An 897,592-nucleotide genomic window follows, 5' to 3' on the forward strand; every position below is an offset into this window, starting at 1 on the left:
GGCACTGGGCACCTTGTTGCTGGCGGTCGTTCTGATCCTCTACTGGGCCTATGACAAGATTGTCGGCATCGACAACGTGAAGCTGGGGTAATCGACATGAGCGAGATGACACTGACACCCGCCCGCAAGATGCCCCTGAGCTTTACCCTGCCTGTTGTCGGGGCCAGTGGCGGCTTTTTCGGCCTGTTCGTCGGCACCGCCAATGGGTCCGGCCTGATGGGCGTTGTGATTGGCTTTCTTATGCTGGCGGCGATTGCCTATGTGGTCGTCAACGTGGCGGGCAAGACTAAAGAAAAACCCGCGCGTTGGGCCCTTGTGGCGCTGTTCATCGGGCTTGGCGTGCTGCTGGGCGGTGCGCCGGGCGTCGTGATGGGCCTGCTGTTCGGCTGGTTTGCAGGCTGGTTCGCCTATTTCATCGGATTCGGCCGGTATCGGCAGGATCTGGCACCTTACCTGACGTCTGGGCAGGTGTTGTGGGAGTATGCTTTCCGCATTCTGTGCGGCGCGATTTTCGTTTTCCTGATCACACCAATCATCGTGGTCATGCCGCTGTCCTTCAACGCGCAAGATTTCTTTACCTTCACCCCGGAAATGCTGCGCTTTGATCCCGAAGGCTACAGCCTGAAGCATTACCGTGATTTCCTGACCTCCAGCGAATGGCAGGGGGCGCTGCGCAACTCGCTTATGATCGCGCCCGCCGCGACGATCCTGTCGGTTGGGTTTGGCACTTTGGCCGCCATCGGCCTAAGCCAGCCGCATGTTCCGTTCCGCCGTGCGATTATGGCGATCCTGATTTCGCCGATGATCGTACCGCTGATTATCTCGGCGGCGGGGATGTACTTCTTCTATTCGCGTATTGGCTTGCAGGGCACGTATTTCGGCGTGGTTCTGGCCCATGCCGCATTGGGGATTCCGTTTGTTATCATCACGGTAACCGCAACCCTGGTTGGCTTTGACCGATCATTGGTGCGGGCTGCGGCAAACATGGGCGCGGACCCTGTCACCACCTTCTTCCGCGTGCAGATGCCGTTGATCCTGCCGGGCGTCATCTCGGGCGCTCTGTTCGCCTTTATCACCAGCTTCGACGAAGTGGTCGTTGTGCTGTTCGTCGGCTCGGCCAAACAACAGACCCTGCCGTGGCAAATGTTCACCGGTCTACGTGAACAGATCAGCCCGACCATTCTGGCCGTTGCGACGATTTTGGTTGCAGTCTCGATTGCGCTTCTCGCTACGGTTGAGATGCTTCGCCGCCGGTCCGAACGTCTGCGTGGGATGAGTCCGGGGTAATTCGGGCTCAATTCTCCCCCTAAACACAACGCAATAGCCAATGGTGTTGCTTGACTTTCACGTCAGTGACAATCATGTAAACTGGCATTCGAAAATGGGGACAGTAATGGCATCCGAAGCGAAAGCTCAAAATGGTTTTGTCGAAACTATCAAGACCATCGTTTACGCACTGCTGATCGCGGGTGTTTTCAGAACCCTGTTTTTTCAGCCTTTTTGGATTCCGTCGGGTTCCATGAAAGACACGCTCCTGATCGGAGATTTCCTTTTCGTTAATAAGATGGCTTACGGATATAGCTATTCGTCCTGCCCCTCCATTCGGGTGCCGGGAATCGAAATTGACGCAAAGGACATCTGCGGATTTCTGGACGGCGATAACAAGCGTTTCTTGGGCAGCGAACCCAAGCGCGGCGATGTGGCCGTTTTCCGTCACCCGGTGACGGGCCGAGACTTCATCAAGCGGGTGGTTGGCCTGCCGGGTGAAAAGATTCAGGTGCGCGACGGTGTGCTGTTCATCAATGGTGAACCGGTTGAGCTGAAAGACATGCCCGATTTCGTCGAAACGGCCGAAGCACAGGGCCCGCAGGGTCTGCGTCCGCGTTGTGCCAACGGTCCGGTCGGCGAAGGTGCGGATTGCATCAAGACCCGCCAAACCGAAACTCTGCCGAATGGGGTCGAACATTCGATCCTGAACATCGGCACGCAAGGGTCGGACAACACTCCGGTCTACACCGTGCCGGAAGGCCATTACTTCATGATGGGCGACAACCGCGACAACTCCTCGGATAGCCGTATCCCAAGTACCGCAGGCGGCGTTGGCTATGTGCCCTTCGAAAACCTTGTTGGGCGTGCGGATCGTATCATGTTCTCATCTGGTGGCAGTTCGATGCTGTTCTTCTGGACGTGGCGTAGCGACCGTTTCTTCAAGGGGATCCAGTGAAGCTATCGGCGGATCTGATTGAGTTTCAAACACGGCTGGGACATGCGTTTTCCCAGCCTGAACTTTTGCTGCGTGCTGTCACGCATTCGTCCATGTCCTCGCCCGTGCGCCAAGACAACCAGCGGCTGGAATTTCTGGGCGACCGGGTTCTGGGGCTGGTGATGGCGCAGGCCATTCTTGAGGCCGATGCCTCCGCCAGCGAAGGCCTGCTTGCCCCACGATTCAATGCCTTGGTCCGCAAGGAAACCTGCGCCGACGTGGCCCGCGAAATCGCCTTGGGCGACGTAATGAAGCTGGGCCGGTCCGAAATGATGTCGGGCGGTCGCCGCAAACAGGCCCTGCTGGGCGACGCGATGGAGGCGGTGATTGCCGCTGTCTATCTGGATGGTGGCTTCGAAGCCGCCCAAGCGGTGATCCTTCGCCTTTGGGGTAAGCGTATTCACACGGTTGACGCCGATGCGCGGGACGCCAAGACCGCGCTTCAGGAATGGGCGCAGGCCCGCCGGATGCCACCGCCGAAATACGTGGAACTGTCCCGCACTGGCCCGGACCACGCTCCGATCTTCACCATCGAAGCCCAGCTTCAGAGCGGTGAAAGCGCCAAGGCGACAGCCGGGTCAAAGCGGCAGGCCGAACAGGCCGCAGCCGAGGCCTTGCTGGCCAAGATGACCTGAGCGGACAAGCGCCTGTATGACGGCCAACCTGCGCGGCAGCCTGTTTATGATCCTCGCCATGGGCTTGTTCGCGGTCGAGGATATGCTGTTCAAATTCGCGACCCTGACCGCCCCTGTCGGCCCGAGTGTCATCGTCTTCGCCTTGATCGGTTTGGTCTGCTTCGGGGCAATGTGCGCCTTTCGCGGCCAAGCGATCCTCCCTGCCGCTGCATTCGACCGGACCATGCTGATCCGCACGGTCTGCGAAGTGACAGCGCGGGCGTTTTTTGCCCTGTCCTTGCTCTTGGCGCCGCTGACCACGACGACAGCCATTTTGCAGGCCACGCCGCTGGTTGTGGTTTTGGCCGCCGCTGTTCTGCTGAAAACGCCGGTCAGTCGTCGTCAGTGGGTTGGGCTCATCTTGGGATTTGGCGGGGTTCTGCTGATCCTGCGGCCCGCGCCATCGCTGTTCGACGCCACGGCCATTCTGGCCATTGTCGCCACGCTTGGCTTTGCGGGCCGGGATCTGGCAACGCGGCTAAGCTCTGCCAGCCTGTCGGGGCAGCAACTTGGTGTTCTGGGGTTCGGGGCGCTGCTGATTGGCGGCGTAATGCTGACGGCGTTGAACCCAGCCGAGGCAGCGGTGCCGCAAGGCCCGGCACTGGTCTATTTGCTGGGCACGGGCCTGTTCGGCGTCTTGGCCTATTCCAGCCTGACGATGGCCATGCGCACCGGCGACATCCCAAAGGTCACGCCTTTCCGCTATACGCGCCTGCTGTTCGCAACCGCGCTCGCCATGGCGATCTTTGGCGAACGGCCCGATCTGACCACGCTGATTGGTGGCGCGATTGTCGTTGCCAGTGGCCTTTATGCGCTGGTGCCGCCATCCCGCCGCGTGTGAGCTTTGCTTGCAGTTTCCCCCCGCATCGGGATATGGCTGCGTATCGCCCAAACCGCAGGATAGCCCCATGACCCAACGCGCCGGATTCGTCGCCCTGATCGGAGAGCCCAACGCGGGCAAATCCACCCTGACCAATGCTATGGTGGGGGCCAAAGTCTCGATCGTGACCCACAAGGTGCAAACCACCCGTGCCCGCATTCGGGGCGTCGCGCTGGAAGGGGACACACAGATCGTATTCGTCGACACGCCCGGCCTGTTCAAGCCGCGCCGCCGGCTGGATCGCGCGATGGTGGCGGCTGCTTGGGGCGGGGCGGCTGATGCGGATATCGTGGTGCTTCTGGTCGAGGCGCACCGGGGCATTACGGCAGGCGTGGATACGATCCTCGAAGGGCTGCAAGACATCGGCAAGGGCCGCAAGGTTGCGCTGGCGATCAACAAGATCGACCGGGTTGAGGCGGCATCGTTGCTAAAGCTTAGCCAGACGCTCAATGAAAAATACCCCTTTGTCCGCAGCTTCATGATCTCGGCCGAAAAGGGCCACGGCATCAAAGACCTGCGCAAATGGCTGGCGGCAGAATTGCCCGAAGGCCCGTGGCTTTACCCCGAGGACCAGATTGCCGATCTGCCCATGCGCATGATCGCGGCGGAAATGACGCGCGAAAAGCTGACACTGCGGCTGCATCAGGAACTGCCCTATCAGTTGACGGTGGAAACCGAGAACTGGGAAGAACGCGCCGATGGTAGCGCCCGGATCGATCAGGTCGTCTATGTCAGTCGCGATGGGCACAAAGGCATCTTGCTGGGCCATAAGGGCGAGACGATCAAAGCCGTGTCCAAAGCCGCGCGGGAAGAGCTGGAAGAATTCCTTGGCCGCCGCATTCACCTGTTCTTGCAGGTGAAAGTGCGCGAGCGCTGGCTGGAGGAGGCCGAGCGTTACAGCGAAATGGGCCTCAATTTCAAGGACGGCAATGCCTGAAGCCCGCCTGTCGACTGACATTTGGGTCCATGCCTATCGCCGTCGGCTTGATCTGCTGGGCATTCCGGCGATGATCGTGGCGCGTGGTGACAAGACCGCCGGGGCGGTGCTGGTCAAACTGAACACGCTGGATGGGCAGGCGCGCGCTTTCACCCGCCAGTATGACCTGATGACCGGCGCACGGCGCTGGGATGTGCTGGCCGATGGGGCCGAGGCCGATGTCGACGCCTCAATCCGCAATCAGCGCAGCTTTGACCCGGACCTGTGGGTGATTGAGGTGGAAGACCGCCTTGGCCGTCATTTGCTGGACCAAGAAGGCCTGTCCTGAACCGGCCTTTACAATCACCGGTTCCCGCCGCCACATAGGCCCATGGATTGGCGCGATACCGGCATACTTCTGAGCACCCGAAAGCATGGCGAAACCTCGGCCATCATCGAGGTGTTTACGCCCGATCACGGGCGGCACGCGGGCGTTGTGCGTGGCGGGACCAGCCGCAAACTTGCCCCCAGCCTGCAACCGGGTGCGCAACTGGATGTCAGCTGGCGCGCCCGGCTTGAGGACCACATCGGCGCGTTTACAGTCGAGCCGCAGCGCAGTCGCGCCGCCCACGCTATGGGCGACCGATTGTCACTGGCCGGGCTGAACGCGGTCGTGGGCCTGCTGGCCTTTGCCCTACCGGAACGCGAACCGCATCCTGATCTGTACACCCGGACCGAAGCCTTGCTGGATCTTTTGGGTCAGTCCGACATCTGGCCGCTGGGCTATCTACGTTGGGAACTGGCGTTGCTGGAAGACATGGGTTTTGGCCTTGATCTGAGCTGTTGCGCGGTCACCGGGGCAACCGAAGGGCTTGAATTTGTGTCACCGCGCAGTGGACGGGCGGTGTCGGCGGCGGGGGCCGGTGCATGGAAAGAACGGCTGTTGCCGCTGCCGCCCTGCATGTTGGGCCAAGGCGACGCGCCCGATAATGAGATCTTGCAGGCCCTGCGCACCACCGGGCATTTCCTGGAACACCACCTTGCCCCGCAGCTGCGCGGCAGGCCCATTCCGGCGGCACGGGGCCAGTTCCTGGATCGCTTGGCCCGCCGCGCCTAAGCGCCCCCTTTCCCCGCCTTGAAATCCCGGCTAGACCTTGGCCATGATCTGGACTGTTCCGAATATTCTGACTGTTTTGCGCCTCTTGGCCGCGCCGGGCATTGCTGCGGCGTTCTTGCTGTTGATGCGTCCCTATGCCGATTGGGTCGCGTTGATCCTGTTCCTGTTGGCATCGGTCACCGATTGGTTCGATGGCTATCTGGCCCGCGCGTGGAACCAAACCACCAAGCTGGGCACCATGCTGGACCCGATTGCCGATAAGGCGATGGTGGTCATTGCGCTGGCCGTGCTTATTGGGCTTTCGTCGCTCTCGCCTTGGCTGTTGTTTCCGGCCACGTTGATCCTGTTCCGCGAAGTCTTTGTATCTGGCTTGCGCGAATTTCTGGGCGACACGGCAGGGACGTTGAAAGTGACCAAGTTGGCCAAGTGGAAAACCACCGTGCAGATGGTGGCGATTACTGTGCTTTTGGCCCACGGGCTGGTCGAGCATTACTTTGGCATGGCGGTCTTTGGGATGGACAACGCGATGGTTGACGCCATCCTTAGCGGGGCCGAGCAGGACGAACTGGGCCTGCGGTCGCTGCGCGATGGCGTATCTTGGACGGCGCATGGCGGCGTGGCCCTGCTATGGCTGGCTGCCCTGCTGACGCTGATTACCGGGTTCGACTATTTCCGCAAGGCAATGCCGTACTTGAAAGGATGACTATGGACGTTCTGTATTTCGCATGGGTCCGGGAACGCATTGGCCTTCCCAAGGAACGGATTGAAACGACCGCGGCAACCGTGGCCGAGTTGGTGGAAGAACTGAAAGCCCGCGAAGAACGCTATGAGGCCGCCTTTGCCGATCTGTCGGCGCTGCGCGTTGCCGTGGATCAGGAGCTGACCGATTTTGACGCCCCGCTGGCGGGCGTGCGCGAAGTGGCGTTCTTTCCGCCGATGACCGGGGGCTAACCCATGCGGATCAGCATTCAGGAAGCGCCCTTCGATCTGGGGCAAGAGGCCGATCAATTCGCCGCAGGCCGTGTCGATATGGGCGCGATTGTCACCTTTACCGGCGTTGTGCGGAATTCGGCCAAGGGCGATCTTGCTGCGATGGAGATCGAGCATTACCCCGGCATGACCGAAAAGGCGATTGAGGCCATCGCGCAGCAGGCCAAGGACCGTTGGTCGCTGGGCGATGTGATGGTGATCCACCGCTATGGCCGCTTGGTGCCGGGCGACAAGATCATGATGGTTGCCACCGCGTCCCCGCACCGGGTCGATGCGTTTGAAGCGGCCGAATTCCTGATGGATTACCTGAAATCCCGCGCGCCCTTCTGGAAAAAGGAATTCGCAGCCGATGGCGCGGATTGGGTTGCGGCCAAGGACGAAGACGAAGACGCCCTGAGCCGTTGGTGATTAGGCCAGATGATCGACGATCATCAGGTGTTGGGCCTGAACGTCGATCTGGGCCATCCAGTTCTTGATCAGGCGCGGATCTGACGGCGCGGCGCTGACCCCGGGCGCAATCGCGCGGGACAGCACGGCCTCAACCGCCAGCGACACCGGCACGGACACCAGACGCGCCATGGCGCTGCCACGGGAATCGCCCCAAGCGTCCAGCACATAGGTCTGGTGCCAAACCGTCTTGCCGTCCCGCACAGCCTGCAAGGCGACGCAAAGCACCACGCGGTCGGGTTCTTCGTCGTCATAGGCATATTTCGCCCAAAGCTGTTCCGAGATGTCTTTCATCCGGGCGTCGCCCTCGGGTCCGGACAGATCCTGCACCTCGGCAAAGATATCAGACCACGCATCGGCCCAGCCGTTCAGGCGCATCGTCCCCCGCACAAAATCGCGCACTTTCCATGTCGGATCAAAGTTGTAATCCTCCATGAAGGGCAGGCTGTCGCGGTTTGGATAGACCTCAAAGGTTTCCGGCACCGGCAGGGGGGCGGCGTAGTGGGTAATCGCCTCCCACGGGCGCTGAATGGTCAGTTCGCTAAACGCACGGAAGGATTTGGACGGCGATTTTAGCGCCCGGAGCACGCCCAAGGGCGACCAGCTGAATTTGTACCGGAAGGCATTCGTGTTCTTTGGCACCCCGCCGCAATAGGACGTAAAGCTGAGGGTGTTGCCCGCGTCATAGGCATCGGACTTGCGATAGGCGGCCACAAGATGGTGCGCCATCAGGTGGTCAATGCCCGGATCAAGCCCAACCTCGTTTACAAAGCACAGCCCCTTGAGCTGTGCCTTGACGTGCAGCGATTTCATTTGCGGCGAGATATAGGAGGAGCTGACGAAATGCGCGCCTTTTGACAGGGCCAGTTCCGCCAGTTGCACATGCCAATCCACCGGCAGCATCGACACGATTACATCGCCTTCGTTCACCGCATTGGCCAAGGCTTCGGCGGTGAAGGCATGCACCTTGTTCGTGATGTCGCCAACCGCCTTTTGGGCTTTCTCAGGCGACCGGTTCCAGACCGATACGTCATAACCTTCTTGGATCAAGCGCCGCAAACCCGGCAGGGCCGACAGGCCAGTGCCGCACCAGTGAATCGTCATGAGCGCACCTTTGCGATATGAGTTTCGAAATCCGCCAGCGCGCGCGCCCAGACCCCTTGGTCCAAGTCCTGTAGCGCCAGCAAGGATGGCAGCAATTGCGCTGCGTAGTCTTCTGAGGATTCCACCGGCAGCAGCGATGGCAGGTTGTCGATGGCGGTCACATCCAGAACCGGGTCACCGTGCACGCGCAGGGCAGGGGCATCCCATTCGGTCGTGCGGTCATAGACCTTGATCGGGGAAAAATCGCTGGTCGGATCGCAGGCGATATCCCCGATCACCGACAGCGCCCGTCGGGCGGTCTTGGCTTCGGCTGGCACAAAGACGGGCGTGCCGGGGCGTGCCAGAATGCAGTTGAGGAAGATCTCATGCTCCAGGATTTGCGGGAAGGGGCCGCCGCTTGCGGTTTCGGCCATGTCCCATTTGGTCACCGGCATCCCCATGCGACCGCATAGATCCGCCGCGCCTGTGCCCACACGCCCAAGCGCCCCGATGACGATGGCGCGCGGCGCGGTGGCCCCGGTCGCGGCAAGCCGGTCTGCCAGATCGGCGGTCAGGGCATCGGCGCTGGTGTAGGTCGAAACCGGCGGGCAGATCTGGCCCGATTGCTGGGCGATCCAGCACATCAGCGATACCGCCGCCCCGGCAAACCCGGCCCAATAGCCAAAGGCCGCCACGCGCCGCCCGGTTTCATCGACCAGATACTCCAGATCGTAAAGCGTGCCGCCACCTGCCGCGAAGCGCTCAAGCAGGATCTGCCCAGCAGGTTGCCCTTTGTAGGCATGGCCAAACATGATGTGGCGATGGCGCAGCGGTGTGCCATCTTCAGGCAGTTCCTTCAGGCCAAAGATGATGGCGTCGGCAGGGGCACCGGGCCAGCTGTTCTCGGGCGCGATTTCGGCCCCGGCGTCGCGATAGCCGTCAATCGGGATGGCGCGGGGGGTGCTGTGTTCAACAGTGACGCGAACGCCTTGTGTGATTAGCGCGGCCACGCCATCCGGCGTGATGCCCACACGGTCCTCGTTGGGGCGCTGTTCGGCGCGAACCCAAAGATGTGTCATTGGTCAATTCCTTACACGGTCGCAGAACGCTAACGCAGACCGAGGAAGGCTTAAAGGTGCGTTTGCGCGAATTGCCGTTCGGTTGTTTCCAAGTGCGGGGTCGCGTTGAACTGCACCAGCGCCATGCCGGTGGGCATCGGCTGCATCCGGTGAACCGAGGTGTTCTGGATCGACAGGCAAGCGTGGCAAAAGTTCTTCAGGTCCAAGGACATGGTCACCCGAAGCGCCATGCCGATCACACCGCCCGAGGTCACGACCAAGGCACGGCCCTTGCCCGCGCCGATTTCGCGTACCACATCGTTGACCCGCTTTTCGAAATGCTGGAACGATTCCGGCACACCATCGATCGCGCCTTCCTGCCAAGCGCGGAACATCTTGGGCAGGTGCGCGGCGAATTCTTCGCGACCGTTGGGTAGGGGTTCGCCATGCTGCGCCTCAAAGAGGGTGGCCATGGTGAAATACTGAAGCTCGTTCAGGCGTTCATCCTGAATCACCGCTTCGGGGGAATTGGCGTTGATCCCTTCAGTGGTTTCCACGTGGCGGCGCAGGGTGCCGGTATAGACCCGCGCAAACACTTCGTTCATCTGGCCAAAATGTTCCCCCAGCCAACGCGATTGCTTCCAGCCAAGATCACTTAGCTTGTCATAGCCTTCTTCATCGCGGGCAGAATTGTTGGCCTGACCGTGGCGAACGAATGTAACGTGGGACATCGGGGCAGCTCCTTTGAGAGTTTGTTAGTGCTGCAAATCCGGCGGGAAAACCCTTTGCGGTACGTCACGGGACACATCGGAAAAAAGTGTTGCGAAAATGGATGATTGAATGATCCAACTCCCGGCCTGCCCCGTATTTGATGTATGAGCACCTATGCGAACGCCACTTTCAGGAAACCTGCGAAAGATCAGGTTGTCATTTTTGCCGCGCCGGGCGACGTTGAACGGCGGGGACGAAAAGGGCGTGTCGTTAATATGAGCTCAGACCAAGGTCAGACGAACTGGCCGCTACAGATGGAAAAGATCCGCGACGCTCGGGATGAGGCCGCCTTCGCGGCGGTATTCGCCCATTTCGCGCCGCGCGTGAAGGCGTTCTTGATGCGGTCTGGCACCGATGCCGCCATGGCCGAAGAATGCATGCAGGACGTGATGGCCACCGTTTGGCACAAGGCGCACCTGTTCGACCCGTCCCGCGCGACGCTGTCCACCTGGATCTTCACCATCGCCCGGAACCGCAAGACCGACATGCTCCGCCGTGATCGACGACCCGAGCCTGAGGATCTGACCTGGGGGCCAGAGGCAGAAGCGCCGCAAGAGGACGTGATCGCCCTGCAACAAGAGACAACCAAGCTGGGCCAAGCCTTGGCCATGCTTCCCGCAAAACAAAGAGACCTGATCGAAAAGGCCTATTTCGGCGATCTGTCCCACAGCGAAATTGCCGCTGAAACGGGGCTGCCGCTTGGCACGATCAAGTCACGCATCCGTATGGCGCTGGACCGCTTGCGCCATGCGATGGGGTAGACGATGACAGATATCAAGCACCACCTGACCGATAGCCTTTTGATGGCCTATTCCGCCGGAACCCTGCCCGAGGCGTTCAACCTGGCAGTCGCGGCACATGTGTCCTTATGCGCCGACTGCCGCGCGACGCTGGAAGGGTTCGACGCCGTGGGCGGTGCGCTTCTGGACGAAGCGCGGGAACCTTTGGCCGATGATAGCCTTGCCAAGACCATGGCTCTGATCGGCCAAGGAGCGCCTGCTGTACGGCAGATCCGGGTCGATCCGGTGCTGCCGGGGCCTGTGGCCGATTACGTCGGCGGCGGGATCGAAGCTGTGCGCTGGCGTCCTGCAGGGATTGGCGTGCGTCAGGCAATCCTGCCGACGTCATCATCGGCCACTGCGCGTCTTTTGCACATCAAGGCCGGTGTGGCGGTGCCCGATCATGGCCATCGCGGCACGGAATTGACCTTGGTCTTGCAAGGCGCGTTCTCGGATGAGGACGGCCATTTCAAGCGCGGCGATATCGAGGTCGCGACCGAAGCGGTCGAACACACGCCCATCGCCGACACGGGGGATGACTGCATTTGCCTTGCCGTCACGGATGCGCCGTTGCGGTTCAAAAGCCTGATACCACGTTTGGCGCAGCCGCTGTTTCGGATCTAGGTCACCGTATAGGGGGTGGCGAACCAGTGTTCCTCTAGGTTCACGCCCCCGCCGATCCGATCGACAACCACATATTGCCCGGCGGCCCCGATGGGGCACAGAACGCCGTGCCATGTGCCGCGATGCAGGTTGATCGACTGGCCCGGCTGGGTCACGAAGGCCAGCGGCGTGCCGGGCCTGCCACCCTCATCTGGGCAGACGCAGACCAGAAAGGGCACACCTGATACCGGGATAAACGCTTGTGAGCCCAGCGGGTGCCGTTCGACCATTTCCAGCAGATAGGGCAAGGCGCGGGCCTGCGCGTCAAACAGGGAAATCCCCGCGCGACCATCGGCAAAGTCCAGCTTGGCAAGGTCGGTGTGGCGGCCGCAAAGCCCTTGGTTGATCATCACCGTTGGTGGGCCGCTCACCTCGATCACATCACCGAATGGGGCAAACGCAGCAGCCGTCAGGGGCTGTGACTGGATCATGGCAGAATGTCCTTCAGGCGGAATTCGGCAATACGCTCCACCTGTTTGCAGGCCTCGTTCGCCTCGGTCTCGGTGTCATTGCCGATGCGGCGGTCAAAGGCGGCAAGGATGCTGGCCTTGGTGTGATCGCGCACGGCAATGATGAAGGGGAACCCGTGTTTGGCGGTATATTCGGCATTCAGGCGGGTGAAGCTTTCGCGTTCCTCATCCGTCAACGCATCAAGACCCGCGCTGGCCTGTTCATTTGTGCTCTCGGCGGTCAGGCGTTTGGCCTGCGCCAGCTTGCCCGCCAGATCGGGGTGCGCCCGCAACACGCCGATCCGCGCGTCATGCGAGGCGCTGCGGAACACACGGCACAGCGCGTTGTGCAGGCCCACGGCGCTGTCATGCGCTGGCCCAAGCTCTAGCCCATAGGCACCTTCCGCGATCCATGGCGAATGCTCAAAGATACCGCCGAACTTGGCAACGAACGCCTCGCGGCTCATCTGGCTGGGGCGGTCCCAGCGGGTGTGCGGATGTTCGCGCGCCCAATGCTCGGCGATATCCAAACGGCGCGGTGTCCAGACGCCGGGGAACTGCTGGATATAGTCGATAAACCGTTGCAGCCCCGCCGCCTTGCCGGGGCGGCCAATCAGGCGGCAATGCAAGCCAACGCTCATCATCTTGGGCGCGCCTGACTCGCCCTCGGCATACAGCGTGTCGAAGGCATCCTTGAGGTACTGAAAGAACTGCTCGCCCGTGATGTAGCCCGGCGCGGTGGCAAAGCGCATGTCGTTGGCATCCAGCGTGTAGGGGATGATCAGTTGATCCCGCTCGCCCACCTCCAGCCAATAGGGCAGGTCATCGTCATAGGTGTCCGACACATAGGCGAACCCGCCTTCCTCGGCCACCAGCCGCACGGTGTTTTCACTGCACCGGCCTGTGTACCAGCCCAAGGGGCGTTCGCCGACAACCTCGGTGTGCAGGCGGATCGCCTCAGCAATGGCTGCGCGTTCCTCGGTCTCGGGCATGTCTTTGTGTTCGACCCACTTTAACCCGTGGCTGGCAATCTCCCACCCGGCGGATTTCATCGCGGCCACCTGCGCGGGGCTGCGGGCAAGGGCCGCGGCGACGCCATAGATCGTGACGGGAATGCCCGCCTTGGTGAACATCGCATGCAGCCGCCAGAACCCGGCCCGAGCCCCGTATTCGTAGATCGATTCCATGTTCCAATGACGTTTGCCCGGCCATTGCGCGGCGCCCGCGATGTCAGACAAAAACGCCTCAGACGCGGCATCGCCATGCAGGATGCAGTTCTCGCCGCCCTCTTCGTAGTTCAACACGAATTGCACGGCGACTTTGGCCCCACCCGGCCACTTGGGATCGGGGGGCGTGCCTTCATAGCCGCGCATGTCTCGGGGGTAGCGTGTCATATCTGGGCGCTCCGTTCAGTCTTTGTGCCGATCAAAGCCGCTTTTGCGGCGGGGGGAAAGCGGGGAATTGACATTCGCGCCCCAACCCGCCCCAATCAGGCCAACCACGATCAATCGGAGCGCAACCATGGCCGGATACCTGACAACCCACGTTCTGGACACGGCGCGCGGCTGCCCGGCGGAAGGCATTCGCATCACGCTGTACGCCCTAGATGGCGAACGCCGCCAGATCGCCGAGACGGTGACAAATGCCGATGGCCGTACCGATGGCCCGATCTTGCCTGCGGATGTGTTTAAAACGGGCCAATATGAGCTGGTGTTCCACTGCGGCGACTATCTGCGCGCCAATGGCTTGGCCGGCGCAGACCCGCTGTTCCTTGACGAGGTGCCGATCCGTTTTGGCATGGCCGAGGATGATCATTACCACGTGCCGCTGCTGCTATCGCCCTATGGCTATTCGACCTATCGCGGCAGCTGACCTGCCCGCCAATCGGGCAGAACGCTGCGGCAGCCTTTGAATTTGGCAATCGCGGGCTTTTCGCAGCCCCGCGAACCTGCCACTGATGGAGGGAAAGAAGAAGGGATCACCCCATGCAGGACATCGCCATCATCTGGGACTGGGTCGGCTTTGCCGTCCGCTGGCTGCACGTTATTACCGCGATCGCGTGGATCGGATCGTCGTTTTACTTCATCGCGCTGGATCTGGGTCTGAACCGCACCATCCCCGGCCCCGCCGATGGCGAGGAATGGCAGGTGCATGGCGGGGGCTTTTATCACATCCAGAAATACCTTGTGGCGCCTGAGGCGATGCCTGACCACCTGACGTGGTTCAAATGGGAAAGCTATTCCACATGGCTGTCCGGCGCGGCCTTGCTGATGGTGGTCTATTGGGCGGGGGCTGAGCTTTACCTTGTCGATCCCGGTATCTCGGTCTGGCTTGGGATCGTGATCTCGGCCGCCTCGCTGACCGTGGGGTGGATCGTCTATGATTTCCTGTGCAAATCCCCGCTTGGCGAAAAGCCAACCGTTTTGATGGTGCTGCTGTTCGTGCTGCTGGTGGCCATGGCCTACGGCTATAACCAAGTGTTCACGGGCCGCGCCTCGATGCTGCATCTGGGGGCGTTCACGGCGACGATCATGTCGGCCAACGTGTTCTTTATCATCATCCCAAATCAGAAAATCGTGGTGGCCGATCTGAAGGCGGGCCGCAAACCTGATCCCAAATACGGCAAGATTGCCAAGCTCCGCTCGACCCATAACAACTACCTGACGTTGCCCGTCGTCTTTTTGATGCTGTCGAACCATTACCCGTTGGCCTTTGCCACGGAATACAATTGGCTGATTGCCGCGCTGGTGTTCCTGATGGGCGTGACGATCCGGCATTTCTTCAACACCATGCACGCCAAGAAGGGCACGCCGTGGTGGACATGGGCGGCGACTGCGATCCTGTTCATTGCGATTATGGCGCTGTCCACTGCCCCCCTGATACAAGACACCTACGAGGAAAGCGAAGCGCGCCCCCTGACGCGGGCCGAGCAGGTCTATGCCAGTGCCGACGGCTGGGAGGATGTGCAGAACATCGTCATCGGCCGCTGTTCTATGTGCCATGCCCGCGAACCTGTGTGGGACGGCATCCACCGCGCGCCCAAGGCCATCCTGCTGGAAACCCCTGCCGATATCGCCCACGCGGCGCGGTTGGTCTATGTGCAGGCGGGCGTGACCCACGCCATGCCCCCCGCCAATATCACCGAGATGGAACCGGACGAGCGCACTCAGATCATCCGCTGGTTCCGCGCCGCGCAGGGCTAGCCCCTTGGCAGCGCCGCCAATCCGCGCTTTGATACGGCAAACAGAACGGACCACCGCATGACCAAGCGCAGCTATTACGCCCCGACGGGCGGCCTTCCCCCGCAGACGCAGATCCTGACCGACCGCGCCATGTTCACCGAAGCCTATGCGGTGATCCCCAAGGGCACGTTCAGCGATATCGTCACCAGCTTTCTGCCGTTCTGGGATGACAGCCGGTTCTGGGTGATCGCGCGGCCTCTGTCGGGCTTTGCCGAGACGTTTTCGCAGTACATTGGCGAGGTGCAATCGGGCGGCGGCTCGGACAAGCCGGAAACCGATCAAGGGGTTGAGGCGGTGCTTTTCGTGGTCAGCGGCAGCCTGTCCGTGACCATCGACGGCACGACCTACAGCATGGACGAAGGCGGCTATGCCTATATCCCGCCCGATGTGCCTTGGACCCTGTGGAACGATAGCCTGGAGCCTGCGCGCTTCCACTGGATCCGCAAGGCCTATCAATTCGTCGATGGTCTGCCCGCGCCCGAAGCCTTTGTGACCAACGAAAAGCTGGTGCCGCCGACGCCGATGCCGGAAACCGACGGCAAATGGGCCACCACGCGCTTTGTCGATCTGGACGACATGCGCCACGACATGCATGTGACCATCGTCACCTTTCAGCCGGGGGCCGTGATCCCCTTTGCCGAAACCCATGTGATGGAACACGGGCTTTATTTGCTGGAAGGCAAGGCCGTTTATCGCCTTAACCAAGATTGGGTCGAGGTTGAGGCAGGCGATTTCATGTGGCTCCGCGCCTTCTGCCCGCAGGCCTGCTATGCGGGCGGGCCGGGTGAGTTCCGCTATTTGCTCTACAAAGACGTCAACCGCCACATGCCGCTGAGTTTCCTGCGATGAGCTTTGAAGGCCTTGAGGTTGGCTATGACATCCCCGCCAAGCCGGGCATGGCTGTGTCCGATATCGCAACCCCCGCGCTGGTGATCGACCTTGATGCGCTAGAGGCGAACCTGCGCAAGATGGGCGCGATGGCGGCAGGCATGGGTGTGGCCCTGCGCCCCCATGGCAAGATGCACAAATCCGCCGATGTGGCGCGGCTTCAGCACGACATCGGCGGGGCGTCTGGGATCTGCTGCCAAAAGGTGTCTGAGGCCGAAGCCTTCATCCGCGCGGGCATCACTGATGTGCTGGTCACAAACCAAGTGCGCGGCGCCAAAGTGGACCGCTTGGCACGCTTGCCGCTGCTGGGGGCCAAGGTTGGCGTTTGCGTTGATGATTTGGCCTCGGTCGCGGAACTGGCCGAAGCGGCCGCGCGCCACGGCACCGAACTGCGTGTGCTGGTCGAGATCGAATGCGGCGGCGGACGCTGCGGGGTTGTTGACCCTGCCGACGTCGTGACCATCGCCAAGGCCGTGATCGACGCGCCGGGCCTGACCTTTGACGGCATCCAAGCCTACCACGGAAGCCTGCAACATGTGCAGACCTATGCCGACCGCCTCAAAGGATTCGAGGCCCAGATTGCCACAGTGCAGGCCGCTATCAAGGCACTGACAGAGGCGGGCATCGCCTGCCCAACCGTCACAGGCGCAGGCAGCGGTAGCTTCGAATTCGAAGGCCGCTCGGGCATCTACACCGAACTACAATGCGGATCTTACGCCTTCATGGATGTCGATTATGGCCGCATCGAAGCCGAGGGCGGCGGGCGGCTGGATGGCGACTGGCGCAATGCCCTGTTCGTCGCCGCAACGATCATCAGCAAAACCCGGCCCGGACTGGCGGTTGGGGATGCCGGCCTCAAAGCCATGACGACAGAAAGTGGGCTTCCCACCGTGTTTGGCCGCAGCGATGTGCACGCCGCTGGCGTCTCGGATGAGCACAGCAATCTGAGCGACCCAACCGATAGCCTAAAGATCGGCGACCGTCTGCGCCTCATCCCCGGCCACTGCGATCCGACCTGCAACCTTCACGACTGGTACGTCGCGATCCGCGGCGACACGGTCGAAGCGCTCTGGCCCGTCACGGCGCGCGGTAAATCCTTCTGACGCATTGAGCGCCTTGCGGCGCGCAGGGTATCCTTTTCGCGGCCTCCGGCCTTGAAAAGCAGATAGGGGGCGCTGCCCCCGACAGCCAATAGGCTGTCTCCCCCGGCGGTATTTATCAAAGAGAAGAATGAAGGGCGCGGTCTCCTGCTTCTTCTCTTTGATAAATACGCCTGAGACCGGTTTGCCCCAAGTCAGGCCTGAGAAAAGGGCCCTACGTTTCCGCAGGGCCCTTTTACGGTTAATGCTTTTTCTTTTTCGGCGGCATCAAGTCGGTGATGGTGCCTTCGAACATTTCTGCCGCAAAGTTCACCGTTTCCGACAGGGTCGGGTGCGGGTGGATCGTGCGGCCGAGGTCAACCGCGTCTGCGCCCATCTCAATCGCCAAAGCGCATTCCGAGATCAGATCACCCGCGTTGGTGCCGACGATGCATGCGCCGATGATCCGGTCATCGCTGGGATCGAACAGAAGCTTGGTCATGCCTTCGCTGCGCCCGTTCGAGAGCGATTTGCCCGAAGCTGCCCATGGGAAGACGCCCTTTTCATAGGCGATGCCCTTGGCTTTGGCTTCGGTCTCGGTCAGGCCGCACCATGCCACCTCGGGGTCGGTATAGGCGACCGAGGGGATCAGCTTGGCGTCGAAGAAGCGTTTGTGACCAGCGGCGACTTCGGCGGCGACTTTGCCTTCGTGCACGGCTTTGTGCGCCAGCATCGGCTGGCCAACCACGTCGCCGATAGCGAAGATATGGGGCACGCCGGTGCGCTGCTGCTTGTCGACGGCGATGAAGCCGCGATCATCCACAGCCACGCCAGCGTTTGCCGCGTCGATCAGCTTGCCATTGGGCTTGCGGCCCACGGCAACCAGCACCTTGTCAAACGTGTCCGAGAAGCTTTCGCCCTTGTCGTCTTCGAAGGTCACCTTCAGCCCATCATCCAGCGCCTCAACAGCGGTGACTTTGGTCTTGAGGAAGATGTTTTCGTAGCGGCCTTTGATGCGGGTCATCAGCGGTTTGACGACGTCTTTGTCGGCGCCGGGGATGATCTGGTCCATCAGCTCAACCACGGTGATCTTGGAGCCGAGCGCGTCATAGACGCAGGCCATTTCCAAGCCGATGATGCCGCCGCCCAGAACCAGCATGCGGCCGGGCACGTCTTTCAGCTCCAGCGCGCCGGTCGAGTCGATCACGCGCGGGTCGTCATGCGGGATGAACGGCAGGGCCACGGGCTCAGACCCGGCGGCGATGATGCACTGGTCAAAGCTGACGGTGGTTTTGCCCTCGTCGCCGGTGACCTCGATCATGTTCGGGCCGGTGAACTTACCGAAGCCGCGCACGACCTGCACTTTGCGGCCTTTCGACAGGCCATCAAGGCCGCCGGTCAGCTGGCTGACAACGCCGTCTTTGAAGGCGCGCAACTCGTCCAGATTGATTTCGGGTTTGCCGAAGCTGATCCCGTGCGAGGCCATTTCCTCGGCTTCAGTGATAACCTTAGCCACGTGCAGCAGCGCCTTCGAGGGGATACAACCCACGTTGAGGCAGACACCGCCCAGCGTCGGGTTCTTCTCGATCAGGACAACCTTTTTGCCAAGGTCAGCGGCGCGGAAGGCCGCCGTGTAACCGCCGGGGCCAGAGCCCAGAACCACGACCTCCGCATGCACATCGCCGGGGCCGCTGGCGGTTCCGGTGGCCGCAACGGTCGCAGGTGCAGCCGAGGCTGCCTCTGCGGCGGGCTTGGCGGGTTCGATGCCCGCCGAGGCCGCGCCCTCCAGCACGACAATTGCCGTACCTTCCGAGACCTTATCGCCTTCTTTCACCAGGATTTGCGCGACCTTGCCCGCTGCGGGCGAGGGCACTTCCATCGTGGCTTTGTCGGATTCAATCTCGATCAGCGGGTCTTCGGCGGCGACCGTGTCGCCGACCGAAACCAGAACCGTCACAACCGGGACGTCGTTGAAATCGCCAATATCGGGGACTTTGATTTCCATGGTCATCGTCTCCTTACCACATCAGCTTGCGCATATCGCCCATCAGGGTCTTGAGCGTCACGCAGAAGCGTGCGGCCAAGGCTCCGTCGATGGCGCGGTGGTCATAGGACAGCGACAGCGGCTGCATCAGGCGCGGCACGAACTGTTCGCCATCCCACACCGGGGCCATCTTCGAGCGGGTGAGGCCCAGAATGGCCACCTCCGGCGCGTTGACGATCGGCGTGAACGAGGTGCCACCGATGCCGCCCAGCGACGAGATGGTGAAGGTTGCGCCCGACATGTCTGCCGATTTCAGCTCGCCCTTGCGGGCTTTGGCCGACAATTCGCCCAGTTCCTTGGAAATCTCGACCAGACCTTTGCGGTCTGCGTCTTTGATCACCGGAACCACAAGGCCGTTCGGCGTGTCAGCGGCAAAGCCGATGTTGTAGAAGGATTTCTTGATCAGCTTGTCGCCATCCGGGTGGATCGACGAGTTCACTTCCCAATGTTCCTTCAGCGCCGAGACCGAGGCTTTGATCACAAAGCTCAGGAGTGTGACGCGATAGCCGTTTTCTTTGGCCATCGTGTCCATTTCCTTGCGGTACTTGTCCAGATCCGTGATGTCGGCTTCGTCGTTGTGGGTGACGTGCGGCACGTTCAGCCACGAGCGGTGCAGAGCCGGGCCCGAGATCTTCTTGATGCGCGGCATGTCCACGTCTTCGACGGGGCCGAACTTCGAGAAATCCACGACCGGGATCGGCGGGATGCCCATACCGCCTTGAGCGGCAGCGGCAGCCACGGGGCTGGTGGTGGTTTTGAACGAAGCGGTCACGTCTTCGCGCAGGATACGGCCCTTGCGGCCCGTGCCGTTCACCTTGTTCAGGTCAACATCCAGCGAACGGGCAAAGGCCCGAACCGACGGCGAGGCGTGCACCTTCGAGAAGCCTGCATCCGTCACCGGAGCCGCGGCCGCCGGGGCTGCGGCGGGTGTGGGTGCTGCGGCAGGGGCCGGTGCGGCCGCCGGGGCCGCCTTGGGGGCCTCCGCCGCGGGTGCGCCAGCGCTTTCGACGATCAGCACAACCGAACCTTCGGAAACCTTGTCGCCTTCTTTGACAAGGATTTCCTTCACCACGCCAGCCGCCGAGGACGGCACTTCCATGGTGGCCTTGTCGGACTCCAGCTCTACGATCGGGTCTTCTACGGCAATGGTGTCACCCACGGCGACCAGAATGGTCACAACCGGCACCTCATTGAAATCGCCGATGTCGGGAACTTTCACTTCAACGGTCATTGTCTATCCTCCTAAGTCCCGGCTTACACGAGGCGCGGGTTCGGCTTGTCGCCGTCAATTTCGTACTTGGCGAGTGCGGCCTTCAGGTCTTTCTCGGACACCACGCCTTCGCGATACAGGTCCACCATGGCGGCGGCTGCGATGTGGTTTGCGTCGACTTCGAAGAAGCGGCGCAGGTTCACGCGGCTGTCCGAACGGCCAAAGCCATCGGTGCCCAGAACGGTAATGCGCTGCTTGACCGCGCCGCGCACTTGTTCGGCGTAGTTCTTCATATAGTCGGTGGCGACCACGATCGGGCCTTTCGCACCTTCGAGGCACTGGGTGATGTAAGGCACCTTCGGCTCGTCGAACGGGTTCAGGCGGTTGTGACGCTCGGCATCTTGATAGTCGCGCGCCAGCTCGTTGAACGAGGTGGCCGACCAGATGTCCGACGTGACACCGAAGTCTTCCTTCAGCATCTCGGCCGCTTTCAGCGCCTGCACCAGAATTGTGCCCGAGCCCATCAGGTTGACGTGCTTCTTCGCCGGTTTCGCCGTTTTGCGCATGCGATACAGGCCCTTGATGATGCCTTCTTCGCTGCCCATCGGCATTTCGGGGTGGCTGTAGTTTTCGTTCATCAGGGTCAGATAGAAGAACACGTCTTCCTGATCCTGATACATCCGCTTCATGCCGTGCTGTACGATCACCGCGACCTCATAGCTGAAGGTCGGATCATAGGTCACACAGTTCGGGATGGTGCCCGCGAAGATGTGGCTGTGGCCGTCTTCGTGCTGAAGGCCTTCGCCGTTCAGCGTGGTGCGCCCTGCGGTGCCGCCGAGCATAAAGCCACGGGCACGGCTGTCGCCTGCGGCCCAAGCCAAGTCGCCGATCCGCTGGAAGCCGAACATCGAGTAGTAGATGAAGAACGGGATCATCGGCTCGCCATGGGTCGAATACGACGTGGCGGCGGCGATCCAGTCGGCCATTGCGCCGGCTTCGTTGATGCCTTCCTGCAGAACCTGACCATCGACGCTCTCTTTGTAGAACATCATCTGGTCACGGTCTTCGGGGGTATAGTTCTGACCCAGCGGGTTGTAGATCCCGACGGACCGGAACAGCCCTTCCATACCGAAGGTGCGGCTTTCATCCGGGACAATCGGAACCACGCGCTTGCCGATCTGCTTGTCACGCAGCAGCGTGGTCAGGATGCGGACAAACGCCATCGTGGTCGAGATTTCGCGGTCGCCGGTGCTTTCCAGCTGGCCCTTGAACCTTTCAAGCGCGGGGATTTCCAGCGACGGTGCGCCAGTGAAACGCTGCGGGAACGATCCGCCCAGATCTTTGCGGCGGTCAGCCAGATAAGCCTTTTGCGCGTTGTTCAGCGAAACGAAGGGCAGATCCTTTTCCAGTTCCTCGTCGGTGACGGGGATCTTGAACCGGTCGCGCATCGCTTTCAGCTGGTCCAGCTGCATTTTCTTCTGCTGGTGGGTGGTGTTCTGGCCTTCGCCAGCGGTGCCCATGCCGTAGCCTTTGACGGTTTTCACCAACAGGCAGGTCGGTTGATCCTTGGCTTTGGTGGCCCGCAGGAAGGCGTTGTAGACCTTTTTCGGCTCATGGCCGCCACGGCGCAGCGCCCAGATCTGATCGTCGGTCCAGTCTTTCACCAGCTCAGCGGTTTCCGGGTATTTGCCGAAGAAATGCTTGCGGATATAAGCGCCGTCTTTCGACTTGAAGGTCTGGTAATCGCCGTCGATGGTTTCTTCCATCAGTTGGCGCAGCTTGCCGGTCGAGTCGTTTTCTAGCAGGTCATCCCAGCCTTTGCCCCAAAGCAGCTTGATCACGTCCCAGCCAGCGCCGCGGAAGTGGCCTTCGAGTTCCTGCACGATTTTCGAGTTGCCGCGCACCGGGCCGTCAAGGCGCTGCAAGTTGCAGTTCACCACGAAGATCAGGTTGTCCAGCTTTTCACGGGCGGCGAGGGCAATCGCGCCCAGCGATTCCGGCTCGTCCATTTCGCCGTCGCCAAGGAAGCACCAGACCTTGCGGTCGGCGGCATCGATCAGGCCACGGTTGTGCATGTATTTCATAAAGCGGGCTTGGTAGATCGCCATCAGCGGGCCAAGGCCCATCGAGACGGTCGGGAACTGCCAGTAATCTGGCATCAGCCACGGGTGCGGGTAGGACGACAGGCCATTGCCCGACACTTCGGACCGGAAGTTCTTCAGGTCTTCTTCGCTCAGGCGGCCTTCCATGAAGGAGCGGGCGTAGATCCCCGGGATCACGTGGCCCTGAAAGAACACCAGATCGCCGCCGTGGATCGCCGATTTCGAACGCCAGAAGTGGTTCAGACCCACATCGTACAGCGCTGCCGACGAGGCGAAAGACGCGATGTGGCCACCGTATTCCGAGGATTCTTTGTTCCGCTTCACGACGGTCGCCATGGCGTTCCAACGGTTGATGGTGCGGATGCGCCATTCCATTTCGTTGTCGCCGGGCATATCGAGTTCGTCATCGGTCGAGATGGTGTTCTGATAGGGCGTGGTCGCCGAGAACGGCAATTTCGCGCCAGCGGCACGGGCCTGTTGTACGGCTTTATCCAGCAGGAAATGCGCCCGGTCCGGGCCATCGCGCAGAATGACGTCTTCGACGGCGTCCTGCCACTCCTGCGACTCGACTGGGTCGATGTCGTGGGGAATGTTCGTCATGTGTCCTCTTCCCTTGTTTTTCCGCGACCGCTTGGCCTCGGATGTTTAGTTTAGCTTTAAACCAAGTTCGGGCTCGGTTCAAAATCAGAGTTGGTTCAGATCGGCTCGATCGTCAAAATCCAGTGACCTCCCGCAATACAACGGTGGGTAGCATGGGTGCATTTCGGTTGGCAGATGGTCGGATGCATGGCTTCCATGCGCTGACTGCATGGCAATGGTTTAATATTAAACATAGTTGCGCAAGACGGGTTTCGACGTTGCAAAAAATACCCGCGCGCGATGACCCTCCTCTCTGCTCAGGGGAATCACCTATTACGTGCCCCCTATGGTCCAAGGGTGCGCGGGAATGTGGTTACTTGGGAAGGGGTAGTTGGCCAGCGTCCTTGGCCAAGTCCTCAAAGTCGAAATTATCAAGGCGTCTGGCCCGATTTCCGGCTTTGTCGGCGCTGATCTTGATCTCGGCAATGTCTTTCGCGGCCTGCCCGAAATGCCGGTCGAGGTTCTCGACCCGCGCGCCCAAACGATCCACATCAGAATAGAGCAACGCCAGTTCCTTGCGGATGGCCCCGGCCTGTTCCCGCATCCGGGCATCTTTCAAAATGGCCCGCATGGTGTTGAGCGTCGCCATGCAGGTGGTGGGCGACACGATCCAGACCCGCGCGGCAAAGCCTTCGCGAACCACTTCGGGGAAATTGGCGTGCAACTCGGCATAGACCGCCTCGGACGGCAGGAACATCAGCGCCCCATCGGCGGTTTCGCCTTCGATGATATACTTGTCGGAAATGTCGCGGATGTGCTTGCGCAACGAAAACCGCAGTTGCTGCGCGGCGCGGGTCAGTTGTTCCTGCGTTTCGGCCCGGCGCAGCGCCTCGTAGGCCTCAAGCGGGAACTTGCTGTCGATGGCAATCGGGCCGGGGGGATTGGGCAGGTGGATCAGGCAATCGGCCCGCCGCCCGTTCGAAAGCGTCGCCTGCAAGGTGTAACTGTCAGACGGCATCGCCTTTGAGACGATGTCCCGCAGTTGGATTTCGCCAAACGCGCCGCGGGTTTGTTTGTTCGACAGGATGTCTTGCAGCGACAACACATCGCCCGACAGCTTGGTGATATTGTCCTGCGCCTTGTCAATCGCGGCCAGCCGTTGCTGCAATTCGCCCAAGGAATGCGCGGTGCGCCGCGATGTGCCATGCAGTGTTTCGTTCATATGATGCTGCACCTCGGCAAGGCGCTTTTCCATCAGTTGCAGCATGGCGGTCTGGCTGGCGGCCTGCGCTTCGCTGACGTGGTGCAGCCCGCCCGCAAGCCGTTCTTGCCCGTCCGACAGGGCCTGCACCCGCTGCGACAAGGCCCCCATATGGCGGGCCATCGGTTCGGCCATGCGGGCCGAGCGGCCAGCAGCGCGAACGGACATGATCAGCAGCAGAACGACCAGAAGCCCCAGCCCCAGACCGGCCAAAACAAGCTGAACGACAGGATCGCTCAGCGCATAGGAGTTCGGTCCGATCTGGATCATGTGCGCCCGAAAAGCCGTTCGATATCAGACAGTTTCAGCTCCACATAAGTGGGGCGGCCATGGTTGCACTGGCCCGAATGGGGGGTCGCCTCCATCTCGCGCAGCAGGGCGTTCATTTCCTCGGCGCGCATGCGGCGGCCCGACCGGATGGAGCCATGGCAGGCGACGCGACTTAGGATCGCCTCCAGCTTTTCCTGCACCAATTGGGAGGAGCCATTGTCGGCCAGCTCGTCCAAGATGTCGTGGATCATCGCCTTGGCGTTAACCTCGCCCAATAGGGCCGGGGTTTCGCGCACGGCAATGGCGCCGCCGCCGAATGGTTCAATGGTCAACCCAAGGCGCGACAGGTCATCGGCGGCTTCCAGCAGGCGGGCTTGATCGTCGGCGGACAGGTCGATGATTTCCGGGATCAACAGCGCCTGTGCGGCAACCCCGTTTTCCCCCATCTGGCGTTTCAGCTTTTCATAGACCAGACGTTCATGCGCGGCGTGTTGATCGACGATGACCATGCCGGTTTCGGTCTGGGCGATGATGTAGTTTTCATGCACCTGCCCACGTGCCGCGCCCAAGGGCAGGGCTTCGGCTTGGGGTTGCGGTTCGGGGTCTGGTTCGACAACGCGCCCGCTGTATTCGGTCGAAAACTCCGAAAATCCGGGCGCTTGGGCGCGGAAGGCTTCTTCGCGCGCGGCAGCCGAGGGGCGTTCGAACGTTGGGCGATAGGGCGCGCGGTCCATCTGGTAGCTGCGGGCCTCAGGTGCTTCGGGGCGCATGGCCCCCAGCGTTGCGCTGGCCACGGTAGTTGAGGCACGGTGCCCGGCTTCGGCCAAGGCGTGACGCAGCGCCGAGACGACCAGACCGCGCACCACGCCGCTTTCACGGAACCGGACCTCGGACTTGGCGGGGTGCACGTTCACGTCCACGCGGTGCGGGTCGCAGTCGATGAACAGGGCCACAGCGGGGTGACGATCCCGGCTTAGGAAATCGGCATAGGCCCCGCGCAATGCCCCGATCAGCAGTTTGTCGCGGACGGGGCGGCCATTCACAAAGAAATACTGCGCCACAGCAGAGCCGCGCGAATAGGTCGGCAGCGCGGCATAGCCCGTCAGGCGCACGCCTTCGCGTTCGGTGTCGATCGGCAGGGCATTGTCGGTAAACTCACGCCCCATGATCGTGGCCAGCCGTTCACGCAGGGCGTCGAACAGGTCGCCGGTTTGCGCATCGGCGCGGAAGGTCACGCGCCCTTCGCCGCCGCCCGACACATCGCGCAAGGTGAAGCCGACCGAGGGTTCCGCCATGGCCAAGCGCTTGATCACATCGCTGATGGCTTGGCTTTCGGCGCGGTCCGAACGCATGAATTTCAACCGCGCCGGGGTGGCGTAGAACAGATCGCGCAGTGTCACGATGGTGCCTTGCCCCAAGGCGCAGGGGCGGGGCGGTTTGATCTGGCCGCCATCGACCGAGATTTCGGCGGCCTCATACCCTTCGGCCCGGCTTTGGATCGTCAACCGGCCAACCGCGCCCAGCGATGGCAGCGCTTCGCCCCGGAAGCCGAAGGAATGAATGTTCAGCAGGTCGCTGCCGTCGATCTTGGACGTCGCGTGGCGGCTTAGGGCCAGCGGCAGTTCTTCGGGCGGGATGCCGCAACCATCGTCCTGCACGCGGATCAGGGTTTTGCCGCCGTCCGCAATGTCGATGGAAATGCGCCGCGCCCCGGCATCAATCGCGTTCTCCACCAGTTCTTTCACGGCGGATGAGGGCCGTTCCACCACCTCGCCAGCGGCGATTCGGTTGATGGCGGCATCATCAAGCTGTCGGATGACCGGGCGAATGTTGGGGACGTGCGAATTCATACCACAAAACCTAGCAGGCGTTGTTCGATTCTGAAACGGGCAATCACCAATGAGACAAACGTGGTAAATTCTTTGGAACGTTTTTTGCCTAAACTTGTTTGAGGTCCAGCACAGTTGGAGGACGCGCGATGATCAAAGATATGGGCAAAAGGCTGCTGCGCCGCACCAAGCCTGCGCAGGATAAACCGACACCAGACTTGACTGAGCTTTGGCCCGCAGCGGCTGAGGCCAAGCCAAACGGGCCGTTCAGCACGGCACCTGCGGGCGTTTGGGCCTGCCCCAGCGATGGGTTGGACGATCTGCGCCGCAATGGTCTGTAACGTCTTTGGGCATGAAAAAGCCCGGGCGCAGAACGCCCGGGCCAGTCGTACTCTAGGCTGATAGGAAGGAGGAGATCAGCCCTTCGAGAATTCCGGATAGGCCTCCATGCCCAGTTCCGCTTTGTCGAGGCCATTGATTTCGTCTTCTTCCGAAACCCGCAGACCCATGACCATGTTCAGGATGAACCAGACCACACCCGAGGCGACGACGGTGAAGATGCCGACCACGACGATGCCATACAGCTGGGTGCCCAGCGAAGCGTCAGAGTTGGTCAGAACAACCGCGATGGTGCCCCAGATGCCGCAGATCAGGTGAACCGGGATCGCGCCAACCACGTCGTCGATCTTCAGCTTGTCCATCATCGGGATGGCGAAGACCACGATCACGCCGCCGACCATACCGATCAGAGTTGCTGCGCCCAGGGTCGGGGTCAGCGGTTCTGCGGTGATCGATACCAGACCGGCCAGTGCGCCGTTCAGAACCATCGTCAGGTCAGGCTTTTTGTACAGCAGTTGGGTCAGGATCAGGGCTGCAATCGCGCCGCCTGCTGCCGCAGTGTTGGTGTTTGCGAAGATACGCGACACGTCTGCAACGTCACCCACAGTGCCCATGGCCAGCTGCGAGCCGCCGTTGAAGCCGAACCAACCCAGCCACAGGATGAACGTACCCAGCGTTGCGAGGGTCAGGTTCGAACCCGGCATCGGGATCACGCGGCCGTCTTTGAACTTGCCGATACGCGGGCCAAGGATCAGTGCGCCGGTCAGAGCGGCCCAGCCACCTACCGAGTGCACAACGGTCGAGCCTGCGAAATCCAGGAAGCCAGCTTCGTCCAGGAAGCCGCCGCCCCATTTCCACGACGCTTGCAGCGGGTAGATCACAGCGGTCAGAACGATGGTGAAGATCAGGAAGGGCCACAGCTTGATACGCTCGGCCAGGGTGCCCGAAACGATCGATGCGGTGGTGGCGCAGAACATCAGCTGGAAGAAGAAGTCCGAACCGGTCGAGGCATAGCCGTAATCGTCGGCCGCATCGGCGGTGACGCCAACAGCTTCCAGAACGCCGGGGCCCCAGACGCCGGACAGAACGCCGTCAACCGACCAAGTGCCCAGCGGGTACATCAGGTTGTAGCCGATCAGGTAATAGAAGATCGCAGCCAGCGAGAAGAGCGCGACGTTCTTCATCAGCTGCATGGTGACGTTTTTCGAACGGACGAGGCCTGCTTCCAGCATGGCAAAGCCAGCGGCCATCCAGAACACCAGGAAGCCGCCAACAAGGAACAGCAGCGAGTTCAGGATGAATACGGTGTCGGTCGAGGCGTTTACGCCGGCGACCGGGCCGTCTTGTGCAAGGCCCATAGTCGGCAGGGCGGCAAGCGCTGCGACCGGAGCGATGGTCTTGAGGAGTTTCATTCTTTTGTTTCCCTTGAAATCTGTCCCGCGGCTCACAGAGCGTCCGCGTTGGTTTCGCCGGTGCGCACGCGGATGGCCTGCTGCACGTCGAGAACGAAAATTTTGCCGTCGCCGATTTTGCCGGTCTGAGCGGTCTTCGTGATGGTTTCGACAACCTGATCGGCCATCGACGCGGAAACCACGATTTCCAGCTTGATCTTCGGCACGAAATTCACGGCATATTCTGCGCCGCGGTAAATTTCGGTGTGGCCGGATTGCGAGCCGAAGCCCTTGATTTCAGTCACCATCATGCCGCGAACGCCGATATCGGTCAGCGCCTCGCGGACCTCCTCGAGCTTGAACGGCTTGATCGTCGCAATGATCAGTTTCACCTTAGTCCCTTTCGCTTGTCGCAGGTAATTCCTGCACGATGCCCTTGCAGCAAAAGGCCGGTTCACCTGTTATTGGAAGGGGGTACAGTGCTTGTCGGGCAGGCATATGCTCAAAAAACGCACAAAAAATGCACAAATATCTAAAGATGATCAAAAAGTAGGCGAATTGAAAATGGCGAACCCTATCCCTTTGGTGTCAACATTGTGAAAAAATCAGGGTACATTGCGAAAAAAGAGACAGGTCCCGGGCAGGACGCATGAGTGATTCAAAAAGAGGCAAAGGCCGACTCGTGGCTGAAAAGCGCTATGGCGCGGCATCGGCCAAGAAGACGTCTGGCAGCAAACCCCGTAAATCCGGCGGGTCCGGCACACCGCGCAAACCGGCGGGGCGCAAACGTGCGCGCACCAAGTCGCGACCCAAGCGCAAGGGGTTGTTTGGTCTGATCCAAACGCTGTTGATCTGGATCTACAAACTGATCTGGCGTTTGACGGTGCGTGTGTCGATCTTGGCCGCCTTGGTTCTGGGTGCCGCTGTTCTGGTCGAATACGCCAGCCTGCCCGATTACAACCAACTGCTGGACGGGCGCGCCAAAGGTTCGGTCACGTTGCGCGACCGCAACGGAGAGATCTTTGCATGGCGCGGCGATCAATACGGTGGGGCCGTCACGGCGCAATCCGTATCACCCTATCTGAAAAACGCCGTCATCGCGACTGAGGACAAACGCTTCTATTCGCATGTCGGCGTGTCGCCGCGTGGGATTGCGTCTGCGGTGCGGATCAACCTGTCCGAAGGGCGCGGGCCGTTGTCGGGGCACGGCGGGTCTACCATCACCCAGCAGACAGCGAAATTGCTGTGCCTTGGGGTCGAATATGACGCTTCGGTCTGGAAGAACGAGGCCGAGTATGTTGCCGACTGTCGCCGGTCGTCGCTTGCCCGGAAGGCCAAAGAGGCGGTGTTCGCCTTGGCGATGGAGGTCAAGTTCACCAAGGATCAGATCCTGTCGATCTATCTGAACCGCGCCTACATGGGTGGCGGCGCTTATGGGGCCGAGGCCGCATCGCAGCGCTATTTCGCCAAACCGGCCTCTGATCTGACCGCGCCCGAGGCGGCAATTTTGGCCGGTCTTCTGACCGCGCCGTCAACGCTGGCCCCCACGGCCAATATCGAACGCAGTCAGGCCCGCGCGGCCACTGTGCTGCGTCTGATGCGCGAACAAGGTTATATCTCGGTCCAAGAAGAACGCACTGCCCAAGCCAACCCCGCCACCCTGTCGGATGTGGCCGAGGCGCGGGCCGGTGGGTATTTCGCTGATTGGGTCATGGCCAGCGGGCCAGAGTTTTTTACCAGCAAGACCACCGAAGACATTGATATCCGCACCACGCTGGATCAACGCATTCAGGCCGCCGCCGAAGGCGCGATGAAGCAGGTGTTCTCGGACAAGGTCAAGGAAGGATCCAAGGCGCAAGCCGCCATCGTCGTAATGTCGTCCGACGGCGCGGTGCGGGCCATGGTTGGCGGGCGCAAAACCAATGTGTCGGGTCTGTTCAACCGCGCAACGCAAGCCAAGCGTCAAACCGGATCGGCCTTTAAGCCCTTTGTCTACGCCACCGCGATGGAACTGGGCTATAGCCCGCTGGACACCGTGGTGGATGAGCCGCTTTGCCTGAACATTCCGGGCAGTGGCGAATGGTGCCCCAAGAACTACACCAATGAATTCTATGGCCGGGTGACCTTGGTTGATGCGCTGAAACAGTCACTGAACATCCCGGCGGTGAAAGTGTCTGAAAGCGTTGGGCGCAAGCTGGTGCAGCGGGTGGCCACCGATTTCGGCATCGACAGCGAATTGATCGACACGCCCGCACTTGCGCTGGGGGCCTCGGAATCCACGTTGCTTGAAATGACGGGCGCTTATGCGGGCATCCTGAATGGCGGGTCGTCCGTGTCGCCCTATGGTCTGGTTGAGCTGCGCCGCAAGGGCGACCCCAACCCGATGATGGAGGCGACGGGCGGTATCGGGGAACGCGTGATCCGCGAAGAGGCCGCGCATTCGCTGGTCTATATGATGGAGAAGGTGCTGACCGAAGGGTCGGGCCGCCGCGCCCAACTGCCGGATCGTCCGGCTGCGGGTAAGACCGGCACCACTCAGGCCGCGCGCGATGCGTGGTTCATCGGGTTTACCGCCGATTATGTGGCGGGCGTTTGGATGGGATATGATGACAACACGCCCTTGCGCGGTGTTACGGGCGGCGGTCTACCGGCCGAGATTTGGCGCGAAACCATGATCCGCGTTCATGAAGGTCTGCCGGTCAATCAACTGCCCAAGCTGGAACCGGTGCCGCAACGCCAACAGCAGGCCCCCGCACCAGAGCAGACCGAACCGCAGCGGCGTGAAAACGTGCTACAGCAGGTGCTGCGCGATCTTCTGGGGGGAGGGAACTAAGGCCGGTCACCCGGCCTTTTTCAGATCCTCGATCATTGCATCGATGTTGCCGCCGCGCTTGTCCAGCATGGCGCCAACCTCGGTGCGTTCGGTTAGCAGCAGGTTCACGCCTTCAATAAACATGTTGAAGAACAAATGCTTGCCGGTCCGGTCCGAGACGTGGAACGACACTTCGAACGGCTTTTCACCGCGCAGGTAGGCGGTGGTGCTGACCTCAAAGAAGTCTTTCAGCGGTCGCACCTCATTCACCTCTAGCCGTCCGCCGATGAATTCGCGAAACCGCGACCCGTATTTGCGGCCAATATAGCTGATGAAGGCGTCCGAGAAGGCGGATTTTTGCGCCGACGTCGCACGGCGGCCATCGACGCCCATCGCGTAGGCGGCGATATACGAGGTATCGGCGTATTTGCGGAAAATGGCTTCGAAATCGCGGTACATTGCGGCTTCGGATTTGCCGGATGCGATGACTTTGTTGATCGCGGCCACCAGATCGTCGATCAGCGAACGGGCCTTGTTCGGGTCAAGCGCTGCCCAGCTGGGCGCGGCGGTCACCAGAACTGCAGCGCTGGAAGTGCTGGCGGCCAGAAAATCACGGCGGGTCATGAAGGTCATGTCAAAATCCCTCGGTGTCGATATCGTCTGGTGAAATATAGGTATCCATCGCCTGATCGCCCAGTTCATAGCGACGATTTTGCAGATAGGTCATGCGCGACTGTGCGTAACTGTCGGCACTGTCATAAAGCACACCATCCACCAATTCAGCATAGCGCCCACGTTTGCCCAGTTTCGCGACCGCTTTAAGGCCGGTGCCCACGTATTTCTCCGGTGACGGCAGCACATAGCTGAGCGGGTTTGTGAACAGATCAACCACCATGCCTGTTGCGTCCCGTTCGGTAGACGGACCAAGCACGGGCAGTTCCATATACTCGCCTTCGGGGAAGCCCCAGACATAGAGCGTTTCGCCAAAGTCGCTTTCATCCTCGGTCAGGCCGATCATGGTGGCGGGGTCCGCCAGCCCGCCAAGCCCGATGGTCGTGTTGACGACAAACCGCCATGTGTTGTGCACCGCGCCTTCGAAGTCCAGTTGCAGCAACTGGTTCACGATGGTTCCGGGGGTGTCGAGGTTGCTGGCAAAATTCGAAACGACTGTCATCGCGCCGCCGCCTTCGCCGCCGCCGATGGCTGTGCCGACCGGGCGCAGAACCTTCTCATCGATGGTCTTGTTCATTTCATGGATGCGGCGGTTCGTCTGTTCTTGTGGGTCGAATATGCCATCCGGTGCCTCGCCCGGTCCGGGTGTTGAACAGGCAGCAAGGCCGATCAAGGTCATAAAAACTGGAATTGAAAAGATTCGTGACATTGTTGAAATGAACCTTGGGGTTGGCGGTAAGGGTCAGCCCTGATATGCGAAACATATCGTTTTTAGTTATTTGCTTTGATACCTCCCTAGCGGCGGAATTAAAAGCAGTCGTAGTGCTATCGGCGGGGACAGGCCGCCGCAGATGCGACTGCAAAAACATGAGGCTTAGAGAATGAGCGGATCTCAGTACGAAATTGGCCGGGCGGAGCTAAAGTCCGTTCGGCGGAACAGCAGGATGTATTTCTGGTTCGTGGGCATTTTCAGCTTCTTTGTGAACCTGCTGATGCTGACCGGACCGATTTATATGCTTCAGGTTTATGACCGCGTGCTTGGGTCGCGTTCTTACGAAACGCTGCTGGCGCTGACGGTTCTGGTTGCCTTCCTATACGGGATGATGGGTCTGCTGGACTATGTCCGGGGCCGGATCATGGGCCGTGTCGCGGCGCGGTTCCAATCGGCGCTGGATCTGAGGGTGTTCAGCGCAGTTGTGCGGCGCTCGGCGGTTAAACCGGACCAATTGGCCGCCAGTGGCTTGCGTGATCTGGAGACCGTCCAACGGCTATTGGCCTCGCCGGTTTTGACGGCGGTTTTTGACATTCCCTGGACGCCGTTCTTCTTGGTTGGGATCATGCTGTTCCACCCGTGGCTTGGCTATCTGGCCATCGGCGGCGGTGTGTTGCTGATCTTCGTGACCATTATCAACCAAGTTGTTTCACGCAATCCGACGCTGAAATCGAACCTTGCAGTGATGCAGGCCGCCAAAATCTCTGAGCAGATCCAGAACGAGGCCGAGATGGTGCAGGCCATGGGCATGCGCCGCGCGGCCTTTTCCCGCTGGCACCGCGCCCGCCGTGAATCGCTGGCCAATCAGATCAAATCCGCCGACTTGGTCGGCACCTTTTCGTCGCTGACGAAAACGCTGCGCCTGTTTTTGCAGTCCGCCATGCTGGGCCTTGGTGCCTATCTGGTGCTTCAGGGTGAACTGACGCCCGGCGCGATGATTGCCGGTTCCATCCTGATGGGCCGCGCCTTGGCGCCGATTGAAATGGCCATCGGCCAATGGCCTCTGGTGCAGGCGTCGCGCAAAAGCTGGGACAACCTATGCCAATTGCTGACCGAGATCCCGGAAGAGCAGGAAAAGACCGCGCTGCCGCGTCCCAAGGCCAACCTCGAAGTGACGCAGCTGACGGTTGTGCCGCCGGGTGAACAGCAGGCCTCGTTGCGGATTGTCAGCTTTGGGCTGGAGCCGGGACAGGCCGTGGGTGTGATCGGGCCATCGGGCGCGGGCAAATCCACGCTGGCGCGCGCCCTGACCAGCGTTTGGCGCCCCGCTGGCGGTAAAATCCGTCTGGATGGCGCTACGCTTGACCAATATCCGCCGGATGTTCTGGGCCAATACATCGGCTATCTGCCGCAGCGCGTGACGTTGTTTGACGGAACGATCGCGGAAAACATCTCTCGCCTGTCGCCCGAACCGGACGATGCCAAGATCGTCGAAGCAGCCAAGAAGGCCGCAGCGCATGACATGATCCTCAAACTGCCCAATGGCTATGATACCGTCGTTACCGCCAATGGTGGGCGTCTGTCGGGTGGTCAGATTCAGCGGATCGGCCTTGCGCGGGCGCTTTATGGTGATCCGGTGCTGTTGGTGCTGGATGAGCCGAACTCGAACCTCGACAACGAAGGCAGCCAAGCGGTGAACGAAGCGATCCGCACGCTGAAAGCCGAAGGCAAATCGGTGCTGATCATGGCGCACCGCCCTGCGGCCATTCAGGAATGCGATTTGCTGCTGATGCTGGAAAACGGCACGCGGTCGGCCTTTGGACCCAAGGATGAGGTTCTGAAATCCATGGTGGCCAATCACAAACAAATTCAACGTAACGCGACGACGGCCACGCCCGGAGGTGTGCAATGAGCGATCCGGCAAACAAGGAATTCCCGCTGCGCGGATTTATGACCCTTGGCTTGATCTGCCTTGGCATTCTGGTTGGCGGTTTCGGTTATTGGGCTGCGACGACTGAAATTTCCGGCGCAATCATCGCCCCCGGTCAGATTGAGGTCGATCAGAACCGCCAAGTGGTGCAGCATCCCGATGGTGGCGTTGTTGCCGAAATTCTGGTGGACGAAGGTGATGTGGTTGCCGAAGGCGACGCCCTGATCCGGCTTGACCCGACGCTGCTCAATTCCGATCTGAAGATTGTCGAAGGGCAATTCTTTGAACTGGCCGCCCGCCGTGCCCGTCTTTGGGCCGAACGCGATGGGCTGGATACCGTGACCTTCGACCAAGAGGTGCTGGACGCCGCCGCGAAGGACGAAGACGTTGCCGAACTGGTCGAAGGCCAGCGCAACCTGTTCAGCGCCCGCCGCGATTCCATCGCGCAAGAGGTGGATCAGCTGACCAAACGCTCGGCCCAGATCGATGATCAGGTGGACGGCATTGATGCGCAACAGGTCGCCCTGACCCGTCAGCTTGAACTGATCGAGCAAGAGCTGAAAGACCAGCAGTCGCTGTTGCAGCGTGGTTTGGCGCAGGCCAGCCGCGTACTTTCCCTACAACGCGAAGAGGCGCGTCTGGCCGGGCAAGTCGGCCAGTTGACCGCCCAAAAGGCGCAAGCGCAGGAACGGATCACCGAGATCAACATCGAGGTGATCAAGCTGGAAACCCGCCGCCGCGAAGAGGCGATCAGCACCCTGCGCGATCTTCAGACCCGCGAACGGGAACTGGCGGAACAACGCTCGGCCTTGCTGGAACGTCTGAGCCGGATGGAGATTCAGGCCCCGGTGTCGGGCGTGGTGTATGGGCTTCAGGTCTATGCCAAACGGTCGGTTATTCGCCCGGCGGAACCGGTGCTTTACCTCATCCCGCAGGATCGGCCCTTGGTCATCGCTTCGCAGGTTGAGGTGATCCACATCGACAAGCTGTTCGTCGACCAAGACGTGACCTTGCGCTTCTCGGCGTTGGATCAGCGCGAAACGCCTGAACTGTTCGGCCATGTGGTGAAAGTGTCGCCTGACGCCTTCACAGATGAGGCCACGCGCCACAGCTATTACCGGACCGAAATCGTTCTGAACGAAGGCGAGATTGACCGCCTGCCCGCAGGCACGACCCTAATCCCCGGTATGCCGGTTGAGGCATTTATCCGCACCGATGACCGGACGCCGCTGGCTTACCTGATGAAACCGTTCATGGACTATTTCACCAAAGCCTTCCGCGAAAGCTGATTTGGTGCCGCGCGGCCTTTTCAAACGTCGCGCGGCCCCCTAGCGTCGGTCTGAAAGAACAACGGAGGTTCCAATGACCAACGCAATCGAGGCCCGCCTGGCAGAACTGGGCGTCACCCTGCCGGACGCCCCTGCGCCTGCTGCCAATTACGTGCCTTTCGTCCGCACTGGAAACCAGCTGTACGTCTCGGGGCAGATCTCGTCCGGGCCGGATGGTCTGATCGTTGGCAAACTGGGTGACAGCTTGACCACCGAACAGGGCGCGGCTGCGGCCAAGACCTGTGCGCTTAGCCTTTTGGCCCAGGTTCGCGCGGCTTGCGGCGGCGATCTGACCCGCCTGAAGCGGGTGGTCAAACTGGTGGGTTTCGTGAACTCGACCGCCGACTATGTCGAACAGCCCAAAGTGGTGAACGGCGCGTCTGATTTCATGGTCGAACTGCTGGGTGATGCGGGGCGTCACGCGCGGTCTGCGGTGTCTGCGGCGTCGCTTCCTCTGGGCGTGGCCGTTGAAATCGAAGGTATTTTTGAGATCGAATGATGGATCTTCCTCAGTCATTCCTGACGCGCCCGATTGCTCATCGGGCGCTGCACAACCGCGCCGTGGGCCGCCCCGAAAATTCGCGGGCGGCGATGAAGGCGGCGGTCGATCGCGGCTACGGGATCGAAATTGACCTGCAAATGTCCTCGGACGGGCAGGCGATGGTGTTTCACGATTACGATCTCAAACGCCTGACCGGGCAAGACGGGCAGGTCTGCCAAATGACCGCCAAGGAACTGGGCGCGATCCCCCTGCTGCACGGGGATGAGGGCATTCCGACCTTGCCCGAGATCCTTGAGGTGGTGCAGGGCAAGGTGCCTTTGCTGATCGAAGTGAAGGATCTTGTTGGCGGCTTGGGCCCCAATGTTGGCACGCTTGAGGCTGCGGCGGCCAAGGCCCTGTACGGCTATCAAGGCGATGTTGCGCTGATGTCGTTTAACCCGCACAGCGTTGCCGCCTTGGCTGATTTGGCACCCCAGATCCCTAGGGGGCTTACGACAAGCGGATATTTGGCGCGTGACTGGCCGCGCGTGCACGAACCGATGCGCATCAAGCTGCGCCAGATCGGGGATTTCGACCGGGTTGGGGCCTGCTTCATTAGCCACGACGCCAATGAGTTGGACAGCCCGCGTGTGGCCGAGCTGAAAGCGCAAGGCACGCCCATTCTGTGCTGGACCATCCGGTCGGCTGAGGCCGAAGCTAAGGCGCGCCGCGTTGCCGATAACGTGACATTTGAGGGCTATCTGGCTTGATCCCATCAGCGGGCGCCCCAATTCATCTGGCAGAGGCCCCAAATGACTGAATTGCCAATCTCAATCACTGTTCACCGCACGCTGGATGCCATCGGCCAGCAGGCATGGGACAGTTGCGCCTGCCCCGAGGCGTCGGATGGTGGGCGGCCCACTGATCCGTTTACCACATATCGGTTTCTGAAGGCGCTTGAGGATAGCGGTTCGGTCGGCCGCGGGTCTGGTTGGGATCCGCTTTATCTTACGGCGGAATTGGATGGCGCGTTGATCGCCGTCGCGCCGCTCTATGCCAAGGGGCATAGCCAAGGCGAATATATCTTCGATCACAACTGGGCTCATGCCTATGAAAACGCGGGCGGCAGTTACTACCCCAAACTGCAATGTGCCGTGCCCTTCACCCCTGCAACGGGCCGCCGGTTTCTGTGCAAACCGGGGCATGAGGTGGCAGGCTTTTCAGCGCTGGTTCAGGGGGCAATCCAACTGGGTGTGGAAAATGAGCTTTCGTCCTTTCACGCGACGTTCTGCACAGAAGGCGAGGCGGTCGCGGGTGAGGCGTTGGGGCTGTTGCACCGGGTCACGCAGCAATTCCATTGGTGCAACGATGGCTATGCCGATTTCGATGGGTTTCTAGCGGCGCTCAGTTCGCGCAAGCGTAAGACCATCCGCAAGGAACGGCGCACCGCGCAAGATTTTGGCGGGCGGATTTTCACTGTCACGGGCGACCAGATCGAACCGCACCACTGGGATGCGTTCTGGCAGTTCTACCAAGACACCGGGTCGCGCAAATGGGGATCGCCCTATCTGACCCGGCAGTTTTTCGACATCGCGCAGGACGTTCTACGGGACGATATTGCGCTGGTTCTGGCCGAACGGGACGGCGTGCTGATCGCCGGGGCGCTGAACTTTATCGGTCGCGATACGCTATACGGACGATACTGGGGCTGCATCGAACATCATTCCTGCCTGCATTTCGAACTGTGCTATTATCAGGCCATCGACCTTGCCATTGAACTGCGCCTTGAGGCCGTTGAGGCCGGTGCGCAGGGCGAACATAAGCTGGCGCGCGGATATCTGCCGACCCAGACCCACAGCCTGCATTGGGTGGCCGACAAGGGGTTTGCAGATGCAATTTCGCGCTATCTGAAGGCCGAACGGGCCGCGATGGATGAAGAAATCGAAATTCTGACCGCCTATGGCCCGTTCAGAAAACTGGACCAAGAAGAACAGGACTGATGGTAGAACGCCTATCCGACACCGCCCGCGAAACCATGTTGCCCCCGTTGTTGGACAGCGGATGGGAACAGTTGGCAGACCGCGACGCCATTCGCAAAACATTTGAGTTTGAGGATTTTGTCACCGCCTTTGGCTGGATGACGCGCGCGGCACTGTTTGCCGAAAAATGGAACCACCACCCGGAATGGACCAATGTCTATAACCGGGTGACAGTGATTTTGACGACGCATGACGTCGGCGGGCTCAGCCAGCTTGACGCCAAGCTGGCCCGCAAACTGGATGCGCTTTAAAGCGCGCCAAGCAGGGTTTCCCCAGCCGAGATTTCGCAGGTGCCGGGGCTTTCTTCGATGTTCAGAATGCTGACAACACCGTCATCCACCAGCATCGCATAGCGCTTGGACCGGTCGATCAGCCCAGCAGGCGGAGCGGTGAAATCCATGCCGATGGCTTTGGTGAATTCGGCCTGCGGATCGCCTGCCATGGTCAGGCCTGCCTCGTTCGCGCCGGTGGCATCGCCCCAAGCCTTCATCACGAAGGGGTCGTTGACCGACACGCAGATCACCTCGTCCACGCCTTTGGCGTCGAACTGGGCTTTGGTGCGCACAAAGCTGGGCACATGGGCCGAGCTACAGGTCGGGGTATATGCGCCGGGTACGGCGAAAATCACCACTTTGCGGCCTGCCGTCAGGGCCGATACCGCCACTGATTCAGGCCCGTTGTCGCCCATACGAACCAAAGTTGCCTCTGGCAGGCGCTCGCCCACAGAAATTGCCATTTGTCCTGTCTCCACGAATTGCGTTTCCATATAGCCGGGATATAGGCTGCGCACGGATTTGAACAATACATGATCGGGAGGGCAACATGAGTCATGTGGTGGTAATTGGCGCAGGCCAAGCAGGGGCGTCGGTTGTGGCGCGGCTGCGCAGCAAGGGCTTCGACGGCAAGATCACAATGATCGGCGAAGAACCCGTACCGCCCTATCAACGCCCCCCACTGTCCAAGGCTTATCTGCTGGGCGATATGGGGGCCGAACGGCTCTATCTGCGGCCCGAAGCGTTTTACGCGGACAACGGCATTGACCTGCATGTCAACGAAACGGTGGTTTCGATTGATCCGGCGGGCAAGAAGGTCATCACTGGCGGTCAGACGCTCGACTATGATGAGCTGGTCCTGACCACCGGGTCCATTCCGCGCCGTCTGCCCGCCGCCATTGGCGGGGCGCTGGATGGCGTGTTCACCGTGCGCACGCTGGCGGATGTGGATGCTATGGCGCCTGCGTTCAAAGAAGGGGCAAGCGTTCTGATCGTGGGCGGTGGATACATCGGCCTTGAGGCGGCGGCTGTGGCGGCCAAGCTGGGGCTGAAAGCCACGCTGGTTGAAATGTCCGAACGTATCTTGCAACGCGTGGCATCGCCGCAAACATCTGACTATTTCCGCAAGTTGCACAGTGATCATGGCGTTGACATTCGCGAAGGCGTTGGCCTTGGCCGCCTGACCGGCGACACCCATGTCACAGCGGCAGAACTGACCGATGGCACCACATTGCCGGTGGATTTCGTCATCGTCGGTGTGGGCATCACGCCCGCCACCTCGCTGGCCGAAGGCGCGGGGCTTGAGATTGAAAACGGCATCAAGACTGACACCCATGGCCGCACCAGCGATGCGCATATCTGGGCGGCTGGCGACTGTGCCTCTTTCCCGCATGGCGGCGCGCAGATGCGTCTGGAAAGCGTCGGCAACGCCATTGATCAGGCCGAGGTTGTGGCTGACAACATCATGGGCGAGGCACGCGACTATATCGCCAAGCCGTGGTTCTGGTCGGATCAATATGACTGCAAACTGCAAATCGCCGGGTTGTCGACGGGCTATGACCACGTTGTGACCCGACAGGGCGAAGGCGATTCAGTCTCGTTCTGGTATTATCAGGGGGATCGTCTGCTGGCGCTTGATGCGATGAATGACCCGCGGTCCTATATGGTGGGCAAGCGTCTGATCGAAAGCGGAAAATCGCCGGACCCCGACGCGATTGCCGACCCGGACACCAACCTCAAAGCGCTGCTGAAAGCGTGAGGATCGTCGCGGGCCGGTTTCGCGGACGTCGCCTGGCCGCTGTGGGCAAAGGCGATGCCGGGGCGCATTTGCGCCCCACCACCGACCGTGTGCGCGAAAGCCTGTTCAGCATGCTGCAGGGCGGGCGCTTTGGCGACCCGTTCGACGGCACCCGCGTTCTGGATCTGTTTGCGGGCACCGGCGCATTGGGGCTAGAGGCGCTGAGCCGTGGGGCCGCACATGTCACCTTTGTTGATGACGGACGCAAGTCACTGACCCTGATCCGCCAGAACATCAAGGAACTGGCCATCGGGGATGAGGCCGAGGTGATCGCTCGCGACGCGCTGCGCCTGCCGCCCGCATCCGCGCCCTGCCAACTGGTGTTTCTGGACCCGCCCTACGGCAAAGCCCTTGGGGAAAAGGCCCTGCTGGCCGCCAAGGCGCAGGGCTGGATCGACCAAGGTGCTTTGATCGTATTCGAAGAAAACGCCGCCCAGCCCGCGCCCGACGGGTTCGACTTGCTGGAATGCAAACGCTATGGCGATACGCATATCACTTTTCTGGAAGCGCAATAAAAAACCCCGGCCATGACAGCCGGGGTCCGCAAAACGCGAAGTCAGGGATAATCAGTTGGTGCTGACGGTGCCGCGCGTTTCGGCAACTGCCGCCTGCGCATCCAGAACCAGTTGCGCGCCATCCAGGCCACGAGCGTTCATTTCGGCGATCCAATCCTGAACCACCTCTTCGCCCAGGGCTTTGATCTTGGCGGTTTCCTCTTCGCTGATTTCAGCGATTTCGTTGCCCGATGCCGCCATCAGCGCCTTGCCGTCTGCATCGCCCGTGTCATGCGCACGGCCCGCCCAAGCCGAGGTTTCAAACCCCGAATTGGCGTCGATGATCGCGCGCAGATCGTCCGGCAGACCTTCGTAGACCGATTTGTTCATCGCCCAGATGAAGTAGAGGTTGTAAAGAGACATATCGCCCGCAACATCCGTGTGGCTGTCGGTCAACTCGTCCAGTTTCAGCGACGGGGACATTTCCCATGTGATCACACCGCCATCGACAACGCCCTTCGACAGCGCTTCGGGGAAGGCGGGGACGGGCATGCCGACCGGGGTCGCGCCCAGCTTATCCAGCAGAAGGGTTGCCGCACGCGACGGGCCGCGCAGCTTCAGCCCGTCGAAATCTTCGACGGTTTCCACGGCGGGGCCGATTTTATGCACAAGGCCGCGCCCGTGCATATGCGCCGCGATCAGGTGCACGTCGGCAAAGTCATCCGCCAGATATTTCTGCGTAAAGACCCAAGCCGCTTTCGAGGCTTCCTCGGCCGATTTGGTCACCATGAACGGCAGTTCCAGCGCCTCGGCCTCGGCGAAACGGCCGGGCTGATAGCCGGGGATCACCCAGCCGCCGTCAATTGCGCCATCGCGGATCAGGTCGTACTGCGCCGGGGCTTTGCCGCCAAGCTGCATGAACGGATAGATTTCAATCTTGATACGGCCATTGGACTCGGCCTCAACCTTCTTGGCCCAAGGTTCGATGAAGTACTTCGGGTTCGCCGAGTTCGGCGATACGAAATGCTGAAAACGCAGTGTCACGTCCTGCGCGAAGCCAGCGGTTGCGGTCATGCCGAGAACGGCGGCGAGTGCTGCGGATTTCAGGAAAGTCATCGTCACAGCCTCCTATTGTTAGTCACACCCATGCTGCATGGCAGCGAAGCGGATTTATGCTGCCCTAGCGTCAGATGCAAACGAAATGCGCATTAAAAACGTTGAAAGCGACGTTTATGACATTGAATGCGACATAAAAATTTTCGCTTGGGGGGAATTTTTCCCGACCCGCTGCGGTTGTTTCCGTTTGGCGCTTTCCGTTTGCGCTGATATGTTGATATTCGACTGTATGAATAAGAGGGCAAGACATGCCAGCCTTACTGCCGACCCGTCGCGACCTATTGAAAATGGCAGCAGCCATGCCAGCCCTCACTCTGCCCGCCACGATGAGCCGCGCCGCACTGGGCGGACCGGCCACCAGCAACCCGGTGTTCTTCAATTTCACACTGGGACAGGCCAAGCTGACGGTGATCTCGGACGGGTTCTTCAAGGCTCCTGTGTCTGGCCTTGGGGTGAACGCCGATCCCGCAGAGGTCCAGGCCTTTCTAAAACGCCATTTCCTTCCGGCGGATGAGACCTATTCCCACACCAACCACCTCTATATCGAACTCGGCGACGCCCGGGTTCTGGTGGATATCGGCTCCGGCAACCGTTTCTTCCCAACCGCAGGCCGCTTGCTTGAGAACTTCGAGGCCGCAGGCATCGACCCCTACGCGATCACGCATGTTGTCATCACCCACGCCCATCCCGACCACGTCTGGGGCATCCGCGACGATTTCGACGAAGCGATCCTGCCCGATGCCGCCTACTTTATCGGCGGGAACGAATATGACTATTGGATGCAAGACGGATTGGCCTCAAACGTGCCCGCCGAAATGCAACAATTCGTCGTCGGCGCGCAGAATTCTTTGAATGTGGACGGCGCAGACTGGGGCTTGGTCGCGCATGAGCAAGAGATCGCGCCGGGCATCCGCGTCATCGACACGCCCGGCCATACCCCCGGCCACATGAGCATCGTTATCGAAAGCGATGGCCAACAGCTGATCGCTTTGGGCGACGCCATGAGCCACGCCTATACCAACTTCGCCAAGCCTGACTGGTACAACGGCTTTGATATGGATGGTGCGCAAACTGTCGCCACGCGCAAGCGGCTTTTGGATATGGCCGCGACAGATGGGATGGCCGTTCTGGGCTACCACTTCCCATTCCCTGGTGTCGGGCAAGTCATGCGGGATGGCGATGCCTACCGCTTTGTCCCGGCGCTGTGGGAGTTTCGATAATCCTGCCAGCGCCTGAGCCTGTGACAAAAGTCGGAGCCTCCGGCGGGGATATTTAGGGTCAGAAAATAGGCATAAGCGCAAAAACGGCCCACGCCGATTCAGGTCGTGGGCCGTATGAAATGCACTGCATTTCCTGACACGGTCATCGGCGTCCCCGCCTGTTCCGCAAAATCGATCTCACCCAGATATGGTTAAGATACTGTTATTTTCTGACCGAAAATATCCCGGGGGGTCTGGGGGGCTGGCCCCCCAGTTTGGGCTTAGCCATAGGTGGGATGGAACATCCCGCCGGGCGACAGGGTGAAAATATCGCACCCGTCTGCAGTCACGCCGATGGAATGTTCGAACTGCGCCGACAGGGATTTGTCCCGCGTCACTGCAGTCCAGTCATCCGCCAGCACTTTGGTTTCGGGGCGGCCGAGGTTGATCATCGGCTCAATGGTGAAGAACATGCCTTCTTCCAGAACCGGGCCAGAACCGGCGCGCCCGTAGTGCAGCACGTTCGGCGGCGCGTGGAACACACGGCCCAGCCCGTGGCCGCAGAAATCACGGACAACAGACATGCGATGCCCTTCGGCGAAGGTCTGGATCGCATGGCCGATGTCGCCAAAGGTGTTGCCGGGCTTGACCGCCTCAATGCCCTTCATCAGGGAATCGTGGGTCACTTGGATCAAACGCTCGGCCTTGCGGGGCAGTTTGCCCGCCACATACATCCGACTGGTATCGCCGAACCAGCCATCGACGACCACGGTGACGTCGATGTTCAGGATATCGCCGTCTTTCAGTGTTTTGGGGCCGGGGATACCATGGCAGACCACATGGTTCACGCTGATGCAGCTGGCGTGCTGATAGCCTTTGTAGCCAATAGTAGCCGAGGTCGAACCAAGTTCGGTCACGCGCCGTTCGATAAAGGCGTCAATCGCCTCGGTCGATTGGCCGACAACGACCTGCGCGGCCACATCGTCCAAAATCTGGGCGGCCACGGCACCGGCCTTGTGCATGCCGGCGAAATCAGCGTCTTCGTAAATACGGATGCCGTCGCGGTTGACGCGGCCTCGTGTCTCTTCCTTCAAGGGATCAGGCTCCATGTAAACTGACGGCTTTGTAGCGGGCTTCGGGCCGATTTGCCAGAGCGCGCCATGCCGCGCTTCGGGAACCTTATTCGACAGTGATGCGTTGATCGGTTAGCGACCGGGCATCGGTCGGATCAACGAAAAACGAGGACAGGACATGGAAACGCTCAATACCCTCATGCAAACCCCGCTGTATGACGGCAAAACGCTTGGCGACGTGATGACGTTGCAATTTCTGGCTCAGATGTTGGGCGGCGTTGTCGCGGCGATGCTGATCCTGTTGGTGGCTTTTGTCGTCTCGGGCTGGATTCGGCGGCGGATCGTGCGCGTCGGGACAAGTTCGGCGCGGCTTGACGAAACGTTGTTCCATTTCCTGGGCAATGTGGCCCGGTATATCATTCTGGGCTTTGCCCTGTTGATCGTGCTGAACACCTTTGGCGTTCAAACGACGTCGCTGATCGCTGCGATTGGTGCGGCCGGTTTGGCTATTGGTCTGGCCTTGCAGGGAACGTTGTCGAATGTCGCGGCTGGCGTGATGATCATCATCTTCCGGCCGATCAAGCTGGGCGATTTCATTGGCGTCGCTGGCGAGATGGGAACCGTCAAAGACATCACGCTGAACACCATAGAGCTGGCCAGCGTCAGCAATTCGCAGGTGATCATTCCCAATTCCGAAGTCTGGGGCAATGTGATTACCAACTATTCGGTCTATGACCGGCGTCGAGCGGAATGGACCTTTGGTGTGGGCTATGGCGCGAACCTTGCGGATGCGGAACGGATCATTCGCGATACGCTGATGGCCGACCCGCGGTCGATGGCCGACCCTGAACCCTTTGTGCAGGTGACCAACCTTAATGGCAGTTCGGTTGATTTTCTGGCCCGTGTTTGGGTCAGTTCGGGCGACTATTTCCAGTACAAGGCTGACATGACCCGCAAAGTCAAAGAGGCGCTGGATGCGGGCGGCGTGGATATCCCGTTTCCGACACGTACTGTCATCATGGAAAACGCGGCGCCTGCCACCTAAGGCGCGATAAACGGCACCGGCGCATCAAGCGTCACGCCGGTTTCAGGGTGGATGGCGCATCGTAGCGCCATTGCTTCGACCCCGGCGCGGGCGGCGTCGGTAAAGGCTGCGGCGTAGGCCCGGTCGATATCATCGGCCAGCGTGACACGTTCCGCATCCGTTCGCTGCACCAGATACAGCATGACGGCGCGATGTCCGGCGCGGGCCATCCCGGCCAGCTCGGCCAAATGTTTGGCACCGCGCGCGGTGACGCTATCGGGAAACTCGGCCTGACCCGCGCGGCGCGACAGGGTCACGGATTTGACCTCGACATAGGCGTCGGGCAGGTTTGGGCCGGTCAGCAGAAAGTCGATGCGGCTGTTTTGGCCATATTTCACCTCGGGGCGGACGGTATCATAGCCGTCAAACCCCGGCACCTGCCCGGCCTGAAACGCGGCCTTCAACATCCGGTTGGGCAGCGATGTATCGACGCCGGTGAAATGCCCGCCGTCATGTTCGACCAGACGCCAGCCGTATTTCAGCTTTTTCTTGGGGTCGTCGTTCGGTTCCAGCCAGATGCGCATGCCCGGTTCGGCCAGCCCCATCATGGATCCGGGATTGGCGCAATGGGCGGTCACCTCGGTTCCGTCGCCTAGCCGCGCATCGGCCAGAAAGCGTTTGTAGCGTCGGATCAGGGTTGCAGGCACAAGAGGGGATGGAAAGCGCATGAACAGCGGCCTATACCTTTCTGGACACGTAGATCAAGGAGGACGGTCATGGCCAATCCGACGGCTGCAATGCTGGTGATCGGGGATGAGATCCTGTCGGGCCGCACGCGCGATGCCAATATGCATCACTTGGCCGGTGAGCTGACCCAGGTTGGCATTGATCTGAAAGAGGTGCGGATCGTCAGCGACGACCGCGCGGCGATCATTGGCGCGGTCAAGGCGCTGAGCGCAGGGTATGACACGGTCATCACCTCGGGCGGGATTGGGCCGACCCATGACGATATCACCGCCGATTGCATTGCCGCCGCGTTCGATGCGCATATCGACGTGCGGGATGACGCGCGGGCCTTGCTTCAGGCGCATTATGACCGGCAAGGGGTGGAATTTAACACCGCCCGCCAGCGGATGGCGCGTATTCCCGATGGGGCCAAATTGATCGAAAACCCCGTCTCGATCGCGCCGGGGTTCACCATTGGCAATGTGCATGTGATGGCGGGCGTTCCGTCGGTGTTTCAGGCGATGGTGGCCAGTGTCCTGCCGACGCTGACAGGCGGGCAACCTCTGTTAAGCCAGACGCTGCGCATTGATCGCGGCGAGGGCGAGATCGCCGGGCCATTGTCCGAACTGGCCGCCGATTTCCCCGACCTGTCGATTGGCTCGTACCCGTTCCAGCGCAACGGATCATATGGGGCCAACATCGTCATTCGTGGGTCGGATGGCGCACGGGTTGATGCGGCTATGACCCGTCTTTCGGCGTTGTTTGCCCAATGAAGCCGGACGTTCGCAAACTCTATCAAGTGGTCGAGGCAACCTGGCCACCTGCGGAACAAGTGATTGCTGGGCCTTGGGTGCTTCGGGTCGGGGCAGGTGGCGGCAAACGGGTGTCCGCCGCCACGAAACGCGCGCGGTTCGATGCAGGGATCGACATCCCCGCCGCCGAAGAGGCAATGCGCTTCATGGGGCAGGATCCGCTGTTCATGATCCGCGACGGCGAAACGGACTTGGACGAGGCGCTAGAGGCGCGGGGCTATCGCATTATCGATCCGGTGAACCTTTATCTGTGCCCGGTGCATTCATTGACCGATAAGCTATTGCCGCGCGTGCGGGTGTTCACCATTTGGGAACCGCTGGCCTGGATGCGCGAAGCATGGGCCAAGGCTGGTATCGGGGCGGCCCGGCAAGAGGTCATGGCCCGCGTCAAAGGGCCGAAGACCGCGCTTTTGGGCCGGATCAACGACAAACCGGCCGGTGTTGGCTTCTGCGCCATCGACGATGCCCGCGATGTGGCGATGGTCCACGCGCTTGAGGTCGTTCCCAGTCAGCGCCGCCAAGGTCTGGCGGCCTGGATGATGCGCGGGGCGGCTTTCTGGGCGGCCGATTGGGGGACCGAATGGCTGGCCGTTCTATGTACCCAACAGAACGACGCGGCAAATGCGCTTTATCAGGGCTTGGGCATGGAGCTTGTCGGCCAATATCACTACCGTATCCTCGGGGATGAGGAGAGCTGATATGACCAATTCCGACAATCCGACCGCATTGAACCTGCCAGCGGTTGACCCGCTGCCCGAAGAAACGCAGCGCTATTTCGACATCTGTCAGGAAAAGCTGGGCATGGTGCCGAACGTGCTGCGGGCCTATGCGTTCGACATCGAAAAGCTGAACGTCTTCACCGCCATGTACAACGATCTGATGTTGGCCGGCAGCGGGCTGAGTAAGCTAGAGCGTGAGATGATCGCCGTGGTCGTCAGCTCGATCAACAAATGTTTTTACTGCCTGACGGCCCATGGCGCGGCGGTGCGCGAACTGTCGGGTGATCCGATCTTGGGCGAAATGCTGGTTATGAACTGGCGCGTCGCCGATCTGAACCAGCGCCAGCGCGCCATGCTGGGCTTTGCCGAAAAGATGACCAAGGCGAGCCACGAAATTCAGGAATACGACCGCGAAGCGTTGCGCGATGCCGGGTTTAGCGACCGTGACATCTGGGACATCGCCAATGTCGCTGGGTTCTTCAACATGACAAACCGCGTGGCATCGGCCACAGATATGCGCCCGAATGACGGCTATCACGCGCAAGCTCGGTAAGTCCTTCGGTTGGGTTGGGCCGTGTCTGATGGCGGGGGCGCTGAATGCGGCGCAACTGTCACTGCCGCCCTCGGCTGAATTGACCTTCGAAGACCTGACCGATTCTGACCGGTATGATTTGCCTTTGGCCCCTTGGGCAGATGGGCGGTTGCCGGTTGAGGCGCTGACCGGCCAAGTGCTGCGCCAAGCGTGGCGCGTGCCGGGCGCGGGGTTTTCGCCGTCGCAAACGGCCGCGCAGCTGATGGCGCAGCTAGAGGCGCAGGGCTATCGCATTCTGTTCGACTGTTCCGACCGGTCCTGCGGGGGCTTTGATTTTCGATTCGACACCGAGGTTCTGTCTGCCCCGGAGATGTACGTCGATCTGACGGACTTTCACTTTATCTCGGCCGCCGATGCCGACATGGAAAGCTTCCTCAGCCTGATGGTCAGCAAGGCCGCGCGGGCGGGTTATGTTCAGGTGATCGACGTCGTGATTGGGGCCTTGCCCATGGCGCAGGTCTCGCCGGAACCTCAGACCGAGTCGCTCACATCCCAGGCCGGGACGGGCGGTTTGGCGGGGGCATTGCAGCGCAACGGATCGGTTATTCTGCCGGGGCTGGCGTTTGAGGCGGGCGCTTCGGCGCTGGGCGATGGGCAAGTTCCGGCGCTGGCTGAACTGGCGGCCTTTCTGGCCGAAGACGCCACCCGCCGCGTTGTTTTGGTTGGGCACACGGATGCGGTCGGGGCGCTGGACGCAAATATCGTGTTGTCGCGCCGCCGGGCGCAATCCGTGCTGGAGCGTTTGACATCTGTCTATGGCGTGTCTGGCAGCCAGCTTTCGGCGGAGGGGGCAGGATACCTTGCGCCCATCGCGCCGAATGACACAGCCGAAGGGCAGGACCGCAACCGACGGGTCGAAGCGGTCTTGTTGCCCAGTCGATAATCAGAACTTAATGGCCAAGCCGAAGTTCAGCGCATTGGTGATAATGCGGGTTTTCATGCTGCCACCGCCGGTCAGTTCGGCTTCGTTCTGCGAAATCGAGAACTGGTATTCGCCAAACAGCGCATAGCGGTCGTTCAGATCGTATTTCGCACCGGCAATCAGTTTGGCCGCCGGGCCAGTGTATTGATAGCCCAGTGTCTTGAAGCCGGTGGTCGTGGTGACGTCCACATGCGGAACGGCAACACCAAGGCCCGCACCCACATAGGGCGTCATGGTTTTCCATTGATCGGGCCAACGGTACATCATGTTCGCGGTAAGCAGGTTGTGCCCGTCGGTGAATTCCATCCGGTTGAACCCGATGGCCGAGCGTTCAGCGGCGGGGGCATAAACCTTGGCATGGGTGAATTCGACGCCGAAACCGATCCGTTCAGTGCGCCACCATGTGCCGCGAATCCCGTAATAGGGCGGCATTTCGAACGACTTTCCCTCCCAGCCGATCAGCGCGTTATATTGCGCCCCGGTGCCGGGGTAGGTGCCCTTGACCCGCGAATGCGGCGAGGTTTGCCAGCCGGTGTAAACGCTCAGCTCCATCTCGGCCAAGGCAGGGCTTGCCGCGCCAAGGGCCAGAATCGATGCCGAAAGAATCAGGTGTTTCATTGCCGCACTCCAAAAGCCGGGACAGAATAACTTGGGCCACATAAACACTGCTGTAGCAGGTCTTCAACCGCGACACATCGGCGCTAAAGACGTTTGCTGGCTTAATGTATGCTGGACGGCTTAGTTGCGCATCGCTAATAAGCGCGTCGGAAACGCTGCGGTCTGGCCGCGGCCAAACCCGTATTGCGGCCACTCGTCGGCCTAAGGAATGGAGTTAACCTCGTGTCACACGCAGAAGATCACGGAGGCACCCGTAGGGATTTCCTCTACTACGCCACGGCCGGTGCCGGTGCGGTCACCGCTGGTGCCGCTGTATGGCCTCTTGTCAACCAGATGAACCCCTCGGCAGACGTGCGTGCGCTGGCCTCGATCCGCGTTGACGTGTCGGGTGTCGCCGAAGGCACTCAGCTGACGGTGAAATGGCTGGGTAAGCCGGTGTTCATCCGCCGCCGTACCGCCGAAGAAATCACCGAAGCCCGCGAAGTTTCGATGGCTGATCTGGTCGACGCGAACGCTCGTAACGCCAACATCGACGCCGGTGCCGACGCATCGGACGAAAACCGCGCGCTGGACGAAACCGGCGAATGGCTGGTGATGATGGGCGTGTGTACGCACCTTGGCTGCGTGCCGCTGGGCGATGGCGCAGGCGATTACCACGGTTGGTTCTGCCCCTGCCACGGGTCGCATTACGATACGTCTGGCCGCATCCGCAAAGGTCCGGCCCCCGAGAACCTGCCGGTTCCGCCGGCAGTGTTTGTCGACGAAACCACCATCCAGCTGGGATAAGGAAACGCGCTCATGTCCGGAATTCCGCACGACCATTACGAGCCGTCGACCGGCGCCGAGAAGTGGCTGCACAAGCGGCTGCCGATCGTTGGCCTGATCTACGACACAATCATGATCCCCACGCCCAAGAACCTGAACTGGATGTGGATCTGGGGCATCGTTCTTGCCTTCTGTCTTGCTTTGCAGATCGTCACCGGCATCGTTCTGGTGATGCACTACACGCCGCATGTTGATCTGGCCTTCGCGTCAGTTGAACACATCATGCGTGACGTGAACGGCGGCTTTATGCTGCGTTACCTGCACGCCAACGGCGCTTCGCTGTTCTTCATCGCGGTTTACGCGCACATCTTCCGCGGCCTGTACTACGGGTCGTACAAGGCGCCGCGCGAAATCACCTGGATTGTCGGCATGCTGATCTATCTGGCGATGATGGGCACCGCCTTCATGGGCTACGTTCTGCCCTGGGGTCAGATGTCCTTCTGGGGCGCGACCGTTATCACCGGCCTGTTTGGCGCGATCCCGCTGATTGGCGAACCGATCCAGACCTGGCTTCTGGGCGGACCGGCGGTCGACAACGCCACGCTGAACCGCTTCTTCTCGCTGCACTATCTGCTGCCCTTCGTGATCGCCGGTCTTGTGATCGTGCACATCTGGGCCTTCCACCACACCGGCAACAACAACCCGACGGGTGTTGAGGTGCGTCGTGGTTCGAAAGCAGAAGCTGAAAAAGACACGCTGCCGTTCTGGCCGTACTTCGTCATCAAGGATTTCCTGGCTCTGGCCGTGATCCTGGTTGTCTTCTTTGCCATCGTCGGCTTCATGCCGAACTACCTTGGCCACCCTGACAACTACATCGAAGCAAACCCGCTGGCGACGCCCGCACACATCGTTCCGGAATGGTACTTCCTGCCGTTCTACGCGATCCTGCGTGCCTTCACCTCGGAAGTTTGGATCGTTCAGTTCGCATCGTTTATCACCGGCGGCATCATCGATGCCAAGTTCTTCGGTGTTCTGGCCATGTTCGGCGCAATCGCTGTAATGGCTCTGGCACCGTGGCTTGATACCTCGGCTGTTCGCTCGGGCCGCTATCGTCCGGTCTTCAAGTGGTGGTTCGCGCTGCTGGTCATCGACTTCTTCGCGCTGATGTGGCTTGGTGCCATGCCCGCCGAAGAACCCTATGCCAGCTTCTCGCTGATCGCGTCGGCCTATTGGTTCGGTTACTTCCTGGTCATCCTGCCGGTTCTCGGCGTGATCGAGAAGCCGCTGCCGCAGCCTGCCACGATCGAAGAGGCCTTCAATGCGAAGGTCAAAAAACACTCCACGCCGGCCGAGTAAGAAAAGGACACGTGAACCAATGTTCAAGAAACTTGCCCTCTCGGCCGTAACGGCCCTGGCTCTCACCACCTCCGGCGCATTCGCCGCCGGCGGCGGCGAGCAGCACATCGAGGACATCCAGTTCTCATTCGAAGGCCCGTTCGGCAAATTTGACCAGAACCAGCTGCAACGCGGCCTGAAGGTCTTCACCGAGGTTTGCGCAGCCTGCCACGGTCTGAAGTTTGTCCCGTTCCGCACCCTCAGCGATGAAGGTGGTCCGGGCTTCACTGAAGATCAGGTGCGTGCCTATGCCGCCAACTTCGACGTCTATGACGCCGAACTGGAAGATACCCGCCCGGCCAAGCCGTCGGATAATTTCCCGGCCAACACCGGCGCTGGTGCACCTGACCTGTCGCTGATGGCGAAGGCGCGTGCTGGCTTCCACGGCCCCTACGGCACCGGCATCAGCCAGCTGTTCAACGGCATCGGCGGACCTGAGTACATCGCATCGCTTCTGACTGGCTACACTGGCCACGAAAAAGAAGAAGCAGGCGTGACCCTGTATGAAAACACCGCCTTCCCGGGCGGCTGGATCAGCATGGCCCCGCCGCTCTCGGGTGAAGATGTTGAGTTCGACGATGGTCACTCCAACAGCTTGCACCACGAAGCCGAAGACGTTGCTGCCTTCCTGATGTGGACGGCAGAACCCAAGATGATGGCGCGTCAGCATGCCGGTTTCGTCGGCGTTCTGTTCCTGACCATCCTGTCGGTTCTGCTCTATCTGACCAACAAGCGTATCTGGGCGCCGGTCAAGAAAAAGGCAAAAGAAGCTTAATCGCCTCTGAAATTTGAAAAAGGCCCTGCATCATGCGGGGCCTTTTTTCGTTTGGGACTTGGCCCTGCATAGCCGTCCGCTTTTGCGTATTTATGAAAGAGAAGAAGCAGGGGGACGGTCCTGTTCTTCTTCTCTTGGGCAAATACGACGGGGGAATTGGGCCGCAGGCCCAAGGGGGCAGCGCCCCAAACCCGCGGCCTTGGCCGCATGACCTGAGCGCCGCAAGGCGCGCAATTGGATCAGGGCAACAGCAGGGTTTGCAGGCTGCGGGCCATGACCTTTGCGCTATCCAGCATATCTGTCACGCCGATCCATTCGTCGGGTTTGTGCGCCAATTCCAGCACGCCCGGACCATAGGCGATACAATTCTTCAGCTTGCCGATCCGGTCGATGTGCTTTTGGTCATAGCTGCCGGGCGAGGCGATATAGCTGGGCGCGGTGCCAAGCACGTCGTGGATGGCCTGATGCACGGTTGAGACGACAGGTGCGGTCTTTTCGGTCATCGACGGGTCGATCCGGTTCAGGTCACGGATGGAATAGTCGAACCGGGGGCGCGTGGCCTTCAGGTCTTCCAGCAGGCCAATCACTTCGCCGCGCACATCGTCATAGCGTTCTTCGATCAGGAACCGGCGGTCGATAATCATCCGGCAACTGTCCGGCACGCAGGGCGCGGGCAGGCCGGTGTAGTCTGGGGTCTCGGCCTCGCCGCCGTGGATCGAATTGATGTTCAGTGTCGATTGCCGCGCTTCGGCTGGAACAACCGGCATCTCGGTCCGGCGCTCGGCCATGGCAGGGTACAGTCGGTTTTCGAAGGCATCGATCACCGCGCCCATATGGCGGATGGCGCAATCGCCCAGAAACGGCATCGAGCCATGGGCGATTTCGCCCTTGGTTTCGATCTCGGCCCACCAGCCGCCCCGGTGGCCAAGGCAGATCCGATCCTTTTGCAGTGGTTCGGGGATGATGACATGCTGAACCCGGTCCGGTGCAAACCAGCCTTCCTTGGCCAGATGTGCCACGCCGCCATAACCGCCCGATTCTTCATCTGCTGTGCCGCTGATCTCAATCGCGCCAGCGAAATCGGGGTGCAGTTCGATGAACGCCTCGGCGGCGATGATGCTGGCCGCCAGCCCGCCTTTCATATCGCAGGTGCCGCGCCCATAGATTTTATCCCCGTCCAACTCGCCGCCGAATGGGTCGCGGGTCCAGCCCTGGCCAACCTCGACCACATCGGTGTGCGAGTTGAAATGCACGCAGTCACCGGGCCGCGTCCCGTCGCGCCGGGCTACGATGTTCCAGCGCGGATACGCCTCGCTGTCACCGGGCGCGCCGACCGCACGGATCAGGGTGCAGGTAAACCCGCGCGGCTCCAGCCGGGCCTGCAGGAAGTCGCAGATCTCTCGGTAAAACTGACCCGGTGGATTGAGCGTTGGAATGCGCACCAGATCCTGCGTCAGGGCAATCAGGTCGTCGCGCTTTTCATCAATCCGGGAAAACAGTGCGTCAGTCATCGTCGGGCCTTTCATTGACCCGCCCACTGTTCTCAATTCGGTGCCGCGCTGCAAGCGGCCATTGAACGTTCAGTTGCTTGGAAGCCGGGGCAGGGCCAGTGGTGCCAGCGATCCGAGCGGAACCGGCCCAAAGAACACGTTGCCTCGATCCAACCGCAGGGTGACATCCAGCGTATCGCTGCGGCCAGACAATTGCGCGACCACTTCCAGCGCCGCTGCGATGGTTTCAAGCGCAACCTCGGGCAGCGCCTTTTGGCTGCGCATTTGATCAAGCGCCCCACGCCAGTTTTCGATCTGGGTCGAGAGCGATCCGTTTAACCGCCCCTGGGCGTCAATTGTCAGCGGGCCGGATAGCTTGAGGCTCATCGCGCCCATGTTCGCCTCAAACAGGTGCAGGTCAATAGCAATCGGAGCAGGGAGAAGCGAGGCGGGGTCTTGGCCGTTCAACGCCCGGTCCAAGTCAACCGTTGCATCAAGTTGCAGCGCGTGCAGGCTGTCCTGACCGGTGAGCGAGCCAAGGCGCAACCGGCCCGTTGCCGCCGAAGCCGCCGTCAGGGCGACGCGGTAGGACTTGCCCGCATCATCCAGCCGCTGGGTTGCGGCTTTGACCCCGGCCAAGGCAATGCTTTGCCCCTTGGACAGCACATTCAGCACTTCGGCTTCCAGATTGAGGCGGTCCACCATGCCATTCGGCTGATAGCGCATACTGGCACGCATGCTGTCGCTGCTGATCTCGGTCAGGCGGCCTGCTGCGCTGATTTGTTGGTTGGGCGGGAAGGCGACGATCACATGACCGGGCTGATAGCTGAGCTGAAAGGTCTGCAAGAACGGGGCAGTCCAACGAACAGCGCCCGCGCCCGGTTGCAGAACCAGCCCCGTCATGCGCCGGTCCAGACGGTTGGGAAAGCCTGAAACGTTCAAACTGCCGTACTCGGCGCGCCAGCCGTCGCTTTGCCGGTCGGAAAACCATGTCTCGGTGGCAGTCTCAAGGCGATTGGCTGACCAGAACCAATAGCCCGACCATGCAAAGGCGGCGGCCACAATCATAATGGCAAGGCGTTTCACGTCAGGCCCTTTCGTCTTGGGTGCGTTTGGTGTTTACCCTCGTGCGAAAAGAAGGGCCAGAGATATGAGCATGTGGGTTTTCGGATACGGGTCTTTGCTGTGGAATCCGGGGTTTGACGTGGTCGAACAGGTCGGCGCCACCTTGGGCGATTACCACCGCAGCTTTTGCATGTGGTCGATCCATCATCGCGGCACCGAAGACGAACCGGGCCTAGTGCTTGCGCTGGATGAACGGCCCGGTGCGGTCTGCACTGGCGTTGCAATGCGCGTGCGCCCCGGCACCGAAACCGAAACGCTGGCCTATCTGCGGGACCGCGAATTGGTGTCATCGGCCTATCTGGAACGTGATCTGGATGTCGCCCTGAAAGATGGCCGCACCGTTTCAGCGGTGACCTATGTGATCGACGCCGCCCACACCCAGTATTGCGGGGGCCTGCCGCTCGAAGAGCAGGCCCAAATCATCGCCCGCGCGGTCGGTGGGCGCGGCCCGAATACTGAATATCTTTTCAACACAGTCCAACACTTAAACCAATTGGGTGTTGCGGATGCAGATCTGCAATGGTTGCATGCCCGTGTGGGCGCGCTTGTTGCATAGTGCTTGGCTTGGTGTCGCGCCTTGAATACTGTTCCGGGGAAATCCGGCGCGACAAAAGACAGGAAACACCACCATGGGCCAGCCCCAACTAGAGGCCGAGCCGCATTTTTCGCAGCCAATGACATCGCAGGTTCTGCTGATGGTGCTGGTGCTGGCCTTCACATGTGTCGGCGCCGTGTTTGCCCTTCCCAGCGTTCTGCCGGTCTTTGAGTCGAACCCCTACCTGAACGGGTTCATCTTTGTCGTCTTTGTGATCGGTGTGATTTCCTGCTTTTGGCAGGTGTTCCAACTGATCAAATCCGTGTCTTGGATCAAGACCTTCGTCCATGGCACCGAGGGCGCCGTTTCAACGACGCCGCCGCAACTGCTGGCCCCCTTGGCCACCCTGCTGCGTCAGCGCGACCGCCGGATGCAGATCACCACCACCTCCACCCGGTCGATCCTTGATTCGGTGGCATCGCGGATTGATGAGGCGCGGGAAATCACCCGCTATATCGTCAATCTGCTGATCTTCCTTGGCCTTTTGGGCACGTTCTTTGGTCTGGCGACCACGGTTCCCGCGCTGGTGGACACGATCCGCGGCCTTGCGCCGCAAGACGGTGAAACCGGGGTTGAGGTGTTTGCTCGCCTGATGGACGGCCTTGAAAACCAACTGTCGGGCATGGGCGTTGCCTTTGGGTCGTCCCTGCTGGGTCTGGCCGGATCGTTGGTGGTTGGCTTGCTGGAGCTTCTGGCGGGCCACGGGCAAAACCGGTTCTACCGCGAACTCGAAGAATGGTTGTCGACCATCACCCGCGTCAGCTTTAGCGCAGGCGACGGCGAGGCTGGCCCGGAACTGGGGCTGGCGGGCTATGCGCTGGACCAGATGTCCGAACAGTTTGAATCGCTTCAGGCGATGTTTCAGCAGTCCGAACAGAGCCGCGCCGATGTCGATGGCCGCATTGGCCAATTGGCGGATTCCGTCGAACGGATGACCGAACGGCTAGAGGCAAGCGCCCCGTCCAGCTATGCGCTTGCCCGGATCGCTGAAGGACAGGAACGTTTGATCGACGTGCTGGAACGGCGCGAAACCGGCGAAGGCATCGATGCCGAAAGCCGGATGCGCCTGCGGTCGATCGACGTGCAGATGCTGCGTATCCTGGAAGAACTCTCGGCTGGTCGTCAGGAAAGCATGGCCGAGCTGCGCACCGATTTTTCGGCCCTGACCCGCGCCATTAACCAATTGTCCCATGGGCAGGGGCGCCCTGTGCGCGTTACCCCGCGCCCGGCCAACCCGACAAACGAGCGGGGGGACTAAGCCATGGCGCTGTCGCGGCGCACGGGCCAGCGGTTCCAAGGGTCAATCTGGCCGGGTTTCGTGGATGCGATGACCGGGCTTTTGCTGGTTCTGATGTTCGTCCTGACCATCTTCATGGTGGTGCAGGCCGTGCTGCGCGACACGATCACCGGCCAAGAAAACGAACTGGACGCGCTATCGCTGCGGATCGCGTCCTTGGCCGATGCCTTGGGGGTTGAACAGACCCGCAACGCCAACCTGCAAACCCGCTTGGGCGAGTTGAACGCGACGCTGGACAATTCGAACAACCTGCTGGACGAACAGCAGGCGATTATTGCTGCGCTGACCGCCACGCGGGATCGCCAAGCCGCCGATTTGCAAGCCGCGCAATCGCGGATTTCCGGGTTCGAGGCGCAGGTCGCCGCGCTTTTGGCCGATCAGGCGCAAGCCACCGAACAGATCACCGCACTGACCGCCAGCCGCGATGCGCTTGATGCCGCCCGTCAGGAATTGCTGAGCGAACGGGACGCCCTGCAACTGGCCCTTGCCAGCGCACGGACTGAGATTGACGATCAGGTCGAAGCCGCCCGTTTGGCCGCCGCCCGGCGTGAGGCGTTGGAAGCCTTGATCGAGGATCTGAAGGCGCAAAACGCCGATGCCGGAACGCTGACCGCCAGTCTGACGCAAAAGGTGGATCAGCTTGAGGCGGCCTTAAGCGAAGAAGAAATCGCGCGTCTGGCTGAGGCCGAGGCCGCCGCCGCCCTGCGCAAACGCCTTGAGGATGCCGACGCTGAATTGACGGCGATGACCATGGCGTTGGAACAGGAACGTCAGCGTGCCGAAGAAACGCTGACCTTGTTGGCTGCCGCCCGCGATGCTGAAACCGACCTGAACGCGAAACTGGCCGCCGCGCTGGTGGCAGGCGACGATGCCGCCGCCGCGCTGGCTCAGGAACGCGACACGCGCAAAGCGGTCGAAGATGCCTTGGCCAAAGCGACTGAGGCCGGAACCCGCAATGAAACCCGCCTCAGCAATCTTGAGGCGCAACTTGCCGCCGCTTTGCTAGAGGCGCAGCGGGCCGACAAGCTGTTGCTGGATCTTGAAGCTTCGCAGCAGGCAGGGCGGGAACTGGACCTGCGGGCCAAAACCGCCGAGGAACAGGTCGCCCGGCAAGACAGTGACCTAACCGAATTGCGGTCTGAATTGTCGGCGCTGCGGGCGTTGCTAGAGGATGAACGGGGCCGCGCCGCGCAGGCCGCCGATGCCGCCCAAGGTGTGCAGCAAGGGCTGGAACAGCGACTGGCCGATCTGGAAGCGGCCTTGCAGACCAGCACCCAAGGGGCCGATGATCTGAAAACCCGGCTTGCCGCGTTGGAACAGGCGCTTGCCGACCGGGCGCAGGCCGAAGCCGGGTTGCAAAACCAGATCGCCACCAAAACCACTGAGGCCGAAACACTGGCCGCGCGTCTGTCAGCGCTGGAGCAGCAATTGACCGAACGCACCCTTTCGGGCGAGGCGCTAGCGCTGGAGCTGCAAGAGGTGCGCCGTGTGTTGGAGTTGGCCCGCGCCGAAGCGTTGAAACAGGCCAGCCAAGACCAAACCTTACTAGAGGAATTGCGCGCCCAACTGGCCGCCGCCGAAGCCGCACGCCGCGCCGGGGATGACAAGGCCGGGGCCTTGGTCGCCGATCTTGAGGCCCGCGCCAAACGGATCGCCGCGCTGCAAGAGGCGTTGCAGGCGGGCGATGCGAAATCGACCGTGCTGGCCGCAGAACTTGAGGATCTGCGCCAGAAACTGGACTTGGCCCGCGCCGAAGCCGCCGCGCTGCGGGCGAAGACCGAAGGCGACACGCGTTCGCTCGAAGAACAGCTCGCCGCTGCGTTGGCCGCCCAGATGCAGGTCAATGCCACCGCCGAAGAAACGCGCGACCGTTTGACCCAAGCATTGGCCGCGAAACGCGCCGCTGAGGCCGAATTGGCCAAATCCATGACCGAGGCCGAGCAACGCGCCGCCCTTCTATCCACTGCGCAATCGCAGCTTTCCGAACAGACCCAGCGTGCCAGCCGCGCCGAAAAACAGACCGAATTGCTGAACCAGCAGGTCTCGGCGTTGCGTCGTCAATTGTCGTCCTTGCAGGCGCTCTTGGACGAGGCAACGGCCAAGGACGAAGCCGCGCAGGTGCAGTTGCAGTCCTTGGGCAGTGAGTTGAACACCGCGCTGGCCCGCGTCGCTGCCGAAGAACGCAAGCGCCGCCTGCTCGAAGAGGCCGAGCGCAAGCGGCTTGAAGCCGAGGCGCAGCGCCTGTCCGCCGAAGCCAAGGATCTGGAGAAATACCGGTCGGAATTCTTTGGCCGTCTGCGCGATTTGCTGGGCGCACAGGAAGGCGTGCGCATCGAAGGCGACCGGTTCGTGTTCTCATCCGAAGTGCTTTTCCAGCCGGGGCAGGCCGAATTGTCCCGCGCCGGTCAGCTTGAGATTGCCAAGGTCGCCCGCATCCTGCGCGGGATCGCCGCCGATATCCCGCCCGAGATTGACTGGGTGATCCGCGTGGATGGTCACACCGATGACGTGCCGCTGTCTGGCTTTGGACAGTTTGCCGATAACTGGGAACTTAGCCAAGCGCGGGCCCTGTCCGTGGTGCGCTATATGATTGATTTCCTTGGCATCCCGCCCGGACGACTGGCCGCGAACGGCTTTGGCCAGTATCAGCCGGTCAACCCGGACAACACCGCCGAGGCACGCGCGCAGAACCGCCGGATTGAACTGAAACTTACCGAAAAGTGATCATTCCACCGTCACATCCGCATGGCGCCAGCCGATCAGGCGGCCCTTGCGGGTGAGCGTTGCAATGCCGCGATAATCGCCCTTGGACCAACCAGTGTTCGGCGCACGTTTGCCCGAAGCGCGGAACATCGCACGGTGCGGATCTTTGAGCAGTTCGGAATGTTCAAACGCCTGACCGTCGGGGCCGGTCGCGGTGATCGTTAAAATGTCACCGCGCTGCGCGTCGTGGAAATAGGCGTAAAGCACCAAGGGTTGCGTGCGGGTGATCACTGCCCGGCGGGCGGCCCCGCTGCGGACGTCATCGAAACTGGGGACATTGTCGGAAAACCCGGCGGTGATGAAGCCCGTCGGCTCATACGCAATGGGGGTTTCCCACAGCTGGGGTTGATCCGTTCCGCATTGCCCCGCTTCGGGCGCGAATGGGTCGATGACCTGACCGTCTTTCAGAACGGAAATGTGGACATGGGGAATGTTGCTTTTGCCGCTCATCCCGACTTGGCCAAGCGGGGTGCCGGTGGCGACGATATCGCCCGGTTTCACTGCTACGCTGCCCTGCTTCATGTGGCAATAGAGCGTTTGCAAACCATTTTCATGCCCAATGCGCACAGCATTCCCGCATTCCTGCCCCTGCACATCCTTGGCAACCTCAGCCGAATAGGCCCGGTCTGGCACGCCGTCGCGCACGGCCTCAACCAAGCCATCGGCTGCGGCCAATACGTTGATCCCTGCCTCCATCGCCGCGTGCGAGGCAAGCACGATATCGGTGCCGCGATGGGCGTCGCGGCTTTTGATCCCGCAGGTGTAATCCTTGGTGCCGGGGCCAGGATCGGCATCGACGTAATCTTCGATGAAACAGGTTTCGCCCAGCGTGCAATCCAGCGGCAGGGCCAAAAAAGGAACCTCCGCCGCAAGGGGTGCGGCGGAGGTCATCAATACCAGTAAAGCGCGGATCATTCTGCGGTCAGCAGCGGCGGCTTTTTCGAGGACAGGCGCGGTTTGTCCGGGCCTTGCAGGTCCAGATGCAATTCGCCGTTCTTGACGCCCACGCGGACCAGCCCGCCTTTGGTCAGTTTGCCGAACAGCAGTTCCTCGGCCAGCGGCTTTTTGATGTATTCTTGGATCACACGGCCTAGCGGACGCGCGCCCATTTTCTCATCATAGCCTTTGTCACCCAGCCATTCGGCCGCAGGGCGCGTCAGTTCGATGCTGACGCCGCGGTCCATAAGCTGTGCCTCAAGCTGAAGAACGAACTTTTCGACCACTTGCAGGATGGTTTCTTTCGGCAGCGGCTGGAAGCTGATGACCGCGTCCAGACGGTTGCGGAATTCCGGCGTGAACGTGCGTTCGATCGCGGCGGTATCCTCACCCTCACGGCGGTCACGGCCAAAGCCGATGGCGGCCTTTTGCATGTCCGATGCGCCCGCGTTCGAGGTCATGATCAGGATCACATTGCGGAAATCCACCGTTCGGCCATTGTGGTCGGTCAGGGTGCCGTGGTCCATCACCTGCAGCAGAATGTTGTAGACATCCGGGTGCGCCTTTTCCATTTCGTCCAGCAGCAGCACGCAATGCGGATGCTGATCGACGCCATCGGTCAACTGGCCGCCCTGATCAAACCCGACATACCCCGGAGGCGCACCGATCAGACGGCTGACGGCGTGTTTCTCCATGTATTCGGACATATCAAAGCGCAGCAGTTCCACACCCAGCGAATCCGCAAGTTGTTTGGCCACTTCTGTTTTGCCGACGCCGGTCGGGCCTGCGAACAGGTAGTTGCCGATGGGCTTTTCCGGTTCGCGCAGGCCTGCACGGGCCAGTTTGATCGCCGAGGACAGCGCCTCAATCGCGGGATCTTGGCCGAAGACAACGCGCTTGAGCGTGGCTTCAAGATCCTTGAGCACTTCGGCATCATCCTTGCTGACGTTTTTCGGCGGGATGCGCGCGATTTTGGCAACCACGGCCTCAATCTCTTTGGCGCCGATGGTCTTACGACGCTTGGATTCGGCCACCAGATGCTGCGCCGCGCCCGCTTCGTCGATCACGTCGATGGCTTTGTCAGGCAGTTTGCGGTCATTCATGTACCGCGCCGACAGTTCAACCGCCGATTTGATCGCATCCGAGGTGTATTTGACGCTGTGATGTTCCTCAAAATAGGGTTTCAGACCCTTGAGGATTTTCACGGTGTCTTCCACCGAAGGTTCATTCACGTCGATCTTTTGGAACCGGCGGCTTAGCGCGCGATCCTTTTCAAAGTGCTGACGGAATTCTTTGTAGGTGGTCGACCCCATCGTACGCAGCTTGCCGCCCTGAAGCGCAGGCTTCAGCAGGTTGGAGGCATCCATCGCCCCGCCCGAGGTGGCACCGGCGCCAATCACCGTGTGGATTTCGTCGATGAACAGAACCGCGTCGGGGTGGTCTTCGAGTTCGGACACCACCGCCTTCAGGCGTTCTTCGAAGTCACCGCGATAGCGAGTGCCAGCCAGCAATGCGCCCATATCCAGCGAATAGATGGTGGTTTCGGACAGAACCTCGGGCGTTTCGCCCGCCACGATTTTGCGCGCCAGACCTTCGGCGATTGCGGTTTTGCCTACGCCGGGATCACCTACCAGCAGTGGGTTGTTCTTACGGCGGCGGCACAGCACCTGAATGCAACGCTCCACCTCGGACTCGCGTCCGATCAGCGGATCGATGTCGCCTTCGCGGGATTTGGAGTTCAGGTCGACGCAATATTTCGCCAGCGCCGATTCCTTTTTGTCGCTGGATTCGGTTGGGGCGGCCTGAATGCTGTCTTCTTCGGCTTCGTCCGACCCGGAGATCGGGCGGTTTTCGCCGAAAGCCGGATCTTTGGCCACACCATGGGCGATAAAGTTGACCGCGTCGTAGCGGGTCATGTCCTGTTCTTGCAGGAAGTAGGCGGCGTTGCTTTCGCGTTCGGCGAAGATGGCGACCAACACGTTGGCGCCCGTCACTTCGGTCCGGCCCGAGGACTGGACGTGAATGGCGGCGCGTTGAATCACGCGCTGGAAGGCGGCTGTTGGCACGGCTTCGCTGCCTTCAATGTCGGTGACAAGGTTGGACAGGTCATCGTCGATATATTCCACAAGCGTGGACCGCAGCTGTTCGGTTTCAACCGAACACGCCTTCAGAACGCGCGACGCGTCCGGTTCGTCGATCAGGGCCAACAGCAAATGTTCCAGGGTTGCAAATTCATGCGACCGGGAATTGGCCAATGCCAATGCCGAGTGGATTGCCTGCTCAAGAGTATTGGAGAATGACGGCACGGTGGCGATGCTCCTCTTGTTTGCTCTGGTCCGAGGGGTCGGACCAGCGTGGCCTCATACTGTTAAAGTTTGGTCGATTGTGATGAGGCTTCAAGTTATTTCTGTGTCTTTCCCGTTCACAAATCGTGCAAATCTTGTCTCGTCGGTCAGAAATTATCCTTTCGATGCCGAATTTCGGCAAAGACTGAGGCTGGGGATTGCCCGAGCATTCCCATGTGTTTCTGAACGGAAGGGTTGCCTGCGCGAAGGAAAGGATTGGTGTCCAATTCTTCAGACAGGGTTGAGGGGACGGTTGGCTGGCCCGCGGCGCGAGCCGTATCTATTGCTTCTGATCTTGAGATAAGCGCAGCATTATCCGGTTCAATGGTCAATGCAAATTTTGCGTTTGATTGCGTATATTCATGCCCCGAGCAGACAATCGTCTGCGGCGGCAGGGCGGCCAGCTTGGACAGGCTAGTCCACATTTGGTCGGGCGTGCCTTCGAACAGGCGTCCGCAGCCAAGCGCCATCAGGCTATCGGCGGTGAACAGGATGCCAGACGCAGGCGCATAAAGGGCGATATGGCCAACTGTATGCCCGGACACGTCAAAAATCTGGATCTCTTCGCCGCCAAAGTTGAACGTATCGCCGTCTGCCACGGCGCGATCCAGTTTGGGCAGGCGATGGGCATCTGCCGACGCGCCGGTGATCTTGGCGGGATGCTTGGCGATCAGATCGGGTACGCCGTCGATGTGATCCCAATGGTGATGCGTTAGCCAGATTTCGGTCAAGGTCCAGCCGCGACGGGTCAGTTCAGCATCAATCGGTCCGGCCTCTGGCACGTCGATGACGGCGGTCGCGCCTGTTTCCGCGTCATGCAGCAGATAGGTGTAGTTGTCTTTGAGGGCCGGGATCGTCACAAGTTCAAGAGCCATGGTCTTTCCGTTCGCGGTGGGTAAACTGCCCCTAGCTTGGCGGATCGGCTCGGAGGTCGCAATGCACCTGGATGTGAAGACCCTGCGCGATTTTTACTATCGCAGCGCGCTTGGCCGCGCGGCGCAGCGCGTCATTCGCAACGAAGTGCTGCAAATCTGGCCCGAAGCGCATGGGCAAACTGTGGCGGGGTTCGGCTTTGCCGTGCCGCTTTTGCGCCCCTACCTGAAAGACGCGCGGCGGGTGGTCGGCTTGATGCCCGCGCCGCAAGGGGTGATGCCTTGGCCCGCCGGAATGCCAAATGTGTCGGTCCTGACCGAGGAAACCCGCTGGCCGATTGAAACGGGCCATGTTGATAAACTGGTGTTGCTACACGGTTTGGAAACGTCGGAACGGCCCAGCCAATTGTTGGAAGAATGCTTTCGCGTGTTGGGGCCGGGTGGCAGTGCGCTGTTCATCGTGCCGAACCGGGCGGGGCTGTGGTCGCGCAGCGATGACACGCCGTTCGGCTATGGCCGCCCCTATTCACAAGGCCAGCTAGAAACACAGTTGCGGCTACATGGGTTCACACCGGGGCGGCACGGCACCGCGCTATTCCAACCGCCATCGCCGCGCCGATTCTGGATGAAGACCGGCCCGGTCTGGGAAAGGATCGGCCACCGCGCCGGGCTTGGAATTGCGGGCGGGGTTCTGTTGGTAGAGGCGACAAAACGCCAAAATGCGCCCGTTGGGCCGGGCGAACGGGTCGTGGTTCCAAGCCCGCTGGATGTGTTGGCGCCAACATCGAAAGGCAAGGCCAAGACGGCATAAGCGCCAGATTGGCGCACCCCCTTGAGTGCAATCGGGGCGAACTTTTGGGCAGATTTTTCGCGGGAATCGCGTAAGTCCCGCAAAAAACGAAGATTTTCGGTGCCTTTTTTGGGGGGCTTAAGGTCGCACTTGCAGCAAGTGTTTGAAAACAACAGTATTCGTCACTCACATTTATGCATGTAAGCATGTTGCTAGGTGGTGAAGCCTCTGGTACATCCGCGCTGATTTTAATGCCTTGTGCTTTCAAGGCTCCGCAAACGCCTCCGGGCACCAAGGCAGCTTGGTGCTAACCGGGGGCCTAATATCGGAAGGGTGGACGTGTCAGAATCAGCTTCGATTTCCTCCGGCATCGCAGGACGCTATGCCTCGGCGGTATTCGACATCGCCAAAGAGAACCAAGAGCTTTCGCAGCTCGAAGCCAACCTCGATGACCTAGCCGGTGCGCTTGAGGCCAGCGAGGACCTGCGCGCGGTCATCAACTCGCCGGTTTACAGCCGTGACGCCCAAGGCGCAGCCATTGCTGCTGTTGCCGACAAGATGGGCATGCTGCCGACCGTGAAAAATGTTCTGGCACTGATGGCGTCGAAGCGGCGCCTTTTTGTTGTGCCGCACATGATCGCCACTCTGCGCGAGAAAATCGCCGAGGAAAAAGGCGAAGTCACTGCCGATGTCATTTCGGCTGTTGCGCTGTCGGACGCGCAAAGCGCCAAACTTTCCGAGACGCTCAAGGCCAACATCGGCCGTGACGTCAAAATTAACGCATCCGTCGATGAATCTCTCATTGGCGGTCTCGTCGTAAAGGTGGGCTCGAAGATGATCGACACGTCGATCCGCTCCAAGCTCAATTCCCTCCAGAATGCAATGAAAGAGGTCGGATAAATGGGTATCCAAGCAGCAGAGATTTCTGCGATCCTAAAGGACCAGATCAAGAACTTCGGGCAAGAAGCCGAAGTTGCTGAAGTGGGCCGCGTGCTTTCCGTCGGTGACGGTATTGCGCGTGTTTACGGCCTCGACAGCATTCAGGCCGGTGAAATGGTCGAATTTCCGGGTGGCATTATGGGCATGGCCCTGAACCTGGAAACCGACAACGTCGGTGTTGTTATCTTCGGTTCGGACCGTGATATTAAAGAAGGCGACACCGTCAAGCGTACGAAGTCCATCGTGGACGTTCCCGCTGGCCCCGAACTGCTGGGCCGCGTTGTTGACGGTCTGGGCAACCCGCTTGACGGCAAGGGCCCGATCAACGCAGCCGAGCGTCGCATCGCCGACCAGAAAGCACCGGGCATCATCCCGCGTAAATCGGTTCACGAACCGATGGCAACCGGCCTGAAAGCCGTTGACGCGATGATCCCGATCGGTCGTGGCCAGCGCGAGCTGATCATTGGTGACCGTCAGACCGGTAAAACCGCCGTTGCTCTGGACGCGATCCTGAACCAGAAAGTCTACAACGACGCCGCGAAAGACGACAGCGAGAAGCTGTACTGCATCTACGTCGCCGTTGGCCAGAAGCGCTCGACCGTTGCGCAGCTGGTGAAGAAGCTGGAAGAAACCGGCGCGATTGAATACTCGATCGTTGTGGCCGCAACCGCGTCCGACCCGGCACCGCTGCAGTTCCTGGCACCCTACGCCGCGACCGCAATGGCAGAATATTTCCGCGACAATGGCAAGCACGCCCTGATCATCTACGATGACCTGTCCAAGCAGGCCGTTTCGTACCGTCAGATGTCGTTGCTGCTGCGCCGTCCGCCGGGCCGTGAAGCCTATCCGGGCGACGTTTTCTACCTCCACTCGCGTCTGCTGGAGCGTTCGGCAAAGCTGAACGAAGACCACGGCGCAGGTTCGCTGACCGCTCTGCCGATCATCGAAACCCAGGGCGGCGACGTTTCGGCGTTTATTCCGACCAACGTGATTTCGATCACCGACGGCCAGATCTTCCTGGAAACCGAACTGTTCTATCAGGGCATCCGTCCCGCTGTGAACACCGGTCTGTCGGTTTCGCGCGTGGGTTCGTCCGCTCAGACCAACGCAATGAAAACGGTTGCCGGCCCGGTTAAGCTGTCGCTGGCTCAGTACCGCGAAATGGCGGCCTTCGCCCAGTTCGGTTCGGACCTCGACGCCGCCACTCAGCAGCTGCTGAACCGTGGTGCCCGTCTGACCGAGCTGATGAAGCAGCCCCAGTACGCACCGCTGACCAACGCCGAAATCGTTGTGGTCATTTTCGCCGGTACGAACGGCTACCTTGATAAAGTTGCCCTCAACCAGGTTGGCCGCTTTGAACAAGGCCTGCTGAACCACCTGCGCACCAAGCACGCCGACGTGCTGAAGTGGCTCACCGAAGAAGATCCCAAGATCAAGGGTGAAGCTGCAGATCGTCTGAAGGCTGTTCTAGACGAATTCGCCGCAGATTTCGCATAAGGGGGAGATAAGGCAATGCCGAATCTCAAGGACCTGAAAAACCGGATCGAGTCGGTCAAATCGACCCGCAAGATCACGAAGGCCATGCAGATGGTGGCCGCCGCAAAACTGCGGCGGGCACAGGACGCTGCTGAACAGGCGCGCCCCTATGCCGAGCGTTTCAACGCCGTCATGGGTGCCCTGGCGGCATCGGTTGGCAACGGGGCCGATGGCCCCAAGCTCCTGACCGGCACCGGTTCTGACAACGTGCAGCTGCTCGTTGTCATGACCGCCGAGCGGGGGCTGTGCGGTGGCTTCAACAGCACGATCGTCAAACTGGCACGCGCCAAGGCGAACGAGCTGCTGGCAAAGGGCAAGACGGTCAAGATCCTGACCGTTGGCAAGAAGGGCCGTGAGGCTCTGAAGCGTGACCTGGGCAGCCACTTCATCGGCCATATTGATCTGAGCGATGTAAAGAAAATCGGTTACGGCAACGCGCAAGACATCGCGCGTGACATTCTGACCCGTTTCGACGCGGGTGAGTTTGACGTCGCCACGATCTTCTTCAGCCGCTTCCAGTCTGTGATCAGCCAGATCCCGACTGCGTTGCAGGTCATTCCGGCGTCGTACGAAGAAAGTGAAGCAGGCGATACCGCCTCGACACTGTACGACTACGAACCCAGCGAAGAGGCCATTCTGGCCGACCTGCTGCCGCGCGGCGTTGCCACGCAGATCTTCACGGCTCTGCTTGAAAACGGTGCATCGGAGCAAGGCGCACGCATGTCCGCCATGGACAACGCAACGCGCAACGCTGGTGACATGATCGACAAGCTCACGATCGAATACAACCGATCGCGTCAGGCCGTCATCACGAACGAACTGATCGAAATTATCTCGGGCGCTGAGGCGCTCTAAGAACCCGGAGACGAAACATGGCAAACGCAAAAGGCAAAATCACTCAGGTGATCGGCGCCGTTGTGGACGTGCAGTTCGAAGATGGCCTGCCGGCGATCCTCAACGCACTGAACACCGACAACAATGGCAAGAAACTGGTTCTGGAAGTATCCCAGCACCTGGGTGAAAACACTGTTCGCTGTATCGCAATGGACGCAACCGAAGGTCTGGTTCGTGGCTCGGCTGTCGAAGACACCGGCGCACCGATCTCGATCCCGGTTGGCAATGCCACCCTGGGCCGCATCCTGAACGTTATCGGCGAGCCGGTTGACGAAAAGGGCCCGGTCAACGCGACCGAAACCCGCGCCATCCACCAGCCCGCACCGGAATTCAGCGAACAGGCGACCGAGTCGGCGATCCTGGTGACCGGTATTAAGGTTATCGACCTGCTGGCCCCCTACTCGAAGGGTGGTAAGATTGGTCTGTTCGGCGGCGCCGGCGTGGGCAAAACCGTTCTCATCATGGAACTGATCAACAACATCGCAAAAGTGCACTCGGGTTACTCGGTGTTCGCGGGCGTTGGTGAACGGACCCGTGAAGGGAACGACCTGTACCACGAAATGATCGAATCGAACGTTATTAAGCCGGACAACCTGGAAGAATCGCAGGTTGCCCTGGTTTACGGTCAGATGAACGAACCGCCGGGAGCACGTGCACGTGTTGCTCTGACCGGTCTGACGCTGGCCGAACAGTTCCGCGATCAGTCGGGTACCGACGTTCTGTTCTTCGTGGACAACATCTTCCGCTTCACGCAGGCTGGCTCGGAAGTGTCCGCTCTGCTGGGTCGTATTCCTTCGGCTGTGGGCTATCAGCCGACGCTGGCAACCGACATGGGCGCGATGCAGGAACGCATCACCTCGACCAAGTCGGGCTCGATCACCTCGATCCAGGCCGTATACGTTCCCGCGGACGACCTTACCGACCCCGCGCCGGCAACGACCTTTGCCCACCTCGACGCAACAACCGTTCTGTCGCGCGCCATCTCGGAACTCGGCATCTACCCCGCCGTGGACCCGCTGGACTCGACCTCGCGTCTGCTTGATCCGGGTGTCATCGGTGAAGAACACTACGGCGTTGCCCGTGAAGTGCAGGGTATCCTTCAGCGCTACAAGTCGCTGCAGGACATCATTGCAATTCTCGGCATGGACGAACTGTCGGAAGAAGATAAGCTGACCGTGGCACGTGCCCGTAAGATTCAGCGCTTCCTGTCGCAGCCGTTCGACGTTGCGAAGGTCTTCACCGGCTCTGACGGTGTTCAGGTTCCGCTGGAAGACACCATCAAGTCGTTCAAGGCTGTTGTCGCCGGCGAATACGACCACCTGCCCGAAGGCGCCTTCTACATGGTTGGCGGCATCGATGAGGTGATCGCGAAAGCCGAAAAGATGGCGGCTGACGCTGCCTAATGGGACGTGCCGGGGGGCGCTTGCGCCCCTCGGATCAACAGGAGGCCCACATGGCTGAAACTATGCAATTCGATCTGGTCAGCCCCGAGCGTAACCTTATGTCCGCTCAGGTGCTTTCGGTTCAGATTCCGGGCGCAGACGGTGACATGACGGCCATGCCGAACCATTCGCCGCTGATTACGACGTTGCGTCCCGGCATTCTGTCGGTTGAAACTGAAAAAGGTGTCGAAGAATTCGTCGTCACCGGTGGTTTCGCTCAGCTTGGCGACGGCCTGACTGTCCTGGCCGAGCGTGCCCTGCCGAAGGGTGACGTCAATCAAGCGACCTACGAGGCTCTGGTTGAAGAGGCGCAGAGCGCCTACACCCAGACCAAGGAAGCCTTCAAGAACGAGCCGGGCCCCGTCGATGACGCGGCCAAGCTGCTGTCGGACATGGTTGCCATCGGCACCCACATCGGTCTGGACGCTAAGCAGCCGTCGCTCTGATTTTGATATCTTTTGACAGGAGGGGGCCGCGCTTTGCGTGGCCCCTTCTTTTTTGTACAGTGTTGTCAGGTTGGTAAAAAAAAGACGACACATGAAAGAACTTCACACCACCGTTTTGGGTCTTGAACAAGGCGATGACGAAATATTTAGCGACTTCGCCACCGGTGGAGAGATGTGGACAGGCGACGGCGACCGCGAGCGGCGCAAGCAGGTCACGTTCTCACGCCCCTTCAAAGAAGCGCCAAACGTGCATGTGTCTTTGTCGATGATCGACCTGCATTCAGGCCCGAATTTTCGTGCAGAGGTCACCGCCGAAAATATTGAGCGAGAAGGGTTCGAATTGGTGTTTCGAACCTGGATGGACACCCGCGTTGCCCGCGCCCGCCTGAACTGGCTGGCGATCGGTGGGTTGGCCGGCGAGGACGACTGGGACGTCTGACCCCGCCAGCCAGATAGCTTAAAGGATGCCTTCGTAGATCGGCGCCAGAGTGTCGGTCTCAAACAGCGACGAAACCGACGTACCGCTCCAGATGTTCAGTATCGACTGAGCGAAGATCGGCGCGGTCGGCAGAATGCGGATATTCGGCGCGGATTGGACCGCTTCGGTCGGCTGGATCGAATCGGTGATCACCAGCGACTTCATGACCGAATTTGTCACGCGGTCTACTGCAGGGCCGGACATAACGCCGTGCGTGATATAGGCGTGCACTTCGGATGCGCCATTGTCCATTAGCACTTCGGCGGCCTTACACAGCGTGCCAGCGGTGTCGCACATGTCGTCGACGATCAGACAGATCTTGTCTTTCACATCACCAATCACCGTCATTTCGGCCACTTCACCCGGCTTTTCGCGACGCTTGTCCACGATGCTCAGGGGCGCGTTGATGCGCTTGGCCAATTCGCGGGCACGGGCCACGCCGCCAACGTCGGGCGATACGACCATCACCTGATCCAAGCGGTCCTGGAACTGCGTCTTGGCGTCGATTGCGAAGATCGGCGAGGCATAGAGGTTGTCCACCGGAATGTCGAAGAAGCCTTGGATCTGCGTGGCGTGCAGGTCGAGCGTCAGGATGCGTTCGATCCCGGCTTCGACCATCATATTGGCCACCAGCTTGGCGCTGATCGGCGTCCGCGCCTTGGTGCGGCGGTCCTGACGGGCATAGCCGAAATAGGGGATCACGGCGGTGATACGTGCGGCCGAGGACCGGCGCAGCGCATCGGTGATGATCAGAAGTTCCATCAGGTTGTCGTTCGCGGGCCGCGACGTCGACTGGATGATGAACATATCTTCTCCGCGCACGTTTTCGTACACTTCAACAAAGATTTCCTGATCGTTGAAACGTTCGATCCGGGCGTCGACAAGGCCGACGTTCATCCCACGATACATGGTCATACGACGGGCAATCGCCTGCGCAAGCGGCAGGTTGGCATTGCCCGAAATCAGCTTAGGTTCAACAATGTTCGGCATGAGTGAGGAGGCTCCGATAGCGTCGTTGATGACAGATTCGTGACGTTGATCCCGCCTTAACACGCGACTAACCTGTCGCAAACCCGCCGCGTACAGGAAGAGACCAAATGGCTCAAGTCACCTACTATTTCTCACTATTGTCGCCTTATGCCTATCTTGCAGGTACCCGTTTGGAGGAGGTTGCCGATCGGCACGGGGCCTCTATCGAATACCGTCCCTATGATATCATGGCCCTGTTCGCCCGTACCGGCGGCACGCCTTTGCCCGAACGCCACCCGTCGCGCAATGAATACCGCGCACAGGATCTGACCCGTCAGACCAAACATCTGGGTCTGCCGTTCAACCTAAAGCCCGCGCATTGGCCGACGAACGCCGCGCCTGCCTCCTATGCGTTGATTGCGGCGCAAAAGGCGGGCGGGAATGTTGGCGCACTGACCCATGGCTTTCTGCGGGCGGTCTGGGCCGAACAGCGCGACATCGCGCAGTATGACGTGATCCACGAATGTCTGGCCGCCGCTGGCTTCCACACCGGCCTTGCCGACAAGGGACTGTTCACCGCCGCTGATACCTATTCTGACAATCTGGAAAAGGCGGTAAACGATGGGGTCTTTGGCTCGCCCTTCTACGTCACCGATGACGGCGCCCGGTTCTTTGGGCAGGATCGTCTGGACTATCTGGATGCCCATCTGGCCGAGGCCAGCGTATGACGGTCGAAACCCGCGCGGGCTTCCCCGTTTTTTCGCAACGCTTCGGACAGGGGGCGGAACCCGCAATGCTGCTGCATTGCGGGATGACGCATTCGGGGGTTTGGTCCCGCGTGGCCGAACCGCTGGGGGATCGCTTGACGATGACGGCGTTTGATCTGCCGGGTCATGGCCAAAGCGGCGACTGGGATCACCGAAAGCCGTTCCACGATCAAGCGACCGAGATCGCGCAGACCTTTCTGACCGACGGGATGCATCTGATTGGCCATAGCGCCGGGGCAACCATTGCCCTGCGCTTGGCCTTGGAAAATCCGGGCATGGTGCGGTCGCTGGTGCTGATTGAGCCGGTGCTATTCGCCGCCGCCCGCGCGGTGGCACCGGATGCGCTGGAAGACCACGCGCAGCACGCCGCGCCGATGGAGCAGGCGCTGACCGAAGGCCGGTACGCCGACGCCGCGCCGCTGTTTTTTGTCACATGGGGCGGCGGGGCTCAGTGGGACGACCTGCCGCCGCCGCGTCAGGCGGATTTCGTCAAGCGCGTTCCCACGGTCGTTGGCACCAAGGACCACTTCTATCACGATGTTGCAGGGCTGATGGGCGAGCGGCGGCTAGAGGCGCTGGACTGCCCGGTTCTGCTGATCCGTGGCAGCGCATCGCCCGCGATCATCGCGGCTGTGCATGACGGGCTAGAGGCGCGATTGCCAAATGCCACGCAGCAGGTGGTTGACGGGGCGCAGCATCTGTTGCCGCTGACCCATGCCAAGCTGGTCAGCGGGTTGATTTCCGATCACCTGAACGCGGTGTCACTTGCCCGCGCCGATACGGGGCTCTTTGCCTGAGAGGATGCGGCGGATATTCGCGGCGTGGCGCACAAAGACGATCAGGGTCAGCACGATCGCCAGCGCCATCGCCTGCGGATAGCCCAAGATGACCATCCAGATGGGCGAGGACAGCGCCGCCACCAGCGCCCCAACCGACGAAATGCGCGACAGATAGGCCCCGGCCAGCCAAGTGGCGCAGCAAGCGATGCCCACCGGCCAAGCCAGCGCCAGCATCAGGCCAAGGAAGGTGGCAACGCCCTTGCCGCCTTTGAACTTCAGCCAGACCGGGAAGCAATGGCCAAGGAAGGCCAGCAGCCCCGCGACCTGTGCCGCGTCTTCACCGACCATCGCGCGGGCCAGCAGAACGGCCAGCGCGCCCTTGCCACCATCCAGCAGCAGCGTCGCCGCTGCGGCGGGCTTGGACCCAGTGCGCAGCACGTTGGTCGCGCCGATATTGCCGGACCCGATGTCGCGCAGATTGCCAAGGCCCATCGCCTTGGTGATCAAAATCCCAAAGGGAACTGACCCAATCAGATAGCCAATCACGGCCCAAAGCAGCAAAACGGTTTGGCTGTGTTCGATGATCGGCATCACGCGCTCCGATACACTTCTTTGCCAGCGACATAGGTGGCCAGCACCTTACCTTGCAGGCGGGCCCCGTCAAACGGCGTGTTCTTGGATTTGGAGTTCAGCTTGAACCGGTCGATGACAACAGGTTTGTCCGGGTCGAACAGCACCAGATCGGCGGGCGCCCCCTTGGCCATGCGGCCACTGGCCAGACCCAACCGTTTCGACGGGTTCAGCGACAGCGCGCGGAACAGCGTCGGCAGGTCGATGGCATCGCCATGGTACAGCCGCAGCAGAACGGGCAGGGCTGTTTCCAGACCCACCGCGCCCGAGGCGGCCTCTTCGAACGGCAGGCGCTTGGATTCTTCGTCCTGCGGCGAATGCATTGTGCTGATGATGTCGATCAGGCCCGTGCGCACCGCTTCGATGATGGACTGACGGTCCTCTTCGGAACGCAGTGGCGGCGTGACCTTAAAGAAAGTCCGGTAATCGGCCACGTCCATTTCATTCAGCGTCAAATGGTGGATCGAGGTGCCGGCCGTGATGTTGAACCCGTTGTTCTTGGCGCGTTCAAGCGCGGGCAGGGCGCGGGATGTGGTGATCTGGTCGGCGTGATAGGCGACCCCGGTCATTTCGATCAGGGCGATATCGCGGTCCAGCCCCATCCGTTCGGCCATGGGCGATACGGACGGCAGGCCCCGCAGGCTGGCAAATTTGCCCGACGTGGCCGAGGCCCCGGCAGACAGGCCCGGATCTTGTGGATGTGCAACGATCAACGCGCCCAGCGACCGGGCATAGGTCATCGCGCGGCTAAGCACCTTGGTGTCGCGGATGACATGGTCGCAATCGGTAAAGGCGACGGCCCCGGCATCCATCAGAAAGCCAAGCTCGGTCATCTCGCGGCCTTCGCGGCCTTTGGTCAGTGCCGCCATGGGCAGAACATTGACCGGCGCGGCCTCATTCGCGCGGCGGCGGATGAATTCCAGCGCTTCAGGCGTGTCGATAGAGGGCAGCGTATCGGGACGGGTGACGATGGTCGTCACGCCCCCCGCCGCTGCGGCCAAACCGGCAGAGCCAAGGCTTTCCTTATGTCGTTCGCCCGGTTCGCCCACCTTGACGCCAATATCAACGATCCCCGGCGCAAGGCATTTGCCGCGACAGTCAACAACCTTCGCGCCTTCAGGCGTTCCGGGGGCTGAATCGCCCGCTGCAATCGCCGTGATCTGCCCGTCCTCTACCAGAACTGAGCCAAGAGAGTCGGTTCCGGCCTCTGGGTCGATCAGGCGGGCGTTCTGGAAAAGCAGCTTGCTCATGGGTCAGTCCTGTGTGTCGCGGCGCTTGGCCGCTTCGATCTGGGCGATAACGGCCTGCGGATCGGCTTGGTACTTGATAAGGTGTTTGTCGCCGCTGTGGGTGATGACCTGAACAGCGCCGGTGATGCTGCGCGTCTTGGCGATCTGGCCCAGCGGAACAGATTTGCCATAAGGGCCCTTCAGCGTGGTTTGCGTCAGGCTCCAAACCTCGGCCAAAGCCTCGCTCATCAGGAACCAGCCGCGAAAGGCGATGGCGGCAATGGCGGCAATCGGGCCAACCCATGCCTCATCCCCGCGGCCCAACAGGACCAACGCGACATAGGCGACGACCATCGCCGCCAGCGCCATAATCAGATGCGAACGGAGGTAGGTTTTGCGGTCCGGGGCAAATTGGGCCATCCCCGTTACCCTCCAAACAGTGACATGGCGAGCAGCGCGATGAACACCGCGCCGACGCCAAAGGCCAGATAGCGCAACAGGCGTGGATCAAGGCCCGCGCCTTTGCCCTTGCCGCCCGCCAAGGTGCCAACTGCAGCCTTGCTGCGCAGGGCGGCGCCTTTGGGTTTGCCCTTCACCTCTTCGAAGGTGCCAAGCCAGCGCAGCGGCGTGCGCACGGTCAGGGTTTGCGCCACGTTGCCGAAGGTCTGGCTGGGCAGGATCAGCACATGGCCACGCGCCGAATCCAAACGCGGTCCAACGCCATCAAGCTCCGACGGCTCCACGCCATAAGCGTCCTGCAAGTAGGTGGACAGGGGCATCGCGCCCAAGTCGCGCAGGTCCACGACCTCAAGAAACGCGCTGCTGATATGTTTCGCGCCCAGCCCGTATTTCAGCGGCCATTCGCCGGTGCCTGCCTGCACGGTGTAGCGTTCAATCGCTTCGGGCGGCAGGTCGATCTGAAAGACGCGGACAACGCCTGTTTCGCTTTCGCGGATGTCAAAACGGTCGGTCATGCGATCACCTCTTTCGGGCGGGCCCGCAGGTTGCGTGCCAGAAGATCCATCGCGGCCATACGCACGGCCACGCCCATCTCTACCTGCTCTTGGATGACGCTGCGGTTAATGTCGTCGGCCAGTGTTCCGTCAATTTCAACGCCGCGGTTCATCGGGCCGGGGTGCATGACGATGGCATCGGGTTTGGCGCAGTCCAGCTTGTCCTGATCCAGCCCGTAACGGTGATAGTATTCGCGTTCGGACGGGATAAAGCCGCCATCCATGCGTTCTTTCTGAAGGCGCAGCATCATGACCACATCCACGTCCTTAAGGCCCTCGCGCATGTCGTGGAACACCTCGACGCCGAAATGTTCGATCCCCGACGGCATTAGCGTCGGCGGAGCGATCAAGCGAATGCGGTTTTCCATCTTGTGCAGCAGCAGGATGTTCGACCGGGCCACGCGGCTATGGGCGATATCGCCGCAAATCGCGATGTTCAGACGGTGCAACCGGCCCTTTGATCGGCGGATCGTCAGCGCATCCAGCAGGGCCTGCGTCGGGTGTTCGTGGCGCCCGTCACCTGCGTTCAGCACCGCGCAGTTCACTTTCTGCGCCAACAGATCCACGGCGCCGGAATGCGGGTGGCGCACCACCAGCAGATCGGGGTGCATGGCGTTCAGCGTCATGGCCGTATCAATCAGGGTCTCGCCCTTTTTGATCGAGCTGGCCTGCATCGCCATGTTCATCACATCGGCCCCAAGCCGCTTGCCCGCCAGTTCAAAACTGGCCTGCGTGCGGGTCGAGTTTTCGAAGAACATGTTGATTTGCGTCAGCCCCGCCAAGACATTGGCATGCTTTTCACGCTGACGGCTCAGGGTCACGTAGCGGTCTGCCAAATCCAGCAGCGTCGTGATCTCGTCCGGGCGAAGTGGTTCAATCCCAAGTAGGTGACGATGATCGAAACGCATGGGCAGTCTCCTTGTACGCGGCTGTTTTATAGGAAGTGCCCCAACGAGGGGCAAGGGCACTAAAGCGCACGCCTTGATGCGGCGCATGTTGCGGGCTTTTGCCCGCTGCGCTGGGGGGATAGGGTGGCGGGATGGAATCAGCGCTTGATTGGCATACGGCGAAGGCTCTGCTGGAATGGCAGATCGAACTTGGTGCGACCGAGGCGATCAGTGCTGCCCCGGTCAATCGATTCGAACTCTCTGCCGCGATGGCCGAGAAAACGGCTGATCCGGCACCGGCTGCCAAGCGCCGTGCCCCAAAACCTGTGCCCGAAGCCAAGCCCGATCCGGTGGCCGAGGCGCGGGTTGCCGCCAAAGGCGCAACCAGCCTTGAGGCGCTGCGTGACGCCATGGCGGGCTATCGGCATTGCGCCTTGCAAAAGGGGGCGCGGTCATTGGTGTTTTCCGACGGTCGCCCCGAGGCCCGGCTGATGATCATCGGCGAAGCACCGGGCCGCGACGAAGACCTGCAAGGCAAACCCTTCGTGGGCCGGGCCGGGCAATTGCTTGACCGGATGCTGGCCGCCATCGGCATGGGCCGCGACCGCGCCGGGGCCGAGGCGGTCTATATCACCAACGTTCTGCCATGGCGTCCGCCGCAGAACCGCGACCCGAACGAAGACGAAATTCAGATGCTGTTGCCGTTTCTGGAACGGCATGTTGCCCTAGCCAAGCCGGATGTGATTGTCCTGATGGGCAATATCAGCTGTCAGGCCGTCTTGGGGCGCAAGGGCATCACACGTTTGCGCGGCAATTGGGCCGAAGGGTTTGGCCGTCCGGTTCTGCCCATGTTTCATCCGGCCTACCTGCTACGGACACCCGCCGCCAAGCGCGAAGCCTGGGCCGATCTGCTGGCAGTCAAGGCCCGCCTGAAGGAGGCGTAAATGCCAGGTATCGACGAAACCAAAGATTTTATCCCTGTGCGCATTGCCGTTCTGACGGTCAGTGACACGCGGTCCATGGCCGAGGACCGGTCAGGTGACACGCTGGTCGCGCGGATCGAAGGCGCGGGGCATATTCTGGCTGACCGCAAGATCATTCAGGACGAACGCGACCAGATCGCCGATCAACTGCGCGCGTGGTGCGCGGACCCAGATATTGATGTGGTCATCTCAACCGGGGGTACGGGTCTGACCGGGCGCGATGTCACGGTCGAGGCGCATCGCGATGTCTACGAAAAGGAAATCGACGCCTTCGGGACGGTCTTCACCATCGTTTCAATGCAGAAAATCGGCACCAGCGCCGTGCAAAGCCGTGCAACGGGCGGCGTGGCGCAGGGCACCTACCTGTTCGCCCTTCCCGGTAGCCCCGGCGCTTGCAAAGACGCATGGGACGAAATTTTGGCCTATCAGTTGGATTATCGGCACCGCCCTTGTAATTTTGTAGAAATTTTTCCGCGTCTGGATGAACATCAGCGACGGAAATGACGCCCCCGGCCGTATAACCTCAGCTTGGCAAGCGTTCGGTCTCCGCTACATCTGTTCTGACCGCTTGCAATTCTTCTGAGGGACTGTTCATGCGATTCCTGCGTCAAAGCCTTGTCGGGCTGTTTCTGGTTTCCCTGACATTGGGCCTTTTGGTCTATGCCGGGTCTTTGGTGAAAGGCGCGGTTGACGCGCGTCTGTCACAAGAGGCCCGCACCCCAGTGGCCCGCGAACGGGTGTTTTCGGTCAATGTGGTGCCGGTGGTTCTGGAAACCGTCGCGCCGGAGTTGACCGCCTTTGGCGAAGTCCAAAGCCGCCGGACGCTGGAATTGCGGGCGTCGACCGGTGGCACTCTGATTGATCTGGCACCCGAGTTCGTGGAAGGCGGGCATGTGACGAAAGGCCAGATGCTGGCCCGGATCGACCCGACCACCGCGCAGGCCGCACTGGCACGGGTCAACGCCGATCTGCGCGACGCTGAGGCCGAAGTCACCGAAGCCGCCCGCGCATTGGAATTGGCGCAAGACGCGCTTGAGGCCGCGCGCAATCAGGCCGATCTGCAAGAACGCGCCTATCAGCGCCTGTCCGATCTGCGCGATCGCGGTGTGGGCAGTGTGTCGGGCGTGGAATCGGCAGAACTGTCGCTTGCTTCGGCCCGACAGTCCGTGCTGTCCAGCCGCCAATCGCTGGCGCAGGCCGAGGCGCGGGTCAATCAGGCGGCCACCCAGTTGGAACGCCAGAAAATCGCCGTGGCTGAGGCCGAGCGTGACCTAGCCGATACCGAAATCCGCGCAGGCTTTTCCGGCACCCTCAGCGGGGTCAGCTTGGTCGAAGGGCGCTTGGTGTCGGCCAATGAACAGCTTGCCCAACTGATCGACGCTGACGCGCTTGAGGTGGCTTTCCGCGTCTCGACCCAGCAATACGCCCGGCTGCTGAATGATGCCGGAAACCTGCGCCAAAGCCCGGTGGCCGTATCATTGGACGTGTTCGGGACGGATCTGACGACCACCGGCATTCTGTCGCGCGATTCCGCCGCCGTGGGCGAGGGCGTGACGGGCCGTTTGGTTTTTGCCTCGCTGGATCAAGCGCGGGGCTTTAAGCCGGGCGATTTCGTCACCGTTGCCATCAAAGAACCCGAGCTGCCGCGTGTCGCCCGCTTGCCCGCCTCGGCGGTCAATGCCGCGAATGAGGTGCTGGTGATCGGCGCAGAAGACCGGCTTGAAACCGCCTCTGTGACGTTGCTGCGACGGCAGGGAGATGACGTTCTGGTCCGGGCCAACGCGCTGGATGGCCGCCAAGTGGTGGCCGAACGCTCGCCCCTGCTGGGGGCCGGGATCAAGGTTCGGGCCTTGCAGGCGGGCGTTGTGGCCGCGCCGCCCCCCGCCCCCGATCTGGTGGAGCTGACGCAGGAACGCCGTGCCAAGTTGATCGCCTTTGTCGAAGGCAACACCCGCATGCCCGCCGAAGCGAAACAGCGCATTCTGGCGCAGCTGGAACAACCCAAAGTACCTGCCGACATGGTGCAGCGCATAGAATCGCGGATGGGGGACTAATCCATGGGGCGCGGATTGGATGTTCAGGCCAAAGGCATTCTTAGCTACTTCACCCGGCACCGGACCATGGCAAACCTGCTTTTGGTGATCCTGATCGCCGCCGGTTTGATGGCCATGCCGCGCATGCGGGCGCAGTTCTTCCCCGATGTGATTTCCGACAACGTGACGGTGTCGGTGCAATGGGATGGCGCCGGTGCCGAGGATGTGGATTCGGCCATTATTCAGGTGCTTGAGCCCGTCTTGCTGGCTGTCGAAGGCGTCGAAAGCACTGAGGCCACCTCGCAAGAGGGGCGGGGTTCCATCCGGATGGAGTTTGAACCCGGCTGGGACATGAGCCGCGCAGGCGATGATGTGCAAACGGCGGTGGATTCCATCGGGTCACTGCCCGACGATGCCGAAACCCCCAGCGTGTCGCGCGGGGCATGGCGGGACCGGGTGACGGACCTTGTGGTGACGGGGCCGGTCGGGCTCGATCAATTGGCGCGCTTTGCCGATGAACTGATCGTGCGCCTGTTCTCAGAAGGGGTGACGCGCACCACAATTCGCGGCGTTGCGGCCCCCCAGACGATCATCGAGGTGCCGTCTGTCAACCTGATCGCGCATGATGTGACCATGGCCGAAATCGCCGCCGCCATCGCCGAGGAAGTCGACGCAGACCCCGCAGGCGACGTGGCGGGTTCAAGCACCCGCGTGCGCACTGGCGTCGAAAAACGCAGCGCCGATCAATTGGCCGAGGTGGTTTTGCGGTCGAACTCGGATGGGTCGAAGCTGACTGTGGGCGATGTGGCCACGGTTCGGGTCGAAGGCATTGACCGCAGCCGCAGCTACTTCGTCGGCGATCATCAGGCCGTGTCGATCCGCGTGGATCGCAGCGACCGCGGCGACGCCATCGACATTCAACGGCAGGTCGAAGAGGTCGCCGCCGAGATGGAGCTGACCCTGCCCGAAGGCGTCAGCATCGACCTGATCCGCACCCGCGCCGAGGCGATCACCGGCCGCTTGAACATTCTGCTGGAAAACGGCCTGACCGGTCTGGTGCTGGTCATGGGCCTGTTGTTTTTGTTCCTGAACGCCCGCACCGCGCTTTGGGTGGCGGCGGGCATCCCCACCTCGATGCTGGCGGCGATTGCGCTGATGTATATGGCCGGGATCACGATCAACATGATCTCGCTATTTGCGCTGATTATCACATTGGGCATCGTGGTGGATGACGCCATCGTTGTGGGCGAACACGCCGACCATCGGTTCCGCATGGGCGAGTCGCCGATCCAGGCCGCAGAAAACGCCGCCCGCCGCATGGCTTTGCCGGTGTTTTCGGCCACGCTGACCACGATTATCGCCTTCTTCGGCCTGACCGCAATCAGCGGGCGGTTTGGCGACTTGATTGCCGATATCCCCTTTACGGTGATCGTGGTTTTGATGGCCTCGCTGGTCGAATGCTTCTTGATCCTGCCCAATCACATGTCACACGCGCTGGCCAAATCCTCGAAAGAGGCGTGGTATGATTTCCCGTCGCGGCTGTTCAATCGCGGGTTTGTCTGGGTGCGCGACCGGCTGTTCCGGCCATTGATGGCTGGGGTCATCACCTTCCGGTACGCGGTTTTGGCGGGTGCTGTGGTTCTGCTGGCATCACAAGCGGCGCTGTTGATCCGGGGCGATGTGAACTGGCGGTTTTTCAACGCGCCCGAGCAAAACTCGGTCACCGGCAACTTTGCCATGGCGCCAGGGGCGACGCGGCAGGATTCGTTGACCATGGTGCGCGAATTGCAGCGGGCAACCGAAACGCTGGGCGCCGAGTACAAAGAGAAATACGGCACCAACCCGCTGGATTACGTCATCGCCGAGATTGGCGGAAACGCCGGGCGCGGGCTGGCCGGGACGGAAAACAAGGAACCCGATCAGCTTGGCGCGATCTCGATCGAACTGATCGACGCAGATCTGCGGCCCGAATACTCCAGCTTTGCCTTTGTCGCAGATCTTCAGGACCGGGTGCAGCAAATGCCGATGGTTGAAACCATCAGCTTCCGCAGTTGGCGATCTGGGCCCGGCGGCGATGCCTTGGATGTGCAGTTCTACGGGGCCACGGCGGCGACGCTCAAGTCTGCGTCCGAAGATCTGAAGGCCGCCTTGGTCCAGTTCCCTGAGGTGTCGGCGGTCGAGGACAACCTTGCCTACGACAAAGAAGAGCTGATCCTTGAACTGACGCCGCAGGGTCAGGCGCTTGGCTTTACCATCGACAGCCTTGGCCGGGTGCTGCGCAACCGCCTTGGCGGGATCGAGGCGGCCACCTATCCCGACGGGCCCCGCAGCGCGACCATCCGTGTGGAACTGCCAACCGGCGAATTGACGGCCGATTTCCTTGAGCGCACGCAGTTGCGCACGCCGGGTGGGGAATACGTGCTGCTGGCCGATATCGTCAGCGTCGAACGCCGCACCGGCTTTTCCACGGTTCGGCGCGAAAACGGCATTCGCCTGATTTCGGTGACGGGCGATATCTCTGAGGACAACGCCGACCGGGCCAATGAAATCCAACAGCTGTTGCAGGATCAGATCCTGCCGACCATCGCCAGCGAACGGCAGGTCGAATTCCGGCTGTCCGGTCTGAGCGAGCAGGAAGATGCCTTCTTGAACGACGCCCGCACCGGGCTGATCTTGGTTCTGCTGGGCATTTACCTTGTGCTGGCGTGGGTCTTTGCCAGCTGGACGCGGCCCTTAGTGGTCATGTCCGTCATCCCCTTTGGTCTGGTGGGAACGATCTATGGCCATGCGCTCTGGGGTGTCCCGATGAGCATGTTCACCGTCGTCGGACTGTTGGGTATGACGGGGATTATCATCAACGATTCCATCGTTTTGGTGACCCAGATCGACGAATACGCCGCGCAGCGCGGGCTGGTGCCGTCGATTATTGATGGCGCGGCGGACCGTCTGCGCCCGGTTATGCTGACGACGGCGACCACGGTGCTTGGCCTTGCGCCGCTGCTTTATGAAAGCTCGAACCAAGCGCAGTTCCTGAAACCAACGGTGATTACGCTGGTCTACGGTCTAGGCTTTGGCATGGTGCTGGTGCTGCTGGTCGTGCCGTCGCTGATTGCCATTCAGGCCGACATTGGCCGCCAGATCACCGCCTTCCGGCGCGGGCTAAGGTTCCGGCGGATTCGCCTGCGCGGGGTGATGAACCTTGCACTGTCGGCGATCATTGTCTGGCTGGGGGCGACGATGGGCTATGCAACGGTGAAGGGCCATTTGCTGCCCGTGCTGGCGCTGCCTGAACTGGCGTCGCTATCGCCGATGATGGCCGGGTTCGCCCTGTTCATGGGCGGGGTCGCGGCGCTGATCTTGGGGCTGTATGTCGTGATGGGGCTGGGCCAGATCATGGCCCGCCGCAAACACGGCTAAGGGCTTAGTCGCAGCCCTGAACGTCCACAGCAAAGGATTTGCCCAGCACCGTGACGCGAATGCCTGACCGATCCAGCGCGAAGGGCTTGCCATCGGCATGGGCGATCAACGCCTCGGTGAACAGGGTGCGCCCGCGCCGTTCGGTTGCGGGTTCATCCACCCAAAGCATCGGGTTTGAGGTTTCGATCACCGTTTCTTCGCGCCCGCCCGTCTTGGGCAGGTCAATGGCCACCTTGATTTGTACGCCATCGGGTGTTGGCGCGATTTGGCACTCCATGCCGCGCACGCCCGCTTCGTTGCGGGTAAACGGCACTTCGGACATGGCGGCGGCGATCACCGGATCGGGGCGGGTCACGGCGGCGGGCAAGGTCGCGGTCACGCGCGCCTCGTAGGGCATGCAGATGTCTTTGCAGATCCCCAGCAGCATCTGGCCGGACAGGGTGATATCGCCCTTGGTTTCGGCATCGATGACCAGCGGCAGCACGACCTCGTGCTTATATCCGACCGACCGCATCCCCGCCTGATAGAACACATCCGGCGTCGGCCAAACAACCATCACGTCGCCTGCATTGGCAGACCCGGACCAGTCGAACACCGGCGGAATGCCCGCATCACCCGGCGCGCGCCAATAGGTTTTCCAACCGTCGCCCAGCGTGATGTGCAACGCGGCAATATGATCGCCCGACGCGGTCCGCCATCCGGGGCGCACGGCGATTTCGGCCATCGGCATTTCTGCCGAGGCGGGCAACGGAAGGCCAAGGGCCAAAACAAGCGGGGCGAGCAATTTGCGGATCATGACCACTGAAATGGCGTTTTTCCGCCGAAATGCCAAGTCACGTTGACGATACCGGCCCGTGTTCGCTCTTTCCCCGGTGAAGGGTTGCGGCAGGGCGGGGACGGGGGCATGCTTGGCCCATAACCAGACCGAGGATTGCATGATCCCTAGCCACACCACGACCGACCTGACAGGCAAACTGCTGATCGCAATGCCGGGCATGGAAGACCCGCGTTTTGAACACACGGTGGTTTTCATGTGCGCCCATTCCGAGGAAGGCTCGATGGGGTTGATCATCAACAGGCCCACCGCAGATATCACCATGCCGATGCTGATGGATCAGTTGAACATTGTGGTCAGCACCGATCTGCGGGGCAAGCCGGTCTATTTCGGCGGTCCGGTCGAACAGGGGCGGGGGTTTGTGCTGCATTCGCCCGACTTTGAATCAGACGTCGCAACGCTGAACGTCAGCCCGGTGTTTCGGATGACAGCGACGCTGGACATCCTCGAAGAAATCGCCGCCGGTCAAGGCCCGGACAAACGGATCACCATGCTGGGCTATGCAGGCTGGGGGCCCGGCCAGCTGGAATCAGAGATCGCGCAAAATGGCTGGCTGACCTGTGACGCTTCGGTCGATCTGGTGTTCGACACGCCAAACCAAGTCAAATGGGAAACGGCGCTGGCCTCGATGGGGGTTTCGGCCGTGGCGCTATCGGCCTCAGGCGGGCACGCCTAGTCGCGCGGGGCAGCGGCCCGCGTCAGCCGGTCGTTGATCGCCACGCCTAGCCCCAGATGCGGGATGGGCGATACAGCAATCGTCGTGGCCCCGGCATCATCCAAACGGTGCAGATATTCGAACAGGTTGGCTGCGGCCTCGGTCAGGTCTTCGCTGGCCGATAGGTTGAGATCGCAGTCCACATCGCCGAAGCCAAGCCGCGCCTCGCCCAAAGCCCAGTCGACCGCGTTCAGCCGCACCCGCGCATTGGGCGCGTAATGCGATGCGGTTTGGCCGGGGGCGGAAATGGCGTCAGTGTCGTGACGTTGCGCGACCGGCAGGCCCAGCACCTGCGACAGCGCTTCGCGCGTCACATGGCCGGGGCGCAGCAGGGTCGGCACATCCGTCAGGCCAATGATCGTGGATTCCAGCCCGCTTTCGCAGGGGCCGCCATCTAGCACCGCCTCAATCCGCCCGTTCAGATCGGCCATCACATGATCGGCCCGCGTGGGGCTGATATGCCCGGACCGATTGGCCGACGGGGCCGCGACCGGCCCGCCAAATTCTGCCAGAAGCCTGCGGGCAGTGGGGTGCGCGGGCATCCGCACGGCCAAGGTGGCCATTCCCGCGGTCACCAGTTTCGACAGGCCCGCCCCGTCGCGCAGCGGCAGGACCATGGTCAAGGGGCCGGGCCAAAACGCATCGGCCACTTTCTCGGCGTGATCGTTCCAGCGCACCAATGCCTTGACCGCCTCCAGATCGGCCAAATGCACGATCAGCGGGTTAAAGCTGGGGCGGCCCTTGGCCTCATAGATCCGGGCAACAGCAATGTCGTTCGCGGCATCCGCGCCAAGCCCGTAGACGGTTTCGGTTGGCAGCGCGACCAGCCCGCCGTCGCGCCAGATTTGCGCCGCGCGGGCGTAGCCGGCGGCATTGTTCAAAAGCGTCTCGGTTTGAATGGTCTGAGGCATGGCTTTGTGACGCCGCGTTTAAGTTGATGCAGGGGAAGCAGCCGGTAAAGCTGCGGCAATGTTTCAGGGTAGTTAGCCGCCCGTTCCCAGTTTGCCAAGCCGCCGGTAGGAGACCTGCAATGCCATTTAGCGCCCCCGTTTCGGATTTCAGCTTTCTGCTAGACGAAGTTGTCGGATTTTCTGACGTCGCCGGAACCGACCGATTTGCCGAAGCCACACCCGATATGGTCACCGCGATTCTGTCTGAGGCGGGCAAGCTGTGCAACGACGTGATCGCGCCGCTGCGCCGCGATGGGGATCTGAAACCGGCGGTGCTTGAAAACGGTGTTGTGCGCACCACGCCGGGCTTTGCCGAAGGCTACAGCGCGATTGCTGAAGGCGGCTGGATTGGCATCTCGGCCCAGCCCGAGCACGGCGGCATGGGCCTGCCGCTGACCTTGGCGACTGCGGTCAACGATATGATGAGCGCGTCTTGCCTTGCGCTTCAGCTTAATCCGCTGATGTCGCAAGGACAGATTGAGGCGCTGGAGCATCACGCCTCGGACGCGTTGCAACAGCTGTACCTGCCCAAGCTGATATCCGGCGAATGGGCGGGCACGATGAACCTGACCGAACCGCAGGCCGGGTCGGACGTGGGCGCACTGCGCAGCAAGGCCGAGCCCAATGGCGACGGCACCTACGCGATTTCGGGGCAGAAGATATATATCACTTGGGGCGACAACGACTTTACCGAAAACGTCTGCCATCTGGTCTTGGCGCGTTTGCCCGATGGCGTGCCGGGCACCAAAGGCATCAGCCTGTTCCTGGTGCCCAAGTACATCCCCGACGAAAACGGCGCGCCCGGCAAGGCCAACAGCCTGCGGGTGGTCAGCCTTGAGCACAAGCTGGGCCTGCATGGCAGCCCGACCGCTGTGATGGAATATGACGGGGCCACCGGCTGGCTGGTGGGCGGTGAACATGACGGCATGAAGTGCATGTTCACCATGATGAACAACGCCCGCCTTGGCGTGGGCGTTCAGGGGATCGGCATTGCCGAAGGCGCGTATCAGCATGCCTTGGCCTATGCGCAGGACCGCAAACAGGGCCGTACCCCGGTTGGCGACGGCACCGGCACGATCATCGACCATGCCGATGTGCGCCGGATGCTGGCCACGATGAAGGCAGATACTTTCGCCGCCCGCGCGATTGCGCTGGCCAATGCGGTGGCGCTGGATATGACCAATGCCACGGGCGATGCCGGATGGGCGGCCCGCGCGGCTTTTCTGACACCGATCACCAAGGCCTTTGGCACCGATACCGGCATCAATGTTGCCGAAATGGGCGTGCAGGTGCACGGCGGTATGGGCTTTATCGAAGAAACCGGCGCGGCCCAGTTCAGCCGCGATGTACGCGTCACGGCGATCTACGAAGGGACCAACGGCATTCAGGCCATGGACCTTGTGGGCCGCAAGCTGATGGACGGGGGCGAGGCCGCCTCGGATCTGCTCGACGAAATCGAAAGCCATGCCGAACAGGCGCGCGATGTGATGCCCGAACTGGCCGAGCCGGTCTGGCAGGCATCGGAATCGCTGCGCGAGGCAACCGAATGGATGGTGGCCCAGCCGATGAACGACCGGTTCGCCGGGGCGGTGCCGTTCCTGCGGGCCTTTGCCCGTGTGCTGGGTGGGCATTTCCACCTGCGTGCGGCCATGGCCGACCGTGGCGGTGCGCGTGAACGTCTGGCGCGGTTCTACATCAAGCGGATGCTGCCGGAACACACCGGCCTTCTGGCCCATGCCCGCTGCGGTTCGAAGGATCTCTACGACCTGAGCGAAGAGGATCTGGTGGCGTGATGGACGGCGGACAGGTGGGGATCCGCTATCCTTGGGCCGAACCGCCCGCGCATGGCGAAGCGATCGAAGTGGCGGACGGCGTTCTTTGGATGCGACTGCCGCTGCCGATGAAACTAGACCACGTGAACATCTATGCGTTGGACGATGGCGATAGCTGGACCGTGATCGACAGCGGCATGCATTCGCGTAAATCCATCTCGATCTGGCAAAAGCTGATGGATGGGCCGCTGAAGGGCAAACCCATTGCCCGTGTCTTGGTCACGCATCACCACCCCGATCACATGGGCTGTGCTGGTTGGCTGCAATCGGAACACGGGGCCGAGCTGGTGACGACGCGCACCGCCTGGCTGTTTTCGCGGATGCTGCTGCTGGATGAACAGGCCCTGCCGACCGAAGAAACCCTGACCCATTGGCGGCGGGCGGGCATGCGCCCCGATCTGTTGGCACAGCGCGCGCAGGAACGCCCGTTCAACTTTGCCGATGTCGTGTACCCGATGCCGCTGGGCTTTACCCGCATTTCCCAAGGCGACTTGATTCGCATTGGTGGGCGCGATTGGGACGTTCACATCGGCAACGGCCATTCGCCCGAACATGCCACGCTCTGGTCGCGTGATGACAATCTGGTGATCGCCGGGGATCAGATCCTGCCGTCGATCAGTTCGAACATCGGGGTCTATGCCACCGAACCCATGGCTGACCCGGTCGAGGACTGGATCGAAGCCTGCGAACGTCTGGCGGCGCTGGCCCATCCCGATCATCTGGTTTTGGGGGGGCATAAGCTGCCCTTTACCGGGCTTCCGACCCGCATGCGCCAATTGATCGACAATCATCACGGCGCGCTGGACAGGCTTTTGGCATCCCTCGATACGCCCAAGGCGGCGGGCGATTGCTTTGCCCCGCTGTTCAAACGGTCGATTGGCGACGGGGAATATGGGCTGGCGCTGGTCGAAGCGATTGCACATCTGAATCATCTGTACCACGCTGGTCAGGTCATCCGCACAACGCGGGCGGATGGCGCTTGGTGTTACCAGCGAAAGGAAGATGGGTGAGCGACATTATCGACACCTCGGCGGAATATGCTGAAAACGATGCGATGCCGCGCAAGATTGACGTGCACACTGATGGCGACGTGCCAAGCGGCACCGAAGACCTGCCCGAAGCGGTCACGCGCAAACCGGTCAAGCAGAAAAGCCCGGCCGAATGGGCCTATGAACGGCTCGCGCTTTATATCCAGAACTTTGAACAACAGCTTGATTCCAACCATGAGGTGGCCATGGGCTTTGCCGGCAGCGATGCGGGCGTATTGCGGATTGAGGGGCTTGGCTTTTTCGACCCAGATATCATCACCTTTTACGGATCAGACATGGACGGGGCCAAAACGCAGCTGATTCAGCACGTTACGCAATTGTCCGTGATTTTGCGGGCGATGCCCAAGCTGCCCGATCACGAAGAACCCCGCCGGATCGGCTTTCAACTGACGACCGGCATTGATGAGGCCTGACGGCCCGCGACACACTGGCGCGCCGAAATGGATGACACGGCCTTTCAAATCGGCTAATCAACCGTCCGACTGACAACGCGAAGGACATGGAAACATGGCAGACCACAAGCACGGCGAGATGGATACATCGGTTCAAGAAGCAACCTTTGTTGGGTTCATCAAAGCATCGACCTATGTTGCAGCATTCGCAATCTGCGCTCTGCTGTTCATGGCGATCTTCAACAGCTGATTTCAGACCGCAGCGGGGGCTACGACCATGAAACGTTTTTTCGTGGCGCTCGCTGCGCTGTCTATTCTTGGGGCCTGCGGCGCGAAATCGGTCTGGGCCCCCGATGACGTGGTGGCGCGGGCCGTCTATCGTCATGATGGCCCCCCGGCGCTGACCCTGTACACCATGGTCAACAACCGGTCCGGGTCCGGTGCGCATTCCAGCCTGATGATCAACGCCTCGCAGCGCGTGGTGTTCGACCCCGCCGGCACGATCCGCGTCAATGTGATGCCGGAACGCAATGACGTTCTGTTTGGCATTACCCCGCCGGTGGCCGATTTCTACGAACGCGCCCATGCCCGCAGCACCTATCACGTGGTGATTCAGCGCATCGAAGTGCCTGCTGCCGTGGCCGAACAGGCGCTGCAACTGGCGCTGCAAAACGGGCCTGTGGCCAGTGCGCAATGCACCCTGTCCACCTCGGCCCTGTTGGCGCGTCTGCCCGGTTTCGAATCGATCAAGACCGTCTGGTTCCCCAACAAGCTAAGCGAACAGTTCGGCCAGTTGCCGGGCGTGTCGACGCGGGTTCTGCGCGAAAACGACGATGACGATAAAACCAAGGCTGTCGCGGCGTTTCAGGCGGAATTGGCGGCAAAAGTCGCCCAAGCTCAGACCCAGTAACCAACGCCCCAATACAGCGCCGCGCCCACGATCAGCGCGACCAACACGTTGCGCGTGGCCATGCCCGTTGCCAGCGCGGCCAGCGCCGCAATGATCTGAAGCGTGTCGATGCCGTCCTCATGCCCCCAAAGCACGATCGGCGCGACCATCGCAGGCAGGATCGACACAGCCGTATAGCGCAGCGGCTTTAGCAACCAGTTCGGCAAGTCGCGGTTGGCCAAAAGGCCAAGGAAGGCAAAGCGCAGGGTAAAGCTGCCGATGCCTAGGATGAAAATGACCGGCCAGATGATGTCAGGCGAAATCATGCGCGGGCCCTTTCCAGTTTGGTTTCCACCACGGCCCCGGTGATCATCCCGCCAAGCCCGGCAACCATCAGACCAAGGTTCAGCGGCAACCACGCAAACCCCAGCGCCAGAACCACCGCCACGAACGCGGCCGAGATATGCGGCAGGCTGCGCAGCAGCGGGGCGAACATCGAAATAAACGCCAGCGGCATCGCAAACCCCAGATCCAGCGACACCGGTAGCGCATCACCGATCAGCGCGCCAACCACCGTTGCCGGATACCACGGCAGGCAGACAATCGTCACACTGCCCGCATAGAAGGCCAGCTTGTTGCGCCGCGGCATATCCGGCGATTTTTCATATTCGCTATGGGCGACGGCATAGGTGGCATCGACCAGAAAATAGGCCGCAATCGCCCGTTGCCAGACATTGGTGCCCTTCAGATGCGGCGCGATGGATAGCGAATACATCGCCATCCGCAGATTGATCGCCAGCGCAGACATCACCGCGACAAAGGCGGGCGCATCGTGCATCAACAGCTGTAGCGCCGTCAGCTGCGCGGCCCCCGCAATCACCGCCGCGCTGAACCCCAAAGCCGCGCCAACGGTCAGCCCCGCCTCAGTCGCCAGAACCCCGAACAAAAGCCCGAAGGGGATGACGATCAGCGCGAAGGGCAGGCTAAGGGCGATGCCGCGCCAGTAGCTTGACATTGGGGTCATGTGTGCCATTCCTTGAGGCCCGGTTGTGTCGCAGCCGTACTGACTGTCAAAGAAAGATGCAATCGCAGTGACCTTTGGTAAGCCGGAATACATCATCGCACCGGACCCCGCCGCGACGGGGCTGACGCGGGCCGTGCGTGGCACGGACCACACCGGCGCCGAGATTGACATCGCGGTGGTCGAGGAGCGCCCGCTGACGATTTACCTAAATCGTCAAGAAATCGTTACCGCCATGACGATTGGCGATTATCCCGAATATCTGGCGCTGGGATTCCTGCGCAACCAAGGCATGTTGCGCGATGGTGACCGCGTGACAGCGGTGGATTACGACGACGAACTTGAGGTCGTCGTTGTCCGCACCGATAGCGAAACCACCTTTGAAGACAAGCTGAAGAAAAAGACCCGCACCTCGGGCTGTGCGGTTGGCACCGTGTTTGGCGACATGATGGAAGGGCTAGAAGGCAAGACCCTGCCCGCGACCGAGGTCCGCACGTCGTGGCTCTATGAGCTGGCGCGGCAGATCAACACCACCCCGTCGCTGTATCTTGAGGCGGGGGCCATCCATGGCACCGTTCTATGCCAAGGCAACCGTCCGCTGGTCTATATGGAGGACGTGGGCCGCCACAACGCCGTGGATAAGATCGCCGGCTGGATGTTCAAACATGATGTCAGTGCCGAGGATAAGATCCTCTACACGACCGGTCGTCTGACCTCGGAAATGGTGATCAAGACCGCACTGATGGGCATCCCGGTGCTGGCCTCGCGCTCGGGCTTTACCGCGTGGGGCGTTGAGATCGCCCGGCAGGTCGGGCTGACATGCATTGGCCGGATGCGGGGCAAACGGTTTGTGTGTCTGTCTGGCGAGGACCGCTTGGTGCGTGACATCGACCCGGACCAGATCCCCGATGAAGGGCGCAAATCCGGGCGCAAAGGGGCCTCGGAATGAAGCAGCCTTTGGGCGTTATTCTGGCCGGGGGGCAGGCAACCCGGATGGGCGGCGGTGACAAATGCCTGCTGCCCTTGGGCGGTCAGCCCTTGCTGGCGCATGTGGTGGATCGGCTGGCCCCGCAGGTGGGCGCCGTGGCGCTGAACGCCAATGGCGATGCCGCTCGGTTTGATGCCTTTGGCCTGCCCGTCGTTGCCGATACGATCCCCGATTTCGCCGGGCCTTTGGCCGGTGTTCTTGCCGGGCTGGACTGGGCCGCGGATCAGGGCGCGGATGCCATTGTCACCGTGGCCGCCGATACGCCGTTCTTTCCCTGTGATCTGGTGCCGCGCTTGATGCTGGCCGCCGAAGGGCAGGCGCATCCGCTGGTACTGGCCGCCACCAAGGGCGATGCCGCGACCCGCAGCAAATCGCGCAGCGGGCTGATCCGGCATCCGACCTTTGGCCTTTGGCCCGTGGCCCTGCGCGATGATCTGCGCGCGGCGTTGCAGGACGGTTTGAAAAAGGTCGTCCTTTGGACCGATCCCCACGGCGGGCGCGAGGCGCAGTTTCCATCGGATCCGATGGACCCTTTCTTTAACATCAATACGCCCGAGGATCTGGCGCAGGCGGAAGGCATGATATGAAACTTTATGGTGTCACCGGCTGGAAGAACGCGGGCAAGACCGGGCTGATGGAGCGTTTGGTGACGGAAATCACCGGGCGCGGTATTTCGGTCAGCACGGTCAAACACGCCCATCACAGCTTTGATGTGGACCATCCCGGCAAAGACAGCCATCGCCACCGGCAGGCAGGCGCGAATGAGGTGGTTCTGGCGTCGCGCAACCGCGTGGCAATCATGCAAGAACTGCGCGACGCGCCAGAACCCACGCTGGAGGATCTGCTGGCCCGGATGCGCCCGGTCGATTTGGTGCTGATCGAAGGGTATAAGCGCGACCGTCATCCCAAGGTCGAGGCGTTTCGCGCCGAAACCGGCAATGACCTGATTGCCCCCGGTGATCCGACCATCCGCGCCATTGCCAGCGATACACCGATGAGCGTTGACCGCCCGGTGTTTGACCTGAATGACACGGTCTCCATCGCTGATTTCATCCTGCGTGAGGTGGGCTTGTGAGGTTCACCCGCTTTGCCATGCTGGATTGGTCGTCGGGGAATGACACGGGCCCGACCCCGCGCAAGGATGCGATCTGGTTGGGTGAGGCTGGGCGCGAGCCGGTCTATCTGCGCAACCGTGATCTGGCCGAATTCGTGCTGGGCGCGATGTTCGGCGCAGTGGTGAACGCGGGCGACCGGTTGTTGATCGGGGTGGATGTGCCTTTTGGCTATCCAGCGGGGTTTGGCAAGGCGCTGACCGGGTCGGATGACCCTTTCGCCGTGTGGGATTGGCTAGAGGCCAACGTGACCGATACGCCCAAGGGCAACAATCGGTTTCAACTGGCCGATCAGATCAACGGCGGCTTCCCCGGCATTGGCCCCTTTTGGTTCAACGCGCTGAAAGACGATCTGCCGAATCTGCCGCGCAAAGACGTGCGGGATGGTCACGGCATGGCCGAGCGGCGCGCCTGTGATGCGGCGGTTCCCGGCACGTTTACGCTCTGGCAAATGGGCGGGGCAGGGGCCGTGGGCGGGCAGGCCTTTACCGCGCTGGCGGTGTTGAACCGGCTTCGCAAGAACTTCCCTGATCAAGTCGCCGTCTGGCCATTCCAAACGCCGGAGACGCCGATTGTTCTGGTTGAAACATGGCCGGGTTTGCTGAACGACGCGGTCAAACGGGCCGAGGCCATGGGCGAGATCCGCGACAAAGCGCAGGTCAATATCATGGCCCAGGCCATGGCCCATCTGGATGCTGCCGATCTGGATGAAATGCTGGCGGTGGACGCGACCGCCGAGGGCTGGATCTTTGGCGCGGGCCATGAGGACCGTTTGCGCAAGGCGGCAAGCCGGATCGCCCCGCCGCCGCTGCGCAACGATTGCTTTGCCCTGCCGCCGGGCGTTGATTGGACGCCGGTCGATACCGCGCTGAACATGCTGCGGGATCGTCTGCATCCCGTGACCAGCCCTGAACCCGTGTCTGTCTTTGCCGCCGCTGGCCGGGTTCTGGCCGAGGACGTGATCGCCAAGCGTAGCAACCCGCCACAGCCGAACACCGCCGTGGATGGCTATGGGTTCAAGGGCGGAGCACCCGATGACGCGCCGCGCTGGTTGCCCTTGGTGGACGGGCGTGCCGCCGCTGGTGCGCCTTATGACGGCACGGTGCCGGATGGGCATGCCGTGCGGGTGCTGACCGGGGCTGCACTGCCCGATGGTGTCGATACCGTCGTGCTAGAGGAAGACACCACAACAGACGCCGGTCAGATTGCCTTTCGCGGCCCGCTACGCCAAGGGGCGAACACGCGCAAGGCGGGCGAGGATATCGCCGCCGGGGCCGTGGCGCTGCCCAAGGGCCGCGTGCTGACGCCTGCCGATTTGGCGCTGGCCTCTGCCGTGGGACATGGCGAGCTGATGGTGCAACGCCCGCTGCGGGTCGCGGTTCTGTCGACTGGCGATGAATTGCTGGAACCCGGCGACGAGGCCGGTCCGGGCCAGATCTTTGACGCCAATCGTCCGATGCTGTTGGCCTTGGCGGCGGGCTGGGGATATGCCCCGATCGATATTGGCCGCGTGCCGGATGACCGGGACACGTTGAAGACACGGCTGGATGAGGCTGCGGAGAAGGCCGATGTGATCCTGACCTCGGGCGGGGCCTCGGCGGGGGACGAAGACCATGTGTCGGCCCTGCTGCGCGAAAGCGGCGCGATGGAGGAATGGCGGATCGCGCTGAAACCCGGCCGCCCCTTGGCCTTGGGCCTTTGGAACAACACGCCGGTGTTTGGCCTTCCGGGCAATCCGGTCGCCGCGCTGGTCTGTACGCTGGTGTTCGCCCGTCCCGCCTTCCGCCTGTTGTCGGGCGAGGCATGGCACCAGCCCAAAGGCGTGATGGTCCCCGCCGCTTTCACCAAGCGTAAGAAACCGGGCCGCCACGAATACCTGCGCGCCCGTCTGCGCGATGGCGCGGCCGAGGTGTTCAAATCTGAAGGATCGGGCCGGATCAGCGGCCTTAGCTGGGCCGAAGGGCTGGTTGAACTGGGCGACGGCGCAGCCGAGATCACCCCCGGCATGCCGGTCAAGTTTATTCCCTATTCCGCGTTCTAAAGCGCAGGCTTAGTCGAAGGTGCCAGCAACGCGCCCGATCAGCATAAAGGCGCGGGCCGTGCGGGTGTTGGCAAAGCCCGACAGATCGCTGTCAGACGCGCCCTCTTCGAAGGGCGAAAAGGTCTGATCGAACTTGCGTAGGAAATGGTGCGCCGCATCGCGGAACACCGGGTCGGTTTTCATCCGTCCAGCGGTCAGCGCCAGCGACGACCGATCACGGATACCGCCCAGCGGGGCCACGGCGCGGCCACGTTCGCCCTTGGCAAACTTGCGCCAAATCTCGGGCCGGGCCAGATCGGGGCGCAGGTCATCCATATAGATGCCTTCCTGACTAAGCAGGGTCAGGATGTCCTGGGACGCGCGGATCAACTGTTCCGACGACCGGTGCTTTAGTGCACGGCGCAGCGCCGAGAAGCCTTCTTGGTCCTCGGCGGTTTCGGGGAAGTTCAACGCGCGGATGAAGTCTTCGTTGGAAAGCGGCGGCTCCAGCGCTTCGGCAGGGGTGCCAAGCGCCAGCGTCGGCTGGGTCGTATCGACCGGGGCCTGCGCCACAGCTTTGGGCGTGGGGGCGGCGGCCTCCATCTCGGCCATGCGGATCGATCCCAGCATCGCGAGCGAGGTTTCAGCCTTGCGCTGCCCAGCAACCAGTTCGTCTAGGCGGCGGGCAATCAATTGGGCTGTGCCGGAATTGTCTTGCTGGGCCTGCGTGACATAGGCCTTGCGCAGGGCTTCGACCCCGCGGCGCAGCTCGGTTATTTCTGACCGGACCTGACGCCGCGTGCGGGCGGCAGCGGCCAAAACCCACGCCAGCCCAATCGGCACGACAATCAGCACAGCAACCGCAGCGGCCTGCGTGCGGCCAGCCACGTCAAATTCACCGCGCAGCACCAGAACGCCCGATATGGCCAGCCAAACCAATGTGGCAATGCCTGCCGCGATCTCGGCACCAATCAGACCGCCCTGCATTTGCGGGGCGGCGGAACCGATAGAACTAGGCTTTGATTCGGGCGTGTCGGCCATGGTGGTCTCAGACGTATTTGATTGTCAGAATCTCGTAGGACTTCTGGCCGCCGGGGGTGTTCACCTCGACGCTGTCCCCTTCTTCCTTGCCGATCAGGGCGCGGGCAATAGGAGATTTGATGTTCAGCAACCCTTTTTCGATGTTGGCTTCGTATTCGCCTACAATTTGCCAGGTCTTCTCGGCATCTGTGTCTTCATCGACCAATGTGACGGTCGCGCCAAACTTGACCGCACCGGACAGTTTGGACGGATCGATCACTTCGGCCAGCGACAGGATGCCTTCGAGTTCCTTGATCCGGCCTTCGATAAAGCCCTGCTTTTCCCGTGCCGAGTGATATTCGGCGTTTTCTTTCAGGTCGCCCAGTTCTCGTGCTTCGGCAATCGCTTGAATAATCGCGGGACGCTCTTCTGATTTGAGCGTTTTCAATTCGGCTTCGAGCGCGGTGCAACCCGCGCGGGTCATGGGAATCTTTTCCATTGGTCTACCTGATACTGTCCGCTCGGCCTAATGGCCGGGGCTTGTTTTTCTTATGCCCGCTATTTCACGGGTTTCGCTTGCGATCAAGATTGCCCTTTGCGGGCGTGGTTTGGCAAGCCAAACCGCCGCAGACCCTGTATATCGGCCAAAACATGTCACATCGGCCAAAACGCGTCAGTTTGATGAATGTTTATTGTGCGCGACGCCGTGTTCCAATTGACCTATGCTGCAATGCCGCGCTACTCAGTCGCGCAAGATTATTTCGCAGACCCGAGGGAGAAGCCGAGATGAGCACGATTGAACGCGAAGCGATGGAATATGATGTCGTAATCGTTGGCGCGGGCCCCGCTGGCCTGTCCGCAGCGATCCGGCTAAAGCAGCTGGATGCCGATCTGAACGTCGTCGTTCTTGAAAAGGGTTCGGAAGTTGGTGCGCACATTCTGTCGGGCGCGGTGCTGGACCCTTGCGGGCTTGACGCGCTGATCCCCGACTGGAAAGAAAAAGGCGCGCCGCTGAACACCCCGGTCACCGAGGATAAATTCTACATGCTGGGCGAAGCCGGTCAGCTTCGCATTCCCAACGCGCCCATGCCGCCGTTGATGAACAACCACGGCAACTACATCGTCTCGATGGGCAATGTCTGTCGCTGGATGGCCGAACAAGCCGAAGCCCTGGGCGTTGAGATTTTCCCCGGCATGTCCTGCTCGGAGCTGGTCTATGGCGACAATGGCGAAGTTAAAGGCGTGGTCGCCGGTGTTTTCGGGCTTGAGGCTGATGGCTCCTACGGGCCGAACACCGAACCGGGCATGGAGCTGCACGGCAAATACGTGTTCCTGTCCGAGGGCGTGCGCGGCAGCCTCGCCAAGGAAGTGATCGCCAAATACGACCTGCAAGCCGGGAAAGAGCCGCAGAAATTCGGCATCGGCATGAAGGAAATCTGGGAAATCGACCCCGCCAAGCATAAGCAAGGCTCGGTCACGCATACCATGGGCTGGCCGCTGAATTCCAACGCGGGCGGTGGGTCGTTCATCTATCACTTGGAAAACAATCAGGTCTATGTCGGCTTTGTTGTGCACCTGAACTACGCCAACCCGCATCTGTATCCCTACATGGAATTCCAGCGCTTCAAGCATCACCCGATGGTGGCCGAGCTGCTGGAGGGCGGCAAGCGCGTGGCTTACGGCGCGCGCGCGATTTCCGAAGGTGGCGAACAGTCGATGTGCAAAATGGTGGCCCCGGGTGTGGCGCTGCTGGGCTGTTCGGTCGGTATGGTCAACGTCCCGCGTATCAAGGGCAACCACAACGCGATGCTGTCGGGCAAGGCCGCCGCAGAAGCCGCGTTCGACGCCATTCAGGACGGTCGCTCGGCGGATGAGCTGACCGCCTATGAAACCGAAGTGCGCACCGGCGCGATTGGCAAAGACCTGTCCAAGGTCCGCAACGTCAAACCGATGTGGTCCAAGTGGGGCATGCTGCCAAGCCTCGCGCTTGGCGGTCTGGACATGTGGGTCGCCTCGATCTTTGGCAAGCCGCTGTTCGGGTCGATGTCGCATGGCAAGAACGACGCCGACTCGACCGGTCGCGCCAGCCTCTATCCGAAAATCGACTACCCCAAGCCCGATGGCAAACTCAGCTTTGACCGTCTGACCAACGTCAGCTTCAGCTTCACCAACCACGAAGAAAGCCAACCGGCCCACCTGAAGCTAAAAGATCCGACGATCCCCGTTGCGGTCAACCTGCGCGACTTCGACGAACCGGCCCAGCGGTATTGCCCGGCAGGTGTGTATGAGGTGGTCGAAAAGGATGGCGCCAAGCAATTCGTGGTGAACTTCCAGAACTGTGTTCACTGCAAAACCTGCGACATCAAAGACCCGTCCCAGAACATCACATGGACGGTGCCGCAAGGGGGCGATGGCCCGAACTACCCGAACATGTAATCGCGATCAGGCCGGCCTTAGCGCCGGCCTTTTTCGTACCGCCCGAATGCTGAAGCTCTGCTTCAAACGCCTTTAAGTTTTCTCGCTTGAATGCCGCGCCCGTCCCGCTAGGACTCCCTCCACGCAAACCGATGAGGGAGGCCCGCGTGACCGGCACAATGACCCAGCAACGTTCGAACGTCAGTCTGGCCCGCAGGGCCTGGGCCATCCGTCGCCACGCCCTCCGAATGGGCGAGGTGCAGGGTCAAGGCTATATCGGGCAGGCGCTCGGCGTGGCCGATGTGCTGGCAACCGCCTATTTCCACGCCATGGACTACCGCGCCAATGATCCCGAATGGGAAGGGCGCGACCGGTTCTACCTGTCCATCGGCCACTACGCGATCGCGCTTTATGCGGCGATGATCGAGGCAGGCATCCTGCCCGAGGATGAGATTGAAACCTACGGTATGGATGACAGCCGCATGCCCATGTCGGGCATGGCCGCCTACACACCGGGGATGGAGATCACCGGCGGCTCGCTTGGTCACGGGTTGGGCATCGCTGTGGGCGCAGCGCTTGGTTTAAAGCGCAAAGGCGGCGATCAGCGCGTCTACAACCTTCTGTCCGATGGGGAACTGGGCGAAGGCTCTACATGGGAGGCGGTGATGTCCGCCGTTCAGTGGAAACTCGACAACCTGATCGCCGTGGTCGATTTCAACAACCAACAGGCCGACGGCCCGACCCGCGATGCGCTGGCCCAAGGAAACGAGGCCGCCAAATGGGCCGCCTTCGGCTGGTACGCCCAAGAGGTGGACGGCAACGATCTACCCGCCGTGGTCGATGCGTTCGACAAGGCCCGCAACCACGATGGCGCTTGCCCGCGCGTGATCATCTGCAACACCAAAATGTGCAAAGGCGTACCCTTCCTCGAAACCCGCGAAATCACCCATTTCGTGCGCGTCGAACCCCAGGAATGGGCCAAGGCCATCGCTCATATTGATGCGGAGCGCCCGGAATGATCGCCCCTTGCATTTTCTGGCCCCAAATATCCCGGGGAGTCCCTGCCGCAGGCAGGGGCGGGGCAGAGCCCCATTTCACCGCCAACCCCAAAGCCGAGGTTCAAAAATGATCGAAGCCCCCGTTGGCCCCAATTCGCGCCGCAAATCGAAATATGAGGCCCGCCGCGCGCCGGACGAAAAGCTGGCCACCTCGGCGATGATTGCATCGCTGGATGCCGAAGGCCGCGAAACCGTCGCCGCGCCTTTTGGCCATGCCTTGTGTGATCTGGCCAAGGATCGTGCCGATATCGTTGGCCTTTCGGCGGATCTGTCGAAATACACCGATCTGCACGTCTTTGCGAATGCCTACCCCGACCGGTTCTACCAGATGGGTATGGCCGAACAGGTGCTGATCTCGGCTGCCGCTGGTCTGGCCCGCGAGGGGTTCACGCCCTTTGCCACCACCTACGCCGTTTTCGCCTCGCGCCGGGCCTATGACTTCATCACCATGGCCATTGCCGAGGAAAACCTGCCGGTCAAAATCGTCTGCGCGCTGCCCGGCCTGACCACGGGCTATGGCCCCAGCCACCAAGCGACCGAGGATCTGGCGATCTTCCGCGGTATGCCGAACCTGACCATCGTCGATCCTTGTGATGCCACCGACGTCGATCAGGCCACCCGCGCCATAGCCGACCACCCCGGCCCCGTCTATATGCGCCTGCTGCGCGGCAAGGTGCCGAATGTGCTGGGCGAATACGGCTATCAGTTCAAACTGGGCAAGGCGCAGCTGATCCATGACGGCAATGACGTGCTGTTCATCTCGACCGGGTTCATGACCATGCGCGCGATCGATGCGGCTAAGGCGCTGAAAAAAGACGGCATTGATTGCGCCGTGCTGCATTGTCCGACGATCAAGCCGCTTGATCTGGAAACCATCAAGGCCGAAGCCGCCCGCAAGGGCCGCCTTGTCGTGACCGCCGAAAACCACACCATCGTGGGCGGCTTGGGCGAGGCGGTGGCCGCAGGTCTGATGCGCGAAGGCGTCTTTGTGCCTTTCAAATCCATCGCGCTGCCGGACGAGTTCCTCGATGCTGGCGCGCTTCCCACCTTGCATGACCAATACGGCATTTCGGTTCCGGCCATTGCCGCAAAAATCAAATCCTGGCTCTGAGGAGAGGCTGAATATGAAACTTCTTGAAGGACAAACCGCGATCATCACTGGCGCCGCCAGCGCGCGCGGCCTTGGCAAAGCGACCGCGAAACTGTTCGCCGAACACGGCTGCCGCGTGGCGATCCTTGATCTGAACGCCGAAGCTGCCGAAGATGCCGCCGCCGACATCGGCGAAGCGCACATCGGTCTGGCCTGCGACGTGACCCGCAAGGATGACTGCGTTGCTGCCGCCGCCGCTGTGCTTGAGGCGTTTGGCCAGATCGACATCGTGGTCAACAACGCGGGCATCACCCAGCCGCTGAAGATCATGGACATCACCCATGAAAACTATGACGCCGTTCTGGATGTGAACCTGCTTGGCACGCTGAACATGAGCCAGGCCGTCATCCCCCATATGCGCGAACGCAAGACTGGTAAGCTGGTCAATATGTCGTCGGTCTCGGCGCAGCGTGGCGGCGGCATCTTTGGCGGCCCGCACTATTCGGCGGCCAAGGCCGGTGTTCTGGGCCTGACCAAGGCGATGGCCCGCGAACTGGCGCCCGATGGCATCCGTTCAAATGCGATCTGTCCGGGCTTCATCGCCACCGACATCACCGGCGGCAAGCTGACCCCCGACATGATGACCGGCATTCTGGCGGGCATCCCCATGGGCCGCGCGGGCGAGGCATCGGACGTGGCGGGCTGTGCGCTGTTCTTGGCGTCGGACCTGTCGGCCTATGTCACGGGCTCTGAAGTAGATGTGAACGGCGGCTCGCTCATTCACTGATGCGCTGATCCCCGTTTGTGACGTAAACTGCGCCCATTGCGGCGCAGTTTTTCTTTGGGGGCCAAAATGAGCGACACCTATATCGTCAAAGCCAGCGACATCGACGCGATGGATGGGCTGAACAAGACGCATTTCCTGAACGACAACGCCAAGCGCGTGAACAAATCCTTGGGCGATCTGACGGGGTTAACCGGCTTTGGCTTTCACATTGTCGAGGTCGAACCGGGCCATGTGACGACCGAGCACCACGTCCATTACCACGAAGACGAATGCGTTTACGTTCTGGCGGGCACGGGCAATGCGATCATTGGCGAAGACAGTTTTCCCATCGGCCCCGGCGATTTCATTGGATATCGCAAAGGCGGGCAGGCCCATTCGATTGAGGTGACGGGGTCCGAGACGTTCCGCGCGATTGTCGTGGGCCAGCGGCTTGAACATGACGTGGGCGATTACACCCGTCTGGGCAAGCGCATCTATCGGCAGATCGGGCTGCCGTGGAATCTGGTCGATATCGCCGACATAGATGAGCCGCAGGGCGGAAAGAAGTAACTAGCCGCGCGACCCGCCACGGATCATTTCCTGTGCGGCGTCCACGTCTTCGCAGCGCAGGCCGTGGTCTTGGATGATCGTATTGATATCCTTGCGGAACGTGTCGATTTCCGAGTCGATCCAGTTGAGGAATAGCTTCACCGTGCGCCGTGACAGGTGCCGGTGCGGACAGACCAGCCAATAGGCGGGGAAGGACAGAACCGGATAGGCGGGCAGAAATGGCACCAACCGCCCGTTCTTGATTTCCGGCGCGGCTAGCGTCAGCGATTCAAGCACCACGCCCACGCCATCGGCGGCCAGTTGCAGCGCCATCGAGGATCGGTCCATCAAGATGCCCTTGCGGTTGGATCGCGTCTCAAGCCCCGCCCGCCACAGCCAGAAATCCCATTGGCACAGCGCCCGCGCGCTGTCGATCAACCGGGCCGAGGCCAGCCGTTCGGTCGCTGTCTCAGTCGTGGGTAGCCCGGCCAGATAGTCGGGGCTGCATAGGGGAACCACATAGTCATGCAGCAGCGGGGCGCAGTGCAGACCGGCCCAGCCGCCAAACCCGTACCGCACGTCCATATCCATGATTTCGCGGTCGAAATTGGTTGGGTCGGGGGCGGCATCCACGCGCAAATCCCAATCGGGGTTCTGCGCCAGAAACCCCGACAGACGCGGCCCCAGCCAGCGCACGCCAAAGCTGGGCGACACCCGCAGGGCCAGCCGCCGCGCTTCACGTGATTTGCCAAGGTTGCGACGGGCTTCGCGCAGCAGGCGCAGGGCCGTGGCGCTGGCCTGAAACAGCTGCTCGCCCTCCATCGTCAGGGTCAGCATCCGACCTTCCCGGCGAAACAGGCGAATGCCCAATTGCTGCTCTAGCGCTTTGATCTGCTGGCTGACGGCGGATGGCGACACGCCCAATTCTTCGGCGGCAAGCGTGATCGTTCCGCGCCGCGCGACGGCTTCAAAGAATTGATATGCGTTCAGATTTGCGTCGCGGGCCATGCGCTGCCTAAGGCTGTGATTTAGCGTATGACTTTAGCGTCAATCGGTTCAAAAGCCCAACCGCGAATTGTCACAATCCGCCTGCGTTCGCGCTGTGACGATTCGATAGCGTTTCCCCCAAAGATACGCCGCCACGCGGGAATCTTCTTAAACCTCATGGCCTGTGCGCCGTTGGATGGATCGTGCCTGCCTGCATGTGATCAACTTCTTAAACGGCCATTTGGTGTATTGCCCATGACCTCTTCTGCTGCGCCCATCGAGATCGGACCCTCCGCGACGTTTGATGACCTCAAACCGTTGCGTGAACGGCTGCAAGCGGGTCAGACGGGGCCGGTGGATGTGCATGAGGATGCGCCGGAACCGGTTCGGTTTGCCATCGTCCAGATATGCCTTTCGGCAGAATGCCCGTTGCCCGGTAGTGGAGGCCTGACGGAATTGGCCGACCTCGCCGGGGTTAAGATCCCATTCTAGCACGCTTCTTGCAGAGCACGTTCAACCGCACAGATTTCCCAGCCACAAGGGGCAAAAAATGAGCAAAGACATCCTGATCGTGGACGATTCCCCGTCTGTCCGCCGTATGGTCACGATGACGCTGTCACAGGCACAGTTTGAGGTCCATGAGGCCGAAAACGGTGCCGAAGGTCTGCGCATGTCGCGCACCAAACGGTTCGACATGGTAATCACCGATCAGAACATGCCCGTCATGACGGGTCTGGAGTTTATCCGCGCCTTCCGCGGAGAACCGCAGAACCGCGGTATTCCGATTGTCTTTTTGTCCACCGAAAGCGCGATTTCCCTGAAGGAAGAAGCGCGGTCCGCCGGGGCGCTTGGCTGGATGCAAAAGCCGTTTGAACCGACCCAGCTTTTGGCCGTTGTGCGCAAGGTGCTTGGATGATCGACGCCGAAACACGCGCCATTTTTCAGCAAGAGGCCGAGGAGCTTATTGAAAGCCTTCAGGCCGGTTTGCTGAGTCTGGAACGGTCGCCCGATGATATGGCGACAGTTGGCAGCGTGTTTCGGGATCTTCATACGCTGAAAGGCACCGGGGCCATGTTCGGTTTTGACCGCATGGCCAAGTTCATCCACGATTTCGAAGCGGCGTTTGATCGCGTGCGGTCGGGTGCGGCGGTGGTCACTCCCCCGATGATCGAAGTGTCCCTGCGGGCGCATGATTTGATCGTGTCGCTATTGATCGGCGAAGACCCGGACGCGGAGCTTGACGACACGTTGCGCAAGGATCTTGCCGTCGCAACCGGCGCGTTGGATGCGCCTGCGCACGATGTCGTTGAGCCGCCTGTTGCGCCGCCTTTGGTCGAAGATCTGACAGGGCCTTGGCGGCTCAAGTTCTTTTTGCCCGAAAACTTCATGGAGATTGGCGGCAATCCCATTGGGCTGCTGACTGAATTGCGCGACATTGGCGGGCCGGACACGGTTGTTACTGCCTTGACCGACCGCGTGCCGCCGATTGCGCAGTTGGATGAGACCCAGCTTTATATCGGTTGGGAGGTGATCCTTCCGGCGGATGTGACCGAAGAAGCTATCGACGACGTGTTCTTGTTCCACCGGGACCGGATGGAATTCACCCTGACCCGCGATGCCGCAGATCCCGCGCCGCAGGAAGACGATGCGGGTGACTTGGGGACGTTCGAATTTCTTGGCTCGATGGACGACCTGATCGATGCGGGCGGCCCAGAGGCCCCGCTTGTCGCGCCTGATAGCATGGCGGGTGGCGGGTTCGAGGATGGCATTCCTCCGATGCCAGACGACGACATGGCCGATGAGGACTGCGAAGATGCGGATGACGGGTTCGAGGCCTTGCTTCAGTCCGAACCTCTGCAAGCGCCCGCCGCGCCAGTTGCCTCGGCGCGGGTGTTCGAAAGGCCCGAGCTGGATCAAGAGATCGAAATCGCACCTGTACGCGCGGCCCCTGCGGCACAGATGCGCGTGTCGGCTGAACGGCTTGACGACATCATGGACAAGGTCGGCGAACTGGTCATCGCCGAGGCGCGTTTGGCGGAAATTTCCGATGGCCTACAGGACGAAGGCCTGAAAGGCATCGTCGAGGATATTCAGCGGCTTGCCTTCGGGCTGCGCGATACGACCATGGCAATTCGCATGACGCCGCTAGGGTCGATCACCGGGCGCTTTCATCGCTTGGCCCGCGACTTGGCCGCAAAAACCGGCAAGGCCTTTGATTTCATTATCGAAGGCGAACAGACTGAACTGGACAAGACAGTCATCGAAAAGCTGTCCGACCCGCTGGTGCATTTGCTGCGCAATGCGGTGGACCACGGGCTAGAGGCCCCCAAGCTGCGCCTGTCTGAAGGCAAGCCCGAGCGTGGGTGCGTGCGTTTGTCGGCGCGGTATTCCGGCGCGGATGTGCTGATCTCGGTCTCGGACGATGGCAAGGGGCTGGACCCCGATCTGATCCGTGCACGGGCCATTCAGCGCGGGATCATCTCGGCTGACGCCAACCTGTCGCGCAGCGAAATCTACGCGCTGGTCATGGCCCCCGGCTTTTCGACGGCAAATACGGTGACCGAACTGTCGGGGCGCGGTGTGGGAACCGATGTGGTCAAGCAAACCGTTGAATCCCTGCGCGGCTCGCTTGAGATTGACAGCGTGCTTGGGCAGGGCGCGACCTTCACCCTGCGGCTGCCGCTGACCTTGGCGATTATGGAAGGGCTGTTGCTTCAGGTGGGCAAGGACCGCTACGCCGTGCCATTGGCCGCCGTTCACCAGATCCTTGAACTGCCGCCCGAACTAAAGGACTTGTCCGAACCCGTCGGCTTGACCGAGATCCGGGAAACCCTGTCGCCGGTTCTGAACCTGCGGGCGCTGTTCAATTGCTCGGGCGCGCGGGACGAGCATCCGAAAATCGTTGTGGTTCAGACCAACAAGCTGAATGTCGGGCTAGTCGTGGATCGGATCATCGGGTCGTACCAGACCGTGATCAAGCAACTGTCGCCGCTGCATTCGCATATGAAAATCTTCTCGGGGGCGACCATCCTTGGCGATGGCACGGCCGCCCTGATCATCGATGTCTCGCAGCTTGTGATGTCGCAGCGGGCGAACATGCGCCTGAAAGAGAGGGCGGCATGAAGGCGGTTCGCAAGAAGGACCTGAATGCGCGGCTCAAAAGCGTGGTGGTGTTCGAACTGGGCGGTCAGGCCATGGCCGTACCCACGGATATCCTGCGCGAGATTTTGGAGCCAACCGTGCTGACGCGCGTGCCTTGCACCGATCATTTTGCGCCCGCGCTGATGAACGTGCGGGGGGTGATTGTGCCGATCGTGGACCTGCGGCGCACCTTGGCCGTTCCAATGACGCCGCAAGATGCCGATACGCGCATTCTGGTGCTGGAAGTCCCAACCCAAGACGGGATCATGCTGGCCGGTTTGATCGTCGACAGCGTGAAAGCGGTGATCGCGGTCGATGTCTCGACCGTGCAGCCGGTGCCGGATGTTGGCCCCAAATGGCCGCCCTATGCGATGGCGGCCGTGTCGCGGTGGCGCGATGCGTTTCTTTATATTCTGGATGTTGAGGCGCTTTTGGCCGCCCGGATCGAGGCCAACCTAGAAGGCAGAACCTGTGGGGAGGCGGCGCAGAATGACGAAGACTGAAGACCTGACCTATCTGACCTTCGGATTGAACGATGACCGTTTGGCCATTCCTGTGGGCCGCGTTCGCGAAATTCTGGATGCCCGCCCGGCCAGCGCGTTGCCAAATGCGCCTGCCTATGTGCTGGGCCATATCGACCTGCGCGGCGTGCCGATCCCGATGATCGACCTGCGCCGCCTGCTGTCCATGCCAACCCGCGCCGATGATCTGGCCACGCGTTTGGTGGTGATCGAGGTGCAGCCTGCAGGCAAACCCGTGATCGTCGCGATCCGCACGGACCGCGTGCATGAGGTCGCGCGGTTTGACGATGACACGGTTAATCCGTTGGGTGTGGAAGGTTTGCTGAACTGGGACAGCCGCATTGTGCGCGGCATTGGCCATATCGGCGGCACCGCGATCACCCTTCTGGACCCTGATGTTTTGCTGAAATCTGATGTGGTGGCAGATCTGTCCTGCAATCCCGTCACACCCGACACCGAGGCCCTGCCATGACCCCGGACACTATTGTGATCGAAAATCCAAACCTTGAAAAATTTCGCGCGATGCTGGCCAAGACGACCGGCATCACGCTTCCGCAATCCAAGAACCATCTGGTTGAGGGCCGACTGCGCAAACGCGTTGCGGCGCTGAACTTGCCGGACATCACGGCCTACCTGAGCCACCTTTTTGACGAAGGCGGGCTGGATCAGGAACTGCCGGGTATTGTGGATTTGATGTCCACCAACCGGACGGAATTTTTCCGCGAGGCACCGCATTTCGAATTTCTGGCCAAGCAGGTGCTGCCGCACCACGACAAAGACCGGTTGTTCAAAATCTGGAGCGCGGCCAGTTCTTCGGGCGAAGAGGCCTATTCCATCGCGATGCTGCTGTCGGAATACAGCCGCCGGTCGCCGGGGTTCAACTTTGGCGTTTTGGGCACGGACATATCGAAAAGCATTCTAAGCAAAGCCGACGCTGGCGAGTACCAGCTTGAAGGCGTGCGGTCGGTGCCAAAGGGCTATCGCGATCGGTATTTCCAGTTGGTCAATGACACAACGATCAAGGTTAAGAACAATCTGAAATCGCGCGTGAAGTTCGGCCAGCTGAACCTGATCGAAGGCAACTTCCCGGTCGATCGGAACATTGATGCGATCTTCCTGCGCAATGTGCTGATCTATTTTGACGTGCCCACCCGCGCTTTTGTTGTTTCGGCTTTGACCGACCATCTCAGAACGGGGGGATACCTATTTGTCGGCCATTCAGAAGCGATGGCCGTTGACGACCCCCGTTTGACCGCAAGAACATCCGCAGTTTTCCAAAAGGTGAATGAAGCATGACCGCAGGCTCGCAAATCAGCGTGATGATCGTCGAAGATTCCTTGACGGCCCGCACAATGCTGAAACGTCTGGTCGAAAAAGACCCGGCGTTGCGCGTGACTGTAATGGCGCGTGACCCCTTCGACGCAGTCGAAAAAATGCGCGAAAGCCAGCCCGATGTGATGATGCTGGACATTGAGCTGCCGCGCATGGATGGGCTGACCTTCCTGCGCCGGATCATGACGCAAAGCCCGCTGCCGGTGGTGATCTGTTCGAACCACACGTCGTCGGGCTCCGAAGCAACAATGAAAGCGCTGCAAATCGGTGCGGTCGAGGTTCTGTCGAAATCAGACCTTGGCCCCGGCGGCAGTGAAGATGCGGCTATGCGTGTATCTGACGCGATCCACGCAGCGTCGCAGGCGCGGGTGCGTCGCTCCGCCCCGCCGCCACAATTAGAGCCGCGCGCCCTGACGCCCGGCAAGAAACTGACCGCTGACGCCATTATGCCATCGCGCGGGCCGAACACGCCGACCAACCCGCGCACGCCCGGCGTTGTGGGGATCGGCGCGTCAACCGGCGGAACCGAGGCGCTGGCCAAGGTGCTGGCCAAGCTGGACCCGTCTTGCCCGCCGATCGCCATCGTTCAACACATGCCCGAGAAATTCACCGCAGCCTTTGCAAAGCGTTTGGATGGGCTTTGCGCCATCGAAGTGCGCGAAGCGCAGGATGGGGATGTGATGCGTGACGGGCTGGCCCTGATTGCGCCGGGGCATGCGCATATCGCGGTGAACTATCGGCAGGGCGTTTACCGCGTGCAAGTGATCGACGGCCCGCCCGTCAGCCGTCACAAACCGTCGGTCGATGTGCTGTTCCGGTCCTTGTCGATCTCGGCGGGGGCAAATGCGCTGGGGGTGATCATGACAGGCATGGGCGACGACGGCGCAACATGCATGCTTGAGATGCGCGATGCGGGGGCAAAAACGATCGCTCAGGACGAGGCAAGCTGCGTCGTATATGGGATGCCGCGTGAAGCGGTTGAACGCGGTGCAATCGAGCGGCAGGTGCCGCTTGATCAGATCGCCGGGCAGATCATGCAATTCAAACGAAACCACAACCGCGGTGCGGCCATGAGTGGAACCTGGTAATGACTATGAAAACAGCATCAATCACCGGCCCTATGGGGCAAATCGAAACAGTGTTCACCACTGTTCTGGATGATCTTTTCTATGCGTCTCAGACAGGTCACCGCTTGCGGGGAACGATTTCCGATCTGGCCTCGGCCCTTGGGGCGGAACGTCTGGAACAGCTTGAGGACCAGCGAAACGCCTTGTCTGAGCGGGTGGATGCCATCCGCCGCGAGGTCGGGCAGGCCACAGGGTTCGTTGACGGTGTGGCCCGCAACAGTCGCCGCATGGGCCACCACTTGAAAGAGCTGAACGAGAATATTCAATCGGCCAATATCGTCGCGCTGAACGCCCGGATCATCGCGCAGGGGCATCGCCACTTGCCGCAAGGCGACCAGATGGTGCGGCTGTCTGCGGATATTTCCGAAATCACCGATGTGGCCAATCGCCAAGTCAGCGAGATGTTCGAAGTGATGGACCAGACCGAACGGGCCATCGCGGTCATTTCGGAGTCTGTGGATCATCGGTCTAATGACTTCTCGACCAACCTGCTGCCGCGCCTAGAGGAGCTTTCGACCCTTCAGGATGCGTTGTATCAGGGCATGGGCGTGTCGCGTAAATCGGCCAACTGGCTGGGCACCTACACGGATTATCTGGCCGGGGCCGTGGCCGAAATCATCGGCGCCCTGCAGGCCGGGGACCGCGCGTGCCAGCGTATGACCCATGTCATTCAGATCCGCGATGAGGCCCGCCGCTATCCGTCCAATACGCCGGAACGTCAGGCGCTTGATATGCTGTCGGGCATGCAACTGGCCCACACCACCAAGGCCGCCTATGAAGACGTGGTTCGCGCGTTGGAGCTGCTGGACAATGTGCTCAAAGGCCTGCCCGATCTGGACACCAACTGCGCTGCGGTTCTGAAGGTGTTTGACAATGGGCGCCTGCGTAGCCTGCGGTCCGAGTCCATTGAAATGAGCAACATCACTGATCAGTTGCCGCAGGAGGCACGTCAGGCCTTTGCGACACTGAAGGAATGTGACGACAATCTGCGCGAACATTCCGACAAGCTGGGCAATGCCGCGTTCCAGATGCAGCTGACCTCGATCAACACGATCATTGCTTGCGCCCGTGTGGGCGGACATGCCGCCGATATGATCGTGATCTCTCAGCAGATCAACGAGGTCATCTCGGCCGTGCCCGAGATTTTTGCCAAGTTCGCCGAAGCCTTGGACGACACCAAGGCCCATCTGGCCGGAAGCGAAATCGCCGCGCATATGCAAGAGGAAGAAGCCGCGCATCGCATTGATCTGGCGGCGCTATCGCATTCGCAAAAGGTCGTGGTCCGGTCCTTGCCGGGGCTGGGAACCGATAGCCGCACGATTATCCAGACGCTGGAAAGCGCCCGCAAAACCCTGAAGCATTACAAAGATGCGCTGGGCGAGGAATGGTCGCGGGTGCGGGGCAAAATGTCGGCCACTCTGCCCGCGGGTCTTGAGGTCAACGAAGGCTTCAAAGCTACGCTGAATAAGCTGCGCAAACAGTATTCGATGGCCGAGGAACGCGATCTGCATGATCTGGTCTTTGCCGACCTTGTGGGCGCTCCGAAACCGACCAAAGCCCCGGCGAAACCTGCGCCCGCCGAGGATGATCTTAGCGCGATCCTGTTCTGAGGGTTATCGCTGCGCGGTTTCCCAGTTCGGGTTGATCCAAGGTGCATCGTTGCGCGGTGCCAAAGGCGTCCGGCCAAGGATATGGTCTGACGCCTTTTCGCCGACCATGATCGAGGGCGCGTTGAGGTTGCCATTGGTGATGCGCGGGAAAATCGAGCTATCGGCCACGCGCAGCCCATCCACGCCAATCACCCGGCATTCCGGGTCTACCACCGCCATCGGATCATCGGCGCGCCCAAGGCGGGCGGTGCCGCAGGGGTGATAGGCGCTTTCGACGTGCTGGCGGATGAAGTCATCCAACTCATCATCCGTCTGGCAATCGGCACCGGGCTGGATTTCGTGTTTGTAGTAGGGTGCAAAGGCATCCTGCGCAAAAATTTCCCGCGTCAGGCGGATGCATTTGCGGAAATCCGACCAGTCCTTTTCGTGGCTCATGTAGTTGAAGCAAATGGCTGGGTCGTCCTTGGGATCGGCTGATCGCAGCGTCACCGCCCCACGCGACGGGCTGCGCATCGGGCCAGTATGCGCTTGGAACCCATGGCCTTCGGGCGCGGCCTGACCGTCATAGCGCACGGCAATGGGCAGGAAGTGGTACTGAATGTCGGGGTAATCAACGCCCGCGTCTGACCGGATAAACCCACAGCTTTCGAACTGGTTCGATGCGCCGGGACCGGTCTTGGTGAACAGCCAGCGTGCGCCGACATAGGCTTTGCCCAGCAGGTTCCAATACTTGAACAACGTCACCGGTTGCGAAGCGGCGGCTTGGATATAAAGCTCTAGGTGGTCTTGCAGGTTCTGGCCCACGCCCGCGCGGTCGGCAACCACGTTGATGCCATGTTCCGCCAGATGCGCCGCAGGGCCAACGCCTGACAGCATCAGGATTTTCGGCGTGTTCAGGGACGAGGCCGCAACGATCACTTCGGCTTCGGCGCGGATTACTTCGACCTTGCCGCCGCGTTCAATCTCAACACCCGTTGCGCGGCCATCTTCGATGATCACACGTCGGGCAAGGGCGCGAACCATCGTGCAGTTTTCACGCATCAGCGCCGGGCGCAGATAGGCTTTGGCGGCTGAAAACCGCTCGCCTTTCCAGACGGTCATATCGAAGGGGCCGAAGCCCTCTTGCTGATGGCCGTTGTAGTCGCCCGTCACCGGATAACCCGCCTGACGGCCAGCCTCGACAAAGGCGCGGGTCAGCGGGTTTTCGCGCTTGCCGCGTGTCACATGCAGCGGGCCATTCTTGCCGCGCCACGACGGATCGCCGCCATGACCGCCGTCGTGCCAATCCTCCTGCCGGACGAAATAGGGCAGGACATCGGCGTAAGACCAGCCATCGGCCCCCATGTCGCGCCAATGGTCAAAGTCGCGGGCATGGCCGCGCACATAGATCATCCCGTTGATCGAGGACGACCCGCCCACCACCTTGCCGCGCGGTGTCACCAAGCGGCGACCGCCAAGATGCGGCTCGGGCTCGGTTTGCAGGCCCCAATCATAGCGCTTCATGTTCATCGGATAGCTGAGTGCACCCGGCATCTGAATGAACGGCCCCGCATCGGTGCCGCCGTATTCGATGACGATCACGCGCTTTCCGGCCTCGGTCAGCCGCCATGCCATAGCGCAGCCCGCGCTACCCGCGCCGATGATGACGTATTCGGCCTGCATCAGAACGGTGCCTCGACATCGCCCATGCGGACGTAAACGGATTTCAACTGGCTGTAGTGGTTGATCGCGGTTTTCGAGTTCTCACGACCCACGCCCGACATCTTGGACCCGCCAAAAGGCGCTTCGACCGGGGCGTCGTTGTAGGAGTTGATAAAGCAGCTGCCCGCCTTGATCTGCCCGATCACCCGGTGGGCGCGGCTGATATCGCGGGTGAATACGCCTGCCGACAGACCGAATTCGGTGGCATTGGCGCGGGCAATGGCCTCGGCTTCGTCCTCGAAATCCAGAACGGCCATGACGGGGCCAAAGATTTCCTCTTTGGCGATGGTCATGTTGTCGGTCACATCGGCAAAGATCGTAGGTTCGATAAAGAACCCGTCGCCGTCGATCCGCTTGCCGCCCGCAACCAGACGCGCGCCTTCTTCGATGCCCTTGGCGATATAGCCTTCGACAATCTCGCGTTGGCGGGCGCTGACCATGGGGCCGATGATGGTGTTTGGGTCTTGCGGATCGCCAATGGTGGCGGTTTTCAGACGCTCGGCCAGACGGGCAAGGAAGGCGTCTTTGATGCCCTTTTGCACAAAGACGCGGGTGCCGTTCGAGCAGACCTGACCGGTCGAATAGAAATTCGCCAGAATGGCCCCGCCGACGGCGTTGTCCAGATCGGCGTCGTCAAAGATCACCAGCGGGGATTTCCCGCCCAGCTCCATCGTGACGTGCTTCATATTGCTTGCGGCGGCGGCATAGACCTTGCGGCCCGTGGGGACAGATCCAGTCAGAGAGACCTTGGCCACGCGCGGATCGCCGATCAACTGCGCGCCCACAGGGCCAGTGCCCTGCACGACGTTGAACACACCGGCAGGCAGGCCCGCCTCAACCAGAATCTCGGCAACCTTCAGCGCCGAAAGCGGCGTGGTTTCAGACGGTTTGAACACCATCGCATTGCCGCAGGCCAGCGCGGGCGCGGCTTTCCAGCAGGCGATCTGGGTGGGGTAGTTCCACGCGCCAATGCCAACACACACGCCCAGCGGTTCGCGGACGGTATAGACCCAATCTTCGCCCAGCTGGATGTGTTCGCCCGTCAGGCTGGCAGCCAGACCGCCGAAATATTCCAGCGCATCGGCGGCGCTGCTGGCGTCGGCGACGCTGGTTTCCTGATAGGGTTTGCCGGTGTCGTAGGTTTCCAGCACCGACAGATCGTGGTTGCGTTTGCGGATCAGGCGGGCGGCATCGGTCAGGATACGGCCCCGTTCGCGGCCCGTCATCTTGGCCCATTCTATCTGCGCCGCAGCGGCAGCGGCCAGTGCCTGATCGACAAGCGCGGGCGTCGCCTCATGCAAGGTGGCGATGACTTTGCCGGTGGCAGGGTAGATCACCGGCAACGACGTGCCAGCGATGTCATCGACATAGGTTCCGTTGATAAAGTGGCTGGCGGTGGGCTGAGTTTCGTAAGCCATTGGTCTTTCTTATTATTCACCTCGGGGGAAGCGTTGATTTTCTTCCACCACGTTCAGATCCATGTGATTGCGCATAAAGCGCTTGGAGGCCTTTTGCAGGGGCTGGTAGTCCCACGGGAAAAAGGCACCATTGCGCAGCGCCTCATAGACGACCCAGCGCTTGGCTTGGCTTTTGCGCACGTCGGCATCAAAGCGGTCCAGATCCCACAAGGCATCGGCCTTGGCGCGGAAGTCGGCCAGCGCGTCTGCATGGGCGGAGTCGTCGGCGACGTTGGTCAATTCGTGCGGGTCATTGGCCAGATCGAACAGTTGTTCTGGGTCCAGCGCGCAGCGGGTGTACTTGTACGTGCCCTCACGCAGCGCGACCAACGGCGCGTAAGAGGCTTCGGCCGCGTATTCCATGGGTACGGCGGCACGCGGGCCACCCTTGGCTACGGGCACCAGCGTTTCGCCAGCGGTCCAGGGCATGACCTCGTCCATGCTGACTCCGGCCAGATCACAAAGCGTCGGGCAGACGTCGATGTTCGAGACGGGCGTTTCGATCAAGCCCGGCGTCAGCCCCGGTGCGCAAAGCATCATCGGCACACGGGCCGAGCCTTCGAAGAAGTTCATTTTGAACCACAGGCCCCGATCGCCCAGCATATCGCCATGGTCCGACACGAACAGGATCACCGCCTCTTGGCGGGTGCGTTCCAGCACGTCCAGCAATTCGCCGATCTTGTCGTCGATATAGCTGATATTGGCGAAATAGCCTTGGCGGGCGCGGCGGATGTGGTCCTCAGTGATGTCAAAGCTGCGCCAGTCATTGGCGTCGAAGATGCGCTTTGAATGCGGGTCTTGGTCGTCATAGGGGATGGGCGCGATTTCGGGCATCAAGTGCGCGCAATCCTCATAGAGATCCCAGTATTTGCGGCGCGCAACATAGGGGTCGTGCGGGTGCGTGAAGCTGACGGTTAGGCACCACGGGCGGGCATCATGGCCGCGCGACAGATCATAGATCTTGCGGGTCGCGCAGGTGGCGACCTCGTCGTCATATTCCATCTGGTTGGTGATCTCGGCCACGCCCGCGCCGGTGACCGATCCCATGTTGTGATACCACCAATCGATGCGTTCGCCGGGCTTACGGTAATCTGGCGTCCAGCCGAAATCGGCGGGGTAGATATCAGTGGTCAGGCGCTCCTCAAACCCGTGCATCTGGTCGGGGCCAACGAAGTGCATCTTGCCCGACAGGCAGGTCTGATAGCCTGCGCGCCGCAGGTGGTGCGCATAGGTTGGCAGGTCTGATGGGAATTCGGCGGCGTTGTCGTAAACCCCTGTGACGGATGGCAATTCGCCCGACATGAAGCTGGCCCGCCCCGGAGCGCAGAGCGGCGAGGCGGTATAGCAATTGCGGAACCTGACAGACCGTTCGGCCAGCTTTTTCAGGTTCGGCGCATGAAGCCAATCCGCCGGACCATCGGGAAACAGCGTGCCGTTCAACTGGTCGACCATCAAAATCAGGATATTGGGCTGGGTCATTTTGCTCTCTGAAGCTCTAGGGCGATGGCGGCGCGAACTTGCGCGGTGGCTTGTTCCCCGGCGGTTGGGTCGGGGTTGTGGGCGTAGCGCAGGTACAGCCCGTCAATCAGCGATGCGATGCGGTCTGCCGCCTGTTCGGCATCGTCCCCGATCAGCGGGCGGAACCCGTGCAGCAGGTTGGACCGAAGCCGCGCGTGATAGATCAGCAGCAACCGCTTGGCCTGTTCTGACCGGTAGGCCATGACGTAGAAGTTCAGCCAAGTGGCTATGATGTCGGAGCGGAAGTTCTCGGGCTCGAAATTCGCGCCGACCAGCGCATCCAACCGATCGCTGGGGGTGTGGGCCGTCCGATAGGCTTTGCGCACCGCCGTGCTGTAGGTGCGCAGCACTTGGCGCATGGCCGCCAGAAACAGCGATTCTTTGTCGCCGAAATAATGGAACGCCAACGCCGATGACACGCCCGCCCGTTTCGCGATCTTGCCCACCGGCACTTCAAGAGAACCCGTTTCGCCAACAACGGCGAGGGCTGCCTCAACAAGCTGCGCTTTTCGCTTATGCTCTTGTGCCATTCCGGTCCCAATGAAAAAATACGTTGCGTATCACGAATAATCGGCCATTGTTTGACTGGTCAATCAGAAATCAACAAGACTCCTAGGGAGAGACTATGAAACTGACATTTGCTATTTCCGCAATCGCCCTGGCCGCCGCTGGCGCTGCCTATGCTGAATGCGACACCGTAAGCATGTCGGATGTGGGTTGGACCGACATCACGACCACCACCGCAACAGCCAAGCACGTGCTGGAAGGTCTGGGCTACAAAGTCGACGTTAAGGTTCTGTCCGTGCCGGTGACCTTTGCATCGCTCGAAAGCGACGACGTGGATGTGTTCCTTGGCAACTGGATGCCCGCACAGTCCGGCGCGATTAACCCCTACATCGAATCCGGCGAAATCGAAGCTGTGAACGTGAACCTGGAAGGCACCAAGTACACGCTGGCCGTGCCGACCTATACTTGGGACGCTGGCCTGCAAAGCTATGCCGACATTCACAAGTTCGAAGAAGAACTGGATGCCAAGATCTACGGCATTGAGCCGGGCAACGAAGGCAACGGCTATCTGGTCGGCTTGGCCGAAAACAACACCCACGGCCTGAAGAACTTTGAAGTTGTCGAAAGCTCGGAGCAGGGCATGCTGGCGCAGGTCGCCCGCGCCTACAAAAAGAACGAGCATGTGGTCTTCCTTGGCTGGGAACCCCACCCGATGAACGCCAACTTCTCGCTCAAGTATCTGCCGGGCGGCGAAGACTTCTTCGGCGGTGAAGGCGTGGTTCACACCGTGACCCGCAAAGGTTACTCGGAAGAATGCCCGAACGTCGGTAAGCTGCTGGCGAACATGGATTTCTCGCTTGAGATGGAAAACCAGATCATGGGCGAAATCCTGGACGAAGGCGCAGACCCGGATGAAGCGACCGAAGCATGGCTGAAGGCCAATGCCGGTGTGCTTGACACCTGGCTGGACGGCGTGACCACCAAGGACGGCGGCGATGCCGTCGCGGCGGTCAAAGCGCACCTGGGCATGTAATCCCAGATCAACCAATCGGGCCGGCGCCACCGCCGGCCCTTTTCATAACGAATGACGGCAGGCCGTCGTAAGCCCGCCGCAACCCCGGAGACCTAATCCTTGGATTGGCTGACCGAATACAAAATTCCTGTCGGAAAGGCCGCGCGAACGCTTTTCGACTTTCTGCGCGACCACGGAGAAGTGTTCCTCGAGTCCATGGCCAATGTCATGGAAACGCTGATTGATGCGCTTCTTTGGTTGATGCAGGAACCCCACCCATTTTTCGTTATCGCCGTTTTTGTCGGCATCACCTGGTTCCTTCAGAAAAGCTGGAAAGTGTGCCTGTTCGTGGTGCTGGGCTTTCTGTTCATCCTGAACCAAGGCTATTGGGAAGAAACCACCGAAAGCCTGACGCTGGTTCTGTCGTCTTGCGTGGTTTGCATGGCCATTGGCGTGCCGATCGGCATCGCGGCGGCGCACCGGCCGCGTATGTACGTCTATCTGCGCCCGATCCTTGACCTGATGCAGACCCTGCCGACCTTCGTGTACCTGATTCCGGCCATTGTGTTCTTTGGCATCGGGATGGTGCCGGGCCTGATTGCCACCGTGATCTTTGTGTTGCCCGCGCCGATCCGCCTGACCTATCTTGGCATCTCCTCGACCCCGCAGGCCCTGCTCGAAGCGGCCCGCGCCTTTGGGGCGACCTCGCGCCAGACGCTGTTCAAGGTCGAATTGCCCTATGCTTTCCCGCAGATCATGGCGGGCCTGAACCAGACGATCATGCTATCGCTGTCGATGGTCGTTGTCGCCGCGCTGGTCGGCGCCGATGGCCTTGGCGTGCCGGTTGTCCGGGCGTTGAACCAAGTGAACACCGCGCTTGGCTTTGAATCGGGGTTTGTGATCGTGGTGGTGGCCATCATGCTGGACCGTATCCTGAACGTCGGAGGCCCCAAGAAATGACCACCGCAGTCAAGATCGACAACGTTTCCATCGTCTTTGGCAAACATCCCGAAGCGGCTTTGCCTCTGATGGATGATGGCAAGGACCGCCCCGAGATCCAGGAAGCCACTCAGCAGGTTCTGGGCGTGCACAACTGTTCGCTGGACGTGCAAGAGGGCGAGATCCTCGTGCTTATGGGCCTGTCCGGGTCTGGCAAATCCACGCTGCTGCGTGCTGTGAACGGGTTGAACCCCGTGGTGCGCGGCGCGGTGCATGTGAACGACGGCGCTGGCATGGTCGATGTGACCCACGCCGATGCCGCCACGCTCCGCCGCATCCGCATGCAGCACGTTGCCATGGTGTTCCAGCAATTCGGCCTGCTGCCTTGGCGCAGCGTGCGTGAAAACGTCGGGCTGGGGTTGGAACTGGCCGGAATGCCCGCCCGCGAAATGCGTGCGCAAATCGATGAACAGCTTGACCTGGTCGGCCTGTCCGACTGGGGCGACCGCAAGGTGGGCGAGCTTTCGGGCGGGATGCAACAGCGTGTGGGTCTGGCCCGCGCCTTTGCCACCAAAGCCCCGATCCTGCTGATGGATGAGCCGTTCTCGGCGCTGGATCCGCTGATCCGCACCAAGTTGCAGGACGAACTGCTTGAGCTTCAGGCGCGTCTGAAGCGCACCATCCTGTTCGTCAGTCACGATCTGGATGAGGCGTTCAAGCTGGGCAACCGCATCGCCATCATGGAAGGCGGCCGGATCGTTCAAACTGGCACCCCGCAGGACATCTTTAACGCACCGAAGAACGACTATGTGGCCGATTTCGTGCAGCATATGAACCCGCTCGGCGTGCTACGCGTCCGCGATCTGATGGGCCCGCCCGCAGGCAGCCCGGCAATCACCGTCGATGCCAATGCACTGGTGCGCGACGCAATGAACGACCTGATCGGATCGGACGCAGGCGTCGGCGTTATCGACGCAGGCCAGATGGTCGGCAGCCTGAACAAAGACGACATCCTACGCGGCCTGAACCGCGGTTAAACCAGAAATCGGGGCCACCTGGCCCCGGTTTGCCATCAGGAATGGTGATCCCGGCAGGAGGGAAGAATCCGTGTCGGTGGTTGCTGCTAGGTATTTGTTTTTGAATGGTAAATGTGGGGCGTCGGTGGTGTCTTTGCTCAGTGGTGGCGGTTACACTACGCCGTAGACACCTTACGCCGACGCCGGGATGTGCCCAGTTTTCCGAGCATGTGGCTCGGGCAAGTCGTCGGCGTTGTGCAGCAGTTGAGTCCGGGGTTGCGCCGCTGGCGGCAGGACAAAAAACATTGGTCGACGTCCCGCCGCACATGCCAGCTGCCGCAAATCGCAGCATCTGTCATGATGGTGCCCCCCGGCAGTGTGCCCGCCGGGGGAGTGGTCGTAACGTGCTCAGAGCTTTTGCTGGGACTGTTGGGCAGCCTTTTGGGCCGCGCTGCAAGCGTCATCGCAACGCGCGATTTGGCGAGGCGAGCTGGCCTCTGCCCACGTGATGGCGAGCCCTGAGGCAGCCTTGTCAAGGCGCTGCCAGAGGTCGGGGTTTGCTATCCCTTTGCCCTTGTCCGTCTTCCAGCCGTTGGCCTTCCAGCTGGCGAGATTGGCGATAAAGTTCCCACGGACGTAGTGTGCTCGGCAGTAGACCTTGGCAGAGGCTGTCTCGCAGCCCTCCAAAGCTTGGCATAGAGCCACGAGTTCCATGCGGTTGTTCGTCGTGTCGGCCACGGAACAGCTCAGAGTGGCGGATGCCAACGTTTGCCCATTCGCTGACGTGCGGCGAATGGTGTAGGCCCAGCCGCCATGGCCGGGGTTGTTGATGCACGAAGCGGCTGTGAAAATCTCTGTGAGAGGCTCTCCAGCATTCGGGCATGCGGGGTTATAGTGGGTGGTGGACGGTTGGACTAGATCCACTGTCATGATGTTTCCTTGGGTTTAAGAGACGAAGAGCTCAGGTCCGTGCAGCTAGGGGCTGACGGCTTCTGATCTGTTCGTCTGGAAATGGGGGGAGGGGGTGCTCGGCGACTGTGATGCTGTCGCTGGGCTGTAGGGGCCGCCAAGATGGCAGCGACGAGGAACACGCAAAATGCGTGCTCCTATGGTGTTCGTGTTCTCTGCGTCAGAAATCGTAATTGTCGTCGTCTAGGTCGGGCTCGTGCAGGTCATCCATGAACGCTCCAAACTCAGGCATGTCGAACTCGTCTGGGGAGAAAAGCCATTCGACCATCGACCGAAGCTTGGAGGTGCCGAAAGCAAGCTGAAGCGCCTCCGCCGTGACCTCCTCATCCTGCCAAGGCATTTTGCCAAAGGCTTCACGAACTCTTTCGGAGTACTTCTCGATGCAGGCTTGGCGTTCGCTCTCGGACAACTCGGGGCGGGCATTCATTGCGGGCAAAACATCTTGCCGATCTCGCCACCATTCGCCGGTAGCCTCCTTTCGGTCTGCGAGCATGGTTTTCCAACGTTTGCGCATGTTGTCCACGGAGCGTGTGCCGACCCCGGTCGCTCCAGCTACGGTCTTTACCTTCAGGCGCTCGCCGGGCAGCCTGACCAGCCGCCATGCCGCATCCATCCTCTCACTTTTGGTAAGTGGTAGTCGCTCCCTTGAGTTTGCCTCAACGGCTGCCACCATGGCCGCCGCGCGGGTGCCCGTGAAGATCGTCGCAGGCACGTCCTCTCGGGGCTTGAATGTGGCGTAAGCGGCAAGACGATGATGGCCGTCAAGCAGGACAAGGCGGCCCGTGGCAAGCCCTAGAGCGTCGACCTCCCGCCAAACTAGGATTGGGTCGAGCTGTCCCGTCGCTCGGAGTGTTTGGACAAGCCCTCGCACATGGCCTTTGTCGGTGGCCGTGTGCCGGAACTGGAAGTCAGAGACGCTCGTGATGGCACGAGGGCTAAGATGTCTGCGGGAGATAAGGGGTTGGTTTTGTTCAAGCGAGGTACCTTTGGGGGTGATTGTGGTCTGCATTCGGTTTCCTTCCAAGGCAGCAAAAAGAAAAGCCCCCGCCGGAAAGGCGGAGGCTGTAGTTGGGCTCAGATTGGATTGGCTGTCGAGCTGTGAAGCTCTGGCCTCCTACTGAGAGGGGCGCTCTGCGAACGGGTCAAACGTAGAAAGTTGACCAATTCGATATTGCTAAGGTGTGGGTGAATGCTGGTGGCGGACCAGTTTGCGGTGTTCTCCCTCAGCCTCTCACAATCCCCAGCGTGCCAAGGCGGCCTCTGCTTCGACCATATTCGCACGAATGCGAAGGATGGTCTGTCGGCTCAACCCAGCCGCTCGGGAGACCTCTGTGGTGCCCGCTCCGGTATCCGTCATGTCTCGCACAAGGTTCAACTGTTCTCGGTTGTAGCTGGGTTTGCGGCCTCGATAGGCCTCGGGCCTCTCTGTTTTGGCATGCTCAATCCCGGCCCGTTGGGCCTCTTTCATCACCTCAGCCTGTGCCTGTGCGGTGGCGGCCATAAAGGCAATGAGAGCGTCCCTCACGGCCTGTTGTGTCGGGTCGGTGGTTGCTCCGTCAAAGGTCATGGAGTTGATCACCGTCTTGATGGTGACGCCCTGACGCATGAAGTGCCGGATGGTGTCCGTCACGTCCTGATAGTTCCGCCCCAGTCGATCCACCCAGCGGACAACCAAGGTGTCACCTCGACGAAGCTTGTCGAACAGACAACGGCCTTCGGGCCTCTCTGACAGGACAGTCGAAACCCCGGATTGCCCTAAGTCGGCGATGACTTCATCAATGACGAAGCCAGCCTTGCGAGCCTGAGTGACTTGATGGTCGAGCGTTTGGTCTGCAGTGGAGACGCGGGCATAGAAGACAGTCGTCATGGTCGTCCTTACGGTGTGTTCGTTTGGGTGGTGTCCGTAAGATTGGGTGTCCGAAAGCGGGTTTCAACCCCAACGGACCAACTTCTCCGCCCTATTTCCAGTGTCCGGAGAGGTATACCCTATGTTCAACATAGGTTAGTCGCCTGAGTAATAATGCCGTCACGCTTCTAGTGCTTCCTCTGGCTAGCTGAGGGGAATGCATGATCATCGTGGTGGGCTGTCGGCACCACGGTTTTGGTTGCTGCCGCTAGGATGGACGCTGAAGGGTCTCCCCACGGGGGAAGCGCGGTGCAGACTGAACTATCTCGGGGTCACAAATTTTTCTCAAAAATCTGGGCCAAGAGCGCAGGCTTGAGTCGGGGGTGAACGGTTGCTTTCGGTCCCTATCTGATGCTAGACAAGGTGCCTTGAAGCTGTAACCTCCACAAATAAACGCCGCCCAGTATAATGTCTCTGCACTCTGCTGACCTCTCGGGATATGTGACTACAACCTAGCAACCAAGCCTTCGTAATATTGGTTCCTTGGCATTCCAAGTCGTTTTAGGTCCAAGGTGTTTGTCAACAAATTCATAAACGCTTCGTACACAACCCTTCGCGAGCCGTTAATCCGTTTTGTGCGGAATACAAACCAGTGAAATACTAGTCTCGAAACTACCTTGCCAAAAAATGAGCGAACGCCGCAAAGTTTCCTGTAGGTTGCTGAAGGCATAGCGCCAGATTGATAAGAGCCAATTGCCTTAGCATTGGAGAGCAAGGCAGAAATCCGCACAGAGGGCTCGTGACTTCCCGGCGTTGCAATAATTGACATCGGCTTGAGTCTATCGAATAGCTGTGATTCATTGTCGATGTATTTGAAATCTAATGCGCAAACACGTCTAAGGTTTTGCGATAGTCGCTCACGATAAGCCTGAAATTCTGCTCTGATTGTGTTTCGCCTATTTGTTGTTGCGAACAAAGAGAGCGCCGCTGTGAACCGGAAATCTAGGATAACGTCAGATTCCCAGCTGTAGCCATAGGTGTAAAAAACTTGGGGGTGATCAATTTCAAGGCCGAGCATATCGTCATAGTCACGGTCCATCGCGACCAAGACGTGCGATATCTCTTCTTGAATAACTCTTTCAGCCATAGGCCTAACCACTGATTTGCTACCCATGCTTTTGCAGTGTACAGACAAACCGTTCTCTGTGAACACGCGCTCCCAGAAAACTTCATCCAACGATGAGCCTTCTCCGTCCACACCTTTACCTTCACAATAGACTACATAGTCCACGTCGTAAAAAAGGTGCTCATTTTCAGTGCCTTGATTGGATCTAGTGAACATCCGAAATACATTTCTCAATATGAATAACACGGTCGTGAAAAGCGCCGACGATGTCAGGCGAGTGAGTGGCCGAGATTACCTGACAGGACCCATTTAGGCTCCGTATGTTCTCAAAAAGTGAGCTTTGCCAGCTAACGTGTAGTGAAAGTTCCGGCTCATCTGAGATAAAGATGACGGGACGGTCTTCTTGAAGCAGGGCTTCTCCTAGTAGAATGAATAGTTGTTTCTCACCCGAGGAAAAAACATCGATTGCGACTTTATCTCCAGATGCTAGATGAACCTTTGGATTGTTGCGCTCATCGAAGTGGAGTTCTTTTCCAGAAAGAAGAGTGTTTATTATGCGTTCAAACTGAATTCTAGGTTCAAAAATTGCTCGGCGCTTGGATTGCAGATCTCTCCATTCGTTTATCATCTCACTCACACGGGAAGCGTCTGACAGCGTGATAGCGTCTTCGAGTGTGATACCACTGTTTTGTTCAAAACGCGTCTTTGCTTCATCGAGCCTCGAAAAATGCATATTTACGCTCTTGGTCGCCTTGGCATTACTAACTCCGAGATCTCGCAAGACGCCAACAACAGTACTCTTATCTTCAGGTTCAGCAACTACTTGACCGAGTACGTCGCCACCGCGTCGGTTCTGATCTAGAAGCGACAGGAAAACATGCTCTTGGAAATTCTTGCTTTCGGCTTCGGCTTTAGAAGTCAAAAGAGAAAAGTACTGTGAAAAAGCCAAAGAAATATCATGCATCTTTTGATCAACTGATGACTCATATTCCTCATCGCGGCGACGTGTGCGCTCTTTTCCTGAGCTGGACCGATGAATGGAGAGCCAATTAACTTCGACTAGTTCAGACAGAATGCTGCTGAGCCTTGCACCTTCTTCCATGTATCTTCGAGACCGTGTATATCGGTAGTCGCGGTATAGTCTTTCATCGTATGGGCCTTCGACGCCGTAAGTGCGGCCTTTGTCGCTCGATTTTTCTTTTACGGTGTAGCGCAGTTCAAAACTGCCCATCTTCTTATCGACAACTTTAGCCACTTCAATTATTGGCTTTCGGTTTGCACCTATGGTTTTCAGGCGGATTGAGACCTTTTCAAATTGGACGGCGTAGAGAGCTGGAATGTCAGCCCTCAGGACAGCAGAAATCAGGTTGATGATTGTCGTCTTGCCGCTGCCATTGGGGCCGATAAGGAAATTCAGATCTTCCTTGAGCTTTAAAGAAACTTTTTTGCGTCCCCAAAAACCTTCGACGTCAACACTCTCGATATAATTCAAGTAACTGCTCCAACTTCCAAAGAGCGGGTTGTGCGCTCTTACTTCTTCCAGCTTAACTCTTGGCTAAGTCGGGGAGCAACTCAAAACTATTTCATTGCAGCCGGTTGGTTGGTCAAATTTATCAAGCAAACGGCTGTTTCTGGCTGATAGCGCGGGTATCTTAAAACCTGTCGTTGGTTGAGGGGGAGGCCGAAGGTCGCTTCACTTCCTTGTGCTTGGGGAATCCCTTTGATCTTGGAGAGGGCAATTGGTGGATGAGTGTCCACTGTTGTTGTCGTGGTTTTAACACATTTAGTTGGAGCGCATGATCGCCCCGGTGGTTAGATACTTCGAAGCGCCCCAAGAACGTTTAGAACCCCCTAAGGTACGCCTCAGCAGCCAGTAGGGCGGCGACCTTCTCCTGAGCGCTCGCGAGCTCCTCGACGTTTAGCCCGTGGTCATAGGGGTCTGACGTTCTCTTGACCCCGGCCCAGCCTCCTAGATCGTGGGCATCGTCAATCGAGAGCCCAGCGCGGCGCGATAGTGTTTTCCATGTGTGGCGAAGGGAGTGGAAGGCTAGGCGCTCGTCGCTCTCTCGGCCCAGTACCTTGCGGCGCAATGTGGTGAAGGCCTTGGAGGCCGATTTGGCGGTCCCTGTGGAGGCGTTGAGGGCGAAGGCATGGAATAGCCTGTCTTGCCCTTGAGCCACTGCATCGGCCCTGAGGCGCTTGATGATGGGCTGTGCGACCTTCGGGACAGGGACCACGCGCTTGGCGTTGTCGGTCTTGCCTCCAGCGATCAGGAACAGTGAGCCGTCTTCCTTGGTTGCCTCGACCGTGACCTTGACGATCTCGGTCACTCGCGCCCCGGTAACAAGGCCGATACGAAACAGATCTCCCATACGCTCCCCCTGAGGGGCAGCCTCAAGGATAAGCTGGGTTTCCTCTGGCTTGAACGGGTCACGTTTGGGCCCGTCCGTCTTCTTGAGCCTCGGCAGGTCGTCCACGGGCGTGTTGAAGGGGTTCCCGTCCAGCTTGACCTTGTGCCGCGCCAAGGCCCAGCGCCAGAGCATGCGGAGCATCGTCATGAGCTTCTGCGCTGTGGCTGGGGTTAGGTTCCTCCCGGTCTTCTTGGAGATCTGCGAGGGCAGGTATTCATGGTGGAAGGCCGTGGCCAGCTCTGGCGTGATGTCGTCCAAGAACAGAGTGTCCGGCGTTTTGCCCATGAAGGCGCACAGGTGATTGACCGCCGTTTGCACCTCGTTCGAGGACATCTTGGTTAGCGGCTTGTTTCCGTAGGGGTTGTCTGGCGCTCTGGCCTCAAGGTACTGCGCCGTTGCCTTGGATAAGGGCAACGTCGATGCCGTGGCGATCTTGAGGAATGCACTGCGGTCTTCATCAGGCGCTCGCTCGGCTTCGTCGTAGATCAAGTCTCGTACAAGTTCCCTGTTTTCTCGCTCGTCGCGCAGGGCCTCCGCCCAAAGTTCCGCCTTCTCGGGCGTGTAGCGGTCCGCCGCACGGTATTCGATTTCCAGCTTTCGGATTTCCGCAACGAAGATGTCACGAAGCTTCTTCGCGCTGGGCAGGTGCTTTTCGCCGCCCATGGGCCGAATAATCCACGTTCCGAATGGCCGACCGTCTGTCCAAGGGTTGGCGCGTCCCATCAGGCTCTTCGGGGTCTTCATCCTGAATCTTTAGGCCGTGCCTTGCCCCTTGGGCTGTTCGATGTAGCGCAAATGCCGCCTCCGTGGTGTACCTGAGTGGTGTACTTTACACCACCATCTGGTTCCTACTTGGGCGTAAGTCACTTGTTTTTCAAGGATTTTTTGGGTGTGGTGATCCCGGCAGGATTCGAACCTGCAACCTGCCCCTTAGGAGGGGGCTGCTCTATCCAGTTGAGCCACGAGACCACAGGGCCTTCTTAGCGGCGCTTGCCGGGCGTGTCATCCTGCCGGGCAAAGAATTTTGCCATTCCCGCGCACGTTGTTCGCAGGCCCGATCCTGCACCGCAGCAACGAAAAAGCCATTGGGACTGCTGCATTGTCTTGTTTGTCATGAACTGTTCGCGATAACCTGAATTCATACAGAGTGAAGGACGATCCAATTGGCCAATGAAGACACCCGCCCGCTGACATTGCGTGACGTATCAGAAGCTTCTGGCGTATCAGAGATGACCGTCAGTCGGGTGTTGCGAAACCGGGGGGATGTCTCGGCCGCCACGCGTGAAAAGGTGCTGGAGGCGGCCAAGGCCCTTGGCTATGTGCCCAACAAGATCGCCGGTGCGCTGGCCAGCCAGCGTGTGAACCTTGTGGCGGTGATTATCCCGTCGCTGTCCAACATGGTCTTCCCTGAGGTCATGACCGGCATCAGCCGCGTGCTGGAAGACACCGAATTGCAGCCGGTCGTGGGCGTTACCGATTACCTGCCGGAAAAAGAAGAGCGCGTTCTGTATGAGATGCTGTCATGGCGTCCGTCGGGCGTCATCATCGCCGGGATCGAACATAGCGAAGCGGCCCGCGCCATGCTGAAGGCCAGCGGCATTCCGGTGGTCGAGATTATGGATGTGGACGGCACACCAGTCGATTCTATGGTCGGCATTTCGCATCGCCGTGCGGGGCGCGAAATGGGCAAGGCGATCCTGAAGGCGGGCTATAGCCGCATCGGGTTCATGGGCACCAAAATGCCGCTGGATCACCGCGCCCGGAAACGGTTCGAAGGCTTCACCGAGGCTTTGGCCAAGGGCGGGATTGAGATCGCGGATCAGGAATTCTACTCGGGCGGGTCGGCGCTTGCCAAAGGCCGTGAAATGACCGAGGCGATGCTGAAGCGCACGCCGGATCTTGATTTCCTGTATTATTCCAACGACATGATCGGTGCGGGTGGGATGCTCTACCTGATCGAACAAGGCATCGACATTCCGGGGCAGATTGGTCTGGCCGGGTTCAACGGGGTTGAGTTGTTGCAAGGTCTGCCGCGACGTCTGGCCACGATGGACGCTTGCCGCCTTGAGATCGGCACCAAGGCCGCGCAGATCATCGCGGGACTGGTCGAAGATCCCAAGTCGACTGTCGAAAAGATTGTCGAACTGACCCCGACCATCAGTTATGGCGACACGCTGAAGCGCCGCTAGGCGTCCTCGTCCCAGCTATAGGCCCAATGCACCAGCCCCTCCTGACCGGCGGGGCTGATTGCGTATTGGCCTTTGGCGACTTTGTCGAACCAGCCGTAGTGATTGGTGCGCATCAAGGTCGTCGCCTTGGAAACGCCCGTCGCCTTGGCCACATCGGCCCCTTTGCAGGCGCCATGTTCGGCCAGATGCGCGGCGCAGCGCAGGGCATCCTGGCGGTAGGCCGTGACAATGCCGTGCCGGGTCGCGCCGCCATCATTGGGATCCCCCTGAAGGCGGTCGAATTCACGCAGCAACCGATCGCGGGCCCTGGTGTTCTTGCGCGGAGCATAAGGGCCGGGATCGCAGACCACATCCACCCGTCCGTCATCGTGGACAGTCATATATCCAAGCCCCAACCGGCGGCACATGGCGGTGTTGTCGCGCAGCACCCGCCGTGCCTGCCGCCCGGTCGGGCGGGGAACGGCAATATAGACGTGATCGGTCAGCTTCTGACGCGCGATAGCTTGATGATATAGGGTGAGGGAGACTTTCAGCTTCAGTTCGACAATGAGTAAAACATCGCCGCGCCGGGCTACCAAATCGGCAGCGCCGACTTCTCCCTTTACGTCATAGCCTTGTCGGGTCAGCAAGGCCTTGACGGGGGCGTAAAGATCACTTTCTTTCTGCACGCGGCAATCATCCGGAATGTACGAGTGTTTGTCCATGAAACACCGAAGGATTTTCGGGCCTATGCAGTGTATTCTAAGAATTCTTGCTTGGACATGTATCGCGTTTTGGGGCGTTGCTTCTAGCGCGCAATCCGATTGCCACGGCGAGGATTTGCGCGCAGGCCTGTCAGACGTTGACCGCGCGGGGCTTCGCCGTCATTTGGGCGTGCAACCCTATGCGCATGGCAACCATTGGCTGGCCACGCGTGGCGATACGGCGTTGAACATCATTGGCACGCTGCATATTCGCGACTCGCGATTGCAAGCGCCGTTCGCCCGTATTGCCCCTTTGGTGGAACAGGCCGATCTGGTCTTGCTTGAAATGACGCGGCAGGAAAAGGCCGAGATGGAAATCGCCCTGTCCACCAACCCAACGCTTTTGGTGCTTGAGGGCAAGGGCTTGCCCGATCTGCTGTCAGAGGCGCAATGGGGCGTGTTGTCGGATGCCGTGGCGCAACGCGGCGTTCCGTCTTTTCTAGCGGCGCGATTTCAGCCTTGGTATCTGACCATGCTTCTATCCTTTCCGCCCTGCCTTGATATGCAGGCGGTCGAAGATGGTGGATTGGATGCGCAGATCTTGCAGCAGGCCGAAACCTCTGATGTTCCCACACTGGCGCTGGAGCCGTTCGACACTGTGTTCCGGGCGTTTGGCACCATGCCAATTGAAACACAGGTTGAATTGCTGATGGCCTCGGTCACGGATGCGCAGGACAGCGCGGATCAACTGGCCACGCTGACCGCCAGCTATTTTGATCAGGCGCATCAAGAAGGGTGGGCCGTGGCACAGCTTTTGGCGCAGCGTCAATCGACCTTGGCCCCTGCGCGTCTGGATGAGGTCTACGATCTGCTGTCAGACCTGCTGCTGACCCAGCGCAATACCGCTTGGCTGCCGCGTATTCTTGAGGCGGCCGAAGGCAAGACCGCCGTGGTAGCCGTTGGCGCAGCGCATCTGGGTGGCCGGAATGGCGTCTTGCAGTTGCTGGCGGATCAAGGGTTTACCCTGACCCGCCAGCCGTTCTGATCAGGCCGCCAGCCCGCGCCCCTTCAGCAGCGCGTCAACGCCCGGCATTCGGCCCCGGAACTGGGTGTAAAGGTCTTGTGCCTCCGCCGAACCGCCAGCCGATAGGATGTGCCTTTCCAGCTTCTTCGCCATACCTGCATCAAAGGCGCTTCCGGCCTCTTCGAAGGCGGCAAAGGCGTCGGCGTCCATGACTTCGGACCACATGTAGCTGTAGTAACCGCTGGAATAGCCGTCGCCCGCGAAGACATGCGCGAAATGCGGCGTGGCGTGGCGCATTCCAATGGCGGCGGGCATTCCCAGACCGTTCAGAACTTCGGTCTGTTTGGCCATCGGATCGGCCGGGGCTGCGCCTTCGTGGAAGGCCAGATCCACCAGCGCCGAGGCGACGTATTCCACCGTCTGGAACCCCATGTCGAAGGTCGAGGCGGCCAGTACCTTGTCCAGCATGTCCTTGGGCATCGGCTCGCCCGTGCGGGCATGCGTGGCAAAGCGTTCCAGCACTTCGGGCACTTCCAGCCAGTGTTCATAAAGCTGGCTGGGCAGTTCCACAAAGTCGCGGGCCACGGATGTCCCCGCAATCGACCCGAATTCCACATCCGACAGCATCTGGTGCAGGGCGTGGCCGAATTCATGGAACAGCGTGCGCGCGTCGTCATAGGACAGCAGCGCGGGCTGACCGGCGGGCGGTTTGGCAAAGTTGCACACGTTCACGACAATCGGAGTTTCGACCTTGGGCCGCTTGGCCTGCATTCGCATGGCCGAACACCACGCGCCCGACCGTTTCGACCCGCGGGCAAAGTAATCGCCGACAAAGACCGCCACATGCTGGCCGTTTCGCGTCACTTCCCACGCGCGGCAATCGGGGTGATACAACGGCACATCCAGCGGCGTGAACTGCAACCCGAACAGCCGCGTCGCGCAGTCAAATGATGCTTCGATCATCCGGTCCAGTTGCAGGTAGGGCTTTAGCGCGGCCTCATCCAGATCATGTTCGGCCTTGCGCCGCTTTTCCGCGTAGTAGCGCCAGTCCCAAGCCTGAAGATCGCCGTTGATCCCGTCGCTGTGCATCATGTGCTGAAGGATCTGGGCATCGGCATCGGCGCGGGCGCGGGCGGGTTCCCAGACCTGCTTCAGCAACTCGCGCACGCGGTCCGGCGTGCCGGCCATTTCCGTTTCCAGTTTGTACGAGGCGAAATCGTCATAGCCCAGCAGCTTGGCGCGTTCTTCGCGCAGTTGCAGGATTTCGGCGGCAATGGAGCGGTTGTCGTTCTTGTTGCCATTGGCCCCTCGCGCGGTCCAGGCGTTATAGGCCGCTTCGCGCAGATCGCGGCGCGGCGAGAATTGCAGGAACGGCACGATCAATGACCGGCTAAGCGTGACCACCGGCCCCGGCTGGCCCTTTTCTTCGCCAGCCGCACGGGCGGCATCGACGACGAAATCGGGCAGACCTTCCAGATCGGCCTCGGCCAAAGGCATGAACCATTCAGATTCGTCGGCCAGCAGGTTCTGCGTGAACTCTGTCCCAAGCACCGCCAGACGCGATTTCACCTCGGCCATGCGTTTGGCCCGATCGCCGGTCAGCGCGGCACCGGCGCGGACGAAATTGCGATGGGTCAACATCAAGACCCGCGCTTCTTGGTCCGAAAGCTCCAGCGTGTCGCGCCGGTCCCACAGGTCACGAATGCGGGCAAACAGCGCATGATTGGAGAAGATGGCCGAGCTATGGGCCGACAGCTTGGGCGAAAAGGCCCGCTGCAATTCCTGCCGCTTGTCATTGGAATCCGCGCCTGCCACGGCAAAGAACGCCGACAACACCTTGTCCAGCGCCTCGCCCGTGCCCTGCATCGCCTCAATCGTGTTGGCAAAGGTCGGGGCGTCGGGATTGTTGGCAATCGCGTCCACCTCGGCCAGATCTTCGGCCAGCGCGATATCCATCGCGGGGGCGTAATCGTCATCTGAAATGGCGTCGAACGGGATCATGCCAAAGGGCGTGTCCCATGTTTCAAGCAACGGGTTGGTCATTGACTGTCTCCTTTGAGACAGAGCTATGCCGCACCGCCGTCTGTCGCAAGGGCGTTGCCGCAAACCGGGCAATCGGCGCGCTTTTTCAGGGTGATCTTGCGGGTTTCGCCCCATAGCGCGTCATAGATCAGCATCTCGCCGCGCAGGGGCTGACCAGCTTGCGCAAGGATCTTCACCGCCTCAACCGCCATCATCGCACCGACCACACCGGGCAGAGGGCCAAGCACGCCCGCCTCGGCGCAGGATGGGGCCAGACCGGGGGCCGGGGCCTCGGGGAAGACGCATTGGTAGCAGGGGCCGTCCTTGGCCGGGTCGAAAACCGAAAGCTGCCCTTCCCACTGGCTAAGCGCGCCGGACACCAGCGGCTTGCCATGCCGAACCGCCGCGGCATTGGCCAAATAGCGCGTGGTGAAATTGTCGGTGCCGTCCAGGATCAGGTCATATTCGGCAAACAGGGCATCCGCGCTCTCGGCATCCAGCCGCCGCTGATAGGGGCGAACGGTCACATAGGGGTTCAGCGCCTTCATAGCGGCCTCAGCCGAAAAGACCTTTGGCTTGCCGATATCTGCGTCGCGGTGGATGACTTGGCGCTGAAGGTTGCCGGAATCCACCACATCGTCGTCAATCACACCAATGGTGCCAACGCCTGCGGCCGCCAAATATTGCAGGGCAGGTGCCCCCAGACCGCCCGCGCCGATGACCAGAACCTTGGATTTGCGCAGTCGCATCTGCCCCGGCCCGCCCAGTTCGCGCAGCACGATATGACGGGCATAACGCTCCAGTTCTTCGGTCGAGGGGCCGGATTGCGCCGGATCAGGCGCTCCGCTTGGTTTGGCGCGGGATTTCAGCCAGCCAAGCCCTTCGCGGTAGATCAGGATCAGCACCACGGCCCCGCCAACCATCAACCACGGCGCGGCACTGCCCCCGAGGCTGTCGCGCATCGCATGGCCGCGCGGCAGCACCAGTTGCAGCAGCACGACCGCACCATAAAGAACGGCGATCATGGTCAGGCGCACGCGGACGGGCGTCTTCATCACCGCGCCCAGCAGGTACAGGGCCGCGCAAAGCGCCAGAAACATCAGCATCAGTTCGTCCTTTCCTTGCGCCCGTCACGCCGCCCCGGTCGAGCCAAAGCCCCCGGACCCGCGTTTGGTGTCCGACAGTTCCTCAACCTCGACCGTCGGGAAGCGGCGCACATCGGCAATCACCGCCTGCGCGATCCGGTCGCCATGCGAAATGGCGAACGGGTCTTTGCCAAGGTAATAGAGGCCGATCTTCACCTCGCCGCGATAGTCTTCGTCGACCGTGCCGGGGCTGTTGGGAATGATGAACCCATGCTTTAGCGCCATGCCCGACCGGGGGCGGATCTGCATTTCGGTGTCTTGCGGCAGCTCAACGCAAAAGCCGGTGGGGATAATCAGTAAACTGCCATGCTCGAAGATAACCGGCCCTTCGGGCAGAAAGGCGCGCAGATCCATGCCCGCCGCGCCGGGTGTCTCATAGCAGGGCAAGGGCAGATCGTTGCCGGGCAGGCGTTTGAATTTTATGGCGGTCATGGGTCAGTCCTTTCCGGTCAAAGCATCGGCGATGCGTTCGGCCAGACGGTCGGCCACCAGATCCTTGCCCATGCGCGGCCAATCCTCGGCCCCATCGGCGGAAATCAGGGTGACGGCGTTTTCGGTGCCGCCCATGATCCCGGTGGCGGGGCTGACATCATTCGCCACGATCCAATCACAGCCCTTACGGGCGCGTTTGGCGGTGGCGTGTTCGATCACATTGTCGGTTTCAGCGGCAAAGCCCACGACCAGACCGGGCCGGCCTTCGGTCAATTGCGACACGGCGGCCAGAATGTCGGGGTTTTCGGCAAAGCTGAGCGTTGGCAGGCCTTCGCGGGTTTTCTTGATCTTCTGGGCCGACTGGCTGGCCGCGCGCCAATCGGCAACGGCGGCGGCAAAGACGGCGGCATCGGCGGGCAGGGCCTGCATCACCGCGTCATGCATCTGCTGCGCGGTTTCCACCTTGACCAAGGTCACGCCCAAGGGCGGGGGCGCACTGGCCGGGCCAGAGACGAACACAACCTCGGCCCCAAGCCGCACCAGCGCATTGGCAATCGCCGTGCCCTGCGCCCCTGAGGACCGGTTGGCGATATATCGCACCGGGTCGATGGGTTCATGTGTGGGGCCAGACGTGATGACAATCCGGCGGCCTTTCAGCGGGCCATCGGTTAGCGCGGCCTCAATCGCGGCGACAATCTCCAAGGGTTCGGCCATGCGTCCGGCGCCAAATTCACCGCAGGCCATGCCGCCCTCATTCGGGCCAACCAGAGATACACCATCGGCCCGAAGGGTTGCCAGATTGCGCTGCGTTGCGGGGTGGTCCCACATGCGCACATTCATCGCAGGCGCAATCAGCACCGGCGTATCGGTCGCCAGCAACAGGGTCGAGGCCAGATCATTGGCCAGCCCATTCGCCATTTTGGCCATCAGGTCGGCGGTTGCCGGGGCCACGACCACCAGATCGGCGCTGCGCGACAACTGGATGTGGCCCATTTCGGCCTCGGTCGTCAGGTCGAACAGATCGCGGTGCACCGCGTTTTCGGCCAGCGCGGAAATGGACAAGGGCGTGACGAATTCTTCGGCGGCTTTGGTCAGAACCGGCGTGACCAAAGCCCCGCGTTCCCGCAAGCGGCGGATCAGGTCCAGGCATTTATAGGCCGCGATCCCGCCACCAACGATTAAAAGTATACGTTTGTCTTGCAACATGGTCCGGCCTTGTTTGCGCAGTTTGTGGAAGTGTTACGCAGCGAAGGCGGAAAACTCAATTGCCCGTTCGGCTTGTAAACGCCTCACAAGGGTCTGCGGTGTCGGCATTCGGGTCTTTGGGAACCTCGATCACTTGCGAAAACGTCCCCAGCGGTGGCTGGCCCGGCTCACCCAGCCCAAGCGAATATTGCCGAACCTCTGGCGCGGCAAGTGCCAGCGCGGCGGGCGCCCCCCAATCGGTGCGGGCATGGCCGTTGCCGGTGATCACCGCCACCGGGCCGCCTGTTTCAGTCAAGGCGGTCAAGGCCACCTGCGCCAATGTGGCATCGCGCATCCGCTGCACATCCACCATCATCGGCAGCATGTCCGGCGGAAGGGCGTTGCAATGGGCGGCCAATTGCATGTCTTCCCGCGCGGACTGTTGATCGGGCGGCAAAGTCTGCGTCAGCCCGAAGGCCGCGGCATCGGCCCCAAAGGCCGTGGCCACCCCTGCCGACATCGCATCGCGGGCAGCATCACGCGGGACCGCGGCACCATAGATTGCTGCAGTCGGGGCAGCGGCGAAGATCGGGTAGTAGATCGAAAAATCCGGCCAGCCGCTGGCATTCCAGCCTAGCGCTTGTTCCAGCGCTTCGGCGTCGATGCGCAGCTCCGGCGCGGCTTGCGCGGCCTGATCGGGCGTCAGCATCTCAAACACCAAGGCCGCAGGGGCCATCGCCGTCACCCAGTCAGCCTGAACAAGGTGATGGTTTCCGTTGGTGTGAAGTTCACCCAGAAACCAAACGTCATAACTGCCCCGGTCCGGCATATCCGCCATAACCGGGCTGGCCAGAACCAAAGCTGCCAGTACCCATCGCTTCATGCGAAGAAGTCTTGCACGTCTTCTTTGCGTTGCTCCAGCGATTTGCGCATTTTCTGAAACGCCGCTGCCTCTAGCTGGCGTACGCGTTCCTTAGACAGGCCAAGTTCGGTGCCAAGGCTTTCCAGCGTGCGGGCCTTGTCGCGCAGCTTGCGTTCGCGGACGATGAACCGTTCGCGATCATTCAGCGCCGACATCGCCATGACCAGCCATTCGCGCAATTGGTCATTGTCCAGATCCTGTTCCACCAAGTCTGACCCAAGCGCACCATCATCTTCCAGAACGTCAATCCATTCGCGGCCCTCATCATCCGACGACTGCGTGGCATTCAGCGAAAAATCAGACCCCGAAAGGCGCCCGTCCATCATTTCGACGTCATGCAACGGCACGCCCAGATCGTCGGCAATCCGCTGAAGTAGCGTCGCCCGGTCAATGATGCGCCCGGCCGAGGCCTCTTCGCGTTCGATCCGCGCCTGAACCCGGCGCATGTTGAAAAACAATGATTTCTGCGATGAGGTCGACCCGGTTCGAACCATCGACCAGTTGCGCATTACGTAATCCTGAATCGATGCCTTGATCCACCAAACCGCATAGGTCGAAAACCGCACGCCGCGATCGGGGTCAAACTTTTCAGCGGCTTTCATCAGGCCAAGCCCGGCCTCTTGGATCAGATCGTTCATCGGCGCGCCATAGCGGCGGAACTTCGACGCCATCGAAATCGCCAGCCGCATATAGGCCATGATCAACCGATGAAGAGCCGCCTCGTCGCGCTGATCGCGCCACGCATATGCCAGCGCCAATTCGGTTTCGGCGTCCAGCATTTCCGCCTTCATCGCCCGGCGGGAAAGGGCTTGATCGTTTGATAGGTCCAGTGCCATTTTTGCGCTCCCTGACGCGTGTCAACGCATGCCGAAAAGGTTTGGTTCCAATGAATCATACGCAGTGGCGGATATTTGGATCACTTTGCCCGGTCACGGTGGCGTGAAGTCGGGTTAACGCGTCAGGGGCGCATTAACCCTTTGGTAACCATGGGCGTGCATTCCTGTCGTGACAGGAAGCCCCGCATGATAACATTCGCCAACACCGTTGCCTTCGAAGGCGTTGAGGCCCGACCGGTTGAGGTGCAATGCGCCCTAACGCCGGGGATGCCCGCCTTTTCTGTGGTTGGCCTGCCTGACAAAGCCGTGTCTGAGGCGCGGGATCGGGTTCGTTCGGCCCTTGGGGCGTTGTCGATCGCGCTGCCCTCCAAACGCATCACGGTCAACCTGTCGCCCGCCGATATGCCCAAGGAAGGGTCGCATTTTGATTTGCCCATCGCGCTGGCGCTATTGGCCGCGCTTGGGATTATCGGCCCCGAGGATGTCAGCCGCACCGTCGCCTTGGGGGAGCTTTCGTTGGACGGCACCTTGGTGCCGGTGATCGGGGCGCTGCCCGCCGCCATGGCCGCCGCTGAAGAAGACCGCGCCTTGCTCTGCCCCCGCGCATCTGGGGCTGAGGCGGCTTGGGTCGGCGGCTGTCAGGTGATCGGGGCGGGGTCACTTTTGGAGGTGGTTCAGCACTTCACCGGCCAATCGCCCCTCGCCCCAAGCCAGCCCGGAGAGGTCACGCAAGACGCCGGCCTGAAAGATATGCGCGACGTTCGGGGGCAGGAGCGGGCCAAACGCGCCTTGGAAATCGCCGCAGCGGGCCGCCATCACGCGCTGTTTGTCGGCACGCCGGGGGCTGGGAAATCCATGCTGGCGGCGCGCCTTCCCGGCATTTTGCCGCCGCTTTCGCCGATTGAGGCGCTTGAGACATCAATGGTGCATTCGCTGGCAGGATTGCTGAAAGAGGGCGGCATTTCGCGGGCCCGCCCCTTTCGCGAACCGCATCACACTGCGTCCATGGCCGCGATCATTGGCGGCGGGCGCGGGGCCAAACCCGGTGAGGTCAGCCTTGCCCATAATGGCGTGTTGTTCCTGGACGAACTGCCCGAGTTTCAGCGCATGGTTTTGGAAACCCTGCGCCAGCCGATCGAGACGGGCGAAGTGATGGTCGCCCGTGCCAATGCTCATGTGCGTTACCCGTGCCGGTTCATGCTGATGGCGGCGGCAAACCCTTGTAAATGCGGATATCTGTCCGATGCGTCGCGGGCTTGCGGGCGTGCGCCTGTCTGCGGGCAGGACTATCTGGGGCGCATTTCCGGGCCATTGATGGATCGGTTCGATCTACGAATTGAGGTGCCGCCTGTGTCCTTCCAGGATCTTGACTTGCCTGCCGATGGCGATAGCTCCGCTCAGATCCGGGCGCGTGTGGCCGCCGCGCGCGATGTGCAAGCGGCCCGGTTTCGCGATGTGCCCGAGATGCGCACAAATGCCGATGCCTCGGGCGCGATGCTCGAACAGATCACCGAACTGGATGCCGAAGGCCGCACGTTGCTGCACCGCGCCGCTGACCGGTTCGGCCTGTCCGCGCGCGGCTATCATCGCGTATTGCGGGTGGCGCGAACCATTGCCGATTTGGAAGGGGCGCAAAACATCAGGGCCCCGCACATCGGCGAGGCCCTGAGCTATCGTCTGATCGCAGGAGGTTAGCGTGCAGCGACGCGCGCCTCAATGGCTTCCCAGATTTTGGCGGCAACGTTGATGCCGTCAAACCGCTCCAACTCTTGGATGCCGGTGGGCGATGTGACGTTGATTTCGGTAATGTAGTCGCCGATCACGTCAATGCCGACGAAAATCAGGTCTTTTTCTTTCAACACCGGCCCCAACGCTGCGCAGATTTCCTTGTCACGCTCGGTCAGCTCGACCTTTTCCGCTCGCCCGCCGACGTGCAGGTTGGACCGGGTCTCTCCCTCTGCCGGAACGCGGTTAATCGCGCCAACAGGTTCGCCATCGACCAAGATCACCCGTTTGTCGCCCGCGCTGACGGCAGGCAGGAACTTCTGCGCGATCAGCGGCTCACGCGATGTGCCGGTGAATAGTTCATGCAAAGACGCAAGGTTGCGGTCATTGGCATCCAGACGGAACACCCCAGCGCCGCCATTCCCGTAAAGCGGCTTCAGGATGATGTCGCCATGCTTGGCCTTAAACTCGCGAATGGTGCGCAGGTCGCGGGCAATGGTGGTTGGCGGCATAAAATCAATGAAATCCAACACCATCAGCTTTTCGGGCGAATTGCGCACCCAAAACGGGTTATTCACAACAAATGTGCTGTCCGCGATCCGGTCCAGCAGATGGGTCGTGGTGATGTAATGCATGTCAAAGGGCGGATCTTGGCGCAGCCAGACGACATCCATATCGGCAAGATCAATTTTGTGCTCGGGCCCAAGCTTTGCATGATCGCCCTGAATACGCTGTACTTTCAGCGAACGAGCACGGGCTGTAATCCGGCCTTCTTCATAGGCAAGGTCATCGGGCAGGTAATAGTATATCTCGTGCCCGCGGGCCTGCGCCTCTTCTGCGATGCGAAAGGTGCTGTCGGCGTTGATGTTCACCGATTCAATCGGATCCATCTGAAAAGCAATCTTCATGGCGGTTCTCCCGTGTTGCGCAATACATGGCGCATGGAGAGGGCCTGTGCAATGGCTGGTCAGGCCGCCATGATACCATTCTCAATCACTTCAACGTTCCCATAGCCATCGACCAGGGCGACATCAAAACGAGCATCGGTCAGGGATCCGCGCGGCTGTGTGCCAAGATATTCTTCGGCGGCGCGACACAGCCGTTGCTGTTGGCGCATCGATAGCATCTGGGCGGCGCGGTCATGTGTGCGACTTTTCTTGACCTCAACAAAGACGACCGTGTCGCCATCCGCAAAGATCAGGTCGATTTCGCCGCCCTTGCCGCGCCAGCGGCGGCGGGTTTCGACAAGGCCGCGCCGGTCATACATGCGGCTGACCGTATCTTCGGCGGCAAGCCCGCTGTGATATGCCGTACGTCCCCTCGATTGCTTACACATGTCATCCCTTTCCCATTTTCATGGCCTGCTGGTAGATCGGGCGGCGTGGCAGGTTGAACATCTTTGCCACGAAATCCGCAGCATCCCGTACCGACATACTGACCAGCGCTTCCTCTAGGGCTTGGGTAACATCCGTTTCGCTAATATTTGTTGAAGATCCCCGATCAATCAGGACAACGATTTCGCCTTTGACCGTTGCATCGGCGTATTGGTCGGCCAATTCGGCCAGCGTGCCGTGCCGGACCTCTTCGAATTTCTTGGTCAATTCGCGGCAGACGGCGGCGTTTCGGTCTGGTCCGATGGATTCGGCGGCGTCGGCCAGCATGGCCGCCAGACGCTTGGGGCTTTCATAAAACACCAGTGTCGCTTTGGTTTGGCCAAGTTCGGCCAGTGCTTTGCGGCGGGCCGATTGGGTGTTGGGCAAAAAGCCTGCGAACAAAAACCGATCTGTCGGAAGCCCTGCAATAGTGAGTGCCGTGGCCACAGCAGACGGGCCGGGGGCCGATGTCACAAGGTGCCCTTCGGCGGCGGCAACGCGGCTGAGATCAAAGCCCGGATCGGCAATGAGCGGCGTTCCGGCCTCAGAGGCATAGGCCACCGATTGCCCTTCTGCCAAAGCCGCCAACAGGCGCGGGCGGGCCCGGTCGCCATTGTGGTCGTGATAGGAAATCAGTGGACGGTCCCCGAGCGGTATGCCGTGAATCTCCATCAATCGGCGCAGGCTGCGGGTGTCTTCTGCGGCCAAAACATCGGCCGAGGCCAAAATATCCAGTCCGCGCAGCGTAATATCACGCGCATTGCCGATGGGTGTTGCAACAAAATACAGCCCCGCCGGCAACTTGCGTTTGTCGTAATTCATGACTGGACCCTTATCGGAGGAAGGTTATTATCGCCCGCAGCCGTTGCCTGTTTCGCAACCAGAAACAACGAGGGAGCCTTTCCGCCCATGTTCGCCCTTTTGTCCACCGCTCGCAAGGCGGGTCAGCGATTGTTCGCAGTAGGGGCCCTTTTGGCCACCGCCGCGTGTAACACCTCTATCGGAGACATCGGGGCCAGCCAGCCCAGCATCAAGGCAGGTGCGCCGGTGCCTGTTGCGCTGTTGCTGCCCAAATCCGACCCCACGGCACAGAGCCTGCCGCGCGATCTGGAAAACGCCGCGCGTCTGGCATTGGCCGGGTTGGATGGCGTGCAGATTGACCTGCGAGTCTATGACACGGCTGGCAACCCGACTGTGGCTGCGCAAGTGGCGGGGCAGGCCGTCAATGATGGCGCCAAAATCATTCTTGGCCCGCTCTACCAAAAGAACGCCGTTGCCGTCAGTCAAGCGGTTGCCGGGCAGGGCATCAACGTTTTGTCCTTCTCAAACAACACCGACATCGCGGGCGGTAACCTGTTCTTGCTGGGCGATCTGTTCATCAATCGCGCCGACCGTCTGCTGGGCTATGCCAAGCGTCAGGGCAAATCCAGCGTTGCGGTGATCTATGAAAACAGCACCGGCGGTCAGGTTGGCGCGCGGGCGATCGGTCAGGCGGCGGTGAACAACGGTGTCGAGCTGGTTGGCACCGCGGGCTATGACCTGAATTCGCAAAGCCTGTCGGCGGCCATTGCGAAAACGCGCGGCTACGTCCAGCAAGGCGGCGCGCAATCGGTCTTTTTGACCGACAACTGGGATCAGGGCCTAAGCGTGGCGCTGCAATTGATGCCCGAACAGGGGATTGATCCGACCGTCACCAAGTACATGGGTCTGTCGCGTTGGGATTCGCGTCGTGACGGGTTCAACCTGGCTGGCATCAAGGGTGGCTGGTTCACTGTCCCCGATATGGCGACAGTGCAGCAGTTCGAAACCCGCTTCCAAGAGGCCTATGGCGCGATCCCGCATCCGCTGGCGGGGCTTGCCTTTGACGGTGTCGCCGCGATTGGTGCGCTTGTGAAACAAGGTCGCGCCGATGCGCTTTCAACGACGGCTTTGACGCAATCGGCTGGCTTCCAAGGCTCCAGCGGTGTATTCCGGTTGAAAGCTGATGGCACGAACGAACGCGGGCTTGCTGTCGCGACAATTGAGAACAATCAAATGGTGATCCTTGACCGTGCCCCAAGCAGCTTCGGCGGATTTGGCTTCTAAGACCTCCACTCAGATCGGAATGCCCGACAACCTTGTCGCGGCACCCTATGACATCTTTGACCGCGATCAGGTTCGTTCGGATCTGCTTTCGGCGTGCCAAGACCACAAGGAGGAGCGCGACCGCCGCACGGCGGTCGTTGCGATCCTGCGTGAGGCGCAGGACAATGCCCGCGATGCCATCCAAAAGGCCTTTGCCCGCGTCCCGTACCGGTCGCGTGAGGTAACGCGATCCTACACTTGGGTGATGGACTGTATCGTCACGCTGGTTTGGGAAGTATCTTCGCAAGTGTTCCACCCGCTGGCCAACCCGACCGAGGGCGAGCGCGTCGCGATTTTTGCTGTCGGCGGCTACGGGCGCGGCGAAATGGCCCCGCATTCGGACGTCGATCTGCTGTTCTTGACCCCCTATAAAATCACCCCTTGGGCCGAGAGCGTCATTGAGTCGATGCTCTATATTATGTGGGATCTGAAGTTGAAGGTTGGGCATTCGTCGCGGACCATCAAGGATTGCATCCGCCTTGGCGGAGAAGATTTCACCATCCGCACCGCGATGCTGGAACATCGTTTTCTGACCGGCCACACGCCCCTTTCGGATGAATTGGACACCCGCCTGTGGAAAGAACTGTTTCGCGGGACCGAAAAAGAGTTCGTCGCGGCCAAGCTGGAAGAACGCTCGGCCCGGCACCGCAAACAGGGCGGCCAGCGCTATATGGTCGAACCGAACGTGAAGGAAGGCAAAGGCGGTCTGCGCGATTTGCAGTCGCTGTTCTGGATCACCAAATACGTCTATCACACCGACGATACGCGCGAATTGGTGCGCAAGGGCGTGTTCCGCCCCGAAGAATATGACACCTTCGTCAAGGCCGAGGAATTCCTGTGGGCCGTGCGCTGTCATCTGCACTTGATTGCCGACCGCCCGACCGAACAATTGACCTTTGATATGCAGGTCGCCGTGGCCGAGCGTATGGGCTATGCCGATAAGGGCGGGCGCCGTGCGGTTGAATGGTTCATGCAGGCCTATTTCCGCCATGCCACCACCGTTGGCGATCTGACCCGCATTCTGCTGACCTCGCTTGAGGCGGACCACACCAAAGATGCGCCCTTGCTGGCCCGGTTCTTCAAACGTCGCCGCCCGACCAAGGCTGGCTACACCGTGGTCAACAACCGTCTGTCCATTGTGGACAAGCATGAATTTCTGGCCGACCGCATCAACATCCTGCGTCTGTTCGAAGAGGCCTTGCGCACTGGGCTGTTGATCCACCCGGATGCCATGCGTCTGGTGAAGGCCAATCTGCACCTGATCGACGACAACCTGCGCAACGATAAAGGCGCGCAAAAGCTGTTCATGGATCTGATGCTGAAACAGGGCAATCCCGAACGCGCCCTGCGCCGGATGAACGAATTGGGCGTGCTGTCGGCCTTCATCCCCGAGTTTGAACCGATCGTGGCGATGATGCAGTTCAACATGTATCACCACTACACGGTGGACGAACACACGATCCAATGCATTCGCCACCTGTCGGAGATCGAACATGGTGAGCTGATCGAAGAACTGCCCGTCGCCAGCTCGATCCTTGAAGAAGGCGTCAACCGCAAGGTGATTTACGCCGCGCTGTTGCTGCATGACATCGGCAAGGGTCGGGACGAGGACCATTCGATCTTGGGGGCCAAGATCGCCCGCAAGGTCGCGCCGCGTCTGGGGCTGAACAAGCAAGAAAGCGAAACGGTCGAATGGCTGGTGCGGCACCATCTTGTCATGTCGGACACCGCGCAAAAGCGTGACATCGCCGACCCGCGCACGGTGCGCGATTTCGCCAAGGCGGTGAAGACCCGCGAACGTCTGGATCTGCTGTGCGTTCTGACGGTTTGCGATATTCGCGGTGTGGGTCCGGGCACTTGGAACAACTGGAAAGCCGCGTTGCTGCGCGCGCTTTATCGCCAGACCCGCCGCGCCTTGGAAAACGGCATGGAGGAGCTGAACCGCGAAAATCGTGGGACAGAGGCCAAAGCCGCGCTGCGCGAAGTGCTGTCCGACTGGGATCCTAAAGACGTGCGCGCCGAAACCGCGCGGCACTACCCGCCCTATTGGCAAGGTCTGCATGTCACCGCGCATGAGGTGTTCGCACGCCTGCTGCACGATATCAAAGACAGCGAAGTCAGCATCGACATTCACCCCGACGAAGACCGGGACGCGACCCGCGCCTGCTTTGTGCTGGCCGATCACCCCGGTATCTTTTCGCGGCTGGCGGGGGCGGTGGCCCTTGTTGGGGCGAACGTGGTGGATGCCCGTACTTTCACCTCGAAAGACGGCTACGCCACGGCGGCTTTCTGGATTCAGGATGCCGACGGCCACCCCTATGAGGCCAGCCGCATCCCCCGTCTGCGCGATATGATCCGCAAGACGTTGAAAGGCGAAGTTGTTGCCCGCGACGCGATCAAAGACAAAGACAAGCTGAAAAAGCGCGAACAGGCCTTCAATGTGCCGACGACCGTGCTGTTCGACAACGATGGGTCAGACATCTACACGATTATCGAAGTGGATACGCGCGACCGTCCGGGCCTGCTCTATGATCTGACGCGGACGCTGGCCAACAACAATGTCTATATCGCCAGCGCGGTCATCGCGACCTATGGCGAACAGGTCGTCGATAGCTTCTACGTCAAGGACATGTTCGGGCTGAAGTTCTATTCGGGCAGCAAACAAAAGGCGCTTGAAAAGAAACTGCGGGACGCCATCAGCGAAGGTGCGAAACGGGCGCAATCTTGATGCAATTCGCTTTCGCGCGTGTTGGTGATCGGCTAATCCTGCCCACCGTAGTGTCTCGTAACTCTGAGGTCTTGCGCTCATGAAACCGATTCGGCTGTTTAAAGGCGTTTTGACCGTCGGGTTCTGGACCTTGATGAGCCGCGTGCTTGGCGTTGTCCGGGAAATCCTGATCCTGGCCCTTGTGGGGCCGGGGCCTATCATGGACGCCTTTGTTGCCGCGTTCCGCCTGCCCAATATGTTCCGCCGGTTCTTTGCCGAAGGTGCGTTCAACGCGGCCTTTGTGCCGATGTTTTCCAAAAAGATGGAAGGCGGCGAAGACCCGATGGGCTTTGCCCGCGATGCGATGAACGGTCTGGCGCTGGTACTGATTGTGCTCAGTGCGTTGGCGATGATCTTCATGCCCGCGATGGTCTGGGCCACGGCGGGCGGGTTTGGCGAAGACACGCGGTTCGATCTGACGGTCGGATATGGCCGGATCGTGTTTCCCTATATTTTCTTCATCTCGTTGGCGGCGCTGTTTTCCGGTGCGCTGAACGCCGTGGGCCGGTTCGCGGCTGCGGCTGCTGCGCCGGTGCTGCTTAATATCTTTGTCATCACCGCGATGCTGGTGGCCAACAAGATGGGCGAGCCGGTGATCAAGGCGCTGATCTGGGCCGTGCCGGTTTCGGGCATCGTGCAATTGGCCTTGGTCTGGGTCGCCGCGCATCGTGCAGACATCCGGCTAAAGCCGGGCCGTCCACGCTGGACGCCCGATATGCGCCGATTGGTGCGTGTCGCCATTCCGGCGGGTCTGGCGGGCGGTGTGATGCAGATCAACCTGCTGGTTGGTCAGCAGGTCGCCAGCTATTTCGACAAAGCGGTTGGTTGGCTCTATGCCGCTGACCGGCTGTATCAGCTGCCGTTGGGCGTGGTGGGCATCGCGGTGGGCATCGTTCTGCTGCCCGATCTGTCGCGCCGCCTGAAGGCCCAAGACGACGCCGGGGCCAAAGCCGCCTTTTCCCGCGCGGGTGAACTTTCCCTGGCGCTGACCGTGCCCTGCGCCGTGGCGCTGGTGGTCATTCCGGGTCCGATCGTGTCGGTGCTGTTTGAGCGCGGGCAGACTTTGGCGGCGGATACGCTGGCCATTTCGATGGCCGTAGCGATCTATGGTCTGGGGCTGCCGGCCTTTGTGCTGCAAAAGGCGCTGCAACCGTTGTTCTTTGCCCGCGAAGACACCCGCACGCCGTTCCGCTATGCGCTGGTGGCCATGGCGGTGAATGCCGCTGTAGCGATTGGATTGGCCCCGGTGGTTGGCTGGATTGCCCCGGCCATTGCCACCACTTTGGCCGGTTGGATCATGGTTGGCTTGCTAGCCATTGGCGGGCGCAAGCTGGGCGATGTCGCCCGGTTTGACACGCGATTCCGCACCCGCGTTTGGCGCGTTTGCGCGGCCTCTGGCATTATGGGCGTCGCACTTTGGGCTGTTCTATGGGCGGTGCCGCAGATCTTTGCGATACCGGGATGGCGCTATCTGGCGCTGGCCGCGCTGATCGCCTTTGGATCGGTCGTCTACGGCGTGTCCGGGCAGGCGCTTGGGGCCTTCAGCATGGCCGAGTTGCGCGGGGTCGTGCGGCGGAACCGGCGTTAATCGCGCCGGATCTTCCGCAGCAGCCCGGCCCAGCCGCCGTTGACCAGCGGCACGCTCAGCGCGAAGCCCGTCGCAAAGCCAAGGATATCGGCCAGCCAATCGTTCGCCCCGCCAAACAGCAGCCCGAACAGCAACTGAAGACCAACCAGAAACCCGATCAGCGTAAAGGCGCGGGCCTGCTGGCCACCGGTCTGTTTTAGCCGCACCCAAAGCATATAGGTGAACGTGCCAATCAACCCGTAGACCGCCGGGTAAGCCCCAATCAGCGGGGCGGGATTATCGAGGATCAGCCAATAGCCGGTCGCCCCCACAAAGGCCGAGGCGAAGTAAACGATCAGGGTCGAAACAGGCCCCATCGCCACCGAAACGAATTTTCCCATCGCCAGCAGGATGACCCCCGCGAACATCGCATGGGTGAATGACCCGTGGATAAAGGTGTAGGACACAAACCGGATCAGCTGGTCCGCCGGATAGCGATGATTTTCGACCATCCAGTCAATGACATTGGGGGCAAAGGAATAGGCCTGCACCGCCTCAAGCCGCCAGCCAACCGCAGTGGGGCCGCCAATCAGGCCGCGCGTCGCCAATCCGAATGCTGCCTCGATTCCGATCAACACAAGGAATAGGGCCACCACGACGGGTGGCATTGGCAGGATCGGGGCTTCTGTCTCTGGGCTGCTCATGTCAGGGCCTTTGCTTGACGGTCTTTCGCCCCATGGGTAAGCCACGATTACCCATAAATCCAGACGGAGACGCATTATGACTGAGGGGGTCCAAACTCCTCCCGCCGCGACTGAGTTCAAACAGCGCGTGTTCTCGGGCATTCAGCCTTCGGGCAACCTAACCCTTGGCAACTACCTTGGCGCATTGAAGCGCTTTGTGGATTGGCAGGACAACGGCATCGAGACGATCTATTGCATGGTGGACATGCACGCGATCACCGTCTGGCAAGACCCCGAAGCGCTGCGCCGCCAAACGCGCGAACTGGCCGCCGGGTTCATTGCCTCGGGTCTTGATCCGCAAAAGTCGATCTTGTTCAACCAAAGCCAGGTTTCCGGCCATGCCGAGCTTGGCTGGATCTTCAACTGTGTCGCCCGCATGGGCTGGATGCAGCGGATGACCCAGTGGAAGGACAAGGCAGGCAAGAACACGCAGAACGCCTCGCTTGGCCTGTTTGCCTATCCGGCGCTGATGGCGGCTGACATCCTTGTGTATCACGCGACCCACGTGCCCGTGGGCGAGGACCAGAAGCAGCATGTTGAGCTAACCCGCGATATCGCGATCAAGTTCAACCATGACTACAAGGTGGATTTTTTCCCGACGCCGGAACCGGTGATTGAGGGTGCGGCCACCCGCGTCATGAGCCTGCGCGACGGAACCAAGAAGATGTCCAAGTCGGACCCGTCCGATGCCAGCCGCATCAACATGACCGACGACGCCGACGCCATCGCCCAGAAGATCCGCAAGGCCAAGACAGACCCGGACGGTTTGCCGTCTGAGGCTGAAGGGCTGGAAGGCCGCCCCGAGGCGCGCAATCTGGTGAACATCTATGCCGCTTTGGCCGAAGTGTCGGTGGATGACGTGCTGCGCGATGTGGGCGGCAAGCAGTTCTCGGAGTTCAAACCGATGCTGGCCGACCTGGCAGTTGCCAAGCTGTCGCCGATCTCGACCGAGATGGCCCGCCTGATGCAGGCCCCCGAGGAGATTGACGCGATCCTTCGGAACGGTGGTGACAAGGCCCGCGCCATTGCCGAGCCGATCTTGAAAAAGACCTACGACATCGTCGGAATGGTCCGCTAACGAAAACGCCCCGGAAAGCCGGGGCGTTTTTCATTTCCGCTTGGCCGCTTTGCGTTCGCGGTGAAGGGTGTAAAGGCCCGATGCCATGATAATGCCGCACCCCAAGAACGTCCAACTATCTGGCAGGTCGCTATAGACGACAAAGCCGTAGAAGGTGGCCCACAGGATCAGCGAATAGTGCAGGGGCGCCAGAACCACCGCCTCGCCTATGTCCAACGCGCGAATAACCAGCACCTCGCCCAATCCGGCGGTTGCTGCCAAGCCAAACAGCAAGGCCACGGTCTGATAATCAGGAATTGGCACCCAGACAAAGGGCAGCGCGACGGACAGGATCGCCGTCATTGTCAGCGCGGTATAGGCAACCGTGGTGATGACCGGGTCAGCGCCGCTTAGCCAGCGCGACAGGATTTGCCGCAGCGAAAAGAACGAGGCCGCAGCGACGACCAAAAAGATCGCCGGATGGAACACCCCCGCGCCGGGGCGGATCACGATCAGCATCCCGACAAAGCCAATGGACACAGCGACCCAGCGGCGGATGCCGACCTTTTCGCGTAGCACAAGCGCGCCCAAGATTGTCACCATAAACGGGGCGATAAACGACACCGCCACCGCATCGGCCAGTGGCACGTAGGTGATTGCAATCGTAAAGCAGCAGGCCGAGGCCACCGCCGTCACGCCGCGCGAAATCTGAAGGACCGGGTTCTTGCTGCGCAGAATGTGCAGGCCTTTGACGGCAAGGATCAGCAGGATCCCCAGCACAAGACCGGATTGGCGGAACCAGACAATCTGAAACGGGTTCAGCGTTTCGGTCAGAACCTTGGACTGAATATCGCAAGCCGCAAATGAAAAGAACCCAAGGGCCATAAGGCCGATGGCACGCATATTCTGCGTCTCACGCGGGGGCGGGGCCGAATGGATCGGCGCCGTATTGGTGGGGGGCATTTGTCTAGACCGACTTGAATGAACTGGTACACCAAATCAACAATTTGAGAGCACGTCAAAGGATAAAGTCAGAGATGCTGCCCTTTTATGGCTAAGTCCGCTGCGGTGCGGCGTAAAATTATTGGTAGCGCAGTGTTGACTCGGGCTTGGGGCCTCCTTAGCTATGCGCCGTTAGCACTCAACATGGGTGAGTGCTAACGGCCCTGAAGGCGGGGCCATAAATTGGAAAACTTTGAGTAAGGAGACTCGAAGATGGCATTTAAACCGCTTCATGACCGCGTGCTGGTTCGCCGTACCGAAGGCGAAGAAAAAACTGCTGGTGGCCTGATCATCCCCGATAGCGCCAAAGAAAAGCCGGCAGAAGGCGTGGTTGTCGCGTGTGGCGAAGGCGCACGTAAGGACAGCGGCGAGCTGATCGAGATGGCCGTTAAAGAAGGCGACAACATTCTGTTCGGCAAATGGTCGGGCACGGAAGTCACCGTTAACGGCGAAGAGCTGCTGATCATGAAGGAAAGCGACATCCTCGGCATCATCGCCTGAGATCGCCCCTTCCCAGAGCAAAACATAAGTCAAAGGAGAGTCTGATATGGCTGCCAAGGACGTAAAATTTAACACTGAAGCCCGCAACAAGATGCTGAAGGGTGTTAACATCCTCGCAGATGCGGTCAAAGTGACCCTCGGCCCGAAAGGCCGCAACGTGGTGCTGGACAAGTCGTTCGGCGCACCGCGCATCACCAAAGACGGTGTATCGGTTGCCAAGGAAATCGAACTGGAAGACAAGTTCGAGAACATGGGCGCCCAGATGGTCAAAGAAGTGGCCTCGCGCACCAATGACGAAGCCGGTGACGGCACCACCACTGCGACAGTTCTGGCCCAAGCCATCGTCAAAGAAGGCATGAAGTCGGTTGCTGCTGGCATGAACCCGATGGACCTGAAGCGCGGCATCGATCTGGCAACCGCCAAAGTCGTTGAAGCGATCAAAGCAGCCGCCCGTCCGGTCACCGACTCGAACGAAGTTGCTCAGGTTGGCACCATCTCGGCCAACGGCGAAGCGGAAATCGGTCGTCAGATCGCCGACGCGATGCAGAAAGTTGGCAACGAAGGTGTGATCACCGTCGAAGAAAACAAAGGTCTGGAAACCGAGACCGATGTTGTGGAAGGCATGCAGTTCGACCGCGGCTACCTGTCGCCCTACTTCGTGACCAACCCCGACAAGATGATCGCAGACCTCGAAGACTGCATGATCCTGCTGCACGAAAAGAAACTGTCGTCGCTTCAGCCGATGGTTCCGCTGCTTGAGCAAGTGATCCAGTCGCAGAAGCCGCTGCTGATCATCGCAGAAGACGTCGAAGGCGAAGCGCTGGCAACTCTGGTTGTCAACAAGCTGCGCGGCGGTCTGAAAATCGCAGCCGTGAAGGCACCGGGCTTCGGCGATCGCCGCAAGGCCATGCTGCAGGACATCGCGATCCTGACCGGCGGTCAGGTGATCTCGGAAGATCTGGGCATGAAGCTCGAGTCCGTGACCATGGACATGCTTGGCACCGCCAAGAAAATCTCGATCACCAAAGACGCGACCACCATCGTTGATGGCGCTGGCGAAAAGGCCGAGATCGAAGCACGTGTTGGCCAGATCCGCACCCAGATCGAAGAAACCACCTCGGACTACGACCGTGAGAAGCTGCAAGAGCGCGTTGCCAAACTGGCAGGCGGTGTTGCTGTTATCCGCGTCGGCGGCATGACCGAAGTCGAAGTGAAAGAGCGTAAAGACCGTGTGGACGATGCTCTGAACGCAACCCGCGCAGCTGTGCAGGAAGGCGTGATCGTCGGCGGTGGTGTTGCTCTGGTTCAGGCTGGCAAAGCTCTGGACGGTCTGACCGGCGTAAACTCGGATCAGGACGCAGGCATCGCCATCGTTCGCCGCGCACTGGAAGCCCCGCTGCGCCAGATCGCCGAAAACGCAGGCGTTGACGGCGCGGTTGTCGCTGGCAAAGTCCGCGAGTCGACCGACCTGACCTTCGGCTTCAACGCACAGACCGAAGAATATGGCGACATGTTCTCGTTCGGTGTGATCGACCCTGCCAAAGTGACCCGTACCGCTCTGGAAGATGCGGCCTCGATCGCTGGCCTGCTGATCACCACCGAAGCCATGGTTGCAGACAAGCCGTCGAAAGACGGTGGCGCCGCAGGCATGCCCGACATGGGCGGCATGGGCGGCATGGGCGGCATGATGTAATCATCCGGCCATCGGCTGAATTTGGCGGGCGTCCCATTTGGGGCGCCCGTTTTCATTTGCGTATTTGGAAAAAGAAGACGCGCAAAGGCGGGCTGTTCCCGTGGTGCATTGCCGATCTGCACGCGGCGCATATGGCGCGGTTTTCAGCGAATAAAAATGCCTGTGCCATATTTTCAGGCCGTTCCCCACATCAGACTGAAAAGACCGGCAAAGCGGTGATATTGTTCCAAACTTGCCCCCATGATCAGGACCAACAGTCGAGGTGCCCCCCCATCACAGGGGGAATGGTGCGATGTAATGCGCCTTGACCTCGTGCGGTTGCACCTTTAGCCCGCGCCGAAGTTATTGACCGCCCAGAGCGCAGATCCAGACAAGAGAACCGGACGCGACCATGCAAAGCCTTCTAGCCCCTATCCCCGAACTTTATGTCTCCTATGACAGTGCCCAGAAACTGAAGCTGGAAGCCGCCGAGCTGGTCAGCCATGACCTATCGCCGCGCCAGATCTGCGATCTGGAGCTGCTGATGAACGGCGGGTTCAACCCGCTCAAAGGGTTTCTGACCGAAGAAGATTACAACGGCGTTGTTGAAAACATGCGCCTTGCCGATGGCACCCTGTGGCCGATGCCGATCACGCTGGACGTGACCGAGGCCTTTGCCGACGGCATCGAACTGGGCCAGGATATTGCCCTGCGCGACCAGGAAGGCGTGATCCTTGGCACAATGACCGTCACCGACAAATGGGTGCCGAACAAATCGCGCGAGGCCGAAATGGTTTTCGGCGCTGACGATTTGGCTCACCCGGCGGTGAACTACCTGCACAACACCGCAGGCGCTGTTTACCTTGGCGGTCCGGTGACCGGCATTCAGCAGCCCGTACACTATGATTTCCGCGCCCGCCGCGACACGCCCAACGAACTGCGCGCCTACTTCCGCAAACTGGGCTGGCGCAAAGTGGTTGCGTTCCAGACGCGCAACCCGCTGCACCGCGCCCACCAGGAACTGACCTTCCGCGCCGCGCGCGAAGCGGAGGCGAACCTGCTGATCCACCCTGTTGTCGGCATGACCAAGCCGGGCGACGTGGACCACTTTACCCGCGTGCGCTGCTATGAGGCGGTTCTGGACAAGTATCCGGCCTCGACCACCACGATGAGCCTGCTGCCGCTGGCAATGCGTATGGCTGGCCCGCGTGAGGCTGTGTGGCATGGTCTGATCCGTAAGAACCACGGCTGCACCCACTTCATCGTTGGTCGCGACCACGCAGGTCCGGGCAAAAACTCGGCAGGCGAAGATTTCTATGGCCCCTACGATGCGCAGGACCTGTTCCGCCAGCACGAAGAGGAAATGGGCATCAAGATGGTGGACTTCAAACACATGGTTTGGGTCCAGGAACGTGCGCAGTACGAAGCCATCGACGAGATTGAGGACAAGGACAAGATCACCATCCTCAACATCTCGGGCACGGAACTGCGCCGCCGTCTTCAGGAAGGCCTTGAGATCCCTGAGTGGTTCTCGTTCCCCGAGGTGGTTGCCGAGTTGCGCAAGACCAAGCCGCCGCGGTCCAAGCAGGGCTTTACCGTGTTCTTCACCGGCCTGTCGGGTTCGGGCAAGTCGACAATCGCCAACGCGCTTATGGTCAAGCTGATGGAGATGGGTGGCCGCCCCGTGACGCTGCTGGACGGCGACGTTGTGCGTAAGCACCTGTCGTCGGAACTGGGCTTTTCGAAGGAACACCGTGACATCAACATCAAGCGGATCGGCTATGTCGCGTCCGAGATCACCAAGAACGGTGGTATTGCGATCTGTGCGCCCATCGCGCCCTACACCGCGACCCGCCGCGCTGTGCGTGAGATGATCGAACAGTACGGCGCCTTCTGCGAAGTGCACGTCGCCACCTCGCTTGAGGAATGCGAACGCCGTGATCGTAAGGGCCTGTATAAGCTGGCCCGCGAAGGCAAGATCAAGGAATTTACCGGGATTTCGGACCCCTATGAAGTGCCCGAACGCCCCGAGCTGAGCGTTGAGACCGAGAATGTCGAGGTCGACAACTGCGCGCATCAGGTGATTCTGAAGCTGGAAAGCATGGGCCTGATCGCCGGGTAATCCCGGCCACGCCTGAAAACAAAACGGCCGGTGCAGCGATGCACCGGCCGTTCGCGTTTCGGATATGTTTGGATTTAGTGCACGGTCACCGGCGCCAGATCGTTCTGGCGGGCCAGCGCAAAGGCCAATGCGCGGTCTTTCACCAGCGCCAGCCGTTCGCCGCTTGAATTGTGCACGGCATAAAGTTCTTTCATGTCGCCAACCTGTGCCTGCACATCCTCGGGTAGGTCTGCGGTCAGAACCTGACGCACATAGACGATGCGGTCCTCGCTCAGCTCACTGAAGTCAAACTTGGTATTCATCGCTTACCCCTTTTTGATACGGATGGTCTGCACAACGGCGTCAGGCCGGGCGAATGTCAGATCAACGTGCAGCAGGCCGTTTTCGATTACGGCGTCGCCCACTTCCACACCGTCAGCCAACACAAAACTGCGTTGGAATTGCCGCGCGGCAATGCCGCGATGCAAGAAAACACGTTCCGACCCGTCGTCGGATTGGCGGCCCCGGATCACCAGCTGTCGATCTTCGACGGTGATGGCCAGATCGTCTTCGGAAAATCCGGCCACAGCCAGAGTGATACGATAGGACCGGTCAGAGGTCTGTTCGATGTTGAAGGGCGGATACCCTTCGTTTCCAGATTTCGCCGTACGTTCAAGCAAGCGTTCCAGCTGCTCAAATCCCAGCATGTGGGGGTAAGACCCCAGCGTTAGTTTCGTCATGGACACGTCCTTTGATCAAGCGACAGTCACGCGGTCCCGGTTTCGGCGACCCGTTCATAGAAATATGGGGGGCGATATCTGGCAACGCAAGGGCTTTGCGTGCCGCGCGGGATTCGCTATGACGAGAGTCTGGATTGTGCCAGGGGATGACAGACCATGAATGCGCCAACCGATGTTTCAATGAAAACCGACGATGTTTTGCGTTTTGAGCTGGAGGTTTTCAAAAGAGAGCATCGGGATCTGGACCTGGCAATTGATGCGCTGATCCAAACCGGCAGCGACCAATTGACCATTCAGCGGCTCAAGAAAAAGAAGCTGGCGCTGAAAGACAAGATCGCGATGATCGAAGACCGCCTGACCCCGGATATCATCGCCTGATTCTGGGTCGGTGCGCGCGGCTTTGATAGCAATTGCGCGCCGGGCCGGATCCGCTATAACCCATGGCTCCTGCGACCCGGATCGGAGACAGCGATGAGCGATATCAAAGTGGGCATCATCATGGGCAGCCAATCGGACTGGCCGACCATGAAAGAGGCAGCGGATGTTCTGGACGAACTTGGCGTGCCTTATGAGAAAAAGATCGTCTCGGCTCATCGCACCCCTGATCGTCTATGGGATTATGGCAAAACGGCTGTGGATCGCGGGCTTCAGGTGATTATCGCCGGGGCCGGGGGGGCGGCGCATTTGCCGGGCATGATGGCCTCAAAAACGCGCGTGCCGGTGATCGGTGTGCCGGTGCAAACACGGGCGTTGTCGGGTGTCGATAGCCTCTATTCCATCCTGCAAATGCCGCGCGGCTTTCCCGTGGCGACCATGGCCATTGGCGCGGCTGGGGCCAAGAATGGTGGTCTGATGGCCGCGGCCATTCTGGCCAACACGGATGCCGATCTGGCCGCCCGACTGGACAAGTGGCGCGCCGATCTGTCGGCCTCAATCGCTGAGGAGCCCGTCGATGAGTGAGCTTCCAGCAGGATCGGTGATTGGCATTGTTGGCGGCGGTCAGCTTGGTCGGATGCTGTCTGTCGCAGCCAGCCGTTTGGGCTTTCGCTGCCACATTTTTGAGCCGTCTGAGAACCCGCCTGCCGGGCAAGTGGCCGAATATGTGACCACGGCGGCCTATGATGACCACGACGCGCTGCGCAAATTCGCCGAGTCGGTGGACGTCATCACCTATGAGTTTGAAAACATCCCGACCGAGGCGCTGGATGTGCTGCAAGCGCTGCGCCCGATCCGTCCGGGGCGCGAGGCGCTGCGCGTCAGTCAGGACCGCCTGATCGAAAAGGGCTTCCTTCAGGATCTGGGCCTGAAAACTGCGCCTTTCGCTGACATCACCGATGCGGCCAGCCTTGAGGCCGCTTTGGCCGAAATCGGGGCGCCCGCAATCCTGAAAACCCGCCGTTTTGGCTATGACGGCAAAGGTCAGGCGCGGATCATGACGCCAGACGATGCCGCCGGGGCCTTGGCCGATATGGCGGGCGCGCCTGCCATTCTGGAGGGCTTCGTCAACTTCACCCATGAGGTTTCGGTCATCGCGGCACGCGGGCTGAACGGCGAAGTGGTGTGCTTTGATCCGGGTGAAAACGTGCACGAAGGCGGCATTCTGCGCACAACGACCGTTCCGGCCAACCTGACACCCATGCAGCGCATGGATGCGGGGCTGCTGGCGGGTAAGATCCTGAACGCGCTCGATTATGTCGGCGTGATGGGGGTTGAGCTGTTCGTAACGCCGCAGGGCCTGATTGTGAATGAGGTCGCGCCGCGCGTGCACAATTCGGGTCACTGGACGCAGAATGGCTGCACCACCGACCAGTTCGAACAGCACATCCGCGCCGTGGTGGGCTGGCCGTTGGGCGAAGGCCAGCGATATGCCGATGTGGTAATGGAAAACCTGATCGGAGACGATCTGGACAAGCTGCCGGGCTACGCCAAAGAGCCGAACACCGCGATCCACCTTTACGGCAAGGCGGACGTGAAAGCGGGCCGCAAGATGGGCCACGTGAACCGGATCGTCAAAGATTAAGCGATAAAGCGGCGGCCTGCTTCGCCTGTCAGATAGGTGATCTGGCCGCCTGCAATGGTTGCGGCAATGCGCTGATCGGGGTCTAGGACCACCAGATCGGCGCGCAGCCCATCGGCAATTTGGCCGCGATCGGTTAGCCCCAGCGCCTGCGCAGGCCCGGTAGAAATCAACCGCCACGCGGTCGCCAGATCGCAAATCCCCTCAGACACCAGCACAAGTGCCGCCTGCCGCATGGACGGGTAGTGATAGTCGGACGCCAACGCGTCGGCCAATCCTTCGGCCACCAAAGCTCGGGCGGATTCATTGCCCGCATGGCTGGCCCCGCGCACCACATTGGGCGATCCCAGAACGATAAAGTCGCCGCCGTCGCGGGCCGCGCGGGCCGCCTCAAAGGTTTCAGGGAATTCCGACAGCGTCGCGCCAAGGGTCCGCCAGCCAAGGCGGGCGTCTGCGGTGTGGTCATCGTGGCTGCCGATGCGCACGCCCGCGGCGGCCAGCGTGGCGCATAGGGCCGCAACTGCGGCGGGCACCTCGCTGCTGCGGGCGTGGAGCGATTGCATAAGGGCAAGGTGGGTCTCGGGGCTGCGCCCGGATTTCAAAGCCTGACCGGTCAGGCGGGGCGGCTTGCGCCCTTGGGCCAAACGATCATGCGGCAGGTGATCGTTGAACACCACATAGTCGATGCCAAAGGCCGCGATGGCGGCCTCAGCCCGGTCAAATTCGTCCAGCAAGTGGGTTTCCAGCCGCAACTGAATGCGCAGATCCGTGGCCACCGATGACCGGACCTCATGAATGGCGCGAAAGACGCTTTCGGCAAACTCCGGCCCGCGCATCCCGCCTTCCCAGCTAAAGAACTGCGCCATGACGCCTGTGGTGATGCCATTGGCGGCCAGTTCGGCCTCGGTGGCGAAAATGCCGTTGCGGCTGTCCAGAAGCGCGCCTCGGCGCGGGGCCATATGGCGTTCAAACCCGTCGCCGTGAATATCGACCAGGCCGGGCAAAATGGTGAAGCCCGACAAATCAATCTGGCGGCCGTCCTGTTGCCCCAGTTGCAGCTTGCCCTCGGTAATGGCCAAGGGGGTGTCCGACCAGCCATCGGCGGTCAGGGTTGTCGCGTTTGTCAGGGTTAGGGCGCGGGTCATGGCGGCGAATTGGCAGAAACCACTGGTCGAAGCAAGGCCAGCCAGCGTACCAATAGAGAAATTCAGGAGAATGACATGCGCCCGCCGCGACTGGCTGTCCGAGCCGTGCTGATACACCAAGACCGTCTGTTGCTGGTCAATGCCTATTCTGGGAACCAAAGCGATTTATGGTGTGCACCGGGCGGCGGGGTGGAGCGGGGATCGTCCTTGCCCGACAACCTGAAGCGCGAAATCTTTGAGGAAACGGGGCTGAGAATCGACGTCGGTGCGCCTTGCCTTGTGAACGAATTTCACAATCCCGACGATGGGTTCCATCAGGTTGAGGTGTTCTTTCGCTGCCAGTTGGTGTCCGGAGCTTTGAGCGACGATTGGAAAGACCCCGAGCGCGTAGTGACGGAGCGGCGTTGGTTTGCGGCGCCAGATTTGGCTGACATCCGGCTCAAGCCAGATTCCCTACCGGACATCGCCTTTAAAGGCGGGATTTACTACGATCCGTTGGAACGGATTGTGCGTTAGGCGTTTCCAGCAGGAAGGAAACGCCGATGCTGCCAAGAACGATCAGCGAGGCAATGAAGATCCGCGCCGTGACCGTTTCGCCCAGCAACAGCGCACCGCCCAAGATTGCGAAAACCGGTACAGACAGCTGCGCCAAACCGGCGCTTGTTGCGCTGAGGCGCGGCAGGATGGCATACCACAGCGAATAACCAAGGCCCGACATCACTGTGCCTGACAGCACGGCCAGCGCCACACCCGGCCAATGCGGGGTAAAATGCTGAATGCCATGCGGGAAAAACAGACCCAAAACGATACAGATCGGAACAGCCAGCATGAAATTCGCGGCGGTGTTCTGAACCGGGTTGTTGAGCCCTTGACCCGCCAGCGAATACAGGCCCCAGCCGACACCGGCCATGATCATGAAGGCAACACTGGTTGCAGAAATCGGCACATTGCCCGCTGGCCAAAGCAGCCAGACAAGCCCGCCAAAGGCCGTGGCCGAGGTAATCCAGCGGATAGCGCTTGGCCGCGCTCCGCGTTGGATTGACCCAAGGAACATCGTCAGATTGACGCAACCAAACAAGACCAAGGCACCTATGCCAGCGTCAATTCCCTGATACGCGACGGAAAACCCCAGCATATAGGTGACCAAGGCGATCACGGCCAAGGGGCGCTGCGGAACAAGCACTTTGATGCAGCCATTGCGTAGGCAAAAGACGGCAAACAAGAACAATGCCCCGGACAGCAAACGGATCGTGGCGAAATCAACCGAGTCGATATAGCCATATCCAACCGCCATCCTGTTCAGGACGGAGTTGGCGGCGAAAGCGACCATTGCCAGACATGTGAGCGCAAAAATATTCATTGCGGCGCACTATAAACGTGATCCGCGGAAAATATAAACTTGTTACAAATGTCTATGTGAAGTTTTGCGCCACGAGGTCCGTGGCGCAACACTACTTTTGGTTAGGGTGCATCTTGCTCGGCCAGCCAACGCTCAGCCTCAAGCGCCGCCATGCAGCCCATACCGGCCGATGTGATCGCCTGACGATACTTGTGATCGGTCAGGTCACCCGCCGCAAAGACGCCCGGAATCGATGTTTCGGTGCTGTCGGGTTTGGTCACCACATAGCCGCCCATGTGGGTTTCCAGTGAATCCTTGACCAATTCGTTGGCCGGGGCGTGGCCGATGGCAACAAACACGCCTTTGCACGGAATCTCAGATACTTCGCCGGTGTTGACGTTTTTCACCCGGACGCCTTCGACACCTAGGGGCGAGTCAGTCCCGAAAACTTCATCCAATTGGTGATGCCACAGGGTTTCGATCTTTGGGTTTTTGAAAAGGCGGTCCTGAAGGATCTTCTCGGAACGCAGTTCGTCCCGGCGGTGAATCAGGGTGACCTTGGAGGCAAAGTTGGTCAGGAACAGCGCCTCTTCTACGGCGGTGTTGCCGCCGCCGATCACAACGATTTCTTGCCCGCGATAGAAAAAGCCGTCGCAGGTCGCGCAGGCCGAGACGCCAAAGCCCTTGAACTTTTCTTCAGTCGGCAGGCCAAGCCATTTGGCGCGGGCACCGGTGGCCAGAATAACTGCGTCGGCTGTGTAGATCGTGCCGCTGTCACCATGGGCGGTGAAGGGGCGTTGGTTCAGGTCCAGCTTGTTGATGATGTCACCGATGATCTCGGTGCCCATGGCGCGGGCGTGGGCCTCCATGTTAACCATCAGGTCGGGGCCTTGGATTTCGGTGTGGCCGGGCCAGTTTTCAACCTCGGTTGTGGTGGTCAATTGCCCGCCCGGCTCAATGCCCTGAACCAAAATCGGTTCCAGCATGGCGCGGCTTGCATAGACCCCTGCGGTATAGCCCGCCGGGCCAGAGCCGATGATAAGAACCTTGGTGTGACGTGTTTCGGACATGCTGCGCCCCTTGGCTTGAATCGATTAATCTTGTCCTGCATATAAACAGCCTGCCCGATGGCGGAAACCCCATGGGAGTCGATCACACTTTCGGTTCAAACCTGCTATCGAAGCATTAATAATATTGCGCTTGCGTGAAACATTATTGCGCGCCATGGCCCGTGTGGTATAACAAAGTGGAAAAAGAGGAGTTTGGGAATGCCCGGCCACAGACTGGATCCGATTGATCGAAAGATCCTGTCCGAATTGCAAGCCGACGGTCGCATGACGAACGTTGAGCTGGCGAAACGTGTTGGCATTTCCGCGCCGCCCTGTCTGCGCCGTGTGCGTACTCTGGAAGAACAGGGCTTCATCAAAGGCTATCACGCTGACATCAATTCACGCGAACTGGGCTTTGAGGTGCAGGTTTTCGCGATGGTCGGTCTGCAAAGTCAGGCCGAAGCAGATCTGAGCGCGTTTGAAGACAAATGCCGGTCTTGGCCGCTGGTCCGCGAATGCCACATGCTGAACGGCGAGGTGGATTTCATCCTGAAATGCGTAGCGCCCGATCTCAGCACGTTTCAGACCTTTCTGACATCGGAACTTCTCACTGCCGAAAACGTCGGCAGCGTTAAGACATCGTTGGTCATTCGCGGCGCCAAAGATGATCCGGGCGTCCCGTTCGATGTGTTGGAAGAGCGGCTGAGCCGCTCTGCCTAAGGGTCAGATCGTCACCAAATTGTCGATCACTTCCCGCGTCGTGCGGGTGTAGGTCAATTCTCCGAAATCATCCAAGGCTTCGATGTGCGGGAACATCGACAGGAACAGGCTACGCATGTTCTGGCCCAGTTCGGTCGCGGCATTGCGGCCCGGATGATAGGATTCAAAGCCCAGACTGCCGACCATGATCAGCCCGTGACGCTTGAGCGCGATATGATACAGCTGAACTGAGCTGGGCGGCGTGACGGCAAACACTCGGTCGCCATCTTGGAAATCGATTGTTGGCACCAAAACGGACGCACGGCCAATCAGCGATTTCAACGCTTCGCGGCGCACAACCATTCGTGACGCAGGGCCAAGCAGAATGTGGCTCATGGGCTTGTTCATGCCAAAGGCTTCGCTGGTGACGCGGGTCAGGCTGGTTAGATGCGTGCTGGCACCGCCCGCGCCGGGCACAAAGACGGTGGACCCAATCCAAGCGATCGGCTCTGGCCCGCGGTCTGTTTCGACCATATCGCCGGGCAGTAGGTCTTCGACGGCAACGGGGCCGCGATCGGTGGTAATCAAAGTGCCGCGCGCAAAAGCGCCAGCCGCATCTTCGAACATTGGGACGGCAGGGGCGACAACCTGCTTTTCCAGAATGTCGCCGTTCGAACCAAGGGCCAGCACCTGATATTTGCGCATGACCATGGCCGGGCGCGCATCACGCGCATCGGGCCGCTGGTTCGGGTAGGTTGTCGGGGCCAGTCCGGCAGAAGACAGGCCACGCGTGGTAAGGCTAGACAATGTGAACACCCCTTTTACAGGCTGGTCACTACCGTGCTGGCCCCCACCAACAACAACAGAAGGACACGTTACGGTTTATCTGCATTGCCAGATTGGCCGCAATCGTGGGCTTTTGTCAAAATTGATGCCTGTTTCAGGCCAGGCGAAAGCCCAATCGACGTTTCGCCTCAGCATTGTTCGCGCCGCCGCGACGGTTTTGCCTTATTTCCGAAATTTCGGTCGAATCGCCAACATGTTGGGCGGTGCGTTTTGCGCTCCAGGGCATGGTCGGAGCGGGCTGCATGGCCGAGGCCTTGATTGCAGACTGGGTGAAGCGCGTTTTCTTGCCAAACATGTGGGTCTTCCTTGGTGCTCGTAATGGTCCGCAGTTCCTCGCTGCGTTGTAACGTTTTTGATAAATCTTTGGGGCATGTTTTAGACGCGATAGAGATAATGCGGCGTCGCGAAAGATGCTGTTTCCGTACCGCGCTCAATCTAAAGGTGTGCGCATTGGGCAAACAAAAACCCCGCTGGACAGCGGGGTTGTGTGGTTCGGAAATATGAGCCGTGGAATTCGTGCGGCTTCGGCCTGTCGCTTGGCCGGTACACTGAAGTCCGCTGGGGCGATGCCAGTCAGGCGTCACGTTTCCGTGCTGCCGGTGCTGCTGCGGCGGCGCCGTTTTTCAGGCGCTCGCAGCGTGGCATCGCATTAGGCGGATTTCAGCGTGATGGTCTTGATGTTCCGCTTTGCAACGAATGCTGCACGGCGGGCACCGCGATCCCACGGCATAGCGACTTCGGTGGTCTTCGCGGTTTTCACGATGGACTTAACGAAACGGTTACGCGCTTTCATCTCTGTGTTCCTTTGATGCGATCCCGCGTTCCTAACTGCGCGGACAGGATCAAATTCGCATTCGATTGGGGCGTGTCTTAGGCGAAGTTAGGTTAATTAAAGGAAATATCTGCCTACTTTTGGTCTTAATGGGAATTATCGTTAAGCCATTGTAGAGTAACGAAAGATACCAGATGAACGCATACGATACTTCAATATCGGACAGTTTGTTTCCGCATTGTGTGCAATAACAGGGGTTTAGGCGCGAATGACAGAGATGAGGCGGCCGTAATCTGCCTCTTTTTCGTGGCACGACCGGCGGTACGAATAGAATCTATTCGCGTCCGAATAGGTGCAGTGTCGTGTCCACTCTGCCATGATTCCGACACCGCGCAGACGGTGCAGTCCGAAGGCCGGAAGATCGAACAAGAATCGGTCCCCTTGGCCTTTGGCAAAAAAGCGGCCACTGGCATCGTCTTCGGCCATGAAGCTTTCAAAGAACTCAGGCCCGACCTCATAGGCGCGTTGGCTGATCGACGGACCGATCACGGCACGAATCTTGGCGCGGTCCGCGCCAATGGCGGTCATGGCGTCGACCGTATTTTCCAAGATCCCGCCAATCGCGCCTTTCCAGCCCGCGTGGGCGGCGCCGACAACGCCATTATCGGAATCGGCAAATAGTACGGGCTGGCAATCGGCGGTCAGAATGCCCAAGGCGATGCCCGGCACATTCGACACCATCGCATCGGCCTTGGGCGTCGGGCCTTCAAGCGGGCCATCCACGGTCACAACGTCCGCGCTATGGGTTTGGTGCACGGTCGTCAGCGACGCAACTTCCATCGCATCGGCCACGCGGGCGCGGTTGATGGCCACGACGTCGGATTGATCGGACGACCCGGACCCGCAGTTCAATCCCGCAAAAACGCCCGAGGATGCCCCGCCTTTACGCGTAAAGAACCCGTGGCGAAACGGCGACAGGGAATCGGACGTAATGATCTCGAGCGTCATGCCTCAACTCCGGGCGGAGGGGTCGCCCCCTCAGGATAGAATCCCAAAACTTTGAACAAATGTCCCATTTCTTCGGGATGGGTCAACCGGCGATGTGCGGCAATATGGGCCTCAAGCGCCGGGCCGCTCATGCGGGTGGCCAAGGCCTGCGCCCGCTGCGTGATGCCAAGGCGTTCCAGAAACACGCCTTGCGGCGTCAGGCGGCTGTGGGCGCAACGCGCGGCCTTGGCCAGCGCCTCGAAATCCACATGGGCGGTCAGGTCGGCAAGGCCGGGGTCGGCCAAGGGATCGGTCGTTTTATGCCCGCGCAGGGCTTGAAACGTATCGCCCAACGAATGCCAGTCGCCATAGTCGATGACCAAGGCCGCGCCGCCGTGGTCGGCGATTTTGGCGGTTAGTGCGTCGATGATCGCTTCCGCCGTAGCGCAGGTTTCAACGATGTCGCCGTCTTTGGTGTCAGCCATGCGGTGTTCCAGCGGGGCAAGCGGCGCATCGGCGGTCAGGCCAAGCGTCAGCGCATCGCCATCCAATCCAACCACACGTTCAGACCAGCCGTCTTGGCCACGTTGGAATTGCCGGATCGGCAGGGCGTCGAAAAATTCATTGGCCACGGCGAAGGTGGGCAGATCGGGCAGGGTTGACAGATCGTCGTGCCAAATCGGATCGGCATCCGGCAGGGCGGATTTTTGCGCCGCCCGCATTCGCGGCGAGGCCTCAACCAGATGCAGCTGCGCGGCGTCGTGAAAACCGGGAACCCGCGCGGTGGCGCGTTGAATATCCGCCATCAGTGTGCCGCGCCCTGGCCCCAGTTCAAGCAGCATGAAAGGCGACGGTGCGCCTTGGTCCAGCCACGCCTGCGCCAGCGACAGCCCGACCAATTCACCGAACATCTGGCTGATCTCGGGCGCGGTGATGAAATCGCCATCCGCGCCAAGGGCTGTCTGGGTCGTGTAATACCCGTGCTCAGGATGCAGCAGGCATACAGACATATATTCGGCCAGGGTCATTGGGCCATTGGCTTGAATGCGGTTGACGATATGGCGCTTAAGCGGTGGCATCGGCCCCTTTCCGACGTGTATATAGTATAAGGCCCAATCCAATCAGGATCATCGGCAGCGACAGGATCTGCCCCATGGTCAGCCCGTAGCCATTCAGATGCAGGGCAAGGCCAAGCGGATTGTCCAGCGTCTGGAACTGCGCGTCGGGCTGGCGGACGAACTCTACGACGAAGCGGGCAAACCCGTATCCAGCAAAGAACGTGCCAGCCAGCAGGCCCGGACGTTTCAACGCATTCCAGCGGAAGGCCATCAGGATCAGCAACCCGCCCAGAAGCACGCCTTCCATCGTTGCCTCATAGAGCTGAGACGGATGGCGTGCGCACAATTCGCCAAACGGTTGACCGCAGCTTTGTGCGAATTCACCCGGAAAGATCACGCCCCATGGCAGATCGGTCGGGCGACCCCAAAGTTCAGCATTGATGAAATTCGCAACCCGGCCCAACAGCAGCCCCGGTGGCACGCCAAGCGCCATCATATCGGCGGTCGATGCAATCGGGTGTCCGCCTTTGCGGCAGAACAGGTAGACGGCCAGAATTACGCCCAGCAATCCGCCGTGGAAGGCCATGCCGCCCTGCCAGACCATCAAGATCTCGGCCGGGTGGGTCAGGTAGTAGGCGGGCTGATATAGTAAGGTGTAGCCAAGCCGCCCGCCCGCGATGACGCCGATAATGACCCATGTCAGCAGGTCATCGACCTGTGCCGGGGTCATGGGGGCCGTGTCTTTGGCCCAAATCGTAGGGCGCCGCAGCGCCAAGACGACCAAGCGCCAGCCGATAACAATGCCGACGATATAGGCCAGCGCGTACCAGCGCAGGGCAAACTCAAAGCCGAAAAGCCCGATGCTGAAAATCTCGGGGGCGAGATTGGGGAATGGAATGCCTGTGCTCATATGCGTCTCTGTGCCTCTGGTGGATCGGGGAAGTCAACCTTGTGGATGGGGCCGCGTCGGCCCATATAGGGGCAAGACGTAACGCCGGAGAGACCAATGCAAACGCGCAACAAGGTTTTTGACGATATCTCGCAGTTGTTTACCAATGCGATGGGGGTGGCTCAGGGCGCTCGCGATGAAGCTGAGAACGCCATGAAGTCGATGATGGACCGCTGGCTGGCGGACCGTGATTTCGTGACCCGCGAAGAATTCGACGCTGTTCGCGCCATGGCCCAGAAGGCCCGCGAAGAAAACGAAGCGCTAAAAGCGCGTCTGGATGCGCTGGAGTCGGGCAAGTCCTGACAGTTTTAGACGCATTGCGCGTTTAAACCCACGTTAAGCCAAAGGATGCCACGCTGCGCCCACCTGATAGGAGGCGCCCGTGACATCCCCCCGTACCGGCCGCAAGGCCGCCCGCAAATCTGGCACTGATCCCCTGACGCAGGCGCTGCGTCGCCGCGATTCCCGCGTGATGGATATGGTGCATGCCGCCATTTCCAATGGCGATGTGATGCTGGCCTATCAGCCGGTCGTTCAATCCGCCGATTTTTCCCGCATCGCCTATTATGAAGGCTTCGTCCGGGTTCTGGATGAAACCGGCAGAATCATCCCTGCGCGGGATTTCATGCCAGTGGTCGAAGAACAGGAATCGGGCCGCATTCTTGACTGTCTGGCGCTGGAACAGGGATTGGCGGTTTTGGTCAAGTATCCCGATCTGCGCATCGCGGTGAATATGTCTGCGCGATCGGTCGGCTATCGGCCTTGGTCTGATGTGTTGGACCGGGCGCTTGCCGGTGATCCCAACTTGGGGGAACGGCTGATTCTCGAAATCACCGAAAGCTCGGCCATGGTCGTGCCGGATCTGGTGTCCGGGTTCATGACCGACCTGCGCAAAAAAGGAATCTCTTTCGCCTTGGATGACTTTGGCGCAGGCTTTACCGCGTTCCGGCATTTTCGCAGTTTTCAGTTTGATATCTTGAAAATCGACGGCCAATTCTGCCGAAATATTGGGCAAGATCCCGACAACCAAGTGATCGTCAAAGCCATGCTTTCCATGGCCCGTCAATTCGACATGTTCGTCATCGCTGAACAGGTTGAAGCCCCTGAAGATGCTGCGTATCTTGCCAGTATCGGCGTCGATTGCCTGCAGGGATACCACTTTGGCGCACCAACCGTGTCGCCCCAGTGGCCAACTGCGCAGGAGGGGCGCAGAAGGGCCTGAGACACCCTGTCCGGTTTTTCTGCGCTGCAGAATGGCATATTGACGTCGCGGAACCGGAGGGGGGCCAAGAGTTGCAAATCCGCGCGACGGCTACCTCTCGCCCGATTGGTAGAGGATATAAACCATGACCAATGTCGTTATCGCATCTGCTGCCCGTACCGCGGTTGGCAGTTTTAGTGGCTCATTTGCCAACACCCCCGCACATGATCTGGGATCGGCCGTTCTGGAGGCGCTGGTTGCGCGTGCCGGAATCGAAAAGGGCGAGGTTTCGGAAACCATCCTCGGCCAGGTTCTGACGGCAGCGCAGGGTCAGAACCCCGCACGTCAGGCCCACATCAATGCTGGTCTGCCCAAAGAAGCCTCGGCCTGGGGCATCAACCAGGTTTGCGGCTCGGGCCTGCGCACCGTGATGCTGGGCGCCCAGCACATCGCGCTTGGCGATGCCGACATCGTCTGCGCGGGCGGCCAGGAAAACATGTCGCTTAGCACCCATGCCGCGCACCTGCGCGCTGGTTACAAAATGGGCGACGTGTCCTACATCGACACCATGATCCGCGACGGTCTGTGGGATGCATTCAACGGCTATCACATGGGCCAGACCGCTGAAAACGTCGCCAACCAATGGCAGATCAGCCGCGAAGTGCAGGACGCGTTCGCCGTCGCTTCGCAGAACAAGGCCGAAGCCGCGCAAAAGGCCGGTAAGTTCGACGACGAGGTGATCGCCTTCACCATCAAGACCCGCAAGGGTGACATCGTGGTCGACAAAGACGAATATATCCGCCACGGCGCAACCATCGAAGCCATGCAGAAACTGCGCCCGGCTTTCACCAAAGACGGTTCGGTCACCGCGGCCAACGCATCGGGCATCAACGACGGCGCGGCCGGCGTTCTGCTGATGTCGGCTGACAATGCTGCCAAGCGCGGGATTGAACCGCTGGCCCGCATCGCATCCTACGCCACCGCCGGCCTTGACCCGTCGATCATGGGCGTTGGCCCGATCCACGCGTCGCGCAAAGCGCTGGAAAAGGCTGGCTGGAAAGCCGAAGATCTGGATCTGGTCGAAGCCAACGAAGCATTCGCCGCGCAGGCCTGTGCCGTGAACAAAGACATGGGTTGGGATCCGGCAATCGTTAACGTGAACGGCGGCGCAATCGCCATCGGTCACCCGATCGGCGCTTCGGGCGCACGTATCCTGAACACCCTGCTGTTCGAAATGAAGCGCCGCGATGCCAAAAAAGGCCTCGCCACGCTTTGCATCGGCGGCGGCATGGGCGTCGCGCTTTGTGTTGAGCGTGACTGACAATAGGAAGGGGCGCCGCCAAGGCGCCCTTTTTTATCGAGGGGGCCTTTCGACATGCGAAATGTCGCAGGATTGGCCGCGCAATAATATTGCGCATCATTTTTATTTTCGGTAGCAAAGTTACCGAGCCATTTGAACTGGAGGGAACCCATGGCAAGAGTAGCACTCGTCACCGGCGGCAGCCGCGGCATCGGTGAAGCGATCTCTAAGAAGCTGAAAGCAGAAGGCTACGAGGTCGCAGCCACCTACGCCGGCAATGACGAGAAGGCCGCCGCCTTCACCGAAGCCACCGGCATCAAGACCTATAAGTGGAACGTTGCCGATTATGAGGCCTCGAAGGCCGGTATCGCGCAGGTCGAAGCCGACCTTGGCCCGATCGACACGGTCGTCGCCAATGCGGGCATCACCCGCGACGCCATGTTCCACCGCATGACCCCGGAACAGTGGAATGAGGTTATCGGCACCAACCTGACCGGCGTTTTCAACACCGTGCACCCGGTATGGGCCGGCATGCGTGAGCGTCAGTTTGGCCGCGTTGTCGTGATTTCGTCGATCAACGGCCAGAAAGGTCAGGCCGGTCAGGTGAACTATGCCGCGACCAAAGCGGGCGATCTGGGCATCGTAAAGTCGCTGGCACAAGAAGGCGCACGTTTTGGCATCACCGCCAACGCCATCTGCCCCGGCTATATCGCCACCGAAATGGTTATGGCGATTGATGAATCGGTCCGCGAAAAGATCATCAAGGGCATCCCCGCTGGCCGTCTGGGCGAGCCGGAAGAGATCGCCCGCTGCGTGGCCTTCCTGGCCGCCGAAGATTCGGGCTTCATCAACGGCTCGACCATTTCGGCAAACGGTGCACAGTTCTTCGTCTAAGAAGAATTCCGCTCAAGAACAAAGGGCCGGTCCTGCGACCGGCCCTTTTTCATCCCGTAAGACCCTGTGCACCGGGTCAGCGGGAAATCTTGGACGGGAACATCCAGTTCCAAAGTCCGCGCATCGCGTCGCCGCGTGCTGCATGTGCATTCTGATTGGCGCGTCGGCTCTGTTCCGTGGTCGCAATATCAAACATCTCTGGGCTCCGTTCGGGTGAGGGGGTGATCAATTGAGTTTAATATCGTTCTTGACAGACCTCCTGACAAACGAGAGTTTTCAGGAGTTCACTTAAGCTGAGTTTAACTGATGTCTGACCGCCTGCCGCCTTTGACCGCCCTACGCGCCTTCGATGCGGCGGCGCGGCATATGTCCTTTGCCAAGGCGGCGGATGAGCTGTCAGTAACGCCCGCGGCCCTGTCCTTTCAGATCAAATCGCTGGAAACTCATCTGGGCGCCCCGGTGTTTCGCCGCCTGAACCGGGCGGTAGAATTGACGCCAGCGGGGGAAAAGCTGGCCGATGCACTGCGCGATGGGTTCGATCGGATCACGGCGGGCTGGCGGGCGGCGCTGCGGGAAACGCGGGGCAAATCGCTGACCGTGACGGCAGGCCCGGTGATTACGGCAAAATGGCTTGCCCCCCGGATCTTTGAATTTGCCCGCAACCATCCAGGGATTGAATTGCGGTTTGCTGCCTCAATCCGGCGTATGGATTTTGCCCGTGATGATGTGGATGCCGCAATCCGCTTTGGCACCGGGCCGGATGAGGGGCTATATTCGCATCCATTGCTGGCTGAATGGGTCAGCCCGGCCATGACACCCGCCTTGGCCGAGAAATACAAAACGCCCGGAAGCCTGCTGCAAGCCCCACTGATCGTGGATGAAAGTCTAGAGTTTCTTTCGCCCGTGCCAGATTGGACGGCGTGGTTCAAGGCAAATGGTATGACCGTCGCAGCCCCGTCGGGCGCACGGTTTTCGCAGGCGGATCACGCGATGGACGCGGCCTTGGCGGGAACCGGTGTTTTACTGGCGCGGCGGTCTTTGGCCGCGCATGACTTGCATTCGGGCCGCTTGGTCGCCCCGTTTGATGTGGCTGTCAGCACGAAGGGTCAGTTGCGGTTTGTTTGCCCGCAATCTGCAACAAAACGCCCCGAAGTTGAGGCATTTTTGGCATGGGTTCTAAGCGAGACTGAACTTGGTGCCTCTACTTGGACTGACAAGACTGTGGTCGCAGTCGAAGGTCTGTAAGCGGCGGAGCAGTCACACGGGTTGGGCCGTGTGACCGCGATATGTGAGGGGGGGTTATGACGACAGACGCTCGATCTCTTCCTTCAGCTTGAGCTTCTGTTTCTTCAGGTGGACCAGTTCCAGGCCGTCCGATGCGGGCGCACGCTGGGCCGTTTCCACTTGGTCAGACAGGGTTTTGTGTTTCCGCTTCAGTTCCTGCACATGCGAACTCAACGACATAGATACCTCCTTCTGAATTGTGGTTCTTTCAGTGCATCACAGAAAAACGCACCTGTCACGCCGCAGATGCGAAGGTGTCTACGCAATATTGTTACAAAAATCGGCTAAATGGCGGATTATTCGGGAAAATTGAGCGATTCTCCGTTTCGGAGCACTGCGCTGATTTTTGCCGAATAGTCCTCGCCGTCGCGTAAATGCTGTGCACCGTCATGCAGAACAAGCGGGGCGTGCAGCCGAAAGGGCGCTTTGCCCGCTTTTCGGCCCCGCACGAGGATGAGTCGTGCATCCCGCCCGACGCGCGGGATCAGCGGCCAAAGTTGCACAGACCCCAATTCAGCGGCCATCGCTGCCAAAAGGCGCGGTGCGCTTTCGGCGCGGTGAACAAACGTCGCCGTGCCAAAGGGCCTAAGACGCTTTGCGGCGATCTGCACCCAGGTTTCCAGCGGGGTATCTTCGGCAAGCCCCAGTTCCTTGCCGCCATCGGTGGCGGCGGTGCGGGCGGCGGGGTCGAAATAGGGCGGGTTGGCGATCACATGGTCGAACTGATGCTGCCGAAGGGATGCGGGCAGGGCGCTCAGGTCGGCATTGACGACCTCGGCGGCAGTTTGGTTGCGGGCGGCATTGCGTCGCGCCAGATCGGCATAGGCCGCTTGGCGTTCGACCCCGGCAATGCGCAGGCCCGGCACCCGCGCCGCAGCGCAGAGCATGGCCACACCGCCCCCGCACCCCAGATCCAGCACATGATCCCCGGCTTTCGCAGGCACGCTCGCGGCCAGCAGAACCGGGTCAATCCCGGCGCGATAACCTGTTTTGGGCTGCAATAGCTGCACCTGCCCGCCTAGGAACGCGCTATCGGTCAGCGCGTCATCGGCGAAACGGTCAGCGGTCAAGGGACACCCCGTTTTCAAACAAGACGACACGGGCGCGGTTCAGATCGCCGCTGCGCACCATCAGGCGGCGCGGCAAGATGCCGATTGACCCCTCAAGGATGCTCATGTTTACGTCCAATTCAAAGCTGTCTATACCCTCCTCCTGAAGAAGGGACCGGACCAGTGGAATCAATGTGATATCGGTGGTTCGTAGCAGCTCTTCCATACTGGGGATCTAAGGGCAGGCCCCGCCAATGTCGAGCCTGCAAACGGGAGCGCAATGAGTTTGGACAATCCTTCCGTCAAGCCGCATGACCGGTTGGCCGCGGCGCTGACCGATGACATGAACGCCGTAAATGCGTTGATCCGGGATCGGATGGCGTCGCGCCACGCGCCGCGCATTCCCGAAGTGACCGCGCATTTGGTTGAGGCGGGCGGCAAGCGTCTGCGCCCGATGCTGACTTTGGCGGCTGCCCGGATGTGCGGCTATCAGGGCGACGATCACGTCAAGCTGGCCGCAACGGTTGAGTTTATTCACACCGCGACCCTGCTGCATGACGACGTGGTAGACGAAAGCAAACAGCGGCGCGGGCGGCCTACGGCGAACCTGCTTTGGGATAACAAATCCTCGGTTCTGGTGGGCGATTACCTGTTCGCGCGGTCCTTCCAGTTGATGGTCGAAACCGAAGATTTGCGAGCGCTGAACATCCTGTCCAACGCGGCCGCGACGATTGCCGAAGGCGAAGTGCTGCAACTGTCGGCGGCGCAGGATCTGGCCACAACCGAAGACATCTATTTGCAAGTCGTGCGCGGCAAAACGGCGGCGCTGTTCTCGGCGGCGACTGAAGTGGGCGGCGTCATCAGCCGTGTGCCCGAGGCGCAGATCCAAGCGCTGTTCGATTACGGCGATGCCTTGGGGATTTCCTTCCAGATCGTTGATGACCTGCTGGACTATCAGGGCGATACCAAAGCCACTGGCAAGAACGTCGGTGACGATTTCCGCGAACGCAAGCTGACGCTGCCGGTGATTAAAGCCGTCGCCGCCGCCGATGACGACGAACGTGCCTTCTGGAAGCGCACCATCGAAAAGGGCGACCAGCAGGACGGCGATTTGGAGCACGCGATTGCCTTGCTGCACAAGCACGGCACGCTAGAGGCAACCCGTCAGGATGCGCTGGCCTGGGCCGAAAAGGCCAAGACCGCCATGGCGCATCTGCCCGAAAGCGATTTCCGCAGCATGCTAACCGATCTGGCCGATTACGTGGTCGCGCGGATCAGCTAAGGGCGGTTGCCGCAATCCACCAGTTTGGGTGCTTTTGGCCAAGGGCAGTTGCGGCGCGTGCCGCAGCTTCGTCCGATGCCATGATGGCGAAACACGTGGCGCCCGATCCTGACATGCGCGCCAAAAACGTGCCTTCGCAGGCGGAGAGCGCCTGCAGAACATCGCCGATGACCGGTTGCAGCGCCACTGCGGGCGGCTGCAAGTCGTTGCGCTGATCGCGTAGCCACGCGATGACGTCCGCCCCATCTGCGGGCAAAGGCTCTAGCGCCGGGTTCGTTTTGGACGCCAAGGCGCGGAAAACGTCTGGCGTTGATACTTCGACCCGTGGGTTGACCAAGACGGCCGGCAGACGGGGCAGAGCCAAGGGTGTCAGCACCTCGCCGATGCCTTCCATCCGGGCGGCGCGGGCCGCCATGCAAACTGGCACATCGGCCCCAAGCGTCAGCGCTTCGCCGCCAAAAGGCGTGCCGTAAAGGTCCGACATTCCGCGCAGCACCGCCGCCGCATCCGACGACCCGCCACCGATCCCGGCCGCTGCGGGCAAATGTTTGTCCAGCGTGATCGCGGCGGGCTGGCCGAAGGCCTTTGCCGCCTTCCAACACAGGTTGCGCCCATCGGTCGGCACGCCTTGCGCCATGGGGCCAGTGACCTGCAACTGCATCACCTCGGACCGTGTCAGGGTCAGATGGTCGCCCACCTCGGCAAAGGCCACCAGCGAGTCGAGCAGATGATAGCCATCGGCGCGTTGGCCGGTGACGTGTAGGCACAGGTTGATCTTGGCGGGGGCGAAAGCCTTAGTTTTGGTCATTGGCCTTCAGCGGCGGCTCATCGTCTTCGGCCAAGACCTGATCCAGCCCGACCTCTAGTTTGCGGCGGATGCGGTCGGCGTCCAATTCCTCGGCGGTGGATTCATATTCCACAAACGAGAGGGCGCGGCGCCACTGGAATTCGGCCTCTCGTGTGCGGCCAACGGCCCAATACACATCGCCCAAGTGATCGTTGACGATCGGGTCTACGGCCATCAGTTCAGCCGCGCGTTCCATATGCGGCACAGCTTCGTCATAGCGGCCAAGGCGGTAGAGAACCCAACCAAGCGAGTCGATGATGTAGCCGCTTTCCGGGCGGATCGCGACGGCCTCTTCGATCATGGCCAGCGCTTCATCAAGGTTCAGGCCGCGCTGGACCATGGAATAACCCAGATAGTTGAGCACGTTGGGCTGGCCGGGGTTCAGATCCAGCGCCATGCGGAAATCGGCCTCGGCCTCGTCCCAGCGATCCAGCTGATCCAGAACCGTGCCGCGCGCATAATACAGCGGCCAAAGCTCTGGCGCAGGTTCCTTATACAGGGCAATCGCCAGATCGTAGGATTCGGCAGCCTCGTCATAGCGTTCCATCCGGCGCATCACATCGGCAAGGCTGGAATGAACGGCGGGAATATTGCCATGCGTTGCGGATAGGCTCTCCAAAACCTCGACAGCGGCCTCCATCCGGTCAGATTCCCGCAATGCGGCGGCCCGGCCAAGTTCGGCGGCGTGAAAGGTCGGGTCAGACCGGGGGACGGTTTTGTAGGCTTCCACGGCCAATTCGTACCGCCCCAGATCTTCCAGCAGTTGCGCGGTCAACAGCACCCCATCGGCGTGGCCCGGACGAATGTGCAGCGCGACCCGCGCATACAGCAGGGTAAAGTCGTCATCCGCTTCGTTCGAAAGCGCACTGGCCAGAGTATAGAATGTCTCGGCCAGCCCTTCGCGTGCATCTGCAACAATCGACAGCGTTTGCGGCGTGCGCGATTGTAATGCGGCGCGCAATTGTTCCAGCCCCGGATCAAGCTGATCGCCGAAGGATGCATCCAGCAAGGCGATTGCATCGTCATAACGGTCAAGCTGGCTTAGGATTTCGGTCTGCGCGATGACACCGCGCCGGGTGTTTTGAAGCGGCCCAATGGTTTCGCCGGAAAACAGCGCCTCTGCCCCTTCGAAATCGCCGACCGTCGCCATGGCCAATGCCTTATGATAGGCACCGAAGCTGGCAAGCGTGGGTTCATCTTGGCCGATCTGGTCAAAGGCGGTCAGCGCCGCGCTCATGTCGCCGGTGCCCAGCAGGGCCCAAGCGCGGACAAACCCGTCTGCCAGCGGGCCAACAGCGTTATCGGTGGTCAGGCGGTCCAACAGGGCCTGATACTGTTCGGACTGGCCCAGATGCGCGGCAATCGACATTCGGGCCACGGTGCTTTGCTGCCCCAGCTCTTCCAGTCGTTCCGCCGTAATCAGGGCCTGTTCGATATCGCCAAGCGACAGATAGGCCAGCGTTGCGCGTTCCAGAAATTCGACCCGGTCCGGGTCTTGTTGAATGGCGCGGGCGAAATAATCGGCTGAGGCCGCGTAATCATGTTCGAACCCGGCTTGCCGGGCGGCCAGATAGGCACCAGACAAGGTTTGTGCCGTGGCCGCGTGGCCCAGCCCCAGAACGACAGATAGCAACAGCCCGACAGCCTTGGTGTGCACGCGCCTCTCCTTTTGATTTGTTGCGGTGAAGGTAGTGCGCGGGGCCACAAGGCGCAATGCGCGGCGGCAGGGTTTCGCCGCCTCAGATGCCCCGATGACAAGGATTTGAATCAGTCCGCCCCTTGGCAGTGGTTGACTCGGGTCCGAATCCGCATATAAGCGCGGCTTCATTGGTGTTGGTGGCCCCCGTAAGGGGATCCCTGTCATGCCGCAAGGCAAGAGGACAACGCCCTTCATAGTCGTCCATTCGGGCGTCGATCCAAAGAAGGAGATCAGCCGTGACCAAACGCACGTCTGCCAAGTACAAAATTGACCGCCGCATGGGCGAAAACATCTGGGGCCGTCCCAAGTCGCCGGTAAACCGTCGTGACTATGGTCCGGGCCAGCACGGTCAGCGCCGCAAGGGCAAAATGTCGGACTTCGGTCTTCAGCTGCGCGCCAAGCAGAAGCTGAAAGGCTACTACGGCGACATGACCGAGAAGCAGTTCAAGCGCATCTTCGCAGAAGCCGCCCGTGTAAAGGGTGACACCGGCGAAAACCTGATCGGCCTGCTGGAGCGTCGTCTGGACGCCGTCGTTTACCGCGCCAAGTTCGTTCAGACCGTGTTCGCTGCGCGTCAGTTCGTGAACCACGGCCACGTGACCGTAAACGGTCAGCGCGTGAACATTCCGTCGTACCGCGTCAAAGAAGGCGACGTGATCGAAGTTCGCGACAAGTCGAAGCAACTGGTTGTTCTGCTGGAAGCCGTTCAGTCGGCCGAGCGCGATGTTCCTGACTACATCGAAGCCGATCACAGCAAGATGACCGCAACCTTCGTTCGCACCCCGGGCCTGTCGGATGTTCCGTACCCGGTGATGATGGAACCGAACCTGGTTATCGAATACTACGCTCAGAACTAATCTGGGTCTTAGTGACAGATTGGGGGCCGTGCCGTTTGGTACGGCCCTTTTTCTATGTCCAAGCGTTGCGCGATTGCCGCGCATAGCCCTTTGTCCACCTTTCTTGGGCCATTCTTCATCTGGCGTTGGCATGGCCAGAACGCTATGAGACCCTGAACCTGAGGGACAAAAGCCATGACAGACCAGATCAAACCCCAGCCGGGGATCATGGATATTGCGCTCTATGTTGGCGGCAAAGCCAAGGTTGATGGGGTGGCCAATGTGGTCAAACTCAGCTCGAATGAGAACCCCTTTGGACCCAGCCCCGCAGCGCAAGATGCCATCAAACGTGCCGCGCACGAGGTGCACCGCTATCCCTCGACCGATCATTTGGAACTGCGCACGGCCATTGCCCAGGTCCACAATCTGGACGTCGATCGGATCATCTGCGGTGTCGGCAGCGATGAGATCATCCACTTCCTGTGTCAGGCCTATGTCGGGCAGGGCGATGAGGTCGTCTATACCGAACACGGGTTTTCTATGTACCGCATCAGCACGCTTGCGGCGGGCGGCACCCCGGTTGAGGTGCCCGAAAACCAGCGCATGACCGATGTGGATGCCATTCTGAACGGCTGCACAGACCGCACCAAGCTGGTGTTCATTGCCAACCCCAACAACCCGACCGGTACCATGATCGGTCTGGCCGAGGTGGAGCGTCTGGCAAAAGGTCTGCCCGAAGGTGCTATTCTGGTGCTGGACGGGGCCTATGCCGAATATGTCGCCGGATATGATGGCGGCGCGGGTTTGGTTGAGCGTCGGGACAACGTTGTCATGACGCGCACCTTCTCCAAGATCTACGGTCTGGGCGGAATGCGCGTAGGCTGGGGCTATGCGCCCAAGCCGATCATTGACGTGCTGAACCGCATCCGCGGCCCGTTCAACCTGTCGAACCTTGCGCTGGTCGCTGCCGAAGCCGCCGTGCGCGATCGCGATTATGTGGAACGGTCGCGTTTTGAAAACACCCGCATGCGCACTTGGCTGGCCGAAGCTCTGGCTGAACATGGCGTGCCGTCCGACACCTCGATGGGCAACTTCATCCTTGCGCGGTTCAACTCTCCGGCCGAGGCCCATGCCTGCGACGATTTCCTTCAGAAAGAAGGCCTGATCGTGCGCCGCGTGGACAGCTACAAACTGCCCAACGCGCTACGGATCACCATCGGGGATGAGGCAAGCTGCCGCCGCGCGGCCCATTGCATCGGTCAGTTCAAGGCATCGCGAAAATGACGGTCGTTTTTGAAAAGATTGCCTTTGTCGGTCTTGGCCTGATCGCCTCGTCGATGATCTGGGCGACGAAACGCGCAGGATCGGCCAACACGATCACCGGTTTCGCCCGCAGTCAGGCCACCCGTGATACAGCCCGCCGTATCGGCCTTTGCGATGTGTTCGATACGGTCGAAGAGGCCGTGAAAGACGCCGATCTTGTTGTGCTGGCCGTTCCGGTTGGCGCAATGGGCGCCGTGGCCGAACAAATCGCACCGCATCTGAAGGCTGGCGCGACCGTCACGGATGTCGGCTCGGTCAAGCGGACGGTGATTGAGGCCGTTCAGCCGCATTTGCCGGACAACGTGCATTTCATCCCGGCGCACCCGCTGGCAGGGACCGAACATTCGGGGCCGGAATCGGGCTTTGCGTCGCTGTTCGACAATCGTTGGAACCTGCTTGTTCCGGTCGAAAACACCGACCCCGACGCATTGGCCCGGATGCGGACCTATTGGGAAGGCTTGGGGGCCAACGTCGATGTGATGGAGGCCGAGCACCACGATCTGGTTCTGGCCGTTACCAGCCACACGCCGCACCTGATCGCCTATACCATGGTGGGCGTGGCGGATGATCTGCGCCGCGTGACGGACTCCGAGGTCATCAAGTATTCTGCCGCCGGTTTCCGGGATTTCACCCGGATCGCGGCATCTGACCCGACCATGTGGCGCGATGTGTTTTTGAACAACAAAGACGCCACGCTGGAAATCCTTGGCCGCTTCACCGAAGAACTGTTCGCCCTGCAACGGGCGATCCGCAAAGGTGACGGCGACCACCTACACGCGTATTTTACCCGGACACGGGCGATCCGCCGAGGTATTATCGAAGCCGGGCAGGATACGGATGCGCCGGATTTCGGGCGCTCGAAGGTGGGCAAATGAAGAAAACGATCATTGGTTTGGCCATTGCGGCATCGGTTTTGGCGGCACCTGTGGCCGCAGATGGGCCGAAAACGTCGCTTCGTCCTGTGGCGCGCGCCGCTGTGGAACTGACCGAACCGATGATCTCGACCAACTCGCCCGCGCGGTTGCGCCCGGTCTTGCGCCCGCAGGATCTGGCCCCGCTGGTTTGGTTGCGGGCGGCCCTGCCGTGGAAAGCGCCGATCACGTCGGATGATCTGGCCGCGAACACCGATGGCGTGGCGGTCTATCCCGCCTCGATGGGGCGCAGCCGGTCGCTTCGTCCGCAGATGCGCCCGGATGTCATCGTCGAAAAGGCCTTGGCGCGGCGTCGCGAATTGCGTCGCGGGATGGTCTGCGGCGATCGCGGTTTGCAAGGCGACAATGTGGGCTATGTGCCTGGGAAATTTGACGGTTGTGGCATCCGTGATGCGGTGCGTCTGCGGTCGGTCGAAGGCATCCCGCTCAGCCAAGCGGCGCTGATGGACTGTTCAACAGCGCAAGCCTTGCAAACGTGGGTGCAGCGGTCGCTGATTCCCGGCGTTGGCAATAGTGGCGGCGGTGTCAGCCAGATCCGCGTTGCCGCGCATTACGCTTGCCGGCCGCGCAACAACCAGCCCGGCGCCAAGATTTCGGAACATGGCCGTGGCCGCGCGATCGACATTTCTGGCATCCGGTTGCGCGATGGAACGACTTTGACGGTGCTGAACGATTGGGCCTCGCGCCAGTATGGCAAGTTGATGAAGCGTCTGCACAAGCAGGCCTGCGGGCCATTCGGCACTGTGCTTGGCCCGGAATCGGATCACTTTCATAAGGATCACTTCCATTTCGACACGGCGCGGTATCGCAGCGGGGCCTACTGCCGCTGATGCGTCAGGCCTTGGCGGCCCGCTGACCGGCCCAAAGCCCCGTCGCAAGGCAGGCTGTCAGCAAATATCCGCCGGTCGGCGCGTCCCAATCCAGCATCTCGCCCACGCAATAGGTGCCGGGGCGTTTTTTCAGCATCAGATCAGGCGTCAATTCGTCAAAGGGCACGCCGCCCGCGGTTGAAATCGCCTCGTCCAAGGGGCGCAATCCGTTGTGCGGAACGGTTAGGTTCTTCAGCAAATGGGCCAAAGCCGCCGGATCGTTCGGCAAGGGCCGCGCGACTTCGTTGATCAGGGCCAAGGTGGCAGGCGATAGCCGCGTGACCTTGCGCAGATGGTTCGACAGGCTTTGCTTGCCCCGCGGTTTGGCCAGTTTCGCGGTCAGCGCTTGCCCGGTTTGATCGGGCAGCAGGTCCAATTTCAGGCTGGCCCCATCACGCAACGCAGGCCCAAGCGGATAGATTCCGCCGCCCTCAAACCCTCGGGATGAGATCACCGCCTCACCGCGTGAGGTCAGATCGCCCGCTTTGAAGACTGTGTTTTTCAACGGTGCGCCGAAATGGGCGGTCATATGCTGGGACCAAGTGATCTGAAGCCCAGCATTCGACGGCGCGAACGGAACAAGGCGAATCCCTTCGCCCTCAAAATACGTGCGCCACGCCCCGTCAGAACCCAATCGCGCCCAGCTTCCGCCGCCCAAAGCCAGAATCGTGACCTTGGCATTGGCCAAATAGGGCCCATCCGGCCCGTCCAAGCAGGTCGAATCGCCGTTCCAGCCGATCCAGCGGTGCCCAACCCGCAGATCGAGCCCCTGCGCCTGAAGCTGTGCCATCCACTGCCGCAACAAAGGCGAGGCTTTCATAACAGTCGGAAAAACGCGCCCGCTGGACCCGGTGAACAGGGTTTGCCCTAGGGATTCGGCCCAGTCCTTGACCTGCTGCGGCCCAAACTGTGCGATCATCGGGCGCAGATGCGCGGCATCGCCAAGATATGCGGCCATGAAAGCCTCAAACGGTTCGTCCTTGGTCAGGTTCAGCCCGCTTTTGCCTGCCATCAGGAATTTTCGTCCAACGGTTGGCTTCGCCTCAGCCAAAACAACGGCTCGGCCCGCATCCAAAAGCGCCTGCGCGGCCATCAGCCCAGCCGGGCCGCCCCCAATCACGAAGGCATCCAAGGTTTGAACGGGCAGGGCGGTGTTTTCGGTCATGAGGTCTCTTGCCAAGTGGGGGCGACCGGCACAAGTCTTTGCGCATGAGCGACGATCCGATCTGCCCCCTTTGCGGGCGTCCCATTCCGCCAGACGCCAAGCAAAGCCTGCACCATCTGATTCCCCGATTGAAAGGGGGCAAGAACGGGCCGACCGTTCTGCTTCATCAGATTTGCCACAATGAAATTCACGCCACATTGACAGAGGCCGAGTTGGCGCGCAGCTTTAATTCGATTGCCGCATTGCAGCAGCACCCGCGACTTTCGGCCTTTGTAAAATGGGTGGCCAAGCGCCCACCGAGCTTTCATAAGCGCACAGCAGGTGGGCGGCGAAAGCGCTGAGATCCGCCAAGGCGGCAAAAGAAATTGGCCGCGCCCGCCGCGGGTGGTTATAGTATGGGGACCAATACCAAGGTGTTTTTCTAATGAAGATCTTATTGATTCATCAAAATTTTCCCGGTCAGTACAAACATTTGGCCCCGGCTTTGGTCCAGCTTGGGCATCAGGTCGTCGCGCTGACACCCAAAGTCAAAAAGCAAACCAAGTGGAATGGTGTGAATGTCTTGCCCTACGGCATCAAAGGCAGCAGCACCAAAGGCATTCATCCTTGGCTGATGGATTTCGAAACCAAACTGCTGCGCGGACATAGTTGCTATAACGCGGCGATGCACCTGAAGGAGCTGGGGTTTTCGCCCGATATTATCATGGCGCATCACGGCTGGGGCGAAAGCATGTTCTTGAAAGACGTTTGGCCAAACGCGCGGCTGGGCCTTTACTGTGAACTGTATCACCTGACGACTTACCCGTTCATCAACTTCGATCCCGAATTCCCCAGTCAATCCGAAGAGATGGACCGTTTGCGGATTCGCCTGAAGAATCTGAACAACCGTCTGCACGAAGAGGTCATGGATGCCGGAATTAGCCCTACGCGGTTCCAGGCCGATACATTCCCGGACATCTATCAGGACAGAATCACCGTCTGCCATGACGGCGTGAACACCGAAGCCGTGGTGCCGAATGCCCAGGCGGTGCTGGAACTGACGGATGGCAAGACGGTAACGCGCGATGATGAAGTGATTACCTTCATCAACCGCAACCTAGAACCCTATCGCGGCTATCACGTCTTTATGCGCGCCCTGCCGGAACTGCTGCGCCGTCGTCCAAACGCGCAGGTCGTTCTGCTTGGCGGGGATGAGGTCAGCTATGGTGCCAAAGCGCCGGACGGTAAGACGTGGAAACAGATCTTTATTGATGAGGTCCGGGACCAAATCTCGGACGAGGATTGGGCGCGGGTGCATTACCTTGGCCGCGTGCCGTACAACCGATTCCTTGCGATGATGCAGGTCAGCCGCGTGCACGTTTATCTGACCTATCCCTTCGTTTTGTCGTGGTCGCTGCTAGAGGCGATGAGCGCAGAATGTGCCATTGTCGCCAGCGGCACGGACCCTGTCAAAGAGGTCATGACCGAAGGCGAAACCGGCCGTATGGTCGATTTCTTCGACAAGGAAGCCTTGGTCGAAAAGGTCTGTGATCTGCTGGAGAACGAAGAAGAGCGTCGTCACTTGGGCAAACAGGCGCGCGAATTTGTGGTCAAAAACTATGACTTGCGGAGTGTTTGCCTGCCCAATCAGCTGGATTGGGTGACCAAGCTGGCGCAGCTTTCGCCGCGCCCGCCTTTAGACTGAAGCTTAGAAACGGCTGTCGCGGGCCCGCAACTGACGGGCGCGCGTCAGAATCGCATCTTCCAATGCGCGGGCGGTCGATGCGCTGGCCGGGCCGCTTTTGGTGGCGAGCGCCACTTTCAACGACCGCGCTTCCAATGCCGGGTCCGATACATAGATCGTCGCGCGATAGGCGCGGCCACCGCCCGGCGGGGTGCCGTAACCGGTGGTGATAACGCCGGTAAATGGGTCCACATTGGTAATCGGCAAGAAGTTCAGCACCTCAAGCGACGCATTCCAGATGTACTTGTTTACTGCGCCAAGCTGGCCAAAGTCCTTCTTGGGGGCGAACAGGTCACGCAGGCTGCTGCCCGACTCACCCTTGGCACGAGCCTCTTGCTCTAGCCGTTCTTCCTGCGAAAGGGGCGCTTGTGGCCCGCAGGATACCAAAATGGCGATCACGCCACTCATTAGTGCGATTTTCGGCAAACGCGCATATGTCATGAGCGGTCTCCTGCTTATACAGCCCTCTATCCCCTTTTGAATAACGGTCGAGAGGCACAGGAACAAGTCACAGATTTTCCCGGCCATTTCCGTGACATGGCGAAACCCTGGGCAAATCTTGTGGCAATTGCGCATCACTAATCGCCTTGTTGCCCGTCTGCCGGGACGACGACTTGCAAAGATACGCCTCGAAGGAGCATAGAACCTTCATCAAACCCGGGCTTCCGGATTGGTACGTGCCTTACGAACACATGAGGGAAACAATGAAAAAGATCATTCTTGCCACCACCGCGCTGGTTGCAACCGCTGGCTTCGCCGCCGCTGGCGACATCTCGCTGAACGCAGCTGCTAAAATCGGTGTTGATTACACCGGTAAAGTTGGCGCCGCCAAAGCAACTTCGGTTGTTATCACCGAGCTGGACTTCGGCATCAACGCATCGGGCGAGTCGGACAACGGCGTTGCATTCGGCGCTTCGCTGGACCTCGACACCACCCAGACCGACACCGCAACCACTCAGAACGTGATCGGTGATCCGGAAGCATACATCGCATTCGGCGGCCTGAAGCTGACCGTTGGTGCCGTTGACGCAGCTGACGATGGCATCCAGAACATCGCAGACGCTGGCCTGTTCGGCATCGGCGTTGACAACATCGCAGAAGCATACACCGCTGGCGGTTCGCACAACATCAACGTTTCGTACGCACTTGACTCGGTGTCGTTCGTTGTGTCGACCGGTTCGGACTCCAAAGACGCAGCAATCGCTGTTTCGGGTTCGTTCAGCGGCTTCAACGTTGCAGTTGGCTACAACACCGACAAAACCACCGGTGCTGCAACCAAGAACACCGCAACCCTGGCACTGGGCTACAAAATGGACGCGTTCTCGGTTAACGCTCTGTTCGCTCAGCAGTCGGCAACTGGTGCAAAAGACCTGAACGCAATGGGTCTGAGCGTTGGTTACTCGATGAACGCTCTGACGCTGACCGCAACCTACGCTCAGAACGACTCGGCTCACCCGACCAAAGCCGGCAAGACCCAGTCGGGCTTCGGCATCGGCGCTTCGTATGACCTCGGCGGCGGTCTGTCCGTTGCTGGTGGCTTCGGCGAAGTCAACGACGTGACCCAGGCCGACTTCGGTGTGGCAATGAAGTTCTAATCAACCCTTACGGTTGATTGAACGGGAGAGCGGGCCTTGTGCCCGCTCTCTTGCTTTTTGGGGCCTTGAAACCCGCGCCCCGTTCGGTACATCCCTGTCTCAAACCCTGAGGGAGCCGAAGATGAGCCTGAGCGATATCAAGACACGCATTGCCAAAGCCTGTGACGCCGCGGGGCGCAACGTAGACGACGTGCAGTTGCTGGCAGTGTCCAAGGTTCAGCCCCTCGATCGGGTTGAGGCCGTCTTGCAGGAAGGTCACCGCCTGTTCGGTGAAAACCGCGTGCAAGAGGCGGCGGGGAAATGGCCCGATTTCCAGAAAACCTACCCCGAAGCCAAAGTGCACCTGATCGGACCGCTGCAATCCAACAAAGCCCGCCAAGCGATGGAGCTTTTTGAGGCGATTCATTCCGTCGACCGCCCCAAGCTGGCAACGGCCTTGGCCCGTTTGGCGCAGGAACTTGGCCATTGCCCGGACCTGTTCATTCAGGTGAACACCGGGGAAGAGCCGCAAAAGGCTGGCATCCTGCCGCGAGAGGCGGATGGGTTTATCGCCGAATGCCGCGCGCTCGACCTGCCGATCAAGGGTCTGATGTGCATTCCCCCGGTTGAGGAAACCCCGTCGCTGCATTTCGCCCTGTTGGCCAAAATCGCCAAGCGCAACGATCTGGCCGGGTTATCCATGGGGATGAGCAGCGATTTCGAACAAGCGATTGCACTGGGGGCGACGCATATCCGCGTGGGGTCGGCGATTTTCGGCGACCGTGTCGCGCCAGAGGCCTAGGCTAGCGTTTCGCTGACAACCAAGCGCGTTCCGGCCTCGATCCGCGCGGCGCTCCAGTGCAGATGATCCCGTCGGAAGGCAACGCAACCTTCGGTCGGAAAGCCGGGGCGCCGCCATTGATGTACAAAGATTGCTGAACCCTTCCCGTCCTCGGCATCCGGCCAGTTCCAGTCTGTCACCAGCACCAGATCATAAAGCGGATCGGCGCGGCGCAGCGCCTCATGGCTATGCGGGTAGGGCGTGCGGACATGGGTGTTATAGTCGGGCTGGCCCGAGGCATCGGACCACAAATCGCCAGGTGTAATCGGTTCGGCCCAAGGGACCGGGCGCGCGATACGGTCCGGCCTGTAAAGCATTCCGACGATGGTCATCGCAGCAATCGGCGTGGCCCCGTCGCCTTCACGCTTATCCGCCCGAATGCCGCCGCGCCCAATAGTGCAGGGGAACCGGCGGCCCAAAAATCGGCAGCCCAAGCGGGTTAGAACCAGATCGTCGGCGCTCACAGCATGTGCCCGGACTTGGCGGCTTTGGTCGCCAGATACCGGGCATTGTGCGCGTTTAGTCCCACCTTCAGCGGTACGCGTTCGGTGACCATGATCCCGCATTTCTCCATCATGGCGATCTTGGCGGGGTTGTTGGTCAGCAAACGCACGGATGAAAAGCCCATCTTGCGCAGGATGTCAGATCCAAGGCGGAAGTCGCGTTCATCGTCCTCAAAGCCCAACCGGTGGTTCGCGTCCACAGTATCAAAGCCCTGATCCTGAAGCGAATAGGCCCGCATTTTGTTGGCGAGGCCGATGCCCCGCCCCTCTTGGTTGAGGTAGAGCAGCACGCCCGCGCCTTCTTCGCCCATCTGGGCCAGCGCGGCGTTCAACTGCGGGCCGCAATCGCATTTCAGACTGCCCATCAGATCACCGGTGAAACAGGCCGAATGCAGGCGTGCCAGCACAGGTTTGCTTCGGTCGGGTTTGCCGATCTCAATGGCATAATGTTCTTCTGCGCCGTCCTCGGGGCGGAAGATGTGCAGGCGCGTTGCTTCTGCCGCCGTGATCGGCACGCGGGCCGAGACGATTTCGGATAGGGCGGTCGGCGCCTCAATCAGCGCCTTGGCGCAGGCGGCGTCAATCTCGGTCAGGCCGGACAGGTTGAGCGGAGCCACGGGCGCGGTCAACGGCACGACCAGCGCAGCGGGCAGCAAACGCGCCTCTTTGCACAGGCGGATCGCCAGACGGTGCAGATGCGCAGGCCCTGTGCGGCGGCTTTCCAGCGGGCCTTTCATCGGGGTGCGCAGATCGTCTTCGGGATCGGCCAATGCCTGCACCCAGCGCAATCCAGACCCCGTAGGCACTGCCACGCGGGCCAGATCGCCGTCATAGGCGCGGGCCTTCAGCGTGGCTGCCCGATGGTTGGTGATTGCCAGATCCAGCGCCCCACCCATGCCCTGCAAGGCCGCCAAGCGTTGTACGTTGATCGTTTCCGCCGAGGCGGCCAGCGCGGCATCTGTTCCGTCGCGCAGAACGACCGGCAGGCCCATGCGCAGATCGGCCTTGGCGCGGTTCAGGATTTCGATTTGGGTCGGTGCGATTGTCATGTCGCCTTCTTATATCGGGGCGGGTTGAAACAAATCCAGCCAGTTTCTGTAACATTTGCGCGCCTGCTACACGTCAACGTGAAATCGTTGCAGCAAAACTTGTCGTTTCCGGCCCTTGCTTCCATCTTCCCCCCAACACAGGAGATTTCTGATGGCACAGTTGAAAAACATTCTGCTTGTTGATGACGACGAGGATCTGCGCGAAGCGCTGGCCGAGCAGTTGATTATGACCGAGGACTTTGAGGTCTTTGAGGCCGATAGCGGTGCGACCGCGATGACCCGCGCCAAGGAACAGCTATATGATCTGCTGATCCTTGATGTCGGCCTGCCAGATACCGATGGGCGCGAATTGTGCCGCCTGCTGCGCAAGCAGGGCGTCAAGGCGCCGATCATCATGCTGACGGGCCATGACAGCGATGCGGACACGATCCTTGGGCTGGATGCGGGCGCGAACGACTATGTGACCAAGCCGTTCAAGTTTCCGGTGCTGTTGGCGCGGATCCGCGCCCAACTGCGTCAGCACGAACAGTCCGAAGATGCGGTCTTTGTGCTTGGGCCCTACAGCTTTCGCCCTGCGATGAAACTGCTGGTGACCGAAGACGAACGCAAGATCCGCCTGACCGAAAAAGAGACCAATATCTTGAAGTTTCTATACCGGTCGAACGACGGTGTGGTGCCGCGCGATACCCTGTTGCACGAGGTTTGGGGGTACAATGCTGGGGTCACCACCCATACGCTGGAGACGCATATTTACCGGCTTCGGCAAAAAATTGAACCAGATCCGTCCAATGCCCGCCTTCTTGTGACCGAATCCGGCGGGTATCGTCTGATTGCGTAAAGGCTTCTTGGCGTTTGATGCAAATCAAAGTAGCATGAAAAGAACACCTTTATTCGTAAGGCATCCCGTTGCATGTGCGGGTTATCACATGCACCTCCCTGTTGGACTAGGCCCGGTGAAAATCCGGGTCTTTTTTTTATCCAACCTGTTCCAGCCATTCGGCCACTTCGGTCCTGCGGGACCGCGCCACTGGGATTTCGGTTCCGTCCCTCAGCAGCAGAACAGAATTGCCATTGCGCCGTTCGATCCGGTCGGCGGCTTTGCGGTTCACCCAAAACGACCGGTGTGTTTGCAGGCCATCGGTTTCCGGCAAAGATTCCGTCAGATCCTTGAGCGTTGCCCGCTCCATGAACGTGCCGGTGTCGGTGACAAATTCGACGTAATGTTCGACCGACTTCATATAGATGACATTGCTGGCCGGGATGGTCCGGTTCTTGAGATGCACAACCGCTGCATTCGGTGCAGCACTGGCTTGCGGCGATTGCGCTGTCGCGTCATCTGCCGGGGCTTCGGGCGCATCGGTCTTTTCCGTCGCTTGGTCCAGAAATGAAACGCCCTCAAACTGGGGCAGCATGAATGCCACTGTAAGAAATTCGCAGACTGTGGCGATCACCGCATAGCGCAGGCTTTCCAGAAAAATCGTCCAGCCCCCTGGCCATGGCAGGCCAAACCCTACTCTCGCGATAAGGTATTTCACCAAAACCGCGACAAACAGGCCCCCAAAATTAGAGACAATGTTGGGCATTGGAATATCGGTTCCAAAACGCCGGTTCGCAAAGATGATTACGCAGTACAGGGCGATCCAAAAACCGGTTGCCAGATAGCAGATGGCCAAGAAGACCAAGAAGCGCGATGGCAGGCCCAGCGGGATCGGCATCATCGGTGCATTCAGCAGCGCCACGCATAGGCTAAATAGTACCATAGAGATCGCAAAAAGGCGGGACGTAACAATGTCCCGAACCGCTTGCGACGTCACACGGAAGGCGCGACCGTTCGTGGCAAGTACGCGCAGTTCATGACAATTTTCTTTATTTTCCGCAGCTTTCATAACAATCCAAGTAATGCCGGGTAATTTAAGTACCAATCTCTTTTCTACAGTCTTCGGACCTGACCAGTTCGAGGACATACGGCGCGTCAAACCAATGTCGGACGTGCCAACCTGGCTAGACCCGTGGCTCCCCATGCCACGGGTCATCTATTTCTAGTAAAGCGGTAAACACCCGGTACAAACAGTTCGACCTTACGTTACTAAATTCTTGGTCAACGGGGTGCCTAAACCGGCGACAAGATTCAAGCGAATTCAATCAATGGGGGCGTGGACCCATCGCGCAAATCATAGCAGCCCGCAGACAATAACAATACCAATATTCAATATATCTTAAACCTGCCCTTTCGGTTAGGCGCCGGGGTGCTCATCGGTTTTTCTTGCATTCCAGCGGGCAGGCTGGCACCAGCGGGAAAACAATGCCGGAGGCTCAGATGTCGTTCACCCTTGCCACTTGGAACATCAATTCCGTCCGTCTGCGTGAAGGGCTGGTCGCCAAGTTGATGTCGGAACAGGCCCCCGATGTTCTGTGCCTGCAAGAATGCAAAAGCCCGGTCGAAAAGATCCCGCTAGAAGCGTTCCAAGCGCTTGGTTATCAGCACATCGTTGCCCGTGGTCAAAAGGGCTATAACGGTGTCGCGATCCTGTCGAAAATTCCGATGACCGATGCCGGTGACCGCGATTTTGCTTCGCTTGGTCATGCCCGCCATGTGGCGGCCAAGCTGGAGAACGGCGTGACGGTCCACAACTTTTACGTGCCTGCGGGCGGGGACAAGCCCGACCGCGAGGTGAACGAAAAGTTCGGCCAAAAGCTAGATTACCTGACCGAGATGCGCGACTGGTTCCACGCCGAGATGCCGGAAAAGGCGATCCTTGTCGGCGATCTGAACATTGCCCCGCGTGAAGATGATGTTTGGAACCACAAGCAACTGCTAAAGATCGTCAGCCATACCCCGATTGAGGTTGACCATCTGGCCCAAGTTCAGGACAGCGGCAAATGGGTCGATATCACCCGGCAGGATATTCCCGAAGGGTTGCTTTATAGCTGGTGGTCCTACCGGGCCAAGGATTGGGACGAGGCCGATAAGGGCCGCCGTCTGGATCACGTCTGGGCCACGCCGGATATTTCCTCGGCCGCGCATTCCAGCCGCATCCTGCGCGATGTGCGCGGATGGGAACAACCTTCTGACCACGCGCCGGTCTTTGCGACATTCGATCTGTGATCGGGTAGGCGGGCCTTGGCAGTCCGCCCGTGGAAGGCCATATAGGGGCAAACATATGCCGCAAGGAACATACAATGATTGAACTCGGACAAGCCGCGCCCGTCGCAGACCTGATCAAGGACGTCTCGGAAGCAGACTTCATGGCCGAGGTGGTTGAGGCCAGCAAAACCGTCCCGGTGATCGTCGATTTTTGGGCGCCGTGGTGCGGCCCCTGCAAAACGCTTGGCCCCCAGCTTGAGGCAGCGGTGACCGCCGCCAAAGGCGCGGTGCGCATGGCCAAAGTCAACGTCGATGAAAACCAGATGATCGCCGGCCAATTGCAGGTGCAATCTATCCCGACCGTCTATGCCTTCTGGCAGGGCCAGCCGATTGACGGCTTCCAAGGGGCCGTGCCGGGGTCCGAGATTAAGGCCTTTGTCGAACGTGTGATCGCGGCCTCTGGCGGCGATGCGTCGGGCGGGCTGGATGATGCCGTTGCCGCAGCGGACGAAATGCTGGAACAGGGCGCAGCGGCAGATGCGGCCGAGATTTACGCCGCCATCGTTGGCGAAGAGCCGACGCACAAAGGCGCTTATGCCGGGCTTGTCCGCGCGCAGATTGCCCTTGGCGATTTGGATCAGGCCGAAGCCATCCTGAACGGTGCCCCGGTTGAGATTTCGACCTCGGCTGAGCTTGAGGCCGCGCACGCACAGTTGGAACTGGCGCGTCAGGCTGCGGGGGCCGGACCGGTTGCCGAGTTGACGGCGCAGGTTGAGGCGGACCCGACCAACCATCAGCTGCGCTTTGATCTGGCGCAGGCGCTATTTGCCAATGGCGATGCCGAAGGCGCGGTTGCCCAGCTTCTGGATCTGTTCCGCCGGGACCGTGAATGGAATGACGGCGCGGCCAAGGCCCAGCTGTTCACCATTTTCGAAGCGCTCAAGCCGAATGATCCGGTCGTTCTGAATGGCCGCCGCAAACTCAGCTCGATGATATTTGCCTGATCGTTCCGGTGGGCTAAGTCACCCGGTATGACAAAATATCCCGACCTGCCCGAGACCATTGCCGTTTTCCCCCTTCCGGGGGCACTGCTTTTGCCTCGGGCGCGACTGCCGTTGCATATCTTCGAGCCGCGTTATCTGGCCATGCTGGATGATGCGCTGAAATCCGGCACCCGCATGATCGGCATGGTGCAGCCAACGTCTGCGCCGGATGGGTCGTCTGGCCTGTCGCGGATCGGGTGCGCGGGGCGGATCACCCAATTCTCTGAAACCGAGGATGGGCGCTATATGATCACGCTGACCGGCGTGTCACGGTTCCGCGTTCTGCGCGAAGTGGATGGGTTTACCCCCTATCGCCGCTGCGATGTCAGCTGGTCCGGGTTTGAGCGCGATCAGGGCGGGGTTGAACGGGACGAAGGTTTTGACCGGCCTGCCTTCATGGCGTTGCTGGATCGGTATTTCGATGGTCAAAATCTGGATGTGGATTGGGGTACGCTTGAGGATGCCGAGGATGAATTGCTGGTCAATTCATTGTCGATGCTGCTGGATTTCGGCCCCGAAGACAAACAGGCCCTACTGGAAGCGCCGTCGCTGACAACCCGGCGCGAAACGCTGGTGACCTTGATCGAATATGCCCTGCGGGGCGGCATTACAAAGGACTTTCTGCAATGAGCGAATATGGTTTCGACCGTCGGATGTTGGAAGCGCTGGTCTGCCCGCAGACGCAGCAGCGGCTGGAGTATGACGCGGACCGCCAAGAGCTGGTCAGCAAGGCCGCAGGCTTGGCTTTTCCGATCCGCGACGGCATTCCTGTGATGCTGATTGATGAAGCGCGCGCGCTGGAATAGCGGCGGTTTGGGGCGCTGCCCCGTCTGCGCGAGGCGCAGACTCCCCGGGATATTTTGGGTCAGAAAATACATATGAAAAGGCCCGCCGGAAGGACGGGCCTTTTGCGTTTTGGGCCTTACGATCCTGAGATCATTTCCGACTGGCGGACGATCACTTCGGCCTGTTTGATCGAAGCGATATCGACCAGACGGCCTTTGTAGACGGTTGCGCCTTCGCCATTCGCCTTGGCCTGTTCCATCGCGGCGAGGATTTCGCGCGCTTCGGCAACGGCGGCTTCGGATGGGGTGAAGACCTCATTGGCCAGCGTGATCTGCTTGGGGTGGATCGCCCATTTGCCGACCATGCCCAGCGTGGCTGAGCGCAGCGCCTGCGCGCGGAACCCTTCGTCATCCGAGAAGTCGCCGAAGGGACCATCGACCGGCAGAACGCCATGGGTGCGGCAGGCGGCGACGATGGCGGCCTGTGCCCAGTGCCACGGATCGGACCAGTGTTTCTGGCCTTCGTGTAGCATGTAGTAGTTTTCTTGCGTGCCGCCGATGCCGGTGGTGGCCATGCCCATTGATGCGGCAAAGTCGGCGGCACCAAGGCTCATTGCCTCAAGGCGGGGGGAGGCTGCGGCGATTTCTTCGACATGGGCGATGCCGGCGGCTGATTCGATGATGACTTCGAACTTGATCGGCTTGGTGCGGCCTTTTGCACGCTCAATCGCGGTGACCAGCGCGTCAACGGCATAGATGTCAGCGGCGCAGCCCACTTTGGGGATCATGATCTGGTCAAGGCGGTCGGATGCCTGTTCCAGCAGGTCAACCACATCGCGATACCAGTAGGGGGTATCGAGGCCGTTGATACGGACCGACAATGTCTTGGTGCCCCAGTCGATTTCACCAATTGCTTTGATGATATTGGCGCGGGCGCTGTCCTTATCCGACGGCGCGACCGAGTCTTCGAGGTCGAGATTGATGACATCGGCGGCGCTGGCGGCCATTTTTTCGAAGATTGCAGGGCGCGAGCCCGGTCCAAACAGCTGGCAGCGGTTGGGGCGGGCCGGGGCGGTGGGTTGGATGCGGAAGGACATCGGAGCCTCATCAGGTAATGAAATTGCGGATTTCTTGGATAATTCGGTATTAAATTACGCTGCGCTGCGCAAGTGTCTTTTGCGGGTGCAGCGAATGGTGGGTTGGGGTCTGTTCGAAGAATCTTCGAAAAAAGTACTGATTTGAGCAAAAATTTCCCACCCTATCGCGATGATTGGGAAAGATTGCAAAGAATTTCAGGGTCAGATGACGCAGACTCGGCATAAGCCTGAGTGGAGTGTTACGATGATTCAGACCCCTTATTTGCTGTTTCTGGGCGATGCGCCCGATGGACTGGCTGCCAAAGTCGCCCAAGGTATTCGCGATTGGCGGCCCGATCAGTGCGTTGGCCAGTTCCGCCTTGAAGGGTGCAAAGCCGATCTGGGCTTGCCGGATATGAGCCTGGCCGATGCCTATGCCAATGGTGCGCGGACGCTGGTGATTGGCGTGGCCAACCGTGGCGGCGTGATTTCGCAAAGCTGGCGGGCGGTGCTGCTGGAAGCGCTGGAGATCGGCTATGATCTGGCGTCGGGGCTGCACAACCTGCTGCGCAATGACAATGCGCTTGCTGCCGCCGCGCAGGTGCATGGCCGCACGCTTCATGATGTGCGTGTGCCGGGCGTGGCTTATCCGATCGCCACGGGTGAGAAACGCACGGGCAAGCGCGTGCTGGCCGTTGGCACCGATTGTTCGGTTGGCAAGATGTACACCGCGCTGGCGCTGGAACGCGACATGGTCGCCCTTGGGATGAAGGCAACCTTCCGCGCCACGGGCCAAACGGGGATCTTGATCACCGGCGCGGGCGTGCCGCTGGATGCGGTGATTGCCGATTTCATGGCTGGGTCGATTGAATATCTGACCCCGGACAACGATGCGGATCATTGGGACATTATCGAAGGGCAGGGCAGCCTGTTCCACGCGTCCTATTCCGGGGTGAGCCTTGCCTTGATCCACGGTGGCCAGCCCGATGCGCTGGTGATCTGCCATGAGCCGACCCGCACGCACATGCGCGGTCTGCCGGGCTATGCGCTGCCGTCGCTTGAGGCGGTGCGCGACACGGCCCTGACCATGGCGCATGTGGTCAATCCGAACTGCAAAGTCGTCGGGGTGTCGGTGAACACCAAGGCGATGGGCGAGGATGAAGCGCGGGCCTATCTGGCGAAGGTTGAAGCCCAGGTGGGCGTGCCTGCTGTCGATCCGTTCCGCCACGGGGCAACCCGGTTGGCAGAGGCTTTGGCCGCACTGTAAGAAACAAACGGGGCGCCTGCGGCAAGCGGTGCGCCCTTTTTGCGTATTTATCAAAGAGAAGAAGCAAGAGGACCGCCATGATCGAGGTGCTGCGCGATACGTTCAAACTGGCTGAGGTGTTTACTATCTCGCGCGGGTCGCGGACCGAGGCGCAGGTGTTGACGGTCCAGATCACGCGGGGCGGCTATGTGGGGCGCGGCGAATGCGTGCCCTATGCGCGGTACAATGAGACGCTGGACAGCGTTGCGGCTGAGATTGTGGCTTTGCCGGAAGGCATTGACCATAAGGCGGCCTTGGCCGCGCTTCCGGCGGGGGCCGCGCGCAATGCGGTGGATTGTGCCTTTTGGGACTTGGCGGCGAAACAGGCCGGGCAACGCGTTTGGGAATTGCTCGATTTGCCCGCGCCGGGGCCGATGATGACCGCCTATACCCTGTCGCTTGATACGCCTGATGCGATGGAGGCATCGGCCCGGCGTCATGCGCATCGGCCTTTGCTCAAGATCAAGCTAGGCACGCCCGATGACATGCCCCGGCTTGAGGCGGTGCGGCGCGGTGCGCCTGAAGCGCGTATCATCGTTGACGCAAATGAGGGGTGGAGCGCCGAGGTCTATTCCGAACTGGCGCCGCATCTGTTGCGTCTTGGCGTGGCCTTGGTTGAACAGCCTTTGCCGGCCGCTGAAGATGAGGCCTTGATTGGAATGGCGCGGCCTGTGCCTGTGTGCGCCGATGAAAGCTGCCATGACCGGGGCAGCCTGCCTGCGCTGAGGGGCAAGTATGATCTGGTGAACATTAAGCTGGACAAGACCGGCGGTCTGACCGAGGCGCTGGCGCTGCGGGATGCGGCGCGGGCCGAAGGCTATGGCGTGATGGTCGGCTGTATGGTCGGATCGTCCTTGGCGATGGCCCCAGCGGTGCTGGTGGCGCAGGGGGCAGAAGTGGTGGATTTGGATGGGCCTTTGCTGTTGGCCGAAGATCGTCAACCGCCACTGGACTATGACGCGGCATGTGTGCATCCGCCTGTGGCGGCGCTTTGGGGCTAAAGCCGTTCACGGTAACTTATTAGACTTTTCATTGGCTTGACTGTCTGGCCTGTCTGCATAATGGCGGGCGGGCGCGATTTTGCGCGAACGACAGGACATTGGAAAAGACCATGACATCCCAAACAATTGTGCGCCGCCTGATTTCTGCGGCTGTCGTTGCGAGTGCTTTATTTGCCCAAACCCACACGGCCACTGCCGAAGAGATGATCCAGTGGACGCCGAAACTGACCCGCGACGGGCAGAAAGGTTATGCCGCTGCGATGGAGAAGCCAAAGAACTATGCCTTTGCGCTGAACAACAAGTCGGCCTGGGGATCGGGTTGGAATTTCGACACGGCCGAAGGCGCGCGCGACCGAGCGCTGAAAGGGTGCCGGAAGTGGGTGAAACCGGGGCAGGCCGATTGCGTGGTCTATATGCTGAACGGTGAGGTCGTCGCGGGCGAACAGGTGACCACGAAGAAAATCACCAAGCGTTATAAGGCGATCAGCGGCAAGCAAGCGGCGGCATTTTTCGGCCTGCGCGATGTGAGCTTTGCCGTGAATCGCTCGGCGGCGGTTGCCGAGTATGAAAAATTTCAGGCCACGGGCAAATACCCAGCCAACGACCAAAGCCTGACGAAACTGCTGATGGGCAACAGCATCACCTCAACCGCCAATGGCGGCTATGCCATCGTGTTCGATGACAAAGGGGTGCTTTGGGCCAACAAGGCCGGGTCGAACAACATTCTGGCGGTTCAGTTCCGCCAGTGGCTGGTGACCAAGAACGGTTTGTTCTGCATGTTCGATGGGGCGTTTACCTCGACCGGGAAAAAGGTGGGTTCGCGCTGTGTGGCAATTTCCAGCATCGGGGGCGGCAAGGTGGAATGGCAGGGCCTCAGCTATGACGGCAAGCCAAAGACCAGCTTCCTTGTTGCGGGCGATGCAGCAACGACCACGGGCAAATAACGCGATGGCGTCTTGACGTCGGGGCGTTTGCCAAGAATGTAAGGCGCAGTTGAAAAGGAGAGCCTCATGCGCACCGTTTATGTAAATGGAGAATACCTGCCGGAAACCGAAGCCAAGGTTTCGATCTTCGACCGAGCGTTCTTGATGGCGGACGGCGTGTATGAGGTGACCTCGGTTCTGGATGGCAAGCTGATCGACTTCGAAGGCCACTTTGTGCGCCTTCAGCGGTCGCTGAGTGAGCTGGACATTGCTGAGCCTTGCACGCGTGACGAACTGCTAGAGATCCACCGCGAACTGGTTCGCGTGAACGAGATCCACGATGGTCTGGTGTATCTGCAAGTGACCCGCGGTTCGGACGGTGATCGGGATTTCGTGTTCCCGAACCCCGAAACCACCAAACCGACGCTGGTTCTGTTCACCCAGTCCAAGCCGGGCATCATGGATAGCGCGGCCTCGAAGAACGGGATCAAGGTCATCTCGATTGAGGATCTGCGCTGGCATCGCCGCGACATCAAGACGGTGCAGTTGCTGTACCCGTCGATGGGCAAGATGATGGCCAAGAAAGCGGGCTGCGATGATGCATGGCTGGTCGAAGATGGCTTTGTGACCGAGGGCACCTCGAACAACGCCTATATCGTCAAGGGCAACAAGATCATCACCCGCGCCCTGTCGAACGACATTCTGCATGGGATCACCCGCGCGGCAGTTCTGCGTTTCGCGCAAGAGGCGCAGATGGAAGTCGAAGAGCGCAATTTCACCATCGCTGAGGCGCAAGACGCGGATGAGGCATTTGTCACTTCGGCAACGACCTTCGTGATGCCGGTGGTTGAGATCGACGGCGCCAAGATCGGTGACGGCGTTCCGGGCGCAAAGGCCAAGCGTCTGCGCGAGATTTATCTGGAAGAAAGCATCAAAGCCGGGGTCTGATCCGGGCTTAAGGCTGAAATCGAAGCGGGCGCCCTAGGGCGCCCGTTTGCGTTACTGCTTGTCGGTGACGTTTTCTTTGAACGCCACTTCGAAGGCGGCTTGTTTGTCGGCGCTCGCCTCGGTCTGGTTTTGGTTTTTCCAGTCATCATAGGGCATGCCGTAGAAGGCTTCGCGCCCTTCGTCCTTGGTCATCGGGATGCCGCGTTCGTTCGCGGCTTCTTGATACCAGCGTGACAGGCAGTTCCGGCAGAAGCCCGCTAGGTTCATCAGGTCGATGTTCTGCACATCGGTGCGGTCTTCTTGCAGGTGCTTTTGCAGGCGGCGGAAGGCGGCGGCTTCAAGCTCGATCCGGGTTTGGTCGTCCATGGTATCCTCCTCGGTCAGTCGGCCACTTGGGCCAAAGCGTGTTCCAGCATCGGGGCAAGGCGTTCGCCCCAGGCCTTTTGATGGCGTTCATCTTCGATCAGGTCGTTGCGAAGCTCAATCAATGTGTTGTTGCGGCCATGTTTCAGCGCGTGGCGGTCAATGGCATCGCCCGGCAGATGGCCGGGGTAGGGTTCATTCCGGCCAACGACGATGTCGGGTTCTTGTTCCAGCCGCGCAATCAGCGGATCGGATAGGCGCGCGTCATAGGCGTGCAGAATTCCCACATGCCACGGGCGCGACGGCCTGCCGCGCAACTGACGGGTAAAGCTGTGGATCGCCACGATCACCGTATCGTCGCGCTGGGCGGCGATTTGCTCCAAGGCTTTGTGATAGGGGCGGTGATAGGCGTTCAGACGGCGCTCTTTTTCCGCCGCATCGGCATAGCGATTGCCGGGAATGATCGACCCATCATAAAGGCGCATCAGGATCGTCGGATCATGTTCGCCCCGGTTCGGGTCAATCACGAGGCGAGAGAAGTTCGATAGAATCGCCGGGCAGCCCAATGCCTCGGCCAAGGCAAGCGTGACGCCCGCAGCGCCCACATCATAGGCAATATGCCTGTTCATATCGTCATCGGGCAGGCCCAAGCTGCCGCCAAGGTCCGGTGGAACGGTATTTGCAGCATGATCGCAGGTGATCAGCCAGCGGCTTTTGCGCGAAGCGCCTTCGATATGGTAGGGAAAATACGTCATAGCTCTGTCATGTCTGTTGGGCATTGCATAGAGCAGTTGCGCTTCCAATGGAAATGGGCAATAAAGCATCATGCCTGTTAGCGGTAACAAGACATGGATCGCCCGGCCCTTGCCGTGCGGGAAGGGAAAACGAATGCGCCGTCTGCGAAATATCAAGATCGTGGCCACTCTGGGGCCTGCTTCGAACGACTATGAAATGATCCGTGCCCTGCACGAGGCTGGCGCTGACGTGTTCCGCCTGAACATGAGCCACGGCACACATGACGACATTCGCGCGCGTCACGCGATCATTCGTCAGGTGGAAAAAGATCTGGACACCACCATCGGTATTCTGGCCGACCTACAGGGGCCGAAGCTTCGCGTGGGCGAATTTAAAAACGGCTCGGAAGAGCTGGTAGAAGGCGCGACGTTCCATCTGGATCTGGACGACACGCCGGGTGACATCAACCGGGTGCAATTGCCCCACCCCGAGATTTTCGCCGCATTGGAAGATGGCACCACGCTGTTGGTGAATGACGGCAAGATCCGCCTGAAGGTGGAACATGCCCGCGAAACCAGCGCGGTTTGCACCGTCGTCGCGGGCGGTACGATTTCCAACCGCAAAGGCGTGAACGTGCCGGACGTGGTTTTGCCGCTTGCGGCCCTGTCCGAAAAAGATCGCGCCGATCTGGAATTTTCCGCCGCTTTGGGCGTCGATTGGATGGCGCTGAGCTTTGTGCAGCGTCCCGAAGACATCCTTGAGGCGCGGGAACTGGTCGCGGGCCGCGCGGCGGTTCTGGCCAAGATCGAAAAGCCTTCGGCTGTAAAAGCCTTCGATTCGATCCTTGCGGTCTCTGATGGCGTGATGGTCGCCCGTGGCGATCTGGGCGTTGAACTGCCGGTTCAGGCTGTCCCGCCGATCCAGAAACAACTGATCCGCAAATGCCGCGCCGCCGCCAAGCCGGTGATCGTTGCCACGCAGATGCTGGAATCGATGATTGAATCGCCGATGCCGACGCGGGCCGAAGTCTCGGACGTGGCCAATGCGATCTATGAAGGCGCCGACGCGATCATGCTGTCGGCGGAATCGGCGGCAGGCCAATTCCCGATCGAAGCCGTGACCACCATGAACAACGTGGCAGTCGAGGTGGAAGGCGATCCGACCTACCGCGAAGTGATCGAAGCCTCGCGGCAGGCAAAACGCGAAACCGTGGCCGACGGAATCGTTGCCGCCGCCCGCGAAATCGCCGAAACCACCGATGTTAAAGCCATCTGCTGTTTCACCCAGTCTGGCACGACTGCGGCGCTGGTTGCCCGTGAACGCCCGCGCGTTCCGATCATCGCAATGACCCCGCTGCGCGGAACGGCCCGCCGCCTTGCGCTGACATGGGGCACGCAATGCGTCCTGACCGGCGAATTGGAGCGATTTAAGCAGGCGGTTGTAAATTCGGCCCGTGCGGCGCGGACGCTGGGCTATGCCGGAGATTCCGACCAGATCCTTGTGACCGCAGGTGTTCCGTTCAACAAAGCAGGCACAACGAACATTCTTCGCGTGGCCCCCTGCGACGAACGTTTGATCTACAGCACCGACCCGGAGTAAGCTTTCCGCAGATGGAGGCTGCGGAATGAACTCTGATACTGCGATACTGCTGGGACTGTTCCTGTTGATCTTGGCCATTCCGGCCATCATTTCCGCTATGAGTGAGCGTCGCGCCCCTCGGGTTGCGGCGCTTGTTCTTATTGGCGGCGGCGCATTGGTCGTCTATGCCTTTCGCAGCAAAGAGGGCGGATATACCGCCGAAGAATTGCCGATGGTGCTCTATACGATGATCGGCAAGCTGATGCAGACGGCTTTCTGAGCCGTCTGGACCAAGTTACTATTGCCAATGCAAAGATCCGCACGTATATGGCGCGCTCAATCTGCGTGGCCGGCCAATGTGGCATGCCGAGTCGCGTGAACCGAAACCGTTCTTTCCAAGGAGACGGAAATGCCCAAGATGAAGACAAAGTCGAGCGCTAAAAAGCGCTTCAAAGTGACTGCAACTGGCAAGGTCAAGTGTGGCCAGGCCGGCAAGCGTCACGGGATGATCAAGCGCACCACGAAGTTCATTCGTGATGCACGTGGCACCACCACCATGAGCGCCCCCGACGCAAAGATCGTCAAGGGCTATATGCCCTACGACCGCTAAGCCAGCCTGAAGGAGAACACACATGTCCCGAGTTAAAGGCGGTACCACCACCCACGCCCGTCACAAGAAGGTCCTGAAGGCCGCCAAAGGCTACTACGGTCGCCGCAAGAGCACCTTCAAGGTCGCCCGTCAGGCCGTCGATAAGGCCAACCAGTACGCCACGCGCGACCGGAAGCAGCGTAAGCGGAATTTCCGCGCTCTGTGGATCCAGCGCATCAACGCGGCTGTCCGTTCGCACGACGAAGCGCTGACCTATTCGCGATTTATCAACGGCCTGAATCTTGCGGGCATCGAAGTTGATCGCAAGGTTCTGGCCGATCTGGCCGTTCACGAGCCCGAGGCATTTGCCGCGATCGTGGATCAGGCCAAGGCAGCCCTGCCTGCGGCTTAACCGATACGATCCACTTTTGGATTGAGCGCCGTAGGCCCCTGCCGGGTCTGCGGCGTTTTTCTTTGCCCCGGCCCCTTTTGCCAAATCGCGCGCGCCCCTGCGGGGCCCGCACAGGATAAGCCCGCCATGTGCCTTTGGCACCTAGCGGGCGGGTTGCGCCCCTTGGCCGTGGTCGGTACTGAGGCGACAAGCGAATTTCGGAGGATCAGATGGACGATCTGCGCGAGAAATACATTGCCCTGATTGCCGGGGCTGGCGACGAAGCTGCGCTGGAAGACCTGCGCGTTCAAGCCGTAGGCAAAAAGGGCGAGATCAGCCTGCAAATGCGCGAGCTGGGCAAGATGACGCCCGAAGAACGCCAAGTGGCGGGCCCCAAGTTGAACGCCCTCAAGGATGAGATCAACTCGGCCCTTGCCGCCAAGAAAGAGGCGCTGGCCGATGCCGCGCTGGATGAGCGTCTGCGGGGCGAATGGCTGGATGTGACGCTACCTGTGCGCCCGGTGCGCCAAGGCTCGATCCACCCGATCAGCCAAGTGACCGAAGAAGTGACAGCGATCTTTGCCGAGCTGGGCTTTTCGGTGGCCGAAGGCCCGCAGGTGGACAGCGACTGGTACAACTTCGATGCGCTGAACATTCCGGGCCACCACCCGGCGCGCGCCGAGATGGACACGTTCTATATGCACCGCGCGACAGGGGACAATCGCCCGCCGCATGTGCTGCGCACCCACACCTCGCCGGTGCAGATCCGCACGATGGAAAAGACCGGTGCCCCGATCCGCATTATCGCGCCGGGCCGTGTGTATCGTGCCGACTACGACCAGACCCACACGCCGATGTTCCACCAGGTCGAGGGCCTTGCCATCGACAAGGACATTTCCATGGCGAACCTGAAATGGGTGCTGGAAGAGTTCGTCAAAGCCTATTTCGAGGTGGACGAGGTCGAACTGCGCTTCCGCGCATCGCACTTCCCCTTCACTGAGCCGTCGGCAGAAGTCGATATTCGGTGTTCGTGGGAAGGGGGCCAGCTGAAGGTTGGCGAAGGCGACGATTGGCTGGAAATCCTCGGCAGCGGGATGGTGCACCCGAAGGTTCTGCAAAACGCCGGTGTTGACCCGAACGAATGGCAGGGCTTTGCCTTTGGCATGGGGATCGACCGGATCGCGATGCTGAAATACGGCATCCCCGATCTGCGCGCCTTCTTTGACAGCGACCTGCGCTGGCTGCGCCACTACGGCTTTGCCGCACTGGACACGCCCAACCTGCACGGCGGCTTGTCGCGCTAAGGGGCACCCATGCTATTCGATGCAGATCATAGCCACGACACAGAGGAACAGCGCCGGAAATACGCGGCTTACGAGATCGCCTATACGATTGTCGATTTCACCGCGGCGCTGTGCTTCATCTTCGGCTCGATCTGCTTCTTCTACGACAGCCTGTTGACACTGGGCACCACGCTTTTCCTTCTGGGGTCGCTCTGCTTTGCAGCCAAACCCACGCTCCGCCTGATCCGCGAATTCAGGCTGACCAGAATGAACAAAGCGGCCGCCCGACGGTTCAAGGAATAACGATATGAAATTCACTCTCTCCTGGCTGAAAGAGCACCTCGACACCACGGCCTCGGTTGATGAGATCAGCGACGCGCTGACCGATCTGGGGCTTGAGGTTGAAGGGATCGAAAACCCGGCGGACCGGCTGAAGGTCTTTACGCTGGCCAAGGTCAAGCACGCCGAGCAGCACCCCGACGCAGACCGTCTGCGCGTGTGTACGGTGGAAACCAACGCGGGTGAGACGCAGATCGTCTGCGGTGCACCGAATGCGCGGGCCGGGATCACGGTGGTTCTGGCCAAGCCGGGCGACTACGTCCCCGGCATCGACGTGACGCTGAGCGTGGGCAACATCCGCGGCGTGGAAAGCCACGGCATGATGTGTTCGGAGCGCGAGCTGGAGCTTTCGGACGAACATAACGGCATTATCGAACTGCCTTCGGGCGAGGTTGGTCAAAGCTTTGTTGATTGGCTGGCGGCGAATGACCCGTCCAAGGTTGATCCGGTGATCGAGATTGCGATTACACCGAACCGCCCCGATGCGCTGGGTGTGCATGGTGTGGCCCGCGATCTGGCCGCGCGCGGTTTGGGTAAGCTGAAGCCCTTGGCGCAGGAAAAGATCGACGGCACTTTCCCGTGCCCACTGGCCGTGACGATTGACGAAGACACCCGTGAAAACGGCTGCCACGTCTTCGCGGGCCGCTTGATCAAGGGTGTCAAGAACGGGCCCAGCCCGGCATGGCTGCAAGACTGGCTGAAGGCCGTGGGTCTGCGCCCGATCTCGATGTTGGTCGATGTGACGAACTTCTTCACCTATGACCGCAACCGCCCGCTGCACGTGTTCGACGCCGACAAGGTGAACGGCGCGCTGCGCATTCACCGTGCCAAAGGTGGTGAAACGATGGTTGGCCTTGATGAAAAGACCTACACCTTTGCCGAAGGCATGGTTGTCATCTCGGACGACAATGGCATCGAAAGCGTTGGCGGCATCATGGGCGGCTTGGAAACTGGCTGCACCGAAGAGACGGTGAACGTGTTCCTTGAGGCGGCGTTCTGGGACAACATCCAGATCGCGACCACGGGCCGTGGGCTGAAAATCAACTCGGACGCGCGCTATCGCAACGAACGCGGCATTGATCCGGCCTACAACATGCAGGCGCTGGACGATGCGACCAAGATGATCCTTGATCTGTGCGGTGGTGAGGCATCGGACGTGGTTGTCGCGGGCGAAGTGCCTGATGTCAGCCGCGCCTATAAACTGGACCCCAAGCGCGTGATTTCGCTGGTCGGTATGGAGATCCCCGAAAGCGTGCAGCGCCAGACGCTGACCGCGCTTGGCTTCCGTCTGGAAGGCGACATGGCGCATGTTCCGTCGTGGCGCCCGGACGTGCTGGGTGAGGCCGATTTGGTTGAGGAAGTCGCGCGTATTGCATCGTTGACCAAGTTGCAGGGCAAGCCGCTTCCGCGTCTGACGCCGGGCGTGCCCAAGGCGATCCTGTCGCCGATGCAGCGCCGTGAACAGTCGGCCCGCCGCACCACGGCGGCGCTTGGGTACAATGAATGCGTGACCTATTCCTTCATCGATCAGGCCTCGGCGGCGCTGTTCGGTGGCGGTGATGACCTGACCATGCTGGCCAACCCGATCAGCAGCGAAATGAGCCATATGCGCCCTTCGCTTCTGCCGGGTCTGCTGCAGGCGGCCGCACGCAACCAAGCACGTGGGTTCGCCGATATGGCTCTGTTCGAAGCGGGTCACGCCTTCCAAGGCGGTGAGCCGGAAGAGCAGCACATGCAGGTCGCGGGCATTCTGGTTGGTCGCACCGGCCCGAAGGACGTGCACGGGGCGTCGCGCCCGGTGGATGTGTTCGATGCCAAGGCCGATGCTGAGGCTGTGCTGGCCGCCATGGGCGCACCGGCCAAGGTTCAGATCCTTCGCGGTGCCGAAGGCTGGTGGCATCCGGGCCGTCACGGCAAAATCTGCCTTGGCCCGAAAAAGGTGCTGGGCGTCTTTGGCGAATTGCACCCCAAGGTGCTGAAGGCGATGGACGTTAAAGGCCCCGTTGTGGCCTTCACGCTTTATCCGGGGGAAATCCCGCTGCCGCGCAAATCGACCGCCACCCGCCCGGCGCTGGTGCTGAACGATCTGCAATCGGTCGAGCGTGACTTTGCCTTTGTCGTCGATAAGGACGTGAACGCCTTGGATCTGGTCAATGCCGCCGCCGGTGCGGACAAGGCGTTGATTTCCGACGTGCGCGTCTTTGATGAATTCATCGGTGGCAGCTTGGGCGAGGGCAAGAAATCGCTTGCCATTACAGTGCGCCTTCAGCCGACCGACAAAACGCTGAAGGAAAAAGACATCGAAGCGGTCGCCGCCAAGATCGTCGAAAAGGTCAGCAAGGCAACCGGCGGCACCCTTCGGGGCTAAGCCAAGCGCATTTAGAGTTCGACGGGGGCCAGTTTGGGCCCCCGTTTTGTTGGCGGGTGGCCATTTCGCGCTGCAATCGCCACTATGCGCCCAAATCAGGAGGAAACAGACCATGCTTAACGTTTACCTGTCGGGGGAAATTCATACCGATTGGCGCGAACAGATCATCGAAGGGGCGCGCGGTTTGGACATTACGTTCAGCGCTCCGGTCACCGATCACGCAGCCAGTGATGATTGCGGTGTCGAGATTCTGGGGGCCGAGCCGAACAAATACTGGCACGACCACAAGGGCGCGATGGTCAACGCGATCCGCACACGCAAGGGCATTTCGGATGCCGATGTCGTGGTGGTCCGCTTCGGCGAAAAGTACAAACAATGGAACGCCGCCTTTGATGCGGGCTACGCTGCCGCACTTGGCAAGTCTTTGATAATTCTTCAACAGCCAGATCACGATCACGCGTTGAAAGAGGTGGACGCGGCCGCATTGGCCGTGACCCGCACGCCGGGCGAAGTGGTCCGAATCCTGCGCTATGTCCTATCCGGAGCGCTTTGAAAAAAGATCCAGAGCGGTTTGAGGGGGAAGTTGACTCAATAATTAACCTTTATTCCGATCTTGGAATGCATCAGAAGGGCGCTCAGAAACAGCTTCGGTGGGGACAGACATGCTGAAGGAATTCCAAAACTTTATTGCTCGCGGCAATGTCATGGATATGGCCGTGGGTATCATCGTGGGCGCGGCCTTTACGGCCATCGTTCAGTCGCTTGTGAAGGACATGATCAACCCGATCATCGCCCTGTTCACCGGCGGCGTCGATTTCTCGGGGTGGTACTACACCCTCGACGGCAGCACGCATGCGTCGCTGGCCGCGGCACAAGAAGCCGGCGCGCCGGTTTTTGCAATCGGCAGCTTTGTCATGGCGGTTATCAACTTCCTGATCATCGCTTTCGTGGTTTTCTTGCTGGTCAAACTGGTCAACCGCCTGAAAGAAGCGGCGATTGCCAAAGAAGAAGCCGCAGTCGAAGAGGCCGCAGCACCTGCTGGACCGACCGAGGTCGATCTTCTGATGGAGATCCGCGACGCGCTTAAGAAAGGCTAAGCCTTTCTGAAAAGGTAAGTAGATAGTGAATTGTTTGCGGGGCCTGCCATTTTGGCAGGCCCTTTGCCGTTTACAAATCCAGTGGCCGGTGGCCAGATGCGCCGCATGACACAGCCCCCTGACAAACTTCCCATTTCTGCGCTGATTGCGCTTTATTTTGCGGGTCTTTGCGCGGCGACTCAGTTCGCCAAGGTCTCAGTCCCATTTGAGGCGCTGCGGGATGCCTATCCCGAGGCAGGGGCGGAGCTGGGGTTTCTGGTGTCGATCATCAGCTTTCTGGGCGTGGTTCTGGGCCTGTTCGCGGGCATCGTCGTTTCGCGGGTTGGGTTTCGGCGGCTGCTGATCGCGGCGCTGTTGTTTGGTGCGATCCTGTCCGGGGCCGAAAGCCTTCTGCCGCCGTTCCCGGTCATGCTGGCGCTGCGGCTGCTGGAGGGCGCGTCGCATTTGGTGATCGTCGTTGCCGCGCCGACACTGATGGCGGTGATTAGCCCGGCGCAGTATCGGCCCGCCGTCATGACGGTTTGGAGCACGTTTTTCGGGGCTGGGTTCTTCCTGATGGCATGGCTGGGCACGCCCTTGGTCGCCAGCCACGGATTGCCGGTATTGTTGCACCTGCATGGCTTGGCGATGATCGTTGTCGCGGGTGCGCTGTGGCATGTGTTGCCGCGTGGGGCGGTGCCGGTTTCAGACGAACGGCTTAGCCTGCGCATGGTTTTGCACCGGCACCGCGCGGCCTATCGCTCGCCCAGTGTGGCCGCGCCTGCGATGGGGTGGCTGTGCTATACGCTGACCTATGTCGCGCTGTTGACGGTGCTGCCGGGGCAGCTGAGCGAGGCTGACCGCGCATGGGCCGCGACGCTGATGCCGGTGGCGGGGATGGTTGTGTCGATGACTTTGGGCATGGTGTTATTGGTGCGTATCCGGGCGGTCAGTCTGGTGACAACGGGCTTTCTGTTGGCGGCAGGGATGACGCTGGTCCTGATGGCGCAGTCGTCGTCGGCATGGTTGGCGATTGGCCTGATGGCCATGCTTGGGCTGGTGCAAAGCAGCAGTTTCGCCGCCATTCCGCAACTGAACCCCGATCCAAATGACCAAGCGCTTGCCAATGGCGCGATGGCGCAGATGGGCAACTTGGGCAACACGCTTGGAACGCCTTTGTTGCTGGTACTGCTAGAGGTGGGCGGCGTGCCTGCGATCTATCTGGGGCTTTGCCTGTGCTATGTGCTGGGCGCGGGGTTGCACCTGGCTCAGGCCCGCCGTCGCCAAAGATTGGCCTGACGGCCCAAAGTCTGCATTGCAGCCCTGGCCGCGCTATGGCCTGATAAGCGTGCTTTACTTGGAGTGACCATGGCCCGGCCCACCGACGCAATCGACCTAGACGAAATGGACCGCAAACTGCTGCGCGTGCTTCAGCGCAAAGGGCGGATATCCAATGCCGATCTGTCGGAAGAGGTGAACCTGTCACCATCTGCCTGCCACCGCCGGGTGCAGCGGCTTGAGGCGACGGGGGTCATTCGCGACTATGTTGCGTTGGCGGATGCGCGAAAGCTGGACAAGCCGACGACGGTGTTCGTGGAAATCCGGCTGGCAGGGCAATCGGATGACGTCTTGCAGGCCTTTGAGGCGGCTGTGTCCCGTGTGCCCGATATTCTGGAATGCCACCTGATGGCCGGAACGGCGGATTATTTGCTGAAGGTCGTTGCCGCCGACACCGAAGACTTTGCCCGCATCCATCGCCAGTATTTGGCGCGCCTGCCGGGCGTTGCGCAAATGCAGTCGAGTTTTGCGCTGAAGACGGTCTTCAAGACCACGGCCCTACCGGTCTGATAACCACGACCAGACGCCCAAGGGGACTGTGGCCGTTTTGCACAACTTTTCGGGGTTCGGGCGCGGGCGTTAACATCGCGGCAAGCTCTGCCGATCATTATGTCTAGGCGCTGTTTCTAGGTATTTGAGAGTTGTCCCGTGGGTTTCGTCATCTCGGCGCAAAACAACCAGTTTTCGACCGCGACCGGTGCCAACGTGAATATTGTGCCGGGTTCGTCGCGTTTTGATGCTGCGCCCAGTACAACCTCCAACCTGACGATCACCACGAAGGATGCCGATCTAGACCCCCGGTCGTTCAACATCGGCGCGACCTACGATCTGCAATATACCAATTCGTCAGGCACTGTGATCAACGTCGTGAACGCAGGCGTCGCTCGAAGCGATGCCGTCGGCGCAGGTGGTATTGTTGTGTTTTCCGGGCAAGACCAGTTTGGCGGGACGGTGCATCTGATTTGGGCCCCCGATTTTGATTTGCAGGGCTGGTACAACACCAATTATTCAGAGGCGGCCCCGCCGCAGTTTTTCAACACCGATCAGAACGCGGCCTACACCCACACATATATCTGCTTTGCCGGAAGCACCCAGATCTGTACGCCGGACGGTTTGGTGAAGGCAGGGCAATTGCGTGTGGGCATGGAGGTCAGCACCTGGAACGGCCCGCCGCGGCCCATCAAGTGGCTGGGCCGTCGCCGTGTCTCTGCGCTTGGCCCGTCAGCCCCGGTGCATTTCGCGACCGGCAGCATTGGAAATCACGCGCCGCTGCGCCTGTCGCAACAGCACCGGGTGATGATCCGCGTGCCGCGCAATAGCTCTGACCTTGGCGTGACGGAATTGTTGGTGCCCGCCAAGGAATTGGTGAACGGCAAGTCCATCACGATCCGCAGCGGCGGTGAGATCACCTATGTGCATATCCTTTTGGACCGGCACGATTTGGTGATCGCCGAAGGCAGCCCCTGCGAAAGCTTACTTCCGGGGCCTGAAGCCAAGACGATGCTGCAAACCAGCGAAGACCGCTCCGCGTTCCATGCGGCGGTGGACAACCGGGCCTACCACCCTGTGCGCCCACTGCTATCGGGCAAGGCGGCACGGCGGGCTGGGCGGTCGCGGGTTGAGTTGCCTGAAAAACGCGGCAACCGCGCCATCTAATGCGCATTCCAACGGCGGCTGTGGGGTGATACAACACTGAAACAGCGCAAAGATTTGCCATCACAAATATTTTAAACAGTGATGTTACGACGCGAGCCTATTCCTACAGGAGACCGAGAATGCCCGACAGATCCGACGACCAGCCCCTTGATTGGCTAGAGGCGGAGTTGCAGGACTCGCTGGATGAAGATTACGAGATTGAGTTTTCTGAGCCGATGCTCAGTCAGGAAATCCGCAAGATTTACCGCGACAACCATCCCGACCTGTTGGATCGCAAGACGTATTTCCGCAACCTGCTGCGCCTACAGGCTGAACTGATCAAGCTTCAGGACTGGGTGGAACATACAGGCGCTAAGGTTCTGGTCATCATGGAAGGCCGGGATGCTGCGGGCAAAGGCGGGGTGATCAAACGCATCACACAGCGCTTGAACCCCCGTGTTGCCCGTGTGGTGGCCTTGCCCGCGCCGTCGCGCCGCGAACAAAGCCAGTGGTATTTCCAACGCTACGTGCCGCACTTGCCTGCGGGCGGTGAAATCGTTCTGTTTGACCGGTCATGGTACAACCGCGCCGGGGTTGAACGGGTGATGGGCTTTGCTTCGGCCGATCAGGTTGAACAGTTCTTTCAGGACGTTCCCGAATTTGAACGGATGCTGGTCCGGTCGGGGATTATCTTGCTGAAATACTGGTTCTCGATCACCGACGAAGAACAGCAGATGCGATTCCTGATGCGGGTGCACGACCCGATGAAACAGTGGAAGCTGTCGCCGATGGACCTGCAATCGCGGGTCCGCTGGGAACAGTACACCAAGGCCAAGGAAGACATGTTCGCCCGCACGAACATCCCCGAAGCGCCTTGGTACATTGTCGAAGGCAACGACAAGAAACGCGAACGCCTGAATTGTATCGAACATCTGTTGTCGCGGATCCCCTATACCGAGGTGCCGCATGAAAAGGTGGCGCTGCCGGATCGGGTCTATAACCCTGACTATGAACGCCGGGTTTTGCCGGATGCGCTCTACGTTCCCAAGGTGTACTGATCCGCGCACGGGGCGCTTGTGCAACAGCGCCCCGTCGTTGCCATCCCCCGATTGCGATGCTGCCTGACAGGGCGGCGCGGCGGCGCTAGGCTTGGCCCATGCCTTATTCGGATTTGCCCCCATCAGCCTTTTGGAAACTGTGCCGCGATGCCGATGATTTTCGGCTGGCAGATCTGTATCAGCCGAAATTCGCGCTGGAACCCGGAATGCGGATCGCCACGGCGGGCAGTTGCTTTGCGCAGAACATTGCGCGCTATGTGCGTGGCTCGGCCCTGTCGCTGGTGGATGTGGAGCCTGCCCCCGCCTTGATGCCCGCCGATGTGGCGCGGCGGTTTGGCTATGGCCTTTATTCGGCGCGCTACGGCAATATCTACACTACGCGGCAGCTGCGCCAATTGCTTGAGGATGCCGAGGCAGAGCAGGTGCACGGTTGCGCGATCTGGGCGCGGGTGGATCGCCTGTTCGATGCGCTGCGTCCGAATGTCGAACCAGACGGCTTTGCCAGCGAAGCGGCGCTGCGTCGCCACCGGCTGTCGCATCTGGCTTTGGTGCGCCAGATGTTTGCCGAAACGGATGTGTTTGTCTTTACCCTTGGCCTGACCGAATGCTGGGAGGATCGGGCGACGGGCCGCGTGTTCCCCACCGCACCGGGGGTGATTGCGGGACAGTTTGATGCAAACCGCCACGGGTTCTTAAACCTGACGTCATCGCAAAGCCGCGCGGATCTTGACGCGGCGATTGCGCTGATCCGGTCCATCGCGCCGCATATCCGTATCTTGCTGACCGTGTCGCCCGTGCCGCTGACGGCCACGGCGGCGGGCCAGCATGTTTTGACCGCCACGACCTATTCAAAATCGGTGCTGCGGGCTGTTGCGCAAGAGGTCGCGGATCAGGACGACCGCATCGACTATATGCCGTCCTATGAGATCATCACCGGCAGCCCGTTCGCAGCACAGTTCTACAACGACAATCTGCGGACCGTGACGCAGGCGGGGATAGATACTGTGATGTCTGTGTTCTTTGGCGCGCATCCCGGTTTGGGCGATGTGCCAGCGCCGGTCATGGCCTCGGCCCCGCGCGGGGCAGAGGGCGACGCCCCCGACGAAGCCATCTGCGAAGAGGCTCTGCTAGAGGCGTTCGCCAAGTCATGAAGCTATGCCTGATTGGAAATTCCCACGCCGGGATGCTGATTGCCGCCCATCGCAAGTTTGGCCCGGCGGGTCTGGATCTGACGGTCTTCGCCAAACCCGCGATGGAGCCTGAGGATGCCGCGTTGGACGGTACGGTTTTGACCGCCAAGACCGACGCAATGCGGGACCGGTTGGCGCAAATGGGCACGCCGGATCACGTAGATTTGGCCGAATTCGATGCCGTGGTATTTGTCGCTATGTCGATCTCGGTCTTCACTGGGCTGCGGATCGCGCAGGCGCATCACGTCGAAGGCTGGCCCGGTCGGGGGAATGCGCCCTTGGCTGAGCTGTCCAGCGCCGCCTATCGCACCAGCTTGACGGCTTTGGCCCAAGACAGCCTGCCGGGCCGAATGGCGACGGCGTTGCAGGGTCAGATCAACGCGCCAATCTTCATCGTCCCGCAGCCCTGTCCGGCTGAGGGGATCTTAACCATGCCGCGCCGCTTTCCGCTGTTCGCGCGTCTGGCGAACGACGGAAACGGCCCGGCCCTGTTGGCCGATCTTCGCGCCGGATTAGAGGCGGCGTTTGCAGGCGTGCATCTGCTGCACCAACCGGAAGACACGATTGCCCATGGGTTTCTGACCCGGCAGCGGTTTAGCCGCGGGGCCGTGCGGCTGAACGTTGATGCCAGCCTGCCGCCGGATGATTTTGTCCATGCCAACGCCGGGTACGGGCGAGTTGTTCTAGAACGGATCACGCCCCAAATTTCATGAAAATTGGGTTAAACCCTGATTTAAGTTAAGCAATTTCAAAGTGTTATTTTAACACTTCATTGACCGAGCATCCGCAAGATCACGCCTTGAGGGCATCAGATCCGGAGGTTTGGGATGGGCAGGCCGATTTTCATTTTGGCGGGGCAAAGCAACGCACAGCGCGTTGCGGGCGAAGTGCAGACGGCACTGGACAAGACCTATGGCAAAGGTGGCTATGTTCTGATCTCGGCCTATGCGCCCGGTGCGCCGCTGACCTGGCAGCGGGCGGGCCATGAGGATTGGGCGACGGCGTCTGAACTGCCGGATCTGCTCGCAGATCGCACCGTCGCGGTGCTGCGTGCCAATCCCGATGCCTATCTGGCCAATATGATCTGGCTTCAGGGTGAGGCGGATACCAAGTCTGTTGGCACCCCATCGGATTACGCCAATGACTTTCTGAAGGTGATCGATACGTTCCGCAAAGCGGTGAACGGTGCCGAAGGCGCGGGCACCACGGCGAAATTCGGGGTTACCATTGCCGGGCTGTCGGACCACGCGCCGGACGCTGGCGGGCGGGTGCATTGGCAGGCCATTCAAACGGCCTTGGAAAAGCTTGGAAGTTCCAAAGGTTGGATCAACACGGTCAATGTTGACACTTTGGCCAAGCAGAATGGGCTTAGCGGATCGGCCATTTTCTCCGATGGCCTGCATTATACCGACAGTTTTAGCCAGACGCTGGCCAATGCCTTGGTCAAAACGGCCAGTGGCACCGCGAACAAGGGCAACACGACCTATGTGATCCAAACCGGGCAAGAGGCGATTGACGAAGCGCCGGATGGCGGATGGGACAGTGTCTTTGCCTCGGTCTCGGTCGCGCTGCGCAATCATAGCCAGCATGTCGAGGCGCTGACCCTGACGGGCAAAGCCAACCTGAACGGTATTGGGAACGGCCAGAACAATGTGATCGTCGGAAATGCGGGCAACAACGTGCTGGATGGCGCATGGGGCGATGACAACCTGATCGGTGGCGCGGGCAGCGACATCTTCCGCGATGCCAGCGGGGCAGACCGAATGCTGGGCGGGCAGGGCAGCGATATTTACTACGTCGACAACGCAGGCGATTCGATCACCGAACTGCCGGGGCAGGGCTGGGACGCGGTGTTTTCCTCGGTCTCGTTCACGCTGCGGCAGTATTCCCAACATATCGAAGCGTTAACCCTGACCGGCACCAAGAACCTTAGCGCGGTCGGCAACAGTCAGCAAAACCGGATCGTCGGCAATGCGGGCAATAACGTCATTGATGGCGCGTGGGGCAATGACAAGCTGATCGGCGGGGCAGGCAATGACACCTTCCGCGATGCCCAGGGCGCGGATGAGATGATGGGCGGTCAGGGCAATGACACCTATTACGTCGACCACGCGGGCGACAAGGTGGTCGAACTGGCGGGGCAAGGATGGGATCATGTGATCGCTTCGGTGTCGTTCGAACTGCGCGACCATAGCCAACACATCGAGGCGCTGACCTTGACGGGCAAGGCCAATATCAACGGCACAGGCAACGCGCAGAACAACCGGATCGTCGGGAATGACGGGGACAACACGCTCAATGGCGCATGGGGCGATGATACGCTGATCGGCGGTGTCGGCGATGATATGCTGCTGGAATATCACGGCAAAAACGTCATGACGGGTGGCGGCGGGGCCGATACCTTCTGCTTCCGCGCTGGGGGGAGCGATACCACGATCACCGATTTTGACCTGTCAGAGCGGAACGAGCGGATTGATCTGTCGCGCCTTGGGGCGATCCAGTCGTTCAACGACTTGGTCCAGAACCATCTGGAACAAAAGGGGCAAGTCACAATCATCGATGATGGGCTTGGCACCATCATTCGGCTCGAAGGCATCCGGCAGGGCGACCTAACCGCCGAAGATTTTCTGTTCTGACCGGCCCGCCACCGCGACGCCCCAAAGAAAAACCCCCGCGCCTGAGGCTGCGGGGGTTTTCCAAATTCCGACGTTCGGATGCTTACAGCATGCCTTCGCGCTGGGCTTTCTTACGTGCCAGTTTACGGGCACGACGAATCGCTTCAGCCTTCTCGCGCGCTTTTTTCTCGGACGGCTTTTCGAAATGTTGCTTGAGCTTCATTTCACGGAAGACGCCTTCACGCTGCAGCTTTTTCTTCAGGGCACGAAGCGCCTGATCGACGTTGTTGTCGCGAACACTAACCTGCATGTGGTTTTCACCACCTTTCTAAGTTTGAGTTGCAAGGATTGCAGGAGCTGGCCGTATAGCAACTTCCCCCTATCTTGTCTAGTGTGTGCCCATAACCCGTTCGGAGGCGGTCATGACCCAGCACCAAACAGAAGACCTGACGCAATCATTGTTGGACGCGGCCTTGATGCATGTGCCGTTTGACGGTTGGTCCGATGCCACGTTTCAGGCGGCAATTGCCGATGCCGGGGTGGATCCGGTTGTTGCGCGGGCGCTGTTTCCACGCGGGGCGGTGGATCTGGCGGTGGCCTTCCACCGTCAGGGCGACGAAGCCATGATGGACCGTCTGCGCAACACCGATCTGTCTGACATGCGGTTCCGGGATCGGATCGCGGCGGCTGTGCGGTTCCGGCTTGAGGCGGCCGAGGATAAAGAGGCGGTGCGCCGTGGAATGACGCTGTTTTCGCTGCCGCAGCACGCCCCGACCGGGGCGCGGCTGGTCTGGGAAACGACCGACAAGATCTGGTCGACTTTGGGCGATTCCAGTGAGGATTATAATTGGTACTCCAAACGCGCCACGCTCAGCGGCGTTTACGGCGCGACGGTCTTGTTCTGGCTGGGCGACGATTCCCCAGACCACCACGCCACATGGGAATTCCTTGATCGCCGCATCGACAATGTGATGCAGTTCGAAAAGGTCAAAGGCCAGATGCGCAGCAACCCGCTGTCCAAGCCTTTCGTGTCCATGGCCGAACGGCTGCTGTCGCCGCTGCGCGCGCCGCAGTCAACAAATGACGTGCCGGGCCGACAACAATAGGTGGGCGCCGCCCATGGACCTTGGGCGTGAATGGGGCCACAACTGAGCAAAGTGCCAGACCCGAAAGGATGCCTCATGACCCAGACCATGCGCGTAGTTGAAATATCCCAACCCGGCGGGCCAGAGGTTTTGACCCCGGCCACCCGCGCTATTCCGACGCCGGGACCGGGGCAGATCCTGTTGAAAGTTGCCTATGCGGGCGTCAACCGCCCCGATGCGCTGCAACGGGCGGGCAACTACAATCCGCCGCCGGGGGCCAGCGATCTGCCGGGGCTGGAGGCCTCGGGCGAGGTGGTCGCCGTGGGCGAGGGCGTGTCCTATAACGTGGGTGATTTGGTTTGCGGGTTGCTGCCCGGTGGCGGCTACGCGGAATATGTGGTGACCCCTGCCGCGCATTGCCTGCCTTTGCCTGCGGGCATGGGCCTGCGCGAAGCGGCCTGCCTGCCCGAAACCTATTTCACCGTTTGGACCAATGTGTTCATGCGCGGCGGCCTTCAGGCGGGTGAGCGGTTCTTGGTGCATGGCGGATCGTCCGGCATCGGCACGACCGCCATTCAGCTGGCCCGCGAATTCGGCGCGCGCGTCTTTGTCACCGCCGGGTCGGACGACAAATGCGCCGCTTGCGTGAAGCTGGGTGCGGAGCGGGCGATCAACTACCGCGATGAGGATTTCGCCGAGGTTCTGCGCGGCGAAGGCGGTGCGAACCTGATCCTTGATATGGTCGGCGGCGATTACCTGCCGCGCAACGTCAAGGCGCTGGCCGATGATGGCCGCTTGGTGCAGATCGCGTTTTTGCAAGGCCCCAAGGTCGAGCTGAACTTTGCCCAAGTCATGACGCGCCGCCTGACGATCACGGGCAGCACCCTGCGCCCGCAAAGCGATCTGGCCAAGGCGCGGATTGCGGACCAGTTGCGCGAAAAGGTCTGGCCGCTGCTGGATGCGGGCCGGATCGCGCCGGTAATGGATTCCGAATTCCCGCTGGAGGAGGCCGCAGCCGCCCATGCCCGCATGGAAAGCTCGGGCCACATCGGAAAGATTGTTCTGAAGGTCGGCTGACCTATCTGCACGCATGCCAAGGCCCGGACGCGACAATGATCCGGGCATAAAGGGAGAGAGAAACCATGGCGAAGACTGTCATTATCGAAGAACACGGTGGTCCCGAAGTTCTGAAACTCGTCGATCTGGCGGTGGGCGACCCCGGTCCGGGCGAAATCCGCATCCGTCACAAGGCCTGCGGGCTGAACTTCATCGACACCTATCAGCGTACGGGGCTTTACCCGATGACCTTGCCGTCGCCCCTTGGGCGTGAGGCTGCGGGCATTGTTGAGGCGGTGGGCGAAGGCGTGACCCATCTGAAAGCGGGCGACCGCGCGGCCTATGCCAGCGGCACCTCGGGGGCCTATACCGAAGAACGCGTCATGCCTGCCGATACCGTGGTGCGCCTGCCGGACGAAATCTCGTTCGAGGAAGGCGCGGCGATGATGCTCAAGGGGCTGACGGTTCAGTACCTGTTCCACCGCACCACGCCGCTCAAGGCCGGTGACACCGTGCTGTTCCACGCGGCGGCGGGCGGGGTCGGGCAGATCGCCTGCCAATGGGCCAAGTCGGAAGGGATCACGCTGATCGGCACCGCAGGGTCCGATGCCAAGTGCCAGATCGCGCTGGATGCTGGTGCCGATCACTGCATCAACTATGAAACCGAGGACTTCGTCGCCCGCGTGCAGGAAATCACAAACGGCGCCGGTGTTGATGTGGTGATGGATTCGATTGGGGCCTCTACCTTTGAGAAATCCTTGTCCTGCCTGAAGCCCTTGGGCATGCTGATCTCATTCGGCAACGCCTCTGGGCCGGTGACGGGGGTCAATTTGGGCATTCTGGCGAAGGGGTCTTACAAGGTCACCCGGCCCACGCTGTTCACCCATATGGCCGACCAGGCCTCGGCCAAGGAAATGGCCGATATGCTGTTTGCCAAAGTGGTTAGCGGAGATGTGAAAATATCGATAGATCAAAGCTTTGCGCTGGAAGACGTGGCCGAGGCGCACCGCGCCCTTGAGGCACGCAAAACCACTGGCCAGACCATCCTGACGGTCTAATAACACGATGCCGGCCCCGGTCGCGGGGTCGGTAACTTTGGTTAAATTGGGCAGCAAAAGACATTTCGAGGTCTCAATCGCGCCCCAATTCAATCTTAGCGATATCTCCTAGCTGCCGCCGACAATCCTCATTTTACCCGCTTTGACAGGCAGGGCGTATTTTCACTTGGGGGGGGAAGTCGGTCTGTTCAGATTGTTAGGAGAGACCAATAGATGACTGGCTATTTAGATGTTCGGGCCTTGGGTGTGTCTGCCAGCACAGACCGAGGAAATGCGCTGCTGGAGAATGGCGAGCTAACGATCAGGGGCGCAACCGCTGTTGTTGGCGCGACCGCCGACGCGACCGAATTCAATTATAAAATTTTGCTCGTGAACCAATCTCAGATGAACGGGATGGGGCCAAACTACGAGGGCGTGCGGCAATTGATTGCCCGTGCAAACACAGACGCGCTTTACGACCGTCTGGAAGGTTTGGGTACAGTTGCCGAATATCAAACCTCGATGCTGGCCAACCGGAATATCCCGTTTGAAATCAAGCTGACCTACGATCAGGTGATCGCAGCCTACATGGAAAATGCGAAATCGACGTATTTCAAATTTCTCGATGGCCTGTACGAAGGCCAAGCCAATGGCTTCGATGCAGTGACCGGACCGCAGCACCAGAAAGACGCTGCAGCGTGGCAGGCGTATAGGAGTGGCAGCAGTGCATTCCAAGTTGTCCTAGTGGTTGACACAAATGACGATGTTGCCGAAGGCAACGGTGCTTGGGGCGAAGAATTCTACAACTACTATCTTGGCAATACGATCGCAATTCCGCCTATGACCTTTGAGCTTATGCGTAAGGTTAGCCAGTGGGATGCTGAATTTCAGCAGCTAAAGGCCGAAGAGGCGCGTGCAGAAGCCGAAGCGCAAGCCGCCGCCGAGGCCGAAGCGAAAGCCAAAGCAGAGGCCGAAGCCCAAGCCGCAGCCGAAGCCAAAGCCAAGGCTGAAGCAGAAGCGCAAGCCGCCGCAGAGGCGGAAGCCAAAGCAAAAGCCGAAGCCGAGGCAAAGGCTGCTGCTGAAGCTCAGGCCAAAGCGGAAGCCGAGGCAAAGGCAGCAGCAGAAGCGCAAGCCAAAGCCGAGGCCGAAGCGAAAGCCGCCGCAGAGGCCGAGGCCAAAGCCAAGGCAGAAGCCGAAGCCGCCGCAGCTGAGGACGATGACGCATCGGACGTTTTGACCATGGTTGGTAGCAATGCCAGCTATGACCCCGAAACCGGCGAATACATTCTGACCCCTGATGAATATTCTCAGTGGGGCCGTGTTCAGGATTCGAACCCCTACGCCTTGGCCGCCGACTTCACCTATGAATTCGAAGCCTATTTCGGCGATGACAACAACGGTGCCGACGGGATCGTCTGGTTCATGCATGGCGATCGCACTGCCGCGCTGGATCTGGCCGGATCTGCCGGAGGGACCATTGGTATGGCCGGAATGTCGGGTGCGTTCATCCTTGAGATGGACACCTGGTACAACGGCGCCGATTACGAACTTGGTGCGCCGAACTACGAAGACGGCGGCGACCATGTGATGCTGCGTGCGCAGATGGAAACGGATGGCGGTGTTGACCGAGGCTTCCGCAAATCCGAAGCTGCGACGCCCGGCGATCTGGAGGATGGTGCCTATCACGCGGTCAAAATCACCTGGACCGCTGCAACCGGCACCCTGACCTGGAGCATCGACGGCGAAGTGCTGGGCACCGCGACCTTCGATGAGGCTGACGCAGACGGCGACGGGTTCGGCTATTCGGATCTGGCCGAGGTGCTGGGCAGCACCGATGAAGTTTACTTTGGCATCAGCGCCGCCACCGGTGGGGCGCGGAACCTGCAAAAGATCCGCAACATCGAATGGGATGCGGCCGAAGGCGAAATCATCGAGGACGAGCCGGAAACCGAAGAACCGGGCGACGCGCTTGGCGGCCTTGATGATGCGACCGACGGTGATGGCAGCGATGACACCAACACCGAAGAACAGCAGGACACCCGTGCGGACCTGACGATTGCCGATATTTCCTTCGTGGACGGCAAGTCGAACGACTATTTCGTGTCGGTCGATGTGTCGAACATTGGCGGTGATCGCGCCCGTAAGGCGACCACCACCCTGTTCTGGAGCGAAACCGACACCTTCGACGCGGAAACCGCGGTTGAACTGGTGTCCGAACATCACGGCACCATCGACGGCGGCGCGACCGATACCGACGAAGTGGCGCGTGTCCGTTCGGAAGTGCTGGAAGAGCTTGGTTCGGGCTTCATCTTTGCGGTGGCCGACAACAAGGGCTTTGTCGACGAAGCCGATGAGACGAACAACATCTCGGAAGCCTTGGCCGTGACCATCGAAACCCCGGCAGAGCCGGAAGAGGAAGAGGTCGTTGAGGAAGTCGTCGAAGAAGAGGTGACCCCCGGAACGCTTGATATCGTGATGGAATCGCTCAAGCTGAACCGCACCACGGTCAGCCCGACGAAAGACATCAAAGTCACCGTTAGCCTTGGCAACGAAGGCACTGCCGACGCGCAGTCCGTCGAAACCAAGATCTACTGGAGCGCGACCGACACCTTCGACGCCAGCACCGCAGTGGCTATTGAAACCGACAACCACGGCATGTTGCGCGGCGAAAGCTCAGACGATGTGGAATCGCTGGTTCTGCGCTATCGTGACGTGGCCGATCTGGGCGATGGCTATATCTTTGCGGTCGCTGATGCCGACGACAAGCTGGCTGAGATTGACGAGACCAACAACATCAGCACAGGCGTTGCCATCACCGTGGACAACGGCGCGGGTGCGGGTGAAGTCGATCTGGCCATCAAGTCGATGAAGATCAAAGACACCGAGCTGGACGAAGGCGAAGATCTGCGGATCGTTCTGGATGTGGCCAACGAAGGCAATGCCAAGGCACGTGCCACGGCGACCACCTTCTACTGGAGCGAAACCGACACCTTCGACTTTGCCACAGCAACTGAGATCGGCCGTGACACCCACCAGACGCTGGATGGCGGCGAGGTGGATCGCGGTGAAAAGCAGCGCGTCGACTACGACAAGATCGCAGATCTGGGCGACGGCTATATCTTCGGCTACATCTCGACACCGGGCGCGATCGACATCGATCTGACCGACAACCTTGGCGGCGGTATCTGGGTCGACGTGCTGTAACGCCGACCCCAAGACATCATGGCGTTGACCCGGAAACGGGTCAGCGCACCGGATCCAGCAGCGCGTCTTTCATCCGGCAATCGCGCACCACGTCCTGACCGCAGGGCACAGGATCAAGCGACTTGGACAGGCACACCCGAACTTCCTGAATGCGGGAGGATTTGCAGGTGACCGTGACCATGTCCTTTTCAAATCCGGGATTTGCCTTCAAAAACGCCTCTTCCACGACTTGGGCCGGGACTTTGACGGGTTTCGTCAGCTTGCGGAACACCTCGGGCCGGGTGACCTTGCCATAGGCGTCGCGCGATAAGGCGTAATAGGCGGGGGCGGACAGGCCCGTGCAGACGCCGTGCTTGTTCCATTGATGCCACGCAAGGCCGGAGGTGCCCATGATATCGGCCATCTCTTGGGTCATCAGGCGCGACGGTGGGCGTTCGGCGGTGCGGCAGTAGGACGGGTATCCACGGTGAAACTGCGGCCAAAGCCCGTGCAGAACCCAACCGAAATCTTCAGACGGGTCGCATTGTGGCGATTGGCGGGCGTCGCCTTCCAGTGCGCACCACGTGGGCGACCAGCTTAGCGACATAACGTAATAATCGAAATCCCCTGCTGTCTCTCCCTCGGCATGGGCCAAGGTTGCCGACAAGAGCAGGGCAAGCATCCAACGCATTTTCTCTTTCCTCTTTGACTGATCGCGACTATATAGGCCCGAAGTTCCCCCACAACGGAAACCTGTTCCGGCCTTTCCCCGGAACCGCCCTCGCCGGGCGACGGGGAAGATTTGCGTAAGGAGATGCGAAATGATGGGCAAACCGATCATGGCTAGGGCGACTGCCGTCTGGCTTGTGGACAACACGACCCTGAGCTTCAAGCAGATCGCTGATTTTGTTGGTATGCACGAGCTTGAGATCCAAGGCATCGCCGATGGCGATGTGGCCGTCGGCGTCAAAGGGTTCGACCCGGTTGCCAACAACCAGTTGACCCAAGAAGAGGTCGACAAAGCCGAGAAAGACCCGCTTCACAAACTGAAGCTGAAGTTCAACCCGGCAGCTGTTGGCGAAGAAAAACGCCGTGGCCCGCGCTACACCCCGCTGTCCAAGCGTCAGGACCGCCCGGCGTCGATCTTCTGGCTGGTCAAGTTCCACCCCGAACTGTCCGATGGTCAGATCTCGAAGCTGGTTGGCACCACCAAACCGACCATTCAGGCGATCCGCGAACGGACTCACTGGAATATCCAGAACATTCAACCGATTGACCCGGTTGCCTTGGGTCTGTGTAAGCAGTCTGAACTGGACCAAGCCGTGCAGAAAGCCGCTGAAAAGCGGGCAGCCGAAGGCGTGGTTATGAGCGACGATGAGCGTCGTAAACTGGTCTCGACCGAACAGAGCCTGGAGATGGACGCAGAACCGCGCATTCCGACTGCGATTGAAGGGCTTGAGACCTTCTCGCTGTCTGATCCACGCGGCGATGACGACGAGGATGAAAAAGACAACAGCAACTATCTGGATGCGGATAGCTTCTTCAACCTGCCGGGCGGTAAGGATGATGACGAAGACGACCGCGACTAATTCTCGCCGGATCTGAATGACAAAGGCCGCTGCGGATCATCGCAGCGGCCTTTTGTTTTGATCGGGTGTCAGACGGGCCGACGGGCGTTTAGTGCGGCGGTGATGGTGCCGTCATCGAGGTAATCAAGCTCGCCGCCGATTGGCACGCCCTGCGCCAGACTGGTGACAGACACCTGCCCCTCAAGCTGGTCGGCGATGTAATGCGCGGTGGTTTGCCCGTCGATGGTGGCATTCAGCGCAAGGATCACCTCTTGCACGGCCTCTGGGCCAATCCGGGACATGAGGCGCGGAATCCGCAGCTCATCCGGGCCGATGGAATCCAGCGCACTCAGCGTGCCACCAAGGACGTGATACCGCCCTTTGAACACGCCCGACCGTTCCATCGCCCAAAGGTCGGCCACATCCTCGACGATGCACATCTGCCCGTTTTCCCGCTTGGGATCGTTGCAGATGTCGCAAATATCGGCGGTGCCGACATTGCCGCAGTTCAGGCATTCGCGAGCCGTGGCGGCGACGGTGGCCATGACCTCTGACAGAGGGGTCAAAACCAGCGCCCGCTTGCGGATCATGTGCAGAACCGCGCGACGCGCCGAGCGGGGGCCAAGCCCCGGCAGCTTGGCCATCATGTCGATCAACGCATCAATATCGCGGTTTGAACTCACCAGTCGCCCCGTAGGATCAGAACGGCAGTTTCATGTCCGCCGGAAGCCCAAGGCTTTCCGTCAGGCGCGACATTTCCTGCTGGCTGCGTTCTGCCGCCTTTTGCTGGGCGTCTTTGATCGCGGCAAGGATCAGGTCTTCGACCACTTCCTTTTCGTTCGGATCAAAGATCGACGGATCAATCTCAAGGCCCTTCAGCTCGCCCTTGGCGGTGGCGGTAGCGCGGACCAAACCTGCGCCGGACTCGCCGACAACGGTCATCGTCTCAAGGTCGTTTTGCAGGTCGGCCATCTTGGTCTGCATGTCCTTGGCGGCCTTCATCATCTTGGCCATATCGCCCATTTGGCCCAGTCCTTTGAACATCTCAGCTCTCCAACTCTTGGTTCGTCGCCCGGAACCGGGCGGTGTACAGAATGATCCCTGCACATATCGCAATTACGCCCGCGATGAACAAGGCCGGGTTGCCCATGCAGCCTTCGATCCGGGCTTGATGGGTGACGCCGCCTTGATCGGCCATGCTCAGCAGCATCAGATAGGCGGCCCAGAACAGCACCACGATCATGCCGCCGCGCGAACTGCGACGCAGCACCGCCAAGGCCGAGGCCGCCAGCAGGATCAAAGGCGCCGGAGACATGGCCAATTGCAGCGCTTCGGACAAGCCAGAGGTGGGACCGGCGGCAGCATCCCAGCCGGGGCGAAGTTTTTCGCAGACCTCGGCCATGGCGCTGCCCGGCACGAGGGACAGGATCAATCCTCTTCGAACGGGTCCCATTCGTCTTCAACCTCTGGCAAGGCTTCCGCCTGAACCGATGCGGCGATGTCCTGCGGCGTGGTCACCGACAGGATGCAAGCGCCCGGAAAGGCGGCAAGGGTGGCTTGTACCAACGGATGTTTGGCGGCTTCGGCTTTGACGGCTTCTTTCGCGGCGTCGCGCTTTTCGGCGATGGTTTCGGTGGTGCAATCATTGACGATCGTCACGGCCCAGCGGTTGCCGGTCCAGCGTTGCAGGGCCGCACCCATCCGCGCCGCCAGATCGGCGGGGGCAGTGTTATGCGGCGTGAATTCGATCCGGCCCGGTTGATAGGCGGACAGGCGCACGCCGGTTTCCACCTCAACCAGCAGTTTGACATCGCGGTTGCTGCGGATCAGTTCGACCACATGGTCAAACGTCGGATAATGGGCCAGCGCCTGTTCGGTGTTCTGGGCCAAGGCCACAGCCCCGTGTGCGCCATGCGCCGACGGGCCGGTCGGGCCGCGATGGGTGGGCGCGACGGCACTGCCGCGCGCATCGGTGGCCATGCCGCCCGCCGGTGCGCTGCTATAACCGCCCGAACCGCCGGGCCCCGGTGACGGCGGCACAGGCATTTCGTTCAACTGTTTGATCAGGTCTTCGGGCGACGGCAGATCCGAGACATGGGTCAGACGGATCACCGACATTTCTGCCGCCATCATCGCATTCGGCGCGCCCGCGACTTCTTCCAGCGCTTTCAGCAGCATCTGCCACATGCGCCCCAAGATGCGAATGTGAAGCGTTTTGGCCAATTCGCGGCCACGCGCCTGTTCATCTGGCGCAATGGTCGGATCATCGGCGGTGTCTTTGCTGACATTCAGGACGGTGATCCAATGGGTGATCTCGGCCAGATCGCGCATCACGGCCATCGGATCGGCACCTTCGGCATATTGTGCGCCCAGTTCGGCCAAGGCGGCAACAGCATCGCCGCGCATGATCATCTCAAACAGGTCAAGCACGCGCCCGCGGTCGGCAAGGCCCAGCATTGCGCGGACCTGTTCGGCGGTGGTTTCGCCCGCACCATGGCTGATGGCCTGATCCAGAAGCGAGGTCGCATCACGGGCCGACCCTTCGGCCGCGCGGGTGATCAGCGCAAGCGCATCATCGGCAATCTGCGCGCCTTCAGAGGTGGCGATCCGGCGCAGCAAGGCGACCATGTCCTCAGGCTCAATCCGGCGCAGGTCAAATCGCTGACAGCGCGACAGAACCGTGACCGGCACTTTGCGGATTTCGGTGGTGGCAAAGATGAACTTCACATGTGCAGGCGGTTCTTCCAGCGTTTTCAGCAGCGCGTTGAAGGCGCTGGTCGACAGCATGTGAACTTCGTCGATGATGTAGATCTTATAGCGGGCCGAGGCCGCGCGATAATGCACGCTATCGATGATTTCGCGGATGTCATTGACCGAGGTATTGGATGCCGCGTCCATCTCGATCACATCGACATGGCGGCCTTCCATAATAGCGGTGCAATGTTCGCATTTCCCGCAAGGATCGGTCGTGGGGCCGCCGTTGCCATCCGGGCCGATGCAGTTGATGCCCTTGGCGATGATCCGTGCGGTGGTGGTTTTGCCGGTCCCACGAATCCCGGTCATAATGAACGCCTGCGCAATGCGGTCGGCCGCGAACGCGTTTTTCAGCGTGCGCACCATGGCGTCTTGCCCCACGAGATCAACAAAGGTCTCGGGGCGGTATTTGCGGGCCAGTACCTGGTATTTGGGCTGCTCAGTCATGCGGTCTTCTTGCTGGGTTCGGCCAAAGGTAAGCCTTGGCAGCGATAACGTCCACCGCTTTGCACCGAAGATCGACGCGCTGTGCAGAATAACAAGACCCGGTCCGAGGGACGGCGGACCGGGTCTGTCGAGCCTCAGCCTTTGCGGCCAAAGTCCATTGTTGTGATGACGCCGTCGCCGGACCGGTCCATTTGTGCGAACCATGCAGGCACGCGTGACAGGAACTCTTCGCGTGACACCTGGCCGTCGCCATCGAGGTCATTGAATGCAAGTGCCATGCCGCCATCGGCGCGTTTCATGTTGCCATTGCCGTGGCCCTGCTGGCCTTCCATGTCAGCGGCGCGGGCCGCGTCGAAATCGGCATATTCTACCGCCGATAGCACGCCGTTTTCGTCGGCGTCGAAGGTGGTAAAGATATCGCCCCGGCGTTCGGTCGCTTCGGCCAATGTGACCTGACCGTCGCTGTCCAGATCCCAGTTCTCAACAAAGTGCAGACCCGGTTGGCCAGCGGCCTGAGCAAGCCCGGCGGTCAGTACGAAGGCGGTGGCAAGTGCAAAGCGTTTCATCGGTGATAACCCCATGTATTCTGTTTTTGATATTTGTAATACGGGGGGCGTTGGAAGTTTGGTCGCAGATGAATGCGCTTTTTTGAATTTATTTTGGACGTCAGGTGGTCGCCCATAAAATCAAGCACTTGCGCTAAGTTCGTCAAAGGCCTCAAGCGCCGAGCCGGCGTACATCAGGCCCGGGCCGCCTGCCATTTGAATGGCGGTGCCCAGCACTTCGGCCACTTCTTCACGTGTGGCACCCAGCTTTACCAGCGCGTTCACATGGCTGTTGATGCAGGCCTCGCAGCGGGTGGCGACGGCGATGCCCAAAGCCACGAATTCCTTTTGCTTTTTGGAGAGCGCGCCATCGGTAGACGCGGCCTGTTCCATCGCGATAAAGCCGCCGAACGTGTCGGGGATCGCTTTGCGCAGGTTGCGCAATTGGTTGCGTTTCTGGGTCAGTTTCTCGGGTGCGGACATATTAGGCTCCTGATATATGTTTTGTCCCTCCAGACCATGGACGGGGCCGGGGCACTTTGATCAGGATCAGATGACGCAAGGTCGCGGGGCAAAAGAAAACCCCCGGCGCGGGACCGGGGGCTGTCTGTTCTGTATATTGAGCGGGGGTTAGCCCAGCAGGCGGCGGGCGATCACCTGTGCCTGAATTTCGGCGGCCCCTTCAAAGATGTTCAGGATCCGCGCATCGCACAGCAGGCGGCTGATGCGATATTCCAGTGCAAAGCCGTTGCCGCCGTGGATCTGCAAACCGTTGTCCGCCGCAGCCCACGCCACACGCGCGCCCAGCAGTTTGGCCATACCGGCCTCAAGGTCGCAGCGCTTGTCGTGGTCTTTCTGCCAAGCCGAGAAATAGGTCAGCTGACGGGCGATCATGATCTCAACGGCCATCATCGCCAGCTTGCCCGACACGCGCGGGAAATCGATCAGCGACTTGCCGAACTGCTTGCGGTCCTGCGCATATTGCATCGCGGCGTCCAGCGAAGCCTGCGCCACGCCAATGGCGCGGGCAGCGGTCTGAATACGTGCCGATTCAAAGGTCTGCATCAGCTGTTTAAAGCCGTTGCCCTCTTCCCCGCCTAGCAGGTTTTCGCCCTTCACATGGAAGTTGTCGAAGCCTAGCTCGTACTCCTTCATGCCGCGATAGCCCAGAACCTCGATTTCGCCGCCTGTCATGCCTTCGGTCGGGAAAGGGGCTTCATCCGTGCCGGGGATCTTTTCGGCCAGGAACATCGACAGGCCTTTGTAATCCGTGGTCGACGGATCGGTGCGGGCCAGCAGGGTCATCACATGGGTCCGCGCGGCGTGGGTGATCCAGGTCTTGTTACCGGTCACTTTATAGTCGCCGTTTTCGTCCTTGACGGCGCGGGTGCGCAGACTGCCAAGGTCCGACCCGGTGTTCGGTTCGGTGAAGACAGCGGTGGGAAGGATTTCGCCGCTGGCAATCTTCGGCAGCCACTGCGATTTCTGCTCGTCGGTGCCGCCAGCCAAGATCAGCTCAGCCGCGATTTCCGAACGGGTGCCAAGCGAGCCGACGCCGATATAACCGCGCGACAGTTCTTCGGACACAACCACCATCGAGGCCTTCGACATGCCGAAGCCGCCGAGGTTTTCGGGGATCGTCAGACCGAACACGCCCATTTCGGCCAATTCGTCGATGATCTCCATCGGGATCAATTCGTCCTTGAGGTGCCATTCATGCGCGTGCGGTTCGACCCGGTCGACGGCGTAACGGCGGAACTGTTCGCGGATCATCTCAAGCTCTTCATCAAGCCCGGACGCGCCAACAGTGATTTCCGCCGAACGTTCCTGCATCAGTTCAACCAAGCGGGTGCGCGCGGCCTGCGTATTGCCTTTGGCGACCAGAATTTCGATCTCATCAATGGCGAGGCAGGCCAGATCAGCCGGTGTCAGGCCCATATCGTGCGGACGCAGTATTTCACCCTGGCTCATCGGGATGCCGCCACGGATCTGGGCAAGGTATTCGCCAAAAGCGATCTGGTGGAGCAACTGTTCGACCTCGGACAGGCGGCTGTCGCTCTCAAGGCGCTCGGCCCAAGCCTGCATCTGGCGCAGTGCTTCGACATAGGTCGCCAGCCACGCCAGCCCGTGGGCGGCGGCTTGGTTCGCCTCGATCAATGCGCCCGAGACGCGGCCATCCGCTACGACTGCGTCGCGAACGGTGGATTTTGCCGTTTCGAAGACCTGTTCGATCGGTCCGAGTGTGGCCTTTGTCAGCGACAGAAGATCCGGCAGCACGATAGCCGCATCAAGCGAAAGGTCTTGTCCGTCATGAGCCATGATTCACATCCTATTTTATGCTGCACCACGACATAAACCTTTTGCAGTTGCAGCGCAACAAAAATACCCAAAGGCTTGGCCCAAGGTTCTAAAGTTGCGTGAATGAATTTCGGTTTGCCGGGCGTGACTGAGTGGTAATTAGGCCCAATGAGCATCTTTTCCACAATCGATTCGACGGTCCTGATCGTCGCAGCCGTGTTGATCGGCCTTGCGGGCGGGTTCGTGAAGGGTGCGGTAGGCTTTGCGCTGCCGATGATCCTGATTTCCGGCCTCAGCACCTTTTTGCCGCCCGAGGTGGCGCTGGCCGGTTTGATCTTGCCAACGGTTGTGACCAATGGCGTGCAGGCCCTGCGGCATGGGCTGGCAGAGGCGCTGGCTTCGGTCAAACGGTTCAAGGTGTTTCTGGCCGTGGGGGCGGTAATGCTGTTGGCCTCATCGCAACTGGTGACCATCCTGCCTGGGCGGTGGATCTTGCTGGCGATCGGCGTGCCGGTGACCGGGTTTGCGGTGCTGCAATTGACCGGATGGCAGGCCAAGCGGCAGGAAAACCCGTCGCGAGTGCTTGAGGTGGGCATTGCCGCCTTCGCCGGATTCGTTGGCGGGATCTCGGGCGTGTGGGGGCCGCCGACGGTGGCCTATCTGACGATTCTAGGCACCGAGAAGAAAGAGCATATGCGCGTGCAAGGCGTGATCTATGGGCTTGGCGCGGTTCTTCTGGTGTTCGCACATTTGAAATCAGGTGTGCTGAATGCGCAGACGGTGCCGTTTTCGGTGGCCATGCTGGTGCCGGTGCTGGCGGGGATGTGGATTGGCATGCGGTTCCATGACCGGCTGGACGCGGTCAAGTTCAAGCGCATGACCTTGGCGATTTTGCTGATCGCGGGGCTGAACCTGATCCGCAAGGGGCTGATGGGGTAGTCCTGCGGTGGGTTGGAAACCCACCCTACGGCGTTTCGCGTGAAATTTCCGACAAAAGAAAAGGGCCAGCGCGGCGGCTGGCCCTTCTTTATTCTATAGTGCGTGCGGCTCAGCCGATGGCTGCGGCCTTCACGTCTTCGTCGATGTAGGGCTGATACTGTTCGAAGTTGTCAGCGAACATCGAAACCAGCTTGGCCGCCTGCGCGTCATAGGCACCCTTGTCTTCCCAGGTGCGGCGCGGATCGAGCAGAACTTCTGCAACGCCCGGAACCGAAACCGGCACTTCGAAGCCGAAGTTCGGATCCTTGCGGAACTCGGCCTCAGCCAGCGAGCCGTTCAGCGCTGCGGTCAGCAGGGCACGGGTTGCTTTGATCGGCATACGCGAGCCGGTGCCATAGGCGCCGCCGGTCCAGCCGGTGTTCACCAGCCAGCAGGTTGCGCCGTGCTTGGCGATCTTTTCGCGCAGCAGGTTGCCGTACTCTTCCGGGCGACGGGGCATGAACGGTGCGCCGAAGCAGGTCGAGAACGTGGGCTCGGGCTCGGTCACGCCGCGCTCGGTGCCAGCGACCTTCGATGTGAAGCCCGACAGGAAGTGGTACATGGCTTGCGCCGGGGTCAGACGCGCGATCGGAGGCAGAACGCCAAAGGCATCGCAGGTCAGCATGATGATGTTCTTCGGGTGGCCACCCAGCGCGGTCGACGACGCGTTCGAGATATACTCGAGCGGGTAGGCGCAGCGCATGTTTGCGGTCAGCGAGTCATCGTCAAAGTCCAGCTCACGCGTGTCTTGATCGTAGACCATGTTCTCGATCACAGTCGCGAACTTCTTGGTCGTGGCGTAGATTTCCGGCTCGGCTTCGGCGTCCAGACCGATGGTCTTGGCATAGCAACCGCCTTCGAAGTTGAAGGTGCCACGATCCGACCAGCCGTGTTCATCGTCACCGATCAGCACGCGGCCCGGATCAGCCGACAGGGTGGTTTTGCCGGTGCCCGACAGGCCAAAGAAGATGGCGGTGTCGACCGGGTTGCCAACGGCATGGTTGGCCGAGCAGTGCATCGGCATGATGCCTTTTTCGGGCAGCAGGTAGTTCAGAAGCGTGAAGATCGACTTCTTGTTCTCGCCTGCGTATTCGGTGCCGCCGATCAGGATAAGCTTGCGATCGAAGTTCATCGCGATGACCGTTTCGGTGCGGCAGTTGTGACGCTCCGGGTTGGCTTGGAAGGTCGGGCAGTTGATGACGGTCCAATCTGCGGTGAACCCGTCCAGATCTTCGCGATCGGGGCGGCGCATCATGTGGCGGATGAACAGGCCGTGCCATGCCAGTTCCGTCACGAAACGCACATCAACCGAATGGGCCGGGTCTGCGCCGCCGACCAGATCTTGCACGAAGTAGTCTTTGCCCTTCATGTGCTCGACCATATCGTCATAGAGGGCGTCGAAGCCTTCGGGCGACATCGCGGCGTTGTTTTCCCACCAGATCTTGTCAGCGACCGAGGCGGTTTTCACAACATGCTTGTCCTTGGGCGACCGGCCGGTGAATTTGCCGGTCGAGACCAGGAAGGTGCCGCCGTTGCCGATCTGACCTTCGTCTCGTTTCAGAGCAGCCTCAATGAGGGCGGGCTCCATAAGGTTGTAATAGACATTGCCCAGCCCATCGATCCCTTGATCTTCCAGGCGGAATTGCGGGTTTACCCGTCCAAATGTCATCTTGCCAAGCTCCTGTAGCCGCGCCTCTGGCGGCGATGTGTTATCAGCAAACGCATATGCGTCGCCCTGACCGCAAAGCGTGGTCAGTGACGAAGGCTTTTATCACGTCGCATTATGGCGTGAACAGGACGCAATCGCACAGTTAGCGCAACCAATTTTGGTTTAGCGCAATCAAGGTTTTCGGTTTAGCGCCACCAAGTCGGGAAGGTGGCACAACCGGTACGCGTGCACGGCAAGGATGTGCGGCAATTTAGCCATTCCTAACGAAATTCTGACTTTCTTAGGGCGATGGTATGCCGGTGATTCGTACTTTGGCATTGTTGTAAAGGGAGAAACCACGCATAATGTGCAAAAAATACAGGTAGCAAGAGCAGTATAGGGAAACAATAACATGTCCAAAATCGCCCTTGTGGACGACGACAGAAACATTCTGACATCCGTCTCTATGACACTCGAAGCAGAGGGCTTTGAGGTCGAAACATATAATGACGGTCAGGCAGCGCTGGATGCGTTCAGCAAAAAGATGCCCGACATGGCCGTTTTTGATATCAAGATGCCCCGTATGGACGGCATGGATTTGCTTCAGCGCGTGCGCCAGAAATCGGCGATGCCGGTGATCTTCCTCACGTCCAAAGACGATGAGATCGACGAAGTTCTGGGCCTGCGCATGGGCGCGGACGATTACGTGAAAAAGCCGTTCTCGCAGCGTTTGCTGGTCGAACGCATCCGCGCGTTGCTGCGCCGCCAAGAAGCGGTCGCCGGTGATGTGGTCGGCGATACAGAAGAAACCAAGATCATGGTTCGCGGCCATCTGTCGATGGATCCGCTGCGTCACGCAGTGACTTGGAAGGGCCTCGAAGTGTCGCTGACCGTCACTGAATTCCTGCTGTTGCAGGCGCTGGCACAGCGTCCGGGCTTCGTGAAGTCGCGCGACCAGCTGATGGACGTGGCCTATGACGATCAGGTCTATGTCGACGACCGCACCATCGACAGCCATATCAAGCGTCTGCGCAAGAAAATGCGTTCGGTTGACACCGATTTCTCGGCTATCGAAACGTTGTACGGTATCGGTTACCGTTACAACGAAGAATAAGCCATGGCCTTGGCCGAAAGGATCAGCATGCGCCGGGGCGAAGACACGCACCAAGATGCGGATGTTGTTCTGGGCGATGATTGGGTGGCTCCGGACAGCACCGTTGAGAAGGAAATGCAGGCCAGCCGCGCGCGGCGGGGTCTGTTCTCGCTCAATCGTTCGCCTTTGACGCGCAAAATCATCACGTTCAACCTGATTGCGTTGAACGTTTTGGTTGCTGGTATCCTGTATCTGAATTCATCGCGTGATAGCTTGGCCGTTCAGCGGGCCGAAAGCATGCGCATGCAGGTCGAACTGATCGCCGATGTGTTTGAGGCGCAGTTGCCAGAAGATCCGGGCTTTGCGCTTGGCACTGATCCTAGGGTCGATGTGGCCGCAACGCTGAATGGGCTGGATCTGCCTTCTGCCGTGAATGTTCTGCTGTTTGACGCAGATTCATTCCTTGTGGGTGAGGCCACGGGCCAGCAAGCCAGTTCTTTCCCTGCGGCGGGCGAAGAAGATCCAACCATCATCACCGATTTCCTGACCGGTCTGTGGAATGTGCTGTCTGGCTTTGTCGGGCTGTTCTCGGGTGATCAGGACCTGACGCAGGAAGAACGACTGCGCCTTTTGATCGAAGAGGGCGATCCGGCAGCGACGCGCGTGGCATCCGGCCCCGGTGATGCAGGTGAAACCATGTTCACCGCGCTTAGCCCGATCATGCAGAACGGTGCGATCATGGGCACCGTCGGTCTTGTCAGCGGCGCGCCCGAAATCGACGCCGCCGTCCGGGCCGAGCGTGAGCGCGTGCTTCAGATGTTTGTCATCGCAACGTTGGTGTCGATTGGCCTTAGCCTTGTGCTGGCCTCGACGATTGCCAACCCGATCTCGGATCTGGCCGATGCGGCCGAAATTGGCCGCGACCGCAACCGCAGCAACGTGGCCAAGGGTCGTATCCGTATCCCTGACCTGACAGCGCGGCCCGATGAAATTGGCCGTCTGTCCGGGGCGCTGCGTGGCATGGTCGCGGCGCTTTATGACCGGATCGACAGCAACGAACAGTTTGCTGCCGATGTGGCGCATGAAATCAAGAACCCGCTGGCGTCGATGCGGTCCGCCGTTGGCACGATGCGGGTGGCCACCAAGCCCGAGCAGCAGGAAAAGCTGTTGCAGGTTCTGGAACATGACGTGCGCCGACTGGATCGCCTGGTCAGCGACATCTCCAACGCGTCGCGTCTGGACAGCGAGTTGGTGAAGGAAGAGGAGGTTGAATTCAACCTGCTCAAGATGATTGAAAACCTGTCTGAGTTTCTGGGCGAAGATGCCCGCAGCAAGGGTATCGAATTCATCAGCGACCTGCCGGATCGTCCGATCACCATCCACGGGCTGGAGCCACGGCTTGCGCAGGTCTTTGTCAACCTGATCACCAACGCGATCAGTTTCTGCGAAGATGGCGATGCAATCCGTGTCTGGGTGCGCCGCCGTGACAACCGTGTGTTGGTTGTGGTCGAAGACACCGGCCCCGGCATTCCAGAAGAGGCGCTGACCAAGATCTTCAAGCGTTTCTACACCAACCGTCCGACCAGCGATTTCGGCAACAACTCGGGCCTTGGGCTGGCGATCTCAAAGCAGATTGTTGAGGCGCATGGCGGTGTGATCTGGGCCGAAAATATTCGCCCGACCGAAGCCGACGCGGGATCAGAGCCTTTGGGCGCGCGTTTCGTGGTGGGTCTGCCGGTATAATCTATGGATCAGGCCAGCGCCCCCGATACACAGCGGCTGCACGCAAGTGCAGTTGCCATAGGGGGGCGGGCGCTGGTCATCACCGGGGCATCGGGCAGCGGGAAATCCTCGCTCGCGCTGGATTTGATGTCGCGCGGCGCGGTGCTGGTGGGCGACGATCAGGTCATCTTGGAACGGGTCGATCAGCAGATCTTTGTGCGCGGTGAACCCCGGCTTGCCGGTCTGATCGAGGCGCGGGGGATTGGCCTGTTGCGTGCCGATTGCGTGCCGCGAGCGCAGGTCATTGCCGTTGTGTCTTTGGATAAAACTGAGACCGAGCGGTTGCCCGAACGGCACACCACAATGTTACTGGGCGAACCGATACCGCTGCTATTTAAAGTTCAGTCGCCCCTGTTTTCGGCTGGATTGCGACAATACATGATAGCCGGACGTGGAGAGCCTGAATGACCGCCCCGCAGACCCAGCGCGTAATTCTTGTCACCGGCCCATCCGGGGCTGGCCGGTCATCTGCTATCAACGTGCTTGAGGATCTGGGCTTCGAAGCGATCGACAATATCCCATTGCGATTGGTGCCGCGGCTGTTGGATGGCACGCCAAGTGGCGCGCCGCTGGCCTTGGGCATCGATGCGCGCAACCGTGATTTCACGCCGCAAGGGTTCCTTGATCTGCATAAGGATCTGGCCGATGCGCCGGGGATCACGCCTGAGGTTCTGTACCTCGATTGTCGGCAGGATGTCTTGCTGCGGCGGTTTTCTGAAACGCGGCGTCGTCATCCCTTGGCACCGATGAAATCGCCTTCCGATGGCGTCGCGCTTGAGGCAACTTTGCTGTCAGGTGTGCGCACCATCGCCGATTACTACGTCGATACCTCAGACCTGACGCCGCATGATCTGCGCGACCGCATGCGCGATTGGTTTGTGGCGGATGAGGCGCAGACCCTGTCGGTGGCGGTGCGGTCCTTTTCCTACAAGCAGGGCCTGCCGCAAGGGGTGGACATGGTTTTGGACTGCCGATTCCTAAACAATCCACATTGGCAAGAGGAACTGCGCAAGAAAACTGGACAAGATCCGGCTGTGGCCGCCTATGTGCAGGCTGACACAAAGTACGATGGGTTTCTGTCCCGCAGCATGGATTTGATCACCACATTGCTTCCAGCCTACCAAAACGAAGGGAAATCCCACTTTTCCATCGGATTTGGGTGTACCGGAGGGCAACACAGGTCGGTTGCAGTTGCAGAAACCGTCGCTCTTGGACTTGCACAACTTGGCTGGCGGGTGTCAATTAGGCATCTAGAGATGGAGCGGCGCGGCTTGATCGCGCCATCCGGTGGGGTGGATTTGACTTCTGGAGTGCGGCCGACGTGATCGGTATCGTCATTGTGGCCCATGGTGGCCTAGCCAAAGAATACATGTCGGCAATGGAACACGTTGTTGGCCAGCAACCGGGTGTCGCTGCGATTTCGATCGAGAGCGGGCATGACCGGTTGATCAAGCAGAAAGAGATCTGCGTTGCAGCGGATTCGGTTGATACCGGCGATGGTGTCGTGATCGTGACCGACATGTTCGGCGCGTCGCCCTCGAATCTTAGCTTGATGGCCTGCCAGCCCGAAAACCGGCGCATCCTTTACGGGATGAACCTTCCAATGCTGGTCAAGCTGGCGAAATGCCGTCAGAAATCAGTCCCCGACGCCGTGCGCACCGCGATGGAAGCGGGCCGCAAGTACATCGACAGCCGCAACGTTTCAACAGACTGATCTTTATGACCGATAATACCCAACGCACTTTGAGAATCGTCAATGAAAAGGGCCTTCATGCCCGCGCTTCGGCCAAGTTTGTTGAAGTGGTAGAAAGCTTTGACGCTTCGGCTGACGTTACGAAAGACGGGATGAACGCCTGTGGTGACAGCATCATGGGGCTTTTGATGTTGGCAGCTTCAAAGGGAACCTCTATTGAGGTCTCCACATCCGGGCCGGACGCTGAGGCCTTGGCTGATGCGATCGAGGCTTTGGTCGCAAATCGTTTCGGGGAAGAGTGCTAGCCGGTTTGAACCGGTCGACAAGGAATAAACCGCACCATGGTGGACAGTGCCAATTCCGCTTCTAGCGCGCGTGTCGCGCCGTCGAATCCCGCCCCATATGACAAACGTAAGCTGAGTTACGCAAACACCTTTACCAATCCGTTCAAGGCAAACACCATCCGCGCGATGGAATGGGCCACCGGCAAATTGCCGTTGCTGCGCCTTGTGCGCCGGTTTGAACGGCAGGGCGTGGCCGAAGGGCAGGCGTTCTGGTCGCAGGCCCTTCGCCTGATGAACATCGACTTGCAGACCCCCGCAGATCAGATCGCAAATATCCCCAAGGATGGGCCAGTGATCGTCGTGGCGAACCACCCGCATGGGTTGGTGGACGGGATGATCTTGGCCGAACTGATTGGCCGCGTTCGACAGGATTATAAGATCCTGACACGGTCTCTTTTGACCGGTGTGAAAGAAATTGAACAATTCATGATCCCGGTCCCGTTCCCGCATGAGGAATCGGCCCGTGAACAAAGCCTTGAGATGCGCCAGCGCGCGATGGACCATCTAAAGCGGGGCGGGGTGATTGCGCTGTTCCCATCCGGTGTGGTTGCTGCGTCGGAAACCTTTTTCGGCCAAGCGATTGAGGCCGTCTGGAACCCGTTCACCGCGAAGATGATCCAGCGGTCCGGCGCGACTGTGGTGCCAATCCACTTCCCCGGCCAAAACTCACGCGCCTATCAGATCGCGAACAAGGTCTCGCCGACCATTCGGCAGGGGCTGCTGATCCACGAAGTCATGCACGCCTGCAACCGCCCGCAAAAGCCGGTCGTCGGCGCACCCATCCTGCCCGAGGAAATCAGCGCCTGGTCAGGAAAACAGCGCGAATTGGTGGCGTGGCTGCGCGACCGCACCTTGGCCTTGGGGCAGGGTTAGACCGCGCTTTCCGCCTTGATGTGAGCCGCTGCGCCGCAATGCTTGCAATGCGGCGTCGGTGTCACTGTTCCTATTGGGTTGGCGTGCCTTAACGTGTCGGCACAGGCACATCACCGCGATAGTCATAGAACCCACGCTGCGATTTGCGGCCCAGCCAGCCTGCCTCAACATATTTGGTCAACAGCGGGCAAGGGCGATATTTCGTGTCGGCCAGGCCATCATGCAGCACGTTCATGATCGCAAGGCAGGTGTCCAATCCGATGAAATCCGCCAGCTCCAGCGGTCCCATCGGGTGGTTTGCACCCAGCTTCATCGACTCGTCGATGGACTTCACGTTGCCCACGCCTTCGTAGAGCGTATAGACCGCCTCATTGATCATCGGCATCAGGATGCGGTTGACGATAAATGCGGGGAAATCTTCGGCGCTAGCGGCGGTTTTGCCCAGCTTTTCGACGACGGCCAGACAGGATTGATAGGTTTCCTGATCGGTGGCAATCCCGCGGATCAGTTCGACCAGTTGCATCACCGGCACCGGGTTCATGAAGTGGAACCCCATAAACCGTTCCGGTCGGTCCGTGCGGCTGGCAAGGCGGGTGATGGAAATGGACGAAGTGTTCGACGTCAAGATCGTGTGCGGCTGAAGATGCGGCAGCAGCTTTTCAAAGATCTGATGCTTGACGTCTTCGCGTTCGGTCGCGGCTTCGACCACCAGGTCGGTCTTGCCAAGATCGGCCAGGCTCAGCGTGGTTGCGATGCGGGCCATCGCCGCGTCTTTGTCCGCCTGTTCGACCTTGCCCCGGCTGACCTGACGGGTCAGGTTTTTGTCGATCAGCGCAACGGCGTTGTCCAGCGCGTCCTGGCTGATGTCATTCAAAAGCACATCATATCCCGCCAGCGCCATGACATGGGCAATCCCGTTGCCCATTTGGCCTGCGCCCACAACGCCGATTTTCTGGATGTCCATCACTGCCGATCCCTTGTTTGACTGGGCCAACAATAGGCCCCGCGCCTAAGGCACCGCAAGGGCCAGTGCTTAAAGTTTATGGGGCATTTTCACCTTAGCGGATTGGCAAGAATTGGCCGCGACACTCGTCCTTGGGTGAAAAAGGAGTGGTGGCATGACAATCGTCGGCCAGCCCCGTGAGGGGCTTGAATACTATCCGTGCCGGTATGGCCGGTCTCGGGTGTCGTTCCGGGGACCAAGGAAAGATCCAACCGGCGACTATGTGGCGTTTTTGGGCGGGACTGAAACCTTTGGCCGGTTCATTCCCAAGCCGTTTCCGGCGTTGATAGAACGTCGCATTAGCGTTCCGTGCCTCAATCTTGGCTGCGTTCAGGCCGGGCTTGATGTTTATTTAAACGATCCCGAAGTGATGCTGCGGCTAGATGGGGCGCGGGTGGTGGTGATTCAGGCCATGGCGGCGCAGAACATGTCGAATCGCTTCTATTCTGTGCATCCTCGGCGCAATGATCGGTTCGTGCGGGCGTCGCCGACCTTGATGAACTTGTTCCCTGAGTTGGATTTTACGGAATTTCATTTCACGCGGCACTTGCTGGGCCGGCTAGAAAAAACCTGCCCAGACCGGTTCATAACGGTGGTCGAAGAATTGCAGCAGGCTTGGGTGGCGCGGATGAAATCGCTCTGCACGACGCTGCGCGGGCGGGTGGTGCTGCTTTGGTTCGCAAGTGCGCCGCCGCCGGACGGGGTGGTCCCTGCCGCGGCTGCCGTTCCGCCGTATGTGACGCATGCCATGCTCGATCAGGTGGCCCCGCTGTGCCGGGATGAGCTGCGCCTGACACCAAGCCAGACGGCCCGTGCGCAGGGGACGCGGGGGATGGTATTTTCACTGGTTGAACAAAGCGCCGTCGATCAGACCCTCAATCCTGCCGCGCATGAGGAGCTGAGCGATCTTTTGGCCCCGATGCTGCGCGGTCTTTTGGGCCGGTCCGCCAAATGAAAAGGCCCGCCGTTTCGGGCGGGCCTTTGGGTCGTTCACCGAAGGGTGGGTTTTGTAACCCACCGCCTGCGGTCACACCTTCCCGGTCAGTTCGGGGACGGCGTCGAAGAGGTCCGCGACGAGGCCGAAGTCGGCGACTTGGAAGATCGGGGCTTCTTCGTCTTTGTTGATCGCGACGATGACCTTTGAGTCCTTCATGCCTGCGAGGTGCTGGATCGCCCCCGAGATACCGCATGCGATGTACAGTTCCGGCGCGACGACCTTGCCGGTCTGGCCGACTTGCCAATCGTTCGGGGCGAACCCTGAATCCACCGCTGCGCGTGATGCGCCGACGGCAGCACCCAGCTTATCGGCCAGCGCTTCGATGATGGCAAAGCTTTCCTCGGAGCCGACGCCGCGGCCGCCCGAGACCACGATCTTGGCCGAGGTCAGCTCGGGCCGATCGCTGGCGGCAACCTTGTCTTCGACATGGCTCGACAGGCCGGTGCTGGCTGCGGTGCCAAGCGCCTCGACCGGGGCGGCGTTGCCGCCTGCGGCTGCGTCGAAGGCGGTGGTGCGCAGGGTCAGAACCTTGACGCTATCGGCCGATTTCACGGTCTGGATCGCGTTGCCCGCATAGATCGGGCGCTCGAACGTGTCGGCGTCAACCACAGCGGTCACGTCCGAGATGATCATCACGTCCAGCAGCGCAGCAACGCGCGGCAGGATGTTTTTCGCGTCCGAGGTCGCGGCAGCGGCGATATGCGAATAATCGCCCGCAAGCGACACGATCAGATCGGCAACCGGCTCGGCCAGCATGTGACAAAAGCCGTGATCGCCCGCAAAGATGACCTTGGCCACGCCTGCGATGGTCGCAGCTTCCGCCGCAGCGGCATCGCCACCTTGACCGGCAACCAGAACATGCACATCGCCCAGACCAACAACGGCCGAAACGGCTTTGGAGACTGCGTCAGCGGCCAGTTGGCCGTTCGACACGTCAGCAAGAAGAAGTACAGCCATCAGAGCGCCCCCGCTTCCTTGAGTTTCGCGACCAGCTCGTCAACCGAGCCCACCTTGATGCCAGCCTGACGCACAGGCGGCTCTGAGGTTTTGACAACCGTCAGGCGCGGGGTGACATCGACGCCGTAATCGGCGGCGGTTTTCTCATCCAGCGGCTTTTTCTTGGCCTTCATGATGTTCGGCAGCGAGGCATAGCGCGGCTCGTTCAGGCGCAAATCGGCGGTGATGATCGCCGGCAGCTTAACCTTGATGGTCTGCAAACCGCCGTCCACTTCGCGGGTGACCACGGCGTGATCGCCGTCGATGCCCACTTCGGAGGCAAAGGTCGCCTGCGACCAGCCGGTCAGCGCGGCCAGCATCTGGCCGGTGGCGTTCATGTCATTGTCGATGGCCTGCTTGCCCGCGATCACAAGGCCCGGGGCCTCGGCATCGATCACGGCCTTGAGGATCTTGGCGACGGCCAGCGGTTCGATATCGGTGTGCACGTCATCGGCGGCCACCACGAGGATCGCACGATCCGCCCCCATCGCCAGCGCCGTGCGCAGCGTTTCCTGCGCCTGCTTCACGCCGATCGAGACCACGACGATCTCATCCGCCTTGCCAGCTTCCTTCAGACGGATCGCCTCTTCGACGGCAATCTCATCGAACGGGTTCATCGACATCTTTACATTGGCGAGATCGACACCGCTTCCGTCCGCTTTCACGCGAACCTTAACGTTATAGTCAATCACGCGCTTGACAGGTACGAGGACCTTCATTTGCGTTTTCTCCTCTTGGGGGTGACGGATTGGGGGCCACCGAAATTTCCTATGACGTGATAGCCGTAGATTTCAGGGGGCAACAGGTCAAAATCGTCGCGTTAGCGCCAACCTACGCCGCGTTCCAATAGGGCTTTGGTGCAATCGCAGCATTTTAGTTATATTTTTAGCGGCAGATTGACCGGATATCGCTCCAAACCTTTGGGCTGACCAGCGGTGCAGAGGCGATTCCCGAGAACTCGGAATTCCGCGCGGTTTCGATCCGGTCGCCCAGTGACGGGTGCGACAGGAAGTGCGCGATCAGCCCCTCGGCGTCGCCATAGCGTTTTCGGATGATGTCGAACATATCGGCCAACGCCGATGGTGGAACGTCAAGTTTCACCAGCAGATCATGGGCAAAGGTGTCGGCGTCTGCCTCGGCGGTTTGGGAATATTGCGCGTTGATCAATTGGTTGGCCAAAAACAACACAACGGTGCCGCCAGCGAAATCGCCAAAGACCAACCCCAGAACGCCGATTGATCCGGCAGAGCGTAGCGCATGCCGGGTCGGGTCGCGGCTGACCACATGTCCGATTTCATGACCAATGACCGAGGCCAGTTGTTCGGGCGTTTCAGCGGCTCGGATGAGACCACTGGACAGAATGATAAATCCGCCGGGCAGGGCGAAGGCATTGATCATCGGGTGGTCCAGCACAGTTAGGCTGATCTCGACCGGGGTATCGGTGGCATCGGTCAGCCGGGTGGCCAACTGGTCCAAACCGGCGCGGCCCGCAGGCCGGTTACAGATTGGCACGGGTTGAACACCGGTTTCGTCCAGCGCGTGGCGGATTTGATCAAGGGTCACTTCGCCCAAGGCGCGTTCGCCTTCGGGCGGGATGAAAACGGCCAGTTGATCGGCCATGCGCGGGACCAGAACAAAAATGATCAGCGCGACTGACGCGATTGCCGCGACGGCCCAAAGCGCCAGCCGACCACGCCGCGCGACCGGGGCGCGTTTGGTGCGGTTCGGCAAACGTGGGACCAAGCCCCGATCCGGCAGATGCAGCCGCACAAGCGCATCATCACGGTGGCGCAGAACAAGGCCGGACCGGTCGGCCTGATCGGGCAGTTCGCGGATGTCCCCCAGCGGCCATCGGAACGTGGTGTCGTCATGCGACCAGACCAACGCGCCGCCGTCTTCGTCGATCGTCAGATCGACAGGAACGGGCCGGGCGCGGTGGCCATCCAGAAAGAGCGCGGAACTGTTAAAGGGTTCGGGCGCGGCCCCGACGTGGATCACGGTCATAGCGAGGCTCCTACATCCAGCGCCTCGGCAAAGCCTTCGGCTTGGGTGGTTTCGTCCCGTGGGCGTTGACTGATCTGCGCGATTTCGCCGGGGTCTTGAATGCTGAGGCGCTGCGCATAGTGGCGTAGCAAGGGCAGGGTAACAAAGGCGTGGCTGAGCGAGGTCCAGAGCAGGAAGGCCCCGAAATAGAGCCCGGTGCCAAGAACGACCAGCATCCAGTGTTGCACGTCACCAATCATAGACAGATCAAGGCCCGCTATCGTCCCTATGTCGGATGTGCTTTGAACCAGCAGGACGACCACAACGGCAATTCCGCCAGCCAGCGGCAACATGCAGATGGCCACCAGCAGATAGCCGATGAACAAGATCCAAGCGACACGGGGCGTGCTGGGCGCGATGAAGAGCCGGACGCCGCCAATGGATTTGGTGTTGGTCAGGTAGGTCAGGCTGCGCAGGCGCAGATGGACCAGCCCGTAGAGGGCGATCAGCACGGCGATTGTGCCAAGTGTCGCTGAACCGGTAAGATGACCATTGATCTCGGCACCTAAGGCCCCGGCGGCAATGAAGGCGGCGATAAACAGCGGCACCATGCTGCGATACAGGCCGGTCCATCGGCCCCCTTGCTGCATGCGGGAGTCACCATAGAACGTGCGGTTGGTGCGGTATTGTTCCAGCCGGAAAGCCATCAGCGGCCAGAGCAGGCCAGCCGTGCCAATGGTCAGCGCCCAATACATCAAGGCGCGAAAGGCATAGCCCCATGCGCCCGGTTCCAGCCCAAAGCGCAACCCGCGCCAGCGTGTGCGCGCCAGAATATACCGCCGCGCCCGATACTTGGCGTAGAACCAAAGGGGGATGACGCCGACCACACTCACGGCGTAGGCGGAACTGTTGCCGTTGAACAGCGAAAAGCTGAGGAACATCAGCAGCAGGTTCACGATGCCGATGTAAAAGGCCAGGATCACAACGGCGATCAGGAACCCCAGCAGCTTTTCGAACGGGTCGCCCACATATTCCAGTGGCAGACCGCCGGGGCGGATGGCCGACCAATACCAGCGGCGCAGACGGGTTTTCATCCAGAACCGGTAGACGCCCAGCGTCAGAAGGGTCAGCATCCCGGCCCGAAGTGCCAGCCAGAAGACGGTGCGCCGACGGCCGATGAATTCGGTCGTCAGCGCGTCTGTCTCAGGTGAAGGTGTTGTCGCGGGGGAAGCCACGCGGGGCCATGCGCCCGGTTCCGGCCCGCTTGCCGGTCCATTCGGCAAGGTCGGATTCGGTTCGGGTGCGCCCGGCTGGATCGTGCCACGAGAGGCCGTCTGCCAGGGTGAAGGTGGTTGCATCCGAAAGGCCCCCGTCTTTGTACTTTTGCAAGCGGACGCCTTTACCTCGGTTCATTTCGGGCAGTTCGTCAATTGCAAAGACAAGAACCTTGCGGTTTTCACCGACCACGGCGACCGCATCGCCGTTGACCGGCTTACAGACCTTGGCGCGCACATCGCTGCGCACGTTCAGCACCTGTTTGCCCGCTTTGGTCTGGGCCAGGACCTCGGATTCGGGCACGATAAACCCATCCCCCGCCGAGGACGCCAGCAACAGCTTGCCATCGGGGCGGTGGATGAACAGATCGACGATATCGGCCTCGTTCGGCAGGTCGACCATGATCCGAACGGGTTCGCCCATGCCGCGCCCACCGGGCAGGTTGGCCGCCGAGATGGTAAAGAAGCGCCCGTTCGACCCAAGCAACAACAGACGGTCCGTCGTTTCGGCGTGGAAGATGAAACGCGGCCCGTCGCCGTCTTTGAACTTTAGTTCGCGGGTCAGGTCGATATGACCGGTCATCGCGCGGATCCAGCCCATCTGGCTGCACACCACGGTGATCGGTTCACGTTCGATCATCGCCTCAAGCGGGACTTCTTCGATCTGGCCAGCCTCGGCAAAGGCAGTGCGGCGGGCGCCGCCTTCGTAGTCTTTGCCAAAGGCTTTCTTGACGTCGCGCAGCTGGTCCGAGATCGCCTTCCATTGCAGGTCTTCGCTTGTCAGCAAATCCTGAAGCCCGGCGCGTTCTTCCATCAGCTTGTCACGCTCGGCGACCAGCTCCATTTCTTCGAGGCGGCGCAGACTGCGCAGACGCATGTTCAGGATCGCTTCGGCCTGCACTTCGCTCAGGCCGTGATCGTCGGACGAGGCAACAGCCACGGGCGAGATATAATCCGCCTCAGAGGTGGCGCGAACGTGGTCTTTGCCCCAATCTTCGCGCATCAAGGCCGGTTTGGGGTCCTCGTCATAGCGGATGATGTCGATCACCCGATCAAGGTTCAGGAAGGCAATGATCAGGCCTTCCAAGACCTCAAGCCGGTGGTCGATCTTTTCGACCCGGTGTTCAGACCGGCGGACCAGAACATCACGGCGGAAATCAAGGAAGGCCCGCAGCACTTCCTTCATCGAGCAGACCTTGGGCGTCACGCCGTCGATCAGCACGTTCATGTTCAGCGAGAACCGGATTTCCAGATCCGAGTTGCGGAACAGCATGCCCATCAGCACATCGGGATCGACGTTCTTGGACTTCGGCTCCAAAACCATGCGGACGTCATCGGCGGATTCGTCGCGAATATCCGCCAGAATCGGCACCTTTTTGGTCTGGATCAGTTCGGCGATCCGTTCGACCAGTTTGGACTTTTGCACCTGATACGGGATCTCGGTGACGACGATCTGCCATTGGCCGCGGCCCAGATCCTCTTTTTCCCACTTACAGCGCAGGCGGAACGATCCGCGCCCGGTGCGATAGGCTTCGGCGATGCTTTCCTTGGGCTCAACAATGATGCCGCCGGTCGGAAAATCCGGGCCGGGCACATAATTCAGCAGGGTTTCATCCTGGGCGTTGGGCGTTTTGATCAGATGCTGGCAAGCGTCGATCAGTTCGCTGATGTTGTGCGGCGGGATGTTCGTCGCCATGCCGACCGCAATCCCCGAGGAACCGTTGGCCAGCAGGTTGGGGAATTGCGCGGGCAGAACCACAGGCTCGCTCAGCGTGCCGTCATAGTTTTCCCGGAAATCGACCGCGTCTTCGTTCAGCCCCTCGAGCAGCGCTTCGGCGACAATGGTCAGTCGGGCCTCAGTGTATCGGCTGGCAGCAGGGTTGTCGCCGTCGATATTGCCAAAGTTGCCCTGACCATCCACCAGCGGATAGCGCACGTTGAAGTCCTGCGCGAGGCGGGCCATGGCGTCATAGATCGCGGCATCCCCATGCGGGTGATAGTTGCCCATCACATCGCCGGAAATTTTAGCCGACTTTCTGAAGCCGCCACCGGAACCAAGCCGGAGTTCGCGCATTGCATATAGGATACGCCGGTGCACCGGCTTTAGCCCGTCCCGGGCATCGGGCAAGGCACGATGCATAATCGTGCTAAGCGCGTAGGTCAGATATCGCTCTCCGATCGCACGGCGGAGCGGTTCTGTCACGTTGCGGGACGGCTGTTCTGGATCATCGACGAGGTCGTTCATAATGAAATCTGATACTGCCCGATTGAGTCACCGTAAAGCGATACCGGGAAAAATTCTCAGAGGTTCACCTTGGGGGCGGGTGAGCGAATCGTTTAGTGACTGTATAGCTAAGGATATTGGAAGAGAAATTTCGTTTATTTTGGCTGCCACCAAACGTAAATTTGTGCCGGGGGGCGCGATATGACCAAATATATAGCGCTGACATTCCTGTTTATGGGCTGGGCTTGGTACGAACTCAGCGGCGGCGAAGATTTTGAGCCGCGTGTCCCTGTTGCCGCAGTTGAGGCGGATGCGCCGGCACCCGAAGTGACACGCGCCGACACCGGCGCGGCCAATTTGCTAGCCGTCAAAGCCAAGGCGACACCGGCAGTGATTCCCGTCGTCGCCGACGCCGAAAAGATCCGCGCGGTCACCCAGCCTAATCCGAATGCCGCGACTGTTCTTGCCGCGATTGATCGTTCGGAACTGGAAAATGCGACCGGCCAGCGGGTTCTGACGGATGCGGTCGATCCGACGACGCAAACCATTGCCGACACCGTGTTCGAGGAACCGAAACCCGACATCCGCTATGTCACCGGCAACCGCGTGAACATGCGGACCGGACCGGGCACCAACTATTCTGTCATCGCCCGCCTTGGCGAAGGCGAAGAGGTTTTGGTTCTGCAAGAGCCGGGCAATGGCTGGCTGAAGCTGCGCACGGTTGAAACAAACCGGATCGGTTGGATGGCGGATTTTCTGGTTCAAGCCGCAAACTGATCCGCACAGCCTGACACATGTCTTAAACACCGGCCTTGGCGCCGGTGTTTTTGCTTGTGGAACCGGCGCGCCTTTGCCATCGGTGGCGCATGACACAGACACGCAGCATTTTGGTTACAGGGTCGTCCTCGGGCATTGGCTATGCGGTTGCGCATGGTCTGAAGGCGCGGGGGTGGCGGGTCTTTGCTTCTTGCCGGCAGGCGGCCGATTGCGACCGGTTGCGGGCCGAAGGCTTCGAAAGTCCGCAGTTGGATTTGTCTGACGCCGCCAGCATTGATGCCGCGCTGGCCGAGGTCTTGGCCGCAACCGGCGGCACGCTTGATGCGCTTTACAACAACGGGGCCATCGCCATTCCCGGCGCGGTGGAGGATCTGCCGACCGATGGGCTTCGGGCTGCGTTTGAAACCAACCTGTTCGGCTGGCACCACCTGACCCGCGCTGTGATCCCGGTGATGCGGGCGCAGGGGCATGGTCGGATTGTCAATTGCAGCTCGGTTCTTGGCATCGTCCCGCAACGATGGCGTGGGGCCTATGTGGCCAGCAAATTCGCGCTCGAAGGGCTGACGGATGTGCTGCGCCTTGAGATGCGCGACACGCCGATCCATGTGGTGTTGCTGGAGCCGGGGCCGATCACGTCAAAGATTCGGGTCAATGCCATTCCGCATTTCGAACGCTGGATCGATTGGAAATCTTCGGTCCGCGCCGACCAATACCGCGACACACTGATGCGCCGTCTGTATGAGGATCGCGGCACCGATCTGTTCGAACTGCCCCCCGAGGCTGTTTTGTCCAAGTTGCTGAAAGCGCTGGAACATCCCCGACCCAAAGGGCGCTACTATGTCACCACGGCGACCTATCTGATGGGCATCGCGCGGCGCATCCTGCCAACTTCGGCCCTTGATTGGCTGATCGCAAAGGGGTGACAGTGGGTTCGCTTTTTCCGCGTGACCCACTACATGTGCTGCAAACGCTTACCTGAGGAGCCAGACATGGCCAATGATCCCCTGTTCTTCATCGTTGCTGCGGCGATGCTGTTTGTTGTCGCCATTCTGATCTTTGGCGTCGGCAGCTTTGCCAAGGGTGGCGAGTTCAACAAAAAATACGCCAACAAGGCCATGCGCTGGCGGATCGGGGCGCAGTTTATCGCCATCGTTCTGATCCTTGGGTTCATGTGGATTCGCAGCAAGGGCTAACCGATGGTCGTTCTGAACAAGATTTATACCCGCACTGGCGACAAGGGTGAAACCGCGCTTGGCAATGGCGATCGCGTAGCCAAATACGCCGTCCGGGTTGAGGCTTATGGCACCTCGGATGAGCTGAATTCTGTTGTGGGTCTGGCGCGTCTATATGCCGAAGGCGTGATGGACGATCAACTGGCCGCCATCCAGAATGACCTGTTCGATCTGGGCGCAGATCTATGCCGCCCCGATCCGCAGAACGACGGTGACGCGCCCTATCCGGTGCTGCGCATGGTTGAATCGCAGGTGGATCGGCTGGAGCGGGAAATCGACGCGATGAACGCCCGGCTGGAACCGCTGCGCAGCTTCATCCTGCCGGGGGGCAGCGCGCTTGCGGCGCATCTGCACCAGTGTCGCACCGTGGCCCGCCGCGCCGAACGTCTGTCGGTCGAACTGGCGACGATGGAAACGATCAATGAGGCTGCGGTCAAATACCTCAACCGCCTGAGCGACTGGTTCTTTGTGGCCGCGCGGATCGCCAATGACGACGGCAAGGCCGATGTGCTTTGGGTGCCGGGGGCAAACCGGTAAGCTAGACCGGTTCCGCCGTTAGCCAAACGCCGCCTTCGGGGCGCAGCGTCAGGATCATCACAGGGTTCGGGGACCGGCCTGCCACGGGCCGGAACCGGAAGCGCGATATTAGCGTGGCCAGAATGATCACCGCCTCTTGCAGGGCAAAGCTGGCGCCGATGCAAATGCGCGGCCCGTCACCAAACGGCAGATAGCTGTAGCGGTCCGGCTTTTCGCCCTCCCAACGTTCAGGTCGGAAGGCATCAGGGTCATCCCACAGCAATTTATGCCGATGTAGCGCATAGATCGGCAGCATCACTGTGTCGCCCGGTTTGATCTGGCGGTCGCAAAGCTGATCCTCGGCAAGCGCCGTGCGCGACACCAGCGCGGCAGGCGGGTACAGGCGCAGCGCTTCGTCGATCACATGGCGGATATAGGGCAGGCTTTCGACATCCTGCGCCGTTGTCGCCGCTCCGCGCAGAACGGCCTGCGCCTCGTCTCGGGCCTTGTCTTGGGAGTCTTGGTCATAGGCCATCAGATAGAGCGACCACGCCAGCGTCAGCGCGGTGGTTTCATGCCCGGCGACGATGAAGGTCAGCAGATTGTCCCGCAGCTCGGACGTGGTCATCTTGCGCCCGGTTTCCTTGTCTTCACCCGCCAGCAACAGATCCAGCAGATCGGGCGGCGTGCTTGGCCCCCGCGCGGCGCGGTCATCGACGGCCTTGTCGGCCACCCGCTTCATCGCCTTCACCGCCCCGCCAGACATCACCCGACCGGGGCGCGGCACCCAATCGGGAAAGCCCAGCATGTCAAACAGCGAAACTTTCGCCGCCTCTGAGATATAGGCGTCAATCGCCTTGTGCACCCCGTCGCGATCAAAGGCGGAATCCCCTGAAAAGGTCACGTCCGAGATCACATCGAAGGTGGTGGTGACCATTTCCTCAAGAAAGTCAAAGGCCCGGCCCGGTTGCCCCGCGATCCGATCACAGGCGCGCTCGGCGGCGGATGTCATCACCGGGGCCAGGTTCATCATATTGCGATGGGTGAACACAGGGGCGGCGGCGCGGCGCTGCCAACGCCAATGCGCCCCTTCTGCCACAAACAGGGAATCGCCTATCGCCGGGCGCAACAGGTTCTTGGTCACGTCCGATTTGGGGTAATCGTCCAACCGCTCCAGCAAGATCCGCCGCAACGCGCCGGGGTCCATCACCATATGCCAGCGAATGCCGGTCTTGCCGGACACCATCGGCTGACGCGTTGCCAGTTCGGGGATGATGGCCAAAACGTTGCTGCGGGCGGCCTTCAGGCTTTTGAGCACGCCAAGCGGCTTGGTGCCAAGAGGCACGCGGACGGGCAGGTCAGGACGGTCAGACATGGGCGCTCCGGCACTGGTTTGACCAGATATAGGGGCAGGGGCCTGCCATGACCAGCTTGCCAGCGTTGCGAAACCGCGGGGGCTGCGGTATGGCGGACGGACTTACTTGGGGGATTTGCCATGCGTCGCGTTATTGTCCTGTTGGCCATTTTGTTCGGCCTATCAGCCTGTTCGTCCGATGGGGCCAAGCAATTGCAGGCGCCGGTTGAACCGTTGGGCAATTTTCGGCTTGGATTTGCCGAAGTGGTTGCGCCGAATCTGGTCAAGGGCCCGGCATCGCGCGATGCCACCAAGGAAGAGTGGATTGCCGCGATGGATGAGGCGCTGGAAACCCGGTTCAAGCGCTACGAGGGCGATCATTTTTACCACATCGGCGCCAGCGTCGAAGGGTTCGTTCTGGCCCAGCCGGGCATCCCGCTGGTGCTGTCGCCCAAGTCTGCGCTGATCCTGCGGGTCACCATTTGGGACGACGCCACGCAGACCAAGCTGAACGAAGAAACCGAATTGATTACGGCGCTTGAGCAGCTGTCGGGCGAAACACTGGTGGGGTCGGGCCTGACCCAATCCAAGAAGCAGCAGATGGACAATCTGACGGCCAATGCCGCGCTTTTGGTGGAACGCTGGATGCGTTCGAAACAAAAGTCAGACGGCTGGTTTGGTGGTCTGGCGGCGAATCAAAAAGCCGTTGACGCGGCGGTGGCTTCTGAGGCGATTACCGCCCAATAACCCTATGTTCCGATGCGTCAGCCTGCCTTGGCTGACGCGGGAATGTAACAAGGCGTTGACAATAGCAAAACGAATGCGCCGCATTTGTTTCTGACGCTTGATTTTCCCTCTCCAAATCAATAAACGGCCCGCGATGTGAACCGGGCCGGGATGTGGCCCCCTAACCACGAGGCGCCTAGGAATGGGTAAGGAAAAGTTTGAGCGCGGTAAACCGCACTGCAACATCGGCACGATCGGCCACGTTGACCACGGCAAGACGACGCTGACGGCTGCGATCACCAAGTACTTTGGTGACTTCAAAGCGTACGATCAGATCGACGGCGCCCCGGAAGAGAAAGCACGCGGGATCACGATCTCGACGGCGCACGTTGAGTATGAAACCGAAGCACGTCACTACGCGCACGTCGACTGCCCCGGCCACGCTGACTATGTTAAGAACATGATCACCGGTGCTGCGCAGATGGACGGCGCGATCCTGGTTGTGAACGCAGCTGACGGCCCGATGCCGCAGACCCGCGAGCACATCCTGCTGGGCCGTCAGGTTGGCATCCCGGCGATGGTTGTCTTCATGAACAAAGTCGACCAGGTTGACGACGAAGAGCTTCTGGAGCTCGTCGAGATGGAAATCCGTGAGCTTCTGAGCGAATACGATTTCCCGGGCGACGACATTCCCGTGATCGCGGGTTCGGCTCTGCACGCCATGAACGGCACCGAGCCGCAGATCGGCGAAGAGAAGATCAAAGAACTGATGGCCGCTGTTGATGAGTACATCCCGCAGCCGGCACGTGCGATCGACCAGCCGTTCCTGATGCCGATCGAAGACGTGTTCTCGATCTCGGGCCGTGGTACGGTTGTGACCGGCCGTGTTGAGCGCGGTGTGATCAACGTTGGCGACACCATCGAAATCGTTGGTATCAAAGACACGCAGACCACCACCTGTACCGGTGTTGAAATGTTCCGCAAGCTGCTGGATCGCGGTGAAGCCGGCGACAACATCGGCGCCCTGCTGCGCGGCATCGACCGTGAGAAGGTTGAGCGCGGCCAGGTTCTGTGTAAGCCGGGTTCGGTGAACCCGCACACCAAGTTCGAAGCCGAAGCCTACATCCTGACCAAGGAAGAGGGTGGCCGTCACACGCCGTTCTTCGCGAACTACCGTCCGCAGTTCTACTTCCGGACCACCGACGTGACCGGCACGGTTATCCTGCCCGAAGGCACCGAGATGGTAATGCCGGGCGACAACCTGAAGTTCACCGTTGAGCTGATCGCCCCGATCGCGATGGAAGAACAGCTGCGCTTCGCTATCCGCGAAGGCGGCCGCACCGTTGGTTCGGGCGTCGTCTCCAAAGTCCTCGCTTAATTTCGATGGTTGATGCGCCTCGGCGCTTCTGAAAAATTGAAAGGGTGCGCCATTCGCGCGCCCTTTTTCTTTGCGGCCGCTGGCCACGCCAAAATCCGAGGCCAAAATGTCCGATAGTCCTATCGTTTATGCTCATGTCCTGAACGGGCCAAATCCCGGCCCCTGCGATGAGCAGACGCTGATCAAAACGCTGCGCGATGAAACGCTGGGCTGGGTGCATCTGGACGGCACGCATCCCAAGGCGTCTGAGTGGATTTCGAAGCATTTGGATTACCTCGACCCGCAAGCGATTGAGGCGCTGCTGGACGTGGACACGCGCCCGCGCATGATGCCCATGGGGGTTGGCATGATCGCGATTCTGCGCGGCATCAACTTCAACGAAGGCGAAAGCCCCGAGGACATGGTCTCGGTGCGGATGTATATCGACGCCTATCGCATCGTGACCATCAGCCGCCGCCGCGTGCGCGCGATTGAGCGGATGGACACCGCCGAACGGCGCGGTTCGGCCCCGACCGAGGCAGGGATGTTTCTGGTGCGTCTGGTTGAAGATCTGGTCGGCAAGATCGGCAATTTCGCCAAGGATCTGGACCTGCGCGCCGATGAGTTGGAAGACGGTGTTTATGCTCATGGCGACGAACGGATGCGCCGTGCCGTGCTGGATCTGCGGCTGCAAGTGGTTGCGATGCTGCGCTTTTTGATCCCCCAGCGCGAAGTTTTGATGGAGCTGGCCCATGATGACGCGCCCTTCATTGACGATATCGTCCGGCGTGAGTTGGAAGAAGAGGTCATGAAGATGATCCGTATCGTCGAAGACATGACCGAGGTGCGCGACCAGATGATGATTCTGCGCGAAGAACTGTCGGGCCAATTGTCGGACCGGCTGAACAAAAACATGTTCATCATGTCCATCGCTTCGGTGATCTTTCTGCCCCTGGGCTTTCTGACCGGTCTGTTTGGCGTCAACGTCGCGGGCATGCCGGGGGTCGATGATGGTCGCGCGTTTTATATTCTAAGCGCGGTTTGCGCCGGAATCGTCGTGCTTCTGTTGCTGGTGATCTGGCAGGTCGGCTGGATCGGCCGTCGCCGCCGCTAAGGCGCGGGCATTTCGCGCAGAAAGGTGCAGAAAGCCTCTTGATCTTGGGGGCGGGCTGCCATATCCAACGGCTCGGCCTTAGGGGTATAGCTCAGCTGGTAGAGCGACGGTCTCCAAAACCGTAGGTCGCGGGTTCGAACCCTGCTGCCCCTGCCATTTTTATCCGCAAAAATCCGTACCGATGAACCGACTTGGGTCGCCAAGTAGAGTTTTCCGGCTTTGTGTCGTTCCGCATGTAAACGCCGGGTCTACCAGCGTCTTTATCGCCGGCTGGAGCGCTGTTTGCCGGCCCTGCAATGCCAAGGATATCCCAACCGGAGGCGTCGCTGTTGATGCCTTGAGCGGAGCCGCAGGCGATGACGTCTGGCACAGCGGCTGATGTTTTAACATCCTCGAAGACGGGGCGGCGCAGGACAGCCTTATGATCCAAGGCGGCGGCACCACCTTCGATCTGCTGGCCTAAGGCGGGCCCAGCCACGCCATTAACGCGCAAAATACGGCACCGGCCCTTGCAACAGGGGCGGGTGCCAAGTATATCGCCCGCTGTCGCGAGAAGTGAGAAAGCATCAGGCATGGCCAAGACCAATCCCGTTCAGTTCGTCCAGCAGGTACGCGCCGAAGTCTCGAAGATTAGCTGGCCGACCCGCCGCGAAGTGCTTTTGACCACTGTGATGGTGTTCATCATGGCCGCGATTACAGCGCTGTTCTTCGCGCTGGTCGATATTCTGATCCGCACCGGGTTGCAGGGTCTGTTGGGGATGTTCGGCTAAGTCCGGGCTACCCTCTTGAATTTATGTCTTGTGCCTAGTAGGTCACACGACACTTCCGGCAAAGGCGTGCGCTGATTCGAGTCGCACGCCGATTTTTATTGTCGGAGCCGGGTTCGCCCGGTGAACAGGATGACGCGGCCCCAGCGCCGCATTGGCACAAGGGTTGTGAGTCAGATGGCGAAACGGTGGTACTCGGTCAGCGTCCTCTCGAACTTCGAGAAGAAGATTGCCGAACAAATCCGGCAGTCTGTCGAAGAACAGGGGCTTCAGGACGATATCGTCGAAGTTTTGGTTCCGACCGAGGAAGTGATCGAAGTGCGCCGCGGCAAGAAGGTTTCGACCGAACGCCGCTTTATGCCCGGTTACGTTCTTGTCCGTATGGAAATGTCCGATCAGGGCTATCACCTGATCAATTCGATCAACCGCGTCACCGGCTTTCTGGGCCCGCAAGGCCGCCCGATGCCGATGCGCGATGCCGAAGTGAACCAGATCCTGAACCGCGTTCAGGAAGGCGAAGAACAGCCGCGCACCCTGATCCACTTTGAGATCGGCGAACGCGTCAAGGTCAACGACGGCCCGTTCGAAGGCTTCGACGGCATGATCGAAGAGGTCGACGACGACAACCAGCGCCTGAAGGTGTCGGTGTCGATCTTTGGCCGCGAAACGCCGGTTGAACTGGAATTCACGCAAGTCACCAAGCAGGGCGCATAAGCCGCCTCAATTTGGATATGGAAAACCCCGGAGCATTCCGGGTTTTTTTGTTTTTGGGGGTCAACGCTTGACCAGGGGGCCGATTACCTCAATCCGGTTGGTCCAGATGTAGCCGTCAAATCCGGCGGGCACCTGAGCAAGGGCCTTGGCGCTGTCGATCCCTGATGAAAAGCCAGATCCGTCATAGGGGCCGAGCAGGATGACATCCGTGCCATGGGCCTTGAGGCGTTTGGTCAGGCGATGCGGCCAGCCCCATAGGAACGGCGCATAGTCCTGCGGGATCGCGATCAGCGTGTTGCGGCAGGCGGTCGGCACATGCCCGCTCCAACCCCAAAGGGCATAGCGTTTCAGGCAATCCATCAAGCTGGATTTGTCATAGCCGCGCATGTCGGGCAGGGCACTTAGGGCGGCGCGGGTTGGCGGTGCACCGCCATAAACGGCCCAGACCTGATCTGTCTGCCCCCATTCGATAAGGCGCTCAGCCAAGACCTCGCCTTCGTCTGTCCGGCGGCTTTTGAAGTTGACCAGCAGCGGGCCGGGCTGGGCGCCCAGCACCTCTTTTAGACTGGGCATAAGGCCAACGCCTTGGCCGCGCAGGGGATGGGTCGCGCCGCCGTCATCGGTGATGCCATAGCCCAAGTCCAACGTTTTCAGCGTCTCAAACGGGGTGTCTTCGGTCACGCCGGTCCCATCCGTCTGGCAGTCTAGCGTCCAGTCGTGGAAGACGGCGAAGGTGCCGTCGGGCGTCAGGTGCACGTCCAGCTCCACGACATCCGCGCCAAGGGCGAAGGCCTGCGTGATCGAGGGCAGGGTGTTCTCGATATAGCGATGCGTGATCGGTGCGCTTTTCGCGGCGCGGCAGGTGTCATTGTCGCGCGCGTCCCCGGCATAGGTTTGATGAACCCCGCGATGGGCCAAAAGGCGGATCTGGGCCTCCTTGGGCGCTTTGACCAGGAGGGCGCTATTGTTGGCCCAGAGCGCCGTCGCCACTATGCCGCCCCCAATTGCGATACGCTTCCAAATGCCCACGGGCACCGCTCCAAATGACTGTCTAAAATCGCGGCCAGTCTACGTCGCCTCCGCTTTGTGGCGCAACATGCTGGGGGGATTGGGGTGAGGGATAAATCCGGCCAAAAGGGGTTTGCCAAAAAGAAGGCATCGGTGTAAGAGCCGGGCTTCGGCGGCGCATTTGCGTGCGTAGCTGATTCATCGTGGGAGGTGCGCCCAACGCGTTGGGCAAACCAGACCACGTCAACCTCAGCCGGAGGGGCGCGCCCCGAAGGTGTTGAAAAGGAGAAGGCCAATGGCCAAGAAACTCGTCGGCAGCATGAAGCTGCAGGTGCCCGCCGGTAAGGCAAACCCGTCCCCGCCCGTAGGCCCGGCACTGGGTCAGCGCGGCATCAACATCATGGAATTCTGCAAGGCGTTCAACGCCAAGACGCAGGACATGGAGCCCGGTGCACCGTGCCCGACCGTGATCACCTACTATCAGGACAAGTCCTTCACCATGGAAATCAAGACGCCGCCCGCGTCTTATTACCTGAAGAAGGCTGCCAAGCTGAAGTCGGGCGCCAACAACCCCGGTCGTGAGACCGTTGGTACGGTGACTGTGGCTCAGGTGAAAGAAATCGCCGAAGCCAAGATGAAAGATCTGAACGCGAACGACATCGAAGCCGCGATGCAGATCATCCTGGGCTCTGCCCGCTCCATGGGCATTGAGGTGAAGTAAGATGGCTAAAGTCGGAAAACGCACCGCTGCTGCACGTGAAGCCTTTGCTGGCAAAGAAGATATCGCTCTGGCCGAAGCCGTTGCACTGGTGAAAGCCAACGCAACCGCCAAGTTCGACGAAACCGTCGAAATCGCCATGGTTCTGGGTGTTGACCCGCGTCACGCTGACCAGATGGTCCGCGGCGTTGTCGGCCTGCCGAACGGCACCGGCAAAACCGTTCGCGTTGCTGTGTTCGCACGTGGCCCCAAGGCCGAAGAAGCGCAAGCCGCTGGTGCAGATATCGTTGGCGCAGAAGACCTGATGGAATCCATTCAGGGCGGCACCATTGATTTCGATCGCTGCATTGCGACCCCGGACATGATGCCGATCGTTGGCCGTCTGGGTAAAATCCTTGGCCCGCGCAACCTGATGCCGAACCCGAAGGTTGGCACCGTGACCATGGACGTCAAGCAGGCTGTCGAAGACGCCAAGGGCGGCCAGGTACAGTTCAAGGTCGAAAAGGCCGGTGTTGTACACGCAGGCGTTGGCAAGGCATCGTTCGACGAAGCCAAGCTGCTTGAGAACGTTCGCGCGTTCATCGACGCCGTGGCCAAGGCCAAGCCGGCTGGCGCCAAAGGCACCTACATGAAGAAAATCTCGCTCAGCTCGACGATGGGCCCGGGCGTTTCGGTTGACGTGGCTTCCGCCGGTTCCAACTAAGGTTTTCAAGGGCGCCTCTCGGGGCGCCCTTATTCGTTTTGAATGGGCGTTTGCATGCTGACGGTTGCCGCCATTCTAAAAGAGGACATCGCCACAACGCTTCGATTTGCGGCGTGGTATCTGGAACAGGGTGCGGACCGCATTCAGCTGTTCCTGGATGATCCCGAAGATCCGTCGATCCCTATTCTTCAATCCCATCCAAAGATCGACATCGTGCCTTGCACCGATGCGTTTTGGGCCTCGCTTCGTTTGACGCGCGATGTGCGATTTACCAAGCGCCAGAACACGGCCCTGACTTGGGCCTACCGGCGGGCCGCGCCAGGTGGGTGGCTGTTCAATGTCGATGCCGATGAGTTGGTGTATTTTGAGCGTGGAACGCTGGCCGATCTGGCCGCGCAAGCCGGGCCGGATGTACCGTCCGTGCGTATTCTTCCGGCCGAGGTCGTGCAGGCCCCCGGTGACGCGCTGCATTTCCGCCTGCCGATGAAACGCTGGCAGCGGCTCAAGGTCTACGGCGAAGGTGGCAACGTCTTGGTGCGCCGCAGCGGCTTGGTCGGGCACAACGTCGGCAAATCGCTGATCCGCACGGGCCTTGGCCCGCTGACCCTGCGCCAGCATTGGGCGCAGACCGATGATGGCCAGCAGATCGACGCGCAGGAACTGGGCCCGCGCGATGGGGCCTACCTGTTGCATATGTACGACCGGGGCTATGCGTCATGGCGGGCCAAGCTGGATTGGCGTCTGGCCTCAAGCGGGTTCCGCCCGCCGGTGGTGGACAAGATTGCCGCGCTGCGTGCGGGACCAGACCCCGAGGCGGGCATTCGCGCGCTATACGAGTCCGCCCATGTGTTCGGGCCGGACCGGCTGGAGCAATTGGCGCAGGCGCGGGCGCATTATTCCGTGGCGTTGGACCTCGACGCCCCAATCGCGCGGCATTTCCCGAGCGCCTGACCATCATATTGCCCCGCTTGCGCCGCCAGTTTCGCCGAAATTCTGCCGCAAGCCCGTGCGATATCATGGTTAATGAGCACACTCGTAAACCCATACTCTGACCTGTTGGACGCCCGGCCCGTGCCAGGTGTTGCGCGTGTGCGTGACGCGCTGATCCTGACAGGACGGGGCGTGTCGGTGCCTTGTGTGCGTGAACCTTCGGGCGCGCCGGTGATCGAAGGGTTGCTGCATCGCCGCGGCGCATTTCTTGAGCCGGGGCCAGAGCCGGAACGGCCACGCGGCAAGGTCGAACGCCTGCAAGGGCGCTGGTTGTTCGGTGGCGACTATTGGAGCCATTTTGGTCATTTCCTGTTCGAAAGCCTTGCGCGGCTTTGGGCGCTGGAATTCCTGAATGAACCGCTGGATGGGATCGTCTTTGTTCAGCCCACTGGGCGAAAGGTGCGCGAAGGCGTGACGGACCGCTTTGACGAAATGCTGCTAAAGCGCATGGGGATTGATTTGCCCATTCGCGTGGTCGAGGCCAGCACCGAGGTCGAAGAGCTGCTGATCCCGCAACAGGGCTGCGGCATGGGGGTTTTGGCATCGGGCACACCGGTGTTTCGCGATTTCATCCGTCGCCGGTTGACGCAGGGCCTCGCGCCTGGTCCGCACAAAAAGCTGTATCTGTCGCGTGCGGCTTATGGGCTGCGGCGGGGCGGGGTGTTCGCTGAATTCTATATCGAACGGTTGCTGAAGGCCGAAGGCTATCACATCTACTGCCCGGAACAGGACACAATCGAACAGCAGATCGCGGCCTATATGGGGGCAAGCCATGTCATCGGCCCCGATGGCAGCGCCCTGCATATGGTCGGCTTTGTCGGTCAGCCCGATCAGGATGTGGCCATTTTGCTGCGCCGCAAAGCCGGACATATCAACATCTTCCCGCAATTGGCCGGTTTCATGGGGCGCCCGCCCTTGGTGGTGAACCGCATGAATGGCTATCTGATGCATGAAGGGCGCAAGAACCTGATCTGGTCGAGCTTTGCCGATCTGGATTTCCCCGCCGTGGGTCAGGATCTGGCGGACAATGGGTTCATCGAAAATCCCGATGCTTGGCGGCCCATGTCCGACAATCGCCGCGGCAAGGTGATTGGCCGCTATGAGGCGCGGGTCAAAGCGCCCCTGAACTTCGTTCCCATCGAGGAAAGCGCCTTCTAACCGGCGATGCGCCGAAAAAGGGTTGGAACTTTCTGACAAAACCAGTAATGCACCCCTCGTGGGGCAGATCACGATTCGTGTTTGGCCCCCGTTTCGTCCGAGACGGTGGGTTGGCTTCGGCTGTTAAATCCTGCCCGAGACGGGAAATGACAAAGTTTCTTCGGAATGCCGCCTCGGCTTCCCTAGGGCGATTTTGCGCAGGACCCGTAAGGACCCGTTGTCGGGGTTCTACCCCGGCAGAACTGAGCCGGAGGGTCATCCCTCCAATAATTGGAGTGAAACTGTGGATAGAGCCCAGAAAGAAAAAGTGGTCGAGGAACTCGGCCAAATCTTCGAAAGCTCTGGCGTCGTTGTGGTTGCCCACTACGAAGGCCTCACGGTTGCCGAGATGCAGAACCTGCGCGCCAAAGCCCGTGAGGCCGGTGGTAGCGTTCGTGTCGCCAAGAACAGGCTCGCCAAAATCGCTCTGGAAGGCAAGCCCTGCGCAAGCATCGCTGACTACCTTTCGGGCATGACCGTGATCACCTACTCCGAAGACCCCGTGGCAGCTGCCAAGGTGGTTGAGGACTTCGCCAAAGAGAACAAAAAGTTCGAAATCCTTGGCGGTGCAATGGGTGACCAGGCCCTTGACCGGGCTGGTGTTGAAGCTGTGTCGAAGATGCCGTCGCGCGAGGAGCTTATTGCTTCGATCGTGGGCTGCATTGGCGCACCTGCTGCAAACATCGCCGGCGCGATTGGCGCACCTGCTTCGAATATCGCAAGCATTCTTTCGACGATCGAAGAGAAAGCTGCGTAAGGCAACTTATGAGATCTGCGTAGGGATTTACCCCCTGACGTTGGAACACATCAAAATACGGAAAGAGTCAAAAAATGGCTGATCTGAAGAAACTCGCAGAAGAAATCGTTGGTCTGACCCTGCTCGAAGCACAAGAGCTGAAGACCATCCTGAAAGACGAATACGGCATCGAGCCCGCAGCTGGCGGCGCCGTCATGATGGCTGGCCCGGCAGGCGACGCCGGTGGCGCAGCTGAGGAAGAAAAGACGGAATTCGACGTCATCCTCAAGTCGGCAGGCGACAAGAAGATCAACGTGATCAAAGAAGTTCGCGGCATCACCGGTCTGGGCCTGAAAGAAGCCAAAGATCTGGTCGAAGCTGGCGGCAAAGCTGTCAAAGAAGGCGTCTCGAAAGAGGAAGCCGAGGACATCAAAGCGAAGCTGGAAGCAGCTGGCGCCGAGATCGAACTCAAGTAATCATCCTGTGCCGCGCATCTGCGCAGCACATCGGATTACAGTGGCAAGCGCTCCGTTCCGGGGCGCTTGTTGCGTTTAGGGGTTCCGCTCATGGCATGGCAGCTTGACCTTTTCACGGTTTTTTGACATTCTGGCCGCCTGAGAAAATCATCGCAAAGCCCGATTTGGGTCTTGCGCTCGTGACGTTCACCGAATATTCGGAAATCTCCTGCGGGTTCGACCGATTCGAACCCGTTCTGGTGTTTTGAATGGCAGGGGGTCGCACACTTTAGCATCTGATACATCCCGTTTTACTGCCAAACATCGGAATATCCCCGACAATTTGGTCAGTGCCCCCGGCTTGGCAAGCTCCTTCGCGGAGGAGCTTTCCAAGGCAGGGATTTCCGGATCGAGTGGTGTGCGGTGGGACGCGCGCCGAGAATGGAGCCGGATCCAATTGCCGTCACTGAAGAGGCGCGCCGTGGCCCGACGGCGCGTGTCTCGACGAGATATCGAAAGGTGACATCTGTCATGGCGCAAAGCTTCCTCGGACAAAAACGACTTCGCCGTTATTACGGTAAAATTCGCGAAGTGCTCGAGATGCCGAACCTCATTGAGGTTCAGAAATCTTCCTATGAACTGTTCCTGAAGTCGGGCGATCAGCCGCAGCCGACCGCTGGCGAAGGGATCATGGGCGTCTTCCAGTCCGTTTTCCCGATCAAAGACTTCAACGAAACCAGCATTCTGGAATTCGTCAACTACGAGCTGGAAAAGCCGAAATACGACGTCGAAGAATGTATGCAGCGCGACATGACCTACAGCGCGCCGTTGAAGGTGACGCTGCGCTTGATCGTGTTTGATATCGACGAAGACACTGGCGCGAAGTCGGTTAAGGATATCAAGGAACAAGACGTGTTCATGGGCGATATGCCCCTGATGACGCCGAACGGCACGTTCATCGTGAACGGCACCGAGCGTGTGATCGTTTCCCAGATGCACCGTTCGCCGGGCGTGTTCTTTGACCACGACAAAGGCAAGACGCACAGCTCGGGCAAGCTGCTGTTTGCCTGCCGTATCATTCCGTACCGTGGCTCGTGGCTGGACTTCGAATTTGACGCCAAGGACATCGTCTTTGCGCGTATCGACCGTCGCCGCAAGCTGCCGGTCACCACGCTGCTTTATGCGCTGGGTCTGGATCAGGAAAGCATCATGGATGCTTACTATGATACCGTCACCTACACGCTGGATCGCAACCGCGGCTGGCGCACCAAGTTCTTCCCGGAACGCGTGCGCGGCACCCGTCCGACCTTTGATCTGGTTGATGCCGACAGCGGTGAAATCGTTGCCGAAGCTGGCAAGAAGGTTACGCCCCGCGCGGTCAAGAAGATCATCGACGAAGGTGCGATCACCCACCTGCTGGTTCCGTTCAGCAATATCGTTGGCAAATTCGTCGCCAAGGACATCATCAACGAAGACACCGGCGCGATCTATGTCGAAGCTGGTGATGAGCTGACTTGGGTTGTCGATAAAGACGGCGAAGTGACCGGTGGGTCGCTGAAAGAGCTGGTAGACGCCGGCATCACCGAAATCCCGGTTCTGGACATCGACAACATCAACGTGGGCGCCTACATGCGCAACACGATGGCGACCGATAAGAACATGAACCGCGACACCGCGCTCATGGACATCTACCGCGTCATGCGTCCGGGTGAGCCGCCGACCGTTGAGGCCGCATCGGCCCTGTTCGACACGCTGTTCTTCGATTCCGAACGTTATGATCTGTCGGCTGTTGGCCGCGTGAAAATGAACATGCGTCTGGATCTGGGCAAGCCCGACACCCAGCGCACGCTGGACCGCGAAGACATCGTTGCCTGCATCAAGGCGCTGGTGGAACTGCGTGACGGTAAGGGCGACATCGACGACATCGACCACCTCGGCAACCGCCGTGTGCGCTCGGTTGGCGAACTGATGGAAAACCAGTACCGCGTTGGCCTGCTGCGTATGGAACGCGCGATCAAGGAACGTATGTCCTCGGTCGAGATCGACACGGTTATGCCGCAGGATCTGATCAACGCGAAACCGGCGGCTGCGGCTGTCCGTGAATTCTTTGGCTCGTCGCAGCTGTCGCAGTTCATGGACCAAACCAACCCGTTGTCGGAAGTCACGCACAAGCGCCGTCTGTCGGCCCTTGGACCGGGCGGTCTGACCCGCGAACGCGCAGGCTTCGAAGTCCGCGACGTTCACCCGACCCACTATGGCCGGATGTGCCCGATTGAAACGCCGGAAGGTCCGAACATTGGTCTGATCAACTCGCTGGCGACCTTTGCCCGCGTGAACAAGTATGGCTTCATCGAAACCCCGTACCGTGTCGTTAAGGACGGTCAGGTCACCGACGAAGTGCACTACATGTCCGCGACCGAGGAAATGCGCCACACCGTTGCGCAGGCGAACGCCAACCTCGACGAAAATGGCCGTTTCATCAACGATCTGGTTTCGACCCGTCAGTCGGGCGACTACACCCTTGCGCCGAACGAAAGCGTTGATCTGATCGACGTTTCGCCCAAGCAGCTGGTGTCGGTTGCGGCCTCGCTGATCCCGTTCCTTGAAAACGACGACGCCAACCGCGCTCTGATGGGCTCGAACATGCAACGTCAGGCCGTTCCGACCCTGCGCTCTGAAGCGCCGCTGGTTGGCACCGGCATCGAGGAAATCGTCGCACGCGACTCCGGCGCGGCCATCATGGCGCACCGTGGCGGCGTGATCGACCAGGTGGACGCGATGCGTATCGTGGTCCGCGTGACCGATCCGCTTGAACCGGGTGATCCGGGCGTTGACATCTACCGGATGCGCAAGTTCCAGCGTTCGAACCAGAACACCTGTATCAACCAGCGTCCGCTGGTGAAGGTGGGCGACATCGTGGGCAAAGGCGAAGTGATCGCCGACGGCCCGTCGACCGACATGGGTGAACTGGCGCTTGGTAAAAACGTGATCGTCGCGTTTATGCCCTGGAACGGCTACAACTACGAAGACTCGATCCTGATTTCGGAACGTATCGCCAAGGATGACGTGTTCACCTCGGTCCACATCGAAGAATTCGAAGTGGCCGCACGTGACACCAAACTTGGGCCGGAAGAAATCACCCGCGATATCCCGAACGTCGGCGAAGAAGCGCTTCGCAACCTCGACGAAGCGGGCATCGTCTACATCGGTGCCGACGTAGAGCCGGGCGACATTCTGGTTGGTAAGATCACTCCGAAGGGCGAAAGCCCGATGACGCCGGAAGAAAAGCTTCTGCGCGCCATCTTCGGTGAAAAGGCATCGGACGTGCGCGACACCTCGCTGCGTGTGAAGCCGGGTGATTACGGTACTGTCGTTGAGGTCCGCGTCTTCAACCGCCACGGTGTGGAAAAAGACGAACGTGCCCTGCAGATCGAACGCGAAGAGGTCGAAAGCCTTGCGCGTGACCGTGACGACGAATTGGCGATCCTTGACCGGAACATCTATGCGCGTCTGCGTACGATGATCGAAGGCAAGGTGGCGGTGAAAGGCCCCAAAGGCGTTCGCTCCAACTCGGAAATCACCGACGAACTGCTCGGTAGCCTGAGCCGTGGCCAGTGGTGGCAGCTTGCCCTTGAGGGCGAAGAAGACGCCAAGCACGTCGAAGCGCTGCACGAACAGTACGAAGCGCAGAAGCGTGCCCTGGATGCCCGCTTTGAGGACAAGGTCGAAAAAGTCCGTCGCGGCGACGATCTGCCGCCGGGTGTGATGAAGATGGTTAAGGTCTTCATCGCCGTGAAGCGTAAGCTTCAGCCGGGCGATAAGATGGCCGGTCGTCACGGGAACAAGGGTGTTATCTCACGCGTTGTTCCTGCCGAAGACATGCCGTTCCTCGAAGATGGTACGCCGGTTGACTTCTGTCTGAACCCGCTAGGTGTTCCGTCGCGTATGAACGTCGGTCAGATCCTTGAAACCCACATGGGCTGGGCCGCACGCGGTCTGGGCATCAAAGTGGACGAAGCGTTGCAGGACTATCGCCGCACTGGCGACCTGACCCCGGTTCGTGACGCGATGAAGCTGGCCTATGGTGACGACGTCTATGACGAAGGTCTTGCCGGTATGGACGAAGGTCAGCTGGTCGAAGCCGCTGGCAACGTCACGCGCGGTGTTCCGATCGCAACGCCGGTCTTCGACGGTGCCAAGGAACTGGATGTCAACGATGCGCTGAAGCGCGCTGGCTTCAACGAGTCCGGTCAGTCGATCCTGTTCGACGGCCGCACCGGTGAACAGTTCGCGCGTAAGGTCACCGTGGGCGTCAAGTACCTGCTGAAGCTGCACCACCTTGTGGACGACAAGATTCACGCCCGTTCGACTGGCCCGTACTCGCTTGTTACTCAGCAGCCGCTGGGTGGTAAGGCACAGTTCGGTGGTCAGCGCTTCGGGGAAATGGAAGTTTGGGCCTTGGAAGCTTACGGCGCCGCTTACACCTTGCAGGAAATGCTGACGGTGAAGTCGGACGACGTGGCAGGCCGGACCAAGGTCTATGAATCCATCGTCAAAGGCGAAGACAACTTCGAGGCTGGCGTCCCGGAATCCTTCAACGTTCTCGTGAAGGAAGTCCGCGGCCTTGGCCTGAACATGGAACTGCTGGATGCGGAGGAAGACGAGTAATCGTCTTTCATCGGGGGCGGGCAGCGCTTGCCCCCGGCCACGCCAACTCGGAAGGTTTGATGACCAATAGCCCGAACATTGCCTTGCTGACGGCCACTGTGACGCCGCCTGCCTGGGTTCCGAAGCTGATGCGTTCGGATCCGGCAGTGCGTCTTGGTGACTATTTGCAGGCGTTTCCGGTCTATCTGGATCATCTGGCCAATGGCACGTTTGATGCGCTGGTTCTGGTTGAAAACAGCGGCCACGATCTGAGCCAATTCGCCACTATGGCGAAGGACGCCGGATTGCAGGACCATGTCGACCTGATCAGCTATGACGGCATGTCCACCGCGCCGAAGTCTGACCGGTTCTATGCTGAATGCAGCTTGCTGAAAGAGGCTCTGGTCCGGGCATCCCGTTTGACGGAAACGCCCGACGCCACCATCTGGAAGCTGACCGGGCGCTATGTCTTCGACAACCTGACCGAGGTGTTGCACGCGTTGCCCAAGGGCTATGACCTGTATCTGCATGATATGCGGCCGGGTCAGATTTCGGTGGTCTTCGGACTGGCCGGATTCCGTGCAGGCATCATGGCCGACGTTCTGGACCGGTTCCAGGCGCCCGCCTATGCCCGTGACTGCAACGAAAGCTATGTTCTGGCCCTGCTGGACCGTGGTGTGATGAACGATCTGCGCGTGGTGACCCGGTTTCCGGTCTCGCCCAAGACCCGGTCGATCGCCGCGATCAGCAATCAGCCTTATGGCGAGGCTAAAGCCCGTATCAAGGACCAGTTGCGCGTGCTGAAGCGCAATCTGAACCCGTTCTACGATTCACATGATCTGGTCTACGTGCCAGATATCGGCCGCATGATGCGGCGCAAGCTGGCAAAGGCGAAACGCTTTGAATTTGTCGAACCCTGACAATCTGACCCCAGCCCCGATCACCCAATTTCCCGCCCCCGCCCGCAAGAGGGACCCAAGATGAACCAGGAACTGACCAACAACCCGTTCAACCCGCTGACCCCGCCGAAGGCGTTCGACGAGATCAAGGTCTCGCTGGCCTCGCCCGAGCGGATCCTGTCGTGGTCCTTCGGTGAGATCAAAAAGCCGGAAACCATCAACTACCGGACGTTCAAGCCGGAACGCGATGGCCTTTTCTGTGCCCGTATCTTTGGCCCGATCAAAGATTACGAATGCCTCTGCGGCAAATACAAGCGCATGAAGTATCGCGGCGTTGTCTGCGAAAAATGCGGTGTCGAAGTCACGCTGCAAAAAGTGCGCCGCGAACGCATGGGCCACATCGAACTGGCCGCGCCCTGCGCCCATATCTGGTTCCTCAAGTCGCTGCCGTCGCGCATCGGCCTGATGCTGGACATGACGCTGCGCGATCTGGAGCGTGTGCTGTACTTTGAAAACTACGTTGTGATCGAGCCGGGTCTGACGGACCTGCAATACGGCCAGATGCTCAACGAAGAAGAGTTCATGGACGCCCAGGACCAGTACGGCATGGACGCCTTCACCGCCAATATCGGCGCTGAAGCGATCCGTGAAATGCTGGCCAACATCGATCTGGAAGCCGAAGCCGACCGCCTGCGCGAAGAGCTGAAGGAAGCCACGGGCGAATTGAAGCCCAAGAAGATCATCAAGCGCCTGAAGGTCGTTGAATCCTTCCTGGAATCGGGCAACCGCCCCGAGTGGATGGTTCTGACCGTGATCCCCGTGATCCCGCCAGAACTGCGCCCGCTGGTTCCGCTGGATGGTGGCCGCTTTGCGACCTCTGACCTGAACGACCTGTACCGCCGCGTCATCAACCGGAACAACCGTCTGAAGCGCCTGATTGAACTGCGCGCGCCTGACATCATCGTCCGTAACGAAAAGCGGATGCTGCAGGAATCGGTTGACGCATTGTTCGACAACGGCCGCCGTGGCCGCGTCATCACTGGCGCCAACAAGCGCCCGCTGAAGTCGCTGTCGGACATGCTGAAAGGTAAGCAGGGCCGTTTCCGTCAGAACCTTTTGGGCAAGCGCGTCGACTTCTCGGGTCGTTCGGTCATTGTGACCGGCCCCGAACTGAAGCTGCACCAGTGCGGTCTGCCGAAGAAGATGGCGCTCGAATTGTTCAAGCCGTTCATCTATTCGCGCCTTGAAGCCAAAGGTCTGTCTTCGACCGTGAAGCAGGCCAAGAAGCTGGTCGAAAAAGAACGTCCCGAAGTGTGGGATATCCTCGATGAGGTGATCCGCGAACACCCCGTCATGCTGAACCGTGCGCCGACGCTGCACCGTCTTGGCATTCAGGCGTTCGAACCCAAGCTGATCGAAGGCAAAGCCATCCAGCTGCACCCGCTGGTCTGTTCGGCGTTCAACGCTGACTTCGATGGCGACCAGATGGCCGTTCACGTTCCGTTGTCGCTGGAAGCGCAGTTGGAAGCCCGTGTTCTGATGATGTCGACGAACAACGTTCTGTCGCCCGCAAACGGCGCACCGATCATCGTTCCGTCGCAGGATATGATTCTGGGTCTCTACTACGTGACCATCATGCGCGAAGGCATGAAGGGCGAAGGCATGGTCTTCTCGTCGATCGAGGAAGTCGAGCACGCCCTGAACGCTGGCGAAGTGCACTTGCATACCAAGATCACGGCCCGCGTGCCGCAGATCGACGAAGACGGCATGGAAGTCATCAAGCGCTATGAAACCACGCCTGGCCGCGTGCGTCTGGGCGCGTTGCTGCCGCAGAACGCCAAGGCTCCGTTTGACCTGGTCAACACGCTGCTGCGTAAGAAAGACGTGCAGCGCGTCATCGACACCGTCTACCGTTACTGCGGTCAGAAAGAGTCGGTCATCTTCTGTGACCAGATCATGTCGATGGGCTTCAAAGAAGCGTTCAAGGCGGGCATTTCGTTCGGTAAGGACGACATGGTTGTGCCCGACAACAAGTGGACCATCGTCGATGACACCCGCGAGCAGGTGAAAGACTTTGAACAGCAGTACATGGACGGCCTGATCACTCAGGGCGAAAAGTACAACAAAGTTGTCGACGCCTGGTCGAAGTGTAACGACAAAGTCACCGAAGCCATGATGAGCACGATCTCGGCTGCCAAGCATGACGAAGCGGGCGCGGAAATGGAACCGAACTCGGTTTACATGATGGCCCACTCCGGTGCGCGTGGCTCGGTTACGCAGATGAAGCAGCTGGGCGGGATGCGCGGCCTGATGGCAAAGCCGAACGGCGACATCATCGAAACGCCGATCATCTCGAACTTTAAAGAAGGCCTGACGGTTCTTGAGTACTTCAACTCGACCCACGGCGCACGTAAGGGTCTGTCGGATACGGCACTTAAGACGGCGAACTCGGGTTACCTGACCCGTCGTCTGGTGGACGTGGCGCAGGACTGCATCGTTCGTCTGAAGGATTGCGGCACCGACAATGCGATCACCGCCGAAGCGGCTGTGAACGACGGTGAAGTCGTTGCATCGCTGGGCGAACGCATTCTGGGCCGTGTTGCTGCCGAAGACATCAAGCGTCCGGGCACTGATGAGATCATCATCAAGCTGGACACGCTGATCGACGAACGTATGGCCGACGCGGTCGAAGAAGCCGGTGTTGCCACCGCGCGTATTCGCTCGCCGCTGACCTGTGAGGCCGAAGAGGGCGTCTGCGCCATGTGCTATGGTCGTGACCTTGCACGCGGTACGATGGTCAACACTGGCGAAGCTGTCGGCATCATCGCCGCGCAGTCGATTGGTGAACCGGGCACGCAGCTGACGATGCGGACGTTCCACATCGGCGGCGTTGCACAGGGTGGCCAGCAGTCGTTCCAAGAAGCCAACCAGGAAGGCATCATTTCGTTCGAAGGTGAAAACACCATCGAGAACGTCAACGGTGAAACACTGGTTCTGGGCCGGAACATGAAGCTGCTGATCCAGGATGAGCAGGGCGAAGAACGTGCCAGCTTCAAGCTGGGCTACGGCTCCAAGCTGTTCGTCAAGGCCGGTGACAAGATCGAGCGCGGCGGCAAACTGTTCGAATGGGATCCCTATACCCTGCCGATCATCGCCGAAAAGGACGGTGTGGTGAAACACGTCGACCTGGTGAACGGTGTTGCCGTGCGCGAAGTGACCGACGATGCGACGGGCATGACCCAGAAGATCGTGACCGACTGGCGTGCTGCGCCCAAAGGCAACGAGCTGAAGCCGGAAATCATTCTGGTCGATGGCAATGGTGAACCGGTCCGCAACGCGGCTGGCAACCCTGTCACCTACCCGATGTCGGTAGATGCAATTCTGTCGTGCGAAGATGGTCAGGACATCAAGGCCGGTGACGTTGTCGCTCGTATCCCGCGCGAAGGCGCGAAGACGAAAGACATTACCGGTGGTCTGCCGCGTGTGGCCGAACTGTTCGAAGCACGTCGTCCGAAAGACCACGCAATCATCGCGGAAATCGATGGTTACGTGCGCTTTGGTCGCGACTACAAGAACAAGCGCCGCATCACGATCGAGCCGTCGGACGAAACGATGGAGCCCGTGGAATACATGGTGCCCAAGGGCAAGCACATCCCGGTGGTCGAAGGCGACTATGTCCAGAAGGGCGATTACATCATGGACGGCAACCCTGCGCCGCATGACATCCTCGCCATCATGGGCATCGAAGCGCTGGCAAACTACATGATCGACGAAGTGCAGGACGTGTACCGACTGCAAGGCGTGAAGATCAACGACAAGCACGTCGAAGTGATCGTGCGCCAGATGCTGCAAAAGTGGGAAATCCTTGATAGCGGCGACACCACGCTGCTGAAGGGTGAACATGTCGACAAGGCCGAATTCGACGCCGCCAACGAAAAGGCGATTTCGAAGAATGGCCGTCCGGCACAGGGCCAGCCGATCCTTCTGGGGATCACCAAAGCCTCGCTCCAGACGCGTTCGTTCATCTCGGCGGCATCGTTCCAGGAAACCACCCGCGTTCTGACCGAAGCATCGGTTCAGGGCAAAAGGGACAAGCTGGTTGGCCTGAAAGAGAACGTCATCGTGGGCCGTCTGATCCCTGCCGGGACCGGTGGTGCAACCCAGCGCGTTCGCCGCATCGCCGCAGATCGCGACAATATCGTGATCGAGGCACGCCGCGACGAAGCCCAGGCCGCTGTTGCCTTGGCGGCGCCAGAAATGTCGGACGACGTGATCGGTGGCGATGAATTCGACACGCTGATCGTGGATACGCCCGAAAGCCGCGATTGATCGCAGCTGAGTGATTGAACAGGCCCCGGTGCAGCGATGCGCCGGGGCCTTTCGCTTGGGGCAGGGGGCGTCTCAGCGGCCCCTGTGGCGGCGCTCGGGCGGTTTTGCAGATGGTCTAGGCTACGGCTGAATCGCCCCTCAGCGTGCCGCGCAGTGGCGTTCGTGCGCGCCCGGAAATTTCGGCGAAAAAAGTGGCATCTGCCTGTCGCATTTGCCATTGCAACTCGCTGAAATTTGGTCTGAAAGGCGGCACCGGAGATGAGATCCGCCTGTCTGGCCAGCAACGGACAGGAACAGTTGACAAGCCCTCCGACTCCCCCTATACGCCCGCTATCTCGGCGAGCGGGGGGAAACCCCTTAGCCTGACACCAGTTCTGAAGCGGTCACGATCCGGGCCTAGCCCCGATCCTCTGGACACCCACCGCGTCGCTCCGGAAAGAGGGGCGAATGCGGTTTTTTGCGTCGTTTAATCGCGGCGGCTTTGACTGGACCAGAGGGCGTCTCGTGGACGCACGGGCGCCGAAAATTTTAACCGCATGGAGACCGTGCACCACAGATGTGAGCTTACACGGGGATTAAACCGGAATGCCAACGATCCAACAGCTGATCCGCAAGCCGCGGCAGCCCAAAGTCAAGCGCTCGAAGTCGATGCACCTCGAGCAGTGCCCCCAGAAGCGTGGCGTATGTACACGCGTCTACACCACGACCCCGAAGAAGCCGAACTCGGCTATGCGGAAAGTCGCCAAGGTGCGTCTGACCAACGGCTTCGAGGTTATCAGCTATATTCCGGGCGAGAGCCACAACCTCCAGGAGCACTCGGTTGTGCTTATCCGTGGCGGTCGTGTAAAAGACCTTCCCGGCGTTCGTTACCACATCCTGCGCGGTGTTCTTGACACCCAGGGCGTTAAAGACCGTAAGCAACGTCGCTCGAAGTACGGCGCGAAGCGTCCGAAGTAAGAGGATCTATAAATGTCTCGTCGTCACGCCGCTGAAAAACGCGAAGTCCTGCCCGACGCCAAGTATGGCGATCGCGTCCTGACCAAATTCATGAACAACCTGATGATCGACGGTAAGAAGTCGGTCGCAGAGCGTATCGTGTACAATGCGCTTGAGCGCATCGAAACCAAAATCAAGCGCGCCCCCGTGGAAGTGTTCCACGAAGCGCTGGATAACATCAAACCGTCGGTCGAAGTTCGTTCGCGCCGCGTTGGTGGTGCAACCTACCAGGTTCCCGTCGAAGTGCGCCCGGAACGTCGTGAGGCACTGGCCATTCGTTGGCTGATCACCGCATCGCGCGGCCGCAACGAAAACACCATGGAAGAGCGCCTGGCAGGTGAACTGCTGGATGCTGTGAACTCGCGCGGCACTGCCGTGAAAAAGCGCGAAGACACCCACAAGATGGCCGACGCCAACAAAGCGTTCAGCCACTACCGCTGGTAACTCCACTCCTCCACCCAAGGGCTGCACATTATGGCACGCGAATATCCTCTCAACCGGTACCGCAACTTCGGTATCATGGCACACATCGACGCAGGGAAAACCACCTGCTCGGAGCGTATCCTGTATTACACCGGCAAGTCGCACAACATCGGTGAGGTGCACGATGGTGCAGCCACCATGGACTGGATGGAGCAGGAGCAGGAACGCGGGATCACCATCACCTCGGCGGCAACGACCACTTTCTGGCAGCGCCAGGAAGAGCCGACCGCAGATGGTACTTCCGACACCAAATACCGCATGAACATCATCGACACCCCCGGCCACGTGGACTTCACGATTGAAGTCGAACGTTCCCTGGCGGTTCTCGATGGTGCCGTTTGCGTTCTGGACGCAAACGCAGGTGTTGAACCCCAGACCGAAACCGTGTGGCGTCAGGCTGACCGCTACAAGGTTCCGCGGATCGTGTTCGTTAACAAAATGGACAAGATCGGCGCTGACTTCTTCAACTGCGTTCGCATGATCGAAGACCGCACCGGCGCACGCGCTGTTCCGGTTGCGCTGCCGATCGGTGCCGAGTCGGAGCTGGAAGGTCAGGTTGACCTGATCACCATGGAAGAGTGGGTCTGGAAAGGCGAAGATCTGGGCGCGTCCTGGGTCAAGCAGCCGATCCGTGACGAGCTGAAAGACGTCGCCGACGAATGGCGCGCCAAGATGGTTGAAGCCGCTGTCGAAGAAGACGACGACGCGATGGAAGCCTATCTGGAAGGCGAAGAGCCCGATGTTGACACCCTGCGCAAACTGCTGCGCAAGGGCACCCTGGCGCTGCACTTCGTGCCGGTTCTCGGCGGTTCGGCGTTCAAGAACAAAGGCGTTCAGCCGCTGCTCAACGCTGTGATCGACTTCCTGCCCAGCCCGCTGGACGTTGTTGATTACATGGGCTTTAAGCCGGGCGACGAAGAAGAAACCCGTGACATCGCGCGTCGCGCAGACGACAACATGGCCTTTGCTGGCCTGGCGTTCAAAATCATGAACGACCCGTTTGTTGGCTCGCTGACCTTCACCCGCATCTATTCGGGCGTGATGAAGAAGGGCGACCAGCTTCTGAACTCGACCAAAGGCAAGCGTGAACGCGTTGGCCGTATGATGATGATGCACTCGAACAACCGCGAGGAAATCGAGGAAGCATTCGCAGGCGACATCATCGCGCTGGCGGGTCTGAAAGACACCACCACCGGTGACACGCTGTGCGATCCGAAAGATCCGGTCGTTCTGGAAACCATGACCTTCCCCGAGCCGGTGATCGAAATCGCCGTCGAGCCGAAGACAAAAGGCGACCAGGAAAAGATGTCGGCTGGCCTTGCCCGTCTGGCAGCAGAAGACCCGTCCTTCCGCGTCGAAACCGATCTGGAATCGGGTCAGACCATCATGAAGGGCATGGGCGAACTTCACCTGGACATCCTGGTGGACCGTCTGCGCCGCGAATTCAAAGTGGAAGCCAACATCGGTGCACCGCAGGTGGCTTACCGCGAAACCATTTCGCACGAGGTCGAGCACACCTACACCCACAAGAAACAGTCGGGTGGTTCGGGTCAGTTCGCGGAAGTCAAGATCATCATCACCCCGACCGAAGCCGGCGAAGGCTATTCGTTCGAAAGCCGCATCGTTGGTGGTGCCGTTCCGAAAGAATACATCCCGGGCGTCGAAAAGGGTATCAAGTCGGTCATGGACTCCGGTCCGCTGGCGGGCTTCCCGGTTATCGACTTCAAGGTTGCTCTGATCGACGGTAAGTTCCACGACGTTGACTCCAGCGTTCTGGCGTTCGAAATCGCTGCACGTATGGCGATGCGCGAAGGCATGAAGAAAGCTGGCGCGAAGTTGCTGGAACCGATCATGAAGGTCGAAGTGATCACGCCGGAAGACTACACCGGTTCGATCATCGGCGATCTGACCTCGCGTCGTGGCCAGGTGTCCGGTCAGGATCAGCGCGGCAACGCGATTGCCATCGCGGCCTTCGTTCCGCTGGCAAACATGTTCGGCTACATCAACAACCTGCGTTCGATGTCCTCGGGCCGCGCCCAGTTCTCGATGCAGTTTGACCACTACGATCCGGTTCCGCAGAACATCTCGGACGAGATCCAGGCAAAATACGCATAACCCGGGTGGCGGGGTGAACCCCGCCCTACCCACCACCGTAGGGTGGGGCGCAGCCCCACCATCCGCATACGAAAAAGGAGCCTACCTATGGGTAAGGAAAAGTTTGAGCGCGGTAAACCGCACTGCAACATCGGCACGATCGGCCACGTTGACCACGGCAAGACGACGCTGACGGCTGCGATCACCAAGTACTTTGGTGACTTCAAAGCGTACGATCAGATCGACGGCGCCCCGGAAGAGAAAGCACGCGGGATCACGATCTCGACGGCGCACGTTGAGTATGAAACCGAAGCACGTCACTACGCGCACGTCGACTGCCCCGGCCACGCTGACTATGTTAAGAACATGATCACCGGTGCTGCGCAGATGGACGGCGCGATCCTGGTTGTGAACGCAGCTGACGGCCCGATGCCGCAGACCCGCGAGCACATCCTGCTGGGCCGTCAGGTTGGCATCCCGGCGATGGTTGTCTTCATGAACAAAGTCGACCAGGTTGACGACGAAGAGCTTCTGGAGCTCGTCGAGATGGAAATCCGTGAGCTTCTGAGCGAATACGATTTCCCGGGCGACGACATTCCCGTGATCGCGGGTTCGGCTCTGCACGCCATGAACGGCACCGAGCCGCAGATCGGCGAAGAGAAGATCAAAGAACTGATGGCCGCTGTTGATGAGTACATCCCGCAGCCGGCACGTGCGATCGACCAGCCGTTCCTGATGCCGATCGAAGACGTGTTCTCGATCTCGGGCCGTGGTACGGTTGTGACCGGCCGTGTTGAGCGCGGTGTGATCAACGTTGGCGACACCATCGAAATCGTTGGTATCAAAGACACGCAGACCACCACCTGTACCGGTGTTGAAATGTTCCGCAAGCTGCTGGATCGCGGTGAAGCCGGCGACAACATCGGCGCCCTGCTGCGCGGCATCGACCGTGAGAAGGTTGAGCGCGGCCAGGTTCTGTGTAAGCCGGGTTCGGTGAACCCGCACACCAAGTTCGAAGCCGAAGCCTACATCCTGACCAAGGAAGAGGGTGGCCGTCACACGCCGTTCTTCGCGAACTACCGTCCGCAGTTCTACTTCCGGACCACCGACGTGACCGGCACGGTTATCCTGCCCGAAGGCACCGAGATGGTAATGCCGGGCGACAACCTGAAGTTCACCGTTGAGCTGATCGCCCCGATCGCGATGGAAGAACAGCTGCGCTTCGCTATCCGCGAAGGCGGCCGCACCGTTGGTTCGGGCGTCGTCTCCAAAGTCCTCGCTTAATTTCGATGGCTGTAGGGTGGGTTTTCAACCCACCTCGCGACAAGATCAGAAGGCCGCTCCGATTGGGGCGGCCTTTTTCGATCTTGCGGGGCGCTGTTCATCGGATTCCCCTCCGCTACATCGCATCGCCGTTGAGGCCCCAAGCTGTTGATTCTGCAGGGCCTTCCGGCGCAAATTGCCTACTGCGACCGGCATTGAATGACGGACGGACAGCCGCCAGATCTGCGCGACATATGGGATTGGGAGGTGATGGGGACTTAACCCTTGCCACACCCCCCAGCAGCCTGTATAGCCCCCGAGTTCCCATAAGGAACATAAGGGCGGGGTGATTCCCGCCCTTAAGGTTCGAAGAGGGTCGTCGATGAGCGAAGATCCTCCTCTCAACCTCAACGCCAATAATAGGCTGTTCAATGAACCAGAACATCCGTATCCGGCTCAAGGCGTTTGATTACCGCGTGCTGGACGCCAGCACTCAGGAAATCGTCAACACCGCAAAGCGTACCGGCGCCCAAGTTCGTGGCCCGATCCCGCTGCCGAACAAGATCGAAAAATTCACTGTTCTGCGTGGTCCCCACGTGAACAAGAAATCGCGCGATCAGTTTGAAATCCGGACGCACAAGCGTCTTCTCGATATCGTCGATCCGACCCCCCAGACCGTGGACGCGCTGATGAAGCTCGACCTGGCTGCCGGCGTCGACGTCGAGATCAAGGTTTAAGGAGGGCACCGCAAGATGCGCTCTGGAATCATCGCAAAGAAAGTCGGCATGACCCGGCTTTTCATGGAAGACGGAAAGCAGATTCCTGTGACCGTTCTCCAACTCGAAAACCTTCAGGTGGTCGCTCAGCGCACCCCCGAGAAGGACGGTTACACCGCTGTTCAGCTGGGCACCGGTTCGATCAAGACGAAGCGCGTGACGAAGGCCCTGCGTGGTCACTTCGCCGTCGCTCAGGTCGAGCCCAAGCGCAAGCTGGCTGAATTCCGTGTTGCCCCTGAAAACATGATCAACGTTGGTGAGGAAATCACCGCGAACCATTACTCTGATGGTCAGTTCGTTGACGTGTCGGGCACCTCGATTGGTAAAGGCTTTGCCGGTGCCATGAAGCGCCACAACTTTGGTGGTCTTCGTGCATCGCACGGTGTGTCGATTTCGCACCGTTCGCACGGCTCGACCGGTCAGTGTCAGGATCCGGGCAAGGTTTTCAAAGGCAAGAAAATGGCCGGCCATATGGGCGCTGCCAAAGTCACCACGCAGAACCTGCAAGTGGTGAAGACCGATGCCGACCGTGGCATCATCTTCATCAAAGGCGCCGTTCCGGGTGCCAAGGGTGGCTGGGTGACCGTTAAGGACGCCGTCAAAAAGCCGACCCCGGACAACCTGGTTCTGCCCGCAGCCCTGCGCTCGGCACAGGCTCCGGCCGCCGAAGCTGCCCCCGCTGAAGAAGGAGGCGAGGCATGAAACTTGACGTGATCAATCTGGACGGCACTGCCGCCGGTGAAGTCGAGCTGTCGGCAGAGATCTTTGATCTTGAGCCGCGCGCAGACATCCTGCACCGCGTTGTCCGCTGGCAGCGCAACAAGGCGCAGGCTGGCACGCACAAGGTCAAGACCCGCTCGGAAGTGAGCTACTCGACCAAGAAGATCTATCGCCAAAAGGGCACCGGTGGCGCACGTCACGGCTCCCGCAAGGCGCCGATCTTCCGCAAGGGTGGCATCTACAAGGGTCCGACCCCGCGTTCGCACGCACACGACCTGCCGAAAAAGGTTCGCGTCCTTGGTCTGAAGCTGGCTCTGTCGGCAAAAGCCAAGACCGGGAACCTGGTGATCATCGACACCGCAGCAACCGACGGCAAAACGTCGGCTCTGGCCAAGCAGGTTAAGAACCTGGGTTGGAAGCGCGCGCTGGTGATCGACGGTGCGGCCGTGAACGAAGGCTTCCTGAAAGCGGCTTCGAACATCGAGGGTCTCGATATTCTGCCGTCGATGGGCGCAAACGTTTATGACATCCTGAAGCGTGACACCCTGGTGCTCACCAAAGCAGGTGTCGAAGCACTGGAGGCTCGCCTGAAATGACCGCCAAAGCAGAAATGTACGACGTGATCCGCAAGCCGATCATCACCGAGAAAACCACCCTTGCATCGGAAAACGGTGCGGTTGTTTTCGAAGTGGCGATTGACGCGGCCAAGCCGCAGATCAAGGAAGCTGTTGAATCGCTGTTCAACGTCAAGGTGAAGGCCGTGAACACGACCATCACCAAAGGCAAGGTAAAGCGTTTCCGCGGCCAACTGGGCAAGCGCAAAGACGTCAAGAAAGCCTATGTGACCCTCGAAGAGGGCAACACGATCGACGTGACCACCGGTCTGTGATCGTGCGTGGTGGGTTGCAAACCCACCCTACGGCAAAGAAAGAACCCCTCGCCGAAAGGCGGGGGGTTTTTTTGTTTTTAAGATCCGCTGTCTGAGGGGTATGGTTTCGAAGTTGATCGCCGAAAAGGAGAGTCTCTGCATGGGAAATTTTATAAAATCGGTCTTGATGGTATTGGTTCTTACGTCGATTTTCTCAGGGAGAGTTTCTGCGGATGGAGCGTTCGGCTTCGAATTTGGCGATGAACTTCCGTTCAACGCGGAGCGAATGACCAACATTCATGGCGGCTATCAGGTATACGCGATAAATCCATATTTTGAATTTAAAGGTTACGCCGTTCGCTCTTCAAAGTTGACCGGCATCTGTCAAATATTCGGTTTTGGGCGAACTTACGAAAATGACGAATGGGGAATCCGTGTTAGGGAGGCCTACGAAGATTTGATCGTTGCCATGATTCCAAAGTACGGGATTCCTCAAAGGGATGAGTTTTTGCGTTCTGGCGCACTTTATGATGATCCTGAGGATTTTTCGCGTGCGATTGCCAAGAATCAAAGAGCACATCAGGCGAGTTGGACTTTCTCAAAGGCGGGCCCAGATGAGTTAGGGGAGATACTTGTTACTGTTCGTGCTGGCTGGGAAGACACAAGTCTTTACATTCATTATCGATCCGGCAATTTTGATGAGTGTATGAGATCATTGCGCGATGAGGCCAAAAGCGCATTATAGAATGCAACAATCCAGTCGATGACACGTTGTCGTCCACAACCATCTCTACACTTGACCGCCACCCCCATACACCCTAAGAGACCCCATCCGCCAAGGCCCCGGATTCGTCCGGGGCTTGTCTATTGTGCGGATTGCGAACTCTGGGACCTTCGGGGCCCTTTACCTACGGCCACCTTCGGGGGGCTAAACATATAGGGTCGGCAACGGCCCGCAAGCAAACGGAAGACAGAAAGCATGGCACTCAAGTCGTATAAGCCGACGACGCCGGGCCAGCGTGGGCTGGTGCTGATCGACCGTTCGGAGCTGTACAAAGGACGTCCCGTCAAAGCCCTCACCGAGGGTCTGACGAAGTCGGGCGGCCGTAACAACACCGGACGGATTACCTCTCGCCGCCGTGGTGGTGGCGCGAAGCGTCTCTACCGGATCGTCGATTTCAAGCGCGCCAAATTCGACGTGGCCGCAACCGTCGAGCGGATCGAATATGACCCGAACCGGACGGCCTTTATCGCGCTGATCAAGTACGAAGATGGCGAACAAGCATACATTCTGGCACCGCAGCGCCTTGGCGTTGGCGACCAGGTGATCGCATCGGCCAAGGCCGACGTGAAGCCGGGCAACGCAATGCCGTTCTCGGGCCTGCCGATCGGTACGATCGTGCACAACATCGAACTGAAGCCGGGCAAGGGCGGTCAGATCGCACGTGCCGCAGGCACCTACGCTCAGTTCGTTGGCCGTGACGGTGGCTACGCTCAGATCCGCCTGTCCTCGGGCGAACTGCGCATGGTGCGTCAGGAATGCATGTGCACCGTCGGTGCCGTGTCGAACCCCGACAACAGCAACCAGAACTTCGGTAAAGCCGGTCGTATGCGCCACAAGGGCATCCGTCCGAGCGTCCGTGGTGTGGTTATGAACCCGATCGACCACCCCCATGGTGGTGGTGAAGGCCGGACCTCGGGTGGTCGTCACCCGGTGACCCCATGGGGTAAGCCGACCAAGGGTAAGCGCACCCGCAACACCAACAAGGCGTCGCAGAAGCTGATCATCCGCTCGCGTCACGCCAAGAAGAAGGGTCGCTAATACATGTCGCGCTCTGTTTGGAAAGGCCCGTTCGTTGATGCCTACGTCCTGAAAAAGGCGGAAAAGGTACGCGACTCGGGTAAGAACGAAGTCATCAAAATCTGGTCGCGCCGCTCGACGATCCTGCCCCAGTTCGTGGGTCTGACGTTTGGCGTCTACAACGGCCAGAAGCACGTTCCCGTGCTGGTTACCGAAGACATGATCGGCCAGAAGTTCGGTGAATATTCGCCGACCCGGACCTATTACGGTCACGCGGCTGACAAAAAAGCGAAGCGGAAGTAAGTCATGGGCAAGGAAAAGAACCCCCGCCGCGTGGCAGACAACGAAGCAATGGCAAAACTGCGCATGCTCCGTACCTCCCCGCAGAAGCTGAATCTGGTTGCAGCGATGATCCGCGGCAAGAAGGTTGAAAAGGCCCTGACGGACCTGACCTTCTCGAAGAAGCGTATCGCAGTTGACGTGAAGAAATGTCTTCAGTCGGCCATCGCAAACGCCGAAAACAACCACAACCTGGACGTCGATGAACTGATCGTCGCCGAGGCCTATGTGGGCAAAAACCTGATCATGAAGCGCGGTCGTCCCCGTGCACGTGGTCGTTTCGGCAAGATTCACAAGCCGTTCTCGGAACTCACCATCAAGGTGCGTCAGATCGAGGAGCAAGCCTAATGGGTAATAAAACCAATCCGATCGGCATGCGTCTGCAGGTCAACCGCACCTGGGACAGCCGCTGGTACGCCGACACCAAAGACTACGGTGATCTTCTGCTGGAAGACCTCGCGATCCGCGATTTCATCCACGAAGAATGCAAGCAGGCCGGTATTGCCCGCGTGATCATCGAACGCCCCCACAAGAAGTGCCGTGTGACCATTCACACCGCGCGTCCGGGCGTGATCATCGGCAAGAAAGGCGCTGACATCGAAGTTCTTCGCAAGAAACTGTCGAACATGACCGACAGCGAACTGCACCTGAACATCGTTGAAGTGCGCAAGCCGGAACTCGACGCTCAGCTGGTTGGCGAGTCGATCGCTCAGCAGCTGGAACGCCGTGTATCGTTCCGCCGCGCCATGAAGCGTGCCGTGCAGAACGCCATGCGCATGGGCGCTCAGGGCATCCGTGTGAACGTTGCTGGCCGTCTGGGCGGTGCAGAAATCGCGCGTACCGAATGGTACCGTGAAGGCCGCGTGCCCCTGCACACCCTGCGTGCCGACATCGATTATGCCAACGTAGAGGCCACCACGCCCTACGGCATCATCGGGATCAAGGTCTGGATCTTCAAAGGCGAGATCATGGAGCACGATCCTCAAGCGCGTGACCGCAAGGCACAGGAACTCCAGGATGGTCCGGCCCCGCGTGGCGCCGGCGGCCGTCGCTAAGAGGGGTATGAGAAATGCTTCAACCTAAGCGCACAAAATTCCGCAAAATGCAAAAAGGCCGGATTCACGGCGAAGCAAAAGGCGGTAGCGACCTGAACTTTGGCACCTATGGCCTGAAAGCTCTTCAGCCTGAGCGCGTTACCGCGCGTCAGATCGAAGCCGCTCGTCGTGCCATGACCCGCCACATGAAGCGTCAGGGTCGTGTTTGGATCCGTATCTTCCCGGACACCCCGGTCACTGCCAAGCCCATCGAAGTTCGTATGGGTAAAGGTAAGGGCTCGGTCGACCGCTGGACCTGCAAGGTCAAGCCCGGCCGCGTGATGTTCGAGATCGACGGCGTTGGCGAAGACATCGCGCGTGAAGCGCTGCGTCTGGCTGCCATGAAGCTGCCGATCAAGACCCGCGTTGTGGTCCGCGAAGACTGGTAATCCGGTCTGTGGGCATCTGCCCGCACGGTACGAAAAAGGCCCCCGGCGTTCCGCGCCGGGGGTTTTCTTTTGTCGAGGTCTATTCAGTACAAGTAGAGGAAAGTCATTCAATATAGTCTCCATTTTGTTCGGCCCTTTGTGGTGCCAAATATGGGTCATCAACTCAAACCGGAGACGAAAACAATGACCCGCATTCTTCTGACCACCGCCGCAATCGCTATCAGCGCAAGCAGCGCCTATGCCCAGCAGACCGACGTGACCGCCGCCGCCTTGGCGGAGTTGGCGCAATATCAAGCCGCCGAAGCCGCAGTCGCGCAGCGCCTTGAGACCTTTGACACGCTCGATTTCGAAGTGTTCTCGGGGCGGCAGTGGGACCGCCTGCACGAAAGCCATGCCGAGGACATCAAGGTGCACTGGCCCGATGGCCGCATCACCGAGGGGCTGGATGTGCATATCGCTGATCTTGAGGCTTTCTTTGTCTATGCGCCCGACACCCGCATCGAAACGCATCCGATCCGCATTGGGCAGGGGGAATGGACTGGCGTGGTTGGTGTGATCGAGGGCACCTTTTCCGCGCCGATGCCGATTGGTGACGGTCAGTTCATTGAACCCACTGGCAAACCCTACAAGCTGACGATGGCCACCATTGGCCATTGGAACGACGAAGGCGTCATGGATGAAGAGTTCCTGTTCTGGGACAACCTGACCTTCATGCGCCAAATCGGCCTGGCCCAATAATCACGGCCTTAGGCAGGCCCCCTGTCCTCTTGGCGCGGGGGTTTCTTTGCGTGTAAGGAGGCACTGCGCGACATACCCTTAGACCGGAGGCATCCCATGCCGGAAATCTCATCTCTGTTTGTGACCCGCTTCTATCGCGCCCGCCTGTCAGAATTTGGCCCGGCCATTGACGCCGATGAATTTGAGTCGTCCTGCTATTCCATCGCAGAAGATGACGAAGCGGGGCAGGAATGGTGCGAAACCGAAGGCTATCCCGGTTATACGTCCTATGCATCGCTGACCGATCTGCCGTGGCGGTTCCCGATCTTTGCCGATCTGGTGAAATCGCTGGATCTGCACGTGGCCGAATTCGCCAAGGATTTGGAGTTTGATCTGGGCGGCAAGCAATTGGTGCTTGAGGATCTGTGGATCAACATTCTGCCTCCGGGCGGCACCCACAGCTCGCACCTGCATCCGCATTCGGTCATTTCTGGCACGACCTATGTCGCCATGCCGGAAGGGGCCTCAGCGCTGAAGCTGGAAGACCCTCGGTCCGCACGGATGATGGCAGCACCACCGCGAATTAAAGGCTGCCGGGAGGAGCTGAAAACCTTCGTTTATCAGCGCCCGCAAGTCGGGGATGTGCTGCTATGGGAAAGCTGGTTGCGCCATGAGGTGCCGCTGAACATGGCCGATGAGGACGAACGCATCTCGGTCAGCTTCAACTACAAGTGGGAGTAGGGGGCGGCCCAATCGACGTTGGTTGGACCCGCATCCCAATTGCCCATCAGTTAGGGGGAAACGGCGGTACAATCCGGTTCAAAGTCCCGAGTCGGAGGTCGAGCGCAGCGCCGGATTTCTTTCCGGGCGCGCCTATGCCCAAAGGCCCTTGCCACATTGGGATAACAGGCGTATAGACCGCGCTCATGCACGAAGAAACGGAATCGGTGCGCCTTGGCGCATAGGTTTCGCTTTTTGTCTTATAACCCACCAGGTGCACAGGTGACCCGGAAAAATATGTCCGGAGCTTGCTGGTGTTAGAAAGGAAAAGGCGATGAACGCCAACGAACTGCGTGACAAGACGCCGGACGAGCTCCGCGACGAACTTGTTAATCTCAAGAAAGAAGCATTCAATCTGCGCTTTCAGCAGGCCACCGGCCAGCTGGAGAACACTGCCCGCATCAAAGTTGTGCGCCGCAATGTTGCCCGCGTGCAGACCGTGCTGAATCAAAAAGCTGCGGCCGCAGCTGGCAACGAATAAGGAGCCTGAAAGATGCCCAAACGTATCCTGCAAGGCACCGTCACCAGCACGGCCAACACTCAGACCGTTACGGTTTCGGTTGAGCGTCGCTTTAAGCACCCGGTTCTTCAGAAGACCATTCGTAAGTCCAAGAAGTACCGTGCTCATGATGAGAATGAGAAATTCAACGTCGGCGATTCCGTACGCATCATCGAATGCGCGCCGAAGTCGAAAACAAAACGCTGGGAAGTGATCGCCGAGTAATCGGTACCACCTAACAGTTATTCGAAACCCTGGGGGACAAAACAGACCAGCCCCCACAGGTCGGGAGAAACCACATGATCCAGATGCAGACCAATCTGGATGTCGCTGACAACTCCGGCGCACGCCGAGTTCAGTGCATCAAGGTCCTGGGTGGTTCCAAGCGGAAATACGCGTCGGTGGGTGACATCATCGTCGTATCCGTGAAAGAAGCCATCCCGCGCGGTCGCGTTAAGAAAGGTGATGTCCGTAAGGCCGTCGTCGTTCGCACCGCCAAGGAAGTTCGTCGCGAAGATGGCACCGCCATCCGCTTTGACCGCAACGCAGCCGTTATCCTGAACAACTCGGGTGAGCCGGTTGGCACCCGTATCTTCGGGCCGGTCGTGCGTGAACTGCGCGCCAAGAACTTCATGAAGATCATCTCGCTTGCTCCGGAGGTGCTGTAATGGCTGCTAAACTCCGTAAAGGTGACAAGGTCATCGTTCTTGCTGGCAAGGACAAAGGCAAAACCGGTGAAATTACGTCGGTTGACCCCAAAGCCGGCAAAGCTGTTGTTGACGGTGTGAATGTCGCCATCCGCCACCAGCGTCAGACCCAGTCCGAACAGGGCGGCCGCCTGCCGAAGGCACTGCCGATTGACCTGTCGAACCTGGCCATCGTTGATGCGAACGGCAAAGCAACCCGCGTTGGCTTCCGTGAGGAAGACGGCAAGAAGGTCCGCTTTGCCAAGACCACTGGGGACGTGATCTGATGCTGGACACCGCAAACTACACCCCGCGTCTGAAGGAACTGTATGCTTCGACCGTTCGTGCCGCTCTGAAAGAAGAGTTTGGCTATAAGAACGACATGCAGATCCCCAAGCTGGAAAAGATCGTTCTGAACATTGGTTGTGGCTCTGAAGCTGTCAAAGACAGCAAGAAAGCCAAATCCGCTCAGGAAGATCTGTCGACCATCGCAGGTCAGAAGGCACTGACCACGAAAGCCAAGAAGTCCATCGCTGGCTTCCGCGTTCGTGAAGATATGCCGCTTGGTGCAAAGGTAACCCTTCGCGGTGACCGTATGTACGAATTCCTGGATCGTCTGATCACCATCGCAATGCCCCGTATCCGCGACTTCCGCGGCGTATCGGGCAAGTCGTTTGACGGCCGTGGCAACTACGCCACCGGTCTGAAGGAACACATCGTGTTCCCGGAAATCGACTTCGACAAGGTGGACGAAACCTGGGGCATGGACATTGTCATCTGCACCACCGCCAAGACTGACGCAGAAGCCAAAGCGCTGTTGAAGCAATTCAACATGCCGTTCAACAGCTGAGGGATCGGGATCAATGGCTAAAAAAGCAATGATCGAGCGCGAAAAGAAGCGTCAGCGTCTGGTAGCGAAATTCGCCGCCAAGCGTGCCGCTCTGAAAGAAATCGCGAATGACGAATCGAAGCCGATGGAAGAACGCTTCAAGGCTCGCCTGAAGCTGGCAAAACTGCCGCGCAACAGCGCTGCTAACCGTCTGCACAACCGCTGCCAACTCACTGGCCGTCCGCATGCCTACTACCGCAAACTCCGCATCAGCCGTATCATGCTGCGCGAGCTTGGGTCGAACGGCAAGCTGCCCGGCGTTGTGAAGTCGAGCTGGTAAGGAGATCACGATATGAACGATCCTATCGGCGATATGCTCACCCGTATCCGCAACGCACAGCTGCGTGGCAAGTCGACGACGTCGACCCCCGCTTCGAAGCTGCGTGGTTGGGTTCTGGATGTTTTGGCTGACGAAGGCTACATCCGCGGCTACGAAAAAGGCACTGATACCGCAGGTCACCCGACCTTTGAAATCGGCCTGAAGTACTATGATGGCGCTCCGGTTATCCGTGAGCTTAAGCGGGTTTCGAAGCCCGGCCGTCGCGTGTACCTCAGCGTCAAGGAAATCCCGCAGGTTCGTCAGGGCCTGGGTGTTTCGATTGTCAGCACGCCCAAAGGCGTGATGTCGGACGCAAGCGCGCGCAGCCAGAATGTTGGCGGCGAAGTGCTCTGCACGGTCTTCTAAGGAGTAGGCAATGTCTCGTATTGGCAAAAAACCGGTCGAGCTGCCCTCGGGTGTTTCGGCAACCGTGTCCGGCCAGACCGTAGAAGTGAAAGGCCCGAAAGGCGCCCAGACCTTCACCGCGACTGATGATGTGACCATCACCGTCGAAGATAACATCGTATCCGTTGCGCCGCGTGGCAAGTCCAAGCGCGCTCGCCAGCAGTGGGGCATGAGCCGCACGATGGTGGCCAACCTGGTGCACGGCGTAACCAACACCTTCAAGAAAGAACTTGAAATCCAGGGTGTGGGTTATCGTGCCGCGGTTCAGGGCAACGTGCTGAAGCTGAACCTCGGCTACAGCCACGATGTGAATTTTGACATTCCGGCAGGTGTAACGGTAACCACCCCCAAGCCGACTGAGATCGTGATCGAAGGTCACGACGCTCAGGAAGTTGGCCAGGTGGCTGCTAACATTCGCGACTGGCGTCGTCCTGAGCCCTATAAGGGCAAGGGCATTCGCTACAAGGGCGAATACATCTTCCAGAAGGAAGGCAAGAAGAAGTAAAGGTGTCGCAACATGGCTAACAGCAAACGTGTCCTGTTCCAAAAGCGCCGCCTGCGCGTTCGGAACAAACTCCGCAAGGTCAACGCTGGTCGCGTTCGTCTTTCGGTTCACCGTTCGAACAAGAACATTTCGGTTCAGCTGATCGACGACGTTCAGGGCAAAACCCTGGCGGCGGCCTCGACCCTCGAAAAGGATCTGGGCTACGTCGGTAAGAACAACGTAGAAGCCGCCACGAAAGTGGGTCAGGTGATCGCAGAGCGTGCCCTGGCCGCTGGCGTGACCGAAGCCTACTTCGACCGCGGTGGTTTCATCTTCCACGGTAAAGTGAAGGCTCTGGCCGACGCAGCCCGTGAAGCTGGTCTGAAGATCTAAGGGACGGGCGGGCCTTGGCTCGCCCCCCAAAGTTCGGGGCTTCGGCCCCAGTAAGGTGGGTGAAAGCCCACCTTACATTTTGCAGGCGGAAACGCCTCGATGATCCGGGAAACGTCGATTTCACCTGGATTGGAAAAACCGGTGCTCTTGGGCACCAGATTTAAAGGAAAGCCAAATGGCAGAACGTGATAACCGCCGTGAAGGTGGCCGCGGTCGCCGCGACCGTGAGGAAGCAGCACCCGAATTCGCAGATCGTCTTGTCGCGATCAACCGTGTGTCCAAGACCGTAAAAGGTGGTAAGCGCTTTGGCTTCGCCGCACTTGTGGTTGTTGGCGACCAGAAAGGCCGCGTCGGCTTTGGTAAGGGTAAGGCGAAAGAAGTGCCCGAAGCCATCCGTAAGGCGACCGAGCAGGCGAAGCGCAAAATGATGCGCGTGCCGCTGAAAGAAGGCCGCACGCTGCACCACGACATCGAAGGTCGTCATGGCGCAGGCCGCGTCGTAATGCGCACTGCACCGACCGGTACTGGTATCATCGCCGGTGGTCCGATGCGTGCCGTGTTCGAAATGCTTGGTGTTCAGGACGTGGTCGCAAAGTCGATCGGTTCGCAGAACCCCTACAACATGATCCGCGCAACTCTCGACGGTCTTGGCAAAGAAGCCAGCCCCCGTTCGGTGGCTCAGCGTCGCGGTAAGAAAGTGGCCGACATCCTGCCCAAGCGCGATGACGCCCCGGTTTCTGAGGAGGCATAAGAGCAATGGCTAAGACAATTGTTGTTAAGCAGATTGGTTCGCCGATCCGCCGCCCCGATGTCCAGCGTCGCACGCTGATCGGTCTGGGTCTGAACAAGATGCACAAGACCCGTGAGCTGGAAGATACACCTTCGGTTCGCGGCATGGTCAACTCGATCCCGCACCTGGTGGAGATCATTGAAGAGCGCGGTTAATCGCCTTTTCTGACCTAGACTTAAGCGCCCCTCGGTTCCGCCGGGGGGCGTTTTCTTTTGGGTAACGGGCGCAGTCGGGCGTCCCACCCGCGCCGCCCGAGCCCTCCTGCGCCCATGCGCTGCGCGCGACCTGTTGATGCCCCTTGTGCTTTATTCGCCGACCGATCAGTCTGCTTATTGGGAGGAGACTCAGATGGCATTGGATATCGCGCAGTTTGATCTGAACGGGATTGGGGCAGAGTTCATTGAAAACCCGCACCCGACCTTGCACGCGCTTCGAGCGCAAAGCCCGGTGCATCGGAACCCGGACGGATCGGTGTATCTGACGCGCTATGACGACTGTGTGAAAGTCTACCAAAGCCGCGATATGCTGTCGGACAAGACCGAGGAATTTGGCCGCAAGTTCGGGCAGTGCCCGCTGCAGCGCCACCATGTCACCAGCCTTGTGTTCAACGACCCGCCGTATCACACTGCGGTGCGCAAACTGCTGGCCTCGGCCTTTACGCCGCGCAAGCTGGCGGAATTTGATCCGTTGATCGAAGGGATCGTTTCGCGGCGTTTGGACCGCGTCGCGGAGATGGGCGAGTTCGATATGATCGACGATTTCGCCAAGGTCCTGCCGACCGAGATTATTTCCTTTATGTTGGGCATTCCCGAAGACTACCGCGCCCGTCTGCGCGGCTATTCACTGGCCATTCTGGGTGCGCTAGACCCAGTTGTTTCGCCAGAGCGGATTGAGGCGGGCAACGCCGCAGTGACCGAGTTTTCAGAGCTTCTGGACGATCTGATCAATCACCGCCGCAACAACCCCGAAGGCGCAAAGCAGGGCGAGGTGCTTGAGGCGCTGATCTTTGGTGAACATGATGGGCGGCGCCTGACGCAGGAGGAATTGATCCAGAATTGTATCTTTCTGCTGAACGCAGGCCATGAAACGACAACGAGCCTTGTTGGCAATTCCGTGGGCGTGTTGCTGGACAATCCCGACCAGCATCGCCTGTTGCTGGACCAGCCGGATCTGATCGGTTCAGCGATTGAGGAATTCCTACGGGTGGAAAGCCCGCTTCAGATCGGCAACCGGCTGGCAGGTGCGGATATCGAACTGTCAGACTGCGTCTTGCCGAAGGGCACGTATATTCACACCTCCATCGCGGCGGCGAACCGGGATCCGGCGATGTTTCCCGATCCAGACCGGGTGGACATCACCCGCAAACCCAACCGCCAGATTGCCTTTATCACGGGCATTCATGTGTGCCTTGGCGCGACGCTGGCGCGGATTGAGGGCAAGATCGCCATAGGCCAGTTGGTCTCGCGTTTCCCGCATCTTCGTGAAAACGGCCCGCGCCAAAGGATGCCCTTGGCGCGGTTCCGTGGTTTCACGTCTTTGCCGGTCCGGGTTTAAGCCGTGGCCGCAATGTAGATCAGGTAGAGGCTGGACAGCGTGCCCATGACAAAAGCAGGCACGCGGACAAAGCTGATGCCTGACCAATAGAGCGGGACATAAAGCGCCCGTCCCAATACCAGTACTGTCAGGGCTATTGCGACGCCGGGATGCTCGGGGGCGGCCAAATAGGCGGCGAGCATGGCGGGAACCGCATAGGCGGCTGATTCCGTTTGGTTCTGCAAACTGCGGGTGATCCGCAGGCCGAAGGCGGTTTCTGGGCGCGCATCTCGATTGGCGGAAAAGCCGAAAGCGAATCCTTGGGTCGCGTAGGTGTGCATGATGGACATGCCGACAATGACAAGGGCAATCAGCCCATAAAGGGATAGGGCAATCGGGAAAGTCATGACGTCTCCTATTGGTTTGGAGTGGTGGTAAAATTGGTTAAATCGGGTTATTTCTACCCGAGTGACTAGAAATAACAATCCAAGTGGTTAGAAATAATGGGGCGCTCAAGAAAACGTGATCCGGGCGATGCTCTGACGGCGGCGATGCAGCTGTTCTGGCGGCATGGCTACGAAAGTGTCGGAACCCGCCAGATAGAAGACGAGGCCGGGATCACACGATTTTCCTTGCAGACGGTCTATGGCGGTAAGATGGGCTTGTTCCTTGCCGCTCTGGACCACTATCTGACGCTGTTTGAGGCGGGGGCAGCGCCGCGATGCGCGCCTGATGCGATCGGCGAAATCGCGGACTGGTTTTTGCGCCGCACCGCGCCTGAGGTCATGTCCGAGGACATGCGCAACGGATGCCTCGCGCTTAATAGCTTGATCGAATTTGGCGCGGGTCACCCCGAGATTGAACAACGGGCCGCACGATATTTTGCCTTGCTGCGCGGGCGTTTTTCCGAGGCGCTGACAAGATTGCGTGACACGGGCCAATTGGACGGCGCGATTGACCCGCAACAGGGGGCAGAGCTTTTGCATGCTTCGGCATTGGCAATGGCGATGCAGATCCGGGCGGCTGGTGACAACGGGGCCGCAGCGCCGCTGGCGCAGGCGACGGCGACGATGGTCCGGGGATGGGCGAAACAGGCTTGATCCGGGGGAAGGGGGCGTTTATATGCGCCCGGTGCCCCTTTGGGCGCAGAATCAACAATCAAGAAAAGCCGTGGTTGGCCCGATCGCTTCGTGGGTCACATCCGGCAATGGAGAAGCGATATGAAACTGCATGAACTTCGCGATAACGAAGGCGCAACCCAGCGTAAAAAGCGCGTCGCGCGCGGCCCGGGTTCGGGCAAAGGTAAGACCGCTGGCCGTGGTATCAAAGGTCAGAAGTCGCGTTCGGGTGTGGCCATCAATGGCTACGAAGGCGGCCAGATGCCGCTGTACCAGCGTCTGCCCAAGCGTGGCTTCAACAAGCCGAACCGCAAGGCCTACGCCGCCGTCAACCTGGGTCTGATCCAGAAGTTTGTCGAAGCTGGCAAGCTGGACGCAACGGCCGCCATCACCGAAGACGCGATGGTTGCATCGGGTCTGGTACGCCGCAAGCTGGACGGCATCCGCGTTCTGGCCAAGGGTGAAATCACCACGGCTGTGAACCTGGAAGTGACCGGCGCGTCGAAATCGGCAGTCGAAGCCGTCGAAAAAGCCGGTGGCTCGCTCAAGACCGCGGCAGCTGCGGCTGAATAACGGGTTGTGAGCGGCGACGCCGCCGCTTACATAGTCCCCAGAGTTTTCCCGAACGCCGCCAGAGCTGGAAACTGCTCTTGGCGGCGTTTGTCCGACAAGAGAGACCCGCATGGTATCTGCAGCAGAACAAATGGCCGCCAACACAAGCTGGGCGGCTCTGGGCAAGGCGAAGGACCTGCGCAGCCGGATTTTCTTCACGGTTGGCCTTCTGATCGTCTATCGCCTAGGCACGTTTATCCCGGTTCCGGGCATCGACGGTGTCGCGCTTCGCGAATTTATGGAACAGGCCCAGACCGGCATCGGCGGCATCCTGACCATGTTCACCGGGGGCGCTTTGGGGCGTATGGGCATCTTCGCCCTTGGGATCATGCCATACATCACGGCGTCGATTCTGATTCAGCTGCTGTCCTCGATGGTTCCCGCGCTTGAGCAACTCAAGAAAGAGGGTGAAATCGGTCGCAAGAAGATCAACCAGTACACGCGCTATGGCACGGTCATTCTGGCCACGTTCCAAGCCTACGGTCTGGCGGTCAGTCTTGAAACCGGCGATCTGGTGACCGATCCGGGTTGGTATTTCCGCGCGGCCTGTCTGATTACACTGGTCGGCGGCACAATGTTCCTGATGTGGCTGGGTGAACAGATCACCGCGCGCGGCATCGGTAACGGTATTTCGTTGATTATCTTTGTTGGTGTGATTGCCGAAGTTCCCGCCGCTCTGGCCCAGTTTTTTGCCTCGGGCCGTTCGGGCGCAATCAGCCCGGTTGTCATCATCGGTGTGATCTTGATGGTCGTCGCGACGATCACCTTTGTGGTGTTCCTTGAGCGTGCGCTGCGCAAGATTGCCATCCAATACCCGCGCCGTCAGGTCGGTATGAAGATGACCGAAGCGCAGACGTCGCACCTGCCGGTCAAAGTGAACCCTGCAGGCGTTATCCCGGCGATCTTTGCAAGCTCGCTGCTGCTGCTGCCGGTCACGATCAGCACCTTCTCGGGCACAAGCACCGGCCCGATCATGTCGACCATTCTGGCCTATTTCGGCCCCGGTCAGCCACTGTACCTGCTGTTCTTCGCGGGCATGATCGTGTTCTTCGCTTATTTCTATACGTTCAACGTGTCGTTTAAGCCGGACGAAGTTGCCGAAAACCTGAAAAATCAGGGCGGCTTCATCCCGGGCATCCGCCCCGGCAAGAAAACAGCCGAGCATCTGGAATACGTGGTCAACCGCGTTCTGGTTCTGGGCTCGGCGTATCTGGCTGCTGTCTGTCTGCTGCCGGAAATCCTGCGTGGCCAGTTCGCCATTCCGTTCTACTTCGGCGGCACCTCGGTGTTGATCGTGGTCAGCGTGGCGATGGATACCATTCAACAGGTGCAAAGCCATCTTCTGGCGCATCAGTACGAAGGTCTAATCCAGAAATCGCAGCTGCGTGGTAAAGGTAAAGGCCGCAAGAAACGTGGAGGACCAGCGCGCCGATGAACATCATTCTTCTTGGACCGCCGGGGGCCGGTAAAGGCACTCAAGCCCGCATGCTCGTGGATGAGCGTAACATGATCCAGCTTTCGACCGGCGACATGCTGCGCGAAGCCAAGGACAGCGGCACCGAAATGGGTAAGATCGTTGCGGGCGTCATGGCGCGCGGCGAGCTGGTCACCGACGAGATCGTGATTGGCCTGATCCGCGAAAAGCTGGCGGGCGACAAAGCTGGTGGTTTCATCTTCGATGGCTTCCCCCGCACGCTGGCTCAGGCCGACGCGCTGGCGGATCTGCTGGCCGAAACCGGTGAGACGCTGGATGCCGTGGTTGAAATGCAGGTGGACGATGACGCGCTTGTCGCCCGTATCACGGCGCGTTCGACTTGTGGCGGCTGCGGCGAAGTCTACAACGATCAGACCAAGCCTTGGCCTGCCGATGGCAAGTGCGGCAACTGTGGCAGCGACGACGTCAAGCGCCGCGCTGACGACAACGAAGACAGCCTGCGCACACGTCTGATGGAATATTACAAAAAGACCTCGCCGCTGATTGGCTACTACTATGCCAAAGGCGCGCTGAGCTCGGTCAATGGTCTGGGCGAAATCGGCGATGTGAAGGCCGCAATCGCCAGCGTTCTGGACAAGTAACGCGACCATACGAAGACAGGTGACGGGCGGGGGACATCCCCGCCTTTGCCATTTCAGGAAAGAGGGTTGACCCCCAAGTCAATCTCACCTACCTACGCGCATCTCTGTATGAGAATCATTTTGCTGGCCGGGTCGCACCCGGAGGCAGACCACCTGATCAGCTAGGGCCCGTCGGCGCAAAACGCCTCGGGCCTCATGTTGTGAAAAAAGGTTCTGGAGCTACGGAACCGCAACGAAAAGGAAAGTGACACGTGGCACGTATCGCCGGCGTTAACATCCCGACCCACAAACGGGTCCCGATCGCCCTGACTTACATCACCGGAATTGGTCCGGCATCCGCCAAAGCCATCTGCGAAGCAGTGAACATCGAGGCGACTCGTCGTGTGAACGAACTGTCCGACGCAGAAGTGCTGGCAATCCGCGAACACATCGACGCCAACTACACCGTAGAAGGTGACCTGCGCCGCGAAGTGCAGATGAACATCAAGCGTCTGATGGACCTTGGCAGCTACCGTGGCCTGCGTCACCGTCGCAACCTCCCCGTACGCGGTCAGCGTACCCACACCAACGCTCGTACCCGCAAAGGCCCCGCAAAGGCCATCGCAGGCAAGAAGAAGTAAGGGAGGTCCACCGATATGGCACGTGATACCCGCCGTGGGGGCAAGAAAAAGGTCTCCAAGAACATCGCTACCGGTGTTGCACACGTTAACTCGTCGTTCAACAACACCAAGATCCTGATCTCTGACGTGCAGGGCAATGCTATTGCCTGGTCGTCGGCTGGCACGATGGGCTTCAAAGGCTCGCGTAAGTCGACTCCGTATGCCGCTCAGATGGCTGCAGAAGATGCAGGCAAAAAAGCTCAGGAACACGGCATGAAGTCGCTGGAAGTCGAAGTACAGGGCCCCGGTTCGGGCCGTGAATCGGCTCTGCGCGCGCTGGCCGCTGTCGGTTTCAACATCACCTCGATCCGTGATGTGACCCCGATCGCACACAATGGCTGCCGCCCGCCGAAGCGCCGCCGCGTCTGATTTCTCAGATATCTGAGTGGGGCCTTGCCATTGCGCAGGGCCCCATTCCGTCATTTCAACCTCGGGCGTCCTTGACCTTTGGACATGGGGACAAGGACAGGAATGGAGGGACGCATGATCCATAAGAACTGGGCAGAACTGATCAAGCCGGCACAGCTTGACGTAAAACCGGGCAGCGATCCGTCGCGCGTGGCAACTGTGGTTGCCGAACCGCTGGAGCGTGGCTTTGGTCTGACTTTGGGCAACGCCCTGCGCCGTGTGCTGCTGTCGTCGCTGCAAGGCGCGGCCATCACCAGCGTTCAGATTGACAACGTTCTGCACGAATTTTCGAGCGTGGCCGGTGTGCGTGAAGACGTCACCGACATCGTTCTGAACCTCAAGGGCGTCAGCCTGCGCATGGAAGTCGAAGGCCCCAAGCGCCTTTCGATCAATGCAAAGGGTCCGGGTGTTGTCACCGCTGGTGACATTTCGGACAGCGCCGGCATCGAAGTTCTGAACAAAGAACACGTGATTTGTCACCTGGATGATGGTGCCGATCTCTACATGGAACTGACGGTTAACACCGGTAAGGGCTATGTGTCGGCAGACAAGAACAAGCCGGAAGATGCGCCCATCGGTCTGATCCCGATCGACGCGATCTATTCGCCGGTGAAAAAGGTGGCTTACGACGTTCAGCCGACCCGTGAAGGTCAGGTGCTGGACTATGACAAGCTGACCATGAAAGTGGAAACCGATGGTTCGGTCACCCCCGAAGATGCAATCGCTTATGCGGCTCGCATTCTTCAGGACCAGCTGTCGATCTTCGTCAACTTCGAAGAGCCCGAGTCGGCTGGCCGTCAGGACGAAGACGATGGTCTGGAGTTCAACCCGCTTCTGCTGAAGAAAGTGGACGAGCTGGAACTGTCTGTCCGTTCGGCAAACTGCCTGAAGAACGACAACATCGTTTACATCGGCGACCTGATTCAGAAAACCGAAGCCGAGATGCTCCGCACCCCGAACTTCGGCCGCAAGTCGCTGAACGAGATCAAAGAAGTGCTGTCGGGCATGGGTCTGCACCTTGGCATGGACGTCGAGGATTGGCCGCCGGACAACATCGAAGATCTGGCCAAGAAGCTGGAAGACAACTTCTAAGGTTCGGTGGGTTATAAACCCACCCTACGGCGAGGCGCTTTAGCCTCGCCTACCACACTGGGCAGTCCGCCCCAAGGAGAGCGGCTCGCACGCATGGGCCGCCAGACAAAGCAAAACGCCCGTAGAGGGCACATAGGAGAATGACAATGCGTCACGCACGTGGTTACCGCCGCCTGAACCGTACTCATGAGCACCGTAAAGCCCTGTGGGCGAACATGGCGGGCTCGCTCATTGAGCACGAGCAAATCAAAACCACCCTGCCGAAGGCAAAAGAACTGCGCCCGATCGTTGAAAAACTGATCACGCTGGGCAAGCGCGGTGATCTGCACGCCCGTCGTCAGGCCGCATCGCAGCTGAAGCAGGACGCTCTGGTTGCCAAGCTGTTCGAAGTGCTTGGCCCGCGTTATGCCGAACGTCAGGGCGGCTATGTCCGTATCCTGAAAGCTGGCTTCCGCTATGGCGACATGGCACCGATGGCGATCATCGAATTCGTTGATCGTGACGTCGATGCCAAAGGCGCCGCCGACAAGGCCCGTCTGGAAGAAGCAGAAGCTGCTGAAGAATAAGTCGTTCCGGTCACCCGGATCAGGAAGGCCCTGCCATTTGGCGGGGCCTTTTCTTTTGCGCCTATTGCGCAGGGCGGCGGCTGGGTCGCAGGCGTCCGGCGGATTTGCGGCGCATGTGCCGATGGTAAATGTAGCGCGCCACGATATTGGCATAGCCCCAGTTCAGAACGGTATACAGGCCGGGCGTTCGACACAGCCGGGCCAAGAACCGGAAACGAGGCATTTGGTCCCAAAGCACCAGCATCGCATCAAAACCAACATAAAGAGTGCCGTCGTGTACCACATGCAACAGCCGGGTGGCCTGATCTTCGGTCACGCCCCAAAGCGTCAGATCAATCTGGTTTAGGTCATCAAAGGCAATCGGCAGTCCACGCGCTTCGGAATAGTCGGCATAGCTGCACATTTCGCCGTCACAGAAAGGGCAGTCGCCATTGTACAAGGCGCGGGTTCTGGGTGTGGTGTCGGATGTCATGAATGCGTCCTCCAATATCCACATCTCAGGTTAGACTTTGAGGGCCGGGTTGCCAGAGGCGGGTTGTCGCAGCGGTGGGTTGCAATGGGCCCAAGGCTCGCACATATCTGGGCCGAAGAACGGAGGACGACATGCTGCGGATCATCACCCTCTTGGCGCTAATAGCGACACCCGTCTGGGCGGAAACGCGTATCCCGACCAGTCAAGCCGAAATCTCGATGGGCTTTGCGCCGTTGGTCAAACAAGCGGCCCCGGCAGTGGTCAACATTTATGCCCGCCGGATCGTCCAGCAGCAACAAAGCCCCTTCGGCAATGATCCGATCTTTGGTCAGATGTTCCGCGATTTCGGTGAAACCCGGACACGGGTGCAAAACTCGCTCGGGTCGGGCGTGATTCTGAGCGCCGACGGCATTGTCGTGTCGAACTACCACGTCGTCGGGCAGGCCAGTGAAATCCGCGTGGTGCTGAACAACCGCCAAGAATATGAGGCCAGCGTTCTGCTGGGGGATGAGGAAAGCGATCTGGCGATCCTCAAGCTGCATGATGCCGCTGACATGCCGTATCTGAACCTTCGGCCATCGGACACGGTGGAGGTGGGCGAATTGGTGCTGGCCATCGGCAACCCCTTCGGCGTGGGGCAGACGGTTTCGTCGGGCATCGTTTCGGGGCTTGCACGGTCTGGCACGGCGACGGGCAATGCGCGGGGCTATTTCCTGCAAACCGATGCGCCGATCAACCCCGGCAATTCGGGCGGGGCGCTGATTGATATCAATGGGCAGCTGATCGGTGTGAACACTTCGATCCTGACGCGGTCGGGCGGGTCCAACGGCATTGGCTTTGCCATACCGGCCGATCTGGTCGCGCAGTTCATGGCGCAGGCCCAATCGGGCGAGGCGCGGTTCCAGCGCCCTTGGGCTGGTGTGTCGGGGCAGTCGGTGGATGGTGATCTGTCTGAAACGTTGGGGCTGACCGCGCCGGGCGGCGTTGTCTTGACCGAATTGCACAGTGAAAGCCCGTTCCGCAGCGCGGGTATGTTGCCGGGCGATGCGATCCTTGAGGTGGACGGGCTGGCGGTGAACACCCCGCCCGAAGTGCTCTATCGGATGAGTGTGCGCGGCATCGGCAAGGCGGCGGATATCGCCTTTGCACGTGGCGGCGAAGGGCGGAATGCCAAGGTGCAGATGATTGCGCCGCCGGACCGGCCCGCGCGGCAGGCAGTGACGCTTGATGATCGGTTGCCGTTGCAGGGGCTGTCGGTGGCACGGGCCAACCCGGCGGTGATCGCCGAATATGATTTGGCCATCGGCATCGAAGGCATCGTCATCACCGACCCCGGCCCAAATGGTGCCCGCATTGGCCTGCAAGTCGGCGATGTGCTGGTCGCTGTGAATGGCCGCGCGGTTGAAAAGACCAGCGATGTTCCGGCCTTGCTGGGGCGCTCTGGCACCACTTCCATCGAGGCGCTGCGCGGCGGCCGCCGGGTTTTGTTCCGGTTCCGAGGGTAAGGCATGGCGGATCTGTTCGGCGCACCTGAAACCGCGATGGTTGGGGCCACTGGCCCGCGGCCCTTGGCTGACCGGCTGCGCCCCAAGACCCTGGCAGAGGTGATCGGCCAACAGCATGTTCTTGGCCCAGATGCGCCGCTTGGCACGATGCTGGCCAATAACGCGCTGTCCTCGCTGATTTTCTGGGGGCCGCCCGGTGTGGGTAAGACCACAATCGCGCGGCTTCTGGCACATGAAACCGACCTGCATTTCGTGCAGATCAGCGCGATTTTCACCGGCGTTCCTGACTTGCGCAAAGTGTTTGAGGCGGCCAAGCATCGCCGGGCGAACGGGCAGGGGACGTTGCTGTTCGTGGACGAAATCCACCGTTTCAACAAAGCGCAACAAGACGGGTTCCTGCCGCATATGGAGGACGGGACCATCCTTCTGGTCGGGGCGACCACGGAAAACCCGTCGTTTGAGCTGAACGCCGCTGTGCTCAGCCGGGCGCAGGTTTTGGTGTTGGAACGTCTGTCGAAGGATGATCTCGGCCAGTTGGTCGCGCGGGCTGAGGCCGAACTTGGCCGAACCTTGCCGCTGACCGATGCCGCGCGTGCGGCCTTGCTGGAAATGGCCGATGGCGATGGCCGGGCCTTGCTGAACCTTGTGGAACAGGTTGGCAGTTGGCGGGTTGAAGCGCCGCTGGACACGGACGCGCTGACCAAACGGCTGATGCGCCGGGCCGCGCAATACGACAAATCCGGCGACGGGCATTACAACCTGATATCGGCCCTGCATAAATCGGTGCGCGGGTCTGACCCGGACGCGGCGCTGTATTGGTTCGCCCGTATGATAGAGGCTGGCGAAGACCCGCGTTTTCTGGGCCGTCGCCTGACACGCATGGCGGTCGAAGACATCGGCCTTGCCGATCCGCAGGCGCAATCGGTCTGCCTTCAGGGTTGGGAAACCTACGAACGGCTGGGATCGCCCGAGGGCGAATTGGCCTTGGCCCAAGCGGTGGTTTATCTGGCGCTGGCCCCGAAGTCGAACGCGGTTTACGTGGCCTACAAGGCCGCCCGAAACGCGGCCCGCAAAACCGGGTCAACGCCGCCGCCCAAGCACATCCTGAACGCGCCGACATCGTTGATGGAGGATCAGGGCTATGGCGCGGGCTATGCCTATGACCATGACGCCGAGGACGGGTTTTCTGGACAGAACTATTTCCCCGACGGGATGGACCGGACACGGTTCTATGATCCGGTTGAGCGGGGCTTTGAACGGGATCTGGCCAAGCGCGTGGCCTATTTCGACAAGCTGCGCACCAAACGCGGTGGTTAGGCCAACCGGCCCGTTCCTTGACAAATCCGCGCTGTGGCCACACAGAACGCCTATGATGACACCACTTCTACAGGTCGCCTTGGGCGGCGCAATCGGCGCGTCGGGCCGGTATTTGACGGGGCTTTGGGCTGGCCGCACGCTGGGCCATGGCTTTCCTTGGGGGACGCTGACGGTGAATATCGTCGGCTCTTTCGTGATGGGCGTTGTGGTTGTGGTGCTGGCGCATCTCTCGGGGAACCGATATGCGCCGTTGTTGATGACGGGGATCCTTGGCGGGTTCACCACCTTCTCGGCGTTTTCGCTGGATGCCGTCACATTATATGAGCGGGGCCAGACGGGCCTTGCAGCCAGCTATGTTGGCGCATCTGTCGTATTTTCCTTGGCCGCGCTGTTTGCGGGGCTTCTTCTAGCCCGGAGTTTCACCCAATGAGCGGCGTTCAACAGGTCACGGTCGGCCCCGGTGATGGCGATCAGCGTTTGGACCGTTGGTTCAAGCGTCATTTCCCGCATGTGGCGCAGGGGCGCATCGAAAAGATGTGCCGTAAAGGCGAAATCCGCATCGACGGCGCACGGGCTAAGGCCTCGACCCGGATCGAGGTGGGCCAGACCATCCGCATTCCCCCCTTGCCTGAAGCAAGCGAGGTTCAGGCGAGCCAGCCCGCGCCCAAGCCGCGTGTGTCGGATGCCGATGCCAAACTGATCCAGTCCTGCGTGATCTACCGCGACGATCATATCATCGCGCTGAATAAGCCGCCGGGGCTGCCGACGCAGGGCGGCTCCAAGCAGTTGCGCCATGTCGATGGTTTGGCCGAAGCGCTGAAATTCGGGTTGGATGAGAAGCCGCGCCTTGTGCACCGGCTGGATAAGGACACATCGGGCGTTCTGTTGCTGGCGCGGTCGCGCGAAATCGCCAAGGCCCTGACCGAAGCGATCCGCCACCGCAACACGCGCAAAATTTACTGGTCGCTGGTCGCCGGTGTGCCGACGCCATACCTTGGCGAAATCCGCTATGGTCTGGTCAAGGCGCCGGGGCATGGCCGTCAGGGCGAGGGCGAGAAAATGATCTGCGTCCACCCCCGCGAAATGGACCGGACACCGGGCGCGAAACGGGCACATACACTGTATGCTACACTGTATCGGGTGGCTGGACGGGCCGCTTGGGTCGCGATGGAGCCGCTGACGGGCCGCACGCACCAGCTGCGGGCTCATATGGCCGAAATTGGCCATCCGATCATTGGCGATGGCAAATACGGCGGGTCCAGTCAGGAAAACATGGGCGACGGATGGGGCGCACAACTGGGCGGCATCATCTCGAAAAAGCTGCACCTGCACGCCCGCTCCATGAGCTTTGAGCACCCGGTGACCCATAAAACTGTGACTGTCCGCGCGCCGCTGCCCGAACACATGGCGCATAGCTGGGACACCTTCGGCTGGTCCGAAGATCTGGCCGCAGAAGATCCGTTCGAGTCGCTTTGATGGTGCTGCGGTTGGTGATGTTCGATGTCGACGGAACCTTGGTCGACAGCCAAAACGACATCGTGGATTCGATGACCGAAGCCTTTCAGGGGCTGGGGCTAAAGGCCCCCAAGCGCGAGGCGATCCTTGGCATCGTTGGTCTGTCGCTGGACCGCGCCATTGCGCAGCTTGCACCCAACGCCCGCCCCGGCCAACCCGAGGCTTTGGTTGAAGGCTACAAGGCCGCCTATATGCGCAACCGGTCCGAAAAAGGCACCGAGGCGTCATCGCCGCTCTATCCGCATGTGCGATCGGTTTTGCAGGCGCTGCACGCACAGGACAACGTTTTGATGGGTGTGGCCACGGGCAAATCCCGGCGCGGCTTGGATAAATTGCTGGACGGGCATGACCTGCGCCAATTCTTCATCACGCAGCAGGTGGCCGATGATCACCCGTCCAAACCGCATCCGTCGATGTTGATGGCTGCGGCATCGGAAACCGGGGTTGAGGCGCATCAGGCCGTGATGATCGGCGACACAAGCTACGACATGGAAATGGCACGGGCTGCCGGGATGCTGGCCATTGGCGTCAGCTGGGGCTATCACAGCCGCGAAAAATTGACCGAAGCCCATATTGTGCTGGATGATATCCGGCTGCTGCCGGGGCTTCTTGATCAGATCTGGGGACAAATGGCATGAGCGAATGGGCACTCAAACGGTTTTGGAAAACCGTCGTAGTGGAAGAGGCCGATGGCGGGTATGCTGTCAAACTGGATGGGCGCGGCATCAAGACCCCGGCCAAAGCGCCGCTGTCCGTGCCGACCCGTGCGCTTGCCGAATCCATCGCCGCCGAATGGGACGCGCAGGCCGAACATATCGATCCCAACACCATGCCTTGCACCCGGTCGGCCAACGCCGCGATTGACAAGGTGCGCCACCAACATGCCGAAGTCGCCGATATGCTGGCCGATTATGGCGACAGCGATCTGCTGTGCTACCGCGCCGAGACGCCGCAGTCTTTGGTGGACCGCCAGAACGACACATGGAACCCGCTGATCGACTGGGCCGAGTCGCGGTACGGCGTGCGGTTGTTGCCTCGGGCAGGGGTCATGCACGCTCCGCAAACGCCTGAAACTTTGGCAACTCTGCGTGCTGAAGTGCATCAACTTGATCCTTTTGCCATGGCCGCATTCCACGATTTGGTCTCGATGAGCGGATCTTTGGTGCTTGGATTGGCCGCCCTTCACGACGATCACGCCGCCGAAGATATCTGGAATTGGTCCCGTTTGGACGAGATTTTCCAAGAAGAACAATGGGGTGAAGACGAAGAGGCCACCGAAGTCGCCACTCGCAAGAAATCTGAGTTTCTGCACGCGCACCGGTTTTATCGTCTGAGCAGGCCTGTAGCCTGACGCATCGTCAACTAGGTCCGATCCGATCATTTTATAAGCGGTTTGGGTTGACCTTTTTGGCGAAATCCACACAAACTTGTTTTACCCGTCAGTCAAAAACTGTCGGACTTCATCCCTTACCCCAAGGGTAAGGTCAAAAGCACCCGCATGAATCGGGTGACAAAAACAGGAAGAGGTAAAAATGAAGAAAACCGTAATTCTTGGCGCGCTCACAGTTGCTGGCTTGGCTGCTGGTGCTGCTTCGGCTGCCACGGTTGACGATGTCAAAGCACGTGGCAAGCTGAACTGTGGTGTGACCACGGGTCTGGTCGGTTTTGCTGCTCCGAACGCAAATGGCGAATGGGAAGGCTTTGACGTAGGCGTCTGCCGTGCCGTTGCTGCTGCTGTTCTGGGTGATCCGACCGCGGTGGAATTCGTTCCGACCACCGGTAAAACCCGCTTCACTGCACTTGCTTCGGGTGAAATCGACCTGCTGGCACGTAACACCACCTGGACCTTCTCGCGCGATGTCGACCTGAAGTTCGAATTCGTCGGCGTGAACTACTACGACGGTCAGGGCTTCATGGTTCCGAAGGAACTGGGTGTTTCGTCGGCCAAAGAACTGGACGGCGCCACCGTTTGTATCCAAACCGGCACCACGACCGAGCTGAACCTGGCCGATTTCTTCCGCGCCAACAACATCAGCTATGAGCCGGTTCCGATCGAAACCAACGCCGAAGCGCAGCAGCAGTACCTGGCAGGTGCTTGCGACGTGTACACCACGGACGCATCGGGCCTGGCCGCGACCCGCGCCTCGTTCGAAGATCCGACCGCGCACGTCGTTCTGCCGGAAATCATCTCCAAAGAGCCGCTGGGCCCGCTTGTTCGCCACGGCGACAACGACTGGGGTGATATCGCTCGCTGGACGCTGAACGCGCTGATCGCAGCAGAAGAATACGGCATCACCTCGGCAAACATCGCCGAGCTGTCGGCTGCTCCGACCAACAACCCGGAAATCAACCGTATCCTCGGCACCGAAGGCAACCTGGGCGAAATGCTCGGCCTGGACGCTGAGTGGGCCAAGCGCGCCATCATGGCGGGCGGCAACTACGGTGAACTGTTCGAAAAGAACATTGGTGAAAACACCCCGATCGGTCTGGCCCGTGGCCTGAACGCTCAGTGGACGGATGGTGGCCTGCTGTACACGCCGCCGTTCCGCTAATCGCCTAAGAAAGGGCGCGGCATGACCGCGCCCTTTTTCCTGCGTGGGGCAGGACAACAACCGCATTCGGACCAACAGGAGCAGGGCACACCCTGCCAATGCAAGCGGTCCGAAATTCAGGGATACCAAAATGTCTAGTCAAAGCGATCCGCTGCCGGACTCGTTCCGGCTTTCAATGCTGATTTACGACACCCGCTATCGGTCGATGACGATCCAAATCGTTGCGCTGATCGGGGCTTTGCTGGGTGCCCTGTTCTTGATCGACAACACGATCTCGAACCTCAACGCACTCGGCAAAGAAATTGATTTCGGTTTTCTGTCAGAGCCTGCCGGTTATGACATCAACCAGCGTCTCGTGGATTATATGAGCCGCGACACGCATTTACGTGCTTCTTTCATCGGACTTCTGAACACGCTGCTGATCGCGGTTCTGGGATGCGCCATGGCAACCGTCCTTGGCGTCGTCATCGGTGTTCTTCGGCTTAGCTCCAACTGGCTGGTGGCCCGCATCATGACGGTTTACGTCGAGATGTTCCGCAACGTGCCGGTTCTGCTTTGGATCGTGTTGGCCATGGCGGTCTTGATCGAATCGCTGCCAAGCCCGCGCGACTTCCGCGGTGAAAACCCTGAGGCCAGCATGATGCTGTTTGACAGCGTCGCGATCACCAACCGGGGCTTCTACATCCCCGAGGCACTGTTTTCGCGCAGCTTTGGAAACATCCATTTCTTCGGGGATTCAAGCCTGCGCTTTGATCTGTCGCTGGATCTGTTGGCCCTTCTGGCCGTTCTGTTCGGCTCAATCTATGCTGTGCGCCGCTTGGGCAAATGGGCCCACGCCAAGCAAGAGGCAACCGGCCTGCGCCCGACCACTTGGCACTACACCTTGGCCATTCTGGTCGTGCCCATGCTGATCCTGCTGACCGTGCTGGGCTTCCACCTTGGTTACCCGGAACTGAAGGGCTTCAACTTCAGCGGTGGCACCTATATGCGCAACTCGTTGATTGCGCTGTGGCTGGCCCTGTCGATGTACACCGCCGCCTTTATCGCTGAAATCGTGCGCGGCGGCATTCTGGCCATCTCGAAAGGCCAGACCGAGGCCGCATCGGCCCTTGGCCTTCGTCCCAGCCGGACCATGCGCCTTGTGATCCTGCCGCAGGCGATGCGGGTCATCATCCCGCCGCTGATTTCGCAATATCTGAACCTTACCAAGAACTCGTCGCTGGCGATTGCCGTGGGCTACATGGACATCACCGGCACCCTTGGCGGCATCACGATGAACCAGACCGGCCGCGAGCTGGAATCGGTTCTGATGTTGATGCTGGTTTACCTTGTTATCAGCCTGAGCATCTCGCTCGTGATGAACTGGTACAACGAACGCGTGAAACTGGTGGAGCGGTGATATGAGCGACACAAATGCACAATCTGTCCGCTACGTGCGTGACACTATACTGCCCCAACAGCCGCCGCCTGCCTCTGCGGTTGGGTTTATCGGCTGGGCGCGGGCCAACCTGTTCTCCAGCTGGTTCAACTCGGTCCTGACCGTTATCTCGCTGGCCTTTATCTTTTATGTTCTGTCCGGTGTGATCCCTTGGGTCTTTCAATCAGTCTGGAACGCCAATTCGCTCAGCGAATGCCGTGAAGTGATGGTGGCCACTTGGGGCGATACCCATGGCCATGCTTGCTGGGGCGTTATCAAGGAACGCTGGTTGCAGCTGCTGTTCGGCTTCTACCCGCCCGAGCTGTACTGGCGCCCGATTGTGGCACTGGGCCTGCTGTTGGTGGCTTTGGCACCTGTCCTTTATGCGGAAAAAGTGCCTAGCAAGCTGCTGATCGTGACGGCGCTCTATCCCTTCGTGATGCCGTGGCTTCTGTGGGGCGGAACCATCTGGGCACCGCTGATGGTTATGGCGGGCTTCGGCCTTGGCTATATGGCCTACACGATCCTGAGCACGAAAATCGGCTCGCTTGGCGCGATCATCGCCGGTGTTCTGGTGCCAATCGTGTGGTGGCTGTTCCTGTCCGGTGCCGTGGCCAGCGCGCTTGCCTCGGTCCTGCCGCTGGCATTGCAATCGGTTGAAAGCCGTCAGTTCGGGGGCTTCATGCTGTCGACGCTGATCGGTGTTGTGGCCATTGGCTGTTCGCTTCCCATCGGCATCTTCTTGGCCCTTGGCCGCCGGTCTGACCTGTTGATCCTGCGCGCCCTTTGCGTTGGCTTCATCGAGTTTATCCGGGGCGTTCCGCTGATCACGCTGCTGTTCGTGGCCTCGACCCTGCTGAACATCTTCATGCCGCCGGGGACCAACTTCGACATCATCTTGCGGGTTATCATCATGGTGACGCTGTTCGCTGCGGCCTATATGGCCGAAGTGATCCGCGGCGGCTTGGCCGCTCTGCCGAAAGGCCAGTACGAAGGCGCAGATTCGCTTGGCCTGAACTACTGGCAGTCGCAGCGCCTGATCATCATGCCGCAGGCCCTCAAGATCTCGATCCCGGGTATCGTGTCGACCTTCATCGGCGTGTTCAAAGACACGACGCTGGTGTCGATCATCGGCCTGCTTGATCCGCTGGGTCTCAGCAACGCAATCCGCGCGGACGCCGCTTGGAACGGCATCTATTGGGAACTGTTCGCCTATATCGCGGTGCTGTTCTTCATCGTCTGCTTCGGCATGTCCCGCTACTCAATGTCCCTGGAGAAACGTCTCCGGACTGACCATCGCTAAGGAGGTCACTCAAATGTCAGAACTATCCATTGACCGCGAAGTTGACCGCAGCCAAATGCAGGTCAGCAATGAGATCGCCATTACCATCGATAAGATGAACAAATGGTACGGCACCTTCCATGTGCTGCGCGATATCGACCTGACCGTTTACCGTGGTGAACGTATCGTTATCGCGGGTCCGTCGGGTTCGGGCAAATCGACCCTGATCCGCCGCATCAACGCGCTGGAAGAACACCAGAAGGGCAAGATCACCGTGGATGGCACCGTGCTGTCGTCGGATCTGAAGAACATCGACAAGATCCGGTCCGAAGTTGGCATGTGCTTCCAGCACTTCAACCTGTTCCCGCACCTGACCATTCTGGAAAACTGCACGCTGGCCCCGATCTGGGTTCGCAAGATCCCCAAGAAAGAGGCCGTGGAAACGGCGATGCACTTCCTTGAAAAGGTGAAGATCCCCGATCAGGCCAACAAATACCCCGGCCAGCTTTCAGGTGGTCAGCAGCAGCGTGTGGCGATTGCCCGTTCGCTCTGCATGCGTCCGCGCATCATGCTGTTCGATGAACCGACTTCGGCGCTTGACCCTGAGATGATCAAAGAGGTTCTGGATACCATGGTGGAACTGGCCGAAGAGGGCATGACCATGCTGTGCGTCACGCACGAAATGGGCTTTGCCCGTCAGGTGGCGAACCGCGTGATCTTTATGGATCAGGGCCAGATCGTGGAACAGAACGAACCCGAAGAGTTCTTCAATAACCCTCAGAACGAACGGACAAAACTGTTCCTCAGTCAGATTTTGGGGCACTGATCCCAGGCGATAAGATTGAAAGGCGGGGTGTTTACCCCGCCTTTTCTGTTTGGGCGATCACTTCGCGGGGAATGGCAAAATCCAGCACCTCGCCCATCCCGAAATCGACGCTGGCCCAATCGGGCGCGGTGATCTCCATCACAAGCGTTGCGCAGGTGGGGTAATCATGAAAGCGAGGATGCGCCGGGGGCGTGCGCACCATCTTGCGGGCAAACTCGGCCATGCCGGGATTGTGGCCAATGAGCAGAACCGTGTCGCCGGTCGCCCCCTCAACGCTATCCAGCATGGTGCAGGCGCTGGCATGGTAAAGACTGTCTTCAAACTGGACCGGCGCCTCTAGCGCCAGAAAATCAAGCGTCTGGCGGGTTCGGGTCGCGGTCGAACACAGCACCAGATCCGGCAGATAGCCATGCGCCCGCAGCCAGTCGCCCATGGCCTTCGCGCTTTTGACACCGCGGTCATTCAAGGGCCGCGCGTGGTCAGAGCCGGTTTCCGCAGACCAGTCAGATTTGGCATGGCGCATCGCAATAAGCCGCATGGGTTACTCCGTCAAAAATGCACGCAGATGAAATGCCGATTGCTCGGGCAGACGCGGAAAGCGGGCCGACACGGGGCAGGCGCGTCGAACGACGCAGCCGCGCATACAGTCCGCCCCCGCGGCGCTGCGCAGATGCTCTTTGCAGCGAGGCACGTCATAGCCCGAAGGGGTCAGCGCGCCAACCGGGCAGGCCGATTTGCAGGGCTGGCGGGCGCATGTGACGCATGGGAAAGCGGCCTGCAATGCCGGGATGGCCAAACCCGGAACGATGACCACACCGCGATAACTGATCCAAAGCCCGGCAGTGTCATGCACCAACAGATTGACCGGAGATGGCCATGCACGCCCTGAATCCAGCGCCCATTGATAAAATGGCGCGAAAGGCGGCCCATCTGAAGGGAAGAAGGCTTGGCCTTGCCATCCTTGCGCCAAGGCCCCGATCACCCGTTTCGACCAACGGTCCAGCGGGTCAGGGGCACCGTCATCATACTCCGGCGCGGCGGTAAACTGGGGCCAAAAGCCCGGCTCATCCGGCCCCAAAAGCAAAAGCGCCCCGTCCGCATGGGGCAGGGCGCCTTGAATGGTCAGGCCGCTTTCGCGGGCCTCGGCCTCATACCGGGCCAAGGGCATCTTAGCGGCGGACGTTCTTGGCCAGCGGCGCAAGATCGGCGTCGCGGATCAGCGACCCGGCACCGTGTTCGGTGAACAGCTCCAGCAGAACCGCGTTGCTGACGCGGCCATCCAGAATGACCACAGCCCGCACGCCCTCTTCGATGGCCTTCAGCGCAGTTTCCGTTTTCGGGATCATGCCGCCCGCAATGGTGCCGTCTTCGATGAAGGCGCGCACTTCGTCGGCGGTGATCTGGGTCATCACGTCGCCGTCTTTGTTTTTGACGCCCGACACGTCGGTCAGCAGCAACAACCGGTCGGCCTTCAACGCGCCAGCAATCGCACCGGCGGCGGTGTCACCATTGACGTTGAAGGTTTCCAGCGGGTCCATGCCAGTCGCCACCGGGGCCACGACGGGAATGATGCCAGCGGTGAACAGATCGCGCAGCACCTGCACGTTCATTTCGATCGGGCGGCCAACAAAGCCCAGTTCCGGGTCGTCCGCCTCACACACCATCAGGTCGTCATCTTTGCCGGACAGGCCAACCGCGCGGCCACCTTCATCCATGATGGCCTGAACGATGCGCTTGTTCACAAGGCCGGTCAGAACCATTTCGACCACTTCGACGGTGGCTTTGTCGGTCACGCGCTTGCCGCGCACGAACTTCGATTCGATTCCTAGCCGCCCCAGCAGATCGTTGATCATCGGGCCGCCGCCGTGAACCACAACGGGGTTGATGCCCACTTGGCGCATCAGAACGATGTCGCGGGCAAACTCGGCCATGGCCTCATCATCGCCCATCGCGTTGCCGCCAAACTTCACCACGACCACCGCGCCAGAGTACCGCTGCATATAGGGCAGGGCTTCCGACAAGGTGCGGGCTGTGGCGATCCAATCCTGGTTCATGCGCTTTTTCATCCTGAGGTTCCGGCGTTGTGTGTCTTTAGCGTTATCCGAAACTCAGCCGCGACTCGCAAGAGCGCTATTCGAGGTTGGCGATGATCGACCGAAGCGTCGGGATGCCGTCGCCCTTTTCGGAACTGGTGATAATCAGCTCAGGATAGGCGGCGGGATGCTTGGACAGGGCTTTGCGCACCTGTTCCAGAATCACCGGGCGATCCTTGGCTTTGACCTTGTCTTCCTTGGTCAGCACCACCTGAAACGTCACCGCGCTTTTATCCAGCACGGTCATGATCTCATCATCGACGGCCTTGATGCCGTGGCGGTGGTCGATCAGAACAAAGGCACGGCGCAATGTGGCGCGGCCCGACAGGTACTGTTTCAGCAGGCGCTGCCATTTTTCGACCACCGGAACCGGCGCATTGGCAAAGCCATAGCCGGGCAGGTCGACCAGATAATGGCTGTCCGAGACGGTGAAATAGTTGATTTCCTGCGTCCGCCCCGGCGTATTCGACGCGCGCGCCAGCGCTTTGCGCCCGGTCAGAGCGTTGATCAGGCTGGACTTGCCCACGTTCGATCGACCGGCAAAGCAAACCTCCATCCGGTCGTCGGGGGGCAGGCCGTCCATCGCGACGACGCCTTTCAAGAATTCGACTTGGCCGGTCAGCAGAATGCGACCGGTCTCACGCGATTGATCATCAGGCTCTTCGGCCAAGGGAAAAGACAGTTCCATGTCACACTCTTTGCACGGTGTCGCCCTTGGCAACAACCCCTGCCGTCACGACCTGCGCGCGAACAGTGAAATCTCGGTGGTTCCAGTGGTCCAAAAGGGCCAGCGTATCCACATCGCGGCGTCCCGTTTCGGGGTTCGCGGCGGTGTGCAGGCATCGATCGGTTCGTTCCACCACGCGCAGGACGGCGCTGCCGATCTGAATATCACGGTCCATCCAGTCGAATTCTTCCCATGGGGCCAGACCATCGACCCAGATATTGCAGCGCCAGCGATGGATCGACAGCGGCCGTCCGAACCATTGTTCAACCGCGCGATGCGAAGACATATTGCCGATGGTGATCGTGCTTTCGGTATCGGGAAATCCGGTGGTCTGGCCCCGAACGATTCGGGCCGATTGCGCGCGACCTTCGGGAATGAACCCTCGGGTCCAGTCGATCAGCTTGTCGCTTTCGGTGTCGGGGTGGAATGTCAGCGGGGAGCGTTTGGGGTGGGTCAGGGTGATCCGTTCGCTGGCCTCATCAAGGCTGGCCCAGATCGCCGCCAATTCCGGGGCTTGAGATCCACGGGAAAACCCGTGGCACGTGGCCCATTTGGTGCCGTCCGCGTCGCTGGCTTCATGCGCGACCGCCCATAGGCGGTCATAGGGAAGCGTTTGTCCTTCGCTTAGCGCCACCCGATCTATGGCCTCTCGGCCATGGCTTTTGATCGGGTGGCGCCAAATTTCAGTGACCTGCGCGGTCATTTCTTGGCGGCAGCCTTGTCTTTCTTACCGCCAAAGATGTTGCCTAGTACGTCGGGTTTGTACCCTTGGCTGCGCATGATCAGGTATTGCTGGGTGAACGTGATCGTGTTGTTCGCGATCCAGTATAGAACCAGACCCGATGCGAAGCTGCCCAGCATGAACATGAAGATCCAAGGCATCCACGCAAAGATCATCTTCTGCGTCGGATCGGCGGGTGCCGGGTTCAGTTTCTGCTGAAGGTACATCGAAATACCCAGCAGGATCGGCATGATACCCAACGATAGCAATTGCAGCGGACCAAGGTCAGGCACGGCATAGGGCAGCAGGCCGAACAGGTTCAGGATCGAGGTCGGATCGGGTGCCGACAGGTCATGGATCCAGCCAATCCACGGTGCGTGGCGCAGTTCCATCGTGACGAAGATCACTTTGTAGAGCGAGAAGAAGATCGGGATCTGCAAGATGATCGGCAAACAGCCAGAGGCCGGGTTTACCTTTTCCTTCTTATAGAGCGCCATCATTTCTTGCTGCAGCTTGGCGCGGTCGTCGCCTGTGCGTTCCTTGATCTTTTCCATCTGCGGCTGAAGTTCTTTCATCTTCGCCATCGAGACGTAGGATTTATACGCCAGCGGGAACAGAAGCGCCTTGATCAGCAGGGTCAGGCCGATGATCGACCAGCCCATGGAGCCGGGAACACCCAGACCAATCAGGGCTTTGTTCAGCCAGTGCAGAACCGCAAAGATCGGTTTGGTCAGGAAGAAGAACCAGCCCCAGTCGATGCTATCGATAAACCGGTCCACGCCGCCTTCGTTCTGGTATTCGCGGATGGTTTCCCATTCCTTCGCACCGGCAAACAGGCGGGTTGTGCTGCTGGCGGTTTGACCCGCTGCCAGCGTTTGCGTCGGCAGAACGGTTTCGGCCTGATAGATGTCGCGGGTTTCGTCGTATTTGGCGACCGATTTAAACGCCTCACCCGTGTTCGGGATCAGGGTCGACATCCAGTAGTGGTCGGTGAAACCAATCCAGCCAGCCTCATTGACTTGCTTGACCTCAGCATGTGCGCCTTCCGATGCGATGATCGAATAGTCGGCCATATTGCCATAGTCGTCTTCGGTCAGCTGGCCATCGGCCATGCCAACAAGACCCTCGTGCAGAACGAAGAATTTCTTGCCGTCTTTGGGTTCGCCGTGACGGGCGATGACACCATAGGGGGCCAGTGCGATGGTCGATCCGCTGGTGTTTTCGACCGTCTGCGTGACGCTGAACATGAAGTCTTCGTCAACCGACATGGTCCGGCGGAAAATCATACCCGCGGGGCTATCCCAACGCAGGGTGACCGGTGCCATTTCTGTTAGCGTGGCATTGCCTTCAACTTGCCAAGCGGTGTTGGGGCCTGGAACATCGTCAATTCCAAGCCCAGCACCCGGAGCCCAGCCGTAGAAGGCGTAGTAGGGGCTTTCGCTGCCAACTGGGAACAAGATCTGCACAATGTCAGACCCTTCATCCAGAGTGGCGCGGAAGTCCTTAAGGAACAGTTCATCGACGCGGCCGCCGGTGAGCGAGATCGACCCAGCCAGACGCTGTGTGTCAATCGACACGCGCGGTGCTTCGATGGTGGTCTGTACATCGCTGGCGGTATTGGCCAGATCGGCATTGGTTGTCGCCGGGCCACCGGCAACACCGGCCTGCGGGGCGGGTGCCAGTTCGACCGCTTCGGCGCCCGGCGCCGGTGCTGTTTGTTCTGGTGGTGGGAACAATAGGAACCAGACCAGAATGACAACAAAGCTTAGCACCGTTGCCAGGATGAGATTCTTGTTCTGATCGCCCATGAGGACCCCGCCGCGTTTCCAACAGTTAGATGTGGCAGGGTTCAACAGAGACCAGCCGGAAAGGTCAAGCAGAAACCACCTATTGCGACACTGGCTGGCGGATTCCACGCGATTATCCGACGTTTCGGCGCGGCCAGACGGGCCTGTCGATCTTTTGTTGGTGGTGACGAATCCAGTCGGGGATCTGATCGGGCGGCATCGGGCGGGCAATCCCGAAGCCTTGAACGTGGTGGCAGCCAAGCTGGGCCAGCAGGGTGTGTTCCCCAGCGCTTTCAACCCCTTCGGCCACGGTTTCCAGCCCCAGCCGTTCGGCCATGCTCAGGATCGCGGCAACCAGACGGCGTTGATTTTCATCACGATCAAGATGGCAGACAAAGCTGCGGTCGATTTTCAAACAGGATATGTTCAAACGTTGCAGCGCTGCGATAGAGGCGCTGCCGGTGCCGAAATCGTCGAGGTCGATTCGACAACCCGCGTCGGACAGGGTGTTGATATTGCGGGCGCAGGCCGGGTTGGACCCGTCCGAAACCACGGTTTCCAGAACTTCGATGCGCAATCGGTTGGCCGAAATATTTTGGCGGTCCAATTCCCACAAGATGCGGCTGGCCAGTTTTGGGTTGCGCAATTCCGCGTCTGACATGTTCACCGACAGGCCAGGAATCAGCAGGCCCTGTTCAGACCATTGGTTCATCGCGGCAAGGCTGTGCGACAGGATCACTTCGCCCAATCGTTCGGTCGCGCCGCCCATGTCAAGCAATGGCAGGAATTGCGACGGGGCGATTAGGCCGCGTTTGGGGTGGACCCAGCGGGCCAATGCCTCAGCCCCGCTGACATCGCCGGTTTCAGTGCTGAGTTGAGGCTGAAACCACGGCACGATTTGCCCGTTTTCCAAGGCATCGGACGCTTCGGTGATGGAAATTTCTGTCGTTTCCGTGATTTGTACCGGGTGCGACGCAATGCCGATCCGAACCGAGGACCGGCCATTCCGACTCGCCTCTTTCTGGTTTCTAGTGGCCTGATGAAGCAGATCCACGCCCCCAGCGGTCAACGGCAATTCGGTGCTGAGCGCGATCCCGATGGCCCCGGAAAATGACCGGCTGAATTCATCCAGCAGCACCGGTTCTTCAATCGCGGCTTGAACCCGTCGTGACAGCGATAGTGCGGCGTCCGATGTCAACCGGGCCTGCGGGGATAGCAGAACGGTCAAGACATCCTGTCCCATCCAGAACACCATATCCGACTGGCGCACCACGGACCGAACGCGCAGGGCCAATCGTTCGCGCAGGTCGCGTTGCCGGGCCCGCAAATCTGCACCATCCATACCGGTGATGTGGATCATCAGGCAGCCATTTATCAGGCCATCATCGCGGGCGCGCGACAGCAATCGCCCGGCCAATTCGTTGGCCTGAACCGGCGCGACAGGCAGATCCGCGGGCAAATTGGCAAGCCTGTTGCCGCGCGGAGCGTGGCCGTTCAGCGCAACAATCAAGGGCAGGCACAGGGCGGTTGCGATCAACCACCCTTCACCGCCAAGCCAATATGCTCCGAGCGATAAAGCGGGCAAAAATGCCAGTTTTTGCGGGCCGCTTATCGCCACACGTGCCCAAGCCTTTGGGCGCGAAAATAGTCTGGCCGGTGCCAAGTGCATGGTGCCATTGTCCAATTCGCAAGATCAACTTGCGGCAAGGTGCACCCATGCAAGTGCAGATGCGGTTAACGCAGCTTTGGAATTTCGCTCAAATTGTCTTCAGCCGGAGTCGCGCGGGTCAGGCCCTGGAAGTCGAACAATCCGGTGTCCAGCAAATGACTGGGTCGCGTGTTCATCAGCGACCGGAACATCACGTTGCGGCGTCCGGGCGTATTGCGTTCCCACTGATCGAGGATCTGCTTGACCTGCTGGCGCTGCAATCCGTCTTGAGATCCGCAAAGGTCACAAGGGATGATCGGGTAATTCATTGATTTGGCGAACTTTTCGCAATCCACTTCGGCCACGAAAGCCAAGGGGCGATAGACGAACAAATCGCCCTCTTCATTCACCAGTTTCGGTGGCATGGTCGCAAGGCGTCCGCCGTGGAACAGGTTCATAAAGAAGGTTTCCAAGATGTCATCGCGGTGATGGCCCAGCACCACGGCCGAGCATCCCTCTTCGCGGGCGATGCGATACAGATTGCCGCGGCGCAGGCGCGAACACAGCGCGCAATAGGTCCGGCCAGCGGGCACTTTTTCCTTAACGATGGAATAGGTGTCTTCGTATTCGACACGGTGCGGCACCTGCATCCGCTCCAGAAACTCGGGCAGAACGGTCGCCGGAAACCCCGGCTGGCCTTGATCGAGGTTACACGCCAGCAACTCAACCGGCAGCAGGCCGCGCCATTTCAGCTCATGCAGGATGGCCAGCATCGTGTAGCTGTCCTTGCCGCCCGACAGGCAGACAAGCCATTTCGCGCCGCGTTCAATCATGCCGTACTGCTCAATCGCATCGCGCACATTGGCCACGATCCGCTTGCGCAGTTTCTTGAACTCGGTCGTTTTGGGGGCGCCGTAAAACAGCGGGTGAATGTCGTCCTGGTCGTCAAGCATGAGCGTCCGCCTTGTTTGAGCCTGCGGGTGATAGCGCAGGACCACGGCGAAATCCAGAGCCGCAGACGCTTTGCGCGCGGGTGGTTCTGTGGCACGGTTCACCCATTGTTAATGGGCGGGGGCGCCATGTTGGAAGACAGCGATTTGCCAGAAGGGCCGGGGCCTGCGCAGCGCATGCCCTTGTTCATGGGTCTGATTGTTTTTGGCTTTGGCACCGCCGCCGGGTTTCTGCTGGCCTTTTCGGGCTACGGCCTAGAGGAAAGCGCAGGCCTGATCATCGCTGTGTTTTTGGTGCTGATCTTCTGTGTTCTGGTGCTGGGCCTGATCTTGATCGCCTTCCGTAAACCACTGATGACCCGCGCCTTTGGCGTTGCTGGTGCCCGGCTTGAGGAACTGTCTGGCCCACTGGCCGATGTCGCGCGAAGTGCCGCCGAACGGGATGCGTTGGGGGCGACGGATGCCGCGCGGATGTTGCTGCGGATGTCAATGGCGCGATACGCTTGGATGTCCACGCGCCGATGGCTGATCGCCTCGCTGACAGGGCTGATTGCGGCGATGGCGGCCTTGACGGGCACGGCGCTGCTGTTCCGGCAAAACCAGTTGATTGAGGCCGAATACACCCTGCTGACCGAACAAACCGGCCTGCTGCGCGAACAGAACGCGCGGGTGAGCGAACAGACGGATCTGCTGCGCCAACAGGTCGAACTGGCCGAGGCCGCGCGGAACGCTGAATTGGCGGTTGAGATCACCAACATCGCCGCACTGCTGGGCGAGGCGCTTGAGGCGACAGGGGATACTGGCCTGATCCCGGTGCTGGATGCCCAGACCGATATCGGCCATGCCCTGCGGCTGCGGATCATCGCCGCATCGCGCGGGGCCAAGCCCTATCGCTATCTGGCCCAGACCCTGTTTTCTGAAGACAACACTGGCAAATTGCGCGAAGCCGCCGCGCGTCGCCGTGCCGATCTGCCCGGTTTTTATGACGGGGCGCAGGCCGCATTCCGTTGGGTAGAACCCTCTGGCCTGCCGGACCTGATCGACCGGCCCGCCAGCCCGGAGCGCGGACAATTGCTTGAGGTCATGATCCAATCTGGGCTGCGCGAATTGGAAAGCCTGACGTACTACGGGCTGGATCTGTCCTTTGCGGTACTGCCCGATGCGCGCCTGTTTGCCATGTCGCTGCAAGGCGGGCGGCTGGCCTATTCGGTCATGCCGCGCGCGCAGGTGATAGAGACGGATTTTCGCGGCGCAGCCATGGAAAACAGCGACTTTTCCGCCAGTTACATTCGGGGCGCAGATTTCGGGCCTTTGACGCCCGAGGTGGGCAAAGGCCCCTATGCGCAGATTGGACTGACCGCAGCCACTCAGATCGCAGGGGCGTCGTTTGCCGATGGTTTCTTGCAGGACGTGCGATTTGCACAGGTGCAGGCGCTGGCGGCGAATTTCGACCGCGCGACCTTGCAGGGCGTATCATTCGCCGGGGCGATTCTGGGCGGGGCGACCTTCCGCGATGCGGTGCTGATGAATGTCGATTTCAACGATGCCGCCGTGCATTCCGTGGATTTTGACGGAGCGTTCGTTTTCGCTGCGGATACGCTTGCACAATGGTCAGATGTCACGGCCAAGGGCAGTTTTCGCGCCGACCGCTACGTGTTGGAGCCGGCAACGGCACAAGACGTGATGCAGATCGATTCGGCGTACCAGCAAATTGCGCCCGAAGATTTGGGGCCGGTCTGGCGCATTCGCCGAGTGAAACCCTTTGAGGATCAGGCCGAATAGCGCCTACTTCGGCGGCACATTGTCCACGCCCGACCCGCCCCAAGGATGGCAGCGCAGAATGCGCCGGGCGGCCAGATATCCGCCCTTGATCGCGCCGTGTTTCTCCAATGCTTCCATGGCGTAGGCCGAACAGGTGGGATGAAACCGGCAGCCATTGCCGACCCATGGCGACAAAAGCAGCCGATAGGCGCGCACCGGCAAAGACAGGATATAGGCGGCGGGGGTCATGCCGGGCTGTGCAGTTTTCGCAGGGCGTAGCGCAGATCGCCTTGCAGATCGAGGAAGGGCCGCGCGGAGGTTTCCTCGGCCCGGCCAATCAGCACGTAGTCATACCCCGGCTTGCCAAGCGATGGCAGAACCAAACGCGCCGTTTCGCGCAACCGGCGCTTGGCGCGATTGCGGGCGACGGCATTGCCGACTTTCTTGGAACAGGTGAACCCGACGCGAATCGCCTCATCGCCATCATCGCGGAACCGGGCCTGCACCATCATGCTTTTGGTGCCTTGCCGACGCGCCCGCGCAGCGGCCAGAAAATCCGACCGATTGCGCAAAATGGCCAGCCCACCGGACGGCGAACATGAAGAAACCGCCGGGGGCGCGTTCCCCGATTGCGGTACGGGGGCCTCCGGCGGTGTCATCTTGATGCGAACCTAAGGCTAAGGCTTACGCGCTCAGCGACTTGCGGCCACGGGCGCGGCGCGCGTTCAGGATCTTGCGGCCAGCTTTGGTTGCCATACGCGCACGGAAGCCGTGGCGGCGCTTGCGAACCAGGTTCGAAGGTTGGTACGTGCGTTTCATCGCGTATTCTCCGTCAGTCGGGCCCGACGACGCGGATTCGCGAGGTCGGATGCGTTCGAAGCCCGTGCTATAGGAGCGTTTGCCAAATAAGTCAAACGCTGGGGGGCATAGAATGCAACATTTCCTTGGCTTCACCGTAGTAAGACCGGTTTTCTTGACACAAACGCCGTAAAATCATGGGTTTGCTGTCACCAAAAATCACTGCCGCGTGAGCCTGGGATGTCCAATCTGGTCCCTGCGCCCAAGTATGGTAGCAAGTCTTTGATGCCTGACGAAAGGAAATTGCGCATGTCCGTACCCCAGCCGCGCCGCATTCTGCGCCTGCTGCCCATGTTCGCCATTGGCGCCGCGGCGGTCCTTGGCGGTGTTCTGTTGCGCGATCAGTTGGGCTTTGAGGCGCTGCGCCAACACCGCGAGGTGCTGCTGGCCTTTCGCGATGCCCATTATTGGCCGTCGGTTGGCCTGTTCATGCTGGCCTATATCGCAATCGTGGCGTTTTCCTTGCCCGGCGCAACCGTAGCCACCCTAACAGGCGGGTTTCTTTTTGCGACCTTTCCGGGCGCGCTGTTCAATGTGGTGGCCGCCACGATTGGCGCGACGGGGATCTTTATGGCCGCCAAATGGGGCCTTGGTCAGCGGTTGGCCGCGCGGATGGAGGCTTCGGACGGGGCCATTCACCGGATCAAGCAGGGGATCGACGCGAATCAGTGGTCGATGCTTTTTCTGATACGTTTGATGCCAGCGGTGCCGTTTTTCGTGGCAAATATTGTTCCGGCCCTGGTTGGGGTGCCGCTTTATCGGTTTGTGGTCACAACCTTCCTTGGAATTATCCCCGGCGGTATCATCTATACCTCAGTCGGCGCGGGGTTGGGTCAGGTGTTTGAACAGGGTGGAACCCCTGATCTTGGACTGATTTTCGAGCCGCAGATTTTTTGGCCATTGCTTGGGCTGTGCGCATTTGCGGCGCTGCCTATGGTGCTTAAGGCCATCCGAGGAGGCAAAGGGGAATGAGCATGGAGAGGCTCAAGACCGATCTGTTGGTGATTGGTGCCGGGTCGGGCGGTCTGTCTGTTGCCGCCGGAGCGGTGCAGATGGGGGCCAAGGTCATTCTGCTGGAAGGCGGGAAGATGGGCGGCGATTGCCTGAACTATGGCTGCGTTCCGTCAAAGGCGCTTCTGGCAAGCGGCAAGATTGCCCATACCGCAACTGTCGGAGACAAATTCGGAATTCAGTGCGACCGGCCCGAGATCGACTATGGCGCGGCTATGGATCACGTTGCCGATGTCATTGCGCAGATTGCGCCGGTCGATAGCCAGGACCGGTTTGAAGGGCTTGGCGTGCGGGTCATCCGTGAATATGGCCGGTTCGTTGGCCCGCGCGACGTGGTGGCCGGTCGGTATCGTATCCGGGCGCGGCGCATCGTGATCGCCACCGGGTCATCGCCGGTTGTTCCGCCCATTCCGGGGCTGGAGACAGTGCCCTATGTGACCAATGAGACGGTTTGGGCTCAGCGGACACCGCCGCGGCATCTGTTGATTGTCGGAGGCGGGCCGATCGGTCTGGAAATGGCGCAGGCGCACCGGCGGCTTGGCTCTGCCGTCACGGTGATTGAGGCGGGCCGCGCCTTGCCTCAGGATGACCCCGATCTGACTCGTGTGGTGGTCGACGCGCTGCGCAACGAAGGGATCACCATCGCCGAAGGCGCGACGGCCGAAGAGGTGCGCAAAGATGGCGACCTGATTGAGGTGCGCGCCAAGGATGGCCGTTTGTTCCGGGGCAGTCATCTGATGCTGGCGGTCGGGCGCAAGGCCAATCTGGCCCGGCTTGATCTGGATAAGGCCGGGATCAAGGCCAGCGCGACAAATATCAAAGTGGATGCCGCGCTCAAGACCTCCAACCGCAGGGTCTATGCCATCGGTGATGTGACCGGCGGTATGCAGTTTACCCATGTGGCCGGGTATCAGGCAGGGGTGGTTGTGCGCTCGGCTTTGTTTGGGCTGCCAGCCAAGGCCAAGACGGACCACATCCCCTATTGTACCTACACCGAACCCGAATTGGCGCAGGTCGGCCTGACCGAAGCGCAGGCGAAGGAAAAATACGAGACCGTCGAAGTCATCAAATCGGCCCTATTGCACAATGATCGGGCGATAACCGAACGCCGCACCGACGGGTTTATCAAGCTGATGGTGGTTAAGGGGCGGCCCGTGGGCGTATCCATCGTCGGCCATCAGGCGGGCGAGCTGATCGCGCTATGGTCGATGGTCATCGCCAACAACATGAAACTGTCGCAAGTGGCCAGCATGGTCGCGCCGTACCCCACCATAGCCGAGCTGAACAAACGCGCGGCGGGCACTTATTTTTCACCGCGACTGTTTGAGTCTGACCTCGTCAAGGCTATCGTGCGATTCGTGCAGCGCTGGCTGCCGTAAGGACTGTACGACTGCTTATGTTGACCTCGCTCTCTGGCCGATTTCTGATCCTCACGACGGTGTTCGTGATGCTGGCCGAGGTGTTGATCTTTGTCCCGTCGGTCGCGCGGTTCCGCGAGGATTACCTGCTCGCCCGTCTGGAACGGGCGCAGATTGCATCGCTGGCCTTGCTGGCCGATGACATGATCAGCCCCGACCTTGAGGAAGAGCTGCTGCAAAACGCGGGCGTGTTTAACGTGGTGCTGCGCCGGGACGAGGCCCGGCAACTGGTGCTATCGGCCCCGATGCCAACGCCGGTCTATACGTCCTTCGATCTGCGTGACGCGACCGCGATTGGCCTGATGCGCGATGCCTTGGCCTGCTTGGTCGACCCGACGCCGCGGGTGATCCGGGTGATCGGCTATCCTTTCCGGCAGGCCGGGTCGCTGATCGAAGTCACCATGGAAACCGAACCGCTGCGCATGGCGATGATCGACTACGGCGTGCGGATTTTGCTGTTGTCGGCGGTGATCTCGATCATCACGGCGGGGCTGCTGTTCTTTGCGGTGCAGCGGTTGCTGGTCAAACCGATCAAGGGCGTTGTCGCGCATATGCAGAACTATGCCGCCGCCCCGGAAGATGCCCGCCGGATCATCACCCCGCAGGCCAGCATTTCCGAACTGCGAGAGGCCGAGGACGCGCTGCAATCCATGCAGACCCAGCTGACGCAGGCACTCAAGCAAAAGGAACGGCTGGCCCAGCTTGGCGGGGCGGTGGCCAAGGTCAGCCATGATTTGCGGAACATCCTGACCAGTGCGCAACTGTTCACCGACCGGATCGAAATGTCCGAAGACCCTGCCGTCCGTCGGCTTGCGCCAAAACTGGTGAACTCGATCTCTCGGGCGGTGTCGCTTTGTGAAAACACGCTGGCTTTTGGCCGGGCCGAAGAACCCGCGCCGAAACTGACCTTGTTCAATCTGGCGGGGTTGGTGTCAGACGTGCTTGACGGCGAGCGGTTGGCCGTTGGTGACGATGACATCAGCCTGTCCGAAGATATCCCCGCGACAATGATGATCCGGGGCGATCCTGAGCAGCTATACCGCGCGGTCAGCAATCTGGTGCGGAATGCGCGGCAGGCCATCGCGGGCACCGGCCAACCCGGTGAGATCAGCGTTCAGGGCGTAACAACCGATGATGCTTGGGTGATCCGAGTGCACGATACAGGGCCGGGCCTGCCCGCCAAAGCACGCGAACATCTGTTCCAAGCCTTCCAAGGCGGGGTGCGCAAAGGCGGCACGGGGCTTGGTCTGGCCATCGTTGCCGAACTGGTGCGCGGCCATGGTGGTACGCTTAAGCTGATCCGATCGGACGAGGGCGGAACCGAGTTTGAAATGCGCCTGCCCATGAGTGCGCTACGCTAGCTTCCGCTGCTTTCCGAACTCATGCCGTCAAGCGCGCCCAAGGCCCCTTGAAACTGGGTCTCTAGCCAGATCCGGGCCCCATCGATCGCACTGGTGTATGAGGTTAGGAAGGGTTCCGCCTGTGGCACCGCATCGACGATATGCGGGGCAAACACATAGACGGCAAAGCCGATCAGGAACAACAAGACCGCCGCGCGAAGCCCTTTGCCAAACCCGCTTTGGGGTTCGGCCAATTCGGCCTGCGCCTCTTGGTCGCGTTCGATTTCGCGCTGTTCGGTCGCCGTGCGCAGGGTCGAGTTAATCTCCTCGATATCGGGCAGCAGATCCCGCCGAGACGCGCCTTTGGGCGGCTCAGGCACGGCAGGTGGATCCAGATCTTCGGGCTCATCCTCAACGGGCGGGGGCGGAGCAGGGCGGCGCGGTTTCGACTTCGGCTCATCAAGGCCAAGGTCGGGTTGGCTTTCCAGACGGTCCCGTTCTGCGGCGCGAACACGGGCTTCACGCTCGGCCTCTTCGCGCAACACATCGGCCACTTCGGGATCAAGCGCGCGCCGGGCCGGGGCGACCGGCGGGGCGGGCACAGGTTTGCGCGGCTGAGGCGCGGGGGGCGGCGTGGGTGCAACCGGCTCTGGCTCAGGCTCTGTTACAGGGGCAGGGTCTGGCGCGACCTCACTCGCCTCAAGCTCAAGATCCGCTGGGATTGCTTCGGGCATGTGGTCGGGGTGGTACTGATACCATGTGTGACCGCAGTTCGAGCATTGCACGTCCCGCCCTGCCGTTGGAATCACATCCAAAGGCACTTCGTATTGTGCGTCGCAATTGGGGCAAATCAGCCGCATGCTCGTCCTCGTTCTAGGTCAGGCCGCCTGTGAGCCTGTGGTTTACCATAAGGATATGACCCAGTGCGGAAAAGTCCAATGTATCAAAGGGTGACGCATTGAAACCTTGACGATGCTCAGGCACAACAAAGGCGCCTTTAATTTGCCGGATGGACGTACCAGTGATCGAGCTTGAAAATGTGGCCTATAGTTATGGCGGCGGCGAATTGCTGTCCGACATATCGCTAAAACTGGCCCCCGGATCGTTCCACTTCCTGACCGGCCCATCCGGCGCGGGCAAAACGACCTTTCTAAAACTGTGCTACGGTGCCTTGGTGCCGACCTCGGGCTATGCCCGCCTGTTTAACCGCGATGTGCGCGATCTGGATCGCGACGCCATTGCCTTGGTGCGCCGCCGTGTGGGGGTTGTGCACCAAGATTGCCAGTTTCTGGACCATCTGCCCGTGGCTGAAAACATTGCCCTGCCGCTTACGGTATCGGGCCAGGACAGCATTGCCCAGCAATCCAACCTCAAGGAATTGATGGCTTGGGTTGGCCTGAACAACCGCGCCAACGCCCTTCCGCCGGAACTCTCGGGCGGGGAGCGTCAGCGGGCTGCCTTGGCGCGCGCGCTGATTATGTCGCCCGATGTGATCTTGGCGGATGAACCGACAGGCAACGTCGATTGGGAAATGTCGCAACGCCTGCTGCGCCTGTTGGTCGAGCTGAACAAGATGGGCAAGACGGTGATGATTGCCACCCACGATCTGGCCTTGATCCGCGCCGCCAAAAGCCAGGTGCAGGCGCGGGTGCTGCGCATTTCGAACCGCCGGTTGCAATTGGCGGGGGCGGATCTGTGAAAAACGTGATCAGCAATGTCCTAGCCGTTTTCACCGCCCATGGGTCGTCTGACCGGGTGGTGCCGCCGACCGGGTTCACTGCGCGTCTGACTGTGTTCACAGCCGCGGCAATGGCGCTTCTGGCGGTGTTCGCGCTGGCCTTGGCGCTGGCGTCTGGGCGTCTGGCGCGTCAATGGGGCAATGAATTGGCCCGCACCTCCACCGTGCGCATATCCGCCCCTGCCGAACAGATGGCCGAACAGACGGCAATCGCGCTGCGCGTTCTGCAAACCACGCCCGGCGTGGCTGAAGCCCGCGCCCTGAGCGCTGAGGAACAACAGGCCCTGCTGGAACCATGGTTTGGTCCTGATCTGCCGGTGGCGAACCTGCCGATCCCGCAACTGATTGATATCGTTGAAACCGGTGATGGCTATGACAGCGCGGGCCTGCGCCTGCGCCTCAGTGCCGAGGTGCCGGGCGCGGTTCTGGATGACCACACCCGCTGGCGCAAACCGCTGGTGTCCGCTGCGGCCCGGCTGCGGCTTTTGGGCTGGATGTCGATCCTGCTGATTGGCGGGACCATGGCCGCCATGGTGACACTTGCTGCCAATGCGGCGCTGGCAGCCAATGCGCAGGTGATCGCCGTGCTGCGGTTGGTCGGCGCCAAGGATGACTATATCGCGGCGGCCTTTGTGCGCCGCTTCACCCTGCGGGCCTTGGCTGGGGCGGGCATCGGTACGGTTGTCGGGATGCTGGCCATCCTGATCCTGCCCAGCACTGGCGAGACCGAAGGCTTTCTTACTGGCATTGGCTTCCGCGGATCGCACTGGATCTGGCCGATGCTGATCCCGCCATTGACCGGAGCCGTGGCCTTTGCCGCAACACAGATGGCTGCAAAACGCGTTCTGGGGGCGCTGCGCTAATGAGATATGCAATTCAGTGGCTGCGGTCGGTGGTCTTCATTGTCCAGATGTATGTGATGATGCTGTTGATGGGGATTGCATTTCTGCCGTGGGCCTTGCTTTCGCGCAATGGCGCAGTGCAGGCGGGGCGGACCTATTGCAAATACGTCTGCTGGTCCGCCGGATGGATGGTTGGCCTGAAAACCGAAGTGCGCGGCACGCCCCCCAGGGATGAGGTCATGGTCGCCTCCAAGCACCAGTCCTTTCTCGATATCATCATGATTTTCGGCGCGGTTCCGTCCGGCAAGTTCATCATGAAAAAGGAACTGCTTTGGGCGCCGGTTCTTGGCCAATACGCGATCAAGATGGGCTGTGTTGCTGTCGACCGCGGCAAGCGCGGCGCAGCCATTCAAAAAATGCTGGCAGATGTCAAAGCAGGCGCGGCCCAGCCCGGCCAGCTGATCATCTACCCGCAAGGCACCCGCGTCCTGCCCGGCGTAAAGAAACCCTATAAAGTGGGCGCCGCCGCGCTCTATTCGCAGCTTGGACAAGACTGCGTGCCTGTGGCCACCAATGTTGGCCTGTTCTGGCCGCGCAAAGGGATCTACCGAAAGCCCGGTCTTGCGGTTGTGGAATTCCTGCCGCGCATCCCAGCGGGCCTATCCCACGAAGACTTCCTGGCCAAATTGGAAGACGAGGTCGAAACTGCCTCTGAGGCGCTTCTGCATGAGGGTGGATTTTATGACAAAGATTCAAACACTTGAGGCGCTGACCGCCCTTTATTCGGACCCGGTCCCGGCCTCGATCAGCAAGGTCGCCCATCACATCACACCGATGTATGGCAAATGGATCGAAGGCGCGCGGTTCTGCATCCTCAGCACGGTCGGACCGAACGGCGTCCACGGCACGCCGCGCGGCGATGACGGCCCGGTGGTGCGCATTCAGGACAGCCGCACGCTGCTGATGCCCGACTGGAAGGGTAACAATCGCCTTGATGCGCTGCGCGATATCGTGGCCGATCCCCGTATCGCCCTGTTGTTTATGGTGCCGGGCAGCAAAACCACGGTTCGCGTCAACGGCACGGCCTATCTGACCACCGACGAAGACTTGCGCCGCAGCTTCGAACACAAGGGCCAATTGCCAACGCTTGTCTTGGTGGTCGAGGTGTCCGAGGTCTATTCCCAATGCGCCAAAGCGGTCATGCGCTCGGGCCTCTGGATTCGCGATGACGCGGCCACCGTCCCAACCATGGGCGATATCCTGGCCGAGATGACCAAGGGCGACATGGGCGGCCCAGAGTATGACGCCACCTATGAAGAAAAGGCGATCCCGCGCCTTTGGTGAGCGCACATCGCTTGTGCAACGATGCACCGACCATGCGGGCGTGGCGCTGCGTTCTATCCTGTGAACCGCAGCAAAACAGGACATCTCCTCATGATCCGCTCCGCAAACTTGAACCGCCGCAGCCTTCTGGCCGGCTTTGCCGCCTCGCCCGTGGTGGCCGCAGGCATCGGCGCATTTCCCAGCGCCGCCCGCTCTGAGGCCGCAACCGCTGGCCTGATAAGCCCCAACGTCTGCATGGTCCTGCCCGAAGTGACCGAAGGCCCCTATTACTTTGACCCCGAACTGGTCCGCGCCGATATCACCGAAGGCAAACCCGGCATCCCGCTAAAAATGCAGCTTCAGGTCGTCAGTGCCGATTGCACGCCGATCCCCGGCGCACGCGTCGATATCTGGCACTGCGATGCGCTGGGCAATTATTCGGGCTACAAAAGCCAAGGCAGCGACGGCACCAATGACACCAGCGGCGAAACCTTCCTGCGCGGCACGCTGATGACAGACGACAGCGGCATTGCCGCATTCACCACGATCTACCCCGGCTGGTATCGCGGCCGCACCACGCATATCCACTACAAGGTCTTTCTGGATGAGCGCACGGTGCTGACCAGCCAGATCTTCTTCCCCGATGCGCTAAGCGAATACCTGTTCCAGAACACCGCCCCCTATAACGAACGCACCGCCAATCGCGACACGACCAACGCCAATGACGGCATTGCCAAACAAGTGGGCGAGGGTGGCTATGCGGCGATCCGCGAACAATATGGCTATTACGATGCGGCATTGGTGGTCGGCGTGGATGACACCGCCACGTCAACCCAGTCCATGATGCCGCCGATGGGCGACCGACCCGCTGGCCCGCCCCCAAGCGGCGCAAGCGGTGCGACCTCTGGCCAAGCAGCGGTCTATATCCCCGGCAAAGACGCCTGACCAACAACGCCCAAGCCAGCAAAAAGGGCGCAGCCTGCGCCGCGCCCTTTCATCTTTCTCATAAATACTCAAAACCAGCGCCGCCGTTGCGGCAGCGCCGAAGCTCACATGTGAATCGCGCCGTCGCCGCAGGCCAGCGCCGCTTCGCGCACAGCTTCCGAGAAGGTCGGGTGCGCGTGGCAGGTCAGCGCCACGTCTTCCGCAGATGCACCGAATTCCATCGCAACGCAGATCTCGTGGATCAGATCGCCAGCGCCCGGCCCGATGATGTGGCAACCCAGCACGCGGTCGGTTTCCTTGTCGGCCAGCAGTTTGACGAAACCATCGCCCTGAAACACGGCCTTGGCGCGGGCGTTGCCCATAAAGCTGAACTTGCCGACTTTGTAGGCGCGGCCTTCGGCTTTTAGCTGGTCTTCGGTGGCTCCGACCGAGGCAACCTCGGGCGCGGTGTAGATCACGCCGGGGATCACGTCATAGTTCACGTGGCCATGCTTGCCAGCGATCACTTCGGCGGCGGCCATGCCTTCGTCTTCGGCTTTGTGGGCCAGCATCGGGCCTTCGATCGCGTCGCCAATGGCATAGATGCCCGGCACGTTGGTGCGCCAGTGGCCATCGGTCTTGATCTGGCCGCGCGGGGTCATTTCGACGCCAAGCGCCTCAAGGCCCAGACCGTCAGTATAGGGCTTGCGGCCTGTGGCGACCAGCACGACATCGGCTTCCACAGTGGCTTCGCTGTTGTCTTTGCGGTTGGTGTAGGTGACTTTGGCCTTGGTCTTGGAGGCTTCGACCTTCGACACGGCCGCGCCCAGAACGAATTCCAAGCCCTGCTTTTTCAGCAGCTTCAGGAATTGCTTCTGAACTTCGCCATCCATGCCCGGCGTGATGAAATCGAGATATTCGATCACCGTCACATCCACGCCCAGACGTTTATAGACCGAACCCATTTCCAGACCGATCACGCCTGCGCCGATGACAACCATCTTCTTTGGGATCTTCGGCAGGCTCAGTGCGCCGGTCGAGGTCACGACGACTTTTTCGTCGATGGTCACATCGGCACCCGGCACCGACGACGGCTCAGACCCCGATGCGATGATGATGTTCTTGGCTTCGTGCACTTCGTCGCCAACCTTGACCTTACCGGCCTCAGGGATCGAGCCCCAGCCTTTCAGCCAGTCGATCTTGTTCTTTTTGAACAGGAATTCGATGCCCTTGGTGTTGCCGTCGATGACGTCCTGTTTGTAGGTCTGCATCTGCGTCCAATCGACGGTCGGTGCTTTGACCTTCAGGCCCATGGTGCCAAAGTTATGCTCGGCCTCGTGCAGGCTGTGGGTTGCGTGCAGCAGCGCCTTGGACGGGATACAGCCGACGTTCAGGCAGGTGCCGCCAAGGGTTTCACGCCCTTCAACGCAGGCCGTTTTCAGGCCCAGCTGGGCGCAGCGGATGGCTGCCACATAGCCGCCGGGGCCTGCCCCGATCACGATGACGTCATATTGTGCCATTTGATTGGTCCTTTTGTTGTTGCAGGGACTGGGGCTTTGCCCCGCATGGCCAACGGCCAAAGTGCCCTGACAGGGTATCATTAGATTGGAATGCGAAACAGGGACGCGCGGTCATATCAAAGCGGCCCCCAACATGATGACCGTGGCCAACAGACCGACGATCCAGATGTAACTGCGCCACGGCGACCAGCCAAAGACATAGGCCGGAACATAAAGCACCCGCGCCACCAGATAGAGCGCCGAGCAAAGCGCCGTCAGCCCGTTGCCCTGATCGGAATAGGTGATGACCATGACGGCAATGCCGAACAGGATCAGCCCTTCGAAATGGTTGTTCATCGCGCGTTGCAACCGGCCTGCGGTGCCCGTCAACTCGCGCGGTTCATCCCGAGGAGACAGGGCATAGCGCGTGCCGACCTGTCGCCGGGCGGTGATCGAATAGGCGATGAATTGCAGAACTTGCAGCAAGGCGGCCAAGGTCAGGGCGGTCAGTTCAGGTGTCATCTGGCGCCTCCTGCGACGGTCCATGCCTCAATCCGCTCGGGCGTCAGCAGCGCCGCGCGCCGGGCTGTGAACCAATCGTGGCAAGTGGCCTCGGCCTTGGCAATCGCGGGGATCATCCGCCAATCGGTCATCCGGCGCAGCACGGCACCGGCCTGACTGGACAGGCGCGTGACCGTCACGTCATTGCGGTTTGCCGCGCGATACCAATGGCTGCCCAGATGGTATTTGCTGTCCGATTTGCCCTGCCCATCGCCCCGGTCGTTCTTCATCAAGAAGCAATCGGCCGACCGAACGGCATAGTGATAGATCTGCGCCGATTTGGCCCGTGCCGCCGGGTGATGCGGACGAAACCGTGCCGATTTCGGATGATAAAGCGTGTGGTTATAAAGCTCGGCCCCATCCGGCGACATCACGCGCGGTGCGTCAACCAGCGGTTCCAGCGGGTTGTGATCCGTGGCACGGGCAAAGCTGGCCGCTTTGAACAGGCATTTGAACTTGGTTTCGCCGGGGACAGGGGCGCGTTCGGCGCGGGTGTTGCGTTCGATCACCATGTCACCGGGGGACCAATGGGCCACGCCGCTGTCGCCAAAGGCCCGCCACGGGATTGGCACGCAATCGGCATCGCGGGTGCGCGCAAGCAAGTCGTTCAAGCTGTCGTTCAGGTACAGAAATTCATCGCTGTCGATGTGCAACACGTGGCCAATGCCGTCGTCGCGGCACAGGCGCAGCACATGATCCATGCCAGCATCCTGCGCGGGCGTTCCTGCCGGTACGGTCTGGCGGATATGGGTGATCAGACCCTCGGCCTGAAGCGCATCCAGCAGATCGTCCGACCCGTCGGTGCAATCATTGGTCACCACGATGACGCGGTCAAAGCCTAGCCCCAGATGATAGGCCAGCCACTCCAACACGAAGATCCCTTCGTTGCGCATACATGAGGCGAGGGCGATGGTCATAGGAGGCCTCTGGCGACACGCGCGCGGGATATGCGGGAAATCATCGTCATGTCCGGTGGCGTTCGTTCGCGACGTCCTGTTTGGTGCTGGCCCCAGACAGGGGCACGTTGCGGTATTCAAATGTGGGCGCACATGGGGCGTAGCCTTTGGAAAAGGCGGGGCCGAAGCCCCGCCTGAACCGATTACAGATCCATCAGCAGGCGGCGCGGATCTTCCAGCGCTTCCTTGACGCGGACCAGGAAGGTCACGGCGCCTTTGCCGTCGACGATGCGGTGATCGTAGGACAGGGCAAGGTACATCATCGGGCGGATCTTGATTTCGCCATTGATGACCATCGGGCGGTCCTGGATCTTGTGCATGCCGAGGATACCCGACTGCGGGGGGTTCAGGATCGGCGAGGACATCAGCGAGCCATACACACCACCGTTGGAAATGGTGAATGTGCCGCCCTGCATTTCGGCCATCGACAGCTTGCCGTCACGGGCGCGGCGGCCTTTTTCCGAAATGGCTTTCTCGATCTCGGCGAAGGACATCTGATCCGTATCACGGATGACCGGAACCACCAGACCCTGCGGGGTGCCAGCGGCCACGCCCATGTGGACGAAGTTCTTGTAGACGATGTCGGTGCCGTCGATTTCGGCGTTCACTTCCGGCACTTCTTTCAGCGCGTGGCAGCAGGCCTTGGTGAAGAACGACATAAAGCCCAGACGCACGCCGTGCTTCTTTTCGAACTGGTCTTTGTACTGGTTGCGCAGGGCCATCACCTCGGTCATGTCCACCTCGTTGTAGGTGGTCAGGATCGCGGCGGTGTTCTGGGCATCCTTCAGACGCTTGGCGATGGTCTGGCGCAGACGGGTCATCTTCACGCGTTCTTCGCGGGCGGCGTCATCGGCGGCCACAGGGGCGCGCGGCGCTGCGGCAACGGGCGCAGGGGCGGCCTTGGCAGCAGCGACAGCGGCAGCAACGTCGGTCTTGGTGGCGCGGCCATCGCGGCCCGTACCGGTCACGGCGTCGCGGCTAAGGCCGGCTTCTGCCATGGCTTTTTCAGCGGCGGGGCCGTCCTTGATGTCTTTGCCAGCGGCAGGTGCAGCAGCGGCAGCAGGGGCCGGGGCAGCCGCCGGAGCGGCAGCAACAGCACCTTCGCCAGCGCTGAGGATCGCCAGCTTGGCGGTCGCATCAACGGTATCGCCTTCCTTGGCGATGATCTCGGTCAGGATGCCAGCGGCGGGCGCGGGCACTTCGACCGATACCTTGTCGGTTTCCAGCTCGCACAGCATTTCGTCCTGCGCGACGGCATCGCCAACCTTTTTGAACCAGGTCGAAACGGTGGCTTCAGTCACCGATTCACCCAAGGTCGGAACCATCACGTCAACCGATTTGGCAGCGGCAGCCGGGGCAGCAGCGGGCGCTGCGGCAGGGGCGGCGGCAGGGGCAGGCGCGGCTGCGCTTGCGCCTTCGGCGATGGTGGCCAGCAGGGCATCGACGCCAACGGTGTCACCTTCGGCGGCGATGATGTCGGCCAGCGTACCAGCGGCGGGCGACGGCACTTCGACGGTCACTTTGTCGGTTTCCAGCTCACACAGCATTTCGTCAACCGCGACGGCATCGCCGGGCTTTTTGAACCATGTTGCGACGGTGGCTTCGGTGACGGATTCGCCAAGGGTGGGGACGCGTACTTCGGTCGTCATTGGTCTCAGTTCCCTTCGATTGTCAGCGCTTCGTTCACGAGCGCCTCTTGCTGTGCTTTGTGTTGGCTGGCCAGACCCGTCGCGGGCGAGGCCGAGGTCGCCCGGCCCACATAGACCGGACGGGTGTGTTTCGCTTTGATGCGGCCCAGAACCCATTCGATGTTGGGTTCGATGAAGGTCCAGGCACCTTGGTTCTTCGGCTCTTCCTGACACCAGACCATTTCGGCCTGACTAAAGCGCTCCAGTTCCTTCACGACCGACAGGGCCGGGAACGGGTAGAACTGTTCGACGCGCAGCAGGTAAATGTCGTCGATACCGCGTGCGTCACGTTCTTCCAGCAGGTCATAGTAAACCTTGCCCGAGCACATCACGACGCGCTTGATCTCTGCATCGGGCTTCAGCTTGGTGTCCGAATGGCCCTTTTCGGCATCGTCCCACAACACGCGGTGGAAGGACGACCCAGCGGTGAAATCTTCAACATCCGAGATACACAGCTTGTGACGCAGCAGCGATTTCGGCGTCATCAGAACAAGCGGCTTGCGGAAGCTGCGGTGCAGCTGACGGCGCAGGATGTGGAAATAGTTCGCCGGGGTCGAGCAGTTGGCCACGATCCAGTTGTCCTGACCGCACATCTGCAAGAACCGCTCAAGACGCGCCGAGGAGTGTTCCGGGCCCTGACCTTCAAAGCCGTGCGGCAGAAGGCAGACAAGGCCGGACATCCGCAGCCACTTGCTTTCGCCCGAGCTGATGAACTGGTCGAACATGATTTGCGCGCCGTTGGCGAAGTCGCCGAACTGGGCTTCCCATAGGGTCAGCGCGTTCGGTTCCGCCAGCGAGTAGCCATATTCGAAGCCCAGCACCGCGTATTCCGACAGCGCCGAGTCGATGACTTCATAACGTGCCTGACCCTCGCGGATGTTGTTCAGCGGATAGTAACGCTCTTCCGTATTTTGATCGATCAGGCCCGAGTGACGCTGCGAGAAGGTGCCGCGTGTTGAATCCTGACCTGCCAGACGAACCGGATAGCCTTCGGTCAGCAGCGAGCCGAACGCCATGGCTTCGGCGGTCGCCCAATCGAAACCTTGACCGGTTTCAAACATCTGCTTGCGGTTATCCAGAAGGCGGCCAACCGTCTTGTGGATCGGGAAACCATCCGGCGCGGTTGCCAGAGCCGAGCCGATTTCCGTCAGCGTCTTGTCGCTGATCGAGGTTTTGCCGCGCTGGTACTTGCCCTGCTTCTGGCGGTCCAGATGGCTCCAACGGCCATCCAGCCAGTCGGCTTTGTTCGGTTTATAGGCTTTGCCGGATTCGAATTCTTCGTTCAGGTGCGCCTGGAAGGCGGCCTTCATGTCTTCGATTTCGCCTTCCGGGATCAGGCCATCTTGCACCAGACGTTCTGTGTACAGCGACAGGGTCGTTTTGTGGCCCTTGATCTGGTTGTACATGATCGGGTTGGTGAACATGGGCTCGTCGCCTTCGTTGTGACCGAAGCGGCGATAGCAGAAGATGTCGATGACCGCGTCCTTGCCGAACTTCTGGCGGAACTCGGTCGCGACTTTTGCGGCGTGAACCACGGCCTCGGGGTCATCCCCGTTGACGTGGAAAATCGGCGCTTCCACCACAAGGGCGTTGTCGGTCGGGTAGGGCGACGACCGCGAGAAGTGCGGTGCCGTGGTGAACCCGATCTGGTTGTTCACAACGATGTGGATGGTGCCGCCGGTGCGGTGCCCGCGCAGGCCCGACAGCGCAAAACATTCGGCCACGATGCCCTGACCGGCGAATGCCGCGTCACCGTGCAGCAGGATCGGCAGTACGGCGCGGCGTTCTGCGTCGTTCATCTGGTCCTGCTTGGCGCGGACCTTGCCCAGAACAACCGGGTTTACCGCTTCTAGGTGCGACGGGTTGGCCGTCAGCGACAGGTGAACCTTGTTGCCGTCAAATTCGCGGTCCGACGATGCACCAAGGTGGTACTTCACGTCGCCCGATCCATCGACATCCTCGGGCTTAAAGCTGCCGCCCTGGAATTCGTTGAAGATGGCGCGATAGGGCTTGCCCATCACGTTGGCCAGAACGTTCAGGCGGCCACGGTGCGGCATGCCAACGGCGATTTCCTTCACACCCAGCGCCCCGCCGCGCTTGATGATCTGTTCCATCGCCGGGATCAGGCTTTCGCCGCCGTCCAGACCAAAACGCTTGGTGCCCATGTACTTGACGTGCAAGAATTTTTCGAAGCCCTCGGCCTCAACCATCTTGTTCAGGATGGCGCGGCGACCCTCACGGGTGAAGCTGATTTCCTTGCCGTAGCCTTCGATCCGCTCTTTCAGCCATGCCGCTTGCTCGGGGTCCGAGATGTGCATGTACTGAAGCGCGAAGGTGCCGCAATAGGTGCGCTTTACGATGTCGATGATCTGGCGCAGCGTGGCGATCTGAAGGCCCAGAACGTTGTCGATAAAGATCGGACGATCCATATCGGCCTCGGTAAAGCCATAGGCTTTGGGGTCCAGTTCGGGGTGCGGTTCGCGGCCATGCAGACCCAGCGGGTCCAGATCGGCGGCCAGGTGGCCACGGATGCGGTAAGCGCGAATGATCATCAGCGCCCGGATCGAATCCAGAACAGCGCGTTGGATCACCTCATCGGAAACGGTCACGCCTTTTTCGGCGGCCTTTTCCTTGATCTTCTGACCGGCAGCTTTGGTTTCCTTGACCGGCTCTGCCCATTCCCCCGTCAGGGCCGAGGTCAGCTCATCGCTCGGAACCGGCGGCCAGTCACGGCGCAGCCACGACGGGCCCTCTGCCTCTTGTTTGACGCTGACTTCGTCGTCACCCAGCTGGCGGAAGAATTCCTGCCATGCTGCATCAACCGCGTTCGGGTCCGATGCATAGCGGGCATACATCTGTTCGAGATATTCCGCGTTGTGCCCCTGCATAAAGCTGGAAGCATGGAAGAGGTCGTTTGGGCTTTGGTCGTTCATTATAGCACCTCGGGTTTGCGGGGGGAGGCTTAGAAAGTGCAGGGCATCGCAGCGGGATGCTGCGGGCCTGCGGGCTGGGTGCATCGGGACTGCGATGCAAGATCGTCAGCCGTCGGTGCGGTCGTAAGATTGGTGGTGGCGCGGCTGACACCATAGGCATAGGCGGGCGCGATTTGCGCGCCGTTCTGCACACGTTGGTCAAATTCAGACTTGGTGATTTCGGACCATTGATTGCCGGATTGGGCAAAATAGACCTTCTGCGTTCCGCCACAAGCGGTCAGCAGGGATAGCCCGGCAATGACGGTGATCTTGGCCGACCACGTAAACATCAACTTGTCCTTTTCACCATTTGGCGTCGAAGCGTCAGGAGAGAGACCCAGACAGGGTGCCTATCGCGAGGCTTCTGGTGCGGCTAGGGCCGGGCTTTCGCCCGGCCATCGCCATGTCTTGCCTTGCGGGGCCTTGCGGCCAGCCCGTATTAGCCCAGTTCGATTGCCTTCAGAACGGCCTCGCCCAGTGTGGCGGGGCTGTCTGCAACAACGATGCCAGCCGACTTCATGGCTTCAATCTTGTCCTCGGCGCCGCCTTTGCCGCCAGCAACGATCGCGCCAGCGTGGCCCATGCGACGTCCCGGAGGGGCGGTGCGGCCAGCGATGAAACCTGCGGTCGGCTTCCAGCGGCCTTTCTTCTTCTGTTCTTTCAGGAACTCGGCGGCTTCTTCTTCTGCCGAACCACCGATTTCACCGATCATGATGATCGACTGAGTTTCATCATCGTCAAGGAACATGTCCAAAACGTCGATGTGTTCGGTGCCTTTGATCGGGTCACCGCCAATACCGACAGCAGTCGACTGGCCCAGACCGATGTCCGAGGTCTGCTTGACCGCCTCATAGGTCAGGGTGCCCGAACGCGACACAACGCCAACCGACCCACGCTTGTGGATGTGGCCCGGCATAATGCCGATCTTGCACGCATCAGGGGTGATCACGCCGGGGCAGTTCGGGCCGATCAGACGGCTGGTCGAACCTTCGAGGGCGCGCTTGACCTTCATCATGTCCAGCACCGGGATGCCTTCGGTGATGCAAACGATCAGTTCCATTTCCGCGTCGATCGCTTCGAGGATCGAGTCAGCCGCGAAGGGCGGCGGAACATAGATCACCGAGGCGTTGGCTTCGGTCACGGCCTTGGCTTCGTGAACCGAGTTGAACACGGGCAGGCTCAGGTGCGTCTGACCGCCCTTGCCGGGGGTCACACCGCCAACCATTTTGGTGCCGTATGCGATTGCCTGTTCCGAGTGGAAGGTACCCTGCGAGCCGGTGAAGCCCTGACAGATGACTTTGGTGTTTTCGTCGATAAGAACTGCCATTGTCTTAGCCCTTCACAGCTTTCACGATTTTCTCGGCGCCGTCGCTGAGGTTGTCAGCGGCGATGACGTTCAGGCCAGAGGTGTTGATGATCTCTTTGCCTTTTTCCACGTTGGTGCCTTCAAGGCGCACAACCAGCGGAACCTGCAAGCCGACTTCTTTGACAGCCGAAACCACGCCCTCTGCGATCACGTCGCAGCGCATGATGCCGCCGAAGATGTTCACCAGGATGCCTTTGACGTTCGGGTCCGAGGTGATGATCTTGAAGGCTTCAGTCACTTTCTCTTTGGTGGCGCCGCCACCAACATCGAGGAAGTTTGCCGGCTCAGCGCCGTACAGCTTGATGATGTCCATGGTGGCCATCGCCAGACCTGCGCCGTTCACCATACAACCGATTTCACCGTCCAGAGCGATGTAGTTCAGGTCATACTTCGATGCGGCCAGTTCCTTGGGGTCTTCCTCGGTCTCGTCGCGCAGTTCGGCGACGTCTGCCTGACGATACATGGCGTTGCCATCAAAGCCCAGCTTGGCGTCCAGAACCTTCAGCTCGTTGCCGGGCATGACGATCAGCGGGTTGATTTCCAGCATCTCCATGTCCTTCTCGGTGAAGGCTTTGTAGAGGATGCCCATCAGCTTGACGCACTGCTTGACGGCTGCGCCTTCCAGACCCAGCGCAAATGCGATGCGGCGGCCATGGTAGGCCTGGTAACCCGTTGCCGGATCAACCGAGAACGACAGGATCTTTTCCGGGGTCGAAGCGGCGACTTCTTCGATGTCCATGCCGCCTTCGGTCGAACAAACGAACGAAATGCGCGACGACTGACGATCGACCAGAAGGGCCAGATACAGTTCGCGTTCAATGTCCGAACCGTCTTCGATGTAGATGCGGTTGACCTGCTTGCCTGCCGGACCGGTCTGATGCGTGACCAGCGTGCGGCCCAGCATCTTCTTGGCTTCTGCGGCGGCTTCTTCAACCGACTTGGCAAGACGGACACCGCCTTTTTCACCGGCGTCGGCTTCCTTGAACGTGCCCTTGCCGCGACCACCTGCGTGGATCTGGGCCTTGACCACCCAAAGCGGGCCGTCCAGTTCCCCTGCGGCGGACTTGGCATCTTCTGCCTTGAGGACCACGCGGCCATCGGACACCGGAGCGCCGTAGCTGCGCAGCAGGGCTTTCGCCTGATATTCGTGGATGTTCATTGGATAAACCGTCCCGTTTTGCTGCGATTGCGTTGGGTATGACAGGCATACTAATCACTGTTAAACGAATTTTTGACTGACGGTCTTAATTTTACGGGTATTTCGTCATTTGTGATCACAGAATTTTTTGGTGTGATCACAAGCGCCTTTCGCTTTGGCATCCGTTTGCGATAACCGATTCGTTTCGCGTCAAGCCTATGGCAGCCATTGGATTCCGATTTTGGCTGCCGGACCACAGCTTGGAGTTTCCACAGGCAAACATGCCTTTCAGAGTAGCAATTTCGGCCAATCTGACCTGCGGTCGCAAAACGCTGCGGGGATAAGCCCATCCCCGCCGGGGCGCTAAAATGAAAAGGGCCCGGAGATCCGAGCCCTTTCCGAAACCTGGTGCCGTGGCTTATGCCAGCGAGCCGTCGATGGCTTTGCACGCCTCGACCAGACCCTTCACAGCGTCGACCGACTTGTCGAACATTTCCTGCTCTTCTTTGTTGAGCTTGATGTTCACAACCTTTTCGACACCGCCAGCGCCGATCACGGTCGGAACGCCAACATACATGTCGTTCACGCCGATTTCGCCGTCGCAATACGCTGCGCAGGGCAGAACGCGCTTTTGGTCTTTCAGATAGGCTTCGGCCATTTCGATCGCCGAGGTCGCCGGAGCGTAATAGGCCGAACCGGTCTTCAGCAGGCCAACGATTTCTGCGCCACCGTCACGGGTGCGCTGAACCATTGCGTCCAGTTTCTCTTGCGTGGTCCAACCCATTTCGATCAGGTCGGGCAGCGGGATACCGGCAACGGTCGAGTAACGAACCGACGGCACCATGGTGTCGCCGTGGCCGCCCAGAACGAAGGCGGTGACGTCACGCATCGATACGTTGAATTCTTCGGCCAGGAAGTGACGGAAGCGCGCCGAGTCCAGAACGCCAGCCATGCCGCAGACCTTGTTGGTCGGCAGGCCCGAGAACTTTTGCAGCGCCCAAACCATCGCGTCCAGCGGGTTGGTGATGCAGATCACGAATGCGTCGGGTGCGTGTGCTGCGATGCCTTCGCCAACCGACTTCATAACCTTCAGGTTGATGCCCAGAAGGTCGTCGCGGCTCATGCCCGGCTTACGGGCAACACCGGCGGTGACGATGCAGACGTCGGCGCCCGCGATGTCCTCATAGGACTGGGTGCCCTTCATCTTCGCATCAAAGCCTTCAGACGGGCCGGATTCTGCGATGTCGAGGGCTTTGCCTTCAGGCAGGCCTTCTGCGATGTCGAACAGAACAACGTCGCCGAGTTCTTTGATGGCGGCTAGGTGGGCAAGGGTGCCACCGATGTTTCCCGCGCCGATCAGGGCAATCTTGGGTCTGGCCATGGAATTTCTCTCCGGTCCGTGATGAAACTGGCGCATGGGGTAAGCCTTTGAAGCGATTGGCGCAAGAGTGCCGCACTGCGGCAGAACGCGGAATTTTTGTGCAGTCCGGCGCTAACGGTTAGAAAAATGCAACAATCCCAGTGTTTTGCGGAAGGCGGACGCGGTGCTTGATAACGTCACTTTCTTATTGGCGGCCGTTCCAGCGGTGCTGATTGCGGGGATTTCGAAGGGTGGCTTCGGGTCTGGCGCATCATTCGTGTCGGTGACGATTCTGGCTTTGGTGCTTCCGCCCGCCGCAGCATTGGGTCTGATGTTGCCGCTTTTGATCGTGATGGATCTGACCAGCCTGCGACCCTATTGGAAGCGTTGGAGCAATCGCGATGCGGTCATTTTGATCTTGGCGTCGGTGCCGGGAATTGTGATCGGCGCGGCGCTGCTTAGCCGGGCTTCGCCGGATGTGGTGCGGCTGCTGATCGGCGGGATCAGCATTGCCTTCGTCGCCTACCAACTTTGGCCGCGCCGGGCGCAACGGGAGGACAAGCCCTGGCCTGTTTGGGTTGGTGTTCTGGCGGGCGCTGTGGCGGGGTTTACCAGTTTCATCAGTCATGCAGGCGGGCCGGTGACAGCGGTGTATCTGTTACGTCAAAAGCTGGATAAGACCACCTATCAGGCGACGACGGTGATCGTGTTCTTCGCAATCAACCTGTTGAAATTGGGCTTTTACGCGGGCTTGGGCCTATTTTCCCTAAGCGCGGTTGCAGACATTGCCCTGCTGGCGCCTGTGGCCATTGCTGGCACTTGGATCGGCGTTAGGGCGCATTTTCTGATGCCCGAACGGTGGTTCTTTGTGCTGACCTATGTGTTGCTGTTGGCGACAGGGGCCAAACTGATGTTCGATGGGCTGACCTAGGCGTCCATGTCCATGGTTGCGGCGGTTTTGGCCATCGCCTCATACGATTGTCCGCTGGCCACAAGACAGGTCATTCCATCGGGCTGCGTGACGGTGATCGTCCAACTGCCGGTGATGTCAGAGGCGAACACCTCCATCATCGAATTGTCATGGCCAAGCCCAATCGAACGCCGCGTTTCCCCGTAGGTTTGGGCCAATCGTTCCACAACCTGCGCCCGGTCGGCGCAATTGGTGGTATCGGCGGTGGCCTCCACTGGCGTGCCGACAAGGGCGCAGGTGGCGATGATCGCGCCGGGTTTCGCAAATGTCATGTCTTCACCCTTCACTGGTGGCGCCCATGGGCGCGGATGGTGGCTGCGGCGCTAAAGTTGCCGCAGCGTCATACCCGCCTGAGGTGCAAGAAGGATGCCGGATCAAATGCTGAAAAATGGTTAACGCGGCATTTACCGTAATGCCCCATAGGTTTTTTCTGCGTTGCGGCAAATTTGGGCTTGAAGTTTTCGGGCAAAAATGCCCCTCTCTGCGCAACATTATTACTCGGAGAGACTCACATGGACATGCGCGCGCGCCCCTATCGCTCGGTTCTCTATATCCCCGGTTCGAAAGAGCGGGCCTTGGAAAAGGCCAAGACGCTGGCCGTGGATGCGATCATCTTTGACCTTGAAGATGCGGTTGCCGTCGATGAAAAGCCCGCCGCGCGTGAAACCTTGAAGGCGGCGCTGGCCGCTGGCGGCTATGGCAACCGTGTGCGCTTGGTGCGCATCAACGGTCTTGATACCGAATGGGGCGAGGCCGACGCCAAAGCCGCCGCCGAGATGGATTGCGACGCCGTTCTGCTGCCCAAGGTCGAAAGCACCGCGCAGCTTGATGCGCTGGCCGCGTTGATTGGCGACAAACCGATCTGGGCGATGATGGAGACCCCGCGCGGCATCATGAATGCCGCCGCCATCGCCGCGCATCCGCGCATGGCGGGCTTTGTGATGGGCACCAACGATCTGGCCAAAGAACTGCAATGCCGCTTCCGCGCGGACCGTCTGCCGATGATGACCTCGCTTCAGTTGTGCCTGCTGGCCGCCAAGGCCGAGGGTATCGTTATCGTCGATGGCGTCTATAACGCATTTAAGGATGACGAGGGCCTGAAAGCCGAATGCGATCAGGGTCGTGATCTGGGCATGGACGGTAAAACGCTGATCCATCCGGCGCAGGTTGATGTGGCGAACGCCGCCTATGCCCCGACCGATGCCGAAGTTGACCTGGCCCGCCGCCAGATCGCCGCGTTCGAGGCCGCCGAGGCCGAAGGGCAGGGCGTGGCCGTTGTCGATGGGAAAATCGTCGAAAACCTACACGTTGTCACCGCACGAGAGATTCTGGCAAAGTCGGAGGCAATCCAGTCCCTCTCAGCGGAGTAAGTTCCCATGATTCTTCTTGTCCTTGGCGTGGCCCTGTGGGCCGCAGCACATCTTTGCAAACGCTTGATGCCCGAACGCCGCGCGGCGATGGGTGACAAGGGCAAGGGAATCGTCGCGCTTGCGCTGGCGGTGTCCATCCTGCTGATGATCTTCGGCTATCGCTCTGTCGGAGAGATCTTTGTTTGGTCGCCGCCTTCTTTCATGGTCCACATCAACAACACGTTGATGGTGATCGCGCTCTACCTGACCAGCCCCGGGCCCAAGAAGGGCGCTTTGTTTTACAAAATGCGCCACCCGATGCTTGCCGGCTTCGGCCTGTGGTGTCTGGCGCACCTGTTGGTGAATGGCGATCTGGCCTCGATCATCCTGTGGGGCGGTCTGTGGGCTTGGGCGATTGCCTCGGTCAAGATCATCAACGCAGCCGAGCCGAACTGGACACCCGGCCCGAAAGGCTCGATTTCTAAGGACGCGATGTTCTTTGTCGCCTCGATCGTCCTGTTGGGTGTGATCGGGTTCATCCACGGCCTGATCGGGCCGTCGCCATTTCCGGGGTAAGCCATGAAAGCCTATCGTTTTCTCACCGCCGACGACACGTCGGCCTTCTGTCACAAGGTCACCGAAGCCCTGAACAAAGGCTGGGAACTGCATGGCAGCCCGTCCTATGCGTTTGACGCCGCCAATGGTGTGATGCGCTGCGGTCAGGCCGTCGTGAAAGACGCCGAGGGCGAATATACGCCGGAGACCAAACTAGGAGTACTCTAACCATGGCCAAGACCAATCCGGGCCGGTTCTTTGAAGATTACACCGTCGGTCAAGTGATCGACCATGCCGTGCCTAGAACGGTCTCGGGCGGAGAGCGGGCGCTGTATCATGCGCTCTATCCCGCCCGCCATGCGCTCTATTCCTCTGACGAGTTTGCGCGGGCCTCGGGCCTGCCGGCCTCGCCCATCGACGATCTGGCCGCCTTCCACGTGGTGTTCGGCAAGACCGTGCCGGATGTGTCGCTGAACGCCGTCGCCAACCTTGGCTATGCCGAGGGGCGTTGGCTGAAGCCGGTCTATGCGGGCGATACGCTGCGCTCGACGTCCGAAGTGATCGGTCTCAAGCAGAACTCCAACGGCAAAACCGGCGTTGTTTATGTGCGCATCAAGGGCATCAATCAGAACGACGAAGTCGTGATGGAATATGTGCGCTGGGTGATGGTGCGGAAGAACAATATCGACGCCCCCGCGCCTGAGGCGGTGGTACCTGATCTGAAACAGGTTCTGTCGGTCGAAGATCTGGTGATCCCCGAAGGGCTGGATTTCAGCAACTACGATTTCACCCTCGCGGGTGAGCCGCACCGCTGGGGAGATTATGAGGTGGGCGAGACCATCGACCATGTGGACGGTGTGACCATCGAAGAAGCGGAACACATGATCGCGACGCGCCTGTGGCAGAACACCGCCAAGGTGCATTTCGACCTGACCTTCCGCCCCGATGGCCGCCTGATCTATGGCGGGCATGTCATCTCGATGGCGCGCGCGCTCAGCTTTAACGGCCTCGCCAATGCGCAGATGATCGTGGGCCTGAACGGCGGTGCCCATGCCAACCCGTGCTTTGCGGGCGATACGGTGAAATGCTGGACCGAGGTTCTGGACAAAGCCGAAACCGGCGCGCCGGGCGTGGGGGCGATCCGCCTGCGTCTGGTGGCCACCAAGGGCGGCGAGCCGTTTGTCCTGAAGGGCGAGAACGGCAAATACGACCCCAACGTTCTGCTGGACCTCGACTACTGGGCCTTGATGCCAATGTGATCCAATTGAGTGCGGGGCAGCGGCCCCGCACGCTTGATACCTCGTGCCCCGCTGATGCGGGGCGCTCGGGCCGTGAAATTCAAAACGCTTGCGAAATGGTCCGATCTTGCCGCAAATGGGCCTATGAAACATTGGCTGATCTTAGCGGCAATGCTGGCGGCGCCCGTCCATGCGGATGAGGCAGAAGACGCCTTTGTTGACGCAAACCTTCTGAGCATCTTCTATCATGAATTGGGCCACGCGATGATCGACGTGCTGGCCCTGCCGGTGTTCGGGCAGGAAGAAGATGCGGCAGACGTGGCCTCTATTCTGTTGATCGATGTGCTTTGGGATGCCGAAAGCGCGCTGGATCTGGCCTATGATGCCTCATTCGGATTTGCCGCCGAAGCGATGGAGCAGAGTGAAGCCGAGGATGTGGCCTTTTGGGATGTGCACGGGCCAGACCAGCAGCGGTTCTTCAACACCGTCTGCCTGTTCTATGGCGCGGACCCCGAAGGCCGGGCCGATTTCGCCGAGGACATGGATCTGCCCGAGGAGCGGGCAGAGACCTGCGAAGAAGAATTCGATCTGGCCAATGAAAGCTGGGGGCCGATCTGGGATGAGTTGGCCACTGAAAACGGCAGCCTTCTGGGATTTGAGGCCGCAGCGGGGGCGACCTATAGCGCGGGGGTCATCGGGGCCGAGGTTGAGGCGCTGAACGCGCAATTCCACTGGCCGCAGGCCCTGCTGGTTGAGACGGATACCTGTGATGAGCCGAACGCCTTCTACGATCCGAGCCGCCTTGCGATCACAATTTGCGAGGAGTTTGAGCCGTACTTGCGGCAGCTGTATCGTGATTGGGCCGATTAACCCACGCGCGAGTCGCTGAATCGGGGCATAAACGCTGTTAGCGCAATTTTTGTGATCACTGAAAATGCTACTGTGATCACAAGTTTCAGAAAATCGCAAAATTGCGCCAAAAAACCACAGATCAGTGTCGTTAGCACAGGTGACAGACCGAAAAAATTCACTATTACGGACTTAAGGGAACCGAAAGGACAGACAAATGGCCGACGTGAACCGGGGCAACCGCCCGCTCTCGCCCTTCATGCTGGGCAAGTATTACAGGTTTCAGCTTAACTCCGTGACTTCGATCCTCACGCGGATTACCGGCAATGCGATGCTGGTGGCGGCGCTGATGATCGTCTGGTGGCTGCTGGCCGCCGCAACCTCGGCTGAGTATTTCGCGCTCGCCGATTATGTGCTGACCAGCTACCTTGGCGATCTGGTGCTGTTTCTGTCGCTTTGGGGCATGTGGTATCACCTGCTGGCTGGCGTGCGTCACCTGATCTGGGACGCGGCCATTGGCCTTGACGTTCCGACCGCGACCAAGCTGGGCTATGCCGTCGTTGGCGGATCGCTCTTCTTCACCCTGTTCACCGTGGCAATCATCTAAGGAGCGCGCATCATGGCATTTCTGACTGACCGCAAACGCGCAACGGGCTGGGGCAGCGCCAAGAAAGGCACTGAGCATTTCTGGTCTATGAAGGTGACCTCGGTTGCCCTGCTGGTTCTGATCCCGCTGTTCATGTTCAACTTCGGTTCGATCCTTGGCGCGGACTATGACACCGTTCTGGCCCACTACAGCCGTCCGTACCCTGCCATTCTGGCAGCGCTGACGCTGATCGTTGGGTTCAAGCATTTCAACTTGGGCTTTCAAGTCCTGATCGAGGATTACGTGCATGGCGCGTGGGAAAAGATCCTGATCATCGGCATGACATGCCTTAGCTATGGCGCCGCGGCCGTGGGTGTGTTCGCCCTGGCCAAGCTGGCCCTTTAAGACCTGGAGACACGACAAATGGCTGCATACGAATACGAGACGCATGAATATGACGTCGTGGTCGTCGGTGCCGGTGGCGCCGGTCTGCGCGCAACGCTGGGCATGGCCGAACAGGGCCTGCGAACGGCTTGTGTGACCAAGGTGTTCCCGACCCGCTCGCACACGGTTGCGGCGCAGGGCGGTATCGCCGCATCGCTGGGCAATATGGGCCCGGACAGCTGGCAGTGGCACATGTACGACACCGTCAAGGGGTCGGACTGGCTGGGTGACACCGACGCGATGGAATATCTGGCGCGCGAAGCCCCCAAAGCCGTGTACGAGCTGGAGCACTACGGCGTTCCGTTCAGCCGGACTGAAGAAGGCAAGATCTACCAGCGCCCGTTCGGTGGCCACACCACCGAATTCGGTGAAGGTCCGCCCGTGCAGCGCACCTGCGCCGCGGCTGACCGTACCGGCCACGCCATTCTGCACACGCTTTATGGCCAGTCGCTGAAGAACAACGCCGAATTCTACATCGAATATTTCGCGATTGACCTGATCATGAGCGAAGACGGCCAGTGCCAAGGTGTAGTCTGCTGGAAGCTGGACGACGGCACCATGCACGTCTTCAACGCCAAGATGGTCGTTTTGGCCACCGGCGGCTATGGCCGCGCCTATTTCAGCGCGACCTCGGCCCACACCTGCACCGGCGACGGTGGCGGCATGGTGGCCCGTGCGGGTCTGGCGCTTCAGGATATGGAATTCGTTCAGTTTCACCCGACCGGCATCTATGGCTCGGGCTGTCTGATCACCGAAGGCGCACGCGGGGAAGGCGGTTATCTGACCAACTCCGAAGGTGAACGTTTCATGGAACGTTACGCGCCGAACTACAAAGACCTCGCGCCGCGTGACTATGTTTCGCGCTCCATGACCATGGAGATCCGCGAAGGTCGCGGTGTGGGTGAACATGGCGATCACATCCACCTGAACCTGTCGCACCTTCCTGCCGCTGCACTGGCCGAACGCCTGCCGGGCATTTCGGAATCGGCGAAGATCTTTGCCGGTGTTGACGTGACCAAGGAACCGATCCCGGTTCTGCCGACGGTTCACTACAACATGGGCGGCATTCCGACCAACTACTGGGGCGAAGTGCTGAACCCGACCGCCGACAATCCGACCGCCGTTGTGCCGGGCCTGATGGCTGCGGGCGAAGCGGGCTGTGCCTCGGTGCACGGTGCCAACCGTCTGGGCTCGAACTCGCTGATCGACCTCGTGGTCTTTGGCCGCGCCGCCTCGATCCGCGCAGGTCAGGTCGTCGACAAAGACGCGCCGAACCCGACGCTGAACCAAGCCTCCATCGACAAGGCGTTCGACCGCTTTGACGCGGCCCGCAACGCCAAGGGCGGTATCCCGACGGCGGATCTGCGCCTTGAGATGCAGCGCACCATGCAGTCTGACGCTGCCGTGTTCCGCACCTCCAAGACGCTGGCCGAAGGCGTTGAGAAGATGACCGCGATCGCCGCCAAAATGGACGATCTGAAAGTCACCGACCGCAGCCTCGTCTGGAACAGCGACCTGATGGAAACGCTGGAACTGACGAACCTGATGCCGAACGCACTGGCGACCATCGTTGGCGCCGAAGCGCGTAAGGAATCCCGTGGTGCACATGCCCACGAAGATTTCACCGCGCGTGACGACGACAAATGGCGCGTTCACACCATCAGCCGCGTCGAAGGCAACAAGGTGGATCTGACCTATCGTCCGGTCATCCTTGATCCGCTGACGACCGAGGCCGAAGGCGGCATCAGCCTGAAGACTATCGCGCCCAAAGCGCGGACGTTCTGATATTGCGAGGGGCGGGACGACCGCCCCTTTAGCTTACCTTGCGGGACCGGGCCTTGCGCCATTTCCGTTTCAGGTAAGTCAGCGAAAACAAGCTGCTGATTGGGCGGCGGGCGGCCTTGCCACGGGTCGCTTCCAACGATGAAGGTGTAACAGCGTGAGGCGGATGGCCCACAACTTCGGGAACAATGGCGAAAGCCCCATGATCGGACAGATCAAGGGGCCAATCGGCTTTGTGTCGAACCGGGGTTTGGGATGCGATCAGCGCCTTGGCAAAACCGCGCCCCATCGTGTAGCCCACCGTCATGAAGGCCGACATGGCCAGCCGGTAGGCCGCGCCATCCGCACCCGGAACGGCAATGCCGTTGCCCATCACGCGGGCATTCAGGTGGTGCAGCATCAGCATCGGCGCGGCTTTGTAGCCCTGCGCGGCAATGAAGCGGTGCAAACGGTCGTCAATGATCGCGTCGTCTTCCAGAATGATCGCCCAGTCGCTGCCCGAGGCCAGAAAGTCTTCGGCCATCAGGCGATGCCCCAAGGCGCAGGCAAATTCGCCGTTGCTCAGGGCGCGGCGCTCGATCTGCGCGGCGCCATCGCGGTCAAGCATGGCCTCAAACCGCTTGGGAAATCCGTCGCGGCCATCGACAGCATCGAACAAGATCACGGTCACGCCCAAAGCCTCAAGGTTCAGGGCGGCCAGATCAGCGGCAATGCTGGCGCGGCGCGGGTTTCTGTCTTTCAGGCTGAGAACATAAAGGCGCACATCGTCTGGCATTCGTCAGCCCTTTCCACAATTCACACTTCCGCTAGCATAGTTCCGACTCTCGGAAAAGCGGCCTATCGCCCAGGAAGCACTTACCCCAGAGGAGAACGACATGGTTCAGTTCACGCTCCCTAAGAACTCACGGATCCGCACGGGCAAGACCTGGCCCAAGCCGGAAGGCGCGACCAACGTCCGCAAGTTCAAGATCTATCGCTGGAACCCCGATGACGGTGAAAACCCGCGGGTGGATACGTATTTCCTGGATATGGACAAGTGCGGCCCGATGATCCTGGACGCGCTGATCAAGATCAAGAATGAGATCGATCCGACGCTGACCTTCCGCCGGTCCTGCCGCGAAGGGATCTGCGGATCTTGTGCGATGAACATCGACGGCCGCAACACGCTGGCCTGTATCTTTGGTCTGGATGAGGTCAAAGGCGATGTCACCATCTACCCGCTGCCGCACATGCCGGTCATCAAAGACCTGATCCCCGATCTGACGCATTTCTATGCGCAGCACGCTTCGATTATGCCGTGGCTGGAAACCAAAACCAACCGCCCCGCGAAAGAGTGGAAGCAGTCGATCGAAGACCGCAAGAAACTCGACGGTCTGTATGAATGCGTGATGTGCGCCTCGTGCTCGACCTCGTGCCCCAGCTACTGGTGGAACGGCGATCGGTATCTTGGACCGGCCGCGCTGTTGCATGCCTATCGCTGGATCATCGACAGCCGCGATGAAGCCACGGGCGAGCGTTTGGATGAATTGGAAGATCCGTTCAAACTGTATCGCTGCCACACCATCATGAACTGCGCGCAGACCTGCCCGAAGGGTCTGAACCCGGCGCTGGCGATTGCCGAAATCAAGAAGATGATGGTGGACCGCGCCTACTAAGGCATGCCCCATACCCATGCGAAAGCCCGGCCATTGTGCCGGGCTTTTTGTTGACCAAAGGTAAACTCGCCTGAAAACAGTAGGTTATGCGTATAGGGCAAAGCGCCTCTGCCCATTTGGCGGATTACATCGGCGCGAAAAGGGCGCACATATCCCGCCGAGGGAGGAACCACTGTCAATCTAGGATCCGACCCATGGACCATTCCGACAATCGTTCCGCTATTTCCGCGCAAGACGCGCTGGATATTCTAGAAGCGGCCTTCGCCTATTATTCGCCCGAACCTCAGCCGGTTCATCAGGACGATACAAACGACACCGTCCAGCCCTACGTGGAATATTACCAGGCGGCGTAATCCGCGTTTCAGCGTCCCGTTTCGGGGTCGGTGTTCGAAACGGCGCTGATCTGTTTGCGGTGGGGAGGGGCTTCTTTCCCCGCCTTTTTCATGTTTGGGTGCGGGGGCAATATAAGGACATTGGTCATGAGCCTGCCCCCAGAAGATGCCGAAGCCCGCCGCGCGGTTGCACCTGTGATCTGCTATCCGACCGAAACCCTGCCGCAGCCTGATATGGCGCTTTATGCCGCCGCGCTGGCGGGGGCAGAAGAAGTGGACAAGATCCGGGCCGCCCCGCGAGATGCCGCTTGTTTTGAGGTTCCTGCTGGCCATTTCTTTCGCATCGACAGTGTTGAAGGCCCGCAAGTGGGGGATTTGAACCTGTGGAACGCCCGTGACCTGTCTGAACGGTTCTATTCCGGCAAGACCCGCGCCTTGCACGGAACGCATGTCACGACGGGTGACCGGCTATGGTCGTCCTTTCCGAACTTGCGGCCCATGGCGACCATCGTCGCAGATACGCTGGACTGGTATGGGATCGATGCCTTTGGTGGGTCCGTGCATGACGTGATTGGCACGCGCTGCGATCCCTACACCGGGGCGCTGTTGTCGGGGCAGGCGTACCATCATTGCTGCCATTCCAACCTGACACGCGCTTTGGCGACGTGGCTGGATTGCCCGGTGCATGAGGCCGAACCGCATATCCATGATGTGCTGAACGTGTTCATGTGCACCGGCTTTACCCGCGACACCGGCCAGTATTTCATGAAGGCCAGCCCGGTGCGGCCCGGCGATCATCTGACCTTTCTGGCCGAGATCGATTTGCTAGGCGCCCTCAGTGCCTGTCCGGGTGGGGATTGCAGCGCCGAGCATTCGTCCGACACCGCGCAATGCCACCCGCTAGAGGTGACCATTCTGCGGCCCAAAGCAGGGGCGTTGGACCGGTGGGTGCGGCCCAAGCCCAATGCCTATGACCGCAGCCATGGGGTCTAGCCCTTAGCTGTGGATGAAATGCACCCGGTCAAAGCTGCGCCGCCAGTTGGCCACTTCGGCGGCAATCGAGCTGGCGTCGTTGCCGCGCAGCCCGCGCGCGATTAGGCCAGCCAAGCGCGGCATGTCATCCGCCGTCATGCCCCAGCGGACCAATTCCGGCGTGCCAATCCGCAGCCCGTTCATGTCGCCCGCGACGGGGGGGAGGGGCAGGCCGATGCCGCAGGCCAGGAAACCGGAATTGGCCAGCGTTTTCGATGCGGCCTGACCGCCACCATAGCCTTCGGCCACAACGGCGAATTGGTGCGATTTGGTAAAGCCGCGCCCGGCCGCGAATACCGGAACACCGTGATCCGACAGCGCCACGGCCAAGGCCTGCGCGGTTTCGATCATCGCAGTTGAATAGGCCGCGCCGTAGTCGCGCCAGTCCAGCATGGTCATGGCCAGCGCCGCGCTTTTGGCCACGTCGAAATTGGCTGTCATGCCGGGAAAAGCGATGTGGTCCAGTCGCTCTGCGATCTCCGCATTATTCGTGACGATCAAGCCTGAGGGCGGGCCGCCAAGGCTTTTGTAGGTGCTCATCGTCATCAGATGTGCGCCTTCGGCCAATGGGTTGGGCCAGGCGCCGCCTGCGATCACCCCGCATTGATGGGCCGCGTCAAACAGCAGCTTTGCGCCCACCTCGTCGGCAATGGCGCGCAGTTCCGCCACCGGATGGGGGAATAGGTTCAGCGATCCGCCAATGGTGATCAGCTTGGGGCGCACCCGCTGGGCCAAGCTGCGAAGTGCGTCCAGATCGACGGTATAGCCGTCTTCATTCACCGGGGCGTCATGCGTGATCAGCCCATAAAGCCCCGCGCATCCATCCGAGTGATGGGTCACATGGCCGCCAATGCTGCCGGGTGGGGCGATGATGGCGTCGCCGGGGCGGGTCAGCGCCATGAAGGCATATAGATTGGCCAAAGCGCCCGACGGCACCCGAATTTCGGCATAGTCAGCCTTGAACACCTCGGCGCAGAGTTCGGCGCAAATCACCTCGATGTCCTGAATGGCATTCAGCCCGGTTTCGTATTTGTCGCCCGGATAGCCCAGCGATGGCCGCGTTCCCAGACCGCTGGCCAATAGTGCCTCGGCCCGTGGGTTCATCACATTGGTCGCGGGATTGAGGTTAAAGAAATCGCGTTCGTGGATCTGGCGGTTTGTCTGCGCCAATGCCTCAAGCCGCTGCGCGATGTCGGTAGATGTGGCCTTTGCCGTTTGATCGGCGACGGATTGGACAAGTGTTTCGCTGGGTTCGGGAACCCAAGAACGGGGCGTCAGGCGCGGCATGGCGATCTCCTGTGATGGTCAGGATAAGTTTGCGCTGCCGATGTCCAAGTGCAAGACCTATGACAGCAAAACGGCCCCCGAAGGGGCCGCCGCTGTTTACTTGGCTGAATTTGGAAAAGCTGCCCTAAGGGCAATTTCCACCATATCGCCGAAACTTTTTTCGCGTTGGTCTGACGGCAGGGCCTCATGCGTTTGCAAATGGTCCGATACCGTCAGAATTGCCAGCGCACGCACGCTATAACGGGCCGCAAGGTTATAAAGCTCAGCCGCTTCCATCTCGACGCCCAAGACGCCATGGCGCGTTAGTTGTTCATTCAAGTCGGGGCGCTCATCATAAAAAACGTCCGATGAATAAATACCGCCAACATGCACACCGACCTTTGTATCGGCGGTTGCATCATATGCAGCTTTTAGAAGGGACCAATCTGCGCAGGGCGCAAAATTCATCTCTTTGAAAATGCCGCTGCTGGGCGTGGATAGCGATGTTGCGGTCATCGCCAGAATAACGTCGCGAATTTTGACCTGCGGCTGCATTCCGCCGCAAGACCCAATGCGGATCAGAGTTTTTGCCCCATAATCGCGGATCAGTTCATTCGCGTAGATGGATAGGGACGGCATACCCATGCCCGATCCATGGATCGTGACCCGGTTGCCGTTCCAAAACCCGGTGTACCCCAGCATCCCCCTGACTTCATTGACCAGTTTGGCATCAGTCAGAAAGGTTTCTGCGGCCCACCGGGCCCGGTATGGATCGCCCGGCATCAGCACCGTTTCGGCAATATCTCCGGGCGCGGCACCAATGTGGACTGTCATATCAGATTTCCATTTCGTCCATGGATTTGCCGGCGGCCAACGCCTCAATCACCCAGCCGGGTTTACGACCACGGCCCGTCCAGGTTTGTTCGAGGTTGGCAGGGTTGCGGTATTTGGGGGCGCCTTTGCTGCCACCTTTACCTTCTTCCAAAAGATCACCCAGTGTGTAGCCGAATTCTTTCGCAATGCTTTCCGCCGCTTTCTTGGCTTCAGCTTTGCGGCGCACGTCGATGGTTTTGAGTGCTTTATCGACGTCCGCTTTCAGTTTTTCGAGTTCTTCTTTCGAGAGAGATTCAAGATCAATATTCATAGATGTCTCCTTCATGCCTTGATGTTTGGCAAAAAGGAAAAAGTTTCAAGGGGTCTTTTGTGACAGGTTACGCAAATATGACAACGCGCCCCGAATAAAGATATCCGGGGTGACGCTAATTAGGATGAAATCCGCTTATTCGGCTGCGACGGCCTTAGGATCTACCAATTCGATGATGTCGCGCATGATGGTGTTCAACTCAAAGTCTTTGGGCGTATAAACACGCGCCACGCCCATTCCCAAAAGTCGCTGTGCATCTTCGTCGGGGATAATGCCGCCGACGATCACGGGAACGCTGCCAAGGCCGGCATCGCGCATCCGCTGCATCAATTCTTCGACCAGCGGCACGTGACTGCCCGACAGGATCGACACGCCAACCACATGCGCCTCGTTATCAATTGCCGAGGTGACGATTTGTTCGGGCGTCAGGCGGATGCCGTCATATTCAATGTCCATGCCGCAATCGCGGGCGCGGAAGGCGATTTGTTCAGCACCGTTCGAGTGGCCATCAAGGCCGGGCTTGCCCACAAGGAACTTCAGGCGGCGGCCCAGCTTGTCGCTGACCGCATCCACAGCATCGCGCAGATCGTCCAAGCCTTCGGTCTTGTTCGACACGGATTTCGAAACGCCGGTCGGGCCGCGATATTCGCCATGGATCACACGCATTTGCGCGGCCCATTCGCCCGTCGTCACGCCTGCCTTGGCGCAAGCGATCGAGGCGGGCATAACGTTTTCACCTTTGTTCGCCGCTTCGCGCAGGGCGGCAAGGGCGGCCTTTACGGCGGCGGCGTCGCGCTCGCTGCGCCATTCATTCAGCCGGGTGATTTGCTCCTGCTCAACGGCCGGATCAACAACCATGATGCCGCCATCTGCAGTTTGCAGCGGGCTCGGCTCGCCCTCGGTCCATTTGTTCACGCCCACAACGATGGTGTCATTGCGTTCGATCTTGTTCAGACGTTCGGCGTTGCTGTCGACCAGACGGCCCTTCATGTACTCAATCGAGCCAATCGCGCCGCCCATGGCGTCAAGGTTCGCCAGTTCGGCCCGTGCACCTTCTTTCAGCGCCTCGACCTTGCGATCAACCGCCGGGTTGCCGTCGAACAGGTCGTCGTATTCCAGAAGGTCGGTTTCATAGGCCAGGATCTGCTGCATCCGCATCGACCACTGCTGATCCCACGGGCGGGGCAGGCCAAGTGCTTCGTTCCATGCGGGCAATTGCACGGCGCGGGCGCGGGCCTTTTTCGACAGGGTGACGGCCAGCATCTCAATCAGGATGCGGTAGACGTTGTTTTCGGGCTGCTGTTCGGTCAGGCCAAGGCTGTTGACCTGCACGCCATAGCGGAAGCGGCGGGCCTTGGCGTCGGTCACGCCGTAGCGGTCTTGCAGGATTTCGTCCCACAGATCGACGAAGGCGCGCATTTTGCACATCTCGGTCACGAACCGGATGCCCGCGTTCACAAAGAACGAAATCCGGCCACACAGCGCCGGGAAGTCCGCCGGATCAACGCGCGGCTTCAGCTCGTCCAGAACGGCAATCGCGGTGGCCAGGGCAAAGGACAGTTCCTGTTCAGGCGTGGCGCCGGCCTCTTGCAGGTGGTAGGAACACACGTTCATCGGGTTCCATTTCGGCACATTGGTATAGCAATATTCAGCCACGTCCCCGATCATCTTCAGCGACGGTTTCGGCGGGCAGATATAGGTGCCACGCGACAGGTATTCCTTGATCAGATCGTTCTGCACCGTGCCTTGCAGCTTGGTGACGTCGGCGCCTTGTTCCTCGGCCACGGCGATATACAGCGACAGCAACCAAGGCGCGGTGGCGTTGATCGTCATCGAGGTGTTCATCTGTTCCAGCGGGATCTGGTCGAACAGAGTGCGCATATCGCCAAGGTGACACACCGGAACGCCCACCTTGCCCACTTCGCCGCGCGCCAGAACGTGGTCGCTGTCGTATCCGGTCTGGGTTGGCAGATCGAAGGCCACGGATAGCCCGGTCTGCCCCTTGGACAGGTTGTTGCGATACAGCGCGTTTGAGGCCTTGGCGGTCGAGTGACCGGCATAGGTGCGGATCAGCCAGGGGCGGTCACGGGTCACGGTGGTCTCGGTCATTTGGCCCTCTTGAATCGGTTAGGCAATTTTATTGCGTAATGACGTGGATAGGCGAAAGATTATACCGTTGTCAATTCGCTGCATTGCGGCAAGGTCTGGTTCCGGTCATTTTGCGCCGCAACGCGGCATCCCCGCAACGAATTCCTGCATCTAAGGACAATCTATCGCGGCAAGCGTTGGGCTTGCCGGGGGGCGTGTTCCCTGCCAACGTCGCCCCATGACTCAGACCGTGACTTTGCCTGTATGGTTGTTTGTGTTGATGGTGCTGTTCGCGGCCGTCACTTTCGCATCGCATTTCCTGTTCCCATCGGTACGCTGGTTCTTCCGCCGCCGGATGGAACGCGCCGTCGCCCGGCTGAACACCCGGCTTGAACGCCCGATCCAGCCGTTCAAGCTTTTGCGGCGGCACGACATGATCCAGCGGCTGGTCTATGATCCGACCGTCACGGCGGCCATTGTGGCCCATGCCAAGGAGCAGGGCGTGCCCGAGGATGTGGCTTTCCAACACGCCAAGGCCTATGCGCGGGAAATCGTGCCCGCCTTTTCGGCCTTTGCCTATTTCGGCTTCGCCATTCGCGCCGCCCGCTGGCTGGGGCAATCGCTCTATCGTGTGCGCATCGGCCATTTCGATGAACCTGCGCTGCGGGCGGTCGAACGGGATGCGACGGTTGTCTTTGTAATGAACCACCGGTCCAACATGGATTACGTTCTGGTCACCTTTCTGGCGGCGGAACGGTCGGCGCTGTCTTACGCAGTGGGTGAATGGGCGCAGGTTTGGCCTTTATCGCGGCTGATTAAGGCCATGGGGGCTTATTTCATTCGCCGCAAATCGCGCAACGCGCTCTATCGTGCGGTCTTGGCGCGGTATGTCCAAATGGCGACCGCTGGCGGCGTGGCGCAAGCGATCTTCCCCGAAGGGGGGCTTTCGCTGACGGGCGCACCGGCGCAGCCCAAGCTGGGATTGCTGAAATACATCACCGACGGCGCGGACCTGAGCCAGCGCGACGTGGTGTTTGTGCCGGTGGCGCTGAACTATGACCGGGTGCTGGAAGATGGCATTCTGGTCAAGGCGGACCTGTCGGGCGAGCGGCGGTTTGAGGCGCGGATCAGCCGGGTGGCACGGGCCACGCTGCGCCAGATGTGGCTGCGCATCACCGGGCGGTTTCATCGGTTTGGCTATGCGGCGGTCAGCTTTGGCGCGCCGCTGTCCTTGCGGTCTCGCCCCGATCTGGCGGCCGAGCCTGAGACGTTGGCATTGGATCTGATGGGCCGCATTTCGCGGATTGTCCCGGTCTTGCCGGTGCCGCTGGTGTCTTATGTCCTTCTGCAACGCGGTACCACCAAGACCGACGAATTGGAGGCCCTGGTCGCCGCAGCGCTGGAACAACTTGAAGACGCGCATGTGCATATGCCCCGCTCGGACGTGGCCTATGCCGCCAAAGTGGGTTTGCGTGCCCTTACGGAACGCGGAATGGTCACCGAAGAGGAAGAATTCTTGCGCGTTTCGCCGCAAGCGCGTGATCTCGTTCAGTTTTATGCCCGGTCCATCGCTCATTTGTTCTGATTTTCTGCGGATGCATTGGGATTTTCTGCATCTGCTGGGTTATAAAATTACAAAAATGCGGCAAATGTTGTTGCAAAATTTCACGGCCAGTTTTATTTCCTAATCAAACGCCGCGATTCTGCATTGCGGCACAGATTGAAAAAACAGGAGGCCCCCATGGCACTGGACACGCAAACCGGGATCGCTGACTACGAGGCACCGGAAAAGGATCTCTACGAGGTTGGTGAAATGCCGCCCCTCGGCTATGTTCCGAAGAAGATGTACGCTTGGGCCATCCGGCGTGACCGCCATGGCGAGCCGGAACAGTCCTTCAAGAAAGAAGTCGTGGACACCTGGGAAATCGACAGCCACGAAGTGCTGGTTCTGGTGATGGCCGCAGGCGTGAACTACAACGGCGTTTGGGCCGGTCTGGGCAAGCCGATTTCGCCGTTCGACGTGCATGGCCAAGACTACCATATCGCCGGTTCCGACGCGTCGGGCATCGTTTGGCAGGTCGGCTCGGCTGTGAAAAACTGGAAAGTGGGCGACGAGGTTGTCATTCACTGTAACCAGGACGACGGCGACGACGAAGAATGCAACGGCGGCGATCCGATGTTCTCGCCGACGCAGCGGATCTGGGGTTATGAAACCGGCGACGGCTCGTTCGCTCAGTTCACCAAGGTGCAGGCCCAGCAGCTGATGCCGCGCCCCAAGCACCTGACTTGGGAAGAGTCGGCTTGCTACACGCTGACGCTGGCCACCGCTTACCGTATGCTGTTTGGTCACCATCCGCATGAACTGCGTCCGGGCCAGAACGTTCTGGTTTGGGGCGCGTCGGGCGGTCTGGGATCTTATGCGATCCAGCTGGCCAACACCGCCGGGGCCAACGCGATTGGCGTGATCTCGGATGAATCCAAGCGTGATTTCGTGATGGCGCAGGGTGCCAAAGGCGTGATCAACCGCAAGGACTTTGATTGCTGGGGTCAACTGCCGACCGTGAACTCGCCCGAATATAACGCGTGGCTGAAAGAAGCGCGCAAGTTCGGCAAGGCGATCTGGGACATCACCGGCAAAGGTGTGAACGTTGACATGGTCTTCGAACACCCCGGCGAGGCGACGTTCCCGGTGTCGACCCTGATCGTGAAAAAGGGCGGGATCGTCGTGATCTGCGCGGGCACCTCGGGTTTCAACTGTACCTTTGACGTGCGCTACATGTGGATGCACCAGAAGCGCCTTCAGGGCTCGCACTTTGCGAACCTCAAGCAGGCCGCGTCGGCCAACCGCCTGATGATTGAGCGCCGCCTTGATCCGTGCATGTCCGAAGTTTTCCCGTGGGAAGAAATCCCGCAGGCGCACACGATGATGCTGCGCAACCAGCACAAGCCGGGCAACATGGCGGTTCTGGTTCAGGCCCCGAAAACCGGCCTGCGCACCTTCGAAGACGCGCTGGCCGCTGGCCCGAAGTAAACATAAGGATCGACAGATCCTAACAAAGTTTGAATGCCCGCATCCTCGGATCGCGGGCATTTTATTTATATTGCTTTGGGATTTTTCTCGCTATTTGGCCGCGCGGCGATATGGTGGGTATGCCTTTGCTTGAATGCATCTTATGGTTGTGTTTGAATTGGCTTGCCCGGTTAGAAGGATTTCATAATGAGGCATGACTGGATTCTGGATGTGCTAACGGATCTCAGAACGTTTGCTGGGGCAAACGGCCTGCCGGATCTTGCACAGCAGCTGGATCTGGCAAGGACCGTCGCCGCGCGTGAGGCGGCGGTGCAGGGACAGGTAAGCGCAATATCGCCGCCATCTTCACAAGGCGGACCCATGTGAATTTCATTCAGGCTGAACTGCCCGTACCGGCGTTCTGAGGGCTGGCGCCCGTTCCGGTGCGGCTGTACTGTCCGCGCATGACGGCAGTTACATTTTCCGACGATCAGGCTCAGGCCTACGACAGTGTCAGCGAAATGCTGGAACGCGCAGGCATTCAGCTTGGCGATGGGCTGTTGATGCCGCCGCGCGGCACCACGTCTGAGGTCATGGCCGTGATCGGTAAGGCGGGATCGGGCAAAACCCTGCTTCTGGCCGAACTCTACAAAGCGTTGGCCGCCGCCGGGGTTGAGTTGGTGTCGGGCGATTACGAAAGCAAACGCGCCAAGGAACGCCGTTCGCTGGCCATTCTGGCCCCCACGAACAAGGCCGCAAGCGTGTTGCGCAATCGCGGGGTTCCGGCCACGACCATCCACCGCATTCTATACACGCCGGTCTATGACCCGATGTATGAAAGCATCGCGGAATGGCTGCTTGGCAACGAAGACCGCCCCGAAATCGAAGGTCTGGCCGATGAGGCGCTGGACCGCGCCGAGGCATCGTTCCAACTGCATAAATCCATGCCCGCGGCCCTAGCGGCGGCGGGGCTGCGCGGGTCTGACTTTATCACCGGCTGGAAACGGCGCGAAGATCCGCTTGATATCGGCTTTGTCGACGAAGCCTCGATGCTGGACAAACGTCAGTTCGAAGACCTGCAAGAGATTTTCCCGAACCTTTTGCTGTTTGGCGATCCGGCGCAGTTGGCCCCGGTCAACCAGTCCGGGGAAATGATGTTTGAATCGCTGCAAGAGTCGCAAAAATTGCATCTTGAGCGGATTCACCGGCAGGACGCGGACAACCCAATTCTGGATCTGGCCCACGCGCTGGCCGACCCGATGGTGGATTTCTACCGCTTCGAAAAGATGGTCCAAGAGGCTGCGGCGAAGGATGATCGCGTGGTCTGGGGCCAGCGGGTAGAGGTGGATCTGATGTCCCGTTCGCCTGTGCTGGTCTGGCGCAATGCCACGCGCATTCGGCTGATCAATGCCTTCCGCCATGTCTATGACGCGCCCGAGGATGAGCTGTTGGAAGGCGAGCCGCTGATCTGCGACGGGATCGAATTGCCGCTAAAGCACCGCAAGAAACGCCAAGACCTTGAGGCGCGTGGCCTGATCAAGGGCGCGCAGGTGGTCTATCTGGGGCCGGGCCGCAAACCGGGCTTTTCCCGCCTGCACGTCTTTGGCGCACAAGAGCCGCAGGTCTCGGCCGCGTCGATCGTCAAAATCGAAAAGCCGGATGAGGAAGAACCCTTTATCCCATTTGCAGCGCGGATGGGCGCGACCTTTCTGCATGGCGCGGCCTGCACCATCCATAAAGCGCAAGGCAGCCAGTGGGATACGGTTCAGGTCTTCGCCCCCGATCTGGAAATTGCCGCCCGCATGGGCCGGGTTGAGGCGGGCCAGCCCCTGTGGAAGCGGCTGGCCTATGTCGCCATCACCCGTGCGCAGGAACGGCTGATCTGGGTTGTGCGGTCGCGCCTTGCCAAACCGACCGGACCGCTGCGGGTGGATGACCTGCGCGCGCAGCCGGCCGCCGCCCTGACGCTGAATGCCTCAGAGTTGGACGTGTAACGCAACGTTTCCAAAAAAGATTTCTGTTGCACCTCGCCCCGCATCTCCGCAGTCTTGCCAGACCACGTGCTGATGGTTTGGGAGGGCCGGATGCAAGCGATGATGATGAACCAACCGCTGTCGATCATTGAAATCCTGCGGTATGCCGCCGGGGGCCATCCCGGAGCCGGGATCGTTTCGGTGCGCACCGAAGGCGATATTCACCGGCAAACCTATGCGCAGACCTATAAGCGCGTCGCGCAATTGTCCCATGCTTTGGGCAAACTTGGCGTGCAGGAAGGCGACCGCGTCGCGACGCTGGCTTGGAACGGATATCGGCATTTCGAACTCTACTATGCCACGGCCGGGATCGGGGCAGTGTGCCACACGATCAACCCGCGCCTGTCCGCTGAACAGATGCTCTATATTATCAAGCACGCGGACGACCATGTTCTGTGCCTTGATGTCACCTTTGTCCCGCTGATTGAGGCTTTGGCCGAACATCTGCCGTCGGATTTGGTGTTCGTGCTGATGACCGACCGGGCGCATATGCCCGAAAGCCAGATCGACTTCCTGTGCTATGAAGATCTGATCGCGGATCAACCCGATATTTATGACTGGCCGAACCTGCCGGAAAACGCCGCCGCCGGTTTGTGCTATACCTCGGGCACGACGGGCCACCCCAAGGGCGCGCTTTATTCGCACCGCTCGACCGTGTTGCATGCGTTTTCGGTGGCTGTCGCCCTGTCCAAAAGCCTGACCGAAGGCGGGCGTATTCTACCGGTGGTTCCGCTATTCCACGTCAACGCTTGGGGGCTGCCCTATGCTGCGCCGTTGACGGGCGCGTCGTTGATCATGCCGGGGCCGAAACTGGATGGGCCGTCGCTGTTTTCCTTGATGGATAGCGAAAGCGTCACCTCTGCTTGGGGCGTGCCAACCGTTTGGCAAGGCCTGCGGGCCGAGATCGTGAGCCAAGGGCGCAATCCCAATGGCTTGTCTCAGGTCGTGATCGGCGGATCCGCCGCGCCGCGGTCGATGATCGAAGGGTTTGAAAAATCGGGGGTCGAGGTTTGCCACGCATGGGGCATGACCGAAATGTCGCCCGTTGGCACCCATGGCCTGCTGTCTGAGCCGCAGCGCAAACTGCCCTACGAAGAGCAGATGCGCCTGAAGTCGAAACAGGGCCGCCGCCTGTTCGGGGTTGAATTGAAGATCGTCGATGACCACGGTAATCCGCTGCCCCATGATGGCAAAGCCAGTGGCGAGCTTTTCGTGCGGGGCAACACGGTGATCGCCGGGTATTTCCACAACTCTGATGCCACCGCCGATGCCTTTGACCATGATGGCTGGTTCGGCACGGGCGATATCGCAAGCATTGATGACATGGGCTTTCTGACCATTCAGGACCGGTCCAAGGATCTGATTAAATCGGGCGGTGAATGGATCAGCTCGATTGATCTTGAAAACATCGTGATGGCCCATCCCAAGGTGGCCAGCTGCGCGGTGATTGCCGTTGCCCATCCCAAATGGGACGAACGCCCGCTGTTGGTTGTGGTCCCGGCTGGTGATGACCGGCCCACGCTGGACGAGTTGCACGAAGCGCTTCTAGAGCATGTCGCCAAGTGGCAATTGCCCGATGACATGGTGTTTGTCGAAAGCCTTCCACTGACCGCGACTGGCAAAGTGTCAAAGCTGACCCTGCGCCAGAAATTCGGAGATCATAAGCTTCCCGATGTCGATTGAGATCTTCCAAAACTTCGCGCCTGCAACTTCGAACTGGCACATGATCGATCAGGCGCGGATTGATGCCTTTGCCGATGTTACGAACGACCATCAGTTCATTCACGTCGACCCGGTTAAAGCGGCGGAAACCCCCTTGGGCGGGACCATCGCCCACGGCTATCTGACGCTGTCGATGTTGGCCACGATGGCCTATGACATCATGCCGGATTTGCCCGACTCCTCGATGGGGCTGAATTATGGGCTGAACAAGGTGCGCTTTCTGTCGCCGGTCCGGTCCGGCAAGCGCATCCGAGGCCGCTATGAGGTGGCCCGCTGTGATCAGAAAGATGGCCGCTTAACCATCGAATGGCTGGTGACGGTCGAGATTGAGGGCGAGGAGCGCCCTGCGCTGGTCGCCGAATGGATTAACCTTTTTATCTTGGAGGCCTGAGTATGGATCTTGGGATAACCGACCGCGTTCGCCCGCTTATCGATCAAGTGCGCGCTATGGTCGAAAATGAAATCGCGCCCTTGGATGCGGAATTTCACGCCGAAGTGGGCAAGCACCCCTCGGGCGACCGGTTCCAACACACCGCCCGGCAGTTGGAAATTCTGGACGGGCTGAAGGCCAAGGCTAAAGAACGCGGGCTGTGGAACTTCTGGCTGACCGATAGTGATCGCGGCTTTGGCCTGACCACGGTGGAATATGCCTATCTGGCCGAGGAAATGGGCAAGGTCCATATCGCCGCCGAGGTGTTCAACTGCAACGCGCCCGACACTGGCAACATGGAAGTGCTAGAGCGCTACGGCGAGCAATGGATGAAGGACAAGTGGCTGAAGCCCTTGCTGAATGGCGATATCCGGTCCTCCTATGTGATGACCGAACCGAACCTTGCCTCTTCTGACGCGGCGCAATTGGCGTTCGAGGCCAAGCGCGATGGGGATGATTTCATCCTGAACGGCGAAAAATGGTGGATCAGCGGGGCAGGGGATCCGCGCTGCGGGCTGTACATCCTGATGGCCTGCACCGACCCGGACGCCGCCAAGCACAGCCGCCATACGATGTTCGTGCTCGACCCCGACGCGCCGGGGATCGAGGTGCTGCGCCCGATGACGGTGTTCGGCGCCGATGACGCGCCGCATGGTCATATGCACATCCGGTTCACAGACGTCCGCGTGCCTGCCAAGAACATCGTTTCGGGCGAAGGGCGCGGGTTTGAAGTGGCGCAAGGCCGTCTTGGGCCGGGCCGTATTCACCACTGTATGCGCGCCATCGGTCAGGCCGAAAAAGCGCTGGAAATGATGTGCCGCCGCGGGCTGGACCGTGAAGCCTTTGGCAAGCAGATTGCCCATCTTGGCGCGAACTATGACATCATCGCCAATGCCCGAATGGAGATCGAAATGGCCCGTCTTCTGTGCCTGAAAGCGGCATGGATGATGGACACCGCAGGCGTGCGGGCCGCGCAGCCGTGGATTTCCAAAATCAAGGTCGTCGCCCCCCTGATGGCGGGCAAGGTCATTGACGAGGCGATGCAATTGCATGGCGCCGCCGGGATCAGTCAGGATTTCAATTTGGCCAATATGTGGACCCACGTCCGCACCCTACGCTTTGCCGATGGCCCCGATGCGGTGCATCGCCGTCAGGTCGCGCGGGCCGAGCTGCGCAAGCACACCAACGAAAAGGTCTAAGGCATGGACGGGCTGCTTGATCTGGCGCGGCTAGAGCCATGGATGGCGGCGCATGTGCCGGGCTATGCTGGCCCGATCACCCATGTGCACAAGTTTGATGTCGGGCAGTCCAACCCAACCTTTCGCCTTGATACGCATGGCAAACGCTATGTCCTGCGGCGCAAGCCGCCGGGCGTCTTGCTGAAATCGGCCCATGCGGTGGATCGCGAATTCCGCGTTCAAAGCGCACTGGCCGGGCGGGTCGATTTCGTCACGCCCATGCACGCGCTGTGCATGGACGATGATGTGATTGGCTCGGCCTTTTACGTGATGGATTTCGTTGAGGGCCGCAGCTTTGTGGACCCGACCATGCCGGGGCTGACGCCTGACCAACGCGGGGCGATCCTGTCGGAGATGGCGCGGGTTCTGGCGGCGATCCATGACGTGGACTTGGATGCCAGTGGCCTTGACGATTTCGGCCCGCCGGGGAATTATTACGAACGGCAACTGGCCCGTTGGGTCAAGCAATACCGTGCCACCGAAACCGGAACGATTGCCGATATGGACCGGCTGATTGACTGGCTTTCCGCCAATATGCCCGGTGATGACGGGCAGCGCACTTTGGTCCATGGCGACTACCGTATCGACAATATGCTGTTCGCCCCCGATGGCCCGCAAAGCCGCGCCGTTCTGGATTGGGAGCTGAGCACCATCGGCCACCCCTATGCCGATCTTGCAGCCGTTATCATGCAATGGCAATTGCCACCGGGCACAGAAGGGCGCGGGCTGGCGGGGGTGGATCGCGCGGCGCTGGGCTTGCCATCCGACGCGGAATTCGTGGCCGACTACTGCCAGCGGCGCGGGATCAACGGGATCGAGAATTTCGGGTTCTACGTCGCCTTTGCCTTCTTCCGCATGGCCGCCATCCTGCAAGGCGTGAAAAAGCGGGCGCTTGACGGCAATGCCTCCAATCCAGAAAAGGGCCTCAAACTTGGGGAGTTCGTTCCCCGATTTGCGGAACTTGGGTTAGAGGCAGGCCAAGCGTGACAGATCTAGACCCGGCGTTGAAAGAAACGCCGTACCCCTATCAAAGCCATCTGGGCATGGAAATGACCGGCTGGAAACAGGATTGGTCGCGGTTCGAAACGCCCGTGGCCGAACATTTGCTGAACCGGCATGCCAACGTGCATGGCGGGGCCTATGCCTCGATCCTTGATACAGTGATGGGCTATGCGGGCTGTTGGACGGGCGATCCTGATCAGCGCCAATTGTGCCTGACACTTTCGCTGACGGTTCAATTTATCTCGCGGCCCAAAGGGGAGGTTTTGATCGGCGAGGGCCTTCGCACAGGCGGTGGGCGCGGCACCTTCTTTGCCGAGGGGCAGATCACCGATGAAACCGGCGAACTGGTGGCCAAGGGCACGGGCGTGTTCAAGTATCGCAGCCAGAAATAACAAAGGCCGGGGAAACCCCCGGCCTTTCGCTTATTTGATGCTGTCGCGGATCGCTTGGATATTCGCGCCGTAGACGTCGGGCGTGTTGACCGTACCGCCTTTGAACACGGCCGAGCCTGCCACCAGCACATCGGCCCCAGCCGCGGCCACCAGCGGCGCGGTGGTCGGGTCAACACCGCCGTCGATTTCGATATGGATCGGGCGGTCGCCGATCTTGTTGCGGATGTCGGCCACCTTTTCCACGCAGGAATGGATGAACTTCTGACCGCCGAAACCGGGGTTCACTGTCATGACGCAGACCATGTCGATCAGATCCATCAGCGGATAGATCGCCTCGGCGGGGGTGCCGGGGTTCAGCGCCACACCGGCCTTGCAGCCTGCGCCGCGAATGGCTTGCAGCGTGCGGTGGATATGCGGGCCAGCCTCAACATGGGCGGTGATGATATCGGCCCCGGCCTTGGCGAAGGCGTCGATATAGGGATCAACCGGTGCGATCATCAGGTGCACGTCCATGACGGTTTTCACGTGCTTGCGGAAGGCGGCCACGGCGGGCGGACCAAAGGTCAGGTTCGGCACGAAATGGCCGTCCATCACGTCGATATGGACCCAATCGGCGCCCTGCGCCTCAATGGCTTCGATTTCAGCGCCGAAATTGGCAAAGTCGGCGGACAGGATTGAGGGGGCGATCTTGATCGAACGATCGAATGTCATGGCTGCGCTCCTTTGGCTTGGCTGGCCCTGTATCAGTAACCGGCGGCGCGGTCTACCAGATGCACGAAAGGCTCATTCGCCTCGCCCCTTCGGATATTTTCGGCCACCACGCGCGATGCGCTGTCGGGCCGGGTTTCCGATGCAATATGCGGCGTGACGGTCACATTGGGGTGCGCCCAGAAGGGGTGATCTTGGGGCAAAGGTTCAACGCGAAACACATCCAGCGTGGCATGGCCGATCTGGCCACTGTCCAGCGCGGCCAGCAGCGCATCGTCGTCAATCAGCGGCCCGCGTCCGGGGTTGATGATCGCCGCGCCTGGGGCCAGCAGGGCCAAACGGTCGGCATTCACCACGCTTTCGGTGGCGGGCGTGTTGGGCAGCAGCAGAACAAGGATCTGCGCCCCGGTCAGCGCCTCGGCCAGACCGTCATCCCCGTGGAGGCAACGGATGCCGTCGATCCGTTTTTCCGACCGGCTCCAACCCGTGACGGGAAAGCCAAGGCGCGCCAGCATCTGGCCGCAGGCCGCGCCCAAGACGCCTAGGCCAAGGATGGTGACAGGCCGGTCAAAGGCCAATGGCGCGGCTTTGGGCACCCAGTCATGATCGGGGTTCACGATATGCGCGTCCATCCCCAGATGGTGGCGCAGCACATGGCCCGTCACCCATTCGACCATGCCTTGGGTCAGCCCCTCTTCGTCGACCATCCGCGCCAATGGCACGGTCAGCGTGTCATTCTTAACCACGTTTTCCACCCCGGCCCATAGGTTCAGCACCGCCTTGGCCTTCGTGTAGGGGCGGAAATCCTGCACCTTCGAATTGGGCGCATAGACGATGTAATCCACCGTCTCGGGCGCGGCCTCGGTAACAAGATCATAGGCCAGCCCGGTGTCATCTAGTGCACGGCGCAGGGGCTCTTCATACTCGGCCCAGCGGTCGGGCAGGGCGGCGAATAGAACGGTGATCATGTCTTACCTCGGGCGGTGGATATGGGCGCTTTGGATCAGGCCAAAGGCAATCAGCAGCACCAACATCGCCGATCCGCCATAGCTGACCAACGGCAAAGGCACGCCGACAACCGGGGCCAGCCCCATGACCATCGACATGTTCACCGCAAAGAACAAGAAGAAGGTCAGCGCAAGGCCAAGGGTCAAGAGCGACGAAAAGCGGTCGCGGTTTTGCAGGGCCGACGCAATGCAGAACACCACGATCAGCACATACAGCGCCAAGAGAGAGAACGCGCCGATAAACCCGAACTCTTCGGCCAAGGTGTTGAAGATAAAGTCCGTGTGCTTTTCGGGCAGGAAGTTCAGCCGCGACTGCGTGCCTTGCATAAAGCCGCGCCCTGTCCAGCCGCCCGATCCCATGGCGATCTTGGCTTGGGTGATGTGATAGCCCGCGCCCAGCGGGTCTGATGACGGGTCCAGAAAGGTGTCGATCCGGCGGAACTGATAGTCTTTCAGCAATTGCCAATCGGTGCCCCGGCTTTCGAAAACGGCGGCGATCCCTCCAATTCCGGCGGCGATGACCGCGCCGAAATAGGCCCAGTGCACACCGGCCAGAAACATCGTCAGCCCGCCCGCGATCATCAACAACAGGGCGGTGCCAAGGTCGGGCTGTTTCAGCACCAGAAAGGTCGGCATCAGGATAAACACCACAGGCACCAGCACCCACAAAGGCCGCGAGGTTTTGTTGACCGGAAGCCAATCGTAATAGGCCGCCAGCAGCATGACCAAGGTGATCTTCATCAACTCGGAGGGTTGCAGGCGCATAAAGCCCAAATCAATCCAGCGCTGCGCCCCCATCCCGACAGCGCCGAAAAACTCCACGAAAATCAGCAGCAAAACCGAAATGCTATAGGCCACGACGGACATGTTCCGCCAAAACCAGATCGGGGTCAGGGCAACGATGAACATCGCCGTCATGCCAAGGGCAAACCGTTTCATCTGCGGTTCGGCCCATGGTGACAGCGACCCGCCCGCCACCGAATACAGCATCAAGAACCCGATGCAGGCCACGGCGGTCAGCAGCACGACAATCGGCCAGTTCAGATACAGGATCTTGCGCAGCCCGGACGGGACGGATTTGACGGTATACTCAAGATAACTCATGCGCGGGACGATCCGTCTGCGGCATAGTCTTCGCGTTCACGGGCCAGACGGTCCTGTTGCGCCTTGATGCGGCTGCGGTCCTTTTCAGGATAGGCTTCAAGCGGTGGGTCTTCGCCATAAAGCGCCTGAAGCGTCACATCCCGCGCGATGGGCGCCGCTGCTGTCGACCCGCCCCCGCCATGTTCGACCACGACCGCCACGGCGATCTTGGGGTCATCATAGGGGGCAAAGTTGACGAATAGCGCGTGGTCCCGTTCTTCCCACGGCACATCTTGGTTGCGCACAACCCGGTTCAGCACCTGACTGGTGCCGGTTTTGCCCGCCATGCGGAAGGCGTCCTCGATGATGCGCGAAGCATAGGCCGTGCCGCGCCGGTTGTTGCAAACCGAATGCATGCCGCGCCGCACCTGCCGCAGGTGATTTTCGTTCAGGCCCAAAGGTTCGCCCAGACCTGAGGGCGTTTCGACCCCGTCAATCGATCGGATCAGGCGCGGTTTGATATCGCGGCCCGTCGCAATGCGCGCGACCATCACCGCCAATTGCAGCGGCGATGTCAGCACGTCGCCCTGACCGATGGAGGCGTTCACGGTATCGCCGATCACCCATTCGGCACCCCGTTCGCGCAGCTTCCAATCCTTGTCGGGCGCGATGCCTGATGAAATGGCCGACATGGGAATGTCATGCGCTTCGCCAATCCCCATACGCCGCGCCATTTCCGAGATTTTCTCGATCCCGACGCGCAGCGCCAGATCGTAATAATAGACGTCGCAGCTTTCGCGCAGGGACTGATCTAGGTTCACATTGCCGTGGCCCGCGCGTTTCCAGCAATGGAAACGGCGGTCGCTCACTTCGATATGGCCGGGACAATAGACTGTGTCTTCGGGCGTGATCACCCCGGCTTCAAGCGCGGCCAGCGCGGTGATCATCTTGAAGGTTGATCCCGGCGGATAGGCGTCTTGCACGGTTTTCGATGCCAGCGGGCGGTGATTGTTGTCCCGCAACTCGGCATAATCGGCAACTGAAATTCCGCGCACGAATTTGTTGGGGTCATAGGTGGGGGCCGATACGATGGCACGCAGATCGCCGTTTTCCAGATCAATCACCACGACTGACGCGCTTTCTTCGCCCAAGCGGTGGCGAATGTAATTCTGCAATTCAGAATCGACGGTCAGTTGCAGATCCGCCCCCGGCACGCCTTCGCGGCGGCTGAGTTCGCGCATCACCCTGCCCACGGCGTTCACCTCAACGCGTTTGGCACCGGCCTTGCCGCGCAGCGTGTCTTCCAGCTTGGATTCAACGCCGACCTTGCCGATCTGGAACCGCGGAATGCGCAGTAGCGGATCAGGGTCTTCACGGCGGGCAAGATCGCGTTCACTGACCGGCCCGACATAGCCTGCCACATGGGCATAATCAGATTTCAGCGGGTAAACGCGCGACAGGCCGACCTCGGGTGTGACGCCGGGCAGGGCGGGGGCGTTGACCGCAACGCGGCTGAGTTCTTCCCAAGTGACGCGATCAGCGACGGTGACGGGTAGAAACGGCGCGCTTCGTTTCATTTCGGCCAAGGCGCGGTTCAGCGCGTCTTCGTCCAGTTCAACCAACGACGACAGGCGGGCAATCACCGCGTCCACATCGCCTGCGTCTTCGCGGACCATGGTGATACGATAGGCCGGTTCATTCGCGGCGATCACTTTGCCGTTGCGGTCAAAAATCTGGCCACGCGCGGGCGGGATCAGGCGGATGTTGATCCGGTTTTCTTCGGCCAACAGACGGAATTCATCGGCTTGTTCGACCTGCACATAGCGCATGCGCAGCCCAAGCGCCCCGGCAAAGCCCAATTGCAAGGCCCCGAGCATCAGCCCCCTGCGCGACACTTTCGCATAGCTGAGGGCGGTGTCTTTTGGCGAACGTCTCAATGCATTTGTCCTGTCGAGTCCATCTCCCCGAGGGTTGGGCGTCGGACGCCAAAGACAAAGCGCGACACCAGAACCACCAAAGGATAAAGAACGATGGTCATAATCGCCTGCATGGCAGCCAAAAACAATGGTCCCGGCTCGGCGATGACCAGCAGCATAAGCAAGCGATTGCCGATGGCCACGGCCAAGATCAGCAAGGTGACGCTGGTCCATTCGATCACAAAGGTCAGGCTACGGTGCCGACGTTCGCGCGACTTGAGCCATTCGGTCGCCACCAGCGCCAGCGCCGCCCAAAGCCCCGGCGGGCGCTGGAACATCAGATCTGCCAACAGGAACATCGCCGCAATTGACAGGGCCGGCACATAGTCAGGCCGGCGCAGCGCCCATGCAAAGGTCATCGCCAAGAGCAGATCCGGCCCAGCCCAGCGGGTTGGCATCAGGTCCAAGGGCAAAAGATTGCAGAAAATCAGGACGCAAGACAGCAGCAGATAGCCCAGACGCATAGACCATAGCCGTGCGGGGCGTGCCTCAGCCATCGTTTTGGGTCTCGGGGTTGGGATCGGGCAGATCGGTCTGGCCCACAGGGGCCAACGGCAGGATCACTTCGCTCGGCGCCGAGATTTGGCGGCGCCCGTGGTCGCGCAGAACCCGCAGGAATTCCAGCCGTTCATAATCGGCGGCAAGCCGGGTCCGCAGGCGGCCACCAGGGTCTTTGGCCACATGACCAATCAGCAATCCGGGCGGAAAGACGTCGCCATCGCCAGAGGTCACAATCCGGTCGCCGGGGCGCACCAGATCGGAGTTTTCAAGAAAATCAATCGGTGGCGCGGCAGTATTGTCGCCGACGATCAGGGCGCGCTGGCTGGACGGCTGAATCATCGCGGGAATGCGGCTGGTCGAGTCGGTCAGCAGAATGACCCGGCTGGTATTGGCGCCAACGCCGGAAATCCGGCCTACAAGGCCGATACCGTCCATCGTCGCCCAGCCATCCACGATCCCGTCGCGCGATCCAACGTTGATCAGAACCGATTGCCGGAAAGGCGAGCCGGAATCGGCCAGCACAACGCCGGTGATCGAGGTCAGGCGCGGATCAAGTTGGACGTTGTTCAGATCGCGCAAGCGGGCGTTCTCCTGCTCAAGTTGCAGGGCGGCCTCTTTCCAGCGGGTCATTTCCCGCAGGTCGCGGCGCAGTTCTTGGTTTTGGTCGTAAATCGCCTGATAGGCTTGGAAATCGCGGGCCAGTTTGACGCTGGCCGTTACAGGGGCCAGCGCCCAGTCAAAGCCGGGCATCACCGCATCTACCACGCGTGCACGAAACCCTTCGACGCGGGGGCTGTCGATGCGCCAAACCAGAAAGATCGCAATCAGCATCAGCGCAAGAACAGCCACCAGAAGTCGCCGAAGCGGAGCGCTGTAATCTTGTTGATTGCGGTTGTTGCTGGCCAAAACGCGCCCCCTTTACGAAAAGGTGGTCGGATCAGCTGTCGTAGTCAATTGCGTGACGCAACTGCTTTTCGTATTCCAGCGCCTTGCCGGTGCCCAAGGCCACGCAGTTCAGGCTTTCATCGGCAATCGACACAGCCAGCCCGGTCTGTTCGCGCAGCGCCAGATCCAGATCGCCCAGCAACGCGCCGCCGCCTGTCAGCATAACGCCGCGGTCGACGATATCGGCGGCCAGATCCGGCGGGGTGGTTTCCAGCGCGGTCATCACAGCTTCGCAGATCGCCTGCACCGGTTCTGCCAGCGCTTCGGCCACCTGGGCCTGACTGATTTCGGTTTCCTTGGGGACACCATTCAGCAGGTCGCGGCCTCGGATCAGCATGGAACTGCCGCGCCCGTCGTCGGGCATACGGGCGGTGCCGATACTGGTCTTGATGCGTTCGGCGGTCGATTCGCCCACCAGCAGGTTCTGCTGGCGGCGCAGGTAGTTGATGATCGCCTCATCCATGCGGTCACCGCCGACGCGGACAGACCGTGCGTAAACGATATCGCCCAGCGACAGAACGGCCACCTCGGTGGTGCCGCCGCCGATGTCGACAACCATGTTGCCGGTCGGATCGGTGATGGGCATGCCCGCGCCAATGGCTGCGGCAATCGGTTCGGCAATCAGGCCAGCGCGGCGGGCCCCCGCCGATAGAACCGACTGACGGATCGCGCGTTTTTCCACCGGGGTCGCGCCATGCGGCACGCATACGATGATCTTGGGCTTTGAGAAGGTCGAACGCTTATGCACTTTGCGGATAAAGTGCTTGATCATTTCTTCGGCGACGTCGAAGTCGGCAATCACCCCATCGCGCATGGGGCGAATGGCTTCGATGCTGCCGGGGGTGCGGCCAAGCATCAGCTTGGCATCCTCGCCGACGGCCAGCACTTTTTTCACGCCGTCTTTGACATGGTACGCCACCACAGACGGTTCGGACAGGATGACCCCGCGGCCTTTGACATAGACCAGCGTGTTGGCGGTGCCGAGGTCAATGGCCATGTCCGATGAGAACATGCCCAAGAGTTTATCCAATCCAAACATGCGCGCGAGCCTTCAAAACATGAATTTGCAGTCCGCGACTCTTTCGAGCCCAGACCGCGCTCTTATAGGCCCGCTTGGCCGGGGGTAAAAGGGCCTGAGTCGCCGCACTCAGCATGAATTCGCCCAAATCGGGTGCAGTCAAGTTAGCGCTGCCTTTCCCATCGGAATTGGCCTTGTCTGGGCGCGCTGGCGCGTATTCTTGCGCGTTGGTCGTTTTTTGGCGATGGCAGGTCGGGCTGGGTCTGCGGGGGGCTTGGGGCTAGGGTAATGAGAAAAGCAAATCGCTTTCGGAGACCTGCCCAATGAAAACCCAAGTCAAAGCTCTGGTCGTCGGCGGTGGTGCCGTCGGCACCTCGATTGCCTATCATCTGGCCCGCGCGGGATGGTCCGATGTGATGCTGTTGGAACGGGATGAGCTGACCTCGGGCAGCACGTGGCACGCGGCTGGTCTGCTGCCGCTGTTCAACATGAGCTATGCCACCACGCACATCCACAAATATTCGGTCGATTTTTATAAAACGCTTGAGGACGAAACCGGCCTGAACGCGGGCTTTTCGATTTGCGGCAACCTGCGGATGGCCCAGACAGACGACCGGATGGATGAATACCGGCTGTATTCGTCGGTGGCTGAAACGGCGGGGGTTTATCACGAATTCCTGACGCCGTCGGAAATCAAGGACCGTTGGCCGCTGCTGCGTACCGAAGATCTGAAAGGCGCGCTGTTCCATCCGCAAGACGGCTATATCAACCCTGCCGATGTAACCATGGCCATGGCCAAAGGTGCCCGTCAGCGCGGCGTGATCATCGAACGCAAGTGGCAGGTCGATGGCTATGAGTGGAAGGGCGACCACTGGGATGTGACCGTCACCAAGATGGGCGAAAAGGGCGGCAACCTTGTGCCGACCGATGAAACCACCGTCATTTCCGCCGAACATGTGGTCACCGCCACCGGCAACCATTCGCAGCGCACCGCCAAGCTGCTGGGCATCAAGATCCCCGCGATCCCGGTTGAGCATCAGTTCATCGTGACCGAGCCCGACCCGGCGCTGGTCGAATACCGCAAGAACGGCGGGGCCGAGCATCCGGTTCTGCGCGATGCCGACGCCAAATGGTATGTCCGCGAAGAACGTGGCGGTTGGATCCTTGGCCCGTATGAGCGCAATGCGCCCGCGCGGTTTGCCTATGGTGTGCCCGACAGCTTCCGCGCGGATCTGTTTCCGCTGGATCTGGAGCGAATCGAAGAAGAATACATGTCGATGATCCACCGCATCCCGTCGTCGGAAACGGTTGGCCTGAAAGACGATTTCAACGGCCCGATCTGCTATACCCCCGACGGCAACCCGCTGGTCGGCCCCGCGCCGGGCCTGCGCAATATGTGGCTGGCCGAAGGCTTTAGCTTTGGCATCACCGCCGCTGGTGGCACTGGCTATTATCTGGCCCAGTTGATGACGCAGGGCGAGGCCGAGATTGACATGGCCAGCCTTGACCCCAAGCGCTACGGGCCGTGGATGACCACCGAATATGGCGTGAAGAAGAACGAAGAATGCTACGAACACGTCTATATTCTTCACCACCCCGATGAAGAACGCGAAGCCTGCCGCCCGCTGCGCACCGCTCCGGCCTATGACATGCAAAAGGCGCTTGGTGCACAGTTCGGCCAAGTGAACGGCTGGGAACGCCCCAACTACTATGGCCCTAAGGATGCGCCCGACAGCTTTGACCACGACAGCCGCAGCTTCCGCCGTGGCGCATGGTGGCAATATGCAGAGGCCGAATCCAAGGCGATCCGCGACGGCGCGGGCCTGATCGACGCCACCGCCTTTGCCAAGCACCGTATCTCTGGCCCCGGCGCGACGGCGTTTCTGGATTGGTTCACCTGCAACAAGCTGCCGAAGGTTGGGCGCATCAACCTGACCTATGCGCTGACCGATGCTGGCACCACGCGTACCGAATACACCATCGTCCGCGAGGCCGAGGACGACTATTACCTCGTTTCAGCCGGTGCATGGCATGCCTACGATCAGGATTACCTGTTCAAGGCCGTGGCCGACAAAGAGGCCGAGTTTGGCCGCATCAACGCCGAAGATGTCACCACGCAATGGGGCGTCTTCGCCATCGCAGGCCCGAAATCGCGCGACGTTCTGGCCGAACTGATCCGCGATGCCGACCCAGAGACCGCGCTGTCGAACAAACGCTTCCCGTGGCTGACCATGCGCAACATTGAACTGGGCATGTGCCCGGTCAAGGCGATCCGCGTGGCCTACACCGGCGAGCTGGGCTGGGAACTGCATCACCCGATCGAAATGGGCCGCTACCTGTGGACGCAATTGATGGCCGCGGGCGAAAAACACGGGCTGACCCCGGTCGGGGCGCGGGCGCAGAACTGGCTGCGTCAGGAAAAATCCTACCGCGCCTTCGGCACCGAACTGGGCCGCGACGCGACCCCCGCCGAGGCTGGGCTTGATCGGTTCATCGACCTGTCCAAGGACTTCCACGGCAAACAGGCGATGCTGGACACCGGCATTCGGTCCAAATGCGTCACGCTGCTGATCGATGGGCCTGCCGATGCCGACCCATGGGGCAAAGAAGCACTGCGCGATATGGAGGGCAACTATGTGGGCCGTCTGACCTCGGGCGGTTGGTCGGTGCATTTCGGCAAGCAGATCGGCATGGGTTATGTCAAACCCGCGATTGCCGAGGTCGGCACCAAGTTGCAGGTCAAGATCATGGGCCAGATGTGGCCCTGCGAAGTGGTCGAGGACAGCCCCTATGATCCTGCCAACAAAACCATCCGTGTCGATGGCTAATTGAAATTCCCCCCGCGCAATCGCCACCTCGGCCTTGCGCGGGGCTGGCGAATATCAGACGACAGACTACGTGCCATAGTGGTATCGGGTGGGAGTCGTCATGCGTCTAAGAAACGTCAAACGCAGCAGCAATATCGAAGATCGTCGGCGCAGCGGTGGCGGCGGCAAGGCCGGGATCGGCGGTGTTGGTCTGTTGATCGTGCTGGCCATCGGCTATTTTGCCGGTGTCGATGTCACGCCATTCCTTGAGGGCGTGCAGACCCAGCAATCCGCCCCGCGTGAGCTAAGCGCCGAAGAACAAAAGGCAGCCGATTTCTCGGCGGCGGTGCTTGGCACGACCGAGGTGGTTTGGTCCCAGATCTTTGACGAACAATTGGGCCGCACCTACACCGCGCCGACGCTGGTTCTGTTCAGTCAGGTGACCCAGTCGCCCTGCGGCGGGGCTTCGGGGGCGACCGGGCCGTTCTACTGCCCGGCGGATGAAAAGGCCTATCTTGACACCGATTTCTTTGCCACCATGGCCCGCCAGCTTGGCGCGGGCGGGGATTTCGCGGCGGCCTATGTGATCGCGCATGAGGTTGCGCATCATGTGCAGAACGAATTGGGCATTTTGGGTCAAGTCAACCAGTACCGCCAAACCGCCAGCCAGACCGAAGCCAACGCCATCACCGTGCGGCTAGAACTTCAGGCCGATTGCCTCAGCGGTGTCTGGGCGCGGTCGGTGGACGGCCTGCTGGAACCGGGCGATGTGGACGAGGCGATCAATGCCGCCCGCCAGATTGGCGACGATACGCTGCAAAAACGGGCGGGCCGCGTCCCTCAGCCGCATACGTTTACTCACGGAACAAGCGAACAGCGGTCGCGGTGGTTTGCAACGGGGTATAAAACCGGTCTTGTGTCGGAATGTGATACGTTCAACGCCCGGAGGCTGTGACATGGACTTGGTTGAACTGCCGGTTGGCACGGGACTGTTGGGGCTAATGCCCATTCCCGGCCGCGACGGAGAGCTGGCCGACGATCTGGTGCAATTGGCCGAATGGGCGCCGCGATTTGTGGTCAGCTTGACCGGGCAGGCCGAACTGGCGGCGGCGGGTCTGTCGCATTTTGGCGAGTTGGTTGAAGAACATGGCGCAAGCTGGCTGCATATGCCGATCACCGACATGGGCGTGCCGGATACCGGATTTGACGCCGACTGGCCTGCCAATGCACAGCGTTTGCGCAATGCTTTGGACATGGGCCAGCGGGTCGCGATTCACTGCCATGGCGGATGCGGACGGACCGGCATGATTGCCCTGCGCCTGATGGTAGAAGAGGGCGAAGACCCGCAAGACGCACTAACCCGCCTGCGCGATGCGCGGCCCTGCGCGGTCGAAACCGAAGGCCAGCTGGGCTGGGCGCTACAGGCGACGGCCTAATCGACTTTTGGGGGAATAGGGTGAGAGGCTGGACAACGACCCAAGCGGGGCTCGTTACGGCTGCTTCCTTCCGGACCTGACCGGGTTGGCGAGGCGCTCGCCCGCGCCAACCTCTCAAGGCGTTACATAGGCGTTGCGTTTCGGATTCGCAACCCTGCTCAGATCAAGCCAGCAGCGCGGGCCCCGGCCATAAGATCTGCCGCGATGTGATGCGCATACCGGCCATCTGGTGGCAGAATGTCGGGGATCTGCACAACGGTCATGCCTGCGGCATGGGCGGATTGCGCCCCGGTGTCGCTATCTTCAAAGGCAAGGCACGCCTCGGGCGCGACGCCCAGACGTTCAGCGGCAAGCAGGTAAGGATCTGGCGCGGGTTTGCGGCGGGCCACGCAATCGGCGGCCACCAGCGTTTCAATCCGTCCCTCCAGCCCGGCATGGCGCAGCTTATGCAACGCCCCGTCGCGATAACTGGATGTGGCAATCGCCCGTGGCAGGGCGCGGGCCTCAACCTCGGTCAGCAGGTCGAGAGTGCCGGGGCGCAGGGCGACGCCGCCAGCATGCATTTGCCGCGATGCCCGGACCCAAGCACTGCTCAACGCGTCGAAATCCAGCGGGCCGAGGGCATCGCGCAAGATCGCCTCACCCGCGGTTTGATCGACGCCGATCAGGCGGTGCAGAAAGACCTCATCAACGGTGTGACCCTGTTCCGCCAAGGCCAAAACGCCCGCGCGAATGGCGGTGCGCTCGGTATCCAGAAGCGTTCCATCCAGATCAAAGATGACGGCGGCATACTGCATCGTGTCGGGCCTCACGTGGCTTTTCCGACTGTTAGCGCAGGGCCGCCGCAAAAGCCACTAGCCAGCGGGTCGTTCGGCCCATCCGGCAAAAATCTTCTCAAGCGCGACGACGACGTAATAGAGAACGATGCCAAGGAAGGCCAAAGCGATCAGCACCGCGAACATCAGCGGGTAGTCCGAATTGGTTTTGCCGCTGTCAAAGAGCGCCCCAAGCCCGCGCCCATGCGGGCTGACGATTTCCATCAGGTTGGTGCCGATGAAGGCGAGGGTTACGGCCACTTTCAGTGCACCGAAGAATTCAGGCAGGGTTTTGGGCAGGGCGATTTTCCAGAAGATCGTGGTTTGACTGGCCCCAAGGCTGCGCAGGATATCGCGGTATTCTGGTTCCAGCGTGCTGAGCCCGATTGAGACGGACACGGCAATCGGGAAGAAGCTGATCATGAAGGCAATCAGCACCGTGTTGAAATCATGTGCGCCTACGAACATCAGCGCCACGATGGGCACCACGGTGGCCTTAGGCACCGCGTTAAAGCCGACCAGAAGCGGATAAAGCGCATCGCGCATGGTGCGCGAAAAGCCCATGATCATGCCCACCATCGTGCCGAACACGATGGCGATCAGCAGCCCCACCACCGTCCGCCACAGCGTTTGCCAACCCATGATCAGGAATAATTCCCAATAGCGAGTAAACGCAGGCACCAGATCCGAGGGCGAGGCCATTTTGTAATTCGGCCAGCCGTTGATCCAGACCAGCGCTTCCCAGAGGGCTAGGAAAGTGATCATGGCGATGGTCGGAACGGCGATTTGGCGAAGTTTGATCATGTCACGCGCCTCGCAGGTTGGCGGCGCAGCCAGTGGCGGGCCGGGTTGGTTTGAGTATTTGGAGAAAGATGAAAGGCAGTGTCACGCGGCTGTGTCCTCGGCCGGGGCGCGGCCTTGCGCGATTTCAATCTGGTGGCGCAGGGTGTGCAGCATATCGGCGGCTTCGGGGGTGTAGAGCATGTCGATGTCACGCGGGCCGGTTTCGGGGATGTCCAGCGTGAATTGCGTGCGGGCCGGTCGGCCCGACAGAACCACCACCTGATCGGCCAGATAGATGGATTCGCGCAGGTCGTGCGTGATCAGAACGCCCGTAAAGGGTTCCTTGGCTTTGACCTGATGCATGATCTGCCACAGGTCTTCGCGGGTGAAGGCATCCAGCGCGCCGAAGGGTTCATCTAGGATCAGCACATCGGGTTGGTGCACCAATGCGCGGCAGAGCGAGGCGCGTTGGCGCATCCCGCCGGAGAGTTCAGACGGGCGTTTGTCTTCAAAGCCTTTCAGGCCCACAAGGTCGAGCAGGTAGCGGGCGCGGTCTTCCTGCTGGGATTTCGTCAGCTTGGTGGGCACGATTTCCAGCGGCAGCATGACGTTCTTCAGAATGCTGCGCCATTCCAGCATGACCGGGTTCTGGAAGGCCATGCCCACGGTCGAACGGGGCGATTTCACTCGCTCGCCATGCAGCCACACCTCGCCCTCGTCGGGCTTCATCAGGCCTGCGACCAGTTTGGTCAGCGTGGACTTGCCGCAGCCAGAGGGGCCGACCACCGCCACGAACCCGCCTTCGGGCACCGAAAGCGTTAGCCCGTCCAGAACGGGCAGGGGGCCGGATGCCGTTTTATAGGCGTGGCGGACATTCTTGATGTCGATGAGGTTGGTCATGCACGCACCTTTGCAATTGGCAGGGCGTTTTCGCGCCCCGCCGTAGGGTGGGTTTTCAACCCACCGCTTGGGTCGATTACTTCAGGGCAAAGCCGCCTGCAGGCAGGTAGGCATCGGTGAAGTAGGTGGCCGGATCGGTCGGGTTCTGGAACTCGTAGGTGAGTTTCATCTGCTCGATCGAGCTGGCGAAACGCGCATCGTCAATGTCGCCAAAGCCGTTGGCCGTGGTGTAATCGGTCACCACGTTGGCATCGATGGCCAGTTGCAGGCGGCGCTGTTCCAGCGCGGCATCGGCGGCGGGGTTGCGTTCGATCAGGCTGGCGGTGGCCTTTGCCGGATCGGCGATGGCGTCTTTCCAACCGGCGGCCACAGCAGCAAGAAAACTCTTGATCGTGTCGGGGTTCGCGGCGGCGTATTCGGTGTTGATGATGACCGCGTTGCCGTACAGGTCCACGCCATAGTCGGCCATCAGGATGGTCGAGATATCATCCTCGGGCACGCCAAGGCGCACAAGGTTCAGGTAGGACGAGAATGAGAAACCCGTCACCGAGGCGACTTTGCCTTCGGCCAGCATCGGTTCACGCGTGGGGAAGCCGACGGGTTCGACCGTGATCTTGGCCATGTCGAGGCCGTTTTCGGCCGCGAAAATCGGGAACTGCGCCCATGCGCCATCGGGCGGCGGAGCGCCCAGCACTTTGCCTTCCAGATCTTTCGGGGCCTCAACGCCCAGGGATTTGCGGCCCACGATGGCGAAGGGCGGTTTGTCATAGACCATCATCGCCGCGATGACGGGCGCGCCGGGGTTCTGGTCAAGGAACTTGATCAGGCTGTTGATATCGGCAAAGCCCACGGGAAAGGCGCCAGTGGCCACTTTGGGGATCGCATCAAGCGAGCCCGATCCGGGCGAGATTTCGACCGCAAGGTCAGCGGCGGCGAAATGGCCATTGTCGATGGCCGAGAAATAGGGCGCGGCAGGCCCTTCGAATTTCCAGTCAAGGGCGAAGGGTACGGCGGTTTCGGCAAAGGCTGTGCCGGCCAGAAGTACCGCAAATCCGGTGGTAACGGCGCGTTGGAACATTGAATACCTCCTGTTCCTTATAGGTCTGTTGGTCCCTGCGCGATCTTTGGCGTCGCGTTCGAGCAAAACCAGCCTAGCGGCGTTTATTGACCAAGCAATAAAATTATTGCTTGGGATTTGGGCGATCCGAGGCGGGAAAGAGAGTTTATTAGGCGCATGCCCGTTCAATGGGCGTCGAATCGAACGTTGCGCCTATCGGTCGTGCATCCCTTTGCCTTCGAGAATGCGGCTATGCCATTTGGCAATCCGGCCCGTTCGAGTGGACGATTGCTTGGGTTGCGTGATGTTCAGCACATACCCGCGCCTCCGCCCCGGTGTCAGGGCATCCCATGCCTCTTGCAACTCGGAATCGTTTTCCAAGGCTTCGGTCAGTTCATCTGGATAGGCCAGATCGTCCTTTTCAAAGACCACCGTTTTGCCGGCCTTTTCATTCTCAATCGCCGCATGGATGCAGGCGATCAGCGCATCGCGGCTGGCCTCGACCTGCGCCACAGAGGTGAACTTGGCAAACCGCGCCGAGCGGGAGTTTTCGCCCGGTGCGGTCAAAAGCCCGGTCGGATCGGGGATCAGCACGCCCTTCAGGAAACTGACCACCGCCGCCTCTTTGAGCGGGGCGATCAGCATCACATTCGCGCCGCCAAAGGTGTAACAGGGCTTGTGCCATTTGAAATCTTCAACCAAGGGCGAGGCCATAGCGATGGCGCGCAGGGCCTTCAACTCATCTGGCCACAGGGTTTCCTTTGCGAAATAGGCATCGACTTTCGGGTGCGGTGTCATGCGCTGCTCCAACGGTTTTGCGCAGCTTATCACGCGGTTGTGCGGTGCGGCTATCCATGTTGGGCAAGCGCAGGCATGGTTGACGTTGCCCTTTGAGGGGCGACGTGTCATGCCTTGGCCCGCAAAATCACGTTTCGCCGGAGGAACCATGCGCCACGCAGAACAGGTCACATTCGGAGGCTCTGCCCTTGACCGCGCGGCAGACCTGCGCGGCGACATTCCCGCGCTGGCCGCTGCGATGCAGTCCGACGCCACACGGGCGATAGTGATGTGGCGGGGCAAGCCGCTGATCGAAGGCGCGGAAGACAGTTGTGCTTTGGCGCGGCTGCCGCTGACGCATCCGGTTCTGGCCGAGTCCCGCGCAGACCCCATCTTGCTTGGCCGCGAAGCGGGCGCGGCGGTGTTCGCCTATGACATTTCCGCGTGGCAACCGGCCGATTTGGACGCCGATGCGATGGGCAGTTTTCTGGACCAGTCCGAACAGGTGCACCCGTCATTTGACGGCACGTTGCGCTTTGCCGAATTGCGCCGGATCATGACCCGGCTGACCCCGCGCGACGCCGAATTGGCGGCGACGGCGAAAGGCATCCAAAGCTGGCACGCGACCCACGGGTTCTGCGCCAAATGCGGCCAGCCGTCGGAAACCGTTCAAGCCGGATGGCAGCGGACCTGCCCGGCTTGCGGCGCCCAGCATTTCCCGCGCACCGATCCGGTGGTCATCATGCTGGTCACCCATGGCAACAAAGTGCTGCTGGGCCGGTCGGATGGTTGGCCCGACGGGATGTATTCCTGCCTTGCCGGGTTTGTGGAACCGGGCGAGACAATCGAAGCCGCCGTCCGCCGCGAGGTCTGGGAAGAGGCGGGCATTAAGATAGGTGAGGTGCGCTATCTGGCCAGCCAGCCTTGGCCCTTCCCAGCGTCTTTGATGTTCGGATGCCATGGTATCGCCACCAGCGAAGACATTACGGTTGATCCCAATGAGCTTGAACACGCCATGTGGGTCAGCCGCGAAGACGTTATGGATGCGTTTGCGGGCAACAGTGGCAACCTACTTCCGGCGCGAAAGGGCGCGATTGCGCATTTCTTGTTGCGCAATTGGCTGGCAGACAGGCTATCTTAACCATAACCGCCCATAGCAAGGGCAGAGCAGACATATTTATCAGGACGACTAAATGCGCTTTTCCTCCAAAGAAGATCTCGACGCACCGATTGACGCGGTATTCAAGGTTTTGACCGATTTCGAAACGATTGAACGCGCGGCCATTCGCCGTGGCCTGGATGTGCGCAGAACCGCCGGAGGGGGCGAACCGGGGGCAGGCACGACCTGGAAGATCGGCTATGAATGGCGCGGCAAAAAGCGCGAAGGTACCTTGGTCCTTAGCGCCTATGAAGCGCCGATTTCCATGCGTTTCGATGCCGATTCCGATGGGCTGGAAGTTGTGGCAAATGTCGAACTGGTGTCGCTGTCGCAGGCACACACCCGCATGATGTTCGACGCCACGTTGAAACCCACCAATTTGCCCGCGCGCCTTTTGCTGCAATCGCTGAAGCTGGCCAAAGGCACGCTGGACCGCCGGTTCGCCAAGCGCTTCGCGGGCTTTGCATCACGGGCCGAAGAAAGCGCGCAGGATCTGGCCTAGTCGCCGCCTGCGTCTGAACTAAGTAGGTGTCAGCGCCGCTCATGCTGGGCGGCACTTGGGGCAAAGGACGACGCAGATGGGGCTAAAGGCGCTGATCGCCGGGCTGGTAGTAACGGTGGGGTTTGGCGGCATCGCCACTGCCCATGAATTCTGGATTGACCCGCATGGCTATCAGGTGGCTGAAGGCGACCCGATTGTTGCCGACCTGCGGGTCGGTCAGGATTTCCAAGGCTCGGTCTATGCCTATATCCCGGCCAATTTCACCCGGTTCGAACTGGTGCAGGGCGATGCGGTTGCCCCCGTAGAAGGCCGCGCCGGGGATCGTCCCGCGCTGAATATGGCGGCACCGGGCGACGGGTTGGCCGTGGTCGTGCATGTGACCAAGGACTATCTGCTGACCTATTCTGAGCGTGAGAAATTCGTTAATTTCGTCACCCACAAAGATTTCGCCTGGGCCTTGGATCAACACGCCGCGCGCGGCTTGCCTGAGGTCGGGTTCCGCGAACGTTACAGCCGCCACGCCAAAGCCCTGATCGACGTCGGCACCGGCGCGGGGCAGGATCGCGTTGTCGGGTTGGAAACCGAAATTCTGGCACTGGCCAATCCCTATACCGACGACCTAAGCGCGGGCTTCCCGGTTCAGGTGTTCTATCAAGGGCAGGTCCGGGCGGACGTTCAGGTCGAGGTGTTCGACAAAGCCCCGAATGGCGACGTGACCATTTCGCAATACCGCACCGATGCAGATGGTAAAGCGCTGGTGCCGGTCATGGCGGGGCATAGCTATCTGGTCGATTCGGTGGTGATGCGCCCGGTGGATCCCATGGGCGATGATCTGGCGGTGTGGGAATCGCTTTGGGCGTCAGTGACCTTTGCGGTGCCTCAGTAGGCAAAAGGGGCCGTGTGGCCCCTTCGCTTTAGTGCTTGAAGAAATCCGGGCCAGCCTTGGCCAACAGCTCCTCGGCCAAGGCCTTGCCGATCTTCGGGCCATCGCCCACGGGGCCTGACCGTGTTCCGGTGAAGGTCTCGCTGCCATCTGGGCGCAGGATTTCGCCCTGAAGGGTCAGCGTGTCACCGTCCAGCGTGGCCAGTCCGGCAATCGGCGTTTCGCACGACCCGTCCAACGCCAGCAGGAAGGCCCGTTCTGCCGCCAAACGCAGGCCGGTGTCGCGGTCATGGATCGCGTCCAGCATCGCCTTGGTGCGGGGATCATCCATGCGCCGTTCAATGCCAATCGCGCCTTGCGCAATGGCGGGCAGCATATCGTCTACGTCAATCGCATGGGCGGGCACATCGTCCATGTTCAAACGGTTGAGGCCCGCTTTGGCCAAGAACGTGCATGCGGCCACGCCCTCATCCAGTTTTTTCAGGCGGGTTTGCAGGTTGCCGCGAAATTCGACCACAGTCAGATCGGGGCGGCGGGCCAGCAACTGCGCGCGGCGGCGCAGAGACGAGGTGCCAACCACCGTGCCAGCGGGCAGGGCGGCCAACCCGTCATAGGCCGGAGAGATGAACGCATCACGCACATCTTCGCGCGGCAGGTAACAGTCGAGGATCAGGCCATCGGGCTGCACTGTCGGCATGTCTTTCATCGAATGCACGGCGATGTCGATGCTGCCATCGAGCAGTTGTTCTTCGATTTCCTTGGTGAATAGGCCTTTGTTGCCGATCTCTTTCAGCGGAATATCCGCAGCGATCAGGGCGCGGTTGTCGCCGGTCGTCTTGATGACGACGATCTCAAACGCCTCTTCGGGCAGGTCAAAGGCCGCGCCAAGGCGGCGGCGGGTTTCATATGCCTGCGCCAGGGCCAGCGGCGAGCCGCGCGTGCCGATGCGCAAAGGGTTGGTCGGGGTGGGCAGATCGCGTGTCATACCGAATGCTTAGTCGCGTCGCTTTGTCGTGGCAACGGGGGTTGCGCTTGACATGATGCCGCTGACAGCGGACGAGAGGGGCAAAGCACAAGGAGCAAGACATGGCCCCGACGAAAACGATCCTTCGCGCCCTTGCGGGTGAAACCCTGCCGACCCCGCCGATCTGGATGATGCGGCAAGCAGGCCGTTACCTGCCCGAGTACCGCGCCACCCGTGCGCAGGCCGGGGATTTCCTGTCGCTGTGCTACAACTCGGAACTGGCCGCCGAGGTGACCTTGCAGCCGATCCGCCGCTATGGCTTTGATGCGGCGATCCTGTTTGCCGATATTCTGCTTTTGCCGCAGGCACTTGGCGCTGATCTGTGGTTTGTCACCGGTGAAGGCCCGCGCCTGTCGACCATTCAGTCGGACGCCGATTTCGACAAGCTGGGCGGCGGCGAGATGATCCACGACACGCTGAACCCGATCTATGAAACCGTCCGCATTCTGCGCCGCGAACTGCCCGAGGAAACCACGCTGATCGGCTTTGCCGGTGCGCCGTGGACCGTGGCGACCTATATGATCGCTGGTCGCGGCACCCCGGACCAAGGCCCCGCTCATGCGCTGAAGGCCGAAAACCGCGCGCTGTTCGAAAAAATTATTGAGCGCCTGACTGAATCCACCATCGACTATCTGTCGGCCCAGATCGAAGCGGGTGCCGAGGTGGTGAAGCTCTTTGATAGTTGGGCAGGATCGCTGAAGGGCGATGATTTCGCCAAGTACGCGCTGGAACCGGCCCGCATCATCACCCAAGAGCTGAAATCCCGCCACCCCGACATTCCCGTCATCGCCTTCCCGCGTGAGGCGGGCGAGGGCTATATCGGCTTTGCCAAGGCAACCGGGGCCGACTGTGTGGCCATCGACAATTCGGTCAGCGCTGAATGGGCGGCCAAGAATGTACAGGTCGACGGCTGCGTTCAGGGCAATCTGGCGTCGCGCCATATGGTGACGGGCGGCGATGATCTGGTCGAGGAAACCCGCGCCATCGTCAAAGCCTTCTCAAAAGGGCCGCATATCTTCAACCTTGGCCACGGGATCACGCCGGACGCGGACCCCGAGAACGTCAAGCTGATGATCGATACCGTCAGATCGGGGCTTTGATCGGTTTGGGTTTGCGGCGTTCACGCATGAACACCACAAGCCCGGCCCCGACGATCAGCACGCAACCGGCCCAGACCGCAAGGCTGGGCCGTTCACCAAAGATGACCCATCCCCAGAAGAACGCCGCCGGTAGCCCGATATATTCGAAGGGTGCCACAGTGGCGGCATCGGCCAGCCGGTAGGCCGCCGTTAGCAAATACCCCGCCAGCGCGTAAACGGTGCCAGAGGCCAGAAAGACCAGCAGGTCATGGTTGCTTGGCCAGATCCACGCCCGCAGGATGAATTGCAGGCTTTCGTTGGTGACCCCTTCGGCATAGCGCCCGTCACCGGCCACGGCAAAGACGCCAATCGACACGACCATAAAGACGATCTGGTTATAAAATGACATCGCCCCCGCGGATGAGGCGACCCCAAGTTTGCGCGTCATGACCTGCAAGAAGGCGTAGAACAGCGCCGACAGGATCGGCAGGGCCAGAACGATGCTTTGCCCGCCGGACACCTTCCAAGGCTGGTACACAATGGCCACGCCTACGAACCCGACCAGAACCGCGCCAAGCCGATAGGGGCCAACCTTTTCGCCCAGCAGCGGGATCGACAGCAGGGTGATGAACAGGGGCGCGACAAAGAACATCGCGGTCGCTTGGCCCAGCGGCATGACCGCCAGCGCGGAAAAGAACAACAGGCTGGAAATCACCACGGTCAGCCCGCGCAGGGCGTGCATGACCGGGCGGCGGGTGCGCAGTTGCGACAGGCCCCCTTCGCTTAGGACGATGCCCAAAGTGATGACCATGGCAACGGCGGTTCGTAGCAAAACGATCTCGTGCAGCGGATACCCGCCCGAGAGGCTTTTGACGATCATGTCATTGACAGTAATGAAGAATACGCCAACGCAAATAAGCGCGATGGCCCGGCCCGGCCGGTCGATGTGGCTGCTGTTCATGTGTCAATGGCTAACGGGCGCACAGGCACTGCGCCATCCCATTTGCGACCATTTTGAAAAATTTCACAAAATCCCGATTGCGATCTGAACCATTCGGTTTAATTTTGAACGACTCGACGAAGCCGGAGGGGCTGACATGACCGATATGGTCGAAATACAGAATCTCGCAAAGCGGTATGAGAGTGGGTTCGAGGCGCTGAAAGGCGTGTCGCTCAACATCCGCGAAGGCGAAATCCTTGCACTGCTGGGGCCAAATGGCGCTGGAAAAACGACGCTGATCTCAACCGTGTGCGGGATCACCTTGCCAACAGATGGCACGATCAAAGTGGGCGGGTTTGACACCATCACGCAGTACCGGCAGGCCCGGTCGTTGATTGGGCTGGTGCCGCAGGAAATCCATCTTGAACCGTTTGAGACCGTCTGGAACGCCGTGAACTATTCGCGCGGGCTGTTTGGCAAAAAGCGCAACACCAAACTGGTGGAAGACATCCTGCGCAAGCTGAGCCTGTGGGACAAGAAAGACAGCCGGTCGATGGAACTGTCGGGCGGGATGAAGCGCCGCGTGTTGATCGCCAAGGCGCTGGCGCATGAGCCGCGTGTGCTGTTTCTGGATGAACCGACGGCGGGGGTGGATGTGGAACTGCGCCGCGATATGTGGAAGGTTGTCGAAGATCTGCGCGCCCAAGGCGTGACGATCATTCTGACCACCCATTACATCGAAGAGGCCGAGGCCATCGCCGACCGCATCGGCGTGATCAACAAAGGTCAGATCCTGCTGGTCGAAGAAACCGGCGCGCTGATGAAACGTTTGGGCAAAAAGACCCTGCGGATCGAATTGCACGATGCAGTGGCCGCCATTCCTGAAGCGCTGGCAAGCTATGGTCTGACGCTGGAGGATGCCGGGCAGACCATCGTTTACGACTACGACACCAACGCCGAACGCACGGGTATTGTGCGCCTGATGGCCGATCTGGCCGAGGCCGGTTTGGTGCTGCGCGACATCCAGACCAAGCAGAATTCGCTGGAAGATATCTTTGTGGACCTTGTTCACAAACAACAGGAGGGCGCGGCATGAACCTGACCGCGATTTGGTCCATCTACCGGTTTGAGATGGCGCGGTTTTTCCGCACGCTGACCCAAAGCTTCGTCTCGCCGGTGATCTCGACCTCGCTTTATTTTGTCGTCTTCGGCTCGGCGATCGGATCGCGCATCGATCAGGTGGACGGGGTCAGCTATGGCGCGTTCATCGTGCCGGGGCTGGTGATGCTGAGCGTGATGATGCAGGGCATTTCGAACGCGTCCTTCGGCATTTACTTCCCCAAGTTCATCGGCACAATCTATGAGCTGTTGTCCGCGCCGATCAACTTTATCGAGATCGTGATTGGCTTTGTCGGGGCGGCGGCGACCAAGGCTTTGTTCATCGGGGTGGTGATTCTGATCACCTCGGCCTTGTTCGTAGATCTGACCATTGCACACCCCTTGGCTATGGTGGCCTTCTTGGTGCTGACCTGTGTCAGTTTCGCGCTGCTGGGGTTCATCCTAGGCATCTGGGCGCGGAACTTTGAACAGCTGCAATTGGTGCCATTGCTGGTGGTGACGCCCTTGGTGTTCCTTGGCGGGTCGTTCTATTCGATCTCGATGCTGCCGCCGTTCTGGCAGACGGTGACGCTGTTTAATCCGGTGGTTTACCTGATCTCGGGGTTCCGTTGGTCGTTCTATGGGCTGGCCGATGTGCCGATCGGTCTGAGCCTTCTGGCCATTGCTGGCTTCACCGCGCTGTGCCTTGGGGTGATCTGGTGGATCTTCAAAACCGGCTGGCGCATCCGCTCGTGATGGATGTTGCAGAACGGCGCCTTCGGGCGCCGTTTTTTGCGTATTTGGAAAGAGAAGAAGCAGGGGGACGGCGCGGACGTGTTTGCGCCTGTCCCGGTTTAAACGTGGGCGGGCTGGCCGCGCCCACCAAGGATCATGTCCATGCTCATGCCGCCGATCCACATGCAGAACAGCGCCAGCCACGCGGTGCCAGCAAAGATCGACCCGCCGGTGACGCCCGCGCCGATGGCGCAGCCGCCCGCCAGCATGCCGCCAAAGCCCATCAGCGCCGCGCCGATCATCGCATTGCGCATGGGGGTGGGGCCTTCGAAGCCCTGGAACTTCAGTTCCTTGGCAAAGGCGGCGGCAAGGAATGATCCCAGCACGACGCCGGGCACAAGGCCGATGTCGAATTCCAGAACAGAGCTGCGATCAAGAAAGAACATCAGCGTATTGGCCGACGGGCCGGTGAAGGTGGCGCTTTCGATCTGCATCGGTTCGAACGACACCTGCGCGAGCGTGTAGGTCAGCACCCAGCCCAAGGCCACGGCAAATCCAACGCCCGAGGCGAAGATCAGGCGCGACAGGCCGATCTTGTGACGGCGGGCCAGTTCCCACGCCACGGCGGCGATCATCAGCCCGACCAGCAGGCCGGTGGTGTCGGGCAGGTGCATCGCGGTGACCAGATCGACATTGCGTCCGCCCGAGGTGATCCAGGCGGCGGCGATACGGTCGCGGACCGGGGCAAGCCAGCCGGTCAACGTCATTTGCGCGACCACGGCGAAGATCAGGCCGGATACGACCGACCGCAGGTTTCCGGTTGCCGCCAGCACCAGCAATCGGCCCGAGCAGCCGCGCGCCAGAACCATGCCAGCGCCGAACATCAGCCCGCCGACGATGGCGCCTGACCAGCTTCCGGGGACGGCCATCATCCGCGATTCGGCCGGATCAAACAGGCCCGTCATCCGCGCCATCTGCACCCAGACCACGGCGGTTGAGAAGGTCAGCAGCCAAACCGCCACCTTGTCGCCCATGATCCCGCGCGCAAATTCGACTGTGGCGGCCCGCAGGCAGAACCGCGACCGCTGGGCCGCGACGCCGAACACCACGCCGGTGATCAGCCCGAACAGCGCGGCGGTCGGACCTTCGCCTATGGCTTCGACAACTGGGATGATGTCCATTTGGCCTCTCCTTGGTTTTGCGACAAATGCCAGAACGTGAATGCGACGTCATTGATTCAGATCAGGTGATCTGAATGCGACGTCGGCGTCGGAATTGGGCGCTTCGGCGGCGACATGAGTGGTCGGAAATGGCGCAGACCCCCGCGCCGCTCCGTGGGAGTGTGAGCGCTATCCAGAGTGTTGAGGAGGATGCCATGGATCTAAGGCTGGTCGGGAATCTGGCGCAGGTTTTGGCGCAAATGCCGGTGATGGCCCGTGCGGACATGGTGCCATTGGAAGGCGGCAGTGATCCGGCCTTTGGCAGTGTCAAATGGCGCACCCTGTTCAGCGCAGACCGAACCCCGACCGAAGGCATGGTCATGGGCGTGGCCGAATTTGGCCCGCATGGCACGCTGAATGCCCATCGTCATGGCCCGGCCGAGATTTACTATGGTCTGGAAGGCACTGGCATGGTCACCATCGACGGCGTGGACCACATGATCGCGCCGGGTGTGGCGCTGTTCATCCCGTCCGAGGCCGAACATCGCACCATCGCCGGGCCGGATGGGCTTCGGTTCCTTTATGTCTTTGCGCGCGATTGCTTTGAGGATGTGGACTATCGGTTCAGCGCGGCCTGACCGCGATTTCGGGCTGACGCGCTTTCCTCTCGCAAAGGGCAGGCAAAGGGCGTAAAGCCGAAATATGACGCGCATCGTACCCCTTGCTGAGGCGCGGCACCTGCCTGTCTGGCGCCGCCCCATGACCCTTTTGTTCCTGATGGCCTTGGCCATGCCCTTGTCCTTCGCGACATGGTCGGCCTTGCTCAATAACTTCGTCATCGACGTGGCGCAGTTTCAGGGCGATGACATTGGGCTGTTGCACACGGTGCGCGAAATTCCCGGATTTCTGGCTATCGGTGTGATCCTTGTGATCCGCCTGATGCGCGAACAGACGCTTGCCATGGTGTCGCTGGTGCTGCTGGCTCTGGCGACGATGGTCACGGCGAAATTCCCCCAGTTGGGTGGCATTCTGACCATCACAATGCTCAGTTCCATCGGGTTTCACTATTACGAGACGGTGAACCAGTCGCTGCAATTGCAGTGGCTGCCCAAAGACCGTGCGCCCAAGGTTCTGGGTCTGCTGATGGCGGCAGGGTCGGCGGCGACGCTGGTGGCCTATGTGCTGATCGTGCTGACATGGGACCGGCTGGGCCTGTCCTATGACACGGTTTACATGGTGTCGGGCGCGGCGACTTTGGTGATTGTGGCCTATTGCGTGTTCATGATCCCGCAGTTTGAAGCCCCAAATCCGCAGGTCAAAAAGTTCATCCTGCGCAAACGCTATTGGCTCTATTACGCGATGCAGTTCATGTCGGGCGCGCGCCGTCAGATCTTTGTCGTTTTCGCGGGCTTTATGATGGTCGAACGGTTTGGCTTTGACGTGCATGAAGTCACGGGGCTGTACCTGATCAATCTGGTGGCCAATATGGCGCTGGCCCCGCTGCTGGGGCGGGCGGTGCATCGGTTTGGCGAACGCCGGGCGCTGGTGTTCGAATACGCGGGGCTGGTGATTGTGTTCCTGGCCTATGGCGGGATCTACTATTTCGGCTGGGGCGTTCTGTTGGCGTCGATACTTTACGTGATTGACCATATCTTCTTTGCGCTGGCCCTTGCGCTGAAGACCTATTTCCAAAAGATCGCGGACCCCGGCGATATCGCCCCAACGGCGGCTGTGGCCTTTACCATCAACCATATCGCGGCGGTGTTCCTGCCGGTGCTGCTGGGGCTTTTGTGGCTGGCCTCGCCGGGGGCGGTGTTCGTTCTGGCGGCGGGTATGGCGGCGACCTCGCTGGCGCTGGCGTTGATGATCCCGCGCCATCCCGAACCGGGGTATGAGACGATCTTTGCCCGTCCCACGCCCGCTGCGGCCGAATAACGGCAAGGTCTGGTGCTGGTACATCGGATCGGATAGCAAGGCCGCGCATTCCCGCCCTCAGGAGACCGACAATGCCCACATGGACCGCCTATACCAAGCTGACCGAAAAAGCGCCCTCCGAGGCGTTGGGCCTTGCGCTTGAGGGGATGGAGCCTGAGCCTTACGGCGTTGGCGTCTTTGAGATGGAAGACGGCTCGGGCCTGTGGGAGGTTGGCGCCTATTTCATGGACAAGCCAGACGATGTGGTTTTGGCACTGTTGCAGGCCGCCCATGGGGCGCAGCCGTTCATCATTTCCGAAGTGCCGGATGTGGATTGGGTCGCCAAAGTGCGCCGCGATCTTAGCCCGGTTGTCGCGGGCCGCTTTTTTGTCCATGGCAGCCACGATGCCGACAAGGTGCCCGCCGATAGCGAACCGCTGCTGATTGAGGCGGCGATGGCCTTTGGCACCGGCCACCACGGTACAACGCTGGGCTGTCTGAAGGCGCTGGACCGGTTGGATAACGAAGGCTTTGTTGGTCAGTCGGTGGCCGATATCGGCTGTGGCACCGCCGTTCTGGCAATGGCTGCCGCGCGGATCTGGCCGAACCCGGCACTGGCCAGCGATATTGACCCCGTCGCCGTCGAAGTGGCCGAGGCGAACGTCGCCGCGAACAATATGACGGGCCGGGTGATCTGCCTTGAGGCCACGGGGTTTGACCATCCGCAACTGTCCGAGGCCGCGCCGTTTGACCTGATCTTCGCCAATATCCTCAAGGGGCCGCTGGTGGACATGTCGGGCGATCTGACCGGCGCGCTGCGGTCGGGCGGTTACGCGATTCTGTCGGGCATTCTGAACGATCAGGCCGACGAAGTGGTCGCCGCCTATGCCGAACATGGCGCGGGCGTGCACTACCGCGAAGAAAACGGCGAATGGACGACGCTGACGCTGAAAAAGGCTTGATTTCCCGATAGCGATGCAAAAGCGGTCAATCGCCTAAGATTTGCCGCATTACTTTGGCAGAAGTGACGCAATCGCTATCGAAAGGATCTGAGGAGGCCTTCATGTCAGAAGCTATGCGCAGCTTTGATCGCCGTGCCAAAAACGTGCAATCGACGCATCGTAAACTGGCCGGGGGCTATACCGAAAAGATCAACAAGAACGGTATCGTCGAACTCAAACCCCGCAAGACGATCAGCCTTGGACCGCTACGCTATATCGTGCTGTTTGCGCTGGCCTTTATCGGGCTGAAGGGCCTGATCCTTAGCCAGATCGGGTTTGAGGCCTATGACGGGCATCTGGCGTTCTTCGAACTGGGATCAACCGGGGAACGGATGGGCGCTTGGCTGATGCAGATCGATCCGGCCACGGCATGGATCGCCAATCTGCTCCAATCCCTGCCGATCTAAGCCCCGATCCGCCAAAGAAAAAAGCCCCGCCAATCACTGGCGGGGCTTTTTCGTTCAGCGACCGATAAACCGAATATCGTAGCGCGTCAGGCCAATGTCGGCCAATTCGTCATCCGTCAGCATGTTCAATTCGCGACGGGTATTCTGGGCCTCACGCCAAACCGCATATGCAGCATGGGCTTCGGTAATTGCACGCATGATCCGCGCGATCAGGCCGCGATGGGCCAGTGCAGTGCTGGAGGTCTCGATTGCAGCCATTTGCCTGTTCCTTCTTCGCAGGGTGCATCATTTTCGAGCGGCAGATACGCCCTGTTCACGGCCCGGACAACTGGCGCGAGACGCATGGTCGTCATGCAATTTATGCATGACCAGATGGCGCGTAAGGCGTTGAAATAAAGTAAGCTTTGGTGCGGCTTTCGGGTATTTTTACTGCCCTTCCAAGGGGCGCGTTCTTGCCCGGTGTCGCCTTCGGCGCAAAGGGTGTCGAAAACGGCTTTCGCGCATTTGGCTTGGCCTATGTTCGCGTTTCGTGCTACTGGGATGAAAAAGCAACAAGGGCAGGTCAGCATGCGCGTTCTGGGCATTGACCCCGGTCTTCGGAACATGGGGTGGGGCGTGATTGACGCCGAAGGTAGTCGTCTGCGGCATGTCGCCAATGGAATCGTTCACTCTGAAGGGACAGATCTGTCGATGCGGTTGCTGTCGCTTCACACGCAGCTGACGGCGGTTCTGCGCGAATACGCGCCCGACACGGCAGCGGTGGAACAGACCTTCGTCAACAAGGACGCCGTGGCCACGCTGAAACTGGGGCAGGCGCGGGGGATCGCCCTGTTGGTGCCTGCGCAGTTTGGGCTGGACGTCGGTGAATACGCCCCCAACGCGGTGAAAAAGACAGTGGTTGGTGTGGGTCATGCCGATAAAGGCCAGATTGCCCATATGGTGAAAATGCAAATGCCCGGCGTGAAACTGGCAGGCCCCGACGCAGCCGATGCGCTGGCGGTGGCGATGTGTCATGCGTTCTACGTGCGGGCCCCCGGAATGAAGGTGCGGGCATGATTGGCAAACTCTCGGGCCGGATTGATTATAAGGCCACCGATCACGTGCTGATCGACGTGCGCGGCGTGGGCTACATCGTTTATTGCAGCGATCGCACGCTGGCCGGTCTGCCCGGCGTGGGCGAGGCAGTGGCGCTTTATACCGATATGCTGGTGCGCGAAGACCTGATGCAGCTGTTCGGCTTTCCGACGCTGGTCGAAAAGGAATGGCACCGCCTGTTGATGAGCGTTCAGGGCGTCGGGGCCAAGGCGTCGCTTGCCATCCTTGGGACACTGGGGCCGGACGGGGTCAGCCGGGCCATCGCCTTGGGGGACTGGAACGCGGTCAAGGCCGCCAAGGGCATCGGCCCCAAGACGGCGCAGCGCGTGGTGAATGAGCTAAAGGACAAAGCGCCCACGGTCATGGCCATGGGCGCAACGGGTGTGGCCGAACCGGGCGACGACGTGATCGAACCCGTGGCCGACGCGCCCAAGCCAAGCCGCGCCAAGCCCAAGCCGCAGCCCAAGCCGAACCAATCGGCGCAGGCCGAAGCGCTATCTGCCCTTGGCAACCTTGGCTACGGCCCCGGAGAGGCCGCCAGCGCCATCGCCCAAGCCGCAGGCGAACAGCCAGAGGCCGATACCTCGACGCTGATCCGCGCGGCCTTGCGCCTGCTGGCCCCCAAGGACTAAGCCATGGCCAACGCATTTCTTGAAAGGCCCGCATAATGGAGAGCGATCCAACCCTGCGCCCGGAACGGCTTCCTGAGGATCAGGACCGCGCCCTGCGCCCGCAATCGCTTGATGAATTCGTGGGGCAGGCCGACGCGCGCGCAAACCTGCGCGTGTTCATCCAATCGGCCAAAATGCGCGGCGAGGCGATGGACCACACGCTGTTCCACGGCCCGCCGGGTCTAGGTAAAACCACGCTGGCGCAGATCATGGCGCGCGAATTGGGCGTGAACTTTCGCATGACCTCGGGCCCGGTTCTGGCCAAGGCAGGCGATTTGGCGGCGATCCTGACCAACCTTGAGGCGCGGGACGTTCTGTTCATCGACGAAATTCACCGCCTGAACCCGGCTATCGAAGAAGTCCTGTATCCCGCGATGGAGGATTATGAGCTGGATCTGGTGATCGGCGAAGGCCCTGCTGCGCGAACGGTGCGGATCGAACTTCAGCCCTTTACGCTGGTCGGGGCGACCACGCGGCTTGGTCTGCTGACAACGCCGCTGCGCGACCGTTTCGGCATTCCGACGCGGCTGCAATTCTACACGGTCGAAGAACTGAACCACATCGTCACCCGCAACGCGATGAAGCTGGGCGCCCGCGCCGATGAGGCCGGGGCCCGCGAAATCGCCCGCCGCGCCCGCGGAACGCCGCGTATCGCAGGCCGCCTGCTGCGCCGGGTTGTGGATTTCGCCTTGGTCGAAGGCGACGGCGTTGTCACCCGCGAACTGGCCGATCACGCGCTGAACCGCCTTGGCGTCGATGACATCGGTCTGGATAGTGCTGACCGGCGCTATATGACTTTAATTGCTGAGAATTATGGCGGCGGCCCGGTGGGTATTGAAACGATATCCGCCGCACTTTCCGAAAGCCGCGATGCCTTGGAAGAAGTCATTGAGCCATTTCTTTTGCAACAAGGTTTAATTCAAAGAACGCCGCGTGGGCGAATGCTTGGTCATAAAGGTTGGGCGCATTTGGGTCTATCCGCACCAAAAATAGCCGAACAGGCAGAGTTGTTCTCGAAAGATAGTTCATAATAATGTATTAGCGCAGGGGCGGCTTGCCTTTTAGGGGTGGAAGGCAATTGAAACAGTCGCTTGAGGTGTGTGTAAGCGCAAACGGTAATGCGACATTGTTCGTCGCTTTTTGTGATTGGGGAGGTGGTCATGCTGATGAAAGGTGTGACCCTACGTGGGTTAGAGGTTTTTGAAGCGCTGGCAGCAACTGGGTCGGTTGCGCAGACGGCAGAATTGACCGGGCTTAGTCAGCCCGCTGTCAGCCAGCAAATTCGAAACTTGGAAACGGCATTGGGCGTCGATCTGGTCGATCACGGGCGCCGCCCCATGACAATGACCTCAGCCGGGCGCGGATTTCTGTCGCGCACGCAGACGGTTCTGTCGCAATTGCGGATCGCGCAGAACGAATTGACGGTCATGGATCTAAGCCATCTGAACAAGCTCAACCTTGGTATGATCGACGATTTCGACAATGATCTGACGCCGCAACTGGTGACGATCTTGGCCGAAAACATGGCCCATTGCCAATTCAAGCTGGTCACGGCGCCAAGCCTCGACATTCTGGACGGGATGCAATCGGGCCAGTTGCATCTGGCCGTGGCCGCCAGCCCCGATCAATTGCCCGACGGGGTGGCGCAATATCCGCTGGCGCAAGACCCGTTCATGATCGTGGCTCCGCGCGGAGCGCTGTCGCAGCACGGCTCGGTCGAGGCGATCATGCAGGCCATGCCCTTGCTGCGTTATGACAGTGAACAGCTGATCGGCCAGAAGATTGAGGCGCATCTGGCCCGCCTAGGCCAAAACTTCCCGGAACGGTTTGAAATCGGCTCGCATCAATCGCTGATGACGCTGGTGTCACGCAATGTCGGCTGGACAATCACAACACCGCTGGGCTTCATGCGGGCCGAACGGTTCCACCCCGAGATTGAGGCGCTACCCCTGCCGTTTGAGCCGTTTTCGCGCGATATTGTCTTGTTGGCCAGCGACGACTGGACAGACCGCGTGCCACGCGACGTGGCCCGTACCGTCAGCGGGTTGATGCAGGATCTGGTGATCACCCCGGCCAAGCGGCTGTTGCCGTGGCTGGAAGGCAGCCTGCGTCTGCTGGGCGACTAGGCTTTTTCAACCGCGTTCAGAAACGCCCGGACCGAAGCCTCAAATTCACGCGGTTTTTCCGCGTGAAGCCAATGGCCCGCGCCCGGCAATTTCGCAAACCGCGCCTTGGGGAACAAGTCGCGGATGCGCGGGCGATGCTCTGGCAGCACGTAATTGCTTTCGGCACCGGTCAAAAACAGCGTCGGCCCGCCGAATTGCCCGCTCACTTCAGGAAAGCTCAGGATCTGCTCCATATTGGCTGCCAGACTGTCCAAGTTCAGCTTCCAAGTCTTATTGGCCACGTCCAAAGACTGGGTGAAAAAGCTTTGCAGCGTTTTTTCCGGCACCAGTTTGGCCAATTGCTCTACCGCGTCCGACCGGCGCTCGACACGGTCCAGATCCACAGCGCGCATCGCCTCAATGTATTGCATCTGCGAATGGCCATAGGTCACAGGCGCGATATCGGCGGCGATCAGGCTGCGCACCAAGTCAGGGCGCGATAGGGCCAACACCATCGACGCCTTGCCGCCCATGGAATGGCCCAGCACATCCGCACGGCCCCCCAGCGCCTCGATCACCTCGGCCAGATCGCTGGCCATCGCCGCATAGCTGTGAACGTCGCTGCGCGGGCTGTCGCCGTGATTGCGCTGATCGACGGCCACCACCAACCGCTCATCCGACAGACGCTTGGCGATAACGCCCCAGTTCCGGGCCGATCCATATAGCCCATGCACAATCACCAAAGGCGGCTGCGATGTCGCGGTTCCGTGGGAAATTGTGTTCAGCATGCGCGTTCCGTGAATAATATAGCGTCCAACCCGCCAAGGGTTGAGCCGCCTATAGCACAGCAGTAATCATAGCACATGGTTGAATCGCCCGACGCCGGCCGCATGGTCGCCAAATTGAACACGCTTCTGGAAAAGAAGTTCGGTGCGCGGCGCGGCACGCTGGAACGGCGTGTGCGCAAGGCGGGCCGCCGGCTTCCGGCCTCGGTGCGCCGCGATCTGGCTGAGGTGGCCAAAACCGCGAAACTGGCGGAAAATCCCAAATTGGCGCGCCAGATTGACCCGGCCAAAATGACCGCTGCCTATGACCGCGCGCTCAAGCACCTAAACGCCATCGACGTCGCCGACCGCCGCAAAGGCGCGATCCTTGGCGCTTTGGGCGTGACCTCATTCAACCTGATCGTGGTCTTTGCCGTGCTGATCGTCCTGCTGATCTGGCGCGGCTTTCTGTGATCCTCACAGCGCGCTAAGCGGCGCCTGAACGATCTTCCCGGCAGATTGAAAGGCGACCGGTGCATCCGCAGACTGGCCGCAATCCGACGCCTGAACGACCAGCCCCAGCGCCACAACGGCCGCAGTCAAAGGCAAAGAAAACTGTGTTGGAATGCGCATCTATCTGTCCCCGTTGCAAAACCTTTGGAACTGATACGCAGGAAGTCAGAAAATCCGTCGCCGCAGGGCGCGCTATTGCTATTTTCTGACCAAAAATATTCCTCGGGGGAGTGTGAGGGGGCAGACAGCCCCCTCACTGCAAGATCAACAAGCGATCAAAGCTCAGGATAGAGCGGGAACTGCTTGCACAGCGCCTCGACCTCGGCTTTCACCTTGGCTTCAACCTCGCCATTGCCCTCTTCACCGTTCGCAGCCAGACCATCGACCACTTCGACGATCCAATCGGCGATCTGGCGGAACTCGGCTTCACCGAAACCGCGGGTGGTGCCCGCCGGGGTGCCAAGACGCACGCCCGAGGTGACCATTGGCTTTTCTGGATCGAACGGAATGCCGTTCTTGTTGCAGGTGATGTGCGCGCGGCCAAGGGCTTTCTCGGTCGCGTTGCCCTTCACGCCTTTGGGGCGCAGGTCAACCAGCATCACGTGGGTGTCGGTACCGCCGGTCACAATGTCCAGACCGCCCTTCATCAGCTGATCGGCCAGCGCAACGGCGTTGGCACGAACCTGCTTTTGATAGGCTTTGAACTCGGGGCGCAGCGCCTCACCGAAGGCCACAGCCTTGGCGGCGATCACGTGCATAAGGGGGCCGCCCTGAATGCCCGGGAAAATGGCCGAGTTCACCTTCTTGGCGATCTCTTCGTTGTTGGTCAAGATCATGCCGCCACGCGGACCGCGCAGGGTCTTGTGGGTGGTGGTGGTGGCCACGTCGGCATAGGGGAAGGGCGAGGGGTGCTCGCCCGCGGCCACGAGGCCGGCAAAGTGTGCCATATCGACCATCAGCAATGCGCCAACGCTGTCGGCAATCTCGCGCATCTTGGCGAAATCCACCTGACGCGGAATGGCCGAACCGCCCGCGATGATCAGCTTGGGTTTATGTTCGTTCGCCAGTTCCTGCACCTGATCGTAATCGATGCGGCTGTCTTGCTGGCGCACGCCGTACTGGATGGCGTTGAACCACTTGCCCGACTGGTTCGGCTTTGCGCCGTGGGTCAGGTGGCCGCCTGCGTCCAGCGACATGCCAAGAATGGTGTCGCCGGGCGTCAGAAGCGCTTGGTACACGCCTTGGTTCGCTTGGCTGCCCGAGTTGGGCTGAACGTTGGCGAATTCACAGCCAAACAGTTCCTTGGCGCGTGCAATGGCCAGGTTTTCAGCCACGTCTACCCAATCGCAGCCGCCATAGTAGCGGCGGCCCGGATAACCTTCGGCGTATTTGTTCGTCATCACCGAACCTTGGGCTTCCATCACAGCGCGGCTGACGATGTTTTCCGAGGCGATCAGTTCGATCTCATGGCGCTGACGACCAAGTTCGCCGGTGATCGAGGCAAACAGTTCAGGGTCGCGGCTGGATAGGCTTTCAGTGAAAAAGCCGGTGTCACGGTGAGGGGCAGTCATCGGCGCGTCTCCGTTGGGTCAGATTCTGGATGGCGGCTTCCTAATGCAGAAGAGCGGCCCCGCAAAGGCCCCAAAGCGACATATGACCCAAATGCCGCGCCAACTCTGGTGTCTGGAGGGAACTTATGATTGTTTTGGAACGAAGATACCGCCGGAAGGAAACAATTGATGTCGTTACGCATCGCCTTTGCCGCGAGCAATGCGCCGATTGCACAAGCTGCGAAGGCATCGCTGACGCGGCGCTATGGGGATCATGCCGAACAGGGGGCGGATGTGATCGTCGCGCTTGGCGGGGATGGGTTCATGCTGGCCACGCTGCACCGGACGCAGAACCTTGATGTGCCGGTCTATGGGATGAACCGGGGCACCGTGGGTTTCCTGATGAACGAATATTCCGAGCACCTGTTGGAAGAACGTCTGGAGGCGGCCGAAGAAGAGCAGATCAACCCGCTGTCGATGAAAGCCACCTGCACCGACGGTATGGTGCATGAGGCGCTGGCAATCAACGAGGTGTCCATGCTGCGGGCTGGCCCGCAGGCCGCGCGGCTGCGGATTTCTGTGGATGACAAGCTGCGCATGTCCGAGCTGGTCTGCGACGGGGCGCTGGTGTCGACCCCTGCGGGGTCTACGGCCTATAACTATTCGGCGCATGGTCCGATCCTGCCCATCGGGTCGGATGTTCTGGCCCTGACGGCGGTGGCCGCGTTCCGTCCGCGCCGCTGGCGCGGGGCGCTGTTGCCGAAAACGGCGCTGGTGACCTTCGAAGTGCTGGAACACGAAAAGCGCCCGGTGATGGCCGAGGCAGACAGCCGGTCGGTGCCGAATGTCCTGCGGGTCGATATCCAGTCGGAGCCGTCGATCATTCACCGCGTCCTGTTTGATCCGGGCCACGGGTTGGAAGAACGCCTGATCCGAGAGCAATTCGTTTAAGCGTTGAAGCGATTCAGATTGTAAGGTCCGTTTTGGGAACGGATCTGCGATCCGTGCGAGGGGCGCTGCCCCTCGTGCTCCCCGGAGGATTTATAGAAAGATGAAGGGGGGCGGGAACGTTTCCCCCAGTCCTGCGTTGTTTGTTCAAGAGGCCGATCTGGCCGCAATGAACAGGAGACCGATATGGACTGGAATGTTGTTGAAGGTAAGTGGAAGCAACTGAAAGGCGAGGCGCAGGCCCGCTGGGGGAAGCTGGCGGATGATGATTTGGATGTCATCGAAGGCAATCGCGAAAAGCTGGTTGGCAAGCTTCAGGAAAAATACGGCTATGCCAAAGAAGAAGCTGAGCGCGAGGTCGATGATTTCAAGACGCGCACGGCGGCCTGATTGGCATCCCTGCTGTAGAATTTGGCACGTTTAATGAGTATACCCCGGCGCCCCCGCCGGGGTTTTTCGCATAGAAAAAGGGCCGCGTTCTCGCGGCCCCGGCACTGGTTACAAACCTCAGGCTGTTGCGTAGCCGATGGTTTGAAGTGCCTCGCGGATTTCATCGAGGATCGCCGGATCGTCGATGGTTGCGGGCATTTTGAACTCTTCATTGTCGGCGATCTTCACCATGGTCGCGCGCAGGATCTTGCCCGAGCGGGTTTTTGGCAAACGGTCGACCACAACGGCCAGTTTGAAGGCGGCCACCGGGCCGATCTTGTCGCGGACCAGCTTGACCACTTCTTTGACGATCTCGGCATGTTCGCGGTTGGTGCCTGCGTTCAGGCACAGGAAGCCAACGGGCAATTGGCCCTTAAGCTGATCCGTCACGCCAATCACCGCGCATTCGGCCACGTCGGGGTGGCTGGCCAGCACTTCTTCCATGCCGCCGGTCGACAGGCGGTGGCCCGCGACGTTGATCACGTCATCGGTGCGCGCCATGATGTATAGGTAGCCGTCTTCGTCCATCATGCCTGCATCGCCGGTTTCGTAGTAGCCGGGGAAGGTGTTCAGGTAGGATTTGCGGAACCGGTCTTCGGCGTTCCACAGGGTCGGCAGGGTGCCCGGAGGCAGCGGCAGTTTGATCGCGATTGCGCCAAGGGTGCCAGCGGGAACCGGGTGGCCCGCATCGTCGAGGATCTGCACGTCATAGCCCGGCATCGGAACCGAAGGCGAGCCGATCTTGACCGGCAGCTCTTCGATGCCGAGCGGGTTGGCGGCGATGCCCCAGCCGGTTTCGGTTTGCCACCAATGGTCGATGACCGGAACCTTTAGCTGGTCCTGCGCCCAGACAATGGTGTCGGGGTCGGCGCGTTCGCCTGCCAGATACACGGCCTTCAGGCCGGACAGGTCGTATTTCTTGACGAACTCGCCCTTTGGGTCTTCGCGCTTCACCGCGCGGAAGGCGGTGGGGGCGGTGAAGAAGGACTTGACCTTATGTTCCTGGATGACGCGCCAGAAGGTGCCTGCATCGGGGGTGCCAACCGGTTTGCCCTCAAACACAATAGTCGTGTTGCCGTTGATCAGCGGGGCGTAGCAGATATAGCTGTGGCCCACGACCCAGCCCACGTCCGACGCGGCCCAGAACACATCGCCGGGATCGACGTTGTAGATGTTCTTCATCGTCCAGTTCAGCGCCACCAGATGGCCGCCGGTGTGGCGAACGACGCCCTTGGGCGCGCCCGTGGTCCCCGAGGTATAAAGGATATAGGCCGGGTGGTTGCCTTCGACCGGGACGCATTCCGCAGGCTCAACGCCATATTGGAAGCCGTGCCAGTTATAGTCGCGGCCTTCGATCAGCTTGGCCACTTCCTGTTCGCGCTGGAAGACCACGGTGAAGTCGGGCTTGTGTTTGGCCAGATCAATCGCGCCGTCCAGCAGCGGTTTGTAATGCACCACGCGGTTCGGCTCTAGCCCGCAGGAGGCGGCGATGATCGCCTTGGGCTTGGCGTCGTCGATCCGCACGGCCAATTCGTTGGCGGCAAACCCGCCGAACACCACCGAGTGGACCGCACCAAGGCGGGCGCAGGCCAGCATGGCCTCAAGCGCTTCGGGGATCATCGGCATGTAGATGATAACGCGGTCGCCCTTTTCGATCCCTTTGGCACGCAGCGCACCGGCAAGGTTGGCCACGCGGTTGCGCAGTTCAACATAGCTGATTTCGCGCTTGGTGTGGGTGATCGGGCTGTCATAGATAATGGCGGTTTGTTCGCCGCGGCCCGCTTCGACATGGCGATCCACGGCGTTCCAGCACGTGTTCACCTTGGCATCGGCGAACCATTCGTACAGGCCATTGCCTTTGTCAAAAAGCGCTTGCTTCGGAGCCTCGTCCCAGTCGATGGCCTGAGCGGCCTCCATCCAGAAGGCTTCGGGGTCGGACTTCCAGCTGCTGTAAACATCTTTGTAGGACATTGGTACTCCTCCTCAACAGATAGGAATGTGTTAAGGATCGCGCCCGGTTTGACGCAAGTCTGTTACCGACAGACAGGACAGAATACCGCAGAGAATTTGCAGAAACTGCGGCGAAAGGTCTGCAAATTTTTGCAAAGCCAAAATCTTGCGCGATGTTCTTGGGAAATTTCGGTGGAATTGCAAATTAGCAAACTGGACCTTAGCAAAGTCCCGAGAATCGCGCTTACCATGCAAATCCGGGCTGTTTGACAAAATCGGCATAACCAAAGCCCCAATGCCAGCGGCATTGGGGCTTTGATTGGTCGGAGCCTAAGCCAAACTTAACCGTAGGCTTGAACCGGTGTGCCTGCGATGGCCGCCATGTTCAGCAAACCGCGCGGCGTGATCGATGGGGTGACGATGTGCGCGCGGTTGCCCATGCCCATCAGGATCGGCCCCACTTCAAGTCCGCCGGCTTTCATCTTTAGCATGTTTCGCGCGGCCGAGGCGGCATCGGCATGACCAAAGATCAGCACGTTGGCCGCGCCTTCCATCCGGTTGCCCGGCAGCAGGCGTTCGCGCAATTCGCCGTCCAAGGCCACATCTACCGGCATTTCGCCTTCGTAGATAAAGTTGTGCGACCCGGTGTTCAGGATCTCCATCGCGTCGCGCAGGCGCTTGCCCGATCCTTCGGTCTGGTTGCCGAACTGCGATTGCGAACAGAAGGCGATCTTGGGGGTCAGGCCAAAACGGCGCACGTGGCGGGCGGCACCGATTGCGACCTGGGCCAATTGTTCCGGCGTGGGCAGTTGCCAGACGTGCGTGTCGGCGATGAACAGCGGCCCATCCTCAAGGATCATCAGCGACAGCGCGCCGTTCGGGTGCAGTTCCTTGGTTTCCAGCAATTGGCTGACATAGTTCAAATGCCAACGATATTCGCCGAAGGTGCCGCAGATCAGGCTGTCTGCTTCACCGCGATGCACCATGACGGCGCCAATCGCGGTAGTGTTGGTGCGGATGATGGTCCGCGCCAGATCTGGCGTTACGCCGCGACGGGCCATCACACTGTGATAGGTTTCCCAATAGTCGCGGTAGCGCGGATCGTTTTCCGGGTTCACGATCTGGAAATCGCGATCGGGGCGCACGGTCAGGCCATAGCGTTCACAGCGGGCCTCGATCACCTCGGGGCGGCCAATCAGGATCGGCGTTTCGGTGGTTTCTTCCAAAATGGCCTGCGCGGTGCGCAGCACGCGCTCGTCTTCGCCCTCGGCAAAGACAATTCGGCGCGAGGCGGTGCGCGCGGCCTCAAACACCGGGCGCATCAGCATGGCCGACTTATAGACCGACTGATCCAGCTTTTGCTTATAGGCGGCCAGATCAGTCAGAGGCCGCGTCGCCACACCGCTTTCCATCGCGGCCTTGGCCACGGCGGTGGACACAACGCCCGACAGGCGCGGGTCAAACGGTTTGGGGATCAGGTAATCGGCCCCGAATGTCAGTTGTTCGCCCTTATAGGCGGCGGCGGCCTCGGCGCTGGTGGTGCGGCGGGCCATGGCGGCGATGCCTTCGACACAAGCGATTTGCATCTCGTCGTTGATCTCAGTCGCGCCCACGTCCAGCGCCCCACGGAAGATGAACGGGAAACACAGAACGTTGTTCACCTGATTGGGGAAGTCGCTGCGGCCCGTGGCGATGATCGCATCGGGGGCCACTTCGCGGGCCTCATCGGGCATGATTTCCGGCGTCGGGTTGGCCAGCGCGAAAATGATCGGGCGCTTGGACATCTTGGCGACCATTTCGGGCTTCAATACGCGCGGACCGGACAGGCCAAGGAACAGGTCAGCCCCGTCAACCACATCGTCCAGCGTTCGCAGGTCGGATTTTTGGGCAAAGGCGGCCTTCTGCGGGTTCATATCCTCGGCGCGGCCTTCGTAAACCAGCCCGTGAATGTCACAGAGCCAGATGTTTTCGCGCTTCACGCCCAGTTTTACCAGCATGTTGAGGCAGGCAATCCCCGCCGCGCCGCCGCCGGTCGACACGATCTTGATATCTTCAAACGACTTGCCCGCCACATGCAGCGCATTGGTTGCAGCCGCGCCCACAACAATGGCTGTGCCGTGCTGGTCATCGTGGAAAACGGGGATGTTCATCCGTTCACGGCAAATTCGTTCAACGATAAAGCAATCTGGCGCTTTGATGTCTTCAAGGTTGATCGCGCCGAAGGTCGGCTCAAGCGCGCAGACGATATTGGCCAGCTTTTCAGGGTCCGGTTCGTTCACTTCGATGTCAAAGCAATCGATGTTTGCGAACTTCTTGAACAGGACGGCTTTGCCCTCCATCACCGGCTTTGAGGCTAGCGCGCCGATGTTGCCAAGGCCCAGAACAGCGGTGCCGTTCGAGACCACGGCAACCAAGTTTCCGCGTGATGTGTACCGCGCCGCATTGGCCGGATCGTCCTTAATTTCAAGGCATGCCTCGGCCACGCCCGGCGAATAGGCGCGGGATAGATCGCGGCCATTGGCAAGCGGCTTGGTCGCCCGGATCTCAAGTTTACCGGGCTTCGGGTTCTCGTGATAAAATAGCGCGGCCTGACGCAGCGACTCTTTGTTGGAATCGGACATTTTTCCCCTCCGGAAAATTTGGTTTAGCCTTAAACCTTTTCTGGATTGAGCGAAACAGGGTTTCGCTGCGGTATATTTTCGCGGCTGTGTTTCACCGATACGCGGAGGGGCGGGCGGGGCAAAACGCGCTTTGTTGGGTCTATCAAGCCCGCTCTGCCGCGGCCTCGCAAGCAAAACCTGCCGATGGCGATGTTTCGCGCATTTCGCCCCAAGACCGAGGTTCCGTCGCGGACTTGCTAGCCTGCTCTTGCATTCGCCGCGCGGCCTGCGCACGATAGTTTGACCAACCGATCAAAGAGGTCGCCATGTCGTTGAAAGACGCCGCCCGCGCCGTGCGCGAAAATGCCTACGCCCCGTATTCGAATTTCAAGGTCGGCGCAGCCCTGCGCACCGTTTCTGGCACTGTGTTTTCCGGCTGTAATGTCGAAAACGTCGCCTACCCCGAAGGCACCTGCGCCGAGGCTGGCGCAATTGCCGCCATGGCGGCGGCGGGCGAACGGCAGATCACCGAAGTGTACGTGGTGGCCGACAGCCCCAATCCGGTGCCGCCCTGTGGTGGGTGCCGTCAGAAACTGGCGGAATTTGCAGCAGGCGATGTGCCTGTGACCTTGGCGACGATGGCGGGCGACGAATTCCACACCACGGTCGCGCAATTGCTGCCTGGTGCCTTTGATGCCGGTCACATGGAGAATACCTGACCCATGGACGCCCGTGCGATTATCGCCACCGTGCGCAATGGCCAGACCCCCAGCCGGGATGAATTGCGCTGGTTTGCCCAAGGTTTGGCCGATCAATCTGTGTCTGACGCGCAGGCGGCGGCCTTTGCCATGGCGGTTCTGCTCAATGGTCTGAGCGAGGAGGGCCGCGTCGCGTTGACGCTTGGGATGCGCGATAGCGGCGATGTGCTGGCCTGGGATTTGGACGCGCCGGTGATCGACAAGCATTCCACCGGCGGCGTTGGCGATTGCGTGTCTTTGGTGCTGGCCCCGGCCTTGGCGGCCTGCGGGGCCTATGTGCCGATGATCTCGGGGCGGGGATTAGGCCATACCGGCGGCACGCTGGATAAGCTTGAGGCGATACCGGGCTATACAACACAGGTCGATGAGGACCGTTTGCATGACATTCTGGCCAAGGCGGGCTGTGCCATTGTTGGGGCATCGGCCAAGATCGCGCCTGCGGACAAACGCCTTTACGCGATCCGCGATGTCACGGCGACGGTCGAAAGCCTTGATCTGATCACCGCGTCGATCCTGTCGAAAAAACTGGCGGCAGGGCTTCAGGCGCTGGTGCTGGATGTCAAGGTCGGCACCGGCGCGTTTATGAAAACGCCCGATGAGGCGCGGGCCTTGGCGCAGGCGTTGGTCAGCACAGCCAATGCCGCTGGATGCCCGACGCGGGCGTTGATTACGGATATGAACACGCCCGTGGCCAATGCGCTTGGCAATGCGCTTGAGGTCGATAGCACGGTGCGCGTGTTGCGCGGCGATGAGGGCGGGCGCTTGCTTGATCTGTCGGCGGCCTTGGGCGGCGAAGTTCTGCACACTGCCGGTCTGGCCGATAGCGCCGAGGCGGGGGATGCCGCGATCCGGGCGTGCATCGCCAGTGGCGAGGCGGCAGACCGGTTCTCGCGCATGGTCTTTGCTCAAGGCGGCCCGCATGGGTTTCTGGAAACCGCCACGCGGTTCTTGCCCGAGGCCCCGGTGATCCGCGAAATCCCCGCGCCTGAGGGGGGGCATATATCCGCCATAAACGGTGAGGCGTTGGGGCTGGCGGTCGTGGCGCTTGGCGGCGGGCGTCAGGTCGAAAGCGATATCGTTGATCCGGCGGTCGGCCTGTCGGATGTTCTGGCGCTAGGGGCCAAGGTTGATAAGGGTCAGCCCTTGGCGCGGGTCCATGCCGCGCGGGTCGAACAGGCGGATGCCGCCGTTCGGGCGGTTCAGGCCGCAATGCGCATCGGCGCGGCCCCAGTTGCTGCGCCATTGGTTTACGAAAGGATCACCGAATGAGGGCCTTTCTGGTGGTGATCGACTCGGTCGGGATCGGCGGTGCGCCGGACGCGGGCCAGTTCTTCAATGGCAATCTGCCCGACACGGGCGCCAATACGGTTGCCCATATCGCGCAGGCCTGTGCCGAAGGCCGCGCCGATGATGGCCGGTCCGGCCCGCTGCACCTGCCGGTGATGGATGGGTTGGGCCTTGGCGCGGCGGTGCGTTTGGCCTCGGGCGATGATGCGCCGGGGCTGGGGGGCGAACCTGCCGGGCGCTGGGGCGCGGCGACCGAAACCTCGCCGGGCAAAGACACGCCCTCGGGTCATTGGGAAATCGCGGGCCTGCCCGTGCCGTGGGATTGGCATTACTTCCCCGACGCGCAGCCCGCCTTCCCCGAGGAGGTCACGCGCCGTGTGTGCGAACTGGCCGGAACCGATGGGATCTTGGGCAATTGCCACGGGTCGGGCACCGTGATGATCGACCAGTTCGGGGCCCAACATCTGCGGTCCGGCTGGCCGATTTGCTATACCTCGGCCGATAGCGTGTTCCAGATCGCCGCCCATGAAGAGGCGTTTGGCCTCGACCGTCTGCAACAGCTTTGTGCCGATCTGGCCCCGATGCTGCATGACATGCGTGTGGGCCGGGTGATCGCGCGGCCCTTCATTGGCGAAGTGGGATCGTTTGAGCGTACTGCGAACCGCCATGACTATGCCATCACGCCGCCCGCGCCGGTGCTGACCAATTGGGTGCAGGATGCGGGCCGCCGCGTTTATGCGATTGGCAAGATTGGCGATATCTTCACTATGCAAGGCATTGATGACGTGCGCAAAGGCAAAGACGGCGCATTGATGCAGCACCTCAATGATCTGGTGCATGAGGCCGAGGACGGAAGCTTGACCTTCGCCAATTTCGTCGAGTTCGACAGCCTTTGGGGCCATCGCCGCAACATCGCAGGCTATGCCCGCGCGCTGGAATGGTTCGACGCCGAAATCGGCAAGGTCATCGCCAAACTGCGTGACGGCGATCTGCTGATCATCACCGCCGATCACGGCAATGACCCCAGTTGGCCCGGCACCGACCACACCCGCGAACGCGTGCCGGTGCTGATCCATGGGGCCGGGCAGGGTAGCATCGGACAGGTTGCCTTTGCCGATATCGCGGCCTCGGTCGCCAAGCATCTGGGCGTGCCATCGCAAGGCCCCGGAAGGAGTTTTCTATGAGCCTCAAGGCCCTGCCAAAGGTTGAATTGCACCTTCATTTCGAAGGCGCTGCGCCGCCGTCGTTCATTCGCGGTTTGGCGCAGGAAAAATCAGTGAACCTGACGGGTGTGTTCAATGAGGATGGCAGCTATGCCTTCCGCGATTTCGTTCATTTCCTCAGCGTCTATGAGGCTGCGACCGAGGTTCTGAAAACCCCGCAGGATTTCGCCCGCCTGACCCGCGCCGTGCTGGAAGAAAGCGCCAACCATGGCGTCGTTTATACCGAAACCTTTCTGTCGCCCGATTTCTGCGGTGGGCGTGATCTGGGCGCATGGCGCGAATATCTACACGCCATTCAGGAAGAGGCCGCGGCGTGCGAACGTGACATGGGCATCACCCTGCGCGGCATCGTCACGCCGATCCGCCATTTCGGCCCCGAGAAGGCCAAAGAAACCGCGTTGTGTGCCGCTGAAACCGTCGGCGATTTCCTGACGGGCTTCGGCCTTGCGGGCGATGAGGCCAAGGGCAAGCCCAAGGATTTCGACTATAGTTTCGACATGGCGCGCGAGGCTGGTTTGCGGTTGACATGTCACGCGGGCGAATGGGGCGGGCCGCAATCGGTGCGCGATGCGGTGCGCGATCTGCGGGTCGAACGGATCGGCCATGGCGTGCGCGCGATTGAAGATCTGGCGCTGGTCGATGAGCTGGCTGAGAAGGGCATCGTGCTTGAGGTGTGCCCCGGATCGAACGTGGCCTTGGGACTGTACCGCAGTTTCCGCCATCACCCGATTGAAGAGTTGCGCAAACGTGAGGTCAAAGTCACCGTTTCCACCGATGACCCGCCGTTCTTCCACACCACGATGACGCGCGAATATGAGATGTTGAACGCGGCCTTCGAATGGAATGAGGACGATTTCAAAACCCTGAACCTTGCGGCGATTGATGCCGCATTTTGTGATGACGCGACCCGCGACCGGGTCCGCAAGCTGCTGGAGGCCGCATGAGCCACGATTTCCCCAACCTGACCGTCGTCAATCACCCGCTGGTGCAGCACAAGCTGAGCCTGATGCGGGAAAAGGACACCTCGACCAAGTCCTTCCGCCAATTGCTGCATGAAATCAGCCAATTGCTGGCCTATGAGGTCACCCGCAATTTGGAGCTGACGACCACCAAGATCGAAACCCCGATCTGCGAGATGGACGCCCCAACCATTGCGGGCAAGAAACTGGCGCTGATCTCGATCCTGCGGGCGGGGAACGGGTTGCTGGACGGCGTATTGGAGCTGATCCCCTCGGCCCGCGTGGGGTTTGTTGGCCTTTACCGCGATGAAGAAACGCTTCAGCCGGTCAAATACTACTACAAGGTGCCGGACTCGCTCGAAGATCGGTTGGTGATCGCGGTTGATCCGATGCTGGCGACGGGCAATTCTTCGGCGGCGGCGATTGACATGCTCAAGGAAAGCGGCGCGACGAATATCCGCTTTTTGTGCCTGCTGGCCGCGCCCGAAGGTGTCAAACGGATGCAAGAGGCACATCCGGATGTTCAAATTGTCACCGCAGCGCTGGATTCGCATCTGAACGAACTGGGATATATCGTTCCGGGACTAGGTGATGCGGGCGATCGCATGTTTGGGACTAAATAGGCGATACGCTTGCTTTACATGGTTGCCCAAACAAGGCACATTGATGGGGCATCTGTGGGGACAGCTATGACACGAAATCGCTTTGCCGCCTTGGCAATCTTTGCGGTGATGGCGGGGACTTCCGCCGCACCCGTCTTTGCGCAATCCGGCTCGGATTTGCCGGCCGAATTTCCGCCTGCCAGCTTCACCGGCAAGCAATACGTGGACAGCAAAGGCTGTGTCTTTGTTCGCGCCGGGATTGATGGCAGCACCACATGGGTGCCGCGCGTAACCCGCAGCCGCGAGGCGTTCTGCGGGGCGCAGCCGACTTTTGCCTCGGCTCCGGACACGACTGCGCCTGCTGCCAAACCCGCGCAAACCGCGCAGGCCGCGCCGGAAATCCTGGTGCCGCGTGCTGCGCCTAAGCCGGTCGCGGCTGATCCGGCCCCTGTGCCGGTTGCCGTTCGCCGCCCGGCCCCCGCGCCGCGCGTCTATGCCCCAGCGCCTGCACCCGTTCAGATCGCAGCGCCAACCGTGCGCACCATTCCTGCGCCGGTCGCCGTGGCCCCCCGCACTGTGATCGCATCCGCGCCGCAATTGCCGACCGCCAGCGCCCCCAAGATCCTGATCGCCGGGGCCTGCGGCAGCGCGAATGCCGCCCTGAACAAGTATCACGCCGGGAATGGCAGCGCTGGCCGTTGCGGCCCGCAGACGACTCCGCATGTGACCGTGGTCAGCGACAGCCGTCAGCGCGTTGTGACCACCACCGGAACCAACAAGGTCAAAACCGTCAGCACCCGTCAGGGCGAGGTGTATGGCCGCTACATCGCGACCGATTCAGTGCCCGGAACCACCCGCGTTCTGCCGCGTCACGTCTATGAAACGCGCGACAACACCTATGTGACCCCGCCCGCGGGCTACCGTCAGGTTTGGGAAGATGATCGCCTGAACCCACACCGCGCCAACATGAGCCTGAACGGCATTGCCCAGACGCAATTGGTCTGGACCAACACCGTGCCGCGCCGTTTGGTGAACAAACAGACGGGCAAGGATGTCTCGCATCTCTATCCCAAGTTGATCTACCCCTACACCGACTTGCAGACGCAGACCTATGCGCTGTCGACCAAGGGCAGTACCGTCACCAAGGTGGAACCGCGCATTTCCAGCCGGTCCGCCCCTGTGTCGCAAGCGATCAAACCCAGCTATGTGCAGATTGGCGCCTTCGCCGATCCGGCCCAAGCAAGCCGCGCCGTCGCGCAGCTTCGGGGGGCTGGCCTGCCGGTGAAATACGGGTTGTTCAAGAAAAACGGCCAGCCGATGAAGGCCGTTCTGGCCGGGCCGTACACCGACAAAACCGCGCTTCAGCGGGCCTTGGCCCACGCACGCGGCATCGGCTATTCGGCGGCGTTCATTCGTTGATCTGATGCGGGGCTTAGGCCCCGCAGATACCCTGCAGGCGCACCCAGTCCCCATCGCTAAGAACCGGCCCGCTGTCAGAAGATGCCAGCGGGTCTGCTTCGATCAAGCCCAGGGTCTGTTCGCCGGTCACATCCACCGCATAGGCATAGGGCCGGCTGCGCACGCCTGCTTTTTGGAAGGCGTCGATCAGCGCGGTCTCATCCACGGGAATGGGGGGCTGTGTCAGCATCCATTCGGCAAAGCTCTGCAAGCTTTTTTCCGGCATGGACCCAGAGGTCAGCAAGCGCAGGCTGGCCACCAGACCGGAATGTTGCAGCAGGTCGTCCAAGGGATCGCTGCGCTTTTGCCGGACGGTTTCAGCCAGAATATACCCGGCGGTGACATCAGGATCTTCGGGGTCTTCCACCAAGGCCCGGTTCAGCAGGATTTTCCCGCCGGGCAGGTGCGCGGTGTCCACCACGCCGCCGGGCAACACGACCAATAGATTGGCATCGCCCAACAGGCGTTCCGACAGATGTTGCAGGCCCACCCGCGCGGCGCTGTCGTTGCAGGGCTGGCCCGAAACGCGGATGATCCGGCCCAGCAGGGCATCGCCAATTTCGGCGCGTTTCGCAGGCGGCACCACCTTGACCGTGTGGCGCATGAGCGCCCCCGGAAGCCAGAACACCCCAAGGCTCAGCAGCACCGAGGACACGCCGCCAAACACATAAAGACGCAGCCGACCGGGTTTGGGCCTGCGCGATTCAACGACCCGGCGCACCTTGTCGATGGCCGCGATCATCTCCAGCTCATCCTCGCCCAGCTCCAGCGTTTCGCCGGGGCTGCCGTCGGGGTAGTAAATGGCCGGGGAATTGCCTTTGTTCGCCCGCGCGATCGCCGCCAAGGACCAATGGGCCAAGGCTTGGTCGCGGGTGTCGCTGATGGTCAGGCTGGCATCGCCAATCGACACGATCACATCGCGGCGTTGATCCTCGGGCGAGGCGCGCCACAGGCCCGCAGCCTCAAGTCGGATGTATTCCTGCAATGCTGTCATGATGGACTGCTCATTTTTTTAGCGATCCTAACATGACAGACGGGCGCGGGGCAATCTGCCAAGGGTTTAAAGCGTCTTGGCAATCTTGCGCAGTTCGAACTTCTGGATTTTCCCGGTCGAGGTTTTCGGAAGCTCTTGGAATACCACCTTTTTCGGTGTCTTGAACCCGGCCAGTTTGCTGCGGGCAAAGTCGATCATCTCTTCTTCGGTGGTTTGGGCATCGGGTTTCAATTCGACAAAAGCGCAAGGCACCTCGCCCCATTTGTCATCCGGCTTGGCGACCACCGCACAAAGGTTCACCGCCTCATGCCCCATCAGCGTGTTTTCCACCTCAACCGAGCTGATGTTTTCCCCGCCCGAGATGATGATATCCTTGGCCCGATCCGCGATTTGCAGGTGGCTGTCATCATGTACCACAGCGATGTCGCCAGTGTGGAAATAGCCGCCCTTGAACGCCTCGGCCGAGGCTTCGGGGTTCTTGAAATAGCCCTTCATCACGCCATTGCCGCGGAACATAATCTCGCCTTGGGATTTGGCGTCCCATGGGACTTCGGCCATTTCGGCATCCATCACGGTGACATGCTCGTAGATCGGCATGGCCACGCCCTGACGTGCCTTGACCGATGCACGATCATCGCCCTGAAGGTGGTCATTGGCCGGATCCCACAGCGCCTCAGTTCCGGGGCCATATGTTTCGGTCAGCCCGTACACTTGCGTGATGTGAAACCCCATCGGTTCGATCCGCGCCAAGGTGGCCGGGGCGGGCGGCGCACCGGCGGTGAACACTTCGACCGTGTGGTTGAACTCGCGGCGGTCCTCGGGCTTGGCGTTGACCAGCATGTTCAGCACGATCGGCGCGCCGCCCCAATGGGTCACGCCCTCATCCGCGACGGCGTCAAAGATCGCCTTGGCGGTGATATCGCGACAACAGACAATGGTTCCGCCCACGGCGGGCATCATCCACGTGTGGCACCAGCCGTTGCAGTGGAACAGCGGGACAATGGTAAGGTACACCGGGCGCAGCACCATGCGCCAGCTGATGATCTGGCCCATCGCATTCAGATAGGCCCCCCGGTGGTGATAGACCACGCCCTTGGGCTTGCCCGTGGTGCCCGAGGTGTAGTTCAGCGCAAGGCTTTCCCATTCGTCCTCGGGCATGATCCATTTAAAGCTGGCATTGCCCTCATCCAGCAGCGCCTCATAGGTCTGGTGCCGCCCCGAGGCGGAGAACCCAGCGTGCAGGTCCGGGCATTCGATGATCTCAGGCCCGTCGCCCTCCATCTGTTCCTTCGCGGCTTCGGCCACGGGCAGAAACTGCGTGTCGACAAGAACAATCTTGGCGCCGCCGTGACCGAAGATATAGGCGACCGTGTCCACATCCAATCGTGTGTTGATCGCATTCAGGATCGCCCCGCTGGCAGGCACGCCGAAATGCGCCTCGCAGTGCCAAGGCAGGTTGGGCAGCAGGGTCGCCACCACGTCGCCCGGCGCAATCCCGCGCTTTGCCAGCGCCGAGGCCAGCCGCGTGCAGCGGTCATAGTATTCGGCATAGGTCTTGCGGTGGGCGCCATAGACGACGGCTTCACGATCGGGAAAGACCTGTGCGGCGCGGCGCAACTTGGACAGCGGCGTCAGCGGTGTGTAATTCGCGCGGTTCTTTTCCAATCCGGTTTCGTCTGCTAGCCAGCCCATCGGGTCCTCCCTGGTCATTTCAGCGGATAATGCCGCGACTGGGCCAAGTGGAAAAGCCTGTAATGCTACATATCGCCCTGAACAGGGCATTCCCGGCCATGGCGAAGCATTGTAGAGTGATCGCATGATCATCTCGCCCGGCCGCCGCTTTCTATTCGTCCATATCCCCAAGACCGGCGGCACCTCGATGGCGGTGGCGCTTGAGGCGCGCGCGCATAAGGACGACATTCTGATCGGCGATACCCCCAAGGCGCAAAAGCGCAAAGCGCGGCTGAAGCATCTGGCGCCCAAGGGTCGGCTTTGGAAGCACAGCACCCTGGCCGATATCGACGGTATCCTGACCTCCGATCAGATTGCCGAGATGTTCAACGTCACGATTGTCCGCAACCCGTGGGACCGGGCCGTCAGCTATTACCATTGGCTGCAAGATCAAAGCTTTGACCATCCCGCCGTGGGCTTGGCGCAGAGGCTGGATTTCGCAGATTTCCTGCGCCACTCGCACACCTGCGCATCGCTGTCTGGCTGGCCCGCCGCCCGCTATATGACCGATGCCACGGGGGTGGAGCGGTGCAGCCACTATATCCGGCTAGAGCATCTGGCCGAAGATATCGCCCCGTTTGAAGCCCATCTTGGCTTCGGGTTGGACCTGGGGCAAGAGAACCGGTCGCAACGCGCGCGGGATTATCGCGGGTACTATGACGCGGCTTTGGCGGATCATCTGGGTACGCTTTGCGCCGAGGATATCGCGCGGTTTGGCTATCGCTTTGAGGGGTAACGCTGCTTAAAATCTGGGCGATCCCGCCGGGCAAATCACCCAATTTGAAGGGCTGCGGTCAAATCCCTTGGAGGCGGCGCATCCGCGCGGCATCATCGCCCTATCCGCTGTGGCGGAGGAGGACACAGCCATCCTGACCAAAGGACGGACCTATGTGTATCTCGACCGAAGCGTTGGCGCTGTTTCTGAACATGATCCTGCACACCCCCATGACGTCTGAGCCAGGGCGCATCACTATCCATGCCGAGGCGCGAAATGCCTATTGGGTCGCCGTAGGGGATCGTTGGTGCACCATGGCCCCACAGATTGATCGCATGGCCCGCCTTGAAGAGGTGGCGCAATAACTCTCGACGTGGTGCCTGTGGCAGGCCGGGGCCTTCGGCGAGAGGTATTTATGAGAAAGATGAAGGGATAGGCCCCCATTTCATCTTTCCGGCAAATACTCCCGCCGGAGGCGTCGAGGCCCCGGAATGGGGCCTCGATTGGGTTCAGGCGGCGTTGGCCTTTGCGCCGAAGCGTCCGTAGAAGCTCTGGCTTTTGTTGCTCATATCGCGCAGCAGGGGCGGGCAGGCAAAGCGGGCCCCGTGCTTTTCGGCCAGCGCGTCACAGCGTTCGGCGGCATAGGGCGAGCCGATGATGTCCAACCACGAGAACGGGCCGCCGGACCACGGTGCAAAGCCCCAGCCAAGGATCGCGCCCACGTCGCCTTCGCGGATGTCTTCCAGCACGCCTTCTTCCAGCGCACGGACGGCCTCAAGCGATTGCACGAACAGCAGGCGGTGCTGAACCTCGATCAGGTCGGGCTGAACTTCGGCTTGCGGGTATTGCGCGGCAACGGCAGCAGACAGGCCGGTGCGTTTGCCCTTGTCGTCATAGTCATAGAAACCCGCATTGGATTTGCGGCCCAGTCGGCCTTGGCCTTCCATCCAGAAGATCACCTCGTCCACCGCGCCGTCGGGATAGGCGTCGCCCATTCCCGCCTTGGTGGCGCGGGCGATCTTGGCGCCCAGATCAATCGAGGTTTCATCTACCAGCTGTAGCGGGCCCAGCGGCATTCCGACCATCTTGGCGGCATTCTCGATCAGTGCTGGGGCGATGCCCTCGGCGACCATGCGGATGCCTTCGTTGATGTAGGGAATGATGCAGCGGTTGGCGTAGAAGAACCGCGCGTCATTGACCACGATCGGCGTTTTGCGGATCTGGCGCACATAATCGAGCGCTTTGGCCACCGCGCGGTCACCCGTCTGCTTGCCCTTGATGATCTCAACCAGAGCCATCCGTTCCACCGGCGAGAAGAAGTGGATGCCGATGAACTGCTCGGGCCGTTTGCTGGCCTTGGCGAGCATCGAGATCGGCAGGGTCGAGGTGTTCGAGGCAAAGATGCAATCCTCGGGGATCACCGCCTCAACCGCTGCTGTCACCTCGGCTTTGACCTTTGGATCTTCGAACACCGCTTCGATGATCAGATCGGCATCGGCCAAAGCTGCGTAATCGGTGGTGGCCGTGATCAGGCTGAGGATTTGCTCTTTCTTTTCAGGCGTGGCTTTCTTGCGGGCAATGCCCTTGTCCATGTAGGCCTCAGCGTAGGCTTTGCCGCGATCTGCCGCTTCCTGTTTTTGGTCGATCAGCACAACCTGCATGCCTGCCTGCGCCGAGACCAGCGCAATGCCTGCGCCCATCATGCCTGCGCCCAGGACACCAACCTTTTTGACGCGCTGATCGGGCACGTCGGGGCGGTTTGCGCCTTTCTCCAGCGCCTCTTTGTTGATGAAGAGCGAACGGATCATCGCGCCCGAGGACGGGTTCATCAGAACATTGGTAAACCAGCGCGCTTCGATCTTGAGCGCGGTGTCGAAATCGACCATCGCGCCTTCGTAGACCGCCGACAGCATCGCCTTGGCCGCCGGATACACGCCCTTGGTCTTGCCGTTGACCATGGCCGAGGCGCCGACAAAGGTCATGAACCCCGCCGGGTGATAGGGCGCGCCGCCGGGCATCTTATAGCCCTTGGCATCCCACGGTTTCACCAGATCGGCGTCTTTGGCGTTCAGCACCCAATCCTTGGCGGCGGTCAGCGGATCTTCGACAACTTCGTCGATGATGCCCGCCATCTTGGCCTTCTTAGGCTCGCTCATCTTGCCTTCCAGCAGGAAGGGCGATGCGGTCATCGCGCCCAGCTTGCGCGTCAGCCGGGTGGTGCCGCCTGCGCCGGGGAAGATACCGACCATGATTTCCGGCAGGCCGATCTTGGCCTTGGGATTGTCGGCCGCGAAAATGCGATGGGTCGACAGTGGAAGTTCCAGCCCGATGCCAAGCGCGGTGCCGGGCAGGGCGGCGGCAATCGGCTTGCCGCCTTTCTTGGTCTTGGGGTCCATGCCCGCCAGTTCGATTTTGCGCAGCACGCCATGCATCCGCATGATGCCATCGAACAGCCCTTGGGCCGGGTTGTCGCCCGCCATGTCCTTCATCTTGGCGATGACGTTCAGGTCCATCCCGCCGGCAAAGCTGTCTTTTCCGCTGGTGATGACAATGCCCTTCACGGCCTCATCGGCCAGCGCATCGTCAATCAGCGCGTCAATCTCGGCCAGGCCTTCAAGGCTCAGCACGTTCATCGACTTGCCAGCAATATCCCAAGTGATAACGGCAACGCCGTCGTCGCCTTTGATCATGGTGAAATCGGTCATTGGTTCAATCTCCGCTCAGGATCAGATGCGTTCGATGATGGTGGCCGCGCCCATGCCGGACGCAATGCACAGCGTGGCAAGGCCAGTGCCTTTGCCGCTGCGCTCCAGCTCGTCCAGCAGGGTGCCGATGATGATCGCGCCGGTCGCGCCCAGCGGGTGGCCCATCGCGATGGAACCGCCGTTGACGTTGACCTTGCTGGCATCCACATCGAAGGCCTGCATGAAACGCAGCACGACCGAGGCGAAGGCTTCGTTCACTTCGAACAGGTCGATGTCGCTGATCGACATGCCGCTGTCCTTCAGGATCTTTTCGGTGACGGGCACAGGGCCGGTCAGCATGATCGTCGGATCGGTGCCGATCTTGGCGGTCGCGCGAATGCGGGCGCGGGGCTTGAGGCCGTATTGTTCGCCAAATTCCTTGTTGCCGATCAAAACGCCCGCGGCGCCATCCACGATACCCGAGCTGTTGCCCGCGTGGTGGATGTGGTTGATCCGCTCAAGATGGGGGTATTTCATCAAGGCGACGGCATCGAAACCGGGCATCACTTCGCCCATGTCCTTGAAGCTGGCCTTGAGGCTACCAAGCGCCTGCATATCGGTGCCGGGGCGCATGTATTCGTCGTGGTCAAGGATCAGCAGTCCGTTCTGATCCGTCACAGGCACAATCGACTTGGCAAAGCGCTTGTCGGCCCAGGCCTCAGCCGCGCGGCGCTGCGATTCAACGGCCAGCGCGTCGGCGTCATCGCGGGTGAAGCCGTATTCGGTGGCAATCAGGTCCGCCGAAATACCCTGCGGGACGAAATAGGTCTCCATCGCAACGCTGGGGTCCACGGCGATTGCCGCACCATCGCTGCCCATGGCCACGCGGCCCATCATCTCAACCCCGCCGGCGATATAGGCCATGCCCGCGCCGCCCTTCACTTGGTTGGCGGCAAGGTTCACCGCCTCCATGCCGGATGCGCAGAACCGGTTGATCGCCAGACCGGGGATCGACTGATCCAGATCCGAGGCCAGAACCGCAGTGCGCGCAAGGCAACCACCCTGTTCCATGACCTGCGTGACATTGCCCCAGATCACGTCTTCCACGGCGTGGCCGGTCAGATCGTTGCGCGATTTCAAGGCGTTCAGGATCTGCGAAGACAGGCGCACACTGGTCACTTCGTGCAGCGCGCCGTCCTTGCGCCCCTTGCCGCGCGGCGTGCGCACGGCGTCATAGATAAAGGCTTCGGTCATGGTATGTCCTTCGTCGGATCGAATGGGTTGCCCTACAGGTGGGGCATCATCGCTGAGTCACGCAAGGGTGACGTGGCGGCGTTTTACGTAAACTCCGTAGCGTCACGAAACGCCGCCTGCCTGCTTAGGCCCGATCCGACGGATTGCCCGGCATCAGGTCATACGGGGCCTTCCAGCCGGGCAGGGCGCTGACATTGCCAAGCCAGCGGTCGATGTTCGGCCAATCGGCGCGGTCAAAACCAAAGGGCTCGGGGTGATAGAGGTATCCGCAGCAGGTCATGTCGGCATTGGTCAGCCCGTCGCCCACGATCCAGTCTCGGCCCTTCAAGTGATTGTCGAGCACCTGATACGCCGATTTGAGCCGCCCTTGGTTAAAGGCAATCACTTCTTGCGGGCGCTTATCCTCGGGGATGAAGTTCATCAGGAAACGGGTCATCCCTGCCATTGACGACAGCTTGTGATTGTCCCACAGAACCCAGCGCAAAACCTCTAGCTTTTCCTCGGGGCTCGTGCCGCCGTGCTTGCCGGTCTTGTCGCTGATATATTGCTGGATCACGCCGGACTGCGAAAGCTTCACATCGCCGTCGATCATCACAGGCGCTTCGCCCATTTCGTTCACCTCGGCGCGGTATTCCGGCGAGCGGGTCTGGCCGTTGAAGAAGTCGACAAACACCGGCTCCCACTCAAGGCCAGAGAATTGCAGCGCCAGCGCCGCCTTGTAGCTGTGTCCGCTTTCGCCAAAGCAATGCAGTTTGATGGTCATGAGCCGTCTCCCGAAAGGCTGATTGTTTAGGGGGTAGAGTGCGTATTTTTGAAGAGAAGAAGCAAGGGACGCGCTTCTCGATTCACCTGACATTAACTTTAGCGGTCCAGTTTTGAACTGCGGTACAGGCGGGCGCGCCGATGGCCGTAAGAGGAGAAGCCTCGCCGTCCCGCCTCGATGGGTCAACTCAGGTCGGGCCGGATGGCGGGGCGGACCGTCCCCTGCTTCTTCTCTTTCTCAAATACGCAAAAACAACGGCGCCGCCGGGGGCGCCGTTTGCAGATTAAAGATTGCGGGCGATCAGTTCCTTCATGATCTCGTTCGTGCCGCCGTAGATCCGCTGCACGCGGGCGTCGGTCCACATTTCGGCCACCGCGTATTCCTGCATGAACCCATAGCCGCCGTGCAGTTGCAGGCACTCGTCCAGCACTTCGCCTTGGGTGTCCGACAGCCAGTATTTGCACATCGCCGCCTTTTCGACCGTCAGTTCACCGCGCAGATGTTCGGTAATGCATTCGTCAAGGAAGGCACGGGCGATGGTCAGCTTGGTTTTGCACTCGGCCAGTTTGAAGCGCGTGTTCTGGAACTGGGTCAGCGGACCGCCAAAGGCTTGGCGTTCCTTGCAATAGGCGATGGTGCGTTCCACCGCCCCTTGCATCGCGCCGACCGCGCCGCAGCCGATGATCAGGCGCTCTTGCGGCAATTGCTTCATCATCTGATAGAAGCCTTGACCCTCTTCGCCGCCCAGCAGGTTTTCCGGCGGGATCTCGACATTGTCGAAGAACAGCTCGGACGTATCCGCCGCGTGCATGCCGATTTTGTCCAGGTTGCGGCCGCGCTGGAAACCCTCGGCCTCGTCGGTTTCCACCACGATCAGCGAAGTGCCTTTGGAGCCGAGCGACGGGTCGGTCTTGGCGGCCACGATGATCAGGTTGGCGTGCTGGCCGTTGGTGATAAAGGTCTTTTGGCCAGTCAGGCGATAGGCGTTGCCGTCCTTGATCGCGCGGGTCTTGATCGCCTGCACGTCCGATCCGCCCGAAGGTTCGGTCATCGCCAATGCGCCAACCAACTCGCCCGAGATCATCTTGGGCAGCCAGCGCTGTTTTTGTTCTTCGGTGCCATAGGCCAGCACGTAGTGGGATACGATGCCGGAATGAATGCCTTGGCCCCAACTGGCCAGATTGGCGCGGCTGGCCTCCATCAAGATCACGGCTTCGTGGCCGAAATCGCCGCCCACACCGCCGTATTCCTCGGGGATAGACGGACACAGCAGGCCAAGCGCGCCGGACTCTTGCCATGTCTCGCGGTCCATCTGGCCTTGGCTGCGCCATTTGTCGAATTTCGGTGCCCATTCATCGTTGATGAATTTGGCGGTCATCTCGGCGAGCATCTGATGCTCGTCGGTCATCCATGTGGATCGCATAGGGCCTCCCGTCCCGTTGCGCCGTCAGCGTTTGCGCGCCTCAAGCTCAGCGTTGAAAAGCCTCAGCCGGTGGCTCAGGCTGTCCTCATTGGTCACACTGGACCAGTTCTCAAAGAGAAAGCTCAGGGCCTCGCCTTCATCCAGCCCGGCCTCCTGCGCGAAGCTGCGCAGGCGGCGATAGGCTTCCTCGGTCATGCCGAGATTGACGCGCCGGGTCAGGCGAAAGCGTTTGGGCACGGGGCTCCTCCGATCAGATCAGGTTGGGTGGGCATGTGCCCACCGTCCCCTTAAAACTGGTCGGCGTCCAGCGACATCACCGGATCGGCTCCGCTTTCGATGCGGGCCAGATGCGTTTTTGTGGCCGGAAGCTGACGTGCCATATAGTAAGCGCCGGTTTTCAGCTTGGTCTCATAGAACGCTGCGTCAGAGGCGCCGTTTTTCAGCGCGTCTTCGGCAGCGACGGCCATCTTGGCCCACATCAGGCCAAGGCAGACATGGCCAAACATGTGCATGAAATCATAGCTGCCCGACAGCGCGGCATTGGGGTTCTTCATACCGTTCTGCATAAAGAACATGCCCGCGGCTTGCAGATCCTTGGAGGCCGCTTTCAGCGGTTCGCGGAACTGCGCGTCGAACGTCTCAGACCGGCCTTTGGTTTCCTTGATGAAGTCCGTCACCAGCGAGAAGAAGGCCATGACGTGCTTACCGCCGTCCTGGGCCAGCTTGCGGCCCACCAGATCCAGCGCCTGAACGCCGTTGGCGCCTTCATAGATCATGGTGATCCGGGCATCGCGGGCATATTGCGACATGCCCCATTCTTCGATGTAGCCGTGGCCACCATAGATCTGCTGGGCCTGAATGGCCATTTCAAAGCCCTTGTCGGTCAGGAAGCCTTTGATAACCGGGGTCAGCAGCGACACCAGACCGTCGGCGGCTTTGTCATCGTTCAGATGCGCTTGGTCGATCAGATGCGCGCCCCATAGGGTGAAGGCCCGCGCCCCTTCGACAAAGCTTTTCTGGTCCATCAGGTTGCGGCGAATGTCGGGGTGCACGATCAGGGGATCGGCCGGGCCTTCGGGGTTTTTGACGCCGGTGACATCGCGGCCCTGAAGGCGGTCTTTGGCATAGGCCAAGGCGTTCTGATAGGCCAGTTCGGCCTGCGAATAGCCCTGAAGACCAACGCCCAGACGCGCTTCGTTCATCATGGTGAACATGGCGCGCATGCCTTTGTGGGCCTCGCCCAGCAGATATCCGGTCGCCTCGTCATAGTTCATGACGCAGGTGGCATTGCCGTGAATGCCCATTTTCTCTTCGATCTTGCCGACGGACACACCGTTGCGGTCGCCAAGGCTGCCGTCTTCATTCACCATGAACTTGGGCACGATGAACAGCGACACGCCCTTGATGCCATCGGGGCCACCGGGGATTTTGGCCAGCACCAGATGGATCACGTTTTCCGACAGGTCATGATCGCCCGCCGAGATGAAAATCTTCTGCCCGGTGATCTTGTACGACCCGTCCGCCTGCGGGACGGCCTTGGTGCGCATCAAGCCCAGATCGGTGCCACAATGCGGTTCAGTCAGGTTCATGGTGCCGGTCCACTGGCACGACACCATATTGGGCAGGTATTTGGCCTTCTGTTCATCCGAGCCATGCGCATGGATCGCCGAATAGGCACCATGGGTCAGGCCCTGATACATGTTGAAGGCCATATTGGAGGAGGCCAGAATTTCGCTGATGGCAATCGCCATCAAGTACGGCAGGCCCTGGCCACCGTATTCGGGATCACAGTCCAGCGCGGTCCAGCCGCCTTCCTTGACCAGTTCAAAGGCTTCCTTGAAGCCCTTGGGGGTGCGGACCACGCCGTTTTCAAAGTGACACCCTTCGGTGTCACCCACCGCGTTGAGGGGGAAAAGTACATCTGAGGCCAGCTTGCCCGCTTCTTCCAGAACGGCGGCGGTAAAGCTTTCGTCCAGTTCATCATAGCCCGGCACTTGCGCCTGGCTGGCTTTGAGAACGTCATGAAGAACGAATTGCATGTCCTTCGTGGGGGCGGTGTAGCTGGGCATATGCTGTGCTCCTCTGTGCGAGGCCGCGACTTACTCTGCGGCCCGCTGTGGTTGCGTCAATGAGGTGATCATCTTTTCACCCCACTTCATCTGTTCTTTCAGCTCGTCGATGGCTGCGTTCAGCTCATCGCGTTGCTTTTCCATATCTGACAGACGGTCCTGCGCGATTTCATAGGTGCGGCGCAGCTGGGTCTGCTGTTGGTCGCCCATATGATAGAGGTCCAGAAGCTGACGAATTTCTTCCAGGCTAAAGCCGAACCGCTTACCCCGCAGGATCAGCTTCAAACGGGCCCGGTCCCGTTTCGTGAACAGCCGCTTTTGGCCTTCGCGAATGGGGAACAGCAGCTCTTTGCTCTCGTAAAAGCGCAATGTACGGGGTGTCACATCGAACACATCGCACATCTCGCGAATTGTCATTAATCTGTCTTCCGTCATGGCATGTAGCCCCTTGTCCTATGAAGAATGTGGGGCAGAACTGTCGATCTGGCCTCATCCTTACAATGGGAATTTACGTTTACGTAACTTAGACGCTGCGTCACATTCAGATTGACGTAAGATCAAGCAACGTAAAGCCGCATCCCTCGCAATTTTCTTTCTAAGCGCTTTGGAAGCGTGATTGGACCAGAGTACGGTATACCTTACCTAGGGTTGAGCCCTTACTTGGATGCGAGGGAATCAGCCGTATCGTCGCGCAATGTCTGAAGCTCAGCCATGGCCTCGTCGATCTGACGACGCTGGTCGGCCAGCTCGGCCAATTGGCGATCTGCCATTTTGACCCATGCCTTCATCTGAGCTTCGGTGCCTTCGTTCTCATAGATCAAAAGCCATTGCCGAATTTCTTCGAGTTGGAAGCCGAACTTACGCCCCCGCAGGATCAGCGTCATGCGGGCACATTCGCGCGGGCCGTAAAACCGTGCGCGGCCATCCCGTTCGGGCTGAAGCAACTCGATATACTCGTAATACCGAAGAGTCCGAGGCGTCACGTCGAACTTGGCGCACATTTCCTTGAAGGTCAGTTTTTGGCCGGTGTCCGTCATGTGTCTCATTCTCCTTGTCCGAGAACCTAAAACCAAGTTGACGGGTGGGCAACAGGGCGGTTGCGGTTCTGAGGCGAACCAGCGCATAAATATCTCAAGATATGAGGTTCCCATGACCGCAGACAAAGCGCGCATCGCCCGCCAGTTCATCGAATTGATCCCGCATGCCAAGGCGCTGGGCATGTCCATCACCGAAATCGGCGATGGCATCGCGGAAATCACCATGCCCTATGACCCGCGTCTTGTGGGCGATCCAAAATCCGGCGTGATTCACGGCGGCGCGGTGTCGACCCTGATGGACACAACCAGCGGCGCATCGGTCATGAGCCATCCTGCCTCGCCCGCAGGGACCGCGACGATTGACCTGCGCATCGATTATATGCGCGCCGCCACCCCCGGTCAGGCCATCACGGCCCGCGCAACCTGCCATCACGTGACGCGCTCGGTCGCCTTCGTGCACGCGGTTGCCTTTGACGATGATCGCGAAAACCCCGTGGCCACCGGCACCGGCACCTTCACGGTTGAGGGATAAGACATGGCAAGACCAGCCCCCGAACCCGTCCAGGTCGTCAAACAGCGCCGCGATGCAGCCCTGCGCGCCTTGGTCGATGGCGTCCCCTACATCCAGTTCCTTGGCATCACCTTCGAACGCCGCGGCGATGAGCTAACGGCGATTCTGGGGTTTGACGAAAAGCTGATCGGCAACCCGTTCCTGCCTGCCATTCATGGTGGCGTGACTGCGGCTTTTCTTGAGGTCACGGGCATCATCTGCCTCAGCTGGTCGCTGATCTGGGAAGAGGTCGAATCCGGCGCCCTCAACCTTGAGGCGCTGGAGGCCGGCGATCTGCCGCGCCTGCCCAAGACGATCAATTTCACCGTGGATTACCTACGCTCGGGACTGCCGCGCGATGCCTATGCCCGCGCTCGCATCACCCGTTCTGGCCGCCGCTATGCCAGCGTTCAGGTCGAGGCATGGCAAGACAACCGCGACCGCCCCATCGCCCAAGCCCAAGCGCATTTCCTTATGCCCAGGCGCGATGACTAAGGCGATCACGCATCGCCGGGTGCTGACCATCGCAGCGCCAATCGTCCTGTCGAATGCCACTGTCCCGATCCTCGGCGCGGTCGACACCGGGGTTGTCGGCCAATTGGGCGAGGCAGCGCCAATCGGTGCCGTCGGCATCGGCGCGATAATCCTGACCTCGATCTACTGGATCTACGGCTTTCTGCGTATGGGCACCGCCGGTCTGACGGCGCAGGCCGCAGGGCGCGGCGATGATCCTGAGGTCGTCGCTATCCTGACCCGGGTGCTGCTGATCGGCGGCATCGGCGGGCTGATCTACATCCTGCTGCAAGTGCCGATTTTTGCCGGGGCCTTTCTGATCTCGCCCGCCACGCCCGAGGTCGAAGCGCTGGCGCGCGATTACATGAGCATCCGCATCTGGACCGCCCCCGCCGCGATTGCGCTCTATGGTATCACCGGCTGGCTGATCGCCTTGGAACGCACCCGCGCGGTGCTGGCAATTCAGATCACGATGAACCTGCTGAACATCGGCCTGGACCTGCTTTTCGTGCTGGGGCTGGGTTGGGGTGTCGAGGGCGTCGCAATCGCCACGGCCATTGCCGAACTGACGGGTCTGGCCATGGGCCTTTACCTCTGCCGAGAGGCCTTCAGCGTACCGGACTGGCGCAACTGGGCACGGGTGCTGGACCGTGCGCGCCTGATCACCATGGCGCGGGTCAACACCGACATCCTGATCCGCTCGCTTCTGCTTCAGGCGATGTTCGTCTCATTCCTGTTTCTGGCGGCGGATTTTGGCGATGTCACGCTGGCGTCCAATCAGGTGCTGATGCAATTCCTTAGCATCACCGCTTACGCGATGGACGGTTTTGCCTTCGCCGCCGAAGCGCTGGTGGGCCGCAGCTTTGGCGCAGGCGCGGTGCCTGCGCTGCGCCGCACGGTCAAACTCACAGGTATCTGGAGCCTGACCACAGGCGCCCTCATGGCCATCACCTTTGCCCTGATCGGGCCCGCGTTGATCGACATCATGGCCGATGTCCCCGAAGTGCAGGCCGAAGCCCGTCACTACCTGCCGTATATGATCGCAGCGCCCATTATCGGCGCGGCCCCATGGATGCTGGACGGGATCTTTATCGGCGCGACCCGCAGTGCCGATATGCGCAATATGATGGCCATCAGCACGGTCATCTACGTCATCGCCCTGCTGATCCTGCTGCCAGCATTCGGCAATCACGGCCTCTGGGCCGCCTTGCTCATCAGCTTCGCAGTGCGCGGCGTCACGCTTGGCCTGCGCTATCCCGCATTGGAACGGGCGGCGGCCAAAAACGCCCCTGCCTTTTCTGACTAAAAATATCCCGGGGAGGCTGCGCAGCAGCCGGGGCAGAGCCCCACACCGCTTGCGCCCCTGCGGCGCAAGCTTCCAATGGGCGTGGCAGCGCCGCGCGCCGCTGGATCAGGTGGTCAAAGAATATCGCGCACGCGCTCGGGCGGGCGGCCAATCACCGCGCCTTCGGCGGTAAAGACCACAGGCCGTTCAATCAGCTTCGGGTTCGCCGCCAATGCCTTCAGCAGCGCGTCATCGCCCATGTCCCGGCTCAGGCCCAGTACCTTGAACAACGCCTCTTTCACGCGGACCATCTCGATCACAGGGATGCCCAAGGCCTCCCGCGCGGCCTTCAACTCTTCCAAGGACGGCGCATCCTCTAGATAGCGCCGCTCGGTGATATCCACGCCCGCGTCCTGCAAAATCGCCAAGGCTTCGCGCGATTTCGAACAGCGCGGGTTGTGCCAGATCGTGATCATGCCCATGCCTCGCGTTTGCTGCCAACCGCTTCGGCGACATTGGCAAACCCGTCCCGCGCCAGCAGCGCGTCCAGCCCTTCAACGATCTCTTGCACGAGGCTCAGCCCGCCATAAACCAGCGCCGTATACAGCTGCACAGCCGAGGCTCCGGCAAGGATCTTGGCATAGGCTTGCTCGGCCGAGCCAACGCCGCCCACGCCGATCAAAGGCAGCTTGCCCTCGGTCAGCACCGACAGCCGCGCCAGAACGCGGGTCGATTTTTCGAACAATGGCTGTCCCGAAAGGCCGCCGCCTTGCGATTTGTGATGCGATATCAGCCCGTCGCGGCCCAGCGTCGTGTTGGTGGCAATCACACCGGCCACGCCCGACGCCATGGCCACTTCGGCAATATCCTTCAGCCCGGCTTCGTCCAGATCTGGCGCGATTTTCAGGAACACGGGCAGGGGGCGGCCCAGACCGTCCCGCGCCTCGATCACCCCGGCCAGCAGCGACGCCAGCGCATCCTTGCCCTGCAAATCGCGCAGCTTTTCGGTGTTGGGCGAGCTGACGTTGACCGTCGCGAAATCCAAGTGCTTGCCGCAATGGGTCAGCACGGTTGCGAAATCGGCGGCGCGGTCTTCGCTGTCTTTGTTGGCCCCAAGGTTCAGGCCAATCACCGCATCACGCGGGCGGTCTGCCAGACGGGCGGCAATCGCCTCCATCCCTTGGTTGTTAAAGCCAAAGCGGTTGATCGCAGCCTTGTCTTCAGTCAGCCGGTACAGTCGCGGACGCGGGTTGCCTTGCTGCGGGCGGGGCGTTGCGGCGCCGACCTCAAAGAAGCCAAACCCAGCCCGCGACAGGCCCGACAGCGCCTGCGCGTTCTTATCAAACCCGGCGGCAAGACCCACGGGGTTCGCCATGCGCAGCCCCGCAACCTCAGTGCGCAACCGGTCCGAGGTCAGCAGACCGGGGGCAGGGGCGGCACCTGCCCGCAGCGCCAGTAGGGCCAAGCCATGGGCTGTTTCCGGGTCGATCTGGCGCAGGGCCGTCAGGCCAATCTGTTCAACGATCTTCATCATACGGTTTCCAATCGGATCAGAGGTCATCGGGGAACTCATGCGCGCCGTTTTCGAACGGCAACACCTTGTGCCAGAGCACATCGGCCAGCCGCAGCGGCGCGTACAAATGCGGGAACAAGGCCCCGCCGCGCGACACCTCCCATTTCAGCGCCTCGCCCAAGGCATTGGCGTCGAACGCCAGCAGCAAAAGCCCATCGGCCCCGGCAAAATGCTTGGCCGCGGTTTCGCGCACCTGTTCGGCGGTGGAGAAATGCACGAACCCGTCCGACACATCGATCGGGGCACCGGCGGTTTCGCCAGACGATTGCAGCGCCGCCCATTCGTCGGCGCGAAGGATCTTGTAAATCAGCATAGCCGCTTGTTGCCCCGCGTTGGCACGCGGGTCAAGTATCGCCGCGCAACCGGGCCAATTCCGCGTCAAATGCCGCACCCGATGCCACGGCATCAACCAATGCCAGCAGGCCATCCCGTCCGATGTCCTCCGCGATCGCCTCGACCATTCGGCCAGCCGCGCCGTACAGGGCGGCAAAGCTGTCAGGCCCGGCCATGGCTTTCCAATCCTTTGGGGTCTGGGCGGCAGTGACCCACAGTGCCTGGGGTTCGGATGCTGGCCGAATATAGCGCGGATCGGGCGACACCCAGACCGCCAGCCCCTCATTAAACCAAGCGGGAATGCGCCCGCTGCGGATGGGGGCGGGGCCGATCCGGCGCTGTAGCCCCACATGCACAAATTCATGTGTGATAACCGGCAGCGTCACACCATCGGGCGCAAAGGCGATCAGCCGATCTTCGAAGGCCAAGCCCGGCACATACAGGTTGAATTGCTTGGCGCAGGGGCTTTGCGTGCACAGCACAATACTGCCCGGCACCACGTCGTCGAACAGGGTTTCCGCCAAGGCCTGCCCTTGGGCCAGCAGTGCCAACTGCGCCTCGGCAGTTTGGGGATCGTCCGTCCAGACATTCGGCGCAATTTCGCCGAGGCCGGACAGCCCCGGCGCGATCAAATGGTGATGTCCGGGAACGGCGCAGGCCGTGATGGCGAAAAGCCCCGCGATTCCTAACGAAATTGCCGTGATGCGACGCCTCATGATGCCTCCTGCTTCAGCCACTTATTCATGCGGCCCTGTCATGGCACTGTCACCTGACGCTGCGATATCGCGCAACAGGCTTTGACTCGGTTCACGGCAAAGTGCAGCATCACTATTTATAACAACACGACAGAGAGGACTTATTCATGTCTGTTCGCCTTCTTGCCAGCGCAGCAGCTCTTGCGCTTTCGGCAGGGGTTGCCAGCGCCGATTATTCGCTGACCATCCTGCACACCAATGACTTCCACGCCCGGTTTGAGCCGATCTCGAAATACGACTCGGGCTGCTCGGCCGAAGACAACACCGAAGGCAAATGCTTTGGTGGCTCGGCCCGTCTTGTGACGGCGGTTGAAGCGGCGCGCGCGCGGTCGAACAACTCGATCCTCGTGGATGGCGGTGACCAGTTCCAAGGCACGCTGTTCTACACCTACTACAAGGGCAAGCTTGCCGCCGAGATGATGAACAAGCTTGGCTATGACGGCATGACCGTTGGCAACCACGAATTCGACGACGGCCCCGAGGTGCTTCGCGGCTTTATGGATGCGGTCAGCTTCCCGGTTCTGATGTCGAACGCCGATGTCTCGGGCGAGGACCTGCTGGCGGGCAAGCTGCAGAAATCGACCATCATTGAACGTGGCGGCGAAAAGCTGGGCCTGATCGGCCTGACCCCGCAAGACACCGATGAACTGGCCAGCCCCGGCCCGAATGTCATCTTCACCGATCCGGTTCAGGCCGTTCAGGGCGAAGTGGACAAGTTGACCGCCGAAGGCGTGAACAAGATCATCGTTCTGTCGCACTCGGGCTACAAGGTTGACCAGCGCGTTGCCGCTGAAACCACTGGCGTTGACGTGATCGTGGGCGGTCACTCGAACACCTATCTGTCGAACTCGGCTGAAAACGCCGAAGGCCCGTACCCGACGATGGTCGGCTCGACCGCGATCGTATCGGCCTATGCCTATGGCAAATTCCTGGGCGAGCTGAACGTGACCTTCGACGACGAAGGCAACATCACCGAAGCCGTGGGTGAGCCGCTGATCATGGATGGCGGCGTGGCCGAAGATGAAGGCACCAAAGCCCGCATCGCCGAAGCTGCCGCCCCGCTGGAAGAAATCCGCAACCGCGTTGTGGCCGAAACCGCATCGGAAATCGTTGGCGTTCGTGAAGAGTGCCGCGCCGTTGAATGCGCCATGGGCAACCTGATTGCCGACGCCATGCTGGACCGTGTTAAGGATCAGGGCATCGAGATCGCCATCCAGAACGGCGGCGGTATCCGTGCCTCGATCGACGCAGGCCCCGTGACCATGGGCGAAGTGCTGACCGTGCTGCCGTTCCAGAACACCCTGTCGACCTTCCAGGTCTCGGGCGCTGTTGTGGTTGAAGCGCTTGAAAACGGTGTCAGCCAGATGGAAGAGGGCGCAGGCCGCTTCCCGCAGGTGGCCGGCATGACCTTCACCGTTGATCCGTCGCAGCCTGCTGGCTCGCGTATCTCGGACGTGATGGTTGGCGGTGCGCCGATTGATCTGGCCAAGACCTACGGCGTTGTGTCCAACAACTACGTGCGCAATGGTGGCGACGGCTTCAAGATGTTCGTCAACGCCGAAAATGCCTATGACTTTGGCCCGGATCTGGCCGACGTGACCGCCGAGTTTATCGCCGCGAACGCGCCTTACACCCCGTACAAAGATGGCCGTATCACCGTGAAGTGATCTTCACCGGTTGACACGCGTAGGGCCGCCCCAAGGGGCGGCCCTTTTCGTTGCCGTGAGTGAGGGGGGTTAGTTCAGGGCAATGCCCAGGACTGCCATGATCTGGCCCCGGTCGCCTTGGGTCAGATCGGCCACCGTTGTTTCGGTGGTGGCATTGGCAAAACCTGCCGCTTGCAGGTCAGTGACGATGGTGTCGGCGGTTTTGTCGGTCATCGTGGCCAGCGCGGTGATCGGAGCTTTTTGCAGTGCGCCGATCAGCCGACCGGGGTTCATCCCGCCGCCCGATTGCGCTTGATCCAACGGCACAAAGGTGGCCGCTGTCAGCACGACGCCAAGCACCATGATCGTCGCGCCGACGGGCTTTTTGAAATAGGCCAGAAACGGGCGCCAGTTGATTGCGATGTGGAACAGAAAGACCACCATGATTGCCATGCCGATCCATTCATGCGCAACGCGCGATAGAATGCCGCCCGAATGAAAGAACAGAACGATTCCGGTGACGCCGGTGATGATGAAAGTGGCCGCGGTCAGCGGCGTTGCCCATTTGCGCATGGCAAGTGTCATGAATTTGGTCCCTGTACGTCTTCCGCAAAATTTGCGGCGTGATCGTAATACGCAGCAGCCTGAACTTTCCGTCGCGCCCAGCCTAATTTTTTCGTGAAACAAAGCGCCCCGCGCGATAGGGTCAGCAAGAACGCATTTCAGCAGTGCAAGGCTTTCATGGATCATCCCCTTATCGACCTGATCAACGCGCGGATCAAAGCCGCCGAGGCCGATGGCGCGTTCGAAAACCTGCCCGGCGCGGGTAGGCCCTTGCCCGAATGCGATGATCCCGAAAATGCCGTTCTGAACCGGATCTTAAAGGACAATGGCGCGGTGCCGGAATTTGTCTCGCTCTCGCGCGAGTTGGAAAAACTGCGCATCGAATTGCGCGACACGGGCGATCGAACCCGGCGGGCGGCGCTGCTGAAAGACATGTCCATGCTGGAGGCCAAGATTGAAATCGCTCGCAAAAGCCATCTTCGTTAGCGCGATGATTTTCTCAGCCCCCGCCAAGGCCATGACCCCCGAGGACCGCTTGGCCGGGTTGATGAATGGTCCAGACAAATCATGGTTCGCGGCGTCCTTCTTGGCGGCGGTGCCGTATGGCCAAGTGCGCAGCCTGATGCGGGATCTGTCCAAGGTGATGGGCCCAGTGACCGATGTGACGCCATCGGGCGAAGGCTATGTCATTCGCAGCGCCACGCATTCGGTCAAGGCGCAGATCGCGCTGGATGGAGCGGGGCAAATCATCGGGCTGTATTTCGACCCGCCGCAGGCGCTTTTGGTGACGCTGGAACAGGCGCGGGATGGGCTGTTGGCGCTGAAGGGCGAAGTGGCCTTTATGGTGATGCGCGGCGGTGATGTGATCTTGGAACAAGGTTCAGATAGGTCGCTGGCCGTTGGCTCGGCCTTCAAGATCGCGATTTTGGCCGAACTGGCGGCGCAGGTGCAGGCGGGCGGGCGCGATTGGGCGGATGTCGTCACGCTGCGGGACCGGCATAAATCACTGCCATCGGGTGATATGCGCGACTTGCCGGATGGCACGCCCGTCACGCTGGCCCATGCGGCGGCCTTGATGATTTCGCAAAGCGACAACACTGCGACCGACCTGCTGATGGATGTGGTGGGGGCCGATGCGGTTGCCCGGCGTCTTGGGGTGGCCCATGCGTTGACAACGCGGCAGTTCTTCGCGCTGAAGGCCGATACCGAACTGGCCGCGGGTTATGTGGCGGGCGATGCCGCCACCCGGCGCACCTTGGCCGATCAAGCCGCCGCGCGTCCCTTGCCGCATGTTTCGTCCATCGGCCCGTTTGTTCCGGGGCTAGAGTGGCAGGTGCCCGCAACCCGCCTGTGCCAGATCATGGCCGAGGTTCAGGGCCTGCCCGCGATGCAGATCAATCCCGGCGTGATCGATGCGCAAGACTGGGCATCGGTCGCGTTCAAGGGCGGAAGTGAGGTCGGTGTGCTGAACCTGACCACTTGGGCGCGGCCGGAAAATGGCCCGCCAATCTGCGCCGTGCTGACGGTGAACCATGACCAAGCGCTAGAGGAGGCCGAGATCGCGCAGGCCTATTCGGCGCTGTTCACAGCCTTGCGGGAGTGATCGAATGTGTGGTCGCTTCGCCGTCACACTGCCGACCGACGCCATGGCCCGCCTGTTTGAGGCGACACCGGCCAATGACTTGCCGGTCGTGCCCAATTACAACGTCTGCCCAACAACCCAGATCCACACGATCCAAAGCCGCGACGGCCAGCGCCATCTGGCGCCGATGCGCTGGGGGTTCATCCCGCATTGGTACAAGGCACCGAATGACGGCCCTTTGCTGATCAACGCGCGGGCCGAAACCATCGCGACGAAGCCAGCGTTTCGCGCGGCCTGCCGCGAACGGCGCTGCCTGATCCCGGTCAGCGGGTTTTATGAATGGACCAAGGATGAAAACGGCAATCGCCTGCCATGGTACATCCAGCCTGCGCAGGGCGAGGTGTTGACCTTCGCGGGCGTTTGGCAGGACTGGGGGGAGGATGCAATGCGCACCTGCGCCGTGGTTACCACCGGCGCGAATGAGGCAATGTCGACCATTCACCACCGGATGCCGGTTATTCTGCGCCCCGAGGATTGGCCGCTCTGGCTGGGTGAGGCAGGGCATGGCGCGGCAAAGCTAATGACAGCGGCACCAGAAGATGCGCTGCGGTTTCATCGCGTCAGCCGTAACGTGAATTCCAACCGGGCAACCGGGCCGGAGTTGATAGAGGTGTTGGAAGAGGTCGAGGAGTAAAGCGCTTAGTTGCTTTTCTTCTTCGCCCAGATCGGTGCGCCAACATCGACCTGTACGATTGTGTCCACCGAGGACCAGTTCACATTGCCGCCGTTGATGATGCCGCCTTTCAAGGTCAGCGAATTGCCCGAAGACGGTTTCCACTGGCCGTAGTTGAAAGTGCGTTCTTCGCCTGCATCCAGATCAAACACCACACCGCCCATATTGATGCGCGCCTTAGAGGTGTAATTGTTCCGGAAATGCAGCTGTGTACCGTTGTGCACATAAATTTGTTGGGGGAAAAAGCCGTTGCCGACAAAGCGAACAGCTTGTTCGGCCGCGCTGGCACCAAAGGCCGAGGCGGTCAGTAGAAAGACACTCATGAAAACGAAGCGCAACATTGCGAGCTCCAAATGTACCGCTGGCCCCCACCGAACGATTGGAACATTATCTAAAGATCGATTGCGGCAAAAATGCGGCCTTGACTGCCAAAATGCGGCAAAGGTGTGGCATAACGCATGAATTTTAGCGGATTTTAGGCGAAAATGTCGTGCTGCAATGCAGAAATCCGCCCTAATCTGCCAAGAATCGCTCGCAAAGGTGACCTTGGAACGAATCTACGTAACCTGCGTGTGACACTTGCTGCATTGCGGCCAAACTTTCGCGTATTGTCTGGCGATTTGTCCTTCGGCCTGTGCCAGAACGGTCTTGACGCTGATTTGGCTTTGACTTACCCAATGCACCACTGCGCGGGCGTTGTGTAGTGGTAAGACCTTAGCCTTCCAAGCTAATGACGCGGGTTCGATTCCCGCCGCCCGCTCCAATCCCTCAATCGTTGATCCCTTGGCGCGGCAATGCATCGCTTGACGCCCTGTCTGAGCATGTCAAAAGGGCAAGACTTGCGAACAGGAGTGGCCATGGCCCGCGGAACCACGTCGACGCCAGAAATGGCTGACCGGGAAAAATCGAAACGCATTGGCGTTCTGGCCCAGCTTTGGCCGTTCATGCGCCCGTATAAGGCGATGATGGGCCTTGCGCTGGTGGCGCTGGTCCTGACGGCCTGCGTGTCGCTGATCATGCCGATTGCCGTGCGCCGGGTGGTGGACAACTTCAATGCCGAAGACGGGCTGTTGTTGGACAAATACTTTGTCGCGGCTTTGGCGATCACCGCGCTCTTGGCAGTGGGGACGGCGCTGCGCTACGCGCTTGTGACCCGTCTGGGCGAGCGTGTTGTCGCCGACATCCGAAAGGCCGTTTTTGGCCGCGTCATCGGGATGAGCCCCAGCTTTTTCGACAATGTCATGACGGGCGAAGTCATCAGCCGTATCACCACCGATACAACGCTGATCCTGTCGGTGATCGGGTCGTCCGTGTCGATCGCCCTGCGCAATGCGCTGATCTTCCTTGGTGGTCTGGTGCTGATGATGCTGACCTCGGCCAAGCTGACGGGTCTGGTTCTGTTGCTTGTGCCTGTGGTCATTGTGCCGATTTTCGTCATGGGTCGCCGGTTGCGCGGCCTCAGCCGTGAAAACCAAGACTGGATTGCCGAATCCTCGGGAAATGCCTCTGAGGCGCTGCTGTCCGTGCAGACGGTTCAGGCCTTCACCCACGAAGACATCTCGCGCGCCGACTTCGCCGCGGTGACGGAAAAAAGCTATGACAGCGCCCGCAAGCGCATCCGCACCCGCGCGATGATGACGGCGATTGTCATTTTCCTAGTGTTCAGCGGCGTGGTTGGCGTGCTTTGGGTTGGCGCATCGGATGTGCGCGAAGGCATCATGAGCGCGGGCGTTCTGGTTCAGTTCGTGATTTATTCGGTCATGGTGGCCGGTGCCGTTGGCGCGCTGTCCGAAATTTTCGGCGAATTGCAACGCGCCGCAGGGGCCACCGAACGTCTGGTCGAATTGCTTGGCGCGCAAGACAGCGTGCGTGACCCCGATAGCCCCTTGCCCGTGCCGCAGCCGGTGCGCGGTGAAATCACCTTTGACAAGGTGGATTTCAGCTATCCCGCCCGCCCCAATATCCCGGCGCTGTCGGGCATCGACCTGACGATCCAGCCGGGCGAAACCATCGCCTTGGTCGGCCCGTCCGGCGCGGGCAAGACAACTATCGTTCAGCTGATCCAGCGGTTCTATGATCCCAATTCGGGCCAAGTGCGTTTGGACGGGATGCCGCTTGCGGCGATGACCCGCGATCAGTTCCGCCGCGAAATCGCGCTGGTGCCGCAAGATCCGGTGATCTTTGCCGCTAGCGCCCGCGAGAACATCCGCTTTGGCCGACCTGAGGCCACAGATGCCGAGGTAGAGGCCGCCGCCCAAGCCGCCGCCGCGCATGAGTTCATCACCAAGCTGCCCGAAGGCTATGACACCTATGTCGGCGAACGGGGCGTGATGCTGTCGGGCGGTCAGAAACAGCGCATCGCCATTGCGCGGGCGATCCTGCGTGATGCGCCTGTGCTGTTGCTGGATGAGGCCACATCCGCCCTTGATGCCGAAAGCGAACGCTTGGTGCAGCAGGCGGTGGAAACCGTTGCCAAGGGCCGCACCACCATCATCGTGGCGCACCGTCTGGCCACGGTCAAAAAGGCCGACCGGATCATCGTCATGGAAAACGGTGAAATCGTCGCCCAAGGCACGCATGATGCGCTGGTCGCGGAAGGTGGTCTTTATGCGCGTTTGGCCAAATTGCAGTTCACCGAAGGGCTTGCCGCAGAGTAACCTACGGAAACGCTGCGTCAAAATCTGTCTTCCCTAACGTTCTGCCGGTTTGACTGCGACCTTCGTCTCAATCATGCTGGCGCAAAGAATGCCCGCAACAAGGGCGCAAGGGAGGGAAACGCATGAGCTTTGCAAGCAAGGCAGACCGCGACGCGATTGAACAGGAAATGTCGTGGGAGGCCCGCGACGTTCCAGCAACCATTTATGGCCAGTTGTCCAAGACAGCCGCCGCGTTCCCGGAACGCCCGGCGGTCAGCTATCAATTGCTGTCGGACCCCGGCGCCAAGGCGGAAACCGTGTCTTGGTCCCAGCTGAAGGACAAGGTCACGCAAGCGGCGAACCTGTTTCGCGGACTGGGGATCGGTGAAAACGATGTTGTGGCCTATGTTCTGCCCAACTGTAACGAAACGATCTATACGCTTCTGGGTGGGATGGTCGCGGGCATCGCCAACCCGATCAACCCGCTGCTGGAGCCGGAACAGATCGGCGCGATCCTGCGCGAAACCAACGCCAAAGTCGTTGTGACGCTGAAATCCTTCCCCAAGACCGACATCGCGCAAAAGGTGGCAGAGGCCTGCCGCCACGCGCCGCATGTGACGACGGTTTTGGAAATTGACCTGAACCGCTATCTGACGCCGCCCAAGTCGTGGCTGGTGCCGCTGCTCCGCCCCAAGACCGAAGGCAAGGTTCACGTCGATATCCTGAACTTCAACCGCGAACTGGCCAAGCAGAACAAGACGCTGGATTTCGCCGATAGCGCGGGCGACCGGGTCGCGGCCTATTTCCACACTGGCGGCACCACGGGCATGCCCAAGGTGGCGCAGCACCTTTATTCCGGCATGATCTACAACGGCTGGCTGGGCTCGCGGCTGCTGTTTGATGAAAAAGACAACATCATGTGCCCGCTGCCTCTGTTCCATGTGTTTGCCTGCCACGTGATCCTTATGGCATCGCTGTGTTCGGGGGCGCATGTGGTTTTCCCGACCCCGGCGGGTTATCGCGGCGAAGGCGTGTTCGACAACTTCTGGAAGCTGATCGAGCGTTGGAAAATCAGCTTTATCATCACCGTTCCCACCGCCATTTCGGCGCTGATGCAGCGCCCGGTGGATGCGGATGTCTCGACCGTGAAAACCTCGTTCTCGGGCTCGGCGCCGCTGCCGCTGGAACTGTTCCGCCGGTTTGAGGAAGCCACGGGCGTGACCATCGTCGAAGGCTACGGCCTGACCGAGGCAACCTGCCTTGTGTCCTGCAACCCTCCGAGCGGTCAGAAGAAGGTCGGCTCCATCGGCGTGCCCTTCCCACATACGGATGTGCGGATCATCAAGAATGGCGCGGAATGCGCGGTTGATGAAATCGGTGAAATCTGCGTTGCCAACCCCGGTGTCTACGCGGGCAAGACCTATACCGAGGCCGACAAGAACGTCGATCTGTTCCACCAAGGCACGCATCTGCGCACCGGCGATCTGGGCCGGATGGATGCCGATGGGTATTTGTGGATCACAGGCCGCGCCAAGGATCTGATCATTCGCGGGGGTCACAACATCGACCCGGCAGAGATCGAAGAGGCGCTGCTGGGCCATCAGGATGTGGCCTTTGCCGGGGCCATCGGCCAGCCCGACGCCCATTCCGGCGAGGTGCCCTGCGCCTATGTGGAGCTGGTCAAAGGGGCCACTGTCACGGCGGAAGAACTGGTTGCCTATTGCAAGGTCCATGTGCACGAACGCGCGGCCCAGCCAAAGCATGTGGACATTCTGGACGAGCTGCCGAAAACCGCTGTGGGCAAGGTGTTCAAACCTGCGCTGCGCAAATCGGCCATCACCCGGATCTACAACCAAGCGCTTGAGGCGGCGGATGTGCCAGCCCGTGTGGTCGATGTGGTTGAGGACAAAAAGCGCGGTCTGGTGGCGCAAGTCGCGGCAAATGGCGCGGATGCAGATCAGATCACGGCTGTTCTGGGGGCTTTCACCCGCCCGTGGGACGTGACAGGCGCATAAAGGGAACGGGCGCCTTCGGGCGTCCCACCCGATGCCCGCCCAAGCCCTCAGTCGCCCGTGCGCGTTGCGCGGGCGCGAGGGGCAGGCAGCGGTACAGGTTTACACCTTGCAGAGTGGTTTTTCGGCGCAGAAAATTTCGTACAGCAGGCCGATCACGCGGCTGGTGTCTTCGTTGGCCAGCGAATAGAAAATCGTCTTACCGTCGCGGCGCGTTTCGACCAGATTTTCTTCGCGCAGTCGGGCCAGCATTTGGCTAACCGCAGCCTGACGCATGCCCAGCAGTTCTTCCAATTCACCCACTGACTTTTCGCCCGAGCCAAGATGGCACAGGATCATAAGCCGGCCTTCGTGGGCCAGTGTCTTTAGGTAAGCCGCCGCGTTGCGCGCGTTGCTTGCCATTTCATCCGGCGGTGCCGGTGCGTGGAGATCTGCGGTCTGGTTCATAATCCGCACTATATGTGCCGGAATGACGCATATTACAAGACAGACCACACGGCAGCCTGCCTTTGCTGTGGCCGACTTGCATCTTCTGCGAAATGGTCGCCGCGCCGCGATAAACTCAGAACATGATGACGTTGCGTTTGGCCCCGCCTGCGCGGGTGTCCGCAATGGCGTCGTTGATCTGGTCAAGCGACCACCTGCCGGAAATCAACTCATCCAGCTTCAACCGTCCTTGGGTATAAAGGTCCGCCATCCAAGGGATGTCGCGACGGATCACGGCATCGCCCATCTTTGACCCCTGCATCCCTTGGCCGGTGAAGGCCATCACGACCGGTTCATACTGCGCGGTTTGCCCGGAATGGGGCATGCCGACCATGATGACCTTGCCGCCCCAACCCATATAGCGCGGCGCGTCGTTGTAGGCCGGAATCGCGCCGACGGTGACGATGACCAGATCGGCCCCGCGCCCCAGAAGCTTCATCGCCTGGCGATAAGGGGCCTTGCCGGTGGCCAGAACACCATCGGTCGCGCCAAAGCTGCGGGCGACCTCTAGCTTGTCCTCAGTCATATCAACGGCGACGATGCGGCGAGCCCCGGCGATACGCGCGCCCTGAATGGCGTTCAGACCGACGCCGCCCGCGCCGATCACCACCACGTCCTGACCGGGGCGTAGATTGCCCGCATTGACAACCGCACCGACACCGGTGATGACGCCGCAAGCCAGAAGGCACACCGCTTCGGGGGGCATGGTGTCGGGCAGGGCGACGACCTGGCTTTGATCGACCACGACCTTTTCGGCAAACGCGCCGGTGTACATGGATTGGTGAACCACGGTGCCATCCTCGCGGCGCAGGGGCGAGGCATGGGGCGAGGCGGTTTGGCAGATGGTTGGATGCCCGGTGGCGCAAGGCACGCAAGACCCGCAGGACCGGATCAGCGTCACAACCACCCTGTCGCCCATCTTCAGCCCGGTCACGCCGGGACCAATGGCGGTGACCCGGCCCGCCGCCTCATGCCCGAAGACCGCAGGCAGGTCGCCGCCCCACGCGCCATCGGCATAGCTGATGTCGGAATGGCAGATCGCCACCGCCTCAAGCGAGACTTCGACCTCACCGGACAGCGGCGCGCGCAGGTGCAGCGTTTCGATCTGAAGCGGCTGACCATAGTCGGTGCAGACGGCGGCCTTGATGGTGGTCATTCGGTGTCTCCCTGCTTTGGGGCTAGGGTGCTTGGCGCGGGCAGGGGGGGCAAGCCCCGCCCGGTGATGTTACGCAACGGAACGGCGGCCAAATGACAGGTAGAGGCCCAGTGCCACGGCCATCAACCCCATCGCCAGAACGAAGGGCGCGCCGGGGAAGAACACCGCCGCATCGGGCGCGGTGAAGACGGCAAAGACCGAGGTCATAACCAAGGGCGCGATGATCGTCGCCACCGCCCGGAGCGAGGTCAGACCGCCCTGCAATTCGCCCTGCTGGTTGTCAGGGGCATTTCGGCTGAGCAAGCCTTGCAGCGTCGGCGGAGCCACATCGCCCAAGGCGGTCAGCGGCGTCAGGATCAAGATCCAGAAGCCTGAGGTCACAACGCTGATGGCGGCAAAGGCGGCAATGCTGAAGGTCAGGCCAAAGATCATCGTGCCGCGTTCGCCCAGCAATCGGTGCATCGGCGCGACCAGTCCGCCCTGCACCGCGGCCATTGCCACCCCGTAAAGGCCAAGTGACAGGCCAATCATGCCCGCATCCCAGCCAAACCGGGCATGGCCGAAATAGGCCCAGACGGCGGGATACACGAAAAACGACAGCTCCATCAGGAAAAAGATCGCCATGCCGCGCCCAACGCCCGGCAATTTGTTCAGCGCCAGCAACGCGCCCAGCGGGTTGGCGCGCTTCCATTCAAAGGACCGGCGGATTTTGTCGGTGACGGTTTCGCGCAGAACAAAGGTGCCAAGACCAAGGTTCAGCAGCGCCAGCGCCATCGCGGCATAGAAGGGCGCGCGGGTGCCGAATTGCCCGATCAGCCCGCCGATGATCGGCCCAAGCACAAAGCCTAAGCCAAAGGCCGCGCCCAGATAGCCAAAGTTGCGGCCCTTTTGTTTGGCGTCCGAAATGTCGGCCATATAGGCAAAGGCGGTGGAATGGGTGGCGGCGGTGATCCCAGCCACGATCCGCCCTAAGATCAGCAGCGTCATCGTATGGGCCACCGCCATCACCAGATAATCGGCGGCCATCACCGCCAAAGCCACCAACAGCACGGGCCGCCGCCCATACCGGTCCGACAACGCCCCCAGAAACGGGCCGAACAGGAACTGCATCACCGCAAAGGCCGTGGTCAGAATACCGCCCCAGACCGCTGCATTGCCAATGGTGTCGCCCGTCACCTCTTGGATCAGGTCAGGCATGACCGGGAAGATCAGCCCGATGCCCATGGCGTCAATCGCCACGGTGGCAATGATGAAAAGGAACGGTAAATTCATGGGTTAGCCAATAATACGGGTCACCAAAGCAGCCAGCCCATCCGGGTCCGAAAAGAACGGCGAATGCGATGTCGGCATTTCATACACGTCTTCGGGCTCAAAATCGGCGGCCATGGTGTCTTGGAATTCGGGCGGGATCGCGCTGTCGTAGCGACAGACGATATAGCTGCGCGGGACGGTTTTGTATTTCGCGCCCAAGGTCACCTTGGTGGCCTGAGGCAGGATCGCCTGCGGCGTCACATGGGCCAGCGCATAGGCCACCTGTTCATCGCTGCAATCGTGGTAAAACACCTCTTTGGCGTGTTCCGGCTTGATTGAGAATGTCACGCGGTCTTCGGATTTCTGGATGGCCTTCATGATCGGCTGGCGCGGGGCGCGCAGGCGCATTTCCACCAGCGAATGATCATCCCAAGGCACATAGGCGCATAGGTAAATCAGCCGCTGGAAATGGGTCGGGTCCAGATCGGCGGCGCGGCTGATCGGATAGCCGCCCATGGAATGGCCCATCACAATGGTCGGCCCGTTCAGAGCGTCCAGAATGGTCTGGGCGTATAGGTCCAGCGTCACATCTTCGGGCGGGGTGGTGTCTTGGCCGTGTGAAGGCAGGTCGATGGCCCGTACTGTATGGCCCAAGGCCTCAAGCGCCGGGATCGTATCGCGCCAGCACCAGGCGCCGTGGCCCGAGCCGTGAACCAAAAGGATATCAGCCATTTGCATGCCCCACGCGCGCTAGAAAGTCCGACAGGATGCGGGCGTATTCCTCGGGCTGTTCGACGCAAGGCAGATGGCCCGCCTTGCGGATCAGCGCAAAATCCGACCCCGGCACCAGATCCACCGTTTCGCGCACCAGATCGGGCGGGGTGGATCCATCATCGCTCCCCGCAATTCCCAACGTTGGCAGGCGCAGGCCGGAGGTGGGGGTGATAAAATCCGTGCCGGAAATCGCGGCGGAACAGCCGATGAACCCCTCAAGCGGTTGGCGCACATACATATTGCGCCACAGGGCCAATTCATCACTGTCGCGGAAGGCGGCGGTGAACCACCGCTCCATCGTGGCATCGGCCAGCGCCTCAACCCCGCCTTGCCGCGCGGCGGCGATGCGGTCGTTCCAGATCTCGCGCGTGCCGATCTTGGCGCCTGTGTTCGACAGAACGATTGCCCGCACCAGATCCAGCCGCTTGGCCGCCAGCCCCTGCGCGATCATCCCGCCGATCGACAGGCCAACGAACACCGCGTCTTTTAGGCCCAGATGATCCATCAGCGCCTCAGCGTCGCTGACCAAAGTGCCCATCGAATAGGGTTCGGCCGTGACGCCCGACAAGCCATGCCCGCGTTTGTCATAGCGGACCAGCTTTAGCCCGGCGGGCAGCATGGGTACGATCTTGTCCCAAAGCCGCAGATCGGTACCAAGCGAATTGGCAAACACCACCGGTGCGCCGTCTTCGGCGCCATCGACCCGGTAATGCACCAGATTTCCATTCAAACGCGCGATCTGCATGGTCTCTCTCCCGTTGCGGCCTTAGTCGTTCAGGCGCAGATGCGCCATGATCTGCCCATGATCCGAGGCCAGTTTGTTATAGGGCGCTTCGGCGTGGCTGCCATCGGTCAGATGGTCGTTCAACACGCTGAAATAGGTCATCTCGCCGATGCGTTTGCCATAGTCCGGGTGGAAGTGGCGGCTGAGATAAATCTGATCGATGCTTTCATAGACGCCGCCAAAGGCCGTGGTGAACACCATGTCGCGCAGGCTTTTGCGTACGAACAGCTTTTCCGCCGAATGCAGGCGCACCCGTTCGACGTTTTCGGTGATCTGCTTGGCCTCTTCCTTGGAATAACGGTCGTCGCGGTGTTGGGCATCATGGCGCAGCATCCACGCGTAGTTGCGGAACGGCACTTCGCCCGCGATGATTTCCGAACTGACGGCATGTTCGCCGTCGTTGAAATCACCCATGGCCATCACCGGGCGGCCCTTGGCCAATTCGTCCAGAATGGCGCGGCGCAGCACCCATGCCTCAGCCGTGCGGCGCATGGCGGCGCGCAGGCTGCCCATGGCGCGGCCTGCGGGATCGTAGCGCGTCAGGTCTTCTTCGGGGGCGAACGCGGCGCTGCCGGGGCGATGGAATTCGCCCAGTTTGGATTTCAGATGGCAGTTGAACACCGTGACGATGTGGCTGCCCATGCGAATGCGCACTTTCAGGATGGGGCGGGACAGGCGGCGCAGCCGGAAATAGCCCGCGTCATCGTCAGGCAGGCCGCGCAGGGGCTGAAACGGAATGTCCAGCGGTTCGGCCAGATCTTGGATGACCTCGGGCGCGTCCTCGAACGGCAGGCGCGACAGGATCGCCACGCCGGGGCGGCGCTTGCCCGGCTGGCCCGTGTCGGCGGCATTTGGCGCAAAGGCCAGATTGGCCGCGCCGTAGGGGGTATAGGCCAAATGCCGAAAGATCGCCTTCTTGCGGTAGGGCTTATCCCGGCCCGGCAAGGACACATCATTGAGCGCGGCCCCGCGCGCATCTGCCTCGGCGATCACATCGCGCAAGGCGGCTTCGTCAAAGATTTCCTGAAAGCCGATGATATCGGCATCCAGCGACAGCACCTGATCGGCCAGCCAGCTTTGTTTCCATGCGTATTCTTCGGGGGAATAGGTCTGAAATTCGTAATACTCCTGATCGGGGCCGATCAGGTTCTTGGTGTTGAAGCTGGCGATGGTGACGTCGGTCATGGCCTATCCTGCGTGGGTTGTCAGAACCTCGGCAAACAGTGCCGGATCGACATTGCCGCCTGAAATGGTCACGATCACGGTATCAGTGTCGATCTGATCGCCCAAGAACAGCGCCGCCGCCAAGGCCGCCGCGCCGCCGGGTTCGGCCACCAGTTTCAAGCGTAGGAACGCCTGCACCATCGCGCGCTTGACTTGGTCGTCTCTGACCACCAGCCCCGGCCCGCACAGCCGTTGCATGATGGGAAAAGTGATCTGGCCGGGGTGCGGCGTGATGATCGCATCGCACAGCCCGCCCGAGGTCACAGCGTTCCGCTCAATCCGGCCCGAGGCCAGCGACCGCGCCACATCATCAAAGCCCTCAGGCTCTGCTGGCCGCACGCGCAGGCCGGGGGCCTTGGCCTCCAGCGCCAGTGCGATACCGGATGTCAGCCCGCCGCCGCCGCAGCAGACAATCACATCGGCCTTGTCCACACCGATTTCGGCGGCTTGTTCGACGATCTCAAGCCCGCAGGTCGCTTGCCCGGCGATGACTTGCGGTTCATCAAAGGGTTTGATCAGCGTCAGCCCGCGTTCCGATGCCAGACGCGCGCCGATCTCGTCGCGGTCCTCATTGGCGCGGTCGTATAGCACGACCTCGGCCCCCAGATCGCGGGTGTTGTTGATCTTTAGCGCGGGCGCGTCGGCGGGCATGATGATCACCGCGGATGTCCCATGTTGACGCGCGGCATAGGCCACGCCTTGGGCATGGTTGCCGCTGGAAAAGGCGATGACGCCGCGCTTGCGGGTCGCCTCATCCAAGGCCGACACCGCCGACCACCCGCCCCGCGCCTTGAAGCTGCCTGTGTGTTGCAAGCATTCGGCTTTGACCAGAACGCGCCGCCCGGCCAGATCATCCAGAAACGGTGACGACAGCAAGGGCGTGCGGCGGATATGGCCAGACAGCCGCGCGGCGGCGGCTTCGATCATGTCGATGTTCATGCCGGGACTTTCAGCATTTTGAGCCAGCGTTGCAACGCGTCCAGCGCCTCAGGCTCATCCAGAAACGGGATATGACCACGGTCAGGCACTTCGGCGGCAATCATATCGGGGCGGCGTCGCTTCATCTCGGCGAAAGTGCCGGGCGACAGAAGGTCCGAATTTGCCCCGCGAATGGTGCACAGCGGCAGACCCTTGAACGCATCGAACAGCGGCCAAAGATCGGGGATCGGCTGGGCGCCGGCCTCTAGCACCGCCTCGCGCAGCTTGGGATCATAGGGTATTTTGAGCCCATCGTCGGTGACAACGTAAAGGTGATCGACCTCTTCGCGCCAGCGGCTTTCGGGGACATTGGCAAAGCCCGCCATCACGCCCGCGCGTTTGGCAATCGCCTCATCCACGGTTTTCCACTTGGGGTTCCGGCCCAGATAGCCTTCGATCACCTTCAGGCCATCGGCGGCAATCTCGGGTCCGATGTCATTTAGTGCCGCGCCCAGCAGGCGGTCTTTGACCGTTGCCGCCAACGCCATGGCAATCAGCCCCCCGCGCGAGGTGCCAAGGATCGCGGCCTTGGCAATGCCAAGGTGATCCAGCAGGGCCAGCGCATCCTGCCCTTCAGTCGGGATGGTGTAGGTGTGATAATCGGCCCAATCAGATTGCCCGCGCCCGCGATAATCCAACCGGATCAGGCGCACGCCAGTCAGATGCGGGGCGACATAGTCAAAGTCCCGGTGGTCGCGGGTCAGGCCAGACAGGCACAGCAGCGGCAGGCCCTCGCCTTCGTCGGTGTAATGCAGGGAAATGCCGTCATGGGTGGTAAACTTGGGCATCAGGCGACAAGCTCCGGGATGGTGGTCAGATCAGACAGAACATGGGCGGGTCTGTGCGCCAGCCGGTCCATCGGCAGGCCCGCGCGGTTCACCCATGCGGTGGTGAACCCATAGCCCGTGGCGGCGGCAGCGTCCCAGCCGTTGGAGGACACGAACAAAACTTCAGACGGCGCACAGCCAAACCGGTGGCCCACAAGGTCATAGACCTGAGGCGCGGGTTTGAAGATGCCGACGCTTTCGACTGACAGCACCGCATCCAGATATTCGCCGATGCAGGCATGATCGACCGCACCTGCCAGCATATCCGGGCTGCCGTTCGACAAGATCGCGCAGTTCATGCCCTTGGCCTTTAGGGTGGCCAGCATCTTGGGAACCTCGCGGTAGGCGGCCAGTTCCCAGTAAAGCGCCAGCAGCGTTTCGCGCAATTCGGGATCATCCCCCATGCCCTGACGTTCCAGCGCCCAGTCCAGCCCGTCTTGGGTCACCTGCCAGAACGGCACGTGTTCGCCGGTGACTGCCCGAAGCCACGAATATTGCAGCTGTTTCTGGCGCCAATCCTCGGCCAGAACCGGCCAGACTTCGGCCAGTTTCGCATAGCCGGGACGGTCTGCCAAAAGCCGGGCGGCAGCGGCCACATCGAACAGGGTGCCATAGGCATCGAAAACACAGGTGGTAATGGGCATGGGGCTCCTCCTTCGGGGCAGACTGACACGGCTTTTGCGCCTGCGAAAGAGGGAAAGCCGCCAGTGGTTTGCAAACTGACGCGCGTCGGGTTACCTTCCCCGCCATCGTTTGAGCACCCGCGCGCGGCGCGGCCTCGTAAATCAATTCTCCGACAGTTAGGACAGCTAATGACGCAAGCCAAAGCGGGCGATACCGTAAAGATCCACTACACCGGCACTCTGGCTGATGGCTCCACCTTCGACAGCAGCGAAGGCCGCGATCCGCTTCAGTTTCAGGTTGGTTCGGGCCAGATCATTCCCGGCCTCGATCAAGCGATCCCCGGCATGGCCGTTGGCGACAAGAAAGTCGTCGAAGTCCCCTGCGGCGAGGCTTATGGCGACGTGAACCCGCAGGCCCGTCAGGCCATCCCGCGCGAACAGGTTCCGGCGGACATCCCGCTTGAGGTTGGCACCACGCTGCAAATGCAAGCCCCGAGCGGTCAGGTGATCCCGGTGGTCGTGGCCGAAGTGAGCGAGGCCGAAGTGACGCTGGACGCCAACCACCCGCTGGCCGGTAAAGACCTGACCTTCGCCATCGAGATGGTCGAAATCGCGTGATCCAGCGGTGTGGCCTTCGGCCACGCAGGTTTGATCGAAAGCGGCCCCATTCGGGGCCGCTTTTGCGTTTGTCGGGCGGCGTGCGTTCGACGGATGTCTGGCGGCTTGGGGGCGTTGCGTGGGCGTATTTACCAAAGAGAAGAAGCAGGGGGACGGTGCCTCTTGCTGTGCGGGTTGCCTAGATGGGGCAACGCCGTAGGGTGGGTTTTCAACCCACCGCGTCGCGCCCCAGAAGCCCCGTGATCGCTTTGATCGCCGTGCGGATGGCCGGGTCATGGCGGGCGTCATTATGGGTGACAAGCCATTCGTCATGGCTCAGGGCCTCAATGGGGGCGGTCAGGCGGGTCAGTCCCGGTTCGGCATCGCCTGCGAAACAGGGCAGGATGATGCGCCCGAAGCCCGACAGAGCAAGATCAAGGCACAGCCGCGTGTCGCTGGCGGTTGTGGTGATTTGGCCGCCGTGCGTGTCGTGCAGCCAGCGCTGTGATTTTGGCAGTGGGCCGGTTGCGGGGAGCGAGACATAGCCCGTGACGGCCTCGGACAGGCCGTAGATCGCATATGTCACTTGCCGCAGCTTTTGACGGGCCAGCCATGGGTGATCCGGGGCGGCGTTTCGGATGCCGATGTCCGCTTCACGCCGGGCCAGATCCAGCTTGGCATTGGAGGGGATGAAGCAGGGCAGCCAATTGCCCGACTGGCAGAGTGCCGGGCTGAGGGTGCGGGCCAGATGGCGCGAGGTCAGAAAACCCGCCGTAATACGCACCTGAGCCGGTCCGTGATCGCGGGCAAGCCATTGATTGCTGCGTTGCCTGAGCGCGGGCAGATCACCAAGTTCGGCCACAAAGGCACGGCCTTGGGCCGTTAGCGCGTAGCCCGCTTTGCCGCGCAGAAACAGAGGGCGGCCGATTTGCTGTTCCAGCTTGGCCATTCTGCGCGACGCTGTGGGCAGGGGAATGTTCAGGCGGCGGGCCGCTTCGGCCAGCCCGCCCGCTTCGGCGATGGCGGCCAGCAGTTCCAGATCATCAAGAGAGGGCGCACTTCCATTCATGGAAGTCATGTTGCTGGGATCGCGGCTGTTTGCAAAGGAAATTCACGCGCATCTTGCTTGGACGGTTGTTCCACATTGCGAGAATGAAAGATGATGCCGATTTTGCACCCCTTGCCGCCGGTCGATCAAAGGTCGACAGAAACGGCTCGCCTTGAAAGCCTGATGCGGACCTATGGCAAACAAAAAGCCCGCAGGCGCTGGTTGCGGCTGCGGGCTTGGATGTTCGGGCGGCGCAAGTTTAGGTGCGCACGCCAGCAAAGCGTTCTTGCCAGTCGGCGCGTTCATCATCCGTGATCTTGCGGAAAGTCACCTCTGGCACGGTGAAGGCGTGGCCTGCGGGCAGGGCCTCTAGCGCGGCGGCGACATCTTCGGGCCAATCGGCAGTGTCTGAGTGCATCGCGGTCAGCAGTTGTGCCGAAGCATCGGGGATGAACGGGGCCGACAGAATCGCATAAAGACGGATCAGGTTCAGGCCCAGGCGGATCTGCATGGCGGCCATTTCGGGATCTTCCTTGATGGTCGACCACGGGGCCACTTCTTGCAGGTATTCATTGCCCAGAACCCAGATCGCGCGCAGCGTGGCGGCGGATTTGCGGACCTCGATCGCCTCCATCTGCGCTTCATAGTCGCGAACCTTGGCGGTCAGCTCTTCGATCAGACGGGTTTCGCGTTCGGTATAGGCGCCGCCCTCGGGCACGGCCTCGGTGAACTTGGAGCGGCAGAACTTGGTCACGCGGCTGGCGAAGTTGCCCAGCACGTCGGCCAGATCCTTGTTCACGCTGGTCTGGAAATTATCCCATGTGAATTCGGAGTCCGACGATTCCGGGGCGTGGCTCAGCAGCCACCAGCGCCAATAGTCGGCGGGCAGGATTTCCAGCGCTTGGTCCATGAACACGCCGCGCCCGCGCGAGGTGCTGAACTGGCCGCCGTCATAGTTCAGGTAGTTGAACGACTTGATGTAATCGACCAGCTTCCACGGCTCGGCCGAGCCGAGGATGGTCGAGGGGAAGCTGAGGGTGTGGAACGGCACGTTATCCTTGCCCATGAATTGGGTGTAGGTCACATCGTCTGCGCCTTTGTCGGTGCGCCACCAGCGTTCCCAATCGGTGCCTTTGCCCGCATCGACCCATTCTTGGCCGCAGGCGATGTATTCGATCGGCGCGTCGAACCAGACGTAGAAGACCTTGCCTTCCATGCCCGGCCACGGCTCATCGCCTTTCTGGACCGGCACACCCCAGTCAAGATCGCGTGTGATGCCGCGGTCTTGCAGCCCGTCACCATCGTTCAGCCACTTCTTGGCGATCGAGGTGGTCAGAACCGGCCAACCCTCGCGGGTGTCGATCCATTCTTCAAGCTGGTCCTTCATCTGGCTCTGGCACAGATAAAGGTGCTTGGTTTCGCGCATTTCCAGTTCGGTGCTGCCCGAAATGGTCGAATGCGGGTTGATCAGGTCAACCGGGTCCAGCTGCTTGGTACAGTTGTCGCACTGGTCGCCGCGCGCGCTATCGAACCCGCAGTTGGGGCAGGTGCCTTCGATATAGCGGTCGGGCAGGAAGCGGCCATCGGCATGGGAATACATCTGCGTCTCGGACACTTCGCGGATCAGGCCCTGATCGGCCAGACGGCCAGCGAAGTGCTGGGTCAGCTTGTGGTTCGCCTCAGAGGACGAGCGGCCAAAATGGTCGAAGGACAGGCGAAATCCCTTGGCGATCTCAGACTGAACCTCGTGCATTTCGGCGCAGTATTCGGCCACCGGCTTGCCGGCCTTGGCGGCGGCCAGTTCGGCAGGAGTGCCGTGTTCATCGGTCGCGCAAAGGAACAGAACCTCGCGGCCACGGGCGCGCTGATACCGGGCGAACAGATCCGCCGGTAGCTGGCTTCCGACCAGATTGCCCAAATGCTTGATGCCATTGATGTACGGGATGGCAGAGGTGATGAGATGGCGCTGCATGACGAACCCTGTTCCTGTTTGGGCTTTCTCTAAGCCCAAAGCGCCCAAAGAGCCAGAGGCCGATTGCGCATGGTCGCCGCGAATTCACGTTGCGTCACTCGCCATTTGAGGGAGTTTCGTGGCGGCTTGGCAACTGTTTGCGGGCCTTGGCCCGGAACTTACATGCACAACGGGTGATATGCCTTTGAAAAAACGTCCTTCCTGCGTTATCGTTAGCAAAATAACAAAAAGAGCAGGCAAATTGGGGAAATGACGTCGCGCTGTAAAGGCACGCATGTTTTCTCATGGTCGCAAACGGAAATCGATGGATTGGAAGCTGCGCCGATTGACGCCCTGAGCGTTGGCGCGGTTTGGTCATGGTTCGGGTCAACCACGCGTGTGGATGGGCCGAATGGGCCGCTGATCTTGGAAAATGCGATCGGAGAGGACGAATGGCGCAGTCGGGCCGCGAAAGCGGTCCGTAAGCTGATGCGCACCGCGAAGCCAGCGGACGTGGAAGCTGTGCCAATTGCCGAAGACCTGACCGACGCAGGGTTTGCCGTCACCAACGGTGCCCGGACCTATACCATCACCATTATCGACATTGGCCTGGGCCGTGCGCCGCTATTGATGTGCCTTGGCGAATTGCCGCCGCGCGGCCAAGAGCTTTGGGTGGTGGATACCATCGCCCCGGCCCGCCGCCCTGTGCATGCGCCGCAAGGGGTGATCTGTTTTGCCCCCGGTACGCGGATGTTGACCCCGACGGGGATCAAACTGGTCGAGGATTTGCGCGAAGGCGATTGGCTTCAGACCAAGGACAATGGGGCGCAGCCGGTGCAATGGGTCGGGTCCGAAACCTATAGCGGTGCACATCTGTTTGCCCAACCAGCGCTGCGGCCGATCCGGTTGCGGGCCAATACGCTGGGCATTGGCCGCCCGGATCATGATCTTGTCATCTCGCCGGAACATCGCCTGTTGGTGCAGGGCCGCGCGGCGCAGCGGCTGTTCAACACCGACGAAATTCTGGTCATGGCCAAGGATCTGGTTGATGGGCGCGGGGTGTCGCGCGATCTGACGGCGCAATCGGTGACCTATATTCATGTGTTGATGCCGCGCCATGAGGTGCTGTTTGCCAATGGCATCGAAACCGAAAGCTTCCACCCTGCCGATGCATCCTTCGCCGGGATGAGCCGGGGCAACCGCCACGCGCTATGCGATCTGTTCCCCGGAGTTGTCGAAGACCCGTATCTTTACGGCGGGCACGCGCGGCGGGTGCTGTCGCGGCCCGAAGCCGCGATCCTGATGCACGCGGCCTAGGGTTATTCGCGGATCTCGTCGGGGGTCACGCCCCAAACCGCCGACTTGCGCGCCCAGCCTTTGAAGCCTTGGGCCTCCATCTGGCACCAGTCGATTTCGCAGGTTCCCAGATAGGCCACCACGCCGGTTTCAAGCTGTGCGCGGATCGGGGCCTTGTCATCGGGACGGGTGCGGAGGCCAAGCATATCTTCTTCGATCAAAACGGTGCGCTGACCAGACAAAAGCGAATAATGCACCCATCCGCCCGCGCCATCGCGGTCATGCACGCGGCGCCAATGTTCATATTCGGCGGTGATCATCAGCGGCATGTCACGGTGCTTGAACACCCAGTCAATCCGGTGCGTCAGGGACGGGCCGCGCCGCACGTTCGCCTCGGCCGCTTTGAGCGAGACAAACCGCGGCAAAGGCAAGTTCGTAACCGGCCCTTTTTCAACCGCAAGCGCCGGAGTCGCCAGCACCATAGCCAGCAAGAAAAGCCCAGTTTTCCTGAGTGAATAGCGTTTCATTTGTATCCTGCCCGAGTTTTTCCAGCGGGGTTCTTGTGCCCCGTGCTGACTTGGGACAGTGTGGCAGAGAAGCGCGTCAGTGCAAAGTATAGGAGACCGGGACATGCCATCAAAACGCCTGAGTGTTGTTGTGACGCGACGCTTGCCAGAGGTGGTTGAGACACGGCTGTCGGAACTGTTCAACGCCAAGCTGCGCGACAGTGATGAACCGATGTCGCGCGAAGATCTTGTCGCGGCGATGCAGTCCGCCGACGTGCTGGTTCCGACCCTGACGGATCGAATCGATGCCGGGATGATCGGGCAGGCTGGCCCCGATCTAAAGCTGATCGCCAACTACGGCGCAGGCGTCGACCACATCGACGTTGATACCGCCCGCACCAACGGGATCATGGTGTCCAACACCCCCGGCGTGGTGACCGAAGACACCGCCGATATGGTCTTGGCGCTGATGCTGGGCGTGACCCGCCGCATTCCTGAAGGGCTGGCGGCCATGCAATCGGGCGAATGGCAGGGATGGTCCCCGACGGGGTTCCTTGGCGGGCGTCTGGGCGGGCGGCGTCTGGGCATTCTGGGCATGGGCCGGATCGGCCAAGCCGTGGCGCGTCGCGCCCGTGCCTTTGGCATGCAGGTGCATTACCACAATCGCCGTCGTCTGCGCCCCGAGGCCGAAGACGCGCTGGATGCGACCTATTGGGAAAGCCTTGATCAGATGGTGGCGCGGATGGACGTGCTGTCGGTCAACTGCCCGCACACGCCTTCGACCTTCCACCTGCTGAACGCGCGGCGGCTGAAACTGATGAAGCCCTCGGCGGTGATCATCAACACCTCGCGTGGTGAGGTGATCGACGAAAACGCCATGGTGCGGATGTTGAAAGCGGGCGAATTGGCCGGTGCGGGGCTTGATGTGTATGAACACGGGCTGCGCGGAAACCCTGAGCTGTGCAATATGCCCAATGTGGTGATGCTGCCGCATATGGGGTCGGCCACACAAGAAGGCCGGGTCGAGATGGGTGAGAAAGTCATCATCAATATCAAGACCTTCGACGATGGCCACCGCCCGCCGGATATGGTGGTTCCGGCCATGCTGTAAGCACGTTCAAAGTGCTGCGATGGATAGGCGTGGGGGTTCCCGCGCCTTTTCTTTTGGCCGGTCGCATGGGGCTGGCGCTGTGTTGCGTATTTAAGAAAGAGAAGAAGCAGGGGGCGGGGCGCCCAGTCCTTTAGTGTGGGTTTCTGCCGGATTGGGCGCGGCCCAGATGCGTCTTGAGTTCGCGTATAAACAGCCCCGTGACCTGACGGGCGTCATCGCTGCGGGTCAAAAGGCCCAAGGGGGGCAGAGGCGTGGTCGCCATGCAGTCCAGCTCCACCACGCGGCCGTCGCGCAGCCAAGGTGCGGCGACGCCGCGCGGGATAAGCGTTAAGACGTCGCTGGTGGTCAGGAAGTTCAGGGTCAGGATCGACACATGGGTGACCACGCTAAAACGATTCTCGGGGGGCAGGTCGATCTCTTCCGCCAGTTCTTCTAGCCGCTGCCGGGCGATTGATCCGCGCCGCGACACCAGCCAATTCGCGCGGGCCAGTTCCTCGGGCGAAATATGCCCTTTTCTGGCCAGCGCGTTTTGCGCACCGCAGACCACGACCAGCGGATCCTCGATGCATTCGACAAATTCCCAACCTTCGGGAATGATCGACGCGCGGCGCATGAACAGGATATCGCATATTCCGTCCGAAATCGCGTGCAACGGATTGGAGGCCGAGGTTTCGGTAATCTCGACATGCACTTTGGGGTGGCGGCGGCCAAAATCGGCGATCATCGGCAAAAGCAGGCTGCTGATGGCGCCGGGGGGCGAGGAGATCCGCAAGAAACCGGCGTTTTCATTGACAACATTGGCCACCACTTCGGACCCGTCACCGATGGCCGCGATGATGCGCCGGGCCACGGGGATCAGTTCGGTAGTGACCGCGGTGGGATCGACACCGCGGGCGTGACGCTGAAACAGGTCTACCCCCAGCAGCTTTTCCAATTCCGAGATGGTCAGCGATACCGCAGGCTGTGACATGCCCATCGCCTCGGCCGCGCGTTTCATGTTTCGCAGCTCAAACAGATGGATGAGCAGCAGCATGTGCCGGAACTTTGCCTTGGCAATGAAACGGCGAAAAATGGCTTCGGACTCGGGGTGCATGGTATTGGGAAACTTAATCAAGGTCGCCCATAAATTATTAGTGCCTAATGACTCGGCTGTCTACATTTGCCAAGGAATGAGGGAGGACATCTATGTCTTTTGAGCAATTGGAGCTGTCGTCTGTGGCGCTGCCCGATGGGGCTGTGATCACCTATGTGCGTGAAGGCGCGGGCGTGCCGTTGATTATGATCCATGGCGTTTTGGGCGACTATCGGTCTTGGGCCCCGCAGTGGGAGGCCTTTACCAAGCACTACGATTGTTTGTCGATCAGTTGCCGGTTCAGCTATCCCAATGGCAACACGATGGAGGCCCCGGACCACAGCGCCGAGGCCGATGGCCATGACATAGCCGCCTTCATGGACGCGCTGGGGATCGACAAGGCCATTCTGGTCGCCAGCTCCTACGGAGCCTTTGCCGCGATGACAATGCTGGGCAATCATCCGGGCCGGGTTCTGGCCGTCGCAGCGGTGGAGCCGCCGATGATGAAATACGCCGAGATGTTTGAGGATACGGGCGCGGTGGCCGCTGCCTTCCGCGAAGCGACAGTGGTGCCGTCCCGCGCCGCGTTTGAACGGGGCGAGGATGATCTGGGCGCGGTTCTTCTGACGGGCGGCATTCGCAATATCGCCCCCGGTGACATTCCTGAGCCAATGATGGAGCGTCGCCGTCAGAACATCATGGCCGGTCGCCGCGTGGCGCTGTCGTCAGATGAATTCCCGCTGGTCGATCCGCAGGCGCTGGCGGCGTGTAAGACGCCGGTTTTGTTGATGACGGGGGCGAAAACTGCACCGATCTTTACGGCGATCATCACAGGGATTGAACGCGTGATGCCGCAGGCCCGGTTCGAAGTCATCGACGGTGTGGGCCATAGCGTGGCGCAAGAAAAAGCCGAGGTGTTCAACCCGATGGTTCTGGAGTTCCTGCAAGCCGCGATCTGAGGCGCAATGCCAGATAGAAAAAGGCCCGATCCCTTCTTTGGGGTCGGGCCTTTTCTTTCGCTTTTACTAAGTGTTAGCTTTTGCCAAAGACCATGTTCGGCAGCCATGTGGTGATTGCGGGCACATAGGTGACCAGGATCAGCAGGCACAGCATGATCAGGAAGAACGGCACCGTGCCCTTGATCACTTCGGCCACAGGGCGGCGGGTCACATTGGCCATGATGAACAGGTTCAGGCCAATCGGCGGCGACAGCAGCGCCAGTTCGATGTTGATGATCATCACCACCGCGAAATGCGTCATGTCGATGCCCAGCGTGCGCACGATGGGGGCCACGATCGGCAGCACCACAAGGATGATAACCGCGCCTTCCAGAAACATCCCCATCAGGATCAGGAAGATGTTCATCGCCGTCAGGAACTGCCAAGGCTCCAGGCCCATTTCCGACACGGTTCGCGCAAGGTTCTGCGGCAGGCCCGATTTGATCACCCAAGCTGACAGCAGCAGCGCGCCGATGACTTTGACGATCACAACGCCGGTGCGGTCGATGGCCTCGGTAAACAGGCTAAACACATCGCGCAGCCGCCCTGTCCGATAGATCAGCAGCACCGCAACGATGGCCACGGTCGCGCCCAGAACGGCGGCCTCGGTCAGGGTGACGAACCCGCCATAGATCCCGCCAAGCACCACCACCGGAATGGCATAGGCGGCCAAGGCATAGGTGTTCTTGCCAATGAATTCTTGCCGGGTGGCCATGGGCATTGGGTTGCCGCCCACCTTTTCGGCGACGATGAAGATGTAGATCCCGAACAGCGTGGCCTGCAACAGCCCCGGCATCACACCGCCAAGGAACAGGCGCGGCACAGATTCTTCGCCAATGATCCCGATCAGCAGCATCGGCAGCGACGGCGGAATCAGAATGCCCAGTGTGGCAGACGCCGCCGTCAGACCCATCGCAAAGGACGGACGATAGCCGTTTTCGATCATCAGCGGCACCAGAAGCGTGCCCATTGCCAGCGCCGTCGCCATGGACGACCCGTTGATCGCCGCAAAGACCGCCGTGGCCGCGACGCCAGCAATCGCCAGACCGCCGCGCATCCAGCCCAGCCAGGTCAATGCCGCGTCAAACAGCACCCGCGCCACGCCGCCGCCGCGCATGGTGACCGCCGCCAGCAGGAAGAACGGCACCGCAATCAGAACCGGCGAATTGAGGTGATCCAGCGCGTGTTGGCCCAGACCGGCCATCGACACGCCCTCATGCAGCAGCAGCACGACGGCAACCGTGCCCAAGACAAGATAGATCGGGGCGCCAATGATCAGCAGGATACACACACCGATCAGGCCCAGAATAAGCAGTAGAAGCGTCAATCCGAATAGTCCCCGTTGTGTGCGATTTCGGCGGAAAGGTCTCCGTGATCGAATTCGACAGCATTGCGGGCAAGCAGCGTCAGGCGGTGCAGCACGAACAGGATGTGCACGCTAAAGGCGCTGGCAAGCGAGAGGTAATAGATCCAGTATGGCAAGCGAAGCGAGCTGTCGGTGCGTTCGTCCCACATTATCGCGTCTTGCACCACCAGCCATCCCGAATAGACGAGGATGACACTGAACATCAGCCCAAGCAGCAAAACCGCATATTCCGAGTAGGTCTTGCCCTTGTCGCCAAAGGTGCGCCAGACGATGTCCATGCGGATATGGGCGCGGCGGTGTTCGATGCGGGCCACGGACAGCAAGACGGCCCAGATGATCGAGAACACGACCACCTCCATCAGCCAATCGGTGCCGGATCCGGGGATGAGATAGCGTTCGACGACGCCAAACACCGATAGGGCATAGGCCACGGCAAGAAGTGTTGCCGTGACCCAGCCAATCAATGTGTCCAGACCGTCGAAAAAACGATCCAGCGCGGTCACTTTGCTGCGTCCGCCGCCAGTTGGACGATCTCAGCCGAGATTTCGAGCTTTTCGATCATCGCGTCTTGGATCGCCAGCATGGCCTCATTCGCTTGGGCGATGTCTTCGGCGGTGGCGTTTTCGGTGACGATGCCATGCTCTGCCAGTTTGGCGATGTTTGAGGCTTCTTCCTCAAGCACCTTCTGGCGCTGTTCCATGGTGATTTCGTCCCACGTGGACCGGAACAGGGCTTGTTCGTCTTCGGTCAGGCTGTCCCAATAGCCTTTGTTCACCATCGGCGTCAGGAAGCCGATAATGCCGCCGTCCCAGAACCCGTGCTGAACGCCCGCGTCCCACATTTTGTTGCCATAGATGTAGTCGGGCCCGCCCATGGTCGCGTCCACCACGCCTTGTTGCAGGGCCAGCGGCACATCGCTGCCCGGCATCGACACAGCCGAGGCGCCAATTGCGTCCAAACGCATGACCAGCGCCGCGCCGCCCGGAATGCGGATCTGCATGTTCTTCAGATCGGCGAAGGATTTCATCGGTTTTTCGGTCGAAAACAGGAACACTTTGCCCATCGACCAGTACTTTCCGGGGACTACGACGCCCATCTTGTTTTCAAACTGCGTCGACAGCGCATCGCCAAGACCGTTGTCCAGCATCGCGGCGCGGGCCTCATCGCTCATGCCATTCAGCATCGGCAGATCAAACACGTTGTAATCGGCCACAACGCGCGACAGGTAGGGCGTTACCAGAATGGCCATGCCTGCATCCCCGCGGGCCACGGCCTTCATGGCATCGCGGCTGCTGAACAATTGGTTGCTGTCAAAGATCTGAAACGTCAGCGATCCGTTGCTCCGCTCGCCCAGTCGGTTCGCGAATTCATTGATCATCCGGGTGCGCAGGTGCGACGGCGGCGTGTCCATCGTGATCACCAGTTTGTCGGCGGCGAATGCGGGCGCTGCGGCTAGAAGCGAACCGACCACGGCCCCGATGGCCGCCGCGCGGGTAAATAGTTTCATGGTTTCCTCCCTATGAAACATGGTTGGGTCATGCCTCAGGGGAAAGCGTAGCGACAACGGATATAAAGGAGTAATAAAAAACACTGGGCATCAATAAGGGATGCAAAAGGCTCTTTTGTCATATGTGTCGTCGATTTCGTGGGGCATGGGCGCAACGCCGTAGGGTGGGTTTTCAACCCGCCGCGCATAAGCAAAACGCCCGGCGCTGGGCCGGGCGTTTCAGGATCAGGCGTCCTTGTAGCTGATTTCCTTGGCATCCGCGCCGGGGCCAGCCTTTTCGCGGCGCACCAGCAGACGGTTGAGCGCGTTCACATAGGCGCGGGCCGAGGCGACAACCGTGTCAGTGTCTGCCGACTGGCCGGTGGCGATCAGGCCGTCTTCCTCAAGGCGCACCGAAACGGTGGCTTGGGCGTCGGTGCCTTCGGTGACTGCCGCCACTTGGTACAGCTGAAGCCGCGCCTTGTTCGGGTGCAATTCGCGCACGGCCTTGAAGGTGGCATCCACGGGGCCGTCGCCCTGACAGGTGGCGGTGGCCTCTTTGCCGTCGATCTCCATCTCAAGCGTGGCTTCGGCGGGGCCGCCGGTGCCGCAGACAACCTTGAGCGACAGAACCTGAAGGCGGTCATAGTCGCCCTCGGCCGAGGCGGTGATCAGCGCGACGATGTCGTCGTCATAAACCTCTTTCTTGCGGTCGGCCAAAGCCTTGAAGCGCACGAACACGTCTTTGAGCTGGTTGTCACCGACATCATAGCCCAGATCGCGCAGCTTGGCGCGAAGCGCGGCGCGGCCCGAATGTTTGCCAAGCGGCAGCGAGGTGCCGGCAAGGCCCACGTCCTCGGGGCGCATGATCTCGAAGGTTTCCTTGTTCTTCAGCATGCCGTCTTGGTGAATACCGGATTCATGCGCGAAGGCGTTCTTGCCGACGATGGCCTTGTTGAACTGCACGTTGAACCCCGAGGCCGTGGCAACCCGGCGCGAGATGTGCATCAGTTTTTTCGATTCAACGCCGGTGTAGAACGGCATGATATCGCCGCGCACTTTCAGGGCCATAACGACCTCTTCCAACGCGGTGTTGCCTGCGCGTTCGCCAAGGCCATTGATCGTGCATTCGATCTGGCGTGCGCCGCCCTCAACAGCGGCCAGCGCGTTCGCCGTCGCCATGCCAAGGTCGTTGTGGCAGTGGGTGGCAAAGATCACCTCATCCGCGCCGGGCACGGTGGCGATCAGGCGTTTGATCAGGTCAGCCGACTCACGCGGGGCGGTATAGCCAACGGTGTCGGGGATGTTGATCGTGGTGGCGCCAGCCTTGATCGCAATCTCGATCACACGGCAGAGGTAATCCCACTCGGTGCGCGTTGCATCCATCGGCGACCACTGCACATCAGGGCAGAGGTTGCGGGCATGGGTCACCGTTTCGTGGATGCGGTCGGCCATCTGATCCATCGTCAGGTTCGGAATGGCGCGGTGCAGCGGCGAGGTGCCGATAAACGTGTGAATGCGCGGCTTTTCGCAGTTCTTCACCGCGTCCCAGCAGCGTTCGATGTCAGGGAATTGCGCGCGGGCCAGCCCACAGATCGACGCGTTCTTGGCGCGTTTGGCGATTTCCGACACAGCGGCAAAATCGCCTTCCGAGGCGATCGGGAACCCGGCCTCGATGATGTCGACGCCCATATCGTCCAGCAGCTCGGCAATCTCGAGCTTTTCGTCATGGGTCATGGTCGCGCCGGGGGACTGTTCGCCGTCACGGAGGGTCGTGTCAAAAATGAGCACGCGGTCTTTATCGTTGGTCATGTCTGAAGTCTCTGTTTTGTCTTTATCCAGTGTCACGTCGGCGCGATGCAGGCCTCCTCTGAGCGGACGCGCCGTGACGGCACGCTCAGAGGCGTGTTAGGATTAGACGTAGGGCCAGCGCAAGCGCGGAACGCTGCGGTGCATCAGGTGCGATATGGCCATTCATCATCATGCCGCGGACTATGCCGCGCGGGTTTCAGAATGAAAAGCCCTTTTTCGCGGGAATTTCAGACCAGCCCCAATTCGGCATCGCTGGCGATCCGGTCATATTTGTCACGCGGCGGCATGGGACGGGTGCGCCAATCGGGATCGAAGGTGAAACTTGATTTGCTTCGCCCCTCGGGCAGTGCGCCGTTCCCGCAGCCGATGGCGTAGTCGTAATACAGTTTCACGATCTCGTCATGGCTGACCTGCTGCGCGGCGGGATGGGCCATGCAGGCGCTGCGCCATGCGGCGACGCGGGCATAGTCCGGCGTATCGGGCAGGGTGAAACCCTCGTAATACTCAAGAAACCAGAAGCGCATGAACATCGAGGTATAGACGCATTCGACCAGCCCGAAGTCATCAAACACGAATGGACCATCGGGGGCAAAATGCTGCAATTCGTTGTTCAGCCAGCGGTATTCGGCCAGATGCGCCTCGCGCAGTTCATCGGTTTTGCTGCGGTCGCGGTTCATCACGAACTTATAGCCCGTCATGGCAAACTCGCCCTGACGGGTGATCAAGAACCGTTCAACGCTGCGTTTGTACGCATCGGTCTGGGCGACGGGGCGGTCGGCAAAGCGTTCCTCGACATAGCGTAGGATCACGAGGCTTTCCTTGATCACCTCGCCGGTCTCCAGCTCCATGATCGGCAGGGCGGTGGTGCCGCGCGATTTCTTCAGCAGCTCTGGATCGCGCGGTTTGGAGATGTCGACCGTGACGAAATTGATCTGATCCCGCAGGCCCTTAAGTTCGAGCAGGATCTCAACGCGCTGCGAGAAGGGGCAAACGGGGATGTGGTAAATAGTGGGTTTGGTCATCGGGAAATCCTCTTTGGGCCAAAGTTAGCTCAAGCAGAGTGACTTGGCCATTCACACCATTGCGCGCAGGGCCTCTTTTAGCCGGGCTATTCCACCGGGCTGCCAGCCAAGGGCGCGCAGGCGGGATGTGTCCATCACGTAATAATCTTTTGAGCGGGCGCGGGCGGGGATCGGGCCTTTGCGGTGGCTCGCCTCCAGATACATCGCCAACAGGTCTGAGCGATCAAGTAGCAGGTCCGACACGTTGAGGATCGGCGGCGTGTCTTGGGTCAGGGCGACGCGGCCAGCGGCGGCAAGGTCCGCGCCATGAACCTCGGTGCCCACACGGGGGGCGATACGGCGGCCCGCGGCGAAATCGTCAAACAGCCCTTGCCATTTATGCGCAGGGCCGGGGCCGTAAACACCCGTTGCGCGCAGGCTGGTGGATTTGAGGCGGGAGGTGGCGAGCGCCTGTTCGACCTGCAATTTGACCTGCCCATACAGCGTTTCGGGGGTGCAATGCATGTCTTCGGTCAACACGGCACCGGGCGCTTGCTGGCCATAGACGGCGCGGGACGACAGGAAGATAAACCGCCTTACGCCCGCCGCCTCGGCCGCGCGGATCAGTGCGAGCGAGCCATCCAAATTGGCGCGGCGAAACCCGTCTGGGTCATTGCCTTCGCCGCCGCGATATTTGCCCGGCTCGTGCAAATAGGCGCAGTGGATCACCGCATCAAACCCGGCCAGATCGGGGGCAGGGCCGTTCAGATCATAGGGCAGGTGCGGCACCTCAGGGGATGGTGTGCGCGATAGGCAAACCACCTGATCGCCCGCAGCCAAAGCCTCGGCCACGAAGAAGCGCCCGACCAGCCCGTTGCCGCCCGTGACTGCGATTTTCATGCGCGCGGCCCCGGAAGGCTGGCGATGTCGGGGATTGCGTCGCCATTGGCGAACCGCTGCCATAGCTCTATCAATGGCAGGAGTTGGGCGCGCTTGGGGTGGTCGGTCTGCCACGGCTTTTCGTACTGGTAATGCAACACATGGATGGCCTTCCAATCCCAAAGCGCGGGCATGTTGAACCAGACGTATTGCAGCATGTTGTAGAACACTGGAAGGCCGTGCCAGTCGGGGAAGTAGCTTTCCAAGAACGTCTGATCGGTGCGCCGCCAAAAGGCCCCGGGCACGTCCAGCTTGGCCAGCATATCGTCAAACGTCGCCTGCGCGGGGCGGGCGGTGAACACGCCCGAGTTCAGGCGATGAAAGTCAGCCATGGTTTCATACACGTTTGGGGCGGCGGAAAAGTCAGGGTAGGCAAACAGCCGATCACAGTATTTCAGCATGATCGCATCGGCGTCGATAAATACCACGCTGTCATAATCGAGCTGCCACAGGCGCAGTTTGCTGAAATTGTCCAAAGGCGTGTGAAACACAGGCTTACCGCCCTTGGTGAAGGGGGCCAGCGTGTGGATCTTGTCGCGGGCGTGGGCCTCGGCGAAGGCCGGGCTGACGGGCATAAACTCGGCCAGAACCAACCGCGCGCCCAGCGACTCCAAGGGGGCCAAACGTGCCTCATCCACGCCGCCAGTGTACAGCACCACGCAATCCGCCTGGGTTCCCGTGTGGCGGATCGACCGGATCAGGGCCGTGGCCCCAAGCACATAGTCTGCATTCGTGACCAGCGTAACATAGGCGTGCCGGCCCTGCGCGGGCCGGCTGGCAGTCAGTGCAGCCATTTACGAAACGGCCTTGAGGCGCTTGCCTTCCGGGTCACGCTCTACCCGCTCGCCCAATTCCTTGGTCCAGGCGGATACGGCGGGCACTCGTTTGCGATCAATGCGGTGGGCGTATTTCTTCGCCACATCAACCACTTCGCTCATCAGCCCTTCGGCCAGCGTGATTGGGTTCAGGCCAAGGCTCAGGAACTGGTCGTTCTTGACGATCAGATCGTTCTCGGCGGCCTCTTTGCGCGGGTTCGGCAGGTAGGCCACTTTGGCCCCGGTCAAGCCTGCGATCATCTCGGCCAGATCGCGCACGCGGTGGGTTTCGGTCATCTGGTTGAAGATCTTCACACGCTCGCCAGCTTTCGGTGCGTCGTTCAGGGCCAGTTCGATGCAGCGCACGCAGTCTTGAAGATGGATAAACGCGCGGGTCTGGCCGCCGGTGCCATGTACGGTCAGCGGATAGTCAATCGCGGCTTGGATCAGGAAACGGTTCAACACCGTGCCATAGTCCCCGTCATAGTCGAAGCGGTTGATCAACTGCTCATGGCGGCGGGTCTGCTCGGTGTGCGTGCCCCAAACGATGCCCTGATGCAGATCGGTGATCCGCAGGTTGTCGTTTTGGGCGTAGAACTGGAACAGGATCTGATCGAGCGATTTGGTCATGTGATAGACCGAGCCGGGGCGCGTGGGATAGAGGATCTCAAGTCCCTTCTTTTCGCCTTCAAGGTTCTCAATCTCAACATCCAAGTAGCCTTCGGGGATGGCCGCGCCGACGCTGGAATAGCCGTAAACGCCCATTGTTCCGAGGTGGACCAGATGCGCGTCGATGCCGGTTTCGGCCATCGCCGCCAAAACGTTATGCGTGGCACTGACGTTGTTGTTGACGGTGTAGGTTTTGTGGCGGTCCGTCTTCATTGAATAGGGCGCGGCCCGCTGTTCGGCAAAATGGATCAGCGCGTCAGGACGGTATTCCAGCAGCCACGCCTTGAAGCGTTCATAATCCTTGGCCAGATCCAGCAGATGAAACTGAAGCGCGCGGCCAGTGACGTCTTTCCAGATCCGGCACCGTTCCTGAATCGAATCCATTGGCGTCAGCGATTGAACCCCCAACTCGGTGTCGATCCAACGCCGCGATAGGTTGTCGATGATGTGAACCTCGTGTCCCAAATCAGACAGGTGAAGCACGGTCGGCCAGCCAACAAATCCGTCGCCGCCAAGAACTGCAATGCGCATAAGTGGTCCTTTCTTCGCATGGCGTTTATTCGCTTTTGACGATGATTTTGACGTCGCGCAAGGTTCATAAAATCGTTACATATCAATATGATAGGTGTCAAATTTTTGTTACATTACCCCCTCGTCTTGACCTCTTGCCGCGCCCGGCTATCTGGCGTGTCAGGGGTGAAAAGGGACGTAAATGCGGGCACTTGTTATCGGTAGCACAGGCGGGATCGGGGCGGCGTTGGTCACCGCTTTGACGTCGCGCGGGGCCGAGGTCACAGGCCTGTCGCGGCGTGGCGACGGTTTGGACATCACGGATGCGTCGGCAATTTCGCGCCGGTTTGCCGCACTCTCGCCGGGGTATGACCTGATTTTCACCGCCACAGGCGCCCTAGAGGTTAACGGCGCGGCGCCGGAAAAGGCCCTGTCTGCCCTGACGCCCAAGGCCATGGCGGATCAGTTCGCGGTCAATGCGATTGGGCCGATGATGGTTCTGCAACAGGCGCAGCCGCTGCTGGCGCGGGATCGGCGGGCGGTGATTGCCACGCTGTCGGCGCGGGTTGGGTCCATCGGTGACAACCGGCTTGGTGGCTGGCACAGCTATCGCATGGCCAAGGCCGCGCTGAACCAAGGCATTCGCGGGGCCGCGATTGAACTGGCGCGGACCCACAAACAGGCGATCTGCGTAGCGCTGCATCCCGGCACCGTCGAGACCGAATTCACGCGCAAATATCTGGGCCGTCATCCTGCCGTCCCACCGGCCGAGGCTGCGGAAAACCTGCTGCGGGTGATTGCCGGGCTAACCCCCGGCGATACCGGTCAGTTCTATGATTGGGCGGGCAAGCGCGTCCCATGGTAAGGCTGGTTTTGGTACTGGGGGACCAACTGTCGCCCGATCTGTCCGCCTTGGCGCAGGCGGATAAGGCGCGCGATGTGGTCGTGATGGCCGAAGTGCGGGACGAGGCGACCTATGTCCGCCACCACCCCAAGAAAATCGCCTTTTGCTTTGCCGCCATGCGCAAATTCGCCGCCCGTCTGCGGGATAACGGCTGGGATGTGCGCTATTCTGAATATGACGACACGCATAACGCGGGCTCGATCGTCGGAGAACTGCTGCGCCGCGCGGATGAGATCGGCGCAGCCGAGGTGCTGGCAACGGAACCCGGCGAATGGCGTTTGATTGAGGCGTTGAATGCTGCGCCCGTTCCCGTGACAATCCTGCCGGACGACCGATTTATTGCGTCACATCAAGAGTTTGAGTCTTGGGCCAAAGGGCGAAAGACCCTGCGAATGGAGTATTTCTATCGCGATATGCGGCGCAAGACGGGTTTGCTCATGGACGGGGACAAGCCCGAGGGCGGGCAGTGGAATTATGACCACGACAATCGCAAACCCGCGCCGGATCAGGTTGACTATAGCGGCCCGATGCAATTCACACCTGACGCCACAGTCGAGGCGGCGCTCGATCTGGTTGAGGCCGAATTTGGCGACCATTTCGGGCACGCGCGGCCCTTTTGGTTTGCAACTGACCAAGAACAGGCGCGGCGTGCCTTGACGCATTTCATCAAACACGCCCTGCCGAAATTCGGCGACTACCAAGACGCGATGCTTGACGGGAACCGGTTCCTTTATCACGCGGTAATCTCGGTCTACCTCAATGCGGGCCTACTGAGCCCGCTTGAGGTCTGCCGCGTCGCCGAAGACGCCTACCGGGCAGGGGATGCGCCGTTGAATGCGGTGGAAGGGTTCATCCGCCAGATCATCGGCTGGCGCGAATATGTGCGCGGGATCTATTTCCTTGAGGGGCCGGACTATCCGCGCCGCAACGCGCTGAGCCACCAACGCCCCTTGCCTGCGCTGTATTGGGGCGGTCCGACGAAAATGCGCTGTCTGTCCAAAGCGGTCGAACAAACTCGGGATGAGGCCTATGCCCACCACATCCAACGCCTTATGATCACGGGAAATTTCGGGCTTCTGGCCGGGATCAACCCAACCGCGCTACATGAATGGTATCTTGAGGTCTATGCCGACGCCTATGAATGGGTCGAAGCACCGAACACCGTCGGAATGAGCCAGTTTGCTGACGGCGGGATCATCGCCTCCAAGCCCTATGTGTCCAGCGGGGCCTATATTGACCGGATGTCAGACCATTGCCGGGCCTGCCATTACGACGTCAAAACCAAGACAGGGCAGGGGGCCTGTCCGTTCAACCTGATGTACTGGGCCTTTCTGGACCGTCACCGCGACAGATTTTCCGGCAATCCGCGCATGGGCAATATGTACCGTACTTGGGATCGAATGGACGCAGGCAAACGCCGTGTCATTCTGGACGAGGCCGAAGCCTTTCTGACCGCGCTGTCAAATGGCGATCCTGTCTGACTTTTCCTTTCAGCGCGGGCGCGATACACCGTGCACATGCGCATTTTGGAAAACATCATCACGGACCGGGGGTCTAAATACGCCGTGTCGGGCGGGCCCTGCACCTCAGAAGAGGAGGCGAAGGCGCTGGTTAAAGAACTGACGCGCAAGAAGAAATTCGCCAAAGCTACCCATCATAGCTGGGGTGTGATCACAAATGGCACCCAAATCAAGAATGATGACGGCGAAAGCGGCGCAGGCATGGTTATTCTGCGTATGTTGGAACGTGAAGGCCTGCAAGATCACGCCGTAATCGTCACGCGCTGGTACGGCGGCAAGCATCTGGGCGGCGACCGGTTCCGCCATGTTCAGGACGCCGTGCGCATTTATCTGGACTATCTGACCGCAAAATAGGCGGCCCGAATGGTGTCGGGCCGCTCGAAACAATGCCTTAGGCGCATCACGCCATGGCCGCTTGCCCCTGATGGGCCAGTACCGATTCCGATTTGCAGCCGACAATCGCCGGGGCCTGTTGCGACAGTTCGGGCCGGTCGATGGCATCGACCATGAACAACGCGAAATCCGTTCGGCGCACCAGATTGCTGGCCAAGATCGGATCGCCCACATGTTCGGACCAAACAGGCAAACCTTCGCTTTCGCCTTCTTCAAGGTTGCAGCCGCGCACAACCGTCCAATCGCGGCCAGAGTTAAAGATCATATCGCAGGCACGGTACTGGTCGTTGATATCGACCAGACGGAAGAACTTTACGATGGGCATCAGGATCGCCAGGATCGCCCGCAGTTTCCACGAATAGACGTCTTGGCCATCGCGAGTGATGTGCCAGCCGCAGGAAAAGACCAGACGGGCATCGGGTTTGGCGTATTTCATCACCGCGCTGGCGGTGTTGGTCGAATATCCCTTGACACCCCAAGGGGCCAAAACCGTCAGAACCGCGTCCGCGCCCTCAACGGCCTTGGACACAGCGGCGTGATCGTCGGTTCGGCCGGGATAGACGGTGATCTTGTCCTTCCATTCGTCCAGTTTGTGCACGCTTTCAGGCCGACATACGCCAGATACAGTGTACCCGCGCGCCAGCGCGTGCTGAAGCATGTAGCGGCCAAGTTTTCCGGAGATACCGATGATGCAGATATGTTTCATTTTTCTAAATTCCTGATTCTATTTTGCTTTTACGCTGTAAGTTGGCGGTGTCTTATGAAAACTTACACTGTAATTGTTCAGGCAGTTTTGGCGCTTACACTGTAAGTTATTGCTTGACCTTTTACGCTTACGCTGTAAGTTTGGCAAGGAATTTCTGAGGAAACGGCATGTAATGGAAAATACCCAAGAAAAACAAAAGCTCAGCCGCGAAGCCATTCTGGAGGCTGCGTTGGAACTGGCGGATGAAGGCGGTTTGCAGGCTGTCTCGATGCGCAAGGTCGCAGCCCGAGTCGGGGCTGAGGCGATGTCGCTCTATAATCACATCAAAAACAAAGAAGACCTGATTGACGGGATCGTGGACCGTGTGGCGGCGCGGTTTGTCGTGCCGGATGTGAATGGCGATTGGCAGGAAGAGATGCGCAAACGCGCGGTGTCGATGCATCAGGTGATGATGCGCCACCGTTGGTCGCCCATTCCGTTTGTGTCGCGCATCAACACCGGCCCCGCACAGCTGCGCCATGTCGATGCAACGATCGGCTGTCTGGTGACGGCTGGATTTACCTATGAGATGGCCGATTACGCGTGGAATACGCTGGATAGCCACATCTTTGGCTTCACCCTGAAGGAAATCAGCTTTCCGTTTGAACCCGAAGAGTTCGCAGAGGTCGCGCAGCGCTATCAAACCCTTATCACAGAAGACAAATACCCCTATCTGGCGGGCATGTCTCAGGCCGTGATGAGCGGGGCGCATAATGGCGTTCAAAGCGTCGAATTCGGCCTGAACATCATTCTGGAAGGGCTAGAGGCAAAACGGGCGGCGCATTGGGGGCACCGCCTGTCTACGCTCAGGACATGAGCTTTTTGGTGATTGTGACCAGCCGTTCGGTTTGATGTTTGACGGCGGCTTTGCCTGCGTCGTCGTATTCACCTGCTTTGGCCGAATAGCCGTAGGGGTTGCCGCCCGAATTCGAGACGGCCTCAGATGTGTAGCCCGGCGGCACCAGAACCGCGCCCCAGTGCATGAAACTGGTATAGAGCGAAATCAGCGTGGTTTCCTGCCCACCATGGGCGTTCCCGGCGCTTGTGGTGGCTGTCACGGCCTTGTTGGCAAGGCTGCCCTGGCTCCAGACGGGGCCAAGCGTGTCGATGAAGGCGCGCATCTGGCTGGCGACCACGCCATAGCGCGTCGGAGCCGAGAAGAAGTACCCATCCGCCCAGACCAGATCTTCTGGCGTGGCTTCGGGGATGTCGGCCATCTTGTCTTGTTGCGCTTTCCACGGCTCTTGCCCGTCGATCACCGCTTGCGGTGCGGTTTCACGCACTTTGCGCAGGCGAACCTCGGCGCCTGCGGCCTCGGCGGCCTCGGCTGCGGTCTTGGCGATTTCGTAATTCGTGCCATAAGTGGAATAATATAACACTGCGATTTTCGGTTTGGTCATCGGACCCTCCTGATGCGTTGTCGCGTCTTGAGGAGGAATGTAGGCTTTTTGCAAAAATGCGCTATTCTGAAAATTTTGATCTGTAATGTGCAAAATTGCACGGAACTTCCCGCGTTTTGGCGCGTTTTGACCGAATTGTCACGTAATGTTATATCATTACGTGCGGTGCGCTGTGAATTGGCCGCATGGCCAATCCGTCAGGTTTTCGCAGGGATTTACCCGTTGTCGCGCCAGCGGTTGGCAATCGGATAGCGGCGATCCAGCCAAAACGCCTTTTTCGACAGCCGGGTTCCGGGCGCCGATTGGAAGCGTTTGTATTCGCTGATGTAGAGCAGGTGTTGAACACGTTTCGCGTCGGCCTCGGGGAAGCCAGCGGCGACGCAATCCGCGATCGAGCCGTCCAGATCCACAAGGATTTCCAGAATGCCGTCCAGCACGGGGTAGTCGGGCAGGCTATCGCTGTCCTTCTGGTCCTCGCGCAGTTCCGCCGACGGGGGTTTGTCGATCACCGAGACCGGGATCACCTCGCCTTTGGGGCCAAGCATCCAATCACGGTGAGTGTTATTGCGCCAACGACAGCAATCAAACACGCGGGTCTTGTACATGTCCTTGATCGGATTGTACCCGCCGTTCATATCGCCATAGATCGTGGCATAGCCCACCGCGACTTCGGACTTGTTGCCCGTGGTCAGCAGCATTTCGCCAAACTTGTTGGACAGTGCCATCAGAAGCAGCCCGCGCAAACGGCTTTGGATGTTTTCTTCGGTCAGATCGGGCGAAGTGCCTTCGAACAGCGGGGCCAGCGTATTGGTGATTGCGCCGCGACCTTCGGCAATCGGCACGAAATCATAGCGGCAGCCCAGATTTTCGGCGACGGCTTTGGCGTCATCCAGCGACCCTTGGCTGGTGTATTCGGAGGGCAGCATCACACAGCGCACATTGTCCGCGCCGATGGCGTCGGTTGCAATGGTGGCGACGATAGCGGAATCAATCCCGCCGGATAGGCCCAGCAGCACTTTCTTGAACCCGGTTTTGCGCAGGTAGTCGCGCAACGACAGGACCATCGCGTGATAATCCTGCTCCATGCTGGTGGGGTGCTGGGTGAATGCGCCGTCCTGTGCGCGCCAGCCGTCATCGGTGCGCAGCATGTCGATGGTCGAGATCACCTCCTCGAACACCGGCAATTGCACCGCGGGCGCGCCATGGGGGTTGAGCACGAAAGACCCGCCGTCAAAGACCTGATCGTCCTGTCCGCCAACCATGTTCAGGTAAATCAGCGGCAGGCCGCTTTCGACCACGCGGGCGACCATCTTGTTCAGGCGGGTTTCGAACTTGTCGCGGTAATAGGGCGATCCGTTCGGAACAAGGAAAAACTCGGCCCCCGATTCCTCCATCGCCTCAACCACGTCCGGATACCATGCGTCTTCGCAGATCGGCATGCCGATGCGCACGCCATTGACCGACACCGGCCCCTGAAGTGCATCGCGGGAAAACACGCGCACTTCGTCGAACACATTATAGTTGGGCAGATAGTATTTATGCGTTACGGCGCTGATCTTGCCGCCCTGCAACACATAATAGCTGTTGTGCAGCTTGGTGCCTTCGGGGCAGGGGCCACCGATTGCCAAGGCCGGACCATCGGCGCAGCGCGTGGCCAAATCGTTGATCGCCTCAACGGCGGCGGCCACGAAAGCCGGTTTTACGATCAGATCCTGACATTGATAGCCAGTGATGAACATCTCGGGCAGGGCGACCAGATCTGCACCCGCCTCTTTGCCCTCCAGCCACGCCTGATGGGCGCGATCGGCGTTTCCGGCCAGATCTCCGACGGTTGGGTTCAACTGAGCAAGTGTCAGGCGAAAGCGATCGCTCATGTGTCGGCCTTTCTTTTGGACTTACGCCCCATGTATCAGATCACAGCGCGAGGAAAAGATGACTTGGGCAAAAGTGATTGCCCCGTCGCAGGTTCACCATTAGTTTTTGCGGTAACAGGGAACACCGTGACCACGGATAACAAGCGGGGCTTGGCACATGACTGGGAGGTTCACTTCGGCGCTGACGATGGGGGCGCTGATTGCGATGACAGCCGCGCCCGGCTGGGCTCAGAGCAACGAAGTTATCACAAAACAATATGATGACGGCGGCGTGTACGAAGGCACATTCCAAGATGGGCTTCAGCACGGCAACGGCACCTATATGTTGCCCAACGGCTATGAATATAGCGGTGAATGGGTCGATGGCGAAATCAAGGGCAAGGGCGTTGCCAAATTCCCCAACGGGTCGGTCTATGACGGCACCTTTGCCAAGGGCAAACCCGATGGCGTGGGCAAGATCATCTTTGCCGATGGCAGTTTCTACGAAGGCACGTGGCTGGATGGCAAGATCACCGGTCAAGGCGTGATGGTCTACGGCAATGGCGTCCGGTATGAAGGCAGCTTCCGCAATGCGCTGCATCACGGGCGCGGCACGATGACCAGCCCCGGCGGTTACGTCTACGAAGGCGACTGGGTCAACGGCGTCAAGGAAGGCAACGGCAAGATCACCTATCCCGATGGGTCGATCTATGAGGGCCGCATCGCCGAGGGTGAACGCGATGGTCAGGGCAAGCTGACCATGGCGGACGGTCTTGTCTACGAAGGCATGTGGCGCGCGGGCCAGATCGAGGGCGCAGGCACGCTGTCGCAAACCAATGGCGATGTCTATGATGGTGATCTGGTGGCAGGCCGCCGCCAAGGTCAGGGCAAGGTCACCTATGCCAATGGCGACACCTATGAAGGAGCCTTTGCCGATGACAAGCGTCACGGGCAGGGCACATTTGTGGGCTCGGACGGGTATCGCTACACCGGCAATTGGGTTGAAGGCCAGATCGAAGGTCAGGGCGAAGTGCATTACCCCGATGGGTCGGTATACACCGGCATGTTCTCGGGCGACTTGGCCAACGGTAAGGGCAAGATCGTCTATGCCGACGGGTCGACCTATGATGGTGACTGGGTGGATGGTGTGATCGAAGGCGAAGGCACGGCCACCTATCCGAACGGTGTGACGTATAAAGGCGGGTTCAAGAATGCCCGCAACCATGGCTTTGGCGTGATGTCCTATGCCGATGGCTACACCTACGAAGGCAACTGGGACAACGGTCAGCGCCACGGCGACGGCAAGGCGACCTTCGCGGATGGGACCGTTTACACCGGCCAATTCGAAAAGGGTCAGCGCCACGGCAAGGGCGATATCACCATGCCCAACGGCTTTACCTATTCCGGCGACTGGGTGAACGGCGCCATCGAAGGCCAAGGCCGCGCGGTCTATTCCAACGGTGATACCTATGAGGGCGGTTTTGTGAACGGCAAGCGCCAAGGGCAGGGGACCATGCGCTATGCATCGGGTCAGGAAGCCTCGGGCGAGTGGGTGAACGGTGCGCTTGATGCGATTGAGGCACCGGAACCAGCTGCGGATGCCATCCCGACCGCGGATCCGGCCCCGACAACCGAACCGGCCCAAGATGTCGTCCCAGCCGAGGAAGCCCCGGCCGAAACCGGCAATTAACGCAAACTGTAATCCGCAAGGGGGGTATAGCGCGCCCCTTGCGGTGTTAGCTCTGACTCATAAAGCGCAAAGCTGTCGGTCCTTTCGGGCGCGATGGGCTGCGGGGGTGTCCCGGCCAACAATGTCTGCGCCGCCGAACTGGCCATCTGCGATGACGCCATTCGCGCAATCGTCACATGCGGGCGGAACTTGCGCCGCTCGAGCCTGATTCCGGAATGGCGCACCGCGCGGGCCACGGCTTTGTGCAGGGCCGAAAGTTCGGGGGTGTCCTTGATGGTCAGGGCGATTGCCGTTTGATGCTTGGCCGAAAACGGCACCACCCCCGCCGATTGAAGCGGGACCGGCGGCAGGCTGATCGCGTCTAGCCCCGGATGCAGATCTTCAAGCGCGGTTTGCGGCTGATCGCCAAGGAAGGCCAAAGTCAGGTGCAGATTTTCCGGCGGAACGCAGCGGATGCCCAAACCGGCTGCTTTGGTTTGTAGGGCTTTCGCCTGTTCGCGAATGGGGGTAGGCAGGGCAAGGGCGATGAAGCTGCGGATCATGTTGCCCCCTCAAGCTGTGTCAGATGACAAAGCGGGCGCAAACGCTCGGCGTCCTCGCGGCGGCAGAGTTCGGTTCCGGGGGTCATGACCGCCGAACTGGCGGCGGCAGCGCCGAATTGCAGGGCATCGGGCAAGGTATCGCCGCGGGCCAAGGCCAGCGACATGCCGCCCACGAAACTGTCGCCCGCGCCGACCTTGCTGACAACGGGAACATCGGCGGCCATGGTGTGCCAACGCCCATCCGCGCAGGCCATCACCGACCCGTCTGCGCCGCGTGCGATCACAACCGCCTCGGCCGCGCCACTGGTCACCAAATCCCGCGCCAAGCCTGCGCTATCCAAACGGTCCGGCAGGGGACGGCCTGCCAGCTCTTCCGCCTCGCCGCTATCCATGCGCAGAATAAAGGCCGCGCGGTCTGTCTGCGTCGCGGCCATGCGCAGCGCCTCGCCCGAGGTATCAAGGATCGCCCGCCCGCCTGCGTCACGGGTCTTGCGGGACAGGTCAGCGATTAGACCCGCTGGGCATCCGGGGGGCATGCTGCCGCTGATGACAACCAAACCGCCGGGCCGGGTTTGTGCCGCGACTGCGTTGATCAGCCGGTCGATGTCGGATTGCGCCCAAACCGGCCCCGGCATCACGAACCGGTACTGCCCGCCCGTGGATTGATCCGTCACCGCAAGGCTTTGACGTGTGTCGCCGGGCGCGTTGAAAGCAACGGTTTCGATCCCGCCTGCGTTCAGCAAATCGCCAAGCTGCGCACCGGTCGCGCCGCCCAAGGCCACCAATGCCCGCGCCTTGCCGTCCAAATGTGACACCGCACGCGCCACATTGATCCCGCCGCCGCCGGGTTCGGCCACTGGCGCGGTGCAGCGCAGCTTGGGGCCGGGGCTGATGGATGGGGCAGCGCAGGACAGATCCAGCGCAGGGTTCAATGTAATCGTCAGTATGTCAGTCATGGGCCGTCCTTGTGGTGGGCAAGGGTGCCTTAATCTGACCAGCAGACCAAGCCCTCATCGGCCTTGCAACTGGACAAATCGCGCCTTCTGTGAAATGTCGCGCCCAACAGGAGACTCCGATGACCGTTACCCGTTTCGCGCCGTCGCCGACCGGCTATATCCACGTTGGCAACCTGCGCACCGCGCTATTCAACTATCTGATCGCCCGCAAAGCTGGCGGCACATTCATTCTGCGTATCGACGATACCGACCCGGAGCGGTCGAAAGAAGAATATGTCGATGCCATCAAGCAAGATCTGGAATGGCTGGGCCTGACCTGGGACCGTGTTGAGCGTCAGTCCGAGCGCCTTGAGCGCTACGAAGATGCCGCGCAATCGCTGCGTGACATGGGCCGGTTCTATGAAGCGTTCGAGACGCCGACCGAATTGGACCTGAAGCGCAAAAAACAGCTGAACATGGGCAAACCGCCGGTCTATGACCGCGCGGCATTGGCCCTGTCCGACGACGAAAAGACCAAACTGCGCACTGAACGTGGCGATGGCGTTTGGCGGTTCAAGCTGGATCAACAGCGGATTGACTGGACCGACGGCATTCTGGGCGACATCTCGATCGATGCGGCCTCGGTTTCAGACCCGGTTCTGATCCGTGCAGATGGCCAGTTCCTCTATACGCTTGCGTCTGTCTGCGATGACGTCGATTTCGGCATCACCCATGTTGTGCGCGGCTCGGACCACGTCACCAACACGGCGACACAGATTCAGATCATCCAAGCGCTGGGTGGCACTGTGCCTGCCTTCGCGCACCATTCGCTGCTGACCGGCCCGCAGGGTGAGGCGCTGTCGAAACGTCTTGGCACTTTGGCCCTGCGCGATCTGCGTGAAAACGGGATCGAGCCTGAGGCGCTTCTTAGCCTGATGGCGCGTCTGGGATCGTCCCAACCGGTTGAGCTGCGACTGACACTGGACGAAATCGCCGATGGGTTCGACCTGTCGCAGTTCGGGTCGGCCCCGACCAAGTTCGACGTCCAAGATCTTTATCCGCTGACGGCCAAGAAACTGCATGACCTGCCGCTTGAGGCCGTTGCAGACCAAATCGCTGAAATCGGCGTGCCTTCCGACAAGGCCGAATTGTTCTGGACCGTCACGCGCGAAAACATCACCACCCGCAAGGATCTGGCCCCGTGGTGGGCGCTGTTCCGCGATGGGGCAGAGCCGGTGATCGAAGATGAAGACCGCGATTTCATCGCGCAGGCCATGACCATGTTGCCCGACGGCCCCTATACGCCGGACACCTGGAAAGACTGGACCACTGCGGTGAAGGATGCGACGGGCCGCAAGGGCAAAGGTCTGTTCATGCCGCTGCGCAAGGCCGTGACCGGCCAGCAAAGCGGGCCGGATATGTCCAATGTCATGCAGCTGATGCAGGTGATCCGCGCCAAGGGCTAAGGCCCTATAGCGCGGGCATGTCTGCCATCACGGTACATCCCAATTTGCGCAGGGCGTCATCCACGACGCCCTGTTCGCTTTCATGCAGGCGCTGCGCACGGGGATAGCGCGGATTGGCGCGGTCATTGAGGATAGGCGCTTCCCAGCCGGTGGTGGTGGCAAAAAATGCCTCGGCCCCGGATGCGCCAAACTCGGCCAGATAGCCCTGCACCACTACGTCAATATAACTGAGCAGCACCGGGTGCTGCCCATCGGGCAGGCGCATTCGATCCGGATGAATGGCATAGATCGCGATGTCGTCAACGCCGTCCGCCCCGTGATCTACTACATGTGTTGCGGGCACGCGGTCATAGGCGGCCTCGCGCACATCCAGCGCGGCCCAGTCATTGTGCGGCACATGGGCAATCAGGCCCGAAATCGTGCAATCTGCGTCGGGAATCGCCGTCAGAAAAGCCACTTGCCGATCCGGCGTATACCGCCACGCCCGCCGCCATCCCTTGGCCGTGGCCACCGCGCTGCGGGTGAAATCATGGGTGCGGCGGTTCACCAAAGACCCATATCCAAAGAAATAATGTTCCGGCATCACGCGGTGTCCTGACTTTTGACCTATGTCAAACACATCTTTTCGGTTTGGTGCAACTGTACCCGCATAATGAACTGGCCCCCAGAATGGAGCGTGACCTGTGCGAGTTACCAAACGAACCAATATTGCGATGCGAGTGCTGATGTTTTGTGCTGCCAACACTGGTCGCCTAGTCACCAAGCATGAGATCGCGAAAAAGTGCAACGCTTCGGAAAACCATCTGGCGCAGGTCATCAACCAATTGGCTCAGCTGGGCTTTTTGCACACGCAGCGGGGCCGCAATGGCGGGCTGGAACTTGGCCGCCCGGCAGATCAAATTGTCATCGGAGAGATTTTCCGCGCGCTTGAAGCCCCTGTGCCGCTGGCGGAATGTTTTGCCGATGTGGACAACACCTGCCCGTTGACCAATTCCTGCCGCTTGCGCACCGCGCTGACCGATGCGGCCAACGCCTTTTATGCCACCCTTGATCCGATCACGCTTGATGCGCTGATTTGCGACAATGTCGGACTGTTGAACTTGCTTGGGCCGGATGGATCTTGTGGGCGCGATACCTCCAAACCAGAGCTTGTCACAGGCTAAATGGTCCGCTAGAGGTTCCCCATCTTGATGGGAGAACCGGGCAAACCCGGTGCCGAAGGAGCAACCGCCCCGGAAACTCTCAGGCCCAAGGACCGTCAGGATACGAAACTCTGGAGAGAGGCCCGTTCATCGGGTCCGCCGAAGGGATAACGATCTCAGGCGACAAGGACAGAGGGGGCATTCAAGGTGCGGATGGCGCGCCACGAATGCCGAAGACATGCCTATGGCTTCGGACAGCTATGACCGGAGGCCGCATGTCGGACGATTTGAAACATACACCGCTGTTTGATCTTCATGCCGAATTGGGTGCCAAAATGGTGCCCTTTGCGGGCTATGCCATGCCGGTGCAATACCCGCTTGGCGTTATGAAAGAACATCTGCACACCCGCGCCCGCGCGGGTCTGTTCGATGTCAGCCACATGGGCCAAGTGATTCTGCGCGGGGCCGATGTTGCGGCTGCGTTTGAAACCATGGTGCCGGTCGATGTGGCCGGTCTGGCCGAAGGGCGTCAGCGCTATGGTTTTTTCACCAATGACAAAGGCGGGATCGAAGACGATCTGATGTTCGCCAATCGCGGCGATCATCTGTTCGTCGTGGTCAACGCCGCCTGCAAAGAGGCCGATGTCGCACTGATGCGTGCCGCGTTGGAACCGGGTGTCACGGTCGAGGTGATCGAAGACCGCGCGCTTTTGGCGCTGCAAGGCCCCGAAGCCGAGGACGTGCTGGCCGGCCTGAACCCCGCCGCCCGCGAAATGCGTTTTATGGATGTGGCCACGCTTGAATTGGTGGGGGCCGATTGCTGGGTGTCGCGGTCGGGCTATACCGGCGAAGACGGGTATGAGATTTCGGTGCCAACGGACGCGGTCGAGGCACTGGCCCGCGCCCTTCTGGCCCATGAGGCGGTCGAGCCCATCGGCCTTGGCGCGCGGGATTCGTTGCGGCTTGAGGCGGGGCTTTGCCTGTACGGTCATGACCTGACGCCCGACGTCACGCCCGTGGCCGGTGCCTTGACCTGGGCGATCCAGAAAATCCGCCGCGCAGGTGGCGACCGCGCGGGCGGTTTCCCCGGTGCAGATGTGATTCTGGCGCAGTTGTCGGGCGGGGCGGCGATGCGCCGCGTGAACCTGCGACCCGAAGGCCGCGCCCCGATGCGCGAAGGTGTGCAGATATTTGCGGATGAAACATCAGACACGCCGATTGGATACGTGACATCGGGTGCATTTGGACCGACCGTCGAAGGGCCAATTGCCATGGGCTATGTGTCTTGGGACTTGGCCGAACCAGATCAGAGGCTTTACGGTGAAGTGCGCGGCAAACGCCTGCCAGTCACCGTCTTGGCCGCCCCCGCCTTCAAATCCCGCTACAAGAAATAATCCTTCAGGAGAGACGAGAATGAAATACACCGAAGAACATGAATGGCTGCGCGTCGAGGATGATGTGGTTGTCGTTGGCATCACTGCACATGCTGCCGAACAACTGGGCGATGTGGTTTTCGTGGAGCTTCCCGACGAAGGCACGACCGTGAGCAAAGACGATGAGGTCGTGGTGATCGAAAGCGTCAAGGCCGCATCCGATATTCTGGCCCCGCTGGACGGCGAGATTGTCGAAGTGAACGGCGCAATCGTCGATGAGCCTGGCAAGGTCAACGACGACCCGGAAGGCGAGGCTTGGTTCTTCAAGATGAAGATCGAAGACCTGTCCGAGCTGGACGACTATATGGACGAAGCGGCCTATCGCAAGTTCATCGGGTAAGGCGCAATTGGCGGCGGGTGGCCCGGTGGCCGCTGTCGCATTTGCGTATTTAAGAAAGAGAAGAAGCAGGGGACGCGCGCGTTTCCTGCTGGCGTTGGGCTTTTCCTGAGGGGATGAAACATGGTGTTCGAACCGACCAACTACCTGCCGTATGATTTTGCCAACCGTCGCCATATTGGCCCGTCGCCTGCCGAGATGGCCGATATGTTTGCGGTTCTGGGCGTGGCCGATCTGGACCAGCTGATTGCGCAGACCGTGCCCGAGAGCATCCGTCAGGCCGAGCCGCTGGAATGGGGCAAGGCGCTTTCGGAACGCGAATTGACGCGGCGCATGCGCGAGGTGTCTTCGAAGAACCAGGTTCTGACCTCGCTGATCGGGATGGGCTATCACGGCACGGTGACGCCGCCCGCGATCCAGCGGAATATCTTTGAAAACCCGGCGTGGTACACGGCCTATACGCCCTACCAGCCCGAGATTTCGCAGGGCCGTCTTGAGGCGCTGCTGAACTACCAGACGATGATCTGCGATCTGACGGGGCTTGAGGTGGCGAACGCCTCGCTTCTGGATGAAGCAACGGCCTGCGCCGAGGCGATGACCATGGCGCAACGCGTGGCCAAGTCGAAAGCGGGCGCGTTTTTTGTCGATGAAAACTGCCACCCGCAGAACATCTCCGTGGTCAAAACCCGCGCCGAGCCGCTGGGGATTGAGGTGATTGTAGGCGCGCCCGATGACCTGGACCCAAGCGCCGTTTTCGGGGCGCTGTTTCAGTATCCGGGCACCTACGGGCATGTGCGCGATTTCACCGATCTGATCGCCGCGCTGCATGAGGCCAAGGCCGTGGCCGTGGTGAGTGCCGATCCGATGGCGCTGTGCCTGTTGAAAGAGCCGGGCGCGATGGGGGCCGATATTGCCGTCGGCAGCACCCAGCGCTTTGGCGTGCCGGTTGGCTATGGTGGCCCGCACGCCGCCTATATGGCTTGCCGCGAGGATTATAAGCGCTCGATGCCGGGGCGGATCGTCGGCATCTCGATCGACAGCCATGGCAACCGGGCCTATCGCCTTGCCCTGCAAACCCGCGAACAGCACATCCGCCGCGAAAAAGCGACGTCGAACGTGTGTACGGCGCAGGCACTTTTGGCCGTGATGGCGGGGTTCTATGCCGTGTTCCACGGGCCGGACGGGCTGAAGGCCATCGCGCAGCGCATTCACCGCAAGACCGTTCGTTTGGCCAAAGGGCTGGAGGCTGCGGGCTTCAAGGTCGAGCCGAAAGCGTTCTTTGATACGATCACCGTGGATGTGGGCCTGCTGCAACGCGGCGTTCTGCAAGCGGCTGTCCGTGAGGGGATCAACCTGCGCAAGGTCGGCAAGACCAAGGTGGGCATCACGCTGGACGAACGCACCCGCCCGGCTACGATTGAAGCGGTGTGGAAGGCCTTTGGCTTGCTGCGCAGCGATGATGATTTCACGCCGGAATACCGTTTGCCCGATGCGCTGGTGCGTCAGACGTCTTACCTGCAACATGACGTGTTCCACATGAACCGCGCCGAGACCGAGATGATGCGCTATATGCGCCGCTTGGCCGACCGCGATCTGGCCTTGGACCGGGCGATGATCCCGCTGGGGTCGTGCACGATGAAGCTGAACTCAGCCGCTGAAATGATGCCGGTCAGCTGGGGAGAGTTTTCGCTCATCCACCCCTATGTGCCGAAGGATCAGGCGCAGGGCTATTCCGAGTTGATCAAGGATCTGTCCGATAAGCTGTGTCAGATCACGGGCTATGATGCGTTTTCGATGCAACCCAATTCGGGCGCTCAGGGCGAATATGCGGGGCTTTCGACGATTGCCGCCTATCACAAGGCCAGCGGGCAGGGGCACCGCAATGTATGTCTGATCCCGGTGAACGCGCATGGCACCAACCCGGCCACCGCCAGCATGGTGGGCTGGAAAGTGGTGCCGGTAAAGTGCAACGCGCGCGGCGATATTGACCTCGATGATTTCCGCGAGAAGGCCGAGAAGCACTCGGACGCATTGGCCGCCTGCATGATCACCTATCCCTCGACCCACGGTGTGTTTGAAGCTGCCGTGAAAGAGGTCTGCGCGATTGTGCATGAGCATGGCGGGCAGGTGTATATCGACGGCGCGAACATGAACGCCATGGTGGGCCTGTCGCGCCCCGGCGATCTGGGCGGCGATGTCAGCCACCTGAACCTGCACAAGACCTTCTGCATTCCCCATGGCGGGGGCGGCCCCGGCATGGGCCCGATTGGTGTGAAGGCGCATCTGATCCCGCATCTGCCGCAGCATCCGCTGGGCGGCAAGGGCTCGGGTGCAGTCAGCGCGGCGCCGTTTGGTTCACCCTCGTTGTTGCCGATTTCGTGGGCCTACTGCCTGATGATGGGCGGCGCGGGCCTGACGCAGGCTACGCGCGTGGCGATCCTGAACGCCAACTACATCGCGACGCGGCTCGAAGGCGCGTTTGAGGTGCTCTATCGCGGCGAAGAGGGCCGTGTGGCGCATGAGTGCATCATCGACACGCGCCCCTTTGCCGACAGCGCAGGTGTGACGGTTGAGGATATTGCCAAGCGTCTGATCGACTGCGGCTTCCACGCCCCCACCATGAGCTGGCCGGTGGGAGGGACGCTGATGATTGAGCCGACCGAAAGCGAGACCAAGGCCGAGCTGGACCGCTTCTGTGATGCGATGCTGGCGATCCGCGACGAGATCCGCGCGATCGAGGAAGGCAAGATCGACGCGGACAACAACCCGCTGAAGAACGCGCCGCACACGATGGAAGACTTGGTGCGTGATTGGGATCGCCCCTATTCGCGTGAACAGGGCTGTTTCCCGCCGGGCGCGTTCCGGGTCGATAAATATTGGCCGCCGGTCAACCGCGTGGACAACGTCTATGGGGATCGACATCTGGTCTGCGTCTGCCCACCGATGAGCGATTACGCCGACGCGGCAGAGTAAGGGGGAGGGGCTTTGCCCCTCTTGGCCTGCGGCCAATTCACCCCGCGTACTTAGAAAAGAGAAGAAGAGAGGGGCCTTGGCGGGCCCCTTTTCGTTATTTCAGCGTATCGGTAAGGTGGTCGCGGATGCGGCCCCATGTGGCGGCGTCGGGGGCCATCAGCAGGATATCTGTGCGCGGGGCGGCGGCGGTATAGTCGCTACCATCCAGCAGGGCGACATGAGCGCCGGCGCGTTGCGCGATCAGAACGCCCGCGGCGTGATCCCATGGGGTCAGCTTGGTGGCCAGTAGGAAATCGACATTGCCTTGGGCGAAGGTGCGGGCCTCATGGCAGGCGCAGCGGAGCGACATGGCGCGGGCAAAGTCGGGCAGCAGCGCGGCCAAGGGCTTGCGCTTGTCTTCGGGGAAAAGATCTACCGTGATATAGCCGCCGAGATCGCCAATCGGGCCGCCCTTGGCGACGGTCAGTTTGCGCGGCGGTTTGCCGGGGCGGACCAGTTCGGCATCGCTGGTTTCATCGGCGATGATGTAGTCATCATTGACCGGATCATAGAGCAGACCAAACACTGGGCGGCCAAAACGCAGCATTGAGATGATGACGCCAAAGGTGCTCAGGCCGTTGGCAAAGTTCCATGTGCCGTCCACCGGATCAATGGTGAAGGCCAGTTCTGCCTCGGGGATTTTATCGAGCGTGCCCGGGTTTTCCGAGATGTCCTCTTCGCCGATGATCAACGCGTTGGGGAACATGCGCAGCAAACCGCGCGCGATCATTTTCTCGGACTCGCGGTCGGCATCCGTGACCAGATCCTGCGCACTGGTCTTGGTGTCGATCTGCGACGGCGAAAGTGCGCGGAAACGCGGCAGAATTTCGGTTTTGGCGGCGCGGCGAACCAGATTGACCAGACTTGCGCGTTGCGATGCGGTCAGCGGGGCGGTGATCGGGATAGGCAATTGGTCAGTCAATGAAACAGCTCCGGTGGAATCGGCGGTCGGGTTTGGGATGCCAGCCCCCGACGCCAAGTGCAAGGTGACGAATTGTTCGCAGCAGCCCTAGTCGCGGTTGCGCAAGATGCTGGCAGGGCGTGCCGCCAGCGGACGCCAAGCGAAGGCCAGACCGGCCAAAAGGCTTGCCAGAATTCCGCCCGCAACCACCCCAATGGCCGAGGCCCAGATCACGATGAAATCGGCCTCCATCACGTAGTGGGTCACGGCCCAGCCGCCCAAAACACCTGCGGCCAGCGCCACCAGCCCCGCCGCCGCGCCAAGGATGGCCGAGCGGAGCGCGAAGCTGAACAGGATGCGGCGGCGCGTGGCGCCAAGGGTTTTCAGCACGGCCGCCTCAAACGTCCGGTTGCGCTCGCCCGCGGCGGCGGTCCCGATCAGCACCAGAAAGCCGGTGATCAAAGTGGCGGCGGCCCCCCAGCGGGTGGCATCGGCAATGCCGGACAGCAGCAGGCTGACCTGATCGATGGCGTCGCGCACGCTGATGGCGGTGATATTGGGATAGGCGTTGGACAGATCGCGCAGGATCGTCGCCTCGGCGCTGCGGTCAGCATAGACGGTTGAGATAAAGCTATGCGGCGCACCCGACAGGGCGGCGGGGTTCATCGACATGACAAAGCCGATCCCGGCGGTGGAAAAATCCACCTCGCGGAAAGAGGTGATGGTCGCGGTGATGTCGCGGCCCAGAATGTTGACGGTTAGTTCATCCCCCAGTTTCAGGCCCATTTCCGTGCCTTCTTCGGCAGCGAAGGACACTTGCGGCGCTCCGGTGTAATCTTCGGGCCACCAAGTGCCTCGGGTGATCGTCGTCCGTTCGGTCGGGGTGGCGGAATAGGTCACGCCGCGATCGCCGCGCAGAACCCAGTGTTCGCCCACGGCCTCGGTCGCTGGAATGCCGTTGATGCGGGTGATGATGCCGCGCAGCATCGGGGCGCTTTCGACGCGGGATACGGCCGGATCGCTGTTCAGGCGGTCCATGAAGCCGGGCATCTGGTCTTTTTGGATATCGACAAAGAAGTAAGAGGGCGCAACCTCGGGCAGGTCGCCCGCGATGGCGTTGCGCAGATTGCCGTCGATCTGGCCAATCGCGGCCAGAACGGCCAGTCCCAGACCCAGCGACAACACCACAGACATCGCCGCATCGCGCGGGCCGGATATCGCGCCAAGCGCCCAACGCAGGGCGGGGCGGCCTTTGGTCAGGCGCATGCCCTTGCCCGCCAGCCAATGCACCGCCAGCGCGGCAAGGGACAGAAGGACAAGCGATCCAAGCATGCCGCCCGCCGTCCAAAGTGTCAGGCGCGGGTTGCCGGAAAATACCGTGGCGACGGCCAGCAGCAGGGCCAGCAAACCAAGCGTCCAAAGCAGATATCCCCGTGCGGGCAGGGCCTTGGCCCCATCCAGCGCATCGCGGAACAGGGTGGCGGCCCGGACCTCTTCGGCGCGGGCCAGCGGCCAGAGGGTGAACAAAAGCGCGGTCAGGATGCCGTAGAGCGCAGCCTCGGCCAGTGCGCCGGGGTGCAGGGCGATGATGGTCGGAACGGGCAGGGCCTGAATGATCAGCGGCGCAAACAGGATCGGCACCAAAGCCCCAAGGATCAGCCCGATGCCAATGCCAAGCAGGCTGAGGGCGCCGATCTGAAGGAAATAGGTTTGAAAGATCGTCGCCCGCGTTGCCCCAAGCGTGCGCAGCGTGGCGATGACATGGGTCTTGCGGGCCAGATAGGCGCGAACGGCGGAGGACACACCAATGCCGCCAACGGCCAGACCGGACAGACCAACCAACACTAGAAATGCGCCCAAACGGTCGACAAACCGGGCAATGCCGGGGGCGCCGTTGCGGGCGTCGCGCCAGCGCATGCCGGTATCGCGGAACCGGGTCTCGGCCTCGGCGTCCAGGGCATCAAGATCGCTGCCGCTGGGCAAAAGCAGGCGGTAATTCGTCTCAAAAAGGGTGCCGGGTTGCAGCAGGCCGGATGCGGCCAGCGCATCTGTCCGCACAATGGTGCGCGGGCCAAGGCCAAAGCCCCCCGTGGCGCTGTCGGGTTCGGTCACAAGGCGGGCGGTCAGGGTAAAGACCTGATCCCCAAGCTTAAATTCATCGCCGACGGTAAGGCCCAGACGGTCGGCCAGTACGGGGGCCATAACCGCGCCTTGGCCCGCCAACGCGGCCTTGATCGACATCGCGGGGTCAAGCGTGACCTGACCAAGCAAAGGATAGGCATCATCGACGGATTTCACCTGCGTCAGCGCGCGTTCGGTTTGATCGCCGCGCGTGACAACCGCCATGGACCGGAAATCGGTCACTTCGGACAGGGCGGTGCCGGTGTCCGTTAACCATGCCCGCTCATCGGCATTGGCAAAGCGATAGGTGAACCGCGCCTCGGCATCGCCGCCAAGCAGCACAGCGCCCTGATCGGTCAGCCCGGCCTCAATCGACGATCGCACCGATCCGACCCCGGCAATCGCGGCCACTCCAAGGGCAAGGCAGGCAACCAGAATGCGAAACCCGGCCAGCCCCCCGCGCAATTCGCGGTGGGCAAAGCGTGCGGCGGTCCGCAGGCTCATTCCGCGGCCTCGGCGGTTTGGGCGATCCGGCCATCGTGCAGGCGGATCGTGCGGTCGCATCGCGCGGCAAGATCGGGTGCGTGGGTCACAAGGATCAAGGTCGCGCCGTGCCGGTCGCGCAATCCGAACAACAAGTCGATGATCGCCGCGCCATTTGCGCCATCAAGGTTGCCCGTAGGTTCATCCGCCAAAAGGATCTTGGGGCGGGTTACGGCGGCGCGGGCCAGGGCGACGCGCTGTTGTTCGCCCCCCGACATCTGCGCCGGGTAATGGCCGGCGCGGTGGCCCAGTCCCACGGCCTCAAGCTCGGCCTCGGCGCGGTCAAAGGCGTCTTTTACCCCGGCAAGTTCCAACGGCGTGGCGACGTTCTCCAAGGCGGTCATCGTGGGGATCAGGTGGAAGGATTGAAACACAACGCCCATATGGTCGCGGCGAAACAGGGCAAGCTGGTCTTCGTTCATATGGGTCAGATCCTGCCCCAAGGCCAAAACCTTGCCCGAGGTTGCCCGCTCTAGCCCGCCCATGACCATCAGAAGCGATGATTTGCCCGACCCGGACGGGCCAACCAGCCCCAGCGTTTCCCCTGCGGTGACGTTTAACGAAATTCCGTGCAGGATTTCGACCATTCCGGCATTGCCTCTCAGGCGTAAAGTCACATCTTCTAGGGCAAGCAATGGGGCAGGCATCAAAGGACTTCCAATTATGTTTCGCTGTTTCACATATGGGGCGCGTGCCCTGACGAACAACCTTGCGGCGCTGATGATTTTGGCGGCCCCGGCTGTGGCGGACGAACGGGTGGATATTCTGGCCTTCGGGGACAGTCTGACACAAGGTTACGGCTTGATCGAACAAGAAGGGTTCGTGCCGCAATTGCGCGGCTGGCTGGCAGGGCGCGGCCATGACGTGCGGGTCGTCAATGGCGGCGTTTCAGGCGATACCACGGCGGGCGGGTTTGCCCGGATTGCCTGGTCGCTGAGCGATGACATTGATGCGATTATCGTCGCGCTTGGCGGCAATGACGTGCTGCGCGGCATCGCGCCTGAGGTGGCGCGGGCCAATCTGGATGGCATTATGACCGAGGCGCAGACGCGCGGGGTTGAGGTTCTGCTGGTCGGGATCGACGTGCCGGGGAACTATGGGGCCGAATATAAATCGACCTTTGAGGCGATCTATCCAGACTTGGCAGCCACCTATGACGCCTTGCTATTCGAGAGCTTCTTAGACGGGTTGGCGCCGGAAGGCGGCGATTTGGCGGATCTTGGGGCCTATTTGCAGGCCGACGGTATCCATCCCAATGGCGCGGGCGTCACGCGCATCGTTGAGGCCATTGGCCCATCAGTCGAAGCTTTGATTGAGAAAGCCGGGCAGTAGCGCCGGATTTAGGCCGCGCGAGTGAAGGCCGGGGCGGGCGCGCGCATGGTTGCGGATGCGGCAGCGGGGCCATGCGGGCCGGATGCGCGTTTGGCGATCATCATCATGGCCAACAGAACGCTAAGCCCCATGTAGATGCCGAAGGCGGACAGAGTGGAATAGTCCAGCGCGAATTTGCTGACGATAGCGGCGATAAATCCGATGATGCTGCTGAAGATAAAAGCCATTGCCGCCATAATCCGTTCCTTCCCTTACGAATACTACCGTAGGTTTAATGAAATATAAACGGGAGAATTGGGCGCGAATGTGGCTCAGAGGTGTCAGGAGGCTGCCTTTTGGCGCGATCTTGGCAGAAAATAGCTTGGCAGACGTCCCAGAAGGGCCAGCGTGATCTCTCCGTACTCGCGCTCACCGGCCAAAAGATACAGGTATTCGCGGCGCAACGTGCGGGATGCGCGGAACCTGTTGATGAACGTCGCTTGAAACTGCGGCAGGAACAGAATCGGCCGGATCATGCGCGCCTGCCGGATGGCCCGGTGAATGGGGCGTAACGCATGCTTATAGAGGCGCAAGGCGCGGTCGGGTTCATGCGCGGCCTCAATCACGGCATTTGCCGCCATATGCCCGCTGCGAATGGCAAAAGCGATGCCTTCGCCGGTGATCGGATCGACAAGCCCAGCCGCATCCCCGGCCAGCAGAACGCGCCCCTTGCCCGGCATGGCGCGGAAGCCGCCGAACGGTAGGAATTGCCCTTTGACCTTTGCCCCTGTTTTCAGGCCAAGATCGTCCATATAACGGGCCATATGCGCCTTCATGTCGGGGTTCCGGCGCATCACGCCGCCCACGCCCACGGTGATCGAGCCTTGTTTGGGGAAGTGCCAGCCATAGCCCCAATCCGCCGCGCCAAAGTCAATCCGCAGTTCGGCGTCGGGGTGGTTGCCGGGATATTCCAATTCCAGCGCGAAACCGATCTGATCGCGGTCAAACGCATCGCCAAACAGGGCCTTCGCGGTCTGGCTATTGGCCCCATCAGCGGCAATCAGGATGGGCGCGGTCAGGGTTTGGGCGCCCACGCGCACGCAGGGCGCATCCAGCGATTGCACCTGCGGCGCGGTGCCCAGATAGCACGCGGCCCCGGCGTCCTTGGCCAATTGCACCAAGGCGGCATCCAGATCCGTTCGCATCAGAAGATCCAGCGGCGGGATATCGTCATAGGTGCCAAGTTTCTGCCCGAAGGCGTGGAAGGACACGCGATGAAACCGGCGCATTGGCACATCTGGTGCGTCTTGCCCAAAGGCGTCACGGAAGTATTTTGTCGAACGGCCCGTGAACCCGCCACCGCATAATTTATCGCGCGGAAACTTGGCCTTATCGACCAAAGCCACCGACAGACCCTTTGACGCCGCAACAAAAGCTGCGGTGCTACCAGCCGGGCCAGCCCCCAGAACGATCAGATCAAAGGCGGGCACGGGTCTTACAGAACCGTAACCTTGGTGCCGACAGGAACGCGCGGATAAAGGTCTATCACATGGTCATTGATCATGCGCACGCACCCGTTCGAAACCGAATGGCCGATCGACTGCGGCGAGGTCGTGCCGTGGATCGCGTTATAGGTGTAGCGCCCATCGCGGAACAGATAGAGCGCACGCGCCCCAAGCGGGTTGTCCGGGCCGCCGGGCTGAACGTAATCGTTGTCGATGAACTTACCATATGCACCCGGGTCCCGCTCAATCATCGCGTCGGTCGGGCGCCAGGTCGGCCATTCGCGTTTGCCGCCAACATAGAATTCACCGCTAATGGCTTGCCCCGCTTTGCCAAAGCCAACGCCATAGCGCATAGCCTCGCCGGGGCCGGTGACCCAGTATAGGAAATGCGCGCGCGGCAGAACCAAGATCTGTCCCGGCGCGACATCGGCTTTCATCCGCACTTTCTGCGGGCGAAACATCGGATCGACCTCAAAAGCATGCGACAGGGTGGGGAAGGCGGTCGCGGCCAGCGAAGTGGCCAGCAAATTGCGTCGGGTAATCATCGAATCCTCGGTCAGTAAACAGCGTGCAGCATCGTTACTTTGCGTGGAATACCACAAAATTCAATCCGCTGGGCGGAATACCGCGCAGGGATGACGCGGATGTGACCCAGAGCCATCAGCCCAAGGCGAAATTGACCGCCCACATTGGGGCGGCCAGACAGGGTACAATTGGCTTGGGTTAAACCGTCCGCGCCGCGCCGCGCGGGCCGAAAATCAGCCATGCGATCAGGCCGACGACCGGCAACAACAGAATGGCCAGTGTCCAGACGATCTTGGCCGCCGTCGAGGCAGGCGAGGTGAGCGTTTGGTAAATTGCGTATAAATCCAAGGCCAGAATAAGCAGGCCGAAAAGACCGTATTCCATGGGAAACTCTCCGATTTGGGTGCGTCGTGATGCTTGCAAGTCCAACGCCTTTGTCGCGAAATGGTTCCCTTCGGCGAAAAAATGCCCCCGCCGAAGCGGGGGCAATCCGGCCCTAAGGGTCCGGTACGGGGAGATTGGTCCGGGGGATGGTCGGACCAAAAGGCGGAGGGGTAAACCCGACAGGGCGCCGCCTTATGTGTCTGGTTTAATGCTGAAAACGACGTTGGGTCAGTCAGGAATACCGGACGTTGCGTCAGCTTTTTCGCTCAGGCCGGGCCATTTGCCCCGCATGAACGAGGTGATCATGACTTTTTCCCACCCCGGTTTCATTTCGGAATAGCATGTACCGCCCAAATAAAAGTCATTCATTCCGTCGACCCCGCTTAGATCCTCGGGCGAGATCTCGGCGAAACCCATGCTCCAATCCGTAAAGGCGCGTCGGGCAATGATGCCTTCGCGCAGAACGGTGATGCAGCTGTGACGTTCGTCCAGCTCAATCGCGGCAAAGACGGCCTTCACTGCGTTTCTTGGCCCTTCCAGCACTTGGAAAAATTCACCATCCGCGAACAGAAGCATGCCCGACAGGTCATGCTTGAGGTTATTGGAGCGGATATGAGGCAGCATCGCACGCATCTGACGGGTGCCAAAGCCATGTACCGCAAGGCTTGTGTACATAAGCTGATACAGCGGCTGAAATCCGGTCTGAGACATGCGCTTCTCCGTTGCCAATCTCTTGGCAAAACGGCTTACGTAAGGAAAGTTTTAGATGGCTTATAGCCACAAGGCGGTCTCTTCGACCTCGCGGCGGGTCAGAATGCGGGCGGCGGGGCGCATTCCGTGTAGCGGGAAATGGGGAACGCGGCCTTGTAAACGGTCAAGGCGCGTCAGCAAACCCGGCGGCAGCTTGGCCAGTGTTTGGTCGTTGATCAGCAGGCTTTCGGCAGGCAGGCCATTGGCCACCAGCACCGCATGGACCGGCAGCACAAGGTGGTAATAATCGATGGGGGCCGTCAAATCGGGCGATTTCACCTTTTCACCATCGATCAAAGATTTGATCGGCACCAACCGGCCCGGCATCGGGTTGGTCAAAAAGATGTTGTGGTTCGGCGATAACATAACCGACCGATATGGAACCCCCGGCGCGATTGCATCGCGGACGACTTTGACAGGGGCTTGCCCGGTGGCCTTGGCGCGATCCGCCGACAGGGTGCAGTGGCAGAGGTTCAACACCGGGTGCGCCTCGCCGAACCAATCGATGACGGTGTCCCATGGCGCAAGGGTTTGAACCGGGCGCGGGCCTTCGGATGTCAGGATATGTGTGCCTTTGGCAAAGCACAGCGGTGCCAAAGTCCCGACATTATAGCCGACCGGATCCAAGTTCACGACCAGGGCGATCATCCCTGTCGCGCTTGGCGCGCCGTCTGGATAGACGAAGACCAGATCGCCGGTTGTGTCATTTTCAAGCAAGACCAGATCGCGCGCGAACCCTGTTGGAACCGTCAGACCCAGCACGTTGATCCCCGGCTGTGCCGTGCCTGACCCAACCATCGTATAGCTTTGCCCGGCCAGCGTGACGGTTTCGCCCACGTACATCATTCCGCTGGCATCGCTGAGCGTGCTTGTCACCTTCGAAGAGAACTGGCCCAGGAAAATAGTGGTCGCGCTGCTGAACAGGTTCACTGCCAGCAGGGCGCCATTGTAGGTCTGGTATGTTGCCGTGATGTCCATAGAAGGCGGAGAAGGACTCTTTTATTTTGATAATTGGAAGGTGGAGTTTGGGTTGGTTTCGTCGGGATATTGCCGATTTCATGACTTGACGCTTCTTTCCGTTCAAAAGGTGTCATTTTAAAGGGGTTTTGTGGGGCGACTTTGAGTGCACTACTTTAGTGCAAAAAATTAATATTTGGAAAATCTTAAATATACCTTTGGGGGTCACGTAAATCTAAAGTGTCGAAATGCAAAAGCCGCCCGGTTGGGCGGCCTTCCAATTTGGTCAATGTGTTTGATTTGCGCCTAGCGCCCTCGGCGTTTCACATTCCCGCCGCGCTGGCCGGGGCGGCCCGCAGTGGACCGGCCTCGCGATTTGACCGCAGCCTCAGACGCGGCCTCAACTGCGGATTGGCGGGCCAATGGGTCGTCTGACACTGCCAGATCGACCGCCTCCAGTCGCTTGACCTCATCCCGCAGGCGGGCGGCCTCTTCGAACTCAAGGTTCTCGGCGGCTTTGCGCATGTCATTGCGCAGCCCTTCCAACACCGCCTTAAGGTTGGACCCTTGCGCCTTGGGATCAATCGTGGCGGTGACGCGGTTCATATCCACATCGCCCTTGTACAGACCGGCCAGAATGTCATCGACGTTCTTCTTGACCGTCGCCGGGGTGATCCCGTGTTCAAGGTTATAGGCCATTTGCTTTTCGCGGCGGCGGTTGGTTTCGCCAATCGCGCGCTCCATGCTGCCGGTGACGCGGTCGGCATACATGATGACGCGGCCTTCGGCGTTCCGTGCCGCGCGGCCAATCGTCTGGACGAGCGATGTTTCGGAGCGCAAGAAGCCTTCCTTATCCGCGTCCAGAATGGCCACAAGCCCGCATTCAGGAATATCCAGACCTTCGCGCAACAGGTTGATCCCGATCAGCACATCAAAGGCCCCAAGCCGCAGATCGCGCAGGATTTCGATCCGTTCAATCGTGTCGATGTCCGAATGCATGTACCGGACCTTGATGCCCTGTTCATGCAGGTATTCGGTCAGATCCTCGGCCATGCGCTTGGTCAGCGTCGTGCACAGCACGCGGTAACCATCGGCGGTGACTTTGCGAATTTCGTCCAGCAGGTCATCGACCTGCGTGTCCACCGGACGGATTTCAATCACAGGGTCCAGAAGGCCAGTGGGGCGAATGACCTGTTCTGCAAAGACGCCGCCGGATTGTTCCAGCTCCCACGCGGCGGGGGTGGCCGACACAAAGACCGATTGCGGGCGCATGGCGTCCCATTCCTCGAACTTCAGCGGGCGGTTGTCCATACAGGACGGCAGGCGGAACCCGTGCTCGGCCAGCGTCATCTTGCGCCGGAAGTCGCCTTTGTACATCGCGCCGATCTGCGGCACGGACACATGGCTTTCATCGGCAAAGACAATCGCGTTGTCGGGAATGAATTCGAACAGGGTGGGGGGTGGTTCACCCGGAGCGCGGCCCGTCAAATAGCGCGAATAGTTCTCAATCCCGTTGCAAACGCCCGTCGCCTCAAGCATTTCAAGGTCGAAGTTTGTGCGCTGCTCCAGCCGCTGCGCTTCAAGAAGTTTGCTTTCGCCAACCAATTGATCCAAGCGCTGGCGCAGTTCCTTTTTGATCCCGATCACGGCCTGCTGCATGGTCGGCTTGGGCGTCACATAGTGGCTGTTGGCGTAGATGCGGATGCGTTCAAACGAGTCGGTCTTTTGCCCGGTCAGTGGGTCAAATTCGGTGATCGCCTCCAATTCCTCGCCAAAGAAGGACAGCTTCCAGGCCCGGTCTTCTAGGTGGGCGGGCCAAATCTCCAGACTGTCACCGCGCACGCGGAAAGCGCCGCGCTGAAAGCCCTGATCGTTGCGGCGGTATTGCTGGGCCACCAGATCGGCGATGACTTTGCGTTGGTCGTAGTCTTTGCCCACATGCAAATCCTGCGTCATCGCGCCGTAGGTTTCGACCGACCCGATACCGTAGATGCACGACACCGAGGCGACGATAATCACATCGTCCCGTTCGAGCAGGGCCCGCGTGGCCGAGTGGCGCATGCGGTCGATCTGTTCGTTGATCTGGCTTTCTTTCTCAATGTAGGTGTCGCTGCGCGGCACATAGGCTTCGGGTTGGTAATAGTCGTAATAGGATACGAAGTATTCTACCGCGTTGTCGGGGAAGAAGCCTTTGAATTCGCCGTACAATTGCGCGGCCAAGGTCTTGTTGGGCGCAAGGATGATCGCCGGGCGCTGCGTTTCCTCGATGATCTTGGCCATGGTGAAGGTCTTGCCCGTGCCCGTCGCACCCAGCAGCACCTGATCGTGCTCACCCTCCAGCACGCCGGACGACAATTCCGCAATCGCCGTCGGCTGATCGCCTGCCGGTTCAAATTCGGTCTGCATACGGAACCGAATCCCGCCTTCCAGCTTTTCGCGGGTCTTCACGTCCGGGGCTGGGGCGTGCAGGATGACGTCTGATTTGTCGGAATGGGTGTAGGGCATTCGGGCCTCCGGGACTTGTGCGTTACATTTGTTCCTATTTTGGTCCGATGCAACCCCGTCCCCTGCCAGGTTTTGTCAGCAAAAGCGCGGTGGGATGTGACAAATCACGCCGACTGGCGTCTTGCCTGCGCCGCGCAAATGGTCGATAACCCGCTCAAGCCAAGGAGTTTCAGCCATGCGTGCACGGATTTATCAGCCTGCGAAAACCGCCATGTCCTCGGGGACGGCAAAAACCAAGCATTGGGTTCTGGAATACGCGCAAGCCGACGCGCGCAGCATCGACCCGCTGATGGGCTGGACCTCAAGCGCAGACACCCAAAGCCAGGTGCGCATGCGTTTCGACAGCAAAGAGGCCGCACAGGACTACGCCAAGGCACACGGCATTGACGCCGTCGTGACCGAGCCGAACAAGCGCAAGCCGAACATCCGCCAGCGCGGCTATGCCGAAAACTTTGCCAACGACCGCCGCAGCCCTTGGACGCACTAAGCGGCACGCGCATCACAATCTGACGGTTTGGGCGGCCTTGGGTCGCCCTTCTTCTTTCCAGCGGCCCGGAGCCTTCGATGACCATCACCCATCTTGTCACCCATTCCGGCGGATTTCATGCCGATGAACTTCTGTCCTCGGTCATCCTGACGCGCTTGTTTCCGGGGGCCGAATTGCTCCGCACGCGCGATGCGGGCTGGACGACGCCGGGCGCGGGCAAGATCATCTACGACGTGGGCCGTAGCTATGACGCTGAGGCGGGGATCTTTGACCATCATCAACGGCCAAACCCGCTCCGCGAGGATGGCCAGCCCTACAGTTCCTTCGGGCTGATCTGGCGTCACTTTGGCCGCGATTATCTGCGGGCCATGGATGTGCCGGATGCAGATATCGAAAGCATTCACAGCAATTTCGATCAGGGCTTTGTTCTGCCGATTGACCTGATGGACAATGGCGCACTTGCCCCGGCTGAGGCGGGCGCTTTGGCTGGGATGACCCTGCCGGTGCTGCTTGAAACGCTGAAGCCGGTGTTTGATGAACGCGCGCCCGATGCCGATGATCGCGCCTTCAGGGATGCGCTGACCGTCGCCCGCGCCTTTGTTGAGGCGTCGGTGAAGGTGAAGGCCGCCAAGCGCCGGGCCGATGCCCTAGTGACCGAAGCCATTGCCGCCGCCGGCGCGTCGCCCGTGTTGGAGCTGCCGCAGGGCATGCCCTTTCGCGCGGCGATTGAGAAGGCGGGGGCCGATCACATGCTGTTCGTCGTCCATCCCCGCGATGGGGATTGGGCGCTGACCACGATCCGCAAAAGCGGCGATACCTTCGAAAGCCGCGCCGATCTGCCCGAGGCTTGGGCCGGTTTGACCGACGCCGATCTTGAAGCGGCGAGCGGCGTTGCGGGCGCAAAGTTCTGCCACAACGCCCGGTTCATCGCGGTCGCCCAGACCCGCGAGGCGATCTTGGCGATGGCCGAAAAAGCCGTGGCCGCGGTTCAGGCCTGATCTATCGGCGCGGCCTGTAACTCAGCGACAATCGCGTCGTCGATCGGCACGTCATAGGTTTTCAGGATCGTGCCCAGAACGCTGTAAAACCCAACCGTTGCAATCAGGTCGAAGACGCCGTGGGTGCCAATGGCGTCCCGCAACTCGGCCTCAAGCGCGAGGGGCATTTGGTGCTGGTCGAACATGGCATCCACGCCCCGCACCAATAGCCCGTCTTCGCCCTCGGGCGTGCCGCGAATGGCACGGATGCGCGCGTCGGAAAAGCCCAAAGCGCGGGCACGACTGACGTGATGCGCCCATTCATAGTCTGACTCAAGCCGCACGCCGGTTCGCAAGATCACCACCTCGGACCGTTCCAGCCCAAGCGAGGTGTCCTTGACCACATGCTGGCGCAAATTGGCCCAAGCGCGGGTCAGCGCTGGGTGGTTTGCCATTGTGCGATAGACATTCAGCGCACCGGCATAACCGTCGCGCAGATCATCGATTTCGGCGGGCCACAGCGCATCTGGCAGTGGTCCGATGGGGCGGGCGCCAGTTGTCATGCGGTCCTCCGATCAAGGGCCACAATTCCCGCCCGCGCGGCAATGCGCAAGCTTGTTCCGCCTTGTCTTTTGACAGCCCTTACGCCGTCAGTGCATCGCGGTGGCGACCAGAAGGCTGGCAACGCCGGTTACGGCCAGCCCGGCAAGCGCCGCACGCCAGCCCCGCACGCCATAGCGCTGCGGTTCGGGGGTGGGGACAATCGTCGAAATGGCCGAGGCCTTGATCCAGTCGGGCGTGCCGAGATCTGCCAGACCTTCGCCCATTTGCGTAAAGCGGGCGTGCCATCGGAACACACGGGTCCGAAATTCAGCGTCTGAGATCATGCGGCCGTCAACATCACGGCGTTTGTCGTTGGGTAGAAGACCAAGCGCGTAGTCGGCAGCCAGCGCATCGTCCTCTGGGAGGTGGGCGATATGTGCCATTTGTTATTCTTCTTTTCATCAATTGCAGCATCCGAGCAGCCGGATACCTGACCAGTCTTACGAAATATTTTCAGCCACATGGCTGACCATGAAGTCGCGAAGCACACGCCGAGAAATGGGGCGAGGGGCCGGGAATAATTGGCCCCTTAGGCCAGCTTGGACAGCGTGTTGCGTCCGTGGACGGATAAAATACCGTCTGTACTGAGCAGCTTAGCCCAAATCGACAGATTCGGCACCAATCATTTCGTTAAGATTCGAGGGGGAAATCTATGCGATTAGCTGCAAATTTCGGCGTCGCGAATGTCTTGCGCTGCAAAGTCAATCAGCGCCCGAACCTTGCGCGGCAGGACGCGGCCTTCCAGGTAAACCGCCGTCACGGGGCTTTGTGCTGTGGCAAAATCGGGCAGAACAGGCGTCAGGCGACCGGCTTCCAGTTCAGGGGCGATTGCAAAGCTAGGGGCATAGATGATGCCGTGTCCCGCGACGGCCAAAGCGCTGGCCGCGCGGGCCGAATTCACCTGATGCTGCCCGGTGACCAGCGCGACATGGTCGGCGCCGTCCTTTTGCAGCACCCAGCGTTTTGGGTTCTTGCGGTTGGTGTCTACGATGCACGCATGGCGTTGCAGATCTTCGGGGGTTTGCGGCGTGCCAGCGCGGGCCAGATAGTCGGGGCTGGCGGCCAGGATCGCGCGAAATGTGCCTAATTTTCGGGACTTAATCGATAGTGTGTCGGTTGTGCCAAGGCGAAAAGCCACGTCGATGCCTTCGGCGGCTAGATCGCTGAATTGATCGTTCAGGCGCAGATCCAGCGACAGATTTGGGTGCTTATCTGCAAACCGGCCCAGCATTCCGGCCACATAGATTTCGCCGAAGGTCACCGGGGCGGCAATGCGGATCACGCCGCTAAAGCCGCTGACGCCATCCGACACCTCGGACAGCACATCGTCAAGATCGTCCAGCAGGGCAGGGGCGCGGGCCAGCAGATCTTGGCCCGAGGGCGTCAGGCCAACCTTTCGCGTGGTGCGTTGCAACAGGCGCGTGCCAAGGCGCGTTTCCAGCTCGGCCACGTATTTTGAGGTCAGCCGGTTGGAGATGCCCATTTGTTCGGCCGCTGCGGTGAATGATCCGGTCTGGGCGGTGGCAACGAAGGCACGCAGTTGGTCAATCAGGTCCATGTCAGGGATTTGCGAACAAAATGAGGATAGTCATTCAACAAAGTCGCCATTTTGTTGAATGGGGTCAAGGCCTAAGTTGGGTTCAGACATCAACGCCGACACATCGATCGGCCCCGAAAGGACCATAGACATGAGCAACCCAACTTCGAACGACTACGCCGCCTTCGCCCTTCGCGTCACCTCTGGCGCGCTTTTCATCGCCCACGGCTGGATGAAGGTCAGCGTCTTCACCATCCCCGGAACCGTCGGCTATTTCGAAAGCCTCGGACTGCCGGGCGTTCTGGCCTATCTGACCATCTTCGCCGAATTGGCGGGCGGTCTGGCGCTGATCCTTGGCGTGGCGACCCGCCTTGTTAGCCTTGGCCTTGTGCCGATCCTGCTGGGCGCGGCTTGGGCGCATTGGGCAAATGGCTGGAGCTTTTCGGCCCAAGGTGGCGGCTGGGAATTCCCGGTGTTCTGGGCGGTGGTGCAAACCAGCCTGATCGCGCTTGGCGCTGGTGCCTTTGCGCTGCGCCTGCCAGTGTTGGACACACGGCTTGGCAAACTGGCCTGATCCATAAGGGGTCGCCCGCGTGGCGGCCCCGTTTCATCGGAGGATGACATGACCACGACACGCACGCTTCAATCCATCAAAGACCAGTTCGCCCCGTCGGATCGTATGCCGGTGGTGTTTTTGGGCCATGGCAGCCCGATGAACGCCATCGAGGACACGCCCTTCAGCCGGGCTTGGACGACGCTGGGCCAATCCCTGCCACAGCCCAAGGCCATTCTGGTGGTGTCTGCGCATTGGATGACCAATGGCACCACCCTTGTGGATGTTTCGAAAATGCCGCGTACAATCCATGACTTCTATGGCTTTCCTGACGCGCTTTACCAAGAACGCTATCCGGCCAAAGGCGCGCCCGATCTGGCCCGCGATGTGGCGACCCTGCTAGCCAGTCACAAAAGCGGTGTGGATGACACTTGGGGGCTGGACCACGGGGCCTGGACCATTCTGAAGTTCCTTTATCCCAACGCTGATGTGCCGGTGTTCCAAGTCTCCATCGACATGAGCCGGGGTCTGGAATGGCAGTTGGAGATTGGCCAATTGCTATCGGATCTGCGAGATCGCGGCGTTCTGATCCTTGGGTCGGGCAACGTGGTGCACAACCTTCGGGCGCTTCGGTTTGGTGGTAAGCCGCAGGATTTCGCCATCGAGTTCGACACACTATTCGCCGACAAACTGGCCGAGCGGGACTTCGACACGCTGTCCAATCCGCTGGAGCTGGGCAACCTGCTGTACCAAGCGCACCCGAGCGTTGACCACTACTTGCCTGCGCTGACCATCGCTGGGGCATCGGACAAACGCGATGATCTGACCTTTATGACTGACTCCATCGACCTTGGGTCGGTCTCGATGCGGTCGTTCATCTTCCACCCGTCGTAAGGAGCGCGAAATGTTGGTTAATGGAAAGTGGGCGGCGGACTGGCAACCAGTTCAGAAAGCCGATGTGCAGGGGCGCTTCGTCCGGCAAATGTCCGAATTTCGCAATTGGATCACGCCGGATGGTCGGCCCGGCCCGACCGGGCAAGAGGGCTTTGAGGCCGAGGCGGGGCGCTACCGGCTTTATGTGGCGCTGATTTGCCCTTGGGCGTCGCGCACTTTGATTGCCCGCAAACTGAAAGGGCTAGAGGATCTGATCCCGGTCACCGTGGTCAATCCGACGCTGGGCGATCAGGGCTGGGAATTTGGCGGGGCCGAGGGTGCGGATGAAGATCCGCTGTTCGGCGCGACCCATCTGCACCAGATCTACACCCGCGCCGATGCGGCCTATACCGGGCGGGCGACGGTGCCGGTGCTGTGGGACATGAAGCGCAATGTCATGGTGAACAATGAAAGCGCCGATATCCTGCGCATGTTTGACACGGCCTTCGCGGGTCTCGCGCCGTCGGACCATGTTCTGTACCCCGCCGATTTGGCCGATCAGATCGATGCATTGTCGCCCCGGCTTTATGAAAAGCTGAACAACGGGGTGTATCGGGCCGGGTTTGCCTCATCCCAAGGGGCCTATGATGAGGCGGTCGAAGACGTTTTCGCCATGCTGGATGAGCTGGAAGCCGGAATGAAGGGCGATTTCCTACTGGGTAATAAGGTGACCGAGGCCGACATTCGCGCCTTCGTGACCCTGATCCGGTTCGATGCGGCCTATCATGGGCTGTTCAAGACCAACCGCCGTCAGATCAAGGACTACCCGCGTCTGACAGGGTTGCTGCGCCGGATGCTGGCCCTGCCGGGTGTGGCCGAGACGGTGAATATGGATCACATCCTGCGCGGCTATTATTCGATCAAGGCGCTAAACCCCGAGGGCATCCGCCCCGCCGCGCCAGATCATGTGGTGGCGCTTCTGAAGGGCGAATGACTTAGCCGCCGGTCAATCGACCGGCGGTTTGTTCGCCGCGATGCGCAGGCGGGTGTCCACGTCTTCGCGTTTGGTGCCTGACAGGTATTCATCATAATAGGCCACCATGGTCGGACGCGGCGCGCCTTTGCGGGCGGTGTCCCAGCGGGTTGTATAGCTGACATAGATGCCGCGACGGTGGTTCGGATCGGCGCTGCGGGTCTTGGGCTGTGTCGGGGCGACGGCGCCTTGGTAGTTGCAGACCAGATCACCATTGACCCAAGCGCGCACAAATCCAGTGTGATCCGGCGCGAAATTGCTGTTGATCACCAGATCGACCCAAGTGCCGCGGCTGGCCTCCATGCTGAACAGCTTACAGATATAGCCGTCGTTCTGCGCCTCGCCCCAGTTGTTGGCTTGGCGCATGTCATCCAGTTGCAACACCACGTCGCGCCCGGCGTCCTGGGTACGCTGACAGACCGCGGGATCGCAGGTTGTCCAATTGCCTTCGCCCTGACCAATCTGAATGACGCGGATCGCGGCGGGGATCGATCCATCCAACTTCCACTGACCATAGACCGTTTTCAACGCGTCGCGGCGGCTGAACGAGGGGATGTTGGCGTTATAAAAGCTCCACCCGAACCAAGTGTCATCGCGCAGGAAGGTCCGGGCATCGCCGGTGCTGCGAATTTCAGACCGATAGCGGGGGTTGCCGCAGTCCGTTCCCGCGCAATCCGCGCTGCGCACTTCGTACCGTTCGCTACGCTGCCCGCGTCGGACGGGTTCCCCCGGAACCGAGAAGCGGAACCCATAGGGGCGGTCGTTCAGAAGGCGCGCATACCCGGCAGGCGCGAAGGTCGCCATTTCCTCTAGCGTGGTTGGTGTGGCCTTTTCGGCCGGTTTGGGCTGAAGTCTCGAAAGTTGGTCGGACACTTTCGACACCGGAACGCAGGCGGCAATCAGCAAAATTGGAAGAATTTTAAGAGTCGCATGCATCGGGCATATACCTTGTACCGGGTGTGGCATGGCGATACCGACGCCGAAATGGCCACAAATTGCCATAAAGTCTTAGATTGTTTCGATTTGAAACTCGATTCCACTGACCTCTGATGGAGTGGTTTCGCAATAATCAACCATATCTTTCCTGTTTTAAGGGGGTGCGATACCATAATTGGTGTTTTGATGCACAAATGACACGTTTGACCTTCGGGCCGGACACTAAGATTGTTTCTTCTTTGTTCAGAACCGTTTCCAACGTATTTTAGCCATAAAAACTAAAGATAAAGACTTCACCTTTTGTGAAGCTTGAGAGGCAGAGAAATGGCAAAGATCAGTGTCTTCGGCATTGGCTATGTTGGCGTAGTAGCAGCAGCATGCCTAGCCCGTGATGGTCACAGTGTGATCGCAGTAGACGTAGACCCCGGCAAGATCAAATCGATCAATGCGGGTCTGTCCCCGATCGTGGAAAACGGTCTGGATGAACTTATCGCAGACGCAGTTAAGCAAGGCCGCCTTGAAGCGACCAGCGACGTACAATACGCAGTGGATAACACCGACGCATCGTTCGTCGCTGTTGGCACCCCGTCGGCCCCCGATGGTTCGGTCGGCCTGGTCTATGTGACCGACGTTTGCAAAAACATCGGCAAGGCCTTGAAAAACAAAGATACTTGGCACTCGGTTGTCATTCGTTCGACCATCGTTCCGGGGTCGTGCGAAACCGCGTGTATCCCCACGCTGGAAGAAGAGTCGGGCAAAAAAGCCGGCGTTGACTTCGGCATGGGCTATTACCCTGAATTCCTGCGTGAATCGACCGCGATCGAAGATTACTACGATCCGGGTCTGATCGTGTTCGGCGCCATGGACAAGCCGACCGCAGATATCCTGACCGAGCTGAACAAAGACCTGCCGTGCGATATCAACGTTGTTGATCTGCGCACCGCCGAAATGGTCAAGTACTGCTCGAATACCTGGCGCGCCGTAAAGGTGACCTACGCCAACGAAATCGGCAACATCGCCAAGGCCTGCGGCCTGGACGGTCAGAAGGTCATGGAAATCCTGACTTCGGACAACAAGGCGATCGTTTCGAAATACTTCATGCGTCCGGGCTTTGCATTCGGTGGTTCCTGCCTGCCGAAAGACGTCCGTGCGCTGCGCCACCTGGCCCGTGAAAAGGGCATCAAGGCGCATCTGCTTGAAGCCACGCTTGAGGCCAATGAGGCCCAGATTCAGCGTGCAGAAGACATGGTGACCAAGTCTGGTGCCAAGAAAGTGGGCTTTGTGGGTGTGGCGTTCAAGCCGGGCACCGACGATCTGCGCGAAAGCCCGCTGGCAACCTTGGCTGGCCGCCTGATTGAGAAGGGCATCGAGGTGTCGATCTACGACCCCTACGTTGCCGAAGCATACGCAACCGAAACACCGGGTGCGGGCCGCGGCAATGACGTGATCCCGAACCTGCCAGAGCGTATCACCACCGATCTGAATGCAATGCTGAACGACACTGGGGCTGTGGTCGTTGGCAACCTGTATTCCGAAACAGTGGAAGCACTGACCAAGTCTGCCAAGTCGCGCCCGATTGTCGACCTGACCCGCTTGAACAAAGAGCTGGTTTCGGACGGCACCTACGAGGGCATTTGCTGGTAATCTTGTATCCCGAGGGGCGCTCATGCTGCTTCTGACACACATGGCCTATTTCGCGGTCATCATCCTACTAGCCACCTCAGTGCCTCAAGGGGCACTGGGATCGCTGGAGGCCGCGAAAAACTCGATCTTCATCCTTGGGTTCCTAGGAGCCTGGAGATATTCGTGGGCTGCATTGAACTTTACCCGTGCAATCATCTTCCGCCGGATCGTGTATCCGGTGCGCAAGGCACGGGTGTTCAAGCGGTTCCGTGACGACAAGATCGTGTCGCACTGCTTCTTCATGGTGACCACCTACGGCATGGAAGTGCCGGTCACCATGCAGGTCTATCGCAAGCTGTTCCACGCCGCAGCCAATGCGAAAGACGGCTCGACAATCGTGGCCTCGGTTGTGGATGGATCGGATGAGCGTCTCATTCGCAAGATTTTCGAGACCATGCCGCGGGATATGTCATCCGTGCGGCTGGTCATCGACCGGATCAAATCCAAGGGCAAACGCGACGCGATTGCGCAAGCCCTTGATATTTTAAGAAGCTTCAGCCCGACTCATCGGGATATTTGCGTTTTTCTGGACGGCGACACGGTCCCCCCGGAAGACATTCACGCAAAATCCGCCCCGTGGTTTACCAACCCCAAAATCGGGGCTTTGACCACGGATGAGGGCGCGCTGATCGAACGCAAGAACCTGTATCGTGACTGGTTCATTTTGCGTTTTAACCAGCGGCAAGTGATGATGAGCTCGATGGGGCTCTCGAACCACGTTCTGACGCTGACCGGCCGCATGTCGGTCTTCCGCGCGGATCTGGCGACCAACCCTGAATTCATCGAAGGCGTCGATCACGACTTCATCGACCATTGGCGCCTTGGCCGTGTGACCTTCCTGACGGGCGATGACAAATCGACCTGGTACTGGCTTCTGCGCCATGGCTACGAAATGGCCTATCTGCCCGACGTCCGGTCCTGGTCGTTCGAGGCGCAGCCGCGCGACACCTTCTTCGATAGCGCGAAGACGCTTATGGTGCGCTGGTTCGGCAACATGATGCGCACGAATGGCCGTGCCCTGCGTCTGAGCCCGCGCAAAATTGGTTTTTTCACGTGGTGGTCGATCCTCGACCAGCGTGTGTCGGCTTGGACCACCTTGGTTGGTCCGCTATCCGTGGCCATCGCGGCCACTTTCCACACGCTTACGGTTATCCCTCTGTACATCGCATGGGTCATGGCGACCCGTTACATCTTCTGTGTGATCATCGCCTTGAACCGTGGAACATGGTTCCCGATCACACACCCGCCGATCCTGTATTTCGGTCAGGTTGTCGGCGCATCGATCAAAACCTTCGTGATGTTCAGACTTAACAAGCAAAAATGGACCCGGCAGACGGCCACAGAAGCCGCGGCAGTTCCGAAGTCCGACAAGCAGAAGGCCCAAGAATCCTTCATCCACCACGTACTAGCCATCATCTGGCTGACCATTGGCGTCCTGTTCCTGGCCAACATTTAAGTTGGCCGGTTTTTCAGGTTTTACAGGCAAAAAGAGACGAGTGATTGACAATGACCGAGCAAAGCAACATCGCAGCAGAAGCCCACACCTCCATCCCGGTAGACTTCGTATACGACACTGAGCACCCGGTACTGCCGATTCCCTTTACTGTGCATATTGGCGACCAGAAGTTCGAAGGCGCGGGTCTTTCGATCACGGCGGCTTTCATCAAAGCGCCCGGCCCGTTCGATCCCGGCTTGGTTGGCACCAAATTCATCACCCGTCTTCAGTTCGATTTCGAAGGCTTCACGGTGGCCCTGTTCCCCGAAGCCATGGTTGCCGGAACGCGCAACGACGGTGAAATCGCGTTGCAGTTCATGGACCCGACCGGGCCGCACTTGCCGCAATTGCGATACATTCTGAACAGTTTTATTGCCGGTGACTTCGTGCAGCTTGGCTCGATGCTCAGCTACACCGGTCCGGTGAAGCCGAAGAAGGCCAAAGAGGCCGCATCAGAGGATCCGCGCCGTCGTTTGCGCAGCCTTGGCGCGGCGGTTTTGTCCGGTGTCTTGATCCTGACTGCGGCCAACGTGATTCTGACCCGCTACACCCAAAGTTTCGAGGCGCGCCCGGTATTTATCGAACGCGCGGGCACCGAAATGCGGGCCACGGCTGCGGGCCAGCTGACCTATCTGAACCCCACCGCGCGTGAAGGCGACGTGGTGTTCTCCATCAATTCCAACAGCGGGGATGTCCTCAACTTCCAGCTGCCATGTGACTGTGAAGTCACACTTTCTGAGGGTGCCGTCGAGGGCGCAACTGTCCTTCCTATCGACCCAATTCTGACGTTTTTCGACTCTAGCATGGGACTCAGAGTGAGAACTCAAATGAGTGTTGAAGGACTGGCTAAGGCGATGGACGGCGAACGCGTATATCTCGATATGGCAGATGGCCGCTCGATCCCGGTAAAAGTTGTCGTGAACTCGGCAACCAATGCGTCAGCACTTCGTGGCGAATTGTACGTACCAGTGGACCTAGTGGCTGAAGAGGGCAGCTTGGGTGAAGGGGATATTGGCCAATCGGCGCGCGTGCGTCTGGCGAAACCCATTTTAGGTGGTGCACTCCTCGATCTGAAGGAAATGCTATGACCAAGATCTACCCGCTGATTATTTGCGGCGGCAACGGCACCCGGCTCTGGCCAATTTCGCGGACCCAGAGCCCCAAACAATTCCAGAAAGTCGGCGACGCCGACAGTCTGACGTTCTTCCAAAGCACGGTTGAGCGCCATCGCGGCGAAGACTTCGCCGACCCGATCGTTGTGACCTCGGTACGCCACCGCAAAGTGGTGCATGAGCAGCTGGATGAAATCGGCGTGCAGGCCGAAGTTATCCTTGAACCCATGGGCCGCAATACCGGTCCGGCCGTTCTTGCCGCTGCTTTGACCAAGATCGCAGATGATCCCGATGCGCTTCTACTGGTGCTTCCGGCGGACCACGTGATCCGCGGCGATCTGAACACGACCATCACCGCGATGCGCGGTGCGGCCCTGGACGGTTATATCATCACCTTCGGCATCAAGCCGCGTTTTGCTGAAACCGGCTTTGGCTATATCGTCGATGACGGACCGATCGTTGGCCACAACGGCCTGCGCATGGTGGAACGCTTTGTCGAAAAGCCCCCGGCACGCAAAGCGCGCCAGTTGGTTGAAAGCGATATCGCCTATTGGGCGTCGGGCATTTCGATGTTCTCGGCCAAGACGATCATCGAAGAATACACCCAGTTTGACCCGGCAACGGTCGAAGCTGTGCGCAAATCGGTCGAACTGGCCGATGAACGCGAAGACGGGCTGATGCTGAACGCCATCCGCTTTAGCGAGGCCGGCAACCTGCCGACCGAACAGGCCGTGTTCGAAAAGACTAGCCGCATTTCGCTGGCACCGCTGGACATCGACTGGTCCGACGTGGGCAGCTGGTCGGCCATGTACGGCATCTCGGACACCGACCACCTTGGCAACGTCCTTCAGGGCGACGCGATTGCGGTCGAAACGCAAAACTCGATGGTGCGCTCGGATGGCCGCCGTCTGGTGACGTTGGTCGGGATGAAAGACACCATCGTGATCGACACGCCTGACGCGCTGCTGGTGACCCAAGTGGGCCATTGCCAAAGCGTCAAGAAGGTTGCCGAGTTCCTCAAAGAGGAAAAGCGTCTCGAAGCAGAGCGCCACGTCGGCAAAGAACACGAAGACGGTCTGACCCGCCTGATCGCCAGCGATCATGTGAACGTGGCCGAAGCCAAGATTCAGCCCGGCAAGTCGCTGGAGATTGCCAAAGGCAACGGACGTGAAGTGATCGTTGTACGTGGTCAGGTGATCTTTGGAAGTGACGACGCCGCCCAAACCTATCAGGAAGGGCAGCGCTTTGCTCTGAGTGAAACCGAAGCAAGCACGCTTCGGAACAAGACCGGCAAAACGGCCGAGCTTTTGTTCCTGAACGTGCAAGCGCCGGTCGAACACGACGCGAGCAAGGTTCTGTCACTAAAGAATTATGCATGACAGATTGAAGCATATCGCGAAACAGGCCCTTGGGGCCTGTTTCAGCATGGTTTTCTGCGCAATCCCGGCGATGTCCGGGGCGGCCACGATCCAAGAAGTTGAAGATCTGCGCAGTGCGCTGCGGGGCTTTGCCGCTACGGTTGGCGATACCCAAGACACCCGCGTGCAGGCCGATGCGCTGATCGGGGCCTCTGGCCTGACCGGCATCGTCGATCTTCAGACAATCGCCCGCCCGACCGGGCAAATCGCCGCCGCTGCTCCGCAGCGTGGCGGTATGGTTGACGCGCGTCCGATGGACGTGCGTTTTGCGCTTGGTCTGATCGCTCAGATCTATGGCGCTAAGGACAACCTCGACATCATCGAAGCGCAGGCCAACCCTTCGGGTGAGGCGCTGGTCATCAATCGCGGCACGGTCACATTGGCCGAAATTTTCCGTCAGCTTGACCGCACGGGCCTGCAAAGTGCCGCCGATAGCGCGGATGGCGTGCTTCGCGTGCCGGTCATCATCTGGGCCGAGGGCGCGATTGAACTGGGCCCGCAAGACCGCGTGATCATGAGCCGCGAACATGGGGCGTTTCTGGCCAACTTTGGCCGGATGACGGCCAATGGCACAGAATTCACCACAGTCGGGGGGATGAACCCTAAGAACACGGACTTTATTCCCTTCGTCGTGAACGCCGGCGGCGCCTCGGTTGAACTGCGCAATTCGGTTGTGGACGGTCTGGGCTTTGGGTCCGAAGGCAAGTTCGGCGGGTTTTCCCTTGTTCGGAACCCGCTGATGGTGAAACGCGACCGTAACGTGTTGGAAAACAACACATTCCGCAATCTGGTCAGCGTGACAACCTCGATGGCCGACGGTGTTGTGATCCGCAACAACCGTATATCGGATTCGCGCGGTCCGTCGCTTGTGGTGACGCACTCGATTGAGACGCGGCTTCTGGGCAACCTCATTTCTGGCAACGCGCCGACCAACGGGATTCGACTGCTGCAAGGCTCGGCCCGTGGGATCATTGCGGGGAACATCATTCTTGAAGGTGACCGCGCCGGGATCGTTGTTCAGAACGACAGCAACAACGTGATCATTCGCAACAACATCGTCTGGGCGCGGGGCGGGGGTGGCATCACCATTTCCAAATCGCGCTGCGGCTTGGTTGAGGCCAACCTCGTGATGGACAACCGCCAAAAGGGGATCGAGGTGCGCTCAACCCCCGGCGTGACGGTGCGCAGCAACCGCATTTACGGCAACCGCTCTGCGGCGCTGTGGGTGTCTGATCAGGAAAAAGAAGTCATCACCCATATCGAAGGCAATGACGTCAACGCCAACGGGTCGGGCATTGCCACGGCGCAGGGCGAAGTTCTGGCTTTGATGGGCAATGATTTTACCAAGCAATTCCCGCGCTTTGTCGATGGGGATATTTCACCGCAAGGCCGCCTGATCGCGTCCAATCTGGATGGGTCGGTTCCGGTCGTTCTGACGGCGGGCGGCGTCTATACGGGCGCGGCGCAAACAGCGGGATGTGAGTACTGATATGGCTTGGGGGCAAGTTAAAACCGTTTCAGTCGCAATTCTGGCCCTTGGGCTAGGGGCACAAGTCTGGGCGCAAGAGGCATCCTTGCCACTGCCCATTCCCTATGATCGGGACACTCGCGAAATCAGCGTGGTCACCGACGAGGGGCTGAAATCCATGGCGCGTCTGCCGCAAAACCTGAAGGATGCGCGGCAAGCCATGTTCAACGACCAGATCGTCGATGCAGACGATTTGAAAGCGCTGGCCGACCGGGGCGATACCCTGGCCGCGCTGCATTTTGTCGATGTGCTGAAGGCACGCGGCATCGAAAACAACCCGTCGGATACGGCCTATTACGCGGCAATCGCCGTGGGTGGTGGCCGGGTTTGGGCCTTGCCGGAAATGGTGCAAGCCATGCACATGTTGGACCCCAAGACCGAACCCAAAGCGCGGGTGAACAAGTATATCTCGGTTTTGTACCCGCATGCTTGGGCCGGAAATACGCTGGCGCTAGAGGCGGTTATGTCCTTTAACGGGGAAGGCCGCCTGTTTGGGCCTTTGTCCTCGGCGACCAAAGCCAAGATTGACGAACAATTGGAAACTCAGACAGCGGGCCGCTTTGACTTGCAGCGCGCCGTCGACATTCTCCGAAAGCCGACATTGACCGAGGCAGAACTCGGCACGGCACGCACCCTGCTGGAGCGGGCGCAAAATTCGGACCACCTAGCGGTTGCAACGACAGCCGCGAACCTACTGGAGCAGTTGGCCGCAAATCATTACGGAAATGCGGCCCAAAACAATTAAGGATACGGGCTAAGATGAAGCGACTGGCCAAAGGACTAGCGGCGGCAGCCGTGGCGTTTGCCATGGCTCAGACTGCCAGCGCACAATCGACATACGGATGCACCGACCTGGATGGGTTTCACAAACTGCCAAGCGTTGAGGGCACCGAAGGATTTTTCTTCCGGGTCGAACCGGAACTCTATAACCACCACCCTTTCTCTGACGAAACGGTCGAAGATCTGGCCCGTGTCGCGCAGTCGCTTGCGCAAAGCGGCACGACCCTGATCTACGCGCCGATCCCGCCAAAAAGCATGGTGATGACCAAAAACCTGCCGCAGCGGGCCTTTGACTATGGGTTTGACCCCGACATCGCCTCGACGCTGTATGACGACATGATCGAGCGGCTTCAGGCCGTTGGCGTGCGTGCGGTCAACCTGCGCCGGGCGCTTGTTGTGGGGGCGGCCCAATACGGCGCGCCCTATTTCAAGGCCGATTTCCGACTGAACACGCTTGGCGCCCGGATCGTGGCGCAGGCCGTCGCGCAGGAAATGCAGCAGACCGGCGGCGGTTTTGGTGCGCCGCGGGCGGCGTTCAACTCGGTCGCGCAAGGCAAGATCGAGATCGACAGCGACATGCGCCGGATCCTGCAGCGTCACTGCCTGATCGAACTGCCCAGAACCGAAGTGGATGCCTTTGCCACGGCTCGCGCGGGCGGTGGCAACGGCAATTTTGGCACCACAAGCGGGTTTAGCGGCGGGGTGAACACCGGCAACGGCGGCACCGCCAATACCGGGTTCAACAACGGCGGCTTTAATCAGGGGAACCAAGGCTTTAACCAAGGCAATGGCGGTTTTAACCAAGGGAACCCAGGCGGGTTCACCCAAGCTGGCAACGCGAACCAAGGTGGCAACTTCAACACCGGCGTCTTCAACAACGCTCCGGCCCAGACCGGCGGCGGCTTTGGCCAGTTCGCCCAAGTCGCTTTGGTCGGCACCGAATACACCGCCGATCCCAAGCTGAATTTCGCTGGCTTCCTGTCAGAATCCACTGGCTTTGCGGTCAACAACCTTTCGATCCCCGGCGGCGGTGCCTTTGGTGCAATGTCGGCGTTTTTGACCTCGGACAGCTATCAGCAGGCGCGCCCCGGTTTTCTGGTCTGGGAAAACCCGGTCTATTACAATCTGGCCAAATACGGCGATCAGCCGATGCGCGAGTTGATGGCCGCAGGCGGGGCAGGGTGCCGTTTGCCGGTGCCTGTCATGGGGTCGATGGATGCCAATTCGATCCGCGCCGATCTAAGCGGGCTTGACCCGATGCAGGACTATACGCTGATGCTGGACACAGGCGGGTCGAACGCGTCGCTGGCGCAATTCGTCTTTACCTCCAGCACCGGGGCCACCCGCACCAAATCCGTTAGCCGCCGCACCGAACAGGAAAAAACCGGGCGGTTCTATGTTCCCATTTCCGGCCTGTGGAGTGATGGCGTCCGGTCGCTTGAGGTACGCCTCAATGCGCCGATGAACGGCACGCCCCGCATCACGGCATGTTTCTACTAAGGAGTTGGCACAATGAAGAGACCGGTACTTTCCCTGATCGCTTCGGCCTTGCTTGCCAGCCTTCCGCAGGCAGGAACGGCCCGAACCGTGGATTTGGCATTCATGCCGCCCAAGATCGAACTGCGCAACATCTGCTCGCCCGAGCGTGAAGCAAAAGAGGACGATCTGACCATTGGCGAAGAAGACGGCAACCTGACCGATTTTCTGCGCATCCGCTATCTGACGCGCGACATTCGCCGCCTTCAGACTTATGACCCGGACAAGTGGTTTGATTTCATCAACCAGCTGATCACGCGCCGCGCCGAGGTCGATGCCGAATTCGCTGGGATTGACGAACTGATCGCGCGGGTTGAGCTGTACATCGACGCCGGCCGCAATCAGCAACTTATGGATGACGGGTTGGTAAACCGTCTGCGTCAGCGCGAAATCGAAATGTCGTCGAACCAGCGTCTGGTTATGGCGCAGTATTTCCTGAACGGCATCGGCGTCGAAAAGGACGAAGACTACGCCCGCAAGCTGATCGTGGATGCGGCCTACGGCGGCAACCCCAATGCGCTGCTGTCGATTGCCCGTTTCGATCTGGAAGGCCGCCCCGTCACTGGCTGGGATGCACCGCTGGATCTGACGGTGACCATGGCCTTTGGCGGCCTGCTGGGCCGGATGAACGAAAACGTCTGTTCGCGTGCCGAACGCATCGCCCGCGAATATATCAACGGCGATGTGGTGTCGCGCAATTTTGACGTGGCCTACGCGTGGTACAAGTTCTCGGCCGATCTGGGCGGGGCCATTGGCGCATGGCGCGTGGTCGAACTGCACCTGAACGCCGATGCCAACCGCAAAGACAACAAGGAAATGCTCCGCTATCTGGAAATGGCGGTTCAGCGCGGGATCACCGTGGACGATGCCCAGCTTGCGCAGATCAAAAGCGCCGGCAATGTCGACGAGGAAGAACTGCAACGCATCCTTGGCTACAACTATTCCGAGGACGATGGCCGCACCCGTGGGTCGCTGTCGAAGTTCTTCGAACTGGCGGTGAACATCGACGGTGAACGCACCGACGAAGAAAGCACCTATATCGAATACCTGCGCGAGATTTCGCAACTGCCTGCGGCGCCGGGCTGGATTTTCACCGAACTGGCCAACCAAGTGTTGATCCGGAAGGGCCGTTGGGCCGGTGAAAGCGAGGCGATTGCCCTGCTGGAAGAGGCCGCCGCGCGCCAAGATCCCGAAGGCATGCAAATGCTGGCAGCAAAGCTGATGCGCTATCGCGATGATCCGGCGATTGTGGACCGTGTGGTTGACCTGCTGACGGAAACGGTGGAACGCCACGGGCTGGAAACCTCGATGGAGAAGCTCGACTCGCTTTACCGCTGTCAGGTGAATCAGGCGCCGATGCTGCAACAGGCCGAACGCTGGGCCCGTGCCTATCGCGCGTCGATGTATGAAACCTATCCCATCAGCGCGACCGACCTTCTGGTTCTGGACCCGTTCAAAGAGCCTGAGCCGCTGGCGATCATCCAGTCGCAGGCCGTGTCTGGCCGCGTGCAATCGACGGCCAACTATGCCGAACGTCTGCAAGTGGACCCGACCGCCCCCGATAGCGCGCTGCGTCTTTGGGCCGAAAAGGTCGACCGGTCTGACCAAACGCTTGAGGTGTTCGCCGAGCTTGATTTCGAACTGGCCACCAACCCGGCCGAGCGCCGTTTGGCCATCGAACTGTTCCGCCGTGTTTATCTGAACAACGGTGTGACCTCGGCGCTGGATCTGGCGATTGCCTTGGTCGAACACGACGCCCGCAATCCCGAAATCGCGGATGAAATCATCGAGTTGCTGACCAAATCCGCGAACCGCGGGGAAGGGGCTTCGATCCGGTTGCTGTCGCGTCTTCAGTCAAATGAAATTCCGGCTATCAAGGTGTTTCAGGAGTTTGAAGAGGTGATCGAAGAACGCGGCGACTTCTTGGCGCTGATGTTCGCGTTGCCCTTTGTGGCGGATTCAAAGATCGACGATTACGTGGACCGGGCCGTATCGCTGATGGTGTGCGGCACCAAGGATGCGGATGAAATCGGCGACGTCTACGCCATTCGCAGCATCCCCGAAGGGTCGTTCCATTGGCGCAATATCGGTCTGTTCTTTGATGGCGGGCACACCCTGTCGAAACTGCGCCTGTCGAACGAACAGATGAAGATGTACCGCATCGGTGCCGCCCCGACCGAGGTTGAGGTGCTGCAACGTCTGCTGGACGAAGGCGATCAGACCGCCTACCGCCGTCTCTACCTGCTGACCGCCAACCCGGATCTGGAAACCTATGATCCGCAGGCCGCCGCCGGGTACATGATGTCGCTGGTCAACAGTCGCAACGCGGCCGATGTGAACTGGGTTCTGTCCAGCTATCGCACCGCAGACGAAGACCTGAAGGCCGCGATCCAAGGCCGGTTCGACATTGGCGGGCTTTACGTCAATGCGATCGACGAAGGCAGCATCGAGGCCAAGTATGAATACGGCATGGTCCTGCGTGAAAACGCACGCTCGCCCGGCGATCTGGCCAATTCGGCCCGTTGGCTGCGCGAAGCTGCTGAAAACGGCCATGTCGCTGCGATGACCGAGGTGGGCTATGCGCTGGCCTATGGCATCGGCGTTCCACGTGATCCGCAAGCCGCCGCGCAATGGCTCGAAATGGCCTCGTCGGCTGGCAATGACCGGGCATCGGCGCTTCTTAGCCTTGTCCAATTTGGGGTTGGTCAATGACAACACGAAATTTGGTGCGGTGTCTGGCATGGGTGCTGGGCACCGCGCCGCTGCTGCTGAGTACCACTGCCATGGCTCAGGATTGCCCGGCGACGCCGGACCCTGTTTTCACGCTGGATTACGGTAGCCGCTATGCCGATGACAGCGTCAATCGTTCCGACCTCGACGCCGCCAAAAGCGCCGAAGTCGACGAGGCGCTTGGCCCTGTGGACGATTTTCTGCGCGATCTGACCAATATCGCAAACGGTGTCTATCTGCCCGACGCAGATCAAGGTGCCGTGGCCGATTGCGTGTTGGGGCAGGTGGCTGACTGGGCGACTGTTGGCGCATTGGCCCATCTGCAATCGGGCAATGCCAAGATGACCATCGGGTCACGATTGGCGAGCCTTGGCTTGATCGTGCTGCAAGCCGCGCCGTTCCGCACAACCGACCGCGATCTGGACGCAATCCGCCCTTGGCTGGCCGATCTGATGCAACGCCAGATGATGTACTGGGAGGCCGACGCCCCCGATGGGGCCAAACGCGGCAACCTGCGGGCTTGGGCCGCTTTGGGCGGGGCCGCCGCCGCCGCCATCTTGGAAGATCCGGTCGTGCGCGGCTGGTCGGCTTGGTCGGCGACCTATGTGCTGTGTACAGCCGAGGAGGACGGTAGTCTGCCGCAGGAAATGTCGCGCGGGAGATATGCGCTGCACTACCAAATGCACGCCGCCGCGCCATTGTCAGTGGCCGCAGCGCTGCTGTATCGTCAGGGCGTGGACATCCGCGACCGCTGCGATGATGCGCTTGGCCGGGTGGTGGGCTTTATCAAATCCGACATCTATGACGGCAAAATCACCGAAGCCAAGGTCGGCGAGCCGCAGTCTTATTTCGACGGGACCGACACGTTGGAAGGGTTCCACCTTGCCTGGATCGAGGCCTACCTGACCATCGCAAATGACCCGAATCTGGATACGCTGGCCGAACCATACCGGCCAATGTCCTATTCCAAATTGGGCGGCAATCAGACCCTGATGTGGGCCAAGCAATAACCACAAAAGCAAAAGGCGCACCGCAAGGCGCGCCTTTTTTGTTTGGGTTCGCTACGGGTTAGCCCGCGATATAGGCGGTCAGGGTCGCCTTCACACCCTTGTTCCACAGGTCCGACAGATGGCGCGCAAACGCCGCGCTATAGTCGGCGTTCTGGCCAAGCGTGCCGAACACGGTGGTGTTCTCCAGGAAGGCCTGCGGGCGGTCCTTGGCCTCCAGCGCGCGCTGCTTCAACTCGGCGTGGTTGTCATCGTTCGGCGCAATCGCGTTGCCAGTCTCATCGACCCCGGCGCAATAGCGGCACCACAGCGCGGTTTCCAGCGCCAAACCGTCATAGGCCTTGCCCGAGGCCAAGGCATCCGACAGCGTCGGCAGGATGAACTTGGGCTGGCGGTTCGACCCGTCCAGACACAGGCGCGGGATCGTGTCGCCCACTTCGGGGTTCGAAAAACGGTCCACGATCAAGGCCTGATAATCGGCATAGCTGACACCATCAATCGGCGACAGGGTCGGCACGATTTCGCGTTCTTCCAGCGCGATCAGCCAGTCGCGGATCAGCGGATCGGCCATGGCGTCATGCACAAAGTGATGCCCGATCAGCGCGGAAGGGTAGGCAATCGCCGCGTGCCCGCCGTTCAGAATGCGCAGCTTCATCAGCTCGTATTCGGCGACATTGGCCACGAATTCCGCGCCGACCTTTTCAAGGGCAGGGCGGCCTTGCGGGAACTTGTCCTCTAGCACCCACTGGCGGAAGGGTTCGCACACCACCGGCGCGGCATCGGTGATGCCGAACTTTTCGGCCACCAGATTGCGTTCGCGGTCCGATGTGGCGGGGGTGATGCAATCGACCATCGAACTGGGGAAGGCCACATTGGCGGCGACCCAGTCTGCCTCGGCCGGATCAATCAGCGCGGCCAGCCCGCAAACCGTGCGTTTGGCCACATGGCCATTTTCCGGCAGGTTGTCGCACGACATCACGGTGAACGGATCTAGCCCCGCTGCGCGGCGCTGGCGCAGGGCGGCAAGGATCATCCCAAACACAGTGCGCGGCGCGTCCGGCGTTGCGGCATCGCCTGCGATCTCGGGGTGGGCGGCATCAAAGCCGTCGGTCTTGGCATCGACGAAATAACCGCCTTCGGTGATCGTCAGCGATACGATCTTCACCTCGGGATTGGCCATGGCGGCGATTGTCTTGGCTGGATCGACCTCGGTAAAATCAATCATCGACCCGATGACACGGGCGCTTAGCCCATTTGGGTCAAGCTCGACCACCGTGGTCAGCCAATCTTGCCCGGCCAGCGCATCGCGCATCCGCGCGTCGCCTGCGCGAACACCGGCGCCGCGAATGGCCCAGTCATGGCTTTCGCCCATGGCAAACAGTCGATCCAGATAATGAGCCATGTGGGCACGGTGAAAGTTCCCGACGCCAACATGCACAATTCCAGCCTTCAGGGCACCGCGATCATAGCTGGGGTGCGCAACCGTCTGGGGCAACTGGGCCAGACTTTGGGTATTCAGGGCAATCGTCATCAGCTCATCCACTGGCCGCCATCTACGTTATAAGTCTGCGCAACGATGTATTCGGCCTCATCCGAGGCCAGAAACACCGCCATGCCAGTCAGGTCTTCGGCGCGACCCATGCGGCCATAGGGAACGCTTGCACCGACTTCTTTTTTCTTTTGGCCGGGCGCTTTGTTTTCGTACTTGGCAAAGAAGGCGTCGACGCCGTCCCAATGCTCGCCATCTACCACGCCCGGAGCGATGGCGTTCACATTGATGCCATGTTGAATAAGGTTCAGACCTGCCGATTGCGTCAGCGAAATGACGGCGGCCTTGGTGGCGCAATAGACCGCGACAAGGGATTCCCCCCGGCGGCCCGCTTGGCTGGCCATGTTGATGATGCGGCCTTTGATGCCGCGTTCGATCATGTGCTTGGCCACGGCCTGCATGGTGAACAGGGTGCCGCCCACATTGATGTCAAAGACGCGATTGTAATCGTCGCGCGTGATCTCAACGATGGGGGAGGCTGTGAACAGAGCGGCATTGTTGATCAGAATGTCGATCTGGCCCAGTTTGTCCGCCGTTTCCGCAACGGCGGCGTCGATGCTGGTTTGATCGGTCACGTTCATTTCAACCGCAATCGCCGCATCGCCCAGTTCTGCGGCGGCTTCGCGCGCGCGGGCGATGTTGATATCGGCAATGGCAACGCGTGCCCCTTCACGCACATAGGCATGCGCGAAAGCCAGTCCGATGCCGCGCGCCGATCCGGTGATCAGCGCGGTTTTTCCCTCAAGTCGTTTCATTCGATACGAAGTCCTTGTGCGTCGAACTTGTGGATCTTGTCGGCTTCGGGCGTCAGATAGACCGTATCGCCATGGTGCAGAGCAAATTCGCCGCCTACACGCACTGTCATGGTCTCGGCCAATCCGGTGTCATGCACATGCAGGAAGGTGTCAGATCCAAGATGTTCGGACACGCCAACCACGCCTTTCCACTGGCCATCGCTGGCCGATGCGGTCAGATGTTCGGGCCGGATGCCGATGCACTGTGCGTCGTGTTTGGCCGCTTCGGCCCCTTCGATAAAGTTCATCTTGGGCGAACCGATGAAGCCTGCGACAAAGCGGTTGCGCGGCGCGCGGTATAGGTCCAGCGGGCTTCCGACCTGTTCGATCACACCAGCCTGAAGCACGACGATCTTGTCGGCCATGGTCATGGCTTCGACCTGATCGTGGGTCACATAAACCATCGTCGTGGCGAGTTTCTTGTGAAGCTCAGAGATTTCCATCCGCATGCCCACACGCAGCGCGGCATCAAGGTTCGACAGCGGTTCGTCAAACAAGAAGGCCGATGGTTCGCGCACAATGGCACGGCCAATCGCCACGCGCTGACGCTGACCACCAGACAGCTGGCCGGGGCGACGCTCAAGGTAGTCCGTCAAGTTCAGCGCCTTGGCGGCGGCTTCGATCCGGCGGTCCTGTTCGGCTTGGTCGATGCCAGCCATTTTCATCGGGAAGGCGATATTTTTGCGAACGGTCATATGCGGGTAAAGCGCGTAGGACTGGAACACCATGGCCAGCTTGCGCTTGGCCGGGGCCAGATTGGTTGCGTCTTCGCCGTCGATGCGAATCTGGCCACCGCTGACATCTTCCAGACCGGCAATCAGGCGCAGTAGGGTGGATTTACCGCAGCCCGAGGGGCCGACGAATACCACAAACTCTCCGTCCTCGATGGTCAGGTTCAGCGGCGGGATGACCGTCACATCGCCAAAGGTTTTCGTGACGTTTTCAAGTGTAATGCGTCCCATAGGTCGAAATCCTTATTTCACTGCGCCAAAGGTCAGGCCACGCACCAGTTGTTTCTGGCTGAACCACCCCATGATCAGGATCGGGGCAATGGCCATGGTCGAGGCGGCAGAGAGCTTGGCATAGAACAGGCCTTCAGGGCTGGAATAGCTGGCAATGAAGGCGGTCAGCGGGGCGGCTTTGGCCGCGGTCAGGTTGAGGGTCCAGAACGCTTCGTTCCAGGCCAGGATGATATTGAGCAAGATGGTCGATGCGATGCCCGGCACAGCCATCGGCGTCAGAACATAGATGATCTCGTTCTTCAGGCTGGCCCCATCCATCCGCGCCGCTTCCAGAATTTCGCCCGGAATTTCGCGGAAATAGGTGTACAGCATCCAGACGATGATCGGCAGGTTGATCAGCATCAGTACGATCACCAGACCGGCGCGGCTGTCCAGAAGGCCCAGTTTGATGAACAGCAGGTAGATCGGGTAAAGCACCCCAACCGCCGGCAGCATCTTGGTGGACAGCATCCACATCAGGATGTCCTTGGTGCGCCGTCCGGGGACAAAGGCCATCGACCAAGCCGCCGGAATGGCCACGATGATACCCAGTACGGTGGACCCACATGCAATGATGATCGAGTTGGTCAGATACCGCAGATAGTCCGAGCGTTCCTGAACGATCGCGTAGTTTTCCAGCGTCCAGTCAAAGAACAGGAACACCGGCGGGGCTGCGATCGCCTGACCTTCGGTCTTGAAGCTGGTCAGGATGGTCCAAAGGATCGGAAAGAAGATCAGCAGACCAACTGCCCAAGCGATGGCGGTATTGATGGCCTTGCCGCGGGTCGTAACACTACGTGCCATGGATCGTCCCCCTATTAATCCAGGTTCTTGCCGACGATGCGCATGAGGAACATGGCAACGATATTGGCAAGGATGATTGCGTAGACACCACCGGCCGAGCCAAGGCCAACGTTCTGGCTTTCCAACACGCGCTGGAAGATCAGGTAGCTCAGGGTCTTGGTGCCGAATGCACCGCCCGTGGTGACGAAGATTTCTGCGAAAACGGCCAGCAGGAAGATGGTCTGGATCAGAACCACAACAGTGATGGCGCGGCTGAGGTGCGGCAGGATGATGTACCAGAACCGTTTTACCGGCGGTGCCCCATCCATTTCCGAGGCTTCAAGCTGTTCGCCGTCCAGCGATTGAATGGCGGTCAGCAGGATCAGCGTGGCAAAGGGCAGCCACTGCCAGCTGACGATAATAATGATCGACGGCATTGACGCTTGCGACATCCACTGGATCGGCTCGGCCCCGAAGGCGCGCCACAGGTGGGCCAGCAGGCCGTTGATCGGGTCCATGAACATGTTCTTCCAGATCAGCGCCGAAACGGTCGGCATGACGAAGAACGGCGCGATAACCAGAATGCGGACAATGCCTTGGCCCCACATCGGGCGGTCCAGAAGCAGCGCCAGCAGCACGCCAAGAACCACCGTGATGACCAGAACGCTGACCACCAGGGTCAGGGTCGTTGCAATGCTGGGCCAGAAGGAACTGGAGGTGACAAAGCGCGAATAGTTTTCAAAACCGACCCATCCCAGATCACCGCCACGCAGGGGCAGGTATTTCTTGAATGAGAAATAAAGCGTCATCACCAGCGGAACGAGCATCCATCCCAGAAGCAAGATAACCGCCGGTGCGATCATGATGCGGGCCGCTGAACGAGAGTGTTGGGTTGCCATAAATACACGTCCTCTGTTGGCAGCGGTGACACCACCTTACGTCGTAATGCGAGTTGTGCTGGAAAGTTGTCGGAAACGGGGGGCAGCGCGATGGCTACCCCCCGTACCGGAGGAAGGCTTAGCGGTAGCCAGCTGCTTCCATTGCGTCGTTGGTCAGGGCTTGTGCCTTGGCCAGCGCTTCTTCGATGGTCTGTTGACCTGCATATGCCGCCGAGAACTCCTGGCTGACATCGGTTGCGATGCCCGCGAATTCCGGGATGGCCGCGAACTGAACACCCACATAGGGGGCTTCGTTCACGGTGGCGTTCAGCGGATCAGCCGACAGGATCGAGTCCAGCGTTTTCTGAGCGAACGGAACTTCCATGTAGTTCGGGTTTTCGTACAGCGAGGTACGTGCACCCGGAGGAACGTTTGCCCAGCCTTCGTTGGCCGCAACGGTTTCAATGTACGACTTCGAGGTTGCCCATTCGATGAACTGCTTTGCAGCCGCTTCTTTCTGGGTGCCTGCCGGGATGGCCAGAGCCCATGCCCACAGCCAGTTCGAACGCTTGCCCAGACCATTGTCAGGTGCCAGAGCGAAGCCAACGTGGTCAGCAACGGTCGAGTCCTTGGGGTTGGTCACGAAGGACGCCGCCACAGTGGCGTCGATCCACATGCCGCACTTGCCCTGCTGGAACAGCGACAGGTTTTCGTTGAAGCCGTTGGTGGCGTAACCGGCGGGGCCGGATTCATCCATCATGCCCTTGAAGAAGGTCAGCGTATCAAGCCAAGGCTTCTGGTCAAAGGTTGCGCCCCAGCTCATGTCGAACCACTGCGCACCGAACGAGTTGGACATCGCGGTGATGAATGCACCACCTTCGCCCCAACCGGCCTTGCCGCGCAGGCAGACACCGTTGATGTCGTTGTCGCGGTCGGTCATGGCAGCCGCGGCTTCACGAATGAAGGTCCAGGTCGGCGCGTCCGGCATGTCCAGACCTGCTTTTTCCATCAGGTCGGTGCGGTACATGATCATCGAGCTTTCGCCGTAGAACGGTGCCGCATAAAGCGTGCCGTCATAGCTCAGGCCGCCTGCCATTGCGGGCAGGATGTCGGCGGCGTCATATTCGGCCGACAGATCGTTCAGCGGAACCAGCCAGCCGTTCGCACCCCAGATCGGGGTTTCGTACATGCCGATGGTCATGATGTCGAAGGCACCACCCTTGGTCGAAATGTCGGTGGTCACACGCTGGCGAAGAACGTTTTCTTCCAGGGTCACCCACTCAACTTCCACGCCGGTTTGCGCGGTGAACTGGTCCGTATAGCCCTGCATACGGATCATGTCGCCGTTGTTTACGGTCGCGATGGTGATGGTTTCGGCCGATGCAACACCCGCAAAGGTGCACAGAGCCGTTGCGCCCAAAAGGGCGCGTACTGTGTTGGTCATGCTATCCTCCCTATCCGCAACGCCCCCAGTGGGCAATTGCTAACAGTGTGGGCAAATATTCAACATTAAAAGCTGAGTCTGTCAACAGGCATTAAAAAACTGCCGCAAAATTTGCGACAGCTCATTGAAACAAAAGATAATTTTCTGCCCTTTATGACAGAAGCGCCTCGGCAGTGGCCTCGCTTGTGATCAAGCCATTGACCAACCTACCCTTCAGGGCAGCCCGGATCGCGAGGCGTTTCTTTTTGCCGAGCGCGACAGCAACCACCGGATTCTCGCCGGCTTTGGACAGTGGCGCACTGGCGACGCGACTGTTGAAATCGCAGTCCAGAATCTCGCCCTGCGAATCGTAGACCCAGCTGGTGATCTCCCCCGCCGCGCCCAGCCGCTCTAGCTCTTCCATCTCCTCGTCGGCGACAAACCCGTCCACATGCAGCGGGGCGGATCGGTCCATCTGGCCGATGCCAACCAAGGTGAAATCCGCGCGGGCGCAGAGGTCCATCGTGTTTCGCACAGCTTCTTGTTTCAGCAATACGCTGCGTTCCGCCTGTGTCGGTGCCAGAACCGGCAAAGGATAGGGGTAGTGGCGCGCGCCAACCCGGTCGGCCATGCGCACCGTCGCATTGTAGGGCGTGGCAAGCCCGTCCGACATCATGTTCCCAAGGCGCGACACCAGCCGATGCTGCGGGCAATCCATCCGCGTCAGTTGCTGAACGCAAGCCTTGAGCGCACGGCCCGTCCCAAGCGCGATGATCTTTTCATCCGGTTGCTTGAGGATTTTTTCCAACTCAGCCGCCGCCGCAATCGCCACGCCCGTCAAAAGGTCAGGGGCATCCGGGTCCGTCGGCACCACCTCGCAGATCTGAAGCCCGTAGCGATCCTTCAACTGTTCGGCCAGATCCATGCAATTGCCAATCGGGTGATCGATCCGCACCTTCACCAACCGCTCGCTCACAGCCATGGCGACCAAACGCTGCGCGGATTGGCGGCTGACCCCCAATTTCCGTGCGATTTCGTCCTGTGTATTGCCCGCCACATAGTACAGCCACCCGGCACGGGCGGCATCGTCCAAACGGCTGTTGGAGGCAATGAAACGGTCTTTGGTCATAGGGCCGACCCCCCTTGGAGCTTTTCGAACAGGTGCGGGAAATCGGCCCAATTGTCAAAACTTGGCACGAAGAACGGCACGTCAGGCTGGCTGCCCATCATGTGCGACCCACCGCAATAGGCAAGCGCCACCGCATCGGCGGACCGAGCGGCGACCAATCCCGGCGCGCTGTCTTCGATCACCAAGGCTCGCCGCGGGCTGACCCCCATTTGACGGCAGGCAAACAACACCAGATCGGGGGCCGGTTTGCCATTTTCCACCTGCGACGCAGTAAAGACATTCCCATCGAAGTGCTTGGCAAGGCCTGAAATTTCCAAACTGCGACTGGCCCGTGTCGGGCTAGAGGACGTAGCCACGCAGATCGGCAGATTCAAGTGTTCCAACACGTCCGGCAGGCCGGGGGTCGGGCGCAGCTCGGTCTCAAACCGCTTCAACAGGGCCGCGCGATACCGGGTTTCGAAATCGGCGGGCAGATGCGGCGCCACGCCAGACCGCAAAGTCTTGGCAACGGTCGGAAAGCTCCGCCCAAGAAAATGCTTGCGCACGTAGGGCCGGTCGATCGTCACGCCGATCTTGTCCAATTCGTCGATCATAACGTCCGCAGACAGCACCTCGCTGTCGATCAGAACCCCGTCACAATCAAAAACAATCAGATCTATCGCGCTCATCTTTACCCCTTGGCGTGGCATCACTCAGCGCCGGCAACATGCATGAAGAGTATTTTTCTGACCAGAGCAGAATTTTTAGATTTGGTATACCAAATCTTTTTGTGCAATATGCGTCGAACTCGAACCGCCCCAAACAGGAGCCCGAAATGACTTCGCCCAAAGTGCTCGCCATCGGCAGCTATACCCCCATCGATGCCACTGCCTTGACCGAGGACTTGCAGGCCCAGATCCTGCCCAACTGGGATGCCGTTGCAGCCCTCAGTACCGATGACCGCGCCAATGTGGTCGCTGTCGCCTACAAAGGGCACCACGCGTTCGGCGGTGACCGGATGGATCTGTTCCCAAACCTCAAACTGATCGCGAATTTCGGGGTTGGCTACGATGCGATTGACGTCTCGGCGGCGACCCCGCGCGGCATCAAGGTTACCAACACGCCCGACGTGCTGAATGATGACGTGGCCGACACCGCCGTCGCACTGCTTCTGTCGCAATGCCGCGCCCTGCGCCAAGGCGAAGAACTGGTGCGCAGCGGCAACTGGTCCAAAGGCGATCTGCCATTGAACCGCAAAGTCTCGGGCGGCAAAGTCGGCATCCTCGGGCTGGGCCGCATTGGCCGCGAAATCGCCGATCGACTGGCCGCGTTCAAAATGGATATCCACTATTACGCCCGGTCCGAAAAAGACACGCCCGGCTGGACGTTCCACGCTGATCCGGTGGCCTTGGCCGAGGCGGTGGATTTCCTCGTCGTGGCGCTGGTCGGTGGCAAGGAGACCGAAAAATTCGTGTCTCGTCAGGTGCTTGAGGCGCTCGGCCCGCGCGGTGTGATCGTCAATATCTCACGCGGGACCACCATCGACGAAGAGGCAATGATCCAAGCGCTGCAAAACGGCACATTGGGCGGCGCAGGCCTTGATGTCTTCCTGAATGAGCCGAACATCGACCCGCGCTTTGCCGCTTTGGAGAACGTCGCGTTGCAACCGCACCAAGGCTCTGGAACCGTGGAAACCCGCGCCGCCATGGGCCAGCTTCAGCGCGACAACATCGCCAATTTCCTGAACGGCACGGCGCTTTTGACCCCGGTCAACTGATCGCGCCCAGATCCCAAAAATCAGTATCCCCGCCAAAGGTCGGAGCCTCCGGCGGGGATATTTTTGGTCAGAAAATACTGGGAACACTGTGCCTTTTCTGACCCCAAATATCCCGGGGGAGGCGCGCAGCGCCGGGGGCAGCGCCCCCATACCGCCCGCGCTGCCAAGCGCGGGCTTACCTGGTGCGCCGAAAGGCGCGCAATTGGATCAGGGCTTGGGTTTGTCGTCCTCGAGGTAGTAACGGATATTGTCCTCAAAGCTCTCATCGGCTTCCAGGCCCAGTGCGATGGACTTTTCCGGGCGCATGTCAAAGCGCCAGCCGTTCACGATGCGCTCGATCTCGGGTTGGCTTTCCCACTTGATCAGCTTCGCGGCCTCGGGGCCTGCAACGGCGGTCATGGCATCGACCAGTTGGCGGATGGTCCAGGTACGGCCCGGCATCATCATGCAGCGGTTCATGCCCAGATCCTCGGTCGGGATTTCCGCGCCTTTGATCAGGTTCTCCACGCATTTGCGGGGGCTTAGGTAGTAATGCGGGAAGTCCTCGCCGACCGGGCAGATCGCCTCTTGACCGTTCAGAGGCTCACGCAGGATCGACGACATAAAGCTTGAGGCCGCGCGGTTCGGTTTGCCGGGGCGAACCGAGATCGTCGGCAGGCGGAAGCCGCGCCCGTCCACATAGCCTTTGCGCGAATAGTCGTTCAGCAGCAGCTCGCCAATGGCCTTCTGTGCGCCATAAGATGTTTGCGGGTTCAGGAAGGTGTGGTCGATAATCGGGTCCGGCACCTCGCCGCCGTACACGGCGATGGAAGAGGTGAACACTACGACGGGCTTGGTTTCCAGCGCACGGGCGCGTTCCAGCACGTTCAGCGTGCCCATCATGTTGATGGCATAGCCCAGATCGAACTCTTCCTCGGCCTGGCCCGAGACGATGGCGGCCAGAAGGTAGATGACATCTGTATCGGCTTCGATCAGGCTATCCACGCTGGCGCGATCTGCGATATCACAGGTCTTACGCTCGACCGCGAAGGGCGCGTCGATGGGCGCGGGATCGACCACATCGGCCAGTACAAGGCTGGTGATCTCGGTGTCGCGCAGGTGGCCGCGCGCGGCCAGCGCTTTGCCCAGTTTCTGGCCGACAAGGCCGCCGCCGCCGATAATCAGAACTTTCATGCCTTCTCTCCCTCGAAGATGGCGCGGACGATGGCGCCTTTGTGTTGGATGACCTGAGCGGCCAATGCGCAGGCCTGTTGCGCGGCAATCTTTGGCGGGGCCCCGGTGCGCAGTGCGCATAGAAAGCCTGCGCCGAAACTGTCGCCTGCTGCGGTGCTGTCGACTTGTGTGACTTTCAGCGTCTGGGTCGTTTCAATTCCGGTCTCGGCGCTCCAGACGGTGACGTCGCCGCCTCCGTTCTTGACCGCAATGACGGTCGCGCCGCCTTTGCGATAGCGCTCAATCGTGGCTTCGGGCGTGGCATCGCCAAACAGCGCCTCCTCCTCGTCGAACGAGGGCAGCACGCAATCGGCCACAGACGCGCCAAGGGTCAGCCCGTCCTTCATGGCCTGTTCGCTTTCCCAAAGCCGGGGGCGCAGGTTGGTGTCGAACGAAACAAAGGCCCCGTTGGCCCGCGCCTTGGCAACCGCCGCACAGAACCGCTGGCGTGCATCAGGCGCAAGGATGGCCAGCGTGATGCCGGAAAAGTGGATCACGTCGCGCCCGGTCAGCGTGGCCTCCAGCCAAGCCTCATTATCGGCCATGGTCTTGGCCGCTGATTGGCCGCGCCAATAGGAGAAGCTGCGCTCTCCGTCTTTCAGCGCGATGGTATAAAGCCCCACCGTGCGGTCGGAAACGCGCCGAATGGCCGAGGTATCGACCCCTTCGCCTGCGATAAAGCCCAGCATCCCGTCGCTGGCTGCATCGGTGCCAACGCAGGTGCCATAGGCAACGGTCCAATCCTCGCCCAGCAGGCGGCGGGCGTACCATGCGGTGTTGAACGTGTCCCCCGCATAGCCCATGCGGCAAAGCCCATCAGTTGCGGGGGCGATTTCGATCATGCATTCGCCAAGGGCCAGAAAGCTGCGGGTCATAGAAGAACCTTGGGTTCGGGCAGGCCCACGGCGCCGACCGTGCCGATAAAGGTCTGTCCATCGAAATCGGTCGGCTCCGTCAGGTTTTGACGGGCACTGCTGAGGTACATTTGGGTGAAATCCGCGCCGCCAAAGGCCGGGCAGGTGGTTTGCCTGGCCGCCAGGGGCTGCGACGACAGCTCGGACCCATCCGGCGCATGGCAGGTCAGTTTCGCCAGCCCGTAATGGGTGCACCAGATATTGCCCTGCGCATCGGTCACGGCCCCATCTGGGCGGTATTGATCGGACGCCAAATCAAGGAATACCTCGCGTTCGGCGGCGGGCCAGCCGGTGTCTGGATCAAGCGCCACGCGCCAGATCTTACCGCGCGGGGTATCGGCAAAATAGGTATAGCTGCGGTCAGGGGCGAAACACGTGGCGTTGGGGATCGACCAGTCGCCGTAAAGTTTGCGCAGCTCGCCCTTGTAATAGCGATAATAGGCGCCCGCACCGGGTTCGGCCTGTTTGCCCATTGTGCCAATCCAGAACCCGCCCCAAGGGTCGGCCCGCCCATCGTTGGAGCGGGTGATTGGGTTGTCGGCCTCCAGATCACACAGCACTGTATGTTGCCCGGTTTCTATATCGAATTTCAGAAGCGCCTTTTCATGGGCGATCATCAGCGTGTTTTCATCTACCAGACCGGCGGCGGACACATGGCCGTCAAACGTCCAATGACGGTGCACGCCGTTGCCCTTTTCATACAGGGTGCAGTTGTTGATATCGAACCAGAAAAAGGTCTGCCGGTCCGGGTGCCAGATCGGCCCTTCGCCAAGGCTGCATTGGGTGTCGTCAAAGACGGAAAAGGTCATTGCAAAAGCCCCCTCTGGGCCAGATTGCGCATCAAGGCGGTGGTGCCAAAGGTCCATTCCGGGCACTCGGTCGACAGGCGCACGGTGTTGCGCAGGGTGCCAAGCTTGGGCTCGGAAATCTCAACCACATCGCCGACTTTGTGGGTAAAGCCCTGACCTTCGGTGTCACGGTCCTGAATGGGCGCAAACAGGGTGCCAAGGAACAGGAAGAACCCGTCAGGGTATTGGTGATGGCGGCCAATGGTTTGCTTGACCAGATCGGCGGGCTTGCGGCTGATTTTGTTCATCAGCGACGCACCATTGAGGATAAAGCCATCCTCGCCGGTTACGGTCAGGGTCAGTTCGGCGTTTTCCACGTCATCCATGGTAAAGCCGTCGTCGAACAGGCGCAGCATCGGGCCGATGGAGCATGAGGCGTTGTTGTCCTTCGCCTTACCCAGCAGCAGGGCCGAGCGGCCCTCGACATCGCGCAGGTTCACATCATTGCCCAGCGTCGCGCCAAGGATCTGACCGCGCGAATTGACGGCCAGAACGATCTCGGGCTCGGGGTTGTTCCAGTTGGAAATCGGGTGCAGGCCCACATCCGCGCCCCAGCCGACAGCGGCCATGGGCTGGCATTTGGTAAAGACCTCGGCGTCGGGGCCAATGCCCACCTCAAGGTATTGCGACCACATGCCTTCGGCTTGCAGCACGCGCTTGACCTCCATCGCCTTGGGCGAACCGGGTTCGATGCCCGACAGGCTATCGCCGATGACCGATTGCACCTTGGCGCGGATTTCCTGCGCCAGATCGGCGTTTCCGGCGGCTTTTTCCTCGATCACGCGTTCGACCATTGACTGGGCGAAGGTCACGCCGCTGGCTTTGATCGCCTGAAAATCGGCGGGCGCCAACAGGTGCAGCGCCCCAGACGCCAGATCGCCAACCGAGCCGATGGCCTCGCCTTCCGCGCCGCGCACATAGGCGGCGGGGGCGTCCATTTCCAGCAGGTCATGCATGGTCGGGCAGGCGGGCGAGGTGATGTCGATCACCGCGCCGTCCCGAATGGTCACAACAGCAGGGCCAATGCCGGGGCGCGAAACGCGCCCCACCAAGGTTGCATTTGGATCGGTTGGCAGCATGGCTTATTTCCCCCAGCGCAGGACAAGCGGATCCAGCGGCCTCAGCAGCTCGATCAGCAGCGACCGCGTGTCCGGGTGCAAGGGCGCAATCGGATGGCGGCAGAACTCGGACTTGATGATACCGCCTTCAACCATCGCCGCCTTGGCAGAGCGGAAGCCGCACTGGCGGTTTTCATGGTTCACGGCGGGCAGTACGCGTGCATAGCCTTCGATCGCGGCTTGGCGGTTGCCAGCAAGGAAATCACGAACAATCGGGCCGATCAGATCGGGGATCATCGCACTGGTCATGGTGCCGGTGCAGCCTGCGTCCAGATCGGCCAGCAGGGTGATCGCCTCTTCGCCGTCGAACGGGCCTTCGATGAAATCGCCGCCCTCCGCAATCAGGCTGCGCAACTTGGCGGCGGCCTGCGGGCATTCGATCTTGAACAGCTTCAGCATCTCGATCTCTTGGGCCATCTTGACCAGCAAGGGCACAGGCAGATCAACACCCGACAAGGGCGCGTCTTGCAGCATGATCGGAATACCGACCTCGCCCACTTGGCGGAACTGCTCAAACGTTTGCTCGGCGGTGCCTTTCAGAAGCGCGCCGTGGTAGGGCGGCATCATCATCACGATATCGGCGCCAAGGCCTTTGGCGAACTGGGCGCGTTCCACCACGATGGGCGTTGCGAAATGGCTGATCGTCACGATCACCGGCACGCGGCCGGCCACATGTTCAAGGCAAACACGGGTCAGAATGGCGCGTTCTTCGTCAGATATCAAAAACTGTTCCGAGAAGTTGGCCAGAATGCAGATGCCATCGACGCCTTGGTCGATCATGCAATCCAGAACGCGTTTCATACCCTCGGTGTCGATGCTGCCATCGGCATGGAAGGGGGTGGGGGCCACCGGCCAGATGCCGGTATAGGGTTTGGTCATGAGATCCCTCTCACGTCAGTGTTTCGGTACAGGGTGAGGTGGCGGAGGGTGCCGCCGTGGGTGTTCAGTGTGCGGAGTGCCATCACGCGGCCCTCAACGCGGAAAGGATTGCCAAAACCACGACGCCCAGCATCGCGGCGGCCATGCCGTAATTGATCATGCGCTGGCGGCTTGGCGGCAGGTCTAGACGGTGCAGCGTGACGCCCGCCCATAGCCACGCCAGATGGATCGGAATCCAGATCGCATTGGCGATGATCAGCTTTGAAACCGTCTCGGCCACCAGATTGTCGGGCCAGAAGGCAAAGCCGGTATAGAGCGCGGTATTCACCGCATAGGCCTTGGGGTTGATGATTTGCAGCAGAATGCCGTTGGTCAGGCCGGGGGCTTTCTTGGCCTCGATAAAGGCGATCTTCGACCCGGCAAAAGCGATCTTGCTGGCCAGATACAGCAGGTAGGCCACCGACAGCGCCATGAGCACCGTGCGCACAACAGGAACGCTGAAGACAATTGCCGCGAGCCCCGAGATGACGGCCAGCCCGACGATATTCGTGCCGATGAACAGACCCGTCACATAGGACAGACCAGGCCGGAACCCATAAGCCGCGCCAACGCCTGCCGTCGTCAGAACGCCCGGTCCGGGGGTGACGATCAGCAGGAATACGGCGACGGCAAAGGTCAGCATATCAGAACTCCAACTGGACCTTCATGGATTGCGACTTGTCGTTCGCGGTCTCAAAGGCGGTTTGGAAATCATCCAGTGCAAATGTGTGCGTGACCAGCGGTTTTACGTCGATCAACCCGGCTTGCATGAATTTCACAGCGGTGCGGAATTCCTCGTGGAAGCGGAATGATCCGCGCATTTCCAGCTCTTTCGCGGTGATTTTCATCATCGGGATCGCCATATCGCCGCCAAGGCCAAGCTGGATGATGATCCCACGCGGGCGCATCGCATCCAATGCGCCAACCAGCGCGGGCTGTGCGCCGGAACATTCCATAAGGATATCGACTTGGCCTTTGCCCGCCTTGTAGGGGGCCAGCGCGTCGGGGTTGTCTTTGGTGTTCAGCACCACATCCGCGCCCGCCTGCTTGGCAAAGCCAAGCGCACGCTCGGCGATATCGACGGCAACGATCTCCTCGGCCCCGGCGCGGCGGGCGGCAAGGATCGCCAGCACGCCAATTGGGCCGCAGCCCGTGACCAGCACCCGCTTGCCCAGCATCGGCCCCGCGCGGCGCACGGCGTGCAGGCACACCGACAGCGGTTCGGCCATCGCGGCCTCGCCCGCGGTCAGGCCGTCGGCTTTGACGCATTGGCTGGCCATTGCGGTCAATTCGGTGCGGAACGCGCCTTGGATATGCGGGAAGGGCATGGCCGAGCCATAAAAGCGCATGTTCAGGCAGTGGTTCGGCGCATCGCGCAGGCAGTATTCGCACGCCCCGCAAGGGCGCGACGGCGACACCGCCACCAGATCGCCCACAGCCAGCTCGCCCACGCCGTCGCCAATGGCGGTAATCTCGCCCGCAACCTCATGGCCCAGCACCATCGGTTCCTTCAGGCGCACATCGCCAAAGCCGCCGTGGTTGAAGTAATGCAGGTCAGATCCACAGATCCCGCCGCGTTTGATCGCCACGGTAACATGACCCGCTGCCGGGGCCTCGGCCGACATGGGTTCCAGCCGCAAATCGCGGGCCCCATGAGCATAAAGCGCTTTCATACGAATTCCTCCATGCCGGTCCCTTGGACTCGGCTTTGCGTTACCCTAGAAATGGTATACCATTTTTGCAAGCGGTGAGTGCGGCCGCACTAGGAGGACTTATGTCATTGTTTGATTTGACGGGCCGGATGGCCCTTGTGACCGGCTCGTCGATGGGAATCGGGCAGGCGCTGGCCAAAGGCTTGGCCGAGGCGGGGGCGACGATTGTCATGAACGCCCGCAATCCCGAACGTCTGGCAGAATCCGCCGCAGCGCTGCGGGCCGAAGGGCATACCGTGCACGAACTGGCGTTCGATGTGACCGACCACGACGGTGTGCGCGCCGCGATTGACCGGTTCGAGGCCGAAGTAGGCGCGATTGATATCCTGATCAACAACGCAGGCATGCAGTTCCGCACGCCGTTGCAGGACTACCCGCATGATATGTTCGAAAAGCTGCTGGCGACCAACGTGACCTCGGTTTTCAACGTGGGCCAAGCTGTTGCGCGTCATATGATCGGGCGCGGCAAGGGGCGGATCATCAACATCGCCTCGGTGCAGACCAAACTCGCCCGCCCCGGCATTGCGCCCTACACGGCGACCAAGGGCGCGGTTGCGAACCTGACCCAAGGCATGGCCACCGATTGGGCTCCGCTGGGCCTGAACTGCAACGCCATTGCGCCGGGCTATTTCGACACGCCGCTAAACGCCGCTCTGGTGGCGGATGCCGATTTCAGCGCTTGGCTGGAAAAGCGCACCCCCGCAGGCCGTTGGGGCAAGATCGAGGAACTGGTGGGCGCGGCGGTGTTCCTATCGTCCGATGCCTCGACTTTTGTAAATGGACACACTCTATTCGTTGACGGCGGCATCACTGCCTGCCTGTAATCGCACCTTTGGGAGGAGGGACGCATGTCGGACAAACCCGTTATCGGCTTTATCGGCCTTGGCTATATGGGCCATGGCATGGCCAAGAACATCATTCAGAACGGCTATGCCCTGTATGTAAAGGGCAACCGGAACCGCACGCCGGTGGAAAGGCTTGTGGGCATGGGCGCGACCGAAGTCGCCTCGCCGAAGGCAATGGCCGAGGCTTGCGATATCATCCACATCTGCCTGTCGAATTCGGCTCAGGTCGAGGGCATCATGCGCGGGCCTGATGGTATTCTGGCCTCGGGCAAGGCCGGGCTGGTGGTGATTGACGCCACCACCGCAGACCCCGTTTCGACCGAGGCGCTGGCCGCCGAGATGGCCGAGGTTGGGATGCATATGGTTGACGCCCCGCTGGGCCGTACCCCCAAAGAGGCCGAGGCCGGAACGCTGGATGTGATGGTTGGCGCAGATGCCGATGTGTTTGCCCGCGTGCTTCCAGTGATCGAATGCTGGGGCGGCAATATCAACCACGTCGGCCCCGTGGGCGCGGGCCACAAGATGAAGCTGATCATGAACTTCATCTCGATGGGCTATGCCGCCATGTATGCTGAGGCGGTGACGCTGGCCGCGAAATCGGGCCTGTCGCCGCAAACGGTGAACACGGTGATTGGCGGCAGCCGGTTGAACAACGGCTTCTTCGAAACCTTCATGCGCTATGCCGTGGGCCGCGATAAGAATGCGCATCTGTTCAGCATCGCCAATGCCTCGAAGGACGTGCGCTATGCGGCGAATATGGCGATGGCAAACGGCGTTGTGAACCCGATCGGTGCGGCCATCCGCAACAGCTTTGCCAGCGCCGAGGCCGTGGGCAAGGGCGGGCATTATGTGCCAATGCTGGCCGACCACATCGCCGAGATCAACGGGCTTGATCTGGCCGAAGAGGTTAAGAAAGGCGAAGGTTAACTGGTCCCGCGCCGGATCAACTCGAACCCCATATCAATGACTGTCGGGGGCAGAGGCGCGGCCTTGGTTCCCGACAGGATCAAGTCTGCGGCCTTGGCCCCGATGGCGTGGCCGTCAATGCGCAGGGTTGTCAGCGCCAGCCCCGCATCAGAGGCCAGATCGAAATCACCAAACCCCGTCAGCGCCAGATCGCGCGGAACAGACAGCCCGCGCCGCATCGCCTCGCAATAGGCGCCCAAGGCAATCGCGTCGGACACGCAAACCACGGCATCGGTGTCGGGGTAACGCTCAAGGATTTGCGCCAGCCCCGCCGCACCAATCCCTGCGCCTTTCAAATCGGCGGGCATCAGGGCAACGCGCGGCTCTTGCCCGGCAATCGCTCGGAGGTAACCGCTTTGACGCAATTGTCCGCGCCGGTCATTCGCGCGGTCAGGGCCGATAAAGGCAATGCGTTTGCGGCCTGTTTCCACCAGATGACGGGTGATCGCCTCGCCCGCTGCGGCGTTGGAAAATCCGATGGCGGCGTGGATCGGGCTTTCGGGCAGCTCCCACAGTTCAATCACCGGCACGCCTGCGCGGTTCATCAGGGTTCGGGCGGCCTCGGTGTGCTGATCGCTGGTCAAGACCAACGCATCGGGGCGGCGGCCCAACATGGTGGCGGCAAGGCTGGCCTCGGTCTCAGGCTCATACTCGGTGTTGCCAAGCAGCAGTTGATACCCTTCGGCCCGGAGCCCGGTCGATAGCCCTTCGATGGTCGAGGCAAAGATCGACGCCTCAAGCGTTGAGACAAGCGCGCCAACCATACGGCTGCGTTGCGACGACAGCGCGCCGGCCGTTTCATCGGGCACATAGCCCAGTTTGGCAATTGCGGCCTGCACCTTGTCTCGGGTGGTTTGGCTGACCTTGGTCGGCGTGCGGATCACGCGGCTGACGGTGATGGTGCCAACGCCGGCCTCGCGGGCCACGTCGCCCATCGTCACCCATTTCTTCTCTAGCGCCATGGCTCAATTCCTTCTTGACGGGTTTGAAATACCGATGGTATCGATACCAAGCAAGTCATGGTATCGATACCATGGCTCGGGAAACGCGAGAGGAGGCGCAAAATGCTTACGAAAGAGCAAAAGGAATTTTGGGAAGAGAACGGCTATCTGATGGTCGAGGACGTGGTCACGCCCGAACAGCTGGCCAAGATGCAGCAGATCACCAACGATTATATCGAAGCCTCGCGCAGCGTGACGGCCAGCAATGACGTCTACGATCTGGACAAGGGGCACAGCGCCGAAACCCCGCGCCTGACCCGGATCAAACTGCCTCACAAGCAAAACCCGTATTTCTGGGAAATCCTAACCAAGTCCGGCGTGACCAAGGTTTTGAACGAACTGCTGGGGCCGGACACGATGATCCTGACCTCAAAGCTGAACACCAAAGCCCCCGGCGGCGGCGCGGCGGTGGAATGGCATCAGGACTGGGCCTTTTACCCGCACACCAATGACAACCTGCTGGCCTTTGGCCTGATGCTTGAGGACGTGGGGCTGGAGAACGGCCCGCTTCAGGTGATCCCCGGCTCGCACAAGGGTCCGCTGCTTAGTCACCATTGCAACGGCGTCTTCGCGGGCGCGGTCGATCCGCAAGACCCCGAGTTTGAGCGCGACAAGATCGTGACCCTGACCGGCAAGGCGGGCAGCATGACGATCCACCACGCCCGCACGCTGCACGGCTCGGCGCCGAACACCTCGGACCGGGCGCGTAAGATCCTGTTCTATGAGCTGGCGGCTGCGGATGCGTGGCCCTTGGTCGGGTCGAACTCGTATTTCCACCGTCTCAGCCAGTATGACTTTATGAAGGATCTGGAGGATCGTTGCGTGACCGGCGCGCCTTGTCTGACACCGCGCATCGAACAGGTGCCTGTGCGCCTGCCGTTGCCGCCCGCGCCGGACAACACCTCGATCTTCAAGACCCAGCAAAGCTCGGGCGTGAAATCGGTCTATGCCATGTAAAGTGAAAGGCCCGGCGATGTGCCGGGCCTTTTGTTATTCGTAGGACACCTGATCCGAGGCCAAAAGCGCCTCGATGCTGGGTGGAATAACCAAACCGTCGCGCACCTCGGCGTCTAGCGCCATCTCGGCGGCGGTCACGGCCTTCAGCCGTTCAATCACGGCGTCGATATTGGCGAAGGGCACAACGACCACGCCGTCGCGGTCGGCCACGATCATATCACCGCTGGCCACGGTTTGCCCCGCGATTTGAACAGGAAAGCCCACGGTGCCGGGGCCTTTGCCAAAGGGCGAGGCGGGGTTTAGTCCAGTGCACCACGCGGGCAGGCCCACATCGACAATGCCCGCGTAATCACGCATTGGGCCGTCGGTTACAAAACCGGCAGCCCCCGCATTGCGGAAGAACCCGCACACGCGATCCCCCGCCGCCGCGCAGCCTTGATGCCCCGCGACTGAGGAAATCATCACATCGCCTTTTTCGACGAACTTGATCGCGCAGAGCGTGGCCAGCAGATCGGCAGGGCCGTTTTCCGCCGTCAGGGCAGGGCCTGCCGCAACGCAGTTCAGATCACGGCCAAAGCCGATGGGCGCAAGACCCGCAAGCGCGCCTTTGCCGTCCATCGCATCGCAGACAAAGCTGGTCGGCACGCCCTGGAAGGCGGCGATCTGTTCGGCGGTCGGGCGATTGCGTTTGGTGTTGATGCGGATCAGGGGCGGTTCTTCGATCATTGCGGCTCCTCCCTAGAGCAGTGATGCGATGAATTGCAGGGCGTATAGCGTGCCCATCCCGGCCACGATGGCCCCGATCACGTTGACGCGCAATCCCACGACAAAGGCCGCAGCGGCGGCGACAAAGCGGATCGGGTCGAACATGCCATCGGTGGCGGCGGGCCAAAGGACTTGCGGTGTGAAGAGGGCCGGGAACACGGCCACACCCACATAGCGCAGATGCAGCAGCGCCCAGTCTGGCAATTGCCGCCCGCCGAAAAGGCCCAGAAACGAAAACCGAATGATGAATGTGCCGATGCCCAGAAGAATTGTTACCAGCCAAAAGGTTCCGTTGTCGATCAGGGGCGCCTCCATCATGATGAGGCCCTCCGCTTGAGGTACAGCTCGGCCTGAGCGCCAGCGACCATTGCCAGCGCGGCGGCGACGATGATGCCAAGGCTCCACGGCAGCCAGCCAAAGGCAACGGATCCGGCCATCGACACAAAGACGGCGATCAGATGCGGCAAACTGCGGATCAGCGGCGCGGTCAGGGCGATGAAGCAGACAGGCACCGCGAAATCGAGGTGGAAAGAGGCAGGTATGGCTTGCCCCACCAACGCCCCGGCCAGTGATCCGCCGTACCACCACGGGCAAATCATCGCCATCGCGCCGAAGTAATAGGCCAGCTTTGCGGCGGGCGACATCTCGGGGCGGTCTTCATAGGTGCGCACGGCCACGGCAAAGGCCTGATCGACCATCAGATAGGCGGCCAATGCCCGGACAGACAGACGCGCATGGCCGATGTGCGGGACCAGAGCCGCCGAATACATCGCCATACGCAGGTTCACGGCCAAGGCGGTGAACAGGGCGATGAACACCGGCGCGTTGTCTTGCAGCAGGGCCAGCGCGGTAAACTGCGATGCTCCGGCGATCACCAGAACTGACATGGACATGGTTTGCAGCACGTCCAGCCCGGCATCACGGGCCACGACGCCGAACAGGGTGGAATAGGGAACCACAATCACCACAAATGGCGCACAGGCCCAAAAACCCGACCAGAAGGCCGCGCGGGGCGTCATTCCTGCCCGCGCATCTGAATCGCCAGCTTGGTCAAGGCCAGACCGGCGGCCGCCGCCTGACAGCGGGCCTTTTGCAAAGTGATCGCCTCGGCCGGTAGATCTGAAAGCCCCGCCAGTTCTTCGATCCGGTCGCATTGCAGCAGATTCGCCAGCAGGTCGTATTTCACTTCGATCCCGGCAATGGCGGTGATCTTTTCATTGCCCTTGGCGCGGATCGCGTCCAGACGCGCGGCAATCCCGCCGGACCAAGTGTCTTTGGCCTCGATGTAGCACAGGGTCGCGGCGGCGGGGGCATCGTCCGCGGGATAGCTGTCACAGAAGGCGTGCTGTTGCTGCATGCATTGCGCGGCAGGTTGGTTCGCGGCGATTTGCGCCTCAATACAGGTGTTATACGCGGCCAAATCGACTTCGGCGAAAAGCGGCGTGGCCATGCAAAGGCACAGGCCAAGCGTGGCCCGGAAAACTGCGGTCATTCGGTCTCCTCCCAGAGCGACAACGCGGGGTGATGCGGTTTGCTCTTGCATTTGGTATACCAAATGCCGAAGCTGTCACAAGTCCGGAGTCGCGTGCGGTTAGCGCGAACACTCCGTTGGGAGGAAACGAGGAAGAGAATGAGCGATACCCGAGCGAACAAGCGGTTCCGCTCGCAAGAGTGGTTCGACAACCCCAACAATCCGGGGATGACGGCACTTTATGTGGAGCGTTATCAGAACCAAGAATACACCCGCGACGAGCTTCAGGGCGGAAAGCCCGTGATCGGCATTGCCAACACCGGCAGCGATCTGGCCCCTTGCAACAAAATCCACGTGTTCCTGATGGACCGGATCAAGGCGGGCATCCGAGCCGCTGGCGGGATTCCGATGGAATTCCCGGTGCATCCGATTCAGGAAACCGGCAAGCGCCCCACCGCTGCGCTTGATCGCAACCTGTCGTATCTGGGTCTGGTCGAGGTGCTGCACGGCTACCCGATTGACGGCGTGGTGCTGACCACCGGCTGCGATAAAACCACTCCGGCGATGCTGATGGGCGCGGCGACGGCAGATCTGCCCGCGATTGCGCTGAACGGCGGTCCCATGCTGGACGGCTGGTGGAAGGGCAAGCGCGCCGGATCGGGCACGATCATCTGGGAAAGCCGCCGCCTGCTGGCCGAAGAAAAGATCGACTACGAAGAATTCATGAGCCGCGTGTGCTCATCTGCCCCGTCGCTGGGCCATTGCAACACGATGGGCACCGCCAGCACGATGAACGCCATGGCCGAAGCGCTGGGCATGTCGCTGACCGGCAACTCGGCCATTCCGGCCCCGTTCCGCGAACGGATGGCCATGGCCTATGAGACCGGCAAACGCATCGTCGAGATGGTTTATGAAGATCTGAAACCGTCTGACATTCTGACCCGCGAAGCGTTCGAGAACGCGATTGTGGTCAACGCCGCCATCGGCGGCAGCACCAACGCCCCACCGCACCTTCAGGCGATTGCCCGCCATGCCGGGGTTGAGCTGAACGTGAAGGATTGGGAAACGGTTGGCTATGATGTGCCGCTGCTACTGAACATGCAGCCCGCTGGCGAATTTCTTGGCGAAAGCTTCTTCCGGGCGGGCGGCGTGCCTGCGGTGATGGAAGAACTGCGCAAGGCGGGCCGCATCCATGAAGGCGCGATGACCGCCACGGGTAAAACCATGGGCGAAAACGTCACTGGCAAAGGCACTGAGGACGAGGCCGTCATCAAGACCTATGACAAGCCGATGCGCGTGAATGCGGGCTTCAAGGTTCTGTCCGGCAACCTGTTTGACAGCGCGCTGATGAAGACCAGCGTGATTTCCGCCGACTTCCAGAAACGCTTCTTGTCGAAGCCGGGGATGGAAGGCGTCCACGAGGCGCGGGCCATCGTGTTCGAAGGCCCCGAGGATTATCACGACCGGATCAACGATCCGTCGCTGAACATCGACGAACACTGCATCCTGTTCATCCGCAACGTTGGCTGTGTCGGCTATCCCGGCTCGGCCGAGGTGGTGAACATGCAGCCGCCGGACGCGCTGATCAGACAGGGGATCAACCACCTGCCGACGGTTGGCGATGGCCGCCAGTCGGGCACTTCGGAAAGCCCGTCGATCCTGAACGCTTCGCCGGAATCGGTTGTGGGAGGCGGCTTGGCCTATCTGAAAACCGGTGACACGGTGCGGCTGGATCTGAACGCCAGCACGATGAATGCGCTGGTCGATGATGCCGAATGGCAGGCGCGGATTGATGCCTGGGAAGCGCCCGAGATCCGCAGCCAGACACCGTGGCAGGAAATCTATCGCACCCATGTGGGGCAATTGTCGGATGGCGGTTGTCTGGAACTGGCGACGGCCTATCAGAAGGTCGCCAAGGATCTGCCGCGCGACAACCACTAAGCGTTGAAAAGGGGGGGGCTCTGCCCCGCCCCTGCCTGACGGCAGGGACTCCCCGGGATATTTAGGGTCAGAAAAGGCCCAGGAGGAGCGATGAGCAAGACGATTATCATCACCGGCGCCGGGCGCGGCGTGGGCAAGGCGACGGCTTTGGCATTCTTGGATGCAGGCTGGCGTGTGGGTTTGGTGGGTCGCACGGCTGCCCCGCTAGAAGAACTGGCAGCAGCCCATGAGGGCGCATTGGCGCTGCCCTGCGACGTGACCGATGAGGCCTCGGTCGAAGCGGCGTTTGAGAAAGCCTATGCCGAATGGGGCCATCTTGACGCGCTGTTCAACAACGCGGGCGTGTCGATGAAGGGCGCACCGATTGACGAGCTGTCGGTCGACGATTGGCGCAACCTGATCGACATCAACGTGACCGGCAGCTTCATCGCCGCGCGGGCTGCCTTTGGCATCATGCGCCGTCAGGATCCGCAAGGCGGGCGCATCATCAACAATGGGTCGGTCTCGGCCTATGTGCCGCGCTGGGGCTCAGCGCCTTATACTGCGTCGAAACATGCGATCACCGGCCTGACCCGCACCATTAGCCTTGATGGCCGCCCGTTCAACATCGCTTGCGGTCAGATCGACATCGGCAACACGCTGACCGATATGGCCGCCAAAATGACCCAAGGCGTGCCGCAGGCCGATGGGTCCATCGCGATTGAGCCGGTTATGGATGTGTCGAACGTGGCCAATTCGGTGCTGCATATGGCGAACCTGCCGCTTGAGGCAAACGTTCAATTCATGACGGTGATGGCGACAGCTATGCCGTTTATCGGGCGCGGGTGACTGCGTCCAAACTCCCCGAAGACTGGAAGGGCCGCCCTTGGGCGGCCCCTTTTTATTCGTGGGGCGCGCGGCGCGGATCGGGAACCGTGGCGGGACGGCCTTTGGTGCGTTCGCGCCACCAGATATAAAGGCCCGATGCCATGATGATCAGCCCGCCGCCAAAGGTCCAAGGCGTGGGCCATGTGCCGAACACAAAGATCCCGGCGATGGCGGCGAACAGCAGCTGCGCATAGACGGTGGGCGCAAGGATCGACGCCTCGGCCAGCCGGTGCGCATAGGTGGCAAGGATGTGGCCCACTGCGCCAAAGCAACCGATTGCGACCATGATACCATAGGTGAAGGGCGCATCGGGCCAGACCCAGACCTTGGCGGCGAAGGGCGCAACGGCGATCATGGCAAGGCCAGAGGACCAAAGCTGTGATGTGGCGTTGCTTTCAACGCCCGCCAGCATCCGCGTCATCACCATATAAAGCGAGGCCGAGGTCAGCGCGATCAGCGAATAGATCATAGCGGGGTCAAACTCGGCCCCCCATGGCTGCATCACCACCAGAACGCCGCCAAACCCGACGCAGACCGCGAAAATCCGGTGAATGCCCACCCGCTCGCCCAGCAATGGGATCGACACCAGTGTCACCACAATCGGCCCGGCGAACATGATCGTCGTGGTCAGGGTGATCGGCAAATGTTGCAGCGCAAGGAAGTTGAACGAGGTGCTGCCCAACAGGAACAGCGAGCGCAGGAACTGTTTGACCGGCGCGTTGGATTTCAGCGCCTCCGTCCCTTCGGTGGGCAGGTAGACGGCCAGCGACAGGGCAAAATGCACGAAATACCGGCAGAATACGATCTGCATCGCCGCCATTCCGCCCGCCGACAGCCATTTCGCCGATGTATCGATGCAGACGAAAAAGCCCACGGCGAGGATCATGATCCAGACGCCGAGGGCGGTTTTGTCTTGTCGCGGGGCGACGACCATTAGGCGGCGGCCCAGCCACCGTCGATCACATGGGCCTGACCCGTGGTGAACGCAGATTCGTCCGAGCCAAGGTAGACGGCAAGGTTCGCGATTTCCTCAGGCGTGCCGATGCGGCCCATGGGTTGGCGGGCGATGAAAGCTTTCATTGCGCCCTCATAATCACCCGTGGCGCGCAGGCGGTCATGCAGGCTGGGGCTGTCGACTGTGCCGGGGCAGATGCAGTTGCAACGGATACCCTTGGTCACGAAATCCACCGCGACCGATTTGGTCATACCGATGACAGCGGCCTTTGAGGCGCCATACACAAAGCGGCCCGGTGCCGCGATGATCGAGCTGGCGACCGACGCGACGTTGACGATAGCACCGCCGCCACGTTCCACCATGCCGGGGATCGCGGCCTGCATCGAGTGGAACTGCGCGCGCACGTTCAGATCGAAGGCAAAGTCGAATTCGTTTTCCTTGGCCTCAAGGATGGTGCCTGCGTGCACAAAGCCCGCGCAGTTGACCAGAATATCGGGCGCGGCCTCGGCCACGGCCTTTTGCAGCGCGTCCTTGTCGGTGGCGTCCAGCGCAAAGGTGGTGCAGTCCAGCCCGTCCAGCAACTCGGCTTTCAGGTCGGTCGCGGTGACGATGGCGCCTTCGTTGATATAGGCCTGCGCGATGGCGCGGCCGATGCCTTGGCCAGCGGCGGTGATAAAGGCGCGTTTGCCTTGCAGTCTCATGTCAGTTCCTTCTTCTTCAAACGTCGGGGTCTTAGACCCCGGTATAATCGCCCGGCACGTCGCACGCCTTCACCGGGCGGCCCTGTTTGCCGGAAAGGGCGGTGGCCAGCGTCATCTCCATGGCGGCGATGCCGTCATGGCCGGTGCATAGGATGCTATCCTCGGCCCCGCCAACCACATCGGCGAACCGTTCGACCTGCGCCAGAAGCGGGTCGATCTTGGCAAAGCTGGGGGCATCGTTGCGCAGCAGGGGCTTGGACCATTCAATTTCGCCGGGACCAGACCGGCCCCAAAGCGTCAGCGACGGGAATTCAAGCGCGCCTTCGGTGCCAACGATGCGGATATAATCCTGACCCGAGGCCGCAATGATCGGGTTTTCGGCGCTGGCGGCCTCAAAACTCCAAGGCGATGCACCGGCGTCCGAAATCAGGATAGACCCCAACGCGCCATTGTCGAACCGGAAGGCCATGGCGGCCGTGTCTTCGATCACAAAGCCACGGCGCGCCGAGGACAGCATCGCGGTGACTTCGCTCATCTCGCCCACGAAAAAGCGCAGCAGGTCGATTTCATGGGTCAGATTGGTCAGCAGGGGGCCCGCGCCGGGCATCCGCCGCCATTCGGCATCGTAATAGGTGTTGTGCTTGCGCAGGGACCACAACCCCTGAATGCCCACCAGATCGCCGATCTGGCCCAAAGCCTCACGCGCGGCGATGGAAAACGGGTGGCAGCGGCGATGGTGCCCTGTGAATAGCGGAATGCCCTTGGCCTCGGCCTCGGCCACCAGTTTGCGGGCATCATCCAGCGTGCCTGCGGTTGGCTTTTCGACAATCACCGCCCACCCGCGCGACAGGGCCGCAAGACCGCTGGCGCAATGATCCTGCGTTGGGGTTGCGATGATCGTGGCGCGGGTGCGTTCCGGCACCTCGTCAATCGAGGCGACGACCGGCAGGCCCATGCCTGCCAGTTCCTTTCGGCGCGCTTCAAACGGTTCAACGATGGCGGTCAGATCGACCTTGTCTGACAGGTTCGACACCTCGATATGGCGCATCCCGATGGATCCGCCGCCAATCACACAAAGGGGTAGTTTCGTCATTACATCACCGATCCAACAAGCCATGGGACAAATTCATAATCGCCCAAGCCCTCAAGTTCAGACTTGGTTTTCTCGCCCGAGGCCATGCGCAGCCACATCTCATAGATCTCGCGGCCCACGTCTTCGACGGATGCGCCCTCGGTCAGAATGCGGCCTGCGTTCACGTCCATGTCGTCGGTCTGCTTTTCATACATGACCGAGTTTGAGGCGACCTTCATGCAGGGGCTGGGTTTGGATCCAAAGGCAGACCCGCGCCCGGTGGTAAAGCACACAAGGTTACAGCCCGATGCGATCATGCCCGTGACGCTGGCGGGGTCGTAGCCGGGGCTGTCCATAAAGGTGAAGCCCTTGGCGGTGACCTGTTCGGCGTATTTGTAGACACCGGTCAGCGGGGTAGTGCCGCCCTTGGCCGCCGCGCCAAGCGACTTTTCCAAGATCGTCGTCAACCCGCCCTTTTTGTTGCCGGGGCTGGGGTTGTTGTCCATCGAGCCGCCGTTGCGGGCGGTGTAATCTTCCCACCAATGGATCAGGTCGATCAGCTTTTCGCCCACCTGCTGCGATGTCGCGCGGGCGGTCAGAAGGTGTTCGGCGCCATAAACTTCGGGCGTTTCAGACAGAACGCCGGTGCCGCCTTGGGCCACCAGCAGATCGCAAGCATAGCCGACAGCGGGGTTGGCGGTGATGCCGGACCACGCGTCCGAGCCGCCGCATTCCAGCCCGACCATCAGGTCAGAGGCAGGGCATTTGGTGCGGGTGGCTTTGTTCACCTCGGGCAGCATCGCCTCGACCATCTTGATGCCGTGTTCGACCGTTTTTCGCAGCCCGCCCACATCCTGAATGTTCATCGGCTGGAACAGCGGGCCGGTTTTCAGGCCATATGCCTCAACCAACCAGTCGATCTGCATCATCTCGCAGCCCAGACCTGCCATCAACACGCCGCCCACATTGGGGTTGCGGGCATAGCCCCACAGCACGCGTTGCAGGAATTCGAAGCCCGTGCCATCGCCGCCCATGGCGCAGCCGGTGCCATGCACAAAGGCGACTACACCATCCACATTTGGATAGGTGGCCAGCTTGTCATCGGTGAAATGTTCCGCAATGCGCCGCGCGGCCGTGGCCGAGCAGTTCACCGAGGTCAGAATAGCGATGTAGTTGCGTGTACCAACGCGGCCCGTGTCGCGGCGATAGCCCATGAAGGTGTCCTGCTTGGCTGGCGCGGGGGCCGGGCGCAGATTGGTCGAGAACTCATAGGTCATATCGACATTGCGGAATTCAAGGTTGTGCGTGTGAACATGCGCGCCCTTGGCGATATCCTCGGCGGCATAGCCGATCAGCTGCGCGTATTTCAGCACCGGAGCGCCCTTGGCGATATCGGCGGTGGCCATCTTATGGCCGCGCGGGATCATCTGGGTAGCGCCTTCATCGCCCACTTCCAGCGGGGCAATTGCAGTGACGACGTTGTCGGCTTCGGACAGGCGAACAGTTTTCATGGGTGCGGTCTTTTGTAGGTTGAATGGGGGTCTATCAGGCGCAAACAGGGGGGACGGAGGTCCAACAGTGGATGGAGATATGGTTTTGGGGCGCAAGGCGCGTGCGGGCCACGTCCCGAAGGGTTTTCCATACTGGCCATTCACGCAGTTCGCGGGCCTGCGGGCTGTGCGCGCGGGCGGCATCTGCGGGGGGCACGTTGCTGTTGGCCTGCCATTCTGCGTAAAGCCCGTCGATCAGCCCTTGGTATTCGGCTTTGACGGCGGTCAGGACGTCAGGCGACAACGTATTTTCGATCCCGAGATAGCCTTGGGTGTTGAACTGGTTGATCTGGCTTTGTCTGAACATGGCGGAATCCTTCAGGCCCTGCGGGATTCAAGTCTGTCCCAATCGAAAGCCACGCCATGTCCCGGCCCTTCGGGGGCGATGGCGTGGCCATTTTCGATTAGAAGCGGGGTTTTAACATAGGCCTCAAGCCCGAAGCCATGGGCCTCAAGATAGCTGCGGTTCGGGCAGGCGGCCAATAGCTGAACGGTGATATCATGCGCGCCATGGCTGGTGACGGGCAGGTGGTGGGCTTCGGCCAGACGGGCGATTTTCATAAAGGGCGTGACGCCGCCGCAATTGGTGACATCGGGTTCCGGAAAGCTGACACCGCCGGTTTCGATCACGGTCTTGAAGTCCCATAGGCTGCGCAGGTTTTCCCCCGTCGCCACTGGGATGCCGCCTTCGGTCTGCACGCGGGCGTGACCGGCAGGATCGTCGGGCGGGATCGGTTCTTCGAACCATGTCAGGTCAAAATCCGCAAAGGCGCGGGCGGCGCGGATCGCGCCTGCCACGGTGTATTTCATATTGGCATCGGCCATCAGCGGCATGTCTGCGCCAAAAGCATCGCGCATTGCAGCCATTTTGGCCACATCTTCGGACAGACGGTCACGTCCGACCTTCATCTTGATCGCGCGGTGGCCCTTTTCGAAATTGGCATGGGTTTGGGCGACCAATTCTTCGGGCGACAGGTCAATGTCGATCCCGCCGGCATAGCAGGGCACGCGCGGATCATACCCGCCGAGCAGCCGCCAAAGCGGCAGGCCGGCGCGTTTTGCCTTCAGATCCCACAGCGCCATATCAAGGGCTGACAGGGCCAGAACCGTCGGGCCGCCGCGACCGCCATAGTGAAAGGTCCACCACAGGTCTTTCCAGATCGCCTCGATCAGGTCGGCATCTTTGCCAGTGACATGCGGGCCCATTTCCCGGCTCAGGATATTGGCAATGGCACCGCCATTGACGCCGCAGGTAAAGGTATAGCCCGTGCCCATCGCACCGTCGCGATCGGTGATGCGAACGGTGACCACTTCGAAATCCGACATTTGTCCGTGCATGGAATCCTCAAGCGTGCGGGGCAGGGGGATCAGGTAGTGGTCGGTCTGGATATGGGCGATGGCCGGCATGATTGGTTTCCTTGGATTGGGGCGCTGCCCCGTCCGCGCCTTTGGCACGGACTCCCCGGGATATTTGCGGTCAGAAAATACGGGTAAGTGAAAAGGGCCGGAGCGTTGCGCCCCGGCCCTCAGGGCTGTGTTACAAGAACAGCGTGATGATCGGCGGCCAGATCAGCAGCACCGACAGCGCCAGCAATTGCAGGACGATGAAGGGCAGGAAGCCGCGGAAGATGTCGGTCAGCGAGATATTCGCCGGGGCGACGGACTTCAGGTAGAAGGCCGCGGGGCCGAACGGCGGGCTGAGGAAGGACACCTGCATGTTCATACAGAAGACCACACCGAACCAGACCGCAATGTAGCGCGGCTCAACATGGCCGAGCCAGCCGATTTCATCTGCGGGCAGGCGCAGAACGATCGGCAGGAACACCGGCATGATCAGCAGAACGATGCCGACCCAGTCCATGAACATCCCCATGATCAGGAAGATCACCATCATCACAAGGATAATGCCCATGGTCGGAAGTTCCGCGCCGACGATCAGGTTGGCCACGTAGTTCGGACCGCCCGCAAGGGTGTAGGCGGCAGCCAGTGCAGCAGCGCCGATGGTCACCCAGATGATCGTGCCGGTGGACTTCAGCGTGCGCATCAGGCTGTCCCAGACGATGTCAAAGGTCATCTCGCGGCGGATTGCGCCGATTACGAAGACCGCGACAACGCCCATACCAGCCGCTTCGGTGATGCCGGTGATGCCGCCGTAGATCGAGCCAAGCACAACGCCGATCACGATGGTCGGTGCCAGCAGGCCCTTGCCCATTTCCCAACCCTTGGCCGAGGTTTCGCGGCCAATGATGACGAAGACCAGCAGCGCCGAGAGTACGAAGGCCCCAATGATGTAGGGAATGTCCGACACCATTCCGAGGAAGATCGGGTCAACGCCTTCGGTCACTGTGTTCATGCCAGAAACCGTAAAGAACAGGTTGCGCAGCAGCAGAACGCCGGTGATCCACATGGTAAACCGTGCGAGGAAGCCCAGGAACATCTTGAACTTTTCAACCCCATGCGCGGCGTCCGGGTCTTCTTCGGGCAGCGGTGCCTTGGACGGGTCAAGGCGCGTCACCACGATGATGTAGATAATGAAGAACGTCGCCAGCATGAAACCGGGCAGGAAGGACGCGGTGAACAGCGCCTTGATCGAGGTTTCGGTGACCAGACCGTAGAAAATCAGAACGATCGACGGCGGGATCATCGTGCCGAGCGAACCCGACGCACAGATGGTTCCGATTGCGAGGTTCTGATTATAGCCCAGACGCAGCATTTGCGGCAGCGCGATCAGGCCGAGCAGAACCACTTCGCCGCCAATGATGCCCGACATGGCGGCCATGATAACGGCCATGATCGAGGTCACGATGGCGATACCGCCGCGCGTCCGGCTGAGCCACAGGTTCAGCGAGGCATACATATCGCGGGCAATGCCGGATCGTTCCAGAAGGGCCGCCATAAAGATAAACAGTGGCACCGATATAAGAACGTAGTTCGTCATCTGGCGATAGACCGCCTGTCCCAGAACCGAGAAGGGGCCTTTGCCGAAGGTCTTGAACAGGATGTCGACGTCGAATTTGAGGACCAGCGTCACGACGGCCAAAAAGGCCGACGCAAAGCCGAGAGGCATCCCGATGGCCAGCAATGCGAACATTGCCAGCAATAGGATCAAGCTGAGAGTGCCGATATCGACCATAGTTATTTTTCCTCCAGCGTGCGGCGGAGCGCTTCGATTTCGTGCTCGTCAGGTTCGTCCGTGTGGACTTCGGGTTCTTTGTTCCAATCGGCGATCAGGTTTGACACGGCCTGAATGCAGACAAGAACGATGATGAACAGAATGGCAGGCTTGACCGTGCCGGGGATGGGCGGATCCCACGCGGTGCCGAAGGTTTCCATCCGCATGAAACGCGCTTCGGCGTCCAGATAGCCGCCCCAGACAAGGGCAAAGGTGAAGATGACGATCAGGCCAACCGAAATGACATCGGCAGTCTTCTGCATCCAGCGGGGCATCAAGTCATAGATGACATAGATGCGGATATGGCTGCGCTGCTGCATGGCGTATTGGCCAGCAAACAGGAAAATGAAGGCCGCGATCCAAAGCGATAGTTCATTCGCCCAAAGCGTGGGGCGGTTGAAGGCGTAGCGGGCGACCACTTCGTAGAACATAACGATCACGATCAGCGCGATCGAGATCATCGCCAGACGGCTGCATACCAGCGACACATAGTCGAATAGGCCGTCGGGACACGGTTCAATGGCGCCGATGGTGTCGGACAGATAAATCGAAGCAAACAGCAATGCGCCGAAAATACTATACAACATGATCGAAACCAGAGGCTTGCCTGCGGGGCGGACCATGTCATGCATGCCGATTGGATCGGACGATATGAACTGGTTGATGACCAGCCACAGGAAAATAACGCCGGTCAATGCGGAAAATCCGATCATTGCCATGCGAACAGGAGCTCTGAGTTGGCCAAGCCAAACGCTTTCGCGTTCCATGGGTGCCTCCCTGTGAGTGCGGGCAGAAGTGCGCGCGGGTGGGTGTTTACAAAAAGGGCGGGCCATTGGCGGCCCGCCGCAATCTGTTCAGGCGCGCGTGACGCGCCGTTTATTACTTGGCGATCAGGCCAAGCTGACCAAGGTAGGCGCGGTGGCTTGCGACCAGTGCGGCTGCCTCAGGGGTCTTAGCGGCCCAACCATCCCATGCGCGCTGTGCAGCGGCACGGAAATCAGCCTTGTCCTCTTCCGACCACGCGTACAGGGTGACGCCCTGTTCTTTCAGCATGGCTGCGGCTTCGGCGTTTTTCTTCTCGTTCGAGATGGCGGTGTGCAGCGACAGCTTCTGCATCGCGGTGTCCATGATGCGCTGCTGTGCCGGGGTCAGGTTGTCCCAAACTTCTTTGTTACAGGCCAGGTGGTCCGACGGCATCGAGTGGAAGCCCGGATAGTTGGCGTGCTTAACGATGTCATACAGACCCAGACCAACGTTGTTGGCCAGACCCGATGCGTCTGCACCGTCGATGATGCCGGTTTCCAGCGCGGTGAAGATCTCGGTGAAGTCCATCACGATCGGGGTTGCGCCCAGTTCGGTGAAGATTTCGGTTTCCAGACCCGGAGGCGAACGGAACTTCCAGCCTTTGAAGTCTTCGGGGCCTGCGATCGGACGCGACGATGCGAAGGATTCTTGGCCGTAGATCCACCAGCCAACAAGCTGCATGCCGAATTCGTTGTACAGCGCCTGAGCAGCATCATAGCCACCGCCGTAATAGAGCCACGACAGCTGCTGGTAGGGGGTGTCGTAGCCGCCCATGATGTCGCCGACGAACTGGAACGCCGGGTTCTTACCGGTCTGGTAAGCGCCACCGGTCATGTCGCAGTCCAGGATGCCGTTGACTGCGGCGTCCCAGGTCTCGGTCGTGGCAACCACGGACGAAGAATAGAACATTTCGATGTCGATCGAGCCGCCCGACATGGTCTCCACGTCGTCAGCGTACTGAGCGGCCAGCTTGCCCGAGGGGTGCTCGGTTGCGTAGTGCGTTTGAATGCGCAGCGTTACGTCTGCGGCCATTGCCGGTACAGCAACAACCGAAGCCAGCGCAGCCGACTTGAGAACAGAAGTCAGTTTCATTTTTCCTCCCTAGCGGCTTGCGCCGCGATTTTCCTAGTGCTCCTTACGGAGCAGCAGAATGGTATACCATCCTGCAGGAACGCTAACGAAACCTCGCTCGACAATCAACAAGTTTTGGTATACCAATTTCCGAAAGTTGCGTTTTGATAGGTGGATCATTCGTTTAATGATGCTATCTATCGGTGCCGCATAAAAAGGAATGCCCATGGTTGAACAGACCTTGCCCGATCAGATCGCCCGCCAACTGCGGCGTGACATCCTGCGAGGGAAATTGGCACCGGGCATGACCATCAAGGAACGCGACAACGCCGCCGAAATCGGGGTGAGTCGCACACCGATGCGCGAAGCGATTCGCCTGCTGGCCCGAGAGGGGCTGGTGATTCTTCGCCCCTCCCGTAGCCCGATCGTCGCCAACCCGTCGTTGCAGGATGTGACCGACTGGATCGAAGTGTTGCGGGCTTTGGAATTGCTGTCTGGCAAGCTGGCTTGTGAACGGGCCTCGGACAAGGAAATCTCCGAGATCGAGAAGCTCCAGCAAAAGATGGAAACGTCTTACGATCAGATGGATCCGCTTGATCTATTTGAGTTGGATATGCAGTTTCATATCGCCATCGCGCGGGCATCGCACAACCCATCGCTGGCCGAAACGCATAGCGCCTATCTCGCGCGGTTGTGGCGCGCGCGCTATCTGTCTGCTGTGCGCCGCCGGTCGCGGGACCGGGTTTTGCGCCAGCATTGGGCGATTGTCGAAGGCCTTTCCAAACGTGACCCCGATCACGTGCGCACCCATTTGGACAGCCACCTGGAACACCTACTGGTGAACATTCAAGACAAGTTTGAGCAAGAAGCCAAAGAGGCGGAGGCCACCGAAAAGGTCTGAGCCTGCCGCACATATTCTACAAAGGAAGAGGAAACCCATGAAACTGTTGCGTTTTGGCGCTGCGGGCGCCGAAAAGACGGGCGTGCTTGGCAGCGATGGCAAAGTCCGCGATCTGAGCGCCCATGTCGCCGATCTGTCGGGCGATGCGGTCTCGGTTGAGGCGCTGGCCAAGCTGCGCGATCTGGACATTGACGCCCTGCCGGTGGTCGAAGAACCGGGCCGCATTGGCGCCTGTCTGACCCGCGTGCCGAACTTTTTCTGCATCGGCCTGAACTACGCCCTGCACGCCAAGGAAAGCGGCATGGAACCCCCGAAAGAGCCGGTTGTCTTCAACAAGGCGACCTCGGCCCTGTCTGGCCCGTTTGATGATGTCATCATCCCGCGCAAGTCGTCCAAAGCTGACTGGGAAGTCGAGCTGGGCGTCGTGATCGGCAAGGACACCCTTTATGTGTCCGAAGAGGACGCGCTGGACCACGTGGCAGGCTATTGCACCATCAACGACATGTCCGAGCGTGAGTTCCAGATCGAACGGTCCGGCCAGTGGGTGAAGGGCAAGTCCGCCCCGACCTTTGCGCCGATTGGCCCCTATCTGGTCACCGCCGATGAGGTCGCAGATCCGCAAGCGCTGCGCGTGACCTTGGATCTGAACGGCGAAACGGTTCAGGATTCGAACACAGCGGACATGATTTTCAGCGTCCGCCAGATCGTCAGCCACCTGTCGCAGTTCATGAAACTGGTTCCCGGCGACATCATCGCCACCGGCACCCCGTCGGGCGTTGGCATGGGCATGAAGCCGCAGCGCTTCCTCAAGCCCGGCGATGTGATGGAGATCGAGGTCGAAGGCCTTGGTCGCCAGCGTCAGACGGCTGTTGCGGCGGAATAACCCGCTCTGAAAACGATATGAAACGCGCCTTGCGGGGCGCGTTTTTTGTTTGCGAATGCGACGATGTGCACCTTTAGGCTGACCTTTTGTCCGCTCGCGCACGCGGTAAGATCTGCGTAGTCGAAGGAGATGCGTATGTCAGAGACCGCCAGCCACACACTCGGCCCGCGCGAGGCCCTGCAATACTATCATTCACGCACCGTGATCCTGCCGAAATCAGTCACCGCGCTTGAAGGGTGGAACATGGTGATGGCCAAACCGTTGCCGCTCATGGCGACCGCCTTCCGAATCCGAGATGCGATATCGGCACGGTTCGGGGTTAAGAAAATCAGCGGCTTTTCCGGCAAACGGGCCGACTCTGTGCAGGTTGGCGACAAGTTGGATTTCTTTCTGGTCGAGCATATCGACCCAAATCTTTTGGTCATGACCGAACGCGACACGCATCTGGATGTCATGACGACGATTTCAACGGAAGGGCAGGAATTTACCGTGACCTCTTCGGTCATCACGCACAACTGGTTCGGCCGGCTCTATATGGTTCCGGTCGGGATTGCCCATCGTGTGATCGTCGCGGCGATGCTGCGTCGTTTGAAAACCTCAATGGAGGACCACACGCGGTCGTGACAAATTCCTGCTAGGGCTTTGTACCTTTGGCGGGTATGGACGGGGCGAGACTACAAGAGACTGCTGATGATTTCCTTTGCCCGTCTGACTGAAATTTCCCCCGATTTGATTGTTGACCATATGTCGGACCCTCGGGTCGCCGAACATATGCCCTTGTTGCAAGGCCAGTTCACCCACGCCGCTGCCCGAGCCTTTGTCGGCGCCAAGGAAAAACGCTGGCAACAGGACGGGCTGGGGCACTGGGCCTTTTTGCACAACGGCGATTACGTCGGCTGGGGCGGGTTCCAGAAGGAAGGCGATGAATGGGATTATGGCTTGGTGCTGCGGCCCGACGCCTTTGGGCTGGGGCAACGGATCACCCGGCAGGCCTTTGCCTTTGCCCGCGCCAAGCGATTGACACAGGTGACTTTTTTATTGCCGCCCACCCGCCGAAGCCTTGGGGCTTTGCAGCGGTTGGGGGCCGAATTTGTGGGCGAGTCGATCTATTCGGGGAAGGTGTTCCGCAAATATCGTTTATCGCTGTTAGGCCCGGCGCGTGGCCGGACCGCAACCTAGGTTACGAGAACCGCTCAGGCCCGTACCACTGATCGTCGGAATAGCGGTCGCCATAGGCCCAGCCAACCGGCAGAACCGTTTCGATCCGGGCGATATCAGCCTCGCTCAGGGTCAGCGCACAGCCATCGACCAGTTGTTGCAGATGCGCAATGCTGCGGGTGCCGGGGATCGGCAGGATATGGTCGCCCTTGGCAATCACCCAAGCCATCGCCAGCGCAGCGGTTGAGGTGCCCATCTCGGCGGCAAGGGCCTGAAGCTTGGCCACGTATTCCAGGTTTCTGGTCAGGTTGTCGCCCATAAAGCGCGGGTTGGTCCTCATGAAGGCCACCGATTGCGCCTTGGCGGCATCGGGCGGCGTGTCCGACAACAAGCCGCGGCCCACAGGCGAAAAGGCGACCAGCGCGGTGCCAAGTTCGGCGCAGGTTTGGACAAGGCCCAGTTCTGGTGCGCGTGTCGACAGCGAATATTCGGACTGAACCGCCGCCACATGGGCCACCGCATTCGCCCGGCGGAGCGAGGCAGGCGCGATCTCGGAGAAACCGAACGCCTTGATCTTGCCCTTCTGAACCAGCTTTGCCAGCGATTCCGTCACCTCTTCGATCGGGCGGTTGGCTTCGCGGCGGTGGATGTAGAACAGATCGACGTAATCGCGGTTCAGTCGCTTCAACGATGCGTCGAGTTCGGCCTCAATATGCTCAAGCGAATTGTCGTAGCAGCGATTTCCATCGGCATCCTTGGTGATCCCGGCCTTGGTCGCGATGTAGAAGGCGTCGGGCTTGCCGGTCTTCTTGATGTAGCTGCCGATCAGCGTTTCAGACTTGCCCATGCCGTAGATGTTGGAGGTGTCCAGATGCGTCACGCCCATTTCCAGCGAAGCATCCAGCAGGGCATGCACTTCGGGTTCGGTGGTCGGGCCGTAAAACCCGGCAAAGCTCATGGCGCCGATGCCCAGAACCGATACCTCGGGACCGTTCTTGCCCATCTTCGTCATTTTCATGCGTGCTCTCCTGTATTCGGCGAATGTGTTGCGGCAGTTGTGCCGCCTTTGGCCGCGAAGGGCCAGAGGCGTGCGATCAATCCGGGATGATCTTGATGTCCAAAAGTGCCATGCGCCCACCGCGTGTTGCGGATAGCGCCTCATCAATCGCGCTGCGCACCTCGCCCGGCGATGTGACGGTGCGCGCCCAAGCGCGGCTGGCCTCGGCGGTTTTGGTGAAATCCGGCACCGGTTCCAGCGAGGTCAGCGGCATGGTGTTGGCCTTTGCCGCATCGCCATCGGGGTAAAGCCCGCCGACCGATTGGCGCACCGCGCCCCATTCGCCGTTGTTCAGAACGATCACCAGAACCGGCAGGTTCAGGGCTTCGGCGATCTGGTGGCAGGCGGTTGGATTGGCGAACATATAGCTGCCGTCGCCCAGCGTGGCGATGCAGTCGCGGTCAGGCTCGGCCAGTTTTGCGCCCAAGGCTGCCGGGAACGACCAGCCAAGCCCGCCGGAATGCGGCTCTTGGAACCAGCTTTTCGGCTCGCGCCGCTCCAACTGGCCAAGAATACAGCCCAGTTCTGAAAAGACCGAAGAGGTCGCGTCTTCCAGCGCGTCCGACAGGCAGCGGCTGACCCAAGCCTTGGTGATGCCGCGGGCGGTGGTCGCCTCGGCGGCGGCGTGTTTCGTCTGGCGTTCCGTGGCGGAGGCTGCGGCCAGTTTCGACCGGCGCACGGCAATGCCTACGCCATCGCGGGGCAACCCCTCCATTGCGGCGATCAGGGCGGGCAGGGCGTCGCGTGTTTCGCCGGTGATCGTCAGATGCGACGGGAAACTGCGGGTCGGGAAGCGGTGGAACAGCGGGTCCGGGCCGATGTGGATGACCTTGGCATCGGGGTTCTGGCTGTGTTTGTCGGGCCACCATGGCGCAAGGCAATCCAGCACAACGACCACATCCGCCTGCGCCAGATAGGGCGACGGGTTCGGGCCGATGTGGCAAGGGTGGTCGGTGGCAACGGCCAGATGCGTCGCCCACCACGAACAAGCGGCAATGCCCCAATCGGCCAGCCAGTCGCTGAAGGCGGCAAAGCTGGCGGCATCCCCCGCGCCGCGCTGCGCGATGACCAGCGGCGCTTTGGCCGAGGCCAGCATCTGCGCCGCCTGCGCAATCGCTGCCGGGTCTGGATGCGCGGCGCTGGACATTTGGGTGGCGGGGGCGGATAGGGCGGCGGTCTCAACCGATCCGCACAGCACCTCTCGGGGCAAGGACAGATAGACCGGGCCTTTGGGTGTTGAGGTGGCAATCGCATGGGCGCGGTCCAGCATCGGGCCGATCTGGTCCGGCGTGCGAAGTTCGTTTTCCCATTTGCAGGATTCGCGCACCAAGGCCGCCTGATCGCGCATTTCCTGCCCCCAAGCGATGGGCACCGTGCGCGTACCGAACACATCGGATTCCGTCACTGGCGTTTTGCCCGACATCAGGATCATCGGGATATGTTCGCAGGCCGCATTGATCGCCCCGATTGACCCATTGGCCAGCCCGACATTGGTGTGCAGCATCACCGCCTGCGCCTTGCCAGTCATCAGGTAGTACCCATGCGCCATGCCCATCGCGGCATGTTCATGCGGCATCACCAGCGCTTTGGGCAGGTCCATGCCCTTGGCGGCGGCTTCGGCCAGCCCTTCGATCACGGGCGGGAAATCTGTGCCGGAATTGGCAAAGACATAATCGATGCCCAACGCCTTCAGGCGCGGGAAAATCGCCCCGCCTGCTGTCACCTGTTCCTGATCTGACACGCCGTCCTCCACTCCTGCCGTCGCGGCAGAGGCTATCACGCTATCAGGCGAAGGCTAGTCTGCATCCGGTTCCGGGAGCGGTTTAAGCGGCGCGCGGCTTTGGTGGTTTCCGGCGTCCGTCGTTTTGCGCAGCAGAGCCAGCAATTGCTTGGTTTCCGCCGCATCAAGCCCGGACAGGATGTCTGATTGCAGGGCTTTGACTTCTGGGACCACGTTTTCAAACAGGGCGCGGCCTGTGTCCGTCAGGAACAAGCAGCGGGCGCGGCGGTCTTTCGGGCTGACCTCGCGGCGCAGCAGGCCTTTGTTTTCCAGCCGGTCGACCACACCGCCCAGCGTGGCTTTGTCATAGGCCACCAACCCCGCAACCGACGCCTGATCAATGCCCGGATTGCTAAGAACGGCGTGCAGAACCGCAAATTGCACCGGCGTCAGGTCAATCCCGAGCGCCGTCATCCGGTCAGCAAACACCGCAACCGAGATCTGATGAAGCCGGCGCACCAGATGCCCGGCCATGTTGTAGATTTCCATGGTCTTTGCCCATCCTCGTCCGGGAAGGGTGTAGAACAGCCTGCCGAAAGTTACAAAATCAAAATTGACAGTATACTTATGATAAGCATACTAATGCGAAACGGATGGACTTTAGGAGGAGACCATGGGCGAAACGCTGGGAACGCTGGAAGAGCTGCCGCAGGATTACCGCGATGACATGACCGCCGCCGGTGTTGCGCCGCTGTGGCCGATGATGCGCAATGTGCTGCCGCACGGCGCGCCAACGCCGGTCACAAAGTCCGGCCATTGGGCCTATGACGCGATCCGGCCCTTGCTGCTGCGGGCGGGTGAGTTGACCCCGGTCGAGAAGGCCGAACGCCGCGTGCTGGTGCTGTCAGATCCCGGTCGCGGGGTAGGGGCCATGCAGGCCACCGCATCGATCTATCTGGGGATGCAATTGTTGCTACCGGGCGAAACTGCGCCTGCGCATGTACACACGCCCTCGGCTGTGCGGATCATCGTCGAAGGCAAGGGCGGCTTCACCGTGGTTGACGGTGAGAAACTGCCGATGGAGGAGGGCGATCTGGTCCTGACCCCCGGCGGCGACTGGCACGATCATGGCCACGAAGGCGATGGCCCGGTGGTCTGGCTCGATGCGCTGGATCTGCCGGTTTTCTATTATCTTGAGGGATCTTACGCGGTTGAAGGCCCGCTTCAGGCGCAACGCAACCGCCCGGATGCCGGTCAAGTGGAATACCTGTCCTCGGGTCTGGTGCCCAGCCGCACGCGCGGCGATGCCGCCCGCCGCTATCCGATGGTGCGCTATCCTTGGACCCGGACCGAAGCGGCGCTGCGCGAATTGGCGACCTATGCCGATGACGGGATCGGAGAGCTGGATTTCGTGAACCCCGAAACCGGCACCGATGTTTTGCCGACCTTGGGCTTTACCGCCATGTATGTGCCGGGCGGCAAGGTCGAGAGCCCGCCGCTGCGGTCGGCCTCATCGGCCTTCCATGTGGTCAAAGGGCGCGGCGTGACCACGATCAACGGTCAGCAAATTGAATGGGGTCCGAAGGATACGTTCTCGGCCCTGGTCTTTGCCGACATTCGGCACGAGGCGTCCGAGGATGCCTTCCTTGTGCGGGTTCATGACCGCCCGTTGCAGGAAAAACTAGGGTACTATGAGGAACGCGCGAAATGACCACCTACCTGTTTGATGAACCAAAGACCCAGTCGATTCCGGTAAAGGGAGAGGCGGCGGAATATCCGATCACCCGGATTTTCTGTGTGGGTCGCAACTATGCCGCCCATGCCGCCGAAATGGGCGTCGAGGTGGACCGCGAAGCGCCGTTCTATTTCACCAAGAATCCGCAAACCTATCTGGCGACCGGCGCGACGCTGTCTTATCCGCCGGGAACCGAAAATTTCCATTATGAGATGGAATTGACGCTGGTGATCGGCAAACCGGTGTTCCGTGCCTCGGTTTCTGAGGCCAAGGACGCGATCTATGCCTATGGCTGCTCTCTCGATATGACGCGCCGCGATTTGCAACTTGTGGCCCGGTCGAAACAGCGCCCGTGGGATCTGGGTAAAGACGTTGAAGGCTCGGCCGTGTTCTCACCGCTGACCAAGGCCGCCGAAGTTGGCGAGGTTGGCCCGCAGCGCATTTGGCTGACGGTAAACGGCGAAACCAAGCAAGACGCGCATTTGTCGGACCTGATCCACAACGTCGCCGAGATTGTGGCCGATCTGTCCAAGTATTATCACCTCGCCCCCGGCGACGTCATCATGACCGGCACGCCCGCTGGCGTTGGCCCGGTTGTGGCGGGCGACGTGATCGAAGGCGGGATTGATGGCCTTGATGGCATCGCCCTGACCATCGGCGCGGCGGAATAATGCAGTTCTACGGGTATTTCCGCAGCTCGTCGGCCTATCGCTGCCGGATTGCGTTTAACCTGAAGGGGCTGGAGTATGACTTTACCTCGGTGCATCTGCGCCGGGGTGGGGGGCAGCAGAAGACACCCGAATACCGCGCGATGAACCCGCAGGCGCTGGTGCCGACGCTGGTGAACGGGGATCTGACGCTGATCCAGTCGATGGCGATTTTGGAATGGCTGGAAGACACCTATCCAGAGCCCGCCATTCTGCCCGCCGACAAAGACAAGCGAGCGCAAGTGCGGGCCTTTGCCAATATCATCGCCTGCGATGTGCATCCGCTGCAAAACCTGCGCGTCTTGCAATATCTGGGCGATGAGTTTGGGGCCGATCAGGCGGCCAAAGATGCGTGGTGCCAGCGCTGGATCACTGATGGGCTAATGGCCTGCGAAGATCTGTTGGCCAAGCAAAGCCACGGCAGTGCGTTCTGTTTTGGCGAAACGCCCGGTTTGGCGGATATCTGCCTGGTGCCGCAGGTGTTTTCGGCAGGCCGGTTTGGCGTGGATCTGGCCGCTATGCCCCGCGTGACAGCGGTGTATGAGGCCTGCCAGGCCTTGTCCGCCTTTGCAAATGCAGCCCCCGGCAAACAGCCGGACGCTGAGGAATGATGCTGTGACCGGCCTGTCCGGCCTCAGCATTCGCGGGCTTGTGGTGGTTCCCGTGCCACCACAGGTCCGCCCCGACCGACAACGATCCTTCCGGCAGGCAAGGAATTGTTTCAGCCCGATTTCTCGCAATTGTGATCCTTTGGCGCAAACCCAAGAATTCAGTTGCAATTGCGGGCTTTTGGCTCTCACATCGGTGTTGCGGACGGCGAATTTGCTGACTGCGCCAATGAACATGAAGCGCCAAGTCGGCAGGGGATTGGTATGACACGGGTGAACCGCCGAAAGGCAACACCGGTTTGGAGGGAACGGCCTGAGACATGGCTTGTTGTCCGATCTTCAGCACAATTAGGTATGGACAATAACTATTAACATGGCTAGCTAAATGGCTAGCGAGAATCCTAAGGATATGTTAAACGTCCGTCCGGTCGGTCAATTTGGGAGGAGAGACTATGACCATTACTCGCAGAACTATTCTTCGTTGTGGCAGCGCGATCGCTGCTGCGGCAATTGCCCTGTCGGGCACAACTGCCTTTGCTGCCGACGTAACGTTGCGTTTGCACCAATTCCTGCCGGCGCAGGCCAACGTGCCAAAGCTGGTACTGGACGTCTGGGCCGACAAGATCGAAGCGGCCTCGGATGGCCGAATCGAAATCCAGCGTTTCCCGTCGATGCAGCTTGGCGGCACCCCGCCGCAGCTGATTGATCAGGCCATTGATGGCGTGGCCGATATCGTCTGGGGCGTGAACGGCTTTACGCCGGGCCGCTTCCCCCGCACCGAGGTGTTTGAACTGCCGTTCATGACCAACGATGCTGGCGCGGCCTCCTATGCTTATTGGAAGATGTTCAAAGAGCATATGGAAGACACCGACTTCAAAGACGTGAAGATCCTTGGTACTTGGGTTCACGGCCCCGGCATGCTGCACACCTCGGAACCGGTCCAAAGCCCGGCTGACCTGAACGGTCTGAAGATCCGCGGCGCATCGCGCATGGTCACCCAGATGCTGGACCACGTCGGCGCGACCTCGGTCGGTATGCCGGTCACCCAGATCCCCGAAGCGCTCAGCAAAGGTGTGATCGACGGCGCGGCCATTCCGTGGGAGGTGACCACCGCCCTGAAAGTGGCTGAACTGGTGGATTATCACACCGAATTCGAAGGCGACTCGATCTACAACATCACCTTCGTTCTGGCGATGAACAAAGCCAAGTTCGACGCGCTGCCCGATGATCTGAAGCAGATCGTCGAAGACAACTCGGGCCTCGAATTCTCGATCTTCGCGGGACAGACGCAAGAGGCCGCAGATGGCCCCGCCCGTCAGATCGCAGTGGATCGCGGCAACGAGATCTACACGGTCAGCGAAGCGGAAACCGAAGAATGGCGCACCTTGGCCCAGCCCGTTTATGACGCCTGGATCGCCGATGTCGCCACCAAAGGGATCGACGGTCAGGCCTTGATCGACGAAGCGCGTGCGCTGATGGCGGAATACGACGCCGCCAAATAACAAAGCGGGCCGGGGCGAGAGGAGCGCCCCGGCCCATAAAATCCACGGGAGGACTTAATGATTAACAAACGCACTCTGATGAAATTCGTTGGTGGAACCGCACTGGCGACCGTAATGGCAACTGGCGCCATGGCCGCCGATGTCACGCTGCGCCTGCACCAATTCCTGCCGCCGCAGGCAAACGTGCCGGTTCAGGTTCTGGACGTCTGGGCCGACAAGATCGAGGCGGCTTCGAACGACCGCATCGAAATCCAGCGATTTCCGTCGATGCAACTGGGCGGCACCCCGCCGCAGCTGATGGACCAAGCCATTGATGGCGTGGCCGATATTGTCTGGACCGTGGTCGGCTACACACCGGGCCGTTTCCCGTCGACCGAAGTGTTCGAACTGCCCTTCATGGTTGAAGATGCGCGCGCCGCGTCCTACGCCTATTGGAAGATGTTCGAAGCGCATATGAAGGACACCGAATTCAAGGACGTCCACATTCTGGGCACCTGGGTGCACGGACCCGGCATGTTCCACACCAAAGACCCGGTGGAAACTCCGGCTGATCTGGATGGCATGAAGATTCGTGGCGGCTCGCGTTTGGTGAACCAGCTTCTGGAACTGGTGGGCGCAACCCCGGTTGGCATGCCTGTTCCCGCAGTCTCCGAAGGCCTGTCCAAGGGCGTGATCGACGGCACCACCATTCCGTGGGAAGTGACCACCGCGCTGAAAGTGCCGGAACTGGTTGAAAATCATACCGAATTCGAAGGCCCGGCGCTGTACAACCTGACCTTCGTTCTGGCGATGAACAAGGCCAAGTACGACTCGCTGCCCGATGACCTGAAGGCCATTGTGGATGCGAACTCGGGGCTGGAGTTCTCGGTCTTTGCGGGCGGCACGCAGTCGGATGCCGATGGTCCGGCGCGTCAGATCGCTGTGGATCGTGGCAATAATATCATCACCATTCCGGAATCGGAAACCGGTGAATGGCACGAACTGGTTCAGCCGATCTACGACACATGGATCGCGGATATGCAGTCGCGCGGCATCGACGGCCAAGCGCTGATCGATGAGGCCCGCGCGCTGATGGCCGAATACGGCAAGTAATGCTTGGACCGGGGGGCCATGTGGCACCCCCGGCCATTCTAAGGGGAGACTACCACATGAAAAAACGTACTTTTCTGAAAGCTGCCGGTGCAACCGCGCTGGCAAGCATTCTGGCAACCGGCGCGTTGGCGGCTGACGTCACGCTGCGGATGCACCAGTTCCTGCCGGCAGGCGCGAACGTTCCGAAAAACATCCTGCAGCCTTGGGCTGACAAGATCATGGCCGAATCCGGTGGCCGGATTGAGATCCAGCACTTCCCGGCAATGCAGCTGGGCGGCACCCCGCCGCAGCTGATCGACCAAGTGATCGACGGCGTGGCCGACATCGTCTGGACCGTGTCGGGCTACACTCCTGGCCGCTTCCCGCGCGCCGAAGTGTTCGAACTGCCCTTCACCATGACCGACGCTGGCAAAATGTCCGAGGCCTATTGGAAACTGGCCGAAGAAACCATGATGGACGACGACTTCAAGGACTTCAAAGTTCTGGGTCTGTGGGTTCATGGCCCCGGCGTTATCCACTCGGCCGATCCGATTGAATCGGTTGGCGATCTGAACGGCGTCAAGCTGCGCGCCCCGACCCGCGTGACCAACAAACTGTTCGAAAACCTGGGCGCAACCCCGGTGGGCATGCCGGTTCCGGCCATCCCCGAGGCGCTGTCGAAGGGCGTTGTAGATGCGACCATCATTCCATGGGAAGTGGTTGGCGCGCTGAAAGTGGCCGAACTGGTTGAAAACCACACCGAATTTCCGGGCAACGCCCTGTACACCACCACCTTCATCTTCGCGATGAACAAGGACAAGTACAACGCGCTGCCGGACGATCTGAAAAAGGTTCTGGACGACAACTCGGGCCTGAACTTCTCGATCTTCGCAGGCACCCAGATGCAGGCAGACGATGCCGGTCCGCGTGCCTTCGCAGACGAACGTGGCAACAACATCATCACTCTGACGCCCGAACAGGCCGCCGAGTGGGAAGCTGCCGCAGCCCCGACCGTGGATCAGTGGATCGCCGAAATGTCTGAAAAAGGCATCGACGGCGCGGCTCTGATTGCACGTGCAAGCGAACTGACTCCGAAGTAAACACCTGGCAAGGAAACCGCCTTTGCCCCGTCCAATGCGACGGGGCAGGGGCATGCCTATGGAGACACCCGCGTGATCTTGAAATTTATGGACAAAATGGCCCGGACCGTGGCCATTTTAGGGGGGCTGGTGCTGATGGCGCTGGTCGTGCTGACTTGTGTCAGCGTGTTGGGCCGGGGGATGAACACCTTTGGTCATTCTGATTTTCTGATTGGTTTGTCGAAGTCGCTGGCCGATGGTCTGGTCGCCTCGGGTGTTGGGCCGGTCAATGGTGACTTTGAACTGGTTGAGGCCGGTGTTGCCTTTACCGTGTTTTCCTTCCTGCCTTTGGCACAGCTTTACGGGGCGCATGCCACCGTTGACGTGTTCACCTCGACCTTGCCGCCCCGGATCAACCGCGGCCTGATGGCGTTCTGGGAAATCCTGCTGTCAGTGACGATCATCCTGATCACCGTCCGCCTGTTTGCCGGTCTCGAAGACAAACTGCGCTACGGCGAGACGACGTTCTTGCTGCAATTCCCGATCTGGTGGGCCTATGCGCTCAGCTTTGGGGCATCGGTCGTGGCCTCAATCGTTGCAGTCTACTGCGCATCGGCCCGCACCATCGAATTCCTGACGGGCCGTGCCCTCATGCCTTATTCCGAAGGAGCATCCCATTGAGCATGCTTGAACTGGGGTATTACTCCTTCCCTGTCCTGTTGGTGATGATCTTCCTGCGGGCCCCGATCGGGCTTGCCATGTTGATTTGCGGGCTCGGCGGTCTTTATGTGGCGATGGGTGACAGCACCATGTTCATGGCCAAGCTGAAGTCCGAAACCTACTCGACCTTTTCCAGCTATTCGCTTTCGATCATTCCGATGTTCCTGCTGATGGGCCAATTCGCGACCCTGTCGGGCATGTCGTCGGCGCTGTTCAAAGCGGCCGAAAGCTGGCTGGGTCACCGCAAGGGCGGTGTTGCCATGGCCGCCGTTGGCGCCTGCGCGGGCTTTGGGTCGATCTGCGGATCGTCGCTGGCCACCGCCGCCACCATGAGCCGCGTGGCCCTGCCGGAACTGCGCCGCTATGGCTATGCGGGCGGGTTTTCGACCGCGACGCTGGCCGCTGGCGGCACGCTGGGCATTCTGATCCCGCCGTCGGTCATTCTGGTGATCTATGCCATTTTGACCGAACAGAACATTGCCAAGCTGTTCCTTGCGGCCTTCCTGCCGGGGATCTTGGCGGCCATTGGCTATATCATCACCATTTCGCTCTATGTGCGCATGTACCCGGAATCGGCTGGCGTTCGCGAAGCGGTGCCGATGGCGCAGCGGTTCCGCGCGCTGTTCGACGTGTGGCCGGTGATTTTGGTCTTTGGTCTGGTTGTTGGCGGCATCTACCTTGGTTGGTTCACCCCGACCGAAGGCGCAGCCGTTGGCGCGGCCGGTACGGGCCTTGTGGCGCTGATCTCGGGCAACCTGACGTGGCAGGTGTTCAAAGAGTCGATCATCGCAACCGCGACCTCGACCGCGATGATCTTCTTTATCGTTTTGGGCGCGGGCTTCTACAACTCGTTCCTGGCGCTGAGCCAAGTTCCGCAGGAGCTGTCGAACTGGGTTGTGGGCCAAGGCTTTAGCGCCTGGACCGTTCTGGCGATGATCCTGATCTTCTACCTGATCTTCGGCTGCCTGATGGATTCACTTTCGATGATCCTGCTGACGATCCCGATCTTCTTCCCGGTGATTTCCTCCATGGACTTTGGCTTTGTCGAACTTGCGCAATTGCAGGCCGACGCGGCGATGGAGGTGCTCAAGCTGGGTGTGCCAGATGGCATGGGGGCGGATATGCTTGCCTCGATCAAGTCGGCCATTGCCAGCGGTGCGGAACTGACGCGCGATCAGATGAAAGCGCTTGGCATCCGCATGAACCAAGGCATGGCCAACCGGATCGAAGCAGAACAGATCGCCATCTGGTTCGGCATTCTGGTGCTGATCGTGGTCGAAGTGGGCCTGATCACGCCGCCGGTTGGGATGAACCTGTTCATCATCAACGCGATGGATCGCTCAACACCTATGACGGAAACCTACAAAGCAGTGATGTGGTTTGTCACATCCGACCTGATCCGCGTGGTGATCTTGGTGCTGTTCCCGTCGATTACCTTGTTCTTGCTGTCCTACTGACGGCACTTAGGTGGCCCGGTACGTCCGGGCCACCGACCCAAAAAACCGCGCGTTTTTTTACGCGTATAGATATGACGTATAACAGTTACGTCGCTCAGTTAACCGGAGGGAAACTATGCAGATTGCAGGAAATGCAGCCATCGTGACCGGCGGGGGCAGTGGCCTTGGTGCCGCGACCGCGCGCCGTTTGGCCGCCGAAGGGGCCAAGGTCACTGTTCTGGATTTCAACCTCGAAGGGGCCGAAGCCGTTGCCGAAGAAATCGGCGGCCATGCCTTCAAGGTCGATGTGTCCGATGCCGCGCAGGTGGATGCCGTCATTGGCCAAGCCGCCGAGGCCATGGGCCAAGTGCCGCGCATTGCCGTGTCTTGCGCCGGGATCGGCCTTGCGGGCCGGATCGTTGGCCGTGAAGGCAAGGACTCGATTGACGTGTTTGAACGCACGCTGAAGGTCAACCTGTTCGGCACCTATTACGTCATGACCCACGCGGCCAAGCGCATGGTGGAACTGGACCCGACAGACACCGCAGAGCGCGGCGTGATCATCAACACAGCATCCGTCGCCTATGAAGACGGCCAGTTGGGCCAAGCGGCCTATTCGGCGTCGAAGGGCGGCGTGGCCTCAATGTGCTTGCCCGCCGCGCGTGAATTCGCCCAGCATGGTATCCGCGTTATGGCGATTGCACCGGGTCTGTTCATGACCCCGATGATGAAGGGCCTGCCCGACGAGGTGACCGCCAAGATCACCGCCAACATCCCGTTCCCGTCGCGTCTGGGTGAGGCGGCTGAATACGGCCTGCTGGCCAAGCAAATCATCGAAAACCCCTACCTGAACGGCGGCACCATCCGTCTGGACGGCGCTGTGCGCCTTCCTCCGCGTTAAGGACGACCCATGTCTGACGACATTCTTAAGATTGAAATTGACGGCCCCATCGCCACGCTGACCATGAACCGCCCCGGCAAGCGCAACGCCATGTGCGATGAGCTGCTGCACGCTATCGACGGGTTCTTTTCGAACCCGCCCGAGGGCGTGAAAGTGGTGGTTCTGACCGGGGTCGAAGGGCATTTCTGTTCGGGCCTTGATCTGTCCGAGCACAAACAGCGCGATGCAGAAGGCACCATGCGTCATTCGCGCGGCTGGCATGCCGTGATGGAGAAGATCCAGTTCGGCGGGCTGGTTGTCGTGTCGGCCATGTTCGGCGCGGTCATTGGCGGGGGGCTTGAACTGGCCACCTCGACCCATGTGCGGATTGCTGAACCGTCGACCATTTTCCAACTGCCCGAAGGCCGTCGTGGTATCTTTGTCGGTGGCGGGGCAACCGTGCGTGTGGGCCGCATCCTTGGCCCGGACCGGATGGTTGAAATGATGCTGACGGGCCGCAAGTATGGCGCGGACGAAGGGCTGGCCCTTGGTCTGACGCATTATTCCGTGGGCGCGGGCGAGGCATTGGCCTTGGCGCAGGATCTGGCACGCAAGATCGCCAAGAATGCGCCGCTGTCGAACTATGTGATGATCCATGCGATCAGCCGCATTGGCGACATGTCCCAAAAGGATGGGCTGTTCACCGAAAGCCTGTGCGCAGCCCTGACGCAAACCAGCCCGGACGCGGTCGAGGGGCTTGCTGCCTTCCTTGAAAAGCGCGCCCCCAGCTTCGGGTAACGCTATGGCCGGATCTGACAAAATCGCCAAATTGCCCGGAACGCCTCCGGGGCGGATCAGTGATGAAACGCTGCGCCAGTTCATCGGGTACTACATGAAACGCGCCTATAACGTGATCCAGTCGGATCTGGTCAATGCGCTCAAACCCTATGAGCTGCGGCTGGTCACCTATTCGGCACTGGTCATCATTCACGACAACCCCGGCCTGCGGCAATCGCAGCTGGCCGATGTGTTGGCGATTGAGCGCCCCAATCTGGTGGTCATCGTGGATGAGCTGGAGCAGCGCGATCTGATCGTGCGGGACCGGTCCGCCGTGGATCGCCGGGCCTATGCGCTGCGGGTGACCAAGGCGGGGGCGGCGCTTTATGATGCTGCAACCAAGGCCGTCCAAGACCACGAAGACAAATTCTGTGCGGGGATGAGCCCCGAACAGCGCGCCACAGTGTTGGACGCGATGAATTCCATTTGGAACATGAAAACAGAGGCATCGTCATGAAACGGACCTCGCGGTTTCAGCCGCATGACGTCACGCGCACCCAGCGGGAAGACGGCACATTTCTTCTGACCTCGAACATCCCGCTTGGCCCGGTGGTCGAGAAAACCGGCGATTGGTTGCACCAGTGGGCGGATGAAGCCCCTGACCGAGTGTTCATCGCCGAACGCAGCGGCGCGGGCTGGCGCGAAGAAACCTACGCCGCCGCCTTGCAGCAGGTGCGTGCGATTGGTCAAGCGCTTTTGGCGCGCGGCCTTGGCCCCGATACGCCCATTCTGGTGATGTCGGGCAACGGCGTGGATCACGGCCTTCTGGCGCTCGCCTCGCAATATGTCGGCGTGCCGCTTGTGCCCGTGGCCGAGCAGTATTCGCTGATCCACGGTGCCCATGGCCGGTTGCGCCACGCGGTCGAACTGGTGCGCCCCAAGATGGCCTATGTCATCGACGCCGACCAATACGCCGAGGCGCTGGCGCTGGATTGTTTCGACGGGATCGAGATCGTCGCCACCCGCCCGCATGGTCACGCCGTAACGCCCTTCGCCGATCTGATGAAGGGCGATGCAGGCATAGATATCGACGCGGCCTACGCCAAGGTCACGCCGGACTCGGTGGTCAAGATCCTGATGACCTCGGGCAGCACCTCGGCCCCGAAGGGCGTGCTGACGACGCATAAGATGATGTGCACCAACCAGACCCAATTTGCGGATTCGCTGCCCTTCCTGCGTGAAACCCCGCCGCGTGTGGTTGATTGGCTGCCGTGGAACCACGTCTTTGGCGGTTCGCATAACTTCAACATGATGCTGGCCAATGGCGGCAGCTTCTATGTGGATGATGGCAAGCCGGTGAAAGGCCTGTTCGACCGGACGCTGGAAAACCTGTCGATGGTGACGGGGACGCTGTCGTTCAATGTGCCGGTCGGTTTTGGCATGTTGCTTGGTGCCCTGCAAAAGGACGAAACCCTGCGCCGCCGCTATTTCCAAGACCTCGACATGATCTTCTACGCAGGCGCGTCGCTACCGCAGGAAGTCTGGTCGGGCTTTGAGCAGATGGCGATGGAGATCAAGGGCGAGATCCCGCTGATGACCTCGTCCTGGGGGCTGACGGAAACCGCACCCGCCACGATGATCCAGCAGGAGCCGACGGAACGGTCGGGCGTGATTGGCGTGCCGCTGGCGGGTGTAACGCTCAAGCTGATCCCCGACAGTGAAAACCGCTGCGAAGTGCGTGCCAAGGGGCCGAACATCATGCCGGGGTATTACGAAAACCCCGAGAAGACCGCCGAAGCCTTTGACGATGAAGGCTTCTTCATCACGGGCGATGCGATGGCCTTCAATGATTTCGACGCGCCGAACAAAGGCATGCGCTTTGATGGTCGCATCTCGGAAGATTTCAAACTGCTGACCGGCACTTGGGTGCGCGCCGCAGCCCTGCGGGTTGAGATCCTGTCGCTCATGGCGCCCTTGGCGGCTGAGATTGTCATCACCGGTCAGGACAAGAACGAAATAGGCTGCTTCATCTTCCCAAGCCGCGATGCGCTGGCCGCAGAAGGCTATTCAGACGAAGAGGACAACGGCGCGCTGGTGTGCAAGCAATTGCTGGCCGAAATCCACCACCGTCTGAACGAACGGGCAGGGCGTGTGTCAGGCTCGTCCACCCGCGTCAGCCGTGCGTTGGTTTTGGCCGAACCGCCCAGCCTTGCCGATGGCGAGATGACGGCGAAAGGCAACCTGAACTACCGCAAGGTTCAAACCCGCCGCGCCGACTTGCTAGAGCGCCTTTACAGCGACGACGCAGGCGTTGCCCGCCTTTGATTGACCAAGCCCCCGGTGCGCCGGGGGCCCCATCCGAACATAACAGGAGGCCCCGATGGTCGACCTTACCAAGATCCGCGCGATCGACATTCACACCCACGCCGAAGAACCCTGCGGCTGCCATGCCGATGACGGCTATGACGATCTGCAAGCCACGATGGCCAGCTATTTCGGCGCCCCATGGAGCCACCCGCCCACCGTCCCGCAGACGGCGGCGCATTACCGCGAACAAAACATCGCGGCGGTGATCTTCCCCGTCGATGCGGAACGCGAAACCGGCTATCGCCGCTACAAGAACGAAGAAGTGGCCGAACTGGCCGCCGAAAACGATGACGTTCTGATCCCCTTCGCCAGCATCGACCCGCATAAGGGCAAGATGGGCGCACGTGAGGCCCGCCGCCTTGTCCGCGAATTCGGCGTAAAGGGCTTCAAGTTCCATCCGACCATGCAGGGGTTCTATCCCAATGACCGCATGGCCTATACGCTTTATGAAGCCATCGCCGAAGAAGGCGCGATTGCCCTGTTCCACACCGGCCAAACCGGCGTCGGCAGCGGCATGAAGGGCGGCAACGGCATGCGCCTGAAGTATTCCAACCCGATGTATATGGACGATGTGGCCGTCGATTTCCCCGACATGCCGATCATCCTCGCGCATCCGTCCTTCCCATGGCAGGAAGAGGCGCTGGCCGTGGCCCAGCACAAGCCCAATGTCTATATCGACCTCAGCGGCTGGAGCCCGAAGTATTTCCCGGAAATCCTAGTGAAATACTGCAACTCGATCCTGAAGAAGAAGGTTCTGTTCGGGTCGGACTGGCCGATGATCACGCCCGAACGTTGGCTGTCGGATTTTGAAAAGATCAACATCAAGGACGAAATCCGCCCCGATATCATCAAGAACAACGCTGCCCGCTTGCTGGGCATGATGGATTGATGCCGCTTGGCCCGGCGACCGCGCCGGGCCGGTTTCCCCATTTCAGGAGCCAGTGCTATGAAGCCGTATGCCGCCCCGCTTGACGATATTTTCTTCATTCTGAACCATGTGGCAGGCGCCCCCTCACTCGGGGAATATGACGCCGAACTGACGCAAGAAATCGCCGGTCACTTCGCGGCCTTCGCTGAAGGTGAGATTGCTCCGCTGGACGAGGCGGGCGACCGCATCGGTGCGCAGCTTCAGAACGGCCGCGTGGTGATGCCCGAAGGGTTCAAAGCCGCCTATGACGCCTATGTCGAACAAGGCTGGCAAGGTCTGACCGCGCCCGAGGATTTCGGCGGGCAGGGGCTTGGTGCGCTGAATATGGCCGTGACCTCGGAAATCCTGTCGGGCGCGAACCACAGCTTTCAGATGGTCGTTGGCTTGGTGCCGGGGGCAATCCGCACCATCCTCAACTTCGGAACCGAGGCGCAAAAGGCCGCGTATATACCGCCGCTGACCGATGGCTCCACGCTGGCGACCATGTGTTTGACTGAGCCGGGCGCAGGGTCTGATCTGGCCCGCGTGCGCTGCCGCGCCGTGCCCACCGATACCGGCTATGCCATCACCGGCGAAAAAATCTTTATCTCGGGCGGCGATCAGGATCTGAGCGACAAGGTGCTGCACTTGGTTCTGGCCCGCACATCAGACAACGGCATCAAGGGCTTGTCCCTGTTCCTGTGCCGGTCGGAAAAGGCCGATGGCACGCGCAACGCGGTCACCGTCACCCGGATCGAGGAAAAGATGGGCCTGCACGCCTCGCCCACCTGCCAATTGGCGTTTGACGGGGCCGAGGCCGAGCTGATCGGCCAAGAGGGCAAAGGCCTGATGGCGATGTTCACCCTGATGAACCACGCCCGCGCCGATGTGGCACTGCAAGGCGTGGCCCATGCCTCGCGCGCTTATGACGTGGCCTCAAACTACGCCAAAGACCGTGTGCAAGGCCGCAAGGATGACGGCTCGCCCGCCAAGCTGACCGACCACGCCGATGTGCGCCGGATGCTCGACGAGATCGACGCGATTGCCCTTGGTGGTCGCGCCATGGCGCATTTGTCCTTCGTGACGATGGAAGGCGAAAGCAACCCGGCGCTGCTGGAATTTCTGACGCCGGTGGCCAAGGTCTATTGCACCGATGGCGGGATGACAGCCGCCGAACTGGGCGTGCAGGTGCTGGGCGGCTACGGGTTCTTGCAGGAATACCGGCTGGAGCAAACCTACCGCGATGTGCGTATCACCGCGATCTATGAAGGCGCAAACGGCATCCACGCCCGTATGCTGGTCACGCGCCTACTGCCGGGGCCCGAGGCTGAGGCCTTTGCCGCCTTCCTTGCCGCCGAAGCGCCCGAAGGCATCGCAACCCTCTGGGATGACACCCGTAAGTCCGTGCTGGTCCAATCCGACGCAACGCCGCTGGCCCATGACTTTATGCAGCTGACGATTGAATGCCTGCTGCTGGCGCTTTGGACCCGCATCGTGGCGCAAGCCGAGAACCACCCCGACCCCGAGCGTATCCGCCGCGTCGGCACCATGGCCCTGAAACGCGGCGCAATTCGCGCCAAAACCGCAGCGCTCTTTGTGACTGAGGTCGCCGATGCTGCCTGAACCAAAGCTAGAGCTGATCATGGAGCTGGAAGTGTGTCTGGATCCCATCATCGAGATGGGACCAGGCCGCGCCGGCCTGCGCCGGATCATCCCCATAATCGGCGGCATCGCCAAGGGGCCAAAGATCAAAGGTAAAATCCTGAACGTCGGCGCGGATTGGCAAACAATCTTTGCCGATGGCAATGCCGAACTGGTCGCCCGCTATGCCGTCGAAACCGATGACGGCGCAGTGATTGAGATCGACAATCGTGGCTTCCGCAATGGCCCCGCCGAGGTACTGGCCCGCGTCGCCAAAGGCGAGGATGTGGACCCCGCCGACTACTACATGCGAACCATTGCCCGGCTAGAGACCAGCCACCCGGATTATTCTTGGGTCAACAAACGCGTCTTTGTCGCAACTGGCGCCCGCCTTGCTGGCGCGGTGCACATCGCCTTCTACTGCGTGGAATAAGGCACTGGCACGCAGCACCTAGCGCCTCCTGTCCCCTTCATCTTTCCCATAAATACTCAAAAAATAAACGCGGCGCTTAGGGCAAACGCCGCGTTTGCGTATTTAAGAAAGAGAAGAAGCAGGGGACCAGCGCCCTGAGGCCCCAGCGTTGGACGCCAAAGCGGCGACCGACTTTAGGTGCGCACGTCAGGGTCAGACCGGCCGGTGTGGCGGGCGATCCCGGCCAGCGCATCGGCGGCGGCGATGATATCGGCCAGCGCCTCTTGCGGGTCGTCCTGCATCTTGGCGGGGTCTTCCTCGACCCGTTCCAGGTACACGCGCAATGTCGCGCCTTCGGTGCCGGTGCCGGACAGGCGCATGACGATGCGACCCCCGCCCGAGGTGCTGATCCGCAAGCCCTGACCTTCACTGCGCGAGCCGTCGATGGGATCGTCATAGGCGAACTCATCCGCGGCCGTGACGGTCAACCCGTTGGTTTCGGTGCCGGGCAAGTTGGCGAGCTTGCCGCGCAATTCGGCGACCAAGGCATTGGCGGCGGCGCTGTCCACGGCTTCATAGTCGTGGCGGGAATAGTAGTTGCGGCCAAATTCGGCCCAGTGGTCGGCCAAGATCTCGGCCACAGACTGTTTACGCTCGGCCAGAACGTTCAGCCAGAACAGCACCGCCCAGAGCCCATCCTTTTCGCGCACATGGTCCGAACCAGTGCCGGCGCTTTCTTCGCCGCAAAGGGTGCAGCGGCCTGCGTCCAGCAGGTTGCCGAAGAACTTCCAGCCCGTTGGGGTTTCGAATGCGTCGATGCCCAGTTTCGCGGCCACGCGGTCGACCGCTTGGCTGGTGGGCATGGAGCGGGCAACGCCTGCGAGGCCTTTGGCATAGGCAGGCACAAGCGTCGCATTGGCGGCCAGTACGGCAAGGCTGTCGGAGGGGGTGACATAGGCCCCTTTGCCGACGATCATATTCCGGTCGCCATCGCCATCGGATGCCGCGCCGAAATCGGGTGCATTTGCGCCGAACATCACATCCATCAGATCCTTGGCCCAGATCGGGTTCGGGTCCGGGTGGCCGCCGCCAAAGTCAGGGGACGGAACAGCATTGACGACCGACCCTTCGGGCGCGCCCAGAGTGCCTTCGAGGATCGCTTTGGCATAGGGGCCCGTGACGGCATGCATGGCGTCAAAGCGCAGGGTAAAGCCGCCTGCGATCAAGGCACGGATTTTGTCGAAGTCAAAGATTTCGGCCATCAGATCGGCGTAGTCGGCGACGGGGTCGATCACTTCGATTTCCATCGCGCCAAGCAAGGTTGTGCCGAGGGTCGACAGATCCACGTCCTGCGCCTCAAGGATCTTGTATTCGGTCAGGGTTTTGGTGGCGGCAAAGATCTTGTCGGTCACGCCTTCTGGGGCGGGGCCGCCGTTGCCCATATTGAACTTGACGCCGAAATCTTCCTTGGGGCCGCCGGGGTTGTGGCTGGCCGACATGATGATGCCGCCATCGGTTTTGTACTTGCGGATCACGTTGGAGGCCGCAGGCGTCGATAGCAGCGCGTTCTGCCCGACGATCACCTTGGCCGCGCCCGAGGCCGCCGCCATGCGTAGGATCACCTGCGCTGCGCGGTCGTTGAAGTAGCGGCCATCGCCCCCAAGAACCAGCGTTTTGCCAGCCACGCCGCCAATGCCGATCCAAATCGCTTCGATGAAGTTTTCCAGATAGTGGGGCTGCATGAACACCGGGGTTTTCTTGCGCAGGCCCGAGGTGCCGGGTTTTTGGCCTTCAATCGGCTGGGTCTGAACGGTGGTGACGGTCATGACTGCTCCTGTCTTGCGGCGGGCGTTGTCGCCCTTGCCTTGTTGGAATATTCAAACGCTTGGGGGCGACATTGGCCCCGTTTTACATTCTTGGCGCAACCTTAGCGGTTGTCCGGGTAGATTTTGCGACAGGGTCGTGACGGAATTGTGTAATCGGCCCCGGCGCAGGGCCATGCTTGCGGCAGAACGGCCAATCGTCAAACCGAAATCTGTGTTGCCGGGGCTGGCGCGTTACTTCTGGATCAGGCGGTCTGCCTTTTTACGCACCAGAATCGTGCGCAGGTCGTGCATGGCCAGCAAAAGCTGATCGGTCACCGCATCCAGCTGTTCTTCGGTGGCGCGTGATTGCACCCATTGGGCGGTCAGGTTCATGTGATCGACGGCGCGCAGAATGTCGTCCACTTCCCGCTGGGCGAGGGTGTCTTGCCGGTCGCGCATCCACTTGCGGATGGCGCGGGTGTCGTCATCGGTCAGTTCGGTATTGCCATGCGGTTTGATATCGCCGCTGCGTACATTGACCACGGCGATCTGATCCAAATCGATCCGGCGTTGGCGGTTTTCCGTTCCGACACGGAAGACAGCAGCGCCGTTTTCGCGGATGCGGAAGTAATAGTCCGGCAATTCGTTCGACATTTTGATCCTTTCTGGCCCGCCCCTTGGGGCAGGCGCGGCAGTTCAGGTCAGCGCCGCGCAGAATTTGCGGATGCGCTGGCAGGCTTCGGCCAGAAGGTCATCAGAGGTGGCATAGCTGATGCGGAAGTTCGGGCTAAGGCCGAAGGCCGCGCCAAAGACGACAGCCGCGCCGGTTTCTTCCAGCAGGGCCTTGGCGAAGGTTTCATCGGTGTCGATCAGCGTGCCGCCGGGGCTGGTTTTACCAATCAGGCCCGAGATGTCGGGGTACACATAGAACGCGCCTTCGGGCACCGGGCAGGTGACACCTTCGATGGCGTTCAACTGCTCAACCACCAGATCGCGGCGGCGGCGGAACAGCGTAACGTTGTCTTTCAGGAACCCTTGCGGGCCGTTCAGCGCCTCAACTGCGGCCCATTGGCTGATGGTGCAGGGGTTGGATGTGGATTGCGACTGAACCTTGCGCATGCCGGTGATCAGATGTTCTGGCCCGCCCGCATAGCCGATGCGCCAGCCGGTCATGGCATAGGCCTTGGACACGCCATTGACGGTCAGGGTGCGGTCATACAACCCCGGTTCGATCTGCGCAGGCGTGCAGAATTCGAACCCGTCATAGGCCAGATGTTCGTACATATCATCCGTCATCACCCAGACATGCGGGTGACGCATCAGAACATCGGTCAGGGCCTTCAGCTCGTCTCGGGTATAGCCCGCGCCTGTTGGGTTGGAGGGCGAGTTGAAGATCAACCACTTGGTTTTCGGGGTGATCGCCGCCTCTAGCTGATCGGCGGTCATCTTGAACCGCGATGCGACCGAGGTCAGAACCGGCACAGGCGTGCCGCCCGCCATCAGCACCATATCGGGATAGCTGACCCAATAAGGGGCGGGGATAATCACCTCATCGCCGACGTTCAGCGTGGCGATCAGCGCGTTGAACAGCACCTGCTTGCCCCCGCCCGAGATCGTGACTTGCTTGGGCGTGTAGGTCAGGCCATTTTCGCGCAGGAACTTGTCACAGATGGCCCGCTTGAGTTCCGGCATACCATCGGGGGCGGTGTATTTCGTTTTCCCCGCATTGATTGCCGCAATCGCAGCGGCCTTGATGTGGTCCGGCGTGTCAAAGTCAGGCTCACCGGCCCCAAGCCCGATCACGTCATGCCCGGCGGCCTTGAGTTCCTGCGCCAAGGTGGTCACTGCGACCGTGGGCGAGGGTTTGATGCGCGCAATTGTGTCTGACAGAAAGGCCATGGGGTCACCGGTTTGAAGTATAACGCCGCATGTCTTAGGGTGCGCCCGACATCGGATCAAGCGATATGACGCGGAAGGACCCTGATATGAATAGCGATGGCAGCGACTGGTTCAGCCCTGAGGCAGCCACTTTCGGCGATCGACTGGCGGCGGCCCGAGATGCGGCGTCAATGACGCAGGCGCAACTGGCCAAGCGGCTGGGCGTGAAGGCCGCGACCATTCGCAGCTGGGAAAACGACCTGTCCGAACCCCGCGCCAACCACCTTTCGACGATTGCGGGCCTTCTCAATGTCTCGATCATGTGGTTGATAAACGGCGAGGGTGAGGGCCTTGATGCCCCGGACGATGCGGGGGCACTGACGCCTGACGTTTTGGAAATCCTCTCAGAAATTCGCGATCTGCGCGCGCAGTTCCGGGCCTCGGCGGAAAAGCTGGGCCGCTTGGAAAAGGCGCTGCGCATGAAATTGAAAGATCAGGTAGAATGACCGAGACCAAAGAGATCCGTATCAAACGCCTTGCCATGCGGTCCATGCGCCGTGGGATCAAGGAAATGGACATTATCCTATCGCGCTATGCCGACCAGAAGCTGGCGGAAATGTCCGAGGCAGAGATGGACCGCTATGAGGCGTTGTTGTCTGAAAACGATCAGGATTTGTACCAATGGGTTTCGGGCCAGATCGAACCGGACGCCCAGCACAAGCCCTTGATTGACGACATCAAAGCGGTGGCCTGTTCCCCGAAATAGAGCGGATTTTATCTAGCTGCTTCGTATTTAACTGATTGTTTTGTGTTTTCTCCGACTGTCGCCTGTGATCGGAACAGCGGAGATCGACATGAGCATCCATTCCGCAATGGGGCGGAGCCCGGAACAGGGCTACATGACCACTTACCTAGAGGCGCTTGCCTTGGTAGAGCGGTTGCATCGACTGTTGCTTGACGTCATCAAGGATGAGTTTGAGCGACTGGGAATTATTGAAATCAACGCGGTTCAGGCCCTGTTGTTGTTCAATATCGGCGACAACGAAGTGACGGCGGGCGAACTGAAGACCCGTGGTTACTATCAGGGCAGCAACGTCAGCTATAATCTGAAAAAGCTGGTGGATATGGGCTATATGCACCACCAGCGCTGCGAAATTGACCGCCGGTCCGTCCGGGTGCGTCTGACGCCGAAGGGGCGGGAAATTCACAAGATCGTCGAACAACTGTTCGCGCGTCACGCCGACGGGTTGGAAAGCCGGGCGGTGCTGGATTTGGACGGGCTGGATCATATTACCGCGTCTTTGCGCCGGGTCGAACGGTATTGGACGGATCAAATCCGTTATATCTATTGATCCAGCGCCGAAAACAGCGGGCCTTGCAATTCACGCAGCAGTTTGCGGACCATCGCGGCCTCAAAATCGTCAAAGCCCTTTGCCGCTTCGACAAAGGCCTCGGGCCCGGTGATGACATAGGCGGTGTAATAGGACCAAAGGTCTTCGGACCCGGCTTGCACCGGCCCATTGCGGCGGCGCGCGGGGGCGCCAATGACAAGGCCATTGATGGTAATGCCATTGGCATCGGCTTGGCCGCGTGTATCTTGCGGGCGCGGCCCGGTGTTCGAAGGCCCGTCGCCAGACAGATCCAGCGTGCGCTTGGGGCAATCGGGCTGCAATGCCAACAGTGCCACGCCATAGGTCATGGCGGCCCCTATGGCGGTGGACGGATCACCAATCAGGCGCGGGGTTTGGCGGATGATCTGGGTCAGGGCGGCCAGATCCTCAAATGTGGCAATCTCAGCCCACGGGGCGATCACCCGTTGCAGGCCGGGGCCGCTCCATTCGAACAGGGACAGGCGCACAGGGGCATCCGGCCCCGCCAGCAGCGCCGCAACGACATCTGGGTGCTGCAAGGCATTGGCCATACCGTTCAGTTGCAACTGGTATTCGGTGCTGTCCACCGATCCCGACACATCCATCCCAATGGCCAGCGCCTGCCGGCAGGCTGCATGGGCGGGCAGGGCAAGGGCGCAAAGGGCGGCGGTCTGGGCGAAGCGCAGGATCATCCCGGATACTCCGTCTGGCCTGTGGCACCCAGCACCATCGGGCGGATTTCGCGGATCAGCTTGCGGGTCATTGCCGCGCGATACCCGGCATAGCCTTGCGCGGTTTCCAGAAATGCACCGGGGCCGTGCAGGACTTGGCGTTGATAGTACCGCTGAACCTGCGGGTCGGTGCCAAGCACGGCCAGCCCGTTTACCGTCACCTCGGCAAAGGGGTAATGGCGATAGGCTTCGGTCGGGCCGAAACCATCATTGGTCACACCGTCGCCGGACAGATCAATCACCGCCCGATCACAGCGGGGGCCGTCCCGCAAATAGGTCGCGCCAAAGCCAAGGGTGTATCCCATTGCGGTCGGGAAATCGTCATAGGATCGGGGCGCGGTGGCCAATCTGCGCTGAATTCCCGCGATGTCATCGGGCCCGCGCACCATGGTCCAATCGACAATGACATTGTCTTTGTATCGCCCGCTCCACTCATATGCGGCGATGGCGACGGGCGGGCCTGTGTCCAGCAGGGCGGCGATCACCTCGGGGGTGGCCAGCGCGGCGGCGATCCCGTCCCGCTGCAACCGATGCTCCGCAGCATCGACCGATGACGACACGTCCAGCGCCAATAACAGCGCCAGACGGCAGGCCGACTCGGCCCATGTGGCCACTAGGCCAAGCGGTAAGGCAAGGGCAAAAGCCCTTACCAATGACCGATGTTTTCCATGCTGGTCCAAGGTTCCGCGGGCTCCAGTGCATCGCCTTGCTGCAACAGTTCGATCGACACATTGTCAGGCGACCGGACAAAAGCCATGCGCCCATCGCGCGGTGGGCGGTTGATGGTCACGCCGTTGTCCATCAGGAATTGGCAGGTTTCGTAAATATTCGGCACCGAATAGGCCAAATGGCCAAAGTGGCGGCTGTCCGACGGCAGGCCGTCATCGCCGTCCCAATTGTAGGTCAGTTCAACCGGGCAATCCTCTTGGCCTTCGGGGGCCATGAACAGCAGGGTAAAGCGGCCACCTTCGTTGTCGATCCGGCGGGTTTCGCGCAGGCCCAGCAGTTCATAAAATTTGATCGAGGCGTCCAGATCTTTGACGCGGACCATGGTGTGTAGATAGCGAACCGGCATTGGCAACTCCTCCTGTTAGCGCTTGCGTTGTGACGCACAGTACCGCGCGGAGCAGGAAAGTCGAGCCGCCTTAGAACGCGGATCGGATGCCCATGAAGACGCCGGTTTCGTCGCTGTTATACAGCCCGATGTTTGAATCGGTGACCGAGTGTTTCAGCGTGACGCTTGGCACAAAACCGTAATATTCGATCCCCGCCATGGTGGCCGTGGCGCCAAATGTCGTGCGGAAATCTTCGCGCGGGCCCGCCGAATAGGGGGTCGCGTCGTAGTGTCGATAGCCGCGCGCGGCTTCAAACGAAAGGTAGGTGGATTTGATCGGCTTGCCCAGCGACAGGCGGGCGCTGATCTCAACATCCGAATAATCCATGAAGGACGCATCGGACCGGCTGCGCGTGCCGGACAGCGCATAGCGCAGCGTGTTTTGGCCGATCTTGGTAACAAAACCAGCCTCGGACGTCAGAATGCGGGCGTCTTTGCGCCCGTTCAGGCCCTGTTGCCATTGATGGTCAAGGCTTCCAGTCACGCGGTTGCCAGACGTCAGGGGCAGGGTGCCATTGAGCCCAAGGGTCAGGCTGCGGGTTAGGGGTTTGCCCGCGTACCACGTCTGGGCAAGGCCAGACGACAGGCCGATTTCGGCCCCGGCATCCGATACGATCCGGTCATGGTTCAAGCCAAAGATCAGGCTGGTGCTGGCAAAATCGCTGCCCTTGGCGGTGGGTGCAGTTTTTTTTGCCTCGGACGACAGCTGATAGGTTCGGTGCGAAATGCCCGCCGACAAGACCCAGCGCGCGGTTTGTGTTTCGGCAAAGTTGAAGCGTGTTGTCACGCCGCCCGAAATTTCGGTACCCGACAGGGCCAGCGCCGTGCCTTGCAGGGTAAACTCCGGCAGTCCTTCGATTTTAAAGGTCGCGTTGCTGGACCCGCCGTTCAGGTTTGAGGTCGGCGCGACATTGAACGACAGGGTCGTCGTCCATGGGTTTTGGAACTTCACCAGACGGAAATCTTGCAAGGCGCGTTGCTTGGCTTGCGGCGAATGGGCGTGCTGGGCGGCGCGGCGAAGCCACAACTGTGCAAGCGATCGGCGTTCCTGCGCAGCGAGCGCCTGCGCCATGGCCAGCGATGCCGCGTATTTCTCGACATCCTCATCGGCCAATTTCCAGGCGCGGCGGGCGAATGTCTGGGAGTCTTTGGCGCGGCCCATTTCCTTGGCGGCGCGGGATGCGATCAGCAGGGCATTCAGGTCATTCGGGTCACGTTCCAGCAGGCGCTGCGTTATGGCGGCGGCCTGTGCGGTATACCCGGCATTCACCGCATCAGCGGCGATGGCGCGCATTTGATCTGCGGTAAACGTGCCGCTAAGCGTGGTGCCCTGCTGCGCCGCAACCGGCCCTTGTGTCAGGGCCAGTGCGGTGATGGCGGCGATAACAAAACGCATGGTGCCCCCCGGCGCCTGTTACTGACGATAGACGATGAACCCGCCGGTTTCCTGATAGGTGGTGCCATCGACCCAGTAGTTGTCGCCCTCGGTCACTGCGATCCCGACGATTTCTTCGGCATTGTCGCCGGACATAATGGCGTAATAAGTGCCTTCGCCTTCGGTGGCGATGGTCCCATCGGTGAAGGCCAGAAGCGAGCCGAGCCCTTGCAACAGTTCCCCATTGTCATCCGCGACACCCGGCGTCACCACTGGCGTGACGGTCGGCAGAACGAGGTTGCCGCTACCATCGGTGCGGCGCACCGCTGCGGCCGAACCTGCCGCATCAATGGCCGAGTAATAATTTGCCGTCACGTCATTGCCGTTGATATCCAGCAAACGACGGTTTGAGATGAACAGGGCAACACCTTGCTGGTCGTCGTTGAAGTCTTTGAAGTCGATCAGCATTTCCGCATCGCCATCGACATAGTGCAGCCCGGACACGCCATCGTAGACACGGATGCCCGAATAATCGCCCCGATAGATGGCGTCGCCCTCGGTCGGCATCACCAGCCTGACCGTATTGCCTGCGTCATCAAATTCGTTGCGCTGATAGATGAACCCGCCGAACCCGTAGCCCGCATAGCTGCCCGACCGGATGATCGCGAATTCCGACGCCCCGCTTGTCGAACGGCCATAGATCGCGCGGTAGGTGAAAGTATTGATCGTCGTGCCGGTCACCGGGTCGACCGTGGTGTTGTCGGCCTCATAGACCGCGAAAGATCCGATCTGGCCGATGGTGTTCTGCGCCCCGGCCGTATTGCCACGCACATAGCTGTTGTCGCCATCGAAGGGCAGGTTGTCGACGTTGAATTCGTCCTGACCTTGGTCATTATTGTAGGCGATGTTCATCGCATAGCCGCCGGTGCTGTCCTCGGTCTGGGTTTCATACCGGACAATGGCCGAGTTCGCGGAGGCGTTCGTTGTGCCCGACGGCAGGTTGCGCGTCGTGGTGATCGGCGAATTGGTGGTCGTGCTGCCGGTCGTCGTTGTCGTCGCGGTTTCAGCGGTTTTCAGCGGATTGCCCCCGCTACAGGCGGTCAGAACGCCAAGCGCTGCAAAAAAAGCCAATGTGCGGGTCATATCCTGCCTCGATGCCTGCTAATATCTTTCGTGATTTTTCCTGAAAATCCGCAGGTGGGGCAGGAAAGTCAACAAAAAGCGGTAAGCTCTTCAGGAATTTGGCGGCTTTGCGGCGAAAATACCTCCACCCGATCTGGTGGTGTGGTCACGGGGTTCAACAGGATATAGTTTAAGGGCTCCAATCTTGTGCCAGAGGATTCGCCATGCCAATCACGCCCGAGCAACAGGCCGATATCGACGCCCTTCGCAGCCAGACCAGCCAGACCCTGCGCGCCACCGTGCCGGGCATCGAAAAGCACCTGTATTCGGCGATTCCTGTGCTGGATCATGGCTTTGTCCGCGTGATCGACTATATGGGCGACGACAGCGCGATCTGTCAGGCGGCCCGCGTGTCTTACGGCAAGGGCACCAAGTCGGTGCAGAACGACGAAGGCCTGATCCGCTACCTCATGCGCCACTGGCACTCGACCCCGTTCGAGATGTGCGAGATCAAGCTGCACGTCAAACTGCCCGTCTTCGTTGCCCGTCAGTGGATCCGCCACCGCACCGCCAACGTCAACGAATACTCGGCGCGCTACTCGATCCTTGACCGCGAATTCTACATTCCCGCACCCGAGGCGCTGGCCGCGCAATCGGTCGTCAACAACCAAGGCCGCGGCGAGGCCCTGAGCGGCGAAGAGGCCGACCGCGTGCTGCGCTACCTGCGCGACGACGCCATGCGCGCCTACGACCACTACGAAGAGATGATCTCGCAGGACGGCCAGCAGGGCCTTGCCCGCGAACTGGCCCGCATGAACCTGCCCGCCAACATCTACACCCAATGGTACTGGAAGGTCGATCTGCACAACCTTCTGCACTTCCTGCGCCTGCGTGCCGACGCCCACGCTCAATACGAAATCCGCGTCTATGCCGAGGCGATCTGCGAGGTCGTCGCCGACTGGGTGCCCTTTGCCTTCAAAGCCTTCGAAGACTACCGCATGGGTGGCGCGACTTTGTCCTTCACCGCCCTTGATTGTGTCCGCCGGATGCTGAAAGGTGAAGAGGTCACTCAGGAGAATTCCGGCATGTCCAAAGGCGAGTGGCGGGAGTTTATGGGGGTTATTGGGTGAAAATGGCAGGCGCTTCTTCACATTTTTGTTGAAATCTTGCCATTTTGAAGTCAGTAACTATTGTTAGTTACAAGAGAGTCTGGATGACTAAGCGCGATAAGTCTATTGAGCGGTTCCTGAGTTGTCCTAAGGACTATGAGTGGCGAGAGCTGGTGAAACTTTTGCAGGGGTTTGGTTACGAAGTTCGGGAAGGTAGTGGATCCCGGAAAAAGTTTCGTTGCGCGGGGCGAGCGGATATTTGTTTGCATGAACCGCATCCGAAACCAACGGTCAAACTCTACATTTTGCGCTTAGTGCGCCATCAGTTGCAAGAAGAGGGTCTGCTTTGACGCAGTTGAAATATAAGGGCTACATTGGCTCAACCGAGGTTTCGGTCGAAGACGGAGTAGTTTGGGGAAAGCTTCTTCACATTAGGGACTTGGTTACCTACGAGGCGGAGAAGGTTGAGGATCTAACGGCTGAGTTCCAGTCGGCGGTTGATGATTACCTTGAGGATTGCAAGAGCGATGGACGAGAGCCTGACCGCCCCTTCAAAGGGGCGTTCAATGTTCGTGTTGGAGAAGACGTTCATAGAAGACTTCAAGAAGAAGCTCAAGCAAGTGGGAAAACACTAAATGAACTTGTTGCTCAAGTTCTCACACGGCACACAGATTTCTCCTCAGGCCTCAAACGGGCGGAATGGGCTCCAATCCCAATGCTTTATCTTATGAACAAGGATAAGAGCGGTAAGTTCTCTGTAGTGGAGAACACCCTAAAGGGAGGTTCTCTTTTCCAGTCTGTTTATGCCTCTCGGTCCTCAAGTTACGTTGAGCAATATCCGCCTAGGAAGATTCAATGACTGAATTGGTGCAATACTCGGTAATCCTTTGCGAGGAGGTTAGGCGAGAAGCGCACGGGGCGGCCATTCTTATTGGCGTCACGCCTTCAGGGCCAGAGGTTGACGACAAGGCAGGTACCGACGTCGCTCGGATCGCTATCTATGTCGAACTAGTTGTGGATGGATTGTTTAACGGATCAGTTGATTTGCGCCTGATTCATGAAGCAGATACAAAGGCAATCTTGGAGTCTGATTTCGTTGTAGACATGTCTTCAAGCGTTGCTTCTGATTTCGAAGTCGAATTGAAGGAGGCGCAAGGCAGTTTGGTTATTGTTGTTAATAAAACTGAACTGCATTTTGCAAAGTCTGGAATGTATCGTGTTGAGTTAAGGCTGGGTTCTACTGGTGCTTATCGTACATTGCGTGAATTTGTATTCCCAAGCGCGCAAGAATAGCCGGACGGCACCCCGCGCCGCACCCCCAACCCCCACCAAAACAAAAAACCTTGCCCCCCTTGCGCCAGATCAAACGCGGCATAGCTGACTCTCGTATAGCCTGAAAAAAACAAGGAGGCTCAGATGCATATCCAGATCAACACCGACCACAACATCCATGGGGACGAGCGCCTCGCCGAGGTGTGCGAGCAGATCGTCAGCGATGTGATGGCCCCCCTGTCCAAGCGCCTGACCCGCGTCGAGGTGCATCTGAAGGACGAACGCGGCCCCAAGGGTGGCGAGGATATTCGCGCCACGGTTGAGGCCCGCCCCGAGGGCCTGCGCCCCTATGCCGCCCATGCCGATGCCTCGGACATCCCCCATGCCGTCAAAGCCGCCGCGAAAAAGCTGCGCCACCGGCTGGAGGATGAGTTCAGCAAACTGGCCGATCACCACTAGGCCAAGTGCCACATGAACCAGCGCGCGGCCCTTTCGGGCCGCGTATTTTTTGCGCCACGGCCAAATCTGTTGGGGAAATTGTCATAAATCTGTTACACTGAGGGGTATGAGAGTCATTCTTCCCCTTCTGCTGATCCTCGCCGCCCCGGCCTATGCCGGGTCGTCCTTCTCGGACGCGATCTGTTTTGAAACGCAGGCCATGAAGCAAAAGCTGACACGCCAAATGGGCGCGACGCAACGCGCCATGGGGCTGCGCAGCCCCGATGAGGTGCTTGAGGTCTGGATCGACGGGGAGGGCGAATGGACGATGGTCATGACCTATGCCTCGGGCCGGTCCTGCATCGTCGCCATGGGCGAGCATTGGAGCGAGGCCGCACTGCCACAGGATCCGGCGTAGGTTTGGGTTTTTCACCTGATCTGCCGTGAATAAATTGACTTGGCCCGCAAGGGTGGTAGCTTTAACAGCAACAGACACAACACATTGCGCAATCATCGGGGGTTCCACGATGCGATTTACGCCCTTTTTCGCCGCGGCCGCTTTGGCCTTGTCCGCAAACTCTGCCCTTGCTTGGGGCGACATTTATATGGGCGATGGCACGAACAACCCCAATAGCGGCCAGATTTACGCCTATCCGACCAAAGCCAACTACTGCCCCGCTGGCCTTCAGCCGGTGGTCGTGGGCGGGGTGATCTGCTGCGGCACACCGACGGCGCCGGGCTATGGCGATCACACGCTCGCGCCCAAGGCCGTGTACAAGAAAAAGACCTATAGCGCCCCGGCACCGCGCATCTATGCACCGGAAGGTGTCAAAGGCGTTATCTATCGCTAACCTCCTTCGGGCTTGGCAAACGGGGGCAGGCCGCGTATACGCGCGGCCTGATCGTATTTAGGAGCCTCGGGTCATGCAGGGCAGCGCAAACCTCAACATCATGATTAAGGCGGCCCGCAAGGCGGGTCGTTCGCTGGTGAAGGACTTCCGCGAAGTCGAGAACCTGCAGGTGTCGATGAAAGGTGCGGGCGACTTTGTCAGCCGTGCCGATATCGAGGCCGAACGTATTCTGAAAGAAGAACTGCTGGGTGCGCGTCCGACCTATGGTTGGCTGGGCGAAGAGGGCGGTTCGCAAGACGGGCAAGACCCGACGCGCCGCTGGATTGTCGATCCGCTGGACGGCACGACCAACTTCCTGCACGGGCTGCCGCATTGGGCGATTTCCATCGCGCTGGAACACAAGGGCCAGATCGTGGCGGGCGTCGTGTTCGACCCGGCCAAGGACGAGATGTTCTATGCCGAAAAGGGCGCAGGTGCCTGGCTGAACGACTCGCGCCGTATTCGTGTGTCGGGCCGTCACCGCATGATCGAGTCGATCTTTGCCACGGGGGTTCCTTTCGCCGCCAAGAAAACCCTGCCTGCCACGATGCGCGACCTTGCGGCCTTGATGCCGGAATGCGCGGGCGTGCGTCGGTTTGGTTCAGCCGCGCTTGATTTGGCCTATGTCGGTGCTGGCCGCTATGAAGGCTATTGGGAACGTGAGCTGAACATCTGGGATGTGGCCGCGGGCTACATTATCGCGCTGGAGGCCGGAGCGCTGATCGAGGGCGTTCGCCAAGATCAGGATCCGCTGGAGAGCGGTTCGATCCTTTGCGCGAACAACCAGATTTTCGGCAGCTTCGCCAAGACCATCCGCAACGCCTGATTGGGGCTTTGCCCCGGCCGCGCTGATGCGCGGCCTCCCCAGGATATTTTAGGTCAGAAAATACCAGATTAGGGCGTTTGGTCTGACGGATGGTTCACGCCATCGACCCAGCCAATATCGTAGTCGCGCGGGTTGATGCCCTCGAGCGCGCCAAGGTTCACGCCATATTCCAGCGGGTTCGATCGCCGTTGATGGTGCGTGTAGATCCCGCAGGTTTTGCAGAAATAATGCCGCGCCGTGTTGGTGCCGAATTGGTAGAGCGTCAGATTCTCGGCCCCTTTGGTGACGGCAAGCCCCGCCAAGGGAACGCTGACGGCTGCCGCGCCGCGACGGCGACAGAACGAACAATCGCAGCGGCGCATGGTTGTCAGATCGGCGGGCGGCATGAGCAGCGTCAGCTCAACGGTGCCGCAGTGGCAAGTCAGGTGGCGTGTGGTCATTTGCGGCGTGTCACTTTCGGAATAGAGGTTTTGGCCATCGGGTATTTGGCTTCGGGGTGGGGCGGATGACCTTCGGTGCGAGTCCAGTATTGGGTGGCGCCGCGTTTGATCCAGACCGGGACCATGATGATCAGCCCCGCGAGAAACCCGCCCGCGTGGGCCCAATAGGCCACGCCGCCATCCAGCGACGAAGATCCGACGCTGTTGATCAGCTGCATTCCAAACCAGACCATCAGGACGATCCAAGCCGGAATCGGGAAGATGCGGAAGAAGATCACAAAGATGATCAAGACATCGACCTTGGCCTTTGGGAACATCAGAAGGTAGGCCCCCATCAGTCCGGCAATGGCGCCCGATGCACCAACCGTTGGCACGGGCGACATGGGGCCAGATGCATATTGGGCGAGCGCGGCGGCGATGCCGGACGCGATGTAAAAGGCGGCAAAGGGCAGGTGGCCAAGCTCATCTTCGATATTGTCGCCGAAGATGAACAGGAACAGCATATTGCCCGCCAGGTGCATCCATCCGCCATGTAGGAACATCGAGGTGATCAGCCCCGCCGGGTTTTCCCCCGCCGAGAACCGCGCCGGGACAAAACCCCAATCATAGTAAAACTGACTGAGGGCGCGGGCGTTGTCGTAAAGCGGCAAGGCCCACAAGAAGATCGCGATGTTCGCCGCGATCAGCAGGTAGGTAACATAGGGCGTGCGCCCCGAGGGATTGTGATCACGTATTGGAAACATGCGCTCACCTTGGACGAAACAGGGACGCGGTCAAGCAAAAGCGAAGTGGTATCCCACTTTACACCTGTGTCCCATTGGGTATGGTCGCGGCGCTGGCCCGCGTGGTGGAACGGTAGACACAGGAGACTTAAAATCTCTAGGCCCTAGGCCGTGCCGGTTCGAATCCGGCCGCGGGCACCAGCAAAGCAGAGGGCCTTCGCCATCAGCTTGACAGAGCGGCGTTTTTTGGGCCTTTGTTCGCGGCATGGGCGTTTGCTCATGTTGGCGGTTTTGGACCGCAGGGATGATTATGGGAGGCGCCCGCATGAGTTTTCTAGGGATTGATCTTGGCACGTCTGGTCTTCGGGCCTTGTTGATGGATGCAGACGGCGCACCGATTGGCGCGGTCGAGAGGCATTATAGTGTGTCCAACCCCAAGGGCGGTTGGTCTGAACAGAACCCGGCGGATTGGGTCGCGGCGCTGGATGGCGCGGTCGACGAGCTGCGCAAGACATGCCCGGCCTTTGCGAACCTGCGTGGAATCGGCGTGGCCGGTCACATGCATGGCGCGACCTTGCTGGATGAGACAGGGGCGGTGCTGCGCCCGTGCATTTTGTGGAACGACACCCGCGCGCATGTCGAGGCGGCGGCGCTGGATCATACAGATCAGGTGCGCGAGCTGAGCGGGAACATCGTCTTTCCCGGCTTTACCGCGCCGAAACTGGATTGGGTGCGCAAGCATGAGCCCGAGATCTATGCCCGCGTGGCCAAGGTGCTGCTGCCGGCGGCTTACCTGAACTATTACCTGACCGGTGACTATGTGTCCGACATGTCGGATGCGGCGGGCACATCTTGGCTGGACGTTGGCGCGCGCGATTGGTCGCCGACGCTTTTGGCGGCGGGCCATATGCGGGCCGATCAGATGCCGCGCGTGGTCGAAGGCAGCGACAAGGCCGGAACCTTGCGCGGCGATCTGGCTGCCAAGTGGGGCGTTGGTGCAGATGTCGCCGTTGCGGGCGGCGCGGGTGACAACGCGGCGGCCGCGTGTGGGATCGGTGCGTTGCAAGAAGGGCAGGGGTTTGTCTCGCTCGGCACTTCGGGTGTGATGCTGGCCGCCCGCGATGGCTATGCACCTGCGCCGGAAACGGCAGTGCATACTTTCTGTCATGCGGTGCCGGGGCGTTGGTATCAGATGGGTGTCATGCTGTCGGCGACCGATAGCCTGAACTGGTTGTCGCGCATCACCGGCCAGAAACCGGCTGAGTTGACAGGTGCGCTTGGCGCCACCTTGCGCGATCCGGGTCGGGTGCGGTTCTTGCCGTATCTGTCGGGTGAACGCACGCCGCACAATGACGCGATGATCCGCGGGAGCTTTACCGGCCTTGGGTCGGACACGGGCCGCGATGAGCTGACGGCGGCGGTTCTGGAAGGCGTGGCCTTTGGTCTGCGCGACAGTTTCGATGCGCTGTCCGCGACTGGTGCGCAGATTGATAGCCTGATGGCCATCGGCGGCGGCGCGGCATCGCGCTACTGGTTGCGTTTGATCGCGACCATTCTAGGCGTGCCGCTGACTTTGCCGGGCGGTGGTGAGTTTGGCGCGGCGCTGGGTGCTGCGCGTCTTGGGTTGACGGCGGCCACCGGCGTTGCCCCGGATGAAGTGATGCACGCCCCTTCCGTCAAGGAAACGATTGAGCCGGATGCCGCCGCGCAGGCCCAATGGGCCGAAGCGCACGCGGCCTTCCGCGCGGCCTATCCGGCGATCCGATCGGTTCAGTGATCGCTTGTACAATCCAGAATGCTGTCGGCCATGGCCGACAGCGTCTCGACGTACAGTGTAAGTCCCGGTTCGAACCCGCCGCCAAGCGGGTCAATCGTCACCAACGGCACCGCATCCCCGTAAATCGACTGCGCCAGCTTGGCCGATTGCTGCGGTTCGATCAGCACACAATCCACGTTGTCCGCCGCGTTTTGCAGGTCGGATAGGCGTTTGGGGCCGGGGGCCTGCGCATCGCTGGCGGCAATCGCACCGACAGAATGCAGGTCAAACCGCTGTTCGAAATACTGGTACGCATCGTGCAGCGGCAGGATCGCTGCATTTTGCGCCGGTTCCAGCCTTGCGTACAGTGTAAGTTCCAGCGATTGCAGCGCTGCCCGCGCGGTTTCGGCATTGCTGGCGTAGCGGGCGGCATTGTCTGGGTCGAGCGCCGAGAGCTGCGCCGCAATCGCGGATAGCCAGACCTGCGCGTTTTGCGGATCAAGCCATGCATGGGGGTCGACACCTTCTTCGCCATGGTCGTGGTCGTGTTCTTTGTGATCACGTTCGTCAAACACGGCCTCTTCGCGCAAGTCATGATGCACGGTGCCGTCCACATCCAGCAGTTCCAGATGTTCGGCATTCGGGGCCAATGCCTCGGCGGCTTCTTCCAGCCACGGGGTCAGATCATGCGCGACCATGACAATCAGATCGGCCGATGACACCAACCGCGCCTGCGACGGGCGAAGCGCGAACCCATGCGGCGATGCCGCTCCACTGACCAACAGGTCGGGCGTTCCGACCCCGTCCATCACCTGCGCGACAAGCGAATGGATGGGGGCGATGTCGGTCACCACCTTCGGCGTGGCGTGCGCGGCCAGAGGCAGGGCAAGGGCGAGGGCGGTGAGAGAGGTCAGGCGCATGTCAGATCCATTCTTAAAATCGAGCGCTTGTTATCTGTGATATTATAACATATCAAGTCGAAAAGTCAGCCGGAGGCCCCATGGCCCATCAGTTCCACGATCACAACCACGACAAATGCATTAGCGGTGCGGTCGCCATGGCCAATGCCTATTGTGCGCTACACCGGTTGCAATTGACCCCGGTCCGGCGTCGGGTTCTGGAAATCCTGTTGCAGCAGCATCGCGCGATGGGGGCCTATGACGTTCTGGAGATCCTGCGCGAAGAAAAGCTCGGCTCGCAGCCACCGGTGGCCTATCGCGCGTTGGAGTTTCTGGTCACCCACGGGTTTGCGCATCGGATTGAACGGCTGAATGCCTTTGTCGCCTGTTCCCATCCGGGCCGCGCCCATTCGCCCGCGTTCCTGATCTGCAACACCTGCAAGACCGTGGCCGAAACCGAAGCCGATCTGCGCGACAGCGGCATTGACGAGGCGGCGCGAAAGGCGCAGTTCACCATCGAGCGCGCGGTGGTCGAGGTCGAGGGCCTGTGCCCGCGCTGTACGGAGACCCCTGAATGAGTTTGATCGACGCCACCGGACTGACTGTCCGGCATGGGGACCACACGGTTTTGCAATCTGTGGACTTCAGCATCGACGCCGGAGAGATCGTGACCATCGTCGGGCCGAACGGGTCGGGCAAGTCCACCTTGGTCCGCGCCTTGGTAGGGGCCGCGCCGTTGCAAGCGGGGCAGATCCGGCGCAGCCCGGACCTGCGCATCGGCTATGTTCCGCAAAAGCTGCATATCGAGCCGACACTGCCCATGCCGGTGCTGCGCTTTCTGTCTTTGCCGCAGCGCGTGCCGCATGACCTGGCGATGGAGGCTTTGGCCCGCACTGGTGTGGCCGATCTGGCGGCACGTCCCATGTCGGGCCTGTCGGGCGGGCAATTCCAACGCGTTCTTCTGGCGCGGGCTTTGCTGACGCGGCCAAACCTTCTGGTGCTGGATGAAGCGACGCAGGGTCTCGACCAGCCGGGGTCTGCCGCCTTCTACCGCTTGATCGAAGAGCTGCGTGAAACCATGGGCTGCGCGGTATTGATGGTCAGTCACGAATTGCACGTGGTCATGAGCGCGTCGGATCGGGTCGTTTGCCTGAACGGTCATGTCTGTTGTCACGGCACGCCCGACATCGTGGCCTCGGCCCCGGAGTACCGGGCGCTGTTCGGCACCGGCACCAAGGGGGCCTTGGCGCTTTATCGTCATGACCACGATCACCACCATGACCATGACCACGACCACGACCATTCGCACGGGGCAGAGCATTGATCGACGATTTCATTCTTCGCGCGGCCTTGGCCGGGGTGGGGGTTGCGCTGGCCGCAGCACCGCTTGGTTGTTTCGTGGTCTGGCGGCGGATGGTCTATTTCGGTGACGCGACCGCCCATGCGTCGGTCTTGGGTGTGGCGCTGGCCTTGGCCTTGGATCTGCCGGTCTTCACCGGGGCGATGGCGATTGCGCTGATGATGGCCATGACGGTCTATTGGCTGAGCGAGCGCGGCCATGCGATGGACACGCTATTGGGCGTTCTGGCGCATTCGGCCTTGGCGGTTGGATTGGTCGCGGTGTCCTTTGTGCAGGGCGTGCGGCTGGATCTGATGGCCTATCTGTTTGGCGACATTCTTGCCGTGACCCCGGCGGACCTGACTACGATCTGGATTGGCGCGGCTTTGGTCGCGGGACTGATCGCGTGGCGCTGGTCGCCGTGGCTGACCGCAACGCTTAGCCCTGATCTGGCGCAGGCCAGCGGCATCGACCCGCGCCGCGAAGGTCTGATCCTGACACTTGCGCTGGCGGTTGTTGTTGCGGTGGCCATTAAGGTGGTCGGGGTCTTGCTGATCGCTGCGCTGCTGTTGGTGCCTGCCGCCGCCGCGCGGCCCTTGGCCCGCACGCCCGAAGCAATGGTTGCTTGGGCCGCAGGGATTGGCGTTGTGTCGGCATTGTCTGGCCTTTGGGGCGCGTTTCAGTTTGACACGCCTACCGGCCCGACCATAGTCACCGCCGCCGCGCTGATCTTCCTAGGCACAACTTTGGTCGCATCGCTGCGCCGCTGAGGTCTTGTCCTCAGGGACGGCGGCGTTAGGATCGCGACAATTCCAACAGGAGAGACGCAATGAAGATGAACCCCCTTGGCCAATCCGGGCTGATGGTCAGCGAACTTTGCCTTGGCACGATGACCTACGGCAACCAGACCGCGCTAGAGGATGCCCATGAACAGATCGAACTGGCCTTTGATGCCGGGATCAACTTTATGGACACCGCCGAGATGTACCCGGTCAATCCGGTGCGGGCCGAAACCGTCGGCCTGACCGAAGAAGTGATCGGCAAATGGTTTGCCAAAACGGGCCGCCGCAAGGATTGGATTTTGGCCACCAAACACAGCGGCGCCGGATCGTTGGCCCGCGACGGCGAGCCGATCTCGGGCGAGACGATTGGCCGGACGATCGAAGCCTCGCTGCGCCGTCTTCAGACAGATCACATCGACTTGTATCAGTTCCACTGGCCCAACCGTGGCAGCTATGCCTTCCGCAAAAACTGGGCCTATAACCCGTCTTCGCAGGACCGCCAGCGCACCATGGATCACATGGCCGACTGCCTGAAGGCGCTGCAAGAACAAGTGGACAAAGGCAACATCGGGCATTTCGGTCTGTCGAATGAATCCGCTTGGGGCACGACCATGTGGTTGCGTGTGGCCGAACAGATGGGCGGGCCGCGCGTGCAATCGGTGCAGAACGAATATTCGCTGATGTGCCGTCTGGCCGATATCGATCTGGCCGAGGTTCTGTGCAATGAAAATGTGGGCCTGCTGCCCTATTCTCCGCTTGCGGCGGGGCTGCTGACCGGAAAATACCAGAACGGCCAAGTGCCCGAAGGGTCGCGCATGGCCGGGACTGGGGATCTGGGTGGTCGCCGCACCGACCGCGCCTTTGAAACCGTTGCCGCCTATCAGGCCGTGGCCGATAAGTTCGGCCTTGATCTGGTGCAGATGTCGATTGCCTTCTCGGTGCAGCGTCCGTTCGTGGCCTCGTCGATCTTTGGCGCGACCACGACCCCGCAACTGAAGCGCATCTTGGACGGGGCGGGCATGCGCCTGTCGGATGAGGTGATGGACGCCTTGAACGAGGTGCACAAAGCGCACCCGATGCCGTACTGATCGCGCATTATGGTAGAGCTTTGGGTTCTTGTGACGTTAGCCGCTGCGTTTTTCCAAACGCTGCGGTTCATCCTTCACAAGTTGCTGAGCATGGGCGCGCTAAGCGCCACGGGTTCTACCTTTGCACGCTTTGCCTATGCCGCCCCGGCGGCATGGGTCTGTGTTGGCGGCTATCTGCTGACGACCGGGCAGGGCATTCCCGATCTGTCGCTGGCCTTTTGGGGCTATGCGATGATGGGGGCGCTGGCGCAGATCTTTGCGACGATCTGCGTTGTGGCCCTGTTCGGGCGGCGCAACTTTGCCGTCGGCATCACCTTCAAAAAGACCGAAGTCATCCTGACCGCGCTGGTCGGCCTGATCATCTTGGGCGAAGCCGTCAGCACTGGCGGCTGGCTGGCGATTTTCATCGGCTTGGGCGGGGTTTTGCTTTTGTCGGATATGCCCGCCGCCGGATCAAAAGGTCTGGCGCGGATTGCCAGTCCGGCGGTAGCACTGGGCTTGGCCTCGGGGCTGTTCTTTGCGTTTTCGGCGGTGGGCTATCGCGGCGCGTCGCTGCAATTGGCAAGCGCCGACCCGTTCGTGCGGTCGGGCGTGACATTATTATGTGTGACCACGTCGCAGGCTTTGGCCATGGCGATTTGGCTGCGGCTTCGCGAGCCGGGACAGATCACCGCCGTTTGGAAAGCTCGACGCCGCGCCGCGCTATTGGGGCTGACTTCTATGGCGGGAAGCCTTGGCTGGTTCACGGCATTCACGCTGCAAACCGCCGCTTATGTTCAGGCCTTGGGCCAGATCGAACTGGTCTTGTCGCTGATCGCATCGGTCCTGTTCTTCCGCGAAACGGTAACGCGGCGCGAACTGGGCGGCATCGCTTTGCTGGGCGTGTCGATCGTGGTGCTGGTGCTGCTGGCTTAGTCCGGCATCGGCGATCCGCGGAGACGCAGGAACAGGCTTTCCTCATCGTCATTGCGGAAAAACGGCACCGAGGTGGGCGGGCGCGGGTCTTTGGCACGGGCTGCGACTTCGGCCAGAACCACCTCAGTGATAAAGGGCAGATCGAAGTTGCGCACCTCATCCACGGGGATCCATTGCAAATGGCTCAGTTCATCCGTGGCGGCGCTGAAATCGTCCAGATCGGTGACCAGATCTTCGGCCCGAAGCATAAAGAACCGTGCATCAAAGCGGCGGGGCCGTCCCGGAGGGGTGATGGCGCGGAACACGAACTGCATCGGGGCGGCGGTGGGCAGGTGGCCACTCTCGGCGAAGCCGGTCCAATCGTCCGGCACATCGCCATTCCAGTCGCCCTCGGTGCCAAGGATCTGACCGGTTTCTTCCCAAAGTTCGCGCACTGCTGCCACGCCCAAGGCATGGCTGCGGTCATGATCCGAATCTTCGAACAGCCGTCTGCGGCAGAGTTCGCTTAAAGGTTCGACCAGGGAAATGGCATCATCGGCGCGATCCACCGCGCCGCCCGGAAAGACGAACTTGTTGGGCATGAAGGCGGCCTTGGCGCCGCGCTGGCCCATCAGGACACGAGGACGCGTTTCGGAATCGCGCAGCACGATCACCGTGGCGGCATCCCGAATGGCTGTCTTGTCGATACTCTGCGGCATGTCCCCCCAAACGGCGGCTAACCCGCCTTATTTCCGAAGCCGTTCATCTTGCGTGCCCATTGGATCGCAACGACAACGCCTTTCAATCTTGGAAGAAGATAGAGCGACAAACCAATACAGCCAACTGCAAAAATCGTGAACAGGATCAGCGGCTCAGGCCGCCAAGTTGTAAACACGACCAAAAGCGCGGGCGCCATAATATGCCCCACGATCAAGATCGTCAGATAGGCGGGCCCATCGTCGGCCCGCTGGTGGTGCAGTTCTTCGCGGCACACCTGACAGGTGTCACGGACTTTCAAATAGCCTTTCAGCAGTGGGCCAGTGCCACAGTTCGGGCATTTCCGGCGCCATCCCTTCCAGATGGCCGGCATCGTCGGGCGGTCATCCAGGGTTTGTGTCGTGTCGGTCAAAACGGTTTCCTCATCGCTCCCATCGGCCGATGGTCAAGGATGTTTGCGGTAAAATAAACTGTCCAAACTGTCCTTGCGGCTGGATGTCGCAAATCACAGAAGCGTGATGTGTTTTTTTGAGAACCAGCGACGGAAGGTGCGGGCCGCTGCGTATTAGTCTTCAGAAAGCGAACAAGAGGCAACGCTTTTATGACTTCACTAGGAAGGAGACACCTATGAAACGCGCTTTGATTATCTCGACGACTTTGGCAACCGGTTTCGCACTTCTGGCAGGCACCGCAATGGCGCACCAGAGTGGCGGCCAAATGGGCGGCAAGGGTATGCGCGGCGGCATGATGGCCCCGTTTGAAGACATCGACGCAGACGGCGATGGCAAGATCACCCAAGCCGAAATCGACGCACATCGCGCCGCCAAGTTCGCTGAGGCCGATACCGATGGCGACGGTGCCCTGAGCGCCGAAGAACTGGCCGCTGCCGCTGAGAAGCGTGAAGCGGAGCGCCGCGCCAATATGGGCCAGCGCATGCTGGACCGTCTGGACGCCAACAAGGATGGCAAGATCACCGCAGATGAAATGCCGGGCAACGATGCTGACCGTGCAAAGTCGATGATCGAACGTCTGGACACCGATGGCGATGGCGCCGTGTCGCAAGCCGAACTGGACGCCGCCAAGCAGATGCGCGGTCCGCGCGGTGAAGGCAAAGGCGAGCGTGGCTTCGGTAAGAAGTCGCACTAACAGGTTCGGGCGGGCCGTCTTGATGGCGGCCCCTCCGATCTGACGATTGTCAGGTCACAGGAATAAGAGTACGCCGATCAGGACATGACCATGCCCTACGACGCCTCAAGCGACGAAACCGATGATGCATTGCTTGCGCGCTATGCCACTGGCGATGCGGCGGCGGCGCGTGCCTTGACGGCGCGGCTGACGCCACGGGTCTATGGGCATGCCTATCGCCTGCTTGGCGACCGGGCCGAGGCCGAGGATGTGACACAAGAGGCCTTGCTGCGGCTTTGGCGCATTGCACCGAACTGGCGCGAAGGTGAGGCCAAGGTCAGCACCTGGCTTTACCGTGTGACGGCCAATCTGTGCACCGATCGGGTGCGGCGCAAGCGGCCCTCTGGCATGGAAGACATGCCAGAGATGGCAGATGACGGCCCCGGTGCAGATAGCGCAATGCAAGAACGCGCCCGCGCCGATGCCCTGCAATCGGCCTTGCACGACTTGCCCGACCGGCAACGGCAGGCGGTTGTGCTGCGCCATATCGAAGAATTGGGAACGCCGGAAATCGCGGCGATCATGGACATAGGCCCTCGTGCCGTGGAAAGTTTGGTGGCCAGGGGCAAACGCGCCTTGGCCGAAATCCTGCGGGGCCGAAAAGACGAACTGGGGTATACGGATGACTGATAAGCGCACCGAAGACATGCTAGACACGTACTTCACCGCCGCGCGGGACGACGCGCCGTTGCCAAGTGGCGATTTCATGGCCCGAATGCAGGCGATGGCGCTGGCCGAACAGCCTGTTCGGCAGGTGGACACACCCGCGCCAAGCTGGTGGCAGCAAATCCTGTCCGGCATCGGCGGCTGGCCCGCCATTGCGGGCTTGGCTGCGGCCACTGTCGCGGGTGTCTGGATTGGCGCCGTTCCCCCCGAAGCCATGAGCGATAGCGTTTCCGACCTTTTCGGAGTGTCGGCGGGGCTTTATGACAGTTCAGGTTCATTCGCAGATCCGCTCAGCGGGTTCGATCTGGCCTTTAGCGAAGGATAAGCCATGGCTGAGACGGAAAAGAAATCGCGCATGGGCTGGCCGCTGCGTTTGGTCCTGATTTCATCGCTGGCGTTGAACTTGGCGGTGATTGGTTTGGTCGTGGGATTTGCCGCGGTTGGGCGCAATGGTGCACATCTGCCGCCGCCGCCGCGCGATGCCGCCGCACCTTATACCAAGTCGCTGGATATGGGCCAAAAGCGCGATCTGTGGAAACGCATGCAGCGCGAATTTGAAGGTGAACGTCCGCGCCGCACAGCCTTGGTTGGCGAATACCGCGAGGCGGTTGAGATGTTGCGCAGCAGCCCCTTTGACCCCGCCGCTTTTCAGGAACTGATGCTTCGTCAGTCCACACGTGCCAATAATCGCTTGGTTGCTGGGCAACGTGCCTTGGCTGAACATATCGCGCAGATGTCGGACGCGGACCGCCGCGCCTATGCCGACCGGCTTGAGGCCGAGCTGAAAAGCTTTGGCAAACGTCGCCCCGATGGGGATCGCCGCTAGATCGCTTCGCGCAGCGGGGGCAGCGCTGGCGCGGGCCAATCTTGCGTGATGGTTTCGTGGCTTGCCGCGTGCAAGTTTAGCACGGCCGTTCGAAAGGTCGCCTCGGCGGGTTGCCCGTCGGGTTGGCCAATGGCCATGCCGGTTTGCACGGCCACCCCTAGCCGCTGTCGTTCCACACTTCCCCTAAGGCGCAACGCGATGCGACGCGCCTCAGCCGGGCCGGTGTGCGGCAAGGCGATCAGAAACTGATCGGCCCCTATGCGGGTGGCCAGATCCGTCGGGCGCAGATGTGTCAGAATCCCATTGGCAATGCGCCGAAGCTGGCCTTCCTCGGGCGCGATGCCGGGCAGAGGGCTGATTGGGCGAATGCCAATCACCACAAGGCAATATGGGCTTTGCGATGCCTGTGCCTGCGCTGCGATCCGGTCCAGTTGCGGCAGGGCAAATTGACGGCTGCGCAATCCGGTAACCGGGTCCTGCATTGCCGTGGCGAGGGTTGTTTCAGCCTCCGTTCGCAGACGCTTGGCCATATCGCGCAGGCGCAGTTGACGGGTCAGCCGAAAGGCCAGTTCTTCCGGCGCAAACCCATGCGGCAAGACATCATCGGCCGACATATCGAGCGCTCTGGCCGACAGGCTGGGGGTCTGATCGAACACCGGCAGAACAACAGCATCCGCCGCGCTTGGCAGGGTGCGCAGGTTGGCCAAAAGTGCCAGCGTCGTGCGGTCTGCGGCCAGACCGTCCAGCACAAAGGCATCGTACCGGCCACCGTTCTGCAACGCTGCGGCGATGGCGCTTTCGGGCAGGGTGACCACCTGATCGGGGATGTGACGCGCCAAGGCATTCGCCCAAGTCGTTCCGCGCGGGGCCGATGGTGACACGACCGCGATCCGTTTGGCATGGGCGAAGCCGGCCGCCCCTTCCGCTAGGCCAATCGCTTGCCGGGCAATGCGCTGAGCCGTCGCCTCTGCCTCGGCGTTGCGGTGTTTGATCAGGGTACGGATGCGGGCCAGCAGATAGCGGGCATCGGCAGGCCAAGTCACCACATCATTGGCCCCATCGGTCAGCGCGGCAACCCGCGCTTCGGGTGAATGGCCAACAAGTGACACGATGGCGGGCGGCGAGACGCAGCATTGCCGCATGGCGTCCGGCGGGATCATGCCTGCCTGAACCAGTGCCACGTCGATATCGCCGCGTTGCAATCGTTCAAACGTTTCATGGTCTGACGCGGCAGACACCACATCGTAGAACGAGGAATCGAGGAATTCGCGCAGCAGGATCCGTTCTATCGCCACCTGATGCGCAATCAGAATCGTACCGCCCATGGCTGATTGCGCCTTACCTTGCATTTCAACACCGTGCAGTCTTTATACTTGTGGTTAACAAAAGGTTTCCGGAGGCAGTCCCTTGGCAATTTCTCAGACCGCGGCCGAAACGATCGGCCTTCAGGCGATTTCATGGCTTGTTGGCAACGACGAATTATTGCCGATCTTTTTGGGCTCGACCGGGGCCAGCTTGGATGACATTCGCGAAGGCGTGGCCGACCCTGCCATGCAAGGCGCGGTTCTGGATTTTCTACTGATGGACGATGCCTGGCTGACCGGCTTTGCCGATGCCAATGGCTGCGCCTATGAGGACGTGATGCAGGCGCGAATGCATTTGCCGGGCGGAGAACAAGTACATTGGACATGACCACATCGCGGGTGGATGGCGTGCTGTTCGACAAGGACGGCACATTGTTCGATTTCAGCGCCACTTGGGATGTCTGGGCGCGCCATGTCCTTGAGGATCTGGCCGAAGGACAGGCAAGCCGATTGGGCGAATTGGCCGGTGCGGTCCGGTTTGATCTGTCCACCGGGACGTTCCTGCCCGACAGCCCGGTGATTGCCGGGACAAACCGTCAGGCCGCAGAATGCTTGGTGCCGTACTTGCCGGGCTGGGACATCGATGGGCTGGATCGCTATTTGTCCGTCACTTCGGCGCAAGCCCCGCTTGCCCCTGCCGTACCGCTTGCCCCGCTGTTGGACCGTCTGGCCGACATGGGTTTGCGGCTGGGCGTGATGACCAACGATACCGAACATGGCGCCGTCAGCCATTTGGAGGCGGCTGGCGTTGGCGCGCGGTTCGATTTCATCGCCGGGGCCGATAGCGGTTTCGGCGCCAAGCCCGATCCCGCGCCGCTGTTGGCCTTTGCTGACCGGTTTGACCTTGCGCCGGAACGGGTGGTGATGGTTGGCGATAGCACGCATGATCTGATGGCGGGGCGGGCCGCGGGCATGCAAACGGTTGGCGTTTTGACCGGGCCCGCCAATGCGGCCTCGCTGCTGCGATATGCCGATGCGGTTTTGCCCGATATCGGCCATCTGCCGGGCTGGCTTTCGCAGCTCTGACATTCGGCCTGAGGGTATTTCCGGGATCTTAAGACTTTGCGGTCTAGGCTCACTCAGCTTGAGGAATTGGGCCTAGGTGTCATGCATGGTTTGGTTAATAGATCGATTGAGTGTTTTGTTCGGGATTCCTACGGGGCCGAAAGCTGGGACCGTGTCGTCAGTGCGGCCAATCTGGGCTTTTCCACGTTTGAGGCGATGCTGAGCTATCCCGACAGCAAAACCTTTGATGTTTTACAGGCGGTGACGCAGCAATTGGGCAAACCGCGCGATGTGGTTCTTGAAGATGTGGGCATCTATTTGGTGTCGCATCCCAATACGCAGGCCTTGCGGCGCTTGCTGCGCTTTGCCGGTACGGATTTTACCGATTTTCTGCATTCCTTGGATGATTTGCCGGATCGCGCGCGCATGGCGGTGCCAGATCTTGATCTGCCTACGATGCGTCTGCGGGATGTGGAACCCTTTCATTTCGCCCTTGATCTGACTGGCCCGCATGATGTGTTCGGGCATGTTTTTGTCGGCATTATCAGGGCGATGGCCGATGATTACGGCACCTTGGTCTTGTTGGAGCATTTGGAACGTCAAGCGGGGCGGGACACGATTTCAATCCGGGTGATCGATGCCAATTTCGCCGACGGCAGGGCGTTTGACTTGGCCGGTCAGGTGTCCGGCGATCAAAAGGTTGCCGAATAGATGATGGATGCGTTGGATATTTTGTGCCCGATGCATATGCGAACCGACGGCACCGGGATGATCGTGCATCTGGGTCCGACTGCGCGGAAGGTGTTTCCGCATAGTCTTGGGCGGCATCTTTTGGATCTGTTCGAATGTCTGCGGCCCGCGTCGGCCACAGATATGCCGGGGCTTCGAACCTTGTCAAAGCGCCGCCTGCGCCTGCGTCATCGTCAGTCGGGAGAGACGTTTCGAGGCGTTCTAGCACCATTGCCAGACGGCGGATTGATCTTGAAACTGGCCTTCGGCATCCAATTGGTCGAAGACATTCGCAGCCATGGTTTGACCAGTGCCGACTTTGAACCGACTGATTTAACGGTCGAAATGCTCTATCTGCTAGAGGCGAAAACGGCTGCGATGGATGCTTCTCGGTCGTTGAACCAGCGGTTGCAGGTGGCGCGGATATCGGCCGAAACCCAAGCCTTCACCGATACATTGACCGGGCTGGCGAACCGGCGGGCCTTGGACCATGTGCTATCCCGCATGGGCGCGGTCCAGCGCAATTTCTCGTTGGTTCAGCTGGATCTGGATCTGTTCAAACAGGTCAATGACACCCATGGCCACGGGGCCGGGGACCATGTCTTGCAAGAAGTGGCGCGCAGGCTTTTGTCAGAAACGCGCGACGAAGACACCGTCGCGCGCGTTGGAGGCGATGAATTTACGCTCATTTTCGATGGGTTACTGGATCAGGCCCGTTTGTCAGACTTGGCCAGTCGCCTGATTGCGGCATTGGAGGTGCCGATCACCTTTGGCACAGTGACGTGCCAGATTTCGGCCAGCATCGGCATCGCCCGGTCTTGCGACTATTCCGGTTACCGGATCGACCAAATGATCGAAGAAGCGGATCGGGCACTTTACGCCTCCAAGCGGGCAGGGCGGGCGCAATTTGCTTTCGCGCATACCCTTTCCGGGATTGAGGGTTGAGTGAGGGGGCAAGGGCGGTCATGTTGGAGTGATTTCAATGAACAGATACATCCCATGCGCCTGATTTTTGCTTTGCTGCTGCTAGTTATTCCGTTTTCCGGCCTTGCTCAGACTGTGGCGCAACCAACCGGAACCATTCAGGTCGAAGACAGCGCCGAACATGATGCGGCTGTCGCGGTTCGAATCCGGGAAATTCTGGCTGGGCTGGACGGGTATGAGGACGTGACCGTCGCCGTCAGTTCAGGCATCGTGACCCTGCGGGGTACCACGCTGGACGGCGATACCGCTGATCGTCTGAACACGCTGGTCGGACGCGTGGAAGGGGTGGTCGCGATCCGCAATGAGGTGGAGGAAACCACCGATGTGGTGCAGCGCCTAAATCCGGCGGTCGAACGATTTTTTGAACGGTTCTATCAGCTTGTCGCGTTCTTGCCGCTTGCGGGCGTGGCATTTGCTGCCTTCCTGATCGTATTGTTCCTTGGGATCATTCTGGCCCGGATGCGCCAGCCATGGGATCGAATCGCGCCAAATGCCTTTATCGCCGATATCTTGCGGGTCATTATCCGGCTGGCGTTTTTGGTCGCCGGGATCGTCGTTGCCTTGGATATTCTTGGGGCGGTGGCGTTGTTGTCGACGATCCTTGGCGCGGCGGGGATCATTGGTCTTGCGATTGGTTTCGCGGTTCGAGACACGGTCGAAAACTTTATTGCCTCGATCATGTTGTCGATCCGACAGCCTTTTCGCCCCAATGACACGATTGAGATTGGGGGGGACACCGGCAAAGTGATCCGCCTAACCAGTCGGGCGACCATTCTACTGAGCTTTGATGGCAATCACATCCGAATCCCCAACGCGACCGTGTTCAAAAGCCGAATCGTCAACTTCACCCGCAATGATGAACGCCGGTTCATGTTCGATTTCGGCGTCGCGGCGGATGCGGATCTGGCTCAGGCCCGCGAAATTGCCGAGACGACGCTGAAGAACCTGCCATTTGTGCTCAAGGAACCAGCGGTCGCTGTGTGGATCGAAGAATTGGGCGACAGTACGGTGACCATGCGCATGACCGCATGGATCGAACAGCACACGACCAGCTTTGTCGCCGCACGCGGTGAAGCGATTCGCCTAGTAAAACTGGCGCTTGAGGCAGAGGGCATCGCCTTGCCTGAGCCGACGTACAGGCTCATTTCGCAATCCGACCGCCCGAGCGTGGATATCGCGCCTGAACCCGCAGATATCACCGATATTCAGGACGTTGCGGCCACTATGGAAACCCAGTTGGAGCGTATAGTTGAGGACGAGCGGCAGGACACTGAGAAGGACGACTTGCTGAAACGGGATGCACCGGAAGAATAATGGAATTTTTCTCAGATCAGGTCTTGAACCCTGCGAAAACCCAAAGTACATACGCCGCCACAGTTGGGGTGTAGCCAAGTGGTAAGGCACCGGTTTTTGGTACCGCGCACCGTAGGTTCGAATCCTACCACCCCAGCCAAAAATGCCAAAAATCACTGTAATAACAATGGCTTGCCATTTGGCGGCTTTAGTCCGCGACTCGGCGTTTCGCCGGGGGCCGGATAGTGCCAGCCAGGGCCGCCTGCGCCTTCGGGTGACTCGCGGCGCGGCGCTCGGCGCGCAAGCCCGACAGCAATTTGCGCATGGAATGGAAAAGAGCCGGATGACGCTTGGTCATCCGGCTCTTTCCTTTTCTGCTCTCCGGCAAACGAACTCATTTCCTGCCCGGTTCGGTGATCGGCTCGCTTTCGATCGCCCAGGAAACAGGGTCGGGCGAGATGCTTGAGGCACAATTCAAAGACTACACCAGCAGCGAGCAGGCGCTGATCTGCCGGGACCTCGTGCTCGACCGCATGACCCGGATGGCGGCCGACGCGGTTTCCGTCGAGATCGACGTGGAGACGCGCATCGGCGTCCTGGAAGATGACCTGTTGCAGATCAAGCAACAGATCCGCTCCAGGGATTTCAGCGCGGCCAATGAAGAGGTGCGTCAGTGCTGCGAGCGCCTCCAGCTTCCCTTCAACCCGGATTTCCATGCCGAGTTCGCACGTCTTGTCTGCACAACGCTCCGTCAGCTCCTGAAGCTCGAGATTGATGCCCTCGAAGAGAGTGAAGACCCGCTGGTGAAAGGGTGGGACCTGCTCCAGCGGCATGACATTCGTGTCGTGGACGGGCAGTTGCCCAGGTTCTTCACCGTCTCCGAGGCGCTCGAGATTGCCATAGAGGGTCAAACCGAGGAGATGAAAAAAAAGCTTCGCACAACAGCGGGACTCGTCATCGCATACGCCGGAGACATTCCGATCGACCGTCTTGGCGACGTGACGAAGCAGCTCATGGTCTGGATGAGCAGGCTTCCGAAGCTGCACGGCAAATGCCATGGCAACAACCGCTTCCTCAAGGAGCGCGAGATGCCGAAAAAGCAGGAGGAAATCGATGAAGCAGACCAGGAGGACGCCTCGCTCTACGCCCTCTATGCTTCCCGGTCCGACATCTCCGATGCGCAAAAGCGGGCGGAACTTGCCGAGCTGCTGACGATCCGCGTGACGCACACCAATCTCGAGCGGCACCTCGACAGGCTGCACCAGATCCTGCGGACCGCCGCCGAAAATGCCGGGTTCAACGGCAAGACCAAGTTGATGACCTATTCCGCACTGTCCAAGGCGATCAAGGCGGATTGCGAACGCCGGAAGCTGGAGAACCCGCTGTTTCTTCGTGTCACGCAACCGAAACTGCGCTTGCGTTGGGCCGGAGGCCGCATTCGAAAGCTGCTGACTTCCGGCGTCTACAGTGGTTGCACAAGCGTTAACCGATTGAACCCCGGGAGGCATATTTACAGGAATTCACGCTACTGGGTGCCGCTCGTCCTGATCACGATGGGCTGTCGGCCGAGCGAAGTTCTTCGCCTCAAGCGTGGCGATCTGATCTTCCGCGATGAGGTCTTCTGCTTGCAGCTCTGCTGGTCTGCGGATCAGGAAGGGAAGACCGTCGAAAGCACCCGCATCGTTCCGGTTCCCCAGATACTGATCGACCTTGGTTTCGTCGATTGGATCAAGAGCTTCGCCCGTCCCCAGGACCTCCTCTTCCCGGAGGTCCACACCGCCAAGAACACGAGCCCCCAGGGGGTCTTCTCGAAGCGGATGTTGTCGGTTCGCAAGAAGCTGGGCATCGCCAACTACAATGAAGACCTCTACGCATTGCGAAAGTCTCTGTCTTCGGCACTGTGGGATGGCGGCGTGGACATCGAAACCCGCCAGATGATCATCGGTCACGTCTCAGATACGATCATCGGTCGTCATTACACCGAAGCCAACATGAAGAACCTGAAAGACTTGCTTGATCGGGCCAGGCACGGGATCGTCGTTGGTTTTTCGAAGCCCCACAAACACCCAGTCGTCGCGGACTGCACCCTGGTGTCCGGCAAACCTGCGCGCCCGGAGATACTGCTCGATTCTTCCGGCCACCTCGGAGCCTTGCGCCTGATCGACGAGGAGACAGGAAAGACGATCGTGGCGGTCATCCTGAAGAACGTCGATCTTCCGGCGCATCCGGCCTGGCGCGGTGCAAAGGTTCTTAGCTCTGCGGTTGCGGCAGAAGCCGTGGCTGACACGATTGGGCGCTACCAGATTTCGCTACCTGATAGCGATGAGTTGAAGTCTGCCCTTGAGCACTTCATGGCCATGGCGGCAACAACAAGCGACTACAAGCCGGCTGAGGATGACGAGGATGACGTGGTCGACCAGGCCGCCTGACCGCGATATCGTGCGCAGGCTGCGGGGGACCGTTGGTCAGGCCTTTCTGGGAGATTGCGGACTTGCGATGACTGTGGATCGAGGTTTCAGCCTCAGCCCCGAAGATTTGACGTGATCGATATTGGGCCACAGGTATCGTTTGGTTGCTGGCAGCCGGTTTCTGCCCATCCCCACTGCTGGATTTGATGCGCGGGCCACCGGGGCTATGTTCCCATGGCCAGGAGCCTGGTTGGTCATGCGGCAAGGGTTGCTTTGATAAAGATGAGTTTTAAGATGATATCAAAGCAACCCTCTCGACGGTGCCGCTATGTCCGCTGACCCGGCTGATGAAACTCTGACCTCTACGGGCCCGGACTTGCCGAGCGGCTCGGTTCAAGAGCATTTCGTCGACCAGGCCGAGAAGCTGATCAGGCGTATCGCCGCCGATCTTCCGGAAGATTTGCTGGCGTTGATCTCTTCTGAAAGACCGGACATGTCTGACGAAGCGCTGGTGCAGTCAGTTGAGAAGATTGGCGATCTTGAGCCAGTAGGGCGGGTCTTGCTTCTGCGGATGGTGAGAGCGCTCAACCACATAGTCCGTGACATGCCCGGCGACCTTTTGTTGTCAGCGCTTGCCGCGCCGTCGGATCTTGAGGCCTTCGCGCGTGCATTGAGCGATCCTCGGGTTTCCGATCCGATGCGGGCATCGGACCCTCTGTCCGGCGCCGTCGGGAGGACGATCGCCCATCGTCTTCGTCTGCGAGAACTCGCGGGTGAGATGTTGACGAGCTCACAAGTCGAAGACCTGCTCGGCATCCAGCGCAAGGCGGTCGATAAACGCAGGAAAGCTCACAAATTGCTTGGCCTGCGTTCAGGGTCCGACTGGCTCTATCCGGCCTTCCAGTTCGGGCATGACGATGTTCTGCCGGGTATTCGGACTGTGCTTGACGCTTTCAGGGACAGCGACCCCTGGGTCGTTCTCGACATCCTCCTCGCCCCTGACGAGGGTCTGGGAGGACGGACGCTGCTCAATGCGGTCCGAGAGCGAGACGCGGATGCTGTTTCTCGCCACCTTGCACAGGCAACCGGTGATGGGTTCGTATAGGTGCAGTCTGAGGACTCATGGAAGCCCGCGGTTGTCTTGGGAGAGGCAGGGACGGTTCGGACAGACCGACGCTTTCGCCTGAACGACGATAAGACGATAGGCTGAGCGCGCCGGCGTGTGGGCACTCTTGTTCGGGCGATTTTGCAACCTCGGCTGGCAATCTGCCCGACCATGGCTCGGCGCGCTTAGACACCAGTCACACTGACGCAGTCGGTTTGGGCGCTTCTGGTCTGGTCCCTCCTATTTGTTTTTGAGCCATTCTTCGACCTGGCCAAGTATTTCGAGGCGTTCGTGGTTGGACAGCCAGCGATCGCTCTCCTCAAAGTCGCGCACATCACGGCCCGGTTGAGGATTCAAGCGCCACCCACGTGCCTCGAGGATGCGAGTTGCATGCGCGCGCATTTCACGCCGAAGCGGGGCGTTGTCATCAGCTGCATAGACGACAACATAGGCGATTTCGTCGGGTGCGCAGCTATAGTGCCTGTCTATTACGATCATCCTGAACGCAGGCCCATACTTGTTCCGCAGCCAGACCTGGGTCGCGACAATGTCGGAGTGAAGCCTTCTGAGCGTGAATTCAGTGGTCATCCTTGGGGGCTCCTTCAACGCGGAATGGACATGCCCACGTGTGAAGAGGCGCATAGCCGTTCCCGCGAATCTTCTATCATGCTCGTGCTCTTGGGTTTCGAGGGGAGGGTGATGAATGTCGGCATTGCTCTTGATCCGTGCTTTTTTGTGCGAGGTTGTTCCGGGAGCAAAAACCTGCTCCCGGTGTCTTGGCCGTCCATCCAGCTTTTGTGCATCACCTGGTGGACGGCACTGATGTTTGCATTTCTACATCTGTGCCAGAGTTTCGTGGAACACGCGGAGCAATTGCTCCATTTCGGTCAGCTCTGCGCCTTGCTCGTCGATCCCTTGGGTTTGCGTCAGTCCTCGCCATGCAGATCCATCGGGATCAAGCACATGAGACAGCTGCGCAGCAGAACGCTGTGCTGAAGATGTCACGATAGTTTCGGATTGCAGCTCCTCAACGAGCCTTGCCAGAAGTTGCCGGCCGGATGACCCGCCCAGGATCGTCGCAGCGAACGCCAGAGCAGGGAGGTTTTCGCCAACAAAGCGGTGAAGCTCTGTCGGTGCCTGCGTGAGCATGAACGCTGGCAGGCGAAAGGGTGTCGGTTGAAACGACATATTGGTCTCCATCTTGGGTGCCGACGATTGCGCGTCGGCGTCAAGAGCGCTGAAAGGCCGGTTTAGAAGGACTCTCGCGCTGGCCTGCTCTTCGGCGGGACCGCGCCGAAAAACAGACAGAAGGCTGGCCGTGGAACTTTGGGTGGCACGCCTGTCAAAAGGAAGATTGGCCGTTTTCAGAACGGCGAAATGATTTTTGAAGGGGTGAGTTGCTTCCCTGAAAAGTCCGCCGATTGAAGCTGGCCTGTTCTCCAGACGAGGAGATGGACGATGCTGAAGAGCTGACCCAGCGATGTGACCTGCTGCTGGTTTCGTGAACACGGAGATAAGATCGTGAGCACGAGACTGGATACAGCACCTTCGTCATTCGGCTTTTCTGGGGGCTTGCAATAGCCGACAGTTGGTTTCAGATTGGTTCAGCACGATATTGAATTCACCAAAATTTGCTTTCAACATCAGAATGATCGTCTTTGGGTTTTGTTTGAGGTCAGTTTCAACCAGAAGCGCGATTCCAAACCCAACACACCTGTGTCGAGGTCAACCGAACTTAGGGCTTCTCGAAGAATTCAGAGGCCGGGATCTAATATGAACAAGAACTACACGGTCCAACCGGATGAGGAGCTGTCCCCTGACGACCGCCAGAAACTTTCTGGCCTTCTTGGCTTTGCCCAGGGTGTCCTGACCGCCCGCGAGAAGGTCCAGATGACCATGTCCGCAGGACTTGGTGTTTTCCATGAAGGTGATATGCATGGACTCTCTGGCCTGCATCTCGATTGCGATGACGGCTCCTGGCTCCGCATCGACAGACAGCGTGAAACCAAACCGCCAGAGCCAGTCGACTACGTAGCCAGATTCCTGACCTCACGCCCCACCGATCCCGCCAAGCCGCCGGTCATGAAAAGCGCGATCTCGATTGAGGTTTCGATCGAGGAGGCCTCCGACCTGGAAGTGGCGGGTCTTCTGCGGCCGGAAAACGTCAAGACGATCGTCGCCGATGGCGTCGAGGTTGAGAACCACGTCAAGATTGTCCTGCTTGCTGAAGACTGCAAGGAAATGCAGCGGGATTTCGAGCGCTATACCAGCGGCCCCTGGGCTGATTGGGCGCGAGATGAAAAGCCGATCCGTAAATCGATCTCCTTCTACAATGACCTCTTCAAGATCCACGCCAGCATCCACACGGCTGAATCTACTCCGCCCGAGCTGGTCTGGGGTATCGGAATCGGCCGGTGGGAGCATGCCGGCCAGAGGATCGACATGCCGATCGTCGAGCAGTTGGTGGATATCGAGGTCGAAGACGGTGGTGCGATCGTCATCCATCCTCGCGACCTTCCGCCAATCCTCTCTTTGAAGCCCTATCTCGAAATCGAGATCGATGGCTCCCCCAAGCTTCAGCGCGACCTGCAAGATCGCCTTGTCCAGATCATGCAGGGCGACGTGGAGATCTCCCCTTTCACCACCGCACTTGAGCCCATTCTTGATACCGCCGCCTCGAACCTTTCGAGCACCGGTGAGCATATCGACCGGGTTCGCATCGATGCCGGCGAGTCCCTTCCCCGCATAAGCTCCGAATTCAAGATCGCCTCGACCTGGGCTATCTTCGGCCGGCCGAGATCTCACGAGGCCCGTTCCCAGGACCTCGAGGCCCTGCGCAAGCGGATCGCGGATCAAAACACCTCCGTGCCATCTTCCATCAGGGGCTTCGCGAAGCCACCTTCCGATGCCGCCCATGTCGCGGTTTCCGACTGGGGCATCGACAGCACCATCCTGGCTGGCGCAGGCGAAAACACATGGAGCGCCCCGTCCGGCTCAGGAGCATCTGATCGGGAGCCATCGGCCAGTCCCGTGGGCGGTGCGGCTGAAAAGCTGAACTCCAGGCGGGTGCACTTCTTCCCTCTCCCCTTCAACGAGGAACAGGGCAAGATCTCGGACATGATCGACGACAAGTCGCTCCATGTCGCAACGGTTTCAGGCCCTCCCGGCACCGGGAAAAGCCACAGCATCGCGAACATCATCAGCCACCAGATGGCGACCGGAAAGCGCGTTCTTGTCACCGCCCGGACGCCGGAGGCCATCGCCGCAGTGCGCGAGAAACTTCCCAAGAGCCTCCAGCCCCTCGTCATCGCCTCGGTCGGCACTGACCGCGAGAGCGCGCAGCAGCTTCAGGATGCTGTCACGGAGCTGTCGAATGAAGTCGTTGGGCTGAACACTGACGAAGCCCTCGCCACGAAAGCCATGCTTGAGCGGAAGATCGTCGATTGCGACAACGAAGCTGCGCAGGCAGACCTAAAGCTTGCAGAGATCGCCCGCACCAACCTGGCGCCTCTCGACTGGCAGGGCAAAACCCATCCACCGATGGATCTCGTCGAAATCCTCGAAGCCGATGCCGAACAGCATGGCTGGTTTACCGACAGGCCCAAGGACCTCCCTCCCTCCCAGCTACCGGACCTTCTCCAATACCTCAGGCAGGCCCTGCCCGAGCTCGCTGGAGACATCATCTATGCCGGCGCGGATCTTCCGCGGCCGGACGAACTGCCCGCAACAGCCGACCTGATCGCCGCCCACGATGTGGAACTTGCCTGGAACTGCCGCGAGGTGGTCGACTACTCCGGCGCACCTCAGATGGCCCTCGACAGTGCCGACGCCGAGAGCCAGGCGCGCAACGTTCTTCACGAGCTCGAGGCCTGTGCTGCTGCGATCGAAGAACTGGATGAGCCGGAACGCGATCTCGCAATCCTCGCCATCCAGAATGAAGCACCTCTCGACTGCTCCGCGATCGAAAAGACCCGGGACTTCCTCGCCCGCCAAGAAAATCTTGAAGCGATCGCCTCCGTCCGCTTCTCTCTCGACGCATGCAGCCTGGAAGATTTCCAGGGCGCGGCGCAACGCGGTGCGGCCGGTCAGAAGCCGGTTGGTTTCTCGCTTTTCGGCGGGGCTCTCAAGCAGGCCGTCGCCAGCACCCGCGTCAACGGCGAGTCCCCATCGGGTGCCGATGACTGGCGCGCAGTCCATGACGCCTGCCTTCTGAAGAAAAGCCGGGACAGCATCAACAGCACCCTCATGCCTTTCATCGAGTTCGGTGTCATGGGGTCTCTACCCCTCGACCCCTGGGACCTCGCGACATACCTGAAAGACAGGCAGTCAGAAGCAGACCGTGCGCTGGAAATCGCACGACGCCTCACCCCCATTCGCTCCGCTCTGCGCACTCTCTTCCCTTATGGCCTCGACATCGACGGGCCGTTCAAGGTGCTCGATTGCCAGCCTGCACTCTTCGCCCTACGTGCCAACCTTCCGGATGCACACCGCACACCCCAGGCGATCACCACGCTGACCGCGATTGCCGGCAAGAATACCCTTCCGATCTTCGGCGCCTTACGCGATCTCGCGGCCGCAATCGGCCAGCCGGAAACCGACCCTCATCAGATCGTGACCCTGCGCGGCGAGATCACCAAGGAGATCACCCGCCTCTCCGAAATCGCACCCAGGCTCAAGGAGCTGGGCGTGAATCTGAAAGTGCTTTCCGACTGCGGTGCGCCGGAATGGGCAGAGCGCCTGAAAGACGATCCCCTCAATGCGCCCTCCCTGATCCCCGACACATGGCAGGCCGCCTGGAGCTGGGCCATGATGACAGCCCGCGTCCAGCACATCATCGAACTCGGCAATGGCGACGAATACCGTAAGGCCAAGGCCGACGCGATGCAGCGGCGCCGCAAGCACTTCGAAGAGCTGATCCGTATCCGCACCCTATTGGGTCTTGCCAAGCGCATGACGCCGCGCGTGCGCCAGGCGATGGAAGCCTTCACCCAGGCCATCTCCAAGATCGGAACCGGCAAGGGCAAGAAAGCGCCCCGTTTCATCCGGGCAGCACAGGAGGCAGCACGACAGGCCTCTTCCGCGGCACCGGTCTGGATCATGCCCGAATACAAGATCCCCGAACAACTGCCGCCTGAGTTCGGTGATTTCGACCTGGTCATTCTGGACGAGGCCTCGCAGAGCGACATCACCGCGATCGCGGCGCTGGCGCGCGGCAAGAAGATCCTTGTCGTGGGTGACGAGGCGCAGGTCTCGCCGACCGCGGTCGGTATTTCCGTTCAGAAGATCAATGCGCTGCGCGCCGAGTTCCTCGACGGGCTGCCCAATGCCGGGCTGATCGACGAGAACACCTCGATCTTCGAGATGACCAAGCGCATGCACCCCGAGAGCCACGTCATGCTGCGTGAGCATTTCCGCTGCGTGGCGCCGATCATCCAGTTCTCCACCCGCTTCTACAACAACGCCCTGGTTCCGCTCCGGGTGCCGAAGGCCTCCGAGCGCTTCGATCCGCCCCTGGTGGATGTCTACATTCCCGGCGCCGCGCGCCAGGGCAAGACCAACCCCTATGAAGCCCGGTGGATCGTCGACGAGATCGCCAAGATCATCGATGACCCGGCCCATAACGGGCGCGATATCGGCGTGATCTCCCTGATCGGCGGAGAGCAGGCCGAAAAGATCGGCCGCATGCTGGTCGAAGACGAGCGCATCGGCCCGGAGAAGATCGAGGAACGCCGGATCATCTATGGCGACGCCCGCACCATGCAGGGGCAGGAGCGCTCCATCGTCTTCCTGTCCATGGTGGCAACCCCTGGCCGGGTTACATCCCAAAGCTCCAAGCCCGACCAGCAACGTATCAACGTGGCCATGAGCCGGGCCCGGGACCGACTCTACCTCGTTCGTTCCGTCGGCCTCGAGGATCTCAAGCCCACCGATATCAAGGCGGACATCCTTCACCACTTCGTTGACCCGATGCCGAATGGCCGGGTCACAACGGGCACCGAAAGCGCCGACCTCATGGACCGCTGCGACAGCGGCTTCGAGCGCGAAGTGCTGGGCCGGCTCCTCGAGGCGAACTACCGCGTCCGCCCGCAGGTCAAGGCCGGCGGATTCTCCATCGACCTCGTGGTCGAAGGCCATGAAGATCGCCGTCTCGCCATCGAACTCGACGGAGACCAGTATCACGGGCCCGAAGTCTGGGACCGGGACATGGCGCGCCAGGCCGCGCTCGAACGCGCCGGCTGGACCTTCTGGCGTGTCTTCGGCAGCCAGTGGAGTGCCCAGAAGGAGTTCTGGTGGAAGAATCTCCTCGAAACGCTCGACAGAATGAAGATCGATCCCATCGGGGCCATCACGATCGACGAACGCTTCACCGAAACGGTTGTTGTCGATATGCTCGCGGAAACTGGCGATACACCCCCAGTAGTCGTCGATGCACAGACCGGCGAAGACGCTCCCGCTGACCAGGAAGTCCCGAGTGCCTCGATGCCATCGGTGACAACGTCATCGGAAGCCGCTCTCGGTGACAAGAACTCGACACCTCGCCCGGCAACTGCCGAAGTCAAACCTGAGCCGGCGAGAGATGACCTCTTCAGCTTCATGGAGCGTCAGCAGGAAGCGGCAGGTGATGGAGGCCGCGAAGATGATATGACGGCTGAGGCCCTGGAGCGCGCCATGGATGGAAATCCATCTCCTGCGGTCGTTCGTATCGGCAGCACCGTTCGCCTCGAAAAAATCGGGAATGGTGGAGGCAAGCTCCAGATCACCATCGTCGAAAACGGAAACGATCCCGACCACGGGCTCGTCGGGGCACATACTCCTCTCGGCCAGGCGTTGATCGACGCTCGCGTCGGGGACGATATCGAATACAATGCAGGCTCCTACCTGCGTGAAGTCCGCGTCCTCTCCATTTCTTGATGCAGCATTGTTGTCGGAGCCGGGGACCTCAACGGACTGAAAGCCAGCGGGTTCCCGTCATCGCCATCGCTATCCACTTATGAACTGTGTCTCGACCCGGCCAAGCAACTCGATGCGTTCGTGGTTTGAGGGTCAGTGATCACTTTTCGATAGATCGTAAACATCCCGGCCGGGTTGAGGATTTGCGGTTCTTGCACGTTGCGCGAGGGCCGGGTGCGAAAGCAGCACTCATGGCGCTAAGCTCTGCGCAGTTCGGCTGGCCATCCGGTGACCAAAATTTATCACTCAAACCATTCGACCCCTTCTTGCGTGACGCGAGCGACGCGCCACCCATTTTCCCGCAGGATACCGATCTCGGCTTCATTGAAGGCATCCGTCCGCATGGCAAGGCAAAGTAATCTGGCAGCTCTTGTCATTGCCACGTAGTGAAGCCTGAGACGCTGCTTTATTCGATCAGTTCGCCCGTTTCCACCTTGGGTTTGCCCTAACAGCCATGGCTTTAATTCTTTCAAATGGTGTTTGTAGTAAAATGTTTCTAAGACCAATGTAGCGGTATGCGTCTCGCCCTTGACCGAGTGAATAGAGCCAACGCGCACTTTGATTGCGGGTGCCTGCGTCTCGTCCCAAAGAACGTTGTTCCGTTTGGCTTTCGCCGCATCAACGTTGCCGATCTCGCTCCAAGCAAGAAATCCATTCGCAGCCGAATTGGTTGCATGTGACGCGCTTAGCGAATGGGCTACTGACTCGAAGAGCACCCTATAGTCCGCTTCCCACCTATCTTGAGTTGGGAATACTCGCGAGACCGCAAATGCTCGGACCAAATATAAATAGGTCTCCAGGGCGTCCGCGTTTCCCTCCAGAAGGTCCATGACGTAGCGGTGGTTTCGCCTTCTTTTGCCGATCGCGGTCTCAGGCGACATTAGACGCGCGAGCCTAAGAACACCTTCAGCGAGCTTTTCAACAAGATCATTTGTTTCTCCAGACAACTCAGCAAGGCGGCGTCCTGCCGCTAAATACTGGAGCAGAGTGTTTGGCTGCGGCTCTGCGCTCGATATCTCTGGATCATACTCGGGCCAATAGTGCCTTATCGAACGTGGTAGTTTGTCGTCAGTGTCGGCCCGGTGAACGGCTCCTACAGCGGTAAAGTCGCCGCTACTTAGCTCAGCCGCTCCAAACTCTTGGCGGAGATAGGCGACATATTCATCAATGACGCGCTCGACGCTATCGTCATCGAGCAAAAAGATCGCGTGACGGCCGACAAGTTCTGGTTCTCCACTGCGTCCGACGCCTCCTTGCCCAACCAAACCATGAGGTGACACTCCAAGCGGATCGGCCAGAGCGGCAACGCTATTCCCGAACCGATAACTATTCGGAATGGTCCGCTTGATATCCTCGATGGGGAAGCTGTCGGTCGCCGCGCCATCCTGGCCCTGATAGCTATAGATCGCTTGGTTCTGGTCGCCAAATCTCTGACGCATTACGGCATGACCGCCGACCACAAAGATGCGCTGAAGCAATCGGGATTGAACCTCGCTGTTATCCTGCACTTCATCGATCATTAGCAGCGGGAAACGATGTCTCAGATGCCGCGTAACCTCTGGATACCGGTCCAACAGATCGGAAGCCCATACGAACATTTCGTCATGGCAGAACAGTCCAGCTTTATAAGAGTCCTGGCAGACCCGTTGCATGTGTTGATAGGTTGCGGACGCCCTATTAAGCACTCCGCCCTTTCCCCAAGGGATGGCACCAAGATCGAAGTCAGAATTCAGGTAGCGCAGCCGATGTAAGCTCCCCTGCCTCTGTTCAAGTGCTCGCCTCGTCACGAATGGAAGCTTACTCCATCTCCATTTCAGGCAAACATCGTCGTCAACAGCCTCGATCTTGATGCCTTTTGATCGGAGCCAAGGCAGGGCGAGGTATTCGTTCACGAAGCCATGGATCGTGCCCACATAGTGCGGGTAAGAAAGCAGCCGTTGTCCTTCGGAGGTTGCCCCAAGTTTCTTTTCAATCTCGCGCCGCGCAGCATTGGTATGCGAAAGGACGCAGATGCCACGCTCTGCTGCGTTCCAATGTCGGGCGAGAATTGCCAGCTTCGCGACGAGCAGAGTGGTTTTTCCGCTTCCTGGGCACGCTTCCACATCCAAGGTCGCATTTGCTCGCAGCACGCCGAGGCGCGGGTCCGCTCCGTCCGGACCAGAAAACGCCGTTTCAGGCAGCCCGAGGACTTTGCAAGCCCACTGCACGTCTTGGTCGCTGACTTCCGGTAGCTCGATCATCCCGGTCCACCTGCAACTTCTGCGTTGGGGGCGGCTGCTCCTTCACCGTTGCCATTTGCCACTTCACCTACGCCGCCCCCGGTGGCGTAGCGCAAGGCCATTGTGACGTAAGGTGGAAGAAGCCGCGCGAGGGCTTCAGCATCGTATCTGCCCCTTGCAACCTTCCACTCCAGAATCTCCGAAAGGTATTGGGCAGCGATTGATTTTGATGCCTTCGGGGAGTTCGTAAACAGGGAATAGACGTGTGCGGCCAACTCTTCCGCGTCACCGCACGCCTTCTGTTTTTCTATGAACTCTGCCTTGGCCGCGCGCGTTGCACGGAAGATGTTCTCGGCTTTGTCAGGTTCGTTGATCTTCTCATCTTGCCGCGCAAGCGTTCCGGCAATCCACACATCTTCAGCCAGACCATGGAGGGCGAGATCATACTCCAGGGTCCAATCATTGGAAACGAACGTCTCGACAAACTGGCCGCTGGCTTTCGCGCGGATTGCCTCGCGGCGCGTATCCAACTCACCAACCGCAAAGTCGCTTTTCATGCGCCACCGACGGTCTTTAAGGGCCGGGAATGGTTCCGTCTTTCCGACAATCACAGGTGCGCAATCCGGCATTACATCCATATCGGTGATGCAGGCGACAGGCACCTTTATCAAACCGTCGGCCTCGGCATCCTTGCGCTGAAATATTCTCGCGAAGCGGCGCAGCCCGACGCCGCCCACGTTGACGATCGACACGCCATGGGCCGCCAAATCCATCCCAATCAGTCGCGCAAGCGTTGGCAGTAGGATGTTCTCGGCATCGCCCTCCACAATCATGACGCCTCTCGCGAAGAAGAGGTTTGCCTTGGTCACGTCGAGGAACCGCTGCAAGAAGCGGTAATCGTCGGGACTTAGCTCCGTGTGACCGCGCGCAAGAGTGAAGGCTTTGCCGCCATGAATGAGAACCAGGCTGTCCAAAGGAATCGCCGAGGCCAGGTTAGGACTGTGCGTTGTCAGAATGATTTGAATTTCGTTCTGGCCATTACCTCCCGATCCACTGGATTGTTCGGCCAAAAACTGCATCAGGCGAAGCTGCCTTTGCGGGTGTAGATGCGCCTCAGGTTCTTCAATGAGCAATAGGGGCAGTCCGACAGCCTCCGAGTTAAGCAGCAAAAGTTCGCAAGCCATAAAGAGCAGGTTATTCGATCCAAGGCCCCGGTTGGCAGGCAGTTCCGGCGTTGCGCCGCTTCTAAGCTCGAGTTCCAGACGTTCGAGAAGCTGGCGAAGCCTTGCGTCTCGGTCGCCTTGCCTGCCCACGGATATTTGGCCTTCGAGGCTATCACCCGCAAAAGAAAGTGGCTTCAGGTAGGTCTCGTTCAGGGTTTGCCGCGCCTGACGAATGCCCTCATGCTCACTGATCAATGCACTTGAATAATCTCCGATCCCAAGAAGGCTGAGGTCAGCTACATTCGGTGCGGGGTTGGCTTCTGGGTCATAGTCTGCACCCACTTCAATGACCTGCTTGGTGCTCTTGAGAATCTCTGACAGCCTTGAACCGCGCCCTGTAGATAGAGCACGCTCGGCATCACGAAGGGGCCGCAAGTATGTTGAGCGCAGCAGTTCACGCGCCTCTACATCAAGTGCCGGGCCATCACCTTTTCTTCCAGTCCTTACCTCTGAAAAGACCATCCTACGGCCACTACGGGCACCGCTTTTGTCCTTGGCGGTCCAGTGGACGTATAAGGCTACATCCGGCTTCTCGCCTTCATCCAAATAGGTCAGGAACTCTGCAAACGCGCCTTGCTCTTTAGGGCTTAGATCATCGAGGCGACAGCAAATGCGGATTTCATTTCGTCTTTCAGCACTGCCCGCAGGCCAGTGAAAGTCGCTATCCTGAACGCGGTAGTATTCCTGATCGCGCGTTCCGAAGATGAACCGCAATGCATCGATGACAGCCGTCTTTCCTGCATCATTTTCCCCCAATAAAGCTGTCAGGCCGGGCGAAAGTGGAAGCACAAACTTTTTTTCTCCCTCGCCAAAACCGCGAAAATTTTCAATCTCAATCTTGCTAATATACATGGCTGCACCGCGCTTCTCGTTTCAAGCCTGATATCTATATGAAAGACAATGATGGTCGCTGAGCCTCATGACAACGCATTTGGCGCAGTCACTCACGAATTCTGCGGTATCGGCCTCCCGGTCCGTTCTCGGGCCAGCAGTGACCTGGTTTGCACTGATTGCGGGGAGACCCAGCTGGCTTGCCCCAGTTGCGAAGCAGGATGGCTTGTCGAACGGCGCGGTCGCTATGGAGCATTTCTTGGTTGTGTCCGGTTCCCTGACTGTGACGGCAAAGCTAAGCTAAAGAAAAGCTCATGACATATTGAAAGAGAGTGATCCCGATGCCATTGTCGCGACCTACGACGAATATTCGTAGGCAGCGACTTCGGGCCGTTCTTGGTCGTCGCAGCGAACGGCAAGTCCACGCCCTTTGTGTCCAATTTTGCACCGGGCCCACGCCATTGTTCTCACTCCGCTGGGGCTGGCAAAGGTTGCCAATTCTCGTGTATCTGATCGGACAATCTCGCTCGCCGGATGCGGCCAGCTTGCTGCCTCCGCTCCACAGATGACCGAGCCAATGTTTCGAGCTGGTATTTTTTCCTGATTTTCCAGTCCACTTGGTGGCACGATGCCATGGCATAGGAAGTCCCGCCATCGCCATTCTCAATCGCTTCGTCTGTATGGAGCATTGTGCGGGTGGTCGTGAAATTATTGCCAGTCAAAGTCTTGAAGATGCGCGGGATGTAGGTTTCTGAAACCGGGGTGCCGTCGTGCAAAGCGAACAAAGTTTGCCTGTCAGACAGGGCTTTCGCACGCGCCTCTGCGATCCGATCCACGTTGGCATCCCCTATCAGCACAGCATCCACGAATTTCCCGTGATCGGCATGCAACGGGACTACCAGATGGTGTGGGGATCGGGCTTGGGTCTTTTGGATTTTCATATCGATTGTCCATTCGCCGTTGTTCCAAAACAGGTTTTCACCAAACACCAAGCTGGCCGAGGCATTTCGCAGTGGAACGATCGGATAAATGCCAAGTATGCATGCGGCATTTCGCATGCGATGCCGTTTTTTCGGGCAGTCGATAGCAGGAACTGCACCAAGCAGGCCGTCCGCCATGTCGAGTATGCGGTTAGTCGTGTTGCCCGTCCTTGCCAGCTCGAAATGCTTTAACGCCTTCTGCTGTCGCTCTCGGCGTTCCAATAATCGCAGGCGTGTCGCCAGGAAACTGATCAGAGTATCATGAAGCCCGATGAAACGCGCAAAGCGATGGATTTCTTCAATTAACGCGCGAACAGTGGCCCACCTCAAGCCATTCTTTCCGGATTTTCTCCGTGCGATGACATCTTGCTGGTAACGATCGACAGTGACTTCAGAAATTTCGATTGGATGGCCCGCGCAACGGCATGACCAGGCAAGTTGACAGAGCTTTTCTCTCGTTCGACGAAGGATCTCCCGACTGTAGACCACGCCATGGCCAGGTCGGCCAAATGCAGCGTTCAGCAACGCTGCTTTCCACGCCTCCGGCAGTTCTTCGGGGTAGACCGAAATCCGGCGTCGCCCCATGTAGGTAGGGGCTGGGCTTGCGAGTGGGTCCCAGAAACTCGCTTGAGCGGGAACTGGAGCTTCCCGAGAACGGCTGTCTTGTTCAGGGGCCATCTTTGGACCGGCTTTCGGTGATGCCGTTTTCAGCATAGCCAAGGCCTTTTCTCCGACCTCGGCAAAACCAGGTATGCAGACCCGCAGAGCATCAAGAAGGTGTTGGCCGGCTGAGACTGGGTCATCTCTCTGTGTTGCCCAGAGCACTATGTCGCCGGAGGACGGGGCCGCCGCCCCTTGCGCCGTTACATACTCGAGGAACGAGTCCATGCACGAGAGCGCAATCAGAGACAGGGTGTCCAAACCTTCGACTTCGTGGAAGTAGGTCCAATGGCCTTTCGCCAGGATCTGTGCACGGTTCATGTCGTGCCCTCATCGACGGACACATCGCGAATGCGATACTGAGACCTACGTTCCGACCGCAGGGCTTGGTGGCGACGCAGGGTCGCGACGCGGTCCACGAAAGCATAATACCGGCGCACTGTTTCCGGCAGGTCTCCCAGAACGTGCGCGAGGTCCTCAATGCAGTTCGGGTCGTGCTTGATTTCGATCGAGCAGTATCCGTGCCGGAAATTGTGTGACGTCATCGGTATGCCAAGACTATTGGAGGCCTCCAGCAACCAGTTGTCGAAAGTCTTGTGGACCATGCTATCAGCTTGAGAAACAAGGGACAAAAATAGGTAGGGAGATTGCTTGGCTCCCGGAAACAGTGGCCTTATCCGCTTGAGATAGAAGCTGATGATCTCCTCGGCATTCTGCCCCGGTTCCCTGCCGCATAGCGGCACGGGCGGGATGGTGGCGCCGCGATCCGTCAGGCTTTTCCCGTTCTTGAGAAGTTCATTTGGAATCAGGATCGTAAAACCCTGCCGCAGTCCTCGGTTGTCGAACATCGTCTGTTGGGCGCCCCCCAGCGAAAGCCCCAAGATGTTCGCTTTCCTGAAAGGCGCGCCCTCGAGGGCAATAGCGGCATAGGCCGCGCTTACACCGAAGACCCGCACGCGCCGCAATAGGCGTTTTGCAGTCCGCCTGAGTCTTCTCGGAAGCTCGGCCATGTTTTTGGGGTCTGATAGGTGCTGCAAGTCGAGTTTGGCAGCCTCCGCCTCGTTCAACGCTTGGAGTGCGACCTTGAAATATGTGACATGCTGCGTCTCGAAAACCGCCATCTTGGCGGGGTCGCCAATCAGACCTCGGCACCATGCCTCGGTTTCGGCGGACATGTATTCGTTGGCTTTTCGCCCTTCCTGAAGCGTTGGCCAATCCTTGCAGCACCGGGCAATCTTGTCTGCCGCGCTGTGGTGCCCATTGCGAAACAAGGCGAGTTTCACACAGTCGGCATAGCGGTAGATCGTGCGTGGAGAGAAAGCCGACTTCTCGCCCTTGCGATGTGCTGAAATCCAATCGATGAGGACCGCTTCGATGTTCTCGTCAGTAAACAGGCCGTTGATCGTATTGAGGTGCGTGATTTCTTGTCGCCGTGCTATCGACGAAACAAAAGCCCCCAAGGCGGCAGAGAAGACCCCAATGGCTCCCTCTGAATGTCTTTCAGCAAGAACGCTTTGTGCAACTTCCGTTTCAGCGCTGGATGGAATGGTCGTAGTGGCGACACGTATCCAGTCAGCGATCTCGCTGGACATACCCGCTGGGATGGATCGAGATCTTCTCAGGCTGATCGTATCAAGTGCCAGAGCACGCTCGGGCAGTCGTTCGGAGAGAGTGTCATACATCCTGAGCCAATCGAGTGCATTGGCCCCCTTCACGACCTTCGACCAATGCGCGGCCGGGACATTTTTGTGTATGGCCAGTAGCGCTGTTCCATTCAGGCCGGTCAACGAGAGATTTTGGGACCGGCAAATGTCGGCAAGGTTTCGGATGGATTTTAGCCTACCAAGTGCAAGAAGCTTGGTTTCTACCAGGCTCTCAAGGTCTGCGATGAGATGATGCCAGTCATCCCTCCTCGACTTTCGTTCGATGCGCGCGCGCAGGTCTCCAGTGAGATGCTCAATGGCACGTCGGCCATCCTCGGCATACTGCTTGTAGGTCGACTGAGACAAACCAGCTTTCGCGATGCGCTCGAGAAGTGGTGCGGATCGATTGTCAAATCTCGGCATCCAATCTCTGTAGGCAGAGACGTCTGCGATGTCCTGGCGCAGGTCATGATGCCGGTGGCGAGCGACGAGGTCACACGCGCGCTCGAGGTTCCGGCCGTATTGCCTCACAGTGGCGTTTTCAGCTGCGAGGCACTGGTCGATGGCATCTTGTATCGTAGGGGTGATCATCGGTGGGCTCCCCTTCCTTTGATTGGCCGTTATTGGGAAGAATGGCCGTTACTGCGCATGCGGTAACGAAAGGTCGTTCGTTTTCCAGTCCCGAAAGCGAACGACCAGTCGTTAATTCGGTCATTGCTGCGTGCCGCCGACGCCGCCGCGCACGATTTGCTCAAAAACGTTGATTGTGGGCGGTGGGAGCGACTCGACATCACCCGCAGGAGCCAACGGCAAGCGCGCATTTTCTGTCTCGACTTGGTCGAATGCAGGGGGCGCCTTGCCCTCTGCCAAAGCCTCGATGATAGACGGTATCCACCGACGTGATCGCGGCGCGAAACCGCCTTCGCTTTCGACGGCCAACTGAACACCAACGGGATACTCCAAAGTGCCGGCCCTGATCTTCCTACGGATGGTGCTTCTCGGGAGACCTGTCTTGCTTGCGAACCATGCGCTGCACTTGAGTGGGCGTCGCAACAAAGCGCGGTCATCTTCATGTCGAGGGATGACCCCGAGGACTTTTCGCCAGACGGCGGCCTCTGGATAGGACCCATCCAGGTCAGTCAGGTTGAAGCGCTTCGCGATCAGGGCAACGGAGTTAGGGCTGACTCCGAGCCAGGCCGCCAGTTCGGATTGATTAAAAAAGCCTTGCTTGCGCTGCTTGAAGTTTTGTCTGTCTGTTTTTCTCTTTGGCATCGTCATCTCCTTGGGCAGGAGATGGGTCGACAATCGATTGGGGAAAAACGAAGGTTCTGAGGGGGAGATGGCTTGTGGGCATGAGGCCACCGGTTTGCTTGCCCGAGACCGAATAGGGGGATTACCCTTGTTGTTGGCGCTTGCGCTGGCGCTGCACGCCAGTTCCCTCAGGCGGAAAAAGATGCAGCTCATCAACGGAAACCGCACGAAGTTCGTCGATCAAGTAGCAGGCTGACAGAAACGCTCTTCGTTTCGCGCCGCTCAGAGTTGCAATCTTGCCCTTGAACCATTCGGGGGCGAGTTCGGATGGGGAAAGTTCCTCGTTGATCGCGGGAGTAGAGACTGCCGCCAAATTTCTCACGCGGGCCGAGGAGAACGCTGCATGTTGCAAGGCGAGGCTCTTCACCTCTGACCATCTTCGCTCGACCTCGGTGAGACCTTTGGGCAGGCCCACTCCGCCCAGTGATCTGAAGCGGCAACTCAGGCGACTTAGGTAGGTCCAATATGTTCCCCGTGACGGACGACGCAGGCCAAAGTCCTGCGGGTCAAGATCGGCGAGGTGTTTGTCGCGGCCGTCGGCGAAGAATGTAGCGGGCGTAGGGTTGTCCGCATCCGTGAACACACAAGCCAATCTCGCTATGCGCCATACGAATGAAAGCGCGTTTTGGTCCGTGCTTCTTGCCCCCGTCCAAAACTCCGCGAGAGCTGGAGGAAGCGGAAAGTGCCGCAAATGGTCAGTCAACTTTGGCAATTTACCAATCGTGGCCGGCGGAAGAATGCCTATTTTTTGAGCCAAGGCCTCATCCTGAAGGGCGTCGATCGCGCCCAGACCTTGTCTGAAGCTCCGGCTGTCTTGTCCGGTCAATGAAGAGTCAATCTCGAGTGCGATGAGCGAAGTGAGGTTCCTTGGCGGCGTGCCTTGAGGAACGCGGCTGCTGACGTGATACAGCCTGTTCGCGAAAGCGCGCCCGCGGCAAATACGAGCTACTCTTCGAAGTCCGTCCCAAGCATCGGTGTCGACCTGAGCTCCGGCTGACAGCAGAAGTGCATCCAGTATCAGATTGCGCCAGCTGTTGTAGCCTGCGACGTCGCTACCGAAGTGCGCTGTCGCAGACGATGGCATCGAGGTCTTGGGGAAACACTGTGCGAACGCGGTGCCTGCATTGTCGTAAACGAGCAGTGGCACGCCTTCAATTCTGGTCAATACCGAGAACGCGGCGAGATACGGTAGCGCATTCCTCGCGGGCAAATCGGTGGGGCAGATTCGACAGTCGGACAAGTGAGCATGAACGTCTGAAAGCTTCATGATACGAATATTGGTCGCCAGCGATCAAAGCGAAAAACATTTGTCACCCTGCGAAGGAGAACATGCTTTGGGTCGGCCCGGGAGCGCGGCGGCTTGGCGTCCTCAGGCGAGCGCTTGCAGGCTGGGAATATGAGACCTTGTTCCGGGATTTTGCGACTTTATTCCGGCTTTCTGCGTCCTTGCGCCGAATTGCTGCGACCTTTCCCCGGAAATGTGCGTCCGGAGTGGGCGCAAGGTGTTGTGATGTTTCAGGTTTTTGCGCCTCTGAATAATAGAATCTGGGAATCAAATAGAATTGGGGGCGTTCGGCGTCGCGAGCCGCCTCGAAACCGCCTGTGGATCGCAGATTGGCGATGGAGTTTGTAGCGTTTTGGCTGAGCTTGAGCTGGACCAATATCCGATCAGAGGATGGAGCGCGACCGGGGAGACCAATGTCTCTTCGCCCAATTTGGAACTGAAAAGGAAGCCTGGCAATGCTGTCAAACCATTTTTCGATGAGCCTGATTGAGACCTTCGGTGATGAGCTGAGCGTGCTGAAGATCGCCACATCTGATTTCCTTTCTGCGGCTCAGTCACGGCCCTTCAATCTGGGAGCACCCGTGACGATGAAGGGTAACTTCGTAGAAGCGTGCAATGTGATTTGTGAACTTGTCGTGCCTCGTTGGGCGTCCTGGGCCAGAATTTCCTTTTCGGCATGTCATCGTGAGGATGCTGAAGTTGAATTTGCTTGCCAGGCAACCTCGACCCTTGCTGGACGCAGCTATATCGAAGCCCTTTCTGCCGATGCGGCGAAGGTTCTGCTGCTACATGACCTGCTCGTTGGAAAGGCTGGGCGCTTGGGGCTGAAGGTTCGGGACGTGCAGGGGGGCGTGAGTTGAAATGCATAGAGTGGCCTGCTGCCTTGGTGGATTGCCGATGAACCGACCTTTGATTTGGCGAGACTGTTGGGTATCGGACGCCTCAGTAAGGACGCGCGGGAATATCTCAGCGCTTGCATGGAGTGGCTCGCACAACAGGACGCATAGCGGGGCACTGTCCCACGGGAGGCGACGCCGGTCACGCCGCAGCGACATCCCTCCCGGGCAATTCGATCACCCGCACACCGCTGATCCGCGCGCGCGCCATCTCTACCAGATGGGCGTGATGGGTGAACAGGATAGCCTGTCCGCGGCTACCCAACTCTGCCGTCAGTTCGAGGGCAGCGCCGGCGCGCTGGTCGTCGAAGCTTTCGAGGATGTCGTCCGTGACGAATGGCAAAGGTCCGGCCTCGCGCACGAAGGCCGCGTGGCCCCCGATGCGCAGCGCGAGATAGAGCTGCGCGCGCGTTCCCGTCGACATGCCGTCGGCCGGCACCGAACGTCCCTCGGAAATCCCGACAAGCCTTTCATCCTGCCCCTGCACCCAAGTGTCGAGACGGGACCATACGCCGCCGGTTAACCTGCGGAATGCAGCCTCGGTGTCAGCCAGCATCGGCCCCCGGCGGCTATCACCGAGACGCCGCAAAGCGGTCCGCGCTGCTGCCGCGCCGATCGCGCGCACTATCGCCTCGCGCGCGCCGCCGGTCAGGTCTTCCAGGATCGCGGCCCGCTCTTGATCGGCCGCCGCCCCGCCGCCAGCCTTCAGGGCGGAGGCAAGCTCCTGCTGCGCGGCGCCGGCTTCTCGGTCCGCGGCAGCACTCGCATCTTCGGTGCGTGTCAGGTCGTCAGCGAGTCCGGCACGTCGGACCGGATCGAGGATCGCCTCTTCTTCGTCGAGCCGCACCGCATCGAGGTCCCGTCCGGTCTCGGAGATCTCTGCTTCCGCGCGTTGCCGCTCGCGACGCAGGTCGTCTCGCTCCTCGAGTCTGGAGACAAGTTGGTCGGGCGGCACGCCGTCGGGCAGCTCCTGACCGGTCAGTAATTCCGATATGCGCCTTGCCGCCAGTTCCTGCGCGGCGCGTGCGTCTTCTACCGCGGTGGCAGCGTCGTCACGCCGCTTGGTCGCGGCGGCGATCTCCGCCGCAATGCGCTCCGCTTGGGTCCGACGCTGGCGTGCTGCCCCCACCAGCAGCTCGGCGGTGGCGGCAGGCCCGACCACCTTGCGAATGCGCGATGCGACCGCCTCGAAGATTTCCAGCGCCTGCTCCATGCGCCCGATCCGGTGATCCAGTTCGCACACTTGATCCAGGGTCTTGGCAAGCTCGGCGGCCACCGGCAGGGCCTCGCGCAGGGCGACCGGCGCCATCCGCACGGCCCAGTTTCCGGCTGCCGCCTCGGCCAGAGCCGCCTTGCGCGCGGCGAGCCTCTCCCACGCACGCTTCACCTTCCGCTCTAATCCGGCCCTCTGTTCCTCTTTGGTCTGCCAGCGCGCGAGGACCGTCCCGGCCTCGCGCAGCTCCGACAGTCGCGCCTTCGCGGCGACCCCAAGGGGCGTATCGTCCAGAGACGCACTGCTCACCTCCAGAGCCTCTCTAACCTTGAGTTGCAGTTCTGCCTTTCGCTTCCCTGCCCGCGCGAGTGTCGCGGTGGCGGCCCGCTGCCGTTCCGCCGCCTCAAGCGCGAGCGCCAGCGCTCGGCGGCGCGGCAGAAACGCTTCCGGCGGGGTGCCCAAGTCGAGCAAGAGACGCGGCGCGAACGCCGCAAGCCGGTCACTCGCGGCCTCGCTCGCTGCCCGTGCAGCCACGGCGTAACGCACGGCGGCGACCTCCTCGGCGCGGGTCGCCTCAAGCTCCTCGGACCGGCGCAACAGCAAGGCGCGCGCCTCGGCCCCCTCCGCGTGGGCTGCCGTGGCCTCGTCGTCGCTGCGCATCGCGGCCTCGAATGTCTCGGCTGTTTCCGCATCAAGGGCCGCGCGGTGCGTGGACCATGCCTGTTCCCGCGCACGCCTCCGGCGCTGGATTTCCGCGATGTCCATCGCCGCAGGGTTGGCCGCGGCGGCGGTGTGGCGCGCTTCGGCTGCCTCGCGCGCGGCAATCGCATCGGCTCGCTGCTCCTCTGCAAATGCCAGCGCATCGGCGGTTCGCGCCGCGGTCTGCACCGTCGACGAGACCTCCTCCTCGGTCGGGAGGCCCTCCGGCTCCAGATCTGTCTTCCAGCCTTCGGGAAGGCCCGCCGCCGCCAACCTGGTCGCCGAGTCGGCCTCCGCCTCTCTTTCGCGAAGCGCCTCCACGTCCGGGGCCTCGGCGCTCAGGCGTTCCCACGCCTCGGCCAGCGCCGCTTCTCCCTGTGGGGCAGGCGGCGCATCGCCCAGCCCATCCTCCGCGTCGGCCAGTGCCTCCTGCGCGCCGCGCAGATCGTGCTCCGCGTCCCTCACCTCCTGAAGCTGCGACTCCAGGAGATCCAGCGTTGCCGGAGCGAGACGCATGTCTTCCGCCGCCGCCTCCGGGCCGCCCAAGCGTGCCGCCAACGCGCCAGCCGCTGTCGCGAGCCGGTCGCGCTCCGCGTGCCGCTTTTCCAGATCCGCCTCGGCCCCCGCAACGCGCAGCAGCAACGGCTGGTCGTCGAACCGCAGCCCATCCAGATCGTCGAGCAATGTGCCGAGATCGAGCCCTTCCGGATCGAGCATCAGCTCCTCCGACAGCAGCTTGGCCGCTTCGGCATGGTCCTCCGTGGCGCGGCGTTCTCGTTCCGCGGCCTCTCGCGCTTCCGCGGCGACGCGCACCACCTCGTGCGCGACGCCCTGCGCCATGTCAGGCCCCTTGGGATAGCCCTCCAGCGCGGTTGTCAGATCCGCGTTTCGAGCACGCAACTCCCGCCGCCGCGCCGCCGCATCCGCATAGGCGACCGCACGGCGTGCCTCGGCCACAGCGTCGCGCGCGTCCTGCGCTGCCGCCTCACGGGCTGTCACGGCGCTGTGGAGTTCGTCGAAGCGTGTCGGCGAGAGCCGCCGCTCGCGCACCTGGGTCTCCAATTCCCTCAGCCGTCGCTTGGCGGCCGGTAGCACCTGCGCGCTACCGCCTTTCTTGTAAAAGCGGTCCACCTCCTCACTGACTTCGTCCAGCGCGCGGGACAGGCCAGAAAGCCCGCTCGTGCCGGCATGGAGGAGACGGCCGAGATCTCCTTTCGCGGCAGCGATCTCCTCACCGCCGGCGCGCAAGACGGCATCGTCCAGCGAAAAGCGGGTGCGGTAGGCATCCCGGTCGAGGCCATGGAGCAATGCCGCAAGGCGGTGCTCGGCCACCTCGCGCCCACTGCCGTCCGTGAGGGAGCCGGTGTTGCGCGCAGTGCGTTGCAGCACGAGCGGCCCCTCCGCCGTTTCAAGCTCTGCACCGACGAGTAGATCCTTGCGCTCGAAGCGGAAGGCATATGGATGGCCCTGCCTCTGGAACCCGTAGAGCAGATCGAGCCAGGCGGCGAAGGCGGTGCTTTTGCCAGCCTCGTTGGGTCCGAAGATGACAGTGACATCGGTTGCCTCACCCGCGGGCCCGAAATCCAGAGAAGTCCCCTCGAAGCGACCGTAGCGCGCGAGATCCAGTCGGCGCAGCCTCATGTTCTCTCCGCCAGCGCCAAGCGCGCCGCGACGGCGGCCAGACCTTCCTCGATCAGGTCGTCGAGCTCAGCAGGGTCCAGCACCTCGCGCAGTTCTGACGGCAGAACGTCCCGGAGATCCGTCAGCATCCGCTCCGCCTCATCCCTGAAGCCGGGGCTCTTGGCCTCTTCCCGCATCGCCGCCGCGAGGTCACCGACGAGAGCGGGCACGTCCGGCGCTTGACCGGCACGCACCAGCACGCGATCGAGATGCAGGCCCTCAATATCCTCGACCAGCACCTCGAGATAGCTTGCCGCCTCGCCGGACCGCGCCGAGAAGAGCTGCGCGCCGGGTCCCGAAAGTGCAACCCGCAGGACGGTCGGGACATCGCCCGCGCGGGCGACGGCCAGAGCCGCCCGCAGCCGATCGGTCCGGGCATCCTGCGCCTCCTCCGCCGGCATGGGCAGTTCGACCTCGCGGAACGCGATCAGGCTAACGGGGATCGCCTCGGCCCGCGCGCCCAGCCCGTCGATTTCTACCAGGGTCACCGAACCACCATCCACCTCACGAATGTGCCGACCCTGGGGAATGCCCGCCATGACCGCGAGCACGCTGTCACCGCGCCACTCCTGCCGCTTGTGGATGTGTCCCAGCGCCCAGTAGTCATAGCCGTGCCCGAGCATCTCGGACACGGAACAGGGTGCATAGGGATCGTGCCCGCTCGTGCCGTCCGGAGAGCAGTGCATCACGCCGACGTTGATCCGTCCGGGCACGGGCGCCGGATATCTGGGCAAGAAGCTCCGCGTCTCGGGCTGGCCGCCGTGCGACAACCCGTGAAAGCTCACCCCACTGATATCGACCGTGGGACGATCGTGGTCCAGGAGCATCACGTTTTCGCCGAGCGGACCGTATCGCGCATGATCCAGCAATCCGTCGTGGTTGCCGCGGATCAGAATCGTCGGGATGCCGGCAGAACCTAACCGCGACAGCGCCACCGATAGCACCGTTCGCGCGGAGACATCCGGCACGCCATTGTCGAACACATCCCCGGCGAGGACCAACGCATCGACCTGATGCTCGATCGCAAGATCGACGATCTTCCGCAGGACGTCCCGCGACGCGTTGCGCAGTCGTTCCCCGAGAACAGGATCACGAAGCGCCACCGAGCGCAGCGGAGAATCAAGGTGAAGATCGGCGGCGTGCAGAATGCGCATATCAGGGAGAATATTCATCCCATTGGAGACCACAACACTTTGCTTTGCGTCGCGGCACCAATTCGACCATGAAAGCAGACGAGGAATCGCTCGTCCGATGGGGTCACTATCGGACGAGCGGCGGAAATCGACGGCCGCGTGATCTCATAGATCGAAAAATACGTGAGCGATCTCAGTCGCATTCGGAGCGTCTTTTATGGCATCGACGAGAATGCGGAATTCTACGGCACGCTTTGGAAAGTCTTCGTCATGCGCTTCCATGAACTCTAAGTATTCCAGCCAATCCAAGCGCCCTTCATGGGACGACAGCTGCACTCGGAGTTCGCTCCGAAAGTGCTTGAAGTCTGGGTCGAGCGGGCTCCATTCGAGTCCAGGCCGCTCGACTTTCGGCTTCAGGCTCATTGATGGTGCCATCGTGAAATTCAAGCGGTCACTGTGTAGCCAGAGATCCTCGTCACTGGGGACAAAATCACCTTCTTCGGCATCATCCTCCCCGAGGGGTATTGTCGGCGGAGTTCCAACATTGTCTACGATCAACCCGAAGTCAGTCAAACAGGTATACTCGCATTCCGATGGGTGAGAGACTTCCGCAACGATTTCGCGCAACCTTTCGATGGTTGGAGCAGCATAGACGCCCGCCCAATATTTTTTATCAATCTCTCTTACAAGAGCAACGATCATAGGGATCTCCATTGTCCAGAGCTTCCAATGTCCCGGATGGCCCATATTGAGCCATATGGTGAGCCCAGTGGGGTTCCTTCTATTCCGGCCATCAGACGCAGTGGTGCACGTTGAAACCATCGGGTGGCGGCTTGTCGACTCAGGGATTTCCGCAAAACCGAACTTTTTGCCAGATACGGCACGGCCGCTCGTCGCTCGTTGCACCAATCCAGCATCGCAAGATGGCCTCGACCTCATTGAGATCTTGGCGGGCTCGAACCATGGCGACACCGCAAGGCTGGGTGCAGCCGAAATCAAACCTTCGGTCGGCAGCGATGGCGACAGCTACGACAATGCCTTGGCCGAAACCATCAACGGCCTATTCAAAGCGGAGGTCATCCATCGGCCCGGCCCATGGCGCAGCTTCGAGGCAGTCGAATACGCGACGCTTGGGTGGGTCGACTGGTTCAACAACCGCCGTCTCCTCGAGCACATCGGGAACATCCCGCCAGCCGAGGCAGAGACAGACTTCTACGCGTCGCTGGCAAGTGAAGACTTGGCCGCGTAACTAACCGCAACCAGCCTCCGGCAGACACGGCGCGGTTCACCGCCGGCCCTGGCGCAGACCATGTGCATGAACATGCTGTTGATCCTGGAGATCTTCCACCTGTTCATCATCCGCAACATGTATGGCGCATCCCTGTCCTGACAGGCGATCCGCGGGATAAGGGCGGTCTGGATCAGCCTTGCGGTGATTGTCCCGGCGCAGTTCATCGTGACCTACGTTCCGCTGGCCCAAAAGGTCATGGGCACCGCTGCCGTATCCTTGGCGGACGGGGTGATCAAGCTGGGCATCTGCGTGGTGTTCTTTGCGACCATCGAAATCGAGAAACAGATCCGGCTGACGGTCCGGCGCGGGAATAGGCGCTGAGCCCATCGATTATCGCTTGGTGTCTGACCCCTCGTCTTCGATCGCGCGCCGCAATCGCCGGATGAGAACGCCACGTTCCTTGTCCGAGGCAGCGGCGCTGAGGGCATCGTTCAGGTCCAGGAACAGCCGCGACACGTCGTTGTGCCAGTCCATTCGGGCAACGCGCTCGGGATCAAGCCGTGGCTTCGGCGTATCGCCGACGGGCGACGGACCATCCGCCTTCAGTTCGTAGGACGCGTCCAGCCGTGGAATGACCAGGCGGTCCCTTGGAACAATGGTTTCAATGCGCCTGGCCAACCCGTCAAGCGCGGGTGGCTCGCCATGCACAAGGAACACGCCGCCGGAGACTGGCTGGCGCGCGGCAACCCATTCCGCAAGTTCCGGCCCGTCGGCATGGCCGGAATAAAGATCAAGCGACCGGATGCGCGCACGCACTGCGATTTCGTCGCCCTGGATGCGCACGGTTCGCACGCCGCTCTGCAACAGCTGGCCCAGCGTTCCCGTCGCCTGGTATCCGACCAAAAGGACTGTTGCCTCATCACGCCAAAGCCAGTTCCTGAGCCTGTGGCGCACGCGGCCCGCCTCGCACATGCCGCTTGCTGCTATGACGATGTGGAAGTCGCGCTTGTGGTCCAGCGAACGACTTTGTTCGCCGGTCTGGCTGAAATGCAGCCAGTGCGCTTCCAGGCTTTGGGCCAGGGTCGCCCCCCCTTCAAGTTCGCCTCTGTGACGGGCGAAGACCTCGGTGGCACGAATGGCAAGGGGGCTGTCCAGGTAGATGGGGACAGGCGGCAACCTGCCCTCCGCGATCAGTTGCCCGAGGTCCGAAATCAGTTCTTGTGCACGCTCCACCGCGAAGGACGGTATGATCAGGGCGCCTTTCGGATGCATTGCCTTGAGGACTTCGTCACACAGCTGCCGGCGCCGCTCCTCGGAACTCTTGTCCATGCGGTCCGTGTCGCCATAGGTCGCCTCGCAGACCAGGTAATCGATGTCGGCCGGCCCTTCGGGATCGGCATGCAAAAGCTTGTGATCCGGGCCGATGTCGCCGGAAAAACAAAGCCTCATCGGCTTTCCATCCGGCTGGTCGATTTCGATTTCGACCGTGGCCGATCCAAGCATGTGTCCCGCATTCCAGAAACGCGCACGCACCCCTTTCGCGACGGGAAACCAGGTGTCGAAGTCCTGATTCCGCATCGCTTTCAGGGTCTTCTTGACGTCAGTGGAATCATAAATCGCGTTGACGCGCCGGCGGCCGCGCTGGTCTGCCCGCCGGTTGAACTGCTCGACCTCGAATTCCTGGATGTGCGCACTGTCCGGAAGCATCACTGCGCACAGGTCGTAGGTTGCCGGGGTGGCGTAGACCGGCCCCTTGAAGCCTTCGCGAACGAGTTTCGGCAACAGCCCCGAATGGTCGATGTGGGCATGTGTCAGGACCACTGCGGTGATGTCGGCGGGCTCGAAAGGAAAGGGGCGATAGTTCAGCTCCTTTTCGGACTTCGCGCCTTGGAACATGCCACAATCCACCAGGATGTCCCCCGCCGGGGTGCCGAGCCGAAAGCAGGACCCCGTGACAGCCCCTGCGGCCCCATGAAAACTCAGGCGTGCTATGGTCATGAGCCGTCCTCCCCTTGCTGGGTCCCGCCTTGCCGTCTCGCGGGCGCTGAACCGCTGAAACGGCTCGAAAAGTCAATTCTGCCCCGTAGCTTCAGTCACATTGCACTACCACGCAAGAGCCACAAATATTTGTCAGGAACACCAACATCCGGCACGAAAAGAGATCCCCGATGGACATCCGGAATATCCTTGTGCCGCTGAGCGGGCTTTTTGCCCCGGACGATCCGGTGAGCCTCGATGTTCCCGCACTTCAGGTCTCGACGCAGCTGGCACACCTCTTCGGGTCGCAGGTCGAGGTATTGTGCGCCCTGGGGCCAGCCGGAGCAGAGGCGAACGGGTGAGTTTCCTGGATTCCGGACTACGGCATGGATGCCGTTCTGGATGCCATGCACAAACAGGATGCCGTGCGCCGCAAGCGCGCCCGCAAGTCTTTTAACTCGGTCTTCGGACACAGAGGCAATGCCGACGGCATGAATGCACCCTTTTTGGAACGCAGCGGCGTGGTCGGTGCATCGGTTGCCAAGGCACCCGGCCTTGGTAACCGATATGGAAGCAAGCCCGCGGAAACCCCGCCGCCTGAAGTTTTTAGGTCCAGGCAAAAGATGACCTTCGCCTACGGGCTGATGGCAAACAGCAAGGGGACGCAGGCGGCCTTGCGGGTGTGCAGCGCAAGAAATCTGGCCCGTCGATCTGGGATGAGGCGAACGGGCCAATTCCGAGCATCACATTCCAAGCCCAGAAAACACCGGGCCGAACTCAATTGATGCACATCACTGCTGCCGTTTTGCGAATCGGATAACGATTCCCTGCACGCCGATGATTTCCGGGGGCGGGGACGCCTCTTCCATTTGGAAAAGTGAGCGAGGCCCGATGCCGTCACGCGCAATTCCGACCTTCCTGGCCATTACCTTCCTGATCACCTGGGGGATTGTCGGGTTCTACCTGCTGGCACCCGAGAGGGCTTTGGCCTGGTTCGGAGAGATCAGTGGCGCGCACCCGCTATTCTTCCTGGCGACATGGGCCCCCGCCATCGCGGCTTTTGCTCTCATCCTTGGCTACACCGGCGTGACGGGCCTGCGGCGTTTCCTGTCGCGGCTGTTGCTGTGGCGGGCGCCGGCGGGATGGGTGGCCTTTGTCCTGATCGTCCTGCCATTGGTTTTCGTTGCGGGATCGCTGATTAAGGGCGGCCCGGTGCTGGCGCCGCTTCCGCCCGAGGGCGCGGGCCCTGTCTTCGCAATCATGGTGATGATGCTTTTCCTTGGTCCGATCGAAGAATTCGGATGGCGCGGTGTCTTGCAGCCGCTTTTGCAGCGCTACGTCGCGCCAATCTGGGCGGGGATGCTGATCGGTGCGATCTGGGGTTTCTGGCATCTTCCGGCTTTCTTTCTTGCAGGCACAGTGTTTGGCGGCTGGGACTTCATGCCCTTCTTCGTGGGCAACGTAGTGCTGGCCATATTGGTGACACCGATCCTCAACCGGACGGGGGGCAGCTTGTTGTGGCCGATGCTGTTTCACTGGCAACTCATCAACCCGTTCTGGCCAGACGCACAGCCATGGGACACGTGGATACTGTGCGTCGTGGCCTTGGTCGTGGTCTGGTGGAACCGTGACACCATGTTCACACGGGCGGGTGCGGTCACAGAGGTGTCCGGATGATGTCTCGTCGTGCCCTTCTCGCAGGATTGGGCGGCCTGATGCTGGCGGGTGGCGCCTATGTAACTGGTGCTTACCGGACCGCACTGGCAGCGGCGAATGCGCAAATCTCCCGCCGCAGCAGCCTGATCGAGACAGAAGCCGGGCCGATCGAATACGCCGTGGCGGGTGATGGGCCGCCCGTAATGATGATCCACGGCACCGGTGGCGGTTTCGACCAGGGCCTGCTGTTCGCCAGCGCGCTCCGCGACAGTGGCTTCCAGATCGTCGCCCCGTCGCGTTTCGGGTATCTGCGCAGCGCCTTCCCCGACGATGCTTCTCCCGCGCATCAGGCCGACGTCCTGGTGGCGCTTCTCGATCACCTTGGTATCCAGCGCCTGCTTGTTATGGGGGGATCTGCGGGGGCATTGACCGCAGCCGAATTTGCGCTGCGGCACCCGGACAGGTGTTCGCATCTCGTCCTGCTGGTGCCGGCCGCCAACCTGACAGGGCGCGACCCGGTGGAGTTCACCGCCGTGCAGCAGATGGCGGTGAATATGGTGCTGAACTCGAACCTGGCCTTCTGGTCGCTTTCGAAGCTTGCAAAAGGCCAGATGATCCGCACGTTGCTTGCAACCGACCCATCGCTTCTTTCCCGGGTGGCGCCGGAGGAGAGACAGCGCGCCGAACTGATCCTCGATGGGCTGATGCCGATCAGCCGCAAGGCAGATGGCCTGCGGACCGACGGTTTCTGGGCTGGCACCCCGTCCCCGACCGCCTACGAGGACATCACGGTGCCAACCCTGATCCTGTCGTGCGACGACGACCTGTTCGGGACCGCCGATACCGCCCGGCGCCTGGCCGATCGCATTCCCGACGCGACCCTGACGATCTGGCCAGAGGGCGGACATATCTGGCTCGGACACGATGCCGACATAGCCCGCGAGATCACGGCATTCTTCAAACCGCGGGCTGGGCAGTGAAACCTCAAGTGGTCAGGCCGCGCGATGCGCTGCCGCACTCCATGGGCAGGGAAGGGTGCTGAAATTGGACTGCGCATCGGCAAGCTGCTGCACGACGCGCACGAGAGCGAGGTGGGGCACTCAGAATTCCGGATTTGTGCCTGGTCTTTGGTCGGTCGCCTCCAGAGAGCGCCCGGGACCACGACACCATGTTGCGCTTGAGGTGAACTGCGTCCGCGTGCACAAATTTGGTCGGAAACTCGAAGCGGGGTGCCGTAAGCATTTTGCGCGATTTCGACTTGACACCATATCCTAATGTTTGCTATTTAACCGTTAGATATCAATTGCTTAGCACAGAATCCTACCACCCCAGCCAAAAATTCCAAAAATAAATGCAATAACAACGGATTGCCATTCGGCGGCTATAGTTCTTGACTCGGCGTTTCGCCGGGGGGCAGGTCGCGCCTTCGGGTGACTCGCGGCGCGGCGCTCGGCGCGCAAGCCCGACAGCAATTTGCGCATGGAATGGAAAAGAGCCGGATGACGCTTGGTCATCCGGCTCTTTCCTTTTCTGAGCTCCGGCAAACGAACTCATTTCCTGCCCGGTTCGGTGATCGGCTCGCTTTCGATCGCCCAACAAACGGGGTCGGGCGAGATGCTTGAGGCACAATTCAAAGACTACACCAGCAGCGAGCAGGCGCTGATCTGCCGGGACCTCGTGCTCGACCGCATGACCCGGATTGGACCTGTCACGTATTTGTGCCGCCGCAAGTGCTCATTTGGGCACTTTCCGTTCGAATGCGACCGGGCTTTTCCAGCCCAATACTGAGTGCCGTCGCCGCGGATTGTAGAAGCCGTTGATGTATTGGAAAATGGCGGCTTCAGCCTAGCGACGGGTCTCCCAAGTGCGCCGCCATATAAGTTCTGCCTTGACGGTATTGAAGAATGTACCGACAGCGGCGCCATCATAGCAGCTGCCTTTGCCGCTCATCGATGCGCTCTCCTTCAGTTATTCGGTCATCCGGTGCCGGCCATAGCTGCCCAAGCTCAGTCGTGATTGCTCCTTGATGTGGGTCAGAACCACCATGTCCATGCGCTGTCCGCGGCCTGCGCGGCTTGCAGCGTGCACGCCAAAAGCGATCGCATCTGCTAGAACCGCAGTGAAATTGTATTTCTTGGGATCCTACTTTGTCACACGCCTGCCGCCACAGACATGAAGCTAAAGAGCCGACTAGATGGCAGCACGTCGAAGCGGTTTAATAAGTCGACTCAATCTGCTTTGCCATGGCCTCGGCGATTGCGAGGTGAGCGTCCGGCGACAGGTGAACCCCGTCTATGGGCGACACGGTTGCCACAGTGCCCGCATCAAAAAACGCCGCGCCGAATTCTGCTGCGACAGAGGCGAACAGATTGGACAGGCGACGCGATTTTTCTGCCCCGCCTGTCAGGCTTTCGGCGCTTGGGCCGGTTTCTTCGATGGGCACCGGTGCAACCACGAGGACCGAAGGCGGTGCGCCAGAGGGCCCGGAAGGGCTACGGGCAATCCGCTGTAGCAACGCGCGCAGACCTTTCGAAATGTCCAGCGCGGATAGGCCCAGATGGGCTTTTAGATCATTTGTGCCAAGCATCACGATGATCAGATCAATAGGCGCATGGCATTCGAGGGCCACGGGAAGATGTGTGAGGCCGTTCTTGTGCGGCCCATCGAAAGGGTTGTCATGGCAGGTTGTTCGACCCGGCAGTCCGTCTTCGATCACATGCCAATCATCGCCCAACAGGGTTGCCAGTCGACCGGGCCAGCGCACATCAGGACCGTAGCGAAACCAGTTCGCATCCGGTGTCATGGGCGAAGACCCATGTGTGTTGGAGTCGCCGTAACAAAGGAGCGTTTTCATGATTTGTGACTGCTATCCATGAGGGAGTCGCCGATCCTCGCACCGGCAATCGCGCCCTGAAAACCAAGAGCGGCCGAGGCCTCTTGTCCCGCCTCGCGCAGCAGGGCGATGTATTCGGGCTTTTTGGCTTCGTCGAAACGGAAGATGGGAAAAGCGATGCTGATCGCGGCCACGGATTTGCCCATGTGATCAAGGATTGGCGTTGCCATGCATCGCACGCCTGCTTCGCTCTCTTCGATTTCTTCGGCGTAGCCCTGTTGCCGGACGGTTTCGAGCTGGGCGCGAAACTCAGCCGGGTCGGTAATGGTGCGCGGGGCGATGGGGTCAAAGGCCATGGCGCTGGTTCTTTCACCGATCTCTTCAGCGTCACACCATGCCAAGAGCGCCTTCCCGAGCGATGTGGAGTGCAGCGGGTTTCGCAAACCGAGGGTGGATTGCATAGACAGGCTGTAAAATGAATCGAACTTGTGGATGTAGGTCACTTTCTGCTCGCGGCTGTCCATGACCCCGAGGTTGATCGACTCGCCCGTCGCGCGGGACAGTTTTCCCATGACGCGATCCGCGACTTTGAGCAGATCCGCGCGGCCACTCAAAGATCGGGCGGCGAGGCTGAACAATTTCAGTGTCAGCGAATATTTCTCTGTGTCGGCGTCCTGCTCGGCATAACCGAGGTCCACGAGGGTATTCAGCAACCTGTGCGCCGTCGTTTTGGATGTCATGGCAGCCTGCGCAATGTCACTCAGGCTGGCCGTTTTCGCATCGGTCAGCGTCTCGAAGACAGCAAAGACCTTGAGGACCGCTGCGGCGTTTTCAGTTTTGACGGGCGAATCAGACATGGTTTGCATTCTTCTCTTTTCGGAACCGCATTCCGCTTTTCTTGAGCGGGATTGTCAACAGAGCAATCAAAAATTTCAGCAACACACTGAAATTACGTGATTAATTATCTATTTGGCCGCTCATAAAACTCTGTTGCCAGACGGAATGGATTGTGGTTTCTTTAAAAATGGAATTAGGTTCCGAAAAAGTCAACACGTTTAGAGGTCTCGACACAGCGATGCATCCACTCTTGCGCCAGAAACAGCACCTGCTAGTCCGGGACGACGTGCGTGAACTGATCGACCGCCTTACGACCAATCTGATCAATATCGACGATACGACCGGCGATTTTCTGCTGCGGCTCGATGATGGGCGTGTGATCGACACCAAAGGCTGGGCCGGGTGGGAATGGACGCACGGCATCGGGTTGTACGGGCTGTTCAAGTATTGGGAAACCACAGGCGACGCCCGCGCGATGGAGATCATCACCACATGGTTCGATGATCGCCTCGCCGAGGGGACGCCGACCAAGAACATCAATACCGTGGCCCCGTTTTTGACGCTGGCCTGCCTGTACGAACGCGATCCGAACCCGATCTGGCGCACCTATCTGGAACGCTGGGCGGATTGGGTGATGTATGAGATGCCGCGCACCCGCGAAGGTGGGTTGCAGCACATCGTCTACAACAACGTCAACGACCAACAGATGTGGGACGACACGCTGATGATGAGCGTGATGCCCTTGGCCAAGATCGGCCTTGTCCTGAACCGTCCCGAATTCGTCGAGGAAGCCAAGTACCAGTTCCTGATCCATTCCCAGTACCTCGCAGATACGACCTCGGGGCTGTGGTTCCATGGCTGGACCTTCGACGGAAACCACAATTTCGCTCGGGCACTTTGGGCGCGGGGCAACAGCTGGATCACCATCGCCATCCCGGAATTCATTGATCTGCTGGATCTGCCCGAAGGTGATCCGCTGCGGCGGCATCTGTTGTCGCTGTTGGCGCGGCAGGCGGCAGCGTTGAAGGCGACGCAGGATGCGTCTGGGCTGTGGCATACGCTTTTGGACGATCCTGACAGCTACCTAGAAGCCTCGGCCACGGCTGGTTTTGCGTATGGCCTGCTGAAATCGGTCCGCAAACGCTATCTGCCGCCAGAGTATCTGAATGTGGCCGAACGTGCCGTCAAAGGTGTTGTCGACAACATCAGCCCCGAGGGCGAGCTGATGCAGGTCTCTTTTGGCACAGCCATGGGCGACGATCTCGATTTTTACCGCGACATCCGACGGACGTCGATGCCTTACGGCCAGGCCATGGCGATGCTGTGCCTTAGCGAATTTTTGCAAACCTACATCTGAACCCATTCGGATGGAGCCAAACGGGACGGACACGACCGTGGAGGACGGTCCCGGCCCGATCAACAACAGTGGAGGAACTGACATGAAACTGACGCGTAGACTATTTCTTGGGTCGATGGGCACCGCAACGGCAGCCACCATTCTGCCCGCATTCCCGGCGTTTGCCCAGGATCGCTCGATCCGGCATTTCTGGTGGGGCAACCCAACCCGAGACAAGAACACCTTTAATGTGATCGACCTGTTCCAAGGCGCCAACCCCGGCATCAAGGTGTCAGGCGAAACCATCGGCTGGGGCGATTACTGGACCAAGATGGCCACGCAAACCGCCGGCGGCAACATGGCGGACGTGATCCAGATGGCGCACACGTTCATTCACGAATATGTCGGCCGCGGCGCGATTAAACCGTTGGACGAATTCGTCGGCAATGGCATTGACCTGTCGAACTACGATGCGGGCGCAAACGATGTCGGCACCATCGACGGCAAGCTGTACGGCATCAATATCGGCTCTACCACGCAGGCGATCCCCTACAACATTCGGGCATTTGAGGACGCCGGGATCGACGTGGATACGCTGGCCTGGACCACCGAAGACCTCGCCGCCGCCTGCGCCGCGATCACCGAAAAATCCGGTGGCGCGATGACCGGATCCGAGGATCTGTCGCTGTATCTTGAGAACTTCGAAGTCTGGGTGCGCTCGACCGGGCGTGACCTGTATTCCGAAGACGGCAAGCTGGAAATGACCGCAGAGGATGTGCAGTCCTATTGGGAATTCTGGGGCGGTTTGCGCGATGCGGGCTTTGTCGAAGGCAAGGACGCGACCGTGATCCTCGATAAGGGCATGGCCGACCTTGGCATCACCAAGGGCACGACCGCGATGACCTTCCGCTATGCCAACCAAGTTGGAGCAGTTCAAAGCCTGATGACCGATCCCGTCGGCGCGGCGCGGGTTCCGCAACGCCCCGGAACCGGCAACGGCCATTATGTGCTGCCGTCGATGTTCCTGTGCATGACGCGCGACGTGGGCGATATCGATGCGGCCAACGCCTATATCGATTTCTGGATCAACAACCCAGAAGCACTCAAGTCGCTGGGCATCGACCGTGGCATTCCGCCCAGTCAGATGGGCCGCGATGCGATCGAACCGACCTTGTCGGACGTCGATAAGAACGTCGTCGCGTTCTTTGGCGGCGTGCAGGATCAGGTCGGGCCGGTTCCGAACGCTACCCCCAAAGGGGCTGGCGAGGTTCGCGACGCCTTCATGCGCACGGGAACTGACGTTGTGCTGGGCAATATGCCCGCCGATGAGGCCGCCGGTCAGTTCATTCAGGACGCCGAAAGCATCCTGATCCGCGCCAACCGCTAAGACCGATGGCCGGTCCCTGTGCGCGCCCGGCGGGTTTGCGTACAGGGGCCGGCCCACACGCACGAAAGCAACACACCTTATGTTCCGCTTTTTACGCAGAAACGCTGCCGGATACGTTTTCCTGTCGCCGTGGCTGGTGGGCTTTGTGTTCCTAGCCCTGGGACCGATCCTTGCCTCGCTCTACATGAGCTTTACTCGATACGACATGGTGTCGCCCCCGGTCTGGGACGGTCTGGGCAATTATCAATATATGTTCGAACACGACCGCCGCTTCTGGAAGGCGTTGCAGGTCACGTTCACCTTTGTGGCGTTTTCGGTCCCGTTGCGGCTGGCCATGGCGCTGGGGGTGGCGATGCTGCTCGACAAGGGGCTTCGGACTATCGGACTGTATCGCGCGATCTTTTACCTGCCGTCGCTGCTGGGCGCGTCCATCGCGATCGCGCTGCTGTGGCGTGAAATGTTTGGCGTCGACGGGGTGGTGAACGGCGCGCTGGCGATGATCGGCATCGAGGGCAGGGGGTGGATCACCGATCCCGACACCTCGCTCTATACGATTGTCATCCTTGCGATGTGGCAGTTCGGATCGCCTATGTTGATCTTCTTGGCCGGGCTGCGCGGTATCCCCCGCGACCTGTATGAAGCGGCTGAAATCGACGGCACATCGAAGTGGCGGCAGTTTTGGCGGATCACTTTGCCGATGCTCGCGCCGGTGGTGTTCTTCAATCTCGTGCTCCAAACCATCGAGGCGTTCAAGACTTTCACCTCGGCGTTTATCATCTCGAACGGAACGGGGGCGCCCGCCGACAGCCTGCTGTTCTATACGGTCTATCTCTTTAACGAAGCGTTCAAGTTCTTCCGGATGGGCTACGCATCGGCGCTGGCGTGGGTGCTGTTGATCATCATCGCCGTCTTTACGGCGCTGGCCTTTGCAACCTCGAAATACTGGGTACACTATGAAAACGAACGTGATTGATCGTTCCACGGTCGCTGACCCGGAGGCCGATCTGGCGCATGAAATCAGACTGCGCCAGAAAGCCCGCGAGAAACGTGCGCGCCTGCTCAAACACGCCTTTCTGATGCTGTTGTCCTTTGTGATGCTCTATCCGCTGCTCTGGCTGTTTGCGTCCTCGTTGAAGCCGGAAAACGAGATCTTTGGCGATCTTGGTCTGTGGCCCTCGCAATTCCAGTGGTCGAATTACACCGAAGGCTGGAACGCGCTGCCGGTGTCCTTCACCGTGTTCTACGCGAATTCGGCCATCGTCACGGTGCTGTCGGTCATCGGCAACCTGCTATCGTGTTCGTTTGCGGCTTATGCCTTCGCCCGGCTGACCTTCAATGGCCGGACCTTTTTCTTTGCGTTGATGATGATGACCATGATGCTGCCGTATCATGTGGTCCTGATCCCGCAATACGTGCTGTTCCTGAACCTTGGGTGGGTCGACACCTACCTGCCGCTGATCGTGCCGCGGTTCCTGGCCGCCGATGGGTTCTTTATCTTTCTGATGGTGCAGTTCTTCCGCCAGATCCCGCGCGAGCTGGACGAGGCCGCGATGATCGACGGTTGTTCCCCGTTTAAGATCTACTGGGCGATCATCCTGCCGCTGTCGCTGCCCGCCATGGGCACTGCCGCCATCTTTTCGTTGATCTGGGTCTGGGAAGATTTCCTCGCCCCGCTGATTTATCTCAATGACATCAACAGCTACACCGTGCCGCTTGCCCTGCGTCTGTTCGTCGATCAGGAAGGGCAATCCGCCTTTGGCCAGATGTTCGCGATGTCCGTCTTGTCCCTTGTGCCGGTGCTGCTGTTCTTCGTCGCTTTCCAGAAGCTGATCATTCGCGGCATCGCCACCTCTGGTATGAAATAAGGAAGTCTCCATGTCTGCTCTGACACTCCGCAATGTCGGTAAATCCTATGGTGCGCTTGATATCATCAAGGGTCTGAACCTCGATATCCGCGACGGCGAATTCCTCGTGCTGGTCGGGCCCTCGGGCTGTGGCAAATCCACGCTTTTGCGGATGATCGCCGGTCTCGAAGAGATCACCGACGGCACCATCGCCATTGACGATCGGATCGTGAATGATCTGCCCGCCTCGAAACGCAACCTGTCGATGGTGTTCCAATCCTACGCGCTGTATCCGCACATGTCCGTGCGTAAGAACCTGGCCTTTGGCCTGCAAAACCTGTCGATGTCCAAGGACGAGATCAACCGCCGCGTCGACGAGGCCGCGCGGATCTTGCAGATCGAACCTTTGATGGACCGCAAGCCGCGTCAGTTGTCGGGGGGGCAGAAACAGCGCGTCGCGATCGGGCGCTGCATCGTCCGCGAACCGGGCCTGTTCCTGTTCGATGAACCGCTGTCCAACCTTGACGCCGAATTGCGTGTGCAAATGCGGGTCGAACTCGCGGCGCTTTACCGGCGGCTCAAGACGACGATGATCTACGTCACCCACGATCAGGTCGAAGCGATGACTCTGGCCAGCCGCATCGTTGTTTTGCGGGCAGGCAAGATCGAGCAGGTCGGAACCCCTGAGGAGCTGTACACGCGGCCCGCCAACCTGTTCGTCGCGGGCTTTCTCGGGTCGCCCAAGATCAATATGCTGCCCGCCATGGTGGACGGCGACGCCACTGCGCCCCTTGCCAAGATGGCAGATTTTCCGGCGTTCACATTGCCCGCGCTATCGACCGCCGCGCGCGACATTACGATCTGTGTCCGCCCTGAAGCCATCCACCTTGATGGTGGCGAGGTGCAGGCGACGGGAACGATCCGGCTGGTTGAATACCTTGGCGCTGAGCGGCTGATCCACATCGACCTGCCCTCGGGCCAGACCTTGCTGTTCCACGCCACCGGACCGGACCAGCATGTTGTCGGGGATACCCTTCAGGTCGGCTTCGATCTTGCGGACATGCATTTCTTTGACGCTGACGGGGTACGGATGGAAGCCGCGATTGCGCAGGCCGCCTGACAGGCAGCTTGCCGCCCTCGGCGCCGGTTGCGGCATCGGGTGTATTCAGTAAGCCTTGTATCTTGGAAAGAACCCGACCCGGCCGGTCAGGATGGGCGGCCCGAAAGCCGCCCAATGCCATTAGGCCAATAGGTCGAACACGTCGGCGCCAACTTTGACGTTCAACTGAGATTGCGCGCCACCATCCACAAGTGCCCAGAGCATTACGCCGGTGACCTTGTGGGTGATGAACACTTCCTGCGTGGCGGAATCGCCTGCGCTGGCTGTGGTGGCGCGCTGAACCAGGAAATTCTCTTTCACGGCTGAACCGCCGTAGAACAGCAAATCGCCCTCAGCGGCGTTGTAATCCTGAATCCAATCGGACCCGTGGCCAGCATTGCCGGAGTGGAAAAACTTATCCGCGCCTGCGCCGCCGTTCACACGGTCATATCCGAAGCCGCCATTGATGAAATCGTTGCCATCGCCGCCGAAAATCAGGTCGGACCAAGCCGACCCGGTCAGGACGTCATCGCCTGTGCCGCCGATCACCGTATCCGCGCCATATCCTCCCTCCAGCGTGTCATTGCCTGCATCGCCGCGCAGTTCATCATTGCCATAGCCGCCGTCGATGGAATCATTGCCGTTGCCGCCATAGACGACATCGCGCAGGTCGGCCTCGGTCGTGCCGCCAAAGATGATGTCATCGCCGTCCAGCCCGATCAGAGTGTCCGATCCATCAAGGCCATAAAGCGTGTCGTTGAACGCGGTCCCGGTCAGCTTGTCCGGCCCATCTGTGCCATTCAGGGCTTGGCCCGTCGGGGTGCTGCCGATCACCGGCCCGCGAATGCCGCTTGAGACGACCTCATCTGTGTCATTGCCATCGCGATAGCTGATCTTGACGCTGATCCCGGTGTCGATGTCTTCGGGGACAAGAGTGTAGCTCGGACCCGTCGCGCCGGTGATCGCCTCTCCGTCCCGCAGCCATTGATAGTTGAGCAGGCCAATCCCATCGGCATCCGACAGGGCGGTGACATCGGCGGTTAGAACCGTGCCCACGGTCAGATCGCCCTGCACCAGAATATCGCCTGTCGGCGCGTTGTTGTGTGCTACGGCGTCCAGGTATTCATCGACAGTCAATTGAGCCTGCTTGCCCGAAACGACCAGTGCCAGATCGTCGATTGAAAAGATATCGCGCAGTTCTGGCCCTTGTTCGGGCGACCGGGGTTCATACAGAACAATCGCCGCAACGGTTTTCGCCTCGGACGGGTCCAGCACGTAGGAATAGAACTGTTCGCCGCCGGTGTTCAGCGGGTTGGCATCGGTCAAGGTGCGATAGATGCTGCCGTCCGAGAAATGGATATCCAAATAGACGTCGCGCTTGGTGGCTTCGCGCCCCATCAGGTTCAGGCCAAAGCCCCAGACCGGCGGGCTTGTGCCCTGATCAAAGCAGATCATCACGCCGCCGCTGGTCTGTTCACCGGGCAGAACCTCTAGGTACTGATTGCCGCCACCGGTCTTGTTGTAGCCGCGATCGGCGTCATTGCCGGGATTGGTTGCAACGCCCGGATCATCGCCCCATGCAGCGGGGTTTGAATTGATCGCGTTCCCGGTGTTGAACAGATGGATGGACATCAGCCCGTCGACAATCAGCGTGCCGTCGGCGGTGCCATCAGGCATCGTGCCGGTGGCCGTACTATGAGTGGTTCCGGCAGCGGCGGTGTAGCTGTGGCCAGTGCCGGCGAAGTTGCCGTTCGCTTCGGCCTCAAAGGTGTGCAGGATCACGCCAAAGGTTGTCGTCGCCATGGCGCGAATCGCGTCCGCGAAATCGTTGACTTCTTTCAAGCCGCTGGCCGACCACGCAGGCGGCGCGGCGATAGAGCCGTCAAGTTCGGTCAACGAGCTGATATTTTCGGTCACAAAGCTGGGCGCACCATCCACGCTGGCCGTGGTCATGGTGTGGACAGCAAGGTAATCGTCGTAGAAATCCCCTAGATCCAGGTCGCAAAGCTGTTGGTCGGTGGACAGGCTGACAAGCCCGGTGGGTTCGGACAAAAGCGCCTCGCCCACGCCAAGCCCATCAGTATAGGTGACCTGAACCGATACGATATTGCCGACATCGGCCAATCCAAGGGTATAGGTTTCACTATTGGCACCCGAGATGGCCGCGCCGTTTCGCATCCATTGATAGGCGAATGGGTTCAGCCCGTCGGCATCGCTAATAGCGCTGGTATCGGCGGTCAGGGTTTCGTTTTGTGTGTGCGTCCCGGTAATCAGGACATTCCCTTCGGGCGGGGAATTGGTGGCAACGACAGCCATGGTCTCCTCCTTCCATTTCGTCGGTCTTGGACCTTGCCGGGGCATTTCGCCTGTCTTCCGGCCCTAAGGTAACCTGCGACGTCTTTTCGGTCGTAATGTGGCAATAAGCTTGCAAATTGGGTGTATGTCAGACGTTTCTTTGGGTGTATGTCAGACGTTTCTGACCCATTCGCCAAGCATAGATCATGCCACCCGCGACGTAAGGTAAACCATCTTGGCCAAAGCCGCTGTCCGGCAGGGGAAAAATCTGGGTGCGTTGGCATTCGCAAAGGATTGCGCGCGAAACTTTAGGAAATTGGGGGTCTTGCGCCCAATTGGGCTGGGGTTTGTTGTTTCTTGATTGTTCCGAGTGTCTTGCTTTGCGGCATCACTGTCGCAAAAATCGCATCAATCTCCAAGAATTTCTGACGTATGCTGGCCCAGTGTGGGCGGGCCTTCGGCATGGCCGGGGCCGCCATGGGCAAATGTGAAACCGGCGTTCAAAATCTCGGCCTCTCCATCGCCGAACGGGATAGACAGCGTCAGATCGCGGGCTTGGGTCCAGCCACGGGCAAAAACATCCTCAAATTGCAGCACTTCTCCGGCAGGCACGCCAGCGGCGGCCAGCAAAGGCCCCCATTCGGCAGCGGGGCGAGCGGCAAAGGCATCGCGCAACTGTGTTTGCAGCGCGTCCGAATTGGCCTGCCGCGCATCGCGATCCGCAAAGCGCGGGTCACTGGTCAAGCCCCCCAGACCCAGCGCTTGTAATAGCGCCTGAACCTGTTTTTCCTGCACGGCGCCTATGGTGATTTGTCCCTTGGCGGTCGGAAAGGTGTCGGCGGTGGGGGCGCGGGAAAAGCCGCCGTTGCCCGTGCGCACATGGCGCGTGCCGTTGAGCAGGAACGGATTGACCACCGACAGCATCATCACAAGCGTCGTATCCAGCATCGCCACATCGACCATCTGCCCGTCGCCGCCAAACCGTTCGCGTTGCAGCAGCGCCGACAGGGTCGCCAAAGCCGCCATCACCCCGGTGAAGGTATCTACGATAGGAATACCAATGCGGATCGGGTCGTCGCCTTCATGGCCTGACACGTTCATCAGGCCCGACAGGCTTTGTACGATCTGGTCAATTGCCGGATGGTCGCGCAAGGGGCTGTCCTGTCCAAACCCCGAGACAGAACAATAGACGATCCCCGGTCGCAGCGCCTTGGCGGCCTGAAACCCAAGGCCAAGGCGATCCATCACGCCGGGGCGGAAGTTTTCGATCACCACGTCGCTTGAGGCCATCAGGCGCTGGGCGTGGGCAAGGCCGCCGTCGCTTTTCAAGTCCAGCACCACGGATTTCTTGCCGCTGTTGATGCCGACAAAGGCCGGGGCCATGCCGCGTTCTGACGGGATCAGGGAATAGTTGCGCAATGGGTCGCCGCTTGGGGATTCAACCTTGATGACCTCGGCGCCCAGCAGGCGCAAAAGATGCGTGGCCAATGGGCCGGCAACGACATGGGTGAAGTCAAGAATGCGCAGGCCTTCAAGGGGTTGGGGCATGGTCTGGCCTTTCCTCAATCATCGTGCTGTGTGCCGCCAAGCCGGGCGCTGATGGCGCGGCAGCCGTCCAGAACGGCGGCGATCATCCTGTCCCGCAGGTCGGGGGTGACGCGGCTGGCCGGTGCGGTCACGCCAAAGGCGCAGGCGACAGATCCGTGGCGATCCCGCACCGGGCCAGCGATGCCGACCGAGCCGGAATAGCTGCCAGGCCCATATTGGCGGCGTTGTTCGTAAAACCCATCGCTGCGCAGTTGCGCCAGATCCAAGGCCAGCGCTTCGGCGGAAAAATCGGGATGGCGGGCAAGCGTCGCGTCTTGCTGGCGGGTCAACAACCCGGCCAAGGCATCGGGCGTGTCATGGCAGATCAAGGCCAGCGACGGCGCGCCAAAAGTCAGCAGCTTGTGCTGGCCAAGGCTGACCACCCGCCGGATCGGCTGGGCGGCGACGACCTGATCCAGATCCACGCGGTGGTCGCCCGACCGCACGGACAGAACCGCCGTTTCATCCAACTGAGCGCTGATGTCTTGCATGACAGGGCGGGCCAAATCCATCAGCCCGGTGCCCGCCCGCGCGGTTTCGGCCAACGCGATGGTTTCATAGCCCAAGGCATAGTGCCCGGTGCCGGGGTCGCGCTGGACCAAGCCTGCTTGAACCAAGGTTCCCAGCAGCCGCAGCGCCGTGGACCGATGCAAGCCAGTGGCGCGGGACAATTCCGCCAAGGACATACGCGGCTGGGACACCGAAAACGCCTGCAAAAGCGATACGGCGCGGTCCAGAACGTTGACGGTCGTTGCGGGCATGTGTTTCACCTAATGAAACAAATATTTGCGGATTGAAACAAGTCGTAGAATCCGCCTAGTCTTCTGTCAATTGTTCTGTCTTGCCGGAGGCGCGGGGATGTCATCGAAATTCAATGGCTTCGGTCTATGACGGCCTTGGCTGACCTGCATGCACGCTATGCCGCGCGGCATTGCTGCCGGGCTGGTGGCGTCGGGCTGATCACGCCAATTGCCCCGATTGAACTGGTGCTGGCTGCTGGTCTGCGTCCCGTGCGGCTTTATGGGCAAACGGACCGCATGCCGACATTGGCCGACCGGTACATGGAGGCGGAAATGGATGGCGAGGTTCGGTCGCTGTTCGATCAATTCTTGCAGGGGCGGTTTGCCGGTCTTGATCTGGCGCTATTGCCCCACGCGTCAGAACAGCATCTGCATCTGAAATACTATCTGGATGAGGCGCAGCGCTGGGAGCCGGAGCTTGATATGCCGCCCGTTGCCTTGGTCGATCTGCTGCAAACCCCGGCTTGGGCCACGTCGCGCTATGACCGCGACCGGATTGACAATTTGGCGCAGCGGCTTGGGACGCTTGGCCAGCCGATTACCGCGCAGGGTTTGGCGCAGGCGATTGCGCAGGTGAACGCGATGCGGTTGGCGCTTCGGCGGGTGGTCGCGCTGCGCAGCGCCGGGCGGATCACGGCCGCCGATGCGCACCGGTTTGCCGCTTTGTTCGGCGCGGTCTCAGCCTCGGACTATGCCGATTTGGCGGGGCGGCTCGCGGATCAATCCATCGTGCAAACGGCGGGCTTGCGCGTCGTGCTGTCTGGATCCATGCGCGACGATACAAGGGTTTATCAGGCGCTGGATGATGCCGGGGCGGTTCTGGCGGTCGATGATCATGTTGCGGCGGATCGCTTGGGTGGGCCATTGGTTGAACCCGAGACGGACCCGTTTGAGGCCGTGACAGAATACTACCAATTGCATGCGCCATCGGTGCGCCAAACCCCGCAGCGCCCGTTGGACGAGGCGTTCGTCCAGCGCTGCCAAGACGCAGGGGCGCAGGTTCACATCTGTGTGCTTGAGGATGTGGACGACACGTTGGGGTGGGATTGGCCGCGGCGGCGCGATCTGCTGCAAGCCGCTGGTATCCCGTCGGTTTTGCTGACGGGCCGGGGGTATTTTGACCCCGATGACGGGGCTTTGAAGGCCACAATCGCGCAGGCAATCGCATTGGCGCAGGAGGCCGCGCATGTCTGATCTGCCGCCTCTGTCCGTCACCGCGTTGGCCCGTGAAAACCAAAAGCAGTGGTTTCAGGAATTCCGCGCCCGGGTTTTGCAAGCGGGTGAGCCCTATGCCATCGCCGCCGCCGTCGCCCCGCATGAGGTGTTTCATGCGATGGATGTGCCGGTGGTGCCGATCCCGTGGTATTCGGCGGTCATCAGTGCCAAGCAGCTTTCGCCCTATTACTTTTCCTTGATGGAAAACATGGGCTTCCACGACGGTCTGCCGCGCTACAGCACTTTGCCCTACATCAGCACCTTGGACAACGATCCGGCCCGCGCGCCATATGGCGGGCTGCCGAAACCTGCGCTGATCCTCGAACGACTGCGGTCCGACTATGTGCAGCGCGTGGGCGAGCTTTGGGCCGAGGCGTTTGACTGCCCGTTGGTTCTGATGGATGCGCCCGGCCAGACCGAGTTACGCCCCGGATGGCCCGAGGCCGCGCAGCACGGGTGGGAGGCGCTGTATGAGCCGCACCGGCTGGATTTTCAGGTCGAGCAGCTAAAGGCGCTGATCCACACCGCCGAACAGGCGACCGGCAAACCGTTTCGCCAGTCCCGGTTGGAACGGGACATGGCCAATATCAACCGCTTGGGCGAGGTGATCGCTGAAGCGCGTGATCTGATCGCCTCGGCGCCGCTCTGCCCTGTGCCCTTGGCGGAACAACTGACCAATGTCATGGCCTGCACATGGCAGCGCGGCAGCCAATGGGCAATTGACCATGCCAATGCCTACCGCGATGAAATCGCCGATAGGGTTGCTGCGGGGCAGGGCATCTGCACGGGCGAAAAGCGCCGTTTGTTGTGGCTTAACAACGGGTTGTGGTTCAACACGGCCTTCTACCGCTATTTCGAACAATCGCATGACACGGTGTTTGTCTGGTCGATGTATTCGGATTTTCTGAGCGACGGGTATCGCAAATATTACGACAGTGATCCCCTTCGCGCCTTGGCTGCGCGGCATATTTCCATGAGCGAACAGCTGCATCAGCCGCCATGGATGGCCGAATGGATTTTGAAGCAAGCGCGGGATTTCCGTGCAGATGGGGCGGTGATGTTGACGCCGGTCAATGACCGGATGGCATCGCTTGGGACAAGATTGTGCAAACTGGCGTTGGAACACGCGGGCTTGCCAGTGCTTGAGATCCGCGCGAATGCTGTTGACGCCCGGACTTGGGACGATGAGACCAACCGGGCACGCGTGGCACAATTCATCGAGGAACGCGTCACAAGCGCACGTTGACCTTCGAGTGATACGCTAATATATCAGTTCGCAACTTGCTGCGGCAGGCCTGTTCGGCTGCGGCGTACTAAGGGGGCAGATCTTTGCAACGACTGCTTATCACCGGCGCGGCCGGGTTTCTTGGCAATATGATGCGCCAGCGCCTTGCGCATCTGGCACCGATCCTGCGGCTTTCGGATGTGGCCGATCTTGGCGCCGCCGCCGCGAATGAGGAATTGGTCCAGTGCAATCTGGATGATGCCGCCGCCGTTGATGATTTGGTGGCTGGTTGCGATGCCATCGTGCATCTGGGCGGCCGGTCGATCGAAGACAAATGGAGCGTTATTCGCCAATCCAACATCGAAGGCGTCGTGAACCTTTATGAGGCGGCGCGCAAACACGGCATGCCGCGCATCATCTTTGCCAGCTCCAACCACGCGATTGGCTATCACAAACAGACCGAGCGGCTGGATGCCTCGGCCACGACACGTCCTGACGGGTTATACGGCGTGTCCAAGGTCTTTGGCGAATCCATGGCCAGTATGTATTACGACAAATTCGGCCAGCAGACGGCCATTGTGCGCATCGGATCTTGCCTTGATGCGCCGGTTACGCATCGGATGTTGGCCACGTGGTTCAGCCCCGATGATTTCGTGTCCTTGATCGAACGGGCCTTTACCGTGCCGCATTTGGGTTGCCCGATCATCTATGGCGCGTCTGACAACAGCACGTCTTGGTGGGACAATTCCCAAACCGCCTATCTGGGCTGGCAGCCCAAGGACAATTCGGACAAGTTCCGCGACCACCTGATGAAAACGGTGCCGCAACCCGCCCCTGACGCCCCTGATGTCATCTATCAAGGCGGTGTGTTTACCGCCGATGGCATCCATCCCGAAGACGAAGATTGATTTACGAAAGGCCCTGCCATGATTGCCCCCAACGACCTACGCGATGTCATCCGCTCTGGTCTGCTGTCTTTTCCGGTAACGCCCTTCACGGCGAACGATGCCGTGAACACCAAGGCGTTTGCGGATCACTTGGAATGGCTGTCGCCGCATAAAATTGCGGGTCTGATCGTGGCAGGCGGCACGGGCGAGATGTTCTCGCTCTCGCCCGAAGAAATCGTCGAAGTAGTGCGCACCGCCCGCGCGGTCCAGCCGGGCCAGCCGGTGATTGCCGGTTGCGGCTATGGCACGCGCATGGCCTGCGATCTGGCAAAGGCGATCGAGGCGGCGGGCGGCGACGGTATCCTGCTTTTGCCGCATTACCTGATCGGCGCGCCGCAAGATGGGATTGAGGCGCATATCCGCGCGGTCTGCAACTCTACCAATATGGGCGTGATCGTCTACAACCGGGGTCAATCGGTCTGTTCGGCGGCGACGTTGGAACGTCTGGTCGCCGATTGCCCGAACCTGATCGGCTTTAAGGATGGCACGGGCGATATCGATACGGTCAAGCGCATCACCGTGACCCTTGGCGACCGTCTGGCCTATATCGGCGGGATGCCCACCCATGAGCTGTTCGCCCAAGCCTTCCGCGGCGCGGGGGTGGATACCTATTCCTCGGCGGTGTTCAACTTTGTTCCCGAAACCGCGCTGGCCTTCCATGCGGCGTTTCAGGCCGGGGATGATGCCACCTGCCACGCCCTGCTGAAGGAATTCTACTACCCCTTCGCCAAGGTGCGCGACCGCAAGTCGGGTTATGCCGTGTCGGCGATCAAAGCGGGCGTTGCCCTGCGCGGGTTTGACACCGGGCCAGTGCGGTCCCCTTTGACCGACCTGACCGAGGAAGAACGCGCGATGCTGGCCGAGGTGATCGGCGACCGCAAGTAACCGTCAGATCCGGTTTCGAAAGGCGTGGTTCAGTACCGCGCCGGTCTCATAATAAGCGCCGCGCAATCCGGCCATTGGCAGGGAATGCGCGGTGACCTGCGGAATGGGCAGAGCGGTTTTGTCGCCAATAAGCGATAGGGCCGCCGCCTTGCCAAACACCGTTCCCGGCCCAATGCCGCGCCCCGAATAGCCAAACACGGCCATAGCTTTCGGCCCAAATTCCAAAATCTTGGGCATATATTCGGCGGTCATCGCGATCCGCCCCGACCAGATCGGCGCAAGCTCGGTCTTGGCCAGTTCGGGGAACAACGCCCCAAGCTTGCGTTGCAGCCAAGCCCGGTGGACGCCGCCCGCCAGATGTTCTGGGTTGCCCATCGCGCCGACAATCAGCCGCCCCCGCCCGTCGCGCCGCCAAGACGACATGACCAGCGCGGTATCCCAGCACCCTTCCAGACCGGGCAGAATACTGTCCAGTACGTCAGAGGGCAGGGGCGGGGTGGCCCCTTGGAAATAATGCACCGGCACCAAGGCCGGGTTGGGCAGGCCCTTGATCGGGACGTTGTAGCCATTGGTCGCCAGTAAGATCGCCTTGGCCCGAATGCGCCCCTTGGCCGTTTCCACTACCCAAGCGCTGCCTTTGCGGGCCACTTTGAGGGCGGGGGATTTTTCGTGCAGATGCGCCCCCGCCGCGACGGCGGCACGGGCCAGCCCGCGTACATAGGCAAGGGGCTGGATCGTACCGGCGCGCGGGTCGAACAGCGCGCCGTGAACCGATTGGCTGCCAACGCGCAAAACTGCCTCGTCCCGGTTCAGCAATTCCACCGGCGCACCCCGGCGCTGCAGTTGGTCGTACCGCTTGCGCAGGTCCGACATGGCGCCCGGCGCATGCCCGCAATGAAGCGTGCCAGAGCGGACCGCCTCGCATTCGATCTGATGCGACTCAATCAGCGAAAAGACCAGATCCGGCGCTTGCGACAGGACCGAGACCAGATGCGCCCCTGCCTCTTGTCCAACACGCGCCTCAATATCATCGGGCGGCAGCCACAGCCCGGCATTGCACAGCCCGACATTGCGGCCAGACCCGCCATGGCCAATAGTCTGGCCCTCAAGCACATAGACAGAAGCCCCGTACTCAGCCGCATGAAGCGCCGCCGAACACCCGGTGTACCCGCCGCCAATAATCACCAGATCAGCCGCCGCATCACCTGCGAACACAGGTGCGGTAAACCGTTCCAGGCAGCTGACCTGCCAAAGCGAGTCTGGTCGAGCGTGGGTCATCGTACTTCGCAGTTCAATGCCCGCAGTGGCGCACAGATTCGTCGCCGGATCAATGGGATTGTGCGGGAGCTAGGGTTTGGCCCCGTCGGTGGCCTGATGGTGCACGATGTGAAACCCTTCCTCTGGTCTGGGCGGTTCAAAATAGGCCGAGATGCGATGGAACTGTTCTTCGGTGACGGAAAACGGATGATCGTCGCCCGCGTTCCGCGCATGCATGCGGGCGATGCAGATCTTGTCCGGCGGGGTTAAAAGGTGCAACTCGTGGTGGGCACCGCTGGCCCTTAGGATGTCGCGCATCCAAACGCGCGTCTCAGAGGTGTTCGCCGGAAAGTCCAGGACGACCGAAACCCCTGCCTTCAGCAAGGCGGTCACATGCGGGGCCATGGCAGACTGCAGCGCCGCGCTAAAGCGCACGTAATCGCGCAAGCTTTGCATCTGGTCGCCGTAGAGTTTCGACAGCCAGTCATCCTCAGAGATCAGAACGGTCTGGTCGGCATCGGCAAGCTTTGCCGCCAGCGTTGATTTGCCAGCAGCGACTTTGCCGCACAAAAGGTGCAGCGTCGGGGTGTTTGGGGGCATGAAAAGCTCATTTATTTGCGCAAGTTGCGCGGAAAACGTCAGACAACAATCATCCGGCCCGGCGGTTCAGGCCGGGACGATAATTCGCGTAGCGCAAGGTGTCTGACAGAAATGAGTCATAACCGGAATGTGGTGGTGCGGCAGGATCAAGTCAACGGCCATCGGCAATCTGCCGGGCGAGCAGGAAAATGACAGCGGGCATCACAAAGGCGCACATCATACCTGATGACAGGGACAAAATCGTTCGCATTTGGGGGAAAGTGGCAGCCCGTAGGGGAATCGAACCCCTCTTTCCAGGTTGAAAACCTGGCGTCCTAACCGATAGACGAACGGGCCACTCTGTGCTTCGCTGCGGTGTGTTGTGCGCCGCTGCTTGGCGTGAGGCGGTGTTTATGCAAAGCCGCTTTCGGGCGCAAGCGGAAAATTCAAAAAAAATCACAAACCCGAAGAAATTTTTGTTTTCAGTGGTTTGCGGGGTGTGGTGGCAGGGCCGGGTCGGTTTGGGGCAGCAAAAGCTGCGAATCCCGGTGCTGTTCTTTGGGGTTAGTCGGGTGTTGCCGCCTCAGCCAAGGGGGCGGGGGCCAGATGCGCGGTTAGAAATGCCCGCGCGGCGGCCCTGTCTTGCCGCGCCAGCGCCAAGGCAATGCGGTGATGGGCTTGGTCGGCAGTGACACCCTGCGCCGTGCGATAGGGACGCAGGCGCAGAAGCAAGGGTCGAAGGCGGCAGGTCAGTTCAGGCGCTTGCGCCAAATCGCATAGGCGTAAATGAAAGGCTTCATCCCCGCGCACATCCGCCGGACAGGGATCGTTGTGTTCCAGCCACGCAACGAACTGCGCGATTTGGTGCGGTGGCGCGGTATGGAGCGTTAAGTCCAGCGCGACCAGTTCGATCGCCTGTCGAATGCGGGCCAGTGGGGTGAACGCCGTTGGATCGTCGGGCAGGGTTGCAAAACCGCCGGGAATGGCCCGGATCAGCCCTTCGCCTGCCAGCCGGTTCAACGCTTCGCGCAGCGGTGTGCGCGAGGCCCCCAATTGCGCCGCCAGCCGGTTTTCATTGATCCGGCAATCGGCGGGGATATGCCCGTCGGCGACCAGACCGGCCAGATCGGCATGCAACTGCTGCGCCCGCGTGCGGGTCCGAGCATTGGCCGGAGGAGAAGGGAAATCACGCATGGCATGTCCTGCTTTGACTGCGGGTAAAATGCGCAAGCGCGGTTAGCAAATCGTGAACATCGCCAGCCACCCCCTTTTCCCGGCGGGCAAACTGCTGTTACTCCTTGGCCGATGCAGAGCCTTGCCCAGATATCTGATTTTCCCAGCATCCAGCCGATGGGCGTGGACGGGATCTTGGTGCGCTTTGCCGGGGCGCTGAATGAGCCGGCCAACCGTGCGGCGCTGGCTTTTCGGGCGGCCGTGGATCGGGCTGGGTGGTCTGAAGTTATTGAGACCTCGTCGTCGCTGGTGTCGGTCTATGTGCGGTTTGATCCCCATGGCGTGGCGCATACGGCTATGGCCGAGCGGCTGGCTGGTTTGCTTGGGGCACAGGATTGGTTCCATGCCGCATTGCCCGGCGGGCGACGTTTGGTAACAATTCCAACTGCTTACGGAAGCACACTTGCCCCGCAACTTGAGGAGGCCGCCACCGCCGCCGGTGTGACGCCACAAGAGGCCATCGCGCAAATGTCCGGCACTCAAGTCCGGGTGCAGACAATCGGTTTTGCGCCGGGGCAGCCCTATCTTGGCGCTTTGCCCGACAATTGGGATATTCCCCGCCAAACGGGCCTGACGCCTCAGGTGCCTGCCGGGGCCTTGGTGGTTGCCCTGCGCCAGTTTGTTCTGTTTTCCGTCGCCATGCCCACCGGATGGCGACATGTGGGTCAAACCGCCGCGCCGCTCTTCCGGCCCGAGGCTGACGATCCGTTCCTGCTCCGCCCCGGCGATGAGGTGCGGTTTGACGCCGTCACGCCAGAGGCCTTTGACCAGCTAAAGCGCGACCCGATGGGCGGCGTGACCCTGAGGGGTATCGCATGACATCCCCCGCGCTTCGAGTTGTGGCCATCGCGCCCGGCGCATCGCTTCAGGATCAGGGGCGGGTCGGCGGTATGGCGCTTGGCGTGTCGCGCAGCGGGGCGGCTGACCTGATTGCCCTGCACGAAGGCGCGGCGCTGTTGTCGCAACCGCCGGGCTGCGCCGCGCTTGAAATGCCGGGGGCAGGGGGCCGGTTTGAGGTTCTGCGCGATATCGTTGTGGCCCTGACCGGCGCGTCGATGCCCGCCACCTGCGACGGGGCGGCGCTGGCGTGGAACGCTTCGCACCACCTGCGCCAAGGTACGGTGTTAGAGATCGGCGGCGCGCGGGGCGGCACCTATGGCTACCTGCATATCGGCGCAGGCTTCGACGGCCCGCAAATGCTCGGCTCTCGCAGCCAGCATGTCGCAACCGGGTTGTTCCCGGCATTGACCGCCGGTGCGGTTTTGTACGCTGGCACACAAACCACCAAGGGTGGCTTGACCCTTGATCCCGCAGACCGCTGGGGCGGGGGCACATTACGCATCCTGCCCGGTTTTCAGACAGGGCTGTTCCCACAGGACCAACAAGTCCGCTTTGCCTCCTCCGCCTTTCGCCGCGATGTGCGGGCCAACCGCATGGGCGTCCGTCTGATTGGCGATGGTGACGGCTTTGGCACTGCGTCGGGCCTCTCGGTCTTGTCCGAAATCGTCGTGCCCGGTGATGTCCAGATCACCGGCGACGGCACACCCTTTATCCTTCTGAACGAATGCCAGACCACCGGAGGCTATCCGCGCATCGGCACGGTTCTGCCCTGCGACCTGCCGCGCGTGGCGCAGGCTCCGGCAGGGGCCATGTTCAGCTTTGCTTTCGTGACTTTGGACGAGGCGGTCTCTCTCGATGCTGCCTACCGCGCCCATCTGGCCGCTTTGCCGCGCCAGTGCCGGGCGCGCATTCGCGATCCCCATGACATTCCTGACCTATTGTCCTACCAATTGATTGGCGGCGTGACTGCTGGCGACGACTAAGGAGGCCCCATGCCAACCATCGACCTGAACGCCGATCTGGGCGAGAGCTTTGGCCCATGGCCCATGGGGCGTGACGCCGATCTGCTGGGGATCGTGACTTCGGCGAATATCGCCTGCGGGATGCATGCGGGCGACTGGGATGTGATGGCCAAGACCATCGCCGCCGCCGCCGAAAATGGTGTTGGCGTCGGGGCGCATCCCGGTTTCCCCGATCTGCAAGGCTTTGGCCGCCGCGATATGGCCATGCCCGTGGACAGCTTGCGCAATCTGGTCTGCTATCAAGTCGGTGCCGCCCGCGCCATGGCCGAGGCCGCCGGGGCACAGCTCCGCCATGTCAAGCTGCACGGGGCGATGGCCAATATGGCCTCGCGCGATTTGGCGGTGGCGCGCGCCTGTCTGGAAGGGGCGAAATTGGCCGCGCCGGGTGTGATCGCTGTGGTCATCACCGGAACCTGTCAGCAACAGGCCGCCCAGGATCTTGGCTTGCCCTGGGCCGGAGAGGTCTTTGCCGACCGCGCCTATCAAAGCGATCTGACCTTGGTCCCGCGCGGCCAGCCCGGCGCCGTCCTGCACGACCCCACAGACGCCGCCAGCCGCGTGCTGCGCATGATCGAAGCGGGCGGCATCGAAACCCAAGACGGCCAGATCTGTCCTGCTGCCGTCGATACAATTTGCCTGCACGGCGACGGGGATACCGCCATCGCTATGGCCCGAGCGATCCGCGAAATGCTTGAGCAATCGGGGATTACCCTGTGCTCCTTCACAGGCAGACAGGGCTGATTTCAGGTGTTCCGACAGGCCCATTCCGGACCGTCTGAATTTCTTGACGAATTTGTCAAAATGCCTCTGGACACCGCCCCACACCTCGCCTAGAAGGCCTGCACCCGAACGCAACAGCGTTCCCCGTGCCCGGGTAGCTCAGGGGTAGAGCAGTGGATTGAAAATCCTCGTGTCGGTGGTTCGATTCCGCCCCCGGGCACCACTAAAACTCAATTAAATCAATTTTTTAGCCAATGATTTGCGGTCTCGTGAGGCCGCGCAGGTTGGTGTGGGTATCATTTGGGTAGCATTGCATGGTGCAATGGAGATCGCCGCCGTCTGGTCTTTTCAGTAGATGCGCTCGCGTGTGCTGTTACAAAGAACGAAGAGCATAGGACGATCAACTTGATAGAAGAAGCGTTTCGAGAACTCCGTTCATCGCCGATGAACTTGCATGTCCATGAAGAATTCCTCGTCGCTTGTATGCGGGACGCCAGCCCTATCGCACGTGATCATGTTCGGCTGTTGTTTGTCGATGACTACGACGGCGATACCTTCAAGTGGGAATTCAAAGAACCTGCGGGGATGGCACTTCTGGCATGGGGAGATGATGGCATTGAAGACATCAGGCGTGCGTTCTTCGACAACGACAGTTATGCCAATAGGACGATTGCTTTCGACATCCTTTCTGCTGCAGCTGCCGGGAAAGGCCCTATGCGAGTATCTGTGGGAGCGCCTTCAAAGGTCTGGGCACAGCTAACAGAAGGCGGCAATCTGCCTACACCAGTTCAAGTGGCCGCAAGAAAAGCACTGGTCGAATTGGTTCTATCAATCGACGCAATTGAGGAGGTTGCAGGCTTGATAGGCGGGGTGCTTCAGAAACAGCAGTTCAGGGATGATGGCGCCGCCGTTGAACTCATTCGAGCCGCTTCGAGCCGATGGCTTGCTATTGGCGATACGGTGTTAAACGAATTTCGAAAACTCATCGCCAATAATTCGAATGACGAACCTGTCTTTCAAAGTTTCTTAGGAGCCAATCCACAGCTTTTGGACCCAATGGCAATTGAAGTATGGCCGGAACCGAACTTGTTTGGCTCTCGGAAGCCCGACTTCGTTGTAAAACGTTCGGACGGAAGCTATCTTGTCGTTGAGATTGAATGCCCCGCGAAGACACTAATTACGAAGGGGGGACACCCTTCTGCGGACGTCACCCACGCCGAACATCAAGTAACAGATTATCGCAATTACATGTTGCGTCACATTGGAACTGTAAAGGATGTCTTCGCAGGGTTCTCTGATCCGGACTGCTTGGTTGTGGTTGGCTTGGAAGAAACCCTATCTCCCGAACAAAAGCAGGTCTTGGCTTCGCTTAATGGCGCGCGCCACCGGGTGAAGGTAGTGGGATTTGATTGGCTACTTGAACGAGCTGAGAGGGTATCCAAGAATGTCTCAGAGCGGGGTGTAGTAGTAAGCGTACAGCGCATGACCTAATAAGCAGATGTTGCTAACGGCATCTAACGTCGATCTTCTCTTGAAAGCGGACCTTAGAAGGCAGACATTCAACCGACAGACGAGGTTGAACGACAGTGTTTCACGCGAGCGAGGATAGCCTAGACGACCTGCTGAGAGCTGTCTTCAAGCAGCTGCTCACAGGGCGTGGGAATTTTGAGGTCGACTCTAGCAAGGGTAGAAGCACTGAGGTCTTCGGCGCGCTCTTGGAGCTTAAGAACCCACGCGCGCGGCTGAGCAGGTCGTTCTCGAAAGCTAAAGCCTTCAGTCCACTTGGCGAGTTATTTTGGTACTTGGCAGGCAGTGATAGCGTCGAGTTCATCAAACACTACATACCCAATTACCCGAAGCTGATCAAAGATGAAGTAACGGCGAATGGGGCCTACGGACCACGAATTTTCGGCGATATGGCATCTGAAAAGAGAGACGAAACGAGTCAGTGGGATCGGGTGATCCGCACTCTCCGAGAAAGAGAAGGCTCGCGCAACGCACTTATCCAGATTTACGCCAACTCCGATTCAAAGCCGAAGAACGGAGACAAGCCATGCACCTGCACCATTCAGTTCGCGGTCAGGAACGGGCAGTTGTTGATGCACACGCATATGCGTTCCAATGATGCATTCTTCGGGCTTCCCCATGACATTTTTACATTTACAATGCTGCAAGAGATTGCGGCTCGTGAACTTGGCTACGGATTGGGAAGGTACACGCACTCAGTGACAAGTTTACATCTATACCATGACAGCGCAGCAACGGAAGATCGTCCTGCGAACACTTCAACTTCCGGTGCTGAGGCCTATTATCGAGAAGGCTTTCATGAATCTCGCCCAATGCCTGAGATGCCCTCGGGAAACCCTTGGCCGGACATCGAACAGGTGAAGATCGCCGAGCGGAAAATTAGGGGCGGAAACATCGAATATGTCGCGCCGACAGACCTCGCTCGGTACTGGAAGGACTTCATTGAACTTTTTAGAATTCACAAGATGTTTGAAGACATGAGGAAACGCAGCGATGACCTTACAACTGAAAGGCCCGAGTTGCGCCGAATTGTGAAGACAATGAAGGAAATTTCGCCGATCTACGAAATATATATTCGCGACAAGCTGCAGCGAAAGCAATCGCCCGTTCGAGACCTATTCGAGAACGCAGGTTAAGGTGCAAGGCATGAACGGCATCCACAAAGACAGACTAAATGAGTTCATTGGAAAAATTGAACAGCTTGACGCTCAGCTTGGCCCCCTTCCCGGAATCGCGACTGCTCAACGGAGACAGTGCTGGGCGCAACAGATCGTGTCCAGCCTACGTCGAATTTCATATACTGACACTTTGTTGATGCGTAGCGTGAATGCGGCGAGGCGTGATCCGCATTCTGGTATTTTCGACCCCGTACGAGGGGCACTTCACTTTCAGAGAAGCGGACAGCTCGACGAAGCGGTCTGGTTAACTTTCGTCCTCACCCATTTCGGAAAACACGCGGTAGACGAATGGAAACTGGCTGCAAATGTCTATGGTTCGTTTGGCGTGGGACCAGTTTGGACGTTCGCACAGTATGCTGCAGCCCCTGCAGGGTTCGAGAACATGTTGGCCGCAAACTCTGGCCGGTTGGCGGACGCCAGCATTTCGGGTAGTTTTTCTAACCACCGCAAATTTCAGAGCAAGAAACCTCAAGCCATAGCGAAGACGTTTCGCACGTACTATGAGTGGCAGACTGAGTTCGGCGGATTTCGTGATCGAATGATCGCGACACATGCAAGTGTCGGTCAGGAACCCCAAGCGGCTTTCGATGCTCTCTACAAGTCCATGAAGGGGGTGTTTGGCTTCGGTGGAGGACGCCTCGGAAGGTTCGATTTCCTTACGATGCTCGGCAAACTTCAGCTTGCTCCGATTACACCAGGCAGCGTCTACTTGGATAAGGCAACAGGACCGCTTGCAGGGGCGCGGCTACTGTTTTTCGGTGATCGCGACCATCACATTACCGGTAGAGCCTTGGAGCCTCGCGTTGATGCCTTGGACGGGGTTCTTGGCGTGGGAAAACAGGTGATCGAAGACAGCCTCTGCAATTGGCAAAAAAGCCCTGACGTTTACGAGTATTTCCGAGGGTGAGAAAGGACCGGCAGTTTAGTGCTCCCTTCCCATTTGTAACGGCGCTTTAGATCATTAAATTGGTGCGGCTGGAGCGCCCCAGCTTTTTGAAGCTGTCCAACAATGATGCCCGGTGTCACCCCGGCTTTACGAGCGATTCTCCGTGCATGAGGACGGGTCGGCATTGCGTTTAACATCTCATCTCGCAAGTCAGCCGGAACAAGCGTATCTTGAGCGAAAATGTCAGCTTCATCTTCGAATACAGACGCGCCTAGCGGTGACGGATCAGCGCCATCCACCGAAATGTGGTCAGTGCCATGCAGAACCACGTGTGCGGCCTCGTGGAAAAAAGTGAACCAGAAATGGTCTTCACTCAAATAGCGAAAGCTTAGCAAGATAATCGGGTTGCCGTTTGGGGATGTCCAAGTTGCACCGCTTGCTCGACAACCTTTCGGGGCCTTCGAGCTTACCAGACCAACACCTTCCTCAGCGCAAGCTTGCTGTAGTTTTGGAAAGAATAACTCGGGGCGCTTGAGCGCACATAGCTTCTTCAACTCAGTTAGACGTTTCTTGAAATTGCTCGCGGAAAACTTCGCCAAGGTCAGGTTTTCAGCTTGCATCTCTCCGATACGCAGCCAAGCCAAAGTCGCCATCTCGTCGGTCTCAAAGGCAAAAGATGTTCGAAATGCAACTTGGCCAATCCCAGCGGAGTACCGCTCGTTCCAACCGCTGATGCTATCGCATCCAAAAAAGCTCAGGATGTCCTCGGATAGGCGCTCACCGCGAGAGCCTTTCGGCAGCCAACCGAGTTCTCGGAGGGCTCGAACTGGAAACGACTGCCCCCACCTAGACAGCTCTTCGGTTGGCGCAGAACCTGCAAGCCGCGCTCTATCGCCCAGAAACTGGTTATAGCGTTCGATCCAGAACTGGCGTGATGCACCAAGCTCCGAAGATAGGGCGTCTGCGATTTCATCGGAAATCACAACGCGCCCTTCCATTATTCCAGAAAACAAGTCTTCTTCGAACCCGATGCGTTCGGCCAAATCGTGAATTGATGTTTTTCCAGCCGCAGCCAGCCGTGCGATTGTGTCGCCCGGTGGGGAAGCCCAGTTTGGTTCAAACATCAAGCAAACACCTCCCCTTCAATTACGATAGCTTTCAGGTGGATTCGATGAGCATCTTTCCACGCTTCGTCTCCAACGCCGGATGCAGCTATCACCGTCTTCAGTGTGCAGCCAGTGGATACGAACCAGTCCAGCTCAAAGGTGCCTTCGACTTTCGTCGCCGAAAGCGGTCCCATAGGTAAGTCACCGGCAAAGAACGCCGCCCTGAAATCCGCCACCAAACCGATGAACGCCTGACCGTTTTCACTTCCGAGGTGACGGTAGGCTTTCTTGGGTTCTGTTGCCAAGTCCCTCATGCGCTTGCTCGAAAAAGTCGGTTCCAAGGATCCAGCATCCCAAAAGTTGCACAAAATGGAGCCTTGGAAGGCACGTCGCTTACAATATCTTCCCAGCAGTCATACATGCAGCGGGTGTAGCGGGCTTGGCCGCAAAAGTCACGAGCGAACTGTCGTGAGGTTAGGATTGGCTGACGACATCTGCCACACCGATCTGTTCGGGAACGATGCGGTGCGCAGCTCGGACCCCAGTGTTGACCAAGGAAAAGGGGCGCGATGTGCGCCCCTCTCGTTCTTCACTGAGGTGTTGGCTAGCCCTACGCAGGTTTCTTCGGCTGCAAAGCGCGCCGCGCTTCTTTCTCGGCAGCGGACCCCTTCACCCATTGCCACGGCGCGCGGGGCTTCCTCGCCTTCGCCAGTTCGGGGTTCGCTTTGGCGTCACTGGCGGCGGCGCGCAGCCGTTCGCGAGCCTCGCGCGAGTCGATCTTCAGTTCGTCGCAGATGGCCTTGAGCGTCACAATTTCGGTCATGTCGATCTCCTAAGTTGCTGATGAAGATCGATAAGACGCAAGGCCAGAGCGTGTCAGGGATAACCCCAGAACATCTTTAGCTATTCTCGATCTGCTGCTATGACTGATCTCGACGCGGCAGACGCAGCCGTGTTGGGGCGTGGAAACCCCTCTCTGACTAGGCCGGGCAACCGGCTGAACACCTTTGACCTATGGTCGGGGTGCCTGTGTTATACAACAGGCCGCCCGGCTAAAGGCACAGGGTCCGTGTCAGAGCGGATTTCCAACACCCCGATCACCAGTCAATTGCGAGGGCGCTCGCAGATCGGGGTTTGGTGGAACTGGCGCTGTCCCATCCCGTCGAGTGGACCGACCGTGCAAGCCTGCCTGACCGCGCAGGCGTGTATCTGATTGCGCGTGGCGAACCAGGTAACACTGTCTACATCGGTCGAACATGGGGCGCGAAGGGGATACGCCACAGGATACGGACGTTCCACAGGTCGGCGACCACCGGGCAGAAGGGCCATGCCGGGGGCGTCACATTCCACGGCGTGTTCGACGGCGACACGACTGGCTTGCTCGTTTCGGTGCACCTGCCTGACGGCATCGACCCCAAGCCGGAAATCCTGCACCCCTACATCGCCTATGCCGAGCGACGGTTGATCTGGGAGCATGTCGAGGCGCATGGTGGGCTGCCGGTGTGCAACTCGGAATGACCTGCAACTAACCCCGAGGATCGAGAGCGAAACGCGCGCGTGGCGGCGTTGTATTGAGCCAGGAGCGCCGGGGCGTGCCTCAGGCATGTGATCCCGCCGCAATCCCGGCTGGCGCGCTGTGTGGCGCGCTCACGGCGGAAATCCCGACATCCGAACGGGCGCGGCGCATCGGCATGGCTACCTCTGTGGTCTTCCTCGCCGGGACGGGAATTACCCTGACGGGCGATGGTCCCTGATCTTATTGCGCTCGCATCGAAATCAGCCAGCGAGGAAATCGGCATGACGATACGCGCGACATGGGCCTTCAACGGCCAGACGAAAACCATCTTGGGCAATTGGCAACGCCTGTGGTGCCTGCTGTTCGGCCCGTTCTACTACCTGTTCAAGGGCATGTTCCTGTGGGCGATCTTGTCGCTGATCACGGCCAACGGCCTGTGGATCGGCTTCCCCCTGTTCAACCGCGCCATCGTGCTGCGCCACTACCATCGCAAGGGATGGGTGCAAGAATGACCGCCCGAGCAGTTTGCCACCCGAGTGGAACCCGGCGCGCTATGCCAAAACCCCGCGCGAACGCGGACCGCATGAAAAGGCTGGGCAATTTAGCTCCGGCTCGTACCCGACAGACTGACAGATAGTCAACGGGTCGGTCCGAGGCGTTCCACGCAGCGCTGTCAAAGGGCGACCACAGGGGGATGGGGGGAGATGTTTTTTTATCGGCGCGCCCCCTTTGGGCGGACAAGGGGTCATGCATACTGCCGAGGTTTTCGGCCCCTAGCCGCCGCCCATCGCGTCAGTTGATCTTGGTGCGGGGGATGACATCGAACGGCAGTTTTCCCTTCCGTCGTAACTCCTGAAATCTCTCGATGTGCGCCATGATCGTGAGCGCATGTTTGAACGCGAGGTCGGTCCGCGAATAGGTCTCAAATCCGTGGATCGACGCATAGAGGCCGGTCACCTCTAGAAGGGCTTCGACAACATCGGTGTTGGTCAGATTGATCTCTTCTGACCCCTCTGTCCTGCCCTCATTCAGAATTGCCTGCTGGATCGCTGATTTCAGGCGCTTCTGCATTTCGTCGTGCTTGGTCATCTTGGATTTCCTTCTGATATTTGAAGCGCCTGGGCCGCCAAGGCTCGACAGCGCGGTTTTCGGTGGGGATGAACACTTGCTCAAAAATCCCACACGTGCGTGACTTCTGAGCAAGTGATCGTGGCGGCGCCGATTAGGGCAGTGACCAGACGGAGGCTTTCCCCTCCTTCGACTTCACCACGCCAAGTGCTTCGCTCGCGCGCCGGAGGGTCGGGAGTGAAATCCCTTCCTCCTTGGCCCAGCCGTCCAGCACCTTCTTCTTGACCGGCCCCTTGCGGAGGACGCTTTCCAGCCAGCCCGTGGCCGTTTCCCGTTCCTTGGGGGGCCGCCCACGCTCCGAGTCCGGCGGTGCCAGCAGGTCGCCCACCGTCAGTTCCGGTTCGCAAGGGTGCCAGATCACATGAGGATGGGATCGGGGGCCTGTGCTCTGCATTTCGAACACGATGGTCGGCCCCGGCTCGGCATAGTTCGATTTGGCGTGTGCAACGGCACGCTTGCGCGGGTCGTCGGGATGCGGCGCGAGGATCAGGCCCGAGCGCACGCGCGCCGAAATCGAAATCGACCCGATACCTTGGTGCATAGCATGGTCGGCCCGCGCTTTCCGTAGGTGCCGGACGATCAGGATGGCCGTGTCGAACTCGCGGGCCAACTGATCAATCTGCACCATGAAATGCATGGTCTCGGTTGCCTTGTTCCCGTCCGTGCCTTCCTTCATGAACGCAATGATGGGGTCGATCACCACGAGCGCAGGCGTGTTTGCCGCGAGTTCCAGCCGCAAGAGAGTGAGGCCGCGTTCATCCAAGGTGAACGGTTTCTCCTGGTATCGGACCTTCGAGACATCGGCCCCGGCCTTCATGAGGCGGGGTTTTAGCACGCGCGATGGGTCATCCTCGGCGGACATGAACAGGACCGAGCCATTTTCGATGTCATCCACGAACGGCGGGGGCCTGCCTGTCGTGACAGCGGCGGCGATTGCGCATGTGAAGGTGGATTTCCCTTGGCCCATGTTCCCGTCGAGAACCGTCAGGGCACCCTTCACGATATAGGGATATGCGAGGAACTGTGGATCATCTTCCTCCACGTCCCCCAACCAGCCGAATGCTGCCTCATGCCCAGCCTCGTACTCGCTGACGCTCGCGGCGATGCGTTCGACCTCATCGGCGTCAAGCGGCGGGCTACACGCCGCCGCGTTGATCGCCTGCAACGCGCCCGCGATGGCGGTCTCAGCCAGTCCGCGAAATCTTAGCGAACCGGCAATCTTGGTCAGTTCACTGTTTCGGCCCCCGGCCTTGAACGCGACGACCTTATCGGGTCGCCTTTCTTTTGTCGGGGTCTCCTTCGAGGATTTCGCGGTGCGACCCGTCCGTTTCGCTGGACGTGCCGTGCTCTTCGGATGCTGAGGCCGCTGCCTGCTGGGATTGGATCGCTTCTTCATGCGTCATCCCCCAGCTTGCCGACCACGCGGGCGATTTCCTCATTGAGCTTGCCGATGTCGTGTCCGTGCTTCTCCACGAAATAGGGGTTTGGCCAAATTACGCTGGCGATTTCGTCATGACACGCGCCTGCCTCGTGTAGCGCGGCGATCATGTGGAAAATCTGGGCAGAGCGGTTCGGCTCATACGCCTTACGGTTCCCCATCAGCGTTCGCGCCTTGGGGTGAAGGTCTTTTCGGTATTTCCTGATGACCTCGGCCTTGTCGAACTTGGTCGGATCGACATCTACCTCGGGCAGAGGACTCGTCAGCTTCGCTCGATCTCGCTTCAAGGCGAGCGGTCGAGCGCGGATTTCGGTCCAGTCACATGCAACCGTGTGGACGTAGGGTTCGTCGTACTGGGGCTTGTGATTGACCGACCCCATGAGACGCAGCATCTTCGTAATCGTCCAGCCGTTCCGGTCGCCACCGTGCCGGTATGCCAGAGCCTTGGAAAACCGCTCGGCCTCGTCCGGTTCGTGGTACGTATCCCATGACCAAAGCGCCTGATACCGATCCGGCGAAGTCTCCCAGATCAAGCTCGGCCACGGGTCATAGGCGTCGGGGTCACTCTCGTCGATGTCGCACCAGCCGAAACGTGTCGGCAGGGCATACTGACGCTTGCGGCGCGGCTTGGAGAAGGCGTTCGGGCAGAAATACTGATCGTAATCCCAGCGATTGAATTGGGTCAGGAGGTCGAACAGCTCTGTCGAGAACGCGCCGTTCCTGATCTTGATGGCCTTCTCGATCCATTTCCCGTCCGAAACCCTCTTGAAACCCAAGAAGGTATAGACTGTCCCTTTCGGCACCTCCCAGAAATCCCAAATATCCATGAAGAATTGGTACTGGCTGCGGGTGACATCGGCGTCGTCGTCAAGGTCTTTGAAGATCCGGGCCGTGTTCTTGGGGTGCTTGTTCGGCACGTAGGTTTTCTTGTTCGTCATGATCGTCTCCGACATGCGACCCGGCAGCCACAGGTGATGGACACCCTCGGGCGCGCGCAGGTCGCTTTATTTGGTGGGGTGTGGTCGCCGGTCAGTAGTCGGCGTAATGGGTGCGAGCGCGCTCGGCCGCGCGGTCAGCTAGCCAGTCCTCGATCTCGGCCATGAACCACGCGACGGTGGTGCCGGCCATGCGGATTCTGCGCGGGAACCGTCCGCGTGCTTCCCAGCGAAGCAGCGTAACGTTGGATACCTTGATGCCCATGCGCTTCAAGTCGTCGCGCGTTGCGAGCATCTTACTTGCTTTGTCGTCTGTCATGATTTTCCCTTTCTGACTAAAGGGAACCGGTTCCTGACAAAGCAGTCGCATGGATTTCAGGGCGTGTCATTTCGGCACTATGAACGGGATGGGTCCATTTGAAGCCGTTTTGTTCAATCGTAGAGGCGGTAGGCAGCTACAGCCGTTTGTATCTGTCTATTGAGGTTCTCGAACCGCTTCGCATCTTTCGAGAATTTGGAAAAATAGGCGGCCAAAAGTGGGTGCGCTGACGCTCGGATGAACTCAGGAAATTCACCGTCGATATGGCCAGAAGATGCAGAACGTTTCACGTTTTCGATCCCCCTGAAGGCGATGAAAACCTCTGTCATTCCATCGACAGTCATTTGAATTGTTTCGGCATATGCCGTCGCAACCCCGTCTTCTTTGGGTGTGGCGGAAACTGCCTGAACCAATTCTTGAAGAGCCGAAACGGCATTTCGTGCCTCATGCACCCTTTGCCGCATTTCGGACGCAGGAACGAAACGCGGGGAGTTGTCCCGCCCAAAGCGGACAACCACCGACGATAACAGGTCGTCGGACTCGGCCAATTCTGCCAATAGGCGGCGGGAGGTAGTATCGATCTTTGCGGCCCAGGCATATTTTTGGGCCGGGGTCGAGGCACCACCTGCGAAATTGAAAACAGACAGAAGGTATTCGGCTGTGGCGGCGAGTTGAAGGCGCAACGCAGTGATGTCGGCTGGGTTCTCAAGCCTCAACGTGCCTGCAATCTTGAGCGCAGCGTCATCGGTGTAGATTTCGGACCACGGATTATGACCGCAAGGGAAGTCCTTGCTGGCTTCACCAACCCAACGCTCAGGCGTGATGTCGCCTTTCAGCTTTCTGATCATTCTTGGGCGCTGTGATTTTTTCGATACGCTCATTCCATTTGCCCAATGCCTCGCGCTTCTCGTCCGCGTATGAATAGACATTGTAGATAGCCGCCACGCCCGAGACCACACCCGTCTTGTGGTTCAATAGCGCCTCGGTGACGGGCTGTGGAACGCCCAGCATCGCCATGTTCGTGGACATCGTGCGCCGCAGGTCGTGGATGATCCACGGCTCCGTGCCCTCGGGCAGCGCCTTGTCGAGCCGGTCTTTCAGGCGACCGAAGCCCGACACGGGCGATTTGCCGGTGGTCGTGAACACGTAGTCCGATCCGAGGAACCTCGGCACCCTGCGCAGCACGTCCAGCATCGCGGCGGTGATCGGAACCGTATGCTGCCTGCCGTTCTTCGCGCGCCGCGAAGGCAGGGTCCACAGGCGTTTTTCGAGATCGATTTCCGACCAACGCATCTCGGCGACCTCGGCGCGTCTCTGGCCGCTGAGGATCAACAGCTTCATGCAATCCCCGAAAGGATAGCCTTCGGCGTCACAGGCCGTCCACAGCGCGCCCAGCTCATCGTCAGTGAGGACGCGCTCGCGCGACCGTTCCTTGGACAGCGGTTTCATCCCGGCGATGGGGGAGGCATCGATCATGCCGCGCTCGACGCACCAGCCCATCAGGTGCTTTAGGTGGGCCAGCGCCCGGTTCGCGCTTGTCGGCGCGGATTTGCGGATCAGGTCGCAGGCTTTCACCACGTCTGCACGCTTGATCTGGTCGATGTGTTTGTCGTGCAGGGTCGTGAACTTCGCCAGCAAGGCTTGCTTTCGCTTCCAGTCGCGGTTGTGAACCATGACGTACTTCTCCATGTAGTCAGGGATCACCGCACCGAGCGTAGGTTTTGCTTCGACCTCCAAGCCCGTGCGATCCTCAAACCGACCCGTCTCGATATCATAGAGCACCTGTCGCACCCGTTTGCGCGCTTCGGCCAGCGATAAGACAGGGAACCGTCCGATGGTCAGGCGGCGCATCTTCCCGTTGATGCGCTTGTGCAGGCAGAATGTCTTAGTGCCGGACGTGCTGATGCGAAAGACGAGGCCCGGCATCAACTCGTCCCGAAATTCGAGACGCTTGGACGGGTCAGGCTTTACGCCTTCGATGAACTTGGCGGTGAGTTTGCGTTTCATACGCCCATGATAAAATGGGTGGATGAGCTGCGTCAGGGACAACCCTAGAGGGTTTGAGAGGTTTTGGGCCGAACTCTGTCTGCTCGGCTTGTCACGCTGAGCATGGCTGCCTTGGCTTTCCCATCGCCAATCCAGACAGTATTCGAACGCTACGAAAACTCGCCAAAGCTAATACCTTGTCATCCTGTTTCTCAAAGTCGAGTCGTTCCAGCCCCATAGATGACATTGTCAACCGAGTCGATGCTCAAACGCTTCTCCAATTCTTTCAAGAATTCTTTGTCTCTCACCCTAGGATCGTCGTTGCTCACCAATGCGACCTTTGCTGAAAGTGGAAGAAACGTGTCAGCCAATTCTGTGAGAAGAATTCCAAACGTTACAGACTCTTTTGGGTTATAGACGGCTTTGAAAATCATGGGCCGAAAATATTTCTCAGAACGCGTTGCGCCGATACCGACCATATAAATGCTTCCATGGGCAATATAGATTGGACCTTTGTGGGAGTACTCAACACCGTCCTGCATTGAGACATGGTAGTGCATCCAAGGTTCATCGCCATCATTCGAAATCACTATCCCCCCCCTGAATTAGTCCGTCTTTCCCACGTCGGAAGACCGTATAGTCGCCACGGTAGTCCTCCAGCGGCCCAAACGCTTCGTTGCGCATTTCAAGGGCGCCACCGAGGGCTTCGGCAACCCGCCAATTTCCACTCTCGGAACGCGAAACGAAATTATGAAGTTTCCGTATTGCGTCAGCTCCGGCACTGTTTCTTTTAAGAGTATTCGGGAGTCCATTGGCAAACCATCGATCAACGCTCTTCCTGCTCGTCCCAATATAGAACGCCAAAAAGTCAAAATACTCCGAGCGGTCACTTGATGGCATTCCCGCAGTTCGCGCTTGCACGAATCCAACAATATCGCGCCAAGAACCTTTCAAGAGTTCAAATTGCTTTTCGTCCATGCCCCCCCCATACAGACAACTTTTTGGTGTTTAGGACAACATTGCGGACAAGTCGACATGTTTGCTCCCCTGAGTTGCCGGTCTGGATGGCTGTGGACAAATTCATCAGTCCAGCCCCTACCAGCTGACAAATTTGCCACTCAGGGAAGATATGGACAAAAACGCGCCGCGAATGGCACACTAAATTTATGAAAATGAACGAAAAATCGTCACTATTTGGATGACATTTGCCAGTGTTCGGCCTATGCTCATTCAGGTTCGAGTAGCGTGGTGGAGGCGCAGATGCAGTTCAGACAATTGTTTGGCAATGAGCATGCGGCCGCAGACGATCTTCTGGAGGACTGCTATGTGCCACCTCCAGGAACTGCGGTTGGCAACCCGATTTTGGTTGGGCGTTGGGGAACTGGGAAAACCGGCCTACTGCTTCATCGGAACGCAAAACTATCGCGCGTGTTGCGTGATATCGATCCAAATTCAGATCGTATCTGGTATTTGGACGAAACAGGAATTCAGCTCCAAACCCTGCAACGCGTTCAAGAGCTATGCAATGCCGATGAACACTTGGTCAAACGTGTGCTTGAGGACCTATGGAAATCAGAGATTCTGAGGTGCGCAGTAGCGAGCCTGTATCACCTTTACGACTTCTACGGACGACCCACAGGACCGCACTGGGATGAAGTAATCGGTGTCTTTGGTAAAACCACGACGTCAAGCGTTTGGGAGTGGGTTCCAGCGCTTTTTGGGTCCTTCTCGGCTAGTGAAAAAAAGAACTCGCTGCAAAATCTGATGGATCGGCTGCGCGAGATAAGTTCGCAGCGCTTGATGAACAACGTTCAGGCCTGTCTCCGAGATATAAAAGACCACCCGGTCCAGCCATCTGTTGCCATCGAGCCGATAGAAACACCAGACTCACGGATAGAGGACGAAACCGATCTGGCGCAGACTCTGGTGACGTGTTTGCTGAATGTGTTCTATAAGTATTTCCAGCCATCATACCGTCAGCTCCTTCGAGTGGAAATTTCGATCCCTTGGCACCGCTACGTGCGTGATCAGGTCGGAGAACCGCAGAAGCTCACGCCTTTTGTTGGTCGTTTCAAGTGGACGCCTTCATCGCTCAAGGGATTCATAAACAAGAGAATCGAGTGGGAGTTTCGTCGTGTTGGGCGTTCTTTCGTTCAAAAGGGTACGCAGGATGCTTGGTCCCTTTTGTTCGAGCCGTTCGTTCGAAACAGCGTCACCCGCACGCCTGAAGATTCCTTCGAGTACGTACTTCGTCACTCACAGTATCGCGTCCGCGATGTCCTTCGGATGACGCGAATGGCCGTAGAGTTTGAAGCTGTGAAGCGTGAGGTCGACACTGACACGGTATTACGTGGAAGAGGCGGTTTGAAGGTTACGGAAAAAAGCTTCAACGCTGCTATCCGTCGTGCCTGCGCTGACACATCTGTCGAGCGTGTACTTGAAGCATCCAGGAGATTTCCAGGGATTGGTCGATACATTGAGGCATTGCGTGGAATCTCGGTTCCGTTTGATTTTAACGAACTGAAAAAACGGCGGTGGTCGCATCTGCTCAGCGAAGATGAGAAAGACGGCGTTTTCAAAGCCTTTGATCAGCTGTGGAGCGCTGGCATAATTGGCATACAGTTGCACGCCCAAAGCAAACTTGCTGTGGACCAACTGAAGGGGTCCATCGGGTCAAGCTGTCTTTCCAAATCCAACAGATCAGAATCAGAAGCAGTGTTCTATGTTTTTGACCACCTCAGCGACAGAAAGCCGTATGAAATCCTGACAACTTTCGATCATTCTGATGGTGGCAACGAACACCACGATATCCAAACCAAGATCGTTGTTCATCCAATCATGTTCGAATACCTCGACGTACGGCCGGTTAGCGAGTTCCCGATAGGTATCTAATCGGCACGTCTTCGAGGTCTGAGAACTAGTTGAGCTGCGGCTGTCTTTCGGCTTCAGTAGCACGCGCGCTGAAGTGATGAACTTCGGCAAGTTCCATCGCGGGTATCAGTGGGGTAGCAAGAGCAGCGTGCTTGAATGTTCAGACGTGAGATGGGGCGAGACGGCCTGCCATTCACAAAGATCAAGGTTTTCAATCGGCTACGTTACAGGTTGAGCGCCCCTGAGACGGCGTGCGCGGATCAACAGACCAATTGAAAATCCTCGTGTCGGTGGTTCGATTCCGCCCCCGGGCACCATTATATCCAGCGCAAAGTACTGACACTATCCCTTGTGGGTTGTATCAATGAGTACATGCGGTGTCAGCGCGCAAAGGGCCTCAACCTTGATGGGCCTCGGTTTAGACCCAAGGCGTGCCGCTTAATCCCGAAACGTCCGCCAAACCGCGATTTCATCGGGCATGTCGTCCATATACTCTGGGGCAGGGCGCTCCTCTATGACTTCTGGCGCGGCCTTTGGGTTGAACGACAGGGACGCGGCGCCGAAGACGGTGCCGCCCGATAGCACCGCGTTGACCAGCTCGCCCTCATCCGAACCGGTGGCATAGCGCACCCAGTCGTTGCCGTAGTGTGACGCCCGTTCGCGCCCTCGTTCGTAGCCCGTCACCTCCAGCACTTGCCGGATCAGGTCCATGTCGAAATAGAGCTGAGTGATCAGCCAAGGCGCGCCGTTTTGATAGACCATGACGTGGATATGCACCTCACGCGCGAAATACCACGACGGAAAGACAGTCATAAAGCGGACAACGCCTGCATCATCCGTTTTTTGACGGCCCCGCAGAAAGGTGGCGTCGCTGCCCTTTACGATCCCGGTATCGTCGATCACTGCGGTCTCTTCCGGGGGGCGGTTCGGGTCCACATGTTCCCAGCCCGAATAGCGGCCCTGTGCATCGCAATGCCAAATGTCCACATCGAACCCGGCCAAGGGCTGGCCCGTGGCCGCATCCGTTAGCCGAATGGCCAGATCCAGCGGCAAGCCCGGTTGCCCGTCGCGAATGTCCCGCCGCGTGGGCGGTGCAAAGTAATAGGGGCCTTCGAATTGCTTGGTCGAAACCATGCCAAGGGCGCGGGGCGGGAAGGCGGGATGGGTCATGCGGTTGGTCCTTTGATGCGGGTCTTCCAGATATGTTTTGTCGGCAGTGCAGGGAAGTGCAGGGCGGGCGGCCTGGACCGCCCGCCGCGGCGGTCAGACCCCGTTGGCAAACAGCGATAGCGCGGGATAAGCCTCGGGGGTGGTGATGACTTCGATCAGGCGCGGCTGACCCGAGGCCAACGCCTCTTGCAGGGCGGGGCCGATATCGCCGACCGCATCGACACGGGTGGCCTGAACGCCGCAGGCGCGGGCGACGGCGGCGTGATCGACGCTGTCGAAATGCACCGCCGATGTCCATTCGCCGAATTTGACCGTTTCGGCGTGTTTCTGGAAGCCCAGAATGCCGTTGTTCAAAACGATGGTTATCAGCGGGATGTTCATCCGCACGGCGGTTTCAAGCTCGGCCCAGCTATGGGCGAACCCGCCATCGCCCACCAGCGCAATCACCGGCGCGCCGGGACGTGCAACCGCAGCGCCAAGGCCCATCGGCATCCCCCAGCCCAAACCGGCCAGCCCGCGCGGCGCGATAATCCGCTGCCCGGCTTGCTGCGCCTTCAACTGCCCGACGATCCACATCGACGAATAAGAGGCGTCGGCCACGACAATGGTGTCGGGGGTCAGAAGGGGCTGAAGCTCGGCCATCACGCGCTCGGGCCGGATCGGGCTTTCGTTTGATCCGGTCAGCGGGGCGCGGTCCACTTCGAAGGCGGCCCATGCTTCTGTAAGGCGCTGTTCGACGGCGGGGCGGGCGGCCTTGCGGGCGCTCAGGTCCAGATCGGCCAAGGCCCGGGTCAGGGCGGCCAAGGTTTCGCGGGCATCGCCCTGAAGGCGCAGGGCCTCATAGGTGCGGCCAATCTCCATCGGGTCGATGTCCAGATGAATGAACCGTGCGCCTTTGGGGTAGATCTTCCAATTGTCGGTGCCGTTCTGGTTGGTGCGCGTGCCGATCAACAGCACCACATCGGCCTCATCCAGCAGGGGCTGCGTGTGCCGCGCCAGCGAATTCGGCCCGTTCAGCGCGCCTTGAACGCCGCCCGCCAAGGCATTGGTTTCATCCACTGCACCTTTGCCCATATTCGTTGTGAAAACAGGTATATGCGCGGTATCCATGAACCCGGCCAGCGCCTGCGTCGCGCCAGATACATGCACCCCGCCACCGGCGATGACGATGGGGGCCTTGGCCTCGGCGATCAGCCGGGCGGCCTCAGCCACAGCCGCTTGCGATGCGCAGGGCCGATCCAGCGGGAAATGCCCCAGCGAAGCGGCGCGCGGAAAGGGCGGCTCGCCCGCCGGGCCGCGCAGCACATCCGCCGGCAGCAAGAGCGCGACCGGCCCCGGCTTGCCCGTATTCGCCGCCGTCAGGGCCATGTCGATGTAGTCATCCACGCGGGTCGGGTCGTCGATTTTGCGCACGAATTTGCACACGCCGTGGAACAGCGCCATGTGGTCAAGTTCCTGAAAGGCGTTGCGGTCGATGGTCGGTGTCTCGACCTCTTGCACGAAGGCGATCATCGGAATACCGGCCTGTTTCGCCTCGGCCATGGGGGGCACCAACAGGGTGGCCGCCGGTCCGTTCTGACCGACCACCATGCCGATCTTGCCGGACACGCGGGCATAGGCGTCGGCCATCGCCCCGCCCATGTTTTCCTGCCGGTACGAGATTTGGCGAATGCCCGCCGCCTCGCAGGCCAGAACCAGTTTCGAGGGCAGGCTTTGGCCGAAAAAGCATTCGACGCCATGGCGCTTTAGCGCGGCGACGATGCGATCTGCGACGGTTTCGGGGGCGGTGCTGTCGGTCATGGTGGATCCTGTCCTGAGGAGTTTCGCGATTTCCCCCATCATTGCCACGCCGGACCGCGCCGCGATTGACTGAGAGTCACCGGTTTTCTGTGATCACCCATGCACGCCCAGAACCCGGCGACTCTTGGTCAAGACCGCGCCCATGCTTTCACGAAACACTTAGGCAACTGCGCGGCAGTCCACGCCAAGAGGATGAAATCATGAACGTCACCACTGAACCGAAACCGCAAACTGCGACCCATTCGGCAACGCGCCCCCAAACCGGGGCTGAATACCTGGAGTCCATCCGCGACGATGGAAGGGAAGTCTGGATCGATGGCCAGCGGGTCAAGGATGTGACCACGCATCCAGCTTTCCGCAATTCGGCGCGGATGGTGGCGCGTCTTTACGATGCGCTGCACGCCGACGAAAACGGCCACCTGCGCGCGCCGCTGCATGACGGAACCGGCTGGACGCATTGCGCGTTCCAAGCGCCACGTTCGCTGGAAGAAAGCCTGCAACAGAAGAACGCTTATGCCGAATGGGCACGGATTGGCTATGGCTGGCTGGGCCGGTCGCCCGACTTTATCGGCGCGGCCTTTGCCCCGTCGTTCCAGCTTGAGGGCGCGTATTTCGGCGAATACGGCGAAAACGCCAAGCGCATCGGGTGGGATCTGGCCCGCCGCGTGCCGTTCATCGGTCATGCCATCGTGAACCCGCCGATTGACCGCCAAGACCCTGCAGCGGCCAAGGACATCATGATCCGAGTTGAGGAAGAAACCGACGAAGGTCTGGTGATTTCCGGTGCCAAAGTGGTGGCCACCGGCACCGCGATTGCCCAGCAATTGCTGATCGCGCACCACTTTATTCCGGTGTCCGACAAGAAATACGCGCCGGTCTTTGTGCTGGATGTGAACCGCCCCGGCGTGAAACTGTTCTGCCGCCGGTCCTACGAAGGCGATGCCGCCCGAACGGCCACACCCTTTGACGCGCCGCTGTCCAGCCGTTTGGACGAAAACGATTCCATCCTCGTGCTCGACCGGGTTCTGGTGCCTTGGGAACAGGTCATCATGTATGACGCGCAAAAGGCCAATACCTTCATGATGGTGCCGGGCCAAGCGTCGCGCGGGTTGCTTCAGGCGGGCGTGCGCCTTGCGGTCAAGCTCGACTTCATGTGCGGCGCGTTCATGAAAGCGGTCGAGGTTGGCGGGACCAAGGATTTCCGCGGGGTTCAGGCCGCCGTGGGCGAAGCCATTGCCTACCGTCACACCATCTGGGCGATCATGGAGGCGATGGCCCGCGACAGCGACCCGTGGCAGGACATCTATCAAATGCCGAACCGCGTGCACGGCCATGCCTACCGCGTGACAGCGGCGGATATGTATTCCAAGATCCGTCAGTCGGTTCTGCGCCATGTGGCCTCGGGGCTGATCTATCTGCCGTCCTCGGCCAAGGATTATCTCAACCCCGAGGTTAAGCCGCTGCTGGATCAATATGCGCGCGGCTCACACGGGATTTCGTCGGAAAACCGATCGAAGATCCTGAAACTGTGCTGGGATGCGGTGGGCAGCGAATTTGCCTCGCGCCATGAACTTTATGAATCCAACTATTCCGGCAGTCAGGAACAGATCCGCGTCGATCAATATGTCCGCAGTTTCCAGAACGGCACCGCCGAGCAGATGCTGGGCATCGTTGACAAATGTATGTCGGAATATGACGTGAACGGCTGGACTGTCCCTGACCTCATCAACCCGGAGGCCTGAGATGAAGGTCATTGCCCGCAACCCCGAGGCGGAGTTCCCCGAAAGCTTCAAATCGCTCTGGCTGAACGGGCCGACGGGCGGTCTTGAAAGCTGCAACTGTCTGGTCAGCCGCGTGCCGCCCGGCCACAAGGGGCCGCGCCTGCACACCCATCCGGTGGATCAGTTTTATTTCGTCTTTCAGGGCGAAACCACGGTTCAGATCGGCACCACGGTGCTAAAGGTGACCGCGCCAGCGATGGTGCGGTTCCCCGCTGGCACGCCGCATTGCAATTGGAACGAAACCGACGATTACGAAATGCATTTCGAATTGATGGTCCCCCGTCCACCCGAAGGCCGCTTGATCGAATACTGGGAAGGCGATGCGCCCGAAATCGCCGATGCCGCCCGCTATGTCACGCCACTGACCGAGGATGGCTATCAGATGGGCCGCCTGTTCGCATCGCAGCATATTGCGTGGCGTGAAAACGGGTCAGAGTTTGCGCGGGTCTATGCGGCGCGGGTGCCGCCGGGGTCGGGTGGCCCGGCGCTGCATTTTCACGACTTCGATCAGCTTTACTATGTTTTTGGCGGCGAGCTGACGGTCCAGGTCGGCCACCGCAAGATGATCGCCAAACCCGGTGATCTGGTGATGCTGCCCGCCGGTCTGGTGCACACAAATCTGAACGAAGGCGATGCGGATGAATACCATCTGGCCATCCTGATCCCCGAACCCGAAGAGGGTCAGCAGTTCGACTACAAGGTGAACATCCAATATTCGGACGAGGTGCCCTTCGTGAACATGCCGGAGGCCAAGTCATGAGCCATTCCAAAACGCTGACGCCCTTGACCGATGCAAAGCTGAAGGCGGCCTTTGGGGCCATGGCGCATCCACGTGATTTTCGCCCCTTTGTGCCTGCGGAAAAAGCACCCGCCGCGCTGAATTCCACCCGAAAGGACCGCACCGCCGAGGTGATGGCAACCGACCTGATCCGCAGCACCCATGACCTATGGGGCGCGATGATGGCCGAACCGTTCAAGGGCATCACCACCGATGGCACCCTGCGCCCGGCGCCGCGCGTGCCCGCCCCGAATGGTGCACCGCGAATGGAAATGGAGGCCGCAGCGCAGGCCTTGCTGGATGTGCTGCGCCCTGAGATTGCTTCGCAGATCCTGTTCGACACCAACGCACCGGAATGGCGGCGCTGGCACAATATGCCCGTGCAATGGGATCGCGACGGGGTCGGGCTTGAGGAAATGAACGCAGCCGAGCGCGCGGCAATGCACGGGTTGATCCGCGCGTCCCTGTCCGAGGCGGGCTATGCCCATGTGGTTGAGCTGATGGAGGTGAACCGCTTTTCCGGTGCGCTGATTGGCCGGGAAAAGTACCTCAATGAACACTGCTACACCGTTGGGGTCTTTGGGAAACCCGGTGAAGCGGTGTGGGGGTGGCAGATCTATGGGCATCACCTGTGCCTGTCCTGCCGCCTGATTGGCGATACCTACATCCTGACACCAACCTTTCTGGCCGCCGAACCCACGGTCGTGGACGAAGGCGCGATGGCCGGGATCAACGCCTTTGTTGACAACGAAGACCGGGCGCTGGATCTGATCCGCGCTTTGTCGCCGGACCTGCGGGCCAAGGCCGTGACCTTGAACAGCATCCTGAACGCCGATGTGCCAGAAGGCCGCCGCCACTGGGCCGATAGCCTGCATCTTGGCGGCGCGTTTCAGGACAACCGGGTGATTCCGCTGGAAGGCGTTTGCGCGGCGGAATTCACGGATGGCGATAAGACCCGCCTGATGGAATTGTTCGAGACCTTCTTTCTGCTGCTGCCCGAAGGGCCGAAACAGGCGCGTCTGGCCGAAATCGCGGCGTATCTGGATGACACTTGGCTGTGTTGGATGGGCGGGCATGATGACTGGTCGCCGTTCTATTTCCGGCTGCACTCGCCCGTGGTACTGGCCGAATTCGACCATCATCAGGCGGTGTTCCTGACCAACTCCGAACCCGCGCGGTTCCATGTGCACACGCTGACACGTCATCCTGAAGGGGGTGATTATGGCATGGACCTGCTGGACCAGATCTGAGGAAATCCGATGAAATTTGCAACACTTCGTCAGGGGGATACCCTGTGCTTTGGTCTGGTTGATGGCGACCGCATTCACCTGGCCCCGGAAGGTGACACGCTGCGCGCCCATCTGGGCGGGGATCTGGCGGCGCTGGCGGCGCGTCTGCGTGATGTGCCCGCCGTGTCGCTGGCCGGGGCAGACTATGCGCCCGTGGTGCCCGACCCGCAGCAGATCCTGTGCATAGGGCTGAACTACCGCGACCACCGCGAAGAAACCCGGCCCGAGACCCGCAAATCCTACCCCGAAACGCCTGTGGTTTTCCCCCGCTTTGCCACTTCGCTTGCCGGTCATGGTGAGGCGCTGCCAAAGCCACATAATGAAACCGTCATGGATTATGAGGCCGAATTGGCCGTCATTATCGGCAAAGGCGGGCGCTACATCGCCAAAGAAAACGCCATGGGCCATATCGCGGGCTATGCCTGTTTCAACGACATTTCCATGCGGACATGGCAGACCAAAAGCGAACAATGGGGGCCGGGCAAGAACTTTCCCAAGTCCGGGCCATTGGGTCCGGTTATGGTGACGGCCGATGCGGTGCCAGACATCACCGAGGCGGGCATTCGCCTGTATCTGGATGGCGAATTGATGCAGGAAAGCTGGATCAAGCACCTGCTGTTCGATCTGCCAACCCTGATCGCCCATTGTTCGCAATTCGTCGAACTGCGCCCCGGTGATGTGATCGCCACCGGTACGCCCGGCGGGGTCGGGTTTGCCCGCCGCCCGATGGTTCTGCTAGAACCGGGCAAAACCGTGGTGGTTGAGATCGACGGCGTGGGCCGTCTGGAAAACGCGATCGTAGCAGAATGAGCTTTGCACAGATAAACGGTGTCTCCCTGCGGTATGACTGGCGCCCCGGCGCGGGCGTGCCGCTGGTCTTGCTGCACGAAATGGGCGGCACGCTGGACAGTTGGGATTTGGTTCTGCCGTTGCTGGGGGATCGGGCGGTGCTGCGCATGGATCTGCGCGGCTTCGGCCTGTCTGAAAAACCCACCGGGGCAATTTCACTGGCCGATCACGTTGGCGATATTGTCGGGCTGATCGACCATTTGGGCCTTGGTGCCGTGCATTTGGCAGGCTGTGCCGTGGGTGGCGGCATCGCGATTGCCGTGGCAGCTGAATTGCAAGACCGGGCCGAGGCGCTGACCGTCTTCGCCCCGGCCACCGGCGTGCCGCGTGAACGCCGCGCGGGATTGCTGGGGCTGGCCGACATGCTAGAACGCGATGGGCTTCGCGGGTTTCTGGAAGGCGACACCATCCCCAAGGCATGGCCGCAGCCGCGATTTGCCCGTGATGCCGGGTTTGATCTGTTTCTGGCAACGCAGCTGTCGGCCGCGCCGTCTATGCTGGCCGCGACTTACAGGATGCTGGCAGATGTAGACCTAGCCCCAGCGCTGGCCAACTTGCGATGCCGCGCGACCTTTGTTGCGGGCAGCCATGACATCGCCCGCACGCCCGCACTGGTGGCGCAAGTGGCCGCCAAAGTGCCGGGTGCGCGGTTCATGGAAATCGACAGCAGCCACTTTATGGCCTTGCAGGACCCCGACAAAGTCGCCGCGATCCTGCTGGACGCCGCCTAGACAAAGGGCGGCGTGCCAAAGGCGGTTTGCACCATCGAAGGCCGGTCGATCAGGCTTTGCATGAAAGCCTCGGACTTGGGGGCCTGATCCACCCATAGAAACTGCGGGAACCGCATATCCAGATAGGCCATCAACGCCGCATAGGTGATATCGCCCGCATCGAACCGGCCCGGCTTCAGCCGTGGCTCCATCCATTGGATCGCCGCTTTGATCGAGGCGGCAAAGCCCTTGATGTGCTCCTCAGTATCGCTGTTCTGCGTGCGGAAGGTTTCGTCCAGCAGCTTGACCGCCTTTTCCATCGCACCATCGGCCACCGAATGGCGTAATGTACAGTCATGGCGGTCCGCATCGGGGTAAAGCCCGCCGCCTGCCTGCGCATCCAGGAATTCAAGGATCACCAGACTGTCGAAATAGGGGGTCTCGCTATCTACCAGAACCGGGATCATGCCCAAGGGATTGTAGGGCAGTACCTCGGGCGCGGGGGTCATTGGTGTGGTCACCACATCGACGCGCTCGATGCGATCTTGAAGGCCCAGCTCATGGGCGGCGATCATCACCTTGCGGACAAAAGGCGAGCGGGAAGAAGAATATAGGCGCCAACGCATGGACCGACCTCCTGTTGTGAATTAAGCCGGATCGTAGCGCCGCCGCAGGACATGGCCCAGCACCTTTCGACCGTTTTGAACCGCCGGGCTTGAGCCGGTCGATCCTTGGTCAAGACCGCAGATAGGGCGGGCTGGCAGATTGGCCGGGCAAACAGGTCAGGAGTAGTCGCACATGATGTATCGCCGCAAGATCGGGGACGCCGAGGTTTTCAACATCGTCGAGATGATCGCCCCGACCCATGATCCGGCGATGCTCTATCCTGCTTTGGGGCCCGAGGGGCTGCGGGACGTGGCGGACAGGCTGACGCCTGACCATTTCTGGCCCGCGACCGGCAAGCTGATCATCGGCATTCAGATCTGGGTGGTGAAGCTGGGCGAGGATGTGATCGTCATCGACACTGGCGTCGGCAACGGTAAGCCGCGCGGGCTGCCACGGTTCGACCGGCTCAATACGCTTGCGCCTGTCTGGCTCTCGGCCATTGGGGCCACGCCCGAGGCGGTGACCCATGTCATCAACACCCATCTGCACGGCGATCATGTGGGCGGCAATACGGTGGCCTCCGGCGATGGTTGGACTGCGGCCTTTCCCAACGCCCGCTACTGGATGCCGCAGCGTGACTATGACTATTGGCTGCCCCGCTACCACGAGGCGAAGGGCATAGGCGAAACCGAAGCCTTCACCGATGGCGTGATGCCTTTGGTCGAGGCAGGCAAGGTAACGTTCTACGGCGAAGGGCAAGAAATTGTGCCGGGTCTGACGATGAAAGCGGCCTATGGGCACACGCCGGGCATGATGCGCGCCGATCTGACCTGCGCGGACGAAGCGGGCGTTTTCTGCGCCGATATCTTCCATTCACCGCTTCAGATTTTGCGGCCCGATATCAACACGGTCATCGACGTCTTGCCCGAGGTGGCGCAGGCCACCCGCATGACGTTCTTGGCGGAAATGGCCGACACTGGCGCATTGGTAATGCCTTGCCACTTTGGCGCGCCCCATGCGGTGCGGATCGTGCGGGATGGCGATGGGTTTGGCTTTGTCCCTGACGTGGTTTGACACAGAAGACGGGGCGCGATTGGCCTACCGGCTGCGCCCCGGCGCGGGGCCGGTGGTGGCATTCGCCCATCCTCACACCGGAGACATGGGCAGCTTTGACGCGCTGCTGGATCTGTGGGACGGGCCTGCCTTGGTCTGGGACAGGCGCAGCTATGGGGCTTCCGGTCGCGGCGCGGGCGGCCCGGCGCAGGCCGATGATCTATGCGCATTGCTGGACCATCTGCGGCTAGACCGCCTGCATCTGATCGGGATTGCCGCAGGTGGGGCGGTTGCCGCCGCCCTTGTCATCCACCACCCGGACAGGGTGGCCGGTTTGGGGCTGGCCTGTTCCTTTATCGGTCAGCCGCATGATTTCTGGTGCGCCGCCACGGGCGAGGCGCGCCCTGAAGGCGATGCCGCCGCGCGGGAATTGTCACCGGCATTTCGTGAAACGGATCAGGGTAAGCGCTGGGCCGAAAAGGCCGCGCATTTGCGGCTGTCCGGCGCGGGCGAGCCGCCGCAGCCTTGCCCAGTGGATTTGGCGCAACTGGCTGCGTGCACGTCAGTGCATTTAGCGACTGGGCAAAACGATCTGCTGTTCACGCCCGTGATGCTGGCCCATGCTGCGCATCTGTTGCCAATGGCATCGGCGCAGGTTTTGCCCAATGTCGCCCACGCCCCGCATGTTGAAGACCCGGCAGGCTTTGCGCGATGGGTGCAAAACGTGGTCAGTCGCGGATAAGCGTGTCCACCTCGCCCTCGGGCAGGGCGACATCGGCTTCGTTCAGGATCATCGCGACGGTGGTGTAGGTGCCGCAAAACAGGATCAGGTCCACGACCTCGGCCTCGGACAGATGCGCCTTGAGCGCGGTCAGAACCGGCGCGGGGGTCGGGCTGCCCTTGGCGAGGGCGGTCACATAGTCAAACACCGCGTCCAAACGTGGGGTCAGGTCGTCGGGCCTGCGGAATTGGTTCAGGGCGTCCAACTGGTCCTGACGGAATTCGCCCGCCTTGAGCGCCCGCCGGCAATGAGTCCACCACGCATACCGGGCCGAGGTGGCCCGCGACAGGATCAGCACTGCCAAGCGCCGCGTCAGCCCATCCAGATGCGATGCACCGCCGTTGAAGTGGTCCAGCAGATTGACGATCAACGCGCCGCTTCCGGGTGATTTCAGCAGCATATTGAATGGCCCGCCAATCCCATCGGCAGACACTTTCAACACCCGGTCGGCCAGATCCTTGGCTGTGCCGTCCAATGAATCATAGTCCAGTTTCGAAAACCGCATATCGCCCTCTTCGGTAAAAACAAGGCCGGGCGCAATGGCCCGGCCCTGATGTGCTTTGCTGGCGGAAGGTTATTCCTTGGCCAGCTGCGCTTCAATCGCGGCGACAAAGCCCGGATTCTCTGGGGCCGAGGCCAAGAAGGCCGTGCGCCCGCTGGTGATCGCCGGTTGCAGCGCTTCGACTTCGGCATCGGTTGCGGTGCGGATGTTGATGCCCGCCGCCGTTACGGTGCCGTGCTCTTCGTCGCGCAGATAGGCCGAGGCCCATTTCGACCGGTCATAGCCGGTGGTTTCGTCAATCACGGCCTTCAGATCGTCGGGCAGGCTGTTGTAGAAATCCTTGTTCATCACGACAAAGGTCAAACCGCCGCCAAACGGCGCGTCATAGATTTCCTTGACCAGTTCTTCGATCCCGAAGTCGAACACCGCCCCGGCGGTGGTCATCAACCCGTCAACCGCGCCTTTGCTCATGGCTTGGTAATATTCCGGCACCTTGATCGCAATCGGAACGCCGTTCAGCGCCTCAAGCACCTTGGCGCGGATCTGGCTGCCCATGCCCATCTTGGTGCCGTTCAGGTTGGTGTAATCCTCAAGCGGTTTGGCCATGAAGAACGAATTGTTGTTCACCGCCTGCACCCAGAGCACTTTGACCTCGTCAATCGTGCCCAGATCACCGGCCGCATAGGCATTCCACAGCGCGCCCGAGGCGGGCTCGGGGTCGGTGTAAAGGCCCGGCACGCCGATGGCCGTCAGACCGGCGAAACGTGCGCCGTAAAAGCCCGGCAGATCCCAGGCCACATCGGCCACGCCCTGCGACACGCGGTTCACTGCATCGCCCATCTTGGCCAGCGTGCCACCGCAGAACATCTGATAGTCGATCCGGCCACCGGACTTTTCCTTCACCTCTTCGGCCCAGACATCGAGATAGTTCTTGCACACGTTGCCATCAGGCGCGGCGCCCGCGGCGATTTTCATTGTAAAATCGGCAGCCGATGCCGCACCCGTCAAACCCAAAGACAGTGCCGCACTCAGGCACAGCTTTCCAAATAGCGTCATTCTATATCCTCCCTAGTCATGCGACTCGCCCTCGGGCGGTCGTCTGGCATAAGCATCCCTTGTTCTGCATGGATCGGTCTTGACACTCAGTCGCCTAAAATTGGAGGTCTGCAAGACAGGCAGGCAGGAAGCAGACAAGGTTCAAGGATTCGTCGTCTTAGGTTCAAAACGCCGTGTCTGACTTGCGGTAGCATCCGCCTGCTGAATGAACAGGAGCAACAGCCATGTCCGATGCCACACTCGCCAACGAATTGAAAGATGCGCTGGGGTTCGACCATCCCTCGCTAGAGGTGGTCGCGCGGATGGATCCGCCCTTGGCTGAACAATTCGCCGCAATGGCGCAGGCGGTCAAAACCTCGAACGCGCTGTCGGTCAAGGATCAGGCGTTGATCATGCTGGCGCTGAATTCGGCTGTGGTGCATCTGAACGGCGAAATGGTGCGCGCGTATATCCGGGCGGCGCTGGCCGCCGGGGCCACGGCGGGTGAAATCCGCGAAGTGTTGCAGCTCACCTCGGTTCTGGGGATCCACGGCACCATTCCCGGTGTGTTGATCCTGACCGAAGAAGAAGGCGGGCTGGACAAGGTGCGTGACACCGCTGCGCCTGATCGCAAAGCCAAGGCCGAGGCCGCGCATGCCGCCTTTGAGGCCAAGCGGGGCTTCCTGACGCCCGCATGGCAGGCCTGTACTTACTATGTGCCGTCCTTGGTTGAGGCCTATGCCGGGTTCTCGGGCGTGCCATGGGCGACCGATCACCTTAGCCCCAAGACCAAGGAACTGGTCTATATCGCCATCGACCTGATGCCGCAGCACACGCATATGGAAGGCACGCGCGTGCACATGCGCAAGGCCCGCGCCAATGGCGCCACGGATGACGAGATCACCTCGATCCTGCAAATGATCGCGCTGCTGGGCATTCAGACCCATATGTTGGCCCTGCCGGTGCTTGAGGAAGAATTGCAGGCGGCGGGTCTGCCGTCCTGACCGGCTGACTTGACCGCAATCGCCCCGAACGCCGCATCGCCTTGATGCGGCGTTTTGCGTTTGGTCGCACGGATTTCAGGGCGTCCGACCGGTCCGGTTTGACCTGTTGTCGCCTGTCTTTTGCGCCCTGCTCTTCGCGGGCCCAAGGACGCTGGACAGCCGCCTTTCGGCCTGTCGAAACTGCCAAAAAAGGGGACGATACCAATGCGATTTACTGGAAAGACCGCCATTATCACCGCAGCTGCTTCGGGCATTTGCCGGGCCGCCGCACTGCGCGCCGCCGCCGAAGGGGCAACCGTGGCCTGCGTCGACGTCTCGCCCGCTGTGGCAGATGTGGCCGATGAAATCATCAAGTCCGGGGGCCGCGCCACGGCTTGGGTGGTGGATGTGACCGACAAGGCAGCGCTTGTCGCCACGCTGACCGATATCGAGGCCGCGCAGGGCCCGACCGACATTCTGGTGAACGGCGTGGGCCGGTCATCGGTGGTCAAGGGCGGGGGCGAGTTTTGCGACAGCAACCCCGAAGACTGGGAAGAGGTGCTGGACATTTCGCTGATGTCGGCGATGCGGATCTGCCGACACATCGTGCCGGGTATGCGGGACCGGGGCTATGGGCGCGTGGTCAATATCTCGTCCGTGGCGTGGCTGATGCCGACGCCGCGCTTTTGCGATTATGCGGCGGCCAAGGCGGGGGTTGTGGGCTTTACCCGTGTTCTAGCCATCGAAACCGCGCCCAAGGGGGTGACGGTCAATGCCGTGTCGCCAGGGCCGATTGAAACGCCTGCCACGGCCAAACATCCGCCCGAAACCCGCGCACGGGTCGAGGCGACCATCCCGCTGGGCCATTACGGCCAGCCCGAGGATGTGGCGGCGGCGATCCTGTTCCTTGCGTCGGATGACGCCAAGTTCATCACCGCGCAGAACATTGTCGTTGGCGGCGGCCGGGGGATTGTTTGATGGCGGGCGCGGCTGTTCAAGGCTGGGCGACCAAGGCGGGGCTTTTGCCCCTGCCAGCCCGCCAACCCGTGCGCCCCGAGGATCTGGCCACGCGGATCGCCATTTCCGAGCTGTTTGCCCGTTACGGCATTGCCCATGACGAAGTGGACGTGCCTGCCATGGCCGACCTGTTCGCACCGGAAGCGGTGGTTCAGGTGTCGCTGGCGGGACCTGTCTTTGAAACCCACCGGGGGCGCGACGTGATCTGTGCCAATTTCGAGCGGGTGACCGCCACGCAATCCGATCAGCGCCGCCATGCGGTCACCAATCTTGAGATCACGCCATTGGATGCGGGCCGCGCCTCGGCGCGGGCTTACGGCATCGTCTCGGCTGCGAATGCCGATGGCATCGGGGTCGTCGTCAGCTGCGCCTATACCGCCGACCTGGCCCTGTCAGAGGACGGGCTGTGGCGGTTTCAGCGGCTTTGGATCGGCATGGATCACTACGCGGGGCAGGCCCCCGGCACGTCATGAGGAAGATGGAATATGCGCGAATTTGATGACTATAAAAACAGCTACAAAACCCTGACCATGGAACGGGATGCCGACGGCATTCTGCTGCTGACCGCCCATACCGATGGGGGCCCGCTGCGCTGGGGGGCCTTGCCGCACGAAGAATGGCCGCATGCCTTTCATGACATCGCCATGGACCGCAAGAACCGGGTCATCATCCTGACCGGCACGGGCGACGAATTTTCCGGCCCGCGCCCGCCTGCGGCCACGCGCTATGCCCGACCCGTGGCCGATATGGACCGGATCGTATTCGACGGGCGCCACCTGCTGGCCAACCTGCTGGAAATTCAGGCCCCGATCATCAGCGCCATCAACGGGCCGTGTATCCGGCATTCGGAAATCCCGCTGCTGTCGGATATCGTTCTGGCCTCAGACACCACGGTGATCGAGGACGCGGGCCATTTCGAAAGCGGGTTGGTGCCGGGCGACGGGGTGAACCTGATTTACCCCATGCTGATGGGGCACAACCGGGCGCGGTATTTCCTGATGACCTCGCAAAAGCTTTCGGCACAGCAGGCGCAGGATTGGGGCTTGGTGAACGAGGTTCTGCCAAAGGATCAACTGATGGACCGGGCGTGGGAATGGGCGCGTGAACTGGCCCGCCACAATGACATGCACCTGCGCAACACGCGCCAGATCATGACGTTGGAATTCCGCAAGAAGATCTTCGACCATCTGGGCTATACGCTTCAGATGGAGGCCATGGCCAACCTTGGCCGCGACAAGGCCCCGGAATGAGCGTTTCGCTGAACGATTTCAAACGGGCGATGCGGGCGCTTCCGGCGCAGGTGGCGGTGATCTCGGCCAAGGCCGATGACGTGCGGATCGCCATGACGGCCACGGCGGTGACCTCGCTCTCGGCAGAGCCGCCGCAACTGCTGATCTGTGTGCACCACATGGCGCGCCCGGCTGCGGTGATCCGCAAGGCGGGGGCCTTTGCCGTGAACTTGGTGCATTGCCAGCAGGTTGATGTGGCCACCCAATGCGCCTTGCCGGGGTTGGAACCCGAAGACCGCTTTGCCCTTGGCCAATGGACCGACGGGGAAGGGGCAGGGCAGCCCTTGCTGGACGGGGCGGTGGTGAACTTTGATTGCCGCCTTGTGTCCGAGGCACAGCACGGCACGCATTTCGTCTTTGTCGGCCAGATCGAGGCGCTGCGCTTTGCCGATGGCGCACCGCTTCTGTACCACGACGCGGGCTATCGCGAGTTGGGCAATCGCCTGGACGCGCTGCACCTGAACTGGGACAATTCTGGACTGGCCTTCTAAGCAAAGCGCCGCCTGAAAACCAAAGCCTGCGGTTCGCGCCGCGGGCTTTTTCTATGGCGTGTCGTCGTTCGGGAAAGAAAAGGGCCGCAGCAATCGCGCGGCCCTTTGGCATTGTGTATGATTGTCGTCACATCGTAGACGGAAGCCACGTCACGATGGCCGGGAAGGCGATCAAGATAGCGATCTTCACCACCGCCGAGGCAAAGAACGGCCAGCAGCCTTTGTACACGGTGCCGATTGGAATGTTCCGATCCAGTGCCGAAATCACAAAGATATTCAGCCCGAACGGCGGCGAGATCATCCCCGCCTCGACGCACATGATGGTCATGATGCCCCACCAGATCGGATCAAAGCCCAGCGATTCCACCAGCGGCACGAAAATCGGGATGGTGATGATCATCATCGCAAAGGCATCCATCGCGGTGCCAAGCACCAGATAGCACACCACCAGCGCCACCACGACGCCAAGCGGGGGCCAGCCAAAGGAATTGACGAAATCCACGAAGGCCTGCGGCACGCTTGAGATGCCAAAGAAGAAGGTTAGCATGGTGACGCCGAAAATCAGCGAATACATCATCGCCAGTGTGCGCGTGGTGTCGGCCATGGTGTGCCAGAAACTGGACGGGGTGATCTTGCCGCGTGCCAGTGCAATCAGGAAAGCCCCGACAGCGCCCACCGATCCGGCCTCAAGTTCCGTGAAAAAGCCGAAATAGATCCCGCCCAGCACCACGCCCAGCAAGGCCAGAACCGACCAAGCGCCCTTGGCGGCGGCGATCAGTTCCGCAGTCGCGGCGCGCGGGCCGCGTTCGGCATGGTGCGGGAACAGCAACAGCCAGACCATCACCGCCGTCATATACATGCAGGTCGCCAGAACGCCGGGCAGAACGGCGGCGATGAACAACTGGCCGACGCTTTCCTCGGTCAGGATGGCATAGAGGATCAGCGCCGATGAGGGCGGGATCAACTGGCCCAACGTGCCGCCCGCCGCAATTGAGCCTGCGGCCAGTTCGGTCGAGTAGTTCCGTTCGCGCATTTCGCCCAAGGCGATCCGGCCAATCGACATCTGTGTGGCCACCGACGACCCGGTCAGCGTGCCGAACAGGGCGCAAGCGATGATCGAGGCATGGGCCAACCCGCCGCGAATATGCCCGACCAGCGCATAGGCAAGCCGGTAAAGGTCGCTGCCGATCCCCGCGAGCGAGGCAAAGGCCCCCATCAGCAGGAACAGTGGCAGCACGGATAGCGAATCCTGCGTGACAAAGCCGGTGATTTCGGACCCAAGCACCTCAAGCGCCAGACTGGGCGACAAAAGCGCCGCCGTGCCGACGATCCCGGCCAGCCCCATCGCGATGCCAATCGGCACTGACAACAGGATGATGACCCACATACCTGCAAACACGAACAGTGCCAGAAGCAGCGGGTTGGATGGGCGCAGCACCTTGAACGGTTCGGTCGGCAAATAGCCTAGGAACGCCAGCAGGACATAGGCAATCACCACTGCGCTGCCCGCCACGGCCAAAAGCGCCTCGGGTTTGCCCATGCGTTGGGCGGCGATAAAGCTGTCGACCAATTTGCCCAGCATCACCAAGGCCGCAAATCCCAATGCGACCGCCATGCAAAAGATGAAGGGCGCCGTGGCGATATTGGTCATGATCGTGGTTTGGTTGGTGCGGGCCATGTTCGACGCCACATCCCAGACCCGCCACGCGACAGCAGCAAAGAACGCCATGGTGCCCATCGCGGCCAGCACCGCCATGGCCAGCTTGGCGGTGTCTGACGCCGCTTTGTCCAGCACGCGGATGGTCAGAACCGCACCCACATGCAGCCCATATGGCAAACAGCAGGCCGCGCCGATTGCCACCAGATAGGCGTTGATCTCATTCAGCCCATACAGGGATGATCCGAACCCATTGCGCAGGATGATGTCCAGCACATTGGCAAAAGCGATGCCCAGAACGGCGGCCACCGCCACCGATGCGATGCGCCGTGCAACGCCTTCGGTTATCCGATCCAGCCGTCTTTGCCATGTCGGTCCACCGTCGAGATTCGCGCTAATACTGCCTGCCACACCTGGTCTCCTGATCCAAAATTGCCGCGCTTGTCGGCGTTGATGCACATCGTGACCGTCGCGGCCTGCCCGGTCTTGACTGTGAATCGATGACGATTTGTCGCGGAGCGGCAGAACAGCACTTGTGCACCCTAATCCGAGAGTCGGGTCATTGCGTCATTCTGCCGCGACTGGTAGCCTTCTAGACTGGGAGGACGAAAATGGGAACGCAGAGCTTTACGCGGGCAGGGGTCGGCACGACCGCCGTCTGTGCGCACCAATTCGACATGCCAACTTGGGTGGATAGCTGCACTGTGGCGCCTGCCGAACGATTGGCGTTCTGGAAGGATCAGGTCAACCGTCACAACGGGGTTGAGATCGTCTGTAGCACCGATGATTTCGTGGGCCGGATGCACACGCGCGTCATTGGCGAACTGGCCTTGCATGACATCGCCATCAGCACGCCGCACCGCGCCATTCGGCGCCAGCCACAAAAAGACCTGTGCTTTGTCAGCCTGCAACTTGCCCCGACGAACTGCCGGTTCAATGGCCGCCGGGAACATGAATTCACCTCGGGATCAATGCTGATCTATCAGGCGTCCGACGCATATGAGCTTGATTTCACCGGCGAATCCGAGAGTCTGGTGATCGCGGTGCCAAAATCGCTGCTCAGTCACCGGGTGTCGAACCTGCAAACCCATCTGGATGAGGCGCTGCATTACGATCCGGCCAAGGTGTCGATGATTGCCAATCTGATGCGCGGTATTCTTGCCTCGGACCCGAATGCGCCGCAGGCGGTGGAAGATAGCCTTGCCGAAGCGCTGTTGAACCTGCTGGTGGCCACGCTGTTTGACTGCCGGGACGCGGTCAGCTCGCCCGCGACGTTCGGGGCCTATGCGATGCTGCAACGGGTCAGGGCCTATCTGAACGACAATATCGACGATCCCAACCTGAACCCGCTGGGCGTGGCCGAGGCACTGGGGATCACGGTCAGCTATCTGCACAAGATCTTCCTGCAAAGCCAAACGACGCTGATGCAATACGTGCTGGCCGAACGGCTGGAACGGTGCCGCCGCGATCTGGCCAAGCTGGACGGCAAGGATGGCATCAGCCAAGTCGCCTACCGTTGGGGCTTTAATGATGCGTCGCATTTCTCGCGCAGTTTCCGCAAACGGTTCGGCGTCAGCCCGCGCGAATACCGCGCCGAGGTTTTAAACCGCAATGAGCTGCTCTCGGCTTCTGGGGCCGCCCGCGTGTGACGCCAAGTGGCCCGGCCGATTAAGCCGGGCCAAAACTTTTCAAAATATTCGAAAAACCTTGGAACCTTTTGGGCCGCCAAGTGTTTGACCTGATCCAAGGTGGGGGTAACCCGCCATACAGCGAACAGGGGCACGCCAGATGTTGGACAGCAGCGCACCAGTCAAAGATCAGGTGTCATTTCGGACGATCTTGCGCACGAAGACCCGTCACGCGCATGACAAAGCCGAGTTGTCCTTTGCCCGGTTCCGCGCCGATGCAAAGCGCAATCTGGGCTGGTTTCTGGCGTCTCAGCGGGCTGGGCTGGGTGCTTTGCGAGCATCGGGTATTGGGGTGTCGACCGATCTGAGGGCGCGGCTGTTGATCCGGCTGGATGCGGACCTGATCGTACACAATCGTCCGCTGATCCCAGTCAGGGCCGCACAGGAGCTGGATCCTTTGGCGGTTGATTACATCATTTTAGGGTCGCGCCTTGGAACCGAAGTCCTGCGCCGGCAGGTGTTCCAGTCAGGCGATGCCATTCCGCTTTATTTTCAAACCGGGCCTGAGCCGCAGTTGTGGCGGACCCTGTGCGATGATCTGGCCTTGATCGACCCAGGCAGCGCTCGGGCGTCGGCGATCTTGCGCGACACACGCACCGCATTCGATATCTTTGAGCACGCCGCACAGGCCCAAGTCGACCATCCAGGGGACCACATTTGACTGACACGACCAACGATCCTCTTGGCGCAAAACCTGTAGACCTGACCAATTGTGACCGCGAACCGATCCATTTGTTGGGGCGCGTTCAATCCTATGGGGCTTTGCTGGCCTTGTCCTCGGATTGGATTGTGCAACATGCCTCGCGCAATTTGGGGGAAATTCTGGGGGTTCCCTGCGAAGAGGCCCTTGGTCGCCCCCTAAGCGACCTGATCGTGTCAGATGGGTTCGACCGCATCCGCACCAATCTGCGCAGCCTTGAGGTGCAGGACGGGTCCGTCCGGCTGTTCGCGGTGACGTTGCGGTCAAACGGCAAAGAATTCGATGTCTCGCTGCATCAATCAGGTGCGCATCTGGTCATCGAGTTTGAGCCGAAGATGGCGACGCGCGGGCGCGACGTCATGGCCGATGTCTATCCGGTCATCGCATCGATCCGGCGCGATGGCACAATCGAACAATTGGCTGCCGATGCGGCGCGGGGGCTTCAGGCGATCTGTGGATTCGACAGCGTCATGGTCTATCAGTTTCAGCAGGACCATTCGGGCAAAGTCATTGCGGAACAGCGCCTTGACGGTCGCAAGCGCTACAACGGGATGATGTTCCCGGCCTCGGACATCCCGGTGCAGGCGCGGGCCTTGTACAAACGGTCCTTGCTGCGCCTGATTGCAGATGTCAACGATCCCGGCAGCCCGATCCATCCCGGCTCCACGTCGTCGGGCCAGCCGATTGATCTGTCTCTGGCGGTAACGCGATCCGTGTCGCCAATCCATCTGGAATATTTGCGAAACATGGGCGTTCAGGCGTCTATGTCGGTGTCGATCATGCGCGATGGGGAATTGTGGGGCCTGTTCGCATGCCATCACAACACGCCCCGATACATCGATTACGAACGGCGCACCGCCGTCGAGATGTTCGCCCATCTGTTTTCCTACGAACTGTCGCGGCACGAGGACGTAAAACGCAAACGGGCCGAGGCAGACGCGAACCGCATGCAAACGGTGCTAATGGCCCATATGGCCAACGGGCGCGCCCTGTCTGACAGTCTGCTTGCAATCTCGCATGACCTCAAAGACGTGATCCCGCACGACGGGTTGGTGCTTTACGAAAACGAAACCTGCCATTTCGCCGGGGACACCCCCACCGAAGAACAGTTCCGGTCTATTGCGCGTATGCTGGACCGGTCCATCGGGTCATCGGTGTTTGCTACAGATACGCTTGGCGCCTTGCACGAGCCGGCTACCGAATATGCGACAATCGCCGCTGGCCTGATGGCGATCCCGATTTCCAAACGTCCGCGCGATTATCTGGTGCTGTTGCGCCAACAGGTCGAAGACACGGTCCACTGGGCGGGCGATCCGAATAAGCCCGTCACCGTTGGCCCCAATGGTACGCGGCTGACACCGCGCAAAAGCTTTGAGGTCTGGCGCGAAACCGTTTTGGGCCGGGCCCGGCCATGGACGCCCGAAGAACGACACGCCGCGGAATTGCTGCGCACCATTTTGCTTGAGGTCTTCCTGAAGGTCACCGATGCCGCCTATCTGGAGCGCAAGCGCGCGCAGGAACAACAGGCCTTGTTGATATCCGAATTGAACCACCGGGTGCGCAACATTCTGAACCTGATGCGCGGGTTGCTGGCCCAGTCGCGATCCTCGGCCAAAACGCTTGAGGATTTTACCGCCAATCTGGATGGCCGCATACACGCATTGGCGCGGGCGCATGATCAGTTGACATCGGAACAATGGGAACCTGCCTCGCTCAGAGCGCTGATTTCCTGCGAATTTGATGCCTATGCCGACGAAAAATCGCGCCGTGTGACCATCGACGGGCCGGATGTGATGATTGTGCCGGGGGCCTATACCACCTTGGCCCTTGTTCTGCATGAAATGGCGACGAACTCGGTCAAATACGGTGCACTGTGCGATCAGGCGGGCCGCGTGGCCATTACCTTGCGGATGGATGGCAGCGGTGGCTTGCTGATAGACTGGGTCGAACGTGGCGGACCGCCGGTGGCCCCGCCGCAGCGACGTGGGTTCGGATCGGTTATCATCGAAAGCTCGATCCCGCATGAGCTGAAGGGCGATGCCGAGATTTCGTACAAACTGGCCGGGATTGAAGCACATTTCCGCATTCCGCCGCGCGCGATCGACCAAGTGATCGAACACAACGGCGACCAGAAGGGCCCCGCGCCAATTCAGGCAACCGATCCGAAGGCCAAGGATTTCGCGCTCAGGGGGCAGGGCCTGGTGCTGGAGGATACCTTGATTATCGCGATGGACGCGGCTGGCATCCTAGAGGACATGGGCGCGCGCGATGTGCATATCGCGTCCAGTGTGGCATCTGCGATGACCTATCTTGACGGGCATGAAGTTGATTTTGCCGTGTTGGACGTGAACTTGGGCGATGAACAATCCGTGTCCGTCGCCGAGCGATTGCATGCGCAGGGCGTGCCCTTTGTGCTGGCAACCGGATATGGGTCCGCGCCTGATCTTTTGGCGGCCTATCCGCCCTGCGATGTGGTGCAAAAACCGTTTTCGGCCAATTCGCTGCAATCCGCGCTGCGCGAAGCCATCACCAAAGGTCGCGCCAGGCGCTAAAGGAATGCCGCAGATATCCTTTTGCGCCACATGATCGCTTTGTGATAGGCTCTCCTCTGCGAGGGGTTGCCTATGGAATTGATTCTAAACAAGGATAGCGTTAGCGCGCAGTCTATTTCGACAATGTTGGGCTATGTGGCGCAGCGGTCTAACGTATGCGCCAAGGTTCTGAACACAGACGGCGAAGTCGTTGCAATCAATGGGCGCGGTCTGGAATTGTTGGGCGTCGATCGGACCGATGTATGCGGCCAAATGTGGGTGGCGTTCTGGAATGGCGACGCGCGAACCTTAGCCGAAAACGCGGTTGCCAAGGCCTTTTCCGGCACGCCCGCGCATTTCTCGGCTGAATTTAGCGGCACCGCGACTCCGACGACCTGGGAAGTCGAAATCTTTCCGTTGGAATGGGTGGCGGGCGAGGTCGCATCTGTTCTTGTGGTGTCGGCCAATATCACCGCTTTGACCGCGATGGACGATGGGCAGGACAAAGCCCTGAACCTGGATGTTCTTAAAGGTCTGAGCGAAGCCTTGCACGCGATGTCCAACATTGCCAGTGTCAGCGCCTCTAGCGCCCGTTTGCTGCGGCGTAAGTCAGACGACCCGGTGGTTGCTGAAATCGCGGCAAGTCTGGATCATGCCGCGGTCAAGGCGCAGGCGGCGATAACGGATCTGAAACAGGCCTTGTATCGTTAGCGCTTGGGCCGTCCGCCAAAAAAAGGCGGGACAATGGGCCGGTCATCTGTCTATTGTGACGCCAACATGCCGCACCAAACGACGGCATGCGTGATTGTCAGAATAGGGAGGCTGGCATTCGCTCATCATGGAACCTGTTGCATTCACTCATAATCTTTGGCTGGTGGCGGCATCGCTATGCGTGGCGCTTATGGCGGGCTTTACCGGGCTTAGCCTGACCAAAGGGCTGTCGGCGCAATCTGCGGCGCATCGCAAGGTGGTCATCACCTTTGCCGCTGTCGCCTTGGGGGGCGGCATCTGGTCGATGCATTTCGTGGCCATGCTGGGGCTGCAACTGCCGTTTGTGTTCTACTATGACGCCGCGATCACGCTGGCTTCGGCCTTGGTGGCGATCTTGGTGGTCGGGCTGGCCCTGTTGATGCTGCATTTCGGGCGGCGCACCCGGCAAAAGCTGGTTCTGGCCGGGGCCGTTGTGGGTGTGGGCATTATCGCCATGCATTACATCGGCATGTCCGCCCTAGAGATGTGCCGCGCGGTTTACACGCCGCTGGGGATGACCTTGTCGATCCTGTCGTCGGTCGTTCTGAGCGTGGTGGCCTTTGGCATCGCCTATGGCAAACGAAAGCATCGCAACATCCTGCTGGGAACGGCGGTGTTTGGCGGGGCAGTCTTTGCCGTGCATTTCATTGCCGTGGCCGGAACGCGGTTTGAACCGCTGGTGGCCACAACGCAGGTGGGGCCGCTGATCGGCAACGAAGCTCTGGCCATTGGCGTGGTCCTTAGCAGCTTTGCGTTATGCGGGGCCTTCTTGTTGTCCACCACCACCTTCCTGCCCGCCGACCCTGTCGCAGAGGCCAAGCCCGCGCCCCAGCCTGCGCCAGACGCGGCTATGCCAGCGGCGCAACCTGAACCAGACCGCACCCCCGATCCGGTGCCCGGCACTGGCAAAGTGCCGTATGAACATGATGGCCGCACGCATTTTGTGGATGCCGGGTCTGTGGCCGCAATCCGGGCCGAAGGGCACTACACCTATATCTACACCCGCACCGGTCACTTCTTCTGTGCTTGGTCCATCGCCGAGGCAGCAAAGCGCCTTGCCGGGGCCAATTTCATCCAGACGCACCGCAGCTATCTGGTCAATCCGGCCATGGTTTCGGGCTTTGAACGGCTGAAGGATACGGGCGTGTGTTACTTTGGCCTGCCAGACCTGACCAAGGTGCCGGTCAGCCGGTCCCGTCTGAAAGACGTGCGCGAGGTATTGGGCGTCTGAGCCTTCGCAACTCGTGCGGCGCTATTCGCATTTCGTGAAATAACCTTCTGATTTCGGTAGTCTGCCCCTGCCAGATGCGACGCCCCGTTGCACCGTGAGATGCCAGAACATCGCACGGCAGGGAGGGCCAAGTATGATTCCAGCACCATTCGACTATTATAGGCCGTCGGACTTGGACGGGGTGATTGCCCTGCTTCAGGAACACGGCGACGAGGCCCGCGTGCTTGCGGGGGGCCATAGCCTGATCCCGATGATGAAACTTCGGATGGCGGATGTTCCGCATCTGATCGACCTGCAAGGCATCGACAGCCTGCGGGCCATCAACGTGACCGGCACCCGCGTCACTATCGGCGCAATGGTCACTCAGCATGACCTGATCGACAGCGCCGAGCTGTCATCGGCCGCGCCGATCCTTCGGGAAACCGCATTGCAAATCGCTGATCCGCAAGTGCGCTATATGGGCACCGTTGGCGGCAACGTGGCCAATGGCGATCCGGGCAATGACATGCCGGGGCTGATGCAGTGTCTTGATGCGCAACTGCACCTGATCGGGCCAGACGGTGAACGCAGCATTGCAGCGCGTGACTACTATGAGGCGGCCTATATGACCGCCCGCGAAGATGATGAGGTTCTGACCGCCATCAGCTTTGACGCGCAGCCGGGGGGGTACGCCTACGAAAAGCAAAAGCGTAAAATCGGCGACTATGCCACCGCTGCTGCCGCTGTGACGATCCAGAAATCTGGCGGCTCGGTCGCGGCGGCGTCCATCGCGATGACCAACCTCAGCGACACGCCCGTTTGGTCCGAAGCGGCAGGCGCGGCGCTGGTCGGGACGGCTTGCGATGCGGGGGCGATCAAGGCCGCCGTTGCCGCGATGCTGGGCGATATCGACCCGACCGAAGACAACCGCGGCCCGGTCGCGTTCAAGCGCCATGTGGCGGGCGTCATTCTGACACGCGCGATCACCCGCGCCTGGGACCGCGCGTAAGGAGGAACCCATGTCCAACAAAATGCACATCAAGATGACCGTGAACGGCAAGGCTGAAGAGTTTTTGGCCGAACCGCGCGAATTGCTGATCTACACCCTGCGCGAACGGCTGAACGTGACCGGCCCGCATATCGGCTGTGAAACGTCGCATTGCGGGGCTTGCACCGTCACGCTGAACGGCAAATCGGTCAAGGCCTGCACCCTGTTCGTCGCCCAAGCCGACGGGGCCGAACTGACCACCATCGAAGGGCTGGGCACGCCCGATAGCCTGCACGTGTTGCAAGAGGCATTCCGCGAACATCACGGGCTTCAGTGCGGCTATTGCACGCCGGGCATGATCACCCGCGCCTCCAAGCTGTTGGAGGAAAACCCGACCCCGACCGAGGAAGAAGTTCGGTTTGGCATGGCAGGCAATATGTGCCGCTGCACGGGCTATCAGAACATCGTCAAATCCATTCTTGCCGCCGCAGCTGAAATGAATGCTGCCAAGGAGGCCGCACAATGAAAGACCTGAACGAAGAGCAACAGGAACGCGCGGCTGGGCTCAAGGGGCTGGGCTGTTCGCGCAAGCGGGTCGAGGATGCCCGCTTTACCCAAGGCAAGGGCAACTACGTTGACGACATCAAGATGCCGGGCATGCTGCACGGTGATTTCGTCCGCTCGCCCTATGCCCATGCGCGGGTGAAGTCGATCAACACCGATGCCGCAATGGCGCTGGATGGCGTTGTCGCCGTTCTGACCGCCAAGGATCTGGAGCCGCTGTCGCTGCATTGGATGCCGACGCTGGCGGGCGATAAACAGATGGTGCTGGCCGATGGCAAGGTGCTGTTCCAAGGCCAAGAGGTCGCCTTTGTCGTCGCCCGTGACCGGTTTATTGCCGCCGATGCGGTGGAACTGGTCGAGGTCGAGTACGAAGAACTGCCCGTCATCGTAAACCCGTTCGAGGCGCTGCAATCGGATGTGGTTCTGCGCGAAGATCTGGCAGGCCAGACCGAAGGCGCGCATGGTCCGCGCAAGCATCACAACCATATTTTTACGTGGGAAGTTGGCGAAAAGGACGCCACCGAACAGGTTCTGGGCGATGCCGAGGTCGTGGCCGAAGAAACGGTTTACTATCACCGCACCCATCCTTGCCCGCTGGAAACCTGCGGCGCAGTGGCCAGCATGGACAAGGTCAACGGCAAGCTGACCGTTTGGGGCACGTTCCAGGCCCCGCATGTGGTGCGCACCGTTGCCTCGCTTCTGTCGGGGATCGAAGAGCATAATATCCGCGTTGTCAGCCCCGATATCGGTGGCGGCTTTGGCAATAAGGTCGGCGTCTATCCCGGCTATGTCTGCGCAATTGTTGCGTCCATCGTGACCGGCGTTCCGGTCAAATGGATCGAAGACCGGATGGAAAACCTGATGTCTACGGCCTTTGCCCGCGACTACTGGATGACCGGCAAAATCTCGGCCACGAAAGAGGGCAAGATCACCGGCCTGCATTGCCATGTGACCGCCGATCACGGCGCGTTCGATGCCTGTGCCGACCCGACCAAGTTCCCGGCGGGGTTCATGAACATCTGCACGGGGTCTTACGACATTCCGACCGCCTATCTGGCGGTGGACGGGGTCTATACCAACAAGGCGCCGGGTGGCGTGTCCTATCGCTGTTCCTTCCGGGTGACGGAAGCGGCCTATTTCATCGAACGGATGATCGAAGTTCTGGCGATTGAGCTGAACATGGACGCGGCCGAGCTGCGCAGGATCAACTTCATCAAGAAGGAACAATTCCCGTATCAGTCCGCCTTGGGCTGGGAATATGATAGCGGCGACTATCACACCGCTTGGGACAAGGCCCTGAAGGCGGTCGATTACGAAGGCTTGCGCAAAGAACAAGCCGACCGGGTCGAGGCCTTCAAGCGCGGCGAGACCCGCAAGCTGATGGGCGTGGGTCTGTCGTTCTTTACAGAAATCGTGGGCGCGGGCCCGGTCAAGAACTGCGACATCCTTGGGATGGGCATGTTCGACAGCTGCGAAATCCGCATTCACCCCACCGGCAGCGCGATTGCACGGCTTGGCACGATCAGTCAGGGGCAAGGCCATGCCACGACCTTCGCGCAGATCCTTGCCAGTGAGATCGGCATTTCCGCTGATAGCATCACGATTGAGGAAGGCGACACCGACACCGCGCCCTACGGCCTTGGCACCTATGGGTCACGTTCGACCCCGGTGGCGGGGGCGGCAACGGCACTGGCCGGGCGCAAGATCCGCGCCAAGGCCCAGATGATCGCGGCCTACCTGCTGGAAGTCCATGACAACGATCTGGAATGGGACGTGGATCGCTTTGTTGTCAAAGGTGCGCCCGAGCGCTTCAAGACGATGAAGGAAATCGCCTATGCCGCCTACAATCAGGCCATTCCGGGCGTCGAACCGGGGCTTGAGGCGGTCAGCTACTATGACCCGCCAAACATGACATATCCCTTCGGGGCCTATGTCTGTGTGATGGACATCGACGTTGACACCGGCGTGCAGGAGATCCGCAAATTCTATGCGTTGGATGACTGCGGCACCCGTATCAACCCGATGATCATCGAAGGCCAGGTGCATGGCGGTCTGACCGAGGCGCTGGCCGTCGCGCTGGGACAGGAAATTGCCTATGACGATATGGGCAACGTCAAGACCGGCACCTTCATGGACTTCTTCCTGCCGACCGCGTGGGAAGTGCCGAACTACATCACCGACCATACCGTCACCCCGTCGCCGCATCACCCGATTGGCGCCAAGGGCGTGGGCGAAAGCCCGCATGTGGGCGGCGTGCCGTGCTTCTCTAATGCGGTGAACGATGCGTTCCGGGCCTTTGGCCTGCGTCACACGCATATGCCGCATGATCATTGGCGGATCTGGCAGACGGCCAACCGTCTGGGCCTGCACGACTAAGACAAGGCTGGGCCGCCTGAACCAAGGCGGCCCGCACCGGCAAAGGGGGGATCATGGACCATATCGCGCTGCAAACCGCCCTGAAGGGGCATGGCTATGTCGCCTCGGATGATCTGGCGATGGCCATTCATCTGGCGCTGGCGCTCGGCCGTCCGTTGCTGCTCGAAGGGGCGGCAGGGGTTGGCAAGACCGAGGTCGCCCGCGTTCTGGCCCGCCAACAAGACACCCGTTTGATCCGCCTGCAATGCTACGAAGGGTTGGACGCGGCGCAATCCATCTACGAATGGAACTACCAAAAACAGCTTTTGTCGATCCGGGCCGCTGCGGATCGTGGCGCAACCGAAGGGGCCGAGGCCCGCATCTTTTCCGAGGATTTCCTGCTGGAACGCCCGCTGCTTGCCGCGATCCGTCAGGACAAATCGCCGGTTCTGCTGGTGGATGAAATCGACCGCGCCGACGAAGAGTTTGAAGCCTATCTACTTGAAATGTTGTCAGACTATCAGGTGACCGTGCCCGAATTGGGCACCATCACCGCCACCAGCCGCCCGATCGTGATCCTGACGGCCAACGGCACGCGGGATCTGTCGGACGCACTGCGCCGGCGCTGCCTTTATGCCTATGTCGGCTACCCGGACCGCGCGACCGAATTGCAGATCCTGAACGCCCGCTGCCCGCAGGTCTCGGCCGCGCTGGCCGGTCAGATCGTGGGCTTTGTCCAAACCCTGCGCAAAGAGCCGTTGGACAAGGTGCCGGGCATTGCCGAAACCTTGGATTTCGCCGCCGCGCTGATCGGGCTTGGCATCGCCGATCTGACCAGCAACCCGGCCACCTTGCAGGCTGCTATGGCGACGCTGCTGAAAACCGAAAGCGACCGCTTCAATATCACGACAGAGGTGATCCAGCGCATCGCGGGGCAGGCGGCATGACACGCGTCACACGCTTTGCCACCCGCGATCCGGGGCCTGCGGCGCGAATGGCGGGGTTCATGGCACATCTGCGCGGCAATGGTCTGCGTCTGGGTGTGGGTGAGGCAGAATTGGCGTTGCAGGCCCTGACCCATGTTCAGGCGGCCAATCCGGCGCAGGCGCGGTTGGCCCTGCGCGCGGTGCTGACCGGGTGCGCCGAGGATGCCGCAAGGTTTGACGATCTGTTCGACGGATATTGGATGAATGGAGGGCGCGTTGTGACAGGCGCAGCGCCGCGTGTGGGCGCCAATAGCCCGCATGTCCATTCATCCCGCACTGCCCCGGACGGGCAGGCATCGGCGGGCGGTGGTGGGGATGCCGCCGCCCCCGACAACGGCGAAGGCGAGGCCGAGGCCGATGGTGAGGGCCGCTTGATCGCCATCACCCGGCAGTCGCGGGCCAAGCTGGACCTGCGCGATCTGGTCACCCCCGAGGATGTGGCCGAAGCCGAGGCCGTGGCCCGGCGTCTGGGCGCTGCGCTGCGCGACCGCCGGTCCCGCCGCCGCAAGGCCGCCAAGACCAAGGGTGACCGACCGGATTTCCGTCGCATCATGCGCCACAGCCTTGCCACCGGCGGCGAGCCGATGCGCATCTTGAAACGTCGCCGCCCGGACCGGCCTGTGAAGCTGGTCAGCCTGTGTGATGTCTCAGGCTCGATGCGCCTATACGCGCAGGTCTATCTGGCGTTCGTCGCCGGGCTGATGCGGTGCGATCCAACCGCCGATGCCTATCTGTTTCACACCCGATTGGTGCGGATCACCGACGCCCTGCGCGACCGGGATGCGATGCGGGCGATGGGGCGGATGTCGTTGATGGCCGACGGGTTTGGCGGCGGGTCGCGGATTGGTGCTTCGCTTGATCTGTTCGCGCGGACCTATGCGCGGCGCTTTGTCGATGGTCGGACAGTCGTCCTGATCCTGTCCGATGGCTATGACACCGACCCGCACGAGGCAATCGGAGCCGCAATGCAGCGGCTAAAGCGGCGCGGGTGCCGGGTGATCTGGCTTAACCCGTTGAAAGGCTGGCGCGATTACGCCCCGGTGGCGGGCGGCATGGCCGCTGCGCTGCCCCATGTCGATCTGTTTTGCCCTGCAAACACCCTGGCCGATCTGGCCGCACTAGAACCGGAGCTGATGCGCCTATGATGACACTGACACCCAAACGGACGGTCACATCGCTGGCCGAAACGATGCAACAACAGGGCGAGCCCTTCGCCATTGCCACCGTGATCCGAACGCACGGGGCCACGGCGGCCAAGCCCGGCGCCAAGGCGCTGCTGGACCGCGATGGCACCTTGCTTGAGGGCTGGATTGGCGGCGGCTGTGTGCGTGCGGCGCTGGCCCGCGCGGCCAAACAGGCGGTGGCCGATGGTCAGCCGCAGGTCATTTCGCTGGCCCCCGAAGAAACCCTTCGCGACCGACATGTTGCCCCCGGCGATGTGGTGGATGGGGTGCGCTTTGCCCGCAATGGCTGCCCATCCAAAGGATCACTGGAGATTTTCGTGGAACCTGTCCTGCCCATGCCCGAGCTTTGCATCTTTGGCTCTTCGCCGGTGTCGCAGGCGCTGGCGGCGCTGGCCGCACAATTCCAATGGTCGGTGCGTGAAGTCGCGCCCGATGCCGCAGCCCAGATCGTGCCGGGCGTTGACCGCGCGGTGGTCGTGGCAACCCAAGGCAAGGACGATCTGGCCGCGCTTCAGGCAGCGATGGATTTGCCCTGCCGCTACATCGGCTTTGTCGCCAGCCACCGCAAATGGCAGGCGCTGTCGGATCGGCTGCGGGGGGCAGGCGCAAGCGATGACGATCTGGCCCGCGTCAAGGCACCGGCGGGTTTGGCCATTGGTGCCGTCACGCCCGACGAAATTGCCCTGTCGATCCTGGCGGAACTGACGCAGCTGCGCCGCACGGCGCAACGGGCCGCGTCATGAAGCGCTTTTTCGCCCGGTTTCGCCGCCTGCGTCTGTCCAAAGATCAGGCCGAGCTATTGGCCACGATAAAATTCCCCTGTTGTTGAAAAGGATACCCAATGGAGCTGAACGACGAAATTCTGATCGATGCCCCCAAGGACCGGGTCTATGCCGCGCTGAACGATCCCGAGATCCTGCGCCAATGCATCCCCGGCTGTGAGGAATTGATCCAGCATTCCGACACCGAACTTGAGGCGTTGGTCGTGCTGAAAGTTGGCCCGGTTAAGGCCAAGTTTTCGGGCAATGTGACGCTGGACAAATCCGGCGCACCGGATGCCTTTTCCCTGACGGGGTCGGGCAATGGCGGTGCGGCGGGCCATGCCAAGGGCGGGGCGGATGTGACCCTGACCGCGCAGGGCGATCAGACGTTGCTGTCCTATCAGGCCAAGGCCGAAATCGGCGGCAAACTGGCGCAATTGGGCAGCCGCCTGATCCAAAGTACGGCCAAGAAGCTGGCGGGCAAGTTCTTTGATAAATTCGCCGAAGTGGTCAATGCGCAGGTGTCTGCATAACGCAAAAGCCGGGGGTCAGCCCCCGGTTTTCAACAAGGCGCGATAGCGGGCCAAGCTGCCCTCTAGGTGCTGTTCCATCGCGGCTTCGGCGGCGGGGCCGTCACCGTTGATGATCGCATCGACGATGCGGTCATGTTCCTTCACGATATCGGGGTTCGGGGTATAGGCGCGGGGTTTGCCGTCATGCGCCTCAAGCTCGACCCTTGGAACGATCCCTTGCCGGATCAACGTCAGAAATTCGGGAAACCGCCGGTTCTGCGTGGCCTTGGCGATCTCCATATGAAAATCGAAATCGGCAGAGCGGGTGGATTCCCCAAGGTCAAAGCTGCTGGCGACGGCGCGGCTGGTGCGCACGATATCGTCCAGTTGCACGGCGGACCGCCGGATCGCCGCCAGACCGGCCGCGCGGATTTCAAAGGCGCTGCGCAATTCGAACATCTCGATCACGCCGGAAATCCGCTCCATATCCAGATCTGAGAATGGCTTGGCGTTGGCCTCGGGGCCCGGCTCCAGCACAAACACGCCTGAGCCTTTGCGCGCCTCGACCATGCCTTGCGACCGCAGATTGCCCAAAGCTTCGCGCACCACGGTGCGGCTGACCGAATGCTGGCGCGTCAGCTCTGCCTCGCTTGGCAGGCGGTCGCCGGGACGGAACCGCCCGGACTGGATGTCCTGCCGCAGGGCATCCGCAATCATCATCGCGCGGGTTCGCGCGGGTGGGGTCTGGGGGGCTGTGCTGCCTGTCATACGGGGCCTGTCTGCGGATCACTGGTCAGTCTGTTGTACAGGTGTTCCAAGAAAATAGAAGAGTTTCCCGCCGCTTTTCCACGGTTTCGGGGAAACTTGTCTGACACCACGTCGAAATTTTGCAGGAAAAGTTGACCGATCCAAGAATCTGTAATACAGGTTTGTGAGACAAGTTGATAAGATTGGTGCGAACCGGCACCTTGGGAGGACAGACTTTGATTATCACGGATGTTTCGGTTCGGGTTTTCAGCCACAACACGCGCCGCCATAGCGACAGCGCAGGCCACGCGCATCCCGGCCCCGTTCATCAGGTGCAGCAGGCCATTGTCACCATCCGCACCGAGGACGGCCACGAAGGCCACAGCTTTTGCCCGCCCGAGGTCGCCCGCCCGCATGTCATGGACAAGTACGTCCGCAAGGTGCTGATCGGGCAGGATCACCGCGACCGCGAACGTCTGTGGCAGGATCTGGCGCATTGGCAGCGCGGGTCGGCGGCGCAGCTGACGGATCGGACGCTGGCTGTGGTCGATTGCGCGCTGTGGGATCTGGCCGGGCGCAGCCTTGGCCAGCCGGTCTATAAGCTGATCGGCGGCTATCGCGACAAGGTGCGGGCCTATGGCTCGATCATGTGCGGCGATGAGCAGGAAGGCGGGCTTGCCACGCCCGAAGATTATGGCCGTTTCGCCGAAGCCTTGGTCAATCGCGGCTACAAAGGGATCAAGCTGCACACATGGATGCCGCCGGTGTCTTGGGCACCGGATGTGAAAATGGACCTAAAGGCCTGCGCCGCCGTGCGCGAAGCTGTTGGCCCCGATATCGCGCTGATGATCGACGCCTTCCATTGGTACAAACGATCCGACGCGTTGGAATTGGGCCGGGGTTTGGAAAAGCTGGATTTCGCCTGGATCGAAGAGCCGATGGATGAACAATCTATGTCGTCCTATCAGTGGCTTAGTGAAAATCTGGACATTCCTGTTGTCGGGCCGGAAAGCGCGGCAGGCAAGCATTGGCACCGCGCCGAATGGATCAAGTCGGGGGCCTGCGACATCCTGCGGACCGGCGTGAACGACGTCGGCGGGATCACCCCGGCGCTCAAGACCATGCACCTTGCCGAAGCCTTCGGGATGGAATGCGAAGTTCATGGCAACACCGCGATGAACCTACAGGTCGTCGCCGCCACCAAGAATTGCAAATGGTACGAACGCGGGCTGCTGCATCCGTTCCTCGAATATGACGACGGGTTCGACTACCTGAACCAGCTGTCCGATCCGATGGACCGCGACGGCTGGGTGCATGTGCCGGACCGCCCCGGATTGGGAGAGGATATCAACTTCGATCACATTGAGAACAACCGCGTGGCTTGACGGCTGCGCGAAGGGGCCACGCGCCCGAATACCCCAGATGTCATAAAGCGGGAGGAGACCATGAGACATCTTCTGACAGGCGCTGCTGTTGCAGCGCTACTGGCCACGGCTGCGCCAGTGATGGCCGAAACGCCGGGCGACCAATTGGTTGTCGGCTTCACGATGACCAACATCCTGACCATGGATCCGGCGGCAATCACCGGCGGCGAAGCGGTTCAGGTGCTGAACAACGTCTATGACGCGCTGGTCGATCTGGACCCGGACACCAAAGCGCTTCAGCCGCGCATGGCCGAAAGCTGGACCATTTCCGACGACAATCTGTCGGTGACGTTCAAGCTGCGGGAAGGGGCGAAATTTGCCTCGGGCAACCCGGTGACGGCGGCGGATGTGAAGTTCAGCTTTGACCGTTTGCTGACCCTTGGTCAGGCGCAATCTTCTGGTCTGAAAAGCCGAGGCTTTACCGCCGAAGCGATCGACCAGCACTTCGTTGTGGTGGACGATCACACGTTTCAACTCAACCTGCCGCAGCAGGACGATCCGAAGCTGATCCTGATGTATCTGGCGCAGGCTGGTGTCGGCTCGATCCTCGATAGCGCACTGGTCATGGAAAACCAGACCGATGGCGATATGGGGCAGGCTTGGCTGACCAACAACTCCGCCGGCTCGGGGGCGTTCAGCCTTGGCCAGTGGCGCGCCAATGAATATATCATCCTGACGCGCAATGATGGTTTCTGGGGCGATGCACCGGACATGAAACGCGTGCTGATGCGCCACCTGCCGGAATCGCAGTCGCAGCGTCTGGCGCTGGAACAGGGCGATCTGGACGTCGGTTTTAGCCTTGCAGCCGCCGACCTTCGGGCGCTGGATGCCAATGAGGCGATCACCGTCACCACCGTTCCCAGCGCGGGGTTCTATTACCTTTCCGTGTCGATGGAGGGCGAGCGTTATGCCAATGACAAGGTGCGTGAAGCGCTGCGTTATCTGATTGATTACAAGGGCATCAATTCGGCCATTATGCCGTTCTTCGGGGTCGAACGTCAGCGCCCGATCAACACCGGCGCCTTCAGCTCGCTTGCCGATCCGGGCTATACGCTGGACATCGAAAAGGCCAAGGCCCTGCTGGCCGAAGCGGGCTATCCCGATGGGTTTGACACCACGCTGCGCGTAATCTCGACCCAGCAATTCCTTGACGCGGCAACCGCCATTCAAGGCACGCTGGCACAGGCGGGCATCAACGCCGAGATCATCACCGGCGATGGCGGCCAGATCTACGGCGCGATGCGTGCACGGGAATTCGAACTGTTGGTCGGTCGCGGCGGCGGCGGTCAGCAGCCGCACCCGGATTCCAACCTGCGGGCTTTGGTCTATAACCCGGACAACTCCAAGGATGCGGGCCTGACCAACTACCAAAGCTGGCGCACCAGCTATCAGGACGTGGAACTGAACGCCAAGATCGAAGCGGCCCTGATCGAACGCAACCCCGAGGCGCAGCTGGCCCAATACGAAGAGATCCAGCGCCTGATTGATGCCAAGGTGACCTCGATCCAGCCGTTCTCGGAGCGGGTGGTGACGGCGGCCTATCAGGCTGATGTGTCGGGCGTCATCATTGACCCGTGGGTGTCGCGGTTCGAAGATGTAACCAAGTCGCGCTAAGCGACCCGGTAAGACAGGCAAGGCGCGGTCCGAAAGGGCCGCGCCTTTTTGCGTTGGCGGTGGGTCGACAACGGCGGCGGATCGAAACGGACGGCAGCAAAAAGCCCCCGGTGAAACACCGGGGGCACGCGCCGCGATATCAGGTCAGGGAGCCCCTACATCGCCGCTTGTTCATAGGTCAGGCTGGCCCCGATCAGTTCCTGCGCGTAGGGGGCCTTGGCGGTTCCGTCCAAGATCGCATCGCGCGGCAGAACCTCGACAATGTCGCCGGTCTTCATCACCGCAAAGCGGTCGCACATATGGTCGATCACTGCCAGATCATGGCTAACCATCAGATAGGTAAACCCCTTTTCGTCGCGCAGCCGTTGCAGCAGGTTCAGGATTTCGGCCTGAACCGACACATCCAGCGCCGATGTGGGTTCGTCCAGAAACAACACATCCGGCTCAAGGATCAGGGCGCGGGCAATGGCGACGCGCTGCCGCTGACCGCCTGACAGTTGGTGCGGGTAGCGGTCCAGAAATTCGACCGGCAGGCCCACATCAATCAGCGCTTGGCGCATGCGGGCCTCTTGTTCGCCGATGCCGTGAATGCGCAGCGGTTCGGCCAGAACGGTGCGCACCGAATGGCGCGGGTGCAGCGACCCGTAGGGATCTTGAAACACCATTTGCAGCACGCGGCACCGCTCCATCGGGTCCATCGACCGCACGCTTTGCCCGCCAATCAGCACATCACCCGTCCAGCCTTTGTACAGCATCGAGGCGCAGCGCAGGATCGTCGATTTGCCCGACCCGGATTCCCCCACCAGCCCAAAGCATTCGCCCGAGGCGACGCTCAGGCTGACATCGTTCAGAACGGTCGTGCCGCCAAAGCGGATTGTCATGTCTTGGATGACGACGGGCTTCATAGCGCGGCTCCTTGCGGCTGGGTCCAGGATGGGTCGCGGGCCAGAACGGGCAGGGGTTGGCGCGATCCGCCGATGCGTGGCTGGGCGGCCAACAGACCACGCGTGTAGGGGTGTTGGGCCTTGTCCAGATCGGCGGCGTTCAGCGCCTCGACCACGCGGCCTGCATACATGATCAGAACCCGGTCACAGAAATTGCGCACCAAGTTCAGATCGTGTGAAATCATGATCAGGCCAATGCCCTGTTCGCGCACCAGATCGTCAAGAATTTTAAGGACTTGTAGGCGAACCGTGACATCCAGCGCCGATGTTGGCTCATCCGCGATCACCAAATCGGGCGAGGTCAGCAACATCATGGCAATCATGATCCGCTGGCCCATCCCGCCCGAGACTTCGTGGGGATACAGGTCATATACGCGCTCGGGTTCACGGATCTGAACGGCGTCCAGCATAGCAATGGCTTTGGCGCGGGCCTCGGCCTTGGATGCGCGGACATGGGTGCGATACGCCTCGGCCACCTGATCGCCACAGCGCCGGATGGGGTTGAGCGAAAACTTCGGGTCTTGCAGGATCATCGACATCCGCGCCCCGCGCACCGCAAGCATTTTCCGTTCGGATGCGCCTAGTAGGTCCACGTCCTCGAACTGCATCCGGTCTGCGGTCACGCGGGCCGAGGGCAAAAGCCGCATCAAGGCGCGGCCCACCGTCGATTTGCCCGACCCGCTTTCGCCAACAATGCCCAGCCGTTCGCGGCCAAGCTGAAAGCTGACGTCTTGCACCGACGGGGCAGGGGCGCCGCCATAATGCACGGTCAGGTTTTGAACGTCCAAGATTGGGGATTGGTTCATTGCCTTACCTCCGGTTCATTTGTTTGGGGTCCAGCGCATCGCGAAGACCGTCGCCCAGCAGATTGAAGGCCAGACTGACGCATAGAATGGCGAGGCCGGGGAAGGTGACCAGCCACCAGCTGTCGATCATGTATCGGCGGCCCGTGGCGATCATCGCGCCCCATTCGGGCATCGGCGGCTGCGCGCCCAGCCCCAGAAAGCCAAGCCCGGCGGCGGTCAGGATCACGGTCGCCATGTTCAGCGTCAGACGGATCAGAACCGAAGGCAGGCACATCGGCACAATAGACCGCCAGATGATCCGCGCGGGGCTGGCCCCTTGCAGACGTGCGGCGGCGATGTAATCGGCGCTGCGGAAGGTCATCGTCTCGGCCCGTGCAAGGCGGGCGATGGGCGGCCAAGCGGTCAGCGAAATCGCGATGATGGCGTTGTTCAGGCTTGGCCCAAGCGCGGCGACGAAGGCAAGGCTTAGGATAAGCGACGGAAACGACAGGAAAATGTCGGTAATCCGCATCAGGATCATATCAACCCGGCCACCGAAATACCCGGCGACCGTTCCAACGAACAGGCCGATTGGCCCCACGACGATCGTTACAAGGAAGATGATCGTCAGGGTGATCCGCGCCCCATAAACCAGACGGCTAAAGATATCGCGGCCCAGCTCATCCGTGCCGAACAGATGCCCCATGGACGGCGGTTGTAGGGTGTTCTGCAAATCCTGCGCATAGGGCGAGTGCGGCGCTAGGATTGGCGCGGTCAAGGCCACAAGGATCAACAGCGCCAGCACCACCAGCCCAAAGGCCGAGGTTGGTTTGCGGGCCAGATAGGTGACGATGTTCAGGCTGGCCTGCATCCATTGCGGGCGGGTGCGCCCCGTCTGAGACGAAAGAGATTGGCTCTGGTCCATGGTCAACGGGTCCTTGGGTCGAATACGCGGTAAAGCAGGTCTGACAGCAGGTTCAGCCCGACAAAGATCAGCCCGACGATCAGCACGCAGGTCATCACGGCATTCATGTCGCCGATCAGCAGGTTCGAGGTCAGGTATTGGCCAAATCCGGGCCATGCAAAGACGGTCTCGATCAAGACCGCGCCTTCCAGCAATGCGCCATAGGCCAGCGCGACGATGGTCACCAATTGCACGCGAATATTGCCAAAGGCATGGCCCCAAACAGTGCGGCGGCGGCTAAGGCCCTTGACGCGGGCGGTGGTGATATATTCCTGATTTAGCTGGTCGAGCATGAAGCTGCGCGTCATGCGGGTGATATACGCGGAAGAGCTATAGCCCAGCAGCGAGGCAGGCAGCACGATATGGTTGATGGCACTGCGGAACACTTCCCATTCGCCAGCCAAGGCGCTGTCGATCAACAGGAAATTCGTCCGTTCCGGCACTAGGCCGATGTAGAACTGGCTCATCCTGCCAGAGCCGCCGACCCAGCCCAGCCCGGCGTAGAACATCAAAAGGCCAATCATCCCGGTCCAGAAAATCGGCATGGAATGGCCCATCAGGCTAAAGACACGGATGATGTGATCGGCCAGCTTATCCTTGTTGACCGCCGCCAGAACGCCCAAGGGCACGCCGATGCCCGCGCCAAAGATGATGGCGAAGGTGGCCAGTTCAATGGTGGCGGGCAGCACATGCAGGATGTCCTGCAACACCGGCTGGCCAGTGCGGATCGAGGTGCCGAAATCCAGCCGCAGAACGTCCCACAGATAGATGAAGAACTGTTCCCACATGGGGCGGTCCAGCCCAAGCTGACGATAGACCGTCTCATAGACTTCTTTTGTGGCCTCTTCGCCAACCATGGCGCGGACCGGGTCAACCGGCATCATGCGGCCAATGACAAACGTCAGGATCAGCAAGCCGAACAGCGTGACAAGAATAGATCCAAGTTGCCCCAAACTTGCGGACACTCGGGGGGGTAATCGTTTCATGCCAGCTTGCCTCCTCATTCTGGCCGGACGGAACAGGTTGCGCGACCTGTATGATATGTTGTACTACTTGTTATACAGAAATGGTATCTGTCAAGTCAGCATCGGCAAAACGGGCCATTTTTCATCAAATTTCAGGGCAAAAGGGTAAGCGCCCGCCCAATGCAGGAGATCGCAATGCAGCAAACTGAGTTCCCAGAGGTCGCCAGCGGCGAAGGTGTCACGCGTCAGGTTTTGGCAGATTCTGCCGAATTGATGGTGGTGGCCTTCCGGTTTCAAAAGGGCGGGCAAGGCAGCCTGCACAGCCACCCGCATGTGCAATCGACCTATGTTCACAGCGGCAAATTCCGCTTTTATCTCAATGGCACCAGTTTCGAGGTTGCGGCGGGCGATAGTTTCGTGATCCCGTCGGGGGCGGAACATGGCTGCGATTGCCTAGAGGCCGGGCAGCTGATTGATTGCTTTACCCCGCGCCGGGATGACTTTCTGCCCTAGGTCTGCCCAAAAATCTGGCAGACCTGCACGGATTGAGTGCAGAATCCTTTGCGTTGCGGGGCCACTGGTTTACAGGCGGAGTGAATTCCGGCTGAAACAATTTAAAGACGCGGCGCGAAGGAAGACCATGGCGATCACGGCGAGCATTCATCACCTGACCCACTATAAATATGACCGTCCGGTCACGTTGGGGCCTCAGATCATCCGGTTGCGCCCCGCGCCACATTCGCGCACGCGGGTTATTTCGCATTCGCTCAAGGTCAGCCCCGGCGGGCATTTCGTCAACCATCAGCAAGACCCCTATGGCAACTGGCTGGCGCGCTTCGTCTTTCCCGAACCGGTGACCGAGTTGAAGATCGAAGTGGATCTTGTGGCGGATATGACCGTCTACAACCCGTTCGATTTCTTTGTCGATGATCGGGCCAAGGCCTTCCCCTTCGACTATGGGCTTGATTTCGAAGAAGACCTCAGCATCTACCGCACCCCGGATGAGGCCGGGCCGCTGTTGGAAGAACTGTTGCGCGGGGTCGCTAAAAAGGCCGAAAGCACGGTCGATTTCCTTGTCGATCTGAACATGAAACTGCAACAGCGGATCGGCTATGTGATCCGGTTGGAACCGGGGGTGCAAACGCCCGAGGAAACGCTGCACATCGGCAAGGGCTCGTGCCGCGATACATCGTGGCTGCTGGTGCAGGTCTTGCGGCACTTGGGCTTTGCGGCGCGGTTCGTGTCTGGCTATCTGATCCAGTTGAAGCCTGATCTGGTCTCGCTTGATGGTCCGGCGGGCACCGATCACGATTTCACCGACCTGCACGCTTGGTGCGAGGTGTTTCTGCCCGGTGCGGGGTGGATCGGGCTTGATCCGACATCTGGGCTGTTGACGGGCGAAAGCCATATTCCGCTGGCCGCAACGCCGCATTACCGCAACGCCGCGCCGATTGTCGGCGGGTACAATGGCCACCCGGACACCAAGATCGACTTTGACTTTGCGATGACCGTGTCGCGGATTGCCGAACATCCGCGCATCACCAAACCCTTCTCGGATGAGGCATGGGATGCGCTGGATGCGCTTGGCCGCAAGGTCGATGAGGCGCTGACCGAACAGGATATGCGCCTGACCATGGGCGGCGAGCCGACCTTCGTGTCGATCGACGATTTCCAGTCTGACGAATGGAACACCGCCGCCGTTGGCCCCACCAAGCGCGACCGCGCCGATGTGCTGATCCGCAAGCTGCGCAACCAATTCGCGCCGGGCGGGTTCCTGCATTACGGGCAGGGCAAGTGGTATCCGGGCGAGACGCTACCGCGCTGGACCTTCTCGCTCTATTGGCGGCGCGATGGGAAACCGGTTTGGAAGAACGCCGAACTGGTCGCGCGTGAGGACAACAAAGGCACTGTCACGGCCGATGATGCCGGCAAATATATGCAGACCTTTGCCCGCAATCTGGGCGTAGGCGGCGAATTCGTGCATGATGCTTATGAAGATCCGGTCGAATGGATCCTCAAAGAGGCCGATTTGCCCGCCAACGTCACCCCCGAGGACAATCGCCTGAAAGACCCCGAGGCGCGGGCGCGGATCGCCCGTGTGTTCAACCGGGGCCTTGACACGGCTGCGGGATTCATCCTGCCGCTCCAGCGCTGGCAGTCGAAGGCGTCAAGCGGATGGCGGTCGGAAAAATGGCGCACGCGGCGCGGGCATATTTTCTTGGTTCCGGGCGATAGCCCTGTTGGTTTCCGCCTGCCGCTTGGGTCGCTGCCCCATATTCCTGCCTCGTCCTACCCGTATCTGTACCCCGCCGATCCTTCGATCCCGCGCGCGGTCATGCCGGATTTTCACGCTGAAAACGAAAAGCGCCGTCTGGCGATCTTGGCTGAGTTGGAACGTATCGCCGCCGAAGAGGCCGCAACCTTGCCCGAGGTGACTCCGGGCCATACGCAACCCGCCGAGGAAAAGGGCGAACAGGTGCGCCGCCAACGCGTGATGGAGCAGGGCGTCGACCCCGCAGGCGGGCAAGTGCGCACCGCCATCGCGATGGAGCCGCGCGACGGCCATCTGTGCCTGTTCATGCCGCCGACCGAAACGCTTGAAGATTACCTGGAACTTCTGGCCGTGGCCGAGGCCAGCGCCGAGGAACTGGGCCTGCCGATCCATATCGAGGGGTATTCCCCACCGCAGGACTGGCGCTTGAACGTCATCAAGGTTGCGCCCGATCCCGGTGTGATCGAGGTGAACATTCATCCCGCGTCGAACTGGGATGAGTGCGTCGAGATCACCAAAGGCGTCTACGAGGCCGCGCGGGAAACGCGCCTTGGGGCCGATAAGTTCATGATCGACGGGCGCCACACCGGCACCGGCGGTGGCAACCACGTGGTTGTTGGGGGCCTCACGCCCGATGACAGCCCGTTCTTGCGCCGCCCCGATCTGCTCAAGTCGATCATCCTGCATTGGCAGCGGCATCCGTCGATGTCTTACCTGTTCTCGGGCCTGTTCATCGGTCCCACCTCGCAGGCCCCGCGCATCGACGAGGCGCGACATGACACGCTTTATGAGCTGGAAATTGCGCTATCCCAAATCCCCAGCCCCGAGGAGGGCACACCGCCCCAGCCATGGCTGACGGACCGTTTGCTCCGCAACATCCTGATTGATGTGACGGGCAACACCCACCGAGCGGAAATCTGCATTGACAAGATGTTCTCGCCCGATGGGCCGACCGGCCGTCTTGGGCTGGTCGAATTCCGCGGCTTTGAAATGCCGCCCGACGCCAAGATGAGCCTTGCTCAGCAGGTGCTGATCCGGGCGCTTCTGGCGCGGTTCTGGAAGTCGCCGCTGCAGGGCAAACCCGTGCGTTGGGGCACGACCCTGCATGACCGGTTCATGCTGCCCTATTTCGTCTGGCAGGACTTCATGGATGTGCTGCGCGATCTTGGGGACCACGGCTTTGCCTTCCGCCCAGACTGGTACGAGGCGCAGAAAGAGTTCCGCTTCCCCTTCGCGGGCGAGGTTGAATATGACGGCGTGCATCTGGAACTGCGCCAAGCTTTGGAGCCGTGGCATGTGATGGGCGAACGCGGCGCAATCGGTGGAACCGTTCGCCATACCGATAGTTCTGTTGAACGGCTGCAAGTGCAGCTGACCGCAACAGAGCCGGAGCGTTTCATCGTGACATGTAATCAACGGCCTGTCCCATTGGCCAAAACGGGGGAATCCGGCGTCCGGGTGGGCGGCGTGCGCTTCAAGGCGTGGCAACCAGCCGAGGCGCTGCATCCGGTGCTGCCCGTGAACGCTCCGCTGACCTTTGACATCTTCGACACATGGTCGGGGCGGGCGCTGGGGGGCTGCACCTATCACGTCGCGCATCCCGGCGGGCGCAGCTATGATACCTTCCCGGTCAACACCAACGAAGCCGACGCTCGCCGTCTGGCGCGGTTCGAAAAGCAGGGCCACACGGCCGGCAGCTACTGGCCAGCACCGGAACAAACGCATCCTGAATTCCCGATGACCCTTGACCTGCGACGCGCGCAGGGGATTTGATCCGTGGGGACATGTCTCAGAATGAACCGACCCCGCAGGACGACCCCGTCCTGACCTTGATTGATGGCTACGCCCCCCCAAAGGGCGTGGCCGATGAGCTTTTGCAGGCCAATGGTCAGCTGCGCCCGGTGTGGCAGGGGTTCTTGCAACATCTGGCCGCGCAATCGCCCGAAGGTCGGGACGCAGCCTTTGCCCGAGGCGATCAATACCTGCATGACGAGGGCGTGTATTACCGCAAATATTCCGCTGAAGGCTCGGTCGAGCGGGATTGGCCCCTCAGCCATATCCCGGTGATCATCGGCGCGAATGACTGGGCCAACCTGACCGCAGGCATCGTCCAACGGGCCGAATTGCTGGAAAAGGTCATGGCGGATCTTTACGGGCCTGCCACCTTGATCGAGCGGGGATTGTTGCCGCCCGAATTGGTCGCGCAAAATCCCGAATGGCTGCGCCCCTTGGTGGGGGTGACGCCACCATCGGGGCATCATCTGCATTTCATCGCGTTGGAATTGGGCCGGTCTCCGGATGGCAGCTGGTTCGTTCTGGGCGACCGGACGCAGGCCCCATCCGGCGCGGGCTTTGCGCTTGAAAACCGGGTCGCGGCCACCCGCGTCTTCCGAGAGGCGTTGTCCGATGCCAATGTGCTGCGGCTGGCGGGATTTTTCCGGCATTTCCGCGATGCGCTGCTGGGGCTGCGCACCAATGGGCAAGGGCGCGTGGGCATTCTGACGCCGGGCCAGCATACGGACACCTATTTCGAACACGCCTATATCGCCAGCTATCTGGGGTTCATGCTGCTGGAATGCGAAGACCTGTCGGTCATCGATGGGCAATTGCAGGTGCGTACCACCGACGGGTCGGAGCCGATCAGCGTGCTGTGGCGGCGTCTGGACAGCCGCTTTGCCGATCCGCTGGAACTGGATGAAACCTCGGCGCTGGGAACGCCCGGCATGGTGTCGGCGCTGCGCACCGGGGCGTTGAACATGGTCAATTGCCTTGGCTCGGGCGTGCTGGAAACCCGCGCGATGTTGGCCTTTTTGCCCAAGATCTGCGAGGCGCTGATGGATGCGCCGCTGATCCTGCCCAATATCGCGACATGGTGGTGCGGGCAGACCAAGGAACAGGATTACGTTCGCAAGAATTTGGAGCGGATGTTGATTGGCCCCGCGCTATCCACCCGGTTGCCCTTTGACATGGACACCGGCACTGTTCTGGGGGGGCGGGCGATGGACGATCAAACCGGGCCGGTCGATGACTGGCTGTCGCGCAATGGTCCGCAGCTTGTCGGGCAAGAGGCCGTGTCGCTATCGACCACGCCCGCCATGGTCGATGGCCGCCTTGCGCCGCGCCCGATGGTGCTACGGGTCTATGCCGCCCGCACGCCGGATGGTTGGACGGTGATGCCCGGCGGCTATGCTCGCATCGGCGCGACCGAAGATCCAACGGCCTTGGCCATGCAGTCGGGCGGGTCGGTCGCGGATGTGTGGGTGGTGTCTGACAGGCCGGTCAAGATGGACACCCTCAATGCCCCGCCCACGGGCGCATTCGTTCGCCACCAACCGGGTGCCTTGCCTGCGCGGGCGGCGGACAATCTGTTCTGGCTGGGCCGGAATGTCGAACGCGCCGAGGCGGGCGTGCGCCTTGCCCGCGCCTTTCACCGGCGGTTGGATACGTTCGGGCCGGACGCGCTGCCACTGGTTGAAAGCCTGCGCCAGTATATGGAACCGCGCGGCCTGTCCCCCGATCAGGGCATGCCCGACGGGTTGCTTGACCTGTTCGCGCTGGCCCGCGACAATGCCGGAAAGGTGCGTGACCGGTTTTCGCAAGATGGCTGGAACGCGCTGAAAGATCTGGAAAATACCGCCAAGGATTTCGCCACCCGTGTCCAGCCCGGCGATGATGCGGCATCTGCCATGGGGGTGTTGCTGCGTAAGATCGGCGGGTTCTCGGGCTTGGTGCATGAAAACATGTTCCGCTCGGACGGGTGGCGCTGCCTGACCATTGGCCGCGCCTTGGAACGGGCGCAGCAGATCACATCGCTGCTCGAGGTATTCGCCGCCCCCGAAGCCCCCTATGGCGGCTATGATGTGGCGGTAGAGCTGGGCGATAGCGTCATGACCCATCGCCGCCGCTATTCGGTGGAAACCAACCGCAATACCGTGATCGACCTTATGGCGCTGGATTTGGACAACCCGCGATCTTTGGTGTTTCAGGTGCAGCGCATCCAAGATGAAGAGGCCAAGCTGGCAGGCGAGGACGCTCAGCGCCCGGCGGATGAGGCCGCACGACTGATCCTGCAACTACGCACCGATTTGGCCGTGGCCCAGCCACAAGACCTGACGGCGGATCGGTTTGCTGCGATCTTCCAATCCTTGATCCAGATCTCAGACGCGCTGACGCGCCGCTATTTCAGCTAGGGCGCCATGCTGTACGATATCACGCTTCGGATCATTTACCGATACGCCACCCCAGCCGCCAGCGCCCGCACCATCCTGCGGATGCAGCCCCGCCAAGCGCCGGATCAGCGCATGATTCAAGGCTTGATTGACTGCAACCCGGTCCCGTTCGCGCGACGTGACAGGCTGGATTTCTACGGCAATCCGCTGGTCGAAATGGCCCACCAAGACGCGCTGAGCGAGGTGGAATTCAAGTTCAAAGGCCGGGTTGAACGGCTGATCGCGGATCGCGGGCTGGATCTGTCCGGGCCGTGGCAGGGCATCGGCCAAGAGGTGGCGGCGGTGGCCAGCCTGTCGCCGGACGCGCCGCATCACTTTCTGGGGCCTTCGCCGCGCATCCCGTATGAACCGGCGATAGCCGGTTTCGCGCAGGAGGTGGTGCAGCCGGATATGTCCGCGCTGGACGCCGCGCGGGCGGTCAGCAACGCCATTCATGACGCCTTTGCCTTTGATGCCGAGGCGACGGATGTCAGCACATCCCCGGCCGAGGCGTTTGAGGCCCGGCGCGGCGTTTGTCAGGACTTTACGCATGTGGCCATTGCCGCCCTGCGCAGTCTGGGCATTCCGGCGGGCTATGTGTCGGGGTTCCTGCGGACCGAGCCGCCCGAAGGCCAACCGCGACTGGAAGGGGCCGATGCCATGCATGCTTGGGTGCGGGCATGGTGCGGGAAAGATGCAGGCTGGCATGAGTTTGATCCAACCAACGCCATCGACGTGGCGGGCGACCATGTGGTGGTCGCCTATGGCCGCGATTATTCCGACGTGGCCCCGGTGAAAGGCGCGATGCGATCCGCCGGATCGCACAGCACCTTGCAACAGGTCGATATGATCCCGGTGGAACCGGTCAGCGCAGCGTCAGACGCAGCGACGTAACCCCGTATTCCGTCCAACGCGCCCAAACCGCATCGCCATGCAGCGCCAATTTCGGCGCCGATAGTAGCGTGTCCAGCGTGATACGCGTTTGCAGTTTGGCCATGGCCACGCCCAGACACATATGCGGGCCGATGCCAAAGGCCACGTGCCGGTTCGGCTTGCGGTCGGGGACAAAGGACATGGGATCGTCAAACACATCCGCATCGCGGTTGGCCGACAGAAAGTTCAACGCGACCGGGCAGCCTTGGTGAATGGGCGTATCGCCAATCGCGGTGTCCTTGGTCGCCACCCGCACCAACGCTTGGTTTGAGGAATAGAACCGCAACAGCTCTTCGATCAGCGGTTTTTCCAGCGCGGGGTCATCGCGCCGCCGGGCAAGGTGATCGGGGTGGGTGGCCATGTGCCACGCGACCGAGCACAGGAAATTGCGCGGCACCACATGTCCGCCGATCAGCATCAGCCGCACCATGCCGGACAGCTCCTCAGCGGTATAACGCCCGCCCTCGGCCTCATAGCCCATCAGACCGGTGACGATATCGGTCTCAGGGTCGCGCGGCGCGGTCTGGCGGTTTTCCACCAAGCGCACGGCGAATTCGTCGACCTGACGGCTGAGGCCACCCGCGCGGGGCAGATCCTCGGATTGTACGGCCTCGACGTATTCGTGGCTCAGGCGTCCGACCTCATGCGCCTCGGCCTCATCCAGCCCGATCAGAATGCCCAAGGCCCCTTGGGTAAACGGCTCGGCGAACTGGCGGGCGAAATCAATCGGGCCGTCCTGCGCCAGAAGATCCGCGAACAGCCGCTCCGACAGGGCGCGCAGGGCCGGCTCATAGGTGCGGATCTTGTTTTCCTTGAAAAACAGGTTCAGCCCCTTGCGATATCGGTCGCTTTCGGGCGGGTCTTTTTGCAAGGGCAGGCGCGGCAGTCCTTTGCGCGGGCTGGACGGGATGACCGTCATGCGCGTTGCGGTAAAGGTTTCGGGGTCGCGGCTTGCGGCCACCACATCGGCGTAACGCATCAGGGTATAGAACCCGCCCCACCTGTTTGACCAAGCCACCGGCGCCGCGCTGCGCAGGCGCTCATGCGCGGCGGGGTAGTCGGCCAGTTCGGCATCGCCAATCGGATCCCAATCCGGTTTCAGTTCATCAGTAATGTCGGAAGCCAAAGCGAAATCTCCGGGATATAGGTAATAAGGATCAAGAACACGGCCATCAGCGCCACGAAGGGCAACATCCCGCGCACGGCCTCAGACATTGGGGCCTTGGCGATCGAGGACAGAACGAACAGGTTCAGCCCGATTGGCGGCGTCAGGAAGGCGATCTCCATATTGACGATCAGCACGATACCAAAATGGACAGGGTCGATGTTCAACTGTGACAGCACCGGCAGAACGATGGGCGTGACGATCAGCATCACCGCGACGGCATCCAGAAACATGCCAAGGATGATCATCAGGATGTTCAGCGCCAGCAGGAACTGCCACGCTTCAAGGTCCAGTGCGATGGCCAGATTGACCAAGGCCGTCGGGATGCCCGATCCGGTGATCCAATGGGCAAACAGCAGGGCGAACATGACGATGAAGGTCACGGCACTGGCCGATTTCATCCCCTCGGTCGCCATTTTGAACAGATCCTGCGGGCGCACTTCGCGGTAGACCAACATCGCCACCAAAACCGATGCCACGGCGGCCACGCCCGCGCTTTCGGTCACGGTGGTGTAGCCCGAATAGATCCCGGCAAAGACCGATAGCGGAATGGCCACCGCAGGCAGCGCACGCAGGTTCTTTGAGATGAATTCAGACCGGGTGGCCCGGTTGGCCGAGGCATAGCCCTTGCGGCGCGAATAGAAGATCACCCAAAGGCCCAGCATCACCGCCTGTAGCAGGCCGGGCAGAACCCCCGCCAGAAACAGGCGCGGTACCGACAGTTCGGCAATCAGGCCGTAAAGGATCATCGACAGCGATGGCGGGATCAGGATGCCCATTGTCCCCGATGCGCCCACCAGACCCAGCGCAAAGGGCCGGTCATAGCCCCGTGCCACCATAGCCGGGATCAGGAAGGTGCCCATGGCCATGGCGGTGACAACCGATGACCCGGAAATCGCGGCAAACAGCGTGGTCGCGATCACGGCGACCAGCCCCAGCCCCCCGCGCATATGGCCGACCCAAGTCTCGGCGGCCTCGATGATAATGCGGGCGATGCCGCCCTTTTGCATGAAGGTCGCGGCCAGAACAAAGAACGGCACGGCCAGAAAGGTGGTTGAATTGATCCCGTTGATCGAATGGGCGGCGGCATCCATCAGAGGGCGACCCTCGAAGGCGATCATCACCAGCGCGGTGGCCCCGAGCGAGACAAAGATCGGCGCACCAAGCGCCATCAGCGCCAGCATGCCCAATAGTCCGATAAGTGCGTCCATGTCAGTGCCCCTCGGCGTCGGTTGGGCTTCCGAAGGGGCGCTGCCCGTCCAGCAGCATCAAGCCCACGCGGCCCAAGATCAGCGCCATGCCAACGGGCAGGGCAAGAAACACGGCATAGCCTTGCTGAACCCGCAGCGACGAGGCCGACCGCTCATCCAGCAACAGGGCGAAATCAAAGGCTTGCTTGCCGTAAAATAGCATCGCGGCGCAAAAGCCTACGGCCAGCGCGGTCATCGCCCAGCCCAGACCATTGCGGACCGGGGCGGGCAGGGCTGCGACAAACACCTCGGTGTAGATGTGCCGGCCTTCCGCCACGAGCGACGATCCGCATAAGACGGTGGCCCAGATAATTCCGTAAAGCGCCACCTCTTCGGCCCAGTCAACGGCATAGATCGGGGCAAAGGCCCGCACCGCCGCACCGCCCAGAAAAACCAGCAACGCGCCAAGGATCAGCACCCCCACCAGAAAGGTTTCCAGGCGGGTCCAATAGGTTTGTATTTTCGAGATCATGTCATGCCCAATGTGTCGGCGGGGCCAAGGCGGCCCCGCCTTGGGTTCAGTTTCCGTTCAGCGCGGCCGAAACGCGCGCCACGTAATCGGCATCCATGCCGCCATCGGCAACGATCTTGTCCTGCGCTGCGATCATCTTGGCCCGCATGGCCGTGATGTCATCTTCGGACGGGTCGTGATAAGTTACGCCGTTGTCTTCGTTGACTTTACGGGCATCGGCCAGCTCTTGTGCGGAATAATCCCGCGCCCAGCCAACCACGTCACCCCATGCGGCCAGAACGGTTGCACGGTCTTCGTCCGACAGCTTGGCCAGCGCCGCCTTGGAGGCCAGCGGGATATAGACGCCCCAGCCTGCGTTATCGGCAAAGGCGTTGTCGATCCCGGCCTCCCAAAGCTTGCCGCCTTTGATTGTCAGATCGGTGACCGACCCCAGCCCGTCAATTTGGCCTTGGGTCAATTGCAGCACGATTTCAGACCGCGGCGTTGCCTGCGGGGCGGCACCCAGTTCCTTCATGATGGCAACCACAACGGGCGACGGTGGCGTTGCCAGCTTCACGCCTGCCAGATCGCCATAGGTGGCCACCACTTTGCCCGCCGTATAGGCCGAGTTGTTGGGCGCGAATTCGAAATGCCCGCCATCGGGAATAACGATGCCTTTCTTTTCGACCATGCCCCACAGCTCATCGCCCAAGGGGCCGTCCAGAATGCCGCGCACATCGTCGCGGGTGGCGCCAAAGAACATCGGCAGGGTGATCACGCTCAGGTTCGGCTCAAACCGGCTGAGGGTCGGCGAGGCTTGGATCGACAGATCCAGCGCACCCGAGGCCAGCGCCCGGATCGCATCAGCCGACTTATAAAGTTGCGCCGCCGGGAAAACGTTGACGGTGATATCGCCGCCCGAGCGGGTGGCAATCGCCTCGGCCCATTTTTCGGCGGCCAGGTTGCGAACATGGCCCGGCGGTGTTTCCACCGACAGGCGCAATTCGGTTGCCAGTGCCATGCCCGCCGCGCCAACAAACAGCGCCGCCATGGCGGTGGTTTTCAAGAAATCCTTCATGGTCTCCTCCCTAAAGGTATGACTGTGCCGGGCGTTGCCGGGGTGGTCTGGGCCTTTTCACTGCCGGGGCCCCGGCAAATCTGAGCCTCTTGATAGTTCACATGATTAACTAATATCGGATTCTGTCAATCATGTTTTGCATCTTAGGGGTTGATTTTCGTTAATTGTGGAAACCATTCTTGGCAAAACTCTGAACCAAAGGATCCGGTGTGAGCCAAGCCAGCCAAGATAATGATGCACGTGTCCGCCTGGGTCCGCTGGCGCAGGATCTGCCGTTCATGGTGCGCAACCTTCAGGCTTTGCTGCGGCCTAAAGGGCAGGCGATCCGCGATAAACTGGACGTTGAGGCGGGGGTGATTGGCGTGATGTCGATCATCTGGCTGAACCCTGGCGTGTCGCAGAACGATCTGGCCGCCTCTGTCACGCTGAAGAAATCCGCCGTAACAAAGCTGGTTAAGGCCTTGGAGGCGCGCGGTTTGTTGGAACGTCGCCGCCAAGACAGCGACCGCCGACTGAATGCGCTGACCCTGACCGCTGAGGGCGAGGCACTGGTTGCCCAAGTTCGCGCCGATATTAACGTGGTGCATGCCGAATTGTTCGAAGGCGTGCCCCAAGCGGATCAGGACACGTTCTTTCGGGTCATGGGGCTGTTGATTGATCGTCTGGCCCCAACCGCCGATGGGGCGGGACCAGACGCAGACTAGGGTTAGGCCAGCAGGTCGAAGGTCAGCCCGTTGGACATCACGTTCAGCGACGCTTGGGCATCCCCGTCGATCAGCGCCCAAAGCAGTACGCCGCTGGCTTTGTGGGTGATGAACACCTCTTGGACATCCGCCGCCCCCGCCGACGCGGTGGTTGCCCGCTGAACAAGGAAATCACCCTTGGTGGCCGCAGCCCCGTAGAACAGCACGTCGCCTTGCGCGGCGTCATAATCCTGAATCCAGTCCGACCCGTGGCCGACATTGCCGGTGTGATAGAACTTATCGGCACCAAGCCCGCCGTTCACCCGGTCAAAGCCAAACCCACCGTTGATGAAGTCATTGCCGTTGCCGCCAAAGATCTGGTCGGACCACGCAGACCCGGTCAGCACATCGTTGCCATCCCCGCCAATCACCAGATCGACGCCATAACCGCCTTCGATGCTGTCATCGCCAGCGTCGCCGCGCAATTCGTCATTGCCATAGCCGCCGTCGATGCTGTCATTGCCCGCGCCGCCGTAGATCACGTCGCGCAGGTCTTCTGTGGTGCGACCGCCATAAATGAAGTCATCACCATCCAAGCCAATCACCGTATCTGCGCCATCTTGTGCGTAGATCGTGTCGGATTGGTTGGTGCCCTCCAGCCGGTCGGCCCCATCGGTGCCGTAGATCGGCGTATCAATATCGAAGTCTTCCCAAGACACGGTGCTGCCGGGTGCATATGGCCCGGTCTCGATCGGGGTCCACCACCCGGTGGAGTTTTGGGTCCAAGCGTTGAACGCGTCGGCATCCGCGAAATCGGGCAGGGGGTCGCCGCCGATTGCAACGTAGATATCATCGAACCCGTTCAGATTGCCGCCGCCGTCATAGCGGTGCACGTCCATAAACAGGACATCGGTCACCAGCCCGCCCGAATGGGTGACCTTGTAAATCCCAATGGGCGAGCCGGGATCAATCGGGATGGACCGATCCAGATAGTTCAGGGTGACGCCGTCCAGATCATCCTGATCAATCCCGCCATAGGGCATGATCGTGAACGAGGTTTGATCGTCTGGCACGTCCACCGAAACGGTGCCAGTTTGATAGTCGAAGGTCACTTCGGACCAGTCTGCATTCATGCGCTGAATGAAGAGATGTGCGTCAAAGCTGTATTGAATAGTCATGAGTCAGCCCTTTCCAGTTGCGGACTATTGTCCCACGACCGGACCAATTGGCGCCATGACGCATATCAATAATACTATATGACCTTTTGCGCGGCCCCCTGGGCTATGCCAGCAGATCGAAGGTCTGCCCGCCTGCCAGTACGTTCAGGCTGCTTTGCCCGTCGCCATCAACCAAAGCCCAAAGCAGGTTGCCGCTTGGCTTATGGGTGATGAACACCTCTTGCACGCGGGCGTCGCCTGCGCTGGCGGTGCTGGCGCGTTGCACAAGGAAATCGGCCTTACTGGCAGCCCCGCCGCCATAGAACAGAACATCGCCTTCACCGGCGTTATAGTCCTGAATCCAGTCGGACCCGTGGCCTGCGGCATTGGTGTGATAGAACTTATCGGCACCTAGTCCACCGTTCACCCGGTCAAAGCCAAAGCCGCCGTTGATGAAGTCATTGCCGTTGCCACCGAAGATCTGGTCCGACCAAGCGCTGCCGGTCAGCACATCATTGCCATCCCCGCCAATGACGATATCGACGCCAAAACCGCCCTCAATGCTGTCATCGCCGGCATCGCCCCGCAGTTCGTCATTGCCATAGCCACCGTCGATGCTGTCATTGCCATCGCCGCCGTAAACCACGTCGCGCAGGTCATGCGAGGTGTCGCCGCCGAAGATGAAATCATCCCCGCCGCCGCCGACAATGGTATCAGCCCCGTCGCCGCCCGACAGCGTATCAACCCCGTCGCCGCCGTTCAGGCTGTCATCGCCCAGCCCGCCGTCAAGGATATCTGTGCCGCCTTCGCCGCGCAGGGTGTCATTGCCGTCGCGCCCGTAAAGCAGGTCAAACCCGGCGTTCCCGCCAAGGCTATCGGCCTGCGCCGTGCCGATGTTCAACAGGGCATTCGACAGGCTCAACTGGTTCAGGGTGAAAATCTGCCCCGCAAAGCTAAACAGCTCGATCCCGGTTACAAGGTCCACGCCGCCGCGCGGGGTGGCAACCAGCAACCCGTTCTGCGAGTTAAAGAAATGCACGTCATTCGGCCCGGCGGAATAGACCGCCGTATCCCCCGCGCCAGCGTTGCCAAGCGTGGATTGGTTGCCGCCACCGTCCAGCAGGTCAAAGCCGGGGCCGCCCACAAGCGTATCGCTGCCTTCACCGCCCAGCAGGGTGTCATCACCCGCGCCGCCGGACAGAAAATCCGACGACAGATCGCCCATAACGATGGTGCGGCCAAGGATCAGGTCGTTGAAATCCGACCCGACCACGCCCTCGATCCCGCCAAAGGTATCCTGCGCGGCAAAACCGGTGCCGGGGAAGGTGACATCCTGTTCCAGCTTGACCTGAACGCCCGATGTCGCCCGCTGGTATGAGATGATGTCGAATTCGTTGACCGGGCCGCTGTCGGTGACCGCATCGCGCCCTGCGCCCAAGATGTAGACATCATTGCCCGCGCCGCCCTCATAGATGTCAACGCCGCCGCCGCCGCCATCCATGGTGTCATTGCCGCCATTGCCGACGAATAGGTCATTGCCCGGCCCGCCGGTCAGCGTATCTGCGCCGTCAAAGCCCACCAGATCAAACCCTTGCCCCAAGATCCCGCCCGGCGCGCCGGGGCCGGCGAAATTGACGGTGAACTGGTTCAGGTAGTCGCGCATTGGCACTTTCGAACCGGTCATGAAACTGCTGACCGCCGCTGTGCCCAGCTGTGCCGCCGAAATGGCTTGGGTCGGCACGACCACCGCATTGGCGGCCAAGTGGTTTGTCGTTGGCGTCTGGCCAGCTGCTTCTGCGGCCAATTGCGCATTGGTTTCGGCCAGTACCTTGTTGATTTCGTTTTGGATTTGCGCCCGTTCGGCATTGTTGTTGGCCAATGCCAGTGCCGAAGTCAGCATGTCCAATTCGGCGTTGAACCTGACCGTGAATGACGTGATCGTCCCGCCGGTCAGTTGCGGAAACCCTTTGACCCCGCCCGGAAGGTCATCGCGCAAGGTAAAGGTCAGACCCGCGCCATTGATCGTCAATTCCCCCAGCAGGCCAAAGTCGCGCAGCACGATTTGGTTGGCCGTGGCCGACACAACCCGGATCGGGCGCGAGAAGCCAAGGTTGGCGTTTTCGACGTAGAAATACCCTTCGAGGGCGCGAAAGAAATCAGACGTGTTCCGAGAGAAAATACCAGTCCAAGGCATGACCAGATCCTAGTTATGACGGGTTCAAAAATTGATTTGGGGCGCCGCTGAAAATGCCGCAGCGCCCCGAAATGGTCTCATAGTTGCGGGATTCTGTCCAATCACAAAGTCCCGGCGGTTATTGTCTACGCCAGCAGATCGAAGGTCTGACCGGCGGCCAATACGTTCAAGCTGCTTTGCCCGTCGCCATCCACCAGCGCCCAAAGCAGGTTGCCCGAGGGCAGGTGGGTGATGAACACCTCTTGCACGGCTGCGCTGCCCGCGTCGGGGGTGCTGGCGCGTTGAACTAGGAAATCGGCCTTGGTCGCCGCGCCGCCGCCAAAGAACAGCACGTCGCCCTCGGCTGCGTTGTAGTCCTGAATCCAGTCGGACCCGTGGCCTGCTGCGTTGGTGTGATAGAACTTATCCGCGCCAAGCCCGCCGTTCACCCGGTCAAACCCAAACCCACCGTTGATGAAGTCGTTGCCGTTGCCGCCAAAGATCTGATCCGACCACGCCGACCCGGTCAGCACGTCGTTGCCGTCGCCGCCAATGACCGTGTCGACGCCATAGCCGCCTTCGATGGAGTCATCCCCGGCATCCCCGCGCAGTTCGTCATTGCCATAACCGCCGTCGATGCTGTCATTGCCATCGCCGCCATAGATCACGTCGCGGATGTCGTCGGTCAGGTCGTCGTCCATTTCGCCGCCGAACAGGAAATCATCGCCGTCGCCGCCCACAAGCGTGTCGCCGCCAAGCCCGCCTTCCAGCGTGTCATTGCCGCCGTTGCCGGTCAGGGTGTCATTGCCGTCTTCGCCCAAAAACCGCTCAACCCCGTCAGAGCCGGTGACTTTATCGGCGAGGTAGCTGCCAACGACGCCTTCGATCCCGGTGAAGGTATCGGTGCCGCCGAACCCATCTTGCGCCGTGCCTGTGCCAATCGCGGTGAAGGTGACGTCAATCCCGGTCAGGACATCGTCGAACCGGTAGAAAATCCCATCTGACCACGACCCGCCGGTGATCGTGTCATTGCCCTTATACCCCGCCCAGATCGAGATGCCGGAACTTTCGGTGCTGGACCCGATGAACGTGTCATCATCTGCTGTGCCAGTGATCTGGTGCAGATAGGTAATCGTGTCGTTGATAAGGCCATTCGTACCAGACACGACCGTTGTCGTTCCGCCATTGGCCCCCCGCGTGACAGTGACACCGCCCGCGCCCGAGATGTGATAGTAGGTGACATCAATCCCATTGCCCGAGGCCCACAGATCGGCGTTCCCGATGATGGCGTCGGTACCGTAGTAGGGGGCAATATAATCGCCAATGCCTTCGGTCGTGCGGTCCCCGGCCGAGGCGTCAATGGTGTCATCGCCATTGCCGCCATATAAGAATTCGCGCCCGGCACCAGATTGGATCAGGTCGTCGCCGCCATCGCCAAACAGCGTCGTCGTGCCATCCCCAATCATCGTGTCATTGAAGTTTGAGCCGTTGATATACTCGATATTCGAAATGGTATCGGTAAATGTCTGGCCGTCCCAGACTTTCTCAATCGTGCCTTTGGTCAGATCGGCCACGATCCCCGTTGATCCGCTGCGGTCATAACGGATGCGGTCATACCCGCCTGCGCCATCCACCGTGTCATTGCCGCGTTCGGTGATAAAGCTTTCGTCGCGGTCGCTGCCAAGGATGCTGTCGTTGAAATCGGTGGCCTGAATTTCGACCTGGCCCGTGCCACCGCGATAATTCAGCTGTTCGACATTGCCGAAACCGTCGTTCGACACAACGCCCGTCGCCAGATTGATGACAAGCCCCTGATTGGCCTGTTCCAGCGACGTGCCACGGTACTTGATCCGCACATTGTCATCGGCGTTAAAGCTGATGGAATCCACGCCATCGCCGGGCACGAGGTTGAAATAGCCGTTGTTCCCCAAAACCATATCAAAGGTGTCACCAAAGGACGTGCCTTCAATATAGATCCCATCGACCAAGGCGGCGGACACATTGACCAGTGTATCCGTCATCGCGCCCGATGTGATGGTGCCGGTGTTCGTCAGATCGTTGATGGTGACCTGAATAGCGGCGCCGAAATCGTGGTAATAGAGCTCATAAAAGCTGTTGGAGTTGGCCCCGGTGAAGTCAATTGTGTCATTGCCCAAGCTGCCGATGATCCGGTCATAGCTGGTGTTGGAAAGCGGCGTGATCGTATCATCGCCGCTGGTGCCGGTTAGTATATCATTGCCGGTGGTTCCGTTGATAACGGCCATCGAAAATCCCCATATGTAAAATCATTTGGTCAATCGTACCAATTATTCCGGCGATTTTCACATGGAAAAGTGCGGCTCTCAGCTCAAATAGGGAGTTTTCTATTCGCCCAAATGATAGGCAATGGCCAAAGGGCTGCGCACGCCCTTTGGCCTGTTTTGTTACGCCAGCAGATCGAAGGTCTGCCCGCCTGCAAGCACGTTCAGGCTGGTTTGTGCGTCGCCATCCACCAACGCCCAAAGCAGGTTGCCCGATGGGATATGGGTGATGAACACCTCCTGCACGCCCGCATCCCCGGCCGAGGCCGTGCTGGCGCGTTGAACAAGGAACTGTGACTTGGTCGCCGCGCCGCCGCCAAAGAACAGCACGTCGCCCTCGGCTGCGTTATAGTCCTGAATCCAGTCTGACCCGTGGCCTGCGGCGTTGGTGTGATAGAACTTATCCGCGCCTGCGCCGCCGTTCACCCGGTCAAAGCCAAACCCACCGTTGATGAAGTCATTCCCGTTGCCGCCAAAGATCTGATCCGACCACGCCGACCCGGTCAGCACGTCGTTGCCATCCCCGCCAATGACCGTGTCCACACCATAGCCACCTTCAATGGAGTCATCCCCGGCATCCCCGCGCAGCTCGTCATTGCCGTAGCCGCCGTCGATGCTGTCATTGCCATCGCCGCCATAGACAACGTCGCGGATGTCGTCGGCGGTGCTGCCGCCAAAGATAAAGTCATCGCCCGCGCCGCCGATCAGCGTGTCAGACCCGTCCATGCCGCGGATCGTGTCATTGCCGCCCGCGCCATTGAGGTTGTCATTGCCCGACCCGCCTTGCAGCACGTCATTGCCGTCGGTCCCGGTTTTCGAGACAGGCGCATCGGCCGGGGCGGGCGAGATGTCAAAGATACGGCCATGAAGCAGGTCGATCTTACCGTCGATGGGCTGGTTTGAGCCTTCGGCGAACACCGCCAGCACGTCGCCGCTGTCCAGCACGGCCAGCCCGCCGACGTATTTGATGCCCGTATCGGCATCGTGGATCTGAACCTTGTTGTCCAAGGTGCCATCGGCATTCACGATCTGCGCGAAAAGGTCGATGTCTTTATAGGCCGAGGCCTCTTGCCAAGCGACCATCACGCGGTCGCCGGACAGGCCCGCGACGTGGAAGGTCGGGCTGGTGATCTGGTCGTGACCTAGCGCGATCTGCGACCGGGTGACCAAGGTGCCGGTGGCGTCGAAACGGTCGACATTGATGTATTCGGCTTCGTCATAGCGAATGTCGGGGTCGTATTTGTAGACCGCCGCAAAGCCGCCGCCGGGCAGGGCGGTCACGTATTGCGATGTAATGACCGCATCGCCGTCCGCAGGGTCGTTATACACCTCAACCGGGCCGGTTGCGCCTGCAACACCCGCCGGGGCGCTGCTGATATCCGGGCCAGACAGGCGGATGTGCACGCCCGTGCGGTCGCCCGCATAGCGCAACATCACCACATCGCCATTCGTCAGCTGCGCAAACTGCAACGAGACATGGTCGGTGTTGAAAATTTGCACCGGCTCGCCCAGCGTTACGCCATCATTGCCAACGGTCCGCGCCCAAGTCGTATCGCTGCCGCGATGGGTCCAGCCGACGATTGCGCCGCCGCCCGACAGGCCAAGCAGGGTGTTGTTCGCGTGATCGTTGTAGGTGCCCGGATCGGCATTCACCGGAACCTCCAGATCGACCGAGGCAAACGTCTGTTCCGTCCCGCGTGCGGCGCCTGTGGCGTCGAAGCTGCGGACAAACACGTCTTCGTCGACGCCCCCGTCGATCAGATGCGCACGCACCCAGCTGACCATGAACCCGCCATCGGACAGGGCGACCACATGGGCCTTGCCTTGGGCGCCAGTTTCATCGGATTGAATACGGAACGGTTCGACCTTGCTGGTGCCATCGGCGTTCAGAATACGGCCCCAAAGGCTGGTGTCGCCGAACTGATCGCCGTCGAACCAGTTGTTCTCGGCCCAGACCAAAGCGACGGTCCCGTCTTTCAATGTCGCCGCTACGGGATAAGCTCCTAGGCTGCCCAGAATGCTGGGGATGGATCCGAGAACGAATTCACTACCAGGAGTGATGGTCATATTTGAAATCTCCGTATGTGGCGCCGTTTCCTGCGCATCGAATAAAGTGTCGTGGTCTAAGGTGGCGCGAATACAATGCACCTGGTCGACTAGTGTTATTTGGCGGACTTAGCGTCCTGCAAGTAAGGAATTCCATGATATTTCGTGGCCCCGCGATGACAAGGGCAAAGTAAAAGGGCAGCCGCGTGGGCTGCCCTTGGATTTGGTTGTCGCGAATGAAGCGATTAGGCCAGCAGGTCGAACACCTGTCCACCTGCCTGCACGTTCAGGCTCGTCTGGGCATCGCCATCGACCAGCGCCCAAAGCAGGACGTTGGACGCCTTGTGGGTGATGAACACCTCTTGCACTGCGTCGGAACCGGCACTGGTTGTGGTCGCCCGTTGGACAAGGAAATCCGACTTGGACGCCGCTGCACCGTAGAACAGCACATCGCCTTGCGAGGCATCATAGTCCTGAATCCAGTCCGACCCATGGCCTGCATTGCCGGTGTGGAAGAACTTATCCGCACCCGCGCCGCCGTTCACCCGGTCAAAGCCGAAGCCCCCGTTGATGAAATCGTTGCCATTGCCGCCGAAGATCAGATCGGACCAAGCCGACCCGGTCAGCACGTCGTTGCCGTCGCCGCCGATCACGGTATCCACACCATAGCCGCCTTCGATGCTGTCATCGCCGCCATCGCCGCGCAGCTCATCGTTGCCGTAGCCGCCGTCGATGCTGTCATTGCCATTGCCGCCATAGACGATGTCGCGCAGATCGCCTTCGTCTTCGCCACCTTTGATGGTGTCATTGCCGTTGCCGCCGATCAGCGTGTCGGCGCCATTGCCGCCTTCGATGCTGTCATTGTCATCGCCGCCATCCAGACGGTCATTGCCCGAAAAGCCGTAGATGAAGTCATCGCCGCCAAGACCGTCAATCGTGTCATCGAACTGCGTGCCGGTCAGCGTGTCGCCAAAGCTGGTGCCGTCCAGCGGGGTGCTGGTGATCAGATCGGCAACTGCGATATCGGCATATTGCGAATTGTTGGTTTCTGAAGTCAGGCGGATGACTTCCACATCATTGAGGAAGATCTGCACCGGACGATCCCAGTTGCTGCTATCGGTCAGAACGACTTCGCCAAAGCTGTTGACCGAGATGTCGAACATCGTCGACGCCAGGGCAGGCGTGATGAAGCCCGACGAGATCGGCGAGTAGAAGGCCGCTTCGAACAGGCTGAACACGTCCGTGCCTTCGCCGCCGTCAAAGTAGACTTCGTGGGGGATGCAGTTGCCAAACGCGTCGTTGAACGTCGAAATGCCGAACACGTCATCGCCAGAAGTGCCCGCCACGTCAACAACGCCGAAGTGCCCGCGTACAGCGACTTCTTCGAAGTTCTGAATGTAGAAGTCGATCAGCAGCTCTTGATTGCTGACATCCGCCTGAAAGACATAGCCGGTTTCAAGGTCGATGCTGACATAGCTGTCGGTCAGGAAGAAGTCTTCGTACTGTTCGAAGCCGAAGAAGTCATAGCCTGCGCCACCGTCGATCACGGCCTCAATCAGCCCGCCATCGTTGGTGAAATCAAAGGTCGACCAGTAGACGTCTTCGCCGGTCAGGTAGACATCGTCATTGCCTGCGCCCGCGCTTAGGTTGGCCTGCATGGCCGGTGCGCCCGGATCCGGGTCAAACAGCGAAATGATGGCTGCGAAGTCTTCGACATAGATCAAATCGTCGCCATCGGTCGCGGTGCCGGTCAGGCTAGCAAGACCGGGTTCCAGCGGGCTGCCGTCAACGTCCAGCAGGCTGATGCCGCTTGCGTTGGTCAGGGTGAAGCCGGTCAGGTCGATCCCGCTGACGGCGGACGCATCATAGCCGGCCTTTTCGACCTGATTGATCAGGTCCAGCATCGTGCCAAGGTTCGAACTGAACTCACCCTCAGCGGTCAGCGTGTAGCCGTCCATAAACAGCTGCAAGAAATTGCCGTTGCCGATTTCCAGCGACACCAGATGTTCGCCCAGTTCCGACAGGATGATGGAGCTGAGGCCATACGCGCTCAGACCGTTGATCAGGTCGCTGAGGCTGCTTTGGTCCATCAGGTAGTAATCGTTCACCGCGAACAGCATGCCGATCAGGTCGAACAGCTGCTCCAGCGAAGTCGGCAGGGTGCCGTTGAACGACAGGTTCTGATTGCCCGAGTCGATCGAAAGACCAGTGATCCCAAGGTTGGCATTCAGAATTTCCGTGCCATTCAGCGTCATGCTCAGGCTCGAGATCGTGCCGGTCGCGATACCATTGTCAATCGCTTCAAGGAACTCTTGGGCGGTGGCGACGGGGGTCAGGTTCAGACCCGTCAGCGACAAGACCAATGCGCCGTTCTGCCAAGTGATGCCGGTTGAGCTGATGGCGGTCGGGCTGGACATGTCCAGAGTGTCCAGCAGCTGGCCTGCCTGATCCAATTGGGTCTGATAGTCCAATTGATTGTACAGACTGAAGTTATTCAGATCTGTAGCCATTTCGGTAAAGAGCCTGTTATTTAGCGTCACGGTGCTCATGTCTGCCTCCTAAAATTAGCAGATTTTAACAATGGTGAAGACCTTATCCCTATGTGTAGTAGCTGGCAATCTGAGAAACGTATTAGATGGCAGGAGTCCGCCGGTTGAAGTTTTTGCATATCAAAGGGTTACTATTTCTACTTTTGACTGCAGGCTGCGCCGATGAGGCGCTCCGCGCAAGGGTGGATTTTGGACCAGATACATCAATTTTGCATGGCTCTGCATTGGATGCGGCACGCATTGGATTTCTTGGCGGTGGCGGATCTGGTGGCAGTTCGATCATTTCTGGCAAGGCGCTGGAACCGAAGCCGGGAAAGCCGGTTCATTTGGTCGAATCTGGGCGTCGAACGCTGGCATTGTCGATGCATCGACCAGTTGCGCCGCGCACGGATTTGGTGGCCTCGGTCGGCTATTCCGCCGGGCGGTCGGTCTACAAGCTGCCTGCGGGGCTTGGGGTGTTTGTCGATCCGGTGACCATCGGGTTTGACAGCCGCGGCACCGATCTGCGGGCGGGGCTTGAACACCGGCTATGGCAACGCGGGCGGACGCGGGTTGTGGTGTCGGGCGGGGGCGGGATTGCGCGCACCCGGATCAAGGCGCGGGTGCAATCGGCGGTGCTGAACGTGCCTGCCGATTTGGTCCATTCCGCGCAGCTTGGCTATGCGGGGCTGCGCCTGGAACATGATCTGCCCGGCGAAGGCATCACCGCCTATCTGGGCGGCACGGGCACCGCCTATAGCGATGGCAAGCGCAAGGCCGAAACCGCGATGGGCATCAGCTTTGCGCTGGGTCGGTAGGATCAGGCCAGCAGGTCGAAGATATTGGCGCCGACTTTGACATTCAGGCTGCTTTGGGCGTCTCCATCCACCAGCGCCCAGAGCAAGACGCCGCTGGGTTTGTGGGTGATGAACACCTCGTTGACCCCATCGGCGCCCGCGCTGGCGGTGGTGGCGCGTTGCAACAGGAAATCGGCCTTGGAGGCGGACCCGCCGCCATAGAACAGCACGTCGCCTTCGGCGGCGTTGTAGTCCTGAATCCAGTCGCTGCCGTGGCCGACATTGCCGATGTGATAGAACTTATCTGCACCTAGCCCGCCATTCACCCGGTCAAAGCCAAAGCCGCCGTTGATGAAGTCATTCCCATCGCCGCCAAAGATCAGGTCGGAATAGGCCGAGCCGGTCAGCACGTCATTGCCCGCGCCGCCGATCACCTGATCGACGCCAAAGCCGCCTTCGATCGTGTCATCGCCCGCATCGCCGCGCAGTTCATCGTTGCCGTAGCTGCCGTCGATGCTGTCGTTCCCGTCGCCACCGTAAACCACGTCGCGCAGGTCATTGGCCGAGTTGCCGCCGAAGATGAAATCATCGCCCGCGCCGCCGATCAGCGTATCGGACCCATCCAGCCCGTTGATCGTGTCATTGCCCGCAAGCCCGTCGATCTTGTCATTCCCGGCAGTCCCAGTGAGCGAGTCCGCGCCCGCGCTGGGGGTGGTGGATACGCCGCCACCGGTTCCGCCGCCCGATACGGGCAGTTCGACCGTGTAAAGATGGCCGCCGCTATCGGCGATATAGCCAAATCCGTTTTCAAAGATCACGCTGCGGTCGGCCATGGTAAAGCGGGGCAGGGCCTTGATCGCATCGCCGACCGGGTCGCCGCTGGCGTCAAAGCACTGCAAGACACCGGTGTTTTCATAGGTGACATAGTCGTCGCTGTTGTAGGTAATGGCAAAGCTGCCATCCGCCAGCGCATGGATCTTGGGCATGCCCTGTTGCTGGGCCTCTTGGCCGATATTGGCCATGCGTTCCCCGGCGAACAGGGTGCCGTCGGCATTGTACATCGCGTACCAGATGTCCAAGGTGCCGGTTTCGCTGACGCCCGTCTTGCTGGAGACCCAAGCCACCACGACCTTGCCATCGGTCAGCTTTTCGGCAACCACATCGCCGCTGCCAAAGCCGTAAGTGCCGCGCACATGTTCGCCGTTTGAGACGCGGAATTCACTGGTGACGAAATTGCCGTCCGAGGCCACGACGCGGCCATAGACCTCATAGTCTTCGTCCGTGGTGATGCCGGTGTTCATGTGAAAGGCGAACAGGTTGTTGCCCGACAGGGCCAAATCCTTGCCAATGACCGCCCCGGCGCCAGTGCCGGTGACCGTGGCATCCCACATGATATGTTTGTCGATGCTGCCGTCGGCGTTGTAGATCACCAGGTTATGTTCCGTCCCCAGCACGCCATCGTGGTTGAACGCCGCCACACGGCCATTGCCCAGATCCTCGGCATCGGCAAAGGCCTCTAGGATCTTCTGTTCTACCTGCACCGTGCCGAAATCAAGGATGCGCGTCGGCAGGGAAATCGTTGTCGTGCTCAGCGCCTCGCCGCTGGCATTGAACGACTGCATGACCGGCGTGCGGCTGGACAGATGATCGCTGAGGTAAAACAGCGTGAAGGCCCCATTGCCGTCGTCGCGCACGTGCCACAGGTCCGAGATGTCTTTGAACTCGGCCTTATCGCCAATGTCCTTGTAATCGAAAACTTGGGTCCCGGCGTCATCCCACATGGCGAATTGCCAGTTGCTGGCCGTCGGAACAACGGTAGACGGGTGGACGGTCAGGACAAAGCCGGACAGGTCAAACTGGTAATAGTCAAATTTGCCAGTGGTTTGGGTGGCGGTAATCGGGCTGGACATGGCGAGACTCTGAAAGGATTGGTTTCAACTGCCCCATTTTGGACACATTCAAGCCAGCAGATCAATTTCAGAATTGCCTGCCTTGACAAGCAATGATGCCTGATCCGCCCCATCCACAAGCGCCCAAAGCAGCACGCCGGTGTTGATATGCGTGATAAAGACCTCGTCCACCTCGGCACTTCCTGCGCCGGTTGTGCTGGCGGTCTGGACAAGGAAATCATCCTTGGTCGCCGCACCGCCGTAAAACAGCACATCGCCCTCGGCGGCGTTGTAATCCTGAATCCAGTCGCTGCCATGCCCGGCCGCGCCTTGGTGAAAGAACTTATCCGCGCCGGTGCCGCCGTTCAGCCGGTCAAAGCCGAAACCACCGTTGATAAAGTCATCCCCAGTGCCGCCAAAGATCAGGTCCGACAGGGCCTGCCCGGTCAACTGGTCGTCGCCGTCTTGGCCCAAGATTTCGTCCGCGCCGAACCCGCCGACAAAGGTGTCATTGCCCGCGCCGCCATAGAACAGGTCGTTGCCATAGCCGCCGTCGCCAAAGTCATTGCCGTCGCCCGCGTAGAACACATCGCGCAGGTCATCCGCCGAACTGCCGCCGATCAGCACGTCATTGCCAGTGTCGCCATTGAGCGTATCGGCACCGTCGCCCGCCTCAAGCGTGTCATCGCCATCGCCGCCGGCCACCGTGTCATTGCCTCGCCCGGTGTAGGCGCTGTCATTGCCGCCGCCCATCAGCACGTTCAGACCAACCGTCGCATCGTTCCAAAGCAAGACATCCGCGCCATCGCTGGCGGAGTAGTCGATCTTGGTTGCTGTTACGTTCTGTACTTTGCCGGTCAAATCAACTGTGCCCGCGTCGGCTTGGGCAAGAACCCGTGCTCCGTTGAATTCGTCGAACTGCGCGAATTGGGCGGTGGTCAGCTTTACATAGTCTGACTGAAGCACCTCAAATTCGGTGATTGTCCAATTTTCCAACTCTCCGGTTACGCTAAAGACGTCTCGTCCTTCGCCACCGTCGACAACTAATGCTGGTATCTCCCTACCGACATAGACTCCTCTGAACAAATCATCGCCGGCCCCAAGAAAGACAGATGTTGTTTCGCTGCCGGAACCGATGACTAGTACTTCGTCATTTCCGGCACCGGCATCAATAAAAGATCCGTTGACTACGACAGTGATTGTATCGTCACCGTCATTGCCGATGAGTGTTTTGTCGCCGCTTCCACTCAGGATGTCATTGCCGCTGCCGCCGATCACTGTGTCGCTACCGAACCCGGGCGCTACAATCCAGTCGATCCCCGTCCCTGAGAAGTCGAAGTAATCGTCATGGGTGATCAGCAGATTGTGCCACAACGTAGAGATCTTCCCAGTGGTCCCTTCGGCAAAGCTGACCCCGGTGAAATCCAGCGTGCCGCCGTCAACGATGACCAACTGATCCATGCGCCCGAAGGATGTGAACTGCGACAGAAATTCCGTGGTGACCAACAGCATTAGCTCGGTGGCAGTCGAGGTGTCCAACTCGAAGTGTTCAAACCCCGTGTAGCTGCCGGCGGTCAGGTCGATGGTGTCGCCGGATTGGGCCGTGTCGACATATAGAAACAGCGTGTCATTGCCGCTGCCGCCATCAAGGCTGTCGCCGGTCGCTTGATACCGGTGCAGGATCCAGTCGTCGCCATCGCCGCCCAGAACCGTATCTATGCCCAGATCGCCCGACAGTGTGTCATTCCCGCCGCCGCCTTCGATCCGGTCATCGCCGAGCAGCCCGCTGATGCTGTCGCCGTCATCGGTGCCGATCAATGCGGCCAGTGCGCCGCCGTCGTCATTTCCGGTGGTCCCCGTAATCTGCGCCATATGCTTGATCCAATGAGTGACTGAAAAGTGCCATTCATCTTAAGCGTGCGGCGGGATCGGGCAAGCCTTTTGCGGCGTGGTGCGGGCCCCCGGCGGAGGCCCGCCAAAGGGTTATGCCAGCAGATCGAAGGTCTGACCGGCGGCCAATACGTTCAAGCTGCTTTGCCCGTCGCCATCCACCAGCGCCCAAAGCAGGTTGCCCGAGGGCAGGTGGGTGATGAACACCTCTTGCACGCCCGCATCACCGGCATTCGCCGTGGTGGCCCGCTGGACAAGGAAATCGGCCTTGGTGGCCGCGCCGCCGCCAAAGAACAGCACGTCGCCTTCCGCTGCGTTATAGTCCTGAATCCAGTCACTGCCGTGACCGGCGGCGTTGGTGTGATAGAACTTATCAGCCCCCAGTCCGCCGTTCACCCGGTCAAACCCAAAGCCGCCGTTGATGAAGTCGTTCCCGTTGCCGCCAAAGATCTGATCTGACCACGCCGACCCGGTCAGCACGTCGTTGCCATCCCCGCCAATGACCGTGTCCACACCATAGCCACCTTCGATGGAGTCATCCCCGGCATCCCCGCGCAGTTCGTCATTGCCGTAGCCGCCGTCGATGCTGTCATTGCCATCGCCGCCATAGATCACGTCGCGGATGTCGTCGGCAGTGCTGCCGCCAAAGATAAAGTCATCGCCCGCGCCGCCGATCAGCGTATCGGCCCCATCCAGACCGCGCAGCGTGTCATTGCCGCCCGCACCATTGAGCGTATCGGAGGCCGACGTGCCGACCAGTTCCTCGGCGGCATCGGTGCCGGTCTTGTTGACCGGGGTCACCGGGCGGGCCACATCCAGCGTGGTATCCGCACCCTCTAATTCGAACTCTCGGACCTGAAAGTCGATCAGCAGGGCGGTGTTGTTGTCGGTGCGCAGGAACTGACCATTGGTCGAAAGCCCGGCCTCAACCGTGCCAAGCCGCGCGCCGTCGTTGTCGAACTCCTGAAACCGGCCTTCGTTCTTGAACGCCGGGCTGAATTCAAAGGCGTGGAAGCCGACGATGAACCCGCTTTCGGTGGCGACAAGGCGGGGCTTGTCCTGCGTTCCGGCGGTGTTTTCATTCACAATGGTCGAATCCACGACGATATTGCCCGAGGCGTCATAGATCTTGAACCAGACCGACCCGCCATCGGTATCGGTGCTTTGCGATCCGGCATCGGCCCATGCGATAACCACATTGCCGTTCGACAGCGTCTCAACCTCAACCCCCAGCGCGACCCCGAATTTCGAGGACTCGCCATGGCTGACCGAAATGCGATTGCCGACCTTTTCGGCGGTCGTGCCATCAAAGAACTGCATGTAGGTCTGGCGCGGGGCACCGCCGTTGGTGGTGGTGAAGGCCACGGCGATTTTGTCGCCGACCACGGTGATGTCATAGCCTTGGTGCAGGCTGATCCCCGGCAATTGGCCAAGGCCGTTCAAGCTCCCAGGGTTTGAGGCCAGAACCTCCCCTTCAGCATTGACGATCGAAAATTCCGCCGCCGCCATCGAGGAGGTCGTTTTTATCAGCGCAATCCGGCCATCGGGTAGGTTGTAGGAGAAATCCAGCATGGACTGATCTGTCCGGCTGAATGCGCCCGAGGTGATTTGAACAGGGGCCGCCACTTCGGCCCCGGTTTCGATGTCCAGCTTGACCACCCAGTTGGTATAGACCTTCGGCAGCGGATCTGCGTCGCCCACTTGGTAGTAGACGTTCATCGTGCCATCGCCGTTGTCATAGACGTGGTAGGTGATCAGCTCGCCCAGACCGAGCCCGCTGTCATCGGCATATTTGCGGGCGGTGAACACCTGACCTTCATCGTCGTAGGCCGAAATATTGGCCCCATCTGCGACGACGGCGTTGTCATCAATGCGGAACAGCCGGGAATAGGTCCGGCTGCCGTTGACGATGAAATTCGGGTCGGTGTTGTAAGGTGCAACAGTTGTATAAGTCATTTTTGAAAGACTCTGATGTCGTTATTGCCGTGAATTGGGTTACGCCAGTAGATCGAAAACCGTTCCGCCACTTTGAACATTGATCGAAGTTTGCGCTTCGCCATCCACCAAGGCCCAAAGCAATTGGCCGGTGGATTTGTGGGTGACAAAAGCTTCTTGCACGCTCGCATTCCCGGCGGTGGGGGTGGTTGCGTATTGCACAAGGAAATCGGATTTGGTGGCCGTCGCGCCGCCATATTGCAGCACGTCTCCTTCAGCGGCCGAATAGTCCTGAATCCAGTCGCTGCCATGCCCGGCCGCGCCTTGGTGGAAGAACTTGTCGCCGCCGCCGCTGCCGTTCAGACGGTCAAAGCCAAAGCCGCCATTGATAAAGTCATCGCCATCCCCGCCAAACAGGGCGTCTGACAGCGCGCCGCCGCTGAGGATGTCGTTGCCGGTGCCGCCAATCAGCAGGTCTGCGCCAAAATTGCCAGAAAGCTGGTCATCGCCCGCATCGCCGCGCAATTCGTCATTGCCATAGCCGCCATCCACGGTGTCATTGCCGTCGCCCGCATAGACCACATCGCGCAGGTCGCCCGAACCGGGGCCGCCAAAGATAAAGTCATCGCCCGCGCCGCCAATCAGCGTGTCGGTGCCAAGATTGCCGTAGATGCTGTCGTCGCCATCAAGCCCGTTGATCGTGTCATTGCCGGACCCGCCCTTCAGCAGATCGTTGCCCGACGTACCGGTCAGGCCAACTGCGGTGCTGGTGTCCAATAGGTTTTCGGCACTGACTTGGCCGTCTTGCGTGCCATCCACCGCGTCGGCAAATAGCAGGCTGCCGCCCGACACCAGATATGCGCCGCCGCGCGGGACCGTCGATCCGACCTCCATCATGGCAGTGTCGCCGATCAGCATGTCAGACCGGCCATCGCCATCCAGATCGCCAATCAAGTTCAGCGAGCTGCCAAGCTTGGAGGAGGCTTTGCCGGGGGATGTCAGGGCAAAGCCGCCATTGGCCCCGATCAGATTGCTGACCAGAATTTCGCCATCCACCGTGCCGTCTGCCGCGTCGCCTGCGTTCAACGAGGCCCCGCTGATCATGTAGACGGTCGGGCCTGAGCTGCCGGTCCGGGACAGCGCCATAAAGTCGCCCACACCGTCGCCGTCGAAATCACCTGCATAGCTGACGTTAAAGCCGAATTCGCCAAGTCGTTGATTGCCAATGATGCGATAGGCCCCAATACCTGCGCCCACGGTCAGGTTTGAGATCAGGCTTAGGTCGATGCTGGAATCCTGCCCATCCAGACGGTCGGCGGCATCCAGAGACCGGGCGGTCATCACATAGACGATCCCGGCATTGTCGCCGCCCACGTCTGACCCGCGCCCGCCGATAATCAGATCGTTCAGACCATCGCCGTCAATGTCACCAGTCGTGCCAAGGGCAGATCCCAGCAGGTCTTCTTTCGGGGTTTGTACGCCGTGGAAGGCATAGCCGCCGCCACCGTCCATCAGGTCGGCTTCAATGATGCCATCCGTCAGCCCATCGGCCGCGTCGGCAAGCCCAAAGCCCGAGGCCGAGACCAGGTAGGCCACGCCCGCGCCGCCATTGTCACCGCTGCCGCCCACCATGATCTGATGGAAGCCGCTGGCAGTGCTGAAGACAGGGCCCACATCGACCACCCCTTCGCCCATGCGCACGCCCGAGGTGCCGCCTCGGATCAGGTTCTGGCCATTGATCGGATGTGCATCCGCCACGGCGTCGGACAGGGTCAGTTTGTTGTCGGCGGTGCCATCAAGCACATCGAGGCGGTCCAGATCCTCAACCAAGATTGACCAGATCGAGCCTTCGTTCACATTGCTTCCGCGGTCCGAGAAGGGGGCGGCGATGGCGATCCGGTCGTAATTGCCCAGCTGGGTGAAATCTTCATCCAGCCCGGCAATGGTCTGGCCCAAGAAGATGTTCTGCTTGTCACCGTAGAAGGTGAAGGTGGCATTGGCGGCGTCAATCTCGCCGTCGGTTGCGCCATCCAGCGCGTCCAATCCGGCAAGGTTGGCCGCCTGAAACAAGAAGACCGCGCCTGCATTGTTGGCGATCGTGTCGTCTTGGGGGGCGCCAATGGCCAAAAGCTGTGTGCTGTCTGGACCATTCACGCTTTCCATATAGGCCAGTGACGATCCGAAACCCGATGTCGTGCTGGAATAGGTGATCCGGTATGACCCCGATTGCGCAGGCACATTCGACAGATCAATGACCTGGTCTGTGGCGCCGTCTGCGGCATCGGCGGCTGCCAGATCCAGACCGTTCAGAACATAGACCTGCGCACCGATGGAACTGCTGACATCGGCTGACCCGCCGATGATGAAATCCAGCGTTCCATCCCCGTTAATATCGCGCACAAGGGTCGAAAAACCGAGGTTGCCAGAAGAATTGCCAGTGGTCGAAGTGTCCACGCCAATGAAACGATAAGAGGCCATATCAGCTCTCCTTCTTCAAAATAACATCACAAAATTTGGGAAAAGCCCCCCCAATTGACTTAAGGGTTTCGCATGATCGACGTTGCGTCAACCTCTGGTTTTGGACAGGGGCGGCTTTTGCTGGAATACCTGACCTGATTGTGAACCTGGCCGTGAATTCATCCGGCGGTTTTCCATTTCGCGTCGTTTTGGGCGTGAAAATTCAACCTTAAGATGTGTGTCTGTTCGACAAATCTGAACCCGCCGACGCCTATCGGAAACAGATCGTTGACAAAACAACTCAAAAAGGTTTGAAAATCATACCAGTCCGCTGGTGCGGCTTTGGGGACCGCGCTAACGTGCGGCCAGCGGGTGGGGGCGACTTTGGTCGTGCAGGCACCCCACTTAGTCGCCGCAGGGCATGCCGCACCTGGCAGCCAAGGCAGGATTTTATTGACAGGCCCGCCCCTCGGGCCAATGGGAGGATACACATGCGCACCAAGGCCGCAGTCGCCGTCGAAGCCGGCAAACCGCTTCAGATCATGGAAGTGAACCTTGAGGGCCCGAAGAAGGGCGAAGTTCTGATTGAAATCAAAGCCACCGGCGTTTGCCACACGGACGAATTCACCCTGTCCGGGGCCGACCCCGAAGGCCTGTTTCCGTCCATTCTGGGCCACGAAGGCGCGGGCGTTGTGATCGAAGTGGGCGAGGGCGTGACCACGCTGAAGCCGGGCGATCACGTGATCCCGCTTTATACCCCCGAATGCGGCGAATGCTATTCGTGTCTGTCGGGCAAAACCAACCTGTGCACCGCGATCCGCAACACCCAAGGTCAGGGCCTGATGCCCGATGGCACGACGCGGTTCAGCATGCTTGATGGCACGCCGATCTATCACTACATGGGCTGTTCGACCTTCGCGAACCACACCGTCATGCCGGAGATCGCGCTGGCCAAGGTGCGCGATGACGCGCCGTTTGATAAGATCTGCTACATTGGTTGCGGCGTAACCACGGGCATCGGTTCGGTTATCAACACCGCCGGGGTTGAGATCGGCTCGACCGCCGCTGTCTTCGGTCTGGGCGGCATTGGTCTGAACGTCATTCAGGGGCTGCGCATGGCCGGGGCCGACATGATCATCGGCGTCGATCTGAACGATGACAAAGAGGAAATGGCCCGCAAGTTCGGCATGACCCACTTTGTGAACCCCAAGAAGATCGAAGGCACCGTGGTTCAGGAAATCGTCAAGCTGACGCAGACCGAAAAAGACCACATCGGCGGCGTGGACTATTCGTTTGACGCCACCGGCAATGTTCAGGTCATGCGCGATGCGCTGGAATGTTCGCACCGTGGCTGGGGTGTGTCGGTTGTGATCGGCGTGGCCCCCGCAGGCGCGGAAATCAGCACCCGTCCGTTCCAGCTGGTCACCGGCCGCGTCTGGAAAGGCACGGCATTCGGCGGCGCCAAGGGCCGGACCGACGTGCCGAAGTTCGTCGACTGGTACATGGATGGCAAGATCGAGATCGACCCGATGATCACCCACACCATGCCGCTGGAAGACATCAACAACGCCTTTGACCTGATGCACAAGGGCGAGTCCATCCGCTCGGTGGTGATCTACTGATGGAGATCGTCTCCTCCAATCGCAGCCACGGGGGCGTTCAAGGCGTTTATCGCCACGCCTCTGCGGCAACGGGGACCGAGATGACATTCTCGGTCTTCGTGCCTGACCATGCCGAAGGGGCAAAACTGCCCGTGGTCTGGTATCTGTCGGGCCTCACCTGCACCCATGCCAACGTCACCGAAAAGGGCGAATTTCGCGCCGCCTGCGCTGAACATGGTCTGATCTTTGTTGCCCCCGACACCTCGCCGCGCGGCGAGGGCGTGGCCGATGATGCCGAAGGCGCCTATTACTTTGGCCTTGGCGCGGGGTTCTACGTGAATGCCACCGAAGCGCCCTTTGCCCAGCACTACCAGATGCGCCGCTACATCGAGGAAGAACTGCCCGCGCTAATTGGCGCAGAATTTCCCGCCGATATGGCACGTCAGTCGATCATGGGCCATTCCATGGGCGGCCACGGCGCGTTGACCATCGGGCTGCGCAACGCGGATCGCTTCAGGGCGATCTCGGCCTTCTCGCCCATCGTCTCGCCGCTCAATTGCCCTTGGGGTGAAAAGGCGCTGACGGGGTACATTGGGGCCGATAAGGCCGCGTGGCGCGACTATGACGCCTGTGCCCTGATCGAAGACGGCGCGCGCGTGCCGGATATTCTGGTGGACCAAGGCACGGCGGACAACTTCCTTGAAGGTCAGCTCAAACCCGACCTGCTGGAAGCCGCCTGCGCCGATGCGGGCCAAAGCCTGACCCTGCGCATGCAGGAGGGCTATGACCACAGCTACTACTTCATCTCGACCTTCATGGCCGAGCATCTGGCCTGGCACAAAGCCCGTCTGGGATAAGAAAAAGCGGCGCGCCACCCCGGCGCGCCTGCTCCCTTAGGCCAGCAGGTCGAAGCTCGTCCCGCTTGCCTGCACCCAGATCTGCCCCTGCGCGGCACCATCTACAAGCGCCCAGAGGATCTGACCGCTGGGACTATGGGTGACAAAGGCCTCAGCCACGGTGCCTCCTGCGCCTGAGGTGGTGGCGGTTTGGACGATGAAATCTGCGGTCGTGGCGGTGCTGCCGAACATCAGCATATCGCCCTCGGACGCATCGTAATCCTGCACCCAATCCGTGCCATGTCCTTCAGCGCCGGTGTGGAAAAACCGATCCGCGCCCGCGCCGCCATTCAGCCGGTCAAAGCCGAAGCCTCCGTTCAGGAAATCATCGCCGCCCCCGCCGAACAGAACGTCGCCCATCGCGTTGCCTGACAGCTCATCATCATCCGCGCCGCCGATCAGTGTATCCGCCCCGAACCCGCCGATCAGCGTGTCGTTCCCGGCATCCCCCCGCAGCTCATCATTGCCATAGCCGCCATCAAGGCTGTCGTTGCCCGCGCCGCCAAACAGGCGGTCGGCCAGATCGCCCGCAGCATCGCCCTGCCGCGCGCCAAAGATGACATCATCGCCATCACCACCGATCAGCGTATCGAGGCCAAGACCACCTTCGAGCGTATCTGCCCCGTCGTCGCCTGCGAGCCGGTCGCCAAAATCACTGCCGATGATGTGATCGTCGCCCGTCAGCCCATCTGTCTCGATCCGATACAGGCTCGCCGCGCCGTCGATTGTATCGGCATCGCTGCTGCCTGCGAAGGCGTAAGTTCCGCCGACAATCCAACCGTAGTCCTCAATTAAGGTTTGACGGGCGTCAATGTTGGAATAGAGCACTCCATTTGCGCCTAAACTCAGCCCGGTAGGAATCTGCGTCTCGCCTTCATCCAACCGCGCCCACCCCTCAAGCGTGGCGTCATAGTTGGCCAAACTCATACCTGAGTCACTGAAGATGCCACCAAGAGACCGAGCAGAAGAAATATCCCATGCGCCAAGGTTTTGATCAAAGGCTTCTGCTTCGAAGAACATGGACTGGAACAACTCTACACTGCTCACATCCCAGTTTGAAATATCTTGATTGAACACAGCAGCACGAGAAAACATGCTATCCATTCGCGTGACTTGGCTTGTATCCCAGCCGCCAATGTCCTGATCAAATGCACTGGTTAATCGAAACATGCCAGCCATGCTCGTGACGTTGCTCGTATCCCAGCCGCTGATATCCAAGTTGAATGGGTTCAAATATGGCGGCAAAGCGGGATTATTATTCAGCGTGCCTGAAAAGGTTCGAACCATCGCAGTTACTGCGCTTGTGTCCCAATCCACGACTTCCGCTGTAAAGGGATTGTATGGCTCGCCTGGGTATGGAACGGAAACCGCAGATAAGGCGAAATAGCTGTTTAGGTTTGTGGAGGGCGCAGGGATGGTCATAACGAACTCTTTACGTCTTTAGGGCAGCATCGCCTGAATGAATGGTCTCAAATCAATTGCGGCGTGGATCGCCAAAAGGAAAAGGGCGCACAGGGCGCCCTTTGTGACTTGCTGCTGGGATCAGCTTATGCGTGTGCGCCCCAAGGGGCAAGGCGTGCTAGGCCGCCTCTGGCTCAATCGCGCCGGTCATCAGCCCTACGGCGTCCGACATCGTATGCTCTTTGGGGTCGATCACACACAGGCGGCGGCCCAAGCGGTGCACGTGGATGCGGTCGGCCACTTCGAACACATGGGGCATGTTGTGGCTGATCAGGATGATCGGAATGCCGCGCGATTTCACGTCCTGGATCAGTTCCAGCACCTTGCGGCTTTCCTTCACGCCAAGCGCGGCGGTCGGTTCATCCAGGATGATCACCTTCGATCCAAAGGCCGCCGCACGCGCCACCGCCACCCCCTGACGCTGACCGCCCGACAAGGTCTCCACCGCCTGATTGATGTTCTGGATCGTCATCAGTCCCAGCTCATTCAGCTTTTCGCGGGCGATACGCTCCATTTCGGGCCGGTCAAGTTTGCGGAACAGCTTGCCCGCAAGACCGGGTTTGCGGATTTCGCGGCCCATGAACATATTGTCGGCAATCGACAGGGCAGGGGACATGGCGAGCGTTTGATAGACGGTTTCAATCCCGGCCTCGCGCGCTTCAATCGGGGATTGGAAGCGCACGGGGGCACCCTCAAGCTCGATCTTGCCCTCATCGGGAACGACCGCGCCAGAAATGGCCTTGATCAAGGTGGATTTGCCCGCGCCGTTGTCGCCAATCACGGCGAGGATTTCGCCCGGCATCAGGTCAAAGTCGCAACGGTCCAGCGCGGTGACTTTACCATAGCGCTTGGTCAGTCCACGGGCTGTCAGGACGGGTTGTGTCATGCCGATACCTTTCTGATCCACTGGTCCACGGCCACGGCGGCAATGATCAGCACGCCGATAAGCAGGAACGTCCATTGCGGGTTGGCCCCAGCCATGCGCAGGCCCAATTCGAACACGCCCACGATCATCGCGCCAAAGAAAGACCCGACGATGGATCCGCGCCCGCCGAACAAGGAAATGCCGCCAATCACAACCGCCGTAATGGCCTGAATATTGCCGATCACGCCGGTGGTGGCCGAGGGCGAGACAGAGCCAAAGCGCCCGATCATCACCCAGCCCGCCAGCGCGCAGATAAAGCCGACGACCATGTAGACCGACATCAGGGTCTTGTGCACATCGACGCCCGCCAATTCGGCGGCGTCCGGGTCATCGCCCACGGCGTAAACGTGACGCCCCCAAGCGGTCGAGCGCAGCACATAGGCCAGAATGGCGACCAGCAGCAGCATCAACACGACGCCAAGTGTAAAGGTGGCCCCGCCCAATTTGAGCTTGTTGCCAAGGAATTGCAGGAAGGGGGCCTGCGCCTCGATGTCTTGGGACCGGATGGTTTCGTTGGCCGAATAAAGGTAGTTCGCCGCCAGCACGATCTGCCACATGCCCAGCGTCACGATAAACGGCGGCAGCTTGACCCGGCTGACCAGCCAGCCGTTGATCGCACCGATCATGGTGCCAAAGGCCAGTCCGAAGGCCACCGCAAAGAACGGCGGAACCCCGTAGCGGAAGGTGACTTGCCCCATCACGACCGAACAAAGCACGGCGATGGCGCCAACGCTAAGGTCGATGCCCGCAGTCAGGATGATAAGCGACTGTGCCGCGGCCAAAACACCAACGATCTGAACCTGTTGCAGGATCAGCGTCAAGGCAAAGGGTGAAAAGAATTTGCTGCCCAGCACCAGACCGAACACGATGATCGCCGCGACCAGCACGATCAGCGGGACAAGGGCCGGGGTGGTGTGCAGGGCGTGGTGAAAGCGGCCAATCAGCCCCTTTTTTTCATCGTCAAACTTGGCCACGTCTTGCGACGCGCCTGCGGTGACGGCTTCGTAATTGTCCGGTGCGGACATAGGCCCCTCCTTCATGTGCGGGCTGTGCGGTGCCCGGAAAAGAAAAGGGGGCGGGCCAAGGCCGCCCCCAATCATGCTCGTTCTGTTTAGTGGTTAAATCAACCCCAGCAGAGGTTCTTGCCTTCTTCGATCGAGATCGACTCGACGCCATCGGCGGGCTCACCGGTCACAAGTGCGACGCCGGTGTCAAAGAATGCCTTGCCTTCCGATGCGGCCGGCTTGGTGCCGTCCTTGGCGAATGCGGCGATGGCTTCGATGCCCTTGGAGGCCATCAGCAGCGGATACTGCTGCGAGGTCGCGCCGATCACACCGGCTTCGACGTTGGCAACGCCGGGGCAGCCGCCGTCAACAGACACGATCAGCACGTCGTTTTCACGGCCAACCGATTTCAGCGCTTCATAGGCACCAGCTGCGGCAGGTTCGTTGATGGTGTACACCACGTTCACCGAGGGGTCTTTGGCCAGAAGGTTTTCCATCGCCTTACGGCCACCTTCTTCATTGCCCTGCGTTACGTCGTTGCCAACGATACGGGCGTCGGTTTCATCGCCCCACTTGTTCGGGTCGCCCAGATCGATGCCAAAGCCCTGCAGGAAGCCCTGATCGCGCAGAACGCCAACGGTCGGCTGCGATACATCGAGGTCAAGCATGGCGATCTTGGCATCGGCTGCGGCGTCGCCCAGCTTGGCGGCGGCCCATTTGCCAATCAGCTCACCGGCCAGGAAGTTGTCGGTGGCGAAGGTCATGTCGGCAGCGTCCATCGGCTCCAGCGGGGTGTCCAGCGCGATGACCAGAATGCCTGCGTCGCGGGCTTGCTGAACGGCAGGAACAATGGCCGAGGTCGAAGAAGCGGTCAGCAGGATGCCGCTTACGCCATTGGCGATGCAGGTTTCAATGGCTGCGACTTGCGAGTCGTTGTCGCCGTCGACCTTGCCTGCATAGGAATTGAGGGTGATGCCCATTTCTTCGGCCTTGGCGGCAGCGCCTTCGCGCATCTTGACGAAGAAGGGGTTGGTGTCGGTTTTTGTAATCAGGCAAGCGCTGACAGACGAATGGCTGCCCGCAAAGGCGGCGCTGCTCAGTGCGACCAGCGATACGGCGGTGGCGGCTACGAGTTTGTGCATGGTTTCCTCCCTAAAGCACCCGGTGCGATTTGCACGGCGTGCATAAGGATTGACCCGACTCGGGGCGGGCTGTCAATAAATAAATCACGTTGATTTATTAATGTGGCTGTGCAAGCGTGACCCAATCGTATAGCGGAGGCGCAGGAGGGCGTTTCGTGGACACAGACGACGATCTTGCCAGACAGCCAAAACCGTCACCGACCGCAGTGACGTCTTCAAAGCTGCGCAACCATAACGAACGTGCCTTCCTGACATCCCTTCGGACTCAAGGGCCGTTGTCGGGTGCCGAGCTGGCAAAAGCGATTGGCGTGTCGGCGCAGACGGCGTCGGTTCTGACCCGTGCGCTTGAGGCGGAAAACCTGATCGTCAAAGAGGCTCCGGTCAAAGGTAAGGTTGGCAAGCCGCAGGTGCCGATTGCCCTCAATCCCGATGGCGCATTCGCGCTAGGGTTGCGTTTTGGGCGGCGCGGAGCAGACCTGATTCTGCTTGATCTGCTGGGCCAGCCAAGGGCACGGTTCGATGTGTCCTACCGCTATCCATCGCCCAAGCGGCTTGAAGCGTTCGTGCGCGATGGGCTGCGCATGGTGGCGGATGTGATCGGGCCGGAAAAGGCCGCACGGATCACCGGGATTGGTGTGGGCGCACCGTTTGAACTTTGGAATTGGATCGACGCTTTGGGCGCATCCCGGCAAGAGGCCGAGGCGTGGCGCGGCTATTCGTTTGAAACCGCCTTTGCCGAATTCACCGACCTGCCGGTCTTCGTGGCCAATGACATCAACATGGCCTGCAACGGAGAGCTTCTGTTCGGGGTCGGGGCCACGCTATCGGACTTTGGCTATCTCTATGTCGGCAGCTTCGTCGGCGGCGGGTTGGTTCTGAATGGTCAGGTGTTCCAAGGCGCGCGCGGCAACGCGGGGGCCTTTGGGTCAATCCCGATTGGCGACGTGGCGCGGCCCGAACATCAGTTGATCCACCAAGCTTCGACCTACCGGCTAGAGCGGCTTTTGTCAGACAATATGAACCGCGATGTGAACCTGCGCGAAGATCCGAACGGCTGGAACGGCTGCGCCGAAACGGTGGAAGGCTGGATTGCGGACACCGCGCAGGCCTTGGCGATTGCATCGGTGTCGGTTTGCGCCATTCTTGATTTGCCGGCGGTGGTCATTGATGGCGGCTTGCCGCCCGCAGTGCGCACGCGTCTGGTTCTGGCAACGCGTGCGGCCGTGGCGCGGATCGATCGGCAGGGCATTTACGATTTTGAGATCATCGAAGGTATCCTTGGCCGCGAAGCCGGTGCCTTGGGCGCGGCCTTTCAGCCGCTTTTGTCGGCGCATTTCCTTGAAGGCAGCGCCCTGAGGTAGCGACTTGGCGCAGGGTTGCATCAAAAGCGGCTGCGGCCTAAGCCCGTGACAGGTTGGCCATGGGTGCGAAATGATCCTGTACCGCGTTCTGATATCCGTGTTTGCGCTAGTTCTGGCGATCAAGCTGCTAGTCCGGCGCGATGGGGCGGGGCTGCGGGCGCGGTTTGGGCGTATGCGGCCTGCCAGTGACACCCCTTATATATGGCTGCATGCCGCGTCGAACGGTGAATTGATGTCGCTTCGGGCGGTCATCGATGGGCTGTTGGCGCGGGATAAAAATGCCCGGCTGCTGATCACCTGCAATTCGCAGACTGGTGTTGCCTTGGCCCAAAGCTGGGGGCAGGGGCGCATTCAGGCCGAACTTGCGCCGCTGGACCTGCGATGGTGCGTGCGCAACGTGCATCAACGGTTTCGCGTGACGGCCCATTTGACTGTCGAGTCCGAGATTTGGCCCAACCGGATGCTGACCTGCAACGGGCCGGTTGTCGTGGTGGGCGGGCGTTTGTCTGATGGCACGCTGAAAGGGTTCCGCTGGCTGGGCGGCTTTGGCCGCCGGGCGATGGGGCGCATTGCGTTGCTGAGTGCGCAAGACCCCAAGTCTGAGGCGAATTTTCTGGCCGCCGGTGTTCGGCCTTCGGCATTGGCCCCGCAATTTGATCTTAAAGCCCAGTATCAGCCGCCTTTGGATATGGTGCCGGATGCCGCGCTAAAGGCGGCATTTGATCGGGCACAAACTTGGCTGGCCGCCTCAACCCACCCCGGCGAAGAGGAAATCATCGCCGAGGCGCATCGCGCCTATCTGGCCCAAAATCCCGCCGCGCAACTGATCCTAGCCCCCCGCCATGCCCGGCGCGGCGATGAGGTGGCGGCGCTTCTGCGCAAGGCCGGGTTTGCAGTGGCGCAGCGCAGCAAAGGCGATGCCCCGCAGCAGGGCGCGGTCTATCTGGTCGACACTATGGGCGAAATGCCGCTGTGGTATGCTTTGGCGGGCCGCGTGTTTATGGGCGGATCTTTCGTTCCGGTCGGTGGGCACACCCCGTATGAGCCAGCCTATTTCGCCCAAGCCATTCTGCATGGCCCCGATACCAGCAATCAGGCGGCGGCCTATGCGGCGCTCCACAAGGCCAATGCGGCGGTGTGCGTCAAGGATTCCAAGGAACTTGCCGAAGCGTTGCTTGGGTTGCAGGCCCCCGAAAAACAGCGAATGACTGGAATTTGTGCAAACAAGGCGATATCTGCAACGCATTCAGCAAATGAATTGCTTGTCACGCTTGATGCAATTCTTCCGAAACGATAAGCGGTTTCAACGTTTCGTCGTAGGAGGGCGCGTACACTAGACCCGCGTGCCGAATCCAACATAATCCCCGTTTCAACAGTAAAGCCCCATGTCAGACCTGAGCCCGCTCGAAATGCCAAACGATATCGAAAGCACCGCGCCCTTGCACAAGCAGGTTGCAGCTCTGTGCTATCGCATTCGCAATGGTCGGGTGCAGATCTTGATGCTGACCAGCCGCGATACCGGGCGTTGGATTGTTCCAAAAGGCTGGCCACATGACGGCCTGACCTATGCCGAAGGCGCGGCCCGTGAAGCTTGGGAAGAGGCCGGCGTCGAAGGGCGCGTCGATGTGGCCCCCATCGGGTGCTACAGCTATATGAAGCTGCGCGACAAGGCACCGGATTTGCCCTGCCATGTGGATTTGTTCCCGCTAAAAGTCAGCCGTTTGGTCAAGAAATTCCCCGAAGCGGGCGAACGCCGTTTGAAATGGATGGGCCGAAAAAAGGCAGCGAAATCCGTGCGTGAAGCCGATCTGGCGGCGCTTTTGCGCAATTTCGATCCCAAAGGGAACAAGCGCGTCTGATCCTTGATCTCGGGGAACAAAGCAGTAGATACTGGGCTGTCTCATCTTGGGCTTTGGAATGATCCAGTATTCGCTGAAATGTAGCAACGACCACCAGTTCGACAGTTGGTTTCAATCGGCCTCGGCTTTTGACAAGCTGGCCGGTGCGGGCATGGTGGAATGTTCCGTTTGCGGATCGTCCAAGGTGGAAAAGGCGATCATGTCGCCGCGTCTCAATCAAACTGGAAACACGCCAGCCCCCAAGCCGCAGGCCCAGTTGTCTGAACCCAGCGGAGACTATGAACAGGCGGTTGCCAAGCTGAAATCCGAGGTCGAAAAGAACTCGGACTATGTGGGCAATGATTTCGTCCGGCAGGCGCGGGCAATGCATGACGGCGAACAGCCGCAGCGTGCCATTCACGGCGAAGCGCGCGGGGATGAGGCGCGTAAACTGCTGGAGGATGGCGTTCCGGTTATGCCGCTGCCCTTTACGCCGACCCGAAAAACCAACTGACTTAAGGTATCCCGATGACAGTGATGATTACCGGAGCAAATCGCGGCATTGGCGCTGAACTTGCCCAAAGCTATCGCGCACGCGGCGAAACGGTTTTGGCCACCTCGCGCAATGGCGCTGAGGCGCTGACGCTGGACGTCACGGACCCCGCATCGCACGCGGCTTTGGCGGAAACGCTGGAAGGGCAGGCGATTGACCTGCTGATCTGTAATGCCGGTGTGTACTTGGACAAAGGGCACAGCCTTGCCGATGGCTATCAGGCCGATCTGTGGGCCAAGACCTTTGCCGCCAATGTCACGGGCGTTTTCCTGACCGTTCAGGCGATGTTGCCGAACCTGCAATTGGCCAAGGCTGGCAAGATCGCGATCATCAGCTCGCAAATGGCGTCTGACGAACGGGCACCCGGCGGCAGCTATATCTACCGGTCGTCCAAAGCGGCGGCGCTGAACCTTGGGCGCAATCTGGCGACGGATCTGCGGGCGCTGGATATCGCCGTTGGCATTTATCATCCGGGCTGGGTGCAGACCGACATGGGCGGGGCCGGGGCCGACATCACCGTCGCGGAATGCTGCAAAGGCCTGATGTCTTGCTTCGATGATTTGTCCATGGACAGCACGGGCTGCTTTTTGTCCTACAATGGTCAGCCCCACCCCTATTGAGGCCCGGCGCATGGGCCGCTATGAACCGGCAACCCATGCAGGAGTGCACAATGCCCGTTTTTCTGACGACGACCGACGACGCGTTTGAAACGCAGTTCAAGGCTTTGCTTGGCGCCAAGCGCGAAGACAGCCCGGACGTCGATCATATCGTTGCGGGCATCATTGCCGATGTGCGGGATCGCGGCGATGCGGCGGTGATTGAGCTGACGTCGAAATTCGACCGTCTGGACCTGACGCCCGAAACAATGTCCTTTTCGCCTGAAGACGTGGACCGGATCATTGCCGATGTCCCCGAGGCGGAGCGTGAGGCGCTGCAACTGGCGGCGGATCGCATCCGCGCCTACCACGAACGGCAATTGCCGCAGGATGAAAGCTGGACCGACGCCAGCGGCGCAACGCTGGGCTGGCGCTGGACACCGGTGTCTGCGGCGGGCCTTTATGTGCCGGGCGGGCTGGCCTCTTATCCCAGTTCGGTATTGATGAACGCCATTCCCGCCAAGGTGGCGGGCGTGCCGCGTCTGGCGATTACCGTGCCGACGCCCGGTGGCGTGGTGAACCCGCTGGTTCTGCTGGCGGCGCGGATCTCGGGCGTGGACGAAATTTACCGCATCGGCGGGGCGCAGGCGGTGGCCGCGCTGGCCTATGGCACGGGCACCATCGCCCCGGTGGACAAAATCACCGGGCCGGGCAACGCCTTTGTCGCCGCCGCCAAACGCCGGGTGTTTGGCAAGGTCGGCATCGACATGATCGCAGGCCCGTCGGAAATTCTGGTGATTGCCGACGGCGACAACGATCCCGACTGGATCGCGCTGGATCTGATGAGCCAGGCCGAACACGATGAAAGCGCGCAATCGCTGCTGATCACCACGGACGCAGCCTTTGGCCGCGCCGTGGCCGAAGCCGTGGAAAAACGCCTTGAAACGCTGGATCGCCGCGCGATTGCCGGTGCCAGCTGGCGCGACTATGGCGCGGTGATCACCGTGCGCGATCTGGATGAGGCGGCGGCCCTGTCGAACCGTATCGCGCCGGAACACTTGGAACTTTGCGTCGCGGACCCAGACGCGCTTTGCGATAAGATCACCCACGCGGGCGCGATCTTCCTTGGCAAATGGACGCCCGAAGCCATCGGCGACTATGTCGGCGGGCCGAACCACGTTCTGCCAACCGCCCGGTCGGCGCGATTCTCGTCCGGTTTGTCGGTGATGGATTTCGTCAAGCGCACCACCTTGTCGAAAATGACGCTGCAATCGCTGAAGGCGATCGGCCCGGCGGCCGAAGTGTTGGCGCAATCCGAAAGCCTTGAGGCGCATGGCCTTTCTGTCACCGCGCGCCTAAAGTCGCTGAACGAATGACCGTGTGACTTTGGCCACGCCCGGCAGAACGTTGCGTGACTGCGACTTTCGCTGCATTGCCGCATTTGTTCCAAAGGGGTAGGTTTCATGCGTGTTTTAAGAAAGTCGAACCCATGAGCCGCATTTCGCATATCGAGTTGGACGACGCCAATCTGCCGCCGCCCACGCCGGAAATCGAACAAGAACGCCGCGTTGCGATGTTCGATCTGATGGAGCAGAACAGCTTTTCGCTACCCGCGCGCGATGACCGCGTGGTGCCGCCCGGCCCATATCGGGTGGGGTTGTCTATTCGTGAAAAGCGTCTGGTGTTCGATGTGGCCACCGAAAACCACGAACAGGCCGCCGAATTCCACCTGTCGCTCAGCCCGTTCCGCCAAGTGGTCAAAGACTACTTCCAGATCTGCAAAAGCTATTTCGACGCGGTCAAGACTTTGGCCCCCAGCCAGATCGAAACCATCGACATGGCGCGTCGCGGCATCCATAATGAAGGGGCCCGAGTCTTGCAGGAACGTCTGGAAGGAAAAGCCACCGTGGACGATGATACCGCCCGCCGCCTTTTCACGCTTGTTTGCGTTCTGCACTTCGGGGGCTGACGTTTGCCCGGATTGCCGCAGTCTGTCCTTTTTTGCTGCGATCACAACGCCGTTCGGTCTCCGATGGCCGAAGGGATCACCAAAAAGCTGTTTGGCTTTGACATCTACGTGCAATCCGTTGGTGTGGTGAATGACCTTGAGATCGACGGTTTTGCCATCGCCGCCTGTGAAGAAATCGGTGTGGAGCTGTCGCGCCATCGGTCCCGCGATTTCCAAGAACTAGAGGAAAACGGCGAGGCGCTGTCTGGCTTTGACGTAATTGTCGCCATGTCGCCCGCATCGCAGCGGCGCGCATTGGATTTGACCCGCTACTACCATCTGACGGTGGAATACTGGCCCGTGCTGGACCCGACCGGCCTTGGCGAAACGCGCGATGCAAAACTTGACGCTTACCGCCAGACGCGCGATCAAATCTTGAAACAGATTCAGGATAAGTGGGGGGACTGATGTCCAACGAGGTGGTGACCGCCTATTTCGCAGCGTTCAATCGCGGCGACACCGAAGGCATGCTGGATTGCCTGTCTGATGACATTGCGCATCACGTCAACGAAGGGGCAATCCGCACCGGCAAGGACAAATTCCGCGCCTTTTGCGATCACATGACCCGCTGCTACCAAGAAAACCTGACCGATATTGTGGTCTTCGTGAACGACGACGGCACCCGCGCGGCGGCGGAATTCATCGTGAACGGAACCTATCTGGCAACGGATGACGGGCTGCCCGAAGCGAATGGCCAGACCTACCGCCTGCCTGCCGGGTCGTTCATGTCGCTGGAAGGCGGCAAAATTACCCGCGTTGTCACCTATTACAATTTGGCAGACTGGGTGCGGCAAGTCTCATGATCCGGATCTCGCCTTTGACCGGGCAGGCCCTGTTGGATGTGCTGGACGATGTCGCCGGGCTGCGGATCGAGGTGTTCCGCGACTGGCCGTATCTCTACCATGGCGATTTGGACTATGAACGCCGCTATATGCAAAGCTATGTCGGTAGCGCGGCGGCGATTGTGGTTGGCGCGTTTGACGGCGACCGGCTGGTCGGGGCCTCAACCGGCACCCCGATGGAGGATCATGCGGAGGATTTCCTGACGCCCTTCGCCCAGACCGATTGGCCGATGGATCAGATCTTCTATTGCGCTGAATCCATCCTGTTGCCGCAATATCGGGGGCGGGGGATTGGCCATGCGTTCTTTGATCACCGCGAGGCCCACGCCCGCAGCTTGGGCCGTCGATATTCGGCGTTCTGTTCGGTCATGCGGCCCGCAGATCATCCGGCGCGCCCATCGGACTATGCCCCGCTTGATCCCTTTTGGCGCAAGCGGGGGTATCAGCCCTTGGACGGCGTGATTGCCCGGTTCAATTGGACCGATATGGGCGATGCTGGCCAAAGCGAAAAGCCCTTGCAGTTCTGGGGGCGCGACCTGACTGGGGGTGCGGCATGATCCGTGTTGCAACAGCGGCCTACCCGATGGATTTCCTCAATACGTGGGATTGCTACGTCGAAAAGCTGACCTCGTGGGTGTCAGAGGCGGCGGCCACTGGGGCGCAGCTGCTGGTGTTTCCTGAATATGGCGCGATGGAATTGGCCACGCTGGCAGGCCGCGCGGTTGCCGGGGATCTTGAGGCATCGCTGCACGCAGTGTCGGATCGCATCTCCGCCGCCGATGCGCTGCATTCCGATTTGGCCACGCGGTTTGGGGTTCACATCCTTGCCGCTTCGGCCCCGGTATTTGATTCTTCGATCGGGGAACGGCCGGTCAATCGCGCCCGCCTGTTCGCGCCCGGTGGCGGGATGGGGCAGCAAGACAAACAAATCATGACCCGGTTCGAACGCGAAGACTGGAACGTCATGTCGGGCGGCGCGTTGCAGATCTTTGAAACCAGCCTGTGCAAGATCGGCATTCTGATCTGCTACGATTCCGAATTTCCGCTGCTTGGCCGCGCCCTGAGCGAGGCCGAACTTTTGCTGGTCCCGTCATGCACCGAAGCCTTGGCGGGATATTCGCGCGTGCGGATTGGCGCCATGTCGCGGGCGCTGGAAAACCAATGCGTTGCAGTTATGTCTTCAACCGTTGGCGCGTGCAATTGGTCCGAAGCGGTGGATGAAAACACCGGCATGGGCGGCATCTTTGCCCCGCCCGATACCGGGTTTCCGCCAACAGGGATCATCGCCGAAGGGGCGCTCAACCGGGCGGGCTGGACCTGCGCAGATATCACGCTGGACACCATCCGAAATGTGCGCAAGGATGGCGTTGTCCTAAACCGCACGCACTGGCTGGAACAGGCCGGTCGTGACCAAGTCGCGCCACTTGTGGCGCTGAGTTGATTTGGCCCCTTGAATTCAAGGCGATTTAACCCCATTTAAGGGCGCGTCCCGCATTTGGGCGGGACTTTACCTCAGGAGAGACCATGGCCAAGGAAGATACGCTCGAATTTCCCGGTGTCGTGAAGGAACTCCTGCCGAATGCGACGTTTCGGGTCGAGCTTGAGAACGGCCATGAAATCATCGCTCATACGGCAGGCAAGATGCGCAAAAACCGCATCCGTGTTCTGGCAGGCGACCGGGTTCAGGTTGAAATGACCCCGTATGATCTGACAAAGGGTCGGATCAACTACCGCTTTAAGTAAACCGATCCCGAAGTGAAGCTCATTTTGGGATCTGGCAGCCCGCGTCGCCGCGAGCTGCTGGCACAAATCGGTGTCGAGGCAGACGACATTCGCCCCCCCGACATTGACGAAACCCCGCATCCGGCCGAATTGCCGCGCCCCTATTGCGTGCGCATGGCGCGGGAAAAGGCGCTGGCCGTGCAGGCCGATGCCGATGACATCATTCTTAGCGCTGATACCACCGTGGCCCTTGGACGGCGTATTCTGGGCAAACCGGAAACGGCAGGGCAGGCGGCGGAATTTCTGCTGGCCATGTCCGGGCGTCGCCACCGGGTGATTACGGCTGTGGCCGTGCGCCGGGGCGACCGTCTTTGGCAAAAAGACGTGGTCACGCAGGTCAAAATGAAATCCCTGTCGGATGTCGAACTGAACGCCTATCTCGCCACCAATGATTGGCAGGGCAAAGCGGGCGCTTATGGCATTCAAGGGCCAGCGGGCGCGTTTATCCCTTGGATCAGCGGCAGCTTTACCGCCGTCGTCGGCTTGCCAGTGGCGGAAACCGCCAATTTGCTGCAAGCTGCGGGCTACCCAATTTTTGGAGATCGTACATGAAGGGGCGGACAATCGTTCTGGGCCAAATCGGCGAACAGGAAGCGGCGGCCTTGATGGTCGATGGCCGTCTGGAAGATCTGCTGCTGGACACGGATCTGCCGCGTCCGGGCACGATCTACCGCGCCATTGCCGACCGTCCCGTCAAGGGGCAGGGCGGGATGTTCCTACGCACGCCCGACGGCACGGCCTTTGTGCGTCAGGTCAAAGGGGTGGCTCCGGGGCAGGTTCTGTTGGTGCAGGTCACCGGCTATGCCGAACCGGGCAAGGCGATCCCGGTCACCACCAAGGTTCTGTTCAAAAGCCGTTACGCGATTGTCACGCCCGAAGCGCCGGGCCTGAACGTGTCGCGCAGCGTCAAAGACGAGGGCGAGCGTGACCGGATCCTGGAAATCGCGCATGAGGTTATGGAAGGTTCGACCTTTGGTCTGATCCTTCGGTCGGCCTGCGCGGGCGCGGATGAGGACGACATCGCCGATGATGTTGCCGCCATGCGGCAATTGGCCGAAGCCGTGACCGCCGATACGGCGGGCGAGGCGGAAACGCTGGTTGAAGGCGATGGCCCGCATGTTCTGGCGTGGCGCGAATGGACCGAAGCCGCCGATATCGTCGAAGACCCGGACGGGTTTGAAAACTTGGGCGTTGCCGATGCGCTGGAAGACCTGCGCAGCCCCTGTTCCGTTCTGGCCGGGTCGGCCACGGTCTGGGTTGAGGCGACGCGCGCCCTTGTGGCGGTGGATGTGAACACCGGCGGCGATACCTCGCCCGCGGCAGGGCTGAAGGCCAATCTGGCCGCCGCGCGGGATCTGCCGCGCCTTCTGCGTCTGCGCGGTTTGGGCGGGCAGATCGTGATTGATTTCGCCCCCTTGCCCAAGAAAGACCGCCGTCAGGTCGAAGGCGCGTTGCGCTCGGCCTTCCGGCATGACCAGACCGAAACCACCTTGGTGGGCTGGACGGGGCTTGGCCACTACGAATTGCACCGCAAGCGGGATCGGATCGCGCTGAGCGAGGTTCTGGCATGAGTTGCCCGATCTGTTCCGGCGACACCGATCCCAAGTTCCGGCCCTTTTGCTCCAAACGCTGCGCGGATGTGGACCTGTCCAAATGGCTGAGCGGCAGTTATGCACTGCCGTCCGAGGATGAAGACGAAGCCCTTGAAGCGCTTGAAGAAATGGAACGCCTTGTCGATCAGGACCGCCCGCATTAAGCGGATGGGCTGACCAGTTCCAACCCGGTTTTGCCCGGCTGCATTCGCCAGACTTTGGCCGGATCGGTGCGCGCGCGCAGGCGCGATAGCCCCCAGGCGCGGGTGCCGGGACGATGCGCAGGCTCTAGCTGCCAGCGGCTTTCGACGCCCTGCGCCCCGCCATGGCCGGGGGTGAGCAGCAGGCCCAGCGGCAATTGCGGCCCCGCCTGACAGCCGCTTTCGGCGGCCAGATGCAGCCGCCGCACCGGCGTCAGGGCAGGCGGCCCGGGCAGATCGGCCACCACCAACCCAACCGCGCCGCTGCGCAGGCATTCCTCCATGCACCACAGCAGATCTTCGGGGCGGTTCGGGGCCAGAAAGGTCACGTTTTGCGGCGGCGCAAATTCCCGCATCCCGTCGGGGTTGAGCGGGTCCGCCCCCCAAGAGGGCGCAATCCAGAACACCGGCCCCTGCACGCGCCCTGCGGCCAGAACCGCCAGCGTGCGACGCGCCCTGCCGCAAAATTCATGCACCCGGCCAAGCGCCAATGCCATATCCCCCACCACCGGTTGTGCCGGTTGCGGGCGGTGTTGATGACGAGTCAGGACAGCATGAGACATGGCCCAATGCTATCATGTTCCCATTTCGTTCTCAATATGCGCGATCACACGCGGGTCTGGCCAATATCGCTTCGCGCAACCGAGATTGAGGCGAGACAGGCATAGATCGGCTGGCCTGCCTCAAGCGCCATTTGCGCCGCCGCGCGGGCCGAAATGCGCGATAGGATCACCTCATCGCCCACGCGGATTCGCACCATTGCCCCCGCGCTGCGGCCAATGCGGACGGTGTCGATCACCCCGTGCAGCACGTTCAGCGACGAGGTGTTCAACGGCTCATCCCGTGACAGGGTGACGCCGCCTGCTGCGATACGCACCCGCAGGTCTTCGCCGGGATTGGCGGCGATCTTCGGCAACCAAAGCGCCCCGCCGGAAAAGGCGATCTCGGACAGGCCGTCGTCGCTGTGGCCCACAAGGCGGCCCTGCAAGATTGATCCGGCCTCACGGATGCCAAGCGATGGCGCGGCTTCGGGGTCGGACAGAACCTCAGCGGCGGGACCGCTGCGCAGGACTGTGCCGCGTTCGACCACAACCACGGTGGTGGCCAGTCGTGCGACCTCAGACAGGGAATGGCTGACGTAAAGGATTGGCACGCCGAAATCATCGCGCAGCCGTTCCAGATAGGGCAGGATTTCGGACTTGCGGGCGCTGTCCAGCGCGGCCAGCGGTTCATCCATCAGCAACATACGTGGCCGCGCCAGCAAGGCCCGCCCAAGCGCGACCCGCTGGCTTTCGCCGCCCGACAACCGGCCCGGCAGACGGGTCAGCAGATGGCCAAGGCCCAGAAGGTCAATCACCTGCGCCTCATGGGCGGTATCGCGGCGCAGCCGGTTGGCCCACCGTCCGTACAGCATGTTCTGGCGCACGGTCATATGCGGGAAAAGCCGCGCCTCTTGAAAGACATAGCCGATGCGGCGGCGGGCGGTCGGCAGGTCGATGCCTGCAGCGGTGTCCAGCAACACCTGACCGTCCATCACGATCCGCCCCGCCTCGGGGCGCAGCAGCCCGGCCACAGCATTGACGATGGTCGTCTTGCCCGATCCCGAGTGCCCGAACAGCGCGGTGATCCCCGCCGGGGCGCTGAATTCGACATCGCAGGCGAAGCCGTCGAATTGGTGGGTCAGGGTCACATCCAGCGTCATCGGCCTGAAATCCGTTTGGCAACGCGGCGCGAAAGAACTTCGGACAGCAGCAAGGCCCCAAGGGCCAGCCCCACGGAGATCACCACCAATTGCAGCGCCGCGCCTTCACCGCCGGGCACCTGAAGAAAGGCGTAAATGGCCGAAGGCACGGTTTGCGTTTGGCCGGGGATGTTCGACACAAAGGTGATTGTCGCGCCGAATTCACCCATCGCCTTGGCAAAGGCCAGAACGGCACCGGCAATCACCCCCGGCAGGATCAGCGGCAGGGTGATGGTTGCAAACCCCAACAGACGCGACGCGCCAAGGGTCTTGGCGGCCTCTTCCAGTTTCGGATCGACCGCTTCCAGCGCCAGTCGGATCGCCCGGACCAACAGCGGAAAGGCCATGATTGCGGCAGCCAGAACGGCCCCGGTCCAACGGAAGGCCAGCGTGATGCCGAACCAATCGTACAAGGGCTGGCCAATCAAACCGGTGCGTCCAAATGCCAGCAGCAGCAGATAACCCGTCACCACGGGCGGCAGGATCAGCGGCAGATGCACCAACCCGTTCAGCAATTGCTTGCCCGGAAAGCGCCAACGGGCCAGCGCATAGGCCACGAAGATCCCGGCGGGCAGGCTGAGAACCGTTGCCCAAAGCGCGACTTTCAGGCTGAGGCGGATTGCCTCCAGTGCCTCTGGGGAAAGCCAACCACTCATTCGGCCAAAACCTCAAAACCTTCGGCGGTGAAGGCGGCGCGGGCCTCTGGGCCTCTGAGGTAGCTCAGGAATTCCGCGCCTAGGCGCGTGTTGCCACCGGCAATGGCTGCGATGGGGTAGGTGATCGGCGGGTGGCTGTCTGCGGGAAAGGTGTAGACAATGCTGACATCGGCGCTGGCGGCGGCATCGGTGGTGTAGGTGATGCCAAAGGGCGCCTCGCCCGTGGCCACCAAGGTCAGCGCCGCGCGCACGTTATCGGTTTGCGCAACATGCGGGGCAAGCGCGGCCCATAGGCCAAGGTTTTCAAGCGCGGCTTTGCCGTAGATCCCGGCAGGCACGGCGTCTACATGCGCCATGGCCAGACGATCATCGCCCAGCCGGTCTGGCAGATCGGCAATCGCCATCGTTGGCTGCGTCCCATGCGCGATCAGCGCCAGGTCATTGCCCAGCAGGTCAAAGCGGGTATCGGCGGCCAACAGGCCCTTGGTTTCAAGCTGATCCATCCAGTCGGGGCTGGCCGACAGGAACAGGTCCGCCGGTGCGCCAAATTCGATCTGCCGCGCAAGCGCCGAACTGCCCGCATAGGACAGTGACACCTGATGCCCGGTCTGCGCCTGCCACTGGCCCGCGATGGCATCCAGCGCGGTCTTGGTGCTGGCGGCGGCGAAGACCGTCAACCGCTCCGCTTGCGCGGGGGCGGCGGCTAGGGTCAGGGCAGCAAGGGCAAGGGCGCGAAGCATGGGGCATCCGTAGGGGGTAAGCGTTTGCCGACTATGGGAAAAGCGGGCGCGGGGCGCAACGGGGCTTTCGTCGCTAATGGGCAGTGTCTTTGATCCGGGCCTGAACGGCAAAGGCGCAGATATCGGGTTTGATATCGAGCAAAGGCGTGCCCGACACGCAATCGAGCCCCCGCACATACAGGCGGTTGCCCTCAATCCGGTCGATTTTCACCTTCGACAGGCCAATGGGATTGGGGCGCAGCGGGCTGCGCAGCGAAAACGTGCCGCGTGTATTTCCGTCATCCTTGGGGCTTTGCAGAACCATGTCGCGCCGCGCCTGATCCAGCCAATAGAGCACATCGGCCCGTTCGAACTTTTCCAGCCCTTTCAGGGCCTTGTCCCACGGTGCATCTAGAATGATCGTGCAGATCGCGTCACCCTCTTTGCCTTGTCGGGGGCAATCGGCCCGCGTGGCATAGGGGGTCTCAATGCGGCCAATAAAGCGCAAAGCGGCGTCATTGGGGGCGGGGGCCTCAACGGCCACCTCGCCTGCGCGAATATCGTCTTGGGGCATCGGTTCCTCCGGTTCTTGTGCCAGAGGATAGGCATGCGCGGCGCGGCTTTAAAGGGGCGCGCCGCCGCAGGTCAGATCGAAACCGCCGATAGGATCTGATCGCGCTGCACTTCGGCCTTAGGCGCATTCACGGTAACTGCGCCGCGGTTCATCACCACAAAACGGTCGGCCAACCCGAAGGCAAAGTCGAAATACTGTTCGACCAGAACAATCGCGATCTCGCCCTCTTCGCGCAGGGTTTCGATCACGCGGCCAATTTGCTGGATGATGTTGGGCTGAATGCCCTCGGTCGGCTCATCGAGCAACAACACGCGGGGCTGTGTGATCAACGCGCGGGCAATCGCCAATTGCTGCTGCTGCCCGCCAGACAGGTCGCCGCCACGGCGGTGCATAAAGTCCTTGAGGATCGGGAACAGCTCAAAAATCTTCTCGGGGATCACGTGCTGATCCTTGGGAAGACATGCAAAGCCCGATTCCAGGTTTTCGCGCACGGTCATCAGGGGAAACACCTCGCGCCCCTGAGGCACATAGGCGATCCCGGCACGAGCGGCCTGAAACGCGGTGGGGTGGTTTAGGTCAGTGCCATTCACCGCGACCGCGCCGCCCGAATAGGGGTGCCGCCCCGAGATCGCCTTGAGCAGCGAGGTTTTGCCAACGCCATTGGTGCCCATGACAACGGTCACAGCGCCGGGTTTTGCCTCAAGCGAGACACCGTTGAGGATCTGGCTCTGGCCATAGTGAAGGGTCAGGTCATTTACACTCAGCATGGTTCAGCGCCCCAAATACACGTCGATCACTTGTTGGTTCTGCGTGACATGGTCGAGCGAGCCTTCGGCCAGAACCGAGCCCTCGTGCAGCACCGTCACCTTGCAATCGAGGCGGCGGACGAATTCCATGTCATGTTCCACCACCACAACCGCGTGCTTTTCCGCAGCCCGGCGCAGAAGGTCGGTGGTGTGTTCGCGTTCGGTCGGTGTCATGCCTGCGGCGGGTTCATCCACCAGCAGAAGGCGCGGTTCCTGCGCCAGAAGCATACCGATTTCCAACCATTGCTTTTGCCCGTGGCTGAGTTCGCCCGCCGGGCGGGTCAGTTCAGCGGTCAGGCCGATCTCTTCGGCCAAGGCTTCGATCCGCGCCGCGCCTTCGGCGGTTTTCTTGTACAGCAGCACGTCAAACGGCCCGCGCGGGTTCTTCAGCGCCATGGCAAGGTTTTCGCGCACGGTCTGCGCTTCAAACACCGTGGGCTTCTGGAACTTGCGGCCCACGCCTACGCGGGCGATCTGGCTTTCGCTCATCTTCAGGAGGGACAGGGATTTTTCACCGTAAAGCACGCGCCCCTCGTCGGGTTTGGTCTTGCCGGTGATGATGTCCATGAAGGTCGTCTTGCCCGCACCGTTCGGCCCGATAATGGCGCGCAGTTCCGGCTCACCAATGCGAAAGCTGAGGTTATTAATTGCCTTGAACCCGTCAAAGCTGACCGAGACGCCGGACATTTCCAGAAGGGTGCTCATTGCTCGTGTCCTTCTTCTTGACGCAGCGCGCCTTTGTCGGGGCCATAGTCGCCCACGCGGAACGGGGTTTTGACGTGGGTCAGGTAGTCAAACAAACCGCCGATGCCTTTGGGGAAGAACAGGGTCACGGCCACAAAGCTGAGGCCCAGCAGGATCAACCACCAATCGACCCATTGGATCGTGTAGAAGCCCAACGGAATGTCAGGCGCGCCGCCGCCGGTGAACCAGCTGGACAGAAGCGAGACAAACGCCGCGCCGATGACTGCGCCGTAAAGCCGCCCGCGCCCCCCGATGGCGACCCAGACCGCCAGATAGATCGAGGCAATGGGCGCAATCTCGGCGGGGTTGATGATGCCCGCCTGCGGATAATACAGCGCCCCCGCAATGCCCGAGACGATGGCGGTGATGGTGAAAACGAACAACTTGTAGCTTTCGACGTGATAGCCAAGAAACCGCACGCGGCCTTCGTTGTCGCGGATACCGCGCACCACGCTGCCCATCTTGCCCGAGGTGACATAGGCAAACAGCACATAGCCAAGCCCAAGCGCCAAGGCCGAGGCCCAGAAGAAGGCGATCGAGATCTGGCTTTGCGGGACGGCCTCAAATCCGGGGATGTTTTGCAGGCCCGACAGGCCGTTGTTGCCGCGCAGGCCGCTATCGTTCTGGAACAGGTACAGCGACAGCGCCAGCGTCATCGCTTGGGTCAGGATCGACAGGTAAACCCCAGTCACCCGGCTGCGGAACGCCAGCCAGCCAAAGACCAGCGCCAAAAGGCCGGGGAACAGCAGAACCATCAGGAGTTGCAGCGTCAAGCTATGGGAAAACGCCCAAATCAACGGGAAGTCCGAGCTTCCGACAACGCCGAAAATCTGCGTGCCGGTCGCGTCGATAATTTCCTGCGCGGTGGGCGGGATCGGGCTGGCGGCAAGGCTTTCGGCCACGATGGCCTCGGTTCGCGCGTACATCAGCCACATGCCGATGGCATAGCCGCCAATGCCGAAAAAGGCGAAATGCCCAAGGCTGAGGATGCCGCAATAGCCCCAAACCACATCCATCGCGATGGCAATCAGGCACAGGCAGAGCGTTTTGCCCAGAGTCTTGACGAAAGAGGTTGAAATGAGGCCGGTGCCTGTGGCCTCGGACAGAACCGTAATACCAAGGGTAAACAGGCCAAGGGCGGCCAGAAACCAAAGGATGGACGGATTGCGAGAGAGTAGGCCCTGTTTCATGCGGCACCTCTATTCATTGTGTTGCGCCGCGCTGCGCGCGTCGCCGTGGGAAGGGGGCGCTGCCCCCTCTTGGCCCGTTGGGCCAATTCACCCCCGGCGGTATTTATCAAAGAGAAGAAGCAGGGGACGGTCTGCCATTGGGCGCGCGCCCCATGTATTTTCTGACCAAAAATATCCCCGCCGGAGGCAATCCTACGCTGAAGCTTGGTGTTCGTTTGAAGACCTTGGTTCATGATCAATCCCCCGCCGCTCGGCCCTTGAGGGCGACGATGCCTTTGGGGCGGAACTGGATAAACAGGATAATGAACAGGATCATATATGTCTGCGCCGCAAGCGTGTTCGATGGGTTCAGCCATTCGATGCCTTTCTGCAGAGTGCCGATCATGGTGGCCCCGGCCAGCGTGCCCCAGACGTTGCCGACGCCGCCGACAACCACGGTCATAAAACTTTGGACAATGTAGTCGGCGCCCATTTCCGAGGTCACTTTGGCGTAAAGCCCGATGGCGACGCCGGCGATGCCTGCGATGCCAGACCCCAGCCCGAAGGTCAGCATATTGATCCGGTCGGGGTTGATGCCCATGGAGGCGGCCATGCCGGGGTTTTGCGTCACAGCGCGGACTTCAAGCCCCAGGCGCGTTTTCTTGAGGATGAACAGGATCAGACCAAGGAAGATCACCGCCAAAACGAAGATCGCGATGCGGATATAACTGATTGAAACGACGTCGTTGAACACCAGCGCCCCATCCAGCCATGCGGGCGAAGTCAGCGGGCGGGCCTGCGTGCCGAAGATGTTCTTGGCCAGCTGTTGCAATGCAATCGAGATACCGAAAGTGGCCAGCAGGGTTTCAAGCGGGCGGTGGTAGAGCCAGCGGATCACCAACCGTTCCATAGCGACGCCCGCGCCGAATGTGACGGCGAAGGCCAGCGGCAGGGCCACGAGGATCGAGATCGTGTAATCTGGGATGAACTGCTGCACGACGTAGCCGGTGTAGGCGCCCATCATGATGAACTCGCCATGGGCCATGTTGATCACGCCCATCACGCCAAAGGTGATGGCAAGGCCGATGGCGGCAAGAAAATAGATCGAGGCGAGCGAAAGCGCGTCCAGCGCGAAATCGCCTGCTTGGTTGAAGGCCACACGCTGACGGATTTCGGTGCGGGCCTCTAGCGCGGCGGCGGTGATGGCGGCGCTGGGTTCGTCGTAGACGTCAAAGAACACATGTGTGGTCAGGGCTGACTGAACGTCGGCATCGGTGACGCGGGCCGGAACCGTACCTGCGGCGGCCAGGGCGTCATAGGCGGTCAGGCGTTTGGCGATATCGCCAAGTTGGCCGGTCGGGATGCCGCCCGCTGATCCGTTTGCCACATTGGCGACCAGCGCGGTTTTGATCTCGGCCTCGGAAATCTTGGCAGGGGCGAGGTTCGCAGCAACCAGTTGCGCATAGGCCGCATCAGCGGTCAGATCGTCGCCAACATTGTAGACATGCGCGATGTTGACGTCATCGGGCAGGGCGGTGGCGACTTTGGATTGCGTGGTTAGCAGTTGGTTCATGACCGCCCGCACATCCAACGACAGCTCGCCCGAGAGCGCCTCAATCGCGGCGATGCGTTCGGCTTCATCATCGGCAAAGCGGGCGCCCAGAAGTCCGGCAAGGCGGGTCTTGCGGGCCTTGAGCGCCGCGTCGGGCTCATCCTCGATCGCGGCCAGCAGCGGTTCCAGCTGATCGGCGGCCGGGCTTTTGGCGATGGCGTCGACGGCGGCGGTGCGGCGGGTGATATCCGGGTCAGACAACTGAAACTGAACCAGCGCGGTGCCAAGCTGTTTGCGCACGCCGCCGTTCGGTTTGATTTGGCTGGCCTCTTTCTTGCCGACGGTGGCGACAACTTCGCCCGTGGCGATGCTGGTCAGCTCAATCCCGTCTTTGGTTTCACGGCCAAAGAAGAACACGCCGTCGCTTTCGCGGACCCAGACATCCTTGGACTGCCATTTTTCAAGGAAGGTGGCGACGCCGGGCAGGTTTGATGCGGCCAGATCGGCCAGAACGGCATCGACCGAACTGCGGCTGGGTTTGGCAACGTCGGCCTGATGGCTCTGGAGGAGGGTCTGAAGCTCGCTTTGCTGGGCCAGCGCATTGGACGCGGGCAAACATAGGCAAAGCGCGGCAGCGAAGAGGAGCGCGCGGAGCATGGTCAGGCCTGTTTGGGAAAATGGTGCAAAGGGTCGGGCGCGGCAGGGAGACACCGCGCCCGAGGAGGAGTTCAGATTAGTAGTTCGACTTCAGCTGAACGCAGGTGTTGGTTTCGGTGTTGAACATACCGCATTTCTTGTCTTTCCAGTCCGAGATCAGGACAGCGGATTCCGGCAGGAAGTCGGTCCATGCGTCGCCCGGAACTTCCGTGGTCTGGCTGACAATATCGAACTGACCATCGGCCTGAATTTCGCCAATTAGAACCGGCTTGGACAGGTGGTGGTTGGCCAGCATCTCGGCGGTGCCGCCGGTCAGGTTCGGGAAGGTCTGGCCGATCATCGCTTGCTCAACCGCGTCAACATCGGTGGTGCCTGCGGCGGTGACCGCGTTCACCCACATGTTGAAGCCGATGTAGTGGGCTTCCATCGGGTCGTTTGTGACCCGCTCTTCGCCCATTTTGGCTTTCCAGGTTTTGATGAAGTCAGCGTTGGCTTCGGTGTCAGCCGACTGGAAGTAGTTCCAGGCTGCCAGGTGACCAACAAGGTTCGAGGTATCCAGGCCCGACAGTTCTTCTTCACCAACCGAGAAGGCCACGACGGGGATGTCGTCCGCCGATACGCCAGCGGCGGCCAGTTCTTTGTAGAAGCCGATGTTTGCGTCGCCGTTGATGGTCGAGATCACGCCAACCTGCTTGCCGTCTGCGCCAAGGGCCACAACGTCAGCAACGATGGTCGCCCAGTCCGAATGACCAAAGGGGGTGTAGTTGACGAAGATGTCTTCTTCGGCAATGCCCTTCGATTTCAGGTAGGCTTCCAGAATGTTGTTGGTGGTACGCGGGTATACGTAGTCGGTGCCGAGCAGAGCGAATTTCTCAACACCAAGTTCTTCGAGGAAATAATCGGTGGCCGGGATCGCCTGCTGGTTCGGAGCGGCGCCGGTGTAAAATACGTTCTTCGAGGATTCTTCGCCTTCGTACTGAACCGGGTAGAACAGCAGGCCGTTCAGTTCTTCGATGACCGGCAGAACCGATTTACGCGACACCGAGGTCCAGTTGCCGAAGATCACGTCAACGTTGTGAACGGTCAGCAGTTCGCGGGCTTTTTCAGCGAACAGCGGCCAGTCAGAGGCAGGGTCAACGACCACGGCTTCCAGCTCACAACCCAGAAGGCCACCTTTTTCGTTCTGCTGGTCCACCAGCATCAGAACGGTGTCTTTCAAAGTGGTTTCCGAGATTGCCATGGTGCCGGAGAGGGAGTGCAGCACGCCGACTTTAATCGGGCAGTCTGCCGCCGCAGCAATGCCAGTGCCGGCCAGAAGGGTCAGAGCGGACGTGGCGAGCAATTTCTTCATGGATTTCATAAGACTTGTGTCCCCAAGGTTACGCCGCAAGCCCGTTCCTCTGGCCCCCTTTGAAAATGGTGGCCAGAATGCTACGTATAGGGCCCGCAGCAAATTTTGTTGCAGTCGTGCAAAGGGATGTATCTGCCAGGATTGGCCCTTTGCGCGGCATCTGCGGGGGCGTTCCTCCCGCGACATCTTCAATATCTGCCGAATGGGATTCCCACGAGCCTTTCGCGGCGTTTTGGCGCAATTGCCGAAGGGTGTGTTTAATTTTTAGGCGAAACACCTAAATTCGCACGCAAATCGTGCAACGCCTGCGCCAATTTCGCGGCAAAACCTGATTTTGAACGGGGAATAGGCGATTTCGCGGCCCGTCGATCGAAGTTTAATCGCCGCGAAGGCCGAATTGCCGGATTCAGACGCTAGAGAAGTGATCGGGCCGGTTTCAGAAGGCCATGCGCCCGGATCGTGGCAACCGGGTAGCGGTCATCGTTCAGGAACCGGTCGAGCGAGAAGCCGGTTTCAACACGCTCCAAAGCGCGAATCGAGTCTTTGGCTTTCTCGAAATCCCCCTTTTGCGCATAGAGCGCGACAAGATGCCGATGCGCAGGCCGCAAGGCAGGGGCAGTTCGGGCCGCCGCTTCGCCTGCGATAATCGCATCGTCCAGACGGTTGCAGGCCAGACTGATGACGCAATGATTGACCTCCCACCATTGGCGGAACGGCGAGAACCGGGCGACGCGCCGGCCCAGTTGCGAATAGCGCAGCGCCGTTTCCAGATTGCCCGCGCGCATATGCGCGAAGGCGCAGGTGCTCCAGGCGAATGCATTGGCCGGGTTCAGGGAAAGCGCCTGTTTGGCCAGTTCCATCCCGCCTTCGGTGTCTTGCATGGCCATCATCCGCACTTGGCCGATCAAGGACAGAACAAGCGAGTTTTCGCGCCCCTGTTCCAAAGCCCGATAGGCCGTTTCGATGGATTGTTCCCGCGCGGCATCCGAGTCCGAATTGGTGCGTTCGATCAATTGGGCGACATGCGTGAAGCTGCGCCACGCAAGATAAACAGGGTTTGGGTCAATCTCATGGGCCTGCCGGAATAGGGTCTCGGCCTCGTCCATGCCTTCGGCCTCAAAGCTGAACAAACGGTACATGCCAAGGCGCGACATTGCTGTCGCCCGAACCTCTGGGCGGTTGTTGTCCATAACCAGCGGGATCTGGCTGACGACGCGGTCGGCGACATCAAAGATCAGCGCGGCAACAGGTTCGGATGAATTGAGAACATTGGACAAAGTGCCGATTTCATGCAGGCGCGAATGCAATATGCGCCCAGTCGGCAAATAAATGACTTTTAGATATACATTTGTTTTCCCACCGCGTTCCAAGACATTGCAAGCAATCTCGATGTCGCTGGGAAGGCCGGGCAGAAAATCCGTTGACGCTTTGTTCGATCGCCAGGCGCGCACTTGTTCAGCGATGCCAGAGCCAATTGCATCGGCCAGAATTTCCCCGCCAAGCGCATCGGCACCTGGACTGTGAAGGTTGATGACGCAAGAAATGCCAAGGCCGGGTGATTTTCTTTGTGGTGCCGAAGATATGCGTTTTGCGAAAGTCGCCCGTTCTTGCCGAAGCCAGTCCTCAAATTCGACATCGCGGGCGTCCAAACCTTCTAGCAGGTCCAGCTCTGCGCCACTGACGCGCGTCGGGTCATCAAGATCGCGGGCCACACGACCACTGTCCAGCGACACGGACGCGCGGTCGGTCGTCAAAATCTCGGACAATTCGGGCGAGGATTTTCTTAGCTTTGAAAGGGCTTGGCGCAGGCTTGTCGAGGCTTGATCGCCGCCAGACCGGCTCCAGAGTTTGTCTTCGAGCCAGCGGCGGGATCGCGACATATCGGGGCTAAGAAGCAGCAGCGCCAAAAGCGCCTGATGTTTGGCACCGACCGGGGTAATATTGTCGCCGTTCCGATTGAATACAGCGAAGGGTCCAATCAGTCTGAATTCCAAATAATTTATAGTATCTGCCATTTCGATGCTCGATGCTGACGCTTTTGTCGTGGCGTTGTGAAATTATTAACATGTTTTGAAAGAATTTCCTAACCACCGTGAATTGATCGTTAATACACCGTTTCCAGGAAATTAACTTTTGACAGGTGCCTAGCGGAATGAACCCACTGGGGAGGGGTACATTTTGGGGAAAGGGCATTGCGATATGAGTACGGAGAGCACTGAAGCCGTGGAGGCGGTGGAAGCCGTTGAAGCGGTGGAAGCGGTGGAAGCCGTTGAGGCCGTTGAAGCGGTGGAAGCCGTGGAGGCCGTTGAGGCGGTTGAAGCCGGGGGAGGGGGATCGGCGCTGGTGTCCTCGGCTCTGGGACGCGCGCGGGATGGAACCGCGCGCTACTGGGCTGGGGATGCCTCGCGTATTCCCAACAGCACGGGCCGATCAAGTTGGGACGCCTTTCGCACCATGGCGCAGGGGCCGCGGATCACCACTATCGATCATGCGATACAAGGGTGGTTTTCGGTGGATCTGGCCAATCACGCCACGGCGAACACCGAAGGCCATGCCACGCTTGCGGGCAAGAAACTGGTCACGTTGCGCAAACCGTCGGACACATTTTTGGCCAGCCACCAGTTGGCCTATCTACGGGCCGCTGCGGATTTACGGGCGGATCGTTTGGCCGAAATTCGTGTGCAAACCGCCAATATCATGAGCTTTTTTGCAACTGTCGGCTATTTGTCGCGCGCCGCCACGCCTTGGACGATCGCGCTTGCCGGGGCGGTTGTGCGGCTGTGCAAGCATTTGGAAATGCCGCTGAAACATGGGTTTGATGTGGCCCGGCCTATTTCGATGTCCTATGCGGTGCAGCCGATCATTCACACGCCCGGCCATGGGGCTTGGCCCAGCGGTCACGCGACGGAATCCTTTGCCGTCGCGACGGTTCTGACCCGGCTGTTTTATCAAGGTGATACCGATCCGGTGAACGCGGTCACGGCTCAGAACGAATTGATGCGGCACGCGGCGCGGATCGCGATGAACCGGACGGTGGCGGGGGTGCATTTTCCGACCGATAGTATGGCGGGGGCCGTTTTGGGCATGACGGTGGGGCAGGCGCTGATCCGCGTTTTGGATGGCGAAAAGACCGTTCCCACCCGCACCTTCCACGGCGACAGATATACCGGCGACTTCAATTTGACCGTCCTTGCCCAAACGCTGAACCTGCCTTCGGTCATCGAAACTGGGCAGGCGGCGGTGCAGGTGACTGTTCCGGCTTGGCTGGAGCGTCTTTGGGCCGAAGCGCAGGCTGAATGGTAAATTGCGCGTGAATAAACCGCCGCCCGAAATTGGGCGGCGGTCTTTAGGGGCGTCTGGTCCGTGTTTCGGAACCTGCCCCAAGGATTGCGCGGCCCAATCGTTGTACGCGTTCGGGGGAGACAGGATGCAGGGTACATTTTGACGTGTCAAAATCATCGATATGAGATGAATTTTGCGGCGGATGATTGGCCTTCAATCTGCCCGATGACAGGGCCAAGGCGCGGGTGATCCGCGCTGCCGCCGCTGACGTTCCATTTGTGGGCCGGACGGACCCGCTCCGGGTGCCAGAGGCCAATACGCCGGACAGGAACAGGCCGTCCTCGGCGATGGCGCACAGGCTGGGTCCGGGGACCGTCCAATCGGCGCCTTCAGCGCTGTAATGGGTGGGCGACAGGCGCGCACCGCCCTGCGTGGCCTGAACAGCCCCGACCGTGAACACATTGCGCGATGTGGCTGTGACCATGGAACTATGGGTGCCGCGCCGGGTGATGGCAGCATTGGTGAAAAGGCCGGTTTGATCTTGCTGGGTGCGACCCCCGGCGCGGGCGCCTGGCGCGTCGAAATAGGATTGTCGACCGCGCGACTGATACCCAGGTAAGGTGCTGTCACGTTGGATTTCCAAGGTGGCGGTTTGCGGCTTGTCCGAATGTGATTTCAATGCGATGCGCCATGATCCAGCAGGAGCCAATGCTGCGCCGGGGCCAATGTCACCCGTCGGAGCGAGCGCGACCGCCAGAAACGCGGGTCGAATGACATCCGCGGAAAGCTTCCGTTCGGGGATGTGGTAAGTCCGGGCAATAGGTTGGCCGTTTTGCATCAGTGACGTGCTTTGACCGGGTTTTAGCTTGATGAAGGCCGCCCGCGATGCCCCTGGCGGTGTGACCGAAAGCGCCAAGGCCGACGCCCCCGCATCGCTGCGAAGCTCAAGATAGCTGGGCGTCAGGTCGTCTGGTTGCACGCGCCAGACAATGCCAGAGGTTGCGCCCATTTCTGGCAGCGACAGCCGCGCAACCTGGCGGCTGCCGCGTGAATTGCCGAAAGCCCAGACGATACGGACGGGTTGCCCAGTGCTGGCTTGCCATGTTTCGGCCTCTTGCGTTATTTGAAATTCCGCAAAGCCCGAGCCGTCCTTCGGTCCTGCCAAATTTCCCATTGAGATATTAATTATTATGGGGGCAGTGGCGGACATCGACTGCGCATTGCGCAAGATCCAGCGCACGCCTTGGACCAGATGCGCCTCAAACCCCATGCCGCTGGTGTCATCGACGGCGGCGGGGGGCAGTTGCACCGCCAGCAGTGGCCAATCGCGGGCGGGATTGGTCTGGTCGGTCGGATCCGCCCCGCCAGCCAAGTCCAGAATGGCCGTTCCATGGGTTGACGACAGCTCGGTCGCGCGGTGGCGCAGCGTGCCGCCCATATGTTGATTGTCCTGACTGTAAATCGCGCCTTCGTCGGCTTGCCCGTTCTTGAGCATTGCGTCCAAATCAGACGCGACCAAGACCTTACCGCAGCTGGCCAATCCCGACCTGTCCGGGGCCGCGATGTCATCTGATTGCAGCCAAATCGCGCGAATGCGGGTTTGTTGTTGGCCCGTGTCCGGCGCGATCCCGGTGAAGCGTGCATTCAGATAGCCAATACCGTCATCGATGGCGGCAACAATCGGCTGATCTTTTTGCCAATCGGCAGCAACCGCGGTCGGCTGCGCCTGCGCTGGGGCTTGGATGCGGGCCATCGGCGGGCCCATGTCCAGCAGGTCGAACAAGCCGCCCTGATCCAAGGGGTTTGTGCCGGTCTGGCACCATGCCGCAAAGACCCGGCCCGCGTCTGTATGATTGGTCAGTCGGGCATAGTCATCGTGGGCCATCAAGTAGCCAGCGGCCGGATCATCTATCAGCGTTTTTAGCGCTAGCCGGGCCTGACCTTGGTCGGTGCCCTTCAACCGTAGAAAGATCTGTTGGTAGCTGTCGCTGGCCGGTTTGGGCAAAACCGAAGCGATGTGACGGGGCCAGTCGATATAGGCCTCCCAGGCGGTGTGCGATTCCGGTTCGGTCCAAAGGGTCGACATTTTCGTCTCCGGTTCGGTGACTTATGACCTTAGGACAGCGTGCAGGATGCCCTTTGGTCAAGTTGAACGGGGCGTTTCATGAATTTTTCACGCAAGAGGCGAAAAAAATCCGCTCTGCATCGCAGAAATTCACGATGGAGCGCGATTTATCTCGGAAAAATCACGGAGCATTCACGGCGCATCCGCAAACTCAACCTAGGCGGCACTTTTCCGCCAATGGGGAACGCAGATTCAAATATTTGCCGGGCGGAAAATTCGTTCGGGAAAATGCGTTAGAGTAGGGACCAAGGGATGTTTTTGAAAAGTGATACAACCGAAAGTCCTGACACGTTTGGGCTAACTGGTGAAACGGCCATGGCCGTTCTTGGAATTGCCGAATTGATGCTGAACGGATTGCTGCGAGATGTCAGCCTTCTGTCGGTTGGGAAATCAACACGCTTAGCCAATTCGGGTGGTGCAAAGCTTGCGGATTTGATCGAAGAATACCGCCGCTTCGTTGAGGATTTGGCCGAACGGCATATGGATGACCCTGATTTCGCGTCGCAAATTATGACGTTGCGCGGGCGGGCCAGTTCGCTAATTCGACGTTATGAAAAGGTGGCCGCGCTGAGTGCGCAAGATCCGTCCATCGGCGGGCTAGAGGCGCGGATTGATGCTGTGTCCTTTGCGCGGCGTATGGCGGCGGTGCCTCGGGGGGATCGGTCGCTGTTCGATTGGGGCCATTGGGCGCAACGGGCCTATGGCATGGATGTCTCGGCCAGCGGGGGGCGCAAGTCGGCGCAGCCTTGCTGCGCACAAGACTGGGTGCGCCATTTGCTGGGCCAAGCACCAGAGCGCCCCTTTGTGGAATTGGCGCTGCGGTGTCTTTCACAAAAGGTTCCTGTTGCAACGGATCTTGGGGTGGCTTTGACGCCAGGTCGCGTGATGCAGGCGGTCATGGATGGGGCGCGCACGGCGACCTTTCGGGCGCGCCGCGTTGCCGCAAACCCTAAGTCGCTGCCGCGCCCCGGCGAACTTGCCACTTTGCTGACACTGGTGCCGTCTGGACAAAGCCAGATCGTCGCGCCGCATTTGCCTTTTCTGCCCGAAGCCTGTGCAACGATCCGCGACGGCCTGCCAAAGCTGTTGGATGCGGTGGACGCATACAATCGCGCGGTGGGCGACTGTGGCGTTGCACTGTATTCGCGAGAGGGGGACTTGCAACGTGGTTGGTCGCCTTTCGAGATTGAGCAGATTGCCATGATGCCGCGCCGGACCGGCGAGATGTTGCAGCCGTTCCGGGATGATACGACCATCCACGCTGCCAGTGCGGCCGCCGGCGCGCGGGTGGTTGCCGCGCTTTTTGCGCCTGATGCGACCGTCGAAATCGCAGCCGGAGCAGACCGACCCGCCGTGCCCGTGCGCGAGGTCACAGAGGCGCTATTGGCGGCGGTGCGCATGGCCCATTCGGTCGAAGGACGGTTCTATCCCTATGAGGTTGAGGCCGACATTCGCCAAGGCCAACGCACCGCGCAGGAAATTTTGGAGGGTCTGTCGAACGACTCTCAGGGCAATGGTCGCCATCCGCGCGACCGGCGGACCGCAGACAACAAAAAGATCGCGTAGACGCGACCAATCATCCCCGTTGGAAGGCAATTTGCCTTTCGACTTGCACAGGCTACGTCCTCTCCATCCATCCCATCCCAACAGAGGGGGTAGCCTGTGCCTTGTTTATTGATCCGGGCCTTTGCCTTGTCGGTTTTCCTGCCGATGGCAGCGATGGCCGATAGTGACGCCAAATCGGTTATTCGACAGCAGTTTGAGGCCTTTGGGGCAGGCGATGTGCCGCGTGCCTTTGAATTTGCCAGCCCGCAAATCCAAGGCATGTTCGGCACGCCCGGCAATTTCGGATTGATGGTCGAACAGGGCTATCCGATGGTGTGGAACCACAGCGCCTTGCGCTTTGGCGGTAGCCGCACCAAAGGGGATGACACCATACAGACCGTTTTGGTGACGGGGGTGGATAACGCGATTTATGTCCTTGAATACACGATGGTTTTGACCGCCGATGGCTGGCGGATCAATGGCGTGCGGGTGGTGCCTCCGGCGGGGCTGGGGGCGTGACACCGTTCGCAGGTCTTAGCGCGGATTAACCTTTGCGCCCGTAGCTTTCCCACGTGCGATCGGCCCGCTGACTGCGGCCGGGGCGGCCTGTGGGAAAGGATATGCGATGAACAAGGCAATTTCAGAGGGCGTGGTATTTATGCCGCCCGCATTTTCATTTGGTCTGGGCCAATGGTCGAGCGGCGACGGAACGCCGGGGTCGGACACCTATGCAAATAACGGCAATGCCGCTTTGGTGCCCAGCGATGGTGATTTCGGCGGGTGTCTGGAACTGGTGAAGACACAATCCACGCAAAAGCTGCGGTATATGGGCGAAACCCCGATGCTGCCGGGGTGCTATTTGCAGATCACCGCGCGGGTCAAGGCAGTGTCGGGGCCGTTGCCATCGGTGCGCATTGCCGGTTGGGCGGGCAAAAGCGGCGGGGCGCATGTGTCTGGCTTGGTTGAAGCCGGGCCGAGCACGGCGCTGACCGGCTATGGCGAGGTGGTTGAGGTGAAGGCCATCGTTGGGCCGGGCGCGCGCACGGGCGTTAATTTGCCGTGGGGCACAGAGCCGGTCTACGGCCATTTCGGCCTTGATCTGACCGGGGCGACGGGCGGCGTTGTGCGTATCGACGATCTGGTGATCGAAGACATCACCCACGCCTTCCATCGCAAGATGATGGATTGGGTGGATGTGCGAGATTTCGGCGCGGCCGGCAATGGCGTGACCGATGACAGCGCGGCGTTTGAGGCGGCAGATGCCGCAGCGGATGGGCGCGATATTCTGGTGCCGGCGGGCGTGTACCGGTTGAACAGCAGCGTGACGCTGGACAATCGCGTGCGGTTCGAAGGCACGCTGAGCATGCCGGACAGCGCGGTTCTGGCCCTGACGAAAAGCTTTGAACTGCCCACCTATATCGACGCGTTCGGGGATGAAGAGCAAGCCTTTCGCAAGGCGTTTCAGGCCCTTCTGAACAATGCCGACCACGAAAGCCTTGATCTTGGCGGGCGTCGTATTTCGGTGACTGGACCGATTGATATGCAGGCGGCGGTCAACAACCGCACTGAATTTGCGCAGCGCCGGGTGATCCGCAATGGTCAGTTGCGAGCAGAGGATACGGGCAATTGGACGCCCGATGTGGTGACCAGTCAGGCCAGCTATTCGGCCAACACGCAGTACCGTCTGAAGAACGTGACCAATGTCGCCAATATCCCGGTTGGATCTCTGGTGACGGGCGCGGGCGTGGGGCGCGAAGTCTATGTGCGGGCGCGCAATATCGCAGCGCAGGAACTGACATTGTCGCAGCCGCTGTATGATGCGGAAGGCACGCAGACCTATACCTTCACCCGGTTCAAATACATCTTGGATTTCAGCGGCTTTGACAAGCTGCAGGATTTTGAGCTGTCGAACATTGAACTTCAGTGCAACGAATTGGCCAGCGGCGTGATGCTGGGCAAAAGCGGGCTGATCATGCATGTGCGTGATGTGGTCTTTAATCGGCCGGGTCATCGCGGGCTGACATCTATCGGGGAAGGCTGCGCGGGGATGTTGGTGGACCGCTGCAAGTTCATCAGCAAGGAAAACGGTGAACTGGTTCAGAACCGCCATACCATCGCGCTCAATGCCAATTCCAATGACGTCAAACTGCGCAACAACCGCGTGACCCAGTTCCGCCACTTCGCCGTTCTAAGCGGCGGGTATCAGATGATCATCGGCAACCACTTCTTTCAGGGCGACAGTTCTTCGAACGGGGTGCGAACAGCGGGGATCGTTCTGGCGTCGCGGGCCTGCAATGTCACGATCTCGCACAACTACGTGGACAATTGCTTTGTCGAGTGGACGAACGAACGCGAAACCAGTCCCGATTTTACCGGCGGGTTTGCCTTTTCGGGCCTGACGATCAACAGCAACGTGTTCTTGTGTTCGCACGTTGCCAGCTGGTTTGCCTTTGTCGTGGTCAAGCCCTACGGGTCGGGTCAATACGTCAACGGGTTGAACGTCTCGGGCAACACCTTCCGCAGCGTCGGCGGGTCGATTGATCGGATTGAGCGGGTGGACACAAGCTTTGCCGGGCTGGACATGGGCAAGATGCGCAACATCGATTTTGCCGGGAACACCTTCCAGAACGTCACGCGCGGCACGCAGAACCCGCTGACCCTGACACATGTTCAATCCAGCGTGGCCAGCACTTGGCAGATCGGGACCGACGCGCATTTGCCGTTCGACGGGTATTTGCAAAAGGTCGAAAGCTTTGCCCCGACCGATGCGATCAAGAACTCTAGCAACGTCAAACAATGGGACATGCCCTATGTCCGCCCCGAACAGGGCAGCAACAAGAATGAGGTGCATGTAGCGTGGCCGTCTTCGGTCAAGGGGGAGGTCACCTTGACCGTTCGCTGTGACGACTGATTGGGGCAGGGCGGCGTTCTGAGTGGCGCCGCCCGTTCGTTCGGGCTAAACGGGGCGCAGATTTGCCCGGAGGCCTTGATGACCGATCTTGACGCGCTGCGCGACCTACTGCGCGAAGACAGCCCCTACCGCACTGCGCCGGTATCGCGCCTTGGCTATTTCTGCGCGCCTTTTCGGCCAAGTGGCGGCCCGCTGGCCGATAAGATCATCAAGATTTACCGTGGCTTGCCGGATAACGCGGCGCTGGATCGTTTGGCGCAATGTCACGATGACTATGTCGCGGCATTGGTCAAAACCGGGGTTCCGATGCCGCTGACCGAAATCCACTTGATGGATATGGGCGGGGCGCGCATTCCGGTGATCGTCCAAGAAGCGCTGCCTGATGGCACCATGATGCGCCCCCTGATGCAAAGCGCCAGCCTTGCCGAAACACTGGACATGATGCAGGCGGCGGGCGAGGTGATCGCCACCTTCTGGAACAATGCCGACCAGTTCGACACGCGCATCGGCTTTCACCCGTCGATCCGCAATTTCGCCATTGTCGATGGTGGTGCCGTGTTCTTTGACAGCTTCCCGCCGCTGATCCACTACACCCGCGACGAGGTGGGTAAAATGCTGCTACAATATTCAGACAAGCGCCTGATGCGGCTTGTTGGGCCGTTCTTGCAAAAGAAGGTCACAGGCATTCAGGACGAATGGTATTCTGCCCCTGAAACACTTGTTGGTCTGGTCGGGTCGGCCTGCCGGTTGCGCCCCGACGATGCCGAGGCCTATCTGGATTGGGGGCGCGGCTTTGCCAAATCCGCCATGCCGCGCTGGGCCGATGAGGCGATTGCCGGTATGATCGAAGCGCCGCGCCTGCCCAGCTATTGGACGGGGTTTCGCAAGGTGCTGGGGCTTCAGGGCGAACCCAATCTAAAGAAGTGAGCGTTGGCGGAATCGCGGGCCTGTGTCACACTTCCCGAAAGGGAGGACATCATGCCAACAATCGTAAGCCCAAGCTCTGCCCAGACGGTTCTGACCACCTTTGAAACCACGCCCGGCACCTGTCAGGATCTGCTGGACCTGCTGAATGCCGCCTATACTGAAGTGATTTCAAAGCAGCCGGGATTTATCGCCGCCGCTCTGCACGTCAATGACGCGCAAACCCGGATTGCCAACTATTCGCAATGGCAGCGGCGCGAAGATTACCAAGCCATGTTGCGGTCGGATGAGATGCGCAAACGCAATCGGGTCATCAATGAACTGTGCCGCAGTTTTGAGCCGGTGATGTATGACGTGGCGGCGGTTTTCTGACGCGGATCAAGGTGGACTTGTCTTCTTGGGCGCACACTGCCCCATGGAAGGAGACCACCATGTACAACAATATTCTAATCCCGGTCGCGTTTGACGAAGGCAAAACCGTCGGCGCGGCCCTTGATGTGGCCAAGGCGCTTTCGGCCAAGGGGGCGCAGATCACGTTCCTGCATGTCTTTGAAGACATTCCCAACTTCGCCGTGTCCTATGTGCCTACGGATTACCTGAAAGAGGCGCGCACCGCCATTCAGGCCGAATTGGACAACTTGGCCGACGGGCTGCCGAATGCGCGGGGTCTTCTGGTCGAAGGCCATGCCTCGCGGACCATCATAGACGTGGCCGAGCGTGAAGGCGCAGATTGCATCGTCGTTGCCTCGCATCGGCCCGGTATGCAGGATTTCCTGATCGGATCGACAGCGGCACAGGTCGTGCGCCATGCCAAATGCGCGGTGCATGTGCTTCGGTGATTGACTTTGGCTGGCGGCGGGCCAATCTGCCAGCCATGGACACATCACTTTCCCTGACTGAGCGTGAGGGCCTGCCCGAGGCCCTGCGCGTGCTATTGCAAGATTACCCGCGTGACGGCTGGCAATCCCACCCCAATTTTCAGGGGTTGGTGTCGTTCTGGCTCGATCGGCATCTGATGTTTCGGCGCTTGTCTGCGGCCTTGCTTGAGGATGTTGAGGAGCGGATGGACGGCAAGCTGGCGCAGGATGTCTATGTCTCGCGGCTTGGCCGGTTCGGCAATATGCTGGTGCAGCAGTTGCACGGCCACCACCAAATCGAAGATCACCACTATTTCCCGGTTCTGGTGCAGCGCGATACCCGACTGGAACGCGGGTTTGAAATCTTGGATCGTGATCATCACGATTTGGACGGGCTGCTTGGCCGCTTTACCCAGCAGGCCAATGCGGTCCTGAAGGGCGGCGAGTTCGGCCCCTTCCGCGAAGAGGTTCTTTCCTTTGGGAAATTTCTCGAACGGCACCTGTCGGATGAGGAAGATTTGATCGTCCCCGTGATCCTGCGCGACGGTCCGCAATCTTTGGAATAGGCGCAGAATTCCCCCTGACAGAATGTCGCACAAAGGCGTAATATCCCGCTTGAGGCGCGCGACTCAGATGATGTTGCCCGAGGTCGGAAAACGAAGTTCGCAGCGCCGGTTTTTTGGAGCTCCTTCATGGATCTTTTGGTGGCCTCGTCCGCATCGCTCGCTGCGGTGCTGCTTTATGCGTGGGCCTATGGCGTGTTCAATTCACCCAATCCGCCCAAATGGGCAAAATCCGAAGCATTGGCATCGACTGTCGCTCTGGTGTTCACCTGTCTGACGCCGCTTGGGATTGGTTTCTTCTTCCGCGGTATCCTTGGCAATATCGCTGGCCAGTCGGTATTTGGTTGGGCTTCAATCGCTGTTGCTGCTGTTGTGATCTACATGGTCGTTCCGCGCTTGGTCGCTCCGGCCCGTCGTCCGAAACTGGACAACGTGGTTCCGATGCCCACCGGCCCGTCGGCCCCGCGTCCGGTCAAACTGGCGGCCTAAGGCTCTTGTCAGATATTGCGCGGCTCCCATATATATTGAAATCGCAATATGAAGGAGCCGCCAATGGCTGGCAAGAAAATCACCTGCCTTGACTGTGGTCAGGTCAACCGCGTCCCCGAAGACAAGCTGAACGCAGGTCCGAAATGCGGCACCTGCGGCGCGGCGTTGATGCCCGGCAAAGCCGTTGAGGTTGACTTTGCGACGCTGCAAAAGGCGGCGCGCAATGATGACGTGCCTTTGGTCGTGGATTTCTGGGCACCCTGGTGCGGCCCATGCCGGATGATGGCACCGGAATTTTCCAAGGCCGCGCAAACGCTTGGCGGTTCGGTTCGGCTGGTCAAGCTGAACACCGAAGACCATCAGGCCGCAGGCAGCGCCTATGGCATTCGCGGTATTCCGACGATGGTGAAATTTGCCGGGGGCCGGGAACTCAAGCGCCAATCGGGCGCGGTTCAGGCCGCTGCAATCGTGAACTGGGCCGGGTAGGCCACAAAAGCAATGGGCCGGAAAACCCGGCCCATTTTCACTTGCCCTTAGGCCAGTGCGATATCTACCGCGCTTTCGCGGCCATCACGGCCCGAGCGCAGTTCGTAGGTCACTTTCTGGTTGTCAGCCAGACCGGTCAGGCCCGAACGCTCAACAGCAGAAATGTGTACGAAAACGTCTTTGCCGCCGTCTTCAGGTGCGATGAAGCCGTAGCCTTTGGTGGTGTTGAACCATTTCACGGTGCCATTGGCCATATCCGTGGTCTCCTAGTTGTTGCCGCACGCGGAATTGCTGCGGCCCGGCGATGTCAGAGCAGTATCGGTTGCACTGGCGCCGTAGAAGGAGACAGGTAGGCGATAAAGGTAACTTGCAGCCTGTTATATGGCAGGTTGTGTGAGTCGGAGCAAGCCTAGCGAAAGTTTGGAGCCTCTGAAAGAATTGCAAAAGTGGCGGCTTTGCGCGATGTTGGCGCAAACATAGGGGGCCGACATGGGTTTGATTTGGACGGGCGTGTTGATGGGCATCGGCGGCACGGCGGCTATGGATGTCTGGGCGATGGTGCTCAATAAGCTGGCGGGCCAGCCCAAACCCAACTGGGCCAACCCCGGCCGCTGGTTCGCGCATCTGTTCCGGGGCCGCGTGTTCCACGACGATATCGCCAGATCCGAGCCTGTGTCGGGCGAGCTGGCCCTTGGCTGGGCCTTCCACTACCTCGTCGGCATCATCTACGGTGTGGTCTTCGTTCTGCTGGTCGGGCCGGGCTGGCTGGCTGAGCCAACTTTCCTCCCCGTCTGGATCTGGGGCCTTCTAACCATCGTCGGCGGCTGGTGCCTGCTCCATCCCGGCATGGGGCTTGGCTGGTTCCTGTCCCGCACCCCGCGCCCGTGGAAAGGCCGCGCCATGGGTCTGGTCGCTCATACGGTGTTCGCGCTGGGTATGTGGGCTGTGGCGCTGGCGGTTTGAACATTTGTTAACCAAGCCGCGCCTAGGCTTGGGCCATGCCGAACTACACCCGCCGAAAGGTCGCCGGGGCGACCGTGTTCTTCACCGTGAACCTTGCGCAGCGGCAGGGGCGGCTCTTGGTTGATGAGATTGACGTGTTGCGCGAAGCGGTGGCCTATACCCGCGCCCGCCGCCCGTTCGGGATCGAGGCTTGGGTCGTTCTGCCAGACCACATGCACGCCATCTGGACCTTGCCAGAGGACGACAGCAATTACTCCGACCGCTGGGGCGCGATCAAAGCGCGGTTTTCCAAACGGGTGCGCGAAGAACAGGGCGGCGCGGTGGGTTATAAACCCACCCTACGGCGTGGGAATGATGTCGAACGTTTGCGCGCATCTCGCAGCGCCAGCAAAGTCGCCAAACAAGACGCCGGGATATGGCAGCGCCGTTTTTGGGAGCATCACATTCGCGGCAAAGCCGATCTAGAGGCCCATCTGCGGTATTGCTGGCTGAACCCGGTGAAACACGGGCTGGTGGCCGACCCGTTTGATTGGCCCTATTCATCGATCCACCGCGATCACCAAATGGGGCGGGTGGAACACCTAGAAACGCCGTAGGGTGGGTTTTCAACCCACGGCCTTTCGACCCACGGCCAACTAGCTAGTCCGCAACAAAAAAGCGGCCCGAAGGCCGCTTTCCCGTAACTCAATTGCCCCGAGCAATTACCGCACGAACTTCTTGAACTTCACGCGCTTCGGCTCAAGGGCATCTGCCCCCAGACGGCGTTTTTTGTCTTCTTCGTAGTCCTCGAAGTTGCCCTCGAACCACTCGACATGGGCCTCGCCTTCGAAGGCCAGGATGTGCGTACAGATCCGGTCGAGGAAGAAACGGTCGTGCGAGATGACCACGGCGCAGCCGGCGAAATCGACCAGCGCGTCTTCGAGCGCGCGGAGGGTTTCGACGTCCAGATCGTTCGTCGGTTCGTCGAGCAGCAGAACGTTGCCGCCCTCTTTCAGCAGGCGGGCCATGTGGACGCGGTTGCGCTCACCGCCCGACAGAAGCGAGACCTTCTTCTGCTGGTCGCTGCCTTTGAAGTTGAAGGCCGAGCAATAGGCGCGGCTGTTCATCTGCGCGTCGCCCAGTTGGATGATCTCGGCCCCGCCGGTGATCGCTTCCCAGACGTTTTCGCCGTCTTTCAGGTCGTCGCGCGACTGGTCCACGTAGGACAGCTGCACGGTGTCGCCGTATTCCACGGTGCCCGCGTCGGGCTTTTCCTGACCGGTCAGCATTTTGAACAGCGTCGATTTGCCGGCGCCGTTCGGGCCGATCACGCCCACGATGCCACCCGGCGGCAGCGAAAAATCAAGCCCTTCGATCAACAGCTTATCGCCCATGGCTTTCTTCAGGCCATTGACCTCGATGACCTTCGAGCCAAGGCGCTGGCCGTTCGGGATAACGATCTGGGCGCGTCCGATTTTTTCGCGCTCGGACTGGTTCGCCAGTTCTTCATAGGCTTGGATACGGGCCTTGGATTTGGCCTGACGGGCCTTGGCACCTTGACGCATCCACTCAAGTTCGCGTTCCAGCGTTTTCTGCTTGGCCTTGTCTTCCTTGGCCTCATGCTCAAGACGCTTGGCTTTCTGTTCCAGCCAGCTGGAATAGTTGCCCTCATAGGGAATGCCGCGGCCACGGTCGAGTTCGAGGATCCAGCCGGTGATGTCGTCAAGGAAGTAACGGTCGTGGGTGACGACCAGAATGGTGCCCTTGTACTCGATCAGGTGGTTTTGCAGCCACGCGATGGTTTCGGCGTCAAGGTGGTTGGTCGGTTCGTCAAGCAGCAGCATGTCAGGCGCTTCCAGCAGCAGCTTGCACAGCGCCACGCGGCGGGCCTCACCGCCCGAAAGGTTTGCGGGCATCGCGTCATCGGCCGGGCAGCGCAGCGCTTCCATCGCCACGTCGATCTGGCTGTCGAGATCCCAAAGGTTCTCGGCGTCGATCTGGTCTTGCAGCTTGGCCATTTCATCAGCGGTTTCGTCGCTGTAGTTCATCGCCAGTTCGTTATACTTGTCGAGGATGGCCTTTTTCTTGGCCACGCCCAGCATCACGTTTTCACGAACGGTCAGCGATGCATCCAGCTTGGGCTCCTGCGGCAGATAGCCTACTTTGGCGCCTTCAGCGGCCCAAGCCTCGCCCGAGAAGTCCTTGTCCATGCCGGCCATGATCTTCAGCAGGGTCGATTTACCCGCGCCGTTGACGCCGACCACACCGATTTTCACGCCGGGCAGGAAGGACAGGTGGATGTTCTCAAAGCATTTCTTACCGCCGGGATAGGTCTTGGAGACCCCCTGCATGTGATAGACGTACTGATAGGCTGCCATGATGATACCTGCGAAGATGAGAGTTTGGCGACTGTCCTATCTGGGAGTGCCGCCTAACTCAAGCCAGAGGGCTATTTCGACAAAATGTTCAGAAGCCGGTCCATCATGGATTTGTCGCGTGTGACAACCACGCCTTCTTCTTTCAACCGTTCGGCCAGCTTTGGCCCGATGCTCTGGCCAGTCATTTGACCGTGGTATTGCCCGATCTCTGAGCCGCGTTGCATTAGCACCGGCTGGTTCTGAGCCAGCTTTTGCCCCGTCGGGGTTTTCAGGAAGGCAGCATAGTCTGCAAGTTCCTCTGGCGTGAACTGCTCAAGGTGCAGGTCGATCATGTCTGATTGGACGGCGGCGGTGAAGGATCCCAGGAATTCTTCCATGAAGATCTTCATGAACAGATCCATGTCCGAGATTTCGATCCCCATCTGCGCGTATTGGTTCTGCAAAGCGCCGCGGATCAATGGCTGTTGCGATAGGATCGCGCCGCTGAGGTTCTCTTGCGTCATCATCTGCGAGACGATGTAACCTGCATCTTCTTTTGGATCCGCCTGTGCCGGGACGGCGAGGGCAAGGCTGGCAACAAGGCCAAGGGCAATCCGCTTCATGGTAACTCCAGTTAAAACCAATGCGGATTCTCTACTCTGAGGTGTGGTCCTGTGCCAGCGGGAAAAGCTCTATGGTCGAAAGTGGAAAGGTTTGCTATGCGCGCGGGAAATTGTGCCGATATGGCCCCATCAAGGAACCGACCCATGACTGCCAAACGCATCGTTCTGTCCAGCGACCACGCCGCCATCGACCTGCGCCAAGCCATTGCCAAACATATCTTGGCCCAAGGCTATGAGGTGCTGGATATCGGCCCAGTGACCACCGAAAGCACGCATTACCCGCTGCACGGTCAGGCAGCGGCGCAGAAGGTTGTCGCGGGCGAGGCGGACTTGGGCATTATCCTGTGCGGCACGGGTCAGGGCATCATGATGGCGGCCAATAAGGTGCCCGGTATCCGTTGCGGCGTATGTTCTGAGCCGTTCTCGGCCCGCATGATCCGCGAACATAACAACGCCCAGATCCTGTCGATCGGGGCGCGCGTTGTGGGCGAGAGCCTTGCCATGGAGATCGTCGATGCCTTCCTTGGCGCCGAGTTCGAGGGTGGCCGCCACGCCACCCGTGTGGACATGATCGAAGGCTAAGTCATTCGGCCCTTACCCCAGCTTTTTCTCGAAGAAATGGTCGGGGTAGGGGTCATCGTTAAAGCGCGGGATCTCATACCAGCCGGTTTTGCGGTACATGGCAATCGCCTCGGGCAGGCGGTGGTTGGTATCTAGCCGCAGCGTCGTGATCCCAAGGCTTAGGGCCGCGTCTTCGGCGGCGGCCATCAGGCGATGCGCAAGGCCAAGGCCGCGCGCGCTGTCGGCGACCCACAGGCGCTTGATCTCGGCCCAGTCGCGGCCATAGCCCTTCAGAATCACGCAGCCGATCGGCAGGCCATCGGAATAGGCGATAAAGAACGCACCCTTGGGGCGGCGCATCTGGTCGGCATCGGGCGGACCGGCTTTGACCGCGTCGTAGCCTTCTTCGAACCGGCGCGACAGTTCGGCGAAATAGAGGTTGAAGCAATAGATCGCGTCTTCGCCCGCCGGATCGCATTCGCGGATATCAATCCGGTCGCGGCCAAGGGCGCTGGCCACCAGATCCATCGCGGCCAAAAGCGCCTGCGGTTTCGGGTGGCGGTTCAGGATGTTCTGGGCCTGCGCGTCTGACAGGTCTTCATAGGCTTGATATTCCTGCGCACCGGCCTCGGTCAGGGTGGCCACGCGGCGCCGGGCGTCATCGGCAGACGGGGCGGTGGTGATCAGACCCTCGCCTTCAAGACTGCGCAGAATGCGGCTGAGAAGGCCCGAGTCCAAACCTAGATAATCCCGGATTTCCGCGACATCCGTCATGCCATGCCCCACGGCGTTCAGCACCCGCGCCACGCCCAGCGGGCGGCCGCGCCCCAGGAACGAACTATCGAGCGCGCCGGTTTCGGTGGTAACAGCGCGGTTGAACCGGCGAATGCGGGCGATGGAATCGGAAGTCATGGTGCGGCCTCAGTGATCTGCAGATATCTGACTTATGTCAGCTATCTTCGTCTGGCAAGAGGTATTTGACTTTGGTCAGGTAAGGTTCTAGCGTCCTTGAAAACGATTACATCGCTGGGGAGACGATGACCTACACGCCTGCCACCACCCGTTATGACACGATGCCGTACCGCCGCTGCGGTCGGTCGGGCCTGAAACTGCCGGCCATTAGCCTTGGGCTTTGGCACAATTTTGGCGGCGACACGCCCCATGACACCAAACGCGCCATGTGCCGGACGGCCCTTGACGCCGGGATCACCCATTTCGATCTGGCCAACAATTACGGCCCTCCGCCCGGCAGCGCCGAAACAGCGTTCGGAGAGATCCTGCGTAGCGATTTCGCCGGGTATCGCGATGAGCTGATTGTCAGTTCCAAAGCCGGGTATGACATGTGGCCGGGGCCATATGGCGAATGGGGCAGCCGTAAGTACCTGATTGCCTCCTGCGATCAGTCGCTCAAGCGGATGGGGCTGGAATACGTCGATATCTTCTATTCGCACCGCTTCGACCCGGACACGCCGCTTGAGGAAACCATGTCCGCGCTAGAGGCGATCTGGCGGCAGGGCAAGGCGCTCTATATCGGGATCAGCTCTTACAACGCTTCCCAAAGCCGCGAGGCCGCGCGCATTCTGTCGGGCATGGGCGTGCCGCTGGTGATCCATCAGCCCAGCTACAACATGCTGAACCGCTGGATCGAAGATGAGGGGCTGCTCGACGCGCTGGAAGATAGCGGGACGGGCTGCATCGTTTTCATGCCGCTGGCGCAGGGGCAGTTGACGGGCAAATACCTGAACGGCGTGCCCGATGGCAGCCGCGCCACGCAGGGCAAATCGCTGGACCGCAATGCGATCGACGCCACCCGCATTGCCCAGTTGAACGCGCTGAACGATGTGGCGCAGCGCAGGGGGCAGACGCTGGCGCAGATGGCGATTGCCTGGTCGCTGCGCGATGCCCGTGTGACCTCGGCGCTGATCGGCGCGTCGCGGCCCGAACAGATCACTGATTGCGTCGGCGCGATTGACCGGTTGGATTTCACGTCCGAGGAGTTGCAAAGCATCGAAGATATCCTCGCTCAAGCGTGATGGATTGATCGTTTCGCAAGGCGCGGCTATGGCTGACGCATGGAGAGGCTAGGGCATCTAAGACCGGGTATGCGGGTTGGGCTATTGGGCGGATCGTTCGATCCGGCCCATGAAGGCCATGCGCATATCACGCGCACCGCGCTGACCCGGTTCGGGCTGGACCGGGTGGTCTGGCTCGTCTCGCCGGGCAACCCGCTGAAGGACCGTGGCCCAGCCCCGATAGCCGACCGGATCGCCGCCGCCAAGGCCGTGATGCAGCACCCGCGCGTCATCATCAGCGACTATGAGGCCCGCACCGGCACCCGCTATACGGCGCAGACGGTCGCGAACCTGCGCCGCGCCCATCCGGGCGTTCGGTTTGTCTGGCTGATGGGGGCGGACAACCTGCGCCAGTTCAGCCAATGGCAAGACTGGCAGCAGATCATGGAAACCGTGCCGATCGGCGTGCTGGCACGGCCCGGTGTTCGGATGAAGGCGCGCTGCGGCAAGGCCGCCCGGATCTATTCGACGGCCCGCTGGGCGGCGTCCGATGCGCGCGGACTGGCTTTGGCCGACGCGCCCGCATGGTGCTTTATCAACCTCCCCATGAGCGATGCCAGTTCAACCCAGATCCGAAAATCCGGGCGCTGGCGGCACGGTCCCCGCGACTAGGCGGGCCTAGGGCGACAAAAAACCTCTGGTTTGTCGTCGCAATGCCATATCCGGTGCTTGTCCGTTGCACATTGCTGCGCTTAAATCTTGCGCATGACGAACCAGATTTCGAGACGTGGATTTCTTGCGGCGGCGCTTGCCTCTTGTGCAACGCCGGTTTGGGCCAATGCCCCCGAGCGGTCATTGCGTCCGGTGGCTCGTGGCGCCGATCTTATCAAACAATCGCTGCGCCCGATTGATGCGCTGATCCAAAAAGCCAACCTTGGCGGCGATGTGGCCTTCTCGGTCGCCCATGTCGATACAGGTCTGGTGCTGGAGGAACACAACCCCGGTCTGGGTCTGCCCCCCGCCAGCGTGGCCAAGGCGCTGACGGCGACCTATGCGCTGGCCCACCTTGGCCCGGATTTCCGCTTTGCAACCAAATTGTTGCGCACTGGACCGGTGGAAAACGGCACCCTGCGCGGCGATCTGATCCTTGCTGGCGGCGGTGATCCCACGCTGGATACCAACGGGCTGGCCACCATGGCCGCCGATCTTAAGGCCGCTGGCATTCACGCCGTGTCGGGCAAATTTCTGGTCTATGGCAATGCCTTCCCGCAAGAGCGCCTGATCGACACCGACCAACCCGATCAGGTCGGCTATAATCCTGCGATTTCCAGCCTGAACCTGAATTACAACCGCGTGCATTTCGAATGGAAGCGGCAAGCCAAGGACTATGTGGTGACAATGGACGCCCGGTCCGACAAATACCGCCCTGAGGTTCATGTCGCCTCGATGAAGGTGATCGACCGGGCCATTCCCGTCTACACCTATGATGACAAGGGCGGCGTGGATGAATGGACCGTTGCCCGCGATGCGCTGGGCAATGGCGGGGCGCGATGGCTGCCGGTGCGCCGACCGGCGCTTTATGCCGCCGAGGTGTTTCAGACCTTCGCCCGCGCCCATGGCATCGAATTGCGCAACCCTGCCGAGGTTGAGGCCCTGCCAGATACCGCAGACGACATCCTGTGGATGGAAAGCGCGCCCTTGTCCGACGTGCTGACCGATATGCTGAAGTACTCGACCAACCTTACCGCCGAAGCGGTGGGGCTGGCGACGACCAAGGCGATGCAGGGCCGCCCCGAAAGCCTTGTCGCCTCGGCCCGCGCCATGAGCGATTGGGCCCGCCGCGATCTGGGGCTGACGGCCGTTGCGATGGTCGACCATTCCGGGCTGGGCGCAGCATCGCGCATGTCCAGCGCCGATATGATTGCCGTTCTGGTGGCCGCACGGGCAGGCTTGGGACTGAAGCCGCTGCTGAAGGAAACGCCCATGCGGGACGAGCAGCGCCGCGCGATCGAGGATCATCCTGTGACAGTGCGGGCCAAGACCGGAACGCTCAATTTCGTTAGCGGCTTGGCCGGGTATCTGGACGCGCCCGACGGCACCGAACTGGCCTTTGCCATCTTCAGCGCGAACCTTGACCTGCGCAACGCACTGACCAAGGAAGAACGCGAACGCCCGCCGGGCGGCCGCGAATGGAACCGCCGCGCGCGCATTTTGCAGCAAGACCTGCTGGACCGCTGGGGCGTGCTTTACGGCACTTAGATCAGCAGATCGTATTCTGTGCCGTTCAGGTTCAGCATCAGGCTGCTCTGCGCCGCGCCATCCACCAGCGCCCAGAGGACTTGGTTGGTGGGCGTGTACACCACGAAAGCCTCTTGCACGTTGCTGTCACCCGCGGTTGGGATTGTGCCGAAATTCACTTTGAATTGCGATTTGCTGGCCGCACCGCCGCCCCAGAACAGCACGTCGTGTTCGGCACGGCTGTAATCTTGAATCCAATCGGCCCCATGCCCTTCAACGCCCGCGTGATAAAACTTATCCGCGCCTGCGCCGCCATTCACCCGGTCAAATCCGAAGCCGCCGTTGATAAAATCATGCCCCGCGCCGCCAAAAAGAACGTCGCCCCACGCGCCGCCCGTCAGTTCGTCATTTCCGTCGCCGCCAAACAGCCGATCGGCCCCGAACCCACCGACCAGCGTGTCATTGCCCCCGTCGCCGCGAAGATCGTCATTGCCTGTGCCGCCGTCCACAAAGTCATCGCCCGCACCGGCGAAAATTCTGTCGGCAAGGTCCGTCAGAAGACCCGCCTCGGTCCCGCCATAGAGCATATCCGCGCCATCGCCGCCATGGATCGTATCGCGCCCGCCGCCGCCGTAAATGGTGTCATTGCCATCATCCCCAAAGATCCGATCCGAGCGGGCGGAGCCGATTACGCTGTCGTCGCCCGCCAAGGCGATCACAATCAAGGGGCTGGTATTGCCAGAGACATCAATCAGATCAGCTCCTGTGGTCTGACCCAATTCCATGGACTCTCGGGCACCTAGAATTGTCCAGCCATAAGTTTTCGTAAGCGTCTCAAAGGCGGCCTTGTTGGTATACAATAGGCCCTCTGCCCCAAGTGTGATCCCTGTCGGGATTTTCGTTTCACCTGGATCTAGGCGCGCCCATCCTTCCAACGTTGCATTGAAGTTTGCAATGCTGAGGCCCGAATTGTCCAACATGCCCTGCATCTTGATGATCGAAGAGATGTCCCAGTCACCAAGGCTCTGATCAAAATTTTCCGCGTTCCGAAACATGGTGGTCATGTAGGAGACCTTTTGTGTGTTCCAGGAACTCAAGTCTTGATTGAATTTCTTCGCACCTCCGAACATACCGCTAAAGTGCGTGACGTTGCTGGTGTCCCAGTTGCCGATATCCTGATTGAATTCAAATGCGGCAGAGAAGGTATCCCGCATTTTCGTCACACGACGGGTGTCCCAGTTGCCGATATCTTGATTGAATTTGGAGGCACCTGCGAAAGTGCGATCCATTTCTGTTACACTGCTGACATCCCAAGATCCGATCGGTTGGTCGAAAAGTACAGCTCTGCTGAACATTCTGCTGATATCTGTGACCTTGCTAAGGTTCCAGCCACCGACAGGCTGGTTGAAGGCCTCGGCTTCATTAAACATCCCTTCCATTGTCGTGACATTGCCTGTGTCCCATCCAGAGATATCTTGATTGAATGCCGTGGCACTGGAGAACATAAATGACATGTCGGTCGATTTGCTTGTGTTCCACGCACTGATGTCCTGATTGAAACTCGTGGCTCTTGCGAACATGCTTTCGGTCACGGTGGCGTTTGAGATGTCCCATCTTCCGATGTCTTGATTGAAGTTGGACGCCGCCTCGAAAACGCCAGCCATGTTTGCAACGTTGCTTGTGTTCCAATCGCCGATGTCTTGGTTGAATGAACTTGCTTGGTTGAACATAAACTGCATGTTCGTGACCGAGCTCGTGTCCCACGATCCAATGTCCAAGTTAAATTTGCTAACACCTGAAAACATGTGCCGCATGTTCGTGACGGCACTGGTGTCCCAATCAACAATATCATTGGTTACTTGGTTCGGATTGCTTTTGGGGCTTGCGAAATAAAAGCTCAGATCAGTCTTGGGGGCAGCGGTCATGGCAAGTTCTCTGAAAAGTGGGCGTAAAAATTGACCCAATTGTACAGGATTTTGCGAAAATTGATACCTTGACGTTTGACCAAACAAAAACGGCACCTCAATTGAAGCGCCGTTTAAATGTTCTATTTAAATTTACCTTTTAAAAGGTCACACGTCCTCAATCCGCAGGGCCACAGGATCGTTCGCCAGAACGCCGGTGCCGGACATGGCCTCTAGGGCGCGGTCCAGATCGGCGCGGGTGGTTTTGTGTGTGACGATCAGCACGGGGGCCGCGTCTTCGATGTGGCCGTATTGGCGCATCCGGTTGATGGAAATGCCCGCCTCGCCCAGAACGGTGGCGATCTTGGCCAATGCGCCGGGTTTGTCCATCAGCGCCATGCGCAGGTAATAGGGCGCAGGCGTGGCGCCAAGCGCGGCTGTCACCGGGGCCAGCGATGCGGCAGGGCGGCCAAAGGTGCTGACGCGCAGGCCGCGTGCGATGTCCATGATGTCGCCCATCACGGCGCTGGCTGTCGGGCCTTCGCCCGCGCCGGGCCCGCGCAGCACGATCTGGCCGACCTCATCGCCTTCGATCACCACCATATTGGTGCCGCCGTCCAACTGGCCCAAGGGCGAGGTGTCGGGCACAAGGCAGGGCGTCATGCGCTGTTCCAGCCCGCGGCCCGTCATTTGGGTCACGCCCAGCAACTTGATCTTATAGCCCATATCGGCGGCTTGGCGGATGTCTTCGATGGTGATGCAGCCGATGCCTTCCAGCTGCACATCGTCAAAGGCCACCTGCGTGCCAAAGGCGATCGACGCCAGAAGCGACAGTTTGTGGCCCGCGTCGATGCCGCCCACGTCAAGGTTCGGGTCGGCCTCAAGATAGCCAAGCTGATTGGCCTCTTCGAAGACAGTGTCATAGGGCAGGCCCGCGCTTTCCATCCGGGTCAGGATGTAGTTGCAGGTGCCGTTCATCACGCCCAGAACGCGGGTGATTTCATTGCCCGCAAGGCTTTCGGTCAGGGCTTTGATGACCGGTATGCCGCCCGCGACCGCCGCCTCAAAGCGCAGAACGCCTTGGTGATCTTCGGCCAGTTGCGCCAGTTCGGTGCCGTGATGGGCCAGCATCGCCTTGTTGGCGGTGACCACGTCCTTGCCAGCGGCCAGCGCGGCCTCGGTTGCGGCTTTGGCGGGGCCGTCGCTGCCGCCCATCAGTTCGACAAACACGTCCACGTCATCGCGTTTGGCCAGCGCGACCGGATCGTCTTCCCACGCGTAGTCGGACAGCGATACGCCGCGATCCTTGTCGCGGTTGCGGGCCGATACGGCGACGATTTCCACCGGACGACCGGCGCGGGCCTCTAGCAGGGCGGCCTTGCGGCGGACGATCTTGACCACGCCAGTTCCCACGGTGCCCAACCCGGCAATCCCAAGGCGCAACGGTTCGGTCATGTGGCTCTCCTGTCGTGATGAGAAAATTTGCCAGTGCTGTACCCGCTTCGGGTAACGGGCGCAACGGCGCACAAGGCTTGGGGCTTTACATTCGGATCGCGCGCAGTCGGGCTGCCCGCGCCTTCAGCGCCGCGACCCGCGATTGCATCGAGGCGGTGAAATCCGGGGTGATTTGCGGATCGGGGGTATTGAGCAGCGTTTCAAGCGGCACAAGACGCGGGTAATCACCTGTGCCTTCTGCCGGGGCCTGCGTGATCGGCGGCAGATTGGGGCCGGTAGAACAGGCGGCCAAAAGGGACAGAATGAAAAAATACCGCATCAAGGATCTCATTGCTTCTGTCACCGTCATGCCGCAGTCGCGCGATCAGGGCAAGCGGGGGCTTTGATCTGAACGCGCGTTCAGATAACAAGGGGCATGGCGCGTACCCAAGGCTCTCACTCAGATATCACCGGACCCAAGGTCCGCGACGCGGCGCTGCGGCTGTTCGCGCGGCACGGCTATGCCGCTGTTTCGATGCGGCAAATCGCCAAAGAGGTCGGCGTGCAGGCCGGGGCGCTGTATAATTACACGCCAGATAAGCAAAGCCTGCTGTTTTCGCTGCTCAAAGGCCATATGGATGACCTTTTGGCAGCATGGGAGGCCGAGCCGAAGGCGGGCGATGCGCTGGCCCGGCTTGAACAGTTTACCCGATTCCACATTCGATCCACGGTCAAGACGCCCGAGGCGATTTTCATTTCCTACATGGAACTGCGCAATCTGGAGCCGGAGAATTTCGCGGTGATCGAGGATTTGCGCGGGGCTTATGAGGACCAGCTTGAACAGATCCTGCGCAGCGGGGCCGAGACGGGGGCGTTTGACGTGCCTGACCCGAAGATCGCCACGATGGCGGTGATCGCCATGCTGACCGGGGTGAACACCTGGTACCGCCATGAAGGACGCCTGAGCCTGAGCGAGGTTGAGGGGATCTATTGGGATATGGTGCGCAAGTCTGTGGGGGGATAGGGGGCGCTGCCCCCTCTTGGCCTGCGGCCAATTCACCCCCGGAGGTATTTATCGGAAAGATGAAAGGAAAGTGCGCCCCTGCTTTCATCTTTCTTTCAAATACTCCCCCGCCGGAGGCGTCCCGCAGACTGCGGTCAGTGCGCCGGTTTGATAAAGGTGCCGTTGCGCAGATCGCGCATGGCCTGTTGCAGCTCGGCTTGGGTGTTCATAACGATGGGACCGTGCCAAGCGACCGGCTCTTGCAGCGGTGCGCCCGAGATCAGCAAAAAGCGGATGCCGTTCGGGCCGGCCTGTACCGTGATCTCGTCTCCGGTGCCGAAACGGACCAGCGTGCGGTTGCCCGACAGGTCGCGGATGTTTAGCTCTTCGCCCTTGTATTCCTTTTCCAGCAGCACGCCTTGCGGGGTGGATGCATCCAGGAATTTGCCCGAGCCGTCAAAGATATAGGCGAAGGCACGGCGGTAGGTGTCGATCTTGAAGGTTTTGCGCTTGCCGGCGGGCACGAAGATATCAAGGTATTGCGGATCGGCCGCGATGCCGTCCACGGGGCCGGATTTGCCCCAGAAGCTGCCGATAATGACTTTGACCGAGGTGCCGTCATCGTCGATGATTTCGGGGATGTCTTTGCCTTGCACGTCCTGATAGCGCGGCGCGGTCATTTTCAGCGAGGCGGGCAGGTTGGCCCAAAGCTGAAACCCGTGCATCTGGCCATTGGCGTTGCCCTGCGGCATTTCCTGATGAAGGATGCCCGACCCTGCGGTCATCCATTGCACATCGCCTGCACCAAGCCGGCCCGTATTGCCAAGGCTGTCGCCATGTTCGACCGTGCCGGACAGGACATAGGTGATCGTTTCAATCCCGCGGTGGGGGTGCCATGGGAAGCCGCGAATGAAATCTTCGGGGCGTTCGTTGCGGAAGTCGTCGAACAGCAGGAACGGGTCCAGCTCGGTCGGGTCTTGGAAGCCAAAGGCGCGGTGCAGGTGCACGCCTGCGCCCTCCATTGTGGGCCGGGCTTTGCGGGTTTCCAGTGTGGGGCGCAGTGACATTGCGAAACTCCTGTTCGAGGGTGATCCAGATGTAGGGCGCGGGGCGCGATCAGGCAATTCTGAGTGCCACACCGGATCTGTTCAAAAATGCACAGGTGCAAGCCCCCTCGCATCTGGGCGCGACCTGCGCTATGCGGACGCAGACACATGAGGGAGACATCCATGTCCGAAGAAATCCTGGCGACGGTTCACGCATCGGCTGCGCGGCGGTTCATTGGTGTTGGCACGATGGCCGGGCTTGGTGGCTTGGTGCTGTATCTGGCGCTGGCAACGGCTCCGGCGCTGCATTGGCGGTTGTTTCTGCTGGTGATGGGGGGCGGGGCGCTGTTTGTCGCACAGTTCATGTGGCAGACCACTGGCTTGCGGCTTGAACTGACCCAAACCGAGCTGCGCGATTCAAACGGGCGGCAATTGGTGGCGCTGGACGATGTCGAGGCGGTGAACCGTGGGGCCTTTGCGTTCAAGCCGTCCAACGGGTTCATGATCAAGACCAAGTCGCGCCAATCCAAGGTTTGGCGTCCGGGCATGTGGTGGCGCATGGGCCGTATGGTGGCCGTGGGCGGTGTGACGCCGGGGTCGCAAACGAAACCGATGGCCGACATCATGGCGGCCATCGTGTCCGGGCAAGAGCCGTTTAGCCTAAGCTAACCCGCATCAAAGGCGGCTGTTGGGCGGTTGCGGCGGAGGCGGCGGCGGCGGCGGAGGTGGGGTATAGCCTGATCCGCTGTTGTTGCCCGAGTTGCCGCTATTGCCCGAGTTGCCGTTGTTCCCGGAATTTCCGTTATTGCCGGAATTCCCGTTGTTCCCCGAGTTTCCGTTGTTTCCGTTGTTGCCAGAGTTCCCGCCGCCACCGGTGTTGTTCTGGCCGTTGTTGTTTTTCGCCTCTTCTTCGGCCTTTTTGGCCTCTTCGGCAAAGATATCTTCCCACTCATCCTCGGATTTGCCTTCGCCCCCAGTGTTGGGGATCTTCGGCTCATAGTTTTTGGGATCCCAGTTTTCGTTGTTGGAACTGTCGGTATGCGGGATCGACGGCGTGTAACGCGGGCGGGTGAAGGAATAGGTGGTGATGTTCATATCATCCAGCCCCACACCCCAGATCGGGCTGTGCTTGTCCCATGTTTCCACAAGGATCAGGCGGTCGTTATGGGCCATCACGGGCAGGCGTTTTTCATAGCTGCTGGCCAGATTGGCGTCGGTCAGTTTGGCACTGGTGCCGCGCACTTCGGACCATTCGACGGTGTATTCGTCGTCATCGGCGTCGTATTTGACCTCGGTGATGCGCAGTTGGCTATCAAGCGTGCCCCATGTCCGGGTCAAGATATAGAACAGGCGCTGGATACTGTTGATGTAGGTGTCATCAATCGGCATCGTTTCGCGGCTGATCATATCGCCGATGGTGTAGTTCGCCTTTTGGCTGATGCTTTGCTGGCGGAACGCATCGAAATAGACCCAGACCGCGGCAAACAGCACGAAAATGAACGGCATTGCGATCATCGCTTCGATGGTCACATACCCGCGCGTGTCGGTCAGGAAACGGGTGCTAAACTTGCGAAAACGTTTGAACATCTGGATCACTCCGGTTCCAGCACAAAGGCAGAGCTGCTGATCAGCGCGGTAAAGCCGTTGCGGTCCACCATCATGTAGCTGCTCAGATAGCCAGATGGCGAAAACGGCTGGTACTTGTAGCAGGCGCGCAGAAAGATCACGTCGTTTGAGCCGCCGCTTTCGAAATTCCGCTGTGTTTGGGTATCGGCGGCGATGTCGGCGCAATCGGGATAGTAATCGGGTTCATTGAAGTTGCGCATATCAAGGCGCAGCATTTCAAGGTTCAGCGTCTTGGCGCAGTTGGGCAGCAGGTTGGAATTGGCGCAGATCGATTCCTTCAGGGTCTTGTGGTCCCAGTCGGTCCCGGTGCCAAGGCGCACATCACGAACCGTCAGATCCAGCGCCCGTTCCAATTCGCTGTGGCGAATGGTGACAAGGCCCAGTTCCACGGCCGAGATCATCAGAACCATGAACAGCGGCGCCCAGAGCGCAAAGGGGATGACCATCGAGCCATCCTCGCAGCGGGCAAAGCGGCGAAGGCGGGTGGACAGGCGGATCATTGCGTCAGCCTCAGCTGGTTGATCGACCGGGCGATCGAATAGAACACGTCGGTCAGTTCGGTGCCTTCGGCGTCAAAGTAATGCGCGGGCGAACTGGCGCATTGGTTCATAACCTTTTTGCCATGGTTGTCGGTTTCAAAGGCGATCGACCAGATGGTGATCTTCTGGGCTTTGGCCGCGTCGCAGATCCGGTCAAGCAGGGCGTCGCCGTACCAAAGGTTGTAGCGCTCGGAATAGTAACTATCCCAGCTCCAGGAATCGTAGACGAAATTATCCAGATAATACCACAGGTTATTCTGGGACCAGTGCAGGATGTCGCTTTCGTCGTTGTAGGCCCAGTTCGCGATGCGGAAGGATTTGTCGTGCTTTCCGTCCGTCATCAACACCACATGTTTCGTCGTGTCGGTGAAGTCATAGCTAAACGGTCGGCCAGACATCGCGGCAGGGGCCTTGCCTTGGGTGATCAGGCCAGTTGCGATGCTTTGGGTCGACGGATCAAGGAAGGCTACGCCCCATTTCATGCCCATGAAAATCGACGTCCCGGCGCGGGGCTGGAACTTTTCAATCTGGTCTTTCAGAACGGTGCGGTTGGTCTGAAACGCCGAGATTTCTTCGTAGTCATACTGAGGGCAAACGGTGTCTTCGATCTCGTTCGCGCCGTAGTAGTTCCACTGGAAATACTGCATCTGTTCGTAGGTGTGGCTGGTGTTCAACTGGGTCTGGTTGAAATGACCGTCCGGGATTTCCAGACAATGGGTCATCCCGTGTTTCCAGTTCACCTTGAGCAGCGATCCGATATAGGGGCCTGGGTTCACATGTTCCGAATAGGGCACCAGCGAAATCGAGATCTGGTTCGGGTAACGCTCGTCAATCACCGTATCGACAAAGGTCTTGGCGGCGTTCTTCATGTTGACCAGACGGCTGTTCTTGGCCATCGAGCCCGAGATATCCAAGACAAGCGACACTTCGACGTTGTGCACGTATTCTTCGGCGACAGACACGCCGCCAATGTCAAAATAGTCCACGCCAATCATTGACGAAAAGTTGCCCGCAACCTTGGCGGCCCCTTCGGCACGGACCCGCTTAAACCCCAGACCTTTTTCGGTTTTCACCTTCGACAGGCTGTCAGACAGGCCCATTTTGGCAAAGTAGTCATGGACCACGTCGTCAGGAACAAGCGTGTTGTCAAGGTCGGCGGCGGCCAGCACGGCACGGTCAAGGGTGGCTTGGATTTTGGCGCGGCGCAGTTCTGCATGGATCATGTCGATCCCCAGACCGCCGACGGCAATGGTCATCAGCGCGGCGGCCACGGCAATATAGGTCAGCGCGCCGTCTTCATCATGCCAGAACCGGGATGTTCGACGCCCCAGTTCTTGCTTAACCATATCAAGCCTGTCACCGCCAAAAGCACGCGCGGCGAATCTACCAAGCTCCATCATACCACCTCAATACCGCCGTGGGCGGCATAAACTCCGAACTGCGCAAAATGCGACCGGAAATATATCGCTTGGGAAATTGGCTAAATTGGGGCCGAATTCGCGGCAGTGCAGCGTGATTATGAGGCAAAAATGTGCCTATCTTTTCATCATGGGCGAGTCTGTTTCGTATGAGGACACAAAAATTATCGAAAGACAGGCTTCATTCACACGAATGCGACTCAAGACGAAGTCTGTCGATACCTGAAGGCTGTCAGCGCTATCAATTTCCAAAAGGAAACCGTCCAGTAATAGGATGCCCTTATACGGCTTGGCTCTGGAGGAGAGAGACATGACTGTGAATATTCACGAACCCAGCTTCCGCGAAAGTGTTGACTTGATGTTCAACCGCGCTGTGGCGCTGATGGATCTTCCTGCTGGCCTGGAAGAGAAAATCCGCGTCTGCAACGCCACCTACACCGTTCGCTTTGGCGTGCGCTTGCGGGGACGGATCCAAACTTTCACCGGTTACCGGTCGGTCCATTCCGAACATATGGAACCGGTCAAGGGCGGTATCCGCTATGCGCCGACCGTCAATCAAGACGAGGTGGAGGCGCTGGCCGCGCTGATGACCTACAAATGCGCCTTGGTGGAGGCGCCGTTCGGCGGCTCCAAGGGGGGCTTGTGCATTGACCCGCGAGAGTGGGAGCCGCATGAGCTTGAACTGATCACCCGCCGGTTTGCCTATGAGCTGATCAAGCGCGACATGATCAACCCGGCGCAAAACGTGCCAGCCCCCGACATGGGCACGGGCGAACGGGAAATGGCATGGATCGCCGACCAATACGCCCGGATGAACACCACCGACATCAACGCAAAGGCTTGTGTCACCGGCAAGCCGCTGCATGCGGGCGGGATCGCTGGCCGGGTTGAGGCGACGGGGCGCGGCGTGCAATACGCCTTGCGCGAATTCTTCCGCGATGCGCGGGACGTGGAAAAATCCGGCCTGACAGGCACCTTGGATGGCAAACGCGTGATTGTGCAGGGCCTTGGCAACGTGGGCTATCACGCCGCAAAATTCCTGCGCGAAGAAGACGGCGCCAAGATCATCGGCATCATCGAACGTGACGGGGCGCTGTATAACCCGGACGGTCTGGATGTGGACGCGGTGCGCGAATGGATCGTCAAACATGGCGGCGTGACCGGCTTCCCCGATGCGTCGCATACGGTCGAAGGCGGCACCTTGCTGGAAGAAGACTGTGACATTCTGATCCCTGCGGCGCTGGAAGGGGTGATCAACATGTCGAACGCGGCCCGCGTGAAGGCCCCGTTGATCATTGAGGCGGCGAACGGCCCCATCACCGCCGGGGCGGATGACATCCTGCGTGATCGCGGAGTCGTCATCATTCCCGACATGTATGCCAATGCGGGCGGTGTGACGGTGTCGTATTTCGAATGGGTCAAGAACCTCAGCCATATTCGCTTTGGCCGGATGCAGCGCCGTCAGGAAGAGGCGCGCAACGAGATGATCATCCGCGAGTTGGAGCGTTTGGATGCCGCGCTTGGCGATACTTGGGTCATGACGCCGGACTTCAAGACAAAGTACATGCAAGGCGCTGGCGAATTGGAACTTGTCCGCTCGGGTCTCGATGACACCATGCGAACGGCCTATCAATCGATGCGCGAGGTATGGCACAGCCGGGGCGATGTGGCCGATCTGCGGACGGCCTCTTATCTGGTGGCCATCGAAAAGATCGCCAAAAGCTATCAGGCCAAAGGGCTGTAACACCGCTTTTCGCGGCTGCCCCCTTAACAAGGGGCGGCCTGCGGGCTACATCTGGGCCAACCAACCCGGAGGGCCGAGAATGAGATACGCACTGGCAACCGCTGTTTGTCTGTTGTCGGCCAATGGGGCCATGGCTGCGGATATGGAAAAGGAATGCGCCGTTCAGGGCGCGCTTGCCCAATCCGTCGCGGATGAACGCAGCAAAGGCACCTCGCAGCGCAAGGCCCTGCGTCTGGTGTCGGGCGGGCTGACCGAAGACGCGGCGAAATACGCCGATTTCGTCCCGACCCTGGTGGCCTATATCTACGAACAGGTTCCTGCCAATCTGATCGACGAAAACGTCGGCGAGGTTTGGCGCACGCAATGTCTGGCGGCGGTTCAGAAGTAACCCTGTCTGGACACCTTCCGGCTTTGCGCCAATATAGCTGACCATGAGTCTACCGCCCGGCTTCCTTGATGAACTGCGCACCCGCACGAGCCTGTCTCAGGTCGTGGGGCGTAAAGTCATGTGGGACAACCGCAAATCCAATCAGGCCAAGGGCGACATGTGGGCACCTTGCCCTTTCCATCAGGAAAAATCCGCGTCTTTTCATGTAGATGACCGGAAGGGCTATTACTATTGCTTTGGCTGTCACGCCAAGGGCGATGCGATTTCCTTTATCAAGGAAACCGAAAACGTTGAGTTCATGGAAGCGGTTGAGATTCTGGCCCAAGAGGCCGGAATGCAGATGCCCGCCCGTGATCCCAAAGCCGCGCAGAAGGCTGATCGCCGCACCCAGTTGATAGACTTATGCGAAGCCGCGCAAAAATTCTTTGCCCTGCAATTGCAAACGGCAGGCGGCGCGGCGGCGCGGGCTTATCTGGACAAACGCGGGCTGAAGGCCGAGGCGCAGCAGCGTTTGGGTTTGGGCTTTGCACCCGATGCATGGCGCACTTTGCTGGAGCATTTGCAAGGCAAGGGCGTAGCCCCCGATCTGATCTTTGCCGCCGGTCTGGCCAAGCCGTCCCAGAAGGGCGGGCAGGCCTATGACGTGTTCCGCAACCGCATCATGTTCCCTATCCGCGATCCGCGTGGCCGGGTGATCGCCTTTGGCGGGCGGGCGATGGACCCCAATGACAGCGCCAAATACCTCAACTCGCCCGAAACGGACCTGTTCGACAAAAGCCGCACGCTCTACAACCACGGCCCCGCGCGTGAGGCGGCGGGCAAGGGGCAACAGTTGCTGGTGGCCGAAGGTTACATGGATGTCATCGCCCTGAGCGAGGCAGGCTTTGGCGCGGCGGTCGCGCCCTTGGGCACGGCCGTCACCGAACACCAGCTTGCCATGCTGTGGCGCATCTCGGACGAACCGATCATCGCGCTGGATGGCGATACGGCGGGCATTCGCGCCGCCTACCGGGTGATTGATCTGGCCCTGCCGGTGCTGGAATCGGGCAAGGGCCTGCGCTTTGCCCTGATGCCCGATGGCAAAGACCCTGACGATGTGATCCGGTCCGACGGGGCAGGGGGCGTGCAGAAGGTGCTGGATGGCGCGCTGCCCATGGTCAAACTGCTGTGGCAGCGGGAAACCGAAGGCAAGGTCTTTGACAGCCCCGAACGCAAGGCCGCGCTGGACAAGGCGCTGCGCGAAAAGATCAAGCTGATCCGTGACCCATCGCTTCGGGCGCATTACGGGCAGGAACTCAAAGATATGCGCTGGGGCCTGTTCCGCCAGCGGCCCATCGCAGGACGCCGGTTCGACACCCGGAAGGGCCTGAGCATGAGCGGATCGGCCACCAAGGCATCGCTGCTGGTCTCGGCTGGGGATGAAGCGCAGGACCGCCTGCGCGAGGCGGTGATCGTGGCCACGGTGGCCTGTACGCCTTCGATCCTGCCTGAGGTGTTGGAAGATCTGGCCGATCTGACTTGCGCCGACGATCTGGTCGAACAGGTGCGCGAGGCGCTGGTGCGGCTGGGTCATTGCCCGACCGATCAGATTTCGCAGCGGCTGGAAGAAATAATTGGGCCCCAAACACTTGAAACCTTGCTGTCTGCACGCCATGTGGCCATCACGCCCAGTGTGCGCACCCCGGGACATGATGATCTGGCGCGGATGACCGTCCGCGATGAACTGGCCAAATTGGCCGCTCAACGGGGGCTCGCGCGTGAGATCGCAGAGGCGGAACTGGACCTAGAGGATCTGGCCGATGAGGCGGTGACATTCCGCCTCGGAGAGGCCGCACAGACACGCGCTATGGCAGAGCGCAGCGCACGTGAGGACAAGCGTGACTACGACCGCGGGCCCAATGGCGCCCACATCGACAAAGACGAACGAAACGCACTGGATGCCCTGCTGAATCAGATCGGATACGGCAAAACTGGCAAATAACCAGCGTTTTCAGCAGAAACTGGTAAAGGAATCGGTGTAAACGGGTTTGCGAATCGGCAGAATTCGCTATTGATTCGTTTCAATCGAATCGCCCGTCCCGGATAGGAGCACTTTATGGCCGCAAAAGACAACGACGACGCCAAGCCCGACAACCAGGACGATGAAGTCTCGCTCGACATGAGCCAGGCCGCCGTCAAGAAGATGATCGCGGAGGCGCGTGAGCGCGGCTATATTACCTACGATCAGCTCAATCAGGTGCTTCCGCCGGATCAGGTCAGTTCGGACCAGATCGAGGACGTGATGTCGATGCTGTCCGAAATGGGCATCCAGGTCACCGAAGACGACGAAGAAAACGACGACGACGATTCCGGCGACGGCAACAAAGGTTCGACCGAGCTGGTGTCGAACAGTGGCCGGGGCGAAATCACCCTTGCCGGGTCCAACAACGAAAAGCTGGACCGCACAGACGACCCGGTGCGCATGTACCTGCGCGAAATGGGCAGCGTCGAGTTGCTGTCGCGCGAAGGCGAAATCGCCATCGCCAAGCGGATCGAAGCGGGCCGCAACACGATGATCCTTGGGCTTTGCGAAAGCCCTCTGACCTTCCAGGCGATCACCATCTGGCGCGAAGAACTTCTGTCCGAAGAAATTCTGCTGCGCGACGTGATCGACCTTGAAACCACCTTCGGCAACCAACTTGGCGAAGATGGCGAAGTGGATCAGCCGGTCGTCGATACCTCGAACGTCTCCGCCGCCAAACCGGCCCGCAGCAACGAGCCGGAACTGGACGCCGACGGCAATCCGATTGCCTCGGAAGACGATGACGATGATGACGAACAGGCCAACATGTCGCTGGCCGCGATGGAAAGCGCGCTGAAGCCGCGCGTTCTGGAAACGCTGGATCGCATCGCGCAAGATTACGAAGAACTGTCTGAAATGCAGGACAGCCGGATTTCGGCCACCCTGAACGAAGACGGCTCGTTCTCGGACGATGACGAAGAACGCTATCAGATCCTGCGCTCTGAGATTGTGAAGCTGGTGAATGAACTTCACCTGCACAACAACCGTATCGAAGCACTGATTGACCAGCTTTACGGCATCAACAAGCGCATCATGTCGATTGATGGCGCAATGGTGAAGCTGGCCGACCAAGCCCGCATCAACCGCCGTGAATTCATCGACGAATACCGGGGCCGCGAATTGGATCCGAACTGGCTGGACGACATGGCTGAGAAATCGGGCCGTGCTTGGCAGGCGTTTATCGAGCGTTCGTCGGACAAGGTTGAAGAACTGCGCGCCGACATGGCGCAGGTCGGTCAATACGTCGGTCTGGACATCAGCGAATTCCGCCGCATCGTTCAGCAGGTGCAGAAGGGCGAAAAAGAGGCGCGTCAGGCCAAGAAAGAAATGGTCGAGGCGAACCTGCGACTGGTGATCTCGATCGCCAAGAAATACACCAACCGCGGCCTGCAATTCCTTGACCTTATTCAGGAAGGCAACATCGGCCTGATGAAGGCGGTTGATAAGTTCGAATACCGCCGCGGCTATAAATTCTCGACCTATGCGACGTGGTGGATCCGTCAGGCGATCACCCGGTCCATCGCGGATCAGGCCCGCACGATCCGTATTCCGGTCCACATGATCGAAACGATCAACAAGCTGGTCCGCACCGGTCGTCAGATGCTGCACGAAATTGGCCGCGAACCGACGCCGGAAGAACTGGCCGAAAAGCTGCAAATGCCGCTGGAAAAGGTTCGCAAGGTGATGAAGATCGCCAAGGAACCGATTTCGCTGGAAACGCCGATCGGCGACGAAGAGGACAGCCAGCTTGGCGACTTCATCGAGGACAAGAACGCCGTTCTGCCGCTCGATGCTGCCATTCAGGACAACCTCAAAGAAACCACGACGCGGGTTCTGTCCTCGCTCACGCCGCGTGAAGAACGCGTTCTTCGGATGCGCTTTGGCATCGGCATGAACACCGACCACACGCTCGAAGAGGTGGGCCAGCAGTTCAGCGTGACGCGCGAACGTATCCGCCAGATTGAGGCAAAGGCCCTGCGAAAGCTGAAGCACCCAAGCCGGTCGCGCAAGCTGCGTAGTTTCCTCGATCAGTAAAGCAGGATCTAAAATATAAGATTGTGACAGACCCGCCTTGTGCGGGTCTTTCTTTGTTGATATACTCGTTTGGGTAGAATTGGCGCATCGCGCGATCACGTTAACCCGAAAGCGCTCCTGAGCGCTTTATACTATGGCCTTGGCGCATATTTCGCTAAAGGCCCGAAATTTCCAAATTTTCTTATGTAATTGATCTAGGTGCAGGTGCGTCGTTTGCAAACGGATTAGTTTTAGGTCGCCAATGTTCTTGGATCGTCCATTGCCATCCGGCGGGGTGGTTTTGGCAAGATCAAGCGGATGCTGAGGCGGCGATGGACGTTTCGGCGCACGAGGGTTTTTCGCCGGAGCCAGGCATTGTGCCGGTTCGAAAATAGTATGGTCCCGGACGTCTGAACGCGTCCTGAGTGGTGGAGATTGCGATTGGTACAAGATCCGTTTTGGAAACTTCTGGGCGACAGGCGGCAAGATTTGCCAGATGTCTTGCGGAGCTTTCATGAAACGATTCCGGCCCGCTACACCGGGCAGGTTAGCGTGATCCATGGCCGCAGTTGGCTGGCCCGGACCATGGCGCGGCTGGCCGGCTTTCCCGATGCTGCCGCCGATCTGCCCTTTCAGTTGGATGTCGAAGAACAAGACGGGGTCTTTAAGTGGACGCGTCAGTTTGGGCTGCATACAAGCGTGTCCCATGCGTGGCTTGAGGGGGACCATGTGTGCGAAAAGTTCGGACCGTTTCGCCTGTTGATGCATTCCGAGGTCAATGGCGATCGTTTGAAGATTTCCATCGACAAGATGATTGCCTTTGGCATCAACCTGCCAGATGCCCTGACGCCGAAAAGTGAATCGGTCGAATCCCTGGACGAGGCCGGGCGCTACGTGTTTGATATTTCGGCCTATTCCCCATGGGAAGAGCTGTTGGTTCGCTACAACGGCTGGATGGTTCCGTCGCCGTTGCCGCTGTAGGCGCGAATGGTTTAGCGCCAGATCCAGGATTGGCTGGCCAACAGGCCTTGGGCCTTGGCCAGTGTCCGGTTGAACGGTCCGGGGCGCGGCACCTGACCATTGGCCAGACGTTCGGCAACCACTTCGGCGGGGCAGGGCAGGCCGGTGACCGGATCGCGATAGCGCGGATAGCCAATCAGCGTGGCATGGGTCAGCCCATCAAGCGTAACCGGCCCCCCGCGCCGCGTCAGTGCTGGCCCAAGATCCTTGGTCAGCCCCCAACCGGCATAAAATGGCTGGCCCAGCGTGGTCACCGCAACCCCGCGCAGCAGCGCCTCAAACCCCGTCAGCGATGTCAGTGTCCAAACCTCATGCACTTGCGTCAGCAGCGGGGCCATATCGGCGCGGTGCAGCACGTAATCGGCCCATTGTTCGGGGCGGTCAACGGCGCCGAGACGCAGGCCTGCCTCAACATCGGGGTGCGGTTTGTAGAGGATAATGGCGTCCGGGTTTGCCTCGCGCGTGCGGCGCAGCAGTTCGGCATTGGTCATGCCCGGTGCCCCAAGCCGGATCGAGGCGTCGTCCTCGACCTGTCCCGGAACAAGGATGCGGTGGCCATCTGGCAGGGCGGGCAAAGCGCCGCCCAGATTGTATTTCGACAGGTTTCGCGCCACCAGCATGCCCCGCAGCGCCTCGGCCCGGCGCAGGTCTGACTGGGTCAGGTTGGGGCTGGCGGCGATCAACGCCTCAAGCCGGGACGGGCGCGACGGATCGTAGTAAATACCTAAATCATCGCAGGCCAAGGACAGCGGCGGGATCAGTGCCGCGCCGAGCCCGGCCGACCGCAGAAACCCGTCCTCGCAACGCACATCGGCCCGATCGGCCAGCGGATGCGAGGCCCAAGCCATATGCCGCCGCCCGGCTGCCTTGGCCTTGGCCGCAGCGTCAGGGCCATCGTCAAACCGGATGCGATGTAGCGTGCCGAAGACCCGTTGCAGCGGCCCGCGTTTCCAAAGGCGCATGCCGCTTGCGATCCAGCCGCGCCGGTCATCGCGCCACGCCCGTACCTGCGCCTCTAGCGTGTCGAGGGCCTGTTCCAACGGGCAAAGCTGATTGCGGTAGGGGTCGTACCACGTCGGGTAATGGATCATTGCGCCCAGAAACAACTGGTTGCGCGTCAGGGTGCGTTTGCGGCGGGGGAAATGCGCGTCGTCCTCGGTCAGGCCCCATCCGGCGTAAAAGGGCGTGCCAAAGACGCGCGGTTTGTGCCCGGCCAAGATCGCCTCAAACCCCATGCCGGACGACACGGTATAGACCGCGACGGCGCCATCCAGCAGCGCCCAAGGCGATACGGCGTCATCACACAGGCTAACCAGATCGGTGGTGTCTTCGGGTGTGTAATGCCCTTGGCGGTGGCCGGTCTGGGTCTCGGGGTGGGTTTTGATGACAATGCGCGTGCCGGGATGGTCCTGTCGCGCGATGGTCAGCATTTCCAAGAACCGCGCACGGCCCGCGCCGCAGGCCTTTAGCGCGGCATCCCCGCGCGTCTGGTCTATCACCAGAACATAGCCCGGATCGGGCGTTGGGGCCGCCGGGTCAAAGGCGTTGTACTTGGACAGATGCGTGCGCCGCATCCGGGCAATCGCATCGCGCGCGCGGGCCAGATCGGCCCCATCGTCCAGCGGATGGGTGGCCAGCAGCGTTTCCAAATCCGACGGGGTTCGCGCATCGAAATGCACCCCCGTTTCGTCAATCAGCAGACCCAGCGGCGGTTCCCCATCCCGGCCCGGATGGACCGACCGTAGAAAGGCGTCCTCAATGCGGATCAGCGGCGCGCCGTGTTTGGCGGCGACCGCCTCGCCCCGGTGGGCATAGGGCGACTGGCCCCAAACGCCCACGGCATCGCCATCTTTTGGCAGGCCAAACCGCACTGGCAGGCCCGACAGCGCCAGAATACGCCGCAGCCGCGGCTGGGTCAGAAACCCGCCGTTGTATACGAAAAGGCGCCGGGGCGATGGGCCGCCGGCGCCTTTTGACATTGTTTGGACGGGGGCGATTGTCAGCCTCCGATGCCGACCGTCGACGCGGCGGTGTTCAGCGTGTTCACCGCACTGAGCGAGCCGGTCAGAGCCGCAATCGTCTTGTTCCATTGCGCATAGGGCGCTTCGGTCACATACAGCGTGTCATCGTCGCGGATGGCAAAATCGCGCGCCATGAACATGCCGTTGGGTTCGGTCAGATCCAGCACATAGACAAGGCGCTGATCGCCGGTCAGATCATCGCGGCCCAGCACGCGGTTGGCGATATCCGCCGGTTCATTGCGGAACACAAAGACGCCGGTCGGGTCTGCGGCGGTCGGGGCAAGGCCGCCCACCTGGGCAATCGCCTCAAGCGCGGACAGGGTGCGGGTCTGGAATTCAACCAGCGACTGGGCGCCGGTGGCCCCAAGCGCCGTGAACGAGCGCTGATCCTCTTCGACAAGGATCCGGTCACCGGGGCGCAGAGCAATATCAAGCGCCGGGTAGTCATAGAGGTCCTGGAACCAGATCTTGCCGGTTTCGCTGCCACGGTTGACAACGACCTGCGCCACATCCGGCTTGATCGCGATGCCGCCCGCGCGGGCCAGCATGGCCGACAAGGTGCGGGTCGGGCGTTCGATGGCAAAGACGCCCTGCGTGCCGATCGCACCAACCAGCGATACGGTCGACCCGTCGCCTGCGATGCGGCGCACTTCGACCTGTGGGTCGGGCGTCTGGTCTGCCAGTTTGGCGGTGATAATGCGGCGCACGCCTTCGGGCGTGTTGCCTGCGGCTTTGATCCGGCCCGCGTAGGGCACAAAGATAAAGCCCGATCCATCCACCTGAACTTCGTCCAGAATGGTGGAATTGGCGGTGGTGGGCACCAAAAGCCCATCGTCCACGTTTTCCCAAACCGTCAGGCCAAGGGTATCGCCCGCGCGGATCGTATCCGACCCGATCTGACCGGCGTTCTTGAATTGGTCGGAAAAGCCAAGCGAGGGGACAACCGATGTTGCCCGCGTCACACGATCATTCACCGCAACGATAAAGGCATCGCCTTTGCGCTGTACCGATCCTTCGTAGATTTCGCGCTTGCTGGGGCCGACGCGCGGAAGACCGCAAGACGACACGACGGCCAAAGCCGCCAAAAGGGCGACGGATCGCGCCCACGGCGTACGGGACATTTTCACTGCTCGGTCTCCTCGACCCTATTATTCTGCCTTAGGTTTTTGGGGTAAGATACCGGAATTGGACAGCAAAAGCCAGTACTAGGACTTGTGTGCCTCAGGTCACGACCCGCAACTGTTGCCTTGGGGCCGCGGTCCCATGGATCAGCGCATCGTAGGGATCATCCGGCGATAGCATCATGTCCACGACCTGCCGCAGCAATTGCCGCCGCCCTTTGACTGAATAGAACCCGCCCGGCAACTGGCTGGTTTCAAGTAGGAACCGGCGGTAATCCTTATAGGCGCGGTTGTCAGGGCGGGCGGCACGTTGGAAAAACGCCTCTAGCGGCTGGTCGGACACGAACTCGGGCTTGGCATAAACCGCATCGCCAAAGACCCGGATCGGAATGCCCCGCCAAAGCACCTGCTGCCCGGCGGTGGAATTGACCGTCACCGCGCTACGCGCATCGTTCAGCAATTGCGCCAGCTTGCCGCCGCGCACGTAATGCACCCGGTCGCCCAGCCCATGTTCGGCCGCGGCTTCAAAGATCGCGCGGCGCATATCGACCCGCCCATCTTCCAGCGGATGGGCCTTGAACACCAGATGGTGATGGCGCGGCGCACCTTTGGCAAAGCCCGCAATCACCAGCTTCAGGAAATCGGGCATGGTGTCGAAAGGCGAATGCTTCTGGAAACTGCTGTCATGTTCCAACTGCATCAGTACCAGATGATAGGGAAACCCCCCGCGCCGAATACGCGCCGTTGCCAAAACCCGTTCCGCCCATGTCAGCGGCAGCGTCGCCAGCCGTCGCAGATAAAGCCGAAACTCCCGCCCGACCGAGATGGACCGATGCGGGCGGAAATTGCCATAGCGGCGGTTCCAGAACATCACGAACCAATGATAGACCGCGCCGTAGAACATATGCTGGCGCATGTCGCCCCATTGCGCAGGCGGCAGGGGGGCCTCCATATCCGATAGGCGCAGCGCCTCTTGCATGTCAGCGACGCTCATATGCATCAGGCGCGAATGACCATTGGCGCCGCCGCGTTCATAGGTCACCCAATAGGGGCGCAGATAGCCTTCCTCAAACACATGGATCGTCAGCCCGCGGGCGCGTGCCGCCTCAATCGCGGTGGCATGAATGGGCCGCGTGTCGCCATATAGCACGATATCGGTGACGCCCTTCGCCTCAACCAAATCCGCAAACCGGGCGGGCCAATCCTCAGGCGTGCCAAGATAGGGAACATAGGTTGCGCGATCGCGCCAGAACGCCTGATCGCCCGCGTTAAAGCCGACACGCCATACATCTGCCCCGGCGCGGGCCACCATCTGACCCAAACGCGCGAAGAACGGCCCATGCGGACCTTGCAGAAACAGAAACACCCGTTTTTGTGCTGAAATCTCGTGCATACTCGGCTTTTACTCGCAAATTCCTTGGGCTACGTATACCGGGTCAGTTCGTCGAAATTAAGGCTGTTGGGGCCAGACCGCGCCCCATGAAATGGAGCGTGCCGCATGTTTACCGGAATCGTCACCGATATGGGAGAGATCAAATCGCTGGAAAAACGCGGCGATTTGCGTGCGCGCATTGGCACCGCCTATGACACGGATGGCATCGACATCGGCGCTTCGATCGCCTCGGATGGTGTCTGCTTGACGGTGATCGCTACGGGGCCCGGCTGGTATGACGTGGAAATCAGCGCCGAAACCGTCAGCAAAACCAACCTTGATGCATGGGCGGTGGGCCGCCGCGTGAACCTTGAACGGGCCTTGAAGGTCGGAGACGAACTTGGCGGCCATATCGTCAGCGGCCATGTGGACGGCGTCGCCACGATTGAGGCGATGCAGGACGACGGCGACAGCACGCGCTTTACCTTCCGCGCGCCCGAAGCGCTGGCCCGCTACATCGCCCCCAAAGGCTCGGTCGCGCTCAATGGCACCTCGCTGACAGTGAACGAGGTCGATGGCTGCACCTTCGGCGTCAACATCATCCCGCACACCAAGGATGTGACCACTTGGGGCAGCGCCAAAACCGGCGACCGGATCAACCTGGAAATCGACACACTGGCCCGCTACGTCGCCCGCTTGCAAGATTTCGCCTGACCGCTTGCTTCTTCTCTTTGAAAAATACCGCCGGGGGTGAATTGGGCCGAAGGCCCAAGAGGGGGCAGCGCCCCCTCCCTTGGCACCCAGCCCGCAACATTGCACGCCTGTCCCGAACCGTATAGAACGGAAGGCGAACACGCTGATCGCAACGCATCGGACCAATCCGCCATGAGCACTTTTGACGATTTTGATGACGTGGGCGCTTTTGAGGCGGCGTCGCTTTCCTCTCGCGCGATGGCTGCGCGGCCGACCCCCTATCTGGATGAGTTGAACCCCGCCCAACGCGCGGCGGTTGAGGCAATGGATGGCCCGGTTCTGATGCTGGCCGGGGCGGGGACGGGCAAGACCAAGGCGCTGACCTCGCGCATTGTGCACATGCTGATGACAGGCCGCGCCCGCCCGCCCGAAATCCTCGCTGTGACCTTTACCAACAAGGCTGCGCGCGAAATGAAGGAACGGGTTGCCCGTATGCTGGGCCAACCGATCGAAGGGATGCCGTGGCTCGGCACGTTCCACTCGATCTGCGTTAAGCTGCTGCGCCGCCATGCGGAGCTGGTCGGGCTGAAATCCAACTTCACCATCCTCGATACGGACGACCAGCTGCGCCTGCTCAAGCAATTGGTGCAGGCCGCCGGGATTGATGACAAACGCTGGCCCGCGCGGCAATTGGCGGGGATCATCGATGATTGGAAAAACCGCGCCATCACGCCCGAGCGTGTGCCGACAGCCGATGCCGGGGCCTATAACCACAAAGCGCCGCGCCTGTACGCAGAATATCAAACCCGCCTGCGGGAGTTGAACGCCGTCGATTTCGGCGATCTGCTGCTGCATATGGTGACGATCTTCCAGCAGCACCCCGATGTGCTGGAACAATATCAGCGCTGGTTCCGCTTTATCCTGGTAGACGAATACCAGGATACGAACGTCGCCCAATATCTATGGCTGCGCCTGCTGGCCTCGGCCCATAAGAACATCTGTTGCGTCGGCGATGACGACCAGTCAATCTATGGCTGGCGCGGGGCCGAGGTGGGCAATATCCTGCGGTTCGAAAAAGATTTTCCCGGCGCCCATGTGGTGCGGCTGGAACAGAACTACCGCTCGACCCCGCACATTCTGGCGGCGGCCTCAGGTGTCATTCGCGGAAACTCGGACCGTTTGGGCAAAGAGCTTTGGACCGAAGCGCAGGATGGCGAAAAGGTCCGCCTGATCGGCCATTGGGACGGCGAGGAAGAGGCCCGCTGGATCGGCGAAGAGATCGAGGCCATTCAGCGCGGCACCCGCGGGATGCGGCCCTATACGCTGGACGATATGGCCATTCTGGTCCGTGCCTCGCACCAGATGCGCGCGTTCGAGGACCGGTTCCTGACCATCGGCTTGCCCTATAAGGTCATCGGCGGCCCTCGTTTCTATGAGCGGCTCGAGATTCGTGATGCCATGGCCTATTTCCGGCTGGTCGTGTCGCCCGACGATGATCTGGCGTTTGAGCGGATCGTGAATACCCCGAAACGTGGCCTTGGCGACAAGGCGCAGCAGACCATTCAGCGCATCGCGCGGGCCAATGGGGTGAGCCTTGTAGATGGCGCAGCGCTGGCCGTTGAGATGGGCGAGATCAAGGGCAAAGGCGCTAAGGCGCTGGCGCAACTGGTGACCGATCTGGCCCGCTGGCGGCGAATGACGCGTGCCGTGGTGCCGGTGCAAAGCGACGACATTATTGACGATGAAACCCGCCCCATGGAGGGATCGCCCGAGGTCAGCCATATCGAACTGGCGCAGATCATTCTGGACGAATCCGGCTACACCGAGATGTGGCAGAACGACAAAACGCCTGAGGCGCCGGGGCGGCTGGAGAACCTTAAGGAACTGGTCAAGGCGTTGGAAAGTTTTGAGAATCTGCAAGGGTTCCTCGAACATGTCGCGTTGATCATGGACAATGACAAGGGCGATGAGGGCGCGAAGGTCAGCATCATGACGCTGCACGCGGCCAAGGGCCTGGAATTCCCTGTGGTGTTTCTACCGGGTTGGGAAGACGGGCTTTTCCCGTCGCAACGGTCGATGGATGAAAGCGGGCTGAAGGGCCTCGAGGAAGAACGGCGCTTGGCTTATGTCGGCATCACCCGTGCCGAAGAGGTCTGCACGATTTCCTTTGCCGGCAACCGCCGGATCTTTGGCCAGTGGCAATCGGCCCTGCCGTCGCGGTTCATTGACGAGCTTCCCGAAGAGCACGTGGAGGTGCTGACGCCTCCGGGGCTTTACGGCGGGGGCTACGGCGCGGCGGGTATGGGTGGCGGGATGTCGGGCGGCATGTCGTCAGGCGTTGAGGCCCGCGCGGCAGAGGCGAATGTCTACAATTCGCCCGGCTGGAAACGCCTACAGGAACGCAGCCAGCAGCGCCCTATCAGCCAGCCGCGCGAAAGCCGCGCCTCGGCCATAGATCTGGAGGCGGTGTCGAGCTTTACCATGGGCGAGCGGGTGTTCCACCAAAAGTTCGGCTATGGCGCGATCATCGGCATTGAAGGCGATAAACTGGAAGTGGCCTTTGAGAAGGCCGGTACGAAAAAGGTCGTCGCGCGGTTCTTGTCTGCATCAGATGACATTCCGTTCTGATCCTTGGTCATGAGGTGTTGCGCCGCGCCTTGCGCGTCGCCCCGGGGGCAGGCGCGGCCCAAGGGCCGCGCCTGCGGGGCTTTGGGCCTTGGTATTGCTTTTATTGGCAGGTTGCAGCGCGGGTGGCCGGTGTTGTGTGGCGTATTTATGAAAGAGAAGAAGCAGGGGGACGGCCCGAAGGATTTTGACGTGGGACGCTGCCGTGTCAGGCGATCCCTGCGCGCGGCCCCGAGGCTTGGCGGCGAAACCTTTGGCGGGCAGTGTTGGGGGCGGCCGTGTTTGGCAGTGCGCTGGAAAGCGCGGAATAGCCGAGCCTGCCCTGAAGCAATGCAGCATAGAGCGGAAAGACACCCGCCCGCAGATAAACCGACCAATGACAGATGCGGCGGTCCGGCGCGGCCAGCGGGTAGCCTAGCCCGCGGAGCGCATCAAGCGTGGCGGCGTCGTCCAATCGCAAGGTCAGCTTGCCAGGGCCGTGCAGACCTGCGCCGAGCATCCGCGCACCCTTTTGCGGCCGGGGCAAAAGCCGTTCGGCCAGCAGGTCAAACAGGTCGTTTTCGGCGCTGGTGACGTTGTAGATATGGCAGGGCAGGCCCATGGCCTGCGTGCCGAATTCGGCGGCGGCCAGCAAGATGAGGCCGCAAATGGCGCCGTCGGGCACCTGCCGGGCCGCGCCGATGGCGACCCTTGCCCCCAGCGAGTGGCCCAGGATCCGAATGGGACGGCCGGGGGCGTGGTGCTGGATGCGCGAAATCAGCCGGGCCAGCCCCGTTCCAGCTAGGGCGGCGCGGTCGTGAGCCTGTCTGAGGCTGCCGCGCGCGGGCCAGCCAAAACCGATCAGTGGGCCGAATTGGCCTTCGCTGCCGTCGCCCAGCCGTTGCGGCCAGCTGAGGCCGCGCAGGTGGCGGGCGGTGTCCCTAGGGGCGAACAGGCTGCGGTGGGGGCAGGCGGTGGCATGGCCGGGGGCATATTTGTACCCGTGAACCATGATCGCCACAGGACCGGGGATTGCCAGAGCATGGGTCAGGGCCTCTGTCAGGGGCTGGCCGTCATGCGTAGTGGGCGCGCCGTCGTGATCCGTCACATGAAGCAGGGGTATTTTGGCCTCCGGGTCCGAATACCTATGGACTATCCAGGTGGTGCAACGTGGCCATGACGGATCGGTTACAGGGGTGTGACGGACTTGACCTGCGACATCTTGCGTTTTAATCCAAATCCATCGTGGCGATTTGTTACCGGATTGCGGGCCACGTTAAACATGCCGCTAAAGAGGTCAGACGAAAGCTCCCTTTCGCTTGGCCGAGACGGGAGTTTTTTTGTGGGCCGTGACTGGCCCCTGAAGGAGATACAAGATGAGCGACGATTGGGATATCCGCACGAAACTGGTCCACAAAGGCAGCCGACGCAGCCAATATGGCGAGGTGAGCGAAGCGATGTACCTGACGCAGGGCTTTGTCTATCCGACAGCCGAAGCGGCCGAGCAGCGGTTCCAGAGCCTGGGCGAGGATGAGTTCATCTATGCCCGCTATGGCAACCCGACCGTGCGCATGTTCGAAGATCGTATCGCGGCCATTCTGGGCTATGAGGACGCGTTTGGCTGCGCGTCCGGCATGGCGGCGGTCAATGGCGCGCTGATGGCGCTGACCAAGGCGGGCGACCGCGTGGTGTCGAGCCGCGCGCTGTTTGGATCGTGTCTTTATGTGCTGGAGAACATTCTGGCCCGCTTTGGCGTTGAGATCGTTCTTGTCGACGGCACCGACAATGCGGCGTGGGACGCGGCGATCACGCCTGACACCACGCTGGTGTTCCTTGAGTCCATGTCGAACCCCACACTGGAAGTGATCGACCTGAAGCATGTGTGCGATCTGGCCCATGCGAACGGTGCGCTGGTTCTGGTGGATGATGCGATGGCGACGCCGATTTTCAGCTATGCCAAAGATTGCGGCGCGGATCTGGTGCTGCTGTCGACCACCAAACATGTGGACGGGCAGGGGCGTGTTCTGGGCGGGATGATCGTGGGCAGCCGCGACTTGATCCGTGGCCCGATTGAAACCTACCTCAAGCATACCGGCGGCGCGATGAGCCCGTTCCACGCATGGGTGCAACTGAAGGCGCTGGAAACGCTGGATCTGCGGGTCCGCTCGCAAGCGGCGGGTGCGCTTGAGATTGCCGCGTTCCTTGAGGCCCACCCCAAGGTGGCGCGCGTCAGCTATCCGACGCTGCCCTCGCATCCGCAGTACGAGGTGGCCAAGCGGCAAGCGGAATCGGGCGGCACGGTGGTGGCGTTTGAAATCGCGGGCGGCAAGGATGAGTGCTTTAAGTTCCTCAATGCGCTGAATGTGTTCACGATCTCGAACAATTTTGCCGATGCGAAATCTATCGTGACCCATCCGGCCACCACCACGCACCAGCGTGTTCCGCAGGATCAGAAGGACATTCTGGGCATCACCGGGGCGCTTGTTCGCCTTTCTGTGGGTCTGGAAAGCACGAAAGACCTGATTTTGGACCTGAAACAGGCGCTCGACACACTTTAAGTGGCGTTTTTTAGCAATCCGGAGTCATCCGGATTGCTATCTCTGACGTATACCTTTGCAGATTGGAAATTCTTGGACGGACTTCCTATCTACTGTAAAGATACGCGGACGAGAGGTCTGAGCGATGAATGTATACATGCCTGGGATTAAAGCAGAGCCAAGCCGAGACGAGGCGGAAACCGCCCTCGATCTTTTGCGGCAATGGGCGGCGCGTGCCTCGGATGATGATATTGCATCGCTGGACCCCGGCCTGACGGCCCTGATCGGCGGCGCGGGCTATCCCGATTTGTCGCGCAACTATCCGCACAACTTTGTCGCCGATGCTGCCTATCGCGCCACCTTGCCCGATTTGCAAAACGGCCCGTCGTCGCTGATCCGTGGGGAAAAGCGGGCGATCCAGCATGTGGGAATTTCGAATTTCCGCCTGCCGATCCGCTATCACACCCGCGACAACGGCGATCTGAACTTGGAAACCAGCGTGACCGGCACCGTCAGCCTTGAAGCCGACAAGAAGGGTATCAACATGAGCCGCATCATGCGCTCGTTCTATACCCATGCCGAAAAGACGTTCAGTTTCTACGTGATCGAACACGCGCTGGACGATTACAAATCCGATCTCGAAAGCTTTGATGCCCGCATCAATATGCGCTTCTCCTTCCCGATGAAGGTGAACAGCCTGCGGTCGGGGCTGACGGGGTATCAATATTACGACATCGCGCTTGAGGTGGTGGAACTGGCCGGCGTGCGCCGCCGGATCATGCACCTTGACTACGTGTACAGCAGCACCTGCCCGTGCTCGCTCGAACTCAGCGAACATGCCCGCCGCGAACGGGGGCAACTGGCAACGCCGCATTCGCAACGCTCGGTTGCGCGGATCTCGGCTGAGCTGAAAGACGGCAAGCGCCTGTGGTTCGAAGATCTGATCGATATGTGCCGCCGCGCCGTACCGACGGAAACGCAAGTCATGGTCAAACGCGAAGACGAACAGGCCTTTGCCGAGTTGAACGCCGCCAACCCGATCTTCGTCGAAGACGCCGCGCGCCTCTTTGCCGAACAGCTTCAGGCCGATGACCGTGTGGGCGACTATCGCGTGTTGGCCAGCCATCAGGAAAGCCTGCACAGCCATGATGCGGTATCTGTGCTGACTGAAGGCGATCTGTTCGCGCAAGACAGCCTTGACCCCAAGCTGTTCTCGACCCTGTTTCATATCGGGTAAGTTCACCATTTGCTGAAAAGACGGGCGCTCACAGACCTGTGGGCGCCTTTTCCATGGGCGATCATGAAAACCATGGGCTTTGAGCGTGCCTGCTACCATTGATTCATGGAATTCACACCATTCGGTCCCAAATATGCAAGCAGGGAGGAAACCCAAGTTGATAGCAAAGGTTTCCATCATGGTTCGCGACAACGTACAAATTGCCTTCAACCAACCATCCCCCCGGCGTCTGATCGACGCTTTCTTTGCCAAGGTAGGACTTGGGATGAACCCGTCTGGCCTGGACAAGCACAGCGTTGTGCGCATCGCCGAACTGGGTGCGAAAAGCGACCGGGATCTGGCGCGGCTGGGTCTGACACGTGAAGAAATCGTGCCTTTTGTGCTGAAAGATCTGTTCAGCGTCTGATCGGTTGCGCCATTTTCGCGCCGCGCCGGGCACAGAACCGGCGCCTCCAAGGCATCGCCGGACAGTGACGCTTGACACCCGTCGCGCAGGGGTTCAACGCTGCGCACATGTTTGATCTGCGCCCCGTCGTCTATGTCATTGGCCTGCTTGTGGCGGCCCTCGGTTGCACGATGCTGCTGCCGATGGCGATTGATATTGCCGAAGGTCGCGGCGAATGGAACGTGTTTCTTGAAAGCGCGCTTATCACCATTTCCATAGGTGGATTTGCGGCGCTGGCCTGCGCCAATGCCGTGCCGGACCGCCTGTCGATCCAGCAGACCTTTCTTCTAACCACTGGGGTCTGGGCGGTGCTGCCCCTGTTTGGCGGCATCCCCTTCATGATGGGCGCGTCGGAAGCCAGCTTTACCGACGCCTATTTCGAAGCCATGTCCGGCCTGACCACCACCGGATCAACGGTTGTGACCGGGCTTGATACGCTGCCCAAGGGCATCCTGCTGTGGCGCGGCTTGCTGCAATGGCTGGGCGGCATCGGCATCATTGTAGTCGCCATGGTGTTCCTGCCCGAACTGCGGGTCGGCGGTATGCAGATTTTCCGGTCCGAAGCCTTTGACACCATGGGGAAAATCCTGCCCCGTGCGACGCAGATCTCGTCGAATATCTCGACCATCTATGTCACGCTGACGCTGGCTTGTGCGATTTGCTACCTGATGACCGGCATGAACGCCTTTGACGCAACGGTGCACGCGCTGACGACAGTCTCGACGGGGGGCTTTGCCAATTACGACGCGTCTTTCGGAGCATTTTCCGGCACTGCCGAATATGTGGCCTCGGTGTTCATGATCCTCGCCGCGCTGCCCTTCGTGCGCTACGTTCAATTCGTAAACGGCAACCGAAACCCGCTGTTCCGAGACTCGCAAATCCGCGTTTTCCTGATCATCATCTTCGTGCTGGTGATCGCGACCAGCGTGTCACTTCTGGCGCAGTTCCCGCATCACCCTGAACAGGCGGTGCGCGAGGCGCTGTTCAACATCACCTCGATCATTTCCGGCACCGGTTACGCCAGCGTAGACTACATGCAATGGGGTCCGTTCCTGATTTCGGTCTTTTTTTTCATTGGGTTGATTGGCGGCTGCGCGGGCTCGACCGCCTGCTCGGTCAAGGTGTTCCGCTACCAGATCCTTTTTGCCTCGATCCGCGTCGCGCTCCAACGGATCGGAGCGCCCCATGGCGTCTTCACCCCGCGCTTCGAGGGCCGTCCCGTCACGCCCGATGTCATGGGCTCGGTCATTGCCTTCTTCGTCTTCTTCATCGTCTCGCTGGGTGTGCTGGCGGTGCTCTTGGGGATGACAGGGCTCGACTTTGTCACAGCACTTTCGGGCGCGGCCACCGCCATCGCCAATATCGGCCCCGGCCTTGGTGATCAGATTGGTCCGGCTGGCAATTTCGCGGGCCTCAACCCGACAGCAAAATGGCTCTTGGCGTTTGGCATGCTCTGCGGCCGGTTGGAACTCTTGGCCGTCTTCGCACTCCTGACCCCACGCTTCTGGCGCGGCTAAACAGTATTTTCTGACCCAAAATATCCCGGGGAGCGCGAGGGGCAGAGCCCCTCGCTTCGGTCGGATTGCGAAGCAATCCGAGACAAGGAAGGCGCGCCGCTTCGCGGCGCGAAAGGCGAGGGGCGCTGCCCCTCGCGCTCCCCGGAGGATTTATGGAAAGATGAAAGGTGGAGGCTGTCGCGGTACTTGGTCGGGAGCGATGTCCAAATAGAAAAGGGGGCCAAGTGGCCCCCTTACTTGTTCAATTTGGCCTGCGCGGGTCTCAGCCGATTTCGGCCAGACGCGCCAATGCTTCGTGCAGTTTGGCCTCTTCTTCTTGGCGGGCGGCCAGATTGGTGCGGGCTTCCTCGACCACGTCTTCTGGGGCGGATTCGGCGAATTTGGGGTTGTTGACACGGCCGGCAAGACCTTTGATTTCCTTCTCAAGCTTGCCAAGTGTCTTTTCCAAACGCGCCTTTTCTTCGGCCACATCGATGATGTCCGCCAGCGGCAAGCCAAAGGTAGCGCCTTCGACGGGGACGGTGGCGCAGCCCTTGGGGAAGGTTTCAACCTCTGTCAGGCTTTCGACGCGCGCCAGACGTTGGATCATCACCTCGTTGCGGGCCCAAGCGGCCTGTTCGGCTTCGCCCCACTGCGACACGACAACGGGGATGTGCAGGCCGGCAGGCACGTGCATCTGGGCGCGGGTTGACCGGATGCCCTCGATCACCGAGATCACCCAGTTCATTTCGCGATCCGCATCGGCGTTGACCAATTCGCTGCCATAGGGCGGCCAATCGGCATGGACGAGCATCTTGGCGCGGTCGGTGCCCGTGTTGCCCCAGAGCTCTTCTGTGATGAAGGGCATGATCGGGTGCAGCAGGATCAGGCACTGGTCGATGACCCAAGCCATGGTGGCCTGCGTTTCGGCCTTGATCGCCTCGTCTTCGCTGTTCAGCAGCGGCTTGGAGAACTCCACATACCAGTCGCAGACCTTGCCCCAGACAAAGGCGTATAGCGCGCTGGCCGCATCGTTGAAGCGGTAGGCGTCAAGCGCGGTGTCCACCTCGGCTCGGACTTTGGCGGTCTCGCCGATGATCCAGCGGTTCACGGTGGCATCTGCTTGCGGCACGGTCAGGTCACTGCCCAGAGCGCCGTTCATTTCGGCAAAGCGGGCGGCGTTCCACAGCTTGGTGCCGAAATTGCGGTAGCCGGTGATGCGGTCCTTGGACAGCTTCAGCACGCCGCCTATCGAGGCCATGGCGGTATTGGTAAAGCGCAGCGCGTCGGCGCCGAATTCATCCACGATTTCAAGCGGATCGATGACGTTGCCGGTGGTCTTCGACATCTTCTTGCCCTTCTCATCGCGGACGAGCTGGTGCAGGTAGACGGTGTGGAACGGCTCTTTGCCGACCACGGCCAGTTGCATCATCATCATCCGCGCCACCCAGAAGAACAGGATGTCGAAGCCGGTGATCAGCACATCGGTGGGGAAGAACCGCTCAAGCTCGTCCGTCTGCTCGGGCCAGCCAAGCGTGCCGATGGGCCACAGGCCTGACGAGAACCACGTATCGAGCACGTCGGGATCGCGGGTGAGAACAAAGGTCGTTTTCTGGGCCTCTGGCTCGTTCGGATCACCCGAAACGATCTGAGCTTCTGCCATTCTCGAGGACGGGTCACAGGCCTCTTCAAAGCGGATGTCGAATTCGCCTTTGAAGACCGAACTATAGTATTCAGAAGCTACCTTTACAGCTTCCTCTTCAGAGGAGGCGCAGAAAGCCTTAAGCGGGCCAAGTTCTCTGTAAATTCCATCCATTACCGGCCCGTACCAAACCGGGATCTGGTGGCCCCACCACAGCTGGCGCGAGATGCACCAGGGCTCGATGTTCTCAAGCCAGTGGTAATAGGTCTTCTCACCCGATTCCGGGATGATCTTGGTGCGGCCTTCGCGCACCGCGTCCAGCGCGGGGCCGACGACCTTTTCGGCATCGACGAACCACTGGTCGGTCAGCATCGGCTCGATCACCACTTTGGAACGGTCGCCAAAGGGCTGCATGATCGGTTTGGACTCGACCAAGGGCACTTCGGTGACAGGCGGCTCTTCCTCGCCCTTTTTCAGCTTGGGCTTGGGGCCAAGGCGGGCATCGTCCGACATCGTCATGACGGCCAGACCTTCGGCGGTGATCGCCTCGACCACCTTTGCACGGGCCTCATAGCGGTCAAGGCCGCGGTATTCATCGGGCACAAGGTTGATCGCGTCGATGTCCTGCACGGTAAAGGCTTTGCCCTTGGCGTATTCGGCGGCTTTGGCCACCTCGTCGGCATAGGGGGCGCCATCAGCGCGCATCTGCGCCTGCGTGTCCATCAGTCGGTACTGCGGGATCTTGTTGCGGTTTGCGACGCCGTGGTCGTTGAAATCATGCGCGCCGGTGATCTTGACCGCGCCCGAACCGAAGGTCGGATCGGGGTATTCATCGGTGATGATCGGGATCAGGCGGCGGTGTTCCTTCGGACCAACGGGGATTTCGCACATCATGCCAACGATCGAGGCATAACGTTCGTCGCTGGGGTGCACGGCAACCGCGCCATCGCCCAGCATGGTTTCGGGGCGCGTTGTCGCGATTGAGATATAGTCCCGCGTTTCACGGAACGTGACGTTCCCGTCTTCATCTCTCTCCAAATACTCATAAGTCGCCCCGCCAGCCAGCGGGTACTTGAAATGCCACATATGGCCGGGCGTTTCGATATTCTCGACCTCAAGATCCGAGATGGCGGTTTCGAAATGCGGATCCCAGTTCACAAGGCGCTTGCCGCGATAGATCAGGCCCTTGTTGTACATGTCCACGAAGACCTTGATCACGGCATCGTGGAAGTTGGGCGAATTTTCGTGGCCCGTGCGCGGATCGCCGGGGGCACCAGCCATGGTAAAGGCGTTGCGGTCCCAGTCGCACGAACAGCCAAGGCGTTTGAGCTGTTCAACGATGGTGCCGCCGTACTGGCCCTTCCATTCCCAGACCTTATCCAAGAACTTTTCGCGGCCCAGCTCGCGGCGGCCCGGTTCGCCCTTGGCGGCCAGCATCTTTTCGACCTGAAGCTGGGTTGCGATGCCCGCATGATCTTGGCCCGGCTGCCACAGGGTGTCAAAGCCGCGCATCCGGTGCCAGCGCACCAGAATGTCCTGAAGCGTGTTGTTGAAGGCGTGGCCCACGTGCAGCGCGCCCGTGACGTTGGGCGGCGGGATCATGATGCAGAAGCTGTCGTCGTGCGATTTGTTCGCGCCTGCGCGGAACGCGCCAGAGGTTTCCCAAGCCTTGTAAAGGCGGGCTTCGGCTTCGGCCGCGTTGAATGTCTTTTCCATCGCCATGGGTGTGTTTCCCCTGCTTGGCCGCGCACTGCGACCGTCGATCCATTTTCGTCTGGAACCGTCTAACGAAACGCCGCGCCAAGGGAAAGGCGGGGCTGCGCAAAATGCGACACCAAGGCGTGAAAAGCGGGGGCGGAAAAGAAAAGGCCGGAAGCGCTAGGGAGGAGGAGTGCGCTTCCGGCCAGGGTATCGTTTGCCCCAGGGAGGAGGAGAGGGGCGCACGAACTGGTTGGACCATTCGGTCCTGATGTCTTGGCGGCACCCCGAGGGAGGAGATGGAGCCACCGCCGATACCGAACACCCAAGGGAGGAGGAGGGCGTCCGAACTGTTTGGGCCATTTGGCCCGAATTCCGTGGCGGCGCCCCGAGGGAGGAGGAGGGGCTGCCGCCTGGTCACGTGCGCCCGGGGAGGAGGAGAGGGCGAACGATCCTGTATTGGGCCATTTGGCCCGAATTCCGTGGCGGCGCCCCTAGGGAGGAGGTGGAGCTGCCGCCTGGTTACGGAATGCCCAAGGGAGGAGGCGGGCATCCGATCTGGTTGGGCCCGTTGGCCCGGAAACTGTTGGCGGTGCCCCCAGGGAGGAGGAGAGGGGTCACCGCCGATTTACGAACGCCCGAGGGAGGAGGAGAGGGCGGTCGATCTGGTTGGGCCCGTTGGCCCGGAAACTGGTTGGCGGCAACTCCGGGAGGAGGAGTAGAGTTGCCGCCTGTTCAATCCCGGCCCAAGGGAGGAGGAGAAAGGCCGGTCATGAGTGGATCTTACGATCCGTTTAAGTGACGACTTCCCAGGGAGGAGGAGTTGGGTTGTCGTCGTAGCGCCGGATCCAAGGGAGGAGAGGATCCGCCGAATTCTATCTTAGGCCTCGTAGGCCGCTTGCCATGCCACGCGGCGCAGCATGCTGCGGTGCAGACCCAGGTCCGCCAGTTCGCGGGTGCTCAGGCTGCTGAGCTCGTTCAGGGTGGTGCGGTACACGCGGCGCTTTTCAAAGCGAATGCGCAGCGCGGTTACCAGCGATGCCATCCAACCGGTCAAACCGCTTTGGGCCTGCGAAAGTTCCGTCGAATAAGCCATTTTCTATCTTCCGTATCGTCTTTGCGTTTCGTCTTGAGACCAAGATGGTGGATTTGCTGCAACTGCACAATCCCGCTCTCGCTCAATGCTGCCATGCAGAAATTGCATAGTTTTACAGGTGAAATGCGCTGCGGCGCTCCCTAAAGGCGTGTATTTGATGCACCATCTTGCGAAATTTGCTGAAAATTGCAGATATTGGCGTCGAAATTGTTGACCTATGGGAAAGAAATCCATGACCACAACCAAAACTGCCGTAACGTCAACATTATCTGGCATCGCCTTGCCAGACGGGGGGAATCTGGTTTCTCGTGATTTGATTCGAGCGCTAACAGTTGAGGGCGGCATCGTTCGCTTTGTCATCGAAGCACCAACACCTGAGATTGCCCGGATGATGGAACCGATCCGAGCCGCCGCTCAGGCCGCGGTCGAGGCGATGGACGGGGTTAAAAGCGCTTCGGTCGTTTTGACGGCCCATGCCTCTGCCACAAAGCATGCCGCAGCGCAGCAAAATCCAGCGCCGTCGCTGAAACTGGGCGGCCATCCCAAACCGTCCAATGCCCCGCTGAAACCGACCGGAATCAAAACTGTGATCGGCGTGGCCTCGGGCAAGGGCGGGGTCGGCAAATCGACCGTGTCGTCGAACTTGGCGGTGGCGCTGGCCAAGAAGGGGCGCAAGGTTGGGCTGCTGGATGCAGATATATATGGACCCTCGCAGCCGCGCATGATGGGCACCAACACCCGCCCCGCCAGCCCGGATGGCAAAACGATTCAGCCGATCACCGCGCATGGCGTCACGCTCATGTCGATCGGTTTGATGCTGGATCCCGATAAGGCGGTGGTCTGGCGCGGCCCGATGCTGATGGGCGCGCTGCAACAGATGATGGGGCAGGTCGCTTGGGGCGAGCTTGACGCGCTGATCATCGATCTGCCTCCGGGCACGGGCGATATTCAACTGACGCTATGCCAGAAAGGCGGGATCGACGCGGCCATCGTTGTCAGCACGCCGCAGGACGTGGCGCTCTTGGATGCCAAGAAGGCGATCGACATGTTCCAAATGCTCAAGACCCCGATTCTGGGCCTGATTGAGAATATGTCTTTCTTCACCTGCCCGGACTGCGGGCATGAGGCGCATATCTTCGGTCATGGCGGCGTTCAGCATGAGGCCGAGCGTCTTGGCCTGCCGCTTCTGGCCGCGTTGCCCATTGATCTGGATACCCGTCTGGCCGGAGATGCCGGCACGCCAGTGGCCGCAGGCGACAGCCCCATGGCGCAGGCCTATGCCAAACTGGCGCAGGGGCTGATTGACGGCGGCATGGCCTAGGCCGGGTTCTTATAGACCGAACAGGTGCAACCCGATTGGCGCAGAGAGGTGCAAAGCGCATTGGCGCTTTTCACCGTCTTCGCGCCAAGACGGGCCATATAATACCCCTTTTTGCCCGCCACCCGGTTCTCAACATAGATCACATCCAGCTTGGGCTTGCTGGCCGCACCCCGGCACGACGCGGTTTTTTGCTTGAACGCCGTGCGCGCGGCCTTTTCCGATGCGGCAAAGCTCACCTGCACCCCCCAAGGGCTATGCTTGGGTTTGGGCTTGGGAAAAGGGGACATGCGACGGTTCTTGGCCAGATCTTCGCAGGCCGCTTGAAAGGGCGTGTCGCCCGCCAGCCGGAAATCATGCGCCTCGGGCGGGGTATCGCGCCACGCCTCAGCCGTCAGCCCGGTAATGATCTGCACATAGTCGATGGTCTCTTGTGCTAGCCCGCCAGTCTTGGCCACCAAACCATCGGCTCGCTTTTCCCCGCCATTATAGGCCACCGCCGCCAAACCGTGATTGCCATAGCGGCGGGTCAGCTCGCCCAAGTACTCGGCGGAATGTTCCAGCGCCTCAGCCGGGTTGTGACTGTCGGTCAACCCACGCAGCGCGGCGGTCGAATCGATGAACTGCGCAATTCCGCGCGCATTGGCATGGCTGACCGCATTGGGATCAAACCGGCTTTCTTGCCAGATCAGCCGCGCGAAAAAGCCCGGATCAATCTGGTTCTGCGCCGCAAAGGCCCCAATGGCACCGCAAGTGTCGGCGGCAAAGGCGCTGGGGCGAATACAGCGCACCGGGCCAAAGCGGCCCGCACTGCACTGCGTGCCCTCCTCAAACGGAGGATCGGCGGCCAAAGGTCCTGCCATCATCAAAAATGCCAAAAGAATGCGTCGCAACATGGGCTAAGATAGCCATTGCGGCGGCTCTGGCGTCAACCGGGACTTTTCCTTCGCCGCGCCCCGTATTACTTGGATGTAACGCAAGGCAAAGGATCCGGGTGCCCATGTCCCTTTTCGGCAAGCTCAAAGACAAGCTGTTCAAGTCCTCCTCGAAACTCGAAGAAGGGCTGGACGCGATCGTCGAAGACGGCGGCACAGAAGAACAGCAGCCCGAGGCCGCACCAGACCCAGACCCAGCGCCTGCACCAGCGCCAGCCGCGAAACCCGCGCCTACGCCGCCCGTGGCCAAAACGCCCACCGCCCCGGCACCGGCCCCCAAACCAGCGGCCCAACCTGATCCCGCGCCAACCCCCACCGGCCCCCCGCCTGCCGAAAACGCCGGTATCCTTGGCCGCCTTCTGGGGCGCCAACAGGGCGGCACCGTCGTCAAGCGCACGCTGGATGACGACATGCTCGAACAGCTCGAAGAATTGCTGATCGCCGCAGACCTTGGCGTCGATACCGCCCTGCGCGTCACCGCCAATATGGCCGAGGGCCGGTTCGGCAAGAAACTCTCGACCCAAGAAATCAAAGAACTGCTGGCCCAAGAGGTCGCCCGCATTATGGAACCGGTGGCCAAGCCGCTGCCGCTTTACGCCAAGAAACCGCAGGTGGTTCTGGTGGTCGGCGTCAACGGATCGGGCAAAACCACCACCATCGGCAAATTGGCCAGCCAATTCCGCGCCGCTGGCAAAAAGGTGGTCATCGCCGCAGGCGATACCTTCCGCGCCGCCGCTGTCGAACAGCTTCAGGTCTGGGGCGACCGGGCAGGCGTGCCGGTCCTGACCGCGCCGGAAGGGTCTGACCCGGCCAGCCTGGCCTTTGACGCCATGACCCGCGCGCAGGCAGATGGCGCTGACCTTCTGTTAATCGATACCGCAGGCCGCTTGCAAAACCGCGCCGACCTGATGGAGGAATTGGCCAAGATCGTCCGCGTCATCAAGAAAAAAGACCCCGACGCGCCGCACAACACCCTGTTGGTGCTGGACGCCACCACCGGCCAGAACGCCATCAGTCAGGTGGAAACCTTCCAGAAGCTGTCGGATGTATCGGGCCTTGTGATGACCAAACTCGACGGCACCGCCAAAGGCGGCATCCTTGTTAGCCTGGCTGACCGCTTCGGCCTGCCGATCCACGCCATCGGCGTGGGCGAACAGATCGATGATCTGGCCCCCTTCGATCCCGAAGACTTCGCCGCCGCGCTCACTGGCCTTGGCCCCAAATGACCGCCCACACTCTATTTTCTGACCGAAAATATCCCGGGGGTCCGGGGGCAGAGCCCCCGCGCGCTGGCGTCAGCCAGCGCCACCGAACCCGATCCGCCCCCCACCACACATGAGCGATTGGCTGATCTCAATCGAAGGCACGGCCACAGGGCACAATCTGGCCTTGGCACTTGCCCTGCTGGCGGCCTTTCTGCACGCGGTCTTTGGGGCGCTGCAAAAAGGGCGGCATGACCCGTGGCTGTCGCGCGGGGCGATTGACATCAGTTACGGGCTGATGGCGCTGCCCATCGCGCTCTTTGTGGTCCCATGGCCCGAGCCGCATATGTGGCCGATCTTCGCCGGGGCCTTTGTCATCCACACGGCGTATAAACTGCTTCAGGCAATGGCCTACACCAAAGGCGCCTACCATGTGGTCTATCCGGTGGTGCGCGGCACAGGTCCCTTGTTCGCCGTCTTCGGTGCGGGCCTCATCTTCGGCGAGGTGTTCACCCCGGTCCAATGGCTTGGCGTGGCGGTGCTGCTGTCGGGGATCTTTGGGCTTGCGGTCTATAACCTGCGATATCTGACATCGGCGCGCGATAGTTTGCCCGCCGCTTTGGGGCTGGCGGTCGCAACAGGGTTGTTCGTTGCGCTTTATACAACCTATGACGCCTATGGCATTCGCGCCACCGCTGATCCATTTACATTTCTAGCGTGGTTTTTCACGATCGACGGAATCGCGATGCCAATCCTCGCCGGGTTGCGCTGGAAGCAATTGTTAAACCGCCCGGCTGTATTGCCGTTGCTTGGACGGGGTGTTGTAGGTGCCATCGTGGCATTCTTCAGCTTCGGCTCTATCATGCTGGCAACCCGCCTTGACAAGGTGGGCGAGGCAGCCGTTCTGCGCGAGACGTCGACCGTCTTTGCCGCGCTTGTGGGTTACGTGCTTTTGAAAGAGCGTGTGGGCCCACGTCGAATTTCGCTGATGGCATTGATTGCAATCGGCGCCGTGATCGTTGAAATGGGGGCCTAAGGCCCAACCCGGAAGGAATGTCTATGGACGACAAGCAAGTCAATCCGCTGCTGAAATCCGCGTTGGAGCTGGGCCCCGTGCTGGCGTTTTTCGCCGCGTACCTGCTGCTTAAGGATCGCAGCTTTGTCATTGGCGGCACGGAATACGATGGGTTTATCGTCGTCACGGCGGCCTTTATCCCGCTGTTGTTGACCTGCACCGGGCTGCTGTGGCGGCTGTCGGGCAAAGTGTCGAAAATGCAGGTCGTGACCGTGGTTCTGGTCATCGTGTTCGGCGGGCTGTCGGTCTGGCTCAATGATGAGCGGTTCTTCAAGATGAAGCCGACGCTGATCTACATGATCTTCGCCGCAATTTTGGGCGCGGGCATTCTTCAGGGGCGCAGTTATCTGGAATATGTGATGGAAGGCGCGATGCCGCTGCGTCACGAAGGTTGGATGATCCTGACCAAGCGCGTGGCGATGTTCTTCTTTGCATTGGCTATCGCGAACGAAGTGATCTGGCGTTTTTTCACCACTGAAACATGGGTTTATTTCAAAACCTTCGGCCTGACAGCGGCACTGTTTGCCTTTTTCATGACCCAAGGCGGCTTGATCCAGAAATACGGCACCGAAGGCGCCGACAAAACCTGACCTCACTGATGTTTGCGCAAGCACTGGACATGCGGCGTATGCCGACTAAAGTCCAAGTCAACGCGCCATCAGGGAGGATCAGACCATGGAAAAATTTGGCAAGGCACAGCCGGTCAAGCGGGTTGAGGATGTACGTTTCCTGACGGGTCAGGGGCGCTATGTCGATGATATCGTGCCCGAAGGCGCGCTGTTCGCTTACATGTTTCGATCGCCCGTGGCGCATGCCACGATCACCGGATTGAACGTCGATGACGCCCGCAGCGCCGACGGGGTGCATCTGGTTCTAACCGCGCAGGATCTGCTGGACGGCGGGATGGACATCACGCTTGATTCCACCGCAGCCCCCAACCGCGACGGCACGCACGGCGCCAAACCGGAACGCCCGGTTCTGGCCCATGGCAAGGTGCGCTTTGTGGGCGAACCGATTGCGATGATTTTTGCCGAAACGATGGATCAAGCCAAAGACGCAGCCGAACTGATCGAGTTCGACTATGACGAACTGCCCGCGCATCTGGGCCTGGCCACCGGCGGCCAGCTTGTCCATGACGAGGTTGCCGAGAACCTGGCCTATGATTACGGCATCGGCGATGAAGACGCCACGCAGAAGGCCTTTGACGAGGCGGCGCATGTGGTCTCGCTCGATGTGGGGGACAACCGGATCATCGTCAACTCGATGGAGCCGCGCGCCTGTTTCGCAGAATGGGATGGCTCCCGCATGCATCTGTGCATGGGCGGACAGGGCGTCTGGGGCATCAAGACCAACGTGGCGCGTATGCTGGGGCTTGATCCCGAAAACGTCCGCGTGACCCAACCCGATGTAGGTGGCGGCTTTGGGATGAAATCCTTCCCCTATCCTGAATATTTCGTCTGCTGCTTCGCCGCCCGCGCATTGGGCAAACCCGTGCGCTGGACCGCCGACCGGACCGAGTCGATGCTGACAGACAACGGCGGGCGTGACCTGACATCCTTGGCCGAATTGGCCTTTGACGCCGATCACCGGATCACCGCGTATCGGATCAAGACGATCAGCAATCTTGGGGCCTATAACTCGGGCTTTGGGCAGATGATCCAATCCTTCCTGTTCGCCCGCGTCATGCCCGGCGTCTATGACATTCAAACCGCTTGGCTGAACGTGCTGGGCGTCTACACCAACACCACGCAGGTCGATGCCTATCGCGGCGCTGGCCGCCCCGAGGCGATCTATGTGCTGGAGCGGATGATGGACCGTTCCGCGCGTGAATTGGGCGTTGATCCGCTTGAACTGCGCCGCAAGAACTTTATCCCTGTGGCGAAGTTCCCGTACCAGACCGTGACCGGCGAAAACTACGATGTGGGCGATTTCAACCGCGTTTTGGACCGCGCGATGGAACTGGGTGACACGGCTGGCTACGCCGGGCGCAAAGCCACATCTGAGGCGGCGGGCAAGCTGCGCGGGATGGGCGTGTGCTATTACATCGAATCCATTCTGGGCGACCCCGACGAACGCGTGCAGGTCGACTTCGAAGAGGACGGCGGCGTTGCCATCTATGTCGGCACCCAGTCGAACGGGCAGGGGCATGAAACCGTCTTTACTCAGTTCTTGGCCGACCAGACCGGCATTCCCGCCGACAAGATCCGCTTTGTTCAGGGCGACAGTGACCTGATTGCCAAGGGCGGCGGCACGGGCGGGTCGCGGTCTGTCACCACGCAGACCAACGTGACGCTCAAGGCTGTGTCGGACATTGTGACGGCCTATACCGGCTATCTTGCCGATAAGTTTGGTGTGGATGAGGATAAGATCAGCTTTGATGACGACACGTTCCGCATCGAAGGCTCGAACGAGGCGCCGTCCATGCTTGATGTGGCGGCCATGGCGCGGGACGATCAGCGCGAAGACCTGCTGTCGTTCAAAGCGGTCGATGAAATTCCGGGCCGGTCCTATCCCAACGGTGCCCATATCGCCGAGGTTGAGATCGACCCCGAAACGGGCAAGGTCACGCTGGACAAATACACGGTCGTTGATGATTTCGGCAATATGATCAACCCGATGCTGGCAGAAGGTCAGGTCCATGGCGGCGTCGCGCAGGGCGCGGGCCAAGCGCTGAGCGAGCATGTGGTCTATGACGAAGACGGCCAGCTTTTGACCGCGACCTTCATGGATTACGCCATGCCGCGCGCCAACGACCTGCCGTTCGTGGCCTTTGACACCGAACCTGTCCCGTCCACCCGCAACCCCATGGGGATGAAGGGCTGCGGCGAGGCGGGGACCGTCGGATCCATGGCATCGGTCGCCAACGCGGTGCAGGATGCGCTATGGGATCGCGGCATTCGTCAGGTGGATATGCCCTTCACCCCCCATCGCGTCTGGCAGATGCTGACGGCGGCGGAATAATGCTGATGGGCGGGGGGGATGGCCCCGCCGTCATCCGATTCGGCAGAATGGTCAGCGTAGCTGTCTGAAACAAAAGGCGAAAGCGGGTGTCCCGGTCACGGGGTCGTGAAGGGAAATGACACCCAAGGTGGGTTTTGTGTAGAAATCGGCGGACCTCCGCCGACGCATATCGGGATAGTCAAGAAAAAATCCGCCACTTTTACACATACCCCTTTAAACTGTGACAAATGAGCCTAACTTATAGCGTAGGATCGCGGGCCGGAACCCCGCGACACCCTTCACTGTCCCTCGTTCCGTACTAGCGCCCAAGACTTACTTGGGCGCTTTTTTCTTTTTCGGCAGGGCAGTAGGGTGGATGCATGACCTATTCTGACGATCATCTGAAAACGATTCTGACCCGCACCAAGACGGTGGCCGTGGTCGGTGTATCGCTGAACCCTGTGCGGCCCAGCTATTACGTGGCGCGGTATCTGGGGCTGAAGGGCTATAAGGTGATCCCCGTCAATCCCGGCCATGCGGGCAAGCTGCTGTTCGGGCAGACCGTGCGCGCATCTCTGTCCGACATCGACACGCCCGTGGATATGGTCGACATCTTCCGCCGGTCCGAGGCCGTGCCGCCCATCGTGGAAGAGGCGCTTGAGGTGTTTCCAAACCTCAAAACCATCTGGATGCAGATCGGCGTTGAACACGCCGAGGCGGCCGCAAAGGCCGAAGCGCGGGGCGTGGATGTGATCATGAACCGCTGTCCCAAGATCGAATATCAACGCCTGTTTGGTGAATTGCGCATGGGCGGGTTCAACACCGGCGTGATTTCGTCCAAGCTCTAGACGCCGACTTCCGGCCCCAGGCACAGCATCGGCTTATCTGACTGGCTGACCTCATAGAGCACCAGCCGGTCCGGATCATTGGCAAAGATCGCCCGAATGCCGTCGGGGCGCTGTTCAAAAGTCCAGCATTGCGGGGTCGGGTTGTCGTCATAGACAAAGCAGATATGCGGGCCGTCTTCGTACCAGCTTCCGTCTTTGCAATTACCGTCCAGCAGCGACCAGCGCACCCGGTTCCCCGGCAGATATTGTTCTACCCCATAGGGCTGGCCCGCTTGGTCAAAGTAGATCGTCTTGCCGGTCACATAGTCCTGAAACTCTGCCCCCGTCATCGCGGGCAGGGCCGTGGCCGGGGCCAGAAGGGCAAGGATCAGACCAAGGGTTTTCATCGCCTCAGTCTGCCACAAGTCAGCGGTATTGCAATGGGCGCGTCAGGCGGCCCAAGCCTTGGCGCGGCGGTTCATCACCCGGAACCAAAGTTTCGGCCAGAAGGCGATGACCGCCATGGCGGGGATAGGGAAGGGCAGGATCGGCATGGTGTCGGTGTCCAGCCGCAGTTGCGTATAGGGGCGCGTCGGGTGGGCGTGATGGTCCGAATGGCGCGAGGCATTTAGCATGATAGCAGACGAAAACCAGTGTGGCGTGTTCCAGCTATGGCGCGGCCCGACCGGTTCAAACTTTCCATTTTCCAATAATTTTCGCTGAAGTCCGTAGTGAAGAATGTAGTCGGATAGCAATAATTGAACTTGTGCGTAGGTTGAGGTCGCCAGCATCCACAATGCGCCCTGCCAGCCCGCCAACAGGGCAGCCAATAGCACACTCGCCGCCCCGCCCAGCACGTACCATGTGTAGGGATGGCGCTTCAGGTCGCGGCCATAGCGCTTGGTCTCGGCCTCGCGGCCCATGCAGAAGCTGCCCATCCAGGCGCGGAACAGGAAATGATAGAACGTCTCGCCCATGCGGGCGGAATTGGGGTCGGGATAGGTTGCGGCCTGCACGTGATGCACCCGCAGATGCCCCGATGTGTGATGCCCGAACAGGATCGAGGTATAAACCGCCGCCCCAAGCCGCCGCACCCAGCGGCTGGACCGGTGGATCAGCTCATGCGCGTTGGAATTGCTGACCTGTCCGACAAAAAGGCTCAGCGCGATGAACAGAAGGATCTTGTTGACGGTGTCCAAATGCCCCGGCACGGCCAGCGCGACAATACCGCCAAAGAACACCGGAAAATGCAAAAGCCCCAACACGGTAGAGAGCGTCTTTCCAGCCGGAAACTCGGACCCTTCCGGCGCGTCCGGGGTCGCGGCGATCAGCTTATCCATGAAGAAGGAAAAGGCGGTGATGTAAAACAGCGCAATCCCCGGCCAGATCCCGCCAAACAGCGCGGCCAGCAGAACAAATACAGCGGCAGACAGGGTTATCGTGGCAAATCGGATCATCTTGGCACCGGTGCGGAATATGGATCATATAACGCCTATCGGAAAATTCCGTCACCCATCGGGCGAAACAGGGACCATTTGGGGCCGGTCAGCGTGCAGGTTTGGTCGCTTTTCGCATCGCTTTGCCCAAAGAAAGCCGGTTAGTTAGCGCCAGCGTGGACGACGGGAGGATGTATCATGGCGTTGGAAGACCAGAAGGGCGTTTGGAAATCTGGCCGCGGCAAGGGCCGTGTGACCCCCAAAGGACGCCAGCTTGAGGATGCCGCCCATGCCGATGTTCTGGCCCTACTGGGGGACCGTGCGCGGTCACGCGACCTGCTGATCGAATTTCTGCACCTTCTTCAGGATGAATACGGGCATCTGTCCGCCGCGCATCTGCGTGCCTTGGCCGAGGAAATGCGCCTCTCCATGGCCGAGGTCTATGAGGTCGCCACGTTCTACGCCCATTTCGATGTGGTCAAAGAAGGCGAAACACCGCCCCCCGCGATGACCATCCGCGTCTGCGATAGCTTGTCCTGTGAACTCGCGGGCGCAGAACAGCTTTTGGCCGCGCTTGAGGAAGGCATGGACCCCGCCGAGGTGCGCGTTGTCCGTGCGCCCTGCATGGGCCAATGCGACGTGGCGCCTGCGGTGGCCTTGGGGCATAAGCCGCTGGGCCATGCCGATGTGCCAAAGATCAAAGCGGCGATTGCGGCGGGGGACACGCACCCGGTTATGCCCGATCACCAAGGGCTGGCCGATTACGTGGCGGGTGACGGCTATGAAACCCTGAAAGCCCTGCGCGCCCAAGGCGATTGGGAAGAAGTACAGGCCGAGGTTCTGGCCTCGGGTCTGCGCGGCCTTGGCGGGGCCGGGTTCCCGTCGGGAAAGAAATGGGGCTTTGTCCGCGCCAATCCCGGACCGCGTTATCTGGCGGTGAACGGGGATGAGGGCGAGCCGGGCACCTTCAAGGACCGCTATTATCTGGAACGCCATCCGCATATCTTTCTTGAAGGAATGCTGATTGCCGCTTGGGCGGTCGAGGCCGAGCGTTGCTTTATCTACATGCGCGACGAATATCCCGGCATTCTCAAGGCGCTACGGCAGGAAATTGCCGCGTTGGAGCAGGCCGGAATCGTCGAGCCGGGGTATATCGACCTGCGCCGTGGGGCCGGTGCCTATATCTGCGGCGAAGAATCCGCGATGATCGAATCCATCGAAGGCAAGCGCGGCATCCCGCGCCACCGTCCGCCCTTCGTGGCGCAGGTCGGTGTCTTTGGTCGCCCGACCTTGGTACACAATATCGAAACGCTCTATTGGGTCTGTAAGATCTGCCGCGAAGGCCCTGAGGTGCTGAACTCGGTTGAGCTGAATGGCCGCAAAGGGCTGCGGTCCTATTCGGTGTCGGGCCGCGTGGCCAAGCCGGGTGTGTACCTGCTGCCTGCAGGATCAACAATTGACGACGTGATCGCGGCGGCGGGCGGTATGGTGGAAGGCCATCAGTTCAAGGCCTATCAGCCGGGCGGGCCGTCCTCGGGGCTGCTGCCCGCGTCGATGAATGACATCCCGCTGGATTTCGACACGTTGCAACCGCATGGCACCTTTATCGGGTCCGCCGCTGTGGTGGTGCTGTCAGATCAGGACAAGGCGCGCGATGCGGCGCTGAACATGCTGCGGTTCTTTGAGGACGAAAGCTGCGGCCAGTGCACGCCGTGCCGGGCGGGCTGCGAAAAGGCGGTCAAGTTGATGCAGGCCGAGCATTGGAACGCGCCCTTGCTGGAAGAGCTGTGCCAGACCATGGCCGATGCCTCAATCTGCGGGCTGGGGCAGGCAGCCCCGAACCCGATCCGCATGGTGCTTAAGCACTTCGCGGGCGAGGTGTAATCAGCCTTCGATCAGACAGGCCGCGACCGTCCGGTCATGCGGCCTGTCACGGTGTTCAAACAGATAGATGCCCTGCCATGTGCCCAGCATCATCCGCCCATTCTGCACCGGGATCGACAACGAGATCGGCAGGATGGCGGCTTTGATATGCGCGGGCATATCGTCTGGCCCTTCGTAGGTGTGGGTCAGATAGCGCATCGACGGATCGGTCGTTGGCGGCACCAAGCGTTGGAAATAGGCCAATAGGTCGGTCTGCACTTCTGGATCGGCGTTTTCCTGTATGACCAGGCTGGCCGAGGTGTGCCGCACCATCAGCGTCAGCAGGCCGGATCCGCGCACCCATTTGGCCACGTCCCGCGTAAATTCATAAAGGCCTTGGCCCCGTGTCGAAATAGTGAAGGTCGTTTGCATAATTTCTGACTGGCCGGATGATTGCTCAGCCCTATCCTCAAAGCGTCGGGGGGCAGATGCAAGGCCCCCCGCGCGATCAAGGAGGCTATCGCATGAATGATATGACACCGAAGCGGCGTATGACCGCGAAAGACTTCGATCAAGAACTTCTCGACCTTTATGACTTTTACGCCCACGGCAAAATCACCAAGCGCGAATTCCTCGACAAGGCGGGCAAATTCGCCGTTGGTGGCGTGACGGCTTTGGCGCTTTTGAACATGCTGTCGCCGGATTACGCCTTGGCCCAGCAGGTCAGCTTTACCGACCCGGACATTCTGCCCGAATATGTGACCTACCCGTCGCCCAATGGCCATGGCGAGGTGCGTGCCTATCGTGTGGTGCCTGCGGGCGCGGATGTGAACACCACGCCCGCCGTTCTGGTGGTGCACGAAAACCGTGGTCTGAACCCCTATATCGAAGACGTGGCGCGGCGCGTGGCCAAGGCGGGTTTTGTCGCGCTGGCCCCCGATGGTCTGACCTCGGTCGGCGGCTATCCGGGCAATGACGCCGAAGGGCGCGATCTTCAGCGCACCGTGGATGGTGCCAAGCTGATGAACGACTTCTTTGCCGGGTTCGAACATCTGTCCAAGGGCGCGGGCGATGCGCTTGGTGCACGTAAGACAGGCTGTGTGGGCTTTTGCTATGGCGGGGGCGTGTGCAACGCGCTGGCCGTGGCTTACCCTGAGCTGAACGCCTCGGTGCCGTTCTATGGCCGTCAGGCCGCTGCTGCGGATGTGCCGCAGATCCAAGCGCCGCTGCTGCTGCAATATGCCGAGTTGGATGAGCGGATCAACGAAGGTTGGCCCGCCTATGAGGCCGCGCTGAAAGAACATGGCAAGACCCACACCGCCCATATCTATCCGGGCGTGAACCACGGGTTCCACAACGATTCGACCCCCCGCTATGACGAGGCGGCGGCGAAACTGGCGTGGGATCGGACCATCGCGTTCTTCAAGGAACATCTGGCCTGAGGATTGGGTGCCCCGGCCTTGGCGGTCGGGGCAACCCGTTTAGATGGTGATAACCACTTTGCCGGTGGATTTGCGGCTGCGCAGCGCCTCTAGCCCTTCGCCCGCGCGGTCTAGCGGGAAGGTGTGGCTGACATGCGGTTTCAGGTCGCCCGCGCTGTACCACTGGAACAGCTGGTTCATCGAATTGGTTATGACCTCGGGCTTGAACGACAGATAGCCACCCCAATAAAGGCCGATCACCGTGATGTTCTTAACCAACAAATGGTTCGATTTGATCTGCGGGACGTCCCCGCTGGCAAAGCCGATGGGGATGACGCGGGCCTCGGGCTTACAGGCGCGGAAGGCGGCCTTGAACAGATCGCCGCCCACCGGATCATACACCACATCAGCCCCGCCAAGGGCCAGCACCGCCTCGCGCAGATCATCGGTGTCGCTGTCGATCAGATGGTCGGCCCCGGCCGCCTTGGCCACTGCCAGCTTATCCGCCCCGCGCGCGCAGGCGATGACGGTTGCGCCCATCAGCTTACCGATTTCCACAGCCGTCAGACCAACCCCGCCAGCCGCGCCCAGAACCAACAGCGTCTCGCCCGGTTGCAGACGGGCGCGATAGTCCAGCGCCACATGGCTGGTGCCATAAGCAACTTGAAATGCAGCCGCATCGACCGCGCTCATGCCGTCGGGCAAGCGCACGGCCCGATCCGCAGGATAGCAGCCATATTCCGCCAAACCGCCGGAACCACCGAACACCGCCACGCGGTCGCCCGGTTTGAAGCCCGTAACCTCGGGGCCGACCTCGTCAATCGTTCCGGCCACTTCCATCCCCAGCGTGAAGGGCACAGGGGGTGTATCCTGATACGTTCCCTCCATCATCAGCAGATCTGCGAAGTTCAAACCGCAGGCTTCTATCCGCAGACGAATCTCGTTGACGCTGACGTAAGGTAAGTCGGCTATCTTCATTTCGGGTGCGCTATCGAAAGTCGTCACCTGATATGCCCGCATGATACTCCTCCTGGTTGCCTGCGGCCACAATCAGCCCCATTTTCATTCAAAGTCAACGTATTAGCGTTAACGGGCGATACTGGATTGTCCGTTTCAAGAAAATGTCATAAAAAACCCCGTCAGAGGCGAGTAGCCTTCAGGTAACGCACGTCGCAGAAGCCAAGCATATTGCTTTCTGCATGCAAGTAATGGTAGATGGTACTAGCTGCAGGGGTGCGCAGCCGGGGTATAGCGGACGGCGTTGGCTTACGGGCCAAGGCCAGGGAAACTGTAAAAGGATAATAGGATATGACGCACCCTGTAGACGTGCATGTCGGGAAGCGCATCCGCCACCGTCGTTGGCTGGTTGGGATGACACAACAACAGCTGGCCGAACATGTCGGAATCAAATTCCAGCAAATTCAAAAGTATGAAACTGGCGCCAACCGCGTAAGCGCGTCCCGCCTTTGGGACATTGCCGACGCGCTTGAAGTTCCGGTCAGCTTCTTCTTTGAAGGTCTGGAAGCGTCGAAATCGGGCGAGGAAACCGCTGCCGAAGCGATCCCTGCCGATCTCATGGGTGACAAGGAAGCACTGGATCTGATCCGGTCTTACTACGCGATCCCCGAACATCAGCGCCGCCGCCTGTTTGAATTGGCGCGCGTTCTGTCCGACGTCGCTTGAGGCAACGGCCCCACTGCGGTAGCACATGCCAACCGCAGAATGAGGGCGCCATGACACTCACGGACGATACAAAGCGCAGTCTAATCATGACTGCCGAAAAAATGGCCGACGCTGCACGCGCGGCCATTTTGCCATTTTTTCGCAGCACTGGTCTGGATACGGACAACAAACTGGCCGGCGGCTTTGACCCGGTGACCGAAGCCGACCGCGCCGCCGAACGCGCGATGCGCGCCGTTCTGGCCGAACACCGCCCCGATGATGCGATCCTTGGCGAAGAATACGGGCGCAGTGATGGATCAACCGGGCTGACATGGGTGCTTGACCCGATCGACGGCACGCGTGGGTTCATCAGCGGCACCCCGACATGGGGTATTCTGATTGCCGTGGGCGGCGATGATGGTCCCGCCTTTGGCATTGTCGACCAGCCCTATATTGGCGAGCGGTTCATCGGCGGGTTTGGGCTTGCTGAACTGCGCGGCCCCCATGGAACCCGTCCCCTGCGCACTCGGTCTTCCGGCAAGATGGACGACGCGATCCTGTTCACCACCTTCCCCGAGGTTGGCACGCCCGAAGATGCCGAAGCCTTTCGCCGGGTCGCGGCCAAGGCCAAGCTGACGCGCTACGGAATGGACTGCTACGCCTATGCTCTGCTGGCGTCGGGGCAGGTGGATCTGGTGATCGAATCCGGTCTGAACGCCTATGACATCCAAGGCCCGATTGCCGTGATCGAAGCCGCTGGCGGCATAGTCACCGATTGGCAGGGCGGCCCCGCGCATCAAGGCGGGCGGGCGCTGGCGGCGGCCAACCCCGCTGTGCACGCCGCCGCCATGGCGCTTTTGAACGAAAGTTAACCCATGTCCGAAACCCTGATCCGCAACGCCCATACGATTCTGACGATGAACGACCACCGGGCCGAGCTTCGGGGCGCGGATATTTTGATCCGGGGCGGCGTGATTGCCGAAATCGGGCAGGGGCTGACCACCTCTGGCGCGGTGGTCGAGGCTGCGGGCTGTGTTGTAACGCCGGGCTTGGTAAACACCCATCACCACCTGTACCAAACCCTGACGCGGGCCGTGCCGGGCGGGCAGGATGCGCTGTTGTTTGGTTGGCTGAAAACGCTCTATCCGATCTGGGCACGCTTCACGCCCGAGATGATGCGGATATCCGCCCTGACCGGATTGGCCGAATTGGCCCTATCAGGCTGCACCATGACCTCGGACCATTTGTACCTTTATCCCAACGGCTCGCGGCTGGACGATACGATTGATGCGGCGCTGGAAATCGGCATGCGGTTTCATCCCACGCGCGGCGCGATGAGCATTGGCGAAAGCGCAGGCGGTTTGCCCCCCGACCATCTGGTCGAGCGGGAAGAGGCGATTCTGAACGACTGTATTCGGGTCATAGACGCCCATCACGACCCGCGCCCCGGTGCGATGATCCGTGTTGGCATCGCGCCTTGTTCGCCTTTTTCCGTCAGCCGAGAGCTGATGCGCGATGCAGCGATTTTGGCCCGTGATAAGGGCGTCATGCTGCATACTCATCTGGCTGAAAACGAAGAAGATATCACCTATAGCCTTGCGACCTTCGGCTGCCGGCCTGGCCAATATGCCGAGGATCTGGGCTGGACCGGAACGGATGTTTGGCATGCCCATTGCGTCAAGCTGGACGGGCGGGAAATTGACCTGTTTGCCCGTAGTAAAACCGGTGTTGCGCATTGTCCCTGTTCGAACTGCCGCCTTGGCAGCGGCATCGCGCCTGTGCGGGCCATGCGCGATGCGGGCGTGCCAGTGGGGCTGGGGGTCGATGGATCGGCCAGCAATGACGCGGGCAATCTGATGCTTGAGGCGCGCCAGACCATGTTGCTGCAACGGGTGGCCAATGGCGCGGATGCCATGAGCGCCCGCGAGGCACTGGAAATCGCCACGCGCGGCGGGGCTGAGGTGCTGGGCCGCGACGATTGCGGACAGATCGCGCTGGGCAAACGCGCCGATCTGGCGCTGTGGAACATCGCCGGTGTCGAAAGCGCCGGCAGCTGGGATCCCGCCGCCCTGCTGTTGGCCGGGCCGACCCGCGTGCAGCACTTATTCGTCGAGGGCCGCCAGATCGTGCGCGACGGGCAGGTGACGACGATTGACCTTGGCACAACGGTTGCGATGCAGAACCGCTTGGCGTTGAGGCTGGCGGGGTAAAGGGTGGTTCGGGATCGGATCGCTTGCGCGATCCGACAGGTTTGATTTTGGATCGGATTGCTTTCGCGATCCGACCGGTTTTATTTTTTGAATCGGATTGCTGGCGCAATCCGACCGGGGCGAGGGGGCTTTGCCCCCTCGCGCTCCCCCGAGTATTTATCAGAAAGGTGAAGACAGGTGATCGGCGCGGTCAGACGGGCGTGCGGCTTTAAGTGCCGATCTGTTTTTTGCCGCCTGCATAAACTGCCATGATGGCGCGGTCGTCGCCCATCATGATCGTAGGAAAGACCTGTTCCCAGATGTCCTTGGCGCGGGTGGCGCGTTGGGCGATTGCCGGGGTGGAAGCCAGATCGAGGATGCAAAGGTCGGCCTCATACCCCGGTGCGATCCGGCCGATTTTATTCGAGGCATGAAGCACTTGCGCCGATCCGGCGGTGGCCAGCCAGAGCAGCTGCGCCGGGTGCAGCGGCGTGCCGCGCAGCTGGCCGATCTCATAGGCGGCGGCCATGGTGCGCAGCATCGAGAAGGACGACCCGCCGCCGGTATCGGTGGCAAGGCCAATGGGTTGACCCGCCGCCATCAGCCCGGCCATGTCAAAGAGGCCGGACCCGATGAAAGTGTTGGAGGTCGGGCAATGCACCAGCCCGGCACCGATCTCACGAAGGCGGTCCTTTTCGCGCGCCTCTAGGTGGATGGCGTGGCCATAGAGCCCGCGTGCACCTAACAGGCCGTGGGTTTCGTAGGTATCAAGATAATCGCGGGCGTTTGGGAACAGCCCGCGCACCCAAGCGATTTCGTCGACCTGTTCGCTTAGGTGCGTTTGCATCAGGCAATCGGGGTGTTCCGCCCAAAGCGCCCCCAGCGCGTTCAACTGGTCAGGGGTTGAGGTCGGCGAGAACCGGGGCGTGATGACATATTCCAGCCGGTCCTGTCCGTGCCAACGCTCCAGCAGCGCCTTGCTGTCATCATAGGCCGATTGTGGGCTGTCGCGCAGCCCATCGGGCGCGTTGCGATCCATGCAGGTTTTGCCCGCATAGGCGCGTAGGCCCCGCGCGATCGCGGCGCTGAAAAAAGCATCAACGCTTTGCGGATGGATGGTGCAATAGCTGCAAACCGTGGTGGTGCCATTGGCCAGCGTCAGATCAAGGTAGCGGTCCGCCACGCCCTGGGCATAAGCGGCATCGCCAAAGCGCATTTCCTCGGGGAAGGTGTAGCTGTTCAGCCAGTCGATCAGCCGCTTGCCCCAGCTGGCAATGATCCCGGTCTGCGGATAATGCACATGGGCGTCAATGAAACCGGGAAGGATCAGCGCGTCGCCGTAATCGGTTGTTTTTGCTTGCGGGTTTTCCTTGCGCAACGCCTCTGCCGTGCCGGTGGCAACAATGCGCCCGCCGTCGATCAGCACCGCGCCGCGCCGTTCCACCGTCAGGGCTTCGGTTGCGGGGGCGTCAAATGGGTTGGCATGGGTCAGAAGGACTTGTCCTGTCAGCAGTTCCGGGTTTTGCATCGGGCGTTCCTTTGTCGCGTCGGGATCAGAGTAATTCTGCAATTGCGAAAGGTAAATTGGCGCAGTCCTCTGTTGCTTGGCAAATTCATCTTCTATTCTGATGCCGAACGACCAGACCAGGGTGGGCCCATGACGCAAACCGAACCGCAAATGATCGACGCCGGTGATGCCCCTGAAGACGGTTATGAGCTGAGCCGTCGCTTGGTCGCCGCGATTTTGTATGCGGTGGATGTGTCGGACCGGGAAAAGCTGGTCGATCTGATGGAGCCGCTGCACGCGGCCGACATCGCCGACCTTCTGGAACAGATCAACGCCTATGACCGGATGCGTCTGATCCGGCTCTATGACAAGGAATTCGACGGCGAGATCCTGTCCGAACTGGACGAGTCCATCCGCGAGGATGTGATCGGCATCCTGAAGCCCGAAGTTCTGGCCGACGCCGTTCGGGAATTGGATTCGGACGATGTGGTCGACCTGCTGGAAGATCTGGACGACAGCCAGCACGAGGCCATTCTGGACGCGCTGGAAGACAGCGACCGGGTCGCCGTCGAACAATCGCTGAACTTCCCTGAATATTCGGCGGGCCGCTTGATGCAGCGCGAGGTGGTCATGGCCCCCGACCACTGGAATGTGGGCGAGGCGATTGACCATCTGCGCAGTTCCGAAGACTTGCCCGAACATTTCTACCACGTCGTGCTGGTCGATCCGCGCCTGCGGCCAGTGGGCAATGTCACGCTGGGCAAGCTGATGCGGTCGCGGCGGGATGTGGCGCTGAAGTCGATCACCGAAGAGATGTTCCACATCATCCCCGCCACCCGCGACGAAGGCGATGTGGCCTATGCGTTCAACCAGTATCACCTGATCTCGGCCCCGGTGGTCGATGAAAACGATCGGCTGGTCGGGGTGATCACCATCGACGACGCGATGGCGGTTTTGGACGAAGAACACGAAGAGGACATCATGCGCCTTGCTGGTGTGGGCGAAGGCTCGCTGTCTGACCGGGTGATCGAAACCACGCGCCAGCGGTTCCCGTGGCTGGCGGTCAACCTTGTGACGGCGGTTCTGGCTTCGTTGGTGATTGCGCAATTCGAAGCGGCCATCACGCAGGTCGTGGCGCTGGCGGTTCTGATGCCGATTGTGGCGTCGATGGGCGGCAATGCAGGCACGCAATCGCTGACGGTGGCGGTGCGGTCGCTGGCCACCAAGGACTTGACCGGGTCGAACGTCTGGAGGGTTATCCGACGCGAGGTGCTGGTTGGGCTGGTCAACGGGCTGGCCTTTGCCGTGGTGATGTCGATCATCGGGGTCTTATGGTTCGGCTCGATGCAGCTTGGCTATGTGATCGGGGCTGCGATGGTCATCAACTTGGTCGTCGCGGGACTGGCCGGAACGGCCATTCCGGTGCTGCTGGAAAAGGTCGGCGTTGATCCGGCGCTGGCCTCGGGGGCCTTTGTAACCACGGTGACGGATGTGGTTGGGTTCTTTGCCTTTTTGGGGCTGGCCGTCGTGGTGCTGCTATGACGCTGGATGCCAAAGCCGCCGCCCGCAAATCCGCCTTTGCCGCCCGCAAGGCCGCGCATGAGACCGCAGGGCCGGGCCGCGCGGCCAAGCTGAGCGAATTTCTGGCAGGCTATCGCGGGGTGCCCTTGGCAGGCTACATGCCCATTCGGACCGAGATTAGCCCGCTGCCCGCCATGGCCGAGGCCGCAGCCTATGGCCCTGTCGGCGTTCCGGTGATCGAGGCTGCGGCCACGCCGCTGCGCTTTGCCCGGTGGGAGCCGGACGCGCCCGTGGTCGCCGGGGCGTTCGGCGCGCAGATCCCCGCGACGCTTGAATGGATCCGCCCTGAGATCGTCATCGTGCCGTTGGTCGCCTTCGCCAAGGATGGTCACCGGCTGGGATACGGCGGGGGGTTTTATGACCGCACGTTGGAATTGCTGCGCCAATCAGGCCCGGTTTTGGCTGTCGGCTTTGCCTATGCCGCGCAAGAGGCGCAGGCCCTGCCGATTGAGCCCACCGATCAACCGCTGGACCTGATCATTACCGAAACCGCCATTCTATCGCCCAACACGTAATGCGGGCGCCGGGCTGGGTCATGACTTGCTGAACCGGGGCGCGCTGGCCCCCCAATACCATGCCCGAAATCTCAGGTCTGCAAGACTGGATGCGCGATCCCACGGGACAGCGGTTTCTGCGGGAGAGCAGGGTTTCCCCGAATATTTCTACCCGCCCGTTCTTCCGTTGATGATGTTGATCGTCGCTCTGGACGCCAGCGTCTTTCGCGAATGGTCGATTGAGAAGCCGGGGCGGCGCTGGCTGAGGCTGACGCTATACCTGATGGCGTCTGCCACGACACGATGTGACCAGCGGGCGATGCCCGGATGAGAGGTCGCGGCGCGGCTGGTCCTGTGCAAAGCGCCCGCCGTCATGACGATGGACATTGTCGCCGCCTTGGCGCTGATCGCGGGCCATTGGTTGGGGGGGGCAAACGGTCAAGCGGTGCGTCCGTGGCGTGAAATGCGCCGCTGGACATAGCAGTCAACCCGATCACGCGCCGGCATGGGGGCACGGGTTGACGCGGCGTGCCTTTTGCCTCTTGGCGAAGGCTTTGGTTCCGGGGTAGGTCACTTGCATGAAGATACTCTTTCTTGGGGATGTGGTGGGCCGCGCCGGGCGCGATGCCATCACCGAACGTTTGCCCGCCCTGCGCGAGGCATGGAAGCTCGATTTCGTTGTGGTCAACGGCGAGAACGCCTCAAACGGCGCTGGCCTGACTGCGGATCATGCCAAGGGGCTGCTGGCCGCAGGGGCCGATTGCATCACGCTTGGCGATCACGCGTTCGACCAGCGCGAAATGCTGACATTCATCGAATCCGAACCGCGCATCTTGCGCCCGCTGAACTATGCCAAAGGCGCACCGGGCCACGGGTGCCGGTTGTTCTCGGACGCGAGGGGCCGCAAGATCTTGGTCGCGCAGGTGCTGGGGCAGGTGTTCATGAAACGCGCCTTTGACGATCCGTTCTCAGCCGTGGACGAGGTGCTGCGCCGTCACCCCTTGGGCGGGCAGGCGCAGGCGATCCTGCTGGATGTGCATTGCGAGGCCACGTCCGAAAAGATGGGCATGGGCCATTTCTGCGATGGCCGTGCCAGCGTTGTGGTCGGCACGCATACCCATGTGCCGACGGGCGATGCGCAAATCCTGCCGGGCGGCACTGCGCTGCTGTCTGATGCAGGGATGTGCGGCGACTATAATTCGGTGATCGGCATGGACAAGGCTGAACCCATGCGCCGTTTCATCACCGGCATGTCCAAAGGCCGGTTCCAACCCGCCTTGGGCGAGGCAACCCTGAGCGGGGTCTATGTCGAAACGGACGACCGCACCGGCAAGGCGACCCGTGTCTGCATGGTTCGGCAAGGCGGGCGGTTGGAGCAATCGGGGCCGTAGGCGCGGGCACAACCCTTGCAACGAAATGGCGAGCCGCTGATTTGCCGCACTTGTACCAATCTATGCGCCCCGGCAAACTGACGGGTGCATATCGCCCTTAGTCTTGATAGGCAAAGACCTTAGATGTTGACACAGTTTCTGGAAATTGGCCCAACCGGCCACGCGCTTCTGGCTTTGACCATTGTGATCGGCATGTTCGTCATGTTCCTGCGCGAAACCTACCCGACCGAGGTCGTGGCCATGGGCGGGGTCGCGGTTCTGTTGGCCTCGGGCACGTTGCCCTATGATGACGCGCTGCGGGTGCTGTCCAATCCCGCGCCCTGGACCATTGCCGCGATGTTCATCGTGATGGGGGCCTTGGTGCGGACCGGGGCCTTGGACGCCTTTACCCAATTGGCGGATCGCAAGGCCAAAAGCAGCCCCAGACTGGCGATCTTTCTATTGATGAGCTTTGTCGTCATCGCCTCGGCCATCGTGTCAAACACGCCAGTGGTCGTCGTCATGATCCCGGTCTTTGTGCAATTGGCCCGGACGATGGATATATCGGCATCCAAGCTTTTGATTCCACTCAGCTATGGCGCAATCTTGGGCGGTACGCTGACCCTGATCGGCACCTCGACCAACCTGCTGGTGGACGGTGTTGCCCGCGCCAACGGGATGGAGGCGTTCTCGATCTTCGAAGTCACACCGCTGGCGGCCATTCTGGTGGTCTTCGGCATGGCGTATCTCTATTTCCTTGGGCCGGTGCTGCTGCCTGAGCGGGACAGCATGGCGAACCTTCTGTCTGACCGGTCGCGGATGAAGTTCTTCACCGAGGCCGTCATTCCCCCCGAAAGCAACCTTGTTGGCCGCGATGTTCTGAGCGTTCAGCTGTTCAAACGCGAAGGCGTGCGCCTGATCGACGTGATCCGCGGCGATGCCTCGCTGCGCCGCAACCTCAATGATGTGACGCTGCAAGTGGGCGACCGCGTCGTGCTGCGCACCCAGATCACCGAACTTCTGAGCCTTCAGCGCAACAAATCGCTCAAACGGCTCGATCAGGTGGGCGCGGTCGAAACCACCACCGTCGAAGTGCTGATCACTCCGGGTTGCAAGATGATTGGCCGCGCACTTGGCTCGCTGCGTCTGCGTCGCCGGTTCGGTGTTTATGTTCTGGCGGTGCACCGCCGGAACCAGAATATCGGTCGCCAATTGGACGATCTGGTTGTTCGGGTCGGCGATACGCTGCTGCTGGAAGGCGCGCAGGCCGACATCCAACGACTGGCGCAGGAAATGGACATGGTCGACGTCTCGACCCCCTCGGCCCGCGCCTTCCGTCGCAGCCACGCCCCCATTGCTATCGGTGCGCTGCTTGGCGTGGTGGCACTGGCGGCGTTCGGGCTGGCCCCGATCCTGCTGCTGTCTGTGCTGGCGGTGGCCATCGTGCTGCTGACCCGCTGCATTGATGCCGATGAGGCCTTCAGCTTTATCGAAGGCCGCCTCCTGGCGCTGATCTTTTCCATGCTGGCCATCGGGGCCGCGCTTCAAGCCTCGGGGGCAGTCGGCCTGATCGTCTCGGCCGTGGCGCCCGTCTTTACCCACCTGCCTGCGCCTTTGATCATTTGGGCGATCTACCTGCTGACATCCATCCTGACAGAGCTTGTGTCGAACAATGCGGTCGCCGTGGTCATGACCCCGATCGCGATCGGGCTGGCCCAAGCCTTGGGGATCGACCCGCGCCCGTTGGTCATCGCGGTGATGATCTCGGCCTCGGCCAGTTTCGCGACGCCCATCGGGTATCAGACCAACACGCTGGTCTACGGTCCTGGCGGCTATCGGTTCAGCGACTTCATGAAGGTGGGCATTCCGTTGAACCTGGCGATGGGCGTCCTGACAGCGCTGTTGGTGCCGGTGTTCTGGTCATTCTAAGCCTAGTCAAAAGGCCGAATTGCGTGGCAATTCGTCAGGTTTGATGGGGTTCGAATTGCTTGCGCAATCCGACATGTTTGATTTTGGATCGGATCGCTTGCGCGATCCGACCGGGGCGAGGGGGCTTTGCCCCCTCGCGCTCCCCCGCGTATTTGCCAAAGAGAAGAAGAACAGGACCGGTGCGGTGATAAATGTGGGCCGCATTGGTGGCGGGCGGAACAGTTTATTCGCACGTAAATGCGGGTTCGCCGGGGTCGAGCCGAGCTGTCCCCTGCTTCTTCTCTTTGATAAATACCGCCGGGGGTGAATTGGCCCAAAGGGTCAAGAGGGGGCAGCGCCCCCTTCCTGCGTTCGCCAAATAAGGCGGCCTTAGCCGTAGCGTTTAACGAAGTTCTTCAGGATCGCAGCCGGCCATTCAACATCGCTGGCGCGGCACATGGCGATCAGCGCATCTGCGTCCTCGGGCGGGAAATAGCCTTTGTTCTTGTAGATCCGAATTCGGGTCTCAAACCCGCTGGCATCTGCCTCGGGGTGGAATTGGGTGGCATAGATGTTGGTCTTGTGCCGGACCATCTGGAACGGGCAGGCATCGCCTGCCAACAGCTGCACCGAATGCTTTGGCAATTCCTGCAAGGCCTCTTTATGGCCGACGAAGGCGTTGAACACCTCGGGCAGACCGTTCAGCAAGGCATCCTGTGCACCATCATCCGTCACGCGGCAAGGCACCGCGCCCACACCTTCACCATAGCGCCGTTTGCTGACCTCGGCCCCCAAATGCGCCCCCAGAATCCCAATCCCATAGCAACAGCCCAAGAACGGCACGTCCTGATCGGTGATCCGCGGCATGAGCGATAGGATCTGCCGCTCAATTCGCGCCTCAACAGGGTCTTTGGTCGCCGGATCATCGCTTACACAGCCGGGGCCACCGCCAACGATCACGCCCGAATAGGCCGCTGGATCCAGCCCCTCGGGCAGATCTTCGCAATCCAGCCGGATGCGATGCACCTGATCGGGCTGAAACCCGCCCTTGGCCAGAAATGCGGCGTATTCGTCATCCGAAGCCTCGGCCTCGGGGCGCAATTGCAGGATCAAAAAACGTGTCATGCCTTTCGATTACCGCGCAGACGCACAATCGCCAAGCCCCGCTCTTGCCCAAACCGCGCCCGATGCCATATAGACAGCCCAATTCAGACAACCTGACAGACAGGGGCAACCATGGCCGGCCATAGTAAATGGGCAAACATCCAGCATCGCAAAGGCCGTCAGGACGCGGTCCGCGCGAAGCTGTTCTCGAAACTCTCCAAAGAAATCACCATCGCCGCCAAGATGGGCGATCCCGATCCCGACAAGAACCCGCGCCTGCGCCTCGCGGTGAAGGAAGCCAAGTCCAACTCGATGCCGAAGGACAACATCGAGCGCGCGATCAAGAAATCGGTGCAGGGCGAAGGCGACGAATACGAAGAAATCCGCTACGAAGGCTACGGCCCCAATGGCGTGGCCGTGATCGTCGAAGCGATGACCGACAACCGCAACCGCACCGCCTCGAACGTGCGCTCGACCTTCTCGAAGAACGGCGGCAACCTTGGCGAAACCGGCTCGGTCGGGTTCATGTTCGAACGCAAGGGCGAAGTGACCTACTCCGCCGATGCGGGCGATGCCGACACCATCATGATGGCTGCTCTGGAAGCGGGCGCTGAGGATGTCGAATCCTCGGATGAAGGTCACACGATTTACTGCGCCGATACCGATCTGAACGAAGTCTCCAGCGCGCTGGAAGCCGAGCTGGGCGAATCGGACTCGACCAAGCTGATCTGGAAGCCGACCACCACGACAGAACTGGATCTGGACGGCATGCAAAAGCTGATGAAGCTGATCGACGCCCTGGAAGATGACGATGACGTGCAGCGCGTCACCGCCAACTTCGAAGCCTCCGATGAGGTCATGGCGCAGCTCTGATCGCCGATCATTCGGAACAATGGCCGCCCCACCCGTGGGCGGCCATTAACATTTCAGCCCCACGCCGCAAGCCACGCACCGCCCCCACAGTATTTTCTGACCAAAAATATCCCGGGGGAGGCGCGCAGCGCCGGGGGCAGAGCCCCCGAGTCCCCCTCACAAACCGCGCAACCGCAGCCGCGCCTGGGCCCGGATCGCGCGGGTCAGTGGCTCCAACGCCGGGGCCAAAAGGCGCGACACCTGCCAGTGCAGCGGCGTGCCCATCCGTGCGGCCTCGCCACCGATCGCCACCAAAGCGCCGCTCTTGATCAATGGCTCCACCAGCTCCGCCGGGTTCAGGCCCCAGCCAAGCCCGTGCAGGGCGGCTTCGACAAATCCGGTCGTTGACGGGATCCGGTGAATGGGCGTCGCGGGCGAGGCTTCGCAAAACTGCGCCATCCATTCGTGCTGCAAGCGGTCCTTTTGGTTGAAGACCAACATCGGGGCCTGCGCCAAAGCCTGCGCTGTCACCCCGTCCGGGAACCATCGCGCGGCAAAGCCGGGGCTGGCGGTGGCCACATACATCAGCGCGCCGAGCGGATAGCAATCGCAACCCTGCACCGGCGTCGAACGGGCGGTCACGGCGGCCGACACCGCCCCTTCGCGCAGCCATGTGTCGGAATGGGCTTGGTCGTCGACCTCAAGGTCAAACAGCATCCCATCGGTGCGGGCCAAGGCCGCAGGGAACCATGTGGCTAGACTGTCGGCATTCAAGGCAATTCGAATGGGGCGTGCTTCGGGGCGGTGGCCCAGTTCGCGGGCCAGATGTGCCTCTAGCTGAGCAACCTGATCGGCGTGGCGGGTAACATGGCGTCCGGCCTCGGTGGCGGTGCAAGGCGATCCGCGCAATATCAACGGCGCGCCGACACGGTCTTCTAACGCTTTGATCCGCTGCGAAATCGCGGGCGACGTCACATTGAGCGCACGGGCGGCGGCCTCAAAACTGCCAAAGCGCAGGATCGCACTCAGGGCGGCCAACTGGTCCGGGTCCAGTCGCATGGGAAGGGCGGGCAGGGGCATGCGGCCTCAGATAAGAAATGCTTATCCATAATAATATAGTTGAATTTGCGTGATGCAACACAGATCGATATGTCGGGCCAACCACTGATAGGAGCGTCTATGTTCACCCTACTGTCCGGCTTTGCCTTATCCGTGTCGCTGATCATGGCGATTGGTGCGCAAAATGCCTTCGTGTTGCGCCAAGGTCTGCGCCAAGAACATGTCTTTGCGGTCTGCGCCCTGTGCGCATTTAGCGATGCGGTGCTGATTACGGCGGGTGTGACCGGCATGGGGGCCATGGTGGCGCGGCTGACGTGGCTGGAAATGACCGTGCGCTGGGGCGGGGCGGCGTTTTTGCTCTGGTACGGGGCGCGAAACTTCTGGTCCGCCTGGACGGGCGGTGCGGCGCTCAAGGCCGCAGCGGGCGAAACACGCCCCTTGCTGCCGACCTTGCTGACGGCCTTGGCGCTGACTTGGCTGAACCCGCATGTCTATCTGGATACGGTGCTGCTGCTTGGCTCGATCTCGGCCCGGTATGACAATACGCTGGCTTTCGGGATCGGTGCGGCGCTGGGATCTGCGGTGTTCTTCTTTTCGCTGGGATATGGCGCTCGGGTTCTGGCACCACTGTTTGCGCGGCCCAAGGCTTGGCAGGTTCTGGACGTGTTGATCGGCATTACAATGTGGGCAATCGCTGCGTCCTTGGTTCTAGAACGCGGCTAGCCCTTGCCTTTCCCGGCCCGCGCGGTAGGTGTGTTGCACTGACAACTCCCGGAGATTTCCATGCCGACACAGACACCGCAAAACCCGCTGGTGGGCATGGCGTGGATGGTGGTCACCGGGCTGTGCTTTGTCGGCATGACAGCATTCGTCAAATTGCTTGGCAGTCGTATCCCGGCGGGCGAGGCGGCCTTTCTGCGCTACCTGATCGGATTGGTGTTCCTTATTCCGATGTGGCGCGACCTTGCGGCGATGCGCCTGACGCGCCGCCAATGGGGGCTGGCGGCGGGCCGCGGAGCGGTGCACACGCTGGGCGTTGTGCTGTGGTTTTATGCGATGACACGCCTGCCCATGGCCGAGGTCACGGCGATGAACTATATGACGCCGGTCTATGTGTCGCTTCTGGCGGTGGTCTTCCTTGGTGAACGTTTGGCAATCCGGCGCATTCTGGCGATGCTGGCGGCGCTGATCGGGGTGCTGATCATCCTGCGGCCCGGTTTCCGGACCTTGGACGGGGGCCATTTTGCCATGCTTGGCACGGCTCTGTTTTTCTCGGTGTCCTACCTGTTGGCCAAGATCCAATCGGGCGAGCTTCCGGCCTCGATGGTGGTGGCGCTATTGTCGATCACGGTCTCGGTCGGCCTTGCGCCGATGGCGGTGATGGATTGGGTCGCGCCAAACCTTTGGGATCTGGTCTTGCTGGCCGGTATTGCCTGTTTCGCAACAGCGGGGCATTTCACCATGACCAAGGCTTTTGCCTCGGCCCCGGTGACGGTGACCCAGCCCATCACCTTCCTGCAACTGATCTGGTCGGTCGGGATTGGCGCGGTCTTCTTCCACGAGGCCATAGATTACTGGGTGATTCTGGGTGGTATCGTGATCCTGTCGGCGGCGACGTTCATCGCCTGGCGCGAGTCGGTGTTGAACCGCAAGATCATGCCGCCGATGAATGCCGCTAAATTTTAGGTCGCATTGTTTCGCTTTTCGCACAAATGCCATGATTGGCACCCAATTGAAGCCGCATTTCCTATCGAAACTATGTCTATGGCATTTTTCAAGGAGAGCAGGAAATGTTTGCCAACGATAATTTTACAAATGATTTCAACCAAGTCGCGGCCTTTTTGCAGGGCGAGCGGGCCAAGGCACTATCCGATACCGAATGGCGGTTCCGCGCGCGTGGATATGGCTACAACCTTCGCAGTACGCCCTTTGGCGTCGAAGTGGCCAAGCTGCCCCGTAATGAACTTCTGGGGCTGATGACCGCGTAAGACGGCACACCTATACCTACGCGGCGCGCTTCGGACAGGCACGACTGGCGCGGCGCTACGGGATTTACAGGCACACCTTTTGGGGTGTGCCTTTTTGCTTGAAACTTCCTGATGAGTGGCCAGATTAACCGCATGTTAAGACTCTGTTCCCTATTTATTCTGCTGTGCAGTGCCGCGATGGCTGATCCTTCGGGCCGGGTTGATGTTGTGGATGGCGACACGATCCATGTGGGTCAGGTTACCGTGCGCCTGCACGGCGTCGATGCGCCCGAACTGGCGCAGACCTGTGCGCGCGCCGATGGCACGGTTTGGCGCTGCGGCAGTTGGGCCGCGCAAGAGGCGGAGCGCCGGTTTGGCGGCAAATCCGCCACCTGCACCACGCGGGACGTGGATCGCTATGGCCGAATCGTCGCCACATGCCGCGTCGATGGGCAGGACATGGGGCAGGTGCTGGTGCAGAACGGAATCGCCTTTGCGTTTCGGCAATACTCGATGGCCTATGATCTGGATGAAAAAGGCGCGGCCATTGCCCGGCGTGGGCTGCATGCGCATGACGTCATGCCGCCCAGCCAATACCGCGCCCAGCAGCGCAACGCCGTGGCATCAACCGACGCGCCCGATGCGGCCTGTCCGATCAAGGGCAATATCTCGGGCAAGGGCAACCGGATCTATCACATGCCCGGCCAACGGGACTATGCCCGCACAAGCATTCGCACCGAAAACGGCGAACGTTGGTTCTGTTCTGAGGCTGATGCGCGGGCCGCCGGGTGGCGCCGCGCCATGCGCTGAAAAAAGCGCAGATCTGATGCAGGATTGACCTTAATCAAAGTCGCGATTCCGCGCCGCGCCTATTCTGACTTCAACACTCAAGAACAGGAGGCGCGCATGTCGCATACACCCCATGAACTGCACGAAGAATTTCCCGAACTGGCCGAAAAGATCAGCGATCTGAAGCAGGCAGATGCCCATTTCGCCCGTCTGGCCGAGGAATATCACGAGATCAACCGCCGCATCCACCGCGCCGAAACCAATGTTGAGCCGATAGAAGGCTTGGCCGAGGGCGAGCTGCGCAAGCAGCGCGGGGCGCTCAAGGATGAGATTTACCGGATGTTGACCACTCCGGCATAACGGTCTGGATGGCGCCCCAAGCGGGCGCCATTTTCATTCGTCAAACGGCGGCAGCTTGGCCTTGCGGCGCAGAATTTCGGTCTCAATCGGCAACTGCTTTGTCTCGTAGGTGATTTTCCACTTCTCATATTCGCGGTCCGACTGTTCCTTGGTCAGCCGCATCGATGCGCCCCACATACTGGCCGTCGCCGTGGACAACATCAGCGCGGCAACCGCCACGTAAACCAGCTTGGTCACCAGTTTCGGCATATCCTCGCGCTCGTCCGTCTGGGCCAGCATCCGCGACCAGCCATTGCCGTCCTCATGCGCCTCTTGCCGCAGGGTCCAGCCAAGATAGCCGGTGATCAGCGTGACCAGCGCGGGCACAATCGCCTGAACCGCAGGTTCGCGGCTAGAGCCAAGCAAGACACCGATCAGCGACCCGACCAGCGCGAATAGAAACCCGGTGGCCGCCATGGATTTGGTGCGGAACATCAGGCGCAGCACGATCCAGATGCAGCCCGCGATAATCAGGCTGGGCAGGGCGCCATTGAACAGCGCCACTGTGGCGTGATGCAGGAAAATGTCGAACTGTTTGGAAAATGCGGTCATTGCGCAGGCCGTGTGACAGAGTTCACAAGTTGGTCAATCTGCGCGGGCGTCAAGGTGCTCAGCTTTTCGCGCACGTAATCGGGAAAGGTCGGGTGCGTGTTGATGCCGATAATTTCGGGCATATCCGGGCAGCCGACCAAGTCTCCGGTCACTGGATCAATGTCGCAGGCCGCTGCCGGATGGGCCGCCGCAATCAACGCTGCCGCGATGATGAGGTATCGCATGGTGCCTCCTTCGTTGACGTATCGTCAGCGTGGGGCGATTCCGGCGTATCCGTCAACCCTTGGTTGCGTCAGTCCACCTGATACGGCAGAACCCCGCGATGGTTGGGGGCAATGGTCAGGCGGCGTTCCAGCGGCGGGACAGAGCGTTGATGGCAATTGGGCCGGTCGCAGATGCGGCAGGAAATGCCAATCGGCTCAAACGCGCTGTCGCGCGATACGTCAAGACCGTCGGCATAGACCAGCGCCGCCGCGTGGCGCACCTCACACCCCAGTGCAATGGCATAGCGGCGCACGGGCGCATCGAAATGCCCGCCGGGTTTTGAGACATCCCGTGCAAGGCTGATGTAGCGCACACCGTCCGGGGTTTCGGCCAATTGGCGCAGGAACCGGCCCGGCGTTTCAAACGCCCGGTGCACGTTCCACAGCGGGCAGGCTCCGCCGAAACGGGCAAATTGCAACCGCGTGGCCGAGTGGCGCTTGGTGATCGTTCCGGCCTGATCGACGCGGACAAAGAAGAACGGAATGCCCTTCGCGCCGGGCCGTTGCAGCGTGGATAGACGGTGGGCGACCTGCTCAATCGAGGTGCCGAACCGGCCCGCCAACAGCTCCAGATCGTGGCGCGTGTCCTGCGCGGTTTCCAGAAACGCGCGGTACGGCATGAGCGCGGCCCCGGCGAAATAATTGGCAAGGCCGATCTTGGCGATAGACCGTGCGGCATCCGACTGGAACCTCGCCAGATCAAGCGTCGCCTCAAGCAGCGCATCCTGATGCAGCAGCGCGACCTGTAGCATCATCTGAAAGGTTTGGGTTTCCGCGGGCACCAGTGACGACAGGGTCAGAATACGCGCATCGCTGTCGAAATGGCGCAGCACATCGGTCCGGGCAAGGCGCAGCGTAATACCAGAGCTTTCCAGAAACCGCGTCATGGCGCTGCGCGGATCGCCCCGGCCAAGCTGGGCGGCGAAATGTTCGGCGGCCCGGTCCACGGCGTCGATGTAGTTGTCACAATAGTGGAAAAAGTCGCGCACCTCTTCCCACGGGCTTGGCTGAAGCTGCGCCCCTTCGCGGCCAAGCGCCTCATCCAGCGAGGCAAGCCGTTCATGGGTTTGGCGGTAGGCGCGGTGCAGTTCCAGAAAGGCGCGGGCCAGGGCAGGGGCGTTGGACGCGGTCAGGCGCAAATCGGCCAAGGGCGGCGCACCATCGGCAAAGACCGGGTCGGCCAAGGCTTCGCGCATATCGGTGACAAGGCGTTCGGCGTCGGAATGGCCCAGTTCGGTTACGTCTTGGCCGAACTCTTGCGCGAGGGCCAGAACAACCGTGGTCGAGACCGGCCGGTTGTTGTTCTCCATCTGGTTCAGATAGGGCAGCGACACCCCCAGCTTGGCCGCAAAGTCCTTTTGCGTCAGGCCAAGACGGCTGCGGATTTCCCGAAGTTTCGCACCGGCATAGAGTTTCTGGACCGCCATTTTGCACCTTTGCATCACGAATGACGCAGTTTTGCAAAATTCAGTCGGCGGCGTCCAGCCCCCCAAGGCGCTTGCTGCGCACCATCACCATCAAGATTGCCAAGATCCCGCAGAGCGACGTGATCAGCATGATCCAGATCAGCGGCCAAGCCCCGGTACCGGGATGCAGCATCAAGCCAGCCAGCGCCGACAGGGCCGCGCCGCCGCCAATCATAATGGCGCCTGCAAGGCCAGAGGCGGTACCCGCCAGCTTGGGCCGCACCGATAGTGCGCCGGTGGTGGCATTCGGAATGGTCAGCCCGTTGCCAAGGCCAACGGTGGTCATCAGGCCAAAGAAGGCCAAGGCCGACCCGGCCCCCAGTGCGAAAATGCCTGCCAGAACAATAAGCCCGAGCGCCACCACCAAAGCTCCGATCAACACCATTCGGTCAATGCCGACGCGGGCCGAATACTTGCCCGATGCCCAATTGCCGAAGAAATATCCAACGGCGGGCGCGCCGAAATACAGCCCCAGTTCCGTCGGCGACAGACCAAAGACATCCGTGCCAATAAACGGCGCGCCGCCCATATAGGCAAAGAACGATCCAGACGACAGCGCCGCCGAAAGGGCATAGCCCCAGAACCGCGGCGAGGCCAAAAGCTCGGGGTACTCAAGAAACTGCTGCCGCAACGACAGGGAACTGCGCGATTTGGTTTCGCCCAGATCCTTCCAGACCAGCCCGATCAGAGCGATCCCAAGAACCAACAGCAGCACAAAGTTGGCCTTCCAGCCAAACGCGTCGCCCAACATGCCGCCGATCACCGGGCCGACCATAGGAACGACCGACATGCCCATGGTCACATAGCCGATCATCGAGGCGGCTTGGTTGGCCGGATAGATGTCGCGCACCACGGCCCGGCTTAGGACCATCGACGTTACAATCGCCGCCTGACACATGCGGAACAGCAAGAACACATAGGCGTTGGTCGAGAAAAGGCAGCCAATGGTGGCAAGGCAAAAGATCACCGCCCCCCACAGAATGACCGGCCTGCGCCCGAATTTATCCGACAGCGGCCCGATCAGGATTTGCAGCACCGCATTGACGCCAAGATACACCGCCACCGACAGCTGAAGCAGGCGGTAGGACGTGTCGAAATATTCCGTCATCGCGGGCAGCGACGGCAGGAAAATGTTCATGACCAGGGCTGAAAGCCCCGACATCATGATCAGTGTGACAATATGTGGCGGTGTGGTACGATCGAGAAATGCGATCTTCGGCGAGTTGGTCATGCGATAATGGGTACGACCTAGGTCGGTCTTGTCCAGTCAGTTTGCTGAAACATCACTGAAATTCATGAATTGGTGGTGTGGTTGCCACTTTGCATTTTGCAGCGATGGTGTTTTCCAAACTTTGCAAATTTGCGCAATTTCCCTTGAGGCACTCGGGCGGCACTGTATTGTCCGCGCAAAGGGAAGGGATAGCTCATGAAAGATATTCTCCAGGAACTCCACGATCGCCGCGAAGAAGCCCGCCTTGGGGGCGGTCAGCGCCGGATTGATGCTCAGCACGCCAAGGGCAAGCTGACGGCGCGTGAACGGATCGACCTGCTGCTCGACGAAGACTCGTTCGAAGAATTCGACATGTTCGTCACGCATCGCTGCACCGACTTCGGGATGGAACAGCAAAAGCCCAAAGGCGACGGCGTTGTCACCGGCTGGGGCACGATCAATGGCCGTATGGTCTATGTGTTCAGTCAGGATTTCACCGTCTTCGGCGGCTCGCTGTCGGAAACCCACGCCCAGAAGATCTGTAAGATCATGGATATGGCCATCCAGAACGGCGCACCTGTCATCGGCCTGAACGACTCGGGCGGTGCACGTATTCAGGAAGGTGTTGCCTCGCTGGCGGGATATGCAGATGTATTCCAGCGCAACATCATGGCCTCGGGTGTGGTGCCGCAGATTTCGGTGATCATGGGCCCCTGCGCCGGCGGCGCGGTCTATTCGCCCGCGATGACCGACTTCATCTTCATGGTGAAAGACAGCAGCTATATGTTCGTCACCGGCCCCGACGTTGTGAAGACCGTGACAAACGAGGTCGTCACCGCCGAGGAACTGGGCGGCGCAAGCACCCACACCAAGAAATCCAGCGTGGCCGATGGCGCGTTTGAAAACGACGTCGAAGCGCTGGCTGAAGTGCGCCGCTTGGTGGATTTCCTGCCGCTGAACAACCGCGAAAAGCCGCCCGTTCGCCCCTTCTTTGACGAACCGGGCCGGGTTGAGGCCAGCCTCGATACGCTGGTGCCGGAAAACCCGAACACCCCTTACGACATGAAGGAACTGATCCTGAAAGTCGCGGACGAAGGCGATTTCTACGAAATTCAGGAAGACTACGCCAAGAACATCATCACCGGCTTTATCCGCCTCGAAGGCCAGACGGTCGGCGTTGTGGCGAACCAGCCGATGGTTCTGGCGGGCTGCCTAGATATCGACAGCAGCCGCAAAGCCGCGCGTTTTGTCCGCTTCTGCGACTGTTTTGAGATCCCGATCCTGACCTTGGTCGACGTGCCGGGCTTCCTGCCCGGCACCAGCCAGGAATACGGCGGCGTCATCAAGCACGGCGCGAAACTGCTGTTCGCTTACGGCGAAGCCACCGTTCCCAAAGTCACGGTCATCACCCGCAAAGCCTATGGCGGCGCTTATGACGTTATGGCCTCCAAGCACCTGCGCGGCGATTTCAACTACGCCTGGCCGACGGCGGAAATCGCGGTAATGGGTGCCAAGGGCGCGACCGAGATCATCCACCGTGCCGATCTGGGCAATGCCGAAAAGCTGGCCCAGCACACCAAGGATTACGAAGACCGCTTCGCCAATCCCTTTGTCGCAGCCGAACGCGGCTTCATCGATGAAGTCATTCAGCCCAAGTCGACCCGCCGCCGTGTCAGCCGCGCCTTTGCCAGCCTGCGCAACAAGCGGTTGGAAAACCCGTGGAAGAAGCACGACAACATCCCGCTCTAAGCGGACCTGTCATTTTCTGACCAAAAATATCCCCGCCGGAGGCCCCGATTGGCCACCGGCGGTCCGCTCCAAACAAAAGCGCCCGCCATGCCCAAACTCTGGAAAAATCAGGCTTTCACCATTGCCCATGCCGATGATGGCAAGTTTGAGGGGCAGGGCCTACGTGCGTTTTTTGAATACCGCCAGCTTGGCATTGCCGAAGCCACCCAAGGCAAATTCGGCGCCCATGTGATCCGCGCCGTTCCCGGTATGGAAAGCCCCGGCGCATGGCACAGTCATGATCTGGACTTCCAGATGGTCTATGTCACCAAGGGCTGGGTGGTGTTCGAATACGAAGGGCAGGGCGAACATATCCTGCGCGAAGGATCTTGCGTGCTTCAGCCTCCGGGCATCCTGCACCGCGAATGCCGTCATTCCGACGACATGGAGCTGATCGAAATCACCAGCCCCGCCGAATTTGCCACCCAGGCCGAAGAGGCCCCGGAATGAGCCGCGCCCGCTGGCATATCCTGTCGGAGCCGGGGCGCTATACGCTGGCTCGCCATCTGCCGCCGCGCTTTGATGTGGTGGCCGAGGCCATCTTTCCGCCGGCCGATCCCGCACGGCTTGCCCAGCAGATCCGGCAAGACCTCTGGCGCTTGCTGCAGCGCCTGCGCGGATTCTCTCCGGTTGTGCAAGTTTCCGCAACGGAAGGCGGCTTGATCGTTCGCGCGGGTGGGCGCTCGATGGTTGCGCAAACCTATCCCAAAGAGATAGAGTCTCAAATTCAAACACTCTTGCAAGACCCGCAGCATAGGCTACGGTGGCTCGCGTGGGCCAAGACGCGGAGGGCCGCATGACAGGCCCCGCGACACAAGGTTTAAAGGTTATGGAGCCGCTCCGTAACCGCGCGACCCCGGCAGGAGGAGCCTGGAAACGGGGCTGGGGTCGCGTCAAATTCCACACCATCGCTGCATTTATCATTGCGTCTGTTGTATCCGCGCCGCTGTGTGCAGATCCCGTTACGGTGCCGTCCGGGCAGCCGGTTGAATTCCTTGATATGATCTGGGATCAGCCGGGACCGGGTCTGTTTTACCGCTATCGTTTTGTTGCCCCCGAAATCGGGCAGCAAGGGCGTGAATTCTCTGACGTGGCCGGTGACCTGGAATTTCTGTGCAACCAATACGCGTTGCCGCGTGTGGCCGAAACCGGCCCGCAGCCGTCCCAGATTGTCATCAGCCTGTCGAGCGCACCGCTTGAGTTCGGTCAGGCCGACCCGGATATTGTCCAGTTTTTCGAGGCATACAGCGTCGAAAACGGTCGCTGCATCTGGGAGGTTTTCTGATGACTCCACAATATCTTGCGGCTGAATGCTCATCCGAAGGCCAAGTTGCGGCTTTCGCATCACAGCACAGCCTGATTTCAATGCCTGGATACTTTTTCGCCCGGCAATCCGCTATCCTGCGCCTCGGTTGCACCCAAGCAGCCGATACCTCGAAAGACGAGTGGGGCGTTCGTTTTGAACACAACCGCGTCGTCGAACATGGCAGGAGAAAGAAATGTCGAAGAGCATCAAAGTCGTCATCGCTCTTGGCCTCGCTGCATTCGTTGCAGCCTGCGCCGAAAAGCAAGTCCAGGAAGAATTCGTCGTGGTCGACCCTGAGCCGATCTCGATCGAACCGGTTTACACCGGCAAGTACAAGTAATGCTTGTACGGAACGGGCCTTTGGGTCCGTTCCGACCCCGCGCACGGTCTGCGCCCCTTGTTCGGAGGGCGCGGCATGCTGAAACATCGCGGCTTCCCCGGACGCTATCCCAGCTCTGATTATCAATTCGTGATCCGCCGTGCCAATCCGCGCGGGGTGACACCGCTGACACGTCGTGAACGGTTCAAGGACCGCAAACCGATGGATCGGCGCGTTGATACGGCCTTCTTGAAGGCCCTGTGGGACCATTTTGGCACAGAGCCGTTTGAGCGTGGCAACCTGGATGCAGGGCGGTTGTCGTGGCTGTTTGGCCGCGAAGTGCTGCCCTATGGCGATGACTTCGACCCCGAAAGCTATGAAGCCCTTCTGGTCATCGATGAACAGGCCGCCCGCGCTGCCTTCCCCGATGCCTTCGAGGAGGATGACTGGGCATGATTTTGCCGGTGCTGGTTCCTTTTGCGCAGAATAAAGCCGATTGCGGCGCGGGCCAAAACCCGCGCTATGCAGCGGGCGTGAAGGCTGGCACCATTGCGGTGTTGCGTTTGGATGCTCTTGGTTTCTCGGCATCCAAATTTCACCGTTACCCTTTCCTTGGCGGGCTTGGCCGTTCATCCCTTTCGGCGCGGCCCGCCGTTTTTCTTGCCGGATCGGATCGGTGTGCAACGCGGAAATTCTCCGCGCGCATGGAACCGGTCACCCCCCAGGCGCGTTTGACCCTTAACAGTGCCCCAGCGGCCAAAAATAAGGAGCTTTCACCATGCGCAGCCTGCGGATCGGAACAGTACTCATCGCGCTCACAGCGCTTGGCGCGTGCGGCGACACGCTTGGCGAACAGGCCATTCTTGGGGCAGGGGCGGGCACAGCCGGCGCCGTTGTCACCAATGGCGATCCTGTCACGGGGGCCGTTGTCGGTGCCGCTGCCAACGTTGCCTATTGCCGCAAATACCCGTCGCGCTGTTAACCCGCGTATGACGTCGGCGCATTCGCGCCGGATGACCATTTTGAAACCATCGGAGCCGTCCGGGCCCCGGTGGTTTTTTGTTGCTGAACGATCGCGGCCTGAGCCGCGCGTACATTAAGGAAGGGACGAGGAATGTTCGATAAGATCCTGATCGCCAACCGCGGCGAGATCGCCTGCCGGGTCATCAAGACCGCGCGCAAAATGGGGATCAAGACGGTTGCCATCTATTCGGACGCAGACAAGAACGCGCTGCACGTGGAAATGGCCGATGAAGCCGTTCACATTGGTCCGCCCCCGGCGAACCAGTCCTATATCGTCATCGACAAGGTGATGGACGCGATCAAACAGACCGGCGCGCAGGCTGTGCACCCCGGCTATGGTTTCTTGTCCGAAAACCCGAAATTCGCCGAAGCGCTGGAAGCCGCTGGCGTCGCATTTATTGGGCCGCCGGTGAAAGCCATTGAAGCCATGGGCGACAAGATCACCTCAAAGAAGATCGCCCAAGAGGCCGGTGTGAACACCGTTCCGGGCTATATGGGCCTGATCGAAGACGCCGATGAGGCGGTCAAGATCTCGAACCAGATCGGTTATCCGGTGATGATCAAAGCCTCTGCCGGTGGCGGCGGTAAAGGCATGCGCATCGCGTGGAACGACGAAGAAGCCCGCGAAGGTTTTCAGTCGTCGAAGAACGAAGCGGCCAACAGCTTTGGGGATGACCGGATCTTTATCGAAAAGTTCGTGACCCAGCCGCGCCACATCGAAATTCAGGTGCTCTGCGATGCGCATGGCAACGGCATCTATCTGAACGAGCGTGAATGCTCGATCCAGCGCCGGAACCAGAAAGTTGTCGAAGAAGCGCCGTCGCCCTTTTTGGACGAGGCCACCCGTAAGGCCATGGGCGAACAGTCGGTCGCGCTTGCCAAGGCGGTGGGCTACGCCAGCGCGGGCACTGTGGAATTCATCGTTGATGGCGACCGGAACTTCTACTTCCTCGAAATGAACACCCGCCTTCAGGTGGAACACCCCGTGACCGAGCTTATCACCGGTGTGGACCTTGTTGAGCAGATGGTCCGCGTCGCCAATGGCGAGCCGCTGTCGATCACGCAGGACGATGTCAAGATCAACGGCTGGGCGATTGAAAACCGTCTTTATGCCGAAGATCCCTATCGCAACTTCCTGCCGTCGATTGGCCGTCTGACCCGCTATCGCCCGCCCGCAGAAGGCCCGCTGGGCGAGGGCATCGTGCGCAATGACACCGGCGTCTACGAAGGCGGCGAGATCAGCATGTATTACGACCCGATGATCGCCAAACTGTGCACCTGGGCCCCGACCCGCGGCGAAGCGATTGAGACCATGCGCAACGCGCTGGACACGTTCGAGGTTGAGGGCATCGGTCACAACCTGCCCTTCGTGGCCGCCGTGATGGACCATCCGAAATTCATTTCGGGCGATATGACCACGGCCTTCATCGCCGAAGAATACCCCGAAGGGTTCGACGGTGTGACGTTGGCAGATGCCGCCCTGCGCCGCATCGCTGCTGCCTGTGCTGCCATGCACCGCGTCGCTGAAATCCGCCGCACCCGCGTGTCGGGCCGGATGGACAACCACGAACGCCGCGTTGGCACCGAATGGAACGTGGCCGTTCAGGGCGAAAGCTATGACGTGACCATCGACGCCGATCATGACGGCTCGAACGTGACCTTTGCCGATGGCGCAACGCTGCGTGTGGCGGGTGATTGGACGCCGGGCGATCAGCTGGCCACGATGATGGTCGATGGCGCGCCGCTGGTTCTGAAGGTTGGCAAAATCTCGGGCGGGTTCCGCATCCGCAGCCGCGGCGCCGACCTGAAAGTGCACGTGCGCACCCCGCGTCAGGCCGAACTGGCCCGCCTGATGCCCGAAAAGCTTCCGCCGGATACCTCAAAGCTGCTGCTCTGCCCGATGCCGGGTCTGGTGGTGAAGATCAACGTCGAGGTCGGCGACGAGGTGCAGGAAGGACAAGCGCTCTGCACCATCGAAGCGATGAAGATGGAAAACATCCTGCGCGCCGAGAAAAAGGCCATCGTGTCGAAGATCAACGCAGCCCCCGGCGACAGCCTTGCCGTGGACGAAGTGATCATCGAGTTCGAGTGATTCAATGCAGCGCGTTGCGCATAACCCGTTGGGGCGGGCGAGCCGTCGGCCCCATCGAGGGGCCTCCGGCTCGGTGTTGCTGACGCTGTCAGCCACACGCGCCTGTGGCATGCGCAATGCGGCAATTTTCGGGGGGGCGGATTATTCGGCCTCTCGCGCCTCGCGCAGCTCTTGCTGGCGCAGCGGCATTTTGTCGATGACGCGAGTCAGTTCGCGCACATGCCACGGTGTGGGCTTGCGCAGCGCGACCTTGCCGTCTTTGCCCACCAGCACCAGCGCAAACCCGCGCGGGCGCAGCGCTTGGCGCACGGCAGAGCGGGCGGCAGGATCGGTATCGGTCAAGACCACCACGTCGCGATCGCGCAGGGCCTGTTCTTCGGCCTCTAGCAATTCGATCTGCCGGATGTACCGGGGATCGGCGGCGCTATCGGCAAAGACGATGACAGGCCGCGCGACCCAAGCGAACTGGTCCAGCACGGCATCGCCCACAGGGCGTATCAGCGCATCAGGGGCATCCGCCGCTAGCGCAGGCATGCCGAGCAATAGGGCGACAACAAAAGCAAATCGGGTCTTCATGACCTTCTATATAGGGGCGCAGGGCCGCCATGCGAAGGCCCACGCCGCAGCATTTCGCCGGGTCACCCCCGGACAGACCAAAACCGGAGGCGCGATGCTTCACCCGCGCGTTCCAACCACGAAAGGACTGAGCCAATGACAGCCAAATTGGACGACTGGAAGGCCCTGGCCGAAAAGGAATTGCGCGGCCGGGCGCTGGATGATCTGACCTGGAACACGCTGGAAGGCATTCCGGTCAAGCCGGTCTACACCGAAGACGACACCGCCGGGCTGCCGCACCTTGGCACGCTGCCGGGTTTTGGCCCCTTCACGCGCGGCGTGAAAGCGACGATGTACGCAGGCCGCCCCTGGACGATCCGCCAATATGCGGGTTTCTCGACGGCTGAGGAATCGAACGCCTTTTACCGCAAGAACCTGGCCGCCGGTCAACAGGGCGTCTCGGTCGCCTTCGATCTGGCCACGCACCGGGGCTACGATAGCGACCACCCGCGCGTTGTGGGCGATGTGGGCAAGGCCGGTGTGGCCATCGACAGCGTCGAGGATATGAAGATCCTGTTCGACGGTATCCCGCTCGATAAGGTCAGCGTTTCGATGACGATGAACGGCGCGGTTATTCCGATCCTCGCGAACTTTATCGTGGCGGGGGAAGAGCAGGGGCATGACAAGGCGCTGCTGGCCGGAACCATTCAGAACGACATTCTGAAAGAGTTCATGGTCCGCAACACCTATATCTATCCGCCCGAACCCTCGATGCGGATCATCTCGGACATTATCGAATACACCTCGAACGAGATGCCCAAGTTCAACTCGATCTCGATCTCGGGCTATCACATGCAAGAGGCGGGCGCGAACCTTGTCCAAGAGCTGGCCTATACGCTGGCCGACGGGCGCGAATACGTGCGCGCCGCCATGGCCGCTGGCATGGACATCGACAAGTTCGCAGGGCGCCTCAGCTTCTTCTTTGCGATCGGCATGAACTTTTTCATGGAAGCCGCCAAACTGCGCGCCGCGCGGATGCTGTGGCACCGCATCATGACAGACCTCGGCGCGAAATCCGACCGGTCGAAAATGCTGCGCACACACTGCCAGACCTCGGGCGTGAGCCTGCAGGAACAAGACCCCTATAACAACGTGATCCGCACCGCCTATGAGGCGATGAGCGCGGTTCTGGGCGGCACCCAGTCGCTGCACACCAACGCGCTGGACGAAGCGATTGCCCTGCCGACCGAATTCTCGGCCCGGATCGCGCGCAACACGCAGCTGATCCTTCAGGAAGAAACCGGCGTGTGCAACGTCGTCGATCCGCTGGCGGGTTCGTACTATGTGGAAACGCTGACGCATCAATTGGCCGAAGACGCGTGGAAGCTGATCGAAGAGGTCGAGGAAATGGGCGGGATGACCAAGGCCGTGGCCTCGGGCATGCCGAAGCTGCGGATCGAAGAAACCGCCGCGACCCGTCAGGCACAGATCGACCGCGGCGATGAAGTCATCGTTGGCGTCAACAAGTACCGCAAGGACAAGGAAGACCCGATCGACATTCTGGATGTCGACAACGTGGCCGTGCGTGAAAGCCAGATCGCGCGCCTCGGAAAGATCCGTGCGACCCGCGATGAGGCGGCCTGCACGGCGGCGCTGGACGAAGTCACCCGCCGCGCCAAAGAGGGGGGTAACCTGCTTGAGGCGGCTGTCGAGGCAGCACGCGCCCGGGCCTCTGTCGGAGAGATCAGCATGGCAATGGAGAAAGAGTTCGGCCGCCACCGCGCCGAAGTGAAGACCCTCGCCGGTGTGTACGGTGCGGCCTATGAAGGCGACGAAGGCTTTGCCGCCATTCAGAAATCGGTCGAAGACTTCGCCGAGGTCGAAGGCCGCCGCCCGCGTATGCTGGTGGTGAAAATGGGCCAGGACGGCCACGACAGGGGCGCGAAGGTCATCGCCACGGCCTTTGCCGATATCGGCTTTGACGTGGACGTAGGCCCGCTGTTTCAGACGCCCGAGGAAGCCGCGCAAGACGCGGTGGACAACGACGTGCATGTGGTTGGTATCTCTTCGCAAGCGGCAGGGCACAAAACGCTGGCGCCACAGCTGGTGGACGAGCTGAAAAAGGCGGGTGCCGGGGATATCATCGTGATCTGTGGCGGGGTCATTCCGCAGCAGGATTACGACTATCTGTTCAAGGCGGGCGTGAAGGCGATCTTTGGCCCCGGCACGAACATCCCGGAAGCGGCAAAAGACATCCTGCGCTTGATCCGCGAAGCGCGTAGCTAAGAAAGTGTCGGATCGCCGCAGCGATCCGGCAGGTTTGCATTGGGTTCGGATTGCTGGCGCAATCCGACAGTTTGAAGTGGGTTCGGATCGCTTGCGCGATCCGACTGGGGCGAGGGGGCTTTGCCCCCTCGCGCTCCCCCGAGTATTTATGAGAAAGGTGAATACAGGGGATTGGCGCTTTCGCGGCTGCGGGCGGTGAAGGGGTGTTCCGCGCCGCGTGAATTGCAATGCGTGGGCACTCAAAAGATCTGCCTTCCTGCTTCTTCTCTTTCCTAAATACCGCCGGGGGTGAATTGGGCTGAAGGCCCAAGAGGGGGCAGCGCTCCCTTCCTTTCCGCAGATAGACCCAAAGAAAAACGCCGGACGATTGGCCCGGCGTTTCATTTGCTCGATTTGGTTTTCTTATCCTTGGTAGCCCAGAAGTCGCGGCAGGAAGAGCACGAAATCCGGCACAAACGTGATCACGATCAGCGCGCCGATCAGGGCCAGAATAAACGGCCAGATGTCCTTGACGATGCGCATCAACGGCTCGCCCGTGATGTTGGCGGTGATGAACAGCAGCAGCCCATAGGGCGGGGTGATCAGGCCCAACATCGCGTTGACCACGACGATCACGCCGAAATGCACCAGATCGATGCCCATGGCCTGTACCGACGGCACCAGGATCGGAACGACGATCAGCAGGATCGCGCCGCCCTCCAGCACCATGCCAAGCACGAGGAACAGCACGTTGATCAGGATCAGGAAGCCCGTGGTCGACAGCTCAAACTGGCCCACGAATTCGGCGATTGAGATTGGCAGCTGTTCGCGGGTGATCACATAGTTGAACGTGATCGCCCCGGCCACCAGAACGCCAACGCTGGCGGTGGAACGGGCCGAGCCGAGCAGCGCTTGGTAGAATTCGCTGAAGCTGACCGAGCGGTAGAACACGACCGAGATCAGCAGCGCATAGGCGGCGGCCACGGCGGCGGCTTCGGTCGGGGTCATGATCCCGCCATAGATCCCGCCCAGCAGGATGACCGGAAGCATCAGCGCGGGCATGGCCTGCCATGTGATGCGGGGCAATTCGCGCACGGGCACGACTTCGTCGACCGGGAAGTTGCGTTTGCGGGCGATGACATAGTTCATGATGCCCATGGCCAGTGCCATCAGCAGCCCCGGCAACATGCCAGCGGCGAACAGGAAGCCCACCGATTGGTCGGCCACGATGGCATAGAGCACCATCGGGATCGACGGCGGAATGATCGGGCCGACGGTGGCGGTGGCGGCGGTAATCGCGGCGGCATAGCTGTGGGTGTATTTGCCGTCGCGGGTCATCATATTGATGATGATTTTGCCCATGCCCACTGCATCGGCCACGGCCGAGCCGGACATGCCCGAGAAGATCAGCGAGGAAACCACGTTCACATGGCCAAGCCCGCCGCGGAATCGGCCCACCAGTGCTTGGGCAAAGCGCAGCAAACGGTCAGCGAGCGAGCCGATGTTCATGATGTCGGCGGCCAGAATGAACAGGGGAATGGCCAGCAGGGTGTAGTTGTTGAACAGGCCCTGAAGCATGGTTTCCGACGCAATGGACGGATCAAAGCCCTTGAGGATCAGATAGACAAAGCTGCCCGCCATCATCGACAGGCCGACCGATGCGCCAAACAGCGAAAGCGCGACGATCAGGATCAGCGTCAGCGTAAAGGGATCAGTCATAGTCATGCGTCTCCGCGCTGGCTTCGGTGTTGAAGGTGGGGCCGCTGCCGGTGATGCCGGCCCACGCGTTCATCAATCCGCGCACAGCGACCGACAGGGCAAAGGGCACATAGACAAGGAACACCCAGAAATAGGGCACGCGGATATAGGCGGTGCGTTCGCGCATCATGAAATCGATGTAGTCCCAGCTGGCGGGCAGGGTGTAGAGAAACACCCCGGCCAGCGTCAGCCCGGTGACCACATCCATCGCCCGGCGCCAGCCGCGTGGCACCATGCTGTAGATGACATCGATGCGAATGATGTCGGTTTCGCGAACCACGAAGGCAAAGCCAAACAGGATGCCCCAAAGCCAGGCGATGGTGACCCATTCCACGGTCCAGCCGACGGGAAGGTTCAGAAAATACCGAAATACGATCTGAAGCAGGAAGGTAAAGAACATGCTGGCCAGCAGGACCGCCAGAATGTTTTCGGCCCGGCGCCCCAGGCAGCCAAGAATTGATGTGAATAGCGACATGATCCCTCCCGTTTCAAAAAGGGCAGGCGAATGTATCGCCTGCCCGAAACGTCAGTGGTCTGAGTTACTGACCGATGGCGACGATTGCGTCGACCAGACCTTCGGGCCAATCAGCCGAGAACTTGGAGTCTTTGTAGACGCCCAGAACATGGCTTTGGAACGCCGCGTTGTCCGGCATGTAGACGTTCACGCCCGATTCTTCGATCTTGGCGCGCAGGTCTTTTTCCAGCTTCAGCGTTTCTGCATCCAGCGCCGCTTCGAAGTTATCGGCGCATTCCTGGACTTTGGCCTGCTGGTCAGCAGTCATCGAGTTCCACTTTTCCAGACCAATGGTCAGCTCGTTGGCGGCAATCAGGTGCGAGGTGGTGCCCATGTGGGTCATCACTTCGTGGAACTTCATGCTGTAGGTCGCCGGGAAGCCGTTGTCCTGACCGTCAATCGCGCCGGTCTGCATGGCGGTGTAGACTTCGGTGAAGGGAACCGGAACCGGGGTTGCGCCCATTGCGGTGCCAACAAACTGCCAACCTTCGCCCGGAGGCATGCGCAGCTTGACGCCTGCCAGATCGGCGGGGGTCATGATTTCCTTGTCGCCCTTGTAGCCCAGGTGGCGTGCGCCAATGTAGGGGTAGGCGAGGATTTTGACGTCGGCTTTTTCTTCGATCTCGGCTTCCAGATCGGCCAGCACGGTGCTGTCATAGACGGCGCGCATGTGGTCATAGTCACGGAACAGGAACGGGGTGCCCAGAACCGAAGTCGACGGAACCTGATTGTAGAAGTCGAAAATGGCCAGGTTGCCCATATCGAGGTTGCCGCGCTGCATGGCGGTCAGTTCGGTGCCCTGCTTGAACAGGGTGGCACCGTGGTAGGCTTGGAAATCAAAGCCGTCGCCAAGGCAGGCGCCAAAGGCTTCTTTCAGAATGACCGAGCGCGGATCGTTTTCCGGCACGGTGTCCGAATAGATCAGCTCGACCTTGTCAGCGGCCGAGGCCGCGCCTGCGGCGACAATCGCCAGAATGGACAGAGTGGTGGTCAAACGCATGGTAATCCTCCCTTTAGCGTTTAGGTATTTGGATCGAACGACTCGAAGGTCGCTCGCATCCGGTCCGGGTCGGGCGAAATGCCCGAGAACAGCTCGAATGCGCGGACGGCCTGAAACACGGCCATGCCGCTGCCATCCAGCACTTGGCATCCTTTGGCCCGCGCGGTGGCCAGAAATTCAGTCTCGCGCGGGAAATAAACGATATCGGCAACCCAATGGCGGGGGGCGATATGCGGCGGCTCGACCGCCATTCCCGGCAGTTTGGCCATGCCCATCGGTGTGGCATTGACCAGACCATCGGCCTTGGCGGCTGCGGTCGTGCGGCAGGTCACGGCGGTCGCACCCACATCCAGCGCCAGCGCCTCGGCGGCGACCGGATCGCGGTCGTAAATCATCAGATCCTGAACGCCGAAATCTTTCAGCGCATGGGCCACAGCCCCGCCAGCCCCGCCCGCGCCAAGCAGCAGAACAGCGTCGCGCTTGGCGTCCGGCAGACCGCGCCGCAGGCTTTCGGCAAAGCCCCAATAGTCCGAATTGTGGCCAAACCGTTTGCCATCGCGGAACACAACGGTGTTCACCGCGCCCACCTTGCGGGCGGCATCTGACACCTCATCCAGCAGGCCCATCACGTCGCGCTTAAACGGAAAGGTGACGTTCAACCCGGCAAATCCATCGGCTTCGGCCTGCGCGATCAAGCTGGCCAGCGGCAGATCTTCGGCCATAGTGTCGGGGTCGATCAGATCATAGCGATAGGCCAATCCAAGGGCGGCGCCTTCTTCGACATGCATGCGCGGTGTGCGCGAAAGCTGAATGCCCCGGCCCACCAAACCCACGCGCAATTGGCGTGGTGCCACGGCGGATGGCGGCGTGCCGTCGAAAACCTGCGCTGAAGGCATGTGAAATAATCCTCCCGTCACGGGCGAGTCGCCCGAAGTGTCAGCAAATTGTAATTGGCAGTACATTTTGTCAAACGGTTTTGTACTTCCCGTTTAATTACATGCGTGGTATCCCAGTGTGAGGAGAGGAGGCGGTAATGACCAAGGCTAAGGAAAATAAAGAGAAATCGAAATCAAGCTGGAAGCAAAACCCCGAGAGGGTGAAGCAGGATATCCTGCGTGCAGCCATGTCAGAGTTCGCCAAGAGCGGTCTTTCAGGTGCGAAAATCGACGATATCGCCGCCAAGACCGAGACCTCAAAGAGGATGATCTACTACTACTTTGACGATAAAGAAGGGCTCTACCGCCACGCGCTCGAAGCGGCCTATGCCAAGGTCCGTAAAGGCGAGGTGAACCTTGATCTGGCCGACTATGCCCCGACCGAAGGGCTGGCCCGTCTGGTGGCCTTTACCTTCGACCACCATCGTCGCAATCCTGATTTCATCCGCATGGTCATGATCGAGAACATTCACCACGCCGCGCATATGCGCAGCTCTCAGGTGATCCGCGATCTGAACCTTGGCGCGATCAACCAACTGCGCGCGCTGATTGCACGGGGCGAGGCAAGCGGCGACTTCCGCCGTGGCATCGACCCGGTTGCGCTGCACTGGCAGATCTCGGCCATGAGCTTTTTCAACGTCTCCAATCAACCGACATTTTCTGCGATTTTTGGCAAAGATCTTTATTCCAATGACGGTCAGGCAGCCCTTCGCGACCGCGCCGTTGCGATGATCCTTGCCGATGTTCGCGCCACATCAGAGGACCAAGATGATCAATCCTGAGATCAATACATTCATGGAACGCTGGACCGCCGAATGGGCCAGCCTGAAACAGGGGGCCACCCCCGCCGACCGCCGCGCCCATTTTGAGGTGGTGGCCAAGAACATGGCGCTGCCGGTGCCGGAAGATGTGGATTGCGACACCGTGCATTGGGTCGAAGGCGCCGCATCGCCCGTGCGCGTGCGCGTCTATCGTCACACCAGCGGCGGCGTGCAGCCGGTTCTGATTTATATGCACGGCGGCGCCTGGATGCAGGGCAGCCCGGAAACCCACGGTGATATCACCGCGCGCATCGCATCGTGGAACCGCCAGACCGTCATCAGTGTCGATTACGCGCTGGCCCCCGAGCATCCCTTCCCCGAAGGCTTCACGCAGGTTTGCGACGTGGTGCGCTGGTGCCGGGCGAATGCGGCCGATCTGGGCATTGACGCAGACCGCATCGCCATTGGCGGCGATAGCGCGGGCGGCAACTTGGCCGCAGCGGCGGCATTGGAGCTGCGCGGCGAGGTGCCGTTGATCGGCCAGCTGCTGATCTACCCGGCCTGCGATTTTGAGCCGGATCGCCCGTCGATGATCGAAAACGCCGAAGCGCCCTTGCTTCAGACGCGCGGCATGGATGGGGTCAACCGCATGTACACCGGCGGCCAGACCGACCTTCTGAGCACCGATCCACGCGTCGCCCCCTTGGTCGCCAAGGATCATTCCGGCCTTCCGCCGGCCTTTGTGGCCGTGGCGCAGAACGACCCGCTGCGCGATAGCGGCATCGCCTATGCCGAGGCCCTGTCAGCGGCAGGTGTGGCTGTTGAGGTCGATCACGGCGAAGGCCTGATCCACGGCTACATGCGCGCGATGGAATTCTGCGCAGACAGCCGCACCAAATTGCAGGCCATGTCGGCTTGGCTCGCGGCGCGCAACGCCGCCTAACGCCAATCGAAGGTCAAAGAACTGGGGCGCGTCCTCCTGCTTCTTCTCTTTGATAAATACCGCCGGGGGTGACTTGGCCCGAAGGGCCAAGAGGGGGCAGCGCCCCCACCCCCCCACACACAACAAAAAAAAGGCCCGGAATTTCCGGGCCTTTCGCATATCGATCAGATGAAAGGCTCAGGCCTTCAGGGCTGCCAGCGCCGCCTTGAGGTCAATCGCCCCATCATAGAGCGCCCGGCCCGAAATCGCGCCATTCAGCGATGCGCCGCAGTCGCGCAGCGCGATCAGATCTTCCAGCGACGACACCCCGCCCGAGGCGATGACCGGGATCGACACGGCGCGGGCGAGATCGGCGGTTGCCTCGATGTTCGGGCCCTGCATTGCGCCATCACGGTTGATGTCGGTGTAGATGATCGCGGCCACGCCAGCGTCCTCAAAGGACTTGGCCAGATCGGTCACCATAACGTCGGTTTCCTCGGCCCAGCCCTTGGTGGCCACGCGGCCATTGCGGGCGTCGATGCCAACGGCGACCTTGCCGGGAAATTCGCGTGCCGCTTCGCGCACCAGATCGGGGTTCTCCACCGCCACTGTGCCAAGGATCACGCGGGCCAAACCTTTTTCGATCCAGCGGGCAATCGTGGCCATATCGCGGATACCGCCGCCCAGCTGCGCCGGAACCTTGGTTTGCGACAGGATCGCCTCTACTGCGGCGGCGTTCACCGGCTCGCCTGCGAAGGCCCCGTTCAGATCCACCAGATGCAACCAATCGCAGCCCGCTTCGACAAAGGCCATGGCTTGGGCGGCGGGGTTGTCATTGAACACGGTGGATTTGTCCATATCGCCGCGCAGAAGGCGCACGGCCTGGCCGTCTTTTAGGTCGATAGCGGGGTAGAGGATCATCGAAGGCTCCGGGGTCAAAACGGTTTGCACGGCTTTTGCACGTTACGTCGCGGGATGCAACGCGACCCCGCGTCAGGCTTGATCGGCGCGGGACACTGACGCAAGGATTTATCCACGGAGGATGGAGACCAATGAAAAAAACACTCACACTGGCGCTTGTCGCGCTAACCCTATCGGCGGGGATTGCCGTGGCCCAAGACCCGATTGAGGGCGTCTGGCAAACCCAGCCTGATGACGGGGCCTTTGCGCATATCACGCTGGCCCCTTGCGGCGACAAGTTTTGCGGCTTGATCAGCAAGTCGTTCCGCGATGGCAAAGAATTCAAGTCGGCGAACCACAACAAAAAGCTGGTCTACGACATGGTGCCACAGGGTGGCAACAAGTACGAAGGCAAGGTTTGGCGCCCGTCCAACAACAAGGTCTATCTTGGGAAGATGTCCCTGTCGGGGAACGTTCTGACCATGCGCGGCTGCGTGGCGGGCGGCCTGATTTGCTCCAAGCAGACTTGGTCGCGGGTTAAGTAACCGTCAGACCGGGATCATATCCGCATAAACAAACCCGTCGCGCGTGACGGTCTGGCCGACCTCATGCGCGATGGGTGCTGCAAATTCTGGACTGTCAAACACGGCGCTGTGAAATTCACCGTTTTCGCCGCAGGGGTCCACGCCGTCGGGCAAATCGGCCAGTAGGTCGGAGTCAAACAGACGGCCAGCGGTGGCCTCAGGCACTTTGCGCGGATCGCAGGTCACGATGCGGGCCTTTAGGCCGCTGGCGAACATTTCATGCGCCAATGCGGTTGTGTCGCTGCCAAACAGCGGAAAGATCGGCGTCAGGCCGGTGCCTTTCAGCTTTTCGATGCGATAATCGCGCACGTCTTCCAAGAACAGATCACCAAACACGATATGAGTGATGCCCTGCGCCACGATATCGGCGCAGGCCTTGGCCATCCGTGCCTCGTATTCGTCGTTCGTGCAGGGCCAAGGCAGAGCGACCTCAATCAGGGGCAAGCCAACCGCGCGGGCCTGCGCCTCAAGCAGCGTCTGCCGGGTGCCATGCATGGCCACGCGGTTGAATTCCTCGTTCACCGTGGTCAGCAGCGCCTGAATGTCGGCAATCCCGTCCCGCCGGCAGATATGCAGCGCATGGCAGCAATCCTTGCCCGAGGACCAGCTAAGGACAGCGCGGGGGGCGGTCACGGCTTCCAGCCAAGGAAGTTGGCAATCATCCGCAGGCCCGCGTCGGCGCTTTTCTCGGGGTGGAACTGAAACCCGATCATCGTGTCGCGTGCCACGATGGCCGTGACATCACCGCCGTAATCCACATGCGCCAGGCGCTGCGCTGGGGCGCAAACCCGCATTTGGTAGGAGTGGACGAAATAGGCGTGCTGGCCGGTCTCGATCCCGTCCAAAACCGGGTGCGCGGTATCGATCACCAGATCGTTCCAACCCATGTGCGGCACCTTCAGCGATGCGTCGGCTGGTGTGATACGCTGCACCTCGCCGTCGATCCAGCCAAGGCCGGGGGTTTCTTCGTATTCGTGGCCCACACGCGCCATCAGCTGCATGCCCACGCAGATGCCAAGGAAGGGGCGGCCCTTTTGTTCGACAGCTTCGACCATGGCGTCATAGATGCCGCTGGCCCCGGTCAGAGCCTTTTGGCAGGCCGGGAAGGCGCCATCGCCGGGCAGCACCAGCCGGTCGGCCTTGGCCACCACATCCGCATCCGAGGTGATAACGACCGTTCCCAGGTCATGGTCACGTGCCATTTTCTGGAAGGCTTTCTCGGCCGAGTGCAGGTTACCGGATTCATAGTCGATGATGGCTGTCAGCATGGCGGGCTCCGATCTTGATATACGCGTGGTGGCCCGAAGTCCGCCCAAGGTCAACCCTGCGTGCACCTGCAGAATGCGATTGTGCCGCACCTGCACAATACACGCAGATGTATAGTTATCCTGAATAGATATATTCAAATGGTACCAAATGCCGCGAAAATAAAATGCGAATTGATTTCAACCGGTTGGTGTTTTTCTAAAGGTGCGGTCGCTCTTTAACTTAAATTCGGCACGGGGCTTGCCGTTCGCTTGTTCATAGCCCCATTAGATACGGATTGGCCCAATGATCGAAAAAGGCACTATCAAGCCGTCGTCCTATACCGACGCCAAAGTTGTGATGGACCACCTGACCAACCCCATTATGACCACGGACATGGACTTGGTGATTGACTACATCAATCCCTCCGCGTTCAAAATTTTTGACGAACTCGCCGATGATATCCGGCAGGAATTGCCGCGCTTTGATGCGCGAAAAATCGTTGGTTTGCCGATGGATGCATTCCACAAATCCCCGGACCGACAACGAGGCATGATGACCGGTTTGCAAAAACCGATGCGGGGCAAATTCACCTTGGGCGGGCATGATCTGGCCTTCAACGCCACACCGCGACAAGACGACAAAGGGGCCTTTTGTGGTGTAATTGTTGAATGGGAAGACCGGACCGAGATCAACCGGGCCCGCGACCAAGTTCAGATGCTGCTGTCCCGCATTATCGCCATGGGCGAGGCGCATGAGGAAGGGATCATCAGCCATATGGTCGAGATCGAAGGCATGGACGAAAAATATGCCCGCGTCGCCGATCTGGTCAATTCTATGGTGCAGGGCCACATCAACACCAAGAAAAAGATCGTCGCTTGTGCCAACGCCTATGCCGAGGGCGACTTCAACTACCGGTTGGAGCCGCTGTCCGGCGAACGCAAGTTTCTGAATGACGCGATGGACGGTGTGCGTGACAGCTTTAAGGGGATTTTCCAAGAGATCGGGGAATTGTCCAAATCCATTCTGGATGGCCGCCTTGATCGCAATATCAACCCCGATGAATTTCCGGGCGAATTCAAGGAATTGATGAGCGGCTTCAAGGACGCTTATTCGTTCCTTGATCAGACGGTCGCCAACCTGAAGTCCGAGGTGGGATCCATCGCGGAAATCGTGCGCGATGTGTCCGAAGCCGCCGATGTGCTGGCCGCCAACACATCCGAACAATCGGCCGCCATCGAGGAAATCTCATCCTCGGCGGAAGAAACCGAAAACATGGTCCGGTCGAACCTGGCTGGCGCATCCAAGGCGCGCACCCGTGCGGCCAATGCGACCGACATTTCGACTGATGGCATGGTCAAGGCCAAGGAGATGATGAACTGCATGTCCTTGATCGATGAATCTTCAAACCAGATTTCCCGCATTATCAAGGTGATCGATGGCATCGCGTTCCAGACCAACCTTTTGGCCCTGAATGCCGCTGTCGAAGCGGCCCGCGCTGGCGAACATGGCCGCGGCTTTGCCGTTGTGGCCCAAGAGGTGCGCAACCTCGCGGCACGGTCGGCTGATGCGGCCCGTGAAACTTCGGACCTGATCACCCAATCGACCACCCGGATCGGGGATGGTGTGCAATCGGCCGAACGCACGATGACCTCGCTTCAGAAGATCGAGGAAGAAATTTCGCAGTTCGATGCCATCACCGAAGAGATCGAACAGGCCAGCGCCGAACAGTCGCGCGGGGTTGGTCAGATCAACATGGCGCTGACGGAAATGTCCAAAACGGGCGTAGAAAACTCTGGTCAGTGCGATGAGCTGGCAGGCCGGTCCAGCCAAGCCCGCCGCAGTGTCGAAGCCATGGAAAACGCAATGGCGCGGTTCCAGGTCAGCCACGTTCGCCAAAGCGAGCCGGACAATGCAACCCTGGCCGATTTCCAATCCCTCCCGCCCGAGATGCGCCGACAGTTGCTATCGGCGCTGGGGCACGGGTTCTAGGCGTCAAAGCGCCCCTTTGGTCGAGGGAATGGCGTCGGCCTTGCGCGGATCGGTTTCAACCGCTTCGCGCAGGGCCCGCGCCACCGATTTGAACGTGGCCTCGGCAACGTGGTGGCTGTTGAACCCGTGGATCTTGTCGATGTGCAGCGTAATGCCGCCGTGGGTGCTGAGGGCTTGGAAGAATTCGCACACCAACTCGACGTCAAACGTGCCGATCTTCGGCGTTTGATACTCGACGTTCCAGATGAAATAGGGGCGGGCCGACAGATCCAGCGCGCAGCGGATCTGGGCATCGTCCATCGCCAGCAGGCAAGACCCATAGCGGCGGATGCCCTTCTTATCGCCAAGCGCCTTGACCAGCGCCTGACCCAAGGCAATGCCTGTGTCTTCGACCGTGTGGTGATCGTCGATGTGATAATCGCCCTTGGCGCGGATCGTAAAATCAATCAACGAATGCCGCGACAGCTGGTCCAGCATGTGATCGAAAAAGCCAACACCGGTTTGGTTGTCGTAAACGCCGGTCCCGTCGAGGTTGATCTCGACGCTGATTTCCGTCTCGGCGGTGCTGCGGGCAACTTTGGCGGTGCGCATGGGCTTTCTCCGTTAGGCTCAGGGCCTTATAGGCCGGTGGTGGCGCGGCGTCTATCCTGTGCGATCACGCGGGGGCCGCATCCTCAAGGCGCAATTGCACTTGGCGGCGGCCACCCCATTCGTTGATTTCCAATTTGCCCGCCAGATGAAAGCGTTTGCCGCCGTGTTGTTCGATGGCAGGGCCAATGGGCCCGTCATAGGCACCAAAGCAAATCGCGTCGATCTTCTTGCCCATGCCATCGCCAAAACTGACCTTCAGGTGGCTGTCACCAACGCGGCGGCAAAAGCCGATTTGGCAATCGGGAAACACAAAGCGCGGGGCAGGGGCCCCCGACCCGAAAGGCCCAGCCTTTTCGAGCAATTCAATCAGTTCTGGCGTCGCCGCGCCGGGCATCAACATCCCGTCCAGCTTCAGATCCGCCGCGCCGCCTTCGCCCGCGCCCTGCTTGGCCAGCAAGTCCGACAGGCGCGCCATCGCTTCCTCCAGCTTGCCGCGTTCGACGGTCAAACCGGCGGCCATCTTGTGCCCGCCGCCCTTGATCAGCAGCCCCTCGCTGGCCAACCGCTGGATCGACGCGCCCAGATCAACACCCGAGACCGAGCGGCCCGAGCCTTTGCCCTCATCGCCATCCAGCCCGATCACAATCGCGGGGCGGTTGGTCAGTTCCTTGATCCGCGAGGCAACGATGCCCACAACGCCGGGGTGCCAGCCTTCGCCCGCCGCCCAGACAAGCGGTGCATCCAGCCCGCGTTCCTCGGCCTGTTCCAGCGCGGCGGCCCGGACCGAGGCCTCAATATCGCGCCGTTCACTGTTCAGCTGGTCCAGCCGTTCGGCCATGGCCGAGGCTTCATGCGGGTTGGTTGAGGCCAATAGCCGCGCGCCCAGATCCGCCTGACCGATCCGCCCGCCCGCATTCACGCGCGGCCCCAGCACAAAGCCCAAATGATAGGACGATGGCGCCGTATCCAGCCGCGCCACATCCGAAAGCGCCACCAAACCGGGCCGCGCACGGCGGCCCATCACCACCAGCCCTTGCCGGACCAGCGCCCGGTTTACGCCCTTCAGCGGGGCGACATCGGCCACGGTCGCCAGCGCCACCAGGTCCAACATCCCCATCAGGTCAGGGCCACGCGCACCGGCCTCACGCAATTGCCGCCCGCATTCGACCAGAACCAGAAACACCACCGCCGCTGCACAAAGATGCGCAAGCGCGCCGTCTTCATCCTGCCGGTTCGGGTTCACCACCGCCAGCGCAGGCGGCAGGGTCTCGCCCCCTAAGTGGTGATCCAGCACCACAACATCCGCCCCCTTGGCCGCCGCAATCGGCTCATGGCTCAGCGTGCCGCAATCGACGCAGACGATCAGATCATGCCGGACGGCCAGATCCTGCATCGCAGGCACGTTTGGCCCATAGCCCTCATCAATCCGGTCCGGCACGTACAGCGTGGCGTCATGACCCATCTGCCGCAACCAATCCAGCAGCAGCGCCGCCGAGGTGCCGCCATCCACATCGTAATCGGCAAAGATCGCAATCCGCTGCCGCGCCTTCAGCGCCGCCAGCAGCCGCGCCGCCGCCGGTTCCATATCGCGCAGACTACGCGGGTCGGGCAGCAAATCGCGCAAGGTCGGCTCCAGATAGCCCGCCGCCTCTTCGGCTGGCACACCAAGCCGCGCCAGCGTCTGGCACAGGGGGCGGGCCATGCCGGTGCGCTGCGCCATGGCTTCGCCCATCCGCTCCACCTCAACCGAGGGGCCGATCCAGCGACGCCCGGTCAACGAGTGATCCACGCCCAAATAACTCACCACAGCCTGCCTTTCATCTTTCCGATAAATACTCCCCGCCGAAGGCGTCCCATGCCCGGCCATACAGTGCAACGCCCAAAGGTTCAAAGCCAAGCATAGAAAAAGCCCCGGTGCACGCAGCACCGGGGCCTTTTATCAATTCTCGAAACGCGATCAGCCGCGCGGCTTGGTCGGGTTGCGATAGATCATGCGGCGCACCGATCCGGTTTTCGACCGCATCAGCAACGTTTCGGTGGTCAGATAGCCGACTTCGCGCTTGATGCCGGGCAGCAGGGTGCCGCCAGTCACGCCGGTCGCGGCAAAGATCACGTGTTCGGTGACCATTTCATCGCGGGTATAGATCTTGTCCAGATCGGTGATACCCGCCTTGGCGGCGCGGCCACGTTCGTCATCGTTGCGGAACAACAGGCGGCCCTGAATCTGGCCGCCCATGCATTTCAGCGCCGAAGCCGCCAGAACGCCCTCGGGTGCACCGCCCGAACCCATGTACATGTCGATACCGGTCAGGTGTGCTTCGGCGCAGTGCATGACACCTGCCACGTCACCATCGGTGATCAGGCGGATCGCCGCACCGGTTTCGCGCACTTGACCGATCATTTCCTCGTGGCGCGGACGCTCGAGGATACAAACCGTGATATCGTCGGGGTTACAGCCCTTGGCCTTGGCCAGCGCTTCAACCCGTTCGCGCGGGGTCATTTCCAGCGATACGACGCCTTCTTCAAAGCCGGGGCCAATGGCCAGCTTGTCCATATAGACGTCCGGGGCGTGCAGCATCGAGCCGCGCGGACCCATCGAAATCACGGTCAGCGCGTTGGGCATGTCCTTGGCGGTCAGCGTGGTGCCTTCCAGCGGGTCCAGCGCGATATCCACGGCCGGGCCGTTGCCGGTGCCGACCTCTTCGCCGATGTACAGCATCGGCGCTTCGTCGCGTTCGCCTTCACCGATCACCACGACACCGGCGATGTCCAGTAGGTTCAACTGTTCGCGCATCGCGTTCACGGCGGCTTGGTCGGCGGCCTTTTCGTCGCCGCGGCCCACCAGCTTGGCAGAGGCGATTGCGGCCTGCTCGGCCACGCGGGCCAGTCCAAGCGAAAGCATACGGTCGTCGAAAATGGAAGGGGCGCTCATGTGGGGATCCTTTGCGAATAATCTGACTGAGGCTTAGACCAGTCGGCAGAGGGGCCACAAGCTGTTAGCGCAACCGGCGCGGGCAATGCTTCGACTCTGTGGCGCACATGCCCGCAACAGATGACTGCTGCGTGGAACTATGGCGGCTTCTAGGCGAATTCGCCGGATGCTCGCCAAAAAGCAAAGCGGTTTCATGGTTCTGTCGCATTCCGTTCGCGTGATGTCATCCCGCGACAGGCCGCGTCGAATCAAGCCTTCCCGCCCATGCGCAGCGCCATATCGATCATCCGCGCCGAAAAGCCCCATTCATTGTCATACCAGCCAAAGATGCGGATTTGCCGTGTGCCGACGCATTGCGTTTCGGGCAGGGCGATCACCAGACTTTCGGGCCGCATCCGCATATCCGCCGACACGACAGGATCATCGGTCACGCCCAAGACCGGGCTGTCCTGCGCCAAATCCCGAAGCCAGCGCACCGCGTCGCTGGGCAGGTCGCGCCGGGTTTGCAGCACCATATCCACGCAAGACACCGACGGCGTCGGCACGCGAATGGCCGCGCCGCTAAGGCGACCTGCCAGTTGCGGCAGCACCCGGTCTACCAGCTTGGTCGCCGAGGTGGTAGTCGGTACCATCGACACGGCCCCGGCCCGCGATCGGGCGAAATCGCCGCGCGGGCCGTCCACCATGGGCTGGCTGTTGGTATAGCAATGGACGGTGGTCATATGTCCGGTCTCAATCCCGACGGTGCGGTCGATCACCGCCAGCAAAGGGGCCATGGCATTGGTGGTACAGGACGCGTTTGAAATCACCCGCGCATTTCCCATGATGTCTTCGTTTGCGCCAAGCACCACGGTCGGCACATCGCCCTCGCACGGGCCAGAGACCAGAACCTTGCCCGCGCCAGCCTCCAATCCCCGCGATACGTCCTCGCGCGATTTGACCTTGCCGGTGCATTCCATCAGCAGGTCGATCCCGGTCAGGTCCAATTCGCCCTGATCTGCGGTTTGCGTGACCTTGATCCGGTGGCCATCGACGACCAGTGTGTCGCCATCGGTGTCGATCTGGCCGGGGTAGGGGCCGAAGACGCTGTCATAGCGCAGCAAATACGCCAAAGCATCCAGCGGCGCGATGTCGTTGATCGCCACGACCTGAAGCGGCGTGTCTTTTCGCGTGGTCATCAGCTGGCGCAGCACGCTGCGGCCAATCCGTCCGAATCCGTTGATGGCAATCCGCATAGCGCCCCTCCGTTCTTAGGCGCACGCTTGTCCGATTTGGCAGAAAGTTCAACCCTTGGAAGGGACAGCAATCAGCGCTTGCACATCGGCCACATTGGTGCCCGTCGCCTCGGTCACCAGCAGATCGCCTGCGGCCTTCAAGGCGGCATAGCTGTCATTGTTGGCCAGCAGCGCATCCACGTCTTGGCCAGCCGCCGCAATCCGCGCCACTGTGCCTGCGTCCACAATCGCCCCCGCCGCATCGGTTGGCCCGTCGCGGCCATCGGTGCCGCCTGACAGGAAGCACCAGTCAAAATCAACCGCCGGGGCCATCCGGGCGACACGCAACGCCAATTCCTGATTGCGCCCGCCCAGCCCGGTGCCTTTCAGCCGCACAGTGGTTTCCCCGCCAAACAGCCAGACCTTCGGTCCGTCGGGACGTTTGAGCGTGGCCAGAACCTCATTCGCTGCATCCTCGACATCGCCGGTCAGATGGTCAGACACGATCTCGGGCGACCAAAGCTGCGCTGCGGCCTCGGCCATGGCGGCCAGTGATTTGCCGTTCGATCCGATGATGATGTTGCGCGCCTCAGGGGCGGGGGGCGGCGTATGCCCGGCCTCAAGATGGGCGCGCACCGACTGCGGCAGCCGGTCCGCAACGCCCACCTGTTCCAGCAGGGCCAGCGCCTCGGAGGCGGTGCCGATGGGGGATACGGTCGGGCCGCTGGCAATGGCGCGCAGGTCATCGCCGATCACATCGGACAGAATATAGGCAGTGACAGGGGCAGGGGCCGCAAGCCGTAGCATCCCGCCGCCTTTAAGCTGCGACAACTGTTGCCGCACGAGGTTCATCTTGACGATGTCCAGCCCGCTTTCCAGCAGAAGACGGTTCACAGCGGCCTTGTCGGCCAGACTGACCCCCGGCACAGGTGCGGGCAGCAGCGCCGAGCCGCCGCCCGAAATCAGCGCAACAACCCGGTCATGCGGACCGGCCATCGACAAAAGCGCCATCACCGCCTGACCCGCTGCTTCGCCGCCCGCGTCGGGGACGGGGTGGCCAGCGTGCATGATGGTGGCACCGGGGCAGTCTGCGTGATTTTCGTGATGCGTGACGACCAGCGCCTCATGGGGGCCGCTGACATGTTCCAGCGCCGCCTGCATCATCGCGGGGGCGGCTTTGCCCACTGCAATCAAAAACGTCCGGCCCGGCGCGTCGGGCAAGGGGGCGTCCTCCATCGCGCGGATCATCGCCTTATGCGGGTCTGCCGCTGCGACGGCGGCGTGAAACAGCTGATGCGCGGCGGTGCGAAGATCGGGATGGTCGGACATGGCTCTCTCGTTCAGGTGGTGCCTGAAGGGAGCGTTCGAACGCCCCGAAAGTCAACCCAAAACCGGGTCTGGCATTGCCTGACTGTCTAAGAGAAGAGAGTGGTGGGCGACCTTGGAATCGAACCAAGCGTGCGTCTCCGCGAGGGAGTTACAGTCCCCTGCCACACCTTGCGGCCTGTCGCCCACTCTCTGCTACAGCGTTTCGCCGTTGCAGCGTGGGGGGTGATTACAGTTGGCTTTTTGCGGCGTCAACAGGAAAATTGCTTGCGGGTCCAGCTTGGTCCGCGCATTGTCCGGCCTTCGCAGGCCGAGGAGTCGGAAGATGGTGAAAAAGCCCAAGTGGGTCGTTGAAAAAGAACAGGCCAAGAAGGCCGCTAGCGCTGAAACGGTGTGGCTGTTCGGGCTACATGCGGTGCGCGATGCGCTGATGAATCCCAAGCGCGAAAAGCTGCGGTTGATTCTGACCAAGAACGCCGCTGACAAATTGGCCGATGCCGTGGCCGACGCCGGGATCGAACCGGAAATGGCCGATCCACGCAGATTCACCGCGCCGCTTGATCCGCAATCTGTGCACCAAGGGGCCGCGCTTGAGGTCAAACCGCTGAACTGGGGGCGGTTGGATGACGTGGCGATTGGCGGCGATCTGTCTGCCCCGCGTCTTGTTCTGCTGGACCGGGTCACCGATCCGCACAACGTCGGGGCGATTCTGCGATCTGCCGAGGTGTTCGGGGCGAATGCCGTGATCGGAACGCTGCACCATTCCGCGCCGGAAACCGGGGCTTTGGCCAAGACCGCCTCGGGCGCGTTGGAGCGTCAGCCCTATCTGCGCGAACGCAACCTTGCCGAGACAATGGAGAAGCTGCGCGAAATGGGCTATATCCTGCTGGGGCTGGACGGCACCGCGGAACAGTCCATCGAACAAGCGCTGGAAGGCCGTCGCGATCGTCCCGTCGCGCTGGTGCTGGGGGCCGAAGGGCCGGGCCTGCGCGAAAAGACCAAGGCCACCTGCGACGCCTTGGTTCGCATTGAATTTGCACGCGATTTCGGCTCGCTCAACGTGTCCAACGCGGCGGCGGTGGCGCTTTATGCCAGCCGCCCCGCCTAAGGGTCAGGCACCGGGATCTTTCAACGCCTCATGCGCGCGGCCTTTGATCAACCAGGCCGCGCCAAAAGCCCAAAGCGCGATCCATTCCCAGAACAGTGTGAAATACCGGCCCCAGCCGGTCATGTCGAAGGTCGGAATGCTCATCAGGCGGCGGATCGCAAACTCGATCACCAACACCACAACGGCCAGCCAAATCACGCTTCCCAGCCCGATATACAGCCCGTTGCGAATGCGTTTCGTCGGCTCCTGCCCCATGACGCCCATGGATTTGGGCGAATTGATCCGGGTGAAAACGCGCAGCACCACATAGCCCAGAATGCCGAACATCGTGACAGCGGCCAGATTGTGCAGGTAATCGCGCGGATCGAAGGACGCGCCGTCATAGCTACGGGTGCGCATCCATAGGTCAAAGGCGGGCGTGCCTGTGACACTATGTTCATCCCAGATCAGCATGTCATGGCCTGAAGGGTTGTCCAGAAACACCCGCGCCAGATCCTGCGAATCGTAGATGCAGCCCGATCCCGCCGTCGGAAAGATCGCGATTCCCAATGCGCAGATCCCGGCCAGAAACAGCAGCCTGAAATCGGTGGCGGTGAACGCTTCATACTGCGGGGCGCCGCGCAGGTCGGCCCGATAGACAAAGCACATCGAAATGCCGATGAAGAACAAACACCCGGCGAAGACATCGCTGGCCACCGGCACGAAATAGCTATGGCTGATCGAGGCCGGGATACAGCCATTTGTGACCGCGCCGATCAGTACGATCAGCAAAGGCAGGGCCAAAGCCACCGCCCCGACTGCGCGGTGCATATAGGTCAGCATCAAGGTTTCGGCGCTGGTGCCGGGTAAATCGGTGGGGCGAATGTGAATTTTCAGCATGGGTGCAATGTATTGTGGCAATGGGCCTTCAGGCTACACCCATGGCGTGCGCGGGTCATCCGAAACTTGCGTCATCGGCCCTTGGACCCAATATATGCCTCATCGAAAAGGAGAGGCCCTTGCCCAAAGGAACCAAAGTCGCCACTTGCACCTATTGTGGCACCCGCGCCGCGCTTGTTCTGCGCGGCCACGACCGACACGAGCTGACCTGCGCCAGTTGCGGCGCACCGCTGCACGATCTGAAAATGCTGCGCACCGACAAACCGGCCAAGCATGAGGAGCCAAGCGTGGTGCATGGGGTTATCAAAGAAAAGAAGGTCAAACCGTCCAAGGGTAAGACGAAGAAACGCAAATCCTTTGCCTCGCGGTTTTGGGACGAAGCCTTTGACGCGATTGAGGATATTTTCGACTAACGCCTAGCGAATCCACAGCCCTTCGCGCTTGATCCGGTTGCGGATCGCCTGTTCGCGGCGGGGCAGGTTGGCTTGGTCGAACAGGTCGCGCACCTTTTGGCCGCGGTTTTGATAGATCATCCGCTTGAATGGGTCGTAGTTTTTCAGCACCCGCTTGACCTTGTTCGGGGTCGCCGTGGCGCGCAGCGTGTCGACCACCCGGTCAGATTCGCGGGCGAACAGCAGCGGCATTAGGCGGTAGTGGCAGGTTGTGTCGCCATCCAGATAGCCGGGGGCCAGCGCATCGCGCCCGCCGCCAAGGGCATGGATGGTCAGGGGCAGGGCGATCTGATCCAGCCATGGGTCGAGCGTCTGGCCCAGCAATTCGCGCGGCGGATCGTTCAGGATGCCGACGGCGATGTCCAGAAACTGCGCGCCAAAGATCTGCGGGCAGCGGTAGTAGAAGAACCCGGCGTTGAAATAGAGATACCGCCGCCAGAAATCATCGGGCTGCGATAGGTCGAGTGAGCTTTCGAAATCCAGATCGAAGCGGTCATAGAGCGATTTCCAGATCTGCGTCAGGCCGGGGCCGTAAAGTTCGGGCTTGGGCCAGGTGCCTTCGCAGCGCAGCGAGGCCGAAGGGCGATCAAAATCAAACGGCACACGGCCCAGATCGTCCAAGACCAGCGTGTCACTGTCAAAGAACACGAAGGGTTGGCCAGCGGGCAGGGCAAACAGAGCCTCGATCTTGTTGCCATGGGGATAGGATGCGCCGAAATGGCGGTTTTCAAACGGTAGGATCGTCGCACCGCAGTCTTTCAGCAATTCGCGGACCTGATGGTCAGAAATGCGCGGGTTCTGATCCCAAAGCCGCGAAGGCTGCGGTTCGGCGACAAACAGGCGGAAAGGGCGCGAATGGGTCAGACGCGCAAAAGAGGCGGCGAACAGCGCGGCCTCATATTGCAGGCGGCCATGCTGACCGACGATCAGGATATTGACGCATTGTCCGGTGGCGGGGCCAGTCGGCATTTTACTTCCCAATCAAGCATTCGCGGTTGGTCGCAGTGGCGATCTGCGCCCAAAAGACGATCAATCTTGTGTCACATATATATGTTGCGTCCCATACCATTGGTCGAGGGGCGCGGGCAATGCACAGCCAGATGACAATTGAAACTGTTTAAAATTTTGGCAGGCGCGTGATCCAATTGTGAGCCCGCGCGCCGCGCAGGCTCGCTTTGATTGCCCGGACCGGCGCTGCCGATCCGGGCGGTGGGCGCTAGCCGATCAAGATGGGCGTCATGACCTGCGGTTCTATGACGTCGACGCCGGGCAGGGCGGCGGCCAAAGCCTCAGCCGATTGTTCCAGCGCGGGGAAGGTGCGGTAATGGCCGGGGATCACCGTTTTGAAGTTGAAATAGCGTTTGGCCGCATAGGCGGCCCCGGCCATATCCATGGTGTAAAACCCGCCCGCGCTAAGGATGCCGATGTCGGGTTTGTGGTAATCGCCGATCCAGTCCATATCGGCCATGATCGTGGTGTCGCCCGAATGATAGATCGTGTGGCCCTCGCCCTTGATGATGAAGCCGACTTCGGCCCCGGTGTATTTGGGCGATCCGTCAATCTCGATCGAGCTGGAATGCGAGGCGGGGACCATGATCACCTCAACCACCCCAAAGCGCAGCGTGCCGCCCTTGTTGAATCCGGTGACCTGTTTTGCGCCCTTGCCGGTCAGGACTTTGGCCAGTTCGACCATCGTCACCATCGGCGCGCCGGTGCGGTCTGCCACTTCGATCACATCGGCGGTGTGGTCAAAATGCCCGTGGGTCACAAGGATCTGTGTGGCACCGGCGATCGCGGCCTCATGCTGATCCTCGGGCAGCATCGGATTGCCGTGCAGCCAAGGATCGATCAGCAATACCTGATCTTCGATTTCGATTCGAAATGAGCCGTGGCCAAGCCAAATGATGTTCATGAAACCCTCCTGTTGTTGGCCAAAGACTAGCATTCTCGGGAACAAGCGCCATATCCGTTTTACAGGAGGGCCGGCGCAATGAATTGGACTGAGGCGGTAGACGGCTATTGTGAACGGCTAGGGCCGGGCCTTTTCGATGAGCCTTTGAATGCCGCGACCAATCTGGCCTTTATCGCCGTCGCGGTCTGGCTTTGGCCGCAATGCCGGGGTGTGGCGCGGGTGCTGTGTGCGATCCTGTTTGCCATCGGAACCGGGTCGCTATTGTTTCATACCTTTGCGCAGCCTTGGGCCGGGGTGTTGGATGTGGCGCCGATTGCGCTGTTTATCCTTGTCTATATCTTTGCCGCGACGCGCGATTTTCTGGGGCAAAACAAATGGGTGAGTGCGGCGGCCGTGTTGGCCTTCTTTCCGTTTGCCGCGCTGACGGCCCCGATTTTGGGGCGCATTCCGGGGCTGGAAAGTTCAGCCGCCTATACGCCGGTGCCCCTGTTGATCGCGATTTATGCCGGTGTTCTTTGGAGGCGAGACCGCGATACGGCCCGCCGTTTGGCCACTGGGGCGGGGCTGCTATGTGTGTCGATCGGGTTTCGGGCCCTGGACATGCCGATGTGCGGGGCGCTGCCAATTGGCACGCATTTCCTGTGGCATTGTTTGAACGCCGCCATGCTGGGATGGATGATCGCGGCGCTTCCGTCCTGCCAGATTCGACGCCTTTAAGGCGAGCGAGCGCCACTTTAGTCGCACTTCCGTAGAGTTGTTTGCATCCCGTGAAATATATCAGTTATAGGGGCCGCAACTATAACGATAAGAGTGACAGCCAATGTTACCAGAGCTGAATTACTGCGAGAGTCAGGGCCAAATCCATTCGGGAGAGCCTTTGAACGTCGCAACATCCCTTGTCTTCTTTTTGATGGCTGGCCTGCTTTGGCGCTCGACCAAGGGATATCCGCTGGCGCGGGTGATGATCATCGCATTGGTCGTACTGGGTGCCGTGATTACGAACAATCATCTGTTTGCTCCGGCCTATGGTGCGATTAGCCTATACATTGCGCGATTGGGCTTTATCGTCGTTTTGTTCTACGCAATTGGGCGCGGCATTTTGGAACTGCCCGTATCCGGCGCCATTCTGTTGGCGGTACTTGCTCTGCCAGCCGCATGGGGCATGTCGGCCCTGTTTGAGATGATTCCGGGCATGTCGCGATCTTCCGTCATTTATGGGCCGTTTGCGTTGGTCTTTGGCATGCTGGCCCTGATCCTGCGCGGGCATGCGCCCGAAACCTCGTGGCGGATGGCGGTTGCCGGGCTTTGGCTGCTGCTGGCTTTGCCGATCCGGTCGCTTGATCTGAAATATTGCGGGTTCTTCCCGCATGGCACGCATTTCCTGTGGCATATCCTGATTGCGCTGGAAATGGGCTGGCTGATCCACACCTATCGCCGCCATATGCTTGCCCATCGCGACGTGCAGGGGTAAACGCTGGGGCCAACAGGCATTCGCAATGAGGTTGCCCCCATGTCGATTGATAAACAGACCGCCGCCCGCGTGGCAAAACTGGCCCGTATCAAGGTCGAAGACGATGCGCTTCCGGCTCTGGCTGAGGAGTTTAACAACATCCTTGGCTTTATTGAGCAATTGCAGGAAGTGGACGTAGACGGCGTTGAGCCGATGGTGTCGGTGACGCCGATGCGTCTGAAGCGCCGTGTGGATGGTGTGACCGATGGCAACCAGCAGGACAAAGTGCTGAAGAACGCGCCCGACGCCCGCGAGGGCTTCTTTGCCGTGCCGAAGGTGGTGGAATAATGACCGATCTGACCAAGATGAAAGTGGCCGAGGCCCGCGATGCGCTGCGCAAGGGCGATGTTACCTCGGTTCAACTGACGGAATCGCTTCTGTCGGCGATCGAAGGCGCGGATGCGCTGAACGCCTATGTGCACAAGACCCCCGAAATCGCGCTTGATCAGGCCAAGGCCGCTGATGCCCGCATTCAGGCCGGTGATGCGCCCGACATGTGCGGCATCCCGATGGGTATCAAGGATCTGTTCTGCACCAAGGGTGTGCCCAGCCAAGCGGCCAGCCGCATTCTGGAAGGCTTCAAGCCGGAATATGAATCCACCGTCACGACCAAACTGTTTGACGCGGGCACCGTGATGCTGGGTAAGCTGAACATGGACGAATTCGCCATGGGCAGCTCGAACGAAACATCCTGCTATGGCGATGCGGTGAACCCGTGGCGTCGCGGCAATGACGATGCGCTGTTGACGCCGGGCGGCTCTTCGGGTGGCTCGGCTGCTGCTGTGGCCGCTGACCTGTGCCTTGCGGCAACCGGCACTGATACCGGCGGCTCGATCCGCCAGCCTGCTGCCTTCACCGGCATCACCGGCATCAAGCCGACCTACGGGCGTTGTTCGCGCTGGGGCATCGTGGCCTTTGCCAGCTCGCTCGATCAGGCGGGTCCGATGACCAAAGACGTCCGCGACGCGGCAATCGTGCTTGAGGCGATGTGCGGCCAGGACGCCAAGGATTCGACCAGCGCCGATCTGCCGGTTCCGAACTTTGAGGCGATGCTGACCGGCGATATCCGCGGCAAGGTCATCGGCATTCCCAAGGAATACCGCCTTGATGGTATGCCCGCCGAGATTGAAAAGCTTTGGGCCGATGGCATCGCGATGCTCAAGGCCGCTGGCGCCGAGATCCGCGACATTTCCCTGCCGCACACCAAATACGCGCTGCCGACCTATTACGTCATCGCCCCTGCCGAGGCGTCGTCGAACCTGGCGCGCTATGACGGCGTGCGCTATGGTCACCGCGCCAAGTTGGCACAGGGTGACGGCATCACCGAGATGTACGAAAAAACCCGCGCCGAAGGCTTCGGCCACGAGGTGCAGCGCCGCGTGATGGTTGGCACCTATGTGCTGTCGGCTGGCTTTTATGACGCCTATTACAACCGCGCCCGCAAGGTCCGCACGCTGATCAAGAAAGACTTCGAAGATGTCTTTGCCGCTGGCGTTGACGCGATCCTGACCCCGGCCACCCCCTCCGCCGCTTTTGGCTTGGGCGAAATGACCGAGGCCGATCCGGTTCAGATGTACCTCAACGACGTATTCACCGTGACCGTCAACCTGGCAGGCCTGCCCGGTATTTCGGTGCCCACCGGCGTCGATGCGCAGGGCCTGCCGCTGGGGCTGCAACTGATTGGCCGCCCGTGGGAAGAGGGCGATCTGCTGAACACCGCCTATGCGCTGGAACAGGCCGCGGGCTTTGTTTCCAAGCCGACCAAGTGGTGGTAAGGTCCGCAACAAGTGTCACAAAAGGCTCAGGGGCAGATGAAACGGGCAATTCTTGGAACGGTCGCCATCTTGATGGTGGCGGCCTGCGATCCGCAAATACCGGATAGCGCCGCAGGCGTCGGCTTTGACAATTACGACAGCTACCGCGAACGTCAGCGCCAACGCGAAGAGGCACTGAGCGGTCGTGTCTCCGTTCCGGCCCCGGCCCGTGTGACGGAAACCACGCTGGATGATGCAGCCAATTCGCAAGCGCGCGATGCCAATTCCGGTGTCGAACCGGTCAATGCCTCGCCCTCAAACCCCGCGCCGCAGGTCGTGACCAATTCCAGCGGCATTTCGAATGAGAACGATTTCTCGGCCGTGTCAGATGTTCGCAGCATCCAAAGCGACGCGGACCGCATCGCCCAGAATCGCGCGCAATATCAACAGGTTCAGCCCACGGCGCTGCCGTCCCGCTCTGGCTCGGATGGTCCGAACATCGTGGAATATGCGCTGAACTCGACCAACCCGATGGGCAATTCGATCTACCGCCGTGTCGGCATCAATCTGGCCTCCAAGAACCTGCGCAACTGCGCGTCCTACCCGTCGCCCGACCGCGCCCAAGAGGAATTCTTGGCCAAGGGCGGCCCGCAGAAAGACCGGCTTGCCCTCGATATCGACGGTGACGGCTACGCCTGCGATTGGAACCCGCGCCCGTTCCAACTGGCGCGGCAAGCAGCCCGCCAAGGTCAAAACTGACCCCGGTCTGGCACCCATCCCCCAATTTCGGCCCGCGCCGCGATGGCGCGGAGCCCGATATGGTGGTCATCCACTACACCGCAATGAAAAGCGCCGAAGCCGCGCGCGATTGGCTCTGCAACCCCGAAGCGCAGGTCTCGGCTCATTACGTGATCGCCGAAGATGGCCGCATCTGGCAGCTTGTGGATGAGGCCGCGCGCGCTTGGCACGCCGGGGCAGGGCAGTGGGGCAGTTGCACAGACGTCAATTCCCGCTCCATCGGGATCGAGCTTTCGAACCTTGGCACCCACCCCTTTGCCGAACCGCAAATGGCGGCGCTCGAATCCCTGCTCAAGGGCATTCTTGCTCGATGGACCATCCCGCCCGAGCGAGTCATCGGCCATTCCGACATGGCACCGGGCCGCAAAATCGACCCCGGCCCGCGCTTCGACTGGCAGCGCCTTGCCCGCCAAGGGCTGGCCGTCTGGCCTGACGCCCTGCACAGCCTGGCCCATAGCGCCACAGACAGCCCGCTTGAGGCCGCGTTGGCCGCCATCGGCTACACCTGCGACGTGCCGCTGGACACCCGCCTCAGCGCCTTCCGCAGCCGCTTCAATCGCGCGGCCACCGGCCCCGCCACCCAAGCCGACCTTGCCATTGCCCAATCCCTCGCCGCACGCTTCCCCGTTGACCGGGGCCAAGGATCAGCGTAACGAACCTCTCGCGCGGAGGGCCGGATGGCCGCGGGTCGAAAGACGCGAGGAAAGTCCGGACTCCCTGAAGCAACGGTGCCGGGTAACGCCCGGGCAGGGCAACCTGACGGATAGCGCCACAGAAAACAAACCGCCTTGGGTTTCCAAGGTCAGGGTGAAACGGTGGGGTAAGAGCCCACCGGGCCGCTGGCAACAGGGGCCGCATGGCAAGCCCCACCGGGAGCAATGCCGAATAGGGACCTCGCGCGGGGCATGATCCTTCGGGATATCGCCGCAGGGCCGCTTCAGCCCAGAGGTCCGGGTTGGCAGCTTGAGGCGCGTAGCAATGCGCGCCCTAGAGGAATGGTCATCCCCCGCAAGGGGACAAAATCCGGCTTACAGGCCCTCCGCGCATAGACCAACGCCAACAATATCAGGCCCGTCCCCCTCCCTTCATCTTTCCCCAAATCCTCCGGGGAGCGCGAGGGGCAGCGCCCCTCGCACTTGCCTTCAACGCAGGCGACTCCCATGCCAAATAATGAATCCACCCCTCGCATGCCCCCGGTTGGCGGTGCCGCTACAAAAATCTAACCCCCGGGATAAGTTTTTCACCTCAAACCCATGCTTTCCTCTCTGAATCCGGTTGACTCCGGCCCAAGCGTCGGTAAAAGGCGGGCTTCATAGGATTTCACGGGCCGCTGCAGGTCCGCTGCAGGAGACGACCCATGGCGAAGCCGACCACCATCAAAATCCGCCTGAACTCGACCGCAGGCACCGGCCACTTCTACGTGACCAAGAAGAACGCGCGTACGATGACCGAGAAAATGACCGTTCGTAAATACGACCCGGTTGTTCGCAAGCACGTCGAATACAAAGAAGGCAAGATCAAGTAATCTTGCCTCTCTGACCCGGGACGGGACAGGCACCGCGCTTCGTATGAAGCGCGGTGTTTCTATTTGTGCGGGCCGGTTGTTTGCGCCGCCTCCTTGGGCCACTGGCGTAGCGCACATCCCGGTCAAAGGAAATCGGGGGCGATCACGGCCCCCTTTATCTGGCCCCGTTGACGCCCTCTACGCCAACAGATCGAAGGTCTGACCGGCCGCAAGCACATTCAGGCTGGTCTGCGCGTCCCCGTCCACCAGCGCCCAAAGCAGGTTGCCTGAGGGGACATGGGTGACAAACACTTCTTGCACGCTGGCATCCCCTGCATTCGCCGTGGTGGCGCGCTGAACAAGGAAATCAGATTTGGTCGCCGCGCCGCCGCCGAAGAACAGCACGTCGCCCTGTGCGGCGTCAAAGTCCTGAATCCAGTCGCTGCCATGACCCGCCGCATTGGTGTGATAGAACTTATCCGCGCCTGTGCCGCCATTCACCCGGTCAAAGCCAAAGCCCCCGTTGATGAAGTCGTCCCCATCCCCGCCAAAGATCAGGTCAGACCAGGCGCTGCCGGTCAGAACGTCATTGCCCGTGCCGCCAATGACTGTATCAACGCCAAATCCGCCCTCGATGCTGTCGTCCCCGGCGTCGCCGCGCAACTCATCGTTGCCGTAGCCGCCGTCGATGGAATCGTTGCCATCACCGCCATAGACTTGGTCGCGCAAGTCGTTGGCGGTATCGCCTCCGAACAGCACGTCATTGCCTGCGCCGCCAATCAGCGTATCGGCGCTGTCTCCACCTTTCAGTGTGTCATTGCCGCCGCCACCGTTTAGCGTGTCGCTGCCGGTATCACCGTACAATTTTTCATCGGCATCCGTGCCGGTAAAGACCGCATCTAGCCCGCCAGTCAGCTCGATGCTTTCAACGCTGATCACCTCGTCGCGGTGATCCGTTTCGCCGAGCTTGCCAATAAATTGACCCGCCAGATTGATCTCAAGATCATAGGCGTTCGGGTCTTCGTCGCTCAGGTCGATGAGCAGAAGGTCAAAGCCATCGCCGCCGTCAAAGGTGTCGTCGCCTGTGTCCATAAAGAACCGGTCATCGCCGCCAAACCCGCGCAAATGGTCATCGCCCCCGCCACCGGCAAATTCATCGTTGCCGCTGCCGCCGTAGAACAGATCGTCACCATAGCCGCCTTCGATCAATTCAATTCCGCTGAAACTGTCCGTCCAGCCCCAGCCATCGGCGACGGTGCCTGTACCTTGGCCTGTCATCGATACGACAATGCCGAACACAGGGTCGCCTGCGCTGTCCCAGCCATCATCGCGATAGCTGAGCAGGTCATTGCTTGCGACGCCGACATAGGTGTCATCGCCGCTGCCAGCCATGAAGGCTGTCCCCCCGGCGCCGCCGGTCACGCTGTCATTGCCCGCGCGGTCAAAGACATAGCCCGTGCTATCGCCCATGATGATGATGTCGTCATGGGCGGTGCCATAGAAGTTTTCAACGCCAAACACCTGATCGGTGTAATTGGCGGTGACCACGGTATTGGCCAGAATGCCCTGCTGGGTCATGCCGGACAGGTTGGCGCGAATAAAGGTGTCCAGCCCTTGGTAGGATGCGCCGTCCTCGCCGTCACCGCCATCCAGCGTGTCCTGCCCTTCGGAGCGGAAGAAGACGTCATTGCCGATCCCGGCATTGGCGCTGTCATTGCCGGGGGTGCCAAAGATTGCGTCATCCTCATACCTGCTGACGCCATCGGGCAGGGGGTAGGTCAAAATCTGCGTGCCGGGCTCAAACCCGCTGCCCGCTGGCGCATCCCCGACCGAGGTGACCAACGTTTCCAGCGTGTCGAAATCGGCCTTGGTATCAAGCCCGGCGAACAGGTCATCGCCGCCCAGCAGGATGTAATACTCGCCAACCCCGTCCAGTCGAATGTCAACGCCCCAGACATAGCTGGTGGTGGTGTCGGTTTTCACTTCCATCACCCAAGACACCAGATCGTCGGGGTCCACGACGGCCCAATCCAAAAGCAGGTTGATAAAGTTATCGGCCAAAAGCTCGACCGGGGTGGGGCCGAACCCCACCGGGGCTGTGTCATAGCCATATGTGACGGACGTGGCACCGTCGCCGACGATCAGGCTGATGGTGGCATCGCGATATTCGCTGGCCTTTTCGTCCGGTCCGTAATTCACGTAACGGGCGTTGAAGGAATAGGTTGTCATTTAAGCTCCCCCAAATGATTGTTTTAAATGTTTGGAGCGATGCTAAGCGGCGTCATGCGACCTGACAACTGAAGATTGCGCAAAGAAAAAGCCCCGGCGGCTGCCGGGGCTTTGCAAATTGTCGCGCTAGGCTTGCGTTATTCGCGATTGCCAAGCAGTTGCAGCAGGAACATGAACATGTTGATGAAGTCCAGGTACAGGCGCAGGGCACCCATGATTGCGGACTTGCCAAGCCATTCGCTGTCGCCGTGCTGGGCGTGGGCGATGTATTCGTTCTTGATCGACTGCGTGTCATAGGCGGTCAGGCCAGCGAAGATCAGCAGACCAACGATGGTGATCGCGAAGTGCAGCGCCGACGAGGCGATGAAGATGTTCAGGATCGAGGCCACAACCAGACCGATCAAGCCCATCATCAAGAAGGTGCCCATACCGCTGAGGTTCTTCTTGGTGACATAGCCGTAGAGGCTAAGACCCGCGAAGGCGATCGAGGTCACAAGGAAGACGGACGCGATCGACATGCCGGTGAAGGCCACGAAGATCCACGACATCGACAGGCCCATGACGGCCGCGAAGGCGTAGAAGAACAACTGTGCGGCTGCTGCTGACAAACGGTTGATGGCCGCACTGAAGGCGAACACCATGATGAGCGGCGCGAACATCACGATCCAGCCAAGGATATTCGGCTTTAGGGTCATCGGGTCGCGGAAGATCCCAAGCAGTTCCGGGCTGGAGCCGACCGCCCATGCCACGATGAAGGTCAGCAAAGTGCCGATCGACATCGTGCCATAGACTTTGTTCATATGAGTCCGAAGACCCTCGTCAATCTGGGCGGCGCGGGCACCTGCCGCTGTCGTCCGGATTGTGTTGTAGTCAGCCATTTTTCCCTCCGATAGAAACAGATTCCGGGGTTTCCCGGTTCCTATGAAATATCGGAAAGGTTACATCTTTTTTCAAGGTTTGTATGTGAACAAACTGCGTTATTCGCGCCAGCCCATCGGGGCATCCCAGAAACCGCGCGCGGCTTCTTCGTTGGCTTGGGCGCGGGTCAGGCCGATGTCTGCCAATGCGGCATCATCCAGATCGGCAAGTTGGCGGCGCTGTTGGTGCACCGTGAACAGGCGTGCAAAGCGCGATACGGCATTGCCGGAACGGGGGGCGTGCATTGCGGGAAGCGAAATATAGGCCATCGGAATACCTTTCATATTTTGATAGGTTGGTGATTTTGTATGACGTTGCTTGATTTATATGGTGAAGTAGGGTCATATTAAAAACGAATGTTTTTTGTGTAATACATCACAGGCCTTGATGAATGCGAAATCTTGATGTGACGACCCTGCGGTCCTTTGTGGCCGTCGCTGAATCTGGCGGGGTGACCCGCGCCGCCGGGTTCCTGAACTTGACCCAATCCGCAGTCTCTATGCAGTTGAAGCGTCTGGAAGAATTGCTTGACCTGAAGCTGCTGGAAAGGGCCGGGCGCACCGTGGCGCTGACCCCTGCGGGCGAACAACTGTTGGTCTTTGCCAAGCGGATGGTGGCCCTGAACGACGAAGCCTTTTCGCGGCTGACTGACAACACCTACGAAGGCGAAGTGATCCTTGGGGTGCCGCATGACATCGTTTATCCGGTCATTCCCCGCGTGATGCAGCGATTCAACGCCGAATTCCCACGCGTGAAGGTGCAGCTGATCTCGTCCTACACCTCGCAACTGGTCAAACAGTTCTCGCGCGGTGAGGTGGATGTGATTCTGACCACCGAAAGCACGGTGTCTGAAGGCGGCGAGACTTTGGCCGAGGTGCCGCTGCGCTGGGTGGCCGCGCCGGGCAGCAACGCGGTCAAGCAACGGCCCCTGCGGCTGGCTTTCTGCCGTCTGTGCCGGTTCCGCCCCGGCGCGCTGCGCAGCTTGGAAAAGGCCGATGTTCAGTGGGAAATGGCGGTTGAATCCGAAAACGACCGCGCGGTTGAGGCGTCGGTCAGCGCCGATCTGGCAGTCACGGCGATGCTTGAAGGCCACGCGCCGCAGCATCTGGACTATGTGGACCGCAGCATCGGGCTGCCCGAACTCGATATGCAAAAGATCAACGTTTATGTCGGCCCCGGCCGGCCCGAGATTTTGCAACCCATGCGCCAGATGATCCGCCAGGGGTTTGAGGCGCTCTAAGCGCTGCGCACCCAGCGGTGCATCACATCCCGCCCGCAAGCGCGGGTTTCAATCAGACGATAGCGCGGGGCCTCGTCCAAACGGCTGAGGCCCAGCACCCCCACAGAAGGCTGCCCTTCGGCGCCAATGGCCAGCCCGGCGGTAAAGCCGATCAGCTCATCCACCAGATCCGCCAGCAGAAGCGACGCCGCAAGCGATCCGCCACCTTCGCAGAACACCCGCGTCAAGCCGCGCTCGCCCAGCCGTTGCAGCAGCGACACAGGGTCAAGCTGCCCGGCCTCGGTCTCAATCGGAACCAGCGCTGCGCCGACGCTGTCCCACGCTTCGCGCAGGGCAGGGGCCGCGTCATGGCCGTGGCAGATCCAGACCGGCACATCCTTGGCGGTTTGGGCAAGCTGGCTCATCAACGGGACATCCAGCAGACGTGAGGCGACAACGCGCACCGGTTGCTGCACATTGCCGAAATCGCGCACGGTCAACGATGGGTCATCCGCCCGCGCCGTGCCAGCCCCCACCAGAACCGCATCATGACGCAGGCGCATCGCGTGCACCTCTCGCCGGGCTTCGGGACCGGTGATCCATTTGCTGTGACCGGCTGCGGTGGCAATGCGCCCGTCGAAACTGGTCGCCAGTTTGAGCGTGACCCAAGGCCTTCCCTGTTCGGTGCGCAGAAAGAACCCGGCGTGGTCGCGGGCGGCCTCTTCGCTTAAGACCCCGGTGGTCACCTCGATCCCGGCATCCCGCAGCATGGCAAAGCCTTGGCCCGACACGCGCGGATCGCTGTCTTGAACGGCGGCAACCACACGGGCCACGCCCGCATCAATCAGCGCTTGCGCACAGGGCGGCGTGCGCCCGTGATGGGCGCAGGGTTCCAGCGTGACATAGGCGGTGGCCCCACGCGCCCGATCGCCCGCCATGGCCAGCGCCTCGGTTTCGGCGTGGGGGCGACCGCCGGCCTGCGTCCAGCCGCGGCCAACGATCACATCGCCCTGAACGATGACACAGCCGACCGCAGGGTTGGGCCAAGTCCGGCCCATGCCGCGGCGACCCAGCGAAAGCGCATGGGCCATGTGCCGCGTGTCTTGCTGGCTCACTTCTCGGGCTGCGAGTCCGGGCGCAATTCGCTGACGAACTTGTCAAAGTCATCAGCCGCCTGGAAGTTCTTGTACACGCTGGCAAATCGCACGTAGGCGACGGTATCGATCCGTGCCAGCGTTTCCATCACGATTTCCCCGATCTGTTTCGAGTTGATGTCCGTCTCGCCCATGCTTTCCAGGCGGCGCACGATCCCCGAGATCATCTGATCGATGCGTTCGGGATCAATCGGCCGCTTCTGAAGTGCGATACGGATGGACCGTTCCAGTTTGTCCCGGTCGAAATCTTCGCGGCGTCCGCTGGTTTTGATGACGACCAGATCACGCAGCTGAACGCGTTCATAGGTGGTGAACCGGCCCCCGCAGGCCGGGCAAAACCGGCGCCGACGGATTGAGACATGGTCTTCGGCCGGGCGTGAATCTTTGACTTGAGTGTCGATATTTCCGCAAAACGGGCAGCGCATTCGCCGTCCCCCTCGTTCATTGTTGTACCTGCCTGTGGGGTTGGTCCCCACTTATCCACAGCCACTATAGGTCAGCCTCTAGGCTTTGGGTAGTACCCAATTGCCTCCGCTAGATGATGCGGCCTAGCGCGAGAATTTCAGAGGCAGATTAAAGTCATATGACGCGTTGTTCAGCGCTTTGGGGGCGGCTGGCAGGCGTGCGGCGCGGACCGCTTTCAGCGCGGCTTTGTCCAAGGCGGCGTCGCCGGACGATCCGGTAATCGTCGCCGCCATCAGTTTGCCGCCGCGCGATACGGTGATGCGCAGCTTGACTGTGCCTTGGGCACGAGTGCCGCCGGGATAGCGCTGCGCCCGTGCGATCCGCGACCGGATCTGCCCGCCCCATTTGGCCATCGCATTTTGGCGTTCGGCCTTGGACGGGCCAGAGGCTGCGGTTTTGGCTGTGCCTGCGCTGGCCGTGGCCGTCTTGCCTGCGCCGGTCGCCTTTTGAGCGGGCTGCGGGGCGCTGGGTTTGGCCTTTGGCTTGGTGGCGTTCTTTTGGGGTGCCGGTTTGGTCGCGGGCTTGGGCTTGGGCGCAGGGCGGGCCACGGGGCGGGGCGATGTGGCGGGCGCGGCCACGGGCTGCGGCTCGGCTGTGCTGGTGTCAATGCTGGGCGCATATGGGCTGGCCTGCGGCGCGGCCATCATCGCCAGCGCTTGCGTGGGCAATTTGTCATTGACCAAAGGCGGCGGCGCAGGCGGTAGGCCCATTGCTTCGCTGACAGGTTCGGGCGCGGTCGGGGCAGGCGGCAGCGGCAGGCCCGGATCGGCCATTGGCGCAAGGGATTGATCCTGCGGCGACTGCGGCGCGATTGGTGGGGGCAACGCGGCGCGGCGGGCAGGATCTGGCGCTGCATCGGCGACGACGGGCGCGACATCGCCGGCGTTAACATCAGGCTGAGCGATATCCTGAGCAGCCTCCGGCGCGGTCTCCCACGCGGCGACCAAGGATTGCACCTGTTCTGGCATCGCCGCCAGCGACACCTGCGCCTGTCCGCCTTCTCCGCTCGCCGCAGGCCCGCCGCCGGGCGCGATGGCAAAGACGGCCAGATGCAGCCCCGTCGCCAGCCCTAGGAATATCGCGCCCTCGGCCAGCTTCATCGCCGTGCCCCCGTCACAAGCCGGATGTCAGTCGCCCCAAGCGCGGTTAGCTTGGCCAGGGTCTGGGCCAGCGCCCGCGCTTCGGCGTTCCGGTCGGCCCGCAGTTCAACCACCCCGCCTTGCAGCGCCGCCGTCATAGCCGCCTCGCCGCGCAGATCCTGAAAGGCCAGCGTGCCATCGGCGGCCAGATAAAGCGCGTTTCCCCGCGCTTCGTCCATCGCCTCGGCGTCGGGCAGGATCACCTCAACCGGGTCGGGCGGGGCGATTTCGGCGGACAGAAGAAAGAAGATCAGCAGCAGGAACACCACGTTGATCATCGGAACGATCTGTTCGCGCATCGGGCGGCGAGGGGCAGGGCGCAGCAGCATGGTTAGTCCACCACCGCCAGATTGGTCAGCCCGGCGCGGCGCAATATGTCCAGCACATCGACCATATCCTGCACGGTTGCCGTGCCTTCTGGGCGCAGAACCACCAGATCGCCGGGCGATTGCATCAACGGGGCCAAGGCCTGTGGCAATTCATCCGCCACGGGCACACCATTCAGGCGCAGCCCATCCGCCGCCACCGTCACCAGACGCGGCGGGCCGGAATAGGTGCTGCTGCCCGCGCCGCTGGCCAAGCTCAGCGTCATGTCCGTGCCAAAGCGGGCGGCCAGCATGAAAAACACCAGCAGCAGAAACACCACGTCGATCATCGGCGTCAGGCTGGGGCGGCGCGACCGGCGCGGGGTATCGAGGGACAGCAGGCTCATTCGGCGTTGAAAATCCGGGTGGCCAGATCTTCGAGGTCATGCGCGACCGACTCCGCCAAAGCCTCGAACCACGTCAGCGCCATGCCCGCGGGAATAGCTACCGCCATCCCGGCGGCGGTGGTCAAAAGCGCCTCCCAGATGCCACCCGCCAGCGCGGCGGGGTCGGCGCGGTTGCCGCTGTCTTGCAGGGCCTGAAAGGCGTCGATCATGCCCAGAACAGTGCCCAGCAGACCGATCAGCGGCGCGATGGTCATCACCAATTCCAGCGGGCGTAGCCCTTGGCGGGCGTCGCGCATCACCGCGCGGGCGACGCGGGCGGTTTCCTCTTTGGCCTGATCGCGCTCCATCTTTCCCAGCGCGGCGAAGGCTGCGGCCACGACCCGCAGCCGCAGGCTTTTGCCGTTTCGCGCCAGTGCCAGCGCGGCCGAGCGGTCGCCGGTCAGCCACATCTGGGCGGCGCAATTGGCCCGTCTGCCGCCCCATGCCCCTAGGCGCATCAATTGCCAGATCTTCCACAGGATCAGCGCAAGGGTGCAGACCGACAGGGCCGCAATCGCCCAAAGGGCAGGGCCGCCCTTGTTCAGCATTTCGATCAAAGCGTCGCTCATGCGGCCTCCGATGGGTTGAGGATTTGCAACAGGGCATCAAGCCCGTCTGTCAGGCAGGCGGGGCCGGGTTGCAGGATCAAGGGAGACTTGATTTCGTGAATGCGCCCATGGCGCACGGCCGGGATCTGGTCCCAGCCGGGGCGGGCGGCGATCTTTTCGGGGCGCACCTTCTTGCCGCACCAACTGCCGATGATGACATCGGGCTGGGCGTCGATCACGTCTTGCGGGGTGATGATGCGGTCCTTGGCCGATTGTTCAAACCGCAGATGGGCAAAGCAATCGGTGCCGCCCACCGCCTCGATCAGTTCAGACACCCAGCCAATGCCGGTGATCAGCGGCTCATCCCATTCTTCGAAATAGACGCGGGGACGCGCGGCAGGTTCTGGGACGGCGTTCAGGCGGTCAATCAACGTATCGGTCAGTGCATCGGCGGCCTCGGCGCAATTGGTCAGGCGGCCAAGCGTGCGGATCATGTTGAAAATGCCCGACAGGTCGCGCTGATTGAAGGCGTGCACCTGAATGCCTGCGCGGATCAGATCGGCGGCGATATCGGCCTGAAGGTCCGAGAACGTCAGAACAAGGTCCGGCTTTAGCGCGATGATCTTTGGCACATCGGCGGAGGTAAAGGCCCCAACGCGCGGTTTTTCCTTACGCACCCGCGCAGGGCGGACGGCATAGCCTGTCACGCCGACGATCAGATGCTCTTGCCCCAGAAGGTACAGCGTTTCGACCGTTTCTTCGGTCAGGCAAACGATGCGTTGCGGCCCGTTCATGGCAGCACGTCGATGGGCTGGAACAACGCGCCGTGTTCTGTGTCGATCACGCGGGCGCGGATGTGGAAGGTGGTGGCAAGGTTGCCTTCGGTCAGCACCTCGGCGGGTGTGCCATCGGCCACAAGCCGCCCTTTGTCCAACATCAGAAGCCGTCCGCAGTATCGCGCGGCAAGGCTCAGATCGTGAAGCGAGACCAGAACCGTATGCCCTTCGGCCGCCAGATCGCGGAACACGCGCAGGGTGGCGATTTGTGCGGCGGGGTCTAGACCGGCGATGGGTTCATCCGCCACCAGAAGCGGGGTGTCTTGCGCCAAGGCGCGGGCAATCAGTACGCGGGCTTGTTCGCCCCCCGACAGGGCGTTGGCGGCGCGGTCGCGGAAACCGGTCAGGCCCATGCGGTCCAGCGCCTTATCGACCTGCGCTTGATCCTGCGCCGATAGCTTGGCCCCCGTGGGCCGGTGTGGCATCCGCCCCAGCGCCACGACGGTTTCAACCGTCACGGGCCATGCGATTTCGCGCTGTTGCGGCATCCATGCGGCCAGTTTGGCCCGCTCGCTGGCGCGCATCTGCGCGAGGGACGACCGCCCCTCATGCGCCAGAAGACCAAGGGCGGCGCGCATAAGGCTGGTTTTCCCCGCGCCATTGGGGCCGATCAGGCCGATCAATTCGCCCTTGCCGATCTGGAACGACACGCCATCGACTACCGGGCATTGCCCGCGCCGGACCGTCAGGGTTTCAAGCGTCAGAAGGCTCAATTCATTTCCCTCCGAGTCTTGTAGATCAGGTGCAGGAACAGCGGCGCGCCGATCAGGGCCATGACCACGCCCAGCTTCAGATCTTTGGTTGGCAGGATCACCCGCACCAGAATATCGGCCGCCATGACCAGCGCCGCGCCGCCAAGCGCCGAAGCCCAGAGCAGTGTGGACGGTTTCGCGCCTGTGATGGGCCGCAGGATATGCGGCACGACCAGCCCGACAAAGCCCACGGCCCCCGCAACGGCGGTGCCTGCGCCAACAGCGGCGGCCACGCCGATCAGCAGGCGCAGGCGCAGGGCGCGCAGGTTGATCCCCAGCGCCTCGGCGGCATCTTCGCCCAGCGTCAACGCATCCAGCCCGCGCCCGGTTGTGGCCAGCAGCGCCCAGCCGATGGCCATAATCGGCAGCGCCAAGGCGACATGATGCATCGACCGATCCGCGACGGAACCCATCATCCAGAACAGGATTTCATAGACCGCATAGGGGTTCTGGCTGAGGTTCAGCGCCAGCGAAGTCAGCGCCCCGGCCAACGCGCTAATCGCGATTCCAGCAAGGATCAGTGTCAGCGATCCACCGCGCGGGCCAGCCAGCCCAAGGATCAGTAGCACCGCCAGCAAGGCAAACAGCAGCGCCATCAGCGGCAGGGCAAGGCCGAACAGGCCCGCGATACCGTATTGCAGCGCAATAACTGCGCCCAAAGCGGCCGATCCGGACACGCCGATCAGGCCGGGTTCAGCCAGCGGGTTGCGCAGATAGCCCTGCATCGCCGCGCCCGACAGGCCCAACGACGCGCCCAAGGATGCGGCCAGAATGGCGCGGGGCAGGCGGATTTCTTGCATGACCATCGGCACCACGCCATCGCCGCCGAAAAGGCCGCGCAGCGCCTCACCCACAGGAATGGCGGTGGAACCAACGGTCAGCGAAGCGATGAACAGCAGCGCCACAAGCGTGGCGAGGGGTAGGAACAGCCTCATTGTGCGGCCTCCCATGATTTGCGGGTGGCGACCAACTCGGCCAGCGCATCCAAAAGGGCAGGGGTTTCGCAAACCCACGCGGCCCCGGCGGTCAGCACATGGCGTTTGCCCGAGTTCACCAGAACGGGATGCTCTAGCAGTTCGGTGGCTTGCGAATGGCCACTATAGGGCGGGCCGATCAGGATCAGGTCGGGGGTCTCCATCACCAGCTTTTCCAGCGGCAGGCTACCGCCGTAGGGCAGGTCAAGCATGGCGGCGATATTCTCCATCCCGGCGGCGGTCATCATCTCGCCCTGAAGGCCTTCGGTGCCGGTGGTGTTGCCGCGCGCATGGTAAAAGGCGGTCAGCGGGCGGTGCGTGACCTCTTCGGTCAGTGCATCCAGCCGAACATCCATGGCGGCCACGATATCGGCGGCGCGGTCCGGTTGGCCCAGAATGTCGCCCATACGCAGGATATTGGCCCGCGCCTCGGCCAGCGAATTGATCGGGGGGAAGATCTCAAGGCGGTAACCCAACTTTTCCAGCATCTGCACGGTGGCGCGAGTGGTGTAGGTGCCAGCCAGCACCAGATCGGGGGCCAGCAGGGCCACCTCTTCGGCTTTGCCGGTGTTCGTGGGGTAGGGGGCGGCGCGGTCAGCGTAAACCGAAGTGCGAGCATCCTTGGCCAATAGCGAAAGCGAGGCGATCTGTTCCGGCTCAGCCAGCATCAGCACCATCTGATCGGTGCAGACGTTCAGAGAGACGACACGCGAAGGCGCGCCGTGGGCCGCTGCGCCGGTGAAGGCCAGCGCAGCGGCAAGGGCTATGACATCAGAACGACGCACGGATCCCGAAATAGGCCGAACGGCCTGCGGTGTTGTAGCCAGCAGCGGTTTGGTAATCGCTGTCGGTCAGGTTTTCGACGCGCAGATAGGCGTCCATACCGTCGTTGATCGCATAGGATGCCGTTGCGTTGACCAGCGTGTAATCCTTCAGCGGGGTGCCGAATTCGGTCGGGCGATCCAGAACGCGCTGCACCG

General features: G+C 60.4%; 895 protein-coding genes, 8 tRNA genes, 2 other RNA genes, 3 pseudogenes and 2 riboswitches (2 of these 910 only partly in view). Of the genes and pseudogenes, 517 read left to right on the forward strand and 391 right to left on the reverse strand.

The genetic code is table 11. From position 1 onward, the window contains the following. From PRI8871_RS00315 to moaE, 11 genes are all read left to right on the forward strand, one after another. A protein-coding gene (locus tag PRI8871_RS00315) for an ABC transporter permease (protein ID WP_108884196.1) crosses the window boundary here: on the forward strand, nt 1-91 show its 3' end. Its footprint begins 1,538 nt before the window's first position; 91 of the gene's 1,629 nt are visible here — the last part of the coding sequence; the start codon falls outside the window, past its left edge; the stop codon is at nt 89-91. 14 nt (nt 92-105) lie between these two features. Then, nucleotides 106-1,287 carry an ABC transporter permease gene (locus tag PRI8871_RS00320; RefSeq protein WP_245897772.1) on the forward strand — a complete coding sequence of 394 codons (1,182 nt, stop codon included), beginning with the start codon at nt 106-108 and terminating at the stop codon, nt 1,285-1,287. Between the two features lie 106 nt (nt 1,288-1,393). Next, complete coding sequence (gene lepB / locus PRI8871_RS00325; RefSeq protein ID WP_108884198.1) at nt 1,394-2,224, forward strand: signal peptidase I; 831 nt, start codon at nt 1,394-1,396, stop codon at nt 2,222-2,224. After that, on the forward strand, nt 2,221-2,898 hold the full coding sequence (gene rnc / locus PRI8871_RS00330) for a ribonuclease III (RefSeq protein ID WP_108884199.1): 678 nt from the start codon (nt 2,221-2,223) through the stop codon (nt 2,896-2,898). Before lepB ends, rnc begins: the two co-directional genes overlap by 4 nt. Nucleotides 2,899-2,914: 16 nt before the next feature. Next, the gene (locus PRI8871_RS00335) at nt 2,915-3,778 is read left to right on the forward strand and encodes a DMT family transporter (RefSeq protein WP_108884200.1); all 864 of its coding nucleotides are present in this window, start codon (nt 2,915-2,917) and stop codon (nt 3,776-3,778) included. A 67-nt stretch (nt 3,779-3,845) separates the two neighbouring features. Then, nucleotides 3,846-4,754, forward strand: coding sequence for a GTPase Era (era, locus tag PRI8871_RS00340; protein ID WP_108884201.1), 909 nt, complete (start codon nt 3,846-3,848; stop codon nt 4,752-4,754). After that, entirely contained in the window at nt 4,747-5,082 is a 336-nt protein-coding gene (locus PRI8871_RS00345; RefSeq protein WP_108884202.1) for a DUF1491 family protein, read from the forward strand. The genes era and PRI8871_RS00345 overlap by 8 nt, the downstream gene beginning before the upstream one ends. A gap of 42 nt (nt 5,083-5,124) precedes the next feature. Continuing rightward, nucleotides 5,125-5,850, forward strand: a complete 726-nt coding sequence (gene recO / locus PRI8871_RS00350; protein WP_108884203.1) for a DNA repair protein RecO — start codon at nt 5,125-5,127, stop codon at nt 5,848-5,850. A gap of 43 nt (nt 5,851-5,893) precedes the next feature. Continuing rightward, nucleotides 5,894-6,553 (forward strand): CDP-diacylglycerol--glycerol-3-phosphate 3-phosphatidyltransferase, encoded by a 660-nt coding sequence (pgsA, locus tag PRI8871_RS00355; RefSeq protein WP_108884204.1) that lies wholly within the window; start codon nt 5,894-5,896, stop codon nt 6,551-6,553. Between the two features lie 2 nt (nt 6,554-6,555). After that, nucleotides 6,556-6,801, forward strand: a complete 246-nt coding sequence (gene moaD / locus PRI8871_RS00360) for a molybdopterin converting factor subunit 1 (protein WP_108884205.1) — start codon at nt 6,556-6,558, stop codon at nt 6,799-6,801. A 3-nt stretch (nt 6,802-6,804) separates the two neighbouring features. Next, entirely contained in the window at nt 6,805-7,248 is a 444-nt protein-coding gene (gene moaE, locus PRI8871_RS00365; RefSeq protein ID WP_108884206.1) for a molybdopterin synthase catalytic subunit MoaE, read from the forward strand. On the opposite strand, the gene PRI8871_RS00370 is transcribed toward moaE, so the two are convergent. Genes PRI8871_RS00370 through PRI8871_RS00380 form a run of 3 tightly spaced genes read right to left on the reverse strand, consistent with a single transcriptional unit; the run spans nt 7,249 to nt 10,159 of the window. Next, nucleotides 7,249-8,391: a saccharopine dehydrogenase C-terminal domain-containing protein gene (locus PRI8871_RS00370; protein ID WP_108884207.1), complete on the reverse strand. Its 1,143-nt coding sequence runs from the start codon at nt 8,389-8,391 to the stop codon at nt 7,249-7,251. Beyond that, nucleotides 8,388-9,449, reverse strand: a complete 1,062-nt coding sequence (locus PRI8871_RS00375; protein ID WP_108884208.1) for a saccharopine dehydrogenase — start codon at nt 9,447-9,449, stop codon at nt 8,388-8,390. The genes PRI8871_RS00370 and PRI8871_RS00375 overlap by 4 nt, the downstream gene beginning before the upstream one ends. Before the next feature lie 50 nt (nt 9,450-9,499). Further along, nucleotides 9,500-10,159 (reverse strand): histidine phosphatase family protein, encoded by a 660-nt coding sequence (locus PRI8871_RS00380; RefSeq protein ID WP_108884209.1) that lies wholly within the window; start codon nt 10,157-10,159, stop codon nt 9,500-9,502. 255 nt (nt 10,160-10,414) lie between these two features. Here PRI8871_RS00380 and PRI8871_RS00385 point away from each other — a divergent pair, with 255 nt between their 5' ends. Next, entirely contained in the window at nt 10,415-10,960 is a 546-nt protein-coding gene (locus PRI8871_RS00385; RefSeq protein ID WP_108885156.1) for a sigma-70 family RNA polymerase sigma factor, read from the forward strand. A gap of 3 nt (nt 10,961-10,963) precedes the next feature. Beyond that, a complete protein-coding gene (locus PRI8871_RS00390) occupies nt 10,964-11,602 on the forward strand; it encodes a ChrR family anti-sigma-E factor (protein WP_108884210.1) in 639 nt (212 codons plus the stop codon). On the opposite strand, the gene PRI8871_RS00395 is transcribed toward PRI8871_RS00390, so the two are convergent. Further along, nucleotides 11,599-12,072, reverse strand: coding sequence for an ureidoglycolate lyase (locus PRI8871_RS00395; protein ID WP_108884211.1), 474 nt, complete (start codon nt 12,070-12,072; stop codon nt 11,599-11,601). The two genes, PRI8871_RS00390 and PRI8871_RS00395, sit on opposite strands and share 4 nt — an antisense overlap. Then, nucleotides 12,069-13,484 carry an allantoinase PuuE gene (gene puuE / locus PRI8871_RS00400; RefSeq protein WP_108884212.1) on the reverse strand — a complete coding sequence of 472 codons (1,416 nt, stop codon included), beginning with the start codon at nt 13,482-13,484 and terminating at the stop codon, nt 12,069-12,071. Before puuE ends, PRI8871_RS00395 begins: the two co-directional genes overlap by 4 nt. Nucleotides 13,485-13,611: 127 nt before the next feature. Between puuE and uraH the strand changes: the two genes are divergently transcribed. From uraH to PRI8871_RS00420, 4 genes are all read left to right on the forward strand, one after another. Continuing rightward, on the forward strand, nt 13,612-13,962 hold the full coding sequence (gene uraH, locus PRI8871_RS00405; protein WP_108884213.1) for a hydroxyisourate hydrolase: 351 nt from the start codon (nt 13,612-13,614) through the stop codon (nt 13,960-13,962). 113 nt (nt 13,963-14,075) lie between these two features. After that, the gene (locus tag PRI8871_RS00410; RefSeq protein WP_108884214.1) at nt 14,076-15,293 is read left to right on the forward strand and encodes a urate hydroxylase PuuD; all 1,218 of its coding nucleotides are present in this window, start codon (nt 14,076-14,078) and stop codon (nt 15,291-15,293) included. A gap of 57 nt (nt 15,294-15,350) precedes the next feature. Continuing rightward, nucleotides 15,351-16,181 (forward strand): bifunctional allantoicase/(S)-ureidoglycine aminohydrolase, encoded by an 831-nt coding sequence (locus PRI8871_RS00415; RefSeq protein WP_108884215.1) that lies wholly within the window; start codon nt 15,351-15,353, stop codon nt 16,179-16,181. After that, complete coding sequence (locus tag PRI8871_RS00420) at nt 16,178-17,323, forward strand: DSD1 family PLP-dependent enzyme (protein ID WP_108884216.1); 1,146 nt, start codon at nt 16,178-16,180, stop codon at nt 17,321-17,323. The genes PRI8871_RS00415 and PRI8871_RS00420 overlap by 4 nt, the downstream gene beginning before the upstream one ends. A 238-nt stretch (nt 17,324-17,561) precedes the next feature. Here PRI8871_RS00420 and lpdA (PRI8871_RS00425) read toward each other — a convergent pair whose 3' ends face one another. The 5 genes from lpdA (PRI8871_RS00425) to mutL all read right to left on the reverse strand — a co-directional run bounded on the left by lpdA (PRI8871_RS00425) (nt 17,562) and on the right by mutL (nt 26,615). Continuing rightward, nucleotides 17,562-19,304, reverse strand: coding sequence for a dihydrolipoyl dehydrogenase (lpdA, locus tag PRI8871_RS00425; RefSeq protein WP_108885157.1), 1,743 nt, complete (start codon nt 19,302-19,304; stop codon nt 17,562-17,564). A gap of 13 nt (nt 19,305-19,317) precedes the next feature. After that, complete coding sequence (gene aceF / locus PRI8871_RS00430) at nt 19,318-20,574, reverse strand: dihydrolipoyllysine-residue acetyltransferase (RefSeq protein WP_108884217.1); 1,257 nt, start codon at nt 20,572-20,574, stop codon at nt 19,318-19,320. Nucleotides 20,575-20,597: 23 nt separating this feature from the next. After that, nucleotides 20,598-23,255, reverse strand: a complete 2,658-nt coding sequence (gene aceE, locus PRI8871_RS00435) for a pyruvate dehydrogenase (acetyl-transferring), homodimeric type (protein WP_108884218.1) — start codon at nt 23,253-23,255, stop codon at nt 20,598-20,600. A 352-nt stretch (nt 23,256-23,607) separates the two neighbouring features. Further along, nucleotides 23,608-24,765, reverse strand: a complete 1,158-nt coding sequence (locus PRI8871_RS00440) for a DNA recombination protein RmuC (protein ID WP_108884219.1) — start codon at nt 24,763-24,765, stop codon at nt 23,608-23,610. Next, nucleotides 24,762-26,615: a DNA mismatch repair endonuclease MutL gene (gene mutL, locus PRI8871_RS00445; protein ID WP_108884220.1), complete on the reverse strand. Its 1,854-nt coding sequence runs from the start codon at nt 26,613-26,615 to the stop codon at nt 24,762-24,764. Before mutL ends, PRI8871_RS00440 begins: the two co-directional genes overlap by 4 nt. A 128-nt stretch (nt 26,616-26,743) precedes the next feature. On the opposite strand from mutL, the gene PRI8871_RS00450 reads away from it, so the two are divergent. Further along, nucleotides 26,744-26,935, forward strand: a complete 192-nt coding sequence (locus PRI8871_RS00450) for a hypothetical protein (RefSeq protein ID WP_108884221.1) — start codon at nt 26,744-26,746, stop codon at nt 26,933-26,935. Between the two features lie 75 nt (nt 26,936-27,010). Here PRI8871_RS00450 and PRI8871_RS00455 read toward each other — a convergent pair whose 3' ends face one another. Both PRI8871_RS00455 and PRI8871_RS00460 read right to left on the reverse strand, forming a co-directional pair. Beyond that, complete coding sequence (locus PRI8871_RS00455; protein ID WP_108884222.1) at nt 27,011-28,345, reverse strand: ammonium transporter AmtB; 1,335 nt, start codon at nt 28,343-28,345, stop codon at nt 27,011-27,013. Between the two features lie 32 nt (nt 28,346-28,377). Continuing rightward, entirely contained in the window at nt 28,378-28,716 is a 339-nt protein-coding gene (locus PRI8871_RS00460; RefSeq protein WP_108884223.1) for a P-II family nitrogen regulator, read from the reverse strand. A gap of 257 nt (nt 28,717-28,973) precedes the next feature. On the opposite strand from PRI8871_RS00460, the gene PRI8871_RS00465 reads away from it, so the two are divergent. Further along, nucleotides 28,974-31,157 (forward strand): transglycosylase domain-containing protein, encoded by a 2,184-nt coding sequence (locus PRI8871_RS00465; protein ID WP_108884224.1) that lies wholly within the window; start codon nt 28,974-28,976, stop codon nt 31,155-31,157. A 6-nt stretch (nt 31,158-31,163) separates the two neighbouring features. On the opposite strand, the gene PRI8871_RS00470 is transcribed toward PRI8871_RS00465, so the two are convergent. Next, nucleotides 31,164-31,760 carry a Tgt2/MlaC family protein gene (locus PRI8871_RS00470; protein WP_108885158.1) on the reverse strand — a complete coding sequence of 199 codons (597 nt, stop codon included), beginning with the start codon at nt 31,758-31,760 and terminating at the stop codon, nt 31,164-31,166. A 10-nt stretch (nt 31,761-31,770) separates the two neighbouring features. Further along, the gene (locus tag PRI8871_RS00475; protein WP_108884225.1) at nt 31,771-32,487 is read right to left on the reverse strand and encodes an MlaA family lipoprotein; all 717 of its coding nucleotides are present in this window, start codon (nt 32,485-32,487) and stop codon (nt 31,771-31,773) included. A gap of 202 nt (nt 32,488-32,689) precedes the next feature. Here PRI8871_RS00475 and PRI8871_RS00480 point away from each other — a divergent pair, with 202 nt between their 5' ends. From PRI8871_RS00480 to PRI8871_RS00505, 6 genes are all read left to right on the forward strand, one after another. Then, nucleotides 32,690-34,432, forward strand: coding sequence for a type I secretion system permease/ATPase (locus tag PRI8871_RS00480; RefSeq protein ID WP_108884226.1), 1,743 nt, complete (start codon nt 32,690-32,692; stop codon nt 34,430-34,432). After that, complete coding sequence (locus PRI8871_RS00485) at nt 34,429-35,739, forward strand: HlyD family type I secretion periplasmic adaptor subunit (RefSeq protein ID WP_108884227.1); 1,311 nt, start codon at nt 34,429-34,431, stop codon at nt 35,737-35,739. The genes PRI8871_RS00480 and PRI8871_RS00485 overlap by 4 nt, the downstream gene beginning before the upstream one ends. Before the next feature lie 73 nt (nt 35,740-35,812). Further along, on the forward strand, nt 35,813-36,277 hold the full coding sequence (locus tag PRI8871_RS00490; RefSeq protein WP_108884228.1) for a RidA family protein: 465 nt from the start codon (nt 35,813-35,815) through the stop codon (nt 36,275-36,277). Next, nucleotides 36,274-37,029, forward strand: a complete 756-nt coding sequence (locus PRI8871_RS00495; RefSeq protein WP_108884229.1) for a glycerophosphodiester phosphodiesterase family protein — start codon at nt 36,274-36,276, stop codon at nt 37,027-37,029. The genes PRI8871_RS00490 and PRI8871_RS00495 overlap by 4 nt, the downstream gene beginning before the upstream one ends. A gap of 42 nt (nt 37,030-37,071) precedes the next feature. After that, nucleotides 37,072-38,259: a GNAT family N-acetyltransferase gene (locus PRI8871_RS00500; protein ID WP_108884230.1), complete on the forward strand. Its 1,188-nt coding sequence runs from the start codon at nt 37,072-37,074 to the stop codon at nt 38,257-38,259. Further along, nucleotides 38,259-38,549, forward strand: a complete 291-nt coding sequence (locus PRI8871_RS00505) for a 4a-hydroxytetrahydrobiopterin dehydratase (protein ID WP_108884231.1) — start codon at nt 38,259-38,261, stop codon at nt 38,547-38,549. The genes PRI8871_RS00500 and PRI8871_RS00505 overlap by 1 nt, the downstream gene beginning before the upstream one ends. Here PRI8871_RS00505 and PRI8871_RS00510 read toward each other — a convergent pair. Next, entirely contained in the window at nt 38,546-39,034 is a 489-nt protein-coding gene (locus tag PRI8871_RS00510; RefSeq protein WP_108884232.1) for a peroxiredoxin, read from the reverse strand. The genes PRI8871_RS00505 and PRI8871_RS00510 overlap by 4 nt on opposite strands. 86 nt (nt 39,035-39,120) lie before the next feature. On the opposite strand from PRI8871_RS00510, the gene PRI8871_RS00515 reads away from it, so the two are divergent. Further along, on the forward strand, nt 39,121-40,329 hold the full coding sequence (locus PRI8871_RS00515; protein WP_108884233.1) for an NAD(P)/FAD-dependent oxidoreductase: 1,209 nt from the start codon (nt 39,121-39,123) through the stop codon (nt 40,327-40,329). Beyond that, nucleotides 40,326-40,883, forward strand: a complete 558-nt coding sequence (gene rsmD / locus PRI8871_RS00520) for a 16S rRNA (guanine(966)-N(2))-methyltransferase RsmD (protein ID WP_108884234.1) — start codon at nt 40,326-40,328, stop codon at nt 40,881-40,883. The genes PRI8871_RS00515 and rsmD overlap by 4 nt, the downstream gene beginning before the upstream one ends. 51 nt (nt 40,884-40,934) lie before the next feature. On the opposite strand, the gene PRI8871_RS00525 is transcribed toward rsmD, so the two are convergent. After that, the gene (locus PRI8871_RS00525) at nt 40,935-41,978 is read right to left on the reverse strand and encodes a TRAP transporter substrate-binding protein (RefSeq protein WP_108884235.1); all 1,044 of its coding nucleotides are present in this window, start codon (nt 41,976-41,978) and stop codon (nt 40,935-40,937) included. A 248-nt stretch (nt 41,979-42,226) separates the two neighbouring features. On the opposite strand from PRI8871_RS00525, the gene PRI8871_RS00530 reads away from it, so the two are divergent. Further along, entirely contained in the window at nt 42,227-43,198 is a 972-nt protein-coding gene (locus tag PRI8871_RS00530) for an MBL fold metallo-hydrolase (RefSeq protein ID WP_108884236.1), read from the forward strand. Nucleotides 43,199-43,458: 260 nt separating this feature from the next. On the opposite strand, the gene map is transcribed toward PRI8871_RS00530, so the two are convergent. Beyond that, nucleotides 43,459-44,286, reverse strand: a complete 828-nt coding sequence (gene map, locus PRI8871_RS00535; protein WP_108884237.1) for a type I methionyl aminopeptidase — start codon at nt 44,284-44,286, stop codon at nt 43,459-43,461. Nucleotides 44,287-44,428: 142 nt separating this feature from the next. On the opposite strand from map, the gene PRI8871_RS00540 reads away from it, so the two are divergent. Beyond that, nucleotides 44,429-45,295, forward strand: a complete 867-nt coding sequence (locus PRI8871_RS00540; RefSeq protein WP_108884238.1) for a mechanosensitive ion channel family protein — start codon at nt 44,429-44,431, stop codon at nt 45,293-45,295. Here PRI8871_RS00540 and sfsA read toward each other — a convergent pair. Continuing rightward, nucleotides 45,292-46,002: a DNA/RNA nuclease SfsA gene (gene sfsA / locus PRI8871_RS00545; RefSeq protein ID WP_108884239.1), complete on the reverse strand. Its 711-nt coding sequence runs from the start codon at nt 46,000-46,002 to the stop codon at nt 45,292-45,294. The two genes, PRI8871_RS00540 and sfsA, sit on opposite strands and share 4 nt — an antisense overlap. Nucleotides 46,003-46,050: 48 nt before the next feature. Here sfsA and PRI8871_RS00550 point away from each other — a divergent pair, with 48 nt between their 5' ends. Genes PRI8871_RS00550 through PRI8871_RS00565 form a run of 4 tightly spaced genes read left to right on the forward strand, consistent with a single transcriptional unit; the run spans nt 46,051 to nt 49,006 of the window. Further along, nucleotides 46,051-46,773: a competence/damage-inducible protein A gene (locus tag PRI8871_RS00550; protein ID WP_108884240.1), complete on the forward strand. Its 723-nt coding sequence runs from the start codon at nt 46,051-46,053 to the stop codon at nt 46,771-46,773. Next, on the forward strand, nt 46,770-47,510 hold the full coding sequence (locus tag PRI8871_RS00555; protein ID WP_108884241.1) for a GNAT family N-acetyltransferase: 741 nt from the start codon (nt 46,770-46,772) through the stop codon (nt 47,508-47,510). The genes PRI8871_RS00550 and PRI8871_RS00555 overlap by 4 nt, the downstream gene beginning before the upstream one ends. A gap of 1 nt (nt 47,511) precedes the next feature. Beyond that, the gene (locus PRI8871_RS00560) at nt 47,512-48,084 is read left to right on the forward strand and encodes a peroxidase-related enzyme (protein ID WP_108884242.1); all 573 of its coding nucleotides are present in this window, start codon (nt 47,512-47,514) and stop codon (nt 48,082-48,084) included. Next, complete coding sequence (locus PRI8871_RS00565; RefSeq protein WP_108884243.1) at nt 48,056-49,006, forward strand: OmpA family protein; 951 nt, start codon at nt 48,056-48,058, stop codon at nt 49,004-49,006. The genes PRI8871_RS00560 and PRI8871_RS00565 overlap by 29 nt, the downstream gene beginning before the upstream one ends. Here PRI8871_RS00565 and PRI8871_RS00570 read toward each other — a convergent pair whose 3' ends face one another. Continuing rightward, nucleotides 49,007-49,663 (reverse strand): outer membrane protein, encoded by a 657-nt coding sequence (locus PRI8871_RS00570; RefSeq protein ID WP_108884244.1) that lies wholly within the window; start codon nt 49,661-49,663, stop codon nt 49,007-49,009. Between the two features lie 222 nt (nt 49,664-49,885). Between PRI8871_RS00570 and petA the strand changes: the two genes are divergently transcribed. Genes petA through PRI8871_RS00585 form a run of 3 tightly spaced genes read left to right on the forward strand, consistent with a single transcriptional unit; the run spans nt 49,886 to nt 52,598 of the window. After that, on the forward strand, nt 49,886-50,449 hold the full coding sequence (gene petA, locus PRI8871_RS00575; RefSeq protein ID WP_108884245.1) for a ubiquinol-cytochrome c reductase iron-sulfur subunit: 564 nt from the start codon (nt 49,886-49,888) through the stop codon (nt 50,447-50,449). Nucleotides 50,450-50,461: 12 nt separating this feature from the next. Next, nucleotides 50,462-51,784: a cytochrome b gene (gene petB / locus PRI8871_RS00580; protein ID WP_108884246.1), complete on the forward strand. Its 1,323-nt coding sequence runs from the start codon at nt 50,462-50,464 to the stop codon at nt 51,782-51,784. A 19-nt stretch (nt 51,785-51,803) separates the two neighbouring features. Next, complete coding sequence (locus PRI8871_RS00585; RefSeq protein WP_108884247.1) at nt 51,804-52,598, forward strand: cytochrome c1; 795 nt, start codon at nt 51,804-51,806, stop codon at nt 52,596-52,598. Nucleotides 52,599-52,837: 239 nt separating this feature from the next. Here the strand turns inward: PRI8871_RS00585 and PRI8871_RS00590 are convergent, their stop codons facing one another. Then, complete coding sequence (locus PRI8871_RS00590) at nt 52,838-54,109, reverse strand: acetylornithine deacetylase/succinyl-diaminopimelate desuccinylase family protein (RefSeq protein WP_108884248.1); 1,272 nt, start codon at nt 54,107-54,109, stop codon at nt 52,838-52,840. A 69-nt stretch (nt 54,110-54,178) separates the two neighbouring features. Beyond that, nucleotides 54,179-55,174, reverse strand: a complete 996-nt coding sequence (locus PRI8871_RS00595; protein ID WP_108884249.1) for a DUF2125 domain-containing protein — start codon at nt 55,172-55,174, stop codon at nt 54,179-54,181. Nucleotides 55,175-55,238: 64 nt separating this feature from the next. Between PRI8871_RS00595 and PRI8871_RS00600 the strand changes: the two genes are divergently transcribed. The 3 genes from PRI8871_RS00600 to PRI8871_RS00610 all read left to right on the forward strand — a co-directional run bounded on the left by PRI8871_RS00600 (nt 55,239) and on the right by PRI8871_RS00610 (nt 59,829). Then, nucleotides 55,239-55,769, forward strand: a complete 531-nt coding sequence (locus tag PRI8871_RS00600) for a gamma-glutamylcyclotransferase (protein ID WP_108884250.1) — start codon at nt 55,239-55,241, stop codon at nt 55,767-55,769. A gap of 73 nt (nt 55,770-55,842) precedes the next feature. Further along, nucleotides 55,843-57,066, forward strand: coding sequence for a biopolymer transporter ExbB (locus tag PRI8871_RS00605; protein WP_108884251.1), 1,224 nt, complete (start codon nt 55,843-55,845; stop codon nt 57,064-57,066). Nucleotides 57,067-57,069: 3 nt separating this feature from the next. Further along, entirely contained in the window at nt 57,070-59,829 is a 2,760-nt protein-coding gene (locus PRI8871_RS00610) for a peptidoglycan -binding protein (RefSeq protein WP_108884252.1), read from the forward strand. Here the strand turns inward: PRI8871_RS00610 and PRI8871_RS00615 are convergent, their stop codons facing one another. From PRI8871_RS00615 to gloB, 3 genes are all read right to left on the reverse strand, one after another. Then, nucleotides 59,830-60,720, reverse strand: coding sequence for a M23 family metallopeptidase (locus PRI8871_RS00615; RefSeq protein ID WP_245897740.1), 891 nt, complete (start codon nt 60,718-60,720; stop codon nt 59,830-59,832). A gap of 59 nt (nt 60,721-60,779) precedes the next feature. After that, complete coding sequence (gene clpA / locus PRI8871_RS00620) at nt 60,780-63,110, reverse strand: ATP-dependent Clp protease ATP-binding subunit ClpA (RefSeq protein ID WP_108884254.1); 2,331 nt, start codon at nt 63,108-63,110, stop codon at nt 60,780-60,782. Nucleotides 63,111-63,256: 146 nt separating this feature from the next. After that, the gene (gene gloB, locus PRI8871_RS00625) at nt 63,257-64,024 is read right to left on the reverse strand and encodes a hydroxyacylglutathione hydrolase (RefSeq protein WP_108884255.1); all 768 of its coding nucleotides are present in this window, start codon (nt 64,022-64,024) and stop codon (nt 63,257-63,259) included. Nucleotides 64,025-64,085: 61 nt separating this feature from the next. On the opposite strand from gloB, the gene PRI8871_RS00630 reads away from it, so the two are divergent. From PRI8871_RS00630 to PRI8871_RS00660, 7 genes are all read left to right on the forward strand, one after another. Continuing rightward, on the forward strand, nt 64,086-64,832 hold the full coding sequence (locus PRI8871_RS00630) for a class I SAM-dependent methyltransferase (protein WP_108885159.1): 747 nt from the start codon (nt 64,086-64,088) through the stop codon (nt 64,830-64,832). 312 nt (nt 64,833-65,144) lie between these two features. Beyond that, entirely contained in the window at nt 65,145-65,711 is a 567-nt protein-coding gene (locus PRI8871_RS00635) for a F0F1 ATP synthase subunit delta (RefSeq protein ID WP_108884256.1), read from the forward strand. Next, nucleotides 65,712-67,247 carry a F0F1 ATP synthase subunit alpha gene (gene atpA, locus PRI8871_RS00640; RefSeq protein ID WP_108884257.1) on the forward strand — a complete coding sequence of 512 codons (1,536 nt, stop codon included), beginning with the start codon at nt 65,712-65,714 and terminating at the stop codon, nt 67,245-67,247. A gap of 15 nt (nt 67,248-67,262) precedes the next feature. After that, entirely contained in the window at nt 67,263-68,141 is an 879-nt protein-coding gene (locus tag PRI8871_RS00645; RefSeq protein WP_108884258.1) for a F0F1 ATP synthase subunit gamma, read from the forward strand. A 17-nt stretch (nt 68,142-68,158) separates the two neighbouring features. Next, the gene (gene atpD, locus PRI8871_RS00650) at nt 68,159-69,583 is read left to right on the forward strand and encodes a F0F1 ATP synthase subunit beta (RefSeq protein WP_108884259.1); all 1,425 of its coding nucleotides are present in this window, start codon (nt 68,159-68,161) and stop codon (nt 69,581-69,583) included. Nucleotides 69,584-69,633: 50 nt separating this feature from the next. Next, nucleotides 69,634-70,068 (forward strand): F0F1 ATP synthase subunit epsilon, encoded by a 435-nt coding sequence (locus tag PRI8871_RS00655; protein WP_108884260.1) that lies wholly within the window; start codon nt 69,634-69,636, stop codon nt 70,066-70,068. 91 nt (nt 70,069-70,159) lie between these two features. Next, nucleotides 70,160-70,507, forward strand: coding sequence for an H-type lectin domain-containing protein (locus PRI8871_RS00660; RefSeq protein WP_108884261.1), 348 nt, complete (start codon nt 70,160-70,162; stop codon nt 70,505-70,507). Between the two features lie 18 nt (nt 70,508-70,525). Here the strand turns inward: PRI8871_RS00660 and PRI8871_RS00665 are convergent, their stop codons facing one another. Beyond that, nucleotides 70,526-71,536 carry a ribose-phosphate pyrophosphokinase gene (locus tag PRI8871_RS00665; RefSeq protein ID WP_108884262.1) on the reverse strand — a complete coding sequence of 337 codons (1,011 nt, stop codon included), beginning with the start codon at nt 71,534-71,536 and terminating at the stop codon, nt 70,526-70,528. A 107-nt stretch (nt 71,537-71,643) separates the two neighbouring features. Between PRI8871_RS00665 and PRI8871_RS00670 the strand changes: the two genes are divergently transcribed. Beyond that, entirely contained in the window at nt 71,644-72,243 is a 600-nt protein-coding gene (locus PRI8871_RS00670) for a 2-hydroxychromene-2-carboxylate isomerase (protein WP_108884263.1), read from the forward strand. Next, nucleotides 72,240-73,079: an alpha/beta fold hydrolase gene (locus tag PRI8871_RS00675; protein WP_108884264.1), complete on the forward strand. Its 840-nt coding sequence runs from the start codon at nt 72,240-72,242 to the stop codon at nt 73,077-73,079. Before PRI8871_RS00670 ends, PRI8871_RS00675 begins: the two co-directional genes overlap by 4 nt. Here the strand turns inward: PRI8871_RS00675 and plsY are convergent. From plsY to PRI8871_RS00700, 5 genes are read right to left on the reverse strand one after another with little or no spacing between them, the layout of a single operon-like run. After that, nucleotides 73,044-73,652 carry a glycerol-3-phosphate 1-O-acyltransferase PlsY gene (plsY, locus tag PRI8871_RS00680; protein ID WP_108884265.1) on the reverse strand — a complete coding sequence of 203 codons (609 nt, stop codon included), beginning with the start codon at nt 73,650-73,652 and terminating at the stop codon, nt 73,044-73,046. The genes PRI8871_RS00675 and plsY overlap by 36 nt on opposite strands. Beyond that, nucleotides 73,652-74,941 carry a dihydroorotase gene (gene pyrC / locus PRI8871_RS00685; protein ID WP_108884266.1) on the reverse strand — a complete coding sequence of 430 codons (1,290 nt, stop codon included), beginning with the start codon at nt 74,939-74,941 and terminating at the stop codon, nt 73,652-73,654. The genes plsY and pyrC overlap by 1 nt, the downstream gene beginning before the upstream one ends. Before the next feature lie 3 nt (nt 74,942-74,944). Beyond that, a complete protein-coding gene (locus tag PRI8871_RS00690) occupies nt 74,945-75,340 on the reverse strand; it encodes a hypothetical protein (protein ID WP_108884267.1) in 396 nt (131 codons plus the stop codon). A gap of 5 nt (nt 75,341-75,345) precedes the next feature. Further along, nucleotides 75,346-75,894, reverse strand: a complete 549-nt coding sequence (locus PRI8871_RS00695) for an aspartate carbamoyltransferase catalytic subunit (protein WP_108884268.1) — start codon at nt 75,892-75,894, stop codon at nt 75,346-75,348. Then, on the reverse strand, nt 75,891-76,841 hold the full coding sequence (locus PRI8871_RS00700; RefSeq protein ID WP_108884269.1) for an aspartate carbamoyltransferase catalytic subunit: 951 nt from the start codon (nt 76,839-76,841) through the stop codon (nt 75,891-75,893). The genes PRI8871_RS00695 and PRI8871_RS00700 overlap by 4 nt, the downstream gene beginning before the upstream one ends. A gap of 131 nt (nt 76,842-76,972) precedes the next feature. Here PRI8871_RS00700 and PRI8871_RS00705 point away from each other — a divergent pair, with 131 nt between their 5' ends. The 4 genes from PRI8871_RS00705 (at nt 76,973) to PRI8871_RS00720 (ending at nt 83,253) form a co-directional block, all read left to right on the forward strand. Then, entirely contained in the window at nt 76,973-77,764 is a 792-nt protein-coding gene (locus PRI8871_RS00705; protein WP_108884270.1) for a uracil-DNA glycosylase, read from the forward strand. After that, nucleotides 77,765-78,307 (forward strand): molybdenum cofactor biosynthesis protein B, encoded by a 543-nt coding sequence (gene moaB / locus PRI8871_RS00710; protein WP_108884271.1) that lies wholly within the window; start codon nt 77,765-77,767, stop codon nt 78,305-78,307. It begins immediately after the preceding gene. A gap of 89 nt (nt 78,308-78,396) precedes the next feature. Further along, nucleotides 78,397-79,857 carry an efflux RND transporter periplasmic adaptor subunit gene (locus PRI8871_RS00715; protein WP_108884272.1) on the forward strand — a complete coding sequence of 487 codons (1,461 nt, stop codon included), beginning with the start codon at nt 78,397-78,399 and terminating at the stop codon, nt 79,855-79,857. 3 nt (nt 79,858-79,860) lie between these two features. Next, nucleotides 79,861-83,253, forward strand: coding sequence for an efflux RND transporter permease subunit (locus PRI8871_RS00720; RefSeq protein WP_108884273.1), 3,393 nt, complete (start codon nt 79,861-79,863; stop codon nt 83,251-83,253). Nucleotides 83,254-83,257: 4 nt separating this feature from the next. On the opposite strand, the gene PRI8871_RS00725 is transcribed toward PRI8871_RS00720, so the two are convergent. Next, complete coding sequence (locus tag PRI8871_RS00725) at nt 83,258-84,049, reverse strand: protein-disulfide reductase DsbD domain-containing protein (protein WP_108884274.1); 792 nt, start codon at nt 84,047-84,049, stop codon at nt 83,258-83,260. 139 nt (nt 84,050-84,188) lie between these two features. Between PRI8871_RS00725 and PRI8871_RS00730 the strand changes: the two genes are divergently transcribed. After that, on the forward strand, nt 84,189-84,764 hold the full coding sequence (locus tag PRI8871_RS00730) for a YqgE/AlgH family protein (RefSeq protein WP_108884275.1): 576 nt from the start codon (nt 84,189-84,191) through the stop codon (nt 84,762-84,764). On the opposite strand, the gene PRI8871_RS00735 is transcribed toward PRI8871_RS00730, so the two are convergent. Continuing rightward, nucleotides 84,761-85,714, reverse strand: coding sequence for an L-threonylcarbamoyladenylate synthase (locus tag PRI8871_RS00735; RefSeq protein ID WP_108884276.1), 954 nt, complete (start codon nt 85,712-85,714; stop codon nt 84,761-84,763). The genes PRI8871_RS00730 and PRI8871_RS00735 overlap by 4 nt on opposite strands. A gap of 119 nt (nt 85,715-85,833) precedes the next feature. Here PRI8871_RS00735 and PRI8871_RS00740 point away from each other — a divergent pair, with 119 nt between their 5' ends. From PRI8871_RS00740 to PRI8871_RS00760, 5 genes are all read left to right on the forward strand, one after another. Continuing rightward, nucleotides 85,834-87,546 (forward strand): acyl-CoA dehydrogenase, encoded by a 1,713-nt coding sequence (locus PRI8871_RS00740; protein WP_108884277.1) that lies wholly within the window; start codon nt 85,834-85,836, stop codon nt 87,544-87,546. Next, complete coding sequence (locus PRI8871_RS00745) at nt 87,546-88,595, forward strand: MBL fold metallo-hydrolase (protein ID WP_108884278.1); 1,050 nt, start codon at nt 87,546-87,548, stop codon at nt 88,593-88,595. The genes PRI8871_RS00740 and PRI8871_RS00745 overlap by 1 nt, the downstream gene beginning before the upstream one ends. Next, entirely contained in the window at nt 88,592-89,047 is a 456-nt protein-coding gene (locus PRI8871_RS00750) for a DUF6173 family protein (RefSeq protein WP_108884279.1), read from the forward strand. The genes PRI8871_RS00745 and PRI8871_RS00750 overlap by 4 nt, the downstream gene beginning before the upstream one ends. 94 nt (nt 89,048-89,141) lie before the next feature. Beyond that, entirely contained in the window at nt 89,142-89,276 is a 135-nt protein-coding gene (locus tag PRI8871_RS00755; protein ID WP_108884280.1) for an aa3-type cytochrome c oxidase subunit IV, read from the forward strand. A 27-nt stretch (nt 89,277-89,303) separates the two neighbouring features. Further along, nucleotides 89,304-89,936, forward strand: a complete 633-nt coding sequence (locus PRI8871_RS00760; protein WP_108884281.1) for a hypothetical protein — start codon at nt 89,304-89,306, stop codon at nt 89,934-89,936. Here PRI8871_RS00760 and PRI8871_RS00765 read toward each other — a convergent pair. Together PRI8871_RS00765 and PRI8871_RS00770 are read right to left on the reverse strand one after the other, a co-directional pair. After that, the gene (locus PRI8871_RS00765; protein ID WP_108884282.1) at nt 89,924-90,241 is read right to left on the reverse strand and encodes an AzlD domain-containing protein; all 318 of its coding nucleotides are present in this window, start codon (nt 90,239-90,241) and stop codon (nt 89,924-89,926) included. The two genes, PRI8871_RS00760 and PRI8871_RS00765, sit on opposite strands and share 13 nt — an antisense overlap. After that, a complete protein-coding gene (locus PRI8871_RS00770; protein WP_108885160.1) occupies nt 90,238-90,930 on the reverse strand; it encodes an AzlC family ABC transporter permease in 693 nt (230 codons plus the stop codon). Before PRI8871_RS00770 ends, PRI8871_RS00765 begins: the two co-directional genes overlap by 4 nt. A gap of 76 nt (nt 90,931-91,006) precedes the next feature. On the opposite strand from PRI8871_RS00770, the gene PRI8871_RS00775 reads away from it, so the two are divergent. From PRI8871_RS00775 to PRI8871_RS00790, 4 genes are read left to right on the forward strand one after another with little or no spacing between them, the layout of a single operon-like run. Next, nucleotides 91,007-91,885: a formate dehydrogenase accessory sulfurtransferase FdhD gene (locus tag PRI8871_RS00775; RefSeq protein WP_370741843.1), complete on the forward strand. Its 879-nt coding sequence runs from the start codon at nt 91,007-91,009 to the stop codon at nt 91,883-91,885. Next, nucleotides 91,882-92,511, forward strand: coding sequence for a molybdenum cofactor guanylyltransferase MobA (gene mobA / locus PRI8871_RS00780; RefSeq protein WP_108884284.1), 630 nt, complete (start codon nt 91,882-91,884; stop codon nt 92,509-92,511). Before PRI8871_RS00775 ends, mobA begins: the two co-directional genes overlap by 4 nt. After that, nucleotides 92,508-92,999 carry a molybdopterin-guanine dinucleotide biosynthesis protein B gene (gene mobB, locus PRI8871_RS00785; protein WP_108884285.1) on the forward strand — a complete coding sequence of 164 codons (492 nt, stop codon included), beginning with the start codon at nt 92,508-92,510 and terminating at the stop codon, nt 92,997-92,999. The genes mobA and mobB overlap by 4 nt, the downstream gene beginning before the upstream one ends. Nucleotides 93,000-93,016: 17 nt before the next feature. Then, complete coding sequence (locus tag PRI8871_RS00790; protein ID WP_108885161.1) at nt 93,017-95,077, forward strand: molybdopterin-binding protein; 2,061 nt, start codon at nt 93,017-93,019, stop codon at nt 95,075-95,077. A gap of 9 nt (nt 95,078-95,086) precedes the next feature. Here the strand turns inward: PRI8871_RS00790 and PRI8871_RS00795 are convergent, their stop codons facing one another. Further along, the gene (locus PRI8871_RS00795) at nt 95,087-96,097 is read right to left on the reverse strand and encodes a hypothetical protein (RefSeq protein ID WP_108884286.1); all 1,011 of its coding nucleotides are present in this window, start codon (nt 96,095-96,097) and stop codon (nt 95,087-95,089) included. A gap of 7 nt (nt 96,098-96,104) precedes the next feature. Then, entirely contained in the window at nt 96,105-96,575 is a 471-nt protein-coding gene (gene greA, locus PRI8871_RS00800) for a transcription elongation factor GreA (RefSeq protein ID WP_108884287.1), read from the reverse strand. A 287-nt stretch (nt 96,576-96,862) separates the two neighbouring features. On the opposite strand from greA, the gene PRI8871_RS00805 reads away from it, so the two are divergent. The 5 genes from PRI8871_RS00805 (at nt 96,863) to PRI8871_RS00825 (ending at nt 101,975) form a co-directional block, all read left to right on the forward strand. After that, a complete protein-coding gene (locus tag PRI8871_RS00805) occupies nt 96,863-98,512 on the forward strand; it encodes an electron transfer flavoprotein-ubiquinone oxidoreductase (RefSeq protein ID WP_108884288.1) in 1,650 nt (549 codons plus the stop codon). Between the two features lie 158 nt (nt 98,513-98,670). Further along, the gene (locus PRI8871_RS00810; RefSeq protein WP_108885162.1) at nt 98,671-99,510 is read left to right on the forward strand and encodes a transketolase; all 840 of its coding nucleotides are present in this window, start codon (nt 98,671-98,673) and stop codon (nt 99,508-99,510) included. Nucleotides 99,511-99,616: 106 nt separating this feature from the next. Next, nucleotides 99,617-100,660 (forward strand): transketolase family protein, encoded by a 1,044-nt coding sequence (locus PRI8871_RS00815; protein ID WP_108884289.1) that lies wholly within the window; start codon nt 99,617-99,619, stop codon nt 100,658-100,660. A 13-nt stretch (nt 100,661-100,673) separates the two neighbouring features. Beyond that, nucleotides 100,674-101,426 (forward strand): SDR family NAD(P)-dependent oxidoreductase, encoded by a 753-nt coding sequence (locus PRI8871_RS00820; protein WP_181389331.1) that lies wholly within the window; start codon nt 100,674-100,676, stop codon nt 101,424-101,426. 66 nt (nt 101,427-101,492) lie between these two features. Beyond that, entirely contained in the window at nt 101,493-101,975 is a 483-nt protein-coding gene (locus PRI8871_RS00825) for a cupin domain-containing protein (protein ID WP_108884290.1), read from the forward strand. On the opposite strand, the gene PRI8871_RS00830 is transcribed toward PRI8871_RS00825, so the two are convergent. Next, nucleotides 101,976-102,962 (reverse strand): LysR substrate-binding domain-containing protein, encoded by a 987-nt coding sequence (locus tag PRI8871_RS00830; protein ID WP_108884291.1) that lies wholly within the window; start codon nt 102,960-102,962, stop codon nt 101,976-101,978. Between the two features lie 234 nt (nt 102,963-103,196). Here PRI8871_RS00830 and PRI8871_RS00835 point away from each other — a divergent pair, with 234 nt between their 5' ends. Genes PRI8871_RS00835 through PRI8871_RS00870 form a run of 8 tightly spaced genes read left to right on the forward strand, consistent with a single transcriptional unit; the run spans nt 103,197 to nt 110,672 of the window. Further along, nucleotides 103,197-103,433 carry a hypothetical protein gene (locus PRI8871_RS00835; protein WP_108884292.1) on the forward strand — a complete coding sequence of 79 codons (237 nt, stop codon included), beginning with the start codon at nt 103,197-103,199 and terminating at the stop codon, nt 103,431-103,433. A 58-nt stretch (nt 103,434-103,491) separates the two neighbouring features. Continuing rightward, nucleotides 103,492-103,857 carry a response regulator gene (locus tag PRI8871_RS00840; RefSeq protein WP_108884293.1) on the forward strand — a complete coding sequence of 122 codons (366 nt, stop codon included), beginning with the start codon at nt 103,492-103,494 and terminating at the stop codon, nt 103,855-103,857. Further along, on the forward strand, nt 103,854-106,064 hold the full coding sequence (locus tag PRI8871_RS00845) for a chemotaxis protein CheA (protein ID WP_108884294.1): 2,211 nt from the start codon (nt 103,854-103,856) through the stop codon (nt 106,062-106,064). The genes PRI8871_RS00840 and PRI8871_RS00845 overlap by 4 nt, the downstream gene beginning before the upstream one ends. After that, nucleotides 106,061-106,585, forward strand: coding sequence for a chemotaxis protein CheW (locus PRI8871_RS00850; protein WP_108884295.1), 525 nt, complete (start codon nt 106,061-106,063; stop codon nt 106,583-106,585). Before PRI8871_RS00845 ends, PRI8871_RS00850 begins: the two co-directional genes overlap by 4 nt. After that, nucleotides 106,572-107,075, forward strand: a complete 504-nt coding sequence (locus PRI8871_RS00855) for a chemotaxis protein CheW (RefSeq protein WP_108884296.1) — start codon at nt 106,572-106,574, stop codon at nt 107,073-107,075. Before PRI8871_RS00850 ends, PRI8871_RS00855 begins: the two co-directional genes overlap by 14 nt. Continuing rightward, nucleotides 107,072-107,899, forward strand: a complete 828-nt coding sequence (locus PRI8871_RS00860; RefSeq protein WP_108884297.1) for a CheR family methyltransferase — start codon at nt 107,072-107,074, stop codon at nt 107,897-107,899. Before PRI8871_RS00855 ends, PRI8871_RS00860 begins: the two co-directional genes overlap by 4 nt. Then, complete coding sequence (locus tag PRI8871_RS00865) at nt 107,896-109,023, forward strand: protein-glutamate methylesterase/protein-glutamine glutaminase (RefSeq protein WP_108884298.1); 1,128 nt, start codon at nt 107,896-107,898, stop codon at nt 109,021-109,023. The genes PRI8871_RS00860 and PRI8871_RS00865 overlap by 4 nt, the downstream gene beginning before the upstream one ends. Continuing rightward, nucleotides 109,023-110,672 carry a hypothetical protein gene (locus tag PRI8871_RS00870; RefSeq protein ID WP_146188624.1) on the forward strand — a complete coding sequence of 550 codons (1,650 nt, stop codon included), beginning with the start codon at nt 109,023-109,025 and terminating at the stop codon, nt 110,670-110,672. Before PRI8871_RS00865 ends, PRI8871_RS00870 begins: the two co-directional genes overlap by 1 nt. A 3-nt stretch (nt 110,673-110,675) precedes the next feature. Here PRI8871_RS00870 and betA read toward each other — a convergent pair whose 3' ends face one another. From betA to betI, 4 genes are read right to left on the reverse strand one after another with little or no spacing between them, the layout of a single operon-like run. After that, nucleotides 110,676-112,334: a choline dehydrogenase gene (betA, locus tag PRI8871_RS00875; protein ID WP_108884300.1), complete on the reverse strand. Its 1,659-nt coding sequence runs from the start codon at nt 112,332-112,334 to the stop codon at nt 110,676-110,678. Further along, complete coding sequence (gene betB / locus PRI8871_RS00880) at nt 112,334-113,791, reverse strand: betaine-aldehyde dehydrogenase (RefSeq protein ID WP_108884301.1); 1,458 nt, start codon at nt 113,789-113,791, stop codon at nt 112,334-112,336. Before betB ends, betA begins: the two co-directional genes overlap by 1 nt. Before the next feature lie 12 nt (nt 113,792-113,803). Next, nucleotides 113,804-115,309: a choline-sulfatase gene (betC, locus tag PRI8871_RS00885; RefSeq protein WP_108884302.1), complete on the reverse strand. Its 1,506-nt coding sequence runs from the start codon at nt 115,307-115,309 to the stop codon at nt 113,804-113,806. After that, complete coding sequence (gene betI / locus PRI8871_RS00890) at nt 115,306-115,878, reverse strand: transcriptional regulator BetI (RefSeq protein ID WP_108884303.1); 573 nt, start codon at nt 115,876-115,878, stop codon at nt 115,306-115,308. Before betI ends, betC begins: the two co-directional genes overlap by 4 nt. Nucleotides 115,879-115,973: 95 nt before the next feature. Here betI and choX point away from each other — a divergent pair, with 95 nt between their 5' ends. From choX to choV, 3 genes are all read left to right on the forward strand, one after another. Then, complete coding sequence (choX, locus tag PRI8871_RS00895; RefSeq protein ID WP_108884304.1) at nt 115,974-116,888, forward strand: choline ABC transporter substrate-binding protein; 915 nt, start codon at nt 115,974-115,976, stop codon at nt 116,886-116,888. A gap of 99 nt (nt 116,889-116,987) precedes the next feature. Further along, on the forward strand, nt 116,988-117,827 hold the full coding sequence (choW, locus tag PRI8871_RS00900) for a choline ABC transporter permease subunit (protein ID WP_108884305.1): 840 nt from the start codon (nt 116,988-116,990) through the stop codon (nt 117,825-117,827). Continuing rightward, complete coding sequence (gene choV / locus PRI8871_RS00905; RefSeq protein WP_108884306.1) at nt 117,824-118,843, forward strand: choline ABC transporter ATP-binding protein; 1,020 nt, start codon at nt 117,824-117,826, stop codon at nt 118,841-118,843. The genes choW and choV overlap by 4 nt, the downstream gene beginning before the upstream one ends. A 387-nt stretch (nt 118,844-119,230) precedes the next feature. On the opposite strand, the gene PRI8871_RS00910 is transcribed toward choV, so the two are convergent. From PRI8871_RS00910 to PRI8871_RS00940, 7 genes are all read right to left on the reverse strand, one after another. Continuing rightward, the gene (locus tag PRI8871_RS00910) at nt 119,231-119,752 is read right to left on the reverse strand and encodes an RNase H family protein (protein ID WP_108884307.1); all 522 of its coding nucleotides are present in this window, start codon (nt 119,750-119,752) and stop codon (nt 119,231-119,233) included. Between the two features lie 199 nt (nt 119,753-119,951). Next, a complete protein-coding gene (locus tag PRI8871_RS00915) occupies nt 119,952-120,800 on the reverse strand; it encodes a ParB N-terminal domain-containing protein (RefSeq protein ID WP_108884308.1) in 849 nt (282 codons plus the stop codon). A 222-nt stretch (nt 120,801-121,022) separates the two neighbouring features. Then, nucleotides 121,023-121,658, reverse strand: a complete 636-nt coding sequence (locus tag PRI8871_RS00920; RefSeq protein WP_108884309.1) for a recombinase family protein — start codon at nt 121,656-121,658, stop codon at nt 121,023-121,025. A gap of 484 nt (nt 121,659-122,142) precedes the next feature. Further along, the gene (locus tag PRI8871_RS00925; protein ID WP_108884310.1) at nt 122,143-122,979 is read right to left on the reverse strand and encodes a DUF4435 domain-containing protein; all 837 of its coding nucleotides are present in this window, start codon (nt 122,977-122,979) and stop codon (nt 122,143-122,145) included. Then, nucleotides 122,969-124,255: an AAA family ATPase gene (locus PRI8871_RS00930; RefSeq protein ID WP_181389332.1), complete on the reverse strand. Its 1,287-nt coding sequence runs from the start codon at nt 124,253-124,255 to the stop codon at nt 122,969-122,971. Before PRI8871_RS00930 ends, PRI8871_RS00925 begins: the two co-directional genes overlap by 11 nt. A 349-nt stretch (nt 124,256-124,604) precedes the next feature. Continuing rightward, the gene (locus tag PRI8871_RS00935) at nt 124,605-125,837 is read right to left on the reverse strand and encodes a tyrosine-type recombinase/integrase (protein ID WP_219928983.1); all 1,233 of its coding nucleotides are present in this window, start codon (nt 125,835-125,837) and stop codon (nt 124,605-124,607) included. 229 nt (nt 125,838-126,066) lie between these two features. Next, nucleotides 126,067-126,143 (reverse strand) — tRNA-Arg (locus PRI8871_RS00940). 194 nt (nt 126,144-126,337) lie between these two features. Here PRI8871_RS00940 and PRI8871_RS00945 point away from each other — a divergent pair. After that, nucleotides 126,338-127,363: a LacI family DNA-binding transcriptional regulator gene (locus tag PRI8871_RS00945; protein WP_108884313.1), complete on the forward strand. Its 1,026-nt coding sequence runs from the start codon at nt 126,338-126,340 to the stop codon at nt 127,361-127,363. Here the strand turns inward: PRI8871_RS00945 and PRI8871_RS00950 are convergent. Then, a complete protein-coding gene (locus PRI8871_RS00950; RefSeq protein WP_108885164.1) occupies nt 127,360-128,031 on the reverse strand; it encodes a DUF2161 domain-containing phosphodiesterase in 672 nt (223 codons plus the stop codon). The genes PRI8871_RS00945 and PRI8871_RS00950 overlap by 4 nt on opposite strands. A 151-nt stretch (nt 128,032-128,182) precedes the next feature. On the opposite strand from PRI8871_RS00950, the gene PRI8871_RS00955 reads away from it, so the two are divergent. Continuing rightward, on the forward strand, nt 128,183-129,091 hold the full coding sequence (locus PRI8871_RS00955; protein WP_181389333.1) for a TraB/GumN family protein: 909 nt from the start codon (nt 128,183-128,185) through the stop codon (nt 129,089-129,091). On the opposite strand, the gene PRI8871_RS00960 is transcribed toward PRI8871_RS00955, so the two are convergent. Genes PRI8871_RS00960 through PRI8871_RS00985 form a run of 6 tightly spaced genes read right to left on the reverse strand, consistent with a single transcriptional unit; the run spans nt 129,092 to nt 135,612 of the window. Further along, complete coding sequence (locus tag PRI8871_RS00960; RefSeq protein ID WP_108884315.1) at nt 129,092-131,113, reverse strand: M3 family metallopeptidase; 2,022 nt, start codon at nt 131,111-131,113, stop codon at nt 129,092-129,094. Between the two features lie 23 nt (nt 131,114-131,136). Next, entirely contained in the window at nt 131,137-132,198 is a 1,062-nt protein-coding gene (locus PRI8871_RS00965; RefSeq protein ID WP_108884316.1) for a HesA/MoeB/ThiF family protein, read from the reverse strand. 24 nt (nt 132,199-132,222) lie between these two features. Then, nucleotides 132,223-132,669, reverse strand: a complete 447-nt coding sequence (gene dut / locus PRI8871_RS00970; protein ID WP_108884317.1) for a dUTP diphosphatase — start codon at nt 132,667-132,669, stop codon at nt 132,223-132,225. A 3-nt stretch (nt 132,670-132,672) separates the two neighbouring features. After that, nucleotides 132,673-133,875 (reverse strand): bifunctional phosphopantothenoylcysteine decarboxylase/phosphopantothenate--cysteine ligase CoaBC, encoded by a 1,203-nt coding sequence (gene coaBC / locus PRI8871_RS00975; RefSeq protein ID WP_108884318.1) that lies wholly within the window; start codon nt 133,873-133,875, stop codon nt 132,673-132,675. A 55-nt stretch (nt 133,876-133,930) separates the two neighbouring features. Continuing rightward, nucleotides 133,931-134,737 carry a ChaN family lipoprotein gene (locus PRI8871_RS00980; RefSeq protein ID WP_108884319.1) on the reverse strand — a complete coding sequence of 269 codons (807 nt, stop codon included), beginning with the start codon at nt 134,735-134,737 and terminating at the stop codon, nt 133,931-133,933. After that, nucleotides 134,734-135,612 carry an RNA polymerase factor sigma-32 gene (locus tag PRI8871_RS00985; RefSeq protein ID WP_108884320.1) on the reverse strand — a complete coding sequence of 293 codons (879 nt, stop codon included), beginning with the start codon at nt 135,610-135,612 and terminating at the stop codon, nt 134,734-134,736. The genes PRI8871_RS00980 and PRI8871_RS00985 overlap by 4 nt, the downstream gene beginning before the upstream one ends. Nucleotides 135,613-135,798: 186 nt before the next feature. Here PRI8871_RS00985 and PRI8871_RS00990 point away from each other — a divergent pair, with 186 nt between their 5' ends. Then, entirely contained in the window at nt 135,799-137,307 is a 1,509-nt protein-coding gene (locus PRI8871_RS00990) for a YifB family Mg chelatase-like AAA ATPase (protein ID WP_108884321.1), read from the forward strand. Here PRI8871_RS00990 and gshB read toward each other — a convergent pair. Genes gshB through rsmI form a run of 3 tightly spaced genes read right to left on the reverse strand, consistent with a single transcriptional unit; the run spans nt 137,304 to nt 139,532 of the window. Next, nucleotides 137,304-138,245: a glutathione synthase gene (gshB, locus tag PRI8871_RS00995; RefSeq protein WP_108884322.1), complete on the reverse strand. Its 942-nt coding sequence runs from the start codon at nt 138,243-138,245 to the stop codon at nt 137,304-137,306. The two genes, PRI8871_RS00990 and gshB, sit on opposite strands and share 4 nt — an antisense overlap. A gap of 59 nt (nt 138,246-138,304) precedes the next feature. Then, nucleotides 138,305-138,673 carry a YraN family protein gene (locus PRI8871_RS01000; protein WP_108884323.1) on the reverse strand — a complete coding sequence of 123 codons (369 nt, stop codon included), beginning with the start codon at nt 138,671-138,673 and terminating at the stop codon, nt 138,305-138,307. A gap of 1 nt (nt 138,674) precedes the next feature. Further along, complete coding sequence (gene rsmI, locus PRI8871_RS01005; protein WP_108884324.1) at nt 138,675-139,532, reverse strand: 16S rRNA (cytidine(1402)-2'-O)-methyltransferase; 858 nt, start codon at nt 139,530-139,532, stop codon at nt 138,675-138,677. 87 nt (nt 139,533-139,619) lie between these two features. Between rsmI and PRI8871_RS01010 the strand changes: the two genes are divergently transcribed. The 3 genes from PRI8871_RS01010 to murJ all read left to right on the forward strand — a co-directional run bounded on the left by PRI8871_RS01010 (nt 139,620) and on the right by murJ (nt 145,189). Then, nucleotides 139,620-140,795 carry a penicillin-binding protein activator gene (locus PRI8871_RS01010; protein WP_108884325.1) on the forward strand — a complete coding sequence of 392 codons (1,176 nt, stop codon included), beginning with the start codon at nt 139,620-139,622 and terminating at the stop codon, nt 140,793-140,795. A 19-nt stretch (nt 140,796-140,814) separates the two neighbouring features. Next, the gene (locus tag PRI8871_RS01015; protein WP_108884326.1) at nt 140,815-143,562 is read left to right on the forward strand and encodes a [protein-PII] uridylyltransferase; all 2,748 of its coding nucleotides are present in this window, start codon (nt 140,815-140,817) and stop codon (nt 143,560-143,562) included. A gap of 79 nt (nt 143,563-143,641) precedes the next feature. Next, complete coding sequence (gene murJ / locus PRI8871_RS01020; RefSeq protein ID WP_108884327.1) at nt 143,642-145,189, forward strand: murein biosynthesis integral membrane protein MurJ; 1,548 nt, start codon at nt 143,642-143,644, stop codon at nt 145,187-145,189. On the opposite strand, the gene PRI8871_RS01025 is transcribed toward murJ, so the two are convergent. Further along, nucleotides 145,186-145,872 (reverse strand): rhomboid family intramembrane serine protease, encoded by a 687-nt coding sequence (locus tag PRI8871_RS01025; RefSeq protein ID WP_108884328.1) that lies wholly within the window; start codon nt 145,870-145,872, stop codon nt 145,186-145,188. The genes murJ and PRI8871_RS01025 overlap by 4 nt on opposite strands. 76 nt (nt 145,873-145,948) lie before the next feature. On the opposite strand from PRI8871_RS01025, the gene trpS reads away from it, so the two are divergent. Continuing rightward, nucleotides 145,949-146,989, forward strand: a complete 1,041-nt coding sequence (trpS, locus tag PRI8871_RS01030; protein WP_108884329.1) for a tryptophan--tRNA ligase — start codon at nt 145,949-145,951, stop codon at nt 146,987-146,989. Between the two features lie 30 nt (nt 146,990-147,019). Here the strand turns inward: trpS and PRI8871_RS01035 are convergent, their stop codons facing one another. Then, entirely contained in the window at nt 147,020-147,931 is a 912-nt protein-coding gene (locus tag PRI8871_RS01035; RefSeq protein ID WP_245897741.1) for a DMT family transporter, read from the reverse strand. A gap of 252 nt (nt 147,932-148,183) precedes the next feature. On the opposite strand from PRI8871_RS01035, the gene PRI8871_RS01040 reads away from it, so the two are divergent. The 3 genes from PRI8871_RS01040 (at nt 148,184) to PRI8871_RS01050 (ending at nt 152,265) form a co-directional block, all read left to right on the forward strand. Then, nucleotides 148,184-148,471 (forward strand): co-chaperone GroES, encoded by a 288-nt coding sequence (locus PRI8871_RS01040; RefSeq protein WP_108884331.1) that lies wholly within the window; start codon nt 148,184-148,186, stop codon nt 148,469-148,471. 46 nt (nt 148,472-148,517) lie between these two features. Further along, nucleotides 148,518-150,164 carry a chaperonin GroEL gene (groL, locus tag PRI8871_RS01045; protein WP_108884332.1) on the forward strand — a complete coding sequence of 549 codons (1,647 nt, stop codon included), beginning with the start codon at nt 148,518-148,520 and terminating at the stop codon, nt 150,162-150,164. Nucleotides 150,165-150,555: 391 nt separating this feature from the next. Further along, nucleotides 150,556-152,265 carry a bifunctional sulfate adenylyltransferase/adenylylsulfate kinase gene (locus PRI8871_RS01050; RefSeq protein ID WP_108884333.1) on the forward strand — a complete coding sequence of 570 codons (1,710 nt, stop codon included), beginning with the start codon at nt 150,556-150,558 and terminating at the stop codon, nt 152,263-152,265. A 74-nt stretch (nt 152,266-152,339) separates the two neighbouring features. Here the strand turns inward: PRI8871_RS01050 and PRI8871_RS01055 are convergent, their stop codons facing one another. Together PRI8871_RS01055 and PRI8871_RS01060 are read right to left on the reverse strand one after the other, a co-directional pair. Beyond that, entirely contained in the window at nt 152,340-152,567 is a 228-nt protein-coding gene (locus PRI8871_RS01055) for a DUF1150 family protein (RefSeq protein ID WP_108884334.1), read from the reverse strand. Between the two features lie 3 nt (nt 152,568-152,570). Then, nucleotides 152,571-152,984 (reverse strand): Hsp20 family protein, encoded by a 414-nt coding sequence (locus PRI8871_RS01060; protein ID WP_108884335.1) that lies wholly within the window; start codon nt 152,982-152,984, stop codon nt 152,571-152,573. A 156-nt stretch (nt 152,985-153,140) separates the two neighbouring features. On the opposite strand from PRI8871_RS01060, the gene PRI8871_RS01065 reads away from it, so the two are divergent. From PRI8871_RS01065 to PRI8871_RS01075, 3 genes are all read left to right on the forward strand, one after another. Further along, entirely contained in the window at nt 153,141-153,362 is a 222-nt protein-coding gene (locus tag PRI8871_RS01065; protein ID WP_108884336.1) for a YdcH family protein, read from the forward strand. Nucleotides 153,363-153,455: 93 nt separating this feature from the next. Next, entirely contained in the window at nt 153,456-153,944 is a 489-nt protein-coding gene (gene purE / locus PRI8871_RS01070) for a 5-(carboxyamino)imidazole ribonucleotide mutase (RefSeq protein ID WP_108884337.1), read from the forward strand. Continuing rightward, complete coding sequence (locus PRI8871_RS01075) at nt 153,937-155,004, forward strand: 5-(carboxyamino)imidazole ribonucleotide synthase (RefSeq protein WP_108884338.1); 1,068 nt, start codon at nt 153,937-153,939, stop codon at nt 155,002-155,004. The genes purE and PRI8871_RS01075 overlap by 8 nt, the downstream gene beginning before the upstream one ends. Here PRI8871_RS01075 and PRI8871_RS01080 read toward each other — a convergent pair. Beyond that, nucleotides 155,001-156,146 carry an alpha-D-ribose 1-methylphosphonate 5-triphosphate diphosphatase gene (locus tag PRI8871_RS01080; protein ID WP_108884339.1) on the reverse strand — a complete coding sequence of 382 codons (1,146 nt, stop codon included), beginning with the start codon at nt 156,144-156,146 and terminating at the stop codon, nt 155,001-155,003. The genes PRI8871_RS01075 and PRI8871_RS01080 overlap by 4 nt on opposite strands. A gap of 75 nt (nt 156,147-156,221) precedes the next feature. Between PRI8871_RS01080 and PRI8871_RS01085 the strand changes: the two genes are divergently transcribed. Next, on the forward strand, nt 156,222-156,662 hold the full coding sequence (locus PRI8871_RS01085; RefSeq protein ID WP_108884340.1) for an NUDIX domain-containing protein: 441 nt from the start codon (nt 156,222-156,224) through the stop codon (nt 156,660-156,662). On the opposite strand, the gene PRI8871_RS01090 is transcribed toward PRI8871_RS01085, so the two are convergent. Then, nucleotides 156,616-157,440 carry a DMT family transporter gene (locus PRI8871_RS01090; RefSeq protein WP_245897742.1) on the reverse strand — a complete coding sequence of 275 codons (825 nt, stop codon included), beginning with the start codon at nt 157,438-157,440 and terminating at the stop codon, nt 156,616-156,618. The genes PRI8871_RS01085 and PRI8871_RS01090 overlap by 47 nt on opposite strands. Before the next feature lie 167 nt (nt 157,441-157,607). Beyond that, entirely contained in the window at nt 157,608-158,555 is a 948-nt protein-coding gene (gene trxB, locus PRI8871_RS01095; RefSeq protein WP_108884342.1) for a thioredoxin-disulfide reductase, read from the reverse strand. 198 nt (nt 158,556-158,753) lie between these two features. Between trxB and PRI8871_RS01100 the strand changes: the two genes are divergently transcribed. After that, complete coding sequence (locus tag PRI8871_RS01100) at nt 158,754-159,254, forward strand: Lrp/AsnC family transcriptional regulator (protein ID WP_108884343.1); 501 nt, start codon at nt 158,754-158,756, stop codon at nt 159,252-159,254. A 3-nt stretch (nt 159,255-159,257) separates the two neighbouring features. Here PRI8871_RS01100 and PRI8871_RS01105 read toward each other — a convergent pair whose 3' ends face one another. The 6 genes from PRI8871_RS01105 to lgt form a co-directional block, all read right to left on the reverse strand. After that, nucleotides 159,258-160,040 carry a Hint domain-containing protein gene (locus tag PRI8871_RS01105; RefSeq protein ID WP_245897743.1) on the reverse strand — a complete coding sequence of 261 codons (783 nt, stop codon included), beginning with the start codon at nt 160,038-160,040 and terminating at the stop codon, nt 159,258-159,260. Between the two features lie 133 nt (nt 160,041-160,173). Then, on the reverse strand, nt 160,174-160,374 hold the full coding sequence (locus tag PRI8871_RS01110) for a hypothetical protein (RefSeq protein WP_108884344.1): 201 nt from the start codon (nt 160,372-160,374) through the stop codon (nt 160,174-160,176). Nucleotides 160,375-160,728: 354 nt separating this feature from the next. After that, complete coding sequence (locus PRI8871_RS19470; RefSeq protein WP_181389335.1) at nt 160,729-160,872, reverse strand: hypothetical protein; 144 nt, start codon at nt 160,870-160,872, stop codon at nt 160,729-160,731. Nucleotides 160,873-161,109: 237 nt separating this feature from the next. Beyond that, nucleotides 161,110-161,859 (reverse strand): peptidoglycan editing factor PgeF, encoded by a 750-nt coding sequence (gene pgeF, locus PRI8871_RS01115; protein ID WP_108884345.1) that lies wholly within the window; start codon nt 161,857-161,859, stop codon nt 161,110-161,112. Continuing rightward, nucleotides 161,856-162,917 (reverse strand): class I SAM-dependent methyltransferase, encoded by a 1,062-nt coding sequence (locus PRI8871_RS01120; RefSeq protein ID WP_108884346.1) that lies wholly within the window; start codon nt 162,915-162,917, stop codon nt 161,856-161,858. The genes pgeF and PRI8871_RS01120 overlap by 4 nt, the downstream gene beginning before the upstream one ends. Beyond that, the gene (gene lgt, locus PRI8871_RS01125; protein ID WP_108884347.1) at nt 162,904-163,806 is read right to left on the reverse strand and encodes a prolipoprotein diacylglyceryl transferase; all 903 of its coding nucleotides are present in this window, start codon (nt 163,804-163,806) and stop codon (nt 162,904-162,906) included. The genes PRI8871_RS01120 and lgt overlap by 14 nt, the downstream gene beginning before the upstream one ends. A 96-nt stretch (nt 163,807-163,902) precedes the next feature. On the opposite strand from lgt, the gene PRI8871_RS01130 reads away from it, so the two are divergent. The 5 genes from PRI8871_RS01130 to gcvA all read left to right on the forward strand — a co-directional run bounded on the left by PRI8871_RS01130 (nt 163,903) and on the right by gcvA (nt 168,485). After that, entirely contained in the window at nt 163,903-164,148 is a 246-nt protein-coding gene (locus tag PRI8871_RS01130) for an accessory factor UbiK family protein (protein WP_108884348.1), read from the forward strand. A gap of 79 nt (nt 164,149-164,227) precedes the next feature. Beyond that, nucleotides 164,228-165,067 carry an EAL domain-containing protein gene (locus tag PRI8871_RS01135; protein ID WP_370741844.1) on the forward strand — a complete coding sequence of 280 codons (840 nt, stop codon included), beginning with the start codon at nt 164,228-164,230 and terminating at the stop codon, nt 165,065-165,067. A 124-nt stretch (nt 165,068-165,191) separates the two neighbouring features. Continuing rightward, entirely contained in the window at nt 165,192-166,367 is a 1,176-nt protein-coding gene (locus tag PRI8871_RS01140) for an acetyl-CoA C-acetyltransferase (RefSeq protein WP_108884349.1), read from the forward strand. A 150-nt stretch (nt 166,368-166,517) separates the two neighbouring features. Next, nucleotides 166,518-167,240: an acetoacetyl-CoA reductase gene (gene phbB / locus PRI8871_RS01145; RefSeq protein WP_108884350.1), complete on the forward strand. Its 723-nt coding sequence runs from the start codon at nt 166,518-166,520 to the stop codon at nt 167,238-167,240. A gap of 306 nt (nt 167,241-167,546) precedes the next feature. Continuing rightward, nucleotides 167,547-168,485, forward strand: a complete 939-nt coding sequence (gene gcvA, locus PRI8871_RS01150; RefSeq protein ID WP_108884351.1) for a transcriptional regulator GcvA — start codon at nt 167,547-167,549, stop codon at nt 168,483-168,485. Between the two features lie 54 nt (nt 168,486-168,539). Here the strand turns inward: gcvA and PRI8871_RS01155 are convergent, their stop codons facing one another. The 3 genes from PRI8871_RS01155 to PRI8871_RS01165 all read right to left on the reverse strand — a co-directional run bounded on the left by PRI8871_RS01155 (nt 168,540) and on the right by PRI8871_RS01165 (nt 169,799). Continuing rightward, a complete protein-coding gene (locus PRI8871_RS01155; protein ID WP_108884352.1) occupies nt 168,540-168,704 on the reverse strand; it encodes a YdcH family protein in 165 nt (54 codons plus the stop codon). Nucleotides 168,705-168,820: 116 nt separating this feature from the next. Beyond that, the gene (locus PRI8871_RS01160) at nt 168,821-169,594 is read right to left on the reverse strand and encodes a tRNA1(Val) (adenine(37)-N6)-methyltransferase (protein ID WP_108884353.1); all 774 of its coding nucleotides are present in this window, start codon (nt 169,592-169,594) and stop codon (nt 168,821-168,823) included. Beyond that, a complete protein-coding gene (locus PRI8871_RS01165; protein WP_108884354.1) occupies nt 169,584-169,799 on the reverse strand; it encodes a putative signal transducing protein in 216 nt (71 codons plus the stop codon). The genes PRI8871_RS01160 and PRI8871_RS01165 overlap by 11 nt, the downstream gene beginning before the upstream one ends. A gap of 54 nt (nt 169,800-169,853) precedes the next feature. Here PRI8871_RS01165 and PRI8871_RS01170 point away from each other — a divergent pair, with 54 nt between their 5' ends. Beyond that, complete coding sequence (locus PRI8871_RS01170; RefSeq protein ID WP_108884355.1) at nt 169,854-170,855, forward strand: polyprenyl synthetase family protein; 1,002 nt, start codon at nt 169,854-169,856, stop codon at nt 170,853-170,855. Here the strand turns inward: PRI8871_RS01170 and PRI8871_RS01175 are convergent. Further along, the gene (locus PRI8871_RS01175) at nt 170,848-171,663 is read right to left on the reverse strand and encodes a 4-(cytidine 5'-diphospho)-2-C-methyl-D-erythritol kinase (protein ID WP_108884356.1); all 816 of its coding nucleotides are present in this window, start codon (nt 171,661-171,663) and stop codon (nt 170,848-170,850) included. The genes PRI8871_RS01170 and PRI8871_RS01175 overlap by 8 nt on opposite strands. Further along, nucleotides 171,650-173,359, reverse strand: a complete 1,710-nt coding sequence (locus PRI8871_RS01180; protein WP_245897744.1) for a tetratricopeptide repeat protein — start codon at nt 173,357-173,359, stop codon at nt 171,650-171,652. The genes PRI8871_RS01175 and PRI8871_RS01180 overlap by 14 nt, the downstream gene beginning before the upstream one ends. Before the next feature lie 278 nt (nt 173,360-173,637). On the opposite strand from PRI8871_RS01180, the gene rpsD reads away from it, so the two are divergent. The 4 genes from rpsD (at nt 173,638) to PRI8871_RS01200 (ending at nt 177,322) form a co-directional block, all read left to right on the forward strand. After that, nucleotides 173,638-174,258, forward strand: a complete 621-nt coding sequence (gene rpsD / locus PRI8871_RS01185) for a 30S ribosomal protein S4 (RefSeq protein WP_108884358.1) — start codon at nt 173,638-173,640, stop codon at nt 174,256-174,258. Between the two features lie 174 nt (nt 174,259-174,432). After that, complete coding sequence (gene hisC, locus PRI8871_RS01190; protein ID WP_108884359.1) at nt 174,433-175,521, forward strand: histidinol-phosphate transaminase; 1,089 nt, start codon at nt 174,433-174,435, stop codon at nt 175,519-175,521. Further along, entirely contained in the window at nt 175,518-176,435 is a 918-nt protein-coding gene (locus PRI8871_RS01195) for a prephenate/arogenate dehydrogenase family protein (protein ID WP_108884360.1), read from the forward strand. Before hisC ends, PRI8871_RS01195 begins: the two co-directional genes overlap by 4 nt. Next, nucleotides 176,432-177,322 carry an extensin-like domain-containing protein gene (locus tag PRI8871_RS01200; RefSeq protein WP_108884361.1) on the forward strand — a complete coding sequence of 297 codons (891 nt, stop codon included), beginning with the start codon at nt 176,432-176,434 and terminating at the stop codon, nt 177,320-177,322. Before PRI8871_RS01195 ends, PRI8871_RS01200 begins: the two co-directional genes overlap by 4 nt. Before the next feature lie 4 nt (nt 177,323-177,326). On the opposite strand, the gene PRI8871_RS01205 is transcribed toward PRI8871_RS01200, so the two are convergent. Beyond that, nucleotides 177,327-178,526 (reverse strand): TIGR03862 family flavoprotein, encoded by a 1,200-nt coding sequence (locus PRI8871_RS01205; RefSeq protein WP_108884362.1) that lies wholly within the window; start codon nt 178,524-178,526, stop codon nt 177,327-177,329. Nucleotides 178,527-178,570: 44 nt separating this feature from the next. Between PRI8871_RS01205 and PRI8871_RS01210 the strand changes: the two genes are divergently transcribed. Beyond that, nucleotides 178,571-178,867: an HNH endonuclease gene (locus PRI8871_RS01210; protein WP_108884363.1), complete on the forward strand. Its 297-nt coding sequence runs from the start codon at nt 178,571-178,573 to the stop codon at nt 178,865-178,867. A gap of 83 nt (nt 178,868-178,950) precedes the next feature. Further along, nucleotides 178,951-180,210, forward strand: a complete 1,260-nt coding sequence (locus PRI8871_RS01215; protein ID WP_108884364.1) for a glycosyltransferase family 4 protein — start codon at nt 178,951-178,953, stop codon at nt 180,208-180,210. Between the two features lie 3 nt (nt 180,211-180,213). On the opposite strand, the gene PRI8871_RS01220 is transcribed toward PRI8871_RS01215, so the two are convergent. Beyond that, entirely contained in the window at nt 180,214-180,690 is a 477-nt protein-coding gene (locus tag PRI8871_RS01220) for a DUF3576 domain-containing protein (protein WP_108884365.1), read from the reverse strand. A 263-nt stretch (nt 180,691-180,953) separates the two neighbouring features. Here PRI8871_RS01220 and PRI8871_RS01225 point away from each other — a divergent pair, with 263 nt between their 5' ends. Further along, entirely contained in the window at nt 180,954-181,844 is an 891-nt protein-coding gene (locus tag PRI8871_RS01225; RefSeq protein WP_181389336.1) for a porin, read from the forward strand. A gap of 121 nt (nt 181,845-181,965) precedes the next feature. Continuing rightward, nucleotides 181,966-182,625: a YggS family pyridoxal phosphate-dependent enzyme gene (locus tag PRI8871_RS01230; RefSeq protein WP_108884367.1), complete on the forward strand. Its 660-nt coding sequence runs from the start codon at nt 181,966-181,968 to the stop codon at nt 182,623-182,625. On the opposite strand, the gene PRI8871_RS01235 is transcribed toward PRI8871_RS01230, so the two are convergent. Both PRI8871_RS01235 and ribA read right to left on the reverse strand, forming a co-directional pair. Beyond that, the gene (locus PRI8871_RS01235; protein WP_181389337.1) at nt 182,622-183,128 is read right to left on the reverse strand and encodes a L,D-transpeptidase family protein; all 507 of its coding nucleotides are present in this window, start codon (nt 183,126-183,128) and stop codon (nt 182,622-182,624) included. The genes PRI8871_RS01230 and PRI8871_RS01235 overlap by 4 nt on opposite strands. Then, complete coding sequence (gene ribA / locus PRI8871_RS01240) at nt 183,125-184,216, reverse strand: GTP cyclohydrolase II (protein ID WP_108884368.1); 1,092 nt, start codon at nt 184,214-184,216, stop codon at nt 183,125-183,127. The genes PRI8871_RS01235 and ribA overlap by 4 nt, the downstream gene beginning before the upstream one ends. A gap of 151 nt (nt 184,217-184,367) precedes the next feature. Between ribA and PRI8871_RS01245 the strand changes: the two genes are divergently transcribed. Next, complete coding sequence (locus PRI8871_RS01245) at nt 184,368-185,054, forward strand: response regulator transcription factor (RefSeq protein ID WP_108884369.1); 687 nt, start codon at nt 184,368-184,370, stop codon at nt 185,052-185,054. 136 nt (nt 185,055-185,190) lie between these two features. Here the strand turns inward: PRI8871_RS01245 and PRI8871_RS01250 are convergent, their stop codons facing one another. Continuing rightward, complete coding sequence (locus PRI8871_RS01250) at nt 185,191-185,976, reverse strand: LytTR family DNA-binding domain-containing protein (RefSeq protein ID WP_181389338.1); 786 nt, start codon at nt 185,974-185,976, stop codon at nt 185,191-185,193. Between the two features lie 557 nt (nt 185,977-186,533). On the opposite strand from PRI8871_RS01250, the gene PRI8871_RS01255 reads away from it, so the two are divergent. From PRI8871_RS01255 to PRI8871_RS01270, 4 genes are all read left to right on the forward strand, one after another. Further along, nucleotides 186,534-187,322, forward strand: coding sequence for an exodeoxyribonuclease III (locus PRI8871_RS01255; RefSeq protein ID WP_108884371.1), 789 nt, complete (start codon nt 186,534-186,536; stop codon nt 187,320-187,322). 74 nt (nt 187,323-187,396) lie between these two features. Continuing rightward, nucleotides 187,397-188,305, forward strand: coding sequence for a thioredoxin family protein (locus tag PRI8871_RS01260; RefSeq protein WP_108884372.1), 909 nt, complete (start codon nt 187,397-187,399; stop codon nt 188,303-188,305). A 27-nt stretch (nt 188,306-188,332) separates the two neighbouring features. Continuing rightward, nucleotides 188,333-188,974, forward strand: a complete 642-nt coding sequence (locus PRI8871_RS01265) for an LON peptidase substrate-binding domain-containing protein (protein WP_108884373.1) — start codon at nt 188,333-188,335, stop codon at nt 188,972-188,974. After that, on the forward strand, nt 188,971-189,150 hold the full coding sequence (locus PRI8871_RS01270; RefSeq protein ID WP_108884374.1) for a Trm112 family protein: 180 nt from the start codon (nt 188,971-188,973) through the stop codon (nt 189,148-189,150). The genes PRI8871_RS01265 and PRI8871_RS01270 overlap by 4 nt, the downstream gene beginning before the upstream one ends. A 116-nt stretch (nt 189,151-189,266) precedes the next feature. Here the strand turns inward: PRI8871_RS01270 and PRI8871_RS01275 are convergent, their stop codons facing one another. Then, nucleotides 189,267-190,226: an L-malyl-CoA/beta-methylmalyl-CoA lyase gene (locus PRI8871_RS01275; protein WP_108884375.1), complete on the reverse strand. Its 960-nt coding sequence runs from the start codon at nt 190,224-190,226 to the stop codon at nt 189,267-189,269. Between PRI8871_RS01275 and PRI8871_RS19475 the strand changes: the two genes are divergently transcribed. The 5 genes from PRI8871_RS19475 to PRI8871_RS01295 all read left to right on the forward strand — a co-directional run bounded on the left by PRI8871_RS19475 (nt 190,111) and on the right by PRI8871_RS01295 (nt 194,383). Continuing rightward, entirely contained in the window at nt 190,111-190,371 is a 261-nt protein-coding gene (locus PRI8871_RS19475; RefSeq protein WP_181389386.1) for a hypothetical protein, read from the forward strand. The two genes, PRI8871_RS01275 and PRI8871_RS19475, sit on opposite strands and share 116 nt — an antisense overlap. A gap of 99 nt (nt 190,372-190,470) precedes the next feature. Then, on the forward strand, nt 190,471-191,472 hold the full coding sequence (gene dgcN / locus PRI8871_RS01280) for an N-acetyltransferase DgcN (protein ID WP_108884376.1): 1,002 nt from the start codon (nt 190,471-190,473) through the stop codon (nt 191,470-191,472). A gap of 77 nt (nt 191,473-191,549) precedes the next feature. Continuing rightward, nucleotides 191,550-192,512 (forward strand): N-acetyl-D-Glu racemase DgcA, encoded by a 963-nt coding sequence (dgcA, locus tag PRI8871_RS01285; RefSeq protein ID WP_108884377.1) that lies wholly within the window; start codon nt 191,550-191,552, stop codon nt 192,510-192,512. Nucleotides 192,513-192,622: 110 nt separating this feature from the next. Then, nucleotides 192,623-193,456 (forward strand): hypothetical protein, encoded by an 834-nt coding sequence (locus PRI8871_RS01290; RefSeq protein ID WP_146188626.1) that lies wholly within the window; start codon nt 192,623-192,625, stop codon nt 193,454-193,456. Nucleotides 193,457-193,522: 66 nt separating this feature from the next. After that, the gene (locus PRI8871_RS01295; protein ID WP_108884379.1) at nt 193,523-194,383 is read left to right on the forward strand and encodes a D-amino-acid transaminase; all 861 of its coding nucleotides are present in this window, start codon (nt 193,523-193,525) and stop codon (nt 194,381-194,383) included. A 51-nt stretch (nt 194,384-194,434) separates the two neighbouring features. On the opposite strand, the gene PRI8871_RS01300 is transcribed toward PRI8871_RS01295, so the two are convergent. Further along, nucleotides 194,435-194,749, reverse strand: a complete 315-nt coding sequence (locus PRI8871_RS01300; RefSeq protein ID WP_108884380.1) for a DUF1244 domain-containing protein — start codon at nt 194,747-194,749, stop codon at nt 194,435-194,437. Nucleotides 194,750-194,763: 14 nt separating this feature from the next. Further along, nucleotides 194,764-195,501, reverse strand: a complete 738-nt coding sequence (locus PRI8871_RS01305) for an N-formylglutamate amidohydrolase (protein WP_108884381.1) — start codon at nt 195,499-195,501, stop codon at nt 194,764-194,766. Between the two features lie 133 nt (nt 195,502-195,634). Between PRI8871_RS01305 and pyk the strand changes: the two genes are divergently transcribed. The 16 genes from pyk (at nt 195,635) to PRI8871_RS01385 (ending at nt 210,962) form a co-directional block, all read left to right on the forward strand. Beyond that, a complete protein-coding gene (gene pyk / locus PRI8871_RS01310) occupies nt 195,635-197,080 on the forward strand; it encodes a pyruvate kinase (RefSeq protein WP_108884382.1) in 1,446 nt (481 codons plus the stop codon). A 25-nt stretch (nt 197,081-197,105) separates the two neighbouring features. Next, a complete protein-coding gene (locus PRI8871_RS01315) occupies nt 197,106-197,339 on the forward strand; it encodes a hypothetical protein (RefSeq protein ID WP_108884383.1) in 234 nt (77 codons plus the stop codon). A gap of 129 nt (nt 197,340-197,468) precedes the next feature. Beyond that, nucleotides 197,469-197,669 (forward strand): 50S ribosomal protein L35, encoded by a 201-nt coding sequence (gene rpmI, locus PRI8871_RS01320; RefSeq protein ID WP_108884384.1) that lies wholly within the window; start codon nt 197,469-197,471, stop codon nt 197,667-197,669. Nucleotides 197,670-197,691: 22 nt separating this feature from the next. Continuing rightward, nucleotides 197,692-198,060: a 50S ribosomal protein L20 gene (rplT, locus tag PRI8871_RS01325; RefSeq protein ID WP_108884385.1), complete on the forward strand. Its 369-nt coding sequence runs from the start codon at nt 197,692-197,694 to the stop codon at nt 198,058-198,060. Nucleotides 198,061-198,269: 209 nt separating this feature from the next. Then, nucleotides 198,270-199,343, forward strand: coding sequence for a phenylalanine--tRNA ligase subunit alpha (gene pheS / locus PRI8871_RS01330; RefSeq protein ID WP_108884386.1), 1,074 nt, complete (start codon nt 198,270-198,272; stop codon nt 199,341-199,343). 9 nt (nt 199,344-199,352) lie between these two features. Then, complete coding sequence (locus tag PRI8871_RS01335; protein WP_108884387.1) at nt 199,353-199,625, forward strand: YrhK family protein; 273 nt, start codon at nt 199,353-199,355, stop codon at nt 199,623-199,625. A 4-nt stretch (nt 199,626-199,629) separates the two neighbouring features. Beyond that, nucleotides 199,630-202,029 (forward strand): phenylalanine--tRNA ligase subunit beta, encoded by a 2,400-nt coding sequence (pheT, locus tag PRI8871_RS01340; RefSeq protein ID WP_108884388.1) that lies wholly within the window; start codon nt 199,630-199,632, stop codon nt 202,027-202,029. A 112-nt stretch (nt 202,030-202,141) separates the two neighbouring features. Continuing rightward, nucleotides 202,142-202,582 carry a YtoQ family protein gene (locus PRI8871_RS01345; protein ID WP_108884389.1) on the forward strand — a complete coding sequence of 147 codons (441 nt, stop codon included), beginning with the start codon at nt 202,142-202,144 and terminating at the stop codon, nt 202,580-202,582. 109 nt (nt 202,583-202,691) lie between these two features. Further along, nucleotides 202,692-203,126: a large conductance mechanosensitive channel protein MscL gene (gene mscL, locus PRI8871_RS01350; RefSeq protein WP_108884390.1), complete on the forward strand. Its 435-nt coding sequence runs from the start codon at nt 202,692-202,694 to the stop codon at nt 203,124-203,126. Nucleotides 203,127-203,231: 105 nt separating this feature from the next. Continuing rightward, the gene (locus tag PRI8871_RS01355; RefSeq protein ID WP_181389339.1) at nt 203,232-204,404 is read left to right on the forward strand and encodes an MFS transporter; all 1,173 of its coding nucleotides are present in this window, start codon (nt 203,232-203,234) and stop codon (nt 204,402-204,404) included. A gap of 90 nt (nt 204,405-204,494) precedes the next feature. Then, nucleotides 204,495-204,953 carry an Lrp/AsnC family transcriptional regulator gene (locus tag PRI8871_RS01360; protein WP_108885168.1) on the forward strand — a complete coding sequence of 153 codons (459 nt, stop codon included), beginning with the start codon at nt 204,495-204,497 and terminating at the stop codon, nt 204,951-204,953. 138 nt (nt 204,954-205,091) lie between these two features. Further along, nucleotides 205,092-206,099 (forward strand): Hint domain-containing protein, encoded by a 1,008-nt coding sequence (locus tag PRI8871_RS01365; protein ID WP_108884392.1) that lies wholly within the window; start codon nt 205,092-205,094, stop codon nt 206,097-206,099. A gap of 119 nt (nt 206,100-206,218) precedes the next feature. Continuing rightward, nucleotides 206,219-207,136: a polyphosphate kinase 2 gene (ppk2, locus tag PRI8871_RS01370; RefSeq protein ID WP_108884393.1), complete on the forward strand. Its 918-nt coding sequence runs from the start codon at nt 206,219-206,221 to the stop codon at nt 207,134-207,136. A gap of 98 nt (nt 207,137-207,234) precedes the next feature. Next, on the forward strand, nt 207,235-208,287 hold the full coding sequence (locus PRI8871_RS01375) for a GSCFA domain-containing protein (RefSeq protein WP_108884394.1): 1,053 nt from the start codon (nt 207,235-207,237) through the stop codon (nt 208,285-208,287). 32 nt (nt 208,288-208,319) lie between these two features. Beyond that, nucleotides 208,320-209,039: a hypothetical protein gene (locus tag PRI8871_RS01380; protein ID WP_219928984.1), complete on the forward strand. Its 720-nt coding sequence runs from the start codon at nt 208,320-208,322 to the stop codon at nt 209,037-209,039. A 114-nt stretch (nt 209,040-209,153) separates the two neighbouring features. Continuing rightward, entirely contained in the window at nt 209,154-210,962 is a 1,809-nt protein-coding gene (locus PRI8871_RS01385) for a calcium-binding protein (protein ID WP_108884396.1), read from the forward strand. 82 nt (nt 210,963-211,044) lie between these two features. Here the strand turns inward: PRI8871_RS01385 and rpsU are convergent, their stop codons facing one another. Beyond that, nucleotides 211,045-211,251 carry a 30S ribosomal protein S21 gene (rpsU, locus tag PRI8871_RS01390; RefSeq protein WP_008207378.1) on the reverse strand — a complete coding sequence of 69 codons (207 nt, stop codon included), beginning with the start codon at nt 211,249-211,251 and terminating at the stop codon, nt 211,045-211,047. 112 nt (nt 211,252-211,363) lie between these two features. Between rpsU and PRI8871_RS01395 the strand changes: the two genes are divergently transcribed. The 4 genes from PRI8871_RS01395 to PRI8871_RS19480 all read left to right on the forward strand — a co-directional run bounded on the left by PRI8871_RS01395 (nt 211,364) and on the right by PRI8871_RS19480 (nt 217,323). Then, entirely contained in the window at nt 211,364-212,047 is a 684-nt protein-coding gene (locus PRI8871_RS01395) for a COQ9 family protein (protein ID WP_108884397.1), read from the forward strand. Between the two features lie 75 nt (nt 212,048-212,122). Next, nucleotides 212,123-213,103: an NAD(P)H-quinone oxidoreductase gene (locus tag PRI8871_RS01400; protein ID WP_108884398.1), complete on the forward strand. Its 981-nt coding sequence runs from the start codon at nt 212,123-212,125 to the stop codon at nt 213,101-213,103. A 65-nt stretch (nt 213,104-213,168) separates the two neighbouring features. Further along, nucleotides 213,169-214,140 carry a quinone oxidoreductase family protein gene (locus PRI8871_RS01405; RefSeq protein ID WP_108884399.1) on the forward strand — a complete coding sequence of 324 codons (972 nt, stop codon included), beginning with the start codon at nt 213,169-213,171 and terminating at the stop codon, nt 214,138-214,140. A 213-nt stretch (nt 214,141-214,353) separates the two neighbouring features. Continuing rightward, entirely contained in the window at nt 214,354-217,323 is a 2,970-nt protein-coding gene (locus PRI8871_RS19480) for a lectin-like domain-containing protein (protein ID WP_181389340.1), read from the forward strand. Between the two features lie 40 nt (nt 217,324-217,363). Here PRI8871_RS19480 and PRI8871_RS01430 read toward each other — a convergent pair whose 3' ends face one another. Beyond that, entirely contained in the window at nt 217,364-217,993 is a 630-nt protein-coding gene (locus tag PRI8871_RS01430) for a ribonuclease T2 family protein (protein ID WP_108884400.1), read from the reverse strand. Between the two features lie 133 nt (nt 217,994-218,126). Here PRI8871_RS01430 and PRI8871_RS01435 point away from each other — a divergent pair, with 133 nt between their 5' ends. Next, entirely contained in the window at nt 218,127-218,891 is a 765-nt protein-coding gene (locus PRI8871_RS01435; protein ID WP_108885171.1) for a DUF1013 domain-containing protein, read from the forward strand. A gap of 68 nt (nt 218,892-218,959) precedes the next feature. On the opposite strand, the gene recR is transcribed toward PRI8871_RS01435, so the two are convergent. The 7 genes from recR to PRI8871_RS01470 form a co-directional block, all read right to left on the reverse strand. Continuing rightward, nucleotides 218,960-219,553: a recombination mediator RecR gene (gene recR, locus PRI8871_RS01440; RefSeq protein ID WP_108884401.1), complete on the reverse strand. Its 594-nt coding sequence runs from the start codon at nt 219,551-219,553 to the stop codon at nt 218,960-218,962. Between the two features lie 16 nt (nt 219,554-219,569). Then, a complete protein-coding gene (locus PRI8871_RS01445; RefSeq protein WP_108884402.1) occupies nt 219,570-219,914 on the reverse strand; it encodes a YbaB/EbfC family nucleoid-associated protein in 345 nt (114 codons plus the stop codon). A gap of 1 nt (nt 219,915) precedes the next feature. Next, on the reverse strand, nt 219,916-220,302 hold the full coding sequence (locus PRI8871_RS01450; RefSeq protein WP_146188628.1) for a hypothetical protein: 387 nt from the start codon (nt 220,300-220,302) through the stop codon (nt 219,916-219,918). Further along, entirely contained in the window at nt 220,299-222,071 is a 1,773-nt protein-coding gene (locus PRI8871_RS01455; protein ID WP_245897745.1) for a DNA polymerase III subunit gamma/tau, read from the reverse strand. Before PRI8871_RS01455 ends, PRI8871_RS01450 begins: the two co-directional genes overlap by 4 nt. Nucleotides 222,072-222,205: 134 nt before the next feature. After that, nucleotides 222,206-222,637 (reverse strand): EF-hand domain-containing protein, encoded by a 432-nt coding sequence (locus tag PRI8871_RS01460; protein WP_108884405.1) that lies wholly within the window; start codon nt 222,635-222,637, stop codon nt 222,206-222,208. Nucleotides 222,638-222,757: 120 nt separating this feature from the next. Then, complete coding sequence (locus PRI8871_RS01465) at nt 222,758-223,099, reverse strand: carboxymuconolactone decarboxylase family protein (protein ID WP_108884406.1); 342 nt, start codon at nt 223,097-223,099, stop codon at nt 222,758-222,760. 147 nt (nt 223,100-223,246) lie between these two features. Beyond that, the gene (locus tag PRI8871_RS01470) at nt 223,247-224,935 is read right to left on the reverse strand and encodes an acyl-CoA dehydrogenase family protein (protein ID WP_108884407.1); all 1,689 of its coding nucleotides are present in this window, start codon (nt 224,933-224,935) and stop codon (nt 223,247-223,249) included. A 147-nt stretch (nt 224,936-225,082) separates the two neighbouring features. Between PRI8871_RS01470 and PRI8871_RS01475 the strand changes: the two genes are divergently transcribed. Continuing rightward, a complete protein-coding gene (locus PRI8871_RS01475; protein WP_108884408.1) occupies nt 225,083-225,853 on the forward strand; it encodes a sulfite exporter TauE/SafE family protein in 771 nt (256 codons plus the stop codon). A gap of 109 nt (nt 225,854-225,962) precedes the next feature. On the opposite strand, the gene PRI8871_RS01480 is transcribed toward PRI8871_RS01475, so the two are convergent. Further along, nucleotides 225,963-227,561 carry a phosphoenolpyruvate carboxykinase gene (locus PRI8871_RS01480; RefSeq protein WP_108884409.1) on the reverse strand — a complete coding sequence of 533 codons (1,599 nt, stop codon included), beginning with the start codon at nt 227,559-227,561 and terminating at the stop codon, nt 225,963-225,965. A 391-nt stretch (nt 227,562-227,952) separates the two neighbouring features. Here PRI8871_RS01480 and PRI8871_RS01485 point away from each other — a divergent pair, with 391 nt between their 5' ends. From PRI8871_RS01485 to PRI8871_RS01515, 7 genes are read left to right on the forward strand one after another with little or no spacing between them, the layout of a single operon-like run. Then, the gene (locus PRI8871_RS01485) at nt 227,953-228,654 is read left to right on the forward strand and encodes a response regulator transcription factor (RefSeq protein WP_108884410.1); all 702 of its coding nucleotides are present in this window, start codon (nt 227,953-227,955) and stop codon (nt 228,652-228,654) included. 3 nt (nt 228,655-228,657) lie between these two features. Further along, nucleotides 228,658-230,376 (forward strand): sensor histidine kinase, encoded by a 1,719-nt coding sequence (locus tag PRI8871_RS01490; RefSeq protein ID WP_108884411.1) that lies wholly within the window; start codon nt 228,658-228,660, stop codon nt 230,374-230,376. A 3-nt stretch (nt 230,377-230,379) separates the two neighbouring features. After that, on the forward strand, nt 230,380-230,823 hold the full coding sequence (locus PRI8871_RS01495) for an HPr kinase/phosphorylase (protein ID WP_108884412.1): 444 nt from the start codon (nt 230,380-230,382) through the stop codon (nt 230,821-230,823). Continuing rightward, nucleotides 230,820-231,740 carry an RNase adapter RapZ gene (rapZ, locus tag PRI8871_RS01500; RefSeq protein WP_108884413.1) on the forward strand — a complete coding sequence of 307 codons (921 nt, stop codon included), beginning with the start codon at nt 230,820-230,822 and terminating at the stop codon, nt 231,738-231,740. Before PRI8871_RS01495 ends, rapZ begins: the two co-directional genes overlap by 4 nt. Next, nucleotides 231,737-232,129 (forward strand): PTS sugar transporter subunit IIA, encoded by a 393-nt coding sequence (locus PRI8871_RS01505; protein WP_108884414.1) that lies wholly within the window; start codon nt 231,737-231,739, stop codon nt 232,127-232,129. The genes rapZ and PRI8871_RS01505 overlap by 4 nt, the downstream gene beginning before the upstream one ends. A 5-nt stretch (nt 232,130-232,134) precedes the next feature. Next, the gene (locus PRI8871_RS01510) at nt 232,135-232,413 is read left to right on the forward strand and encodes an HPr family phosphocarrier protein (RefSeq protein WP_108884415.1); all 279 of its coding nucleotides are present in this window, start codon (nt 232,135-232,137) and stop codon (nt 232,411-232,413) included. Between the two features lie 36 nt (nt 232,414-232,449). Next, nucleotides 232,450-233,325 carry a lysophospholipid acyltransferase family protein gene (locus tag PRI8871_RS01515; protein WP_108884416.1) on the forward strand — a complete coding sequence of 292 codons (876 nt, stop codon included), beginning with the start codon at nt 232,450-232,452 and terminating at the stop codon, nt 233,323-233,325. Nucleotides 233,326-233,413: 88 nt separating this feature from the next. On the opposite strand, the gene PRI8871_RS01520 is transcribed toward PRI8871_RS01515, so the two are convergent. After that, a complete protein-coding gene (locus PRI8871_RS01520) occupies nt 233,414-234,289 on the reverse strand; it encodes a 3-hydroxybutyryl-CoA dehydrogenase (protein ID WP_108884417.1) in 876 nt (291 codons plus the stop codon). A gap of 154 nt (nt 234,290-234,443) precedes the next feature. On the opposite strand from PRI8871_RS01520, the gene PRI8871_RS01525 reads away from it, so the two are divergent. Beyond that, nucleotides 234,444-235,283: a DUF6473 family protein gene (locus tag PRI8871_RS01525; protein ID WP_108884418.1), complete on the forward strand. Its 840-nt coding sequence runs from the start codon at nt 234,444-234,446 to the stop codon at nt 235,281-235,283. A 72-nt stretch (nt 235,284-235,355) separates the two neighbouring features. Here PRI8871_RS01525 and PRI8871_RS01530 read toward each other — a convergent pair whose 3' ends face one another. The 5 genes from PRI8871_RS01530 to PRI8871_RS01550 all read right to left on the reverse strand — a co-directional run bounded on the left by PRI8871_RS01530 (nt 235,356) and on the right by PRI8871_RS01550 (nt 241,823). Beyond that, on the reverse strand, nt 235,356-236,282 hold the full coding sequence (locus PRI8871_RS01530; RefSeq protein WP_108884419.1) for an electron transfer flavoprotein subunit alpha/FixB family protein: 927 nt from the start codon (nt 236,280-236,282) through the stop codon (nt 235,356-235,358). Continuing rightward, nucleotides 236,282-237,040, reverse strand: coding sequence for an electron transfer flavoprotein subunit beta/FixA family protein (locus PRI8871_RS01535; RefSeq protein WP_108884420.1), 759 nt, complete (start codon nt 237,038-237,040; stop codon nt 236,282-236,284). The genes PRI8871_RS01530 and PRI8871_RS01535 overlap by 1 nt, the downstream gene beginning before the upstream one ends. Nucleotides 237,041-237,206: 166 nt before the next feature. Then, nucleotides 237,207-238,325 carry a M48 family metallopeptidase gene (locus PRI8871_RS01540; protein ID WP_108884421.1) on the reverse strand — a complete coding sequence of 373 codons (1,119 nt, stop codon included), beginning with the start codon at nt 238,323-238,325 and terminating at the stop codon, nt 237,207-237,209. Then, nucleotides 238,322-239,539 carry a DUF898 family protein gene (locus PRI8871_RS01545; RefSeq protein ID WP_245897746.1) on the reverse strand — a complete coding sequence of 406 codons (1,218 nt, stop codon included), beginning with the start codon at nt 239,537-239,539 and terminating at the stop codon, nt 238,322-238,324. Before PRI8871_RS01545 ends, PRI8871_RS01540 begins: the two co-directional genes overlap by 4 nt. Next, complete coding sequence (locus tag PRI8871_RS01550) at nt 239,508-241,823, reverse strand: DNA topoisomerase IV subunit A (RefSeq protein ID WP_108884422.1); 2,316 nt, start codon at nt 241,821-241,823, stop codon at nt 239,508-239,510. Before PRI8871_RS01550 ends, PRI8871_RS01545 begins: the two co-directional genes overlap by 32 nt. Nucleotides 241,824-242,003: 180 nt before the next feature. Here PRI8871_RS01550 and PRI8871_RS01555 point away from each other — a divergent pair, with 180 nt between their 5' ends. The 4 genes from PRI8871_RS01555 to PRI8871_RS01570 all read left to right on the forward strand — a co-directional run bounded on the left by PRI8871_RS01555 (nt 242,004) and on the right by PRI8871_RS01570 (nt 244,348). After that, nucleotides 242,004-242,579: an SH3 domain-containing protein gene (locus tag PRI8871_RS01555; protein ID WP_108884423.1), complete on the forward strand. Its 576-nt coding sequence runs from the start codon at nt 242,004-242,006 to the stop codon at nt 242,577-242,579. Nucleotides 242,580-242,668: 89 nt separating this feature from the next. Further along, complete coding sequence (locus PRI8871_RS01560) at nt 242,669-243,502, forward strand: SDR family NAD(P)-dependent oxidoreductase (protein ID WP_108885173.1); 834 nt, start codon at nt 242,669-242,671, stop codon at nt 243,500-243,502. A gap of 66 nt (nt 243,503-243,568) precedes the next feature. After that, nucleotides 243,569-243,772 carry a twin transmembrane helix small protein gene (locus PRI8871_RS01565; RefSeq protein ID WP_108884424.1) on the forward strand — a complete coding sequence of 68 codons (204 nt, stop codon included), beginning with the start codon at nt 243,569-243,571 and terminating at the stop codon, nt 243,770-243,772. 3 nt (nt 243,773-243,775) lie between these two features. Continuing rightward, on the forward strand, nt 243,776-244,348 hold the full coding sequence (locus PRI8871_RS01570) for a cob(I)yrinic acid a,c-diamide adenosyltransferase (RefSeq protein ID WP_108884425.1): 573 nt from the start codon (nt 243,776-243,778) through the stop codon (nt 244,346-244,348). A gap of 1 nt (nt 244,349) precedes the next feature. Here the strand turns inward: PRI8871_RS01570 and PRI8871_RS01575 are convergent, their stop codons facing one another. Continuing rightward, nucleotides 244,350-245,702, reverse strand: a complete 1,353-nt coding sequence (locus PRI8871_RS01575) for a cytochrome P450 (protein ID WP_108884426.1) — start codon at nt 245,700-245,702, stop codon at nt 244,350-244,352. A gap of 120 nt (nt 245,703-245,822) precedes the next feature. On the opposite strand from PRI8871_RS01575, the gene PRI8871_RS01580 reads away from it, so the two are divergent. The 6 genes from PRI8871_RS01580 (at nt 245,823) to nusG (ending at nt 250,359) form a co-directional block, all read left to right on the forward strand. After that, nucleotides 245,823-246,428, forward strand: coding sequence for a hypothetical protein (locus PRI8871_RS01580; protein ID WP_108884427.1), 606 nt, complete (start codon nt 245,823-245,825; stop codon nt 246,426-246,428). A gap of 181 nt (nt 246,429-246,609) precedes the next feature. Then, nucleotides 246,610-247,785, forward strand: a complete 1,176-nt coding sequence (gene tuf, locus PRI8871_RS01585; RefSeq protein WP_108884428.1) for an elongation factor Tu — start codon at nt 246,610-246,612, stop codon at nt 247,783-247,785. 106 nt (nt 247,786-247,891) lie between these two features. Further along, nucleotides 247,892-248,878, forward strand: a complete 987-nt coding sequence (locus PRI8871_RS01590) for a zinc transporter ZntB (protein WP_146188629.1) — start codon at nt 247,892-247,894, stop codon at nt 248,876-248,878. An 80-nt stretch (nt 248,879-248,958) separates the two neighbouring features. Next, nucleotides 248,959-249,034, forward strand: a tRNA-Trp gene (locus PRI8871_RS01595). Nucleotides 249,035-249,450: 416 nt separating this feature from the next. After that, nucleotides 249,451-249,648: a preprotein translocase subunit SecE gene (gene secE, locus PRI8871_RS01600; RefSeq protein ID WP_108884430.1), complete on the forward strand. Its 198-nt coding sequence runs from the start codon at nt 249,451-249,453 to the stop codon at nt 249,646-249,648. A gap of 174 nt (nt 249,649-249,822) precedes the next feature. Further along, nucleotides 249,823-250,359, forward strand: a complete 537-nt coding sequence (gene nusG / locus PRI8871_RS01605) for a transcription termination/antitermination protein NusG (protein WP_108884431.1) — start codon at nt 249,823-249,825, stop codon at nt 250,357-250,359. A gap of 60 nt (nt 250,360-250,419) precedes the next feature. On the opposite strand, the gene PRI8871_RS01610 is transcribed toward nusG, so the two are convergent. Further along, nucleotides 250,420-251,388: a glycerophosphodiester phosphodiesterase family protein gene (locus PRI8871_RS01610; RefSeq protein ID WP_219928985.1), complete on the reverse strand. Its 969-nt coding sequence runs from the start codon at nt 251,386-251,388 to the stop codon at nt 250,420-250,422. A 274-nt stretch (nt 251,389-251,662) separates the two neighbouring features. On the opposite strand from PRI8871_RS01610, the gene rplK reads away from it, so the two are divergent. The 37 genes from rplK (at nt 251,663) to PRI8871_RS01795 (ending at nt 284,380) form a co-directional block, all read left to right on the forward strand. Continuing rightward, complete coding sequence (gene rplK / locus PRI8871_RS01615) at nt 251,663-252,088, forward strand: 50S ribosomal protein L11 (RefSeq protein WP_108884432.1); 426 nt, start codon at nt 251,663-251,665, stop codon at nt 252,086-252,088. 1 nt (nt 252,089) lies between these two features. Next, complete coding sequence (rplA, locus tag PRI8871_RS01620; protein WP_108884433.1) at nt 252,090-252,788, forward strand: 50S ribosomal protein L1; 699 nt, start codon at nt 252,090-252,092, stop codon at nt 252,786-252,788. 54 nt (nt 252,789-252,842) lie between these two features. Then, nucleotides 252,843-253,739 carry a glycosyltransferase family 2 protein gene (locus PRI8871_RS01625; RefSeq protein ID WP_181389341.1) on the forward strand — a complete coding sequence of 299 codons (897 nt, stop codon included), beginning with the start codon at nt 252,843-252,845 and terminating at the stop codon, nt 253,737-253,739. 72 nt (nt 253,740-253,811) lie between these two features. Beyond that, complete coding sequence (locus PRI8871_RS01630) at nt 253,812-254,936, forward strand: glycosyltransferase family 61 protein (protein WP_108884435.1); 1,125 nt, start codon at nt 253,812-253,814, stop codon at nt 254,934-254,936. Nucleotides 254,937-255,219: 283 nt separating this feature from the next. Beyond that, nucleotides 255,220-255,732 carry a 50S ribosomal protein L10 gene (gene rplJ / locus PRI8871_RS01635; protein ID WP_108884436.1) on the forward strand — a complete coding sequence of 171 codons (513 nt, stop codon included), beginning with the start codon at nt 255,220-255,222 and terminating at the stop codon, nt 255,730-255,732. 74 nt (nt 255,733-255,806) lie between these two features. Further along, nucleotides 255,807-256,187, forward strand: a complete 381-nt coding sequence (gene rplL / locus PRI8871_RS01640; protein ID WP_108884437.1) for a 50S ribosomal protein L7/L12 — start codon at nt 255,807-255,809, stop codon at nt 256,185-256,187. Between the two features lie 510 nt (nt 256,188-256,697). After that, nucleotides 256,698-260,834, forward strand: a complete 4,137-nt coding sequence (gene rpoB, locus PRI8871_RS01645) for a DNA-directed RNA polymerase subunit beta (RefSeq protein ID WP_108884438.1) — start codon at nt 256,698-256,700, stop codon at nt 260,832-260,834. Nucleotides 260,835-260,893: 59 nt separating this feature from the next. Continuing rightward, complete coding sequence (locus tag PRI8871_RS01650) at nt 260,894-261,733, forward strand: hypothetical protein (protein ID WP_108884439.1); 840 nt, start codon at nt 260,894-260,896, stop codon at nt 261,731-261,733. A 60-nt stretch (nt 261,734-261,793) separates the two neighbouring features. Then, nucleotides 261,794-266,041 (forward strand): DNA-directed RNA polymerase subunit beta', encoded by a 4,248-nt coding sequence (gene rpoC / locus PRI8871_RS01655; RefSeq protein WP_108884440.1) that lies wholly within the window; start codon nt 261,794-261,796, stop codon nt 266,039-266,041. A gap of 585 nt (nt 266,042-266,626) precedes the next feature. After that, on the forward strand, nt 266,627-266,998 hold the full coding sequence (gene rpsL, locus PRI8871_RS01660) for a 30S ribosomal protein S12 (RefSeq protein WP_005621086.1): 372 nt from the start codon (nt 266,627-266,629) through the stop codon (nt 266,996-266,998). A 12-nt stretch (nt 266,999-267,010) separates the two neighbouring features. Continuing rightward, nucleotides 267,011-267,481 carry a 30S ribosomal protein S7 gene (gene rpsG / locus PRI8871_RS01665; RefSeq protein WP_108884441.1) on the forward strand — a complete coding sequence of 157 codons (471 nt, stop codon included), beginning with the start codon at nt 267,011-267,013 and terminating at the stop codon, nt 267,479-267,481. 30 nt (nt 267,482-267,511) lie between these two features. After that, nucleotides 267,512-269,635, forward strand: a complete 2,124-nt coding sequence (gene fusA, locus PRI8871_RS01670) for an elongation factor G (RefSeq protein ID WP_108884442.1) — start codon at nt 267,512-267,514, stop codon at nt 269,633-269,635. An 87-nt stretch (nt 269,636-269,722) separates the two neighbouring features. Beyond that, nucleotides 269,723-270,898 carry an elongation factor Tu gene (gene tuf, locus PRI8871_RS01675; protein ID WP_108884428.1) on the forward strand — a complete coding sequence of 392 codons (1,176 nt, stop codon included), beginning with the start codon at nt 269,723-269,725 and terminating at the stop codon, nt 270,896-270,898. A 410-nt stretch (nt 270,899-271,308) separates the two neighbouring features. Further along, nucleotides 271,309-271,614 carry a 30S ribosomal protein S10 gene (gene rpsJ / locus PRI8871_RS01680; RefSeq protein WP_017467315.1) on the forward strand — a complete coding sequence of 102 codons (306 nt, stop codon included), beginning with the start codon at nt 271,309-271,311 and terminating at the stop codon, nt 271,612-271,614. A gap of 15 nt (nt 271,615-271,629) precedes the next feature. Beyond that, the gene (gene rplC, locus PRI8871_RS01685) at nt 271,630-272,355 is read left to right on the forward strand and encodes a 50S ribosomal protein L3 (protein WP_108884443.1); all 726 of its coding nucleotides are present in this window, start codon (nt 271,630-271,632) and stop codon (nt 272,353-272,355) included. Continuing rightward, a complete protein-coding gene (rplD, locus tag PRI8871_RS01690; RefSeq protein ID WP_108884444.1) occupies nt 272,352-272,969 on the forward strand; it encodes a 50S ribosomal protein L4 in 618 nt (205 codons plus the stop codon). The genes rplC and rplD overlap by 4 nt, the downstream gene beginning before the upstream one ends. Next, nucleotides 272,966-273,262 (forward strand): 50S ribosomal protein L23, encoded by a 297-nt coding sequence (locus PRI8871_RS01695; RefSeq protein WP_108884445.1) that lies wholly within the window; start codon nt 272,966-272,968, stop codon nt 273,260-273,262. Before rplD ends, PRI8871_RS01695 begins: the two co-directional genes overlap by 4 nt. 139 nt (nt 273,263-273,401) lie before the next feature. After that, a complete protein-coding gene (locus PRI8871_RS01700; RefSeq protein ID WP_108884446.1) occupies nt 273,402-273,986 on the forward strand; it encodes a hypothetical protein in 585 nt (194 codons plus the stop codon). Nucleotides 273,987-274,220: 234 nt separating this feature from the next. Continuing rightward, nucleotides 274,221-275,063, forward strand: coding sequence for a 50S ribosomal protein L2 (gene rplB, locus PRI8871_RS01705; RefSeq protein WP_108884447.1), 843 nt, complete (start codon nt 274,221-274,223; stop codon nt 275,061-275,063). A gap of 3 nt (nt 275,064-275,066) precedes the next feature. Continuing rightward, complete coding sequence (rpsS, locus tag PRI8871_RS01710; protein ID WP_108884448.1) at nt 275,067-275,345, forward strand: 30S ribosomal protein S19; 279 nt, start codon at nt 275,067-275,069, stop codon at nt 275,343-275,345. Between the two features lie 3 nt (nt 275,346-275,348). Further along, complete coding sequence (gene rplV / locus PRI8871_RS01715) at nt 275,349-275,729, forward strand: 50S ribosomal protein L22 (RefSeq protein ID WP_108884449.1); 381 nt, start codon at nt 275,349-275,351, stop codon at nt 275,727-275,729. Continuing rightward, nucleotides 275,729-276,436 (forward strand): 30S ribosomal protein S3, encoded by a 708-nt coding sequence (rpsC, locus tag PRI8871_RS01720; protein WP_108884450.1) that lies wholly within the window; start codon nt 275,729-275,731, stop codon nt 276,434-276,436. Before rplV ends, rpsC begins: the two co-directional genes overlap by 1 nt. Before the next feature lie 14 nt (nt 276,437-276,450). Next, the gene (gene rplP / locus PRI8871_RS01725; protein WP_108884451.1) at nt 276,451-276,864 is read left to right on the forward strand and encodes a 50S ribosomal protein L16; all 414 of its coding nucleotides are present in this window, start codon (nt 276,451-276,453) and stop codon (nt 276,862-276,864) included. 183 nt (nt 276,865-277,047) lie between these two features. Beyond that, nucleotides 277,048-277,602 (forward strand): ester cyclase, encoded by a 555-nt coding sequence (locus PRI8871_RS01730; RefSeq protein WP_108884452.1) that lies wholly within the window; start codon nt 277,048-277,050, stop codon nt 277,600-277,602. A 96-nt stretch (nt 277,603-277,698) separates the two neighbouring features. Continuing rightward, nucleotides 277,699-278,322, forward strand: a complete 624-nt coding sequence (locus PRI8871_RS01735) for a 2OG-Fe(II) oxygenase family protein (protein WP_108884453.1) — start codon at nt 277,699-277,701, stop codon at nt 278,320-278,322. A gap of 313 nt (nt 278,323-278,635) precedes the next feature. Continuing rightward, entirely contained in the window at nt 278,636-278,842 is a 207-nt protein-coding gene (rpmC, locus tag PRI8871_RS01740) for a 50S ribosomal protein L29 (protein WP_108884454.1), read from the forward strand. A 12-nt stretch (nt 278,843-278,854) separates the two neighbouring features. Beyond that, nucleotides 278,855-279,085: a 30S ribosomal protein S17 gene (gene rpsQ / locus PRI8871_RS01745; RefSeq protein ID WP_108884455.1), complete on the forward strand. Its 231-nt coding sequence runs from the start codon at nt 278,855-278,857 to the stop codon at nt 279,083-279,085. Nucleotides 279,086-279,159: 74 nt separating this feature from the next. After that, complete coding sequence (gene rplN, locus PRI8871_RS01750) at nt 279,160-279,528, forward strand: 50S ribosomal protein L14 (RefSeq protein WP_100164027.1); 369 nt, start codon at nt 279,160-279,162, stop codon at nt 279,526-279,528. Then, a complete protein-coding gene (rplX, locus tag PRI8871_RS01755) occupies nt 279,528-279,833 on the forward strand; it encodes a 50S ribosomal protein L24 (RefSeq protein ID WP_108884456.1) in 306 nt (101 codons plus the stop codon). Before rplN ends, rplX begins: the two co-directional genes overlap by 1 nt. Beyond that, entirely contained in the window at nt 279,833-280,396 is a 564-nt protein-coding gene (gene rplE, locus PRI8871_RS01760; protein ID WP_108884457.1) for a 50S ribosomal protein L5, read from the forward strand. Before rplX ends, rplE begins: the two co-directional genes overlap by 1 nt. A 13-nt stretch (nt 280,397-280,409) precedes the next feature. After that, a complete protein-coding gene (gene rpsN, locus PRI8871_RS01765; protein ID WP_108884458.1) occupies nt 280,410-280,715 on the forward strand; it encodes a 30S ribosomal protein S14 in 306 nt (101 codons plus the stop codon). Nucleotides 280,716-280,727: 12 nt separating this feature from the next. Next, a complete protein-coding gene (gene rpsH / locus PRI8871_RS01770) occupies nt 280,728-281,120 on the forward strand; it encodes a 30S ribosomal protein S8 (RefSeq protein ID WP_108884459.1) in 393 nt (130 codons plus the stop codon). Nucleotides 281,121-281,130: 10 nt separating this feature from the next. Next, nucleotides 281,131-281,664 carry a 50S ribosomal protein L6 gene (gene rplF, locus PRI8871_RS01775; RefSeq protein ID WP_108884460.1) on the forward strand — a complete coding sequence of 178 codons (534 nt, stop codon included), beginning with the start codon at nt 281,131-281,133 and terminating at the stop codon, nt 281,662-281,664. Nucleotides 281,665-281,676: 12 nt separating this feature from the next. Then, nucleotides 281,677-282,036 carry a 50S ribosomal protein L18 gene (gene rplR, locus PRI8871_RS01780; RefSeq protein ID WP_108884461.1) on the forward strand — a complete coding sequence of 120 codons (360 nt, stop codon included), beginning with the start codon at nt 281,677-281,679 and terminating at the stop codon, nt 282,034-282,036. Nucleotides 282,037-282,211: 175 nt separating this feature from the next. Further along, nucleotides 282,212-282,787 carry a 30S ribosomal protein S5 gene (gene rpsE / locus PRI8871_RS01785; protein WP_108884462.1) on the forward strand — a complete coding sequence of 192 codons (576 nt, stop codon included), beginning with the start codon at nt 282,212-282,214 and terminating at the stop codon, nt 282,785-282,787. Between the two features lie 5 nt (nt 282,788-282,792). Beyond that, nucleotides 282,793-282,981: a 50S ribosomal protein L30 gene (rpmD, locus tag PRI8871_RS01790; protein WP_108884463.1), complete on the forward strand. Its 189-nt coding sequence runs from the start codon at nt 282,793-282,795 to the stop codon at nt 282,979-282,981. Between the two features lie 193 nt (nt 282,982-283,174). Further along, a complete protein-coding gene (locus PRI8871_RS01795) occupies nt 283,175-284,380 on the forward strand; it encodes a cytochrome P450 (protein WP_108884464.1) in 1,206 nt (401 codons plus the stop codon). Here PRI8871_RS01795 and PRI8871_RS01800 read toward each other — a convergent pair. Then, nucleotides 284,377-284,766, reverse strand: a complete 390-nt coding sequence (locus PRI8871_RS01800) for an MAPEG family protein (RefSeq protein ID WP_108884465.1) — start codon at nt 284,764-284,766, stop codon at nt 284,377-284,379. The genes PRI8871_RS01795 and PRI8871_RS01800 overlap by 4 nt on opposite strands. A gap of 96 nt (nt 284,767-284,862) precedes the next feature. Between PRI8871_RS01800 and PRI8871_RS01805 the strand changes: the two genes are divergently transcribed. From PRI8871_RS01805 to rplQ, 8 genes are all read left to right on the forward strand, one after another. Next, the gene (locus PRI8871_RS01805; RefSeq protein WP_108884466.1) at nt 284,863-285,459 is read left to right on the forward strand and encodes a TetR/AcrR family transcriptional regulator; all 597 of its coding nucleotides are present in this window, start codon (nt 284,863-284,865) and stop codon (nt 285,457-285,459) included. A gap of 120 nt (nt 285,460-285,579) precedes the next feature. Further along, nucleotides 285,580-286,050: a 50S ribosomal protein L15 gene (rplO, locus tag PRI8871_RS01810; RefSeq protein ID WP_108884467.1), complete on the forward strand. Its 471-nt coding sequence runs from the start codon at nt 285,580-285,582 to the stop codon at nt 286,048-286,050. 109 nt (nt 286,051-286,159) lie between these two features. Then, entirely contained in the window at nt 286,160-287,524 is a 1,365-nt protein-coding gene (gene secY, locus PRI8871_RS01815) for a preprotein translocase subunit SecY (RefSeq protein WP_108884468.1), read from the forward strand. Next, nucleotides 287,521-288,165, forward strand: a complete 645-nt coding sequence (locus PRI8871_RS01820) for an adenylate kinase (RefSeq protein WP_108884469.1) — start codon at nt 287,521-287,523, stop codon at nt 288,163-288,165. The genes secY and PRI8871_RS01820 overlap by 4 nt, the downstream gene beginning before the upstream one ends. Nucleotides 288,166-288,416: 251 nt before the next feature. After that, entirely contained in the window at nt 288,417-288,785 is a 369-nt protein-coding gene (rpsM, locus tag PRI8871_RS01825; protein ID WP_108884470.1) for a 30S ribosomal protein S13, read from the forward strand. Between the two features lie 15 nt (nt 288,786-288,800). Then, nucleotides 288,801-289,193: a 30S ribosomal protein S11 gene (rpsK, locus tag PRI8871_RS01830; protein WP_108884471.1), complete on the forward strand. Its 393-nt coding sequence runs from the start codon at nt 288,801-288,803 to the stop codon at nt 289,191-289,193. Between the two features lie 114 nt (nt 289,194-289,307). After that, nucleotides 289,308-290,324, forward strand: coding sequence for a DNA-directed RNA polymerase subunit alpha (locus tag PRI8871_RS01835; RefSeq protein WP_108884472.1), 1,017 nt, complete (start codon nt 289,308-289,310; stop codon nt 290,322-290,324). 146 nt (nt 290,325-290,470) lie between these two features. Next, nucleotides 290,471-290,890: a 50S ribosomal protein L17 gene (rplQ, locus tag PRI8871_RS01840; protein WP_108884473.1), complete on the forward strand. Its 420-nt coding sequence runs from the start codon at nt 290,471-290,473 to the stop codon at nt 290,888-290,890. 61 nt (nt 290,891-290,951) lie between these two features. Here the strand turns inward: rplQ and PRI8871_RS01845 are convergent, their stop codons facing one another. Next, nucleotides 290,952-291,362, reverse strand: a complete 411-nt coding sequence (locus PRI8871_RS01845) for a thiol-disulfide oxidoreductase DCC family protein (protein ID WP_108884474.1) — start codon at nt 291,360-291,362, stop codon at nt 290,952-290,954. Nucleotides 291,363-291,493: 131 nt separating this feature from the next. On the opposite strand from PRI8871_RS01845, the gene PRI8871_RS01850 reads away from it, so the two are divergent. The 10 genes from PRI8871_RS01850 to PRI8871_RS01895 all read left to right on the forward strand — a co-directional run bounded on the left by PRI8871_RS01850 (nt 291,494) and on the right by PRI8871_RS01895 (nt 301,776). Beyond that, nucleotides 291,494-292,867, forward strand: coding sequence for a trypsin-like peptidase domain-containing protein (locus tag PRI8871_RS01850; RefSeq protein WP_108884475.1), 1,374 nt, complete (start codon nt 291,494-291,496; stop codon nt 292,865-292,867). Nucleotides 292,868-292,870: 3 nt separating this feature from the next. Further along, nucleotides 292,871-294,184: a replication-associated recombination protein A gene (locus tag PRI8871_RS01855; RefSeq protein ID WP_108884476.1), complete on the forward strand. Its 1,314-nt coding sequence runs from the start codon at nt 292,871-292,873 to the stop codon at nt 294,182-294,184. A 52-nt stretch (nt 294,185-294,236) separates the two neighbouring features. Then, entirely contained in the window at nt 294,237-294,614 is a 378-nt protein-coding gene (gene crcB, locus PRI8871_RS01860) for a fluoride efflux transporter CrcB (protein ID WP_108884477.1), read from the forward strand. Further along, nucleotides 294,611-295,660 (forward strand): RluA family pseudouridine synthase, encoded by a 1,050-nt coding sequence (locus tag PRI8871_RS01865; protein ID WP_108884478.1) that lies wholly within the window; start codon nt 294,611-294,613, stop codon nt 295,658-295,660. The genes crcB and PRI8871_RS01865 overlap by 4 nt, the downstream gene beginning before the upstream one ends. Then, nucleotides 295,660-296,337, forward strand: a complete 678-nt coding sequence (locus tag PRI8871_RS01870; protein WP_108884479.1) for an HAD-IA family hydrolase — start codon at nt 295,660-295,662, stop codon at nt 296,335-296,337. Before PRI8871_RS01865 ends, PRI8871_RS01870 begins: the two co-directional genes overlap by 1 nt. Continuing rightward, on the forward strand, nt 296,334-297,050 hold the full coding sequence (locus tag PRI8871_RS01875) for an ATP12 family chaperone protein (RefSeq protein ID WP_108884480.1): 717 nt from the start codon (nt 296,334-296,336) through the stop codon (nt 297,048-297,050). The genes PRI8871_RS01870 and PRI8871_RS01875 overlap by 4 nt, the downstream gene beginning before the upstream one ends. A 181-nt stretch (nt 297,051-297,231) precedes the next feature. Further along, a complete protein-coding gene (locus tag PRI8871_RS01880) occupies nt 297,232-298,251 on the forward strand; it encodes an amino acid ABC transporter substrate-binding protein (protein WP_108884481.1) in 1,020 nt (339 codons plus the stop codon). A 130-nt stretch (nt 298,252-298,381) separates the two neighbouring features. Beyond that, nucleotides 298,382-299,650 carry an amino acid ABC transporter permease gene (locus PRI8871_RS01885; protein ID WP_108884482.1) on the forward strand — a complete coding sequence of 423 codons (1,269 nt, stop codon included), beginning with the start codon at nt 298,382-298,384 and terminating at the stop codon, nt 299,648-299,650. Between the two features lies 1 nt (nt 299,651). Continuing rightward, entirely contained in the window at nt 299,652-300,971 is a 1,320-nt protein-coding gene (locus PRI8871_RS01890; protein WP_108884483.1) for an amino acid ABC transporter permease, read from the forward strand. Nucleotides 300,972-300,984: 13 nt separating this feature from the next. Next, nucleotides 300,985-301,776 carry an amino acid ABC transporter ATP-binding protein gene (locus PRI8871_RS01895; protein WP_108884484.1) on the forward strand — a complete coding sequence of 264 codons (792 nt, stop codon included), beginning with the start codon at nt 300,985-300,987 and terminating at the stop codon, nt 301,774-301,776. Nucleotides 301,777-301,807: 31 nt separating this feature from the next. Here the strand turns inward: PRI8871_RS01895 and PRI8871_RS01900 are convergent, their stop codons facing one another. The 8 genes from PRI8871_RS01900 to ttcA all read right to left on the reverse strand — a co-directional run bounded on the left by PRI8871_RS01900 (nt 301,808) and on the right by ttcA (nt 309,705). Beyond that, a complete protein-coding gene (locus PRI8871_RS01900; RefSeq protein ID WP_245897747.1) occupies nt 301,808-302,314 on the reverse strand; it encodes a SixA phosphatase family protein in 507 nt (168 codons plus the stop codon). Nucleotides 302,315-302,317: 3 nt separating this feature from the next. Further along, nucleotides 302,318-302,944 (reverse strand): ferredoxin, encoded by a 627-nt coding sequence (locus PRI8871_RS01905; protein WP_108884485.1) that lies wholly within the window; start codon nt 302,942-302,944, stop codon nt 302,318-302,320. 1 nt (nt 302,945) lies between these two features. Beyond that, a complete protein-coding gene (gene argB / locus PRI8871_RS01910) occupies nt 302,946-303,830 on the reverse strand; it encodes an acetylglutamate kinase (RefSeq protein WP_108885176.1) in 885 nt (294 codons plus the stop codon). 76 nt (nt 303,831-303,906) lie between these two features. Continuing rightward, complete coding sequence (gene yihA / locus PRI8871_RS01915) at nt 303,907-304,557, reverse strand: ribosome biogenesis GTP-binding protein YihA/YsxC (RefSeq protein ID WP_108884486.1); 651 nt, start codon at nt 304,555-304,557, stop codon at nt 303,907-303,909. Nucleotide 304,558: 1 nt separating this feature from the next. After that, nucleotides 304,559-305,299, reverse strand: coding sequence for an MOSC domain-containing protein (locus PRI8871_RS01920; protein ID WP_108884487.1), 741 nt, complete (start codon nt 305,297-305,299; stop codon nt 304,559-304,561). After that, nucleotides 305,296-307,125 (reverse strand): membrane protein insertase YidC, encoded by a 1,830-nt coding sequence (gene yidC, locus PRI8871_RS01925; RefSeq protein ID WP_108884488.1) that lies wholly within the window; start codon nt 307,123-307,125, stop codon nt 305,296-305,298. The genes PRI8871_RS01920 and yidC overlap by 4 nt, the downstream gene beginning before the upstream one ends. A gap of 112 nt (nt 307,126-307,237) precedes the next feature. Continuing rightward, nucleotides 307,238-308,641 carry a GGDEF domain-containing phosphodiesterase gene (locus tag PRI8871_RS01930; protein WP_181389342.1) on the reverse strand — a complete coding sequence of 468 codons (1,404 nt, stop codon included), beginning with the start codon at nt 308,639-308,641 and terminating at the stop codon, nt 307,238-307,240. A gap of 197 nt (nt 308,642-308,838) precedes the next feature. Further along, on the reverse strand, nt 308,839-309,705 hold the full coding sequence (gene ttcA, locus PRI8871_RS01935; RefSeq protein WP_108884490.1) for a tRNA 2-thiocytidine(32) synthetase TtcA: 867 nt from the start codon (nt 309,703-309,705) through the stop codon (nt 308,839-308,841). A gap of 126 nt (nt 309,706-309,831) precedes the next feature. On the opposite strand from ttcA, the gene PRI8871_RS01940 reads away from it, so the two are divergent. Then, nucleotides 309,832-311,484 carry a pentapeptide repeat-containing protein gene (locus PRI8871_RS01940; protein WP_181389343.1) on the forward strand — a complete coding sequence of 551 codons (1,653 nt, stop codon included), beginning with the start codon at nt 309,832-309,834 and terminating at the stop codon, nt 311,482-311,484. A 3-nt stretch (nt 311,485-311,487) separates the two neighbouring features. Here the strand turns inward: PRI8871_RS01940 and yidD are convergent, their stop codons facing one another. The 3 genes from yidD to rpmH are packed head-to-tail and all read right to left on the reverse strand — an operon-like array spanning nt 311,488 to nt 312,282. Then, a complete protein-coding gene (gene yidD / locus PRI8871_RS01945; protein WP_108884492.1) occupies nt 311,488-311,712 on the reverse strand; it encodes a membrane protein insertion efficiency factor YidD in 225 nt (74 codons plus the stop codon). Beyond that, complete coding sequence (gene rnpA / locus PRI8871_RS01950) at nt 311,709-312,122, reverse strand: ribonuclease P protein component (protein WP_108884493.1); 414 nt, start codon at nt 312,120-312,122, stop codon at nt 311,709-311,711. The genes yidD and rnpA overlap by 4 nt, the downstream gene beginning before the upstream one ends. Before the next feature lie 25 nt (nt 312,123-312,147). Further along, a complete protein-coding gene (gene rpmH / locus PRI8871_RS01955) occupies nt 312,148-312,282 on the reverse strand; it encodes a 50S ribosomal protein L34 (protein ID WP_005980833.1) in 135 nt (44 codons plus the stop codon). A gap of 288 nt (nt 312,283-312,570) precedes the next feature. Between rpmH and PRI8871_RS01960 the strand changes: the two genes are divergently transcribed. The 3 genes from PRI8871_RS01960 to PRI8871_RS01970 are packed head-to-tail and all read left to right on the forward strand — an operon-like array spanning nt 312,571 to nt 316,111. Beyond that, on the forward strand, nt 312,571-313,293 hold the full coding sequence (locus PRI8871_RS01960; protein ID WP_108884494.1) for a TVP38/TMEM64 family protein: 723 nt from the start codon (nt 312,571-312,573) through the stop codon (nt 313,291-313,293). Between the two features lie 2 nt (nt 313,294-313,295). After that, entirely contained in the window at nt 313,296-314,711 is a 1,416-nt protein-coding gene (locus tag PRI8871_RS01965; RefSeq protein ID WP_108884495.1) for a dihydrolipoyl dehydrogenase family protein, read from the forward strand. Between the two features lie 17 nt (nt 314,712-314,728). Then, nucleotides 314,729-316,111: a sensor histidine kinase gene (locus tag PRI8871_RS01970; protein WP_108884496.1), complete on the forward strand. Its 1,383-nt coding sequence runs from the start codon at nt 314,729-314,731 to the stop codon at nt 316,109-316,111. On the opposite strand, the gene PRI8871_RS01975 is transcribed toward PRI8871_RS01970, so the two are convergent. Further along, nucleotides 316,108-316,950, reverse strand: coding sequence for a zinc-ribbon domain-containing protein (locus PRI8871_RS01975; RefSeq protein ID WP_108884497.1), 843 nt, complete (start codon nt 316,948-316,950; stop codon nt 316,108-316,110). The genes PRI8871_RS01970 and PRI8871_RS01975 overlap by 4 nt on opposite strands. Before the next feature lie 161 nt (nt 316,951-317,111). Between PRI8871_RS01975 and PRI8871_RS01980 the strand changes: the two genes are divergently transcribed. From PRI8871_RS01980 to PRI8871_RS02000, 5 genes are all read left to right on the forward strand, one after another. After that, the gene (locus PRI8871_RS01980) at nt 317,112-317,789 is read left to right on the forward strand and encodes a cell division ATP-binding protein FtsE (protein ID WP_108885177.1); all 678 of its coding nucleotides are present in this window, start codon (nt 317,112-317,114) and stop codon (nt 317,787-317,789) included. Then, nucleotides 317,786-318,691 (forward strand): cell division protein FtsX, encoded by a 906-nt coding sequence (locus PRI8871_RS01985; protein WP_108884498.1) that lies wholly within the window; start codon nt 317,786-317,788, stop codon nt 318,689-318,691. The genes PRI8871_RS01980 and PRI8871_RS01985 overlap by 4 nt, the downstream gene beginning before the upstream one ends. Beyond that, nucleotides 318,691-319,434: a lysophospholipid acyltransferase family protein gene (locus PRI8871_RS01990; RefSeq protein ID WP_108884499.1), complete on the forward strand. Its 744-nt coding sequence runs from the start codon at nt 318,691-318,693 to the stop codon at nt 319,432-319,434. The genes PRI8871_RS01985 and PRI8871_RS01990 overlap by 1 nt, the downstream gene beginning before the upstream one ends. After that, nucleotides 319,412-320,014 (forward strand): MSMEG_1061 family FMN-dependent PPOX-type flavoprotein, encoded by a 603-nt coding sequence (locus PRI8871_RS01995; protein WP_108884500.1) that lies wholly within the window; start codon nt 319,412-319,414, stop codon nt 320,012-320,014. The genes PRI8871_RS01990 and PRI8871_RS01995 overlap by 23 nt, the downstream gene beginning before the upstream one ends. Before the next feature lie 90 nt (nt 320,015-320,104). Further along, a complete protein-coding gene (locus PRI8871_RS02000; protein ID WP_108884501.1) occupies nt 320,105-320,938 on the forward strand; it encodes an intradiol ring-cleavage dioxygenase in 834 nt (277 codons plus the stop codon). A 104-nt stretch (nt 320,939-321,042) separates the two neighbouring features. Here PRI8871_RS02000 and lpdA (PRI8871_RS02005) read toward each other — a convergent pair whose 3' ends face one another. The 9 genes from lpdA (PRI8871_RS02005) to mdh form a co-directional block, all read right to left on the reverse strand. Next, complete coding sequence (gene lpdA, locus PRI8871_RS02005) at nt 321,043-322,437, reverse strand: dihydrolipoyl dehydrogenase (protein ID WP_108884502.1); 1,395 nt, start codon at nt 322,435-322,437, stop codon at nt 321,043-321,045. Nucleotides 322,438-322,548: 111 nt separating this feature from the next. Then, nucleotides 322,549-322,938 carry an MAPEG family protein gene (locus PRI8871_RS02010; RefSeq protein WP_108884503.1) on the reverse strand — a complete coding sequence of 130 codons (390 nt, stop codon included), beginning with the start codon at nt 322,936-322,938 and terminating at the stop codon, nt 322,549-322,551. Then, nucleotides 322,935-323,894 (reverse strand): glycosyltransferase family 2 protein, encoded by a 960-nt coding sequence (locus PRI8871_RS02015; protein WP_108884504.1) that lies wholly within the window; start codon nt 323,892-323,894, stop codon nt 322,935-322,937. Before PRI8871_RS02015 ends, PRI8871_RS02010 begins: the two co-directional genes overlap by 4 nt. Nucleotides 323,895-324,076: 182 nt before the next feature. Next, complete coding sequence (gene odhB / locus PRI8871_RS02020; protein WP_108884505.1) at nt 324,077-325,582, reverse strand: 2-oxoglutarate dehydrogenase complex dihydrolipoyllysine-residue succinyltransferase; 1,506 nt, start codon at nt 325,580-325,582, stop codon at nt 324,077-324,079. 5 nt (nt 325,583-325,587) lie between these two features. Further along, the gene (locus PRI8871_RS02025; protein ID WP_108884506.1) at nt 325,588-328,554 is read right to left on the reverse strand and encodes a 2-oxoglutarate dehydrogenase E1 component; all 2,967 of its coding nucleotides are present in this window, start codon (nt 328,552-328,554) and stop codon (nt 325,588-325,590) included. A 29-nt stretch (nt 328,555-328,583) separates the two neighbouring features. After that, complete coding sequence (locus PRI8871_RS02030) at nt 328,584-328,883, reverse strand: hypothetical protein (RefSeq protein WP_108884507.1); 300 nt, start codon at nt 328,881-328,883, stop codon at nt 328,584-328,586. A 149-nt stretch (nt 328,884-329,032) separates the two neighbouring features. After that, nucleotides 329,033-329,920, reverse strand: a complete 888-nt coding sequence (sucD, locus tag PRI8871_RS02035) for a succinate--CoA ligase subunit alpha (RefSeq protein ID WP_108884508.1) — start codon at nt 329,918-329,920, stop codon at nt 329,033-329,035. Between the two features lie 4 nt (nt 329,921-329,924). Next, nucleotides 329,925-331,118: an ADP-forming succinate--CoA ligase subunit beta gene (gene sucC, locus PRI8871_RS02040; RefSeq protein WP_108884509.1), complete on the reverse strand. Its 1,194-nt coding sequence runs from the start codon at nt 331,116-331,118 to the stop codon at nt 329,925-329,927. A 397-nt stretch (nt 331,119-331,515) separates the two neighbouring features. Next, nucleotides 331,516-332,478: a malate dehydrogenase gene (mdh, locus tag PRI8871_RS02045; RefSeq protein ID WP_108884510.1), complete on the reverse strand. Its 963-nt coding sequence runs from the start codon at nt 332,476-332,478 to the stop codon at nt 331,516-331,518. A gap of 145 nt (nt 332,479-332,623) precedes the next feature. Here mdh and PRI8871_RS02050 point away from each other — a divergent pair, with 145 nt between their 5' ends. Beyond that, nucleotides 332,624-333,388 carry a sulfite exporter TauE/SafE family protein gene (locus PRI8871_RS02050; protein WP_245897748.1) on the forward strand — a complete coding sequence of 255 codons (765 nt, stop codon included), beginning with the start codon at nt 332,624-332,626 and terminating at the stop codon, nt 333,386-333,388. On the opposite strand, the gene PRI8871_RS02055 is transcribed toward PRI8871_RS02050, so the two are convergent. Next, the gene (locus PRI8871_RS02055; RefSeq protein WP_108884512.1) at nt 333,385-333,699 is read right to left on the reverse strand and encodes a hypothetical protein; all 315 of its coding nucleotides are present in this window, start codon (nt 333,697-333,699) and stop codon (nt 333,385-333,387) included. The genes PRI8871_RS02050 and PRI8871_RS02055 overlap by 4 nt on opposite strands. A gap of 240 nt (nt 333,700-333,939) precedes the next feature. On the opposite strand from PRI8871_RS02055, the gene PRI8871_RS02060 reads away from it, so the two are divergent. From PRI8871_RS02060 to sdhA, 8 genes are all read left to right on the forward strand, one after another. Next, nucleotides 333,940-334,797 (forward strand): HpcH/HpaI aldolase/citrate lyase family protein, encoded by an 858-nt coding sequence (locus PRI8871_RS02060; protein WP_108884513.1) that lies wholly within the window; start codon nt 333,940-333,942, stop codon nt 334,795-334,797. A gap of 6 nt (nt 334,798-334,803) precedes the next feature. After that, nucleotides 334,804-335,352 (forward strand): NnrU family protein, encoded by a 549-nt coding sequence (locus PRI8871_RS02065; protein ID WP_108884514.1) that lies wholly within the window; start codon nt 334,804-334,806, stop codon nt 335,350-335,352. 3 nt (nt 335,353-335,355) lie between these two features. Further along, nucleotides 335,356-335,559: a DUF1737 domain-containing protein gene (locus PRI8871_RS02070; protein WP_108884515.1), complete on the forward strand. Its 204-nt coding sequence runs from the start codon at nt 335,356-335,358 to the stop codon at nt 335,557-335,559. Between the two features lie 2 nt (nt 335,560-335,561). Beyond that, a complete protein-coding gene (locus tag PRI8871_RS02075; RefSeq protein ID WP_108884516.1) occupies nt 335,562-336,590 on the forward strand; it encodes a MaoC family dehydratase in 1,029 nt (342 codons plus the stop codon). A 123-nt stretch (nt 336,591-336,713) separates the two neighbouring features. Beyond that, complete coding sequence (locus PRI8871_RS02080) at nt 336,714-337,439, forward strand: DUF4344 domain-containing metallopeptidase (RefSeq protein WP_108885178.1); 726 nt, start codon at nt 336,714-336,716, stop codon at nt 337,437-337,439. A gap of 196 nt (nt 337,440-337,635) precedes the next feature. Then, entirely contained in the window at nt 337,636-338,025 is a 390-nt protein-coding gene (gene sdhC / locus PRI8871_RS02085; RefSeq protein WP_108884517.1) for a succinate dehydrogenase, cytochrome b556 subunit, read from the forward strand. Nucleotides 338,026-338,037: 12 nt separating this feature from the next. After that, nucleotides 338,038-338,409, forward strand: coding sequence for a succinate dehydrogenase, hydrophobic membrane anchor protein (sdhD, locus tag PRI8871_RS02090; protein WP_108884518.1), 372 nt, complete (start codon nt 338,038-338,040; stop codon nt 338,407-338,409). Between the two features lie 18 nt (nt 338,410-338,427). Further along, nucleotides 338,428-340,233, forward strand: a complete 1,806-nt coding sequence (gene sdhA / locus PRI8871_RS02095; protein WP_108884519.1) for a succinate dehydrogenase flavoprotein subunit — start codon at nt 338,428-338,430, stop codon at nt 340,231-340,233. Nucleotides 340,234-340,261: 28 nt separating this feature from the next. Here sdhA and PRI8871_RS02100 read toward each other — a convergent pair whose 3' ends face one another. Further along, a complete protein-coding gene (locus tag PRI8871_RS02100) occupies nt 340,262-341,005 on the reverse strand; it encodes a glycosyltransferase family 25 protein (protein ID WP_108884520.1) in 744 nt (247 codons plus the stop codon). Between the two features lie 100 nt (nt 341,006-341,105). On the opposite strand from PRI8871_RS02100, the gene PRI8871_RS02105 reads away from it, so the two are divergent. From PRI8871_RS02105 to PRI8871_RS02110, 3 genes are all read left to right on the forward strand, one after another. After that, nucleotides 341,106-341,885, forward strand: coding sequence for a succinate dehydrogenase iron-sulfur subunit (locus PRI8871_RS02105; protein ID WP_108884521.1), 780 nt, complete (start codon nt 341,106-341,108; stop codon nt 341,883-341,885). A gap of 194 nt (nt 341,886-342,079) precedes the next feature. Next, complete coding sequence (locus tag PRI8871_RS19485) at nt 342,080-342,238, forward strand: hypothetical protein (protein WP_181389344.1); 159 nt, start codon at nt 342,080-342,082, stop codon at nt 342,236-342,238. 126 nt (nt 342,239-342,364) lie between these two features. Further along, nucleotides 342,365-343,210, forward strand: a complete 846-nt coding sequence (locus PRI8871_RS02110) for an urea carboxylase-associated family protein (RefSeq protein WP_108884522.1) — start codon at nt 342,365-342,367, stop codon at nt 343,208-343,210. A 3-nt stretch (nt 343,211-343,213) separates the two neighbouring features. Here the strand turns inward: PRI8871_RS02110 and glyA (PRI8871_RS02115) are convergent, their stop codons facing one another. From glyA (PRI8871_RS02115) to PRI8871_RS02130, 4 genes are all read right to left on the reverse strand, one after another. After that, the gene (gene glyA / locus PRI8871_RS02115) at nt 343,214-344,536 is read right to left on the reverse strand and encodes a serine hydroxymethyltransferase (RefSeq protein ID WP_108884523.1); all 1,323 of its coding nucleotides are present in this window, start codon (nt 344,534-344,536) and stop codon (nt 343,214-343,216) included. Between the two features lie 96 nt (nt 344,537-344,632). Beyond that, the gene (gene deoD, locus PRI8871_RS02120) at nt 344,633-345,349 is read right to left on the reverse strand and encodes a purine-nucleoside phosphorylase (protein WP_108884524.1); all 717 of its coding nucleotides are present in this window, start codon (nt 345,347-345,349) and stop codon (nt 344,633-344,635) included. 1 nt (nt 345,350) lies between these two features. Continuing rightward, the gene (locus PRI8871_RS02125; protein WP_108884525.1) at nt 345,351-345,659 is read right to left on the reverse strand and encodes an H-NS histone family protein; all 309 of its coding nucleotides are present in this window, start codon (nt 345,657-345,659) and stop codon (nt 345,351-345,353) included. Between the two features lie 135 nt (nt 345,660-345,794). Beyond that, a complete protein-coding gene (locus tag PRI8871_RS02130; RefSeq protein WP_108884526.1) occupies nt 345,795-347,768 on the reverse strand; it encodes an ethylmalonyl-CoA mutase in 1,974 nt (657 codons plus the stop codon). A gap of 217 nt (nt 347,769-347,985) precedes the next feature. Here PRI8871_RS02130 and PRI8871_RS02135 point away from each other — a divergent pair, with 217 nt between their 5' ends. The 8 genes from PRI8871_RS02135 to PRI8871_RS02175 all read left to right on the forward strand — a co-directional run bounded on the left by PRI8871_RS02135 (nt 347,986) and on the right by PRI8871_RS02175 (nt 357,574). Further along, nucleotides 347,986-349,332: a 1-acyl-sn-glycerol-3-phosphate acyltransferase gene (locus PRI8871_RS02135; RefSeq protein ID WP_108884527.1), complete on the forward strand. Its 1,347-nt coding sequence runs from the start codon at nt 347,986-347,988 to the stop codon at nt 349,330-349,332. Nucleotides 349,333-349,488: 156 nt separating this feature from the next. After that, a complete protein-coding gene (gene ccrA, locus PRI8871_RS02140; protein WP_108884528.1) occupies nt 349,489-350,778 on the forward strand; it encodes a crotonyl-CoA carboxylase/reductase in 1,290 nt (429 codons plus the stop codon). Between the two features lie 443 nt (nt 350,779-351,221). Then, on the forward strand, nt 351,222-352,751 hold the full coding sequence (locus tag PRI8871_RS02150; RefSeq protein ID WP_108884530.1) for an ATP-dependent DNA helicase: 1,530 nt from the start codon (nt 351,222-351,224) through the stop codon (nt 352,749-352,751). A gap of 90 nt (nt 352,752-352,841) precedes the next feature. Further along, entirely contained in the window at nt 352,842-354,473 is a 1,632-nt protein-coding gene (locus PRI8871_RS02155) for a long-chain-fatty-acid--CoA ligase (RefSeq protein WP_108885179.1), read from the forward strand. Further along, nucleotides 354,463-354,903, forward strand: coding sequence for a MaoC family dehydratase (locus PRI8871_RS02160; protein WP_108884531.1), 441 nt, complete (start codon nt 354,463-354,465; stop codon nt 354,901-354,903). The genes PRI8871_RS02155 and PRI8871_RS02160 overlap by 11 nt, the downstream gene beginning before the upstream one ends. A gap of 2 nt (nt 354,904-354,905) precedes the next feature. Further along, nucleotides 354,906-356,141: an acyl-CoA dehydrogenase family protein gene (locus tag PRI8871_RS02165; RefSeq protein ID WP_108884532.1), complete on the forward strand. Its 1,236-nt coding sequence runs from the start codon at nt 354,906-354,908 to the stop codon at nt 356,139-356,141. A 3-nt stretch (nt 356,142-356,144) separates the two neighbouring features. After that, a complete protein-coding gene (locus tag PRI8871_RS02170; RefSeq protein ID WP_108884533.1) occupies nt 356,145-357,167 on the forward strand; it encodes a phosphotransferase family protein in 1,023 nt (340 codons plus the stop codon). After that, entirely contained in the window at nt 357,164-357,574 is a 411-nt protein-coding gene (locus PRI8871_RS02175) for a PaaI family thioesterase (protein WP_245897749.1), read from the forward strand. The genes PRI8871_RS02170 and PRI8871_RS02175 overlap by 4 nt, the downstream gene beginning before the upstream one ends. A 30-nt stretch (nt 357,575-357,604) precedes the next feature. On the opposite strand, the gene rpe is transcribed toward PRI8871_RS02175, so the two are convergent. From rpe to PRI8871_RS02210, 7 genes are read right to left on the reverse strand one after another with little or no spacing between them, the layout of a single operon-like run. Further along, entirely contained in the window at nt 357,605-358,285 is a 681-nt protein-coding gene (gene rpe / locus PRI8871_RS02180) for a ribulose-phosphate 3-epimerase (protein WP_108884534.1), read from the reverse strand. A gap of 32 nt (nt 358,286-358,317) precedes the next feature. Continuing rightward, nucleotides 358,318-359,250 carry a 2-hydroxyacid dehydrogenase gene (locus PRI8871_RS02185; protein ID WP_108884535.1) on the reverse strand — a complete coding sequence of 311 codons (933 nt, stop codon included), beginning with the start codon at nt 359,248-359,250 and terminating at the stop codon, nt 358,318-358,320. Nucleotides 359,251-359,253: 3 nt separating this feature from the next. Beyond that, entirely contained in the window at nt 359,254-360,393 is a 1,140-nt protein-coding gene (gene rodA, locus PRI8871_RS02190; protein WP_108884536.1) for a rod shape-determining protein RodA, read from the reverse strand. After that, the gene (mrdA, locus tag PRI8871_RS02195) at nt 360,390-362,309 is read right to left on the reverse strand and encodes a penicillin-binding protein 2 (RefSeq protein WP_108884537.1); all 1,920 of its coding nucleotides are present in this window, start codon (nt 362,307-362,309) and stop codon (nt 360,390-360,392) included. The genes rodA and mrdA overlap by 4 nt, the downstream gene beginning before the upstream one ends. Further along, nucleotides 362,306-362,845, reverse strand: a complete 540-nt coding sequence (locus tag PRI8871_RS02200) for a rod shape-determining protein MreD (RefSeq protein ID WP_108884538.1) — start codon at nt 362,843-362,845, stop codon at nt 362,306-362,308. The genes mrdA and PRI8871_RS02200 overlap by 4 nt, the downstream gene beginning before the upstream one ends. After that, a complete protein-coding gene (gene mreC / locus PRI8871_RS02205; protein ID WP_108884539.1) occupies nt 362,838-363,755 on the reverse strand; it encodes a rod shape-determining protein MreC in 918 nt (305 codons plus the stop codon). Before mreC ends, PRI8871_RS02200 begins: the two co-directional genes overlap by 8 nt. Before the next feature lie 31 nt (nt 363,756-363,786). Further along, nucleotides 363,787-364,833, reverse strand: a complete 1,047-nt coding sequence (locus tag PRI8871_RS02210) for a rod shape-determining protein (RefSeq protein WP_108884540.1) — start codon at nt 364,831-364,833, stop codon at nt 363,787-363,789. 302 nt (nt 364,834-365,135) lie between these two features. On the opposite strand from PRI8871_RS02210, the gene PRI8871_RS02215 reads away from it, so the two are divergent. The 3 genes from PRI8871_RS02215 (at nt 365,136) to PRI8871_RS02225 (ending at nt 369,055) form a co-directional block, all read left to right on the forward strand. Next, nucleotides 365,136-367,640 (forward strand): GcvT family protein, encoded by a 2,505-nt coding sequence (locus PRI8871_RS02215; protein WP_108884541.1) that lies wholly within the window; start codon nt 365,136-365,138, stop codon nt 367,638-367,640. Between the two features lie 100 nt (nt 367,641-367,740). Beyond that, nucleotides 367,741-368,574, forward strand: a complete 834-nt coding sequence (ypfJ, locus tag PRI8871_RS02220; protein WP_108884542.1) for a KPN_02809 family neutral zinc metallopeptidase — start codon at nt 367,741-367,743, stop codon at nt 368,572-368,574. A gap of 1 nt (nt 368,575) precedes the next feature. Continuing rightward, the gene (locus tag PRI8871_RS02225; protein WP_108884543.1) at nt 368,576-369,055 is read left to right on the forward strand and encodes a phosphatase domain-containing putative toxin; all 480 of its coding nucleotides are present in this window, start codon (nt 368,576-368,578) and stop codon (nt 369,053-369,055) included. 19 nt (nt 369,056-369,074) lie between these two features. On the opposite strand, the gene ffs is transcribed toward PRI8871_RS02225, so the two are convergent. From ffs to PRI8871_RS02255, 6 genes are all read right to left on the reverse strand, one after another. Then, nucleotides 369,075-369,171: signal recognition particle sRNA small type (gene ffs / locus PRI8871_RS02230), an RNA gene on the reverse strand. Between the two features lie 42 nt (nt 369,172-369,213). After that, on the reverse strand, nt 369,214-369,852 hold the full coding sequence (locus PRI8871_RS02235; RefSeq protein ID WP_108884544.1) for an HAD family hydrolase: 639 nt from the start codon (nt 369,850-369,852) through the stop codon (nt 369,214-369,216). A gap of 57 nt (nt 369,853-369,909) precedes the next feature. After that, entirely contained in the window at nt 369,910-370,674 is a 765-nt protein-coding gene (locus PRI8871_RS02240; RefSeq protein WP_108884545.1) for an ABC transporter permease, read from the reverse strand. 81 nt (nt 370,675-370,755) lie between these two features. Next, nucleotides 370,756-371,553, reverse strand: a complete 798-nt coding sequence (locus tag PRI8871_RS02245) for an ABC transporter ATP-binding protein (RefSeq protein WP_108884546.1) — start codon at nt 371,551-371,553, stop codon at nt 370,756-370,758. A gap of 76 nt (nt 371,554-371,629) precedes the next feature. After that, nucleotides 371,630-372,631, reverse strand: a complete 1,002-nt coding sequence (locus tag PRI8871_RS02250; protein ID WP_108884547.1) for an ABC transporter substrate-binding protein — start codon at nt 372,629-372,631, stop codon at nt 371,630-371,632. Between the two features lie 192 nt (nt 372,632-372,823). Then, nucleotides 372,824-373,408 (reverse strand): YdeI/OmpD-associated family protein, encoded by a 585-nt coding sequence (locus tag PRI8871_RS02255; RefSeq protein WP_108884548.1) that lies wholly within the window; start codon nt 373,406-373,408, stop codon nt 372,824-372,826. Between the two features lie 148 nt (nt 373,409-373,556). On the opposite strand from PRI8871_RS02255, the gene nudC reads away from it, so the two are divergent. The 3 genes from nudC to PRI8871_RS02270 all read left to right on the forward strand — a co-directional run bounded on the left by nudC (nt 373,557) and on the right by PRI8871_RS02270 (nt 375,934). Continuing rightward, entirely contained in the window at nt 373,557-374,528 is a 972-nt protein-coding gene (gene nudC, locus PRI8871_RS02260; RefSeq protein WP_108884549.1) for an NAD(+) diphosphatase, read from the forward strand. A gap of 52 nt (nt 374,529-374,580) precedes the next feature. After that, nucleotides 374,581-375,048 (forward strand): SRPBCC family protein, encoded by a 468-nt coding sequence (locus PRI8871_RS02265; protein ID WP_108884550.1) that lies wholly within the window; start codon nt 374,581-374,583, stop codon nt 375,046-375,048. A gap of 76 nt (nt 375,049-375,124) precedes the next feature. Then, nucleotides 375,125-375,934: a DUF4198 domain-containing protein gene (locus PRI8871_RS02270; protein WP_108884551.1), complete on the forward strand. Its 810-nt coding sequence runs from the start codon at nt 375,125-375,127 to the stop codon at nt 375,932-375,934. A gap of 28 nt (nt 375,935-375,962) precedes the next feature. Here PRI8871_RS02270 and hemC read toward each other — a convergent pair whose 3' ends face one another. Beyond that, nucleotides 375,963-376,916: a hydroxymethylbilane synthase gene (gene hemC, locus PRI8871_RS02275; RefSeq protein ID WP_108884552.1), complete on the reverse strand. Its 954-nt coding sequence runs from the start codon at nt 376,914-376,916 to the stop codon at nt 375,963-375,965. A 101-nt stretch (nt 376,917-377,017) separates the two neighbouring features. Here hemC and hemE point away from each other — a divergent pair, with 101 nt between their 5' ends. Next, nucleotides 377,018-378,055, forward strand: a complete 1,038-nt coding sequence (gene hemE / locus PRI8871_RS02280) for a uroporphyrinogen decarboxylase (RefSeq protein WP_108884553.1) — start codon at nt 377,018-377,020, stop codon at nt 378,053-378,055. Here the strand turns inward: hemE and PRI8871_RS02285 are convergent. Beyond that, nucleotides 378,039-378,995 (reverse strand): DMT family transporter, encoded by a 957-nt coding sequence (locus tag PRI8871_RS02285; protein ID WP_108884554.1) that lies wholly within the window; start codon nt 378,993-378,995, stop codon nt 378,039-378,041. The two genes, hemE and PRI8871_RS02285, sit on opposite strands and share 17 nt — an antisense overlap. A gap of 136 nt (nt 378,996-379,131) precedes the next feature. On the opposite strand from PRI8871_RS02285, the gene PRI8871_RS02290 reads away from it, so the two are divergent. Continuing rightward, nucleotides 379,132-380,070: an ABC transporter ATP-binding protein gene (locus tag PRI8871_RS02290; RefSeq protein WP_108884555.1), complete on the forward strand. Its 939-nt coding sequence runs from the start codon at nt 379,132-379,134 to the stop codon at nt 380,068-380,070. Further along, entirely contained in the window at nt 380,067-380,828 is a 762-nt protein-coding gene (locus PRI8871_RS02295; protein ID WP_108884556.1) for an ABC transporter permease, read from the forward strand. Before PRI8871_RS02290 ends, PRI8871_RS02295 begins: the two co-directional genes overlap by 4 nt. 98 nt (nt 380,829-380,926) lie before the next feature. On the opposite strand, the gene PRI8871_RS02300 is transcribed toward PRI8871_RS02295, so the two are convergent. After that, nucleotides 380,927-381,988 (reverse strand): YeeE/YedE family protein, encoded by a 1,062-nt coding sequence (locus PRI8871_RS02300; RefSeq protein ID WP_108884557.1) that lies wholly within the window; start codon nt 381,986-381,988, stop codon nt 380,927-380,929. A 194-nt stretch (nt 381,989-382,182) separates the two neighbouring features. Between PRI8871_RS02300 and PRI8871_RS02305 the strand changes: the two genes are divergently transcribed. From PRI8871_RS02305 to PRI8871_RS02320, 4 genes are all read left to right on the forward strand, one after another. After that, nucleotides 382,183-382,605 carry a cupin domain-containing protein gene (locus tag PRI8871_RS02305; protein WP_108884558.1) on the forward strand — a complete coding sequence of 141 codons (423 nt, stop codon included), beginning with the start codon at nt 382,183-382,185 and terminating at the stop codon, nt 382,603-382,605. A 64-nt stretch (nt 382,606-382,669) separates the two neighbouring features. Then, nucleotides 382,670-383,902, forward strand: a complete 1,233-nt coding sequence (locus PRI8871_RS02310; RefSeq protein WP_108884559.1) for an MFS transporter — start codon at nt 382,670-382,672, stop codon at nt 383,900-383,902. A gap of 71 nt (nt 383,903-383,973) precedes the next feature. Next, nucleotides 383,974-384,843, forward strand: a complete 870-nt coding sequence (locus tag PRI8871_RS02315; RefSeq protein WP_108884560.1) for a 50S ribosomal protein L11 methyltransferase — start codon at nt 383,974-383,976, stop codon at nt 384,841-384,843. A gap of 101 nt (nt 384,844-384,944) precedes the next feature. Further along, nucleotides 384,945-385,289 (forward strand): hypothetical protein, encoded by a 345-nt coding sequence (locus PRI8871_RS02320; protein ID WP_146188632.1) that lies wholly within the window; start codon nt 384,945-384,947, stop codon nt 385,287-385,289. A 54-nt stretch (nt 385,290-385,343) separates the two neighbouring features. Here the strand turns inward: PRI8871_RS02320 and PRI8871_RS02325 are convergent, their stop codons facing one another. After that, entirely contained in the window at nt 385,344-385,547 is a 204-nt protein-coding gene (locus tag PRI8871_RS02325) for a DUF1127 domain-containing protein (RefSeq protein WP_108884562.1), read from the reverse strand. Nucleotides 385,548-385,856: 309 nt separating this feature from the next. Here PRI8871_RS02325 and ruvC point away from each other — a divergent pair, with 309 nt between their 5' ends. The 4 genes from ruvC to PRI8871_RS02345 all read left to right on the forward strand — a co-directional run bounded on the left by ruvC (nt 385,857) and on the right by PRI8871_RS02345 (nt 389,181). After that, nucleotides 385,857-386,345: a crossover junction endodeoxyribonuclease RuvC gene (ruvC, locus tag PRI8871_RS02330; protein WP_108884563.1), complete on the forward strand. Its 489-nt coding sequence runs from the start codon at nt 385,857-385,859 to the stop codon at nt 386,343-386,345. Continuing rightward, complete coding sequence (gene ruvA, locus PRI8871_RS02335) at nt 386,342-387,016, forward strand: Holliday junction branch migration protein RuvA (RefSeq protein ID WP_108884564.1); 675 nt, start codon at nt 386,342-386,344, stop codon at nt 387,014-387,016. The genes ruvC and ruvA overlap by 4 nt, the downstream gene beginning before the upstream one ends. Before the next feature lie 32 nt (nt 387,017-387,048). Further along, complete coding sequence (gene ruvB / locus PRI8871_RS02340) at nt 387,049-388,086, forward strand: Holliday junction branch migration DNA helicase RuvB (protein WP_108884565.1); 1,038 nt, start codon at nt 387,049-387,051, stop codon at nt 388,084-388,086. Nucleotides 388,087-388,215: 129 nt separating this feature from the next. After that, nucleotides 388,216-389,181, forward strand: coding sequence for a LysR family transcriptional regulator (locus tag PRI8871_RS02345; RefSeq protein ID WP_108885181.1), 966 nt, complete (start codon nt 388,216-388,218; stop codon nt 389,179-389,181). On the opposite strand, the gene PRI8871_RS02350 is transcribed toward PRI8871_RS02345, so the two are convergent. Continuing rightward, nucleotides 389,178-389,948: an alpha/beta fold hydrolase gene (locus PRI8871_RS02350; protein WP_108884566.1), complete on the reverse strand. Its 771-nt coding sequence runs from the start codon at nt 389,946-389,948 to the stop codon at nt 389,178-389,180. The genes PRI8871_RS02345 and PRI8871_RS02350 overlap by 4 nt on opposite strands. 102 nt (nt 389,949-390,050) lie before the next feature. Between PRI8871_RS02350 and PRI8871_RS02355 the strand changes: the two genes are divergently transcribed. Further along, on the forward strand, nt 390,051-390,398 hold the full coding sequence (locus PRI8871_RS02355) for a hypothetical protein (protein WP_146188633.1): 348 nt from the start codon (nt 390,051-390,053) through the stop codon (nt 390,396-390,398). Between the two features lie 3 nt (nt 390,399-390,401). On the opposite strand, the gene PRI8871_RS19490 is transcribed toward PRI8871_RS02355, so the two are convergent. After that, on the reverse strand, nt 390,402-390,557 hold the full coding sequence (locus PRI8871_RS19490; RefSeq protein WP_181389345.1) for a hypothetical protein: 156 nt from the start codon (nt 390,555-390,557) through the stop codon (nt 390,402-390,404). A 155-nt stretch (nt 390,558-390,712) separates the two neighbouring features. Beyond that, nucleotides 390,713-392,008, reverse strand: a complete 1,296-nt coding sequence (gene glyA, locus PRI8871_RS02360) for a serine hydroxymethyltransferase (protein WP_108884568.1) — start codon at nt 392,006-392,008, stop codon at nt 390,713-390,715. A 168-nt stretch (nt 392,009-392,176) separates the two neighbouring features. On the opposite strand from glyA (PRI8871_RS02360), the gene PRI8871_RS02365 reads away from it, so the two are divergent. Beyond that, a complete protein-coding gene (locus tag PRI8871_RS02365; RefSeq protein WP_108884569.1) occupies nt 392,177-392,938 on the forward strand; it encodes an NAD kinase in 762 nt (253 codons plus the stop codon). A gap of 183 nt (nt 392,939-393,121) precedes the next feature. Beyond that, complete coding sequence (locus PRI8871_RS02370) at nt 393,122-393,325, forward strand: CsbD family protein (protein ID WP_108884570.1); 204 nt, start codon at nt 393,122-393,124, stop codon at nt 393,323-393,325. A 117-nt stretch (nt 393,326-393,442) separates the two neighbouring features. On the opposite strand, the gene prpE is transcribed toward PRI8871_RS02370, so the two are convergent. Continuing rightward, nucleotides 393,443-395,335 (reverse strand): propionate-CoA ligase PrpE, encoded by a 1,893-nt coding sequence (gene prpE, locus PRI8871_RS02375; protein ID WP_108884571.1) that lies wholly within the window; start codon nt 395,333-395,335, stop codon nt 393,443-393,445. A gap of 320 nt (nt 395,336-395,655) precedes the next feature. Further along, complete coding sequence (locus tag PRI8871_RS02380) at nt 395,656-397,935, reverse strand: NADP-dependent malic enzyme (protein WP_108884572.1); 2,280 nt, start codon at nt 397,933-397,935, stop codon at nt 395,656-395,658. Nucleotides 397,936-398,240: 305 nt separating this feature from the next. Between PRI8871_RS02380 and PRI8871_RS02385 the strand changes: the two genes are divergently transcribed. The 6 genes from PRI8871_RS02385 (at nt 398,241) to PRI8871_RS02410 (ending at nt 404,162) form a co-directional block, all read left to right on the forward strand. Next, a complete protein-coding gene (locus tag PRI8871_RS02385; protein ID WP_108884573.1) occupies nt 398,241-398,633 on the forward strand; it encodes a cytidine deaminase in 393 nt (130 codons plus the stop codon). Nucleotides 398,634-398,636: 3 nt separating this feature from the next. Beyond that, nucleotides 398,637-399,941 (forward strand): thymidine phosphorylase, encoded by a 1,305-nt coding sequence (locus PRI8871_RS02390; RefSeq protein WP_108884574.1) that lies wholly within the window; start codon nt 398,637-398,639, stop codon nt 399,939-399,941. Further along, nucleotides 399,938-401,143, forward strand: a complete 1,206-nt coding sequence (locus PRI8871_RS02395) for a phosphopentomutase (RefSeq protein ID WP_108884575.1) — start codon at nt 399,938-399,940, stop codon at nt 401,141-401,143. Before PRI8871_RS02390 ends, PRI8871_RS02395 begins: the two co-directional genes overlap by 4 nt. Next, the gene (locus PRI8871_RS02400; protein ID WP_108884576.1) at nt 401,140-402,126 is read left to right on the forward strand and encodes an adenosine deaminase; all 987 of its coding nucleotides are present in this window, start codon (nt 401,140-401,142) and stop codon (nt 402,124-402,126) included. Before PRI8871_RS02395 ends, PRI8871_RS02400 begins: the two co-directional genes overlap by 4 nt. Next, on the forward strand, nt 402,123-402,764 hold the full coding sequence (gene upp / locus PRI8871_RS02405; RefSeq protein WP_108884577.1) for a uracil phosphoribosyltransferase: 642 nt from the start codon (nt 402,123-402,125) through the stop codon (nt 402,762-402,764). Before PRI8871_RS02400 ends, upp begins: the two co-directional genes overlap by 4 nt. A 66-nt stretch (nt 402,765-402,830) precedes the next feature. After that, nucleotides 402,831-404,162 (forward strand): SPOR domain-containing protein, encoded by a 1,332-nt coding sequence (locus PRI8871_RS02410; protein WP_181389346.1) that lies wholly within the window; start codon nt 402,831-402,833, stop codon nt 404,160-404,162. A 13-nt stretch (nt 404,163-404,175) separates the two neighbouring features. Here the strand turns inward: PRI8871_RS02410 and PRI8871_RS02415 are convergent, their stop codons facing one another. Together PRI8871_RS02415 and PRI8871_RS02420 are read right to left on the reverse strand one after the other, a co-directional pair. Further along, nucleotides 404,176-405,195, reverse strand: a complete 1,020-nt coding sequence (locus tag PRI8871_RS02415) for a hypothetical protein (RefSeq protein WP_108884579.1) — start codon at nt 405,193-405,195, stop codon at nt 404,176-404,178. Nucleotides 405,196-405,261: 66 nt separating this feature from the next. Beyond that, entirely contained in the window at nt 405,262-406,887 is a 1,626-nt protein-coding gene (locus PRI8871_RS02420; RefSeq protein ID WP_108884580.1) for an AMP-binding protein, read from the reverse strand. A 124-nt stretch (nt 406,888-407,011) separates the two neighbouring features. Between PRI8871_RS02420 and PRI8871_RS02425 the strand changes: the two genes are divergently transcribed. Both PRI8871_RS02425 and PRI8871_RS02430 read left to right on the forward strand, forming a co-directional pair. Next, nucleotides 407,012-407,662 (forward strand): sulfotransferase family 2 domain-containing protein, encoded by a 651-nt coding sequence (locus tag PRI8871_RS02425; RefSeq protein ID WP_108884581.1) that lies wholly within the window; start codon nt 407,012-407,014, stop codon nt 407,660-407,662. 152 nt (nt 407,663-407,814) lie between these two features. Continuing rightward, a complete protein-coding gene (locus tag PRI8871_RS02430) occupies nt 407,815-408,006 on the forward strand; it encodes a hypothetical protein (protein WP_108884582.1) in 192 nt (63 codons plus the stop codon). 144 nt (nt 408,007-408,150) lie between these two features. Here the strand turns inward: PRI8871_RS02430 and PRI8871_RS02435 are convergent, their stop codons facing one another. The 8 genes from PRI8871_RS02435 to PRI8871_RS02470 form a co-directional block, all read right to left on the reverse strand. Beyond that, nucleotides 408,151-410,346 carry a 3-hydroxyacyl-CoA dehydrogenase NAD-binding domain-containing protein gene (locus tag PRI8871_RS02435; RefSeq protein WP_108884583.1) on the reverse strand — a complete coding sequence of 732 codons (2,196 nt, stop codon included), beginning with the start codon at nt 410,344-410,346 and terminating at the stop codon, nt 408,151-408,153. 21 nt (nt 410,347-410,367) lie between these two features. Continuing rightward, on the reverse strand, nt 410,368-411,579 hold the full coding sequence (locus tag PRI8871_RS02440) for an acetyl-CoA C-acetyltransferase (protein ID WP_108884584.1): 1,212 nt from the start codon (nt 411,577-411,579) through the stop codon (nt 410,368-410,370). A 124-nt stretch (nt 411,580-411,703) separates the two neighbouring features. Next, nucleotides 411,704-412,342 (reverse strand): glutathione S-transferase family protein, encoded by a 639-nt coding sequence (locus tag PRI8871_RS02445; protein WP_108884585.1) that lies wholly within the window; start codon nt 412,340-412,342, stop codon nt 411,704-411,706. 283 nt (nt 412,343-412,625) lie between these two features. Beyond that, nucleotides 412,626-413,765 (reverse strand): acyl-CoA dehydrogenase family protein, encoded by a 1,140-nt coding sequence (locus PRI8871_RS02450; protein ID WP_108884586.1) that lies wholly within the window; start codon nt 413,763-413,765, stop codon nt 412,626-412,628. A gap of 24 nt (nt 413,766-413,789) precedes the next feature. After that, nucleotides 413,790-414,002 carry a hypothetical protein gene (locus PRI8871_RS02455; protein ID WP_108884587.1) on the reverse strand — a complete coding sequence of 71 codons (213 nt, stop codon included), beginning with the start codon at nt 414,000-414,002 and terminating at the stop codon, nt 413,790-413,792. 50 nt (nt 414,003-414,052) lie between these two features. Further along, the gene (locus tag PRI8871_RS02460; protein ID WP_108884588.1) at nt 414,053-415,834 is read right to left on the reverse strand and encodes an acyl-CoA dehydrogenase C-terminal domain-containing protein; all 1,782 of its coding nucleotides are present in this window, start codon (nt 415,832-415,834) and stop codon (nt 414,053-414,055) included. Nucleotides 415,835-415,864: 30 nt separating this feature from the next. Next, the gene (locus PRI8871_RS02465) at nt 415,865-416,269 is read right to left on the reverse strand and encodes a MerR family transcriptional regulator (RefSeq protein WP_108884589.1); all 405 of its coding nucleotides are present in this window, start codon (nt 416,267-416,269) and stop codon (nt 415,865-415,867) included. 221 nt (nt 416,270-416,490) lie between these two features. Then, nucleotides 416,491-416,871 carry a MerR family transcriptional regulator gene (locus PRI8871_RS02470; RefSeq protein ID WP_108884590.1) on the reverse strand — a complete coding sequence of 127 codons (381 nt, stop codon included), beginning with the start codon at nt 416,869-416,871 and terminating at the stop codon, nt 416,491-416,493. A gap of 112 nt (nt 416,872-416,983) precedes the next feature. Between PRI8871_RS02470 and PRI8871_RS02475 the strand changes: the two genes are divergently transcribed. The 3 genes from PRI8871_RS02475 to PRI8871_RS02485 are packed head-to-tail and all read left to right on the forward strand — an operon-like array spanning nt 416,984 to nt 419,240. Further along, nucleotides 416,984-417,403 carry a PaaI family thioesterase gene (locus PRI8871_RS02475; protein ID WP_108884591.1) on the forward strand — a complete coding sequence of 140 codons (420 nt, stop codon included), beginning with the start codon at nt 416,984-416,986 and terminating at the stop codon, nt 417,401-417,403. 3 nt (nt 417,404-417,406) lie between these two features. Then, nucleotides 417,407-417,916: a PaaI family thioesterase gene (locus PRI8871_RS02480; RefSeq protein ID WP_108884592.1), complete on the forward strand. Its 510-nt coding sequence runs from the start codon at nt 417,407-417,409 to the stop codon at nt 417,914-417,916. Beyond that, nucleotides 417,909-419,240, forward strand: a complete 1,332-nt coding sequence (locus PRI8871_RS02485) for an MATE family efflux transporter (RefSeq protein ID WP_108884593.1) — start codon at nt 417,909-417,911, stop codon at nt 419,238-419,240. Before PRI8871_RS02480 ends, PRI8871_RS02485 begins: the two co-directional genes overlap by 8 nt. Nucleotides 419,241-419,353: 113 nt before the next feature. Here the strand turns inward: PRI8871_RS02485 and arsC are convergent, their stop codons facing one another. Genes arsC through PRI8871_RS19495 form a run of 4 tightly spaced genes read right to left on the reverse strand, consistent with a single transcriptional unit; the run spans nt 419,354 to nt 421,841 of the window. Next, nucleotides 419,354-419,695 carry an arsenate reductase (glutaredoxin) gene (arsC, locus tag PRI8871_RS02490; protein ID WP_108885183.1) on the reverse strand — a complete coding sequence of 114 codons (342 nt, stop codon included), beginning with the start codon at nt 419,693-419,695 and terminating at the stop codon, nt 419,354-419,356. Beyond that, nucleotides 419,692-420,750, reverse strand: a complete 1,059-nt coding sequence (locus PRI8871_RS02495) for a quinone-dependent dihydroorotate dehydrogenase (RefSeq protein ID WP_108885182.1) — start codon at nt 420,748-420,750, stop codon at nt 419,692-419,694. The genes arsC and PRI8871_RS02495 overlap by 4 nt, the downstream gene beginning before the upstream one ends. A 19-nt stretch (nt 420,751-420,769) precedes the next feature. After that, nucleotides 420,770-421,105: a DUF952 domain-containing protein gene (locus PRI8871_RS02500; protein ID WP_108884594.1), complete on the reverse strand. Its 336-nt coding sequence runs from the start codon at nt 421,103-421,105 to the stop codon at nt 420,770-420,772. Between the two features lie 31 nt (nt 421,106-421,136). Next, on the reverse strand, nt 421,137-421,841 hold the full coding sequence (locus tag PRI8871_RS19495) for a hypothetical protein (RefSeq protein WP_181389347.1): 705 nt from the start codon (nt 421,839-421,841) through the stop codon (nt 421,137-421,139). Between the two features lie 146 nt (nt 421,842-421,987). Here PRI8871_RS19495 and PRI8871_RS02515 point away from each other — a divergent pair, with 146 nt between their 5' ends. Continuing rightward, nucleotides 421,988-423,547, forward strand: coding sequence for a bifunctional metallophosphatase/5'-nucleotidase (locus tag PRI8871_RS02515; RefSeq protein WP_108884597.1), 1,560 nt, complete (start codon nt 421,988-421,990; stop codon nt 423,545-423,547). A gap of 69 nt (nt 423,548-423,616) precedes the next feature. Here the strand turns inward: PRI8871_RS02515 and PRI8871_RS02520 are convergent, their stop codons facing one another. Beyond that, nucleotides 423,617-424,111, reverse strand: a complete 495-nt coding sequence (locus PRI8871_RS02520; protein ID WP_108884598.1) for a DUF4405 domain-containing protein — start codon at nt 424,109-424,111, stop codon at nt 423,617-423,619. A gap of 156 nt (nt 424,112-424,267) precedes the next feature. Between PRI8871_RS02520 and PRI8871_RS02525 the strand changes: the two genes are divergently transcribed. From PRI8871_RS02525 to PRI8871_RS02535, 3 genes are read left to right on the forward strand one after another with little or no spacing between them, the layout of a single operon-like run. Next, nucleotides 424,268-424,576 carry a DnaJ family domain-containing protein gene (locus tag PRI8871_RS02525; protein ID WP_108884599.1) on the forward strand — a complete coding sequence of 103 codons (309 nt, stop codon included), beginning with the start codon at nt 424,268-424,270 and terminating at the stop codon, nt 424,574-424,576. Then, complete coding sequence (locus PRI8871_RS02530) at nt 424,545-425,693, forward strand: serine hydrolase (RefSeq protein ID WP_146188635.1); 1,149 nt, start codon at nt 424,545-424,547, stop codon at nt 425,691-425,693. The genes PRI8871_RS02525 and PRI8871_RS02530 overlap by 32 nt, the downstream gene beginning before the upstream one ends. A gap of 4 nt (nt 425,694-425,697) precedes the next feature. Next, nucleotides 425,698-426,366, forward strand: coding sequence for an SOS response-associated peptidase (locus PRI8871_RS02535; RefSeq protein WP_108884601.1), 669 nt, complete (start codon nt 425,698-425,700; stop codon nt 426,364-426,366). 5 nt (nt 426,367-426,371) lie between these two features. Here PRI8871_RS02535 and PRI8871_RS02540 read toward each other — a convergent pair whose 3' ends face one another. Beyond that, the gene (locus PRI8871_RS02540; protein ID WP_108884602.1) at nt 426,372-426,746 is read right to left on the reverse strand and encodes a hypothetical protein; all 375 of its coding nucleotides are present in this window, start codon (nt 426,744-426,746) and stop codon (nt 426,372-426,374) included. 348 nt (nt 426,747-427,094) lie between these two features. Between PRI8871_RS02540 and PRI8871_RS02545 the strand changes: the two genes are divergently transcribed. The 3 genes from PRI8871_RS02545 (at nt 427,095) to PRI8871_RS02555 (ending at nt 431,056) form a co-directional block, all read left to right on the forward strand. Next, nucleotides 427,095-427,168: transfer RNA gene (locus tag PRI8871_RS02545), tRNA-Gly, on the forward strand. A gap of 94 nt (nt 427,169-427,262) precedes the next feature. Next, nucleotides 427,263-429,062 carry an ABC transporter transmembrane domain-containing protein gene (locus tag PRI8871_RS02550; protein WP_108884603.1) on the forward strand — a complete coding sequence of 600 codons (1,800 nt, stop codon included), beginning with the start codon at nt 427,263-427,265 and terminating at the stop codon, nt 429,060-429,062. A gap of 122 nt (nt 429,063-429,184) precedes the next feature. Continuing rightward, nucleotides 429,185-431,056, forward strand: a complete 1,872-nt coding sequence (locus PRI8871_RS02555) for an acyl-CoA synthetase (RefSeq protein WP_108884604.1) — start codon at nt 429,185-429,187, stop codon at nt 431,054-431,056. A 99-nt stretch (nt 431,057-431,155) separates the two neighbouring features. Here the strand turns inward: PRI8871_RS02555 and PRI8871_RS02560 are convergent, their stop codons facing one another. The 9 genes from PRI8871_RS02560 to PRI8871_RS02600 form a co-directional block, all read right to left on the reverse strand. Further along, nucleotides 431,156-431,500 carry an ArsR/SmtB family transcription factor gene (locus PRI8871_RS02560; RefSeq protein WP_245897750.1) on the reverse strand — a complete coding sequence of 115 codons (345 nt, stop codon included), beginning with the start codon at nt 431,498-431,500 and terminating at the stop codon, nt 431,156-431,158. 115 nt (nt 431,501-431,615) lie between these two features. Next, complete coding sequence (locus PRI8871_RS02565) at nt 431,616-432,695, reverse strand: Zn-dependent alcohol dehydrogenase (RefSeq protein WP_108884605.1); 1,080 nt, start codon at nt 432,693-432,695, stop codon at nt 431,616-431,618. 69 nt (nt 432,696-432,764) lie between these two features. Beyond that, on the reverse strand, nt 432,765-433,967 hold the full coding sequence (locus tag PRI8871_RS02570; RefSeq protein WP_108884606.1) for a TCR/Tet family MFS transporter: 1,203 nt from the start codon (nt 433,965-433,967) through the stop codon (nt 432,765-432,767). A 3-nt stretch (nt 433,968-433,970) separates the two neighbouring features. Then, entirely contained in the window at nt 433,971-434,678 is a 708-nt protein-coding gene (locus tag PRI8871_RS02575) for an alpha/beta fold hydrolase (RefSeq protein ID WP_108884607.1), read from the reverse strand. Further along, nucleotides 434,671-435,465, reverse strand: a complete 795-nt coding sequence (gene pcaD, locus PRI8871_RS02580) for a 3-oxoadipate enol-lactonase (protein ID WP_108884608.1) — start codon at nt 435,463-435,465, stop codon at nt 434,671-434,673. The genes PRI8871_RS02575 and pcaD overlap by 8 nt, the downstream gene beginning before the upstream one ends. A gap of 21 nt (nt 435,466-435,486) precedes the next feature. Continuing rightward, on the reverse strand, nt 435,487-436,689 hold the full coding sequence (locus tag PRI8871_RS02585; RefSeq protein ID WP_108884609.1) for an endonuclease/exonuclease/phosphatase family protein: 1,203 nt from the start codon (nt 436,687-436,689) through the stop codon (nt 435,487-435,489). 3 nt (nt 436,690-436,692) lie between these two features. Next, nucleotides 436,693-437,667, reverse strand: coding sequence for a threonine ammonia-lyase (locus PRI8871_RS02590; RefSeq protein ID WP_108884610.1), 975 nt, complete (start codon nt 437,665-437,667; stop codon nt 436,693-436,695). After that, nucleotides 437,664-438,494, reverse strand: coding sequence for an alpha/beta fold hydrolase (locus PRI8871_RS02595; protein WP_108884611.1), 831 nt, complete (start codon nt 438,492-438,494; stop codon nt 437,664-437,666). The genes PRI8871_RS02590 and PRI8871_RS02595 overlap by 4 nt, the downstream gene beginning before the upstream one ends. Next, a complete protein-coding gene (locus PRI8871_RS02600) occupies nt 438,494-439,177 on the reverse strand; it encodes a haloacid dehalogenase type II (RefSeq protein ID WP_108884612.1) in 684 nt (227 codons plus the stop codon). The genes PRI8871_RS02595 and PRI8871_RS02600 overlap by 1 nt, the downstream gene beginning before the upstream one ends. 168 nt (nt 439,178-439,345) lie before the next feature. On the opposite strand from PRI8871_RS02600, the gene PRI8871_RS02605 reads away from it, so the two are divergent. Then, nucleotides 439,346-439,774: an FKBP-type peptidyl-prolyl cis-trans isomerase gene (locus tag PRI8871_RS02605; RefSeq protein ID WP_108884613.1), complete on the forward strand. Its 429-nt coding sequence runs from the start codon at nt 439,346-439,348 to the stop codon at nt 439,772-439,774. Nucleotides 439,775-439,982: 208 nt separating this feature from the next. On the opposite strand, the gene PRI8871_RS02610 is transcribed toward PRI8871_RS02605, so the two are convergent. Then, a complete protein-coding gene (locus tag PRI8871_RS02610; protein WP_108884614.1) occupies nt 439,983-440,822 on the reverse strand; it encodes a LysR family transcriptional regulator in 840 nt (279 codons plus the stop codon). A gap of 238 nt (nt 440,823-441,060) precedes the next feature. Next, nucleotides 441,061-442,773 (reverse strand): methionine--tRNA ligase, encoded by a 1,713-nt coding sequence (gene metG / locus PRI8871_RS02615; RefSeq protein WP_108884615.1) that lies wholly within the window; start codon nt 442,771-442,773, stop codon nt 441,061-441,063. A 249-nt stretch (nt 442,774-443,022) separates the two neighbouring features. Here metG and PRI8871_RS02620 point away from each other — a divergent pair, with 249 nt between their 5' ends. Next, nucleotides 443,023-444,069: a Hint domain-containing protein gene (locus tag PRI8871_RS02620; RefSeq protein ID WP_108884616.1), complete on the forward strand. Its 1,047-nt coding sequence runs from the start codon at nt 443,023-443,025 to the stop codon at nt 444,067-444,069. Nucleotides 444,070-444,071: 2 nt separating this feature from the next. On the opposite strand, the gene PRI8871_RS02625 is transcribed toward PRI8871_RS02620, so the two are convergent. After that, complete coding sequence (locus PRI8871_RS02625; RefSeq protein ID WP_245897773.1) at nt 444,072-444,530, reverse strand: SH3 domain-containing protein; 459 nt, start codon at nt 444,528-444,530, stop codon at nt 444,072-444,074. 148 nt (nt 444,531-444,678) lie between these two features. Between PRI8871_RS02625 and PRI8871_RS02630 the strand changes: the two genes are divergently transcribed. Beyond that, on the forward strand, nt 444,679-445,665 hold the full coding sequence (locus PRI8871_RS02630; protein WP_108884618.1) for a 2-hydroxyacid dehydrogenase: 987 nt from the start codon (nt 444,679-444,681) through the stop codon (nt 445,663-445,665). A gap of 130 nt (nt 445,666-445,795) precedes the next feature. Here the strand turns inward: PRI8871_RS02630 and PRI8871_RS02635 are convergent, their stop codons facing one another. Further along, the gene (locus PRI8871_RS02635; RefSeq protein WP_181389348.1) at nt 445,796-446,698 is read right to left on the reverse strand and encodes a LysR family transcriptional regulator; all 903 of its coding nucleotides are present in this window, start codon (nt 446,696-446,698) and stop codon (nt 445,796-445,798) included. A gap of 152 nt (nt 446,699-446,850) precedes the next feature. Between PRI8871_RS02635 and PRI8871_RS02640 the strand changes: the two genes are divergently transcribed. Beyond that, nucleotides 446,851-447,696: an alpha/beta fold hydrolase gene (locus PRI8871_RS02640; protein WP_108884620.1), complete on the forward strand. Its 846-nt coding sequence runs from the start codon at nt 446,851-446,853 to the stop codon at nt 447,694-447,696. 73 nt (nt 447,697-447,769) lie between these two features. On the opposite strand, the gene PRI8871_RS02645 is transcribed toward PRI8871_RS02640, so the two are convergent. The 8 genes from PRI8871_RS02645 to PRI8871_RS02680 form a co-directional block, all read right to left on the reverse strand. Continuing rightward, the gene (locus tag PRI8871_RS02645; protein ID WP_181389349.1) at nt 447,770-449,062 is read right to left on the reverse strand and encodes a TRAP transporter large permease; all 1,293 of its coding nucleotides are present in this window, start codon (nt 449,060-449,062) and stop codon (nt 447,770-447,772) included. Beyond that, on the reverse strand, nt 449,059-449,604 hold the full coding sequence (locus PRI8871_RS02650) for a TRAP transporter small permease (RefSeq protein ID WP_108884622.1): 546 nt from the start codon (nt 449,602-449,604) through the stop codon (nt 449,059-449,061). The genes PRI8871_RS02645 and PRI8871_RS02650 overlap by 4 nt, the downstream gene beginning before the upstream one ends. Further along, nucleotides 449,601-450,608: a TRAP transporter substrate-binding protein DctP gene (dctP, locus tag PRI8871_RS02655; RefSeq protein ID WP_181389350.1), complete on the reverse strand. Its 1,008-nt coding sequence runs from the start codon at nt 450,606-450,608 to the stop codon at nt 449,601-449,603. Before dctP (PRI8871_RS02655) ends, PRI8871_RS02650 begins: the two co-directional genes overlap by 4 nt. Nucleotides 450,609-450,833: 225 nt before the next feature. Continuing rightward, complete coding sequence (locus PRI8871_RS02660; RefSeq protein WP_108884624.1) at nt 450,834-452,399, reverse strand: 2-isopropylmalate synthase; 1,566 nt, start codon at nt 452,397-452,399, stop codon at nt 450,834-450,836. Between the two features lie 227 nt (nt 452,400-452,626). Beyond that, complete coding sequence (locus tag PRI8871_RS02665; RefSeq protein ID WP_108884625.1) at nt 452,627-453,421, reverse strand: glutathione S-transferase family protein; 795 nt, start codon at nt 453,419-453,421, stop codon at nt 452,627-452,629. A gap of 51 nt (nt 453,422-453,472) precedes the next feature. Then, nucleotides 453,473-454,300, reverse strand: a complete 828-nt coding sequence (locus PRI8871_RS02670) for an NAD-dependent epimerase/dehydratase family protein (RefSeq protein WP_108884626.1) — start codon at nt 454,298-454,300, stop codon at nt 453,473-453,475. Then, complete coding sequence (locus PRI8871_RS02675; protein WP_108884627.1) at nt 454,297-455,133, reverse strand: glycosyltransferase; 837 nt, start codon at nt 455,131-455,133, stop codon at nt 454,297-454,299. Before PRI8871_RS02675 ends, PRI8871_RS02670 begins: the two co-directional genes overlap by 4 nt. Next, nucleotides 455,134-456,354, reverse strand: coding sequence for an NAD-dependent epimerase/dehydratase family protein (locus PRI8871_RS02680; protein ID WP_108884628.1), 1,221 nt, complete (start codon nt 456,352-456,354; stop codon nt 455,134-455,136). Nucleotides 456,355-456,535: 181 nt separating this feature from the next. On the opposite strand from PRI8871_RS02680, the gene PRI8871_RS02685 reads away from it, so the two are divergent. The 3 genes from PRI8871_RS02685 to PRI8871_RS02695 are packed head-to-tail and all read left to right on the forward strand — an operon-like array spanning nt 456,536 to nt 459,111. Continuing rightward, on the forward strand, nt 456,536-457,198 hold the full coding sequence (locus tag PRI8871_RS02685) for an SDR family NAD(P)-dependent oxidoreductase (protein WP_108884629.1): 663 nt from the start codon (nt 456,536-456,538) through the stop codon (nt 457,196-457,198). Further along, nucleotides 457,192-458,718, forward strand: a complete 1,527-nt coding sequence (locus tag PRI8871_RS02690; RefSeq protein ID WP_108884630.1) for a cryptochrome/photolyase family protein — start codon at nt 457,192-457,194, stop codon at nt 458,716-458,718. The genes PRI8871_RS02685 and PRI8871_RS02690 overlap by 7 nt, the downstream gene beginning before the upstream one ends. A 36-nt stretch (nt 458,719-458,754) precedes the next feature. Beyond that, nucleotides 458,755-459,111: a YigZ family protein gene (locus tag PRI8871_RS02695; protein ID WP_108884631.1), complete on the forward strand. Its 357-nt coding sequence runs from the start codon at nt 458,755-458,757 to the stop codon at nt 459,109-459,111. Nucleotides 459,112-459,157: 46 nt separating this feature from the next. On the opposite strand, the gene PRI8871_RS02700 is transcribed toward PRI8871_RS02695, so the two are convergent. Next, nucleotides 459,158-459,856, reverse strand: coding sequence for an NAD(P)-dependent oxidoreductase (locus PRI8871_RS02700; protein ID WP_108884632.1), 699 nt, complete (start codon nt 459,854-459,856; stop codon nt 459,158-459,160). Nucleotides 459,857-460,028: 172 nt separating this feature from the next. On the opposite strand from PRI8871_RS02700, the gene PRI8871_RS02705 reads away from it, so the two are divergent. Then, on the forward strand, nt 460,029-460,712 hold the full coding sequence (locus PRI8871_RS02705) for a TetR/AcrR family transcriptional regulator C-terminal domain-containing protein (RefSeq protein WP_108884633.1): 684 nt from the start codon (nt 460,029-460,031) through the stop codon (nt 460,710-460,712). Here PRI8871_RS02705 and wrbA read toward each other — a convergent pair. Further along, nucleotides 460,702-461,295 (reverse strand): NAD(P)H:quinone oxidoreductase, encoded by a 594-nt coding sequence (gene wrbA, locus PRI8871_RS02710; protein ID WP_108884634.1) that lies wholly within the window; start codon nt 461,293-461,295, stop codon nt 460,702-460,704. The genes PRI8871_RS02705 and wrbA overlap by 11 nt on opposite strands. Before the next feature lie 215 nt (nt 461,296-461,510). Then, nucleotides 461,511-463,169, reverse strand: a complete 1,659-nt coding sequence (locus PRI8871_RS02715; RefSeq protein WP_108884635.1) for an NAD+ synthase — start codon at nt 463,167-463,169, stop codon at nt 461,511-461,513. Nucleotides 463,170-463,356: 187 nt separating this feature from the next. Here PRI8871_RS02715 and PRI8871_RS02720 point away from each other — a divergent pair, with 187 nt between their 5' ends. Further along, a complete protein-coding gene (locus PRI8871_RS02720; RefSeq protein ID WP_108884636.1) occupies nt 463,357-464,838 on the forward strand; it encodes an MORN repeat-containing protein in 1,482 nt (493 codons plus the stop codon). On the opposite strand, the gene thpR is transcribed toward PRI8871_RS02720, so the two are convergent. Both thpR and PRI8871_RS02730 read right to left on the reverse strand, forming a co-directional pair. Further along, a complete protein-coding gene (thpR, locus tag PRI8871_RS02725) occupies nt 464,835-465,380 on the reverse strand; it encodes an RNA 2',3'-cyclic phosphodiesterase (RefSeq protein WP_108884637.1) in 546 nt (181 codons plus the stop codon). The two genes, PRI8871_RS02720 and thpR, sit on opposite strands and share 4 nt — an antisense overlap. After that, complete coding sequence (locus PRI8871_RS02730) at nt 465,377-466,336, reverse strand: 1-phosphofructokinase family hexose kinase (RefSeq protein WP_108884638.1); 960 nt, start codon at nt 466,334-466,336, stop codon at nt 465,377-465,379. The genes thpR and PRI8871_RS02730 overlap by 4 nt, the downstream gene beginning before the upstream one ends. A 119-nt stretch (nt 466,337-466,455) precedes the next feature. On the opposite strand from PRI8871_RS02730, the gene gltX reads away from it, so the two are divergent. Continuing rightward, nucleotides 466,456-467,781, forward strand: coding sequence for a glutamate--tRNA ligase (gene gltX / locus PRI8871_RS02735; RefSeq protein WP_108884639.1), 1,326 nt, complete (start codon nt 466,456-466,458; stop codon nt 467,779-467,781). Nucleotides 467,782-467,785: 4 nt separating this feature from the next. Here the strand turns inward: gltX and PRI8871_RS02740 are convergent, their stop codons facing one another. Next, entirely contained in the window at nt 467,786-468,364 is a 579-nt protein-coding gene (locus PRI8871_RS02740; protein WP_108884640.1) for a gamma-glutamylcyclotransferase family protein, read from the reverse strand. A gap of 100 nt (nt 468,365-468,464) precedes the next feature. Between PRI8871_RS02740 and PRI8871_RS02745 the strand changes: the two genes are divergently transcribed. The 4 genes from PRI8871_RS02745 (at nt 468,465) to gcvP (ending at nt 473,666) form a co-directional block, all read left to right on the forward strand. Continuing rightward, nucleotides 468,465-468,944 (forward strand): RrF2 family transcriptional regulator, encoded by a 480-nt coding sequence (locus PRI8871_RS02745; protein ID WP_108884641.1) that lies wholly within the window; start codon nt 468,465-468,467, stop codon nt 468,942-468,944. 18 nt (nt 468,945-468,962) lie between these two features. Continuing rightward, nucleotides 468,963-469,049: riboswitch (glycine riboswitch) on the forward strand. 149 nt (nt 469,050-469,198) lie between these two features. Continuing rightward, complete coding sequence (gene gcvT / locus PRI8871_RS02750; RefSeq protein ID WP_108884642.1) at nt 469,199-470,317, forward strand: glycine cleavage system aminomethyltransferase GcvT; 1,119 nt, start codon at nt 469,199-469,201, stop codon at nt 470,315-470,317. A gap of 19 nt (nt 470,318-470,336) precedes the next feature. Beyond that, a complete protein-coding gene (gcvH, locus tag PRI8871_RS02755) occupies nt 470,337-470,696 on the forward strand; it encodes a glycine cleavage system protein GcvH (RefSeq protein ID WP_108884643.1) in 360 nt (119 codons plus the stop codon). A 120-nt stretch (nt 470,697-470,816) separates the two neighbouring features. Continuing rightward, nucleotides 470,817-473,666, forward strand: coding sequence for an aminomethyl-transferring glycine dehydrogenase (gene gcvP / locus PRI8871_RS02760; RefSeq protein WP_108884644.1), 2,850 nt, complete (start codon nt 470,817-470,819; stop codon nt 473,664-473,666). A gap of 94 nt (nt 473,667-473,760) precedes the next feature. Here gcvP and PRI8871_RS02765 read toward each other — a convergent pair whose 3' ends face one another. The 3 genes from PRI8871_RS02765 to PRI8871_RS02775 form a co-directional block, all read right to left on the reverse strand. Further along, entirely contained in the window at nt 473,761-474,627 is an 867-nt protein-coding gene (locus PRI8871_RS02765; RefSeq protein ID WP_108884645.1) for an inositol monophosphatase family protein, read from the reverse strand. 87 nt (nt 474,628-474,714) lie between these two features. Beyond that, nucleotides 474,715-477,231, reverse strand: a complete 2,517-nt coding sequence (locus tag PRI8871_RS02770) for an ABC transporter permease (RefSeq protein ID WP_108884646.1) — start codon at nt 477,229-477,231, stop codon at nt 474,715-474,717. Then, nucleotides 477,228-477,917 carry an ABC transporter ATP-binding protein gene (locus tag PRI8871_RS02775; protein ID WP_108884647.1) on the reverse strand — a complete coding sequence of 230 codons (690 nt, stop codon included), beginning with the start codon at nt 477,915-477,917 and terminating at the stop codon, nt 477,228-477,230. Before PRI8871_RS02775 ends, PRI8871_RS02770 begins: the two co-directional genes overlap by 4 nt. 16 nt (nt 477,918-477,933) lie before the next feature. Between PRI8871_RS02775 and PRI8871_RS02780 the strand changes: the two genes are divergently transcribed. Beyond that, complete coding sequence (locus PRI8871_RS02780; RefSeq protein WP_108884648.1) at nt 477,934-478,602, forward strand: arylesterase; 669 nt, start codon at nt 477,934-477,936, stop codon at nt 478,600-478,602. Between the two features lie 8 nt (nt 478,603-478,610). On the opposite strand, the gene PRI8871_RS02785 is transcribed toward PRI8871_RS02780, so the two are convergent. From PRI8871_RS02785 to uvrB, 7 genes are all read right to left on the reverse strand, one after another. Beyond that, entirely contained in the window at nt 478,611-478,829 is a 219-nt protein-coding gene (locus PRI8871_RS02785; protein ID WP_219928986.1) for a hypothetical protein, read from the reverse strand. Nucleotides 478,830-478,922: 93 nt separating this feature from the next. Then, entirely contained in the window at nt 478,923-480,071 is a 1,149-nt protein-coding gene (locus PRI8871_RS02790) for a geranylgeranyl reductase family protein (RefSeq protein ID WP_108884650.1), read from the reverse strand. A 5-nt stretch (nt 480,072-480,076) separates the two neighbouring features. Next, entirely contained in the window at nt 480,077-480,631 is a 555-nt protein-coding gene (locus PRI8871_RS02795; protein ID WP_108884651.1) for a L,D-transpeptidase, read from the reverse strand. Nucleotides 480,632-480,809: 178 nt separating this feature from the next. Beyond that, complete coding sequence (locus PRI8871_RS02800; RefSeq protein ID WP_108884652.1) at nt 480,810-480,995, reverse strand: PLD nuclease N-terminal domain-containing protein; 186 nt, start codon at nt 480,993-480,995, stop codon at nt 480,810-480,812. A gap of 228 nt (nt 480,996-481,223) precedes the next feature. Continuing rightward, nucleotides 481,224-481,706, reverse strand: a complete 483-nt coding sequence (locus PRI8871_RS02805) for a BLUF domain-containing protein (protein WP_108884653.1) — start codon at nt 481,704-481,706, stop codon at nt 481,224-481,226. Between the two features lie 60 nt (nt 481,707-481,766). Beyond that, the gene (locus PRI8871_RS02810; RefSeq protein ID WP_108884654.1) at nt 481,767-482,723 is read right to left on the reverse strand and encodes a Hint domain-containing protein; all 957 of its coding nucleotides are present in this window, start codon (nt 482,721-482,723) and stop codon (nt 481,767-481,769) included. Nucleotides 482,724-483,008: 285 nt separating this feature from the next. Next, nucleotides 483,009-485,207 (reverse strand): excinuclease ABC subunit UvrB, encoded by a 2,199-nt coding sequence (uvrB, locus tag PRI8871_RS02815; RefSeq protein WP_108884655.1) that lies wholly within the window; start codon nt 485,205-485,207, stop codon nt 483,009-483,011. 175 nt (nt 485,208-485,382) lie between these two features. Between uvrB and PRI8871_RS02820 the strand changes: the two genes are divergently transcribed. Beyond that, complete coding sequence (locus tag PRI8871_RS02820; protein ID WP_108884656.1) at nt 485,383-485,694, forward strand: ETC complex I subunit; 312 nt, start codon at nt 485,383-485,385, stop codon at nt 485,692-485,694. 77 nt (nt 485,695-485,771) lie between these two features. After that, nucleotides 485,772-486,692 carry an MYG1 family protein gene (locus tag PRI8871_RS02825; RefSeq protein ID WP_108884657.1) on the forward strand — a complete coding sequence of 307 codons (921 nt, stop codon included), beginning with the start codon at nt 485,772-485,774 and terminating at the stop codon, nt 486,690-486,692. Here PRI8871_RS02825 and PRI8871_RS02830 read toward each other — a convergent pair. The 3 genes from PRI8871_RS02830 to PRI8871_RS02840 form a co-directional block, all read right to left on the reverse strand. Next, entirely contained in the window at nt 486,683-487,234 is a 552-nt protein-coding gene (locus tag PRI8871_RS02830; RefSeq protein ID WP_108884658.1) for a carboxymuconolactone decarboxylase family protein, read from the reverse strand. The two genes, PRI8871_RS02825 and PRI8871_RS02830, sit on opposite strands and share 10 nt — an antisense overlap. An 87-nt stretch (nt 487,235-487,321) precedes the next feature. Next, a complete protein-coding gene (locus tag PRI8871_RS02835; RefSeq protein ID WP_108884659.1) occupies nt 487,322-487,657 on the reverse strand; it encodes a hypothetical protein in 336 nt (111 codons plus the stop codon). Nucleotides 487,658-487,932: 275 nt separating this feature from the next. After that, a complete protein-coding gene (locus PRI8871_RS02840; RefSeq protein WP_108884660.1) occupies nt 487,933-488,832 on the reverse strand; it encodes a LysR family transcriptional regulator in 900 nt (299 codons plus the stop codon). Nucleotides 488,833-488,962: 130 nt separating this feature from the next. Between PRI8871_RS02840 and PRI8871_RS02845 the strand changes: the two genes are divergently transcribed. The 3 genes from PRI8871_RS02845 to PRI8871_RS02855 are packed head-to-tail and all read left to right on the forward strand — an operon-like array spanning nt 488,963 to nt 491,231. Beyond that, entirely contained in the window at nt 488,963-489,385 is a 423-nt protein-coding gene (locus tag PRI8871_RS02845) for a DoxX family protein (protein WP_108884661.1), read from the forward strand. 48 nt (nt 489,386-489,433) lie between these two features. Beyond that, a complete protein-coding gene (ygiD, locus tag PRI8871_RS02850; RefSeq protein ID WP_108884662.1) occupies nt 489,434-490,258 on the forward strand; it encodes a 4,5-DOPA-extradiol-dioxygenase in 825 nt (274 codons plus the stop codon). 10 nt (nt 490,259-490,268) lie between these two features. Then, nucleotides 490,269-491,231: a glutathione S-transferase family protein gene (locus PRI8871_RS02855; protein WP_108884663.1), complete on the forward strand. Its 963-nt coding sequence runs from the start codon at nt 490,269-490,271 to the stop codon at nt 491,229-491,231. Nucleotides 491,232-491,243: 12 nt separating this feature from the next. Here PRI8871_RS02855 and PRI8871_RS02860 read toward each other — a convergent pair whose 3' ends face one another. After that, the gene (locus tag PRI8871_RS02860) at nt 491,244-492,206 is read right to left on the reverse strand and encodes a heparin lyase I family protein (RefSeq protein ID WP_219928987.1); all 963 of its coding nucleotides are present in this window, start codon (nt 492,204-492,206) and stop codon (nt 491,244-491,246) included. Nucleotides 492,207-492,530: 324 nt separating this feature from the next. Between PRI8871_RS02860 and PRI8871_RS02865 the strand changes: the two genes are divergently transcribed. From PRI8871_RS02865 to PRI8871_RS02905, 9 genes are all read left to right on the forward strand, one after another. Further along, nucleotides 492,531-493,850, forward strand: coding sequence for a nucleotide sugar dehydrogenase (locus tag PRI8871_RS02865; RefSeq protein ID WP_108884665.1), 1,320 nt, complete (start codon nt 492,531-492,533; stop codon nt 493,848-493,850). 22 nt (nt 493,851-493,872) lie between these two features. Continuing rightward, complete coding sequence (locus PRI8871_RS02870) at nt 493,873-495,345, forward strand: glycosyltransferase (protein ID WP_108884666.1); 1,473 nt, start codon at nt 493,873-493,875, stop codon at nt 495,343-495,345. A gap of 50 nt (nt 495,346-495,395) precedes the next feature. Next, nucleotides 495,396-496,472, forward strand: a complete 1,077-nt coding sequence (locus tag PRI8871_RS02875) for a hypothetical protein (RefSeq protein WP_108884667.1) — start codon at nt 495,396-495,398, stop codon at nt 496,470-496,472. After that, nucleotides 496,469-497,875: a mannose-1-phosphate guanylyltransferase gene (locus PRI8871_RS02880; protein WP_108884668.1), complete on the forward strand. Its 1,407-nt coding sequence runs from the start codon at nt 496,469-496,471 to the stop codon at nt 497,873-497,875. The genes PRI8871_RS02875 and PRI8871_RS02880 overlap by 4 nt, the downstream gene beginning before the upstream one ends. A 4-nt stretch (nt 497,876-497,879) precedes the next feature. After that, nucleotides 497,880-499,403 carry a right-handed parallel beta-helix repeat-containing protein gene (locus tag PRI8871_RS02885; protein WP_181389353.1) on the forward strand — a complete coding sequence of 508 codons (1,524 nt, stop codon included), beginning with the start codon at nt 497,880-497,882 and terminating at the stop codon, nt 499,401-499,403. 85 nt (nt 499,404-499,488) lie between these two features. After that, the gene (locus PRI8871_RS02890) at nt 499,489-500,187 is read left to right on the forward strand and encodes a hypothetical protein (protein WP_108884670.1); all 699 of its coding nucleotides are present in this window, start codon (nt 499,489-499,491) and stop codon (nt 500,185-500,187) included. 14 nt (nt 500,188-500,201) lie between these two features. Beyond that, on the forward strand, nt 500,202-501,722 hold the full coding sequence (locus tag PRI8871_RS02895) for an alginate O-acetyltransferase AlgX-related protein (RefSeq protein WP_108884671.1): 1,521 nt from the start codon (nt 500,202-500,204) through the stop codon (nt 501,720-501,722). 12 nt (nt 501,723-501,734) lie between these two features. Further along, nucleotides 501,735-504,470 carry a tetratricopeptide repeat protein gene (locus tag PRI8871_RS02900; protein WP_108884672.1) on the forward strand — a complete coding sequence of 912 codons (2,736 nt, stop codon included), beginning with the start codon at nt 501,735-501,737 and terminating at the stop codon, nt 504,468-504,470. Beyond that, nucleotides 504,467-505,498 (forward strand): alginate lyase family protein, encoded by a 1,032-nt coding sequence (locus PRI8871_RS02905; RefSeq protein ID WP_108884673.1) that lies wholly within the window; start codon nt 504,467-504,469, stop codon nt 505,496-505,498. Before PRI8871_RS02900 ends, PRI8871_RS02905 begins: the two co-directional genes overlap by 4 nt. Nucleotides 505,499-505,556: 58 nt before the next feature. Here PRI8871_RS02905 and PRI8871_RS02910 read toward each other — a convergent pair whose 3' ends face one another. The 8 genes from PRI8871_RS02910 to PRI8871_RS02945 form a co-directional block, all read right to left on the reverse strand. Continuing rightward, on the reverse strand, nt 505,557-507,026 hold the full coding sequence (locus tag PRI8871_RS02910; RefSeq protein ID WP_108884674.1) for a mannitol dehydrogenase family protein: 1,470 nt from the start codon (nt 507,024-507,026) through the stop codon (nt 505,557-505,559). Beyond that, nucleotides 507,026-507,799, reverse strand: coding sequence for an L-iditol 2-dehydrogenase (locus PRI8871_RS02915; RefSeq protein ID WP_108884675.1), 774 nt, complete (start codon nt 507,797-507,799; stop codon nt 507,026-507,028). Before PRI8871_RS02915 ends, PRI8871_RS02910 begins: the two co-directional genes overlap by 1 nt. Continuing rightward, nucleotides 507,796-508,800 carry an ABC transporter ATP-binding protein gene (locus PRI8871_RS02920; protein ID WP_108884676.1) on the reverse strand — a complete coding sequence of 335 codons (1,005 nt, stop codon included), beginning with the start codon at nt 508,798-508,800 and terminating at the stop codon, nt 507,796-507,798. Before PRI8871_RS02920 ends, PRI8871_RS02915 begins: the two co-directional genes overlap by 4 nt. A 12-nt stretch (nt 508,801-508,812) precedes the next feature. Continuing rightward, the gene (locus PRI8871_RS02925; protein ID WP_108884677.1) at nt 508,813-509,643 is read right to left on the reverse strand and encodes a carbohydrate ABC transporter permease; all 831 of its coding nucleotides are present in this window, start codon (nt 509,641-509,643) and stop codon (nt 508,813-508,815) included. Between the two features lie 14 nt (nt 509,644-509,657). Next, nucleotides 509,658-510,521: a carbohydrate ABC transporter permease gene (locus PRI8871_RS02930; RefSeq protein ID WP_108884678.1), complete on the reverse strand. Its 864-nt coding sequence runs from the start codon at nt 510,519-510,521 to the stop codon at nt 509,658-509,660. Nucleotides 510,522-510,639: 118 nt separating this feature from the next. Continuing rightward, nucleotides 510,640-511,944 carry an ABC transporter substrate-binding protein gene (locus tag PRI8871_RS02935; RefSeq protein WP_108884679.1) on the reverse strand — a complete coding sequence of 435 codons (1,305 nt, stop codon included), beginning with the start codon at nt 511,942-511,944 and terminating at the stop codon, nt 510,640-510,642. Between the two features lie 151 nt (nt 511,945-512,095). Next, a complete protein-coding gene (locus tag PRI8871_RS02940) occupies nt 512,096-513,052 on the reverse strand; it encodes a sugar-binding transcriptional regulator (protein ID WP_108884680.1) in 957 nt (318 codons plus the stop codon). Next, nucleotides 513,049-513,720, reverse strand: coding sequence for an HAD family hydrolase (locus PRI8871_RS02945; protein WP_245897751.1), 672 nt, complete (start codon nt 513,718-513,720; stop codon nt 513,049-513,051). The genes PRI8871_RS02940 and PRI8871_RS02945 overlap by 4 nt, the downstream gene beginning before the upstream one ends. Nucleotides 513,721-513,866: 146 nt before the next feature. On the opposite strand from PRI8871_RS02945, the gene PRI8871_RS02950 reads away from it, so the two are divergent. Next, nucleotides 513,867-514,808, forward strand: coding sequence for a 2-hydroxyacid dehydrogenase (locus tag PRI8871_RS02950; protein WP_108884682.1), 942 nt, complete (start codon nt 513,867-513,869; stop codon nt 514,806-514,808). 207 nt (nt 514,809-515,015) lie between these two features. Here PRI8871_RS02950 and denD read toward each other — a convergent pair whose 3' ends face one another. The 7 genes from denD to PRI8871_RS02985 form a co-directional block, all read right to left on the reverse strand. Further along, nucleotides 515,016-515,981, reverse strand: coding sequence for a D-erythronate dehydrogenase (gene denD, locus PRI8871_RS02955; RefSeq protein ID WP_108884683.1), 966 nt, complete (start codon nt 515,979-515,981; stop codon nt 515,016-515,018). Then, nucleotides 515,978-516,895, reverse strand: coding sequence for a sugar kinase (locus PRI8871_RS02960; RefSeq protein WP_108884684.1), 918 nt, complete (start codon nt 516,893-516,895; stop codon nt 515,978-515,980). The genes denD and PRI8871_RS02960 overlap by 4 nt, the downstream gene beginning before the upstream one ends. Beyond that, nucleotides 516,892-517,743 carry an SMP-30/gluconolactonase/LRE family protein gene (locus tag PRI8871_RS02965; protein ID WP_108884685.1) on the reverse strand — a complete coding sequence of 284 codons (852 nt, stop codon included), beginning with the start codon at nt 517,741-517,743 and terminating at the stop codon, nt 516,892-516,894. Before PRI8871_RS02965 ends, PRI8871_RS02960 begins: the two co-directional genes overlap by 4 nt. Then, nucleotides 517,740-518,861, reverse strand: coding sequence for a fumarylacetoacetate hydrolase family protein (locus PRI8871_RS02970; RefSeq protein ID WP_108884686.1), 1,122 nt, complete (start codon nt 518,859-518,861; stop codon nt 517,740-517,742). Before PRI8871_RS02970 ends, PRI8871_RS02965 begins: the two co-directional genes overlap by 4 nt. Before the next feature lie 3 nt (nt 518,862-518,864). Then, complete coding sequence (locus tag PRI8871_RS02975; protein ID WP_108884687.1) at nt 518,865-519,779, reverse strand: dihydrodipicolinate synthase family protein; 915 nt, start codon at nt 519,777-519,779, stop codon at nt 518,865-518,867. An 82-nt stretch (nt 519,780-519,861) separates the two neighbouring features. Beyond that, nucleotides 519,862-520,461 carry a LysE family translocator gene (locus PRI8871_RS02980; protein WP_108884688.1) on the reverse strand — a complete coding sequence of 200 codons (600 nt, stop codon included), beginning with the start codon at nt 520,459-520,461 and terminating at the stop codon, nt 519,862-519,864. A gap of 1 nt (nt 520,462) precedes the next feature. After that, complete coding sequence (locus PRI8871_RS02985; protein WP_108884689.1) at nt 520,463-521,491, reverse strand: L-idonate 5-dehydrogenase; 1,029 nt, start codon at nt 521,489-521,491, stop codon at nt 520,463-520,465. A gap of 101 nt (nt 521,492-521,592) precedes the next feature. Between PRI8871_RS02985 and PRI8871_RS02990 the strand changes: the two genes are divergently transcribed. Both PRI8871_RS02990 and PRI8871_RS02995 read left to right on the forward strand, forming a co-directional pair. Further along, nucleotides 521,593-522,354 (forward strand): SDR family oxidoreductase, encoded by a 762-nt coding sequence (locus PRI8871_RS02990; protein WP_108884690.1) that lies wholly within the window; start codon nt 521,593-521,595, stop codon nt 522,352-522,354. A 24-nt stretch (nt 522,355-522,378) separates the two neighbouring features. Next, nucleotides 522,379-523,302 carry an NAD(P)-dependent oxidoreductase gene (locus PRI8871_RS02995; protein ID WP_108884691.1) on the forward strand — a complete coding sequence of 308 codons (924 nt, stop codon included), beginning with the start codon at nt 522,379-522,381 and terminating at the stop codon, nt 523,300-523,302. On the opposite strand, the gene PRI8871_RS03000 is transcribed toward PRI8871_RS02995, so the two are convergent. Continuing rightward, nucleotides 523,299-524,303 (reverse strand): LacI family DNA-binding transcriptional regulator, encoded by a 1,005-nt coding sequence (locus PRI8871_RS03000; protein WP_108884692.1) that lies wholly within the window; start codon nt 524,301-524,303, stop codon nt 523,299-523,301. The two genes, PRI8871_RS02995 and PRI8871_RS03000, sit on opposite strands and share 4 nt — an antisense overlap. 102 nt (nt 524,304-524,405) lie before the next feature. Here PRI8871_RS03000 and PRI8871_RS03005 point away from each other — a divergent pair, with 102 nt between their 5' ends. Next, nucleotides 524,406-525,299, forward strand: coding sequence for a phytanoyl-CoA dioxygenase family protein (locus tag PRI8871_RS03005; protein ID WP_108884693.1), 894 nt, complete (start codon nt 524,406-524,408; stop codon nt 525,297-525,299). 33 nt (nt 525,300-525,332) lie between these two features. On the opposite strand, the gene PRI8871_RS03010 is transcribed toward PRI8871_RS03005, so the two are convergent. From PRI8871_RS03010 to PRI8871_RS03025, 4 genes are read right to left on the reverse strand one after another with little or no spacing between them, the layout of a single operon-like run. Continuing rightward, the gene (locus PRI8871_RS03010; RefSeq protein WP_108884694.1) at nt 525,333-526,025 is read right to left on the reverse strand and encodes an RraA family protein; all 693 of its coding nucleotides are present in this window, start codon (nt 526,023-526,025) and stop codon (nt 525,333-525,335) included. A gap of 12 nt (nt 526,026-526,037) precedes the next feature. Further along, on the reverse strand, nt 526,038-526,382 hold the full coding sequence (locus PRI8871_RS03015; RefSeq protein WP_245897752.1) for an AzlD domain-containing protein: 345 nt from the start codon (nt 526,380-526,382) through the stop codon (nt 526,038-526,040). Beyond that, nucleotides 526,379-527,083, reverse strand: a complete 705-nt coding sequence (locus PRI8871_RS03020; RefSeq protein WP_108884695.1) for an AzlC family ABC transporter permease — start codon at nt 527,081-527,083, stop codon at nt 526,379-526,381. The genes PRI8871_RS03015 and PRI8871_RS03020 overlap by 4 nt, the downstream gene beginning before the upstream one ends. Next, nucleotides 527,080-527,556 (reverse strand): hypothetical protein, encoded by a 477-nt coding sequence (locus tag PRI8871_RS03025; protein ID WP_108884696.1) that lies wholly within the window; start codon nt 527,554-527,556, stop codon nt 527,080-527,082. Before PRI8871_RS03025 ends, PRI8871_RS03020 begins: the two co-directional genes overlap by 4 nt. A gap of 138 nt (nt 527,557-527,694) precedes the next feature. On the opposite strand from PRI8871_RS03025, the gene PRI8871_RS03030 reads away from it, so the two are divergent. Beyond that, nucleotides 527,695-529,476 (forward strand): IlvD/Edd family dehydratase, encoded by a 1,782-nt coding sequence (locus PRI8871_RS03030; RefSeq protein ID WP_108884697.1) that lies wholly within the window; start codon nt 527,695-527,697, stop codon nt 529,474-529,476. Between the two features lie 90 nt (nt 529,477-529,566). After that, a complete protein-coding gene (locus PRI8871_RS03035; RefSeq protein WP_108884698.1) occupies nt 529,567-530,304 on the forward strand; it encodes an SDR family oxidoreductase in 738 nt (245 codons plus the stop codon). 52 nt (nt 530,305-530,356) lie between these two features. Here the strand turns inward: PRI8871_RS03035 and PRI8871_RS03040 are convergent, their stop codons facing one another. The 9 genes from PRI8871_RS03040 to PRI8871_RS03080 all read right to left on the reverse strand — a co-directional run bounded on the left by PRI8871_RS03040 (nt 530,357) and on the right by PRI8871_RS03080 (nt 539,689). Further along, entirely contained in the window at nt 530,357-531,277 is a 921-nt protein-coding gene (locus tag PRI8871_RS03040) for a DMT family transporter (protein ID WP_108884699.1), read from the reverse strand. After that, nucleotides 531,277-531,999, reverse strand: a complete 723-nt coding sequence (locus tag PRI8871_RS03045) for an SDR family oxidoreductase (protein WP_108884700.1) — start codon at nt 531,997-531,999, stop codon at nt 531,277-531,279. The genes PRI8871_RS03040 and PRI8871_RS03045 overlap by 1 nt, the downstream gene beginning before the upstream one ends. 31 nt (nt 532,000-532,030) lie before the next feature. Continuing rightward, nucleotides 532,031-533,092: a Gfo/Idh/MocA family protein gene (locus tag PRI8871_RS03050; RefSeq protein WP_108884701.1), complete on the reverse strand. Its 1,062-nt coding sequence runs from the start codon at nt 533,090-533,092 to the stop codon at nt 532,031-532,033. Further along, nucleotides 533,092-534,582: a UxaA family hydrolase gene (locus PRI8871_RS03055; RefSeq protein ID WP_108884702.1), complete on the reverse strand. Its 1,491-nt coding sequence runs from the start codon at nt 534,580-534,582 to the stop codon at nt 533,092-533,094. The genes PRI8871_RS03050 and PRI8871_RS03055 overlap by 1 nt, the downstream gene beginning before the upstream one ends. A gap of 34 nt (nt 534,583-534,616) precedes the next feature. After that, nucleotides 534,617-534,928, reverse strand: coding sequence for a hypothetical protein (locus PRI8871_RS03060; protein ID WP_108884703.1), 312 nt, complete (start codon nt 534,926-534,928; stop codon nt 534,617-534,619). An 11-nt stretch (nt 534,929-534,939) separates the two neighbouring features. Continuing rightward, nucleotides 534,940-536,028, reverse strand: coding sequence for a mandelate racemase/muconate lactonizing enzyme family protein (locus PRI8871_RS03065; protein WP_108884704.1), 1,089 nt, complete (start codon nt 536,026-536,028; stop codon nt 534,940-534,942). A gap of 130 nt (nt 536,029-536,158) precedes the next feature. Beyond that, nucleotides 536,159-537,754: a TRAP transporter large permease gene (locus PRI8871_RS03070; protein ID WP_108884705.1), complete on the reverse strand. Its 1,596-nt coding sequence runs from the start codon at nt 537,752-537,754 to the stop codon at nt 536,159-536,161. A 2-nt stretch (nt 537,755-537,756) separates the two neighbouring features. Then, nucleotides 537,757-538,506 carry a TRAP transporter small permease subunit gene (locus PRI8871_RS03075; RefSeq protein WP_245897754.1) on the reverse strand — a complete coding sequence of 250 codons (750 nt, stop codon included), beginning with the start codon at nt 538,504-538,506 and terminating at the stop codon, nt 537,757-537,759. 166 nt (nt 538,507-538,672) lie between these two features. Then, nucleotides 538,673-539,689 (reverse strand): TRAP transporter substrate-binding protein, encoded by a 1,017-nt coding sequence (locus PRI8871_RS03080; protein ID WP_108884707.1) that lies wholly within the window; start codon nt 539,687-539,689, stop codon nt 538,673-538,675. 205 nt (nt 539,690-539,894) lie between these two features. Between PRI8871_RS03080 and PRI8871_RS03085 the strand changes: the two genes are divergently transcribed. The 4 genes from PRI8871_RS03085 to PRI8871_RS03100 all read left to right on the forward strand — a co-directional run bounded on the left by PRI8871_RS03085 (nt 539,895) and on the right by PRI8871_RS03100 (nt 542,631). Next, a complete protein-coding gene (locus tag PRI8871_RS03085; RefSeq protein ID WP_108884708.1) occupies nt 539,895-540,569 on the forward strand; it encodes a GntR family transcriptional regulator in 675 nt (224 codons plus the stop codon). Between the two features lie 37 nt (nt 540,570-540,606). Then, a complete protein-coding gene (locus PRI8871_RS03090; RefSeq protein WP_108884709.1) occupies nt 540,607-541,452 on the forward strand; it encodes a fumarylacetoacetate hydrolase family protein in 846 nt (281 codons plus the stop codon). 135 nt (nt 541,453-541,587) lie between these two features. Beyond that, nucleotides 541,588-542,076: a DUF2867 domain-containing protein gene (locus PRI8871_RS03095; RefSeq protein ID WP_108884710.1), complete on the forward strand. Its 489-nt coding sequence runs from the start codon at nt 541,588-541,590 to the stop codon at nt 542,074-542,076. 66 nt (nt 542,077-542,142) lie between these two features. After that, nucleotides 542,143-542,631 carry a GNAT family N-acetyltransferase gene (locus PRI8871_RS03100; RefSeq protein ID WP_108884711.1) on the forward strand — a complete coding sequence of 163 codons (489 nt, stop codon included), beginning with the start codon at nt 542,143-542,145 and terminating at the stop codon, nt 542,629-542,631. 1 nt (nt 542,632) lies between these two features. Here the strand turns inward: PRI8871_RS03100 and PRI8871_RS03105 are convergent, their stop codons facing one another. The 3 genes from PRI8871_RS03105 to PRI8871_RS03115 all read right to left on the reverse strand — a co-directional run bounded on the left by PRI8871_RS03105 (nt 542,633) and on the right by PRI8871_RS03115 (nt 545,936). Next, on the reverse strand, nt 542,633-543,628 hold the full coding sequence (locus PRI8871_RS03105; RefSeq protein WP_108884712.1) for an aldo/keto reductase: 996 nt from the start codon (nt 543,626-543,628) through the stop codon (nt 542,633-542,635). 76 nt (nt 543,629-543,704) lie between these two features. Next, entirely contained in the window at nt 543,705-545,408 is a 1,704-nt protein-coding gene (locus tag PRI8871_RS03110) for a thiamine pyrophosphate-requiring protein (RefSeq protein ID WP_108885186.1), read from the reverse strand. 54 nt (nt 545,409-545,462) lie between these two features. Continuing rightward, nucleotides 545,463-545,936, reverse strand: coding sequence for a MarR family winged helix-turn-helix transcriptional regulator (locus PRI8871_RS03115; RefSeq protein ID WP_108884713.1), 474 nt, complete (start codon nt 545,934-545,936; stop codon nt 545,463-545,465). Between the two features lie 124 nt (nt 545,937-546,060). Between PRI8871_RS03115 and PRI8871_RS03120 the strand changes: the two genes are divergently transcribed. The 15 genes from PRI8871_RS03120 to PRI8871_RS03190 all read left to right on the forward strand — a co-directional run bounded on the left by PRI8871_RS03120 (nt 546,061) and on the right by PRI8871_RS03190 (nt 561,250). Next, nucleotides 546,061-547,098, forward strand: coding sequence for a cupin domain-containing protein (locus tag PRI8871_RS03120; protein WP_108884714.1), 1,038 nt, complete (start codon nt 546,061-546,063; stop codon nt 547,096-547,098). Further along, a complete protein-coding gene (locus PRI8871_RS03125) occupies nt 547,095-547,793 on the forward strand; it encodes a fumarylacetoacetate hydrolase family protein (protein ID WP_108884715.1) in 699 nt (232 codons plus the stop codon). Before PRI8871_RS03120 ends, PRI8871_RS03125 begins: the two co-directional genes overlap by 4 nt. Then, nucleotides 547,793-548,440 carry a maleylacetoacetate isomerase gene (gene maiA / locus PRI8871_RS03130; protein ID WP_108884716.1) on the forward strand — a complete coding sequence of 216 codons (648 nt, stop codon included), beginning with the start codon at nt 547,793-547,795 and terminating at the stop codon, nt 548,438-548,440. Before PRI8871_RS03125 ends, maiA begins: the two co-directional genes overlap by 1 nt. Nucleotides 548,441-548,889: 449 nt before the next feature. After that, a complete protein-coding gene (locus PRI8871_RS03135; protein WP_108884717.1) occupies nt 548,890-549,939 on the forward strand; it encodes a TRAP transporter substrate-binding protein in 1,050 nt (349 codons plus the stop codon). A gap of 57 nt (nt 549,940-549,996) precedes the next feature. After that, entirely contained in the window at nt 549,997-551,031 is a 1,035-nt protein-coding gene (locus tag PRI8871_RS03140) for a TRAP transporter substrate-binding protein (RefSeq protein ID WP_108884718.1), read from the forward strand. A gap of 56 nt (nt 551,032-551,087) precedes the next feature. Next, a complete protein-coding gene (locus tag PRI8871_RS03145) occupies nt 551,088-552,110 on the forward strand; it encodes a TRAP transporter substrate-binding protein (RefSeq protein WP_108884719.1) in 1,023 nt (340 codons plus the stop codon). Nucleotides 552,111-552,182: 72 nt separating this feature from the next. Beyond that, nucleotides 552,183-552,770, forward strand: coding sequence for a TRAP transporter small permease (locus PRI8871_RS03150; RefSeq protein ID WP_245897755.1), 588 nt, complete (start codon nt 552,183-552,185; stop codon nt 552,768-552,770). Then, the gene (locus tag PRI8871_RS03155) at nt 552,767-554,266 is read left to right on the forward strand and encodes a TRAP transporter large permease (protein ID WP_108884720.1); all 1,500 of its coding nucleotides are present in this window, start codon (nt 552,767-552,769) and stop codon (nt 554,264-554,266) included. The genes PRI8871_RS03150 and PRI8871_RS03155 overlap by 4 nt, the downstream gene beginning before the upstream one ends. Nucleotides 554,267-554,381: 115 nt before the next feature. Further along, complete coding sequence (locus PRI8871_RS03160; protein ID WP_108884721.1) at nt 554,382-555,146, forward strand: SDR family NAD(P)-dependent oxidoreductase; 765 nt, start codon at nt 554,382-554,384, stop codon at nt 555,144-555,146. Nucleotides 555,147-555,155: 9 nt separating this feature from the next. Then, entirely contained in the window at nt 555,156-555,923 is a 768-nt protein-coding gene (locus PRI8871_RS03165; RefSeq protein WP_108884722.1) for a crotonase/enoyl-CoA hydratase family protein, read from the forward strand. A 4-nt stretch (nt 555,924-555,927) separates the two neighbouring features. Then, nucleotides 555,928-556,419 (forward strand): MarR family winged helix-turn-helix transcriptional regulator, encoded by a 492-nt coding sequence (locus PRI8871_RS03170; RefSeq protein ID WP_108884723.1) that lies wholly within the window; start codon nt 555,928-555,930, stop codon nt 556,417-556,419. Continuing rightward, a complete protein-coding gene (locus PRI8871_RS03175) occupies nt 556,416-558,227 on the forward strand; it encodes a feruloyl-CoA synthase (protein WP_108884724.1) in 1,812 nt (603 codons plus the stop codon). The genes PRI8871_RS03170 and PRI8871_RS03175 overlap by 4 nt, the downstream gene beginning before the upstream one ends. Before the next feature lie 55 nt (nt 558,228-558,282). Further along, nucleotides 558,283-559,158 (forward strand): amidohydrolase family protein, encoded by an 876-nt coding sequence (locus PRI8871_RS03180; RefSeq protein WP_108884725.1) that lies wholly within the window; start codon nt 558,283-558,285, stop codon nt 559,156-559,158. Nucleotides 559,159-559,215: 57 nt separating this feature from the next. Continuing rightward, complete coding sequence (locus tag PRI8871_RS03185; protein ID WP_108884726.1) at nt 559,216-560,799, forward strand: acyl-CoA dehydrogenase family protein; 1,584 nt, start codon at nt 559,216-559,218, stop codon at nt 560,797-560,799. Continuing rightward, a complete protein-coding gene (locus tag PRI8871_RS03190; RefSeq protein ID WP_108884727.1) occupies nt 560,789-561,250 on the forward strand; it encodes a DUF3237 domain-containing protein in 462 nt (153 codons plus the stop codon). Before PRI8871_RS03185 ends, PRI8871_RS03190 begins: the two co-directional genes overlap by 11 nt. Before the next feature lie 173 nt (nt 561,251-561,423). Here the strand turns inward: PRI8871_RS03190 and PRI8871_RS03195 are convergent, their stop codons facing one another. The 3 genes from PRI8871_RS03195 to PRI8871_RS03205 form a co-directional block, all read right to left on the reverse strand. Further along, nucleotides 561,424-563,055 carry an alpha-D-glucose phosphate-specific phosphoglucomutase gene (locus tag PRI8871_RS03195; RefSeq protein WP_108884728.1) on the reverse strand — a complete coding sequence of 544 codons (1,632 nt, stop codon included), beginning with the start codon at nt 563,053-563,055 and terminating at the stop codon, nt 561,424-561,426. A gap of 231 nt (nt 563,056-563,286) precedes the next feature. Then, nucleotides 563,287-563,688 (reverse strand): hypothetical protein, encoded by a 402-nt coding sequence (locus PRI8871_RS03200; protein ID WP_108884729.1) that lies wholly within the window; start codon nt 563,686-563,688, stop codon nt 563,287-563,289. Nucleotides 563,689-563,730: 42 nt separating this feature from the next. Continuing rightward, on the reverse strand, nt 563,731-564,933 hold the full coding sequence (locus PRI8871_RS03205) for a pyridoxal phosphate-dependent aminotransferase (RefSeq protein WP_108884730.1): 1,203 nt from the start codon (nt 564,931-564,933) through the stop codon (nt 563,731-563,733). A 65-nt stretch (nt 564,934-564,998) separates the two neighbouring features. Here PRI8871_RS03205 and PRI8871_RS03210 point away from each other — a divergent pair, with 65 nt between their 5' ends. The 3 genes from PRI8871_RS03210 to PRI8871_RS03220 all read left to right on the forward strand — a co-directional run bounded on the left by PRI8871_RS03210 (nt 564,999) and on the right by PRI8871_RS03220 (nt 566,264). Beyond that, nucleotides 564,999-565,418 carry a helix-turn-helix domain-containing protein gene (locus tag PRI8871_RS03210; protein WP_245897756.1) on the forward strand — a complete coding sequence of 140 codons (420 nt, stop codon included), beginning with the start codon at nt 564,999-565,001 and terminating at the stop codon, nt 565,416-565,418. Further along, entirely contained in the window at nt 565,415-565,678 is a 264-nt protein-coding gene (locus PRI8871_RS03215; RefSeq protein ID WP_108884732.1) for an FAD assembly factor SdhE, read from the forward strand. Before PRI8871_RS03210 ends, PRI8871_RS03215 begins: the two co-directional genes overlap by 4 nt. 88 nt (nt 565,679-565,766) lie before the next feature. After that, entirely contained in the window at nt 565,767-566,264 is a 498-nt protein-coding gene (locus tag PRI8871_RS03220; RefSeq protein ID WP_108884733.1) for a MarR family winged helix-turn-helix transcriptional regulator, read from the forward strand. Here the strand turns inward: PRI8871_RS03220 and PRI8871_RS03225 are convergent. From PRI8871_RS03225 to PRI8871_RS03245, 5 genes are all read right to left on the reverse strand, one after another. Further along, nucleotides 566,258-566,974, reverse strand: a complete 717-nt coding sequence (locus tag PRI8871_RS03225; protein WP_108884734.1) for a DUF1194 domain-containing protein — start codon at nt 566,972-566,974, stop codon at nt 566,258-566,260. The genes PRI8871_RS03220 and PRI8871_RS03225 overlap by 7 nt on opposite strands. Beyond that, complete coding sequence (locus PRI8871_RS03230) at nt 566,971-567,666, reverse strand: DUF1194 domain-containing protein (RefSeq protein ID WP_108884735.1); 696 nt, start codon at nt 567,664-567,666, stop codon at nt 566,971-566,973. The genes PRI8871_RS03225 and PRI8871_RS03230 overlap by 4 nt, the downstream gene beginning before the upstream one ends. Beyond that, on the reverse strand, nt 567,660-568,088 hold the full coding sequence (locus PRI8871_RS03235; protein ID WP_108884736.1) for a VOC family protein: 429 nt from the start codon (nt 568,086-568,088) through the stop codon (nt 567,660-567,662). The genes PRI8871_RS03230 and PRI8871_RS03235 overlap by 7 nt, the downstream gene beginning before the upstream one ends. 70 nt (nt 568,089-568,158) lie before the next feature. After that, on the reverse strand, nt 568,159-569,523 hold the full coding sequence (locus PRI8871_RS03240; protein ID WP_108884737.1) for a porin family protein: 1,365 nt from the start codon (nt 569,521-569,523) through the stop codon (nt 568,159-568,161). Nucleotides 569,524-569,541: 18 nt separating this feature from the next. Next, nucleotides 569,542-570,645 carry a hypothetical protein gene (locus PRI8871_RS03245; protein ID WP_108884738.1) on the reverse strand — a complete coding sequence of 368 codons (1,104 nt, stop codon included), beginning with the start codon at nt 570,643-570,645 and terminating at the stop codon, nt 569,542-569,544. Nucleotides 570,646-570,848: 203 nt separating this feature from the next. On the opposite strand from PRI8871_RS03245, the gene thyX reads away from it, so the two are divergent. From thyX to PRI8871_RS03285, 8 genes are all read left to right on the forward strand, one after another. Next, on the forward strand, nt 570,849-571,754 hold the full coding sequence (thyX, locus tag PRI8871_RS03250) for an FAD-dependent thymidylate synthase (RefSeq protein ID WP_108884739.1): 906 nt from the start codon (nt 570,849-570,851) through the stop codon (nt 571,752-571,754). Nucleotides 571,755-571,837: 83 nt separating this feature from the next. After that, nucleotides 571,838-572,083: a type II toxin-antitoxin system HicA family toxin gene (locus tag PRI8871_RS03255; RefSeq protein WP_108884740.1), complete on the forward strand. Its 246-nt coding sequence runs from the start codon at nt 571,838-571,840 to the stop codon at nt 572,081-572,083. Further along, nucleotides 572,080-572,592 (forward strand): type II toxin-antitoxin system HicB family antitoxin, encoded by a 513-nt coding sequence (locus PRI8871_RS03260; protein ID WP_108884741.1) that lies wholly within the window; start codon nt 572,080-572,082, stop codon nt 572,590-572,592. The genes PRI8871_RS03255 and PRI8871_RS03260 overlap by 4 nt, the downstream gene beginning before the upstream one ends. Further along, nucleotides 572,589-573,026, forward strand: a complete 438-nt coding sequence (locus PRI8871_RS03265; protein WP_108884742.1) for a hypothetical protein — start codon at nt 572,589-572,591, stop codon at nt 573,024-573,026. Before PRI8871_RS03260 ends, PRI8871_RS03265 begins: the two co-directional genes overlap by 4 nt. A gap of 123 nt (nt 573,027-573,149) precedes the next feature. Further along, nucleotides 573,150-573,464, forward strand: a complete 315-nt coding sequence (locus tag PRI8871_RS03270; RefSeq protein WP_108884743.1) for an HPF/RaiA family ribosome-associated protein — start codon at nt 573,150-573,152, stop codon at nt 573,462-573,464. Between the two features lie 106 nt (nt 573,465-573,570). Continuing rightward, nucleotides 573,571-573,861 carry a hypothetical protein gene (locus PRI8871_RS03275; protein ID WP_108884744.1) on the forward strand — a complete coding sequence of 97 codons (291 nt, stop codon included), beginning with the start codon at nt 573,571-573,573 and terminating at the stop codon, nt 573,859-573,861. A gap of 109 nt (nt 573,862-573,970) precedes the next feature. Then, entirely contained in the window at nt 573,971-574,294 is a 324-nt protein-coding gene (locus tag PRI8871_RS03280; RefSeq protein WP_108884745.1) for a hypothetical protein, read from the forward strand. Between the two features lie 73 nt (nt 574,295-574,367). Beyond that, nucleotides 574,368-575,159, forward strand: coding sequence for an inositol monophosphatase family protein (locus PRI8871_RS03285; RefSeq protein ID WP_108884746.1), 792 nt, complete (start codon nt 574,368-574,370; stop codon nt 575,157-575,159). A gap of 68 nt (nt 575,160-575,227) precedes the next feature. Here PRI8871_RS03285 and PRI8871_RS03290 read toward each other — a convergent pair whose 3' ends face one another. Continuing rightward, a complete protein-coding gene (locus tag PRI8871_RS03290) occupies nt 575,228-575,599 on the reverse strand; it encodes a GFA family protein (RefSeq protein WP_108884747.1) in 372 nt (123 codons plus the stop codon). Then, nucleotides 575,596-576,342, reverse strand: coding sequence for a rhomboid family intramembrane serine protease (locus PRI8871_RS03295; RefSeq protein WP_108884748.1), 747 nt, complete (start codon nt 576,340-576,342; stop codon nt 575,596-575,598). The genes PRI8871_RS03290 and PRI8871_RS03295 overlap by 4 nt, the downstream gene beginning before the upstream one ends. A gap of 95 nt (nt 576,343-576,437) precedes the next feature. Between PRI8871_RS03295 and PRI8871_RS03300 the strand changes: the two genes are divergently transcribed. Both PRI8871_RS03300 and xylB read left to right on the forward strand, forming a co-directional pair. After that, a tRNA-Leu gene (locus tag PRI8871_RS03300) sits at nt 576,438-576,522 on the forward strand. Between the two features lie 124 nt (nt 576,523-576,646). Further along, entirely contained in the window at nt 576,647-578,098 is a 1,452-nt protein-coding gene (xylB, locus tag PRI8871_RS03305) for a xylulokinase (RefSeq protein ID WP_108884749.1), read from the forward strand. Here xylB and PRI8871_RS03310 read toward each other — a convergent pair. Continuing rightward, nucleotides 578,092-578,997 carry a zinc ABC transporter substrate-binding protein gene (locus tag PRI8871_RS03310; RefSeq protein WP_108884750.1) on the reverse strand — a complete coding sequence of 302 codons (906 nt, stop codon included), beginning with the start codon at nt 578,995-578,997 and terminating at the stop codon, nt 578,092-578,094. The genes xylB and PRI8871_RS03310 overlap by 7 nt on opposite strands. A gap of 80 nt (nt 578,998-579,077) precedes the next feature. On the opposite strand from PRI8871_RS03310, the gene PRI8871_RS03315 reads away from it, so the two are divergent. Genes PRI8871_RS03315 through PRI8871_RS03335 form a run of 5 tightly spaced genes read left to right on the forward strand, consistent with a single transcriptional unit; the run spans nt 579,078 to nt 583,100 of the window. Beyond that, a complete protein-coding gene (locus PRI8871_RS03315; RefSeq protein ID WP_108884751.1) occupies nt 579,078-579,554 on the forward strand; it encodes a transcriptional repressor in 477 nt (158 codons plus the stop codon). Continuing rightward, a complete protein-coding gene (locus tag PRI8871_RS03320) occupies nt 579,551-580,300 on the forward strand; it encodes a metal ABC transporter ATP-binding protein (protein ID WP_108884752.1) in 750 nt (249 codons plus the stop codon). The genes PRI8871_RS03315 and PRI8871_RS03320 overlap by 4 nt, the downstream gene beginning before the upstream one ends. Beyond that, entirely contained in the window at nt 580,297-581,085 is a 789-nt protein-coding gene (locus PRI8871_RS03325) for a metal ABC transporter permease (RefSeq protein ID WP_108884753.1), read from the forward strand. The genes PRI8871_RS03320 and PRI8871_RS03325 overlap by 4 nt, the downstream gene beginning before the upstream one ends. Nucleotides 581,086-581,144: 59 nt before the next feature. Beyond that, nucleotides 581,145-582,185, forward strand: coding sequence for an aldo/keto reductase (locus tag PRI8871_RS03330; protein WP_108884754.1), 1,041 nt, complete (start codon nt 581,145-581,147; stop codon nt 582,183-582,185). 9 nt (nt 582,186-582,194) lie between these two features. Beyond that, nucleotides 582,195-583,100: an EamA family transporter gene (locus PRI8871_RS03335; protein ID WP_108884755.1), complete on the forward strand. Its 906-nt coding sequence runs from the start codon at nt 582,195-582,197 to the stop codon at nt 583,098-583,100. On the opposite strand, the gene PRI8871_RS03340 is transcribed toward PRI8871_RS03335, so the two are convergent. Then, nucleotides 583,097-583,798 (reverse strand): NUDIX hydrolase, encoded by a 702-nt coding sequence (locus PRI8871_RS03340; protein ID WP_108884756.1) that lies wholly within the window; start codon nt 583,796-583,798, stop codon nt 583,097-583,099. The genes PRI8871_RS03335 and PRI8871_RS03340 overlap by 4 nt on opposite strands. Nucleotides 583,799-583,815: 17 nt before the next feature. Beyond that, on the reverse strand, nt 583,816-584,169 hold the full coding sequence (locus tag PRI8871_RS03345; protein WP_108885188.1) for a DUF983 domain-containing protein: 354 nt from the start codon (nt 584,167-584,169) through the stop codon (nt 583,816-583,818). Nucleotides 584,170-584,423: 254 nt separating this feature from the next. On the opposite strand from PRI8871_RS03345, the gene PRI8871_RS03350 reads away from it, so the two are divergent. The 4 genes from PRI8871_RS03350 (at nt 584,424) to PRI8871_RS03365 (ending at nt 586,473) form a co-directional block, all read left to right on the forward strand. Next, nucleotides 584,424-584,942, forward strand: coding sequence for an EF-hand domain-containing protein (locus PRI8871_RS03350; RefSeq protein ID WP_108884757.1), 519 nt, complete (start codon nt 584,424-584,426; stop codon nt 584,940-584,942). An 84-nt stretch (nt 584,943-585,026) separates the two neighbouring features. Beyond that, entirely contained in the window at nt 585,027-585,611 is a 585-nt protein-coding gene (locus tag PRI8871_RS03355; protein WP_108884758.1) for an RNA polymerase sigma factor, read from the forward strand. Then, a complete protein-coding gene (locus PRI8871_RS03360) occupies nt 585,604-585,972 on the forward strand; it encodes a hypothetical protein (RefSeq protein ID WP_108884759.1) in 369 nt (122 codons plus the stop codon). Before PRI8871_RS03355 ends, PRI8871_RS03360 begins: the two co-directional genes overlap by 8 nt. 3 nt (nt 585,973-585,975) lie before the next feature. Further along, nucleotides 585,976-586,473: a periplasmic heavy metal sensor gene (locus PRI8871_RS03365; RefSeq protein ID WP_108884760.1), complete on the forward strand. Its 498-nt coding sequence runs from the start codon at nt 585,976-585,978 to the stop codon at nt 586,471-586,473. On the opposite strand, the gene PRI8871_RS03370 is transcribed toward PRI8871_RS03365, so the two are convergent. After that, on the reverse strand, nt 586,470-587,798 hold the full coding sequence (locus tag PRI8871_RS03370) for a diguanylate cyclase domain-containing protein (protein WP_181389354.1): 1,329 nt from the start codon (nt 587,796-587,798) through the stop codon (nt 586,470-586,472). The genes PRI8871_RS03365 and PRI8871_RS03370 overlap by 4 nt on opposite strands. Before the next feature lie 82 nt (nt 587,799-587,880). Between PRI8871_RS03370 and PRI8871_RS03375 the strand changes: the two genes are divergently transcribed. The 8 genes from PRI8871_RS03375 to PRI8871_RS03410 all read left to right on the forward strand — a co-directional run bounded on the left by PRI8871_RS03375 (nt 587,881) and on the right by PRI8871_RS03410 (nt 595,361). Beyond that, nucleotides 587,881-588,165, forward strand: coding sequence for a DUF3572 domain-containing protein (locus tag PRI8871_RS03375; protein ID WP_108884762.1), 285 nt, complete (start codon nt 587,881-587,883; stop codon nt 588,163-588,165). Continuing rightward, nucleotides 588,162-588,863 carry an HAD family hydrolase gene (locus PRI8871_RS03380; RefSeq protein ID WP_108884763.1) on the forward strand — a complete coding sequence of 234 codons (702 nt, stop codon included), beginning with the start codon at nt 588,162-588,164 and terminating at the stop codon, nt 588,861-588,863. The genes PRI8871_RS03375 and PRI8871_RS03380 overlap by 4 nt, the downstream gene beginning before the upstream one ends. Nucleotides 588,864-588,944: 81 nt before the next feature. Continuing rightward, complete coding sequence (locus PRI8871_RS03385) at nt 588,945-589,553, forward strand: heme NO-binding domain-containing protein (RefSeq protein WP_108884764.1); 609 nt, start codon at nt 588,945-588,947, stop codon at nt 589,551-589,553. 30 nt (nt 589,554-589,583) lie between these two features. Continuing rightward, nucleotides 589,584-590,516 (forward strand): GGDEF domain-containing protein, encoded by a 933-nt coding sequence (locus PRI8871_RS03390; protein WP_245897757.1) that lies wholly within the window; start codon nt 589,584-589,586, stop codon nt 590,514-590,516. A 54-nt stretch (nt 590,517-590,570) separates the two neighbouring features. Continuing rightward, nucleotides 590,571-591,869 (forward strand): mechanosensitive ion channel family protein, encoded by a 1,299-nt coding sequence (locus PRI8871_RS03395; protein WP_108884766.1) that lies wholly within the window; start codon nt 590,571-590,573, stop codon nt 591,867-591,869. A 64-nt stretch (nt 591,870-591,933) separates the two neighbouring features. Then, a tRNA-Gln gene (locus PRI8871_RS03400) sits at nt 591,934-592,008 on the forward strand. A 190-nt stretch (nt 592,009-592,198) separates the two neighbouring features. Then, nucleotides 592,199-594,277, forward strand: a complete 2,079-nt coding sequence (locus tag PRI8871_RS03405; protein ID WP_146188637.1) for a tyrosine-type recombinase/integrase — start codon at nt 592,199-592,201, stop codon at nt 594,275-594,277. Between the two features lie 307 nt (nt 594,278-594,584). After that, complete coding sequence (locus PRI8871_RS03410) at nt 594,585-595,361, forward strand: DNA-binding protein (protein WP_108884768.1); 777 nt, start codon at nt 594,585-594,587, stop codon at nt 595,359-595,361. 240 nt (nt 595,362-595,601) lie between these two features. On the opposite strand, the gene PRI8871_RS03415 is transcribed toward PRI8871_RS03410, so the two are convergent. Both PRI8871_RS03415 and PRI8871_RS19500 read right to left on the reverse strand, forming a co-directional pair. Continuing rightward, a complete protein-coding gene (locus PRI8871_RS03415) occupies nt 595,602-595,949 on the reverse strand; it encodes a hypothetical protein (protein WP_108884769.1) in 348 nt (115 codons plus the stop codon). A 246-nt stretch (nt 595,950-596,195) separates the two neighbouring features. Next, complete coding sequence (locus PRI8871_RS19500) at nt 596,196-596,549, reverse strand: hypothetical protein (RefSeq protein WP_108884770.1); 354 nt, start codon at nt 596,547-596,549, stop codon at nt 596,196-596,198. Nucleotides 596,550-597,134: 585 nt separating this feature from the next. Between PRI8871_RS19500 and PRI8871_RS03425 the strand changes: the two genes are divergently transcribed. Beyond that, entirely contained in the window at nt 597,135-602,273 is a 5,139-nt protein-coding gene (locus PRI8871_RS03425) for a PDDEXK-like endonuclease domain-containing protein (protein ID WP_108884771.1), read from the forward strand. Nucleotides 602,274-602,554: 281 nt separating this feature from the next. On the opposite strand, the gene PRI8871_RS03430 is transcribed toward PRI8871_RS03425, so the two are convergent. Together PRI8871_RS03430 and PRI8871_RS03435 are read right to left on the reverse strand one after the other, a co-directional pair. Next, nucleotides 602,555-604,552: a UvrD-helicase domain-containing protein gene (locus tag PRI8871_RS03430; RefSeq protein WP_108884772.1), complete on the reverse strand. Its 1,998-nt coding sequence runs from the start codon at nt 604,550-604,552 to the stop codon at nt 602,555-602,557. After that, nucleotides 604,549-606,606, reverse strand: coding sequence for an ATP-dependent nuclease (locus tag PRI8871_RS03435; RefSeq protein WP_108884773.1), 2,058 nt, complete (start codon nt 606,604-606,606; stop codon nt 604,549-604,551). The genes PRI8871_RS03430 and PRI8871_RS03435 overlap by 4 nt, the downstream gene beginning before the upstream one ends. 51 nt (nt 606,607-606,657) lie before the next feature. On the opposite strand from PRI8871_RS03435, the gene PRI8871_RS03440 reads away from it, so the two are divergent. Further along, complete coding sequence (locus PRI8871_RS03440) at nt 606,658-606,903, forward strand: topoisomerase DNA-binding C4 zinc finger domain-containing protein (RefSeq protein ID WP_245897776.1); 246 nt, start codon at nt 606,658-606,660, stop codon at nt 606,901-606,903. A 149-nt stretch (nt 606,904-607,052) separates the two neighbouring features. Here the strand turns inward: PRI8871_RS03440 and PRI8871_RS03445 are convergent, their stop codons facing one another. The 4 genes from PRI8871_RS03445 to PRI8871_RS03460 all read right to left on the reverse strand — a co-directional run bounded on the left by PRI8871_RS03445 (nt 607,053) and on the right by PRI8871_RS03460 (nt 612,446). Further along, nucleotides 607,053-608,546 (reverse strand): hypothetical protein, encoded by a 1,494-nt coding sequence (locus tag PRI8871_RS03445; protein ID WP_108884774.1) that lies wholly within the window; start codon nt 608,544-608,546, stop codon nt 607,053-607,055. Next, nucleotides 608,543-610,459 carry a site-specific integrase gene (locus PRI8871_RS03450; protein WP_108884775.1) on the reverse strand — a complete coding sequence of 639 codons (1,917 nt, stop codon included), beginning with the start codon at nt 610,457-610,459 and terminating at the stop codon, nt 608,543-608,545. Before PRI8871_RS03450 ends, PRI8871_RS03445 begins: the two co-directional genes overlap by 4 nt. Nucleotides 610,460-610,579: 120 nt before the next feature. Beyond that, nucleotides 610,580-611,140, reverse strand: coding sequence for a hypothetical protein (locus PRI8871_RS03455; RefSeq protein WP_108884776.1), 561 nt, complete (start codon nt 611,138-611,140; stop codon nt 610,580-610,582). Between the two features lie 121 nt (nt 611,141-611,261). Further along, the gene (locus PRI8871_RS03460) at nt 611,262-612,446 is read right to left on the reverse strand and encodes a hypothetical protein (RefSeq protein WP_146188639.1); all 1,185 of its coding nucleotides are present in this window, start codon (nt 612,444-612,446) and stop codon (nt 611,262-611,264) included. Nucleotides 612,447-612,940: 494 nt separating this feature from the next. On the opposite strand from PRI8871_RS03460, the gene PRI8871_RS03465 reads away from it, so the two are divergent. Then, the gene (locus PRI8871_RS03465) at nt 612,941-613,324 is read left to right on the forward strand and encodes a hypothetical protein (protein WP_181389355.1); all 384 of its coding nucleotides are present in this window, start codon (nt 612,941-612,943) and stop codon (nt 613,322-613,324) included. 178 nt (nt 613,325-613,502) lie between these two features. On the opposite strand, the gene PRI8871_RS03470 is transcribed toward PRI8871_RS03465, so the two are convergent. From PRI8871_RS03470 to PRI8871_RS03480, 3 genes are all read right to left on the reverse strand, one after another. After that, the gene (locus PRI8871_RS03470) at nt 613,503-616,913 is read right to left on the reverse strand and encodes a YhaN family protein (protein WP_108884779.1); all 3,411 of its coding nucleotides are present in this window, start codon (nt 616,911-616,913) and stop codon (nt 613,503-613,505) included. Beyond that, nucleotides 616,910-618,124, reverse strand: a complete 1,215-nt coding sequence (locus PRI8871_RS03475; RefSeq protein ID WP_108884780.1) for a metallophosphoesterase family protein — start codon at nt 618,122-618,124, stop codon at nt 616,910-616,912. Before PRI8871_RS03475 ends, PRI8871_RS03470 begins: the two co-directional genes overlap by 4 nt. Before the next feature lie 126 nt (nt 618,125-618,250). After that, nucleotides 618,251-618,787 (reverse strand): hypothetical protein, encoded by a 537-nt coding sequence (locus tag PRI8871_RS03480; RefSeq protein WP_146188640.1) that lies wholly within the window; start codon nt 618,785-618,787, stop codon nt 618,251-618,253. A 268-nt stretch (nt 618,788-619,055) separates the two neighbouring features. Here PRI8871_RS03480 and PRI8871_RS03485 point away from each other — a divergent pair. Together PRI8871_RS03485 and PRI8871_RS03490 are read left to right on the forward strand one after the other, a co-directional pair. Further along, nucleotides 619,056-619,334 (forward strand): annotated as a pseudogene (locus tag PRI8871_RS03485) (integrase core domain-containing protein); the annotation flags it as partial. 171 nt (nt 619,335-619,505) lie between these two features. Beyond that, entirely contained in the window at nt 619,506-619,697 is a 192-nt protein-coding gene (locus tag PRI8871_RS03490) for a hypothetical protein (protein WP_281258608.1), read from the forward strand. Between the two features lie 9 nt (nt 619,698-619,706). On the opposite strand, the gene PRI8871_RS03495 is transcribed toward PRI8871_RS03490, so the two are convergent. Then, on the reverse strand, nt 619,707-621,314 hold the full coding sequence (locus tag PRI8871_RS03495) for an MBL fold metallo-hydrolase RNA specificity domain-containing protein (RefSeq protein ID WP_108884783.1): 1,608 nt from the start codon (nt 621,312-621,314) through the stop codon (nt 619,707-619,709). Nucleotides 621,315-621,484: 170 nt separating this feature from the next. On the opposite strand from PRI8871_RS03495, the gene PRI8871_RS19750 reads away from it, so the two are divergent. The 5 genes from PRI8871_RS19750 (at nt 621,485) to PRI8871_RS03515 (ending at nt 624,737) form a co-directional block, all read left to right on the forward strand. Continuing rightward, entirely contained in the window at nt 621,485-621,655 is a 171-nt protein-coding gene (locus PRI8871_RS19750) for a hypothetical protein (protein ID WP_219928989.1), read from the forward strand. Nucleotides 621,656-621,679: 24 nt separating this feature from the next. Continuing rightward, entirely contained in the window at nt 621,680-622,078 is a 399-nt protein-coding gene (locus PRI8871_RS03500; protein WP_108884784.1) for a hypothetical protein, read from the forward strand. 106 nt (nt 622,079-622,184) lie between these two features. After that, nucleotides 622,185-622,970 (forward strand): CPBP family intramembrane glutamic endopeptidase, encoded by a 786-nt coding sequence (locus PRI8871_RS03505; RefSeq protein ID WP_108884785.1) that lies wholly within the window; start codon nt 622,185-622,187, stop codon nt 622,968-622,970. Then, entirely contained in the window at nt 622,967-623,929 is a 963-nt protein-coding gene (locus tag PRI8871_RS03510; protein WP_108884786.1) for an alpha/beta fold hydrolase, read from the forward strand. Before PRI8871_RS03505 ends, PRI8871_RS03510 begins: the two co-directional genes overlap by 4 nt. Nucleotides 623,930-624,455: 526 nt before the next feature. Beyond that, nucleotides 624,456-624,737, forward strand: a complete 282-nt coding sequence (locus PRI8871_RS03515; protein ID WP_108884787.1) for a hypothetical protein — start codon at nt 624,456-624,458, stop codon at nt 624,735-624,737. On the opposite strand, the pseudogene PRI8871_RS19755 reads toward PRI8871_RS03515, so the two are convergent. From PRI8871_RS19755 to PRI8871_RS03525, 3 genes and pseudogenes are all read right to left on the reverse strand, one after another. Beyond that, nucleotides 624,684-624,902, reverse strand: a pseudogene (locus tag PRI8871_RS19755) (IS3 family transposase); the annotation flags it as partial. The gene PRI8871_RS03515 and the pseudogene PRI8871_RS19755 overlap by 54 nt on opposite strands. Before the next feature lie 262 nt (nt 624,903-625,164). After that, nucleotides 625,165-625,803 (reverse strand): SGNH/GDSL hydrolase family protein, encoded by a 639-nt coding sequence (locus PRI8871_RS03520; protein ID WP_108884788.1) that lies wholly within the window; start codon nt 625,801-625,803, stop codon nt 625,165-625,167. Beyond that, entirely contained in the window at nt 625,800-626,639 is an 840-nt protein-coding gene (locus tag PRI8871_RS03525; RefSeq protein WP_181389358.1) for an IclR family transcriptional regulator domain-containing protein, read from the reverse strand. Before PRI8871_RS03525 ends, PRI8871_RS03520 begins: the two co-directional genes overlap by 4 nt. Before the next feature lie 218 nt (nt 626,640-626,857). On the opposite strand from PRI8871_RS03525, the gene bglB reads away from it, so the two are divergent. From bglB to PRI8871_RS03550, 5 genes are all read left to right on the forward strand, one after another. Continuing rightward, entirely contained in the window at nt 626,858-627,976 is a 1,119-nt protein-coding gene (bglB, locus tag PRI8871_RS03530; RefSeq protein ID WP_108884790.1) for a beta-galactosidase BglB, read from the forward strand. A gap of 82 nt (nt 627,977-628,058) precedes the next feature. Then, nucleotides 628,059-629,342, forward strand: a complete 1,284-nt coding sequence (locus PRI8871_RS03535) for an ABC transporter substrate-binding protein (protein ID WP_108884791.1) — start codon at nt 628,059-628,061, stop codon at nt 629,340-629,342. A gap of 79 nt (nt 629,343-629,421) precedes the next feature. After that, nucleotides 629,422-630,315 (forward strand): carbohydrate ABC transporter permease, encoded by an 894-nt coding sequence (locus PRI8871_RS03540; RefSeq protein ID WP_108884792.1) that lies wholly within the window; start codon nt 629,422-629,424, stop codon nt 630,313-630,315. After that, on the forward strand, nt 630,308-631,207 hold the full coding sequence (locus tag PRI8871_RS03545) for a carbohydrate ABC transporter permease (protein ID WP_219928990.1): 900 nt from the start codon (nt 630,308-630,310) through the stop codon (nt 631,205-631,207). The genes PRI8871_RS03540 and PRI8871_RS03545 overlap by 8 nt, the downstream gene beginning before the upstream one ends. Nucleotides 631,208-631,217: 10 nt before the next feature. After that, the gene (locus PRI8871_RS03550) at nt 631,218-632,306 is read left to right on the forward strand and encodes an ABC transporter ATP-binding protein (RefSeq protein WP_108884794.1); all 1,089 of its coding nucleotides are present in this window, start codon (nt 631,218-631,220) and stop codon (nt 632,304-632,306) included. Between the two features lie 120 nt (nt 632,307-632,426). On the opposite strand, the gene PRI8871_RS03555 is transcribed toward PRI8871_RS03550, so the two are convergent. From PRI8871_RS03555 to PRI8871_RS03565, 3 genes are all read right to left on the reverse strand, one after another. After that, nucleotides 632,427-634,601 (reverse strand): hypothetical protein, encoded by a 2,175-nt coding sequence (locus PRI8871_RS03555; RefSeq protein ID WP_245897759.1) that lies wholly within the window; start codon nt 634,599-634,601, stop codon nt 632,427-632,429. A gap of 387 nt (nt 634,602-634,988) precedes the next feature. After that, on the reverse strand, nt 634,989-636,128 hold the full coding sequence (locus PRI8871_RS03560) for a CaiB/BaiF CoA transferase family protein (RefSeq protein ID WP_108884795.1): 1,140 nt from the start codon (nt 636,126-636,128) through the stop codon (nt 634,989-634,991). Nucleotides 636,129-636,142: 14 nt separating this feature from the next. After that, nucleotides 636,143-636,928: an IclR family transcriptional regulator gene (locus tag PRI8871_RS03565; RefSeq protein ID WP_108884796.1), complete on the reverse strand. Its 786-nt coding sequence runs from the start codon at nt 636,926-636,928 to the stop codon at nt 636,143-636,145. 126 nt (nt 636,929-637,054) lie between these two features. Between PRI8871_RS03565 and PRI8871_RS03570 the strand changes: the two genes are divergently transcribed. From PRI8871_RS03570 to PRI8871_RS03585, 4 genes are all read left to right on the forward strand, one after another. Beyond that, on the forward strand, nt 637,055-638,161 hold the full coding sequence (locus PRI8871_RS03570; protein WP_108884797.1) for a 2-hydroxyacyl-CoA dehydratase family protein: 1,107 nt from the start codon (nt 637,055-637,057) through the stop codon (nt 638,159-638,161). Then, nucleotides 638,154-639,428 carry a 2-hydroxyacyl-CoA dehydratase family protein gene (locus tag PRI8871_RS03575; RefSeq protein ID WP_108884798.1) on the forward strand — a complete coding sequence of 425 codons (1,275 nt, stop codon included), beginning with the start codon at nt 638,154-638,156 and terminating at the stop codon, nt 639,426-639,428. Before PRI8871_RS03570 ends, PRI8871_RS03575 begins: the two co-directional genes overlap by 8 nt. Nucleotides 639,429-639,511: 83 nt before the next feature. Further along, the gene (locus PRI8871_RS03580) at nt 639,512-640,315 is read left to right on the forward strand and encodes an NAD-dependent epimerase/dehydratase family protein (RefSeq protein WP_108884799.1); all 804 of its coding nucleotides are present in this window, start codon (nt 639,512-639,514) and stop codon (nt 640,313-640,315) included. Between the two features lie 21 nt (nt 640,316-640,336). Beyond that, the gene (locus tag PRI8871_RS03585) at nt 640,337-641,239 is read left to right on the forward strand and encodes a 5-dehydro-4-deoxyglucarate dehydratase (RefSeq protein WP_219929002.1); all 903 of its coding nucleotides are present in this window, start codon (nt 640,337-640,339) and stop codon (nt 641,237-641,239) included. A 3-nt stretch (nt 641,240-641,242) separates the two neighbouring features. Here PRI8871_RS03585 and PRI8871_RS03590 read toward each other — a convergent pair whose 3' ends face one another. From PRI8871_RS03590 to PRI8871_RS03605, 4 genes are all read right to left on the reverse strand, one after another. Further along, on the reverse strand, nt 641,243-642,517 hold the full coding sequence (locus PRI8871_RS03590) for an NAD(P)/FAD-dependent oxidoreductase (RefSeq protein WP_108884801.1): 1,275 nt from the start codon (nt 642,515-642,517) through the stop codon (nt 641,243-641,245). A gap of 69 nt (nt 642,518-642,586) precedes the next feature. Beyond that, nucleotides 642,587-643,138, reverse strand: a complete 552-nt coding sequence (locus tag PRI8871_RS03595) for a P-loop nucleotide/nucleoside kinase family protein (protein WP_306418438.1) — start codon at nt 643,136-643,138, stop codon at nt 642,587-642,589. Between the two features lie 219 nt (nt 643,139-643,357). Then, nucleotides 643,358-643,432 (reverse strand) — tRNA-Glu (locus PRI8871_RS03600). A gap of 207 nt (nt 643,433-643,639) precedes the next feature. Continuing rightward, nucleotides 643,640-644,269, reverse strand: coding sequence for a GntR family transcriptional regulator (locus PRI8871_RS03605; protein WP_108884803.1), 630 nt, complete (start codon nt 644,267-644,269; stop codon nt 643,640-643,642). A 111-nt stretch (nt 644,270-644,380) separates the two neighbouring features. Between PRI8871_RS03605 and PRI8871_RS03610 the strand changes: the two genes are divergently transcribed. The 7 genes from PRI8871_RS03610 (at nt 644,381) to PRI8871_RS03640 (ending at nt 650,502) form a co-directional block, all read left to right on the forward strand. Further along, nucleotides 644,381-645,127, forward strand: a complete 747-nt coding sequence (locus PRI8871_RS03610) for a 5-oxoprolinase subunit B family protein (RefSeq protein WP_108884804.1) — start codon at nt 644,381-644,383, stop codon at nt 645,125-645,127. Beyond that, the gene (locus tag PRI8871_RS03615; protein WP_108884805.1) at nt 645,124-646,131 is read left to right on the forward strand and encodes a 5-oxoprolinase subunit C family protein; all 1,008 of its coding nucleotides are present in this window, start codon (nt 645,124-645,126) and stop codon (nt 646,129-646,131) included. The genes PRI8871_RS03610 and PRI8871_RS03615 overlap by 4 nt, the downstream gene beginning before the upstream one ends. Nucleotides 646,132-646,140: 9 nt before the next feature. Further along, nucleotides 646,141-646,911: a LamB/YcsF family protein gene (locus PRI8871_RS03620; protein WP_108884806.1), complete on the forward strand. Its 771-nt coding sequence runs from the start codon at nt 646,141-646,143 to the stop codon at nt 646,909-646,911. A 127-nt stretch (nt 646,912-647,038) separates the two neighbouring features. Further along, nucleotides 647,039-647,113: transfer RNA gene (locus PRI8871_RS03625), tRNA-Phe, on the forward strand. Nucleotides 647,114-647,295: 182 nt separating this feature from the next. Next, nucleotides 647,296-648,381 (forward strand): Shedu anti-phage system protein SduA domain-containing protein, encoded by a 1,086-nt coding sequence (locus tag PRI8871_RS03630; protein ID WP_146188641.1) that lies wholly within the window; start codon nt 647,296-647,298, stop codon nt 648,379-648,381. 95 nt (nt 648,382-648,476) lie between these two features. Further along, nucleotides 648,477-649,553, forward strand: coding sequence for a thymidylate synthase (locus PRI8871_RS03635; RefSeq protein ID WP_108884808.1), 1,077 nt, complete (start codon nt 648,477-648,479; stop codon nt 649,551-649,553). 10 nt (nt 649,554-649,563) lie between these two features. Continuing rightward, nucleotides 649,564-650,502, forward strand: a complete 939-nt coding sequence (locus tag PRI8871_RS03640) for an alpha-glutamyl/putrescinyl thymine pyrophosphorylase clade 3 protein (RefSeq protein ID WP_108884809.1) — start codon at nt 649,564-649,566, stop codon at nt 650,500-650,502. Here PRI8871_RS03640 and PRI8871_RS03645 read toward each other — a convergent pair. The 3 genes from PRI8871_RS03645 to PRI8871_RS03655 all read right to left on the reverse strand — a co-directional run bounded on the left by PRI8871_RS03645 (nt 650,481) and on the right by PRI8871_RS03655 (nt 652,410). After that, nucleotides 650,481-651,605 carry an ImmA/IrrE family metallo-endopeptidase gene (locus PRI8871_RS03645; RefSeq protein WP_108884810.1) on the reverse strand — a complete coding sequence of 375 codons (1,125 nt, stop codon included), beginning with the start codon at nt 651,603-651,605 and terminating at the stop codon, nt 650,481-650,483. The two genes, PRI8871_RS03640 and PRI8871_RS03645, sit on opposite strands and share 22 nt — an antisense overlap. After that, entirely contained in the window at nt 651,605-651,892 is a 288-nt protein-coding gene (locus tag PRI8871_RS03650) for a hypothetical protein (RefSeq protein ID WP_181389360.1), read from the reverse strand. Before PRI8871_RS03650 ends, PRI8871_RS03645 begins: the two co-directional genes overlap by 1 nt. A 305-nt stretch (nt 651,893-652,197) precedes the next feature. After that, the gene (locus PRI8871_RS03655; protein WP_108884812.1) at nt 652,198-652,410 is read right to left on the reverse strand and encodes a hypothetical protein; all 213 of its coding nucleotides are present in this window, start codon (nt 652,408-652,410) and stop codon (nt 652,198-652,200) included. A 314-nt stretch (nt 652,411-652,724) separates the two neighbouring features. Here PRI8871_RS03655 and PRI8871_RS03660 point away from each other — a divergent pair, with 314 nt between their 5' ends. The 3 genes from PRI8871_RS03660 to PRI8871_RS03665 all read left to right on the forward strand — a co-directional run bounded on the left by PRI8871_RS03660 (nt 652,725) and on the right by PRI8871_RS03665 (nt 653,615). Next, nucleotides 652,725-653,105, forward strand: coding sequence for a GIY-YIG nuclease family protein (locus tag PRI8871_RS03660; RefSeq protein WP_146188643.1), 381 nt, complete (start codon nt 652,725-652,727; stop codon nt 653,103-653,105). 74 nt (nt 653,106-653,179) lie between these two features. After that, nucleotides 653,180-653,341, forward strand: a complete 162-nt coding sequence (locus PRI8871_RS19505) for a hypothetical protein (RefSeq protein WP_181389361.1) — start codon at nt 653,180-653,182, stop codon at nt 653,339-653,341. Nucleotides 653,342-653,384: 43 nt separating this feature from the next. Continuing rightward, nucleotides 653,385-653,615 carry a hypothetical protein gene (locus PRI8871_RS03665; protein ID WP_108885190.1) on the forward strand — a complete coding sequence of 77 codons (231 nt, stop codon included), beginning with the start codon at nt 653,385-653,387 and terminating at the stop codon, nt 653,613-653,615. 280 nt (nt 653,616-653,895) lie between these two features. Here PRI8871_RS03665 and PRI8871_RS03670 read toward each other — a convergent pair whose 3' ends face one another. The 8 genes from PRI8871_RS03670 to PRI8871_RS03705 form a co-directional block, all read right to left on the reverse strand. Next, complete coding sequence (locus PRI8871_RS03670; RefSeq protein WP_108884814.1) at nt 653,896-654,192, reverse strand: hypothetical protein; 297 nt, start codon at nt 654,190-654,192, stop codon at nt 653,896-653,898. A 133-nt stretch (nt 654,193-654,325) separates the two neighbouring features. After that, complete coding sequence (locus PRI8871_RS03675) at nt 654,326-655,627, reverse strand: AAA family ATPase (protein WP_108884815.1); 1,302 nt, start codon at nt 655,625-655,627, stop codon at nt 654,326-654,328. Continuing rightward, the gene (locus PRI8871_RS03680) at nt 655,624-656,607 is read right to left on the reverse strand and encodes a DNA-primase RepB domain-containing protein (RefSeq protein WP_181389362.1); all 984 of its coding nucleotides are present in this window, start codon (nt 656,605-656,607) and stop codon (nt 655,624-655,626) included. Before PRI8871_RS03680 ends, PRI8871_RS03675 begins: the two co-directional genes overlap by 4 nt. Nucleotides 656,608-656,698: 91 nt before the next feature. Further along, complete coding sequence (locus PRI8871_RS03685; RefSeq protein WP_108884817.1) at nt 656,699-656,923, reverse strand: helix-turn-helix transcriptional regulator; 225 nt, start codon at nt 656,921-656,923, stop codon at nt 656,699-656,701. A 113-nt stretch (nt 656,924-657,036) separates the two neighbouring features. Beyond that, a complete protein-coding gene (locus tag PRI8871_RS03690) occupies nt 657,037-657,771 on the reverse strand; it encodes a hypothetical protein (protein ID WP_108884818.1) in 735 nt (244 codons plus the stop codon). Then, a complete protein-coding gene (locus tag PRI8871_RS03695; protein ID WP_108884819.1) occupies nt 657,737-658,930 on the reverse strand; it encodes a tyrosine-type recombinase/integrase in 1,194 nt (397 codons plus the stop codon). Before PRI8871_RS03695 ends, PRI8871_RS03690 begins: the two co-directional genes overlap by 35 nt. A 191-nt stretch (nt 658,931-659,121) precedes the next feature. Further along, a complete protein-coding gene (locus PRI8871_RS03700; RefSeq protein WP_146188645.1) occupies nt 659,122-659,499 on the reverse strand; it encodes a hypothetical protein in 378 nt (125 codons plus the stop codon). Next, the gene (locus PRI8871_RS03705) at nt 659,486-659,887 is read right to left on the reverse strand and encodes a hypothetical protein (RefSeq protein WP_108884821.1); all 402 of its coding nucleotides are present in this window, start codon (nt 659,885-659,887) and stop codon (nt 659,486-659,488) included. The genes PRI8871_RS03700 and PRI8871_RS03705 overlap by 14 nt, the downstream gene beginning before the upstream one ends. A 282-nt stretch (nt 659,888-660,169) precedes the next feature. Between PRI8871_RS03705 and PRI8871_RS03710 the strand changes: the two genes are divergently transcribed. Beyond that, nucleotides 660,170-661,801 (forward strand): P-loop ATPase, Sll1717 family, encoded by a 1,632-nt coding sequence (locus tag PRI8871_RS03710; protein WP_108884822.1) that lies wholly within the window; start codon nt 660,170-660,172, stop codon nt 661,799-661,801. A 417-nt stretch (nt 661,802-662,218) separates the two neighbouring features. Here PRI8871_RS03710 and PRI8871_RS03715 read toward each other — a convergent pair whose 3' ends face one another. Next, nucleotides 662,219-662,950, reverse strand: a complete 732-nt coding sequence (locus PRI8871_RS03715; RefSeq protein WP_108884823.1) for a dioxygenase family protein — start codon at nt 662,948-662,950, stop codon at nt 662,219-662,221. 93 nt (nt 662,951-663,043) lie between these two features. Then, a complete protein-coding gene (locus tag PRI8871_RS03720) occupies nt 663,044-664,750 on the reverse strand; it encodes an acetolactate synthase catalytic subunit (RefSeq protein WP_108884824.1) in 1,707 nt (568 codons plus the stop codon). 200 nt (nt 664,751-664,950) lie between these two features. On the opposite strand from PRI8871_RS03720, the gene PRI8871_RS03725 reads away from it, so the two are divergent. The 5 genes from PRI8871_RS03725 to PRI8871_RS03745 are packed head-to-tail and all read left to right on the forward strand — an operon-like array spanning nt 664,951 to nt 670,178. Then, the gene (locus PRI8871_RS03725; RefSeq protein WP_108884825.1) at nt 664,951-666,492 is read left to right on the forward strand and encodes a 4-hydroxyphenylacetate 3-hydroxylase family protein; all 1,542 of its coding nucleotides are present in this window, start codon (nt 664,951-664,953) and stop codon (nt 666,490-666,492) included. Nucleotide 666,493: 1 nt separating this feature from the next. Beyond that, nucleotides 666,494-667,291, forward strand: a complete 798-nt coding sequence (locus tag PRI8871_RS03730) for a cupin domain-containing protein (protein WP_108884826.1) — start codon at nt 666,494-666,496, stop codon at nt 667,289-667,291. Further along, on the forward strand, nt 667,288-668,559 hold the full coding sequence (locus PRI8871_RS03735; RefSeq protein WP_108884827.1) for a DUF3500 domain-containing protein: 1,272 nt from the start codon (nt 667,288-667,290) through the stop codon (nt 668,557-668,559). The genes PRI8871_RS03730 and PRI8871_RS03735 overlap by 4 nt, the downstream gene beginning before the upstream one ends. Nucleotides 668,560-668,568: 9 nt before the next feature. Then, the gene (locus PRI8871_RS03740; RefSeq protein WP_108884828.1) at nt 668,569-669,408 is read left to right on the forward strand and encodes a fumarylacetoacetate hydrolase family protein; all 840 of its coding nucleotides are present in this window, start codon (nt 668,569-668,571) and stop codon (nt 669,406-669,408) included. Next, entirely contained in the window at nt 669,405-670,178 is a 774-nt protein-coding gene (locus PRI8871_RS03745) for an alpha/beta fold hydrolase (protein WP_108884829.1), read from the forward strand. Before PRI8871_RS03740 ends, PRI8871_RS03745 begins: the two co-directional genes overlap by 4 nt. On the opposite strand, the gene PRI8871_RS03750 is transcribed toward PRI8871_RS03745, so the two are convergent. Continuing rightward, nucleotides 670,175-670,783, reverse strand: a complete 609-nt coding sequence (locus PRI8871_RS03750; RefSeq protein WP_108884830.1) for a glutathione S-transferase family protein — start codon at nt 670,781-670,783, stop codon at nt 670,175-670,177. The two genes, PRI8871_RS03745 and PRI8871_RS03750, sit on opposite strands and share 4 nt — an antisense overlap. A 172-nt stretch (nt 670,784-670,955) precedes the next feature. Between PRI8871_RS03750 and PRI8871_RS03755 the strand changes: the two genes are divergently transcribed. Continuing rightward, a complete protein-coding gene (locus tag PRI8871_RS03755) occupies nt 670,956-671,837 on the forward strand; it encodes an MBL fold metallo-hydrolase (RefSeq protein WP_108884831.1) in 882 nt (293 codons plus the stop codon). Then, nucleotides 671,800-672,558, forward strand: a complete 759-nt coding sequence (locus tag PRI8871_RS03760) for an alpha/beta fold hydrolase (protein WP_181389363.1) — start codon at nt 671,800-671,802, stop codon at nt 672,556-672,558. The genes PRI8871_RS03755 and PRI8871_RS03760 overlap by 38 nt, the downstream gene beginning before the upstream one ends. On the opposite strand, the gene PRI8871_RS03765 is transcribed toward PRI8871_RS03760, so the two are convergent. Next, complete coding sequence (locus tag PRI8871_RS03765) at nt 672,545-673,102, reverse strand: carboxymuconolactone decarboxylase family protein (RefSeq protein WP_108884832.1); 558 nt, start codon at nt 673,100-673,102, stop codon at nt 672,545-672,547. The genes PRI8871_RS03760 and PRI8871_RS03765 overlap by 14 nt on opposite strands. Before the next feature lie 69 nt (nt 673,103-673,171). Further along, complete coding sequence (dctP, locus tag PRI8871_RS03770) at nt 673,172-674,155, reverse strand: TRAP transporter substrate-binding protein DctP (RefSeq protein WP_108884833.1); 984 nt, start codon at nt 674,153-674,155, stop codon at nt 673,172-673,174. 224 nt (nt 674,156-674,379) lie between these two features. On the opposite strand from dctP (PRI8871_RS03770), the gene PRI8871_RS03775 reads away from it, so the two are divergent. The 5 genes from PRI8871_RS03775 to PRI8871_RS03795 all read left to right on the forward strand — a co-directional run bounded on the left by PRI8871_RS03775 (nt 674,380) and on the right by PRI8871_RS03795 (nt 677,914). Next, complete coding sequence (locus PRI8871_RS03775) at nt 674,380-675,138, forward strand: carboxymuconolactone decarboxylase family protein (RefSeq protein WP_108884834.1); 759 nt, start codon at nt 674,380-674,382, stop codon at nt 675,136-675,138. A gap of 204 nt (nt 675,139-675,342) precedes the next feature. Beyond that, a complete protein-coding gene (locus PRI8871_RS03780; RefSeq protein ID WP_108884835.1) occupies nt 675,343-676,095 on the forward strand; it encodes an SDR family NAD(P)-dependent oxidoreductase in 753 nt (250 codons plus the stop codon). After that, nucleotides 676,095-676,607, forward strand: coding sequence for a nuclear transport factor 2 family protein (locus tag PRI8871_RS03785; protein WP_108884836.1), 513 nt, complete (start codon nt 676,095-676,097; stop codon nt 676,605-676,607). The genes PRI8871_RS03780 and PRI8871_RS03785 overlap by 1 nt, the downstream gene beginning before the upstream one ends. 12 nt (nt 676,608-676,619) lie before the next feature. Further along, nucleotides 676,620-677,384 (forward strand): enoyl-CoA hydratase/isomerase family protein, encoded by a 765-nt coding sequence (locus tag PRI8871_RS03790; protein ID WP_108884837.1) that lies wholly within the window; start codon nt 676,620-676,622, stop codon nt 677,382-677,384. Further along, the gene (locus tag PRI8871_RS03795; protein WP_108884838.1) at nt 677,381-677,914 is read left to right on the forward strand and encodes a flavin reductase family protein; all 534 of its coding nucleotides are present in this window, start codon (nt 677,381-677,383) and stop codon (nt 677,912-677,914) included. Before PRI8871_RS03790 ends, PRI8871_RS03795 begins: the two co-directional genes overlap by 4 nt. 127 nt (nt 677,915-678,041) lie before the next feature. On the opposite strand, the gene PRI8871_RS03800 is transcribed toward PRI8871_RS03795, so the two are convergent. Continuing rightward, nucleotides 678,042-679,982, reverse strand: a complete 1,941-nt coding sequence (locus PRI8871_RS03800; RefSeq protein ID WP_146188646.1) for a TRAP transporter large permease — start codon at nt 679,980-679,982, stop codon at nt 678,042-678,044. A 200-nt stretch (nt 679,983-680,182) separates the two neighbouring features. Here PRI8871_RS03800 and PRI8871_RS03805 point away from each other — a divergent pair, with 200 nt between their 5' ends. From PRI8871_RS03805 to PRI8871_RS03860, 12 genes are all read left to right on the forward strand, one after another. Continuing rightward, nucleotides 680,183-681,220: a helix-turn-helix domain-containing protein gene (locus PRI8871_RS03805; RefSeq protein WP_108884840.1), complete on the forward strand. Its 1,038-nt coding sequence runs from the start codon at nt 680,183-680,185 to the stop codon at nt 681,218-681,220. A gap of 139 nt (nt 681,221-681,359) precedes the next feature. Continuing rightward, nucleotides 681,360-681,920: a heme oxygenase-like domain-containing protein gene (locus PRI8871_RS03810; protein WP_108884841.1), complete on the forward strand. Its 561-nt coding sequence runs from the start codon at nt 681,360-681,362 to the stop codon at nt 681,918-681,920. Beyond that, the gene (locus PRI8871_RS03815) at nt 681,917-684,511 is read left to right on the forward strand and encodes an HWE histidine kinase domain-containing protein (RefSeq protein WP_108884842.1); all 2,595 of its coding nucleotides are present in this window, start codon (nt 681,917-681,919) and stop codon (nt 684,509-684,511) included. The genes PRI8871_RS03810 and PRI8871_RS03815 overlap by 4 nt, the downstream gene beginning before the upstream one ends. A gap of 72 nt (nt 684,512-684,583) precedes the next feature. Beyond that, the gene (locus PRI8871_RS03820; protein WP_108884843.1) at nt 684,584-685,201 is read left to right on the forward strand and encodes a PAS domain-containing protein; all 618 of its coding nucleotides are present in this window, start codon (nt 684,584-684,586) and stop codon (nt 685,199-685,201) included. A 127-nt stretch (nt 685,202-685,328) separates the two neighbouring features. Next, nucleotides 685,329-686,471 (forward strand): MHYT domain-containing protein, encoded by a 1,143-nt coding sequence (locus PRI8871_RS03825; RefSeq protein WP_108884844.1) that lies wholly within the window; start codon nt 685,329-685,331, stop codon nt 686,469-686,471. Between the two features lie 133 nt (nt 686,472-686,604). Then, the gene (locus PRI8871_RS03830) at nt 686,605-687,459 is read left to right on the forward strand and encodes an FAD binding domain-containing protein (protein ID WP_108884845.1); all 855 of its coding nucleotides are present in this window, start codon (nt 686,605-686,607) and stop codon (nt 687,457-687,459) included. Between the two features lie 10 nt (nt 687,460-687,469). Continuing rightward, the gene (locus tag PRI8871_RS03835; RefSeq protein ID WP_108884846.1) at nt 687,470-687,964 is read left to right on the forward strand and encodes a (2Fe-2S)-binding protein; all 495 of its coding nucleotides are present in this window, start codon (nt 687,470-687,472) and stop codon (nt 687,962-687,964) included. Further along, nucleotides 687,961-690,378, forward strand: a complete 2,418-nt coding sequence (locus PRI8871_RS03840; RefSeq protein ID WP_108884847.1) for an aerobic carbon-monoxide dehydrogenase large subunit — start codon at nt 687,961-687,963, stop codon at nt 690,376-690,378. The genes PRI8871_RS03835 and PRI8871_RS03840 overlap by 4 nt, the downstream gene beginning before the upstream one ends. A gap of 53 nt (nt 690,379-690,431) precedes the next feature. Further along, a complete protein-coding gene (locus tag PRI8871_RS03845) occupies nt 690,432-691,304 on the forward strand; it encodes an AAA family ATPase (protein ID WP_108884848.1) in 873 nt (290 codons plus the stop codon). Beyond that, nucleotides 691,301-692,488: a vWA domain-containing protein gene (locus tag PRI8871_RS03850; protein WP_108884849.1), complete on the forward strand. Its 1,188-nt coding sequence runs from the start codon at nt 691,301-691,303 to the stop codon at nt 692,486-692,488. Before PRI8871_RS03845 ends, PRI8871_RS03850 begins: the two co-directional genes overlap by 4 nt. After that, nucleotides 692,485-693,270: an XdhC family protein gene (locus tag PRI8871_RS03855; protein WP_306418435.1), complete on the forward strand. Its 786-nt coding sequence runs from the start codon at nt 692,485-692,487 to the stop codon at nt 693,268-693,270. The genes PRI8871_RS03850 and PRI8871_RS03855 overlap by 4 nt, the downstream gene beginning before the upstream one ends. Nucleotides 693,271-693,368: 98 nt before the next feature. Beyond that, nucleotides 693,369-693,821 (forward strand): SRPBCC family protein, encoded by a 453-nt coding sequence (locus PRI8871_RS03860; protein ID WP_108884850.1) that lies wholly within the window; start codon nt 693,369-693,371, stop codon nt 693,819-693,821. A 15-nt stretch (nt 693,822-693,836) separates the two neighbouring features. Here the strand turns inward: PRI8871_RS03860 and PRI8871_RS03865 are convergent, their stop codons facing one another. Continuing rightward, complete coding sequence (locus tag PRI8871_RS03865) at nt 693,837-694,568, reverse strand: FadR/GntR family transcriptional regulator (RefSeq protein ID WP_108884851.1); 732 nt, start codon at nt 694,566-694,568, stop codon at nt 693,837-693,839. Nucleotides 694,569-694,783: 215 nt separating this feature from the next. On the opposite strand from PRI8871_RS03865, the gene PRI8871_RS03870 reads away from it, so the two are divergent. Both PRI8871_RS03870 and PRI8871_RS03875 read left to right on the forward strand, forming a co-directional pair. Further along, complete coding sequence (locus PRI8871_RS03870; protein WP_108884852.1) at nt 694,784-695,932, forward strand: mandelate racemase family protein; 1,149 nt, start codon at nt 694,784-694,786, stop codon at nt 695,930-695,932. 60 nt (nt 695,933-695,992) lie between these two features. After that, nucleotides 695,993-697,585, forward strand: coding sequence for an ABC transporter substrate-binding protein (locus tag PRI8871_RS03875; protein ID WP_108884853.1), 1,593 nt, complete (start codon nt 695,993-695,995; stop codon nt 697,583-697,585). Nucleotides 697,586-697,740: 155 nt separating this feature from the next. Here the strand turns inward: PRI8871_RS03875 and PRI8871_RS03880 are convergent, their stop codons facing one another. The 4 genes from PRI8871_RS03880 to PRI8871_RS03895 are packed head-to-tail and all read right to left on the reverse strand — an operon-like array spanning nt 697,741 to nt 701,264. Further along, entirely contained in the window at nt 697,741-698,490 is a 750-nt protein-coding gene (locus tag PRI8871_RS03880) for an ABC transporter ATP-binding protein (RefSeq protein ID WP_108884854.1), read from the reverse strand. Then, the gene (locus tag PRI8871_RS03885; RefSeq protein WP_108884855.1) at nt 698,487-699,335 is read right to left on the reverse strand and encodes an ABC transporter ATP-binding protein; all 849 of its coding nucleotides are present in this window, start codon (nt 699,333-699,335) and stop codon (nt 698,487-698,489) included. The genes PRI8871_RS03880 and PRI8871_RS03885 overlap by 4 nt, the downstream gene beginning before the upstream one ends. Before the next feature lie 4 nt (nt 699,336-699,339). After that, complete coding sequence (nikC, locus tag PRI8871_RS03890; RefSeq protein WP_108885193.1) at nt 699,340-700,185, reverse strand: nickel transporter permease; 846 nt, start codon at nt 700,183-700,185, stop codon at nt 699,340-699,342. 56 nt (nt 700,186-700,241) lie between these two features. Further along, a complete protein-coding gene (locus tag PRI8871_RS03895; RefSeq protein WP_108884856.1) occupies nt 700,242-701,264 on the reverse strand; it encodes an ABC transporter permease in 1,023 nt (340 codons plus the stop codon). Between the two features lie 174 nt (nt 701,265-701,438). On the opposite strand from PRI8871_RS03895, the gene PRI8871_RS03900 reads away from it, so the two are divergent. The 4 genes from PRI8871_RS03900 (at nt 701,439) to PRI8871_RS03915 (ending at nt 708,617) form a co-directional block, all read left to right on the forward strand. Beyond that, complete coding sequence (locus tag PRI8871_RS03900; RefSeq protein WP_108885194.1) at nt 701,439-701,756, forward strand: cupin domain-containing protein; 318 nt, start codon at nt 701,439-701,441, stop codon at nt 701,754-701,756. A gap of 127 nt (nt 701,757-701,883) precedes the next feature. Continuing rightward, a complete protein-coding gene (locus PRI8871_RS03905; protein WP_108884857.1) occupies nt 701,884-705,288 on the forward strand; it encodes a transglutaminase family protein in 3,405 nt (1,134 codons plus the stop codon). A gap of 11 nt (nt 705,289-705,299) precedes the next feature. Beyond that, nucleotides 705,300-707,705: a circularly permuted type 2 ATP-grasp protein gene (locus PRI8871_RS03910; protein WP_108884858.1), complete on the forward strand. Its 2,406-nt coding sequence runs from the start codon at nt 705,300-705,302 to the stop codon at nt 707,703-707,705. A 6-nt stretch (nt 707,706-707,711) separates the two neighbouring features. Next, nucleotides 707,712-708,617, forward strand: a complete 906-nt coding sequence (locus PRI8871_RS03915; protein WP_108884859.1) for a transglutaminase family protein — start codon at nt 707,712-707,714, stop codon at nt 708,615-708,617. On the opposite strand, the gene PRI8871_RS03920 is transcribed toward PRI8871_RS03915, so the two are convergent. The 4 genes from PRI8871_RS03920 to dctP (PRI8871_RS03935) are packed head-to-tail and all read right to left on the reverse strand — an operon-like array spanning nt 708,589 to nt 712,600. After that, nucleotides 708,589-709,782 carry a cytochrome P450 gene (locus tag PRI8871_RS03920; RefSeq protein ID WP_108884860.1) on the reverse strand — a complete coding sequence of 398 codons (1,194 nt, stop codon included), beginning with the start codon at nt 709,780-709,782 and terminating at the stop codon, nt 708,589-708,591. The two genes, PRI8871_RS03915 and PRI8871_RS03920, sit on opposite strands and share 29 nt — an antisense overlap. Continuing rightward, nucleotides 709,755-711,032, reverse strand: coding sequence for a TRAP transporter large permease (locus PRI8871_RS03925; protein WP_108884861.1), 1,278 nt, complete (start codon nt 711,030-711,032; stop codon nt 709,755-709,757). The genes PRI8871_RS03920 and PRI8871_RS03925 overlap by 28 nt, the downstream gene beginning before the upstream one ends. A 1-nt stretch (nt 711,033) precedes the next feature. Continuing rightward, nucleotides 711,034-711,543, reverse strand: a complete 510-nt coding sequence (locus tag PRI8871_RS03930) for a TRAP transporter small permease (RefSeq protein WP_108884862.1) — start codon at nt 711,541-711,543, stop codon at nt 711,034-711,036. A 46-nt stretch (nt 711,544-711,589) separates the two neighbouring features. Beyond that, on the reverse strand, nt 711,590-712,600 hold the full coding sequence (gene dctP, locus PRI8871_RS03935) for a TRAP transporter substrate-binding protein DctP (protein WP_108884863.1): 1,011 nt from the start codon (nt 712,598-712,600) through the stop codon (nt 711,590-711,592). A 209-nt stretch (nt 712,601-712,809) separates the two neighbouring features. On the opposite strand from dctP (PRI8871_RS03935), the gene PRI8871_RS03940 reads away from it, so the two are divergent. Further along, nucleotides 712,810-713,304, forward strand: coding sequence for a MarR family winged helix-turn-helix transcriptional regulator (locus tag PRI8871_RS03940; protein ID WP_245897760.1), 495 nt, complete (start codon nt 712,810-712,812; stop codon nt 713,302-713,304). 2 nt (nt 713,305-713,306) lie between these two features. Here PRI8871_RS03940 and PRI8871_RS03945 read toward each other — a convergent pair whose 3' ends face one another. The 5 genes from PRI8871_RS03945 to PRI8871_RS03965 all read right to left on the reverse strand — a co-directional run bounded on the left by PRI8871_RS03945 (nt 713,307) and on the right by PRI8871_RS03965 (nt 723,508). Beyond that, complete coding sequence (locus PRI8871_RS03945; RefSeq protein ID WP_108884864.1) at nt 713,307-714,461, reverse strand: calcium-binding protein; 1,155 nt, start codon at nt 714,459-714,461, stop codon at nt 713,307-713,309. Nucleotides 714,462-714,564: 103 nt separating this feature from the next. Continuing rightward, nucleotides 714,565-716,634 (reverse strand): calcium-binding protein, encoded by a 2,070-nt coding sequence (locus tag PRI8871_RS03950; protein WP_108884865.1) that lies wholly within the window; start codon nt 716,632-716,634, stop codon nt 714,565-714,567. Between the two features lie 125 nt (nt 716,635-716,759). Beyond that, the gene (locus PRI8871_RS03955; RefSeq protein ID WP_108884866.1) at nt 716,760-718,877 is read right to left on the reverse strand and encodes a calcium-binding protein; all 2,118 of its coding nucleotides are present in this window, start codon (nt 718,875-718,877) and stop codon (nt 716,760-716,762) included. A gap of 159 nt (nt 718,878-719,036) precedes the next feature. Continuing rightward, complete coding sequence (locus tag PRI8871_RS03960; RefSeq protein ID WP_108884867.1) at nt 719,037-720,980, reverse strand: calcium-binding protein; 1,944 nt, start codon at nt 720,978-720,980, stop codon at nt 719,037-719,039. 224 nt (nt 720,981-721,204) lie between these two features. Beyond that, nucleotides 721,205-723,508, reverse strand: a complete 2,304-nt coding sequence (locus tag PRI8871_RS03965; protein ID WP_245897761.1) for a calcium-binding protein — start codon at nt 723,506-723,508, stop codon at nt 721,205-721,207. 362 nt (nt 723,509-723,870) lie between these two features. Here PRI8871_RS03965 and PRI8871_RS03970 point away from each other — a divergent pair, with 362 nt between their 5' ends. Next, a complete protein-coding gene (locus PRI8871_RS03970; RefSeq protein ID WP_146188647.1) occupies nt 723,871-724,305 on the forward strand; it encodes a hypothetical protein in 435 nt (144 codons plus the stop codon). A 2-nt stretch (nt 724,306-724,307) separates the two neighbouring features. On the opposite strand, the gene PRI8871_RS03975 is transcribed toward PRI8871_RS03970, so the two are convergent. The 4 genes from PRI8871_RS03975 to PRI8871_RS03990 form a co-directional block, all read right to left on the reverse strand. Then, nucleotides 724,308-726,194: a calcium-binding protein gene (locus PRI8871_RS03975; protein ID WP_108884869.1), complete on the reverse strand. Its 1,887-nt coding sequence runs from the start codon at nt 726,192-726,194 to the stop codon at nt 724,308-724,310. A 48-nt stretch (nt 726,195-726,242) separates the two neighbouring features. Then, nucleotides 726,243-728,045 carry a calcium-binding protein gene (locus PRI8871_RS03980; RefSeq protein WP_108884870.1) on the reverse strand — a complete coding sequence of 601 codons (1,803 nt, stop codon included), beginning with the start codon at nt 728,043-728,045 and terminating at the stop codon, nt 726,243-726,245. A 111-nt stretch (nt 728,046-728,156) separates the two neighbouring features. Beyond that, complete coding sequence (locus PRI8871_RS03985) at nt 728,157-730,019, reverse strand: calcium-binding protein (protein ID WP_108884871.1); 1,863 nt, start codon at nt 730,017-730,019, stop codon at nt 728,157-728,159. A gap of 39 nt (nt 730,020-730,058) precedes the next feature. Beyond that, complete coding sequence (locus PRI8871_RS03990; RefSeq protein ID WP_108884872.1) at nt 730,059-732,476, reverse strand: calcium-binding protein; 2,418 nt, start codon at nt 732,474-732,476, stop codon at nt 730,059-730,061. Between the two features lie 470 nt (nt 732,477-732,946). Here PRI8871_RS03990 and PRI8871_RS03995 point away from each other — a divergent pair, with 470 nt between their 5' ends. Together PRI8871_RS03995 and fghA are read left to right on the forward strand one after the other, a co-directional pair. Beyond that, a complete protein-coding gene (locus PRI8871_RS03995; protein ID WP_108884873.1) occupies nt 732,947-734,077 on the forward strand; it encodes an S-(hydroxymethyl)glutathione dehydrogenase/class III alcohol dehydrogenase in 1,131 nt (376 codons plus the stop codon). Then, nucleotides 734,077-734,913 carry an S-formylglutathione hydrolase gene (gene fghA, locus PRI8871_RS04000; RefSeq protein WP_108884874.1) on the forward strand — a complete coding sequence of 279 codons (837 nt, stop codon included), beginning with the start codon at nt 734,077-734,079 and terminating at the stop codon, nt 734,911-734,913. The genes PRI8871_RS03995 and fghA overlap by 1 nt, the downstream gene beginning before the upstream one ends. Before the next feature lie 36 nt (nt 734,914-734,949). On the opposite strand, the gene PRI8871_RS20105 is transcribed toward fghA, so the two are convergent. The 5 genes and pseudogenes from PRI8871_RS20105 to PRI8871_RS04020 form a co-directional block, all read right to left on the reverse strand. Further along, the gene (locus PRI8871_RS20105; protein ID WP_281258604.1) at nt 734,950-735,879 is read right to left on the reverse strand and encodes a calcium-binding protein; all 930 of its coding nucleotides are present in this window, start codon (nt 735,877-735,879) and stop codon (nt 734,950-734,952) included. Between the two features lie 15 nt (nt 735,880-735,894). Further along, nucleotides 735,895-736,374: pseudogene (locus tag PRI8871_RS20205) on the reverse strand (BspA family leucine-rich repeat surface protein); the annotation flags it as partial. Nucleotides 736,375-736,531: 157 nt separating this feature from the next. Then, a complete protein-coding gene (locus PRI8871_RS04010) occupies nt 736,532-737,299 on the reverse strand; it encodes an ATP-binding cassette domain-containing protein (protein WP_108884875.1) in 768 nt (255 codons plus the stop codon). Continuing rightward, complete coding sequence (locus tag PRI8871_RS04015; RefSeq protein WP_108884876.1) at nt 737,296-738,363, reverse strand: ABC transporter permease; 1,068 nt, start codon at nt 738,361-738,363, stop codon at nt 737,296-737,298. Before PRI8871_RS04015 ends, PRI8871_RS04010 begins: the two co-directional genes overlap by 4 nt. Before the next feature lie 98 nt (nt 738,364-738,461). Then, complete coding sequence (locus PRI8871_RS04020; RefSeq protein WP_108884877.1) at nt 738,462-739,484, reverse strand: sugar ABC transporter substrate-binding protein; 1,023 nt, start codon at nt 739,482-739,484, stop codon at nt 738,462-738,464. Between the two features lie 155 nt (nt 739,485-739,639). Between PRI8871_RS04020 and PRI8871_RS04025 the strand changes: the two genes are divergently transcribed. The 15 genes from PRI8871_RS04025 (at nt 739,640) to PRI8871_RS04095 (ending at nt 750,220) form a co-directional block, all read left to right on the forward strand. Further along, nucleotides 739,640-740,845 carry an ROK family transcriptional regulator gene (locus PRI8871_RS04025; protein WP_181389366.1) on the forward strand — a complete coding sequence of 402 codons (1,206 nt, stop codon included), beginning with the start codon at nt 739,640-739,642 and terminating at the stop codon, nt 740,843-740,845. 70 nt (nt 740,846-740,915) lie between these two features. Beyond that, nucleotides 740,916-742,142: a 3-deoxy-D-manno-octulosonic acid transferase gene (locus PRI8871_RS04030; RefSeq protein WP_108884879.1), complete on the forward strand. Its 1,227-nt coding sequence runs from the start codon at nt 740,916-740,918 to the stop codon at nt 742,140-742,142. Nucleotides 742,143-742,230: 88 nt separating this feature from the next. Further along, nucleotides 742,231-742,704 carry an NUDIX hydrolase gene (locus tag PRI8871_RS04035; RefSeq protein ID WP_245897762.1) on the forward strand — a complete coding sequence of 158 codons (474 nt, stop codon included), beginning with the start codon at nt 742,231-742,233 and terminating at the stop codon, nt 742,702-742,704. Between the two features lie 58 nt (nt 742,705-742,762). After that, entirely contained in the window at nt 742,763-743,197 is a 435-nt protein-coding gene (locus tag PRI8871_RS04040) for a DUF1178 family protein (protein ID WP_108884880.1), read from the forward strand. A gap of 14 nt (nt 743,198-743,211) precedes the next feature. Continuing rightward, a complete protein-coding gene (locus PRI8871_RS04045; RefSeq protein ID WP_108884881.1) occupies nt 743,212-743,856 on the forward strand; it encodes an SDR family NAD(P)-dependent oxidoreductase in 645 nt (214 codons plus the stop codon). A gap of 50 nt (nt 743,857-743,906) precedes the next feature. Continuing rightward, nucleotides 743,907-745,208 carry a histidinol dehydrogenase gene (gene hisD, locus PRI8871_RS04050; RefSeq protein WP_108884882.1) on the forward strand — a complete coding sequence of 434 codons (1,302 nt, stop codon included), beginning with the start codon at nt 743,907-743,909 and terminating at the stop codon, nt 745,206-745,208. A 113-nt stretch (nt 745,209-745,321) separates the two neighbouring features. Next, nucleotides 745,322-745,801, forward strand: a complete 480-nt coding sequence (locus PRI8871_RS04055) for a UPF0262 family protein (RefSeq protein WP_108884883.1) — start codon at nt 745,322-745,324, stop codon at nt 745,799-745,801. 3 nt (nt 745,802-745,804) lie between these two features. Next, complete coding sequence (locus tag PRI8871_RS04060; RefSeq protein WP_108884884.1) at nt 745,805-746,248, forward strand: arsenate-mycothiol transferase ArsC; 444 nt, start codon at nt 745,805-745,807, stop codon at nt 746,246-746,248. Next, nucleotides 746,248-746,643 (forward strand): ketosteroid isomerase-related protein, encoded by a 396-nt coding sequence (locus PRI8871_RS04065; protein WP_108884885.1) that lies wholly within the window; start codon nt 746,248-746,250, stop codon nt 746,641-746,643. The genes PRI8871_RS04060 and PRI8871_RS04065 overlap by 1 nt, the downstream gene beginning before the upstream one ends. Next, nucleotides 746,640-747,239 carry a GNAT family N-acetyltransferase gene (locus tag PRI8871_RS04070; protein WP_108884886.1) on the forward strand — a complete coding sequence of 200 codons (600 nt, stop codon included), beginning with the start codon at nt 746,640-746,642 and terminating at the stop codon, nt 747,237-747,239. The genes PRI8871_RS04065 and PRI8871_RS04070 overlap by 4 nt, the downstream gene beginning before the upstream one ends. Then, nucleotides 747,239-748,123, forward strand: a complete 885-nt coding sequence (locus PRI8871_RS04075) for a carbon-nitrogen hydrolase family protein (RefSeq protein ID WP_108885199.1) — start codon at nt 747,239-747,241, stop codon at nt 748,121-748,123. Before PRI8871_RS04070 ends, PRI8871_RS04075 begins: the two co-directional genes overlap by 1 nt. Nucleotides 748,124-748,206: 83 nt before the next feature. Next, nucleotides 748,207-748,425 (forward strand): translation initiation factor IF-1, encoded by a 219-nt coding sequence (gene infA / locus PRI8871_RS04080; RefSeq protein WP_005620785.1) that lies wholly within the window; start codon nt 748,207-748,209, stop codon nt 748,423-748,425. 12 nt (nt 748,426-748,437) lie between these two features. Continuing rightward, nucleotides 748,438-749,016, forward strand: a complete 579-nt coding sequence (locus PRI8871_RS04085; RefSeq protein ID WP_108884887.1) for a Maf family protein — start codon at nt 748,438-748,440, stop codon at nt 749,014-749,016. Further along, a complete protein-coding gene (locus PRI8871_RS04090; RefSeq protein WP_108884888.1) occupies nt 749,013-750,035 on the forward strand; it encodes a ribonuclease E/G in 1,023 nt (340 codons plus the stop codon). The genes PRI8871_RS04085 and PRI8871_RS04090 overlap by 4 nt, the downstream gene beginning before the upstream one ends. Continuing rightward, nucleotides 750,032-750,220, forward strand: a complete 189-nt coding sequence (locus tag PRI8871_RS04095) for a DNA gyrase inhibitor YacG (RefSeq protein ID WP_108884889.1) — start codon at nt 750,032-750,034, stop codon at nt 750,218-750,220. The genes PRI8871_RS04090 and PRI8871_RS04095 overlap by 4 nt, the downstream gene beginning before the upstream one ends. Here the strand turns inward: PRI8871_RS04095 and PRI8871_RS04100 are convergent. The 11 genes from PRI8871_RS04100 to PRI8871_RS04155 form a co-directional block, all read right to left on the reverse strand. Next, the gene (locus PRI8871_RS04100; protein ID WP_108884890.1) at nt 750,217-750,819 is read right to left on the reverse strand and encodes an ImuA family protein; all 603 of its coding nucleotides are present in this window, start codon (nt 750,817-750,819) and stop codon (nt 750,217-750,219) included. The genes PRI8871_RS04095 and PRI8871_RS04100 overlap by 4 nt on opposite strands. Before the next feature lie 44 nt (nt 750,820-750,863). After that, the gene (modC, locus tag PRI8871_RS04105; protein WP_108884891.1) at nt 750,864-751,958 is read right to left on the reverse strand and encodes a molybdenum ABC transporter ATP-binding protein; all 1,095 of its coding nucleotides are present in this window, start codon (nt 751,956-751,958) and stop codon (nt 750,864-750,866) included. After that, nucleotides 751,955-752,653 (reverse strand): molybdate ABC transporter permease subunit, encoded by a 699-nt coding sequence (modB, locus tag PRI8871_RS04110; RefSeq protein ID WP_108884892.1) that lies wholly within the window; start codon nt 752,651-752,653, stop codon nt 751,955-751,957. Before modB ends, modC begins: the two co-directional genes overlap by 4 nt. Then, nucleotides 752,650-753,393: a molybdate ABC transporter substrate-binding protein gene (gene modA, locus PRI8871_RS04115; protein WP_108884893.1), complete on the reverse strand. Its 744-nt coding sequence runs from the start codon at nt 753,391-753,393 to the stop codon at nt 752,650-752,652. The genes modB and modA overlap by 4 nt, the downstream gene beginning before the upstream one ends. A gap of 73 nt (nt 753,394-753,466) precedes the next feature. After that, entirely contained in the window at nt 753,467-753,946 is a 480-nt protein-coding gene (gene tsaA, locus PRI8871_RS04120) for a tRNA (N6-threonylcarbamoyladenosine(37)-N6)-methyltransferase TrmO (RefSeq protein ID WP_108884894.1), read from the reverse strand. A gap of 71 nt (nt 753,947-754,017) precedes the next feature. Beyond that, entirely contained in the window at nt 754,018-754,713 is a 696-nt protein-coding gene (gene urtE / locus PRI8871_RS04125) for an urea ABC transporter ATP-binding subunit UrtE (RefSeq protein WP_108884895.1), read from the reverse strand. Nucleotides 754,714-754,716: 3 nt separating this feature from the next. Further along, nucleotides 754,717-755,457 carry an urea ABC transporter ATP-binding protein UrtD gene (gene urtD, locus PRI8871_RS04130; protein WP_108884896.1) on the reverse strand — a complete coding sequence of 247 codons (741 nt, stop codon included), beginning with the start codon at nt 755,455-755,457 and terminating at the stop codon, nt 754,717-754,719. Then, nucleotides 755,454-756,686 carry an urea ABC transporter permease subunit UrtC gene (gene urtC / locus PRI8871_RS04135; RefSeq protein WP_108884897.1) on the reverse strand — a complete coding sequence of 411 codons (1,233 nt, stop codon included), beginning with the start codon at nt 756,684-756,686 and terminating at the stop codon, nt 755,454-755,456. The genes urtD and urtC overlap by 4 nt, the downstream gene beginning before the upstream one ends. A gap of 235 nt (nt 756,687-756,921) precedes the next feature. Next, a complete protein-coding gene (gene urtB, locus PRI8871_RS04145) occupies nt 756,922-758,874 on the reverse strand; it encodes an urea ABC transporter permease subunit UrtB (RefSeq protein ID WP_108884899.1) in 1,953 nt (650 codons plus the stop codon). A gap of 76 nt (nt 758,875-758,950) precedes the next feature. Continuing rightward, nucleotides 758,951-760,225, reverse strand: coding sequence for an urea ABC transporter substrate-binding protein (gene urtA, locus PRI8871_RS04150; RefSeq protein WP_370741849.1), 1,275 nt, complete (start codon nt 760,223-760,225; stop codon nt 758,951-758,953). Between the two features lie 413 nt (nt 760,226-760,638). Continuing rightward, nucleotides 760,639-762,105 carry a transcriptional regulator gene (locus tag PRI8871_RS04155; RefSeq protein WP_181389367.1) on the reverse strand — a complete coding sequence of 489 codons (1,467 nt, stop codon included), beginning with the start codon at nt 762,103-762,105 and terminating at the stop codon, nt 760,639-760,641. Between the two features lie 319 nt (nt 762,106-762,424). On the opposite strand from PRI8871_RS04155, the gene PRI8871_RS04160 reads away from it, so the two are divergent. Beyond that, a complete protein-coding gene (locus PRI8871_RS04160) occupies nt 762,425-763,528 on the forward strand; it encodes a phosphatase PAP2 family protein (RefSeq protein WP_181389368.1) in 1,104 nt (367 codons plus the stop codon). Nucleotides 763,529-763,571: 43 nt separating this feature from the next. Here PRI8871_RS04160 and PRI8871_RS04165 read toward each other — a convergent pair whose 3' ends face one another. Further along, complete coding sequence (locus PRI8871_RS04165; RefSeq protein WP_108884902.1) at nt 763,572-765,593, reverse strand: S8/S53 family peptidase; 2,022 nt, start codon at nt 765,591-765,593, stop codon at nt 763,572-763,574. Between the two features lie 354 nt (nt 765,594-765,947). On the opposite strand from PRI8871_RS04165, the gene PRI8871_RS04170 reads away from it, so the two are divergent. The 9 genes from PRI8871_RS04170 to trxC all read left to right on the forward strand — a co-directional run bounded on the left by PRI8871_RS04170 (nt 765,948) and on the right by trxC (nt 773,407). Next, nucleotides 765,948-767,198, forward strand: a complete 1,251-nt coding sequence (locus PRI8871_RS04170; protein WP_146188649.1) for a hypothetical protein — start codon at nt 765,948-765,950, stop codon at nt 767,196-767,198. A gap of 96 nt (nt 767,199-767,294) precedes the next feature. Further along, nucleotides 767,295-767,696, forward strand: a complete 402-nt coding sequence (locus PRI8871_RS04175; protein WP_146188650.1) for a DUF4864 domain-containing protein — start codon at nt 767,295-767,297, stop codon at nt 767,694-767,696. A 106-nt stretch (nt 767,697-767,802) separates the two neighbouring features. After that, complete coding sequence (locus PRI8871_RS04180; RefSeq protein WP_108884905.1) at nt 767,803-770,088, forward strand: glycosyl hydrolase family 28-related protein; 2,286 nt, start codon at nt 767,803-767,805, stop codon at nt 770,086-770,088. A 78-nt stretch (nt 770,089-770,166) separates the two neighbouring features. Next, nucleotides 770,167-771,015, forward strand: coding sequence for a DUF6206 family protein (locus tag PRI8871_RS04185; RefSeq protein ID WP_108885201.1), 849 nt, complete (start codon nt 770,167-770,169; stop codon nt 771,013-771,015). A gap of 51 nt (nt 771,016-771,066) precedes the next feature. Then, on the forward strand, nt 771,067-771,384 hold the full coding sequence (locus PRI8871_RS04190) for an antibiotic biosynthesis monooxygenase family protein (RefSeq protein WP_108884906.1): 318 nt from the start codon (nt 771,067-771,069) through the stop codon (nt 771,382-771,384). A 59-nt stretch (nt 771,385-771,443) separates the two neighbouring features. Further along, complete coding sequence (locus PRI8871_RS04195) at nt 771,444-771,851, forward strand: universal stress protein (RefSeq protein WP_108884907.1); 408 nt, start codon at nt 771,444-771,446, stop codon at nt 771,849-771,851. A 35-nt stretch (nt 771,852-771,886) separates the two neighbouring features. Beyond that, nucleotides 771,887-772,435 carry a hemerythrin domain-containing protein gene (locus tag PRI8871_RS04200; RefSeq protein ID WP_108885202.1) on the forward strand — a complete coding sequence of 183 codons (549 nt, stop codon included), beginning with the start codon at nt 771,887-771,889 and terminating at the stop codon, nt 772,433-772,435. A gap of 126 nt (nt 772,436-772,561) precedes the next feature. Further along, nucleotides 772,562-772,921: a hypothetical protein gene (locus tag PRI8871_RS04205; RefSeq protein ID WP_108884908.1), complete on the forward strand. Its 360-nt coding sequence runs from the start codon at nt 772,562-772,564 to the stop codon at nt 772,919-772,921. Between the two features lie 63 nt (nt 772,922-772,984). Continuing rightward, nucleotides 772,985-773,407, forward strand: coding sequence for a thioredoxin TrxC (gene trxC / locus PRI8871_RS04210; protein ID WP_108884909.1), 423 nt, complete (start codon nt 772,985-772,987; stop codon nt 773,405-773,407). Between the two features lie 47 nt (nt 773,408-773,454). On the opposite strand, the gene PRI8871_RS04215 is transcribed toward trxC, so the two are convergent. Beyond that, nucleotides 773,455-773,661: a cold-shock protein gene (locus PRI8871_RS04215; protein WP_108884910.1), complete on the reverse strand. Its 207-nt coding sequence runs from the start codon at nt 773,659-773,661 to the stop codon at nt 773,455-773,457. 235 nt (nt 773,662-773,896) lie between these two features. Here PRI8871_RS04215 and PRI8871_RS04220 point away from each other — a divergent pair, with 235 nt between their 5' ends. Both PRI8871_RS04220 and PRI8871_RS04225 read left to right on the forward strand, forming a co-directional pair. Further along, a complete protein-coding gene (locus PRI8871_RS04220) occupies nt 773,897-774,370 on the forward strand; it encodes a DUF2938 domain-containing protein (RefSeq protein WP_108884911.1) in 474 nt (157 codons plus the stop codon). 35 nt (nt 774,371-774,405) lie between these two features. Next, nucleotides 774,406-774,966, forward strand: coding sequence for an REP-associated tyrosine transposase (locus tag PRI8871_RS04225; protein WP_108884912.1), 561 nt, complete (start codon nt 774,406-774,408; stop codon nt 774,964-774,966). Nucleotides 774,967-775,071: 105 nt separating this feature from the next. Here PRI8871_RS04225 and ettA read toward each other — a convergent pair whose 3' ends face one another. Continuing rightward, the gene (gene ettA / locus PRI8871_RS04230) at nt 775,072-776,727 is read right to left on the reverse strand and encodes an energy-dependent translational throttle protein EttA (protein WP_108884913.1); all 1,656 of its coding nucleotides are present in this window, start codon (nt 776,725-776,727) and stop codon (nt 775,072-775,074) included. A 71-nt stretch (nt 776,728-776,798) separates the two neighbouring features. Continuing rightward, nucleotides 776,799-777,329, reverse strand: a complete 531-nt coding sequence (locus PRI8871_RS04235; RefSeq protein WP_108884914.1) for a DUF2059 domain-containing protein — start codon at nt 777,327-777,329, stop codon at nt 776,799-776,801. Between the two features lie 144 nt (nt 777,330-777,473). Here PRI8871_RS04235 and rpiB point away from each other — a divergent pair, with 144 nt between their 5' ends. Then, complete coding sequence (gene rpiB, locus PRI8871_RS04240; RefSeq protein ID WP_108884915.1) at nt 777,474-777,911, forward strand: ribose 5-phosphate isomerase B; 438 nt, start codon at nt 777,474-777,476, stop codon at nt 777,909-777,911. Nucleotides 777,912-777,923: 12 nt separating this feature from the next. Here the strand turns inward: rpiB and PRI8871_RS04245 are convergent, their stop codons facing one another. Then, a complete protein-coding gene (locus PRI8871_RS04245; RefSeq protein ID WP_108884916.1) occupies nt 777,924-778,802 on the reverse strand; it encodes a bifunctional helix-turn-helix transcriptional regulator/GNAT family N-acetyltransferase in 879 nt (292 codons plus the stop codon). 125 nt (nt 778,803-778,927) lie between these two features. Between PRI8871_RS04245 and mgrA the strand changes: the two genes are divergently transcribed. From mgrA to dacB, 3 genes are all read left to right on the forward strand, one after another. Next, nucleotides 778,928-779,923, forward strand: a complete 996-nt coding sequence (gene mgrA / locus PRI8871_RS04250) for an L-glyceraldehyde 3-phosphate reductase (protein ID WP_108884917.1) — start codon at nt 778,928-778,930, stop codon at nt 779,921-779,923. Between the two features lie 39 nt (nt 779,924-779,962). Next, a complete protein-coding gene (locus PRI8871_RS04255; RefSeq protein ID WP_108884918.1) occupies nt 779,963-780,574 on the forward strand; it encodes a nicotinate-nucleotide adenylyltransferase in 612 nt (203 codons plus the stop codon). A 93-nt stretch (nt 780,575-780,667) separates the two neighbouring features. Then, complete coding sequence (gene dacB, locus PRI8871_RS04260; protein WP_108884919.1) at nt 780,668-782,161, forward strand: D-alanyl-D-alanine carboxypeptidase/D-alanyl-D-alanine endopeptidase; 1,494 nt, start codon at nt 780,668-780,670, stop codon at nt 782,159-782,161. On the opposite strand, the gene PRI8871_RS04265 is transcribed toward dacB, so the two are convergent. The 3 genes from PRI8871_RS04265 to PRI8871_RS04275 all read right to left on the reverse strand — a co-directional run bounded on the left by PRI8871_RS04265 (nt 782,158) and on the right by PRI8871_RS04275 (nt 785,818). Continuing rightward, the gene (locus PRI8871_RS04265; RefSeq protein ID WP_108884920.1) at nt 782,158-784,065 is read right to left on the reverse strand and encodes a BspA family leucine-rich repeat surface protein; all 1,908 of its coding nucleotides are present in this window, start codon (nt 784,063-784,065) and stop codon (nt 782,158-782,160) included. The two genes, dacB and PRI8871_RS04265, sit on opposite strands and share 4 nt — an antisense overlap. Before the next feature lie 147 nt (nt 784,066-784,212). Further along, nucleotides 784,213-785,499 carry a homoserine dehydrogenase gene (locus PRI8871_RS04270; protein WP_108884921.1) on the reverse strand — a complete coding sequence of 429 codons (1,287 nt, stop codon included), beginning with the start codon at nt 785,497-785,499 and terminating at the stop codon, nt 784,213-784,215. Between the two features lie 85 nt (nt 785,500-785,584). Beyond that, the gene (locus PRI8871_RS04275) at nt 785,585-785,818 is read right to left on the reverse strand and encodes a hypothetical protein (RefSeq protein ID WP_108884922.1); all 234 of its coding nucleotides are present in this window, start codon (nt 785,816-785,818) and stop codon (nt 785,585-785,587) included. A 96-nt stretch (nt 785,819-785,914) separates the two neighbouring features. On the opposite strand from PRI8871_RS04275, the gene PRI8871_RS04280 reads away from it, so the two are divergent. Then, entirely contained in the window at nt 785,915-786,502 is a 588-nt protein-coding gene (locus tag PRI8871_RS04280; RefSeq protein ID WP_108884923.1) for a TetR/AcrR family transcriptional regulator, read from the forward strand. 134 nt (nt 786,503-786,636) lie between these two features. On the opposite strand, the gene PRI8871_RS04285 is transcribed toward PRI8871_RS04280, so the two are convergent. Continuing rightward, on the reverse strand, nt 786,637-787,548 hold the full coding sequence (locus tag PRI8871_RS04285; protein ID WP_108884924.1) for a pirin family protein: 912 nt from the start codon (nt 787,546-787,548) through the stop codon (nt 786,637-786,639). Between the two features lie 162 nt (nt 787,549-787,710). Between PRI8871_RS04285 and PRI8871_RS04290 the strand changes: the two genes are divergently transcribed. After that, entirely contained in the window at nt 787,711-788,196 is a 486-nt protein-coding gene (locus PRI8871_RS04290) for a hypothetical protein (RefSeq protein WP_108884925.1), read from the forward strand. A 6-nt stretch (nt 788,197-788,202) separates the two neighbouring features. Here the strand turns inward: PRI8871_RS04290 and PRI8871_RS19510 are convergent, their stop codons facing one another. Genes PRI8871_RS19510 through PRI8871_RS04305 form a run of 3 tightly spaced genes read right to left on the reverse strand, consistent with a single transcriptional unit; the run spans nt 788,203 to nt 791,038 of the window. Continuing rightward, nucleotides 788,203-789,114 carry a TadE/TadG family type IV pilus assembly protein gene (locus PRI8871_RS19510; protein WP_181389369.1) on the reverse strand — a complete coding sequence of 304 codons (912 nt, stop codon included), beginning with the start codon at nt 789,112-789,114 and terminating at the stop codon, nt 788,203-788,205. A 5-nt stretch (nt 789,115-789,119) separates the two neighbouring features. After that, nucleotides 789,120-789,653, reverse strand: coding sequence for a TadE/TadG family type IV pilus assembly protein (locus PRI8871_RS04300; protein WP_108884926.1), 534 nt, complete (start codon nt 789,651-789,653; stop codon nt 789,120-789,122). Continuing rightward, nucleotides 789,650-791,038 (reverse strand): TadE/TadG family type IV pilus assembly protein, encoded by a 1,389-nt coding sequence (locus PRI8871_RS04305; protein WP_108884927.1) that lies wholly within the window; start codon nt 791,036-791,038, stop codon nt 789,650-789,652. Before PRI8871_RS04305 ends, PRI8871_RS04300 begins: the two co-directional genes overlap by 4 nt. Nucleotides 791,039-791,420: 382 nt before the next feature. Between PRI8871_RS04305 and PRI8871_RS04310 the strand changes: the two genes are divergently transcribed. From PRI8871_RS04310 to PRI8871_RS04330, 5 genes are all read left to right on the forward strand, one after another. Next, entirely contained in the window at nt 791,421-792,854 is a 1,434-nt protein-coding gene (locus PRI8871_RS04310) for a Glu/Leu/Phe/Val family dehydrogenase (protein WP_108884928.1), read from the forward strand. Nucleotides 792,855-792,933: 79 nt separating this feature from the next. Further along, on the forward strand, nt 792,934-793,242 hold the full coding sequence (locus PRI8871_RS04315) for a hypothetical protein (protein ID WP_108884929.1): 309 nt from the start codon (nt 792,934-792,936) through the stop codon (nt 793,240-793,242). Nucleotides 793,243-793,285: 43 nt separating this feature from the next. Then, the gene (dnaG, locus tag PRI8871_RS04320) at nt 793,286-795,223 is read left to right on the forward strand and encodes a DNA primase (RefSeq protein ID WP_108884930.1); all 1,938 of its coding nucleotides are present in this window, start codon (nt 793,286-793,288) and stop codon (nt 795,221-795,223) included. 114 nt (nt 795,224-795,337) lie between these two features. Then, on the forward strand, nt 795,338-797,338 hold the full coding sequence (gene rpoD / locus PRI8871_RS04325) for an RNA polymerase sigma factor RpoD (protein ID WP_108884931.1): 2,001 nt from the start codon (nt 795,338-795,340) through the stop codon (nt 797,336-797,338). A gap of 480 nt (nt 797,339-797,818) precedes the next feature. Next, entirely contained in the window at nt 797,819-798,298 is a 480-nt protein-coding gene (locus tag PRI8871_RS04330) for a DUF4166 domain-containing protein (protein WP_181389370.1), read from the forward strand. Between the two features lie 11 nt (nt 798,299-798,309). Here PRI8871_RS04330 and PRI8871_RS04335 read toward each other — a convergent pair whose 3' ends face one another. From PRI8871_RS04335 to PRI8871_RS04345, 3 genes are all read right to left on the reverse strand, one after another. After that, nucleotides 798,310-800,316, reverse strand: coding sequence for a capsule polysaccharide biogenesis protein (locus PRI8871_RS04335; RefSeq protein WP_245897763.1), 2,007 nt, complete (start codon nt 800,314-800,316; stop codon nt 798,310-798,312). A 20-nt stretch (nt 800,317-800,336) separates the two neighbouring features. After that, nucleotides 800,337-801,479 carry a polysaccharide biosynthesis/export family protein gene (locus tag PRI8871_RS04340; protein WP_108884934.1) on the reverse strand — a complete coding sequence of 381 codons (1,143 nt, stop codon included), beginning with the start codon at nt 801,477-801,479 and terminating at the stop codon, nt 800,337-800,339. Nucleotides 801,480-801,579: 100 nt separating this feature from the next. Beyond that, nucleotides 801,580-802,872, reverse strand: a complete 1,293-nt coding sequence (locus PRI8871_RS04345) for a capsule polysaccharide biogenesis protein (protein ID WP_108884935.1) — start codon at nt 802,870-802,872, stop codon at nt 801,580-801,582. Between the two features lie 105 nt (nt 802,873-802,977). Here PRI8871_RS04345 and PRI8871_RS04350 point away from each other — a divergent pair, with 105 nt between their 5' ends. After that, nucleotides 802,978-803,565: a riboflavin synthase gene (locus tag PRI8871_RS04350; protein ID WP_108884936.1), complete on the forward strand. Its 588-nt coding sequence runs from the start codon at nt 802,978-802,980 to the stop codon at nt 803,563-803,565. Nucleotides 803,566-803,736: 171 nt separating this feature from the next. Continuing rightward, the gene (locus PRI8871_RS04355) at nt 803,737-806,172 is read left to right on the forward strand and encodes an ATP-dependent helicase (RefSeq protein ID WP_108884937.1); all 2,436 of its coding nucleotides are present in this window, start codon (nt 803,737-803,739) and stop codon (nt 806,170-806,172) included. 205 nt (nt 806,173-806,377) lie between these two features. On the opposite strand, the gene PRI8871_RS04360 is transcribed toward PRI8871_RS04355, so the two are convergent. After that, entirely contained in the window at nt 806,378-807,256 is an 879-nt protein-coding gene (locus PRI8871_RS04360; protein ID WP_108884938.1) for an alpha/beta hydrolase, read from the reverse strand. Between the two features lie 127 nt (nt 807,257-807,383). Next, a riboswitch (SAM riboswitch) is annotated at nt 807,384-807,461 on the forward strand. Between the two features lie 63 nt (nt 807,462-807,524). On the opposite strand from PRI8871_RS04360, the gene PRI8871_RS04365 reads away from it, so the two are divergent. From PRI8871_RS04365 to PRI8871_RS04380, 4 genes are all read left to right on the forward strand, one after another. Continuing rightward, the gene (locus tag PRI8871_RS04365; RefSeq protein WP_108884939.1) at nt 807,525-808,706 is read left to right on the forward strand and encodes a trans-sulfuration enzyme family protein; all 1,182 of its coding nucleotides are present in this window, start codon (nt 807,525-807,527) and stop codon (nt 808,704-808,706) included. A gap of 124 nt (nt 808,707-808,830) precedes the next feature. Then, nucleotides 808,831-809,922 carry a GTP cyclohydrolase FolE2 gene (gene folE2, locus PRI8871_RS04370; protein WP_108884940.1) on the forward strand — a complete coding sequence of 364 codons (1,092 nt, stop codon included), beginning with the start codon at nt 808,831-808,833 and terminating at the stop codon, nt 809,920-809,922. A 178-nt stretch (nt 809,923-810,100) separates the two neighbouring features. Next, nucleotides 810,101-810,328, forward strand: coding sequence for a DUF1127 domain-containing protein (locus PRI8871_RS04375; RefSeq protein ID WP_108884941.1), 228 nt, complete (start codon nt 810,101-810,103; stop codon nt 810,326-810,328). A gap of 107 nt (nt 810,329-810,435) precedes the next feature. Next, a complete protein-coding gene (locus tag PRI8871_RS04380) occupies nt 810,436-811,884 on the forward strand; it encodes a TrkH family potassium uptake protein (RefSeq protein ID WP_108884942.1) in 1,449 nt (482 codons plus the stop codon). 262 nt (nt 811,885-812,146) lie between these two features. Here the strand turns inward: PRI8871_RS04380 and PRI8871_RS04385 are convergent, their stop codons facing one another. Both PRI8871_RS04385 and PRI8871_RS04390 read right to left on the reverse strand, forming a co-directional pair. Beyond that, complete coding sequence (locus PRI8871_RS04385; RefSeq protein ID WP_108884943.1) at nt 812,147-815,227, reverse strand: valine--tRNA ligase; 3,081 nt, start codon at nt 815,225-815,227, stop codon at nt 812,147-812,149. 856 nt (nt 815,228-816,083) lie between these two features. Beyond that, nucleotides 816,084-816,299 carry a DUF1127 domain-containing protein gene (locus PRI8871_RS04390; protein WP_108884944.1) on the reverse strand — a complete coding sequence of 72 codons (216 nt, stop codon included), beginning with the start codon at nt 816,297-816,299 and terminating at the stop codon, nt 816,084-816,086. A gap of 232 nt (nt 816,300-816,531) precedes the next feature. On the opposite strand from PRI8871_RS04390, the gene PRI8871_RS04395 reads away from it, so the two are divergent. Continuing rightward, nucleotides 816,532-817,620 carry an Mrp/NBP35 family ATP-binding protein gene (locus tag PRI8871_RS04395; RefSeq protein ID WP_108884945.1) on the forward strand — a complete coding sequence of 363 codons (1,089 nt, stop codon included), beginning with the start codon at nt 816,532-816,534 and terminating at the stop codon, nt 817,618-817,620. On the opposite strand, the gene PRI8871_RS04400 is transcribed toward PRI8871_RS04395, so the two are convergent. Further along, on the reverse strand, nt 817,617-818,483 hold the full coding sequence (locus PRI8871_RS04400; protein ID WP_306418436.1) for a lytic transglycosylase domain-containing protein: 867 nt from the start codon (nt 818,481-818,483) through the stop codon (nt 817,617-817,619). The two genes, PRI8871_RS04395 and PRI8871_RS04400, sit on opposite strands and share 4 nt — an antisense overlap. Before the next feature lie 134 nt (nt 818,484-818,617). Here PRI8871_RS04400 and ftsY point away from each other — a divergent pair, with 134 nt between their 5' ends. The 5 genes from ftsY to PRI8871_RS04425 all read left to right on the forward strand — a co-directional run bounded on the left by ftsY (nt 818,618) and on the right by PRI8871_RS04425 (nt 824,617). Further along, nucleotides 818,618-819,778: a signal recognition particle-docking protein FtsY gene (ftsY, locus tag PRI8871_RS04405; protein ID WP_108884947.1), complete on the forward strand. Its 1,161-nt coding sequence runs from the start codon at nt 818,618-818,620 to the stop codon at nt 819,776-819,778. Between the two features lie 109 nt (nt 819,779-819,887). Beyond that, on the forward strand, nt 819,888-820,790 hold the full coding sequence (locus PRI8871_RS04410) for an EamA family transporter (protein ID WP_108884948.1): 903 nt from the start codon (nt 819,888-819,890) through the stop codon (nt 820,788-820,790). A 23-nt stretch (nt 820,791-820,813) separates the two neighbouring features. Next, complete coding sequence (locus tag PRI8871_RS04415) at nt 820,814-821,419, forward strand: inner membrane-spanning protein YciB (protein WP_108884949.1); 606 nt, start codon at nt 820,814-820,816, stop codon at nt 821,417-821,419. Between the two features lie 85 nt (nt 821,420-821,504). Next, nucleotides 821,505-823,790 carry a xanthine dehydrogenase family protein molybdopterin-binding subunit gene (locus tag PRI8871_RS04420; RefSeq protein WP_108884950.1) on the forward strand — a complete coding sequence of 762 codons (2,286 nt, stop codon included), beginning with the start codon at nt 821,505-821,507 and terminating at the stop codon, nt 823,788-823,790. A 359-nt stretch (nt 823,791-824,149) separates the two neighbouring features. Further along, nucleotides 824,150-824,617 (forward strand): CoA-binding protein, encoded by a 468-nt coding sequence (locus PRI8871_RS04425; RefSeq protein WP_108884951.1) that lies wholly within the window; start codon nt 824,150-824,152, stop codon nt 824,615-824,617. Here PRI8871_RS04425 and PRI8871_RS04430 read toward each other — a convergent pair. Both PRI8871_RS04430 and PRI8871_RS04435 read right to left on the reverse strand, forming a co-directional pair. Then, nucleotides 824,614-825,003 carry a hypothetical protein gene (locus PRI8871_RS04430; RefSeq protein ID WP_108884952.1) on the reverse strand — a complete coding sequence of 130 codons (390 nt, stop codon included), beginning with the start codon at nt 825,001-825,003 and terminating at the stop codon, nt 824,614-824,616. The genes PRI8871_RS04425 and PRI8871_RS04430 overlap by 4 nt on opposite strands. Before the next feature lie 42 nt (nt 825,004-825,045). Further along, entirely contained in the window at nt 825,046-826,053 is a 1,008-nt protein-coding gene (locus tag PRI8871_RS04435; protein ID WP_108884953.1) for an alkane 1-monooxygenase, read from the reverse strand. A 177-nt stretch (nt 826,054-826,230) separates the two neighbouring features. On the opposite strand from PRI8871_RS04435, the gene PRI8871_RS04440 reads away from it, so the two are divergent. After that, nucleotides 826,231-827,916: an NAD(P)H-dependent oxidoreductase subunit E gene (locus PRI8871_RS04440; protein WP_108884954.1), complete on the forward strand. Its 1,686-nt coding sequence runs from the start codon at nt 826,231-826,233 to the stop codon at nt 827,914-827,916. Here PRI8871_RS04440 and PRI8871_RS04445 read toward each other — a convergent pair whose 3' ends face one another. Next, nucleotides 827,917-828,327 carry a secondary thiamine-phosphate synthase enzyme YjbQ gene (locus tag PRI8871_RS04445; protein WP_108884955.1) on the reverse strand — a complete coding sequence of 137 codons (411 nt, stop codon included), beginning with the start codon at nt 828,325-828,327 and terminating at the stop codon, nt 827,917-827,919. 101 nt (nt 828,328-828,428) lie between these two features. Here PRI8871_RS04445 and yghX point away from each other — a divergent pair, with 101 nt between their 5' ends. Continuing rightward, a complete protein-coding gene (gene yghX / locus PRI8871_RS04450) occupies nt 828,429-829,337 on the forward strand; it encodes a YghX family hydrolase (RefSeq protein WP_219929004.1) in 909 nt (302 codons plus the stop codon). Nucleotides 829,338-829,376: 39 nt separating this feature from the next. On the opposite strand, the gene PRI8871_RS04455 is transcribed toward yghX, so the two are convergent. Beyond that, complete coding sequence (locus tag PRI8871_RS04455) at nt 829,377-830,336, reverse strand: NADPH:quinone oxidoreductase family protein (protein WP_108884957.1); 960 nt, start codon at nt 830,334-830,336, stop codon at nt 829,377-829,379. 288 nt (nt 830,337-830,624) lie between these two features. Here PRI8871_RS04455 and PRI8871_RS04460 point away from each other — a divergent pair, with 288 nt between their 5' ends. From PRI8871_RS04460 to PRI8871_RS04470, 3 genes are all read left to right on the forward strand, one after another. Further along, complete coding sequence (locus tag PRI8871_RS04460) at nt 830,625-830,999, forward strand: helix-turn-helix domain-containing protein (RefSeq protein ID WP_108884958.1); 375 nt, start codon at nt 830,625-830,627, stop codon at nt 830,997-830,999. 86 nt (nt 831,000-831,085) lie between these two features. Next, complete coding sequence (locus PRI8871_RS04465) at nt 831,086-831,850, forward strand: inositol monophosphatase family protein (protein WP_108885203.1); 765 nt, start codon at nt 831,086-831,088, stop codon at nt 831,848-831,850. Nucleotides 831,851-831,853: 3 nt separating this feature from the next. Next, nucleotides 831,854-833,188 (forward strand): 8-oxoguanine deaminase, encoded by a 1,335-nt coding sequence (locus tag PRI8871_RS04470; RefSeq protein ID WP_108884959.1) that lies wholly within the window; start codon nt 831,854-831,856, stop codon nt 833,186-833,188. Nucleotides 833,189-833,396: 208 nt separating this feature from the next. Here PRI8871_RS04470 and guaD read toward each other — a convergent pair whose 3' ends face one another. Next, entirely contained in the window at nt 833,397-834,695 is a 1,299-nt protein-coding gene (gene guaD, locus PRI8871_RS04475) for a guanine deaminase (protein WP_108884960.1), read from the reverse strand. Between the two features lie 129 nt (nt 834,696-834,824). Between guaD and mgtE the strand changes: the two genes are divergently transcribed. Together mgtE and PRI8871_RS04485 are read left to right on the forward strand one after the other, a co-directional pair. After that, a complete protein-coding gene (gene mgtE, locus PRI8871_RS04480; protein ID WP_108885204.1) occupies nt 834,825-836,216 on the forward strand; it encodes a magnesium transporter in 1,392 nt (463 codons plus the stop codon). Further along, nucleotides 836,213-836,770, forward strand: coding sequence for a 5-formyltetrahydrofolate cyclo-ligase (locus tag PRI8871_RS04485; protein WP_108884961.1), 558 nt, complete (start codon nt 836,213-836,215; stop codon nt 836,768-836,770). The genes mgtE and PRI8871_RS04485 overlap by 4 nt, the downstream gene beginning before the upstream one ends. 147 nt (nt 836,771-836,917) lie before the next feature. Here the strand turns inward: PRI8871_RS04485 and PRI8871_RS19415 are convergent, their stop codons facing one another. After that, nucleotides 836,918-837,136, reverse strand: coding sequence for a hypothetical protein (locus PRI8871_RS19415; RefSeq protein WP_146188652.1), 219 nt, complete (start codon nt 837,134-837,136; stop codon nt 836,918-836,920). A 191-nt stretch (nt 837,137-837,327) separates the two neighbouring features. Here PRI8871_RS19415 and PRI8871_RS04490 point away from each other — a divergent pair, with 191 nt between their 5' ends. Both PRI8871_RS04490 and PRI8871_RS04495 read left to right on the forward strand, forming a co-directional pair. After that, nucleotides 837,328-838,140: a TIGR00282 family metallophosphoesterase gene (locus tag PRI8871_RS04490; protein ID WP_108884962.1), complete on the forward strand. Its 813-nt coding sequence runs from the start codon at nt 837,328-837,330 to the stop codon at nt 838,138-838,140. A 123-nt stretch (nt 838,141-838,263) separates the two neighbouring features. Continuing rightward, nucleotides 838,264-840,048, forward strand: a complete 1,785-nt coding sequence (locus PRI8871_RS04495; RefSeq protein ID WP_108884963.1) for an SLC13 family permease — start codon at nt 838,264-838,266, stop codon at nt 840,046-840,048. Nucleotides 840,049-840,417: 369 nt separating this feature from the next. On the opposite strand, the gene PRI8871_RS04505 is transcribed toward PRI8871_RS04495, so the two are convergent. After that, complete coding sequence (locus PRI8871_RS04505) at nt 840,418-841,152, reverse strand: glutamine amidotransferase (protein ID WP_108884965.1); 735 nt, start codon at nt 841,150-841,152, stop codon at nt 840,418-840,420. Between the two features lie 111 nt (nt 841,153-841,263). On the opposite strand from PRI8871_RS04505, the gene PRI8871_RS04510 reads away from it, so the two are divergent. Next, nucleotides 841,264-842,004, forward strand: coding sequence for a YebC/PmpR family DNA-binding transcriptional regulator (locus PRI8871_RS04510; RefSeq protein WP_108884966.1), 741 nt, complete (start codon nt 841,264-841,266; stop codon nt 842,002-842,004). A 156-nt stretch (nt 842,005-842,160) separates the two neighbouring features. Here the strand turns inward: PRI8871_RS04510 and PRI8871_RS04515 are convergent, their stop codons facing one another. Then, on the reverse strand, nt 842,161-843,042 hold the full coding sequence (locus PRI8871_RS04515) for a LysR family transcriptional regulator ArgP (protein WP_108885205.1): 882 nt from the start codon (nt 843,040-843,042) through the stop codon (nt 842,161-842,163). 120 nt (nt 843,043-843,162) lie between these two features. Between PRI8871_RS04515 and PRI8871_RS04520 the strand changes: the two genes are divergently transcribed. The 5 genes from PRI8871_RS04520 to PRI8871_RS04540 all read left to right on the forward strand — a co-directional run bounded on the left by PRI8871_RS04520 (nt 843,163) and on the right by PRI8871_RS04540 (nt 846,158). Beyond that, a complete protein-coding gene (locus PRI8871_RS04520) occupies nt 843,163-843,765 on the forward strand; it encodes a LysE/ArgO family amino acid transporter (RefSeq protein WP_108884967.1) in 603 nt (200 codons plus the stop codon). A 60-nt stretch (nt 843,766-843,825) separates the two neighbouring features. Continuing rightward, nucleotides 843,826-844,728 carry a DMT family transporter gene (locus tag PRI8871_RS04525; protein WP_245897764.1) on the forward strand — a complete coding sequence of 301 codons (903 nt, stop codon included), beginning with the start codon at nt 843,826-843,828 and terminating at the stop codon, nt 844,726-844,728. 104 nt (nt 844,729-844,832) lie between these two features. Then, a complete protein-coding gene (locus PRI8871_RS04530) occupies nt 844,833-845,030 on the forward strand; it encodes a hypothetical protein (protein ID WP_108884968.1) in 198 nt (65 codons plus the stop codon). 177 nt (nt 845,031-845,207) lie between these two features. Further along, on the forward strand, nt 845,208-845,819 hold the full coding sequence (locus PRI8871_RS04535; RefSeq protein WP_306418437.1) for a thermonuclease family protein: 612 nt from the start codon (nt 845,208-845,210) through the stop codon (nt 845,817-845,819). A gap of 96 nt (nt 845,820-845,915) precedes the next feature. Further along, nucleotides 845,916-846,158, forward strand: a complete 243-nt coding sequence (locus PRI8871_RS04540; protein WP_108885207.1) for an HP1242/YdcH family protein — start codon at nt 845,916-845,918, stop codon at nt 846,156-846,158. Between the two features lie 33 nt (nt 846,159-846,191). Here PRI8871_RS04540 and PRI8871_RS04545 read toward each other — a convergent pair whose 3' ends face one another. The 4 genes from PRI8871_RS04545 to PRI8871_RS04560 form a co-directional block, all read right to left on the reverse strand. Next, nucleotides 846,192-846,749 carry a hypothetical protein gene (locus PRI8871_RS04545; protein WP_108884970.1) on the reverse strand — a complete coding sequence of 186 codons (558 nt, stop codon included), beginning with the start codon at nt 846,747-846,749 and terminating at the stop codon, nt 846,192-846,194. Further along, nucleotides 846,746-846,973: a hypothetical protein gene (locus tag PRI8871_RS04550; protein WP_108884971.1), complete on the reverse strand. Its 228-nt coding sequence runs from the start codon at nt 846,971-846,973 to the stop codon at nt 846,746-846,748. Before PRI8871_RS04550 ends, PRI8871_RS04545 begins: the two co-directional genes overlap by 4 nt. Before the next feature lie 68 nt (nt 846,974-847,041). Beyond that, nucleotides 847,042-848,439 (reverse strand): helix-turn-helix domain-containing protein, encoded by a 1,398-nt coding sequence (locus PRI8871_RS04555; protein WP_108884972.1) that lies wholly within the window; start codon nt 848,437-848,439, stop codon nt 847,042-847,044. A gap of 40 nt (nt 848,440-848,479) precedes the next feature. After that, complete coding sequence (locus PRI8871_RS04560; protein WP_108884973.1) at nt 848,480-849,709, reverse strand: multidrug effflux MFS transporter; 1,230 nt, start codon at nt 849,707-849,709, stop codon at nt 848,480-848,482. Nucleotides 849,710-849,904: 195 nt separating this feature from the next. Here PRI8871_RS04560 and PRI8871_RS04565 point away from each other — a divergent pair, with 195 nt between their 5' ends. From PRI8871_RS04565 to PRI8871_RS04595, 8 genes are all read left to right on the forward strand, one after another. Next, the gene (locus PRI8871_RS04565) at nt 849,905-851,437 is read left to right on the forward strand and encodes an acyl-CoA carboxylase subunit beta (protein WP_108884974.1); all 1,533 of its coding nucleotides are present in this window, start codon (nt 849,905-849,907) and stop codon (nt 851,435-851,437) included. 87 nt (nt 851,438-851,524) lie between these two features. Beyond that, the gene (locus PRI8871_RS04570) at nt 851,525-851,926 is read left to right on the forward strand and encodes a cupin domain-containing protein (protein ID WP_108884975.1); all 402 of its coding nucleotides are present in this window, start codon (nt 851,525-851,527) and stop codon (nt 851,924-851,926) included. After that, the gene (locus tag PRI8871_RS04575; RefSeq protein WP_108884976.1) at nt 851,923-852,276 is read left to right on the forward strand and encodes a hypothetical protein; all 354 of its coding nucleotides are present in this window, start codon (nt 851,923-851,925) and stop codon (nt 852,274-852,276) included. Before PRI8871_RS04570 ends, PRI8871_RS04575 begins: the two co-directional genes overlap by 4 nt. 29 nt (nt 852,277-852,305) lie before the next feature. Beyond that, on the forward strand, nt 852,306-852,761 hold the full coding sequence (locus tag PRI8871_RS19760; RefSeq protein WP_219928992.1) for a DUF6497 family protein: 456 nt from the start codon (nt 852,306-852,308) through the stop codon (nt 852,759-852,761). 214 nt (nt 852,762-852,975) lie between these two features. After that, nucleotides 852,976-853,122: a hypothetical protein gene (locus PRI8871_RS19515; RefSeq protein ID WP_181389372.1), complete on the forward strand. Its 147-nt coding sequence runs from the start codon at nt 852,976-852,978 to the stop codon at nt 853,120-853,122. Between the two features lie 75 nt (nt 853,123-853,197). Beyond that, entirely contained in the window at nt 853,198-853,557 is a 360-nt protein-coding gene (locus PRI8871_RS04585) for a hypothetical protein (RefSeq protein WP_108884977.1), read from the forward strand. 322 nt (nt 853,558-853,879) lie between these two features. Then, a complete protein-coding gene (locus PRI8871_RS04590) occupies nt 853,880-854,083 on the forward strand; it encodes a hypothetical protein (protein ID WP_108884978.1) in 204 nt (67 codons plus the stop codon). Nucleotides 854,084-854,215: 132 nt separating this feature from the next. After that, nucleotides 854,216-856,216 carry an acetyl-CoA carboxylase biotin carboxylase subunit gene (locus PRI8871_RS04595; protein ID WP_108884979.1) on the forward strand — a complete coding sequence of 667 codons (2,001 nt, stop codon included), beginning with the start codon at nt 854,216-854,218 and terminating at the stop codon, nt 856,214-856,216. Between the two features lie 141 nt (nt 856,217-856,357). On the opposite strand, the gene PRI8871_RS04600 is transcribed toward PRI8871_RS04595, so the two are convergent. Then, the gene (locus PRI8871_RS04600; protein WP_108884980.1) at nt 856,358-856,792 is read right to left on the reverse strand and encodes a DUF4174 domain-containing protein; all 435 of its coding nucleotides are present in this window, start codon (nt 856,790-856,792) and stop codon (nt 856,358-856,360) included. Between PRI8871_RS04600 and PRI8871_RS19765 the strand changes: the two genes are divergently transcribed. Further along, complete coding sequence (locus PRI8871_RS19765) at nt 856,791-856,931, forward strand: hypothetical protein (RefSeq protein WP_219928993.1); 141 nt, start codon at nt 856,791-856,793, stop codon at nt 856,929-856,931. The genes PRI8871_RS04600 and PRI8871_RS19765 overlap by 2 nt on opposite strands. Beyond that, on the forward strand, nt 856,928-859,057 hold the full coding sequence (gene scpA / locus PRI8871_RS04605) for a methylmalonyl-CoA mutase (RefSeq protein ID WP_108884981.1): 2,130 nt from the start codon (nt 856,928-856,930) through the stop codon (nt 859,055-859,057). The genes PRI8871_RS19765 and scpA overlap by 4 nt, the downstream gene beginning before the upstream one ends. Before the next feature lie 402 nt (nt 859,058-859,459). On the opposite strand, the gene PRI8871_RS04610 is transcribed toward scpA, so the two are convergent. The 4 genes from PRI8871_RS04610 to PRI8871_RS04625 form a co-directional block, all read right to left on the reverse strand. Continuing rightward, entirely contained in the window at nt 859,460-860,755 is a 1,296-nt protein-coding gene (locus PRI8871_RS04610; protein ID WP_108884982.1) for a TRAP transporter large permease, read from the reverse strand. Further along, entirely contained in the window at nt 860,748-861,269 is a 522-nt protein-coding gene (locus tag PRI8871_RS04615; protein WP_108884983.1) for a TRAP transporter small permease, read from the reverse strand. The genes PRI8871_RS04610 and PRI8871_RS04615 overlap by 8 nt, the downstream gene beginning before the upstream one ends. A gap of 64 nt (nt 861,270-861,333) precedes the next feature. Further along, the gene (dctP, locus tag PRI8871_RS04620; protein ID WP_108884984.1) at nt 861,334-862,308 is read right to left on the reverse strand and encodes a TRAP transporter substrate-binding protein DctP; all 975 of its coding nucleotides are present in this window, start codon (nt 862,306-862,308) and stop codon (nt 861,334-861,336) included. A 20-nt stretch (nt 862,309-862,328) separates the two neighbouring features. Continuing rightward, the gene (locus tag PRI8871_RS04625) at nt 862,329-863,204 is read right to left on the reverse strand and encodes a shikimate dehydrogenase (protein WP_219928994.1); all 876 of its coding nucleotides are present in this window, start codon (nt 863,202-863,204) and stop codon (nt 862,329-862,331) included. Between the two features lie 137 nt (nt 863,205-863,341). Here PRI8871_RS04625 and PRI8871_RS04630 point away from each other — a divergent pair, with 137 nt between their 5' ends. Both PRI8871_RS04630 and PRI8871_RS04635 read left to right on the forward strand, forming a co-directional pair. Beyond that, nucleotides 863,342-864,025 carry a TetR/AcrR family transcriptional regulator gene (locus PRI8871_RS04630; protein WP_108884985.1) on the forward strand — a complete coding sequence of 228 codons (684 nt, stop codon included), beginning with the start codon at nt 863,342-863,344 and terminating at the stop codon, nt 864,023-864,025. Continuing rightward, entirely contained in the window at nt 864,012-864,947 is a 936-nt protein-coding gene (locus tag PRI8871_RS04635) for an alpha/beta hydrolase (RefSeq protein WP_181389374.1), read from the forward strand. The genes PRI8871_RS04630 and PRI8871_RS04635 overlap by 14 nt, the downstream gene beginning before the upstream one ends. Before the next feature lie 177 nt (nt 864,948-865,124). Here PRI8871_RS04635 and hisA read toward each other — a convergent pair whose 3' ends face one another. Then, complete coding sequence (gene hisA, locus PRI8871_RS04640) at nt 865,125-865,847, reverse strand: 1-(5-phosphoribosyl)-5-[(5-phosphoribosylamino)methylideneamino]imidazole-4-carboxamide isomerase (protein ID WP_108884987.1); 723 nt, start codon at nt 865,845-865,847, stop codon at nt 865,125-865,127. Between the two features lie 131 nt (nt 865,848-865,978). Here hisA and PRI8871_RS04645 point away from each other — a divergent pair, with 131 nt between their 5' ends. Then, nucleotides 865,979-866,371 carry a DUF2147 domain-containing protein gene (locus PRI8871_RS04645; RefSeq protein WP_108884988.1) on the forward strand — a complete coding sequence of 131 codons (393 nt, stop codon included), beginning with the start codon at nt 865,979-865,981 and terminating at the stop codon, nt 866,369-866,371. 3 nt (nt 866,372-866,374) lie between these two features. On the opposite strand, the gene PRI8871_RS04650 is transcribed toward PRI8871_RS04645, so the two are convergent. After that, nucleotides 866,375-867,043, reverse strand: a complete 669-nt coding sequence (locus PRI8871_RS04650) for a Dph6-related ATP pyrophosphatase (protein WP_108884989.1) — start codon at nt 867,041-867,043, stop codon at nt 866,375-866,377. Continuing rightward, a complete protein-coding gene (gene hisH / locus PRI8871_RS04655; protein WP_108884990.1) occupies nt 867,040-867,678 on the reverse strand; it encodes an imidazole glycerol phosphate synthase subunit HisH in 639 nt (212 codons plus the stop codon). Before hisH ends, PRI8871_RS04650 begins: the two co-directional genes overlap by 4 nt. Nucleotides 867,679-867,961: 283 nt before the next feature. Here hisH and PRI8871_RS04660 point away from each other — a divergent pair, with 283 nt between their 5' ends. Next, nucleotides 867,962-869,647 (forward strand): methyl-accepting chemotaxis protein, encoded by a 1,686-nt coding sequence (locus PRI8871_RS04660; protein WP_108884991.1) that lies wholly within the window; start codon nt 867,962-867,964, stop codon nt 869,645-869,647. 3 nt (nt 869,648-869,650) lie between these two features. On the opposite strand, the gene hisB is transcribed toward PRI8871_RS04660, so the two are convergent. The 6 genes from hisB to PRI8871_RS19520 all read right to left on the reverse strand — a co-directional run bounded on the left by hisB (nt 869,651) and on the right by PRI8871_RS19520 (nt 875,897). Further along, a complete protein-coding gene (hisB, locus tag PRI8871_RS04665; RefSeq protein WP_108884992.1) occupies nt 869,651-870,238 on the reverse strand; it encodes an imidazoleglycerol-phosphate dehydratase HisB in 588 nt (195 codons plus the stop codon). A 64-nt stretch (nt 870,239-870,302) separates the two neighbouring features. Beyond that, a complete protein-coding gene (gene recJ, locus PRI8871_RS04670) occupies nt 870,303-872,042 on the reverse strand; it encodes a single-stranded-DNA-specific exonuclease RecJ (protein ID WP_245897779.1) in 1,740 nt (579 codons plus the stop codon). 153 nt (nt 872,043-872,195) lie between these two features. After that, on the reverse strand, nt 872,196-873,170 hold the full coding sequence (gene glpX, locus PRI8871_RS04675; RefSeq protein WP_108884993.1) for a class II fructose-bisphosphatase: 975 nt from the start codon (nt 873,168-873,170) through the stop codon (nt 872,196-872,198). 248 nt (nt 873,171-873,418) lie between these two features. Next, nucleotides 873,419-874,405, reverse strand: a complete 987-nt coding sequence (locus PRI8871_RS04680; protein ID WP_108884994.1) for a type I glyceraldehyde-3-phosphate dehydrogenase — start codon at nt 874,403-874,405, stop codon at nt 873,419-873,421. 48 nt (nt 874,406-874,453) lie between these two features. Next, nucleotides 874,454-875,713 (reverse strand): glycerate kinase type-2 family protein, encoded by a 1,260-nt coding sequence (locus PRI8871_RS04685; RefSeq protein ID WP_108884995.1) that lies wholly within the window; start codon nt 875,711-875,713, stop codon nt 874,454-874,456. Nucleotides 875,714-875,813: 100 nt separating this feature from the next. Continuing rightward, nucleotides 875,814-875,897, reverse strand: a tRNA-Tyr gene (locus tag PRI8871_RS19520). A 138-nt stretch (nt 875,898-876,035) separates the two neighbouring features. Between PRI8871_RS19520 and rlmB the strand changes: the two genes are divergently transcribed. Further along, nucleotides 876,036-876,818 (forward strand): 23S rRNA (guanosine(2251)-2'-O)-methyltransferase RlmB, encoded by a 783-nt coding sequence (rlmB, locus tag PRI8871_RS04690; RefSeq protein WP_108884996.1) that lies wholly within the window; start codon nt 876,036-876,038, stop codon nt 876,816-876,818. A gap of 3 nt (nt 876,819-876,821) precedes the next feature. Here rlmB and PRI8871_RS04695 read toward each other — a convergent pair whose 3' ends face one another. Continuing rightward, on the reverse strand, nt 876,822-877,697 hold the full coding sequence (locus PRI8871_RS04695) for a hypothetical protein (RefSeq protein ID WP_108884997.1): 876 nt from the start codon (nt 877,695-877,697) through the stop codon (nt 876,822-876,824). A gap of 119 nt (nt 877,698-877,816) precedes the next feature. Between PRI8871_RS04695 and PRI8871_RS04700 the strand changes: the two genes are divergently transcribed. Beyond that, the gene (locus PRI8871_RS04700) at nt 877,817-878,110 is read left to right on the forward strand and encodes a hypothetical protein (RefSeq protein ID WP_108884998.1); all 294 of its coding nucleotides are present in this window, start codon (nt 877,817-877,819) and stop codon (nt 878,108-878,110) included. 3 nt (nt 878,111-878,113) lie between these two features. Here the strand turns inward: PRI8871_RS04700 and PRI8871_RS04705 are convergent, their stop codons facing one another. Further along, entirely contained in the window at nt 878,114-879,118 is a 1,005-nt protein-coding gene (locus PRI8871_RS04705; protein WP_108884999.1) for a GT-B fold glycosyltransferase domain-containing protein, read from the reverse strand. A 247-nt stretch (nt 879,119-879,365) separates the two neighbouring features. Further along, on the reverse strand, nt 879,366-880,061 hold the full coding sequence (locus PRI8871_RS04710) for a metal-dependent hydrolase (RefSeq protein WP_108885000.1): 696 nt from the start codon (nt 880,059-880,061) through the stop codon (nt 879,366-879,368). A 78-nt stretch (nt 880,062-880,139) separates the two neighbouring features. Here PRI8871_RS04710 and PRI8871_RS04715 point away from each other — a divergent pair, with 78 nt between their 5' ends. From PRI8871_RS04715 to rpmG, 8 genes are all read left to right on the forward strand, one after another. Then, on the forward strand, nt 880,140-880,778 hold the full coding sequence (locus tag PRI8871_RS04715; RefSeq protein WP_108885001.1) for a hypothetical protein: 639 nt from the start codon (nt 880,140-880,142) through the stop codon (nt 880,776-880,778). 193 nt (nt 880,779-880,971) lie between these two features. Continuing rightward, nucleotides 880,972-881,532 carry a hypothetical protein gene (locus PRI8871_RS04720; protein ID WP_181389375.1) on the forward strand — a complete coding sequence of 187 codons (561 nt, stop codon included), beginning with the start codon at nt 880,972-880,974 and terminating at the stop codon, nt 881,530-881,532. Between the two features lie 39 nt (nt 881,533-881,571). Then, a complete protein-coding gene (gene gatC / locus PRI8871_RS04725) occupies nt 881,572-881,859 on the forward strand; it encodes an Asp-tRNA(Asn)/Glu-tRNA(Gln) amidotransferase subunit GatC (protein ID WP_108885003.1) in 288 nt (95 codons plus the stop codon). Next, nucleotides 881,859-883,346 (forward strand): Asp-tRNA(Asn)/Glu-tRNA(Gln) amidotransferase subunit GatA, encoded by a 1,488-nt coding sequence (gene gatA / locus PRI8871_RS04730; protein ID WP_108885004.1) that lies wholly within the window; start codon nt 881,859-881,861, stop codon nt 883,344-883,346. Before gatC ends, gatA begins: the two co-directional genes overlap by 1 nt. Before the next feature lie 36 nt (nt 883,347-883,382). Then, nucleotides 883,383-884,084: a hypothetical protein gene (locus tag PRI8871_RS04735; RefSeq protein WP_108885005.1), complete on the forward strand. Its 702-nt coding sequence runs from the start codon at nt 883,383-883,385 to the stop codon at nt 884,082-884,084. Continuing rightward, nucleotides 884,081-884,776, forward strand: a complete 696-nt coding sequence (locus PRI8871_RS04740) for an N-acetylmuramoyl-L-alanine amidase (RefSeq protein WP_503128374.1) — start codon at nt 884,081-884,083, stop codon at nt 884,774-884,776. The genes PRI8871_RS04735 and PRI8871_RS04740 overlap by 4 nt, the downstream gene beginning before the upstream one ends. Before the next feature lie 12 nt (nt 884,777-884,788). Further along, nucleotides 884,789-885,170, forward strand: an RNA gene (rnpB, locus tag PRI8871_RS04745) — RNase P RNA component class A. A 310-nt stretch (nt 885,171-885,480) separates the two neighbouring features. Continuing rightward, complete coding sequence (rpmG, locus tag PRI8871_RS04750; protein ID WP_007799108.1) at nt 885,481-885,648, forward strand: 50S ribosomal protein L33; 168 nt, start codon at nt 885,481-885,483, stop codon at nt 885,646-885,648. A 177-nt stretch (nt 885,649-885,825) separates the two neighbouring features. Here rpmG and PRI8871_RS04755 read toward each other — a convergent pair whose 3' ends face one another. The 3 genes from PRI8871_RS04755 to PRI8871_RS04765 form a co-directional block, all read right to left on the reverse strand. Continuing rightward, nucleotides 885,826-887,856, reverse strand: coding sequence for a calcium-binding protein (locus PRI8871_RS04755; protein WP_108885007.1), 2,031 nt, complete (start codon nt 887,854-887,856; stop codon nt 885,826-885,828). Between the two features lie 137 nt (nt 887,857-887,993). After that, a complete protein-coding gene (locus PRI8871_RS04760) occupies nt 887,994-888,734 on the reverse strand; it encodes a Bax inhibitor-1/YccA family protein (protein WP_108885008.1) in 741 nt (246 codons plus the stop codon). Between the two features lie 99 nt (nt 888,735-888,833). Continuing rightward, nucleotides 888,834-889,058, reverse strand: coding sequence for a YjiS-like domain-containing protein (locus tag PRI8871_RS04765; RefSeq protein WP_108885009.1), 225 nt, complete (start codon nt 889,056-889,058; stop codon nt 888,834-888,836). 107 nt (nt 889,059-889,165) lie between these two features. Between PRI8871_RS04765 and PRI8871_RS04770 the strand changes: the two genes are divergently transcribed. After that, nucleotides 889,166-890,014 (forward strand): LysR family transcriptional regulator, encoded by an 849-nt coding sequence (locus PRI8871_RS04770; protein ID WP_108885010.1) that lies wholly within the window; start codon nt 889,166-889,168, stop codon nt 890,012-890,014. On the opposite strand, the gene ribD is transcribed toward PRI8871_RS04770, so the two are convergent. From ribD to PRI8871_RS04825, 11 genes are all read right to left on the reverse strand, one after another. Continuing rightward, nucleotides 890,011-891,108 carry a bifunctional diaminohydroxyphosphoribosylaminopyrimidine deaminase/5-amino-6-(5-phosphoribosylamino)uracil reductase RibD gene (ribD, locus tag PRI8871_RS04775; protein ID WP_108885011.1) on the reverse strand — a complete coding sequence of 366 codons (1,098 nt, stop codon included), beginning with the start codon at nt 891,106-891,108 and terminating at the stop codon, nt 890,011-890,013. The genes PRI8871_RS04770 and ribD overlap by 4 nt on opposite strands. Further along, complete coding sequence (gene nrdR / locus PRI8871_RS04780; protein WP_108885012.1) at nt 891,105-891,572, reverse strand: transcriptional regulator NrdR; 468 nt, start codon at nt 891,570-891,572, stop codon at nt 891,105-891,107. The genes ribD and nrdR overlap by 4 nt, the downstream gene beginning before the upstream one ends. Nucleotides 891,573-891,695: 123 nt before the next feature. Further along, nucleotides 891,696-892,712 (reverse strand): TonB family protein, encoded by a 1,017-nt coding sequence (locus PRI8871_RS04785; RefSeq protein ID WP_108885013.1) that lies wholly within the window; start codon nt 892,710-892,712, stop codon nt 891,696-891,698. Continuing rightward, nucleotides 892,709-893,080, reverse strand: coding sequence for an ExbD/TolR family protein (locus tag PRI8871_RS04790; protein WP_108885014.1), 372 nt, complete (start codon nt 893,078-893,080; stop codon nt 892,709-892,711). Before PRI8871_RS04790 ends, PRI8871_RS04785 begins: the two co-directional genes overlap by 4 nt. A gap of 2 nt (nt 893,081-893,082) precedes the next feature. Further along, on the reverse strand, nt 893,083-893,463 hold the full coding sequence (locus PRI8871_RS04795; protein ID WP_108885015.1) for an ExbD/TolR family protein: 381 nt from the start codon (nt 893,461-893,463) through the stop codon (nt 893,083-893,085). Next, a complete protein-coding gene (locus PRI8871_RS04800; RefSeq protein WP_108885016.1) occupies nt 893,460-894,071 on the reverse strand; it encodes a MotA/TolQ/ExbB proton channel family protein in 612 nt (203 codons plus the stop codon). Before PRI8871_RS04800 ends, PRI8871_RS04795 begins: the two co-directional genes overlap by 4 nt. Beyond that, nucleotides 894,068-894,844 (reverse strand): cobalamin-binding protein, encoded by a 777-nt coding sequence (locus PRI8871_RS04805; protein ID WP_108885017.1) that lies wholly within the window; start codon nt 894,842-894,844, stop codon nt 894,068-894,070. Before PRI8871_RS04805 ends, PRI8871_RS04800 begins: the two co-directional genes overlap by 4 nt. Then, nucleotides 894,841-895,599 carry an ABC transporter ATP-binding protein gene (locus tag PRI8871_RS04810; RefSeq protein ID WP_108885018.1) on the reverse strand — a complete coding sequence of 253 codons (759 nt, stop codon included), beginning with the start codon at nt 895,597-895,599 and terminating at the stop codon, nt 894,841-894,843. Before PRI8871_RS04810 ends, PRI8871_RS04805 begins: the two co-directional genes overlap by 4 nt. Next, nucleotides 895,596-896,573, reverse strand: a complete 978-nt coding sequence (locus PRI8871_RS04815; RefSeq protein ID WP_108885019.1) for a FecCD family ABC transporter permease — start codon at nt 896,571-896,573, stop codon at nt 895,596-895,598. The genes PRI8871_RS04810 and PRI8871_RS04815 overlap by 4 nt, the downstream gene beginning before the upstream one ends. Further along, a complete protein-coding gene (locus PRI8871_RS04820) occupies nt 896,570-897,397 on the reverse strand; it encodes an ABC transporter substrate-binding protein (protein WP_108885020.1) in 828 nt (275 codons plus the stop codon). The genes PRI8871_RS04815 and PRI8871_RS04820 overlap by 4 nt, the downstream gene beginning before the upstream one ends. Beyond that, nucleotides 897,384-897,592, reverse strand: the 3' portion of a protein-coding gene (locus PRI8871_RS04825) for a TonB-dependent receptor plug domain-containing protein (protein ID WP_108885021.1). The gene runs 1,624 nt beyond the window's last position; the window shows 209 of its 1,833 coding nt (coding positions 1,625-1,833); its start codon lies off the right edge, out of view; it ends in the stop codon at nt 897,384-897,386. Before PRI8871_RS04825 ends, PRI8871_RS04820 begins: the two co-directional genes overlap by 14 nt.

The organism is Pseudoprimorskyibacter insulae (assembly GCF_900302505.1).
Taxonomy (GTDB): Bacteria; Pseudomonadota; Alphaproteobacteria; order Rhodobacterales; family Rhodobacteraceae; genus Pseudoprimorskyibacter; species Pseudoprimorskyibacter insulae.

Excerpts from the sequence above, each read along its gene's own strand:
- PRI8871_RS00320 (WP_245897772.1), top strand. The coding sequence starts at position 106 with ATGACACTGACACCCGCCCGCAAGATGCCCCTGAGCTTTACCCTGCCT.
- lepB (WP_108884198.1), top strand. The coding sequence starts at position 1,394 with ATGGCATCCGAAGCGAAAGCTCAAAATGGTTTTGTCGAAACTATCAAG.
- PRI8871_RS00335 (WP_108884200.1), top strand. The coding sequence starts at position 2,915 with ATGACGGCCAACCTGCGCGGCAGCCTGTTTATGATCCTCGCCATGGGC.
- era (WP_108884201.1), top strand. The coding sequence starts at position 3,846 with ATGACCCAACGCGCCGGATTCGTCGCCCTGATCGGAGAGCCCAACGCG.
- PRI8871_RS00345 (WP_108884202.1), top strand. The coding sequence starts at position 4,747 with ATGCCTGAAGCCCGCCTGTCGACTGACATTTGGGTCCATGCCTATCGC.
- recO (WP_108884203.1), top strand. The coding sequence starts at position 5,125 with ATGGATTGGCGCGATACCGGCATACTTCTGAGCACCCGAAAGCATGGC.
- pgsA (WP_108884204.1), top strand. The coding sequence starts at position 5,894 with ATGATCTGGACTGTTCCGAATATTCTGACTGTTTTGCGCCTCTTGGCC.
- moaD (WP_108884205.1), top strand. The coding sequence starts at position 6,556 with ATGGACGTTCTGTATTTCGCATGGGTCCGGGAACGCATTGGCCTTCCC.
- moaE (WP_108884206.1), top strand. The coding sequence starts at position 6,805 with ATGCGGATCAGCATTCAGGAAGCGCCCTTCGATCTGGGGCAAGAGGCC.
- PRI8871_RS00370 (WP_108884207.1), bottom strand. The coding sequence starts at position 8,391 with ATGACGATTCACTGGTGCGGCACTGGCCTGTCGGCCCTGCCGGGTTTG.
- PRI8871_RS00375 (WP_108884208.1), bottom strand. The coding sequence starts at position 9,449 with ATGACACATCTTTGGGTTCGCGCCGAACAGCGCCCCAACGAGGACCGT.
- PRI8871_RS00380 (WP_108884209.1), bottom strand. The coding sequence starts at position 10,159 with ATGTCCCACGTTACATTCGTTCGCCACGGTCAGGCCAACAATTCTGCC.
- PRI8871_RS00385 (WP_108885156.1), top strand. The coding sequence starts at position 10,415 with ATGAGCTCAGACCAAGGTCAGACGAACTGGCCGCTACAGATGGAAAAG.
- PRI8871_RS00390 (WP_108884210.1), top strand. The coding sequence starts at position 10,964 with ATGACAGATATCAAGCACCACCTGACCGATAGCCTTTTGATGGCCTAT.
- PRI8871_RS00395 (WP_108884211.1), bottom strand. The coding sequence starts at position 12,072 with ATGATCCAGTCACAGCCCCTGACGGCTGCTGCGTTTGCCCCATTCGGT.
- puuE (WP_108884212.1), bottom strand. The coding sequence starts at position 13,484 with ATGACACGCTACCCCCGAGACATGCGCGGCTATGAAGGCACGCCCCCC.
- uraH (WP_108884213.1), top strand. The coding sequence starts at position 13,612 with ATGGCCGGATACCTGACAACCCACGTTCTGGACACGGCGCGCGGCTGC.
- PRI8871_RS00410 (WP_108884214.1), top strand. The coding sequence starts at position 14,076 with ATGCAGGACATCGCCATCATCTGGGACTGGGTCGGCTTTGCCGTCCGC.
- PRI8871_RS00415 (WP_108884215.1), top strand. The coding sequence starts at position 15,351 with ATGACCAAGCGCAGCTATTACGCCCCGACGGGCGGCCTTCCCCCGCAG.
- PRI8871_RS00420 (WP_108884216.1), top strand. The coding sequence starts at position 16,178 with ATGAGCTTTGAAGGCCTTGAGGTTGGCTATGACATCCCCGCCAAGCCG.
- lpdA (WP_108885157.1), bottom strand. The coding sequence starts at position 19,304 with ATGGAAATCAAAGTCCCCGATATTGGCGATTTCAACGACGTCCCGGTT.
- aceF (WP_108884217.1), bottom strand. The coding sequence starts at position 20,574 with ATGACCGTTGAAGTGAAAGTTCCCGACATCGGCGATTTCAATGAGGTG.
- aceE (WP_108884218.1), bottom strand. The coding sequence starts at position 23,255 with ATGACGAACATTCCCCACGACATCGACCCAGTCGAGTCGCAGGAGTGG.
- PRI8871_RS00440 (WP_108884219.1), bottom strand. The coding sequence starts at position 24,765 with ATGATCCAGATCGGACCGAACTCCTATGCGCTGAGCGATCCTGTCGTT.
- mutL (WP_108884220.1), bottom strand. The coding sequence starts at position 26,615 with ATGAATTCGCACGTCCCCAACATTCGCCCGGTCATCCGACAGCTTGAT.
- PRI8871_RS00450 (WP_108884221.1), top strand. The coding sequence starts at position 26,744 with ATGATCAAAGATATGGGCAAAAGGCTGCTGCGCCGCACCAAGCCTGCG.
- PRI8871_RS00455 (WP_108884222.1), bottom strand. The coding sequence starts at position 28,345 with ATGAAACTCCTCAAGACCATCGCTCCGGTCGCAGCGCTTGCCGCCCTG.
- PRI8871_RS00465 (WP_108884224.1), top strand. The coding sequence starts at position 28,974 with ATGAGTGATTCAAAAAGAGGCAAAGGCCGACTCGTGGCTGAAAAGCGC.
- PRI8871_RS00470 (WP_108885158.1), bottom strand. The coding sequence starts at position 31,760 with ATGACCCGCCGTGATTTTCTGGCCGCCAGCACTTCCAGCGCTGCAGTT.
- PRI8871_RS00475 (WP_108884225.1), bottom strand. The coding sequence starts at position 32,487 with ATGACCTTGATCGGCCTTGCTGCCTGTTCAACACCCGGACCGGGCGAG.
- PRI8871_RS00480 (WP_108884226.1), top strand. The coding sequence starts at position 32,690 with ATGAGCGGATCTCAGTACGAAATTGGCCGGGCGGAGCTAAAGTCCGTT.
- PRI8871_RS00485 (WP_108884227.1), top strand. The coding sequence starts at position 34,429 with ATGAGCGATCCGGCAAACAAGGAATTCCCGCTGCGCGGATTTATGACC.
- PRI8871_RS00490 (WP_108884228.1), top strand. The coding sequence starts at position 35,813 with ATGACCAACGCAATCGAGGCCCGCCTGGCAGAACTGGGCGTCACCCTG.
- PRI8871_RS00495 (WP_108884229.1), top strand. The coding sequence starts at position 36,274 with ATGATGGATCTTCCTCAGTCATTCCTGACGCGCCCGATTGCTCATCGG.
- PRI8871_RS00500 (WP_108884230.1), top strand. The coding sequence starts at position 37,072 with ATGACTGAATTGCCAATCTCAATCACTGTTCACCGCACGCTGGATGCC.
- PRI8871_RS00505 (WP_108884231.1), top strand. The coding sequence starts at position 38,259 with ATGGTAGAACGCCTATCCGACACCGCCCGCGAAACCATGTTGCCCCCG.
- PRI8871_RS00510 (WP_108884232.1), bottom strand. The coding sequence starts at position 39,034 with ATGGCAATTTCTGTGGGCGAGCGCCTGCCAGAGGCAACTTTGGTTCGT.
- PRI8871_RS00515 (WP_108884233.1), top strand. The coding sequence starts at position 39,121 with ATGAGTCATGTGGTGGTAATTGGCGCAGGCCAAGCAGGGGCGTCGGTT.
- PRI8871_RS00525 (WP_108884235.1), bottom strand. The coding sequence starts at position 41,978 with ATGACTTTCCTGAAATCCGCAGCACTCGCCGCCGTTCTCGGCATGACC.
- PRI8871_RS00530 (WP_108884236.1), top strand. The coding sequence starts at position 42,227 with ATGCCAGCCTTACTGCCGACCCGTCGCGACCTATTGAAAATGGCAGCA.
- map (WP_108884237.1), bottom strand. The coding sequence starts at position 44,286 with ATGGAGCCTGATCCCTTGAAGGAAGAGACACGAGGCCGCGTCAACCGC.
- PRI8871_RS00540 (WP_108884238.1), top strand. The coding sequence starts at position 44,429 with ATGGAAACGCTCAATACCCTCATGCAAACCCCGCTGTATGACGGCAAA.
- sfsA (WP_108884239.1), bottom strand. The coding sequence starts at position 46,002 with ATGCGCTTTCCATCCCCTCTTGTGCCTGCAACCCTGATCCGACGCTAC.
- PRI8871_RS00550 (WP_108884240.1), top strand. The coding sequence starts at position 46,051 with ATGGCCAATCCGACGGCTGCAATGCTGGTGATCGGGGATGAGATCCTG.
- PRI8871_RS00555 (WP_108884241.1), top strand. The coding sequence starts at position 46,770 with ATGAAGCCGGACGTTCGCAAACTCTATCAAGTGGTCGAGGCAACCTGG.
- PRI8871_RS00560 (WP_108884242.1), top strand. The coding sequence starts at position 47,512 with ATGACCAATTCCGACAATCCGACCGCATTGAACCTGCCAGCGGTTGAC.
- PRI8871_RS00565 (WP_108884243.1), top strand. The coding sequence starts at position 48,056 with ATGACGGCTATCACGCGCAAGCTCGGTAAGTCCTTCGGTTGGGTTGGG.
- PRI8871_RS00570 (WP_108884244.1), bottom strand. The coding sequence starts at position 49,663 with ATGAAACACCTGATTCTTTCGGCATCGATTCTGGCCCTTGGCGCGGCA.
- petB (WP_108884246.1), top strand. The coding sequence starts at position 50,462 with ATGTCCGGAATTCCGCACGACCATTACGAGCCGTCGACCGGCGCCGAG.
- PRI8871_RS00585 (WP_108884247.1), top strand. The coding sequence starts at position 51,804 with ATGTTCAAGAAACTTGCCCTCTCGGCCGTAACGGCCCTGGCTCTCACC.
- PRI8871_RS00590 (WP_108884248.1), bottom strand. The coding sequence starts at position 54,109 with ATGACTGACGCACTGTTTTCCCGGATTGATGAAAAGCGCGACGACCTG.
- PRI8871_RS00600 (WP_108884250.1), top strand. The coding sequence starts at position 55,239 with ATGAGCATGTGGGTTTTCGGATACGGGTCTTTGCTGTGGAATCCGGGG.
- PRI8871_RS00605 (WP_108884251.1), top strand. The coding sequence starts at position 55,843 with ATGGGCCAGCCCCAACTAGAGGCCGAGCCGCATTTTTCGCAGCCAATG.
- PRI8871_RS00610 (WP_108884252.1), top strand. The coding sequence starts at position 57,070 with ATGGCGCTGTCGCGGCGCACGGGCCAGCGGTTCCAAGGGTCAATCTGG.
- gloB (WP_108884255.1), bottom strand. The coding sequence starts at position 64,024 with ATGGCTCTTGAACTTGTGACGATCCCGGCCCTCAAAGACAACTACACC.
- PRI8871_RS00630 (WP_108885159.1), top strand. The coding sequence starts at position 64,086 with ATGCACCTGGATGTGAAGACCCTGCGCGATTTTTACTATCGCAGCGCG.
- atpA (WP_108884257.1), top strand. The coding sequence starts at position 65,712 with ATGGGTATCCAAGCAGCAGAGATTTCTGCGATCCTAAAGGACCAGATC.
- PRI8871_RS00645 (WP_108884258.1), top strand. The coding sequence starts at position 67,263 with ATGCCGAATCTCAAGGACCTGAAAAACCGGATCGAGTCGGTCAAATCG.
- atpD (WP_108884259.1), top strand. The coding sequence starts at position 68,159 with ATGGCAAACGCAAAAGGCAAAATCACTCAGGTGATCGGCGCCGTTGTG.
- PRI8871_RS00655 (WP_108884260.1), top strand. The coding sequence starts at position 69,634 with ATGGCTGAAACTATGCAATTCGATCTGGTCAGCCCCGAGCGTAACCTT.
- PRI8871_RS00660 (WP_108884261.1), top strand. The coding sequence starts at position 70,160 with ATGAAAGAACTTCACACCACCGTTTTGGGTCTTGAACAAGGCGATGAC.
- PRI8871_RS00665 (WP_108884262.1), bottom strand. The coding sequence starts at position 71,536 with ATGCCGAACATTGTTGAACCTAAGCTGATTTCGGGCAATGCCAACCTG.
- PRI8871_RS00670 (WP_108884263.1), top strand. The coding sequence starts at position 71,644 with ATGGCTCAAGTCACCTACTATTTCTCACTATTGTCGCCTTATGCCTAT.
- PRI8871_RS00675 (WP_108884264.1), top strand. The coding sequence starts at position 72,240 with ATGACGGTCGAAACCCGCGCGGGCTTCCCCGTTTTTTCGCAACGCTTC.
- plsY (WP_108884265.1), bottom strand. The coding sequence starts at position 73,652 with ATGCCGATCATCGAACACAGCCAAACCGTTTTGCTGCTTTGGGCCGTG.
- pyrC (WP_108884266.1), bottom strand. The coding sequence starts at position 74,941 with ATGAGCAAGCTGCTTTTCCAGAACGCCCGCCTGATCGACCCAGAGGCC.
- PRI8871_RS00690 (WP_108884267.1), bottom strand. The coding sequence starts at position 75,340 with ATGGCCCAATTTGCCCCGGACCGCAAAACCTACCTCCGTTCGCATCTG.
- PRI8871_RS00695 (WP_108884268.1), bottom strand. The coding sequence starts at position 75,894 with ATGACCGACCGTTTTGACATCCGCGAAAGCGAAACAGGCGTTGTCCGC.
- PRI8871_RS00700 (WP_108884269.1), bottom strand. The coding sequence starts at position 76,841 with ATGCGTTTCGATCATCGTCACCTACTTGGGATTGAACCACTTCGCCCG.
- PRI8871_RS00705 (WP_108884270.1), top strand. The coding sequence starts at position 76,973 with ATGGAATCAGCGCTTGATTGGCATACGGCGAAGGCTCTGCTGGAATGG.
- moaB (WP_108884271.1), top strand. The coding sequence starts at position 77,765 with ATGCCAGGTATCGACGAAACCAAAGATTTTATCCCTGTGCGCATTGCC.
- PRI8871_RS00715 (WP_108884272.1), top strand. The coding sequence starts at position 78,397 with ATGCGATTCCTGCGTCAAAGCCTTGTCGGGCTGTTTCTGGTTTCCCTG.
- PRI8871_RS00720 (WP_108884273.1), top strand. The coding sequence starts at position 79,861 with ATGGGGCGCGGATTGGATGTTCAGGCCAAAGGCATTCTTAGCTACTTC.
- PRI8871_RS00725 (WP_108884274.1), bottom strand. The coding sequence starts at position 84,049 with ATGATCCGCAAATTGCTCGCCCCGCTTGTTTTGGCCCTTGGCCTTCCG.
- PRI8871_RS00730 (WP_108884275.1), top strand. The coding sequence starts at position 84,189 with ATGATCCCTAGCCACACCACGACCGACCTGACAGGCAAACTGCTGATC.
- PRI8871_RS00735 (WP_108884276.1), bottom strand. The coding sequence starts at position 85,714 with ATGCCTCAGACCATTCAAACCGAGACGCTTTTGAACAATGCCGCCGGC.
- PRI8871_RS00740 (WP_108884277.1), top strand. The coding sequence starts at position 85,834 with ATGCCATTTAGCGCCCCCGTTTCGGATTTCAGCTTTCTGCTAGACGAA.
- PRI8871_RS00745 (WP_108884278.1), top strand. The coding sequence starts at position 87,546 with ATGGACGGCGGACAGGTGGGGATCCGCTATCCTTGGGCCGAACCGCCC.
- PRI8871_RS00755 (WP_108884280.1), top strand. The coding sequence starts at position 89,142 with ATGGCAGACCACAAGCACGGCGAGATGGATACATCGGTTCAAGAAGCA.
- PRI8871_RS00760 (WP_108884281.1), top strand. The coding sequence starts at position 89,304 with ATGAAACGTTTTTTCGTGGCGCTCGCTGCGCTGTCTATTCTTGGGGCC.
- PRI8871_RS00765 (WP_108884282.1), bottom strand. The coding sequence starts at position 90,241 with ATGATTTCGCCTGACATCATCTGGCCGGTCATTTTCATCCTAGGCATC.
- PRI8871_RS00770 (WP_108885160.1), bottom strand. The coding sequence starts at position 90,930 with ATGTCAAGCTACTGGCGCGGCATCGCCCTTAGCCTGCCCTTCGCGCTG.
- mobA (WP_108884284.1), top strand. The coding sequence starts at position 91,882 with ATGAAGCAGCCTTTGGGCGTTATTCTGGCCGGGGGGCAGGCAACCCGG.
- mobB (WP_108884285.1), top strand. The coding sequence starts at position 92,508 with ATGAAACTTTATGGTGTCACCGGCTGGAAGAACGCGGGCAAGACCGGG.
- PRI8871_RS00790 (WP_108885161.1), top strand. The coding sequence starts at position 93,017 with ATGCTGGATTGGTCGTCGGGGAATGACACGGGCCCGACCCCGCGCAAG.
- PRI8871_RS00795 (WP_108884286.1), bottom strand. The coding sequence starts at position 96,097 with ATGGCCGACACGCCCGAATCAAAGCCTAGTTCTATCGGTTCCGCCGCC.
- greA (WP_108884287.1), bottom strand. The coding sequence starts at position 96,575 with ATGGAAAAGATTCCCATGACCCGCGCGGGTTGCACCGCGCTCGAAGCC.
- PRI8871_RS00805 (WP_108884288.1), top strand. The coding sequence starts at position 96,863 with ATGAGCACGATTGAACGCGAAGCGATGGAATATGATGTCGTAATCGTT.
- PRI8871_RS00810 (WP_108885162.1), top strand. The coding sequence starts at position 98,671 with ATGACCCAGCAACGTTCGAACGTCAGTCTGGCCCGCAGGGCCTGGGCC.
- PRI8871_RS00815 (WP_108884289.1), top strand. The coding sequence starts at position 99,617 with ATGATCGAAGCCCCCGTTGGCCCCAATTCGCGCCGCAAATCGAAATAT.
- PRI8871_RS00820 (WP_181389331.1), top strand. The coding sequence starts at position 100,674 with ATGAAACTTCTTGAAGGACAAACCGCGATCATCACTGGCGCCGCCAGC.
- PRI8871_RS00825 (WP_108884290.1), top strand. The coding sequence starts at position 101,493 with ATGAGCGACACCTATATCGTCAAAGCCAGCGACATCGACGCGATGGAT.
- PRI8871_RS00830 (WP_108884291.1), bottom strand. The coding sequence starts at position 102,962 with ATGGCCCGCGACGCAAATCTGAACGCATATCAATTCTTTGAAGCCGTC.
- PRI8871_RS00835 (WP_108884292.1), top strand. The coding sequence starts at position 103,197 with ATGACCTCTTCTGCTGCGCCCATCGAGATCGGACCCTCCGCGACGTTT.
- PRI8871_RS00840 (WP_108884293.1), top strand. The coding sequence starts at position 103,492 with ATGAGCAAAGACATCCTGATCGTGGACGATTCCCCGTCTGTCCGCCGT.
- PRI8871_RS00845 (WP_108884294.1), top strand. The coding sequence starts at position 103,854 with ATGATCGACGCCGAAACACGCGCCATTTTTCAGCAAGAGGCCGAGGAG.
- PRI8871_RS00850 (WP_108884295.1), top strand. The coding sequence starts at position 106,061 with ATGAAGGCGGTTCGCAAGAAGGACCTGAATGCGCGGCTCAAAAGCGTG.
- PRI8871_RS00855 (WP_108884296.1), top strand. The coding sequence starts at position 106,572 with ATGACGAAGACTGAAGACCTGACCTATCTGACCTTCGGATTGAACGAT.
- PRI8871_RS00860 (WP_108884297.1), top strand. The coding sequence starts at position 107,072 with ATGACCCCGGACACTATTGTGATCGAAAATCCAAACCTTGAAAAATTT.
- PRI8871_RS00865 (WP_108884298.1), top strand. The coding sequence starts at position 107,896 with ATGACCGCAGGCTCGCAAATCAGCGTGATGATCGTCGAAGATTCCTTG.
- PRI8871_RS00870 (WP_146188624.1), top strand. The coding sequence starts at position 109,023 with ATGACTATGAAAACAGCATCAATCACCGGCCCTATGGGGCAAATCGAA.
- betA (WP_108884300.1), bottom strand. The coding sequence starts at position 112,334 with ATGCAGGCCGAATACGTCATCATCGGCGCGGGTAGCGCGGGCTGCGCT.
- betB (WP_108884301.1), bottom strand. The coding sequence starts at position 113,791 with ATGGCTTACGAAACTCAGCCCACCGCCAGCCACTTTATCAACGGAACC.
- betC (WP_108884302.1), bottom strand. The coding sequence starts at position 115,309 with ATGACCCAGCCCAATATCCTGATTTTGATGGTCGACCAGTTGAACGGC.
- betI (WP_108884303.1), bottom strand. The coding sequence starts at position 115,878 with ATGGCACAAGAGCATAAGCGAAAAGCGCAGCTTGTTGAGGCAGCCCTC.
- choX (WP_108884304.1), top strand. The coding sequence starts at position 115,974 with ATGAAACTGACATTTGCTATTTCCGCAATCGCCCTGGCCGCCGCTGGC.
- choV (WP_108884306.1), top strand. The coding sequence starts at position 117,824 with ATGACCACCGCAGTCAAGATCGACAACGTTTCCATCGTCTTTGGCAAA.
- PRI8871_RS00910 (WP_108884307.1), bottom strand. The coding sequence starts at position 119,752 with ATGACAGTGGATCTAGTCCAACCGTCCACCACCCACTATAACCCCGCA.
- PRI8871_RS00915 (WP_108884308.1), bottom strand. The coding sequence starts at position 120,800 with ATGCAGACCACAATCACCCCCAAAGGTACCTCGCTTGAACAAAACCAA.
- PRI8871_RS00920 (WP_108884309.1), bottom strand. The coding sequence starts at position 121,658 with ATGACGACTGTCTTCTATGCCCGCGTCTCCACTGCAGACCAAACGCTC.
- PRI8871_RS00925 (WP_108884310.1), bottom strand. The coding sequence starts at position 122,979 with ATGTTCACTAGATCCAATCAAGGCACTGAAAATGAGCACCTTTTTTAC.
- PRI8871_RS00935 (WP_219928983.1), bottom strand. The coding sequence starts at position 125,837 with ATGGGCGGCGAAAAGCACCTGCCCAGCGCGAAGAAGCTTCGTGACATC.
- PRI8871_RS00960 (WP_108884315.1), bottom strand. The coding sequence starts at position 131,113 with ATGACCAACCCGTTGCTTGAAACATGGGACACGCCCTTTGGCATGATC.
- PRI8871_RS00965 (WP_108884316.1), bottom strand. The coding sequence starts at position 132,198 with ATGCTGATGTTTCTGGCGCTTTGCGCGGCCCTGTACCTGCTGGGCGCG.
- dut (WP_108884317.1), bottom strand. The coding sequence starts at position 132,669 with ATGACCGCCATAAAATTCAAACGCCTGCCCGGCAACGATCTGCCCTTG.
- coaBC (WP_108884318.1), bottom strand. The coding sequence starts at position 133,875 with ATGTTGCAAGACAAACGTATACTTTTAATCGTTGGTGGCGGGATCGCG.
- PRI8871_RS00980 (WP_108884319.1), bottom strand. The coding sequence starts at position 134,737 with ATGAAGCGATGGGTACTGGCAGCTTTGGTTCTGGCCAGCCCGGTTATG.
- PRI8871_RS00985 (WP_108884320.1), bottom strand. The coding sequence starts at position 135,612 with ATGGCACTGGACCTATCAAACGATCAAGCCCTTTCCCGCCGGGCGATG.
- PRI8871_RS00990 (WP_108884321.1), top strand. The coding sequence starts at position 135,799 with ATGATAACATTCGCCAACACCGTTGCCTTCGAAGGCGTTGAGGCCCGA.
- gshB (WP_108884322.1), bottom strand. The coding sequence starts at position 138,245 with ATGAAGATTGCTTTTCAGATGGATCCGATTGAATCGGTGAACATCAAC.
- PRI8871_RS01000 (WP_108884323.1), bottom strand. The coding sequence starts at position 138,673 with ATGTGTAAGCAATCGAGGGGACGTACGGCATATCACAGCGGGCTTGCC.
- rsmI (WP_108884324.1), bottom strand. The coding sequence starts at position 139,532 with ATGAATTACGACAAACGCAAGTTGCCGGCGGGGCTGTATTTTGTTGCA.
- PRI8871_RS01010 (WP_108884325.1), top strand. The coding sequence starts at position 139,620 with ATGTTCGCCCTTTTGTCCACCGCTCGCAAGGCGGGTCAGCGATTGTTC.
- PRI8871_RS01015 (WP_108884326.1), top strand. The coding sequence starts at position 140,815 with ATGCCCGACAACCTTGTCGCGGCACCCTATGACATCTTTGACCGCGAT.
- murJ (WP_108884327.1), top strand. The coding sequence starts at position 143,642 with ATGAAACCGATTCGGCTGTTTAAAGGCGTTTTGACCGTCGGGTTCTGG.
- PRI8871_RS01025 (WP_108884328.1), bottom strand. The coding sequence starts at position 145,872 with ATGAGCAGCCCAGAGACAGAAGCCCCGATCCTGCCAATGCCACCCGTC.
- trpS (WP_108884329.1), top strand. The coding sequence starts at position 145,949 with ATGACTGAGGGGGTCCAAACTCCTCCCGCCGCGACTGAGTTCAAACAG.
- PRI8871_RS01035 (WP_245897741.1), bottom strand. The coding sequence starts at position 147,931 with ATGCCCCCCACCAATACGGCGCCGATCCATTCGGCCCCGCCCCCGCGT.
- PRI8871_RS01040 (WP_108884331.1), top strand. The coding sequence starts at position 148,184 with ATGGCATTTAAACCGCTTCATGACCGCGTGCTGGTTCGCCGTACCGAA.
- groL (WP_108884332.1), top strand. The coding sequence starts at position 148,518 with ATGGCTGCCAAGGACGTAAAATTTAACACTGAAGCCCGCAACAAGATG.
- PRI8871_RS01050 (WP_108884333.1), top strand. The coding sequence starts at position 150,556 with ATGCAAAGCCTTCTAGCCCCTATCCCCGAACTTTATGTCTCCTATGAC.
- PRI8871_RS01055 (WP_108884334.1), bottom strand. The coding sequence starts at position 152,567 with ATGAATACCAAGTTTGACTTCAGTGAGCTGAGCGAGGACCGCATCGTC.
- PRI8871_RS01060 (WP_108884335.1), bottom strand. The coding sequence starts at position 152,984 with ATGACGAAACTAACGCTGGGGTCTTACCCCCACATGCTGGGATTTGAG.
- PRI8871_RS01065 (WP_108884336.1), top strand. The coding sequence starts at position 153,141 with ATGAATGCGCCAACCGATGTTTCAATGAAAACCGACGATGTTTTGCGT.
- purE (WP_108884337.1), top strand. The coding sequence starts at position 153,456 with ATGAGCGATATCAAAGTGGGCATCATCATGGGCAGCCAATCGGACTGG.
- PRI8871_RS01075 (WP_108884338.1), top strand. The coding sequence starts at position 153,937 with ATGAGTGAGCTTCCAGCAGGATCGGTGATTGGCATTGTTGGCGGCGGT.
- PRI8871_RS01080 (WP_108884339.1), bottom strand. The coding sequence starts at position 156,146 with ATGACCCGCGCCCTAACCCTGACAAACGCGACAACCCTGACCGCCGAT.
- PRI8871_RS01085 (WP_108884340.1), top strand. The coding sequence starts at position 156,222 with ATGCGCCCGCCGCGACTGGCTGTCCGAGCCGTGCTGATACACCAAGAC.
- PRI8871_RS01090 (WP_245897742.1), bottom strand. The coding sequence starts at position 157,440 with ATGGCGGTTGGATATGGCTATATCGACTCGGTTGATTTCGCCACGATC.
- trxB (WP_108884342.1), bottom strand. The coding sequence starts at position 158,555 with ATGTCCGAAACACGTCACACCAAGGTTCTTATCATCGGCTCTGGCCCG.
- PRI8871_RS01100 (WP_108884343.1), top strand. The coding sequence starts at position 158,754 with ATGCCCGGCCACAGACTGGATCCGATTGATCGAAAGATCCTGTCCGAA.
- PRI8871_RS01110 (WP_108884344.1), bottom strand. The coding sequence starts at position 160,374 with ATGTTTGGCAAGAAAACGCGCTTCACCCAGTCTGCAATCAAGGCCTCG.
- PRI8871_RS19470 (WP_181389335.1), bottom strand. The coding sequence starts at position 160,872 with ATGAAAGCGCGTAACCGTTTCGTTAAGTCCATCGTGAAAACCGCGAAG.
- pgeF (WP_108884345.1), bottom strand. The coding sequence starts at position 161,859 with ATGACGCTCGAGATCATTACGTCCGATTCCCTGTCGCCGTTTCGCCAC.
- PRI8871_RS01120 (WP_108884346.1), bottom strand. The coding sequence starts at position 162,917 with ATGCCACCGCTTAAGCGCCATATCGTCAACCGCATTCAAGCCAATGGC.
- lgt (WP_108884347.1), bottom strand. The coding sequence starts at position 163,806 with ATGAGCACAGGCATTCCATTCCCCAATCTCGCCCCCGAGATTTTCAGC.
- PRI8871_RS01130 (WP_108884348.1), top strand. The coding sequence starts at position 163,903 with ATGCAAACGCGCAACAAGGTTTTTGACGATATCTCGCAGTTGTTTACC.
- PRI8871_RS01140 (WP_108884349.1), top strand. The coding sequence starts at position 165,192 with ATGACCAATGTCGTTATCGCATCTGCTGCCCGTACCGCGGTTGGCAGT.
- phbB (WP_108884350.1), top strand. The coding sequence starts at position 166,518 with ATGGCAAGAGTAGCACTCGTCACCGGCGGCAGCCGCGGCATCGGTGAA.
- gcvA (WP_108884351.1), top strand. The coding sequence starts at position 167,547 with ATGTCTGACCGCCTGCCGCCTTTGACCGCCCTACGCGCCTTCGATGCG.
- PRI8871_RS01155 (WP_108884352.1), bottom strand. The coding sequence starts at position 168,704 with ATGTCGTTGAGTTCGCATGTGCAGGAACTGAAGCGGAAACACAAAACC.
- PRI8871_RS01165 (WP_108884354.1), bottom strand. The coding sequence starts at position 169,799 with ATGGAAGAGCTGCTACGAACCACCGATATCACATTGATTCCACTGGTC.
- PRI8871_RS01170 (WP_108884355.1), top strand. The coding sequence starts at position 169,854 with ATGAGTTTGGACAATCCTTCCGTCAAGCCGCATGACCGGTTGGCCGCG.
- PRI8871_RS01175 (WP_108884356.1), bottom strand. The coding sequence starts at position 171,663 with ATGACCAAAACTAAGGCTTTCGCCCCCGCCAAGATCAACCTGTGCCTA.
- hisC (WP_108884359.1), top strand. The coding sequence starts at position 174,433 with ATGACAGACCAGATCAAACCCCAGCCGGGGATCATGGATATTGCGCTC.
- PRI8871_RS01195 (WP_108884360.1), top strand. The coding sequence starts at position 175,518 with ATGACGGTCGTTTTTGAAAAGATTGCCTTTGTCGGTCTTGGCCTGATC.
- PRI8871_RS01200 (WP_108884361.1), top strand. The coding sequence starts at position 176,432 with ATGAAGAAAACGATCATTGGTTTGGCCATTGCGGCATCGGTTTTGGCG.
- PRI8871_RS01205 (WP_108884362.1), bottom strand. The coding sequence starts at position 178,526 with ATGACCGAAAACACCGCCCTGCCCGTTCAAACCTTGGATGCCTTCGTG.
- PRI8871_RS01210 (WP_108884363.1), top strand. The coding sequence starts at position 178,571 with ATGAGCGACGATCCGATCTGCCCCCTTTGCGGGCGTCCCATTCCGCCA.
- PRI8871_RS01215 (WP_108884364.1), top strand. The coding sequence starts at position 178,951 with ATGAAGATCTTATTGATTCATCAAAATTTTCCCGGTCAGTACAAACAT.
- PRI8871_RS01220 (WP_108884365.1), bottom strand. The coding sequence starts at position 180,690 with ATGACATATGCGCGTTTGCCGAAAATCGCACTAATGAGTGGCGTGATC.
- PRI8871_RS01225 (WP_181389336.1), top strand. The coding sequence starts at position 180,954 with ATGAAAAAGATCATTCTTGCCACCACCGCGCTGGTTGCAACCGCTGGC.
- PRI8871_RS01230 (WP_108884367.1), top strand. The coding sequence starts at position 181,966 with ATGAGCCTGAGCGATATCAAGACACGCATTGCCAAAGCCTGTGACGCC.
- ribA (WP_108884368.1), bottom strand. The coding sequence starts at position 184,216 with ATGACAATCGCACCGACCCAAATCGAAATCCTGAACCGCGCCAAGGCC.
- PRI8871_RS01245 (WP_108884369.1), top strand. The coding sequence starts at position 184,368 with ATGGCACAGTTGAAAAACATTCTGCTTGTTGATGACGACGAGGATCTG.
- PRI8871_RS01250 (WP_181389338.1), bottom strand. The coding sequence starts at position 185,976 with ATGGTACTATTTAGCCTATGCGTGGCGCTGCTGAATGCACCGATGATG.
- PRI8871_RS01255 (WP_108884371.1), top strand. The coding sequence starts at position 186,534 with ATGTCGTTCACCCTTGCCACTTGGAACATCAATTCCGTCCGTCTGCGT.
- PRI8871_RS01260 (WP_108884372.1), top strand. The coding sequence starts at position 187,397 with ATGATTGAACTCGGACAAGCCGCGCCCGTCGCAGACCTGATCAAGGAC.
- PRI8871_RS01265 (WP_108884373.1), top strand. The coding sequence starts at position 188,333 with ATGACAAAATATCCCGACCTGCCCGAGACCATTGCCGTTTTCCCCCTT.
- PRI8871_RS01270 (WP_108884374.1), top strand. The coding sequence starts at position 188,971 with ATGAGCGAATATGGTTTCGACCGTCGGATGTTGGAAGCGCTGGTCTGC.
- PRI8871_RS19475 (WP_181389386.1), top strand. The coding sequence starts at position 190,111 with ATGACATCGGCGGCGCTGGCGGCCATTTTTTCGAAGATTGCAGGGCGC.
- PRI8871_RS01275 (WP_108884375.1), bottom strand. The coding sequence starts at position 190,226 with ATGTCCTTCCGCATCCAACCCACCGCCCCGGCCCGCCCCAACCGCTGC.
- dgcN (WP_108884376.1), top strand. The coding sequence starts at position 190,471 with ATGATTCAGACCCCTTATTTGCTGTTTCTGGGCGATGCGCCCGATGGA.
- dgcA (WP_108884377.1), top strand. The coding sequence starts at position 191,550 with ATGATCGAGGTGCTGCGCGATACGTTCAAACTGGCTGAGGTGTTTACT.
- PRI8871_RS01290 (WP_146188626.1), top strand. The coding sequence starts at position 192,623 with ATGACATCCCAAACAATTGTGCGCCGCCTGATTTCTGCGGCTGTCGTT.
- PRI8871_RS01295 (WP_108884379.1), top strand. The coding sequence starts at position 193,523 with ATGCGCACCGTTTATGTAAATGGAGAATACCTGCCGGAAACCGAAGCC.
- PRI8871_RS01300 (WP_108884380.1), bottom strand. The coding sequence starts at position 194,749 with ATGGACGACCAAACCCGGATCGAGCTTGAAGCCGCCGCCTTCCGCCGC.
- PRI8871_RS01305 (WP_108884381.1), bottom strand. The coding sequence starts at position 195,501 with ATGACGTATTTTCCCTACCATATCGAAGGCGCTTCGCGCAAAAGCCGC.
- pyk (WP_108884382.1), top strand. The coding sequence starts at position 195,635 with ATGCGCCGTCTGCGAAATATCAAGATCGTGGCCACTCTGGGGCCTGCT.
- PRI8871_RS01315 (WP_108884383.1), top strand. The coding sequence starts at position 197,106 with ATGAACTCTGATACTGCGATACTGCTGGGACTGTTCCTGTTGATCTTG.
- rpmI (WP_108884384.1), top strand. The coding sequence starts at position 197,469 with ATGCCCAAGATGAAGACAAAGTCGAGCGCTAAAAAGCGCTTCAAAGTG.
- rplT (WP_108884385.1), top strand. The coding sequence starts at position 197,692 with ATGTCCCGAGTTAAAGGCGGTACCACCACCCACGCCCGTCACAAGAAG.
- pheS (WP_108884386.1), top strand. The coding sequence starts at position 198,270 with ATGGACGATCTGCGCGAGAAATACATTGCCCTGATTGCCGGGGCTGGC.
- PRI8871_RS01335 (WP_108884387.1), top strand. The coding sequence starts at position 199,353 with ATGCTATTCGATGCAGATCATAGCCACGACACAGAGGAACAGCGCCGG.
- pheT (WP_108884388.1), top strand. The coding sequence starts at position 199,630 with ATGAAATTCACTCTCTCCTGGCTGAAAGAGCACCTCGACACCACGGCC.
- PRI8871_RS01345 (WP_108884389.1), top strand. The coding sequence starts at position 202,142 with ATGCTTAACGTTTACCTGTCGGGGGAAATTCATACCGATTGGCGCGAA.
- mscL (WP_108884390.1), top strand. The coding sequence starts at position 202,692 with ATGCTGAAGGAATTCCAAAACTTTATTGCTCGCGGCAATGTCATGGAT.
- PRI8871_RS01355 (WP_181389339.1), top strand. The coding sequence starts at position 203,232 with ATGACACAGCCCCCTGACAAACTTCCCATTTCTGCGCTGATTGCGCTT.
- ppk2 (WP_108884393.1), top strand. The coding sequence starts at position 206,219 with ATGCCCGACAGATCCGACGACCAGCCCCTTGATTGGCTAGAGGCGGAG.
- PRI8871_RS01375 (WP_108884394.1), top strand. The coding sequence starts at position 207,235 with ATGCCTTATTCGGATTTGCCCCCATCAGCCTTTTGGAAACTGTGCCGC.
- PRI8871_RS01380 (WP_219928984.1), top strand. The coding sequence starts at position 208,320 with ATGCTGATTGCCGCCCATCGCAAGTTTGGCCCGGCGGGTCTGGATCTG.
- PRI8871_RS01385 (WP_108884396.1), top strand. The coding sequence starts at position 209,154 with ATGGGCAGGCCGATTTTCATTTTGGCGGGGCAAAGCAACGCACAGCGC.
- rpsU (WP_008207378.1), bottom strand. The coding sequence starts at position 211,251 with ATGCAGGTTAGTGTTCGCGACAACAACGTCGATCAGGCGCTTCGTGCC.
- PRI8871_RS01395 (WP_108884397.1), top strand. The coding sequence starts at position 211,364 with ATGACCCAGCACCAAACAGAAGACCTGACGCAATCATTGTTGGACGCG.
- PRI8871_RS01400 (WP_108884398.1), top strand. The coding sequence starts at position 212,123 with ATGACCCAGACCATGCGCGTAGTTGAAATATCCCAACCCGGCGGGCCA.
- PRI8871_RS01405 (WP_108884399.1), top strand. The coding sequence starts at position 213,169 with ATGGCGAAGACTGTCATTATCGAAGAACACGGTGGTCCCGAAGTTCTG.
- PRI8871_RS19480 (WP_181389340.1), top strand. The coding sequence starts at position 214,354 with ATGACTGGCTATTTAGATGTTCGGGCCTTGGGTGTGTCTGCCAGCACA.
- PRI8871_RS01430 (WP_108884400.1), bottom strand. The coding sequence starts at position 217,993 with ATGCGTTGGATGCTTGCCCTGCTCTTGTCGGCAACCTTGGCCCATGCC.
- PRI8871_RS01435 (WP_108885171.1), top strand. The coding sequence starts at position 218,127 with ATGGGCAAACCGATCATGGCTAGGGCGACTGCCGTCTGGCTTGTGGAC.
- PRI8871_RS01445 (WP_108884402.1), bottom strand. The coding sequence starts at position 219,914 with ATGTTCAAAGGACTGGGCCAAATGGGCGATATGGCCAAGATGATGAAG.
- PRI8871_RS01455 (WP_245897745.1), bottom strand. The coding sequence starts at position 222,071 with ATGACTGAGCAGCCCAAATACCAGGTACTGGCCCGCAAATACCGCCCC.
- PRI8871_RS01460 (WP_108884405.1), bottom strand. The coding sequence starts at position 222,637 with ATGAAACGCTTTGCACTTGCCACCGCCTTCGTACTGACCGCCGGGCTT.
- PRI8871_RS01465 (WP_108884406.1), bottom strand. The coding sequence starts at position 223,099 with ATGTCCGCACCCGAGAAACTGACCCAGAAACGCAACCAATTGCGCAAC.
- PRI8871_RS01470 (WP_108884407.1), bottom strand. The coding sequence starts at position 224,935 with ATGGCTCATGACGGACAAGACCTTTCGCTTGATGCGGCTATCGTGCTG.
- PRI8871_RS01475 (WP_108884408.1), top strand. The coding sequence starts at position 225,083 with ATGAGCATCTTTTCCACAATCGATTCGACGGTCCTGATCGTCGCAGCC.
- PRI8871_RS01480 (WP_108884409.1), bottom strand. The coding sequence starts at position 227,561 with ATGACATTTGGACGGGTAAACCCGCAATTCCGCCTGGAAGATCAAGGG.
- PRI8871_RS01485 (WP_108884410.1), top strand. The coding sequence starts at position 227,953 with ATGTCCAAAATCGCCCTTGTGGACGACGACAGAAACATTCTGACATCC.
- PRI8871_RS01490 (WP_108884411.1), top strand. The coding sequence starts at position 228,658 with ATGGCCTTGGCCGAAAGGATCAGCATGCGCCGGGGCGAAGACACGCAC.
- PRI8871_RS01495 (WP_108884412.1), top strand. The coding sequence starts at position 230,380 with ATGGATCAGGCCAGCGCCCCCGATACACAGCGGCTGCACGCAAGTGCA.
- rapZ (WP_108884413.1), top strand. The coding sequence starts at position 230,820 with ATGACCGCCCCGCAGACCCAGCGCGTAATTCTTGTCACCGGCCCATCC.
- PRI8871_RS01510 (WP_108884415.1), top strand. The coding sequence starts at position 232,135 with ATGACCGATAATACCCAACGCACTTTGAGAATCGTCAATGAAAAGGGC.
- PRI8871_RS01515 (WP_108884416.1), top strand. The coding sequence starts at position 232,450 with ATGGTGGACAGTGCCAATTCCGCTTCTAGCGCGCGTGTCGCGCCGTCG.
- PRI8871_RS01520 (WP_108884417.1), bottom strand. The coding sequence starts at position 234,289 with ATGGACATCCAGAAAATCGGCGTTGTGGGCGCAGGCCAAATGGGCAAC.
- PRI8871_RS01525 (WP_108884418.1), top strand. The coding sequence starts at position 234,444 with ATGACAATCGTCGGCCAGCCCCGTGAGGGGCTTGAATACTATCCGTGC.
- PRI8871_RS01530 (WP_108884419.1), bottom strand. The coding sequence starts at position 236,282 with ATGGCTGTACTTCTTCTTGCTGACGTGTCGAACGGCCAACTGGCCGCT.
- PRI8871_RS01535 (WP_108884420.1), bottom strand. The coding sequence starts at position 237,040 with ATGAAGGTCCTCGTACCTGTCAAGCGCGTGATTGACTATAACGTTAAG.
- PRI8871_RS01540 (WP_108884421.1), bottom strand. The coding sequence starts at position 238,325 with ATGACCGTGATCCACGTCGGGGCCGCGCCCGAACCCTTTAACAGTTCC.
- PRI8871_RS01550 (WP_108884422.1), bottom strand. The coding sequence starts at position 241,823 with ATGAACGACCTCGTCGATGATCCAGAACAGCCGTCCCGCAACGTGACA.
- PRI8871_RS01555 (WP_108884423.1), top strand. The coding sequence starts at position 242,004 with ATGACCAAATATATAGCGCTGACATTCCTGTTTATGGGCTGGGCTTGG.
- PRI8871_RS01560 (WP_108885173.1), top strand. The coding sequence starts at position 242,669 with ATGACACAGACACGCAGCATTTTGGTTACAGGGTCGTCCTCGGGCATT.
- PRI8871_RS01565 (WP_108884424.1), top strand. The coding sequence starts at position 243,569 with ATGGCCAATGATCCCCTGTTCTTCATCGTTGCTGCGGCGATGCTGTTT.
- PRI8871_RS01570 (WP_108884425.1), top strand. The coding sequence starts at position 243,776 with ATGGTCGTTCTGAACAAGATTTATACCCGCACTGGCGACAAGGGTGAA.
- PRI8871_RS01575 (WP_108884426.1), bottom strand. The coding sequence starts at position 245,702 with ATGTCTGACCGTCCTGACCTGCCCGTCCGCGTGCCTCTTGGCACCAAG.
- PRI8871_RS01580 (WP_108884427.1), top strand. The coding sequence starts at position 245,823 with ATGCGTCGCGTTATTGTCCTGTTGGCCATTTTGTTCGGCCTATCAGCC.
- tuf (WP_108884428.1), top strand. The coding sequence starts at position 246,610 with ATGGGTAAGGAAAAGTTTGAGCGCGGTAAACCGCACTGCAACATCGGC.
- PRI8871_RS01590 (WP_146188629.1), top strand. The coding sequence starts at position 247,892 with ATGTCCGATAGTCCTATCGTTTATGCTCATGTCCTGAACGGGCCAAAT.
- secE (WP_108884430.1), top strand. The coding sequence starts at position 249,451 with ATGGCCAAGACCAATCCCGTTCAGTTCGTCCAGCAGGTACGCGCCGAA.
- nusG (WP_108884431.1), top strand. The coding sequence starts at position 249,823 with ATGGCGAAACGGTGGTACTCGGTCAGCGTCCTCTCGAACTTCGAGAAG.
- rplK (WP_108884432.1), top strand. The coding sequence starts at position 251,663 with ATGGCCAAGAAACTCGTCGGCAGCATGAAGCTGCAGGTGCCCGCCGGT.
- rplA (WP_108884433.1), top strand. The coding sequence starts at position 252,090 with ATGGCTAAAGTCGGAAAACGCACCGCTGCTGCACGTGAAGCCTTTGCT.
- PRI8871_RS01625 (WP_181389341.1), top strand. The coding sequence starts at position 252,843 with ATGCTGACGGTTGCCGCCATTCTAAAAGAGGACATCGCCACAACGCTT.
- PRI8871_RS01630 (WP_108884435.1), top strand. The coding sequence starts at position 253,812 with ATGAGCACACTCGTAAACCCATACTCTGACCTGTTGGACGCCCGGCCC.
- rplL (WP_108884437.1), top strand. The coding sequence starts at position 255,807 with ATGGCTGATCTGAAGAAACTCGCAGAAGAAATCGTTGGTCTGACCCTG.
- rpoB (WP_108884438.1), top strand. The coding sequence starts at position 256,698 with ATGGCGCAAAGCTTCCTCGGACAAAAACGACTTCGCCGTTATTACGGT.
- PRI8871_RS01650 (WP_108884439.1), top strand. The coding sequence starts at position 260,894 with ATGACCAATAGCCCGAACATTGCCTTGCTGACGGCCACTGTGACGCCG.
- rpoC (WP_108884440.1), top strand. The coding sequence starts at position 261,794 with ATGAACCAGGAACTGACCAACAACCCGTTCAACCCGCTGACCCCGCCG.
- rpsL (WP_005621086.1), top strand. The coding sequence starts at position 266,627 with ATGCCAACGATCCAACAGCTGATCCGCAAGCCGCGGCAGCCCAAAGTC.
- rpsG (WP_108884441.1), top strand. The coding sequence starts at position 267,011 with ATGTCTCGTCGTCACGCCGCTGAAAAACGCGAAGTCCTGCCCGACGCC.
- fusA (WP_108884442.1), top strand. The coding sequence starts at position 267,512 with ATGGCACGCGAATATCCTCTCAACCGGTACCGCAACTTCGGTATCATG.
- tuf (WP_108884428.1), top strand. The coding sequence starts at position 269,723 with ATGGGTAAGGAAAAGTTTGAGCGCGGTAAACCGCACTGCAACATCGGC.
- rpsJ (WP_017467315.1), top strand. The coding sequence starts at position 271,309 with ATGAACCAGAACATCCGTATCCGGCTCAAGGCGTTTGATTACCGCGTG.
- rplC (WP_108884443.1), top strand. The coding sequence starts at position 271,630 with ATGCGCTCTGGAATCATCGCAAAGAAAGTCGGCATGACCCGGCTTTTC.
- rplD (WP_108884444.1), top strand. The coding sequence starts at position 272,352 with ATGAAACTTGACGTGATCAATCTGGACGGCACTGCCGCCGGTGAAGTC.
- PRI8871_RS01695 (WP_108884445.1), top strand. The coding sequence starts at position 272,966 with ATGACCGCCAAAGCAGAAATGTACGACGTGATCCGCAAGCCGATCATC.
- PRI8871_RS01700 (WP_108884446.1), top strand. The coding sequence starts at position 273,402 with ATGGGAAATTTTATAAAATCGGTCTTGATGGTATTGGTTCTTACGTCG.
- rplB (WP_108884447.1), top strand. The coding sequence starts at position 274,221 with ATGGCACTCAAGTCGTATAAGCCGACGACGCCGGGCCAGCGTGGGCTG.
- rpsS (WP_108884448.1), top strand. The coding sequence starts at position 275,067 with ATGTCGCGCTCTGTTTGGAAAGGCCCGTTCGTTGATGCCTACGTCCTG.
- rplV (WP_108884449.1), top strand. The coding sequence starts at position 275,349 with ATGGGCAAGGAAAAGAACCCCCGCCGCGTGGCAGACAACGAAGCAATG.
- rpsC (WP_108884450.1), top strand. The coding sequence starts at position 275,729 with ATGGGTAATAAAACCAATCCGATCGGCATGCGTCTGCAGGTCAACCGC.
- rplP (WP_108884451.1), top strand. The coding sequence starts at position 276,451 with ATGCTTCAACCTAAGCGCACAAAATTCCGCAAAATGCAAAAAGGCCGG.
- PRI8871_RS01730 (WP_108884452.1), top strand. The coding sequence starts at position 277,048 with ATGACCCGCATTCTTCTGACCACCGCCGCAATCGCTATCAGCGCAAGC.
- PRI8871_RS01735 (WP_108884453.1), top strand. The coding sequence starts at position 277,699 with ATGCCGGAAATCTCATCTCTGTTTGTGACCCGCTTCTATCGCGCCCGC.
- rpmC (WP_108884454.1), top strand. The coding sequence starts at position 278,636 with ATGAACGCCAACGAACTGCGTGACAAGACGCCGGACGAGCTCCGCGAC.
- rpsQ (WP_108884455.1), top strand. The coding sequence starts at position 278,855 with ATGCCCAAACGTATCCTGCAAGGCACCGTCACCAGCACGGCCAACACT.
- rplN (WP_100164027.1), top strand. The coding sequence starts at position 279,160 with ATGATCCAGATGCAGACCAATCTGGATGTCGCTGACAACTCCGGCGCA.
- rplX (WP_108884456.1), top strand. The coding sequence starts at position 279,528 with ATGGCTGCTAAACTCCGTAAAGGTGACAAGGTCATCGTTCTTGCTGGC.
- rplE (WP_108884457.1), top strand. The coding sequence starts at position 279,833 with ATGCTGGACACCGCAAACTACACCCCGCGTCTGAAGGAACTGTATGCT.
- rpsN (WP_108884458.1), top strand. The coding sequence starts at position 280,410 with ATGGCTAAAAAAGCAATGATCGAGCGCGAAAAGAAGCGTCAGCGTCTG.
- rpsH (WP_108884459.1), top strand. The coding sequence starts at position 280,728 with ATGAACGATCCTATCGGCGATATGCTCACCCGTATCCGCAACGCACAG.
- rplF (WP_108884460.1), top strand. The coding sequence starts at position 281,131 with ATGTCTCGTATTGGCAAAAAACCGGTCGAGCTGCCCTCGGGTGTTTCG.
- rplR (WP_108884461.1), top strand. The coding sequence starts at position 281,677 with ATGGCTAACAGCAAACGTGTCCTGTTCCAAAAGCGCCGCCTGCGCGTT.
- rpsE (WP_108884462.1), top strand. The coding sequence starts at position 282,212 with ATGGCAGAACGTGATAACCGCCGTGAAGGTGGCCGCGGTCGCCGCGAC.
- rpmD (WP_108884463.1), top strand. The coding sequence starts at position 282,793 with ATGGCTAAGACAATTGTTGTTAAGCAGATTGGTTCGCCGATCCGCCGC.
- PRI8871_RS01795 (WP_108884464.1), top strand. The coding sequence starts at position 283,175 with ATGGCATTGGATATCGCGCAGTTTGATCTGAACGGGATTGGGGCAGAG.
- PRI8871_RS01800 (WP_108884465.1), bottom strand. The coding sequence starts at position 284,766 with ATGACTTTCCCGATTGCCCTATCCCTTTATGGGCTGATTGCCCTTGTC.
- PRI8871_RS01805 (WP_108884466.1), top strand. The coding sequence starts at position 284,863 with ATGGGGCGCTCAAGAAAACGTGATCCGGGCGATGCTCTGACGGCGGCG.
- rplO (WP_108884467.1), top strand. The coding sequence starts at position 285,580 with ATGAAACTGCATGAACTTCGCGATAACGAAGGCGCAACCCAGCGTAAA.
- secY (WP_108884468.1), top strand. The coding sequence starts at position 286,160 with ATGGTATCTGCAGCAGAACAAATGGCCGCCAACACAAGCTGGGCGGCT.
- PRI8871_RS01820 (WP_108884469.1), top strand. The coding sequence starts at position 287,521 with ATGAACATCATTCTTCTTGGACCGCCGGGGGCCGGTAAAGGCACTCAA.
- rpsK (WP_108884471.1), top strand. The coding sequence starts at position 288,801 with ATGGCACGTGATACCCGCCGTGGGGGCAAGAAAAAGGTCTCCAAGAAC.
- PRI8871_RS01835 (WP_108884472.1), top strand. The coding sequence starts at position 289,308 with ATGATCCATAAGAACTGGGCAGAACTGATCAAGCCGGCACAGCTTGAC.
- rplQ (WP_108884473.1), top strand. The coding sequence starts at position 290,471 with ATGCGTCACGCACGTGGTTACCGCCGCCTGAACCGTACTCATGAGCAC.
- PRI8871_RS01845 (WP_108884474.1), bottom strand. The coding sequence starts at position 291,362 with ATGACATCCGACACCACACCCAGAACCCGCGCCTTGTACAATGGCGAC.
- PRI8871_RS01850 (WP_108884475.1), top strand. The coding sequence starts at position 291,494 with ATGCTGCGGATCATCACCCTCTTGGCGCTAATAGCGACACCCGTCTGG.
- PRI8871_RS01855 (WP_108884476.1), top strand. The coding sequence starts at position 292,871 with ATGGCGGATCTGTTCGGCGCACCTGAAACCGCGATGGTTGGGGCCACT.
- crcB (WP_108884477.1), top strand. The coding sequence starts at position 294,237 with ATGATGACACCACTTCTACAGGTCGCCTTGGGCGGCGCAATCGGCGCG.
- PRI8871_RS01865 (WP_108884478.1), top strand. The coding sequence starts at position 294,611 with ATGAGCGGCGTTCAACAGGTCACGGTCGGCCCCGGTGATGGCGATCAG.
- PRI8871_RS01870 (WP_108884479.1), top strand. The coding sequence starts at position 295,660 with ATGGTGCTGCGGTTGGTGATGTTCGATGTCGACGGAACCTTGGTCGAC.
- PRI8871_RS01875 (WP_108884480.1), top strand. The coding sequence starts at position 296,334 with ATGAGCGAATGGGCACTCAAACGGTTTTGGAAAACCGTCGTAGTGGAA.
- PRI8871_RS01880 (WP_108884481.1), top strand. The coding sequence starts at position 297,232 with ATGAAGAAAACCGTAATTCTTGGCGCGCTCACAGTTGCTGGCTTGGCT.
- PRI8871_RS01885 (WP_108884482.1), top strand. The coding sequence starts at position 298,382 with ATGTCTAGTCAAAGCGATCCGCTGCCGGACTCGTTCCGGCTTTCAATG.
- PRI8871_RS01890 (WP_108884483.1), top strand. The coding sequence starts at position 299,652 with ATGAGCGACACAAATGCACAATCTGTCCGCTACGTGCGTGACACTATA.
- PRI8871_RS01895 (WP_108884484.1), top strand. The coding sequence starts at position 300,985 with ATGTCAGAACTATCCATTGACCGCGAAGTTGACCGCAGCCAAATGCAG.
- PRI8871_RS01900 (WP_245897747.1), bottom strand. The coding sequence starts at position 302,314 with ATGCGGCTTATTGCGATGCGCCATGCCAAATCTGACTGGTCTGCGGAA.
- PRI8871_RS01905 (WP_108884485.1), bottom strand. The coding sequence starts at position 302,944 with ATGCCCTTGGCCCGGTATGAGGCCGAGGCCCGCGAAAGCGGCCTGACC.
- argB (WP_108885176.1), bottom strand. The coding sequence starts at position 303,830 with ATGAACCAGGATTGGATCGCCACAGCCCGCACCTTGTCGGAAGCCCTG.
- yihA (WP_108884486.1), bottom strand. The coding sequence starts at position 304,557 with ATGGAACTGTCTTTTCCCTTGGCCGAAGAGCCTGATGATCAATCGCGT.
- PRI8871_RS01920 (WP_108884487.1), bottom strand. The coding sequence starts at position 305,299 with ATGACCGCGCAGGTCACTGAAATTTGGCGCCACCCGATCAAAAGCCAT.
- yidC (WP_108884488.1), bottom strand. The coding sequence starts at position 307,125 with ATGGGCGATCAGAACAAGAATCTCATCCTGGCAACGGTGCTAAGCTTT.
- ttcA (WP_108884490.1), bottom strand. The coding sequence starts at position 309,705 with ATGCTTGACGACCAGGACGACATTCACCCGCTGTTTTACGGCGCCCCC.
- PRI8871_RS01940 (WP_181389343.1), top strand. The coding sequence starts at position 309,832 with ATGTTGGAAGACAGCGATTTGCCAGAAGGGCCGGGGCCTGCGCAGCGC.
- yidD (WP_108884492.1), bottom strand. The coding sequence starts at position 311,712 with ATGACCCCCGCCGCCTATATCCTGTCTTTGCCGGTGCGCGCCTATCGG.
- rnpA (WP_108884493.1), bottom strand. The coding sequence starts at position 312,122 with ATGACACCGCCGGAGGCCCCCGTACCGCAATCGGGGAACGCGCCCCCG.
- rpmH (WP_005980833.1), bottom strand. The coding sequence starts at position 312,282 with ATGAAACGCACGTACCAACCTTCGAACCTGGTTCGCAAGCGCCGCCAC.
- PRI8871_RS01960 (WP_108884494.1), top strand. The coding sequence starts at position 312,571 with ATGTCCGTACCCCAGCCGCGCCGCATTCTGCGCCTGCTGCCCATGTTC.
- PRI8871_RS01965 (WP_108884495.1), top strand. The coding sequence starts at position 313,296 with ATGGAGAGGCTCAAGACCGATCTGTTGGTGATTGGTGCCGGGTCGGGC.
- PRI8871_RS01970 (WP_108884496.1), top strand. The coding sequence starts at position 314,729 with ATGTTGACCTCGCTCTCTGGCCGATTTCTGATCCTCACGACGGTGTTC.
- PRI8871_RS01975 (WP_108884497.1), bottom strand. The coding sequence starts at position 316,950 with ATGCGGCTGATTTGCCCCAATTGCGACGCACAATACGAAGTGCCTTTG.
- PRI8871_RS01990 (WP_108884499.1), top strand. The coding sequence starts at position 318,691 with ATGAGATATGCAATTCAGTGGCTGCGGTCGGTGGTCTTCATTGTCCAG.
- PRI8871_RS01995 (WP_108884500.1), top strand. The coding sequence starts at position 319,412 with ATGACAAAGATTCAAACACTTGAGGCGCTGACCGCCCTTTATTCGGAC.
- PRI8871_RS02000 (WP_108884501.1), top strand. The coding sequence starts at position 320,105 with ATGATCCGCTCCGCAAACTTGAACCGCCGCAGCCTTCTGGCCGGCTTT.
- lpdA (WP_108884502.1), bottom strand. The coding sequence starts at position 322,437 with ATGGCACAATATGACGTCATCGTGATCGGGGCAGGCCCCGGCGGCTAT.
- PRI8871_RS02010 (WP_108884503.1), bottom strand. The coding sequence starts at position 322,938 with ATGACACCTGAACTGACCGCCCTGACCTTGGCCGCCTTGCTGCAAGTT.
- PRI8871_RS02015 (WP_108884504.1), bottom strand. The coding sequence starts at position 323,894 with ATGACCATCGCCCTCGCCTCATGTATGCGCAACGAAGGGATCTTCGTG.
- odhB (WP_108884505.1), bottom strand. The coding sequence starts at position 325,582 with ATGACGACCGAAGTACGCGTCCCCACCCTTGGCGAATCCGTCACCGAA.
- PRI8871_RS02025 (WP_108884506.1), bottom strand. The coding sequence starts at position 328,554 with ATGAACGACCAAAGCCCAAACGACCTCTTCCATGCTTCCAGCTTTATG.
- PRI8871_RS02030 (WP_108884507.1), bottom strand. The coding sequence starts at position 328,883 with ATGTTTACGTGGTCGGCCAAGATCACCGTCATTGCCGGGCTATCCCTG.
- sucD (WP_108884508.1), bottom strand. The coding sequence starts at position 329,920 with ATGGCAGTTCTTATCGACGAAAACACCAAAGTCATCTGTCAGGGCTTC.
- sucC (WP_108884509.1), bottom strand. The coding sequence starts at position 331,118 with ATGAACATCCACGAATATCAGGCGAAAGCCCTGCTGCGCAGCTACGGC.
- mdh (WP_108884510.1), bottom strand. The coding sequence starts at position 332,478 with ATGGCCAGACCCAAGATTGCCCTGATCGGCGCGGGAAACATCGGTGGC.
- PRI8871_RS02055 (WP_108884512.1), bottom strand. The coding sequence starts at position 333,699 with ATGACATTTGCGAAACCCGGCGCGATCATCGCCACCTGCGCCCTTGTC.
- PRI8871_RS02060 (WP_108884513.1), top strand. The coding sequence starts at position 333,940 with ATGGACATGCGCGCGCGCCCCTATCGCTCGGTTCTCTATATCCCCGGT.
- PRI8871_RS02065 (WP_108884514.1), top strand. The coding sequence starts at position 334,804 with ATGATTCTTCTTGTCCTTGGCGTGGCCCTGTGGGCCGCAGCACATCTT.
- PRI8871_RS02070 (WP_108884515.1), top strand. The coding sequence starts at position 335,356 with ATGAAAGCCTATCGTTTTCTCACCGCCGACGACACGTCGGCCTTCTGT.
- PRI8871_RS02075 (WP_108884516.1), top strand. The coding sequence starts at position 335,562 with ATGGCCAAGACCAATCCGGGCCGGTTCTTTGAAGATTACACCGTCGGT.
- PRI8871_RS02080 (WP_108885178.1), top strand. The coding sequence starts at position 336,714 with ATGAAACATTGGCTGATCTTAGCGGCAATGCTGGCGGCGCCCGTCCAT.
- sdhC (WP_108884517.1), top strand. The coding sequence starts at position 337,636 with ATGGCCGACGTGAACCGGGGCAACCGCCCGCTCTCGCCCTTCATGCTG.
- sdhD (WP_108884518.1), top strand. The coding sequence starts at position 338,038 with ATGGCATTTCTGACTGACCGCAAACGCGCAACGGGCTGGGGCAGCGCC.
- sdhA (WP_108884519.1), top strand. The coding sequence starts at position 338,428 with ATGGCTGCATACGAATACGAGACGCATGAATATGACGTCGTGGTCGTC.
- PRI8871_RS02100 (WP_108884520.1), bottom strand. The coding sequence starts at position 341,005 with ATGCCAGACGATGTGCGCCTTTATGTTCTCAGCCTGAAAGACAGAAAC.
- PRI8871_RS02105 (WP_108884521.1), top strand. The coding sequence starts at position 341,106 with ATGGTTCAGTTCACGCTCCCTAAGAACTCACGGATCCGCACGGGCAAG.
- PRI8871_RS19485 (WP_181389344.1), top strand. The coding sequence starts at position 342,080 with ATGGACCATTCCGACAATCGTTCCGCTATTTCCGCGCAAGACGCGCTG.
- PRI8871_RS02110 (WP_108884522.1), top strand. The coding sequence starts at position 342,365 with ATGAGCCTGCCCCCAGAAGATGCCGAAGCCCGCCGCGCGGTTGCACCT.
- glyA (WP_108884523.1), bottom strand. The coding sequence starts at position 344,536 with ATGCCGCGCCTGACGCCCCGTTCTTGGGTTCCCGAACCCAGCGAAACA.
- deoD (WP_108884524.1), bottom strand. The coding sequence starts at position 345,349 with ATGACAGTCCACATTGGTGCCGCGCCCGGAGATATTGCCGAAACGGTG.
- PRI8871_RS02125 (WP_108884525.1), bottom strand. The coding sequence starts at position 345,659 with ATGAATATTGATCTTGAATCTCTCTCGAAAGAAGAACTCGAAAAACTG.
- PRI8871_RS02130 (WP_108884526.1), bottom strand. The coding sequence starts at position 347,768 with ATGACCGAGACCACCGTGACCCGTGACCGCCCCTGGCTGATCCGCACC.
- PRI8871_RS02135 (WP_108884527.1), top strand. The coding sequence starts at position 347,986 with ATGACTCAGACCGTGACTTTGCCTGTATGGTTGTTTGTGTTGATGGTG.
- ccrA (WP_108884528.1), top strand. The coding sequence starts at position 349,489 with ATGGCACTGGACACGCAAACCGGGATCGCTGACTACGAGGCACCGGAA.
- PRI8871_RS02150 (WP_108884530.1), top strand. The coding sequence starts at position 351,222 with ATGACGGCAGTTACATTTTCCGACGATCAGGCTCAGGCCTACGACAGT.
- PRI8871_RS02155 (WP_108885179.1), top strand. The coding sequence starts at position 352,842 with ATGCAAGCGATGATGATGAACCAACCGCTGTCGATCATTGAAATCCTG.
- PRI8871_RS02160 (WP_108884531.1), top strand. The coding sequence starts at position 354,463 with ATGTCGATTGAGATCTTCCAAAACTTCGCGCCTGCAACTTCGAACTGG.
- PRI8871_RS02165 (WP_108884532.1), top strand. The coding sequence starts at position 354,906 with ATGGATCTTGGGATAACCGACCGCGTTCGCCCGCTTATCGATCAAGTG.
- PRI8871_RS02170 (WP_108884533.1), top strand. The coding sequence starts at position 356,145 with ATGGACGGGCTGCTTGATCTGGCGCGGCTAGAGCCATGGATGGCGGCG.
- rpe (WP_108884534.1), bottom strand. The coding sequence starts at position 358,285 with ATGACATTCGATCGTTCGATCAAGATCGCCCCCTCAATCCTGTCCGCC.
- PRI8871_RS02185 (WP_108884535.1), bottom strand. The coding sequence starts at position 359,250 with ATGATCACCGTTCTATTCGCCGCCCTGCCCGACCGCTGGGCCGAGTAT.
- rodA (WP_108884536.1), bottom strand. The coding sequence starts at position 360,393 with ATGAGTTATCTTGAGTATACCGTCAAATCCGTCCCGTCCGGGCTGCGC.
- PRI8871_RS02200 (WP_108884538.1), bottom strand. The coding sequence starts at position 362,845 with ATGGCTGAGGCACGCCCCGCACGGCTATGGTCTATGCGTCTGGGCTAT.
- PRI8871_RS02210 (WP_108884540.1), bottom strand. The coding sequence starts at position 364,833 with ATGTTTGGATTGGATAAACTCTTGGGCATGTTCTCATCGGACATGGCC.
- PRI8871_RS02215 (WP_108884541.1), top strand. The coding sequence starts at position 365,136 with ATGAAAACCCAAGTCAAAGCTCTGGTCGTCGGCGGTGGTGCCGTCGGC.
- ypfJ (WP_108884542.1), top strand. The coding sequence starts at position 367,741 with ATGCGTCTAAGAAACGTCAAACGCAGCAGCAATATCGAAGATCGTCGG.
- PRI8871_RS02225 (WP_108884543.1), top strand. The coding sequence starts at position 368,576 with ATGGACTTGGTTGAACTGCCGGTTGGCACGGGACTGTTGGGGCTAATG.
- PRI8871_RS02235 (WP_108884544.1), bottom strand. The coding sequence starts at position 369,852 with ATGCAGTATGCCGCCGTCATCTTTGATCTGGATGGAACGCTTCTGGAT.
- PRI8871_RS02240 (WP_108884545.1), bottom strand. The coding sequence starts at position 370,674 with ATGATCAAACTTCGCCAAATCGCCGTTCCGACCATCGCCATGATCACT.
- PRI8871_RS02245 (WP_108884546.1), bottom strand. The coding sequence starts at position 371,553 with ATGACCAACCTCATCGACATCAAGAATGTCCGCCACGCCTATAAAACG.
- PRI8871_RS02250 (WP_108884547.1), bottom strand. The coding sequence starts at position 372,631 with ATGTTCCAACGCGCCGTTACCACCGGATTTGCGGTACTTCTGGCCGGC.
- PRI8871_RS02255 (WP_108884548.1), bottom strand. The coding sequence starts at position 373,408 with ATGACACCGCACCCGAAAGTCGATGCCTATTTCGCAAAGGAAACCCTG.
- nudC (WP_108884549.1), top strand. The coding sequence starts at position 373,557 with ATGCGCCACGCAGAACAGGTCACATTCGGAGGCTCTGCCCTTGACCGC.
- PRI8871_RS02265 (WP_108884550.1), top strand. The coding sequence starts at position 374,581 with ATGCGCTTTTCCTCCAAAGAAGATCTCGACGCACCGATTGACGCGGTA.
- PRI8871_RS02270 (WP_108884551.1), top strand. The coding sequence starts at position 375,125 with ATGGGGCTAAAGGCGCTGATCGCCGGGCTGGTAGTAACGGTGGGGTTT.
- hemC (WP_108884552.1), bottom strand. The coding sequence starts at position 376,916 with ATGACACGCGATCTGCCCACCCCGACCAACCCTTTGCGCATCGGCACG.
- hemE (WP_108884553.1), top strand. The coding sequence starts at position 377,018 with ATGGCCCCGACGAAAACGATCCTTCGCGCCCTTGCGGGTGAAACCCTG.
- PRI8871_RS02285 (WP_108884554.1), bottom strand. The coding sequence starts at position 378,995 with ATGAACAGCAGCCACATCGACCGGCCGGGCCGGGCCATCGCGCTTATT.
- PRI8871_RS02290 (WP_108884555.1), top strand. The coding sequence starts at position 379,132 with ATGACCGATATGGTCGAAATACAGAATCTCGCAAAGCGGTATGAGAGT.
- PRI8871_RS02295 (WP_108884556.1), top strand. The coding sequence starts at position 380,067 with ATGAACCTGACCGCGATTTGGTCCATCTACCGGTTTGAGATGGCGCGG.
- PRI8871_RS02300 (WP_108884557.1), bottom strand. The coding sequence starts at position 381,988 with ATGGACATCATCCCAGTTGTCGAAGCCATAGGCGAAGGTCCGACCGCC.
- PRI8871_RS02305 (WP_108884558.1), top strand. The coding sequence starts at position 382,183 with ATGGATCTAAGGCTGGTCGGGAATCTGGCGCAGGTTTTGGCGCAAATG.
- PRI8871_RS02310 (WP_108884559.1), top strand. The coding sequence starts at position 382,670 with ATGACGCGCATCGTACCCCTTGCTGAGGCGCGGCACCTGCCTGTCTGG.
- PRI8871_RS02315 (WP_108884560.1), top strand. The coding sequence starts at position 383,974 with ATGCCCACATGGACCGCCTATACCAAGCTGACCGAAAAAGCGCCCTCC.
- PRI8871_RS02320 (WP_146188632.1), top strand. The coding sequence starts at position 384,945 with ATGTCAGAAGCTATGCGCAGCTTTGATCGCCGTGCCAAAAACGTGCAA.
- PRI8871_RS02325 (WP_108884562.1), bottom strand. The coding sequence starts at position 385,547 with ATGGCTGCAATCGAGACCTCCAGCACTGCACTGGCCCATCGCGGCCTG.
- ruvC (WP_108884563.1), top strand. The coding sequence starts at position 385,857 with ATGCGCGTTCTGGGCATTGACCCCGGTCTTCGGAACATGGGGTGGGGC.
- ruvA (WP_108884564.1), top strand. The coding sequence starts at position 386,342 with ATGATTGGCAAACTCTCGGGCCGGATTGATTATAAGGCCACCGATCAC.
- PRI8871_RS02345 (WP_108885181.1), top strand. The coding sequence starts at position 388,216 with ATGCTGATGAAAGGTGTGACCCTACGTGGGTTAGAGGTTTTTGAAGCG.
- PRI8871_RS02350 (WP_108884566.1), bottom strand. The coding sequence starts at position 389,948 with ATGCTGAACACAATTTCCCACGGAACCGCGACATCGCAGCCGCCTTTG.
- PRI8871_RS02355 (WP_146188633.1), top strand. The coding sequence starts at position 390,051 with ATGGTCGCCAAATTGAACACGCTTCTGGAAAAGAAGTTCGGTGCGCGG.
- PRI8871_RS19490 (WP_181389345.1), bottom strand. The coding sequence starts at position 390,557 with ATGCGCATTCCAACACAGTTTTCTTTGCCTTTGACTGCGGCCGTTGTG.
- glyA (WP_108884568.1), bottom strand. The coding sequence starts at position 392,008 with ATGACTGCCCCTCACCGTGACACCGGCTTTTTCACTGAAAGCCTATCC.
- PRI8871_RS02365 (WP_108884569.1), top strand. The coding sequence starts at position 392,177 with ATGTCGTTACGCATCGCCTTTGCCGCGAGCAATGCGCCGATTGCACAA.
- PRI8871_RS02370 (WP_108884570.1), top strand. The coding sequence starts at position 393,122 with ATGGACTGGAATGTTGTTGAAGGTAAGTGGAAGCAACTGAAAGGCGAG.
- prpE (WP_108884571.1), bottom strand. The coding sequence starts at position 395,335 with ATGTCCTACAAAGATGTTTACAGCAGCTGGAAGTCCGACCCCGAAGCC.
- PRI8871_RS02380 (WP_108884572.1), bottom strand. The coding sequence starts at position 397,935 with ATGTCCGATTCCAACAAAGAGTCGCTGCGTCAGGCCGCGCTATTTTAT.
- PRI8871_RS02385 (WP_108884573.1), top strand. The coding sequence starts at position 398,241 with ATGTCGTTGAAAGACGCCGCCCGCGCCGTGCGCGAAAATGCCTACGCC.
- PRI8871_RS02390 (WP_108884574.1), top strand. The coding sequence starts at position 398,637 with ATGGACGCCCGTGCGATTATCGCCACCGTGCGCAATGGCCAGACCCCC.
- PRI8871_RS02395 (WP_108884575.1), top strand. The coding sequence starts at position 399,938 with ATGAGGGCCTTTCTGGTGGTGATCGACTCGGTCGGGATCGGCGGTGCG.
- PRI8871_RS02400 (WP_108884576.1), top strand. The coding sequence starts at position 401,140 with ATGAGCCTCAAGGCCCTGCCAAAGGTTGAATTGCACCTTCATTTCGAA.
- upp (WP_108884577.1), top strand. The coding sequence starts at position 402,123 with ATGAGCCACGATTTCCCCAACCTGACCGTCGTCAATCACCCGCTGGTG.
- PRI8871_RS02410 (WP_181389346.1), top strand. The coding sequence starts at position 402,831 with ATGACACGAAATCGCTTTGCCGCCTTGGCAATCTTTGCGGTGATGGCG.
- PRI8871_RS02415 (WP_108884579.1), bottom strand. The coding sequence starts at position 405,195 with ATGACAGCATTGCAGGAATACATCCGACTTGAGGCTGCGGGCCTGTGG.
- PRI8871_RS02420 (WP_108884580.1), bottom strand. The coding sequence starts at position 406,887 with ATGGGCTGGCTAGCAGACGAAACCGGATTGGAAAAGAACCGCGCGAAT.
- PRI8871_RS02425 (WP_108884581.1), top strand. The coding sequence starts at position 407,012 with ATGATCATCTCGCCCGGCCGCCGCTTTCTATTCGTCCATATCCCCAAG.
- PRI8871_RS02430 (WP_108884582.1), top strand. The coding sequence starts at position 407,815 with ATGTGTATCTCGACCGAAGCGTTGGCGCTGTTTCTGAACATGATCCTG.
- PRI8871_RS02435 (WP_108884583.1), bottom strand. The coding sequence starts at position 410,346 with ATGACCGATTTCACCATGATCAAAGGCGACGACGGCGTTGCCGTTATC.
- PRI8871_RS02440 (WP_108884584.1), bottom strand. The coding sequence starts at position 411,579 with ATGACCGAAGCCTTTATCTATGACGCCGTGCGCACGCCGCGCGGCAAG.
- PRI8871_RS02445 (WP_108884585.1), bottom strand. The coding sequence starts at position 412,342 with ATGACCATCAAACTGCATTGCTTTGGCGAAAGCGGACACAGCTACAAG.
- PRI8871_RS02450 (WP_108884586.1), bottom strand. The coding sequence starts at position 413,765 with ATGCGATCCACATGGATGACCGACGAGCATCAGATGCTCGCCGAGATG.
- PRI8871_RS02460 (WP_108884588.1), bottom strand. The coding sequence starts at position 415,834 with ATGCCCAGCTACACCGCCCCCACGAAGGACATGCAATTCGTTCTTCAT.
- PRI8871_RS02465 (WP_108884589.1), bottom strand. The coding sequence starts at position 416,269 with ATGACGGAAGACAGATTAATGACAATTCGCGAGATGTGCGATGTGTTC.
- PRI8871_RS02470 (WP_108884590.1), bottom strand. The coding sequence starts at position 416,871 with ATGACGGACACCGGCCAAAAACTGACCTTCAAGGAAATGTGCGCCAAG.
- PRI8871_RS02475 (WP_108884591.1), top strand. The coding sequence starts at position 416,984 with ATGACCGCAGACAAAGCGCGCATCGCCCGCCAGTTCATCGAATTGATC.
- PRI8871_RS02480 (WP_108884592.1), top strand. The coding sequence starts at position 417,407 with ATGGCAAGACCAGCCCCCGAACCCGTCCAGGTCGTCAAACAGCGCCGC.
- PRI8871_RS02485 (WP_108884593.1), top strand. The coding sequence starts at position 417,909 with ATGACTAAGGCGATCACGCATCGCCGGGTGCTGACCATCGCAGCGCCA.
- arsC (WP_108885183.1), bottom strand. The coding sequence starts at position 419,695 with ATGATCACGATCTGGCACAACCCGCGCTGTTCGAAATCGCGCGAAGCC.
- PRI8871_RS02495 (WP_108885182.1), bottom strand. The coding sequence starts at position 420,750 with ATGAAGATCGTTGAACAGATTGGCCTGACGGCCCTGCGCCAGATCGAC.
- PRI8871_RS02500 (WP_108884594.1), bottom strand. The coding sequence starts at position 421,105 with ATGCTGATTTACAAGATCCTTCGCGCCGACGAATGGGCGGCGCTGCAA.
- PRI8871_RS19495 (WP_181389347.1), bottom strand. The coding sequence starts at position 421,841 with ATGAGGCGTCGCATCACGGCAATTTCGTTAGGAATCGCGGGGCTTTTC.
- PRI8871_RS02515 (WP_108884597.1), top strand. The coding sequence starts at position 421,988 with ATGTCTGTTCGCCTTCTTGCCAGCGCAGCAGCTCTTGCGCTTTCGGCA.
- PRI8871_RS02520 (WP_108884598.1), bottom strand. The coding sequence starts at position 424,111 with ATGACACTTGCCATGCGCAAATGGGCAACGCCGCTGACCGCGGCCACT.
- PRI8871_RS02525 (WP_108884599.1), top strand. The coding sequence starts at position 424,268 with ATGGATCATCCCCTTATCGACCTGATCAACGCGCGGATCAAAGCCGCC.
- PRI8871_RS02535 (WP_108884601.1), top strand. The coding sequence starts at position 425,698 with ATGTGTGGTCGCTTCGCCGTCACACTGCCGACCGACGCCATGGCCCGC.
- PRI8871_RS02540 (WP_108884602.1), bottom strand. The coding sequence starts at position 426,746 with ATGTTGCGCTTCGTTTTCATGAGTGTCTTTCTACTGACCGCCTCGGCC.
- PRI8871_RS02550 (WP_108884603.1), top strand. The coding sequence starts at position 427,263 with ATGGCCCGCGGAACCACGTCGACGCCAGAAATGGCTGACCGGGAAAAA.
- PRI8871_RS02555 (WP_108884604.1), top strand. The coding sequence starts at position 429,185 with ATGAGCTTTGCAAGCAAGGCAGACCGCGACGCGATTGAACAGGAAATG.
- PRI8871_RS02560 (WP_245897750.1), bottom strand. The coding sequence starts at position 431,500 with ATGAACCAGACCGCAGATCTCCACGCACCGGCACCGCCGGATGAAATG.
- PRI8871_RS02565 (WP_108884605.1), bottom strand. The coding sequence starts at position 432,695 with ATGACCACCATCAAGGCCGCCGTCTGCACCGACTATGGTCAGCCGCTT.
- PRI8871_RS02570 (WP_108884606.1), bottom strand. The coding sequence starts at position 433,967 with ATGAATTTACCGTTCCTTTTCATCATTGCCACCGTGGCGATTGACGCC.
- PRI8871_RS02575 (WP_108884607.1), bottom strand. The coding sequence starts at position 434,678 with ATGGCTGATATCCTTTTGGTTCACGGCTCGGGCCACGGCGCCTGGTGC.
- pcaD (WP_108884608.1), bottom strand. The coding sequence starts at position 435,465 with ATGCAGATCGCGCGTTTGAATGGAAATCTGGTGCATTACCGGGTCGAT.
- PRI8871_RS02585 (WP_108884609.1), bottom strand. The coding sequence starts at position 436,689 with ATGACCGACGTCACCATCGCCAGCTTCAACACCAAGAACCTGATCGGC.
- PRI8871_RS02590 (WP_108884610.1), bottom strand. The coding sequence starts at position 437,667 with ATGAACATCGACATGATCGAAGCCGCCGCCGCGCGGCTGTCTGGCCAT.
- PRI8871_RS02595 (WP_108884611.1), bottom strand. The coding sequence starts at position 438,494 with ATGCCCAAGTTTACCACCCATGACGGCATTTCCCTGCATTACACCGAC.
- PRI8871_RS02600 (WP_108884612.1), bottom strand. The coding sequence starts at position 439,177 with ATGCCCATTACCACCTGTGTTTTCGATGCCTATGGCACCCTGTTCGAT.
- PRI8871_RS02605 (WP_108884613.1), top strand. The coding sequence starts at position 439,346 with ATGACGCAAGCCAAAGCGGGCGATACCGTAAAGATCCACTACACCGGC.
- PRI8871_RS02610 (WP_108884614.1), bottom strand. The coding sequence starts at position 440,822 with ATGAATGGAAGTGCGCCCTCTCTTGATGATCTGGAACTGCTGGCCGCC.
- metG (WP_108884615.1), bottom strand. The coding sequence starts at position 442,773 with ATGCAGCGCCATCTCATCACCTCTGCCATCCCGTACATCAATGGCATC.
- PRI8871_RS02620 (WP_108884616.1), top strand. The coding sequence starts at position 443,023 with ATGACGTCGCGCTGTAAAGGCACGCATGTTTTCTCATGGTCGCAAACG.
- PRI8871_RS02625 (WP_245897773.1), bottom strand. The coding sequence starts at position 444,530 with ATGGTGCTGGCGACTCCGGCGCTTGCGGTTGAAAAAGGGCCGGTTACG.
- PRI8871_RS02630 (WP_108884618.1), top strand. The coding sequence starts at position 444,679 with ATGCCATCAAAACGCCTGAGTGTTGTTGTGACGCGACGCTTGCCAGAG.
- PRI8871_RS02635 (WP_181389348.1), bottom strand. The coding sequence starts at position 446,698 with ATGCTGCTGCTCATCCATCTGTTTGAGCTGCGAAACATGAAACGCGCG.
- PRI8871_RS02640 (WP_108884620.1), top strand. The coding sequence starts at position 446,851 with ATGTCTTTTGAGCAATTGGAGCTGTCGTCTGTGGCGCTGCCCGATGGG.
- dctP (WP_181389350.1), bottom strand. The coding sequence starts at position 450,608 with ATGAAACTATTTACCCGCGCGGCGGCCATCGGGGCCGTGGTCGGTTCG.
- PRI8871_RS02660 (WP_108884624.1), bottom strand. The coding sequence starts at position 452,399 with ATGACCAACGATAAAGACCGCGTGCTCATTTTTGACACGACCCTCCGT.
- PRI8871_RS02665 (WP_108884625.1), bottom strand. The coding sequence starts at position 453,421 with ATGACCAAACCCACTATTTACCACATCCCCGTTTGCCCCTTCTCGCAG.
- PRI8871_RS02670 (WP_108884626.1), bottom strand. The coding sequence starts at position 454,300 with ATGAAAATCGCAGTCACGGGCGGCAACGGGCTGGTCGGGCGCTTCTTC.
- PRI8871_RS02675 (WP_108884627.1), bottom strand. The coding sequence starts at position 455,133 with ATGGCTGCACTGACTGCCAGCCGGCCCGCGCAGGGCCGGCACGCCTAT.
- PRI8871_RS02680 (WP_108884628.1), bottom strand. The coding sequence starts at position 456,354 with ATGCGCATTGCAGTTCTTGGCGGCGACGGATTTGTTGGCTGGCCGACC.
- PRI8871_RS02685 (WP_108884629.1), top strand. The coding sequence starts at position 456,536 with ATGCGGGCACTTGTTATCGGTAGCACAGGCGGGATCGGGGCGGCGTTG.
- PRI8871_RS02690 (WP_108884630.1), top strand. The coding sequence starts at position 457,192 with ATGGTAAGGCTGGTTTTGGTACTGGGGGACCAACTGTCGCCCGATCTG.
- PRI8871_RS02695 (WP_108884631.1), top strand. The coding sequence starts at position 458,755 with ATGCGCATTTTGGAAAACATCATCACGGACCGGGGGTCTAAATACGCC.
- PRI8871_RS02700 (WP_108884632.1), bottom strand. The coding sequence starts at position 459,856 with ATGAAACATATCTGCATCATCGGTATCTCCGGAAAACTTGGCCGCTAC.
- PRI8871_RS02705 (WP_108884633.1), top strand. The coding sequence starts at position 460,029 with ATGGAAAATACCCAAGAAAAACAAAAGCTCAGCCGCGAAGCCATTCTG.
- wrbA (WP_108884634.1), bottom strand. The coding sequence starts at position 461,295 with ATGACCAAACCGAAAATCGCAGTGTTATATTATTCCACTTATGGCACG.
- PRI8871_RS02715 (WP_108884635.1), bottom strand. The coding sequence starts at position 463,169 with ATGAGCGATCGCTTTCGCCTGACACTTGCTCAGTTGAACCCAACCGTC.
- PRI8871_RS02720 (WP_108884636.1), top strand. The coding sequence starts at position 463,357 with ATGGGGGCGCTGATTGCGATGACAGCCGCGCCCGGCTGGGCTCAGAGC.
- thpR (WP_108884637.1), bottom strand. The coding sequence starts at position 465,380 with ATGATCCGCAGCTTCATCGCCCTTGCCCTGCCTACCCCCATTCGCGAA.
- PRI8871_RS02730 (WP_108884638.1), bottom strand. The coding sequence starts at position 466,336 with ATGACTGACATACTGACGATTACATTGAACCCTGCGCTGGATCTGTCC.
- gltX (WP_108884639.1), top strand. The coding sequence starts at position 466,456 with ATGACCGTTACCCGTTTCGCGCCGTCGCCGACCGGCTATATCCACGTT.
- PRI8871_RS02740 (WP_108884640.1), bottom strand. The coding sequence starts at position 468,364 with ATGCCGGAACATTATTTCTTTGGATATGGGTCTTTGGTGAACCGCCGC.
- gcvT (WP_108884642.1), top strand. The coding sequence starts at position 469,199 with ATGTCGGACGATTTGAAACATACACCGCTGTTTGATCTTCATGCCGAA.
- gcvH (WP_108884643.1), top strand. The coding sequence starts at position 470,337 with ATGAAATACACCGAAGAACATGAATGGCTGCGCGTCGAGGATGATGTG.
- gcvP (WP_108884644.1), top strand. The coding sequence starts at position 470,817 with ATGGTGTTCGAACCGACCAACTACCTGCCGTATGATTTTGCCAACCGT.
- PRI8871_RS02770 (WP_108884646.1), bottom strand. The coding sequence starts at position 477,231 with ATGAGCCTGCGGACCGCCGCACGCTTTGCCCACCGCGAATTGCGCGGG.
- PRI8871_RS02775 (WP_108884647.1), bottom strand. The coding sequence starts at position 477,917 with ATGCCTGCCCCATTGCTTGCCCTAGAAGATGTGACTTTACGCCTGAGA.
- PRI8871_RS02780 (WP_108884648.1), top strand. The coding sequence starts at position 477,934 with ATGTTTCGCTGTTTCACATATGGGGCGCGTGCCCTGACGAACAACCTT.
- PRI8871_RS02785 (WP_219928986.1), bottom strand. The coding sequence starts at position 478,829 with ATGGCTTTTATCTTCAGCAGCATCATCGGATTTATCGCCGCTATCGTC.
- PRI8871_RS02795 (WP_108884651.1), bottom strand. The coding sequence starts at position 480,631 with ATGATTACCCGACGCAATTTGCTGGCCACTTCGCTGGCCGCGACCGCC.
- PRI8871_RS02800 (WP_108884652.1), bottom strand. The coding sequence starts at position 480,995 with ATGGAATACGGTCTTTTCGGCCTGCTTATTCTGGCCTTGGATTTATAC.
- PRI8871_RS02805 (WP_108884653.1), bottom strand. The coding sequence starts at position 481,706 with ATGTCTCAGACCGGATTTCAGCCGCTGTATCAGCTTATGTACACAAGC.
- PRI8871_RS02810 (WP_108884654.1), bottom strand. The coding sequence starts at position 482,723 with ATGGACATCACGGCAACATACCAGACCTACAATGGCGCCCTGCTGGCA.
- uvrB (WP_108884655.1), bottom strand. The coding sequence starts at position 485,207 with ATGCCCTACACCCATTCCGACAAATCAGACGTCATCCTGCACGCCCCA.
- PRI8871_RS02820 (WP_108884656.1), top strand. The coding sequence starts at position 485,383 with ATGCGTGCACGGATTTATCAGCCTGCGAAAACCGCCATGTCCTCGGGG.
- PRI8871_RS02825 (WP_108884657.1), top strand. The coding sequence starts at position 485,772 with ATGACCATCACCCATCTTGTCACCCATTCCGGCGGATTTCATGCCGAT.
- PRI8871_RS02830 (WP_108884658.1), bottom strand. The coding sequence starts at position 487,234 with ATGACAACTGGCGCCCGCCCCATCGGACCACTGCCAGATGCGCTGTGG.
- PRI8871_RS02835 (WP_108884659.1), bottom strand. The coding sequence starts at position 487,657 with ATGGCACATATCGCCCACCTCCCAGAGGACGATGCGCTGGCTGCCGAC.
- PRI8871_RS02840 (WP_108884660.1), bottom strand. The coding sequence starts at position 488,832 with ATGGACCTGATTGACCAACTGCGTGCCTTCGTTGCCACCGCCCAGACC.
- PRI8871_RS02845 (WP_108884661.1), top strand. The coding sequence starts at position 488,963 with ATGAGCAACCCAACTTCGAACGACTACGCCGCCTTCGCCCTTCGCGTC.
- ygiD (WP_108884662.1), top strand. The coding sequence starts at position 489,434 with ATGACCACGACACGCACGCTTCAATCCATCAAAGACCAGTTCGCCCCG.
- PRI8871_RS02855 (WP_108884663.1), top strand. The coding sequence starts at position 490,269 with ATGTTGGTTAATGGAAAGTGGGCGGCGGACTGGCAACCAGTTCAGAAA.
- PRI8871_RS02860 (WP_219928987.1), bottom strand. The coding sequence starts at position 492,206 with ATGCATGCGACTCTTAAAATTCTTCCAATTTTGCTGATTGCCGCCTGC.
- PRI8871_RS02865 (WP_108884665.1), top strand. The coding sequence starts at position 492,531 with ATGGCAAAGATCAGTGTCTTCGGCATTGGCTATGTTGGCGTAGTAGCA.
- PRI8871_RS02870 (WP_108884666.1), top strand. The coding sequence starts at position 493,873 with ATGCTGCTTCTGACACACATGGCCTATTTCGCGGTCATCATCCTACTA.
- PRI8871_RS02875 (WP_108884667.1), top strand. The coding sequence starts at position 495,396 with ATGACCGAGCAAAGCAACATCGCAGCAGAAGCCCACACCTCCATCCCG.
- PRI8871_RS02880 (WP_108884668.1), top strand. The coding sequence starts at position 496,469 with ATGACCAAGATCTACCCGCTGATTATTTGCGGCGGCAACGGCACCCGG.
- PRI8871_RS02895 (WP_108884671.1), top strand. The coding sequence starts at position 500,202 with ATGAAGCGACTGGCCAAAGGACTAGCGGCGGCAGCCGTGGCGTTTGCC.
- PRI8871_RS02900 (WP_108884672.1), top strand. The coding sequence starts at position 501,735 with ATGAAGAGACCGGTACTTTCCCTGATCGCTTCGGCCTTGCTTGCCAGC.
- PRI8871_RS02905 (WP_108884673.1), top strand. The coding sequence starts at position 504,467 with ATGACAACACGAAATTTGGTGCGGTGTCTGGCATGGGTGCTGGGCACC.
- PRI8871_RS02910 (WP_108884674.1), bottom strand. The coding sequence starts at position 507,026 with ATGACGATTGCCCTGAATACCCAAAGTCTGGCCCAGTTGCCCCAGACG.
- PRI8871_RS02915 (WP_108884675.1), bottom strand. The coding sequence starts at position 507,799 with ATGAAACGACTTGAGGGAAAAACCGCGCTGATCACCGGATCGGCGCGC.
- PRI8871_RS02920 (WP_108884676.1), bottom strand. The coding sequence starts at position 508,800 with ATGGGACGCATTACACTTGAAAACGTCACGAAAACCTTTGGCGATGTG.
- PRI8871_RS02925 (WP_108884677.1), bottom strand. The coding sequence starts at position 509,643 with ATGGCACGTAGTGTTACGACCCGCGGCAAGGCCATCAATACCGCCATC.
- PRI8871_RS02930 (WP_108884678.1), bottom strand. The coding sequence starts at position 510,521 with ATGGCAACCCAACACTCTCGTTCAGCGGCCCGCATCATGATCGCACCG.
- PRI8871_RS02935 (WP_108884679.1), bottom strand. The coding sequence starts at position 511,944 with ATGACCAACACAGTACGCGCCCTTTTGGGCGCAACGGCTCTGTGCACC.
- PRI8871_RS02940 (WP_108884680.1), bottom strand. The coding sequence starts at position 513,052 with ATGACCAAAGACCGTTTCATTGCCTCCAACAGCCGTTTGGACGATGCC.
- PRI8871_RS02945 (WP_245897751.1), bottom strand. The coding sequence starts at position 513,720 with ATGAGCGCGATAGATCTGATTGTTTTTGATTGTGACGGGGTTCTGATC.
- PRI8871_RS02950 (WP_108884682.1), top strand. The coding sequence starts at position 513,867 with ATGACTTCGCCCAAAGTGCTCGCCATCGGCAGCTATACCCCCATCGAT.
- denD (WP_108884683.1), bottom strand. The coding sequence starts at position 515,981 with ATGAAAGTTCTGATTATCGGCGGCGGCGGCCTTGTCGGCCAGAAACTG.
- PRI8871_RS02960 (WP_108884684.1), bottom strand. The coding sequence starts at position 516,895 with ATGACCCGCAGCTTTCTGGCCCTTGGCGAATGCATGATCGAAATCGCC.
- PRI8871_RS02965 (WP_108884685.1), bottom strand. The coding sequence starts at position 517,743 with ATGACCTTTTCCGTCTTTGACGACACCCAATGCAGCCTTGGCGAAGGG.
- PRI8871_RS02970 (WP_108884686.1), bottom strand. The coding sequence starts at position 518,861 with ATGCTGCCAACCGATCCAAATGCAACCTTGGTGGGGCGCGTTTCGCGC.
- PRI8871_RS02975 (WP_108884687.1), bottom strand. The coding sequence starts at position 519,779 with ATGACCAAACCCTATACCGGCATCTGGCCGGTGGCCCCCACCCCCTTC.
- PRI8871_RS02980 (WP_108884688.1), bottom strand. The coding sequence starts at position 520,461 with ATGCTGACCTTTGCCGTCGCCGTATTCCTGCTGATCGTCACCCCCGGA.
- PRI8871_RS02985 (WP_108884689.1), bottom strand. The coding sequence starts at position 521,491 with ATGAAAGCGCTTTATGCTCATGGGGCCCGCGATTTGCGGCTGGAACCC.
- PRI8871_RS02990 (WP_108884690.1), top strand. The coding sequence starts at position 521,593 with ATGTCATTGTTTGATTTGACGGGCCGGATGGCCCTTGTGACCGGCTCG.
- PRI8871_RS02995 (WP_108884691.1), top strand. The coding sequence starts at position 522,379 with ATGTCGGACAAACCCGTTATCGGCTTTATCGGCCTTGGCTATATGGGC.
- PRI8871_RS03000 (WP_108884692.1), bottom strand. The coding sequence starts at position 524,303 with ATGGCGCTAGAGAAGAAATGGGTGACGATGGGCGACGTGGCCCGCGAG.
- PRI8871_RS03005 (WP_108884693.1), top strand. The coding sequence starts at position 524,406 with ATGCTTACGAAAGAGCAAAAGGAATTTTGGGAAGAGAACGGCTATCTG.
- PRI8871_RS03010 (WP_108884694.1), bottom strand. The coding sequence starts at position 526,025 with ATGATCGAAGAACCGCCCCTGATCCGCATCAACACCAAACGCAATCGC.
- PRI8871_RS03015 (WP_245897752.1), bottom strand. The coding sequence starts at position 526,382 with ATGATGGAGGCGCCCCTGATCGACAACGGAACCTTTTGGCTGGTAACA.
- PRI8871_RS03020 (WP_108884695.1), bottom strand. The coding sequence starts at position 527,083 with ATGACGCCCCGCGCGGCCTTCTGGTCGGGTTTTTGGGCCTGTGCGCCA.
- PRI8871_RS03025 (WP_108884696.1), bottom strand. The coding sequence starts at position 527,556 with ATGACCGCAGTTTTCCGGGCCACGCTTGGCCTGTGCCTTTGCATGGCC.
- PRI8871_RS03030 (WP_108884697.1), top strand. The coding sequence starts at position 527,695 with ATGAGCGATACCCGAGCGAACAAGCGGTTCCGCTCGCAAGAGTGGTTC.
- PRI8871_RS03035 (WP_108884698.1), top strand. The coding sequence starts at position 529,567 with ATGAGCAAGACGATTATCATCACCGGCGCCGGGCGCGGCGTGGGCAAG.
- PRI8871_RS03040 (WP_108884699.1), bottom strand. The coding sequence starts at position 531,277 with ATGGTCGTCGCCCCGCGACAAGACAAAACCGCCCTCGGCGTCTGGATC.
- PRI8871_RS03045 (WP_108884700.1), bottom strand. The coding sequence starts at position 531,999 with ATGAGACTGCAAGGCAAACGCGCCTTTATCACCGCCGCTGGCCAAGGC.
- PRI8871_RS03050 (WP_108884701.1), bottom strand. The coding sequence starts at position 533,092 with ATGACGAAACTACCCCTTTGTGTGATTGGCGGCGGATCCATCGGGATG.
- PRI8871_RS03055 (WP_108884702.1), bottom strand. The coding sequence starts at position 534,582 with ATGAAAACTGTTCGCCTGTCCGAAGCCGACAACGTCGTCACTGCAATT.
- PRI8871_RS03060 (WP_108884703.1), bottom strand. The coding sequence starts at position 534,928 with ATGTTCAGACAAAGCCAGATCAACCAGTTCAACACCCAAGGCTATCTC.
- PRI8871_RS03065 (WP_108884704.1), bottom strand. The coding sequence starts at position 536,028 with ATGCCGGCCATCGCCCATATCCAGACCGACCACTACCTGATCCCCCTG.
- PRI8871_RS03070 (WP_108884705.1), bottom strand. The coding sequence starts at position 537,754 with ATGGTCGATATCGGCACTCTCAGCTTGATCCTATTGCTGGCAATGTTC.
- PRI8871_RS03075 (WP_245897754.1), bottom strand. The coding sequence starts at position 538,506 with ATGATCGGATTTTCCGCATTGACCGGCGTTATTTTCCTGTGGCTGGTC.
- PRI8871_RS03080 (WP_108884707.1), bottom strand. The coding sequence starts at position 539,689 with ATGAAACTGACTTCTGTTCTCAAGTCGGCTGCGCTGGCTTCGGTTGTT.
- PRI8871_RS03085 (WP_108884708.1), top strand. The coding sequence starts at position 539,895 with ATGGTTGAACAGACCTTGCCCGATCAGATCGCCCGCCAACTGCGGCGT.
- PRI8871_RS03090 (WP_108884709.1), top strand. The coding sequence starts at position 540,607 with ATGAAACTGTTGCGTTTTGGCGCTGCGGGCGCCGAAAAGACGGGCGTG.
- PRI8871_RS03095 (WP_108884710.1), top strand. The coding sequence starts at position 541,588 with ATGTCAGAGACCGCCAGCCACACACTCGGCCCGCGCGAGGCCCTGCAA.
- PRI8871_RS03100 (WP_108884711.1), top strand. The coding sequence starts at position 542,143 with ATGATTTCCTTTGCCCGTCTGACTGAAATTTCCCCCGATTTGATTGTT.
- PRI8871_RS03105 (WP_108884712.1), bottom strand. The coding sequence starts at position 543,628 with ATGAAAATGACGAAGATGGGCAAGAACGGTCCCGAGGTATCGGTTCTG.
- PRI8871_RS03115 (WP_108884713.1), bottom strand. The coding sequence starts at position 545,936 with ATGGAAATCTACAACATGGCCGGGCATCTGGTGCGCCGGCTTCATCAG.
- PRI8871_RS03120 (WP_108884714.1), top strand. The coding sequence starts at position 546,061 with ATGGGCGAAACGCTGGGAACGCTGGAAGAGCTGCCGCAGGATTACCGC.
- PRI8871_RS03125 (WP_108884715.1), top strand. The coding sequence starts at position 547,095 with ATGACCACCTACCTGTTTGATGAACCAAAGACCCAGTCGATTCCGGTA.
- maiA (WP_108884716.1), top strand. The coding sequence starts at position 547,793 with ATGCAGTTCTACGGGTATTTCCGCAGCTCGTCGGCCTATCGCTGCCGG.
- PRI8871_RS03135 (WP_108884717.1), top strand. The coding sequence starts at position 548,890 with ATGACCATTACTCGCAGAACTATTCTTCGTTGTGGCAGCGCGATCGCT.
- PRI8871_RS03140 (WP_108884718.1), top strand. The coding sequence starts at position 549,997 with ATGATTAACAAACGCACTCTGATGAAATTCGTTGGTGGAACCGCACTG.
- PRI8871_RS03145 (WP_108884719.1), top strand. The coding sequence starts at position 551,088 with ATGAAAAAACGTACTTTTCTGAAAGCTGCCGGTGCAACCGCGCTGGCA.
- PRI8871_RS03160 (WP_108884721.1), top strand. The coding sequence starts at position 554,382 with ATGCAGATTGCAGGAAATGCAGCCATCGTGACCGGCGGGGGCAGTGGC.
- PRI8871_RS03165 (WP_108884722.1), top strand. The coding sequence starts at position 555,156 with ATGTCTGACGACATTCTTAAGATTGAAATTGACGGCCCCATCGCCACG.
- PRI8871_RS03170 (WP_108884723.1), top strand. The coding sequence starts at position 555,928 with ATGGCCGGATCTGACAAAATCGCCAAATTGCCCGGAACGCCTCCGGGG.
- PRI8871_RS03175 (WP_108884724.1), top strand. The coding sequence starts at position 556,416 with ATGAAACGGACCTCGCGGTTTCAGCCGCATGACGTCACGCGCACCCAG.
- PRI8871_RS03180 (WP_108884725.1), top strand. The coding sequence starts at position 558,283 with ATGGTCGACCTTACCAAGATCCGCGCGATCGACATTCACACCCACGCC.
- PRI8871_RS03185 (WP_108884726.1), top strand. The coding sequence starts at position 559,216 with ATGAAGCCGTATGCCGCCCCGCTTGACGATATTTTCTTCATTCTGAAC.
- PRI8871_RS03190 (WP_108884727.1), top strand. The coding sequence starts at position 560,789 with ATGCTGCCTGAACCAAAGCTAGAGCTGATCATGGAGCTGGAAGTGTGT.
- PRI8871_RS03195 (WP_108884728.1), bottom strand. The coding sequence starts at position 563,055 with ATGACCGTCACCACCGTTCAGACCCAGCCGATTGAAGGCCAAAAACCC.
- PRI8871_RS03200 (WP_108884729.1), bottom strand. The coding sequence starts at position 563,688 with ATGTCGAACGAATTGCCGGACTATTACTTCCGCATCCGCGAAAACGGC.
- PRI8871_RS03205 (WP_108884730.1), bottom strand. The coding sequence starts at position 564,933 with ATGGCCTTTCTGTCAGACACAATTGCGCGCATCAAACCCTCGCCCACG.
- PRI8871_RS03210 (WP_245897756.1), top strand. The coding sequence starts at position 564,999 with ATGACGCGGAAGGACCCTGATATGAATAGCGATGGCAGCGACTGGTTC.
- PRI8871_RS03215 (WP_108884732.1), top strand. The coding sequence starts at position 565,415 with ATGACCGAGACCAAAGAGATCCGTATCAAACGCCTTGCCATGCGGTCC.
- PRI8871_RS03220 (WP_108884733.1), top strand. The coding sequence starts at position 565,767 with ATGAGCATCCATTCCGCAATGGGGCGGAGCCCGGAACAGGGCTACATG.
- PRI8871_RS03225 (WP_108884734.1), bottom strand. The coding sequence starts at position 566,974 with ATGATCCTGCGCTTCGCCCAGACCGCCGCCCTTTGCGCCCTTGCCCTG.
- PRI8871_RS03235 (WP_108884736.1), bottom strand. The coding sequence starts at position 568,088 with ATGCCGGTTCGCTATCTACACACCATGGTCCGCGTCAAAGATCTGGAC.
- PRI8871_RS03240 (WP_108884737.1), bottom strand. The coding sequence starts at position 569,523 with ATGCGTTTTGTTATCGCCGCCATCACCGCACTGGCCCTGACACAAGGG.
- PRI8871_RS03245 (WP_108884738.1), bottom strand. The coding sequence starts at position 570,645 with ATGACCCGCACATTGGCTTTTTTTGCAGCGCTTGGCGTTCTGACCGCC.
- thyX (WP_108884739.1), top strand. The coding sequence starts at position 570,849 with ATGCCAATCACGCCCGAGCAACAGGCCGATATCGACGCCCTTCGCAGC.
- PRI8871_RS03255 (WP_108884740.1), top strand. The coding sequence starts at position 571,838 with ATGACTAAGCGCGATAAGTCTATTGAGCGGTTCCTGAGTTGTCCTAAG.
- PRI8871_RS03265 (WP_108884742.1), top strand. The coding sequence starts at position 572,589 with ATGACTGAATTGGTGCAATACTCGGTAATCCTTTGCGAGGAGGTTAGG.
- PRI8871_RS03270 (WP_108884743.1), top strand. The coding sequence starts at position 573,150 with ATGCATATCCAGATCAACACCGACCACAACATCCATGGGGACGAGCGC.
- PRI8871_RS03275 (WP_108884744.1), top strand. The coding sequence starts at position 573,571 with ATGAGAGTCATTCTTCCCCTTCTGCTGATCCTCGCCGCCCCGGCCTAT.
- PRI8871_RS03280 (WP_108884745.1), top strand. The coding sequence starts at position 573,971 with ATGCGATTTACGCCCTTTTTCGCCGCGGCCGCTTTGGCCTTGTCCGCA.
- PRI8871_RS03285 (WP_108884746.1), top strand. The coding sequence starts at position 574,368 with ATGCAGGGCAGCGCAAACCTCAACATCATGATTAAGGCGGCCCGCAAG.
- PRI8871_RS03290 (WP_108884747.1), bottom strand. The coding sequence starts at position 575,599 with ATGACCACACGCCACCTGACTTGCCACTGCGGCACCGTTGAGCTGACG.
- PRI8871_RS03295 (WP_108884748.1), bottom strand. The coding sequence starts at position 576,342 with ATGTTTCCAATACGTGATCACAATCCCTCGGGGCGCACGCCCTATGTT.
- xylB (WP_108884749.1), top strand. The coding sequence starts at position 576,647 with ATGAGTTTTCTAGGGATTGATCTTGGCACGTCTGGTCTTCGGGCCTTG.
- PRI8871_RS03310 (WP_108884750.1), bottom strand. The coding sequence starts at position 578,997 with ATGCGCCTGACCTCTCTCACCGCCCTCGCCCTTGCCCTGCCTCTGGCC.
- PRI8871_RS03315 (WP_108884751.1), top strand. The coding sequence starts at position 579,078 with ATGGCCCATCAGTTCCACGATCACAACCACGACAAATGCATTAGCGGT.
- PRI8871_RS03320 (WP_108884752.1), top strand. The coding sequence starts at position 579,551 with ATGAGTTTGATCGACGCCACCGGACTGACTGTCCGGCATGGGGACCAC.
- PRI8871_RS03330 (WP_108884754.1), top strand. The coding sequence starts at position 581,145 with ATGAAGATGAACCCCCTTGGCCAATCCGGGCTGATGGTCAGCGAACTT.
- PRI8871_RS03335 (WP_108884755.1), top strand. The coding sequence starts at position 582,195 with ATGGTAGAGCTTTGGGTTCTTGTGACGTTAGCCGCTGCGTTTTTCCAA.
- PRI8871_RS03340 (WP_108884756.1), bottom strand. The coding sequence starts at position 583,798 with ATGCCGCAGAGTATCGACAAGACAGCCATTCGGGATGCCGCCACGGTG.
- PRI8871_RS03345 (WP_108885188.1), bottom strand. The coding sequence starts at position 584,169 with ATGCCGGCCATCTGGAAGGGATGGCGCCGGAAATGCCCGAACTGTGGC.
- PRI8871_RS03350 (WP_108884757.1), top strand. The coding sequence starts at position 584,424 with ATGAAACGCGCTTTGATTATCTCGACGACTTTGGCAACCGGTTTCGCA.
- PRI8871_RS03355 (WP_108884758.1), top strand. The coding sequence starts at position 585,027 with ATGACCATGCCCTACGACGCCTCAAGCGACGAAACCGATGATGCATTG.
- PRI8871_RS03360 (WP_108884759.1), top strand. The coding sequence starts at position 585,604 with ATGACTGATAAGCGCACCGAAGACATGCTAGACACGTACTTCACCGCC.
- PRI8871_RS03365 (WP_108884760.1), top strand. The coding sequence starts at position 585,976 with ATGGCTGAGACGGAAAAGAAATCGCGCATGGGCTGGCCGCTGCGTTTG.
- PRI8871_RS03370 (WP_181389354.1), bottom strand. The coding sequence starts at position 587,798 with ATGGGCGGTACGATTCTGATTGCGCATCAGGTGGCGATAGAACGGATC.
- PRI8871_RS03380 (WP_108884763.1), top strand. The coding sequence starts at position 588,162 with ATGACCACATCGCGGGTGGATGGCGTGCTGTTCGACAAGGACGGCACA.
- PRI8871_RS03385 (WP_108884764.1), top strand. The coding sequence starts at position 588,945 with ATGCATGGTTTGGTTAATAGATCGATTGAGTGTTTTGTTCGGGATTCC.
- PRI8871_RS03390 (WP_245897757.1), top strand. The coding sequence starts at position 589,584 with ATGCATATGCGAACCGACGGCACCGGGATGATCGTGCATCTGGGTCCG.
- PRI8871_RS03395 (WP_108884766.1), top strand. The coding sequence starts at position 590,571 with ATGCGCCTGATTTTTGCTTTGCTGCTGCTAGTTATTCCGTTTTCCGGC.
- PRI8871_RS03410 (WP_108884768.1), top strand. The coding sequence starts at position 594,585 with ATGTCCGCTGACCCGGCTGATGAAACTCTGACCTCTACGGGCCCGGAC.
- PRI8871_RS03415 (WP_108884769.1), bottom strand. The coding sequence starts at position 595,949 with ATGACCACTGAATTCACGCTCAGAAGGCTTCACTCCGACATTGTCGCG.
- PRI8871_RS19500 (WP_108884770.1), bottom strand. The coding sequence starts at position 596,549 with ATGTCGTTTCAACCGACACCCTTTCGCCTGCCAGCGTTCATGCTCACG.
- PRI8871_RS03425 (WP_108884771.1), top strand. The coding sequence starts at position 597,135 with ATGAACAAGAACTACACGGTCCAACCGGATGAGGAGCTGTCCCCTGAC.
- PRI8871_RS03430 (WP_108884772.1), bottom strand. The coding sequence starts at position 604,552 with ATGATCGAGCTACCGGAAGTCAGCGACCAAGACGTGCAGTGGGCTTGC.
- PRI8871_RS03435 (WP_108884773.1), bottom strand. The coding sequence starts at position 606,606 with ATGTATATTAGCAAGATTGAGATTGAAAATTTTCGCGGTTTTGGCGAG.
- PRI8871_RS03440 (WP_245897776.1), top strand. The coding sequence starts at position 606,658 with ATGGTCGCTGAGCCTCATGACAACGCATTTGGCGCAGTCACTCACGAA.
- PRI8871_RS03445 (WP_108884774.1), bottom strand. The coding sequence starts at position 608,546 with ATGAACCGTGCACAGATCCTGGCGAAAGGCCATTGGACCTACTTCCAC.
- PRI8871_RS03450 (WP_108884775.1), bottom strand. The coding sequence starts at position 610,459 with ATGATCACCCCTACGATACAAGATGCCATCGACCAGTGCCTCGCAGCT.
- PRI8871_RS03455 (WP_108884776.1), bottom strand. The coding sequence starts at position 611,140 with ATGCCAAAGAGAAAAACAGACAGACAAAACTTCAAGCAGCGCAAGCAA.
- PRI8871_RS03460 (WP_146188639.1), bottom strand. The coding sequence starts at position 612,446 with ATGAAGCTTTCAGACGTTCATGCTCACTTGTCCGACTGTCGAATCTGC.
- PRI8871_RS03465 (WP_181389355.1), top strand. The coding sequence starts at position 612,941 with ATGAGCCTGATTGAGACCTTCGGTGATGAGCTGAGCGTGCTGAAGATC.
- PRI8871_RS03470 (WP_108884779.1), bottom strand. The coding sequence starts at position 616,913 with ATGAGGCTGCGCCGACTGGATCTCGCGCGCTACGGTCGCTTCGAGGGG.
- PRI8871_RS03475 (WP_108884780.1), bottom strand. The coding sequence starts at position 618,124 with ATGAATATTCTCCCTGATATGCGCATTCTGCACGCCGCCGATCTTCAC.
- PRI8871_RS03480 (WP_146188640.1), bottom strand. The coding sequence starts at position 618,787 with ATGATCGTTGCTCTTGTAAGAGAGATTGATAAAAAATATTGGGCGGGC.
- PRI8871_RS03495 (WP_108884783.1), bottom strand. The coding sequence starts at position 621,314 with ATGACCATAGCACGCCTGAGTTTTCATGGGGCCGCAGGGGCTGTCACG.
- PRI8871_RS19750 (WP_219928989.1), top strand. The coding sequence starts at position 621,485 with ATGGACATCCGGAATATCCTTGTGCCGCTGAGCGGGCTTTTTGCCCCG.
- PRI8871_RS03500 (WP_108884784.1), top strand. The coding sequence starts at position 621,680 with ATGGATGCCGTTCTGGATGCCATGCACAAACAGGATGCCGTGCGCCGC.
- PRI8871_RS03505 (WP_108884785.1), top strand. The coding sequence starts at position 622,185 with ATGCCGTCACGCGCAATTCCGACCTTCCTGGCCATTACCTTCCTGATC.
- PRI8871_RS03510 (WP_108884786.1), top strand. The coding sequence starts at position 622,967 with ATGATGTCTCGTCGTGCCCTTCTCGCAGGATTGGGCGGCCTGATGCTG.
- PRI8871_RS03520 (WP_108884788.1), bottom strand. The coding sequence starts at position 625,803 with ATGAAAACGCTCCTTTGTTACGGCGACTCCAACACACATGGGTCTTCG.
- PRI8871_RS03525 (WP_181389358.1), bottom strand. The coding sequence starts at position 626,639 with ATGTCTGATTCGCCCGTCAAAACTGAAAACGCCGCAGCGGTCCTCAAG.
- bglB (WP_108884790.1), top strand. The coding sequence starts at position 626,858 with ATGCATCCACTCTTGCGCCAGAAACAGCACCTGCTAGTCCGGGACGAC.
- PRI8871_RS03535 (WP_108884791.1), top strand. The coding sequence starts at position 628,059 with ATGAAACTGACGCGTAGACTATTTCTTGGGTCGATGGGCACCGCAACG.
- PRI8871_RS03540 (WP_108884792.1), top strand. The coding sequence starts at position 629,422 with ATGTTCCGCTTTTTACGCAGAAACGCTGCCGGATACGTTTTCCTGTCG.
- PRI8871_RS03550 (WP_108884794.1), top strand. The coding sequence starts at position 631,218 with ATGTCTGCTCTGACACTCCGCAATGTCGGTAAATCCTATGGTGCGCTT.
- PRI8871_RS03555 (WP_245897759.1), bottom strand. The coding sequence starts at position 634,601 with ATGGCTGTCGTTGCCACCAATTCCCCGCCCGAAGGGAATGTCCTGATT.
- PRI8871_RS03560 (WP_108884795.1), bottom strand. The coding sequence starts at position 636,128 with ATGCCCCAACCCCTTGAAGGCCTGCGCATTCTTGACTTCACCCATGTC.
- PRI8871_RS03565 (WP_108884796.1), bottom strand. The coding sequence starts at position 636,928 with ATGCCCGCAACGACCGTCAACGTTCTGGACCGCGCCGTATCGCTTTTG.
- PRI8871_RS03570 (WP_108884797.1), top strand. The coding sequence starts at position 637,055 with ATGACGGCCTTGGCTGACCTGCATGCACGCTATGCCGCGCGGCATTGC.
- PRI8871_RS03575 (WP_108884798.1), top strand. The coding sequence starts at position 638,154 with ATGTCTGATCTGCCGCCTCTGTCCGTCACCGCGTTGGCCCGTGAAAAC.
- PRI8871_RS03590 (WP_108884801.1), bottom strand. The coding sequence starts at position 642,517 with ATGACCCACGCTCGACCAGACTCGCTTTGGCAGGTCAGCTGCCTGGAA.
- PRI8871_RS03605 (WP_108884803.1), bottom strand. The coding sequence starts at position 644,269 with ATGCGTGATTTCCCTTCTCCTCCGGCCAATGCTCGGACCCGCACGCGG.
- PRI8871_RS03610 (WP_108884804.1), top strand. The coding sequence starts at position 644,381 with ATGCAGAGCCTTGCCCAGATATCTGATTTTCCCAGCATCCAGCCGATG.
- PRI8871_RS03615 (WP_108884805.1), top strand. The coding sequence starts at position 645,124 with ATGACATCCCCCGCGCTTCGAGTTGTGGCCATCGCGCCCGGCGCATCG.
- PRI8871_RS03620 (WP_108884806.1), top strand. The coding sequence starts at position 646,141 with ATGCCAACCATCGACCTGAACGCCGATCTGGGCGAGAGCTTTGGCCCA.
- PRI8871_RS03640 (WP_108884809.1), top strand. The coding sequence starts at position 649,564 with ATGAACGGCATCCACAAAGACAGACTAAATGAGTTCATTGGAAAAATT.
- PRI8871_RS03645 (WP_108884810.1), bottom strand. The coding sequence starts at position 651,605 with ATGTTTGAACCAAACTGGGCTTCCCCACCGGGCGACACAATCGCACGG.
- PRI8871_RS03655 (WP_108884812.1), bottom strand. The coding sequence starts at position 652,410 with ATGACCGAAATTGTGACGCTCAAGGCCATCTGCGACGAACTGAAGATC.
- PRI8871_RS03665 (WP_108885190.1), top strand. The coding sequence starts at position 653,385 with ATGACGATACGCGCGACATGGGCCTTCAACGGCCAGACGAAAACCATC.
- PRI8871_RS03670 (WP_108884814.1), bottom strand. The coding sequence starts at position 654,192 with ATGACCAAGCACGACGAAATGCAGAAGCGCCTGAAATCAGCGATCCAG.
- PRI8871_RS03675 (WP_108884815.1), bottom strand. The coding sequence starts at position 655,627 with ATGAAGAAGCGATCCAATCCCAGCAGGCAGCGGCCTCAGCATCCGAAG.
- PRI8871_RS03680 (WP_181389362.1), bottom strand. The coding sequence starts at position 656,607 with ATGACGAACAAGAAAACCTACGTGCCGAACAAGCACCCCAAGAACACG.
- PRI8871_RS03685 (WP_108884817.1), bottom strand. The coding sequence starts at position 656,923 with ATGACAGACGACAAAGCAAGTAAGATGCTCGCAACGCGCGACGACTTG.
- PRI8871_RS03690 (WP_108884818.1), bottom strand. The coding sequence starts at position 657,771 with ATGATCAGAAAGCTGAAAGGCGACATCACGCCTGAGCGTTGGGTTGGT.
- PRI8871_RS03695 (WP_108884819.1), bottom strand. The coding sequence starts at position 658,930 with ATGAAACGCAAACTCACCGCCAAGTTCATCGAAGGCGTAAAGCCTGAC.
- PRI8871_RS03705 (WP_108884821.1), bottom strand. The coding sequence starts at position 659,887 with ATGGACGAAAAGCAATTTGAACTCTTGAAAGGTTCTTGGCGCGATATT.
- PRI8871_RS03710 (WP_108884822.1), top strand. The coding sequence starts at position 660,170 with ATGCAGTTCAGACAATTGTTTGGCAATGAGCATGCGGCCGCAGACGAT.
- PRI8871_RS03715 (WP_108884823.1), bottom strand. The coding sequence starts at position 662,950 with ATGACCCATCCCGCCTTCCCGCCCCGCGCCCTTGGCATGGTTTCGACC.
- PRI8871_RS03720 (WP_108884824.1), bottom strand. The coding sequence starts at position 664,750 with ATGACCGACAGCACCGCCCCCGAAACCGTCGCAGATCGCATCGTCGCC.
- PRI8871_RS03725 (WP_108884825.1), top strand. The coding sequence starts at position 664,951 with ATGAACGTCACCACTGAACCGAAACCGCAAACTGCGACCCATTCGGCA.
- PRI8871_RS03730 (WP_108884826.1), top strand. The coding sequence starts at position 666,494 with ATGAAGGTCATTGCCCGCAACCCCGAGGCGGAGTTCCCCGAAAGCTTC.
- PRI8871_RS03735 (WP_108884827.1), top strand. The coding sequence starts at position 667,288 with ATGAGCCATTCCAAAACGCTGACGCCCTTGACCGATGCAAAGCTGAAG.
- PRI8871_RS03740 (WP_108884828.1), top strand. The coding sequence starts at position 668,569 with ATGAAATTTGCAACACTTCGTCAGGGGGATACCCTGTGCTTTGGTCTG.
- PRI8871_RS03745 (WP_108884829.1), top strand. The coding sequence starts at position 669,405 with ATGAGCTTTGCACAGATAAACGGTGTCTCCCTGCGGTATGACTGGCGC.
- PRI8871_RS03750 (WP_108884830.1), bottom strand. The coding sequence starts at position 670,783 with ATGCGTTGGCGCCTATATTCTTCTTCCCGCTCGCCTTTTGTCCGCAAG.
- PRI8871_RS03755 (WP_108884831.1), top strand. The coding sequence starts at position 670,956 with ATGATGTATCGCCGCAAGATCGGGGACGCCGAGGTTTTCAACATCGTC.
- PRI8871_RS03760 (WP_181389363.1), top strand. The coding sequence starts at position 671,800 with ATGGCGATGGGTTTGGCTTTGTCCCTGACGTGGTTTGACACAGAAGAC.
- PRI8871_RS03765 (WP_108884832.1), bottom strand. The coding sequence starts at position 673,102 with ATGCGGTTTTCGAAACTGGACTATGATTCATTGGACGGCACAGCCAAG.
- dctP (WP_108884833.1), bottom strand. The coding sequence starts at position 674,155 with ATGACGCTATTTGGAAAGCTGTGCCTGAGTGCGGCACTGTCTTTGGGT.
- PRI8871_RS03775 (WP_108884834.1), top strand. The coding sequence starts at position 674,380 with ATGTCCGATGCCACACTCGCCAACGAATTGAAAGATGCGCTGGGGTTC.
- PRI8871_RS03780 (WP_108884835.1), top strand. The coding sequence starts at position 675,343 with ATGCGATTTACTGGAAAGACCGCCATTATCACCGCAGCTGCTTCGGGC.
- PRI8871_RS03785 (WP_108884836.1), top strand. The coding sequence starts at position 676,095 with ATGGCGGGCGCGGCTGTTCAAGGCTGGGCGACCAAGGCGGGGCTTTTG.
- PRI8871_RS03790 (WP_108884837.1), top strand. The coding sequence starts at position 676,620 with ATGCGCGAATTTGATGACTATAAAAACAGCTACAAAACCCTGACCATG.
- PRI8871_RS03795 (WP_108884838.1), top strand. The coding sequence starts at position 677,381 with ATGAGCGTTTCGCTGAACGATTTCAAACGGGCGATGCGGGCGCTTCCG.
- PRI8871_RS03805 (WP_108884840.1), top strand. The coding sequence starts at position 680,183 with ATGGGAACGCAGAGCTTTACGCGGGCAGGGGTCGGCACGACCGCCGTC.
- PRI8871_RS03810 (WP_108884841.1), top strand. The coding sequence starts at position 681,360 with ATGTTGGACAGCAGCGCACCAGTCAAAGATCAGGTGTCATTTCGGACG.
- PRI8871_RS03820 (WP_108884843.1), top strand. The coding sequence starts at position 684,584 with ATGGAATTGATTCTAAACAAGGATAGCGTTAGCGCGCAGTCTATTTCG.
- PRI8871_RS03825 (WP_108884844.1), top strand. The coding sequence starts at position 685,329 with ATGGAACCTGTTGCATTCACTCATAATCTTTGGCTGGTGGCGGCATCG.
- PRI8871_RS03830 (WP_108884845.1), top strand. The coding sequence starts at position 686,605 with ATGATTCCAGCACCATTCGACTATTATAGGCCGTCGGACTTGGACGGG.
- PRI8871_RS03835 (WP_108884846.1), top strand. The coding sequence starts at position 687,470 with ATGTCCAACAAAATGCACATCAAGATGACCGTGAACGGCAAGGCTGAA.
- PRI8871_RS03840 (WP_108884847.1), top strand. The coding sequence starts at position 687,961 with ATGAAAGACCTGAACGAAGAGCAACAGGAACGCGCGGCTGGGCTCAAG.
- PRI8871_RS03845 (WP_108884848.1), top strand. The coding sequence starts at position 690,432 with ATGGACCATATCGCGCTGCAAACCGCCCTGAAGGGGCATGGCTATGTC.
- PRI8871_RS03850 (WP_108884849.1), top strand. The coding sequence starts at position 691,301 with ATGACACGCGTCACACGCTTTGCCACCCGCGATCCGGGGCCTGCGGCG.
- PRI8871_RS03855 (WP_306418435.1), top strand. The coding sequence starts at position 692,485 with ATGATGACACTGACACCCAAACGGACGGTCACATCGCTGGCCGAAACG.
- PRI8871_RS03860 (WP_108884850.1), top strand. The coding sequence starts at position 693,369 with ATGGAGCTGAACGACGAAATTCTGATCGATGCCCCCAAGGACCGGGTC.
- PRI8871_RS03865 (WP_108884851.1), bottom strand. The coding sequence starts at position 694,568 with ATGACAGGCAGCACAGCCCCCCAGACCCCACCCGCGCGAACCCGCGCG.
- PRI8871_RS03875 (WP_108884853.1), top strand. The coding sequence starts at position 695,993 with ATGAGACATCTTCTGACAGGCGCTGCTGTTGCAGCGCTACTGGCCACG.
- PRI8871_RS03880 (WP_108884854.1), bottom strand. The coding sequence starts at position 698,490 with ATGAAGCCCGTCGTCATCCAAGACATGACAATCCGCTTTGGCGGCACG.
- PRI8871_RS03885 (WP_108884855.1), bottom strand. The coding sequence starts at position 699,335 with ATGAACCAATCCCCAATCTTGGACGTTCAAAACCTGACCGTGCATTAT.
- nikC (WP_108885193.1), bottom strand. The coding sequence starts at position 700,185 with ATGCAGGCCAGCCTGAACATCGTCACCTATCTGGCCCGCAAACCAACC.
- PRI8871_RS03895 (WP_108884856.1), bottom strand. The coding sequence starts at position 701,264 with ATGAAACGATTACCCCCCCGAGTGTCCGCAAGTTTGGGGCAACTTGGA.
- PRI8871_RS03900 (WP_108885194.1), top strand. The coding sequence starts at position 701,439 with ATGCAGCAAACTGAGTTCCCAGAGGTCGCCAGCGGCGAAGGTGTCACG.
- PRI8871_RS03905 (WP_108884857.1), top strand. The coding sequence starts at position 701,884 with ATGGCGATCACGGCGAGCATTCATCACCTGACCCACTATAAATATGAC.
- PRI8871_RS03910 (WP_108884858.1), top strand. The coding sequence starts at position 705,300 with ATGTCTCAGAATGAACCGACCCCGCAGGACGACCCCGTCCTGACCTTG.
- PRI8871_RS03915 (WP_108884859.1), top strand. The coding sequence starts at position 707,712 with ATGCTGTACGATATCACGCTTCGGATCATTTACCGATACGCCACCCCA.
- PRI8871_RS03925 (WP_108884861.1), bottom strand. The coding sequence starts at position 711,032 with ATGGACGCACTTATCGGACTATTGGGCATGCTGGCGCTGATGGCGCTT.
- PRI8871_RS03930 (WP_108884862.1), bottom strand. The coding sequence starts at position 711,543 with ATGATCTCGAAAATACAAACCTATTGGACCCGCCTGGAAACCTTTCTG.
- dctP (WP_108884863.1), bottom strand. The coding sequence starts at position 712,600 with ATGAAGGATTTCTTGAAAACCACCGCCATGGCGGCGCTGTTTGTTGGC.
- PRI8871_RS03945 (WP_108884864.1), bottom strand. The coding sequence starts at position 714,461 with ATGACTATTCAATACAGCTTTGACGCACATCTCTTCATTCAGCGCATG.
- PRI8871_RS03950 (WP_108884865.1), bottom strand. The coding sequence starts at position 716,634 with ATGCCTTGGACTGGTATTTTCTCTCGGAACACGTCTGATTTCTTTCGC.
- PRI8871_RS03955 (WP_108884866.1), bottom strand. The coding sequence starts at position 718,877 with ATGGCCGTTATCAACGGAACCACCGGCAATGATATACTAACCGGCACC.
- PRI8871_RS03960 (WP_108884867.1), bottom strand. The coding sequence starts at position 720,980 with ATGACCATCACTCCTGGTAGTGAATTCGTTCTCGGATCCATCCCCAGC.
- PRI8871_RS03965 (WP_245897761.1), bottom strand. The coding sequence starts at position 723,508 with ATGAGCACCGTGACGCTAAATAACAGGCTCTTTACCGAAATGGCTACA.
- PRI8871_RS03970 (WP_146188647.1), top strand. The coding sequence starts at position 723,871 with ATGCATCGACCAGTTGCGCCGCGCACGGATTTGGTGGCCTCGGTCGGC.
- PRI8871_RS03975 (WP_108884869.1), bottom strand. The coding sequence starts at position 726,194 with ATGTCCAGCCCGATTACCGCCACCCAAACCACTGGCAAATTTGACTAT.
- PRI8871_RS03980 (WP_108884870.1), bottom strand. The coding sequence starts at position 728,045 with ATGGCGCAGATTACGGGGACCACCGGAAATGACGACGGCGGCGCACTG.
- PRI8871_RS03985 (WP_108884871.1), bottom strand. The coding sequence starts at position 730,019 with ATGACTTATACAACTGTTGCACCTTACAACACCGACCCGAATTTCATC.
- PRI8871_RS03990 (WP_108884872.1), bottom strand. The coding sequence starts at position 732,476 with ATGGCCTCTTATCGTTTCATTGGCGTGGACACTTCGACCACTGGCAAT.
- PRI8871_RS03995 (WP_108884873.1), top strand. The coding sequence starts at position 732,947 with ATGCGCACCAAGGCCGCAGTCGCCGTCGAAGCCGGCAAACCGCTTCAG.
- fghA (WP_108884874.1), top strand. The coding sequence starts at position 734,077 with ATGGAGATCGTCTCCTCCAATCGCAGCCACGGGGGCGTTCAAGGCGTT.
- PRI8871_RS20105 (WP_281258604.1), bottom strand. The coding sequence starts at position 735,879 with ATGAGTTTGGCCAACTATGACGCCACGCTTGAGGGGTGGGCGCGGTTG.
- PRI8871_RS04010 (WP_108884875.1), bottom strand. The coding sequence starts at position 737,299 with ATGACACAACCCGTCCTGACAGCCCGTGGACTGACCAAGCGCTATGGT.
- PRI8871_RS04015 (WP_108884876.1), bottom strand. The coding sequence starts at position 738,363 with ATGTCCGCACCGGACAATTACGAAGCCGTCACCGCAGGCGCGTCGCAA.
- PRI8871_RS04020 (WP_108884877.1), bottom strand. The coding sequence starts at position 739,484 with ATGCACAAACTCGTAGCCGCCACCGCCGTATCGCTGGTCGCACTGAGC.
- PRI8871_RS04030 (WP_108884879.1), top strand. The coding sequence starts at position 740,916 with ATGATCCTGTACCGCGTTCTGATATCCGTGTTTGCGCTAGTTCTGGCG.
- PRI8871_RS04035 (WP_245897762.1), top strand. The coding sequence starts at position 742,231 with ATGTCAGACCTGAGCCCGCTCGAAATGCCAAACGATATCGAAAGCACC.
- PRI8871_RS04040 (WP_108884880.1), top strand. The coding sequence starts at position 742,763 with ATGATCCAGTATTCGCTGAAATGTAGCAACGACCACCAGTTCGACAGT.
- PRI8871_RS04045 (WP_108884881.1), top strand. The coding sequence starts at position 743,212 with ATGACAGTGATGATTACCGGAGCAAATCGCGGCATTGGCGCTGAACTT.
- hisD (WP_108884882.1), top strand. The coding sequence starts at position 743,907 with ATGCCCGTTTTTCTGACGACGACCGACGACGCGTTTGAAACGCAGTTC.
- PRI8871_RS04055 (WP_108884883.1), top strand. The coding sequence starts at position 745,322 with ATGAGCCGCATTTCGCATATCGAGTTGGACGACGCCAATCTGCCGCCG.
- PRI8871_RS04065 (WP_108884885.1), top strand. The coding sequence starts at position 746,248 with ATGTCCAACGAGGTGGTGACCGCCTATTTCGCAGCGTTCAATCGCGGC.
- PRI8871_RS04070 (WP_108884886.1), top strand. The coding sequence starts at position 746,640 with ATGATCCGGATCTCGCCTTTGACCGGGCAGGCCCTGTTGGATGTGCTG.
- infA (WP_005620785.1), top strand. The coding sequence starts at position 748,207 with ATGGCCAAGGAAGATACGCTCGAATTTCCCGGTGTCGTGAAGGAACTC.
- PRI8871_RS04090 (WP_108884888.1), top strand. The coding sequence starts at position 749,013 with ATGAAGGGGCGGACAATCGTTCTGGGCCAAATCGGCGAACAGGAAGCG.
- PRI8871_RS04095 (WP_108884889.1), top strand. The coding sequence starts at position 750,032 with ATGAGTTGCCCGATCTGTTCCGGCGACACCGATCCCAAGTTCCGGCCC.
- PRI8871_RS04100 (WP_108884890.1), bottom strand. The coding sequence starts at position 750,819 with ATGTCTCATGCTGTCCTGACTCGTCATCAACACCGCCCGCAACCGGCA.
- modC (WP_108884891.1), bottom strand. The coding sequence starts at position 751,958 with ATGACGCTGGATGTGACCCTGACCCACCAATTCGACGGCTTCGCCTGC.
- modB (WP_108884892.1), bottom strand. The coding sequence starts at position 752,653 with ATGAGTGGTTGGCTTTCCCCAGAGGCACTGGAGGCAATCCGCCTCAGC.
- modA (WP_108884893.1), bottom strand. The coding sequence starts at position 753,393 with ATGCTTCGCGCCCTTGCCCTTGCTGCCCTGACCCTAGCCGCCGCCCCC.
- tsaA (WP_108884894.1), bottom strand. The coding sequence starts at position 753,946 with ATGCCCCAAGACGATATTCGCGCAGGCGAGGTGGCCGTTGAGGCCCCC.
- urtE (WP_108884895.1), bottom strand. The coding sequence starts at position 754,713 with ATGCTGAGTGTAAATGACCTGACCCTTCACTATGGCCAGAGCCAGATC.
- urtD (WP_108884896.1), bottom strand. The coding sequence starts at position 755,457 with ATGAGCACCCTTCTGGAAATGTCCGGCGTCTCGGTCAGCTTTGACGGG.
- urtC (WP_108884897.1), bottom strand. The coding sequence starts at position 756,686 with ATGAAACAGGGCCTACTCTCTCGCAATCCGTCCATCCTTTGGTTTCTG.
- urtB (WP_108884899.1), bottom strand. The coding sequence starts at position 758,874 with ATGCTCCGCGCGCTCCTCTTCGCTGCCGCGCTTTGCCTATGTTTGCCC.
- urtA (WP_370741849.1), bottom strand. The coding sequence starts at position 760,225 with ATGAAGAAATTGCTCGCCACGTCCGCTCTGACCCTTCTGGCCGGCACT.
- PRI8871_RS04155 (WP_181389367.1), bottom strand. The coding sequence starts at position 762,105 with ATGTCGCGATCCCGCCGCTGGCTCGAAGACAAACTCTGGAGCCGGTCT.
- PRI8871_RS04160 (WP_181389368.1), top strand. The coding sequence starts at position 762,425 with ATGAGTACGGAGAGCACTGAAGCCGTGGAGGCGGTGGAAGCCGTTGAA.
- PRI8871_RS04165 (WP_108884902.1), bottom strand. The coding sequence starts at position 765,593 with ATGTCGACCCTTTGGACCGAACCGGAATCGCACACCGCCTGGGAGGCC.
- PRI8871_RS04170 (WP_146188649.1), top strand. The coding sequence starts at position 765,948 with ATGGCCGTTCTTGGAATTGCCGAATTGATGCTGAACGGATTGCTGCGA.
- PRI8871_RS04180 (WP_108884905.1), top strand. The coding sequence starts at position 767,803 with ATGAACAAGGCAATTTCAGAGGGCGTGGTATTTATGCCGCCCGCATTT.
- PRI8871_RS04185 (WP_108885201.1), top strand. The coding sequence starts at position 770,167 with ATGACCGATCTTGACGCGCTGCGCGACCTACTGCGCGAAGACAGCCCC.
- PRI8871_RS04190 (WP_108884906.1), top strand. The coding sequence starts at position 771,067 with ATGCCAACAATCGTAAGCCCAAGCTCTGCCCAGACGGTTCTGACCACC.
- PRI8871_RS04195 (WP_108884907.1), top strand. The coding sequence starts at position 771,444 with ATGTACAACAATATTCTAATCCCGGTCGCGTTTGACGAAGGCAAAACC.
- PRI8871_RS04200 (WP_108885202.1), top strand. The coding sequence starts at position 771,887 with ATGGACACATCACTTTCCCTGACTGAGCGTGAGGGCCTGCCCGAGGCC.
- PRI8871_RS04205 (WP_108884908.1), top strand. The coding sequence starts at position 772,562 with ATGGATCTTTTGGTGGCCTCGTCCGCATCGCTCGCTGCGGTGCTGCTT.
- trxC (WP_108884909.1), top strand. The coding sequence starts at position 772,985 with ATGGCTGGCAAGAAAATCACCTGCCTTGACTGTGGTCAGGTCAACCGC.
- PRI8871_RS04215 (WP_108884910.1), bottom strand. The coding sequence starts at position 773,661 with ATGGCCAATGGCACCGTGAAATGGTTCAACACCACCAAAGGCTACGGC.
- PRI8871_RS04220 (WP_108884911.1), top strand. The coding sequence starts at position 773,897 with ATGGGTTTGATTTGGACGGGCGTGTTGATGGGCATCGGCGGCACGGCG.
- PRI8871_RS04225 (WP_108884912.1), top strand. The coding sequence starts at position 774,406 with ATGCCGAACTACACCCGCCGAAAGGTCGCCGGGGCGACCGTGTTCTTC.
- ettA (WP_108884913.1), bottom strand. The coding sequence starts at position 776,727 with ATGGCAGCCTATCAGTACGTCTATCACATGCAGGGGGTCTCCAAGACC.
- PRI8871_RS04235 (WP_108884914.1), bottom strand. The coding sequence starts at position 777,329 with ATGAAGCGGATTGCCCTTGGCCTTGTTGCCAGCCTTGCCCTCGCCGTC.
- rpiB (WP_108884915.1), top strand. The coding sequence starts at position 777,474 with ATGACTGCCAAACGCATCGTTCTGTCCAGCGACCACGCCGCCATCGAC.
- PRI8871_RS04245 (WP_108884916.1), bottom strand. The coding sequence starts at position 778,802 with ATGACTTCCGATTCCATCGCCCGCATTCGCCGGTTCAACCGCGCTGTT.
- mgrA (WP_108884917.1), top strand. The coding sequence starts at position 778,928 with ATGACCTACACGCCTGCCACCACCCGTTATGACACGATGCCGTACCGC.
- PRI8871_RS04255 (WP_108884918.1), top strand. The coding sequence starts at position 779,963 with ATGGAGAGGCTAGGGCATCTAAGACCGGGTATGCGGGTTGGGCTATTG.
- dacB (WP_108884919.1), top strand. The coding sequence starts at position 780,668 with ATGACGAACCAGATTTCGAGACGTGGATTTCTTGCGGCGGCGCTTGCC.
- PRI8871_RS04265 (WP_108884920.1), bottom strand. The coding sequence starts at position 784,065 with ATGACCGCTGCCCCCAAGACTGATCTGAGCTTTTATTTCGCAAGCCCC.
- PRI8871_RS04270 (WP_108884921.1), bottom strand. The coding sequence starts at position 785,499 with ATGACCGAACCGTTGCGCCTTGGGATTGCCGGGTTGGGCACCGTGGGA.
- PRI8871_RS04275 (WP_108884922.1), bottom strand. The coding sequence starts at position 785,818 with ATGCGGTATTTTTTCATTCTGTCCCTTTTGGCCGCCTGTTCTACCGGC.
- PRI8871_RS04280 (WP_108884923.1), top strand. The coding sequence starts at position 785,915 with ATGGCGCGTACCCAAGGCTCTCACTCAGATATCACCGGACCCAAGGTC.
- PRI8871_RS04285 (WP_108884924.1), bottom strand. The coding sequence starts at position 787,548 with ATGTCACTGCGCCCCACACTGGAAACCCGCAAAGCCCGGCCCACAATG.
- PRI8871_RS04290 (WP_108884925.1), top strand. The coding sequence starts at position 787,711 with ATGTCCGAAGAAATCCTGGCGACGGTTCACGCATCGGCTGCGCGGCGG.
- PRI8871_RS19510 (WP_181389369.1), bottom strand. The coding sequence starts at position 789,114 with ATGTTCAAACGTTTTCGCAAGTTTAGCACCCGTTTCCTGACCGACACG.
- PRI8871_RS04300 (WP_108884926.1), bottom strand. The coding sequence starts at position 789,653 with ATGATCCGCCTGTCCACCCGCCTTCGCCGCTTTGCCCGCTGCGAGGAT.
- PRI8871_RS04305 (WP_108884927.1), bottom strand. The coding sequence starts at position 791,038 with ATGGTTAAGCAAGAACTGGGGCGTCGAACATCCCGGTTCTGGCATGAT.
- PRI8871_RS04310 (WP_108884928.1), top strand. The coding sequence starts at position 791,421 with ATGACTGTGAATATTCACGAACCCAGCTTCCGCGAAAGTGTTGACTTG.
- PRI8871_RS04315 (WP_108884929.1), top strand. The coding sequence starts at position 792,934 with ATGAGATACGCACTGGCAACCGCTGTTTGTCTGTTGTCGGCCAATGGG.
- dnaG (WP_108884930.1), top strand. The coding sequence starts at position 793,286 with ATGAGTCTACCGCCCGGCTTCCTTGATGAACTGCGCACCCGCACGAGC.
- rpoD (WP_108884931.1), top strand. The coding sequence starts at position 795,338 with ATGGCCGCAAAAGACAACGACGACGCCAAGCCCGACAACCAGGACGAT.
- PRI8871_RS04335 (WP_245897763.1), bottom strand. The coding sequence starts at position 800,316 with ATGTCAAAAGGCGCCGGCGGCCCATCGCCCCGGCGCCTTTTCGTATAC.
- PRI8871_RS04340 (WP_108884934.1), bottom strand. The coding sequence starts at position 801,479 with ATGTCCCGTACGCCGTGGGCGCGATCCGTCGCCCTTTTGGCGGCTTTG.
- PRI8871_RS04345 (WP_108884935.1), bottom strand. The coding sequence starts at position 802,872 with ATGCACGAGATTTCAGCACAAAAACGGGTGTTTCTGTTTCTGCAAGGT.
- PRI8871_RS04350 (WP_108884936.1), top strand. The coding sequence starts at position 802,978 with ATGTTTACCGGAATCGTCACCGATATGGGAGAGATCAAATCGCTGGAA.
- PRI8871_RS04355 (WP_108884937.1), top strand. The coding sequence starts at position 803,737 with ATGAGCACTTTTGACGATTTTGATGACGTGGGCGCTTTTGAGGCGGCG.
- PRI8871_RS04365 (WP_108884939.1), top strand. The coding sequence starts at position 807,525 with ATGAGCGACGATTGGGATATCCGCACGAAACTGGTCCACAAAGGCAGC.
- folE2 (WP_108884940.1), top strand. The coding sequence starts at position 808,831 with ATGAATGTATACATGCCTGGGATTAAAGCAGAGCCAAGCCGAGACGAG.
- PRI8871_RS04375 (WP_108884941.1), top strand. The coding sequence starts at position 810,101 with ATGGTTCGCGACAACGTACAAATTGCCTTCAACCAACCATCCCCCCGG.
- PRI8871_RS04380 (WP_108884942.1), top strand. The coding sequence starts at position 810,436 with ATGTTTGATCTGCGCCCCGTCGTCTATGTCATTGGCCTGCTTGTGGCG.
- PRI8871_RS04385 (WP_108884943.1), bottom strand. The coding sequence starts at position 815,227 with ATGGCGATGGAAAAGACATTCAACGCGGCCGAAGCCGAAGCCCGCCTT.
- PRI8871_RS04390 (WP_108884944.1), bottom strand. The coding sequence starts at position 816,299 with ATGGCTTATTCGACGGAACTTTCGCAGGCCCAAAGCGGTTTGACCGGT.
- PRI8871_RS04395 (WP_108884945.1), top strand. The coding sequence starts at position 816,532 with ATGACCACAACCAAAACTGCCGTAACGTCAACATTATCTGGCATCGCC.
- PRI8871_RS04400 (WP_306418436.1), bottom strand. The coding sequence starts at position 818,483 with ATGATGGCAGGACCTTTGGCCGCCGATCCTCCGTTTGAGGAGGGCACG.
- ftsY (WP_108884947.1), top strand. The coding sequence starts at position 818,618 with ATGTCCCTTTTCGGCAAGCTCAAAGACAAGCTGTTCAAGTCCTCCTCG.
- PRI8871_RS04410 (WP_108884948.1), top strand. The coding sequence starts at position 819,888 with ATGAGCGATTGGCTGATCTCAATCGAAGGCACGGCCACAGGGCACAAT.
- PRI8871_RS04415 (WP_108884949.1), top strand. The coding sequence starts at position 820,814 with ATGGACGACAAGCAAGTCAATCCGCTGCTGAAATCCGCGTTGGAGCTG.
- PRI8871_RS04420 (WP_108884950.1), top strand. The coding sequence starts at position 821,505 with ATGGAAAAATTTGGCAAGGCACAGCCGGTCAAGCGGGTTGAGGATGTA.
- PRI8871_RS04425 (WP_108884951.1), top strand. The coding sequence starts at position 824,150 with ATGACCTATTCTGACGATCATCTGAAAACGATTCTGACCCGCACCAAG.
- PRI8871_RS04430 (WP_108884952.1), bottom strand. The coding sequence starts at position 825,003 with ATGAAAACCCTTGGTCTGATCCTTGCCCTTCTGGCCCCGGCCACGGCC.
- PRI8871_RS04435 (WP_108884953.1), bottom strand. The coding sequence starts at position 826,053 with ATGATCCGATTTGCCACGATAACCCTGTCTGCCGCTGTATTTGTTCTG.
- PRI8871_RS04440 (WP_108884954.1), top strand. The coding sequence starts at position 826,231 with ATGGCGTTGGAAGACCAGAAGGGCGTTTGGAAATCTGGCCGCGGCAAG.
- PRI8871_RS04445 (WP_108884955.1), bottom strand. The coding sequence starts at position 828,327 with ATGCAAACGACCTTCACTATTTCGACACGGGGCCAAGGCCTTTATGAA.
- yghX (WP_219929004.1), top strand. The coding sequence starts at position 828,429 with ATGACACCGAAGCGGCGTATGACCGCGAAAGACTTCGATCAAGAACTT.
- PRI8871_RS04455 (WP_108884957.1), bottom strand. The coding sequence starts at position 830,336 with ATGCGGGCATATCAGGTGACGACTTTCGATAGCGCACCCGAAATGAAG.
- PRI8871_RS04460 (WP_108884958.1), top strand. The coding sequence starts at position 830,625 with ATGACGCACCCTGTAGACGTGCATGTCGGGAAGCGCATCCGCCACCGT.
- PRI8871_RS04465 (WP_108885203.1), top strand. The coding sequence starts at position 831,086 with ATGACTGCCGAAAAAATGGCCGACGCTGCACGCGCGGCCATTTTGCCA.
- PRI8871_RS04470 (WP_108884959.1), top strand. The coding sequence starts at position 831,854 with ATGTCCGAAACCCTGATCCGCAACGCCCATACGATTCTGACGATGAAC.
- guaD (WP_108884960.1), bottom strand. The coding sequence starts at position 834,695 with ATGCAAAACCCGGAACTGCTGACAGGACAAGTCCTTCTGACCCATGCC.
- mgtE (WP_108885204.1), top strand. The coding sequence starts at position 834,825 with ATGACGCAAACCGAACCGCAAATGATCGACGCCGGTGATGCCCCTGAA.
- PRI8871_RS04485 (WP_108884961.1), top strand. The coding sequence starts at position 836,213 with ATGACGCTGGATGCCAAAGCCGCCGCCCGCAAATCCGCCTTTGCCGCC.
- PRI8871_RS19415 (WP_146188652.1), bottom strand. The coding sequence starts at position 837,136 with ATGTCCATCGTCATGACGGCGGGCGCTTTGCACAGGACCAGCCGCGCC.
- PRI8871_RS04490 (WP_108884962.1), top strand. The coding sequence starts at position 837,328 with ATGAAGATACTCTTTCTTGGGGATGTGGTGGGCCGCGCCGGGCGCGAT.
- PRI8871_RS04495 (WP_108884963.1), top strand. The coding sequence starts at position 838,264 with ATGTTGACACAGTTTCTGGAAATTGGCCCAACCGGCCACGCGCTTCTG.
- PRI8871_RS04505 (WP_108884965.1), bottom strand. The coding sequence starts at position 841,152 with ATGACACGTTTTTTGATCCTGCAATTGCGCCCCGAGGCCGAGGCTTCG.
- PRI8871_RS04510 (WP_108884966.1), top strand. The coding sequence starts at position 841,264 with ATGGCCGGCCATAGTAAATGGGCAAACATCCAGCATCGCAAAGGCCGT.
- PRI8871_RS04515 (WP_108885205.1), bottom strand. The coding sequence starts at position 843,042 with ATGCGACTGGACCCGGACCAGTTGGCCGCCCTGAGTGCGATCCTGCGC.
- PRI8871_RS04520 (WP_108884967.1), top strand. The coding sequence starts at position 843,163 with ATGTTCACCCTACTGTCCGGCTTTGCCTTATCCGTGTCGCTGATCATG.
- PRI8871_RS04525 (WP_245897764.1), top strand. The coding sequence starts at position 843,826 with ATGCCGACACAGACACCGCAAAACCCGCTGGTGGGCATGGCGTGGATG.
- PRI8871_RS04530 (WP_108884968.1), top strand. The coding sequence starts at position 844,833 with ATGTTTGCCAACGATAATTTTACAAATGATTTCAACCAAGTCGCGGCC.
- PRI8871_RS04535 (WP_306418437.1), top strand. The coding sequence starts at position 845,208 with ATGGCTGATCCTTCGGGCCGGGTTGATGTTGTGGATGGCGACACGATC.
- PRI8871_RS04540 (WP_108885207.1), top strand. The coding sequence starts at position 845,916 with ATGTCGCATACACCCCATGAACTGCACGAAGAATTTCCCGAACTGGCC.
- PRI8871_RS04545 (WP_108884970.1), bottom strand. The coding sequence starts at position 846,749 with ATGACCGCATTTTCCAAACAGTTCGACATTTTCCTGCATCACGCCACA.
- PRI8871_RS04550 (WP_108884971.1), bottom strand. The coding sequence starts at position 846,973 with ATGCGATACCTCATCATCGCGGCAGCGTTGATTGCGGCGGCCCATCCG.
- PRI8871_RS04555 (WP_108884972.1), bottom strand. The coding sequence starts at position 848,439 with ATGGCGGTCCAGAAACTCTATGCCGGTGCGAAACTTCGGGAAATCCGC.
- PRI8871_RS04560 (WP_108884973.1), bottom strand. The coding sequence starts at position 849,709 with ATGACCAACTCGCCGAAGATCGCATTTCTCGATCGTACCACACCGCCA.
- PRI8871_RS04565 (WP_108884974.1), top strand. The coding sequence starts at position 849,905 with ATGAAAGATATTCTCCAGGAACTCCACGATCGCCGCGAAGAAGCCCGC.
- PRI8871_RS04570 (WP_108884975.1), top strand. The coding sequence starts at position 851,525 with ATGCCCAAACTCTGGAAAAATCAGGCTTTCACCATTGCCCATGCCGAT.
- PRI8871_RS04575 (WP_108884976.1), top strand. The coding sequence starts at position 851,923 with ATGAGCCGCGCCCGCTGGCATATCCTGTCGGAGCCGGGGCGCTATACG.
- PRI8871_RS19760 (WP_219928992.1), top strand. The coding sequence starts at position 852,306 with ATGGAGCCGCTCCGTAACCGCGCGACCCCGGCAGGAGGAGCCTGGAAA.
- PRI8871_RS19515 (WP_181389372.1), top strand. The coding sequence starts at position 852,976 with ATGTCGAAGAGCATCAAAGTCGTCATCGCTCTTGGCCTCGCTGCATTC.
- PRI8871_RS04585 (WP_108884977.1), top strand. The coding sequence starts at position 853,198 with ATGCTGAAACATCGCGGCTTCCCCGGACGCTATCCCAGCTCTGATTAT.
- PRI8871_RS04590 (WP_108884978.1), top strand. The coding sequence starts at position 853,880 with ATGCGCAGCCTGCGGATCGGAACAGTACTCATCGCGCTCACAGCGCTT.
- PRI8871_RS04595 (WP_108884979.1), top strand. The coding sequence starts at position 854,216 with ATGTTCGATAAGATCCTGATCGCCAACCGCGGCGAGATCGCCTGCCGG.
- PRI8871_RS19765 (WP_219928993.1), top strand. The coding sequence starts at position 856,791 with ATGACCTTCTATATAGGGGCGCAGGGCCGCCATGCGAAGGCCCACGCC.
- PRI8871_RS04600 (WP_108884980.1), bottom strand. The coding sequence starts at position 856,792 with ATGAAGACCCGATTTGCTTTTGTTGTCGCCCTATTGCTCGGCATGCCT.
- scpA (WP_108884981.1), top strand. The coding sequence starts at position 856,928 with ATGACAGCCAAATTGGACGACTGGAAGGCCCTGGCCGAAAAGGAATTG.
- PRI8871_RS04610 (WP_108884982.1), bottom strand. The coding sequence starts at position 860,755 with ATGACTGATCCCTTTACGCTGACGCTGATCCTGATCGTCGCGCTTTCG.
- PRI8871_RS04615 (WP_108884983.1), bottom strand. The coding sequence starts at position 861,269 with ATGTCGCTATTCACATCAATTCTTGGCTGCCTGGGGCGCCGGGCCGAA.
- dctP (WP_108884984.1), bottom strand. The coding sequence starts at position 862,308 with ATGCGTTTGACCACCACTCTGTCCATTCTGGCGATTGTCGCCGCAGGC.
- PRI8871_RS04625 (WP_219928994.1), bottom strand. The coding sequence starts at position 863,204 with ATGCCTTCAGCGCAGGTTTTCGACGGCACGCCGCCATCCGCCGTGGCA.
- PRI8871_RS04630 (WP_108884985.1), top strand. The coding sequence starts at position 863,342 with ATGACCAAGGCTAAGGAAAATAAAGAGAAATCGAAATCAAGCTGGAAG.
- PRI8871_RS04635 (WP_181389374.1), top strand. The coding sequence starts at position 864,012 with ATGATCAATCCTGAGATCAATACATTCATGGAACGCTGGACCGCCGAA.
- hisA (WP_108884987.1), bottom strand. The coding sequence starts at position 865,847 with ATGATCCTCTACCCCGCTATCGACCTAAAAGACGGCCAGGCCGTGCGC.
- PRI8871_RS04645 (WP_108884988.1), top strand. The coding sequence starts at position 865,979 with ATGAAAAAAACACTCACACTGGCGCTTGTCGCGCTAACCCTATCGGCG.
- hisH (WP_108884990.1), bottom strand. The coding sequence starts at position 867,678 with ATGCTGACAGCCATCATCGACTATGAATCCGGTAACCTGCACTCGGCC.
- PRI8871_RS04660 (WP_108884991.1), top strand. The coding sequence starts at position 867,962 with ATGATCGAAAAAGGCACTATCAAGCCGTCGTCCTATACCGACGCCAAA.
- hisB (WP_108884992.1), bottom strand. The coding sequence starts at position 870,238 with ATGCGCACCGCCAAAGTTGCCCGCAGCACCGCCGAGACGGAAATCAGC.
- glpX (WP_108884993.1), bottom strand. The coding sequence starts at position 873,170 with ATGAGCGCCCCTTCCATTTTCGACGACCGTATGCTTTCGCTTGGACTG.
- PRI8871_RS04680 (WP_108884994.1), bottom strand. The coding sequence starts at position 874,405 with ATGCGGATTGCCATCAACGGATTCGGACGGATTGGCCGCAGCGTGCTG.
- PRI8871_RS04685 (WP_108884995.1), bottom strand. The coding sequence starts at position 875,713 with ATGTCCGACCATCCCGATCTTCGCACCGCCGCGCATCAGCTGTTTCAC.
- rlmB (WP_108884996.1), top strand. The coding sequence starts at position 876,036 with ATGGTGAAAAAGCCCAAGTGGGTCGTTGAAAAAGAACAGGCCAAGAAG.
- PRI8871_RS04695 (WP_108884997.1), bottom strand. The coding sequence starts at position 877,697 with ATGCTGAAAATTCACATTCGCCCCACCGATTTACCCGGCACCAGCGCC.
- PRI8871_RS04705 (WP_108884999.1), bottom strand. The coding sequence starts at position 879,118 with ATGCCGACTGGCCCCGCCACCGGACAATGCGTCAATATCCTGATCGTC.
- PRI8871_RS04710 (WP_108885000.1), bottom strand. The coding sequence starts at position 880,061 with ATGAACATCATTTGGCTTGGCCACGGCTCATTTCGAATCGAAATCGAA.
- PRI8871_RS04715 (WP_108885001.1), top strand. The coding sequence starts at position 880,140 with ATGAATTGGACTGAGGCGGTAGACGGCTATTGTGAACGGCTAGGGCCG.
- PRI8871_RS04720 (WP_181389375.1), top strand. The coding sequence starts at position 880,972 with ATGGCTGGCCTGCTTTGGCGCTCGACCAAGGGATATCCGCTGGCGCGG.
- gatC (WP_108885003.1), top strand. The coding sequence starts at position 881,572 with ATGTCGATTGATAAACAGACCGCCGCCCGCGTGGCAAAACTGGCCCGT.
- gatA (WP_108885004.1), top strand. The coding sequence starts at position 881,859 with ATGACCGATCTGACCAAGATGAAAGTGGCCGAGGCCCGCGATGCGCTG.
- PRI8871_RS04735 (WP_108885005.1), top strand. The coding sequence starts at position 883,383 with ATGAAACGGGCAATTCTTGGAACGGTCGCCATCTTGATGGTGGCGGCC.
- rpmG (WP_007799108.1), top strand. The coding sequence starts at position 885,481 with ATGGCGAAGCCGACCACCATCAAAATCCGCCTGAACTCGACCGCAGGC.
- PRI8871_RS04755 (WP_108885007.1), bottom strand. The coding sequence starts at position 887,856 with ATGACAACCTATTCCTTCAACGCCCGTTACGTGAATTACGGACCGGAC.
- PRI8871_RS04760 (WP_108885008.1), bottom strand. The coding sequence starts at position 888,734 with ATGGCTGACTACAACACAATCCGGACGACAGCGGCAGGTGCCCGCGCC.
- PRI8871_RS04765 (WP_108885009.1), bottom strand. The coding sequence starts at position 889,058 with ATGAAAGGTATTCCGATGGCCTATATTTCGCTTCCCGCAATGCACGCC.
- PRI8871_RS04770 (WP_108885010.1), top strand. The coding sequence starts at position 889,166 with ATGCGAAATCTTGATGTGACGACCCTGCGGTCCTTTGTGGCCGTCGCT.
- nrdR (WP_108885012.1), bottom strand. The coding sequence starts at position 891,572 with ATGCGCTGCCCGTTTTGCGGAAATATCGACACTCAAGTCAAAGATTCA.
- PRI8871_RS04785 (WP_108885013.1), bottom strand. The coding sequence starts at position 892,712 with ATGAAGCTGGCCGAGGGCGCGATATTCCTAGGGCTGGCGACGGGGCTG.
- PRI8871_RS04790 (WP_108885014.1), bottom strand. The coding sequence starts at position 893,080 with ATGCTGCTGCGCCCTGCCCCTCGCCGCCCGATGCGCGAACAGATCGTT.
- PRI8871_RS04795 (WP_108885015.1), bottom strand. The coding sequence starts at position 893,463 with ATGAGCCTGCTGTCCCTCGATACCCCGCGCCGGTCGCGCCGCCCCAGC.
- PRI8871_RS04800 (WP_108885016.1), bottom strand. The coding sequence starts at position 894,071 with ATGAGCGACGCTTTGATCGAAATGCTGAACAAGGGCGGCCCTGCCCTT.
- PRI8871_RS04805 (WP_108885017.1), bottom strand. The coding sequence starts at position 894,844 with ATGAACGGGCCGCAACGCATCGTTTGCCTGACCGAAGAAACGGTCGAA.
- PRI8871_RS04815 (WP_108885019.1), bottom strand. The coding sequence starts at position 896,573 with ATGAGGCTGTTCCTACCCCTCGCCACGCTTGTGGCGCTGCTGTTCATC.